Source organism: Spiroplasma chinense (genome assembly GCF_008086545.1).
Classification (GTDB): Bacteria; Bacillota_I; Bacilli_A; order Mycoplasmatales; family Mycoplasmataceae; genus Spiroplasma_A; species Spiroplasma_A chinense.
In genome coordinates this window covers 57,672-980,417 of record NZ_CP043026.1, presented here as the reverse complement: position 1 = coordinate 980,417, position 922,746 = coordinate 57,672, and the positions used below count along the sequence as shown (strand labels likewise).

795 protein-coding genes, 21 tRNA genes, 2 other RNA genes, 4 pseudogenes, 1 riboswitch and 1 other annotated feature (1 of these 824 cut by a window edge) are annotated in these 922,746 nt (G+C 27.4%); of the genes and pseudogenes, 209 read left to right on the top strand and 613 right to left on the bottom strand.

Going from position 1 to position 922,746, the window contains the following annotated elements; all coding sequences use genetic code 4:
- From cdd to SCHIN_RS04345, 12 genes are all read left to right on the top strand, one after another.
- Positions 1 to 300 carry the 3' portion of a cytidine deaminase gene (gene cdd, locus SCHIN_RS04400; protein ID WP_166508427.1) on the top strand. The gene continues 102 nt to the left of window position 1, outside the view, so the window shows 300 of its 402 coding nt (coding positions 103-402); the start codon falls outside the window, past its left edge; its stop codon occupies positions 298 to 300.
- A 3-nt stretch (positions 301 to 303) separates the two neighbouring features.
- Positions 304 to 1,032, top strand: a complete 729-nt coding sequence (locus SCHIN_RS04395; RefSeq protein WP_166508426.1) for a hypothetical protein — start codon at positions 304 to 306, stop codon at positions 1,030 to 1,032.
- A gap of 26 nt (positions 1,033 to 1,058) precedes the next feature.
- Positions 1,059 to 1,769 (top strand): hypothetical protein, encoded by a 711-nt coding sequence (locus SCHIN_RS04390; RefSeq protein WP_166508425.1) that lies wholly within the window; start codon positions 1,059 to 1,061, stop codon positions 1,767 to 1,769.
- Positions 1,770 to 1,871: 102 nt separating this feature from the next.
- Positions 1,872 to 2,546, top strand: a complete 675-nt coding sequence (locus SCHIN_RS04385) for a hypothetical protein (RefSeq protein ID WP_166508424.1) — start codon at positions 1,872 to 1,874, stop codon at positions 2,544 to 2,546.
- A 16-nt stretch (positions 2,547 to 2,562) separates the two neighbouring features.
- Complete coding sequence (locus SCHIN_RS04380; RefSeq protein ID WP_166508423.1) at positions 2,563 to 3,738, top strand: hypothetical protein; 1,176 nt, start codon at positions 2,563 to 2,565, stop codon at positions 3,736 to 3,738.
- Between the two features lie 16 nt (positions 3,739 to 3,754).
- Positions 3,755 to 4,657, top strand: a complete 903-nt coding sequence (gene era, locus SCHIN_RS04375) for a GTPase Era (RefSeq protein ID WP_243745719.1) — start codon at positions 3,755 to 3,757, stop codon at positions 4,655 to 4,657.
- 9 nt (positions 4,658 to 4,666) lie between these two features.
- On the top strand, positions 4,667 to 5,449 hold the full coding sequence (gene recO, locus SCHIN_RS04370) for a DNA repair protein RecO (RefSeq protein WP_166508421.1): 783 nt from the start codon (positions 4,667 to 4,669) through the stop codon (positions 5,447 to 5,449).
- A 110-nt stretch (positions 5,450 to 5,559) separates the two neighbouring features.
- Positions 5,560 to 6,927: a glycine--tRNA ligase gene (locus SCHIN_RS04365; RefSeq protein WP_166508420.1), complete on the top strand. Its 1,368-nt coding sequence runs from the start codon at positions 5,560 to 5,562 to the stop codon at positions 6,925 to 6,927.
- A 16-nt stretch (positions 6,928 to 6,943) separates the two neighbouring features.
- A complete protein-coding gene (gene dnaG, locus SCHIN_RS04360; protein WP_166508419.1) occupies positions 6,944 to 8,941 on the top strand; it encodes a DNA primase in 1,998 nt (665 codons plus the stop codon).
- Positions 8,929 to 10,359 (top strand): sigma-70 family RNA polymerase sigma factor, encoded by a 1,431-nt coding sequence (locus tag SCHIN_RS04355; protein WP_425057169.1) that lies wholly within the window; start codon positions 8,929 to 8,931, stop codon positions 10,357 to 10,359. Before dnaG ends, SCHIN_RS04355 begins: the two co-directional genes overlap by 13 nt.
- 2 nt (positions 10,360 to 10,361) lie before the next feature.
- Positions 10,362 to 11,051: a tRNA (adenine(22)-N(1))-methyltransferase gene (locus tag SCHIN_RS04350; protein WP_166508417.1), complete on the top strand. Its 690-nt coding sequence runs from the start codon at positions 10,362 to 10,364 to the stop codon at positions 11,049 to 11,051.
- On the top strand, positions 11,051 to 11,845 hold the full coding sequence (locus SCHIN_RS04345) for a Nif3-like dinuclear metal center hexameric protein (RefSeq protein ID WP_166508416.1): 795 nt from the start codon (positions 11,051 to 11,053) through the stop codon (positions 11,843 to 11,845). Before SCHIN_RS04350 ends, SCHIN_RS04345 begins: the two co-directional genes overlap by 1 nt.
- 31 nt (positions 11,846 to 11,876) lie before the next feature.
- Here the strand turns inward: SCHIN_RS04345 and ispH are convergent, their stop codons facing one another.
- A complete protein-coding gene (gene ispH / locus SCHIN_RS04340) occupies positions 11,877 to 12,755 on the bottom strand; it encodes a 4-hydroxy-3-methylbut-2-enyl diphosphate reductase (RefSeq protein ID WP_243745718.1) in 879 nt (292 codons plus the stop codon).
- 127 nt (positions 12,756 to 12,882) lie between these two features.
- On the opposite strand from ispH, the gene SCHIN_RS04335 reads away from it, so the two are divergent.
- From SCHIN_RS04335 to SCHIN_RS04300, 8 genes are all read left to right on the top strand, one after another.
- Positions 12,883 to 13,626 (top strand): hypothetical protein, encoded by a 744-nt coding sequence (locus SCHIN_RS04335; RefSeq protein WP_166508414.1) that lies wholly within the window; start codon positions 12,883 to 12,885, stop codon positions 13,624 to 13,626.
- 108 nt (positions 13,627 to 13,734) lie between these two features.
- A complete protein-coding gene (locus SCHIN_RS04330; RefSeq protein ID WP_166508413.1) occupies positions 13,735 to 16,095 on the top strand; it encodes a hypothetical protein in 2,361 nt (786 codons plus the stop codon).
- Positions 16,096 to 16,176: 81 nt separating this feature from the next.
- Positions 16,177 to 16,896: a hypothetical protein gene (locus SCHIN_RS04325; protein ID WP_166508412.1), complete on the top strand. Its 720-nt coding sequence runs from the start codon at positions 16,177 to 16,179 to the stop codon at positions 16,894 to 16,896.
- 485 nt (positions 16,897 to 17,381) lie between these two features.
- Entirely contained in the window at positions 17,382 to 19,091 is a 1,710-nt protein-coding gene (locus SCHIN_RS04320) for a hypothetical protein (RefSeq protein ID WP_166508411.1), read from the top strand.
- Positions 19,092 to 19,193: 102 nt separating this feature from the next.
- A complete protein-coding gene (locus SCHIN_RS04315) occupies positions 19,194 to 19,841 on the top strand; it encodes a hypothetical protein (RefSeq protein ID WP_166508410.1) in 648 nt (215 codons plus the stop codon).
- A 76-nt stretch (positions 19,842 to 19,917) separates the two neighbouring features.
- Positions 19,918 to 21,723 (top strand): ATP-binding cassette domain-containing protein, encoded by a 1,806-nt coding sequence (locus SCHIN_RS04310; RefSeq protein ID WP_166508409.1) that lies wholly within the window; start codon positions 19,918 to 19,920, stop codon positions 21,721 to 21,723.
- A gap of 1,189 nt (positions 21,724 to 22,912) precedes the next feature.
- Complete coding sequence (locus SCHIN_RS04305; protein WP_166508408.1) at positions 22,913 to 23,440, top strand: hypothetical protein; 528 nt, start codon at positions 22,913 to 22,915, stop codon at positions 23,438 to 23,440.
- Between the two features lie 206 nt (positions 23,441 to 23,646).
- Positions 23,647 to 24,171 carry a hypothetical protein gene (locus SCHIN_RS04300; protein ID WP_166508407.1) on the top strand — a complete coding sequence of 175 codons (525 nt, stop codon included), beginning with the start codon at positions 23,647 to 23,649 and terminating at the stop codon, positions 24,169 to 24,171.
- A 91-nt stretch (positions 24,172 to 24,262) separates the two neighbouring features.
- On the opposite strand, the gene SCHIN_RS04295 is transcribed toward SCHIN_RS04300, so the two are convergent.
- Positions 24,263 to 24,589, bottom strand: coding sequence for a hypothetical protein (locus tag SCHIN_RS04295; protein WP_166508406.1), 327 nt, complete (start codon positions 24,587 to 24,589; stop codon positions 24,263 to 24,265).
- Positions 24,579 to 24,719: a hypothetical protein gene (locus SCHIN_RS04290; RefSeq protein WP_166508405.1), complete on the bottom strand. Its 141-nt coding sequence runs from the start codon at positions 24,717 to 24,719 to the stop codon at positions 24,579 to 24,581. Before SCHIN_RS04290 ends, SCHIN_RS04295 begins: the two co-directional genes overlap by 11 nt.
- Before the next feature lie 243 nt (positions 24,720 to 24,962).
- On the opposite strand from SCHIN_RS04290, the gene SCHIN_RS04285 reads away from it, so the two are divergent.
- The 4 genes from SCHIN_RS04285 to SCHIN_RS04270 are packed head-to-tail and all read left to right on the top strand — an operon-like array spanning position 24,963 to position 28,392.
- Positions 24,963 to 25,823: an HAD-IIB family hydrolase gene (locus SCHIN_RS04285; protein ID WP_166508404.1), complete on the top strand. Its 861-nt coding sequence runs from the start codon at positions 24,963 to 24,965 to the stop codon at positions 25,821 to 25,823.
- Position 25,824: 1 nt separating this feature from the next.
- Positions 25,825 to 26,922, top strand: a complete 1,098-nt coding sequence (locus SCHIN_RS04280; RefSeq protein WP_166508403.1) for a nicotinate-nucleotide adenylyltransferase — start codon at positions 25,825 to 25,827, stop codon at positions 26,920 to 26,922.
- Between the two features lie 3 nt (positions 26,923 to 26,925).
- The gene (locus SCHIN_RS04275; protein ID WP_166508402.1) at positions 26,926 to 27,600 is read left to right on the top strand and encodes a 5'-methylthioadenosine/S-adenosylhomocysteine nucleosidase family protein; all 675 of its coding nucleotides are present in this window, start codon (positions 26,926 to 26,928) and stop codon (positions 27,598 to 27,600) included.
- Between the two features lie 57 nt (positions 27,601 to 27,657).
- Positions 27,658 to 28,392 (top strand): class I SAM-dependent methyltransferase, encoded by a 735-nt coding sequence (locus SCHIN_RS04270; RefSeq protein ID WP_166508401.1) that lies wholly within the window; start codon positions 27,658 to 27,660, stop codon positions 28,390 to 28,392.
- 28 nt (positions 28,393 to 28,420) lie between these two features.
- Here the strand turns inward: SCHIN_RS04270 and lpdA are convergent, their stop codons facing one another.
- Genes lpdA through lplA form a run of 5 tightly spaced genes read right to left on the bottom strand, consistent with a single transcriptional unit; the run spans position 28,421 to position 34,380 of the window.
- Complete coding sequence (gene lpdA / locus SCHIN_RS04265) at positions 28,421 to 29,956, bottom strand: dihydrolipoyl dehydrogenase (RefSeq protein ID WP_166508400.1); 1,536 nt, start codon at positions 29,954 to 29,956, stop codon at positions 28,421 to 28,423.
- Positions 29,957 to 29,969: 13 nt separating this feature from the next.
- Complete coding sequence (locus SCHIN_RS04260; protein WP_166508399.1) at positions 29,970 to 31,265, bottom strand: dihydrolipoamide acetyltransferase family protein; 1,296 nt, start codon at positions 31,263 to 31,265, stop codon at positions 29,970 to 29,972.
- Positions 31,266 to 31,270: 5 nt separating this feature from the next.
- The gene (locus SCHIN_RS04255) at positions 31,271 to 32,260 is read right to left on the bottom strand and encodes an alpha-ketoacid dehydrogenase subunit beta (protein ID WP_166508398.1); all 990 of its coding nucleotides are present in this window, start codon (positions 32,258 to 32,260) and stop codon (positions 31,271 to 31,273) included.
- Positions 32,260 to 33,369: a pyruvate dehydrogenase (acetyl-transferring) E1 component subunit alpha gene (gene pdhA, locus SCHIN_RS04250; protein ID WP_166508397.1), complete on the bottom strand. Its 1,110-nt coding sequence runs from the start codon at positions 33,367 to 33,369 to the stop codon at positions 32,260 to 32,262. Before pdhA ends, SCHIN_RS04255 begins: the two co-directional genes overlap by 1 nt.
- Positions 33,370 to 33,384: 15 nt before the next feature.
- On the bottom strand, positions 33,385 to 34,380 hold the full coding sequence (gene lplA / locus SCHIN_RS04245) for a lipoate--protein ligase (protein WP_166508396.1): 996 nt from the start codon (positions 34,378 to 34,380) through the stop codon (positions 33,385 to 33,387).
- A gap of 314 nt (positions 34,381 to 34,694) precedes the next feature.
- On the opposite strand from lplA, the gene SCHIN_RS04240 reads away from it, so the two are divergent.
- Together SCHIN_RS04240 and SCHIN_RS04235 are read left to right on the top strand one after the other, a co-directional pair.
- Positions 34,695 to 35,072 (top strand): hypothetical protein, encoded by a 378-nt coding sequence (locus tag SCHIN_RS04240; protein WP_166508395.1) that lies wholly within the window; start codon positions 34,695 to 34,697, stop codon positions 35,070 to 35,072.
- Positions 35,073 to 35,162: 90 nt separating this feature from the next.
- A complete protein-coding gene (locus SCHIN_RS04235) occupies positions 35,163 to 35,939 on the top strand; it encodes a hypothetical protein (RefSeq protein WP_166508394.1) in 777 nt (258 codons plus the stop codon).
- A gap of 48 nt (positions 35,940 to 35,987) precedes the next feature.
- On the opposite strand, the gene SCHIN_RS04230 is transcribed toward SCHIN_RS04235, so the two are convergent.
- The gene (locus tag SCHIN_RS04230) at positions 35,988 to 36,257 is read right to left on the bottom strand and encodes a hypothetical protein (RefSeq protein WP_166508393.1); all 270 of its coding nucleotides are present in this window, start codon (positions 36,255 to 36,257) and stop codon (positions 35,988 to 35,990) included.
- A gap of 117 nt (positions 36,258 to 36,374) precedes the next feature.
- Here SCHIN_RS04230 and SCHIN_RS04225 point away from each other — a divergent pair, with 117 nt between their 5' ends.
- Positions 36,375 to 36,599 carry a hypothetical protein gene (locus SCHIN_RS04225; RefSeq protein WP_166508392.1) on the top strand — a complete coding sequence of 75 codons (225 nt, stop codon included), beginning with the start codon at positions 36,375 to 36,377 and terminating at the stop codon, positions 36,597 to 36,599.
- A gap of 33 nt (positions 36,600 to 36,632) precedes the next feature.
- On the opposite strand, the gene SCHIN_RS04220 is transcribed toward SCHIN_RS04225, so the two are convergent.
- Both SCHIN_RS04220 and SCHIN_RS04215 read right to left on the bottom strand, forming a co-directional pair.
- Complete coding sequence (locus SCHIN_RS04220) at positions 36,633 to 38,381, bottom strand: hypothetical protein (RefSeq protein ID WP_166508391.1); 1,749 nt, start codon at positions 38,379 to 38,381, stop codon at positions 36,633 to 36,635.
- Positions 38,374 to 39,108, bottom strand: a complete 735-nt coding sequence (locus tag SCHIN_RS04215) for an ABC transporter ATP-binding protein (RefSeq protein WP_166508390.1) — start codon at positions 39,106 to 39,108, stop codon at positions 38,374 to 38,376. Before SCHIN_RS04215 ends, SCHIN_RS04220 begins: the two co-directional genes overlap by 8 nt.
- A gap of 192 nt (positions 39,109 to 39,300) precedes the next feature.
- Between SCHIN_RS04215 and dcm (SCHIN_RS04210) the strand changes: the two genes are divergently transcribed.
- The 27 genes from dcm (SCHIN_RS04210) (at position 39,301) to SCHIN_RS04075 (ending at position 74,497) form a co-directional block, all read left to right on the top strand.
- Positions 39,301 to 40,605, top strand: coding sequence for a DNA (cytosine-5-)-methyltransferase (dcm, locus tag SCHIN_RS04210; protein ID WP_166508389.1), 1,305 nt, complete (start codon positions 39,301 to 39,303; stop codon positions 40,603 to 40,605).
- Between the two features lie 43 nt (positions 40,606 to 40,648).
- Entirely contained in the window at positions 40,649 to 41,752 is a 1,104-nt protein-coding gene (locus SCHIN_RS04205; protein WP_166508388.1) for an HNH endonuclease, read from the top strand.
- Positions 41,745 to 43,391 (top strand): ATP-binding protein, encoded by a 1,647-nt coding sequence (locus tag SCHIN_RS04200; protein WP_166508387.1) that lies wholly within the window; start codon positions 41,745 to 41,747, stop codon positions 43,389 to 43,391. Before SCHIN_RS04205 ends, SCHIN_RS04200 begins: the two co-directional genes overlap by 8 nt.
- A 3-nt stretch (positions 43,392 to 43,394) precedes the next feature.
- Positions 43,395 to 45,527 (top strand): Z1 domain-containing protein, encoded by a 2,133-nt coding sequence (locus tag SCHIN_RS04195; RefSeq protein ID WP_166508386.1) that lies wholly within the window; start codon positions 43,395 to 43,397, stop codon positions 45,525 to 45,527.
- Positions 45,528 to 45,784: 257 nt separating this feature from the next.
- The gene (dcm, locus tag SCHIN_RS06320; RefSeq protein WP_208057179.1) at positions 45,785 to 46,930 is read left to right on the top strand and encodes a DNA (cytosine-5-)-methyltransferase; all 1,146 of its coding nucleotides are present in this window, start codon (positions 45,785 to 45,787) and stop codon (positions 46,928 to 46,930) included.
- Positions 46,923 to 48,047: an MAG4270 family putative restriction endonuclease gene (locus SCHIN_RS04180; protein WP_166508385.1), complete on the top strand. Its 1,125-nt coding sequence runs from the start codon at positions 46,923 to 46,925 to the stop codon at positions 48,045 to 48,047. Before dcm (SCHIN_RS06320) ends, SCHIN_RS04180 begins: the two co-directional genes overlap by 8 nt.
- Before the next feature lie 120 nt (positions 48,048 to 48,167).
- Positions 48,168 to 49,478: a DNA (cytosine-5-)-methyltransferase gene (gene dcm / locus SCHIN_RS04175; protein WP_166508384.1), complete on the top strand. Its 1,311-nt coding sequence runs from the start codon at positions 48,168 to 48,170 to the stop codon at positions 49,476 to 49,478.
- Positions 49,479 to 49,480: 2 nt separating this feature from the next.
- A complete protein-coding gene (locus SCHIN_RS04170) occupies positions 49,481 to 50,641 on the top strand; it encodes a protein NO VEIN domain-containing protein (RefSeq protein ID WP_166508383.1) in 1,161 nt (386 codons plus the stop codon).
- A 66-nt stretch (positions 50,642 to 50,707) separates the two neighbouring features.
- Entirely contained in the window at positions 50,708 to 52,768 is a 2,061-nt protein-coding gene (locus tag SCHIN_RS04165) for a DUF262 domain-containing protein (protein WP_166508382.1), read from the top strand.
- Between the two features lie 137 nt (positions 52,769 to 52,905).
- Positions 52,906 to 54,408 carry a BglG family transcription antiterminator gene (locus SCHIN_RS04160; RefSeq protein WP_166508381.1) on the top strand — a complete coding sequence of 501 codons (1,503 nt, stop codon included), beginning with the start codon at positions 52,906 to 52,908 and terminating at the stop codon, positions 54,406 to 54,408.
- A gap of 88 nt (positions 54,409 to 54,496) precedes the next feature.
- The gene (locus SCHIN_RS04155) at positions 54,497 to 55,501 is read left to right on the top strand and encodes a phosphotriesterase family protein (RefSeq protein ID WP_166508380.1); all 1,005 of its coding nucleotides are present in this window, start codon (positions 54,497 to 54,499) and stop codon (positions 55,499 to 55,501) included.
- 6 nt (positions 55,502 to 55,507) lie between these two features.
- Entirely contained in the window at positions 55,508 to 57,265 is a 1,758-nt protein-coding gene (locus tag SCHIN_RS04150) for a PTS ascorbate transporter subunit IIC (protein ID WP_166508379.1), read from the top strand.
- 38 nt (positions 57,266 to 57,303) lie between these two features.
- Entirely contained in the window at positions 57,304 to 57,582 is a 279-nt protein-coding gene (locus SCHIN_RS04145) for a PTS sugar transporter subunit IIB (RefSeq protein WP_166508378.1), read from the top strand.
- Positions 57,582 to 58,055, top strand: coding sequence for a PTS sugar transporter subunit IIA (locus SCHIN_RS04140; protein ID WP_166508377.1), 474 nt, complete (start codon positions 57,582 to 57,584; stop codon positions 58,053 to 58,055). Before SCHIN_RS04145 ends, SCHIN_RS04140 begins: the two co-directional genes overlap by 1 nt.
- A 16-nt stretch (positions 58,056 to 58,071) precedes the next feature.
- Positions 58,072 to 58,728 carry a 3-keto-L-gulonate-6-phosphate decarboxylase UlaD gene (locus tag SCHIN_RS04135; protein ID WP_166508376.1) on the top strand — a complete coding sequence of 219 codons (657 nt, stop codon included), beginning with the start codon at positions 58,072 to 58,074 and terminating at the stop codon, positions 58,726 to 58,728.
- On the top strand, positions 58,721 to 59,593 hold the full coding sequence (locus SCHIN_RS04130) for an L-ribulose-5-phosphate 3-epimerase (protein ID WP_166508375.1): 873 nt from the start codon (positions 58,721 to 58,723) through the stop codon (positions 59,591 to 59,593). Before SCHIN_RS04135 ends, SCHIN_RS04130 begins: the two co-directional genes overlap by 8 nt.
- Entirely contained in the window at positions 59,587 to 60,282 is a 696-nt protein-coding gene (locus tag SCHIN_RS04125) for an L-ribulose-5-phosphate 4-epimerase (protein WP_166508374.1), read from the top strand. Before SCHIN_RS04130 ends, SCHIN_RS04125 begins: the two co-directional genes overlap by 7 nt.
- Positions 60,283 to 60,372: 90 nt before the next feature.
- On the top strand, positions 60,373 to 61,143 hold the full coding sequence (locus tag SCHIN_RS04120; RefSeq protein ID WP_166508373.1) for a MurR/RpiR family transcriptional regulator: 771 nt from the start codon (positions 60,373 to 60,375) through the stop codon (positions 61,141 to 61,143).
- A gap of 89 nt (positions 61,144 to 61,232) precedes the next feature.
- Complete coding sequence (locus tag SCHIN_RS04115; protein ID WP_166508372.1) at positions 61,233 to 62,690, top strand: rhamnulokinase; 1,458 nt, start codon at positions 61,233 to 61,235, stop codon at positions 62,688 to 62,690.
- Positions 62,690 to 63,946 (top strand): L-rhamnose isomerase, encoded by a 1,257-nt coding sequence (locus SCHIN_RS04110; RefSeq protein ID WP_166508371.1) that lies wholly within the window; start codon positions 62,690 to 62,692, stop codon positions 63,944 to 63,946. The genes SCHIN_RS04115 and SCHIN_RS04110 overlap by 1 nt, the downstream gene beginning before the upstream one ends.
- A gap of 2 nt (positions 63,947 to 63,948) precedes the next feature.
- Positions 63,949 to 64,779, top strand: a complete 831-nt coding sequence (gene rhaD / locus SCHIN_RS04105) for a rhamnulose-1-phosphate aldolase (RefSeq protein WP_166508370.1) — start codon at positions 63,949 to 63,951, stop codon at positions 64,777 to 64,779.
- Between the two features lie 187 nt (positions 64,780 to 64,966).
- Positions 64,967 to 66,550 (top strand): alpha-L-rhamnosidase-related protein, encoded by a 1,584-nt coding sequence (locus SCHIN_RS06315; RefSeq protein WP_208057178.1) that lies wholly within the window; start codon positions 64,967 to 64,969, stop codon positions 66,548 to 66,550.
- A gap of 1 nt (position 66,551) precedes the next feature.
- The gene (locus SCHIN_RS04095) at positions 66,552 to 68,231 is read left to right on the top strand and encodes a PTS transporter subunit EIIB (RefSeq protein ID WP_166508369.1); all 1,680 of its coding nucleotides are present in this window, start codon (positions 66,552 to 66,554) and stop codon (positions 68,229 to 68,231) included.
- 148 nt (positions 68,232 to 68,379) lie between these two features.
- Positions 68,380 to 68,586 (top strand): hypothetical protein, encoded by a 207-nt coding sequence (locus SCHIN_RS04090; RefSeq protein ID WP_166508368.1) that lies wholly within the window; start codon positions 68,380 to 68,382, stop codon positions 68,584 to 68,586.
- Between the two features lie 109 nt (positions 68,587 to 68,695).
- Positions 68,696 to 69,556 (top strand): MurR/RpiR family transcriptional regulator, encoded by an 861-nt coding sequence (locus SCHIN_RS04085; protein WP_166508367.1) that lies wholly within the window; start codon positions 68,696 to 68,698, stop codon positions 69,554 to 69,556.
- Positions 69,557 to 69,637: 81 nt separating this feature from the next.
- A complete protein-coding gene (locus SCHIN_RS04080) occupies positions 69,638 to 72,316 on the top strand; it encodes a glycoside hydrolase family 38 N-terminal domain-containing protein (protein WP_166508366.1) in 2,679 nt (892 codons plus the stop codon).
- A gap of 15 nt (positions 72,317 to 72,331) precedes the next feature.
- The gene (locus SCHIN_RS04075) at positions 72,332 to 74,497 is read left to right on the top strand and encodes a PTS fructose transporter subunit IIABC (RefSeq protein ID WP_166508365.1); all 2,166 of its coding nucleotides are present in this window, start codon (positions 72,332 to 72,334) and stop codon (positions 74,495 to 74,497) included.
- A gap of 39 nt (positions 74,498 to 74,536) precedes the next feature.
- Here the strand turns inward: SCHIN_RS04075 and SCHIN_RS04070 are convergent, their stop codons facing one another.
- On the bottom strand, positions 74,537 to 75,292 hold the full coding sequence (locus SCHIN_RS04070; protein ID WP_166508364.1) for a MurR/RpiR family transcriptional regulator: 756 nt from the start codon (positions 75,290 to 75,292) through the stop codon (positions 74,537 to 74,539).
- Between the two features lie 108 nt (positions 75,293 to 75,400).
- Between SCHIN_RS04070 and SCHIN_RS04065 the strand changes: the two genes are divergently transcribed.
- Positions 75,401 to 76,762, top strand: coding sequence for a glycoside hydrolase family 1 protein (locus SCHIN_RS04065; RefSeq protein WP_166508363.1), 1,362 nt, complete (start codon positions 75,401 to 75,403; stop codon positions 76,760 to 76,762).
- A gap of 17 nt (positions 76,763 to 76,779) precedes the next feature.
- Positions 76,780 to 78,411, top strand: a complete 1,632-nt coding sequence (locus SCHIN_RS04060) for a PTS transporter subunit EIIC (RefSeq protein WP_166508792.1) — start codon at positions 76,780 to 76,782, stop codon at positions 78,409 to 78,411.
- A 275-nt stretch (positions 78,412 to 78,686) separates the two neighbouring features.
- On the opposite strand, the gene SCHIN_RS04055 is transcribed toward SCHIN_RS04060, so the two are convergent.
- Together SCHIN_RS04055 and SCHIN_RS04050 are read right to left on the bottom strand one after the other, a co-directional pair.
- Complete coding sequence (locus tag SCHIN_RS04055; protein WP_243745727.1) at positions 78,687 to 79,535, bottom strand: IS3 family transposase; 849 nt, start codon at positions 79,533 to 79,535, stop codon at positions 78,687 to 78,689.
- A 23-nt stretch (positions 79,536 to 79,558) separates the two neighbouring features.
- Positions 79,559 to 79,906 carry a hypothetical protein gene (locus SCHIN_RS04050; RefSeq protein WP_166507819.1) on the bottom strand — a complete coding sequence of 116 codons (348 nt, stop codon included), beginning with the start codon at positions 79,904 to 79,906 and terminating at the stop codon, positions 79,559 to 79,561.
- A 147-nt stretch (positions 79,907 to 80,053) separates the two neighbouring features.
- Here SCHIN_RS04050 and SCHIN_RS04045 point away from each other — a divergent pair, with 147 nt between their 5' ends.
- The 5 genes from SCHIN_RS04045 (at position 80,054) to SCHIN_RS04025 (ending at position 83,281) form a co-directional block, all read left to right on the top strand.
- Positions 80,054 to 80,773 (top strand): hypothetical protein, encoded by a 720-nt coding sequence (locus SCHIN_RS04045; protein WP_166508362.1) that lies wholly within the window; start codon positions 80,054 to 80,056, stop codon positions 80,771 to 80,773.
- 98 nt (positions 80,774 to 80,871) lie between these two features.
- Positions 80,872 to 81,711: a hypothetical protein gene (locus tag SCHIN_RS04040; protein WP_166508361.1), complete on the top strand. Its 840-nt coding sequence runs from the start codon at positions 80,872 to 80,874 to the stop codon at positions 81,709 to 81,711.
- Positions 81,712 to 81,901: 190 nt separating this feature from the next.
- Positions 81,902 to 82,171 carry a DUF3800 domain-containing protein gene (locus SCHIN_RS04035; protein WP_166508360.1) on the top strand — a complete coding sequence of 90 codons (270 nt, stop codon included), beginning with the start codon at positions 81,902 to 81,904 and terminating at the stop codon, positions 82,169 to 82,171.
- Positions 82,172 to 82,264: 93 nt separating this feature from the next.
- Positions 82,265 to 82,594 (top strand): hypothetical protein, encoded by a 330-nt coding sequence (locus tag SCHIN_RS04030; RefSeq protein WP_166508359.1) that lies wholly within the window; start codon positions 82,265 to 82,267, stop codon positions 82,592 to 82,594.
- Positions 82,595 to 82,744: 150 nt separating this feature from the next.
- A complete protein-coding gene (locus SCHIN_RS04025) occupies positions 82,745 to 83,281 on the top strand; it encodes a Vmc-like lipoprotein signal peptide domain-containing protein (RefSeq protein ID WP_166508358.1) in 537 nt (178 codons plus the stop codon).
- A 53-nt stretch (positions 83,282 to 83,334) separates the two neighbouring features.
- Here SCHIN_RS04025 and SCHIN_RS04020 read toward each other — a convergent pair whose 3' ends face one another.
- A complete protein-coding gene (locus SCHIN_RS04020; protein WP_166508357.1) occupies positions 83,335 to 83,982 on the bottom strand; it encodes a Fic family protein in 648 nt (215 codons plus the stop codon).
- 100 nt (positions 83,983 to 84,082) lie between these two features.
- Between SCHIN_RS04020 and SCHIN_RS04015 the strand changes: the two genes are divergently transcribed.
- The 4 genes from SCHIN_RS04015 to SCHIN_RS04000 all read left to right on the top strand — a co-directional run bounded on the left by SCHIN_RS04015 (position 84,083) and on the right by SCHIN_RS04000 (position 89,293).
- The gene (locus tag SCHIN_RS04015; protein ID WP_166508356.1) at positions 84,083 to 85,708 is read left to right on the top strand and encodes a hypothetical protein; all 1,626 of its coding nucleotides are present in this window, start codon (positions 84,083 to 84,085) and stop codon (positions 85,706 to 85,708) included.
- 95 nt (positions 85,709 to 85,803) lie between these two features.
- On the top strand, positions 85,804 to 86,400 hold the full coding sequence (locus tag SCHIN_RS04010) for a type II toxin-antitoxin system antitoxin SocA domain-containing protein (RefSeq protein ID WP_166508355.1): 597 nt from the start codon (positions 85,804 to 85,806) through the stop codon (positions 86,398 to 86,400).
- Positions 86,401 to 86,661: 261 nt separating this feature from the next.
- The gene (locus SCHIN_RS04005) at positions 86,662 to 88,134 is read left to right on the top strand and encodes a uracil-xanthine permease family protein (RefSeq protein WP_243745716.1); all 1,473 of its coding nucleotides are present in this window, start codon (positions 86,662 to 86,664) and stop codon (positions 88,132 to 88,134) included.
- 154 nt (positions 88,135 to 88,288) lie between these two features.
- On the top strand, positions 88,289 to 89,293 hold the full coding sequence (locus SCHIN_RS04000; protein WP_166508353.1) for a hypothetical protein: 1,005 nt from the start codon (positions 88,289 to 88,291) through the stop codon (positions 89,291 to 89,293).
- A 51-nt stretch (positions 89,294 to 89,344) separates the two neighbouring features.
- On the opposite strand, the gene SCHIN_RS03995 is transcribed toward SCHIN_RS04000, so the two are convergent.
- Positions 89,345 to 89,866 (bottom strand): hypothetical protein, encoded by a 522-nt coding sequence (locus tag SCHIN_RS03995; protein WP_166508352.1) that lies wholly within the window; start codon positions 89,864 to 89,866, stop codon positions 89,345 to 89,347.
- 140 nt (positions 89,867 to 90,006) lie between these two features.
- Between SCHIN_RS03995 and SCHIN_RS03990 the strand changes: the two genes are divergently transcribed.
- The 8 genes from SCHIN_RS03990 to SCHIN_RS03955 all read left to right on the top strand — a co-directional run bounded on the left by SCHIN_RS03990 (position 90,007) and on the right by SCHIN_RS03955 (position 106,645).
- A complete protein-coding gene (locus SCHIN_RS03990) occupies positions 90,007 to 93,399 on the top strand; it encodes an AAA domain-containing protein (RefSeq protein WP_166508351.1) in 3,393 nt (1,130 codons plus the stop codon).
- 86 nt (positions 93,400 to 93,485) lie between these two features.
- Positions 93,486 to 96,974, top strand: a complete 3,489-nt coding sequence (locus tag SCHIN_RS03985; RefSeq protein WP_166508350.1) for an AAA domain-containing protein — start codon at positions 93,486 to 93,488, stop codon at positions 96,972 to 96,974.
- Positions 96,959 to 98,812, top strand: a complete 1,854-nt coding sequence (locus tag SCHIN_RS03980; protein ID WP_166508349.1) for a hypothetical protein — start codon at positions 96,959 to 96,961, stop codon at positions 98,810 to 98,812. Before SCHIN_RS03985 ends, SCHIN_RS03980 begins: the two co-directional genes overlap by 16 nt.
- Positions 98,813 to 98,829: 17 nt before the next feature.
- Complete coding sequence (locus SCHIN_RS03975; protein WP_166508348.1) at positions 98,830 to 99,585, top strand: MurR/RpiR family transcriptional regulator; 756 nt, start codon at positions 98,830 to 98,832, stop codon at positions 99,583 to 99,585.
- A gap of 82 nt (positions 99,586 to 99,667) precedes the next feature.
- A complete protein-coding gene (locus tag SCHIN_RS03970) occupies positions 99,668 to 102,166 on the top strand; it encodes a PTS glucose transporter subunit IIA (RefSeq protein WP_166508347.1) in 2,499 nt (832 codons plus the stop codon).
- Positions 102,159 to 103,547 carry a glycoside hydrolase family 1 protein gene (locus tag SCHIN_RS03965; RefSeq protein WP_166508346.1) on the top strand — a complete coding sequence of 463 codons (1,389 nt, stop codon included), beginning with the start codon at positions 102,159 to 102,161 and terminating at the stop codon, positions 103,545 to 103,547. The genes SCHIN_RS03970 and SCHIN_RS03965 overlap by 8 nt, the downstream gene beginning before the upstream one ends.
- Positions 103,548 to 103,718: 171 nt before the next feature.
- On the top strand, positions 103,719 to 105,830 hold the full coding sequence (locus SCHIN_RS03960; protein WP_166508345.1) for a hypothetical protein: 2,112 nt from the start codon (positions 103,719 to 103,721) through the stop codon (positions 105,828 to 105,830).
- A gap of 80 nt (positions 105,831 to 105,910) precedes the next feature.
- Entirely contained in the window at positions 105,911 to 106,645 is a 735-nt protein-coding gene (locus SCHIN_RS03955) for a ribonuclease H-like domain-containing protein (RefSeq protein WP_166508344.1), read from the top strand.
- Positions 106,646 to 106,928: 283 nt separating this feature from the next.
- Here SCHIN_RS03955 and SCHIN_RS03950 read toward each other — a convergent pair whose 3' ends face one another.
- Positions 106,929 to 107,309, bottom strand: a complete 381-nt coding sequence (locus SCHIN_RS03950; protein ID WP_166508343.1) for a hypothetical protein — start codon at positions 107,307 to 107,309, stop codon at positions 106,929 to 106,931.
- A 179-nt stretch (positions 107,310 to 107,488) separates the two neighbouring features.
- Between SCHIN_RS03950 and SCHIN_RS03945 the strand changes: the two genes are divergently transcribed.
- Both SCHIN_RS03945 and SCHIN_RS03940 read left to right on the top strand, forming a co-directional pair.
- Entirely contained in the window at positions 107,489 to 108,136 is a 648-nt protein-coding gene (locus SCHIN_RS03945; protein WP_166508342.1) for a TIR domain-containing protein, read from the top strand.
- A 21-nt stretch (positions 108,137 to 108,157) separates the two neighbouring features.
- Complete coding sequence (locus tag SCHIN_RS03940; RefSeq protein WP_166508341.1) at positions 108,158 to 108,742, top strand: hypothetical protein; 585 nt, start codon at positions 108,158 to 108,160, stop codon at positions 108,740 to 108,742.
- 788 nt (positions 108,743 to 109,530) lie between these two features.
- Here SCHIN_RS03940 and SCHIN_RS03935 read toward each other — a convergent pair.
- On the bottom strand, positions 109,531 to 110,871 hold the full coding sequence (locus tag SCHIN_RS03935; RefSeq protein WP_166508340.1) for a MutH/Sau3AI family endonuclease: 1,341 nt from the start codon (positions 110,869 to 110,871) through the stop codon (positions 109,531 to 109,533).
- Between the two features lie 51 nt (positions 110,872 to 110,922).
- Between SCHIN_RS03935 and dcm (SCHIN_RS03930) the strand changes: the two genes are divergently transcribed.
- From dcm (SCHIN_RS03930) to SCHIN_RS03905, 6 genes are all read left to right on the top strand, one after another.
- On the top strand, positions 110,923 to 112,224 hold the full coding sequence (gene dcm, locus SCHIN_RS03930) for a DNA (cytosine-5-)-methyltransferase (RefSeq protein ID WP_166508339.1): 1,302 nt from the start codon (positions 110,923 to 110,925) through the stop codon (positions 112,222 to 112,224).
- Positions 112,225 to 112,344: 120 nt separating this feature from the next.
- Positions 112,345 to 113,115, top strand: coding sequence for a hypothetical protein (locus SCHIN_RS03925; RefSeq protein ID WP_166508338.1), 771 nt, complete (start codon positions 112,345 to 112,347; stop codon positions 113,113 to 113,115).
- Between the two features lie 90 nt (positions 113,116 to 113,205).
- The gene (locus tag SCHIN_RS03920; protein ID WP_166508337.1) at positions 113,206 to 115,101 is read left to right on the top strand and encodes a DUF2075 domain-containing protein; all 1,896 of its coding nucleotides are present in this window, start codon (positions 113,206 to 113,208) and stop codon (positions 115,099 to 115,101) included.
- 35 nt (positions 115,102 to 115,136) lie between these two features.
- Positions 115,137 to 115,883 carry a hypothetical protein gene (locus tag SCHIN_RS03915; protein WP_166508336.1) on the top strand — a complete coding sequence of 249 codons (747 nt, stop codon included), beginning with the start codon at positions 115,137 to 115,139 and terminating at the stop codon, positions 115,881 to 115,883.
- Positions 115,884 to 115,972: 89 nt separating this feature from the next.
- Positions 115,973 to 118,462 carry a PTS glucose transporter subunit IIA gene (locus tag SCHIN_RS03910; protein WP_166508335.1) on the top strand — a complete coding sequence of 830 codons (2,490 nt, stop codon included), beginning with the start codon at positions 115,973 to 115,975 and terminating at the stop codon, positions 118,460 to 118,462.
- A complete protein-coding gene (locus SCHIN_RS03905; RefSeq protein WP_166508334.1) occupies positions 118,452 to 119,837 on the top strand; it encodes a glycoside hydrolase family 1 protein in 1,386 nt (461 codons plus the stop codon). Before SCHIN_RS03910 ends, SCHIN_RS03905 begins: the two co-directional genes overlap by 11 nt.
- Positions 119,838 to 119,891: 54 nt before the next feature.
- On the opposite strand, the gene SCHIN_RS03900 is transcribed toward SCHIN_RS03905, so the two are convergent.
- The gene (locus tag SCHIN_RS03900; RefSeq protein WP_166508333.1) at positions 119,892 to 120,287 is read right to left on the bottom strand and encodes a hypothetical protein; all 396 of its coding nucleotides are present in this window, start codon (positions 120,285 to 120,287) and stop codon (positions 119,892 to 119,894) included.
- 337 nt (positions 120,288 to 120,624) lie between these two features.
- Between SCHIN_RS03900 and SCHIN_RS03895 the strand changes: the two genes are divergently transcribed.
- The 5 genes from SCHIN_RS03895 (at position 120,625) to SCHIN_RS03875 (ending at position 124,294) form a co-directional block, all read left to right on the top strand.
- Complete coding sequence (locus SCHIN_RS03895) at positions 120,625 to 121,410, top strand: pyrroline-5-carboxylate reductase family protein (RefSeq protein WP_166508332.1); 786 nt, start codon at positions 120,625 to 120,627, stop codon at positions 121,408 to 121,410.
- A 114-nt stretch (positions 121,411 to 121,524) separates the two neighbouring features.
- Positions 121,525 to 122,559 carry a hypothetical protein gene (locus tag SCHIN_RS03890; RefSeq protein ID WP_166508331.1) on the top strand — a complete coding sequence of 345 codons (1,035 nt, stop codon included), beginning with the start codon at positions 121,525 to 121,527 and terminating at the stop codon, positions 122,557 to 122,559.
- Between the two features lie 162 nt (positions 122,560 to 122,721).
- Positions 122,722 to 123,279, top strand: a complete 558-nt coding sequence (locus tag SCHIN_RS03885; protein WP_166508330.1) for a hypothetical protein — start codon at positions 122,722 to 122,724, stop codon at positions 123,277 to 123,279.
- 34 nt (positions 123,280 to 123,313) lie between these two features.
- Positions 123,314 to 123,673 carry a hypothetical protein gene (locus tag SCHIN_RS03880; protein ID WP_166508329.1) on the top strand — a complete coding sequence of 120 codons (360 nt, stop codon included), beginning with the start codon at positions 123,314 to 123,316 and terminating at the stop codon, positions 123,671 to 123,673.
- Between the two features lie 18 nt (positions 123,674 to 123,691).
- Positions 123,692 to 124,294 (top strand): hypothetical protein, encoded by a 603-nt coding sequence (locus tag SCHIN_RS03875; RefSeq protein WP_166508328.1) that lies wholly within the window; start codon positions 123,692 to 123,694, stop codon positions 124,292 to 124,294.
- A 113-nt stretch (positions 124,295 to 124,407) separates the two neighbouring features.
- On the opposite strand, the gene SCHIN_RS03870 is transcribed toward SCHIN_RS03875, so the two are convergent.
- Entirely contained in the window at positions 124,408 to 125,727 is a 1,320-nt protein-coding gene (locus SCHIN_RS03870; RefSeq protein WP_166508327.1) for a P-loop NTPase fold protein, read from the bottom strand.
- A 2-nt stretch (positions 125,728 to 125,729) separates the two neighbouring features.
- The gene (locus tag SCHIN_RS03865; protein WP_166508326.1) at positions 125,730 to 127,154 is read right to left on the bottom strand and encodes a DUF2130 domain-containing protein; all 1,425 of its coding nucleotides are present in this window, start codon (positions 127,152 to 127,154) and stop codon (positions 125,730 to 125,732) included.
- A 367-nt stretch (positions 127,155 to 127,521) separates the two neighbouring features.
- Between SCHIN_RS03865 and SCHIN_RS03860 the strand changes: the two genes are divergently transcribed.
- Together SCHIN_RS03860 and SCHIN_RS03855 are read left to right on the top strand one after the other, a co-directional pair.
- Positions 127,522 to 127,935, top strand: a complete 414-nt coding sequence (locus SCHIN_RS03860) for a type II toxin-antitoxin system PemK/MazF family toxin (protein ID WP_166508325.1) — start codon at positions 127,522 to 127,524, stop codon at positions 127,933 to 127,935.
- Positions 127,936 to 128,005: 70 nt separating this feature from the next.
- The gene (locus SCHIN_RS03855) at positions 128,006 to 129,154 is read left to right on the top strand and encodes an IS3 family transposase (protein ID WP_166508324.1); all 1,149 of its coding nucleotides are present in this window, start codon (positions 128,006 to 128,008) and stop codon (positions 129,152 to 129,154) included.
- Between the two features lie 41 nt (positions 129,155 to 129,195).
- On the opposite strand, the gene SCHIN_RS03850 is transcribed toward SCHIN_RS03855, so the two are convergent.
- Both SCHIN_RS03850 and SCHIN_RS03845 read right to left on the bottom strand, forming a co-directional pair.
- Positions 129,196 to 130,203 carry a hypothetical protein gene (locus SCHIN_RS03850; RefSeq protein ID WP_166508323.1) on the bottom strand — a complete coding sequence of 336 codons (1,008 nt, stop codon included), beginning with the start codon at positions 130,201 to 130,203 and terminating at the stop codon, positions 129,196 to 129,198.
- 87 nt (positions 130,204 to 130,290) lie between these two features.
- On the bottom strand, positions 130,291 to 130,470 hold the full coding sequence (locus SCHIN_RS03845) for a hypothetical protein (protein ID WP_166508322.1): 180 nt from the start codon (positions 130,468 to 130,470) through the stop codon (positions 130,291 to 130,293).
- 139 nt (positions 130,471 to 130,609) lie between these two features.
- Between SCHIN_RS03845 and SCHIN_RS03840 the strand changes: the two genes are divergently transcribed.
- The 3 genes from SCHIN_RS03840 (at position 130,610) to SCHIN_RS03830 (ending at position 132,481) form a co-directional block, all read left to right on the top strand.
- The gene (locus SCHIN_RS03840) at positions 130,610 to 131,050 is read left to right on the top strand and encodes a dual specificity protein phosphatase family protein (RefSeq protein ID WP_166508321.1); all 441 of its coding nucleotides are present in this window, start codon (positions 130,610 to 130,612) and stop codon (positions 131,048 to 131,050) included.
- A 34-nt stretch (positions 131,051 to 131,084) separates the two neighbouring features.
- Positions 131,085 to 132,137, top strand: a complete 1,053-nt coding sequence (locus tag SCHIN_RS03835; protein ID WP_166508320.1) for a GIY-YIG nuclease family protein — start codon at positions 131,085 to 131,087, stop codon at positions 132,135 to 132,137.
- Between the two features lie 113 nt (positions 132,138 to 132,250).
- The gene (locus tag SCHIN_RS03830; RefSeq protein ID WP_166508319.1) at positions 132,251 to 132,481 is read left to right on the top strand and encodes a S1 RNA-binding domain-containing protein; all 231 of its coding nucleotides are present in this window, start codon (positions 132,251 to 132,253) and stop codon (positions 132,479 to 132,481) included.
- Positions 132,482 to 132,642: 161 nt separating this feature from the next.
- On the opposite strand, the gene SCHIN_RS03825 is transcribed toward SCHIN_RS03830, so the two are convergent.
- A complete protein-coding gene (locus SCHIN_RS03825; RefSeq protein ID WP_166508318.1) occupies positions 132,643 to 133,341 on the bottom strand; it encodes a hypothetical protein in 699 nt (232 codons plus the stop codon).
- A 163-nt stretch (positions 133,342 to 133,504) separates the two neighbouring features.
- Between SCHIN_RS03825 and SCHIN_RS03820 the strand changes: the two genes are divergently transcribed.
- The 5 genes from SCHIN_RS03820 to SCHIN_RS03800 all read left to right on the top strand — a co-directional run bounded on the left by SCHIN_RS03820 (position 133,505) and on the right by SCHIN_RS03800 (position 138,209).
- Positions 133,505 to 134,257, top strand: a complete 753-nt coding sequence (locus tag SCHIN_RS03820) for a Pr6Pr family membrane protein (protein ID WP_166508317.1) — start codon at positions 133,505 to 133,507, stop codon at positions 134,255 to 134,257.
- A gap of 128 nt (positions 134,258 to 134,385) precedes the next feature.
- On the top strand, positions 134,386 to 135,951 hold the full coding sequence (locus SCHIN_RS03815; RefSeq protein WP_166508316.1) for a hypothetical protein: 1,566 nt from the start codon (positions 134,386 to 134,388) through the stop codon (positions 135,949 to 135,951).
- An 85-nt stretch (positions 135,952 to 136,036) separates the two neighbouring features.
- A complete protein-coding gene (locus SCHIN_RS03810) occupies positions 136,037 to 136,552 on the top strand; it encodes a hypothetical protein (RefSeq protein ID WP_166508315.1) in 516 nt (171 codons plus the stop codon).
- 23 nt (positions 136,553 to 136,575) lie between these two features.
- Positions 136,576 to 137,349 (top strand): hypothetical protein, encoded by a 774-nt coding sequence (locus SCHIN_RS03805; RefSeq protein ID WP_166508314.1) that lies wholly within the window; start codon positions 136,576 to 136,578, stop codon positions 137,347 to 137,349.
- Between the two features lie 50 nt (positions 137,350 to 137,399).
- A complete protein-coding gene (locus SCHIN_RS03800) occupies positions 137,400 to 138,209 on the top strand; it encodes a hypothetical protein (RefSeq protein ID WP_166508313.1) in 810 nt (269 codons plus the stop codon).
- Positions 138,210 to 138,618: 409 nt separating this feature from the next.
- On the opposite strand, the gene SCHIN_RS03795 is transcribed toward SCHIN_RS03800, so the two are convergent.
- Positions 138,619 to 139,215: a helix-turn-helix domain-containing protein gene (locus SCHIN_RS03795; protein ID WP_166508312.1), complete on the bottom strand. Its 597-nt coding sequence runs from the start codon at positions 139,213 to 139,215 to the stop codon at positions 138,619 to 138,621.
- Positions 139,216 to 139,419: 204 nt separating this feature from the next.
- Between SCHIN_RS03795 and SCHIN_RS03790 the strand changes: the two genes are divergently transcribed.
- The 16 genes from SCHIN_RS03790 (at position 139,420) to SCHIN_RS03715 (ending at position 161,609) form a co-directional block, all read left to right on the top strand.
- Positions 139,420 to 139,830 carry a hypothetical protein gene (locus SCHIN_RS03790; protein ID WP_166508311.1) on the top strand — a complete coding sequence of 137 codons (411 nt, stop codon included), beginning with the start codon at positions 139,420 to 139,422 and terminating at the stop codon, positions 139,828 to 139,830.
- Between the two features lie 193 nt (positions 139,831 to 140,023).
- Positions 140,024 to 140,860, top strand: a complete 837-nt coding sequence (locus SCHIN_RS03785; protein ID WP_166508310.1) for a TMEM164 family acyltransferase — start codon at positions 140,024 to 140,026, stop codon at positions 140,858 to 140,860.
- 171 nt (positions 140,861 to 141,031) lie between these two features.
- Positions 141,032 to 141,379 (top strand): J domain-containing protein, encoded by a 348-nt coding sequence (locus tag SCHIN_RS03780; protein WP_166508309.1) that lies wholly within the window; start codon positions 141,032 to 141,034, stop codon positions 141,377 to 141,379.
- 143 nt (positions 141,380 to 141,522) lie between these two features.
- Positions 141,523 to 142,245, top strand: coding sequence for a hypothetical protein (locus tag SCHIN_RS03775; protein ID WP_166508308.1), 723 nt, complete (start codon positions 141,523 to 141,525; stop codon positions 142,243 to 142,245).
- Positions 142,245 to 142,925, top strand: a complete 681-nt coding sequence (locus SCHIN_RS03770; protein WP_166508307.1) for a hypothetical protein — start codon at positions 142,245 to 142,247, stop codon at positions 142,923 to 142,925. Before SCHIN_RS03775 ends, SCHIN_RS03770 begins: the two co-directional genes overlap by 1 nt.
- A 153-nt stretch (positions 142,926 to 143,078) precedes the next feature.
- Positions 143,079 to 144,713 (top strand): glycoside hydrolase family 32 protein, encoded by a 1,635-nt coding sequence (locus SCHIN_RS03765; RefSeq protein WP_166508306.1) that lies wholly within the window; start codon positions 143,079 to 143,081, stop codon positions 144,711 to 144,713.
- 15 nt (positions 144,714 to 144,728) lie between these two features.
- The gene (locus SCHIN_RS03760; RefSeq protein ID WP_166508305.1) at positions 144,729 to 146,417 is read left to right on the top strand and encodes a lipoprotein; all 1,689 of its coding nucleotides are present in this window, start codon (positions 144,729 to 144,731) and stop codon (positions 146,415 to 146,417) included.
- Between the two features lie 16 nt (positions 146,418 to 146,433).
- Positions 146,434 to 148,146 (top strand): lipoprotein, encoded by a 1,713-nt coding sequence (locus tag SCHIN_RS03755; protein ID WP_166508304.1) that lies wholly within the window; start codon positions 146,434 to 146,436, stop codon positions 148,144 to 148,146.
- 133 nt (positions 148,147 to 148,279) lie between these two features.
- A complete protein-coding gene (locus SCHIN_RS03750; RefSeq protein WP_166508303.1) occupies positions 148,280 to 149,983 on the top strand; it encodes a glycoside hydrolase family 32 protein in 1,704 nt (567 codons plus the stop codon).
- 21 nt (positions 149,984 to 150,004) lie between these two features.
- On the top strand, positions 150,005 to 151,657 hold the full coding sequence (locus SCHIN_RS03745; RefSeq protein ID WP_166508302.1) for a glycoside hydrolase family 32 protein: 1,653 nt from the start codon (positions 150,005 to 150,007) through the stop codon (positions 151,655 to 151,657).
- Between the two features lie 78 nt (positions 151,658 to 151,735).
- Complete coding sequence (locus SCHIN_RS03740) at positions 151,736 to 153,325, top strand: glycoside hydrolase family 32 protein (RefSeq protein WP_166508301.1); 1,590 nt, start codon at positions 151,736 to 151,738, stop codon at positions 153,323 to 153,325.
- Between the two features lie 129 nt (positions 153,326 to 153,454).
- Positions 153,455 to 154,477 carry a hypothetical protein gene (locus SCHIN_RS03735; protein ID WP_166508300.1) on the top strand — a complete coding sequence of 341 codons (1,023 nt, stop codon included), beginning with the start codon at positions 153,455 to 153,457 and terminating at the stop codon, positions 154,475 to 154,477.
- Between the two features lie 323 nt (positions 154,478 to 154,800).
- A complete protein-coding gene (locus SCHIN_RS03730) occupies positions 154,801 to 155,916 on the top strand; it encodes a hypothetical protein (protein ID WP_166508299.1) in 1,116 nt (371 codons plus the stop codon).
- A 69-nt stretch (positions 155,917 to 155,985) separates the two neighbouring features.
- The gene (locus SCHIN_RS03725; protein WP_166508298.1) at positions 155,986 to 157,923 is read left to right on the top strand and encodes a hypothetical protein; all 1,938 of its coding nucleotides are present in this window, start codon (positions 155,986 to 155,988) and stop codon (positions 157,921 to 157,923) included.
- Between the two features lie 3 nt (positions 157,924 to 157,926).
- Positions 157,927 to 160,941: a hypothetical protein gene (locus tag SCHIN_RS03720; RefSeq protein WP_166508297.1), complete on the top strand. Its 3,015-nt coding sequence runs from the start codon at positions 157,927 to 157,929 to the stop codon at positions 160,939 to 160,941.
- 71 nt (positions 160,942 to 161,012) lie between these two features.
- On the top strand, positions 161,013 to 161,609 hold the full coding sequence (locus SCHIN_RS03715) for an NAD(P)H-dependent oxidoreductase (RefSeq protein ID WP_166508296.1): 597 nt from the start codon (positions 161,013 to 161,015) through the stop codon (positions 161,607 to 161,609).
- A gap of 18 nt (positions 161,610 to 161,627) precedes the next feature.
- Here SCHIN_RS03715 and SCHIN_RS03710 read toward each other — a convergent pair whose 3' ends face one another.
- Entirely contained in the window at positions 161,628 to 162,266 is a 639-nt protein-coding gene (locus tag SCHIN_RS03710) for an MBL fold metallo-hydrolase (RefSeq protein WP_279535549.1), read from the bottom strand.
- A gap of 170 nt (positions 162,267 to 162,436) precedes the next feature.
- Between SCHIN_RS03710 and SCHIN_RS03705 the strand changes: the two genes are divergently transcribed.
- The 10 genes from SCHIN_RS03705 to SCHIN_RS03660 all read left to right on the top strand — a co-directional run bounded on the left by SCHIN_RS03705 (position 162,437) and on the right by SCHIN_RS03660 (position 175,620).
- Positions 162,437 to 163,003 carry a hypothetical protein gene (locus tag SCHIN_RS03705; protein ID WP_166508294.1) on the top strand — a complete coding sequence of 189 codons (567 nt, stop codon included), beginning with the start codon at positions 162,437 to 162,439 and terminating at the stop codon, positions 163,001 to 163,003.
- Positions 163,004 to 163,005: 2 nt separating this feature from the next.
- Positions 163,006 to 163,536, top strand: coding sequence for a hypothetical protein (locus SCHIN_RS03700; protein ID WP_166508293.1), 531 nt, complete (start codon positions 163,006 to 163,008; stop codon positions 163,534 to 163,536).
- Positions 163,537 to 163,771: 235 nt separating this feature from the next.
- Positions 163,772 to 164,107, top strand: coding sequence for a hypothetical protein (locus SCHIN_RS03695; RefSeq protein ID WP_166508292.1), 336 nt, complete (start codon positions 163,772 to 163,774; stop codon positions 164,105 to 164,107).
- A gap of 12 nt (positions 164,108 to 164,119) precedes the next feature.
- Positions 164,120 to 164,704, top strand: coding sequence for a ribosome biogenesis GTP-binding protein YihA/YsxC (yihA, locus tag SCHIN_RS03690; protein WP_166508291.1), 585 nt, complete (start codon positions 164,120 to 164,122; stop codon positions 164,702 to 164,704).
- Between the two features lie 83 nt (positions 164,705 to 164,787).
- Complete coding sequence (locus SCHIN_RS03685; RefSeq protein WP_166508290.1) at positions 164,788 to 165,645, top strand: HAD-IIB family hydrolase; 858 nt, start codon at positions 164,788 to 164,790, stop codon at positions 165,643 to 165,645.
- Positions 165,646 to 165,939: 294 nt separating this feature from the next.
- Positions 165,940 to 166,692, top strand: coding sequence for a lipoprotein (locus tag SCHIN_RS03680; RefSeq protein ID WP_166508289.1), 753 nt, complete (start codon positions 165,940 to 165,942; stop codon positions 166,690 to 166,692).
- Between the two features lie 321 nt (positions 166,693 to 167,013).
- A complete protein-coding gene (locus tag SCHIN_RS03675) occupies positions 167,014 to 169,134 on the top strand; it encodes a Vmc-like lipoprotein signal peptide domain-containing protein (RefSeq protein WP_166508288.1) in 2,121 nt (706 codons plus the stop codon).
- A 192-nt stretch (positions 169,135 to 169,326) separates the two neighbouring features.
- Positions 169,327 to 172,809, top strand: a complete 3,483-nt coding sequence (locus tag SCHIN_RS03670; RefSeq protein ID WP_166508287.1) for an Ig-like domain-containing protein — start codon at positions 169,327 to 169,329, stop codon at positions 172,807 to 172,809.
- A 212-nt stretch (positions 172,810 to 173,021) separates the two neighbouring features.
- A complete protein-coding gene (locus SCHIN_RS03665; RefSeq protein WP_166508286.1) occupies positions 173,022 to 174,674 on the top strand; it encodes a lipoprotein in 1,653 nt (550 codons plus the stop codon).
- A gap of 253 nt (positions 174,675 to 174,927) precedes the next feature.
- A complete protein-coding gene (locus tag SCHIN_RS03660; RefSeq protein WP_166508285.1) occupies positions 174,928 to 175,620 on the top strand; it encodes a lipoprotein in 693 nt (230 codons plus the stop codon).
- Positions 175,621 to 175,728: 108 nt separating this feature from the next.
- Here the strand turns inward: SCHIN_RS03660 and SCHIN_RS03655 are convergent, their stop codons facing one another.
- Positions 175,729 to 176,130, bottom strand: coding sequence for a hypothetical protein (locus SCHIN_RS03655; RefSeq protein WP_166508284.1), 402 nt, complete (start codon positions 176,128 to 176,130; stop codon positions 175,729 to 175,731).
- A gap of 250 nt (positions 176,131 to 176,380) precedes the next feature.
- Between SCHIN_RS03655 and SCHIN_RS03650 the strand changes: the two genes are divergently transcribed.
- From SCHIN_RS03650 to SCHIN_RS03585, 14 genes and pseudogenes are all read left to right on the top strand, one after another.
- Positions 176,381 to 177,454, top strand: coding sequence for a hypothetical protein (locus SCHIN_RS03650; protein WP_166508283.1), 1,074 nt, complete (start codon positions 176,381 to 176,383; stop codon positions 177,452 to 177,454).
- A 127-nt stretch (positions 177,455 to 177,581) separates the two neighbouring features.
- The gene (locus tag SCHIN_RS03645) at positions 177,582 to 180,476 is read left to right on the top strand and encodes a cation-translocating P-type ATPase (protein WP_166508791.1); all 2,895 of its coding nucleotides are present in this window, start codon (positions 177,582 to 177,584) and stop codon (positions 180,474 to 180,476) included.
- Between the two features lie 112 nt (positions 180,477 to 180,588).
- A pseudogene (locus tag SCHIN_RS03640) lies at positions 180,589 to 181,597 on the top strand (NADP-dependent oxidoreductase).
- A gap of 14 nt (positions 181,598 to 181,611) precedes the next feature.
- A complete protein-coding gene (locus SCHIN_RS03635; RefSeq protein ID WP_166508282.1) occupies positions 181,612 to 182,283 on the top strand; it encodes a type 1 glutamine amidotransferase domain-containing protein in 672 nt (223 codons plus the stop codon).
- Positions 182,284 to 182,868: 585 nt separating this feature from the next.
- Positions 182,869 to 183,237 carry a hypothetical protein gene (locus SCHIN_RS03630; protein WP_166508281.1) on the top strand — a complete coding sequence of 123 codons (369 nt, stop codon included), beginning with the start codon at positions 182,869 to 182,871 and terminating at the stop codon, positions 183,235 to 183,237.
- A 71-nt stretch (positions 183,238 to 183,308) separates the two neighbouring features.
- Positions 183,309 to 184,163, top strand: coding sequence for a hypothetical protein (locus tag SCHIN_RS03625; RefSeq protein WP_166508280.1), 855 nt, complete (start codon positions 183,309 to 183,311; stop codon positions 184,161 to 184,163).
- 100 nt (positions 184,164 to 184,263) lie between these two features.
- On the top strand, positions 184,264 to 185,100 hold the full coding sequence (locus tag SCHIN_RS03620; protein ID WP_166508279.1) for a hypothetical protein: 837 nt from the start codon (positions 184,264 to 184,266) through the stop codon (positions 185,098 to 185,100).
- 388 nt (positions 185,101 to 185,488) lie between these two features.
- Positions 185,489 to 188,134, top strand: coding sequence for a valine--tRNA ligase (locus SCHIN_RS03615; RefSeq protein WP_166508278.1), 2,646 nt, complete (start codon positions 185,489 to 185,491; stop codon positions 188,132 to 188,134).
- Positions 188,134 to 188,640 carry a GNAT family N-acetyltransferase gene (locus SCHIN_RS03610; protein ID WP_166508277.1) on the top strand — a complete coding sequence of 169 codons (507 nt, stop codon included), beginning with the start codon at positions 188,134 to 188,136 and terminating at the stop codon, positions 188,638 to 188,640. The genes SCHIN_RS03615 and SCHIN_RS03610 overlap by 1 nt, the downstream gene beginning before the upstream one ends.
- Positions 188,641 to 188,792: 152 nt before the next feature.
- Positions 188,793 to 189,560 (top strand): hypothetical protein, encoded by a 768-nt coding sequence (locus SCHIN_RS03605; RefSeq protein WP_166508276.1) that lies wholly within the window; start codon positions 188,793 to 188,795, stop codon positions 189,558 to 189,560.
- 265 nt (positions 189,561 to 189,825) lie between these two features.
- Positions 189,826 to 190,557, top strand: a complete 732-nt coding sequence (locus SCHIN_RS03600) for an ABC transporter ATP-binding protein (protein ID WP_166508275.1) — start codon at positions 189,826 to 189,828, stop codon at positions 190,555 to 190,557.
- Entirely contained in the window at positions 190,550 to 192,283 is a 1,734-nt protein-coding gene (locus SCHIN_RS03595) for a hypothetical protein (protein WP_166508274.1), read from the top strand. Before SCHIN_RS03600 ends, SCHIN_RS03595 begins: the two co-directional genes overlap by 8 nt.
- Before the next feature lie 79 nt (positions 192,284 to 192,362).
- Positions 192,363 to 192,893, top strand: coding sequence for a hypothetical protein (locus tag SCHIN_RS03590; RefSeq protein WP_166508273.1), 531 nt, complete (start codon positions 192,363 to 192,365; stop codon positions 192,891 to 192,893).
- Between the two features lie 295 nt (positions 192,894 to 193,188).
- Entirely contained in the window at positions 193,189 to 194,919 is a 1,731-nt protein-coding gene (locus SCHIN_RS03585) for a ComEC/Rec2 family competence protein (protein WP_166508272.1), read from the top strand.
- A 17-nt stretch (positions 194,920 to 194,936) separates the two neighbouring features.
- On the opposite strand, the gene rpsT is transcribed toward SCHIN_RS03585, so the two are convergent.
- Complete coding sequence (gene rpsT, locus SCHIN_RS03580; RefSeq protein WP_166508271.1) at positions 194,937 to 195,179, bottom strand: 30S ribosomal protein S20; 243 nt, start codon at positions 195,177 to 195,179, stop codon at positions 194,937 to 194,939.
- Between the two features lie 203 nt (positions 195,180 to 195,382).
- Here rpsT and holA point away from each other — a divergent pair, with 203 nt between their 5' ends.
- From holA to SCHIN_RS03560, 4 genes are all read left to right on the top strand, one after another.
- Positions 195,383 to 196,336: a DNA polymerase III subunit delta gene (gene holA / locus SCHIN_RS03575; RefSeq protein ID WP_166508270.1), complete on the top strand. Its 954-nt coding sequence runs from the start codon at positions 195,383 to 195,385 to the stop codon at positions 196,334 to 196,336.
- A 31-nt stretch (positions 196,337 to 196,367) separates the two neighbouring features.
- The gene (locus SCHIN_RS03570) at positions 196,368 to 197,816 is read left to right on the top strand and encodes a hypothetical protein (RefSeq protein WP_166508269.1); all 1,449 of its coding nucleotides are present in this window, start codon (positions 196,368 to 196,370) and stop codon (positions 197,814 to 197,816) included.
- Positions 197,817 to 197,891: 75 nt separating this feature from the next.
- On the top strand, positions 197,892 to 198,173 hold the full coding sequence (locus tag SCHIN_RS03565; protein ID WP_166508268.1) for a hypothetical protein: 282 nt from the start codon (positions 197,892 to 197,894) through the stop codon (positions 198,171 to 198,173).
- An 18-nt stretch (positions 198,174 to 198,191) separates the two neighbouring features.
- Positions 198,192 to 199,262: a hypothetical protein gene (locus SCHIN_RS03560; RefSeq protein WP_166508267.1), complete on the top strand. Its 1,071-nt coding sequence runs from the start codon at positions 198,192 to 198,194 to the stop codon at positions 199,260 to 199,262.
- Between the two features lie 51 nt (positions 199,263 to 199,313).
- On the opposite strand, the gene SCHIN_RS03555 is transcribed toward SCHIN_RS03560, so the two are convergent.
- The gene (locus SCHIN_RS03555; RefSeq protein WP_166508266.1) at positions 199,314 to 199,757 is read right to left on the bottom strand and encodes a hypothetical protein; all 444 of its coding nucleotides are present in this window, start codon (positions 199,755 to 199,757) and stop codon (positions 199,314 to 199,316) included.
- Positions 199,758 to 200,559: 802 nt separating this feature from the next.
- On the opposite strand from SCHIN_RS03555, the gene SCHIN_RS03550 reads away from it, so the two are divergent.
- Positions 200,560 to 202,167: a hypothetical protein gene (locus tag SCHIN_RS03550; protein ID WP_166508265.1), complete on the top strand. Its 1,608-nt coding sequence runs from the start codon at positions 200,560 to 200,562 to the stop codon at positions 202,165 to 202,167.
- Positions 202,168 to 202,228: 61 nt separating this feature from the next.
- Positions 202,229 to 202,822 (top strand): dephospho-CoA kinase, encoded by a 594-nt coding sequence (coaE, locus tag SCHIN_RS03545; protein WP_166508264.1) that lies wholly within the window; start codon positions 202,229 to 202,231, stop codon positions 202,820 to 202,822.
- A gap of 17 nt (positions 202,823 to 202,839) precedes the next feature.
- On the opposite strand, the gene SCHIN_RS03540 is transcribed toward coaE, so the two are convergent.
- From SCHIN_RS03540 to SCHIN_RS03490, 11 genes are all read right to left on the bottom strand, one after another.
- Entirely contained in the window at positions 202,840 to 203,817 is a 978-nt protein-coding gene (locus SCHIN_RS03540) for a hypothetical protein (RefSeq protein ID WP_166508263.1), read from the bottom strand.
- 207 nt (positions 203,818 to 204,024) lie between these two features.
- Positions 204,025 to 204,633, bottom strand: a complete 609-nt coding sequence (locus SCHIN_RS03535; RefSeq protein WP_166508262.1) for a SprT-like domain-containing protein — start codon at positions 204,631 to 204,633, stop codon at positions 204,025 to 204,027.
- 15 nt (positions 204,634 to 204,648) lie between these two features.
- Positions 204,649 to 205,953 carry a Y-family DNA polymerase gene (locus SCHIN_RS03530; protein ID WP_166508261.1) on the bottom strand — a complete coding sequence of 435 codons (1,305 nt, stop codon included), beginning with the start codon at positions 205,951 to 205,953 and terminating at the stop codon, positions 204,649 to 204,651.
- Entirely contained in the window at positions 205,943 to 206,761 is an 819-nt protein-coding gene (locus SCHIN_RS03525; protein WP_166508260.1) for a TlyA family RNA methyltransferase, read from the bottom strand. Before SCHIN_RS03525 ends, SCHIN_RS03530 begins: the two co-directional genes overlap by 11 nt.
- An 11-nt stretch (positions 206,762 to 206,772) precedes the next feature.
- Positions 206,773 to 207,768, bottom strand: a complete 996-nt coding sequence (locus SCHIN_RS03520; protein WP_166508259.1) for a hypothetical protein — start codon at positions 207,766 to 207,768, stop codon at positions 206,773 to 206,775.
- Positions 207,769 to 207,854: 86 nt separating this feature from the next.
- On the bottom strand, positions 207,855 to 209,492 hold the full coding sequence (locus tag SCHIN_RS03515; protein ID WP_166508258.1) for a 1-deoxy-D-xylulose-5-phosphate synthase N-terminal domain-containing protein: 1,638 nt from the start codon (positions 209,490 to 209,492) through the stop codon (positions 207,855 to 207,857).
- Positions 209,493 to 209,593: 101 nt separating this feature from the next.
- Entirely contained in the window at positions 209,594 to 209,800 is a 207-nt protein-coding gene (gene xseB, locus SCHIN_RS03510) for an exodeoxyribonuclease VII small subunit (protein WP_166508257.1), read from the bottom strand.
- Complete coding sequence (gene xseA / locus SCHIN_RS03505; RefSeq protein ID WP_243745728.1) at positions 209,800 to 211,068, bottom strand: exodeoxyribonuclease VII large subunit; 1,269 nt, start codon at positions 211,066 to 211,068, stop codon at positions 209,800 to 209,802. The genes xseB and xseA overlap by 1 nt, the downstream gene beginning before the upstream one ends.
- 24 nt (positions 211,069 to 211,092) lie before the next feature.
- Positions 211,093 to 212,598 carry a hypothetical protein gene (locus tag SCHIN_RS03500; protein WP_166508255.1) on the bottom strand — a complete coding sequence of 502 codons (1,506 nt, stop codon included), beginning with the start codon at positions 212,596 to 212,598 and terminating at the stop codon, positions 211,093 to 211,095.
- A 16-nt stretch (positions 212,599 to 212,614) separates the two neighbouring features.
- The gene (locus SCHIN_RS03495) at positions 212,615 to 213,022 is read right to left on the bottom strand and encodes a transcription antitermination factor NusB (RefSeq protein ID WP_166508254.1); all 408 of its coding nucleotides are present in this window, start codon (positions 213,020 to 213,022) and stop codon (positions 212,615 to 212,617) included.
- A 104-nt stretch (positions 213,023 to 213,126) separates the two neighbouring features.
- The gene (locus SCHIN_RS03490; protein ID WP_166508253.1) at positions 213,127 to 214,203 is read right to left on the bottom strand and encodes a lipoprotein; all 1,077 of its coding nucleotides are present in this window, start codon (positions 214,201 to 214,203) and stop codon (positions 213,127 to 213,129) included.
- A gap of 67 nt (positions 214,204 to 214,270) precedes the next feature.
- On the opposite strand from SCHIN_RS03490, the gene SCHIN_RS03485 reads away from it, so the two are divergent.
- Complete coding sequence (locus SCHIN_RS03485; RefSeq protein ID WP_166508252.1) at positions 214,271 to 214,699, top strand: hypothetical protein; 429 nt, start codon at positions 214,271 to 214,273, stop codon at positions 214,697 to 214,699.
- A gap of 38 nt (positions 214,700 to 214,737) precedes the next feature.
- Here the strand turns inward: SCHIN_RS03485 and SCHIN_RS03480 are convergent, their stop codons facing one another.
- The 7 genes from SCHIN_RS03480 to SCHIN_RS03450 all read right to left on the bottom strand — a co-directional run bounded on the left by SCHIN_RS03480 (position 214,738) and on the right by SCHIN_RS03450 (position 221,450).
- Positions 214,738 to 217,131 carry a hypothetical protein gene (locus SCHIN_RS03480; RefSeq protein WP_166508251.1) on the bottom strand — a complete coding sequence of 798 codons (2,394 nt, stop codon included), beginning with the start codon at positions 217,129 to 217,131 and terminating at the stop codon, positions 214,738 to 214,740.
- An 88-nt stretch (positions 217,132 to 217,219) separates the two neighbouring features.
- A complete protein-coding gene (locus SCHIN_RS03475) occupies positions 217,220 to 217,954 on the bottom strand; it encodes a hypothetical protein (protein ID WP_166508250.1) in 735 nt (244 codons plus the stop codon).
- Positions 217,955 to 218,149: 195 nt separating this feature from the next.
- Complete coding sequence (locus SCHIN_RS03470) at positions 218,150 to 219,055, bottom strand: deoxyribonuclease IV (protein ID WP_166508249.1); 906 nt, start codon at positions 219,053 to 219,055, stop codon at positions 218,150 to 218,152.
- A 9-nt stretch (positions 219,056 to 219,064) separates the two neighbouring features.
- On the bottom strand, positions 219,065 to 219,952 hold the full coding sequence (locus SCHIN_RS03465) for a riboflavin kinase (RefSeq protein ID WP_166508790.1): 888 nt from the start codon (positions 219,950 to 219,952) through the stop codon (positions 219,065 to 219,067).
- A 52-nt stretch (positions 219,953 to 220,004) separates the two neighbouring features.
- Positions 220,005 to 220,328, bottom strand: a complete 324-nt coding sequence (locus SCHIN_RS03460; RefSeq protein ID WP_166508248.1) for a hypothetical protein — start codon at positions 220,326 to 220,328, stop codon at positions 220,005 to 220,007.
- 126 nt (positions 220,329 to 220,454) lie between these two features.
- A complete protein-coding gene (locus SCHIN_RS03455; protein ID WP_166508247.1) occupies positions 220,455 to 220,748 on the bottom strand; it encodes a hypothetical protein in 294 nt (97 codons plus the stop codon).
- A gap of 12 nt (positions 220,749 to 220,760) precedes the next feature.
- Complete coding sequence (locus SCHIN_RS03450) at positions 220,761 to 221,450, bottom strand: hypothetical protein (RefSeq protein ID WP_166508246.1); 690 nt, start codon at positions 221,448 to 221,450, stop codon at positions 220,761 to 220,763.
- Between the two features lie 100 nt (positions 221,451 to 221,550).
- Here SCHIN_RS03450 and plsY point away from each other — a divergent pair, with 100 nt between their 5' ends.
- Together plsY and SCHIN_RS03440 are read left to right on the top strand one after the other, a co-directional pair.
- Positions 221,551 to 222,399 carry a glycerol-3-phosphate 1-O-acyltransferase PlsY gene (gene plsY, locus SCHIN_RS03445; RefSeq protein WP_166508245.1) on the top strand — a complete coding sequence of 283 codons (849 nt, stop codon included), beginning with the start codon at positions 221,551 to 221,553 and terminating at the stop codon, positions 222,397 to 222,399.
- Positions 222,400 to 222,544: 145 nt separating this feature from the next.
- A complete protein-coding gene (locus SCHIN_RS03440) occupies positions 222,545 to 224,176 on the top strand; it encodes a 1-deoxy-D-xylulose-5-phosphate synthase N-terminal domain-containing protein (RefSeq protein WP_166508244.1) in 1,632 nt (543 codons plus the stop codon).
- 49 nt (positions 224,177 to 224,225) lie between these two features.
- Here SCHIN_RS03440 and SCHIN_RS03435 read toward each other — a convergent pair whose 3' ends face one another.
- The 10 genes from SCHIN_RS03435 to SCHIN_RS03390 form a co-directional block, all read right to left on the bottom strand.
- Positions 224,226 to 224,912: an MBL fold metallo-hydrolase gene (locus SCHIN_RS03435; protein ID WP_166508243.1), complete on the bottom strand. Its 687-nt coding sequence runs from the start codon at positions 224,910 to 224,912 to the stop codon at positions 224,226 to 224,228.
- A gap of 136 nt (positions 224,913 to 225,048) precedes the next feature.
- Positions 225,049 to 225,264: a YneF family protein gene (locus SCHIN_RS03430; protein WP_166508242.1), complete on the bottom strand. Its 216-nt coding sequence runs from the start codon at positions 225,262 to 225,264 to the stop codon at positions 225,049 to 225,051.
- A gap of 58 nt (positions 225,265 to 225,322) precedes the next feature.
- On the bottom strand, positions 225,323 to 227,287 hold the full coding sequence (gene tkt, locus SCHIN_RS03425) for a transketolase (protein ID WP_166508241.1): 1,965 nt from the start codon (positions 227,285 to 227,287) through the stop codon (positions 225,323 to 225,325).
- Positions 227,288 to 227,396: 109 nt separating this feature from the next.
- Positions 227,397 to 229,331, bottom strand: a complete 1,935-nt coding sequence (locus tag SCHIN_RS03420; RefSeq protein ID WP_166508240.1) for an AAA family ATPase — start codon at positions 229,329 to 229,331, stop codon at positions 227,397 to 227,399.
- 1 nt (position 229,332) lies between these two features.
- Complete coding sequence (locus tag SCHIN_RS03415; protein ID WP_166508239.1) at positions 229,333 to 229,656, bottom strand: hypothetical protein; 324 nt, start codon at positions 229,654 to 229,656, stop codon at positions 229,333 to 229,335.
- Positions 229,657 to 229,747: 91 nt separating this feature from the next.
- On the bottom strand, positions 229,748 to 230,254 hold the full coding sequence (locus SCHIN_RS03410; RefSeq protein WP_166508238.1) for a hypothetical protein: 507 nt from the start codon (positions 230,252 to 230,254) through the stop codon (positions 229,748 to 229,750).
- Entirely contained in the window at positions 230,254 to 230,478 is a 225-nt protein-coding gene (locus tag SCHIN_RS03405; protein WP_243745712.1) for a DUF896 domain-containing protein, read from the bottom strand. Before SCHIN_RS03405 ends, SCHIN_RS03410 begins: the two co-directional genes overlap by 1 nt.
- A 54-nt stretch (positions 230,479 to 230,532) precedes the next feature.
- A complete protein-coding gene (locus SCHIN_RS03400) occupies positions 230,533 to 231,498 on the bottom strand; it encodes an ROK family protein (protein WP_166508237.1) in 966 nt (321 codons plus the stop codon).
- 193 nt (positions 231,499 to 231,691) lie between these two features.
- The gene (yqeH, locus tag SCHIN_RS03395) at positions 231,692 to 232,996 is read right to left on the bottom strand and encodes a ribosome biogenesis GTPase YqeH (RefSeq protein WP_166508236.1); all 1,305 of its coding nucleotides are present in this window, start codon (positions 232,994 to 232,996) and stop codon (positions 231,692 to 231,694) included.
- Positions 232,983 to 233,564 carry a YqeG family HAD IIIA-type phosphatase gene (locus SCHIN_RS03390; protein ID WP_166508235.1) on the bottom strand — a complete coding sequence of 194 codons (582 nt, stop codon included), beginning with the start codon at positions 233,562 to 233,564 and terminating at the stop codon, positions 232,983 to 232,985. The genes yqeH and SCHIN_RS03390 overlap by 14 nt, the downstream gene beginning before the upstream one ends.
- 146 nt (positions 233,565 to 233,710) lie before the next feature.
- Here SCHIN_RS03390 and SCHIN_RS03385 point away from each other — a divergent pair, with 146 nt between their 5' ends.
- Both SCHIN_RS03385 and SCHIN_RS03380 read left to right on the top strand, forming a co-directional pair.
- Entirely contained in the window at positions 233,711 to 234,169 is a 459-nt protein-coding gene (locus SCHIN_RS03385; protein WP_166508234.1) for a nuclear transport factor 2 family protein, read from the top strand.
- A gap of 75 nt (positions 234,170 to 234,244) precedes the next feature.
- A complete protein-coding gene (locus SCHIN_RS03380) occupies positions 234,245 to 235,084 on the top strand; it encodes a MurR/RpiR family transcriptional regulator (RefSeq protein ID WP_341785898.1) in 840 nt (279 codons plus the stop codon).
- Between the two features lie 38 nt (positions 235,085 to 235,122).
- On the opposite strand, the gene SCHIN_RS03375 is transcribed toward SCHIN_RS03380, so the two are convergent.
- The 14 genes from SCHIN_RS03375 to SCHIN_RS03310 form a co-directional block, all read right to left on the bottom strand.
- On the bottom strand, positions 235,123 to 236,217 hold the full coding sequence (locus SCHIN_RS03375) for a substrate-binding domain-containing protein (protein WP_166508788.1): 1,095 nt from the start codon (positions 236,215 to 236,217) through the stop codon (positions 235,123 to 235,125).
- 14 nt (positions 236,218 to 236,231) lie between these two features.
- On the bottom strand, positions 236,232 to 237,977 hold the full coding sequence (locus SCHIN_RS03370) for an ABC transporter permease subunit (protein WP_166508232.1): 1,746 nt from the start codon (positions 237,975 to 237,977) through the stop codon (positions 236,232 to 236,234).
- Between the two features lie 9 nt (positions 237,978 to 237,986).
- Positions 237,987 to 239,507 carry a sugar ABC transporter ATP-binding protein gene (locus tag SCHIN_RS03365; RefSeq protein ID WP_208057176.1) on the bottom strand — a complete coding sequence of 507 codons (1,521 nt, stop codon included), beginning with the start codon at positions 239,505 to 239,507 and terminating at the stop codon, positions 237,987 to 237,989.
- Positions 239,500 to 240,528 carry a 5-dehydro-2-deoxygluconokinase gene (gene iolC / locus SCHIN_RS03360; RefSeq protein ID WP_166508231.1) on the bottom strand — a complete coding sequence of 343 codons (1,029 nt, stop codon included), beginning with the start codon at positions 240,526 to 240,528 and terminating at the stop codon, positions 239,500 to 239,502. The genes SCHIN_RS03365 and iolC overlap by 8 nt, the downstream gene beginning before the upstream one ends.
- 8 nt (positions 240,529 to 240,536) lie before the next feature.
- On the bottom strand, positions 240,537 to 242,057 hold the full coding sequence (locus tag SCHIN_RS03355; RefSeq protein WP_208057175.1) for an aldehyde dehydrogenase family protein: 1,521 nt from the start codon (positions 242,055 to 242,057) through the stop codon (positions 240,537 to 240,539).
- 11 nt (positions 242,058 to 242,068) lie between these two features.
- Complete coding sequence (gene iolE / locus SCHIN_RS03350) at positions 242,069 to 242,968, bottom strand: myo-inosose-2 dehydratase (RefSeq protein WP_166508230.1); 900 nt, start codon at positions 242,966 to 242,968, stop codon at positions 242,069 to 242,071.
- Between the two features lies 1 nt (position 242,969).
- Positions 242,970 to 243,974, bottom strand: coding sequence for an inositol 2-dehydrogenase (iolG, locus tag SCHIN_RS03345; protein WP_166508229.1), 1,005 nt, complete (start codon positions 243,972 to 243,974; stop codon positions 242,970 to 242,972).
- Positions 243,975 to 243,992: 18 nt separating this feature from the next.
- Positions 243,993 to 245,915: a 3D-(3,5/4)-trihydroxycyclohexane-1,2-dione acylhydrolase (decyclizing) gene (gene iolD, locus SCHIN_RS03340; RefSeq protein ID WP_166508228.1), complete on the bottom strand. Its 1,923-nt coding sequence runs from the start codon at positions 245,913 to 245,915 to the stop codon at positions 243,993 to 243,995.
- 5 nt (positions 245,916 to 245,920) lie between these two features.
- Positions 245,921 to 246,715, bottom strand: a complete 795-nt coding sequence (locus tag SCHIN_RS03335) for a 5-deoxy-glucuronate isomerase (protein ID WP_166508227.1) — start codon at positions 246,713 to 246,715, stop codon at positions 245,921 to 245,923.
- 207 nt (positions 246,716 to 246,922) lie between these two features.
- Entirely contained in the window at positions 246,923 to 248,068 is a 1,146-nt protein-coding gene (locus tag SCHIN_RS03330; RefSeq protein WP_166508226.1) for an NAD(P)-dependent malic enzyme, read from the bottom strand.
- Between the two features lie 114 nt (positions 248,069 to 248,182).
- Positions 248,183 to 249,826 carry an amino acid permease gene (locus tag SCHIN_RS03325; protein ID WP_166508225.1) on the bottom strand — a complete coding sequence of 548 codons (1,644 nt, stop codon included), beginning with the start codon at positions 249,824 to 249,826 and terminating at the stop codon, positions 248,183 to 248,185.
- Between the two features lie 384 nt (positions 249,827 to 250,210).
- Positions 250,211 to 251,122 (bottom strand): lipoprotein, encoded by a 912-nt coding sequence (locus SCHIN_RS03320; protein ID WP_166508224.1) that lies wholly within the window; start codon positions 251,120 to 251,122, stop codon positions 250,211 to 250,213.
- A gap of 101 nt (positions 251,123 to 251,223) precedes the next feature.
- The gene (locus SCHIN_RS03315; RefSeq protein WP_166508223.1) at positions 251,224 to 252,381 is read right to left on the bottom strand and encodes a serine hydrolase domain-containing protein; all 1,158 of its coding nucleotides are present in this window, start codon (positions 252,379 to 252,381) and stop codon (positions 251,224 to 251,226) included.
- Between the two features lie 125 nt (positions 252,382 to 252,506).
- Positions 252,507 to 253,439: a hypothetical protein gene (locus SCHIN_RS03310; RefSeq protein ID WP_166508222.1), complete on the bottom strand. Its 933-nt coding sequence runs from the start codon at positions 253,437 to 253,439 to the stop codon at positions 252,507 to 252,509.
- Positions 253,440 to 253,531: 92 nt separating this feature from the next.
- Here SCHIN_RS03310 and SCHIN_RS03305 point away from each other — a divergent pair, with 92 nt between their 5' ends.
- Positions 253,532 to 254,341 carry a hypothetical protein gene (locus tag SCHIN_RS03305; protein WP_166508221.1) on the top strand — a complete coding sequence of 270 codons (810 nt, stop codon included), beginning with the start codon at positions 253,532 to 253,534 and terminating at the stop codon, positions 254,339 to 254,341.
- A 24-nt stretch (positions 254,342 to 254,365) separates the two neighbouring features.
- Here SCHIN_RS03305 and SCHIN_RS03300 read toward each other — a convergent pair whose 3' ends face one another.
- The 8 genes from SCHIN_RS03300 to rpsU form a co-directional block, all read right to left on the bottom strand.
- Positions 254,366 to 255,184, bottom strand: a complete 819-nt coding sequence (locus tag SCHIN_RS03300) for a hypothetical protein (RefSeq protein ID WP_166508220.1) — start codon at positions 255,182 to 255,184, stop codon at positions 254,366 to 254,368.
- Complete coding sequence (locus SCHIN_RS03295; RefSeq protein WP_166508219.1) at positions 255,174 to 256,232, bottom strand: hypothetical protein; 1,059 nt, start codon at positions 256,230 to 256,232, stop codon at positions 255,174 to 255,176. Before SCHIN_RS03295 ends, SCHIN_RS03300 begins: the two co-directional genes overlap by 11 nt.
- A 77-nt stretch (positions 256,233 to 256,309) precedes the next feature.
- A complete protein-coding gene (locus SCHIN_RS03290) occupies positions 256,310 to 256,852 on the bottom strand; it encodes a hypothetical protein (protein WP_166508218.1) in 543 nt (180 codons plus the stop codon).
- 95 nt (positions 256,853 to 256,947) lie between these two features.
- Entirely contained in the window at positions 256,948 to 257,823 is an 876-nt protein-coding gene (locus SCHIN_RS03285) for an LD-carboxypeptidase (RefSeq protein WP_166508217.1), read from the bottom strand.
- A gap of 73 nt (positions 257,824 to 257,896) precedes the next feature.
- Positions 257,897 to 258,844: a Holliday junction branch migration DNA helicase RuvB gene (gene ruvB, locus SCHIN_RS03280; protein WP_166508216.1), complete on the bottom strand. Its 948-nt coding sequence runs from the start codon at positions 258,842 to 258,844 to the stop codon at positions 257,897 to 257,899.
- Positions 258,828 to 259,382: a Holliday junction ATP-dependent DNA helicase RuvA gene (locus SCHIN_RS03275; RefSeq protein WP_166508215.1), complete on the bottom strand. Its 555-nt coding sequence runs from the start codon at positions 259,380 to 259,382 to the stop codon at positions 258,828 to 258,830. Before SCHIN_RS03275 ends, ruvB begins: the two co-directional genes overlap by 17 nt.
- Positions 259,383 to 259,447: 65 nt before the next feature.
- A complete protein-coding gene (locus tag SCHIN_RS03270) occupies positions 259,448 to 259,972 on the bottom strand; it encodes a hypothetical protein (protein ID WP_166508214.1) in 525 nt (174 codons plus the stop codon).
- A gap of 111 nt (positions 259,973 to 260,083) precedes the next feature.
- Entirely contained in the window at positions 260,084 to 260,248 is a 165-nt protein-coding gene (gene rpsU / locus SCHIN_RS03265) for a 30S ribosomal protein S21 (RefSeq protein WP_166508213.1), read from the bottom strand.
- A 437-nt stretch (positions 260,249 to 260,685) separates the two neighbouring features.
- On the opposite strand from rpsU, the gene coaBC reads away from it, so the two are divergent.
- The gene (gene coaBC / locus SCHIN_RS03260) at positions 260,686 to 261,858 is read left to right on the top strand and encodes a bifunctional phosphopantothenoylcysteine decarboxylase/phosphopantothenate--cysteine ligase CoaBC (protein ID WP_166508212.1); all 1,173 of its coding nucleotides are present in this window, start codon (positions 260,686 to 260,688) and stop codon (positions 261,856 to 261,858) included.
- 13 nt (positions 261,859 to 261,871) lie between these two features.
- Here coaBC and SCHIN_RS03255 read toward each other — a convergent pair whose 3' ends face one another.
- The 16 genes from SCHIN_RS03255 to udk all read right to left on the bottom strand — a co-directional run bounded on the left by SCHIN_RS03255 (position 261,872) and on the right by udk (position 283,361).
- Positions 261,872 to 263,716, bottom strand: coding sequence for a PTS transporter subunit EIIC (locus SCHIN_RS03255; protein WP_166508211.1), 1,845 nt, complete (start codon positions 263,714 to 263,716; stop codon positions 261,872 to 261,874).
- 29 nt (positions 263,717 to 263,745) lie between these two features.
- Complete coding sequence (locus tag SCHIN_RS03250) at positions 263,746 to 266,223, bottom strand: hypothetical protein (protein ID WP_166508210.1); 2,478 nt, start codon at positions 266,221 to 266,223, stop codon at positions 263,746 to 263,748.
- Positions 266,224 to 266,306: 83 nt separating this feature from the next.
- Positions 266,307 to 268,280, bottom strand: coding sequence for a ferrous iron transport protein B (gene feoB, locus SCHIN_RS03245; protein WP_166508209.1), 1,974 nt, complete (start codon positions 268,278 to 268,280; stop codon positions 266,307 to 266,309).
- Entirely contained in the window at positions 268,264 to 268,488 is a 225-nt protein-coding gene (locus tag SCHIN_RS03240) for a hypothetical protein (RefSeq protein ID WP_166508208.1), read from the bottom strand. The genes feoB and SCHIN_RS03240 overlap by 17 nt, the downstream gene beginning before the upstream one ends.
- 71 nt (positions 268,489 to 268,559) lie before the next feature.
- Positions 268,560 to 269,222 (bottom strand): deoxyribose-phosphate aldolase, encoded by a 663-nt coding sequence (gene deoC / locus SCHIN_RS03235; RefSeq protein ID WP_166508207.1) that lies wholly within the window; start codon positions 269,220 to 269,222, stop codon positions 268,560 to 268,562.
- Between the two features lies 1 nt (position 269,223).
- Positions 269,224 to 270,204, bottom strand: a complete 981-nt coding sequence (locus SCHIN_RS03230) for a Gfo/Idh/MocA family protein (RefSeq protein WP_166508206.1) — start codon at positions 270,202 to 270,204, stop codon at positions 269,224 to 269,226.
- 2 nt (positions 270,205 to 270,206) lie between these two features.
- Positions 270,207 to 270,779 carry a hypothetical protein gene (locus SCHIN_RS03225; RefSeq protein ID WP_166508205.1) on the bottom strand — a complete coding sequence of 191 codons (573 nt, stop codon included), beginning with the start codon at positions 270,777 to 270,779 and terminating at the stop codon, positions 270,207 to 270,209.
- The gene (gene nagA, locus SCHIN_RS03220) at positions 270,763 to 271,914 is read right to left on the bottom strand and encodes an N-acetylglucosamine-6-phosphate deacetylase (protein ID WP_166508204.1); all 1,152 of its coding nucleotides are present in this window, start codon (positions 271,912 to 271,914) and stop codon (positions 270,763 to 270,765) included. Before nagA ends, SCHIN_RS03225 begins: the two co-directional genes overlap by 17 nt.
- Before the next feature lie 88 nt (positions 271,915 to 272,002).
- Positions 272,003 to 273,217, bottom strand: coding sequence for a motility-associated protein Scm1 (gene scm1, locus SCHIN_RS03215; RefSeq protein ID WP_166508203.1), 1,215 nt, complete (start codon positions 273,215 to 273,217; stop codon positions 272,003 to 272,005).
- A gap of 38 nt (positions 273,218 to 273,255) precedes the next feature.
- Positions 273,256 to 275,451: an SF1B family DNA helicase RecD2 gene (gene recD2 / locus SCHIN_RS03210; protein ID WP_166508202.1), complete on the bottom strand. Its 2,196-nt coding sequence runs from the start codon at positions 275,449 to 275,451 to the stop codon at positions 273,256 to 273,258.
- Entirely contained in the window at positions 275,451 to 275,966 is a 516-nt protein-coding gene (locus SCHIN_RS03205; protein WP_166508201.1) for a P-loop NTPase family protein, read from the bottom strand. Before SCHIN_RS03205 ends, recD2 begins: the two co-directional genes overlap by 1 nt.
- A gap of 53 nt (positions 275,967 to 276,019) precedes the next feature.
- A complete protein-coding gene (gene parC, locus SCHIN_RS03200) occupies positions 276,020 to 278,566 on the bottom strand; it encodes a DNA topoisomerase IV subunit A (RefSeq protein WP_166508200.1) in 2,547 nt (848 codons plus the stop codon).
- Between the two features lie 14 nt (positions 278,567 to 278,580).
- The gene (locus SCHIN_RS03195) at positions 278,581 to 279,552 is read right to left on the bottom strand and encodes a hypothetical protein (RefSeq protein WP_166508199.1); all 972 of its coding nucleotides are present in this window, start codon (positions 279,550 to 279,552) and stop codon (positions 278,581 to 278,583) included.
- A gap of 27 nt (positions 279,553 to 279,579) precedes the next feature.
- Positions 279,580 to 281,517 (bottom strand): DNA topoisomerase IV subunit B, encoded by a 1,938-nt coding sequence (gene parE / locus SCHIN_RS03190; RefSeq protein ID WP_166508198.1) that lies wholly within the window; start codon positions 281,515 to 281,517, stop codon positions 279,580 to 279,582.
- A 198-nt stretch (positions 281,518 to 281,715) separates the two neighbouring features.
- On the bottom strand, positions 281,716 to 282,627 hold the full coding sequence (locus SCHIN_RS03185; RefSeq protein WP_166508197.1) for a hypothetical protein: 912 nt from the start codon (positions 282,625 to 282,627) through the stop codon (positions 281,716 to 281,718).
- Between the two features lie 107 nt (positions 282,628 to 282,734).
- Entirely contained in the window at positions 282,735 to 283,361 is a 627-nt protein-coding gene (udk, locus tag SCHIN_RS03180) for a uridine kinase (RefSeq protein WP_166508196.1), read from the bottom strand.
- A 104-nt stretch (positions 283,362 to 283,465) separates the two neighbouring features.
- Here udk and SCHIN_RS03175 point away from each other — a divergent pair, with 104 nt between their 5' ends.
- From SCHIN_RS03175 to SCHIN_RS03165, 3 genes are all read left to right on the top strand, one after another.
- Entirely contained in the window at positions 283,466 to 284,068 is a 603-nt protein-coding gene (locus tag SCHIN_RS03175; protein WP_166508195.1) for an FMN-dependent NADH-azoreductase, read from the top strand.
- 67 nt (positions 284,069 to 284,135) lie between these two features.
- Positions 284,136 to 285,098 (top strand): GMP reductase, encoded by a 963-nt coding sequence (locus tag SCHIN_RS03170; RefSeq protein WP_166508194.1) that lies wholly within the window; start codon positions 284,136 to 284,138, stop codon positions 285,096 to 285,098.
- 39 nt (positions 285,099 to 285,137) lie between these two features.
- Complete coding sequence (locus SCHIN_RS03165) at positions 285,138 to 285,323, top strand: hypothetical protein (RefSeq protein WP_166508193.1); 186 nt, start codon at positions 285,138 to 285,140, stop codon at positions 285,321 to 285,323.
- Positions 285,324 to 285,368: 45 nt separating this feature from the next.
- Here SCHIN_RS03165 and SCHIN_RS03160 read toward each other — a convergent pair whose 3' ends face one another.
- The 7 genes from SCHIN_RS03160 to SCHIN_RS03130 form a co-directional block, all read right to left on the bottom strand.
- Positions 285,369 to 286,739 (bottom strand): hypothetical protein, encoded by a 1,371-nt coding sequence (locus SCHIN_RS03160; RefSeq protein ID WP_166508192.1) that lies wholly within the window; start codon positions 286,737 to 286,739, stop codon positions 285,369 to 285,371.
- Positions 286,740 to 286,781: 42 nt separating this feature from the next.
- A complete protein-coding gene (locus SCHIN_RS03155) occupies positions 286,782 to 288,089 on the bottom strand; it encodes an SEC-C metal-binding domain-containing protein (protein WP_166508191.1) in 1,308 nt (435 codons plus the stop codon).
- Positions 288,090 to 288,177: 88 nt separating this feature from the next.
- Positions 288,178 to 289,602 carry a hypothetical protein gene (locus SCHIN_RS03150; protein WP_166508190.1) on the bottom strand — a complete coding sequence of 475 codons (1,425 nt, stop codon included), beginning with the start codon at positions 289,600 to 289,602 and terminating at the stop codon, positions 288,178 to 288,180.
- Positions 289,603 to 289,705: 103 nt separating this feature from the next.
- Positions 289,706 to 290,536, bottom strand: a complete 831-nt coding sequence (locus tag SCHIN_RS03145; RefSeq protein ID WP_166508189.1) for a lipoprotein — start codon at positions 290,534 to 290,536, stop codon at positions 289,706 to 289,708.
- A 158-nt stretch (positions 290,537 to 290,694) separates the two neighbouring features.
- Entirely contained in the window at positions 290,695 to 291,201 is a 507-nt protein-coding gene (locus tag SCHIN_RS03140) for a hypothetical protein (protein WP_166508188.1), read from the bottom strand.
- Between the two features lie 317 nt (positions 291,202 to 291,518).
- Positions 291,519 to 292,166, bottom strand: a complete 648-nt coding sequence (locus tag SCHIN_RS03135; RefSeq protein WP_166508187.1) for a nitroreductase family protein — start codon at positions 292,164 to 292,166, stop codon at positions 291,519 to 291,521.
- 43 nt (positions 292,167 to 292,209) lie between these two features.
- Positions 292,210 to 293,397 carry a hypothetical protein gene (locus SCHIN_RS03130; protein WP_166508186.1) on the bottom strand — a complete coding sequence of 396 codons (1,188 nt, stop codon included), beginning with the start codon at positions 293,395 to 293,397 and terminating at the stop codon, positions 292,210 to 292,212.
- Between the two features lie 73 nt (positions 293,398 to 293,470).
- Between SCHIN_RS03130 and SCHIN_RS03125 the strand changes: the two genes are divergently transcribed.
- Positions 293,471 to 294,166: a hypothetical protein gene (locus SCHIN_RS03125; RefSeq protein WP_166508185.1), complete on the top strand. Its 696-nt coding sequence runs from the start codon at positions 293,471 to 293,473 to the stop codon at positions 294,164 to 294,166.
- Here the strand turns inward: SCHIN_RS03125 and SCHIN_RS03120 are convergent.
- Positions 294,163 to 295,962, bottom strand: coding sequence for a M3 family metallopeptidase (locus tag SCHIN_RS03120; RefSeq protein ID WP_166508184.1), 1,800 nt, complete (start codon positions 295,960 to 295,962; stop codon positions 294,163 to 294,165). The two genes, SCHIN_RS03125 and SCHIN_RS03120, sit on opposite strands and share 4 nt — an antisense overlap.
- A 116-nt stretch (positions 295,963 to 296,078) precedes the next feature.
- Between SCHIN_RS03120 and SCHIN_RS03115 the strand changes: the two genes are divergently transcribed.
- The 5 genes from SCHIN_RS03115 (at position 296,079) to SCHIN_RS03095 (ending at position 301,787) form a co-directional block, all read left to right on the top strand.
- Positions 296,079 to 298,004, top strand: coding sequence for a hypothetical protein (locus SCHIN_RS03115; RefSeq protein ID WP_166508183.1), 1,926 nt, complete (start codon positions 296,079 to 296,081; stop codon positions 298,002 to 298,004).
- A 59-nt stretch (positions 298,005 to 298,063) separates the two neighbouring features.
- Positions 298,064 to 298,825: a lipoprotein gene (locus SCHIN_RS03110; RefSeq protein ID WP_166508182.1), complete on the top strand. Its 762-nt coding sequence runs from the start codon at positions 298,064 to 298,066 to the stop codon at positions 298,823 to 298,825.
- Positions 298,826 to 299,063: 238 nt separating this feature from the next.
- On the top strand, positions 299,064 to 299,759 hold the full coding sequence (locus SCHIN_RS03105; protein WP_166508181.1) for a lipoprotein: 696 nt from the start codon (positions 299,064 to 299,066) through the stop codon (positions 299,757 to 299,759).
- A gap of 340 nt (positions 299,760 to 300,099) precedes the next feature.
- Positions 300,100 to 300,813, top strand: coding sequence for a hypothetical protein (locus SCHIN_RS03100; RefSeq protein ID WP_166508180.1), 714 nt, complete (start codon positions 300,100 to 300,102; stop codon positions 300,811 to 300,813).
- A gap of 227 nt (positions 300,814 to 301,040) precedes the next feature.
- On the top strand, positions 301,041 to 301,787 hold the full coding sequence (locus SCHIN_RS03095) for a lipoprotein (protein WP_166508179.1): 747 nt from the start codon (positions 301,041 to 301,043) through the stop codon (positions 301,785 to 301,787).
- Between the two features lie 47 nt (positions 301,788 to 301,834).
- Here SCHIN_RS03095 and SCHIN_RS03090 read toward each other — a convergent pair whose 3' ends face one another.
- A complete protein-coding gene (locus tag SCHIN_RS03090; protein ID WP_166508178.1) occupies positions 301,835 to 302,368 on the bottom strand; it encodes a hypothetical protein in 534 nt (177 codons plus the stop codon).
- Between the two features lie 235 nt (positions 302,369 to 302,603).
- The gene (locus tag SCHIN_RS03085) at positions 302,604 to 303,206 is read right to left on the bottom strand and encodes a lipoprotein (RefSeq protein ID WP_166508177.1); all 603 of its coding nucleotides are present in this window, start codon (positions 303,204 to 303,206) and stop codon (positions 302,604 to 302,606) included.
- A gap of 229 nt (positions 303,207 to 303,435) precedes the next feature.
- Between SCHIN_RS03085 and SCHIN_RS03080 the strand changes: the two genes are divergently transcribed.
- Positions 303,436 to 304,242, top strand: a complete 807-nt coding sequence (locus tag SCHIN_RS03080) for an SDR family NAD(P)-dependent oxidoreductase (RefSeq protein ID WP_166508176.1) — start codon at positions 303,436 to 303,438, stop codon at positions 304,240 to 304,242.
- A 14-nt stretch (positions 304,243 to 304,256) separates the two neighbouring features.
- Here the strand turns inward: SCHIN_RS03080 and SCHIN_RS03075 are convergent, their stop codons facing one another.
- The 49 genes from SCHIN_RS03075 to rdgB all read right to left on the bottom strand — a co-directional run bounded on the left by SCHIN_RS03075 (position 304,257) and on the right by rdgB (position 373,217).
- Positions 304,257 to 305,240, bottom strand: coding sequence for an acyltransferase family protein (locus SCHIN_RS03075; protein ID WP_166508175.1), 984 nt, complete (start codon positions 305,238 to 305,240; stop codon positions 304,257 to 304,259).
- Between the two features lie 108 nt (positions 305,241 to 305,348).
- On the bottom strand, positions 305,349 to 307,994 hold the full coding sequence (locus SCHIN_RS03070; protein ID WP_166508174.1) for a PTS fructose transporter subunit IIABC: 2,646 nt from the start codon (positions 307,992 to 307,994) through the stop codon (positions 305,349 to 305,351).
- Between the two features lie 122 nt (positions 307,995 to 308,116).
- Positions 308,117 to 309,841 (bottom strand): aspartate--tRNA ligase, encoded by a 1,725-nt coding sequence (gene aspS, locus SCHIN_RS03065; RefSeq protein ID WP_166508173.1) that lies wholly within the window; start codon positions 309,839 to 309,841, stop codon positions 308,117 to 308,119.
- Between the two features lie 2 nt (positions 309,842 to 309,843).
- Positions 309,844 to 311,082, bottom strand: a complete 1,239-nt coding sequence (gene hisS, locus SCHIN_RS03060) for a histidine--tRNA ligase (RefSeq protein ID WP_166508172.1) — start codon at positions 311,080 to 311,082, stop codon at positions 309,844 to 309,846.
- A gap of 132 nt (positions 311,083 to 311,214) precedes the next feature.
- Positions 311,215 to 311,871 carry a lipoprotein gene (locus SCHIN_RS03055; protein ID WP_166508171.1) on the bottom strand — a complete coding sequence of 219 codons (657 nt, stop codon included), beginning with the start codon at positions 311,869 to 311,871 and terminating at the stop codon, positions 311,215 to 311,217.
- A 314-nt stretch (positions 311,872 to 312,185) separates the two neighbouring features.
- On the bottom strand, positions 312,186 to 314,552 hold the full coding sequence (locus tag SCHIN_RS03050; RefSeq protein WP_166508170.1) for a PTS fructose transporter subunit IIABC: 2,367 nt from the start codon (positions 314,550 to 314,552) through the stop codon (positions 312,186 to 312,188).
- 11 nt (positions 314,553 to 314,563) lie between these two features.
- Positions 314,564 to 315,502 (bottom strand): 1-phosphofructokinase, encoded by a 939-nt coding sequence (locus SCHIN_RS03045; RefSeq protein WP_166508169.1) that lies wholly within the window; start codon positions 315,500 to 315,502, stop codon positions 314,564 to 314,566.
- A 4-nt stretch (positions 315,503 to 315,506) separates the two neighbouring features.
- A complete protein-coding gene (locus SCHIN_RS03040) occupies positions 315,507 to 316,211 on the bottom strand; it encodes a DeoR/GlpR family DNA-binding transcription regulator (protein WP_166508168.1) in 705 nt (234 codons plus the stop codon).
- Positions 316,212 to 316,409: 198 nt separating this feature from the next.
- On the bottom strand, positions 316,410 to 317,222 hold the full coding sequence (locus tag SCHIN_RS03035) for a hypothetical protein (protein ID WP_166508167.1): 813 nt from the start codon (positions 317,220 to 317,222) through the stop codon (positions 316,410 to 316,412).
- Between the two features lie 206 nt (positions 317,223 to 317,428).
- On the bottom strand, positions 317,429 to 321,796 hold the full coding sequence (locus SCHIN_RS03030; protein ID WP_166508166.1) for an ABC transporter permease: 4,368 nt from the start codon (positions 321,794 to 321,796) through the stop codon (positions 317,429 to 317,431).
- Between the two features lie 52 nt (positions 321,797 to 321,848).
- Positions 321,849 to 324,194, bottom strand: a complete 2,346-nt coding sequence (locus SCHIN_RS03025) for a lipoprotein (RefSeq protein ID WP_166508165.1) — start codon at positions 324,192 to 324,194, stop codon at positions 321,849 to 321,851.
- Between the two features lie 74 nt (positions 324,195 to 324,268).
- Entirely contained in the window at positions 324,269 to 325,024 is a 756-nt protein-coding gene (locus SCHIN_RS03020; protein ID WP_166508164.1) for a hypothetical protein, read from the bottom strand.
- Between the two features lie 221 nt (positions 325,025 to 325,245).
- A complete protein-coding gene (locus SCHIN_RS03015) occupies positions 325,246 to 326,307 on the bottom strand; it encodes an acyltransferase family protein (protein WP_166508163.1) in 1,062 nt (353 codons plus the stop codon).
- Positions 326,308 to 326,370: 63 nt separating this feature from the next.
- Complete coding sequence (locus tag SCHIN_RS03010) at positions 326,371 to 326,853, bottom strand: ECF transporter S component (protein ID WP_166508162.1); 483 nt, start codon at positions 326,851 to 326,853, stop codon at positions 326,371 to 326,373.
- A 15-nt stretch (positions 326,854 to 326,868) separates the two neighbouring features.
- Positions 326,869 to 329,175 carry a RelA/SpoT family protein gene (locus SCHIN_RS03005; RefSeq protein ID WP_166508161.1) on the bottom strand — a complete coding sequence of 769 codons (2,307 nt, stop codon included), beginning with the start codon at positions 329,173 to 329,175 and terminating at the stop codon, positions 326,869 to 326,871.
- 117 nt (positions 329,176 to 329,292) lie between these two features.
- Entirely contained in the window at positions 329,293 to 329,829 is a 537-nt protein-coding gene (gene hpt / locus SCHIN_RS03000) for a hypoxanthine phosphoribosyltransferase (RefSeq protein ID WP_166508160.1), read from the bottom strand.
- A 155-nt stretch (positions 329,830 to 329,984) separates the two neighbouring features.
- On the bottom strand, positions 329,985 to 330,503 hold the full coding sequence (locus tag SCHIN_RS02995; protein ID WP_166508159.1) for a hypothetical protein: 519 nt from the start codon (positions 330,501 to 330,503) through the stop codon (positions 329,985 to 329,987).
- A 119-nt stretch (positions 330,504 to 330,622) separates the two neighbouring features.
- On the bottom strand, positions 330,623 to 330,907 hold the full coding sequence (locus tag SCHIN_RS02990) for a hypothetical protein (protein WP_166508158.1): 285 nt from the start codon (positions 330,905 to 330,907) through the stop codon (positions 330,623 to 330,625).
- Complete coding sequence (locus SCHIN_RS02985) at positions 330,907 to 331,623, bottom strand: ABC transporter ATP-binding protein (RefSeq protein WP_166508157.1); 717 nt, start codon at positions 331,621 to 331,623, stop codon at positions 330,907 to 330,909. Before SCHIN_RS02985 ends, SCHIN_RS02990 begins: the two co-directional genes overlap by 1 nt.
- Positions 331,624 to 332,698: 1,075 nt before the next feature.
- Positions 332,699 to 333,256, bottom strand: a complete 558-nt coding sequence (locus SCHIN_RS02980) for a hypothetical protein (RefSeq protein ID WP_166508156.1) — start codon at positions 333,254 to 333,256, stop codon at positions 332,699 to 332,701.
- Positions 333,257 to 333,397: 141 nt separating this feature from the next.
- On the bottom strand, positions 333,398 to 335,632 hold the full coding sequence (locus SCHIN_RS02975) for a hypothetical protein (RefSeq protein WP_166508155.1): 2,235 nt from the start codon (positions 335,630 to 335,632) through the stop codon (positions 333,398 to 333,400).
- A 17-nt stretch (positions 335,633 to 335,649) separates the two neighbouring features.
- Entirely contained in the window at positions 335,650 to 336,081 is a 432-nt protein-coding gene (locus SCHIN_RS02970; RefSeq protein WP_166508154.1) for a MarR family transcriptional regulator, read from the bottom strand.
- Positions 336,082 to 336,194: 113 nt separating this feature from the next.
- Positions 336,195 to 336,458 (bottom strand): hypothetical protein, encoded by a 264-nt coding sequence (locus tag SCHIN_RS02965; protein ID WP_166508153.1) that lies wholly within the window; start codon positions 336,456 to 336,458, stop codon positions 336,195 to 336,197.
- A 121-nt stretch (positions 336,459 to 336,579) separates the two neighbouring features.
- Complete coding sequence (guaB, locus tag SCHIN_RS02960) at positions 336,580 to 338,046, bottom strand: IMP dehydrogenase (protein ID WP_166508152.1); 1,467 nt, start codon at positions 338,044 to 338,046, stop codon at positions 336,580 to 336,582.
- Positions 338,047 to 338,058: 12 nt separating this feature from the next.
- Positions 338,059 to 339,600 (bottom strand): glutamine-hydrolyzing GMP synthase, encoded by a 1,542-nt coding sequence (gene guaA / locus SCHIN_RS02955; protein WP_166508151.1) that lies wholly within the window; start codon positions 339,598 to 339,600, stop codon positions 338,059 to 338,061.
- Between the two features lie 97 nt (positions 339,601 to 339,697).
- Positions 339,698 to 343,027: a hypothetical protein gene (locus SCHIN_RS02950; protein ID WP_166508150.1), complete on the bottom strand. Its 3,330-nt coding sequence runs from the start codon at positions 343,025 to 343,027 to the stop codon at positions 339,698 to 339,700.
- A gap of 197 nt (positions 343,028 to 343,224) precedes the next feature.
- Positions 343,225 to 343,737 carry an adenine phosphoribosyltransferase gene (locus SCHIN_RS02945; RefSeq protein WP_166508149.1) on the bottom strand — a complete coding sequence of 171 codons (513 nt, stop codon included), beginning with the start codon at positions 343,735 to 343,737 and terminating at the stop codon, positions 343,225 to 343,227.
- A gap of 22 nt (positions 343,738 to 343,759) precedes the next feature.
- Positions 343,760 to 347,704 (bottom strand): protein translocase SecDF, variant type, encoded by a 3,945-nt coding sequence (locus tag SCHIN_RS02940; protein WP_166508148.1) that lies wholly within the window; start codon positions 347,702 to 347,704, stop codon positions 343,760 to 343,762.
- Between the two features lie 9 nt (positions 347,705 to 347,713).
- Positions 347,714 to 347,953, bottom strand: coding sequence for a hypothetical protein (locus SCHIN_RS02935; protein WP_166508147.1), 240 nt, complete (start codon positions 347,951 to 347,953; stop codon positions 347,714 to 347,716).
- An 86-nt stretch (positions 347,954 to 348,039) separates the two neighbouring features.
- Positions 348,040 to 349,746 carry a YitT family ABC transporter gene (locus SCHIN_RS02930; RefSeq protein WP_166508146.1) on the bottom strand — a complete coding sequence of 569 codons (1,707 nt, stop codon included), beginning with the start codon at positions 349,744 to 349,746 and terminating at the stop codon, positions 348,040 to 348,042.
- Positions 349,747 to 349,842: 96 nt separating this feature from the next.
- Positions 349,843 to 350,271: a hypothetical protein gene (locus tag SCHIN_RS02925; RefSeq protein WP_166508145.1), complete on the bottom strand. Its 429-nt coding sequence runs from the start codon at positions 350,269 to 350,271 to the stop codon at positions 349,843 to 349,845.
- Between the two features lie 75 nt (positions 350,272 to 350,346).
- The gene (gene fib, locus SCHIN_RS02920) at positions 350,347 to 351,873 is read right to left on the bottom strand and encodes a cytoskeletal motor fibril protein Fib (protein ID WP_166508144.1); all 1,527 of its coding nucleotides are present in this window, start codon (positions 351,871 to 351,873) and stop codon (positions 350,347 to 350,349) included.
- Between the two features lie 187 nt (positions 351,874 to 352,060).
- Positions 352,061 to 354,166, bottom strand: a complete 2,106-nt coding sequence (locus SCHIN_RS02915) for an MOLPALP family lipoprotein (RefSeq protein WP_166508143.1) — start codon at positions 354,164 to 354,166, stop codon at positions 352,061 to 352,063.
- A 2-nt stretch (positions 354,167 to 354,168) separates the two neighbouring features.
- The gene (locus tag SCHIN_RS02910) at positions 354,169 to 355,326 is read right to left on the bottom strand and encodes an SGNH/GDSL hydrolase family protein (RefSeq protein ID WP_166508785.1); all 1,158 of its coding nucleotides are present in this window, start codon (positions 355,324 to 355,326) and stop codon (positions 354,169 to 354,171) included.
- A 2-nt stretch (positions 355,327 to 355,328) separates the two neighbouring features.
- Complete coding sequence (locus SCHIN_RS02905; protein WP_166508142.1) at positions 355,329 to 356,261, bottom strand: hypothetical protein; 933 nt, start codon at positions 356,259 to 356,261, stop codon at positions 355,329 to 355,331.
- 147 nt (positions 356,262 to 356,408) lie between these two features.
- Positions 356,409 to 358,505 carry a lipoprotein gene (locus SCHIN_RS02900; RefSeq protein WP_166508141.1) on the bottom strand — a complete coding sequence of 699 codons (2,097 nt, stop codon included), beginning with the start codon at positions 358,503 to 358,505 and terminating at the stop codon, positions 356,409 to 356,411.
- A gap of 1 nt (position 358,506) precedes the next feature.
- The gene (locus SCHIN_RS02895; RefSeq protein ID WP_166508140.1) at positions 358,507 to 359,661 is read right to left on the bottom strand and encodes an SGNH/GDSL hydrolase family protein; all 1,155 of its coding nucleotides are present in this window, start codon (positions 359,659 to 359,661) and stop codon (positions 358,507 to 358,509) included.
- 2 nt (positions 359,662 to 359,663) lie between these two features.
- Positions 359,664 to 360,596 carry a hypothetical protein gene (locus SCHIN_RS02890; RefSeq protein ID WP_166508139.1) on the bottom strand — a complete coding sequence of 311 codons (933 nt, stop codon included), beginning with the start codon at positions 360,594 to 360,596 and terminating at the stop codon, positions 359,664 to 359,666.
- A gap of 145 nt (positions 360,597 to 360,741) precedes the next feature.
- Positions 360,742 to 362,802 carry a lipoprotein gene (locus SCHIN_RS02885; protein WP_166508138.1) on the bottom strand — a complete coding sequence of 687 codons (2,061 nt, stop codon included), beginning with the start codon at positions 362,800 to 362,802 and terminating at the stop codon, positions 360,742 to 360,744.
- Between the two features lie 106 nt (positions 362,803 to 362,908).
- The gene (locus tag SCHIN_RS02880) at positions 362,909 to 364,978 is read right to left on the bottom strand and encodes a hypothetical protein (RefSeq protein ID WP_166508137.1); all 2,070 of its coding nucleotides are present in this window, start codon (positions 364,976 to 364,978) and stop codon (positions 362,909 to 362,911) included.
- A gap of 424 nt (positions 364,979 to 365,402) precedes the next feature.
- Positions 365,403 to 365,765 (bottom strand): hypothetical protein, encoded by a 363-nt coding sequence (locus tag SCHIN_RS02875; protein ID WP_166508136.1) that lies wholly within the window; start codon positions 365,763 to 365,765, stop codon positions 365,403 to 365,405.
- An 18-nt stretch (positions 365,766 to 365,783) separates the two neighbouring features.
- A complete protein-coding gene (locus SCHIN_RS02870) occupies positions 365,784 to 367,457 on the bottom strand; it encodes a vWA domain-containing protein (RefSeq protein WP_166508135.1) in 1,674 nt (557 codons plus the stop codon).
- Between the two features lie 26 nt (positions 367,458 to 367,483).
- Positions 367,484 to 369,007 carry an AAA family ATPase gene (locus tag SCHIN_RS02865; RefSeq protein WP_166508134.1) on the bottom strand — a complete coding sequence of 508 codons (1,524 nt, stop codon included), beginning with the start codon at positions 369,005 to 369,007 and terminating at the stop codon, positions 367,484 to 367,486.
- 170 nt (positions 369,008 to 369,177) lie between these two features.
- Positions 369,178 to 369,825: a hypothetical protein gene (locus tag SCHIN_RS02860; protein WP_166508133.1), complete on the bottom strand. Its 648-nt coding sequence runs from the start codon at positions 369,823 to 369,825 to the stop codon at positions 369,178 to 369,180.
- A 36-nt stretch (positions 369,826 to 369,861) separates the two neighbouring features.
- On the bottom strand, positions 369,862 to 370,239 hold the full coding sequence (locus SCHIN_RS02855) for a hypothetical protein (protein ID WP_166508132.1): 378 nt from the start codon (positions 370,237 to 370,239) through the stop codon (positions 369,862 to 369,864).
- Positions 370,240 to 370,278: 39 nt separating this feature from the next.
- Positions 370,279 to 371,640, bottom strand: coding sequence for a DEAD/DEAH box helicase (locus SCHIN_RS02850; protein ID WP_166508131.1), 1,362 nt, complete (start codon positions 371,638 to 371,640; stop codon positions 370,279 to 370,281).
- Positions 371,641 to 371,674: 34 nt separating this feature from the next.
- Positions 371,675 to 372,193 carry a tRNA (cytidine(34)-2'-O)-methyltransferase gene (locus SCHIN_RS02845; protein ID WP_166508130.1) on the bottom strand — a complete coding sequence of 173 codons (519 nt, stop codon included), beginning with the start codon at positions 372,191 to 372,193 and terminating at the stop codon, positions 371,675 to 371,677.
- 41 nt (positions 372,194 to 372,234) lie between these two features.
- The gene (locus SCHIN_RS02840; protein ID WP_166508129.1) at positions 372,235 to 372,522 is read right to left on the bottom strand and encodes a hypothetical protein; all 288 of its coding nucleotides are present in this window, start codon (positions 372,520 to 372,522) and stop codon (positions 372,235 to 372,237) included.
- Between the two features lie 95 nt (positions 372,523 to 372,617).
- Positions 372,618 to 373,217: an RdgB/HAM1 family non-canonical purine NTP pyrophosphatase gene (gene rdgB, locus SCHIN_RS02835; protein WP_166508128.1), complete on the bottom strand. Its 600-nt coding sequence runs from the start codon at positions 373,215 to 373,217 to the stop codon at positions 372,618 to 372,620.
- A gap of 67 nt (positions 373,218 to 373,284) precedes the next feature.
- Here rdgB and SCHIN_RS02830 point away from each other — a divergent pair, with 67 nt between their 5' ends.
- Positions 373,285 to 374,082 (top strand): phosphotransferase family protein, encoded by a 798-nt coding sequence (locus tag SCHIN_RS02830; RefSeq protein ID WP_166508127.1) that lies wholly within the window; start codon positions 373,285 to 373,287, stop codon positions 374,080 to 374,082.
- On the opposite strand, the gene SCHIN_RS02825 is transcribed toward SCHIN_RS02830, so the two are convergent.
- The 8 genes from SCHIN_RS02825 to truB all read right to left on the bottom strand — a co-directional run bounded on the left by SCHIN_RS02825 (position 374,072) and on the right by truB (position 379,748).
- A complete protein-coding gene (locus tag SCHIN_RS02825; RefSeq protein ID WP_166508126.1) occupies positions 374,072 to 374,788 on the bottom strand; it encodes a DxFTY motif-containing membrane protein in 717 nt (238 codons plus the stop codon). The genes SCHIN_RS02830 and SCHIN_RS02825 overlap by 11 nt on opposite strands.
- Positions 374,789 to 374,857: 69 nt before the next feature.
- Positions 374,858 to 374,931 (bottom strand) — tRNA-Gly (locus SCHIN_RS02820).
- Positions 374,932 to 375,004: 73 nt separating this feature from the next.
- Complete coding sequence (locus SCHIN_RS02815) at positions 375,005 to 375,775, bottom strand: MurR/RpiR family transcriptional regulator (protein ID WP_166508125.1); 771 nt, start codon at positions 375,773 to 375,775, stop codon at positions 375,005 to 375,007.
- Between the two features lie 17 nt (positions 375,776 to 375,792).
- Positions 375,793 to 376,713 (bottom strand): tRNA (adenosine(37)-N6)-dimethylallyltransferase MiaA, encoded by a 921-nt coding sequence (gene miaA, locus SCHIN_RS02810; protein WP_166508124.1) that lies wholly within the window; start codon positions 376,711 to 376,713, stop codon positions 375,793 to 375,795.
- A 238-nt stretch (positions 376,714 to 376,951) separates the two neighbouring features.
- The gene (locus SCHIN_RS02805) at positions 376,952 to 377,506 is read right to left on the bottom strand and encodes a hypothetical protein (RefSeq protein WP_166508123.1); all 555 of its coding nucleotides are present in this window, start codon (positions 377,504 to 377,506) and stop codon (positions 376,952 to 376,954) included.
- Between the two features lie 163 nt (positions 377,507 to 377,669).
- Complete coding sequence (gene rpsO, locus SCHIN_RS02800) at positions 377,670 to 377,936, bottom strand: 30S ribosomal protein S15 (protein ID WP_166508122.1); 267 nt, start codon at positions 377,934 to 377,936, stop codon at positions 377,670 to 377,672.
- Positions 377,937 to 378,085: 149 nt separating this feature from the next.
- Positions 378,086 to 378,835: a nucleotidyl transferase family protein gene (locus SCHIN_RS02795; protein ID WP_166508121.1), complete on the bottom strand. Its 750-nt coding sequence runs from the start codon at positions 378,833 to 378,835 to the stop codon at positions 378,086 to 378,088.
- Between the two features lies 1 nt (position 378,836).
- Entirely contained in the window at positions 378,837 to 379,748 is a 912-nt protein-coding gene (truB, locus tag SCHIN_RS02790) for a tRNA pseudouridine(55) synthase TruB (RefSeq protein ID WP_166508120.1), read from the bottom strand.
- Between the two features lie 130 nt (positions 379,749 to 379,878).
- On the opposite strand from truB, the gene SCHIN_RS02785 reads away from it, so the two are divergent.
- Complete coding sequence (locus tag SCHIN_RS02785; RefSeq protein ID WP_166508119.1) at positions 379,879 to 380,409, top strand: hypothetical protein; 531 nt, start codon at positions 379,879 to 379,881, stop codon at positions 380,407 to 380,409.
- Between the two features lie 25 nt (positions 380,410 to 380,434).
- Here the strand turns inward: SCHIN_RS02785 and SCHIN_RS02780 are convergent, their stop codons facing one another.
- The 3 genes from SCHIN_RS02780 to SCHIN_RS02770 form a co-directional block, all read right to left on the bottom strand.
- Entirely contained in the window at positions 380,435 to 381,769 is a 1,335-nt protein-coding gene (locus tag SCHIN_RS02780) for a hypothetical protein (RefSeq protein ID WP_166508118.1), read from the bottom strand.
- A gap of 1 nt (position 381,770) precedes the next feature.
- A complete protein-coding gene (locus tag SCHIN_RS02775) occupies positions 381,771 to 382,967 on the bottom strand; it encodes a hypothetical protein (protein ID WP_166508117.1) in 1,197 nt (398 codons plus the stop codon).
- Positions 382,968 to 383,046: 79 nt separating this feature from the next.
- A complete protein-coding gene (locus tag SCHIN_RS02770; protein ID WP_166508116.1) occupies positions 383,047 to 383,757 on the bottom strand; it encodes an RsmE family RNA methyltransferase in 711 nt (236 codons plus the stop codon).
- Between the two features lie 105 nt (positions 383,758 to 383,862).
- Here SCHIN_RS02770 and SCHIN_RS02765 point away from each other — a divergent pair, with 105 nt between their 5' ends.
- Positions 383,863 to 384,552 (top strand): hypothetical protein, encoded by a 690-nt coding sequence (locus SCHIN_RS02765; protein ID WP_166508115.1) that lies wholly within the window; start codon positions 383,863 to 383,865, stop codon positions 384,550 to 384,552.
- 80 nt (positions 384,553 to 384,632) lie between these two features.
- Here the strand turns inward: SCHIN_RS02765 and rbfA are convergent, their stop codons facing one another.
- From rbfA to SCHIN_RS02715, 10 genes are all read right to left on the bottom strand, one after another.
- A complete protein-coding gene (gene rbfA, locus SCHIN_RS02760; RefSeq protein ID WP_166508114.1) occupies positions 384,633 to 384,977 on the bottom strand; it encodes a 30S ribosome-binding factor RbfA in 345 nt (114 codons plus the stop codon).
- Between the two features lies 1 nt (position 384,978).
- Positions 384,979 to 386,850 (bottom strand): translation initiation factor IF-2, encoded by a 1,872-nt coding sequence (gene infB / locus SCHIN_RS02755; protein ID WP_166508113.1) that lies wholly within the window; start codon positions 386,848 to 386,850, stop codon positions 384,979 to 384,981.
- Complete coding sequence (locus SCHIN_RS02750; RefSeq protein WP_208057197.1) at positions 386,831 to 387,169, bottom strand: L7Ae/L30e/S12e/Gadd45 family ribosomal protein; 339 nt, start codon at positions 387,167 to 387,169, stop codon at positions 386,831 to 386,833. The genes infB and SCHIN_RS02750 overlap by 20 nt, the downstream gene beginning before the upstream one ends.
- Entirely contained in the window at positions 387,160 to 387,432 is a 273-nt protein-coding gene (gene rnpM / locus SCHIN_RS02745) for an RNase P modulator RnpM (protein WP_166508111.1), read from the bottom strand. Before rnpM ends, SCHIN_RS02750 begins: the two co-directional genes overlap by 10 nt.
- A gap of 13 nt (positions 387,433 to 387,445) precedes the next feature.
- Positions 387,446 to 388,774, bottom strand: a complete 1,329-nt coding sequence (gene nusA / locus SCHIN_RS02740) for a transcription termination factor NusA (RefSeq protein WP_166508110.1) — start codon at positions 388,772 to 388,774, stop codon at positions 387,446 to 387,448.
- Between the two features lie 133 nt (positions 388,775 to 388,907).
- Positions 388,908 to 389,375, bottom strand: coding sequence for an isochorismatase family protein (locus SCHIN_RS02735; RefSeq protein WP_166508109.1), 468 nt, complete (start codon positions 389,373 to 389,375; stop codon positions 388,908 to 388,910).
- A gap of 14 nt (positions 389,376 to 389,389) precedes the next feature.
- Positions 389,390 to 390,856 (bottom strand): NCS2 family permease, encoded by a 1,467-nt coding sequence (locus tag SCHIN_RS02730; protein ID WP_243745726.1) that lies wholly within the window; start codon positions 390,854 to 390,856, stop codon positions 389,390 to 389,392.
- A gap of 236 nt (positions 390,857 to 391,092) precedes the next feature.
- Complete coding sequence (locus SCHIN_RS02725; RefSeq protein WP_166508108.1) at positions 391,093 to 391,809, bottom strand: hypothetical protein; 717 nt, start codon at positions 391,807 to 391,809, stop codon at positions 391,093 to 391,095.
- Positions 391,802 to 392,467, bottom strand: coding sequence for an ATP-binding cassette domain-containing protein (locus SCHIN_RS02720; protein ID WP_166508107.1), 666 nt, complete (start codon positions 392,465 to 392,467; stop codon positions 391,802 to 391,804). Before SCHIN_RS02720 ends, SCHIN_RS02725 begins: the two co-directional genes overlap by 8 nt.
- Before the next feature lie 113 nt (positions 392,468 to 392,580).
- A complete protein-coding gene (locus SCHIN_RS02715; protein ID WP_166508106.1) occupies positions 392,581 to 393,156 on the bottom strand; it encodes a DJ-1 family glyoxalase III in 576 nt (191 codons plus the stop codon).
- Between the two features lie 63 nt (positions 393,157 to 393,219).
- Between SCHIN_RS02715 and SCHIN_RS02710 the strand changes: the two genes are divergently transcribed.
- Positions 393,220 to 393,654 carry a hypothetical protein gene (locus SCHIN_RS02710; RefSeq protein WP_166508105.1) on the top strand — a complete coding sequence of 145 codons (435 nt, stop codon included), beginning with the start codon at positions 393,220 to 393,222 and terminating at the stop codon, positions 393,652 to 393,654.
- A gap of 37 nt (positions 393,655 to 393,691) precedes the next feature.
- Here the strand turns inward: SCHIN_RS02710 and SCHIN_RS02705 are convergent, their stop codons facing one another.
- The gene (locus SCHIN_RS02705) at positions 393,692 to 394,219 is read right to left on the bottom strand and encodes a hypothetical protein (RefSeq protein WP_166508104.1); all 528 of its coding nucleotides are present in this window, start codon (positions 394,217 to 394,219) and stop codon (positions 393,692 to 393,694) included.
- A 125-nt stretch (positions 394,220 to 394,344) separates the two neighbouring features.
- Positions 394,345 to 399,603: an ABC transporter permease gene (locus SCHIN_RS02700; protein ID WP_166508103.1), complete on the bottom strand. Its 5,259-nt coding sequence runs from the start codon at positions 399,601 to 399,603 to the stop codon at positions 394,345 to 394,347.
- A gap of 246 nt (positions 399,604 to 399,849) precedes the next feature.
- Between SCHIN_RS02700 and SCHIN_RS02695 the strand changes: the two genes are divergently transcribed.
- Entirely contained in the window at positions 399,850 to 402,195 is a 2,346-nt protein-coding gene (locus tag SCHIN_RS02695; RefSeq protein ID WP_166508102.1) for a hypothetical protein, read from the top strand.
- A 27-nt stretch (positions 402,196 to 402,222) separates the two neighbouring features.
- On the opposite strand, the gene SCHIN_RS02690 is transcribed toward SCHIN_RS02695, so the two are convergent.
- From SCHIN_RS02690 to SCHIN_RS02545, 30 genes are all read right to left on the bottom strand, one after another.
- On the bottom strand, positions 402,223 to 403,002 hold the full coding sequence (locus SCHIN_RS02690; RefSeq protein WP_166508101.1) for a hypothetical protein: 780 nt from the start codon (positions 403,000 to 403,002) through the stop codon (positions 402,223 to 402,225).
- 27 nt (positions 403,003 to 403,029) lie between these two features.
- Complete coding sequence (locus tag SCHIN_RS02685; RefSeq protein ID WP_166508100.1) at positions 403,030 to 404,265, bottom strand: replication-associated recombination protein A; 1,236 nt, start codon at positions 404,263 to 404,265, stop codon at positions 403,030 to 403,032.
- A gap of 66 nt (positions 404,266 to 404,331) precedes the next feature.
- Positions 404,332 to 406,713, bottom strand: a complete 2,382-nt coding sequence (lon, locus tag SCHIN_RS02680; protein ID WP_166508099.1) for an endopeptidase La — start codon at positions 406,711 to 406,713, stop codon at positions 404,332 to 404,334.
- Between the two features lie 111 nt (positions 406,714 to 406,824).
- The gene (gene tig, locus SCHIN_RS02675) at positions 406,825 to 408,114 is read right to left on the bottom strand and encodes a trigger factor (protein WP_166508098.1); all 1,290 of its coding nucleotides are present in this window, start codon (positions 408,112 to 408,114) and stop codon (positions 406,825 to 406,827) included.
- 57 nt (positions 408,115 to 408,171) lie between these two features.
- The gene (locus SCHIN_RS02670) at positions 408,172 to 408,801 is read right to left on the bottom strand and encodes a hypothetical protein (RefSeq protein ID WP_166508097.1); all 630 of its coding nucleotides are present in this window, start codon (positions 408,799 to 408,801) and stop codon (positions 408,172 to 408,174) included.
- 45 nt (positions 408,802 to 408,846) lie between these two features.
- Entirely contained in the window at positions 408,847 to 410,220 is a 1,374-nt protein-coding gene (locus SCHIN_RS02665; RefSeq protein ID WP_166508096.1) for a hypothetical protein, read from the bottom strand.
- Between the two features lie 124 nt (positions 410,221 to 410,344).
- Complete coding sequence (locus SCHIN_RS02660; RefSeq protein ID WP_166508095.1) at positions 410,345 to 411,313, bottom strand: hypothetical protein; 969 nt, start codon at positions 411,311 to 411,313, stop codon at positions 410,345 to 410,347.
- 61 nt (positions 411,314 to 411,374) lie between these two features.
- Positions 411,375 to 412,553 carry a hypothetical protein gene (locus tag SCHIN_RS02655; protein ID WP_166508094.1) on the bottom strand — a complete coding sequence of 393 codons (1,179 nt, stop codon included), beginning with the start codon at positions 412,551 to 412,553 and terminating at the stop codon, positions 411,375 to 411,377.
- Positions 412,554 to 412,567: 14 nt separating this feature from the next.
- The gene (locus tag SCHIN_RS02650; protein WP_166508093.1) at positions 412,568 to 413,650 is read right to left on the bottom strand and encodes a hypothetical protein; all 1,083 of its coding nucleotides are present in this window, start codon (positions 413,648 to 413,650) and stop codon (positions 412,568 to 412,570) included.
- A 65-nt stretch (positions 413,651 to 413,715) separates the two neighbouring features.
- Positions 413,716 to 415,536 (bottom strand): hypothetical protein, encoded by a 1,821-nt coding sequence (locus SCHIN_RS02645; RefSeq protein WP_166508092.1) that lies wholly within the window; start codon positions 415,534 to 415,536, stop codon positions 413,716 to 413,718.
- A gap of 201 nt (positions 415,537 to 415,737) precedes the next feature.
- Positions 415,738 to 416,415 (bottom strand): beta-phosphoglucomutase, encoded by a 678-nt coding sequence (gene pgmB / locus SCHIN_RS02640; RefSeq protein WP_166508091.1) that lies wholly within the window; start codon positions 416,413 to 416,415, stop codon positions 415,738 to 415,740.
- Complete coding sequence (locus SCHIN_RS02635; RefSeq protein ID WP_166508090.1) at positions 416,415 to 418,679, bottom strand: glycoside hydrolase family 65 protein; 2,265 nt, start codon at positions 418,677 to 418,679, stop codon at positions 416,415 to 416,417. Before SCHIN_RS02635 ends, pgmB begins: the two co-directional genes overlap by 1 nt.
- Before the next feature lie 107 nt (positions 418,680 to 418,786).
- Positions 418,787 to 419,125, bottom strand: coding sequence for a hypothetical protein (locus SCHIN_RS02630; protein WP_166508089.1), 339 nt, complete (start codon positions 419,123 to 419,125; stop codon positions 418,787 to 418,789).
- An 18-nt stretch (positions 419,126 to 419,143) separates the two neighbouring features.
- Entirely contained in the window at positions 419,144 to 420,823 is a 1,680-nt protein-coding gene (locus SCHIN_RS02625; protein WP_166508088.1) for a PTS transporter subunit EIIC, read from the bottom strand.
- A gap of 3 nt (positions 420,824 to 420,826) precedes the next feature.
- Positions 420,827 to 421,291, bottom strand: a complete 465-nt coding sequence (locus tag SCHIN_RS02620; RefSeq protein WP_166508087.1) for a Vmc-like lipoprotein signal peptide domain-containing protein — start codon at positions 421,289 to 421,291, stop codon at positions 420,827 to 420,829.
- Between the two features lie 171 nt (positions 421,292 to 421,462).
- A complete protein-coding gene (locus SCHIN_RS02615; protein WP_166508086.1) occupies positions 421,463 to 422,155 on the bottom strand; it encodes a GntR family transcriptional regulator in 693 nt (230 codons plus the stop codon).
- Positions 422,156 to 422,267: 112 nt separating this feature from the next.
- Positions 422,268 to 423,188 (bottom strand): alpha/beta fold hydrolase, encoded by a 921-nt coding sequence (locus tag SCHIN_RS02610; protein ID WP_166508085.1) that lies wholly within the window; start codon positions 423,186 to 423,188, stop codon positions 422,268 to 422,270.
- An 83-nt stretch (positions 423,189 to 423,271) separates the two neighbouring features.
- Complete coding sequence (locus SCHIN_RS02605) at positions 423,272 to 423,565, bottom strand: MMB_0454 family protein (protein WP_166508084.1); 294 nt, start codon at positions 423,563 to 423,565, stop codon at positions 423,272 to 423,274.
- A gap of 32 nt (positions 423,566 to 423,597) precedes the next feature.
- A complete protein-coding gene (efp, locus tag SCHIN_RS02600; protein ID WP_166508083.1) occupies positions 423,598 to 424,158 on the bottom strand; it encodes an elongation factor P in 561 nt (186 codons plus the stop codon).
- 117 nt (positions 424,159 to 424,275) lie between these two features.
- On the bottom strand, positions 424,276 to 425,421 hold the full coding sequence (locus SCHIN_RS02595) for a DUF4238 domain-containing protein (RefSeq protein WP_166508082.1): 1,146 nt from the start codon (positions 425,419 to 425,421) through the stop codon (positions 424,276 to 424,278).
- Between the two features lie 9 nt (positions 425,422 to 425,430).
- The gene (gene fmt, locus SCHIN_RS02590; RefSeq protein ID WP_166508783.1) at positions 425,431 to 426,387 is read right to left on the bottom strand and encodes a methionyl-tRNA formyltransferase; all 957 of its coding nucleotides are present in this window, start codon (positions 426,385 to 426,387) and stop codon (positions 425,431 to 425,433) included.
- A complete protein-coding gene (locus SCHIN_RS02585) occupies positions 426,384 to 428,462 on the bottom strand; it encodes a DUF2779 domain-containing protein (RefSeq protein ID WP_166508081.1) in 2,079 nt (692 codons plus the stop codon). The genes fmt and SCHIN_RS02585 overlap by 4 nt, the downstream gene beginning before the upstream one ends.
- A gap of 57 nt (positions 428,463 to 428,519) precedes the next feature.
- Positions 428,520 to 429,146 carry a hypothetical protein gene (locus SCHIN_RS02580; RefSeq protein ID WP_166508080.1) on the bottom strand — a complete coding sequence of 209 codons (627 nt, stop codon included), beginning with the start codon at positions 429,144 to 429,146 and terminating at the stop codon, positions 428,520 to 428,522.
- A 54-nt stretch (positions 429,147 to 429,200) separates the two neighbouring features.
- Entirely contained in the window at positions 429,201 to 430,325 is a 1,125-nt protein-coding gene (mnmA, locus tag SCHIN_RS02575; protein WP_166508079.1) for a tRNA 2-thiouridine(34) synthase MnmA, read from the bottom strand.
- A 2-nt stretch (positions 430,326 to 430,327) separates the two neighbouring features.
- Positions 430,328 to 431,701, bottom strand: a complete 1,374-nt coding sequence (locus SCHIN_RS02570; RefSeq protein ID WP_166508078.1) for a hypothetical protein — start codon at positions 431,699 to 431,701, stop codon at positions 430,328 to 430,330.
- Between the two features lie 107 nt (positions 431,702 to 431,808).
- Complete coding sequence (locus SCHIN_RS02565) at positions 431,809 to 432,951, bottom strand: DnaJ C-terminal domain-containing protein (RefSeq protein WP_166508077.1); 1,143 nt, start codon at positions 432,949 to 432,951, stop codon at positions 431,809 to 431,811.
- Positions 432,952 to 433,012: 61 nt separating this feature from the next.
- Positions 433,013 to 434,809, bottom strand: a complete 1,797-nt coding sequence (gene dnaK, locus SCHIN_RS02560) for a molecular chaperone DnaK (RefSeq protein WP_166508076.1) — start codon at positions 434,807 to 434,809, stop codon at positions 433,013 to 433,015.
- A gap of 34 nt (positions 434,810 to 434,843) precedes the next feature.
- Positions 434,844 to 435,413: a nucleotide exchange factor GrpE gene (locus SCHIN_RS02555; RefSeq protein ID WP_166508075.1), complete on the bottom strand. Its 570-nt coding sequence runs from the start codon at positions 435,411 to 435,413 to the stop codon at positions 434,844 to 434,846.
- Between the two features lie 2 nt (positions 435,414 to 435,415).
- The gene (gene hrcA, locus SCHIN_RS02550) at positions 435,416 to 436,435 is read right to left on the bottom strand and encodes a heat-inducible transcriptional repressor HrcA (protein ID WP_166508074.1); all 1,020 of its coding nucleotides are present in this window, start codon (positions 436,433 to 436,435) and stop codon (positions 435,416 to 435,418) included.
- 58 nt (positions 436,436 to 436,493) lie between these two features.
- Positions 436,494 to 438,641: an ATP-dependent Clp protease ATP-binding subunit gene (locus tag SCHIN_RS02545; RefSeq protein ID WP_166508073.1), complete on the bottom strand. Its 2,148-nt coding sequence runs from the start codon at positions 438,639 to 438,641 to the stop codon at positions 436,494 to 436,496.
- A gap of 188 nt (positions 438,642 to 438,829) precedes the next feature.
- Here SCHIN_RS02545 and SCHIN_RS02540 point away from each other — a divergent pair, with 188 nt between their 5' ends.
- Complete coding sequence (locus SCHIN_RS02540; RefSeq protein WP_166508072.1) at positions 438,830 to 439,816, top strand: aldo/keto reductase; 987 nt, start codon at positions 438,830 to 438,832, stop codon at positions 439,814 to 439,816.
- A gap of 24 nt (positions 439,817 to 439,840) precedes the next feature.
- On the opposite strand, the gene SCHIN_RS02535 is transcribed toward SCHIN_RS02540, so the two are convergent.
- From SCHIN_RS02535 to SCHIN_RS02390, 30 genes are all read right to left on the bottom strand, one after another.
- Entirely contained in the window at positions 439,841 to 440,590 is a 750-nt protein-coding gene (locus SCHIN_RS02535) for a hypothetical protein (RefSeq protein WP_166508071.1), read from the bottom strand.
- 65 nt (positions 440,591 to 440,655) lie between these two features.
- On the bottom strand, positions 440,656 to 441,765 hold the full coding sequence (hemW, locus tag SCHIN_RS02530; protein ID WP_166508070.1) for a radical SAM family heme chaperone HemW: 1,110 nt from the start codon (positions 441,763 to 441,765) through the stop codon (positions 440,656 to 440,658).
- Positions 441,750 to 443,408: an MSC_0882 family membrane protein gene (locus tag SCHIN_RS02525; protein WP_166508069.1), complete on the bottom strand. Its 1,659-nt coding sequence runs from the start codon at positions 443,406 to 443,408 to the stop codon at positions 441,750 to 441,752. The genes hemW and SCHIN_RS02525 overlap by 16 nt, the downstream gene beginning before the upstream one ends.
- 39 nt (positions 443,409 to 443,447) lie before the next feature.
- Positions 443,448 to 443,711 carry a TIGR04561 family membrane protein gene (locus SCHIN_RS02520; RefSeq protein WP_166508068.1) on the bottom strand — a complete coding sequence of 88 codons (264 nt, stop codon included), beginning with the start codon at positions 443,709 to 443,711 and terminating at the stop codon, positions 443,448 to 443,450.
- 124 nt (positions 443,712 to 443,835) lie between these two features.
- Complete coding sequence (locus SCHIN_RS02515) at positions 443,836 to 444,327, bottom strand: hypothetical protein (protein WP_166508067.1); 492 nt, start codon at positions 444,325 to 444,327, stop codon at positions 443,836 to 443,838.
- A 176-nt stretch (positions 444,328 to 444,503) separates the two neighbouring features.
- The gene (locus SCHIN_RS02510) at positions 444,504 to 445,013 is read right to left on the bottom strand and encodes a lipoprotein (protein ID WP_166508066.1); all 510 of its coding nucleotides are present in this window, start codon (positions 445,011 to 445,013) and stop codon (positions 444,504 to 444,506) included.
- A 155-nt stretch (positions 445,014 to 445,168) separates the two neighbouring features.
- On the bottom strand, positions 445,169 to 445,900 hold the full coding sequence (gene nadE / locus SCHIN_RS02505; protein ID WP_166508065.1) for an NAD(+) synthase: 732 nt from the start codon (positions 445,898 to 445,900) through the stop codon (positions 445,169 to 445,171).
- A 1-nt stretch (position 445,901) separates the two neighbouring features.
- On the bottom strand, positions 445,902 to 447,194 hold the full coding sequence (gene obgE / locus SCHIN_RS02500) for a GTPase ObgE (RefSeq protein ID WP_166508064.1): 1,293 nt from the start codon (positions 447,192 to 447,194) through the stop codon (positions 445,902 to 445,904).
- Between the two features lie 8 nt (positions 447,195 to 447,202).
- A complete protein-coding gene (locus SCHIN_RS02495) occupies positions 447,203 to 447,556 on the bottom strand; it encodes a hypothetical protein (protein WP_166508063.1) in 354 nt (117 codons plus the stop codon).
- Between the two features lie 9 nt (positions 447,557 to 447,565).
- Positions 447,566 to 448,315 carry a DUF3196 family protein gene (locus SCHIN_RS02490; RefSeq protein ID WP_166508062.1) on the bottom strand — a complete coding sequence of 250 codons (750 nt, stop codon included), beginning with the start codon at positions 448,313 to 448,315 and terminating at the stop codon, positions 447,566 to 447,568.
- 481 nt (positions 448,316 to 448,796) lie between these two features.
- The gene (locus tag SCHIN_RS02485; RefSeq protein WP_166508061.1) at positions 448,797 to 449,576 is read right to left on the bottom strand and encodes a hypothetical protein; all 780 of its coding nucleotides are present in this window, start codon (positions 449,574 to 449,576) and stop codon (positions 448,797 to 448,799) included.
- Positions 449,577 to 450,468: 892 nt separating this feature from the next.
- Complete coding sequence (locus SCHIN_RS02480; protein WP_166508060.1) at positions 450,469 to 450,822, bottom strand: hypothetical protein; 354 nt, start codon at positions 450,820 to 450,822, stop codon at positions 450,469 to 450,471.
- Between the two features lie 36 nt (positions 450,823 to 450,858).
- On the bottom strand, positions 450,859 to 451,695 hold the full coding sequence (locus tag SCHIN_RS02475; RefSeq protein ID WP_166508059.1) for a hypothetical protein: 837 nt from the start codon (positions 451,693 to 451,695) through the stop codon (positions 450,859 to 450,861).
- A 364-nt stretch (positions 451,696 to 452,059) separates the two neighbouring features.
- Positions 452,060 to 452,404, bottom strand: a complete 345-nt coding sequence (locus SCHIN_RS02470) for a hypothetical protein (RefSeq protein ID WP_166508058.1) — start codon at positions 452,402 to 452,404, stop codon at positions 452,060 to 452,062.
- 42 nt (positions 452,405 to 452,446) lie between these two features.
- Entirely contained in the window at positions 452,447 to 452,779 is a 333-nt protein-coding gene (locus tag SCHIN_RS02465; protein WP_166508057.1) for a hypothetical protein, read from the bottom strand.
- Between the two features lie 23 nt (positions 452,780 to 452,802).
- Complete coding sequence (locus tag SCHIN_RS02460; RefSeq protein ID WP_166508056.1) at positions 452,803 to 453,639, bottom strand: hypothetical protein; 837 nt, start codon at positions 453,637 to 453,639, stop codon at positions 452,803 to 452,805.
- 398 nt (positions 453,640 to 454,037) lie between these two features.
- Positions 454,038 to 454,424, bottom strand: a complete 387-nt coding sequence (rplS, locus tag SCHIN_RS02455; protein WP_208057196.1) for a 50S ribosomal protein L19 — start codon at positions 454,422 to 454,424, stop codon at positions 454,038 to 454,040.
- A gap of 5 nt (positions 454,425 to 454,429) precedes the next feature.
- Complete coding sequence (gene trmD, locus SCHIN_RS02450) at positions 454,430 to 455,158, bottom strand: tRNA (guanosine(37)-N1)-methyltransferase TrmD (protein ID WP_166508055.1); 729 nt, start codon at positions 455,156 to 455,158, stop codon at positions 454,430 to 454,432.
- A complete protein-coding gene (rimM, locus tag SCHIN_RS02445; protein WP_166508054.1) occupies positions 455,158 to 455,664 on the bottom strand; it encodes a ribosome maturation factor RimM in 507 nt (168 codons plus the stop codon). Before rimM ends, trmD begins: the two co-directional genes overlap by 1 nt.
- A complete protein-coding gene (locus tag SCHIN_RS02440) occupies positions 455,648 to 455,905 on the bottom strand; it encodes a hypothetical protein (RefSeq protein WP_166508053.1) in 258 nt (85 codons plus the stop codon). Before SCHIN_RS02440 ends, rimM begins: the two co-directional genes overlap by 17 nt.
- 2 nt (positions 455,906 to 455,907) lie before the next feature.
- Complete coding sequence (gene rpsP / locus SCHIN_RS06410; RefSeq protein WP_166508052.1) at positions 455,908 to 456,285, bottom strand: 30S ribosomal protein S16; 378 nt, start codon at positions 456,283 to 456,285, stop codon at positions 455,908 to 455,910.
- A 143-nt stretch (positions 456,286 to 456,428) separates the two neighbouring features.
- Positions 456,429 to 456,505 (bottom strand) — tRNA-Arg (locus SCHIN_RS02430).
- Between the two features lie 70 nt (positions 456,506 to 456,575).
- Positions 456,576 to 458,171: a hypothetical protein gene (locus tag SCHIN_RS02425; RefSeq protein WP_166508051.1), complete on the bottom strand. Its 1,596-nt coding sequence runs from the start codon at positions 458,169 to 458,171 to the stop codon at positions 456,576 to 456,578.
- Positions 458,172 to 458,302: 131 nt separating this feature from the next.
- Entirely contained in the window at positions 458,303 to 459,094 is a 792-nt protein-coding gene (locus tag SCHIN_RS02420; protein ID WP_166508050.1) for a hypothetical protein, read from the bottom strand.
- A gap of 170 nt (positions 459,095 to 459,264) precedes the next feature.
- Positions 459,265 to 459,777 carry a hypothetical protein gene (locus SCHIN_RS02415; RefSeq protein ID WP_166508049.1) on the bottom strand — a complete coding sequence of 171 codons (513 nt, stop codon included), beginning with the start codon at positions 459,775 to 459,777 and terminating at the stop codon, positions 459,265 to 459,267.
- A 142-nt stretch (positions 459,778 to 459,919) separates the two neighbouring features.
- Complete coding sequence (locus SCHIN_RS02410; protein ID WP_166508048.1) at positions 459,920 to 460,282, bottom strand: class Ib ribonucleoside-diphosphate reductase assembly flavoprotein NrdI; 363 nt, start codon at positions 460,280 to 460,282, stop codon at positions 459,920 to 459,922.
- Positions 460,283 to 460,512: 230 nt separating this feature from the next.
- A complete protein-coding gene (gene trmFO, locus SCHIN_RS02405; RefSeq protein ID WP_166508047.1) occupies positions 460,513 to 461,829 on the bottom strand; it encodes a methylenetetrahydrofolate--tRNA-(uracil(54)-C(5))-methyltransferase (FADH(2)-oxidizing) TrmFO in 1,317 nt (438 codons plus the stop codon).
- A gap of 48 nt (positions 461,830 to 461,877) precedes the next feature.
- Positions 461,878 to 463,911: an ABC transporter ATP-binding protein gene (locus SCHIN_RS02400; protein WP_166508046.1), complete on the bottom strand. Its 2,034-nt coding sequence runs from the start codon at positions 463,909 to 463,911 to the stop codon at positions 461,878 to 461,880.
- A gap of 236 nt (positions 463,912 to 464,147) precedes the next feature.
- Entirely contained in the window at positions 464,148 to 464,903 is a 756-nt protein-coding gene (locus SCHIN_RS02395) for a DNA-processing protein DprA (RefSeq protein WP_166508045.1), read from the bottom strand.
- A 1-nt stretch (position 464,904) separates the two neighbouring features.
- Positions 464,905 to 465,210 (bottom strand): single-stranded DNA-binding protein, encoded by a 306-nt coding sequence (locus SCHIN_RS02390; RefSeq protein ID WP_166508044.1) that lies wholly within the window; start codon positions 465,208 to 465,210, stop codon positions 464,905 to 464,907.
- A gap of 157 nt (positions 465,211 to 465,367) precedes the next feature.
- Between SCHIN_RS02390 and SCHIN_RS02385 the strand changes: the two genes are divergently transcribed.
- Together SCHIN_RS02385 and SCHIN_RS02380 are read left to right on the top strand one after the other, a co-directional pair.
- On the top strand, positions 465,368 to 465,946 hold the full coding sequence (locus SCHIN_RS02385) for a hypothetical protein (RefSeq protein WP_166508043.1): 579 nt from the start codon (positions 465,368 to 465,370) through the stop codon (positions 465,944 to 465,946).
- A 12-nt stretch (positions 465,947 to 465,958) separates the two neighbouring features.
- Positions 465,959 to 466,519, top strand: a complete 561-nt coding sequence (locus SCHIN_RS02380) for a helix-turn-helix domain-containing protein (protein ID WP_166508042.1) — start codon at positions 465,959 to 465,961, stop codon at positions 466,517 to 466,519.
- Positions 466,520 to 466,571: 52 nt separating this feature from the next.
- On the opposite strand, the gene SCHIN_RS02375 is transcribed toward SCHIN_RS02380, so the two are convergent.
- The 8 genes from SCHIN_RS02375 to SCHIN_RS02340 form a co-directional block, all read right to left on the bottom strand.
- Entirely contained in the window at positions 466,572 to 468,284 is a 1,713-nt protein-coding gene (locus tag SCHIN_RS02375; RefSeq protein WP_166508041.1) for a dicarboxylate/amino acid:cation symporter, read from the bottom strand.
- A gap of 9 nt (positions 468,285 to 468,293) precedes the next feature.
- On the bottom strand, positions 468,294 to 469,622 hold the full coding sequence (locus tag SCHIN_RS02370) for a CoA-disulfide reductase (protein WP_166508040.1): 1,329 nt from the start codon (positions 469,620 to 469,622) through the stop codon (positions 468,294 to 468,296).
- Positions 469,623 to 469,692: 70 nt separating this feature from the next.
- On the bottom strand, positions 469,693 to 470,073 hold the full coding sequence (locus tag SCHIN_RS02365; protein WP_166508039.1) for a RidA family protein: 381 nt from the start codon (positions 470,071 to 470,073) through the stop codon (positions 469,693 to 469,695).
- Positions 470,074 to 470,075: 2 nt separating this feature from the next.
- Positions 470,076 to 471,266, bottom strand: coding sequence for a MalY/PatB family protein (locus SCHIN_RS02360; protein WP_166508038.1), 1,191 nt, complete (start codon positions 471,264 to 471,266; stop codon positions 470,076 to 470,078).
- A 200-nt stretch (positions 471,267 to 471,466) separates the two neighbouring features.
- Complete coding sequence (locus tag SCHIN_RS02355) at positions 471,467 to 473,146, bottom strand: phospho-sugar mutase (RefSeq protein WP_166508037.1); 1,680 nt, start codon at positions 473,144 to 473,146, stop codon at positions 471,467 to 471,469.
- A 1-nt stretch (position 473,147) separates the two neighbouring features.
- Positions 473,148 to 473,768 (bottom strand): ribonuclease HII, encoded by a 621-nt coding sequence (locus SCHIN_RS02350; protein WP_166508036.1) that lies wholly within the window; start codon positions 473,766 to 473,768, stop codon positions 473,148 to 473,150.
- The gene (ylqF, locus tag SCHIN_RS02345) at positions 473,762 to 474,718 is read right to left on the bottom strand and encodes a ribosome biogenesis GTPase YlqF (protein ID WP_166508035.1); all 957 of its coding nucleotides are present in this window, start codon (positions 474,716 to 474,718) and stop codon (positions 473,762 to 473,764) included. The genes SCHIN_RS02350 and ylqF overlap by 7 nt, the downstream gene beginning before the upstream one ends.
- Before the next feature lie 88 nt (positions 474,719 to 474,806).
- Positions 474,807 to 475,271: a 23S rRNA (pseudouridine(1915)-N(3))-methyltransferase RlmH gene (locus SCHIN_RS02340; RefSeq protein ID WP_166508034.1), complete on the bottom strand. Its 465-nt coding sequence runs from the start codon at positions 475,269 to 475,271 to the stop codon at positions 474,807 to 474,809.
- 115 nt (positions 475,272 to 475,386) lie between these two features.
- On the opposite strand from SCHIN_RS02340, the gene SCHIN_RS02335 reads away from it, so the two are divergent.
- Positions 475,387 to 476,295, top strand: a complete 909-nt coding sequence (locus SCHIN_RS02335; protein ID WP_166508033.1) for a hypothetical protein — start codon at positions 475,387 to 475,389, stop codon at positions 476,293 to 476,295.
- A 42-nt stretch (positions 476,296 to 476,337) separates the two neighbouring features.
- On the opposite strand, the gene SCHIN_RS02330 is transcribed toward SCHIN_RS02335, so the two are convergent.
- The 22 genes from SCHIN_RS02330 to SCHIN_RS02225 all read right to left on the bottom strand — a co-directional run bounded on the left by SCHIN_RS02330 (position 476,338) and on the right by SCHIN_RS02225 (position 500,198).
- Entirely contained in the window at positions 476,338 to 477,057 is a 720-nt protein-coding gene (locus SCHIN_RS02330) for an SDR family oxidoreductase (protein ID WP_166508032.1), read from the bottom strand.
- Between the two features lie 13 nt (positions 477,058 to 477,070).
- Positions 477,071 to 478,417 (bottom strand): signal recognition particle protein, encoded by a 1,347-nt coding sequence (gene ffh / locus SCHIN_RS02325; protein ID WP_166508031.1) that lies wholly within the window; start codon positions 478,415 to 478,417, stop codon positions 477,071 to 477,073.
- 132 nt (positions 478,418 to 478,549) lie between these two features.
- On the bottom strand, positions 478,550 to 480,349 hold the full coding sequence (locus SCHIN_RS02320; protein WP_166508030.1) for a hypothetical protein: 1,800 nt from the start codon (positions 480,347 to 480,349) through the stop codon (positions 478,550 to 478,552).
- 195 nt (positions 480,350 to 480,544) lie between these two features.
- Positions 480,545 to 481,579 carry a hypothetical protein gene (locus SCHIN_RS02315; RefSeq protein ID WP_166508029.1) on the bottom strand — a complete coding sequence of 345 codons (1,035 nt, stop codon included), beginning with the start codon at positions 481,577 to 481,579 and terminating at the stop codon, positions 480,545 to 480,547.
- Between the two features lie 3 nt (positions 481,580 to 481,582).
- Complete coding sequence (locus SCHIN_RS02310) at positions 481,583 to 481,798, bottom strand: hypothetical protein (protein ID WP_166508028.1); 216 nt, start codon at positions 481,796 to 481,798, stop codon at positions 481,583 to 481,585.
- Between the two features lie 19 nt (positions 481,799 to 481,817).
- Positions 481,818 to 482,456, bottom strand: coding sequence for a hypothetical protein (locus tag SCHIN_RS02305; protein WP_166508027.1), 639 nt, complete (start codon positions 482,454 to 482,456; stop codon positions 481,818 to 481,820).
- 29 nt (positions 482,457 to 482,485) lie between these two features.
- The gene (locus SCHIN_RS02300) at positions 482,486 to 483,520 is read right to left on the bottom strand and encodes a lipoprotein (protein ID WP_166508026.1); all 1,035 of its coding nucleotides are present in this window, start codon (positions 483,518 to 483,520) and stop codon (positions 482,486 to 482,488) included.
- A gap of 3 nt (positions 483,521 to 483,523) precedes the next feature.
- The gene (locus SCHIN_RS02295; protein WP_166508025.1) at positions 483,524 to 485,845 is read right to left on the bottom strand and encodes a hypothetical protein; all 2,322 of its coding nucleotides are present in this window, start codon (positions 485,843 to 485,845) and stop codon (positions 483,524 to 483,526) included.
- The gene (locus SCHIN_RS02290) at positions 485,838 to 486,275 is read right to left on the bottom strand and encodes a hypothetical protein (protein ID WP_166508024.1); all 438 of its coding nucleotides are present in this window, start codon (positions 486,273 to 486,275) and stop codon (positions 485,838 to 485,840) included. Before SCHIN_RS02290 ends, SCHIN_RS02295 begins: the two co-directional genes overlap by 8 nt.
- Positions 486,276 to 486,536: 261 nt before the next feature.
- Positions 486,537 to 487,565 carry a lipoprotein gene (locus SCHIN_RS02285; protein WP_166508023.1) on the bottom strand — a complete coding sequence of 343 codons (1,029 nt, stop codon included), beginning with the start codon at positions 487,563 to 487,565 and terminating at the stop codon, positions 486,537 to 486,539.
- A 3-nt stretch (positions 487,566 to 487,568) separates the two neighbouring features.
- Complete coding sequence (locus SCHIN_RS02280; RefSeq protein ID WP_166508022.1) at positions 487,569 to 488,441, bottom strand: hypothetical protein; 873 nt, start codon at positions 488,439 to 488,441, stop codon at positions 487,569 to 487,571.
- Between the two features lie 29 nt (positions 488,442 to 488,470).
- Entirely contained in the window at positions 488,471 to 489,505 is a 1,035-nt protein-coding gene (locus SCHIN_RS02275) for a lipoprotein (protein ID WP_166508021.1), read from the bottom strand.
- Positions 489,506 to 489,508: 3 nt separating this feature from the next.
- Positions 489,509 to 490,396: a hypothetical protein gene (locus tag SCHIN_RS02270; RefSeq protein ID WP_166508020.1), complete on the bottom strand. Its 888-nt coding sequence runs from the start codon at positions 490,394 to 490,396 to the stop codon at positions 489,509 to 489,511.
- A gap of 252 nt (positions 490,397 to 490,648) precedes the next feature.
- On the bottom strand, positions 490,649 to 490,945 hold the full coding sequence (locus SCHIN_RS02265; protein ID WP_166508019.1) for a hypothetical protein: 297 nt from the start codon (positions 490,943 to 490,945) through the stop codon (positions 490,649 to 490,651).
- A 191-nt stretch (positions 490,946 to 491,136) separates the two neighbouring features.
- The gene (locus SCHIN_RS02260; protein WP_166508018.1) at positions 491,137 to 491,967 is read right to left on the bottom strand and encodes a DegV family protein; all 831 of its coding nucleotides are present in this window, start codon (positions 491,965 to 491,967) and stop codon (positions 491,137 to 491,139) included.
- Positions 491,968 to 492,038: 71 nt separating this feature from the next.
- Positions 492,039 to 493,046, bottom strand: coding sequence for an alpha/beta hydrolase (locus tag SCHIN_RS02255; RefSeq protein ID WP_166508017.1), 1,008 nt, complete (start codon positions 493,044 to 493,046; stop codon positions 492,039 to 492,041).
- A 13-nt stretch (positions 493,047 to 493,059) separates the two neighbouring features.
- Positions 493,060 to 494,583 (bottom strand): Rnase Y domain-containing protein, encoded by a 1,524-nt coding sequence (locus SCHIN_RS02250; protein ID WP_166508016.1) that lies wholly within the window; start codon positions 494,581 to 494,583, stop codon positions 493,060 to 493,062.
- Between the two features lie 135 nt (positions 494,584 to 494,718).
- Positions 494,719 to 497,721, bottom strand: coding sequence for a glycoside hydrolase family 18 protein (locus tag SCHIN_RS02245; protein ID WP_166508015.1), 3,003 nt, complete (start codon positions 497,719 to 497,721; stop codon positions 494,719 to 494,721).
- 190 nt (positions 497,722 to 497,911) lie between these two features.
- Complete coding sequence (recA, locus tag SCHIN_RS02240; protein ID WP_208057202.1) at positions 497,912 to 498,901, bottom strand: recombinase RecA; 990 nt, start codon at positions 498,899 to 498,901, stop codon at positions 497,912 to 497,914.
- 98 nt (positions 498,902 to 498,999) lie between these two features.
- Positions 499,000 to 499,458, bottom strand: coding sequence for a CinA family protein (locus SCHIN_RS02235; RefSeq protein ID WP_166508013.1), 459 nt, complete (start codon positions 499,456 to 499,458; stop codon positions 499,000 to 499,002).
- A 34-nt stretch (positions 499,459 to 499,492) separates the two neighbouring features.
- Positions 499,493 to 499,843, bottom strand: an RNA gene (rnpB, locus tag SCHIN_RS02230) — RNase P RNA component class B.
- A 22-nt stretch (positions 499,844 to 499,865) separates the two neighbouring features.
- Positions 499,866 to 500,198 carry a DivIVA domain-containing protein gene (locus SCHIN_RS02225; protein ID WP_166508012.1) on the bottom strand — a complete coding sequence of 111 codons (333 nt, stop codon included), beginning with the start codon at positions 500,196 to 500,198 and terminating at the stop codon, positions 499,866 to 499,868.
- A 109-nt stretch (positions 500,199 to 500,307) separates the two neighbouring features.
- Between SCHIN_RS02225 and SCHIN_RS02220 the strand changes: the two genes are divergently transcribed.
- The gene (locus SCHIN_RS02220; RefSeq protein ID WP_166508011.1) at positions 500,308 to 500,787 is read left to right on the top strand and encodes a Holliday junction resolvase RecU; all 480 of its coding nucleotides are present in this window, start codon (positions 500,308 to 500,310) and stop codon (positions 500,785 to 500,787) included.
- On the opposite strand, the gene SCHIN_RS02215 is transcribed toward SCHIN_RS02220, so the two are convergent.
- From SCHIN_RS02215 to SCHIN_RS02165, 11 genes are all read right to left on the bottom strand, one after another.
- Positions 500,768 to 501,319, bottom strand: coding sequence for a DnaD family protein (locus tag SCHIN_RS02215; RefSeq protein ID WP_166508010.1), 552 nt, complete (start codon positions 501,317 to 501,319; stop codon positions 500,768 to 500,770). The two genes, SCHIN_RS02220 and SCHIN_RS02215, sit on opposite strands and share 20 nt — an antisense overlap.
- Before the next feature lie 70 nt (positions 501,320 to 501,389).
- Positions 501,390 to 501,665, bottom strand: coding sequence for an HU family DNA-binding protein (locus SCHIN_RS02210; RefSeq protein WP_166508009.1), 276 nt, complete (start codon positions 501,663 to 501,665; stop codon positions 501,390 to 501,392).
- Between the two features lie 19 nt (positions 501,666 to 501,684).
- Positions 501,685 to 502,689, bottom strand: coding sequence for an NAD(P)H-dependent glycerol-3-phosphate dehydrogenase (locus SCHIN_RS02205; protein ID WP_208057195.1), 1,005 nt, complete (start codon positions 502,687 to 502,689; stop codon positions 501,685 to 501,687).
- Between the two features lie 2 nt (positions 502,690 to 502,691).
- On the bottom strand, positions 502,692 to 504,005 hold the full coding sequence (der, locus tag SCHIN_RS02200; protein ID WP_166508008.1) for a ribosome biogenesis GTPase Der: 1,314 nt from the start codon (positions 504,003 to 504,005) through the stop codon (positions 502,692 to 502,694).
- A 13-nt stretch (positions 504,006 to 504,018) separates the two neighbouring features.
- Entirely contained in the window at positions 504,019 to 504,684 is a 666-nt protein-coding gene (gene cmk / locus SCHIN_RS02195) for a (d)CMP kinase (RefSeq protein ID WP_166508007.1), read from the bottom strand.
- A gap of 15 nt (positions 504,685 to 504,699) precedes the next feature.
- Positions 504,700 to 505,386, bottom strand: a complete 687-nt coding sequence (locus tag SCHIN_RS02190; protein WP_166508006.1) for a BamA/TamA family outer membrane protein — start codon at positions 505,384 to 505,386, stop codon at positions 504,700 to 504,702.
- A gap of 125 nt (positions 505,387 to 505,511) precedes the next feature.
- Positions 505,512 to 506,537: a rod shape-determining protein gene (gene mreB / locus SCHIN_RS02185; RefSeq protein WP_166508005.1), complete on the bottom strand. Its 1,026-nt coding sequence runs from the start codon at positions 506,535 to 506,537 to the stop codon at positions 505,512 to 505,514.
- A 140-nt stretch (positions 506,538 to 506,677) separates the two neighbouring features.
- A complete protein-coding gene (locus tag SCHIN_RS02180; RefSeq protein WP_166508004.1) occupies positions 506,678 to 507,502 on the bottom strand; it encodes a hypothetical protein in 825 nt (274 codons plus the stop codon).
- An 83-nt stretch (positions 507,503 to 507,585) separates the two neighbouring features.
- Positions 507,586 to 507,942 (bottom strand): SemiSWEET family sugar transporter, encoded by a 357-nt coding sequence (locus tag SCHIN_RS02175; protein WP_166508003.1) that lies wholly within the window; start codon positions 507,940 to 507,942, stop codon positions 507,586 to 507,588.
- Complete coding sequence (locus SCHIN_RS02170) at positions 507,933 to 508,301, bottom strand: SemiSWEET family sugar transporter (RefSeq protein ID WP_166508002.1); 369 nt, start codon at positions 508,299 to 508,301, stop codon at positions 507,933 to 507,935. The genes SCHIN_RS02175 and SCHIN_RS02170 overlap by 10 nt, the downstream gene beginning before the upstream one ends.
- 10 nt (positions 508,302 to 508,311) lie before the next feature.
- Positions 508,312 to 508,998 carry a hypothetical protein gene (locus SCHIN_RS02165; protein ID WP_166508001.1) on the bottom strand — a complete coding sequence of 229 codons (687 nt, stop codon included), beginning with the start codon at positions 508,996 to 508,998 and terminating at the stop codon, positions 508,312 to 508,314.
- Between the two features lie 73 nt (positions 508,999 to 509,071).
- Here SCHIN_RS02165 and SCHIN_RS02160 point away from each other — a divergent pair, with 73 nt between their 5' ends.
- On the top strand, positions 509,072 to 509,635 hold the full coding sequence (locus tag SCHIN_RS02160) for an inorganic diphosphatase (protein ID WP_166508000.1): 564 nt from the start codon (positions 509,072 to 509,074) through the stop codon (positions 509,633 to 509,635).
- Between the two features lie 41 nt (positions 509,636 to 509,676).
- Here the strand turns inward: SCHIN_RS02160 and SCHIN_RS02155 are convergent, their stop codons facing one another.
- The 11 genes and pseudogenes from SCHIN_RS02155 to SCHIN_RS02110 all read right to left on the bottom strand — a co-directional run bounded on the left by SCHIN_RS02155 (position 509,677) and on the right by SCHIN_RS02110 (position 519,492).
- Positions 509,677 to 510,468, bottom strand: a complete 792-nt coding sequence (locus SCHIN_RS02155; RefSeq protein ID WP_166507999.1) for a hypothetical protein — start codon at positions 510,466 to 510,468, stop codon at positions 509,677 to 509,679.
- A gap of 64 nt (positions 510,469 to 510,532) precedes the next feature.
- Positions 510,533 to 512,707, bottom strand: a complete 2,175-nt coding sequence (locus SCHIN_RS02150; RefSeq protein WP_166507998.1) for a hypothetical protein — start codon at positions 512,705 to 512,707, stop codon at positions 510,533 to 510,535.
- Positions 512,708 to 512,807: 100 nt separating this feature from the next.
- A complete protein-coding gene (locus SCHIN_RS02145) occupies positions 512,808 to 513,524 on the bottom strand; it encodes a YebC/PmpR family DNA-binding transcriptional regulator (protein WP_166507997.1) in 717 nt (238 codons plus the stop codon).
- Between the two features lie 123 nt (positions 513,525 to 513,647).
- On the bottom strand, positions 513,648 to 514,634 hold the full coding sequence (locus SCHIN_RS06310; RefSeq protein WP_208057194.1) for an ATP-binding cassette domain-containing protein: 987 nt from the start codon (positions 514,632 to 514,634) through the stop codon (positions 513,648 to 513,650).
- Positions 514,635 to 514,667: 33 nt separating this feature from the next.
- Positions 514,668 to 515,237: pseudogene (locus SCHIN_RS06420) on the bottom strand (ABC transporter transmembrane domain-containing protein); the annotation flags it as partial.
- Between the two features lie 123 nt (positions 515,238 to 515,360).
- On the bottom strand, positions 515,361 to 515,696 hold the full coding sequence (locus tag SCHIN_RS02135; protein WP_166507995.1) for a hypothetical protein: 336 nt from the start codon (positions 515,694 to 515,696) through the stop codon (positions 515,361 to 515,363).
- 255 nt (positions 515,697 to 515,951) lie between these two features.
- On the bottom strand, positions 515,952 to 516,569 hold the full coding sequence (locus SCHIN_RS02130; RefSeq protein WP_166507994.1) for a deoxynucleoside kinase: 618 nt from the start codon (positions 516,567 to 516,569) through the stop codon (positions 515,952 to 515,954).
- Positions 516,570 to 516,588: 19 nt separating this feature from the next.
- Entirely contained in the window at positions 516,589 to 517,323 is a 735-nt protein-coding gene (locus SCHIN_RS02125) for a pseudouridine synthase (RefSeq protein ID WP_166507993.1), read from the bottom strand.
- 3 nt (positions 517,324 to 517,326) lie between these two features.
- The gene (gene scpB, locus SCHIN_RS02120; protein ID WP_166507992.1) at positions 517,327 to 517,884 is read right to left on the bottom strand and encodes an SMC-Scp complex subunit ScpB; all 558 of its coding nucleotides are present in this window, start codon (positions 517,882 to 517,884) and stop codon (positions 517,327 to 517,329) included.
- 1 nt (position 517,885) lies between these two features.
- The gene (locus tag SCHIN_RS02115) at positions 517,886 to 518,635 is read right to left on the bottom strand and encodes a segregation and condensation protein A (protein WP_166507991.1); all 750 of its coding nucleotides are present in this window, start codon (positions 518,633 to 518,635) and stop codon (positions 517,886 to 517,888) included.
- Positions 518,636 to 518,649: 14 nt separating this feature from the next.
- On the bottom strand, positions 518,650 to 519,492 hold the full coding sequence (locus SCHIN_RS02110) for a hypothetical protein (RefSeq protein WP_166507990.1): 843 nt from the start codon (positions 519,490 to 519,492) through the stop codon (positions 518,650 to 518,652).
- Between the two features lie 142 nt (positions 519,493 to 519,634).
- Between SCHIN_RS02110 and ispG the strand changes: the two genes are divergently transcribed.
- Positions 519,635 to 520,717, top strand: a complete 1,083-nt coding sequence (ispG, locus tag SCHIN_RS02105; RefSeq protein WP_208057193.1) for a flavodoxin-dependent (E)-4-hydroxy-3-methylbut-2-enyl-diphosphate synthase — start codon at positions 519,635 to 519,637, stop codon at positions 520,715 to 520,717.
- Positions 520,718 to 520,736: 19 nt separating this feature from the next.
- Here the strand turns inward: ispG and SCHIN_RS02100 are convergent, their stop codons facing one another.
- The 30 genes and pseudogenes from SCHIN_RS02100 to SCHIN_RS01955 form a co-directional block, all read right to left on the bottom strand.
- On the bottom strand, positions 520,737 to 521,585 hold the full coding sequence (locus tag SCHIN_RS02100) for an aldose epimerase family protein (protein ID WP_166507988.1): 849 nt from the start codon (positions 521,583 to 521,585) through the stop codon (positions 520,737 to 520,739).
- A gap of 9 nt (positions 521,586 to 521,594) precedes the next feature.
- Positions 521,595 to 523,079, bottom strand: a complete 1,485-nt coding sequence (locus SCHIN_RS02095; protein ID WP_166507987.1) for an MFS cation transporter — start codon at positions 523,077 to 523,079, stop codon at positions 521,595 to 521,597.
- A 55-nt stretch (positions 523,080 to 523,134) separates the two neighbouring features.
- On the bottom strand, positions 523,135 to 524,859 hold the full coding sequence (locus SCHIN_RS02090) for a hypothetical protein (RefSeq protein ID WP_166507986.1): 1,725 nt from the start codon (positions 524,857 to 524,859) through the stop codon (positions 523,135 to 523,137).
- Positions 524,860 to 524,984: 125 nt separating this feature from the next.
- Positions 524,985 to 525,530 carry a ribosome recycling factor gene (gene frr, locus SCHIN_RS02085; protein ID WP_166507985.1) on the bottom strand — a complete coding sequence of 182 codons (546 nt, stop codon included), beginning with the start codon at positions 525,528 to 525,530 and terminating at the stop codon, positions 524,985 to 524,987.
- 13 nt (positions 525,531 to 525,543) lie between these two features.
- Positions 525,544 to 526,257: a UMP kinase gene (gene pyrH / locus SCHIN_RS02080; protein WP_166507984.1), complete on the bottom strand. Its 714-nt coding sequence runs from the start codon at positions 526,255 to 526,257 to the stop codon at positions 525,544 to 525,546.
- A gap of 119 nt (positions 526,258 to 526,376) precedes the next feature.
- The gene (locus SCHIN_RS02075) at positions 526,377 to 527,342 is read right to left on the bottom strand and encodes an energy-coupled thiamine transporter ThiT (RefSeq protein WP_166507983.1); all 966 of its coding nucleotides are present in this window, start codon (positions 527,340 to 527,342) and stop codon (positions 526,377 to 526,379) included.
- A 30-nt stretch (positions 527,343 to 527,372) separates the two neighbouring features.
- Positions 527,373 to 527,464, bottom strand: a riboswitch (TPP riboswitch).
- 54 nt (positions 527,465 to 527,518) lie between these two features.
- Positions 527,519 to 528,232: a hypothetical protein gene (locus tag SCHIN_RS02070; RefSeq protein WP_166507982.1), complete on the bottom strand. Its 714-nt coding sequence runs from the start codon at positions 528,230 to 528,232 to the stop codon at positions 527,519 to 527,521.
- A complete protein-coding gene (gene tsf, locus SCHIN_RS02065; protein ID WP_166507981.1) occupies positions 528,232 to 529,104 on the bottom strand; it encodes a translation elongation factor Ts in 873 nt (290 codons plus the stop codon). The genes SCHIN_RS02070 and tsf overlap by 1 nt, the downstream gene beginning before the upstream one ends.
- Before the next feature lie 13 nt (positions 529,105 to 529,117).
- Positions 529,118 to 529,954, bottom strand: a complete 837-nt coding sequence (rpsB, locus tag SCHIN_RS02060) for a 30S ribosomal protein S2 (protein ID WP_166507980.1) — start codon at positions 529,952 to 529,954, stop codon at positions 529,118 to 529,120.
- Between the two features lie 225 nt (positions 529,955 to 530,179).
- Complete coding sequence (locus tag SCHIN_RS02055) at positions 530,180 to 531,529, bottom strand: Sapep family Mn(2+)-dependent dipeptidase (protein ID WP_166507979.1); 1,350 nt, start codon at positions 531,527 to 531,529, stop codon at positions 530,180 to 530,182.
- A 29-nt stretch (positions 531,530 to 531,558) separates the two neighbouring features.
- Positions 531,559 to 532,428, bottom strand: a complete 870-nt coding sequence (locus SCHIN_RS02050) for a J domain-containing protein (protein WP_166507978.1) — start codon at positions 532,426 to 532,428, stop codon at positions 531,559 to 531,561.
- Between the two features lie 50 nt (positions 532,429 to 532,478).
- A complete protein-coding gene (rpmA, locus tag SCHIN_RS02045; RefSeq protein WP_166507977.1) occupies positions 532,479 to 532,769 on the bottom strand; it encodes a 50S ribosomal protein L27 in 291 nt (96 codons plus the stop codon).
- Position 532,770: 1 nt separating this feature from the next.
- On the bottom strand, positions 532,771 to 533,082 hold the full coding sequence (locus SCHIN_RS02040) for a ribosomal-processing cysteine protease Prp (RefSeq protein ID WP_166507976.1): 312 nt from the start codon (positions 533,080 to 533,082) through the stop codon (positions 532,771 to 532,773).
- 66 nt (positions 533,083 to 533,148) lie between these two features.
- Positions 533,149 to 533,448: pseudogene (gene rplU / locus SCHIN_RS02035) on the bottom strand (50S ribosomal protein L21); the annotation flags it as partial.
- A 634-nt stretch (positions 533,449 to 534,082) separates the two neighbouring features.
- Positions 534,083 to 534,367 (bottom strand): hypothetical protein, encoded by a 285-nt coding sequence (locus SCHIN_RS02030; protein ID WP_166507974.1) that lies wholly within the window; start codon positions 534,365 to 534,367, stop codon positions 534,083 to 534,085.
- Between the two features lie 58 nt (positions 534,368 to 534,425).
- Positions 534,426 to 535,298 (bottom strand): 16S rRNA (cytidine(1402)-2'-O)-methyltransferase, encoded by an 873-nt coding sequence (rsmI, locus tag SCHIN_RS02025; protein WP_166507973.1) that lies wholly within the window; start codon positions 535,296 to 535,298, stop codon positions 534,426 to 534,428.
- A gap of 37 nt (positions 535,299 to 535,335) precedes the next feature.
- Positions 535,336 to 535,806, bottom strand: coding sequence for a transcription elongation factor GreA (gene greA, locus SCHIN_RS02020; protein ID WP_166507972.1), 471 nt, complete (start codon positions 535,804 to 535,806; stop codon positions 535,336 to 535,338).
- Between the two features lie 41 nt (positions 535,807 to 535,847).
- Positions 535,848 to 537,311 (bottom strand): MATE family efflux transporter, encoded by a 1,464-nt coding sequence (locus SCHIN_RS02015; RefSeq protein ID WP_166507971.1) that lies wholly within the window; start codon positions 537,309 to 537,311, stop codon positions 535,848 to 535,850.
- Entirely contained in the window at positions 537,292 to 539,079 is a 1,788-nt protein-coding gene (gene uvrC, locus SCHIN_RS02010) for an excinuclease ABC subunit UvrC (protein ID WP_166507970.1), read from the bottom strand. The genes SCHIN_RS02015 and uvrC overlap by 20 nt, the downstream gene beginning before the upstream one ends.
- 79 nt (positions 539,080 to 539,158) lie before the next feature.
- The gene (locus tag SCHIN_RS02005; protein ID WP_166507969.1) at positions 539,159 to 542,104 is read right to left on the bottom strand and encodes a DNA translocase FtsK; all 2,946 of its coding nucleotides are present in this window, start codon (positions 542,102 to 542,104) and stop codon (positions 539,159 to 539,161) included.
- 276 nt (positions 542,105 to 542,380) lie between these two features.
- On the bottom strand, positions 542,381 to 542,740 hold the full coding sequence (locus tag SCHIN_RS02000; RefSeq protein WP_166507968.1) for a hypothetical protein: 360 nt from the start codon (positions 542,738 to 542,740) through the stop codon (positions 542,381 to 542,383).
- A 5-nt stretch (positions 542,741 to 542,745) separates the two neighbouring features.
- A complete protein-coding gene (locus SCHIN_RS01995) occupies positions 542,746 to 543,126 on the bottom strand; it encodes a hypothetical protein (protein WP_166507967.1) in 381 nt (126 codons plus the stop codon).
- 74 nt (positions 543,127 to 543,200) lie between these two features.
- A complete protein-coding gene (locus SCHIN_RS01990) occupies positions 543,201 to 544,904 on the bottom strand; it encodes a ribonuclease J (RefSeq protein ID WP_166507966.1) in 1,704 nt (567 codons plus the stop codon).
- 179 nt (positions 544,905 to 545,083) lie between these two features.
- Positions 545,084 to 545,818, bottom strand: coding sequence for an ATP-binding cassette domain-containing protein (locus tag SCHIN_RS01985; RefSeq protein WP_166507965.1), 735 nt, complete (start codon positions 545,816 to 545,818; stop codon positions 545,084 to 545,086).
- 12 nt (positions 545,819 to 545,830) lie between these two features.
- Entirely contained in the window at positions 545,831 to 547,363 is a 1,533-nt protein-coding gene (locus SCHIN_RS01980; RefSeq protein WP_208057192.1) for a hypothetical protein, read from the bottom strand.
- Between the two features lie 291 nt (positions 547,364 to 547,654).
- Entirely contained in the window at positions 547,655 to 549,193 is a 1,539-nt protein-coding gene (locus tag SCHIN_RS01975; RefSeq protein ID WP_166507963.1) for a hypothetical protein, read from the bottom strand.
- A 296-nt stretch (positions 549,194 to 549,489) separates the two neighbouring features.
- On the bottom strand, positions 549,490 to 551,073 hold the full coding sequence (locus SCHIN_RS01970; protein ID WP_166507962.1) for a hypothetical protein: 1,584 nt from the start codon (positions 551,071 to 551,073) through the stop codon (positions 549,490 to 549,492).
- Between the two features lie 533 nt (positions 551,074 to 551,606).
- Positions 551,607 to 552,344, bottom strand: coding sequence for an ABC transporter ATP-binding protein (locus SCHIN_RS01965; RefSeq protein WP_166507961.1), 738 nt, complete (start codon positions 552,342 to 552,344; stop codon positions 551,607 to 551,609).
- A gap of 15 nt (positions 552,345 to 552,359) precedes the next feature.
- Complete coding sequence (locus SCHIN_RS01960; RefSeq protein WP_166507960.1) at positions 552,360 to 554,090, bottom strand: hypothetical protein; 1,731 nt, start codon at positions 554,088 to 554,090, stop codon at positions 552,360 to 552,362.
- A 179-nt stretch (positions 554,091 to 554,269) separates the two neighbouring features.
- Complete coding sequence (locus SCHIN_RS01955) at positions 554,270 to 555,100, bottom strand: lipoprotein (protein ID WP_166507959.1); 831 nt, start codon at positions 555,098 to 555,100, stop codon at positions 554,270 to 554,272.
- Positions 555,101 to 555,272: 172 nt separating this feature from the next.
- Here SCHIN_RS01955 and SCHIN_RS01950 point away from each other — a divergent pair, with 172 nt between their 5' ends.
- Entirely contained in the window at positions 555,273 to 555,572 is a 300-nt protein-coding gene (locus tag SCHIN_RS01950) for a rhodanese-like domain-containing protein (RefSeq protein WP_166507958.1), read from the top strand.
- Positions 555,573 to 555,596: 24 nt separating this feature from the next.
- Here the strand turns inward: SCHIN_RS01950 and SCHIN_RS01945 are convergent, their stop codons facing one another.
- Both SCHIN_RS01945 and SCHIN_RS01940 read right to left on the bottom strand, forming a co-directional pair.
- Positions 555,597 to 555,950 (bottom strand): hypothetical protein, encoded by a 354-nt coding sequence (locus SCHIN_RS01945; RefSeq protein ID WP_166507957.1) that lies wholly within the window; start codon positions 555,948 to 555,950, stop codon positions 555,597 to 555,599.
- Complete coding sequence (locus SCHIN_RS01940; RefSeq protein WP_166507956.1) at positions 555,950 to 556,753, bottom strand: NAD(+)/NADH kinase; 804 nt, start codon at positions 556,751 to 556,753, stop codon at positions 555,950 to 555,952. Before SCHIN_RS01940 ends, SCHIN_RS01945 begins: the two co-directional genes overlap by 1 nt.
- A 101-nt stretch (positions 556,754 to 556,854) precedes the next feature.
- On the opposite strand from SCHIN_RS01940, the gene trpS reads away from it, so the two are divergent.
- Positions 556,855 to 557,868, top strand: a complete 1,014-nt coding sequence (gene trpS / locus SCHIN_RS01935; protein ID WP_166507955.1) for a tryptophan--tRNA ligase — start codon at positions 556,855 to 556,857, stop codon at positions 557,866 to 557,868.
- A gap of 9 nt (positions 557,869 to 557,877) precedes the next feature.
- Here the strand turns inward: trpS and SCHIN_RS01930 are convergent, their stop codons facing one another.
- From SCHIN_RS01930 to SCHIN_RS01890, 9 genes are all read right to left on the bottom strand, one after another.
- The gene (locus tag SCHIN_RS01930) at positions 557,878 to 558,228 is read right to left on the bottom strand and encodes a hypothetical protein (RefSeq protein WP_166507954.1); all 351 of its coding nucleotides are present in this window, start codon (positions 558,226 to 558,228) and stop codon (positions 557,878 to 557,880) included.
- Between the two features lie 138 nt (positions 558,229 to 558,366).
- Positions 558,367 to 558,732 (bottom strand): 50S ribosomal protein L20, encoded by a 366-nt coding sequence (rplT, locus tag SCHIN_RS01925; RefSeq protein ID WP_166507953.1) that lies wholly within the window; start codon positions 558,730 to 558,732, stop codon positions 558,367 to 558,369.
- 16 nt (positions 558,733 to 558,748) lie between these two features.
- On the bottom strand, positions 558,749 to 558,943 hold the full coding sequence (rpmI, locus tag SCHIN_RS01920; RefSeq protein WP_166507952.1) for a 50S ribosomal protein L35: 195 nt from the start codon (positions 558,941 to 558,943) through the stop codon (positions 558,749 to 558,751).
- Positions 558,944 to 558,964: 21 nt separating this feature from the next.
- Positions 558,965 to 559,495, bottom strand: a complete 531-nt coding sequence (infC, locus tag SCHIN_RS01915) for a translation initiation factor IF-3 (protein WP_166507951.1) — start codon at positions 559,493 to 559,495, stop codon at positions 558,965 to 558,967.
- 215 nt (positions 559,496 to 559,710) lie between these two features.
- On the bottom strand, positions 559,711 to 560,991 hold the full coding sequence (locus SCHIN_RS01910) for a hypothetical protein (RefSeq protein ID WP_166507950.1): 1,281 nt from the start codon (positions 560,989 to 560,991) through the stop codon (positions 559,711 to 559,713).
- A gap of 9 nt (positions 560,992 to 561,000) precedes the next feature.
- Complete coding sequence (locus SCHIN_RS01905; RefSeq protein WP_166507949.1) at positions 561,001 to 563,265, bottom strand: glycoside hydrolase domain-containing protein; 2,265 nt, start codon at positions 563,263 to 563,265, stop codon at positions 561,001 to 561,003.
- Between the two features lie 19 nt (positions 563,266 to 563,284).
- Entirely contained in the window at positions 563,285 to 564,055 is a 771-nt protein-coding gene (locus SCHIN_RS01900; RefSeq protein ID WP_166507948.1) for a hypothetical protein, read from the bottom strand.
- Positions 564,056 to 564,057: 2 nt separating this feature from the next.
- Positions 564,058 to 566,706, bottom strand: a complete 2,649-nt coding sequence (locus SCHIN_RS01895; RefSeq protein ID WP_166507947.1) for a glycoside hydrolase domain-containing protein — start codon at positions 566,704 to 566,706, stop codon at positions 564,058 to 564,060.
- Between the two features lie 3 nt (positions 566,707 to 566,709).
- Complete coding sequence (locus SCHIN_RS01890; protein WP_166507946.1) at positions 566,710 to 567,897, bottom strand: hypothetical protein; 1,188 nt, start codon at positions 567,895 to 567,897, stop codon at positions 566,710 to 566,712.
- A gap of 127 nt (positions 567,898 to 568,024) precedes the next feature.
- Between SCHIN_RS01890 and SCHIN_RS01885 the strand changes: the two genes are divergently transcribed.
- A complete protein-coding gene (locus tag SCHIN_RS01885) occupies positions 568,025 to 569,002 on the top strand; it encodes a hypothetical protein (RefSeq protein WP_166507945.1) in 978 nt (325 codons plus the stop codon).
- A gap of 25 nt (positions 569,003 to 569,027) precedes the next feature.
- On the opposite strand, the gene argS is transcribed toward SCHIN_RS01885, so the two are convergent.
- The 22 genes from argS to SCHIN_RS01775 form a co-directional block, all read right to left on the bottom strand.
- Positions 569,028 to 570,689, bottom strand: a complete 1,662-nt coding sequence (argS, locus tag SCHIN_RS01880; protein ID WP_166507944.1) for an arginine--tRNA ligase — start codon at positions 570,687 to 570,689, stop codon at positions 569,028 to 569,030.
- Between the two features lie 66 nt (positions 570,690 to 570,755).
- Positions 570,756 to 571,859 carry a DUF871 domain-containing protein gene (locus SCHIN_RS01875; protein ID WP_166507943.1) on the bottom strand — a complete coding sequence of 368 codons (1,104 nt, stop codon included), beginning with the start codon at positions 571,857 to 571,859 and terminating at the stop codon, positions 570,756 to 570,758.
- A gap of 68 nt (positions 571,860 to 571,927) precedes the next feature.
- Positions 571,928 to 572,221, bottom strand: coding sequence for a PTS sugar transporter subunit IIB (locus tag SCHIN_RS01870; protein WP_166507942.1), 294 nt, complete (start codon positions 572,219 to 572,221; stop codon positions 571,928 to 571,930).
- Between the two features lie 8 nt (positions 572,222 to 572,229).
- Complete coding sequence (locus tag SCHIN_RS01865) at positions 572,230 to 574,416, bottom strand: PTS transporter subunit EIIC (RefSeq protein ID WP_166507941.1); 2,187 nt, start codon at positions 574,414 to 574,416, stop codon at positions 572,230 to 572,232.
- A 5-nt stretch (positions 574,417 to 574,421) separates the two neighbouring features.
- Positions 574,422 to 575,363, bottom strand: coding sequence for a hypothetical protein (locus tag SCHIN_RS01860; protein WP_166507940.1), 942 nt, complete (start codon positions 575,361 to 575,363; stop codon positions 574,422 to 574,424).
- 79 nt (positions 575,364 to 575,442) lie between these two features.
- On the bottom strand, positions 575,443 to 576,396 hold the full coding sequence (locus tag SCHIN_RS01855) for an ROK family protein (RefSeq protein ID WP_166507939.1): 954 nt from the start codon (positions 576,394 to 576,396) through the stop codon (positions 575,443 to 575,445).
- A gap of 28 nt (positions 576,397 to 576,424) precedes the next feature.
- Positions 576,425 to 576,742, bottom strand: coding sequence for a PTS sugar transporter subunit IIA (locus SCHIN_RS01850; protein ID WP_166507938.1), 318 nt, complete (start codon positions 576,740 to 576,742; stop codon positions 576,425 to 576,427).
- An 8-nt stretch (positions 576,743 to 576,750) separates the two neighbouring features.
- Positions 576,751 to 578,559: an ABC transporter ATP-binding protein gene (locus tag SCHIN_RS01845; RefSeq protein WP_166507937.1), complete on the bottom strand. Its 1,809-nt coding sequence runs from the start codon at positions 578,557 to 578,559 to the stop codon at positions 576,751 to 576,753.
- 68 nt (positions 578,560 to 578,627) lie between these two features.
- Complete coding sequence (locus tag SCHIN_RS01840) at positions 578,628 to 579,671, bottom strand: formate/nitrite transporter family protein (protein WP_166507936.1); 1,044 nt, start codon at positions 579,669 to 579,671, stop codon at positions 578,628 to 578,630.
- A gap of 26 nt (positions 579,672 to 579,697) precedes the next feature.
- The gene (thrS, locus tag SCHIN_RS01835; protein WP_166507935.1) at positions 579,698 to 581,647 is read right to left on the bottom strand and encodes a threonine--tRNA ligase; all 1,950 of its coding nucleotides are present in this window, start codon (positions 581,645 to 581,647) and stop codon (positions 579,698 to 579,700) included.
- Positions 581,648 to 581,810: 163 nt separating this feature from the next.
- Positions 581,811 to 582,356 (bottom strand): lipoprotein, encoded by a 546-nt coding sequence (locus tag SCHIN_RS01830; RefSeq protein ID WP_166507934.1) that lies wholly within the window; start codon positions 582,354 to 582,356, stop codon positions 581,811 to 581,813.
- Between the two features lie 192 nt (positions 582,357 to 582,548).
- Positions 582,549 to 583,100 carry a lipoprotein gene (locus tag SCHIN_RS01825; protein ID WP_166507933.1) on the bottom strand — a complete coding sequence of 184 codons (552 nt, stop codon included), beginning with the start codon at positions 583,098 to 583,100 and terminating at the stop codon, positions 582,549 to 582,551.
- A 171-nt stretch (positions 583,101 to 583,271) separates the two neighbouring features.
- Entirely contained in the window at positions 583,272 to 584,708 is a 1,437-nt protein-coding gene (gene pyk / locus SCHIN_RS01820; protein ID WP_166507932.1) for a pyruvate kinase, read from the bottom strand.
- Positions 584,709 to 584,888: 180 nt separating this feature from the next.
- Entirely contained in the window at positions 584,889 to 585,239 is a 351-nt protein-coding gene (locus SCHIN_RS01815; RefSeq protein WP_166507931.1) for a hypothetical protein, read from the bottom strand.
- The gene (locus SCHIN_RS01810; protein ID WP_166507930.1) at positions 585,224 to 585,811 is read right to left on the bottom strand and encodes a hypothetical protein; all 588 of its coding nucleotides are present in this window, start codon (positions 585,809 to 585,811) and stop codon (positions 585,224 to 585,226) included. The genes SCHIN_RS01815 and SCHIN_RS01810 overlap by 16 nt, the downstream gene beginning before the upstream one ends.
- 49 nt (positions 585,812 to 585,860) lie before the next feature.
- On the bottom strand, positions 585,861 to 586,625 hold the full coding sequence (locus tag SCHIN_RS01805) for a hypothetical protein (protein WP_166507929.1): 765 nt from the start codon (positions 586,623 to 586,625) through the stop codon (positions 585,861 to 585,863).
- Between the two features lie 334 nt (positions 586,626 to 586,959).
- On the bottom strand, positions 586,960 to 588,417 hold the full coding sequence (gene pyk / locus SCHIN_RS01800; RefSeq protein WP_166507928.1) for a pyruvate kinase: 1,458 nt from the start codon (positions 588,415 to 588,417) through the stop codon (positions 586,960 to 586,962).
- Positions 588,418 to 588,441: 24 nt separating this feature from the next.
- Positions 588,442 to 589,413, bottom strand: a complete 972-nt coding sequence (gene pfkA / locus SCHIN_RS01795) for a 6-phosphofructokinase (protein WP_166507927.1) — start codon at positions 589,411 to 589,413, stop codon at positions 588,442 to 588,444.
- 117 nt (positions 589,414 to 589,530) lie between these two features.
- Positions 589,531 to 590,412 carry a hypothetical protein gene (locus SCHIN_RS01790; RefSeq protein WP_166507926.1) on the bottom strand — a complete coding sequence of 294 codons (882 nt, stop codon included), beginning with the start codon at positions 590,410 to 590,412 and terminating at the stop codon, positions 589,531 to 589,533.
- A 36-nt stretch (positions 590,413 to 590,448) separates the two neighbouring features.
- A complete protein-coding gene (gene hpt / locus SCHIN_RS01785) occupies positions 590,449 to 591,015 on the bottom strand; it encodes a hypoxanthine phosphoribosyltransferase (RefSeq protein ID WP_166507925.1) in 567 nt (188 codons plus the stop codon).
- A gap of 33 nt (positions 591,016 to 591,048) precedes the next feature.
- Entirely contained in the window at positions 591,049 to 591,471 is a 423-nt protein-coding gene (gene ruvX / locus SCHIN_RS01780) for a Holliday junction resolvase RuvX (protein ID WP_166507924.1), read from the bottom strand.
- Entirely contained in the window at positions 591,464 to 592,390 is a 927-nt protein-coding gene (locus SCHIN_RS01775; protein WP_166507923.1) for a phosphatase PAP2 family protein, read from the bottom strand. The genes ruvX and SCHIN_RS01775 overlap by 8 nt, the downstream gene beginning before the upstream one ends.
- A gap of 176 nt (positions 592,391 to 592,566) precedes the next feature.
- On the opposite strand from SCHIN_RS01775, the gene SCHIN_RS01770 reads away from it, so the two are divergent.
- Together SCHIN_RS01770 and SCHIN_RS01765 are read left to right on the top strand one after the other, a co-directional pair.
- Positions 592,567 to 592,896, top strand: coding sequence for a cupin domain-containing protein (locus tag SCHIN_RS01770; RefSeq protein ID WP_166507922.1), 330 nt, complete (start codon positions 592,567 to 592,569; stop codon positions 592,894 to 592,896).
- Entirely contained in the window at positions 592,896 to 593,657 is a 762-nt protein-coding gene (locus SCHIN_RS01765; RefSeq protein ID WP_166507921.1) for a class I SAM-dependent methyltransferase, read from the top strand. The genes SCHIN_RS01770 and SCHIN_RS01765 overlap by 1 nt, the downstream gene beginning before the upstream one ends.
- A gap of 140 nt (positions 593,658 to 593,797) precedes the next feature.
- On the opposite strand, the gene eno is transcribed toward SCHIN_RS01765, so the two are convergent.
- From eno to lepA, 17 genes are all read right to left on the bottom strand, one after another.
- Entirely contained in the window at positions 593,798 to 595,150 is a 1,353-nt protein-coding gene (eno, locus tag SCHIN_RS01760) for a phosphopyruvate hydratase (protein ID WP_166507920.1), read from the bottom strand.
- A gap of 181 nt (positions 595,151 to 595,331) precedes the next feature.
- Entirely contained in the window at positions 595,332 to 596,258 is a 927-nt protein-coding gene (locus SCHIN_RS01755) for a hypothetical protein (protein WP_166507919.1), read from the bottom strand.
- A gap of 75 nt (positions 596,259 to 596,333) precedes the next feature.
- Positions 596,334 to 596,744, bottom strand: a complete 411-nt coding sequence (locus SCHIN_RS01750; RefSeq protein ID WP_166507918.1) for a hypothetical protein — start codon at positions 596,742 to 596,744, stop codon at positions 596,334 to 596,336.
- Between the two features lie 171 nt (positions 596,745 to 596,915).
- Entirely contained in the window at positions 596,916 to 598,739 is a 1,824-nt protein-coding gene (gene typA / locus SCHIN_RS01745) for a translational GTPase TypA (protein WP_166507917.1), read from the bottom strand.
- A 119-nt stretch (positions 598,740 to 598,858) separates the two neighbouring features.
- Positions 598,859 to 599,320 (bottom strand): hypothetical protein, encoded by a 462-nt coding sequence (locus tag SCHIN_RS01740; protein ID WP_166507916.1) that lies wholly within the window; start codon positions 599,318 to 599,320, stop codon positions 598,859 to 598,861.
- Complete coding sequence (locus SCHIN_RS01735) at positions 599,320 to 600,489, bottom strand: cobalamin-independent methionine synthase II family protein (RefSeq protein ID WP_166507915.1); 1,170 nt, start codon at positions 600,487 to 600,489, stop codon at positions 599,320 to 599,322. Before SCHIN_RS01735 ends, SCHIN_RS01740 begins: the two co-directional genes overlap by 1 nt.
- Entirely contained in the window at positions 600,490 to 601,296 is an 807-nt protein-coding gene (locus SCHIN_RS01730; protein WP_166507914.1) for a phosphate/phosphite/phosphonate ABC transporter substrate-binding protein, read from the bottom strand.
- Between the two features lie 6 nt (positions 601,297 to 601,302).
- Positions 601,303 to 602,424 (bottom strand): acyl-CoA dehydrogenase family protein, encoded by a 1,122-nt coding sequence (locus tag SCHIN_RS01725; protein WP_166507913.1) that lies wholly within the window; start codon positions 602,422 to 602,424, stop codon positions 601,303 to 601,305.
- A gap of 119 nt (positions 602,425 to 602,543) precedes the next feature.
- A complete protein-coding gene (locus tag SCHIN_RS01720; protein WP_166507912.1) occupies positions 602,544 to 602,999 on the bottom strand; it encodes a hypothetical protein in 456 nt (151 codons plus the stop codon).
- Positions 603,000 to 603,016: 17 nt separating this feature from the next.
- Positions 603,017 to 603,829 (bottom strand): hypothetical protein, encoded by an 813-nt coding sequence (locus tag SCHIN_RS01715; protein ID WP_166507911.1) that lies wholly within the window; start codon positions 603,827 to 603,829, stop codon positions 603,017 to 603,019.
- A 4-nt stretch (positions 603,830 to 603,833) separates the two neighbouring features.
- Positions 603,834 to 604,526 carry a hypothetical protein gene (locus tag SCHIN_RS01710; protein ID WP_166507910.1) on the bottom strand — a complete coding sequence of 231 codons (693 nt, stop codon included), beginning with the start codon at positions 604,524 to 604,526 and terminating at the stop codon, positions 603,834 to 603,836.
- 12 nt (positions 604,527 to 604,538) lie between these two features.
- Entirely contained in the window at positions 604,539 to 605,513 is a 975-nt protein-coding gene (locus SCHIN_RS01705; RefSeq protein WP_166507909.1) for a DnaJ domain-containing protein, read from the bottom strand.
- Between the two features lie 33 nt (positions 605,514 to 605,546).
- Positions 605,547 to 606,218 carry a M48 family metallopeptidase gene (locus SCHIN_RS01700; protein WP_166507908.1) on the bottom strand — a complete coding sequence of 224 codons (672 nt, stop codon included), beginning with the start codon at positions 606,216 to 606,218 and terminating at the stop codon, positions 605,547 to 605,549.
- Complete coding sequence (locus tag SCHIN_RS01695; RefSeq protein WP_166507907.1) at positions 606,187 to 607,125, bottom strand: hypothetical protein; 939 nt, start codon at positions 607,123 to 607,125, stop codon at positions 606,187 to 606,189. The genes SCHIN_RS01700 and SCHIN_RS01695 overlap by 32 nt, the downstream gene beginning before the upstream one ends.
- 66 nt (positions 607,126 to 607,191) lie before the next feature.
- Positions 607,192 to 608,076 carry a hypothetical protein gene (locus tag SCHIN_RS01690; RefSeq protein WP_166507906.1) on the bottom strand — a complete coding sequence of 295 codons (885 nt, stop codon included), beginning with the start codon at positions 608,074 to 608,076 and terminating at the stop codon, positions 607,192 to 607,194.
- 122 nt (positions 608,077 to 608,198) lie between these two features.
- On the bottom strand, positions 608,199 to 608,645 hold the full coding sequence (locus tag SCHIN_RS01685) for a GNAT family N-acetyltransferase (protein ID WP_166507905.1): 447 nt from the start codon (positions 608,643 to 608,645) through the stop codon (positions 608,199 to 608,201).
- Between the two features lie 9 nt (positions 608,646 to 608,654).
- On the bottom strand, positions 608,655 to 610,457 hold the full coding sequence (lepA, locus tag SCHIN_RS01680; protein WP_166507904.1) for a translation elongation factor 4: 1,803 nt from the start codon (positions 610,455 to 610,457) through the stop codon (positions 608,655 to 608,657).
- A 196-nt stretch (positions 610,458 to 610,653) separates the two neighbouring features.
- On the opposite strand from lepA, the gene SCHIN_RS01675 reads away from it, so the two are divergent.
- Positions 610,654 to 611,508 (top strand): ROK family protein, encoded by an 855-nt coding sequence (locus SCHIN_RS01675; protein WP_166507903.1) that lies wholly within the window; start codon positions 610,654 to 610,656, stop codon positions 611,506 to 611,508.
- A 23-nt stretch (positions 611,509 to 611,531) separates the two neighbouring features.
- On the opposite strand, the gene SCHIN_RS01670 is transcribed toward SCHIN_RS01675, so the two are convergent.
- From SCHIN_RS01670 to SCHIN_RS01635, 8 genes are all read right to left on the bottom strand, one after another.
- The gene (locus SCHIN_RS01670; protein WP_166507902.1) at positions 611,532 to 612,074 is read right to left on the bottom strand and encodes a DUF402 domain-containing protein; all 543 of its coding nucleotides are present in this window, start codon (positions 612,072 to 612,074) and stop codon (positions 611,532 to 611,534) included.
- 210 nt (positions 612,075 to 612,284) lie between these two features.
- A complete protein-coding gene (gene oppF, locus SCHIN_RS06390; RefSeq protein WP_166507901.1) occupies positions 612,285 to 614,420 on the bottom strand; it encodes an oligopeptide ABC transporter ATP-binding protein OppF in 2,136 nt (711 codons plus the stop codon).
- Complete coding sequence (oppD, locus tag SCHIN_RS01660) at positions 614,410 to 616,122, bottom strand: oligopeptide ABC transporter ATP-binding protein OppD (RefSeq protein WP_166507900.1); 1,713 nt, start codon at positions 616,120 to 616,122, stop codon at positions 614,410 to 614,412. The genes oppF and oppD overlap by 11 nt, the downstream gene beginning before the upstream one ends.
- Positions 616,123 to 616,251: 129 nt before the next feature.
- On the bottom strand, positions 616,252 to 616,656 hold the full coding sequence (locus SCHIN_RS01655; RefSeq protein WP_166507899.1) for a lipoprotein: 405 nt from the start codon (positions 616,654 to 616,656) through the stop codon (positions 616,252 to 616,254).
- Between the two features lie 15 nt (positions 616,657 to 616,671).
- On the bottom strand, positions 616,672 to 618,987 hold the full coding sequence (locus tag SCHIN_RS01650) for an ABC transporter substrate-binding protein (protein ID WP_166507898.1): 2,316 nt from the start codon (positions 618,985 to 618,987) through the stop codon (positions 616,672 to 616,674).
- Positions 618,988 to 619,084: 97 nt separating this feature from the next.
- Positions 619,085 to 620,056: an oligopeptide ABC transporter permease OppC gene (gene oppC / locus SCHIN_RS01645; protein WP_166507897.1), complete on the bottom strand. Its 972-nt coding sequence runs from the start codon at positions 620,054 to 620,056 to the stop codon at positions 619,085 to 619,087.
- A gap of 1 nt (position 620,057) precedes the next feature.
- Positions 620,058 to 621,311 carry an oligopeptide ABC transporter permease OppB gene (gene oppB / locus SCHIN_RS01640; protein WP_166507896.1) on the bottom strand — a complete coding sequence of 418 codons (1,254 nt, stop codon included), beginning with the start codon at positions 621,309 to 621,311 and terminating at the stop codon, positions 620,058 to 620,060.
- A gap of 96 nt (positions 621,312 to 621,407) precedes the next feature.
- Positions 621,408 to 621,617, bottom strand: coding sequence for a hypothetical protein (locus SCHIN_RS01635; RefSeq protein ID WP_166507895.1), 210 nt, complete (start codon positions 621,615 to 621,617; stop codon positions 621,408 to 621,410).
- 194 nt (positions 621,618 to 621,811) lie between these two features.
- Here SCHIN_RS01635 and SCHIN_RS01630 point away from each other — a divergent pair, with 194 nt between their 5' ends.
- The gene (locus SCHIN_RS01630; RefSeq protein WP_166507894.1) at positions 621,812 to 622,903 is read left to right on the top strand and encodes a Fic family protein; all 1,092 of its coding nucleotides are present in this window, start codon (positions 621,812 to 621,814) and stop codon (positions 622,901 to 622,903) included.
- Positions 622,904 to 622,952: 49 nt separating this feature from the next.
- Here SCHIN_RS01630 and proS read toward each other — a convergent pair whose 3' ends face one another.
- The 7 genes from proS to tsaE all read right to left on the bottom strand — a co-directional run bounded on the left by proS (position 622,953) and on the right by tsaE (position 629,019).
- Entirely contained in the window at positions 622,953 to 624,377 is a 1,425-nt protein-coding gene (gene proS, locus SCHIN_RS01625) for a proline--tRNA ligase (protein ID WP_166507893.1), read from the bottom strand.
- A complete protein-coding gene (locus SCHIN_RS01620) occupies positions 624,377 to 625,081 on the bottom strand; it encodes a hypothetical protein (protein WP_166507892.1) in 705 nt (234 codons plus the stop codon). Before SCHIN_RS01620 ends, proS begins: the two co-directional genes overlap by 1 nt.
- A gap of 109 nt (positions 625,082 to 625,190) precedes the next feature.
- Positions 625,191 to 625,281: transfer RNA gene (locus tag SCHIN_RS01615), tRNA-Ser, on the bottom strand.
- 60 nt (positions 625,282 to 625,341) lie between these two features.
- Positions 625,342 to 627,297, bottom strand: a complete 1,956-nt coding sequence (locus SCHIN_RS01610) for an ABC transporter ATP-binding protein (RefSeq protein ID WP_166507891.1) — start codon at positions 627,295 to 627,297, stop codon at positions 625,342 to 625,344.
- 49 nt (positions 627,298 to 627,346) lie between these two features.
- Positions 627,347 to 628,003: a hypothetical protein gene (locus tag SCHIN_RS01605; RefSeq protein WP_166507890.1), complete on the bottom strand. Its 657-nt coding sequence runs from the start codon at positions 628,001 to 628,003 to the stop codon at positions 627,347 to 627,349.
- A gap of 37 nt (positions 628,004 to 628,040) precedes the next feature.
- Positions 628,041 to 628,607 (bottom strand): tRNA (adenosine(37)-N6)-threonylcarbamoyltransferase complex dimerization subunit type 1 TsaB, encoded by a 567-nt coding sequence (tsaB, locus tag SCHIN_RS01600; protein ID WP_166507889.1) that lies wholly within the window; start codon positions 628,605 to 628,607, stop codon positions 628,041 to 628,043.
- Position 628,608: 1 nt separating this feature from the next.
- Positions 628,609 to 629,019, bottom strand: coding sequence for a tRNA (adenosine(37)-N6)-threonylcarbamoyltransferase complex ATPase subunit type 1 TsaE (gene tsaE, locus SCHIN_RS01595; RefSeq protein ID WP_166507888.1), 411 nt, complete (start codon positions 629,017 to 629,019; stop codon positions 628,609 to 628,611).
- A gap of 60 nt (positions 629,020 to 629,079) precedes the next feature.
- On the opposite strand from tsaE, the gene SCHIN_RS01590 reads away from it, so the two are divergent.
- Complete coding sequence (locus SCHIN_RS01590) at positions 629,080 to 630,066, top strand: NAD(P)/FAD-dependent oxidoreductase (RefSeq protein WP_166507887.1); 987 nt, start codon at positions 629,080 to 629,082, stop codon at positions 630,064 to 630,066.
- 60 nt (positions 630,067 to 630,126) lie between these two features.
- Here the strand turns inward: SCHIN_RS01590 and gpmI are convergent, their stop codons facing one another.
- From gpmI to SCHIN_RS01565, 5 genes are all read right to left on the bottom strand, one after another.
- Entirely contained in the window at positions 630,127 to 631,713 is a 1,587-nt protein-coding gene (gpmI, locus tag SCHIN_RS01585) for a 2,3-bisphosphoglycerate-independent phosphoglycerate mutase (protein WP_166507886.1), read from the bottom strand.
- A 2-nt stretch (positions 631,714 to 631,715) separates the two neighbouring features.
- Positions 631,716 to 632,537 carry a Cof-type HAD-IIB family hydrolase gene (locus tag SCHIN_RS01580; RefSeq protein WP_166507885.1) on the bottom strand — a complete coding sequence of 274 codons (822 nt, stop codon included), beginning with the start codon at positions 632,535 to 632,537 and terminating at the stop codon, positions 631,716 to 631,718.
- A complete protein-coding gene (gene tpiA, locus SCHIN_RS01575; protein WP_166507884.1) occupies positions 632,537 to 633,277 on the bottom strand; it encodes a triose-phosphate isomerase in 741 nt (246 codons plus the stop codon). The genes SCHIN_RS01580 and tpiA overlap by 1 nt, the downstream gene beginning before the upstream one ends.
- 92 nt (positions 633,278 to 633,369) lie before the next feature.
- A complete protein-coding gene (nagB, locus tag SCHIN_RS01570) occupies positions 633,370 to 634,095 on the bottom strand; it encodes a glucosamine-6-phosphate deaminase (RefSeq protein WP_166507883.1) in 726 nt (241 codons plus the stop codon).
- 14 nt (positions 634,096 to 634,109) lie between these two features.
- Positions 634,110 to 634,838, bottom strand: coding sequence for a hypothetical protein (locus SCHIN_RS01565; RefSeq protein WP_166507882.1), 729 nt, complete (start codon positions 634,836 to 634,838; stop codon positions 634,110 to 634,112).
- A 176-nt stretch (positions 634,839 to 635,014) separates the two neighbouring features.
- Between SCHIN_RS01565 and SCHIN_RS01560 the strand changes: the two genes are divergently transcribed.
- Together SCHIN_RS01560 and SCHIN_RS01555 are read left to right on the top strand one after the other, a co-directional pair.
- Positions 635,015 to 635,578 (top strand): hypothetical protein, encoded by a 564-nt coding sequence (locus tag SCHIN_RS01560; RefSeq protein WP_166507881.1) that lies wholly within the window; start codon positions 635,015 to 635,017, stop codon positions 635,576 to 635,578.
- Positions 635,579 to 635,601: 23 nt separating this feature from the next.
- Positions 635,602 to 635,901 (top strand): hypothetical protein, encoded by a 300-nt coding sequence (locus SCHIN_RS01555; RefSeq protein WP_166507880.1) that lies wholly within the window; start codon positions 635,602 to 635,604, stop codon positions 635,899 to 635,901.
- A gap of 62 nt (positions 635,902 to 635,963) precedes the next feature.
- On the opposite strand, the gene SCHIN_RS01550 is transcribed toward SCHIN_RS01555, so the two are convergent.
- A complete protein-coding gene (locus tag SCHIN_RS01550) occupies positions 635,964 to 637,586 on the bottom strand; it encodes an ABC transporter ATP-binding protein/permease (RefSeq protein ID WP_166507879.1) in 1,623 nt (540 codons plus the stop codon).
- A 201-nt stretch (positions 637,587 to 637,787) separates the two neighbouring features.
- On the opposite strand from SCHIN_RS01550, the gene SCHIN_RS01545 reads away from it, so the two are divergent.
- The gene (locus tag SCHIN_RS01545; RefSeq protein ID WP_166507878.1) at positions 637,788 to 639,146 is read left to right on the top strand and encodes an FAD-dependent oxidoreductase; all 1,359 of its coding nucleotides are present in this window, start codon (positions 637,788 to 637,790) and stop codon (positions 639,144 to 639,146) included.
- A gap of 48 nt (positions 639,147 to 639,194) precedes the next feature.
- Here the strand turns inward: SCHIN_RS01545 and budA are convergent, their stop codons facing one another.
- A complete protein-coding gene (gene budA / locus SCHIN_RS01540) occupies positions 639,195 to 639,881 on the bottom strand; it encodes an acetolactate decarboxylase (protein ID WP_166507877.1) in 687 nt (228 codons plus the stop codon).
- A gap of 1 nt (position 639,882) precedes the next feature.
- Positions 639,883 to 641,571, bottom strand: coding sequence for an acetolactate synthase AlsS (alsS, locus tag SCHIN_RS01535; protein WP_166507876.1), 1,689 nt, complete (start codon positions 641,569 to 641,571; stop codon positions 639,883 to 639,885).
- A 146-nt stretch (positions 641,572 to 641,717) separates the two neighbouring features.
- Between alsS and SCHIN_RS01530 the strand changes: the two genes are divergently transcribed.
- Positions 641,718 to 642,191: a coiled-coil domain-containing protein gene (locus tag SCHIN_RS01530; protein ID WP_166507875.1), complete on the top strand. Its 474-nt coding sequence runs from the start codon at positions 641,718 to 641,720 to the stop codon at positions 642,189 to 642,191.
- Between the two features lie 171 nt (positions 642,192 to 642,362).
- Here SCHIN_RS01530 and SCHIN_RS01525 read toward each other — a convergent pair whose 3' ends face one another.
- Genes SCHIN_RS01525 through SCHIN_RS01515 form a run of 3 tightly spaced genes read right to left on the bottom strand, consistent with a single transcriptional unit; the run spans position 642,363 to position 646,269 of the window.
- Positions 642,363 to 643,298: a 1-phosphofructokinase family hexose kinase gene (locus SCHIN_RS01525; RefSeq protein ID WP_166507874.1), complete on the bottom strand. Its 936-nt coding sequence runs from the start codon at positions 643,296 to 643,298 to the stop codon at positions 642,363 to 642,365.
- 21 nt (positions 643,299 to 643,319) lie between these two features.
- Complete coding sequence (locus SCHIN_RS01520) at positions 643,320 to 645,500, bottom strand: PTS transporter subunit EIIC (RefSeq protein WP_166507873.1); 2,181 nt, start codon at positions 645,498 to 645,500, stop codon at positions 643,320 to 643,322.
- A gap of 34 nt (positions 645,501 to 645,534) precedes the next feature.
- On the bottom strand, positions 645,535 to 646,269 hold the full coding sequence (locus SCHIN_RS01515; protein ID WP_166507872.1) for a DeoR/GlpR family DNA-binding transcription regulator: 735 nt from the start codon (positions 646,267 to 646,269) through the stop codon (positions 645,535 to 645,537).
- 125 nt (positions 646,270 to 646,394) lie between these two features.
- On the opposite strand from SCHIN_RS01515, the gene SCHIN_RS01510 reads away from it, so the two are divergent.
- Positions 646,395 to 647,240 (top strand): class II fructose-bisphosphate aldolase, encoded by an 846-nt coding sequence (locus tag SCHIN_RS01510; RefSeq protein WP_166507871.1) that lies wholly within the window; start codon positions 646,395 to 646,397, stop codon positions 647,238 to 647,240.
- 239 nt (positions 647,241 to 647,479) lie between these two features.
- Here the strand turns inward: SCHIN_RS01510 and SCHIN_RS01505 are convergent, their stop codons facing one another.
- From SCHIN_RS01505 to SCHIN_RS01465, 9 genes are all read right to left on the bottom strand, one after another.
- Complete coding sequence (locus SCHIN_RS01505) at positions 647,480 to 648,328, bottom strand: IS3 family transposase (RefSeq protein WP_243745727.1); 849 nt, start codon at positions 648,326 to 648,328, stop codon at positions 647,480 to 647,482.
- A gap of 23 nt (positions 648,329 to 648,351) precedes the next feature.
- On the bottom strand, positions 648,352 to 648,699 hold the full coding sequence (locus SCHIN_RS01500) for a hypothetical protein (RefSeq protein ID WP_166507819.1): 348 nt from the start codon (positions 648,697 to 648,699) through the stop codon (positions 648,352 to 648,354).
- A 108-nt stretch (positions 648,700 to 648,807) separates the two neighbouring features.
- Positions 648,808 to 649,905: a sugar ABC transporter substrate-binding protein gene (locus tag SCHIN_RS01495; RefSeq protein ID WP_166507870.1), complete on the bottom strand. Its 1,098-nt coding sequence runs from the start codon at positions 649,903 to 649,905 to the stop codon at positions 648,808 to 648,810.
- 33 nt (positions 649,906 to 649,938) lie between these two features.
- Positions 649,939 to 651,696: an ABC transporter permease gene (locus tag SCHIN_RS01490; protein ID WP_166507869.1), complete on the bottom strand. Its 1,758-nt coding sequence runs from the start codon at positions 651,694 to 651,696 to the stop codon at positions 649,939 to 649,941.
- Between the two features lie 11 nt (positions 651,697 to 651,707).
- The gene (locus SCHIN_RS01485; protein WP_166507868.1) at positions 651,708 to 653,219 is read right to left on the bottom strand and encodes a sugar ABC transporter ATP-binding protein; all 1,512 of its coding nucleotides are present in this window, start codon (positions 653,217 to 653,219) and stop codon (positions 651,708 to 651,710) included.
- Between the two features lie 199 nt (positions 653,220 to 653,418).
- Positions 653,419 to 654,378, bottom strand: a complete 960-nt coding sequence (locus tag SCHIN_RS01480; RefSeq protein ID WP_166507867.1) for an ROK family protein — start codon at positions 654,376 to 654,378, stop codon at positions 653,419 to 653,421.
- The gene (locus tag SCHIN_RS01475) at positions 654,371 to 654,874 is read right to left on the bottom strand and encodes an RpiB/LacA/LacB family sugar-phosphate isomerase (protein ID WP_166507866.1); all 504 of its coding nucleotides are present in this window, start codon (positions 654,872 to 654,874) and stop codon (positions 654,371 to 654,373) included. Before SCHIN_RS01475 ends, SCHIN_RS01480 begins: the two co-directional genes overlap by 8 nt.
- A gap of 1 nt (position 654,875) precedes the next feature.
- Positions 654,876 to 655,310 carry an RpiB/LacA/LacB family sugar-phosphate isomerase gene (locus SCHIN_RS01470; protein ID WP_166507865.1) on the bottom strand — a complete coding sequence of 145 codons (435 nt, stop codon included), beginning with the start codon at positions 655,308 to 655,310 and terminating at the stop codon, positions 654,876 to 654,878.
- Between the two features lie 62 nt (positions 655,311 to 655,372).
- On the bottom strand, positions 655,373 to 656,146 hold the full coding sequence (locus SCHIN_RS01465; protein WP_166507864.1) for a DeoR/GlpR family DNA-binding transcription regulator: 774 nt from the start codon (positions 656,144 to 656,146) through the stop codon (positions 655,373 to 655,375).
- Positions 656,147 to 656,280: 134 nt separating this feature from the next.
- Between SCHIN_RS01465 and SCHIN_RS01460 the strand changes: the two genes are divergently transcribed.
- Positions 656,281 to 657,126: a class II fructose-bisphosphate aldolase gene (locus tag SCHIN_RS01460; protein WP_166507863.1), complete on the top strand. Its 846-nt coding sequence runs from the start codon at positions 656,281 to 656,283 to the stop codon at positions 657,124 to 657,126.
- 27 nt (positions 657,127 to 657,153) lie between these two features.
- Here SCHIN_RS01460 and SCHIN_RS01455 read toward each other — a convergent pair whose 3' ends face one another.
- The 8 genes from SCHIN_RS01455 to SCHIN_RS01420 form a co-directional block, all read right to left on the bottom strand.
- Positions 657,154 to 657,957, bottom strand: a complete 804-nt coding sequence (locus tag SCHIN_RS01455) for a MurR/RpiR family transcriptional regulator (RefSeq protein WP_166507862.1) — start codon at positions 657,955 to 657,957, stop codon at positions 657,154 to 657,156.
- Between the two features lie 104 nt (positions 657,958 to 658,061).
- Positions 658,062 to 659,171, bottom strand: a complete 1,110-nt coding sequence (locus SCHIN_RS01450) for a mannitol dehydrogenase family protein (RefSeq protein ID WP_279535547.1) — start codon at positions 659,169 to 659,171, stop codon at positions 658,062 to 658,064.
- Positions 659,168 to 659,587, bottom strand: coding sequence for a PTS mannitol transporter subunit IIA (locus tag SCHIN_RS01445; RefSeq protein ID WP_166507860.1), 420 nt, complete (start codon positions 659,585 to 659,587; stop codon positions 659,168 to 659,170). Before SCHIN_RS01445 ends, SCHIN_RS01450 begins: the two co-directional genes overlap by 4 nt.
- A complete protein-coding gene (gene srlD / locus SCHIN_RS01440) occupies positions 659,587 to 660,345 on the bottom strand; it encodes a sorbitol-6-phosphate dehydrogenase (RefSeq protein ID WP_166507859.1) in 759 nt (252 codons plus the stop codon). The genes SCHIN_RS01445 and srlD overlap by 1 nt, the downstream gene beginning before the upstream one ends.
- Positions 660,346 to 660,372: 27 nt before the next feature.
- A complete protein-coding gene (locus tag SCHIN_RS01435) occupies positions 660,373 to 661,926 on the bottom strand; it encodes a PTS sugar transporter subunit IIBC family protein (RefSeq protein ID WP_166507858.1) in 1,554 nt (517 codons plus the stop codon).
- Between the two features lie 154 nt (positions 661,927 to 662,080).
- Complete coding sequence (locus tag SCHIN_RS01430) at positions 662,081 to 664,519, bottom strand: PTS transporter subunit EIIC (protein WP_166507857.1); 2,439 nt, start codon at positions 664,517 to 664,519, stop codon at positions 662,081 to 662,083.
- A gap of 17 nt (positions 664,520 to 664,536) precedes the next feature.
- Entirely contained in the window at positions 664,537 to 665,772 is a 1,236-nt protein-coding gene (locus SCHIN_RS01425; protein ID WP_166507856.1) for a zinc-binding dehydrogenase, read from the bottom strand.
- 3 nt (positions 665,773 to 665,775) lie between these two features.
- The gene (locus tag SCHIN_RS01420) at positions 665,776 to 666,567 is read right to left on the bottom strand and encodes an SDR family oxidoreductase (protein ID WP_166507855.1); all 792 of its coding nucleotides are present in this window, start codon (positions 666,565 to 666,567) and stop codon (positions 665,776 to 665,778) included.
- A gap of 215 nt (positions 666,568 to 666,782) precedes the next feature.
- Here SCHIN_RS01420 and SCHIN_RS01415 point away from each other — a divergent pair, with 215 nt between their 5' ends.
- Positions 666,783 to 667,505: a DeoR/GlpR family DNA-binding transcription regulator gene (locus tag SCHIN_RS01415; protein ID WP_166507854.1), complete on the top strand. Its 723-nt coding sequence runs from the start codon at positions 666,783 to 666,785 to the stop codon at positions 667,503 to 667,505.
- 38 nt (positions 667,506 to 667,543) lie between these two features.
- Here SCHIN_RS01415 and SCHIN_RS01410 read toward each other — a convergent pair whose 3' ends face one another.
- Complete coding sequence (locus tag SCHIN_RS01410) at positions 667,544 to 669,109, bottom strand: formate--tetrahydrofolate ligase (protein WP_166507853.1); 1,566 nt, start codon at positions 669,107 to 669,109, stop codon at positions 667,544 to 667,546.
- An 83-nt stretch (positions 669,110 to 669,192) separates the two neighbouring features.
- On the opposite strand from SCHIN_RS01410, the gene SCHIN_RS01405 reads away from it, so the two are divergent.
- Positions 669,193 to 670,038, top strand: a complete 846-nt coding sequence (locus tag SCHIN_RS01405) for a bifunctional 5,10-methylenetetrahydrofolate dehydrogenase/5,10-methenyltetrahydrofolate cyclohydrolase (RefSeq protein WP_166507852.1) — start codon at positions 669,193 to 669,195, stop codon at positions 670,036 to 670,038.
- 89 nt (positions 670,039 to 670,127) lie between these two features.
- On the opposite strand, the gene SCHIN_RS01400 is transcribed toward SCHIN_RS01405, so the two are convergent.
- The 19 genes from SCHIN_RS01400 to SCHIN_RS01310 all read right to left on the bottom strand — a co-directional run bounded on the left by SCHIN_RS01400 (position 670,128) and on the right by SCHIN_RS01310 (position 704,966).
- Positions 670,128 to 672,233, bottom strand: a complete 2,106-nt coding sequence (locus SCHIN_RS01400; RefSeq protein ID WP_166507851.1) for a lipoprotein — start codon at positions 672,231 to 672,233, stop codon at positions 670,128 to 670,130.
- An 11-nt stretch (positions 672,234 to 672,244) separates the two neighbouring features.
- Complete coding sequence (locus SCHIN_RS01395) at positions 672,245 to 676,810, bottom strand: ABC transporter permease (protein ID WP_166507850.1); 4,566 nt, start codon at positions 676,808 to 676,810, stop codon at positions 672,245 to 672,247.
- Between the two features lie 2 nt (positions 676,811 to 676,812).
- Positions 676,813 to 678,927 (bottom strand): hypothetical protein, encoded by a 2,115-nt coding sequence (locus SCHIN_RS01390; protein ID WP_166507849.1) that lies wholly within the window; start codon positions 678,925 to 678,927, stop codon positions 676,813 to 676,815.
- Positions 678,928 to 678,954: 27 nt separating this feature from the next.
- Positions 678,955 to 679,671, bottom strand: a complete 717-nt coding sequence (locus SCHIN_RS01385; RefSeq protein WP_166507848.1) for a hypothetical protein — start codon at positions 679,669 to 679,671, stop codon at positions 678,955 to 678,957.
- Between the two features lie 158 nt (positions 679,672 to 679,829).
- Positions 679,830 to 681,653 (bottom strand): MFS transporter, encoded by a 1,824-nt coding sequence (locus SCHIN_RS01380; RefSeq protein ID WP_166507847.1) that lies wholly within the window; start codon positions 681,651 to 681,653, stop codon positions 679,830 to 679,832.
- Between the two features lie 176 nt (positions 681,654 to 681,829).
- Positions 681,830 to 683,908, bottom strand: coding sequence for a hypothetical protein (locus SCHIN_RS01375; RefSeq protein ID WP_166507846.1), 2,079 nt, complete (start codon positions 683,906 to 683,908; stop codon positions 681,830 to 681,832).
- Positions 683,909 to 683,919: 11 nt separating this feature from the next.
- Complete coding sequence (locus SCHIN_RS01370) at positions 683,920 to 688,530, bottom strand: ABC transporter permease (RefSeq protein ID WP_166507845.1); 4,611 nt, start codon at positions 688,528 to 688,530, stop codon at positions 683,920 to 683,922.
- Position 688,531: 1 nt separating this feature from the next.
- Positions 688,532 to 690,688: a hypothetical protein gene (locus SCHIN_RS01365; protein WP_166507844.1), complete on the bottom strand. Its 2,157-nt coding sequence runs from the start codon at positions 690,686 to 690,688 to the stop codon at positions 688,532 to 688,534.
- 30 nt (positions 690,689 to 690,718) lie between these two features.
- Positions 690,719 to 691,426 carry a hypothetical protein gene (locus SCHIN_RS01360; protein ID WP_166507843.1) on the bottom strand — a complete coding sequence of 236 codons (708 nt, stop codon included), beginning with the start codon at positions 691,424 to 691,426 and terminating at the stop codon, positions 690,719 to 690,721.
- Positions 691,427 to 691,595: 169 nt separating this feature from the next.
- Positions 691,596 to 692,243, bottom strand: coding sequence for a nitroreductase family protein (locus SCHIN_RS01355; protein WP_166507842.1), 648 nt, complete (start codon positions 692,241 to 692,243; stop codon positions 691,596 to 691,598).
- Between the two features lie 303 nt (positions 692,244 to 692,546).
- On the bottom strand, positions 692,547 to 693,482 hold the full coding sequence (locus SCHIN_RS01350; RefSeq protein ID WP_166507841.1) for a hypothetical protein: 936 nt from the start codon (positions 693,480 to 693,482) through the stop codon (positions 692,547 to 692,549).
- A 149-nt stretch (positions 693,483 to 693,631) separates the two neighbouring features.
- Positions 693,632 to 694,228, bottom strand: a complete 597-nt coding sequence (locus tag SCHIN_RS01345; RefSeq protein WP_166507840.1) for a 4Fe-4S single cluster domain-containing protein — start codon at positions 694,226 to 694,228, stop codon at positions 693,632 to 693,634.
- Entirely contained in the window at positions 694,221 to 696,035 is a 1,815-nt protein-coding gene (locus SCHIN_RS01340; protein WP_166507839.1) for an AAA family ATPase, read from the bottom strand. Before SCHIN_RS01340 ends, SCHIN_RS01345 begins: the two co-directional genes overlap by 8 nt.
- Positions 696,036 to 696,043: 8 nt before the next feature.
- Positions 696,044 to 697,135 (bottom strand): hypothetical protein, encoded by a 1,092-nt coding sequence (locus tag SCHIN_RS01335; RefSeq protein WP_166507838.1) that lies wholly within the window; start codon positions 697,133 to 697,135, stop codon positions 696,044 to 696,046.
- A 2-nt stretch (positions 697,136 to 697,137) separates the two neighbouring features.
- On the bottom strand, positions 697,138 to 699,408 hold the full coding sequence (locus tag SCHIN_RS01330) for a hypothetical protein (RefSeq protein ID WP_166507837.1): 2,271 nt from the start codon (positions 699,406 to 699,408) through the stop codon (positions 697,138 to 697,140).
- Positions 699,409 to 699,420: 12 nt separating this feature from the next.
- Entirely contained in the window at positions 699,421 to 703,263 is a 3,843-nt protein-coding gene (locus tag SCHIN_RS01325; RefSeq protein WP_166507836.1) for an AAA domain-containing protein, read from the bottom strand.
- A 103-nt stretch (positions 703,264 to 703,366) separates the two neighbouring features.
- Entirely contained in the window at positions 703,367 to 703,747 is a 381-nt protein-coding gene (locus SCHIN_RS01320; protein WP_166507835.1) for a hypothetical protein, read from the bottom strand.
- Between the two features lie 110 nt (positions 703,748 to 703,857).
- Positions 703,858 to 704,226, bottom strand: a complete 369-nt coding sequence (locus SCHIN_RS01315; protein WP_166507834.1) for a hypothetical protein — start codon at positions 704,224 to 704,226, stop codon at positions 703,858 to 703,860.
- A 104-nt stretch (positions 704,227 to 704,330) separates the two neighbouring features.
- Entirely contained in the window at positions 704,331 to 704,966 is a 636-nt protein-coding gene (locus SCHIN_RS01310; protein ID WP_166507833.1) for a bifunctional 4-hydroxy-2-oxoglutarate aldolase/2-dehydro-3-deoxy-phosphogluconate aldolase, read from the bottom strand.
- Between the two features lie 49 nt (positions 704,967 to 705,015).
- On the opposite strand from SCHIN_RS01310, the gene SCHIN_RS01305 reads away from it, so the two are divergent.
- On the top strand, positions 705,016 to 705,795 hold the full coding sequence (locus SCHIN_RS01305) for a triphosphoribosyl-dephospho-CoA synthase (protein ID WP_166507832.1): 780 nt from the start codon (positions 705,016 to 705,018) through the stop codon (positions 705,793 to 705,795).
- On the opposite strand, the gene SCHIN_RS01300 is transcribed toward SCHIN_RS01305, so the two are convergent.
- The 20 genes from SCHIN_RS01300 to SCHIN_RS01205 form a co-directional block, all read right to left on the bottom strand.
- Positions 705,782 to 706,816: a nucleotidyl transferase family protein gene (locus tag SCHIN_RS01300; protein ID WP_166507831.1), complete on the bottom strand. Its 1,035-nt coding sequence runs from the start codon at positions 706,814 to 706,816 to the stop codon at positions 705,782 to 705,784. The genes SCHIN_RS01305 and SCHIN_RS01300 overlap by 14 nt on opposite strands.
- Positions 706,809 to 707,939, bottom strand: a complete 1,131-nt coding sequence (locus SCHIN_RS01295; RefSeq protein ID WP_166507830.1) for a citrate lyase holo-[acyl-carrier protein] synthase — start codon at positions 707,937 to 707,939, stop codon at positions 706,809 to 706,811. The genes SCHIN_RS01300 and SCHIN_RS01295 overlap by 8 nt, the downstream gene beginning before the upstream one ends.
- A gap of 1 nt (position 707,940) precedes the next feature.
- Complete coding sequence (citF, locus tag SCHIN_RS01290) at positions 707,941 to 709,491, bottom strand: citrate lyase subunit alpha (RefSeq protein WP_166507829.1); 1,551 nt, start codon at positions 709,489 to 709,491, stop codon at positions 707,941 to 707,943.
- Entirely contained in the window at positions 709,491 to 710,393 is a 903-nt protein-coding gene (locus SCHIN_RS01285) for an aldolase/citrate lyase family protein (RefSeq protein WP_166507828.1), read from the bottom strand. The genes citF and SCHIN_RS01285 overlap by 1 nt, the downstream gene beginning before the upstream one ends.
- Positions 710,393 to 710,653 (bottom strand): citrate lyase acyl carrier protein, encoded by a 261-nt coding sequence (gene citD, locus SCHIN_RS01280; protein ID WP_166507827.1) that lies wholly within the window; start codon positions 710,651 to 710,653, stop codon positions 710,393 to 710,395. Before citD ends, SCHIN_RS01285 begins: the two co-directional genes overlap by 1 nt.
- Positions 710,654 to 710,666: 13 nt before the next feature.
- Positions 710,667 to 712,682: a 2-hydroxycarboxylate transporter family protein gene (locus SCHIN_RS01275; RefSeq protein ID WP_166507826.1), complete on the bottom strand. Its 2,016-nt coding sequence runs from the start codon at positions 712,680 to 712,682 to the stop codon at positions 710,667 to 710,669.
- A 117-nt stretch (positions 712,683 to 712,799) separates the two neighbouring features.
- Positions 712,800 to 715,217 (bottom strand): leucine--tRNA ligase, encoded by a 2,418-nt coding sequence (gene leuS / locus SCHIN_RS01270; RefSeq protein WP_166507825.1) that lies wholly within the window; start codon positions 715,215 to 715,217, stop codon positions 712,800 to 712,802.
- Between the two features lie 88 nt (positions 715,218 to 715,305).
- Positions 715,306 to 718,008: a magnesium-translocating P-type ATPase gene (gene mgtA, locus SCHIN_RS01265; protein WP_166507824.1), complete on the bottom strand. Its 2,703-nt coding sequence runs from the start codon at positions 718,006 to 718,008 to the stop codon at positions 715,306 to 715,308.
- 541 nt (positions 718,009 to 718,549) lie between these two features.
- The gene (locus tag SCHIN_RS01260) at positions 718,550 to 719,116 is read right to left on the bottom strand and encodes a hypothetical protein (protein ID WP_166507823.1); all 567 of its coding nucleotides are present in this window, start codon (positions 719,114 to 719,116) and stop codon (positions 718,550 to 718,552) included.
- Positions 719,117 to 719,127: 11 nt separating this feature from the next.
- Entirely contained in the window at positions 719,128 to 720,726 is a 1,599-nt protein-coding gene (locus SCHIN_RS01255) for a hypothetical protein (RefSeq protein ID WP_166507822.1), read from the bottom strand.
- A gap of 224 nt (positions 720,727 to 720,950) precedes the next feature.
- The gene (locus SCHIN_RS01250) at positions 720,951 to 722,738 is read right to left on the bottom strand and encodes an MATE family efflux transporter (protein ID WP_166507821.1); all 1,788 of its coding nucleotides are present in this window, start codon (positions 722,736 to 722,738) and stop codon (positions 720,951 to 720,953) included.
- An 88-nt stretch (positions 722,739 to 722,826) separates the two neighbouring features.
- Positions 722,827 to 722,903, bottom strand: a tRNA-Ile gene (locus tag SCHIN_RS01245).
- Between the two features lie 667 nt (positions 722,904 to 723,570).
- Entirely contained in the window at positions 723,571 to 724,419 is an 849-nt protein-coding gene (locus SCHIN_RS01240) for an IS3 family transposase (RefSeq protein WP_243745727.1), read from the bottom strand.
- 23 nt (positions 724,420 to 724,442) lie between these two features.
- Positions 724,443 to 724,790 (bottom strand): hypothetical protein, encoded by a 348-nt coding sequence (locus SCHIN_RS01235; protein ID WP_166507819.1) that lies wholly within the window; start codon positions 724,788 to 724,790, stop codon positions 724,443 to 724,445.
- 101 nt (positions 724,791 to 724,891) lie between these two features.
- Positions 724,892 to 725,617 carry a hypothetical protein gene (locus tag SCHIN_RS01230; protein WP_166507818.1) on the bottom strand — a complete coding sequence of 242 codons (726 nt, stop codon included), beginning with the start codon at positions 725,615 to 725,617 and terminating at the stop codon, positions 724,892 to 724,894.
- Positions 725,618 to 725,619: 2 nt separating this feature from the next.
- Positions 725,620 to 726,204 (bottom strand): hypothetical protein, encoded by a 585-nt coding sequence (locus SCHIN_RS01225; protein ID WP_166507817.1) that lies wholly within the window; start codon positions 726,202 to 726,204, stop codon positions 725,620 to 725,622.
- 409 nt (positions 726,205 to 726,613) lie between these two features.
- On the bottom strand, positions 726,614 to 727,060 hold the full coding sequence (locus tag SCHIN_RS01220; RefSeq protein WP_166507816.1) for a lipoprotein: 447 nt from the start codon (positions 727,058 to 727,060) through the stop codon (positions 726,614 to 726,616).
- Positions 727,061 to 727,119: 59 nt separating this feature from the next.
- Positions 727,120 to 727,563, bottom strand: a complete 444-nt coding sequence (locus SCHIN_RS01215; RefSeq protein ID WP_166507815.1) for a GNAT family N-acetyltransferase — start codon at positions 727,561 to 727,563, stop codon at positions 727,120 to 727,122.
- Positions 727,564 to 727,625: 62 nt separating this feature from the next.
- Positions 727,626 to 729,473: an ABC transporter ATP-binding protein gene (locus SCHIN_RS01210; protein ID WP_166507814.1), complete on the bottom strand. Its 1,848-nt coding sequence runs from the start codon at positions 729,471 to 729,473 to the stop codon at positions 727,626 to 727,628.
- A gap of 15 nt (positions 729,474 to 729,488) precedes the next feature.
- Positions 729,489 to 731,294, bottom strand: a complete 1,806-nt coding sequence (locus SCHIN_RS01205; protein WP_166507813.1) for an ABC transporter ATP-binding protein — start codon at positions 731,292 to 731,294, stop codon at positions 729,489 to 729,491.
- A 360-nt stretch (positions 731,295 to 731,654) separates the two neighbouring features.
- Here SCHIN_RS01205 and SCHIN_RS06335 point away from each other — a divergent pair, with 360 nt between their 5' ends.
- Positions 731,655 to 733,682 (top strand): ABC transporter ATP-binding protein, encoded by a 2,028-nt coding sequence (locus tag SCHIN_RS06335; RefSeq protein ID WP_166507812.1) that lies wholly within the window; start codon positions 731,655 to 731,657, stop codon positions 733,680 to 733,682.
- Positions 733,683 to 733,708: 26 nt separating this feature from the next.
- Here SCHIN_RS06335 and SCHIN_RS01195 read toward each other — a convergent pair whose 3' ends face one another.
- The 18 genes from SCHIN_RS01195 to SCHIN_RS01110 all read right to left on the bottom strand — a co-directional run bounded on the left by SCHIN_RS01195 (position 733,709) and on the right by SCHIN_RS01110 (position 747,493).
- A complete protein-coding gene (locus SCHIN_RS01195; RefSeq protein ID WP_166507811.1) occupies positions 733,709 to 735,904 on the bottom strand; it encodes a glycosyl hydrolase 53 family protein in 2,196 nt (731 codons plus the stop codon).
- The gene (locus SCHIN_RS01190) at positions 735,897 to 736,538 is read right to left on the bottom strand and encodes a hypothetical protein (protein ID WP_166507810.1); all 642 of its coding nucleotides are present in this window, start codon (positions 736,536 to 736,538) and stop codon (positions 735,897 to 735,899) included. Before SCHIN_RS01190 ends, SCHIN_RS01195 begins: the two co-directional genes overlap by 8 nt.
- A gap of 70 nt (positions 736,539 to 736,608) precedes the next feature.
- Positions 736,609 to 737,136, bottom strand: a complete 528-nt coding sequence (locus tag SCHIN_RS01185; RefSeq protein ID WP_166507809.1) for a hypothetical protein — start codon at positions 737,134 to 737,136, stop codon at positions 736,609 to 736,611.
- A gap of 81 nt (positions 737,137 to 737,217) precedes the next feature.
- A tRNA-Phe gene (locus SCHIN_RS01180) sits at positions 737,218 to 737,293 on the bottom strand.
- Between the two features lie 8 nt (positions 737,294 to 737,301).
- Positions 737,302 to 737,378 (bottom strand) — tRNA-Asp (locus SCHIN_RS01175).
- Between the two features lie 4 nt (positions 737,379 to 737,382).
- Positions 737,383 to 737,458, bottom strand: a tRNA-Met gene (locus SCHIN_RS01170).
- Positions 737,459 to 737,463: 5 nt separating this feature from the next.
- A tRNA-Ser gene (locus SCHIN_RS01165) sits at positions 737,464 to 737,556 on the bottom strand.
- A gap of 49 nt (positions 737,557 to 737,605) precedes the next feature.
- Positions 737,606 to 737,682 (bottom strand) — tRNA-Ile (locus tag SCHIN_RS01160).
- Positions 737,683 to 737,698: 16 nt separating this feature from the next.
- Positions 737,699 to 737,775, bottom strand: a tRNA-Met gene (locus tag SCHIN_RS01155).
- Between the two features lie 5 nt (positions 737,776 to 737,780).
- Positions 737,781 to 737,856 (bottom strand) — tRNA-Ala (locus SCHIN_RS01150).
- A gap of 26 nt (positions 737,857 to 737,882) precedes the next feature.
- A tRNA-Pro gene (locus tag SCHIN_RS01145) sits at positions 737,883 to 737,959 on the bottom strand.
- Between the two features lie 45 nt (positions 737,960 to 738,004).
- Positions 738,005 to 738,081 (bottom strand) — tRNA-Arg (locus tag SCHIN_RS01140).
- A gap of 300 nt (positions 738,082 to 738,381) precedes the next feature.
- A tRNA-Cys gene (locus tag SCHIN_RS01135) sits at positions 738,382 to 738,456 on the bottom strand.
- A gap of 142 nt (positions 738,457 to 738,598) precedes the next feature.
- Positions 738,599 to 741,742, bottom strand: a complete 3,144-nt coding sequence (potCD, locus tag SCHIN_RS01130; protein WP_166507808.1) for a spermidine/putrescine ABC transporter permease/substrate-binding protein — start codon at positions 741,740 to 741,742, stop codon at positions 738,599 to 738,601.
- Positions 741,706 to 742,752 (bottom strand): spermidine/putrescine ABC transporter permease, encoded by a 1,047-nt coding sequence (potB, locus tag SCHIN_RS01125; protein ID WP_166507807.1) that lies wholly within the window; start codon positions 742,750 to 742,752, stop codon positions 741,706 to 741,708. Before potB ends, potCD begins: the two co-directional genes overlap by 37 nt.
- A complete protein-coding gene (gene potA, locus SCHIN_RS01120) occupies positions 742,745 to 743,803 on the bottom strand; it encodes a spermidine/putrescine ABC transporter ATP-binding protein (protein ID WP_166507806.1) in 1,059 nt (352 codons plus the stop codon). Before potA ends, potB begins: the two co-directional genes overlap by 8 nt.
- 742 nt (positions 743,804 to 744,545) lie before the next feature.
- Positions 744,546 to 745,811, bottom strand: a complete 1,266-nt coding sequence (locus tag SCHIN_RS01115; RefSeq protein WP_166507805.1) for a YeeE/YedE family protein — start codon at positions 745,809 to 745,811, stop codon at positions 744,546 to 744,548.
- Between the two features lie 20 nt (positions 745,812 to 745,831).
- Entirely contained in the window at positions 745,832 to 747,493 is a 1,662-nt protein-coding gene (locus tag SCHIN_RS01110) for an FAD-dependent oxidoreductase (RefSeq protein ID WP_166507804.1), read from the bottom strand.
- Between the two features lie 393 nt (positions 747,494 to 747,886).
- Between SCHIN_RS01110 and selD the strand changes: the two genes are divergently transcribed.
- The 6 genes from selD to SCHIN_RS01080 all read left to right on the top strand — a co-directional run bounded on the left by selD (position 747,887) and on the right by SCHIN_RS01080 (position 751,145).
- On the top strand, positions 747,887 to 748,873 hold the full coding sequence (gene selD, locus SCHIN_RS01105) for a selenide, water dikinase SelD (protein WP_166507803.1): 987 nt from the start codon (positions 747,887 to 747,889) through the stop codon (positions 748,871 to 748,873).
- Position 748,874: 1 nt separating this feature from the next.
- Positions 748,875 to 750,257: an L-seryl-tRNA(Sec) selenium transferase gene (gene selA / locus SCHIN_RS01100; RefSeq protein WP_166507802.1), complete on the top strand. Its 1,383-nt coding sequence runs from the start codon at positions 748,875 to 748,877 to the stop codon at positions 750,255 to 750,257.
- Positions 750,244 to 750,471 carry a sulfurtransferase TusA family protein gene (locus SCHIN_RS01095; protein ID WP_166507801.1) on the top strand — a complete coding sequence of 76 codons (228 nt, stop codon included), beginning with the start codon at positions 750,244 to 750,246 and terminating at the stop codon, positions 750,469 to 750,471. The genes selA and SCHIN_RS01095 overlap by 14 nt, the downstream gene beginning before the upstream one ends.
- Positions 750,449 to 750,703 (top strand): putative Se/S carrier-like protein, encoded by a 255-nt coding sequence (locus SCHIN_RS01090; RefSeq protein WP_166507800.1) that lies wholly within the window; start codon positions 750,449 to 750,451, stop codon positions 750,701 to 750,703. The genes SCHIN_RS01095 and SCHIN_RS01090 overlap by 23 nt, the downstream gene beginning before the upstream one ends.
- Positions 750,688 to 751,032: a DsrE family protein gene (locus tag SCHIN_RS01085; RefSeq protein WP_166507799.1), complete on the top strand. Its 345-nt coding sequence runs from the start codon at positions 750,688 to 750,690 to the stop codon at positions 751,030 to 751,032. Before SCHIN_RS01090 ends, SCHIN_RS01085 begins: the two co-directional genes overlap by 16 nt.
- Positions 751,033 to 751,048: 16 nt before the next feature.
- Positions 751,049 to 751,145: transfer RNA gene (locus SCHIN_RS01080), tRNA-OTHER, on the top strand.
- Between the two features lie 41 nt (positions 751,146 to 751,186).
- Here SCHIN_RS01080 and selB read toward each other — a convergent pair.
- The 8 genes from selB to prdC form a co-directional block, all read right to left on the bottom strand.
- Positions 751,187 to 753,040 (bottom strand): selenocysteine-specific translation elongation factor, encoded by a 1,854-nt coding sequence (gene selB, locus SCHIN_RS01075; RefSeq protein WP_166507798.1) that lies wholly within the window; start codon positions 753,038 to 753,040, stop codon positions 751,187 to 751,189.
- A 12-nt stretch (positions 753,041 to 753,052) separates the two neighbouring features.
- Complete coding sequence (locus tag SCHIN_RS01070) at positions 753,053 to 753,799, bottom strand: hypothetical protein (protein ID WP_166507797.1); 747 nt, start codon at positions 753,797 to 753,799, stop codon at positions 753,053 to 753,055.
- A gap of 78 nt (positions 753,800 to 753,877) precedes the next feature.
- A complete protein-coding gene (locus SCHIN_RS01065) occupies positions 753,878 to 755,461 on the bottom strand; it encodes a sulfite exporter TauE/SafE family protein (RefSeq protein ID WP_166507796.1) in 1,584 nt (527 codons plus the stop codon).
- Entirely contained in the window at positions 755,461 to 756,480 is a 1,020-nt protein-coding gene (locus SCHIN_RS01060) for a proline racemase family protein (protein WP_166507795.1), read from the bottom strand. The genes SCHIN_RS01065 and SCHIN_RS01060 overlap by 1 nt, the downstream gene beginning before the upstream one ends.
- 37 nt (positions 756,481 to 756,517) lie before the next feature.
- Complete coding sequence (gene prdB, locus SCHIN_RS01055) at positions 756,518 to 757,234, bottom strand: D-proline reductase (dithiol) protein PrdB (protein ID WP_166507794.1); 717 nt, start codon at positions 757,232 to 757,234, stop codon at positions 756,518 to 756,520.
- 14 nt (positions 757,235 to 757,248) lie between these two features.
- Entirely contained in the window at positions 757,249 to 757,440 is a 192-nt protein-coding gene (locus SCHIN_RS01050; RefSeq protein ID WP_166507793.1) for a CBO2463/CBO2479 domain-containing protein, read from the bottom strand.
- A gap of 17 nt (positions 757,441 to 757,457) precedes the next feature.
- Positions 757,458 to 759,347, bottom strand: coding sequence for a D-proline reductase (dithiol) proprotein PrdA (prdA, locus tag SCHIN_RS01045; protein ID WP_166507792.1), 1,890 nt, complete (start codon positions 759,345 to 759,347; stop codon positions 757,458 to 757,460).
- Between the two features lie 44 nt (positions 759,348 to 759,391).
- Positions 759,392 to 760,714, bottom strand: a complete 1,323-nt coding sequence (gene prdC, locus SCHIN_RS01040; RefSeq protein WP_166507791.1) for a proline reductase-associated electron transfer protein PrdC — start codon at positions 760,712 to 760,714, stop codon at positions 759,392 to 759,394.
- A gap of 113 nt (positions 760,715 to 760,827) precedes the next feature.
- Here prdC and SCHIN_RS01035 point away from each other — a divergent pair, with 113 nt between their 5' ends.
- The gene (locus tag SCHIN_RS01035; RefSeq protein WP_166507790.1) at positions 760,828 to 761,313 is read left to right on the top strand and encodes a hypothetical protein; all 486 of its coding nucleotides are present in this window, start codon (positions 760,828 to 760,830) and stop codon (positions 761,311 to 761,313) included.
- A 28-nt stretch (positions 761,314 to 761,341) separates the two neighbouring features.
- Here the strand turns inward: SCHIN_RS01035 and SCHIN_RS01030 are convergent, their stop codons facing one another.
- The 22 genes from SCHIN_RS01030 to SCHIN_RS00925 all read right to left on the bottom strand — a co-directional run bounded on the left by SCHIN_RS01030 (position 761,342) and on the right by SCHIN_RS00925 (position 776,826).
- Positions 761,342 to 761,815, bottom strand: a complete 474-nt coding sequence (locus tag SCHIN_RS01030; protein WP_166507789.1) for a hypothetical protein — start codon at positions 761,813 to 761,815, stop codon at positions 761,342 to 761,344.
- Positions 761,816 to 761,894: 79 nt separating this feature from the next.
- A complete protein-coding gene (locus tag SCHIN_RS01025) occupies positions 761,895 to 762,386 on the bottom strand; it encodes a hypothetical protein (RefSeq protein WP_166507788.1) in 492 nt (163 codons plus the stop codon).
- Between the two features lie 76 nt (positions 762,387 to 762,462).
- Positions 762,463 to 764,028: a sulfite exporter TauE/SafE family protein gene (locus SCHIN_RS01020; protein WP_166507787.1), complete on the bottom strand. Its 1,566-nt coding sequence runs from the start codon at positions 764,026 to 764,028 to the stop codon at positions 762,463 to 762,465.
- Between the two features lie 91 nt (positions 764,029 to 764,119).
- Positions 764,120 to 764,944 (bottom strand): Cof-type HAD-IIB family hydrolase, encoded by an 825-nt coding sequence (locus SCHIN_RS01015; RefSeq protein WP_166507786.1) that lies wholly within the window; start codon positions 764,942 to 764,944, stop codon positions 764,120 to 764,122.
- Between the two features lie 3 nt (positions 764,945 to 764,947).
- On the bottom strand, positions 764,948 to 765,250 hold the full coding sequence (gene trxA / locus SCHIN_RS01010) for a thioredoxin (protein WP_166507785.1): 303 nt from the start codon (positions 765,248 to 765,250) through the stop codon (positions 764,948 to 764,950).
- A 15-nt stretch (positions 765,251 to 765,265) separates the two neighbouring features.
- Positions 765,266 to 766,105, bottom strand: a complete 840-nt coding sequence (locus tag SCHIN_RS01005; RefSeq protein WP_166507784.1) for a Cof-type HAD-IIB family hydrolase — start codon at positions 766,103 to 766,105, stop codon at positions 765,266 to 765,268.
- A gap of 103 nt (positions 766,106 to 766,208) precedes the next feature.
- A complete protein-coding gene (locus tag SCHIN_RS01000) occupies positions 766,209 to 767,204 on the bottom strand; it encodes an ABC transporter ATP-binding protein (RefSeq protein WP_166507783.1) in 996 nt (331 codons plus the stop codon).
- On the bottom strand, positions 767,205 to 768,749 hold the full coding sequence (locus SCHIN_RS00995; RefSeq protein WP_166507782.1) for a hypothetical protein: 1,545 nt from the start codon (positions 768,747 to 768,749) through the stop codon (positions 767,205 to 767,207).
- A 327-nt stretch (positions 768,750 to 769,076) separates the two neighbouring features.
- Entirely contained in the window at positions 769,077 to 770,792 is a 1,716-nt protein-coding gene (locus SCHIN_RS00990; RefSeq protein ID WP_166507781.1) for a lipoprotein, read from the bottom strand.
- 72 nt (positions 770,793 to 770,864) lie between these two features.
- Positions 770,865 to 771,281 (bottom strand): hypothetical protein, encoded by a 417-nt coding sequence (locus SCHIN_RS00985; RefSeq protein ID WP_166507780.1) that lies wholly within the window; start codon positions 771,279 to 771,281, stop codon positions 770,865 to 770,867.
- Between the two features lie 274 nt (positions 771,282 to 771,555).
- Positions 771,556 to 771,640 (bottom strand) — tRNA-Leu (locus SCHIN_RS00980).
- An 8-nt stretch (positions 771,641 to 771,648) separates the two neighbouring features.
- Positions 771,649 to 771,724 (bottom strand) — tRNA-Lys (locus tag SCHIN_RS00975).
- Positions 771,725 to 771,821: 97 nt separating this feature from the next.
- On the bottom strand, positions 771,822 to 773,990 hold the full coding sequence (locus tag SCHIN_RS00970) for a heavy metal translocating P-type ATPase (protein WP_166507779.1): 2,169 nt from the start codon (positions 773,988 to 773,990) through the stop codon (positions 771,822 to 771,824).
- 1 nt (position 773,991) lies between these two features.
- Entirely contained in the window at positions 773,992 to 774,204 is a 213-nt protein-coding gene (locus SCHIN_RS00965) for a heavy-metal-associated domain-containing protein (RefSeq protein WP_166507778.1), read from the bottom strand.
- A 13-nt stretch (positions 774,205 to 774,217) separates the two neighbouring features.
- Positions 774,218 to 774,490, bottom strand: a complete 273-nt coding sequence (locus tag SCHIN_RS00960) for a metal-sensitive transcriptional regulator (protein ID WP_166507777.1) — start codon at positions 774,488 to 774,490, stop codon at positions 774,218 to 774,220.
- A 92-nt stretch (positions 774,491 to 774,582) separates the two neighbouring features.
- A complete protein-coding gene (locus SCHIN_RS00955; RefSeq protein ID WP_166507776.1) occupies positions 774,583 to 775,401 on the bottom strand; it encodes a helix-turn-helix domain-containing protein in 819 nt (272 codons plus the stop codon).
- Positions 775,401 to 775,916 carry a hypothetical protein gene (locus tag SCHIN_RS00950; protein WP_166507775.1) on the bottom strand — a complete coding sequence of 172 codons (516 nt, stop codon included), beginning with the start codon at positions 775,914 to 775,916 and terminating at the stop codon, positions 775,401 to 775,403. The genes SCHIN_RS00955 and SCHIN_RS00950 overlap by 1 nt, the downstream gene beginning before the upstream one ends.
- Positions 775,917 to 776,039: 123 nt before the next feature.
- Positions 776,040 to 776,414 (bottom strand): hypothetical protein, encoded by a 375-nt coding sequence (locus SCHIN_RS00945; protein WP_166507774.1) that lies wholly within the window; start codon positions 776,412 to 776,414, stop codon positions 776,040 to 776,042.
- 75 nt (positions 776,415 to 776,489) lie between these two features.
- Positions 776,490 to 776,565, bottom strand: a tRNA-Thr gene (locus SCHIN_RS00940).
- 9 nt (positions 776,566 to 776,574) lie between these two features.
- Positions 776,575 to 776,650, bottom strand: a tRNA-Val gene (locus SCHIN_RS00935).
- Positions 776,651 to 776,666: 16 nt separating this feature from the next.
- Positions 776,667 to 776,742 (bottom strand) — tRNA-Glu (locus SCHIN_RS00930).
- An 8-nt stretch (positions 776,743 to 776,750) separates the two neighbouring features.
- Positions 776,751 to 776,826: transfer RNA gene (locus SCHIN_RS00925), tRNA-Asn, on the bottom strand.
- Between the two features lie 261 nt (positions 776,827 to 777,087).
- Here SCHIN_RS00925 and SCHIN_RS00920 point away from each other — a divergent pair.
- Positions 777,088 to 778,392, top strand: a complete 1,305-nt coding sequence (locus SCHIN_RS00920; protein ID WP_166507773.1) for a phosphatase PAP2 family protein — start codon at positions 777,088 to 777,090, stop codon at positions 778,390 to 778,392.
- A 33-nt stretch (positions 778,393 to 778,425) separates the two neighbouring features.
- Here the strand turns inward: SCHIN_RS00920 and SCHIN_RS00915 are convergent, their stop codons facing one another.
- Both SCHIN_RS00915 and SCHIN_RS00910 read right to left on the bottom strand, forming a co-directional pair.
- Positions 778,426 to 781,227: a cation-translocating P-type ATPase gene (locus SCHIN_RS00915; protein WP_166507772.1), complete on the bottom strand. Its 2,802-nt coding sequence runs from the start codon at positions 781,225 to 781,227 to the stop codon at positions 778,426 to 778,428.
- A 123-nt stretch (positions 781,228 to 781,350) separates the two neighbouring features.
- A complete protein-coding gene (locus SCHIN_RS00910; RefSeq protein ID WP_166507771.1) occupies positions 781,351 to 783,000 on the bottom strand; it encodes a TrkH family potassium uptake protein in 1,650 nt (549 codons plus the stop codon).
- A gap of 105 nt (positions 783,001 to 783,105) precedes the next feature.
- On the opposite strand from SCHIN_RS00910, the gene SCHIN_RS00905 reads away from it, so the two are divergent.
- Positions 783,106 to 783,798 carry a potassium channel family protein gene (locus SCHIN_RS00905; protein ID WP_166507770.1) on the top strand — a complete coding sequence of 231 codons (693 nt, stop codon included), beginning with the start codon at positions 783,106 to 783,108 and terminating at the stop codon, positions 783,796 to 783,798.
- A gap of 43 nt (positions 783,799 to 783,841) precedes the next feature.
- Here the strand turns inward: SCHIN_RS00905 and SCHIN_RS00900 are convergent, their stop codons facing one another.
- The 9 genes from SCHIN_RS00900 to SCHIN_RS00860 all read right to left on the bottom strand — a co-directional run bounded on the left by SCHIN_RS00900 (position 783,842) and on the right by SCHIN_RS00860 (position 796,806).
- Positions 783,842 to 784,183, bottom strand: coding sequence for an integrase core domain-containing protein (locus SCHIN_RS00900; protein WP_166507769.1), 342 nt, complete (start codon positions 784,181 to 784,183; stop codon positions 783,842 to 783,844).
- Between the two features lie 163 nt (positions 784,184 to 784,346).
- A complete protein-coding gene (locus SCHIN_RS00895; RefSeq protein WP_166507768.1) occupies positions 784,347 to 784,988 on the bottom strand; it encodes a hypothetical protein in 642 nt (213 codons plus the stop codon).
- A gap of 69 nt (positions 784,989 to 785,057) precedes the next feature.
- Positions 785,058 to 786,047, bottom strand: a complete 990-nt coding sequence (locus SCHIN_RS00890) for a hypothetical protein (protein WP_166507767.1) — start codon at positions 786,045 to 786,047, stop codon at positions 785,058 to 785,060.
- Between the two features lie 7 nt (positions 786,048 to 786,054).
- Positions 786,055 to 790,167 (bottom strand): ABC transporter permease, encoded by a 4,113-nt coding sequence (locus SCHIN_RS00885; protein WP_166507766.1) that lies wholly within the window; start codon positions 790,165 to 790,167, stop codon positions 786,055 to 786,057.
- A gap of 3 nt (positions 790,168 to 790,170) precedes the next feature.
- On the bottom strand, positions 790,171 to 791,523 hold the full coding sequence (locus SCHIN_RS00880) for a lipoprotein (protein WP_166507765.1): 1,353 nt from the start codon (positions 791,521 to 791,523) through the stop codon (positions 790,171 to 790,173).
- A 200-nt stretch (positions 791,524 to 791,723) separates the two neighbouring features.
- Complete coding sequence (locus SCHIN_RS00875; RefSeq protein WP_166507764.1) at positions 791,724 to 792,425, bottom strand: hypothetical protein; 702 nt, start codon at positions 792,423 to 792,425, stop codon at positions 791,724 to 791,726.
- Between the two features lie 402 nt (positions 792,426 to 792,827).
- The gene (locus SCHIN_RS00870) at positions 792,828 to 793,535 is read right to left on the bottom strand and encodes a hypothetical protein (protein WP_166507763.1); all 708 of its coding nucleotides are present in this window, start codon (positions 793,533 to 793,535) and stop codon (positions 792,828 to 792,830) included.
- 228 nt (positions 793,536 to 793,763) lie between these two features.
- Positions 793,764 to 794,456 (bottom strand): hypothetical protein, encoded by a 693-nt coding sequence (locus tag SCHIN_RS00865; protein WP_166507762.1) that lies wholly within the window; start codon positions 794,454 to 794,456, stop codon positions 793,764 to 793,766.
- Positions 794,457 to 794,532: 76 nt separating this feature from the next.
- The gene (locus SCHIN_RS00860) at positions 794,533 to 796,806 is read right to left on the bottom strand and encodes an ATP-dependent DNA helicase (protein ID WP_166507761.1); all 2,274 of its coding nucleotides are present in this window, start codon (positions 796,804 to 796,806) and stop codon (positions 794,533 to 794,535) included.
- 430 nt (positions 796,807 to 797,236) lie between these two features.
- Between SCHIN_RS00860 and nrdF the strand changes: the two genes are divergently transcribed.
- The 3 genes from nrdF to nrdE are packed head-to-tail and all read left to right on the top strand — an operon-like array spanning position 797,237 to position 800,875.
- On the top strand, positions 797,237 to 798,259 hold the full coding sequence (gene nrdF / locus SCHIN_RS00855; protein WP_166507760.1) for a class 1b ribonucleoside-diphosphate reductase subunit beta: 1,023 nt from the start codon (positions 797,237 to 797,239) through the stop codon (positions 798,257 to 798,259).
- On the top strand, positions 798,259 to 798,726 hold the full coding sequence (gene nrdI, locus SCHIN_RS00850; RefSeq protein WP_166507759.1) for a class Ib ribonucleoside-diphosphate reductase assembly flavoprotein NrdI: 468 nt from the start codon (positions 798,259 to 798,261) through the stop codon (positions 798,724 to 798,726). The genes nrdF and nrdI overlap by 1 nt, the downstream gene beginning before the upstream one ends.
- Positions 798,719 to 800,875 carry a class 1b ribonucleoside-diphosphate reductase subunit alpha gene (gene nrdE, locus SCHIN_RS00845; protein WP_166507758.1) on the top strand — a complete coding sequence of 719 codons (2,157 nt, stop codon included), beginning with the start codon at positions 798,719 to 798,721 and terminating at the stop codon, positions 800,873 to 800,875. The genes nrdI and nrdE overlap by 8 nt, the downstream gene beginning before the upstream one ends.
- Positions 800,876 to 800,904: 29 nt before the next feature.
- Here nrdE and gatB read toward each other — a convergent pair whose 3' ends face one another.
- The 8 genes from gatB to SCHIN_RS00805 form a co-directional block, all read right to left on the bottom strand.
- The gene (gene gatB / locus SCHIN_RS00840) at positions 800,905 to 802,344 is read right to left on the bottom strand and encodes an Asp-tRNA(Asn)/Glu-tRNA(Gln) amidotransferase subunit GatB (RefSeq protein WP_166507757.1); all 1,440 of its coding nucleotides are present in this window, start codon (positions 802,342 to 802,344) and stop codon (positions 800,905 to 800,907) included.
- Positions 802,337 to 803,794, bottom strand: coding sequence for an amidase family protein (locus SCHIN_RS00835; protein WP_166507756.1), 1,458 nt, complete (start codon positions 803,792 to 803,794; stop codon positions 802,337 to 802,339). The genes gatB and SCHIN_RS00835 overlap by 8 nt, the downstream gene beginning before the upstream one ends.
- Entirely contained in the window at positions 803,794 to 804,084 is a 291-nt protein-coding gene (gatC, locus tag SCHIN_RS00830; RefSeq protein WP_166507755.1) for an Asp-tRNA(Asn)/Glu-tRNA(Gln) amidotransferase subunit GatC, read from the bottom strand. The genes SCHIN_RS00835 and gatC overlap by 1 nt, the downstream gene beginning before the upstream one ends.
- 3 nt (positions 804,085 to 804,087) lie before the next feature.
- A complete protein-coding gene (ligA, locus tag SCHIN_RS00825) occupies positions 804,088 to 806,082 on the bottom strand; it encodes an NAD-dependent DNA ligase LigA (protein WP_166507754.1) in 1,995 nt (664 codons plus the stop codon).
- Positions 806,083 to 806,092: 10 nt separating this feature from the next.
- Positions 806,093 to 807,706, bottom strand: a complete 1,614-nt coding sequence (locus SCHIN_RS00820; RefSeq protein WP_166507753.1) for a hypothetical protein — start codon at positions 807,704 to 807,706, stop codon at positions 806,093 to 806,095.
- Positions 807,707 to 807,802: 96 nt separating this feature from the next.
- Complete coding sequence (locus SCHIN_RS00815) at positions 807,803 to 808,507, bottom strand: glycerophosphodiester phosphodiesterase family protein (protein ID WP_166507752.1); 705 nt, start codon at positions 808,505 to 808,507, stop codon at positions 807,803 to 807,805.
- Between the two features lie 102 nt (positions 808,508 to 808,609).
- Entirely contained in the window at positions 808,610 to 809,344 is a 735-nt protein-coding gene (locus SCHIN_RS00810) for an MIP/aquaporin family protein (protein ID WP_166507751.1), read from the bottom strand.
- 27 nt (positions 809,345 to 809,371) lie between these two features.
- Positions 809,372 to 809,704: a winged helix-turn-helix transcriptional regulator gene (locus SCHIN_RS00805; RefSeq protein WP_166507750.1), complete on the bottom strand. Its 333-nt coding sequence runs from the start codon at positions 809,702 to 809,704 to the stop codon at positions 809,372 to 809,374.
- A 103-nt stretch (positions 809,705 to 809,807) separates the two neighbouring features.
- Here SCHIN_RS00805 and SCHIN_RS00800 point away from each other — a divergent pair, with 103 nt between their 5' ends.
- Positions 809,808 to 810,062, top strand: a complete 255-nt coding sequence (locus SCHIN_RS00800; protein WP_166507749.1) for a hypothetical protein — start codon at positions 809,808 to 809,810, stop codon at positions 810,060 to 810,062.
- Positions 810,063 to 810,105: 43 nt separating this feature from the next.
- On the opposite strand, the gene SCHIN_RS00795 is transcribed toward SCHIN_RS00800, so the two are convergent.
- The 30 genes from SCHIN_RS00795 to SCHIN_RS00650 all read right to left on the bottom strand — a co-directional run bounded on the left by SCHIN_RS00795 (position 810,106) and on the right by SCHIN_RS00650 (position 842,437).
- On the bottom strand, positions 810,106 to 810,723 hold the full coding sequence (locus tag SCHIN_RS00795) for a hypothetical protein (protein ID WP_166507748.1): 618 nt from the start codon (positions 810,721 to 810,723) through the stop codon (positions 810,106 to 810,108).
- Between the two features lie 63 nt (positions 810,724 to 810,786).
- The gene (locus SCHIN_RS00790) at positions 810,787 to 812,700 is read right to left on the bottom strand and encodes a hypothetical protein (RefSeq protein WP_166507747.1); all 1,914 of its coding nucleotides are present in this window, start codon (positions 812,698 to 812,700) and stop codon (positions 810,787 to 810,789) included.
- Positions 812,701 to 812,737: 37 nt separating this feature from the next.
- On the bottom strand, positions 812,738 to 813,631 hold the full coding sequence (locus SCHIN_RS00785) for a pseudouridine synthase (protein WP_166507746.1): 894 nt from the start codon (positions 813,629 to 813,631) through the stop codon (positions 812,738 to 812,740).
- A 13-nt stretch (positions 813,632 to 813,644) separates the two neighbouring features.
- Positions 813,645 to 814,658, bottom strand: coding sequence for a CPBP family intramembrane glutamic endopeptidase (locus tag SCHIN_RS00780; protein WP_166507745.1), 1,014 nt, complete (start codon positions 814,656 to 814,658; stop codon positions 813,645 to 813,647).
- A gap of 70 nt (positions 814,659 to 814,728) precedes the next feature.
- Positions 814,729 to 815,205, bottom strand: coding sequence for a PTS sugar transporter subunit IIA (locus SCHIN_RS00775; RefSeq protein ID WP_166507744.1), 477 nt, complete (start codon positions 815,203 to 815,205; stop codon positions 814,729 to 814,731).
- A gap of 128 nt (positions 815,206 to 815,333) precedes the next feature.
- A complete protein-coding gene (ptsP, locus tag SCHIN_RS00770) occupies positions 815,334 to 817,052 on the bottom strand; it encodes a phosphoenolpyruvate--protein phosphotransferase (protein ID WP_166507743.1) in 1,719 nt (572 codons plus the stop codon).
- 147 nt (positions 817,053 to 817,199) lie between these two features.
- Complete coding sequence (locus tag SCHIN_RS00765) at positions 817,200 to 819,149, bottom strand: hypothetical protein (RefSeq protein WP_166507742.1); 1,950 nt, start codon at positions 819,147 to 819,149, stop codon at positions 817,200 to 817,202.
- Positions 819,149 to 819,898, bottom strand: coding sequence for an ABC transporter ATP-binding protein (locus SCHIN_RS00760; protein ID WP_166507741.1), 750 nt, complete (start codon positions 819,896 to 819,898; stop codon positions 819,149 to 819,151). Before SCHIN_RS00760 ends, SCHIN_RS00765 begins: the two co-directional genes overlap by 1 nt.
- A 15-nt stretch (positions 819,899 to 819,913) precedes the next feature.
- Entirely contained in the window at positions 819,914 to 821,932 is a 2,019-nt protein-coding gene (locus SCHIN_RS00755; RefSeq protein WP_166507740.1) for a hypothetical protein, read from the bottom strand.
- Positions 821,932 to 822,678, bottom strand: a complete 747-nt coding sequence (locus tag SCHIN_RS00750) for an ABC transporter ATP-binding protein (protein WP_166507739.1) — start codon at positions 822,676 to 822,678, stop codon at positions 821,932 to 821,934. The genes SCHIN_RS00755 and SCHIN_RS00750 overlap by 1 nt, the downstream gene beginning before the upstream one ends.
- Positions 822,679 to 822,798: 120 nt before the next feature.
- A complete protein-coding gene (locus tag SCHIN_RS00745; protein ID WP_166507738.1) occupies positions 822,799 to 823,206 on the bottom strand; it encodes a hypothetical protein in 408 nt (135 codons plus the stop codon).
- Between the two features lie 20 nt (positions 823,207 to 823,226).
- Positions 823,227 to 823,433 carry a hypothetical protein gene (locus tag SCHIN_RS00740; RefSeq protein WP_166507737.1) on the bottom strand — a complete coding sequence of 69 codons (207 nt, stop codon included), beginning with the start codon at positions 823,431 to 823,433 and terminating at the stop codon, positions 823,227 to 823,229.
- A 220-nt stretch (positions 823,434 to 823,653) separates the two neighbouring features.
- Positions 823,654 to 823,917: an HPr family phosphocarrier protein gene (locus SCHIN_RS00735; protein WP_166507736.1), complete on the bottom strand. Its 264-nt coding sequence runs from the start codon at positions 823,915 to 823,917 to the stop codon at positions 823,654 to 823,656.
- Between the two features lie 169 nt (positions 823,918 to 824,086).
- Positions 824,087 to 824,500 (bottom strand): hypothetical protein, encoded by a 414-nt coding sequence (locus tag SCHIN_RS00730; RefSeq protein ID WP_166507735.1) that lies wholly within the window; start codon positions 824,498 to 824,500, stop codon positions 824,087 to 824,089.
- 245 nt (positions 824,501 to 824,745) lie between these two features.
- A complete protein-coding gene (locus SCHIN_RS00725) occupies positions 824,746 to 826,911 on the bottom strand; it encodes an ATP-dependent helicase (RefSeq protein WP_166507734.1) in 2,166 nt (721 codons plus the stop codon).
- A 68-nt stretch (positions 826,912 to 826,979) separates the two neighbouring features.
- Positions 826,980 to 827,678: an RDD family protein gene (locus SCHIN_RS00720; protein WP_166507733.1), complete on the bottom strand. Its 699-nt coding sequence runs from the start codon at positions 827,676 to 827,678 to the stop codon at positions 826,980 to 826,982.
- 13 nt (positions 827,679 to 827,691) lie between these two features.
- Positions 827,692 to 828,657, bottom strand: coding sequence for a glycosyltransferase family 2 protein (locus SCHIN_RS00715; RefSeq protein ID WP_166507732.1), 966 nt, complete (start codon positions 828,655 to 828,657; stop codon positions 827,692 to 827,694).
- 164 nt (positions 828,658 to 828,821) lie between these two features.
- Positions 828,822 to 830,186 carry an asparagine--tRNA ligase gene (asnS, locus tag SCHIN_RS00710; protein ID WP_166507731.1) on the bottom strand — a complete coding sequence of 455 codons (1,365 nt, stop codon included), beginning with the start codon at positions 830,184 to 830,186 and terminating at the stop codon, positions 828,822 to 828,824.
- 20 nt (positions 830,187 to 830,206) lie between these two features.
- Complete coding sequence (locus tag SCHIN_RS00705; RefSeq protein WP_166507730.1) at positions 830,207 to 831,286, bottom strand: alpha/beta hydrolase; 1,080 nt, start codon at positions 831,284 to 831,286, stop codon at positions 830,207 to 830,209.
- A 128-nt stretch (positions 831,287 to 831,414) separates the two neighbouring features.
- Entirely contained in the window at positions 831,415 to 832,323 is a 909-nt protein-coding gene (locus SCHIN_RS00700) for a type I phosphomannose isomerase catalytic subunit (RefSeq protein WP_166507729.1), read from the bottom strand.
- 7 nt (positions 832,324 to 832,330) lie between these two features.
- On the bottom strand, positions 832,331 to 833,116 hold the full coding sequence (locus SCHIN_RS00695; protein WP_166507728.1) for a MurR/RpiR family transcriptional regulator: 786 nt from the start codon (positions 833,114 to 833,116) through the stop codon (positions 832,331 to 832,333).
- Positions 833,117 to 833,132: 16 nt separating this feature from the next.
- Complete coding sequence (gene tsaD / locus SCHIN_RS00690; RefSeq protein WP_166507727.1) at positions 833,133 to 834,092, bottom strand: tRNA (adenosine(37)-N6)-threonylcarbamoyltransferase complex transferase subunit TsaD; 960 nt, start codon at positions 834,090 to 834,092, stop codon at positions 833,133 to 833,135.
- A gap of 33 nt (positions 834,093 to 834,125) precedes the next feature.
- The gene (gene deoD, locus SCHIN_RS00685; protein ID WP_166507726.1) at positions 834,126 to 834,842 is read right to left on the bottom strand and encodes a purine-nucleoside phosphorylase; all 717 of its coding nucleotides are present in this window, start codon (positions 834,840 to 834,842) and stop codon (positions 834,126 to 834,128) included.
- A gap of 153 nt (positions 834,843 to 834,995) precedes the next feature.
- Positions 834,996 to 835,358 (bottom strand): hypothetical protein, encoded by a 363-nt coding sequence (locus SCHIN_RS00680; RefSeq protein ID WP_166507725.1) that lies wholly within the window; start codon positions 835,356 to 835,358, stop codon positions 834,996 to 834,998.
- A 107-nt stretch (positions 835,359 to 835,465) separates the two neighbouring features.
- A complete protein-coding gene (locus tag SCHIN_RS00675) occupies positions 835,466 to 835,846 on the bottom strand; it encodes a hypothetical protein (RefSeq protein ID WP_166507724.1) in 381 nt (126 codons plus the stop codon).
- A 74-nt stretch (positions 835,847 to 835,920) separates the two neighbouring features.
- Entirely contained in the window at positions 835,921 to 836,313 is a 393-nt protein-coding gene (locus SCHIN_RS00670; RefSeq protein ID WP_166507723.1) for a hypothetical protein, read from the bottom strand.
- Between the two features lie 75 nt (positions 836,314 to 836,388).
- Positions 836,389 to 837,312 (bottom strand): ABC transporter permease, encoded by a 924-nt coding sequence (locus SCHIN_RS00665; RefSeq protein ID WP_166507722.1) that lies wholly within the window; start codon positions 837,310 to 837,312, stop codon positions 836,389 to 836,391.
- Positions 837,299 to 839,479 (bottom strand): ABC transporter permease, encoded by a 2,181-nt coding sequence (locus tag SCHIN_RS00660; protein WP_166507721.1) that lies wholly within the window; start codon positions 839,477 to 839,479, stop codon positions 837,299 to 837,301. The genes SCHIN_RS00665 and SCHIN_RS00660 overlap by 14 nt, the downstream gene beginning before the upstream one ends.
- Positions 839,479 to 841,005, bottom strand: a complete 1,527-nt coding sequence (locus SCHIN_RS00655; protein WP_243745724.1) for an ABC transporter ATP-binding protein — start codon at positions 841,003 to 841,005, stop codon at positions 839,479 to 839,481. The genes SCHIN_RS00660 and SCHIN_RS00655 overlap by 1 nt, the downstream gene beginning before the upstream one ends.
- Positions 841,006 to 841,096: 91 nt before the next feature.
- Positions 841,097 to 842,437, bottom strand: a complete 1,341-nt coding sequence (locus tag SCHIN_RS00650) for a BMP family ABC transporter substrate-binding protein (RefSeq protein WP_166507720.1) — start codon at positions 842,435 to 842,437, stop codon at positions 841,097 to 841,099.
- Positions 842,438 to 842,800: 363 nt separating this feature from the next.
- Between SCHIN_RS00650 and SCHIN_RS00645 the strand changes: the two genes are divergently transcribed.
- Positions 842,801 to 843,373 carry a hypothetical protein gene (locus SCHIN_RS00645; RefSeq protein ID WP_166507719.1) on the top strand — a complete coding sequence of 191 codons (573 nt, stop codon included), beginning with the start codon at positions 842,801 to 842,803 and terminating at the stop codon, positions 843,371 to 843,373.
- On the opposite strand, the gene trmB is transcribed toward SCHIN_RS00645, so the two are convergent.
- The 5 genes from trmB to SCHIN_RS00620 all read right to left on the bottom strand — a co-directional run bounded on the left by trmB (position 843,370) and on the right by SCHIN_RS00620 (position 849,426).
- Positions 843,370 to 844,026, bottom strand: a complete 657-nt coding sequence (gene trmB / locus SCHIN_RS00640; protein WP_166507718.1) for a tRNA (guanosine(46)-N7)-methyltransferase TrmB — start codon at positions 844,024 to 844,026, stop codon at positions 843,370 to 843,372. The two genes, SCHIN_RS00645 and trmB, sit on opposite strands and share 4 nt — an antisense overlap.
- Before the next feature lie 16 nt (positions 844,027 to 844,042).
- Complete coding sequence (gene mgtE, locus SCHIN_RS00635; RefSeq protein WP_166507717.1) at positions 844,043 to 845,497, bottom strand: magnesium transporter; 1,455 nt, start codon at positions 845,495 to 845,497, stop codon at positions 844,043 to 844,045.
- 12 nt (positions 845,498 to 845,509) lie between these two features.
- Positions 845,510 to 847,456 carry an EAL domain-containing protein gene (locus SCHIN_RS00630; RefSeq protein ID WP_166507716.1) on the bottom strand — a complete coding sequence of 649 codons (1,947 nt, stop codon included), beginning with the start codon at positions 847,454 to 847,456 and terminating at the stop codon, positions 845,510 to 845,512.
- Positions 847,457 to 847,501: 45 nt separating this feature from the next.
- Positions 847,502 to 847,918, bottom strand: a transfer-messenger RNA (tmRNA) gene (ssrA, locus tag SCHIN_RS00625).
- A gap of 98 nt (positions 847,919 to 848,016) precedes the next feature.
- Positions 848,017 to 849,426: a hypothetical protein gene (locus tag SCHIN_RS00620; protein ID WP_166507715.1), complete on the bottom strand. Its 1,410-nt coding sequence runs from the start codon at positions 849,424 to 849,426 to the stop codon at positions 848,017 to 848,019.
- A 231-nt stretch (positions 849,427 to 849,657) separates the two neighbouring features.
- Between SCHIN_RS00620 and SCHIN_RS00615 the strand changes: the two genes are divergently transcribed.
- Positions 849,658 to 850,413 (top strand): hypothetical protein, encoded by a 756-nt coding sequence (locus SCHIN_RS00615; RefSeq protein WP_166507714.1) that lies wholly within the window; start codon positions 849,658 to 849,660, stop codon positions 850,411 to 850,413.
- 120 nt (positions 850,414 to 850,533) lie between these two features.
- Positions 850,534 to 851,289: a hypothetical protein gene (locus tag SCHIN_RS00610; protein WP_166507713.1), complete on the top strand. Its 756-nt coding sequence runs from the start codon at positions 850,534 to 850,536 to the stop codon at positions 851,287 to 851,289.
- A gap of 27 nt (positions 851,290 to 851,316) precedes the next feature.
- Here SCHIN_RS00610 and SCHIN_RS00605 read toward each other — a convergent pair whose 3' ends face one another.
- The 10 genes from SCHIN_RS00605 to SCHIN_RS00560 form a co-directional block, all read right to left on the bottom strand.
- On the bottom strand, positions 851,317 to 852,807 hold the full coding sequence (locus tag SCHIN_RS00605; RefSeq protein WP_166507712.1) for a J domain-containing protein: 1,491 nt from the start codon (positions 852,805 to 852,807) through the stop codon (positions 851,317 to 851,319).
- A 111-nt stretch (positions 852,808 to 852,918) separates the two neighbouring features.
- Complete coding sequence (locus SCHIN_RS00600) at positions 852,919 to 853,872, bottom strand: L-lactate dehydrogenase (RefSeq protein ID WP_166507711.1); 954 nt, start codon at positions 853,870 to 853,872, stop codon at positions 852,919 to 852,921.
- A gap of 177 nt (positions 853,873 to 854,049) precedes the next feature.
- On the bottom strand, positions 854,050 to 854,355 hold the full coding sequence (locus SCHIN_RS00595; RefSeq protein WP_166507710.1) for a hypothetical protein: 306 nt from the start codon (positions 854,353 to 854,355) through the stop codon (positions 854,050 to 854,052).
- A 127-nt stretch (positions 854,356 to 854,482) separates the two neighbouring features.
- Positions 854,483 to 856,324 carry a PTS transporter subunit EIIC gene (locus SCHIN_RS00590; RefSeq protein WP_166507709.1) on the bottom strand — a complete coding sequence of 614 codons (1,842 nt, stop codon included), beginning with the start codon at positions 856,322 to 856,324 and terminating at the stop codon, positions 854,483 to 854,485.
- Between the two features lie 118 nt (positions 856,325 to 856,442).
- A complete protein-coding gene (locus tag SCHIN_RS00585) occupies positions 856,443 to 856,691 on the bottom strand; it encodes a hypothetical protein (RefSeq protein WP_166507708.1) in 249 nt (82 codons plus the stop codon).
- A gap of 11 nt (positions 856,692 to 856,702) precedes the next feature.
- The gene (smpB, locus tag SCHIN_RS00580; RefSeq protein WP_166507707.1) at positions 856,703 to 857,143 is read right to left on the bottom strand and encodes an SsrA-binding protein SmpB; all 441 of its coding nucleotides are present in this window, start codon (positions 857,141 to 857,143) and stop codon (positions 856,703 to 856,705) included.
- Positions 857,144 to 857,164: 21 nt separating this feature from the next.
- Positions 857,165 to 859,261, bottom strand: a complete 2,097-nt coding sequence (rnr, locus tag SCHIN_RS00575) for a ribonuclease R (protein WP_166507706.1) — start codon at positions 859,259 to 859,261, stop codon at positions 857,165 to 857,167.
- A 34-nt stretch (positions 859,262 to 859,295) separates the two neighbouring features.
- On the bottom strand, positions 859,296 to 859,550 hold the full coding sequence (secG, locus tag SCHIN_RS00570) for a preprotein translocase subunit SecG (RefSeq protein ID WP_208057190.1): 255 nt from the start codon (positions 859,548 to 859,550) through the stop codon (positions 859,296 to 859,298).
- Positions 859,551 to 859,625: 75 nt separating this feature from the next.
- Positions 859,626 to 860,012, bottom strand: coding sequence for a hypothetical protein (locus tag SCHIN_RS00565; RefSeq protein ID WP_166507704.1), 387 nt, complete (start codon positions 860,010 to 860,012; stop codon positions 859,626 to 859,628).
- Positions 860,013 to 860,028: 16 nt separating this feature from the next.
- Complete coding sequence (locus tag SCHIN_RS00560; RefSeq protein WP_166507703.1) at positions 860,029 to 860,418, bottom strand: hypothetical protein; 390 nt, start codon at positions 860,416 to 860,418, stop codon at positions 860,029 to 860,031.
- 117 nt (positions 860,419 to 860,535) lie between these two features.
- On the opposite strand from SCHIN_RS00560, the gene SCHIN_RS00555 reads away from it, so the two are divergent.
- Positions 860,536 to 860,931, top strand: coding sequence for a rhodanese-like domain-containing protein (locus tag SCHIN_RS00555; protein ID WP_166507702.1), 396 nt, complete (start codon positions 860,536 to 860,538; stop codon positions 860,929 to 860,931).
- 58 nt (positions 860,932 to 860,989) lie between these two features.
- Here the strand turns inward: SCHIN_RS00555 and SCHIN_RS00550 are convergent, their stop codons facing one another.
- The 25 genes and pseudogenes from SCHIN_RS00550 to SCHIN_RS00430 all read right to left on the bottom strand — a co-directional run bounded on the left by SCHIN_RS00550 (position 860,990) and on the right by SCHIN_RS00430 (position 893,423).
- Entirely contained in the window at positions 860,990 to 861,211 is a 222-nt protein-coding gene (locus SCHIN_RS00550) for a helix-turn-helix domain-containing protein (RefSeq protein WP_166507701.1), read from the bottom strand.
- 1 nt (position 861,212) lies between these two features.
- Positions 861,213 to 862,151 (bottom strand): DNA-binding protein WhiA, encoded by a 939-nt coding sequence (whiA, locus tag SCHIN_RS00545; RefSeq protein WP_166507700.1) that lies wholly within the window; start codon positions 862,149 to 862,151, stop codon positions 861,213 to 861,215.
- A gap of 30 nt (positions 862,152 to 862,181) precedes the next feature.
- Complete coding sequence (locus SCHIN_RS00540) at positions 862,182 to 863,561, bottom strand: prolipoprotein diacylglyceryl transferase (RefSeq protein WP_166507699.1); 1,380 nt, start codon at positions 863,559 to 863,561, stop codon at positions 862,182 to 862,184.
- Positions 863,562 to 863,662: 101 nt separating this feature from the next.
- Positions 863,663 to 864,067, bottom strand: a complete 405-nt coding sequence (locus tag SCHIN_RS00535) for a hypothetical protein (RefSeq protein ID WP_166507698.1) — start codon at positions 864,065 to 864,067, stop codon at positions 863,663 to 863,665.
- A gap of 252 nt (positions 864,068 to 864,319) precedes the next feature.
- Positions 864,320 to 865,252, bottom strand: coding sequence for a thioredoxin-disulfide reductase (trxB, locus tag SCHIN_RS00530; protein ID WP_166507697.1), 933 nt, complete (start codon positions 865,250 to 865,252; stop codon positions 864,320 to 864,322).
- Positions 865,236 to 866,591, bottom strand: a complete 1,356-nt coding sequence (locus tag SCHIN_RS00525; protein WP_166507696.1) for a prolipoprotein diacylglyceryl transferase family protein — start codon at positions 866,589 to 866,591, stop codon at positions 865,236 to 865,238. The genes trxB and SCHIN_RS00525 overlap by 17 nt, the downstream gene beginning before the upstream one ends.
- Entirely contained in the window at positions 866,584 to 867,516 is a 933-nt protein-coding gene (gene hprK, locus SCHIN_RS00520; protein ID WP_166507695.1) for an HPr(Ser) kinase/phosphatase, read from the bottom strand. The genes SCHIN_RS00525 and hprK overlap by 8 nt, the downstream gene beginning before the upstream one ends.
- 143 nt (positions 867,517 to 867,659) lie before the next feature.
- Complete coding sequence (locus tag SCHIN_RS00515; RefSeq protein WP_166507694.1) at positions 867,660 to 868,253, bottom strand: hypothetical protein; 594 nt, start codon at positions 868,251 to 868,253, stop codon at positions 867,660 to 867,662.
- A gap of 70 nt (positions 868,254 to 868,323) precedes the next feature.
- On the bottom strand, positions 868,324 to 868,992 hold the full coding sequence (locus tag SCHIN_RS00510; protein ID WP_166507693.1) for a folate family ECF transporter S component: 669 nt from the start codon (positions 868,990 to 868,992) through the stop codon (positions 868,324 to 868,326).
- The gene (locus SCHIN_RS00505) at positions 868,992 to 870,083 is read right to left on the bottom strand and encodes a bifunctional folylpolyglutamate synthase/dihydrofolate synthase (protein WP_166507692.1); all 1,092 of its coding nucleotides are present in this window, start codon (positions 870,081 to 870,083) and stop codon (positions 868,992 to 868,994) included. The genes SCHIN_RS00510 and SCHIN_RS00505 overlap by 1 nt, the downstream gene beginning before the upstream one ends.
- Positions 870,076 to 872,919 (bottom strand): excinuclease ABC subunit UvrA, encoded by a 2,844-nt coding sequence (uvrA, locus tag SCHIN_RS00500; protein ID WP_166507691.1) that lies wholly within the window; start codon positions 872,917 to 872,919, stop codon positions 870,076 to 870,078. The genes SCHIN_RS00505 and uvrA overlap by 8 nt, the downstream gene beginning before the upstream one ends.
- A 10-nt stretch (positions 872,920 to 872,929) precedes the next feature.
- Entirely contained in the window at positions 872,930 to 874,912 is a 1,983-nt protein-coding gene (gene uvrB, locus SCHIN_RS00495) for an excinuclease ABC subunit UvrB (RefSeq protein WP_166507690.1), read from the bottom strand.
- Positions 874,913 to 875,083: 171 nt separating this feature from the next.
- Positions 875,084 to 875,902: a hypothetical protein gene (locus SCHIN_RS00490; RefSeq protein WP_166507689.1), complete on the bottom strand. Its 819-nt coding sequence runs from the start codon at positions 875,900 to 875,902 to the stop codon at positions 875,084 to 875,086.
- A gap of 37 nt (positions 875,903 to 875,939) precedes the next feature.
- Positions 875,940 to 877,541 (bottom strand): hypothetical protein, encoded by a 1,602-nt coding sequence (locus SCHIN_RS00485; protein WP_166507688.1) that lies wholly within the window; start codon positions 877,539 to 877,541, stop codon positions 875,940 to 875,942.
- Between the two features lie 147 nt (positions 877,542 to 877,688).
- A complete protein-coding gene (locus SCHIN_RS00480; protein WP_166507687.1) occupies positions 877,689 to 878,426 on the bottom strand; it encodes an ABC transporter ATP-binding protein in 738 nt (245 codons plus the stop codon).
- 405 nt (positions 878,427 to 878,831) lie between these two features.
- Positions 878,832 to 881,666, bottom strand: a pseudogene (gene secA / locus SCHIN_RS00475) (preprotein translocase subunit SecA); the annotation flags it as partial.
- A gap of 152 nt (positions 881,667 to 881,818) precedes the next feature.
- Complete coding sequence (locus tag SCHIN_RS00470; RefSeq protein ID WP_166507685.1) at positions 881,819 to 883,252, bottom strand: hypothetical protein; 1,434 nt, start codon at positions 883,250 to 883,252, stop codon at positions 881,819 to 881,821.
- A 247-nt stretch (positions 883,253 to 883,499) separates the two neighbouring features.
- Positions 883,500 to 884,132 (bottom strand): hypothetical protein, encoded by a 633-nt coding sequence (locus SCHIN_RS00465; protein WP_166507684.1) that lies wholly within the window; start codon positions 884,130 to 884,132, stop codon positions 883,500 to 883,502.
- 53 nt (positions 884,133 to 884,185) lie between these two features.
- The gene (locus tag SCHIN_RS00460; protein ID WP_166507683.1) at positions 884,186 to 885,955 is read right to left on the bottom strand and encodes a hypothetical protein; all 1,770 of its coding nucleotides are present in this window, start codon (positions 885,953 to 885,955) and stop codon (positions 884,186 to 884,188) included.
- Positions 885,948 to 886,679 carry an ABC transporter ATP-binding protein gene (locus SCHIN_RS00455; RefSeq protein WP_166507682.1) on the bottom strand — a complete coding sequence of 244 codons (732 nt, stop codon included), beginning with the start codon at positions 886,677 to 886,679 and terminating at the stop codon, positions 885,948 to 885,950. Before SCHIN_RS00455 ends, SCHIN_RS00460 begins: the two co-directional genes overlap by 8 nt.
- A gap of 19 nt (positions 886,680 to 886,698) precedes the next feature.
- Positions 886,699 to 887,775: a hypothetical protein gene (locus SCHIN_RS00450; RefSeq protein WP_166507681.1), complete on the bottom strand. Its 1,077-nt coding sequence runs from the start codon at positions 887,773 to 887,775 to the stop codon at positions 886,699 to 886,701.
- A gap of 778 nt (positions 887,776 to 888,553) precedes the next feature.
- A complete protein-coding gene (locus SCHIN_RS00445; RefSeq protein ID WP_166507680.1) occupies positions 888,554 to 890,323 on the bottom strand; it encodes a hypothetical protein in 1,770 nt (589 codons plus the stop codon).
- The gene (locus SCHIN_RS00440) at positions 890,316 to 891,047 is read right to left on the bottom strand and encodes an ATP-binding cassette domain-containing protein (RefSeq protein ID WP_166507679.1); all 732 of its coding nucleotides are present in this window, start codon (positions 891,045 to 891,047) and stop codon (positions 890,316 to 890,318) included. The genes SCHIN_RS00445 and SCHIN_RS00440 overlap by 8 nt, the downstream gene beginning before the upstream one ends.
- A 22-nt stretch (positions 891,048 to 891,069) precedes the next feature.
- On the bottom strand, positions 891,070 to 892,839 hold the full coding sequence (locus SCHIN_RS00435) for a hypothetical protein (RefSeq protein WP_166507678.1): 1,770 nt from the start codon (positions 892,837 to 892,839) through the stop codon (positions 891,070 to 891,072).
- A 17-nt stretch (positions 892,840 to 892,856) separates the two neighbouring features.
- Positions 892,857 to 893,423, bottom strand: coding sequence for a hypothetical protein (locus SCHIN_RS00430; protein WP_166507677.1), 567 nt, complete (start codon positions 893,421 to 893,423; stop codon positions 892,857 to 892,859).
- Positions 893,424 to 893,942: 519 nt separating this feature from the next.
- Between SCHIN_RS00430 and SCHIN_RS00425 the strand changes: the two genes are divergently transcribed.
- Entirely contained in the window at positions 893,943 to 894,533 is a 591-nt protein-coding gene (locus SCHIN_RS00425) for an IMPACT family protein (protein ID WP_166507676.1), read from the top strand.
- Between the two features lie 10 nt (positions 894,534 to 894,543).
- Complete coding sequence (locus tag SCHIN_RS00420) at positions 894,544 to 895,536, top strand: 5'-3' exonuclease (protein WP_166507675.1); 993 nt, start codon at positions 894,544 to 894,546, stop codon at positions 895,534 to 895,536.
- Positions 895,537 to 895,575: 39 nt separating this feature from the next.
- Here SCHIN_RS00420 and SCHIN_RS00415 read toward each other — a convergent pair whose 3' ends face one another.
- From SCHIN_RS00415 to SCHIN_RS00340, 16 genes are all read right to left on the bottom strand, one after another.
- On the bottom strand, positions 895,576 to 896,301 hold the full coding sequence (locus SCHIN_RS00415; protein ID WP_166507674.1) for a hypothetical protein: 726 nt from the start codon (positions 896,299 to 896,301) through the stop codon (positions 895,576 to 895,578).
- A gap of 141 nt (positions 896,302 to 896,442) precedes the next feature.
- Positions 896,443 to 896,736, bottom strand: a complete 294-nt coding sequence (locus SCHIN_RS00410) for a FoF1 ATP synthase subunit delta/epsilon (RefSeq protein ID WP_166507673.1) — start codon at positions 896,734 to 896,736, stop codon at positions 896,443 to 896,445.
- Complete coding sequence (gene atpD, locus SCHIN_RS00405) at positions 896,736 to 898,127, bottom strand: F0F1 ATP synthase subunit beta (RefSeq protein ID WP_166507672.1); 1,392 nt, start codon at positions 898,125 to 898,127, stop codon at positions 896,736 to 896,738. The genes SCHIN_RS00410 and atpD overlap by 1 nt, the downstream gene beginning before the upstream one ends.
- Positions 898,128 to 898,147: 20 nt before the next feature.
- Complete coding sequence (gene atpG, locus SCHIN_RS00400) at positions 898,148 to 898,996, bottom strand: ATP synthase F1 subunit gamma (protein WP_166507671.1); 849 nt, start codon at positions 898,994 to 898,996, stop codon at positions 898,148 to 898,150.
- A gap of 1 nt (position 898,997) precedes the next feature.
- Positions 898,998 to 900,572: a F0F1 ATP synthase subunit alpha gene (atpA, locus tag SCHIN_RS00395; protein WP_166507670.1), complete on the bottom strand. Its 1,575-nt coding sequence runs from the start codon at positions 900,570 to 900,572 to the stop codon at positions 898,998 to 899,000.
- 8 nt (positions 900,573 to 900,580) lie between these two features.
- Complete coding sequence (locus tag SCHIN_RS00390) at positions 900,581 to 901,129, bottom strand: F0F1 ATP synthase subunit delta (protein WP_166507669.1); 549 nt, start codon at positions 901,127 to 901,129, stop codon at positions 900,581 to 900,583.
- A gap of 2 nt (positions 901,130 to 901,131) precedes the next feature.
- Positions 901,132 to 901,683, bottom strand: coding sequence for a F0F1 ATP synthase subunit B (atpF, locus tag SCHIN_RS00385; RefSeq protein WP_166507668.1), 552 nt, complete (start codon positions 901,681 to 901,683; stop codon positions 901,132 to 901,134).
- A gap of 2 nt (positions 901,684 to 901,685) precedes the next feature.
- Positions 901,686 to 902,003 carry an ATP synthase subunit c family protein gene (locus SCHIN_RS00380; RefSeq protein WP_166507667.1) on the bottom strand — a complete coding sequence of 106 codons (318 nt, stop codon included), beginning with the start codon at positions 902,001 to 902,003 and terminating at the stop codon, positions 901,686 to 901,688.
- 18 nt (positions 902,004 to 902,021) lie between these two features.
- A complete protein-coding gene (locus SCHIN_RS00375) occupies positions 902,022 to 902,885 on the bottom strand; it encodes a F0F1 ATP synthase subunit A (protein ID WP_166507666.1) in 864 nt (287 codons plus the stop codon).
- A gap of 58 nt (positions 902,886 to 902,943) precedes the next feature.
- Entirely contained in the window at positions 902,944 to 903,273 is a 330-nt protein-coding gene (locus SCHIN_RS06415) for an MG406 family protein (RefSeq protein WP_425057176.1), read from the bottom strand.
- Between the two features lie 410 nt (positions 903,274 to 903,683).
- A complete protein-coding gene (locus SCHIN_RS00365; protein ID WP_166507664.1) occupies positions 903,684 to 904,151 on the bottom strand; it encodes a hypothetical protein in 468 nt (155 codons plus the stop codon).
- Between the two features lie 104 nt (positions 904,152 to 904,255).
- Entirely contained in the window at positions 904,256 to 904,999 is a 744-nt protein-coding gene (locus SCHIN_RS00360; protein WP_166507663.1) for a hypothetical protein, read from the bottom strand.
- 17 nt (positions 905,000 to 905,016) lie between these two features.
- A complete protein-coding gene (locus SCHIN_RS00355) occupies positions 905,017 to 905,940 on the bottom strand; it encodes a hypothetical protein (protein ID WP_166507662.1) in 924 nt (307 codons plus the stop codon).
- Positions 905,941 to 906,216: 276 nt separating this feature from the next.
- Positions 906,217 to 906,840 carry a uracil phosphoribosyltransferase gene (gene upp / locus SCHIN_RS00350; RefSeq protein ID WP_166507661.1) on the bottom strand — a complete coding sequence of 208 codons (624 nt, stop codon included), beginning with the start codon at positions 906,838 to 906,840 and terminating at the stop codon, positions 906,217 to 906,219.
- Between the two features lies 1 nt (position 906,841).
- Entirely contained in the window at positions 906,842 to 907,285 is a 444-nt protein-coding gene (gene rpiB, locus SCHIN_RS00345) for a ribose 5-phosphate isomerase B (protein WP_166507660.1), read from the bottom strand.
- Between the two features lie 69 nt (positions 907,286 to 907,354).
- Positions 907,355 to 907,885 (bottom strand): hypothetical protein, encoded by a 531-nt coding sequence (locus SCHIN_RS00340; RefSeq protein WP_166507659.1) that lies wholly within the window; start codon positions 907,883 to 907,885, stop codon positions 907,355 to 907,357.
- Between the two features lie 110 nt (positions 907,886 to 907,995).
- On the opposite strand from SCHIN_RS00340, the gene SCHIN_RS00335 reads away from it, so the two are divergent.
- Positions 907,996 to 908,724: a hypothetical protein gene (locus SCHIN_RS00335; protein ID WP_166507658.1), complete on the top strand. Its 729-nt coding sequence runs from the start codon at positions 907,996 to 907,998 to the stop codon at positions 908,722 to 908,724.
- 30 nt (positions 908,725 to 908,754) lie between these two features.
- On the opposite strand, the gene rpoC is transcribed toward SCHIN_RS00335, so the two are convergent.
- From rpoC to rplJ, 8 genes are all read right to left on the bottom strand, one after another.
- Positions 908,755 to 912,513, bottom strand: a complete 3,759-nt coding sequence (gene rpoC, locus SCHIN_RS00330) for a DNA-directed RNA polymerase subunit beta' (RefSeq protein ID WP_166507657.1) — start codon at positions 912,511 to 912,513, stop codon at positions 908,755 to 908,757.
- 19 nt (positions 912,514 to 912,532) lie between these two features.
- Entirely contained in the window at positions 912,533 to 916,387 is a 3,855-nt protein-coding gene (gene rpoB, locus SCHIN_RS00325) for a DNA-directed RNA polymerase subunit beta (RefSeq protein WP_166507656.1), read from the bottom strand.
- Positions 916,388 to 916,568: 181 nt separating this feature from the next.
- A complete protein-coding gene (locus SCHIN_RS00320) occupies positions 916,569 to 918,251 on the bottom strand; it encodes a lipoprotein (RefSeq protein WP_166507655.1) in 1,683 nt (560 codons plus the stop codon).
- Positions 918,252 to 918,863: 612 nt separating this feature from the next.
- The gene (gene mreB, locus SCHIN_RS00315) at positions 918,864 to 919,889 is read right to left on the bottom strand and encodes a rod shape-determining protein (RefSeq protein ID WP_166507654.1); all 1,026 of its coding nucleotides are present in this window, start codon (positions 919,887 to 919,889) and stop codon (positions 918,864 to 918,866) included.
- Positions 919,890 to 920,018: 129 nt separating this feature from the next.
- Positions 920,019 to 920,876, bottom strand: a complete 858-nt coding sequence (locus tag SCHIN_RS00310) for an SPE_1075/MLC_0560 family membrane protein (RefSeq protein ID WP_166507653.1) — start codon at positions 920,874 to 920,876, stop codon at positions 920,019 to 920,021.
- Position 920,877: 1 nt separating this feature from the next.
- On the bottom strand, positions 920,878 to 921,477 hold the full coding sequence (locus tag SCHIN_RS00305; RefSeq protein ID WP_166507652.1) for a CatB-related O-acetyltransferase: 600 nt from the start codon (positions 921,475 to 921,477) through the stop codon (positions 920,878 to 920,880).
- A 92-nt stretch (positions 921,478 to 921,569) separates the two neighbouring features.
- Entirely contained in the window at positions 921,570 to 921,935 is a 366-nt protein-coding gene (gene rplL, locus SCHIN_RS00300) for a 50S ribosomal protein L7/L12 (RefSeq protein WP_166507651.1), read from the bottom strand.
- A gap of 63 nt (positions 921,936 to 921,998) precedes the next feature.
- Positions 921,999 to 922,499 (bottom strand): 50S ribosomal protein L10, encoded by a 501-nt coding sequence (rplJ, locus tag SCHIN_RS00295; protein ID WP_166507650.1) that lies wholly within the window; start codon positions 922,497 to 922,499, stop codon positions 921,999 to 922,001.
- Between the two features lie 33 nt (positions 922,500 to 922,532).
- Positions 922,533 to 922,692, bottom strand: a sequence feature (ribosomal protein L10 leader region).
- Positions 922,693 to 922,746 lie beyond the last annotated feature (54 nt).

The following is a 922,746-nucleotide window of genomic DNA, read 5'->3' as shown; positions in this document are numbered from 1 at the left end:
GGCAAAAAAATTGAGGGTGTTAATGTAGAAAACGCTGCATATAACCCTACAATTTGTGGTGAAAGAACTGCGGTTTCACAATTGGTAACCCAAGGTTACAACAAAGATGATGTTGAGCTTTTAGCGTTATACACAGATTCTGAAGGAGTTGGCTCTCCTTGTGGAACATGTCGTCAGACACTTATTGAACTGTTAAATCCAGATCAAAAAATTTGAATTTTCAATATAAATGAGTTTTCAGGGGAATATACTTTAGAATATTTCCTACCTTTAAGTTTTACAAAGACTGATTTAGGATAAAAAATGAATTCTAAATCTAAAAAACTATACGAAAACAAATTTATATGAAATATCGTAGGAAGTGAATTTTTACAAAGTTATGCACTTTCTAAAAAAATTAATCTATCATTTGAAGAAATTTATGATTGTTTTGTTGATGATGAATTTTTAGATGATGAAATTTACAACATCTTTGAACCTGAAGTTGTAAATATAGCAAGAGCTTGAATAGAGTTAAAAAATAAAACTTTTAAATTAAAAGAAGCAGAAGCAAAAACTGGGGAAATTTGTAATTTCCCACTCAATGAACTAAAAGAAGTTTATGGTATTTTGGTTCCAAATAATGAAAACACTGAGCTTTTCGATCTTAAAAGTGAAAAAAGTAAAGATTTTGTTTCAACTCTTGTATATATCAAAAAAAATTTATATGGAAGAAAAACAGTTGAATCTGTTGTGGAATTTTTACTTCAATATAGATTATGATTTCTTACACAAAATTGAGTAGGGGAAAATGCAAATGTATTTTCTATGCTGTTGATTCAAAGTGTATTAATATATATTGGATTCTCACCATTAAATCTTTCGATTCAAGAAAATGGTGAAGAAATCTTTTGTGTTGATAGAAACTCACTAAATCAACTTAAAGAAGAACCTATTGAAGATTGAAATAACAATAAATTTTTTAAAGAACATTTAGGTGTTTATATAGAAAAAACAAACGGGTTTTTTGACATAGACCAGTTTATTGTATAAAATCTATTAAATAGGAGAAAAGCATTATGGTATACAATGAATTAAATTTTTGAAATGAAATTGGTGCAAAATTTATCTTCTCTTTCACAAGAAATGAAGGATGCGATATGCAAGAAGATGAAATTTTGCCAATATTATTAGATAAAAGTTATTTAGATGATCAAAAATCAAAAGATATTGACCCTTTAGTTGTAGGAATGGCAAAAGCTTGAGATAAAACTCACGCACTCATTTCAGAAGCTAAAGATAAAATGTTGGCTGGTGAAGATGGACCTTTTATGGATATGACAAAGTTTAAAGACGTCTATATTGCTTTAGACCCAACTTTAGAATATCTAGAATTATTTGAAAATAGAGAAAGTTACACTTTTGTTGATCAATTAGAATATTTAAAAAATCAATTATTTAAGGTCACTGATTTAAGAGAAAATATTGAAGTTTTATTTCAATTTACTTTAAAAGCAGTGGGAGAAGAAGCTTTGGGAGAACTTACATTTAAGTTTTGTTCATATGTGGCAAATGCAATATTAATTTTCAAAAATCACTCACCTGTAATTTCAGATCGTAAAGATGTGAACGAGGAGTTTATGAAATTATTTATGAAATTATCTGTGGAATGTGCAAAAACAATGCCTCATGAATGAAATAAACTTGAAACATACAAAAAATTATGCGATTTATGCGTTTCATTATCTGAAGAATTTCTTCTATATCATCCAGAGTACTATGCAAATTAATTTATACCCACTTGTGGGTATTTTTTTATTCAATCTTTCATTTATATGTTAATTTGGCATTTATTTTTATATAATCAATAAGATTAGTCAGGAGTGAAAAATATGTGAATTAGTGAAAAAACCATAGTAACCGATGTTTTATCAGCTTTTGGATTATTTTTAATTGTATTTTCACCACTATATTTTTCAAACCTGCAAAGAAGAGTTTTAAATAGAAGGTTGCATACTCGAGTTGATGGAGAAAAAATGTTTGAAAGGTTAAAGTATGACCTTAAACTTTCAAAAATTACTGGTGTCGACAAGAGAAGACTTTATAGGGATGTTGATTATGCAAGAACTATTTTTAAAGGGGCTATGGAATATAACTCTAGAGAATTGGTTTGGTATTTCAATGAACTATATGCTAAGAAATTTATTCACTCAGTAATTTTGAAAAAAACTTGATTACATGTATGAATTTGAATTGGAACAATTCTTGTAATTATGGGTGGAAGTTATTTTGATATATTTCACTGATTATTTCAAATGAACACAATGGATGCAAATTCAGGTTTAGTTTCTATATGAGTTTTATTTTTATTTGCAGTAGGTTTTACTACTTTAAATAAATGATTAGAATATAAAAAAATAAAAACAGTTGTAAATGACGAAGTTAGACAAATTAATTTAGCAAAAAAAGAAAAAGTTTGAAAAGACTATAAAATAATATTTTATGGTTCTATCTCAGTAATGGGTGTGGGGTTTTTCTTTATTTTTGTAAATATATTTATAGGTTAGAGAGGAGGAATTAGATATGGCTAGAATGCGAAGAAGTCGAACTAGAGGCCCAAAGTTAACGGACAAAATTATTAATGGTCCTATTGGAAATATGTATACTAAAAGATTTTTGAAATCTAAACACGTAAACATGGTTTCAGAAGGAGATTTTTTAGCAAGAATTAGATGTCTATGTAGCGCAACATATCTAATTCCAATTCAAGGTATTTGAGCATTATTTTATGTTTATGCTCGTTTAGTTGTAGGTCATAGTGCTGGAAGTGCTATGGTTGCAGATCTTGATGAAGCTTGACTAATAAAAGATCAACTAAATGTTTTAAATATGTTGGTAGTTATTCAACTTTACCACATAATATTAATGTCAACAGTTATGATTGTTATGTTAAATATGACGATGGGAAAAGGAACGACAGTATTTACCGTTATCTTTAATGTTTTGTTTTTAGCAGAAGCATTATTTTATGGTAGTTTTGTTTTCATTCTTGATTGAGCAGGTATTTTAAGAAAATTTAAAAACTTATCTGAAGTTGCAAAGATGTTAAAAACTCAATGGTTATGAATAATTGCTATTATTGTAGCTGTAAGATCTTTTAAACCATTAATTGGAATGTTTAAAGATATAAACATGTGAAACAGAGAATGAATTAGAGTTGATAGATACAGAAAAACAGAAGACAAAGAAAATGCTTTTGTTTTCAAAACTTGAGTAACACCAGGAGAAATCTGAGCAAGAAAAATGTTAATAATTGCAGGGTGATTTGCAATTATCACAGCATCAGTTTTTCAATTAACAGATGTGTTCTTTAATACTCAATATACTACAATGAAATATTTAATTTTGGCATTTGGTTACTTTGTTTTTTTAGGAGCATATGCAATGCCTTACAATAAAATAAGTTTAATTTTCTATTGAACAAGTCAAACATTTTTATTGGTCTTAATGATTTATGGATTTGTTTTAGTACAAGATTATGCATGAGTAAGTCCAAAAAACGCGTATATGTATGCATATTTAGCTTTAATTTTGCCTTGATGATTAAGTTTTAAAGCAGCAATAAGATACACTTGAACTTTAAAAGATAGAGAAGAAATTAAAGCTATTGTTTTAAATATGTTTGAAACTGAAGATGAATTTGAACAATATTTAGACCAAAAAAATGAACAGCAAGCAGAAGCTGCTACAACAATTTAAAGAGGAGAAAATCATTTTGGAAAATATAAAATCAGGATTTATAGGTATTGTTGGTAGACCAAATGTTGGTAAATCAACTTTATTAAATACAATATTACAAAGAAAAATTGCAATTGTTACAGACAAAGCACAAACTACTAGAAATAAAATTACTGGAATTCTTACAAAACCAGATTGTCAATATGTTTTTGTAGACACACCAGGAGTTCACAAAGCAAAAAATGAATTAGATAGACACATGAATAAAGTTGCACTACAATCTACAAAAGGAGTGGATGTAATCTTATTTTTAGCTCCTTGTGATGAGTTTATTGGTGAAAATGACAAGTTCATTTTAAACTCGCTAAAAGAGAGAGGTTTACCTGTCTTTTTAGTTGTCACTAAAAGTGATTTAGTAAAAAAAGAAAGATTAGATGAAAAGGTTTTACAATGAAGTCAACAAGGTTTTGACTTTAAAGAAATAATTGCAATTTCTTCTACAAAAGGAAATAACTTAGATCTTTTAATGGAAAAAATAAAAGAAGAGTTACCAGAAACTGGTATTAAATTTTATCCTGATGAACAATTTACAGACCAACCAGAAAGATTTGTAATAAGAGAAATAATTCGTGAAGAAATTCTTTTACAAACTGAACAAGAAGTTCCTCATAGTGTAGCTATTTTAATCGACAAATTAGAAGAAAAAAGTACTTTAATTAAAGTAATGGCTTCAATTATTTGTGAAAGAAAAAGTCAAAAAGGAATTATTATTGGAAATAAAGGAAGTAAAATTAAATCAATAGGAATAGAAGCTAGAAAAAAACTTGAAAGCTTATTTAACAAACAATTCTATTTAGAATTATTTGTTAAAACAAAAGATAAATGAAGACAATCAGCTTCAACAATTAAACAATTAGGTTACGATAAAGATAGTTACTAGGTGAGTGTTTTGGGTATTACGAAAATCGAAGGTATAGTTATTAATGGTTTTGACTATGAAGATTATGCAAAAGTAATAAAAGTATATTCAAAGCAATTTGGTTTGCTATCTTTTTTTGCGCCTGGAGTAAATAAGGAAAGTTCAAAGAATAGATATTCTTTACAAACTTTCTCATTAAGTGAATTTGAAATATTTAAAGCAAGAAAAGAAGACAAAGTAAGTAAGCTGAAAACGGGTTACTTAAAAGATGATCATTTCAACATTTCAAAACGTTATAGCAATTATATTTATTGCACTGTAATTGTAAATGTTACAGAACAGTTAACTGAATATGGGATTAAAAATTCTAAAGTTTATAATGCTTTAAAAGTGGTTTTAGACAATATAGCCAATGATTCAAATGTATTTGTTAACTATTTAATGTTTTTAATGTTTTTTATTCAAAACAGTCAATATAAGATGCGTTTAAATTACTGTTATAGATGTCGAAAAAATACAAATAAAATGATGAGGTTTGAATATCGAGAAAAAGCTCTTGTTTGTAAAAAATGTCTATGACCAGGAGAGGTTATTCAACCAGAATCTTTTGTAGACATTTTTTACAACTTTGATAGACACACATTTCACTATTTAGTTGAAAAACACTATGATAGTAAAGATCTTGTAGTTTTGCATAACTTCTTATCTGACTATTTAGAAAACGAGTTAGGTGTTTATATTAGTGCAAGTAAGATATTGAGAAAGAGTGCTTCTATGTATTTAAGCGATAAAAACCAAGAGGAATATAAATAACACTCATAGTGTATTGACAAATACACTAATAAGGTAGAAAATTCATAAGTATGGAATTTAGTATCGTCCAAAGACGCGCTAAATTCCTTTTGTTTTAGGAGATAACAAAAATGAAACTAGAGATGGAAAAACTTATAGCTCACCTTAAATCACAAGGATTTGTGTTTCAAGGTTCAGAAATTTATGGAGGATTGGCAAATTCATGAGATTATGGACCATTAGGTGCTGAATTAAAATCTAAGTTAAAAAAAATGTGATGAGATTTCTTTGTAAAAAGAAATCCATACAATATTGGTCTAGATACTTCAATTATTTTGAATTCAAATGTTTGAAAAGCAAGTGGTCATTTAGGTAACTTTAATGATCCTTTAATTGATTGCAAAGAATGTAAATCAAGATGAAGAGCAGATAAATTAATTGAAGAAAAATTCACAGACATGAATGTTGGTGGATGAAAAAATGAAGAATTAGAAAACTTTATCAAAGAAAAAGATATCAAGTGTCCAAAATGTGGTGCTTGTAATTTTACAAACATTCGTCAATTTGCCTTGATGTTTAAAACAAATCAAGGAGTAGTTGAAGATGAAGGCTCAACAGTTTACTTAAGACCAGAAACTGCACAAGGTATTTTTACTCAATACAAAAATAGTCAAAGAGCATTGCGTAAAAAACTACCATTTGGTATTGGACAAATTGGTAAATCATTTAGAAATGAAATTACCCCAGGTAACTTTATTTTTAGAACAAGAGAATTTGAACAAATGGAATTAGAATTCTTCTTTTCACCTGATGATACAACAGACTGATTTGAATACTGACTTGAAAAAGTACAACAATTTTTACTTGAAAAAGTTCAATTAAAAAAAGATAACTTTATTTTAAGAGAACATGATAAAGAAGAATTGGCTCACTATGCAAAAAGAACAGTTGATATCGAATTTAAGTTCCCATTTGGAACTGGAGAATTATGAGGAATTGCTCATAGATCTGATTTTGATTTAAAACAACATCAAGAACATAGTGGACAAGATTTAACTTATCTTGACCCAGCTACAAATCAAAAATACTTAGCTAATGTAATTGAACCAAGTGTTGGAGTTGAAAGATTAATTTTGGCAATACTTTGCCAAAGTTATAAAGAAGAACAATTAGAAAACGGTGAAAGAATTGTTATGGAATTACCATACGCACTTGCACCTTACTCAATTGCAATTATGCCTTTACAAAAACAACAAAAAGAACAAGCATTTAATTTATTTGAAGATTTATTACAAGAATTTGATGCTACTTTTGATGAAACTGGAAACATTGGTAAAAGATACAGAAGACAAGATGCAATTGGAACACCTTTCTGTATTACAATCGATTTTGATACTGAAACTGACCAAAGTGTAACTGTAAGAAACAGAGACACAATGGAACAAGAAAGAATTAAAATTGAAGACTTAAAAGATTACTTAAATAATAAATTAAAATAGCAGGGGGGTAAGTGGAATGGCAATCAATCAACATCAAATTGACAACCTTATTAATAAAGTAGATATAGTTGATGTGGTTAGCAAGTATATAGATGTACAAAAAAAAGGTAGAAATTATCTTTCTATATGTCCATTCCACGATGACTCAGATCCTTCAATGCATATTTCACCAGACAAAAAGATTTTTAAATGTTTTGTTTGTGGAACTGGGGGTAATGTAATTACCTTCGTGCAAGAATTTAATAATGTAACTTTTTTTAAAGCATTAAGCATTATTTCAAAAGACTACAACTTAAAAATTGATGGTCTTAATGAAGGGCGAGAAGCTCCAAAACATACGACAGCTGAATCTAGAGTTCTTGAAATTAATAAAGCTGCTGCAGATTTTTTTAATGGTTTGATAATTTCAAATCACGCAAAACTTGCAAGAGCTTATTTAAATGAAAGATTCATAAAAAAAGGCGAAATATCTAAATTTAATATCGGGTATGCAGCTAGTGAAGTTGAATTGTATGAATATTTAATAAAAAAAGGTTTTGAAAAAAAAGATATTGTTAATTCTGGTTTGATTTATTCAAAAGGAATTAGTAACAAATGTTTTTTTGAAAACAGAATAGTATTTCCAATATTAGATGATGAAGGAAATACTATTGGATTTTCTGGAAGAGCTTTTAAAGAGGGTGACGAACCCAAATATAAAAACAGTATGGAAAATATTGTTTTTAAAAAATCACAATTGGCTTATAACTTTTCAAATGCAAAAAAAGAGATTAGAGTCAAAAATGAAATATTAATTTTAGAAGGTTTTATGGACGTTATTAGTTTAGAAAGAGTTGGTATTTTCAACTCTGTAGCTATTATGGGAACTAGTTTTACTGATTTTCATGTAAAACTGTTTTCAAAAGTTACAAAGAATTTTAAATTATTTTTAGACGGTGATAAAGCTGGAGTTAAAGCCTCATTAAAAACGGCAATGTTTTTAATGGACAGAAAAATAAATGTAACTGTTATCTCAAATAAGACCGGCAAAGATCCTGATGAATTGGTCATTGCTGGTGAAACTAATTTAATTAATCAAATGATAAAAGAGTCTTTACATCCAATTGATTTTGCTTTTGAGTATTATCAAGGGCAATACAATATTAAAGACTCAAATCAACTTAGTGATTTTGTAAATAATATGGTTGAAATTATTTCTCACGAAACCAATTTAATTGTAAGAGAAAGTTCTATTTCAAAACTTTCTAACTTAACTGGAATTAATGAAGAAACAATTTTAAATTATTTTACAAAGTTAAAAAATAATCCTGTAATAAGTGAACCAACACCTATTATAGAAAGAGAAATATCTAATGTTTATGACGAACAAGGGTTTGTTAATAATGAAATGATTGAAGATCATTGAATGGCTGGACCTGATGAGGAACAAGGTGGTTTCTTTATGGAATCACTAAATGACTTTGACCAAGTAGTCAAAGAAAACCATCAAGCTGTAAGCCCATCCAATAATAATAAATCAATATCTAAAAATAACTTAGATATATTATTTGCAAGAGCAAAAGCTAAAAAGAATTTTTCAGAAGCAGGAATAATTTTAGATTTACTTAAAAGTAATGAAAACTTAGAACTGATTGAGAAAAATTCAGTTAGATTTGAAAATACAAATCTAAAACTTATAGCAAAATTTATTATTGAAAAATATAAGAGTAACAACTATAACGGTGATGATTTCCAACAAATAGCAAATGAACTTTCAAATTTTAATAAAAAACTTGAAGAAGTTATTTATTATATGAAAAACATCTTATTCTTAGAAGAAACTGGAATTAAAACTAAGAAAGCAATTGAAGATGCATTTGATAAAATAGAAGTTTATAAAATAGCTATGGAAGTAATTGAATATAAAGAAAAAATAGATTCTACAAATGATTATGAATTACAAAAAACTTATTTAGAAAGAATTGAATGGTTGTTAGAAAAAATAAAGCAAATAGAAAGTAAATGGAGAGAATAAAAATGGCACTTAATTTAAAAAAATTTGAAACAATGGAAGAATTTAAATCATATCTTTTTAACTACTTAGAAAAGAATGATAATGAAATTTCTCAAGAAGAATTACAAGACGTATTATTCAAAAAATTTAAAGATGTTGAAGAATCTGAAATTGAAGAACTATACGAAGAATTAAGCAAAAAGAATGTAGTATTCACTGATGAACTTTTAGATGAAGAGGACTTAGAAAGTTTATCTTCAATAGAAGATAATGACGACGAAGATGGAGACGAAGAAACTGCATCAGAACTTGCAGAAGGTTTTGCAGAAAGAAAAAGACAACAAAAAGATCTTAAAAAAGCAAACCAAAACTCAGGACCTGTAAAATACAGAGTTGGTGGAATTAGTAATGATACTAAAATTCAAGATATCATTAAATCTTACTTTAACCAAATCGGTTCTTCAAAAATTCTTACAAAAGATGAAGAAGTTGAATATGCAAAAATGTTAGAAGATGAAGATCCAGAAATTGCAAAAGAAGGTAGAGATAAATTAATTACTTCAAACCTAAAACTTGTTATTTCAGTTGCTCGTAAACACTTAAACCGTGGATTAGACTTTGCAGATTTAATCGAAGAAGGAAATATTGGTTTAATGAAAGCCGTTGACAAATTTGATTACAAAAAAGGATTTAAATTTTCAACTTATGCAACATGATGAATTCGTCAGGCAATTACAAGAGCTATTGCTGACCAAGCAAGAACAATTAGAATTCCAGTTCACATGGTTGAAACAATTAATAAATTAACAAGAATTGAAAGACAATTAACTCAAGAGTTAGGAAGAGAACCTACTTCAAAAGAAATTGCAAAGAAATTTGGAAAAGGAATTACTCCTCAAAAAGTTGTTGAAATTAAAAAACTTTCAATTGAACCAGTTAGTTTAGAAAAACCATTTGGAGATGAAGATGATACTCACTTTGGAGACTTTGTTGAAGATAAAGATATCTCTTCACCAGATGAATATGCTGAAAAAGAAGCTTTAAGAGAAGTTATTGATGATGTATTTGCAGAAATCTTACAACCAAGAGAAGAAAAAGTTATTAGAATGAGATTTGGTATTTTACCAACAAAACTAAGAACTTTAGTTAGACTTGCACAAGAGTGTGAAGATGAAACTTATGAAGACTTAAAAGAAGCTATCAGCGTTTTAGATGTTCATTACGACACTTCAATTGAAAAAGTGCAAAGATACAAACACAAACTAATTCAATTACATTTATCAAAATATGATTCACCAAAAACTTTAGAAGAAGTTGGTAAAGAATTAAAAGTTACTAGAGAAAGAATCCGTCAAATTGAAGCAAAAACAATTAGAAAATTCAAACCTTCTGCTTCAAATCCAAAAGCAAAAGTTTTAAGGGACTTCTTTAAAGGCTAAACATGAGTTTCTTAACACCCAGATTATTTGCAATAGCAAATATGATTTCAGATAGAGAAGTAGTGGCAGATATTGGGACAGACCACGCATATCTTTCTATCTATTTAGCAAAAGACAAAAGAGCTTCTAAAATCTTTGCAACAGATATAAATGAAAAACCATTAGCTGTTGCAAAGAACAATATTATGAGCTTTGGAGTTGCTGACAAAATCGAACTTTTATTGGCAGATGGAATAGAATGAATACGAGAAAAAGATTTAAAAATCTCTTCTTGTATTATGGCGGGAATGGGTTCAGGTACCATTCTAAAAATATTGGAAGATGACTGCAAAAACATTGATTGTTATGTTATATCTTCTAACACAGATGTTGAACCTATTAGAAAATGAGCAAAAAGTAAAAAATATTTTATTGAACGCGAAGAAATTATTTTAGATAATGACATAATTTATGAAATTATTAAAATAAATAAATTTGCAGGTCAAAAAATTAAAACTAAAGAAGATTTAATTTTTGGACCTATTCTTTATAAAACAAAACATAACCAATACTTTTTAACAAAGTGAATGGAAGAGGAACAAAAATTAACTACATTGTTAAATCAAATTCCTAAAAATGAAAAAAAATATAAAGAATTTTTAAAGCGAAAAAATATTATAACTAAAATGCTTAAGAAGGAGAACAGTAATTAATGGCAAAGATTAAAGCTAATAGCTTAATAAACTATTTGAATGATCTTTTTCCTCAATCGGCTGCTGCCGATTGAGATAAAGTAGGATTACAAATAGAAGAAGTGTACAACCTTGAAAGTCAAGATGAGATTGAAAAAGTTGTTATCTGTTTAGATTTAACAAAAGAGGTTGTGGAAAAAGCAATTGAAATTAATTCAAACTTTATTATTTCAAGACATCCATTTCTTTTTGGAGAAGTTGAAGAAGAATTAAAAGACTTAGCAAAAAAAGAAATTTATGACTTATTATTAGAGAATGAAATTCAAGTCTTTTCAATTCACACAAACTATGACAATAGTCCAAACAATAACTTAATAGACTTATTAGAAACTCAATTTAATATCAAGAGTACAGATAGCGTTGGAGAATTCAACGAAGGTTACAAAATTAAATTCCTAAGAGATATTTCTATTAAAGAAATAGTTGATAAGTTGAAATTTATTTTTGGAAAACAAAATAGTTTATTAACTAAAAATACAGACATGGAAAAAATGGTTGATAGAATTTATTTAACACCAGGAAGTGGTGCAGATACAATGAAATTCTTACAATTAAAAGATGTTATGTTTGTAACAGGAGAAGCTAAATGACATGAATGACTTTATGCAGATCAAAATAAAATCGATATGTTTACTTTAGGTCACTACATGGAAAACCATTTTATTGATGATATTAAAGTTAAATTATTTAAAACATTTGGAGATGATTTAGTAGTTTGTGACTTTGATATTAAAAACTTATTTCAATACGTTTAAAAAAATCAGCTTTTAATTAAGCTGATTTTTTTTACAATTCTTCTAAAAATTTTATAACTTGATTTTGTACAACACTACTTGTTGAAGCACCAGCTGTTATTGCAACTGTTTCAACATTTTTCAAGTCTTCTAAATTTATATCGTTTTTTGTATCAATTCTTATGGTACGAATATTTTTTTGAATACCCAATTCTACCAGTTTCATAGTATTGTTACTTCTTTTGTCACCAACTACATAAAGTAATTGAATTTCTTTTTCATTTAATTGTAAGACAGCATTTTGTCTAACATAAGTTGCTTCACAAATATCGTTTTTAATTAAAACTTGAGGATATTTTAAACTAATAGCTTTATATATTAAATCTGTATCAATTATTGATAAAGTAGTTTGATTAGTGGCAAAAATCTTGTCACATTTTATATTCAATTCATTTACTTGTTCTATATTTGTGACAAGATAGATATTTTCTTTATCCAAACTTGTTAATGCTAAAGTTTCTGGGTGATTTTCTTTTCCAATAAATATTACTTTATAACCTAAATTTAAGTGTTTTTCAATTAATTGCTCAGTTTCTAAAACTCATTCACATTTAGTATCAATGCAAATCAAACCAAGTTGATTTGCAAGTTCTATAACTTTTTTATTAGTTCCATGAGCTGATAAAATTACAACGCTATCTTTGGGTATAGTTTTAATCAACTCTTCTCTTGGTATTTTTCAATCATCTAACATTTTTATGCCCAATTCTTCAAGTTCACTTACAACAATTTTGTTGTGAACTAACAAACCTATCATATAAATGTCTTTGTTTGGGTAAAGTCTTAAAGCATCTTTTGCCATTTTTATAGACTTTACAACACCCAAACAAAAACCTCTTGGGGTTACTTTATGTACTTTCAAAACTTTCACCTCGTCTTTACTTATTTTAACTAAAATAGACTAAAATAAAGGTTCAATATTAATTTTTTTCTCTAAATATAAAGTAATTAAGAAGAAATTAATTTAAAATAATTCTATGTAGAAATAGGGGGAACTTATGAAAAAATTTAGTATTTTCTTATTAAAATTAAAACCATATAAAAGAAAATATAAAATGTTTTGAATGGTATTTATCATTTGTTGTATGTTGATATTTCAATTCTTAATGTTAACTCTTTCAATGGTAGTTCCTCATAATAGAAGTGGATTTTATTACTGATTTAATGGACTTCACGCATTATTGGGTGATTCTAGGACTGAACCAAATGCTGCACAAGGATTTATTTTTGCAGCAACAATTGTTGGTTTTATCCCGATAATTCCAATAATCCCAGTTCTTTACTTTACATTTGCAAATTGATTTATTCAAGAAAAATTAAGTGATAAATATATTGATGTTCCAAAAGAAAAATACATGAAATGATCTACTTTCTATCATTTTAGTGGAATTGCTGTAGTATTTTTATTAATCCCTGGACTTATAAGTTATGCTGGGGGTGGGGGAATACTACCTCAACACACTTTTGGAGCAATTCCAGGAGCATTTACAAATAACTTTATGCAAAGAGTTGCTGGAATTTGTGCTTTTCTTTATTATGGAGTTGGTTGCGTATTTGCAGTAATTATTATTGGTTGAAGTATTTGAATGGCTTTATGTTGAGTTGGAAGACAAATACAAAAAGGTATTGATATTTTAAAAGCAAAATATGCTGCTTGAAAAGAAACAAAAAGAGCTGAAAAACTTGATAGAATGGAAGCTAAAGCTCAAGCAAAAGCTAGTAGAAAATCAAAAAAAGAATAAGCAATTTAAAACCCTATTTGTAGGGTTTTTTATATGAATAAAGTTTTGAGAAAAATATTAATAACACTTTTTTTGGTATAATTATTCTAATAAGGGGAGGGTAATGATATGAAAAAACTGATAAATCTATTAATGACATCAATTTTACTTTCATCAAGTGCCTCTCTGGTTGTGGCATGTCGTGGCGGGGCTGGTATGTCATCTGGTTACACTGAAGATGAAAGAATATTGGGTATTACAAGTTTAAATGAAAAAATATTAAAAGACTATAAAATCAAATTTGGTGGAAATGTTTCAAAAGAAGAATCATTAAAACTTATTCAACTATTGGGTGGAAATACTGACACTAGTTCATCTTCAAAGCAAATGTTATTGGGAAGTATGAAAGTTTTTATTATGGCTAACCTACTTTTAAACCAAATTTCTTCAAAAGTTCCTGGATATGGGTGAATTGCTGGAAAAATGCAGTGACAGGCTTCTAGATGAAGTTTTAACGACCTATATGGAGGAGGAGATGAAAATGCTCTTCAATCTATTGGTAAAAATGTTAGTGGATGAATGGTTAATAATGATGAATGGTCAATTTCTGTTACATTTTTAGATGAAGAAAAATTAGGTTGAGTTGGTGTTGGAGATCCAGCTTATGCAAGAATTAATGTTAATAAAAGAATCGTTGTAGATAGTGACGGAGAAATTGTTGTAGAAGAATCTAATCCAAATGCCATTTGAATGGATGAAAATGGAGTTTATCCTTCAGCAATTACACCAATTAACCAATCAACTCATGAGCAAACAAAAAATAGAGGTGCTATTTACCAAGGTTTTGTAAACTCTTCACAATTAATTGGTTTAGATGGTATTTTTGATCCAAATGATGTTTCTGTACCTGGAGGAATTTTAGGTTATACTCCTTCAACAACAGACTTTGTAAATAATATTATGATGGAATCAGATATTATTAATGAAACTTTAGGTAATAAAGAAACACAAAAAGAAATTACAGAATACTTAAACAGCTACTTATTAGATTATGATAACCAAATTTATATTGGTGAAGGAATTAATGTTACTCATATTAATGTGAGGTTTAAAAACAGAATTTATGCAATTCTGTTTAAATCACTATTAGATAGAAAAAACCCAATTTATGAAAATACAGATGAAGATTTAGCATATGGAAAAACTGTTTTAAACGGTTGATGAAGTGCTTTAAATAAAAATGCAAAAGTTGTTGAAAGTGCAAATTACTTAACTTCAGGTGAAAAAGCAGAAGTTAGTGCAATTATCCAAAACTTTAATGCTATGAGGATAATTGACCAAGATGAAGATGTAAATTCACCAGGTCTTTCAACTAGTCAAAGTCAAAAAGTACTTGACGACTTCTTAACATTAATTGCATACAGTAAAGATCCAACTAATCCAAATGATGGTGAAATTGACTTTGCAGCAAGCAATATTACAATAAAAATGTATAAGGTTGCACCTGACGGAGTTCTTTGAAGTGGAGCTATTCTTGATAGTGAAGCAATGTATCGAGACTTTGGTCTTAACTCAGCATATCGTTTAGGAATAACTTATCAAAATAAAACTTTAACTGAGGAACAAGAAGCAAATAGAGCAAATTTTGCATATGATCCAGATAAAGGAAAAGACCCAGTTACTCAAAAAAATGAATTTGTGAGTGATAAAGGATTTAAAAACGTATTCTTTAAATCAAGAATGGATTTAATGCTTGAAACAATTAAAGCAAAGTTCAATGAACAAGTTGCAAGTGAATGAGTTTATCAACCAGATGCTAACACTCTTGCAGTTACACCATTTGATCTTTCAAAAATTGCAAATCAAGACTTTAGCAATAATACATGATTTAAAGATGCAGGTTACTTAGCACAACTTACAAATGCAACATCAACTGACAATTTACGAGTAAATGACTTAAAAGATGCATTTATTGCAGCAACTTATTCAAGAATTCAAGAGTTATTTGATGTTACAAAAGAAGCAGAATACAAAAACATTTGACAATTAGGAATAAGTTCAGACAACTTAGTACTTGGAAAATATCAAGATCTTGGAATAGATTCTGGTAACCCAGAAAACATGGATGATGATTTAGCATTTGCAGAAATGCTAAACAGAGATACTTCAAGATTCCATATTACTGATGTAAACTCAAGTGGTCAAGGAAATATGAGAACAAATATTTACATGAGCGGATTTAACAACACAAGCTTTAATACAAGAATTATGAGTGGTAAAATATCAACTTACGGTGATATTTTAACTAACCAAGATTATGCAAACTGATGAAAAGACTCAACTTTAAATAGTGATTCAAATATTACAAAAGTTGACATTTTTATAAACGTTGGTATAACAAGAGAAATGTTTATGGCATTTGCAAATTATTGAGCAGATAATGTTACAAATAATAAAAATAACCCAGATTATTTCCCGCCATATAGTTAAAAATATGCTTTTAGAGCATATTTTTAATTGATTTTATATATAATTTATAGATAGAGAACAAAAATAAAGGAGCTGATATACATGCAATTTAGATTACCTGCAAAATTTGCACAATTAGTTATAAATTTAGTTGTGCTTGTATTTTTACTATTATTCATTTTTGTAATTGGTTTAAAAGTTGAAAGTGATGATGGTCAAAAAACTATTCACGTAATTGGATTATTTAATAAATCTGATTATTACAGTTGATATTCTTCTGGTTTTGACTGATCTACAGTCAATGCAGCAGGAGAAGGAATAGAGCAAGAATCACAAATTTATGTTGGTTTTATAGATTTTATAAAATTTATGACAATAGCTTCAATTAAAGTTACTGAAACAGAAACTTCATTTGATACAAAATATGATTTTGTTTTAAACACAATTGAACCTGCATTAATATTGGCATGTACCATTTTATTTGCATTAAACTCATTAATGGCTCTTCAAAATGTATTTATTTGAAAAAAAGTTAAATTAGCAAGAACTATCGATGTTTTTATTAAAATCTTTACCATAACAAGTATTGCAATTATTATCTCTTTTTACATTGTATTTCCAGCAATTTTTAAAGGTAAAACATTTACAGATCCAAGATATCCTGAAAATTTTTTACCATTAAATCAAAATCTTGCAGCTAAAGCTTATGAAGCTGATATGAAAAATCCTTTAGTATTATTATTTTTCGGATCAGTTTTCCCATCTGTTATGATGATAGTTCACTCAATCATGAATAGAGGATTATGAAAAAAAGCGCAATAATGCGCTTTTTTCTTTTATCTAAAATTAGATATTAAAAAATGCCCTTTGACAGGCATTTTTTATATTATTAATTATGCATTTCTGCATTTCAAATTGTTGATTTGCTAATAATTAAAAAGATATGAATGAGTAATGAATAAGACTTGTGTCAACTGAAAACACTTATGGAAGTAGACACAAGCCAAGTCGAAAGAAAGGATGTTTATTTCATTGACCCCTTAATGAAAGTGATGTAAAGAAAGGGGTTATGAACCATAAGTGTCGGTCCGAAAGGACATAATTAAATGTATCATATAAAAAATAACATTGCAACTTTTTTTTGAAATTTTGCAAATTTTTTTCACAAAAAACAGCAAAATAAAACATATAAGTGTAAAATTTAAGAGATTTGACTTTTTTTACACTTATGTGTTGTACTGTAAACTCAAGCATAAAAACACCCAAAAATAAGGTATAATCATATAAATGAGCGAGGTGGCAATTGCATGGCAAGTGAACGTTACTTTCAAAAAATTTCTGGTAGAGGAAATTTTTATGATTTCGATGATCAATTAAACTATTTTGATTACTTTGGTATTGAACCAGAAGATATTATTCAAATGTTTGATGAACTTGAAAAAAACGAAAAAAGAATGGGTTCTTATTTATTAGAATTAGAACAAATGATTTATGATAGAGTTGAATTTTATTCAACAAATGTAAGAGATGCAAAAGCAGGATTTATTAGAATTTTTGATGAAAAAACTATTCAATCAGGAAGAGCGTTTGTTGCATCAATGATCTATCTTGGAGCAAGATTATTAGCTCAAGAATTTGTTTTACTTTCAACAGTTAATAAAGCTAACTTTTCAGTAGATTTAAGAGTATATAAATTTGATAAAGAAAAATATAATTATAGAATTTATCAAAATAGTTTAAGAATTTTTTATGAAGCACTTTCTGCTTGAAGTTATACCTTTATCAAAAACAATGAAGATATGCTATCATTCTTCTCTAAAATGGATGACTTTATTGATAAAAAAATTTATGACTTAAAAGCTTATAAAGATTTATTTATGTTAATTTGAATGTATTCTTATGCAAAACAGGCGAAAGACGCCAGAGACTTTCATCTTTCATTAGACCCAAAAACTGAAGCTTATGTTAAAGTTGATAGAAATGTTTTAAAACCTTTAAAATTTGGTTCTTTATTAGAATTAGATAAAGAAGAACAAGACAGAAAAGAGAGAAGAATTGAAGACTTAACTCTTTGAATTGACCCAGAACTTAGACAGATGGCAAAAGATACTAAAGAAGAGTTGTTTAAAGATGTACCTTTTTCTAAATTCTTAACTTTAGAAGATTATATTAAAGTTCTTGATAAATTAATTTTCTCTTTTGAATATTACAATGTCTATGACTATACAGGTTATATGACAAATCTTTTTGAAACAATTCAAAAAGTATTTGGAGAAAAAATAAACTTTGAAATGTTGACAGACATGATAAAAGATGCAACTTTCTATAATATCACAACTCACACAACTGATGTCTTAGATGACTTTTATGAAACAGGAATTTACAAAAGACCATTACTAGGATTTAATGACACTCAAAGAAGATTCTTTATTGTTGGTTATCCAGAAATGATTTGAATGTCAATTCATGCACAAAAAGAATATATGTTATTTGACAGTGTTGTAAGAAACAAAATGTTTGAATTACGTGATGAAAAAATGCACGATATGGTAAATTGAACCATTTGAAAATTGGGTAAAAGATTTGCTGTTATTGAAAATATAGATCCAAATAATGTACCTTACTTTGCAACCAGAAATAGAGATAAAAAAACAAATAACTTAGTAGATGCAATTGCCTATGAAAGAAATGCAAACATTTGTTTCTTCTTCTTTAACAATATTTTTACAGATAATGCAGAACCTTGAGCAAAATACAAAGACTCATTAAAAACAATTATTGGGCCAGGTAACTTGGTTGATAGAGTTGTTAAAAATAGATATTCTTCATTTGCAAAAGATATTAAAAAACTTAGAAAACAAATGAATTTACCAAAAGATGTTAAATTCTCGGTTGTTCTACTTGTAAATGAAGTATTAGAAGTAGATCCAAAAATTGAAATGGAAGATTACAACATTTTTATTGTAGATTATTCTACTTTAGAGTTCTTCTTAACAAGTTTTATTTATAAAAAATAGAAAATCACCTTTTAGGTGATTTTTTTTGTGAAATAAAATTTCAATATTTTTGAAAATTTTCAATAATAGTGTATGATTATATTTAAACAAGGGGGAATTGAAATGTTTAAAAATACTAAAAATAAATCTACAGCAAAAATAACATTTAGTGTTCTTTTAGCGATTTCAATTCTAGGCCTATTAGCAGATCTTGGTCTATTATTTAGATTATTTCAAGCAGCTATTTTAATTTCTATAGTAGCAGTTTATTTTGTTTACCAATTTAGAATGTGAAAAATGATAAGAAAGAATTATAATGACTTAAAAGAAGATAATTTTTCACATTCAAACGCAAGTATGGATAAAAGAGAAATAAAGATATTAATTTATAACTTGATTTTTGTTATTTTTATTTTAATCACTAATTTTACTCTTAATTCAAGTCACCAAAAAACACCTGTTTTCTTGGAAGCTACTTTATATTTTTCAATTATTTGATATTTAGCTTTAAAAATTGAATTAGCAAAAGGTTATATTATCAAAAGAATCATTACCTCTGTTTTAATTAACATTTGAAAACTTGTTTCATTATTAATTAAAAGCATTAAAACTTTTGGAACTAAAATTATTGAAATGATTAACAAAAAACTTATAATTTTTTCTTTGAAAGTTAAACAAGTATTTTTAATAAATAAAGGTCAACAACAATATAGTATTAAAATGAAAAATCAAATATATTTAAGTACCATTTTAAATGGTGATTATTTATAATACTCTTTTTTTAAAAACTAATTATTAAATTTAACAATATTTAAATTATTTTTAAAAAAAGAGGAGAAAAAAATAAATGAAAAAAGAAGCTATAGTAGTTGAGAATCTTAATAAAAGATTCAAATCTGGATATGGAGTTTTTGATATAAACTTTAACGTCCAATACGGAAAAGTTTTTGGTTACTTAGGTCCAAATGGGGCTGGAAAATCAACAACCATTAGAAGTTTAATGGGATTTATAAAACCAGATAGTGGAACTTCAACAGTAATGATCGAAAATGTAGCTGATGCAAAACAAGAACAGAATGAAGATTCTTTAATTGCGCAACTTACACAATTTGATTCATGAACTGATGCAAATAAAGTTCAAAGAAACATAGGTTATGTTCCTGGAGAAATTGCTTTTCCAATTCAAATGACAGGAATTGAACTTTTAAAACAAATTTTCAAATTAAGAAACATGACAAACTGAGATGATGTTAGAAAATACATCGATTATTGAGAATTTAATCCTAATATGAAAATCAAAAAAATGTCAAAAGGTATGAAACAAAAAGTTGCATTAGTAATTGCTTGAATGCACAATCCTGACATTATTGTTCTTGATGAACCAACAACTGGTTTAGATCCATTGATGCAAGAAAAATTTGTAAAATTGGTTCAAAAATCAAAAGAAGAAGGAAAAGCAATTATTCTTTCTTCTCACATTTTCTCAGAAATTGAAAGAACTTGTGATTATGTATCAATTATTAAAAGAGGGAAAATAATATCAACAATTGATATTAAAGATATCCAATATAATGATGAAAAAACTTATGAAGTTAAATTTAAATCTAAAGTTGACAAAAAAACTTTTGATAATAAAAACTTTGAAGTTAAAAGTTTTGAAAATAATACTTTAACAGTAGTTGTTGAAAATAAACATATTAATGATTTTATTAAACTAGTGAGTGGCTTTGATTTGGAATTCATAAAAGAACATCCACTAAATCTTGAACAATATTTTATGAAATACTATCAAAACGAAATAGAAACTGATGTAGTGGATTCATTAGATAATATTGAATTAAAATCTTCAAATAAAAAATCTATTATATCTTTTGAATTAATTAAAGATACTATAAGAAAATCTGCGGGATTATGATTCTTTATGACTGCACTACCAACAATTATGATAATAATTGCATTCTCAGTGCTTATTAATAATCCAAATCTTCCAGTTCAAGTCAGTCCTGAAGCTGCAAATGGATTAACTTGAAATCAAATTTTAATGCAAACTTCTCAAGGATTGATAACTTCATCAACAGGTATAAGTTACTTGTTATTATTGGTCTATGTTTTGGTTACTGGAAATAGTTTGGTAGCTAGTGAAGTTGATAAAGGAACTATGGTTAATTTATTAACTACAAATCAATCAAGAAAAAGTGTTATTTTAACTAAAATGTTAACTTTTATTAATTCATTATTTGTAAGTATATTAATTCAATTTTTAGCAACAACTATAACAGTTAGTGCTTGAGGACAAGGCGCTAACTTAGACTTTGGTGTTCTTGCAATGAATTATTTAGGATTATTCTTAATTTTATTTGCAGTTTCTGCAATTGCATTCTTTTCAAGTACATGATTTAACAAATCTTCAGCTTCAATAGGAGCGGCAGCTGGAATAGCTATTTTATTCTACGTATTATACTTTGTAAGTATGATTGATGATTCAGTAGCATTCTTTAAATATTTCTCATTAAATACTTTATTTAATGTAGATTATACAAGTGTAGGTCAAGTTGGAAAATATCTTGCTCAATATTTAGTTTTATTAGGTGTTGGGATTGGATTATATGTTGGATCTTACTTTGTATTTACTAAAAAAGATTTACCATTATAGTAATAAAATCACCTTGAGGTGATTTTTTATTTCGTTAACTTAAATAACCATTATTAAAAATGTTCAAAATTATGGTATTATTAAATTAATCAGTTTTCAATTGACTGGGTTGTATATCTTATGTGATATGACATACGACAAAACAGGGCGTGGAGTCCAAACTCAAAAGAGCATCAGCTCTTTTTTTGTTTATATTTAAATGACAATGTATTGTAATAAAGTATTGTAAACATATAAATAACTATGCTTTTATTTAATAAGATTGGTAATTAAGTTAGCCACGGTCTGCTTGAAATAGCACTAGCAGAGACTTTGCTCCACTTTGATTAGTGTTGGTTTTTTAAAAAAAGTTGTTTGTGTGTTTTTTGTTCAAAATTATTGAAATTTTACATAAAGATGCTACTATTGAATTAACAGTAGAAAAGGATTTATAAACCATAGGTGTGCATGCCGCACCGGGCACGTTTATAAATTGCTGTTCCTCAATAAACTTCTAAATGAAGTCTAAAAAAATGATACTGCGGTTCATTTTATAAGAGCGTGAGCTCTTTTTTTATTTATAATTAACTTTTATTTACAGATACACAACTCAAAAAAATTTAATAGAAAGGATATAAAGGTGAAATTATTTTTATATATATTTTTATATATATTTACACATATTTTTATATATATTTTTATATATATTTTTTTAGCAATTTTCCTGCTCAAAAAATGGGGAAAATATTAATTATATAACTAAAAAAGTTAATCATTCTAAAAACAAAAGATTTTAATTTAGGAATTACAAATTTAAGGGCTAGAGTTTTATTGGACCAAAATATAATTTTCTTTGCTGATTGAAGATTGTTTGATGTTGTGCCAAATTCTTCGTTTAGTATAAAATCTAGTGACTTTGGACTATAGTTAAGTGATAAACACTTTGGTGATGGTTACACAGTCTAACAGACACAGAAGGCGAACTTAAAAGCTGATCAAAAAAACCTTTAGAAAAGTATTCTAGTATATTTTTAAAAAAAGAGCAAAATAATCAACTTGTAATCATTTTGGTTTTGGGTAGAATAGTAATAATAATCTACTTAATAGGGATTAAATATTAATGAAAAATTGTATTAAACATTAAAAATCATTAATATTTAAGAAATGTTTTATTTTTAATGTAAATATAGTTTTTTTAGAAGGGAATAAAATGAAAAAATTACTTTACAGTTTTATGGGATTTACAACAATTATTGGAACCTGTTTTAATGTTGTAAGTTGTTGGACTAATCCTGGTGGACCAACATCTCCTAATTATGAAAAAAAAGAATTGGGAAAAGAGGAATTAATTAAAACAGAAGATTTTAATCTAGGTCTTACAAATTTAAGAATTAGAGTTTTATCGGATGAAAAAATAGTTTTCTTTGCTGATTGAAGATTGTTTGATGTGGTTCAAAATTCTTCATTTAGTATAGATTATAGTGACTTTGGTCTATATTTGCTTTACGAAGACTCTGGTTCTAGGAGGGAAGAATTTTATGTAAGTAAAAGTCTAACAGACTCAGAAAATGAATTTTTAATTTCTGGTACTCAAACAGAATTCTTTACAATGGTTTTTTACTCATTTGATTGACCATATTATTTTGAAAGTATTGAGGTTTTTTTTCTATTAAACAATCATAGATACACATATACTTACAATGAAGAAGAACTTACAAGTCAATTAAAAAATAAATAACATTAGAAAAATGTTTTAGTATATTTATAAAAATAAGAGCAAAATAATCAACTTGTAAGCATTTTAATTTTAGATAGAATAGTAATAATAATCTGTTTAAAAAAGATTAAATATTAATGAAAAATTGTATTAAACATTAAAAATCATTGATATTTAAGCAAGGGTTTATTTTTAATGTAAATATAGTTTTTTTAGAAGGGAATAAAATGAAAAAATTACTTTACAGTTTTATGGGGTTTACCACAATTATTGGAACCAGTTCTAATGTTGTAAGTTGTTGGTATAAACCTATTCCAAGAGAGTGACCTAATTATGAAAAAATAGATTTAGGAAAAGAAGAATTAATTAAAACAGAAGATTTCAATCTAGAACTCACAAATTTAAGGGCGAGAGTTTTATCAGAAGATAATATAATTTTCTTTGCTAATTGAAGATTGTTTGATGTTGTGCCAAATTCTTCATTTAGTATAAAATTTAATGACTTCGGACTATATTTAAGTGATAAACACTTTGGTGATGGTTATATAGAAATTCGTTTAGATCACAGTCTAACAGACACAGAAAATGAATTTTTAATTTCTGGTACCCAAACAGAATTCTTTACAATGGTGTTTTATTTATATGGTTGAACATATTTTTTTGAAAGTATTGAGGTTTTTTTTATATGAAATAATAAGCGTTATACATATAATTACACAGAAGACGAACTTACAAGCTGGTCAAAAAAATAAACTATATCAAAAAAACATATTCTAAACAGTATAGAATATGTTTTTTTATTTAAATATAAAATAAAAAATCTTATTAAATCATTTGTAATAATTATCTTCTTTCTTTTATAATTTCGATTAACTCTCAACCATACATATTTAGTCCTAATATGTCAGGGTTGTTAGGCTGGTCATAAATTGTTCTAACTTGAAATTCTAAATCATAACAATATTCTTTCAAAGCGTTTTCTCCATATTGTTCAACTCATCATTCGTAGTTATAGATTTTATCAATATCGGGTATATAGTAATCGTCTAAAGCCTTTCTTATAATATGATAAACGCTGCTTGCAGGTTTATTTCATTCACCATTTGCTTTATCTACTCCAGTTTCTGTGATTCTGTGTAATAAATTTTTAGAAATTCAATTACTTTTCATTATTGTTTATACTTCTTTTAGATTTTTCATGATCTTTTAAAGCTCTTTCAAATCAATATCTGTAACTGGCTCTTGATCATGGAAAGGTTCACCCAAGTATTTTAGTTAATCTATATAAAATATTTTTCATTCTCTCACTCTCGCTATAAGTAAACTATATGATTACAAAACTGTGATTACAATATTTCAATTATTGATATGCCCTTAAAATGGAGGTTTTTAAAGAATATAAAGTAATTTATTTTTAAAAATAATTATTTTTTCAAATTATTTAAACCCTAATAGCTCTAAATAATTTGCGATTTTTTCACTATTTCAATCTAATAGTGTAAAATAATAATGAAATCAAAATTTAATAGGAGAGATATTCATTATGACATTGCCCTTTGTAGCTAGTGATTTAGACGGAACAATCGTAAAAAACAAAGATTTTAAAATTTTAGACAAAACAATAGAAGATATTTTAAATTATCAAGAAAAGAGCGGTTCTAAGTTCTTTATTGTTACTGGTAGGGTATTTGCTACTTCAAAAGTGTATATAAATCAATTAAATGTAACTTTACCTGTTGTTGGATGTAATGGTGCAGCCATTGTAGATCCAATTACAAGAGAAGTATTATTTGAAGATGTTGTAAAGAAAGAGTTTAGTGAAAAGATTATCGATTTTGCCAAAGAAAATAATCTTGATTTAATCTTTTATACAGCAACTTCAATAGTTGGTTTAAACGATTCTGAAAGAATCGTAACTTTTGGAGAATCATACAAGGATTTAGACTCTAGTTTAAGACCTGAAATGATTTGTTTTGAAAATCTAGACGAGCTAAAAGAGTGTGTTATGAATGGAATCCACAAACCTGTTAAATATTTGTTCTCATTTCCACTAGATGGAAATGACAAGATAATTGATGAAACTATAAAATTTTTAAACCAATTAGATTTAAATTGTCCAACAACTAAAATGGGAGATAGGTTCTTGGTTGATGCTATGAATAATGGTATTAATAAAGCAACTGGTTTACAAAAATGAGCTGAAATTATGGATGTTGATATAAACACTATCCATACAGCTGGGGACAATAATAATGATATTGAAATGACAGAACAATCACCTTTTGGGTGTATTGTTGAAAATGGTGTTGAAAATGCTAAAAAAATTGCAAAAAGAGTTTTAAAACATATAGAAGATAATGGAGTAGGAGAATACTTAAGAGAATTAGTAGACCAAAATAAATAGAATGAAAAAAGTTGCTATTTTTGGAGGAAGCTTTGACCCAATTCACACAGACCATGTAAACATTATGAAAGCATGTCATGAAAAGTTGGGATTTGAAGAAGTATGAATCGTTCCTGCCTATGTCAATCCTTTTAAAACACTTTCAAGTTCGAGTGTAACTCAAAGACTTGAAATGATAAATATTGCAATCAAAGGTTTAGACTTTATTCGTCTTGAAACTTTTGAAGTTAGAAAACACGAAAGAAGCTACACTTATGACACTGTTTGTCATTTTCAAAAGTCATACCCAGATATTGAATTTTCATTCATTATGGGGTCTGACCAATTGGATAGCTTTGAAAATTGAGATCATTTTAGCGATCTTATTAAGTCAATTGATTTTAAAGTATTTCTTAGAAGCGATGTATACAACAAAGACATTGTTGAGAAATACAATTTAGAAACTTTCACATTTGAAAATAACTTCCTAAGTTCTACTAAAATAAGGAATTTAGAAGATTTAAATTTACAAATTAAGGAAGTTAATGATTATGTTAATAACAAACTTATGTTTTTATATGAAAGAGTAGAGTCAAAAATGGATGAAGAAAGATATTTTCATTCATTAAACGTTGGTCAAGAAGCTTTATTATTAGCTCAATTGAACAACTATGATTTAAATAAAGCTCTTGTTGCAGGAACTCTTCATGATGTTGCAAAAAGATGAACCATTGATGAAATGAAATCATTTATTGCAAAATATGATAAATCACTTTTAAGTGAACCAGAACCTGTATTGCATTCATTTGCAGGAGCATTTCATCTAAAGTATGATTGATTGCTTGATGACCAAGAGGTTGTTGATGCAGTTTTCAAACATACTGTTGGGGATAAGGAAATGTCAACACTTGATATGATAGTGTTCTGTGCTGACAAAATTTCTAGTGAAAGAAACTATCCAGATGTTGAAAAATACAGAGCGTTAGTTTACTCTGATTTAAAAACGGGTTTTATATCTCTATTAGAGCAACAATATAATGTTGCTGTTAAAAAACACGGTCCAAATTCTATTGGACAAAAACTTATAGAAACTTACTCTTATTGAGTAAAGGGGGAATAAATTATGAAGATTTGTCTATTATTTGCCATGACAGACGAAGCTCAACCCCTGATAGACCAATTAATGCCAGAATTGGTCGAAGAACTTCCGTACAAGATCTACAGAAAAGGTGACACACTTATAGCAATTAGTGGTGTAGGGATTGCCAATTCCTCAAGCTGCTTTACTTACGTTGAAACTAAATACAATTGCCAGTATTATATCAACTCAGGACTGGTTGGTTGTGTCAGTGAAAATTTAAAATCGCTAGATTTGGTATTAATTGACAAAGTCTATAATAGCACAGCTGATGCTACAGGCTTTGGATACGATTATGGTCAAGTCCCAAAAATGCCAAAATCTTATTCTTCAGATTCAACTTTAAAAAACGATTTTAATAAAACAAACAATTTTAAAAATGTTAATATTGCATCTAGCGATGTATTTATCAATAACTTGCCAAAAAAATTATTATTTATATTGCCAATAAATGATGAAATAGATGTTGTTGATATGGAGTGTGCTGGTTTTTATCAAGCAGCATACATTTTCAAAAAGCCAATTATGTCTTTTAAAATTGTAAGTGATACCTTATCTGAACCCTCAAATGAAACACAATTTAAAACTATTCTTGATTTTGCCAGTCAAGAAATAGCTAAGAAAATTATTAGTTTTTTAGAAACAAAAAACTATTTATAATAGTAACTTGCACTTTTGTGCAAGTTTTTTTATTATCTATATATTGAGGAAAAAAATATGGAAAATAAATATCAAAAATATAGTAGTTTATTATATGATGCTACAAAACCTCCAGGAACAAGTGTGGATGGAGATTTAGAATTTTATAAAGAATACATTCTTCCAGTTGAAGGTAAGGTATTGGAAGCTGGAGTTGGAAATGGAAGAATGTTGATACCTTTCTTGAAATATAAGGTAGACATTATAGGAATTGACAAATCAAATGAAATGTTAGAACTTTGTGAAGAACATTTAAAAAATAATAACTTAAAATCAGAATTGATTTGTCAATCTTTAGAAACTTTCTGTAGACCAGATGAGTTTGAAGCTATCATTATGCCAAATGCAAGTTTTAATTTGATTGAAACTAGAGAAAAAGCTTTAATAATTTTACAAAACTATTTCACTAGTTTGAAAAAGAATGGTTTTGTCATGATAGATTTAATTTTTCCATCAGAGTTTAAAGTTGGTGTTTCTCATAAGTTAAAACACAATGTATTTGATCTTGAAATAGAGGTTGAAAATATTTCAAAGAGTATAAATTGAGAAGAACAATATAGCTTAACAGAAGTTAACTATTATATTGATTCAACTTTAAAAGAAACACAAAACTTTAAAATGTCTTGATATGGTATTGAAGAATTTAAAATGATACTTTCAAATTTAGGTTTTTCTAAAATTGAAGTTATAAAAAATTATAATAAAAAAAGTTTTATAAATTTAAAAACAGCAACTTTTATTGCTTATAAATAAAAAAAGTTTGACAATTGTCAAACTTTTTTTAAAAGTTAATTGGTTTCCCATACTCTAATGCAATAGCAGCTTCTCCCATAGCTTCACTTAAAGTGGGGTGAGGGTGAATAGAGTTTGCTATTTCTGAAATTGTACCTTCAGACTCCATAACAGCTGTTATTTCTGAAATCATTTCTGTAGCATTATCAGAAATTATATGTGCTCCAAGTATTTTTTTATTATCTCTTTGACAAATTAGTTTTACAAAACCTGTTGGATCACCATCTGTCAAAGCTTTTCCAATTGCTTGGAAGGGGAAAGAATAAGTTAAATAATCTAAACCATCTTTTTTAACTTGATCTTCTGTTAAACCTACAAATGCAATTTCTGGTTTTGTGTATACACAACTTGGAATTCTATCATAATGCATTTTTTTATCTTCTCATAAAGGTTTTTTCATTTTCTTAGCAATTCTATTTGCAACAATTATTCCTTGGTGAGATGCAACATGAGCTAACATAACTTTTCCAGTTACATCACCAATTGCAAATACATCTTCAATGTTTGTTTCACAATAATCATTTACTTCAATATGATTTCTATTTGTAATTTTTAAGTTTATGTCTTCAAAACCAGTTGTAACAGTTTTTCTTCCAACAGAAACTAAACAATAGTCTGCACTAATCTCTTTGACTTCTTCTAATTGTTTAAAAACAACACTGTTGTTTTTAAATTCCAAAGTTTCTGCATTTGTAATTATTTCGACATTCCCATCTTTTAAAAGTTGTTTTGTCATTTCTTTTGCAACATCTGAATCTAACATTTCAAGAATTGTTGGTAAGAATTGAAGTATAGTAACTTTGCTTCCAAGATTTTTGTAAATACTTGCAAACTCAATTCCAATAACTCCACCACCAATTATGATTATTGATTTTGGAATTTTTGGTAATGAAAGTGCTTTGGTAGAATCAATTACAAAATCATTTTCAAATGCACTTTCATAACCTTTAGTTTTCATTCCATTCGGAACGCTACCTGTTGCTATTACTAAGTTATCTGCTCAATATATTTCTGAATCTATTTGAATTGTATTTTTATTTACAGCTTTAGCAGTTCCTTTTACAAAATCAATTTTGTTTTTCTTTAAAAGAGCTTTAACTCCTCCTGTAAGTTTATTTACAATATCATTTTTTCTTTCTTGTATTTTTTCTCAATCTGCTTTTACAGATTTAACATCCAAAGTAATTCCAAATTCTTGTGTTGAATGAAGAAGACTTGAATAAATCTTTGAAGATTTTAATAGTGCTTTAGTTGGTATACAACCTTTGTTTAAACAAACTCCACCATAATTTTCTTTTTCTACAACTAAAGTTTTTAAACCAAGTTGTGCACAACGTATTGCACAAACATAACCTCCAACTCCAGCACCAACAACTATTACTTCATATCTATTTTGTTCTTTTATTTTTAAGTCTTCATCATTTTTTATTTTGTTATTACTTCTGCCTCGTTTAATTAAGTCATTAGAAACAGGAGTGGAACCAATAACTGAAGCATTTTCTTCATTATCATTTTTATTTGTCATATCTATTTCCTTTCTAAATTAACAAGGTAGCTGGATTAATTAAATAGTTTTCTAAACTAATTAAAAATCTACCAGCATCTGCTCCATCAATTATTCTGTGATCTGCTGAAATTGAAATTGGCATAATGTCTTGAATAATTATTTCTTGATTTTTAACAGCTGGTTCTTTTTTTATAACTCCTAAACCAAGAATTGCAGATTCAGGGAAGTTAATTATTGGAGTTGCATACTCCAAACCAACTGATCCAAAGTTTGTTACTGTAAAACTAGCTCCACTAATCTCTTTCATTGAAAGAGATTTATTTTTGGCTTTTACAGATAGTTCATTTATTTTTATAGCTAATTGATAAACACTTAATTTATCTGCATCTTTAATTACTGGAACCATTAGACCTTCAGGAGTGTCACATGCAATTCCAATATTAATTTGATTTACAAAATCTGTTGTATTTTTTTCTTTGTTGATTCTTGAATTAATATTTGGAAACTGTTTTAAACAAAGAGCAACAGCTTTTACAATAAAAGCTAAATAAGTTAATTTAATATTTAAATTATTTGCATGCTCTTTAAGCTGAGTTCTTAACTTAACAAGTTCTGTTACATTTAAATTTCTCATTCCAGTAAATGCAGCAATTTCACTATGAGATCTTTCCATAGCTTTTATTGTAGCTTTTCTTACTTGATTCATTGGCATTGAAGAGAATGTTAAAGTGTTGTCAAAACTTGGTACATCAATTAAAGGATTTGAATAATCTTTTTGAGGTTTTTGTTCCAAGGTACTTGTTACAAAAACCTGACTAGGAGCTTTGTTGTAATTTTCAACATCTGCCAATAAAGTTTTTCCACCTTTACCAGTAGGGGTAACAAGTGAAATATCAATTCCTAATTGTTTTGCAGTTTTACGTGCAAGAGGAGTTGCTCAAACTAAATTATTCTGATTTTCATTGCTAGTAGAAGGTGAAACGCTTTCTACTTCAACTTTAACTTCTTCAACTTTAACTTCTTCAACTTTAATTTCTTCAACTTTAACTTCTTCAACTTTACTTTCAACGTCTTGTGATACTTCACTTTCTTTTCCATCATCAATTTCTACAACTACATCTCCAACTTTTATTTCTAAACCTTGTTCTACATTTATTTTTGATATTGCACCATCAGTTGGTGCGAAAATATCTGAAGTTACTTTATCTGTTTCTACATTAAAGAGAGGGTCTCCCATTTTTACAACATCACCAATTTTGATATAGATTTCTTGTACTGTTCCTTCTGTAAGTCCTTCACCAATATCTGCAAATTTTACTTTAAACATAAATCTTAAAACTCGTATTCTATAAGTTGATTAATTTTGCTTAAAATTTTTTCTTTTGTAGGTTGGTGATAAGTTTCTCCTGACTCTAAAGGAATAACAATATCATATCCAGTACATCTCATTGGTGGTGCTTTTAAATAACCAAAAGCTTCTTCATTTACTGTTGCAATTATTTCTGAAGAAACAGAAAAAGATTTTACAGCTTCATGTACTACAAGAAGTCTTCCTGTTTTTTTAACAGACTCAATAATCATTTTTTTGTCTCAAGGTTTAATAGTTCTTAAATCAATTAATTCAATTGTTACATTTGGATTTTTGCTTTCATATTCTTCAACAGCTTTTTGACAATCAACTGTTTGAGAACCATAAGTTACAATAGTTAAATCATTACCTTCAAAAATATATGCAGCTTCACCAATTGGTACTGTGTAATAACCTTCAGGTACTTCTTGTTTGAAAGCTCTATATAATTTTGTAGGTTCTAAAATAATTACAGGATCATTTGATTCAATTGCTGCCAATAATAATCCTTTTGTATCATAAGGGGTTGAAGGAATAATAACTTTTATTCCTGGAGTATGTGCAAAGACAGCTTCAATTGCACCAGAGTGCAATTCAAGTGCACGAATACCTCCACCCATTGGAGTTCTTACAACAATTGGAGCTGGATATTTTCCGCGACTTCTATTTCTAACTCTACCCATGTGTCCTAAAATGTTTTGTAAAGAAGCCATTCCTAATTCTAAAAATTGTAATTCAACTACAGGTTTTAATTTATTCATAGCCATTCCGATAGCAGCTCCAATAAATAAACTTTCACTAATTGGTGCATCAAAACATCTCTCTTCACCATATTTTTTTTGTAAACCTTCAGTAGCTCTAAAAACCCCACCTTCATAACCAACATCTTCTCCAAAGACAATTACTTCATTTCATTTTTCCATGGCTATGTCTAAAGCTTCATTAACAGCTTTTATATTATTTAAAGTTTTCATTACTTGTCACCTCCAAATTTATTCTCATTATCTGGATAAAATGTTTTGGCTTCTGCAAGTTGTTCGACTAAAAAATCTGGTTTTTGATCATAGATATAATCAAAAACATCACTTACAGGATAGTCTTTATTTTTTTCAGCTCACTCAAATTCAGTTTTTAAAAATTCAAATTGTTCACTATCTAAAGCTTCTTGTTTTTTCTTACTTCAAATTCCTTTTTCTACTAAATAGTTTTTCATTCTTGTTAAAGGATCGTCTAATTTAGCTTTCTCAAATTCATCTTTTGGTCTATAAACATCTGGGTTATCAGAAGAGGAATGAGCTCCAAGTCTGTAAGTATCAAATTCTATAAAGACAGGCCCATTTCCTTCTCTACAAAATTTTAAACATTCTTGAATTACTGCATAGCAAGCTAAAAAATCATTTCCATCAACTATAAGAGAAGGGGTACCTGATGCAATAGCTTTTACAGCAATGTTTAAAGATTTTGTAGATTTAGAATAGGGGGTAGAAATAGCTCACTTGTTATTTTCACAAATAAATATAACAGGTAAGTTATGAAGTTGGGCAAAGTTCATTGATTCATAAACTTCTCCTTCGCTCATACCTCCATCACCAGTCGTTGTTAAAACGACTCCCTTTTTATTTAAGTATTTTTCTCCAAATGCTAAACCAGCTGCTTGTGAATATTGAGAACCGATAATGATGTTTGGGGGCAAAACATTAATTCCTTCTGGTGATTGGCCTCCAAACTCATTTCCAGTTCAATAAAGCATTATATTTCTAACAGGAATTCCTGATGCTAACCAAGCTGCATTGTTTCTATAACCTGGTGAAAGTCAATCCACACCTTTTTCCATGCTCATAGCATATGCAACTTCACAAGCTTCTTGTCCACTTGAAGACAAGAAAGATAAAAGTCTTCCTTGTCTTTGAACTATATTTTGAAACTCATCTTGTTTACGAGATAAGTTCATTATTTTATAAGCTTCTATTAAAGTTTCATCACTGATATCAAATTCTATATTGTTATTAATTATATTTCCTTGATTATCAAGGATTTGTATTTTTTCATTCTTTAAAGGATCGTATTTTCCAATAAATTGCATTAATTTAATTCCTCCTTATTGTATTAGTAAATCTAATATATCTTGAGAAGAAAAGTTATTACCAAAGATATTTTCTATATCACTTGATTCAACACATTCTCTTAAAACTTCAAGAGAATATTTTTTGTTTAAAAGTAATTGTTCAAATTCTAAAGTACCTTTAAAACCTAAAAAGTCACCATAAATTTTAGCGTTTTTAATTAAACCTTCTTGGATATCTAAAAGAACTTCTACCAAACCTTTTCCTTCAAGTCTTGTTTTATTCTTATAGGTAAAGGTTGAGTGTTTGTTAAAGGTTCATTCTTCAGTATCATATTTTTCTTCTTTTATTTTTTGAATTAGTTCATAGTCTGATTTGCTAAGTACTAACTCTTTTACACTATCTAATGATTGGTAAGTGTTTATTATTAAGTTTATAAACTCTTGTACATCAATTTCTTTGTCACTTTCATTGTTAATGTTGGTTACTCTTGAACTAATAGATTCAATGTTTTTTGATACAATTTTGCTTCTATCAACTGTTAAATATTTGGCAATTTTAGCTAAATCTGAATTAACTAAAATTGTTCCATGTTGAAGAAATCTGTCTTTCCACTTTCACATAGCATTTCCTGAAATTTTTTTTCCATTTACTTGAATGTCATTTCTTCCTGAAAATTGTGCATTTATACCTAAATCCTTTAAGGTTTTAATTATAGGTTCAAGCATTTGTTCAAACATGCTTACAGCATTATTTTTTACATCTGTGTAAATAATGCTAAAGTTTAGGTTACCTAAATCGTGAAAAACAGCACCTCCACCAGTATTTCGTCTAATAATGGTTACTTTATCTTCTTTTGCTTTGACTATATTTACCTCTTCAACTGTATTTTGGTTTCTACCAATAACTATAGTATTTTTGTTTTGTCACAAAAATAAAATAGGTTCTTTGTAAACTTTGTTTTTAGTTAAAAATTCTTCAATAGCTAAATTCAACTTTGGATCTGTATTGCTAGTTCTAAAAATAAACATCTTATTCACCTCAATTTCTTGTTACACCTTAATAGTACATATTAAATAAAAAAAAGTAATAATTTCCAATAAATTTATTAATATTGAAAATTTATTTCTACTTTTACAATTTTCAAAATTTTATGCCAATTATACACTTTTTGGTTTTTATTAGATATAATAATTTTGTAACAAGAATAAGGCAAGGCAAATAATTAGGTAATATTACCTATAGAAAGAACAAGAAGGAGTGAAAGACAAAACAGCAGCAATATCGGGTGCTGCATAACAATTATCAATATGTTGATTATTTCTTCTTGAATGAGGGAAGAGAAATGTTTAACAAAGGTGTTAAAAATGCAAGTATAGTAGGGATGACATTATTCCTGGTCGGGACAGTGATTATTGGTTATTGAGCAATGTTTGTCATTATTGATGATTTAAGCTTTAAATCAAACGCTATAGCAAGAAATTGATATATATTTTTCTCAATTGGTATTGCATTAATGGGATTAATATTTTCTATAGCTTTTTATAAAGTTAACAAATATGATCAAACTGAAAAAGGTTACTTAACTTTAGTAATTGTCAGTTCAATAACAATATTTACTCCATTTATCTTTTTTTGAATTTATTTTGTAGTAAAATTTGCAGAACATAAAAAAGTAAACAAGTTAAAAATTAAAAAACAGACTATTAACCTCGCTTTATAAGAAAAAACCTTAAAACATTTAGTTTTAAGGTTTTTTTTGACTCTAAAAAGTGTTATTTTATATTATAATTGTAAAGAACGGAGAATAAATATGAATATAACAAATAAAATACCTTTAACAAATAAACCTTACAAAACTTTTATAAATGATGTATTAGCTTATACAAAAGATTACAATTTTGTAATAGGGGAAGGGCCACTTCCAAAAGCACTAAAAAATGATGAAAAATTTTTGCAAAAAATGTATAATTGAGCAACTCAAATTGTAGAAGAATTGTCATTACCTTATTTCTTACAAGATGAAAAAGAAATAGAGTTGGACGAAAGTGTAATTGAAGTTACTATGGAAGTTTCAAAAGAAACAGAAAATTTTAAATTATTTAAAAATGTTTGCTGATTTACAGTAATGTTACTAGATTATAGTCAAATGGAAAAATTCGAAAAAGTAGATTTTGTTTATCTAGTTTCAGAAGTATTTAAAGCAAATGGTTTTGTAGGTAGTGAATTAGATCAATACTATTCTGATTTTGAAGCATTCTTAGGAGTTTTAAGAGATAGTTTAGTTGAAAGAGGAAGAATCCCTGCAAAAGTTAATTTAGACAAGTTTGTTGATAAATTTGGTAAATTTTTAAAAATGGCAAATGAAAACACAAAACATGCAACTATTCAAAATGAAACACAAAATCATGGTGGATTAGTAGGTTCTGTAATTGGATTTGCAAAAAAACAAAGTTTAAAAAAACAAATTAAAGAAAACTTCTTAAGTATTGGGGTAGAAGATATTCTTCAAGATTTTATTACAGAATACCTTGTTTATATTATTTTGGATTATTTCGAATCACCACAAGCAAAAGCTTTATTAGTTTAAAAAAATCCTTAAAACTAAATGTTTTAAGGATTTTTTTTGTGTTTTTTTCTAATACTCGTTTTTTGCTTTTGCATTTATAATCATTTGTCTAATATAAAAGAATACATAAAATATTAATCAAATAACTAAAAATCCAACACAAATCATTAAACCAATGTTTGAAGCTGTTTTATTTCAAAATTGTAATAAACTTGAAAAAATAAAAGCAGCTCCAAGTATTGACATGGTTATTATAAGTCAAAGTCCTGGTTTACCAGGTATTTTCATACCTCGTCGATATCTTCTAATTCTATAATCGTACTTTCTTCTGTACGCCATACTCTCACCCATTCCTTTAAATAAATTATAATCAAAAAACCCCATAAGTGTTAATTTTGATGCTTATATAATGAACAATATTGTATATAATGATAGTAGTTATGGAAAGGTGAGAGTATGGCGTGACACAGAAATAATAGGGTAACTATTAAAGGTAAACCAGGATTAATTTTAAAAATTACAATAGCTATAATTGCTTTAGGTTTCTTTGCAACAATTTTATTGATGTATTTTAAAGTAAACGGTGCAATAAATGGAATTTATGTTTGTGGAGGATTAACTCTACTTTGATCAATAGCACATATTGTATTTTTAGTAAAAGAAAAAAATGAAAAGGTATAAAAAAAGTAGTTTATATAAACTACTTTTTGTTTGTTAAATTCTTGATTTTTTGTTAAATACTAGTAAGTCTAAGTAACCTAAAACTATTCCAAATGCTATTCAAGCAATTATAGCTCCAGGGATACTAAATCCACCTTTAACAGTTGTATCTACCCCATTAAACACTGAAATGTCATCAGTTTTGTTGTTTGTTGGAGTACTTGGATAATTGTTGACAATTTTTTCAACAACCTCTGTTTTAAAGTGGTGAAGTGGTGCTGCAGGGTGCATAAATGAACTTACACCTTTTTCATAGTCATTAAAGAATTTATCTTTATCTCCACCAAAGAAAATTAAGAAGAAGTTGTTTAAGAAGTTTAGATTTGCAGATCTATTTGAAGATTTAAAGAAATTTTCATATCTTTGTATATAAACTTCATTAGTTACATCTTTTGAATCATCATAATTACTTAAGTATTCAACAGCGTTAATTGATCTTACAGATATTCTATAGTAATTACTTATTGCTGCGTTGATCAACATAACTTCTGGATGTTCTTTATAATAATCCAAATTATTTTCTGGTTCTTCTTGATTTCAAGTTAATGAAGCTCTTGAGAATAGTTCATCTAAATTACTTGAAATTTCAAAGTATCCAGATGAATAAGAACCAGAAACTCCTGCAAAGTACATAGGAGTTTCTACTGCATATTTTTCATATATAAAGTCAAATAAACTTGCATATTCTGGTAATGATTTTTTTAAGTTATTTATTTGAGGTTTAATGTCAATTGTAAATGGTTTTGAACTATAACCACTACTTACAACACCTCAATTTTTATTTTTTAAAGTTAAATAATCAATATATGAAGATATATTTTTTGACTGTTGTTCAATTTTGTTAAATACGTTCAATATTTCAGTTCCATAGTAAAAGTTATCTTCTGGATTTGAAAGGCTATAGTTTATTTGACCAGCATATAAATTTTTACCTCAAATTCCTTTTCCAGAACCACTACTTAAAGTACTGATTTTTTCAGCATATTCTTTGTCTGTAAAAATATTTTTAAGATTTACATCATCTTTAAAAGTATTGTAAAATTCAGCTCCAGCTGAAAGTCCAAGATTTAATCTTGAAATACTTTCTCCTTTTTCTTCACCACTTACAATTGATTGTGTCAATCCCATAGTGAAGGGGTAGAAAAATACACATAAAGCAATTAGGATATTAAATAAAATACCAATTGCAGCAGAACATATCATTGTAACTAAAGCAACTATTGGAAAGTATGCTAAAGGCAAGAAGTAGTAGAAAGCACAAATAATCATAATTCCTCTTGAAAATAAGCTTCCTACCAATCCTGCAGGTCCTGCAATAACTGCAGATAATAATAAGTTTATAGTTACATAAATATATGCAATTATAATAGCTTGTGAATATCTATATAGGTAAGATATTCAAGTTTTAATACCTGCTCTAAGTTCTATGTTGTGAACTCCATCATCTTTTTGTTTTTTGAAAAAGAAGAATGAAATTAAAGTTAAAAAAATTGTAAAGAAGAATCCTACAATTAAGTAATAGATTCCTTTCATCATGTTAAAGTTTACAAAACTTTCAGTTAAGTTTTTTCCCATTAATGTCATGATGAATACAAATAATAGTGACATTAAGACAAAAACACAACCAGTTGCTATAATTCCTTTATTTCTAAGTGCTAATTTTAAGTTTAATCTGTATATAATGTTTAATCTTTTAAGAGTTGGTTGATTTTCTTTTGTTGTTAATTGAATTTCCTTATGCATAAAGTTTCTCTAATAGACCAACTTCAACATTTCTTGGGTCTATAAACTTTCTGTAAATATCTATAATCAACTCTTTTTTGTTATCAAATGCTTTATCATATACAATTTCACCAGCTTTAATTAACACTAAGTGGTTTGCTATTTCTTGAAGTTCTTCAATAATATGGCTTGTAATCATAATAGTAACTCCAAGTTTATTTAATTCTTTTAGAATTGAAATAAACTCAATTTTTGACTCAACATCTAAGTTAGCTGTTGGTTCATCTAAAATAATGTATTTTGGTGATCTAATAAGAACACTTGCCATAATGGCTTTTTTCTTTCAACCCGCTGAAAGTTCTCTAATTCTTTTGTTTATGAATTTTTCTAAATGTAGCATTTCATAAACGTTTTGTAAGTTTTTATCAATTTCATGCTTTTCTATCCCGTTAGCTGCACATAAAAATAAGATATATTCACTTAATTTCATGTCCAATGGAATGTTGTTTGTATCTGGAAAGAAAGCCAGTTTTTGTAGATTGTTGTTTTTAAATAGGTTTTCTCCATCAATTAAGATTTCTCCTTGAGTAACTTTAAGTTCATCAAAGATAGCTTTAATTGTTGTAGTTTTCCCAGCTCCGTTGTCCCCAACGAAAGCAATGATATCTCCATCATTAATGTTAAAAGTAACATTTTTGATACCTGTATCATTCTTAAAAACCCTTGTAAGATTTTTAATTTCTATCATTTTTTATTCCCCCTACAATTATTTTATGTTAAAGGTTTATGATAGTCAAATTAAGACACATTTTCAAAAAAATTAAAAAAAATTAAAAAAAATTAAAAAAAGTGTACATTTTTTTAAAAAAAATTACGATAGTAATAATGTAGCTATTATAAAAAATTAATATATAATTATTAAAGAAATTAGAGGTAGGAAATGAAAAAAAATAACGGTAAAATCAGGTTTGTTGATTTATTTGCCGGAATAGGTGGATTCCATAATGCAATAAATAAAGTAGCAAACGATATGAATATGACAACTGAATGTGTATTTGTATCTGAAATTGACGAATACGCTATAAAAACATATACTAATAACTTTAATATAAGCGATAAAAACATTATAAATATTAGAGATGTTGATGAAGAAGCTACAAACGTACCTGAACACGATTTTTTATTCGCAGGTTTCCCTTGTCAAACATTTTCTAATGCTGGTAAAAAAAGAGGTTTTCTAGATGAAATTAGAGGAACTCTGTTTTTTGACATTGCAAATATTTTAAGTAAGAGAACTCCAAGATATATATTGTTGGAAAATGTAAAACACCTTGTTAATCATGATAACGGTAAAACATGAAAAATAATTAATGATAAATTAAGAGAAATAGGTTATTTAATACCTGAAAATCCATTAATTTTATCACCACATGAATTTGGAATTCCTCAGGAAAGATACAGAGTCTTTATACCTGGTATTTATGTGGGTCCGGAAAAGGCCAAGACTGAGTTTTTACATATTTCTTTAGAAGACAGAAAAAAAATGAATCCACTCTCAAATATGAACGCTAATGAAATAGTTAGTTTTATAAAAGAAAAATTCTTGGAATCAGATGTGGATGAAAAATATTTCTTAGCATCAGATCCGAAAAATCAATATTTACTTGATGTTTTTGATGCATGAAATGAATTTTTAATTAATGTAAAAAAACCAGAAGGTAGAACTTTGCCTGTTATTTGGGCTAATGAGTTAAATAAAAGTTATAGAATACCTTCGGATTGAGCGGAATGAAGAAAAAAATATATTATAGATATGAGAAATATTTATAAAAATAATAAAGATTTCATCGATCAATGGTTAATCAAATATGAGGTACATAATTGAAAAAAAAGAGAATTAAAATTTGAATGACAAGCTGGTAAAGATATTAATGATATTAGAAAATCTTTTATACAGTTAAGACAAAGCGGAATAAGATGTAGAAGACCGACAAAGTTTCCTACATTAGTGGCTATGGTTCAAATACCTATAATATTTGATGATAACAAAAAAGGGTGGAGACACTTAACGCCAAGAGAAACTGCTAATTTACAAAGTTTTCCAAAAAATTATAGAATTTTTAATGAAATTAGCGAAGATAGAAAAGATTTTTTCAGTTATAAACAATTTGGTAATTCTGTAAATGTTAAAGTAGTTTCTTATATTCAAGAAGAATTATTGAAAATAGATAAAAAAACACTGTAGCAGTGTTTTTTTTATTATAAAATATTACTATTGAGGAGTAATTATGAGTGACACAGTTAAAAAAAATAATGAAAAACTTTACAGAAATATAGTTAACGGTGAAATTAAAATGATGAATCATAATGAATTTGATAAGTTACAAATCCATTATGATGAATTTGTAACAGAAGCTGAAAAACTAATATACAAAGAAATAAAACCCTCTGAAATTTTTTTAGATGGTAGTAATTCAGCATTATCCAATAAAAAAAAGAATAACAAAAAATTTATTAGATTTAAAAAAGATGACAAAGACATAATAGTTTATTTTTTACAAATAAAAAATTCTGGAAATGATAATGATGATAACAAAAGGCTTCAACTATACAAAAAATTTTTAGTTAAGGATACTATGATTTTTGCATTGGGAGTGCTTTCTATAGGAGAAGAATATATAGTCTCTTTAACTGCAAATTTATACGATTTTTTGACACGATATGATGGTGAATCATACTCTTCATATTGAATTTCTACTTTCCAAGAAGTTGAAGAAATTGCTTTTGGTAAAAACGAAGCAACTATTGATGAAAAATATAATTACAAGACAAAAGATTTGAAAAAAATTATAAAAGAACTGGATTCAAGAATTAACTATAATGGAAAAAATCAACTAACTTCATTTAATGATTTAGATGTGTTATTCGATTTTGTAGAAACAGATTTAAGTGATTTAAAAGTTGAAGATTTTAATGACAAGAACATTACTGATTTAATACATAAAAACAAACTTATTAGAAATCAAAAGATAGTAGAAGAACATCTCAAAAATTATCAAGAGTGTATTAATTGTTTAAAAAAACAAACTTTTATAAAGAATGGTTTAGATATAATGTATTTTGATGTTCATCATTTCATCCCTTATCACTTAAAAGTGCAAAAAAAATTTAAAAAAACATTAGATAGTAAGATTAACTTGGTTTCATTATGTCCTTTGTGTCATAAAATGATACACTTATCTAATGAAGAAGAACAAGGTAAAATGGTTGAATTTATAGCAAAAAAAGTTGTAAATGAAGATTTTTTAAAAGTCTATCCTGAATATTCTTTAGAAAAACTAAAAGAAATTTATTTACAAGTATATAGAAAAGAGTTAGAAGAAAATGAGTAACAACAATATTAATGAGATAGATATTAGACCAGAGTCTAGTATATATGCAACTTATCAAAGATTAAGTTACAAACCAACTTATGCACTTGCTGAATTTGTTGATAATTCAACTGCAAGTTATTTTGAGCATGAAGAAGAGTTAAAAGAATTTTATAAAAAGAATGGTAAAGATTACAAACTTAAAATTTATGTTCTTTATAGTCATGATAAAAGTAATTCTATTATCAAAATTAGAGACAATGCATACGGTATGGAAATTGAAAATTTTAAAAGAGCTGTTGTGTTAGGTAATCCTCCAGTGAAAAAAGGAGGAAGAAATGAGTTTGGTATGGGTTTGAAAACAGCTGCAACTTGATTCAGTAAAAAATGAACAATTAGATCTACTCAATTGGGTTCAAATAAAGAATATGCAGTTACAATGGATATTGAAGAATTAAAAAGAAGTAATCCAAGCACTTTACCTATAAAAACTTCAGAAGTGGAAGCAACAGCTCACTATACAGAATTGGTTCTAGAAGATCTATTAAAACCATTTGCAACAAAAAAACAAAAACAAACTGTTGCTAAAATGATTACAGGTATGTATAGAAGAGATATAAGAAATAATAATATTCAGATAGTTTTTGCTGAGAATAAAGATGGAGTATGATGTGACTTTGAAGGTAATGTATTTGAAAGTTTGCAAAAAGTTCCAGCAGTTAAATTTACTCAGGTAAAACCAAGAACTATTCTACCTGGTCAAGTAACTGGAATTCATAACGAAACTCTATGTGTGGGAACTTTTGAAGATAGTTTTGAATTTGCAGGAGAAACTCACTTAGTGAAATTTTTGGTAGGAATTAGAGATGTGGGTAGTCGTAAGGAAGCTGGATTTACATTATTTAGAAGAAATAGAGCAATCATCGGTGGTTATGAAGATAATTATAGACCAAGAGAAATCTTTGGAGATGCTTCTTCTTTTGTTTATCAAAGACTTTATGGAGAAATTGATGTAGACAGTTTCCCGGTAAATCAAGCTAAAGATGGTTTTAGTTGAGATGATGGTTTAGAAGATGCTTTTATAGATTTTTTAAACAGAAAAGTGGGAAGATTTAAAATTTGAGCAACACAATTAAGAAAGTCTGACGAATCAGGAGCTAAGAAAGTTAATACAAAACTTAATAAAGAAGCAAATGAAGAAATTAAAAAAATGCTTAAAACTTCAGAGGTTAAAACTGTAGAAGAAGTAATTAAAGATTATAATGAAGGAACAGAAATTCCTTCAGAATTGATAACTGCAATTAAAAACGACAATAATGGTGATAAAAAAGATACAAACATTATGGATACTGTTATAACTAATAAAAGTGGAGATAACGAATTAAGTTTTGCTTACTTTGTTTCTGAAAAAGTTAATCCAAAAAATTGAATAACTATTTCAATAATCAACGAGAGTAAAGGTTTATTTTCAATTACTTTATTTGTAGAACACAAGTTTTTAAAACCTTTTGCTCAAGAACCTGAATTTATAATTTTTATGAAAAAATTTTCATTAGCTTATGCTTCGGCAATATTAGATTTAAAAACAAGATCATTAGATGGAAAAGTAGACCCTCTACTTATTACCAACAAAATTAACGAATATCTTTTGGAGGATTAAAATATGTTTAGAAATAGATTCATAGAAATTTACACACCAGAAATTGGAGCGGCAGCAGTAAATGAAATTTTAAGTAAATCTAAAAAAATTTTACAAGATACATTAGAAGATGGTAAACCAAACTGTAAAACTGGGATAATAGTTGGAAAAGTTCAATCAGGTAAAACCTCTAATTTTCTTGGTTTAATTGCAGAAGCTTTTGATTCTGATATGTATGATATCGTATTTTTAATTGGTGGAGTTGACAATGAATTGTTGAGTCAAAATAAAGATAGGGTGTCTGAAGTGTATTCGGATGTTAAAAATAATAAAAGAAGAATTAGTGGGATATTTAGTTCTGATGAATTTGGTGCTGATAGGAAAGCTGACTGGGTTGAAAGTAATAGAAGATTTTTAAGTTCATCAAAAGATAAAAAAAGCATAATTACAGTATTAAAAAACATTAATCACCTATCAAATTTAGAATCAATTCTTACATATTATAAAGATATTTTTAAAGATAAAAGAATACTTATAATTGATGATGAAGGTGATCAAGGTACTTTAGATGGAAATGCAAATACAAACAAGGAACCAAGAACAAAGTGAAATCAAAAAATTTCTGATATTAAAGATCAAATTGAACAATTTTCATATCTTTCTGTAACAGCGACTCCATATGCAAACATGTTGATTCAACAGAATGATGAATTATCTCCAAAATTTGTTAGAACAACAAAACCAGGAAAAGGTTACTGTGGTTTAGAAACTTTTCATGGAGAAGATTCGGATAAATACTTAGTTGAAATTCCTGAGCACGAACTTGAAAATTTATATTCATTAGATGAAAAACAATTTAAAAACAAGGATATAAATCCTTCTTTAGAAAAAGCTTTAAGTTATTTTTTGTGTGCTTCTTTAAGTCTTATTAATGAAGAATCAAAAAATAAATATTTTGAAATGCTTATAAATACCGATAGAGAAACTGGATATCATGATGAATTTAAAGAAAAAATAAGAATTTATTTAGATAAAATTGTAGAAATTGCAGAAGAATTAGAAGAAGACCCAAATTCTATAATGAAAAAAACATATCATGAATTTATTAATCTTGGTTTTGAAATGATTAACAATAGAAAGCTTGATGAAAGCAATCCTAAGGATTGCGCATTTATAGAAGATTTTTTGGGTATAATAGAAGACACAAGAGCCTTTTCAATAAACAGCAAAGGTGATCGTTTCGGTGAAAATAAACAACAAAGGTTCAGAATTTACATTGGTTCTAATCTTCTTGGAAGAGGAATTACTTTAAAAAATCTTTTAGTAACATATATGACAAGAACAGCTAAATCTAAAAATCAAGCAGATACAATTTTGCAAAGAGCAAGATGATTTGGATATAGAGGAAAAACTCTTAAATATATGAAAATTTTTATAATAGAAAGACTTATTAAAGAATTTTTTGATATTTCAGTTTTGGAAAATGATCTTTGAGAAAAGTTAGATAGAATTGAAACAGGAGAACTTTCTGTAGAAGGTTTTATGAATTCCATTTTCTTTTCACTAGATGATGAAACTTTAAAAATAACTAGACCAAATGTTGCCAACTATAAACCAGTTGGAATCTTTTCTTGATTAAACCAAAATATGGTACATCCAACAAAAGAAATAGAAAGAATGTTCTATAAAAATGTAGAAGAACAATCTAAAAATATTGAACTCGGTGGCAGAAGATTTGAATATAAAGATTATGAAAGCTTGACAGAGTTTACAAAAGAATCAAATATTTCTAGTTATATATTTAAAAAAATTAATTTAGAATCAAGATATGAAATAGCGGAAGCTAACTTTAAGGAATTTCCAGTAAGAGTTATTCTGATGAAGCCACAAAATAGAGACAAACCATTTCGTTCTGTTTCTGAAAAGCAACGTTTCACAATTCATGCATCAGGAGCTAATAAAGATGTGGATTATAATGATGAAACACAATACTTTGGTGATTCAAAAATTGATTACTATAGTGAAAATAAGAATAAGGTTATAATCCAGGTTTATAATTTTAATTATAAGAGAGAAGGAGAAATAATTGAGGAAGATGCTATTGCATATTCTGTATTTTTTCCGAATTATAAAGTAAAAGGTATAACAAGGGGTTAAAGTATAATTTTCACTTTCTCACTTTATAGATTAGAATAAATATAAGTATTTACAATATTCTATATTTAAAATTATCACTGATTTTTTAAAATAATTACTTTTCAACTTTCTGTTTAATAAGGTTTTGAAAGTAAAAGCAATAACAAAATTTAAACATGAATTATAATAATAATTCATGTTTTTTTTGCGTTTTCTTTAAAAAGGGTCTTGTAAAAAAAAAAAAAAAAACAATAGAATTACTTTTAGGAGAAAAGTAAATGAAAAAAATTCGACTATTTGAAGCTTTTGCAGGTATAGGTTCACAAAGAAGAGCTTTAAAAAGTGTTGTTGGTAATAATTTTGAGATTGCAGGATTAGCAGAGTGATATGTACCAGCAATTGTAATGTATCAAATTATAAATAATGATTTTTCTAAAAAAAATGTTCTAGACAATGTTCCCAGGGATGAAGTGATAGATTATTTGAATTCTAAGTGCTTATCTTGAGATTCTAAAAAACCAGTTTCAAAAAATTTTTGAAATCGAAAAAGTCAAGATATCTTGAATGTTATATATTCTGCTGTTAAAAAATCTGAAGAAGAAGGTAACATTTTTGATGTTAGAACTTTACATGAAAGAACCTTAGAATCTATTGATATTTTAACTTATTCTTTTCCTTGTCAAGATTTATCACAACAAGGGATACAAAAAGGTATGAAAAAGAATTCAGGGACAAGATCTGGGTTATTGTGAGAGATTGAAAAAGCTATAGATAATACACCTAAAAATAATTTGCCTAAAATTCTTCTCATGGAAAATGTCCCAGCCTTGCTAAATAAAACAAATGAATTAGAATTGAAAGAATGATTAATTAAACTTGAAAACATGGGTTATAAAAATTCTATTGGAATATTAAATGCTGCAGACTTTGGATCTCCTCAAGCAAGAAGAAGAGTTTTTATGATTTCTTCTAGAAATAAAAAAATAGAATTACCTGTCGGAAAAAGTAAACCTGGAAAATTAAACGATATTTTAGAAAAGAATGTAGAAGATAAATTTATTATGACTAATTTAGAAAAATATGATTTTTCTGAATTTTCTCTTACAAAATCAAATATTAAAAAATGCAGTTTAATAAATTATACAAAATTCAACTCTGAAGCATATGTGTATGATCCTGACTTTACAGGTCCAACTTTAACAGCAAGCGGAGCAAATTCAAGAATTAAAATTTATGATAAAGGATTTATTAGAAGAATGAGTCCACTAGAGTCATTCAGGTATATGGGTTTTGATGATGAAGACTATAAAAAGATTGATGAGTTTGAATTTTTAACAGACACACAAAAAATTTTTGTTTGTGGAAATTCAATTTCAATAGAAGTTTTGAAAGCTATTTTTGAAAGGATAGATAGTAATGAGTAAACAAAGTGATTTGTATGTTGTAGAGTTGCCTATAATTAGGAGGAATTTTTCTGCAACAAATTCAGCCAAATTCAAAGGAGTGTTAAAAATAATCTCTAACAAATTTGGAATCATTAAAGATTGAAAAATTACATTTCATGAACTATGGTTAGATTTAAGCACTACCCCAAGTTGATTTGATGGAAAAAAGGATATATTTAAAATTAGAGAAAAACTTTTCGAAGAATTAAATCTAAAACAAATTCCAAGAAAAAACCAAAATCATAATGAAATTCGTCATTTGAATTCTAATGAAATTGAAATTGTTAATGAATTTTTAAATAATAGAAATAAATATAGGTCTACAATTAAAAATATTTTGACTGTATTGAAAGGTAGTAATCCTTCTGGGGAGGTTAAAAATCCCTGAAGTGCTGAAATGATACTTGATTATAGTGGAAATATAAAAAACTTTGCTGTTTTAATAGGTGATTTAATCTCAAAGAGACCAAATTATTTTGATTTATATGAGATAAATGCGAAAAAAATTAGTTTGGAAGAATTCACAAATTTAAATGAAGTCATAAAAAAACTATTTATTTTTATGCAAGAGAGCAAGGATTCAGGTCAATTTAAAATTTATATGGAACAAGTTAAGGATTATTATAAAAAATATTGTGATTATGAAAAAGAAGCTGAAAAAATAGCTAGAAATGAAAGAAATAAATATAGTACTAATATTATTCGATATTACACTGGTCAAAATATTCCTTGTCCTTTTGGTTTTTCTTGAAACGATAATTGAAATTATCAAAAGTGTCATATATATGAGTATTATATGCTAAGAGATAAAATAGAAGAATGTTTATATACAAATAATGTAAATGAGTGTAATAAATATTTGGCAATGATTTCAGATCCAGAGAATTTTATCCCATTACCAGAAGAGCTGCACAGAAAATTCGATAAACATACATTTACTTATGTGAATGGGGTATTAAAAGTGGTAAATGATGAGGGGAAAAGAATTAAAGAATTAGGGTTGTTGAATAATTATTTGGTGATACAAAGACCTTTTTTTAGTGACAAAAAAAATTATTATTTTGAAATGAGAAATAAAACAACAAATGTTTTTTAGATACTTTACGAAAGCAACTTAAGTTGCTTTTTTTATTTTAATTTTTTTCTTTAATTAATCACATATTACACTTGCAATAAAAAAAAAAAAAAAATTAGAATTACTTTTAGGAGTAAATATATGAAAAAAATAAGAATTTTTGAGACGTTTGCAGGAATCGGAGCTCAACACAAAGCTTTTGAAATACTAAAGAGAAACAACATTTTAGACTATGAGGTTGTAGGGACAAGCGAGTGAGATATATGAGCGAATATTTCTTACAATGCAATTCATCACAATAACGAAAACATTGCTAAAGAATTGGCTGATATTGAAATTGAAGATTTCTTAAAAAAATTCACCCACTCAAATAATTCTAAAGAACCTATAAATAACAAAAATTTATCTAGGTTTTCAAGGCACACAAGAGAAATGTTGTATAGTTCTTATAAGAACTCTAAAAACCAAGGTAGTATTGTGGAAATTAATGGCCAAAGATTAATAGACGAAATAGGTGAGTTTGATCTTTTAACTTATTCATTCCCTTGCCAAGATTTATCGGTTGCAGGAAGTTTCCATGGTTTTAATCAAGGAATGGCTAAAGGTTCAGGAACACGAAGTGGTTTACTTTGGGAGGTTGAAAGACTATTAAAAGAGTTAAATTCAATCAATAAATTACCAAAATATTTGCTATTGGAGAATGTAAAAAATATGATTTCTGATAAACACAAGAATGATTATATTGAATGGATTTCTTTTCTAAATGGTATTGGTTTTAATACTCAAACTTATATTTTAAATTCGAAAGATTATGGAATCCCCCAATCAAGAGAAAGAGTGTATGCTTTAAGTATTTTAAGACCTAAAAATATAACATTTGAAGATACATATTTTTCTGTAGGAAAAATAGTTTCTAATAACAAACCAAAAGATATATCGGAAATTTTAGGTAGAAAAAAGACAATGGAACGTGTTTTAAAGTTAAATTATGAAGATAAAACAATAAGAGATGAGGCGTTGGAGTCTATACCGAATAGAACTCCAAGTAGGGAAAGAATGTATTTTGAAAATAGAGTTTTATTTACGCTAAGAAAAGAAAAAAAAGAAAGTTGTGAAAATAAATTTACAAAAATCTACCATAAATTCAAAAATGGATATTTTTTAAATTATTGCAGTACTCTTACCACCAAACAGGATAGGAACCCCAACGCTGGCATAATTGATTTAAAAAATACCAAGTTGGAAAATTTAAAAATTGAAGAAAAAAGGAAAGCTAATTATAGATTTTTAACTCCAAGAGAAGCATATCTGATGATGGGTTTTGAAAATCAAGATGTAGATAAAATTTATAAATCAGGATTAATAAGACGTGAGGTTAAGTATAGACAAGCTGGTAACTCAATAGTTGTAAATGTCTTACTTGCAATATTTAATTTAATTAAGGAAGTGTAATCATGAATATAACAAATGTAATGAATTTTAAAAAGTGATTGAAGAACAATGGGTTAGATGACAATTATTCTTGTAAATGATGAAATATAGATACATCATTGACTTCTATGTTTAAAAAATTTAAAAGTTATAATTTATCAGAATTAGAGGTTATAAAAATTACAGGTAAAGAAATCAATGAAAAGGGATGCACTATAATTGTAAAAGGATTCAATGAACAACTTTCCTGATCTGCATGAAGTCAGTATTTGAGGGTTCTTTTGCTTTTTGGATGTATTGAAAAACCAAATGATTTTGTATTTAATACAGCAATAGATTTTGGTAAGCAATGAGTGAATAACAATATTGTTTTTAAATTTTCTGATAAATTTAAAAATTCAAATAATTTTATAGAATATTTTTGCGGCAATATGGATTATCTTTGGAATTGCATTACAAGTTTTGCTAAAAGTAAAGAAAATATTTTTATGATTAGAGCTTGTTATGATTTATTGTTCACTTTATATCTGTTTTACTCTTTAAATAAAGAGACTGATAAAAAAGAAAAAGCAAATATTTTATTGATAGTAGAAGAATTTAAAAAGAAGAAAACTACCGAAACTAAGTCATTTGAAGGTGCTGCTAATTCTAATAGAGAGTTAATGCCTTTTTTGAATGTACTATTTGGTGATAAAAATGATGAAAAAGTAACTATAGATGAGGGTACTATCGAAAAAACTATAAATGAAACAATTGGATTTCTGGGTGAATACTTATTCAGTATTTTTTTAAAGAACTTTAATAAACTTAAAAAATTTACAGATATATCTAAGGTAAGGTCTTTAAAATTTGAAGAATTTAAATGAGAGAGTCAAATTAAAAAAACCAGTCCATACGATTTTAGAGTTGATAATTATAATTTATTTGAAGTTAAATCTAGTATGTCAAAGGATGATAAAGAAAAGTTCATTATTTCAGATAATGAGTTTGAATGTATGAAGGAATATAAAGACTACTATTTTTTATGTACAATAAAAAATATTGACCCCAATGTTGTGGATTTAACTCATTCTAAACCTAATTTTGAATTATTTAAGGATTTAAAAATTAATTTTTATAATTTTCAAGATTTTCAAGAGAAATTTGATATGAAATCTAGAGGTTATTGGGTTAGGGAACTATAAACAATTTATTTGTAATAAATTGTTTTTTTTATACTTATCTGTATAATACACAGTAAGGAGCAATATATGATAGTAAATTTAGGTCACGTTAGAGCAACTTTGTTAGAACACAATGAGGTATATATCATACCAGTATATCAAAGAAATTATTCATGAACAAAAGAACAATGTTCTCAATTTTTTGATGATTTGATAAAACTTAAAAATTCTAATGATGTTCACTTTATCGGAAATATAATTCTAAATAGAAATGTTAATAATTTAACTTATATCAATGAAAACATAATTATAGATGGTCAACAAAGGATTACAACTACCTTCATTTTATTGAAGGCTATGTTGGATATGGTTTCAAGTCCAGTTGAAAAAATGACAATTGAAAGTTTTATTTTTAAAAAAGATGGAGTAAAAAAATTAAATTTAAATATTGAAGATGATAATAACTTTAAATTACTTTTAAAAAATGACCACGAAAACGTAGATAAGTCTTCATTTGTTTATATAAATTATTTATATTTTAAAGATAAATTAATTAGTTTGTTTGATAAACAAAAGGATTATGATATTCAAGTTATGATAAATTGTATTTCTAGATTAGTTTATGCAAACACAACTTTAGATAACAATGATGATGCTCAAGTTATTTTTGAAAGAATAAATTCAACAGGAGTACAATTAACATTAGCTGATTTGGTGCGTAATTTTTTACTTATGTCATATCATGATCAAAATAATTTATATATAGATAATTGGTATGTAATAGAAACTTTACTAAAAGAAAAGGTAAATGCCTTTGTTAATCACTATTTAATTTTTAAATCCTCTTCTGCAATTAGTGATAAAAAGTCATATCCTGAGTTTAAAAAACTTATATATGAAAAAAATCTTGATAGAAGAGAAGTTCTTTACGAAATGAAGAATATTAGTAAACATTATGCAAAAATAGTGGGCTTAGAAAATTTTGGAAACAAAAAAATTGACCAAATGCTAGAACATATTAGAGTGATTAATCAGACCACTTGTTATCCTTTCCTTCTTCACTTATTTGAGGACAATAAGAGTGGTTTAATTGATGACGAAACTTTATACAAGTCATTAAAACTTATTAGAAATTATTTGATAAGAAGAACTATAACTGATAAAAGTGCGAAAAATTTAAATAAACTCTTTTCTAATTTATATGATAAAGTTTTCAAACTAGAAGTTAATAGAAATAATTATTATGATTCACTTTGTTCTTACTTAATTCAAATTACTACTACAGATAGATTTCCGACTGACAGTGAGTTTGGAAGGGCTCTTGTGAAGAATAATATTTATAGTGCAAGAGCTATTTGTAAACTATTGTTATATGAAATTGAACACTACGGTTTAAAAGAAAAACTGGAAACAGAACAAATCACAATCGAACATATCATGCCTCAAAATAGAAATGAAAAATGAAGAACTCATATTGGAGATGATTACAATTTAGTGCATGAAATATATTTGCATACAATCGGAAATTTAACTTTGACAGGTTTTAATGTTGAATTATCTGATTATTCTTTTGAAACAAAGAAACAAAAACTTAAAGAGCTTAGTTCAAAATTCACTGTTTTAAACGAGTCTATTTTTGATAAAAATGTTTGAAATGAAGAAGCTATAAAAGCACGAGCTCAAGTGTTAATTAATAAAGCTATTAAGGTTTTTGAGTACAGTCAACCTGAGAAAAAATTTGAATATAAAGAATTGTTGATTCCTAAATCAAATTTAGTAAATTTTGGAGATATTAATGGTACAAAAATTGCAAGTTTTGTTATGGATGGTCAAGAACATTATACTAAGGATTATACAGAACTTTTAAGAATCACTTTAGAAGAATTATATAGAAGTAGAGAAGAGTTGCTAATTTCTTTAGCAAAACAAAACTTCTCATTTAAAAGCACAAAAACAATAGATTTATCTTTTGATAAAGAACTTATCAAAAGATCCAAAAAACTGGATAATGCACCAATTTATTTTAATTATAACTATACACCAAATGATGTAATTTCTCTAATTGGTACTATTTATGATTATTTAGATTTAGATAAAGAAACATTTGAATTTACTACAACAAGAAAAAAAGAAACTCTTATTGATTAAGTGTTAAATATGAGGAATATCCAAAATCATTTTGGATATTTTTTATTTATTAGGTTTTTATTTTTCTGTTATTTCCTTTAAAATAAAAAAGAATGGAATTTGTAATGAAATAATGCGTTTTGTAAAGGATGTTGAAAATGCTAGATAAGAAAGACAGGTTAATTTTAAATTATTTAATTGAAAAAAATGAGTGAGAAAGTATATCTTGGTTAAGTAACAAGTTGGGTTTAAGTCGCTCAAATTTAATGTATCATGTAGATCACATTAATAATATATTGGTCAAATACCATTTAAAGCCAATAGATTTAAAGATTAATTACCTAGAAGGAGTTTCACAAATTAAAACCTTTTATGATAATTTTTTAAACGAAGTTATTGATGATAATAGTAATACAAAAATAGTATTAAGTTTATATGAGAGGCACTTAACAATAATTCTATTCATATTATTTAACAAAAGTGTTTCTTTAAAATCATTATCAAATATTTTAGGTGTAACTTCTAATACAATTTTTAACGATATTGAAAATATAAAGAAGAGTGATTACATCAAAACTAACAATATTAGTTTGAATATAAATAAAAGTGGATATCAATTAGTTGGGGATAGTTTTTCAATTCATAAGCTAATGATAAATACACTTTTTGAATTATTAGATATTAACGGAGATAAAAATCTGTTATATTTTTTAGTGCGAAATTTTAATTTTGACGATTATGAGTTTTTAAAAAACTCAAATATAAATAATTTGGATTTTTTTGAAGATATAACTAACATAATTAACGAGAATCTCAAGAAAATATCTTTTAAGAATGTTGATAACAATACAATGTCATTTATTCTTTTTCTTGTATTCATCAGAAAATTTAAATCAGATTTATTATTAGAAGAGGTTAAGCAATATATAATGAAAAAAATTCAGTTTGAAGAAACGAAATGGTATATATTGAGTTCTAATGTCATCAATGAAATTAAAAAGAAATACAATTTACAAAAGACAGATATTGGACACTTTGAAAAATTATATTTAGCGCAAATAATTTCATATAATTTTTCTGATGAAATAAATATTGATTCTTTTGAAATAGTTTCTTGAGAACAAATTTATAACAATATAAAAGTTGGATTAGAAAACATTGGATATAAAGTTAACGAAGACTTAAACAAAAGAAATTTCTTAAAATGTTTTGCATATTATGAAATTATTCCTTTTAAAAAATTGTATGATGGCAGTTGACTTTATTCAAACAAAATTAAAATCTTAAAACAAGAAAATTTTCAAAAATTTTTTAAAGACTTTACTATTTTATATAAACAGAATAAATATGAAGATATTGACGAAAACAATTACTTCTTTTGATTGCTTGCATCAATATTTTTAGTAGGTGTTACAAGTATTCCAAAAGTGAATGTGCTAGATAGTTCAAAAGAAACTTACTTCATAACAGACTTAACAAATATTTCTTTAAATTTATGATTGTACAAAATAATTAATACATTTGGCGAATTAATAAATTATAAAATCATTTCTTATGAATACTACTCAGCTAATAAACAAATTATCAAAGAAAAAAATGTAATAACAAATATAAAAGAACTAAAAGACTTAGAACAAATCATTTTCTTATCAGCTGACTAAATTAAATTTTTGGTCATATAATTATCCATTTTTTTAAATATTTCAAAAATTTATATTTGAGATAATTTTAATGAAGGAGGAAGTTGTTATGAATGATAAGAAAGAATTTGTAAGAACGGTTTTGGGTGATATAGACCCAAAAGAAATGGGTGTAGTAGATTGTCACGATCACCTAATTAAAAACGGAGGACCAGAAGTTGAAGAACACATTGATTTCTTGATGATAGATATCAATGCAGCTAAAAAAGAGTTGCAAAACTATTTGGATGCTGGAGGAAAAACCATGGTTACAATGGACCCACCAAATGTAGGTAGGGATGTAAATAGAATGCTTGAAATAGCAAACGATTTTAAAGGAAAAGCACATTTAATTATGTCTACAGGATTTCATAAAGCAAAATTTTATGATAAACACTGTTCATGATTGAAAACTGTTGAAGAAGATAAAATTGTAGCTATGATGGTTGCAGAAATTGAAGAAGGTATGGATAAACATTCTTATAATGGACCAGTTGTTGAAAGAGTAAGTGCAAAAGCTGGAATTATTAAAGTTGGAACAGGATATGCTTCAATAGATCCATTAGAACAAAAAAGTTTAAGAATTGCTGCTAAAACAAATTTAGCTACAGGTGTACCTATTTTGATACATACACAATTAGGAACAATGGGATTAGAAGTTGTAGATATTTTATTAAAATTAGGAGTTAGTCCTAAAAAAATAATACTTTCACACTTAAATAAAAATCCTGATAAATATTATTATGAAAAAATTTGTGAGAAAGGTGTCTTTATTGCTTTTGATGGTCCAGATAGAGTTAAGTATTATCCAGACAGCACTTTAGCTGAAAATATGAAATATTTAATTGATAAAGGTTATCAAAAACAATTACTTTTAGCAATGGATGCAGGTAGATTCTATTACCAAACTGCATATTCAGAAACAAAAGGTCACATAAGTTTTGGTATAGCATATATGCTAACACACTTTGTACCTTTACTAAAACAAATCGGTGTAAGCCAAGATGCTATTGATGACATATTAATAAATAACCCTCAGGTCGCTTTAGCATTTGATAATTCAAAGAGAGGATAAAATTAAATGAGTAATGAAACAAAAAGAAATGATTTAGAAAATCCAGAAGCTGGAATTAAAAATCAATTAAAGAAAAAACGTAGTAAGTGAATTAATTGAGCAATATTAATAACTATTGTAACTTTATTATTAACTTTTATTATTACTTGTATCGCTATAAAAAGATTGGACATTTTGAACTTAGTATTTTATCAAATCATAGTAGATAATATTCTAGCAGTACCTTCAATTTTGGTTGGTTTGATAGTTTTCCTAGGATATTTATTACAAAAAAAACCTTGATATGATGCATTAAGCGGAATGTTTAAAGGTATTTGTGGTTATCTAATTCTTCAAATGGGAAGCGCTTTCCTAACTGGAGTTTCAAAACCATTGATGATCACATTTGGAACTTTAATGGGAAGTAATGTTGTCTTGTTAGATACATATACTTCATGAAGTGAAATTAATGAAGCGTTAGGAACAGCTGTTTCAATGATAAGTTACACTGTTTTAATCGGTTTAGCATTCAATATACTTCTTGTAGTTCTAAAAAAAATAACAAATATTAGAAGTATCAATGTAACAGGTCATATTATGTTTCAACAATCAAGTGTTGTTGTAGCTATTCTATATTTCTTTGTATTCAAAGATATTAATGATGATGCAACAAAACAATTATTAACAATACTGACAAGTGGAATTTTAATTGGAACATATTGAGGAGTATTTTCTAACCTAGCATATGCTCCAACTCAAGCAGTTTCAAATAATGCGGGATTTACAATTGGTCACCAACAAATGTTTGGTGTATGAGCCGCTTACAAAGCAGGAAAATTATTTGCATTAAATAATAAAGAAGTTAAATCTGCAGAAAAGCTAAATATGAAAAAAGGATTTAGAATTTTCCACGATAATATATTTTCATCTTCAATATTACTTTTCATCTTCTTTGGAATACTATTCTTAATAGTTAAATTAGAAGGTAGTTGAAAAGAAATGATCGACTCAATGGGAGGATATAACTTATTTGCAGGTAAAAATTGATTATTACAATTAGTTGGTCTTGTATTTACTGTTGTAGCTTCTTTACAAATATTAATGTTTGGAGCAAGAATGTTTGTTGCTGAATTGCAAAAATCATTTATAGGAATTAGTGGACGTTTAATTCCTGGTGCTTCAATTGGTATTGATATTGCAGGATCTTTCTCATACGGAGAAAAATCTGTAACATTTGGATTCTTAGCGGGTGCTATTGGTAACTTTATTGGTATTGGTTTAGTTTTATTACTAGGACAAGTATTTAAAATTGATATTTTTAAAGTTATTATAATGGTAGGATTCATTCCAATGTTCTTTGACGGAGCAGCTTTAGGATTATATGCAAATGCAAGTGGAGGTTGAAAAGCTTGTCTTACAATTCCATTTGTTGCAGGAATATTGGTAGTGTTTGGTGCAGTTCTAGTTGTACAAACTGGAGGAAGAACAGGGCAAATATTCCAAATTGGATATAATGGTCTGTTTGACTGAACAACAATTTGAGCAGTAATTATTGCTATTTTAACAACAGTACCATCTAGTGCTGCCATGTACTTAGTGTTCTTTGTGCCAATTATTTTCATAATAGTTGCACAATTTACAACAACAGAACCTGGAAGTTCAATGATTATAAAAAGATTATTATTTAAAAAATGATGTGAAAAAGACAATGAAAGAGCTAAAGAAATAGCGATTGAAAAACAAAAAAAAGAGGAATTAAAGAAACAAAAATTAGCAAATAAATAATTGTTAGGCAATTCCCATAAGAAAGAAGGAAAAAAGATATGAAAAAAATTTTATGTGCATGCGGTAACGGTATGGGTAGTTCAATGATGATAAAAATTAAGGTAGAAAAAGTATTAGAAAAATTAGGAATTGATTCAAGGGTAGATACTTCATCAATAGGTGAAGCAAAAGGAATTGCAAATTCATATGATGTTGTTCTTTGTTCTACATATCTAGAAGAAGACTTAGAAGACTGCAATGCATATGTAATAGGTCTAGAAAATCTTATGGATGAAGAAATGATTGAAGAAGGATTTAGAAAGGCTTTTGATCTATAATGACTGAATTAAATTTCTTAAATTCATTATTAGAAAATAGGTCAATCCTAATTAATCAAGAAGCCAACGATTGAAAAGATGCTATTACCGCTTGTTTTCAACCATTATTAAAAAATGGTGTTATTAGTGAAGAATATATCAAAGGTGTAATTGATAGCACTTTAAAATATGGACCTTATTATATAATTTGTCCAAACGTTGCTATGCCTCATGCTTCTTCAGAAAGTGGAGCTTTAAAAAATGGTTTTAGTATCATGACTTTAAAAAAACCAGTTCTATTTGATAAGCAAGAGATTAGTGTATTGATTGGTTTTGCAGCAGTTAATAGTGAAGTTCACATGACAGTTGCATTACCTCAAATTGTTGCAATTTTTGAAAATGAATCAACTGTTGATAAAATTGCAAATTCAAAAAGTGAAGAAGAATTAAAAAAAATTATAGAAGGTGTAGACTTTCTAAAATACCTAAAATAGATAGGAATTGATATGAATGAATAAACCACTTTTACAAGTGGCACTGGATAATTTAACTTTAGATGATGCATTAAAAACATTAGAAAATGTAGGTAATGTGGTTGATGTCATTGAAGTGGGTACTATACTTTTATTATCAGAAGGTAAAAAGTGTATCCGAAAAATTAAAGAACTATATCCTGACAAAATAATTTTAGCTGATGGTAAAATTGCAGACGCAGGAAATATAGTTTCGGAAATGTTTTTTAAAGAAGGTGCTGAAATAACAACTGTCATTTGTTGTGCAGATTTGCCAACAGTTGAAGGTGTTTTAAATATCTCTAAAAAATTTGGTGGAGACACACAAATTGAGTTAACAGGTTCTTGAAGTATGGAACAAGCAAAAGAATGAAAACAAATTGGAGTAGAACAAGTTGTATATCACAGATCTAGAGATTCACAAGCTGCTGGGGTAGGCTGAGAACCAAAAGATATTGACAAAATAAAACAACTTTGTGATATGAACTTTAAAGTTACTGTCACTGGAGGAATTTCAGAAGCAGATCTTGATATATTTAAAGATTTACCACTTTATATAATTATTGCTGGAAGATCTATAAGAGATGTAGAAGATCCAAACAAAGCTGCTTTAAGTTTTCAAAAAGCTTTAAAGGAAAAATGAACTAATGCTTAATTTGAAAAATAACTTCTTAGGAGTTTATGAAAAAGCCTTACCAAAAGTTTCTTGACCTGAAAAAATTAAGGTAGCTAGTGAACTTGGATTTGACTTTATTGAATTATCAATCGATGAAAGTGACGAAAGACTTGAAAGATTGAACTGAAGCGATAAACAAGTTGAAGAAATTTTGCTAGAGTGCAAACAAAATAATATTTTTATAAGGTCTATATGTTTTTCTGGTCAAAGAAGATATCCTATGGGAAGTCATGATAAAGAGATTAGAAAAACTTCAATGAAACTTTTAGAACAATGCATAATTTTAGCTCACAAACTTGGAATTAAAATTATTCAATTGGCAGGTTATGATGTGTTCTATGAAGAAAAAGATCAAACAACCAAAGAATACTTTTTAAAAAATTTAAATGAGGCTATGAAAATTGCAAATAGATATGCTATAAATTTATCTATTGAAATTATGGATGATGTTTTTATAAATTCTATTTCTAAGTTTTTAGAAATAAAAAAAGAAGTTAATTATCCATGATTGAGTGTCTATCCAGATTTGGGAAATCTATGAGCTTGAAATTCTGATAATTCTATTGAAGAATTAGAAAAAGGTTTTAACGAGGTAGTTGCTTTACACATTAAAGATACTCTTTTAGTGAAAGAAGACTTTCCCGGTAAATTTAAAAACGTTGAATTTGGTGAAGGTGATGTTGACTTTAAAATGTTATTAAAATATTTAAATACTAAACAATATTCGGGAAGTTTTGTAATTGAAGCTTGATATGAAGACTTTCCCAAAACCGTATCATTGCTTGAAAATGCAAAAAAATATGTTTTAAACATTTTTAAAGAAACGGGGTGAGAATTGTGTTAGAGGAATTAAAAAAAGAAGTTTATGAAGCAAATATGCTTTTGGAAAAATATGAACTAGTAACTTTTACTTGAGGAAATGTATCTGGAATTGATTGGGATAAAAAACTAATGGTAATAAAACCAAGTGGAGTAAGTTATGATAAATTAAAACCAGAAGATATGGTTGTAATGGATCTTGATTATAATGTTGTTGAAGGAACGTTAAATCCTTCAACAGATGCTCCAACTCATATATACCTTTATAATAAATTCCCAAATCTTAAAGGAATATGTCATACTCATTCTCTATACGCAACAAGTTGATGTCAAGCTGGAAAAGATATTCCAATTCAAGGTACTACCCATGCAGATAACTTTTATGGTGATATCCCTTGTACAGAACATCTTGATGTAAAAAAAATAAAAAATAGTTATGAATACGAAACAGGAGTTATAATTGCAGAAAAATTTGAAAAGAATAACATTAAAGTTGAAGATATGCCAGCAGTTCTAGTTAACAATCACGGTCCTTTTACATTTTCAAACTCTCCAAAAAAAGCTGTTGAGATTGCTAAAATTTTAGAAGTAGTGGCACAAATGACTTTAAATTCTTACATGCTAAGTAAACAAGAAAACAATTTAACTCAAGAATTAATGGATAAACATTATTTCAGAAAACATGGTAAAGATTCATACTATGGACAAAAATAATTTTAAAAATACTCATTAAATGAGTATTTTTTTAGTATTTTTTTCCATAAACTATAATTAAAAGTATAATTATAAATATGAGGAAAATGTATGAAGAAAAATATTTTAAATGAACTTGAGTGATATAGTAAACAAACTATTAACACGACATTTCAATCTATAGCTCAAATTTTGGTTAATTTAAAACCAAATGAAAAAATACCTGGTATAGCAGAAATTTCTAAATCTGCTTTCACAACACCTAGTTCTGTTACTAGATTTTGTGCGCAGTTAGGTTATGAAGGATACAAAGAGTTAATTAATAGATTATTTTTAGAATTTGAATTTCAAAAGGATGATATTTACTCTAATACTAAAAATATAAATTGAAATAATGATTTTATTTTTGATAATAATTTTGAAACAATTCTAAAAAAGATGAGATTAATAAACGAAACTGCATATAAAAATATTGTTAGGATTTCTCAAAAAATTTTAATCAGTAAAAAAATAATTATACTTTATTCAAAACAAAGTGAAACTTACGCTCAATATTTTTATGAGTGCTTAGTTAAAATGCAAATAAATGTAATTTTAATTTCTAATAAGAGTCAAATAGATTTTAACCATAAAAATGTTGAAGGTGCGTTTTATGTGGGGATGTTATTTGGAGATGATATTTTTTGATTTGAAAAACTTTTTAGAGAAATAGAAAATAAAAATATAGGGTTAATTACAGACGAAGAAACATATACAGGAAGTGATAAAGAGATCACTATTGATAGTAATGATGGTGAATTAATTAACTTTGTAAATAGCAGAATTTATATTTACTATGTATTAAACCAAATTGTGAGACAAATTGCCAATAGAATAAAATAATTTTTACAATAAGGAAAAATTATTTTTTTTTGTTTAAATTATCTAAAAGTTTTAAAAAAATGTAAACTTTTTAAAAAGGGAGGTAAAGAATGAATAATTATATATGTCTTGATATTGGTGCTAGTAGTGGAAAAATGTCATTGGCAAAACTTGTTGATGGAAAAATAGTGTTTGAAAAATTACATGTATTTAAAAACTTAATGATTAAAAAGGCTGGAGAATATTTTTGAGATGTAGATAGTTTTTTTAGTGAGATTATAATAGGTTTAAAAAAAGCTAAAAGTGCAGGTATAGATAATTGTTATCTTGGAATTGATACATGAGGAGTTGATTATGTATCTTTAAACGAAAAAGGCGAAAGAGTAATGGGAGCTTATTCATACAGAGATAATAGAACAGTGGATTTTTTCAAAAAACACAAAGGGGTATTTGATAAAGAAACTATGTATCTAGAAACTGGTATAGTTTCTCATGAATTTAATACAGTTTATCAATTATATGTTCAAAAAATTTGAGAACAAGAAGAAGTTAAAAAAATTCTTTTGATGCCTGATTACTTTATATATAGATTAACAGGGGAAATGATAGCAGAAGCTACCAATCTTTCAACCACTCAACTCTTTGATATAGATAAAAAGGATTTCATTCCCGAAATTCTTGAAAAATTAAAAATAGATAAGAGTTTGTTTGGTAGAGTTGTCTATCCAGGAGAAGAAATAGGTTTTATAAAAGAAGAATTAATTGAAGAATATGATTTGCCAAAATGTAAAGTGATAGCTGTGGCATCTCATGATACTTCATCTGCAATAGCTTCAGCACCTTTAGAAACAGAAGATGATGTTTTTATTTCTAGTGGAACTTGATCGTTACTAGGTATTGAATCAAAAGAAAGAATTATAAATAAATTAACTTTTAAAAGTGGTTTTACAAACCAATTAGGTGTTGAAGATTCAATCACTTTTTTGAAAAATATTGCAGGAATGTGAATTTTACAAGAAATAGAAAACAATTTGTCTAATAAATTTGATATTGAAGAACTTTTAAATGAAGCATTAAAGAATGACTCTTTCAACTATATTATGGATTGTGAAGATATTAGATACTTAAATCCAGAAAATATGATTTTTGAAATTTGAAAGTACTTTGAGCAAACTCGTCAAAATATACCACACAATATAGGTGCCTTAATTAGGTGTGTAGTGGATAGTCTTGCATTATGTTATTACGATAATATAAAACAACTATGTGAACTTACTAACAAAGAAATTAATAAGATCTATATTCTAGGTGGAGGAAGTAGAAATAAAATTTTAAATCAGGAAGTTGCAAATATTTCTAAAAAAATAGTTGTTGCAGGTCCAAGTGACGCAACTATGATTGGTAATGTTATAGTGCAAATGATCGCAAAAAATGAGATTAAAGATATAAAAGAAGCTAGAAAAATTATAAAAGAATCATTTGAAATTGAAACCTACAGACCAGATGGTGAAGATTACAAATATGTTATTAATAAATATAATTTAATTAAAGAAATGAGGAAAGAATAATGAAAGAAATTATTGAAAGATATGAATATGCTAAAAAGGTTTATGCAAAACTTGGTATTGATACAGATAAAGCTATTGAAAGAATAAAAAAAATACCTGTTTCTATTAATTGTTGACAGGGAGATGATGTTAAAGGGTTTATAAAAAATGATCAACCTATTTCTGGGGGAATTTTAGTTACAGGTAACTATCCAGGAGCTGCTAGAAATGCAGGTGAACTAAAACAAGACTTATCAAAAGTTTTATCACTGATTCCAGGGAATCATAAATTAAATTTACATGCAATTTATGTAGATACTGATGAAGAAATAGAATTAAATCAAATCGAACCAAAACATTATAAAGGTTGAGTAGAGTGAGCCAAAAAAGAAGGAATTGGATTAGACTTTAACCCAACCTTATTCTCACATCCAATGTATAAAAATGGATTTACATTATCAAGTAGTGATGAAAATGTAAGAAAATTTTGAATAGAACACTGTAAAAAATCAATTGAAATTGCAGAGTTTTTTGCAAAAGAACTAAATCAAAAATGTATAAATAATATTTGAATACCAGATGGTTATAAAGATTTTACAGTTGATAAATACGGACCAAGAAAAAGATTGAAAGAATCTTTGGATGAAATTTTTTCAAAGGATTATGATAAAAGTTTGGTGTTAAATACAATGGAATCAAAATTATTTGGGATTGGAATAGAAGCTTACACTGTTGGTTCTAATGAATTCTATTTATCATATGCAGTATCTAGAAATACTGGATTATGTATGGATATGGGTCATTTCCACCCAACTGAACAATGTTCTAATAAAGTTTCTACAGTTTTAAACTTTATTGATGAATTATTATTACATGTCACTAGACCTATGCGTTGAGATTCAGACCACGTAGTTTCTTTGGATGACGAAACTCAAGAAATGATGAGTGAAATTTTAAGAAATAATTTTGATGATAGAGTTCATGTAGCTTTAGATTTCTTTGATGCAACCATAAATAGAGTTGCAGCTTGAGTCATTGGTACAAGAAATGTTATAAAAGCGTTGTTGAAAGCATCGCTAGAACCTACAGAAATTCTAAAAAAAGCAGAACTAGAAAATGATCTTACAACAAGGTTAGCTTTATTAGAAGAACAAAAGAATTATCCATGAGTTGATGTTTGAAATTACTATTGTTATAAAGAAAATGTTCCTTTTGATGAAAGTTGATTGGATGAAGTTAAAAAATATGAAAAAGAAGTATTGTCAGAAAGGGTGTAACAATGTTAAAAGAATCTATTAATGAATCTAAAATTTTAAATCAATTTCGTGAAATTACAGGAGTAATTTACCAAAATTGATGAGCTGAAAGAAATGGGGGAAATATCTCTGTTCTTTTAGATGAAAGTTTTGTAGATAGTTTTAAAATAAATAATGAATTTTCAAAAACTAAAGATTTACCTTTTGAATGTCCTAGTTTAGATGGTAAGTTTTTCTTGGTAACTGGATCTGGTAAATATTATAGAAATATATCTAAGTTTAATGAAACTGCTTGTAATGCAGGAATAATACAAATTTTTGATAATGGTAAAAAAATTGGAGTAGTTTGAGGATTTGAAGAAGGTTCATGACCTACAAGTGAGTTACCAAGTCATTTACTATCTCATGTTGAAAGACTTAAAGTAAATCCAAATCATACAACTGTTATTCATTCTCATCCTACTGACATAATAGCTTTAACTTTTGTAGAAGAATTAGATGAAAAGAAATTTACTTTTAATATGTGAAAAATGATTTCTGAAGCAAGTGTAGTTTTTCCAGAAGGAATAGGTATTTTAGAATGAATGTTACCGGGAAGTAATGAAATTGGTGAACAAACTGCAGAAAAAATGAAAAAATATAGATCTGTTATTTGAGCACATCATGGAATATTTTGTTCTGGAGAAAGCTTGGATGAAGCTTTAGGTCTGCTCGAATGTATTGAAAAATCAGCTAAAATTTATTTAAAAATATTGCAAACTAATAAAAAGATACTTAATGAAATTAGTGTTGAAAATATGAAAGATATGTCTAATTTCTTTGGTTATGAATTGAATGAAGACATATTAAAATAATCCCATTGGGATTTTTTTTATTTTTTAAGTAATAAATAAAAAAAATTTTTTAATATAAAAAAATTACCTACACAGTTTAGAAATTAATTAATTATTATTTAATATGTTAATTTATAAGTGTAAAGTCTTTGGCTTACAAAAAAAATGAGTAGTTTTAGATTTGAAAAATCTAAACGGAAAGGAAATTATGGCAAGTTTTACAATTATAGAAAATTTTGAGCCTATTAAAGATTCAAAAATGCTAGACAAAGCAAAATCTTTTAATAGAGAACTGTTTAAAAAAACAGTTAATCCATGCAGAATTATTAAAGGTCTTAAAATTGACGAAAGTACCAAAAGATATGTACCTAATGAATTGATTGAAATAGAAAAAATGAAAGATATTAAATTACAACAAGATGAGAACATAATAATAGATTTTGGTAACCATTTTGTTGGAAAATTAAAAATTAAAATTGCACACAGTGGTTCACACCCTGATGCTCCTGGGTTTATAAAATTGAAAATGGCTGAAATTATAGATGAATTAGCTGCAGACTCTTCAAATTATGAAGGATGAATTAGTAAGGGTTGAATACAAGAAGAATGAATCCACATAGATGAATTTCCTATGGAAATAAAGTTGGATAGAAGATACGCATTAAGATATTTACAATTAGATGTTCTTGCTACATCAGCAAAATACAAAATTTATGTGGAAGAAGTTAGTTTGGAAGCAGAATCTTGAATTGATTTTAAGGATAATCCACAATTAAAAAAAGTTCAGGATAAAGAATTAATTGAATTAGATAAAGTAGGTTTAAGAACTTTGAGAAATTCAATGCAGAATGTATACGAGGATGGGCCTAAAAGAGATAGAAGATTATGATTGGGAGATTTAAGACTTCAGGCATTAACAAACTATTATAGTTTTAATGATTTAGAGTTGGTAAAAAAATGTCTATATCTATTCTCTGCATCTAAATTTCCAAATAAATCTTTAGGAGCTTGTTTGTTTGTTAGTCCAGAGGTGCAGGTTGATGATACTAATTTAATTGACTATTCACTAATTTTTATATCAACTGTCTATGATTATTATGAACACACAAAGGATATTGAATTGGTAAAAGAATTTTGGGAAGTTATTATGGATCAAGTAAATACTACTTGGGAGTTCTTGGGAGAACAAAAAATGACCAATCTAAATAATGATACTTTTTGATCATTTATAGATTGAAATCCAGAATTGGATAAAAATGCAGCAATTCAAGGTGTTTACATTACTACATATAAACATGCAATTTATTTGGCTAATGTATTGGGGAAAAATACTGACGCTAAAAATTTGGAAGAAAAAATTAATTTATTATCTGAAGTTGCTAAAAATAATTATTGAGATGAGAAACAAGGATTGTTTGTAAGTGGTGATCAAAAACAAATTTCATATCACTCAAATATATGAATGGTTTTATCTGGTTTATTTGACCAGGAAAAAAATAAAAAGATTTTAAAAAAAATAATAGAAGTTAAACCCGCTATAAAACTTAAAACACCTTATGCTTATCATTATTTTTTAGAGGCATTATTCTTAAATGATATGCAGGAAGAAGCTGTTAAAATAATGAAATATTATTGAGGGGAAATGATTAAATTGGGAGCAGATACTTTTTGAGAATTATTTGACCCAGAAGACCCATTTTATTCTCCTTATGGATCAAGTATAGTTAATAGTTATTGTCACGCTTGATCTTGTGCACCTACATATTTTATTAGAAAGTATATGGATAAATAAAATGGCAAATACAAAATGACAATCTGATAAAAAAGAGATCGAAAGCTTCATCAATAATGTTGGTGGCTTAGAAAATATATTAGAAATTTACAATTGTATAAGTAGGTTAAGAGTAGAGGTAAAAGATAAAGGTAAGGTTAATTTAGAAGGGTTAATTAAAAGTAAAAATGTAAATGAAGTTTTAGAAAAAGAAAATACTGTTCATATAATTTTTTTAAAAAAATATAATACAAAGTTTTTTAAAAAATTTCAAACGTTTACCGGTTATGATGAAGGTGTTTTTGAAATAAAACAAATAGTAGCCGGTAAAAAGAATGTGTTAGATAAAGTGGTAGAAACATTCAGTGGTGTTGCAACTCCATTACTATATATATTAGGTGCTTATGGTATTTTATCAATGTTTAATTCATTTATTACTACACAATGAGTACAGGGTAAAGAAAGTTCTTCTCTTATAGGAAACTCAGAGTTTGTAAATCAATTAAGTATCATTATGGGAATATTGACTAGTGGTATGTCATTGGCATTAACAATGGGTATTCCATGAGCTGTATTTAGATATACAAAACAAAACCAAGTATTTGGTATTGCTATAGGTCTTGTGTTTGTATTGTCTTCAAAAGTTGGAACTATTGGTATAGCGGATTTAAATCAACTAAATTATGTAGAAGGTTGAGCAGATCTTAATGTATTCAAAAAATTATATTATACTTGATATTTTAGTGAAGCGGGAGGGAATACTCTAGCAAATGGGTTGCATTCAACTAGTTTTACATTAAATTGATTTGGTAACGGTTCATTTGCATATAAATTAAGTTTTGACGGAAACATGATAGGGGTAATTATATCTTCTGTTCTTTGTGTAAATGTAATGAAGTTAAGTAAAAAGGTATTTAAAAATGAACTTGTAAAAAATATTTTAGAGGCTCCAACACTATTCTTTGTTTGCTTTATAATATCTTTCTTGATTATAAGTCCTTTAACTTTTATAATGACTGACTATATTTCAATGGGATTGAATAAAGGGTTTTCAAATATGTATGCCAAATGATTCATTTGAGGAATCATTGGAGCATTTGGACCATATATATTGTTATTTTCACTTGATAGTTTTATTCTTATTATTGGTTTCTTGCAATTTTATACACCAGATACTATGGGTAATGAAAATGGACCAATAGTTGCAGTTATTATCTACATGTGTCTTACAACTTCGATCACCACTGCAACATTAACATTTATAATTCAAAATAGAAATATTGATGAACTCAAAAAAAGTGCAGCAAATTTTGCATTAATTGGTTATATAAGCGGTGTTTCATCTCCAATGTTGTATAAAATCAATTCTAAAGTGAAACACACTATGTATGCTTCTTGTGCTGGTGGATTTGTAGCAGCTCTAATCTCTTGTGCATCAGGTATAACTGGAACATGGGGAACTGGTTCTGTTTTAGGAATTTTATCAATACAATCTTCATCAACTATGAGCGGGATCAATACGTGAGCACCCAATGGATTATTTTGAGGATTTATAGTTTGTTTTGCAGCTGTTATAGTTTCTGGAGGGGTTACCTTTGGATTAAGTAAGATTAATTATTTTAAACAAAATACAAAAGAAGTTATTGAAAAAGAATGAGTATCTAATAAAACTATGGATATTAGTGCAAAAACTTCTAAATAAATTTTTAAAAATATTTTAAAATAACTCAATTTATTGAGTTATTTTTGTATATAATTATCTAGTGTTAAGAGAACACGTCTTTTATTAGTAAATGTAGGCAAGTTACCTTTATGAGAAGAGAAGAATTATGTAGGAAGGTAAGTGCAACATGGGATTTGAAAACAATAGAGGCCGTGGCGGAAACGACAGAGGCGATAGAGCACCAAGAAGATTTTCTTCAAATGGTGGTGGTGGAAGAAGTCAAGGTGGACCATCTGGAAACAGTGGAAGAATTGAAAACTTTGAAAAACCATTAATCGAATTATTAAAATCAATTAATGAAAAATTAGACATCTTAATTGAAAATAGTAAATAATTAAAAAATACAGTTAAAGTTTTGAATCATCAATACTTGCTGTATTTTTTTGTTTTTCTTTTCATTATCAAAATAACGGATTATAATTTTAAAGATAAGGAATATAGTTATGAAAAAAGAATTTAGTGAAGTTGAAAAAAAGGTAAATGAATTAAATAAAAAAGATATAGATTTTTTAAATTTTTGTAAAAACAACATCGATCTAATATTGGACAGTAACTTAAAAGATATAAGTCAACAATATGGGTGTGGAATGTCGTTTATATATAATTTTTTTAAAAAAATTAATATAAGTTCAATTAATGAATTCAGAGTTTTTCTTCATACTTCAAAGTATAAAAACGAAGAAAACGAACAAATAAATATAATGAAAAGTACAATTGAAGATGTTATTGACAACAATAATGTAATGTTTGAAAACCAATTGGATAAAATTGATGACTTATTAAAAGAAATTTTTGAGCAAAGAAAGACTCTTTATATTTGTGGGCTTGGTTATTCTGGAATAGCTGCATATGATTTTTTTGCTTTAAAATTTTTAATAAACTTTAATAATTGACACTTTGTTAATGAATCTAAAGATGATTATTCATTTAATTTTAATACTGTTAAGGAAAATTCATTGTTTGTAGTTTTTTCTCTATCAGGAAGAAGTAAGAAAAACATGATTTTAATCAATAAGATTAGAGAACTTAATAAAAATTGCAAAATAATTATGATTACAGGAAACTCTGACTATAACAAAGATGGAGTTGATGATGCAATAATTACTTCTAATTTAATGAAAATGAATGATATTTATACAAAACTTGTAATAGTTTCACCATCTACAGATTTTTTATTTTTCAATAATTTTTTTAAGACCAGAGCTTTACATAAATATAAAGATCTTTTCTTTGAATCAAGTAAGTTTAATGATGAGTATTCATGGTGAATTAAGCCTAAAAAAATTAAGAATTTAAAGTTTTAACGGAATAATTTTCCGTTTTTTTTAATCATAATGAAAAATAAATTTTGAAATAGTAAACTAAAAATGAACAGGAGGAAAAAAATGCAAAAGAAATGAAAAATATACTTAGTGCCACATACTCACTGAGATAAAGAATGATATTTTACTAAATCTACATCAAATGTTTTTTTGGTAAATAATATTAATAAAATATACGACTATTTCAAAAAAAATGGTTCAAGTATGTATAAATATGTTTTTGATTCACAATTCTCAATAGTTGATGACTATAGAGAAATTTATAAAGATGGTGAATCTAAAATCAAAGAAATGGTAGCAGCTGATAAGTTGGTGGTGAGTCCATGATACACACAAACTGATACTTTCAACGTTACTGGTGAGTCAATAGTTAGAAATATGTTGACTGGTGTAAAAGAAAGTCAAAAATATGGGAACCATATGAAAATTGCATATATGCCAGATTCATTTGGTTTTAACGCCAATTTACCTCAAATCTTTAATTCTTTCGATATGAAAGGGTTTATTCATTGAAGGGGTGTTAAAGGTGAACAAATTAAAGATGGTGTTCTAAATAATTGAGAAGGTATTGATGGTTCAAAAATACTAGAGTATAACTTATATAAATTTGGTTATACATGTGGTGGAAATTTCTTATATGATTTATTCCATGATGGTTATGATAAAGATGATATTAAAAATAATGCTAAAAAACTTTATCATGAAATGATGAATGATAACAGAGAAATTTTAAATCACTTAAAATCAGTTAGTTTAAACACTAATGGCAAAATACTTTTCCCATTTGGTTCTGATCAAATGACATTCTTTGAAAACTTGGTAGAAATTATTGATGAAGTAAATAAATTAGATTCTGAAAACGAATGAATAATTACAAGTTATGAAGAATATATAGATTTATTAAAAAATGAAATTAATGTTGAAGATTTAAAGGTACTTTCAAGTGAGTTGAGATACGGTCAGTTTTCAAGAGTTCATAAAACAATAAATTCAGGTAGATGAGATATCAAAAAAGGTATTAAACACTTAGAATACTTAATTTATGATGTGGTTGAACCTTTAAATTTAGCTTATGCAAAACTTGGGGGAACTTATCACAAAGAATTGATTGATAAATCTTTAAGATATCTATTTGAATGTCAAGCACACGATAGTGCTGGTGGATGTAATACAGATGATACAAACGATACTGTAGTAACAAGATTAAATATGGGAATAGACATGATGGAAACATTAGTGACACTATTACAAAGACAAATAGCTAATGTAAAAAATTTACAAACTAATGAATTTATTATATTTAATCCAAAAATTGAAGAAAATAAAAAAGAGTTAAAAATGAAAGTTTTTAGTGAAACTCAAAACTTTTACCTAGAAGATGTTAATGGTCAAAAAATTGATTTTAAATTATGCGATCAAGTTAAAATTGATGCTGAAAAATTTGAAAAAAAATGTGATGCTCAATATCAAGATTCTTCAAAGGAAAAGAAAGTGTTTTGAAGTGATATTATCATTCCAGAATTCAAAATGAAACCTACTTCAATTACAAAAATTAAACTAGTAGAAACTAATGAAAAAATTAATTATGTGGTAGATGAAAGAAATACACTGGAAAATGATTTATGAAAAATTTCATTTGAAAATAATCAATTTAATCTTTTTGATAAAAAAAATAATCAAAATATCGAAAATGCATTTAGCATAGAATCTGATTATGATGCTGGAGATTCATATGACTTTTCTCCAAAAGCATATGATCAAAAAGCTACAAATGTTTTAAAAAATGCTATTTGTAAAATTGAAAACTCAAATGGATTTGAAACTCTAAAAGTTATTTATGATTATGAAGTTCCTAATGGTTTGGAGGGTAATGAAAAAATAACGCAAAAAGTTGAGTTTAAAGTTTGACTATCTAAAGACTTTATTGATTTCAACTTTAAGTTGATCAATAAAGCAAAAGATATACGTTGAAGATTTGTGTTAGATACAAAACTTGAATCTACATTTGCAAATTCAGATACAGCCTTTGGAGTTATAAAAAGAGATTATGATTATGACTTTGAATTAAAAACATGAAAAGAAGATGAATGAAATGATTACCCTACAGATATTGAATCAGTAGAAAGTGTTGTTTGATTGGAAAATAAAAATTTAAAAACTGGTGTTTTTGTAAATGGATGTAACGAATATCAAATTATTGGAACTAAGAGAGAAAAAATAGCAATTACTCTTTTTAGAGCATATTCTCTAATTGGAAGAAAAGATCTTCTATTTAGACCTGGAAGAGCAAGTGGGATAGAACAATATCCTCATGACACTCCAAAAGCGAATTTAATTGATAAAGAAATTTTGATTGATTTAAGAGTTGCTTATAATTCTGAAAAAAACTTAGTTAAGGAAGCTAAAGAATGATGTACTCCATCAACTTATTATCAAAATCAAGTGTTGAATAAATTCTTTGCAAAAGGGCAAATGTTTGTTCTTCCTACAGAAAAAATAAGTTCATTTAATTATGGTGAAACTTTAATTTCAGATATTCCAGAAATAAATAAAGATTTAGTTGTGTCTTGTTTTAAAAAACAATATGATGGGGATAAAAAAATTATAAGAGTTTATAACCCAACAACTAAAGTAATAGATATAAAAAACCTTTCTAATTTCAATCATTTAAATTTAAAAGAAGAAGTAATTGAAAAAAGAGAAACTATTAATCCAAATGAATTTGTAACAATAGAAATTTAAGAAAGGAAGAGAAAAATGAGTGAGTCTAAAAATAATATTATTTTTATAAATGAAAATATAAAAGATAAAAATAGTGTTTTAGAATTTTTATCAAAAGTGGCTCTTGATAATGGTTATACAAATAACAAAGATTCTGTATTAGAAGCTTATACCAATAGAGAAAATCAAATATCTACTGGCCTAGAGGATGAATTTGCAATTCCTCATGCTAAGTCAAAAGCAATATCAAAACCAGGTTTAATTTTTATAAAATTATCTGAGGGAATTGAATGAGAAACTTTCGATAATAAGAAAGTTAAATATATTATTAGTTTCTTAATTCCAGAATCTGGTGGTAGTGACTATCTTGAAAAATTATCAATATTAGCTGGAAATCTTGCAGATACAGAAACTAGAAAAAAAATTAAAAATTGTAAAACTGAATCAGAGGTTAATGAAGTTTTAAATTCTTTCTTTATGACTAAAGAAAAAGAAGTTAAAAAAAATAAAAAGAAATCTGATAAATATATTTTAGGAATTTCTTCATGTGCTGCTGGTTTAGCTCATACTTATATGGCTAAAAAAGCAATTGAAGATGCTTGTGAAAAACTTGGCTATAATTATAAAGTTGAAGCGCACGGATCTTTAGGTGTGGAAAATAGAATTACAGAAGAAGAATTAAAAAATGCTTTATTTTTAATTAAAGCTGTTGATGTAGAGGTTGATGAAGAAAATAGATTTAATAATTTATTTAAATACCAATGTTCTACAAATGATTTTATTAAAAATAAAGAAAAAGAACTTGAAAAAGCAATTTCAAAATATGAAAAAGTAAAAAACAATTTTACAGAAAAAGAAGAAGTAGAGTTCAATACAAAAAATATAGATTCTTCTGAAAGCAATAAAAAAGATAATATTGCAAAAAGATTTGGAAGAGACATTTTAAAACATATGATGTCTGGTATTGGTTATTGTATACCGCTATTAATTGGTGCTGGTTTAATGATTGGTATTTCTCAATTATTAGCCTTAATAAGTGTTGAAAATAGCGTTGAAAATTTCTCAAGCCTATTTCCAGGTACTTTAGATAGCAAGGATTGAGTTCAAGATGTAAAAGGTTGAAATGGTTTCATTTGAACATTATATTTCTTTGGTATGAATATAGGTCTAGGTTACTTATTCCTAACATTATTAGGAGGATTTATAGGTTACTCTATAAATGGTAAAGCAGGATTGGCTCCTGGTTTAATAGCTGGATTTGTATGTATTATGAGAAATACAGGATTTATTGGTGTAATTCTTACATCATTAACAGTTGGTTATATAATTAAATTTGTGATTGCGTTTATGACACCAAAAGGTAAGTTAAGACCATTAGGATCTGTATTGTTTGTTCCTTTAATCGGTTTCTTTGCAGCAATTTCAATGGGTTGATGAGTTTATGGATTCCCATTAGAATGATTAAATGTTGCATTACAAGATGGTCTTAAAAAATTGGCCGAAAATCAAACACAATTAGTATTATTGTGTGTGTTAATTGCTGGAATGATGGCATTTGATTTAGGTGGGCCTGTAAATAAATCAGCATGAGCTGTTTATACATTCTTATGAACAGATACTTCAAACAGTGATGTTGTAAGATTTGTTCCAAATGCAGCTGGTAATATTGCTATAGCGGTTCCGGCATTAGGAATTGCAATTGCAACTTGAATAGTTCCAAGATACTTTACATTAGATGATAAAGTTAAGGCTAACACTTCATTTATTACTGGTTTATTTGGAATTTCGGAAGGAGCAATACCATTCTTAATTAAATATCCTTTAAGATCAATTTGTATAAATGTAACTGGTGCTATATTAGCAGTAATTCCATTTGTAGTAACTAAAAACACTATGACAGTTGGTGCTGGTGCAATCTATGGATGAGTATTTACTTCAAATCCATGATTATATATTGTTTGTATAATGTTGGGAGCTGTATGAGTTGGATGCTGACAAGCATTATTCCAAAAAATACATTTCCACAAAAAAACAAACACTAAATTTGCATTATACTATTCAAAAAATGATTTTAAAAATAACTTTATTTCAATTGGTAATTTATTTGTTAAAAAAGAAAACAAAAAACCTTTATTAGAAGATAAATTTAAAATTTTTATAAATGATAATAATATTAATATTGAAAAAATAGAAAATTATTAAAATTAATAAAAAGTCAAACTATTAAATAGGTTTGACTTTTTATAATTTATAAATAATTTTACTAAACAAATACATAATTAAGACACTTCTTGTAGAATCTAGAATTGAAGTTCTTTCTGAATAATCTACAATTATCATTTCCTTATATGTGTCGAATTTATGTTTTTGACTTCTAGAACAGATAACAACAATGTTATCTGTTTTTTCTTTGATTAAATTATAATAATTAACTAAGTATTGATTATCCAAACCAAAACCAACAATTACAAATAGATCGTTGTCATTAATCTCTTTAAAAATTGAAGGGTTAGACTTTCTTTGATAATTAATTTGAGCATTATAACCAAGTAATTGTAATTCACTTACAAATAATTCACTATTAAAGTATTGTTGATAACAACTTAATACTCCAATTTTATTTGATTTTTTAATCAGCTCTATTAGACTTTCAATTTCTTTATCTTGTTGGTCAATAATTTGTAAGGAACTTTCAATTATATTTCTATAGTCATCTTTTTTTGAAGTATCTCCACTTTTATGAATTGTTCCAAAATCATAGTATTCAGTTTCAACTTTTACTCTAACTGCCAATTCTTTAAAACCATCATATCCATATTTTTTGGAAAATGCTGTTAATACGCTTTCACTACAAAAAGCATATTCTGCACAAGCTTTTGATTTAGGTGTTTCTCCTTTTTCAATACAATCAAGCAAGTATTGTGCAATTAATGAGTGTGTAGGGTTAGTGTCGTTGTTTTTAACTAGAGTTAGCTTTTCTTTGATTGATATAAACATATATTTCTCCTCATAAGTTTTTTTGATTTTCCAAAAAACTTTTCATTGATATAAATTCTTAACAAAAAAATTTCCAACTTGTTAATATAAGTCTAAGGAGGAATTGATATGTTAAAATTTCCAAAAGATTTTCAAATAGGTGCTTCTATGAGCGCCATGCAAACAGAAGGTAAAGGAATTACTCCAATTGGAGAACTTGCCTTTGACAAATACTTCAAAGAACATCCAGAACTGTTCTTTGAAGGAGTTGGACCAGATATTACCAGTGACATTACAAGACATTACAAAGATGATCTTAAAATGTTTGGACAAATTGGTTTAGAATCAATTAGAACTGGTTTTTCTTGAGCTAGACTTTTTCCAGATGGAAAAACTTTAAATCAAGAAGCTGTTGACTTCTATCACGATTATATCAAAGAGTACAAGCGTAATAACATTAAATTATTTATGACTTTATTTCACTTTGATATGCCACTTTGAGCACATGAAAAGGGTGGGTGAGAGTCAAGAGAAGTTATTGATTCTTTTGTAAAATATGCAAACTTTGTATTTACAGAATACAAAGATAGCGTTGATTACTATGTAACTTTTAATGAACCATTAGTACCTGTTTATGAAGGATATTTAAATGATAAACATTATCCTGCAATAAATGACCCAAAAGCTGCAGTTGAACAAGCTTTTGGAATATTTCTAGCTCACTCTAAAGTGCTGTTAGAATTTAGAAAACATAATTTAAAAGCTCCGATTGGTGTAGTTTATAACTGAAACTATACATATGCTTTTTCACAAAGCAAAGAAGATATTGAAGCTTCAAAAATATATGATGCTTATGTAAATAGAGGACCTTTAAACATTATGTATAATGGTACTTTTGACCCAATTTTATTTAAAACTTTAGATGAGTTTGGTATGTTACCAACTTATACAAATGAAGAAATAGAAATTATTAAGAAAACAAAAATTGATTTCTTGGGAGTAAATTATTACTTCCCTTGCAGAGTTAAAACTGTAGAATGTAAAGATCCAAGATGAATAATGGATTGTATGAAAATAGAAATACCAAGTGATGCTAAAATAAATCCTCACCGTGGGTGAGAAATTTATCCTGAAGCACTTTACGAAATGGGTATGGAAATAAAAGAAAAATTTAACAATATACCATGATATATTGCAGAAAATGGTATGGGTGTTGAAAATGAAGAAAGATTTAGAGATGAAACTGGAATTATTCAAGATGATTACAGAATAGAATTCTTAAATGATCATTTAACTCAAATTCACAGAGCAGTTGAAGAGGGATCTAATTGTTTTGGTTATCATTTGTGAGCTGCTATTGACTGTTGAAGTTTTAGAAATGCTTATAAAAATAGATATGGACTAGTAGAAGTAAATCTTAAAGACCAATCTAGAAAATTTAAGAAATCTGCAAGTTGATATAAAGAATTAATTGAAAATAAATTCAAATAAGAAAGGAATTGATTTTTATGGCAAATATAAAAATGTATCAAGATGATGCTAAACATTTGTTTGAAAATGTTGGTGGATATGAAAATATCATTTCATTTAAACATTGTATGACAAGAATGAGATTTACTTTAAGAGATTGAAGTAAAGTGAATGAACAAGAAATTAAAAGTCAAAAATATTGTACTGGAATAAACAAAGTAGAAAGTTCAAACCAATACCAAGTAATTATTGGTATGGGTGTTGCAGATTTCTATAAAGCTTTTTGTGAAGTAAATGATTATGAATCTGATGGAGTTAGTAGAAAAAATATTGACTTTAAAACAAAACAAAAAGAAGATATAGCTCAAATTAAAGCTAAATGAAGAGTAAAAGGATGAGGAAATAAAGCTTTAAGTTTTATTTCAAATGTTTTCTCACCAATTGTATATCCTTTATTAGGGTATGGACTTATTTTAACAATTTGGTCATTATTAACAGTTGAATGATCTGGTCCAGCAAGTAGTGCTGCAGATAGTGTTCACTTCTTTAAATGAGTAGTAGACATACTAGATATTTTAGTAGGAACATTTTCTCTATTTATAACAGTTGTTGTAAGTTACACAGTATTTAGAGCTATGAATGCCAATGGTGTTTATGGAATAATAATTGGGGTAATTTTAACTTCAAAAGGATTAGTTGAAATGGGAGCTGTTGATGTTGAAAGTGGAGAATCTATTTTAGGAAATTATCCAGGATTTGATATCACAGGAAATGGAAACTATTATCCATGATTAATTAACTTTAATGGTTTATTAATTCCAATGATTGTTGTTGCAATCTTTGGAGTATATATGGAAAGATGAACTGATAAAATTAAAAACCAAACTGCAAAACAAATTGTTGCACCAGTTTTAATAATATTAGTTACATATCTATTTGCATTATTTATAATTGCACCAATTGGAATGTTATTTACAAATTACTTATCAATATCAATTAACTGATTAAGTACAAATTACATTGCAAAATATATTGCTTTACCAATAATTGCTGCACTTTATGGTCCTTTAGTAATTACTGGAATGCACCACTCAATTACACCAATTATTCTTCAAGGACAAGCAACTTATGGTGCAACTATTATTCAAGGATTTATTACAATTTCAAATATCAGTCAAGGAATTGCAACAATTGCCTTTACAGTATTACATAAACGTGTAAAAGAATTAAAAAATGTTGGAGTTTCAAATGGAGTTAGTGCAATTGTTGGGGGAATTACAGAACCTTCACTATTTACAGTAAACTTAAAACACTTATTCCCATTAATTGCTTGTTCAATTGGAACAGCTTGTGGAACATTGTTATTAGTAGCATCAAACACTTATGCATTACAAGGTGCAAGTTCAATATTTGGAATCTTAATGTACCAAATGCAAGCTCCTGAATTGACAGGTGTAACTACTTGAATTGGTGGAGGATATGTTTGAGGAATCCTTTCAATTCTATTAAGTTGTGGAGTTACATTTATCATGACTTTAATTTTAGGAAAAACAAAATACTTCTGAAATAGATCAAAAGATTTATTACAAGAAGATTACAATGTTGATATAAATACTTTAAAAATTGAAATGAAAGTAAAAAAACCAAAACAACAAAAAGTTGTTAAATAATTAAAAAATAATTATTAACTCTAAGGTAGGTCAAAAAAAGACTGTGCTTTAGAGTTTTTTAAACATATTCTGTCAAGTATAGAATGTGTTTTTTTATGCAAAATTTGGCTAAAGCTTGTATGAAAGAGTCAAGAGAAAACTTTACGCGCAGCAAGAAGTTTTCTTTTGTAGGTTAAGGAGAGAGTTTGAGAGAAACTAAGGGTGAAACCCTTTGGTTCTCTCAAAAAGACAACGCAAAAAATTGTGAGCTATCTCACTTTCTTGAAATTTTAAATTTAATTATATGTATTCCAAATTGAAGTTGGAGTAGCTCTGTGTTTAATTGTTATTCTATAATTATTATAATAATTAATATAATTATCTATTTGATCATAAACTTCATAATGATTATTTAATTTAATATGGTGAAGTCTTTCTGTTTTCAAAGAAGAAAAGAACGTTTCACACATAGCGTTATCTAAAGAGTTTCCTGCTCTAGAGCATGATTGTATGATGTTGTTATTTTTTGAATATTCAGCCATAAATAATGATGTGTATTGAAACCCATTATCAGAATGCATAATAATTTGAGTTTTAGGTCTAACCTTTTCAAATTTTTTTAATGTATTTTTTCAAATCATAAGGTCATTTTTTAGTGAAATGTGTCATGCAACAATCATTCCGCTATAAGCATCTTTTATGACACTTAAATAAGCAAATTTGTGATTTCCATATGGTATGTAACTCACATCAGTTACAAATAATTCATTGGGACCATATAAACCTCATTTTCTGTCAACTATATTTGGTATTCCGCTTTTTGTGTTTTTCTTTTCTTTAGGAACACTGTAAGAACGTTTCTTTCTTACAAAAGATTTTATTGAAAGAATTGACATATATCTTCAAACTTTCTTCTCCGAAGCTCTAACTCCATATTTATTGAATAAATCAATAGTAATTCTTGGAGCCCCATACATTCCCATGTTTTTTCTATAAATTTTTAAAATCTTTTTTGCGAGTGTTCAATTGAACTTAACTTTGTATATTTTTTTGCCGCGTTTTATTCATCTATAATAACTTGATTCTGTAATTTTAAAAATTCTGCACATCAAATACACAGGATAATATTTCCTGTTTTCATCGATAAAAACATAATAGGAATTTAACGTTACTTTGTCTTTTGATTCTTTGTAAATTCCTTGAACTTTTTTATGATTTCGTTCTCCATTTCAAGTTCCTTATTTCTTTTAAGTAATTGTGCAATTTGTTTATCTCTGGGATCTACACTATTAACTCTAATATTTGTGTGATTAGAACTGTTACCACTCTTAACTTCAAAACTAGCTTCTCCCTCGTTTTCAAATCTAATACAAGTTTGCCTTGCAGCGGAATATGAAACATTATATTTGATTGACAATTCTCTTCAACTTAAATCTTTTTTAAAATGATCATTTACAAGTCTTTTTCTTTGTTCTGGGGTTAAAATATTTGATTTATTACCTTTTTTGTTTGCCATAAAAAAACCTCCTATGCTTTTCATTATAATGATAATGTTTTTTTATCATTATAACTATACATAGGAGATTATATTCACTTTAGAGTTTTTTGTTTTTTTATAATCAAGGTATTAGTCAAAATGATATTATTTGTATGAGGTGTTGGGATGAATTATTGATTTGATTTAATTTTAAAAATAAGTGGTGGGGTTATTTTTTCGTCCATAGTAGCTTTTTTAATATGAAATTTTTGAAAAAAATTTAGAGATATTAAGTATTTGAGAAATAAATACACTAAAATGAATCAAAAATTACATAATTTAAAAATGAGCGAATTGAATTTTGAAAGCAATAATAAATTTGATATAAGTGATATTAGAACTTTCAATAATAAAATAAGCGAAGTGGTTTCCTTTATTCAAGAGATTATAGATTATGACAATATTTTATTAAAAAAGGACATACAAGGTAAGTTAACAAAATTATTAAAGAGTTATAAAAAATATTTGCTAAGAGTAAAAAAAGATTATCCATTATTTAATTTACAAACTTTTGATTTTTTGGATAATGAAGGAGTTTTGCAAACGGTTAAAGTAAAATACAGATTAGAATTAAGGTGACAAAATTATCCAGACCTAAATTACAACAAATTAGAAAATTTAGAGCAATTTAAAAAAGATATTTCAAAATTAAGTTATCAAGATCTTTTTCAAAAGAATTCTATATTTTTTATCTTCTGATTAAGTAAATCCATCTATCATAATAAAATCACTTATAGCATAACTATTTTTAAAAATATAAAACTCGAATTTAATTTTGAATATAATAAATTCATTTCAAATGAAAGTGATATTAATATTATTAAAGATAATACAAAAAAAGCCTAAATAACCGATAAAAAATTAGTTAAAAAAGTGTATTTTATTATTTTGACAATTTTTTTCATATTCAAAAGGTTTATTATAATTACAAGAGGTTAAAAGTGATGGAAAATAAACAAAATAATACATATGAATATTTTTATATAAATGATTTATTAAGAATTTTTAGTGAATCATTTATAGACTTTAAAACAAACTGTCCAAGAGTATCTACTTTACCAGTTGAGTTAAGAAAAACTTTAGATCAATATAAGGTAATGGAAAATAAGTGAAATGTTTTAGAGTTTTCTTCAAACTTTGAAAAATACTTTCCTTACATTCAATTAAATCAATATTTTGATGAGTTTGCTTTTTGTATAGGGGATTTTAAATTATTTAAAGATGGTATTGTTGATATCATTCAAAATGAATTTAAAAGGATTAAAGATGGAATAAATACAAGAGTTATTAGAACTGAAATTGAGATGAATTGGTATTTTTCTTTTTTGTTTGATGAATACAAACAAAAAAGTAGAGCTGTACTTTCCTTAACTAAAAACTTTAATAGCGAAGAGGTTTCAACCACTTCATTTTGAAAGATTATCTTTGCCTTTAAAAAGATTAATGAACTTGATGTTATGAATGAAGATAATTATGATCTTTGAAATTTGTCTTTACAAAATTTAATTAAAAGTTTTGTAAATTTTGAACATGACCCAAGTTTTAGAGAAGATGAACTGGGGATAGCTGTATTTGAAATTAACGATATTATTGGAAAGTTAAAATTCCTTTACTTTCAGTTTGCATTAATTCACAGAATTTGGATTAATCAAATAAATTTAAAAATAAACCCAGAAGAAATGGCAGAACCTGGCATTTCAATTTATGATAAGGATAATTTTTCATTCAAATTTTTTGAAGATACCATGAAGTTAGAATCAAGTTTTGAAAATAAATTAAATTAAAGCGACTAATTATTTAATTTTTTTAATTTTTTTAGTGATCATTTTTTTATATATTATATGTATAATATATATGTAAGACCAATGATTAGTTCTCTGTGGATACTTAGATAATTGTAGTGTAACTGCAAACTCTCTTTGGCGGTAAAATCACCCTTGCTAGGGTGATTTTATATTTATAGAGGATTTACAAATGAAAGAAATTAATATTTATTTAGATGAATCTGGAAAACTAAGTGATGTCTATAATAAAAATGATAAGAGACCCGAAAGATTTTTTATCATTGGTGGATTTGTTGCAGAAAAAACTAACAAAATTTCCAGGCATTTTTTGAGAAGTGAATTAAAAATTAGAAAAGATTATAATATTGACAAAAAATTTGAAATAAAAGCGGCTGATTCTAATCCTGATATAACAGCAAGATTATTAAATTCTTTAACAGATAATGTTTATCCTGTTTAGATAGTAGTTGATAAAAAACATATAAATACAAAAAATTTTAAGAATGAAAATCTCGCATATAATTATTTCGTAGGTACTTTACTAGTTTTTTTAATGAATAACAAGGACTTAAAATTAGGTGATTATGATGTTATTAATATTCACCTAGACAATAGATCTATAAAGATTCAAAAAAAATATAAATTAAAAGAGTTTTTAATTTTAGAAAAAGGACTAGATAATATCGGAGATGTAACATATCATGACTCTAAAGGAAATGAACTAATAAGAATAGCAGATTTTTTAGCTCATTTTCAATTTAAAAGATACAATTACAAAAATAAAAACGTTTTGGGAGAAATTGAAAAAAAATTAAATCCTGAGATTTTAAACAGACTAACGTATTGTCAATCTTTATTTCCTTTTGCCTTATTTAATTTATAGATATTATTATATTAAAACGACTAATTACTAGTCGTTTTTTTTGATTGAAAAGTCTTAAAAACGCTCAAGTAAACTTATGAGTTGCATTTTTTTTTTTTTTTTATAATAAGAGCAACTTGCATCACGGCAAGATAGAAGGAATAAAAAATTATGAAAAAATTATTAACATTATTGTCAATAGGTGGATTAATAACTCCGCTTGCATCTACAGTAGTTGCTTGTGAACCTTCAGAAGACTCTTCAAGTAAAGGTGGTACAGGTAATGGGAATACTGGAAACGGTAATACTAAATTTGCAACTCTAAAAGAAGTCTTTGAAAAAACTGATTTGGGTGCAATTGTGGTTGATAAAGATGAATACGAATATCCAGGTACTCAAAATAGTGAATATAACTTAACATACTTTTTTCTTAAAGCAGCTTATAAATCTATAAGAGAAGCTTTAAAAGAACCTTACTCAGAAGTTGGAAAAGATGATTCATGATATCCAACACCAGAAGCTAATGTGTATTATTCTATATCTCATGTTCTTTCTTTAATGAATCCAGATACGGTTGGAAAATTTGGAAAAGATTCAACTAAATTAACTGTTAAGTGAACTGATGAATCTAACGTTGGAGATTATAAAAATGAATTTCCTATTGGCGTAGAAGTTACATTTACTTTTAATTTTGTAATACCAGAATAATTTAGATTTTGTACGTTAATCAAATTTTTAACTTAAATTAAAACGACTAGTTACTAGTCGTTTTTTGGTACTCTTTGAATTTGTTCTCTTAAAAGATAAGACAATAAAATCTTGTTTTCTTCAGAGTCTTTGTTGTAAAAATTATTTAGAGCATAGGCAAATTCTATATATTTAGATTCTGGAATTGTAAGAACTCCTATACCTAAAGCTATTAAGATACTATTTGCAAAAACAAAAGCAGTTCTTTTGTTTCCATCTCAAAATAATTGATTAGTAATTAAAAAAGGTATTAACTCAATGATCATTTCAATTTTGTCTTCCATTTTGTTAAGTGTTTCAAATTTACTAATAATTTCCTTTTCTGAAAGTGGATTTATATTATGGTTTACACCAGCTACATTTGAAGGCGTATTTCTAAATTCTCCTGGAAAAACAGCTATATCCTTTGCAATAATCATATTTATTTCCTTAAGAAAATCTATGTTTAATTCCTTAAAATTTTTATTAAGAATCAATGTTCATGCTCTTTTAAGGTTAATTATAATTAAAGCCTCTTCTTTATCGACATAATCTAAAGTAATTCCTGCCAAAATTGTTTCGGTTTCGGGAAAGGTCATATTTAAATGTTCAAATTTTGATAAATTGTATATTGACTCATTTGCTTTTGAACGAGCAAATCTTATTGCTAACTCTTTTTCCATAAACATCACTCATTTCTTATATATTAATTTTACATTTTCTCTTTATATTACTAATTTTATTTCAAATTTAATTTAAAATAAAACAAAGGGAGAAAAAGAAGTGCGAAAAATATATGGAAAAATAGATTTTAATATTGAAAAGGTTTTGGTCAAAGTATTTGATTCATTTTATATTGATTTTATGGAAGGATATAATACTATTTTTGTTAAGAATCAAAAAATAAAAGATAATTTATTCAAAACAGTTAAAATTAGCAATTTTAATCAGATTTTAAATTTTTCAAATAATTTAAGAGATTGTAACGGTTTATTTAAATTGAAAAATAATTGTAGACATTTTGATGGAATGGTAAGCGCAATTGGAAAATTTGTATTAACATTTATAGATTTTTATAAAAAGGTTATTTTACAAATAGAGAATAATAAAATGCAAGAAAATTTAACAACTCAAGATGAAATAGAAAGTCTATTAAATATAATGATGAAAATATTTAAAGATGAAGTAAAAGAAACAGTTAATTCTGAATTAATTGTAAATTTAAATAAAGATTATGGTAATCCATTCATAAACAATGATCAATTCTTTAGAAATTTAGCAAATATAGAAAATGATGAATTTTATAGAGTTGCAAATAATCCACTAGAACATTCTATTAAGTATTTTGAACAATTAAGTTTAGGGATTGGGCTTCATTCTGTAATTTTTATGATGGATGATAATAACATGGAACAAAGATTGGAAGGGTATCTTGCATATCTTAATTTAATATTTATTATGAAAATTGTATTTACAACAATAAATATTGTTTTAATTGAACCAAGAAGTGGTTTTAGAAGAAATGTATTAGATTTTGCTTTGCAAAATGTTTGGTTTTTTTCACAAATAGAAGATCACACAAATAGATTTAAAGATAGATTTGAAATAGAAACTGAATTAATTTTAGTAAATGCCTTTTGTAAGAGATTGAGAAGAGATGTTTTAGAACCTGAAGAATTAGAAACGGTTATGTATTTATGAAATACTTTTACTAATAGTCATTTTAGTAGTATAAATGAAACTGATAAAAATATTTTTGATTATAGTAATTATCTTTTGAAAATAATAAATAAATTAAAGATTGGCGATCATGGATTAGAAAATAAAGATAGTTATTTTAATTCAAAAATAAAAATACACATTTCTGATTTGGCTTATGAATTAGTAGATTATTTATTTAAGTGAATCAGTGTGGTAGGTTTAGAAAATCATCTAGTTTTATCCAAAAATCAAGATAAATATGTTTTTGAGTCTATAAATAGATTATTTGAAAATCTCTTAATGGAATTAATTCAAGAGACTAATTCAATGTATGAATCAGAGTTATCAGGTCACAAGGAATTAGAACCAATTATGTCATGATTGATTACAATGGATAATGAAGATTTAATAAATAAGAACAATGTTGATAAAGTTACTAAACTTTTTAATAATTTAGATTTTTCAAAACTATTAAATCTCAAAGATATTTTAAAAGACCTTAACAATCCCGCAACTTTATTTAAAAAAGAAAACTACTTTTTAAGACATTACTTTTCTGGTTTTGACAAAAACCAAGAAACGGTTTTGGAAATGATCACCAATAACATAATTGCTATAATGTTAGAATTCAAAATTTTTTATGCTTTAAAAGAAATATATTTAAAAGATGGAGTAAACATAGAAAAAGAATTAAAAATAATAATATAAAACTATGAAAATTCAACTTCAGCTAATTTTATAAATAATATTACCATTGCTTTTTTTGTTTTGAAATGTATTATTATTTTGAAAAGGGTGATGTTGTGAAAGATTTAAATAAAATTTTAATTAGTTCAGAAAATAAACTTCTTAGTGAATACTTAGAAGTTAGTTTATTAGATTCAATAAAAATAAATCAAGCAATTTTTTGATTGCTAGATGAGTCTGAAAAAAATAATTTTAGAATCTACAAAACTCATCTCTTAAAATTTTTCTCTATTTTAGAACTAATTTTTGCACAGGAATATAGAAATAGTTTTACTAAGCAACAATATGTAGCATTAGAAAATGGACCAATTCCAGGAAAACTAAAAGAACTAATTGAAGAAGTTCAACTTAATCAATTGACTAATATTGAATTTATCGATAGTTTAGCTTTTAAAGCGAGAAAACTTGAAAAAGGCACAGAAGTTATAAAAAACGAAGAATTTGTTCAGAGTTTGGAATTTTTAAGTGAGAAAGATTTAGAAGCTATGAACAAAGCTTTGAAATTAATTCTGGAACTTAAAACAGTCGAAAAATTGTCTGAATTTACACACAAGTCAAAATCTTATTATCATTATTATGGATTGGCTAAAAAAGAAGGTAAAAATTCTTATCCTATGGATTTTTCTATAGATTTATCAAAAGCAAGAGAATAAGTCTATTTAAATAACAATGAAAAACAATTTATAAAAAATTTATAATTTTCATATTTTTTCTTAAAACTATGTATAATCATTATTAAGAAAAAAGAGGGAAATATGAATAAAATTTGAGCGATCAAAACTGAAAAATTAACAGAGTACCAAGGGTGCTGTCCTTCATTTTTCGATTTTTATTCATTATTCATTATTTAAAATCAATTACTTTTGTAATTGATTTTTTTTATGCAAAATAATGAATCAGAAAGGATTTGTATTATGGAAAACGAAAATAATATCGAACTTATACTTAAGCCTCACGAGAGACCTAAAAGTGTAGGTAAATGAATGGTACTTTCTCTGCAACATGTCTTTGCCATGTTTGGAGCAACAGTGCTTGTACCAATGGTTATTAACCAAAATGCTGGAACTGAAGTTATCAACATCTCTATGGCATTGTTTTGTTCTGGAATTGGAACACTAATTTATATAGCTTTAACAGCTGCAAAAGTACCAATTTATTTGGGAAGTAGTTTTAGTTACATGAGCATCTTAGGAATAGGGTTCTCAACTCAAGCAGGGGGCTATGGCTGAGGAAATGCTATCTTTATAGGTATATTCTTGGTTGGAGTAGTTTATATGCTTGTAGGGGTCTTAATTCACTTCACAGGTGTGCAATGAATTAAAAAAACCTTCTCACCAATAATTGTTGGTCCAATTGTTATGATTATTGGACTTAGTGCAATTAAAAGTGCTTTATCAAATTCTGGGATCATTTATGAAAAATCAACAGACCCAGCTTTAAATTACCCACAATATTTAGCAATAATAATAGCTTTTGTGACATTCTTGTCCGCTGCAATTTGTATGCTAAAAGCAAAATCATTCTTTAAAGTTATTCCAATTTTAGTAGCTTTAATGATAGGGTATGTATTAACTTTAGTTCTGCACTTTTCTTTAAGTGGAACAGATATTAAACTTGTAGACACAAGTTTAATAACAAATACAAAAGATTGAAGCTGATATCCAAGTTTCAAGAAAATATGAGATGTTAAACCTAGTTCTATTGGTCCAGCAGCACTTGCAATTGTACCAATTTCAATTGTTACAATGGTAGAACACTTAGGAGATCATATCAATATTGGAAATATGACAAATAAAGATTTTGTAAAAGACCCTGGGATTAGTAGAACTTTATTTGCCGATGGAGTTGCTATGAGTTTAGCTGGTGCAATTGGAGGACCTGCAAACGCAACTTATGCTGAAAACACAAGTGTTGTGTCAATTACAAAAGTTGCCAGTGTTTGAGTTACTGGACTTGCAGCGGTTATGGCACTTATTATGAGTTTTGTAGCACCAATTAATCAGCTTATATTAATGATTCCAAAACCAGTAATGGGTGGAATCAGTATAATGTTATTTGGAATGATAAGTTCTAATGGTATAAAAATATTAATTGATAATAAAACAGACTTTAGAGATGCAAGAAACTTAATTATTATAAGTTTAGTTGTAGCAATTGGAGTAGGAATGGGAGTAACTGATAGTGTAATTATGATTGGAAAATCATTTACAATAACAGGATTATTCCTAGCAACATTTGTGGGAATAATTCTAAACCTTTTATTGCCCAAACATGATAATTTAGGAGTATTTAGTTGAATTGGTTCAATTCAAAACAGAAAAGAAAATAATGAGAAAAAACCTAAAATAGAAAAATCTAAAAAAGAATCAGAAAAAGTTAAAAAATAGGTGAATAATTAATATAGTCTAAAAAAATCTGTTTAACAGATTTTTTTGTTTAATATTAAGTTTAATAGGTAATATTTATAACACTTACTTTTTAATAAAACTTAAAATATGAGTGTTATATTGTTATAAAATTAAATTAAATAAGGAGTTTAATATGAATCAAATATTAATGGCTTATGCCGCAAAAGCAAATTACAAAGGAGCTATAATTAAAAAACATAAGAATAGTTCTTTGTTTTTTGGTTATTTGTCTCATGCTTTTGGCGATAAAGCTTTTTGATGAGCAGAATACAATAAAAGAAAAGAAACAATACAGTGTGTTGATGATAGATTACAAATGTGAGGTTGACCAAGTTGTACACCACTTGACCGTTTGGTAGCAAAAATGTTTAAAAAATATGTAAAACTTATTGATAATGAAAGTTATGAACACGCAGAAGCAATGGATTTTGTTATAAGAAAATATGATTTTGCAACAAAATATTGAAAAAAATTTAAACGAAAATCACGTCCTTGTTCACTACTTGAATTTCAACAATTTATTTATGGAGATGAAGCTTTTCAACCAGAAAAAGATTTTGAGTTTTTCTTTAAAGATGTGTTTCAATGTGATGAATGATTAGATGATGAATATAATGAATTTTTAGATGTTGAACAATATTTACAAAATGTAATAAATGAATTATATTTAGCTTTTGATAACTATAGAGAAGAATATCCTTGAATTGAAGTAATGCCAAGTGATGCAAATGTCAAAATCCAAGGAATTGAAACTAAAATAACTGCTTTTCCATTTGCTTTCGATATTGAAAAAGTGAGTGAAAAAATTTGTGAAATTGGATACTTTGATCACGTACAAAAACTTGCTTTTAAAGCATCTTTTGCTTATTTTATTGGTAATCTTAATGAAAATCTTTTAGAATTTTACATGGAAAATGTTGATGTTGATAATTTTGCTTTAAAAACTCAAGAAAAAGAAATAATTAAAATTTATTTAGAAGCAAGTAATTCGTTTGCTTTAAGATTAAGAGAATATGTGTCAAATAATTATCCTGTTTTTGACCTAGATAAATTAAAAAAACTACTATACTTGGGTGAAGAAAGTTACGAAGAGGTTTGTGAACTAATATACCCTATACTTTCTTTAGAAGCTAAATAAAAGTAAAAAAATCTTAATTGAGTTATCAATTAAGATTTTTTTTAAAACTAATTAAGAATTTTCTTGAACATTCTCAATTTTTTCAATTTCATTGTTATCTTCACTTTTACTTTTATTTCCTTCAACAACTCCATTGTTTGCTTTAATTTCTTTAGCGCAAATTGCTAATAAAACATAAGAACTAAATGCTGTTAATATTGAAATAGTTGCTAAAACATAAGTTATAACTCCGCCATTTTTTGCAGCTGAATTTGTCATCATCATCAAAATGAAATTTGTAATTTGAATAAATGCAGCAACACTTGTAATAATTACAATAAATATTCCAGCAGAATACACTAAATCTCTTTTTTGATGTAGTGATAAGAAAACTATTGAAAGAACTGCTCCTACCATTACTGGTCAACTAAGCAGCGCATAAAAGTACTTTGTAAATATAAAAAAGACAACTGAAGGTATGTAAGCATCAGTAAATGAATATTCTAATTGTTTGTCTGCAAACAAATTTAAAAATAATGATGCTATTAGTAAGGAACAACCTACTATACCAAATACTATGTATTTTCTTTCCATATTTTACCCCCTTAGACGAGGTTATTTTAACCTTATATGGAGAAAAATACAAATTTAATAGGAATTGGAAAAGTGGTTAAAAATTTGAGATACTATCATTAGATAAACACTTGAAAGAAGTTATTAAAGAGGGATAAAATATGAAAAATAATTACAAAATTTTTATAGATCCTTTATATGGTTGAGCAGCTAATGGTGATCAAATTATTGATGACTTTTTTTCATTTAAAGATTATGAAGATAAAAATTTGTTTGATAAATTTAGTTTGAAATTTAAAAGTTATGTAAAAGACTATAAAGAAGAAAATATTAAAGAATCATTAGAAATGATTTTTGATATTTTTAAAAACTCTCAAAACTTAGAAATTGTGGATTTAGATTTAATAAACAAACGTGCAAAATATTCATTTAATTCAAATACAATTAAATACTCACATGCTTTAATTTGTAGATTAGATGAAGAAAATCAAAAAAAATTTAATAATGTTAAATCTATTGTTGTGTATTTAAGTATTTTGGATTATGCAAAAGAGTTTTTACTAATGGTAAGAACAATTAATTTTTTTGATAATTTTCTTGAACTTCTTCCAGAAGAAGAAGTTATAAAATTTGATAGTAAAAACTCAAGTTTACAATTCTCATATTACAAACCAAAAGAAATTGCAAATAATACCGAATTATTAGAAGTTTATCAAAAAGATTTTGTAAATACATTTGGACCAAACTCAAATAAAAAAGTATCTAAGTTTTTTTATCTATTACAATTTTTAGAACACTTTAAATCTTTTGCAAAACATTTAAACTTCGAAGATGTTGAGGGTTATTTTTTTGAAGATCACAATATTACTTTAAAACCAAATGAAAAAAGATTAATTAAATTTCTTATTAATAACGATAACAGAGAAAAGGCATATCTTTTTAAAATGCCTGTTAAGTTTTCAGAAAATATTTTTAATTATGAAGCTGAATTTATTTTAGAAAAAATAAAAAATGAACCTTCATCAACAATTTTAAAATTAGAAAATGAAGTTATACGAATTTATTCAAAACTTATGGATTTAAGTGAAGAGTATAATAGGTTAGTTGCATCTGACTTATATAAAAAAATAAATTTAGATGATTCAAAGTTAAGTGAAAAATATAAAGTTATGAAACAAAATTTAAATCTTTATATTAAAACAATTGAAAATAATTTTAACTGATTAAAAAATAATTTTACACAATTAGAAGTTATGTTAAATAAAATTCATCAAAATAAATTACATGTTGTTAATTTAAGAAATGTTAGAAATTCAAAAATAGAATTTGAAAAATTTAATCCTGACTTTTTAGAATTTGAAAATTCAACTTTTAAATTTGAACACAATAACAAAATTATTTTTGATAAATTTGATAATTATTTATTAAATCTTAAAAGAACGCTATTAGGATTTTATAAAAATCCATACATTAGTTTTTTATTAGAAAAACCAAGTGCTTTGTTAAGTGTGAAATCTGAATTGCACACAAGTTTTAAATTAAATGAAGAACAAAAAGAAGCCGCTAGAAAAGCTATAGGAAATAATCTTGCAACTTATGTTCAAGGTGGTTCTGGTACTGGAAAAACTCAAGTAGTTAGTGCGGTTGGTGAACATATAGTTGCATATGAAAATAAAACTTTTTTAATTACTTCTACTGAAAAAAAATCTTTAATTGAAGTTTTTGAAAGAATAAATAATGTACAAAAAAATAATCCTAATTTATTTTTCTTATTAAAAGGTAAGAAAAATAAATTTAACGAAAAAAATCTTTACAAAAGATTTGTAAATGCAATGTTAGAAAATGTATCACCAAGCAGCGAAGAAGAAATTGCAAGTTGTGAAATTTTATCTGATCTAAAAAATAATTTTAGTAATTTAGAATTAAATGAATTATTTTTTATAACAAATTTTTCTTATGAACAAATTTTAGAAAAAGATATCATTGATAATTATTTTTATCTAACAGGATATAGGTTAAAAGATTTTTTAGAAAAAATAAATTCAGATGATGAATCTGAAATTAAAGATATGGTAAATATGAAAATACAATCAACTTATAAAAAATTACAAAATAAATTTTTAATTGAAGATATTAATAACATGAAATCAATTATTAAAAATTCAAAAGGTCAAGCAGAAACTTTTGAACAATTAACCAATACAAATAAAGATAATAAAAATTCAAACATGTTTGATGAAATAAGAAATAGATTCAATAATAAAAACAACGGTCATTCAAATAGTGAACATTTTTTTGATATATTAATTGAAAAAAAATTAATCAATCTAATTGGTGTAACAAATTCTGAATCAAAAACAATAGAACTTAATAAAAAAACATTTGATTTATTTGTAAATTATCCAATTGATTTAACTGCATTTGATGATGTATCAAAAAGTTCTATATTTGAAATCTTAGACTTTGTAAGATTTTCAAAGAAAATTTTATTTGCAGGAGATTATATGCAACTTGCTCCATTTGGAGATATTGAAAAGTATGATGGTAAAAATGATAATGTTATTAAAGCTTTCTTTGACTTTTTACACGATTCATTTGATGGTAGAAAAATTGAATTAAGCCCTGAAATGAAAGAATATTATAAAGAACAAGAATTTGTAAATGATTTAAAATATTCATTATTTAAAAATAATGTAATGGATATAAAAAAATACGGAAGCAAAGAAACAAGTGGTTTAAACATATTAACTAAAAATTACAAATTCAACAATGAAATTGTAGAATTTGTAAACTCTATTTATGCAGATGATGAAAAAATGAAATTAGCTGATGATAAAGAAAATGAAAAATACCAAAATATTATTTTAAAAGCAGATAAAGATTATGAACAAAAAATCAATATAATAGACACTTCATATCTTTGCAATGATTTTTATGAGAATGTTTACAAGAAAAATACTTCTTTAGGGATTAATGCAGATAAATCATCTTTTGATCAAATGATGTTTATCGATAAAAACAAATACAATTATGCACCAAGTAGATTCAATGAATTTAATGCTTATTGAGTATTAAAATCGTTGAAAAATATAGTTAAAAACAATAAAGTAGATCCAAGTGATATTGGAATTATTGCAATGTCTTCATCTCAAGTTAAATTAATTAGACAATTAATAGAAAATGATGAAAAATTAAAGCAATTTTCTACACAAATTGAAGTAGATACTGTAAATAACTTCCAAGGTAAAACAAAAGAAATAGTTATTTTTGATATGGTTAGAGCTTCAAAAGATCTTTACAATAATAAAAAAAGCTTACAAAAAGCCAAAAGAAATATGGAATTTTACAACAAGTTAGAAAGACTAAATGTAGCTGTTTCTAGAGCAAAAAGTAAATTGATTATAATTGGGGCCTTTCAAAATTATCTATTAGATGATGAATTAAACAATATTTTTTCAGATACCTCAAAACAAATAATTCCTGTTTTTAGTAACTGATATAACATGGTAAATGATAAAAATGGAGTCTTAAATGCTTGAGAAGTGCACTTATAGTGCGCTTTTTCTTTTAAGCAAGCTAAAATATAAGGTTTAAATTTGATATACTAAAAATGAAGGCTTTTAAGAATCGAGAATTTATTATGAAACAAGAAATAAACTTTATTGTTGACTTAAAAAGCACGGTAGATACTGGGAATGCTATTACAAGTCAAGGAAAAAGTGTTTTAGGGAATGAAATCAAACTAAATGAACTATTGGCTAAAACATTAGAACAAAACTTAGTTAATTATAATAACAATTTGACAAATGATTTAACTTATTTATTTAATTTAATCAATAAAGCTCAAATTGTCGAGCTTTTGAATACCCATTTAGAGCATTTTTTTATAAATAATAGTAGTATTGAAAAAAATGCAATTGCATTCAAAAGTCTTGTTTTAGTTTGTAAATTTGATGAAGAAATTAGCAAAGAATTTAAAAACTCTAACTCTGTTTTATTAAATTTTGAAGTTTTATTAAAAAATAATGAATATAAATTCTTTATTAAAAGAATTGATTTTATGGATTTACCTTTAGAAAAAACTTCAAATTTAAAGGTTAAAAAAATTGATACAGATATGTGAAAATTCTTGGTTACAACCAATCAAGAATCATCAACAAAAGGAGCATTACAATTTTTAAGTGGTTTGGAAATGTTGTCAAACATTTTCAATGATCAAAGTCAAAATGATAAATTAAAACTTAGACAGTTAAAAAGATTTACAATAGATTTTAGAAACTATAATAAGGAAAAGAAAAGTGATGAATTTTTCTTATATTATTTTGGAGATAAGTCTCTTAAGATCGACAAAGACCCTGTTAAAGATTTAATTTTCTTGTTAGAGTTAGAATCAAGCCAACAGTTACCAAAAAAACATACAGTAATTTATTCTTATGATAAAACCGATGTTGATATAAAAGTGGATTTTGAAGTACAAAGCGAAAAAAATAAACTTATAAAAATAGATAATTTAATTGATGAAGAAGTTTTTAATTGTGAAACTTCAATAAATATTGAAAGTGGTTTAGTTTATAATAAAACTTCTGAAAAAGAAGAGTTAGAAAATAACTATAATAAAAAACAGAATGAATTAAATTCTTTATTTGATAAAGTTGAAAATGATGATCAAGAAAATATAGAATCTAAACAAACTTCTTTGATAAAAGAAATAAAAGAATTTGCTCAAAAATTAGTTTTACTAAATAAGGAAATATCTAAATTAGAAAGTAATATCAAAAACTTAAAAAATAAAATCGAAAATTTAAAAGAAATAAAAGATAAAGCAAAAGACAAAATATTTTTTGAAGTAAAATTAAAGTCATTACGTTCTGATAGAAAAGCTGTAGTTTTTGAACCATTTAATTTAACAATGTTAAAAGATAAAGGTTGAAATGCAAGTAGTTTTGATAAAGGACTTTCAATTAAATACAACAGATATGCAGCTGCTATGTCAAATTTTGCCGCTGGAAATTATAAAAATCCATATTTGAGTTTAGCAATTGAAAACCCAAATAGTATTACAAATTCAAATATTGAATTAAAATCAACTATTAAGTTAAATGCAAAACAAAAACTTGCAGCACAAAAAGCATTAGGTAGTTCTTCGATTTCGTACCTTCAAGGTCCACCAGGAACTGGAAAGACTCAAACGATTTGTGCTGTAATTGATCACGTTGTAAATAATGATGAAAAAAATGTATTAATAACTTCGTCAACAAACGAAGCTATTAATAATGCTTTTGATAGATTAAAAGAACTAACAAAAGATAATCCTAATATGATTTTTTACAAAACCATAAAAAAAGAAAATGAAAATGGGAATAATATTTTTGATAACACAACAATGTATAAACATTTTGTATCAGCAATATTTGAAAACTTATGTCCTGAAGTTGATGATAAAAGTGAAATACTTTCATTATTTAATGAGTTAGAGGAGTTAAACGACGTAGAAATTGATGAATTGATGTTTAAAAACTTCATTAAAAAAGAAAATTTAAAAGATAAATTAGTTCAAGAAAAATATTTTTATTTAACTGGTGAGTCTCTGGATTCGTTTATGAAAAAAGCTGTAGCTTTTTCAAAAGAGGAACAAGAAGAATTTTTAATGAGTAAATTTGAAAGAGCGTTTATTAATTATCAAGACAAAATGGAAAATGAGTTTGATAATAAAATCAAAAGAATCATTTCAAGTTTAAGTGATAACAACAATATTGTAGACTTTAAATCTTTAAAAGCAAAATTTAATTTTACTTCTAGCAATGAAGTTGAAATGTTTAAAAATTTAAAATTAAATTTTAAAAAAAATTATGAATATTCAGATATTGATATAAATTTTGCAAATATAGCTTTAAAAAAAGAATTAATAAATGTAATTGGTCTTACAACTTCTGCAAGTCAAGAAATAAGATATGGAGATATTTCAAAACAATTATTTATTGAGTACCCAATTTATTTTGAAATAGTTGATGAAGTTTCAAAATCAACAACCTTAGAAATAATAAATACAATGTTACTTGCAAACAAAGTTATGTTAGCTGGTGATTACAGACAATTGCCTCCTCATGCAGAACTTGAAAAAATTAAAGATAACGATAAAGGAATCACAAAAGAATTTATAGATTATGTTCTAAGACACAAAAGTGACAACACTATACCAAGTTATGTTGTTGAATATTATATAAATCAAAAATTTATTGATGATCTAAATGTTCCTTTCTTTAAAAAGCACGCACTTGAAATAAATGTTTCTCCGAATTCAATTAACACAAGTTACACAGCTTTGACAGATTCATATAGATTTGTAAATGAAATTAGAGAATTGGTAAACATATCTTATTGTGATAATGAAAAACTTGAATGTCCTCAAGATTTTGATTCATCAAAATTTAAAAAAGTTATTTTAGATTTTGGTTTCAATAGTGATTATCCTGTAAATATTGTTGACACTTCAATGATGGATGGCATGTTTTATGATTATGTTAAAAAGACAAATCAAGTAATTTGTGATGGTCAACAAACAAGTTTTGATCAAAAAATGTTTATTGATAGTTCAAGAGAGATTATTTCAAATTCTAGGTTTAATGAATATAATGCATATGCTGTTCTTAAAATTTTAAAAAACCTAATTAAAAATAATCCAAATTTAAAACCAGAAGAAATAGGAATTATTGCAATGACAAGAAGTCAAGCAAATGTAATTCAACAATATTTAAATATTGAAAATACATTTGATGACAAATGAAAAACAGTAAAAATTGATACTGTAGATAATTTCCAAGGAAGAGAAAAAGAAATAATAATTGTAGATACAGTTAGAGCTAAAAGAAATTTAGATTCAAATAAAGAATTCTTAAAAGATGAATCTAGAGATTTAAGTCACTATAAAAAAATCGAAAGATTAAACGTAGCAATTTCAAGAGCTAAAAATAAATTAATATTAGTAGGGGCTTTTGAAAATCATTTAAATGAAGAAGTAAAAAGTGTTCTTGATACAAGAAACGGTGAAGAAATTATTTCACCATTTGAAATATGGTATAAGAAAATAGAAAGTCAATTAGGAGTATTTAAATTATGAGAAGTAAAATAATTGTAAATTTAAAATTACCAAGTATAAAATTTGATGTAGTTGCATCTTATAAATATTTTGAAGAGATTGACGAAATATCTTCTATATTAATTGCTGTTGTAATTAACAAGAACACTTTTTCTGAAAGGGTAAATGGTTCAAGTTCATTTAAAGATGCAATAAAAACTATTTTAAATTTAAGAGAGTCTAGTTTAGCTTTAATTGAAAAAAGTATTTTATATATATTTACAAATGAAATCATTTTTACAAACAAAGAGTTTGATAAAAATGATTTAGAACAAATTTATAATTTAAATTTCTTTGATCTACAAGTTAATAATTATATAGAAAATAATTTTAAACAAAATATTTTTAAATCAGTAAATGAACAAGAAAAGAAAAAAAGATTTAATTTTATTGTTCCTTTAGTAGATTCTTTAGAATGAAAAATTAATTGTTCATTGGATGAATTTGAAGAAACAAAAAATAGTTTTAATGAAAAATATATTTCAAAAATTGAAAACAGAAAAGAGCTAGCAAATAATTTTATAGAAACAAATTATGCTAATGATAGTTCATTAGAATTATTTGATTTACAAAATAATTTTGATACTTATAAAAAAGGTTTCCTATCAGAAGAGTTAGAATTTGAAATTGAAAATAATGAAATTTTAATGAAAAATGAAAATGCAAAACTTATATCTAATTGATTTTTTGAAAATCAATTGCAAGAAGCAATAGTTAACTCAATTAAAAATTCATTAGATGTTTCAAATTTAATTGAACAAGAATGGAATACAAATGAAAAAGTTTCTATTATGTTTGATAAACATAATGAGATAAAAAAAGTAGTGGAAGAAAACCAAATTATTCCAGAGAACTGAAATAATGAAATGGTTATTTTGTTTGAAAATAAATATTATGCAGTTAAGAAATCTAAAATAAAACTTAAATTATTAACTGATGAAATTTTAGTAGATACTTTTGGATTAAAAGAAATTAAATTTGAAAATCACATAGAAGAGTTATTCCATTCATTCTATACCAATGGAGTGGTAGACTATTCAATGTTCTTGGATCATTTATTTGAATCAAATTCAAAAGAACAAAAAGAAACTGTATTTAAGTTTGTTCTAAATAATTTAGGGAAATACAACACTGAACAATTTATAACTGAAAACATTTTAGATTACAAACAGTTAGTAACTTTTGATAACTTAAAATATTTAGTAAATAGATTGGATGCAAGAATTGTTTTTGAAATCATGAAAGAAAACAACTTTGCAAGTATTGAACATATTAAAGAATTATTAATACTTAACAAAGAAATATTGATTGAAGACTATTATAAAAACTTTGAATGACAATATGAAAATGATAGAATCTTTGAATCATGATTTGATGAAGAATTGTTATTTGAATTATTAGAAGTTAAAGATAAGTATTTAACTTTAATAAATGATAACAACGTTGATAAAAAAGAATTAGATGATCTTTACAATAAACTAGTTATCTTAAAAATTAAAGATTCAAGAATTGTAGAGTTTAAAACTAAAGTTTTAGAAAAAATTAAAGACTTAAGTGATATTTCTAAAGAAGAGTTAATTGGAATTATTACAGAAAGTAGAACAAGACTTGAACAGTGAGCAAAAGATATTGATAAGAATTATAACAAAAAAGGTTCTTTCAAAGATACTTTAGAAGAACATTATTATGGTGATAACTTAAAAGAAGTTATAGATCTTTATAGAGCAGCTTCTAAATTTATTCATAACTCAAATAAAATTTCACCAACAGATAAAGATAAAATCCTAGAAATTAAAAATAAAAGTTTAGAGTTGAAGTTAAAAAGAAAATAGACGCAAAGGTGATGAGTATGAAAAGTATAAGAGAAGTTTTAAGTAATCTTGCCTCACAAAACAGTGAAACAACTTCAAAAATTATAGCGTCAGTAATTTTGAAGGATTATGATCATGGTATTTTTAAAACTCAAACAGAGTTGTCAAAAGAATGCTTTGTCAGTGAGAGTGTAATAACAAAATTTGCAAAACAACTGGGATATAGTGGATGAAAAGAGTTTTATTATTCTCTTAAAAATGAATATAAAAAATATTACATTCAACCAAGTTCAGAATCTGTTGAAACTAATATGTTATTTGAACAAATAAAAATATTTAATAATTATATTAATGTTGAAACACAATTTTTAACAAATTTAGCAAAAGCCATAAATGAAAAGAAAAAAGTTATAATTTTACCTAGTTATCAACTTGAGGATTGTTGTGAATTCTTTTATGAATGTTTAATAGAACTGGGAATGGAAGTTTATTACGTAAAAAACAAGAGTTTATTTCATATAATTTTTTCTAAGAATTTAGAAGAATTTGTAGTCTTGGTTGCAATGTCTGGTCAAGATAATAGTTTTCTAGTAGAAAACTATAACTCTCTAAACAAGGAAGTTCTTAAAAAGAATGGATTTATAATTAGTAGTAGAAGTCAAGAACATAAAATCAGTGATTTTGCAGATAAACTAATTTTAAAATCATACTCTATTTATTCTAGTTTTAAAATAAGAAGAATCTTTCTTGAATATTTATTTGTAAGTGTTACATATAAAATAAAAACTTTCTAAATTAGAAAGTTTTTATTGTATTTAAAGGCAATATAGCAATTTTTTATATTTAATCTATCCTTAAACCTATAGGAGGATTAATATGGAAAAAATAAAGATATATTCACCAGTCGATGGTTTTGTTGATGCTATCGAAAACATGAGTGATGAAGTTTTTTCTAATAAAATGCTAGGTGATGGTTTTTTAGTTAAACCAAAATCAAATGATTTTTACAGCTTTTTTGAAAAAGCAAATGTAGAAATGATTTTTGACACAAAACACGCAATAGCATTGAAAGATGAAAAAACTAATTGTGTAGGTCTAATGCATATTGGATTAGATACAGTAACTTTAAAAGGAGAACCTTTTGAAGTTAAAACTAAATTACAAGAATCTGTAGGTAAAGAACAAATTTTGGTTAGTGCAGATTTATTAACTATTGAGAAAAAGAATATAAAAACAGATACAGCAGTAGTTTTTGAAGTTAATCAATTTGAAAACTTTAACTTTGAATTATTAAAAAAAGGAGAAGTTAAACATGGTGATTTAATAGCTGAAATTACATTTGATAAAGCTGTTGAAACAAATAATGAAATGATTGAATTAATTAAACAAGAAAATCAATTTTTAAGAGCTTCTAAAACTATTTTTAAAAGTGTTGGATCAAAAGAAAATATAAACGATTTCTATAACTGTATGACAAGACTTAGAATAGTTGTAAAAGATCCAAAAAAAGTTGAAATTGAAAAAATCAAAAAAATTGACATTGTAAAAGGAATTAATTGAAATGGAAACGAGTTACAAATAATCATTGGAGGAACAGTTGTTAAGCTTAAAGAAGAGTTCCAAATGGTTTATGACAACGTTGACAGATCAATTAAAGTTGAAAATAAACAAAAATGATATAAAAAAATTATGCCTACAATAACAGGGATAATGATGCCAACTATTCCAGTTTTAATGACTATAGGTTTAATTGGTGCTTTATATAATATTTTACTATTAACTGGTGCTGTAAAAGGACTACCAGAAAGTGGTAATGTTTTAGAATTAGATGTTATGAGTGGTGTATTGTATATTCTTTCAAAAGTAGGTTTAAACTTAATTGGAATTATATTTATTTATACTACTGTAAGATATCTAAAAGGAAATACTGTAATGGCTATATTTATAGGATTTACATTAATTACACCATTGTTTGTATTTGATGGAGTAAATGGATGAGAATTATTTAAAGTGGGAAATACAAGTATTTCTGCAAAAAACTATGTAGATTCTATGTTACCGTTTATCATAGCTGGATTTATTTACTTCTATCTTGATAAATGAGTTAAAACATGAATGCCATCAAGTATTGATGTTGTATTTAGACACACATTATGTTACTTATTTACAATACTTATAACATTATTTGCTGTGGGTCCAATTTTTGGATTATTAGAAGAGGTTATGGCAAGAACATTCTTGGCATTTGAAAAATTACCAGTAGGTATTGGAGTAGCTATATTTGCTTTCTTATGACAAATTCTTGTATTAACTGGATCTCATGTAGCTGTAGTTGTTGCTATGCAACCAGCTGCAATTACTTTAGGATATAGTGTAATTTACTTAGGAGTTTTATTTGCTCCTTGAGGTCAAGTTGCAGCTTCACTTGGTGTTGCTGCAAAAACAAAAGACTCAAGATTAAAACAAGTTGCATATGCTTCATTGCCAGCTGGAATCTTTGGTATAACTGAACCTATAATTTATGGTATTACTTTACCGAGATTAAAACCATTTATATTTGGATGTATTGCATCAGCTGCTGGAGTACTTGTAGCTGCAAACACTGGAGCTTTTGTAGATGTTAAAGGTTACTTTACAATGGGGATAGTTACATTATTAAGTATTGGACCGAAACCAATCTTTATTCTTTGAGCTGTTATTGGACTTGCAGTAACTTTTGGGATTTCATTCTCATTAACATACTTCTTTGATGTTGATAGAGTTACCGAATACAATGGAGTTAAAAAAACTATCAAAAAAATTGCTTGAAAATATTCAAAACTTTCAAAAAACAATATTAAAAAATCAAATGATGAATTAAAAACTATGTTTGCAAAAGATTTGGAATTATTAAAAACAAATCAAAATAAATTTATTGAATATGAAAAAGAATTTGTTAAGTTCCAAAAAATAAGTATTAAAATTGAAAAACTAAATGAAAAAGAAGAAAAAATTAAAGATTCTTTATATAAAAAAGCTTTAAGAAATAAAAATAAAGAAGAATATAAAGTTTTAGCTGAACAATATAATAATTTTAATTTAAATGACAAAAAGCAACCTTTAATTACAAGAAAACAAGAAATAGTTGATGGGTTAGATAAACAAAAAGTTATTTTAGAAGAGATAAGAAACAATTGTTTATTAGAACTTGAAAATAAAGTAGATCAATTAACAAATACATTGAAATTTAATCAGATTTCTGAATACAAAAATGACTTCTATAATGATTTAAATTCACTTGAAATATTCTTTGGAAATATTGATAAAAAAGAATTTAAATTTGATAACAAGTTATATAAAAAAGAATTAACAAAAAGGAGAGAGTTAAATGCATAAGATAAAAAAAGATTTTCTTTGAGGAGCTTCTACTAGTGCTTATCAATTTGAAGGTGCTTGAGACACTGATGGAAAAGGAAAAAGTGTGCAAGATATTAAAAAAAGTTTTCCAGAAGGAGTTACTGATTTTAAAGTATCTTCAGATCACTATAATCATTGAAAAGAAGATGTAGCATTAATGGCTGAACTTGGTTTAAAAGCATATAGATTTTCAATTGCTTGAACTAGAATTATTCCAAATGGTGTAGGTGAAGTTAACGAAAAAGGTATTGAGTTTTACTCAAATTTAATTGATGAGTTATTAAAATACAATATAACTCCAATTATCACCATGTACCATTTTGATTTACCTGAAGAACTTGAAAAAATAGGTGGCTGAACAAATAGAAAATGTATTGACGCTTTTGAAAATTATGCCAAAGTTTTATTAGAAAACTTTGGTGATAGAGTTGAATATTGATTAACTATTAATGAACAAAATATGATGTCATTAGTACCAGAAGCGATTTTGGGTAAAGAAAAAGCAGAACAAATTTCTCTAAAAGAGTTGTACCAAGCAAATCACAATATGTTTTTAGCTTCTGCGAAAGCAACTATTCTTTGTCATAAAATGACAAAAGCAAAAATTGGTCCTGCTCCAAATATTACAACAATTTATCCTAATTCAAATTCACCAGAAGATTATTATGCTGCTATTAATTTTAGTGCATTTAGAAATTGATTCTTTCTAGATCTTCCAGTATATGGTATTTATAATAAAGTTGCTTTAAATATTTTAGAAAAAAATAATGCAATGTTTGATATATTACCTGGAGATATGGAAATACTTAAAGAAGGTAAACCCGACTTTATAGGATTTAATTATTACACAACAGCTACAGTTAAAATGTATGAGAAAAAAGAAAATAATTCTTCTAACCAACAATCGGGTGCTAAAATGGAAAACTTCTATATTCAAACAGATAATCCAAATCTTTCAAAAACACAATTTGGTTGAGAAGTAGATCCTTATGGTTTTAAAAATACTTTGATTGAACTAAATGAAAGATATCATTTACCAGTTCTTTTAACAGAAAATGGAATTGGTGCTTATGATAAGTTAACTGATGAAGGAAAAATACATGATCAATATAGAATAGAGTACTATCAAAATCATTTTAAATACATGTTTGAAGCTATTGAAGAAGGAGTAGAACTTTTTGGTTATTGTCCTTGAAGTGCATTTGATTTAGTTTCTACACACGAAGGAATTAAAAAAAGATATGGTTTTATTTATGTTGATAGAACTGATGATGATGTTAAGGAATGTAAAAGATACAAAAAAGATTCATTTGATTGATACAAAAAAGTTATTGATTCAAATGGAAGTGACATTGCATAGATTTAAAAAACACATTTTTAAATGTGTTTTTTAAATCTATGCAATAAATAGTCACATATAAATGAAGAAAAAAGTAATAATAGAAAATAAAAGTATAAAATAAAAGTGAGTTAAATTAATAATACTTTAATTTTACCTACATATATAAGATTAAAAAAGGAAATAATTAGTATGAATATAAAAATGGAAGATTTTGAGAATAAAACGAACAACTATGAAAGAATTTGCTTATCTGGAAATTATGGTGCAGGAAAGACCTATCTAAAAGATGAATTTTTTAAAAAAAATAAAGATTTTTTAAAAGTTGAATTAAATGCTGTGAATGACAAGGATTCTATTATTGAAACTATATTAGTTAATCTCAAAAGAAATAAATGGTTAAGTTGAAGGTGTGTAATTGCCACATATGGAGGGGGGCCTTTTTTGATAAAGTTAAGGGCTTTTTTAAATACTTTTCTTTCAATTCTTGCCCCCGTATTATTTTCGGTTGCCTTAGGTATTCTTGTTAGCAAAAATAATTATGTAGGTTTTAAACTAAACTTTACTTTAGGTTTTGCTATTTCATTTTTAATTATTTTTTTTATTATTTTTTATATATTAGTTTTTTCCCTATGGAATTTAAAGCCAATTACAAATTATTCTTTAGAAAAAATAAAATTAAAAAAGGCTTTTTCAAAAAGTGATTTATATTTTGTTATTGAAGACTTAAATAGAATAAAAACCGAAGAACAATACAAATTTTTGACTGATTTTATTTTATATTTCGATAAGTTAAAATTAATTAGTAATAAAAAAAGTATAACACTTATGGATATTGAGCAATTTGATAGAAGAGATAAAAATGAAATTGAGTTTGGTAAATATTTTGATTGTTTTTATTATTTAAAATATAATAAAAAAGAAAAAAACGAAATTTTAAGAAAAATAATTAATGATAGTAAATACAATAATAATCAAAAAAAACTATGAGAAATTTTGCATTGTGAAAGAACATTAAATTGAAATGTTACTATAAGTAATTTTAATCTTCTTATAAATTATTTTGCTAATTTTAGAGATATTATATTAATTTTAGAAAAATTGAATAGTTTTTTTGATGAGTATGACGGGAAGTTTGAATTTGTTTCAAATGATCTTTTCGACATAAATTTTTTACAAGTTTATGATAATGAATTATACTTTTTGATATTAAATCACCCATCATTATTGTCTATAAATTGATTATATATGGATGGGAAAGAAAATGTGCCAATGGATGAAAATGCAAAGAAATTCAAAAGTAAAATTTCTGAAAAAAAAGATAATAATTTTTATCAAATTATTGATAAATTTGTTATTTTTTCAGATACTTTACTTTATAAACAGTCATTTTATTCTAATTTTAAAGATGAACCACTAAGAAACTCAATAACAAAACTTCAAAATTTTGAATTTTACATTAATCCTTCATGACATAAAGATTTGAAAAATGTTTATTTGAAATTGGATAAAATAGAAGATTTTGCAAATGATTACAAGGTTTTGTTTGAGGTGTTAAAAGAAAATCAAGAATATATTGAGTCCTCATTAAATTGTAATGAAGTATTAAAAGTATCTGATGATATAGCGATATTATTAAACAAATATAGTGACAAACTTTATTTTGGATCAGAAAAAAAATTTATGACCTATGTGGAAATTCAAATTAAAGTACATCATTTAGAAAAAATTACTTTTAATATTACAAAATTTATATTCTCTTTAAATAAAGAATATGTTATTAGTATTTTAAATAGGGTTATAGAAAATGAGGGTCCTAGTAATCTGCAAGAATTATGAATTATGAACTATATATATAGTAGATTTAGGGATATTGCTTATTCTTCTTCCGATGAAGGAAAATTGCAATCATTATTAAAAACTTTTAATTTTAATTTAGCTTTTGATGAAATTGTATTGTTAAATAAAAAGGACTCGCTTATCAAAATTATTAATAAAATTTATAAATTTGATAATGATTCTTTTAATTTTTTAATTAATTTATGTATTATAGATAATCAAAACTTTAGAGTTTTATTTGCGTGTTACTCAATGGAGAATTATAAAAAAGTAATTGATTCTGCTCTAGAAAGAAGTTATAATGATCAAAATTATGAGAAGAGAGAAAAGTTGACACAGTTCTTAGTGAGTAAATTGAGAAATGATATTATTAACTTTGAACAAGAGAAAAATAGGATTTATAAAGAAAAAAGAGAATTTTTAGATAAAATATTAGAATATTATGAAGAAAAAGACTTTAAATAGTATTTTATGAAAATTTGTCCTTAAATAATAATAAAAAACTGTGTTTTAATTTAGGAAAATTTTAAATGTACGAGGTATGTATGAATAATAATAATAATAATAATAAAAAATATAAAAAAGCATCTAAAATCTACTTTGAATTTCAAAATATTTATTGAAATTATAAAAAAATTTGCAATTTTTTCTCAAAAATATCAAGTTATGAAAAAATAATATTACTTGATATAGAAGCGTTTTGATGAGAGGATAGTAAAAAGGTTCAATCTAGTGATGATTTTAGAATTCCTTTCTTGATAGGCAAACAAAATATAGTATTATCTGATGGTGTTTTAAAACTTGGAGTTTATAAGAGCTTTTCATTTTATAAAAATATTACTAAAAGTAATGTGATGGAAAATGAAGAAAAACTGAAAAATGATTTTTTTGAAGATATCAATTTTGATGAAAAATGCGCTTATATTTATCTTGGGGGAAGAATGGAAAAGAATTTTTTAAAAAATTTAAATAATAAAAAAAATGTTTGGTGTAAAGATTTATATGAAGTTTTGGATGATGCAAAATTAGAAAAAACCCAATTATTAAAAAATAGAGATATTTTGACATTTGGTAGGCGAAAAATGAATATCGACGGAAAAGATGTAAGAATTATGGCTATGAATGATATTTTGCATAATACGTCTAAACATTTAGAAAATATTATTAAATATAATGAGATGGAACTAAGAAATGCTGCGAATTTTATTGTTTCAATGCACAAAAAAATTAACCAAAATTTCAAAAAAATCTTAGTGCAATTTATTGATAATAATATTTAAAGGTTAAATTAATATTTTTTAATTATTTTTTTAATTATAAGTAATTGATGTATTTTTATTAAATAAGTAAAATGTTAATTCACTAATTAATTTTAATTACCATTTTTAAAATTATTTAATTTTATTTTAATTCCTACAAAGTGACAATATTTTTCTAAAATTTTATATTCTTTAGTTAATTTTATAACCTCTTTAAAATCTTCTTCAAACTCTTTTCTGAACTCTTTTTCTAGTATTTCATATGTTTCTTGTGTTGGAAAATTGAGGTTATCTTTTAATTCTCTTATTTTCCATTTATTAAATTATCTCATTTAGCCAGAAATGGTCTTAAAATCTTATTCAAATATATTAATGATATTTTTGCAGAATTATTCGCATTCACATTTTCTAATGTATAGTTTCTGACGTTTTTAAAGAGAAGATATGTAGAATTTAATACATCTTTACATTTTCCGTTTTCGTCAAAAACATTAGAAACTACTCGAGTCATCATCTCTATAAAACAAAATCAAGCCAATCTTTTATCGGGTGATTCTGAAACTTTGTTAATTTTTATGATTTTTAAATCAACATTAAACCACATTTCTAAAACTTCTTTTAAATCAGAATCTACCATTTTCATTGTTTTTTTATCAATTTCTTTTTGCTCTTCTTTTATATCCAAACCCTTTAAGTGCTTATTTCTTTTGCTTAAAATAAATAGCTTTCGAAAAAAATATATTAATACAATAAAAAAAACAAGAATCATAAATATAATTGTAAACGCATTAAAATTTTTATTTAAAAAGTCCATATATGATACCCTTCCTTTAAAAGTATTATATAATTATTTTGGTGATATGAATGGAAAATAAAATACATAAAGTATATATTAGTTTTAAATATACTGAAAACAAAAGATATAGGGAAGCGTTGACAGAATTAAATGATAGAATAAGAATTTTTGAAGATTGATCAGTTTTTGAGGGTGATATACCAGATAAAGGATTAACAGATGAACAAATTAGAAGAACCATAAGAGATGAATATATTAGAGAAGCAACTGTTTTAATTTTACTGAATGGTAAAAAAATGTATGATAGCAAATTTATAGATTGGGAACTACACGCAGCTATGTATGACGGTGAAAAAAATAAGAAAATGGGAATCTTAGTTATAAATTTGCCGGAGGTTAAGCATGAAGACTGTGATTTGAGTCATTCTGGTGAAATTGAGAATATTTATTTGGAAAATGGAGAATTTAGGACTTGGTCTCCTGTGGAAAAACAATATGATATTCAAAGAGAGAGGCACAAAAATGCGCCAACAAGACTTGTTAAAAATTTAATAAGAGATAATGTTGCAATAAATTTTGTTCAATGAGAAGAGTTATTTAAAAGAGGAGATTCTATAGCTGCCGATAGAATTGTTAGTTTGGTAGATTCGGCCTTTAAAAGGAGAAAACAAAATGATTATGATGTAAGCGACAAACTAATGGGTAGAAAAGTATAAGAAAGTAATAGAGGTAAAAAAATGAGTAAATTTAGTATTTTAAAGGAAAGAGTATTGGAATTATCTGAAGAAAAAAAAGATTTTAATAAAGCTTTATTGGAATGAGAATTTGTAAATAGTGGTGTTGATTATGGAATGAATTCAAATTGTATCTGCACACAAGAGAATATAAAGTACCTTAATGAAATTAAAAATAATCTAAATGGTAATAAGTTAGAACCTATAGGCAGTGTTTGTATAAATAAATTTGGTAATTCAGAATGAAATGATATATTAAATAAATATGAACTAATAGTAAGATGAAAAAGTTCTTTGAAGAAAGGAGTAATACCAAAGTTTTTTATAAGAGATGCAAATGATAAAATTATTAATAATAAGAACTTCTTCTCTAGAAAATTTATTAAATTTTTGTATAATGATAAAGCGTTTGAATCAGATGGTGATAATTGAAGTGGAAAATCAAAATTTGAATTCATGACTAAAATGTTTGATAAAACAAAAAAGAAAAATATAACACCCCAACAATATTGAAGAATAGAAGAAATTATCTCAAAAGACATAATTAAATTTATAGAAAATTATGTTATTAAGGAATTGAATGGTTAATTTTTATAAATAAATAATTTTAATTTATTAAATATTTGCAATTAATTTGATAAACAACCTTAAGAGGACATACCTCAAAAAAGAAAGGTTGTTTTTTATATACCGAAAAAAATAAAATAAATAATTAAATTAATTGTTTTTTTCAAGAACTATAGTTGGAGTGTACAGGTATAATCAAGAAAAAACCAAAAAAATTATTGTTTGATTGCAAGGAAGGTTATGTTATGACTAAACTTATTAAAAATGCGATTCTCTTTGAGATAATTAGATAATTAGAAAAGTGAATTTAAAGAAAGATAATGATTCACTAGAAAGTAATAAAAAAATAAAATAGTTGGAAAAGACACGTCTTCATGCCAAATCTTAAACATGGAGGGGAAATGTAAATAACGTAATTTAAAGCAGACTATATATAAATTATCTATAAATGAATTTATATGACAATTTAAATTTACAAATTTGAACAAGATTATTTCTATAGGGTTTTTAATGTTTCAAGAATTAAATTTTTTGAACCGATGAAAAAAAATGTGTATATTATCCATATTTAATGTATTCCTAAGATGTAAAATATTTATAGTTTTACCTAATCACAATCTAAATATAAATCTAAATACTTCAGAGAATGTATATAAATAAACTTACTGTAAATATGATATTTTTTAAAAATTATTATATTTAATAAGAATTTTAAATTACTTGAACTTTCTAAAAAAAATAAAAAATTTAAATACATTATAAAAAAGAATCAATTGTTAAACTAATTTATGGTTTTTTAAGTTTTTTTATTAATAAATAATGTCCTTATTTATTCACCATTGTGAAATAACTATATCCAATTCTTTTCCTTTTACCTTATAAGTGATTTCATTATTTTTTGCATGAGGCCTTACATGTATTGCCAAATTATCACTTTTTTTAAGGTTAAAACTAAGTTTCTTTACAACTTCCTTATTTTCTATCATCCTAAAAATATTTTGTTTAACTATATTAAAAGCTAATTCTGCTTTTTTCATATTATCTTCATTAAAATAAAACGTAATATAATCTCTAAAAATATGTGTATTCTTATCTATGATTAAAATTATATATTTTTTGATAAGAACCTCGTTATATAAGACACTCTTATCAAAAACTTCATTAATAATATCTAATGGATTAAGGTTTATATTTGTATTTATTTCTTCTTGTATTTTGTCTTTGTCTGAAATTTTGTGGGAAATCTTAAGATATGGGTGTTTATAAATTGAATCAAACATGTTTTTGTTATTCGACCTTACAAAATTTTTGAAAGCTAATTCGTGTCAATTCTTAGCGGCGCTCAATTGCAATAATTTTGTACCTTTAATTCCATCTAAATAGTCAAAGATGTCTTGATCATCAATTAATTTTTGGGTAAAATGTTGTTTATCCAAACTATCTAAAAAATTTTGAAAGTTATCATTAGAATTAGTTTCCAAAATTCTCTTTAGCATTTGTTGTTTAAAACTAAAAACTCGTCTTTTTGTTTCTAAACCTGTCTCTAAATCTATATATGACTTGTCATTGGAATTTCCTTTTCTTGCAGGACTTAACCATTGGTAATCTTTTTCTGTTATTAAATGAGTTATGTTTTTTTGAGACGCTTCTTTTATTTTTTCTCAATCTTTTTTTATGTTTTGAAAAAACATATCTTCATTCATATTATATAGTTGAGCACTATTGATTACATAATTCATTCGTTCCTCTTCAAAATCATGGATATATGTCATTATTAACATGTATTTGTTTTTCTTGTAAAAACTACTCATTTCAAAAGTTTCGTTTTTTATATTATCAAAATTTATCATGCTCATTGACATTCTCTCTTTTGGGGTTAATTTTCGTTTATTGTCAATGTATTTTAATGGAATAACCTTTAATTCTATATCAACGCCATAATAATTTAAAAAATCAGCTTCTTTTGAAGTATTTGCTGGAATATCAAATAAATATTTTTCTATCAACAAACCTATTGAACCTTTATTTTTCTTATTTTCTGTAATGAATTTTTCTTCATCACCAACAATATCAACCATTTTTTTACCAATAGCTGATTTTGCTTTTTCGTATATTAATTTGATTTTATTTTTATATTCTTGATCTATCATTTTTTTCACCACTATGTTATTATAATATATGTTTAAAAGGAGAATTTGTATATGAAATCAATTAAAGTTATTGAATTATTTGCTGGAGTAGGTGGTTTTAGACTTGGTTTAGAACAATATAATAAAGATTTATTTGATTTTGTATTTACAAATCAATGAGAACCTGGAAAAAAAATACAACACGCCTTTGATTGCTATGTGAATAATTTTGGTTCAGAAAACGCTTATAATGAAGATATTTCTAAAGTTAAATATGATATCCCCGAAGATTGTGACCTTCTTGTAGGAGGTTTTCCATGTCAAGATTATTCTGTTGCAGCAACTAATGCAAAAGGTATCGAAGGAAAAAAAGGGGTTTTATGATGAGAAATTAGCTGAATTTTAGAACATAAAAAACCAAAAATGGTATTACTGGAAAATGTTGATAGATTATTAAAATCTCCTTCAAACCAAAGAGGAAGAGATTTTGCCATTATGCTTATGAATATGCATAATTTGGGTTATGATGTTGAATGACAGGTTATAAATGCGGCAGACTATGGTATGCCTCAGAGAAGAAAGAGAGTGTTCATTTTTGCAAAATTACGAGAATTATCTATTAATGAAAATATTGAAAGAAAAGAAATAAGTTTAGATGTTATTAATGTGAATTCGATATTTGAAAGAGATTTCCCAGTGATTGAAAAAAATATTAAAAAACCTAATTTATTTTTAGAATTTGTTGATACATTTCAAAATGAATTACATGTTACTTCTAATTATAATCTAGGTAAGTTTTTTACTAAGGGGTTTTTAATTAACGGTTATCTTTATCAATATGAAGTTGAAGTTAATAAGAATTTAATTAGTTCTTATAAGGTTTTAAATGATATATTGTTGAATGATGCTGATATTGATAAAAAATATGTTTTAAATGCAAGTCAACTTAAAAAAATGAAAGAATTAAAAGGTGCTAAGAAAAAAGAAAGAATAAAACCAAATGGTGAACATTATATTTATTCTGAAGGAAAAATGAGTTTGAATGATGAAATATATAATCCAGGAAGAACTATGCTTACTAGTGAATCATCATTAAATAGATCAACTCATATTATAAAATTTAAAGAAGGTAATCGTAATAGATACAGATTTATAACGCCAGTTGAAGCTGAAAGACTTAATTGTTTTCCTGATAATTGAACCTCATCAATAGAAAGTGAAAAGATGAGATATTTTTGTATGGGAAATGCTCTGGTCGTAGATATAATAACAAAACTTGCAAATCAAATTGAAACTAGAATTGAATTGTTTGGAAACAATAAGTCAATTAAAGTAACTAAAAAAGCTGATTTTAATAATAAAAAAAATTATTAAAATTAAGAGATGGTAGGGAAACTAAAAAAATTTTTGAACAAATTTTTTAACTATTTTATATAATCATAAATTAAACTATCTATTTAAAATATATAAATAATAAAAGAATGAGGAATATTAATGCATTTAATTAAAAATGATGAGTATTATTTTGCTTTTAATAAAAAAGAAGCAATGAAAGTTATAGAACTATATAAAAACAAGAAGATTTGTGTAATTGATTTTGAAGCATTTCAATTACATAGTTGAGCAAAAAGTAGTTTTAATAAGATAACAATAAATGATATACCATACACTGTTTGTTTAAATACTTTACAATATAATCAAGAAACTTGTGAATTTGAAAGTTTTAATGAACAGGTATATCAGTTTTGTGATGATTGAAAAACACAAGATCAACTTCTTGTAAAACTAGAAGAGATGGCAATTTTTATAGCGAATTATGTAAAAACTAATAATATCGAAATATTTTTGTATATGGCAGATTATCTTGAAAAACAAGCTTTAAATTTTTTTGTTCAAACTTTTTCAGATATAGCTATTTTGAAGGACTATTTAATTTTAAAAGGTTACGATCTATATAACTTCTTTTTTAAAGAAAGTAATTTCAAAATTTTATCTTATACTCATAAACCACAACATATGATAAAAACATTTATGTATAAATATGGTGATGAATATGAAAATTTTGAGATTGGTAGAGATGGAATGAAACATTTTGGAGATATTATAAAAGGCAAGAATTCTAATATTTTGGATTTTGAACTTGTAAAAAAACACAGTCTAATCGATCTAAAAAAAGGAACAGAACTTTTTAATTATATTAATGCGCTAGCAAATTGACCTGATGATCAAGTGATAAATATAGATTTATTAAGTAAAGAAAAATAAAATCAATTTAAATCTAAAATATATAAAACCCATAGTGGTTTTATATATTTTTTTTATAGTAGAATATATTTATATAAAAGAGGAATTGAAATGATAATTTATAAGAAAACAAAAAAAGAATTTATTGATGACATGGATCAAAGAATTGTGGGAGACTTTTTACGTGAAGAAATTAAATTTTTAATGAACAGAACAACTAGTGATAGTGAATATAGAAGTTGAGAGAATTCACTTTCAATTATGAGAACTATTTTAGACAAACCAGAAATTGATGATGAAATAGGAGTTGCTATAGAATACAATCTTCCAAGAAGTAATAAAAGAATTGATATGGTTTTATCAGGAATTAACCAAGAAAAAGAAAGACTTTTAATAATTGAATTAAAACAATGAGAAAAATGTGAAAAAGTAGTAGAGCAAGATATGATAGTTAGAACTTATGTTGCAAAAAATTTAAGAGAAGTTACACACCCTTCGTATCAAGCTTACGCTTATGGAAAGTTTTTAGATGACTTTTCAGAAGTTGTTTATTCTAGTGAAAATATTGAGGTTCAAACTTGTGCATTTTTACATAATTATGATGTAGTTAAGTATCCTGATATTATTGATAAACAATATGAAGAGTATTTACATGATTCTCCTCTATTTTTCAAAACAGATTATGGAAAATTAAGAGAATATATTAAAGATTTTATTCCTAGAGGAGACAGAGCAGAGTTGATATCTAAAATTGACGAAGGTCAAATTAGACCTTCAAAATCTATTCAAAATTATATGAGAACTATAATTGATGGAAAAAGTGATTTTATGTTGCTTGATGACCAAAAAGAAGTGTTAGAAAAAGCATTAGCCCTTTCAAGAAAAACTAAAAAAGATGGTAAAAAAAGAGTGTTGATTATCCCTGGTGGTCCTGGAACTGGAAAAACCTTGATTGCTCTACAATTATTGTCAAAAGCTATTCAAAATGATGGAAACGCCATTTATTGTTCAAAAAGTGAAGCGGTAAGAAATGCTTTTAAAAAGCTAATTTTAGATGGAAGTAAGGATAAAAAATATACAAAAGTTACAGTAGATAATTTATTTTATGGAACTTCAAAATTTTCATATCTTATTAAGAATCAATATGATATGACTATAGTTGATGAGGCACATAGAGTTATAAATAGACATCAATATACACCTAAGGACAGAGGATATAACAATCAAATCAGAGAGATTATTTGTGAGTCAAAATTTTCTGTATTTTTCATTGATGAAAAACAAATTGTTACAACAAAAGATATTGGAACAATTGAAGAAATTCAAAGACAAGCAAGACTTGAAGGTGTTGAAGATGATAGAATCACTGTTTTTGATCCATTAGTTTCCCAATTCAGATCAAGTGGGGCAGACGATTATATTAATTTTGTAGATTATTTACTTTATGATGGTGAAAAAAGTAATTTATCTTTTAGAAATACATTTGATTTTAAAATTTTTGATGATGTGCAAGAAATGTATGATGCAATTGTAGAAAAGTCAAAACAAAACTCTGCAAGAGTTTTAGCAGGTTATTGCTGAAATTGAATATCTAAAAAAGATAAAGAATTATTGGATATCGAAATTGGGAATTTCAAAAAACAATGAAATCTTGAGAATGATAAGTATTTTATGTTAAATAATGAATCTATAAATCAAATTGGTTCGGTTCATCAGGTTCAAGGTTTAGAGATAGATTATGCTGGAGTAATAATAGGTCCAGACCTTTATTCTGATGGAACTGATATAAAAACAGATTGAACAAAGAGGGCGAAAAGTGATAAATCTTTAATTAACATCAAAACAGAAACTGATAACAGTTTACCTCTGGATGTATTAGAAATGAAAAAAGACAAAATAATTAGAAATACCTACAACGTCTTGTTGACTAGAGCAATGAAGGGGTGCTATATATATTGTGTTGATAAAAATTTAAGTAATTTAATAAAAAGTAAAATATTTGAATAATTTTTAAAGATATTAAAATTTTGGAGAAGTGAAAAATGAATATACGAGAAATGTTAGTAGATATGTCAAAAAAAGATTCCAAATCCTCTGCAAAAAATATAGCGGAAGTGATACTTAGAAATCTTAATGAGGGACTAATTAAAAATCAAACAGAACTTGCAAAGGAATGCTTTGTTTCAGAGAGTGTGTTGACAAAATTTGCTAAAAAACTTGGTTTTAGCGGGTTTAGAGAGTTTAATTGAATGCTCAAAACTGAGTATTCAAAATATTATTTAAACAATTCTAAAAAATTGGATTCCTATGAACTTATGGGAAATATTTTTAATGATTTTTATAATTTGGTAACTCAAAATAAGGATTTTCTCGAAACTTTATCAGAAAAAATTAAGTTAAATAATAAGGTTTTGATTATTTGCTCATATCAGTTAAATGATAGTGCTAAATATTTCAGAGATATTTTAAGTGATCTTGGCATTGAGGTTTTATTTTCTGAAAATAGAATTACGGCAAATAAATTAGCTTTAAAATATATAAAACACATACCGGTAGTTTTACTATTAGGAGGTCAAGATAATACCTTTCTTGTTGAACAATTAAATTTCTTACCAGAGCCCTATCTGAAAGAAAATCTTTTTGTAATCACTAGCGAGTCTCAAGAATCAAAAATTTTAAATTTTGGATTTAAGTTTGTTATTTGAAATAGAGATAATTATATTGATTATAAATTTAGAAGGGTAATGGTAGATTATATTATCCTAACTTTATACACCTTGCTAGTCTAATACTTTCTTATTTGGAAAGTATTAGACTTTTTGTTTAAAGTAATGGTTATTTTTTCCAATTATTGTTAACTTATAATTGAGGTGAAAAAATGAAAGTATTGAAAGTTTTTGCTCCCTTTAGCGGAGTTGTACAAAAAATTGAAAAAATAACCGACAATGCATTTGCAAGTAAAGCTCTAGGAGACGGGGTATTTATAGTACCAGATAACAATGTTATGTTAAGTCCCTTAGAAAAAGCTAAATTAGAATTAATCGCAGATACTAAGCATGCATATTACTTCCAACAAGATGAAATAAATTTATTAGTTCATGTTGGACTTGAAACTGTAAATTTAGAAGGTCGCCCTTTTAAATTGATTAGTAGTCTTGGAGACACTGTTAATCTAAAAACTAAGATTGTAGAAATTGATAAAACTGAAATAAGTGACAATATTTCTTTAGAAACTCCAATTGTTATTGAAGTAAATGAATTCAAAGAATATAAAATTAACTTTAAAAAGGATGGGAAGAGAGTTGAACAGGGAGAATTGCTTTATGAATTAGAGTACTTAAAAAAAGAAGTTACTAGTGATCAAATAGTAAAAATTGACAGAGAAATAAATAAATATGAGACAATCGCTTCGCAAATACTTCAAGCAATTGGTGGTGTTAAAAACCAAACTAATGTTTTTAATTGTATGACGAGATTGCGTTTCAAAATAATTAATAAAGATTTGGTTGATGAAAAGTTAATAAAACAAATTTCCATAGTTAAAGGAATAAATTGAGCTGGTGAAGAATTACAAATTATTATTGGTGGGGAAGTTCATAAAGTTAGACAAGAATGCTCGAACTTGATTGAAAACAAAAATGATCAAAAAACAATTGAAAACAAAAAAATACCATTCAAAAATAAAATTGCACCAGCTTTAACATCTATTTTGTTTCCAACTATTCCTTTATTAATTGGAACAGGAATAATTGGTGGAATACAAGCTATTTTAGTGGTTGCTGGAGTTTTAAAAAATCCTTCACCAACATTACCAGTTAGTGAATTAGATATTTTTAGTGTCTTATTTTATGTTGGGTCTAAAGTGGGTATCGAATTGATAGGGGTTGCATTTCTATACAGTACTGTAAAGTACTTGAAGGGTGAAACGCCTATGGCGATATTGCTAGCTTTATTACTAACAAGTAGATATTTGATGGGTTCTGGTTGAGTATTATTTCAATTATTTGGAAATGATATCTCAATAAAATCTTATGAAAGTTCTGTTTTACCAATGATTGCTGCAGGATTTTTAGTTCATTACATGAATGTTTGAACAAAAAAATGAATGCCTTCATCAATAGATGTTGTATTTAGAACAGCATTTGTAGTATTTTCAAGTTTCTTAATAATTATGTTTACAGTTGGTCCGTTCTTTAGAATTATTGAGCAAATATTATCAAAATTTGTAATGCTTTTAGGTGATATTCCTTATGGTTTAGGTCTTGGTATATTTGCAATGCTATGGCAAGCATTGGTTCTCACAGGAACTCATGTAGCTATTGTAACCGCCATTTCATTGCCAATGACAAATGAACAATTACCATCAGTTATGTATTCAGCTCTACAAATTGCAATAGTAGGACAAATGGGAGCTGCCATAGCTGTAGCTATTAGAACAAAAAATAATAAAATTAAACAAACTGCTTGAGGTGGTATGCCTGGAGCTGTGTTTGGTATAACAGAACCATTGATCTATGGTGTTAACCTTAGAAAGTTCTGACCATTCATTTATGGAAGTCTAGGGGCTTTAATCGGAGGAACAGTTGGAGGAATGTTTGGTTTAGCACAAATTTCTAGAACTGGAACTGGAGTAATGTCATATATTGGATTGGGTGTAGGCAAAAATCTAATTGTTGGACTTATTGCTTCGTTAATTGCTTTAACAAGTGGTTTTGCCATAACAGTTCTTCTTTATGTTGATAGAAAAACTGAAGTTAAAGAATTTAAAAAAGTAAATAAAACTTATATAAATTTATTATTAAAAAGTAAACAAATTTCTAAAAAAAATGAAAAAATTATTGAAATAAATGATAAATTAGCAAAAATTGGTTTAAAAATAAAAGGAGAAAATAATTACAAACAATATGAAGAAGTTTTAATTTCTCTTTCAAATAAAGAAATTAAATTACAAAAAATGAATGATAAATTCACTTTTAAAAAGGATTTAATGTTTAAAAAAGCTGAAAAATTGAAAAGTGTAGATATTGAAAAATACAATGAATTTGCAATAAAGTATAACAATTTTGTAAAGGGAGATAATTTTGAGTTAGTAGAAAATCAAATTAAACAATTAAATGTCAATTTAGAAGCGGAAGTTAAAAAATATAAAAATTTCACAGATGAAATTTTAAAAGAAATTTATGAAATTATTGATAATAAAGATATGAAGTTAGATAAACAATTAACAACATTTGTAAAAGACAAATATTATAATGCTTTAAATATTTTTGAAATTAATTATGAAATAAATGATGAAAAAACAATAGATTATAAAGTTCTTAAATTATTTTATAAAGAAATGAAAGTAGGTAAAATAAATGTTAAATAAGTTTCCAAAAGATTTCCTATGGGGAGGATCTACAAGTGCTTATCAATTTGAAGGAGGTTGAAACAGTGATGGAAAAGGTCCTTCAACTCAAGATGTTAGAACAAACATTCCCGAAGGAACAACTGATTTTAAGGTAGCATCAGATCATTACCATAATTGGAAAGAAGATGTTGATTTAATGGCTGAAATGGGATTTAAATCTTATAGGTTTTCTATTTCTTGGTCAAGAATACTTCCAAAAGGATACGGAGAAATTAATGAAAAAGGTGTAGAGTTTTATAATAATTTAATAAACTACTTATTAGAAAAAAATATAGAACCAATTATTACAATGTATCATTTTGATTTACCAAATGCATTAGAAGAAAAGGGTGGTTGATTAAACAGAGATATAATTTCTTATTTTGAAAATTATTCTAAAGTTCTTTTTGAACGATTTGGAGATAGAGTAAAAAAATGATTAACTATTAATGAACAAAATGTAATGATAATCTTTGGAGAAGTGGTAGGAATTAGTTTTGGCGATAAAGAAAATAGATTGAAAAATACTTATCAAGTAAATCATCATATGATGATGGCTTCAGCAAAAGCTATGATTGCTTGTCATGAAATGATTAAGGATGCAAAGATTGGACCTGCACCAAATATTAATGCCATTTATCCAAATAGTAATCACCCAGAAGATCAAATAGCTGCTTTTAATATGAGTGTCTTTAGAAATTGATTTTACTTGGATTGCTATGTAAAAGGAATTTATAACCCTTTAGTTATTAAATACCTAGAAAAAAATAACGCAATGTTCAGTATTGAAGAAGGCGATCTAAATACTTTAAAACACGCAAAACCTGATTTTATAGCTTTTAACTATTATTCTTCAGCTACTGCTGCAATTTCTCAAGAAGATGATGATTTTAATGAATTAACAAATCAACAAAAATTAAGATCTATTGTTGGTGTTTATAAACAAATTAAAAACCCTAATCTACAAAAGACAGAGTTTGGGTGAGAAATTGATCCGGTTGGTCTAAGAAGTACTTTAAGAGAAATTTATGATAGATATAATTTGCCATTGCTAATAACTGAAAATGGTATTGGTGGTTATGATGAATTAATAGATGGTCAAGTAAATGATGATTATAGAATCAATTACTATGAAAAACACATTGAGCAAATGCTATTGGCTATTAATGATGGTGTTGAATTAATGGGTTACAATCCTTGAAGTGCTATTGATTTGGTATCTACTCATGAAGGAATCAAAAAAAGATATGGTTTTGTATATGTAGATAGAACCGATGATGATATAAAAGAATGTAAAAGATATAGAAAAAAATCCTTCTTCTGATATAAGGAATTTATTAAGAATACAAAGTAAAATTTAAAAAAACAAAAAAATTGATTATTTAAATCAATTTTTTACGTAATAAAGTTAATCTGAAAACTTAAAATATAAAGAATAGTTATCACTTAAATTTTCTTTTAAATCAGATAAAATTTTTTCCTTATCTATATCAAATAAATTAGATAAGAATCTCGCAAATCTTTTTGGTCCACCACCATCGTAACCGATATTCATTCCATTTCCCTGAGACTCCACTTTAAAGTTTCCTGTTAAAATATAAAACTTAAAAGAAGAAGAACTGCTTTTAATACAATACAGCTCGACAGTCTCTGTTTTTTTTATATTTATAATATCAATGATATTATTTAAAATTTTCTCAGTATCATTAACGCCACCTACATCACCTAAAAATAAACTACATTCTTCAATGCTAAAGGGCGGATCGATGATATCTTTTTTTATTCATTTTTCTGTTATTCTCATTTAAAATCTCCTCTCTAAGTAATTATAAGTTAATTGAACTCAATTAAAAGCCTTTTATTAGAAATTAAAAATGATTTTGAAAATCACTTTATAGTTGAAATTAGACATATTTACCAAGGGTGATGTAATAAAGTGTTTTATTGTTAAAAATATTTGGTTTTTATTATAAAATTATTAGCTATTTTGACCATATAAACTTCAATTCTATAATTATAAAGTTATTTCTCTGTTATCTTGAATGTATTCGTAATTTACTGTAATGTAAATTAATATTTAATTATTGATATAATGAATTTATAAATTATTTATCAACAAAATATAAAGGAGGATAATAAACTTGAAAATACTTTTTATAGGAACTGGTCATATGGGTTCGGCTATTCTTGAACAATATGCAAATAAAAATAAAGATAATGAAATATTTATACTAAATAGAAATCTTGAAAATTCAAAACTTTTAGCAGAAAAAAATAACGTGAGATATTTAACTGATTTAACGGAAATTAAAAATATTAAATTTGATATTTTTATAATAGGGGTAAGACCAATTGATTGTGCCAAGTTATTTGAAAGCTTAGATGAAATAGACATTTCAAATAGTTTAATTATAAGCATGGTAAATGCTTTAAGTATTGAAAGTATATTAAACAGTTTTAAAAACTCTTTAAACCTTTCTGTTATTAGAATGATACCAAACATGAATGCAATAATTGGCAAATCTCTTACAAGTTATACAACTTTTGGAGATAATAAAACTTTATTAAATTGTGGTTTAGAAATTTTAAAATCATTTGGAAAAGTATTTGAGATCACAGAAGACAAGTATCCTTCTTTTGTAACTTTAACAGGAACTTCTCCAGCTTATATTTTTGAATTTCTAAAAGCTTTTGAGCAATTTGGTCTAGAAAATAATTATGATCACAAATTTCTAAAGGAATTAATTGCAGAGCAAATAATAAGTACTGTTGAAAACTGGAAAAATAATGATAAAGAAACAGAAATGTTGATAAAAGAAATTTGCGTTCCAAATGGTTCAACGATTGCAGGATACAATGTACTTTTAAAAGAAAAGTTTTTAGAAACTGTTATGAAATGCTTAAATGCTTCAAAAGAAAAATGTTAATACATTTTTCTTTTTTTTAATAAGTTATTAGAGGTCTTTTGTGATTAAAAGAAATGTATAATATAAATGGATTGGTAAATTCATGTTTATTTAATAAAAGTTAAGGGGAAGAAAATGAAAGAGCTTATAAGTATTAAAAGTGCAAAAGAATTAGATTCTTTTAAAAATTGCAAATATCTTTTATTGTTTAAAAGGTACTTTGCAATTCCAGGAACTGGTGATACTTATCCATTTATTCCCAGAGTAGCACCTTATCTTAAAAAAGTTATCCCAATTGATGAAAAAGAATTCTACAATCCTATTACAAAAAGACTTGCAAATGCAATTTTGCTTGATCTTGAAGAATCTTATAAAATTTTAGAATCTAAAAGTTTTAATTATCATTTAGAAAACTATGGCATTTCATTTACTTTTTTTGCAATAGTAAATGAAGAAGATCTTTTAGAGTTTGATGCAAATATTGTCTATGAAAAGAAAGAAGAAAAGAAATTAGCTTTAGAAGAAAAGTGAAAACAAGCTCAAAGAGTTTTAAATGGAAATAAAAATGACTTAGATAGTTTAAATGAACTTTGTTATCATTTTGCTTTAAAACTCTTAAATACAAATATTTTGGTGGATAAACCAAAAATAACAAGTTATAAAAAGCTATTTTCTATTTCAAAAATAGCTTTAATTAGATCAATACTATATGCTTTTGCAGCAAATAAAAAAACTATTAAAATACTTAATTTAGACTTCTTAAAAAAAGATAACCTAAAGGTATGGTTTGATAACTTGTCTGATTATCTTGAAGATAAATTTATTGATAATACTGATTTTTTATCAATAAATGATTGTTCTGAAATTCTTGAAAACAAGAAATTTAAATTACTTTATTTTAATTTAGATGAAATTCTTTTAGATGAAGAATTTATTAACTTAACAAAAGAACTTTATAAAACCTTTTCTTCTAAAACAAAAACTTTACAAAGATATGTTGAAAGAAATTATGGTTATGAGGATGGAGAATTTATATTACCTAAAGAAGAATATAAGCTACCAAGTAAATCGAATTTTACAAGTAAATCTAATTATTTAAATGCAAGATTCTCTGATTTTGCTAAAGGTTTAGGATATGAGTTAAAAAAATACCTGGATGAAAATTTTTAAATATATCAAACTGACATTTATGTCAGTTTTTTTGTTTTTTTTCAAAGAAATTTAAATTTCTTTGAAAAAGTTGTACATTTTTTCTAAAACGATGACGATAGTTTAATTGAGGAATGAAAAACTCAAATTTGTAGAATACCTTAATTGGTAGAGGAGGAAAAGATGAACAACCAATTTATTTTTAAAATTACAGTAGATTATAAGAAATTACAAGCAGAACTATTAAATGGAGATGAAATTAATGTTCCAGATGTTATTTTAAATTTAGAAGATTTTGATAAACAATTTAATTTGATAAAAAAAGAATCCGCACAAAATCTTATAGACTTCTTAAAAGAACATTTTGAAGAAAGAGGTTTGGAACTAGCAGGATTAATTTTTGATTATTATTCAAGAGTTTTAGAAGCTCTAAAAGGCTATCCGTTTAATAAAAGAAAAAGAGATTTAAGTGATCCTATTGATAAAAGAGTAACCATTAATTGAAATGAAAAAAATTCAGTTTCTGAATCAATTGAAGAAATTGAAACAGACAAAGAAGGGTCATTTGACTTATTTGACAATCAAGAAAGAGCACAAAAAGTTGAAGAACTAAAATTAAAAGTAAATTCAAACTTTCCAAATAGTTCAAAAAATAAATCAGACTTTTTAACTTTCTTTAATTCTAGTTTTGAAGATGATAAAGCTAGTAAAACAAAATCAAAAAAATATAATAAAAAATAATTAATTATTTTTTAGTACATGGAGTGTAGAAAAAATGAAATTAATAAAAGAAATAGATAAAGAACTTTCTTTTGATTTAAAAATAAATGGTGATAAAAATGATTTTGGAATAGAAGAATTACAACCAAGAATTATTTTAAACCTAGATAAACAAAATCAAAGTTTTGAAATTAGCAATAATATTTATTCTTCAAAAATGACTAACTTCATTTTTGAGAAGTGACCAAAGCAAGGTTCTTTGGTAGTTAAGTATTTATACTTTAGATACTTTTTAGCTTTAAAAGAAATCATTGAAAATCAAAATACAATTTTTGATGATATGGATGTTATTGAAAAAGAATTTATAATTTACAGACTTAGAAATTATAAAAAACAATGTGAATTACTTTTGTAATTCAAAAAGGAGAAAAAAATGAAAAATATAGAAAAAATAGATGATAAACAATTAAAAAAAATGAGCGAACAATTTACATTCAGTGTATCGTTTGAAAAATGTGAAAATTCATTAAAAACAAATGGACCTTTTCACATACCAGAAGTTTTTATAGAAGTTAAAGGTTTAAAAAAGACATTCAATCTAAGTGATAGTAATGAAGCTAAAGAACTTTCAGATCTAATACATGAAAAATATAAACATAATGGTTATAAAATTATGTACCATATTGGTAGATTTTCAAGACATATTTATGATGGTCTAAAGTTTGATACATTTTCTAAAACTGAAAGAGCTTTAATAAATCCTTCAAGAGATAAACTATTAGAAGGTTTTAAAGAAACAAAAAAATATTATAATGAGTTAGAAAAAATATTAGATACTTATGATATTGAAGATATTGAAGATTTAACAATTGAAAAATTAAAAGAACTAGTAGAATTAAATTTTAAAGGTCAAAAAAAACTATATGAAGGTTTAAAAGAATTATTAGCCATGGAATTAATTAAAGACTTAGATGATTTTTCAATGGCTAAAACACTGTTTATTTTTGAAGAAAATTGAATATTAAATAAATTATAAAACAGAAGATAACATTTTAAATTTAAAAAGGCTACACAATTAATAAAATTGTAGCCTTTTTAAATATTCATCTTAAAGTTTTAGTTTGAAAATCTTTGTTTCAAATTTTATTATTAATCGATTAAATCAACATACGAGATTATTGTCTCCATATTATTGTAACTGTCTATATCCTCATAATTGAATTTAAGAGGTAAATAATTTAAAAATTTAGCAGACAAATTATCGATATTCAAAAGATGATTGTTAACGTGTATGTTATTTATGAATTCTTTTTTATCTCCTGAAGAAGTTATCTCTACTTCTAAATAATCTTTAGTCTTAATTGAATTATCGTTTTTTTTATTTATAAAAGGTAGTGCAATTTTTAATGGTATCTTGTAAGTTTCAAAAGCTTTCAAATCAAAAGTAATCTCATTGCCTAAGGGAAATTTTAAAATTTCTTTCGCATTTATCTTGTTTTCTTCTTCAATAAAAGTCGAATAACCCTCTCAATAACCATCGAAATAACCAAATTTAATTTTAGAACAAATATAAGATAAATTACTTAAAAATTTTACTTTTAGAGAATTACAGATTTCATTAAAAACTTCTCTATTCTTATATTTTAGAATTCTAAGGTGCAGAAAAAAAATCTTATCCAAATCATCTTCTAAAATAAAACTTTTTATTAAATTTAAAGTTTTCTCAAAAAACCTGAAATCATTAATATCACTATAAACATGTTTTATGAAATCGGTTATTAGTTTATCACCATTAATAAAAGTGTTATCGAAATCAACAAGTTTTTCAATGGAAATATTTATATCAAAAAATTTTTCAGTATATGTTTTGTCATAATCAATTTTTGATACTTTTTTGAAATTAGCAGAAACTAGGAAAAATATTTTTGTATTTTTAAGTTTAAATAATATATTATAAAGTATTGAAAAAAATTTTATTTGATTTTCCTTTGAACATCTGTCAAGTTCATCAAAAATAAAAACATAATTATTATTTCCTGAATCTATAGTTTTACTAATCGTTTTAAAATTGTTTTCTAAATCATTTTTACTATTTAAATTTTCAATAATTTTGTCATCATTTTTCTCGGTAAACTTATTGAAATCTATTTTAGTAATATTCGAAATAGTTGAAAGTAAAAATTTTGGAATACTCTTAATTAATTTATCATTACTGGGGTTTATCGATAAACATTTGAAAAATTCAACAATAACCATATATAAAAAATTATCTTCATGTAATTCTAGACTTCAAAGATCTATTTTGTATGTTAATGTGTCCTCGACATAATGTGCAATTTCTTTTTTTAATAAGTCCATATAAGAACTTTTACCAGTTCCCCAATCACCGTGAATTGCAATTGAATTTGTATTATTTTTTTTTGCAAAATAATCTTGTATTATTTTTAATAGTCAATCGGTTTTTGTCATGTTTAGATATTCATCCCTTCAATAAATGTTTTAACAACTTTCAACCATTGTCCTACAATTTTTTGTCTAGCTATTCTGATATCATTAATTTTCAAAGTTATTGAACTTTCGCTTTGTTCTATTCTTTTAAATTGATCTTCTAACATTTTTGAAAAGGCTATAAAACTTGTATCTCTTCAATTGTTAAACTCTTTAATTTTCTCTGACTGATTTCCATCTTTGTATTTTTCAATTAATTTATTTTCTGTTCTAATTAACATTCTCACAATGTTACCAACAAATGTAAAACTATCTGCATCAGTTAAAAAGATATTTGGGTTTTGATCTGATACTTTAAAAGGTATTCCTCTGTATTGATCATTGAAACTTGTAGCCACAAGAATACCATATTTAGATTCTTCTCTAGCCATATCTTCAGTAAGTTTTTTTTCTCAAGTATTTTTTCATTCCGCATTTTTAACTTCATAAATTATTTTACCCATAACTTGGCCATCTTCTTTTATGGTATGTCTAAAGTCAGCTTTTTTAGTTGCATCATTTATTTTTTCAATTATGTCATTTACAAATACTTTTCTTAACTCACCTTCAACATCATGTTCAAAGTTTTCTCCTTTAGTTTTATTTTGGATAACTTTGTTTTGAGCGTTGCTTATTTTAAGTTCTGTGATTTCTGCATTTGCAATTGCAAGTTTGTTTTCATATTCTTGTCTGTAATTTTCAATTAATTCTTTACTTGCAAGTTTACTTTTATCTTCAATTGATGCTAATTCATTTTTTAGTTTTTCAATTTCAAGATTTTTAGAATTTAAAAGTTCTTGGTTAGTTAATTTTATTTTTGACTCTAATGTTTCAAGTTCATTTTGACTTTGAGTTTTTACTTTATCTAATTGTGCTGTCAACTCACTAATTTGTTGAATGTATTTATTTTCAACTTCTTTTTGAGCGATTGAAATTTTTGAAGTACTTTCTGATTTAAGTAATTCTATTTGTTGATTTAAGTCAGCTAGTTGTTGTAAATATTTTGCTTCTATATTTTTTTCTGTTAAAGAAATTTTACTTTCAGATTCAGTTTGTAAGTTTTTTAAACTTGCTTCTAAGTCAGTGATAATTTTTATATACTTGTTTTCAGTTTCTTTAACTGAAAGGGCAAGTTTGTTTTCGCTTTCTTGTGATAAGTTTTGAATTGTATTTTCAAGTTTTGTAACTTTTTCAATATAACTAGATTCAATAGTTGTTTTAAGTGAGTCTAGTTCTAATTGTTTTTGTTTATCAAAAGATTTTTTTATTTCTTTTGATAATTCTTCTTTATAAATGTTTTCTTTTGAATTAAAAAATTCATGTAAATGTTTTAGACTTTGTTCACTTTGATCAAAGTCTTTTTCTGTAATGGTTTGTCCACATTTTGGACACAAAAAATTAAGTTCCATATCATTTGGATTCCTTTCATATATTTTATTTGTGTAATAATAAATTAAATGTAGTCATTTCCAGTTACTTAGGAGTGACTTGTTTTTCTCTTTATTAATACAAGGAGATAATAACAATAAATAAAAAAAATGCAAATAAAAAACAAATAATTTAAAAGAGAAGAATAGGGGAGTGTGAATGCAATAAACCTTAACACGGCTAAGATTAATGTTTTTTTAATTTGAAAACTGTTTTCAAATTGGGTGAATAAATGTTATATTAATAGAAGAGGTTAACTCCTCAATTTGCCCATTGCGGCACGCCCTCCCTTTACGGGAGATTTTTTTTGAGGAAAAAAAATATGAAATATAGAAAATATGATGTAGTATGATTAACAAAATTCATGATAACAAAATTTTTGATAATTTATCAATTTCTAAGGATGTTTTAATTAGCGGAAATAAAAATAAGCATGGTGATTTTGATAGTGATTTTTTAAAAACTAGACCCGCTGTTGTATTGTCAAATTTTAAATATAATTCAAAAGGAGAATCTGTTTTATTGGTTGTTCCTTTAACAACTAAAACAACTTATAAAAAATTACAAAATAGTTTTAGATCACCTTTTAACGCATTAAAAAAACCTTCATTTTTAATGTGAGATTCAGTTATGAAGGTAAAGACTAATCAAGTTCAATTCATTTATTCTATTGGTGGGAAAATGATAGATTTATCAAATTCTGCAAAAAAGTATATATTTAAAGAGGGCAATCAAAAATTGTTAAATTGAATTAATTTATAAAAAAAATAGAGGATTAATAAACAGGGAAAAAATAATTCTACACATCTGAAAGGAAGTGTAGAATTTTTTTATGTCTAAAAACTTAACAATAAATCAATGGATTTTTATTATAGGAATATATAAAGAAGATGGTTTGATGAAAGCTGTAAATGAATATAAGCAATTAACAGGTAAGACCACAAAAAATTGTTATATTCAAAGAGTTATCAAATCAAAAGTCTTTTTATTAGATAATAAAGGTATGAACGCATTAATTAGAACAAAAGGTAGCGGAAGACCTAAAAGCCGCGATGATTCAGATATTCCATCAATAATCGATGAATTAAATGAAGATGAAAAAAGAGAAATTATAGAAAGTTGAATAAAAGAACAAAGAGATAAACGAAATAAAAATTCCTTAGATAGTTTTTGCCATTTAAGGAAGCATTTAATACCAAAGATTTTAAAATTTCATAGAACTAGTTATTACAAAGCTAAAGTCACAAGAAAATATAAGTACGATCATTTAAGAGAACAAGTTGAAAGTATTTTTAATTTGTCTAAAAAAATTTATGGTAGTCGAAAAATTGCTGTAATTTTAAATGAACAAGGAGTCGACATTTCTGATAGAACCTTAAGACACTATATGTTTAGATGAGGCTTGATTACTCTAACAAGGAGAAAAAAAAGAAAAGCTGAATCAAAAAATACCAACGTTCGTTATAAAGATTTAGTTAAAAGGAATTATAATCCTGATGTAGATAACATTATTGCAACAGATGTATCCTACATCCCTGCAAATTTAAAGGAAAGAAATATTTATTTATCTGCTGCAATTAATCACAAAACTAAATATATAGAGTCTTGAAAATTATCTGCCATAAACGATAATCAATTGGTGATTGACACAATTAACAATTTAAATAGAACTGAATTTATTTTCCATTCAGATCATGGTGCTCAATATTCTAGCAAAAGTGTTTTAGCAACATTAAAAAAAGTAAGGGCTAAAACTTCAATGGGAAGAGTTGGTAATTCGTTAGACAATAGAGAAATAGAATACTTTTTTGGTTGCCTAAAGGGAGAATATTTGAATCATATAAATACTAAACAAATGAATATTAAAGATATAACAAAACATATATCATGATATATAAATTGATATAATAACGAAAGAATACAAAAGAACTTGAATTGAAAAACACCAGCATCTGCTGCTGGTGTTAATGTTCAAGTTTAAGTGTAGAATTATTTTTTCCCACTATATAAATCCTCTTTTTTTTATTGTCTAACAAAGCAACATTTTTGACATACGTTCATGTCACAATCAACACACATTTGATCATTTGTTAGGTTATGAAAATCCTTACAAATATAACAGTGATTTCCTACAATTTTACAAAAATCTTCTTTATCTTTTACTGCTTGTAAATTTTGTAATTGTACATAAATTGGAATATGATTCATTTTTGTATAAACCACAATTGATTCTCAATCCTTTTGACTTATTTCATAAGTCTTTTGCATACTTTCAAAACAACCTAAACAAGGAACAAATGTTTCTCAAGCTCTATTATAAAAGTGAATAGGAGATTCATCAGTATATCTATCTCTTTTTAATAGTTTTAATACATTAATAAATACTGTTTCACATTTATCAACTATTTCTTTATCTAGTTTTTGCTCACTGTCTAATATTTCTTTTAACTCTTTTAACTTTTCGATTAAATTATCAATATCTTGGTTTAATTCTTGTTCAGATTCTGTTTTTTGAGCAAGGTTAGGTTGGTGATATCAATATGTACAACAAGTAGAACAAACTACATCACCACAACCTTGACAAAAACTTACCAGACCAAAACTGTGATTTTTACAAATAATACAATGAAAAGGTTTAGAAGTTAAACCATTTGTAATTTGGTCTTGTTTTTCTTGGTCAAAACCTTTAAGTATTTTTTCTAAATACTGTTGGTTTTGACCAATTTTTATAGCGTTAATATATTCTTGTTCTTGGGTTTTATCCATTTTATAAACTTTAACATCATTTACTAAACATGTTTGACAAGCTTTTATAGCATTGGTAGCAATTAACTTGTTTAGATCAAATCAATTGTTAAAGTTTTGATTTTTACCAAAAAAAGTATTTCAAATTTGAGTATGTAAAGCTGATAGTTTTTCAGACCCTCTACTTTGTTGTCTTAATTTCTCATTTTCTAATAAAACTTTATTAATTTTGTCAGATAATTGTTCGATTTCTTTGGTTAATTTATTGTAAATTTCTGTATTCATTGTTTTTTCCTCTTAATGTTATTAGTTTACTCTCATTAATTTAAAATGCTAAAGAAAAAATCTCTTAGAGAGATTTTTTCTTACATTTTATCTTAAGTAACCTTCACTAGGTCATAATAAATAAACAACCCCTGGTATTACAAAGAAAATCAACAGCAATATTAAAGTGATATTGCTGTGATATGGGTGAAATAAAATATAGATAACTCCAGGGACAATACCCATAATAAATAAGATAATTGCCAATAATAGATTTATTTTTCTCATAATTTAGCCTCCAAATATATTATATATTGACTTTACAACACTTTTAAAGTACATATGACGTTTATTTACAACTAAACCTCAAAACAACTACTCTTTGGTTTAAAATAAACTTATATGAGCTTTTAGAAAGGGTAAAATTATGAGAAAAATAACAGAAAACCTTTATCTTGGAGATAGACACAGTGCACCAAGTGATACTAATTTAAGAATAAGCTGTGCTGAAGAGATATTTTACAATGTTTGTAGCCAAAAACAAGATATCTTTTGAGATTTAAATGAACCTGCAGTTTACTACAGGTTTGAAGACTATCCAAACTTCAAAACAATGGATGTTGGACCAGTAAATGATGCAATAGAACAAATTGAAAAAAATATAGCAACTAAAAAGATTTATGTCCATTGTTTGTGAGGGGTAAATAGAAGTGCTTCTATTGTATTTATGTATTTAGTAAGAAATAAACTTATACCTGGAGATAATTACAAAGAAAGTCAAAATGCTTTTTGAGAAATATATCCAGATCACAGTCCTAATCCAGGATGAAAAGAATTTTTGATTAAAAATTATCCATATAATTTTTAATCAATTTTTTTGAAAATATTAAGAGGAGTATATCATGATAGAAAATTTTTATAAAAACAGTTACCATTTAATAAAAGAAGAGGATATTAATTCAATTGACACTTTTTTTACATTAGATTTTACAAATAAAGAACAATTAGGAAGTTTTTTTGCTTTAGAAAAGAAGAAGAAATACGTCAAAGAAGTGGGGCCTAGGGGTGGAGTTAAATATTTGACAATCAAAGACTCTAATGACATTAATCCATTTTTGGAACAAGATGAACCGGAGTTTTACAGTGTGAACGAATATAGTCAATATGTATCAAAGAAAAAAGAAGAAAAAATGGCCGTTGATAAAGAGGTTGCAAAAATTGAGTCAAAAAAATCCATATTCTTGATGTTGGCACTTTTTTCATTTATGTTTTTAATAGTTTTGGGTATTAGTATTTTTAAAAAAGTTTCTTTTGAAGCTGATTCTACAAATGGGAGTGTAAATATTATTTGAAATATAATGATAATCGTTTCGGTAATAATGGTGATTTTGGGAATAGTATTTTTGTTTGTTTCAAAAGAATACCATAATTCTGCTCATAATTTATTACAGGTTTATTATTCAAATATCAAAGTTTTATCCCAATATGCTTATAATAAAATTATTTATAATGTAAAAAGAAAACAAGAGTTTGACAATAAAGATTTAAAAGAAATAATAAAAAATAGTACAAAGATAGAGTACTCGCTTATAGCAAATGGTTATTATACTAATGAAAACCAAGGAATTTACATGATAGTGGTAGGTGAAATTGATTATGATCAATATCACTTACCAATTTATGTGGGTCTTGCAGAGAATTTGATAAGACGTTGGAAACAACACATTAATCAAATTAATCAAATTCAGAATAATTTTTGAGAGAAATCTGAAATGAAATACAAAAAAATAGTTGAATATTTAAATCATAAAAGATTAACTCTTGATGATATTAGTTTTTATATTTTAGAAGAAAATGATAAAAACTCATGAAACAAACAAGAATTAAAGAAAAACGAAACAAAATGAATAGAATTTAGTCAATCTGGTTCTAGAGGCTTTAATGCAATTAACTAGCAAAATAGGTGTCATTTTTTTATAAAAAATTTAAATTATTTTAAAATAATTTTCCAAAATACTATCTTTATATACTTTTTTGATATATAGTAATGATAAAGGAGAAGCAAAATATGGGACAAATCGTTAAAGTAACTATTACAAATATCGTTAATTTTGGAGCATTCTGTGATGTGACAATTGATGGTAAAGTGTACAATGGGTTAATTCACATTTCAGAAATTACAGACGCATACGTAACTAATGTAAATGATCACTTAAGTGTAGGTCAAGAATTAGACGGATACGTAATTTCAATTGATGAACCAAAACAACAAGCTAAAATTTCTTTAAAAAGAGTTTAGTTAAAAGTATCAACGAATTAACATAATATTTTCTAAACACTATATATTTGAAGTAGTTACTAACGACCTAATTTAGTTTCAGAAGTTTCTAATAAAATTGTGTATTTAAGCGAACGTTATTGTTATTAAAAAAACTGCAATTCATTGCAGTTTTTTTGTTTTTATTTATACTTTTTTAAATTTATTCTTGATCGATTAATATTTTTGATATTGGTTTTTCTAAATTTAATCATAACTCCACGATTTGTATTAAATCACTTAATTTTTGCTTTTTTTACCTTCATTAGATTATCAATTACTTTAATTACAAATTCTTTTTGTATACCAAAACCAGGAATTTGAGCTATAACTTCATGTAAGATGTTTAAGTTTTCAGTTAATTTATCTTTATGCTTATTTGAATAAAGAGCATTTACATATCTATAACTTAAAAACAAACTTCAACTAAAAGTTAGTCACTCTCATCAAAATTTTGGACCTTTTGAGCCTACAAGAAGAGTGTTGGTTTCTGAAATATAAATATCCTTAGAAATATCATCTCTAAAGAAACCAACTTTTTCAAGAGTATCGAAAGTAGTGTTTTTAAAATGTTTTTGTTCTAATAAATTTAAAGCATCTTTATGAAAACCTAAATTTTCAAGAGCTTTAATATTGAAAAAAACAGTATTATTCATTTCATATAAAAAATATCTTATTCGACTATTTGGTATCGATGAAAACAACATGATGCTTTTATCAATAATTTCATATTCATTTTCGACTTTAGTGTAACTAATGTGTTTGTCATTTTCTGACAACAGTATATTAATCTTAGATCCTGCAAAAGCAGAGCTAGTGACCTTAGATAATTGTTCTTTCAATTAATTCATACCTTTCTTTTTTCCATAAATAGTTATATACCAAAAAAATAAAATAGATACAGCAATAAAATAATTTTTAAAATTTAAAATAACTTTTGGGTTTTTAGCGCTTTTAATATATTGATTTACAATTATAACAACCAAGAAAGAAAGGAGCATACTGATGGATTCTAAGAAAATAAGGTTGATCTATAAATGAGTATTTGGATTATTATCAGCTTTTTCAATAATATTCTACTATATTTACAATTTAGTAGATGGGCAAGTGATTGCAACTGATTATTTTAATAGCTATGAAACTTATACCATTGATTATTTTACAACTTTTACTTTGCTTTCAAATGTATTAGTATGTGTATGGTTTTTAGTTGCCGCTATAGACTATAAAAAAGAGGGTCAAACAAAAATCTTAAGTCAAACAACTGCCAATTGTGTGGCTGTTATGATTACAGTAACTGCTTTGATTTGAAATTTCATCTTGGTTCCTTTGGATGATGCGTTTCCTTCTAAACCCATCCCCCAAACTGCCAATGTCATAAATCATATAATTTCCCCAATAGCTTATGTGGTTTATGTTCTTGTACTTATGCCAAACAAAATAAACATAAATTTGAACGATTTCTTTTTAAAGAAGTTTTGAATACACTTTACATTAGTAATTTCTTACTGTATTTATGCCATGGTAAGAGGTGAAATGAGATATCATTCAGGTCCTGAATATAAAGGAATTTTATACCCGTATTTTTTCCTTAATATTCATGGAGATGGATTGATTGGAATTCCTGGAGTTGGTTGATTCTTTATAGCTTTCTTCTTAATTCTTGGAATTATGATCGGATTTAGTTATTTATACAATTGAATTAACAATAAAGTATGTAAAGCTAAATACTATCAAAAGAGTTTCAAAACAATTTAAAAAATAAATAATACATTTCCTTGCAAAAGGAAATTTTTTTTCTTTTTTTTGAAATATTGAATGTTAGCAAGATAAAACCTAGTCAAAAGAGGGGAATAATGTTATTATCTTTGAAAGAGGTGAGTTAATTGATAAAATCTATTAAATATCTATTCACAACAGTGATAGGTTCTTTATCAATTAGTACAGTTTTTGTAAATGATACAATAACTGCAACAAAAAACAATATAGTAGTTTCGTACAGTGAAAATACATCTGGATCAAGTTCAACTGATGAATTTATGTGAGCTGGACGAGCATTACAATATTTTTTATATAAAAACTCTGATATTTCAGAAAATACATATGTAAATGATTTGGTTGAAAAAGTAAGTGGTCGAGATGGGTATGAAAGTGACTCATCAATTTTCTTTGAAATGGGATTAATTGGAAGTATTGTAAATATTTCAATGTATGGATTAACAAGTTATCAAGAGTTTTTTGCAGAAGCATATGCAAAATGACAAACTACAGAAGATTCTGCAAAAAACAAAAGTTGAGAACTTTTAAATTACTTTTTTATGCATGTTTATAATGTAATTAAAAACTCTTATTCAGGAGCAATTAGTGATGTTAATTGAGAAAATGTTAAGAATTGAATTAATGAAAATCCTGTGAAAGATAGCTTAAAATATAACACTTCTAAAACAAGTGTTTCAGGTAGTGATTTAACATACAATGATTTACAATATCTTTCTTCTCAAATTGGTGTAAAAAATTATAATTATACTTTAAAAGCACTGGCAACTTCATTTGGTTATTGAAATTATGATGGAAATCTAAGTTATGGACAAGATAAGGTTTTAAAAACGTTGCCAATTGACAAAGAAGATGTCGAAAAATTTCAAACTTCAAACTTTATGAATGATACATTTACAAAAGCTTCATCAAATTCAATTAGTGAATTTGATGAATATAAAGAAAAACTCAAAGAAGAATATTTTGCAACTTATGATGAAATGGATGAATATTATTTAGAACATACAAAATTCACATCAACAACCAGTTCTGGTTCAACTATAAACTTTTTAGAAAGTGTAAATAATTTACAAAAACATTTTGGTTGATCTGACGTAAAAACTGATGGATTTAAAAATCAAATGTTAGAAATGATTAACTTAACTTTATCCATTACAAAATGAGATGAACAAGACTACTTCTTATATTACTTTTTTGCATTAGTGATTTCACCAGACTATCCATTAAGTGGAACGCAAGAAGGGGTTATGGCATACACTTCTTCTTACTTTTACAACAATTCAATATACACTTCAACTGCATTTGCAAGTATTGTTGTTAGTGGAAAATCAATTGATATGTTTAGTGATGCAAGTGAAAATGACCAATATCAACAATTTTGATGAAGTACACCAAACATATATGCCACAATAAATCACGAAATGGGACATGTACTTGATGGTTACTTAGGAATTACTCTAGAAAAAGTAAAATCAAATGTTAGAACTTGAAAAACTATTTTAAATTCTAATGCTTTAAGTATTTATGAAGGTAAAAGTTTTGCTGATGGTTCTTTCAAAAAAAACAACATAGCAACAATAGTTGCAAGTAGTGTTGGTTTAATTGGGGGACTTGTTGGTGGAAGTTTAATATTTTACTTCTTAGTTATAAAACCAAAACGTAAGAAAAAACAATAAGCAAGAAATTTCTTGCTTTTTTTAATTAAGGTTATAGTATATAAAATTTAAATGATAAAATTAAAATAGAAACGGGTTGGTAGCAATGAATATGAAAGAAATGTTTACAGAAATTAATAAATTCTTAAATGCAGCTGGTTGTACTCATATAGAATTTTATGAGCCACGAGATGTTGAAATAAACTCAAAAGAAGGTGTAAGAGTTTTCGACCAAATCTTTAAAATCAGTTTTTTAAATTCTAATTATAAATTTATAAATTTCTTTTTACGTTTTAATTCAAATAACGTTATCTACAGAGCAGATAACCATCAAGCTGTATCTTATCAAATTGATGTTAATGGCAAGAGTAAAGAAGAGACCGAGCAGTTACTGGACATGTATTTAGAAAGAGAAAGCAACTTAGGTTTTCAACCGATGGAACCTTCTCTTCAATCATCTCCAGTTAGATTCCTAGATACTTTAGATGTAGAGCAAATAAATATTTATATTGAAATTTTAAAATATAAAAATACCGCAAAACAATCATTATCAATAACAGAATTAATATATTTTGATGATTTTAAATCATTTATGAATGAATTTTTACCCTTATTTATTTAATAGAACAGTAAGGAGTGATGTGAATGTACTACGAAAAAATATGTTGTATTTGTAATCAAACAATAGATCCCAGAGAACCTTGAGGAGTATTTAAAATAAATTGAGTTTTACATAAGGAAGAAATCTCAAAAAATGCTTATTTTCAAATCAAGTGTATGATGGAAAATGTGGATGAATCAAACTTTGTTATGAGTCATCCTTTAATGGATATAAATCTATTTGTAAGAACAAAATGAAAAGGTGAATTTGAAACCACTTTAAATATTAATTACAATCAACCAATGTATGTCGAAGGTGAAAATTTAAGAGAAATGATTGAAGATCATTTAGTTGACGATTCAATCAATAACCACAAAATCCAATTAAACTTTTTTATGTATTTCAAAAAACAAAATCATTTTGGAGGTTGGTTTAGAAACATTTTACGTTTCTTACAACCAGTTTCTAAAAGCTTATTATCAATAAAACTTAAAAATGAAAAAATTAGTAAAACATTAGAAAGAATTGAAAAGTTTGTAGACTTTTCAAAAGCAATCCCTAAAATGAAGGGATTAAAAAGAATTAAATACAATTACAATGTTTATGAAAGAACAACTGATTTAGATTTTCAAAAATGTTATACAAATAAAAGAATAGATAAAGAAGAAATAGTTTTTAAAGACATAGAACCAATTTATGAAGATGTAGTTCCTTATGTAATGGAAAAATACAAAGTTCTTGCAGATAATTATAAAAATGCAAGAAAAAGAGGAGAATACAAAATTATGAGAATATTTGCCTTCGAAATGGAAGAGTAAATATTTTCATTTTTTTGTATATAATTAGATTTAAGGGGAGGGAATATTAAATGAAAACATTATTAAAAACATTGTTATCTTTTTCACTGGTTGCTTCAACTAGTGCGAGTGTAATTTCCTGTACTGACCAACCAGGAACTAAAGAACTATTTTTTAGAAACCAAAAGGCTTTAACTAATTTAAAAGAAAGATTTTTGACTGTTGAAAGTGGTTTGAATTTAAATGAATTGACAGGTAATTACGAACAGATATTAAATAATTTTATTAGTAACGCAGGTTTGACTGATAAAATTCAATCCAACTCAATAGAAATTCTTGATTTCTATTGATTGTATGGTGAAAAAGAATCAAATAGAGTTGAAATTTCAGGAGATGATGATTTTGATCATACAAAGGATAATTACTCAATTTTAGTTCAATTTTATGAATGAGATGATAACGAGTGAGATAGAGAAACTGAAATCATTTCTGTTTATAATACTGCTATGAGTTTTTCAAACCAAGCAATTAGCTCTGCATTTACAAGTGCTGCAAATTCATTGAGAGTTGAATATGATAGAGATGATAGTTTGTCTGAAGTTTATCAAGATATCTTAGAACAATACAGTGAATATCTAGAGGTAAGTTTTTTAAAAAAAAGTGATCTATTTAATGGAAAACTTGTAGATGGTGTTAAAAATCAAACATTTACAAGTGAATTTACTTTAGGAACTGATATATCAATTAAAAATGATGAATTAAAAAGTATTTCAGATATTGAAAATAAAAAAGAATATGAATTCAAAGTATCTTCAGGAGATGCTTTGACAATTGATGGGACTGAAAACTTATCATTAAAAGTTAAATTTTACAGAGATTAATTTAAAAAGAAAAAAAGCATTCTACGGCTATATAGAATGCTTTTTAATATGGCTTGTGAATCTTAACTCTCAACAAAATCTATAATGTATAAATACATTTAAGTTTTCGCCTGTCCATAATCGAATTAAATTTTCATTTGTCATATTAAATATTAAAAGTTAATTGTCATCATAAACTTGGGAGGGTTTATAATAACTTAATTGGGGTCTGATATTTCTACCAGACGAAATAAATATAACAAAATTTAAGCTGTATTTCAATAAATATGAAATTTTTACGATAAAAAAATTGATTTTAATTAAAATCAAAAATTAAAATCACTAAAACCATGTAGTAAATATCCTGTTAATAAAAGTATTAAACCAACTAAAACAAAACCAAGTGATATATATAAAGCTATTTTTTTCATTAGTTTATTCCTCCAAATTTATAGTTTCTAATTTTATGAATAATTATTTTTGAATATTTTTTATAGTATCTTAAACATATAAAGCTTAATAAATAAGTTGGATATGCTAAAGAAAGACCAAGAATTGTCATAGATAGGTATATTAAAATAGAGCCAGTTCCACTGTTAAGATTTAAAAACATTAATACAAATGATATAACCCCAGCTATTGGTAAAAAAGCTATAAAAATAAATAACATTCCAACAATTATTCCACCAATAAAAAATCACATACCTAAAAAAGTGAAAATAGCTGTCGCAAGGGGAATGAAAAATATCATATCACTGCTACTTGTTTTTGTTTTAAAAACTACTTTTTCCTGAGAATTATTTTTCTCGTTATTTTCTTCTTTTTGTTCTGCATCATTATCTAGTAAATAATCTATAGTTACATTAAAGATTTTTGCAAGTTCTGGTAATTTTAAAACATCAGGAGTAGCTGTTCCAGCTTCTCATTTTTGAACCGCTTGCCTAGAAACATTTAATTTCTCGGCAAGTTCACTTTGAGTTAAATTATTTTCTTTTCTTAATAATTGTATTTTGTCATATAACTGCATAAGTACCTCATTTGTATATTCTTTTTAAGTCTTTTTTATTTTATCATTTAAAGTAAAAAACCAAAAAAGCATTAAATATTTAAAATTATTTTTAAAAGCAACTGCTAGTTGTCACTTTGCAACCATAAGTTGGTTTTAAAAAATCTATAAACTTAATAATATAAAAGAGTCAATTGAGACGTATAAGAAAAGGAGAATTTTATAATGAAAAAAGAAAACTTAGCTTCAATGATTCTTGGAATCATAGGGGGAATTGCATTTTCTCTAGGAATGGTTATGGCTTTAATGGCTGAATGAAATTTATTTATTCCAGGAGTTATTGCTGGAAGTATTGGTGCAGTAATTTTAATAGCAATTTTCCCAGTTTATTGAATTTTAGCTGGTAAAAAAATGTTTAAAATAACTTTACCTTTAACAACTTCATCATTAATTGGTGCTGTAGGATTTGCAGGTTTAGTTGCAAGTCTTGTAATGATCTTAACAACAAACAATGTAGCACAACACCCAGGATATACAATTGCATCAATTGCAATTGGTTTAGTTGGAATAGTTGCTTTAGTTATTTGTTATCCAGTTTATAAAATAATGTCTAATAAAAAAGAAATAGCTGAATAAAACCCTATAAATACACACTTGTAAAATAAAAAAAAGAAATCTCTAAGAGATTTCTTTTTGTAAAAAATTACACTCTATATAGTATCTTGTTAAAAATAGTAGTAAAATTATAAGGTGTATTTTTATCAAAAAGACGTGTGTATTTATTTTTAAATATTTAATAATAAAAAATTAAATGGAAGGAATAATACATATGCAAGGAAATTTAGCATGAGCTATAGCTATTATATTAGCTTTATTTATGTGAGCATCTTTATCGATGTTTCCAAAATACTACAAAGATGGTAGAGTTTTTCTATCAATCAGAATCATTTTGATTATATTCTTAGTATTTAATCAAATTGAAAGAACAGTTTATTTAGTACCAATTCATACAAGAGAGATGATTGAATCTGGTTATTTATCAGCAGATACTGGAGAATGAGGATATGTACCTAATTACTTCTTAATGTACTTTTGTACATTATCTGCTTGAGCTGCAATTATTTTATTAATTAAACCCAATAAATGAGTGATGGATACATTTTTCCCATTCATGTTAATGGGTCCAATAGTAACATTTATTTTTCCAACAGAAAAACCATATTTCTGAAGTACAGACCCTTGAGATGTAATCAACTGATTTACATTCTACTTTGGACATGCTTGCACATTGTTTGCAGCAATGTACTTATATTTATATGGACACACAAATTACAAATTTGGAAGAGATGCAATCTTTAGAAGTGCTATTACAGCAATCATTGTTGTTTGTGGAGTTGAAGTTTGAAACCAATACTTTGGATCAGACTACATCGTTGGAGAAGTTGCAGGAGCACTTGAACTAAATTGACCAAGACCTTACATTATGCTGTTCATCTTAACAGTAGGAACAGTTTATTTAGGAATTGGATTAAGTTTTGCTTACTTTTTCAAACCAATTTATGGTGAAAATGCAGAACAAAAAGTTCACAACACTTGATGAGAAAATTTCTTAGGCTATGTTGAAAAAACTCAACAAAGCAGAAAAAATGAAATCGGTAGAAAATAAATTTTTCAATAAACAACCAAATTTTGGTTGTTTTTTTATATAATAGTTTTAGATTAGAAAGATTAGGATTAAAAAGGATGGGAATTTATTTTGTTTTAATGGTGCTCTTAACAATAGTTTGAATAATCTTATTAGTTCTTACTTATATAACATCAGCTAAAGGTAAGGCAATTGGTATTTTTTTTGGCAATGTTATCGGGTGTATTTCCTGGGTTTATACTTTGTATAATAGGTTATGCAAGGTTTAAAAATAAACATGATAACACTAATACTAAAAAAGGAGCTCCAACTTGAGAAAATATACCCGATCATGATGAAAGCTTTAACAAAGTAGCTTATGAAAAGTTTAAAATTTTAGGAATGAGTGGATTAGCAACTTTTGATGAAACAAAAAAACGTTATTTAGAGTTATGTAAAAAGTATCACCCTGATGCAAATCAAGGTAGACACTCACCTCGTTTTATTGAAATAAATGAGGCATATGATTACTTAAAGAACTTTTATTTTTACCAAATTTAATTATTATGCAACTTATATGTTGCATTTTTTTTTTTTTTTTGCAATAATTTTAATGCATAAAAGAGAATGATATGAATGAATAAAGTGACTACCTATTAAATTATATTTTGAATTTTTTATGAATTATAAAAGGAGAAAGAAAAATGAAAAAAATAGCTTTTAATTTAGTGTTAAACGTTTCAGTTTTAACACTTTTAATAATAGCGTTTTACGTAACAGGGTTTGGGTTCAAAATTATTGGACACGATGTAGTTCAAGGAATTCCAACCACTAAAGATAAAGAAATATTTTTATTATCAAAAGCTGCATTTACAAATCCATATGGTGTTTATGTCGATTCAGTAAGTATTGATAGTGGCAGCTATGGATATTACGCACAAGTTTTAGACTTTTCTGCCATGAATATGGCTTTGAATGTAATTTTTGCATTGTTAGCAGTACAAATAGCTTTAAATGTAATACTTATGATGAAATTTTCAAGAAAGGAAATATATGTTTCAATTAAAGGGATAAATATATTTACAACTTTTATTATTTTCTCAATGATTATTATTATTTTCTCAACTTATGGAAGCCAAATAAACAAGGCTCTTTCATCATTTAATCAACATATCAAAGATTATGAACAAGATCTAAATTCAGAAACTACAATTGATAAATCAAAATATTACTTTAAATTTGGATTTTTAAAATCAACTTACGTTACTGTTTTATTGTTTGCTTCAATGATAGTTCTTGTTTTTTGACAATTTTTAGTAATTGACAGAACTTTAGCAAAAGTTGAACCATTTAAGAAAACTGAAAAGAAAGTTATTGTAAAAACAAAAATTGAAGATAATGGACCAATTTTGGAGGTAAATGATTAATGAAATCTATTTCAAGAAATTTATTTATCACTCTTGCGATAATGTTTATTTTATTACTTGTTTTTACAACATTTGGTTTTAGCATCAACATACAAGAGGTTCATATTTTAAGTCAAAATAATATACAAACAAATAAAATTAATCAAGATTTCGGTTCACTTGAAGCAATTAAATATATTTGACCTACATATTCTGATTTAGTAGATGAGCAATCATCTGGAATTATAGAATATTGAAAATCTTTTAGAATATTTTCAAGATTGCACGCTTTGTATGAGTTATTTATAGCTTGTATGGTAATTTTAGTTATCTATTTTTTGGCAAATATTGTTTATCTATTTAATTCAAAAAATAAACAAGTATTAGTTTTAATTAAATCTATTAACTTGATGGCATCATTATTAATTACAATTTTCATAGCTTTGATGTTCTTGGTTTATATTAGATTTGTTTTAGATCAACATAAAATAATTAACGAACAAAACAAAGATCGTGCTGAAAAAATAAAAGAATATGAAATAGTTGGTGAAATTGATAAAAGTGAATTTCATTTAAATATTAAAACTTATATTTCTTTAGTTTTACTTGTATTTAGTTGTGCAATGACTTTATTTATAACAACTAATTTAGCAAGACATTTAAAAGAAGTGCATCCATTTAAAAAAGTTGCTACAAACTAAGAAGGTTAAACCTTCTTTTTTTATAAGTTTAGAAAGAGGCTTATTTTTTCAATGTTTGTCAATAAACTGATTAGTTGTATTTGACATAATGATTTTGTATAATCAAAAAGATTGTGTTTTATTAATTTAGAATATTATCAATTAGGAGAAAAAATGAAAAAAATACTAAATAGTCTTGCTTCATTAACATTTGCAAGTTCATTAACTACAAATGTTTTAGCATGTAATGCTAACAATGATAGTTTTACTGTTTTAAAAGAAATTGATATGGTTGATGGTGATAAAAAACTCGAAACAGAAAAATTTGTAAACTCATTTCATGTTGATACTCCAACAAGAATTGAAAATGGTAAAACCTATAATGGAATGATAAACGATGTACAAGGAGCTCTTTTTGATGGAGAGTTTTGAAATGTTTATTTTTTAAATAACTCAGAATCTACATTTGATGATGAAGGAAAACAACTTGGAGGAGAAGGTACTGATTGGTATCGAATGAAAACCAAGGACTTTATTCATTGAGAACAAGGTGGAGTTGCTGTTAAAAAATGACATAAATGAGGAGATGCTGCAAGTGGTTCTATTTTCTTTGATAAAGATAAAGACTTTTCGAATAAAGGTGGATATGTTTCACTTGTAACTGCATATGGAGGAGAAAGAGGTCAAAACATAATGGCTTTTCAATCTGATGATGGAATTAATTTTTCACCTCTAAATAATGAAGAACCTATTTTAAAAAATGGTGAACCTGATGGTTCTTATCCAAACTTTAGAGATCCTTTAATCATAAAAAGAAATGGTTTATTTACAATGTACTTAGCACAAGGAGAAGAATTTGGAATATGAAGTTCATCAAATCCTTTATCAGGTTATAAAAGAGTTGGAACTTACAAACCGCTTTACGGTATGTTAGAATGTCCTGCACTTTATAAAATGAATGTTAACGGAGATGTAAATAATCAAAAATGAATGATGATTTATAGTGGTAATGGTAATAATACTTGATTTAAACCTAAAAAATCAGACAAGTTAAGTACAGGAATGTACTACACTGTTGGTACTTTGGATGAAAATAATATTTTTAAAGAAGAACAAGAAGCTAAAAGAATTGATTTTGGATCTGATTTCTATGCTGCAAAGTTTTGAAATCAACAAAACGCTTCATCAGACATCGAAGAAGGACAAAACAGTCTTTTAGGAATGGGTTGAATGAGTAATTGAGATTATGCAACAAAAACTCCAAGTATTGGAAAATGAGGAAATCTTTCAATAGCTAGAGAAATTAAATTAAATTATGTAAATAATTTTTATGATGTAAGTTCAACTTTTGTGGATTTAAAAAACCAAGTTGAAGCAATACAAGGAACTGATAGTGATTTTGAAAATAATAAATTAAATTCAAGAAGTTACCAATTAGATTTAGATATTGAAAATTTAAATTCTAATAAAGATATTTTAGAATTTAAATTAGGAAATAGTTTTTTTGAAAATAAAATAAGACTTAATTTCAAAAAAAATGAAATTACTTCAAGTAGAACTTCACAATATAAAACTTTAATTAAAAACTCAGGTTATTTACAATCAAGAAGTTATAAAGCAAATATAAAAAATAAAACAGATATACAAATAAAATTAATTGTTGATACTACAACTATTGAAGCTCAAATGCCTGATGGTTCAACAATATCAATGGTTAAATTTTCTGATGAAAAAGAAAATGAAAAATTAGTTTTACAAAGTTCATCAGAAATTAAAGTAAATTATAAATACTATAATTTTAAATTATAAATTGGGAGAGAGAAAATGAGAAAGATATTAAGTTTATTAGCTGCTTTAACAGTTACAACAAGTGCAACTTCAAGTGTTGTTGCTTGTGAAAGAAAACCTGTTAAAGACAAGGAATATATAGTTCCAGAAATTAACGATGAACTATATACAACAGTTTTTCATCAACAAAATCCAACTCAAGGAATGATGAATGACATTCAAGGTGGATACTTTGATGAAGTTAAACAAGAATGACATGTTTACTTTTTACAAAATGAAGATGGAAGATTCGACAAGTATGGTTTTAACCATGGTGAAAAAGGTTCAGTTTGATATCATGCAATCACAAAAGATTGAATCAATTGAGAAAATGTAGGACCTGGTGTTCCAAAAACAATAGAGAACTTTACAGACCAAGCTTCAGGGTCACTTTTTAAAGATACAAAAAATTTATTTGGTCTTGATAAAGATTATGTAGAAGGACAAGGAGATGCAAAAACTTTAGTTGCAGTTTCTACAAACTATAATGGTGATCAAAACCAAGACATTATGATGTTTTATTCAGTTGATGGTGGTTATTCTTTTACAACAGTAAAAGATGAATTGATTTTAAAAAATCCTAATAGAGAAAAAAACAATAACTTTAGAGATCCTTTCTTCTTTTACAATGAAGAAACAAAACACTTTGTAATGTATATTGCAAGAGGAGATTACTACTCTGTTTATGCTTCAGATAAACCAACAGAAGGATATAAAGAAGTAGAAAACGGAAAAGTACCCGCAGATCACCCAACTTTAGAGTGTTCAAACTTGTATCAAATGAATGTTAAAAACGAAGATGGTTCAGTTGAAAAAAAATGAGTTTTAATTTATGGTGGTAATGGTGAATGAGATACAGATAAATATCAAGATAACCTAACTAGTGGAACTTATTATGCAGTTGGAGAAATGAAGGGTGACGTGTTTGTTCAAGATAAAGAAAAAAATCCAACAAAAAGATTAGACTTTGGACCAGATTATTATGCATCTAATTTTTATACAAAAAATAAAAACAATACAGATGTTGACTCACTTTTAACTACAGGTTGAATGAGTAACTGAGAATATAATTACCAAGTTCCAAATGATGGAAGAATTGGTTATATGTCTCTTGCAAGAGAAATTACCTTAACTAAAAAGAATAATGATTATGTAATGGAAACTAACTTTGTAGATATTTGAAGTGATGGAAAATCAAAAGGAAATACAAAAGCTACAAAACATACTTCAGGAAATTATAAAAATGACACTAATTTCTTTGAAGAAAATAGTGATTTAGATAGTAAAGCATTTAAATTAGATTTAGATATAAAAAACTTAAAAGACTATAAAGATTCAATTAAACTAAAAATTGGTGATGACCAATATAGTGCAAATGTTGACCTAGACTTTAAAAATAATAAAATCACTGTAAAAAGAGATTTAAATATTAAGTTAGCATATGAAAATAGTGACAAGCAATTTAAAAAAGCAAGAAGTTATAAAGCTGATTTAAATACACTTGAAAGTGGAAAAATAGAAATATACTTAGATAAAACAACATTGGAATTTAAATTCCCTGATGGTTCTGTATATACTATGTTAAAATTCCCAGATGCTATTTCAAAAGAAGATATACATTTAACAACTACTTCTGATTTGGGAGTTACATTTAATTATTATCAATTTGAAAAAACACAAGGTTAGTAAAAAGAGGTAAATTATGAAAAGATTATTAAGTGGATTGGCAGCATTTACTTTAATTGCAAGTACAGCAACTTCAGCTGTTGCTTGTCAAAAAAAAGATAAAGGATATGTATTGCCAGAATTAAATGAAGAAAAATATACAAATATGTTTCATGTTCAAAACCCAACTCAAGGAATGATGAATGATATCCAAGGTGGATTTTACGATGAAAAAAATGACTTATGACATATTTACTTCCTTCAAAATGCAGAAGGTAGATTTGACAAGTATGGTTACAATCATGGAGGATTTGGTTCAATTTGATATCACGTTACAACAAGAGATTTTGTAAACTGAGAATATCATGGACCTGCAGTTCCAAATATTGAACACTATTCAGACTCATCATCTGGTTCATTTTATGTTGATGTTGACGATAATTTTGGATATCAACAACAAGCTAAAGATAATGGTTTTGACAATGCTATAATTGCAATTCCTTGTTCATACAGTGATTATGGACAAACAATGATGATGTATTATTCAATTGATGGAGGATATACTTTCTTACCAATTAAAGATACAGCTGTTTTAGTAAATCCAAATGAAAAAGAAAATGGTGGAAATTTTAGAGACCCTTATTTCTTTACTTCAAAAGATAGTGAAGGAAATACTAAATATATTATTTATATGGCAGAACAAAACTACTTTGGAGTTTATGTTTCTGATAAACCAACAGAAGGTTATAAAAGAGTTGGTAAAGTAACTGCAAGATATCCAAAATTTGAATGTCCTAACCTATATCAAATGAATGTAACTGATGAAAACGGTAAAATTGAACAAAAATGAGTTATGTTTTATGGGGGAGTTGGTTCTGATGGAAAACAAGAAAATGATCCAGCACTTTCATTTGGAACTTACTATGCAGTAGGGCACTTGGATGAAAACTTTGTTTTTGTTGAAGAAAATCCTGGACCAATGAAAAGAATTGACTTTGGTCCAGATTATTATGGAGCAAACTTTTGAAAGAAAAGTTTTGTTAATACAAATGTGGATTCATTGTATACTGTTGGATGAATCAACAGTTGAGATTACAACTGATCAACTCCAAATGATGGAAGACTTGGAATAATGTCTCTTGTTAGAGAAATTAGTTTGAAAAAAAATGGTAATGATTATTCATTTGAAACAAACTTTGTAAATTTCTGAGATGAAGATAAAGTTGATACTAATTTACCAAAAGGAGTATCAACTGTTTCTGAATTAAAAAACAACAATACAGTTGAAGTTGCAAAAAAACAAACTGGAACTACAACTAATGAAGAAAAATTCCTAGAAAAAAATGGTTATGATGGTAAAACATTTAAATTAGATCTTGATTTAAATAAACTTTCAAACCAAGACTCTGCTAATGTAAAAATTGGTGATGATAAATATAATGTTGCTTTAACTTTAGACTTTAAAAATAACACTGTAAGTGTAAAAAGAAAACAAGATTACAAATTTGCAATGGGTCAAAATGAATTTAATGCAACAAGAACTTATAAAACAAATTTAGATCTAAATGCTAAACTTGAAGTTTTTATTGATAGAAATGTTGTTGAATACAAATTCCCTGATGGTAAAGTATTTACAATGTTAAAATACCCAATTGGAGCTCAAGAAGAAGAATTAAGTGTTTCTTCAACTAATAATAGTGAAATTAGCTTTGATTACTATCAATTACAATGAAAACCAAGAACTAAATAAAACATCAATTTAAGCAATACCTATTCAAGGATAGGTATTGCTTTTTTTTATTTTTTTTGTAAAATTACTTTTGTACTTTATTTATAAAGTTGATAAATTGAAAAAAAATAAAAAAAGGGAATAAGGAAAAATTATGAAAAAAATGCTAAATCTTTTAGCTGCTTTAACAGTAGGAGTTTCAACAACTTCTTCTGTAGTTGCTTGTAAAAGCAAAGTCGAAGATTTTAAAGTAGTTAAAGCTATTGAACTTGTAAATTCAACTGTTGACAATAACAGTGGTTCAAGTGAAAAAACAGAAAAATATTTAAACAAATTTCACGTTAACACACCTTCAAACATGCCTGTTGTAGATGAAAACGGTATTGAAACAGCTGGAGGAATGTTAAATGACATTCAAGGTGGGTTTTATGATGCAGTAAACAAAGAATGAAATGTTTACTTCTTATATAATCATGAAATAAGATATGACGAAAACGGTGGAAATAACGATCGTAACGGAACTATTTGATATAGAGTTACAACAAAAGATTGAATTCACTGAGACTATAAAGGTGAAGCTGTAAGTAAGTATGTTACTGACTGAGGAGATGCTGCAAGTGGTTCATTATACGAAGATAAAGATGGAGACTTTGCACAAGCTGCAATCGATGCAAAAATCGAAGGTGTAACAACTGATACAAAAGGTTATGTTGCATTTACTACAGGATATGGCGGAGATAAAGGTCAAAATATCTTAGCTTCTTACTCAATTGATGGAGCTAAATTTGAAACTTTAAACGACAAACAACCAATTTTACAAAATGGTAAAAAACCAGGAACATATCCAAACTTTAGAGATCCATTTGTATTTAAAAAAGACAATAAATTCTATATGTATGTTTCAGAAGATGACCATTTTGGTGTTTATGAATCAGAAAAAGCTTTAGGAGAATACAAACACGTTGGTGATTACACTCCTTTACACAGAATGATTGAATGTGCAAACCTTTATGAAATGAATGTAACTGATGAAAACGGTAAAACTGAATCTAAATGAGTTATGATTTACGGTGGTAATGGAAATAACGAAAATGGAAGACCTGATAAAATGGATAAATTAGGAACAGGTACTTATTATTCAGTTGGTCATTTAAATGAAAAAAACGTATTTGTTGAAGAACAAGAAGCTAAAAGATTAGACTTTGGTGCTGATTTCTATGCTTCAAAATTCTGACAAGACCCAACTGCTACTGACCAAAAAGATTACTTAATTGGAACTGGTTGAATGAGTAGTTGAGATTACAACACAAAAACTCCAAATGAAGGTAAATGAGGAAACATGTCTCTTGCTAGAAAAGTTAGTTTAACTAAAACTGGTGATGAATATGGAATGACTTCAAGCTTCTTAGGACTTGATGATGCTGAAATGACTTCAAGCGGAGACGAAGAAGTTCTTGCAAAAGCAAAATTATCTGATAGAAACTTTAAATTAGACTTAGAATTAAAAAACGTTGATACTATTTCAAATATTACAGAGTTTTCAATTGGAGATAATTTTAACAGTAACAAAATTCGTTTAAACTTTAACAAAAACACAATTCACTCAATTAGAACTATTAACTATAAACCTTTAAAAAATAACAAAGGTTATACTCAATTAAGAAAGTATGCTGCAGATATTAAAGGGTTAGATACAGTTAAAATTGAATTTATTATTGATACAACAACTATTGAAGCAATTATGCCAGATGGTTCTGTAATTTCAATGATTAAATTCCCTGAAGAAGTTTCACCAGAAACTATTAAACTTTCAAGTTCTTCAGAATTAAATCTTACATATAAATATTACAAATTATAATTTGATTGGAGTACATATAAAATGAGAAAAATACTTAGTATTTTAGCGGTTGCTACAATTGGAATTAGTTCATCTTCATCTGTAATTGCTTGTCAATATATGGATAAAAATTACACTGTTCCAGAGATTAATAACGATCTTTATACTACTGTATTCCATCAACAAAATCCCACTCAAGGAATGTTGAATGACATTCAGGGTGGTTTTTTTGATGAAGAAACACAAGAGTGACATGTATACTTTTTACAAAACTCTGATGGATTATTTGATAAGTATGGGTACAATCACGGTAAAGGTGGTTCTGTTTGATATCACGCAACCACTAAAGATTGAATAAACTGAGAAAATCACGGTCCTGGAGTGCCTAAAACCATTAAAAACTACAATGACCAAGCTAGTGGAACTTTCTTTGAAGATGTAGATAATTTATTTGGACTTGACCCTAATTACATAAAGGGTCAAGGAAAAGCTAGAACCAAAATAGCTGTAACAACAAACTATAATGGTAAAGGGAATCAAGATATTATGATGTTTTATTCAATTGATGGAGGTTACACTTTTGATATTGTTAAAGATGAACTTATCTTAGAAAATCCAAATAGAGGAAAAAATGAAAACTTTAGAGATCCTTACTTTTTCTATGATAAAGAAAAAGAGTTATTTGTAATGTACATAGCTAGAGGTGAGTTTTATGATGTTTATTCATCAAAAACTCCAACAGAAGGTTATAAAAAAGTTGGGTCAATTGATGTACGTTATCCAATGCTTGAATGTTCTAATCTATTTCAAATGAATGTAAAAGATGAAAACGGAAAAGCAACAGGTGAAAAAAAATGAGTTTTAATTTATGGTGGTAATGGTAATCATGGAGATGGTAAAGATAACTTATCTGGAGGAACTTATTATTCAACAGGAACTTTAGATGAAAATGATGTTTTTATTCCTGATTCAAAAGAATCAGTTAAAAGACTAGACTTTGGACCAGATTATTATGCTGCAAAGTTCATGACAAAAAGTGTTGAAAATACAAATATAGATTCATTAATAACAACTGGTTGAATGAGTAATTGAGCATATACTTATCAAGTTCCTAATGATGGAAGATTTGGTTATATGTCTCTTGCAAGAAACATTGAACTTAGAGAAAATAACAATGACTATACTATGCATACAGACTTTGTAGATTTTTGAAGTGAAAATAAATCACAAGGAAGTGTAAAAACACTTTCAACAAGTGAAGGTTCTTTTAAAACTAATGAAAAAATTTTAGAATCAAATTCATTAAAAGGTAAAAGTTTTAAAATGAATATCTCTTTAAAAGATTTATCAAATTTTAAAGATACCTTAAAATTAACTATTGGTGATGATAATTACAAAATTGAAGCAAAGCTAGATTTTGTAAAAAACAAAATCACTGTTAATAGAAAATTACAAGATAAACTTGTTCGTGGAAATAAAGAATTTACTAAAAATAGAGTTTATTCAGCTGATTTAAGTTCTCTAAAAACAGGAGAAATTGAAATTTACTTGGATAAAACAACATTAGAATTTAAGTTCCCTGATGGTTCAGTATATTCAATGTTAAAATTCCCAGACAATGTTTCTCAAGAAGATATTGAAGTAACTTCAAATTCACAAATTGATATGAATTTCAAATATTATCAAATAGGATAAAACACTATTATTTAATATAATAGTGTTTTTTATTATAAAATATTAGGTATAGTTTTAATTTTAAAGGCGGGAAATAAAATGAAAAAATTATTATTATCTTTTATGTGTGTATCACTACTAGCTCCAATTCCTGGAACTTTAATTGATGTTTACACATATACTGAAAGACCTATTGAAGATAGGTTTACAAATAACTATCACTTACAAATACAAGAAGCTGGAATGATGAATGATATTCAAGGAGGCTTTTATAGAAACGGTGTATGACATGTATATTACTTGTATACAGCAGATTTTAGAGTAAATCCTTATGGTAAAAAATTTGGAAATAAAAGTACAAACTTTTATCATGCAACAACAACCGATTGAATTCACTGAGATTATAAAGGTATTGCATTATCAAGAGATTTAACAAGTTATGGTGATGTTTCTAGTGGTTCTATCTTTGAAGATGTAGATAACTTGTTTGGACTGGATGAAAGATTTGAAACAGGTCAAGGAAAAGGTCAAGCAAAAACTATTATTTCAATGACAACAAGTTATGGAAAAGGTGCTCAAAACATTTTGGGTTACTATTCTTTGGATGATGGATATTCTTTTAAAGCTTTAAAAGACACTCCAATAATTGCAAACGAACAAAAACTTGGTGAAGATAGAAATATGAGAGACCCATTTTTCTTTACTCAAAAAGATGATCAAGGAAATACAAAATACATTATTTATAATGCAGAAAATGATAACTTTGGTGTTTGAGTTTCTTCAAACCCACTAACAGGTTATGAGAGAGTAGGACAATACAATGCAAAACATCCAATGTTAGAATGTCCAAATCTTTATAAAATGAAAATCCAAGGAACCGATGATTATAAATGAGTTATGTTTTATGGTGGAAATAGTGGGTGAGGAGAAGACAAAGACGATCTTTCAACTGGTACTTTTTATGTAACAGGAGATTTAGACGAAAACTTTGTTTTCAAAGCTGATAGCGAAACTAAAAGATTAGACTTTGGACCAGATTATTATGCTGCTAACTTTTGAAAACAACAGGGTGTGTTTTCAAATGAAAAAGTTGAATCTTTAACAACAACTGCTTGAGTAAGTAATTGAAACTATCACTATGTAGTTCCTCATGATGGAAGAATTGGAAAAATGTCACTTGCAAGAAATCTTACATTAAGTCAAAATGGTAAATCTGATTTTACAATTAATTCTGATTATATTGGTTTTGATGATTTGGCTGCAACTGAAAACAAAGAATTTGAAAATGAAAAACAACTTAGTTTTTCAAATAATTCTTTCAAGTTAGATTTAAACTTAAAAGACATTAAAGATAATTTATCTCTTTATTTTAAAGACTCAACTTATTCTATAAAAGTAGATATAGATCTTAAAAATAATAAAGTGTCAGTTAAAAGAAAAACAGCTTATAAAATTTTAAAAGAGAGAAGCGATTATCAAAAAGAAAGAATCTTTTCGTTATCTGATTTTGATAAAAACAACTTCAACTTAGAAATTTATTTAGATAAAACAGTTTTAGAATTAAAGTTACCTGATGGTAAAACATTTACAATAGGAAAAGTAATTGATAGAAAAACAAAAGAATCTTTAACTATTAGTTCTGAAACTTTAACTGGAAGTTACAAATTCTATGATTTAAATAATATATAAATCAACTAAATGTTGATTTTTTTATTTTCAAAATATAAAATTACAGTGTTAAATTATAATTTGAAATGAAATGAATGAAGAAAAAATGAATAAAATAATTACTAATTTAATATGGATAGGAGGGATTGAATGGGTATTTTTTTTGAAATACTATATATATTTAACTTTTTATTTGACCAATTGATGCTATATATCGTTGGTGAATATATTTTTAACACAAAAATCATAATAAAAACTGCAGATTCAATGAGTTTTGGAACACAAGTGGGAGGTATCATAATTTTATCTACACTATTTATATGTTTTGCATTGTTTTGTTACCGACATTATAAAAAAAGAAATGTAATATTTAGAAATGATTATATTTTTAAGAATAGGATTAAAAAAAGTTTATGACTGATCTTTAAAATAATATTTATGTTATTTTTAACAGTTCTAATTCTAAAATATACTTTTTATATGATGGTTTTATGAGAAAAAAAACATCTAGATTTAAATGCTAATGATTTTTTAAATAATTACAATGAAGATGAATTTCTAAGAATGGTTAAGGATTTGATGTCAAACATATCAATTAAGGATTTTGAGAGTGATTTTACAACATATACAATAACTTTTATATTCTATTACTTAATAGAGTTTATTTTTGTCATAATGTTAGCATCAATTGCTTATAAATATATTTCTATAATTTTATTTACAATACTTAATTTAAAGAAAAAAAATATTTTTTTTGAAGAAAGAATTTATTTTGATGAGAATTACTGTTATAGAATGTTTATTTTGTTTATGTTGAATTTAGGTTTTTTAATAACAATTAAAATAACTATGCTTATGATGATATACAAGAAAAATTCTGAAATGATAGATAAAGTTTCACCTTATGCATTTTTTGTGATAGCGGCAATGTTTTTTACTAAATTTAAGGTTTCTAAGATTATTTTATTAAAACCAAAAATAAATTCTCAATATAGGGATATGTATAAAATTAAGTACAATAGAAGTTTTTTTCCGATTCAATTTATATACAGAAGATTTTTATGAAAAAGTCATATTAGATTGATTATTTTTGAAGATTTAATGATTAAAAAAATCTACAATATTTGCGAAGAAAATAAGCAAGAAGCTAAAATTGCTAATTTTTTGATATAAAAAAATTTTTATTTAGTTTTAGAAAATTTTTATGAAAAAAAATGTCAAATTATGACATTTTTTTGTTTTTTTCCTTAAAAGTTGATATTATTAATTTGTGTTTTTATGTGTGGTAACTTGTTTCTAAAATAAGGCTAAATTTTATATAAATTAAAAGAAACTATACCAACACATTACTATATTTTTATATTTAACTCAAGTATGTTTACATTTTATTAAAGCTAAAAGTGCTAACTGGTTTTAATAAAGTGTAAAAGATTTCATTTGAGTTTTTTCTATGAAAATATAGATATGGCAAACATCTAGAAGGAGAAAAGAAAGAAATGAAAACACTTTTAGCATTATTAGGAGGATTAACAGCAACTGGTGCACCAGCTGGAGTTTTAATTAACACAGCTATTGCAAGATTGGCAGATGGTGAAGGGGTTGTTGTAGCTTCACAACCAGATATGTATGGTGAAGCTACAGGATACGACAAAAATTGACTTACTGAATATCAAAAAAATGGAAGTGGAGTTAAAAACCCTAATCTAACAAGTGATAACGGGTACTTTAAACACGAAAGGGCTTTACAAGCTTATCACGACCCTATGCTTGGATATGATCTTGTAAAAGATATCCCTACACAAGATAATGAACCACTTAAAAAAGTTCTTGAAGTTAAAGGTTCATGAAACTTAACTGCACCAGGAATTAATAAGTTATATCAAGTTTCTTCAGAAGTCGATAGAGCTAACGGAAATGCTGAAGTAAATTGAAAAAGAACTGGTGGTTTATACCAAGTTGTTAAAGATGAAGATTTAAATATTAATTATAATAGAGTACCAAATACTGAAGATTTTTGAGAAGAAAGTACAGATCTTGATGGTAAAGGAATCAGCGCTGTAACAACGCACCCTTTTTCATATGTTGATAATTCAGGAAGAAATTATTCAAGGTATTTAATGACAGGTAACCCTGACAAAAATGCTGTTAATTTTTTTGATGTTCTTAACCCAGATGTTAGTCCTTTGCAAATACATATTCCTGAAAAAGCAACTGTTGGAAAAAAAGATTTACTGTTTAATAAAACTTATGGAAAATTGCTATCAGTTTTTCAAGATGGAAACGCTAATGAAGACAAAACAGTTTATATTACAGTTAACTATTCAAATGAAGGGGTCGATGCAAGAGGAGCGATTGTTCAATATAAACTTGATTTATCAAATTATTTAAACACAAGAAATGGTGACTTAACTATAATAGATGCAGAAGGTAAAGCTACTACTGAACTTACTTTAACTGAATCAAACATTTCTGCTTCTTGACCTGATAGTGATGTGAATATGAATGCAAATTTAAATTTTTATTATTTTGTTAATTCTAATGGAGACATTACATTTTCTGCATCATCAGATCAAGATAAACCGCAAATTATGTATACTGCAGGTAATAATTAAAAAAAAGAAGTAGAAATTAATTCTCCTTTTAAAGATCATAATTTAAAAATAACTAACGTTGCAAATACAATGCATAAATATTATGGAGGTCAAAAAGACTATTCAATAGTATCTGCAATTTATGCAGTGACTGAAAATGCAAAATGAGTTGAACAACAATTTATTTCTTATCTTGATTTTACAAGTAGCGACAAAGCAGAGCTTAAAAACTTATTTAGAGTAGACCTTTTTGATAATAATGAAGTGGGCCAAGAAGAATATGGACAAGAATTAAACGATGTTATAAATATGATTTCATTCTATGATAGAACAAATAAAGAATATGTTATAGCATTCACTACAAACTTAGGAATGTATTCTTATGTTTATAAAACAGAAGCTGATTTTGCTACAAGCAACTCAGTTGCTTATAAAGCATTATTTTTGAAATCACAAAGAGTTAATTTAACTGAGGGGGCATTAGAATCTCCGGCAAGTGTTCAAATCAAAAAAGGTTCATTAAATTATATAGATGGAGAGTTGTACTTTTTAACTGACTATTTCACAAAAGTTGGATTGTCAAATTTTAAACCAAATTTAGAAAAAACTTACATAAGTAACGCTTATAAAAAAGTGTCATTAGATACTTTATTAACAAATGAACTAATGCAAATTGATAGTCAACAATTAGGTTCTTTAGGAACTGTTGAAGAAAAAGTTGCCGCTTTAAGAGATGAAATTAAAGAAGATAATTTAGATCAATTTACAAATACAAATTCAGGAGATAGATCAGTTGGTGAAATATTTAGAAAGTCAACTTTAAAAACTAGTGATTCTGGAGACAACTGAGACTTTGATATTCAAATTGATAAAGAGACTCAAAAAACATTATTTCCAGAAAACACATATGGAGATTTTGCAGAAGATGCAACAGTTAAACTGGTAGCAAATGAAAAATCATTTACTTCAAGAGTTAGCGGTTCTGCAACTAAAAATATTGCTGTAAAATATAAATTACCTTATGATCTTGTAAAACTTAGAAGTGCTTTAAGCGAAAAATACAATAACAATGTTTTACAATATGATAACTTTAATCACATCATTGGACAAATTTACAGTGATGTTCAAGAAGTATTGGAAGATTCTGTAAAAATTAAATCTCAAGACAGACCTATGTTTCCAAGAAGTTCTCAATACTGACAAATAAACAATTGAGCTGGTGATGATACTTCATCAAGTGAATGGGCAGCAGATTGAGGATTGTTTGCAAACGCTCCCGTTGAAGGAGAAAATGGTTATTATTCAGCAACTCTTTCAAATATAAATATTAAAATTGGTTCTGCAAAAGATGTTAAAGATTACTTTACAATCGGACAAAATATCAAAGAAGAAGATTTTGAAGCAAATGGTATTTTTAAAGATGGAGACTCTTTATACATTAGACTTGCGCCAATAAATGTTAAATTTAAATCTGATAGTAGATTAATTAAGACAGCGCTTGAAGCTGAAAATAGAGCTAAATTTGAATTGGAAATGGAAAATAGTAAAAAAGAAGCTCAAAAAATTCAGTTCAATGGTAGGGGATTTAATGTGGGTTCTTCAAAAGAAGAAATTCAATGATTATTAAATAAACAAAGTACATTACTTCCTGGTTATAAATTTGGAATTGATGAAGTACAATGAAAAAAAATACAATCATCAATCAAACCTTATGACACTACAATTACTGTTTGAATGTATGATGCAGCATTTACTTCACCAAGTGCGCCAAGTATTAATACTTTTTTAACAGCAAATGCAATAGAAGTACAAGTTAAAATTCTTGGTCTAACAGAAGTAAATCCACTTCCACAATGAATTATTCCAATTCTTACAGTTGGAGGAATGGCTCTTGTTGCATCAACAGTATTAATGATTTGATTTATTGCTCGTAAACGTCACTATAAACGTGCTGTTGGTAAAGAACAAGCTAAAATTGTTGCAGCAAGAAGAAAAGAAGCTAAAAAAGCTCTTAAAGGAGAAAAATAGTATATGAAAAAACTTATATCTTTATTAGGAGCAATGGCAATTTCTGTACCTGCTTCGTCACTTGCTATGGCAAATAGTTTAAATAATAGTGTTAAAGATGCATTTTCTAAATTAGAAACTAAAACTTTTAAATCTGGTTTAGTTAACATGGATTTAACAGAATCTCAAAAAAGTGATCTAGGTTCATTTGATACAGTTTCTTATAATGGGAAATCTACATTTGTATTTGCTTCAAAAACTTCAACAGCAATCCAATCTCTAGATTATGATAAAAACGGAAAACCTTATATTAGAGAACTTATTATAGATGATTTGATAGACGAAAAAACGTTTATGCTTTCCTTGTATACAATTGGAGACTTTCTTTATGTGGTAAGTTCTTCTGTTACATTCCAAATTTCTAATCAAAAAATTATTGAAGCTTTGGATAAAGGAGAAACTCTAAATTTAAGTAAAGATAGCAAAATGATAAGTAATGGTGGAAGTGATTTTCAAGAAGTTTTAAATAAAAATGCTAACAATCAATTTCTAGCAAGTATCTCATCTAGCACTAGTATAACAATTACAGTAGCTGAAGATGGAACTTTTACAAGAGGTGAACAACGAAACGTTACTTTAGATAATCCTGATGATGTTTTAAGGTGAACTGCAAATACTGATGGAATTTTAGCAAGATATAAAAACGGTTCGGTTGTTTATGTAACAACTGCGGGTAAATATCCTTTGAAATCAACAGATAATGTTTCAGTTTATGAAATTACTAAGGAAAACCTTTTCCACGTTATTAGAGAAGATAAATTCTATTCTTTGACATTTGATGCTAGTGGAAATCCTACAGAAACTTATTTAGCAGATCTTCCAGAAGGAATTGTTGTAAAAAACATTACAGAAACTTTAATAGGGGGTGTTCACACCATCTATGCAAATACTGATAGAGGAATAGTGATTTTTAAAAGTGATTCAGGTTATGTAGACTTTTCAAAACCAGATACTTATGACTACCAAATATTGGGTGGTCCTTCTCTATACACAAACCGTTTAAGAATAGTTGGTAACATGTTTGTTGGTATTGACTATGTAAACGGAAGAATTGATTCGGTTCAAGAAGCTGTAGATATGAGTTGAGTAAGTGATCAGACTATTAACTTGGAAAAATCAATTTTATCAGCTGGTGATAGAACTGCTATTGTAAATGCAATTAAATCAAAAGTTAGTGCACTTTCAAATGCAAAAGCAGATGAACTTGCAAAACTTGAAGATAGAGATTGACAAGCAATGATTGACACAAGTGCAATAACTTCAAATTTAACAACTTCACAAGACTTTAACAAATGATTTACTAAAGCTCCAATTGTATTGGGAAGTGGATTGGGTTATGTTACAAGTGGTACACTTAATGGAACTACAAACGAAGAAAGTTTAGACTTTTTAAGTAGCAAAACAATCACTTATACTGATGCAGTTGAAGCAAAAACTTATAGTGGTGAAGAATTAACTAACATGATTGAAGTAATTAATACTTTAATTAAAAAACAAGATTCTAATCTTGAAGTTGATGCTTCAAAAACTACAAGTTTAGAAATTACTAATCAAGGTGATGTTTTAAAAGTTAATGTAAAACCAGTTTCAACAATTCAGACATCAACTTCATTATCAGGACAAATTAATGTTGAGTTTACAAAAGTTGCTGTTGCAACTGATTTAGCACCAATTAAAACTGCTATTGAAGCTAAAACAATTGATGTTGAAAAAAAACTTGATGTAAATGCTTCTAAAGCAGATTTCAATGCGTTACTACAAGATGCAATAAAAGATGTTGAAAACATTGACCAAGTTAATGTTGAAATAGCAGATCCTTTCACAACACCAGTTGCTGGTGAAGCTGGATTTAGCGCTGACTTAGTAATAACAGATACAGTTATTACTGTAAATAAAGTTGATGCAAAAATTAAATTTGTAAATGTAGCTGCACCAAAAGTAGAAATTTCAGGTTCATGAGAAAATGGAATAGACCCAACTCAATTACTTGAAGGACAAAGTGCAACTTACGTATTAAACGGAAGTGCAGAAGACCTTGGACAAATTAGTGCAAGTGTTAATAATACTGATGCATTTGAAGTTAAAGTTGAAGGTAATAAAGTTATTATTACTGCAAAAAAACCTGGAGATGCAATACTTACAATTCACGCAGAAAACGGTAAAGAAGACCAAACAATAACTGTTAAAGCATTTTCATCAGAACTTGAATATGATATTAAAGAAACTGTAAAAATTAACCAAGGTAAATCAAAATCATTTGCTTTACCAAATGCATTTGCATTTGACCAAGACAGTTTTACAGTTACTTCAAGTAGTGAAAACAACTTAACTGCAACAATTGACAAAAACGGTAAAGTTTCAATTAAAGCTGTTTTATTCGAAACAGAAGGACAAACTTACACAGTTACTGTTAAAGCAAAAGATAAAAGTGGAATTGAAAGAACTTTTGACATTACTGTTGAAGTTCTTCCAAAAGCACCATTCCCAATTTGAGCAATTATTTTAATTGCCTTATTAGGAGCTGGAGTTGCTGGAGTTGGACTATACTTCTTAATTCTATTCTTATTTAGAAAATACCAAAAAGATGCTCACAAGAAAAAACGTAAATCAAGAGCAAGAATAGCTCAAATTGAAGCAGATAAAGAAGCTGTTAAAAAAGCTAAAGTTACAAAAACTGCAAAAATTAAACACGATAAAGGTTTAGAACGTAGTGGAGTATTTGAAAGAGACTTAGAATTCAACAATGAAAAACTTGAAGATCCAGAATACACTAAAAAATATGTAGATCTAGACTTAGTTGATGATGATACAGTGGTAAACCACTGAGCAACTGATGCAGAACAAGCAAGTGAAGAAAAAGCTAAAGGTAAATCTAAAGCTAAAAAAACTGTTGAAGGAAAAGACAAAGAAATTGAATTAGAAAAAGATATTAATGATAGAGTTAATAAACTTAAAGATAAATCAAAAGACAAAAAATAACAATCTAAATAAAAAAATAATGTAAAATTTAATTGGTAATAAATTTTACATTTTTTTATACGAGGTGAAAGATGAAAACAATTATTGTATTGGCAAATCCAAAAGTAGATAGTTTTAACCACGCAATTGTCAAATCGATATGTGAAGGTTTTGACCAAGTTGGTGAAGAATATGAAATTTGAGATTTATATAAAATGGGTTTTAATCCTGTAATAACAGAAAAAGAATATCAAAAATTTGGATATGGTGAATTAGTTGAAGAAGATGTGAAAAGTATGTATAACACACTTTTAAATGATACTCACAGACTTGTAATAGTATATCCATTATCACACTTTAATATGCCAGCAATTCTTTCAGGTTTCTTTGAAAGAGTATTTGTTGGAACAGCTATTAGTACTGGGGATGGAAAACTATATTTCAAACCAATGTTAAACATTGAAAAAACAGTATTAATTCAAACCTCTTTAGGTGAAAAAACTTTATCTGATAAAGGTTTTGATCTTTATCAAAAAGATGAAGTGGTTGAAATTTCTTTAGAGAAAATAGGATTATTTAATATTAAGTTCTATCATTACACCGATTTAATTGAATCAAAAGAAGAAGATAGAAAAAGATTTTTAGAAAGCATTAAACAAAGAGCAATTGAAGACACAATAAAAAGTTAGCTATAGCTAACTTTTTCTTTATTTATTTATAACATTCATAAACTCAATGTTATTTTCTAATTCTTTTAACTCAAAACCTTCTTTTCAATGACCTGGATAAACTCTTGTAGATTTATCAAAGTTATTTCAAATGAATTTTAAAGCATTGTCATATTTTTGTTCGTCATATCCTGAATTTGGAGTATCTCTAAATCCAATTTTATCGATAAAAGCAGTGTCACCAACAAATAATAATCTTTCATCTTGAGCATAATATAATACAGATCCACTTGTATGCCCTTGTGTATAAAATGCTTTTAAAGTAAATTTACCATCAAACAATGATATTTCATTGTTTTTATCTTTTTCTATATAAAATAGGTGTAAATTAAAATCTTGAGGCATTTGTCAACGATATTGTTCATGTCTAAAACTACCGTTTTTGTTCATGTCAAATAGTCCATCTTTATCATCAAGACCAATTCAAATTCTTGCACTTGTTGCGTTTTTTAATTGTTCCAAACCTTTTGTGTGATCAAAATGCTTGTGTGTAAAAAATACATCAGTTACTTCTAAATCCTTAGCGTTTAAAAAATCATTGATTTTTTCAACACTTAGAGCTAAATCTATTATTATGGCTTTTTTGGTTTGATTATCATAAATGATATATGAATTAATTTCTAAAGGTTCTTTTGTTTTAATGGTTTTTAATTCTATGTTTCTTCCAACTCTCTAATTTAATATCAAATATATTATTTCACTATTTTTTAACAAAAAATAGTGATAATTTAATTAATTTTATAGTTTTTTATATAAAATTAATTTTAGAAAAGAAGTAGGTTTTAAATATGAACTCAAGAGATTTGGCAGTTACAATTATTTGTTCTATTTGATTAATTTCTTTAATAATTTCAGGACTTTTAGCTTTGGCTTATCAAAATAAGCTTGTTGGTTATAAACAGTTAAAAGAATCTTATAAGAAACAAATAGAAGAATTACAAAATGGTTATAATTTAGTTAATGTAGAGATCCACCATCAATTAAAAGAGGGTGAAGTTTGTCATTACTTTGCACAAAACCAACAAGTTTATTTTTCTGTAAAAAGAAAAAAAGGTAGTTTTGAAGCAATTGAAGCAAATAAAGATTATAAGAACTATTTTAAAGCTAAAAAACTGGAACTTACAACTGCTAATGTTTATTTAACAAATAAACACGTTTTATTAGAGTTTAAAGATAAATATTTAAAAGAAAACATTGAAAACATTTCAATTGTTCCTTATGTATTTTTTTACATCAATTCATGAATTGATGGTTGCGAAATAATAGTTAAAAATCAAAGATTTTTAATAGCAAACAATAGTGCAGAACTTATTGTTGCTTACAAAAAACTTATTAATAGAAAAGAGGAGAATTAATTATGTCAAAAGTAATAACAGGAATAATCTTAATAAGTTTTTGTTCAGCTTTATTTTTAAGTGCTGTAATTTTTATGACTATTAAGTTATTTAAACTTAAAAAACTTGAAAACCAAAGAATTTTTAAAAACAAAACTTCATATATTTGATTTTATATAATAGTATTTTGTTTAACTCCACTATTATTTTGTTCAAGTTTAGGACTTGGAATTTATTCATTAACTTTAAACGAAGAAAGTGCAAAAGAAATTACACTTGCATTTAATATAGTTTATTTAGTATATGTTGGTTATATCTTAATTGTTATTTTAGTTGGTGAAAAATACTATAAATCTATGATAGTTGTTCAACAAAATGATATTTATTATTTTGTTGATGGAACTAAAATTGCAAAAAGCCAAATCGTAGGCTTTAATAACACTTTAAGAAGGAATGTATTGATCATAAACTACTTATCTGAGGGTAGAAATGAAGTTTACTATATTAAGTATCACTGAAGCTTAAAAGATTGATTCCTAGAGAAAGATAATTAGAAAAGGTAGTAAATTTTGCTACTTTTTCTTTGTTTTAATTCCAGGGTTTTTGGTTATTGTTGTGTAAAGTGTTAGGAAATAACACTATATTTAACACAAACTAAAAGTGGAATTGACAATTAAATTTATTTTTAAGTAAAATCACCATATTTACTAGGTTTTTATTTGCATAATAATTTTTCTTTTTTAACACTTTACACTATAATAAGGTTAAAGACAAAAGGGAGAGATTATTATGCTTGAACGTTTTTTAAACAAAGAAGAAAAGAAACTTTTTTCTCATAAAAACTTAAAAAAAATAAAAAAACAAGACTTTTTTGCTTATTTAGAAATGGAAGAAGCTCTTTTAGAGTCTCTTAAAAAGAAATATAGATTAGACAGTATTGATAATCCAATTACTGAAGAAGAAATAGAAAAGCAAGAACGTTTTGTAAAAAGATTAAACGAGTATTATTATGATGTTGTATTAATAGATCCTAAAAAAGGTCAAGATCCTTTAAAAAATCTTGATAAGGAGTTTGAAAAATTAATCAAACCTTATGAAAGAATTCAAAGAAAACAGTTGAAATAGAAAAAGAATAATATGATAAAACAAGCTAAATTTATAAAATCAGCAGCAGCTAAGAAAGATTGAATTTCAGATGATATGTCTGAAATTTGTTTTGTTGGAAGAAGTAATGTAGGAAAATCAACATTTATTAATGCTCTTACAAATCAAAACAAACTTGCAAAAACAAGTTCAACACCAGGAAAAACTAGATTGTTAAATTTCTTTGAAATTAACAATGGTCAATACAGAATAGTTGATGCTCCAGGTTATGGATATGCAAGAGTTAGTTTTGATATGAAACAAGGTTTTGCAGAAATGATGGAAGAATACTTAACAGAAAGAGATAACTTAAAAGGTGTAGTTCAACTTGTTGATTTACGTCATAAACCAACAAATGATGATGTTGAAATGTATAACTTCTTTAAAGGATTTAATATTCGAGTATTAATAATTGCTACAAAACGTGATAAATGTAAAAGAAATGATATTGTAAAAAATGAAAAATTAATTAAACAGACTTTAGGTATGGATAAAGATGATTTATTTATATCAATCAGTTCAACAAATAAGGAAAACTTTGAAAAAGTTTTTGGATTAATTGAAGAATTTATAAAGTAATGAGATCACATCTCATTTTTTTTATTTAAAAATTTCTTTATATAAAGCTATTTTTAAATATAATAATCTTGTGAGGTAAGAAAATGAGTGAATATAAAAAGATAGCTGCAACAGATTTAGATGGAACTATTGTTGATAGGAACAATAAAATAAGTAAAACAAACTTAGAACTTATTCAAAATTTTATGGATAAAACAAATAATGCTTTTACAGTTGTTACTGGTAGAAATTATTTTCTAGCAGAAGAACATGTAAATAACTTAAAAGTTACACTTCCAGTAATTACAACTAATGGAATTAGTGTAATTGACCCAAAAACTAAAAAATACATTGCAAAAAATCATTTTTCAAAAGATGAGATCTTTAAAATTATCGAAATTTTAAGAGAAGGTGGAATCGGATATGATTTACTAGGTGATTTTGATGCGTATTTAACTAAAGATTCAGTTAATTGTCGTTTATTTGAAAACACTAAATTTAACTTATTAGACAGTAAAGATGTAATCTTTAATGTCTATGAAAACCAAGAAGAACTTTACAAGAACATTAAAGAAAAAGTAAATGAAATGCCTTCAATCTATGTTGAATGTAGTGATGAACAATACAAACAATTTGTATTAAATCTACTTAAAGATTTAGACATTGAAGTACTTGAATTTATGTATGCAAACAGAATAGTTTTAGAATTCTATAAAAAAGGTAGTGGAAAAGATTGAGGTCTTGACCAATTAAGAAAATTCTTAGAAATAGAAGATAAAAACAACGTTTATATCTTTGGAGATGAATTTAATGATTATCCTATGTTTAAAGAATACAAAAACAGCTATGCTGTAGGAAATGCTATTGAAGGTATAAAAAAACTTGCAAAAGAAGTTATATTAGATTTTGATAAAGATGGTGTAGGGATTAAATTAAATGAATTAATCCAAGAATTTAATTAAATTAAAAGCAATAAAATTTTTGATAATTTTATTGCTTTTTTATGTGTCATTTTTTGTCTATAATAAGAGTAATGTTAATTAACAAAAAATATAAAAAGTTGAATAGCATAAAAAATAAAGGGAAATTCAGAGAGTTACATTTTGTAAATGATAATTACTACAAAAAACATTATGTTTAAAATGTTTTTTTCTGTTTTAACTTTATTTTTTAAAAATAGTTTATTATTAAGATACTAATTTCAAATCTTATTTAGAAGATTTGAAATTAGTATGTAGAATTTGAAGGGAATTATTATGAAAAAATTATTAATTATTTTAGGAAGTTTTACATTTGTTATTTCATCAAGCACAACAACAATAGCTTGTGAATTAACCAGTAATCCAAAACCTCAAAAAACTACTCCATTTGAAGCACTAAAAAAACAATTAGAGGATCAATTAACAGCCGATGGTATTGATTTTTATTCAACAAATGAAGCAGTCACCCATATCAGAATTGAAGAATCTGTTGCTGATGGTGTTTTTGAAAATAACATAAAAGCTCCAACTGGTTTAGAACAAGTAGCATTCAGTAGGGCAGAAGCAAAAGATATGAACACTATTTCAATATATTACTTTGAATCAGTTGCTTCAACAGAAGATGCTTCAGTTTTTAAATGAGCAAAAGAAGAAAAATTAATTCAAGTAAGAATTAAAATAAAAAATTTTTATTATGCTGGAGCTGAAAATTTTATAAAAGAAACAGAAATTTTATTAGATGCCGATAATAAAAAATATGGTGATGAAGATGAAATTCGAAGTGTTTTGGGTAAATTACTTGAAAATCATGAAAAAGGAATATTTTTATCTACAAACACAAGTCCCACTGGTATTGGACAAATTGTTCCACATTTACAAAATATCACTCTTGAAGGAAACGTATTTACGATTGTTTATAAATTGTCTGAATCATTTGCAACAGATAACTTATTATTAAACAATTTTGAATGAAAAGAGCTTGTTTCAGAATATGTATTTACAGTATCTTATAATGGAACTGTAGATTAGAAAGTTTATACAAAAAATAGTTCTTCTACTTAAACAACCAGTACACACGAAAAAGAAAAAAAGGCTGAAGAATTTATTAAAAATATAAATTCACAAGTACATAACATTAACTTTTAAGTAAATAAAATTAGTAGTGTAAAATTAAATGAATTTTCTATGCTTAGTTTTAAATAAATGATTTTTTATTAAAAACTAAGCATAGTTTTTTTATGTTTGATTTTGCTATTTCAATATTGGGCAAAATAATTTATAATATATTTATATTTATTTATATCAACCAAGAAAATATCAATAATAATCAATGTTTATGGGGGCAAAATTATGAAAAAACTTATGGGATTATTGGCAACAATTTCACTTACTTCTTCTGTTACAACAAGTGTTGTGGCTTGTGGAGAACCTGTTGTAAATGAAGTTGAAACACATGTAAATAATTTAAAGGATATGGTTTCTGATATTGCTTCAGAAAGTTTTAGTTCGCCAGAACACGCTATTGAAGTTATTAAATCAAAAATTGCTTCAAACAGTGAAAATGGGGTTTTTGTTGGTAATGAACAACCAACAAAAATTCACCAAGTTTTATTTAGTGATGCTTTTGCAAATGAAAACAATAATTCTGTGACAATTGTGTATAAAATTTCTGAAATTAACATTGCAGATCCTTCAACTTTTGTTTGGGGTAAAGAAAACAACTTTACTCAATCAATAAAATTAAAAAAACCAGTTATTGAAGTGGTAAGTGATTTAATTTTAGAAGTGGGGCATGAAATTGAAGTAAACTTAAAAGTTAGCGATGCAATTGATGACAATATTCAAGCAATTGCAAAAGACACAGATTTAATAGATTTAACTTTAGAAAATAATAAGCTAACAATAACTGGTTTAAAAAAAGGTACAACTTCTATTACTCTAAAAGCAACAGGAGCACAAGATAGAGTGTTTAATGTTGAAGTTAAAGATGATGTATTTCCTCCTTTTATTAAGGTTGATAAATTAAAAAATAAAACAGTTGTTGGTTTTGAAGAGGAATTTGAAGTTGTTGTGAATAATCCAACACTTGCAACTTTATATGTAAGTTCGTCAGATACAAGTGTTTTAACTACAACATTAACTCCAATCACAGCTTCAAAAGGAAGATATATTTTAAAACTTAAAACAAACAAAGTTGGTTCTGCAAACATTAAACTTACTTACAGTGGTGCTGAAGATTTAGAATTTAAAATGAATGTTGTAAAAGTTCCAACAATTGGAGCAATTAAAGATATAAGTATATTAAGAGGTTTTTCAAGTGAAGTAAATATTAATTTAGAATCAGAAATTGATGGTGAATTAAGTGCAAATATAAATGAACAAGATCTTGCAAATATTTCCCTAACAGACAAGGTTTTAAAGATTGATGCTTTAGAATTGGGAACAGCTACAATTACTGTTCAATATTCTTTTGCACAAAGTGTAACTTTTAAAGTAGAGATTTTAGAAGAACCAATTATTCAACCAATACAAGACCAAACATTAAATATTGACCAAACAATTGAAGTGCAAGCAAATATTTCAAATGCAACTGAAGACTTAATTGGTGTTGAAGGTTATGATAACAAAATAATAAAAATTAATTTAAATAATAACAAGTTAATAATCACAGGTTTGATGGATGGCGAAACTAATGTAACTGTAACTTACAAAAATGCTAAATCAATTACTTTTAAAGTTACAGTTTACAAACCAGTTATAAAACCAATAGAAGATCAAAGAATGGCTATTAATCACAGTGCAAATATTGAAGTTATAATTGAAAATGCAAATGACAATAATTTTGAAGTTAAAGAATTTGATGAAAATTTAATTTCAATTATAAGAAATGGAAACAAATTGGCAATTAAAGGTTTAGCGTTTGGTTCAACTTCTGTAAAAATATCTTACAAAAATGCACAATCTGTTGTATTTGAAGTATATGTAGAAAAACCTGTAATCAAACCTATAGAAAATCAACTTTTAAATGTAGACTCTATTTCAAAAATAATTGTTGAATTAGAGTATGAGAATGGAAGTTATATAACTGCTAAAAGTGAAAATGAAGATATAGTAGAAGTTTTGGTACAAGGTAAAGAAATTTCTTTAAAAGGATTAAAACCTGGTAAAACAAAGATTTTTGTAAATTATGGTGATGCACCAGAAATTAGTTTTATAGCAACAGTAGATAAACCAATAATTCAAGAGATTGATGATTTTGAATTAGAAGTTGACAAACAAGTTACTATAAAAACAAAAGTGTTTAATCATTCAAAAGCTCAATTAGAGTTTGAAAACGAAAACAAAGACATTATTGAAGTAAATCTTAAAGGAGATGATTTAACAATAATTGCTCTTAAAGAGGGAACTTCAACAATTACTTTAAAATATGAATTTGCAGATGATGTAACTTTTACAGTTACAGTAAAATAATAAATTTAATAGTTTAATAAAAGTCTCTTTAGCATAAATTTTTAAGTGTTAAATTGACTTTTTTTACTTTATAATATTTTTAGGTAAAAATAAAGTAATTATCTATATTGCTATATTAACAATTAAACGTATAAAACGTATTTTTTATAAATCACAATACTAATCTATTAAATATTAAAAGGGGATATATAAATGAAAAAATTATTAAGCATATTGTCTGTAATATCGCTTAGTGCAACAACTAGTGGGCTTGCTGTTGCATGTTTGGATGCTTCACCAATTCCGAACTTGGGAAAAGAAATTATGGATGATAACATTGACAAAGTTGTAAATAAAGGATTTGCAACACCAGAAGCTGCTTTAGAAGCTGTTAAAGAATCAATTAAAGCAGATCCTGAAAATGGATTGTTTGTTATTGAAAATGGTGTTATACCAAAACCTACTGATATTGACCAAACTTTATTTAGAAGTGTAGATTTAAATGCACAAAAAACTAAAGTTGTTGTAACTTACAGTGAATCAATTAATGAAAGTGGAAACCTTTCAAATATAATTTGGGGACCAGAACAAAGTTATGACAGAACTATTAAAATAACAAGACCAGTAATTCAAGAAATTGCAAATCAAACTTTAATTATAGGACAAGAAAAAACAATTGATGTAAAAGTTACAAATCCAATTGATGGTGTTGAATTACAAGTTGTTGTAAGCAACAACAATTTTATAAGCGCTTCATTAAAAGATAATAAATTAACTATTAAAGCAATAGGTGTAGGAAGTTCTGCAGTTACTTTAAAATACGAAAATGCAGAAGACTTCACATTTATAGTTACTGTAAATGAAAAACCAAAACCTGTAATTACAAAACCAAGTGACCAAACTTTAACAGTTGGTGAAAGTAAATCTGTAGATGTTTCAATTGCAAACCAAGATAATGGAACTTTAACTGCAGAATCTGATAAAACAAATGTTATTGAAGTAAAAGTTGAAGGATCAAAAGTTTCATTAACTGCAAAAGCAGCTGGAGAAGCAACAATTACTTTAAGTTATACTGGAGCTGAAAATGTTTCTTTCAAAGTAACAGTTAATGAAAAACCAAAACCTGTAATTACAAAACCAAATGACCAAACTTTAACAGTAGGTGATAATAAATTTGTAGATATTACAATCACTAACCAAGATAATGGAACTTTAACAGCATCTTCTGATAAAGAAAATGTTGTACAAGTAAGTGTTGATGGAACTAAACTTTTATTAAATGCAAAATCAAGTGGAACTGCAGTTATTACTTTAAGTTACCCTGGTGCTACAAATGTTACTTTTAATGTAACTGTAAATGATAAACCTGTTGAAAAACCAGTTATTGCAATACCAAGCGACCAAACTTTAACAGTTGGTGATGAAGAAAAAGTTATTGCAATAGAAATAGAAAACCCAACAAGTGAAGGTGAATTAAAAGCAAGTTCAAGCAGCAATGATATTGCAACAGTATCTGTTGATAAAGAAACAAATAAAGTTTCAATCCATGCTGTAGGTAAAGGAGAAGCTACAATTACTTTAAGTTATCCTGATGCAGATAATGTCACTTTCAAAGTAACAGTTAAAGAAGAAGAAAAACCTGTTGAAAAACCTGTGATCACTTCTCCTGATGACCAAACTTTAACAGTTGGTGATGATGATAAAACAATAACAGTTGCAATTGCAAATGCTACAACTGATGGAAAATTAAGTGCAAGTTCAAGTGATGAAGAAATTGCAACAGTAAGTGTAACTGACTCAAAAATTACAATAAGTGCAAAAGCAGCTGGAACAGCTACTATCACTTTAACTTATCCTGATGCAGATAACGTCACTTTTAAAGTAACAGTTAAAGAAGAAGAAATACCTGTTGAAAAACCTGTGATCACTTCTCCTGATGACCAAACTTTAACGGTTGGTGATGATGACAAAACAATAACAGTTGCAGTTGCAAATGCTACAACTGATGGAAAATTAAGTGCAAGTTCAAGTGATGAAGAAATTGCAACAGTAAGTGTAACTGACTCAAAAATTACAATAAGTGCAAAAGCAGCTGGAACAGCTACTATCACTTTAAGTTATCCTGATGCAGATAATGTCACTTTCAAAGTAACAGTTAAAGAAGAAGAAAAACCTGTTGAAAAACCTGTGATCACTTCTCCTGATGACCAAACTTTAACAGTTGGTGATGATGATAAAACAATAACAGTTGCAATTGCAAATGCTACAACTGATGGTAAATTAAGTGCAAGTTCAAGTGATAAAGAAATTGCAACAGTAAGTGTAACTGATTCAAAAATCACAATAAGTGCAAAAGCAGCTGGAACAGCTACAATTACTTTAAGTTATCCTGATGCAGATAATGTCACTTTTAAAGTAACAGTTAAAGAAGAAGAAAAACCTGTTGAAAAACCAGTGATCACTTCTCCTGATGATCAAACTTTAACAGTTGGTGATGATGATAAAACAATAACAGTTGCAATTGCAAATGCTACAACTGATGGAAAATTAAGTGCAAGTTCAAGTGATGAAGAAATTGCAACAGTAAGTGTAACTGACTCAAAAATTACAATAAGTGCAAAAGCAGCTGGAGAAACTACAATTACTTTAAGTTATCCTGGTGCTGATGAAGTTACTTTCAAAGTAACAGTTAAAGAAAAAGAACCAGAAATAATTAAACTTGAAGTCAATGACATAATTAATAATGAGGATGTCAAAAAAATACAAAATCTTTCTGATTTAAACGCTGTAAATGAAGCTTTAGGAAAAATAAAGATCACTGGAGTTTCTTCATTAAAAGCTTCTACAATAAACGATACTGATGTAAAAGTTGAAATTAGCTTAGAAGAAAATTATTCAATTGATGAAACTAACTTTACAATAACAAGCGCTATTGCTAAAAAAGATGTTGAGTTAGACATGAATGATATCAAAGATGATTCTCAATTTGAAGCAATTAGTAACTTAAAAGATTTAGCAGAAGTAAATGAAAAACTTAAAGACATTTCAATTGAAGGAGTTAAATCAATTACTGCATCTGCAATTAAAAATAATGATACTGATGTTTTAATTACAATTGAACTTGAATCAGGCTATACTCTTGGAAGTCAAGAAAATACTTTTACAATAATAAACGCTATTGCTAAAAAAGATGTTGAGTTAGACATGAATGATATCAAATCTGATTCTCAGTTTAAAGTAATTAGTAACTTAAAAGATTTAGCAGAAGTAAATGAAAAACTTAAAGACATTTCAATTGAAGGAGTTAAATCAATTACTGCATCTGCAATTAAAAATAATGATACTGATGTTTTAATTACAATTGAACTTGAATCAGGCTATACTCTTGGAAGTCAAGAAAATACCTTTACAATAACAAACGCTATTGAAAAAGAGGTTGTTAAAACAGAAATTAAAGTTACTTCAATTTCTGAAAATGAAGATATTTTAAATATTAAAGATAAAGCATCTTTACAAGAAGTAAATGATGCTTTAGCAGAATTGGTTAAAAATTTTGAAGGAGTTACAAAACTTGAAGCTACTTTAAAAGAAGGTAGTGAAACTGATGTAGTTATAACTATCACAATTGATGATCAAAATTATACTATCGATAATGCTACATTTGACTTAAATGGAGCAATTAAAACTGCAGAATAATTAAATCCTTAAAAAGATGCAAAATAAGGCACTTTTTCGGATTTTTTTTCATTTTTTCTAAAATTAATAGCATTTTTTTTTTTTTTTTGTAATACAATGTTAGTGAGAGGTCAAGATATGAGTGTATAAAGGAAAAATACAAAATTTATAATAACTAATTTAAGAAAAGTTTTTCTTGCCTCCAATTAGTCACGACTAACGAAAGGGAATTTATGAAAAAATTATTGTCATTATTGGCTGCTACAGGATTGGTAGCCACCACTAGTGCAACTGTTGTTGCCTGTGGAGATAAAGCTCCTGATAAAAGCAGTGTTTCGTTTTTAGATAATTTAAAAGCTAAAGTGAAAGAAATTGCTGAAAAAGGATACTTAAGTGGGGATTTAGCATTAACAGCAATAAACAGCGATGTTAAAGCAGATCATGATAAAGGAATCTTTGTTGGAGATGAAAGCCCAACAGCTGTAAAACAAGTTTTATTTGTTAAAGCAGAATTAGAAACTAATAATACAAGTTTGAAAATTACTTATAAAGAATCAAAAGCTGATTCTAGTGATTCATCAAAATTTGTTTGAGGAGATGAAGCAACATTTACTCAAGCTATTACAATTGTTACACCAAGTATTACTGCAAACAAAACAGCAACAGTTCAAACTGGAAACTCAGTTGATGTTGCATACTCAATTGAAAATCCAAAACCAAATACTGTTTTAACTGCAACTAGTGCTAATCCAGATGTTGCAACAGTTACAGTAGGAGAAGATAAAGTAACAATTAAAAGTGTAGGAAAAGAAGCAGCAACAGTTGATATTACTTTAAAATATGAAGGAGCAACTGATTTTGTAATTATAGTTACAATTCAAGAAGAAGCAGTATCTCCTGAAATTACAGCACCTGGAAAACAAACTGTTGTTGAAGGTAAAGAAGGTTCAGTAAACGTAACTGTTAACCATGAAACAACAGAAACTTTAAAAGCAGACTCAAGTGATACAACTATTGCAACAGTTTCAGTTGATGGTAAAAAAGTAACTTTTAAAGGAATTAAAGCAGGAACTGCTACAATTACTTTAAGTTACACAGGAGCTGAAAGTGTTACATTTGAAGTAGAAGTAACACCAGTTGCATCTATTGCAAAAATTGATGACCAAACAGTTAAAGCTGGAGCAAATGGTTCTGTAAATGTAACAATTAATAACGGTGGAAATGGAACTTTAAGTGCAACTTCTGCATCAACAGAAGTTGCCACAGTTTCGGTTTCAGGGACAACTATTAACTATACTGGTGTAAAAGCAGGTGAAAGTGTTGTAACAGTTAAATATACTGATGCACAAGATGTTACTTTTAAAATTACAGTATCAGCAGCAGATCCAATTATTGGAAATGTATCAAATCAAACAGTTAAAGCTGGTGAAAGTGTAAATGTTAATGTTTCAATCACAAACAAAGTTGAAGGAAAAACGTTAACAGCAACTTCATTAGATGAATCAATTGCAACAACTTCAGTTAATGGAGATGTTGTAACTGTAACTGGTGAAAAAGCTGGTAGTGTTAAAATTACACTTAAATATGATGGAGCAACTGAAGTTTCTTTTGATGTACAAGTAACACCAAAAGATCCAACAATTGCAGATGTTTCAGACCAAACAGTTAAAGTTGAAGAAACTATTGATGTAGCAGTTTCAATTGAAAACAAAGTTGGTGGAACAAATTTACAAGCAACTTCTAAAGATGAATCTTTAGCAACAGTAACAGTTGATGGAGATACTGTTAAAGTTACTGGGGTAGCAGAAGGTGAAGTAACAATTACTTTAAATTATGGAAGTGTCTCTAAAGAATTTAAAGTAACAGTTGAACCAAAAGGTGAATAATTGCTTTTTTAATCAATAAAGGTTAGAAAAAAATCACTATAAAACACACGTTTTATGCCTAAAATGTGTGTTTTTTTGACATTTTTTTTAAAAAAAATAAAAAGTTTAAAATTCTTTTCCGAGGTAGTGTTTATGGGGTATTAGACACACTCAAAAGTTGAAAATGAATGCTTATTAGGTATAATTAAAGAGTGATTGTCGGGAAGATAATTCACAAAAATTAAAGATTATTTTAGGAAAGGTAAACAAAAATATGAAAAAACTATTAGGAATTTTAGGAGCAATGGGATTAGTTGCTTCAACAGGTAGTGTAGTAGTTGCTTGTGGAGGAGATAAAGACACCACTAAAGCAACAAAAATTAGTATCAACGCTGCAGGAGATGCACAAGAAAGTGAAGTAACAATTTCAGCTTTCGTTGAAGGAAAAACTACAGGTGAAGCATCATCTTCATCAACAACTTCAATTTTAAATGTAACTTCACCAACATTCTCAAAAGATGTTTTAAAAGGTAATGTTAAATTTGAATTAAAAGATAAAGATGCTGTTAGAGCAGCTGAAGTTAAAGAAACAATTACTTTCAAATATAACGACGCAGTAGTTGCTACTTTTGAAGTAACAGTTGCAAAATCTGCAACAACTCCAGCTCCAGAAGCTAAAAAAGATTTAGCAACAATCACAGGAGATGACTTAGTGTTAGCTGCTGGTGATATGGATGAAGCTGCTGCAAAAGCTGCTGCAATTGCAAAAATTAATGCAAAATTAGAAATCACTGTAGTTGAAACAACTGATGTTACTTTTGACGGATTCGTTAAAGCAGAAGCTGCTGTTGATGCATCAGAAGGAGTAGAAGCAAAACCTGAAGTAAAAGGAACTATCGTTGTTAAAGCTGTTGAAGCTAGCACATTAGTTTCAGGTACTGTAACATTTACTTGATCAATTGCTTAATTATATTCAAATATAATTATTCAAAACTAAAAATACTTACTTTCGAGTAAGTATTTTTTTGTCTAAATTTGCAATAAAAAAAGTCGTTTTAAACGACTGTATTAAATACTAGTGGATATGTTGTAAAACATAAGCCAAGATCTTTTGGTCTACATTTCCTGTTAAAAAGTAACCATTTAAAGCTCTTAATATTTCTGTTTGACATATTTCATCCATCATTAATTGTTTTACACCCTCATCATGAGTTCTTGTAAAGTTGTTTATTTGATTTTTCATGCTTCCTTTTTCAATATCTGAAGCAACTTTTGTAGCTATAAGAGTTACATTTATATCTTCGTTATCTGGAAATATTTCAATTGCTCTTCAAAAAGCAATTAATGCTTTATTTGTAAGAGAATTGAATTTTTTATCTGAAGCTTGATTATTAGTTTGTACTAATAATTCTTTTGCAAGTGCTGTTACTTGGTCTTTGAATGTGTTTATAACTATTTCTATTTGTGTTTTTAGCATAATAAAATCTCCTATAAGAATATTTAACTCTTTTTATAATAAAAAAACTAGTGTTTTTTACATAAAAATACAAATTTGAAAATAATTTTTAGAAAATATTTTGACAATGTTATTTATTTTAGAATTTATTGCATTTTATTAGAAAAGTAATATTATTAATATGTAACTGTGTTACATATTAATAATTACAAATATGTATTAATTATTGTTTATCAACTTATAATTATTTAATTCATTTGGAGGGAATAAAATGAAAAAAATATTATGTTTATTAACAAGTATTAACTTCAGTTTCTTTACAACATCAACTTTAATTTCTTGTCAAACAATGGAAGTAAGTAAAATAAATGATGACTATTATAAATTATATGAACATATTTCAAAAGGATTAGAATCTATTAATGATTTTCAAAATGATAAAGAAGTTCTGAGTAAATTTGAACAACTTAAAAATGATTATGATCCTAAAATAAATGTATATGATGATAAAAGTGATTATAATGTTTTAAAAGAAGATGATCTTTTTATAAGTTTTAATTTAAGTAAAAACTTTGAAAAAATTAATAAAAAGAAAGCTCATATTAGTATTAAAATTACAAAATTGGTAAATAATGTTTATGTATGAGATGAATCTTTTATGTTGAATGAAGATATAACAATTAATTTTAATCTAAGTTCTTTTGATTTAATTGCAAATAGTGTTAATTTAAATGATGGGATTTTAACTTTAAAAAACACAATAGATCCAATACACCTAAAAGTATCTGGATATAAAAACTTAGCTAATTTAAAGTTTTTATATCAAGATAGTGGTGGATATGAAATATCAGATTTAATTGATGGTGAAAAAGAACTTTATGAACTAGACATTAAAGAAAAAGATGATGAAATAGTATTTTTAGGAAAAAATAATTTAGTTTTTACTCAACTGAGAAAAATAACAATTATTGAAGAAACAGAAAATTATATAGGTTGAGTTGAAATACTTATAAATATGGAATATAAAACTGAATATATGTTAAGTCATAAATTAGTAGAAGAATTAAGTGAAAATGCCAAGGAAATTGGTATAAGTAATAATCCTAAGAAAAAATTTGAAATAAAAGGAAAGGGTAATGCAAGTATTTTATTTTCAGGTTTAAAAGAAGATGAATTTGTTATTGAAAATATTAAAAGTAATTACATAAGACCTGAATGAGTTACAGAAACAGAATTTAGATTAAACTTTGAATTTAATGATGATTCAGCACATTTTATAAAAAAACTTGTAATATTACCAAAGAATTTAGCTTATAGAGCTTTAGTGATAACTGTTACTAATTAATTTTTATTACAACAATATTTGTAAATTGCAACTATATTGTTGTAATTTTTTTGTATTTTTATAAAAAAGACAACTTATATTTGATATAATTTTTCTATAAAAATAGGAAAAGGAAATGACTAAGAACATGGACGAATATTTGTCGAAAAACGAAAAAGAACTTGAATCTAGTCTGGAAACAAACCTTGAAGAAGGTTTGACGACCGAACAGGTTGAAGAACACAGACAAAAATATGGGAAAAATGAATTACCTCAAGGTAAAGTAACACCTTGATATATTATATTTTTAAAAACTTTAATAGAACCAATTCAAATTATTTTGATGGTAGCTGCTGTAATTAGTGTAATTGCACCAATGATCACAAACAATTGACAGGTTCACCTAGAAGAATTTATTGACTTTATAGTTATTATGACTATTGTGTTAATTGACTCAATTCTTGAAACCGTACAAACTATGAAAGCACGTAAATCAATGGATGCTTTAAAAAGTTTGTCAAAACCAAAAGCTGTTGTTATTAGAAATGATATGCAACAAGAAATAGATGCATCAGAACTTGTAGTTGGAGATGTAGTTGTTTTAGAAGCTGGAAAATATGTTCCAGCAGAACTTAGAATCATTGAAGCAAGCGATTTAATGATTGATGAATCAATTTTAACTGGAGAATCTGTTCCAGTTGAAAAAACTGATGAACCATTAACTAAACAAACAACTATTTTAGCGGAAATGAAAAACGTTGCATTTATGTCTACTTTCACAACTGGTGGACGTGCAATTGGTGTTGTTATTAAAACAGGTGTTGACACAGAAATTGGGAAAATTGCAACTTCAATTAATGAAAACGACGAGGAAAGTACTCCTTTAGAGAAAAAAATGGCTAAATTTACAATGCAAATTGCATTGCTAAGTTTTGCAATTGGTATTTTAATCTTTGTTACTTTATTCTTCTCGGGGAATAAAGGTGCTTGAGCAAACTACTTAATGGTTGCAATTACTTTAGCGATTGGGGTAATTCCTGAATGTTTAGCTGCAATTATTTCAATTACATTAAGCTTTAGTACAAAAAGAATGGCTAAAGAAAATGTTATTGTCAAAAAACTTCAAGCAGTTGAAACTCTTGGTAGTGTAAATGTTATTTGTACTGATAAAACTGGAACTTTAACTCAAAATAAAATGACAGTTAAAAAAATGATTATGGACAATAGCATTTTAGAATCAAAAGCATATGCAAAAGAGAAAAATGACAAACATATGGACTTATTCTTAAAATCTCTTGTTCTATGTAACGACTCAGTTACAGAAGGGTCTGAAAGAATTGGAGATCCTACAGAACTTGCTCTTGTGGATTATGCAGAAATTATTGGTTATGACGAGCAAGATGCTCGTGACAAGTGAGAAAGAATTGATGAAATTCCTTTTGATAGTGAAAGAAAAATGATGACAACAGTTCATGAAATTAACGGAGTCAACACTACTTTTACAAAAGGTGCAATCGATAACTTACTTGAATGTTGTTCAAAAATCATGATTGACAACGTTGAAAGACCAATTACAGATGAAGACAAAAAACAATTATTAGCAATTTCTGAAAGTTTATCAGAAAATGCTCTTAGAGTATTGGCTTTTGCTTATAATACAAATTATGATAAAGAAAAAGATAAAGATGACTTAGAACACGACTTAACATTCCTTGGTGGTGTTGCTATGATTGACCCAGTTAGAGATAGTGCAGTGAGTGCTGTAAAAAGTGCACATGATGCCGGTGTAAAAGTTGTTATGATTACTGGAGATCACGCTGTAACTGCTCTTGCAATTGCAAAAGATCTTGATTTAGCACATGATGCAAGTGAAGTTATGAGTTCAGAAAAGCTTGATGCTATGAATGATGACGAACTATTTGCAATTATCGAGCAAATAAAAGTATTTGCTCGTGTTAACCCAGAACATAAAGTTAGAATTGTAGAAGCTCTTCAAAAATCTGGAAACATTGTAAGTATGACAGGGGATGGAGTAAATGATGCCCCTTCACTTGCAAAAGCAGATATTGGGGTTGCTATGGGAATTACTGGAACTGATGTTGCAAAACAAGCAGCTGATGTAATTCTTACAGATGATAACTTTGAAACAATCATTAAAGGTGTAAATGAAGGAAGAAACGTTTACCAAAAAATTAAAAGAGCTATAGTATTTATTCTTGGAGTAAATATGGCAAACGTAATTTCAATCTTTATTCTTTCTACAATTAACACAGTTTCACCAGTTGAAGCTACAAACATCTTATGAATGAACTTAATTGTTGAATCAATTATTGCTCTTTCAATGGGAATGGGAGCAAATGACGAAACTTTAATGAAGGTAAAACCTATTAAAGGTAAAAATTCATTATTTAGAGGAATTTGATTCTCAATGATAAAAATTATAATCTTTACAACTGGTGCTACCATTGGAGCTTACTACTTTGGAATGAGTTTTGTTGATAAACAATTCTTAGAAAAAGTTGTTGGTCAAGAAAAAGCAGAACTTGGTTGATGAAAATTATTAAAAAGGCATGATCCAAATATAACAATGGAACAAAAAATTGAAATTGGTGATTATGGTAGAACAACTATGTTTATGGCAATAACTTGTGCTCCATGTTTCTATTCAAACTTAATTAAACTTTCACATTGAAAAACTTCTAAAAAATTACACCTTGTTGTAAATAAACCTTTATGAATTTCTTCAATGGGAGCTTTCTTCTTAAATATGATAGTGTTATTTATTCCTGGGTTAAATGATAAAATATTAAATTTAATTTCTGTTGAACAATATGCAGAACACTGATACCTAGTGCCAGTTGTATTTGCAATTGCATTAACTCCAACTGTTGCAATATTATTATTAGATGGAATTGTTTTTGTTGGATATCATTATTTTCCAGAACCAAGAAGAAGAAATAAAATTATTTTAGAACAACTTATCAAACATGATGAAAAAATTAAAAAAGCAAATAGAAAACCAAGAAATATTGAAGAAGATTAAAACGTGTTAAAACACGTTTTTTTTTTTTTTTTTGCCTCAAAACAAAAACTAATTTATAATTTAAAAAGCATATATAATGTATGCTTTTTAAATTATAAAAAGGAGAAAAATTTTGAAGGCTATAGTAATAAAAAAATATACAAAAAAACCAGTAAGTATTTCTGAAATTCAAACACCAAGTATTGGAGATAATGAAGTTTTGGTAGAAATTATGGCAGCAAGTTTAAATCCAATTGATAGCAAAATTAAAACAGGATCTCTTAAAATAGTTTTTAAGTATAAAATGCCTTTAATTCTTGGAAATGATTTTTCAGGAGTTGTTAAAGAGGTAGGAAAAAAAGTAGTTAACTTTAAAGTTGGTGATGAAGTTTATGGAAGACCTTCAAAATCTAAAATAGGTACTTTTGCTGAATATCTAGCCATTGATGAAAACGAACTTGCTTTAAAGCCAAAAAACTTAACATTTGAACAAGCTGCAAGTTTGCGCTTATAGGTTTAACAAGTTATCAAGCAATGGTTGATGTTTTAAATTAAATAAGGGTGACAAAGTTTTAATTAATCCAGGAACTGGAGGGGTAGGTACTTTTGCGATTCAACTGGCAAAAGTGCTTGGATTTTATGTAGCAACAACTGCTAGTGATAAAGGATATGAACTTGTAAAAAGTTTGGGCGCTGACAAAATCATCAATTATAAAGAACAAAATTTTTGAGAAGTTTTAAAAGATTATGATGGAGTTTTTGATATGATGGGAACCCAACATGTATTAAAATCTTTTAATATCGTAAAACCAAACAAAAATATTGTCTCAATAACTGCATTGCCAAACAAAAAATTTGCAAAACAATATAAAGATTTATACGGTTTTAGTAAATTTAAATGTTGAATTTTTTCAAAAGTTGGTAAAAAATTTGATAAATTAGAGAAAAAAACAAACGTAACTTATACACAATTAATTATGGGTCCAAGTAAAGAACAACTTGATATAATAACAAAGTTTGTTGAAGAAGGAAAAATAAAACCAGTTATTGACAAGATTTTTGACTTTAAGGATGCAAATAAAGCTTTTGAATACCTAGAATCAGGTAGGGCAAAAGGGAAAATAGTTTTAAAAATAAAGTAGAGAGAAGGTTATTTATGAAAATACTAATGATAATGACAAATGTAAATACTTATGGAAATTTTAAAGAAGCTACAGGACTTTGATTGGGAGAAGCAACTGAATTTATCCAATATTTAGATAAAGATAGATTTACTATTGATTATGCCTCACCAAATGGTGGAAAAGTATATTTGGATCCAAGAAGTGTGAAAATGGCTAATAAAAAATCACTTGAAATTTTAAAAAATGATATAGACTTTATTAATGGCTTAGAAAATTCTAAAAAAATTAGCGAAGTTGATTTTAAAGACTATGAAGCAATTTATTTCACTGGTGGACACGGTGTTATGTGAGATTTTTTTGAAAACAAAGATATTGCAAAACTTGTTATTAATATGATAGAAAATAATAAATATGTTTTAAGTGTTTGTCATGGAATTGCAGGTCTTTTAAATATTAAATATAAAGATAAGTATATAATTACAGGAAAAAAAATTACAGGTTTTACAACTAGTGAAGAAATATTAAGTGGTAAAAAGAAAAAAGTGCCATTCTTTAATCAAAAAATTGCTAAAGAAAATGGAGCTAAATTTAAAAAGAAAAGATTCTTTAAATCTAATGTAGTGGTGGATGAAAACTTTATAACAGGTCAAAATCCATTTTCAACAGTAGCTTTGGCTAAAAAAGTAAATGAAATTTTAAAATAATGTAGGATTTAGTGTGTATATTACGTTTTTTATAAAAACAAATATGTAAAGTTTAGGTAATAATATTTTATTCAAACAAACAATTATGATTCAAGTATTTTGGATTTATTGGAATGAAAATAGGCTAAAATCTAACTAGAAAAAGAAAATTATCTCATTTTTGAGTTTTTCTTAAATTTTTAAATTCAATCACAAGAAGAAGAAATTGAATTAACTCAAGATATTTAAAAAATATGATACTATATAACTAGTTAAGAAATTAACTAAGTCTGAAGCGGCTTCTGTCGTAGTTGGTTGAGGATACGGTCCAAAAACTGGCGAAATTAAGAGATTTATTTCTCTTTTTTTATTTTTTTTGTATAAGCAATAAAAAAATAAAATTATATGGTATTATTAATTTAACCAAGCATTTGGGGAGGTATAAAGCGGCTTCTGTCGTAGTCAGTCGAAGAATACGTTCAAGACAAGGCGAAATTAAGAGATTTATTTCTCTTTTTTTTACCTTTTTTGTATACATTGTTCAATAAAAAAGGATTTTATTACAAAAAAGTATGTGCTATAATAATTTAAATAGGAGACAATGATATGCAAGATAAAGTAAAATCTATTAAACAGTCTGTTTTCAAAATACTGGTTACATCAATAATTTTATTTTTATTTTTATTTGTAATCACAGTTATTTTGGCGTTAGTTGTTGAATCTAATTGAAGAGGATTATGAATTGGTCTTGTTTTTCTAGCTGCTGCTTTCGACTTAATGTTTTTATTATCAATAATATGTGGAGCTATATTCTTAAGAGCTAATAAAAAAATTGATGATGTAGAGAAATTTAAAGCTAAAAGAGCTTTAGATGTTGGAATGTTCTATTTTGTAGTTTCAAACAAAATAGACAGACTAATAAATGTAAATGAAAAAATTAACACACCTAAAAATGGAAATCATAATGTTGTGTAAAAAAATATCTGAAAAGATATTTTTTTGTATTACAATAATTTTGTTAAATATTATAGATTAGGAGTAGAAATATGGATACCAAGACTTTAAAGAGTCAGAAAAAATTTATCAGTAAGTTATTAGTCTTTAACCCAGCAAAATTTGCATACTTTGTTTTAGACCAATTATTATTACTTACTACTTTAGTGTTATTTTTTGTAGAGTTAAAAAAAGATCAAAAGTGAATGACCTATACAATTTTAGCTGGTACTGGTTATTTAGTATTTAAGTTTGTTATAACAAACTGATTTAAAATAAATACATATTATAAATATGTTAAGGTCTTTAATCATTCTTTAAAAGTTGATAACAATAAAATTAAGTTTCAAAGGTTTATAGATTACACACCAATTCGCTATATTGTGTGAACTGTAGCTTCTAACCTTGCAACAACAGTGCTTGTACAATACGAAACTAATTTTTTAATGGACCAATCAAATTTACTAAAAGCAACAGTTACTGTTGGGATGAATATGCTTTTAATTCCATCATTTATTAATGCTTTTAACTCAATTAATCAAAACAATGTAAGTGTTAGTTCAAATTACATAAATTTGGTAAAAGACCAATACTATTCAAATGAAAGTCTATTTGATAACGTATCATTTGCAGATAGACAATTAAATTTAACTTGTGAAAACATAGATTTAACATCTAAAAACGGAATTTTTATTTTGTTAAGCAAAGATGACTTAACAGGAAAAGAATCAAAAGATGTTGCTCAAGTGAATAAAGATATTTTACAGAGATACAAAGAAATTTGAGCTCATTATTATGAGCTTTTACAAGCAAAAGCAAATAACAAAAAAACTAGAATTCAAGGAAATATGATGTTAAATTATGAAAGAATTTATGATCATGTATTTTTAGATTTCTTCAATTTATAGGATGTTCCCACTATATAACTAATAAGTGTTATATAGTGGGATTTTTTCTTGCTTTTTTCCCAAAAAAGTATAAACTTATTTGTGAAGTGGGTAAATTGACATGAAAACATTTAAAACTGGAATTAAAAAAGTCAAAGAAGAAGTCTACAAAAATGCAACTTTTATAATATTGGTTGCAATTTTTGTAATTTTACCTTTATTTGATTTCAAAATTAGAAGTTTACATAATCGTGAGTTAATGCACTCAATTACTCTTACAAAAATGATTCTTGGTATGGCTATTGTAATATTGTTTGTAATGTTATATTTAACTGAATTATTTGAATTTATGGAACGTTTTGATTTTAAAAATAATCAAAAAGTTTCTTATAAATGTGTTTTAACAAAAGAAAACTCAATTATTTGATTTAAAATGCTTATTTGTCTAACTTGTTTTATGGTTATCAGTTATTATTCAATGGCATCTAGTGAACATGCAAAAAGATATATCAATAATGGAATAATTTTTATAAAACAAGGAGAGCCTATTAGATTTGAATGAGGAGCTCTTGGGTTTTTAATGAAATTTGAACTACTGTATACTAGACAATTATATCTTTCAATGTCTTTCTCAGTTACTGCAGTATTTTTCTTTGTACCTTTAGTTTGCTCAATGTTAGCTATTTTTAGAATAGCTAACCTAAAAACTGAAAATAAAATTATTGAAAATGTACAAAGAAACACAAGAATTAAAGGACAATTGGGTGAAGTTATTATAACTCAAGCAGAAACAAGTGAATTTATAGCAAAACAAGATCAATCTAAAAAAATTCATTTTATTAGATTTGCAAGATTAAATGAAGAAAATAATATTCTTCAAAAAGAAAGAGACTTTTTAATATCTCTAAAAAAAGGAACCACACCTCCAATTTCTAATTTGAATTACTTACAAGTGTAATATCTAAATTAGATACTTTATTTTAAAATTTATATTTATAATTAATATTCAGTTGATAATATTGTCGGGTTTTATTCAAAAAATACCACAATCAACTGTTTTATGTGGTTATTTTTTGAAATGGTTTATACCATTTTTTTTAGTTTTTATTGTATAATTACTTTGTTATATTGTAAGGAGTAAAATATTCAAGACAATTCAGAGAGTTAGTGGTTGGTGTGAACTAATATGCCTTATATTTGAAGGTTGTACAATAATTTTAAAATCTTAATAAATTAAGTGAGCTAATTATTAGCTAATTGGGATGGTACCGCGGATATAATATTCGTTCCTGTTTTGTTTTTTGTTAAAAAAACCAAACAGGATTTTTTATTTGAAAGGAAAAGTTATGAAAAAAGAACTAGAAAAAAAATATTCTCATATTGATGTTGAAAGTAATAAATATGATTTTTGAATGGATAAACAGTATTTTAAAGCTGATATTGACTCAAAAAAACCACCTTATACAATTTTAATACCACCACCAAATGTTACTGGTAAATTGCACTTAGGACATGCTTGAGACTCTTCTATTCAAGATACTTTAATTCGTTACAAAAAACTAAGTGGTTTTGACACTCTTTATTTACCAGGAATGGATCATGCAGGAATTGCAACACAAGTAAAAGTTGAACAAAGACTTAAAGAACAAGGAATTAGTAGATTTGATTTAGGAAGAGAAAAGTTTATTGATAAAGTTTGAGAATGAAAAGAAGAATATGCTCAAACTATTAGAAGTCAATGAAAAAAACTTGGTTTAGGACTTGATTATAGTCGTGAAAAATTTACATATTCTCCACAATTAAATGAGTTAGTTAACTATGTTTTTGTACAAATGTACAATAAAGGTTTAATTTACAAATCAAAAAGAATAGTTAACTGAGACCCAATTCAAAAGACTGCAATTTCAAATATTGAAGTAATTTATAAAGAAACCAAAGGGGGTATGTACCACTTTAAGTACGTTTTAGAGCAAGATAGCCAAAAATTCTTACAAGTTGCTACAACTAGACCCGAAACTATGTTTGGAGATGTTTGTGTGGTTGTAAACCCTAATGACAAGCGTTATACAGACTTTATTGGTAAAAATGTAATAAATCCAGTAAATGGACAAGCAATTCCTGTTATTGCAGATGAATATGTTGAAATTGACTTTGGAACTGGTGCTATGAAATGTACTCCAGCACATGATCCAAACGACTTTATTTTAGGAGAAAAACATAACTTAGAAAAAGTGATTTGTATGAATCCTGATGGAACTTTAAATGAATTGGCAGGAGAATTTGAAGGTTTAGATAGATTTGATGCAAGACAAAAATTAATTGAAAAACTTACAAAACAAGATTTATTTATTAAAAAAGAAGAAATAGAACATCAAGTAGGTTACTCAGAAAGAAGTAATGCTATTGTTGAACCTTATCTTTCAGAACAATGATTTGTTGAAATGAAAGGTTTAGCAAATGAAGTTATTTCATTACAAAATAGTGATGATAAAGTTGATTTTTATCCAAAGAGATTTAATGATGTTTTATTAAAGTGAATGGAAAATATAAATGACTGAACAATTAGTCGTCAATTATGATGAGGACATCAAATTCCAGCTTGATATCATAATCAAACTGGTGAGTTGTATGTAAATACAACTCCACCAGAAGATATTGAAAACTGAACTCAAGATCCAGATGTTTTAGATACATGATTTTCTTCAGGTCTATGACCTTTTGCAACATTAGATTGAAGTGCAAATAACAATTCACAATTATTTAATCGTTACTTTCCAACTTCAACTTTAGTAACAGGTTATGACATAATTTTCTTTTGAGTTGCAAGAATGATTTTTCAAACATTAGACTTTACAGGTAAAAAACCATTTGATGATGTTTTAATTCATGGATTAATTCGTGATGCTGAAGGAAGAAAAATGTCTAAATCACTTGGTAATGGAGTTGATCCTATGGATGTGGTTGAAGAATTTGGAGCTGACTCATTACGTTACTTCTTATTGACAAATTCTTCACCAGGACAAGACTTAAGATATAGTGAAGAGAAACTTCGTTCAAGTTGAAACTTTATAAATAAAATTTGAAATGCTTCAAGATTTGTAATGATGAACTTGGATGAAATTTCAGATTACTCTGTTGTAGAAAAATTAATTAGCTCAGTTGATAAAAATTCTAATACAAGTGACAAGTGAATTTTAAATAAATTAAAAGAAACTCAAAAAGAATATGTACAAGCAATTGATAAATATGAATTTACAGTTGCAGGTAAAGTTCTTTATAACTTTATTTGAGATGACTACTGTTCTTGATATCTAGAATTAAGTAAAGCTGAATTAAATGGAGATAACATTGAAAGTAAAAATGTTACAAAAGCAGTTTTAGGATTTGTATTAAAAGAAATTTTAATTATGTTACATCCAATGATGCCTTTTGTTACAGAAGAAATTTATCAACAACTTGAATTAAAAGAATCTATCTTATTAGAAAGTTTTGAAATTAGAGAATTTAATTTTGATGTTCAAGGATTTGAAACTTCTGTATTAGAAACTATTTCAAAAATTAGAGAATTTAGAGCAAGTCAAGAAATTAAAAATTCTCAACCACTTTCATTCTTTATAAATACACAAAACTCAATTCACCAAAATGAATTTGAAATTAATTTAAGTGTTATAAATAAATTTGTTAAAGCATTAACAAATTCAACACTTACAAATATTTTAGTTGAAGGAGATGTTACAAGTATTAAAGTAGCAGACTACTTCTTAGAAATTTTAAATTCTGAATTTATCGATTTTGAAAAACAACTTTTAGATTTAGAAAATGAAAAGAAAACTTTAGAAGCAGAAATTTTAAGAAGTGAAAAAATGTTATCTAATCAAAACTTCTTAGCAAAAGCAGATGCAGCAAAAGTTGAACAAGAAAAACAAAAAGCAAGTGATTATAAAATACAATATGATCTTGTTGTAGAAAAAATAGAAAAGATGAAAAAATAATGATAATAGAAACAAAAAGATTAATAATTAGACCTGTTGAATTAACAGATGCACAAGATTTGTATGAATATTGCAAAGATCCTGAAAATACTTATCACCTTGATATGGAACCTCACGAAAATATTGAAAGAACAATTGATGGGATAAAAAATTATTTTCAAGCTTCTCCTGAAGAAAGATTTGGAATAGTTTTAAAAGAAGAAAATAAAATGATAGGTACAATTGACTGTAGAGGTTTTACAGAATCAAGAGAACTTGGTTATGCATTAAATAAAAAATATTGAAACAAAGGAATTATGAGTGAAGCTGTAATTGGAGTTATGGAACACTTTAAAAATAGTTTTGATGTTAAAGAATTTATTATTGTACATGACGTTTTAAATCCTCAATCTGAAAGAATTGCAGATAAGTGTGGATTTAAAAAAGATGAAAAGTATCATAATGAATTTGTAAAAGGTAGAAACAAAAAAATGTGCAGACATACTTATTTAGTAGAGGAAAAATAATTTCTTAATTGAAATTATTTTTTTTTTTTTTTTGCATAAATATTTAATTGACAATTATAGTGATAAGATAAATTTATATAAAAAATACGAAACTATAAATCTAAAAACATTAATTAACACTTTATTTAAAAAAAAGAAAGGAAAATTATGTGATGATAGTTTCTATTTTAATCGCTTTAATATCGCAAATCTTTTTTTGTTCTATGTTGCTTATTTGTAATATAACAGTTTCAAAACATGTAAACTTTGGTATGTTATTTAAAGAGGAACGTAAAACATTTAAAAATAATTTTGCGTTCAATTTCGATGTCATAATTACATTTAATAAATATTCAAAATTTAATGAAATACCTTTTTTCATAAAAGAGAATTGACTAAAAAATTATTTTTATTTTATATTAAGTTTATTAATTTATTTAATTGCAAACATAGTTATATTGGTTTTGGTCCTGCAAAAACAAATTAATAAAGATTACAATTATGGTTTACTTTCAGGATTTTTAGTTTCTTTGGTTATTTATATTGTTATTTATTATAGGAAAACTAATGAGATGAAAAAAATTGGTTTATATAAATTAAAAGAAGCTGAAAACAAGTTCAATGATTTATGTAAAAGTAGAAATAATAAATTTATTAAAATTAATTATATTTATAGTGATGATGCATTTAATTTAAAAAAGAATGAAATTGTTAATTTAGAAAACAATTTTTATAAAGAAATATTAAGAATTAAAGGTACTAAAAATTCTACAAAGAAAATGATCAATCTGTTTATTTTCTATTTACATGTTTTTGGCATTCAATCTAAAATTTTCATTATAAACAAAAAAATTCAGTTAAAAGTGGATGGTCAATCGATTTCCATTGAAGAATATAAGTTACATTTAATTAATAATTTCTTAATCTATGCCAAACTTTAAAGTATTTATGAGTGTTCTTGTATTGATATTTATATAAGAAAAAAATCCAAAAATAATAATATTTTCAAAAAAAATGTTATTATTTATTTAGACGTGGAGAAATTAATTTAAGCATACTGTCATAAATACACTATATTTAAATTTTTAGTTGTATTTTAGAGGTTAAATCACGTTGTTAAATTTTACCAATTACAATTTATAAAAAACTATAATTAGAGATTATTAAACTTGAAAATAAATCAATTTATTAAAGGAGATAAAAATCATGATTAAAGTACAAAATTTATCAAAAACTTATAAAAACTTTTCATTACAAAATGTAAGTTTTGAATTTGAAAAAGAAGACATAATAGCTTTTGTTGGAGATAATGGTTCTGGTAAAACAACAACAATAAAATTAATATTTGATCTTACAAAAAAGAATCAAGGGGAAGTGTTTTTTAATGAACAATCACTTTATGTTAATTCTAATCTTTTAAAAATTGCATTCTTTCCAGATTCAAATAATATTCCGCTAGAGATATCTGTTAAGCAATATATGAAATATATAGCAATAATTGCTCGTTTAAATAAAAAAGAATGCAATGATAGGATGCTTAAAATTCTAGAAGTTTTAAATTTTGAAAAATTTAAAAATACTAAGATTAAAAATCTATCTGCAGGATTAAAAAAGAGAGCTATAATGGCTGGAGTCTTAATGACAAAACCTGAATTTATTATTCTTGATGAACCAACAGCAAACCTTGATGTTGAAAGTAAAATTGAATTTATCAAAATCATTAAAGAATTAAATACGTCTGGTGTTGGAATACTTATAACAAGTCATATTATTGAAGAATTACAAGAAATTGCAAACAAGCTAATAATAATCAAAAATGGAAAAATTATGTATAACGACAAAATTGATAATAAGAAAACTAAAATAATTGATATCTATAATACTTTTAAAGAAAAAGACAAAAGTGATTTGAAAGGAATATCTGATATATATGATTAAAAATGAATTAAATAATATTTTTCAACTAGCTTGAGTTAATTTTAAATTTATTATCAAAAGTATTGTTAATTTAGTTTTTGTTTCAATAGTTTTAATAGTTTGCATAACATTTATTGTTTTATATTCCATGAAAGGTGGAGCAAGTGTATTAGAAACTAAACTGTATAATTGAATTGCTTTTGAAAATACAATTACTTATATTACTTTTGGATGTTTTGTAATAGTGTTATTAACTAAAATGTTCTTTTCAAAAGAATCTATAAACTATCAAGTTATTGAAAAACAATACGGTGTTAAAGTAATGAAGTCTTTTTTTATAAGATACTGTGTAGTTTTACTTTACATGTATACTATAGTTTTGACATATATCTTACTTGAATGTATAACAATTAAAACAATGCAAAATAATAGATTGTCTGTTAATTTGATAGTATTGCCTAAACTTAACTTATTATTGTATGGTTTTGCTTTTTATAGCGTTTCTTTTTTAATTATCTTTGCTGTGAAAGTTAATGTTGGAACTCTTTTAGCTTCTCTCTATTTGATAGTAATGTCTGGGGGAAGTTATGTTTCTGTGATTTCATATAGTGACAATGATTGAGAAAATTTAAATTCAATCAATAGAATTAATTTACAAACTAAGTTAGGACAAAGTTTTTTTGAAAGTTCTAATAGTGATAAATTAAATTTATATGAAAACAAATTTAATTTATTTTATGATCAATTTAGTGATGAAAAATATTTTTTTGATTTTTTTGAAGACAACAGAATTTCAAGTTTTTATGGAATCGGCAATTCTAAAGAGGATGTACAATTTAATTTAAAGTTAGCTTTATATCAAGGGCAAACTTTAAATAGAAAATTGGTTGATAATAGAGAAATTGAATTACTAAGTTTTAGTGAACAGTTTTTAAATTTGTTTAAAACACTGGCCAATGATTTAGAAAGCGTTGATTATAAATCTACACTTTTATGAAATGAGTTACCTTTCTTTTCACAAGCAACTTATACAGATTCGAAAAGAATAGATTTAAATGATGTAATTTTAAAACTTAAAAAAAGTGAGTTTGGTAAACAATACCCAAATGTTTTAAATTATATTAAAAATAATTTTGATATTGTTTTAAATAATTATCAAATTATTGAAACATATTTGGAAGTTTATAAATTCGATTATGAAAATTCTTTGAATCCAAAAGAAGATGTTAAGAATGATTACTTTATTGTAGATAATGATAAAGTAAATGAGTTTTATTTAACACATCCTGAATTTTTAGCAATATCACAAGTGATTAATGTTGGGTTCATGAATTCATTTTCAATTGATGCACTTAATATTTCTTTTAGAATCAACAAAGAAGAATCTGAATCTTTTTCATTAAAGAAATATAATGAAATATTAAAAAAAATTAAGATAAACCAATTTTTAAATTTCTTTAACTTTAATGCATATTTAAATTCAAAGCATTATGATAATATTGAAGCTAGCGCTATGTTATCGGTTGGACAACTTTCATGATTGATAACACCTACACAAACTTTTAATTTTAAAGAACAAGATCTAAATTTCTTAAGACAAATTTCTACAAAAACTTCAGTTTTTAAAAATGAAATAAAAACAAAAAACACAAATATAAATATTTATATTATTTGTATTTTCCTTTTGATAATAATTTCATTTACATCATTGAATGTATTTGTATTTACAAAATTTAATTATAAATAATTTCTTAATTGAAATTATTTTTTTTTTTTTGTACATTTTTTTGAATTACATGACGATAGTTATAGTGAGGAGGAATATTATGAAAAAAATATTTTACATTTTATTATTAGTAATAACTTTAATAGTTGGTGGAATAGTTTTAGTTTTAAAAAACCATAAGCACAGTGGTGAAGTTAAAGTATCACAAAGTTTAGTCTTATTTAAAATTGAATATGACATTGAATTAAAAAATAAAAAATTAATACCAAATGATTTTGAATATTTTGATGAGTTAACTGATGAACAAGATTTGATAAAAAATCAAAAGTTACAATTCATATATAATTTTTTTACTATAAGTGAACATGCAAACTTTGAAACTACAAGAACAATATTTTTAATGCCTAAAGAAGAAATTGAAACAATAAAGTTTGCAAGATCTACTTTAACTAAAGAATTCTTTCTATCAAGAGGTGTAACTGAAACTGCAAGTAATTGGTCTGTTGATATCTTTACAGATTTATCAAAAACATATTCTGAATGTATTAAGGAGCTTAAAAGTCATTATAAAGGCACATATAACTTGAAATTCTTTAATGAAGCTATACCAAGACTTATACGAGCGAATTAATTGATTTGTCTTTTTAGCAGTTTCTATAGTTATTACAATTTGTACCAGAAACATCAAAAGTGTAGGGGTAAGTTGCTCTGTATATGTTCTATTTTTGATGATATTTTTAATGTACTCAAATAAGATAAAATATCTCTCGCTAATTTATGTGATTTTTTTGCTATATTTTTGTATATTCTTTAAATTCGCTCCAGACATTTTAAATAATTACAAATATTTTTATGTATACGAAGTCAAAGACAGTTATGCAATTTTACAAAAAGGTCCTGTTAAGTATTTTATTTGAGTAGGGGAAGTGAAATTAGCGGTAGGGGAAGTGGTTTTGTTGGTAGGGGAAGCTGAAAAGATTAGTGTTAATGGGAACTTTTGAGATTTTAACTTTAATCAGCTTCTGTTAGATAAAAATGTAGTTTTTGAAATTAAAGACTTTGTAATTTCAAAAACAATACCTTTTGACTTAAGGTATTGTTTTTTTAAAATTGCAAATAAAAGTAACGATTTGGTTAAATTAATGATTTTTCAAAATAAAACTCAAGATCAGTTATATAAAAATTTACTTTCAATCAATTTAACCTATCTTTTAAATATTTCAGGTCTTTATTTATATCCTTTGGGCTATTTTGTTCAAAAATATATAGCTAAAAACAATAAAAAATATACAAAGTATAAAATTGTGATTATTTTAATGTTTGGGTTCTATGTTTATTTACTAAGATTTCCCCCAGTTATGTTAAAGGTATTTATATTAATGGCTTTTAAATGATTTGAAAGGAACTATAAATTTAATGTTTCACGATATTCTAAATTATCTATTACATGAATTATTATTTGTTTTATAAATCCTTATTACATTTTTAATGTTGGTTTCATTTATTCTTTAATAGCTATTATATTTTTAAAAAGAATTATTGATAAAAAAACAGTAAATGCAATTCTTTATAACTTGTTGCTAATAAATTTATTGTTTATACCTTTACAGATCTATTTTGATTACAAGATATATTGAATTTCTCAAGTACAAGAAATATTTTTAGTTCCAGTTTTATCTTTAAGTTTTTTTCTTTGTGTATTTTTTTGGATTCCTTTATTTGATCCCATATATAATTTCTTGTATAAAAGTTTATTTGAGATTACAAAAATTTTTGGTGAGTATAATTTCATAACCAATGTTGGTAGTGTAGGTTATATTTATTTGATTGTTTACTACATTTTATTTTTTGTACTATTAAATTTTTTCTTTGTTAAATATTGAAAAAAAATATTTACAATTTTTCTTTTGGTATTTTCAATTACAGGAGGAGTGGTTTCTAATCAAATAAAATTACATCAACCTGTAATTGAAATGTTAAATGTAGGAAATGGAAATTCATTTGTGATGAAGTACAAGGGAAAAATATTTATGTTTGATGCAGGAGTTGGTTTGGGAGCCAACCAAAGTACTGCTGTAAATTATTTAAAATATATTGGTGTTGAAAAAATACAAACTATTTTTATTAGTCACAATCATCAAGATCATTACAATCAAGTTGATGAGTTGAAAGAAACTTTTAAAATAAAAAACATAATTTATAATTATGACGGAATTATAAATTATGAATTTAAAGATATAAAAATAAATATTTTTACAGAAACTTTTAATAGTGATGAAAATGATAACTCCCAAGTTATAGTTTTAAAAATTTTTAATAAGACGATTTTATTTATGGGAGATGCTACAAGTAAACGAGAAGCTAGATTATTAAATGATAAAGAGTTTTTAAAATTAACAAAAGGGCAAGTAGATTTACTTCAAGTTGGCCATCATGGAAGCAAAACTTCTTCAACGAAAGAATTTATTAAAATGATCAAACCTAAAACTTGTTTTGTATCAGGGGAAAAAAGAGGTAAACTTCAATTTCCAAATTCTGAAACTATAGAAACTTTATTAGAAAATGATTGTCAATTGTATTCAACAAGTTCACAAAATAGTTATAGATATAATATAAAAACTTCAAGTACTGTAAAAATAAAAAAAGAGTTCTTTTAGGAACTCATTTGCTATTATTATTTCATTAATCTTGATTTTTCTCTAGCAGCTTTGTTTGCTTTTCAAACACCTTTAGTAACTGATTTATCAATTAAACTAACAGCAGCATTGATTAATTCGCTTTTATCTTTAGCATCTTCTGATTTTGCAGCAGTAGCTTTTTTGATAGCAGTTTTAACTTGACTTCTAAAAGCTTTGTTAGCAAGACGTGATTTTTCATTAGTTAAAATACGTTTTTCTTGTGATTTAATATTTGCCATGTTTTTTACTCCTTTTAACTTCTTTATATATACAAATAGAGTATATAGTAAATTTCTAGTTTTTTTATATTTTTTTCATTTTTTTCACATTTTTTAGTGGAAAAAATGAATCAAAACCTTAATTATTTTATAAGAAAAATCTTAAAAAAACTACAAATTTTTAACAAATTTAAGTGATAATGTATTTATAAAGGTGAGAAAATATGTTTTTTATACATTCAGAAGATAAATTTTTAATAAAAAAACAACTTGATAAACTAATTGGTATGTTAAATAAAGAAAATGAATATGAAGTATATTCTTACTCTTTAATTGAAGACTCAATTAAAGAGATTTATGAAGAAATAAATACATATTCTCTATTTAATTCAAAAAAAATCATCATAATAAGTGATTGTTGATTTGTAAATGAATCTAAAGTTAAGTTACACAAGGATTTTGACAATAGTTTTATTGAGAAAATCTTGGCAAATAACAATGAAGATATTGAAGTTTTTATGACCTTAAACTCTGAAAAGTTTTCAAAAAAACTTAAAATAGCAAAACTGGTAGAGTCAAATACCAAGGTTATGAAGTTAGATAGTCCAAATTATGATCAAAGAAAACAATTGATTTGTAAGAAATTAGAAAAAAACAATATTTCATATGATAATCAAGCTATTGAATTGTTTTTGAACAGTATTGGAAGTGATTTGGGGGTTTTAGACAATGAAATGTCTAAATTAATATCTTTAAATAAGCATATAACTGAAGAATTAATTAAAGAAAATGTTGCTAAATATAGTACTTTTGATGTTTTTGAAATAGCAACCTCTTTTATAACTAATGATTTAAACAAGTTTTTAAAAGGTTGAGAAAGTTATATCGAAACAAATTCAAATACATTCTCTTTTTTAGCCTTGTTATCAAGCCAATTTACAGTTCTTAGAAATGCATTGGTTTTAAAAAGCATGAATTATGCAAATGCACAAATAGCTTCAACTTTAGGACAAAACCCATATAGGGTGCAAAAATTGTTACAAGAAAATAGATTAGATATTAAAGGAATTAATGGTAAAATTAAAGCGTTATATGAATTAGAAAAAAACATTAAAGAAGGGGTTGTTGACTCAAGGATTATTCCTGAGTTTGAGCTAATAAAAATGTTTAGAAAATAATTCATGTTAGTTTTAGAAAGGTTTGAGTAATGTGGAAGCAAAAAATGTTTATCAAAGTATAGTTACATTACTATTTAACGTAATTAAGAATGAAAAATTAAGAACAAAAATCTTATTAGATCTTGATTTTAGAAATGATAACATTGAACTTGTAAATAATCTTTTATCTTTAGAAAAAGATCATGAAGCAAGTTTTAAAGATGTTCAATGAAGTACAGTATTTGCAAAAGCTATTGTAAATATCTCAAAAGAAAAAGTTAAATTTGAAAAACCAGATAACAAATCAATTGAAGATTGTTATGGCGATTATTCAGGTTTATTAACAAAAATATCAAATCTATATGATGTTGAAAAATCAACTTTAACAGATTCAAGTATTGAAATAAGTGAAAAAGAAATTAAATTAAACCAAACAGTTTCTTTGGAAATGAAAGAAAAATATAGTGAAGCTATAATAGAGGATAAACCAGAAGGTTTAGAAGTTGAAGTTGTAGATAATAATAGCGAACAACCAAATATAGGTGGTATAAATCAAAATGCTGGAGCTGGTTTTGGCGGAGGTTTTGGTGGAAGTCAAGGATTTGGACAAGGTTTTGGAGATAGACAAGTTCCTCCGCCTCCAATGGCAGATGCTAGATTTTATCCATATACTTCAAAATTAAAAAATATTAAATGATATAAAATAGGTTTAGCAACAACTTTTGGTGTAACTGGTTTAATGTGAATAATTTTGAGTTTGATCATATCGCTTACAAAATATACTATTAATACTAAATCTGGAGAATGAGCATCATACTTTAATGGATGAGCTACTTTTGCAGCTAAACGCCCAAATGAGGATGTTTTTAATATAACAATAAACCAATATTATGGTAATTTAGTTAATAATACTGCAGGTTACTTTATAATAGCTTTTATGGCATTGATACTATCTTATATACTTTATATGATGATTATGCCTGCAAGAAATTATAGAGAACAATTTAGAATTTCATTATTTAACATAATCATGCCTTTTATTTTATTGCTTTCATTCTTTCAAATGTATTTAGGAAATACATTTGCAACTATGAGCAATCACAATGAAGCTGTTAAAAATATACGAATATGATTTGAGGGCACTGGATTCTTATCGGAAAGTGATTTAAGTGCTTTTGGTGCTGATGATTCTATTAAAGCGATTGTTGATGCATTGACAAAAGCATTTAATGTAAAAGCAGTAACTGTAATTTTATGAATTAATTTAGTATTTATTAGTTTATGTTTTGCATTTATGGTAACAATTTTAATTATCAATCCAAAACTTGATAGAAGAAAAGTTATGCATGCAAATCAAGAATATCAACAACTTATTAATGAAGCGCTTCAAGGAAGAGTTTATGAAATGGACCAATCTATTTATGAACCTGAAGCAGAAGTTAAGAAGTTTTATGATGATTTAGCAGAAAGAGCTCAAAAAAGAAACAAAGATAATGAATAGATAGGCAAAACCTCTTTAAAAAGGTTTTGTTTTTTTATATAATAGTATTATAGATTTTTGGGGGGCGTTGTATTAATGGGATACTATTATAGACATGAATTTAAGTTTTCAGATCATGCTTTACAAAGAATTAGACAACGCCTTAATTTGGGTAATGAAGAAGAATACTTATTAAAAGAAAAAGTTTTAACAATGATTGAAAAATCAACCCAAATGTTTGAAACTTCAAATCATATTTACATTCATACAAGAAAGAATGATATTTATTTTGTAATAAAAAAACCTGAAAAATTGATAGTTACAGCAACTCCAATTTCAGCTACTAAACAATTGTATTTAATTGAAACTGACCAATAAATGAAGGGGGTTATTTTTATGTTTGACAAAGCAGGATTAAACAAGAAAAAGAAATTAAAAAGAAACCTTTTATTACCAACTAGTTTTTTAAATAAATGAATAAGTGTTAACGATGAAGGAGAAGAATGTTTCAAATATGTTGACTTTGTGTCTGACGAAATTGTCGAAGTTAAAGTTGAAAATGATCCATTCCTTTCTGTTCTTTTTGCAACTGATGAAAGTTTTGATATGCAAAGAATTTTAAAACAATATGATCAAATAGCTAAAATTGCAAGAGCAATAGTTGATAGACGTGTTGATAAAGAAGGTGAACGCACTGTTAAAATGACTGGAAAAGAAGTATTGTTTGTAAAATACTTTTATTTTTTGGTTTCATTATTAAATGGTGACTATAAATACTTATTTGATTCATATGGGGAAAGTTATAGAATTTTTGATGTTTTAAATGCTGATGCACCAAAAGATGTAAGAAAAGGAATTTTATCAATAATAAGTTACACATTATTTGAAATGTTTGACTATATTTTCTCTCCAAGAGTATTTGAAAGTTTATATGAGTATGTTGAAAATTCTGATGTTAACTTTAATCATCAAGAATACAAAAGAAGAATAATAGTTCCTGCAAAAGCATTAGATGAACAAAATTATAAATTTATGGATGTATTTTTCCATAATGTTGTAAATAATACTTTCTTAAAAGTATTTACAGTTTCTCCACTTGATAGAGAAAAATTCTTACTAACAAATAAAACAATTGCAAACTTTATTGATGAAAAAACTAAAATAAATGTTTTATCAGTATTTGTAGTTGATCCAAGTTGTGCAATTGGTCTTGTAAATTTAGGACCAGGTAGAGGAGAATACAGACCTTTATTTAAATTCTTGAGTAATAACAGAATTAATGTTTCAGTTATTCCAAGTTGTTTAAGACCTGAACATGAGTTAGAAGAAGATGGTATTTATTTAAGTGATGAACAAAGATTTTACTTTAAACCATTTGAATTAACAGATAATCAAGTTAAGTTAATAAATGATTGTTTAACTTATAGGGACTTAAAAACAGATCTTGATTTATTTACAAAATATTAAAAGCAAATCCTTACAGATTTGCTTTTTTGTATATTTTTATCTTAAGTGTATTTATTTATTGTTTTTATTTTGTTCTATAAGTCTATCAAAGTTGTATTGTTTTGTTCCTGAAATCATAAAAAATAAGGGTACTAATCCTAAAAAACCTAAACAAACTGTTAATCCACAAGCTATATAATTAACGATTATAGTTTTTTTAAATTTTTTGATATTTTTGTCTTCTATTTCTTTTAAAGCTTTAAATCTAAAGTTTTCTAAACCGGCTTTTTTATATTTTTCACAATTTTTAAAATATTTTGTAATAAAAATAGTTTCTATTGCAAAAAGAGTTGCAAAAAATATTAAGGGAATAAATTGAATTATGGGTGCAATTCAGATACCTTTTGCTAAATATATTATACTTCTTGTTCCAATTGATAAAGTTAAAGCTCCATCCAGTACAACTATTATTAATAGACCGATAAAATAATTTGTTATTTTTTTATCTTGTCTCATGTTTTTTTCTCCTTGTATTATTAAATAAAATTTATAAGAAGAAATTCAATTTGTTCAACTCCATATTTTTTTCTATACAGAATTTATTAAATTTTAAGATGTTTAATTTAAATGATAAGTTATGGTTTTTATGATTTGCTAAAAATAAATTTTTTAAAGTTAATTCAATAATTAAAAATATCAAATAAATATTTACGCGATTATTTCTAAATTTGTTTGATAAGTATATATCTTTAAAGGTTTTTATAGAACTTAAAATTGAATTTATAGTTAAATAAAAAATGGCAATTATAATTAAACAAATAATAATAAAGGAAAAAGCTAAAGAATTTGGGATAAGTAAAACATTACTGTTAATATTTGTGGTTAATAAAACTAAAAAACCTTGATTCAATAAAAATATAAAAGTAAAAATTAATAATGTTTTTAGTTTTTGTTTATCTAGTTTGTAATATTTCTCATCAATTTTTCAAGAATTTAAGAACAAGATCTTAAGATTTAATATTAAAATAAATGTCGTTAGTGCTAAAGCACAAAAATAAAGCAAAAAATCATTACCAGTAAAACTTATGCTGGTAATGATTAAAATATTTAATAAGTTAATCATTTTCGGAAATGTTCTTTTCATAATAAATTTAGTATAACAATAAAATTAATTTTTTAGAAACAAATAGGTTGAAAAAATAAAATATTTTCAGTTTTTTGGTTGTAATTTTTCTAAAAATTTTGTAATATATAATATTTTTTATTTTATTTGATATATAATATATATGATTATTTTTTAAATAGGGGTAAATAAATCATGGGGCGCATTAAGATTTTAAAAGAAAACAAAAAATCTAAATTTATGATTATAATGTTAATCATTTTTTGTGTTATTTATGCTTTATTTGGTGTAATGATGATGATATCTCCAGCTTTAAAAGGTAACAGACCTGGACTTCAATTTGTTGGGTTTAGTTACTTATGAAACATTTATTCTAATAAAGGTTATGTTTCTTTAGGAGAAAAATCTTCATCATTCTTACACTTCGTTTGAAAAAATCCTGAAACTGGTAAATTTGTATTTTTACCATCTAACTGAATTTTATTCTTTATTCCATTAATTGTTGGTGGAAGTGTTGCTGGGTTATTAATTTTAAGACTAATAATTCATGCAGTAGGTTACCAAAACAAAACAAAAAATGGTGTTGCAAGAATTGTTAGACCAATTAGAAGTTACCAATTAACAATGGTTATTGCTTGAGTTGGATTTGGTCTATTATTCTTTTGTTCAACAATATCATTTTTAGCAGCTTGTCCATTCCAAATGGGGGTTGTTTGAGAATTTTCACTTAAAGGAATTCCTGCAGCAAGTGACCAAGATACTCTTGAAAAAATTCAAGATAGATTAATGGCTAATGGTAATATCAAACAATTCTATTGACCAACACTTGCTTGATTCTTTGATGGATATGTTATGACAGCTGAAGAAAATGTTGCTATGAAATGATTATGAATTTTTGTTCCAACAGTTATCTTTATTCCATTCCTAGCATTAGCTTTTGCTGGAACAATTGCTGGAGAATGTGCTTGATGAAGAATCAACTTAGCTGTGCTAAGAGATATTGATGCTTCAACTGGAACAAATCTTTCAACTGAATACGATCATGTTAAAAAACCAAAAACTAAAAAAGAAAAATACATTAAAGAAAAATCAAATAGAGAAAAACCTACAAAGGAAAAACGTATCAAAGAAAAACGTATCAAAGAAAAACCTTCAAGAGCGCAAGTTTCAAACTTTGATGATTCAAGAACAATGTCAATGGGTGCAAATGTTGGTGATTCTGCAAAATGTATTGCATTCTACAAATCAATTGTAAGAATGCTTGAACTTTCTAAAAATACTCAAATTGATTTATATGATCAAGCAAAAGATGAGTTAAACAGAATTACAAATAAAAAAGCAAAAATTGATTGAGAAGATGTAGGTTCAGATATAGAAGAAATTATCGAAGACTTTACAGGAGTTGACCAAAGATTTGTTTCTTTAATTGAAAATGTTATGGATAACTCAAAAGTTAATGTCTTTGGAAGATACTTAAGTGATTTAGAAGAATTAACTGAAGAATATTGAGATGCAATTGATGCTTGAGATATTTTAGAAGCTGAAAGTGTTGTTGAACAAATATTTGCAATAGCATTTAGAAGAGAAGAATTGATGGCAAAAGTTGGTTACTGCTTGAGAGAAAGACTTGAATCTAACTTTAAACACATCGATGATGAAGCAAACGTTGTAAAACGTTTAGATAAAGCAAAAAGAAGCGAAGATTATGATAAATATCGTGAAACTTGTTTAGAAGCAATCGAAATGATGTCACCAATTAAATCTAAATTTTCAAATTATGCAAGTAAAATAATTTATAATTAATATAATGAAATCATTTCAATAATAGAAATGATTTTTTTATATCAAAATAGGGGGTAATTTAATGAGAGTAATAGGGGTAAGTGGTTTTATTGGTGCAGGAAAATCAACGTTATTAAACTACATTAAAGAAAAGTATAATGCCACAGTTATTGAAGCAGATGAAGTGTCTAAAGAAGTTATTAATGATAAAAAAGTTATAAAATTTCTTAAAAGTGATATTCCTCATGCTTTGGTTGAAGGACAAATTGATAGATCTATATTAAGAACTGAAGTATTTAATAATAAAGAATTAAATGATAAATTTACTTCAATAATATGGCCTTTAATATCTAAAAGAATTAATAAGTTAATCAAAAAAACTAAAAATGTTAGAGTTATAGTTGTTGAAGCTGCAATAATAGGGGGATTGAATGTTAAATTTGATAGAACTGTATTGCTAACTAAAAATTTTGAACAACGAATTGATGGTGTACAAAAACGTGATGCAAGAGATATTGAAGAAATCAAATCAATTAGTGAATATCAAAATGAAAGATTAAAAGGATATCCTTTTAATTATGTATTAGAAAATAATGGAGATTTTGAAGAATTCTATGAAAAAATTGACAATCTAGTACTTAAATTACAAAGTGATTTTAGAGATCAAAAAAAGTAGACATTTTTGTCTACTTTTTAATTTTCTACATTTTCTTCTTTTAAGTTAGGTATTTTTGATTTATCTACCTTAAAGTTATCATCCTCAACTGTTTTTTTAGCAGTACTTGTCTTTTTAACAGTGCTTGTAGTTTTTTTAGCAGTTGTTGCAGGTTTTTTAGCTGCAGGTTTAGGAGTAGTGTTAGAAGGTTTAGTAGTTTTTTTTCTAGTTGTAGTAGTTTTTTTCTTATCACCAAGTAAACCAACCTGTTTTAAAGCTTCTTTAACTGCAGATTGTATTAATTCTTGTGTTTCTGCTTCAGAAAATACCTTTTCTTCAGCTTCTCTTATTTCATCTTTTATCTTTATAACTCTTGGTTTTTCAACAGAAGAGCTAGTTTTAACAGATACACTTTTACTTGATAAAGAGTTTTCAAGCATATCTGCATTTAATGAATCAAGGTCATATTCGTCATATGAGGGCTCTTGTGAATTATTATTGTAATTTGGTGCTTCATAACCTTCTTCGCCAATTCTTGAGCGCTCAGGAACCTTATATTCAGGTTCTGGGTTATCTGTTTGGTGTTGTCGAGCCATTTGTATTACATCGCCCAATCCACCACCAGAAGAGGGTTGAGAAGGGGGTAAATCTTGAGCGGTGGGAGCAGGTTCAGCGCCTCCACCCATCATTCTTCTTCTTAAAGCAGCCATTCTATCTGTTATTTCTTCTTCAGGAACAGCTGTCATTTGATCATCACCGTTTCCACCACCAAATTTTTCTTTTTCTTCTTGATTTTTTTGCTTTGCTTTTGCAAGGATATCTCCTAAAGTTCCAGGAGCATGTTGTCTTTTAGCTTCTTCTGCAAGACGCTCTTCTTCAGTTTGTGTACCGTGTAATCTTCTTACCTTAGCTCCAAGATCGTTTTCAATTCCTTTTACCTGAGAGGTAATGTCTTGTAGTTCACAAACATGAATTGCTAAATGAACTGAACAAAATTTAGGTGAAAATGCTGCCATCTTTTTTCCTCCTTGCTAAATATAAAAGTAGTAATTAGCCCCAATAGTTTATTATATATTTTATCATTTTTTATTATACATATAAATAGGTAATGGGGGTATTTATTGCTAATAAATGTTAAAACTTTATATATATATCTATATATGTGTCTGTATGTATCTATATACATATATATTTTGTATATTAGAATATACACTTTTAATATATTATACTAATTCAAGGTCACAATCTAGACATTTAAGTCTTAATACTCGACTATTTGTTATTACTAACCCACACCCCTTACAAGTATATGTTCTTCTTCTTTTGTAGTTTATAGGTTCATAATACAAAGCATCATAATGTTTTAACTTTAACACTTCTCAATTAAGATCTAACTTCTCTCTTAACAGTGCTTTTAAAGTTTCAGATAACTTGGTATTTGTAAACCCTCTATTAGGATTTTCATCTCTTTCAACTAATAAGCCTGCTCTCAAAGCAGCTTCTTTGAATTTTTTGTTATGTCTCTGGTTGTTTTCACAATCCTTAATGTTGTTTTGATGATTTATTTGATGAACCATTTCGTGCATTAAAGTTTCTAAAAGCTGAAAGGGGTCTCCGTTTAGGCAAAGTGTTCAGATGGTGATTTGCATATCACCATCAACATAGCCACTATTACCTCTAAAATCTCCTAAAGTTAATTTACTTCTTGATCTAGAGTTTTGGGCAATTGAAATTTTTACAGGTTTTAATTCATTAGAAAAACATAATCTACTTATTTGTCTGTGAGCTGAAGTTAATTCTAAAATTAACTCATCTATTTTTATTTTTTCCAAAGTTACCCCCCTACCCTATTTTTTTCATTTATCAATTATTTCTTGATTAGAAATATGTACTGAATCATTCTTTAAGTATTTACTTTGACCTTTATTTTTATCATTATACTTAATTAGTTTATCACCAGTGAAAATATTTTTTTCACCAAATTTTAGTTGCATGTCATAAATTATATTTTCAACATCGTTTAGATTTAAACGATCATTTAAATCTATGTCATCAAATGAAAGTTGTTTTTTAATATTAATTTCATCAATTAATTTTGTAAGTCTAACTCCAAGTAAAAGAATTGGAGTTCCATTTCATAATTCAAAAAAACATTCTTTAGCTATTGAATAAATTACTTCACAATCATTTGTTGGAGAAGAAAGAGCTTCTTGTTTGGTTGCATGTTTCTTTCTTTCTTTTAAATTAAAAGCTTCAGATTTATCATTTTCATATTTTAAAATTACAGATACTGTTTTTCCTTTTAAAAATCTCATCTTTGCTCTTGCAGAAATTTTTAAACTTAATTCGTATAACATCTCTTCAATTTCTGCAACATTACTAGTAGTATAGTTTAAAGTAAATTCATTACCAATTGATTTTAATTCATTTGATTCTTCTTGAACGTCATCATCACCAATACCATTTGCTCAATGTCAAAGTGTGTAACCTCTTTTACCTAATAAATCTATTACCAATTGTAAATCACTGTGAGCAAGATCACCAATAGTTTTAATATTGTTTTCTAATAAAATTTTTTCAGTAGCTTCACCTACCATATACATTTCTTTAATTTCAAGTGGTCATAACTTTTCTTCAATTTCATCTGGTAAAAGAAAACTAACTCCGTTTGGTTTGTTAAAGTCTACACAACTTTTTGCTAAAAATTTTATTGTACTTATTCCTATTGAACAAGTTAATCTTGTTTCTTCAAAAACTTTTTCTCTAATTTTATCTGCAAGTTTTTTTACTGAACCAAATTTTTTTCAAACATGTGTTACATCAATATAACATTCATCAATTGAAGCAACCTCAATTTTCTCAGAAAAGTTTTTTGAAATTACCTCAAAAACTTTTTGAGAAAATTTTATATATAAAGGGAAGTTTGAATGAACTGGATAAACATCTTTACAAAGTTCTTGTGCTTTGAACAAAGGCATACCAGCTTTAATTCCAAATGCTCTTGCTTTGTAACTTGCAGTTGTAATTATAGATCTTCTATTTGGAGAAGACACTACAAGTATTTTATCTTTTAAAGAAGGGTCATCTGCAATATGACAACTTGCATAGAAAGCATCCATGTCCAATAAAAAGATTACTCGATTATTCTTCATGGTCTTCGAAATACTTTCAACATTCATCAATCAAGTTGTCAATATTATTTTTTTCAAAAATATTTTTTACTTCATTTGTTTTTTTAATTCAACATAAGTATTCAATATTTTTTTTCTTGTTACCAAGTATTGGTGAAAAGTTAATATCATTAACTGAAAAATTATTTTGATTACAAAAATCCATAACTCTAGTTATAGATTTTTTATGACCCTCTTTTGAATTTATTTTTCCATTCTTTACGTCTTCCTTATCAGATTCAAATTGCGGTTTAATTAAAATTACACCTTCAACATTTTCTTCAACAATATCTTTTAGAGGAAATAAAATTTTTTCTACAGAAATAAAACTTACATCACAACAGAAAAAATTAATTTCTTTATCAAAAAAATCTTTAGTAACAATTCTAAAGTTTGTTTTTTCCATTGACTTAACTTTTTCGTTACTTCTTAATTTTCAATCTAATTGATTGGTTCCAACATCAACTGCATAAACGTAACTAGCTCCAAAGGTTAAACAACAATCTGTAAAACCTCCAGTTGAACTTCCAATGTCTAAACAAACTTTGTCTTCTAAATTAATATTTCAAAACTTAATTGCTTTATCTAATTTTTTACCAGCACGACTTACATATTCTTTTTCGTTATTAATAATTTGAATATTTATTTTTTCTGGATCAAACATTGTTCCAGGTTTTGTAATTTTTAAATTATCAATAATTACTTTTCCATCAATTATAAATCCTCTTGCTTTATTTCTGTTATCAAAAAGATTTTTATCCATCAATATTTTATCTAATCTTTGTTTCATAAATACTTCTCCTATTTTTTAACTTTAAACATTTCTTTAAGTCTTTGTTGTTTGATTGTAGATTTTTTAAGTTTCAATTTTTTAGTTTTCAATTTTTCAATTTTTCTAACTCTATCAATATTTTCATACATATCATTTTCTTCTTGAATCATGTCTCTAATTCTTTTGAAAAGTTCTGAACCATAACTTTTGACAAAACCTTTTTTCAATCCTTCAAGTTTTTTCATATACTTTGTACAAGTTATTGACATTGGTTTTGATAAATTTAATCTACCATATTGTCCTTCTTCAAGTTGATGTTTAATTTCATCTAACTGATCTTGTTTTTCTTGTTCGGAGTCTACAAATATTTTTTCATCAACATCTAAAATTTCTGACCTTACTCCAAAGTCATCTTGAAGTTCTGAAAGTCAATCTCCTCTTTTTAATTCTGTAGTAATAACTGGTGCGTCTTTCAATTTTGCTTCAAAGAATTTTAAGTCATCATCTCTTAGAGGATCTAAAATTGTTTTATCTCAAATGTCTTGACTCTCTTTTAATTGATTGTCAGATAATTTTTGTATTGTTTCTTTATCGAGAGCTTTAATATTTTCAACTGTTGGTTCAAATTCAAAAGTTGAATCTTGAACATAAGGGTTTGATAAATTCAAAATATTTTTTCTTGTTTCTGCTTTGATTAATGACTTTGGTTTTTTTATCTCTTTCTTTTCTGGTTCTGGAAAATCTAGTGTATAAAATTCAGGTCAATCATACATTTCTTTATTGAATTGATGTAATTCACGAATCAATGTCTCTTCACTTCCTGTTGGAATAACAATAAGTCTATTATATTCTTCATAAATTTTCTTATCTGTTTTTTCTTTAATGTGAAGTAAGTTTCTAATTTCGTTTAGATTTTGTCAAAAGTTTGATATATTTTTTTTACTTTCATTTTCAAGTAAAGCATTAATTTCCCTATCTTTAGATAGTTTTTCTAAAAAATAGTTTTTATCTTGAACTTTATTCACAAAATCACCCCACTAATTCAAAAATATTATACCAAATAGATTATTAAACTAACTGGTACACGACTAAAATAAAAAAATAGGAAAGCCTATTTTTTCATAATATGGTTTATAACTTTTTCAATATCCATTTCTAAGAATTTTAAAACATTGTGTTTTCTTCCGTGAGAAATAATTCTATCTTTTAAGTTAATTTGGTAAGTAGAAGTTTTTTCTCTTGTAAAGTATCGGATATTTACAAATAGATTTGCTCTATCAATAACAAGTTCATAAATATATAAATCATTATTGTAATGCTTTGTTACCATTTCAAAATCAATTGGATTTATGAATCTTGCATTTACTAAGTTTAATGGTAAGTTATGTTCTTTTATGTAATCATACATATCTTTTAAAATTGGACCATAAGCAATTAAAGTTTTTGTATTCTTTTTGTCAAAGATTATCTCATGTCATTTTCCAACACCATAAGAAACATATTCTCCCATATCAACAACTTTACCTTTTTCATATCTTACAAATAAAGGTTTGTCATCTACTTCTCTAATGATATTTTTTAATTGTAAAATGTCATTATATGAGAAAGGATGGAAAATTACTGAATCTTTAAAGTTGTTGATTAAACTTACATCATAAATTCCGTGATGACTTACTCCGCTTGTATAATTTAATCCAGCTCTGTCGATTAAAAATACTATTGGTAGGTTATTTCTCATAACGTCATGAACTAATTGGTCAAATGTTCTTTGGAAAAATGCTGAAAAAATTGAAACATACACTTTTTTTCCTGCTTTTGCAAATCCACAAGCCATTAATACACATAACTCTTCATTGATCCCACAATCAATAACTTGATTTGGGTATTTTTTTTGTAATTTAGTAAATAAACTTGAATTAATCATACCTGGACTTATTAAAATTGAATCTTCATCAAAGATTTTTTCAATTTGTTCAGCTATCATTTCTTGATATGAACCTGTTGTATCTTCTGCAATTGTGTGGTTAAAAGCTAAAGGTTTTTCACCATTATATTTATTTGCTTTTATAGTTTTAACGTGAACAACAACATGATTTTTGCAAGCATCAGCTTTATCTAATGCTTCAAATAATTTATTAAAATCATGACCATCTTCACAATATACATAATCAAGACCAAGACTTTTAACATAAAGTTCTGGGTTTTGAATTTTAATACCATTTTCTCCAATTGATTCACCATTATCATTTAATATAGTGATTGTTTTGTTTTTAATATTTGCCAAATTTACAAGTCCTGCGTGATTATATGCACTGTAAAACACAGCATCACCAACAACAGATATTATGTTTTCTCTTGTTTTTGAGTGAGCATATGCAAAAGCATAACCAAGTGCAGTACCACTATGACCGTTACTTATTCAGTCATATTTACTTTCTTGCATTTCTTGAAAACTTGAAAGACCTCTAAGTCTATTCATACTTTCAAAAAACATTTTTCTATTTGTTAAAATTTTATATGTTTGAGATTGGTGTCCTGTATCAAATAAAATGATAGATTCATCACAATTGTATTGGCTTAAAAGAGCTACAGTTAGCTCAACAACCCCTAAACTACTCCCAATATGACCGTTTTTGATTTGAGCGTTATTTATTAAAAATTCTCTGATGTCATCACATAATTCATTTAATTCGTTTATATCTCGATTTTTATAAACATCTTTAAAATTGATAACCTTATCTAGTTTCATGATTTCCTCCCAATTTGTCATTAACTTATATAATAATAACACTTTTTAACCTTTAATAAACATTAAATAAAGGTGATTAAATAAAAAATAAGTACAAGTACTTATTCAAAATCTTCTAATTTATTATCTTCTAACACTTTTTTTACAGTACCTTCAATAGTTTCTAACTGTTCTTTTGCATGTTTAATCATACTTGTACCTTGTTTGAATAATTCTATTGAATCTTCCATTGAAGTGTTTGAATCGTTAAGTTTTTTAGTAATTTCTTTAATTTCATCTAAAGATTGTGTAAATGATTTATCTGACATTATTCTTCCTCCTTAATCAAATCTATGATATTCATATCAATTTGACCATCTTTTAATTGTGCTATTACATTGTTATTTTTATCAACATCGTTAATACTAAAAACAATTTTATTATTTTGTTTTATTATTGCAAAACCTTTTTCTAAAGGTTTTCTTGGATCTAAAATTTCTAGTTTTTCATCCAACATTTTAACTTCTCTTTTATATAATTCAAGTTTAGTTTTTAAACTCGAATGAAGTGAGGTTAAATCGGTTTTTAAATGTTTTTTTATAACATTTATTTTGTTATCAAATGATGAAGAGAGTTTTTCAACCTCTGTTTTAAAACTGATTTTTAGATTTTTGAATTTATTTTGTAAATTATTATATAAAGCATGAATACTATTTTCAAATTGCATTCTCAAATGAGAAGTCTTTGTAAGAATGGTTTTACTAAATTCTTGTTGTTTTGAATTTAATGCATTTATTAAATTCAAAACATCTGGGGTGGCTGCTTCACCAGCTGCTGTTGGGGTTGAAGCTCTTTTATCTGCTACAAAATCTATTAATGTGTAATCAGGTTCGTGACCAACACCAGAAATAATTGGAATATTAGAATCTCTTACAGCTTCTAAAACCTCCATTTCATTGAATGATCAAAGGTCTTCATAACTTCCCCCACCCCTTCCAACGATTAAAGTATCGAGAGGGGGATTGAATTGGTTAGCCTTTTTGATTTTTTTTGCAATATCAAACTTTGCTTCATCTCCTTGTACTAAAGTAGGAAATAAAAATATGTTTGAAATTGGATATCTTCTTTTAATTGTTGTAATTAAATCACGAACAGCATCCCCTGTTGCTGCTGTAACTATCCCTATGTTATTTGGAAACTTAGGAATTGGCTTTTTAAACTCTTGGTCAAATCAACCTTTGGCTTGTAATTCATTTTTTCTTTTTTCATATAATAAATTAAGTTCACCAACACCATCAATTTTGATATCTACTATTGTAAAAGTTATTTTTCCTGAAGGTTTGTAGAAACTTAATGAACCTGTTGCAATAATTTCTGTACCTTCACTTGGATTTAAATTTATAAATTTATGAGCGTTTGATTTTCAAATAGCACAATCTATTTTTCCTTCATTATCTTTTAAGGAAAAATAGATATGTCCTGATCTGTTAAGGGTTAAGTTTGCAATTTCACCCTTAATATTGATATTTTTAAATTGTCCTGCACCTTCAAGAAATTCTTTTAAGTGACTGTTAAGTTCTCCAACTTTTAAGAACATAATATCCAAACTAATTCCAACTTTCTAATAATTTGCATTTATAAAATCTATTTCAAAAAGTGATGTTTTCACTTTTAAATATAATGAATAGAAGTTTAGCAAATCTTGTAATTCAATAAATGAGGAACTTAATTGTCTTTCAAATTGCATGTTTTTTGAATCTAAAAATCTATTTAGTTCATCGAAGTTCTTTTCAAATATTTTAGATCTAAAGTTATTTTGAGCTACTTTATCTACTTTATTTGAAGTTATTTTTATGCCAACAATTGCTTCTTCAAAGAATTTAATGAATTCTTTGAAGTTCTTTTTGTATTCTTTAAGAGTTTTTAAGTAAGTTTTTTCATCCTCATAATTACTATCGTCATAAAATTTATTAAAATGCTCAGAAAGTTTAAATTTCTTTTCATTCTCTATATTTACGAGATCAACAGGTTCCTTGAAAGTAACTGTTTTTAATAAATCACTTTCATCGACAAAGAAATCTTTATCTTCTGTTGTATCTAAATTTTTTGATTCCAAAATTTCATTTCAATACATGTTTAAAGTATCTTTATCTTTTGGAACAATGTTGTTTTCAACATTTTTCTCTTCTTCAACCACTTTCTCCTCTTCAATTACGTCATAGATTGAAGGGTTTAAATAATTTAAAACTTCATTTAAATTTTTGAAGTTATTGGTTGTTAATAGTTTTACAAGATTTAACTCTTCATAATCTCCAACAGTTAAAACTGGACAATCATTTTTAACCGTTTTTGCAAACACATCAACGTTATCCAAGAAAGCTGTTTTGTATAAAGAATTGACTTTTACGTTATTTAAATAAATTATTAAAGTACCTGGCTCGATTGAATTAAGAACTTTTTTAATCATTTCTTTATTAGAATCATTTTCTACATTTTTTGGTGTAAAAAGATATTTTGCAAATGAAGGAATAACGTTTCTAGTGAAGAAATTGGCTCACATACCTTCATAATCAAGTTTAATATGAGAAAATTTTTCTTCTGTAATTTCATTAAATAAATTCTTATCAAATTTTTTAAAATGTTTAATTAAAATTTCTTCAGCATTCTCAAGTTTTTGAGAATGCTGAATATCTTCTTGAAAGTGTTTTGTGTTATATCATTCAATATTTCTGATTTTTACATTTCACTTATTGGTTTGTGTTATTTCGTTTACAAAGTCTGTGATGTTTTTATCAAACTTATCAACTTTCTTTGCAGTTATTATTAATACGTTTCTAATATTTTTCTTCTCTATTAAAAATTTTGAAGTTTTTAAGTAATCTGAGATCAATTTAAAATTGTTTTTATCAAATGAAGATGTTAAAAAGGAATTAACATAATTAAATGTTAAAAAATCACAAAATCCTTTTGTTAAATAATTTTTTTGATTTCCAAAGTCTTGATTAAATTTAGTTTTGTAAAAATATTTAACAAATTCAATCATGAAATGTTTTTTAATATCATTTATTGAATTTGCACTAAATTTACTTACTTCAGAATTCAACTCCTTTAAATTTTTTATTCCCATAATTTCTACCCTTCTTTTAATATTGAGCTTTGTCTAGTACTGCATTAATGAAGTTAGTTTCTCAACTTGGTATAAATTCTCTTACCATTTCAATAGCTTCATCAATTACAATAGCTTTTGGTGTATTGTAATATTTAATTTCATATAAACTTGATATCAAGATTGCTCTTACCATCATTGGTAATCTTTCTCATCATCAACTTTCTTCTAATAATGGTTCTAATTCATCTCTTAATTCAAAGTATTTATCAATTACATTTTCAATGTATTGAATTATCTCTTCGTTTTTTGTTGAAAGTTGTAATCCATCAAGAATTTCTTGTTTCATTCTAGCTGTATCGTCTTGTAAAATTATTAATTTATAAATAATTTGTACAGTATATCTTCTTTGTTTTTTTAAAAAACTTATGCTTTTATTTTCCATGTTTGATTTTCCCTTAGTTATTTAAATTTATTATAACAAAATTATATTAAAGATTTTTTAATGATAAAAAAACTATGCATTAATTGCATAGTTTTTGTATATAACTAACCGTTTGTTCCTTCATCTGGATTTTCAGGTTCTTCTGGATCTGTAGGAGTTCCAGGATTTTCTGGTTCAGTTGTGTTTCCTTCATCAGTATTTGATGAAATTAATACAATTGGAGTTTTAATTGTAAATCTTTGTCCTCCAATTGTAATTGAACCTTCAAGTTTAGTTGCGTCAAACAAACCATCAAATTCTGGTTTAATACCAATGTTTTCCAACTCACTTCCAGTTGAGTTTACAACTCTTGAAAGAATTCTGTTGATAGCTTGGTTTGCATTTAATGTAATTCAATTCATTTTAAAATCTTTTGAATTAATTTGAGAATATACCCTTGAAGGAGTTGAAACAAAATCTTCATTGTTTAAGTTACTCAAAAAACTATTAATTACATTTGTGTATAGTAAACCACTTGTACCTGAAGTTTTATCGTAAGTTACTTTTAAATATTCATCATTTAAGTTAAATGTTGTAAGTGAATCATCATTCACTTTATATGGTAAGAATACTTTAAAGTAGTTATCTTCTCCAATTTGTTCAGAGTTTTTATTTAATTGTCCATTTGAAGCAATTGTTCCTTTATTCGAAAGAACAAAATCATATTGAGGTAAAGTTGCTCAATCAAGAGCAGTTGAGTCACCTTGACTTATTTTAAAACTAAAGTTTACTGAATAATATTTATCATCGCCAGGACTTCTATTGTCAAAAATTGTTTGAATTTCATCTACTGAATTAAGTACTCTGTCTGCAAACAAAAATTGATAGTTAATTTTTGTTGCAGCATCACTATTTTCATCGCTTCTAATGTTGTCAAAAGTTTCTTGAGAAGCCATAGATAATCTTAATGAAATTAAGTCCCCTATTTCTTCTTTAAGTTTTGCTTCATCAATTTTTTCTTCTTCATCTACAATTGTGCTCATAGAAATAGTCTTAACAGCACTTTTATTTCAAACTCTTTCAAGTGTATTTACACCAGTTCATTCATTATTTACAGGTACAGCTCCACAAGCAACAACTAAACTACCTGTTGTTGTTGCTACAAATGATAATGAAGCTAAAATTCCTAATATTTTTTTCATTTATTTCACCTTATTTCAAGATTAATTTTACATTATAATAATATTAAAATAAAGGAGAAATTTATTTATGAGCGATGATTTTTTTGATGATACCACTGGTATGCAAACCCTTTTTCACTTATTGGGAAAAAACCAGAAAGAAAAACCTTTAATGAATAACAATCAAATAAATGATATTTGTGTAGAGATTTTAGAACAATTTAGAGAATTGTACTTTAATCAACAATGTTTAGATGTTATGAACAGTTATTGTGTTTCAAAATATAAAATGTCTTTAGAATCTATTTTAAAGGATGCAGAAATTGACATTAATGAAATGGAACAATATAAACAAAATAACTCTATTTGAGTAGAATTCTTAACAAATATTTATTTAGTAATAAATGAACAAAAAGAAAAATTACAATTAATAGACCAAACAAATACAGATAAAGTTTTGAAAAATATTAAAAGTTTAGATAGAGTTTTACAACTAAAATTGGATCTTTACATGTAAAAAACAGCAAATAATTTGCTGTTTTTTTAAAAATTTAATTAATATTGGTCTGTCTCGCTACTAAGTCAAGTAAATACAACTCTATCTTCTATGATGCTTATATAATGATTGTTAAAAACAGTATTGTCATAGACATTTGTTTCAAAACTATGGTTTTGTAAATAAACTGGTCCTTTTAATCTACCTTCAACTATTGTTTGGGTTAATTTGGTAACATTAACACCAAATTCTAAAGTCGAATCATTTTTTGTTATATTAGTTGTTAAACCATAAGTTTCTTGTTTTGCTCCTTGAGAACCTAGTGATAGATAATGGAAATACAATTCACCATTTTCTCTCATATAAGCACCTTTTAAATTTGTAGGAATATATAAATAAACTGGTTTATCTGAAAGTGTTTTGCTAGAAATTTCATATAGTCAATAAGTTCAAGTGTTTTGTTTTGTTTTTGAAATTATGTGTATTGTGTTGTTTTTGATAAATACAAAACCTGTGTCATCGAATTCTTTAATAAAATTAATTGAATTCTCATCCATTTTTTTGTAATAAACAGATCCAGTAGTTGTAATAAAGACTAAAATATTATCATTAATATCAAAGTAATTTACTGAATAGTTTTCTATTATTTTTTCAACTTTATCTTCACCAAATTTGAATATACCTTGTTCATTTGAAAAAATAATGTCTTCATCATATTTTTTTACACTTTTAATTGATAAATTTGAATTGTCATTTTCATAAAATTTATTATAGGTTACTTCTTCAAAATTCATGTTTATTATGTAAAAACCATCAGTCATTTCAAAGAGAATTTTGTCAAATTCAATTGAATACATAGCTTTGATTTTAGAATTATCAAAGTTATTTCCCATCTCAATTTCTATAGGGTTTTTATTTGATTCGTAATATAGTATTTTTTTGTTAGAGCTATTTTCTCTTTCAGATCATATAACAAGATTATTTTGATAATTACTATTTATTGTAATTGCACTAAAATATCTATATAAATTTTGGTTAAAAGTATTTTCATATTCTCATCCACTTCATGAAAATAGCAATGTATAACTAAAAGTTATTTCACCAACTAGAAAGTCTTTACTAATTGAGGTTGGAATTAAAAACTGTATTACTATCTTATTATTATTTTTCGAATCATTTTTAAAAGATATATTATTTTCTAAACTTTGATAATTATCTAAATCATTTCTACTTTCAATAAATTTAATTATATTTCTAGAATTAAAACTACCACTTTCAAGTTTTAAATCGTCTGTACTGATAATTCCAAGTTGAGTATTTTTGATTACTTCATTTGCATGCTTTGCTCCAAATAATTTACCACTTCATGAACCTTCAAAAACTAAAATACTTTGTTCGTTAGTGTTTTTTGGCTCGACTTTAAAAGTTTTATCATTTAGGTTCATATTTAATTTTATTAGTTCTTTTAATTCGTCTATTTCTACTTTAAATTTTTCACTTATTGTTTTATAAATAAAATCTGTTCATGCTATTTCGTTTTCTTCTGGTATTCCTTTTGAGTTAATAACTGATTTTAAATTAATTTCATCTAAATTATGATAGATTTTTCTATCAGCATTTAACAAATGAGAACCAATTAATTTTGTATCTGAGCTTATTAATGTCCCCTCTTCAACATCTTCAACTTTAAAATCCTTTTCTGTTATTTTGTACTCAGAGTATAAATTTGAAAACCCTGGTTTAGTTGAATAGTAATTATAAATTTTTTCACTACTTATGTTTGAAATTGAACCAACATGATAATCAAAAAATTTATCAATTCTCATTTTTGGACTAAATGAAATTTCAAGTTTTCCCCCATATTTGTTTTTATAAAAATCAAGAGATTTATTTTTTATATTTTCTCCTGTTAAATCAACTTTCATACCATTGAAATAGTTATAGTTAGTATTTGTTAAAATTTTGGTAATGTAATCATCAGAATTTATGAAACTTAAAAAATCATAACTTTGTGTTAAAAATTCTTTCATTTGATTTTCATCGGTGAAATTAAAGTCTAATTCACCAAAATTTGGATTTTTTATTTTCTCATTTATATCTGTTTTATTGCCAAAATACATATTAATAGATCCATTAGCTTTTTTGAAATCTAAAGTAAATCTGTTATCTGCATACGAATCTTTCGTTACTACTATGTTTTCAGTAACGTTAAAATTTTTATCATCTCTAAAAAATGTATTTAAAAAACCATACACTTCCTTAACATTTAGAATTTCCAAATAATAATCTTCATCTAAATATCTTGATAACTTTCTATAAGCTCTTTCAGCTTCTCTGTTTTCATTTTCATTATCTGTACCACTACTTCTTGAACTTATTTGACAAGAAACAACAGTAGTTGTTGATACTGCTAAGTAACTGAAAACAGTTAATATTTGCAATATTCTTTTCATTTTTATTCCCCTTCACCCTTATTTTATAGTTTTTTTTCCATTTTTTTGAAATAATTATGGAAAAAATAAAAAACCAGGTTAACTGGTTTTAAATAACATTTTCTAATGGTAAATTGGTTTCTCCAGGTTCTATTGTATAATTCTTTTCTAAATAAACAATGGCATATATTGTATTTATTAAGGGTAAACAATTCACAATAATAAAGAATACATATTTTCTTTTACTGTATATCTCTTTCTTTTTACCAATTCTTAATAAGAAAAATCTTATTAAGATTGAAAATAAATAAAATCAAACTATCAATAATGCACGTGCAACTACATCAAATGATTCAATAGTTTTAAATAAATTATTTATAGAACCATCTAGCATTGAACCTATCAAGAAAAATGTAAATATTATGTAAATTAAATCTACAATTATAAATGATAGATAGATATTGCTTTTTTTGGTTGTATATTTTAAATCATCAATTTTATAGTTACTTATTGTTAATTTTATTACAAATAAAAATCAAGATAGAAAACCAATAATTGGAATAAAAGAAAGGAAAAGAGTGGTTTTAAATAATATCTGGTCACTTTCTTTAACATAAAGTTTGTTATAAATTTTGATCTTGTTAGCAATATTTGTAATCAAAATTACATAACAACATATTGGGAGTATCCAAAAATGTGTTTGATTTACCTCTTTTATAATTCTAATAAGGTTGATAATAATAATATCTGTTAATATCATTTCAAAAGCACAATCAAGTCATCCGCCAATTATTCACTTGCTTTTTTCTGTATTTTTTTCTTTTTTTTCAAGCTCTTTTTTCATATTTACTCCCCTTTAACTTTTTTGATCTTATTTTTAAGCTTGATAATTAATATTTTTTTTAGTGTTATTAAATGTTTTAATTTTCTTTCGACAAATAATAAAAAATCATTTGTTAAATCAATCTTATAATTAAAAAAGAAAAAAGCAATTAAATCAAAGGTTAAAAAAAATAAAAAACCAGGTTACCTGGTTTTTTTAGTCTTCAATTATTTCTAAATTAAAGTTATCTTTAAATTTGTTTTCTTTTAACATCTCAATTTCAACTTTATAAGGACTAGTTTTTTCATCTAATCAAGGAGTTTCAAGTAAAATTGGTATTTCTTTAAATAAAGGGTTGTGGACAACACTTGCCAAAGCTTTAAAACCAATATAACCATATCCTATGTTTTGATGTCTGTCTTTATGTGCATTTATTGGATTTTTTGAATCATTTAAGTGAATTGCCAATAATTTATCTAAACCAATTGTTTGATCAAATTCATCAACAACTTTATCAAAGTTATTTTTTACATCATAACCAGCATCATGCATATGACAAGTATCAAAACAAACACCAACCATATCTTTTCTTTCAACTCTGTCTAAAACGTATTTCATTTCTTCAAATGAAATACAAACTTCTGTTCCTTTTCCACTCATTGTTTCAAGCGCAACTTTTACTGGAGTATTTGGCAATTCTTTGTAAACTAGGTTCAATCCGTTAGCAACACTCTCTAACGCTTGCTCTCTGGGTGCTCCAACAGCAGCTCCGGGGTGTAAAACTACAGTGTGTACACCAATTGCTTCAAGACGAATTAATTCTTCTTTCAACAGTCTTACACCAAGTTCAAAGGTTTCTGGTTTTACAGTATTTGCAAGATTTATTGTATAAGGACCGTGACAAATAACTTTAGAAATGTCTATGTTATTGTCCTTTAATAAAGTTTGAAATTCTTCTATATTTAGTTTTTCTGTAGCAGTTCTTATTGTATTTTGAGGAGCTCCTGTAAAAAACATTAAAGTATTTGCACCATTATCAATAGCTTCTTGTGCACTTCCTATTAAGTATTTGTTTTTTGAGTTCATCCCAACATGACTACCTAAATAAAATTTATTTTCCATTAATTTCTCCTAAAAAAGTGGTTTAACTTTTCTTACTTTTTCTACATCATTTGCCAATGTTTCTTTTAATTCATCAAGTGAATTGATTTTTAAATTATCTCTAATTTTTTCAATTAAAGTTATGTCAACTTTTCACCCATAAACATCTTTGTCAAAATCAAGAATAAATGTTTCAAAAACCTCTTCGTCCATTTCGTTTTTTCAGTAACATCCAGCTCCCATAAAATGTTGTTGAGTTGATTCTAAATAAACATCAACTGCAAAAACACCTTTACTGATTGGTAAAATTTCATCAGTTACTACATTAATTGTTGGAAAACCAATAGTTCTTCCAAGTTGTTTTCCTTGAACTACTCTCCCACTAAACTGGTAATTTAAATTTGTAAGTTTTTTAAACTCATCAAATTTACAATCTTTTAAAAGTGAAGTTAATTCAGTGTTGTCTGCTTTTGAATAAAAATCACCTTCAATATGACAATTTTCTTTTCAATTTTCTCTATAAAAATCAAAATTAAATCTATCTGATTGTTTATAACAATAGTTTTGTGCTATTAAAATTTCTTTAATTTTTAAAAAACCATCAATATTTTTAAATAAATTTTCATCGGTATTCATTCTCATCATTTGATGATCTATATAAAATACTAAATAATCTACTCCTGCTGCTTCTGCTTTTTTTTGTATATTGTTTTGGTTTCAAATAGCTGAATGTATTTCATTTTTAATTGGTACAAAAAGAGTTGTTTTTAAACCTTTCTTGTTAGCAATTTCTTTTAATCTTTCGATTTGTTTGTCTTCAAATTCGTTTCAATTTTCAAAATCTCCAACCAATGCAATGCTTTCATCCAAATAAAGCATAATCATGGTCATATTATTGTATGTAAAGGTTGTAGTCATAATATCTCTCCCTCAAAAAATATTATAGACTAATTAAATAAAAAAAGGACTATTATAATAGTCCTTTTGCTTTATCACTAATTTCTTTTTCTTTTTTTGCTTTAGCTTTTGCAAGTCTAATTTGTCTTTTGAATTCTTTTTCAGCTTTTTCAAAATCGAATTTATCAATCATTCTATCCTTGAAGGTATAGTATTCAGCATCAGTTCTTAGTCAAAATTCTCTTCAACAACCAGTTGTTGTACATTTGATGTGATCATCTCTTCTATCGAATGCAAGTTGTGGATGTTGACAGTTGAAAATTGTTTGATTTACATAAATTCTGTCTGTTCTTAATCTTAAGTTTTCATCCATTTCAAAAATCTTTTTATTGCTCATACTTTTCTCCTTGAAAATCTTAATATGATTATAGCACAAAATTACTCACATTTATACCCCCCTATCCACTTATAAGCTTCCCCCACTGTTTTTGGTAATAAAAAAAGTACATTGTTAGATGTACTTCTATTTATTTAAAATTTTTGTTTCGACATATTTTTGTTCTAATTCTAAAGTTATCATAGCGCCCTTAACTTCACTTAATCTAACTCCAAGTTCAGTATCGCGTTTTCTTCTTGAAACTAATGAGTTAAATACAAAGAAACCAAATAATGGTAGAAAAAATCATCAAAATAGATTTTTTCTAGCTGCTTTTTCAATTTCTTTTTCACTTTTTTTAAGAATTTCAATTTGTTCTTCTATTCTTGTCAATTCTTCTTTGATTTGATCAGTGCTCATATCATTGTATTTTTCAAACATGTTTTTTTTCTCCTAATTAGTTGGTGCTAAAACCAGAATTAAAATTTGATTTATTAAATGATTCATTGATTGAAATACTATTTTTACTTCATTTGAATGTGCAAGAAATTCTTGTTTTTCACTTTCAACCCCAACTCCCTCAAGAGAAGAGTAAATGTTTTTTGTATCTTGTAAGAATCTTACCAATTGCTCTGTTTTTGAAAGTTTTACTTGAAAATCTTTTGTTTCAAGAATTTCCTCATTTAATTCAACTATTCTTTCATAAAAAACTTTGTTTCATTCTTTGAGTTTTGAATCATTTATTATTTCTAAATAACTATTTGTATATAAAATAATTTGTCTTTCAAAAAAAATTGAAATGTAATCTAAAAAGAATGTTCCAGGATCTTTGAAATCAACTTCTCCTACTTCATAACAATATTTTTCTCATTCAACTTCTGTTCTGTAAAAGTAATTATATCTTTGTAGGAATAAAGTTAACATTAAACTAAAATCAAATGCATCATCTGATAAGTTTTTTTCTAGTAAGTTTGATAAACCTTCAAAAATAACTTTAAGGTTATTTGTTTTTGCAAGACCCAAAATTTCATCTCTGATTTCGTCATTAATGTCAATTTCATCTCAAGCTAAAAGTGCTTGACTGTCACTTTTAAATAGTTCTAATATTATTTTGTTTAAATTAATTTTATTTTTTAAATCCATGATAACACCTCGTAGAAATATTTTTTATTTCTTTACTATTTTACACTAACTTCTTGCATATTTATATCTAATTGTAGTATTATTAAATAAGGTTTTATCAATGAAAGGCGTGAGCAATGTGTACATAGGTACAATAATTGCCTCTGTAATTGGATACTTCTTAGGAAGTTTTTCATTCTCTATTACAGTGGTGAAAATAAAAGCAAAACAAGATGTTAGAGAAGTTGGGAGTAAGAATGCTGGTGCAACAAATGCAAGTAGAATTTTAGGAAAAAAATGAGGAGTTCTTATAATGCTGCTTGATTCATTAAAAATTATGGCAACAGCATTTATAGCAATTGCTTTTACATTAATAGATAATGATTTATTTAATAAAACAAGTTTTATAATACCTGCCCTTTTCACTTTAATTGGACACTGTTATCCAATTTATTATAAATTTAAAGGTGGAAAAGCTGTTAGTTGTTTCTTGGGAATTATGATGATAACTAACTGAGTATTATGTATTGGATTTGTATTGGTGTGAATTATTTTAATTTTGTTATTCCAACGAGTAAGTATTTCTTCAATATTTGGAGCAATAATAATTGCAATGTTAATGTGAATTCCTCAAGTTTCTGGAGGAAGTTCATTTGAATTAAATGGATTTACTTTCTTTAGTGAAGTATATGAAAAAGGTTATTACTTTGTATGATTCAACAGTTTCCACAAATGAAGTGGAGTTGCTTTCTATGATAGTTTCTTAACAATTAATATTATAATTACTCTTTCAACAGTAATTTTAATAGTAAGACACTCTCAAAATATTGTTAGATTATTCAAACACGAAGAACCAAAATTCTTCCACTACAAAAGTAAAGATCTTGCAAAAAAAGATAACGATAAAAAAGATGATAAAGTAAAAAAAGATGATAAAAAACAAGAAAACCAAATAAAAGAAAATGTATAATCTTAAACCTGCAAAATATTGCAGGTTTTTATTTTTTAGACTTGACTTAGAGTAAGTCTAAGGGTATACAATAATGATATGTTGGTGAAAAATAACTGACAAATTAATATAGAATATTAAAAATAACAATAAAGGAGATATTAAAATGTTATTAAAAGATTATAAAGGAATTAATGATTTAAAAGATCTTGACAACCAAGGTTTAGAAGAACTTTCACAAGATCTAAGAAACGCTATTATTGCAGAAAATGAAGCTAATGGTGGTCACTTAGGAAGTAACTTGGCAGTTGTTGAATTGACAGTTTCTTTACTAAAACATTTTCAAGATAAAGCAAAAATTTTATTTGATACTAGTTACCAAGCCTATTCTTACAAAAGATTAACAGATAGATTTGATATTTTTGAAAATATGCACAAGATTGATGGATATAGTATTTTTCAAGAAACTCATGAAGGTGACCCCTACTCTGGTGGACACACATCAATTAGTGCTGCTTGAGCTAGTGGATACAAAAAAATAGATAACGAACTTGTAATCGAAGTTATTGGTGATGGTTCACTTGCTTCAAGTATTGGACTTGGAGGAATGCTTAACTTTGCAAGTGATTTAAAAAATAAAGGTTTATTTATTTTAAATGATAACAAACAAGGAATTGGTATTAATAAATTTAACTATTTAAACTGAGAATTAATTGCTAAAGGAATGGATTTTGATTATATTGAAGTTCAAGATGGTCATGATTTTGATGAACTTGAAAAAGCTTGAAAATTCTTTGAATCTTCAAGCAAAAATGTTTTTGTAAAAGTTAATAGTGAAAAAGCTAAAGGATATAAAGTTTTAACGCCAGAACAAGCTTTACACTATACTTATCCAAAAAATTACACACCTTCACAAGATAAAACATTTATTTCATCAGTTGAAGTGTTTGTAAATCAATTGGATGAAATTTTAAAAGATAAAAATTCATATGTTTATATGGCTGGAATGATGTATGCATTTGGGTTATCTGAAGTTGCAAAAAAATATCCTGGTCAAATAATTGATGCAGGAATTGCAGAAGAAATTGCTATGATAGAAGCTGCAGCTGCAGCTAACTTGGGTAAAAAAGTATATTTAATTATAGCTTCTAGTTTCTTTCAAAGAACCTATGATCAAATAGTACACGATCTTATAAGAAACAATTCTAACCTAACAATAATAATTGCTGGTGCAAATTATAGTTTAATTGGTGACAGTCATCACGGTATTTATGATTTAAACATGTACAATGCATTTGAAAGTATTTTAATTTACCAACCCTCAACTGTTGGTGAATTTAATAAAGCATTGTTTGATTTAAATTATAAAGGAACTAAAGTTATTAGAGTTGAAGATTTAATTGAAAATGTTGAAAATAAAGTTGATTTAAATAAATGAACTTATGATGTGAATGTTGATGCAAACAAAGTTGTCATTGCTTATGGTTCTTCATATGAAAAACTAAAAAAATACATTCAAGAAAACAATTTAAATGTAGGATTAGTTAAAGCAGTATCTTTAAACCCTATTGATAAGGATTTAATTCAACAATTAGTTGATGATAATAAACAAATTTATACATATGAACTTGTTTTTGCAAAAAATAACTTAGCCTCTTCTATTAGAGTTAAATTTGAAAATACATTAATTAAAGATTTCTCATTTAGAAAAAACATTATTGGACGTGCAAGTGATGATTATATTATGAAAAATAATAATCTTGATTTTGATACAGTCTTTAAGTCAATTGAAGAATAAAAAAAATGGAACATTAAGTTCCATTTTTTTTGGCAAAATTTATAATCTTTTATAATTCATTTCCGTTGATAATTTTGTAATATCTCTTTTTAATAATGTTATTTTTCTCAAGCAATTCTCTTATAGTAAAACTATGTTCGAAATGCCCAGGAAATAATGAATATCCATTTGTATAGTTATCAAATATAAATTTGATACTATTTAATACTTGAATTTCATCATCAGTCATTCCTGCTACACCAATCACATCGTGATCTAAGAATAGCGAATCTCCGTTAAAAATACATTTTAACTTTGAGAATTCTATTATGATGCTTCCAGCTGTATGTCCTGGAGCAGGTATTATAACGATATCATAACCGTTAATTACTCTTTCTTCATGCTTAGTGATTACCTTTAAATTTCTAATTGGTAATGGATGTCAATCACTATCTAAGACATTGTAGAAAGAACTTAGATTTTTTGATGAATCAAACATCATAATCAGATCGTCTTTTCCAATATAAACGTTTGGATGACCAAATTCTTTACAAATTTCATTTATCCCATAGAAATGTGGAAAATGGCCATGTGTTATAAATATATCTGTAATTAATATCCCATTTTTTTTACAGAATTTTATGATGTCTGTGTACTTATTGTTCGCTGTATCAATAAGAATACCTTCAAGTTTGTCGTTATAAATTAGATACGCATTAGTATTTTTGAAATTCTCATCACTAAATACTTGTATCAATTAATTCACCTCTCTAGTATTGTATTTTTTTGCCTTTGTTATTATACATAGATTTTTAAAAAAACCAATATTTTTTTAAAAAAAATAAAAAAAGTATCTATATTGCCATTTTTTTTCACAAATAAAAAAAAGAGGATTATTTCCCTCTTTTTACAGCGTTCATTGTTTTTTTAATGTCTGCTTCTGATGGTTTTCTACCCATACTTCTGTACATTGCTCTAATTTGGTTCTCATTGATTGGTGGATTATCTTTTAGTTGTTTTTGAATTACTCTTCTTGTAATTATAAAACCTATAATTCCCCCGACTATTGCAGCTGCAATAGCAATTAATAAAACTCCTCATCATTCCATAAGTCTATCCTCCAATAATTAATAACTGTTTTACATATAAAATACTACCATATATTAATTATTTTTGACACTTTAAAATGTCATTTGCAATATTTTCTGCAGTAAATCCAATGTGATTAATAACATCATTGAATGGAGCTGAATATCCAAATGTGTCAATTCCAAATGCTTTTCCATCATCTCCTAAGAATTGATGTCATCCAAATGTTGATGAAAGTTCAATTGAAAATCTTTGACTGTTTTTGTCAATGATTTGATCGATGTAACTTTGATCTTGTCTTTTAAATTCATTCATATTAACCATTGATACAACATTTACTTTTTTACCACTAGCTTTTAAGATTTCTTTTACATCCATTGCAAGAGAAACTTCACTACCAGATGCAATTAAAGTAATATCTGGGTTTGCTTCGCTTGAAAGTAAGTAAGCACCTTTATTAACATTTTCAAATACATTTTTATGTTCTAATTCTTTTAAGTTTTGTCTTGTTGCAATAATTACACTTGGTTTTTTAGTGTCATTTAATGCTGCTAAGTAACTTGCTTGAGTTTCTGCCATATCACAAGGTCTAAATACATTAATGTTTGGCATACTTCTTAGCATTGCAAGTTGTTCAATTGGTTGGTGAGTTGGTCCATCTTCACCAACTGCAATTGAGTCGTGAGTAAAGATGTAAAGTGTTTGTAAATGCATTAAACTGCTCAATCTAATTGCAGGTTTCATGTAATCTGAGAATACAAAGAAACCTGATGCAAATGGCAATAGCCCTTTGTGTAATGCAATACCGTTGTTAATTGCTCCCATAGCAAATTCTCTTACACCATACATGATATTTCTACCAGTTTTGTTGTTGTAATCGTAATTTCCATCAGCACCTTTTGCTTTTGTAGATTCAGTTAAATCAGCACTTCCACCAATTAAAGCAGGAATTTTACTGTTTAAGTAATTTAAAACATTTCCACTTGAAACACGAGTTGCTTGTTCTGCTTTTTCGTTTAATTTTTCAAGTTCAGCTTCTGTAATGTCTCATTTTTTGTTAATTGCATTTTCTAATTGTTGTGCAAGTTCTGGGTGTTTTGCTTTATATTGTGAGTATAGATCTTCTCATTCAATATTTGCTTTTTCCCCTCTTTGTGCAACATTTTCGTTATAAAAATCATAAATATCTTGACTTGGTGAAAATTCAGGTAAATCTCATTGGAAGTATTTTTTAACAGCTTCAATGTCACTTCCTAATGGTGCACCGTGAACTTTTTGAGTCCCTTGGTTTGTTGCTCCAAGACCAATAACAGTTTTAACTTCAATGTAAGTAGGTTTGTCGCTTTTTTTAGCAGTTTCAATTGCTTTTTCGATAGCGTCTAAATCTTCTCCATTTTCAATTTTTAATGTATTTCATCCTGCAGCTTTAAATTTTGCTTGAATATCTTCACTTTGAGCTACCTCTACTGGTGCATCAAGTTGAATATCGTTTGAGTCATGGAAAACTACTAATTTGTTTAATTTGTATCTTCCTGCAAAAGAAATAGCTTCTTGACAAACACCTTCTTGTAAATCTCCATCTCCACATAATACGTATGTGTAGTGATTTACAATATCAAATCCGTCTTTATTATATTTTTCAGCTAAATGACTTTCTGCAAGAGCCATTCCTACTCCCATTGCAAATCCTTGTCCTAAAGGACCTGTAGTTGAGTCTACACCCTCTGTATGCCCATATTCTGGGTGACCTGGTGTTAATGAGTTAAGTTGTCTAAAGTTTTTAATCTCATCTATTGATAGTTTAAATCCTGATAAATGTAGTGCTGAGTAAAGAAGTCCACTTCCATGTCCTGCACTCAATACAAATCTATCTCTATTAAATCACTCTGGATTTTTTGGGTTGATATGCATTGATTTAGTAAATAAAGAATACACAATTGGAGCAGCTCCTAAAACAATTCCAGGGTGACCTGAGTTTGCTTTATTAATAGCTTCTATTCCAAGGATTCTCATAGCATTTAAATTTTTGTTTGATTTATTCATATGTCTTTTCCTTTGACCTTTCAAAATTAATTATATAATTTTCCAAACAAAAATTACATATTTAGAGAAAAAAATGAAAAAAAACTAGTCATATATATGACTAGTTTAATTAATCTAATAAAGTATCAAAAATCTTTCTAAAATTAGCTTCAGTTTTTTTATCAATTAATTCATTATTGTTAATAACTAAATTTTTAAAATTAACTGCATTTGCAATAGTTTTATTATTCAAATTGAAATTATCAATAATTTTCTTGCTAAATAATGATTCTATAACTGTAAAATCTCCAAAATCATTCAATGTGTGACATTCGTTTATTAATTTTGAGGTTTCTTCTTTGAATTTTTTACCAGCATCGTCCCCATCCACTAAGAATATAGGATCTTTTTTTATTCTTTTAACTTCTTCAATCACCTTTTTGCCATCTTTTACTCCTTGTACTGGTAAAAAGTGGATTTTTTCATAACCTAGTACAATTTTCATAGCTGTTAAGTATAAATAATCAGTCATTCCTTCAACAAAAATAACTATATTTTCTGGATCTAAAATAACGTGTTGTTTAACTGTTAGAGCTTCTAAAATTCCTTTTGTAACGTTCCTGTCATCTTCTTCTTCGAAAGCTTTAACTGTGAAGTGATTTTGAATTTTTAAACTTTTATCATCTTGTCTGATAATTCTCAATTCTTCTAAATAATCATTATCCACAACAAATGGAGAATGTGTTGCTAACACAAAAGTTATTTTATTTTCAAAAGCAAATTTTTTTAAAAATTTTCTAAACTCAATTGCTGCTGAAGGATGTAAATTAGAAGCAGCTTCATCTATTAATACTATATCTCCGTATTGAAGTTCATTCATGTATAAAAAATTAAAGTAAAAGTTAAAGAATCATTTAAATCCTTCAGATTGATCATCAATATTAATATATTCATTAGACTTTAAAATATTAAATTTTATTTTTGCTTCATTCAATTTAATTATGAACTCATATTTTTGTTCACCGTGATTAAATACATCATTAAAATGTTTTGATATTTCTTTTGTTTTTGATGCAATTTCTTCATTAAGTTTATCAATAGCACCAGAGTTTTTACCTGAAATATCATTTACAAAAGTATGTGTGATTTTTTGTTCAGAAATTTCAAATTTATCAATTATCAATGTTTTTAAAAAATTATTAAAAGAATCACATGGATTCTCTTCATCTTCAATAACACATGTTAAGTCTGATGATTTAAATTGTTGAGCACCGTATCAATATACACTTGGAATAAAGTTTAAATTGTATTTATTTTTATAGATACCGCTTATATAATCTGGATTTTCACAACCTATTTCTTCATAATATTCTTCTAATTCTTCTTTGCTAAGAGGTTCTTCTTCAACTATATCTATATTCTCAAGTGTAGAAAAAATATTTTCTTCACCCTCATCAATTGAATTATTATAGTTATTTCTGAGATACTCAGTAATATATTTTTGTAAAATTATAAAATAACTTAGACAATATGTCTCATCTTTTTCAAAACATTTACCCTCTTTAATTCCTAAAATTTTTTCACTAGTATGTTCTATTGTTTCTAACTCTTCTCTTGAAATATTTAATCTATGTTTCAATCAAATATCATAAATAGATAAAGCATTATTTACGGTCTCTAAACCAAGTCTAAAGGTTTTTTGTTTTCATTCATGTTTAATTACTTCTTTATTCTTGTTTGTTGTTTCTAAAAAGGTTTGGTCGATTAATTTTGTAAGTGTATAATAATCATCCTCATCTTTTGCTATTAAATTAATTTCAGGTTCGGAATCATTATAATTATAAAAATTTACTCTATCAGATTCTTCTAATTCTTCATCGTTATCAATTCTAAATATTGCTTCTAATATATTTGATTTACCAACATTGTTTGGGCCAATCAATGTCAATATGTCACCAGGATTTTCTATTGAATAATTTAAAATTAACTTTTCCATCTCTTTTGAGCTAGTAGCATCAATAGCTATATTTTTAAATTGTTTTAGTTTTAAATATCTCTCACTCATACTATTTTCCCTCTAATATTTTTTCTATTATTTTTTTTAATTCTACAAATTCACTATAATTTAATGATGGAAGTTCTGTTATTATTCTTTGTAATGGACTTTGCTCCCCAGTTCTTTTAATTAAAAACTGTAGTATATGATTTTTTGTAGAATCCTTATTGTTTTCTATATACTCTAAAACTTCTAAATAATTTTTAGGTATAAGTTGCTTTTCATTGTTTTCATACAAATCAATAAATTTGTAAAGCGTAGGTCTTGTTATGCCTAAAAATTTACTTAACTCTGATATTCTGATATCTAAATCCTTTAATATTATTTTTAGCATTGTCCTCACCTCAATATTAGTATACATACATTTTACAAAAAGTGTAAAATTATTTCATTTTTTGTAAAATAAAAAAACGACTATTGTCGTTTTAAAATCTTGAAGTTGTTGGACCATTGTTGACGCTTGAAACATAGTGATCTTTTTTAGATTTAATTCTCATAAAATTAAAACCTTCACTTTTTTTGATCTTTGCAACAATAATGTAAATAATTAATGTTGAAAAGTAACCAAATCCAGGTATCAAACCAAGAATGAATATGTAAATAGTTTTTCATTTTGAGCTACTTGTACTACTTGCTAACATTCAAGTTGAAAATGAAAATCAACATGTTTTTGAATAAAAGAAAGCACAAAATACTACAGCACTTGTTACAAGACTTTCCATTACACCTTTATTAAAATTGAAAATATCTGTTTTTTTACTTAAAAGAGCTAAAGTTACCAAAGTTGCAATGATTAAAATTTGAATAACACCAGAAACAATGTATTTTATAAAAGTACCAGAATTAACTACTCTATTTTCTAAATGTCTTTTTGGGATTGAATAACTTACAACACCAAACATTTCAGGAAATACTAAGAAAATTGCATCCATTATTTTTGTCCCTCTTTTTGTTTTTCTTTAAGTTTTTCTGGAGTTACGTCATTTCCCTCACTATCAACAACTTTAATTGAAGCTAATTGTTCTTCAAATCCTTTTTTAAAGTTTTTAATGTATTCTGCTCTTAATTTTGCTTGCTCTTTTTTTTCTGAATCTGTCAGTTCACGTTCTTTTTTGATAGCTGCCAATTCATTAATTCTTTTAATTAATTTTTCCATTAATATTTCATTCCTTTTATCTAATGATATTATTATATAAAAAAATTGAAAAATCTAGAAGATTTTTCAATCATTTAATGCGTAATATGCAGATCCGATTAAAATTGCATCATTTCCTAATTCAGCAATTTCAACAACGATATCTTGTGCAAATTTTTCAATTATATATTTTTTAATGCTTTTTGAAATAATTCTTGTTAAAAGTGGTCCCATATTTGTTAGACCTCCAGAAATAATTATAGCTTCTGGGTCAAGAGCATTTATCATTGTTGCCATGTGCATTACTAATGGTTCTAAAGCTTCTTGCAATATGTCTAAGATTTCTACAGGTTTATCATTATCTTCATAAACTGAGATAATATCTTTTGTGGTAAATGTTTCAAAATCTTTAAAGTAGTTTGCTGCAGGATGACCTGGATTTTCATCAAATTTATCTTTAAAGTAGCGAGCAATTCCAGGACCTGATGAAATTGGTTCAATACATCCTAAAAGTCCACATTTACATTTGTATTTGTTTTGGTATACTCCACCACCATGTCCAAATTCTCCACTAAATCCTCTTGAACCTGACATTAATTTTCCATCAAGAATTAGAGCTCCCCCAATTCCGCTATCAACAGTATAGAAAACTATTGAATCATATTGTTTTGCAGAACCAACTCAAAATTCTCCTAATGCTGCTGCATTTGCATCATTTAAAACTAAAATTGGTTTATTAAATAAACTTTCAGCTTTATCTTTTAAGTAATAGTTATTTCAATCTAATGCAGCTGCATATCTTACAATTCCAACCATATGGTCAACATAACCAGCTGATGCAATCCCTATTTTATCAACAGAATCTTCATAATTAATCCCAATTGTATCTAAGCTTTCTACTATTTTTTGATATAAATTTTCTAATATCCCTTTTTCAAAATCGTGTTCTACAAAAAATTTTGCTTGGATATCTCCGTATTGATTTACCAATGCGATTTTAGATGAGTTAACACCTAATTCAATAGATAAAATCAGTTTCATGTAAACCTCCCGTATTTAATTTAAATCTAATTTATATATAGACATTTATAAATATTATATACAAAAAAATATCAATAAAATGATATTTTTATTATATCAACATTTTAGTGGCACTTTTTAGTTTTTAGACCCAAGATTACAATATGAAAATAAATTCCACAAAAAAAACACTCAAATATTTGAGTGTTTTTTACTAGATCATTGCAGGTAATAATGCAACGTTAATTCCAAATTCAGTTTTTGGTACAGTAATTGATAATTTCATTCCTACAAATGTTTTAAAGTTAATTCAACCTAGCCCTGAAATATGAATATCCATAGGAGCTGCTTTATTAAACTCAAAAGTATGTGTTACAAACTCTGATTCAAGATCTTTTAATCTTGGAGATAAAGTATGTCTATGAGTTCTAAAGTAGTTTTCAACTTTTTCAGCTTTTGTTCTGTGTAAAGGCATTTGTTTGTTTACATAGAAATGGAAACTTGTTTTCATAACTTTGTTTTTTACAGGATCAAATCTTTCACCCTCTTCAAATGAGAATCAAGCAAGTCCACCATAAAATACTGTTTGACCAGCAAGTAACTGGTAAGTTACTTGTTTTACTTCTTTTTGGAAGAAGAAGAAATCTCAATAAGTTGGTGCTGTAGCTATTGCTAAGTGATTGTGTTTTACTAACCCTGGTGTGTCAAAAATATAGTTTTTTTCAGTAAAATTAATTTTAATTTTATCTAAAGTTGTATTTACGTATTTTGAAGTTACGATTGAAGGTATTTGTTGATTTGCTTTTAAACAAGCATTAATTAAACTTGATTTTCCAGCATTTGAAATACCTACAATGTATTGGTCATAATCCACTGATTTCAATTCATTTACAAGAGCATATACATAATCGATTTTAACTGATGAAGTTAAAAGGATTTTTGCATCTTTAATTGGTGAATCTTCAAAGTATTTTTGAACATGTCTCATAATTTTTGCTTTACTTACAGCTTTTGGTATTAAGTCAACTTTATTAATTAAAATAACAACTTCTTTTTTAGAAATTAATTTTTCTAATCAATTAAGTCTACTTCCTGGTAAGTCAAAAATATCTACAACATAGTAATATCTGATTTTTTTATCAGTTGAGTTTACATCATCAATAATTTTGATAAAGTCTTGGTCATTGATGTCTTGTTCAACTAAACTGTTGTAGTTTTTAATTCTAAAACATCTTAAACAATAATCTTGTTTTTGAGGATCAATAACAAATCCTGGTTTTCTTTTGTCTTCTGTTTGGAATTCATGCCCACATCCAACACATCTTTTAACTCCATCACTATCAACATTAGTTGTATTACCAATTCCTGGTTTTGCTTCTGTTAAAGTAACTTTGTTTTTTTGTTTAATTTTTGGTGGTTTAACACCGTTTATATGAGCTAGTAAAGTTTTATCTTCTAACTCTTCAACTTTCTTTTCAAGTTGTTCTATTTCTTTTTCGTTTTCACTAGAGTATTTCATATTTACCTCCTAATTCCCCTTCGTTATAGAATCCTTCATGTAAAATATTCTTTTGTGCCAATCTTTTTAATATAAATCTTTCTAAAAATTGCACTATTTTAGTTTCACCATTATTTCGCCCCAATGGTGAAACTAAAATGCTTTTAATGTGACTTCTATTTGCAACTAATACGTCTGTAATTAATTGGTCTCCAATTAATACCATTTCAGTTTCCTTATAAGGCATTAACTTTTTAACTAATTTCATTTTTCCCAATAATGGTTTTTTACAGTCTCAAAAGTAGTTTTTGATACCCGCTTTTTTTGCAAAATTTTCAACTCTACTTCTAATATTGTTTGAAAATAAAACAAATTCCATATTATGGGAATAAACGCTTTTAACAAAATTTATAACATCTGAATTTGGTATTCTTTCATTGAAACTAATTAAGGTGTTATCCATATCACACATAACCAATTTAATACCGCTATTCTTTAGTGATTCTAAATTGATTTTCTTGTAGCTTTCTAAATAGATTGAAGGCTTAAAATAGTTTAGTAAAAGAAAATTATTTTTCTTATTAGCCACATTTTCACCCCTATTTACTTATATAATTATACAATATTTTCACCCCTATTTTTGTTTTAAATAATTGAAATTTTTTTGCTTGATTTATTTAAAAGTAAAGAGTAATATGAACTTGGTTTTTCCAAGAAAAACCAAAAGGAGATAATATGACAAAAATTGAAATTATGAATAAGTTTTATGATGCTTTTTCAAAGGCTGATTGAAAAACTATGAACTCTCTTTATGCAACTGATGTTGTCTTTGAAGACAATGCCTTTGGGGAATTAGATCACAAAAAAGTTACATCTATGTGACAAATGCTTTTAGAAAACAAAGAAAGCATGGACTTTAGTTTTCAAATAATTAAAGTTGATGGTGTTGATTGTGTAAATTGAGTGACCAAATATGAATTTGGTCCAAAAAGAAATAAAGTTACAAATTCAGTAATTGCTAAAATGGAAATTGAAAACGATAAAATTATTTATCACAAAGATGAATTTGACTTTAAAGTTTGAGCAAAACAAGCTATTGGTTTTGCAGGAAAATTATTTGGAGGAAAAAAATGATTCCAAAGAAAAATTCAACAAGCTGCAAATCAGAAATTAGACCAATTTATGGGTAAATAATTAATACAATATCAATATTGTGCCAAATATTGATATTGTATTTTTTTTGTTTTTTTGTAAAATGACAATGAAAGGATAAAAAAGGATGAAATGAGTATGACAAAAACTGAACAATATTTATACAAAAGGATTTTAGAAGATAAATTAACCTTTTCTAGATATACTTTAAAAGAAATTTCTGAAAACTATTTTGTTTCAGAAACCGTTGTTTTAAGATTGATGAATAAATTGAATTTTAGTTCTTTGAAAGAAATGCAAGCCAAATTATATAGTGATTATGAAATGGAGAGCTTAACAAATATTGAAGATAACCACTTAATAGATGATGTTGAGGAAGTAATAAATAACACTTTTGCAAAATCTTTATATGGTTTGATAATGACAAGAAAGAAAAATAATGTAGATACCTTTAAAACTATTCGTGAAATTTTTATGACAAGAAAATCAATCATTTTTTTTGGCATTGGAAATTCACACAGTGTTGCCAAAATGTTATCAGATTCTTTGAGAAAAATAGGTTTTAATTCATATATATTTGGTAGTACAAAAGAAGTTTTAATTTTTATAGAATTTTGTGATCCTAAAGATACTATTTTTGTATTTTACACAAATTCAGGAAAAACGCATGAAGTTGTATTTTTAGCAAAAAATGTTATTAAAATGAATGGTGAATTTATTTTGGTTACAAACGAAAATTCAGATTATCATAGTAATGAATTATCAAAAGCAAGATGTGTTTTTGAATATGCTGTTTCAAGTAAAGAACATTATGCTTTTCCAATAGTTTCAGCTCAATTTTGCCAAGCTATTTTTAATAACATAATTCTTAATTTACTAATATCTTCATCAGATGATTTTATGAATAAGTTAGATGAAGCTACAAAAAATTTAAATAGTTGAAATGAAAAAAATTAGTTGTACGACAACTAATTTTTTTTTTTTTAAATATTTTTTTAAGTAGTTAATTTTGTTGCAATGATATTTTCTGTATCTATAGGTTCTTTTTTATCAGAATCTTTGTTTGGTCTATCATTTTCAATTTCATCAATAATAAATTGAACAGCTTTCTCAGCCATTAATACTGGGTTTTGTGCAACGCTTGCAAAAACATTAGCTTTATTTTCAGCTCATTCATTAATTTGTTTACGTATAGAATCTTGTGCATCAAATCCAACAACTATTAATCCAATTTTATCTCCTGATTTAGGTTGAAGCATTGGACTTAATGTTGCATTACCTTTAATAGCTTCCATAGCTCCTCCAGCCATAGGGTCATTCATTGAAATTACTAATTTAGCTTTTGCTACATCACCTGGATTTGCATTTACAAGAGCCATTCCATTTGGCGGTTCCATTTCTGTTCCCACTCAAGAAGCTTGTTTTACACCTTCTGGAAGGACAAATAGATTATCTCCAACTTTAACAGTATCATTTCCAGCTTCTTTTGCTTTTTCAACCATTTTTTCATCAAAAACAGCATCAATCATAAATCCTTTATGTCTACTTATTGTACTATCTGCAGATTCGTCTCCTTTGATGTAAATAGTTTCGATTTGATCTCCATATTTGATATCTGCTCTACCATCTACCATTACATCATATAGTTCATGCGCCATTGATTCACTTGCTAATGCACCATCTGTATAGAATGATGAATCAACTTTAACACCTGCTTCTGGTGACAACAATCTATCAACTGCTGCAAATGGAATTGTTCCATTTGCAGCTACTTTTTCAGCTCCTGCTGAACCATCTGTTTTAACTGGAACAAACATAATTCCTTTTGAACCTGAAGAAATTGCTGTTTCTAAATTTGTTTGTTCTACAGCAACGTCGTTATTACTACGAGCTGTCCCTACTTTATAAATGTTTTTATATTTACTTCTAACATATTTTTTTGCTGCATTTTCCAAAGTTGTAAAATATTCATTTGAAGTTTCGGGTGTTACAAAAGTGATTAAATCACCTTTTTCACCACACGCAACTACAGCAGTTACTGTTGATCCAACAACCGAAATTGTCCCGAGTATACTCATTAATTTTTTCATTTTGATTTTCTCCTTTAAATAGAATATCTAATTTGATTTATATATTGTTTTGTTTTTTGAACGATATTAATATTTTTATCTGATAGTACAGCTAATAAGATAACACATGCTTTAATAACAAGTTGATAGTTTGGACTAATTCCAACCATGATTAGTGCAGTTGTAAGAATACTTAAAACTAGTCATCCAATCAATGTTTGAAAAATTCCACCTCTACCACCAGTTAAAGCAGTTCCACCAAGAGCAACAGCACAAATAGCATTTAACTCCCATTGATTTCCAGTTGTTGGAGTTATTATGTTTGTTCTTGCCATATATAATATGGTTCCGATTGAAACACAAAATCCTGCAAATATATATGAAGACATTAACACTTCTCTGGTTTTAATTCCAGAAAGTCTCGCTGCATTAATGTTTCCTCCAACTGAATAAATGTATCTACCATATTTATAAAATCTCATTATTATATAGGATACTAACGCGAGCCCAAAGAAGACAAACACAGCAATTGGTAAGTTAAATAATTTTTGACTTACCAATATACTTAGTGCAGAATCACTTAGTATAATTGTTTTATTTTCTAAATATATGTATGCAAATCCTCTTAAACCAATCATTAAAACCAAAGTTATTATGAATGGTTGTAGTTTAACATAACCTACAAATAGACCAGAAATCATCCCTATAAACATTGAGAATATGATGGTTACCACTACAGAAATCCACATATTTGTACCGTTTATTGCAAATTTTGCAATTATTGAACCCCCAATAGCCATTGTTGAACCTACAGACAGATCAATTCCACCTGTTAAAATAATTATTGTCATACCAAGGGCCAAACAACCTAGATCAACGTTTTGAGCAATAATATTAACTCATGTTGCTTGTGTGAAAAAGAATGGATTTTGAAAACCAACAATAACACAAAATATCATAATTATAATTATCAATTTACTTTTACTTAACAAATTCAATAGACCATTTCCTACATTTTTTCTTGTTTGATATCCAAACATTTTAGCCATTTTAATTTGAATTCTATAATTTGCTAAATCAAAGATTGTATTTTTTGAAATTATTTTTTCTCTTTTGGTACTAATTTGATTTGATAATTTATTTTTTGAAACTTTATAAAAATCTTCATCAATTAAACCATTTTCTTTTTGAGTTTCTAAAATCTCTAGTTGCTTTGTCTTATTGTAATTTTGAACTTTAGATTCTAAACTTGTATTTTTCTTTTCGTCAATAATAGCTAATTTATCAATATTTTTTTCAATAACCTTTTCTTCTAATTCAGAAAAGTATTTTTTTAATTCTTCAATTTTTTTTTCAGAAATTAAAGTTAATTCTTTAATTTTTTCCTTATTAGCTAAAGATTTCTCTTTAATTAAATTTTCAATTTTTTCTTTATATTTTTCTTTTTTGTCTATAAGAATTTTTTCTTTTTCTTTTTTAACAGTATTAAATTCATTTTCAAGATTAGAGATTTTTTGATCATATTCTTGTTTTGAAATTTTTTGAACTCCAAGATTAAACTTCAACTTATTTTTTGATTTTAAGAAATCAGCTTCTATTAAATCTATTTTTTCGTTATATTTGCTTAGTTTAATGTCTCTTATTCTACCTATGAAAAAAACTGAATCATATAATTTTTCTGTTTTTTCTTCAAGGTTAGATAAAATTACATTTTCTTCTTTAATGTATTTATCTTGGATTTGCTTTTTTAATATATCCTGACTTGAATTATAGTTTTTCATATTTCCTCCTTAAATTGCATATTTGATTATTTCGTCTTGCGTAAAATCTTTTTTATCTATTATTTCTTTTGTGATTTGTCCATCTTTCATGACTAAAACTCGATCACATAAACCAATTATTTCTGGTAAGTCTGATGAAATTATTACTATGGCTGTGTTATGTTCTTTTTTCATTTTTGAAATTAAATCATATATTTCACGTCTAGCACCAACATCTACTCCACGAGTAGGTTCATCCAGTATTAAAATAGATGGATTTGACATTAATGATTTTGCAATAAGAACTTTTTGCTGATTACCACCAGAAAGTTGGTTAATTCTATAATTAAAGTTTGGTGCTTTAATTGTAGTCTCTTTAAATAGTTCATAAACTTTTCTATTTTCTTTTAAAGTCGAAATACTTCTTGTTAGTTTATTTTGAATTCCACTCAAAGACGATAAGGAAATATTAAACTTAATTGTCTGTTCAATAATTAAACCTTCTACTTTTCTATCTTCTGTTACATAGTAAATACCGTTTTTAATTGCTGAATTTGTGTTTCTAATTTTTTTAACTTTATCATTCATAAAAATATTTCCCGAATTTTTTTTAATTTCACCAACAATTGATTTAAATAATTCACTTCTTCCAGCTCCTATTAATCCTGAAAATCCAAGAATTTCTCCAGAATTAATTGAGAAATTAATATTTTTTGAATAATCATTTCCTCAATTTTTTATTTTCAAGATTTCAACTTTATTTTCTGATTCAAATTTTGCTGGATATCTTTCTTTAATTTCTCTACCAACCATTTTATTTATCATTTCTTCTTCATCGATATCTCCTAAAATATATTCACCCATATATTGTCCATCACGAATTATAGTTAAGTAGTCACTGATTTCAGGTAACTCTTGTAGTCTATGTGATATATATGCAATTGCAATATTTTCATTTTTCAATCTATGAATTGTTTTGAATAACGAAGCGGTTTCTTTTTCACTCAAAGAGCTTGTTGGTTCATCCATTAAAATAACGTTTGATTTTTTTATAATAGCTTTGGCAATTTCTACCATCTGTTGTTCGGCAACTGTTAATTCACCAATTAATTTGTGAGGTTCTATGCCAACTCCCAATCTGTTAAAAGTATCTCTAATAACAGATGCTTGTTTTGAATAATTTATAGATCCAAAAATTGTGTAAATTTCACTGCCTAGGAAAATATTGTCCATAACTGTCATGTAAGGAATTGTTAATAATTCTTGGTGAATTATTGAAATTCCCATTTTTTCTGCATGTTTAATGCTTTTGGGTTCATAAATGTAATTGTTTAAAAACATTTGTCCATTTGTTTTTTTATGAACTCCAGAAATTATATTCATTAAAGTTGATTTTCCTGCACCGTTTTCACCAATTACAGCAGTGACTTTTCCTGGGAATAGTCGAAGATTAACTTCGTTCAATGCCCTAACTGGTCCAAAACTTTTTGAGATATTTTTTAATTCTAATATAGGTGTATCTTTAATTCTTTCATTGACTAAGTTACTCATCTATTTCTCAACTCATTTCACTAGCTTCACTACTCATAACTGCAGATGTTTTAAAATGTTCTAAATTTTCTTGTGTTGGTAATCCTTCACTTGAACTCAAGTGTGATACAACCATTGATGCAGCACATGTTGCATTATGCAACGCTTCTTTTAAATTATTCTCATCATTAAGTAAAGAATTTAGAAAGGCACTCATGTAAGCATCTCCCCCACCAAATCCTTTCAATAATTTTACAATCGCTATACCTATATTAATTTTTTTGTCTTTTGTGTATAAGGTAGAACCTTTTGAACCTTTTTTAAGAACTATTATTTCTGCACTGTTGTTTTTGAATAGATCTCTAAATAAATTTTCATAATCTTTGTCTGATTGTGCATCTCGTTCTAAAAGGAAATTAAATTCTTCCTCACTACCAATTAAAATTTTTGAAATTCTTGCAACTTTTTTATAAGTGTTGTGAATTTCTTCTCTGTTTTTTCAAGTATAAGGTCTATAGTCTAGATCAAATACTACTACAGAATCATTGTCGCTTGCAATTTTTGCAACCTCTAAACAAGATTTTCTTGCTGGGTCTTTTGCAAGTGAAACTCCAGATATTAAAGTTAGTTTACTTTCTCTTATGTTTTCATAATTAATTTCATTAAATTGAATATTTAAATCTGCTACAGCTTCTCTATACATTAAAATGTTTGATTGTTTGTCATTTAACATTTCAGTAAAAGTTAAACCTGTTTTTAATTCATTATCAATTTGAAGTTGTCCAATATCTAATCCTTCATTTATATAATAATTTTTTATAAATGTTCCAAATTGATCATTTGAAATTCTTGAAATAAAATTTACATTTCGTTTGTATCTTAAAAGTCCTACAACAATATTGCCAGCACTTCCGCCAAGATACATATTAAAGTTTTTATTTTTATCTAAAGTATTATAATAATCTGTTGGATTAAAATCTATTGTGACTCTACCAATTACTGATACATCAATTTTTTTATTTTTATTAATTTTTAAACTCATAATTTCACCTAACTTAGTCAATCCTTTTTAGATTCTGGATTTCATTTCATTGTAACTTTTACAAGATCGGTTCAAAATTGATTTGCACTTGGACCTGTAATATCTCCAAATCCAAATTTTGAAAGTTTTATTCCACCAAATGACATTGGTTCTCTTGGAACTGGTACACCAATATTTATTCCTAACATCCCTGCTTTAAAGTGTTTGATAGCTTCGAAAGCTTCAAGTCCTTTACCTGTAAATATTGATGCTGCATTTCCATAAGGAGAATTGTTTTGAATTTTTATAGCTTCTTCTAAATTACTTGCTCCCACTATTTCCAAAACAGGTCCAAAGATTTCGTCTGGTGACATTTTGTCTTCACACCCTCTTCAATCAATTAAAGTTGGTCCTAAGTAGTAACCATTTTCAAATTCTTTTTCAGGTTTGAAGTCTAAACCATTAACTAAAATTTTTGCTCCGCTATCTTTTGCAAAGTCTATATATTTTTTAATGTTTTCAACACCAGCTAAACTTGAAACTGGTGAAAGTCCTTCTGTAAAATCAGCATTTGGTCTTACAGACATGTTGTTTAGTTCTTCTACTAATTTATCTTTAATTTTAAAATCATCTACTGCAATAATTACACTTGCTGCCATACAACGTTGTCCAACCATTCCATAAGCTGAAGAGATTAAATCTCTTACAGTAGAATTTACAGGACTGTCTGGAAGAACAGTGATAAAGTTTTTAGCACCACCTAATGTTAATGCTCTTTTTAAATTACCACTAGCTCTTTTATAAACAATTTCTGCAACTTTTGTAGATCCAACAAATGAAACCGCTTTAATTTTTGGGTTGTCACAAATGGCTTGAACAATTTTTGTTCCACCATTTACTAAGTTGAATACTCCATCAGGAAGCCCTGCTTGTTTTCAATATTTCGCAATTAACTGAGAAGTAATTGGAGTTTGTTCTGATGGTTTTAAAATCATTGAGTTTCCAAGAACAATTGCTTGTGCAATTGTTCAATGTGGAACCATTGCAGGGAAGTTGAATGGTGTAATTGATGAAACAATTCCTAAAGGTCTTGCCTCATCCATTGCCCACACATTAGTAGAAACTTCTTCAAGTCTTCCCGCAATAATGTTTGGCATTGAACATGCAAACTCAACTGTTTCAATTGATTTCAAAACTTCTGCTTTTGCATCTGCTAAACATTTTCCATTTTCTAAGTGAATAGACATTGAAAGTTCATCAATGTTATCAATTAAAATATTTCTATATTTGTAAACTATGTCTGCTCTTTTTTTGAAAGTATAGCCTTCTCAAATTTTTTGTTTTTGTTCAATTGCAAAAACAATTTCTTCTAAGTCTTTTTCATCACTATCTGTTACTTCAGATAGCACCTCACCATTTAAAGGGCAGTAAACTGGTAAAGTTTTTTTGTTATCGTTTGACATAAACATGTTGTTTGTAAAGTTTAAGATTCCGTTCTTATATTTTTCCTGAAGATTTTTTATTTCTAAAGTTAAATAGTTATCTTTCAAAAGTTTTACCTCTATAATCCTATTTTTTCTTTAATAAATTGTCTTGCAAATTTTGCATTTTCAAGTGGGTTATTAATTGAAGGATCTCCTTCAGCTTCAACTAAGAATCAACCTTTATAACCTGCTTCAGATAAAATTTTAAATATAGGTTCGAAATCTATACTTCCTTTTCCTGGAACTACAAACATATTTTTTTTAACACCATCAAGGAAACTTAATTCGTTATCAATTACTTCTTGTCTAACTTTCATATCAACATCTTTTAAATGAACGTGTACAATTCTTTTTGCATATTTTTTTGTTAAGAATTCTAATGCTTCTTGAGTTCCTTCACTATAAAATACATGTCCTGTATCTAATAGTAAGTAAACATTGTCATTAGTATTTTCCATTAACTTAATTGTTTCTTCGTTAGTTTGTACACCTGTTCCATTGTGTTCATGGAAACAAACTTTCATTCCTTTTTCTTCAGCTAGTTCTGCAATTTTATTCATACCTTCAAACAATCAACTTCATTCTTGTTCTGTAAAGTATGGTTTGTCTTTAAATAACTTTTTGTCTAATCCTTGAATTGATTTACCTTGTTCACATACTCCAATAACTTTTGCTCCAAGTTCATAAAGAAAATCTCTATGTTTAATAAAGTCATCAATTGTTTCTTGTATTTTTCCTTCAGTAAAGAAAGTACTTAGTCATGCATTACATACTTGTAATCCTTTTTCTGCTAATACTTCTTTTAAAACTTTTGGATCTTTTGGATATTTATTTCCAACTTCACAACCTTCATAACCGGCTTCTGCCATTTCACTTATACAAGTTTCAAATGGAGTTTCTCCGCCAAGTTCTGGAAGGTCATCGTTTGTTCAAGCAATTGGAGCAACTCCAATTTTAATGTCTTCTTTTTTAAACATATTAAATTCCCCTAACCTTTACAACTGTTTTTGTTTCATATGATTTTTTACATGCTTCTGCAATTAATTCTGCTTTTAATCCATCTTCAAATGAACAAATAACATTATCGTTGTTCATAAATGCTTCAATGAATGTTTCATATTCGTTTTTGTAAGCATCAATATATCTTTCAATAAAGAAGTGAAGTGGATTATCTACACAAGAGCAATCTTTTGTAAGTAACTTAGTTGAAGTTTCAACTTTGTTATCTGCAATTATTGCTCCTTTACTTCCAAATAATTCTAATCTTTGGTCGTATCCATAAACAGCTTCTCTTGAAATATCAATTACACCCAATGCATTGTTAGCAAATTTCAATTGAATAATGGCTGTATCAATATCTCCAGCTTCTTTAATTTTTGGATTTACCAGAGCATCTCCCATTACAAATACTTCTTCTACATCAGAACCTACAATATATCTACTCATATCAAAGTCGTGTATTGCCATGTCCATAAATATTCCACCAGAAACTTTAACATAATCTATTCCTGGAGGCTCTGGATCACGTGAAGTAATTTTTAGAACGTGAGGTACTCCTATTGTTTCTTTTACTCTTGCTTCTTTAACTTTTTTAAAGTTTGGATCAAACCTTCTGTTAAATCCAAGTTGAATAGTTTTAGATTTGCTTTTTACAATTTCTCAAGCTTCTAAAGTTGCATCAATAGATTTACTGATTGGTTTTTCCATAAAAATATAATCAACATTTTGAGTTGCTTTTATTAGCTGAGAAATATGTTGATCTGTTGAAGAGAAAATAAATATTGCATTTATTTCTTTATCATCAAAAATATCATCTTCGTTTTTTGTAAGAAAAATGTTTTTATCTTTATTTCATTCTATTAAATGGTCTAGTTGAACATCACAAATTGTTTTAACTTCAACGTTATCATATTGTAATAAATTTTCAACGTGAAATTTTCCAATTCTTCCAGCACCAAATACTCCTGCTATCATTTTTTTCATTTTATATTAATTCCTTTCTTAATATTCTTTTATTCTTTCTATTACTTTTTTATCTTCTTCTTTTTTACTTTTTATTAAATTGGTTTTACCATTGTCAGTTAATCCAACTCTTCATCAAGTTTCATAACCTTCTGTCATAGTTTTTGGTAAAACTTTGAACTCAAGTAAAGTTACTTTTTCTTGTTCTCTAGCTTCTCTAAAAGCTGATTCTAATTCTTCAAAATTATTAACAGGTTTTGAAAAACAACCATATCCTTGTGCGATCATTGAATAATTTACATTTAACAATTCACCGTCTAAGATATTATTTTCTTTTCTTTTTCTAAAGTGTGTTGAATTAGAATTAATTCCTTTTGAAGTTTGAAGGTTATCAATGCAACCATATCCAGAGTTATCTAATAAAATAATATTTATTTTTACATTTTCTTGTAGTGCAGTAAGTATTTCAGAATGTAACATTAAGAAACTTCCATCTCCAACAAATGCATAAACTTCTTTATTTGGTTCGGCCATTTTTACTCCAATGGCTGCTGCGATTTCATATCCCATACATGAATATCCATATTCAACTGAGTAAGTGTTTACACTATTTACATTTCATAATCTTTGTAAATCTCCAGGTAAACTTCCAGCAGCACCAACAACTATTGCATCATCATCCATTTTTTTAATTTCACTTTCAATTGCTTTAAACAATTGTGTTTGGTGAAAGTAATTATCAAATACATTTTTAAATTCTTCTACAACTTTTTCACTATCTAAACCTTTAATTAAAATATCTTTTCCTGATGAAATAACTTCGACTTCTTTTTCTCATTCACTTTTCAAAGTAGATATTTCATCTTTTCATTCCGAAACATAATCAAATTGTTCTAATTGATCTGTTAAATAATTAATTGTAGTTTTTGCATCACCCTTTAAACTAAGAGCATCTAACTTCATTACATCTTTTTTATTTAAATTTATGTTTATGAATTTTGCATTATCATTAAATAAAGATTTTGACCCTGTTGTAAAGTCTGTATATCTTGTTCCAATACCAATAATTAGATCGGCTTGTTTAGCAGCTATGTTTGCACACATAGTTCCAGTAACTCCAATCCCTCCAAGATTAAATTCATGTGTATGTTCTATTGTTCCTTTTCCAGCTTGTGTTAAACCGAAAGGAATTTTAAAAGTAGAACTAAATTTTTTTAATTCTTCACTTGCTTCACTATATAAAGCACCCCCACCAATTATCATTAATGGTTTTTTAGCGCTTTTAATTAATTCTGTAGCATCTTCTAATGCTCTGTAACTTGGTCTTGGTCTTTCTAAATAATGTATTCTTTCTTTGAAGAAGTCTTGTGGATAATCATAAACTTCTCCTTGTACATCTTGAGGTAAACAAATTGTAACTGTACCTGTATTTTCGGGATCTGTCAAAACTCTAAAAGCATTTATGAGCGATGACATAATTTGTTCAGGTCTATAAATTCTGTCTCAAAATTTTGAAACAGCTCTTAACGCATCATTAGTACTGTTATCGTTATTGTTGTCAAATTCTATTTGTTGAAGTACTGGATCTGGTTGTCTATTTGCAAAAGTATCTCCAGGAAATAATAGTAAAGGTATTCTGTTTGCAGTTGCAGTTCCTGCAGCTGTTACTAAATTTGCAGAACCAGGACCAACTGATGAAGTTACTGCTAAAACTTTTCTTCTTAAATTCTGTTTTGCATAACCTATAGCAATATGGGCCATACCTTGTTCATTTTTTCCTTGCATAACTTTTAGATTGTGTTTGAAGTTTGTTAAAGCTTCACCCAATCCAACTACATTACCATGTCCATAAATTGTAAATACTCCGTCAACTATTTTTGATTTGACTCCATCAATTTCTAAAAATTGATTATCAATAAATTTTACAATTGCTTCCCCTACAGAAAGTTTTATTTTATTCATTATAACTACCTCATTTTTGAAATTTCAACATCATTAGTTGAAGTTCATTCATATCTTTCATCGAAACTTCTTTCAACTCATGGTTTATTTGGTAAGTTAGGTATCATTCAACAATATCACATTATGTAACCAGGTGCACACACTGTTGGGTGTAACAATTGTCCTGGAATACAAGTTGCGTCATTATTCATAACTTTAATTGCATCATCACCTACAAAACTTACTCCAAAACCTTCAGGTTTATTAAATTTGAAAAGATACATTTCTGGTTGATAATGTCTATGCGGAGGTCAACTTGCTCATTGACCTGGACTACATATAACTTCTCCCATAACCATATTTGATTCTGGGAAACTTTCATAATCAAAGAATTGAATTACTTTTCTTGTGCAAGTACCTAGAGCTTGATCTTGACCTGAAATACTAATTTCTAAGTCATCTTTATTTCAAACTTTATAACCAAATTCTTTTTCATTATGAGTTGCTTGTACTATTAATTCACTTTTCTCACTCAAACAAGTTATTTCAATGTTAAAAGTTTTATCAGCTAATAAAACTGAAGGTTTATCATGAAATAAACTTGCTCTTTCAAACTTAAGATTAATATCGTTATTTATTTTGATTTCAATTTCTCCTTCAAGCAGGTCGAACGCTTTTTCTCTACCACATGCTTTGAATTCAAATTTTTCTCCTTTAGATAGTTTTAGTAAACCTACATCTAAATTCATAAAATTTGTTTTGGTATTACAATATTCTGTAAAACCATCTTTCTCAATCAAACTTGTTGATTTTATATACATACCCTTCTCCTTCTATGTCGGTCATTACCAGACAATTTAATTTTATAACCCATTCTTTTGGTTATAAAAAATGATTAGAACTAGAATTTTTACTATGTTTTTTATAAAAAATTAACTCATTTTTGTGTCATATATTATAAAAAATGAAAGTATTACTTTTTTTTCAAAATAAATGATAAAAAAAATGCCATAAGGCATTTTTTTTATTTATAATTTTTTCATTTCATTTACTATGACATCAACAACTCTGTTATCGAAAAGATTTGGTAAAACAAATTCTTTTTTCAACTCATCATCTGTTACTAAATTTGCTATTGCTTTACCAATTACAATTTTAGCTTCTTCATCCATAACTTTTACATCTGTTTCAAGTAGTCCTTTTAAAATTCCTGGGAAAGCTAAAACGTTATTAACTTGATTTGGATAGTCGCTTCTACCAGTTCCAAATACACCATATTCTACTTTACTTATTTCTTCAAATGTAATTTCTGGAATTGGATTTGCCATTGCAAATAAAATTGGATCTTTATTCATTTTTGAAACCATTTCACTTGTAACAATGTTTGGCGCAGATAAACCTACAAAAACATCTGCACCTTCCATAATTTCTGCTAATGTACTTTTATCAGTATCATTGATTATATTTTTTTCTAATAATTCATTTACAGATTGGTCATTTTTATCTTTATTGCTTGAGTTTACAACTCCAAATTTGTTGTAAGCAAGAATTTGTTCAACCCCAAGTTTATGAACTGTTTTTGCAATGTTATATCCTGCAGCTCCAGTTCCACAAAGAGTAATTTTTAATTTACTAATGTCTTTTTTAAGTAATCTTGCAGAATTAATAATTCCAGCAATAATAATTACACTAGTTCCGTGTTGGTCGTCATGGAACACTGGGATATTCATCTCTTCTTGTAATGTTCTTTCAATTTCAAAACAATCAGGAGCTGCAATATCTTCTAAGTTAATTGCTCCAAATGAAGTACCAATTGATTTTATTATTTCTATTAATTTTTTAGGATCTTTTTCATCAATACAGATTGGAAAAGCATTAACTCCAGCAAATTTTTTTACTAAAACTGCTTTACCTTCCATTACTGGTAATGAAGCATCAGCTCCAATATCTCCTAATCCCAATACTGCAGTACCATTTGAAATAATAGCTACAGTATTTCCTTTCATAGTATATTTATAAATGTCAGAATTATTTTTTGCAATTTCCAAACAAGGTTGAGCTACACCTGGTGAATAAACTATACTTAATTCCTCGTAACTTGTTACATCTTCTTTTAATTCTACTTTTATTTTTCCTTTTAATCTTTCGTGCAATTCTAATGCGTTCTCTTTCATTCTTTCTCTCTTTTTCCTTTCATTCCTTTGCTCACTATTATTGTATACAATTTTAATTAATATATATTCTTTAATTAAAAAAAACTAGTCAATATAGACTAGTTTTACATCAATTTAAGCATTAACTTTTTCAGTTTTAGCTTCTTTTGTTTTTTGTTCAACTTTTTTATTATTTCCTTTTGATCTTTCAGGTCTTTCCATGTTGAATCATCAAATGAATAAACCAGCACCCATAAAGAATACAGCACCACCAAAAATAATCAAGAAGTCAATTAATGCATCAACTCATCCTGCTTCTCAAGTTTGCGGACTTGGGATTGCTCCAAAGAAGAATGAAATTGCAAGTAACACTAAAGTTATAATACACATTGTGATTGGTATTCATTTTAGTTTACCTTTGAAGAATATATACTCTCTTTCTTCATCATCTTTTTTTAATCTGAATCAAACATATGCTCAGAAGTAGAAGAACATTTGGATAATAGCTAAAGTTGTAGCTGAGTTAAATAATCTTTCAATAAAACTTCCTGTTGTTGTAACATCACTTGTTGGGTCTGTTGGATCAACTAAACTTCCTTTAGTTGTAACACCAACTAAAATTAAAATAAAAGTAACGATTGCTCCTTGAACTAATAATGCGTTTGTTGGCATTCCATTTTTATCTGTTTTTGCCAATCATTTTCCTAATGCTTTTTCAGGTACTTCTGAAAAGAACACTTTTGCAGGTCCTGCTGTTCAAAAGAACATTGAACCTAGTCCACTAACACCGGTAATTAAACCAACTATTCTAATAACTGCTTTTCCAGCAACACTATCATTTTCTAATCCTAAAATTCTTGTATATGAGTAGTAGTAAGAATTTGGTATTCCTCAACCATCAATTGTATCTTTTTCGATTGTTAATGAAACTAAAATTACTCCAACAACCATTAAACAAATAACAATACTCATACCAATAAGTGAAGCTGTTTTAAATCCTTTAGCTCCCCCTTTTGTATCTTTAATAAATGCACTCATAGTTTCAATACCATTGTATGCAAAGATCAATCATGGGAATGATGATAAGAATGATCATCAATCTCAATCTGCTTGTTTGTTTCCTGAAGAATCTGTTGCAGGATTAAATCCTGCTTTAATTAATTCTCATGATATAGTTCCTTTTACAGGAATTGTATAACATAATGCGATTAGTATGAATAATACTCCTAATCCTAAACTTGCCATACCACCAATTGTTGTTGCTTTTCCAAGTCATTTTGGGCCCATTTTTGAAACAAATGTTCCAGCTCAGAAAATCATAATTGAAAATAATGCTAGAACACAAGTTGCAACTCTTCCTGCATTATCTGGACTTAATCCATTATTTTTATAAAGTGAATTTGCTATTGCATCAAATCCATTTGCTCCGTAAAATAGGAAACTAAATCCCATTACAGTAAATGGTGCAATTGTTGCAAAGAAGAATAAGTTACCAAAGTAACTAGCTCAACTTGCTAAGAATCCTTGTTTTTGCCCTAATGAAAAAGTACAAAAACTTCCCATTCCAGATTCTTGATTTTCTAATTTTTTAATACTTCCAAATTCTGAAGTTACCAATACCATAGGTATTGCATAAATTGCCCCACCAATTAAGAATAAGATGGCTGCAAACAATCCAAATGATTGTGTATTATTTATAATGTTTCTAAAACCAAATATGGTTACAAAACTCATAAAAACTATTGCTAATTTCGTTAACGATTTTGCTCTTGACGACATAATTCTATTTCTCCATTTTCTAATATCACTACTAGACGGACAGTATATTTAATTATTTTTAATTATTCTATTATTTGTTTTTTTACAAAGAATGTGTCCAAAAATTACGCACTCAAAACGTCTACTAGTAGTTATCTAGACGTTTCTGTGCCCAAGTTTTCGCGCATCAACTATGATTAGTTTTTTTATTTGTTTATCAATTATTTTTGTTGATTTTATAAGCATAATATTTTTTCCTCTTTCTCATAGCTGTCTTTTTTTATTTTATATAATAATGGAAATTAATACAATTAAATTAGTGCAAAAATGTAAAAAATTTTCAAATTTTTTGAAATTAAACATAAAAAAAATCAATAAATTGATTTTTTTTAAAATATTTTATGATTAAAGCTTAACTGAAGTATTTTCTTTTTCAATTATTCCTTCAACACCTTCTGTATTAATTTTTACAATAGTTCCACCTTGAATTTCTCCTTTTGAACTAAGATTTTCAAGAGTTAAAAAGTTTTTAAAATTAGTGTTTAAATAGACTAATGTATCAATTGGAAATGAAGATGAACTTTTAAACATATTTTCAGTTTCATAAATATAACTTCTATATGTATTTGTGTCGTTTATTAAGTTTGAGATTTTTATTTTTTTGAATGTATATTCAAAAGAATCATCTTTTTTAAGACCTGTAGCTTCATGATCTTGTAAAGCTTTTACTTGTACTTTTGATCCATCTTTAATGGCATAATTTACTAAAGGATCTTCAGAACCATCTCAACTAACGTTGAAATAATCATCTACATTTACAGTTTTATCTTTTCAACCAAATAGTTTTTCAACTAGGTCAGCATTCTTACTAGAACTATAAGTTGTACCAATAAGAGCATAAGGTGCTATTTTTTCGTTAAATGCATCATTTAAAGTTAAATTTTTTGTGTTAAAAACGTATTCACCTTCAAAATAACTTTCACCAATTACTGAAAAAGGTATTGCTTTATATTCTTTATTTCAAGCAAGTTTTTCTAATCTATCATTAGTGTTATCTGTTGTGTTTTGAATTTCTATTGTAGCTCCTCAAATTCCTGCATAAGAATATTTGCTAAAAATAATTTTACTAAATGCTGTTGATAAATCAATAAAATCCATTCCAGGATGAACTTTGGTTCCACTTAAGCTCCCTAATTTACCTTTTTTTGAAGGTGTAAGAGCATTTGATTTTTCATTACCATTGTCACAAGCAACTACACTTGATGCTGTTGAAACTGTAACTGATAATGCTGTAAAAATACTTAATAATTTTTTCATATTTTTTCCCTCCATCTTGTTTGTGTTATAAATTGATATAAGAATATTTTAACACTTTTAATGGTAAAAATGGAAAAAAATATAACTAAAAATAATTAGAATTAAAATTTTTCTAAATCTAAATATAAACTTTTAATAAATTGTCTTGCAATCATTCTTGTAGATCCAGGCAATGTCGAATGCATTAAAGTAACAGTAACACCACTTTCTTTGTCGATTATACAAAGTGAACCTAAAACACCATCTCACCCTCACTCACCAACATTACTTAATGGTGCTTTATTGTTTTCCATTCTCACCCTTACTCCATATCCATAAGAATAATCTGAGTTATACGCAAAATAAAAGTCTCTTTTGTTTTCAAAAATTTGGTCTTTTGACATATCTTCGATCAAATCGTAATCCACTAATTTTTTGTCATTTATTTTGCCATCCAATAATAAATTGGCAAATTTTTGATAATCTTCAACAGTTGTTACAAAACAAGAACCTGCTAAATAACAATTTTGTTCACTATAGTTATCTTGAAATAAAAAGTTATCTGTTGGATGTTTTGAAAGTTCTCTCCCCTTTTGAGTTAATTTAGTTTCACTAATTTCAACACTTCTAGATTTATCGTGAATATAAAAACTTGTATCATTCATACCTAATGGTTTTAAAATTTTGTCATTTACAAAAGTTTTAAAACCACCTTCATAATTTTGTTCAATTATTGCACTTAAAACTTCTAAATTTAATCCATAATTTCATTTGGTTCCTGGTTCAAAAATGAACGGAATATTTGCAAGTTCATTTACAAAATCCAACAAAGTAAATTCTTTATTTTCAAAATCTTTTCAAAGTTTAATCATTTTTTGACCATTAATATTTCCAAATTCTCTTTCATCAATTCCGTATGTTATTCCACTTTGCATAGTTAATAAATGGAAAATTGTTAAATTTTCAACTTTTTTTATACTTTCTCCATCCAAAAAAGTTGAGTTTTCAAATGAACTTATATATTTTTTTACTTGATCATTTAAATCTATTGAATTTTCTCTAGCAAAAATTAAAAAAGCTAAAGTTGAAATAGGTTTTGAAAGTGAATAAATTCTAAATAAACTATTTTTTTCTAATGGTTTTTGATTTTCAATATCTCTATAACCAGTATAGCTTTCAAAAATCAATTCTTTATTTTTCGATATTTGTATTCCAGTACATGCAAAAAACTTTTCTTCTTCAGTTTTTTGTATTCAATTCATTACATTTTGAAATTTCATATTTTCTTACCTCTTTGTTTAATATATAACTTATTTTAATCAAGAGCAATGAAATAAAAAATATATGTAAAATTTAAAAATATTTTATAAAAAAATGAACCCACTTTTTGAGTTCATTGCTATATTTATTTTTTGATATAACTATTTTTTGCATATGGTAATGCTATAAATTCATAAGTAAATGCTAAAAACATTAATACTTTTAATACGTCATTATAACAATGATCAATAACCTTTTTAATAGTTTTATTCATGTGATTATATTGTTCAAATGAAACTTTCTTAGAATTTGGAGCTGCTAAGAAACTATATGCTATGGAACATAAATGACGAATATCATCAGTATCGTCTTTTAAGTTATTTTCACCAATAGTTTCAAATCAATCAAAAAACTTTTTACTACTTGTTAAAGCAATCATATCATTTGCCTGTTTTCCTGTAGGCAAATTATTTGCATTGTAAAACTCTTCTCCAGTTTTTGTTGTATTTGAAAAACTATAAGAGTTTTCCAAGATATCATAGATATCAAAATAATTTGCATTTAATTCTTTTCTTTCTTTGTTATAGAAAGCCATTTTTAAAGATTTTCTTGTAAACAATTGTTTATTTTCATTAATTCATTGATTAATGATTTTAATATCATTACTTGCCCCAGCACAAACTATAGTTCTGATTTCTTTATTTCTACACATGTTTAAAAAACTTACAACCATTTTTTTGTATTGTGTGTGGAAATCATATGTTGAATCGTTAAATGCTCTTTTAATAGTTATTGATTTAATAGCTTTTCTATTATCTCTATTTGCAATTTCTTTTAAAGATTTTGCAAAACTATATTGAATAACATAAACTAAGTCTTTTTGGTTTTCGCTATAAAGTTTTTCTTCGAATTCTCCGTTATCGTGAGAATGGTTAAAAAATTCAGTATCTAAAACAATTATTGGAAACTGAATATTATCTATGGATTTTTTGGCTATATTTTTATCAAATCTAAAATTTTGGTGTTCATTTAATAAAAAAAATCCGTTATCGACTACATTGATTGAATTTCTTTTCATACATATACCTACTTATTTTTTTATTATAACAATATTTTCTATTTTTTTTGTGTATTCTTATAATATATACAAAAAAAATTAAGGAGAATATCATGGAAAAATACAAGCAATTTTCAGATTTTATAAACACTGTTTCAGAAAAGTGATTTAAAAGTTTTTTCCTAGGTCGTTTAGATGAATTAAAAAATAGTTTATTAGATAGTAATACAGAAATAATTGGTGATTTTAAACCCGATCTATCAACTTTGAATAAAATATTTGCAAACACAAAAGTTGAAATTGAAGGTTTTAAAACTTTAGAAGAAATTAATGAATATATTTCAACTAATTTTTCAATAAGTGACGATAAAGATGGAACTATGCCAAGTACAATTCAAACAGAACTTGTAGAAGCAATCAAAGAAAATCCAACAAATATTCACGAAAAAATTACTGAATTAATTATAAGAATGCAAGTTACAACAATTGTAAAAAATTGTCATAAAGCTTTAAAGTTATGTGACAACTTAAACGGGAAATTAGGTTCAACAACAGATTTTAAAGATATTGATAAAGAAGATGTTTATTACATATTAAATTCAGATGTTGCAAAAATTGTAAATAATTTAAAAAACTGATCAACTCAAAATCCAAAACAAGCTGAAAACTATGAAAATGAGTTAAAAATCTTAATGGATGAAGAATCATCTATTCAAGAGAAGAAAGATGCAAGTGATATTGTGGAACATTACTTCTCAACAATAATTGGAAATGAAATTGATGATGAAGATATAAATGATTTAGCACCAGATAAAATTAATGAAAATTCAATAATTTTAATATTCAATAAAGGAATTACCATTTGTGATGAAATGGTAGCTAAAATAGATTTGACTCACTTAGTACATGAGGAATTAAATTAAAAGTTCGTGGTTATCCACGAACTTTTAATTTTCACTATCATCTATTAAATATTTTCTACCCAAAATTGTAAACTCATTATCAGTACTTAATTTTTCAAAATCAAAACTATCATTTGTTAAATTTAAACCTTTTAAAACTGATTGGTTTTTTAAAACTGTAGAGATTAAATTATCTGTTGAAAAATTTAAAAAACCTCTATCAACAATGAAATTATTGTTTTCATCTATTTTTAAAACTTTAAAACTTGGGAAAATAGATTGGATTCATCTATTTAAAAACATTAGTGATTTTAATTCATTTGAATTATTATCATCTTTAACTTCCATCAAAACTTTTCCAACAGTTTTTCACCCTTTTAAAACTGTAATAGCCATAGTTGAACTTAAGTTAATTTTTAAATCGTTATTTTCTTGTATAAATGTAAAATCATCTATAAAAATATTTTCAATAATAAATCCCATAGCTGTAAAGTCAAAAGTATTTGAATAAACTTTAGGACCATAAATGGTTGCAAGTGCATTGTAATAACTATTTCTATCTCTTTCAAATTGTGATGAATTTTCATCAACATTAATTGATTCTGGGCTTGAACTTGTAATTTTTTTAACAGATAAACTATCATTAAAACCTACATGTTCAAAAAAACCATTAATGTATTCTAAATACTCAAAATGAGCTGTTTCAATTGGATCTTTTGAAAATAGTTCATTTAAGATATCAATAGATGTTGAAATATTTACAGAAGGAAAAGTTTCGATTGGTTCACAAGCAACTAAAGTTGATGTTGAAGAAGCAATAACATTTAAACTAGTCAAAAACGGTAATAACTTTTTAAAAATCATTTGTATTTTCTCCTTTTGAACCATCCTCATCAGGATTTGGTGTTTCAATTTCTTTAACTGTGCTTATTGAAATTCTAGATAATAAATATTTATCCATTATAAATTTATTTTGAAGATCTGCAATATATTCATATTTAACTTCATTTGAAGTTTGGTTTTCATCTTCTCCAACCCCTGGATTTTCTTCTTCAATTTCTGTCATTTTAAAGTTTAAATTTTTATCAACGTTATTTAAAATAACTTTTAAAATATTTTGTACATTATTAAGATTCTTTTCGGAAACTGTAATATTTAGTACATATTTCTTTTCAATTTCAGCTTCATTATTTTCACTATTATCAATATCGTTGTTTTGTTTAATTTCTCCAATATTTGCTTTATATTGGTTATCTACTTCATTATTATTTACTAATAAGTTTAAAATGTCTAAAGAAAACTTGTTATTAATATCATAAAAGTCTAAACTATCTCAATCAAGTCCATCGACTTCATAATTAACATTTGCAGAACTCGTTAAAACAAGTTCTTTTTCTTCGTTAATTTGTTGATATGAATATTGTGAAGAATTATAATCAACAATTAATCCTTTATCTTTTAGATCGTAAATAATATTTTCTTGATTTGTTGTATCAGGAATTAAATTATATTTACTTGCTAAATAATCCATTGCAAATTGAGCTTTTTTAATTTCAGAAAATTCAATATTACTATTTGTAAAATTATACATATCATTTGTAAATTGTTTCCCGCTATATTCAATAGATAAGTTATCACAAACAAAATTATTACAGTTTAATTGTAATTTATCGTTATTTACAAATAATTTAGAGTGAGTTTGAGTTACATCTTCACTCCCACTATTGCTTTCTTGTTTTTCTTCTAAAACTGGTATTATTTTGTAATTATCAAACATTTGTTCATAAGCTAAGTTATGATTCATTTCAAAGTGACCAATAGTACTTGAGTTAGAATTACAAGCCACTAAAAAACTAGTTGGTGAAACAGCTATTATAGACATGTTAATTCTTATTAATGCTTTTAGGTTCATTTAAATTCCTCACTTACTAATAAAATTATAACAAATAAAAAAATACATTCTTATAAAGAATGTATTGTAAATTATTTTTAACCTCTTGGAGTGTTTGTATGCATTCCTTGAATTTTAGGAACTGGGTTCCCTTCTTCTCAGAAGTTAATTGCAAGAACATTTTTAACAAATCTAACAGAAATTTCTAAATCTCTAATTGAACCAGGTAGTTTTAAGTAACCGTTTGTGAATCTACTTGCAATGTGAACAAGAATCAACGGAACCATTTCAGGTTCTGATTTAACTCATTCCATTGGATCCATACTTAAGAAATCTGGGAAACCATGAACTTCAGCCATTTCTTTTTGGAATGATTTAATACCATTTTCAAATCAGTTTTCACCCATTCATTCAATTATTCTGTTGTGGAATGTTAATTTATCTTGTACATATTTGAAACCTAGTTCCATAAAGAAACCTGGGAATTTTCTAATTCCATCTTCAATTGAAGGAACTAATATTACTTCGTTAATTTTTTCCCCGCTATCAGCTACAAATGTTACAGAAATAAATACTGTACCATCCATAAAAGTAATTTTACCTAAACTAGTTTCTGATAAATTGTAAACCTTTTTTTCCATTTTTATGCCTCTTCTCTTATAAACATTTCCTATATTATACACTATTTTTTACAAAAAAAACACCCCATTAATGTAAATGTGTGTTATTATATGTTCTATTTATTTTTTTGAGTTATCTTTTTATTCTCAAAATCAATTGTTATTGGTGCATTTAATTTAAGTATTGTAACTTCATCACTAAACATTCCATCAACTCCATATACAAATTTAACTTTAGATTTTTTATCTAACTTTTCTGCAACTTTTTCTTTTAAAAGTTCATTATCAATTAAAGCTTTTGCAAAAATTATAGCTTTAGGTTTTGAAAAAACTTGTTTGTGTTGTAAAAAAGTTAAAATAGATTCTACTTCGTAAATATCATCAGGAATGCCATCAATAAATACAACATTATTTGAATTTAGTTTTGGCATGTATTGAGAATCTCACATTTTAATCAATGATTCAATTTCACCACCAAATAATATTCCTTTAACAGTTCCAGTACCTTCAAATTTTCAATCATTGATAAGTTTATTGTCATCGTCAAACTCACCCTTTTCAATTATAGAATTTGTTAAATTGTCCACTAAATCAATATAAGTAGTTTCTCTTTCAGGAGAACTAAATTGTCTAATAAGATTTGGACCATAAAATACACTATTATTAGTTTTTGAAACTATTGCATTTAAAATTGTTGTTACATAAGAGTTTCCAAAGAACGTAGTTTTAGTTTTTCTTATACCTTTATAGTCAATTAATTCCAATATTGAATTTGTATTTTCTAAACAGTAAGTTGGTAAAATAACTTCTGGATTTCTTTTGATCATTTTATTAAATTCAAATGCTAACGCAACATTAGTTGTATATTTTTTACTTTTTTCATCAGGTTCAATTACATTAAAACCTTTTTGTTTAAAAAATTCTACAGCTTCTCTATATTCTTTTTTGTTATCCTTTAAGAATTCAGAAGGATGAAATAAACCAAGTTTCATAAAAGTACCTCACATATTTAATAATTATATAACAAAATTTAGCTCATTAAAATGGTTTATATGTGACAATACTTTAAATGGTTAATTGAGATAGATATTCAAGTCCTTTTTTAGTTAAAGTTCTACCTTTTAAAGTTTTTAAAATCAATTTTTCATTTAATAAGGTTGGTTCAATATGATTTAGAATTACAGAAATAGAAACATTAAGCATTTGTTTCAAAGTTTCTATACCAATAAAATTGTTATCTTTTAATAACTTTAAATATTCAATATCTCTTTTGTTTAATCCAAATTGAAATATATTTAAAGTTACCAATACCCTCTTAATATAATCAATGTCAATAACCAAAGGATTGTTAAAAATAATATAGTCATAAATTCTTTTTAAAATATTTATACTTATTCTTGGATTGTTTTTACAATGTGTTGAAAGAAATTCTATTACTTCGTCTTTTAAATCTATATTCATTTTTATAGAATTTAATTTTAATATTTTAGCTATTTCGTTATTTGTATAACTTTGAAATAAAAAGTTGATAGGAAATCTATTTATAAACGGTTCACTAAGTTTATTTATTTCAGTTGTAGCTCCAATAAAAGTAAAATTAGCTAAATTAATATTTACAACTTTTGAGTTATATTCTTTTCCAACAATTACATTTAAACTATTGTCTTCTAACACTGGATAGAGAACTTCGAATACTTCTTTTGACATTGCATGTATTTCATCAATAAAAAGAATATCTCCATCTTTTAAACTAGTTAAAGGTGAAATGATGTCACTTGCTCTTTGTAGTGAAGTGCCATTTAATACTAAAATATTTGATTTAATTTCATTAGCTATTAAATAAGCTAGACTTGTTTTTCCAAGACCACTATTTCCATTAAATAACATGTGATCTAATCTTTGTTTACGAACCTTTGCAGAATGAATATAAACTTTTAAATTTTCAACTATATTTGATTGACCAACAAATTCTTCAAAATTTTTAGGTCTATTTTCGTTAATTTTTAATTTCATTTAATTTAACAATAGCCTCTCTAAGTAATACATCTGTTTTTAAAGAGTTATCAATTAATGATACTGCTTTATAAATATCTGAAATTTTATAACCTAAATTATGAAGAGAATTTATTACATCCATTTGTTTTTTACTATATTCATTATTTAAATGTTTATTAGTGATTGTAAATAGTATTTGTTTTGCCATGGTTTCGCTAATTTTTGTGTTATTAACCAATATTGAAAGTTCTTTATTTTCAAGAATTTTGATAAATTCTTCATATGAAAATTTATCAAATATTTCACATAAACTCTTAATACCAAATTTCTTTATTGTTAATAAGGTCTTTGAAATTTTCATAGTTTTTTCATTATCAAAGAAAATATATTGATCTGTATATTCGTTTAATAAATGATAAAAATAGAATTTCTTTGAAGTATTTACAATTAAATCTTTAATTTCCCCTATTAATCTTCCTGAATATCCTATATTGTTACATTCAATCAAAATGTGATTGTTTTTTATGTCGATAATTTTTGCATTTAAGTAGTACATACGTATACCTCCTCAATATAACTATCGTCATAAAAATAAAAAAAATTACACTTTTGTGTAATTAATTATTTTTTTGTTGTTTTTTTAGCTGTTGTTGCTGTTTTTTTAGCAGCTGGTTTAGCAGTTGATTTTGCTGTAGCTGATTTTTTAGTTGCAACGTTTGCTTTTGATGTTTTTGGTGGTAATGAACTTGAAGAACCTGATTTTTTTCTGTTTGCTGCGAAAAATACATTTCTTTCTTCAGTTAGAGCTTGTGCTCTTTTTAATGTTAATGGTTTACCATCAATGTCATATCTTTTTTTAAGAGCTTCAACGTTATTTTCGTATACTCCTGAATTAATGATAGATTCAATTCTTTCTTTGTTTTTTACTGAATCTTGAACACCTTTTGGTAAAGCTGAAATATCACCTTTACCTTTTTTAACTGATAACATTTGTTTTGATTGAGCTAATAAATTAACTTTACTGTGTTTTTCAGGTAAAACTTCTGGTCTTTTTAATGCCTTACCAGAAGACATTTTTTCTTTAGATCCACTTTTTTTCAAACCAGTTAATGATTTTTTTGAATCTGCCGCATTTGCTTTTGCCATATTGTAATCTCCTCATTTGCTCTAAGACTATTTAAAAGAAATGCTTCTAAATAGTTATTACAATAAGATTATATAGTGTTTTGTTCAAATTTGCTAAAAAAAAATTTGGAATTATCCAAATTTTTTGTTTTGTTTTTGTTTGTAAATACGTTTTTCTTTTTTACTTAAGTGATACTCGCGTTTTCTAGCTTCTGCTTTAGAAGACGCTGCAACTTTTTGAAAGCGTTTTAATGCTTTTTCAATTGGTTCACCTTCGCGTACAACAACACTTGCCATATTATTTTCAACTCCTAATACAAAATAATTATACATAAAAATATAAAAAGTTTTTTAATTTTTAAAAATTATTTTACATTTTTACACAAATTATACATATTTATACTATTTGTAAAGCTAATTTTTCTATATTCATGAAGTTAATGTGATGTATTTACATGGAGAAATTAATTTTAGTAAAACTTACATAATATTAATTTCTTTTTTACTGTAAATAGCAAGAATTTCTTCAAATTGCTATTTTAAAGGTTTTCGGACACTCCATCCTTTTCTTTAATTCACCCGACTTATTCTTTATATTGTTATAAACGTGTTTATAACAATATAATTATACAACTTAAAATGGGCATTTTCTATTTTAGTTAATTATTTTGATAAAAATTCTTATTGTTATTTAGCAAAAAAACTATAAAATCATATTGTTAATGGAGGTATTTATGAAAACAATTAATTTAATAGTAACTGGTGGAATAGCTGCCTCTAAATCAAAAGATCTATATGATTTATTAGTAAAAAAATATAATGTTAATTTAGTGCTTTCAGAAAATTCTCAAAAATTTGTTAAATTTGATGGAATTGATAGATTTGACACTATTTTTGAACAAGAATTTTATGATAGACACACAACTGGCGATCACATTAAAATAGCTTTGGAATCTGATTTATCAATAGTTTATCCTGCAACTTATAATTACATTGGTAAAATTGCAAACGGTCTTGCAAATGATATTGAATCATTAATTTTTGCATCATCTCCTTCTCCTTTCTTGCTTTTTCCAAGTATGAACTTTAACATGTATGCAAATCCAATTTTAAAACAAAATAAAGATAAGTTACTTGGACTTTCAAAAGTTGAATGAATTGAACCAAAGGTTGGTAAAATGGCAAGTGGACATGTTGGAATCGGAAGAGCTTTAGAACCAGAAGAAGTTGTAGATTATGTTGAAAATTATTTAATGGGATTTGAAAAATTTAATAATAAAAAATTATTATTAAATTTTGGAAGAACTAGAAGTTACATCGATAAAGTTAGATATATAACAAACGCTTCTTCTGGAAAAATGGGAATGTCACTTAGAGATGTCTCTAAAAATCATTTTCAAGAGATTCAAACTGTATTTGGAGATACAGATTTCATTAATGTTGAAAATGAATTTAACCACTATGCAGATACTAACCCTAAAATGTTAGAAGAAATGAAAAAATACTTTAATCAAAGTGATATTGTAATTTGCTCAGCTGCTTTATATGATTTTGAAGTTAAAAATCAAGTTGATAAAAAAATAGAAAAAAGAAGTATGGACAAAGACAATCTTTCAATTGAATTAACTGGAGCAATTGATGTTTTATACGAACTTGGAAAAATTAAAACAAATCAATACTTGGTAGGTTTTAGTTTAGCAAATGATTTCAATCTAGATAAAGCATTTTTAAAAATGAAAGAAAAAAACATGGATATGTTAGTGCTTAACCTTACTTCTGCACTTGGATCAGATAATAACGAAATAAAAATATTAACTTCAAAAGATAATAAAGTTATTGATGTTAATGCTTCATTAAAAAATCAAATTGCTAAAGAAATTTTAAAAGCAATTCATAATGAAATTTAAAAAAACAAAATCGCTAGTGATTTTGTTTTTTTTCTAATAAATAAGTTTTTAATAGGTTTTTATACTCAATTTTATCTTGTTTTTTAAATACTTCTAACCTAATCTTTGCATCAAAAGCTTCAGAAAAGAGTTTTGCTAATTGTAAACTTTCCTTAGTTAAAGTAAACTCTAGAATTTTGTCATTCGAATTATAAGAAGTAAATCAAGGTTGATAATTTTCTAACATGATTTGTTTTTTTAACTTTACTTTTAATAAATTATCTTCAAATGAAACTTGGTCTATATTTTTTCAACCACCAATTAAGTCTTTCATTTGAATTATTTTAAGTCTTGCATCTTTTCTTGGGTTTTTTGTACTTCCAAGTGGATCAAAGTTTGTTAATTTAAAGAAATAATAAGATGCAACAAAGCCAATTCCAATAAAAACAATAGATAATATTGGAAATAATCAAATTCTTGTATCTTGATTATTAACTGTTGGTATTATTCCATTAAAAACAAAGTCAAATAACCCTGTGGAAAAAGTTGAACCTATTTTTATTTGTAAAAGGCTTGTACATAGCCCTGCAAGCCCTACTAGGGGTGCGTAAACCACAAAGAAGAACAAGGGACTTAAATAACAAAACATAAACTCAACAGGTTCTGTTATACCTAGTAAGAATGAAGTGAGAATTGCTACTAAAAATTTACCAAAATAATCTTTTCTTTTGCTTTTTTCAATTCTAAAGTAAATTACCACTCCAATTGTTGGTAACATAAACATTGAATTTACAAAACCTGCTGTTAAAAATCTGGTTATTCTAAGACCTACATTTCAACAATCAGCTACAGTAATATAATTACTATTTAAAACTGCAGCTGAAATAATTTGATCACCTTTTTTATCAAAAATTTCACCAGTATTTTCAATTCACTCACTTATAGTTAATGAAAAATTATCATTACCAATGATTTTATTTGCACTTGCCAATAAATCAACTTTACTTGCATCAATTAAAGCAATTTGAGTTAGTAAATCACTTGGAATTTCTGTTGTTCTTTCTAGGTATTGTGCTAATAATTGTGCTTTATATGGAACTAAATCTCCACCAACACTTGTATACCACATTGGTGCTTGTCAAAGAAGACTTGACCCAAAAGGAATAAGCATTCTTTGGAAAGTTCTAAAAATGAATGAATCCACACCAATTGGTGTCTTTGCAACACCTGTTCCAACTGAAGTTAAAGCATAACCTATCATTGGTCAAATTATCATGAATAGAAATGCACTTATTAATGCAAAAATTGGCACTATTATAAGAACAAATTTTTCTTTTGCAAAGAATTCAAGACCTTTAACAAGTTTTACATCTTTAAATTTATTATATAGAATTGCAGTTATTGAACCGCAAAATATCCCACCAATAACTCCAGTATTAAAAGTTAATACACCAAATTGGTTTGTAGTATAGACTGCAACTCTAAGATCATGTCAAAATAATATTGAAAATCTACTGCTATCATCTGCATTAACCTTAATAAATGCTGCTAACGAAACATTAAATACTAAATAAAATATCAAAGCAGCATATACAGCAGCACCTTTATTTTTTGTAAATCCAATACATATCGAAAGAGCGAATCAAATACCAATATTTGAAAACAATACCCCTGCTATATTTTTGAATAAACTAACAGCAACTTTATTATCACTATAGTTATCAATTATATTTCCTATTGATAAAAGAACACCAAAAATTGGCATTAATATTATTACAAAACCAAAACTTGTACCAAGTTTATTTAAAAAGGATTTTGAACTTTTCTTAGTATATCAAGATAGTTCAAAATCCTTTGATCTAATCATCTCATTTTTCATAATTCTAATTCTTTCTTTTGCTAGTTTTTTTATCTTTTTCTAACTAGTGTAAATTTTTTTAGATTAACTTTTTTATTAGATGATTTACTTTTAATTTTTGCGCTTTTTTCGTTTAATTCTTCTAATTCAGCTTTTGATATTATGTTTAGCTTTTTCTTTCTTTCTAAGAAATCAACACGTTTTTTATCATCATCTGAATTATTTTTAACATTTTCATCAGTTAATGTCAATTCTTTTTGAACTCTTTGTTCTTTTTTATCTAAGAATTTATTAGTTAATGAGTTGTTGTTATTTTTTTGTTCTTCAACCTCAGGTTCAATTATAAGTTCTTCTATAACTGATTCTTCAATTATAGATTCTTCTACAACTGGTTCTTCAATTATAGTTTCTTCAATTATTGGTTCTTCTACATTCTCTCCAACCTCAGGTTTAATTATTGGTTCTTCTACAACTGGTTCTTCAATTATAGATTCTTCTACAAATGGTTCTTCAATTATAGTTTCTTCAATTATTGGTTCTTCAATTATAACTTCTTCAATTATAGATTCTTCAACAACTGGTTCTTCAATTATAGTTTCTTCAATTATTGGTTCTTCTACAATCTCTTCAACCTCAGGTTCAATTATAGGTTCTTCTATAACTGATTCTTCAATTATTGGTTCTTCTATAACTGATTCTTCAATTATTGGTTCTTCAACAACTGGTTCTTCAATTATTGGTTCTTCAACAACTGGTTCTTCTACAATCTCTTCAACCTCAGGTTCAATTATAGGTTCTTCTATAACTGATTCTTCAATTATTGGTTCTTCAATAATCTCTTCAATTGCTTGTTCTTCCTCTACTAAAACTTCTATAACCTTTTCTTCAGAAACTCTATTTTCATTTAAATTACCAAAATTAATTGTTTCTTCTATTTCAGGTGTAGTTTCAATTTCGGGAGTACTTATTAAGTCTTCGATTTCTTGTTGTTTTGCTTGTTCTACAAGAGCTGCTTTTTCTTTAATTGATCTGATCGCTTTAATAGCCCTGTCTTTAGTGAACAAAGTTGTTTCAATTCTAAAAGCATTTCATTTACGTTCTAAAATATTATAAGAAGCTTCAACTTTTTGTTTTTCTTTTCTTATTATATTTTCGGTGTTTTCTTCAGCTTTTCTTTTTGAAATTTCAATTCTTCTTAGCTCTTCTGTTTTGGCTTTTAGTTTTAATTCATTTAATTCTGCTTCTGCTTGTTCTTTTTCTTCTCTAAGTTTTTCGATTTTTTTATCTTTTGCTTTAGAGTTTTTTTTGATTTTTTTGATTATTTTTTCATTTTGAACTTTTTCAGCAGCTTTTTCTTCAGCAATTTTTTGATCTCTTTCAAATCTTAAACGTTCTTTTTCACGTTCTTTTAATTCTCTTGCTTCTTCTTTTTGTCTTGCAAGTTCTTTTGCTAATTGAACTTTTGCATCATACTCTTCTTTAGCTTTTTGTTTTTCTTCTTCTTTTCTGCGTTCTTCTTCAAGTAATTGTTCTTGTTTTCTTTTTTCTTCATCAATTAATGCTTGTTCTTGTTTCATTAACATTTCAAAAGGATCTAATTCATCATCATCACCTTCAAGCTCTTCACTAGATTTAAGTATTGAAATATCTTCATAACCTTCTGTATCAAAAAAGTCTTCATAAATTTCAGCAGTTGTTAAACCTGCTTGTTCAGAACCAATAGCGTTAATTTCTCTTTGAAGTTTTTCCATACCTTCAGCTGCATTATTTTTTAAAAAATTTCTAAGATTTTTCTCGTCTCTTTCAACATCGATTGTCATATCTTCATCCATTAAAATTTCTAAAGGAAGTGCTTCGATAGTTTTGTATTTTTTAATTGCTTTATCTATTGTTGTAAGTTTTTCATTGGCATGTTTAATAGTTTCTAACTTAACAACTTGAGTTTGATGATCATTCATTTGTTTAGCTTCATAATAATGTTTTTTGGCTAATTTAATTTTTTGTTCTTCTTCTAAAATAGCTATTTCAATTAAACGTTTTTTATTTGCTAATTCTTGTAATTTAATTTTTGAAAGTTCTTCTTCTGACTTTTGATCAGAATTATTTGTAACCATAACTTTTCTAAAATCAATTGTACCTGTATTTGAAATAGTGTCATCCATAAAACTTTTAACACTGTATCTTGATTTTCTATTCATCTCTTCATCTTTAGATGCAAAAATTTGTTGAATTCTTAATAAATTTGATTGTCTTTGTTTAAGAATTAATTCTTGCTTTGAATTACCGAATGCATTTTCTGATGCAATTTTTTCAAAGTGTCTTGCTAACATTATATTTTCAATTTCAAGTAAATTTGCAATGTAACGTCCGATATTTTCTTTTGTTTCATCATCCATTTTTGAAAATTCGCTTGTAAGCAAATTGATTGTTGAAGGATTTAAGTTTAATTCTACTAAGTCATCTACTCTTTTTCTTATTGAAGCAGGTAGTCCATAATCTCCAATTTCAAAACCGTATTTTTTAGCCATAATTATTCCTCCAAAAATTCACTATATATATTATACCAAAAAAACTAGGATTTTTTGGTATCAATTATTGTTACACTCTTAAATTAAGTAAGTGAAAATGCCACTCAATAAACAAATAATGAGAATATGTATGCTGTTAATAAAGAAATACCAATACTTATAAATAAATTTTTATAATTAGATTCACTTTTAATAACTGCCATTGTAGAAAGACATGGAATGTATAATGCAAAGAAAACTAAGTATGATAAAGCTATTGCTAAATTGAAATAAGCATGAATGTTTTCGATTCCATTAAAAACAATTAACATGTTTGTAACTGCAATTTCTTTTGCGGGAAATGCTAAAAGTAAACTTGCAGCTACTCTTCAATCTGATAATCCTATCGGTCATAATAAATAACCAAAACCTTTACCTATGTAACCCATAAAAGATTTTTCAATTTGTTCATCATTTAAAAAACCTTTTGGTCCAATATGAGAAATAGTTCAAACAATTACACTACCTACAAAAACAAATTTCCCTACTCTAATTAAAAAGTTTTTAACTTCAAATCAAATCATTTTACCAATAGTTTTAAAATCAGGACTTCTTCATTTTGGTAATTCTATAAAGAAAACATTTTTTCTTTTTCTAAACATTGTTTGCGAAAATAATAAACCAATTATTAAAGCGGTAAATCCAGAAAATATTTGTAACAATAAAATTACAAGTCAAACATTGTTTACAAAGATCAAACTTGCAACAAATGAATACACAACAGTTCTTGCTGAACAAGAAATAAAAGGAGCAATTAAAATTGAAATTACTTTTTCTTTTTTTGATTGACTTGCTCTTGCCATCATAATTGTTGGAACATTACATCCCATTCCAGAAATTAAACCAATAACACTTCTACCTGTTAATCCAAATGGAGATAATATTTCGTCAGTGACCGCACTTACCCTTGAAAGGTAACCGCTTTGTTGAAGTAGACCTATGAATATAAAAAGAATTAAAATAAAAGGTAAAAAAGGCATGACAGCAAAAATTCCACCAAGTACAGCATTACAAATAAAACCATTTAAAAATTCTGGACTCTTGGTTTTTTCTAAAGCTTCATAAATTATATTTAATAATTTATCATTTAATCCTTCATCAATGAGTTCATTCAACTTACCTCCAGTGTAAGGACCAAAAGTAATGTAATAAATTAAAGCTAGAACCAAAAAGAATATTGGTAATGCTGTTATTTTTCTAAGTAAAACTTTATCAAGTTTTTCAAAATTATTTTTTCTACTTATAATTTCTCCTAATTTTTCTTGAAAAACTTCTAAATATAATTCCTTAATAAAATTAAATTTAGATTCATAAATTTGTTTTTCACTTCCCTCATCACTATTTATTATTTTTAAAATTTCTTCATTATTTTCTTGAGTTTCATTAATATAATTTAATGCAAATTCATTTTTTTCTAATGCTTGAATGGCATAAAATCTTTTAGGTAATTTATTATTCTCAATCAATGAAGAAATTTTATTTATTTTTTCTTCAACTTCATCACTATACTTTAATTTAAAAGAATTCAAAGGACAATTAAGTTGTGTTTTAACTTCATTTAATCCTAAATCTTTTTTAGCATTTGTTAAAACAACTGGTGAATTTAATTTAACTTTTAATTTGTTTACATCAATTTCTTTATTCTTTAATTCATCAATCATGTTTAAAGCAATCACAACAGGTTGTTGTGATTCTAAAAGTTGTAATGTTAAATACATATCTCTTAAAAAAGTATTTGCATTAGTTACATTTATTATTCCATTGTAGTCAAAATTAAATAAAGTTTTCAAAACAACTTTATCATCATCTCCTAAGGAATTTAAATTATATATTCCTGGTAAATCATTTATTTTTGTATTTTTATCTTTCTTTAAACTACCAACCTTTGAATTAACTGTTGTTCTATCAAAGTTACCAACACTCGCAACAGAAGTTGTTAGATGATTAAAAAATGTTGTTTTACCAACATTTGGATTTCCTACAAGTAAATAGTTTGTTTTTTTATTCTTCAATTTCACAATCAATTAACCTTAAATGATCAAAATCATCCTTTCTTAATACATACTCAACGTTATTCACAATAATTCTTGCTTGTTTTTTTGAAATAGCTACCAAATATAACAGTTGACTTGGATAAATTCCAACCTCACTAAATTTTTTTGCCAATTCAGAAGAACATTCTTTGTCTATAGAATCTATGATAAATAAACTTTGCTCTTTCAACATACTTTTCTCTCTTTTTCTATATATATTATAAATAAAAAAAACAATAATATATTCATTATTGTTTTAAAAAATTAATATGCAGTGTTATTATCTTTTCCATTTACTATTGAAACTCCACCACTAGTTCCTAATCTAGTAGCTCCATTTTCAATCATTTTCATAGCATCTTCAAAAGTTCTAACTCCACCAGCTGCTTTAACTTCAGCATTTCTTTTAACTGTTTCACTCATTAATTTAACATCGTCAAATGTAGCTCCCCCAGTTGAAAATCCTGTTGATGTTTTTACAAATTCTAATTTTGCCTCTACTGCCATTTCACAAGCCTTAACAATTTCTTCTTTTGTTAGTAAACAGTTTTCCATAATACATTTAACTACATTATTTGGAGCTGATGCTTTTACAGCTTTCATATCTGATAAAACTAAATCTCAGTTACCATCTTTAATTGCTCCAATATTTACAACCATATCAATTTCTGTTGCACCTTTTTGAATAGCATCTGCTGTTTCAAAAGCTTTAACTTCACTTGTTGATGCTCCAAGTGGGAAACCAATAACTGTAGTAATTCCTACATTAGTTCCTTTTAGCAATTCGCTTGCATATTCAATTTGAGTTGGGTTAACACAAACTGTTGCAAAATCATATTGTTTTGCTTCTTCACATAAAGTTTTAATTTCACTTTTTGTAGCTGATGCTTTCAATAAAGTGTGATCTATATATTTATTTAATTCCATTTTAAATTTCTCCTATTTCTTTTTGGTTTTTTTCAACCAAATTTAAAACCTTAACTGCTTCACAACTAATATCTAAAAGATAATCTCTTAATTTATAATCGTTTGTTAAAATCATTTTTACAAATACTGATATTTCATATTCAAATAAGTCTTGTTCTTCATTTTGAATATATGATATTGATTCTTCATCCTCTTTATTCTTGATTACTTTAATTTCTTTTAAATTAATACAGTTATCAAAAACAATTGTTGCGTGGTCTGCTAAAATTTCACTTTTTATTCTTCCCACACTAGTTTTACTACAAGTTATATTTACTAAAATTTCGTTTTCATGTTTTAGTAAAACTATATCATTCAATCCACTTCCATTAGGAAGTTTCATACCCATAGATTTTACCTCTTTTATTGGTCCAAATAATGCAATTGCAAGTTCTACTGGATAGATCAACATATCATAAGTAGAACCTTTACCTAATTTTCCATCAAATACAGAATCATATATTCCTTGTTTGATGTTTACCATTCTAGAAGAATATTGATTCATATTAAAGCTTGCCATAAATGGATTTAATAGATTGACAGCTTTAAATAAATTAGAAAATTGAGGTAAATGTGCAGTTTTGTAAGCTTCCATAAGAATTACATTATTGATTGCAGCTATTTCGAATAACTCACAAGCTTGTTGATATTCTAAAGTTAATGGTTTTTCTAACAACACATGTTTTTGTTGTTGTAAGAAATATTTTGCTTGTTCATAATGCAATCCATTGGGACTTGCAATATAAACTGCATCAATTTCATCAACTAATTTTTCAAAACTATCAACTGCAATTGCATAAAGTTTGTTTTTGTTAATTAATTCTCTTGCTTTTTGTTTATCTCTCGAATAACAACAAACAACTTTTAAATTTGGGTTTTTAGAAGCAGAATTAATAAAATCTTCTGTGATTTTACTTGTTCCTATCGTTCCAATTTTTATCATCTTTAATCCTCCATAAATGGATTACTACTATTTTTAAATAGTTCACTTGTATTTTCACCAGAATCTTTTGGTTGATTTCTTGATTTCAAGTCATCATTGTTAAATCAAGTTTTATTAACAATTGCTTGTTCTTGAGTTCTAACCATTGTTTCAAAAATTGAAACAACAAATCCAATAATAATTTTAATAATTGTTGTTACAATTGCTAAACTCATCAATACAGTTTTTGATGTATAACTTGGAAATGTAATTACCAATATTGAAATAACTACCATTAGACACATTAATCCAATTGAAATAAAGATTTTATTTATTTCTTTTTTATTAAATTTATAACCTGACTTTTTATGTAGATTGTATCTTATAAGTGTATATACACTTATAAATATAATACCTATAAATAAACTAAGTCCTGTTAACAAATAATAGTTTTCTTGAATATAATGTAGATCATTTTTATTTTGACCAATTCCCTTAAGAATTGCTCAAAATGATACTAAGTAGAAAAACATCATTGCAAATGTTAATAAATATTTTGATAATATATAAGATTTTGGGTTAATTTGATTTTTCATAAGCTACCTTTCCATTGATAAAAGTTTTATTTACTTCATATTTATCATCTAAAACAGTTAAATCTGCTTTTTTTCCAACACTAATTTCTCCTGTTGAATCAAAAATATTTAATTGTTTTGCGATATTAATTGATGTCATATAAATCAATTCATTCATTTTTAAGTTTGGTATTTCTTTTAGCATAACTCTAACGTTATGATCGTAAGTTGCACCAGCTCCAGCTAATGCTCCCCCTTCTTTTAAACTAACTTTCATACCTTCTTTTATAACATCTAAGTTTCCAAGTTTATAATTTCCATCAGGTTCACCTTTTGCATTCATAGCATCAGTGATAATTACAATTCCTTGAGGTCCTTTTATTTTATAAATTAATCTTAAAGTATCTGGTTGAATATGAATTGAATCACTTATAACTTCACATAATATGTCATCAAAGTAAAGTCCAGCAGTTGCAAGACCAGGTTCTTGTTGACTTACACCACTCATTCCATTAAATAAATGAGTTAAATGTCTTACTCCAATCTTGTAATCCTTCAAAAAGTCTTGAACACTTGTATTTGTATGTCCTGCTGAAGGTAAAATGTTGTTATCTAATAAGAATTTAGTAAATGAACCATCTTGCATATCTGGTGCATAAGTAATGATTCTCACATTATCATCAGATAATTCGATAAATTCTTTCATAACTTCAATATTTGGATCTTCTAATAAAGAAAGTTCATGAGCACCTTTTTTTGCTGGTGAAATAAATGGACCTTCCATATGTAAACCTAAACATTTAGCACTATTTTCATCTTGATTTTTCATAAATTCTTTAAAAGCACTTAAATATTTTAAGTTATTTTCTTTAGAGTTAGTTACACTTGCTTGAATATAAGAAGTTATACCTTCTTTTGGAATCATTTTTCCAAACTTTTGATAAGCTTCTACTGTTCCAGTTTCGAAGTCAACACCATAACCACCATGGACATGGCACTCTATAAAACCAGGTAACAATCACTGACCTTTTAAATCTATGCCTTCTTGTTGAGTATCACCTTCATTGATAGATTTAATAGTTTCATTTTCAATTTCAAGTCATCCATTTTCAATAATTTTGTCTTTTAACACTATTTTTGCATTTCTTAAAATCATATCTATTTATCTCCTTAATAGTAATTTTATGCTTTTTTGACCAAAATTTGAAATTTTTGTATAAAAAAACAACTTCCATAGAAGTTGTTTAGTGTTGTCATTTAATAAATCCAAATAATGCAACTGAAGTTACTGTTAAAGTTACAAATGGTAAAGCTGTCATTACAGAAATAGGCATTTGCATCTCTTCTCTAAATAATACTCATACATTGATTTGAATAACAAATACAGCAATAGCTAAGATTAATATTTGAAGGAACATAACCTTATTATAATTAAACCTTTTAACGTTTATTATCATCAATCATGATATTAAAGTTGGTAAAAAACATAAAGGCACAATTATAATTGTAGATACTGTTAAAAATATTTGACCTGGTCTTTCATAACCATGAACAATTCCTGGGAAAATTGCAGAAATTAACAACATAGTTGTAGCAATAATAAATCATTTGTTTTTAAATACTGCTCCATAAAACTCTCTTCTTGAGTCAATTCTGATATTTCCCAATCATCTTGCAAATTTAGATAATCCATTTCCTCTATTACTAATAAATGTAGATATTCAAATACTTGTAGTTGTAACTACAATTATAAATAAAATTGGTAGTACAACCATTAATAAAGATAAGGTTGTTGTAAGCAAAGCGACATTAAAGTTTTTTGCAATATCCAATCCAGAACTTGCAATTCCATTAACCATCAAACTTCCATAAGTTGAAGTTGATAAGTATTTTGCAGTCACTAAATATGTCATACCATTATGAACTGTACCTACATTAATTAAATTCAAAACTCCATTTAAATCATTTGAAACTCTAAATTCTTTTTCAAGTAATGAGATTACTACTATTGTTGCTATTGAAAATACTATTAGAAGACCAAATGAAGAATACATTCCATATTTTCCACAAGCTTTCATAATTTTATATTTATATTCACGTTTAATTCTTTCGACAATAATTAAACATATTGAAACCATTAATAATGACCCTAACAATATTCCTATTAAAGGTAATAGGTATGATCACAATACTGCAAATACAACCACATTGAATGAGTGTATTTTCATCATTGTAAATAAACCTTCTACACCAAAAATGAAATAAGCAAAATCAAAACGGTTTGAAATATTTGAGTTAACTTGTTGAGTAAAATTTGCTAAACCAGCATTAAACTTAACAAGGTTTTCTAATTCGTTATCAACATTTACAGTTGGCGCTAAACATAACGCTGTAATTAGTAATGTTGTAAATATAACACCCACAACAGATGTTAAGATTCATACTATTTTATGTTTCATATCGTTACTCCTATAAGAATATTATATAGTATTTTATATTACAAACTACAAATTCTCTCTTTTAATGTTGTTCTTCTTAATTTCATATCTTTACCGCAAGTTTTTAAAAATAAATCTTTAGAAGTTAAAATAAATAATTTATTTTTAGCTCTTGTTACAGCTGTATAAATCATTTTTTTATTTAAAAAGAAAGTTGAATAATTATTCGAATTATCTAAAACTAAAATTACATTTTTATATTCACTACCTTGTGTTTTGTGAATACTACATGCATAATTTAAATTTATTTTTGAAAATTGAGATGAAGTAATTTCTTTTCTTCTAGAACTAAAATTAATTTCTGCATGTTTTAGTTTATTTTTTTCCATCACTAAATTTTCTATGTAACCCACATCCCCATTAGAAAGTTCTAAGAAAGGATCATTTTCAATATACATTACTTTATCATTTGGTCTAAAATAAATTTCTCCTCTTTTAAATTCTTTTCCATTACTTGGATTAAAAACATTTTGAATTTGAGAATTTATAAAATGAATTCCAAGTTGTTCTTTATACATTGGTGCAATAATTTGAATATCATTTATTTCATCTTCAATATTTGATGGTTTATTCTTTGTATAAATTTTTAATATTTCTTTTTTCAATTCATTTGAATCATCGTTAAAAATAAATTCAACATTATTTGTATCTTCAAAATTAAATTCATTTATTTTTTCTTCACGAATTGCAGTAGATAAATCTATAATAGAATTTTTATTTTCTTTTGAAACTTGTCTATTGTTTTTAACAAGTTTAGTAATTGAAAACTTTTCACTTTCAATTACATCTTCATAAAGATTACCATAACTTACACTTGGTAATTGATGGATGTCACCAACTAATACTAATTTTTTAATATCAGTTATTCCTCTTAAAAGAGATGCAAATAAATGATTATCTATCATAGAGCATTCATCAATAATTAATAATTCTTTTGATAAAGGTCTTTCTAAACAAAATTCAAAATTATCATTTCCAATATATCTCAAAAGTTTATGAATTGTTTGAGCATTAAAATCTGATGACTCTTTAATTCTACTTGCAGCTCTACCTGTTGGAGCTGCAATTGAGTAATTAGAATTGCTAAAGATTAATTCATACATTTTTACGATTCCCGCAATAATAGTTGTCTTACCAGTACCAGGACCACCTGTTACAATACTTATATTATTTTCACAAAAATTTCTTATTGCTAAAACTTGTTCTTCATTATATTTAAAATTATCAATATATAATTTTTCACCAACAAATTTTTCAACTTGTTCTAAATATTTTTCAAAGTCATAATCTTTTATATTATAACTTTCGTTTTCAATTGCTATTAATTTATCTGCAATAAATTTTTCATCGTTATAACTTTCTTTTGTATATATTTTTTTATTTTCAAAATATAAAATATTATTTTTCTTTGCATATAATAATTTACTATCAAAATCATTTTCATTAAATCCGAAAAACTTTTGACTTAACATTTTTCTTATTTGATACAAATCAAAATATGTATCACCAGTTCTGAAAAGTAATTCGTTTCCTAGATAGTTTGCTCATCAAGAAATTCTTTCATCACTAAATTCTTCAACACCAAATGCAAGTGCAACTTTATCAACTTCTTCAAATGGAGTTAGTTTATTTACAAAAGCAAACTCATAAAAGTTGTTTTCTAAAATAGATCTAATCTCATTTGAGTCATCTACATTTCTTTGCAAGTAATTATAAAATTCTTGTTTTAAATTATTATTTATAAATTTATCTAAAATATCATTCTCACTAAAAAATTCTTTAACAACATCATAAACAATATTTGCTTTTACTTCTGTCATGTCTTCAATTAATTTTAATTCATCTTTGTTTTTTAAAATCTTTTTAAAAATATCTTTTTTATAATGTTCAACAATATTTGTTGCAAGTTTTTTTCCTATCGATGGAAATAAAGAGGAAGAAAAATATTTTATATAAACATCTTTTGAAAATTCTTTTACTTGTTTAATTGAAGAAACTACAAAAGATGTTTGATTTCTTTTTCTATCAACTACATTTTCTCCTTCAACTTCATAAATAACTCCAACTTTCATAACACCAATGTTTCCAGTTATAACGGTTGAGTTTTTTTCGTTATCAAGTAAAGTAAAAACTGCAACTCCATAATCTTCGTTGTTAAATAAAAAGTTTTTTATTTTTCCTTTTAAAGTTTTCATTATTTACCCTCACCATTGTTTACTAAGAATTCTAAAATTTTATAATAATTTTGTTTTAAACTTTTAGTTCCATCAATTAATAAAATTTTTGCTTTAGTAATTTCTAATCTAATTTTTATTTCTTCTCTTTGTTTTTTTAAATATTCTAGATCTGTTACTTTATTGTAATATTGTTCATTGTACTTATCATCTATTTTAATATTTTTATTTAAAAATAAATCATTTCTTAATTCTAATTCATTTACCCTAGCTATTAAATCTTCATCGCTAATATCAATACAAATAATATAATCTGATTTATAAAAACTTCCAATCATTCATTCACCAGTATGTCCATCAACTATTCAAGAATCATACATCAAAATGTCTTTTGCATATTTATCAAATCTTTGACCAACATTTTCAATTTCTAAGTACTTTGAAGCATCAATGTATGTTAAACCAAGTTTTTTTGATAAATATTTAGCCAATACTGTTTTACCTGAACAACCCAGTCCTAAAATTTGAATTTTCACAATAAGCACCTCATATATATTTTATACAATAAAAAAATACCTTTACAGGTATTTTAAATTAAATCCTCAACATCAATTTTTAACTCTTGAGTTGACTCTTCGTTGATGCTTTTATCTTTTTTTGTTGAAACTTCAACAACTTCTTTTTCATCTTCAGCACTTTTTGGAGCTGGAGGAATATCACCGTTTTTAATAACAAATGATTTTTCTAAAGTAGTTGTAACAATTTCGTTCATATCAAGATCTTCTGGTACATCTTCAAGTTCTGCATATTTAAACCCTTTAACGTTTAATTGAGATAAGTTATCTTCTTCATCTAACAAGTTCAATACATCTTTTGATTGAACATTGTATAAGAAAGTTGCAAATTCATCACGTTTTTTATTTCAAGGATATAATCTAACCCCTCTTTTTGGTCTAGTCATGATTGGAACTAAATCTTGTTTAATTTTTTTGATGTTACCTTTGTTTGTCAATACTAGAATATCTCCAGCATCAAATGCTTTTCCAGCTACAATATCTTCATCTTTTACAACTGTTGATTTAACCCCTTTTGCATTTGGACCTGCTGAAGGAATTTCACCAATGTCATATCTAACTGAAAATCCATTGCGAGTAAGCATAGTAACTGTTTTTGTTTTTGAAGTTACAAGTGATGCTGAAACAAGTTCATCATCTGCACCTAATTTAATAATTCTAAATGGTTTAGAGAACATTTTAGTTTCTAAATCTTCAACTGGAGTACGTTTGATCATACCCTTTTTAGTTGCTAGCAGAATTTCTTGTTTTGCATTTTTGTATTCTCTTACAACAAATGCTGCCAATATTCTTTCACTTTGTCCTGAAAGAGTAGCAATTTTGTTTATATGCATACCAATTTCTTTTCATTTGCTTGGCAAGATTTTATAAACTGGAATTGAATAGTAAGTTCCAGCACTTGATACTAATAAAATGAAATCTAAACTTGAAGCTGGAACTTTTGAAATTCAAATATCATTTGGTTTACGTTTAAAGTCACTCATTGGGAATTTACCAAGTTGTGAATCTTCAATTGCTTTCAAGTATCCATCTTGAGAAATTCAAATTGTGTAATCTTTTTGTACAATTGTTTTTTTGATTTCAACTTCGATATTTTCAATATCGTCAACAACTTCACTTCTTCTTTCAACACCAAATTTTTCTTTTGTTTCTTTTAATTGTTTTACAATTTCAGAATTTAAGTATTTTGTATCTGAAAGAATTTTTGTGAAATTTTCAATTTGACTAGCTAATTCAGCTTTTTCTTCTTTTAATTTTTCAATATCTGTTGAAGTTAAACGATATAGTCTTAAGTCAACAATAGCAATTGCTTGAGTTTCAGTAAATTCATATTTTGAAATCAAGTTAGTAATAGCATCACCTCTATTTTTTGATTCACGAATGATTTTAATTACTTCGTCTAAAATAGAGATAGCTTTAATTAGACCATCAATTATTTCTTGTCTTTTTTGAGCTTTTTCAAGATCAAATTGTGTTTTTCTTGTAAATACTTCTTGGAAGTGTTTTACATATGCTTTTAAAATATCTATAATACCAAGTTGTTTTGGTTGTTTATCAACAATTACAACATTGTTGTAATTGTAAGAAATTTGTAAAGGTGTATTTTTTAATAAGAATTTTCTTGTAATTTCATAATCAGCTTTATTTGATAATTCAATTACAATTCTCAATCCAGTTCTATCAGTTTCATCTCTAACTTCTTTAACTTCGATTTGAGGATTTGCATCAGCAACTTCTCCAATTTTTCTTACTAAATCTTGTTTTACAACTTCATAAGGTATTTCATCAATTATAATGTTGTTTTCTTCTCTATGCATTTTTGACTGGATAATAACTCTACCTTTTCCAGTTTCAAAAGCATTAACAATACCTTCTTTTCCCATGACAATTGCACCAGTTGGGAAATCTGGACCTTTAACAATTTTTAATATTTCATCTAAAGTTGTTTTTGGTTTATTAATAATCTCAATTGTTGCATCAATTATTTCATTGATGTTGTGTGGAGGCATGTTTGTTGCATAACCTGCAGCAATTCCAGTTGCCCCATTTACCAAGATATTTGGGAAATATCCAGGTAAAACTGTTGGTTCTTTTTCAGAATCATCAAAGTTTGGTGCAAATAAAACTGTGTTTTTTTGTAGATCATTTAATAATAAGCTTGAAATTTTAGATAATCTTGTCTCAGTATAACGCATAGCAGCTGCACTATCACCGTCAATTGAACCATTGTTCCCGTGCATATCAACTAATGGAACATTTAATTTTCAATGTTGACTCATTCTAACAAGAGCTTCATAAACTGAAGTGTCACCGTGAGGGTGGTATTTACCAATTACATCCCCAACAACACGAGCAGATTTTTTGTATGATTTTTCATGAGTTAAACCAAGTTCGTTCATTGCGTAAAGAACACGTCTTTGAACTGGTTTTAATCCATCACGAACATCTGGAAGTGCTCTTTCTTGGATAATATATTTTGCATATCTTCCAAATCTATCTCCCATTAGTTCTTCAAGTGAATAACTAAGTATTCCTTTTTCAATATTATTGTTATTTGCCATTGTTTTTACCCTTTCTAGTTTATTTCAAAGCTTACTTCAGAAATATCATTGTTAATAAAGTCCATAATGTTCAAGTTACTCATTGTTTCTCTACCTTCATGGGTTAAGATTCATAATTTTGTTGAAGAATCTTGGTTATAAAGATTTGGATCATTTTTAGAAATTAAACTTCTTCCTAAATCGATCATTTGTTTACAAGTTTCTTCTATTTTTCTTATTTTGATATATAAACTTTCAACAAAAGCCATATCATCAAGTTCTCCTGTTATATCATATTCGTTGAATTTATTAAATTTTAAAATTTCTACTCCAAAATCAACGGTTGCAAATGATTCAAAAGAAATTTTTGCATCTACTTCTTTTAAATCACAAATATAACGTGGAATTCCTTCAATTTTTCTAAGTTTAGTTTCCATATTCTGTATGTTTTTTACAGATTCTTTAATTTTATCTAAAACCTTACCAAAACTATCACCAATAATTTCACTTCTTCTATCACTTTCAATTAATGCAGATCTTAAATTAATAAAAATCCCAAAAATATCTAATCTAGTTGAAGCAATTTCTTTCATAATTTCTTTTGATTTTAAAAGTACAGGACCTGAGGTTGGGTTTAGGAAGTATGAATCTGTAAACTCATCATACACAAGTATTCCAACCTGAGGTTTTGCAATTTCTCTGGCTTTTTTCATTGATACTTTTGATTTTTCGATAAAACGATTCATAGTTTTAATCAATCAATTAAATTCACTATCTTTATGTAAGTTAATTTGAATTGATTGTTCACTTGAAGCAGATGTTAATAGGTCAAATTCTTCATTGTCTGTATTTCTTATTTCAAAATAAAGATATTCTTTTTCGATTTGATGAGACACGTTAAAACTATTAAATATCCCAAATCTTTTAATATCATCATTTATTTTGTTGTATTCATTAAATTTGTCTAATACAGCTTGAACTCTCATTTCGTAAGACATTTTTTCCATATTAACACCTCCTTAAAACTATTTAAATTAAATTTCTACAAATTCGGTATTATCTTCAAGGGTAAATTTAACATTTTCTTCAATTCACTCTTTACGTTTTTCAGCATTATCACCCATTAGTGTTCTAAAGGTATTTTCTGCTGCAAGCGCATCTTCTACTGTGATTTGAATTATCTTTCTTTGCTCTGGGTCCATTGTTGTTTCTCACAACTGGTCTGCGTTCATTTCACCCAATCCTTTATATCTTTGTATGTCAACTTTATTTTTTGATTTTTTCATGTATTCTACAAGTTCATCTTCAGTTCATAAGTAAATGAAATCTTTTTTATTTGATTGAGTTACTTTGAATAAAGGTGGCATTGCTATATACACATTTTTATTTGTAATAAGTTCTTTCATATATCTATAAAAGAATGTTAATAATAAAGTTTGAATATGTGCCCCGTCAGTATCGGCGTCAGTCATGATAATTATTTTTCCATAATTGATATCTTCAATATCAAAGTCACTTCCAATTCCAGCACCAATTGCATTGATTATTGTTGTGATCTCTTCATTTTTTAGTAAATCAATTAATTTAGTTTTTTCAGCATTAATTACCTTACCTCTTAAAGGAAGTATTGCTTGGAATTTTTTATCTCTTCCTGATTTAGCACTTCCACCCGCTGAATCTCCTTCGACAAGGAATAATTCATTATTTAATTTGTTTTTTCCTTGAGCTGGAGTTAGTTTTCCAAGCATAGTTTTACCTTTTGATTTTGCTTTTTGGTCTCTAACTGCTTGTCTTGCTTTTCTAGCTTCATCTCTAGCTTTTCTAGCTAGAAGTGCTTTTTCAATAATTAATATTGCAATAGTTTTATTTTCCTGTAATCAGAAACTAAAGTTTTGTTCAGTAATTCTTTCACAAGCAAATCTAGCTTCGCTTGTCCCAAGTTTACCTTTAGTTTGACCTTCATATTGAATTAAATTTTCAGGTACTTTTACAGTAACAATTGCTATTAATCCTTCACGAATATCTGTCGAGTCTAATTTTTTATCTTTTTCTTTAATAATATTTTGACTCTTACCATATTCATTTAACGCTTTTAATAAACCTGTTTTAAAACCTGTAATGTGAGTTCCCCCATCACTTGTTTTAACATTGTTTGCAAATCCCATAATGTTTTCTGAAAAATCATTTGTATAAGTTAAAGCTATTTCCACTTCGATTTGTGAATCAATACCTTTAATTAATACAGGATTACTTAAAGCTTTTTGATCACCTTTAAGTTCATTTACAAATTCTGTTAGACCATTTTCAAATAAATATTCAACATATTTGTCACTTCTCTCATCTTTAAGAGTGATTTTTAATCCAGAATTTAGTAACGCAGATTCTTTTAATCTTTCAGAAATTGTTGAGAAAGAAAATTTTGTTGTACTAAACATTGTTTCATCAGGTAAAAAGTTAACCATTGTACCTGTTACTTTTGAAGTTCCAATTTGTTTTAAAGGAGATGATAATTTACCACCATTATTAAATTTAATTGTTGAAATTAAACCATCTCTATGAATAGTTACCTTAAATTTTGAAGATAAAGCATTTACAACTGATGAACCAACTCCATGTAGTCCTCCAGAAGTTTTATATCCATCTCCACCAAATTTACCTCCAGCATGAAGTACTGAAAAGATTATTTCTGGTGTAGATTTATTTGAACCTTTATGCATTCCAATTGGCACTCCCCTACCGTTATCTTTAACAGTAACAGAACCATCTTTTTCTAAAGTTACATTAATCTCTGTACAAACTCCAGCTAATGCCTCGTCAATTGAGTTATCAACTATTTCTCATACCAAGTGATGTAATCCTCTTGAATCTGTTGAACCAATATACATTCCAGGTCTTTTTCTAACTGCATCCAGTCCTTCTAAAACTTGAATACTATCTTCTGTATAATTTAGGTCTTTAATATTTTCAGCCATGACATATACCTCTATATCTAATTACAATTATTAACCTTAATATAACATAAAAGCAAAAAAATAAAAAATTTTTTAAATATATTGCCTTTATTTGTCTTATTTTAGACAAAAAAGCACACAAAATAAAGATATAAGTGTTGTTATTGTTGTTTTTTTGCTAAATATTGATGAAAAAAATAAGGAATATATCCTTATTTTTTAAAGTGTAATTGAAACATTTTCAGCTTCTACAAATCCTTCAATTCCAGGAGTATTTATTTTCATAATAGTTCCAGGTTGGATTTCATTTTTCTTACTTAAATTTTCAAAGCTAACTATTTCTTTAAATTTAACATCATTATAAAGATCTGTATCCATCATAGTTCAACAAACTAAATTGAACATATCTACTGAACTATTGTAATAACCATAATATTTAGCATTATCTTGAATCATTTCTGAAAGTTTTAATTTTTTAAAAGTGTGTTCAAAAGAATCTCCTTTTTTTAATCCTGATTCTTCATGATCTTCTGATGCTTCAATTTCAACTTTAGTTCCTTCTTTTATAAGTTTAGTTGAACTTGTTTCATCTAGACCAGTTCATTTAATATTAAAGTAAGCCTTATCTCCAGTATCTTCATATGCTCAACCAAATAATTTTTTAATAGTTAAGTAACTTAAATTAGAATATACTTTAGAACCAATAAGTTGATTTGTTGCAAAACTACCATTAAATGCAGTTTGTAAAGTCAAATCTTTAGTATTAAATTCATATTCACCTTTAAATAGTGAGTCCATTAGAAAATCATATGGAACAACTTTATATTCTTTGTTTCACTCAATTTGTCCCAGAACTGTAGCAGTATTGTCTGTTAAATTATTGATTTTCATTAATAAAGAGAAAGTTGATGCACTAGTGTATTCACTGAAAAGTGTTTGACTAAATAAAGTAGTAACTTTTGAATAACTTAAACCAGGTTTTACTTCAGTACCTTTTAAATCTGCAAGATCAGCTTTATAATTTGGAATTAAGTTACTTGAAGGTCCACCGCCTAAATTACAAGCAACAACACTTGAAGTTGTTGGTGTGACTATTAAAATTGATGACATTAAAGTTAATATTCTTTTCATATTCATACCTCTTATTTTCTTGATTGATAATTGGTAATTGATATTTATATCAATAATTATAACACTTATAAATTTGAAACAAAAAAAGAAAAAGTAATAACTTTTTCTTAGTCTTTATTAACCAAACTTTTAATTTTAGTTGCTATCAAGTCGATTGCTATATTATTTCCTTCATAATAAGGCACTATTATATCTGCATAATCAATTGAAGGTTCTACAAAATATTTATACATAGGTCTTACTGTTGTTAAATATTGATCTACAATGTCTTCTAATTTTCTGCCACGTTCATTTGTATCTCTCATTAACCTTCTGATAAATCTAATATCATCATCTGTTCTTATAAAGATTTTGATATCTGCACGTTTTCTTATCTCTTCAACATGAAGAGATAAAATTCCATCCAATATTATTACATCACTTGCTTCAATGTGGATTGTTTTTCCTGATTGTTCATGCTTTGTAAAGTCATAAATTGGCATTTCAACGCTTTCTCTTTGTTTTAATTTGTCTAAGTGTTCACAAATTAAATCAATGTCCATTGAATTAGGATGATCAAAATTTAGTTTTTGTTTTTCTTCAAAATTAAGATTTGCAAAGTTTTTATAATAACTATCCATTGATATATGTGAAACTGACTCGTCTTTTAATATTTCATTTGCAATTTTTGTAGCTACAGTGGTTTTACCACTTGCACTTCCCCCTGCTATGATTATAATTGTCACTTTTTTCATAAATTTGTCTCCATTGAAATTATTTTAACAAAAAAATGGTTTTTTATTTTTTAAAAAAATTATTTTCATAATAAGTTGTTAAAATAATGTTGGAGGAAAAAGATATGTCAAATAAAGTTTTAGTAATTTCTGGAACAGTAACTGCTCCAGAAAAATCATACTCAATCGGTGTTGTAAATTTATTTTTAGAACACTATACAAAACTTAATCCAAATGACGAAATAATACATTTAGATTTAAACAATGAGCCTATGGCGCAAAAAACTCTAACAAGAGATAATTTTTCTACATTTTTCAATGAAAAAGATTCTTTAGAGTATATTAAACAACTTAAAAGTGTAGATAAAGTAATTATTTCAAGTCCTATGAATAATTTTGCAGTTTCAGGATTAATTAAAAATTACTTAGATCACGTTTTATTAGCGGATCAAACTTTTAGTTATAAATATTCTAAAAAAGGAGATGCAATTGGGTTATTAGATAATTTGAAAGTTCAAATTATCACAACTCAAGGTGCTCCTAAAGGATGATATCCTTTTGGTGACCACAGCGCCTTTTTAAAAGGAACTTTTGAATTTGTTGGAGCTGATGTAAAAGAACCAATTTTATTAGCTGGTACTAAAGTTGCTCCATTAAGTGGTCAAACACCAATTGAAGCTGCAAAATCAATTGAAGATGTAGTGGTTAACGCTGCTCAATGTTTTTAAAATGAGTTTTACTCATTTTTTTATTTTTTAAAATTATGATATAAAAATATTAAAGGAGAATATAAATATGTACGCATTTGATTACGATGATATACAATTAGTACCAAACTTATGTGTGGTAAAGTCAAGAAGTGAGTGTGACACTTCAGTTAAATTAGGAAATCACACTTTTGCAATGCCTGTAATGCCTGCAAACATGGCATCAGTTATAAATGAAGAATTATGTGAAAGACTTGCAAAAGAAAACCAATTTTATGTAATGCACAGATTTAATGTTGATAGTTTTGCATTTACAAAGAAAATGCAAGAACAAAACTTAATTGCATCAATTTCTGTTGGCGTAAAACAAGAAGACTATCAATTAATAGAGAAAATGGCTAAGGAAAATGTTATTCCTGAATATATAACAATCGATATTGCTCACGGTCACTCATTTAGTGTAAAAGAAATGATTGAGCACATAAGAAAACATATGTCAGATAAAACTTTTATAATTGCAGGAAATGTAGGAACTCCTCATGCTGTAAGAGATCTTGAATCTTGAGGTGCTGATGCTACAAAAGTTGGTGTAGGACCTGGAAAAGTTTGTATAACTAAACTTAAAACAGGTTTTGGAACTGGTGGATGACAGCTTGGAGCTGTTAAATGATGTAGTAAAGCTGCTAAAAAACCTATAATTGCTGATGGAGGAATCAGAGTTAATGGTGACATTGCCAAATCAATTAGATTTGGAGCAAGAATGTGTATGATAGGAAGTTTATTTGCAGCTCACGAAGAATCACCTGGAAAAAACGTTGAAGTTGATGGTGTTATGTATAAAGAATATTATGGTAGTGCCAGCGAATACAATAAAGGTGAAAAACGTTACGTTGAAGGTAAAAAAGAAATTATAAAAGTTAGAGGAAAACTTTCAGAAACTTATAAAGAAATGCAAGAAGATCTACAATCTTCAATATCTTATTCTGGAGGTAATAAACTTAAAGATATCAAAAAAGTTGACTATGTAATTTTAAAAACAAGTAATTTCTAGTATCAAATGTTATAAAATAATAAAGAGGAGCTAAAAAACATGGAAAAATGTCAATTAAACAATTGTGGTAAAGATGTAAATAGTCTTGATCCTAAAAGATTATATATTTATGATGAATTAATTGAGGATGAAATTCCTGTTATAGTTTGCGATTCTTGCTATGATGCTGAAAAACAAGCGGATAACGATATTGATTGATCTCACTCTGTTGACGGAGATGAATAATGAGTAAATAAAAACCACCAATATATTTATATATTGGTGGTTTTTTTATAGTAAATCAAAGAATGTTTGAATTATTGAAAATAATTCATTATCAAAAATAGATTTATTTCTTGAATTTTGTAATTCCTCAAGAGTTCTTGGTTTTAATAAGGCAAATCCTTTATTAATATAAGGATTTATATTATTTTGGTCTAACATAAATGTTAGACTTTTTCTTTCATCATAGATTGAATCAATACCAATTAAACCTGAACTAAAGATGTAAAACATCAATAGTTCATTTACTATATTGAAATACTTTTTGTTTGCAAAAACAATAAATACAGGTATTTCATTTTTTAAAGGAACCTCTAATAATTTCAATATTTCATAAACCATGTTTTTAGTTCCAAAAGTATATCCTTCTCTTTTTAATGCATTTGCAATTAAAGATAGGTTTGGAAAATCATTTATATCATAAATTCTTTTCCCCCTCTTAATATCTGCATATTGTTCCATATAAGAGACCGTTCTAACAAATGATTCATTATCATGCATTTTCATATATTTTAAGATTCAAAACATAAAGCATAATTCATCAAAATATCTTTCTTTATCATTTTCATTTAAGTGAAAATCATAAGAACGTCTTAATAATTTTTCAATTAAATCAAGCTCAAAATCAATACTTCTAATTAATGAAATATCATAAATTTTGTTTTGTTTAATTCACTCTTTTACTTGTGGTACATGGTGATTGTATGAATCAAATTCTTTTCTAATGTCATACAAAACTCCAAATACTTTTCTAATTTCAATATCTTTAATGTCATTTGCAGTTAAATATTGACTGTCAATTGTTGTTACTACAACAACATTTCTTAACTCTACTGCAATAATTTCAAATAAAGATTGCGCTTTAAAGATACTGTGTAATTCAAGATTTGTTAAGTTATCAAAAGTTAATAACATTCTGATTCCAAATTCTACAATAATTGCATTTAGATCTTTTAAAATTCCTGAAATTATCATTAAGTTTTTATCTAATAACTCTTCTTTTAATTTTTTTTGTTTTTTAAACTTAGCAGCTCTTCTTTGATTTTCTAAGTTTTTCTTAATTATTTTTTTAATCTTTCTTTCTTTTAAGAAACGATTTATATACTTTTTCCCAACAACATTACTAATTTCTTTTGTCAAAATACCAATAAAATCTAGTAACATGTTTTCACTTTGAACAAAGTGTTCAAGGTTAAAGTTAATTAACACAAACCCCTCTTCTGATAATCTTAAAGATAGTTCTTCTACTATTGAACTTTTACCAGAAGACTTTGGTCCGTCGATCCCAATCATTCCTTTATAGTCTGTAAAAATGTAATTAAGCATTTTTCTTAATAACTTTTCTCCATTAACCATATCAAAATATCTATTTTTTGTCATATTTATCTCCCTAAGTTTTACTTCGCCCTTAAAAAACAATTTCTAGAAGAAATTGTTTCCTTTATTAAAGCCTGCAAAGAATTTCATTTTTAAATATTCTTGACCCATGTTAGGGTTTTCATATCTAAATTTATTTAAAGCAGAAAATAATGCTTTATCTTCATCTGTTATTTTTTTGAAGAAATCTTCATTAAATAACACGTTGTCTGCAAATAACAACGAACAGTTTGATACAAATGCAGCTTCTGATTTAGCTTTATTTTTTATTATTTTTAAGTATTGTTTGAAAAACTCATTTAATGCTTTGTTTTTTGTGTCATAAACAAACGAAATGTATGAATTTGATTTATCATTTACAACAATCAAAGTTGCTGCGTTTTCTTGTACAAAAACATTATTAACTGAATTTACTAATCTAAAGTCATCAGGACAAATTTGTGGATAAATTAGATCATATACTTTAATTGTTTCTGATGAAGGTAACAACATTCTAATGATTTCATAACTTTCATTTTTTAAAACATTTTTTTTGTAATCATTTAATAAGTTTAATAATGATGAAGTTTGATTAGAAACTTTTCTTAATCTGTAAATAAAAAGTGATTTAAATCCTTCTTCTTTAATAGAATTAAAATTATTTCTAAATTCTTCTTTTAACATTTCTAATTGAACTTTTAATAAAAATGCTTTATACAAAATTGGTTTAAAATGAAGTTTTAATAATTCATCATCTGATGAAGTTTTTGAAATAACAATTGAATCTATCATTTCATTATGTTCTTTACATAAACCAAAGAATTTGAAATTTTTATTTGTAGCAGGTTTGAAAAACACTTCTCCCATTTTATAATTGTTATCCATTGGATTTATAGTATTAGTTGTTAAAAAATTCTTTTTAGAAAAATCAATATTATATAATTTATTTTCTACACTTGAACTTTTACATTCTGGTCAATTACAAGCTTCTAATTTAGAAAGAACTTTGTAATGTTTTTCAAATAAAGCATTTGAATATTCCATATAACTTAAATAAGTTTTTTTATTTGTCAAAGAACTTTCATAAGGAATATAATTTTCATTAACTTCTTTTTTTAAGTTTGCTTTACAACATTCAGAATATTTTTTTGCGCTTAAACAAAAACATAATTCATTGTCATTAAATACAAAAAAATTAAAACCATTCATTTGTAAGAAATTAATATTGTCATTGTCTAAAAAATAATTCTCAAAAATTTTGTCAACAAATTTTTGAGCATCAGTATCAGAAATTTTATTATTTCTATTTGCCTTATACAATTCACTTCTATCAAGAATATCTAAAGTTTCATTGTTTTCGTTTAATTTATCCATATTTTTTTACCTCAATATAATTATAAAGAATTTTGCTACCTTTTTATATAGCAAAAAAGAAAAAAGTCCAATTAGGACTTTTAATAAATTATTTTTTTTCTTTTTGTTTTTTTTCGGCTGCTGGTTTAGCATTTGATTTTTGATCTAATTGTTTTTTAGCTTCAACTTTTTTAGCTTTTTGAAGTTTTTCTTTTTTCTTCATTTGTTCGTTGAATAATTTCTTTTCTTTAGCAGCTTTTGCTTTAATTTTTGCTTCTTTTTCTTTTAGTTTTAATTCTTTTTCTTTGATTTTTTCTTTTTCTTCAAGTTTTAATCGTTTTTCTTTTTGTTTTGCAAATTCAATTTCTCTTTTTGCTTGAGCAATTTTTTCTGCTTGTTCTAATTTAACTTTCATTTTTTCTTCTTTAATTGAAGACTTGATAATGTTTAAGTTTTCAATTTCTTCGTTATTGTCGTAATCTTCTAAATTAACATTTGAAATTTCTTTTTCAAACATGTTTAGTGGTTCAACTTTTTCTTTTTGAAGAATTTGATTGTTTGGATCATCAATTCATTCTTTTTGCATTTTTGAAATATCAAGTTTTTTATCATAACTTAAGTTAAATTTAAACATTGATTGGAATTCTCTTAAAGAAATAGGTTTTTCTCCACAAGCATTGTGGATGATTTTTCTTATTTCTAAAATATCATTTGAAGTTTTTACAGAATAAACTCATTGTAAGTCTCTTAAATAACATTCATATATCATATCTTGGAAATCGTATTTAATTTTTGGATTTTCTCTCATTAATGGAATTGCATTAATGAAATCAATGAATAATTTATTTCTAAAGAAGAAATCAGCTTGGTCTCCAAAACTAATAATATCTCCATCATCCATTGCATATAATGCTTGACCAATTCTTTTAATGAATTGTTCATCATATCTAAAAGTAGATTTAATAACATCTAAATATCTTTTATGTAATAAAACTTCATCAGTTCTTACAGCCATTTTTCTGTATTCAAAGTATTTTTCTCTTAAAAGACCTACAGCATTCATACCAGCAACTGTTAATAATTCTCTTTTTGAAGAATTTGCTTTTATGAATTTATCATAGTGACTCCCTACTCCAAAAGTTCTATCTTTTGGGTTTTCAGCTGGTACTAAAGAAACAACTGGAAAAATAAAAGGATAAACACATTTAATTGAATAATATCATGCACGAGAAGTTTGAGGAATACCATAAAGCTTTAGAGAAAATACATTTAAAGCTTCTAACTCTTCTTCACTTATCTCTATAAGTGTGTCAATTTGAAGATCCATATCTTCAGTTTTTCTTGCAAATTTTGGATAAAATAGTTCAAAACTATTTGTATGTTCTTGTCATTTACCATTTAGAATTTCATTAATTAATGGAAGTTCTTTAATGTTATAGAAATCTCCACTAATTAGATTTTGATCATCATCAAAAACAAATTTTTGTTTTCCAGGAATGATGAAGTTTTTTGCAACTATTTTTTTAACGTACATATTTGGTTCTCCTTTTTAAACATTTCACTTATTATACCAAAAAATGGCACAAAATAAAAGCAACCCAGCGTGTGGGTTGCAGTATTTTTTTTATAAAATTATATTATTCACCTTTTGAATCATCAACAACTGTTAAAGTAATTGTTAATGTTGCAAAATCACCGTGGTTAATTTCTCAAACATAAACTCCTGCTTCAGCTCTAGCATCTCCACCGTTGAAATCTAAAGTTTTTCCATCAGATAAAACTGATAATTTAATATAACCTTCTTCTACTTCTGTTGGAGTTTTGCCATTTATTGAAATTAATGACACTTCACCTGATACAGCTAATGTAACTCCTTCAGTTAAAATACTAATTTCTGGCAAACCTTTATTGTCTATAATTGAAGTTAAACTTGCTTCAAATTCAGTCCCAGAAACTTCAAGAGTTTCTCTAATTGAAATAAATGTAACTTCTAATGCAGTAGATTCTGCTCATTCAAAAGCAGGTGTTGTATCTTCTCCATCAGTTCCTGGTGTTTCATTTTCATCACCTTCAGCAAATGTTGTAGCTTCTTTAACTTTTGATTCAGTTAATGTGAAAGTTACTGTTGCATCATTTTCAACAGATTTTCCTTCTGTTCCTTTAATTTCAAATGAAATTTTGATTTGTCCTTCAGCAGTTGGATCAGTTCCTTCTGCTATTACAGCACCTTCATTGCTTGTTGAAAATTCAGCAATAACTTCATCAACTGTTGTTTTAGCATCAACAGCTTTGATTTTTTTATCTTTGATTTTTTCATTTACTAATGCTGTAAATTTTCCAGTTAAAGTAGTTGTATCAACTGGTCCATTGTCTTCACCAGCTGCTGGTTTGTCACCACATGCTACAACTGTAGCACTAGTTGTTGCAACTAATCCAGTAGCTGCTAATAAACTTAATAATTTTTTCATATACTAATTATCCTCCATAGTATTTTTTGATTGATATTTTTTTCTTCGATATTGGAATTGTTTACTAACAATCCTAAAAAAAATTATATATATTTTTTTTATTAAATACAACATAAAATGTGAGTTATTTTGTTCAAATAAAATGATTTTAAAACCATTTATTTTTTAATTAAATAGAAATTTACAGTAAAAACAATGTCATTTCCTCACTCAAATTTGTTTTGAGCTTCATTTGCATATTTAGATTCTCTGTAAGTATATCTTAAAGTATCTAATGTATTGTTATCATCATCTGCAATAACTTCTCTTTTTACAATTGCCAAAGTATTTAAAGATTCTGGTATTTCATTTCCTGTAGCATTTTGCATGAATTTATTTCCTTCATCTCTAACTTCTTCTACTGCTAAGTATTCTGTATATAAAACATCTTCTTCTTTTACTTGTTTATTTGCAAAATACTTGTTAATTACAATTTCAAATTTACCTGAAATTGTGTCTTTATCGGGTCTTTCACCTTCTGAAACATCTTGATTTAGATAAACTCAATCAAGATCATAACTTCCTTTAATTGGTGCAAAATGTTCTGTATTTGGAATAATTTTAACAACTCCAAAATCCTTTTGAAAATTAACTTCACTTTCAAATTTAAATCGATCTTTATGCATCACTTTTAAATTTACTATTTCTTTAACAAGAGATTCATGTGTTTTTTCTTTAACTGTTACTTTTTCAATATCTTTTAATATTTACCTATATTTTAGTCTTTAGGAGCAATAACAACAGGTGTCCAGGCTCACAGTCACAACAACTCCAACCATTGGTGTTGAAAATGTTGCAATTGATAGAATGGTAAGTAATTTTCTCATATCAAATTTCCCCGTTTCGATATTTAAAAATGTCTTTGCATTTTTATAATTATAATATTTATAAAGAAAAAATAAGCCAATTAGCACACATTAAATGTTAATTGGCTTATTAAAAGTTATTCTACAATTTTGTAAACTTCATTTTTTTCACGTCTTAATTTATCAAATGCATGATAATTTCTTGATTCTTTGTCAACTTTTCCCATAAAAGCTGCCACACAGATAAATTCATTTTCTAAATCTATTAAGTTATGTTTTTCTAATATTTTTTCAATTTTTCTTGGTAACATACCTTCAATTGGACAAAAATCAATTCCAATTTCTTCTGCTGCAACTAATGCACATCCCAATGAAATGTACGCTTGTCTTGCACAAAATTGGTCATTATCAATTTCAAATCCACTTTTTACATTTTCATAAGCCAATACTCTATATTCTCTTGCTTTTTCAAAACCTTCAGGTACATTTCTTTCGTTTTGAGAAGGAATAATTTTGTTTTTCATAATTTCTTCTTTGTAACCAATTCAAATTTGCATTGCACTTGAAGTTGCAGTACCTGGTTGATTTCAACAAAATTCTTTCATTTCTTCTCTAATTTCTTTATTTTCAATAAATAGGATTCTATAAGGTTCAAGACCAACTGATGAAGGTGCTCATCTTGAAGCTTCTAAAATAACTTCTTTTTCTTGATCACTTAATTTATAAGATTCAACATATTTTTTAGGTGACCTTCTTGTTTTTAAATATTCAACTGTTTTTGACATATTATTTCTCCTTTTATATTTAAAAAAACTCAACATTTTTATTTTAACTCTTTTTTGTTGATTCCTTGTCATTAATCTCATTTAAAATTTTGATTTCTTCTTCTTGTTTTTCTTCTTTATCAAGATCTAAGTCATTTTCATATTCCATGTTTAAAGAAATATCTAAGTTATCATCAGTTTCTGTATTGTTTTTTTCTATTTCACCATCTAATAATGCTAAATCATAACCATCTTCATTAAAGACTTTTAGTTTTGAGGTTGGTTTTTTTACAATCACAGGTTTTTCTTCTATTTCTTGTTCAATTACATTAACTTCAGTTTCAATAACTTCTTTTGTTTCATCAAGTTTTTCTTCCTCTACTTTGATTTCTGGTTCAGTTTCAACTGTTAAATCAACTTCTTGGTCAATTTTTATCTCTTCAAGCGGTTCTTTTAAAGTAAGTGTGTCTGTAATATTAATTTTGTCTATTTTATTTGCAAGTTCATCAACTAATTTCATTTCTTCAAAGATAATGTTATTTTCTTTGAAGTTAAACTCAATATTGTTGGCTATTTCACATAAAGTTTGCATTTGAATTAATTTGTTCATAATTCTTCAATAGTTATCATTTCCACTTTCAAAAGAGTTTTCTATTTCTTCAACATTTGAATACTTATCATCATAAATACCTATTATTAAATCAATACCAAGTTCTCACTCTATTATTTCTTTTTGAGTTTTTAAATTTATCAATATTTCTCTTTGTTGAGGTGTAAGCATTACATCATTTATGGTGTTATATTCAAGAATTGCATTAGAATAAGTTATTAATCTTTCAATCATTTTTTCTTTAACAATTTGAAGTGTTGGTATTCAATCTTTTTGAGAGATAAAATCATAACAAAACCTCATTATATTGTCTGTTGTTAAAAATACTTCTTTTATAGCGATAATTCTTGGTTGTAAAAAACTTTTATCATACTTGAAATTTTCTCTTTCAAGTTTTAAAAGTTTTAATAGAGTTTCTTCATATATTGGGAAAAACTTATCTCTAACTTCTTGAAACTGGTCTAAAAACTCCATGTTTATTAGATCATTTTTTATTTCTTCAAAACCAGACGTGTCAACTTTTATTTTTTCAAGTCTTTGAATAACTAAATCTATTCAAACAAATACTGGTGAAATTAAGGATTCAAAATAATGTAAAACACCTTCTATGTGTTTTTTTGGAAAATCATATTTACCTAACATTTGTTTTTCACCTCTATAACTATTAATAATATATAATAATAAAAGACATTTAATTTAAGGAAGTTGAAATAACATGTTAAATAGATTTAAAGCATATAAAATTACAGAAAACGATATAAAGAACTTGAAAAATATCACTCCTTTTTGAAGTAAAGAACTTGAAAAAGATTTAAAAAAGCTAACTTTATGATTAAGAAAGTTTCAAAAGGATCCAATAAATTTTCCTCTAAGATTTACAACAAATTATGAAGAATATCCTACTTTATTCCAAGATATCAATAATTATTCAAATTTCTTTAATCAAAAATACAAATTTATTAAAGAAAGTCCAAGAATTTACAGAAAGTTCTTCAAATTTGTTCAAACTTATAGTAAAACTTTAGGTGAAATCAAAGCTATTGAACTAATTTGTGTTTATTTAAATGAAATAAACAAACAAGATATTGGTGAAAAAAATAAATTATTTGTAAACATCGTAAATGATGAAGTTATCAATTATTTAGAGTTATACAAAAAAGACATTTTAGCCCAATTACCTGGTGATGATTATGTTAAATTATGTTTTGACAATATCATAAGACCAGAAACTACAATCATTTCAATGGATTTAATAGTTTCAAGTATGATGAGATATTGAAAAGCTTTAGCAAAAAGAAAAAAAATCGATGAAACAATGTTCATCGATTTAAGTTCTATAACTGTAGAATTATATAGTTTCATTGCAGGAATGTTTACTATTTGTTCTACGTTTTCAACTAGTGTTTATTAAACACTAGTTTTTTTATTTAATAATTCTTCTAATTTATCTATGCTTTCTTCAATTAAAGACATTATTGGTTTGTAAGAATCAATTGATTTACAATCAAACCCTACTTTTTCAAATAATTTCATAGGTTCTAAACTACCACCCATTTTTAAGTAATCTAAGATAATGTTTGGATCTTGTTTTTCTTTAAAATCTGTATAGATTTTAAAAGCAACAGAAACTGAAACTGCATATTTATGCAAGTAAAATGGTTGTTCAAAAAGATGTGAAATATCTATTCAAGAATATAGTTCTACATCTTTTTCAAATTCGTCCATAAAATCAATTCCATATTTTACTTGCTCAAATACTTCTTTTAAAGTTTCTTGTGTTACGCTTTTGCCCTCTTGGATTAATTGATGACAAAGCATTTCAAACTTAGTAAACCTTACTGAACTAAATATATTTAAAACTAAAAAGTCTATCTTATTTTGTAAGATATTTATTTGTCCATCAATATCTTCATTTTTTAATAAATGATCACTTAATAAGTGCTCATTTAAAGTTGAAGCAACTTCAGCTATGATATTTCCAAATGAATGAAGTGGTTTTGGTTGATACTGTCTTGCAAAATCAAAGTGAACTGCATGGCCTATTTCATGAGTTAAAGTGTAAACTGATTCCATATCATCAGTTCAATTCATTGATACTAATGTATCAAAGTTATAAGAATTTATAGTAAATGCCCCTTCACTTTTGTTTTCATCTTCATAATAATCAACTTTATAATCACTTCAACTATTTTCTAATTTTTCAAGATATTCTGGTCCTAATACCTTTAAAGATTCTCTTATAATTTCTTTTGCTTGTTCAACACTATAAGTTTCATTTTTCTCTTTTGCAAATCTAAGAGAAGTGTCAGTGTTATAAAATTTTTCTTTAAAGTTAAAGTGAGTTTTATATAACTTTAAATATCTTTTAAATAGATGTTGATTTTCTTTAACTGCTTGAGTTAAAACTTCAAGTTCAGTTTTATAAAAATCCTCATCATCAAAGTAATAATCAAAGTAGTTGTCCATTCCAATCATATTTGAGTATTCTATATTTTCACGAATTAAAGCATCATAAATCTTTGTAAAAGTATATTTATTTTCTTTAATTCTTTCTCTATATAGTTTTGCAAATTGAGCTCTTAAAAACTGATCTTTAATTGGATCTGTTTTAGACATTATTTGACTATAAGTTGTATTATCTAATTTATAATTTTGACCAAGTATTTCTACTTCTTTTGCAATATTATCTTTTACTAATAAAGTATTATACATTTCACTCATTGCACAACTTGAAGAACTTGTAAGTGATAATAGTTCTCTTTCATCATAAGGTAATAAATATTTTAGATTTTTGAAAAATTCTTTATAACCTTGTAAATAACTTTTTAAAGTATTGTCATTTTTTATAAAATTTAAGAATTTTTCTTGGTCGAAATGCTTTATTTCTTCATTTATTCATGTGAACTTACCATCAAGTTCTGACAATTCTTGTTGATAAATTGATTCTAGTCTTTGTGCTAATTTATTATTTTGTTCAACTTCTAAAATTTTAAAATAATGACCAATTTTCTCTTCAATTTCATTGATTTTTTCGTTTTCAATGAAAAAATCTTTGAAAACTTCAAAGTCATTTAACTTACCTTTGTACTTTAGCAAAGCTAAATTACCCTCTATTACTGCCTTTAAATCTTTTTTAAATGATTTTTCATCAGTGTAAATATCTGATACATTTCATTTAAAATTATTTAAAACTTCTTGTCTTTTCATTAAAAGTCCCCATATCTATTATCTTAAATACTACACTTTATTAGTGTTAGTGTTGTAAATTTGCATTTATATATATAAAATTATACTAATATATTCACGAAAAGAGGTGTATTTTTATGAAAAAACTCCTATCATTTATATTAAGTTCAAGTTTATTTGCATCTGTTGCGGCAACAACAGTATCTTGTGTAGGTAACATAGGGGTCCTTGGGGAAGGACCTTTAGATAAAATTTTAGTTGATGGTGTTCTTAGAATCAAAAATCGTACAGAAAATGATTTAAGACAAGCTATTGACGATACTCAAAAACTTATGAATATCCAAGTTGATATTGGTGGCTTTGACCCTACCCTATCAAATGGAGAAATAACTTTAACCCCAAACGAAGACTTTAAAGATATGATTTCAGGTTCTGTTGTAGTTAAATGATACTACATAGAACCAATTGGAAACTATATACCTCAAAGTGATTTGGGAGAAATTAAAGAAATTAACGAACAAAATATTAAAGAAGTACTTTTAGCTAAAAACTCAAATCTAAAAGAAAGTGATTTTACAATTTCTAAAATTGGAAATAACGGTGCTGTAGTAAACTCAATAAAAGATTCTAATTATTACTATGGTAAGCAAAATATTCAATACTCAAAAGCTGGGGTTCCAGACACAAGAATAGATCTTGCAACAGTTATTACCTCAAATTCACTTGGTGAATTAGATAAAAATGACGAATCTACAATTATTTCAAAAATAGCTGCTTTAAATAGTAGTTTAGATAAATCAGAGATTCAAATTACAAACATAACAAATACTGGAGCAAAAGTTACTCCAAAATTAAATTCTGCAAAATACAAAGGTTCAGTAAACGTTACTTTTACAATAAAAGAAACTCAACCAGAACCAGAACCTGGAGATAAATTAGTTGAATTATCAACAATCATTAAATCAACTACTTTAGGTGAACTTGAAAATAACTCTTCAAGCACAATTATTTCAAAAGTAAAAAGTTTAAATAGTGATTTAGATACTAGTCAAATTGAAGTTGCAAACATTAGTGATACTGGTGCAACTATTAAATCAATTTCAAACTCAACTAAATATACTGGAAATGTTTCAGTTAAATATAGTTTAAAAGAAACTGAAACTCCAGACCCTGATGCATTTGACCTATCTAGTTTAAAAGGAATTGCACTTGGAGCGTTAACAAGTGATAGCGACATTTCTATTTTAAATGAATTCTTTAATAAAAATTGAGAATTAGGAACTGCTGGAATTAAAACAGCTGACGTAAAAGTTATTGATAAAACTGTAAATTCAGCTGTAATTATAGCTAACTCTACAAAAGTTAAAAATTCAATCAAAATATCATTTGCAGTAGACAATGGAAAAACATCAATTCCAGAACTTATTGTTAATAGAAACTTGGGAGAAAATATTAAAGAGTTACAATTTATTCCAGTTTATGTTTGAGAATTAGTTAAAAAAGAAAATGTTGAAACAATTGGTGCATTATCTTTAAAAGATGTAACAATTTCAAATATTTCTAAAACAGGAGCACATATTTCAGCTGTTGCTGGAAGTAAATTTATTGGTCAAGTTGATGTTACATGAACAGTTTCTTCAGATTTTAAAGAAGAAGAAATTGATTTAGAAAACCTTCAAGATCAATTAAATGTCAGACCAATTAGTGTTCAATATAAATCAACACTTTCTTCTGCAAAAGCAGATCAAAAAAACAATCCAGACAAAACTATTGATGAAATTGCTTGAAATATAATTGAAGGAAACGTTGCAAGTACATTTGTTGGTACTTTAGGATTAATTTTAAATATTGATGTTGGACAAGAAGCAAGTTTAGGAGACTTTATTAGACGTAATGTTGATTACACAACAAATTATGAAGAAATAACAAAAGATGTTAAGTTCGAATATAGCGACTTTACAGGTTCTGTTCCACCAGATTTAGAAGATTTAACAATTGTAGTTTCAGGAACAAAAGATTCTTGAATTAAAAATTCCGCAGAAATTACAGTTAAATGGGTTTAATCACCCCCCCTTAAGGGGGACTAAAATAACAAAAAAAATATTAATTGGGGGTGCATGTTATGAAAAAATTACTTGCATTTATTGGAGGGATTTCAGTTACAACGCCAACGGCTATTAGTGTTGTATCTTGTGATCCTGGGGAAGCTACAGTTTTTGCACCAGCAAATTCTGACATTAGCGAATTACTAACAAATTATAAACAAGTTATTATTAATCAAAAAAATAAAGAAACACTTATCAAATCTATTGTAGATTTAAAGGTAATGAGTGCAGACCAATTTCTTTTAGAAGATAATATTGATTTTACTTCTGATAAAGGAGTTGTAAAAATCACCGGTAACAAAGATTACTTTCTGCCAGTAATTGGTGAAACTGAAATAGAGTGAATTTATAAAGATTCATCAAATCCAAATGAAGAAAATGGATCAGAAACTCCAAAACCAGATGAAGAAAATTCATTAAATAACATTGAAAAAGAATTAAATACAAGTGCTGGATTTAAAATTGATTTAAAAAGTCAAATGAAAAGTGCTGAAGAAGGCTTTAAAGATGCACCAGCTGGAATTACTTCAATAGAAGAATACACTTGATACTTAATTGGTGCTCAAGTTGAAGCAACATTCAGCACTGTAACTAAAAAGGCTTTTGGAATAGATGAAAACGATTATGATAGTGTTAGAAAAGATTTAACATATACAAATGATTGAAAAGAAGTTATAAAAGACAAAAAATTAGAAGAACAAACTTTATTAGTTAGACACTGAGGACTTGAAGGTTCTTGAATTAAAGGTCAAGCTATAATTGAAGTTGAAATTATATAAAAAACTCTACTCATTAGAGTTTTTTTTATGAAAAAAAATTTATTATTTTTTTTCCTTTAAATTACCCCTATTTAAAAAGGTATTTAGGCAAAAAAAATGTGTGTTAATTTGCTTTTGTGAATCAAAAATATTAAAATATAAATAATATTTCAAACACATATGTTTTTATGTATTATTACAGTGATTTTGCCTTAATGCATAAGGAATGTTGCGAACAAGTGATACTGGAGGTATTTTAATGAAAAAATTACTTGCATTTATTGGGGGAATTTCAATTACAACCCCTACCATTATTAACGTAGTTTCTTGTGATTCAGATGATTTAGGTGTTTTAGCACCAGACCAATCTGATCTAATGGTTTTATTTGCCGATTATGAAACAATTACTATAAAAAACAAATCAGTTGAAGGAATTGTAAAAGAAATTACTTCTCTTAAATTTATCAGTTCATTACAATTTGAAGTGGCTGGAGATAAAAATGACAACGAAATTGATTTTAGTCAAAACTTTGGAACAGCTCACATTATTCCAAGAACTTTCCCTGGATACCAAGTTATAAAAGAAGTTACAATTAATTGAATCTATGATGATGGTTCAATACCTAATTTACCAGATGATAAAGATAATAGTTTAAGTACAATCAGCGAACTTAAGGATTGAACATTTAACTATCAAACATCACCAGATACATCTTGAGAAATGGCTAAAGGTACTGTTAAGGGGGTATTTAATACACTTGTTGGGGAAGCATTTGGAATTGCACCTGGTGATAGACAAAACTTAATAAGAGAAGGTTTTGAATATGATTTCGATTTCGATGAAGTTGTCAAAAATATAGAATTTAAACCTGGCAATAAAGCTATAATCAATATTTGAACTCTAAAAGATTCTTGATTTAGTGGTAAAACACAAGTTACAATTATTTTAAATTAATCATTAACCATATAATTTTGATCAATTATATGGTTTTTTTATACCCTATTTGTCAAATTTGTTGCAATTGCAACAAAAGTTTAAACTTTTTCTAAAACCCCCTATTTATGGAGTTTTAGAGTAGAAAAAAATATTGTTTCATTTGCAACAATTGAAAATTTTTTATACAATAGATTTAGTAATATTCAAGTATGGATGTTATCGTTTTGAGAATTAGCTAGCAGGCATAAAATAGTTAATTACTTAAGACTATCAAAACTGTTTCTAAAAAACAGAAATATTAACTTTTATCAACAAACACTTATTTTATACTTATTTAAAAAAATGAGGAGGTGTTTTTATGAAAAAGTTGTTGGCAATTATGGCAAGTACAACAGTTGGTGCATCTTGTGCATCGAATGTTGTTTCATGTGATCCAGGTGAAACTGAAATATATGCAGAAGCTGGGTCAAAATTAGAATCTTTATTTAATGAAGAAAAAGCAACTGTTCAGATAAACCAAAAAAATATTCAAGGTCTAATTGATGCTATCAAGAAATTGAATATTATAAATCACCAACAATATATCATTGAGGGTGAAATAAAATCAGATTTAGATACTGGCAAAGTTAAATTATTACCTAATGAAGATTTTTTTATTAAAGTAGAAGGTCAAGTAGAAATAACTTGAATTTATCACAATGGACAATTACCAGAACCCAATCCTGGTGGTGAAAATTCAGACAACAATTTGCATTCAATTCAAAACAAATTTGATTCAAATGCAGGTTTTAATTTCAATGTTAACTCTGTTTCTACAGACCCTGTGGCAGGTTGAAAATATATTAGAGGTACTGTAATTGGAGTATTCAACGAAATAGTTGGAGAATCATTTGGAATACCAGAAAGCGAACGTTACGAAAAAATTAAAGAGTATGAACACTATGAATGTAATTATGACGAAGTAGTAGCAACAAAAGAATTGATACCAGGTCAAAAAATTTATATAAACTTTTGAAGTTTGGATGGTTCTTGATTAAACGGTGAAGCTATCATTACCATTACATTAAATTAGTTCAAATTATTTTAAATCAGCTTTTTAAGCTGATTTTTTCAACGTTTTTTACTTTATTTTTTAATTGTTGCACTTGCAACAGTTAAATTTTAGATATAGAATATATTTAGTAACATTTAAAAATGTTATTGTTTCTTTTTAACTATACGGCAATATGATTAAAAAGAGGCGTATTAATTAACAAATAGTTCAAATTTTAAATTACCTTAAAAAATGGAGGTGTTTGTATGAAAAAATTATTGGCTATTATTGGAGGTGCTTCATTTGTAGTACCTACAGTAACAAACGTTATTTCATGTGATCCAGGAGATGTGGAAGTTTTTGCACCAGCTGGAACAGATTTAAATAACTTATTTAGTGGTGATAAATTAAATATACAAATTTACAAAAAAAGTAATGAAGGACTAATGCAAGCTATTAAAAATCTAAAAATAGTAAGTTCTCAACAAATAAAAATAGATGGTGAAGTTGATAGTAGAGTTAATGAAGGTAAGGTAAAACTAATACCTAATGAAGATTTCTTCATTAAAGTTGAAGGTTTTGTTGAAGTTTCTTGATTTTATATAGAAGATACACCAAATACTGGTGGAGAAGATACACCAAATACTGGTGGAGAAGATGAAATTTCAGAAGAGTCTAAAAATAATAATCTAACCACTATTCAAAATAAATTTGATTCTAATACTAATTTTCACTTTCAAGTTAATCAAAACACAAACGATCCAAATGCTGAATGAAGCTATATCAAAGGTGTTATGATCGGTGTATTTAACAGCATTGTAGGTGAATCATTTGGAATACCCGAACATGATCGTTGAAAAGAAATAGTTGAAAACGTTCATTATAAATGCGATTATGATGAGGTTATTGCTACAAAAGAATTAAAACCAAATCAAAAAATTTCTATTAATTTTTGAGGCCTTGAAGACTCATGAATTAACGGAAAAGCTATTATAACAATTATATTAAACTAAATATTTATACAAAAAAAATCTACTCATCGAGTAGATTTTTATTTTATTTATTTTCCAATTGCAAAGATCATTTTTGCTCCCTTATCATAATATTGGTAAACTTCTTGATTTTCCAAAAATAAAGGCGCAGATAATGGTCCTTCATGAGCTGCTAGTTTAGCAATGTTAGGATCATTTTCAAAAAACTTATTAAATTTATCATAACTTTTTGTCATGAATTTATATATTTCTTTTAAAATTAACATTTGAGGTGCTGGCAATACCCCTACTCTAGCTTGTAAGAAACCTAATTTTTCAAGTTCGATTAATCTTGTAAAATTGTCTCTTGCTTCAAGAATAATAGGTTCTTTACCACTTACATCCATAGAAAATGATATATCTGCTATCATTGTTTCAAAGAAATAAAAATTAAAAGTTGTTGCTAAATATAATGCTCTATTTAGGTTTTTTAAACCCAACCAAGGAATATTGTCTTCTGTAACTTTAATTGAGCTTATGTAACCTGGAGCAAAAAACTCTAAATTACTATCCATTTTAAAAAAGTTACCAATTAAATCTTTTACACTATCATTTAAATTCATAAGTTCTTCTCCTGATAAATTTCTATAATATTATTCTATAATATTTTTAAAATTTTGGCAAATCATACAACTAAATGAAATACCAACATTTATAGGATAAATTTTATATTATAGGCAAAAAAAAGCAAAGATTTTAGATCATTGCTTTACATTGGTGACTAATCAATGTTTTGTTTTTTTATTTTAGTTGGTTATAAATTTTATCAATATTAATTATTCAATATAATTAAATTAATTATTCATTTCCACCATCAGTGTTTCCGTTATTTTCACCATCAGTGTTTCCGTTGTCTCCACCATCAGTGTTTCCGTTGTCTCCACCATCAGTGTTTCCGTTGTCTCCACCATCAGTGTTTCCGTTGTCTCCACCATCAGTGTTTCCGTTGTCTCCACCATCAGTGTTTCCGTTGTCTCCACCATCAGTGTTTCCGTTGTCTCCACCATTACCATCTTCTTTTTCTAAAGCAGCGATAGTAACACTTACTTTAACAACTTCTTCTTCACCATATTTAACAGTGATAGCTTCAGTTACATCAGCTTCTCTTTTTGCGTCAGCTTTTACAGAAATTACGATTTCTCCTGTTAAAGCATCAGCTTTAACTTCAAATCCTTTAACTTCTAATATTGAAGCTTCAGCTTTATCTGAAACTAATGAGAATTGTGAAGTTTCAACAAATTCTTTAACTGTTACTGAAACTTTTACTTCAGTAGCATCTTTTGCGATTGTTAATTCTTTAGCATCATTTTCAGCTGCTGGTTTGTCACCACATGCTACAACAGTAGCACTAGTTGTTGCAACTAATCCAGTAGCTGCTAATAAACTTAATAATTTTTTCATTTTTATTTGCCTCCTAAGCAAAATAATGTTCTCATAAAAAAAAAAAAAAATCAATAGTTTTTTGTTAAAAAATTAACTTTTAAGTGTTTATTAACAAATATAAGTGTTTAAATTAACATTAAAAGTATAAATTTTTATAAATATCTAGCCAATGAATAAGTAATAAATTTGGTCTTTATCTTTGTTTTTTTACTTTAAAATAGAATTATATCAATTTGGAGGATATTTTATGAACATGAATTTACACAAAGAAAAGTATGCACTTGTAACTGGTGCAAGTAAAGGAATTGGATTTGGATATTGTAAATTACTTTTACAAAAAGGTTTTAATTTAATTTGTATAGCAAGAGATCTTTCTTCAATAAATACTTTAAAAGAACAATATCCAAATTCTGATATAAAAGAAATTGAAGCTGATTTAAGTGATTATAATAGCGTTTATAAGGTATTTGAGAGTGTTAAAACATTAGATATAGCATTACTTATAAACAATGCAGGTTTTGGGGTTTGAGGGCCTTTTAAAGACACTAATTTAGAACGTGAATTGAATATGATTGATTTAAACATCAAAACTTTACATATTTTTACAAAGTTATTTGTAGAAAAGTTTATACAACAAGGATATGGAAGAATCATTAATATTGGATCAATTGCTTCATTTATGCCAGGACCAAATTTTTCTTCATACTTTGCTTCAAAAGCTTATGTTTTAAGTCTTGGACAGGCAATTAATACAGAACTTAAAAAAACTAAATCTAAAGTTAGAGTTGTTACCATTTGTCCAGGACCAATTAAAACAGACTTTTGAAAGAATAGTAATTTCAAAGAAAACAACAAAAAAGAATCTATCAAAACATCAGATACAGATAAGTTTTGTAAGAAAAGTTTAAATAAAGCTTTAAAAACAAAAAATAAAAACTATATTTTAGTTGGTTTAAAAAATAAATTACTTGTAAGTTTATCTAAAAGAGCACCACAAAAACTAGTTTTAAATAATGTTTACAGTCAAATGAAACAGAAAAAATCTCAAGGTTAACTTGAGATTTTTATTTAATTAAATATTTGTTTTTCAATAAATAAATTCTTAAACACTTTTTGATTAGCTATTTTTTGCGAAACAATTAATACTGGTTTAAATATAATTAATGCATAAATGAAAGTAAAAATCATAGTATTAATTGAAAGAATTAAGTATCTTAAATTAACATTTAACTCCCCTATTAAAGGACCTATAAAATGATTATTTAAATTTTCAAATAAATAATGAAATAGATATATAAATAAAGTTAATGTACCTAAAAAATCAAAGACTTTATTTTTTGTAGGTTTAAATGAAATTATAAAACAAAAAACCATAATAGCAAATATTGCCAATGATAAATCATTTACAGAATGTCAAAAAAATAATTTTAATGTAGCTCTAAAAACCAAGTTTAAAGAATAACTTACTAAAATTAATGATAAAAAAATGTATCTTCACTTTATTTTACTAAAATCACAATATAGTTTTAAAACTCCCCCAACTAAGTAAAGAATTATAAATATAGCTATGTTATCAATTGTAAAGTTTTGACCATATTTTGTAGCATTATTTGTAAGCAAAATTATATAAGAAATTATTAACACAAGTATCAAATAATGAACTTTAATTTTATTTAATAAAAGATTTAACAATGGTACAAATAATTGTATTACTAAAAATGCTCACATATACCATCAATCTCTTCCACCTAAAATAAAACTTGTAAATTCTCAATGTCCATTTACCAAATACATAATTCCAGGAGCTAGAATTCAGTTTAAAATATAGCATAAAAAGACAGTAAACAATATTTTCATAAAATTATAATTTTTAGATGTTGACTTAAAATATCCACTAATCAACATGAAAATGTAAATTGGCACACTAATCATTGGGGCCATAATTTCTCTAAGTAAAATTTTATCATAAGGCATTTGAGCTGAAAACTGATGTGAAAATATTATTAAAAAAATACAAATAAACCTGGTAATTTCTATATTACTATTTCTCATAAATTATTCCCCAATCAGCAAGATATATAACATAAATATAATTATACATTTTTTTGTTAATTTGAAAATAAAAAAAATTTAAGAGTAATCTTAAATTTTTTACACTATTTAAACAAGTTTTGAATTATACATTTGAACATATTTTTCTCTACGTTTAACTTGATCATTATTAATTGAATTTAAATAATTTTCTTTAGCTAAATTTTTATTTTGTTTATTTTCAATCATTGCTAATTTATTTCCTCTAAAATCATTAGAGTTTAATTTTTCAAGTTCTTTTTTGTAATTTTCTTTTGAATTTGCAACAAATTCTTTAATTCCACTTCTTTGTGACTTAATAAATTCTTTTTCTTGTTTTGAAGCTTCTTTATATGAAGTTTTTGCAACTAATTTAGCTTCTTTATACAAGTTTTTTTCATTAACAATTTCACTATTTAATTTTTCAATTTTAATTTTTAAGTCATTTAATTTTGAAGAATTATCTTTGTTTGTTAATTTTTCTTCTTTTCTTAAAGCTGACATTTCACCTTTAAGTTTTAAGATAGATGAATTAATTTCTGAAATGTTATCTTTTTTATTTGTTGCAATTTTTGCAAGATAATTTACATGATTTTCTTTAACTGATCCTGGTTTTCCAGCATCAGCTAACATTCAACTTCCATACATTAATACTGTAACTGTTGTTCCACAAGCTACAGCTATAAAGAAGTAAACTGTTTCTCAACCATAAGGAACAGCTCCTAAGATTGCAACAATAGGTCCACCGTGAGCTGCAAAGTTATTAACCATTAATGCTCCAGCAATTCCCCCAGCTACCATTCCACCAACTACGTTTGATGCAATAGCTCTTTTTGGGTCACGAATAGCAAATGGAATAGCACCTTCTGAAATTCCGATTGTTCCCATAATAATTGCACTAATTCCCATTCCTCTTTCATCAGGAGTAAAGAATTTTTTAAAGAATATTGTTGATAATCCCATTCCTAGAGGTGCAACTGGAATTGCAGCTGCAAGTGCTCCCATAGGTTGTGTAATATCTTGTGTAATTAATGCACTTGAAGTAACAAATGCAATTTTGTTGATTGGTCCACCCATATCAAATGAAGCCATAGCTCCAAGTAATACTCCTAAACCTAACCCTAAGAATACTCCAACATTTCCTTTACCTGTATAAGCACTTTCAATGGCTTCACCAAATTTACCCATTACATATCCAATTGGTGTTCCAATTACATAAATAAATAGTAATGATATTCCTAATCCAACTACCAATGGGATAAAGAATATAGGCATAGCTGGTGCCAATGAACGAGGTACATTTCAAGTATTAATTCATCTTACAGTATATCCAACCAATAATCCCGCTACAATAGCTCCAATAAATCCAGTTGGTGTTTGAACTGGCAACATATTTCCATATGCTGCAAAGTTTCCTGCATCATTTCCAATAAATGCCCCTACCATTGCAGGTGCGATTGCAGCTCTACCTGCAATTGAGTTTCCAATGAATCCAGCTAAAATTGGAATCATTAATGTAAAGGCTCCACTACCAATCATTTCTAATGTACGTAATGGTCCTCATTGTGACTTAATTTCAGATAATAATTGAGCACCTTTTGTTAAATCATTATTTAAAGCATAAATAAATCCATTTTCAACCATTGCATATTCATTGATATTTAAAAGGTTAATCATTGAAGTATCCAAACTTTCTGGCACATATCATTGACCACCTATTAATTGAATTATTGTTCCGTTTGCCACATCAGCAAATTTAAGTGGAACTTGTCCCATAGTATTTGATTCAGGACCTCAAATAGCTTTTGCAACCCCTAGAGAGAAAGCAATAGCAATTCCCCCCATGACAATAACAGGAATCATGTATGAAATACCTGCTAAAATATGTTGCATAACACTATCTTTTCCTGCTTTTGAATTTGAATTAAATGAAACTTTAGAGTTACCACTTAATTCTTTTCCGTTTTCAATAGCTTCTGTTACAAGACCTTGAGGGTCTTTAATTGCTTTTGCAACTTTTACTTGGTAAAACTTTTTACCTGCAAATCTTGAATTGTCGATATTAATATCAACTGCAAAAATTACTAAATCTGCGTTTTCGATTTCTTTTTGACTAAAAGCGTTTCCTACCCCTTTTGAACCATGAGTTTCTACGCGAATGTTATGCCCCATTTTAGGCACTTCATTTAAAAGCTTTTCTTCAGCCATATAAGTATGTGCTATACCTGTAACACATGAAGTAATGGCTAAAATATTTAGCCCTTCCTTATTTGCTTTAGTTTTTGAAACTTGTTTTTTTGCACTAAATGCTTCTAAAACTTTTTTAGCATCTGTTGCTGTATTTAAAACTTTTTTAAAGTTCGAATCCATCAACTTAACTGCAACATCACTTAAAATAGCTAAATGTTCATCATTTTTTCCATCAGGAACTATTAAAGCAATTATAACTTTTGTTGGTTTTCCATCCATAGAATTTCATTCAATTCCATTTGCAAGTCTAACAACATAAATAGCAGCTTCTTTAGCTTCTTTTATTCTTGCATGCGGAATAGCAAAACCATCTTCAAAACCAGTTGAACCTTCTGATTCACGAGAATTAAAACCATTTATTAATGCTTCGCTATCGGAAATCACTTTATCTTTAAGTGCTGCATTTGCAATAAATTCAAATACAGATTTTTGATCAACTAATTTTTCATCTAAGAATATATTCTTAGTATTTAAAATTTTTTCCATTTTGTACCTCCTACCTAGAAAATGTTAGCAAAAAATAAAATATAATACAATAGAAATTCCAAGTTATTTTTAAACTTATGGAAATTTTTTACAAAAAAACAAGAACGTAGTTCTTGTTTTAATTATTTAGTTTTAATATGTAATTCATCAAGTTGAGATGCTGTTACTAAATCTGGTGCATTTGTCATTGGATCTACTCCAGAAGAGTTTTTAGGGAATGCAATAACTTCACGGATATTTTCAGCTCCTGTTAATAACATACAGAATCTATCTAATCCCAGAGCACAACCAGAGTGATATGGTGCTCCATAGTTATAAGCATTTACAAATCATCCAAAGTTAGCTTCAACTTGTTCTTTTGAAAGACCAATTGCATCAAACATTCTTTGTTGTAATTGAGGGTCAGTAATTCTTTGACTTCCTCCACCTAATTCAAAACCATTTAAAACGATGTCATAAGCTTTAGCTTCTGCATCTTTTAAATTAACATCAAAATCATCTAAACATCCATCAGAAGGCATTGTGAATGGATGGTGCGCTGCTACAAATCTATTTTCTTCTTCACTAAATTCAAATAGTGGGAAGTTTGTAATTCAAACTAATTTTAATTCTTCAGGATTTAATAGATTTTGTAATTTTGCAACATGGTTTCTTACAGAACCAAGCGCTTTTGAAACCACTTCATAGTTTTCTACTCCAAATAAAATTGTAGAATCTTTTGAAATATTAAAAGTTTTAATTAAACTTTCTTTTTCGGTTTCACTTAATTTAGAAGCAACAGAACCACTTCATTCGTTGTTTGTAATTTTTGCAAAAGCTAAAATATTTAAACTATTTTGTTTTGCGGTTTCACTTAATTGTTCTAATTCTTTTTTATTTAATAAACCTTCAACACAAATTGCACGAATTGTTTTACCTTCTAAATTTGAAAATAAAGGCACTTCTGTGTTTGAAAATAACTCATCTAATGTATTAATTTCATAACCAAATCTTAAATCAGGTTTGTCATTTCCATATTTATCAAATGATTCTTTTCAAGTCATTCTTTGAATTGATTCTTTTAAATCAATTCCTTTAATATCAAGAATTGTTTTTTTAACAACTCCTTCAATCATATTCATAGCATCTTCAGAATCTGCAAATGACATTTCCATATCAAGTTGAGTAAATTCAGGTTGACGGTCAATTCTTAAGTCTTCATCTCTAAAACACTTAACTATTTGGAAATAACGATCTAATCCTGAAATCATAAATAATTGTTTATATAGTTGTGGAGATTGAGGAAGTGCATAGAATTTTTGAGGATTTAATCTTGAAGGAACCAAGAAGTCTCTTGCTCCTTCTGGAGTAGATTTACCAAAAATTGGAGTTTCAATTTCGATGAAATTATTTTCTACAAAATAATTTCTAATTGAATTATTCATTTTACTTCTAACAACTAAATTATTTTGCATTTCTGGACGACGTAAATCCAAGTATCTATAAACTAATCTTGTATCTTCATTAGATTCAATTCCATCTTTAATTTCAAATGGAGTTAATTTAGATTTATTAATAGTTGAAATTTCCTCAACTTCAATTTCAACTTCACCTGTTGCAATATCTTTATTTTTTGATTTTCTTTCAATAACTTTTCCATGAACTTCAATTACATATTCACTTTTAATTTCACTTAATTTTTCATTAAAAGCTTCACTTAAAACTAATTGAGTGATTCCATATCTATCTCTTAAATCAACAAAAGTAAGTCCTCCCATTTTTCTAACTTTAGCAACTCAACCTTGTAAAATAACATTTTGTCCTACATTAGAAATATTTAACTCACCACATGTATGTGTTCTTTTCATAATTATTTTCCCTCTATTATAGTTTTTACTATATCTTCAAATTTAACTTTCTTTTCATTTTTTGTTTCTTGGTTTTTAATAACAACTACATTTTCTTTTAGTTCATTATCACCAATGATAATTATATTTTTTGCATTATATTTATCTGCTTGTTTAAAAGCAGATTTAAAACTTCTATCCATAAAGTCAACATCAACTTTTAAACCAGCATTTCTTAACATTAACAATAAAATGTTTGCAAATTGTTTTGCTTTTTTAGATAAACCTATTACATAAGCATCCAAAGAACTTTGAGGACTTAAAGAAATATTATTATTTTTAAGTGCTAAAATCATTCTTTCCATTCCAAAAGCAAAACCAGCTGCTGGAAGATCTATATTTCCAAGTTCATTTACTAACTTGTCATATCTTCCCCCACCAAGTAATGTTGAACCTTTATCATCTTTGATTTCAAAAACAAATCCAGTATAGTAATCTAATCCTCTAACAAGCATTTTGTCTTCTTTATAATCAATTCCTAGATTTTCTAAATCTTTTTTTAGGTCATCATAATATTGTTTGTCCTCATCACTCAAGTAATCTTTCATGTCTTTAACATCAACAAACTTATCTCCATCAACTTTACAATCAAGTACTCTTAATGGATTTGTTTCAATTCTTGTTTGACAATCACTACATAAATCAAATGATTTTAAATATTCTTTTAAATCAATTATGTATTTTTTTCTTTGTTCATCATTTACTAAACAATTCAAGTGAACTGTATGATTTTCAATTCCAATTGCATTTAAAATGTTTACAGCAACACACATCAATTCTGCATCTAGTTCTGAAGATTTTGGTCCAAAAACTTCAACTCCAAATTGGTTAAATTGTCTTTGTCTACCAGATTGAGGTCTTTCATATCTGAACATACTTGCAAAATAAAATAGTTTTAAAGGTAATTTTTCATTAATATATAGTTTATTTTCTAAAATAGCTCTTACAGTTGGTGCTGTACCTTCTGGACGTAAAGCAAGTTCTCTATTTTTTTTATCAAAAAATGTGTACATTTCTTTTGAAACTACATCAGTCTCTTGTCCAACCCCTCTTTTAAATAAATCTACTGATTCAAATATTGGTGTTCTTATTTCTGAAAAATTGTAAAGATCTACAATATTTCTTATTATCATTTCTAAAGCAAAAAACTCTTTTACTTCTGCTTCAATTAAGTCTTCTGTTCCTCTTGGTTTTTGTATCATATTATTCACCTAAATTCTAACTCTATGATTTTACACTAATTTTATTACTCATAAAATAGAAAAATTCCTATCAAATAAAAAAACAATGAATAATATATTCATTGTTTTAATAAATAAATAGTTTTTAAATAATTATCATTGAACAGATAATGTAAAGTTTGTTTCAACTAAAACATCACCAGTAACTACTAATTCAACTTTTGATTGAATTCCGTAATCTGTTGTAATAACTAATTTTGACATATCTTCTGATAAGTGTACATCATAATATTGAGCTACGTTTACATTAGTAATAGTGAAGTTAATTCCTGATAAATCTTGTCCATCAACTAGGTCATATTCAACTGTATCGTGGTTTTTAATAGTAATTACATCTTCAATTCCTACTAAAGCAAATTTACTATCATTGTTTTTTTCAACTTCTGGTTGATCTACAACTGGTGCTTCAACTGATGGGTTTGTTGCATCAATTCCTTGGTTTCCATTAATAGCTGGCATTTCAACTGATGGGTTTGTTGCATCAATTCCTTGGTTTCCATTAATAGCTGGCATTTCAACTGATGGGTTTGTTGCATCAATTCCTTGGTTTCCATTAATAGCTGGCATTTCAACTGATGGGTTTGTTGCATCAATTCCTTGGTTATCTGCTTTATTGCTATCATCATTTAATGTATCGTTTATGTTTGCATTTAATAAGTTTTTATCCGCAGTATCGTCACATGCAACAACACTTGCTGAAGCTACTCCAGTTAATCCGAATGCTGCAAAAATAGTTAAAAGTTTTTTCATAATAATATTCTCCTAATTTATTTATTTATTTATTTATTTATTTATTTATTTAAGTTTTTTTGTTTTTGTTTCAATCATAAAGCGTATAAAATACAACTAAATTTTTTGACTATATTGCACTTTAAAATAATAATTTTTATTTTAAAGGAGATAACTTTTTGTTATCCTGTAAAGATTGGTGTAATTCACCTATTTCTAAGTATATACACATTATTGGTTATGTCAACTATATTGTGTAAATTTTTTTTATTTTTTAAAAATTTTTTTATTTTTTGAAACAAAAAAAACGCCTATTTAAGGCGTTTTAGACAATACTATTTTTTACTTGCTTTTAAAGCTGTTTTTTCTTCCATTTTTTTCATGTAAGCAGCTTGTTTTGAAGCTAAATCTTTTTCAAATTCATTGTATTTTGATATTTTTGCATCAATTTTAGAAACTTTATCTTTGTTATCTGCAAATTTTACTTTTTTTGCTTCTAAACTTTCTTTAACACCATTTGTTGAAGAAAGAACTAATTTACCGTTTCTAATATCTGATAATCTTCAGAATCCTAAGATTAATGCCATTACAAATGTTCCAGCAATTAATGCAATTAAGAATCCTCCAATTCCCATAACTTTTGATAAAGTTGGGTCATCAAAGTATAGTGAGTTTGTTAATGGTGATACAAATATTCCACCATGTGGTGCTGTAATAGCAACTTTAAATGCTCCTACGATTGCACCAGATACTGCTCCTCCAACGATAGCTGATCCAGCAATTCTTTTTGGATCTTCAATCATAAATGGAATTGCACCTTCTGATATGAAACACATTCCCATTAATCAGTTAGTTTTTGCAGCATCTCTTGATTTTTCTGTTCATTGTTTTGGGAATAATACTGTTGATACAGCAATTCCTAAAGGTGGTATCATACCAGCTACCATAGCAGCTGTCATAACCATTGTTTGTGAGTCATATGCTAATCTGCTTGCATCACCTGTTGGTTCTGAAACTAATCCATAACCTACTGATAATGTTCCTAAAACATAAGCGATTTTGTTGATTGGTCCACCCATATCAACACACATCATAATTCCAATAATAATACATACTAATGGCATTAAGTTTTTCTCAGCCATAAATGTAATTCCTTCTTGTAATCCAAACATTACATATCCGAAAGGAATGTTAATTGCTAACATAACGATAGCTGTTGATAATAATGATAATACAGGGATAAACACGATATCTCTAACCCCTTGTAGTCCTTTACCAAAGTTTTTCATAGCTTTTGTTCAACCAAATACTACTAATCCTCCTAAGTAAGCTCCTACTAATGCTCCAATAAATCCTGAAGCTGGTAAGCTTTGGAATACTTCTGGCAAGAATCTTGTTCAAGCTCCTGCTCATGAACCAACTGATCCATATAACATTCCATCTCCATTAGCCATTAATCCTGCAGTTGCCCCAACCATTAGACCTTGTGGTCCTACTATTGAGTAACATACGTATGCTGACAGAATTGGAATCATTAATTCCATACCAACTTTACCAATTCCTGAGAAGAAGTGAGCTGGCCCCCAGATTGTTCCAAATGATCCAGCAGCATAGTATCAAGAACCGTCAACTTTAATAGCTCCTGCTAATCCTGTAAAGTCAGATCATGAACCTCAACCAGTTAATCCAAATTCTATAAATTTAGATTCACTAGCTACTGCTGTCATTCCCATAGCTGTTGTATAGATGTAATCTAGTAAGAATCCAAATCCTAAGATGATTCCCCCAGCTACAACAAAAGGTAACATTCTTGATACCCCAGCTAATAAGTTATCTTTTACTTTTTTGAATTGAGACAAGTTTAGTTCTCCTGTACTTGCATCATCTTCGTCTTTAGCGTTTTCCACTAATTTTGTTTTTGGATTTGAATCAAATCCTGAAATTAAATCTTTACCGTTGTAGATAGCATCTTTAGTTGTTGTGTCAATAACTTTAACACCGTTAAATCTTGCCATCCCTCCGATTGCTTTATCATGAGCTAGAATAACTACTTTTGCGTTAGCAATATCTTCTGCAGTTAATCTATCTTCAACACCTCTACGACCTTGTGTTTCAACTTTTGCACTAAGTCCTAATTGACTTGCATATTCTGCAATTTTTTCTGCTGCCAAGTAAGTATGAGCAATTCCTGTTGGACATGCTGTAATTGCTACAACATCATATGTCCCACTTGCTTTAACTTCTTTTTTAGCTTTTGGTTGACTTAGTAATTCTTTTACTTTATCAACACTTTTAGCACTTCTTAAACCGCTTTGTACTTCTGGTTTGATTAAGTACCCTGAAAGATTTGCAAGAGCATCTAAATGTTCATTTCCATCTTTCCCGTTTGTCATGATCATAAATACTAGATCTGCTGGTTGATCATCTAATGATTGTCAATCAACTTTATTTTTTAATTTTACAAATGCGATTGCTGATTTTTTAACAGTTGGGTTAAGTACGTGTGGAATTGCAATTCCATCACCAATACCTGTTGAACCTTCACTTTCACGTTTGTAAACTGCATCTTTGAATGCTTGTTCGTCTTTAATGAATTTAGCTTCAGCTAATTTTTTTATTAAAAATTCAATAGCTTCATCTTTAGATTTTAAATCTTCTTCAAAAAAGGCGATATCCTTATGAAATAAATCTTTTAATTCCATAATATTCCTCCTTAGATTTTGTTTACATCAATTTTTGATGTTAGCGCTTCAATTTCTTCTTTTGAAGCAAGTCATTCATTAAAAGCTGTTGCAGCACCACTTGCCGCAGCATATTGTAATGAATTTTCAATTGATAACTTTTGGTCGATTCCATAAACGAAACCAGCCAACATACTGTCTCCAGCACCAACTGAATTTACCAATTTACCTTTTGCAATTCCAACTTTATATACGTCTCCATTTTCTGCAAAATAGATACTTCCTTGAGAACCTTTACTTAATAAAACATTTCTAGCTCCTAATTCTTGTAATTTCACAATTAATTCTTTAGTTTCTTCAAATGAGATATCTTCGTTAAATTCTAATCCTAAAGTTGAACATATTTCTTCAAGGTTTGGTTTGATTAAAAATGGTTTTTCTTTTAAAGCATTTTTTAAAAGATCATTTGTTGCATCACAAACAAGTAATGCTTCTTTTTCATTGGCTAATTTACCAATTTGTTGGTAAATATCTTTATCAATTCCTCTTGCAACACTTCCTGTAGCTATAACTATGTCATCTTTTTTTAGGTTTTTTTCTAAGTAACTAATAAAGTCGTTTAACACTTCTTTTTTAGTTTCAAAACCTAACCCATTTAACTCAGTTTCTTGGTGAGTTTCAAGGTGTTTGATTTTATAGTTAACTCTTGTACTTCCAGGATTGAAGAAGAAATTAACATTTAAGTTAACATCATCAAATTTTTTGGTAAAAATTTCTTTGTTTTCATCACCCATAATACCGATAGCAACAACATTAGATTCTAAGTTATTTAAAATAACCCCTGCATTTATTCCTTTACCACCAACAACTTTATATTCATCGCTGTAGTAATTTGTAACCCCTAAATCAACTGGTTTATCTGTTAGAATAATGTGATCTATTGCTGGGTTTAATGTAATTGTATATATCATATTTTTATACCTCTTCGTTTATAAGTGCAACCTCACTTTTGTTACTAAATCTCACAAAAGATTTAGAGTTCATTTTTGATTTATCTGCTAAAATGAAAGCAAATTGCGCATTCTTAATGATTGTACTCTTAACTTCTGCTTCATCATTATCTGTTGTGTAGAAATTGAATTCTCCATCAACTGCATTAGCTCCTAAAAAAGCTACATCGAAGTGAAATTTGTTAATTGCTGAAATAGTTTCAACTCCACAAATTGCTCCAGTAGATAATTTTAAATGTCCTGGCAAGATATTGATATCTCGAATACCATTACTTGCAAGAACTTGAGCATTAGTTATTGAGTTCGTATATATCCTAATGTTTAGTTCTGGTTTTATAAGTTGTGCCAAGAAGTAGGTACTTGAACCTGCATCTAAAAATACTGATTCATTTGGTTTAATGCAAAGAAGTGCCTTCTGTGCAACCAATTTTTTAGCTTCAATATTTTCTGTAAGCTTTTCTCCAAGTTCTGCTTCTAAAATTGATTTTTCCTTAATAACCTTAACTCCTCCATGAACTCTTTGGAGTTTATGTTCAGAATCAAGATCTGTCAGGTCTCTTCGTAGGGTGGTAAAAGGTATACCCAGAGATTTTGATAGGTCTTCGTTAGTACAATAACCTTTTTTTTCAATATAATCTAAGATTAGTTGAAGTCTTTGCTCTCTAAGCATTATTTATCACCTCACTTATTATATTAAACCTTTTTTAACCAAAAACAACCAATTTCAACCAAAAATTTAAACTTTTTTCATTAGATTTAATGCATATAAAAAAAATTTCCATAAATTTTCAATAAGTAATATTTTATTGGTTTTTTAAAACCAAAAACAACCAAAATAAAAACAGCTAAATTAGCTGTTTTTAAGTAATTATCTTTTTTTTCTTTTTTTGTTTGGATCAATACCACGTGATTTTGCCATTGCAAAGTTTAGATCTTTATATTTTGTTTCTTGTTCAATAGCTTCATCTCAAATAGGGTTAATTACTTGTTTCATTTCACTTTCCGCTTTAGCTTCTTGTGCTATTTGATCTGGATTTGCTCCTTGTTCAATTTTCATAGCTTGTTCAATTGTTAGGTAAGGATCTTCAGGTCTAATTCCTGTTTGCACAAGTGATGCAATTTGCATTCTGATTTGAGAACTTGATAATTTTTTATCTTTAAAGTCAACTTGTCATTGAATTGGTGCTTGTTTTTCAAATTTGTATGGTTCTTTAATAATTGCATATAACATGTTTACAAATTTTTCAAAACCATCTTCACCTTTTCAAAAGTTTGTTTGTTCCTTGTTTACTAGGTTACCATTTAATAAGTCATATTTAGAAAAGTGCATTTCAAATATTTTTGATGATCAATCTTCTTCAGGTATTAAGTAAAAGTTTGTGAATAATGAACAGTTAAAAACGTGTGTTTCAAATTCATAAATTGAGAAGTTGAATCTATCAACTGTTGTTGTATCGATTGATACATTAAAGTTTTTTACATCAACAACTTTACTTAATCATTGTAAAACTGATTGAGCATATTTTAAAACAAATTTAAGCTTTTGACTTGAAAAAATTAATGTTTTTCAACGTGTAAAGTTGAAATCGTACTCTGAATCTTTTCTTGTTGAAGCTATATTAAAATCTAGATTAGCTTGAACAAATTCTTGTATTGGTAAATAAATCATCTCTTTTTTCATAAATAAGTCCCCTTTTTAAAAATAATATTTCAATTAAATATAGTATAGCATATTTTGAACCTTAAAACAATATGATTATTGTTGTGTTTTAAACCGGATGACTTTTTTTAACATAACGAGTAAATTAATATATTAATTTTAATATAAAAAAGACATTTTAAAAAATGTCTTTTAAATTATTTTTTACCTCAATCTTAGCGAAATATTTAATCCATTAATTCTGTTAAATTAATTTTTGCCAATTTTCTTAAAATGATTGAATAAGCCACAACAAATATTGTTATAACAATCATCATTATAATTAAAAGCATTCACCAAGAAATAATAATTCCTACAGCTATGTTAGCAAATAATAGTGCTTTAGGAACAATTGAGAACAGAATCAGCATTACAATTCCAATACCCAACAATCCACCACCAATTGTTAAAGGAATGAAAATCCAACTAACTATATTGTTAATTTCCTTCATTGAGTATCCTTGTATTCTCATATAACCCATAAATCTTTTATATCGACCTACAAACATATCTGTTATTAGATAAATTACAATAACTGATGTTATTATACAAATAACTATCAATACAAAAACTATTGCTAAAGTTGAATGGATAAGGTTTTGAACTGCTTGTTTTCTAATTAACACATAATCTGCATTACCAACCAGTTCTTTCATATACCTTGAAAATCCACTAGTTGAATTATTCATGTTATTTGGAGCCAAAAGATATCTTGAGTATTGATCTGCAATTATTTCATTGCTACTGAATTTTGCATTAGACCAAATGTTAATTGACTTTTTATCAGATAACTTAACTCGCGCATCAATATTTGAGAATCCCAACATCTCATTTGCATAATGTTGGTCCATAAAAACTTTATCTCCATTATATATTTTTTGAATATCTACAATTTTTAATGGTTTAGAATAAGTATCTACTTGCTCATCAAAAAGTAAACCATTTTGAAGTGCTATATTAATTCAAGAATTTGTTCCTCCAATTAATGATTCCAAACCAATTCTTGTTGGCATATTGTTTTCATAAACAAAAATATCAAAAGGTTTTACTGTTAAAGAATCTCTTGTCATTTTTTTACTTAGATCAATGTTTGAATACTCTAAATATTCTTGATTTACTTTTTCTAATACTTTTTTATCAACTTCATTAACATTAATAGTTAACTCTATATCAGCTGGATTGTAGTATTGTTTGTATTCCTTATCTTCTAAATAATAAAACTTATTATTTAGAACTTCAGAATCTGAAAATCTACTTGGAACATAACTGAACTTGTCCATTGGAATTTCATTTAGGTTTATGCTTTCACCATTTACATTATATTTCCAATCACTATCCTTAATGATTTCAGAACCAACATCATTTTTTACAGCAAGTTTTTGTAAAGTTGTTTTAAGAGATAATTCATCCCCTACCTTATAACCACGAATAGCCATTTTTTTAGATATAATGACTGGAATACTTTCAGTGTCACTAACATATTTTATTTTATCTAAACTTTGTAAATCTATTTTGTCAACAGGGTTTTGTAAATCCAAACCATAAGTTTGAATATCTAGATTTTTCTTTTCATCTTTTGACAAAACCCTTGTGTACATTTGATCTTCATTTTCATTGACTGAAATTGTTGAGAAATTAAAGGTAAAGTTTTTATAATTTTGTTCATCCTCATCTCACATTTGTTTTATTGTAGAAGGCAAAATATTATTTGAAATATTTTTTATACAGTCATTAAAATCACTTGTACTATCAACTATCATTTCTTGTCCAAATAAACTTGGCAATACTTGACAGGTAAAATTATTTATATCTTTCTTAACCAACCTTGAAGCATCACTATTAACTTTAACAATATTTTCTAACATTGCAGGTGATAATGTAATCCCTTTAAAAGATAATAAATTATAATACATGATATCTTCAAAATACTGAATAAATAATTCTGGTTTTAAGTTACTTGCTTGTTGAAGATTTATAAATTCGTTACCCTCTTTTATATATGTATTAAAAACAGAAGCTTTTAAATTGGACTCTTCAACATTGTTTGTTAAATTATAAAATGAATTTCTAGTCATAGGATTATTACTTATAACATTTACATAATTATAGTCATTGTTATATTTAATTCTTTTAAAGTATTCAGTTTTCATATTATCCATTGTACTTGGTAGTAAACTGGATAAGGTCAAAATTATTGAAGAAAAAGTAATTACTCCAAAGAAAGTTAATAAACCATTAACTGAAGTTGAAATTAATGTTGCTCTTAGTTTTGTATTAAATTTAGAAAACTTTAATTTAGATATTATTTTTTTTACAAATAAATTTGGTTGGTAACTTTTTGATGGCGCCATTAATTTCAAAGGAGGCTGTTTGATAGTTTGATAAGCTATTATTCCAACCACAAAGGTATTTAAAGAAACAAAACCTATAAATATAAAGATCAATATCATGTAATCTATTGTAAATATTTCTGGAATATTGAAATATATTTCAAAAATTGCCATTATAGGAATTTGTAAAAATATACCACCAATTCAAGCTAATGGAACTATTAAAATGGTTGGTATTGTTAAATACAAAATATAGTTAAATAATATACTTGAATTAGAGTAACCCAAGGATTTTAAATTTCCTATTTGTCCTCTTTGGTTTATCATAATTTTTTTAACTATTGTGTATAACATAAATGTAATACACGCTAGAAAAATTGAACAAAATATGATCGATATCAACATAAATGATAATGATATTTTTTGTAACAATCCACTTCTCAAAGCAAGAAGACTTGTTTCTGAAACTGATTGTATATTTGCTCTTGATATTTTTAAATCTTTTGGTTGTTCTAACTGTTCATTTAAAATATCACTTACAACTTTTAGATTAGTTATGTTATCTGCTAGATAAAGTTTGTATAGCTCAACATTATTTTCAATTTCATTTTCTTTTCCAACATATCTCATATAAGTTCGACTTACATCTTGGTATTTACTATCTTCAACACTTTTTGTGTTATTTTTATTATTAAAATAACTTTCAAATTTTATAGAATTTAGATAAATTATTGCTTCATTATTTTGATTAGTAATTAAATCTTCTTCATAAATTGTTGGATACATATTATATGCATCAGTACCAATAGCATCTAACCTTAATTGGTCTGAAATTGAATTTTTACCAGGAACAATATTGTAAGTTTTTCCCAATTCAAATTTTTGTTTTTTTGCAAATCCACTTGAAATCATAAAACTATTTCAAGTAAATTGATTATCAAAGTTACCAGATTTATAAAATGTATAATTTTTTTCATTAAAGAATTTGTATTTATTAACTTCACCTTCTGTGTAATTATAAAATGCTGAAATAAATCTGAATTTTTGACCATCATTATTTCACATAACAACTTCACTTGTTAACTCAATTTTAAATTTAGTCAGATCTGCAATTAAGTTAAAGTAAGTTTGAAATAAGTTTCTATTCGTTACATTTCTCTTTTCAATTAAATAACCCGTAATAGTATAGTAATTTCAAAATAAATCAGTTGATTCAAAATCTTTTATCAAATAAGTTCCATTTCTTTTAAGCTGGTCTATTGCATAGGAATTTGTTTTAGAATAAAATGCTTTTGAAAAATCACCTTTAACTAAAAAGTATTTACCTTCAATTAATCTTCCAAATTTTCCGTTATATCCTTTTGAACTAACTTCTTCTAAAGTTTTTGGATCACTATCTTCATTTTTAAAATTTATAAAATTATTTATTGATTGTTCTATAACATTATCATTTTTACTTTGGGATTTTAATGAAATATATTCATTTAAAATCTCATTTTTTATCAAACTAGTTATTGAAGAATTATTTAAATAGAACATGTAGTCGAAAATATTTTTAGCGTTTATTTTTTGTTCTTCATTTAAAGTTCCGTTAAAATAATTATTTTTTTGATAAAGCTTTCCTATTAAAGAATTTTTAAAATAGGCATTATCAAAATTAAATCTGTAAAATCTACCAAATTCCCCGCTTTTCACTACATCTATTTTTTGTTGTTCATTGTAGTCAATAACTCTTTCTGTAGCATTAGGCAGAAATGAAAGATTTGGATTTCTTTTTTCAAAATCTGATTCCACATCTCCAAAACCAAAGTTAATAGCTTTTACAGAACTTGAATTAACCACATCTTCTAAAATATATGACTTGTAAGTATATTCCCCATTATTGTTTTTTTCAATCTTAAAGTCAAAGGGTTTTAACACTTTGTCTTTTCCGATTGAAAGACTATTGTAATTCTCCATACCACTTGAAATAACATTTGTGTTAAATGCAAATCAAGGATTTAACGTTTGAGTATCATTTGAATTATATCCACTTGAAGTATACTTAAAAGAATAATCATAACTTTCAAAATTTGAAGTTGTTCTATCTTTTATTCTTATAAGATTTGAAGATGCTATACCAAAGGTTGAGGTAAAAATTACTCCTAACGCAACTAGCATAACAAATATGATAAATTGGATATAATCTTTTATTAAATTTTTTAAACCGTTTTTAAATAGTAACATAATTTTATTTTCTTAATAAATACCCCCTTTTAAAAGAGTATTTTGTTAAGAATTAATAAATGTTATAGAACTCAGTTCCGTTATTGTAGAATCCCATGCTTGTCATTACTCAATATGGGTTATCTCTATCTGTACTTACATTTTCTCATTTAACTTTGTATTCAAAGTTAACATCTTTCATATTTTCAAACAATCCTGTACCATCATATGCAATAAGATCTTTTTTATCAATCAAACCTTGCTCTACACCTAAAACTTTTCCAGATTTTGCAGCTCTGTTTGCATCAATTTTATCTAATGCATCTTGAGTTGGCGCAGTATCTAGTGAAGTTTGATTTGAAAGAATTGTTTGATAAGGGTTGAAATCTTCATCAACTCTAACTTTTTTATATTGAGATGAAGCATTTGATGTTGAATCTCCCACCCCTTTATAGTCAAGACTAAATTCTAATGAACCACTTGTTTCAAGATTAGAAGTACCACTAACTTTAACATCTTTTTTATCTCAATACTTGTCATCTAAAATATATTGGAAAACTTTTTCATGAATATCTTTCATTTCAATATTTACTTTATTTTTAAATCCTTTAAAAATGCCTTCTATTTCTTTTTGTCCTATAATTGTTTCATCTTTAAAACCTTTATAAATTTTATCCAAATAACTGTTTTCTTTATAACCTGAACCGTTATAACCAAGAATATTTATGTAATCTTGTTTTTGGCCAGCTGTTAGATTTCTAAACCCTCCAAGAGAACTGTATTTATTTTTTGCACTCGCAACTGTTTTTTGAATGTCTTCATCAAGAACCATTTCAAATGCACCTTTTGCCAAATGTAAAAGATCAATTCCTGAATCACCATCCATAATTTCATTTCATGTTTCTTCAGTTACAAAATTTGAAATTATTGTACTATAAGCATTTGCAATGATACCCTTTGCTTTAAAAACAGATTGTACAAAATCTTCTTTATCATTTGAATTATCATACTTGTCAATAATTTTATTTAGTATTTCAATAACTTTGACTAGGTTTGTACCAGGATTAATTTTATCTTTTGGCGCAAAATTTAAGAGTGCATCAAAACCAATTTCATCTTTTTTAGCAGATGAATTGCTTGAACCAATACTGTAATTTGGGTTTTTATCCAAATCTTTGATTTCATCTATTAATTCTTGCCCAAAAAACTCTAAAGCTTTTGCTTTAATAGCATTAGTTCCATAAGCCATATCGTAAATTGCTTTTCAAACATTACTTAATAAACTAAAGGCTACGCCTTGCATAAATCTATCAGCATCAATTTCACTTACCATAACTGGCAATATATAATTACTAAATTCCCCAGTTAAAAGAGCTCCTGAGTTTGTAGTTGATAAATTTTCTAACATTGAGTTAAACAAAGCTACTCCACCATTTATATTATTAGCCTGAGCTGCTTTTATTAATGAACCACCAACTTCTCCAAAGTTAAATGGTTCACCATCATCTGTAATTGACGAAAGACCTGAAAAATAACCTCCAGCTTTGTAATCAATACCTGCATTAAGACTTGTTAATTTATCAGAGACAGAAACTTTTTTATAAGTAGTTCTTGAGGGAGTTCCTCCTTGCATTAATGAGTTGTAAAAGGCATAACCCCCTCCATTAGTACCACCATTTAAAATTGTTCCTGCAGAAGCTGGATTTCCAACAATAAATCCCATAGCAGCTCTAGTATCTCCAGGAGTTCCTCCATCAAATCCTTTATCCAATAAGTAATTTGTTAAAGCTCCAGTATCTTGAATACCTCATGCCAAGTCTCTTCTTTCTTGATTAGAAGATAGTTTAATGTTTTTATTTAATCCCGCTAAGTATCCTGTAGCATTGTCGTTTTCTTTGTTAAAACCAATACCCCCATTTATATTCATTGTGTCATTAAAAGATTTTTCACCATTTATTATTGGTGCATAGAAATCATTATCATACATTCCCATAACATAACTTGCATACATTCCAGCATAGTTATCTTGGTCTAAAGTTGTTAATGAAGGTGCAAGTAAATTTTTATATTTACTTAGATTATTATTTATATTATAGTTTTTTCCCTCATAATCATATGATTGAGGCATTCTCATCAATGTAGCTTCAGGTGTAAAGAACATTGATAACATTTCATTTACATTAAAGTTTAAATTTTCATGTCTAGATGCAATTATTATTCTAGAAATAATTTCAGCACCATCTATCATTTGATTTTGAAGTTCGGTTAATAAATTGTCTCCATCTTCATTTACATTATTATCTCCATCACCTTTATTATCTGATGGTGTTGTTTTTGTTTTTCCCCCACAAGCAACAACTGTAGTTGCTGATGAAGTTGTAATTGTCACAGCTGACAATATACTTAGTAATTTTTTCATTTTTCCTTCTCCTTTTATTCTAAAAAATATTAGTAATTGATAGGATTGATAGGATTGATAGGAAAATGAAAAATTTAAAATAAAACCACCTTTAATTTTGTTATTTTTAATACTTTCAGTTTTTTATATTTAATTTTTTGTTCGCTATTAAAAAAGTAAAAATTTAAAAATAATAACTGCATTAAATTTAATTTTAAAATTATTTTTTGATTATTAATTTCATCATTGCGATTTTGTTCAACGTCAATATCGCAATTTCTTAGAATTTTACAAAACATTAAGAATTTTTTTTCTACTAATAATGTAAGTTGTCAAATTAATACAAATATAGTTACTTGTGCAAAAATGGTTGTCATTATAATACCCAAACACAACAACAAGGAATTAGTAATTATTTGAGAAGCAGAAGTTGAATTTCTTTTAAAAGATTCAACAAAAAGTTCTGTATTTATAATTGTGTTGAATTTTATTTTATTTGTTTCAATTTGATTAAAAGCAAAATAGGTAATTAATGGAATTAAAAAGAATAGTATAGAGTAGAACATAGGTGATTTATTTTTTGTTTTAACATTAAATAGAAAAATATTCAAAATAGCAATTAATGACACCTTTTTACTATTTCTAAAATCAAAATATTTGGAAATTTCAGTTCCAAGAAAAATAGACATTATCATAATAAGAGTTAAAATTAAAACTTCTCAGAACTTAATGTAAGTATTTTCAAAGATATATACCCCTGAAAAATCCACCACCAAATCAGTCACTACATAAGATAGGATTGACAAAAAGAAAAATAAATCTACAAGTAGAATAACTCTTTTTTTATTCATCTTTCATCACCTCATAAATTCATTTTATTTAAAAAACAAAAAAAAGCAACAAAAAAAAGAAAGTTACTCAAACTTTCTCTTGTGAGATCTAAGTTAAACTAGGTTTAACCCATCTCTTTGTTCTCTCTCTAATAGAAAACCTGTATTTACCTAAAAGTAAATATCCGCTACTTGTAAATGTAATTTTCTTTCAACGGCATATATATATTAACATATTTTGATTAATTTTGAATCTGTGATTTTACATTTTTTGCCTCTATTTTTTTATAAACAATATTTCACGCATAATCATACTTTTTAAATGGTCATCAAACAGCAAAACTTATCACAAAAGTAATAAGCAAAGCTATTAGTCTATGAATCAAAAAAGTATTTTTTAAATTTAAAACATATATAAAATAACTTGAGAATTTCAAACTACTGTTGTGATATGCAAAAGTAAATAAAGATAATGATGCTAAAAAATTAATTACTTTATAGTTCTTTAAAGGTATTGTTAAAAAAGAAATAAACATTAAAAACCCAGTTGGCAATGCAAATAGAGATTGATTATTATTTGAGAAATCTAATCAAAGAATTTGATTAGGATAAAATTCTTTATACAGAAAGAAAAACATATACTGAATTGCTAAAAACAAAATTGTAATAACTCATATACTTTTCTTTCATTCCAACAGTTTTGCACCATGTAATCTAATATAACCTCCCAATAAATAAGCATAGATCATCATAACAAATGAGCCTCAATAATATCCAAATGGAGCAAAAGAATATTTTAATAGACCTTGAAGTTGAAAGACTATTCAAAGTGAAATTATTAAAACTAGACTGGTATTTTTGCCCAACGTTTGCATACCATAATTTAAAAATGGAGATATTATATATAGAATAAAAATAGCTCATATATATCATCAAGCACCCAATCCATATTGGATTAACTCTATTCACCCTTCTTTGTTTTCAATTATTCTATATGAAGTAGAATAATTGAAAAATATAAATAAACATATATTTATAACATGTAAAAAAACAATGGTTGGTATAAACTTTAAAAATCTATAGTTGTCATTATTTTTAATTAAAAAATAACCAGTTATTATTGTGAAACAATTTACAGTCCCACATAAAAATGGAAGGTATCAATAACCTACATAATGTATTAAAATTACAAATATTGCCAAAATAATTCTTAACAATTCTATATTACTTGACCTCTCTTTTTTATTCTTACTAAATTCTTTTGGTTTGATATTAAATTCTTGATTGATAGTTTTTGTCTTCATATTTTTCCTTTGTAAAAAAATAAATAAAAACATATTCTATATAGAATATGTCAATTATTTAAATTATAAATAATTACTTTTTTTAATTACAACAACTACAATACAACTTGTAATTGTTGTAACAAAGTATTGTGTTAAATCTACAAATAATTCTGCAACTGCAGTTGCTCTGTCAAATAAAATCAAAGCCACAATTACATACAGAAATATTCAAAGATAACTTATAAAAATTACAAAATAATAACTGATAACTTTATTTAAAAAATATAAAGTTAATCCAATTAATATTTTAATCAAAACAGTAAATGGAATATAAAATAACATTCCAAATGTTAAATCAATTAAAGCACCACTTAACATTGCACTTATAATTCCCACAAAAGGATTTATAAATAGCATTGAACTCAAATAAAATATATCACTTATCTGAAAAATAGATTTACCAAAATAATTTCCTAAAAAAATTGTTGGTAAACCTATAATATACATTAAAGCTGTTATCATTGCGCATTGTGCAATCTTTTTTGTGTCAAAATATTTCTTCATATCTTTTTAAAATAATTATTCTAAATTATCTCCAACTGTAAGAGCTCTTGAAATTTTTACAACTCCAGGTAGTTCTGAAAGAATTGTAAGTGTACTGTTTAATTGTTCTACATCTTCTACAGAAATAATTAAACTACCCTTTTGAGAAAAGTCATCATGATTTGTGATAACTTTTGCTTCATCAACGTTAATTCTTTTTTGACTAAAGATTGCAAAAATTTCATTTAATACTCCAGGTCTATCTTGTAATAATAATCTAATTTTTGCACTATAAGATCTACCTTCAACTTTAGAAGCCACTCATTCTGTTGGAAGTAAATTTTTAACTTTACGTATGTTTACAATATTTACACATTCACTTCTGTGAACCTGAATACCTTTTGTTTTAGAAATAAAACTTGTTACATTTTCCATAGGTATTGGGAAACAACATTGTGCAATTGTACAACTAACTTTTTCAATTCCATTAATTCTAAGATCATCGCGTCCCATTTGAGATTTGTATTTTCTTGTTTTCATATCATTAATTTGGTCTATGTCTTTTAATTCTTCTTTTGCCACATAAACTACATCAACTGCTTCTGGAATTGAAAAGTCACCTTTTCCAACTGACAATAAGAACTCATCAATGTTTCTATAATCCAAAACTTTTAATTTCTTTTGAATATCATCAAGTGAATTAACTTGTCATTTTAAATTATGAGCAATGATATATCTGTCAATTTCTCTTTTTGTATTTCTAATAAGTTTTTGATTTGTAATTTGTTCTTTTTCTTCTTCTTCACGTTTCTTTTGATTCAAGAATTGTTCAATTGGTCTACGAGCTGTTGAAGTTCTAACAAATTTTAATCATTTTTCTTGAGGCTCTGTATCATTTGAAGTTTGAATTTCAACCATTTCTCCAGAGTTAAGAATTGTATTGTACGGAGAAAATACCCCATTGATTTTGGCACCAATTGTTTTGTGACCAACATCTGTATGGATTTTATATGCAAAGTCTAGAACTGAAGATCCAAATGGTAAAGTAACAACGTGTCCTTCTGGAGTCAAAATATATATTAGAGAAGTTAAATAATCTGATTTAACTGTTTCTTCAATATCTTGTTCTACAAACATTTCTGTTGAATTTGAGTAATCAAACTCTGTTCCATCAGTTGATAATTTTTCAAGGTTCATAATTCTTGTAAACATATCAACTTTTTCATCAATTTCTCGTTGTTTTTTGGCGATATCAACATTTTTTTCGCCCTCTTTATATTTTCAGTGAGCAGCAGCACCATGTTCTGCTACATCGTCCATTTCTTTAGTTCTGATTTGAACTTCAAAAATGATACCATCTTTATTTGCAAGAGTTGTATGCAGTGATTGATACAAGTTATTTTTTGGTGTTGCAATATAATCTTTAAAACGTCCAGAAAGTGGTGTATACATTTGGTGAATTCAACCCAAAATTCTATAACAGTCATCAACTGAGTTTGTAATAATTATAATTGCTAAGATATCATTAATATCTTGGAATGACTTACCAAAAACAGCTATTTTTCTGTAAATTGAGTATATGGTTTTTGAACGTCCAAAAACCATAACTTCACCCATATCTTCACATTCTTCAATTTTAGTGTTTATATCCTTGATAATTTCGTTAATAATTTGGTATCTTGCTTCTTTATCTTCTTCTAATAAAGTTGTAATTTTTTTATATTCATCTGGGTCTAAAAATTCAAAACTGTAATCCTCTAAGATATTTTTAGCAGATTTCATCCCAATACGGTGGGCAATTGTTGAATAAATTTCTAAAGTTTCTTTTGCTATTATCTTTTGTTTTTCTGGAGTCATATATTTTAATGTTAAAAGATTATGCATTCTATCAGCAATTTTAACAATAATAACTCGAATATCTCTAACCATTGATAAAAATAGTTTTCTTAAATATTGAGCTTTCATTTGAGCTCTATTTTCTTTTGTAAAGTAACTTACTTTTGTTACAGCTTCAACAATATCTGCAACCTCAGTTCCATACTTTTCTTCAATTTCATCAAAAGTAACTGGTGTATCTTCAATTACATCATGAAGTAGACCTGCTATTATGGTTTTTGGTCCCATTCTTCATTGTGCTAAGTAATATCCTGTTGATAGTGGATGGATAATAAACGGATCTCCATTTTTTCTCTTCTGATCACTATGTTTTTCTTCGGCATAATAATATGCTTCTTTTACTTCTTCAATTTGTTTTTCATTATTAATGTACTTTCTCATCTCTGCGATAAGCACTTGAACATCTCTACATTCAACATAATTAAATGATGCGCTATCTTGAATCATAATTATCCTCCCAAATGAATTAATCTATATTTTATTTTAACATTAATTGCAATTATTGTGAAAATAATAATTTTATGAAATTAATTTTGAGTACAAAAAAAAGACTAAATAAGTCTTTTAGTCTTCTTCAATTACATAAATATCTTCCAATTGTCTGTAAAGATCGTCAGTTTCCATACCATATCCCACAATAAATTTATCTGGAACTTCAAATAAAGCATTGTATTCGTATTTAAAGTCTGGATGACACATAGGTTTTGTTGCTAAAACAGTAATTTGTAAGCTTTTTGGTTTTAAATCTAATAAGTATTCATAGATTTTTTCCATTGTAAGACCTGTGTCTAAAATATCTTCAATAATAATTACATGTTTTCCTTCAATAATTGGTTTTGTTACTTTTTTATGGAAAATTAATTCTCTTGTAGAAGAAGTTCCTGAATAAGATGAAGCTGAAATGATATCCATTTTAATTGGTAAATCAATTTTTCTTAAGAAATCTGTGAAGAAAAATACTCCACCATTCATAACCCCAATTACACTGATTTCTTTTTCATCTTTAAATTTTTCATTAATTTCTTTTGCATATTGTGCAATTTTTTCTTGAATTTCTTCTTTAGAAATTAACATTTTTAAATTATGCTGAAATTTTAGCATTTATAAGTTCTCCCTTTGTTTTTATTTTGTAATTAAAAATAAAAATTGTTTGAAATTAGTTTTGGACATATTAGAAAAACTAATTTTCTTAATTACTTATTTATTTTATATTAATTTATTTTTTTTAACATATTTTTTTAAAAATATTCATTTATTTATAAAACAAAGGACTTGTTTTTAAATAGATTACAATTCAAATAATTAATACCACCAGTTAACATTACCATCAACATAAATAATATTGTATATTTAATATAGTTTATTTTCTCTACAAACAACGGAGTAAAAGAATAATAAGTGTCTTTTTCTCCTGTTGGAATAATTATTTCAACAGTTTCTTTATCTAAATTATATTGAAAAACATTTGTTAACAACATTTGAGGTCCTAAATAATTCAAAACAAAACTAATCACTTTGCTTTCTGATGCGCTTATCATTTTAAATAACTGTAAAGAAAACAAAAATAAATAATAAAACACTATAAAAGCATATATTAAGTTGATTAATGTCTCTCTTCCAGAAAATATAATAGCTATTAAAAATAAAATAGTAATTAACAATAAAATGTAAATATAGTTTTGAAGACCTCCAAGTACAAGATTTTGTATTAACTGTTTTTTATCAACAGCTTTTGTTGATACTGAAACAATTAAAATAAAAGTAGGTATATACATTAAAGATATGACTAAAATTACAAAAAACAACTTTGATAATAGGATTTTAGTTTTAGAAATTGGTTGAGTTAATCACAAAGAAATTCTATTGGTGCTTATTTCTCTAATTAAAATTATATTTATAAAAACAATTGCAACAAAGCATAAAAAGCTATACCAATTCCACTAAATAGATAATCATACAACATGCTCATTCTCAATGTTATATAAACAGAACCAGTACTACCAGTACCAGCACCTTTAATCGTGAATAACATAGTTTCTCCTTCTGCAATTACAAAAAAATCATAAAATAGAGGCATTATAAATAACATTGTCATTATTAATAATCAAAATATCACAATAGAAATAGTTATTTTTCAATGAATTTTAAAATAGCTAGATATTAATTTTAAGATTTTCATTAGAACAACTCCTTTGCTTCTTGTATTTTATTCATTAAAAGAAATTCTTCTTTAATAACTTTAAAATTTGAGTTTTCATCTATTAAAAATTCTTTTACAAATCTTCCTTGGTTAATAAAAATTACTTTATCACAAGTATCATTAATTTCATCAAAAACATGTGAGCAAAAAATAATAGTAGATTTAAATTCATTTTTAAAAATCAATATTATTTCTTTAAATTGTTCAGTTGCAGAAATATCCAAACCCCTAGTTGGTTCATCTAAAACAAGAATTTTTGGTTTATGCATTAAGGCAGAAATTATGGCAAGTTTTTGTTTCATACCACTAGACATTTTTTTTATTTTTTTATTAACATCTAATTTAAAAAAATTAATTAACTTTTCTACAAAACTTCAATCTACATTTCCTTTTAAGTTTGCGCATATTTTTAAATAACTTATTCCTGTAATTGTATTAAACAAGGATAATTCACCTGGTATATAACCAATATAACTCATAAGTATTTGTGAATTGTTAAATGGATCTTTATTATTTACATAAATTTCTCCACTATCTGGTTTTAAGAAACCTAAAATTTGTCTTAATAACGTTGATTTACCTGAACCATTAGCTCCCATTATTCCATATATTTCCCCTTCTTTTATAGAAAGTGAAATACCAAAGTTTCCAGCATCATTACCAAAATCCTTTGTAATGTTTTCAATTTTAATCATTTTAAATCCCCTTTCTTTTAAATAAAAAAATGAATGATTGTTAAAAACTAAATCATTTTTTTTCTGTTTTATTTCGCGTTAAAAGTAACTTTACCGATCCACAGTGAAACAGCAGTTCCAGTTTTATGTATGAGTTGAATTTCTTGTCCAAAATTTTCTCTTAAATCTCAATCTAATGTTCTATTAGTGGTATAAGTGGTTTTATCTCTGTCTTATTCACCTCAAATTAAATCTTTTTTTAGTAAAATATTATTCTTTTGTAATATTTAAAAAAAATATTTTGTAAGCATCTTGCAATAACTAAATATTACTAAAACCTTGACTTTCTGAGGTTATTGTCTTAGTTACTTCATTTTATAGTGCGACTACCTGAACCCCATGACTTCGATTCATCATATGTGTCTTGATAAAAACATAATCAAATCTCAATATTTGAAACTTTTTTAGCAGTATTATTTTTTTAAACTAAATTTATTTTATTAATATTATTATTTAACTTGATAACTTTATCTTGTGTTTGAGCGACCAACATAATAGATGTTAACCCTAATAAAATTAGACTAATGCTTTGTAATATTTTTTTATATTAAAATCCCTCTTAATTGCTTAATATTTAATAAGAAATAAGAAATTTTTAATATTTAATATCATTTAATAATTAGTAATTAATAATTAGTAAAAACTTATACAACATTATTTAAACTTAAAATAATTTATAACTTTAAAAAATAGTTTTTTAAGTTCCTACCTCTCACTCCTTTTACTCATTCTTATAAATTCATTATAGCATTTAAGGTTAATATTTAAATGTTATGATTGATATATTATAAAAAACTGACTTTATGTAAAAAAATCATTTAAATAAAATTTAAAATTTAAAACACATTAAAATTATAAAAGAGAAATCAAATAAAAAGTTTTATTTCACTTTTATAAGACCAAAACGCTAATCAACAAACAAAACATATTATCAATGATTTTAATAAAAAAATAAAAACACAAGAATTAATAATTAATTCTTGTGTTTTAGTATCATTACAATACTTATAAAAATGTGTTTAAATCATTAAAAATATTAATTGATATTATTTGCATTTTCAAATTTAGGAACCGGAAATAACGGATTAATTAATTTTAAAATATACACTCAAGAATTACCAACTTCATCAGTTTCTTGTTTTGAATATCTATTATAGATAATTCCTCAAATATGAGAAAAAGCAAATACAATTGTTATTATACTTAAAAAACTAGCTATTCAATATAACACAGGGATTGAATTATAAGTATACAATATTTCATCACTTTCCTTATTTTTATTTATTTTAAATGACTTTTGTCCCTTATAAAAAATAAACAAACCAAAGAAGTTTAAAGTTAGCAACATATAAATATTTATTAATCTTTTCTTCATTAAAAGATAATCCATTGAAGAATATTTTAAAACATGTGCTGCATTGAATCATTGTCCAAACATAAAGAATAATGCTAACAACACGATGATTCAAGTTAAATAAGTATCACCACTTGAAATACTTAATAATATAATTAAAAACATTGAACCAACAAGTTGAATGTAACAAAATAATTTTAATACTAATAATTCTTTAGAACTACGACTTATGTCGTTCATCAGTCAAAACCTCCCCTCTTTTTTCATTCATAACCGTATAGTTTTGCTATACAACTTAATAATATATTAAAAGAATTAAAAAATAATATGTAAAAACAAAAAAACTCTCAATTAAATTGAGAGTTTTTTAAACACTATAAACTAAACTAATGTATCATCATTTCTTGTCATGATGTCATCATCTGAATAGTTTGGTTTTAACACTTGTGGGCGTTGTTTTTCTTTATAACGTTTGAATTGTCCTTCATAAGGGTGATTTACTCTCATTCAAGAAATTAAGTCTTCATAAACTTTTTCGTGATCAAGAGCTTTCATGTTATAAGTTTTACGTCCTTTTGCATTAACTGTTACAAATTGGTCATATTCTTTTGCACCAATTGCTTGTAAACCTTCTGCAATGTGTTTTTTATTATATGTACCAAAGTGCATTTCGTAATTTCTAAATCTTGACATTAGAATTCCAAATGTAAAGAACACTACTGCAAATGCAAGTAATATAAATACATTTTGTAGAGCAAATAACGCATCAGTTACGCCATTTCCTCCATAAATTGCTAATCCCATTAAGTGTAATGAGTATGAGTATTCTGTAATGTATGATACAGCGTGGAAGAATCCAAATTGCATAAATGATGGGAATGTTCCTCAACCTGATGAAAGGTTTAAGATCATATAAATAATCACCAAGAATTTTCCAATTGTTTCATCTTTTACACTAAATCAAATTGCTTGAATTGTTGTAACAAATACAAGATCTACCAACAACAACACTGCCCACAATTCAGCAAGAGATGCAAATCCCAATTGATGCATTCCTGCAGCTGCAGCTGCCAATACTAATAATGTTGTTTGGATAAATCCAGTTACAATCATTAAAGTTCATTTTGCACAATATCATTGTGTTTTAGAAACTTTTGGTCCACCACGTTTTGCTCTATCATAAACAAATGTGTGCATTAAAGTTCCTACAAATAATCCAATTAATAGGAAGAATTGTCCCAATCCAATCCCATATATTCCATTTTCTTGTCCATGAACATCAACTTTCACTAAATCACTTGTTGTTGTAATAGAAGAATCATATGCCCCTATCCCTTCAAGTATCAAGTTGATGTTACCTTTACCTGTTTGATTTAAATAAGCTTGAATAATTCCAGGTGCACCTTCTAAAATTTGCATTGGAATAGCATCTTTAAATTTATTTACAGTATTTAAGTAATATCCAAATAAGAAGTTTTTTGAATATGTTGTTCAAATATTTAATGGTGTTTCTTTTAATTTTTCTAATTGAGTTTTAACATCCCCAGTTAGTGAAAAAATAATTTCTTCTGCTTTTTCTTTTGCTGGTGCTAATTGAGCTGCAACCAATGGACTGCTTAACAATTTTTCTAATTTAGTTTGTAATTCTTCTTGAGGCATTGCAATAATTTCATCAATTGAACTAACTCCTAACAAACTAAACATTAATGGTAACATTGCTCCAAATGATTCTTCAAATTGATTTTCTAAAGAAATCATAAAGTAATTTGCAAAGTTAATTAAGTTACTAAATGTTTCTTTTTCAACTTTTATTTGTACGTATGATTTAGTAGTTTGTCAAATATCACTTCCACCATTGTCTCATCTTTTGTAATCAATGTTTGAGAAAGCGATATTTTCTTCTCCAATTCCTTTAGTTTGGAATTTTTGATCTTCAATATCTTTGCTACTATCATTTGATGTAATTACACCAAATGCTTGTAGTAAATGCATTGGAGTCATGTCATAAACGTATCTTATGTCGCTTAAGTAATTTACTTCAACTCCTTCTACTGGATTTTTTAATTCAGCTGAAGTTTTAAATAAATCTTTAGCCCCTTCTACTTGTTTCATTCAAGTTCCTACTTTAGTTGCAGCTTCAACACGAGCTTTTTCATCGTTGTAACGATATGAAGCTTCACTGTAGTTCCCGTCTTGGTTTTTTTCGTATAAAGTAGTTATGAATTTATATTCTGGTTTTTCAGCTTGTTCAGAATCGTTTTTATAAACTAATAGACCGTCAAGTTGATCATCCATTTTAAAACTTGTTGCTACAAGCATTTCTTGTTCTTGATCTAGGAAAGTTACACTAGCTTTCCCGATGTTTGGTATTGGATTTCAGAAAGCTAAAATACAAGTTACACCATAAAGAATTGGTACAATACATATTCCTAAGAATTTAATTACACGTTTTCAACTTGAACCAATACGTGAACTAAATTCTTCTCTAACAGAAGTTGCATAACCATTTAATCAAGATGTTTTGTTTGATTTTTCTTTTTTTGCTTTAGGTTCTTTTTTAACAGTTTTATCTTTTTTAGAATCTAAAACATTTTTTTCATCGTCGTTATCTTTCATGTCTTCTTACTCTCTTTCTATTTTTTTATGCCAAATTGCGCTTCTCTAATTTTTGTAAAGAAATCTCAAAAAGTGTTAGTAAAGTCTTTTGTATTTCCTAAAGTATTTAAATACTTGTCTTCAAATTCACTAATTACTTTTTCAATATCTGTACAAGTTTCTTGTCCTTTATTTGTAAGATATACATTGAAATCTCTGTTATTTTCACTATTTTCTCTATAACAATAATCTTTTTTTATCAATTTACTTATAATACGAGAAACTGTGGATCTATTAACATTAAGTTTTTTAGCAATAGTGCTTTGAGAAACACTAGGAAAATATTTTGCTACAATGATATATAAAAATTCATTTCTATCTAATCCAATTTTTTTAAGCTTCTTTTCAACATATTCTACTGCAAAAGTTGCTGTTAAAAATAATTGAATACTAAATGAAATATCGTGCATTTTTTTCCTCCTTCTAACTTTTTTTGTTGCATTTGCAACAATATAATAACTCTAAAAAAGTAAAATTACAATAAAATTTAAAGAAAAATAAAAAATAATTCAAAAGTTTTGAATTATTTTAGATTTTTAATGACATGATCTATTTGAAAACTTAATTCTTCAACTTCCTCTGAAGAAAAGACACTTTTTACCAATCTATTTTTAACACCTAATAGTTGGTTTACAATATCTTCTTTACTATTAATATTTTCCTTTAACATATTAAATTCAAGTTCATATTTTATTGCATCTCATATTATTTTTGCCGACTCAGATTCTTTTTGAAAATTAAAGTAATCACTTGCCATGATTTGTTCAAATTCACTTTCTCAATACATAATTTTTTTATGTTTTATAAAAACACAATTTCTCCTTGCCTTAAAAATTATATAAAAAAAATAACCATATTAATACAATTAACATGGTTATTAAAACTAGTTTTACAAAATAATAAAATTTTTAATTATAATTAGGTGCTTCCTTAGTAAGTTCTACATCATGAGGATGAGATTCTTTTAAACTAGCGTTTGTAATCTTTACAAATTTAGCATTATGTCTTAATTCATCGATATTTTTAGACCCAGTATAACCCATACCACTTCTTAAACCACCAATTAATTGGAAAACCACATCTCCAAGTTTCCCTTTAAATGGAACTCTGGCTTCAATTCCTTCTGGAACAAGTTTTTTTGCATCTTTTTGGAAATATCTATCTTTACTTCCTCTTTTCATAGCGACCATTGAACCCATTCCAACATAAGTTTTATATTTTTTACCATTAACTACAATTTCTTCTCCAGGTGTTTCTTCAGTTCCTGCAAAAACACTTCCAAGCATAACAGCATGAGCTCCAGCTGCTAATGCTTTTACAATATCACCAGAATATTTAATTCCACCATCAGCTATAATTGTTACATTTTTCCCTTCAGCTCAATTAAATACATCATTTATTGCAGTAATTTGGGGAACCCCAACTCCTGCAACAACTCTGGTTGTACAAATACTTCCAGGACCAATTCCTACTTTTACAGCATTTGCACCAGCTTCGTATAATGCTTGTGCTCCTTCGGCTGTACAAATATTTCCAGCAACAATTCCAAGATCAGGGTATTTTGTTCTAATTTCTTTAACAGTTTTTAAAATTCCTTGACTGTGTCCGTGAGCTGAATCTACAACAATTACATCCACTTGTGCTTTAACAAGTGCATCAACTCTTGCCATAGTCTCTTCACTAACACCAACAGCTCCACCAACTATTAATCTACCTTTTTCATCTTTTGCAGCATTTGGGTGACTTATAGCTTTATCTATGTCTTTTGTTGTGATTAAACCAACAAGTTCATTGTTTTCCGAAACTATTGGTAATTTTTCAATTCTATTTTTGATCATAACTTTTTTTGCATCATCAATAGTTGTTGATCTATCACCAACTATTAAGTTTTCTTTAGTCATAACTTCTTCAACTTTTATTGAAAAATCTTCAACGTATCTAATATCTCTATTTGTCACAATTCCAATTAATTTGTTTGAACCATCAATTACAGGAAGTCCTGAAATTTTGTAAGTTCCCATAATATCATTTGCTTCTTCAATAGTTGTATCTTTTCCAATAGTGATTGGGTCAGAAATAAATCCAGATTCATTTCTTTTAACTTTTTGAACTTCTAAAGCTTGTTCTCCAATTGATAAGTTTTTATGAATAACACCAATTCCCCCAGCTCTTGCCATAGCAATGGCAAGACCAGATTCAGTAACTGTATCCATTGCAGCGCTCATAATTGGTATATTTAAAGTTATTTTTTCTGTTAATTTTGTTTTAATATCAACCATGTGAGGCAAAACATCTGAATATGCAGGTACTAATAATACATCATCAAAAGTAATACCATCATTTATAATTTTTCCATACAAATCTTTTTTATCCATTATATTTATCTCCTATTCTCATTCAATTGTTCCAGGTGGTTTTGAAGTTATATCATATACAACTCTATTTACACCTTCTACCTTATTAATAATTTCATTAACAACTTCATCTAAAAATTCTCATGGTAAGTGAGTTGAAGTTGCTGTCATAAAGTCTATAGTATTTACACTTCTCAGAGCAACTACATAATCATAAGTTCTATTATCACCCATAACTCCAACTGTTTTTACAGGTAAAATTGTTGCAAAAGCTTGACTTACTTTATCATAAAGATTATGTTGTTCTAATTTTGTTATAAAAATATCATCAACTTCTCTTAAGATATCTGCTTTTTCTTTTTCAACTTCTCCAATAACTCTTACACCAAGCCCAGGACCTGGGAATGGATGTCTATTTACTATTGAGTTATCTAAACCAAGTTTTCTTCCAACTTCTCTCACCTCATCTTTAAATAAAGTTCTCAATGGTTCTAAAAGTTCGAATTTTAAATCTTCTGGTAATCCACCAACATTATGGTGAGATTTAATTGTTTTTGAACTATGTCCTTTTGAAGAAGATTCAATTACATCAGGATAAATTGTTCCTTGAGCTAAAAATTTAGCTTTTTGCATTTTTCTAGCCTCATCATTAAAGACATTAACAAATTCTCTACCAATAATTTTTCTTTTTTCTTCAGGTTCACTGATACCTTTTAAAGCTGAGTAAAATCTTTGTGAAGCATCTATTAATTTAATATTTAAATCAAATAACTTAGTGTAATTTTCCATTACTTTTTTTGCTTCATTTTTTCTTAATAAACCTGTATCTACAAAGATACAAGTTAATTGTTTACCTATAGCTTTTGAAATTAAGGCAGCAGCGACACTAGAGTCAACTCCACCACTTAACCCTAAAATAACTTCTTCATTTTTTACAATATTTTTAATTTCTTCAACTTGATGTTCGATAAAACTATTCATATTTCAATCTTTTTGTGCGTTACAAATTTTGAAAACAAAATTTTGTAACATTTGCATACCCTCTTCACTGTGAGTAACTTCTGCGTGAAATTGAATAGCATAAATTTCTCTTTCAATATTTGCAATAGCTGCAATTGATGAATCTGAGTGTGCTAATTGAATAAAACCATTTGGAATTTTGGTTAAATGGTCTGCATGGCTCATTCATACATTTTTATGATCATTTAATCCTTCAAATAATTTATTTTCAAAGTTATCAAAATGTAATTGTGCTTTTCCAAATTCTTTTGCATCAGCATTTTCAACCTTACCACCAAATTTTTCAGCAATAAGTTGCATTCCATAACAAACTCCTAAAATAGGAACATTTAAGTTAAATATTTCCTGGTCAATTCCATATGAATCTTCTTCATATACACTTGAAGGTCCACCAGATAATATAATTCCTTTTAAATCTTTATATTCTTTAAGTTCTTCTGCAGTTGTTTCAAAACTTAAAACTTCATTGTAAATATTGAGTTCTCTCACTTTTCTAGAGAGTAACTGAGTATATTGGCTTCCATAGTCCAATATCAAAACTTGTGCTTTTTTCATGTTTTTTTTATCTCCATAATTATATTTATTGTCTTATTTTAACAAAAAATATAGGTAAAACTAAGGCAAGATAAAAAAATAGAGTAAATACTCTATTTTATGATTGTTCTTCAGTTTTACTTTTGATTTCAATTCCTATATCTTCAATAATATTTTCATCTAAATCTTCGTCATAATATCATCTTAAAACAACATTAATTCCGGTTTTTCCAGTTACTCTAGTTTTTAAAACTAAAACTCCATTTCTAACCTCAACCGAAGCTAAATCATCAATGTTTTCACTATCATTTCAAGTGAATACTTTAACTTTAACTTCTCTACCAAATAAAGGTTTGGCTATTTTGAATTTAATCTCGTAGTTTTCACCTTCAGTTACTTTTACACTTCATTTTTCACCATCAATAACATTTACTTCACCTTTAAAGAGTTCTTTTTCTACGATCAAGTTTATTTCAACTGAATCGTAAATTTCATCTCCTTTAACATAGTTAATTGTAATAACTGCAGGTTCTTCAGTTTCTTCAATAGCTTTTAATGTTATTGTATTTTCTGAAGTTTCTTTTACTTCAACATTTGTAGAATTGCTTTCAGCCTCCAATTTAGCATCAGTTTTTGGATTTCTTATATCAATAACCCCTTTTGTTTCATCACCTTTTACCATGTAATAAGTATCTAACATAACAATTTTTGGTTCATGATTATCTTCATCAACTGTTATTTTAAATTTAACTGTATCTGCTATTCCATATGAAATAGTCACTTCAGTTGTTCCAACTTTTAATGCTTTTACATCTAAAGTTTCACCAGTAGGTTTAACTTCGGCAATTTCACTATTTGAATTATCAATTTCAACATTAAATTTATCATTTTTATTTTCAATTTCCAGTTTAACAAAAGTTGATTCTCCCTCAGTAATTGCTATATCTTCAACTGGTTTTATAATTGGTTTTATAATTGGTTCTTCTGTAATAACTATTTTAATTTCTACACTTTGTGCATTTTTATAACTCACAACTAGTGTTGTACTTCCTACAGAAATCCCTTTAACAGTAAATTCAAAATCATTAATCAAAGTAGTTTCTGCAATATCTGAGTTTTTATTATTTATTGAAATTTTTTCACCATCAATTGGATTTTTTACTTCAATTTTAACAGTTTGTTCTTCATCTGTTTGAAGAGAAATATTTTTTGGAGCAGTAATTACAGGATCTTCAATTTTTTCAGGTAAAACTTCAACTTCAAATTCTATTGATTCTGCATTTTCATAATCAACTTTAATTGTTGTTGTTCCTTCTTTAACTCCAGTTACATCAATCTTATTATCCCTAGCACTCACATTTGCAATAGTGTTATCTTTTGGAGTTGCAAAAATACTTTGTCCTTCAATAGGATTATTAATTTTAATTTCAACTGAAACTGATTGTCCAACTTCTACAGAAACCTTGTCAGGTTTTGTTAAACTTGGAGGAATTACTTCTGTTTCTTTTTCAATAACTGTAACATTAAATGACATATCTGTTGCATCAGAGTAACCAATAGTTATTTTTGCAACACCTACTTTAACAGCTTTAATCGTAACAACATTATCACTTGCATTTACAGTAGCTACCAGACTCATTGAGGTAGATGAAACTATTTTTTGACCATCGATTGGATTTTGAATATTAATAGTTATTTCTTTTTCTTCTCCTTCAACCAATGAAATATCTTCAACTTGATCGATTATTGGGTCTTTTGGTAATACATTTACATTGAATGTTTTTGATTCTGCACCGTTATAAGTTAAAGTGATTTTTGCCATTCCTTTGTTTACAGCATGAATTGTTAAGTTATCTCCGTTAACATTTACTGTAGCAATTGCATCATTATCTGATTTTGCATTTAATTGAACTCCATCAACTTTATTATCAATAGAAACATTCATAATTTCATCAGGTTGCCCAACTTTTATAGCAATATCGTTTGGTTTATTAATTACTGGTGGCACAACAACTGGTGGTTGTTCAGACACTGTTACTTTAAATGTAACATCACTTGCATTTGGATAACTTAAAGTAATTGTAACTTCACCAACCTCTTTAGCATTTAAAATTACTTTATTTCCACTAACTCCTGCAATTTCCACAATATTTGGATCACTTGAAGTTGCATTTAATGTTGAACCTGAAACTTCATTTTGAATTACAACAGAAACCTCTCTTGTTGTACCTTTTTCAATAGTTATATCATTTATGGGATTTATAACTGGGTCTTTTGGTAAAATTGTCACCATGAAAGAAACAGTATTTGCTCCAGTATATGACAAGTTTACTGTTGAAGTCCCTGCACTTAACCCTTCAATAGTTATATCATTTCCACTAACCGATACTTTTACTGCACCATTTCCATTTACTTCATCAGCTTGTAATTGAGCTGATGTTGGATTTTGAATAGTAATAGTTTTAGTTATTTTATTTCCAACTTTAACTTCTTGGTTTCCTGGTGAAATAATAACTGGATCTACAACTTTTTCTTTAACTTTTACTGTGAAAGTTACATTTTTAGCTCCAGCATAAACTAATGTAATTTTTGATTCACCAATTCCATTGGCTTTGAAAGTAAGTCTTTGTCCACTCACTTCAACTCCAACAACTGTTGTTACTTCAGAACTTGCTTTTAATTCAGAACCGATTGGATTTGTAATATTTACTTCCACTTGTTTAGTTTCATTTTCATACATATCAAAACCAACTATTGGTTCAATTATTGGAACTAAAGCATTAACTTTTACTTTAAATTCAACTTGTTTTGCATATTCATAATCTAAAGTAATTGTTGTTTGACCTTCTTTAATACCTTTAATAGTAATTTGATTACCATTAGATGATACTTGTGCAATACTTGAATCATTGGATTTTGCAACAATTGCTTTTCCTTCAGTTTTATTATTTACTTGAATATCTAAAGATATTGATTTAGTTGCATCAATTTCTTGATCTTCGGGTTTTACAATATAAGGTTGTTTTGTTTCTCCAAATAAATCAACTTCAAAACTTATTGATTTTTCTTCTCCTCAAATCATTTTTACACCATCATTGTAATCAAAATCTACTACTTTATAAAAGATTGTTACATGATCATTTGTGTTTTTTGTAACCTCAGCTCTTAAATAAAGTAAATCATAATAATTTTTTGGTTCAGGATTTTTTTCTTCACCAATTACAAGACCAATTATTTGATTTTCTACAAGAGAACCTTCGTTATTTAGATCATTTACTAAATCTTCGACGCTCTCAAATTTTGTTCTACTTAGTTTTTCTTTGATTTGATTTTTAATTGTTGTCAATCCAACTAATTCTTGAGGTGCTTTTTTACCGCAAGCTGCTACATAACTTATTGGGGAAGCAAAAAGACTAGACACAGCAAAAAATTTCAACATTAATTTCATTTGACACCCCAATTCTTATAAAAACCCAAAAAAAATACTTATCTAAATTTATAAATTGATTATATATTCATTAATTATTTTTTTCCACAAACTAATAGTGTGATAGAAAAATAATCCCCTTTTTATGGTAATTATTTCTGTTATTTTTTTAAAAAAATTTTGGTCAAAAAAAATGAAGGTATAAAACCTTCATTTAATTAATAAGTAATTAAGCTTTTTGAATCATATTCGCTAAATAATTCTGGATCATGTAAGAATGATAAATCTGCTAAAAATACAATTCCGTTAACTGATGCTTGGTCATCTTGAACTAATTCAACAATAGCTTTCATAGTTCCTCCAGTTGCCAAAACATCATCAACAATAACAACTTTATCTCCTTTTTTTAAGTCATCTTTATGAATTTGGATGTGACCTTTACCATATTCCAATTCATATTCAACGTCTTTCACTTCTCTTGGAAGTTTTCCAGGTTTTCTTACCAATACAAATCTACATCCTGCAGCATATGCAACAGCACTTGCAAATAGGAACCCTCTAGCTTCTGGTGCAACAATTACGTCAGCACCTTTTTCTTTAACGTACTCTACCATTTTATCAACAGTGTATTTAAAGGCTTCTACATTGTTTAATAATGGTGTTATATCTTTGAAAACTACTCCATCAATTGGGAAGTTTTCTACGTCTAAAATATATTTTTTTAAATCCATTGCTTTATTTCCATTCTAGATATTAATCATTTACACCTTCGATAATTTGTTCTTCACCAGAAACTTTTAAGTTATTGATGAAACGTTTTCTTGTCAAGTAGTTTCTAATTCTTATTTGTTCTAAGTAAATTCAAACTGGTAAACAAATGAATAGAATTATAAAGTTAGTTAGCACAACTCCAATTGCAATACTTACTCCAAAAGTTGCGATCGGTGTTAATGTAACTGCCAATAATATTGAAACAGTTACATATAAAATTGAAGACATTATTGTACGTATAGCTCCATATTTAAATGTTTGAACCATAACTTCTTTTAAGTAGTTATTTTGTTTTGAAACTCTGTTAATTTTGATTTTATTTTCTTTTTTAACATCTCTAAACTTAGTTCATTCTGCATGTTTAAGTTTTCTAAATTCAACTTTTAATGCTTTAACTTCTTCTTTAGTTAATTCTTTATTTTTTAATTTTAATTTTAAATCAGATTTATCTAAGAATAATTTATCTTTGATTTTTTTCTTTTCATCTTTGATTACAAATGAGTATTGAATTTCTTCTTTAAAGAAATTCATCATACTTTTTTCATCTTTTGTAGATATTAATGCTCTTGCTTTACCAAATACCATAAACAGAGAAATACACATAAAGATCATAATTGCTGCTAGTGCAATTAATGTATTTACTCCAATTGGGAATTGTAAACCAACTGCAATTGCAAGTGTAACTGCTGGTGCTAATGCAATACCAACTACCATAGCAATATAGTATGTTCATTTGAATCTAATTAAGATGTAAACAATTAATGCTAACACAATTGCAAGTAATGCATAAGCTGATTGAATAACCAATATTCTTAATGAGTAAGTTCTAATTCTTTTTGAAATAAATCCTTCATTTTGGTTATTAAAGTCACCACCAGCCCCAGTATCACTGATTGCAATATTTCCAATTCTATTGAAAATAGATTTTATTGCTCTACTTTGGAATCCAGATGTTGTCATAACAGATAAGTTAATTCAACCAATTTCACTTTCATCATTATTTGTAGACGAGTTACTGAATGAGAAATTGTTACCAAATGAGACTGTGAATTTATGTGCTTTGTATTCAATATTAGTAACTGGACCAATAATTTGATTTACAACTTCAGGTCTATCTAATAATAATGAGAAGTAATTTGCAACAGCTCTGTTCATGTTAAAGTCAGTATCATCATTGCTTATAATAACTTCTTTTGCAACTAACGCTCTAAAATCTGCATCAACCTTAGGATCTTCTACAGAGTTTTCAATACCTGAGTACATTTTTTCAATTTTTGTACCTCAAAGTGTATATTCTGTTCTATTACCAAATGATGAATCATATTTTGGTCCAAATACTGCCCCAATGGTTGCAGCAACTATAGTAATTGCCATAAGAACAACTGCCATAATTTTTGATCCATTTTTAATTGTTTTTTCATAAGCTTTAACTTTAACTTTATCTTGAGTACTTAAAACAATTTCACTTTCATTTTCAATGATTTGTTGTGTGTTATCTCCAAGAATATAGTTATAGTCAGCTATTTTTAATTCTAACTTAACAATTTTAACTTGTTTTTTAGTTGCATCAAGTTTTGCTATTTTTTTCTCAACTTTTGCTATTTTTGCTAAAATTTTTTCTTTTGATTTACTTGTAGCTTTTGCAAATTTTTCATCTGCTCTTTTATTTCTGATTTCTAATTTTTCATTTAATTTTTTAAGTTTCTCTTTTAGAGGTAAAATTTTATCTTTTACTTCTGCTTTTTTTTCTATTTTAACTTGTTTTTTTGTTGCTTCAACTTTTGCTATTTTTTTCTCAACTTTTGCTATTTTTGCTAAAGTTTTATTTTTAGCCTTGTTTGCTACTTTTGAAGGATTTTCCTCAATTTTTTTGTTTATTATTTCTAATTTTTCATTTAATAATTTAAGTTGTTCTTTTAAAGATAAAATTTTATCTTTTGCCTCTGCTTTTTTTTCTAATTTTTCAATTTTATTTTTTAAATTTCTAATTTTGAAATTTAACAATGGGTTTCCTTGGTTTGCAAAATCAGTATTTAATGCTACCAATCAACTTCTATTGTTGAAAACATTTGTAGAAATAGTTAGTTTATTTAATATAAATCCAACTAAAACTCCAATAGTAATTGAGAATAAAACTCCCATTAAAATAATAATTGAGAATGATTGAATTGCATTTGAAGTAATTCAGAATAAACAAATTGCTGGAACAATTAACGCAATTAATACGTCAATTGACAGAGCTATGTTTTCTTTCATTGAAATATTAAAACTAGTTTTAATATTTCTCTGTTTTGCATACAAGTTAAATTTAAGATTTTCAAAGATCATTGAGAATAATTCTAGGTTAATTGCAACAATAATAATTGTTCCAATAATTGCTTCTGGTCCAAGTGTTAGTCCAAATCATGTTGTTGACATTAATGTCAGCATTGAGATTGCCAACATCACAATGATCATAAATAGCCCTAGAAGTCTGTACATAAACAGAACATAGACAATTAGTGCCAATAATACAATTCCCATAAATATAAGCGCTGTAGATAGCATTACAGAGTTGATTGTAGGGTTTAAAGTTGAAACACTATTTACTGTAAATATGTATCCCTGAGTTGATGCATTAAATACAGCAGCTCCAACTCTTGCTCTTGATTCAGGTTGAGTTGCAAATTCAATAAAGAATTTATCTCCATTAATGTATGCAGCTGAACCTTGTGTTTTTTGAGAACTTACTGCGCTATTTAAAAGTAAGAAATAACTTTTAAATTTGTTTGTCATGAATTTTGAATCATTTTCAATTGTTGCATTCACATTCAATTGATTAGTAATTGAATCAGTAATAAAAATAGAATTTAACATTGTTTTATTAACATTTGAGAATACATCTTTAATATTTCCTAAATTAACAGTTGCCAATGCAGTTCCATTGTATCCGAAAATATCATCTGCATATTTTCCACCTTCAGCAAAATCTTCTGTTTTTGCATTAGGGTCATATACATATTTAGAAGTGCTTGATAAATATTCAAAACCTTTTGAAACGTAATCTGTAAAATTAGCAATTCAAGTACTTCTATCAGCTGACATAGTTAATAGGTTTATATAACTATAGAAAGTATTTGCCCCAGTACTTCTTGATTCATATCTACCTGTAAACATGTCATTTAAAACATTTTTTACAGCTGCTTCTGTACTGCTGTTGTTGTATTTTGAAACCAAAGGACTGATTATAGTATCGTAGTATGATTCTATTCTTTCAGCTTCAGTATCTTTATCAACTAGTAAATATCAGTTTCTAACATCATTATAAAGTCCGTCAGCGTCAATCATAATTGACATTTGAGGACTTGTTTGAGCTCCATTGCTATCTTCTGATGAGATTAAACTTGAAAACTCAGTTCCATTTAATTCGAATGAAATTGCTGGATTTTTACCTCCAGAAGTTGCAACTGATGTTGCACTAGCTGATGTAAAGTAATCATTAATTCCTTTTCTTTCTGAACCGCTAAATTGTAAGTCGGCAAATTCACTATCTAATAAAATAGCTCCACCATTTCTTTGGATCTGGTTCTGGAAAGTTGTTTCGCTATCATAAGCATCAACTGGTGATAAAACTTTTAAATAGTTTAATCCAGCAGTTTCAATAAGAATTTGGTTTGTACCCATTGGGTTCAAACGTTGTTCTAAAACTTTTGCAGCAGTTTTTGCATTACCATTTGGTTGTCCGTCGTTATTTGTTTCTTCATTGGCATTATCAACAGCTACTAATGCTGAGTAATATCCTTTAAAGTCACTTCCTAATTTATAATTTTCGCTAAAATGTTGAGTTGAAAAGAAAATTCCTACAATCAATGAAGACAATATAATAAATATTGTCATTATACTGAATGCAAGTTTCTTTTTAAATTTTAATTTTTTGCGGTTGTTCATCACAATCACTTATCCCTCTAATATTATTTTTAAATCCATCTCTATTGTATTTGAATTGTCCATAATTGTTTCGACATTTAAATATTCAAATAGCTTATTTACTTTTATGTTCATTATGTAAAAAGAAGCATCATTAACATCCCTAATCTTATTATTCTTTAATATAATATTTTTTACGTAATTATACAAGTCATATATTGTTACATTTTTAATTTGTTGCCTAATTTCTGTTAGTTTTAAGTCTAACATCTTGCTTACAACCTCTAACAAGTACTGTTCTCTCATATAATCACCATACCAATTTATTATACAAAAAAAATACAATAAATCTTAATTTATTGTATTTTTTTATCATTATCTTTTCCAACAATCTTATTTGTAATTTTACTAATCTTTTTAGTTTTTTTACTTCTTTTCTTGTTAATCTTTTCATTTTCTTTATTATATTTAACAATTGCAATTTGTCTGATTTTTTCAAGCTCTACTTCGTCTCTTTCAACTTGTCTATGAATGATATCTCTTTCATCATTCTTTTTAATTTCATAGTTAAAGATTCCTTTTACAGCTTTAGTTTTTAAAACATTTATTTTTGCATGAGGATCTGCTAAGAATATTTCTTTTTCTATTAAATCCCAGTTCATAACAGACATAGAAACCATTATTACACTTCTGTGTAAGTAGTTTCTATTAATTCTGTTAGTTCCATCTCAAGAAACAATATCATTTTGATATCCTTTATCCAATAAAGTTTTGTTCATTTCTTTTGGACTGTTTGTTGTAATCAAAAATGTTCTAATTTTGTATTTTGGATATAGTGCATTTGTTGTCATAGAAACACAAAGAACTAAAACAATTGATGCAAATAAACTTGGTCCAAACATAAACATTACTTTAACTTTAAGAGCAGAAACTCCTGACATTTCATTTCCAAACCCTTTTTTTGTTAATATTTCAATTAAATAATTATATTGGTAACTTGGATTTGCCCCATCTTTTGTGAAAATATTTTTAATATTTTCAGCTAAGTTTTCTGGAGTTACTACATCTGAATCTAAACCAAGATTAAAAATGAATTCAGGACTTATTTGACCATCAATTACAGCTACTCTGTTTGCAGGATTAACTGCAAAATCGATCATTTTATCAATGGTTCCATCGCTTAAAGCATTTTCTCATCCTAAATTACTTAAAGCATTAATTTTAATGTCAGCATTTATCATATCCATTGGTAAAATTGCTGTATTTAAAATAATTACAACTCCTAAAATACAAAAATTAACATTTCTGTTTATGTTACCAATTGGTGTATTTTTTTTATTTGAAAAATACATGGTCAAAAAATCAGAACCCCCTGTTGAAGAACCAATTTTATAAGTTATAGAGTATGCAACCCCTAATAATACCCCTCCAAGGGCTGCAAAAATAAATAATCAAATACCAGAATTTCAAGAATTTCCAATTTCTTGTAATAATTGGTAATTTACAATTACGTGAAATGAAGTTGGATTAATAAAAGGAATTAATTGTAAAATCTGGTCAAACGCAATTTGCAGACCAATAAATAATAAAGTGGTATATGTAAATTTTTTACCCAATTTAATATATCCAAAAACAAATAAAGGTAAATTCATTAAAAAGTAATAAATAAAGTAGAAAGATGATTGTTTTGAAACATCATCATTAAATGTTAGAATCGCTAGAAAACGAGCAACAGAACCTAACCCAGCAGGAAATAGTCCAGTTCTTCCAGTTGATGAAATAAAGTAGTCAAATGATATTGTCATGATCAAAGCAGCTAATGCAAGCATCGCTAAATCTTTGAAGAATTTAGTTTTAAAATAAGTTTGAACTAAAAGAATTTGTTCTCTTCTAGACATAATTTTATTTTCTATGTGAGAAAGGTCAATTTGTCCATTACCTTCATTTTTAATTAAAGTTCTTGCAACCTTCTTCATTGCTTTTTGTTCTTCTTTGGAGTGGAACTCATCAATTGTTATTTCCTGACTATCTAGTTCTTGATTTTCATCTTTTAATGGTTCCATGGTGCTCTCCGATTCTATTTGTTATTTCTTAAAAGTATTGTATTACAAAAATACTTTTTTAAATAAAAAATAAATAATTTTTTATTTTATAAAAAATTATTTATCGTAGTTATCTTTTTTATCTTTAACACTATTTAGAAATGCGCTCATACCATTTGTATTTCTTCTTTGTTGTTGTCTTTTTAAAATTAATTCTCTTAAAACATCTGAATCATATTCAGATTTACCTTTTGCTTTTGCTTTTTCAATTATCGCTTTTTCTTCGTCAACAGAATCGTCAACTCACATTTCCTTGTTAACTATTCCTTCTTGTTTTTTTGCGTTTTGTATTATATTAAATAAATCGTTTTGCCCTAATTTATCTTTATCTGAAACTTTAAGGTAACTTTTTTTAGAAGTTCTTTTTTTAGTTTCTTGATCTAAAACTATATCTTGTAATTCTGAAGTTGAAAGATCTAAAAGTTCTTCAAAAGCAAGTTCTGCTTCTTTATCAACATCTATAACTTTTTTATTTTTCTTTTCCATATACGTCACCCTTTAGAAATGATTATAACATTTTTTAGAGCATAAAAAAAATCACTTGAAAGTGATTTTTATTTATTAATTTTCAGCTTTTAAACGAATTGTAACTTTGAATGATCCAACTTTTAGTGGGTCGTAGTCATTTCTTGTAATATCTACAACTGTAAAGTCTTTTTGAGCTTTTGCTGAGTAACCATTGAATACGATTGCTTGGTTAGCTTTTGATTTAGTTTCAACAAATACAGGGATTTTTACAGCTCCCATTGCTGGAACTTTAACATAAACTACAATTTTTTCAAATGGTGATTCAACTTCAGCTAATAATTCATTTAAGTATTTTGTAAATTCGTTAGCTACAAGTTTTGAACCTTGTTTTCTGCTTTCAACAAACTCGTGAGTTTCGTTGTGTGTAATGTAGAATGAAATTGCTGCATCACAAGCAACTAGTAAGTGTTTGTTGTTAACAGTTGTTCCATCATAAGTATATGATGATTTGTCTTGAGAACGATCAGCGATTGCTTTAGCAACATCTTCGATTGAGTTAATTTTCCCAGTTTTGATGTCGTATTTTGCTGATTTATTTCATAATAATTCATCATCGTTTACGTGGATGTTTTGTAAGAACATTAATTTACGTAATCATTTTTTAGGAGCATTTTTTCATTCATCTTCCCCTAAGATTACTTTTGAAGGACCTTCGTCTTCGATTTTTGCTTTCATAACTTCAACAATGTCAACTGCTTCAGGTTTAATACCTTTTTTGTCAACTAACATTAATGATGGTCCCATACCTGAGATAAGTGACACAACATCTTTTTTGAATCTTTTTACTCAAGCATCATGTTCTAATTCAAATAATTCATTAATAATTTCTAATTCATCATTTGTGTTTTTTGTAAAGTCAAGAACATATCTTGATGATAATAAGTTAAATAATCTAGCTAATAAGTATTTTAAAGTATTAGCTGTTTCGTAAATTTTAAATTTGTGTAGAGGATCGTTGTCTCATGGTGATAATGCATTGTTATACATAATTTTCATTGCAACGAAGTTTACACTTGATTTTTTAGCAACTTGAGCTAATGCTCCAGCTTCTGTATCAATTACGTCAATAGTTTGACCGTATTTGTCAACCATTTCTTTAAATTGTTTTGAGTTGTAGATCAACATATCTGCTGTCCCAACAATTCCGTCAGAAACTCCTAATTTGAAGTTTTTAACTTGGTTTACGAACTCTGTATTGAATGTAAATGCTTCTGGTTCGTGAACGATTTGTCCATATTTAATATCTTTGAAAACTGTTAAGTCTGCATCTCTATAAATAAATTTTGTAGACATAACAGTGTCAGTAGTATCAAATTTGTCATTTGTTGATAAAGCTAAGTCAACGTTTAGTACTGTTTCTAATCCTGGATACTCTTCCATTAAGTAAGTAATTGCCATAGCAGCATTTGCTTTACCATACCCAATTGTAGCTATTACAAAGAATTTCCCTCTGTACTTAACGTGTTGAATAACCATGTTTCTTCATCAGTATTTTCTTACAGTTCTAATACCTGGACGGTCTTTAACTGTAAAGTAAGCTGTCGAAATTATTCCGATCATACTCTGTCACCTCATATTTTCCGTTTTTACCTTTATATAAATACCTGAGGCATATATATAAAGATTAGTTTTATTATACTAAAAAAGAGTGAAATTTAATAGTTTTTTTAAAATTTTGCATTTATTGTTAAGAATTATAAAAAAAACAAATAAAAAAACAAATCTTGTATGATTTGTTTTTAATAAATTAGTCAACTAAAGTAATTTTATCAATAACTAATTTGTTTTTTACTTGTTTCATAGCAATTTCGAATGTGTTTGTTACATCACCTTGAGAAACTGTATAAACAAAAGTATTTGTTCCTTTGATAGTTGTTTCGACTTTAATTTCTTTTAATTGATCTTTAACTAATTTTGCTAAATTATTTCCTTCATTTAAGTAACCTTGGATTACTTGAAGAACTTTAACTAATCAATCATAAGTTCCAACAGTTTTTGAAATAACATCTAACACTGAACCTTCAATAACTTTTCCATCAACTAGCCCTAAATGACTCATTAAGTTTTCTGGGTCTCTTAATGCATTAACTAAAGCATCATCTTTTCTACAAGCTTGAATTACTTTTGTAATATCATCAAAATTAAATTCAGTATTTTTTGCAGTATCTACAGCTGCACTTAAATCGTTAACTATTGTTTTAAGACTTTTGTTTAATAAGAAATCAAATGCGGTTGAAGTTTTAACATCAAATCCTAATTTTTTAGCAACTTCAGTTTCTCCAAATAAAGACATTAATCCAGATAACGGTTGATCTAACATACCTTTAATAGACATGTTTAAAGCTTCATTATCATTGTCTCATAAGTATGCTACTCAATCATTTTTAAAAGTTGTTGAATCTCCTTTTTCTTTTATAGCTTCTAAAATTGATTTTAAAGGTTCAGTAACCAATGAAGTATTTGCAAACATTCCTGTTAAAACTTGGTTTGTTTGAGAAGATACACTTCAATTTGCAGATGATTTACCTTTCATATTTGCACCTGAATTAATTAGGTCTCTTAAGAATGATTTAACGTTAACTTTTAAAACCATACTTGGTATAGATGGAATTGGGTTTGCTTCAACTATTTCACTCATTCCTGTCATTGCAAATAAAATTTTTGTTATTAAATCCCCAAATGCAGCATGTTCACTCGGATATACACCTGTATTAGGAACTGTTTCTGACACAACACAAGCAACAGATGAAGAAGTTGCAGCCAATATTCCAAGTACATTTTTTAATACAACAACACCATTGCCATCTTGGTCATTAACCATATATTTTAATACATCTAGTAATTTTTTTATATCTGTTGTGTTATCTATTTCATTCATACTTGTATCTCTTTTGGTTTTTACATCTACAGCTTTAACACCTTCTGCATTTGTGTAATCTTCATAAGTAAATGAGTTTAAATAAACTAGTAAAGTTCTTACAAATCTTAATATTTCAGCAACAGCCGGAACACTTTCAACCAAGTCAAATTTGATCGAAACAGATCCACCCATAAATCCTCCAATAGATTTAATTAATGAATTTATTGCAAGATTATAATTTGTTTCTAAATCTGTATCTAGAGTATCTTTGTCGAACCCTGAAGATTGAATAAATTTATCAGTTCCAGTTCCTGTTAAGTTTGCCATTGCATTTGCAAGTCCTATAACACTTGAGTCCAATGATTGTTGAACACTCATGTTTTCATAAACATCGTTACTAAATGCATTTTCAATTAGTTGGAAGTTTTCTTCAGTTAAAACATTTGCCATAACCTTTAAAACTTCTGGTTGAATAAATGCACTAATATCTAGATTTTCAAGCATTCCCGCTAATGCTGCAGGGTTTGCTAGAGCTCCAATTAATGATGGTGCCATATCAACAACTGATTGAAGTAATTCAGGTACTTGGTTTTCCATAGAAACCACTCCACCTTGTCAAACTCTTTCACTAACTTCAACTTTACTTGTTAGATTTTCAGTATTTATAAAGTTTGAAGCAACTTCGTTAAATCTTGTATATTTTGAAATTCCTAAACTTTCATCAAAACCTTCTAATCCTAAGTCATCTAAATATTGGTCTTTAACCATATTATTAAACACTTCACTTGAACTAATATGACTTTTAGTTGTTTGTTCACCGTTTTGGTTTAAGTATAGACCTTTTGCATATTGTGACATTAATTTTGCAATAGTTTCTTGAGAAACATTGTCTGTATATAAATTTGTAACTTTTGCAGGTCCACAAGCAACAACGCTAGCTGATGCTGATGCTGTAATACTCATAGCTCCTAAAATACTTAAAAGTTTTTTCATAATTATTTAACCTCCTTAAAGTCATAATGCTCTTGTAAAGCTTTAAAGAAGATTTCTGAGAAAAATTCATGCCCTGCTTTTGTAGGGTGAACTTGATCAATAAAGAAGAAGTCTTCAATATTTTTATCACTATTTTCTTCTAATTTAGTAGCTTCTAATTTAAAGTTTTGAATATCACTTATATCAATTTTTGATAAATCAAATGCATTACTTGAAGCAAACTCTTTATCAACAACTTTGTTTTCTGATACTACTTTAAATTTTTCAATTACTGTTTTAAATTCTGTAAATAAATCGTAAATGTAAATATTGTTGTCATTTGCTTTATTTGCTTCATCTAAAATAGCTATAATTTTTTTATTAAATTCGTGTCCAATTTTATCAACAAAGTTAAGAATTTCTTCTCCTGCGTTAACATATCTTGGAACTATTGTTAAATCTGGAGGTGTTAAAAATACAATATTTTTTACACCGTTGTTAAGCAATGTGTAAACTGCTTTTTGAATGTTTGCAAGTGCCTCATTCATAATAGTCACTTGTTTTGAGGGGTTATTCATATTATCTATCATCGCAAATAAATCATTTCCACCAATTTCTAACATAACTAGATCATTTGCACCAACAACTTGTTGTTGGATTAATGCTTGTGCTTGTAAATCAATTCTTGAGTCATTTATAAATGCTGCTGAAACTCCACTTTGTGTCATAGCAGTAGCTCCTCCAACTGAATAGTTTTTACCTCAAACTTTTTCTTCACCTTTGCTAATTGGTGCATCTTTTTGAGCAATGTTTGCTGCACTAAATTCTTCATCGTTAAAGTTTAATTTATTGTTAATTAATGCTGCAGTTGTAGGACCATTACTAAATCCATTTTTGTATTCTCCACCCATTTCAATACTTATTGAAAGTTTATTTTTAATTAATGTAGTAATACCGTTTTGGTCACTTAAACTATCACCTAAAGTGAAGAAGTTTGTAAATCCATAATGTTTAGAAGCATCATCTCCTGTGTTTTTCGCATTTGTTTTATCAATATCGTTACCAATTGCGTGATTAACAGAAAGATCGATATCTGCTTGAGCTGGTGTACAAGAAACAACAGTTGCAGCTGTTGAAGTTGTAAGACCTAGTGCTCCTAAAATTCCTAATAATTTTTTCATTATTAATTACCTTTCTTTCTATTTTTGATTAACATTACCATTGCAAAGATATATAGAGGTAAGATTAAACACATGTAGATTAAGAATAATACAATTCCTGCTCTCAATACTTGTAAAGTTCCTGTAAAGTTTGGCACATATAATTCTGATATGTCCATTGAACTTTTTGGCATTGTTTCTACACTAAGGTTTGGGTCATTGAAGACATTGTGTCCCATTGCGTCAAATCCATAAATAATATTTGAAATTTGATAATTTAAAAATCAAGTTTTATTATTTAATAACATTGCCCCTTTTGAAGCACTAACATTTGATAGTTCTATTCCAGAAGAAGTTACAACAACAGTTTTATTGTATTCATCTTGGTCAACCATTGTTTGATTTCTTAATGCGTCATTATATCTTTCTTTTGAAAAGATATCTTTGATTCCTCCAGAATGGAAGAATCAAGCAATTCCTGCATTAACATATCCAAAACTGAAGAATTCAGTTGATACTGCTTTATCAAATTTTACTAAGTCCATTCCTAAATCATATAGGTCTAGATCTTTCTTGTTTGCAACATGATCACCTCAAGTTTTTTGATATCAATCTTTTGCAAATTTTTCATATTGTTCTCTTAACGCTGCATATTCACCAGGTTCTGTGTCATATGAATTAAGAGTTGATTGAACGTCTGTCAAGTAAGCACCTTGGATTACATTGTTCATCATTTCATTATATGCCGGGTCATTTCCAGAAACTACATATGTTTCTTTAGGCATAATTTTTTTAATTTGTGTTTCAATACTATCAATGAAACTTTTTGATTCCAGTCCCATTCCAGGCACTATCATTAAAAAGCTTAATAAAAATAGCAATCCTGATAACACTGAAAAAATAATAATTTTTAGTTTCACTTTAGTTGTGAAATATTCTTTAAATTTAGTTAACATAATTTATCTCCCTTACTAAATTATTCTAAATAACTATTTCAAATATTGTTGATTTATAAAAGTTGTTTTAATATTTAAAAAAATTTTATAAAAACAAACTTATAAAGTGAAAAAAAAATTCTCAATTTAATGAGAATTTTTAAAAAATTATTTAACCAAAGTTATTTTATCAATAATTAATTTTTGTTTATATGGTTTTAAAGTGATTTCATATCTATCTAAAATATCTTCACCATCAGTTACTGTATAGACAAAATCATTTACACCTTTTTTATCAATTTTTGTAACTGATATATTTTCTAGTGCATCAGATGCAAGTTTTCCAAGATCACTTCCACTATTCATGTATTTTCCTAAAACCTCCAAGACATTTGCAAGTCAATCTCAAGTTCCAACACTTTTTGAAAGTTCATCTAAAACTGATCCAGCCACAACTTTTCCATCTTCAATACCTAGATATTTAAATAAGTTTTTAAGGTCACTTAACCCTTTTACCAAAGCATCATCTTTTCTAGCTGCTTTAATAACTTTTGTAAGTCCATCAAAATCCATTTTTGTATTTTTAGATTTATCAACAGCTTCACTTAAGTCATTGACAATATCTTTTATACTTTTACCTAAAATAAAGTCAAATTCTGATGAAGTACTTACATCATATCCCAGTTTGCTTGATTCTGAACTTGAACCACCCAATAATGGTTCAAGTAAACTTGGAATTGATGCCATTGGAGTTGAAAGCAGTGTTTTAATTGAAAATCCAATTGTTTCATCACTTTGATTTCATAGATATCCAATTATGTCATCTGAAAATTTAGATGCATCACCAGCATCAGAAATACCTATTAATAAGTCTAAAAGTTGTTGAGGTATTGTTTCAGCAATCATCGGATCATTAACTAACCCAAAAATAGCTTTTATTACATTATTCATTAGTGAATCAGATTTTCAATCACCCTCTCCAGTAGAAGTTCCGACACAGTAGTTTAAAACCGCTCTAATAACAGATTTAAGATTTATTTCTAAATTAAGACCAGAAACATTAACACTAATACTTTCCATACCAGCTATATTTACAACAACATTACCCAGTAAGTCTGCAAATCCATCATGTCCACCATCATAGTTTTCTTGTATGTTTGTGGTTTTAACAGAACCTGCAACTACCGCTAATAAGTTTTTGATTACAACTGCTCCATTATTGTCAGTATCATTTACCATGTATTTTAAAGATTGTAATAATGGTTTTAAGTCCACTTCATTAGCAACATCTTGCATTTTTTTACTTCTCACAGTTTCAACTTTATTAACCTTAATTATTCCATTTGTATAATCATCAAAAGTATATTGGTTTAAATACACTAATAATGTTCTTATAAATCTTATAATTTCAGCAATTGCTGGTAAATTTTTAATTAAATCAAAATTAATTGATTTAGTGCCACTTATTAAACCACCAATTACTCCTGATAAAGAACCTATAGCTTTTTGGTAATTTGCTTCCAATTGTTCACTCATATTTGAATCACTAAATCCAGTGTATTCAATTCAAACTCCTGAAGAAGGATTTGTTAAGTTTTCCAAAGCATTTGCAAGACCAATAACACTTGAATCTAAGGCTTGTTGCATTGACATATTTGCATAAACTTCATTGCTAAATGCATTTTCAATCAATTGCATATTTTCATTTGTTAGAACTTTTCCAAATACTTGCGCAATATCTGGTGATAATAAACTACTCATATCAAATTTTTCTAAAATTCCAGCTAATGCTGATGGGTTTGCTAATGCAGATAATAAAGTTGGTGCATTTTCAGCTAAAGTTTTTAAAATATCGGGTGCTGAACTTTCCATTGACATAACACCATTTTGATAAATATCTTCACTTACAGATAATTCACTTGATAATTTATCAAAGTTTAGATAATTAGATCCAAGTTCTTGGAATCTAGTTGTATCTGAAATTTCTAAAGACTTATCAAATTTTGTTAAATCTAATTTGTCTAAATATTGTGATTTAATTTTACTGTTAAAAATTTCACCCGGACTAATGTGTAACCCAGAATCTCCAGCTCCATTTTGGTTAATAAACAAAACTTTTGCATATTGAGACATTAATTTTGATAATGTATCTTGTGAAATTTCATCATTAAATAAGTTTGGTCTTTGTGAAGAACACGCCACAACAGACACTGATGCAGAAGCAGATAATGAAACTGCTCCTAAAATTCCTAATAATTTTTTCATTCTATTCATCTCCTAATAAATTAAATTTACTTTTCAATTCTTCGAAAAATAAATTAGCAAAATATTCATGCCCTACTTTTGTAGGGTGTACTTCATCTGTGAAGAAGTACTTATCCATATCAACACCTTTAATTGCTTGAACTTCCATTTTAATTTCAGATTTACCTTGAATTAAGTCGCTTTCTCAACTACCAACTGGTGTTGTACTTTTATCCGTAATGTTTGCACCAGTTCCAACTTCTTCTTTAAATCCATCTAAGATAGATTCAAAATTTTCATATAATCCATAAACATAAATATTATTTTCATAATATTGTTTAGCTTCATTAATTACATTTAACATTTTTTCATTAAATTCTTTACCAATTCTTTGAATAAATTCCATTTTATCTTCATCTGTTGTTTCATTATATTTTGGAACAAACTCAAGATTTGGTGGTGTTAAAATTGCTAATTTCTTTACACCATTATTTAGAAGTGTAAAGATTGAATTTTTAATATTTGCCATTGCTTCATTCAATATGCTAACTTGCATTGAAGGATCATTTATTGCATTATCAATTAATGCAAATAAGTCATTTCCTCCAATTTCAAATAAAACCATATCATCATCATGAATGACTTGTTGTTTAACTAAAGCTTCTGCTTGTAAATCAATTCTTGAATCATTGATAATCATACCTGCAACCCCAGTTTGAGTCATGGCAGTAGCTCCTCCAACTGAATAATTTTTACCTCAAACATTTTTGTCACCTTTACTAATTGGTGCATCCTCTTGAACAATGTTTGCAGCACTAAATTCTTCAGTTGTGAATTTTAATTTCTCATTGATAATAGCAGCAGTTGTTGGTCCATTACTAAAACCATTTTTATATTCTCCCGCCATTTGTAAATTAACCCCTAATTTATTTTTAAGAAGTGTTGTTATTCCGTTTTGGTCGCTCAAACTATCTCCCAATGTAAAAAAGTTTGAAACACCTAAATGTTCATTTTTATCAGAACTAGTATCTTGCGCTTTGCTTTTATCTATATGAATCCCAATACTCAAATCAAAATTAGTATTAATTTTTCCTTGCGTTGGTGTACAAGCAACAACTGTAATTGTAGATGTTGCAGTTAAACTTAACGCACCTAAAAAACCAAGTAATTTTCTCATAACTATCCTTTCTCTTTTCTATTTTTAATTAGCATTACCATTGCATAAATATATAAAGGTAAAATTAATCCAATGTAAATAAAAAACATAACAATCCCTGCTCTTAAAACTTGCAGAGTAGATGTAAAGTTTGGCATATATAATTCAGATATATCCATTGAACTTTTAGGCATTGTAGACACACTAAGATTTGAATCTTCAAATACATTTACCCCCATTACATTAAAACCATATTTAATGTTTTCAATTTGGTAATTTAAAAATCATGTTTTATTATTCAATAATAAAGTTCCCAATGATTTATTTATATTTGGTACATTTGTACCTGGAACCACATAATTAAGTGCTTCATCATATACTTCTTGGTCAATCATAGTTTGATTTCTTAAAGCATCATTATATCTTTCTTTTGAAAAGATATCTTTAATTCCTCCAGGATGGAAAAATCAAGCAATTCCTGCATGTACATAACCGTAACTTAGAAATTCTGTTGATACTGCTTTATCAAATTTAACTAAATCCATCCCTAAATCATATAAGTCTAGATCTTTTTGTTCTTTTATTGCATTTTCTCATCTATTTAAATATCAAGTGTTTGCAAATTCTGAATAAGCTTTTAATGCTGCATCATAATCTTCTGGTGACATTTCGTTTGAATTTAATGTTGAAGTTGCATCAGTTTGGTATGCACCTCTAACAACATTTTCCATCATAGTATTATATGTTGCACTGTCCCCTTTAATAATATAAGTACCTTTTGGCATAATTTTTTTTATTTGTGTTTCAATACTGTCAATGAAACTTTTTGATTCAAGTCCCACTCCTGGAACCATCATCAAAATACTCAATAATAATAGGCATCCCGAAATAATCGAAAATACTATTATCTTCAATTTCACTTTCTTTGTGAAATACTCTTTAAATTTGGCAATCATTTATTTTCTCCTCTTCTTATTTATCATTATAAAGGTATGCGTTATCAAAAAATAAAATCTAAAAGTTGTTTTAAATATTAAAAAACCTTTTGCATACTGATAAAAAAGAAAAAATCTAACCATTAGGTTAGATTTTTTAGTTTTTTTATAATAATGCAATTGATTTAATTACTTTGTTTCCAGTTTCACCAGTTAAAGTAATTTCGAATTTATTTGTAATTTTTCCATCAGTAACAGAATAAACAAATTTATCATTATTTGAACTTTCTTTAGTAACATTCAAACTATTAAATAATGTTTTTGCATCAGTATTTAATTTTCTGATTTTACCTGCATAAACACTCAAATAACTATCAATAACTTTACCAACAGATTCTAATCAACCAGCTTTTTTTAAGAACTTATCTAATAAATCAAAGGCAGAACCTGGTGTATATTTATCTTTACCTTCATAACCCAAAATTTTTCAAAAATCTTTTGGATTTGCAAGAGCATCATCAATTTTATTTTTAATTTCTCCAATTATATTTGCTAATTCACCAAAATCTACTGTAGCTTGCTCATCTGTTAGTTCAACCATTTGTGCATCTAAGTCATTAACTATTTCTTTTAAACTTTTACTTGTTAAGAAATCAAAACCTGATGATGTAATATTATCAAATTTATTTGTTGTTCCACCAAATAAATTCATCAAACCACTTAAAGGTTGATCTAATAAAGATTTAAGATTAAAGTTTAATTCTTTATTATCGTTTGTTCAAAGATATGAAACTCAGTCCACTATAAAGCTTTGATATTCTTCACTAACTTCTGCTCCTACCGTATAAGCTCCTTCATATAAACCTCCGTTTATTTTTGAAACTAAATCTTTAATAATCCCCTCTTCAAGAGTATCTTCATATGCTAATGCGGATAATACAAATCCAGCTCCTATACTATCATCTGCTCCATAAGCTCCAATATTTATAAACGCCCTAATAAATGCTTTTATATAAACGGTACTTAAGTCTATTTCCATAAAAGGTTCGTCCATCCCTGTATCTACAGTTTCCATTCCAGCTACTTTTTCTAAAATAGATGCTAATAAATCAGCATAACCATCATTTCCCTCGTTATATTCTTCAAACGGAGATACTCCTCCCAGAACGCCTGTATCTTCAACTGACACAAATAATGAAGCTAAAACATTTTTTATAACGTAATATCCGTTATCATCATTAACTAAGAATTTTAATGAACTTACTAAATTTTTTAGATTTAGTTTATTGTCACTTGAATCAAAAGTTTTACTTCTAATTTCTTTAATTTCTTTTTTTGTTTTTATAGTTTCAGTTGTAAGATCACCGAATTGGTTAAGATTTATTAAAATAGTTCTAACAAATCTAATAATTTCTGCAAGTGCAGGAATATTTGTAGCAATATCAAAACTTATTGATTTTTCACCACTTAATAATCCACCAACATTTTCTCCAATTGATGAAATAGCTGTTTTATAATTTGCTTCTAATTTTTCTTTAGAATATTCTAAGTTTAATTTTCCTTCGCCCATTAATTGGTCTAATGCATTTGCAAGTCCAATAACACTTGAATCCATTGTTTGTTGCATTGTCATTCCAACATATACATCTGTTGAAAATGCATTTTCTAATAACTGTAGGTTATCCTTAGATAAAACATCTTTAAAACTTTCTAAAAGTCCTCCTGGTGCTAACATTTGTTCCATATCAAATGAAGTTAATAAAGACAACAAACCAGAAGGATTAGTAATATTAGTTAATTGCCCTAATAAAGTGGCTATTGTAGAATCCATTTGATTTTCTAAACTTTCAACCCCACCTTGGTAAATGTTATCTGAAACTGTCACACCTGATGTCAAATTATTTACATCAAAGTATTTGTTTGCAACATCATTGTAAGTTGCATTTGAATCTAAACCTTCATTTATAGCTAATTTGTCCATTCCAAGACTTGATAGTTTTTGGTTCATCAAATTCACTTTTAAATAAGAACTAGAACTTACATGAACTCCATTTATTTCGTTTTGATTTAAAAATAATAATTTTGAATAATCTTGCATAACTTGACTTAATCCGTCAGTTGCAATTTCGTTTTGTTTTTGACCCGCGGGTTTACCACAAGCTACAACAGTAGCCGAAGCAGAAGCTGTAATAGTTATAGCTCCTAAAAAACTTAATAATTTTTTCATTTTTTTCTCTCCCTTTATTATTGATACTTAAATATTATAAGATTAATTTCAATAAATAAAAAATAAATAAAAAATCTTTTAATTATTAAAAGATTTTTTACAATAATTATAATAATGTAATTGATTTTATTACTTTGTTACCAGTTTGACCAGTTAAAGTAATTTCGAATTTATTTGTAATTTTTCCATCAGTAACAGAATAAACAAATTTATCATTACTTGAACTTTCTTTAGTAACATTCAAACTATCAAAAAGTGTTTTGGCTGCAGAATTTAATTGAGTAACTTGCATATTATATTCACGCATATAAACATTTACAACCTTTGCGATTGATTCTATTCATTTTGATTTAGATAAAAACTTATACAATAAATCAAATGCAGAATTTTCTTCATAATCTCCAGTTCCTTTATATCCTAATATTTTTCAAAAATCTTTTGGATTAGCTATAGCTTCCTCTATTTTTTCACCAATAGTTTCAAAAATTTTAGCTATTTCATTAAAATCAATGGTTGATTGTTCATTTGTTAAAGAATTCATTTCTAAATTTAAATTGTTAATTATTTCTTTAAGACTTTTTCTAGTAAAGAAATCAAAAATTGATGATACAACATTATCAAATTTACCTTCAGTTTCCCCTCCAAAAAGAGAAAGTAATTCACTTAAAGGTAATGATAATAGATTTTTAATTGAAAAATTTAAAAGTTGATTATTATTTGATCATATATATGCTAATCAATCTGATTCAAATTTTGTTCTATCTCCGTTATCTACAACTGCTTGTAAATATGGAGCTAAAACATCAGCTGCTGTTGGATCGTCTAATAGTGCGCTTAATGCAATTGCAGTAACACCAGCACCTGTATCTCAATTGGCTTGTGGTTTTTCAAATGAAGATGCCAACCCATAAGTTATGAAAGATCTAACAGCACTATCTAAATATATTTTCGCAAGAGGTGACCCTTCTGGAAGTTCCATTTCAGCTTCACCCCCCATTAGACCTACAGCTACATTTCCTATTAAGAAACCATAAGCATCGTGCGACATTTTAGGTCCAATGGCAATAGCAACATTAGGAGCAAATAATCCTGTATCTGTTCCACCCATCAACACTGCTAATAAATTTTTAAAAACTATTTCTCCTTTACCATCAACATCATTTACCATAATATTTAAAATACCTGTCAGTTTTTTTATATTGATAGTGTTATAACTGTTATCAATTGTAAATTTTAAAGTGTTTCTATTTTTTAATACATCATTTCTATTTAGAAAATTATCTGTCATTTGTTCAAAACTATAACTATCAATATAAATAACCATTGTTTTTACAAACCTTATTATCTCAGCCAAAACTTTTAAATCTTTTGAAATATCAAAAGAAATTGATGCACCGTTATTTACAATTTCATTTAAATTTATCTTAATCAAACTCATAGCTTCTTCTAAATTATCTTTAACATTATCAACACTACCTGATTCCAATCAAATAGCGCTATCTTTGTTGACTAATAAATTTAATGCGTTTGATAGTCCAATCGAACTTGAATCAATAGCTTGTTGCATGGTCATTCCTAAATAAATATCATTATTAAAGGCATCTTCAATAATTTTTAAACCTTCTTTAGTCAATACTTCTTTAAGTCCAGCCAACATTCCTCCAGGACTTAACAAATTATTTATATCCATCAAGGTTATTAAAGAAAATAATCCTGTTGGATCTGTTATTCCTTCCAATTGGTTCACAAAAAGAGAAATTGTTAAATCAATTTGTGAAGTTACACTCTCAACCCCTCCTTTATAAATATTGTTTGAAACATCTATATCACTTGTAAGTTTATCAACATCAAAATGTTTTTCTACAAGTGTTTTATAAGTTGTATCATTGGACAAATTTTCACTGCTAATCAAGTCTTTTAAATCCAAACTTTCCAAACTTTTATTCATCAAGTTAGTATTTAAGAATGAACTTGGGCTAACATGAACTCCTTTTACTTCGTTTTGGTTTAAAAATAAAGCTTTGGAATAATCATGCATTACTTGAGTTACCCCGTCCATTACGATTTTTGCATCATCATCTGTGGTTCTTTTAGCACCACTTCTACATGCCATTACAGCAGATGTACTAGAGACAGTTAATGTTAGAGACCCTAGCAAACTAATTAATTTTTTCATTTTTACCATCCTTCTTTTTTAATAATTTAAAAAAATGAAATTATAAAATTATTTAAGGTTATTATGTTTTTTAAGTTCCTGGAAATAATGGTGAGTATTTTAAAATTTCAATTTTTATTAATACATTTAATAATTAGTTTTTGTATATTAAAAAAATTATCATATAAACAGTTTTTAACACTAAACTATATTGATAATTTATAAAATTATTATTTTATGTTTGGTAAATATTTTTTGAATTATCTTTTTTCTATAAAAGTAGATTCAAAAAATAACAAATTGTTAACAAGGTTCTAATTGATATTTCCATAGAACTTTTATAACCTCAAAAATATTATATTTCATTTTAAAAATAATAGTAAAAAATAGGGGTTAATAAAATTAATTTCAGAATAAAAAAAAAATTTTACCTAAGTAAAATTTATTAATCGGTCTTTAATATGTCTAATGTAATTATCATTTCATTTTCTGCAACAGCTGTAAATAATTTTCCTGAATGCATTTCTTTTTGTTCATCAACAGAGTTTATCATAACTGATAGTTCTCTATTTTCAATTATCCCTTGAATGTTTGTAACAGTCACTAACTTTTCAACCAAGTATTTTGAAAAGAATATTGGATCTGATTTGCTCAAGATACCATACTCCATTCTTTTAAAGTAACCATGACCAAAAACTCTGGCATCAATTATCATATACTCACGAATTACATTTTGAATTGAAGTCATTATTTCTTCATCTTTAGCAAAATATATCATAAGTAAATTTGCTTTTTCTCTTATTTCCATACAAGTATTCTCTCTTCTCTAATTTGAACCATATAGTTTTTGTTTTTTCTCTTCAAGTTCTTTTGCTTTTTGTTTTGCTTTTTCAAGTTTCTTGAACTTAGGACTATCTTTATGAACTTCTCTCATTTGTTTTCTACTTCTAATTGAGTTAAGTTCTGCAATTTGTTCATCCCTGTAAGCTGCTTCTTCATCTTTCAATTCTCTTAAATCTCTTAAAGTTTCATTTAAAGATTTTACAATTTGAGTTGTTGAATAAGGATCATTTGGATCATAATACATAACATTATCAAACACATCTTGTGTTTCAACGTTTGGCATAGTTCCAACAACTAAAGAGTGAAAACGGTTATAGTTATCTTTTAAGTCAGCAATTTTTACACGAGTTGAATTTGGAAGTGAATCCATCATAAAGTCAGAAATCATTAACAAGTCTGCTCTTTTGTAATCTTCTGAATTCATTTTATCAATAACTTTTTGGAAAGCTGGTTTTGAATTAGTTCTTCCATAGAATGACTTTGCCAAGAAGTCTAACATTTTTTGGATGTTTACAGTTCTACCTAAAATGTTAAATTCATCAACATGTTGATTGGCAAAGTTATAAATTACTAAATCTCTTCCTTCTTTTAGAGCAACTTTAGCAACAGCAATTGCTAAAGTTTTTGCAATATACTCTCCTGCCCCTTCCATAGAACTAGATGTATCAATACAAATAATAAATTTACCTTGTTCTAAAGGAATTGGAGCTTCATATTCAACTTCTTCAATTTCGTGTTCAATTATTGTTTCATTTGATTCAAAAAGAAATGCTTGTAATTGAGATTCAACATATTTTTTATAAAATATGATTTCAAGTTCCGGGTCAAAAAGATTTGCAAGTTCCATTGGAAGTAATCTTTCAATATCTTTTGACATTGTTACCCCAACCAACTCTTCAGGGTTGTAAGGTAACTTAACTTGTGTAGGATAAGTTGTGATTTGTTCAGTAATATTTACTTCCATCAAATCATCTTCTCCATTAAGTCTTCCAAGCATTTCTGCAATTCTTAAAATACTTGGATCTTTATATAGGAAGTCTGCAAATCTAGCAATTGACTCGATGTTTTGATTTTTTAATTCATCTTCTATGTTTGCAATTTTCCCAAAAACATCATACATAGTTTTATAGATTTTTGCATACTTACCATAATTTTTTATAATTGAATAAATTTCAACTAAATAGTTATATCTTAAATCTTCAACAGTTTTCATTCTATAGTCAATGATTCTTTTAGTTAACATAAAAGTTCATGTTCTAAAGAATTCAGTCAATCAATCTCTTCCCTTCAATTCTATATATCCATTTTCAAGTTTTCACTTCATTGTATCGATATATGTAGAGAATGGAGAGTCAAATTCAATTAATTTACCTTGTATTAGATTTAACTTTTGTGCAAAGTCTACTTCATCAAAATTATCAGAAATATAGTTATAATAAATAATTTCTTTTCTGATTGGTTCTGGTAATTTTACTTGACTAATTGTTGACATGTGAGATGCACTATAAAAATTATTGATTTTGTCATCTAATTGTTCTGCTGCATATTCATGGTCTTTTTTAAAAACAAGAAAATCATTATTATGCAGATCTCTTTGTCTAAGACGTTCAATTTCTTTTTTGATCTCATTCATTGGTTGTTCTAGATCAAATTCCATAATAATCACCTTCTCTTTATTTTAAATTAGTCTAATTCCATTTCAAATTCGCTATTTTCTTGTTCTAAAGCTTCTTGACGTTCTTTTTTCTTTTTAGAAACTGTATCAAAAGCTTCAGCTATTTTTTCATCATAAACTTCGTCAAAGAATACACAATTCATGTTTGTATATTTTTTGTATTCTTTAAACATTTTTGCACTAACTTCTTTTACTTGTTTTTCAATTTCAGTTACTTGTTGACTCAAGTTAACCATTTGATTATTAAATTCTGCTGGATTATCATTTTGTACTTGGTATTTTTTGTTTTCTTTTACAAATAAGATTTGATCTGATTTGTAACCTTTAACCTCCATTTTTTGAGTTCCAACATACTTGTTTAAGTTTGGACCAAAGTGTAAATCTATTTCAAAACTTTCACTTGGTAATGCACTAATTTTGTTTCAATCTGATGCAGCAATGAAACAAACTTTGTAATCATCTCCACCATCAGTAAAGTTTATTAAGTAATGTGTTCCTTTTAGAGCACCTCTAAATGGTGAATCATAAGGAGTTAATCTTAAGTATTGAGCTTCAACTTGACCGATTTGAGCATTCATAGAATCTAGTTGAGAAAGTAAGTTGTTTTTCTCATTTCTTCACTCTAAACCAAATTGTTCTAAAAATGCTTTATAGAAAATTTGTGTATATGCTTCTTCTTCATCTTCGTTATCTCAAATACAGAAAGGAATTACAAAAAGATCAGGGATATCTGTTGTTGCTCTTCCATTGTAAAATGCACTAGTTTTCATAAGACCTGCAATTTTCTTTCATCTACGGTCAGAAATATATGCTTCTCCATTTGTATCAAGAGTCATTTTTTTTCTAAAGTAATGAATAAAGTCTAATGTTTTTCTACTCATTCTAACTTGTTTTGATTGTTTCTTTCAAGCTTCAAGTTCTTCAACACTTATTTGAAGTCTTGGATCAACTTCAACATCTAAACTTGATTCTCCATCAAGTAATTGTTCAAAGTTATCTTCTTTTACTAAACCTTTAGCAATATATCTAATAATGAAACGGTCAAATAAAGCTTCTAGTCCTTCACCTTCTGCAGGTAACTCATTGGAAGCTGAAATTAAAAGTTTCAATGGAACTTTAATATCTTTTCCACCATTTCTAAAGATTTTTTCGTTAATAATTGTTAGAAGTGTATTTTGAATACTTGGTCCAGCTTTTCAAATCTCATCCAAGAAACCAACGTTAGCTGATGGTAAATAACCATCAACAACCCTAACGTATTTCCCTTCTTTTAAAAGACGTAAATCAATTGGTCCATAAATTTCTTCAGGTGTTGAGAATTTTGACATCAAATATTCAAAATTTGATCCATTTTTAATTGCAAATTTTAACCTACGTGAGATAAGTGATTTGGCAATCCCTGGTTTTCCAAGTAAAAATATTGACTCTTCCCCTAATAAAGCTAGCATTGCTAGTTTAAAGATTGTTTCTTTTTCATAAACTTGGTATGAAATAGCTTCTATTAATTTCTTAATTCTTTCTGTAATATCCATTTTTATTTCCCCTTATGACTATGTTTGTTTTATTTATAAAAAATAAAATATCTATAATATTTTACATTAATTATCAATTCTAATAAATCAAAACTCTACTTTTATTATAAAAATAGAGTTAATTTTTTATCATAATAATTAAAAAAATCAGAGTCTAGATGTCTCTGATTTTAATAGTTGTTTTTCTCAAAATTTTGATTATTTTTAGAATTCATAGCTATATTTAAAAAAGCTTCCTCTTCATTTTTCATAACTTTATTCATTACGTCTTCTTTAATATCTTTGATTATGAAATTTTCTAAAAAATTGATCCTTCATGCCTCTGTTAAAACAAAACTCAAAATAAAATTACCTATTTCATAAAGGTCACTAAAAGAAATGATTTTCTTTTCTTCTTCTATATGTAAATCTTCAAAATATTTTGTTGTTTCGTTCAATTGTTCATTAAACTCTTTTTCTTCGTCATTTTTTACAATTGAAAATTCATTGCTTAGGAATTCTACTCTTATTTCTTTATTCTCAAAATCAAAACCATCAACAATTCTAATTAAAAAATCCAATTTTTGAATAATAGATAATTCATCCTTTAGTTTTTCAAACATCTTATTATCATTTAAATTCATTGATAATTTATTTTTTATTTCTTCTATCTTACTTAAGTTTTTATTAAAAAATAATTGTGTATTTTCCATATAAGACAGTAAAAGAGGTTTTAAGAAATTAAAAATAAAACGTTCATTTTTAGAAAGTATTTTAGCTGTTTTTTTAGCTCTAGAATAGATTTTTTTATCTTCTTTTTCATTAATAGGTAGTTTCATATTAACACCTTACCTTTTCTTTATTATAACTCAATTTTACTTTTTATTCTTTTTATAGACAAAACTTTTATTTAAATTTTTACTTTTAATTCTATTATTACTAATTGCAATTTTTGTAGTTATTTGAGAAATGTTATCCTTTATAAAATTGAAATCTTTTTTTATTTTTTCTTCACTATTAGCAACTGAGTTGCTAATATCGTGAGACACTACATTATAGTTTTCTGCTAGATCTTTAGAACTTTTAAAACTAGCTGCTTTTTGAATATCGTTTGCTTCTTTTTGTAATTTTAAAGTCTTTTTGCCCAAAATAATCGCAACAGCAATTGTGGCACCCCCAATTACCAATGAAACAATGAACTCCAATCATCATTTAAACTCGCTATATATTGTAATAATTTCTAAAAACTTCATTTTTACTATCTCATTCCTATAATTTTAAAAATTTCTTGTCTAATCAAATAGTTCTTCTCTTCTTTTTTTGTATTTTTCTTTTTTAATTTTTGCAATTGATTCTTTAATATGTTTTCTTCTAATATCTTTTTTAACTTTATCAATTTCAGCTTTTCTTTTCTTTTTATAACCTGGTTTAATTGGTTTTTTCTTATATCTATTTAAGATTTTAGCCTCTTCAACGGCTGCCGGATTATTTGGGTTAACTTTTTTGATTTTTTCTTTTTGAACAACATCAACTAATTGGTTACCTACCAATTTCTTATTTGAAAACTCAACACCTTGAGATTTTAATGTATCAATTTGATGTTGATTGTTTGAATTAAATAAAACATAACTTTGTCCAGAATATTGATTTCTACCAGTACGTCCACTTCTATGGATGTAGTAATCTAATTCTTGTGGTAAATCGATTGAAATAACATGACTTACTCCATCAATATCAATCCCTCTAGAAGCAACATCTGATGCAACAATTCATTTGAATTCCATATTTTGAATTCTTTTTTGCATATTTGTTCTTTGTCTTGGGTCTAAATCACCATGTAGTTCTCCAATATTTCTAACACCAAATTCATTTAATCACCCAATTACTTCTTTTATTTGATTTTTTCTATTAACAAAAATCATAGCAACATAAGGATTAATTGAATCTACTATTAATTTTAAAATATCTTTGTTTTCTCTATTTTTTGTTCATACAAGAATATGTTCAATATTTTTACTACTTGGTTTTTTGTCTAAATTCTCGATAAAAATAGAGTTAGATAAGTACTTAGTTAAAAATGGTTTTAAACCATTATTAATAGTTGCCGAAAATAAACTAATGTTGGTTGTTTTAGACATTTTTGAAAGCATAAGATCAATATCATCGATAAATCCTAGTTCAAAAATCATATCACATTCATCAATAACAACATGATTTGCTGTTGTTAATTGCAAGTAATTTTGTTCATATAAACCTCTAAGTCTAGTTGGAGTTCCCACAACTATCATTGGTTGTTTATTTTTTAAACCATCTTGATGTTTTTCAATATCATCTCCACCGACATACAATGCACAAGTTGCTTGCTCATTGTATTTTATAAGTTCTTTAATATTTGCAAAAATTTGTCTTGCTAATTCTCTAGTTGGAGTAATTATTAAACATTGCACTTTATTAGATGAATAATCTAAGTTATTAAGTATTGGTAAAAGAAACGCGTGAGTTTTTCCAGTTCCTGTATGTGATTGTGCAATCACTGTTCTATGTTTTTTTAATAAAGGAATAACCTTTTCCTGGATACTTGTTGGTTTTTCAAAACCAATATCATTAAGTGCATCATTTATAAATTTTTTAAATCCAAAGTCGCTAAATTTCATTTTCTTTTACCTCTCAAAAACTATTATATAGTAATTATTCCTTTTCTAAATAATCGCTTCCTTTTTCTACTTCTACTTTACTTAATTCTAAGTAATCTCATTGTCTTAATACTTCATAAGTTGAAATACCAACACTATTTGCTATGTTCAAACTTCTACCAGTGGCAACCATTGGTATTCTAAAACATTTATCTAAATTATCTTTTAATAATTCTTTTGGGATACCTGTTGATTCTTTTCCAAACATAATATATATTTCATCGTTAATTTCTGTAAATTTAAAATCACTTATTGGTTTTTTTCCATATCTTGTCATAAAGAATATATTTGCATTTGGATTTTTTAGTTCAAAATCTTCTCAATCATCATATCTAACATATTCACAACCTTCAAAGTTGTTTGCACTACTTCTTGCAAAATTTCTCTTATCAAAAATAAAACCAAAAGGTTCAATTAAATGTAACTTTGCATCAGTTAGTGCACAAGTTCTCATAATAGCACCAACATTATCTGCAATTTCAGGTTCAAATAAAATTATATTTACTTTTCTCATAACTCTTACTCCTTCCAAAACAAAAGAGAGTATTTACTCTCTTAATCTTGTTCGTTACTAAAAACTCCGATTTCGATCATGCTCTCTTCAAAACCTTCAGCATTTAGTTTATTAAAAATATTGTGAGCAGCTTCTACTGAAACTTTTTCCCTGGGTAACAATATTTCTGTAGCCTTGTCTGCTATTTTTTCTTCATAAAAATAGTGTCTTGATTCTGGTTCTTTTTCAAATACATCTTTTAAAAAATTATAATATGCTTCATATACAATTTGACCATTTGATTGTATTTCTAAGTATAAAGGACTTTGTTCAAATTTAGTTTTTTTCATAGCCATTCCCCCGTAAAATAAATGTTAATAATATTATACTTTAAAACAGCATTATAGTAAATAGAGCCTAATTTAATTTATATATTAAAACACCATTAATAATGTGTTTTTAGAAATTCTTTTAATTTTTCTATAGCTCTAGATCTATGAGAAATTTTTTGTTTTTCTTCAAAACCAATTTGTGAAAAGGTTTCATTGTATCCTTCTGGGATAAAAACAGAGTCATAGGCAAAACCAAGTGTTCCTCTTTGTTCTTTTGAAACTTCTCCTTGTACAACTCCATTAAAAACTTCTTCAAATCCTTTTTCTTTATCAATTAAAGCAATTGAAGACTGAAAATAAGCTTTTCTATCTTTCATTTCACTTAAATTATTTTCTCTCATTTTATCTAATAACAATTCTACTATTTGAGTTCAATCAGTTAAAGGTTTTGCTCAACGTGCACTGTAAACACCAGGAAAACCATTTAATCCTTCAACACAAATTCCTGAATCATCTGCTAAAACTATTCCCTCTACACTTTGCGCAAGATATCTAGCTTTTATAAGAGCGTTTTCTTCAAATGTTTTACCTGACTCTTCAATTTCCATTTCTTCTTCTAAATCTAACAATGTTTTAACTTCAAAATCTTTTAATGCATATTTTAATTCTTCTACTTTTTTAATATTGCTTGTAGCAATTCATACTTTTTTCATTATTTTCTCCTTTTTATAATCTATTCCTTTAAAATTTAAATAGATTATAACTTACAAGGAGAAAAAAATGAATTTTAATTTTAAAGGACTTACAAACGATATTTTAGTTGAAGATTTTTACGTTATTAAAACATCAAAACCATTAACTGAAAAATATCTAGATAAAACAAACGAAGTAAACGTTTTGCTAGACTTTTTATTTTTAGATCAAGATGTCATGGTAAAACCAAGAGAATTCAAATTTGAAGACCAAAGATTGGTTTCAAGTTTTAAAGTTTTACTAGGTTATGAATCTTTAGAGCAAAACAAATTAGAAAAGAAACATCTACCAATAATTGCAGATGGAATTAAAAAATTTCATTCATTGACAGTTTCAACAGTAACTATTAAAAGTTTTGATTATTTAGCTTTTTTAGAATTCTTTGAAAACAATATAAATAAACTTATATATGAATTAAGTTTTGAAATAAAAGAAATTAAAGAAGAAATTAAATTATTAAAGAATTTAGAAAAAGTTATAAGTCATAATGATTTAGTTCCTGGAAATATATTATTTAAAGGCGATGAATTAAAATTTATAGATTATGACTATGTGAAGTTCAATGATAAGTTTTTTGATTATGCAAGTTTTATAACAGAAACTTGCAATGATAACCAAGAGTTTATTGATGAGTTTATAGAAATATTAAAAGAAAAAGAAATGTTAAAAGAAGATGAATTAAAATATCTAAACATTTCAATAAAATACCAAGATATTGTTTGAACTTTATGAGCTAACTATATGTTTGAAAATACAGGAGAACAAATTTATAAAGATATTTGTGATGAAAAATATTTAAGAATTAAAAATAGGATTAAAATTTAATCCTATTTTTCTTTTCTCTTTTCTTTTGTTCTTTTTTGTCTAGTTTTTCGTTTATCGCTTTAACTTTTTCTAAATCTTTTTGTTTTTCTATAATATATTTTTCTTCAATATTTTTCTCTAATTCAATTTTAAATTTTTCTAACTCTTCTGCAATAACTTTTTGTTTCTCTAAATAATCTTGATGACGTTTCATCTTGATCTCTTTTTTTAAAGGAATAGGTTCTCCCTTTTTTCAAGCTTCATATTCAATTTCGAAATTTTCTTTTCTTTTTAATTCTTGATTTCTAACTAAAAAAGTTATAAATACAGAAAATGTTAGACTCACAATTCCAACAACTAATGCCAGAACAAATTTAATTAAAACATATATAGTGGTATTGGGAAAAGCAAACCCTATTAATATTAAAAAAGAAATTATCATGGTAAATGTTAAAGAGTAAGTAAAGTTATCTGATTTGTGAAATTTTAAAAAATAAAATATTGTTGTTGTTAAGAAAGTAAAAATAAAATATCCAAATAATATTAATGCAACATATCCAACAATCGGTGTTGGTAAATTATTTTTAAGACTAATTGAAACATCATTTCCCACAAGAATTCATATTGCAATTCCTGGAGCTAAAGATTCTATCAAAATAAAAAGTGAGCTAATTCAAAAATCTGTTCTTTGTTTATTAAACTCTAATCACATATTTTCTTTTTCCATAATTTCACCTCTAATATATATAATAAACTAAAATAAAAAAAACCTCGTTAGAGGTTTTGAATTCTTTATTGGAGCGGGTGAAGGGAATCGAACCCTCACAGTCAGCTTGGAAGGCTGAAGTTCTACCATTAAACTACACCCGCAAATGAATACAATGAAATAATATATTATATTAAATTGTATTGCAATAGTTTTTTTAAAAAAATTTAATTTTTTTTATTTTATTTTTGGTGTATTGTCAATTTTCTCAGCCAATAGCAAGAATAAACTAAATAATGCAAAAGTTCTATACTTGTAATCACTACTTAAGTTGTAATTGATAATACTTTTTTTTCATTCTTTAACTTCTGGAAGTTCTGTTAAATGATTTAAAGTTGTTACGATAAAAACATTTTTACTTAATGTTGCTAAGAATTCTAAAATTCTTGAAAGTGTTAATGTATCTCTCCCTGTTAATAACACTAAAACCAACTTATCTGTGAAGTCAACATGTCTTGCAACTTCTAAATTGATTGAACTGTCCATAACTTTTACATCAATACCTTGGTTTGTTAAAATATCTCTTAAGTGTTTTGCTACATTCATACTTTGGAATGATGAAGCTATTCAAATTTCTCTAACCTTATTGATTTCAGATGCTAATTGTAAAATAAAATCACTTTGATCTTTTGCTCAACCTGTCAACACTTCCATAGAATTAGTATCAACTTTATCATAGTTAATATTTTTTTGTGTTGGAGAAGAAATTAAAGCATTTTCATATTCTATTTTTAATCTAATTGCCAATTCTTTGTATCCTTCACAAAGAGCTGCTTTTGCAAATTGTGTTATTGTTGACATAGAAACGTAACACACGTCTGCTAATTCATTTTGACTTTTAAACACTCCCACATTAAAGTCATCTAATATTTGTTTTGCTATTTGTTTAAATGTTGTATTTCTGTTATCTTTTACTAAATTTTCTATTCTTTCATAAATTGAAATCATAAAATTACCGCCTATCTTTATAAAACTTGTTTTAAATATAATAATACATCTTCACACATTTTGTCAAAATTGTCATAATCATGTGTAAATCATTTTACATCTTCAAATTGATTTTTAAACCAAGTTATTTGTCTTCTAGCATATCTTCGATTATTTCTTTGCATTAAACTAATAGTTGTTTCGTAATCAACTTCTCCCTTTAAGTAAGAAATAATTTCAGGCCCCCCAATGCATCTTAAAGCCTGGGCCTTTTCATTTTTTTTGTTATCTAATCAAGCTTTTTCAATTTCAGAAAATAATCCTTTGTCAGTTAACTTCAAAACTCTTTGATTTATTCTGTTATGAAGTAGTTCTCTTTGGGGATTTATACCTATGATGATTAAATCATCATAAAAGTAAGTCTTGTTGTCTTTTATTATATCACTTTTATTTAAACCATTTAATTCAATAATTTCCAAAGCACGAATTACTCTATAACGATTATTTGGGTGAATAATCTTAGCAGCTCTTCTGTCAATTTGGTTAAGTTTTTCTCAAAGTTGTTCATTTGAAAGATCATCAAATTGTGTAATATATCCTTCTGTATGAGTGTTTGTTGGGAAATTATAATTCATAACTAAGGCGTTAATATATAAACCAGTTCCTCCAACAACTATTGGTAATTTATTTTGTTCTTTGATTGTTTCAATTATTTCTCTAGCTTCTTTTTGAAACTGAGCTACAGAGTAACTTTCATTTACTTTCATAGTTGAAAGTAAATGATGTTTTACCCCTTTCATTTCTTCCTTGGTAACTTTATTTGTAGCAATATCTGTACCTTGAAAAATTTGTGTAGAATCTGCATTAATGCATTCTCCATCAAATTCTTTGGCTATTTTAATTGAAAGATCTGTCTTTCCAGATGCTGTTGGACCCACAATTACAACCAGTTTTTTCATTTTGTTATCACACCTCATATTTTCATTTTTAAAATATTTAGAATTATTAAAAATCTTAAAAATAAAAATATTTCCACCCGCTATCAAATGCATGAGATAGGAAATACTAATTTATAGAGCGGTTTTAAACACTCACGCAAACGTAAAGAATAACAAATATTCTTGGTGTCCCGAAGGACAATATTATTATATCTTAATAAGAACAATAAAAAAATATCTCCTAAGAGATATTTTTTTATTATTTTTTGCTTGAAGGCGCTCTTCTAATTTCAATGTTGATTTTTTTAGGTTCAACAACTGATGGTTGGAATAAAACAGTTTTTCTTGCTTTTTCTAATGCGTCCCCTGCAATTTTAGTATCTTTCATATAGTTATACATTTCTCTAGTTTCTCTAGCTCCAGTAACAACTGCAGTTCAAGCTTCTTTTGATTTACGTTTAACTTTTGAGTTCATTCAGTGAAGTGCAACTACGTTGTTTACATCATCTTGTTCACCTTCTGGATCAGCTAAAGCGTAAACTCAACCAAATTCAGACTCTAACCCGTATTCTGAATGTTTTAGGATTGCTCCTGCAACATCTTTTCTATAAATTGCTGAGTTAGTAGCTGAAACTGGTTCTGCTTTTTCTCAAATAAATTTTTCTTGTCCCTCTGTTAATTTAACAGCTTTATTTACGATTTTATTTGGTTTTGGATCAGAACTTTTTTTTCTAGTTTGAATATGTTGTGATCTCTTTGCATTCGAAGCAGCTCTTTTAACAGCTGCTTTTTCAGGTCCTTTTTTTGTTGCCATATTTCGCACCATCTTTCTAATGTAAAACATTTTTTTTGATTAGAAACTACATAGATAAGTATCTAAACATAAATTTATTATACACTAAAAATCACTTTTTTTTCACCCAATCAATCACTTTATGGTTTATAAAAAAAATAAAACCCCATTTAATGGGGTTTTATTATTTTCTAATTCCTAATTTTTCAATAATTGCTTTATATCTTTCAACATCTTTTTTAAGTAAAAAGTTTAGTAAGTGTCTTCTTTGAGCAACTTTTTTTAATAAACTTCTTCTTGAAGTAATGTCTTTTTTGTGAATTGCTAAGTGTTCTGTTAAGTTAGCAATGTTAGTTGTTAATAATGCAATTTGCACTTCTGCTTTACCAGTATCATTTGCATTTGATCCAAATGTACCAATAATTTCAGTTTTTTGTCTTTTTGAAACCATGTGTTTTCTCCCTTTATAATTTTCTTTTGATTGCATTTGTCTAAACAAAGCATAAATTTTAAGGGAAAAATTTATGCAACGTATAAACATCAATACAAAAAGAGTATATAGTATTCAAATATCAAATACAATTTAAAATTAATAAATTATTAAAGTTTTTTAATCATTTCAATCTCGATATTTGGTTTAACTACAAATTCTTTAAAAAATATTTTATTATTTTCAAATTGAGCTATTCTTTTTGTTCCATCTACCAAAACTTCATAGTTACCATTTTGAATTTTTGAATACATATCAATAACCCCAAATGATTCGTCTCCATCAAATGGATTTTTTTTAGCAAATAATTTGAAATTTGTGCCAATTCTTTGGTTTAAAACTTCAACTTGTCCATTTTCTAAAAGTTCTTTTAATTCTGTAGTTGAATAATGTAAATCTCTTTCAAAAATGATTACATTTTCTTCACCAAAAGCTTCTTTTAAATCTTCAACAGTTCCTAAACCTTTAAATCCAAATTTAAAATCACTTCCAACTACTATTTTTTGAACGCAAAGAGTATTTTTTAAATAATTTATAAACTCTTCTTTTGTTTTTTTAGTTGTTGATTCATTAACTTGAATTTCAAATAGATAATTTGGATTAAATCTTGATTCGATTAATTTATATTTTATAACTTTTGATTGAATGTTATTGTTTACATTATTTAAATAATCGGTTACTTTTTCTGAAAAAGTTATAACCGATCACGCTTCGTTTTGTTCTTCTGCAATTTCTTTTGTTTTTTCAATAATTTCATTGTGAATTTTATGTAATCCGTCAAAAAAACCTATACAAACAACGTATGGTTTCTTGTCTTGTTTAAATTCATTTTCAACAATATATAGATTTTTTTTAAGCATATTAAATTTCCCTTTCGGCTTCTGTTAAATTTTCCATATTCTTTTCATCTCAAAGTCCTCTTTGACATGTATAAAGATCGTGTGCTACTCACTTGTAAATAGCTAAAACTGTTTTTTTGTCATCAATCACAAATACAACTGGCACATTTTTGGTATTTAAGTTAATTGCTTTTCCTTGCATAATATCTTTTACATTGTGGTATTCAACTAAGGTATGTTCATTTTGCATTAAACCATCATACATAGAGATTAGATCATCTCATTCTATTTCTTCTATGTTTTTAGCTTGACTAACATCAAAATTGCCTGATGACACTCTGTCTAAAGTAGCAACTGTTGCAATTGTATTTAAGTCTTTTGCAAAGTCTTTTACAAGACTTCTAATGTAAGTTCCTTTACTACAAAGAACTTTTAATTTTACTGTACCTTTTTTTTGGTTGAAATCAACAAGTTCACAACTTTTAATAGTTACTGTTCTTGATTTAATTTCTACCTCTTCATTTTTTCTTGCATATTCATAAAGTTTTTTACCCTTTACTTTTACAGCAGAATAAATTGGTGGATATTGTTCATACATATATCCATTATATTTTTCTACCAATTCTGTAACATCCTTTTTGTTAATTTTTTCAAATTCTTGTTCGTTTGTAACTTCTCCAGTAATGTCACCACTGTCTGTTTCTTTGAAAAGTTGCATTTCTACAACATATGTTTTATCACTACTTAACAAGTAATTTGATACTTTAGTTGCTTGATTAACTAAAACTACCATTAAACCTGTTGCTAAAGGATCAAGGGTTCCTGCATGACCAATTTTCTTAACATTAAACTTACGTTTAATTTTTTGAATTAAATCATTTGATGTTATCCCTTGGGGCTTATTAACTAAAAAAATTCCTGATTTATTTTCCATTTATAATTCCCCCTCTAAATAGATTAACATAATTGACACACAGGTTAAAGGGAAAAATGCTAGTTTTTGTGCTATAATCTATTTAGATTAAACTGAAAAGCAAAAAAAAAAAAAAAAGAGGTGTTAAGATATGCGTATTAAATCAGATTTTTATAAGGAAATTGAAAACGAATTTAAAATTATCTCAGAGAGAGAACATCTAGGTAGTGGTGGAAACCAAGTAAGTAACTTGAGTGTTAAAATGTTTTATCTTTCAAAACACCAATTTAACTCTTATGATGAATTTGACCAAGCAATCGTTACTGAAATTGCAAATACACTTCAATCATTAGAGGATATAATTGTTAAAAAAGCTTTGAGTTACCAAGAACTTGCAAAAGAAGCCTACGACCAAAATATTGATCCACAAAAATGAGTAGATTTTGCTCAAAAAGAAGCACAATCATTAAGTTATGAAATGTATGATGAAAGAGAATTAAAATATTTAAGACACTTTCACATAGTTTGGTTAACATGAGTTTTCTGTGATGAAGAGTTAAAAAAATTACGTATTAAAGCCAGTCGTGACCTTTACCACCACATTGGTAAAGTTGAAAAAGATTATGTTAAAAAACGTACTGAAATCTTGAAAAACAAAGTTGTGGATGAAGAAAAATGATAAAAACAGTTCAAATTGAACTGTTTTTTTAATTATCATTTTCCATTATTCAACTTTGTTCATCAATTTTGTCCAAGGTTGTTGTTATCATTTTTAAAATAGTTTCAAAATCACTATTTCCTGCAAATGGATATTTAGCATCAAAATAAGGTTTTAAATATCTTGTTTTTGATATGTAACTTGATAGTCAATTATGAGCTAACATATTTAACTCTTCCATAGCTTCTCTTTGTTTTGTAGACTTAATCTCTTCTTTTAAACCGGTTGATAATTTTGAATAAAGTTCTTCGCTTAATTTTGTAAATCATTTTCTAAACATTGCAAAATTTGAAATTCCTGTAACTATACAAGGACTTACAAAGTATCTTTTATCTTCGTTTCTTGCTTTATCTCAAGCTATTTTAGAATAACCAAATTCATTTCCGCAATTAGTCTGAATAAAAGTTAAGTCATCAAAATTTTGTAAATCAAATATTCTTATATCTTTAAAAAAACTTGAAGGTAATGCAAAATTTGAATTAGTATTTAAAGAATATCTTGAAATATCTGCAAAAATCTCATAATTTTCAAAACTTATTTCTGAGTAATAATATGTATTTATACTTTGAAGTTTTGAAAAAATAAAGAAATATAAATTATTAATATTTACATGTTTTGAGAATCATAACTTCAAGTTTTTTATTTTAGAAAAATTCTCAACTTGTAACTCTTTTTTCTCAATATTATATTTTTGATCTATAAAACTGTTTAAACTTCTTGAAAAATATTCATAGAATCATGAAAGTAAACTGTAGTCTAAATTATAAGTATATGAAAATTCATCTTTTAAAATATAATTTAAAACTCTTTTTACTTTAAACAAAGTACCCCCACTTATTTTATTGGCAGTACAAAAAGCTTCTGTTACTTGAAGTGCTCAATCATCTTGCACTATTCCATTTCTATTAACATAATCTATTTCAAAACCTTGCTCTAATTTTCTTACCATTAAAATAAATCTAAAATTATACTCAATTCCTTTTTCACTTCAATAAACAGAAATGTAATTAGGATATTTTTTGATTTTATATTTTATAGGCATTTGTTTAAAAAGTTCTAAAATATCTTCACTAAATTTTTGGTGTTTAAAACCAGCTATTGGAAAATACTTAACAATTGCTAAATCAAGATTAATCACTTTAGATTTACTGTAAAAACTTTTATATTTAAAATCTCCAAGTTTTTTGATTGAATATTCAGAATCTTTTAATATTTGTTTAAACTTTTCATAAGTTTCTTTAATAGATTCATTAATTTTGCTATCTAGAGGAATATTTTTATTCACAGCTATTACAAAATTATTAATCATGTTAATCTTTGACATACTATTCCTCCTCTTTGTTATTTTGAATTTTAAATTGATAAAAACTTAAAAATACCAAAAATACACCAATATCATTATCACTTGGATAAACATTTTTTGAATGAATAGACATTTCTAAATCATCATATTTTTTTGCCTGTTTTTTCATAGTGTAATTTGAGCTTCCAGATGTATTTTTTAAATATGGATTTGTATCATATCAAAAATACATAGGTTCATTTAAATATTTCTTTTCAGCTACTCATTCTTTACATAAAGGCAAGTATTTATCCAGAAAATCTTTTGTACTTAAATAAGTATTGTGAAATACCCAATTTAGATTTTTCAATCTAAATGATTTATATAATTTTTCAAACAATTTTTGTTTTTTATAATAAATATTTTTAGATTCAAATAAACTATCAATTACCTTAAGATTGGGAAATAAATATTTGAAAGAGTGAGTTAATCATTCTTGAAATATATTATTCTTTGTTAATTGATATTGTAAATCACTCATTACCATTATTTTCATCATTAAGCGTTGTTCATTACTAAAACCTCTTCTAAAATTAAGTCTGATATAGAAAAATAGTATTTCAAGTTTTCTTATTGTTAATTTATTTAAAGTTCAGTAAGTTTTTACAAATTCTACTGCATTTGTTGTTTCGTAAGTATTTTTAAAACATAAAATTGGTGGATAATCTGCGTGAGTTAATCCAGTTCTAATAACGATAGAAAAACCAATTTTATCATCTTTATAAAAGTCTATTTTAATTGAATCTCTGTGTTCAACCGTCTCTTTTGAATCAGGATAAATTTTATATTTCTTTGAATTTCAATTAACTTTAATTTCTTCTACAACTTCATACTTTGATTTAAGTTTTTTATAAATTTCTTCATTTATTTCACAAATTCAACAATCTGTAAAGTGATCTTTTGTTTCAATTTCTTCTTCATAAACTGAATACATACCTTTATTTACATATTTTATAGCCAATAGATCTATTTTTGGTTCTTTGTCAAAATTATAAACACAATCTATTGCATAACTTCCTGTTTTTTTAATAACAGCTAAATTTTTAAGTTCTTTTTTAATAAAAAATATGTTTCTATCAATAAATCTTTTAAATGATTTATCAAGTTCAACAGTTTTTAATTGTTCATTTATCAATTTTACATCTGATGTAATTAACTTTGAATCATTCTTTTGAAACATATTTTTCACCTCAAAACTTATATTATTATAACATATATTAAATAGTGGTTTTTCTTGCACAATACGGATAAAAAAACAATTAAATATCTTTTTGATATTTAATTGCACTTATCAAATATAAACTTGCAGTTTCTGCTCTTAAAATATTATTTCCTAGTCCAACCTTTTTAAAACCTTTTTTAAGAAGAATATCCACCTCTTTTGAGTCAATACCCCCTTCTGGTCCAATTACTATGCTTATCGAGTTAAATTCGGCTTCTAAAAGTGCTTTTAAAGGTTCTTCTTTAACCTCTTCTCAAGCAACTAGATTTATTTGTGAGTTTGAATCAATTTTGCTTACATTTCTTATTATAGGTTTTATGTTTGGGATGCTATTTCTTTTTGATTGCTTTGCAGCATCTTTACAAATTGAAGTTCATCTTTCAATTTTATTACTTTCTTTTTTTTCTTCAATTTTAACAACATTTCTAGAAAATTGAACTGGATAAATATTTGTAACCCCAAGTTCTGTAGCCTTTTGTAAAACAAAATCTCATTTTTGTTCTCTGATAATTCCCACATAAAGATCTATTGTTATATTTTTAATATCTTCTTTTACTATTTCAATTATTTCAGCTAAACATTCATTATCAAAAAAATCTTTAATTTCACATAAGTATTTTTCCTGATCAAAAATACAATAAATTTGTTCTCCAACATTTAGTTTTATAACATTTTTTATGTGATGAAAGTCACTTTCTTCAATTAAAAAAGTATTATCATTTTTTCTACTAACAAAAAAACTATGCATATTTTTTTCCTCTTACTAATTTTTTTTATTATATAATAATATTGTTAAGTTATGATTAATTGAAATCCAAAAAAATATTTATTTTGATTGGAGAAACTTACAAAAATGAAAAAGACTGATGAATTTTCTAACGTAGAAAACTATGCAAGTATAAAACCTTGCGAACTTAACAACATAGACTTAGATTATGAAATCAGCAAACTTTCTAAAACAAGCAGACGACTAAAATTAAGAACAGAAACTCTTAATATAACTATGGTTAGTTTGTTACTAAGTATGTCTACAGCTGTTGGTCTATTAACAGTCATAATACCTTTAGGAATCACCTCAATTAATGTTGGGTTTGTATTCAAGTATTATGTAATAGCCATAAGCTTTCAAGTAGTCGGTGTATACTGGGGTATGATTATAGGTTTGTTAGATGGATTTTTACAATTTATTATATTTGGGGGCGACCCTTTATTTAGAGTAACCTCATCATTAGGATTGATGGCTTGAGTGTTCTTATTCTGATTATTTTTTGATAAAGTATTTAGAATTTACTCAAAAGATGAATCATTAAGTAGAATGATGGCAGCGGTTGCTGGTGGATTTGTAGTATTATTGCTACAACCGTTAATTAGTGCTATTTTAGCTTACTTTAGAAGCTTGGTAGTCAGTGGAAGTGCTGGATATAGTGCTTTTACATTTTTTAACACATGAATTGCATTAGGTGTATTTGACCTTTTTGCAGTAATTTTATTTGTGTTAACAACATATAGGATTCAATTAATCGCAGCTAAATACAAAAGTTAAAACAAACCTTTCAATCGAAAGGTTTTTTTATCCTTAATTTGACAAATAAAAAACTCTTATAAACAAGAGTTTTTGTTGTTTTATTTGATTTCTTTAAGAATTTCTTCAATCTTGTTAGCATTTTCAAGTGCGTTATCGTACTCAAATTTTAATTCAGGTACACTTCTCATTTCAACTTTTCCTGCCAATAACATTCTGATTTCTTTTGCGCATTCACCTAGTTCTTCTTTGACATCTTCTAAGTCAGCTTCACTATCCATTGTTGAATAAAATACTTTTGCTTGACTCATGTCATTAGTTAATCTAACTTCATGAACTGATAAACTGTTTACATATTCAGTATCTGGAAATTCTCTTTGAAGAATTAAGTTTAATTCTCTAAGTATTGTAGACTGTGCTCTTTCCAATTTAATATCATTTGCCATATTACTTCACCTCTTCTACTTTGTATGCTTCTATTATATCATTTTCTTTTAAATCATTGAAGTTCTTAATTGTAATACCACATTCTTGTCCTTCTCTAGCCTCTTTAATGTCATCTTTTTTGTTTTTTAAAGAAGACATTTCACCAGAATAAATAACAATTCCGTTTCTTAGAATATGAACTTTTGAACCTCTTGGAACAGTTCCGGACATAATTCTACATCCAGCAATTGTACCCACTTGTGAGTGTTTAAATAGTTCCCTAACTTCTGCTTCTCCAAGTGATTTTTCTTCCATTACTGGATCTAACATACCTGTTGCAGCTTCTGCTATTTCTTCAATTAATTTATAGATAATATTGTGTAATCTAATATCTACACCATCTTCTTCAGCTTTTTGTCTAACTTGAGCGTTTGGTCTAACATTAAATCCGTAAATTAAGGCATTAGATGCCATTGCTAAAGTAACATCACTTACTGAAATTGCTCCAACTGTTGCACGAATTACGTTAATTTTTACCCCTTCAATGTTAATTTTTAACATTGAGTTTCTAACAGCTTCAACAGTACCTTGGGTATCTGCTTTTAGAATGATGTTGATTGATTTTAATTCTCCAGCTTCAATTTGATTTTTAATAGAATCTAAAGTAAAACTTTGGTTTTTTTGTCTTGCTTCATTAGCTTGTTTTTCAGCTTGAGCTTCAGAAATAGTTCTAGCCATTTTCTCATCAGAAATAACCATAAATTTATCTCCAGCTCTTGGCACTTCATTTAAACCAATAATAACTGCAGGTTGTCCTGGAACAACAGTTTTAATTTTTGCTTTATTTTCGTTTTCTATATCTTTAATTGCACCAAAAGTACCTCCAGCAACAACTATGTCTCTTAAATTTAAGGTTCCATGTTGTACTAAAATTGTTGCAATAGCTCCTCTTGCTTTATCCAAGTGAGCTTCAATTACAGTTCCACGAGCATATTTATTTGGATTTGATTTTAAGTCTTTAAACTCTGCTATAAATAGTAAAGTTTCAAGTAAAGAATCTAATCCCATTTTTGCTTTCGCACTACCTTCGATAAATGGAATATCTCCGCCATACTCTTCTGCAACTATTCCAAACTTCATTAATTCCATTTTAACTTTGTTTGGATCTGCATCTGGTTTATCACATTTGTTTACAAATACAACTATTGGTACATTTGCAGCTTTAGCATGGTCAATAGCTTCTTCAGTTTGAGGCATAACCCCATCATCTGCAGCTACTACTAAAATTACAATATCTGTAACTTCACTTCCTCTAGCTCTCATTTCTGTGAAAGCTTCGTGACCTGGTGTATCAATAAAGGTAATTTTATTACCGTTAAGTGTTACTTGGTAAGCACCAATATGTTGAGTAATTCCACCAAATTCACCTTCAGTTACATTTGCATTTCTTATAGAATCAAGTAAAGTTGTTTTACCATGATCTACGTGCCCCATAATTGTAACTACTGGTGGTTTTGTTTTTAAATCTTTTGGATCATCTGCTTCATCAAAAGTTTCGAAAATATTTTCTTTTGTAACAGCTGTTTCCTTTTTAAAGTCATATCCAAATTCTAGACATAACTCTCCCATTTGCTCTTCGGTTAACACTTGATTTTGTGTAACCATACTTCCATTTGTAAAAAATCATTTTACTATTTCTGCAGGACCTTTATTAACTTTTTTTGCAAAATCTGCAATAGAAAGTGGTTCTGTATATACAAAAACACCATCGATTAAACCAGTTTGCTTTGTTTCTTTTAATTTACTTTTAAGGTTAGCGGTATGAGCCTTGGATTTGTTTTTGGCTTGTTGCTTTGCATTATTAGCTGGACTCTTATTTGTTTGTTTTGCCATAATCTACATCTCCTTTGCTTATTTTTGACAATATTAACTTTTTGAAATTTCTATCTTCAATTCCAATTGCTTTTACATTATCTTTCCCAATTGCTTTATTTAATTCATCAGTATCAAATAAACCATTAAAAATTTCAACTTCATAAAATTTACATTTGTCATTTATTTTTTTTAATTGTGATTGTCCCATGTCACTTACAGTTAACACAAGACATATTTTGCTTTTAGTGATTTTTTTAAATAATGTCTCTCCTGAAACTAACTTATTGGCAGATGCAGCCATTCCTAATGCATTTAATAATTCTTGCATTAATCTCAATTATTTTTGATTTCTTCTAATAACAAATCAAAAATCCCTTCATCAACTTTAGTTTTTAATCCTCTATCCAATGCTCTAGTTTTTTTCACCTTTTCAAGTGCTTCTAGAGTTGGGCGGATATAAACACCTCTACCATTTGCTTTTCTAGTTTGATCAATAAAAATGTGTCCCTCTTTATCTTTAACTATTCTAATCAATTCCAATTTTGGAAACATTTTGTTAGATGAAACATCTTTTCTTAGAACAACATGTTTATTTTCCATAATTTAAACCTCACTAATTTTCGTAATATGTTTCAAATTCTTCAAAGTCAACAGTGTCATCTTCACTATCTTTTGCAATTTCTTCAAAAGCACTTGAGTAATTTTGAATTTCATCGATTGAAGTTTCACTTACAAAAGTTGATTCTTCATTAAATGAATTTTTATTTTTCTTTGCAAAATTTTCACTAGCTGATTTTTGTTTTCTTTTTAAAATGTTATTTAAGAATTCAGGTGTTTCAAGTTCTTCTTTTGTAATGTTACCATTTCATAAGATTTCTCTTTCTTTTTCTTCTGCACCTTCTAATGAAAGAATATTAATTTTAGTATTTACAAGGTTTGCAACAAGTCTTGCTGCCATCCCTCTTTTACCAATTGCTAATGATAATTGTTCGTTTGGAACAACTACAAAACATTCATTGTTTTCTTCATCAAATTCAATACTTATTACTTTAACTGGTGCTAAAGAGTTCATGATAAATGTACTTTGATCTTCATTTCATAAAACAATATCAATTTTTTCACCATTTAATTCTTTAGAAATTTCTTTAATTCTTGCTCCAGCAGTACCTACACAAGAACCGATTGGATCGATTCCTTCTTCGTGTGAGTAAACAGCTATTTTAGAACGTTTACCAGGTTCTCTTGAAACTGATTTAATTTCTACAATTCCTTCAGCAATTTCAGGTACTTGAGTTTCCATCAATCTTGCTAAAAAATCAGGGTGAATTCTTGAAGCTTGAATTTGAGAATGTTTATTTTCTTTTGAAACTTCTTCAATATAGAAACTAATTCTATCTCCTTCAAAAAATTCTTCACCAGGAATCATTTTTTTATTTCAAATTGGAATAATTGAACCTTCGACATCAATTAAATAGTTAGTATCTGTTACATATTTAACAATACCACCAACCATATCGTGTTCTCTTCCTAAGAATTCTTCATATATTTTATTTTTTTCACCTTCGCGAATTTTTTGTTTGATAATTTGTCCAACTTGCATTACAGCAAGTTTTGAAAAGTTTTCATTAAATGGTACTGGTTCATAAACTGTATCTCCAACAGTTACATCATCACCATATTTTTCTTTTGCATCATTTAAACCTAATTCTAATCATTCATCTTCAATTTTTTGAACAACTGTAAGTTCTTTAAATACTCTGATTTGACCTGATTGTTCATCAATGTCAACTCTTACAATAGCTTCAGGGTCAAAGAATTTTTCATAAGCTTTTTGAAAACCTTCTCTAATTCCTTCAAATACTATTTCTTTTTCTATTTTTTTCTCATCAGCAATACTGTAAATTGCTTCTAATAATTTAGCACCATCGATCATGATACCCATTTCCTCCTATAAATTGTTTCTAATTAAGTATTTCATCAAATAAATTGAAAAGAAGACTTACGCCTTCTTTTCGATATGAAACTTGACAATTTAATTATAATCTATTTATTTATTTTGTCTATATAAAAATAGATTATTTTACCAGTTCTTCAATGATAGTTGCTTTGAACCCATGTTTTAATGCATCTTGGTAAGTTGCATCAACACAGTATTGTTTAACAAGACCGCAAACTTCAACTTCGTCCACATTGTGTTCTTTTAATCAGTCTTCCAATGGTTGTGCGTCTGATTGTCTATTGAAACCAGAATAGCTGTCTCAATCAACTTCAACACCTTTTTTAACTATATAATCTGCTTGATTCAAATCTAGCAATATTTCAGCTCCACGAGTATTTTGGACACAATGTGGAGGTCAAATATCAAATGAACAGTGATTTTCAGGGTGTCAGTCCATTGTATAAACTACTGGTAAGTTATTTTCTCTATATTCTTTTACTTTCTTTTCAATACCATCTTTTAAAGTTTCCCCTTCGGGTCAATATAATGATCCTTTTGGATCTGCAAAATCATATTGATAATCTACTACTATTAATGCTTTCATAAAATAATTATACATTATTGGATGAAAGCAAACGCTACAAAGTAACCAATAAACAAAATACTTAACACTCAAATTACTGGATGAACTTCTTTGGCTTTTTTATTCCCAATACATCCAAGAGTATATGTGATAAGTCCCATTCCTACTCCAACAGCAATATTATATGTAATTATCATAAATAGTATTGTAAAGAAAGCTGAAAGTGAAATTTCAGGTTTCTTTCATTCTATCTCTGTAATATTTCCAATCATAATGATTCCAATAAATACAGTGGCAGCTCCACTTATTGTGTCGGGCATCATTTTAAAGATTGGGAATAATAAAATACTTATTAAAAATCCAATAGAAGTAATAATACTTGCAAAACCAGTTCTAGCTCCTTGTGAAATTCCAACACAACTTTCAGAATAAGCTGCAGTATGCGAAACTCCAATTAATGAACCAATAATTGATGAACTACCATCAATTAACATTGCAGAATCTGGAATTTCTTTTGGATCTTTGATGTTTCTGTTAATTTCATTGCTAACAAGAGTTAAAGTTCCTGTTGCATCAAAAAATGTTAATATAGTAAATACAAAAGTTGAAATATACATTGTAGGATTTTTTCAAATCTTAACATTTCCTATTTCATCAAAAGTAGATTTGATATTAAATGTAAAACCACTTCATAGGTCTTTGTAATTTCAATCTTTCTTATCAAATACTGAATTTCCAAATGAATTTGTAATTGCTTCACTATTTTTAATTGTATTTGCAAGTATAACTGCAATTACAAAACCAATTACCATCATTAATGCAATTGGTGCTACAAATTTTTTGTAATGTAATAAAATTGCTCCAAACAATACAAGTGTTCCTAAAATAATGGCTGGATAAAACATTTTAAAGTTATTTAAGTCAGCAACAGGTAAACCACCAAGTGTTTTAACTCATCCCATGTTTGTAATTCCTACATATGCTATAAAAAACCCAATACCAATTCCAATAGCTAAATGCAGTGATTTAGGTAATGCTTTAATTAACATTGTTCTAACTTTTGTTATAGTAATAATACAAAATAAAACTCCAGATATTAAAGTGGCAAATAAAGCTCCTTCATATCCAATTCCATTAGCAGCAACACTATATGTAAACATAGCATTTAAACCCATACTTGGAGCAACTGCTATTGGCACATTTGCACTAATCCCCATAATAAATGTTGATAAAAAAGAAATGAAAGCAGTTGCTAAAAATAATCCAGATATAGACATATTTGCTTTGCCTTCACTTACACTTACAGCTGATGATAAAATTGAAGGTTCTACTGACAAAATATAGACCATAGCTAAAAATGTACTTACCCCTCCAATTATTTCTTTTTTTAAAGAAGTATTTAGTCTTGAAAAACCAAAAAACTTGGCAATCATACTATTATCGGCATCATTTTTAATTTTTGATTTACTAGCTTCACCAATAACGTTGTTATCTTTTTCCATTTTTTCCTCCATTTTTCTTTTTTGTAAAATGAAAATAAAAAAACATTTTCAAAAAAGAAAAGACTTTCTATTTTAAAAATGTAATTAAAAAATAACTTGTTTATAGAATTTTTTCAATAAGGCAATTCATAGCATCCAGATCGGTCTGGCGTAGAGACGTTAACCCATTATGTTAACTTATACAAATTACTCCTTAATTACCCTATTATTTTAAATGATATTTTTTATTTTTATTATTATTTTTTTAATCTTTTTAGAGAAAAGATTGCAAAACTAATAATTAAAGAAGTATAAATCAATAATAAAGCTATTGTCAAACCTAGTTGAAAATCTGTCAATATTCTATCTCCTGAAATATGATGGTGAAGTATCACCATACATCCATAAGGTGTTAGATATTCCAACATAAAATCTGTATTTCTTCAAGCTAATGCAAAAGGAAAAGTCATTCCAGAAGAAATTAGAATAAAGAAGAAAACTAGCGACGCTAATGGTGCAGCATATGTAAACGAAGTCACATATTCTCCAATTATTAACGAAATAAAGAAACCTATAATAAAAGCAAATTGAGGCATAAAAATATATATTGCAAAATTTGCTGTTGTAAATTCTACTCCATAAGCAGAAACACCAATTATTATTAATAGACAAATTAAAAACTCAAAAATTAATGTATTAACTAAAAGTGAGGTTATAACATATTTTTTTATAGCACCTTTAACAACCAAATAATGTTTGATTCTTTTTTCAACTTTATCAGATGCAAAATTAAGACCAAAAGTCATAATAGTAATAGTTAAAGCAGGCAATAACAGAAGTGCTAAAAATTGTTGTCCTACTAAACGACTTCCAGATAACTCACCAAACAATATTAATAAGACTACAGGTCAAACAATAAGAAAGAAAACATTTATAGGATTTTTTAATATTCTAAATAATTCAACTCTAAACATTGTGACCAAAAACCTCCTTAATTTGTTTTATTTTTTCTTCATAAGTTCCTGTTATCTTTTCATCCTTAAAAACGCTTCCATCTTGTAAAAGAACTATTCTATTACATAAATGTGCTATTTCTTCTGGATTATGTGATATTAACAATAAATTCATATCATTATTTTGAATTTTTTGTTTTATTATTTCTATTATTCTTACCCTTCAATCGTAATCTAAAGCTGTTGTTATTTCATCTAACAACAAAAAATTAGGTTCATTTAATAAAGCTATTAAAAATTTGAATTTTTGTTGTTGACCACCACTTAATCTTTTATATAAGTTGTTTTCAACTTTAAGTAAGTCATATTCTTCAAATATTTTTTTATGATCCATTTTTATATTGTACAAATCACAATATAGATAAAATATGTCTTTAATTTTACAATCTGCTACAAAATTACAATCTTGAAAAACTGCATTATAAATGTAATCTTTCTTGTAGTTCAATTCACCTTTATAATATCCTTTAACTCCAATTAAAATTTCTGCAAGAGTTGTTTTTCCAGCCCCATTTAAACCAGCTAATGCAATTTTATCTTTGTCATTTATAATTAACTCTTTAACATTAAGAACTTCTCTTTTTTTATAAGAGAGACTTAAGTTTTTTACTTCAATCATTAAAATTCTCCTTCAACAAACAAATTAATTTTATTTGTAGTTTAATTTTATCATTTATGGGCGGTAATTATTTTCACAAAAAAAATCATTCTAATTCTAGAATGATTTTTAAATTAATAGTTGAAAACTAGAGTTTCGTGTAAAGCTAACATTTGTTCAGTTGTAGTAAATTGATCTACAATTTGTAATCCAAATTGTAAAGCTCCCCCAATTGAACTTCCTGTGATTATATTTCCATCAGCAATTGCACTCATATGCGGTTTTTTTACTGCATTATCAAGATATTTATCACATCCAGGGTAATGAGTTACTTCAACTTTATCTACAAGTCCTAATTTACCTAAAATTTGAGGTGCTGCACAAATTGCAGCAACAACTTTGTTTGCTTTTGCATGTTTTTCAACTGCACTCATTAATGTTTCTGAAAGCATTAAATTATCAACTCCAGGTTGTCCCCCCGGCAACACTAAACAATCATATTCATCAAAATTAATTTCTTGAATAGTTTTGTCAGCATTTATTGATAATTTGTGAGCTCCCTCAACTGTTTTTTTATCATTAATAGATACTAAATCTACAACTGGGAATGAACCTTTAAATAACGCTTCAGCTCTTCTTAAAACATCAGCTGTTGCTATCATTTCTGTTTCTTCAAACCCTGTTGCTAAAAATATTGCAACTTTTGCCATAATTTTCCTCCTTATAATATATTATATATAAAAAAATAGTTATAATTAAGTTAGGTGATTACTTTGGGATTATTTAGAAGCACAAAACAAATATTTAGAATTTTAAGAGATACAAATGATAATAGAGCTTTGGAAAGACAAAGAAATATTGACAAAGTTTATCAGTTAGTCTTAAATAATGAAATTCAAAATATAAATATAAGAAACATTACAACAATGAACCAAAAATTCAATGCTCTTGTCTTTAAAGATAAGTTGAATTATTATTTGGGTTATCGTTTTATTAATTTAAAGGGTTTTAATTCTTTTGGGTTTAAAGACGATGTAGATCTAATTTTTTGTGACAAAAAATACCAAGTAATTGAAACTTATTCAAACTTTAAACCTAATAAAGTTACTGAGTATTTTAAAAATGGAGCTGTAGTTTATGTTTTAGCTAAAAACATGAACAAATATTTAGACATTAAAATAAAAGACATTATTAAAATTTCAAAATAAAAAATCTACACTTTTAAAAGTGTAGATTTTATTTTATCTATTTTAATTGTGTTGTTCCCAACATAGACATAGCTTCAGTTTTAACTTTATCTCAGAAATTTACCGCTAAGAATTTATCTACAACTCTTGCTGAAATGTGTAGTCCTTCAAAGTTAAAGTGCATATTACTGTAACGCAGTGTAATGTGTCCAATAGTAGTACTTAAGAAATCATAACCATCCATAATTAAATCTTTTCCAGACTTATCTTTAAATTCAGGGTAACCATATTGTTTGTATAGTGTTTCTCTCATTGTTTCAATTCCAGGATTTCATCATTCTGATAATAAATATTCTCTAAGTCTTTGAAGTTTTGCTTCTCCTTCTGGACCTAGTTCTTGTCAAACTTTAACAACCTCTTCTTGAAAGAATTGAGGAAAACCTTTGATCCCAGCTGCTAATGATGGGAAGAAAACTTGAGTTGGTTCATCTTTTTCAAATGTCCCAATATGACATAAAAATCATGGTTCATCGAAACTTACCACTCCTAGCTGATCTGAATTCAATTGATATACTTTTTCGCTCATATTTTTTTCTCTCCTTAAATACATAACTATTATAACACATTTTTTCTTAATATTTCATATATTGTGGCTACTATTATATCACTAATAAAAAAATAAAGTTATAATTTAACTTTATTTTTTTAAATTTAACTTGTGATAACTGTTGGAGATTCTTTTCTTATTTTTCTAGTAGTAATAACTATCGCTACTACAAAACAAGAAATAATAATCATTGCAGCCATAAATGGACTTCACCATGTTATTCCATAAGGAATAGACATGACTTTTTTGTTTATAATCGAAACAAGTCCAAATATTGTTAGATAACTCAGAGCACTACCAATCAAGAACGTCATTGTTGAAAATACACTTGTAAATCCAAACGTGTACTTGATAATCTCTAGATTTGAATAACCAAGAGATTTAAGAACTAACATGAATTTTTTGTATTGATTTACATAAAGATCTGTAATCAAAATAATAGATAAAGTTGAAACTATAATAACAAAGGCTATAAAGAATACACCAATTGTCATAACCAGATTTTCAATTTGGTTAATTAAGTTTCTCTGTTCACTCAAGAACACTTGATCTTTCATTTCTACAAGAGAAGTAAAGGCACTTGAACCATTCAACTTATCTTCACCAATTCTTGGGTTTTTAGTTGTTGAAATTTGAGTTGTAATGTAGTATGGTTCACTTGCTGTTGAATAAACTCCATTATATCAAGCATTTGGTCTATATGATTTTTGTTCATCATTTAGTCCATATACATAATCTGTACCACTACGTTCAGTAATTAATCTTTCTGGAGTTTTTAAATTATAAGTATTAATTTTAACTCCATTTTGTGTATAACTTCCATTATTAGGGTTATTTCAATCTTCTGGTGTTGAATCAAAAGGAATATATTTTTGAATTGAATATCCATTAATTAAGTTTGCAAGATCTTGGTCCACGATTAGTAAATCTGATCCATAAATTTTAAGTTCACCTTTTTTAACTAAATTAATTTTTTGTACATTACCATTTGATAAAGTTTTTCAATCCATTGAAACATCTTCAAGTTTAAATGGATTGTCTGATGAAGTAAATGCAGCTTGTAAATAACCTAATTTAGCATTTACAAGTTCTCCAGCTTCATCTCCTTGAAGGTTTTCTTCAGTTTTATAGTAAGTATCACTTGGGTCAAAGTATTTTGAATAAGGTCTAATTCAAATGTAATCACTAACATTTTTTCCTAATGTTGCATTTCAATCATTTCTAGTTGTTTCAGGTACTTCACTTGCTTTAACTTGACCGTAGAAAGTATCTCTGTTTTTAACTGAACCTACATTTGCTATGTTATCAAATTTTGCTCCAAGTTCTTTTGGAATAAATAACATAACATTATCATATTGATAGTAAGGTCTTATTTGAGCTTCTAATTTTTCTTCACCATTAGAATCGTAACTTGATTGAATATCATAGAAAGCAAATGAATCGTTCATTATTTTGCTTACATTTTTACCTCTGTTAAATCCTTGTGTATATCCACCATCTTTGTAATTGAAAATTGGTTGGAAAGTAAATTTACTTGTTTGTAAATCCGCTGGATTTAATCAATGTTTGTCAACATAATTACTTTTTATAATACTTGATTTTAATTTTTCATTTCCAGTTGCATAGTTTACATAATCACTATCGTCATACATTCAAGCTGAATTTGGAATATTCATTCCATTTTCTGAAATTAAAATTCTTTTAGCATTAACATCTAAGTTATTGATTAAATTATCAGTAATATTATAATTTCGAATAGCTTCACCGTTAACGATCATTGGAATATTTAATTCACGTTTTGAAGCATCATATACTTTTTCACCATTTATAACAATGTCTTTAGCTTCACCAGTTCCATGTAAAATATTTTCAATTTGACGATATTGGTATTCACTTCCAAATATTTTTTTCTCATTATTTGAAATATTAAATGCTGTTTGGTCTGAAGGTAGACCTGTTATTTGAATGTGTTCTCCATTTGCATTACCTTTAATTGAAGTATAAAGTGTATCTACCCCTGGAATATATGTATTAAATGTTCAACCAAATTTATATTGGTTATATCTGTTTTCAGAAATATTTAAATAATTTTTAATGTATGAAGGAACATCTGAACTAATAATTTCAATAATTTGATCTTTTCAGTTACCTGAAAGTTGAGCTTCATTTCCTATAACATTTTTTAAGATATCTGGTAATCCATTTGTTAAGAAGTCAGAAATTTGAGTTATTTTTAATTTTCTATCTTCAAAATTATCAAATCGTTCATCAGTTGAGTGAATTATCATTTCAATAATTTTCTGGATTTCTCCAATTGAAATTCCTTTACCAAGTAATTCAGAAATATTATTACCAAAAGTACTTGAAATTACAGAAATTAAGTTATTGTCCTCTTCGCTTGATACTACATTTCCTTCATCGGTATGATTCAAGACAGCATTGTAGTATCAATTGTAGTTTATGCTTCCATCTTTTTCACCCATTACCAATGTAGGTAATACTGAATTGTCTTGAATAGACATATTAGAAGAAATAGAATTAGCTATTTTTGAGAAACTAGTTCCAAATATACCATTTGAATCTGTATATTTATCTTCATAATATTCAACACCTTGTCATGGTGATAAAGCTGTTTTTGAGAGTGGTGCATTTCCTAGTAATTCAATATTCTCAACAGAGTTTGCATACTTAACATTTTTATAATATGAACCTACCGTTTGTTGAATTACTCCAGGTATTGCAAGACATAAAGTAACAAAGAAGGTTGAAATAAATATTGTAACCCCTGTTAATAATGTTTTTGAGAAACCAGAGAAAGCAAGTTCTGTACTAAATCTTTTTGAAAAACTCATTCTACTTGTCATAGAATTTTTGATTTTATCAATCAATTCATAACGTTTAACTTTTTCTTTTTTATTAAGTATTTCAATCACTGGTTTTTTGTTTAATGATATGGCAACAATATATGAAATTATTATTGAAAGAACCCCAAATAACATGACCGCCAACAAGAATGGCAAATAGTCAAAGAATATATTTAAATACGATCCTGTCATATATGATAAAAATATTTGAACTATTATTTCTTGTAAAAACATTGCAGCTAATCAAGAAACTGGAACAACAACAAATGTTGTGATTAAACCATATGAAATATATGATAAAGAAATTAAACTTGTTTTAACTCCCATAGCTTTTAAAATAGCAATTTCCCCAGAGTTTAGTTCGATTGTTTTTTTAACAGCCAATATCATTGCATAAAGTGCTATTGCTGCAATCACTGAACTTGCAATTCCAGAAAATAGATTAAAGATAAAGATGATTTTTGGTGCTACAACTCAGTTGTATTTTAAATTTGAGTCTTCAAAACTTGATAACTCTTCACCAGATCTAATCGCTACATTTGGAGCATCTTCACCATTTGAAATTTTGTTTTTCACATTAAGAAATTGTGGTATATCTTTAACGCTTTGCATTTGCAATGATTCATAATCTTTTTTTGCAACTTCAGCATTTACACCATCTTTTGCTGTAAGAATTGTATAAACACTTCTTGAAGCAAATTTTCTAAAGTCATCTGTAAATATTTTATTAATTACTTCCATATCAGCGTAAAGAATTAAACTTTTACGACTGTTTGGTAGGAATGTGTTTTCATCAGAAACTGGATAATATGTTAGAGGATCTGAAGCAAAACCTGTAATAGTAAATTCTGCTCCCCCTACTGAAAGTCTTTGTCCAATTTTGATTTTGTTTTTGTTTGCATATTGAGGATTTATAACCATTTCATCATTTGACAATGGTGCTCTACCATCAACGATTGATAATCTTTCTCTTCATAAATCATCAAGCACAACCATTCTGTACTTCATTTCTTTTGTACTATCTGTTAGAGAAATTTCAGCTCTTTGTTCAACTCTAAATTGAGTTGCGTTTCCTAAAATTTGATTTCTTAAATAAAAAGTTCTAATGTTATTTACGTTTTGGAAAGTTACATTATCTCTATCTGCATAATCTTCGAATCCAACAAAGTGAGCTAAAACCTGACTTATTGATAGTTTTGCATCTTCTAATTGAAGAAGTTTTTGACCATTAGTTCTACCAATTCTTGATGGTAAATTACCATCAGCATCGAATGGAGCCACTATTTGAATTAAACTTCCTCTATTTCCATAGGCATATTTATTATCCCTATTATTTAATAATAGATTTTTATCAAAATATTCTTTATCACCAGTTCCATAGTTAACTTTTTCAACTCATGCTAAGTTATTTCCTTGTACTACAAAATCACTTGCTTTTTTTGAAGCTGTTTGACTATTGTGTTTTGAACCCATAATAAATTCATATAACACTTCTGCAATTTCTTTATTATTTTTATTGTTTTCATAGAATTCAAAACCTGCTAAATCAGCAAAGTTAGCATTAAATTCTTTTGCTAATTGTTCTTTTGGACTATCGTTACTTTTATCTGCAATTTTTACAACAGCTTGATCAATAAAGTTAGATAGATACTCATTTGCATTATTTATTACACTTGTCAATACAGTGTTAAATGCTGTAATCATATAAATTTGATATTTGTTTTGATTATTGTCAAAATCTAAAGAAAAATCATCTTTTTTAATTAAACCAAGATTTTTTAATTTATAAAACGCAGAAGTTTTTAAGTACGGTGCGCTTTGCCCTTCTACTCCATTGTAATTAAATAGATCTTCTAAGAATGAAGTTACCATGTTGTTCATAGCAACAGTTGCAAAGTTATTGAAACGTGAAGACCCTGTGCTTCTAACATCTCTAAACATTAATGAACCATTCATTACACCTTGATTATATTTATCATAGTTAGTTTTATATGTAACACTATCTTTTTCATAATTGTATTCATAATGAAAGAAAGGTTCTAAATAATTATCATTCGCAAACAAATCAAACATTGCATTTTGAACTTCTTGAGAATCAAATGCAGTTGATATAAATGTTTTTTGGTAACTATTTAGATAGTCATTTCTGGTCAGGTCTTTCAAATCTTTAAAACTATCTAAATTAGAAAATTTAGAAGAATCAATTAAATTAAAGTTGTATGATAATCCCTCGTTTAGCGGATCTTCAAGACCTTTATTTAAATAATTAACAGTTAAAGCTTGTGAATCAATAAAATCAACTAATGGCACCATTTTTGGATCTTTAGTTGATTGAGAACCAACTTCTCTTGAAGTTATGTAATCAAATTTATCCATTTTTGAAGTTATTGAATCATAGTTTTGTTTAATTCTACTTGAGGCAGATAATGAAATACTTAAAATCATTGTTGCAATTGATGTCAAAATAACAATCACATAGAATTGCACCTTAAATTTCATAACTCCTCTAATACCTTGTTTAAGGTATAAAAAAATACTACTTATTTTCATCTTTTATTCCCACTTATCTTTAATATCTTATAACTATTTTTTTATATTTCAAGTACATTTTTTATTATATGACAATTATAAAAAAATTTTTATAATTTAAAATACTTTTTATAATTTCTATACTCTTTTAAAATTTTTAAAATTATAATAAATTATAGTAAAATAAAAATGATATTCGGGAAAAGAGAGAAGAAAATGAAAAAATTATTAGCTTTATTATCAAGTGCTTCAATTTTGGTTTCTGCTGCAAGTGTTTCTGCTTGTTCGCTAGTAAATCATGAAAAAGAGTACATTAAAAACAAAGTAAAACAAGTTGTTGAAAATGCAAGTGTAGCAATTCGTGCAGCTATTGCAAGTGATACAAATAATGTTAATGTAAATTATGCAGGACAATACTTAAATGGAAATTATGCAAAGGATGTTATGGATAACTTTGGAACTTCAACATTAACAAAAGTTGATCAACTTGTTGAAGGAACATTTGGAAAAACATTGGACAAAAATTATTTTGTTTCAATTGAAAACACAAATTTAAATTTAGAAGGTACAAAAACTGCAACAACTTCATTTGACGAAATTGGCGGAACAATCAGTATGGTGTTAAGTTTAATTCAAACAGCTGGAGGTATTGAACCAAGTTTAGTTGGTTCAATTAAAGGATTGTTACCAACATTACTTGGATTAATTGGAAATAACTTTGATTTATCGATATTAGATAGTTTGGGAGATGTTTTAGCAGATATTAAACCTGTTTTAAGCACATTATTTCAATTTGCTTCTAATTCAGATTTGTTTGAACTTATTGTTTCAAGCTTCTTATCAGTTGACTTTAGTTCTTCTGATGTAGGGTCAATTGTAAATAGTATATTTAAATTTATAATTAATCTATTTTCAAGAATGAATTCTAAAGCTGTTTCAATTATAGATAATTATGTAAATGAAATTATGTTATCTGATTATAAAGATGAGACAATTACTCAAGAAGATATTCAAAGAGAAGCTGCAGTAAGATTGAATAATGCTGTTGCTAGAATTTTTGGTAAAAGCGATAAAGTTGTTGAGATTAATTCAGATGTTATAAAAAATTTTAACTCAACTTTCTTAGATGAAAAATTAGCAACAACAATTGGAGAAATTTTTAGTGGTGGCCTTGATAACCTAGATATAATAGGTTTAATCTCATCATTAAAAGATATATTTTTTATAATTGGAGCTGTGTTAATTAGACCAGGTATCATCGAATTAGACTCTTCATTAAGTGATGAGAATCATTTATTAAGTTCCTCAAAAACAAACAAAGAGTTTTTAGACGATTTTTCTGCATCTAATTTTGAAAAGAATTTTTCATTTAAAAAAGCAATAAGTAACTTAAAAATAGCAACTAATATAGGCAATGATAAAAATGGTCTTGGCTTTAGAAAATTAGCACTAATTTTATTGAACAGCAATAGTTCTGCTCAAAAAGTTGAAATGCCTGATGATCACTACTTGTGAACAAGTTGATTGGCTAATAATTTTTCTAGTGTAGATACACCTGACAACATTTTAAGTATGTTGATTCATGCTATAGGTTTTAATTTACCAACATTATTAAACCTAGACTTGGGAAGTTTAAAAGATACAGGAGCAATGTTGTTAGGAAACTTTATTCCATATTTAGTAGATAAATTAACAAACAATGAATCGTTGGTTGGCCTGGTAGAATTATTAAAATCATTTAATGTTGACCTTCCTTTCCCTGATCCTGAAATATTGAGAAATTCTTATGATGCAATTTGATCACCAGATTCTTCATTCTTGTCTGACCTATTACAAGTTAAAATAAATGGGAAAAATATAAATCTTTATAATTTATTAACAATAACAAATGATGATGGTCTAACATTATATGACGCTTTAACTAACCTTTATTCAAAATTAAATACAGGTTTTAAAAACACTACCCAAGAGAGAGCAGAACAAACTTCTCTTGAACAAGGGATAGATAATTTAACAAATGCATTAAAAAATGCAAATAATATCACAATTTACTACAAAAAAGCGCCTCCAGGAAACTCAAATTCAATTTATGCTGAAGGTAAAAATTTAATTGAAGCTTTAAAACTTACTTCTGAAAACCCTGGTTTAGGATTTAAATATGGAAGTGATGTTTCATATGGAAGTGATGGTGCAATGTCTATTCTTGGATACGATGAAAAAACCAAAACTTTTAGAGATAACAGTTTATTAAAAGGTTTACAATTAATCTTTAGAGATAAAGATGTTATAAATTGTTTAGCAAGTATTATGAATGGATTTAAAGTTAACAGTGTTAAAAAACAAAACTATATAACAGAACAAATAGCTAAACCTCTTGATAAAACTAGATATAAAACTAAAAATATCAAAAACAATGGTTTAAGTATGAATAGTTTTGGGGGAACAATCACTTATAACTTGGTTTATAATGATGTTGAAACTGGAAATAAATATATGTATAAAGTTGGATTACAAGAAGAACAAGATGGTAAATGAAATATTTTCGAATTAAATAGAGTTTAAAAAAACGCAAATGCGTTTTTTTTATTTTTATAGGAATATCAATAAACAAGCAATAATTGCAACTATTGAAATTGGTATTGCAAACCAAAACATTCATGTTTTAGATTGTCATTTAGATGCATATCCATCCTTTTTAACTTTCTTTGGTTTTTCAGGTTTTGCAGGAACAATTTTAATTTCAATTTCTTTATCCCTATTATCTGGTGGTGCTTTTCTTCAACCATCATGTTCTTTCATAGGCTTAATTTCTTCATGTTTTTTTTCAAACTTATGAGGAACTATTTCTTCAGCCTTTTCAAGATTTTCATCAATTACCTGTTCTTTTTCATTTTCAGCCAACAATGGATCATCTGAATCTGGTAATTTTTCAATTTCACCATTTGTTTTCCCTCTTAAAGTGTCTACAAAGTGTTGGGCAACATCTTTATTTGGTGTGGCAAAAGTAATACCATTACCAAAACTATCGTTTAAAAGCGACACATAATTAAGTCCTGTCCCACTTTTAGAAAGCTGTAGCTGGATTTTTTGTAAACTATAAGAGTCAAATGGTAAATATCTTATTTGAGCATTATCATTTCCATCAATCACTTCAATAGTAAATGTTCTTTTTGTAGTGATAAAAACTATCCCTATCATTTCTTCATCATATCTTTTGAAACTTGCTCAAAGTGCAGATTCAACAGATTCATCATCATCAAAGTATGTTTCCATATTAGCTCATACTTTAACCAAAATGTCTTTATAATTTGGCATTCAAATATAACCTGTTCTTGCAAGATCTTCTCTAATTTGTAAACTTGTTCTCATATTTAAATGCCTCCTTCTATTATTTTATTATTTTTTCTTGGTAAATTTATTATAAATTGTCATTAATTTTGCTTCGTATGCAGAATGATGTTTTGGATTAAAATATTTCTTATTTTTAATCTCTTCTGGTAAATATTGTTGTTGAACATAATCATTTTCATAATCATGAGGATATTTATAACCAACACCAGACCCTAATTTCTTAGCACTTTTGTAATGTGCATCTCTTAAATGAGCTGGTACTTGAAAAATTGAACCTGAACTTACATCTGATAAAGCATAATAAATTGCTTTTGAAGATGAATCTGACTTTTCACTTAAAGCCATTTCAATTACAGCCAATCCTAAAATTAAAACCCCTTCTGGAACTCCAACTTGTCTAAATGCTTGACAAGCATTAAAAACTCTTGGAGGGATTGCTGGATTTGCAAGTCCAATGTCTTCATATGCCATTATAACCATTCTTCTCATAATTATTTCATAGTCACCAATTTCCATCAATCTAGCTCAATAATGAAGTGCTGCATCCACATCACTTCCCCTTATTGATTTTTGAAAAGCTGACTTTAAATCATGAATTTCATCACCGTCAACCGAACCTTTAACATATGCCTTATCAAAAACACTATGTACTATTTCATCATCAACAATGACACCTTCATATAAATTTATAAGAATTTCTAAAGAATTTAAAGCTACTCTTAAATCACCATTTGCTAAAGTACAAATTGTTTGTAATGAATTTTTATCAAACTTAATGTCAAAGTTATTTTCTTTTATAATTCTTTCTAGACCATCTTTCATTTCTTCAACAGAAATATCATTCATTTTAACAATAGTGCATCTACTTCTAATAGCTGGATTTATTGAAAAATAAGGATTTTCAGTTGTTGTTACAAAAATTATAAGATCTCTTGATTCTATGTATTCAAGTAATAAATCTTGGATATTTCTATTCATTCTATGAATTTCATCAATAATTAATATTATCTTTTCAGTCTTATTATTATCAATTATTTTTTGAAGTTTTTCTTTCTTATCTTTTGAAGCATTAAATTGTTCGTAAGTTAGTTCTAAATCGTTTGCAATAGCTATTGCAGTACTTGTTTTACCTATTCCTGGAGGGCCATAGAATATTAAATTAACAGGAAATTTCTTCTCAACCATTTTAGTTATTATTCCCTTTTCATTTAATAAATGTTTTTGACCGATAACATCTTTAATAGTTTTTGGTCTTAGCAAATAGCTTAATGACTGTTTCATTTTTCATTCCTCCAAACAATAATTTAATTTTACATCAAAAAAACGCATCATAGGATGCGTTTTGAATTAATGACTTGCTTCTTCAGTTTTAGATTCTGAAGTTGAAATTGGAAGTTCTGTAGTAAATTCTTTTACTTTTTCACTAAATACTTGTTCAAATACTTGTTCATATTTTTCAACAGGTACAATTTCTAATTCATTTCTAACTTCTTCTGGAATGTCATCAATATCTTTAGTATTTTTAAATGGAATTAAGATTTTTTTCAATCCACTTCTGTGAGCTGAAATTGATTTTTCTCTTAAACCACCAATTGGGAATACCAATCCTCTTAAAGTAACTTCTCCTGTCATACCGATATCTTTTGGTACAGGTTTGTTAGTTAATGCAGAAACAATCGCTGTTGTTAATGCAATACCAGCTGAAGGACCATCTTTTGGTACAGCTCCTTCTGGTACGTGAATATGGATATCATTTTCACTAAATACTTCTTTTGGTATATTAAATGATTTGTAGTTTGATTTTACAAAGTCATATGCAATTGTTGCAGATTCTTTCATAACATCTCCAAGTTTACCAGTTAATACAAGTCCACCTTTTCCAGGGAAATGGTTTACCTCAATTGGTAAGATATCTCCACCAAATTGTGTATATGCAAGACCCGTAACAACTCCAACTTGAGGTTGTTTTTCTTTTTCTGTATGTTCAAAGATACGTTTTTTCAACAATTCATTTACAACTTCTGGTGTAACTGTAAGTGTTTCTAACTCTTTGTTTAACATTTTAACAACAAATTTTCTTGTGATTGATGCAATTCAACGTTCTAATTGACGTACTCCAGCTTCACGAGTATAGTGTTTAATAATTTCACTAATTCCTTCTGATGTAAAGATTAGAGCTTCTTTTGAAACTGCGTGATCTTCAAGTACTTTTGGTACTAAGTATTCAGTTGCAATTTTTTGTTTTTCAATTTCTGTATAACTTGATAGTTCAATAATTTCCATTCTGTCGTATAACGCTTCTGGAATATTGTCTGGGTAGTTTGCTGTTGCAATAAACACAACATCACTTAAGTCATATTCTTCTTCTAAGTAGTGATCTGAGAATTTTGAGTTTTGTTCTGGGTCAAGAACTTCAAGCATTGCTGAAGCTGGATCTCCTCTATAATCACTTGCCATTTTATCAATTTCGTCTAGTAAGAATACTGGGTTTTTAACTCCAGCTTTTTTCATACCTTGAATAATACGTCCTGGCATAGCTCCGATATAAGTTTTTCTGTGACCTCTAATTTCAGATTCATCTTTAATTCCACCAAGTGCTACTTTTACAAAATCTCTTCCCATAGCTTCTGAGATAGATTTTGCTAAACTAGTTTTCCCAACTCCTGGAGGACCTACCAATGTAATGATTTGTCCTTTTACTTTGTTGGTATTTTGTTTAACAGCTAAGTACTCGATAATTCTTTCTTTAACTTTTTCTAAACCATAGTGGTGTTTATCTAAAACATCTTTTGCATATTTAAGATCAGTTTTTTCTTCTGATTTTTGTCATCATGGTGTTTGCATCATTCAATCAATGTATGTTCTGATAATGTTTGCTTCACTTGATGATGAAGGTAATGCTTCATATCTGTCGATTTCTTGCATTATTCTTTTTTTAATGTTTTCTGGGAATGGTTCATTTTCAAGACGAGTTTTGTATTTTTTAATGTCGTCTCCTTCACCATCCATATCCCCTAATTCATCTTTAATAGCTTTTAATTTTTCTCTTAAGTAAAATTCTCTTTGTTGTTCATCAACTCTTGATTTAATTTTTTTACTAATTGATGTTTCAATGTCTGCTGATTGACGTTTTTCATCTAAGAAATCATTAATAATTGCTATTCTTTTGATTGGGTCAATTTCTTCCAAGATTGCTTGTTTCTTTTCGATTGACATAAAAGGCATTAAGTGAGCTGCGCTATCTACAAGATAGTTAGGATCAACATTTGAACCTGCATCTTTTAAAATGTCTTCCATTTCTGCTGGAAACTCTTCTTGACTTGAAATCATAGCTTTAATATGAGTTATAATTTTTTCTAATGATTTTTTATCATCTTCAACTACTGAAGTTTTTTCTTTATATTCTGCAGAATAGAAATCACTTAATTCAATATTGCTGATTTCAGCTCTTGAAAGAGATTTTATATTTACAGTTAAAGTACCATCTTTTCACTCTTTTTTAATATTTACTTTAGCTAAAACCCCGAAGTTAAATAATTCAGAAATTTCTGGATCATCTTCTAAAGGTTTTTTTTGAGAAACGATTAAAATGTGACCGTCATGGTTTTTAACAGCTTCTTTTACTGCTAATGTTGTTTTATCTCTACCTATTTCTAATACTTGTTCAAATGTAGGGTAAACATAACTTCCTCTTGTAACAAGTAACGGTAATTTGTTTGTACTGTTCATTGTAATTCCTCCTGTTTGGTACAAAATTATAATAACATAATTTTTAGCACTTGCAAGTGGTAAGTGCTAAAAAAATAAAAAAAATATGAAATTTTTTCATATTTTGTATTATTAACCGTTGTTTACGTATAAGAAATCAATTAATTTTTCTTTTAAAATTTCTTCTTTTACGTGTGCTTCAGGTAAAATTGATCCTTTAATGTAATCTACTTCTAGACCAAATTGACTAGCAAGTTTTGTGTATTTTTCATTAATTTCTTCAGCTGAAACTTCGAAGTTTTCATTGTTTCTAACTTTATCAGTAACTAAATGAGAACTAATTCTTCTTTTTGCATCATCAAATAATTCTGCACGAATGTCTTCATCAGTCATACCTGTTTGTTTTTTGTATTCTTTCATTGAAAGTTTTTGACCAGCTACTCTAGCTTCAAATTCTTTGTATAATGAGTCAATTTCTTTGTTGATTACAGCTTTTGGTAATTCAATTTTTGAATTTGCAATAATCATATCAATTACTTTATTTACAAATACGTTTTTTAAAGTAGTTGTTTTTTGTTCAACTATTTGAACTTTTACATTTTCTTCAAGTTCTTTGTAAGTTTTGATGTTTGGTAAGTTTAAATCTTTTGCCAACTCATCATCTTTTTTTGGTAAAACTCTTTCTTTGATTTCTTTTACATTTAATTTAAATTCAGCTTCTTTTCCTGATAATTCTGGAGTGTAATCATTTGGGAAAGTTACTTTAATTGTAGATTCTCCAAGTTTTTTACCGATCATTGCATCTTCAAATCCTGGAATCATGTTTCCTGAACCAATTACAAGTCTAAAGTCTAATCCTTTTCCACCTTTAAATGCTTCTCCGTCTATAAATCCTTCAAAGTCAAATTTAACAACATCACCTTTTGCAATAACTGCATCAGCTTCTTTATCTTTTTCTAAAGCAAATCTTTCTCTGTATTGATCAATTGCTTTTTCAATTTCTTCTTTAGTTGCTTCAAATTCTTCTTTAACTAACTCTTTTGATTTTAATCCTTTGTATTCACCAATATTAATTTCTGGTTTTAGGTCAAATACAAATTCTAATTCACATGATTTTTCAGAGATTTTGGTTGGAGTTGGAACTGGTGAGTTAAATGGTTGAACATCACTATTTTGTTCTTTTGCAAAATCTCAAGCTTTTTCTAAAATACTTTGAACTGCTGAGTTCAAGTATTTAACTGGTGTTAAGTATTGAGCCACTTTTTCTTGTGGTGCTTTTCCTTTTCTAAAACCTGGAATTTCTAAGTTTGCAGCAGCTTTAGCTTTACCTTTTTTAACAGCTTCTGCTCATTCTTCACCTTCGATAGTAACAATTCAAGCTCCTTGCCCTTTTTCTGCTAGTTTTTTAGCACTAAATTTCATATTATTTACCTCCTCGACATTAAGTCGTTTAACAAAAATAATTATAACAAATTAATATTATAATGTACTAATTTTATGGTTTAAGTTCTCTTGAAATTTGGTTAAAACCCCTTCAAGATCTACAAATTTTTCTTTTGTAGTTGCTATAAAGCTCATATTTTGCTCAGTTTTAAGAACTTTTGAAAATAATTGAGCCATCTCAAATAATGTTGTAAAAATACCTTCTGACATTTCAAACATATTTAAATAAGATAATTTTGAGACAAAAGCATCTTGAAAATCAAGAAAAACATTACACATCTCAATATAAACTTCTCATTCATTTAATTGACAACGAATTTTTTGACCTAAATCGTTTTCAATCTCATTTACAAGAGTGTCAAGGTCGTTGTCACCATCAACCATTTGAATATATCTCTTAGATTTATACTTTGAAAACTCTGCATTGATATGTTCAATATCTTTAAGTTGATCTTTTACAAATTTTTTAGCAACTTTTAAATGCTTTTCTTTAGATGATACAAGTTCAATATCTGCAATTAAAGTACTGTAAATTTTGCCTTCACTTTCAAATTTTATTCATCTTTGATAAACACAACATCAACAACAAACCGGTTTCTCGCACTTTTCTTCGTAAAGTGAACAATTACAATTTTCTAATAATGATGCATCACATCCACAACACATATTATTTTGCCTCCATTTCAATAAAAAAATCGTAATTTACGATTTTTAAAAGTCTGTAATTTCACCAAGTTTTTCAATATAGTGAATTGTTCGTAAACAAACTTCATCAGGGAAGTCTGCAATTTTGTTATCTGCTTTTTTAACAGCAGTTAAAACATTATTTACATTATTAAAATCCAATAAAGCATCAGCAATAGCAATATCAAAGTTTCCTACAACCTCACCTGGGTGAGCTAAGAAACTATCTGAAATTCCAGCTTCATGATACTTAATTAAATTTGCTAATTGAACAAAATACACAGAAATAACATCAACATTAGGAACATCAAATGTTTCTTTCTTTTCAATTGAAGAGAATTTTTCAACTGTTTCTAATTCAAGAACTAATTTAACAAGTTTTTTTGCAATATCAATTAAGTCTCTATTTAGTTTTTTACCACTAAATTTAATTAATTCACGTTTTTTGTCATCATCTTGAGTTAAAGCAATATACATATTTCTTACAATTTCTTTATTTTTATCTATTTTTCAACCACCATTTGATCTGATCATTTCAATTTTTGCATTTCAAATACTAAAAGTCCCTGAAGTTACTAAACTGTTTACAAGTGTTGCAAAAAACACTCTAATTAACAAGTCCATTGTAAAATCAATTTCTCACATACTTGCATCATCTGGTAAGATTCTTACCTGAGTATAGATTTTTTCAAAACTTATGTAAGTTTCTAAATTAAATCCAGAAGGAACACTTTCAAAAGTTTTTAATGTGTAAAGATATCTTTCATATTTTTCACTATTTTCATTTACTTTTTCAACTCTTCCAAGTTCATATTCACTTACAAATTTTTGTAATTTATCCATAGTTTGGACAAGTAATTCTGATTTTTGATGATAATTTACTTCCTCTTTTTCATTCATACTATCTAAAATAGTTAATAATCTTGCTTTTAATTCACTATTTTGTTTTAAACTTTTATTTTGAACTCATGTAAGGAATCTTGATTCAATAAGTTTTACAGTTTTATTTCAATTTATTGATTCCTTATCAACAACAAAACTGTTATCTAAAGCTTTATCATAGATTTTGTTCAATTCTTCGTGAACGTGTTCTTCTGATAAGAAGTAATCTGATTTTTCACTAATAAGGAAGTTATTTTTAATAAATTCCTTTACTTCTAATAAGATATTTTGATCATCATCAGAACTCACAAAGCTTCATTGATACTCATTAAAATAAGCTTCTATTTCATTTTCATGTTTAATTCTTCTTTTAAATAGCTCTCTATAAAATTCCTTGATATCTTGTGCGATTAATCTACATTTATCATTACTTAATTTACCTTTAGAAATAGACAGCGAAGAAGTTTTACCTATAATTCGATATACCAAATCAATTGCGTCACTTGCAGTATACAGCATATTAAATCCTCCAATATTAAAAATATTATACCTTTAATTTTGCTCTAATAATAGTCAAAACTTTATTTTGGTTAGATATTTTAAAAATTAAAAGTAAAAAAAACACTTAATAGTTTATAAAACTTTAAGCGCCTTTTAATTCTTGATATCTATCAATGTACTCACGTACTTGATTGATTTTGTCTTCTTCAATTTTTTTAATATGTTCTTCAAGATTTCTTATTGCCTCATCTAAATCATCAGTTAGAGGTAACTTGAATTTCTTTGTCATTTTTCAAATTTTTTCTTTTAAGAAAAGTTTTTGAATATATTGGTCTGGTTGAAGCATAACTAATAGGTCAGATTTAGTTTTGTAATCAATAATTCAATCTTTACCTTTTTCATTTAATTCTTCATTAAATTCAGATTGCATTCTTTCAACCAATACTTCAGCTTCTTGGCTAACTTGATTAAACGCAAATACTATATTTTTTTGTGGATCATCCACTTTTTGAATACCATATTGTTTGTAATAAATAGGTTTTAATTCTAAAAATATAGTATTTGGGATAATATGATTTACAAGATAATCTGCAAGTACATTTCTTAATTCATATATAAATTGAAAGTAGTATTTGTAGAAGAAGTATTCTGGTGATTTTGTAACCAACGGCATTTCCTTAAATGAAGTTGTCATTAAAATCTTGTATTTTCTTCATCAAATGTTCTCCAAACAACCAGCATGAATTTTTAATCTTTCAATTGTTCTATTTACAGATTTAACATCCATAATTTTTAATAAGAAAGATTTTGTTCTTACAAATTTTGAGTTAAAAAATCCTTCAGAAAAGTTTTCATAATAATCAAAAACTGCTACTTTAAAGTCATAATCTTGACCTTTCATTCAGTTTTTTTCTAAAACCCCATCTTTTGAGACTCATCAATTTTCTTTTGTATGTTTTTCGTTAACGAAGTAAGGCTCTCTTGTTATTTGTTCAATATTTTTCTCTTTTTTCTTACCTTTTAAAACAAGATAGAAAAGTATTGTAAATGTTAGAACGAGTGTTAACGCAAAAGCGCCTAAACCTATTAAAATTCATTGCATGTCTGTCATTTTAAAAAACCACCTTTATTCCAATAATATAAGTTTTTTAATTTTTACCTTGTTAACTTAATTATTTATTTTCTTTATTTTCTTCTTGTTTTTTTGCTTCTGCTTTTTCTTGAGCTAATTTTGCAGCTTCTTTGGCTAATCTTTCTTTTTCTTGTTTAGCCTTCATTTCTTGCATTTCTTTTTCTTTGTTTATTAGTTCAAGTTTTTTGCTAATTTGTTTTTCAATTTTTAAACGTTTTTTATAAATTTTCTTTTGAAAACCAATTGGTTTTTCTTTAATTCAAATAGAAATGTTTGAAACTTTGTATTTTTGTTTCATAGTACTTCAGAATAAGTAATATTTATTTTTTGGATCTGTTAATTCTTCAATATCATAAACATTTCCATACAATTCATAGCTTACCAACAAGATTTCTTCAATTGTTGGAGTTTTATCAGCTTCGCTTCTATCAGACTCTCTCATGGCCACCTTAGCGCGTTCTTTTAATGAATCTGCTCTTGTTTTACCATAAAGTTCTTTTCAAAGTCTTTCCTTTTCACGTTGTTCTTTTTCATAATCTCTTTCAATCATAGAAGGTTGTTCAGCTTGTGCAGCTAAAAGTTTTTCGTCGTAACTTAGCGGTTTTTTAGCAGGAGTTCTGCTAATTTTCTTTTGCTCTTCTTTTTTTGCTTTTTCCAGTTTAGCTTTTTCTTCTTTTCTTTTTTTAGCAGCTTCTTTTGCTTTACGTTCTGCTTCAAGTTTCTCTTGTTCTTTTTCGTTTTTTAGATTTTTAGCTTCTCTCATTTGAGCTTCTTTTAGCATTTGTTCTAATTTTGAAAGTTGTTTTTTAGTTTCCTTTTTTGGTTCTTCTTTTTTAACTGGTTTTTCTTCCAACTTAACAGCTACTTTAGGTTTTTGATTACCTGCTGGTTTTTTGTTAAGCATGTCTTGAATCTTACGTATATTAGATTGTTTTTCTGCAAACTCTAATTTACGTCTTTCCATCAACATTCTTGCTCTATGATCGGCAACTCCACCTTCAATTGCTTTTAACGCTTCTTCTTCAACTGATAATAAGAATAAGATATACTCGATAATTTCTTTTCTAATTTCTGGTTCATAAGCTTCGTATTCTTGAGCAAATAAGGCAATTGTCTGAGCAGTTAATCTTTTTTCGATTAAACCTCTAATTCTTGCTTTTGTTTTTTCACTAATAAGTGTAAAATCTTTACCGCTTGTTTTATTTTTAGAATTATTCATATCAATCACCTCTGTTACTTCTTTCCTTCTAAAACTATCGATGGTATTTTACTTATATCAATATCCGCAGATATATCATCATTTTTGTTTTTTTGTTGTCTTGACAACTTAAGAATTGGACTTTGGTTTAAGATTTTGTTATAAATTTCTGAAACACTGTGAGAATTATCTTTTTGACTATTCTCAATTATTTTTTTAGCTTCTTCAGCTTCTTTGGCAAATTTCTTTGCAAGTTCATTTATAGTTTTCAAATCCATTTCTTCTTGACTATTTTGTCTTTCAAAATCTAAATTATCTTGTGTAGAAGTTGTTTGAATTTCTTCAACAACCTCAACTTCTTCTAATTCGTTATTTTGGTTTGAATCGTTTTTCTCAACTTTATAATCTTGTAAAGGAGAATAAAATACTCGTTTAGGTCTATCATCTTCAACTCATCCAAATTCTTTTGCAAAGAATTTGGATGATTCAGATACAGGTCCTAATTTAGCAAGTAAATTAGCTCCCCTAACACTTTGTTTTTGTTGAAAACCATCTTTTTTAAATGAATATTTTTTAGAATCTTTTGTATCAAATATATCAAACACTTCTGACTTCATAAGGTTTCTTGTTTTTGTCATTTTACTGTTGTCTTTTATTTTATACTTTGTTGATTGCCCTGAACTTGTAAACATCATAGCAGCTTCAGCATTCAACTTTTGTAGATCTGTTACTTGTGCCAATGTTTTACCAGATTTCAATTTTGATTGTCTTCTTTTTTCTTCAATTTCAAGTTCATAAGAAAGTTTTTTTGTATTTTGGAATGTTTTTTTTCTTTCTTCTAATTTACTTATTTTTGTATTTATTCCTGCAGATTTATTTTTTATTCTATTTATTTCTCTGACTCTTTTTAATTCTTTGTCAGATAATTTATCTTCTGCTTTTTGAGATTTGTGCATTTTTGCTACAGCATCATGTACTGTAACTTCACTAATTTCGGTTTTATTTATTTTTCCAATATTTCCTGTAAGAGCATTAATTGTGTTAATACCAAGTTTAGCATCAACTAATACTTTTTCTTTGGGTAATTTTGTTTTTATACCTTTTTTTTCAAATGACATATTAACACACTCCTTATAATTTAAAAAAAATGGGTGAGTTTAAAGTACTTACCCCGCCCATTATTTTATTGTTTGATATTTTTATTGAATTTTCTACTAATTTTTTCAATTCTATCACGTCTTTTTTGTTCTTCAAATTCTTGCATTTGTACAGCTTTTTTCTCAAGTGCAGCGAACTGACTTGATTTTTTAGCCACTCTTAAAGATTCATCAAACAACTTATCGTCATGAACTCTTGTAAAGTAAGCTTTCATTTTCAATTCAGTTCTTTTGATCAATTCTTGTTCGTGACGAATTTGAGCATCTATAGATGCAATTTCAGCTCTGTATTTTGCATCTCTTTCTAAACGTCTTTCTCTTTCCAGTCTTAGAACAGTAGCCACACGTTTTTCTTCGGCTCTCTTCATTTGACGTTCTTTCATCAATTCAATTAATTTTTGGCGTTCTTGTAATCTTCTTAATCTATCTGCTTTTTCAATGTTTTTTAGGTTAAGTTCTTCACGTTTTTTTAGTCGTTTTAATTCACGAGCTTCTGCCATTCTTCTTGCACGAGCAACAATGTAACTGTTTGCACGTTCAATTTTCATCATATTAATTCTATGACGACGCTCATTACGTAAATCTCTAAGGAATTCAACTTTTTGAGTCATCTCATCAAGTGCTCTTCCTTCTCTTTCGTGAGCTTCTAATAAATCTTGCATTGAAGGTCTCTTAGCAAAGTCATAAGACATTCCATAATTACCAACAGGTTTGATTTCGTGGTAAGGTTTAATAACTTCTCCAGTTTTACTGTCATAGTTTGGTTTACCACTTACCAATGAACCATCTGCATTTGAATGCATTTCAAATCCATCTTTAGAAATAATATTTCTTTTTTCTGGATTAATTAAATTATCTTTTTCTGAATAAACAATTGGTGCTGAACCAGTAATTGTATTATTAGAACTTGGTGCTTCATGAGCACCTAATTGTGATTGGAAGAATTCAGTTCCTAGTTCAAGAACCGATAATGCATCAGCATCTTGCGCTGGAGGTAATTCTCCTTGAATGTTATTTAATTGGTTAAATTCATCTCTTGACATATTTTCATTTGCAACATATCCAGTATTTGATAAATTTTGTGAATTATTGTTAATAGTTGCTGATGCAGATGGTGTTGCAGTTGATGCAGCTGGTGCTGCAACTTTTGTATCATTTACAAAATCCAATAAGTTTGGATCTGGTTTAACTTCTTTAGTCATTATTTCAGTTTCTTCATCGATTAAATCCATGTTTACTACTGAGTTTCCAACAGCAGTTCCAAATCCATTTTGTAAAATACTTTCAGGAGTTGTCATCCCTTTTTCTTCAGCAATATTTAACAAGTTTTCAATTTCGTGTAAATTTTGACCAGTTTTTGGAGTTGCAGTAAAGTTAAATTGTTCAACTTTTACTTGGTTTTGGTATCCAGCTCTGTTTAAAATTTCTTCTTTTGAATTTCTTCCTGCAGCATTTGAACCAGGTGATAATCTTGACATTAAGTCTTTTCTTTTTTCATCTGGTGATGTTGCAGCTGGTTTAACATCTAATCTGTCTTTTCATCCACCAACACCTTGATCTTTTTTTCTTGCACTTGATGAGTAATTTTCTCAGAAGTGTTTGAATAATCTATTGAATTCTGCTTCTCATAATTCAACTAGGTTTGGTTTTCTTGGATCTTCTTTTGGTAATGATTCAATTCTTTCGAATGAAGAGATTAGTTTTTTGTAACTTTCATCAGTTTGCAAATTGTATTTATTAATTAACGCTAAAGATTTAGGACTAAAAGGTTGTCATATATATTCTGTACCTGGTTTTCCCATTTCTCCTTTTGCTTTTGATGATGTGTTTTGTTTTGTTGCAGCCATATTTATATTCCTCCAATAATTCACCTATAAGATAATAATATTATACACTATTTTTCCCCATTTTTGTAGTCTAAAAGCACATAGGGTGAAAACACTTAACTAAATTGTTATTGCCGTAAAATTTAGTTTGATTATTACTATTATATCTTTTTTTGCTATAAAAATAAAGACCCAAATTTAACAGATAAAAAAAATATAACTTTAAGTTATATTTTTTTCTTTCATAATTCTTTCAATATTTTCCAATGACAATTTAGAAATATTGTCAAATTGAATATCTGCTTGGCTAATTTCTTGTAAATCCCCAACTCCTATTGAAAGCATACCTGCTGAATTAATTGCTTGAACACCAACTTTTGCATCTTCAACCCCTCAACATTCTTGACTGGTTAAATTAAAGTGATCTCTTGCATCCAAGAAAATATCAGGTGCAGGTTTTGAATTTTTGATATTATGAGGGTCTGCAATATAATCGAATAAATCAACTATTTCATTAACCTCTAATAATTGTCTTGCATTTTTACTAATTGAAGCTAAAGCTATTAAAATCCCTTTTTCTTTTAATTGATGAATCATTTCAATAGTTGTTTCAAAAGCTTTTACTTTATTTTTATCAGTTATTAAATTTTTATAGATAGCATTTTTTTTCAAGATGATTTCTTCTCTTTTGTCATCTTCTAAATAATTAATTTCTCCAACCTTTAAAATCAAATCTAAACTTTTATCTCTAGATAATCCTCTAAATCTATTTAGGAATTTTTCATCTAAAATTAAATCAAAATAGTCTTTTGAAACTTGTTTTCAAGCCTCATAATGAAGTTCTGCAGTTTCTGTTATAATTCCGTCACAATCAAATATCACTAATTTAGGATATTGCATTATAATTTAATTTCCAATCTATCTTGCAGATTAAATTCTTGACCTTCAAAAACTATCTTAATATTTGAATCATCTTGTTTTGAAATATATAGAACTTTGTTTTTAACTTCAAAACAAATTTCACTATTTTGATAAATAACATTTACTTTATATTCTTCAATAATTTCATTATATCTTGGAGATAATTCAAGATGTTCTAATTCAATATTGATTCCTAATAATCCATAAATAACAAACATTCTAGCTCCACCCATGTTTGCCATGTGTAGACCTCTATCTGTATTTTTGTGTGTATCATATAGATCTAAATTTATAGAATCTTTAAAGTATTCAAAACCATAATCACCTATTTTTAATCTTGCAGCCATTATTGCATAAATACATTTTGATAAACTACTGTCAGCTGTGTCTGTCGCATCATAAAAATGTCAATTATTTTTCATAGTTTCACTATCATTTTTGTTATAGAAAAATAAGTTTGATAACACAACATCTGCTTGTTTTGTAACTCTTAATGTATTTATTGCTAATGGGTGAAGTTTTCTCAAAAATGGTTTATGTTCTTCTATAAATTCTTTAGTAACTGGTTTTCTTTTTAAGAAATTATCATGTTGAGGATTTAATTTTAAATCTTTATCAAAATTATGATAAATAATTTTTGATAATTTTTCTCATTCTGAAATTTCAAGATCAGAAATATTTAATTGTTTAATTTTTTTATCATACAATGAACTATCTTTCTCTTTTAATAATTTAAGAGTTTCTCCAACTCATTGTAAATTAAATTCTGCAACACTATTAGTTCAATAATCATCATTTACAATAATTTGATATTCATCTGGACCTGTTACAGAATTTATATGTCCTACCCCATTTGAAACTACAATTTTATCTTCTCAAAGTCTTGAAGTTTCGACTAAAATATCTAAACCATAGTTAAATAAAAATTCAAAATCTTTTGTAGCTTTAAAGTAATTCACAATTGCAAAAGCAATATCTCCATTTATATGGTATTGTGCTGTTCCTGCAGGATAGTAAGTACTAGTCTCTTCACCATTAATTGTTCTTCAAGGATAAAGAGCACCTTTAGAATGAGTCATTATTTTTGCTCTTTCTTTGGCTTGTTCTAAAGTGTTGTATCTAAACATTAACATTAATCTTGCTAACTCTGGGTCAAATAAAGTTAAAGCATTTACTATATAAATTTCAGAGTCTCAAAAATAATGACCTGCATATCCTTCTCCACTCAATCCTTTTGCAGCAACGTTTGTTCAAGGAAGTTTTCCTACATGTGTATACAATTGAAACATGTTGAAGTTATTTGGTGCTAAAAGATTTGAGTTTTTATCTCCAAAGTTAGAGTCTGCTTTTCTTCAAAAATCTTTAAAGAACTCACTGTTTCTTTCTAAATAGAATTCAAAATCTTTTTTTGAATATTCAACTAATTTTTCATTAGCAGTTTTTATATTTACTTGTCCAAAATTATTTTCATAGATAACATTTACTTTATCTATTTTTATCTCTTCTTTTAAAAGTTTCTTAGTAAATTCAATTCCTTCTTTGTAATTTGAAAGATCAAAACTTTCTAACCCTTTTATAAATGTACCGTAAACAAAACTTTGTTCTGAACGAAGAGTTTTGTAAACAATTAATTGTTTATTTTCTTCTTTTGATTGTTCAATTAATTCAAAGGGCTCATAATTTTCAATTAAAGCTCTGGGATCATTTGGAACACCTTTATCTACGGAATTCTCTTTAAATATTAAAGGAAATTTTAAAGAAACTTCTCTTTCGGTTTTAAAATTTGTTTTTAAAACTATATCTTGTAAAAATAATTCATAATTTTGTTGGTCTAATAACTTGTTAAATTCTAATTCTAAATATTCTTCACTATTAAAGTTAAAAACATAGTTTCTTTTTAACAAACCACTTGTCATATCCAACTCTAAATTATAATTAGATATTTTTTGTTCATCAAACAAAATTCTTTCACCATCAATATAGATTTCTATATTTTGAGCATTAACAACAGGAACCATTCTTTGGTAAATATCTGGATATCCTGTGTACTTTGCAGCATATTGAATGTCAAAATAATCATAAAATGCATTTATATAAGTTCCCTCAATTGAAAGATTTTGGTCTAACATTCCTTCTTCAAAAGAACCTCTCATACCTAAATAACCATTTGCAATTGAAAGGTTTGACTCCTCAACTTTTCTATCCGTTGATGAGTATTTATCATAATTTATTTTTAAGCTCATTTTTATTTCTCCTTAATATAATTTTAAACGTAATTTTTTTTATAAAAATTTTTGTAAATATAAGTTGTATATACAAAAAACTAATCTCTATGAGATTAGTTTTTTTACTAGAGAGTGTAAAATGCCCTCTTATAAAACATAACCCCTATTAAGCTATAACAAAATACTGGTATGTTTAGAAATAATATTTGGAATATAGACAGAATTTGCAACAACTTTATATTTTGTTCAGTATCTATGTTATCTAAAATTTTCTTTGTAATAATTACATACATTACAAATAAAGCTGTACTAACAATTGATAAAATTATCAACAACCACCAGTATGGAAATTGCTGAGTAGTTCCAGCCAAAACTGTACCAATTATAATACACCCCGACCAAATCCCGCCTAGTGCTCATCCACCTTTTGTTACTTGATCTGATTTATCAACTGCTCTTGCCATATTTACTCTCCTATTTTATTAAATACTTGCTGCACTTTTTTCAACTTTAGTTTTAGCAGCTTTTTTATTTTCTTTTGCTAATTTTTTAGCTTCCAATTTTTTAACATCTTCAGCTGTTGGTATGTAGTCTGGATCAAATTTCTTAAATACAGACATCTTACCAAATATCATTGCCAGAGTAACCGATAATGAAGCATTTAGAACGTTGGCTATTGCAAATCACAAGTAACCTGTTCCCCCTCATGTAGTAACTCCTTCCATTTTTGAATTTACTTGAACACTTAAGATTCCCAATCAACTACCATTACCAATTGCTTGTGCAGAAACCCCTGCCATAACACAAATAAATAGTGATATTGAAGAACCTATTGAACCTGCTATGAATGGGAATAAGTATTTTATATTTACCCCATATAGTGCAGGTTCTGTAACTCCAAGATAGGCTGCAACAACTGCTGATGAACCTACTTCTTTTGCTTTTGGATCTTTTCTATTTAAAATCATTCATCCAAGAACTGCACTTCCTTGTCCGATTGCTTGTGCACAAACAGACATAAATACAAAGTCCCCACCGTATTGAGCTACGTTTTGAATCATAACCGCATTTAATAAGTGATGCATTCCCGTAATTACAAGGCCTGCATGGAATAAACCAATTAATGGTGCAAATATATATTTTGCCACATCATTTGTTAATGCTCATTGGAATGCAAGTCCAATTGCACTACCCATAATATATCCAACTGGACCAATAATGAATAACGCTAAAGTATAACTTGCAAGAACTGTAACTGTTGGTATTAAAATTTGATTAATAACATTTGGACAAACTCTTGTAATTCATAGACAAATATATGAACCAGTTATTCCTACTCCAATTGCTGGAATAACTTGAGATGTATATGCTATTTTTCATGGATATTGCATAAATCCTCAGTCAAATGCAACATCTTTTCCTTGTTTTTCTAGTTGATCTACAATATCTCAAATTCATAGACTTCCAAGTCCATCTGAGTTAAATACTTCATAAACGTTTAACATTGGAGAAATTAATAATGTAAGTCCTACAATAATTCCCAATATTTCGTTTGCACCCATTTTTTTGAATATACTTCAACAAATATGTACTGGTAACCACCAGAAACATGCTTGTGCAGGTATCCACAAGAATGCATTTAATCCATTAATAAATTGTGAGGCTCCAACCATACTTCAACCCAATATTGGGTCTCCATTTGCGTCAAATCCCATAAAATAATTTTCATTGAAATTAGCTTCAAATATATTTCTAATCCCTAAAATAATCCCCCCAGATACCAACACTGGAACAATTGGAATAAATATATCTGACATGTAGTTCAAGAATTTTTTAAATCAATTTTCTTTTTTTAATACTTCTCTTTTAATATCTTGTTTTGAAAGCTGCGATAAACCAAATTTTTTAGCAAATTTAGTGTAAATTTTTGCAACATCAGTTCCATAAACTATTTGAAATTGACCAGATGCTGTAAAAGTACCTTTTACACCATCCATTTTTTTAATTTCAGCCTCATTTAGTTTTTCAGGATCTGCTAAAACTATTCTAAGTCTTGTCAAACAGTGAGTAGAATATTGAATATTTTCTTTTCCACCCAATGCCGCCATTAACTTATCTAAATAAGAATCATCTACTATATCAAGTAATTTTTGTTTTGCCATAAATTAATCTCTATTGATAATTGCAAAACTTGCAATATCACTTTCTACAGTTTCAATAACTGAAAATTTATCTGATTCTTTTCTATTTAGAGTTTTAGAGTAGTTTACTACAATAAACATTCTTTCTCCTGTTTTACCAAAATCCTCATCTTTTCTAGTACTAATTGTTGCGCCCGTTTTATCTTTTAAAGTGATTGAATATTGAGTTTTTTCATATAGATCTGATTCACCAATTTGTTTGGTTTCATCTAAATCTTTAACTTTTACTTCAATTGCATCATAAAGAGCTTTTGCTGTTTTTATGTCATTTAGACTCTCTTTTGTGATGCTTAATAATTTACTTAAATGGCTATCATTTCCATTTTGATAATTTAATTCAACTATAGGTCCGTTGGCACATGCCACCACAACACTAGAGGTGAAAGAAACTACTGAGATGGATGCCATCATTGTTATTAGTTTTTTCATTTCATCATCCTTTCTTATATCTTAATTTAAAACCTTTATTAAATCTATTACAAATGCAATTTTTTTCCAAAAAAAGGATTATTTTTAAAAATAATCCCATAAATATTGAATTTTTTAGTATTTTAGTCAAAAAACCCTAAAAAATCAGTTTTAAAATGTTGTATATACAACTTATCAAGTTTTCATAAACTGTAATTTAAAGTGTTCTAGTCTATATCTTCTCTCAAAAATTTCTACTATATTTTCTTTTTTTGAAACCAATATTCCAAAAACCACTGGAGTTAATTTTTGTTCACTTCCAAACAAATGAATATCAAATTCATTTGCGTTTAATACTTCTACTAAATTAACTTGATTGTCCACTTCAACATCATTTGCATGCATAAAAGATATTAATGATTGTTTTATGAAATCTAGATCTATTTCTTCAAATTCTGATTTTAAAATAAATGAATTTATGTATAAAGAAGCTTCACCTTTTTCATCAAAAAATATCTTTCTATAACCTATATAGTCATCAAGATTTTTATCAATTTGAAAAGCTGTTGATTCTAAAATCTTTCCTAAATAAGAATTATCAATTGTTTCAATAACTTTCTTTGAAAATTTATATTCTTCTCCAATTGCTCTACCCTTCATAGCATTAATATGAGGATTTACATAATAACCACTGCCTTTTTTAACTTTAAGAAAGCCTTTGTTTAAAAGTTTTGTCAATTCAGTTCTAGCAGTTAAGCGAGATACTTTAAATTTAGTTGCCAAGAAATTTTCACTTGGAAGAGCTTTGCTTTTATCAACTTTTTCATCAAAAATAATATTTAATAAATATTCTTCTATGACTTTGTTTGCATAAACCTGTGTCACTTTTTTTCCACCTTTACATTATTTGTTACTCTATATCGTTATTTTGATTTTAACATTTAAGAGTGCAAAAAAATAACCTAAATAAATAGAAAAAAAATACACCTACGTGTATTTAAATGTTATTTTGTACAAAAGTTAATAGATCATTTAAAACTAATCCTTCTGTATTTTCAAATAAAATTTCATGTCTTAATTCTGGATATAATTTCATTTCAACATTCAATTTGTGTTTTTTAAATGCTTTATATGTCTTTTTAACACCTTTTCCAAAAGAACCTACTGGATCATTTTTACCTGAAACTAAAATTATAGGCATTTGTTTATCCATTTTCTTTAAATTCTTTTTCTTTTGGTTAAATTCAATTCCCATAAACATATCCAAAAATGCTGAAGAAGTAAATATTTGTCCGCAAAGTGGGTCGTTAATAAATTTTTGATTGCTTTCTTTATTTTGGCTTAATCACTCTGTTCCTGTTTTTCCTTCTTTTTTAAACTTTTTACCATAAGCTGTGTAACTTAAGTTGTATATAAATTTATCAATATATTTTGGTCCATGTTTTTTAATATGTTTTTTAGCAACACTTTTTCCAACGTTTAATACAATTTGTGGTTGTCAAGCTGTTCCGCTTATAACCGCTCCATCAACTGTTGGTCCATATTTGATTAAATATGTTCTTGCCATAAAACTTCCCATTGAGTGACCAAATAAGATAACTTTCTTATTTGGTCAATTTTGTTTAATAAAATCATTTACAAGTTTTAAATCATCGATAATTAACTCTCAACCATTAGAATCTGCAAAATAACCAAGTTCATTATTTTCTAAATCGGCTGTTTTACCGTGCCCTCTATGGTCGTTTGAAACTACAACTACACCAATTTTGTTAAGTTCTTTTGCAACTTCATCATATCTTTGTGAATGTTCACAACTACCATGAACTAATTGCATTACGCCCTTAACTTCTTTTACATCATCTCAAATGTATAAATGTAATTCTTTTTTATCATTTGCTACAAGTTTTTGTTCTCTCATAATAAAAGTTCCTCCATTTAATAATTTTAGCAAAATTAGACAAATAAAAAACCATTTCTTTTATAGAAATGGTTAATTAAAAATTAAGCTTTAATATAGGCAAATGCTATATTTTTTGGACGAATTAGTAATGTTTTTTCCATAGAATTAATAATAATAGTATTAATCTTTGTTTCATCTACACTTAATTCATCTCTATTTTTTACAAACATTTTAACTAAGATAAATAGAGTATTTTCGTGATGTAAACTAACAACAGCTTCTGTTTTTTCAATTCCTTTTGAATTGTTTTGAACATCAAATTCTATAATCTTATTTAAAATTTTCTCTTCGATTTCAAGATTTCCTCTTGAGTTTCTCTCCATTGAAATATACATATAATTTCCCCAATCTTAATTATTATTTTACACTAGTTTGAAGCTCTACCAGCATATTTTCCATCATTAGTATTGATAATAACTTTTTCTCCTTCTTTAATAAATAAAGGAACAGTTATTTCTAATCCTGTTTCAACTTTGGCTTTTTTCTGAGCACCACTTGTTGTGTCACCTTTTACAGCAGGTTCTGCTTCTACTATTGTTAATTCCATTTTTTCAGGAATTGTAATTCCTAGGATTTCTCCTTCGTATTCAGTCATTTTTACCATTGTTCCATCAGTTAAGAATTTTAATTCTCATTCTAATTTAGAAGATTCAATTTCAACTTGATCATAAGTTTCAGTATCCATTAACATACAGTTATTTCCATCATTGTAAAGATATTGCATATCTTTTTTCTCAATCATAGCTTTATCAACTTTATCTCCACCTGTAAAAGTCATTTCAACTCTTGCACCAGATCTTAAGTTTTTTACTTTAACTGTAACTTTCCCTTGTTGTCTTCCTGATTTTGAAAATGAGTTTTCTAAAACAACAAAAATATTTCCTTCATATAAAAATGTACTTCCCGGTCTTAAATCATTTACTAACATAATGTCTCCTTTTTGTTTGATTTCATATTGATTATATATAATTTTCCTGTTTTTTAATACCCAAAATGAAAAACTCACCATAAATAGTGGGTGAGTTTTTTAAAAATAATAATTACATTAAGTCACATCTTCAATTCTATAGATATTTTCTTCTTTTATTGTTTTAAATGCACTTTTCAAATCTTTTTCATCAACATAAACGACTTCTTTTTGAGCCTGTGATAAAAACATTGCATTTATGAGATCAACTTGTCTATCACTAACCAACAAATGCTTATCAAAAATATATTGATCTTCATTAGAATTTTTGCGAGTATAAGGTGAATTATTTTTATCTTTTGGTATAAAACGATTTTTTGCATCAAAAATTTTGGGTAGTTCAAGGTCTCAAAAAGTTTCCTTTGCAAATACACTTTTATCATTATTGAAAGGAATATCTTTTATTACATACACTATAGCATTTTTGGGATTAATAATTTTAGCCCATAATATCGGAGTTCTTGAAACTTCAGAAATTTTAGTGCCATAAAACTCCACCAATTGTGCATCCGAGTATAAGAAATTTTTATCTAAATCATCACTAATCCTTATAAATACGGTTCTTGCTGTATAAAGGTTGTATATAGAATTTGTTGCTTGTTCAATTTCATTCTTTAAACTTAAACTTTCTTGTAATTCACTATAAGATGTATTACCAAGAAAGAACTCATATGTTTTATGAAAATCTTTAGAAATAAATCCCTTACCTTTTTCATCTAGCATATCCGCTTCTTTTTTCATATAATCGTATACATCAAAACTAAGATACTTAATTCTTTCAATAAAGTTTTTCTTTATTTCTAAATTAGTTAATTTAGAATTTCTTTCATTAAATATTTTTCCACCTTTTTTATTTTCTCTAACTAAAATAGAAGCAAAAGCCCTAGAACTATCTAATAAAGCATTTAATCTTAATAACTTTGTATGCCATCTATTCAAGTGTATTTCGTCTTTTTTTAAAATTTTTTTTATATAAATATCTGCTATCTGACTCTCAATTAGGGATAGTCTGTCTTCTAATAAATTTGTTTCATAATCCTCATCTTCATATAAATTTTTAATTCAAAATTCACCAGCTTTAGAATTGTTTATTTGTATCGTTTTTTCTGTATTTTCTAAAACATAATGTACTTTAACACTTATTCCATCATCAGAAAAACCCCTTAATACAAATCTAGGAATATAATGTTGTTTCTTTGTTTTTTTCTTTTTTTTCTTACTCATAATAATCCCCTAAATAAACTTTAATATTTCTTCTTCATTTGTTTTACTTATATTAAAGGTATTAGCGTGCGACATTTTTTTACCACTACGTTGAAGTTCAACAATTCTTAAAAAACCATCAACAGTTTTTACTAACATTCCCTTTTTATCAACTAAAACAATTTGACCATTTTCAAAATCACTAGAATTAAAATGTGCCAATTGTTCCAAATCAACTAATTCACTTTTTTTGATTTTAATTCTTTCTTCTCCCAATAGAGAAAAGGCTATTGGTTTAGGACTTAAAGCTCTAATAAAGTTGTGAATGTTTTCAGAAGGTAATTGTCAATCAATTTTTTCTTGTTCATTTGGAAGATTATAAGCAAAAGTAACTTTTGTTTCATCTTGTTCTACTCCAACTAATTTGTTTTCAAAAATATCCATTAAATATTTTTGAATCATGTTTTTTCCCAATACACCCATTTTTTCAAATAAACTACCATTATCATCAGTGTTTAAAATTTCTAAACTTTCTTGAGCGTAAACTTCTCCAGCATCCATTTTTTTAATCATTTTCATCAATGAAATTCCAGTTTCTTTTTCACCGTTCATAATAGCATAATGAATTGGACTTCCACCCCTGTATTTTGGAAGTAAAGATGCGTGTACATTTATAGAATTTTTAAATAAATCCAACACTTTTTGAGGAATAAATTGACCAAAAGCACAAGTTATCATAAAGTCAGCTTCTAATGATTTTATCTCTTCAAAAGCTTCACCTACTTTTTGAGGTTGAAGTACTTTATAACCTTTTTCAAGAGCATATTGCTTTACTGGAGGATAAGTAATTTCTTTTTTTCTTCCAACCATACGGTCAGGTTGAGAAATAACCCCCACTATTTCAACTTCTAAACTTTCTAATCCTTTTAAAATTTCTACAGCAATTGGTGGAGTTCCACAAAATATTACTTTATATTTCACAATTAATCACCTTTAAGTTTTCTATTTATTTTAGTTAAATAATCTTTATCAAATTTTTCAACATACTCTACAACTTTTTGCAATACAACAATCATAGCTAAAGTGTCTCTATCACAATATGCAAGCATATCTGATTTTATTAAGTTATCTCATATATTTTTATCAATTGCTTTGTCTATAAACTGTCTAAAAGTTTGACTTGCTTTATCACCTTTATTAATTCTTAAATCTTTATAAGTTAAAGAATTATCTAAAGTTGGTTGTGTAATTTTGATAGAAGCCGAACCTCTAAACTCTGGGTGATAAATTAGTCAATTGTTTTGAGGTTTAGCAAAGAAGTCCATTAAATCAATTGTATTTTGATAAATATATCTTAATGGTGCTTCATATTCTGGGAAAAACTTAATTAAATCTTTTAAAACCATTCTTTCAAATGATTTATTATAAGCTACATAATATCCAGGACCATAAGCAAAACAATCTTTAATAAATTTCTCTATAAATTTTGGTCTTGGGTCTTCAATTTCTTCTCCAATAAAATTAAAGTGTTTCATTGTTTCTTCAGGTCTTTTAAAATCATACTTATCATCTAAAATAACATGAATTGAATATTGGAATGGTACTTGAGTATAACTTTTAGTTCTATTAAAGTTTGGAATAGCTCATTTTGCAGTTTCAAAATCATACATATAAATTGGATATTTATAATAATCTTTTAAAACTTCAATTAACATTGGATATCTATCACTGTCAATTGCTGTTCTTACATCAAATTGTCTGTTTTTATTAATGTAATCTTGACTAGTTTTTATGATTTTTTTAGCAGCTTCATTAAATAAAGGTTTTCCTTTATCATCTACTCACTTTTCTTGATCATCTAAATCTACATCATTCATATAAACTGCACTTTTTTGAAATCATATTTTTGCAGCTTTTGGTTTTGAACGAGGTAAATTGAATAAGTTTAATTCTGTTTTATCAAAATATTGAACCACGTGGTGACAATATTTTGATTCTGGAATAATTGTTAGATCTTTATATTTAAATTTATATTTTCCACAACTTAGTTTTGATAAACAACTTTCATCTCCAAGAGTTGATGAAATATCATATAAAATAGAGTTCATATCATAATCATTTAAAACTTGTAAAAACATATTAAGGTAGTTTTCTTCTGGTTTTGCTTTTTCTTTAACTTTATTTGAAACAATAAATAAACTTGAAAGTTCAATATCATCAGGTTCTCCAGTAGATTCCACTTTAAATTCTTTATCTAAAAATGGTACTTTAATTTCAGTTTCATAATTTATAGTTCTAGGTTCTGGGTCAAATTCAATTTCAACTTCACCCAATCCTCTATAATAATTTGGATTCAAATAACAAAGTTTTATATCATCAACAAAGTAACCAGCATTAGTTAAAACTAAGTATTGGTAAAATAAATCATAAAAATGTTCTTTTTTTGGTTTTGTAACACCTTTAACCTCAATTATTTCAACACGTCTGTTACCTTTGTTTATTAAAATATCACATCTTGTTCTAAGTTTTGAACCAAAACCTACAAATGAAGGTTCGAATAACATTTTATAGTTTTCATCTTGTAGTATTTCTGTTGTTTTTGAAATAGCTTCTTTATATCCAAATTGTTGAAAGTCAAAATATTTATAATTCTTTTTTTCTGCATGATTTGTTTGATATAACTTTTCAATAAAATATTGACGAGCATAATCTCCAACTAAATTTCCATCCACAATAGTTTCTGCACTAACTGGTGTCATTTCAAAACCATCAAATTCCTCAAATTTCTCTAAAATTAATTTTTTTTGTTCTTCTTCATCTTCTGTTAAATTTTCTTTTTCTAATAAAGCACTATATAAAGAAAGTGGATCAAATCCTTTTCCAGTATCGAAGTTTTCTTCATCATCTAATTCAACTTTTGTAAAGAAAGAATATTCTGCTCTTTTATTTAATTCAATAGCTTTTAGAAAGTTTTCTTTACTATGAAAAATTCAAGCTAATTTATTACATTCGGCAAAATACTTTTTAAAATCTTCTTTTGATATATTATTTACAAGTTCCATTACAATTACCTCTTTAACTAAATTTTATATAAAAAAAACATATTTTTACAAAATATGTTATTTGTTTCTTCTTGGAACAAATTTGACAGCTGTCATTTTTACAGCTTCATCAATTCTGTTTGATTTATCTTTTTTGGCTTCAACTTTTTTGGCCTTAATTTCTTTAATTTCTTCTTTTTGTTGAATCTTCAATTCTTTTTCTCTTGAAGATTCTTCCACTTTCATAAGTCTTCTTTCTTCTTTTGAAAGTTTAATTTTTTTCTCAGCTACAGCAATTCGTTTTTTTGTTTCTTCTAAATCTAATTCTTTATTAACTTGTCATGCAGTTGTGTAATTCTTTTTATCAACTCTAGTTGTGATACCTTCAACTTCATAAGCTTTAACTTCTTTAACTTGTGCTGTTTTTGGTTCAATTATTTGTACAACAACATCAAATACATCTCTATATTTGTATTCTGCACCTTTTCTTGCATAAACTTTTTCATAATCTATTGTGATATTTTTTTGGTTTTGAGTTTTTGCTAAAAATAATTTAATTTCATCTCTAACAACCTTTTTACGTTTTGCTTGTTCTTTTTTCTGAGCTTTTTTACTTGTAATTGAAGATACTACTACAAATACTAATAATATTAAAACTACTATTCCAATAACTATATATGTAGTTGACCCACTATTTCCAAACATAGAATCACTCCTTTTATCAACTTGATTTTAACCTATATTTTTAAAATTTACTAATTAACTTATAACTTTATCAATAACTCCCCCACCTAAACAAACTTCATTTAAGTAAAGAACTGCTTCTTGTCCTTCAGTAACTGCTCTAACTTCTTGTAAATAAGTGATCTCTATTTCGTTTTCGCTCAATAACTTTACTCTAACTGGTACATCAGGTTGTCTGTATCTAAATTTTGCACTACATTCAAATTCATTTTCTTTAAAATATTTTGAAATGTTTCCTATAAAATTAAAATCACTTACAATACATTTTTTTGATTTTAAATAACTTTCATCACTAAATTTAGAAACATAAAGTATTTTGTTTTCTATGTCTTTTTTTGCAACATAATAAGGTTCTTTTTGTCCACCTAAATTCAAACCTTTTCTTTGTCCAATTGTGTAGTACATAACTCCAATATGTTCTCCAAGAACTTTGTTGTCTGCTATGTCTATAATTTTTCCAGGTTGGTTTGGAATGTAATTTTGTAAGAATTTAGTAAAATCTCTTTCACCAATAAAACAAATTCCTGTTGAATCTTTTTTTTCAGCTGTAATTAGGTCATATTTTTTTGCAATTTCTCTAATTTCAGATTTTTGAAAATTTTGAAGTGGAAACATTGTTTTTGAAAGCATTTCTTGTGTTAATTGACACAAGAAATAAGTTTGATCTTTATTATTATCAACTCCACGAATCATTTCGTATAAGTTTAAATCATTATTAAATCTAACTCCCGCATAATGTCCCATTGCAATAAAATCACCTTTAAGTTCATTTATTGCATAGTTTAAAAATTTATCAAACTTAATATATTTATTACATAAAATATCGGGATTTGGAGTTCTTCCTTTTTTGTATTCATCTACAAAATATTCAAAAACATAATCTCAATATTCTTTAATAAAATCTACTCTATGTAATTTTATGTTTAATTTTTCTGCAACTTTTTGTGCGTCTATATAATCTAACTCTTGAGGACATACTTCGCTATCAAGTCTATTTCCTAAAATGTCATTATTAAGATTGCTGTCTCAGTTTCTCATAAATAAACCTTCAACTTCATAACCTTGTTCTATTAATAGTGCAGCACAAACTGATGAGTCAACTCCTCCACTCATCCCTACTATTACTTTTTTATTTTTCATGTCTATTTTCCTTTTGAAGTTTTTAACATTCTTCTTTTTTCTTTTTTTGCAAGTTTTGCAAGTTTAGTTACATCCTTAGAACTATTAAATCAACTTTCAAAATCATCAAACTTTGAAGCACTTAAATTAAGTTTTTTAATTTCTTTTGCTCCAACAGCTAATTTATTAACCAACATTGTAGTTTCACCAGAAACTTTATCAAAATATGAACTTTGTTCTTTGATTTTTGTACTTCCAAATTCTAAATCATTAATTACTCTTTCTAGATCATCAGTTTGACCATCTAATGTATAATCATAATTTTCAACAATTGGTGTTGAGTACATACTTTCTTCAAATTTTGAAATTTCACTGTTCTTTTTAATAACAGATTTATTCATTGAATCAAATTCACTACCAAAAGCACTACTTTGCGCTCTATTTGAGCTTGATGAGGGCGAAAGAAAATTAACTCCCTTGTTTTCAGAATAAATACCTTTTAATTCGTGTTTTTCATACTTAGAAGGTGCATAAAATTCCTCTTCAACATCAACCATTTCTGGTGCAAAAAAACTTCTCTCATAAGTTTTAGGCACAATTTCATGTTTTTTATGATTCATTGTTTCCAATTCCTGCAATAAGGCTTTACTTTCCTCTACTGCTATTGAATCAGGTGAAAAAGGTTTAGCTGTTGGAACCAATTTTTGTAATTCATCTGGTTCTTTTGTTCTAAATACCTCGTTTGTAACTGTTGGTTCATCCATAACTTTTAAACGTTCTCTTGGAACAATTGGTTCATTAACTTTTGAACTATTTAAAGGGCTTTCGCGCAATTCATCAGCTCTTTTTTTATAAGCTTCACTATTATAGATTTCCTTATTTAGATAATCTTTTTCTAAAGTTACAGAACTTGTTGGTTTTGTTGGTTTTTGTCCATCACTTGAAGTTAAATTGTAATTTTTAAAGTTATTTTTTAACTTTAAATCAACATTTAACTTATCTAATAACTCTTCTTTACTTGCTTGTTCTTTTCTATAAGACATTTCTCTTAATTTTATAATTTCATCAGGTAATTGACTTTTTCTTCTCTCGATTCTTCTGTCAACTATGTTTATTCCTTCAAAATCATTATTTTCAAGATCTGACTTATCAAAAGCTATTTCATCATTGTTTTTTTGTTTAAAAAAATGGGAGTTTGCATTTTGAACTAATGTAATTTTTGAATTACCAGTTGGTTTAACTGCTATGGTTTTGTCAAATTCTAAAGTATTTGTTAAAGTGGTTGTATCATCATATCAAAGATCTTCAACTGGTTTAAATGATTTTTTACCATCTTTAGACTCAACTTCTTTTCTTCTAGATTTATCTATTTCTAAAATTCTAATTTTGTCTGCCATTAGTCTTTACCCCCATTATTAAATTATACAACATTCTAGGCGATAACAAATAACCTAAATGCCTTAATTTTCATTCTTAAATAAAAAAAGTAAACTTTTAATAAAGTTTACTTTCTAAAATCATTTTCTGGTTTAAAGTCTGTACCTTTTTCGATTAATTCAAATGCCGCTTTTTCAGCATCTGTAATTTTGTCAGGTATTACTATATTAACTTTTAATAACAGATCTCCACGTTTGTGAGCTTTAACCCCACTGTATAGACCGTGGTTTTTTACCACAATGTTATCTCCGTTTTTTAAATGTTTTGGTAATTTAACTGTAATTTGTCCATCTAAAGTGTCAACTTGTATATCATTTTTTAGTAATGCATCTAAATAACTTATATTAAATTGAGCTTTAATATCATATTGATTTACAATTTCAACTTGACCTGTTTTTTTGTAGTAAACATTTGCATATATATGACCACGTTCACCACCATTTTTACTGTGGTTTCCTGCATTTCTTAAAAGAATTTGTTGTTCAGGACTCAATCCTTTTGGAATTGGTAATACAACTTTTTCCTTTTTAGTTTTAAATCCTTCTCCTTTACATTTATGACAAGGATTTGTAATAACTTTTCCTTTTCCTTTACATTTAGGACAAGTTTGTTGAGATTGGAATTTTGCAAATCCAGCATCTTGAAGTACTGTTACAACTCCATGACCTTTACATACGTCACAAGTTACAACATCTTTTGGATCACTTGCTCCTACTCCATCACAACCATCACATTTTGAAACAATATTTAATTCAACTTCTTTATCTACACCATTTAAAAATTCTTCAAGTGTTAAATCAAGATCAATTATAATATCTTTTCCACGTGATGGTCCTGACGATTTAGAACCCCCAAATCCAGAACTTCTTCTTCCTCCAAAAATGTTTGAGAAAATGTCTGAGAAGAAATCTCCTCCTCCACCGCTTCCCATTCCAGAGAAGAAGTCTTCGAATCCGCTAAATCCACCAAATCCTTGACCCATTCCAGAAAGCCCTTCATGACCAAATTGATCATATTGTTTTCTTTTTTGTGCGTCTAAAAGAACTTCTGCAGCTTCTGTTGCTTCTTTAAATTTTTCTTCTGCATCAGGTTCCTTGCTAACGTCTGGGTGATATTTTTTAGCTAATTTACGATACGCTTTCTTTATTTCATCTTCAGTTGCATTTTTATCAACTTCAAGAATTTCGTAATAATCTCTCTTATTAGCCATAAATTCACCTCGCTTTCTATTTAGTCTAGAAAAAACAACTAATTTTTAGTTGTTTTTTAAATTATTTGTTTTCTTCTGAAGATTCTTCTTTGTTTTCTTCAGTTTTTTCTTCTTTTGGTGCATTAGCTTGTGCTGCTGCCATTTCTGAAGCCATTTTCATAGCTTGTTCTAATTCGTTCATTTTTTTCTCTAGTTCATCATATTTTTCACCAGCGATTAATTCACGAATTTCTTTTGCAAGTTCTTCAGTTTGTTTTTTTTGTTCATCAGTAACTTGTGCATTTTCTTCTTTTAATGAATCTTCGATTACATTTAAGTAAGTTTCTGCTTTATTTTTTAATTCAATATTTTTACGTTTTTTGTTATCAGTTTCTGCATTTTCTTCAGCTTCTTTAACCATTCTTTCAATTTCAGCATCGCTTAAGCTTCCTGAGTTTGAAATTGTAATAGTTTTTTCTTCATTTGTTTCTTTATCTTTTGCAGTTACAGATACAATACCGTTTACGTCAATTTTAAATGTAACTTCAATTTGAGGTACTCCTTTTGGAGCTGGTTTAATTCCTGATAATTGGAATTGACCTAGAGACTTGTTATCTGAAGCCATTGGTCTTTCACCTTGTAAAACATTAATATCAACTGCTGGTTGGTTATCTGCAGCTGTTGAAAATACTTGTGATTTTTCTGTAGGAATTGTTGTGTTTCTTGTAATTAATGGTGTCATAACTCCACCCATTGTTTCAATCCCTAAAGTTAGAGGAGTAACGTCAAGTAATAAAACATCAGTTACATCTCCTGCAAGAACTCCTCCTTGAATTGCAGCTCCCATAGCAACAACTTCATCTGGGTTAATAGTTCTGTTTGGTTCTTTACCTAATAATGATTTTACTAAAGTTTGAACTGCAGGAATTCTTGTAGATCCCCCAACCAATAATACTTGGTCAATATCAATTGCTTTTAATTTTGCTTCACTTAAAGCATCTTCAACTGGTTTTCTAGTTCTTTCAACTAAATCTTTAGTCATTTTTTCAAATTCACTTCTAGTTAATTTAGCACTGAAGTTAACTGGTCCATTTTCATTCATTGCGATAAATGGTAAGTTGATTTCAACTTCAACTTGACTTGATAAGTTGATTTTTGCTTTTTCAGCTTCATCTTTAAATCTTTGTAAAGCCATTTTATCTTTTGAAAGATCGATGTTAAATTCTTTTTTAATTTGTTCTCCGATTCAGTCCATGATTTTTTCGTCAAAATCATCTCCTCCAAGTTTGTTATCTCCTGAAGTTGAAAGAACATCATAAGTACCATCAGCAAGTTCTAATATTGAAACGTCAAATGTTCCTCCTCCCAAGTCGTAAACTAATACTTTCATTTCTTTATCTTGTTTGTCAATTCCATAAGCTAATGCTGCAGCTGTTGGTTCGTTAATAATACGTTCAATTTCTAAACCAGCAATTTTACCAGCATCTTTTGTAGCTTTACGTTGAGCATCATTAAAGTATGCAGGAACAGTAACAACAGCTTTTGTAACTTTTGTTCCTAATTTATCTTCTGCATATTTTTTCATATATCTTAAAATTTCTGCAGAAATTTGTTCTGGTGTATAATCTTTACCTTCTAAATTAACTTTGTAAGCATTTCCCATTTCACGTTTAATAGAAATTGCTGTGTTTGGGTTTGTTACTGCTTGTCTTTTTGCAGCTCCCCCAACAATAATATCTCCATTTTTGAATGCAACAACTGATGCAGTTGTTCTTTGTCCTTCTGGATTTTCTAAAACTAAAGGTTGTCCACCTTCCATAATAGCTACAACTGAGTTAGTTGTACCTAAGTCTATTCCTATGATTTTTTCTTTTGCCATAATAAATACCTCTTTCTAATATTTCTAAAATTTATTATTTCGCAACTTTAACAGCTGCATGTTTGATTACTCTATCGTGTAATTTGTAACCATTTGATATAATTGAAACAATTTTTCCTGTTCCAAATTCTTCTGAATCAACTTGCTCAATAGCATTGTGAATTTCTGGATTTAAATCATCACCAATTTTTGTAACGATCATATTTACTCCAGAATTTGCAAGTGCTTGGTCTATTTGGTTAATTATCATTTCAAATCCCATTAAATAATTTTTAATTTCTGGATTTTCTGAACCATTTTTTAATACTCCTCTAAACATATCAATAGCTGGTATTAAATCAGTTGCCAATCTTTCTCCACCATATTTTCTAACTAACATTGATTCGTTTTGGAATCTTTTTACAGTGTTTTGATTATCTGCAACAGCTATCAATCTTGCTTCTTCTAATTTTGAAACCTGATCAACTAGATTTGCAAATTCTAATTCTAATTTTTCTACTGGTTTTAATTCAGAAGTATCATCTTCTTTTCTTGGTTCAACATTTAATTCCTTTTTTACCTCATCGAAGAGATTTAATATTTCTTTATTTCTATCATTGTTCATTTTTATTCTCCTCCGTTAAATTTGTCTTCAATTTTTTGACTTATTCATTCCAATAAATCTGAAACTTTATCATATTGAATCCTTTTAGGACCAACTAACGCTAAAGTTCCCTTTCCCCCACCTTCTGTGGGGAAGTTAGTTCCCACAACTGCAATGTCATCATTTCCAATACCTGTTTCAAATCCAATTGCAACAGCTGCTTTATTGTTACTGTTTGATTGAGATTTGAATCAAGCAAATGGTGATGCAGTTTCCATAAACTCAATAATCTTTTTGATTTTTTCAGGATCATTGAATTCAGGGTTTTGTAATAAATATTTAACACCACTAGTTTTTGCTTGAGGAGAACCAGTATGAAGTAAAGCATTCACAAATGTTTGTAAGACAAACTCGTATTTTTTTACTTGTTGTTTTAATACTGGTACTATTGCTTGAGATTTGAATTCAATTTCTGAAAGTTTTGAATCCTTAAGCCTATCATTGAATAAGTCAATTGAAATTTTTAATTCTTCTAATGTGACTGTATCTAAATTCATTGCTTTGTTTTCTATTTGACCATTTGATAAAACAAATAGAACCACAGCACTTTCACTTGATAATGGAATCAATTCTACTCTTGATAATTTAACCTCTTCATTTGAGTTTTCTCTAGAAACAACCGCTGCCAAATTGGTCATTTCACTTAGAATTCTTGATGTTTCTTCCAAAACTTGATCAATTGTAGATCCCCTTTTTTTAAAGATTTCATCAATTTGTTTTTTTGCCTCTTCCATGTCATTTGACTTCATTAGGTTATCAACATAATATCTATAACCTTTGGTAGAGGGAGCTCTTCCTGAAGAAGTGTGAGCTTTTTCTAGAAATCCTGTTTCTTCTAAAAAAGCTGATTCATTTCTAATTGTTGCAGAAGAAACATCCATAGATATTACTTCTTGAATTCTTTTTGAACCCACAGGAGATGCTGTTTTAATGTATTCTTCAATAATAGCTTGAAGAATCATTTCTTGTCTTTTGCTTAGCATATTTTCCTCCTAAACAATTCATTTTTAGTTTATCAATAGCACTCTAATTAATCAAGTGCTAATTTAATTTATTTGAAGTTGATAATACAAAATTTTTACCATCAACATCTAAAACATAATTTCTTTTTGGTTCGATTTCATTTGCAACAATGCTTCTGGCAATTATAGTTTCAATATTTTTCTCAATATAACGTTTTATAGGTCTTGCTCCAAATTCTCTATCATAACCTTCTTTGACAATTTTATCAATTGTTTGATTTGAGAAGTTTATGATATATTCACCGTTTTCTTCAATTCTTTGTTTTAATTCACCTAATGTTTTTTCAACAACTTCTCTTACAACCTCTTTTGAAAGTGGGTTAAAGATAATTGTGTTATCAATTCTGTTGATAAACTCTGGTCTAAAGAATTTTTTCAATTGATCTTCAATGTATTTTTCATCAATCATTTCAGGTTCAGTTGTCATCAAGTAATCTGCTGCAATATTTGAAGTCATGATAATAATTGTGTTTTTAAAGTCAATTGTTTTTCCTAGTGAATCTGTAATTCTTCCATCATCTAGAATTTGTAACAATACGTTAAATACATCTGGGTGAGCTTTTTCAACTTCATCAAATAGAACTATTGAGTAAGGCGCTCTTCTTACAGCTTCTGTAAGTCTTCCACCTTCTTCATAACCAACATATCCTGGAGGAGAACCTATCAATTTAGATACTGATTGTTTTTCCATAAATTCACTCATATCTAATCTGATCATTTTTTTCTCACTATTGAATAAAGTTTTTGCTAAACTTCTTGCAACTTCAGTTTTACCAACCCCAGTTGGTCCTAAGAACAAGAAACTTCCAATTGGTTTTGAAGGATCTTTAATTCCACTTCTGCTTCTTAAAATAGCATCACTAACTGCACTTATGGCATTATTTTGACCTTTAACCATTTTTTTCAAGCTAGTTGGAAGACCTAATAGTTTTTGTTTTTCTGATTCCATTAGGTTTTCAACTGGAATTCCAGTTCATCTTCCAATAATTGAAGCAATTTCTTTTTCAGTTACTTCTTCTGACATTAATTTATTTTCATCTTTTTTCTCTTGTTGTTCTAATTGTTTTTCAATTACTGGTAATAATGAATATTGAATTTCTCCAGCTCTTTCATATTTACCTTCTGATTGAGCTTGGTCAAGTTCAGTTTTTAATTGGTCCATTGTTGAACGTAATTGATTTATTTTTTCATGATCTTTTTTCTCTGCTTCTCATTTTTCATTGAATTCTCTTTGTTTTTCTTTTAAATTAAATAATTCTTTTTCGTTTGCTTGGAATCTTTCTTGAGATTTTTCATCAGTTTCTTTTGATAAAGCAGCTCTTTCAATTTCAAGTTGCATAACTTTTCTATTAATTTGATACAGTTCAGTTGGAACTGAAGCAAGTTCTGTTTTAATAGTTGCACTTGCTTCATCAACTAAATCAATTGCTTTATCAGGTAAGAATCTATCTGCTATGTATCGATCACTCAGCTCAGCTGCAGCCACTAATGCGTTATCATGAATTCTAACTCCATGATAAGTTTCAAACTTATCTTTCAACCCTCTTAAAATTGATATTGTTTCATCAACTGTAGGTTCTGAAACATAAACTTTTTGAAATCTTCTTTCTAAAGCTGCATCTTTTTCAATATATTCTCTATATTCTTTTAAAGTTGTAGCACCAATAGCTTTTAATCCCCCTCTAGCAAGAGCTGGTTTTAATAGGTTAGAAACGTCCATTCCTCCCCCGTTACCAGTTTTTCCTGCTCCAACAATTAGATGTAATTCATCAATAAATAGAATTACTTCTCCATTTTCTTTTTGAATAGCATTTACTATTCCTTTAATTCTAGCTTCATAATCTCCTAAAAAGCTTGCTCCAGCCATTACGCTTCCCATGTCTAATTCTAAAATTCTTTTGTTTTTTAGAACACTTGGAACATCTCCTTTGTTGATTCTTTGAGCTAATCCTTCTGCGATAGCTGTTTTACCTACCCCAGGTTCCCCGATTAATACTGGGTTGTTTTTTGTTTTTCTACTTAAAATCCTTATAACTCTCATAATTTCATCATCTCTACCAATGATTGGGTCTATTTTACCTTCTTTGGCATCTTGAGTTAAATCTCTTGTGTATTTTGAAAGTATTTCTGGATCGTTTAGTGGATCTGGTTTTTGTGTAAAGTCCATAATATATTCCTCCTGATTAGCACTCTATACTCTTAATTGCTAATCTTTAATATAATACAACTTGTTTTAGCAATGTCAAGTGGTAAGTGCTAAAAAATTTAAAATTTTTTACTTTTTTTACTTGCATTAGCCTTACTCTAAGCAACTATAATAAGAGTGTATTTAAACAATACTTGAAAGGAATTTATATGAAAAAAAGAATATTAGGAAAAGACTTAGAAGTTTCAGAACTAGGTCTTGGATGTATGGGTTTGAGCTTTTCTCTACCCCCATTTCCAACAAAACAAGAAGCTATAGAATTTATAAGAGAAGCTTATAAGAGAGGCGTTACTTTCTTTGATACAGCAGAAATTTATGGACCTTTTAATAACGAAGAAATCTTAGGAGAAGCTGTAAAAGACTTTAGAGATAAAGTAATTATTGCTACAAAATTTGGTTTCAAATATGATGGAAACCAAGTAATTGGAGTTGACAGCAGTGTTGAAAATATGCAAAGAGCATTAGAAGGAAGTTTAAAAAGACTTCAAACAGATTATATTGATCTTTACTATCAACATAGAGTTGATAAAGAAACACCAATAGAAAATGTTGCACAAGAAATGAAAAAAATGATAGAACAAGGTAAAGTTAGATATTGAGGTTTAAGTGAAGCTTCTGCTAAAACCATAAGAAAAGCACATGCAATTTGTCCATTAACTGCTCTTCAAAGTGAATACTCTATGTTTTTTAGAGAAGTTGAAAAAGAAATTTTGCCTACTTTAGAAGAGTTAAACATTGGTTTTGTTCCCTTCAGTCCTTTAGGTAGAGGTTTTTTAACAGGGACTATTACAAAAGACACTGTCTTTGAAAAAAATGACTTTAGATTAACTTCTCCAAGATTTAATAATCCAGAGTATTTTGAAGCCAATCTTAAACTTGTAGATTTAGTTAAAGAAATAGCTGCTGAAAAACAAACTAGTCCAGCTGCAATTGCTTTAGCTTGATTAATGGCTCAAAAACCTTGAATAGTTCCAATTCCAGGAACAAAAAAATTACATCGTTTAGAAGAAAATTTATCTGCAACTCAAGTTACTTTTACAAAAGAAGAATTATCAAAAATACAAGAAAAACTTGATAGCATTGAAATTTTAGGAAACAGATATAGCGAAGCTAACGAAAAACAAATAGATAAATAAAAAATAGACCAATTGGTCTATTTTTTAATGCAATGTATTTAACCTTATATTTTGTCTAACAAATATTGCTATCATTTGCATAACTGTTGCAAAAATAAGATTTTCAAATTCTTTATTTAATTTTTTGTCATTACCATTTAAACCTTCTCTTTCAAGCATAAATATTCTTAAAGCTAAAAAAGAGTTTCTTATCTTAAATAATTTAGATTTAATCATTTCAAAAGAATCAGAAATTCTTATAGATAATATTTGTTTTAAAATATCTCTTTGATACTCTGTTAAAGCATAAGGTAAATTGTTAAAAACTCTAAAATCCATCAACATAAAAACTAGATTTCAATTTAATTGTTCTTTAGTTTTTATTTGCTTTCTTTGTTTTTTATTTAACCTTAATCAAATATTTGCATCATATCTTATTTGGTTTAAAAATAGCTGAATAAGGTTTTTTATTTTTAAAACACCTTCAAATATTTGATTTGAATAATAGTTCTTTTTAAAAACCTTGTAGGTAAGTAATCTTATTTCATTTGCAATATGAGCTAAAGTTTCATATTCTAAAAAGTCTTCTTTCATGTTTTTATATAATGAATTAAAGTTTAAACTTGAAATAGATTGATTTAATAAAGTATAGTACTTTTTACAAATAAAAGTATTTGCAACTATATCAAAATTAAATAAGTTTTCATTTTGTTTTGGATTAATTTCATTGATATTTTCCAAAAAGACTTTTTGATTATAATGACATTTTTGATTTTCTATATTTTTTATTACCATTTTTTTATACTCCTCCAATATAACTATCGTCATAAAATACAAAAAAATGTACAAAAAAATACTTATTAATCTAAAAAATCAATAAGTATTTCATTCATAATATCAAAACCTCTTTTTGAACATTTTAATCTATCGTTTTCAATTACTAAAAAGCCTTTTTCTACGTTTTGTTCAATAACAGGTTTAAAGTGATCAAATACATTTCTGTTTATATAATCAGTTAAATCTATTCCTTCAACCATTCTTAATCCCATCATTATTATTTGAAAATAATAATCTTTAAGTGATAGTTTTTCATATTCTTTTGTATATTCTAAAGCACTACCCTTATTTACAGTTAAAAAATAACTTCCATCAATTGTTTCAAAACCAGTAGCACCTACTCCCACTCCAACAAATAATGAGTTATCTCAATAACTGATGTTGTGTTTTGAAGCTTTTCCATTGATTTGATAATTAGATATTTCATATCTAATGTAACCAAGTTTAGTTAATCCTTCGTTTACAACTTCATCAAATAGTTCATCATTTTCTGGTAATTGTAACTTGCGTCTTCCTCATACTGAGTTTTCTTTCATAATAAGTGAATATCAAGAAATATGGTCTGGTTTTAATTTTTCTATCATTTTTAAATCATTTTCAACGTTTTCTTTTGTTTGATTAAAAAGATTATACATAAGGTCAATACTTATGTTATCAAAACCAACTTCTCTTGCTAAAAGATATTTTTCTATTGCTTGTGAATTATCATGTATTCTACCTATTTTTTTTAAAAGATCATTATCAAATGTTTGTACTCCAATACTTAGTCTATTGATATTATATTTTTTATAAATTTCTAAGTTTTCTTTTGTAATTGATTCTGGGTTTAATTCAATAGTGTATTCAACTAAATCCTTTTTACAATATCTTTGTAGAATTTTACACATTTTTTCCGTTTGTTTTGCATTTAAACAACTTGGTGTTCCCCCACCAATATAAATTGTTTGTAAATTATCAAGTTTATCGTTATAACTTTTTAATTCTTCATCTAATAAATTTAAATATTTATCAATTGTTTTTGGATCTTTTGGTTTTATTGTTTTTACAAAGTCACAATAAAAGCAAATATGTTCACAAAAAGGAATGTGAACATATAAACTCTTAACTTTTCTTTCGTCTAATTTGATTTTCATGGTTTAAGTGATTGACCTTTTTTCTTTCTTACAATCATTCAAGGAATTACTATAGCAAATAATATAATTCCTAATGTTACTAAAAAGATTATTAAACATCTTCTGTTTGCTTTTTTTCGTATATCGTTTATTTGTTGTTGAGGAATTATTTCAAAACCATAGTAACCAATAATATTATTTTTACGGCTTCTTGTTGTAATAATGTTAATAATATGAGCACCTAACATTGAAAATAAAACAATAATATTTACAATAATATCTGATTTAAATGATTTTAATGGTGGTCAAGATCAGAATAAGAATCCAATTGGTTTATCTTTATTTGCTTCGTGTAATGCTTCAAGACCATATAATATACCTAAACTTATTGCTCCAACAATATAAGTTGAAAAAGCAATTCAGTTAATATAAACACTTCTCGAAATGAATGAACAGTAGTTTCTTGTTATAAAGAAAGGAATTGTTTCTTTTCCCATATACAATTCATTTTCATATTTTCTAACACTTGATATTAACAGACCATAATCTGCACAACCAATTCCAAAGAATGCAACTGAAATTAATAGGAAGAAGATTGAAAAGAACGGATACATTACTTCACTCTTTTTAATTCCCATATATTTTGGAGAAGCTTCAGTTGTATTATAATAAACAGCTAACATTACTGACATAATTATAATTCCAACTACTCCAAGCATTATTAAAAATGCATTTCTTAATTTTTCACTTTTAATTTCTTTAGATATTTGGCCAGGAATAATACTTGCTTGCTTCATACGTTTTTTGTATGATTCCCTTTCATATTGTTGGTAATGATTTGAAGGTGTTAAATGACCTTGTTCATAATTCCCTCCATAATATGATTCACTATATCCAGCATATTGTGCTTGGTTATATTGAGGATTTACATTATATTGATCATATGCTTGGTATTGTTCGTAATTTGGCATTCCCATGTTTACATTATTGTTGTAGGGATTTGAATATTGACTTTGATATTGTTGTGAATAACCATTTACAGGTGTATAACTTGGTTCATAGTTTCCATAATATCCATAATCTATAGGTTTTGGACTTTCAAAATCTAAATATTCTTGTTCATAGTATTGATCTTGGTAATAATTATTTGGACCTCTTTTACCTCTTGGGTGTTGTCCATACATTTGATTGTTTCCATAAGCTGGATTCATTGGTCGTTGCATACGCATTGCAGCAGGATTGTTCATTTGTTGGTTTACATGCATTGGTGCATTACTTTGATACATTTGTTGGTTTTGATAATGATTATTAATATTATCTTGTCCTAGTTGAGAAGGTGTTTGGTTATAGTTTCTTTGGATAGGGTTGTTTTCTTGGGCAAAAACTTCATTCTTGTAAACATTAATATTATTTTGTATTCCTTCATATCCTGAATCTTGATAGTTCATAGCAGGATTATAATTAGGTTCAGATAGATTTTTATTTTCTAATAATTGTTTTTGATATGTTGCAGTTTCATTGAAAACGTTTTGTTGTGGCATAACGCTCGCATTTGGGTAACCAGATATTTGTTGTTGAGGTTGTGGATTAACGTTAAAATTATCAGCATTTTGTTGCTGATTATTATTTTCTGAAGATTTATTGTATAAATTAATTCAACCCATAAAAAAATGCCCCTCTTTTTTATAGGATAAATACAAAAATTATTTAGCCTGTTTTCTTAATTTTTTAATTTTGGCAATTTCTAACTCCAAATCGTCCCTTTGTTGTTCGAATTTTTCCAAACGTTTAAAATCTTTTGCATTTACTTGTTCTTTATCAAAAACATAAGTTCTGTTTTTTCTAAAGAGAATAACAAAAAATAAAACAAGCGCAATAATCCCTATTATTGCAAAAGTAATCAAAATGGCAAGTAATGGTATATCTAAGTCTAAAACAGTAAATTTTGTTCCATTGTTTTGCTTCATATGTATCACCTTTTTTTGTATTTAAGCCCATAATTGTAAATTACCCTATCTACAATTCACTAACATAATATCATATTTTGAGTAAAAATTTTGCTAAAAAATGAAAAAAATAACCCTAAAAGGATTATTCTCAACTAGCAACTAATGCTTCAACGATATCTGTTTTTCATTCTTCAACATCTAAATCATTTACAAAGAAATCAATAAATTGATCTTTGAAAGTAACTATTAAGTTAGCTGAAAAATCAGCTTCTTCAATTTCTAATTCCCCTAATTTAGCAATAATTTCTGCTGGATATTCTGGGTTAAATGCGATTGATTGAACACAATCTTCTGCAAAATCTTCTGCATTGTTTTCTTCTTTTAAAGCTCCCATCAATGCAGCATAAATTTCTTCTTCACCAATTGGTGCAGCTTTAACTAAATCTGCAAGTTCTTGGAAAGATTTACCTTTGTTATCTGGGTTTTCATATACATTATCTATTTCTTCTCCGAAAATAACTACAGCAAAGTATAAACTCATACCTGCAATTAATTCTTCAAACATTTTGTCAGCTATTTCATCATTTAATTGATCAATAAACTCACTAATACCATTTGCTTGTTGTTCTGTCATGTTTTTTTACTCCTTATTTTTCTAATTATCTATTAAAAACAAAGATTAGTCAAAGAAAATAGCAATAAAAGAATAAAAAAAATGATTAAGTAAAGCCAATAACTTGGTTATTAGTTAATCATTTTAATAGTTTTTTAATTAATTTCTTTAATTACTTACCATAGAAAAAGTTGCTCTTAAAGAGTTACTTTGTAACTAAATAAATTGCTAAATTTAACAGTTCCTTCGTATACATCATTTTTACCTTCAACCTCTTTAAGGTCGGTAGTATCCATTTTAAATAAATAAAGAGTAAATGATTTATCACCCTTATTTCCTTTAGCTGAAAATCCGTGAAATTCCGGTAAACCTTCTCGACCTTCTTCGTTGTCATCCATCATTTTTTTACTTTCGACAAATAATGATGCGAGATCTTTAGTATTTATATCTAAAACTAAACCATAAATTTTACCCTTGTATTTTAATTCACTTTCTCCTCCAAAAACTTCATTTAAATTAGTCTCCTTATAATCTTTATCTAGCTTTCCATCTTTTACTACAACTCCTGAGGCTTCTATAATTTTTTCTTTTGTTGCGCCTTCTACTAAAGTAAATTTTGATATTTTTTCATTACTACATGCCACAACTGTTGTAGTTGTAGAAGCTACCAATCCAGTAGCTGCAAATATACTTAGTAATTTTTTCATTTGTTTTTTTCCTTCTACATTATTCTCATAAGTAACAATATTTTATCAAACCAATAATAGGAAACAAGTTTCAAATGTTGCTTTAAAAGGTATATTGCTTTAAATATTGAGTTTTTTGATAAAAAAAATTTAAAAAAAATCACACCTAAGTGTGACTATCTTTCAAATTTTTTTGGAGCAGGAGCACCTTGTCTTTTGTGTTCAGAAATGTTGTGTAATTGTTCAATTCTTTCTTTTACTTCGCTTGAAACTTCTTTTCCAGCTAAGTAATCATCAATTAAATCATAACCAAAACCAATTTCTGATTCATCTGTTTGATCTTCTCATAAACTTGCAGTTGGAGCTCTGTTTATTATAGAATCTGGAACTCCCAAAAGTTTTGCAGCTTCTCTAACTTCTCTTTTTAATAAACTTACAATTGGAAGAAGATCAACTCCTCCATCACCAAATTTTGTAAAGTAACCAATATGTCATTCATCAGCATTATCAGTTCCTAAAACTAAATAATTGTGAGTTTGAGCCATTGAGTATAAAGTTGACATTCTTAATCTTGCTTTTGTATTTGCAATTGCAAGTTTAGATTGTTCAATTCCTGAATTATTTAAACTATCTCTTAAAGTTTCAAAAGGTTGTTTTAAATCAACAGAAACGTAATTTAAATCTAAATCTCTTGTTAACTCTTCTTTACAAGTTTCATCTAATTGACTTGAATAACAAGGCATTCAAACTGCTAAATAATTGTCTGGAAATGCTTTTTTTGCAAGTGCAACAACCACAGCAGAATCAATTCCTCCACTAATCCCAACAATTACTCCTTTTTGGTTTGCTTTTTTAACCTCTTGTTGAATTCACTCAACAAGATAATCTAAGTATTCTTTTAATTCCATATTAATCCATCCATTCTAGTTCCATATCAAATATTTTTACAATATCTCCTCTTTGAGCACCTTTTTCTCTTAAAATATCATATGCTCCAAGAGCTTTGATTTTTTCATTGAATAGTAATAAGTTGTCGTGAGTTGAAATTGGAGTTTTTTGATATACTTTGTAAACATCTTCTCCTTCAATACTTCATCTTCCATTACCAAGATTTCTTACTATTACATCTTTTATATCACTTTCAAATGTATATAGTTTAAATCCAGGTATCTCATCACCTTTAATTAATCAAAGTGGTTCATCTTTAACGTTCTCTAATTGAGAACCAATTTCCAATAATAATTGGTCTATATTGATTTTACTTAATCCTGAAACTTCAATTATATTTTTATCTTTAAAATGTTCTTTAAAATATAAAATATTAATTTGCGCTTCTTCAATATCCATTTTATTTGCAACTATAATTTCAACTCTTTTATCTAAGTTTAAGTTATAGTCTAATAATTCTTTTCTTATTAAGTTATAGTTTGCAACAACATCTTCTGTTGCATAGTTTCCTGACATATCAATAACGTGACAAATTATTTTACACCTTTCAATATGTCTTAAAAATTCATGTCCTAAACCCTTTCCTAAACTAGCACCTTCAATTAAACCAGGTAAATCTGCAACTGTAAAAGTTCTTCCTTGTTTATCTCTTGATACTCCAAGTTGGGGATTTAAAGTTGTAAAAGGATAATCTGCAACTTGAGGTTTTGAATTGGAAATAGCTCTTAATAATGTTGATTTACCAGCATTTGGTAAACCAACAAAACCAACATCTGCCAATACTTTTAATTCAGCTTTAATGTTTATTTCTTGTCCAGGATCTCCTGCTTCAAAAATGGTTGGTGCTTTATTTCTAGAGTTTGCAAATCTTGCATTCCCTCTTCCACCTTTTCCACCAAGAGCAAGTACTTTTTCTTCATCATTTTTTGTAAAATCAGCTAGCATTTCCCCACTATCTGCATCAAACAATACTGTACCTACCGGAACTTTAATTACTATGTCTTTTCCGTTTTTACCGTGCATATTTTTTATATCACCTTTAAAACCATCTTGAGCTGTATAGAATCTTTGAAGTTTTAAATCTAGTAGAGAAGATTTACCTTCGTCTGCTACAAAGATAACATCTCCTCCTTTTCCACCATCTCCACCGTTTGGTCCACCATTGGCTACATAAAGTTCATGCCTAAAAGAAACAGCACCATCTCCACCGTTTCCTGATTTTATATTAAATTGTGCAACATCTACGAATTTCATGTTTTATATTAATCCTCAATTTCCATTGCATCAGATATATTTATTTCACCATCAATTAATTGTTGGTAACAATTATCACATGCAAATGTTGGCATACCAATTGAAGCATTGTAGTCATCTACTTCTTGTCAAGCTTCAATTGGTCCTGTCATCATATCATCCAATTCATCATCACTGATTTCTGGATTTTCATCAATAGCTTCTTGAGCTATTTGACCTATGGTTTTTGGTGCATTTTCTGCAACATAACCGATTTCATCGATTCCACAAACAGAACAAGTAATTCCAAATAATTCCATCATTACATTTCTATTATCTTCAAATTTTTTAAAGTCCTCAGGACTGAACACTGTTTTTTTCATAATAATCTCCTAAATTAATTTATCAAACTTATTTAATAATAACATTGCTTTTGAATAATTAAAATCTAATTTTTCTTTTAATGTTTCATCAAAATCTAGTCCTAAAGATTTATGAGCAAACATTATTATTGCAGCAACTATTTCATTGTTACCATAACCTTCCATTCTAAAATCTGGGAAAATGTTATAGTAATAGGTATTTGCAATATGCTTGCAAATAGTAAATAAACTTGGGTTTTGATCAGCTACTAAATCTTCAAGTTTTTCTTCAATTTCTGTTAAAAAATTCTTAGCTTCACTTAAATCAAAAGTTGCTGGATTTAACCTTATTGTAAGTTCTTGTTTTTTTATTTCAATTATCTCATCAACTTTTTGTTCTATTAAAACCATTAATAAAAAAGTCTTATATTCATTTTTTACATTTTGGTTTAATAAGTAGTTTTTAATATCTGGCATAATTTTACGAGCATTTAAACTTCTTAGAGCATCAAATGCTACTATGTGCATTTCTTGGTCTAAAGTTTGTCCCATAATGTCACTTATTTTATCAAAATTTCAATTCAAATAACTATTGTCTTTATTTTGAGCAAAACTCTCATTTATTTGAATTGAAAGTTTTTCTAATTCTTCTTCAAAATCAAAAGGAACATATGGAGCTTTAAGTTCTTCATTAATTTGTTCCATGGCTTGTTGAAATTCACCTTTATCAATAAGATCTTTTACTTTTTCTGCAATTTCATCATAGTAATTCTTTTCCATATTTCCTCCTATACCTCGTCTATTATTTTATCAAAATAATAGAATTAAAATTCTTTTATATTTTTAACAAACAAAAAAGAACATAAATTTTGTTCTTTTTGACTATATTCAACTCTCTAAAATTAAGGTTTATTTTAATTAACACGTTTCTTACTGGTATGTTATTTTATTAAATGAACCTATAAATACAACACATAGAGAATAAAAAGAAATCTTTTGAGTTTCTCTAAAGAAATTTGAATCAAATTCAAATTTATATTAAATTTATTTATTTTATTTATTTTATTTATTTTGTTAAAAATTAAAGTAATATGTAAAATAAGATAGTTAACTCAGTATTTTTGAGTCTTATATAGTTAAAAGCCAATAAAGAATGATTGATAAATAGCGTAAATAAATGTTGTGGCAAATAGCATTATGATATTTTCTTTAAAATATGCCTTATTATTCCTAACTGGCTTATTTTTACTTTACACATTCCCTATAAAGCCTTTACATACCAAACTATAATAACAGTTGCTCAAAAATATACACCATAACCCCTGTTTACTACAGATATAATATGACCCACTACAAACAAATAATCCGCTATTTGACTCAGAATTGCAGATACTAACACACCTGCAGCTCCGGCTATTGCAAAACGTAGGATTAAATACGATGCCAAAGAAGCAGAAGTGGAAATCAAATTTAAAATATTTAGTAATTCTATAGTTGCCTGATTGTTAAGTGTTAACTTATATGTACCGAATCAATATCATTTTGTATACAGTTTGTAATAGGCTTTTTGAGATCTCTGTAATATGGAGTTGTCAATGTCCGTTAACCCTGTTTCTGTATCAAAAAAATATTCATCTTCTAAATATGGTTTATATTGTATTAATTCATCTTGGTAAATAAATATATCATCTTCAAAAGCTTTATTTAGTTCTTCCTTAAATGCCTCAGTTTCAAATAATACTATCAAGTCCATTGATTCACCTTTTATCAACATTTTTTCTATATCTACATAGATGCTATCAGAAAGAGCATTATAAGCAAAATATTCTAATACTATATCATAACTGTCAAATATCGCATTTCTTTTAACATTTTGTTTTTCGAAATGATCCGAAAGTTTTTCAATTATTTCCTCCTTATGATAATTGTTGGTATAATTTATTTTATTTTCATTATTCTTACTGTCAAAAGATGATATTGATAGACTTAAGGTTGATAAACCTATTGCTAAAATTCAAAATATGGATATAATTTTTTTCATTTTTTTTCCTTTCTTGATTGCTAGACTAAAAGAAATTATAAATAAAATATGTTTTATTGTGTTGAGGTTATCGCTAAACCTTTAAAATTTTTTCACTATAATTAAAATACTTCAAAAGAATTCTAAGATAAAGTTTTGCTTTTTTTATATTTTTTCAATAAGAAAAATCAATAAATAAAAACAAAAGGTGTAAATCATCTAGTTTTTAACATTTTTTTATATACAGTAGAACTTTTAGTTAATTCATATTTCCTTTCAATTCTCCCTATAATTTCAAAAGGTAATAAATATATAAGTATAAAAAATGTTAAGGCTTGAAAAATAGTATAAGCCGTTTTTGAAGGTTGATCTAATTGTGATAAAACAGTTATACCAGCTATTAATAATATCAATAATATCCTCAATAAAAGAAATCACTTCACAATATTTCTCTCCTTTTTTGTAAATAAAATAATTGTTAAATAAAACACAAATGTCAATTTGTGTTTTATATTTTTAATTCACTTCGATTTCTTCGTTTTTTTCTTTTGTATTTATTTCCTTTTTATATTTTTTTTAACTGTATATGTCAATAAATAAATATGAAGGGTGAAAAATAACGTGTTCTATTTAGTTTATGATAAACTTTTGAGTTTTTGTCTAAATACATATTTTCTTGAATAGATTCTATAAAATAAAGCGGCATAAAATACGATAACAATAGAAAAAATACGCCCACGATTAAGGATGAAATTTGTATAAAACTAATTCCTTTAGTAAAAAATATGGATATAGAATGAAAAGAAAATAATATAAAAACAAATAATAAACCAATTATATAAAATATGTGTTTTTTTAGCATAATAGATTCCCCCTTAGGATATATAAAAAGATTTTTGTTAAACTTTTTGAATTAATTTAGTATTTCTATAGGTCCTTTTTCTGTTGATTCTTTTCTTTCTTGGAATTCTTTTTTCAATAACTTGTCTCAATAAAAGAAAATAAATACTGTGTAAAATCTTGTAGCACGCATTTTTTTATATATCTCAGCTTCTTTTTCTAAGTTGTGTATTTTTTTTATTTCTCTCAACTCAAGCATAGGTAAAAAACAAAGTGATAATATACTTAGAATCAATACTGTTCAGCTAAGAATTATTCAATAACCCCCTAGAACTTCTGGATAAATAATAGAATAAATAGAAGATATCAAAAAACTAATTCAGAAAAAAACTTCTAACATTATTTGAACTATTGTGTGTTTTTTCATAAAAAATTTCCTTTCTTAATTAAAAGTTGTTTTTTTCTACAGTGCTTTTACATATCAAACAATTACAACTGTTGTTCAAATATAAACACCTCTTCCATTGTTGGTATAACTAACTCTATTTGCGACACTTTTTAAATAAAATGAGATTATTTTAATTACCGCAGAAACTATGGTTCCTATTTTAGGAATATATTTAGCAAAAAAAGCAATTACACTCCCTACAGTTCCTGAGATTCATAGTATTCTTACAAGTTCTATAGTTGCTGCATTATTTAGTGTTACCTTATAAGTTCCAAATCAATATCACTTTGTTAAGAACTCTACCTTGTAACCATTAGATCTAAAATTATTGACTGAAGTTAGGTTACTTACACTATTATTTGAACTTATGTGGTGAGTATTTTCTAAGTATGGGGTAAATTGAACTAAGTTATCCTTGTAAACAAATAATTCATTTTTAAAAGCCTCGTTTACTCCAACCTTAAACTCATCAGTTTTTAATAATTTTATTAAATCACTATCTTCTTTTTTTAATAACATTTCTTCATAGTCAACATAAATTTCTTTCAATTCACTATCATAATTAAAATAATTTAAAACTATTTCATAGTTATCTGTAAGTTTATGATTTACTTTTTTAGAGTTATAGTTGTAAACATTTAAATCCAAATTTTTCATTGAATCATTAACTTTTTCATTTTCAAGATCATTTAATTCAAAATAATCTGTTAACTCTTCAGATATACCTCTCTCATACTCTTTTGCAAATGTATCTACACTTGCAATATCTCTGTTTTTAACAGAAGATAAGGTTAGAGTGGTGCTTGAAGCACCAATTGCCAATACACTAAAAAATGATAATATTTTTTTCATTGCTATTACTCCTTTCAAATTAATAGATTATATAGAATAAAATATTTTAAAATTTATATTATAGGTCTATTTAAAATTCAAATAATTTTAAATAATGTCGCAGATTTAAACATTGTAAATTTAATTTAAATAAACAAAAAAGCAATTAACTAATTAATAATTATTGTTAATTGCTTTTAATTTATTAAATGTATGACATCACTTTTTTGTTAATAATATTTAAATCTTTTAATCACTTTCTTATTCCCTTATAATCACAATAATTTTAACACCCTAAAAAACAAAGTCAATCCACAATTATTCCCACAGCAACATGCAAGATAAAGAGAAAAAAACACAAATAGTCAATTTGTGTTTTATATTTTTAATTCACTTCGATTTCTTTGTTTTTTTCTTTTGCATTTATTTCCTTTTTATATTTATTCAATTGTATATGTCAATAAATAAATACAATAGGAGTTAAATAACGTGTCTTATGCAGTTTATTATAAACTGTAGAATTTTTGTCTAAATCCATTTGTTCTTGAATAGATTCTAAAAAATAAAGCGGCATAAAATATAAAAATAATATAGAAAATATTAAATTTATTATAAGTATAACCATTAGAAGTGTATCAGGCTTATCGAAAAGTATTAGAGATGGAAAAATAGCAAAAAACAAAAAGAAAAACAACCAACCAATTATAAAAAATATTTGTTTACCCGACATAAGTAAACCCCTTTCTTAGAAAATTAAATACAATTTTTTAATTTACACATTAACATCTTCTGCTAAGTTATTTTTAAATTCTTTTCTCAGTCATATATCTCAAAAAATTAAAATAATAGGACTTAAGAACATAGTTCCTATAATTTTTTTAGATAGTTTCGAACCATTTACTATTGGATATTTTGTTAAATAAGTGAAATATACAATAATTGGCATACAATATATAACAATAGACCCTAATATGACATACCCTCATGTTATTCAATCATATTGGGAGTTAAATGTTCCATCAACAATAAACATTATTGAAGTTAAAACCAAAAGAATATCACTGCCTAGAATAAACAATATAGTAAATTTATCTTTAATTTTCATTTAATCAATCTCCCTTTTGCATTTTATAAAGACCTAACATACCATACAACAATAAATGTATGTCAAAAATAAACTCCTCTACCTTTATTTGCATCTAAAAAAATTATAGTTAAATACTTCAAATAACTCGCAATTACTCGAATTATCGTTTTGATTACACTGCCAACTAATGGCATCACAAAAGACAATAAACTGACCAGACCCGCGACACTAACACCCATTTTTAATAGCTCAATAACTTTTAATGTCAAAGCATTATTAAATGTACTTTTATATGTTCCAAATCAGTACCATTTTGTATATGATGTCATTTTATAACCATTAGATCTAAAATTATTAGTAGAAGCAAGATTTTTTAAACTATCTTCAGAACTAATGTAATAAACATTTTCTAAATACGGTGTATATTGAACTAAACCATCTTGGTAAATAAATATTTCATTTTTAAATGCTTCATTTACCCCATATTTAAATTCTTCTGTTTTTAATAATTTTATTAGATTATTATCTTCATTATTAGAATACATTTTTTCAAAATCCACATAAATTTCTTCCAACTTGCTATCATAGTTAAAATAATTTAAAACTATTTCATAGTTATCTATAAGCTTATGTTTTGTCATTTTAGAGCTGTAATTATAAATATTTAAATCAAAATTTTTCTTTGAATCATTAACTTTTTCATTTTCAAGATTATTTAATTCAAAATAATCTGTTAACTCTTCTGATATACCTCTCTCATACTCTTTTGTAAATGTATCTACACTTGCAATATCTCTGTTTTTAACAGAAGATAAGGCTAGAGAGGTGCTTGAAGCACCAATTGCCAATACACTAAAAAATGATAATATTTTTTTCATTACTATTACTCCTTTTAAATTAATAGATTATATAGAATAAAATATTTTAAAATTTATATTATAGGTCTATTTAAAATTCAAATAATTTTAAATAATGTCTCAGATTTAAACATTGTAAATTTAATTTAAATAAACAAAAAAGCAATTAACTAATTAATAATTATTGTTAATTATTTTTGATTTATTAAATGTATGTCATAACTTTTTTGTTAATAATATTTAAATCTTTTAATCACTTTCTTATTCCCTTATAATCACAATAATTTTAACACCCTAAAAGACAAAGTCAATCCACAATTATCCCCACAGCAACATGTAAGATAAAGAAAAATAAAAAACAACACAATAATTGAGAATTCTCAGTTATTGTGTTGCATATATAATTATTTATTTAAAAATTATTTAGCTTTTTTTAAATCTTTTGCTTTTGAGGTAACAATTTCTTTAATACGAGCAGCTTTTCCAGATAATTTTCTAATGTAATAAATTCTAGCTCTTCTTACACGTCCACGTTTGATTACTTCGATTGAATCAATAATTGGTGAATGTAATGGGAAAGTTCTTTCAACAAATACACCGTTAGAGTTTTTTCTTACAACAACTGAGAATGAAATTCCACTCCCTTGAGTTTTAATAACAACTCCTTCAAATGCTTGAATACGGAATTTGTCTCCTTCTTTAATTTTTACATTAACTTTAATTGTATCTCCAGAAGTAAATTCTGGTAAATTATTGTTTAATTGTTCATCAATTAAAGATTTAGTATCTTTTGTTAACATATTCATAATTCTTATTCTCCTTTCGTATTTTTTAATACTTCTAGATAATCCAAATCACTTACTGATAGATTATCAATTTTTAATAAATCAGGTCTTTTGTTGTATGTATTTTTAAGTCTACCCTCTTGCCTAAACTTATCGATATTTGCGTGATGTCCACTAGTTAAAACTTCAGGTACTTTTTTTCCTCTGAAATCTATTGGCTTAGTATAAACTGGGTGGTCTAAAAGATCATTTTCAAAACTATCGTTTTGATGTGATTCTTTTGCAATAACTCCATCGATTAATCTTGTGATTGAATCTACAAAGATTAAACTTGCAAGTTCACCACCAGTTAATACATAATCTCCAATCGAAACTTCAAGATCAACATAATCTAAAATTCTTTCATCAAATCCTTCATAATGTCCACATATTATTATAATATGTTCTTCATTTTTAGCAAACTCTCTTGCAAGATTTTGCTTTCAAGTTTTACCTTGAGGACTTGTTAAAATTACTTTTGAATTTTTGGTCTTACAACTTTCAATTGCATTTACCACAGGTTCTACCATAAGAACCATACCTTTACCTCCACCAAATTGATAATCATCAACTTGATTATGAGAGTAATTTGTAAAGTTTCTTAAGTCTAAAACCTCAATTTCAATTTTGTTTTTTTCAATAGCTCTTTTGATGATTGATTCTGAAATGTAAGAATTAATTAAATTTGGAAATAATGTAATTATTGAAAACTTCATTACATCAACCCTTCAATGTTTTTTACTTTTAAAATCATGTTTTCATCATCATACTCTTGAACGTATTCATCAACACAAGGAATTCAAAATTCTTTGTTATCTGTTGATTTGACTTTAACCAAGTCATATACCCCATTATTCATAAGTTCTATAACTTTACCAAAGTTTTTTTCTTCAAAAAGAATTTTGTAATCCAGTAAAGAAATTTCTTTTTCTACTAAATTGTCATCATTTTTGAATAAAACAATTTGTTGCACATACTTTTGTGCATCATTTACATTGTCAATTCCCTCAAGTTTAACAATTAACTTATTTTTTAATGTATAAAATCTTTCAATTGTATAAACATCAAAATTGTTTTTATTATCCTTTAGGAATAATTGTTTTCCAACCAATTCATCCACTAAATAAAATTCAGTATTAAGTCAAAACTTAAATTCTCCTTTTATTCCGTGAGTTGATGCAAGTTTTCCAACCTCTGTTAGTTGTTTATTCAGATCCATCATAAACCTCCACCTCAATGTTAGCTTTTTTTGTAAACACTGATTGTTCATCATTTATGATTGAAGTTAACAATTCAGCTATTGTTGTTTTTTTGTAAGAAAAGTTATTTTCTAACTTCTCATCAATAACAAGAATGAACTTTATTTCTTCATCTGTTTCTCTAATTTGTTTAAAAACGTAATTAGAATCAGCTGGTAGCAAATCCTTTAACAAGGAACTTAAAACCTCATACATGCTTGACATAATTATTCAGCAGCTTCTGCTTTAACTTCTGCTTCTTTTTTAGGTGCAGCAGCTTTTTTAGGTGCAGCTTTTTTAGCAACTGGTTTTTTTACTTTTTCTTTTTTAGGTGCGTTTTTTTTATTTTCTAATTTAACATTGTGTAAATCAGTCATAACACCTTCTTTTGATAAGATATTTCTTACAGTATCTGTTGGTTGTGCTCCTTGTTGTAATCATTTTAAAGCAACTTCTTTTTCGATTTTTACTTCTCCATTAATTGGGTTGTAAGTACCAACTAATTCGATGTATTCTCCATCACGTTTAACACGTGCATCTGAAGCAACGATTCTGTAAAAAGCAGCTCTTTTTTTACCAGCTCTTTTTAATCTTAGTTTAACCATATTTTCCTCCTATAAATCTATTTAAGAACATTATTAATATTATATTAAAAAAATACTTTGTCAAGTAATTTTACTTAACAAAGTATTTTTTTGTAAATAAAGTAAATAAAAAAACAGCATAAATGCTGTTTGTATTCTTTTAATGGCGCCCACGAGAAGATTCGAACTTCTGACCCTACGCTTAGAAGGCGCATGCTCTATCCTACTGAGCTACGTGGGCAAATAAGAACAAAGTAATAATAACAAAAATATTAAAACTTTGCTATATTTTTTTAATTTTTTTAAAACTTTTATCAATTTAATAGTTTTAAAGGTAATTCTAAGTAAACTTGCAATTCATTTGCAAATTCTTTTTTAGTAGTTTTTTCTTTTACCTCTTCATATAACTTACAAAATTTAACCAATTTTGCATGAATGTTATCAACTGACTCTTGAGTTTGAATAGTATGATCTAATGGGTGTGGTCCAAATATTACTAGCAAGTACATTAAAAGTTCTTTTAAAGAATAATTTGAAATTCTAGCTGTTTTTGGTTCTAAAGCAAGACAAACCGTCATAGCTCTACCTATTTTTTTAAATGCAGGTTTAACTAAGAAATCTTCTAACTCTTTAAACTCATAATTTACTATTTCTAAATACTCTTCTTCAGTAATAAATAATGTTTCTTCAGAGAAGTTTTTAAAATCTAAATTTCTTTTAAATTTACCATCTTTTATTTCAACAAATAATTCTAAAATTTCACAAAACATTTTCTTTTTGACATTTATTACTGAATCTATAACCTTTGGTAAATATTCATGAGTTAAAAGTAAAGTTTTTATTTTGGTTGTGGCTTTTAAAACTATTTGACAGTAATCATCTATTTTTTGTGATTCAACAACACAATGTCTTTCACCTTTTGATTCAATATAAGGTTTTAATATAAATCTATTTATATTTTTTAAAGCAAATGGAGCCAAAATAGATTTATTGCACTTATCAAATGGTTTTATTTGTTTACCGTTTTCATCAATATATCTATCAATATCAATATAAAGTGGTAAGTTGTTTTCTAACATTTCAAAAATTTCTTCACCATCAGACAACATGGTAACTGCAGTTATTTCATCTTTCATTAAGATTGTTGTAACTTTTGTTAATTGTAATAAAGCTTTGAAACGTTCTTTAATATCAAAAAGATCTCATTTAGAAACTGAAAAGTTACTTAAAAACATACTTCACTCTTCATCGTTTTCCAACAATTCAATAGTTTCTTGTAAATATTCAATTTCCTTTTGTTTTCATTCTCTACCATTTTTATATTTTCTTACTAAATCATCTTTTTGATAATATTTTAAAACTCTGTGATATAAACCTTGTTTATCAAAAACTTTAATTAAGTTTAAAGTAAACAAGAAAGGATATAACATACTTGTTTTTAATTTACCATCATCTGATTTATGGTTTATATCGTACTCATAATTAATGATAGATTCACCAATAAAAGCTTCACTCATATTTGCAATAGTATCTAATTTATGGAAACAATATTTATTAATATAAGGAATTAGTAAGCCTGAAATAATGTCTTGAATTAACTCAATTTCTTCTTCATCTTTTAATTGGATTTTTTTAGGTTTATTTGAAACAAATCTATATTTAACTCTGTAAATATCATCCATATTTTCAATAATATAGTTAACATAGTCATTTGTTTCTTCTAAAGGAATTTCTTCAATTTTAATACCTCTATAAAGTTTATATTGAATAACTCCACAAAAAACCAAAGGATATAGACGAGATATTAGTTCTTTTTGGGTTGTTATTTGATATTTTAAGTGGGGCTCGTCCACTGCAATTAAGTGTAATCCATACCAGAAAACACTTTCTTTTTCAAAAATATTCATAAGCACCTCTTTAACTTTTAAATTGTAGTCCAATTTAAAAAAATTTACAACTATTATTTGAATTAGTTTTTTATAAAAACCCCATAAACACTAAGTGCAAAATAAAAACTAAGATTTATAAATCTTAGTTTTTATTTAACAATAAGTGACTCTTTTAAATTAAACTTTTCAGCCAATTTTCTGTGTGTTACATTTGAAAGAGCATTAAACCCAATACAAAATCCTCACATAGTTACAAATAATCCTAAACATCAAAAGAAATAACCAACTCATCCGATTTTTCCTGGAATCATTTGTGCATATGGAAACATTGTATTTGCTCCACCAATAGCATTACCTTGATCATCAAAAATTGTTGGATAGTAAGCGTTTAACATAATATATCTAACAGTTACATAAAGAAAGTAAACTGTTGGCATAATTAGACTAAATCAACTTCATTTTACAATATATTCTTTATTGTTTTCTCTTGGTTTAACTCTTAAAAAATAATAAACAACCATAACAACTGGAACTATCATGTGTTCTAAAACTGATTTAAGAATTTTATATCAAGTATTGAAACCCACAATATTATTTACTGATGAAAATACAGAAATCAATAAAGTTCCATTATATAAAATAAATGAAAATACATTGTAACTCAACATTCTTGTATCATTATTCTTTGAAATAACTCATTTAGGAATTGCATTTGGTCAATCCATAGCAATTCAATTTGCCAATCCATAAAGTGATGTTGCAAAAGCAATTCAAACTGACAAATACATTGATTGATTTATAATTGAAACATCAAAATTAATAGCTCCTCTAATATTTTCTTTGTTTGCAGCTGTAGTTGAAAGGAACAAATCTAGCATAATACAAAGAAATGGGATAAAAGTTAAAAATATATAATAAGATTTATCTATTTTTCTTACCATAAAATCACCTTTCTTGTTATTTAAATATGATTATATATATAAATCTTAAATATAACAAACTGGAATAATAACTCCATGAACAAAAAAAGGGTTTAAAACCCTTAAATTGTTGATCCAACAAGACCTAAAATAGATTAATTTATAAATTTCTACTCTAGCTTTTTTTCTAATTAAAGAAGTTTAAACGTATCTTGAACATTTACGCTTTCTACTATATCTTTTGGTATTTGTTTAAACTCTTTTAAATATTTTTTTAAGACTGATTTGTTATTTAAATCACCAATTATCAGTTCTGAAATTTTTTCAATAAATAAAAATCTAGCTTTTTGATTTTTAAAAAGTGTTATTAAAAAATTATATCTTTTATATAAATCTGTTCAGCCTAAACCTAAGTTTTTTAAATTAATATATGTTAGTTTTGTTTCTTTTACACTTTTCTTTTCTAAGCTATCAAACTTATTTTTTATTAGAAAGTTGTTACCATCAACCAAATCGAACATACTATCAAGAAACTGTAAAATCTCTTCTGAAGGCGTATTTGATACTTTTATATTTCTTACTTTTAATAAGTTATTATATTTATTCATTAAATTTATCAGTTCTACAATTATAAAATTACTAATTACTTTTTCTTCTATATTTTCTAATTTATTTACAATAACTTCAATTTTATTAAATTCCATTAATTTTTACCTCTTTTTTCTTAATAAGAATTTTAATCATTTTTTTAATAAGGTTTATAAATTAGAAATTAACAGTTTCTAATTACTATAATATTATCAAATATCAAGGAAATTAAAAATACAGGAAATCCTGTATTTTTAATTATAAAGCTTTAATAATTTCTGTTACTTTGTCTTTTAATTCTTGACTATGATCATTTTCAAAATCAAAAATTATTTGCAAATCATACATTTTTGCTAATTCTTTAGCATCTTGAATATAATCATCACCATAACTAAGTTCCCCGATACCAATAAGTCCTTTACATCTTGATTTATTATCTTCAAAATCTAAGAAATCTGCAACAACATCAACTATTCCAGATCCATAAGAAGGAATCATAACCACAAAGTCATCATTTTCTTTTTGTGGTGTTGTATATGGGTCTAATTCTATTAAATCAAAGGGTAAATCTTCAGCAAAAAACTTTGTATTTCCCATTATTGTGTAATAAGCTACTTTCATAATTAACCTCCTATTATTCAAGTTTTCTTTGACATAACAAAATTATACCAATTATTTAATAAATCTATACAAAATAAAAGACATACTAGTGTATGTCTTTAAAAAGGTTATTTTGCACAACCACAGTTTTCACAAGTGCAGTTTGCATTTTCTTGACATCCACAATTGCAGTTATTTTCACAGCTCATATTTTTGCCCCCTTATAGATTAAATAAATTAACCTATAAATATTATAATGTTTTTATAAAAGTTTTCATAGTGTCCAGAGCCTTATTTGAATAAAGCTCTTTTTTCTCTTCTTTTTTTACTTTTTTTGCAATTTCAAGTTCTTTTACAATACCTCAATTTGCTTTCATTGGTTGAAAGTTTTTTGAATCTGTTGAAATAATGTAATTTTGTAAACTTCCCATAACAGTTTCTGTTGGGAACTTTACCATTTCTTTTTCTTCAAGCATTTTTGCCATGTTAATGGCAGCAATTATACCACTACTACAAGATTCTACATAACCCTCAACACCAGTTATTTGTCCTGCAAAGAATATATTCTTATTTGTTTTTAACTGATTATATTCATTAAGTAATAATGGAGAGTTTATAAAGTTATTTAAATGCATAACTCCATAGCGAATAAACTCAGCTTTTCCTAAACCTGGAATTAATCTAAAAACTCTTTTTTGTTCTGATCAAGTTAAATTTGTTTGAAAACCAACTAAATTATATAAGTTGTCTGCTGCATTATCTTGTCTTAATTGAACTACTGCAAAATTGTTTGTACCATCTAAATTTCTTAATCCTGCAGGTTTTAAAGGTCCATAAGTTAATGTATCAAAACCTCGTTTTGCCATTACTTCAACAGGCATACAACCTTCAAAAACCTTTAATTCTTTTTCCTTATCCAAATGTTTTTCTGCAGTTTGTGCATTTACAAGTTCTTGGTGAAACAATGTATATTGTTCTTTATTCATAGGACAATTTATATAATCTTGAGTTTCACCTTTTTCATATCTATTTTTTCTAAATGCAATATTCATGTCAATTGATTCTTTTGTAACAATTGGAGCTACTGCATCATAAAAGTAGAAATAATCTTTTCCAACAATTTTACCAATTGAGTTTTGTAGATTTTGACTTGTTAAAGGTCCTGAACAAATAATTGTTGGAATAGATTCATCTATTTCTTTCACTTCTTGTTCTATAACTTCTATAAATTCATTTTCATAAAGTTTTTCTGTTACATATTGAGAAAATTTTTCTCTATCAACTGCTAAACTACCTCCAGCAGGTATTTGAGCGTATTCTGCAGCTTTAATGATAAGAGAATCTAACATTCTCATCTCTTCTTTTAAAACCCCTACTGCATTTTTAATATCATTTGATCTTAAAGAATTTGAACAAACCAATTCTGCTAAAGTGTTTAATTTTTGAACTGGGTTTCTTTCAATAGTTTTCTTTTCGTATAACCTTACATTAATTTTTCTTTTTGCTAATTGTCAAGCAGCTTCACTTCCAGCAAGTCCTGCTCCAATTATGTTTACCGTATTTTTCATACATTCATTATAACAAAAAAAGAGAAGTAAACTTCTCTTTGCTTTTTGTTATTCCATCAATCCAGCTTCATATAGTTCTTTGAATTGACCAGGTTTATTTTTTAATTCATCAAAAGTTCCAATTTGAGCAACCCCTTTGTCTCTTGCAAGAACAATAATTTGGTCACAATTTTTAATTGTACTTAATCTGTGAGCGATAGAAACAGTAGTTCTACCTTTCATTAATTTATCCAATTCACCTTGGATTTCTTTTTCAACAATGTTGTCTAAAGCACTTGTAGCTTCATCTAAGATTAATAATTCTGGGTCTTTTAGAATCATTCTTGCAATTACAAGACGTTGTTTTTGACCTCCAGAAAGCATAAATCCACGTTCACCTAAAATTGTGTCATAACCGTCAGGTCATGTCATTACCAATTCATGTAGTTCAGCTTTTTTAGCAGCTTCGATTGCCTCTTCATCAGTTGCATCAAATCTCCCATATTTTATGTTATCAAGAACTGTACCAAATAGAATTTGAGGTTCTTGTTCAACATAACCAACTTTGTCTAGGTAACTTGATAATTGAACATCTTTTAAGTCAACACTTCCATTAATTAAAACTTGTCCTTCACTTGGATCGTAAAATCTTAATAATAATTTTGAAATTGTTGATTTTCCAGCTCCAGTTTCACCAACAAAGGCATAACTTTTACCGTGTTCAAAAGTAAATGAGAATTTAGGTAAGATAACTTTTTCAGGTTTTTCAGGATATCTAAATTCAACATCTTTCAATACGATGTTTCCATCGATTTTTTCAATTTTAACACCTTCATTAACATCGTAATGAGGGTTTAATCTTGATTTAGATCTAATAATTGAATCAATTCTTTTTGAAGCAGTTGATGCTTGAACAAGTCCTGCAGTAACTCTTGCCATTTGCATTAAAGGTCCTACCATTGTTCCAACACCACTAATAAATGATGACAATGTAATTGCCAATACATCTGGTTGACCGTTATATAATAGTGCAGCTGAAATTACAATTACCATTTGAATTGAACTTACTCCCGCTACCATAACAGTAATCACACTTGATTGCATAAATATTAGACGATATGATTTTTTGTAATAATCTTTGTGGATATCTTTAAATCTTTCAGTTTCATAATTTTCAGTACCACTTGCTTTAATAAGTCTTACAGTAGCAATTCTGTCAGTTACATCTCCATTAATGTTTGTGATTGAATCTCTAACTTTAAACATAAGTTTTTTAACAATTCCAAATGTTCCAAACATAATAAAGATAATTGTAAACATTAAAGCAACTAAAATTCCAGTTAATTTCATATCAATTGTTAATAACATTCCAAGTGATCCAAAGAATGTACATACAGCAGATAACATTGTAACTGGCACTTGTTGTGCTTGTTCTCCAATGATTTGAGTATCAGAAACAATTTTTGTTAAAATTTCTCCGATTTTTTTATCTGAATAATAACTCATATCTTGTTTTACTAAACGTTCTAAAGCTTTATTTCTTAATTCTATTTCAATATTTTTCCCCATAATTCCCGCTAGGAAGTTTGAAGAATATGCAGTAATTGCAAGTGCTCCAAATAAACCTAATTGAACATAGATTCATTCTTGTCACCCTAAGTGCAATCCTCATAATACTGTATAGTAGTTTCTTGAGTTAGATAATAATGCTTCAGCACTCGTTGGATCTAATCCAGCGATTTCGCTTCCTCTATAGAAAACTCCATTTGCTCCTAAAATATGGTTTAGAGCTTCGTTTGATAAACTTTGTCCTTCTAGTGCAGCTGCTTTTAAGGCTGCAGTCGCTCCTTGCGGAGCCATTAAGTTAGTCATCATATTTTGAATAATTTTAGGTCCTACAACACTAGTTGCAGAAGATAAAGCAGTAATCAATAATATTCCAATTGCCAATCAAATATGGCGTTTTAGATAGTGTGTTACAATTCCAAAAAATGTGCTTCCACGACCTTTAATTTTTAAATCAATTTCATCTTGTTTTGGTTCAGAATCCATTGGTTTTTTGATCAAGGTTTCGTTTTGACTAACATTTTCACTGTTTGTCATAAATTTCCTCCTTTTATTTATGATTTCTAAGATATCTAACCAATTATAGCACTTTAAAAAAATTAAAGTAAGTATAAAAAAAATCATTTTTTATAAAAAATGAACAAAAAAAATAACTGGCTTACGCCAGTTACCATACTCATCATTCATGTGTCGGGAATAAAATGATTAGTTAAAAATTATTAGGTATTAACCTTACAAGTGTGATATCTCTACCACAAAATTATTATAGCACTTTAAATCTCATTTAACACATCTTTTGCATTTTCTGTTAATTTTGCACCCATTTTTATCAATTTATTAGTTTGATTTAATACTTTGGATGTACAAGGTACTGCAAATAGCTCTTTTCCTTCATTAATTGCAAAATTTATAAGATCTTTAAAGTTATCTTCTTGACTGTAGGGACAAAATATTACCCCTTTTACAAGTCCACATAGCATTCTGTTTGTGTAAGTGTCATAATTTTCTTGATATTTAGTATTCTTTTCATAAGATTCTGTAATATATAAAGTTTTGTCATTAACTTTTGTTTCTTGTAATTTCATTAAAGTTGATTTCATATCATCTTGTAACACAATTATATTTTCTACTAAATTTTCTTTACAGTAATCAATTACTTTTTCATTAATACCTTCTTTTTGATAAGTTACAAGAATTCTATTCTCTTCACTTAACTCTTTTGATAATTTTTCTGCCATAAACAAACCATATTCGTCATATTCTTTACCCCCTACAATCCCGATTGCTTTGTGGTATTTAACAAGCAGTTCATTATCACCTTTGAAATAAATTACAAATGGTGGTTTATGGCAATTTTTTAGATAATTTGGATAAAGTGGACTTAGAATTGTAATATAGTTACAATCTATTTTACTTTCCACTTTTTCTAAATCTACGTGTGATATTTTTTCCTTTGTGTCTAGAGCATTGTAGATTTCATCTCAATTTCCAAAGTATTTTAAAGAAAAATATAGTAATACTTTGTCCATATTAACCTAGCTGCACAACTTTGCTTGCTACAAGTTCATTTCCATAACTTGTAGCATCACTCATTCCAAATGAGACCAGTTTTCCTTCTACTCCGACATAAGATTGGTCAAAGTACTCGTATTCATCACCCAATACGTTACCTCAAGCCTTTACATTGATAAAATCATCAACTTGAGACCCATCTTTCTGTTTGTATGTTCTTGGTACTTTTAATATAAATTTATATAGTTTTTTATCCCCCGTTTTAGAGTTATAAATCATTTGAGGCATTCCCTCAATTTGTCCGATAATAGTTACATTGTTCATTTTTTTTCCTCCCAATATATCTATCGTCATATTTTTGGAAAAAATGTACACTTTTTTTGAAAAAGTTTAAATTTTTTTAATTAAAAATGAAACTTAGCAAGATAAGAAACAAAATGATTAATTTAAAATGATACCATAATAAAGTAGGAGGAAAGAAATGAGAATTTTACATATTGGATATGACATAAGACCTGATGAGAATTTATCAGGTATGCTTGCAAATGTTAACGTTGATGTTTTGAATTTTGGAGATTTTATGCTGAATGGCACAATTTCATTAAACGAGAGTAAAAAATTCATCATGACAACTCAAAAGAGTTGTAAAAACAGCCTTAATATCATTGCAAGTATTGCAAACAATATTACAAAAATAGCAACCACAAAAAAAGCTAGAGCTATTTGATCGGACAAATCCGATTCTCTTTTTCAAAAATACAAATTAAACAAATATAATTTGTATCGCGATAAATATCCTACAGAATTGAGTGACTGAATTTTTGCTTTTTGCAAAAAGACAAAATTATTTAACTTGTTAGTAGGTAATGCTTTTTATAAGTCAGAGAAAGATGAATTATCAGGTTTAAACAACGATAATTTACTTTCTATTGATAAAAAAAGACAAACTTTAAATGATTTAAAAAATATTAATCAAGCAAGTTTTTTTAGAGGTGCAAAAATTTTATCACAGAAAATGATATACCAAGAATTTTCAAAAACGCGTTTTACAAGAAATTAGTGATTGTAAAAAATGAAAAAAATTTCAACTATTGAATACAATAAAATAAAAAATAAAGAAGATTTGAATGCTGAAACGTTTTACTTTGGAAATACAAATACCGAAATATTTTGTATGTCTACTTGCGATTTAAGACTACCACAAGAAAAAAATTTTGTGTTATTCGATTCAAAAGAGGATGCTCTAGCAGAGAAGTATAAACCATGTAAAAAATGTCAACTTACCAAAATAGGAAACAGCTATACTAAACAATGAAGAGAAGAGTTAAAAGTATATATAGATAAATATTATTACTATGACATCAACTTAGAGGATTTAAGCAAACAAATAGGTGTGAGCAAATTCCATTTAGTTAGAAGTTTCAAATCTAAATTTAGTATTTCGCCAATCAACTATCTTATAAAGGTACGTTTGGTTAAAGCAAATGAGATCTTAATGAGTGGAGATAAATCAATTTCTGAAATAGCATATGAAGTTGGTTTTAAATCTTATCATCATTTCTTAAAAAGTTATAAAAAACGCTTTAACGAAATACCAACCGCTACCAGAAAGATAAAAGATCCGAAAGATTAAAAAAAATCACTTTCCACATAATTTGTGGTTAGTGATTTTTTTTATATTTTATCTAAGCTTTAGATTTACGTAAAGGTTCTTTTAAAGTTGCCAATTCTTGTTTTGCACTTAATAATGCAGCTTTTTTATCAGCTTTTAAAGTTTTAACCTCTTCACTATATTTAGATTTTAGATTTGCCTTTTCACTTGCTTCAATACCCTTAACATTTACAGATTTGTTGTATGTTCTAGTAGTATTTTCAATTTTAACTGCAAATTCTTCTTTAATATTTATTTTATTTAAAATTGCTTTTTGTCTTAGAATTCCCTTTTCAGATAGCAATGGCGATCCTTCTTCAATTTGCCCCTCGGACTTGGCGACAATTGGCGCGACAGCCACAGCTGCCAGAACGTTATTTCCTGTTCTTCCCATATCAAATAGTCCATCTAGTGGTGCAATAATTGCAAGAACTGAGTCTGCAAATCCGATAAATCCTAATCCTCCAAGAACCCCAACAGTAACAACTGTTGCAGTTCCAGGAACTCCTGCGATTCCAAGAGAAGCTATTAAAGTAATAACTAATGATAATAATGTGAAACTAAAGAATCCCATATCATGAACAACTGAACCAGTTCCAGTTCCTGTTCATAAAATGCTTGTTGCAAGTCCAGCTTGTACACCAGCACAAGCCATTAATCCCATAGTTGTTGAGATTGGAGCAATTGTTCCAGTAACGTTTTCGCTAACTTTTAAATCCTCTTTTAGTGTTCCCATTGTGATTGGTAGTGATGCATTTGAAGACTGTGTTGCAAATCCTTGCACCAATGGTTTTCAAGCATGTTTTCATCATCCAGAAACTTTCATTCCTGATAAGAAAATTAATAATGTTAATCATCCTATTGAAATTGCAATACCTACATATCCAATTCCAATAACTTTTCCAATAACTGCCAACATTCCTATTGGTCTTGATGTAATTGAAACTGTAATCATTGACATAACAGCTAATGGCATTATTTTCATAAATGTCATTAACATAGACATGATAATATCTCAACCTGTATCCATAGCTTTTCTAATAGCTTCCATTTCAACAGCTTTTCTTCTTGATAATAATTTAACTGACCCACCAGCTAATGCTCCAAGAACCATAACTGGAATAATTGATGTTCCAGTTAAAGTTAAGAAGAAGTTATTTGGTAAGTAACCTCAGATTAATGATGGTAAAGGTACGTTATCTCTTCCTGATGAAGCTCCCCCATCAGTTGAAACCAAACTATAACCTTTAACTACTCCAACATTTAATCAGATTCCCAATGCATAAGTAACTGCAAAAGCAAAAGCAACGTTACTTAATAATAATGCAGCACCTTTTAAAGTAATTCTAGCAACACCTCTTGATGAAGGTTTTGCAGTAATTTTAAAGATTGCAATAAATACAATTGGAATAGTAAGTAAAGTAACCCCATTGATAAAGATTCTTTTAAAGAATTCTGCTCAAACGTTTAATTCGCTTACTCAATAAAAATTATGTTCTGGGTCTTTGTAACCTTCTAGTTGGTCTTTGTCTGGGAATCCAATGATTCCTTGAATAACAAGCCCATAAACTAGTCCGATTGCAAATCCAGCTAAAATTCTGTACATGAACTTAATTTTAAATTTTTTTAATAAAATTCAAAATCCTATTTCAATTCCAACAAACAATAATACTGCTACAAGTGACTGTCATGTACTTATAGAGACAAAGTCTCTCAAAATACTAGTATTTTCTGTTGCAAAAAACATATTTTCCTCCTATTTTAATAGTTTTGATAATGCTATATGTAATATATCAGTTGTTCTAGCAAATGGAGGGGCATAAACTAAGTCTATTTGTTCCATAATGCTGTCAACTGGCATTTTAGCTCAAATTAAAGCAGCTATTGCATTAATTCTTAATGTTGATTTATTTGCACCAAACATTTGAGCTCCAATTAATTGGTTTGATTTTACATCCATTATCAGTTTTAAGTGTAGATCACTTTGACCAGGAACATATCCTGTTTGATCTTTATCCACTATGTATGCTGTTTTAATTGAAAGTCCCGCTTCAACAGCTTCACTTTCTGTTAATCCTGTTCTTGCAGCTTCATTGTCAAAAACTCTAACAATAGCACTTTTAACAGAACCTGCAAATTCAGCTTCTTTTCCTGCAATATTATCTGCAATAACTCTTGCAAATTTTGAAGCTACAGTTGCTAAAGGTGAATAGATATCTTCACCTGTAATGTAATCTTTTGAAGTAGCACAATCTCCTCCAGAATACACACTTTCAATATTTGTTTTCCCTTTTTTATCAACAATAATTGCTCCGTTTTTAGCTAAGTTTAAATTTGTTTCTTTAAACATAGTTGTATTTGGCATAAATCCTACAGCCAATACAACAGCGTCAACTTCAATTGAAGTACCATCAGAAAGAAAAACAGATTTTGCTTTTCCTTCGTTTCCTTCAAATTTTACAACTTGTTTATTTAAAAGTAATTCAATCTTATTTCTACTCAAATTATCTTCGATTAAATTTGAAATTTGTTCATCAAAAACTTTAGAGCTTACATGATCTTTCATTTCAATTATGCACACTTCTTTGTTTAAATCTTTTAGTGCTTCAGCTGTTTCTAAACCAATAAAACCAGCACCGATTATAGCTATTTTTTTAACGTCTGTTCTTGAAGCATATTTTTTTAAGTTCACTCCATCTTCAAGTGAAGTCAAAGTAAATATATTTTCAAAATCTATTCCTTCAATAGCTGGTTTAATAGGTTTTGCTCCTGTTGCAATAACAAGTTCATCATAACTATCTTCTCCACCTTCAAAGTAAATTTTTTTATTGTCAAAATCTACACTTGAAACAAATGTATTTGAAACTATTTTTACACCTGATTTTTCAAAGTCTTCTATTGATCTTGCCAATAATTTTGTTTCATCTTGAAAATTATCTGCCACAAAATATGGCAGACCACAAGCTCCCAAAGATACATAAGATTTATTTTGATAAACTATAATTTCATTTTCGGGATCGTTACGTTTCAGTCTAGCTGCAACTCCCATCCCAGTGGCACTTCCTCCAATAATAATAGTTTTCATAAAAATTCTCCTGAATGGTATTTAAACCATTTTTATTTTAATACTTTTTTAATGAAAATAACAACTATTTTTAAAAAGCTATCATTTCTATTTCTACTTTTGCATCCTTTGGAAGGTTTGCAACTTCAAAAGCACTTCTAGCTGGTTTAACATTTCCAAAAAATTCTGAATACACTTCATTCATTGCGACAAAATCTTTTATGTCTGATAAGAACACAGTTGTTTTACAAACATTTTCAATATCCATTCCAGCTTCTTGTAAAATAGCTTGAGCATTTTTTAGAGATTGTAATGTTTGTTCTTTTACATCATTACTTATAAACTCTCCAGTTTCTGGATTAATTGGTAATTGTCCAGAAATATATAATGTTCCGTTATTTGCCATAATAGCTTGTGAATAAGGACCAATTGCTTTTGGAGCTTTTTCACTATTTATAATTTTGTTCTTCATAATTATTTTTCCATTCCTTTATATTCGTTAATTACATTGCAAATTCGTTTTGCAGCTTCTTGTATAATTTTAAAATCTGTTGCAACATTTATTCTAAAATATGTGCAACCACCATCTACAAAGTCATCGTTGAATTGAACTATAACTTTTGCTTTATTTCATAAAACATCTTTCATTTCTTCTAAAGATATTCCAGTTCTTTTAAAACAGATATAAGGCAAAAATGTTGAATCCATTTCCATAACTGTTAATTCATTGGCGTTTTCATTTAAATAATTTTTAAGTCAATCATAGTTTGTTTTATAAAGGTTCATAGATTCTTTAATAAAATCATCTCCCTCTTTAAAACAACCTTCCATTAAAGCTTGTGCAAAAATATTTGGCACACACTTAATATGTGATTGGTCTAATTTTATATTTATAAGTTCTAAAATTTCTTTGTTCTTAACTATTCCTCACCCTACTTGTACACCTGCTATATTAAAAGTTTTATTTACAGATGTAAGCACGATAAATCTATTGTAAGTTTTTTCAAATTCAAGCATTGAAGTAAATGCTTTTCCTTCATAAACAAGATCACAATGTATTTCATCAGAAATAATATAAACGTTGTATTTTTTACAAATTTCAACTAATTTTTCTAATTCACTTCGTTCTCAAACTCTTCCACTTGGGTTTAATGGGTTTACGATTACAAAAATTTTAATATCCTTTTGTTTTATAGTCTCTTCAATTTTTTCAAAATCTAAATAAAATCTTTCATTTTTATTTAATAGTGGTATTTTTTCAACTCTTCTTTGTAATGCTTCAGATACCTGAAACAAAGGTCCATAAATTGGAGTACACATTGCAATTCCATCCTGTTTTTTAGATATAGCTCTAACTACATGAGAAAAAGAAACTACAGTTCCTGGAGTGAAAAACACTTCTTCCATTTTAATTGTTTGATTTCTATGTTTTTTATGATAATCTAAAAAACTTTCTTCAAATTTTTTATCTAAAGTTGTATAACCATAATAAGGATATTTAATTCTATTTTCTAAGTATTTATTAATTTTTTCATCTAAAGGTAGATCAGAATCTGCAATTCACAAACAAATGTGATCCTCTTTTTCAATTCCAAATTTCTTTCTACATTCACCTTTATCCCATCTTACTTGAGAACACTCAATTCTTTTTTGAATGTTTTCCATATTGACCTCTCTTTGTATAAATTATATTTATTCTTTTTACTCTATTCATTCATAAATTATTCTTGCACACCAACCTCGGTTCTACGAGCAAAAACTCTTCCACGGTTATATTTTACAATAAAAAAAAATCCATTACTAGCAAATATAGGAAATGTCAAAAAAAATACCAATAATATTGGTATTTATATTACTATATTAAATTAGATTTCTAAAAGTTCTTTTAAACCTTCAAATAAGATATTGCATTTTTCTTTTGCATTTTGTTCATCAGTTCCAACTGTAACAAAGTAAATTTTAATTTTTGGTTCAGTTCCACTTGGTCTAACTGCAAATCAACTTCCATCTTCAAAATAGAATTTCATTAAGTTTTGACCTGGCATTCCATAAAGTCCATTTATGTAATCTTCTGCATAATCAATTCTCATTGAACCAATTTTTTCAAAATTATCTTCTCTTAGTTTTTTCATGATTGGTTCAACTTTAGATTTGATCTCTTCAGGTTTGAAGTTCAAGTTTTCTGTAAAAGTATAGTAGTATCCGTATTTTACAAATAACTCTTCTAAAACATCAATTAATGTTTTACCTTGTTTTTTGTAGTATCAAGCAGCTTCAACAAGCATTGTTGTTGCTTGAATACCATCTTTATCTCTAGTTGATGAGTCAAGAACGTAACCATAACTTTCTTCATAAGCAAAAACAAAGTTTAAACCTCTTTGAGGTTCTTTTAAAATTTCTGAACCCATTCATTTAAATCCTGTTAATGTTTTAATAACTTTTACCCCATAAGTTTCACTAGCAATTCTATCTCCTAAATCACTAGTTACAAAACTTGAATACATTGCAGGGTTTTCAGGCATTAAACCTTTTTCTTTTAATTGACTCAATTTTCATTCAATTAATAATGGTCCTGTTTGGTTTCCATCAATTCTGATTCATTCACCTTTATGGTTAATTGCACATCCAATTCTGTCAGCATCTGGATCTTGAATAATCATAATTGATGCATCAGGATTTTTTTCTCCATATTCCATTGGAATTTTTCAAGCTGGTTCAAATTCAGGGTTTGGATTACCAACATTTTTAAAAGTTTCATCTTCAAAAGCGTGTTCTGCAACTTCAACTACATCATAACCAAAACTTCTTAGTAATGGTGGTGTAAATTCAGTTCCAGTTCCATTAACTGCTGAATAAATCATTTTAAAGTCTTCTCTAGATTCCCCTTTAAAGAATTGTAGGTTTTCTATCATTTTTTTATAGTTATCTAAAGTTTTTTCAGGCACTATTTCCATTAGTGACTCATCAGTTTTGTAAGTTCAACTTAAAATATCATCAATTGATTCCATTTTTTCAGCAATAACAGCTGTATCTTCATCAATTAATTGACAACCAAATTCATCATAAATTTTGTATCCATTGTAAATTGCAGGGTTATGACTTGCAGTTATAACAATTCCTCCAATTGCATTCAAATCTTTAGTTGCAAATGAAACTACTGGTGTTGGTTTCATTTTATTTCCTTCAAATAAATATGCTTTAATACCGAAACTTGTTAAAATCTCTGCTGCTAATTGAGAGAATTTTGCTGAGTTGTGTCTATTGTCATGTCCAATAACAACTCCTCTTTCAAGCTCTTCAGGATATTTAGAAATTAATAATTTAGCATAACTTGTTGTTACTTTTTTAATTGTGTAAACATTAAATCTTCCAGGTCCTGCTCCAAGCACTCCTCTAATTCCAGCTGTACCAAATTCTAATTTTAATCCAAAAGCTGCTGCAAGTTCTTCATCACTTGCTTGTGCTAATAAATCTTTAAGTTCTTCATCTAATTTTTTTGATTCAGATCATTCTAAATATTCTTTATTTGTTCTATCGAAAGTCATTTTACTTCTCCTTTAACTTGGCAATAGGGCTATAAGTAACTCTATGAATATCTAATACGCCAAGCTCTTCCACTCTTTTTATGTGATCAAAAGTACAATATCCTTTGTGTTTAGCAAAGTTGTACCCTGTGTATGTTATATCATAATTTTTCATAATATTATCTCTAAAAACTTTTGCAATAATACTTGCAGCAGCAATAGATTGACTTAGATTATCACCTTTTATTAATTTTAAGGTTTCATAACCTTCTAACTCAACTTTTTCTCCATCAATTAAACATAATTCAGGTTTAATTGATAAAGACTTTATTGATTCTTTCATTCCCAAAACACTTGTAGCTTTAGGGTTAAGTTGGTCAACGATTTTTGAGTCATAAACTTTAATGTCATAAGAAATACAATTTTGAATTATTTCATCATAAAGTGCTTCTCTTTTTTTCTCAACTATTTTTTTAGAATCTTTGATTTCTGGATTGAAATAATCTTCTTTTAAAATTACACTAGCAACAACAATAGGGCCTGCCATAGCACCTCTCCCTACTTCGTCACTTCCAGAAATTAAAGAAACATTTCTTTCTTGTTTTATTTGTTTATCAAATAAAAAACGACTATTATCTATCATTCTATAGTTAAGTCGCTTTCTACAGTTAAATCTAAATCATTTTCATCAACAGAGAGCATACTTGTTTTTTCAACCTCTATTGGTTTTTCAAAAGATATCTTTCCAAAATTATTGTTGATTAAATCATGAACGAATAATTCAATAGCTCTTTCAACATCTGCAATATCATCTAAAATAATAAATTTACTTCTTTTAGCAACTTCTTCAAATATTTTAAAAGTATCATCGTAATTGATTGGTCTTAAAATATTTGTAGTTATTTTATAATTCTCTTCAATTAATGAAGGGTATGAATTATAAATGTATCGCATTATTTTAGTTGCAAATCTCTCTTTTGGTACAACATCAATTCTGATTGAGTTTGTAGCAGCACAGTTACAAGCAATAGTTTCATTTTCAAACTTAGCTGGTAAAATTCCTGGTGTATCAATTAAAGTAATGTTATCTGTCATAACAATTCTTTGTAACCCTCTTGTAACTCCAGGTTTATTTCCTATTTTTATAATTTTACCTCTTGTTAATTTAGAGATAACTGTTGATTTACCTACGTTTGGAATACCAACAACCAAAACATTAAGTTGAGGTTTTTCAATTCCCCTTGATTTTTGTTTTGCTTGTGATTCTGCTGTCATTAAGTTGATTAACTTTAAAACATCTCCATAAATATTTTGTTGTTTATCTTTAATCAAATATGGTTTATCACCATTTTGATTAAAGTAATCTATTCATAATTTAGTTACTTGATCATCTGCCAAATCCCCTTTTGACATAATAACAAGTCTTGGCCTTTTACTTAGAATTTTTCTAAATAAAGGATTTTGTGTCGAAAAAGGCGCTCTAGCATCCACAATTTCAATAACTAGGTCAACAATTGGAATTTTAGTCTCAATTTCTTTGATACTTTTATTCATGTGACCAGGAAATCAATTAAAACTTGATTTATCAGACATATACTCACCTCTAACTTTGTATATATAATTTACTTTAACTCTTTTTTTAAGTTTTTTTTATAAAGATTTCATTTCTTTATAAAACCCCCTATTTATGGTAAGGTTCTTTTCTCATTATTTTTATACTTCTAAAAATTTGTTCTAACAAAATAATTCTTATTAAACTATAAGGATAAGTCATATTACCAAAACTTAATTGGTTTTTACAACTTTTTCTAAACTCATAACTAAAACCATCACTTGGTCCAATTATAAAGGCTAGTTTTGCTCCCTTAAAATCTTTATTATCTTGAATTAATTTTGAAAAACTTTCAGATTCATATTGTTTTGCGTTAATTTCTAATAAAAAGACTTCTCAATCTTTTAAATCAACAAGTTTTTTATTTAAGTTTTCTTCATTTTTAGCTTGATTTGATTTAACATCTCCAGAATCGAATTCTGCAATTTCAACCACTTCAAGATCACTGTATTTTTTTACCTTTGTAAAATAGTAATTATAAATTTCTAAATATTCTTTACTTAATTTATTGAAACAAAAGAGCTTAATTTTCATAAACCAAATTCCCCAAATAATCATTCTATTTATTAATGATATACCATTTAATAGCAAAAAAATACCTAAATGTGTGGTAAAATATCTTTATCTAAAGATTTTGGAGGAATAACTTATGGCTGAAAAAAAACAATTTCAATCTGTTCTTGATTTTAGACCACAATTTGAAAACATTATCGATGCATTAGTACCAGATATTCAATTTTCATATTCTGCAATTATGAACAATTCAACTATTCAAACATATTTTAATATGATTTGTATGGAATATTACGGATATGAATATTATCAATTACTAAGACTAAACAAACTAGAGTTAAAATTAAATGAAAGAACTTTAAACTTAACTATTTTAGAAATCGTTTACAACATCGTAACTCAAATAGTTGCAAGAAAATGAAGATATTCAGAATATATTGCATATGACATGTACATTCTACCTTTACGTATTAAAAAATATATTAAAGCTATGAATTACAAATTTATTGAAGCAGAAATTGCTGATAAAAAAAGAGTTTTAAAATTAGTTAGTCAAGGAACAAGAGTAGTATCAGAAGAAATTATTGATCAATATCATGATGATAGAATCAATAACATTATCATTCAATTTAGATCTTCTGCAGAAAATGATGTAGAACATAAACTAAGTTTATTTAAAAACATCGCATTATTTTTACACGAAGGAGAAGCACTTCTATACCAAAAATTTGGTAAAGAATTTGCAGATCAATACTTTGCTGATGTTAAAGTTTTAGAGGGATACAAATCTGATTCATTAACTGAAAAAGAAAAAAAACACACTAAAAAAGTAGTTGATGACTTATTCAACATAGCTATGGTTATGATTTTACTTATGAGTGATGCTATGAAAACTGGAGTTTGATCAAAAATTAAAGCTGCAGAAAAACGTAGAATTGAATTAGAAACAACTCAAAAAACTATTGAAGAGGCAAACAGAAGATTATTAGCTATTAAATCACAAGAAAGTGAAACTGTAAAAAAATTAGCTGCTAAAAATAAATAATTCTAAAATGCAAAAATCACCAATTAATGGTGATTTTTTTTATTATATTGGTTGTTTTGTTGAAGTAATTACTATTTCTTTTAAAGCAATGTGTTGAGGTAAATTATAAGTATAGTACATAACTTGTGCAACTTCACTTGCAGACAAGCCAGCTTCTAAGCTATCTTTCCACTTATCATATCCCTCTATAACCTCTTTATTTACAGTTGTTGATATTAAATCTGTATCTACAAGCCCAGGGGCTATTGTAAGCACTCTCACGTTGAATGGAGCAACCTCTTTTCTGGTTTGCTCACTAATTGCGTGAACTGCGAATTTTGAGCCGTTATAAACTGCTCTATTGTCACTGGTTCAACGACCAGCAACACTACCAACATTTATAATTGTTCCTGATTTGTTATCTTTCATTTTATTGATAACAGCATTTATACCGTTTAAAACACCTTTTACATTTATATCAATCATGTCATATTGAGATTGTAAATCTAAATTGTAAATTTTATCTAAAGGCATTATACCTGCATTATTAATTAAACAATCCACTGGACCGTATTTGCTTTCTGCAAATTCTATTGCTTGTTTAAAATCATCAATATTTCTAACATCAACAGATTTACAAATAGCATTTTCTAATTTTAATTCTTCTATTAATTCTACACGTCTTGCTAACAATAATAATGGGTGATCATTAGATGAAAAGATCTTTGCAAGTTCTTTTCCTATTCCTGATGATGCACCAGTAATTACAACTAATTTTTTCAAAATTTAAATTCTCCTATCTGAATTTCATTCCACCTAAATTTGGCATTCTTCCAGATTTTAATTGTTTTGCCATCTCAAGTACTTGTTTTTTACCTTTATCAAATTGGTTTAATAAGTCATTAAATTCTTTTTCACTACGTCCAGAACCTTTAAGGATTCTTTGTTTTCTTGTAATAGCTTTAAGAATTCTTGGGTCTCTTCTTTCTTTTAAAGTCATAGAGTCCATTAATATGTTTGCAACAAATAAACGTTGTTGTGCTTGGGCAATTTGCTCTTCACTAACTTTTCCGTTCATTCCAGGAATCATTTTCATAACTCCTCCTAAGCTACCCATTTTTGCAAGTTGTCCCATTTGATTTCTTAAATCTTCTAAATCAAATTGACCTGCAAACATACGTTTCATAGTTTTTTCCATGGTTCTTTGATCAACAACAGCTGCTGCTTTTTCAAAAAGTGTATCAACATCTCCCATTCCAAGGATTCTGTCTGCCATACGTTTTGGGTGGAATTCTGCAAGTGCTCCAATTCCTTCCCCTTCCCCTATGAATTTAATAGGTAATTTAGTTATTTCTGTAATAGAAAGTGTTGCTCCCCCACGAGCATCACCATCAAGTTTAGTAACAATAACTCCTGATAATTTTAATAATTTATTAAATTCTTGACTTACATTTATTATGTCTTGTCCTGTCATACCATCAACTGTAAGAATTATTTCTTGAGGTGATACACCTTTACGTATATCATTTAATTCTTTCATTAATTCTTTGTCAATTTGTAAACGTCCTGCAGTATCGAGAATAATTACTTCATATCCATTTTCTTGAGCATAATCTACAGCTTGTTTGGCTGTTTTAACTGGACTTTGTTTTCCTTTTTCAAAAACATCTAATCCATTTTTTTCTCCCAACTCAACAAGTTGGTCAATAGCTCCTGGTCTATAAATATCTAATCCTACAAGTAATGTTTTTTTCTTGTGTTTTTTTGTTATTAAATGACCTAATTTACCTACAGTGGTTGTTTTACCAGCTCCCTGTAGACCAACCATCATGATAATTGAAGGTTTTTTATTTACTTCTAATGGGGAATTTACTTTTCCTAAAATTTCTACAAGTTCTTCATGAACAAGTTTAACCATTTGTTGGTCAGCTCTAACTCCTTGTTGGATGTATTGACCAACAGCTTTTTCTTCAACATTTTTAATAAATTTTTTTACAACGTCTACGTTGACGTCAGCTTCTAATAAAGCAAGTCTTATTTCTCTAAGAACTTCTTTTATATTTTCTTCACTTAAAGTACTTTTATTCAAATTCTTTTGAATAGACTTCTTCATTCTATTGGCTAAAAAATCTCCAAATCCCATAATTTCTCTCCTATCGTCGCACTAATTATAACATATAAAAAAATAGTCGCAAAAAAACACAAAAAATGCATTTTTTGGTTTATTTTCTAAAATGATAATATCAAAAATACTAATGTATTTTTAAAACAATTACTATATAACAACAGGAAAACTTCTAGAATGTCATACATCTCTTGATTTTATTTTTGTTGAAAATAACATGAGTGAAAAACCAATAATATATAAGATTACAAAAATTATAATTTGTAACTCATAAGCTTTTATTGAAACCTTATTATCTGAAAAAAATTGTTTATTATCTTGCAAGTCTAAGTTATTAATCAAAAGTTTACCATCAATTTTATTAATAAAATTGTCACTACCAATAGTATTACCTATTCTTATATATTTATTTTTATAATAGTTTAAAGCTGAGTGTGCAATATTATTAGGATAATTTGTAATACTAAATATTTGTTGGTTAATTTTTAAATCTCTAAATTTTTTTAGTTTTGCAAATTGTTCTAAATTAATTCCATTTAAATTTAATATATTTGCATAAATAATAGGATTGTAATAGTTTTTAAAATAAAGATCTAGGTTTTTTAAACTATACCCACTTTTAACTATTATTTCATTTTCTCCTTTAAACCTTGTTTCAGGTTTTAACCACAAAAATGAATTAAGGATATGATTAAAATATGTTGAATCAAATATTTTAGAATTCAAAAATCTTTTTATAACAAAACCAAAACTGTGTTTTGTTATTTCATCAATTTTTAATGGGTCTTCAATATAGTTTATTAAATAATAATAAAATATATTTTTAAGAAAAATAACTAGTGATTCATATTCACTAGAAGCATTTCCACTCTCAACTTTGATAATATTTTCTTTATCAAAATAAATATTTCTTAAAAGATTTCGTAAACCTTCAGTTACAAAATCAAATTCAAAATCTTCAAAGGCATTGTGTATCTTTTCAACCCCTATTTCATAATTGCTCGGTTCTTTAAATCATTCAATAATATCTCCATATTTTATATAACCATCTTCATTATTTAAAATATTCTTTCATATTAAGTTAACTCCCTTTTCAGCTTGATAATTTGCTTCAACAGCTTTTTGTTCTAACTTACAAATATAATGTATATATTCTTTTTCTATATAAATATTTGTTTCATCACTACTACAAATTTGATTTAATTTTAATTTTATTTCTTCTTTATTTTTTTCTAAATCATTATAATTAACATCAAAATGATTTAGAAAATCATTTATCATAATTACATCGTAATTTGAAAAACTTATTTCTGTATCATTTCCTTCGTTATCAGTATATTTATACTGATAACTTTCACCACTATTAAATGAACCATTTAGGTTAGATACAAAATTTATAACAGGTAATGCAAATAAAATTAAAACAGAACTTGAAATTACAAAAGTTTTTAAATTAGTAATTATATATATGGCATATATAATTACACTTAATATTAAGTATGTAATTATTAAACCTATAAATTGTGATAATGAATAATTTATAAACAAAATATAAGTTCCTGTAAAAAAACCAAAAAACACAAGATGAAAACTAATTATAAAAACTAAAATATAAAGAATATTTATTAATAAGTATAGACAGTAAAACTTTACAACCGACATTATTCCAAAATAATAATTATTACTTTTATTAATTAATTTATATGAGGTAAGCAATGGACTTATTATTAACAGTGGTGTTAATAATATTCACATAATTCAATTTATTCTTTCAAATTCATAGTTCATTAAGAAAGATGTATTTTCTAAATTAGAATTATTTGAAAAGTCATCACTAAACTTATAAATTAAAAACACCGTCAAAAAAGTAAATGAGAATATCAAAAATATAATCACAAAACTAATTTGAAGATATTTGTTTTTAATATTATTTATAAATATTTGTTTCAATTTTTTCCTCCTCTTTTTATTAGGGTGAAAAAATGTCAATAGTTAAAGTTTTTTTACATAGATTTTTTTGTAAAGTTAACTTTGTTATATGGAGAGATAAAATTATCTTTTACTCTCATATCTATTATTTATATGTAAGTATACTTCAAAAATATTCAAGAATTATTATTTTGTTGAGAATAAAATTTTATAAAATTATACAGTTTTTTTAGGTCCTGAAATAACGATATACATATTGTAATTAATATTTAAGCCTTTTTTTCTTGTTGCATTAATAAACAGACTTACACCGGTATAATTTGTATTATCACCATTACTAAGTTTAGAATAGTCTAATTTAAATAAATAATCCTCATAGTTAGGATTTAACTCTAAAATTTTTTCTCTTAAGTCATTAAAAAGTTTTTCGAAATAATCTTTATAATTTAATGCCATACTTACACCGTTAATTTCTTTAAAAAAATCAAAAGGTTCTGACGTTATAACCGCTAAATAGGCTGCTCCTTCAATTAAACTGAATTCCACATTCCCAAAAAAATCTTTATATTTTTCATCTCTTATAAAGTTTTCAAACATCTGTCTTCCATTAAATAAATAACTTGATATTAAATAGTCTTGAACAACTATAAAAACCGTCATCATCATAGTTCTGCCGTCCTTAGATTCAACTTCATAATTTTTTTTAATTACATTTTTTCTATAATGTATTGCAATTGATTGTCATTTGGTGCTTCTTAGTATTTCTGCATGTTTTCTATCATTAACTACAGTCCCTTCCTTTGATTTATCTCCTACTTTATCTCAAAACTTTGATCAATAACTTCCTTGACTCTCAATTTGTTCTGGGTTGAAAGTAATTAGACTAATAATTTCATTATCGTAAGGTTTTTCAATACTAGTTTCTAAATCTATATCAAAAGGTAAAATGAATATATCTTCCATTACCTCTCTTGATAAGTTTATTGAGTAAGCTTTTTCGGTTGAGGAATTTCAACCAAAAGCAGTTTTTTGTTCTTTAGAAGTTAGCGTTATACCTTCACCGTTTTGTTCAAAACTAAAAGTTCCAATAGCATTATCATACTCTTCGTCACTAAATCGAGTTTTAGCATATTTAGGTATTGGGTCTGGTGTGATATTTTTGTCAATATTTTCATTATTACAAGCAAGAACATTAACACTTGTTGTTGCGATTAAACTTGATATTGCTAAAATAGATAATAATTTTTTCATAACTTATTCTCCTCTTTTCTTAATTCTTTGTAAATCTTTATAAATTTGTTTTACTAAATCGTTTAAATTAGTTTCATTGGTAAAAGAATAAACATATTTCTTTTCACCAATAAACATTGAATATGTGAAATTTTTAATATTTTTTTCACTAATTCCTGCAATTAATGAAATTTGATTTTCAAAAATTGCTCTTGCACTTTTATAATCTTTAAAATACATTTGTCTTCCGTTACTAGCTTTAAATGTAAAAACATAATTTTCTTTTGTTGTAACTAAATCTGTTACATCAGTTTTTTTGATCAGCTAATTTTTTTAGTTCATCCTTATGGATAAATTTGCTTGATAAATTTATTTGTTTTTTTAAAGTTTCTACAACTTTGTTTTCATCAGATTCATTTATTATTGTTTCTTCTCCATTGATATCATACATATGATATCTTTTGACAAGAATCTTATTATCTCTTTCTGAAGCAATTTTTTTAGCTTGTCCAATTGACGAAGCTATATTGTTTCCAAAAATATCTGAAAACTTTGTAATATCATTTTTGTCATGAACATAGTACATTCTTTGTAAAGGTACTCCATTATTGTTTTCAAAAGCCATAGCATAAAAATTGTTAACTCAATTATCTAATTGAGTTGTAAAATTAACTCCATTATAAGAAAAGTTAAAATCATCTTTTAAAGAAATGTTTCCTGAAGCATTTTGCAATGCTTCTTGAAATTTACTATTTTGATTTACATAAGAATATGCATAATCCATATTTAAACTTCCAGTTCTTTCCCCATATAATCAATCATCTTTTATTATGTTGTCTTTTATTCTCATATCAGTTAATTTATTTGCAAGTATACTTCAAATATATTCAAAGATCATTGTTTTGTTAAGAATAAGTTTTTATAAAATTATAAAGTTTTTTCAGGACCTGACATACCTATACGCATACTATTATTAGTATTAACTCCTTTTTTTCTTTTTGTTTTAATATTCACACTCACTCCAGTTCAAGTTGTATCTTTACCATCACTAAGCTCGGTTTCATTTATTTCAAATAAATAGTCTTTTAAATCAGGATTAGAATTTAAAACTATTTCTCTTAAGTTATTAAATAGTTTTTCAAAATAATCTTTATAATTATCTGCCATACTAATACCGTTAATTTTTTCATAAAAGTCTAAAGGGTCTGATAATCTAACTCCTAAAAATATAGCTCCTTCAGTTAAACTATATTCGACATTTCCAAAAAAATCTTTATATTTTTCATCTCTTATAAAGTTTTCAAACATCTGTCTTCCATTAAATAAATAAGTCGATGTTAAATAATCTTGTACAACTATTAAGACTGTCATTGTAAGAGTAGTGCCTTCACTAGACTCAATGTCATAATCTCTTCTAACTACATTTTTTCTATTGTGTATTGCATTTGATTGCCATTGTGTCGCTCTTAAAATTTCTGCATGTCTTCTATCATTAACAGTCAAACCTTCTCTTGATTTATCTCCAGCTTCACTTCAAAATTTAGATCAATAACCTCCTTGTTCCTCAATTTGTTTTGGATTAAATGTAATTAAACTAATAATTTCATTATCAAAAGGTTTTTCAATACTAGTTTCTAATTCAATATCAAAAGGTAGAATGAATATATCATTCATTACTTCTTTTGATAAGTTAATTGAGTATGCTTTTTCAGTTGAGGAATTTCAACCAAAAGCAGTTTTTTGATTTTTTGAAGTTAATGTAATTCCTTCACCATTTTGTTCAAAACTAAAAGTTCCAAGCGCATCATCGTACTCTTTGTCACTAAATCGAGTTTTAACAACTTCTGGTATTGGGTCTGGTGTGATATTTTTCTCAATATTTTTATTATTACAAGCAACAACATTAACACTTGTTGTTGCAATTAAACTTGATACTGCTAAAATAGATAATAATTTTTTCATAACTTATTCTCCTCTTTTCTTGCTTCTTTGCAAATCACTATAAATTTGTTTTACTAAATCGTTTAAATTAGTTTCATTGGTAAAAGAATAAACATTTTTCTTTTCACCAATAAACATTGAATAAGTGAATTTTTTAATATTCTTTTCACTAATTCCTGCAATTAATGAGATTTGATTTTCAAAAATTGCTCTTGCACTTTTATAATCTTTAAAATACATTTGTCTTCCATTACTAGCTTTAAATGTAAAGACATAATTTTCTTTTGATGTTACTAAATTTGTTACATCAGTTTTTTGGTCAGCTAATTTTTTTAGTTCATCCTTATGGACGAATTTGCTTGATAAATTAATTTGTTTTTTTAAAGTCTCAACAACTTTATTTTCATCAGATTCGTTTATTATTGTTTCTTCCCCATTGATATCATACATATGATATCTTTTGACAAGAATCTTATTGTCTCTTTCTGAAGCTATTTTTTTAGCTTGTCCAATTGACGAAGCTATATTATTTCCAAAAATATCTGAAAATTTTGTAATATCATTTTTATCATGGACATAGTACATTCTTTGCAATGGTATTCCATTATTGTTTTCAAAAGCCATAGCATAAAAATTGTTAACTCAATTATCTAATTGAGTTGTAAAATTAACTCCATTATAAGAAAAGTTAAAATCATCTTTTAAAGAAATATTTCCTGAAGCATTTTGCAATGATTCTTGAAATTTACTATTTTGATTTACATAAGAATATGCGTAATCCATATTTAAACTTCCAGTTCTTTCCCCATATAATCAATCATCTTTTATTATGTTGTCTTTTATTCTCATATCAGTTAATTTATTTGCAAGTATACTTCAAATATATTCAAAGATCATTGTTTTGTTAAACATTGACATGTTTATAATGTTTTGTTTTCTTCCTAAATCTTCTAAAAAATCATTAGGACCGTAATCTTCAGTTCTTTGTTTAATTTGTTCTCCATAAATGTAGTCTATAAGTTTTTTTGAATTCAATTCACCAAGTTCGTAGATTTTTTTTATATCATTAAACATTTGGGCATCATTATTTCAACTAAATTTGAAGTCATCCTCTTCGTAAATGGGCTCTATTTCTATATTTTTATAATCAGTATCATTGAAACCAATAGGACATCCATTTTCGCCATCTTTGTGAGTATCTAACATTAACTTTAGTTCCACTGATCCTCCTTCGCCGTTATCAATAGAAAATTTGAATCTATTTACTCTTTTTGTGTCCGTTGTAATTGGTCAACAAGTGGCATGCTCAATTTCAGGAATTCAGTTGTCCTTATTTTTAAATTGTTTTTCAAAGTTTTTGAAATCAAATTGATCATTACCATTACCTACATTAATAATTAATTCTTTTTTATTTTTATCATTAATTGTTAAAGAATCAAAATCATTTTGTTCACTTACAAGTCACTGTTCTAAATGATCTGGTGATATTCCTGGTTTCAATTTTATTTTAAAGTTTCTTTTAAAATCAACTATTTTAGGTACTAAACCCGAGTTAAAATTGGCATCTGTGAAGTAATCCTTAAAATTTTGTTTAAAGTAGTCTATAAAGTAATAATCAGGATAATAAAAACCTTTTTTAAAGACATCTTTTATATCATCTTTATCAAAATATTCATCTCCAAACCCACCGAATCAATATCCTTTAGTCAGTTGTGATTTCATTCTTTTATTATCTTCTGCATTAAATGCATTAAAGTATTGTCCATTGTAATGGTAAAACAAAGATTCACTTACATCATAATTTGCTCTTGTAAAGTCAATGTCTGCTTCTTCAACAGAGTCAAATCAGTTTACATAATCATAAGAATATTTAGGTTTTAATAAACCTTTGTTTGTAAAACTATTTAAAGCTCTAGTTTTAGATTCTATACCAGTTTGAACGCAACCATCCAAGTTGTATTCATAACAACTTGGAAGAACAGCTTTTCCTAAGGCATTTTCATATACCTTTACCATGTCTTCTGCTTTTGTTCCATAAACTTGTGAACCATCCAACTCGTTAGTTGCATGGTTTGCAACTATTTTTAAAGGGTCACTTAAAGTTTTTTGAGCAGTAATTGGATTTTTTAAAAGTTCTTTTTGTACAATACTATCTCTATTACTAAATTCTTCATTATTGTAAAGATACTTTTTTTCATTACTAACTTGTATAGAGTTTCTTTCTATATCTTCTTTTATCATTCTTTTTACTAAGTCAGAACTATTTACAAAAGTAATACTGTTTGCAACAGTTGCATATCCAACTGTTAAACTCATTAACATTAAGGTTAATTTATTTTTAAACATATAAATCACCTCTCTTAGTTTCGGTAATTTTTTCTTCAAGATAAGATATGTATTCTAATATATTTTCAAAACTTAAATCGTTTAAGGTATAAGTTCTAAACTCTGTTAGTACTAAACTGTTTTTGTAATTTAATAATTTATAAATTGCAAAATAAGCATTTGTTTTATCTTTATAGTAATACTCCATTCCATATAAATTAAATGAGTATATTGTTTGATCAAAATTATCTAAATCATATAGAGAATCAAAGTTTGTATTTGAAATTAATTCAGTAATACTTACCGTTTTACTTTCAATATCTGTAATATCATCTACAAATTCTTTTATTTCTTGTTCAGTTTTGTAGTAAACAACATTGTCTATAGAACTTCCAAATCTATAAGAATAGAACTTACTTAAATTCTTTTCATCATTTATTTTTCTTTCCATAGATAAGAAGGCAGCTTCTTTTGTATCAAAAGTTTCTCCAAAATAATCTGTGTATCTATCTTGTACTTTATTATTTTTTATTGCATTTTGATAAAAGTCTTCTATTAGTTTTTCTTTGTCTTCTTGTTTATCATTTACTTGACCTTTAATAAAGTAATATCTTGGTCCCTTTTCAACAACTTTTACAACAATGTTTTTTAAAAGTTGTTGGTAAGCAGATTCATAATCTGGAAAGTATCTTCCATCTAATAAAAATACTTTTTAATCTTTTTTGGGTCCACTTAACAGAACAAGCATTTCCTTATTTAAATTAGTACCTTTTTTTCTTGAGGTTCTTATATCAAGTCTGAAAGATGTATAAGAGCTTTCATGACCATCATCTAAAGTATATTCATCTACACTAAATAAGTAATCAGCTAATTTTGAATTATAATCTAGAATTTGTTTTCTCAAATCATTAAACCCGTTCAAAATATAAGTTTTAAAATGCTCTATCATTTGTTTTCCTTCAATTTCTTTTGTAAAATCTAAAATATCTGGGTGATTAAATCATAAATATTCTGATAGTCTTAAACTAAATTCTACATTTCCAAAAAAATCAGAGTATTTTTCATTTCTTATAAAATTTTCTAACATATTTTTACCATTAAATAAATAACTTGATGTTAAATAATCTTGCACAACAATTAAGACCGTCATCGTAAGGGTTGTGCCATCTCTAGACTCAATATCATAATCTCTTCTAATTACATTTTCTTTATAATGACTAGGATTTGACTGCCATTCATTTGTCCTTAAAGTTTCTGCATATCTTCTATTATTAACAATTGTACCCTCTCTAGACTTTAATCCTGCCTCATATCAGAATTGAGACCAATAAGCATAGTCATTATAGATTCTGTCTGGGTCAAAAGTAATTAAACTAATCATTTCATTATCAAAAGGTTTTTCTAAACTAGTTTCTAGTTCTAAGTCGAAAGGTAAAATGAATATATCATCCATAACTTCTTGTGATAAATCTATTGAATAGGCTTTTTCTGTTGAAGAATTTCAACCAAAAGCTGTTTTTTGTTCGTTAGAAATTAATTTAATTCCATCAGCTTTTTGTTCAAAACTAAAAGTTCCTAGTGCATCATCATATTCTTTATCACTAAATCGAGTTTTAACAACTTCAGGTATTGGGTCTGGCATTGTTTTGTCTTTGTCGTTTTTTTCATTACAAGCGACAACATTTACACTTGTTGTTGCAACTAAACTTGATATTGCTAAAATAGATAATAATTTTTTCATAACTTATTCTCCTCTTTTCTTGATTTTTTGCAAATCGTTATAAATTTGTTTTACTAAATCGTTCAAATTAGTTTCATTGGTAAAAGAATACACATATTTCTTTTCGCCAATAAACATAGAATAAGTAAAATTTTTAATATTCTTTTCACTTATTCCCGCAATTAAAGATATTTGATTTTCAAATATTGCTCTTGCACTTTTATAATCTTTAAAATACATTTGTCTTCCATTACTAGCTTTAAATGTAAAAACATAATTTTCTTTTGTTGTAACTAAATCTGTTATATCAGTTTTTTGATCCACTAATTTTTTTAGTTCATCCTTATGGACGAATTTGCTTGATAAATTTATTTGTTTTTTTAAAATTTCTACAACTTTATTTTCATCAGACTCATTTATAATAGTTTCTTCTCCATTGATATCATACATATGATATCTTTTGACAAGAATCTTATTATCTCTTTCTGAAGCTATTTTTTTAGCTTGTCCAATTGACGAAGCTATATTGTTTCCAAAAATATCTGAAAACTTTGTAATATCATTTTTGTCATGGACATAGTACATTCTTTGCAATGGTATTCCATTATTGTTTTCAAAAGCCATAGCATAAAAATTGTTAACTCAATTTTCTAATTGAGTTGTAAAATTAACTCCATTATAAGAAAAGTTAAAATCATCTTTTAAAGAAATGTTTCCTGAAGCATTTTGTAATGATTCTTGAAATTTACTATTTTGATTTACATAAGAATATGCGTAATCCATATTTAAACTTCCAGTTCTTTCCCCATATAATCAATCATCTTTTATTATGTTGTCTTTTATTCTCATATCAGTTAATTTATTTGCAAGTATACATCAAATATATTCAAAGATCATTGTTTTGTTAAGAATAAGTTTTTATAAAATTATAAAGTTTTTTCAGGACCTGACATACCTATACGCATACTATTATTAGTATTAACTCCTTTTTTTCTTTTAGTTTTAATATCCACGCTTACACCAGTATAAATTGTATCTTCACCATCGCTAAGTTCGGTTTCATTTATTTCAAATAAATAGTCTTTTAAATCGGGATTAGAATTTAAAACTTCTTCTCTTAAGTCATTAAATAGTTTTTCAAAATATTCTTTATAATTATCTGCCATACTAATACCGTTAATTTTTTCATAAAAATCTAAAGGGTCTGATAATATAACTCCTAGAAAAATAGCTCCTTCAGTTAAACTGTATTCGACATTTCCAAAAAAATCTTTATATTTTTCATCTCTTATAAAGTTTTCAAACATCTGTCTTCCATTAAATAAAAAAGTTGATGTTAAATAATCTTGTACAACTATTAAGACTGTCATTGTAAGAGTAGTGCCATCGCTAGATTCAATAACATAATCTCTTTTAACTACATTTTTTTTATTTGAAATAGTATCGTATTGTCATTGTGTTGCTCTTAAAATTTCTGCATTTTTTCTATCATTAACAGTTAAACCTTCTCTTGATTTTTTTCCAACTTTATATCAAAAATCAGCTCAATACCCAAATTCTCCATCTATTTGATTCGAATTAAAAGTAATTAAACTAATAATTTCATTATCAAAAGGTTTTTCAATACTGGTTTCTAATTCAAGATCGAAAGGTAAAATGAATACATCGTCCATTTCTTCTTTTGATAAGTTTATTGAGTAAGCTTTTTCGGTTGGAGTATCCCAACGAAAAGCTGTTTTTTGCTCATTTGATGTTAATGTTATACCTTCACCTCTTTGTTCAAAACTAAAAGTTCCAAGCGCATCATCATATTCTTTGTCACTAAATCGAGTTTTAACAACTTCAGGTATTGGGTCTGGTGTGACTTTATTGTCATTACTTTCATTATTACAAGCAACAACATTAACACTTGTTGTTGCAATTAAACTTGATATTGCTAAAATAGATAATAATTTTTTCATAACTTATTCTCCTCTTTTCTTGCTTCTTTGCAAATCACTATAAATTTGTTTTACTAAATCATTTAAATTAGTCTCATTGGTAAAAGAATAAACATTTTTCTTTTCACCAATAAACATTGAATATGTGAAATTTTTAATATTCTTTTCACTAATTCCTGCAATTAATGAAATTTGATTTTCAAAAATTGCTCTTGCACTTTTATAATCTTTGAAATACATTTGTCTTCCATTACTAGCTTTAAATGTAAAAACATAATTTTCTTTTGTTGTAACTAAATCTGTTACATCAGTTTTTTGATCAGCTAATTTTTTTAGTTCATCCTTATGGACAAATTTGCTTGATAAATTTATTTGTTTTTTTAAAGTTTCTACAACTTTATTTTCATCAGATTCATTTATTATTGTTTCTTCTCCATTGATGTCATACATATGATATCTTTTGACAAGAATCTTATTATCTCTTTCTGAAGCAATTTTTTTAGCTTGTCCAATTGACGAAGCTATATTATTTCCAAAAACATCTGAAAACTTTGTAATATCATTTTTGTCATGGACATAGTACATTCTTTGCAATGGTATTCCATTATTATTTTCAAAAGCCATAGCATAAAAATTGTTAACTCAATTTTCTAATTGAGTTGTAAAATTAACTCCATTATATGAAAAATTAAAATCATCCTTTAAAGAAATGTTTCCTGAAGCATTTTGTAATGATTCTTGAAATTTACTATTTTGATTTACATAAGAATATGCATAATCCATATTTAAACTGCCAGTTCTTTCTCCATATAATCAATCATCTTTTATTATGTTGTCTTTTATTCTCATATCAGTTAATTTATTTGCAAGTATACTTCAAATATATTCAAAGATCATTGTTTTGTTAAACATTGACATGTTTATAATGTTTTGTTTTCTTCCTAAATCTTCTAAAAAATCATAGGTATACTTGGGTTTAAATAAACCAGAGTTTAAATATGAATTTACAACTCTTTTTTCAGAACTTAATTAACTATTTATGCAGTTTTGTATGTTAGTTTCAAAACAACTTGGTAGAACTATTTTCCCTCTTGAATTTACAAATACTTTTCTTAATTTACTTGCATCATAACTCAATAGCTTGGAACCATCTATTTCATTAGTTTAAAAATTACTTATTATTTTATCTGGATTGCTAAATGTTTTTTCGGTTAGTATAGGATTCTTAATTAGTATGGAATTAATAATTTCATTGATATTTTTATATTTTTTACCTTCATATATTAGTAAATCATAATTGTCTTTTATGATTGAGTTTGTTAATATATAGTTTTTCAATGTCTTTTCAACTTCTTTATCAAGAAATACCTTATCTGTCGGTAATATTGAATACATTGCCAAAGTAGGTGTTATCGCAATGTTTGATAACATAAAAATATTAAAAATTAATTTTTTCTTCATCCATTCCTTATCTATATGTATATATAATAATACCTTTTTTAGAAAAAAGATAATTTTTTTTAAATTTTTTGTGTAATTTAGTATTTTTTTCTATATAATCAATATAAAACACAAATTTTGCATTTCAATTAAAAATATTAGATAAAAAAACACTGACAATAAATGTCAGTGTTTTATATATTTAGTTTGTTTTATCCAACATATGGGATAAATGCAAAAGTATCAGTTCCTGTATGACAAACAATTACATTAGGTAATTCATCTATTTTTCCTAATTTTAATCCTTTTTCAGCCATTAATTGATTTACAAGATCTAAGTTTTCTTGATCTGTTCTTGAGTGAGCAACATCAACTACAAACTCTCCACTATTTTCTTTGGCAATTTTATCTAAAGCTTCTTCAACAGCTTTTTTAAAAGTTCTTGCTTTTCCTTCTTTATCTATAACTCCGTTATAGTTTAAGATTGGATTAATTTTTAAAATCTTTGCAAGACCCGCTGCAGCTTTTGTAATTCTTCCTCCACGAACTAATTGTTTTAAACTTTTTGGAATAATGTATCCTTTAAAGTCACTGTATTTTTCTTCTAAAAATCCAACAATTTCTTTTGGTGTTTTTCCTTGTTTAATTAATTCTAAAGCAAAAGCTACTTGTCTGTCATTTACAATACTTACTCCATTTGTATCTACAACAAATACTCTCTCTTTGTATTCATCTTCATTACTAAACATTTTGTAAGTATTGTATTGTCCTGATAAACCTTTTGAGATTAAAATACAAATTACATTGTCGTATTCTTTTAAAAGTTCATCTCATTTTCCTAACATGCTTCCCACGATTGATTGAGAAGTTTTTAAAACTTGTTCCTCATTCAATGAGTAAAAGTCATCTGGTGTAAATTCTAAATTGTCATCGATATTTTTTTGGTCTTCTGTAACTATAGTTAATGGAACAAGATGAACATCTTTTTCATCTTTTCAATTTCTAAAAGTACAAGAAGAGTCAATAATTATTGCAGTCTTCATTGCTACCCCCTAAGATAAAATAATTTTATAAGTTTTTTTAACTAAAATTTTTTTTAAATTTAAAAGTCGTTTTAATTTAATCTTAGGAAATCATATATTTCATTTTTATATTGCTCTTGATTGAAATGAAAAGAGCTAGAATGTTTTGCATTATCAAATAAAACTAGTTTAGAAACATTATCAACTTCTTTGTCAGTTTTTAGTTTATGCATAACTATACTATTTTGATATGGTATAAAGTCATCTTTTTTACCATGGATAAATAAAATTTTTAAATCTTTTACACTATCATATGGTTTTAAAAGATCTACATCTCTTATATTTACTTTAGTATAGTTTCTAAAGTTTGTATTAATTCCTAAAGACATTAATCATCAAGGAAGTTTTACATATTTTTTTAAGAAGTATCTGATTTGTGGTACAGCTCCACTGAAACCACAATCAGCTATTAATCAGTTAACTTCATTTTCTAAATAATGTTCTTTTGCAAAGTATAGTGAAGTTGTAGCACCCATACTTACACCAAAGACACCAATTTCATCAACTTGTTTTACACTTTTAAGTCATTCAACTAGAGAATTTAAAACTTCAGCATTACTTTTACCAAAGTCAGACTTTGTTCCATAAGTGTTACCGTGAGCATAAGAATCAAAAGTGATTATGTTGTAACCCTTCTCATAGAAATAAAATACGTTTCTTAAAGCCACGTATTTATTTCTTTTAAACCCATGTAATCCTACAATTCATTTATTAGATTTAAAATCTTTATGTTCAATAATTAATGCACTTATTTGTTTTGAACTTGGTCCAATATTTACTTCCTTTATCATCGATTTGTCAATGTTAAAGTTTTCAATTTTTTTAATTTTAATTTCATTTAATAGTTCTTCATAACTATTAAGTTCAATTCCTTTTCTGTTTTTACCTACTCTTTTATATTTAAATAAATATCCAATAAATATTTTAGAACATAAAAAACTTAAAAACAGAACTATGGGAAATAATAAAACCATCATAATAATTTTTCATCAATTATAGTGATATCTTTTTACCACTCTCAAACTTTTTTTATAATTCATAATAACATTCCTCTTAAATTTTAGCTGTTTCTCTTGACTCACGTATCAAAGTAATATTTACCTCTCCTGGAGTCTTATTAATTTGTTTAACTCTTTCAGTTATTTCTTTTAATAAATTTTTCATTTGATAATCATCAATAACTTCAGGGTTTATTAAGATTCTTATTTGTCTTCCAGATTGAATTGCATAAGTTTTAATAACTCCCTCAAACTTATTACATTCATCTTCTATTTCTTTCATTCTTGCAAAATAAATATCTGCTCCATTGCTTCGAGCACCTCTTCTTGCAGCACTTACTGCATCTGCAATTGAAACTATATGTGCATAAATAGATTTTTTTTCAACATCTTCATGATGAGATTCAACACTGTTAACAATAATATCGTTGAAACGATATTTTCTTAACAACTCTACACCAAGAGTAACGTGAGTTCCTTCTTGTTCAAAGTCTAATGCTTTACCAATATCGTGAAGTAATCCAGCTCTTAGAGCTAAATCTGTATCTAAGTTAAATTCTTCTGCAATGTTTTTTGAAAGTTTTGCAACTTCAATACTATGTTGCAAAACATTTTGACCGTAACTGTAACGATATTTTAATTTAGCAATGTTTAAAATAACCTCTTCAGGGAAATCATAAATATCTAAATCTTTTATAATTTCATATCCTTCAGTTTTAAATGTTTGTTCTAATTTTTCTTCTTCATACAACAAAGTTTCTTCGATTGAAACCTGGTTTAATTTACCAGTTCTAATTAAAGATTCTAATGTTCTAAAAGCTATCAATCTTCTGATTGGATTAAAAGAGGAGATTAAAACACTATTTGGTGTTTCGTCAATTACAATGTCAATTCCCCCAAATTGTTGAAAGGTTCTTAAATTACGTCCCTCTCTACCAATTATTTTCCCTTTTAGTTTGTCATCATCTAATTTGAAAAGTGTTGTATTTCTTTCATTTGTAATTTGAACATGACTTCTTTCCATAGCATTGATTAAAATGTCTGCTGCTACATTATCTGCAACAACTCTCATTTTATCTTCTCTATCTTTTAAGAGTTTTCCAAGTTCATTTACATATCTTTTTTCAACTATTTCAAACATTTTCTCTTTTGCTTCTTGTTGAGAAAGTTTTGCAACTTCACTTAAAGTATCATTAACTTCATCGATTTCTTTCATTAATTGTTTCTTTAAAAGTTTATTGTTTGCTTCTTGATCATTTATTTTATCTTCTCTTGCATGTAATTCTTCTAAACTTTTATAATACTTGGCTTTTTTTTCATCCAAAATTAACTCATCTTTTGAAAGTTGTTCTCTTTTAACTTCAATTTCTTTGTCAGTTGCATCTTTAAGTTTTTCCATTTCAAACTTAAGTTCTGCAATTGATTGCATTTTCAATTTCTTTATTTCATTTTTTGTCTTTTCTAATATAACTTTTCTTTTTCTACCCAATAATAAATATAAAACTACTCCTATTAAAATTGTTGTAACGATAGATAATAAAATGGTTATAATGACAAAAATGCTAGTACTTGTTTTCATTTTTGACCTACTTTCATAGTAGTTTTAACGTTGCTTTAGCAACTCTTTTATTATAACTTAATAGAGGCCCAAACAAAATGCTTATAGCAATAAAAAAGCAATTACTAGTTAAAGTAATTGCTTATATTGATATTTTTAAGCTTTTTCTTTTGGTTTAATAACTGATTTAGTTCAATCTCCACTAAATGCTCTACTAAAGTCATATTCATCAAGGTAAGCAAGACCGTGACTTGTAAGTGATTTACTTACAAGTTTATTTCCTTCTTTTCCTCTATCATCATTCATTGATCAAATTCCAATGTAAGAAAGACCAACTAATTGACTTCAGTTATATAAGTCTTTTGCATCTTCAAGAGTAAATACACCGTGAACAGTATCATTTACCCCAATCATAGGAGTTGCACCTAACAATTTATATAAACCACTATTTCCAACTGAAACACTTCCATAGTTTTTTTCAATTGAAGTTGCTAAGTTATTTTTTGTAGCATTCATAGCTCTTCTTGCTAATTCAAAGTTAGTGATTTTTTCTTGATCTCTAGCTTGAATATAGATTGGATCACCATAATCCATTAACATTAAGTTAATTACTGGTAAGTCTTTTTGACCTAATCCTGCTTTTTTAAATTCTTCAACAAATATATTCATTACGTTATAACCAACACTTGTTAAACCTGTTGGTAAAACTGGTAATGTAATTGAGAAATCTCAAGTTTTATCTGCTTTTTTCATTGTTGCTAAAGTTTTTGCCAATAATCTATTGTCTTCATTTAGATTTTGAGCATGTCCCTCAATATCAAAGTCTATTGATTTTGGCATTTTTACATTTGATACACCATTATCATTTGCAAGTTTTACTAATGAGTTTTGGTAGTCTTCAAATGCTTTTCTTAAATCCTGAATTTTTTGTGCTTCAGTTTTACTATAAGAATTTTCTAAAGTTCAAGGGTTTTTAAATGTATTTCCCCCTGTTGTAGCTCCTCCATATGCAACTTTAACATTTTGTAATTTGTTTGCAGTTGCTAAAGGTTTTAACATTTTATCTCATAATTGAGATTTCTCTCATCAAGAATAACCCTCACCACTTGAAGGTTGTCCTGCGATTGATAAATCTAAGTAATCACCGTGTGAGTTTACTTGTTGTACGAACGCTAATGTAATGCTATCAAAATTATTAACATTTTGTTTTACACCAGCAATATCATTTCCTGAATATAATCCAGCATCAACATATGGAGAGTAATATGTACTTCCATTTGCTTTTGATTTTTTATCAATATTTGTTTTTCTATTTGGGTTAGCTTCAGCTCAAGTTGTATATAAACTTGTACCTTTTCCTTCTTGAGGTTTTCCCCCTTCAGTTTGTCCAGCTCCCCCAGGACCTTCAAATCCAGGTCCATCTCAATTTTCATCAACTTCTAAGTCATCTAAATCTTCGTTTGAATCAATTACGTCAAAGTAATCAATTCCCCCGATTTTTTTAACATCTTCTTTTGTAATTGCTTCGTCTGGTATTGGTGTTTCACTAGTGATAGTTCCATTTAATGCTTTTGCATATGTAAATTGTTCAAATCCTGAACCAGATCTAACATTTTGGTTCAAGGCATTTAAATCTGCCTGTCCACTACTTGTTCCACCATTATCGATAAATAAACTTGGAACATCTCTAGAAATATAGAACATTCCAACTCCGCCCAGTCCTTGTTCAGCAGCTCAACTACGTAGTTTCACAGCTTCTTTAGGTGAGAAGTTTCAAGCAGCAACTTCTGCTCTTCTTCCAATTCATGAAGTTATTTTTACTCTTTTTTTAGTTTGATTTGCATTTAAACTAGTTTGTTTTCCAAAAATAACATCATACATTTTACGTCAATTTTCATGAGATTTTTCAACCCCACTTTGAATTAACTTAAGTTCTCATTCACTGTCACTTTGATCTTGACTTCAAACATCAGTATATCCTGCAACTAAGTTAAGTCTAAAGTTCATTCCTAAATATTTTGTAAAGTTATATAAAGGAAATGCTTCATCTCCAAGTAGGTATAAATCACCTTTAGTATGAGGTGAATAATTACCTAAAAATCCATCAGAAATTGAAATTCCATCAGCTGTAGACATTACAAGTGATAATTGAATATCAAATTCGTTATCTTGTTCTAATAATATTTTAAGAGCACTTGCCAATAATCTTTGAGAATCAGCATAATCTCCGTTTTTTGATAAATATGGTGCTGCAAAATAGAAATCAAATTTCTTAGTTTCATATCTTTCACCAATAGCTTTAATAGTTTCTGCTAACTCCAATGGAGTTTTGTTATTTTTTCAAGCTGTATGTCATAAAGAATTTGCAAAAGGTCCAAATGATATACGTAATTTTTTAGAATCTAGATTACCAGTTTTGTCGTTTCCAACTCATCTAGTATTTGTTTTATCTTTTCCTGTTCAATTTCTATATCTATCATTGAATCATTTTGCATATTCAGTTTCTTTACCTTCTTCATCTAAGATACCTTTTCCCATAACTCCAGTTACTTTGTCAACAGCTGGTGCTGCATTTCACATTGGTACAAGTTCTCCAGTATCTGATGCATTTTGCATAAATCCTAAAGTTATTTCAGAAGCATCAGTGATAACTTCTTTATTTCCTGAGATTTCACCCAGATCGTTATAAACAATATTTTCTGCACCATGTTTAATAATTGATGCTTCAGCTTCAGCTCTAACTCCAGAAGATTTTCCTCTTTCTTTCATTAAGTATTCTGCTGTATCTTCTACTATTCCCATATCTGCATATGGTGTAAATTCTAATTCATTGCTTAATTTATTTGTTAACAGATCTTTATCTGCTAATGTTGAAGTATTTCAAATATCAGATTCACTTCTAACACTTCTAGAAGTGTTAGAATAATTTGTACTTAAAACTTCTTGTCAATCTTGGTTTTTTATAGAGTTTGATTTTATTGCCCCTAATTCAGAATTTGCTGATGAGTCACCAGTTCATTCATCACCTGTTTTGTAAGTATTTTCATCATCACCTAACAGATTATATGGGTCCTTAATTCCTGCGCCACAAGCAACAACTGCGCTTGATGCCGAAGAAACTATGGTAGTAATTGCTAATAAATTTAGTAATTTCTTCATATATTTAGCCCTCCCTATATGGTTATAATTTTACCTTTTATAAATAATAAAGTCCAAGCACTACACTTATAAGTTCTTTAAATACTGCTCTTAAACCCTATGAACACTACCTTAAAAAAAGTTTCAAAAAAAATAAAAAAAGTTTTTTAAAACAGCATTAAAAAAACGCCTTAAAATGGGCGTTATATTGCTACTTTATCAATTCTATAATTTTGTCTTGAATTTCTTGGTATTTATCTGGATTTTGAACAAATCATTCTTTTACAGATTCTTTTCCTTGTCCAATTTTTTCATCATTATAAGAGTATCAAGCACCAGCTTTTGTAAGAACATTGTACAATGTTGCCATTTCAACTATTTCATTGTCTTTTTCTATTCCTTTATTATAAGCAATAGTAATAACACAATTTTTAAATGGTGGCGCTACTTTATTTTTTACAACTTTGATTTTTACCCTATTTGCAGTTACTTCACCATTAGTTGTAATACTTTCACCTTTTCTTACCTCTAATCTAACTGAAGAGTAGAATCTTAAAGCTCTTCCTCCAGGTGTAGTTTCGGGGTTACCAAAGATAATACCAACTTTTTCTCTTAATTGATTTATAAAGATAACAGTTGTATTTGTCTTTGAAATAATACCATTTAGTTTTCTTAAAGCTTTTGACATTAATCTAGCTTGTAAACCAATTTGTTGGTCAGACATTTCTCCATCCAATTCAGCTTTAGGTACTAAAGCTGCAACTGAATCAATTACAACAATATCTAAAGTACTTGATTTTACAAGCATCTCTAAAATGTCTAATGCCTGTTCTCCTGAATCTGGTTGAGCTACAATTAAGTTTTCAATGTCTACTCCTAAATTTTTAGCATATCTTGGATCTAAAGCATGTTCTGCATCAATGAATGCTGCTCTTCCTCCAAGTTTTTGCGATTCTGCAATTGCGTGTAAAGATAGTGTAGTTTTACCACTTGATTCTGGTCCATATATTTCTACAATTCTACCCTTTGGATAACCTCCAATTCCAATTGCTCTATCAATTAAGAAACTTCCACTTGGTAAAGCTTCAATGTATTGATTTGCTTTATCTCCAAGTCTCATAATTGATCCTTTTCCGAAGGTTTTTTCGATGTCTTTTAAAACAGCTTTAAAATTTGGATCATCATATATATCGTTTGCCATTCCTAACACCAACCCTTCGTTGTTTTCTATAATTTCTTTTCTCATTATTTTTTCCTCCACTATAACTATCGTCATGGTTTTGAAAAAAATGTACAAAATTATGAAACTTTTTTAAATTCTTTTAAAACAAATTTTATTGCTCTTTTTTTATATTTTTTTCTTGAAAAATTATGTTTGATTATAAATTCAAACATAAATATTTTATCCTTTAACAAAAAACCAACATAGCTTAAACCACTATTTTTGTTAGTTTTGTCAATTGGAGTTGCTCACCCAGTAAAAGCAAAACAAATATCTGTTTTTAGTGCTTCTTGAGTATTTTTTAACATTAACTGTAATGTTTCTTGTGAGACCTCACTATATTTTTTAATTACTTCTTGGTCAATATTTACTTGTTCTATTTTAAAATCATTTGAATAACAAACAAAAGAACCCGTAAAAAAGTTACTTGCTCCAGGAATGTTTGTAAATTGGTTTGCAAACATTCCCCCTGTAAATGATTCACAAGTTGATAATTTTAAATTGTGTTTTTTCAAATAATCAAATAAATATTTCATATAAGTAAGTCCTTAAAAAAGATGGTGAGATAGTTTGTCGTAACCCACGTTCTGTATCGCTTGCGCGCATCAATCATCTATCTATCGTGCATAAGCACAATCCAAGAAACAGGTTCAATTCCCTGTCTCTTAGCTCCTCTACCAAAATTTGAGTTTCTTGCTTGTGGAGTTTACCCGTTCCATTTCACTATTTCTAGCTAATCGTCTCTGTGGCACTTTAAGAGCTTTGCCATATGATAAATCACTTAGGCTAATCTCGGTCGTCATTGCAAAGCAATGCCTAAGGTTATTTTTTCCCTTAGCACAAACACTACATTCATCGCAGAATGTGCAAGCGTGGAGTTTCCTCTATATTATTTTTCAAATATAGCGATTGATTCAAAACTAATCTCACTTATTATTTTATACTAATCTTTTTCACTATTTGCTTTTTCTAGCATAGAAATTCTTTTTACTAACGCACTACTTGAAAGTCCTTGTTTTGCAAGCTCTTCTTGTTGTTGTTTTGTAAGTTTTAAAGCCGCTAAAACGTTAGTATGTTCTTCTTGAAGTTGATTATAAGCAATTTCAAGTTCTTGGATCTTTCTATCTTTTTTTGCTTCATTTTCTGCAAATAATTTATAGTCTTCAGATATCATATCTAAAAAAGCATCAACATCTTCAACTTTATAACCCTTGTATTCTACTTCGAAATCTTTTTCTAAAATTTCTTGTTTTGTTAATTTAATATAATTAGCCATTGTTTTTCTCCCCTTTACAATTGATTTTAATATATAAATTTAAACATTTTTTTATTTTTTGTACATAAATACAAAAAACATGACGATAGTAATAGTGAGGTGAAATAAAATGATAATAAAAAATAAAGGAATGTTTTTAGAAACAGTTTTAAATACAAATATAGAAGATTATGAGAAAGAAGGCTTATTAATTAGGAAAATGCCTGTTAATTCTTCAATAATAGAGGTAAACAAAAACATTATTACTTCAAAAGCTAAGAAAAATGATCTTTGTGATTATATTGGTTTATATAAAGGAATTTACATTGAGTTTGAAGCAAAAGAAACAGAGTTAGATTACTTTAATCTAAATAATTTGAAAGAAAATCAAAGAAGTAAATTAAATACTATTTTTCAACTTGGGGGTGCATCTTTTCTTATAGTTTACTTTCATAAAGAAAACAGTTTTTTTGGCTTGCCTATTCAAATGTTGACAAAAAATTTAAAGAAAAAAATACCCTATCAATGATTCATTGAAAATGGGTATTTATTAGAGTTTGATAATTTAAAACTAAACATTATAACTTTCATTAATCATTTAATCAGTTAAATCTAGTTATTTGTATTGCATTAGTTTTTAAGAACTTATCTAAAACTTTTTTAAGTTCTGCATAAGTTTTTATATTATTTTCATTTATTATTGACATTATTTTTGGTTTAGATAGACCTTTTTCTATGAAAGAATCGATTTCTTCAATATTTTCTGAAGATAATTTAATTCCAATCATATCTTCAATAAATACATAAGAGTTATCTGTATTCAATTTTGAGTTTTCTTCTTCTAAGATAACTATTAACTTACTAAAAAGTGGTGTAAAGTTTAAAACTGTTTTTTTACCTTTGCTTTCAAGTTTAATTAAGTTATTAACAAGAAGTTTACTTATCTCTTTATCAATTACTTCTTTGTCAATTGACATGTACTTTGCCAATTGAGATGGAGTGAAGTTTTTTTGATCTTCATCTGACAATTCCATAATTAATAAAAGAATTGCCAATTGGTTTTCACTAATGTCTAATTTTGCGTAATTCAAAATTAGTAATGTTCTTTTCTTTAGTAAACCCTTTTTTAAAAGTTCAAACATTAACAAGACCCCAATCTACATAAAAATAAAGGTTGCCAGGCAACCTTTTAATATAAGTGATTAAATTGAATTATTTAGCCACAGCTTCTTTAAGTTGTTTTGCAACTTTAAATTTTGCAACAGTAGTTGCAGCAATTTGGATTTTTGCTCCAGTTGATGGGTTTACCCCTTCACGTGCAGCTCTTTCGCTTGTCACGAATTTTCCAAATCCTGCGATAGCAACTTCTTCTCTACTTACTAAAGTTGATGAAATTGTATCAAAAATGAAGTTTACCATTTTTTCAGCTTCAACTTTTGAAGTTTCAAATTCAGCTGATAATTTTTCAGATAATTCTTTTTTAGTCATGGTTATCTACCCCTTATATCTATACTACCTTAGCGTACCTAAACAAATCTTGTATTAATACACTAGGCTTACCCTTATTGTATAGTATTTTGTACATTATTTCAAATAATGGTGAGGAAATTTTAAGTTTTTTCACTATTTTATAGGCTAATTCACAAGAAGCTACCCCTTCAACAGTGTTTTTATGTGATTTTAGAACCAATTCTGCATTATCTCTTTCAGCAATTTGAACTCCTAACGAAAAGTTACGAGATTTAGTAGATGAAGCAGTTAAAATAAGATCTCCAAGTGTTGCAAAGTTCATAAATGTTTCAAGTCTTGCTCCAAACATTTTTGCAATTTGATAAATTTCTGCATTTCCAATAGTAATTAATGAAGCTTTTGCATTATCTGCTCCTGCAAAACCGTGTAAAATACCACTTGCAATAGCAACTGTATTTTTAAGAGCTGCAGCTATTTCACAACCAATGATATCATCAGTACTTTGAACTATGAAATATTCATTTGAGAATAATTCTGCAATGTAATTTGCAATGCTTATATCCTCATTACAACTCATTACACAAGTAGGTTTTCTCATAATAACTTCAATAGCCACGGATGGTCCATAAATTGCCCCATAAGACTTCATAACACCTGTTCCTTTAAGTTTTTCTTTGATTTTTTTACTTAAAACATCAAGGTTATCACCATCAAGCCCTTTTGCAACATTTACAACATGCATTTCACGTTTACCATATTTTATTATGTTATCGATACTTGCATCCAACGCAAAAGTTGGTGTTGATAAAATAACAACTTCAGCTTTTTCCATAGCTACTGCAAAATCCATAGTTGCAGTTATATTTTGATTAATCAAAAGGTCTTGGAAAAATCTTGAATTTAGGTGGTTATTATTAATATCATTAACTTGCATTTCTTCAATACCAAACATTATTACATCATGACCATTATCTGCCAGTACATTCGCTAATACTGTACCATAGGCTCCCGTACCTATTATCGCTACTTTTGCTTTTTTCATAATTATTTCCTTTCCCTGAAAATTATAGTGATTGGAACTCCACTAAAATCAAATTGAGATCTTATTTGATTTTCTAAAAATCTTTTATAAGAAAAGTGAACATATTCAGGTTTATTCACAAATAAAATAAATGTAGGTAGATATGCTTCTACCTGAGATGCATAATAAATCTTTAATCTTCCACCATTATGATTTGGTGCTGGATTTATTAATTGCGCTTTGTTAAAAATTTCATTCAGTAAACTTGTTCTAATTCTTTTTTTAATGTTGTTTTTTACAAGTTCTACTGCATCAAATATTTTGTGTACTCTCTGGTTTTCTTTTGCAGAAATAAACAACACACTTGCATAATTAAGGTACTTGAAATAAGCTTTTATTTCTTGTTCCTTTTTCTTCATTGTGTTGGTTTCTTTATCTTTAACCAAATCTCATTTGTTACCAATTATTATTATAGGTTTATTTTCTTCAAATGCAAACCCCCCGATATTTGTATCGTGGTCACTTATTGGTAAACTAGAATCTAACATTAACAAAACAATATCTGCTTTATTTATACTTGTCATTGATCTTAAGTAACTATATTTTTCAAGGTTTTCATAAATACGACCTTTTTTTCTCATACCAGCTGTATCTATGATTGTATATTCTATTCCATTAACTTTTATTTTTGAGTCAACTGCATCTCTTGTAGTTCCTGCTATATCAGATACTATCATTCTTTCTTCACCAACTAGTGAATTTACAAGACTTGATTTTCCAACATTAGGTTTACCTACAATAGCAAGTTTTGTTTCTCCTTCAAGACTTTCATTATTGAATTTAGGTAATTGTTCAACTATTTTGTCTAACAAGTCCCCTATTCCAATACCGTGGGTTGAAGAAATTAAATAAGGTTCTCCAAAACCAAAAGCCATGTATGAATAAGATTCATCAAAATTTTCTTTTTTATCATATTTATTTACTGCTAAAATAACAGGTTTTTTGGTTTTGTATAAAATTTTTGCAACAGCTTCATCTTCAAGAGTAATTCCTTCTCTAAAGTTAATTGCAAAAACTATTACATCAGCTTCTTTCATAGCAATTTCTGCTTGCATTTTAATTTCTTTAGCAAAAGCTGTATCTTGTAGTGTAATTCCTCCAGTGTCAACAACAATAAAAGGTCTTGTCAATCATTCTGCGTTTCCATACATTCTATCCCTAGTAACTCCAGGTTTATCTTCTACAATCGCTTTTTTTTCACGAATGATCCTGTTAAACAATGTTGATTTACCCACATTTGGCCTACCAACTATTGCTACAACTCCTTTTCTTGACATAATTACACCTCTTTTATAGATTTTCTATTTTATTTACAACAGCATCAACTGCTTGTTCGAAATTTAAATCACTTGTATCAAAAAATCAAGCATCTTTTGCTATCTTTAATGCTCCAACTTCTCTTTTTTTATCCCATTCATCTCTTTGTACTATTTGACGCAAGATGTCTTCATAATCATTTGGTAATATATTATTTTTTTCATTTTGTAAAAACCTTCTCTTTGCTCTCGCTTGTGCAGAGCAATCAAAGTAGATTTTTAAATCAGCATCAGGTAAAACTACGGTTGTAATATCTCTACCGACCATAATTTTACCACCATCACTTGCCATCTCTCTTTGCAATTCTACCATTTTTTCTCTTACTTTTGAAACAGAAGCTACATATTTGATATTTTCAGCAACATCATATTGAGCTACATAACTTGTAAAGTCTTTATCATTTACAAAAATTGAATTGTTTTCTCCATAATGACATTTAAAGTTTTTTAGCTGTTCAATAATTTCATTTTCATTTAAAAAATTAACATTATTATCTAAACAAAGTTTAGTGTAAGCTCTGTACATAAGACCTGTATCTATCATGTGAAGATCAAGTTTCTTTGCAACAACCTCCATTACAGAACTCTTTCCACTACTTGCAGTTCCATCAACTGCAATATTTATTTTCTTAATATCCATAAATGCTAATCTCCTTTAAAAGAAAAATGGAATAACTATACACATAGTCATTATTAATAAAAGAACAGTTAAAAATCAAATTGTTCATTTAAATTTTTGTTTTTTTGAGTAATCACTTCAAGCTTTACCCATAGTATTTCTACCAGCATCAGTTTTTCTAGAAACTTCATCAAGCATAACAATTATACTTCTATTATCTTCGCTTCTCTTTTTTTGAACTGAAGTCATTGAAATATCTTCAACTGTTATATAGCCTTTTCTTGTTTGTTTTGATCTAACTTTATTCAAGTTATTTAAAAATATTCCTTCGTTTTTATCTACAGAATTCATATAATCAATATATTTTTGGTCTCTAATTAATACTTTTTCTTCTTTATCCTCGTCAGTTTTTTCCTTATCAAGGATAACTGATTTAGATTTTATTTTTTTTAATTCTTCAATTTCTCTTCTAAGATCATATTTTATTTCTTCAGAAATTAACAAATTTGATCTATCCTTATCTAAATAAGGTTTTTCTATTTCATGTTTTTTATCAAATATTTCAAGTTTTTGTTGAAAAAATGCTCTATCTATTTTTTTAAGTCTTTCAAAAGTTGCGTTAATTATTGATTTTTCATCTTGGTTTTGTTTTTTATATGCAATTTCTTTTTGTACTCTGTTATGTAAAGCTTTATTTCTTTCCATTCTAGATAATTGTGACATTTTTCCACCTCTAATCAACTCATATATTATAAATTATTTATATAGAAATTGGAAACAATGTTTTGATAAATTGCAATAAGAATGACTAAAAAAATAAAAAAAGAACCTCGAAAGGTTCTTAAAAATTATAAATTAATTTCTTTTTTTTCCATCATTGATCTTAATTCATCAAAGATTGCATCTTCATATTTTTTAGTACCATTAATTACTGCCAATAGTGGTTGTTGACCTACTTTTGTTGGTAATTGTAATGTATCACCAAAGTATTTATCAATACCCTTAATTAATGCTGTACCACCACATAAAGTGATACCATTTCTAAAGATGTCTCCAGCCAATTCTGGTGGTGTTTCTTCAAGAACTCTAACTGTTAAGTCAATAATTTTTGACAATGGAATTTTTAGAACTTCTCTAATTTCAACTGGAGTTACTTCGATCTCTCTTGGTAATCCTGAAACTACGTCACGTCCGTAAACTTTCATTGATTTTTCATCTGCAAATTTAGCTAATGAACCCATTTGCATTTTAATCATTTCAGCTGTTTTAATCCCAATTTCCATTCCGTATTGAGCTCTAACAAATTTTAAGATTTCTTCATTTAAAGTGTTTCCGGCAATTTTAATTGATTTTGAGTGAACAATATCACCTGATGCAATAACTGCAACGTCAGTTGTTCCCCCACCCATATCAACGACTAATTGACCTGTTGGAGCTTGAATATTTACTCCTCCACCAAGCGCTGCCATTTTTACTTCTTCTTCAACAAATACATGTGCTGCTCCTAGGTTTAATGCGATTTTTTTAAGCGCAGTTTTTTCTAGTTCAGTAATAACTGATGGACATGCAAGTAACATAACACTACCCTTTAAAGTTTTGTCAAGTCTTAGTCTTGCAAAGATGTAATTTAATTGGGCTTGAGTTGCTTTAATGTCAGTAATAACACCATCAACCATAGGTCTAACAATTCTTAAAGTTTTGTTACCTTTTCCAATCATTTTATATGCTTCTTCTCCAACAGCTATAATTCTGTTTTCCTTAACTTTGTAAGCAACGATTGAAGGTTCATTATACACAATACCTTGTCCTGAAACATAAACTAATGTATACGCAGTTCCTAAATCCATTGAAACAAATACTGGTTTTTTTGCCATATGTATTCCTCCATTTCAACGTAATTAATAAAACATTTAACTACAATAAGATTTTAACAAAAAATGAGTTCAAAACATAGTGAATTTGAAATTTGAAAGTTGCCTATATTGTGTTTAAAAAAAAAGAGGTATTACCCCTTTTAACGATATCTATGGTTTATTTTTTTCATTTGTGGTTCAAATACCGCAAATAATGAGTAACAAACACTAAATCTTAAGGTTTCAAACCCAATTATTATAAAAGTATATACTAAATATTTCTCTTTAAAAGCTTCTCAATTTGTTTCTTCGTGACCTTCGTGATAACTAATTATGTTATTTAACAATTTAATTTCTGCATGATCGTGGTCATGATCATGACCCCCACTAACATATATTATTCATAGTGTTAAAGGTACATAAAACGCAACTACAACTATTACAAATATAGGCATTGGAACTCATCTTTTAATTAAGTCTTTTTTTCTATTTGGATCTTTATGAATGTATGAATTCTTAAAAATCATATAGTAAACTATTGTTAAAACTCAAACTACAGCTACATAACCAAATGAGTCTATTAAAGTTCCTCAAAGTCCATGTTCTGCATCATACAATAAATGTATTCAAGGTACTGTAAAAGCAATCACACTTGCAAAGATAGGTCCTATCACTGAAATTGATAGTGAAACTACTAAAATATCAAAGTATCTTATTGAAAGAATTAAGTCATCAATCGGTAATGTAAATACTCTTTCAAGTAATCAATCAAAAAGACTACCAAGACACGCTAAAGCTAAAAACATTCCCGAAGCAGATATTCTATAAATTAAGTTTCTTTTACTTAAATAGACCATATTTTTGAAATCAAAATCGTTTTCTTTTACATCATCATGTTGTCCTGAAGCATCAAAGTGATGCTCATCATGATAATGGTCTTTATTTGATTCGTCATTATGTTCTGGTACATTATGTTTATTTTCCATATTTTCTCCTTTTTCTTATTTATAATTTTTATAATTTAATTATAGCCTAATTTATAAAAATTATAAATAAAAAAATAAGTTTTTTACTTATTTTTTTGCAATTGACGTACATATCTTCTTCTTAAAAGCTCTGTATCATCAAAAATCTTAATATTTTTGTCTTTTTTACTTCTTACTATTGCTATTATTTTAAATATAAGTATCACAAGTGCTGTTGTACCAGCGACACAATTTGTTATTAAAAGTTGTATATTGTAATTAAATGGTTTTGATGAAGCCACAATTCATAAAATTGCAGATATCACTCAAAGAATATACATTATTAGAGAAATATCATTAACTGATCTGGTTTTAATGATTTTTATACATTGAGGAATTAATCTTATACAACTAAATGCAGTTGCAATGTATCCTACAATTTCAATTGGTGTTACTTGCATTTAGTTTCAACCAACTCTCTTAATTGTTCATTTGTTAGATTCATAACTTCAGGATTTTGTTCTACATAATTTAAATAGTTTTTGTAAACAATCATTCCTCTGATTTTGAAAACTAACATTATTCAACCAAATGAACTTAATACAACATTTGTTGATAGCAATTGAATAAAATTATTATTTCCACTAGCAATTTTTAAAGCTGCATAGATAACTCAAATTCCATTTCCTACAACAAAACACAAAATAGTAAATAAACTTACATCTTTTGAACTTCTTCTTTTAATAATTCTTATAACTTGTGGTACTAAAGTTAATGCTAGAGCAATCGAAGCAAATCAACTAATTACTTGAGTTGCCATTTTTTAACTCCTAACGATGATGTTTGGCTATTAACTCTATAGTATTATGGATTATTAAATAGAATCCAAAGTTCATTGTGAACTTAAGTACATTAAATCCAAATAAAGTTGCCATGAATCAGGTGTTTTTCAAAGCACCTGCCCCATATAATTCTAATATAAATACATAATTTAACAAAGTATTTCAACAAGAAGTTAAGAAAATTGCTATTAAAGCTACTATGATCATTTTAATATACATAGAACCTTTAAATTCCATATTAACTTTTGTTCTAAATATTCATCCAAATAAAACAGTAATTGACATACAAAATAAATCACTTAGATTCATAGCCATTATCCCAATAGGTTCAGCTGTTGGGTCAATACCTATAAATCTCATTCAAGTTGCTGGAAATACTAAAATAATTGCGTAAAATCCATTAATCATTCTTCAACATATCAAATAACTTAAAAAGCTAATCTCTAATCTTAAAAAACCACCAATCAAGAATGGTTGAAATATAAGTACACTTATTCAGGATAGAAAAATATTTAAAACCAAAATCATGGCCATCATTGTTATTCTTTTTGTTGAAAAAGAAAAATATTGTTTCAGAGCTTCGTTTCTTAATATTTTTGCATTTTCAGTTAATGCAAAGTCACTATTAACAAGAACCTCTTTTCCTTCAACTAGGTCATTATCTAATGTTTTCATATTTTTTTCCTTTCTATTGTTTATACATTGTTATTTTACTATAAAATAAATTTGTATAAGGAGATAAATAAATATGAAAAAAAATATCATAGAAATGATAGTTGAAATTCCAAAAGGAAGTTCAAATAAATATGAATATGACGCTATTACAAAAAACATTAGCTTAGATAGAGTGTTATATGGAGCAAACTTTTATCCTGGAGAATATGGATTTATTGATAATACTTTAGATTGAGATGGAGATCCACTAGATGTTATAAGTTTAGTAACTTATCCAACAATGCCTGGAGTAAGAGTAAACATTAGAATTTTAGGAACTATTAGAATGATTGATGCTGGAGAAATAGATACTAAACTATTTGGTGTATTTAACGATGATCCAAGATTCAATACTTACCAAACTTTAGAAGATGTTCCTCAACATTTAAAAGATGAAATTGAAAATTTCTTCTTACAATACAAAGCTTTACAAAAAAAAGAAGTTAGAATTGATGGTTGAGGTAACTTAGACGAAGCAATTCACGAAATTCAAGAATGTAAAGAAAGATTTGAAGAATACAAAGACAGATACTTAACTCCAGGAGGTAAAGAAGAAATTCTTGCTGAATGAAAAGAAAAAGGTTTAGGTCAAGCTTAATTTAATAAAGCAAAAACTCTCAATTAAGAGAGTTTTTTTAATTATAAATTTGTAAATGGTCCTAAAAACTTCAAATGTGAAGTTTTAGAATTAAATCTAAATATATTATAATGTAGTTTTTCAATATCAAGAGCATACACTCTTGCAGCTGAAATGTCTGATTTATAACCTGAACACTCTTTATCAACAAATTTAACTATATCTCTTTCATATTTAGCTTCTAAAAAGTATTTTAATTTAGTAGAATTATAAATTGTTATTATATACCCTAAAAAACTTGTTATAGCAATAGCATCCAATACATGATATCTTTCTATATATCAAAGAAATGAATGAAAGTTATCAATTTTTGAAATAATTACATTATTTAAAATAAATAACAAGAAAACAAAGAATATTGCAATAGAATATATAAACAAAAACACCTTAGGTAATATGTTTGAAATTAAATTAAATTTTTTTAAATCTTTATCTTTTTTATATATTGTTACATTGTATCAAATACTTGCGATAATATAGTCTAATTCATAACCAACACTTGGCATAAATCATTTAGGAATTTCAATTACCTTCTTATTTTTGTTTAACATATTTGAAATCCTACTATAAGTATCACTTTCTCCATAAACAACAGACAATTCTGTCGCATTTAAGTATATTAAAAATTTCTCAATTAATTCATTGATCTTTGAAGTTGAAATATTAATATCTGCAGAATTAATATTTATAACTTTTATTTTTGAATAAGCAATAGTGTTGTAGACCTTTAAAGTCAACAAAGTAATAAAGGTCAAAATAGTTGCTAAATATACAATTCTTGACATATTGTCCATGTTCTCACCTACTATTAATTATATGTAAAAAAATCCATTAAAGGATTTTTTTATTTATTATGATTTATTCAACTGCAATTGCACCTTCAATTATAAAAGTATCAGTGTCAATTGTATAACCTTGTGAGGTTTTTATTGTTACAACAACATCAGTTGTTGAATCTCCTGACATCTCAGCATCAAGTGATTCAATTCCTTTGATTTCAACTTTTGCAAGTTCAGCATTAACTGCATCTAAATCAGCAAGATCTTTAATACCTTTGATTGTTGCATTATTTTGAACATCTTCAAGTTTTAATTCAACATCTCCAGGTTCTTCTGGTTCTTCAGGTTCAGTTGCTTTAATGGCTCCAGTAATATCAAATGTATCTTTATCAATTGTATAACCTTCTTCAGTTGTAATTTTTACTGTTACATCAGTTTTAGAATCTGTTTTTAATGTAGCATCAAGTGATTTGATTCCTTCAATTTCAGCTTTTGCAAGTTCAGCATTAACTGCATCTAAATCAGCAAGGTCTTTAATACCTTTGATTGTTGCATTATTTTGTACATCTTCAAGTTTTAATTGAATATCTCCAGGTTCTTCTGGTTCTTCAGGTTCAGTTGCTTTAATAGCTCCAGTAATATCAAATGTATCTTTATCAATTGTATAACCTTCTTCAGTTGTGATTTTTACTGTTACATCAGTTTCAGAATCTGTTTTTAACGTAGCATCAAGTGATTTGATTCCCTCAATTTCAGCTTTTGCAAGTTCAGCATTAACCGCATCTAAATCAGCAAGATCTTTAATACCTTTGATTGTTGCATTATTTTGAACATCTTCAAGTTTTAATTCAACATCTCCAGGTTCTTCTGGTTCTTCAGGTTCAGTTGCTTTAATAGCTCCAGTAATATCAAATGTATCTTTATCAATTGTATAACCTTCTTCAGTTGTAATTTTTACTGTTACATCAGTTTTAGAATCTGTTTTTAATGTAGCATCAAGTGATTTGATTCCCACAATTTTAGCTTTTGCAAGTTCAGCATTAACTGCATCTAAATCAGCAAGATCTTTAATACCTTTGATTGTTGCGTTATTTTGAACATCTTCAAGTTTTAATTCAACATCTCCAGGTTCTTCTGGTTCTTCAGGTTCAGTTGCTTTAATGGCTCCAGTAATATCAAATGTATCTTTATCAATTGTATAACCTTCTTCAGTTGTAATTTTTACTGTTACATCAGTTTTAGAATCTGTTTTTAATGTAGCATCAAGTGATTTGATTCCTTCAATTTCAGCTTTTGCAAGTTCAGCATTAACTGCATCTAAATCAGCAAGGTCTTTAATACCTTTGATTGTTGCATTATTTTGAACATCTTCAAGTTTTAATTGAATTGGTCCTGTACCTTCTTCAACTACTTCCACACTAAATTTAACGTCAATTGCTTCTTTGTAACTTAAAGTAATTTCAGTTGTTCCTTTAGCTATTGCTTTAATTGTTACATCAAGTCCTTTTACACTTACTTCAGCTACTTTATCATCTTTAGAAGTTGCTGATAATGTTGAACCCTCAAGTTGGTTTTCAATTCCAACAGTAAAGCTAGTTTCTTTTCCTTCTTCTAATTTTTTATCAGAAACAGCACTAATAACTGGTTTTCCAATAAATTTAACTTTGAAAGTAACATCTGCTGCATCAGGATATTTCAATGTAATTGAAGATTCTGTTGTAGCTGTAACACCATCTTTAAGTTTTAATTGTAATTTTAGATCACTTACTGTTGCTTCAACATTTGCATTAGATGAAGATACAGTTAATTTTCCATCACTTGAAGGGTTTGCAATTTCAATATCAACTGATGTTGAAGGCGTTCCATAATCTACTGTTATATCTGAAATTTTACTTATGACTGGGGTTGTTTTAAATGCAAATGTAAATTCTACAGAGCCACTACAGCTTCCTTTTTCTTCTCTTTCAGGTTTACATACAAGTTCTGCACTTTTCTCATCATTTCTTAAAGTCATGATAAATCAATCGTTTTTATTTTTTAACTTTGAGTTTTTTGAAATAGCTACACTAAGTACTTTTTCACCTTTTTGTTGAGTTGTAGTTTCATTTGTTAATGTAATATCTCCTAGTTCAGTGTTTTTAACATCAGTTTCTAAATTAATTTTTATTTCAAATGGTATTGGATCACACGCCACAATAGTGGTTACACTTGAAACTGGAATAGACACTGCTAATAAAGTTAATAATTTTTTCATATAAATTTACCCCTAAATTAATATGATTATAACATTTTTTACTGTGTTTTATAATGACCCAGCAATAAAAAACACAACACCTATAAAGTGTTGTGTTAAATTAATCTTCAACGTTATGATAAACATCTTGAACATCTTCAAGTTCATTTAATCTGTCAATTAGTTTTTCAAATTTTTGTTTAGTTTCTTCATCATCAATTTTCATGTTTTCATCTGCCAACATTGTTGTTTCTGCCATTTTGTAATCAGTAACACCAGCTTTATCTAAAGCTGTTTTTACTGAGTTAAATGATTGGAATGCTGCATAAACTACAGTTAATCCATCTTCTTCAACTACATCTTGAACGTCTGCATCTGTTTCCATTAATAATTCTAGAACCTCTTCAACACCTAAATTTTCAAATGCAAATACACTTGTTGATTGGAATGAGTGTGAAACTGCTCCTGCGTTTGCAAGTTTCCCACCATTCTTGTTAAATGCATCTCTTATTTCAGCTATTGCTCTATTAACATTTGTTGTAAGAGAATCTACAATAATCATAGAATTTCCAGGTCCATAACCTTCGTATCTGTTTGATGTATAACTTTCAGCATCTCCACCTTCAGCTCTTTTAATAGCTCTTTGAATAACATCTGCTGGAACTTGTTTAGATTTTGCTTTATCCATAGCACTTCTTAATGCTAGGTTTGCTTCTGGGTCTGTACTTCCATTTTTAGCAGCCATATAAATTTCTTTAGCAGCTCTTCCATAAAGTGCAGACTTTGCAGCAGCAGTTTTTTCCATACTTTGTTTTCTAACTTCGTGTGCTCTTCCCATATAAAATTCCTCTTTACTATTTTTACTATAAGATTTTACACAATATTACCTAAAATACCAAGTAAAAATAGCAAACAAGTTTTAATAAAGGAATTTATTAAATTAACACATTACTTAATAGGATTATAAATTTATAACTTTATCAAACATTCTTATATAACTGTCATCTAAGTCATGAACTATCATCAAAACAGTTTTATTTTTATCCTTTAGAAAGAGATCTAAACACTTTTTCGCTGTTTTTTTATCTAATGCAGAAGTAATTTCATCTAAAAAAAAGAAAGTTTTTTCAGAAAGTAAAGCTCTGGCAATTGATAATCTTTGTTTTTCACCCCCAGAAATGTTTGATATATTATCTTCTAATAAAGAATCTAAACCATTAGGTAAAGAATCAACTTTCTTTTTTAAATCTAAAGCTTCTAAATAATAATTAATTTTATCTAAATCAACTCTTTTTTTATTTACATTTATATTTTCCATTATAGAAGTTTTGTTTAAAACAATCTGTTGGTCAACATAGGTTGCAACACTTCTTAAATCAAAATCTTCAACATAAGTTTCATTCACTTTTAACTTTCCACTTTTCCTTGAATATGGATTAAAAAGTAGTTTTAGTAATGTTGTTTTTCCTACTCCTGATTTACCTGATATTAAAATTTTTTCACCTTTATTTATTTTCAAACTAAAATTTTCAATTACTTTTTCACTATTATTTGGGTGATTAAAAGTTAGATCTTCATAGCAAATAGTTTCAAATTCCACTACTTTATTGATTTTTTTATTATTTAAATCACTGTCTTTTACAATGAATTCTTTTTTAAAGATTTTTGTAAAAGAGACAACTTTTAAAAGAGACTTCAAACTATTATTTCCAAAGAAAACATATGTACTCCCGATTGTATATAAAGTTGTAATCAAACCAATACTAGTAATTATTCCTTTTAAATAAAATAAACTAAATAAAATAATTAAAAGTACTTGCCCTAAAAATAGGATAAATTCATTTATAAAGGAATTTGTAGTAATAATATTTCTCATCCTTTGATTTTCTTTTTCTAGTTCTTCTGAATCTTTATTAATATTATTACCTAATTTTTCAACAATATCCAAACACCAATAAGTTCAATAGGAATTAAAAGAATCTTTAACAGTTTGTAGAAATGTGTCATTTTTTTTATTGGCTTTTTCTATTATATTTTGTGTTTTTTTTGACATTAAAAATGGTGATAATACAACAAAAATTGATAATAACAAAATAACCAACATTGCCATCCAATTAATATAGGCAAGCAAAGAAAAAGCTAATATAAGAGCAAAAAAGTTTTTAGTGAAATAAAAGACATTTGTAAAATAAAGAGTTTCAAACTGAGTTATTTTATTAGAATTTAAATTAAGAAACTCTCCCGAATCTAATGTTAGTTTATAAATGTCTCCAAATGTATTATTTGACGTTAATTTTCTTAAATTAACATTAATTTTTCTGATGGCAGAATTTAAAATAATTTCTGAAACATAGTCCAAAAATAAATGCAGGGTTATAAAAAGGCATGAAGCTATTGATCAATACATAAATGAAATTATATCACCCACTATAGCCTTATCAATTATGTAGGCAAACGAATAAGACATAGCCAGAAAACTTATGTTTCCAATTAAAGTTAAAAAGGTATATAGAATATATTGTATTCATATTTTTTTTGTGAAAAGTTTCAATCTTAATCCCCCTTATTATTGAAAGATTTAATAATAAGTGTTAATTAGTACTTTTTAAATTATCCTAATTTTATATTTAATAAAAAAAATAACAACTAGCAAAATATTGCTGTTTGTTATTTTTTAAAAGAAGAACTCTCCTGTTTCTGGATCAACAAATCCATTTTGTTGCACAAAACCATCCCCTTTAAATTCAAAACCTTCATTTCCAAATTGTTTTTTCATTGCTCTATAAAATCTAATTATTCTAAACAAACCAATGTATGGGATATAAGTAGTTCATAATAGACTCTTTCTTCTCTTTTCTCAATAATCTTTATTGCTAAGTTCACCCATTAAATTAACTAAACTTTTAACAAATATATAACCATTCATTACGTAAATAATATAAATTACTAAACTTGTTCCTATAGCACTTATTAAAATAGCTAAATCATATCCACCTGAAATTATAAGCATTAAAAAAATACCAAAAACTATTGAAAAAATAAACAAATAAAAGCCACTGCCTTTAAATAAAAATCTTGTATAATTACACCCTAATAGTATTTTTCTATTCAAATGCTGTTCATTTCACTCATAAAGTCACAATTAGTATCGCCTCTTTTTATAACAAACCTTTTAGGCAAGTTTGTATCTTGATTAATTATATATTATTTATATTTGCTTAAAAATAAAAAAAATAACAACTAGCAAAATATTGCTGTTTGTTATTTATTTTTTCAAGCTTGGATCCATTTCATAAAGTTTATTCATGATTAAATCCATTTTTTCTTCTAAGTTATCTGTTTCTGCATCTACAACTAAAAAATTAAACATAGATTTTCTTTTTTCGAAGAAATCATCATATCTTTTGTTTAATATTTCTCAATACTCTCTTGGAGTATCTAATTCTTGACTTCTTCCTCTATCTTTAATTCTTTCAATGGCTTTATCTGTTGAAACTTTTAAGTAAATTACTAAGTCAAATTCAGCTCTATTTCCAAGGTTGTGTATAATTACACTTTCATAGAAATCGTTGTAAGTTTTAAAGTCAACATCATTCATAGTACCAAGATCGTGGTTTACTTGAACAAAAATTGGATCTTCTAAAATAGTTCTGTCAAAAATTACGTCATCTAATTTTTTAGCTTCAATTAACTGTTGACTTCTAGCTGTAAGCATATAAATTTGCATTTTGAAAACATTTGCTTTCATATCTTTATAATAATCATCAAAATAAGGATTATTATCAATTGGTTCTGGGAATATTTCATGTCCCAATCTTTTTGAAATCTCGTTTGATACTGTTGATTTTCCTGCTCCCACTGTCCCAAATAAAGCAATTCTCATAATATCTTTCCCTTTCCTTTTATTTTTTTATAGAATTGTAAATTCCATAGAATTGTTTAACTTCATGAGGTTTTAATTCTCTGTATTTTCCAACCTCTAAGTCTTTAATTTCTAAGAACTCAATTTGAGTTCTTTTTAATTTTTTTAAATAAATATCTGCTGCAATTAACATTTTTTTAACGTGATGTTTTCTACCTTCAGCAATTGTAAGTTCCATAATTGACTCATCATAAACTGGGTCATATTTAATTGCATTTGCATAAATAGCTTTTGTTTTGTAATCGTCATCAATTACAACACCACTCATTAAATTTTTAATTTGTTGTTTTGTAACTTTTCCTTTACACAAAGCTTGATATGTTTTTCTAAACTCATATCTTGGGTGCATAATAAAGTTTGCAAAGTCACCATCATTTGTCATTAATAATGCTCCACTTACATCATAATCAAGTCTTCCAACAGGATAAACTCTTTGCTTTTCGCCTTTAAAGTAATCTGCAACTGTTGGTCTATCTTTTGGATCTGACATTGTTGTCAAAACCAATCTTGGTTTGTTAAAAATAAAGTAAACTTTATCGTTAACTTTATTTAATGGTTTATTATGAATTGTGATTTCAACATCACTATCAAAACTTTGTCCTAATTCTCTTACAACTTGACCATTAACTTTAACTACACCTTTTGCAATCAAAACCTCTGCTTGTCTTCTTGAACAATAACCTCTATTTGCAATAATTTTTTGTAAACGTTCCATTTTTTAGTCCCTTTTAAATATATCTGATTCTTCAGATATGCTTTCTTTTAATTTTGGTAAATCATCTAAACTATTTAAATTAAAGTATTTTAAAAAGTCTTCAGTTACCTTGTATAATGTTGGTTTTCCCAACTCTTCAGATTTACCAGCTTCTGTAATTAAATTTCTTAATTTTAATTTATAAAAAATAGATTCACAGTTTACTCCTCTAATTTGCTCAACACCTTGTCTTGTTATAGGTCCTCTATAAGCAACAATTGAAAGTGTTTCAATACTTGCTGTTGAAAGTTTTGCTTCAGTTTTAACATTTGTAAGTTTTTTATAATGTTCAGCATTTTCAACTTTTGTTATCATTCTAAACTTTGTTTTTGCAAATCGTTGAATATCCAAACCTGATTGCTCATCATTTTGAAATTTTTCAATTAAAGAGTTGATGATTTGCTCAATTAAAGTTTCATCATCTGTTTCTAAGATGAATTTTAAATCATCCATTGAAGTACCTTCATCACCATTAACAAACAAAAGTCCTTCAACTATAGCCATTTTCTTATTAAAATCCATATTATTTTTCCTCTCTAATTAAATTAATAATAACATCATCAGCGTTTTGATAAATTGAAATTATATTTTTTGACGCTAGATCTAAAACCGCCAAGAATGTTGCCACCAACATTCTTAGTGAGAATTCTTTTTCTTCAATTAAGTCTTCCAACTTAATTGAAGAAATATTGTTTTTAATCAAGTAATCTTTAATTTCTTGTGCAATTTCTTCTGGTGAAACCTCTGTTGTAGTCAAAGTATTTGTTTCCATAACTTTTGACTTACTTTTTTCAATTGCTCTTAAAAATATCTGTGCGAACTTATCCATATCCACGTTATTTGGAGCTAAAGGAAGTTTGTCATCATCGATTTTTGTAATTTTGATTAAAGTTTTTGGTTTACTAAAAGCTTTTAATCCTTCTGTTTGTTTATCTTTAAAGAAGTCTGTAACTTCTTTAATTTTGTGATATTCTAGAAGTTTTGCTAACAACTCTTCTCTTTGTTCTTCTTCATAATTTGAGTCGACTTCAACAACTTCTTTTGGAATAAGTAATTTTGTTTTGATTTCAACTAAATAAGCTGCCATTACCAAGTATTCACTTGCTATTTCAATATCTAATTCAAGAACTTTTTTAATATATTCTAGGTATTGGTTTGATAAGTCCAGTAAATTAACATCCATGATGTTAATTTCTTTATCTTTAATCATATGGAGCAATAAATCCATTGGTCCTGAAAAATTACTCAATTCAACTTGATTTCATCTCTCCATATTATACCTACTTTCTATTTATTTCTAAGTTCTTCTAGTGTTTCTCTTATTTGTAATTCTGTTTTTAAAGTCTTGTTTAAAGCTAACATAATTCTACCAACAATTATAAATAATAACTCTATTGAAAAAGTTATATTATATTTACAAGCTGGGTCTGCAAAATCATGTTCTAGTATATTTCTAAGTTTTCTAATATAATGTCACGCTTTAGAGAAGGTTATTCTCTCAATTGTATCATTTAATTCTTGAAAAGCATTTGCATTTTTAGTTAGAAATGAAATATCTTTTGCAAAATCTGCAAAAAACTTCAAACTAACTTCTGATAAATCATTGGTTTCCTTTTTTAAATATTTATCATTTAAATGACGTGCAATATATGTAAATTTATCAAAAATAGTATATAAATATTTAAATGTTTCATTTTGTTGATGAAATTCTACTGTGTTTACACCGTAAAGTGTTTCATAATCTTTTAAACTTGGATATTCATAAGTTTTTTCCAAGTAATATCTTACTATACTTTTGATTTCTACAAAAATAGAAAAATTAAAAATTTCAGGATCGCTGTAAAGTGCTTTTTCTAAAGCTCTTTTACAGTTTGAAAGGTAATCGTGTACATGACTTACTTTTAAATCAATATCTGGTACTCTTCTCACACTAATATTGATTCTTCTTTCACTCACTTCACAATAGTGCAATAATCTTTCAATAATAATATCGTTATCAAAAAACGTTTCATCAATATATTCACCAATTACATCAAAATATGCATTAAGCTCCTTAATTGATGAGTATGATTTTGTAGATAAAATCTTATTTATTTCAATAATATCTCTTATCGTAATTTTGTCAGCCATATTCATTTCTCCTACATTTGATATTATACCAATTTTCCAATTTTTTTTGGAAAACAATGTTTTGTTTTATTACCCAATTGTCCTTATTTTATTGTATTATTTTTATAGTCAAAACTAAAAGAATAGATTGGAGATGTTTTGTTTGATAAACAGAAAAGATACAAGACCAGTAATGGTTGGAAATATTCAAATTGGTGGAAATAATCAAGTTGTTATTCAATCAATGACTAACTCCAAAACTCATAATATACAAGAAACTTTAAAACAAATAGATAATTTAGCAGCTGAAGGTTGCCAATTGGTAAGAGTAGCTGTTTTAGATGAAAAAGATGCTAATGCTTTAAGTGAACTTGTTTCAAAAAGTTCACTTCCAGTAATTGCAGATATACATTACAACTTTAAATTTGCTCTAAAAGCAGCTGATGCAGGTTGTGCAAAAATAAGAATCAATCCGGGTAATATTGGAATTGAAGAAAACACAATTGCTGTTGTTGAAAAATGTAGAGAAAAAAACATTCCTATTAGAATTGGGGTTAATTCTGGTAGTTTACCTAAAAAATTAGTTGCAAAATATGGATGAACTGCAAAATGTATGGTTGAAGCTTTAAGAGAACATATTGAAATTCTTGAAAAATACAACTTTAAAGATATTATCTATTCTTTAAAAGCAACAGACCCTATTATGGCAATAGAGGCATATACAATGGCAAGTGAAATATGAGATTATCCTGCACATATTGGAATTACAGAGGCGGGAAGCTTGTTAAATGGTACAATCAAGTCTAGTTTTGGTATAGGTTATTTACTATACCAAGGGATAGGAAGTACTATAAGAATTAGTTTAAGTGAAGATCCAGTAGTTGAAATAAAGGTAGCAAAAAGATTGCTTAATTCTATGGGTTTATTTGAAAACATGGTAGAAGTTATAGCTTGTCCTACATGTGGAAGATTAGAATTTTCTTTAAAAGAAGTAGTTACTGAAATTGAAGAATTTGTTGAAAATCTCCATTTTCCTCTAAAACTTGCAGTATTGGGTTGTGTTGTAAACGGGCCTGGAGAAGCTGCTCAAGCAGATATTGGTATTGCTGGTGGAAATAAAGGTGGAATTATATTTAAAAAAGGTAAGATTTTCAAAAGTTTACCTCAAGAAGAATTGGTTCCTGAACTTAAAAAACTAGTTATGGAATATTATGAAAACTGAAAAAATAAAAAATCAGCAGAATAAATGCTGATTTTTTATATATCTATTTATCGTTAATACTGAATTCAAATGTAATTAACTTACTTTGACCTTTTTCTAATTTTTGAATACCAATTTTATCTTTGAACTCTCTACTTTCAAGTTCAAAATTATCTGGTACTCCATATCAAGGTTCTATACAAAAGAAGTTACTTTTTTCACTCATTTTTCATAAAACTAAGTATGGATAACCTTTGAAATCAAATTCTAGTTGTTTGTTTTCAAAGTTATAAATAACTTTTTCACCATTAAATTCATCAAACAAGAAGAACTTAGAATCGCTAAAATCGTAATCATTTATTCTAAATTTAGCTATCTCTATTTTGTTTTCTTGATTTGGAACATAAGAGTTTTCAACTCCATTTTCAGTTACGTATTTTTGAGGTTTATCAAAAACAAGTTCACTGTCACTGCTCATTAAAAATGCTGGGTGATGTCCAAATGAAAAATACATTTCATTTTCACCATCATTTTTAATTTCAAAATTATATTTAAATCTGTTTCCATCAATTTCTATAATTGCTTTTAATTCATAATCAAATGGATACATTTTTTTAATAGTTTCATCTGGTTTTGAAGTTAATTCAAACAAAGTATCACTTACTTTATTTACTTTTCAGTTTTTTATATCTTTAAAAAAACCATGTCTTGGAACTTCATATTCACTTCCTTTGTATGTAAATTTACCTTTTACATATCCACAAACTGGGAATAAAACAGGAAAGTTTTTAGCTCAATCTTCATCTTGTTGATAAAGAAGTTCTTTACCTTTATGTTTTAAACTTCTAATTTCTAATCCTTTTTCTTCAATTTCAAATTTTGCCTCTAAAATATCATTTTTTAATTCGTACATTCTTATCACCTATTCACTTAACTCTAGATTTTCAACATCAATCTGAGTTTTTGTTTTTTCTATAACTCTTCTTTTTAATATATTTTTTAGATTTTGTGTTGCCAATCTATAATTGACAAAGTCAACAAATATTTTATTACTTGTATAATAAAATATTAAAGCACAAAGCAGTAAAATGACAGCACAAATTGAAAATAATATCGTAATTACGTCTGCAAAATCAGATGAAATAGTTGATAGATTTGTATTTGGTAAAACTAAATTATCTACCACTTCAATTTCTTTAAAACTACCAACTTTATTTTTTAGCATAATACCTTCTAATGATTCAACTAAATATTTTGCTCCAAATAATGCACTCCCAAAGAAACCAGTAACTGGGTTCTTTGGAGCTCTATAGTTTCAAAACATACATACAGAAAATAAAGTATAGATCAATTGGTTATAAAACACTCCAATTAAGATATTTACACATAAGAAAGCAAATGGATTTGTAATAAAAGCCAAAGCTGTGTAACATCCAAATAATAGGAAATTATTTATAACAAAGAAATATTTTTGACCAAAATATTTTAATAAATATTTAAAAATAAAGTAAGAAACTAGAATTGAAGGCGCTAAAAATGATAGGTCAAATAATCTTGACATTAATCTTATAGTTTCTTGAGCATATTGTTTTTCAATTAATCGTATTTGAATAAAGTATTTAGTTGTAAGAGAACTACTCAAATAGTAAGTTAAAGCAATAAAAAATGTTAAACAGTATATTAATAATAGATAATAATTGTTTTTCTTAGGTAATTGACTTATTACAGTTGGGTCAAATACTCCCGCAGTTGATTTGTTTTCTTTTTTTATAAAACTCATAGCCAAAACTATGATTCCCATAAATAAGCAACTTAAATCAATGTATTTGAAGTTAGATTTTATTACAACTTCTTGTAAATTTGAAAAGTAAAATGAAAGTAAAGTTGAAAATCCAATTACAGTAAATAAAATTCATGTAACTGGTAAAGTATTAATTCTGTAAAAATATTGTTCATTTAAAAATAGATAATGTATTGTTGATGTTGCCAACAATACAGATAAGAAAATAGAACCAACTATAAATGTTGTTGCATTAATAGCGGGAACAATAAATAGAATTAAAGATATTATAATTAAACAACCATATGAAATTCAAAGTCAAACCTTTCTCATTCTAATTACACCAGTAAAGAAAGTAGCTATTGGTTTTAAAAAGATTGTAAATAATGAAGAAGAAAATAATAACAAAATGATATAACCAGCTTTTGAAATACTTGAAATAGCTAACAATTTAGAAGAACTAAACTGAAATGTTATAAATCCTGCAGCTATTCAAAAAATAGCCACTTCTAATATAAAAAATATTACATCTTTTTTTAATTTCTCATTAAAAATCAAGAAACAAAAGACTGCTAAACCCAATACTAAAATTATAGGCATTAATATTGTTAGATCTCAATTATTCATATTCTCTCCTTTTTCACTTTAATTATTTTAATATAAAATCAATAAAAAACCCACATTAATGTGGGATGTTTGGTCTTTCTGCTGATTTTGCATCTTTTGGTTTGATATTTGTTTTTTGTTTAATATCTGAAAGTTCCTTTTTAATTTTTTTCATATCATTATGAACCTTAATTAAAAATACACTTGATTCATTATTGTATTCTTGAATAGAATCAATAACTTCAACTTTATTTTCAAGTTGGAAGTTATAAAATGCTATTTTTTTGTACTGTCTATCATTTACATTTACCAAGTAAACAATACCATAAACTAGGAATAGCATAAATCAAACCGGAGTTACAATCACTAATAAAACATCTGCTGCAAAGTAAATGTTTTCACTGTTTGTTAAGTGTGGTTCTAGTAAGTAAAATTTGAACACTTCACTAAATACAACTTTTTCTCCACCGTTTGCTACTCAACTATTTGCAATTTTTATAAAAATTCCAGTTAAAGGTATCAATATTAACATGAATGCAAAAGCAATTAATCATGCAGACATTACTTTAAATTGTCTATAAATTTTAGAATTTCTTAGAGCATCTCTATCAAAGTTCCCACTAACTCCAAATAAAGTGTTTGTTTCTTTATCTTTTTCACCAAAATTATCATCTAAATTCTCTTGAATTTTTCTATTCTTGTTAAAACTATCAAGTAATTTTTTGGTATTTATAGGTCCAGTTGTTAAAGCGTCAAAGTGTTTTTCTTTAAATTTATCCGCTTTTTTAGTTAATCCTTCAATTACCATTTTGTCAGTTCTTGTTGAGAAATCATCTTCTAAATTTTCTTTAAAAACAGGTTCTGGTTGTTGTTCAAATTTTTGATAATCAAAAACTCTTGGATCTGCCATTTTTTTCTCTTCAACTACAGCATTTTGTACTGGTGTTACATTTTGTACTGGTGTTACATTTTGGTTATTAAAGTTTTGATTACTTTGGAAATGTTGGTTTCTGTTAAAATCTTGTCCACTAGAGAATGGATTTTGACCAAACACACCTGTTGGTTTATTGAAATTGTCTTCATATTTTCTATCATTATTAATTGCATTTGTGTTTTGTTTTTGAGCATTCAATTCCTTAGCTGGAGCTAATCTATTCAACTCTGCAAACGGATCAAAGTTATTTGCTTCATTTGCAATTGGTTGTTGAATCTCTTCTAAAATATTTTTAGCTTCTTTTGCATATTCTCTTTCTCTGATAACTCTTTTAGGAATAATTTCTTGAGTTGGTAATTCTGCAATTGGACTCATGTTACTTAAAGTTTCATCAACATAAGGAGAGTTTTCAATTGAACTTTGATAAGATGGTCTTCTTGAAGTTAAATGAACCTTAGTTTCAGGAATTTGGAAGTTTTCAACTAACTTTGTAACTTCTGGTTTTATATTGATTTTCCCAAAATCAATATCTTCATTTTCATCCATTTCACTTTCATCTTGTAAATCATTTATGTCAAAAAGAGTGTTTGTATTTAATGAGAAAAAATCGTCTGTATTAATATCTACTTCATTAAATAAGCCTTGTATATATGCAGTATCGTCTATACTTTTTTCTTGAACAGCTGCAGGTTTTTTTGCAGATATTTCAGAAACCATTTTAGAATCGACAATAGCAGTTTCCTGAGTTAATATGTTTTTTATATGCAAAAAACTCAGAGTCCCACTAGATATTTGTTTTTTTTGAATATCTAGTATAACTCAGTTCTCGTTATTATAACTAACTAATGCCCCTTTTTGATAGCCCATAATGCACCTCATTATTAGTATATATGTTTAATGCAAGAATTCAAGCAAATTTTTTTTAATAAATAATGGTTTTTGTTTAAAAAAACAATAAAAAACACTTCAAATATTTTGAAGTGTGAATTATATTAAATAGACATTAAATCTTTTTCTTTTGCTTTTGCAACTGAATCTAATTGAGCGACAAATTTATCTGTTAATTTTTGAACTTCAGATTCACCAAATTTTTTATCATCTTCAGTAACATCTGCTTTTTTAATTTGATCATTTGCATCTCTTCTTAAGTTTCTAATTCTAACTTTAAATTGTTCTAATTCTTTAAAAACTTTTTTAACTAAATCTTTTCTAGTTTCTTCTGTTAATGAAGGAATGTTGATTCTAACTAAATCAGCTTCACTCATTGGGTTTAAACCTAAATCAGCTTTATTAATTCCAGAAATAATTGAACCAATTTGACTTCTGTCGTATGGTTTAACCACTAATTGTTGTGGTTCTGGAGAAGAGATTTGAGAAGTTTGCTCAATTGGAGTTAATGTTCCGTAGAAATCTACCATTACTCCTTTTAACATATTAGCATTCGCTCTTCCAGTTCTTACTTTTAATAGATAATCATTAAATGATTCGATAGTTGAAGCCATTTCTAACTCAACATTTTCTAAAATATCTTTAATCATGTTTTCTTACTCCTTATTTAATGTATGTTGCTTCTAAATCACCGTGGGCAATTTTAATAATATTGTCTTTTCCATTCATATCAAAGACAACTATTTCTAAATTACCATCTCTTGATAGTGTAGCTGCTGTTGAATCCATTACTTGTAGATTCTGTACAACCAAATCACTATGAGTTAACGAATCTAAGAATTTTGCATTTGGATTAGCGTTTGGATCTGAATCATAAACACCTTTTGTTCCATTTTTTGCCATTAATAATGCATCAGCTTGAATTTCAATTCCTCTAATGCATGCTCCAGTATCTGTTGTAAAGTAGCTGTATCCTGTTCCTCCAGCAAAAATTACAACATAACCTTCGTCTAATTTTTCACGTGCATCTCTATAGTTATATGCTGTTGTTACTGTTTTGATTTCTAATGATGAGTAAACTTTAACTTTACTAAACCCCATTTTTTTCAATGTTGCTTCAAAAGCTAAAGCGTTCATAATGGTTGCCAACATTCCCATGTAGTCTGCTTCAATTCTGTGCAGTTCTAATGTTCCTGCCAATTTTCCTCTTCAAATGTTTCCTCCACCAATTACAATACCAACTTGTAGACCTTCTTCTGCAAGTTTTATAACTTGTCTAGCAACATCTCCTAATTTATCTTTATCATAAATATCTTCGTTACCTTTTAGTGCTTCACCTGAAATTTTTAATAATACTCTTTTAAATTGTAGTGCCATAAATACCTCACTAAAAAGATTATAGCAAAATTACATATTATTTAAACAAAAAACAAATTTAACATTTATTTTATGAAAATAAAAAACCTGTTTTGATTTTTACAAAACAGGTTTTTTATTTAACGAACCTTATTTCAACTAGTTTGTCTATCTTTTACTATTTTCATAACCTTGCATGTTGGTGGTACCAATATTAGCAATGTTGCATAGTCAAAAATTGTATTGAAAGCGTTGAATATCATTGAATAAGTTCAAGCTCCATTTCATTCAAAATCATAATATACAGATGTATAAACTTTAGGATTTAATCAAAATAATACTCCTGACAAAACTCTTGATACATATACACAAATCATAGGAATTGTTATAAAGGTAATATAGTTTGCAGCTTCCACGTATTTATTTTTTATATTATCTGCAGGTTTAAACAAACTTGCAAGAGCAAAACTTACTGTAACAAATCAATAGTCGAATAAGTATTGAACCGGTGATAGAACAGCAGTTCCTGGCATAACAGCTGTTAAACTAGCTGCTAAAACACAAAGTGTCAGACAAGCTCAAAAGTTTAACAAGTATGCACCAACATACAAGAATATATATTTAAATGAAATTGTTATTCAAAATGGCATTGGGGGAATATATCCCGAAATGAAGTTTACTAGTAAGTATAAACTCAATAGTAATCCAACATAACACATTTCATAGATAGTTCATTTTTTTGGTTTTAAATAACCAATATTGCTATTTCATTCTTTTATTTCAAAAGAACTGTACACTATTCCTACTACATTTAGTAGCAAGATTGAAAAGATAAGTTTTTTTAATTGTCCTTCTTTTTCAAGCATCATCATAATTACATAACCTGCTTGCAATACAGCAATGATTAAAAATCCTAAAATAAATAGAATATAAATCATCGCTATGTTTCCAGCACTCATACTAACTAGAGCACCATTTTCATCTCAGGTCTTTCTAGACGCAAGATGTATCACCAAAAATATTAATCCAACAAGAATCAATATAGTTTGAACAGCAATGTAAGAAATTATTGAGATATTAAAAATCTTTTTTTGTTCATTTTTCATGAATTTCCTCCACGAAAAAAAGCAGACCTATTTTAATTGTTAAGGGCTTCCTACGCTAGTATTAACTAGATCAGGTTCTAAGAGTATTTCTCAAGCATATATTGCTACCTCTGCCTTTTTTCACTCTTATTGTATAACAGTTTAAATAAAAAAATGCACCAATGTGCATTTTAATATTAAGCCTCTTTTGATTCGTCGTCACTAGATTTAGCAACTCTTTTAGCTTCATTTTCTGTTAAGTATTCTAATTTCAATTCTTTTGTTTTATCTTTGAAGAATTCTAATTGATCTTTTACTTCAATAGTTACTCCAACAATTGAACTGTTTTCTAAAAGAAATTGTCCTAATACAGTTGATCTTGGGATAGAGATTTTTTTAAGTTTTCTCTTTCCCTCTAAGTAATTAATATATAATTTCTTACTTTCTTCATCATTAATAATATTAATGATTTTTTCTGCTTTGATATCCATACCAGGGAATCCAATTCCCTCTTCTTTTAATTCAATTCAAATTTTTTGAGGAATGAATAACAATATCATGTATCATACGCAACATAAAGCATATGTTACAACTATCATTGATAAAGTCATTTCTCAAGCTAAATCTGGATCCATTTCTGCGCTAAATGATTTTCCATAGAAGAAAATTCATCCAACTATACAAGTAGCTAAACTTGCTACAGATGTTGATATTAAAAATACTACAAATAGTTTATTAATTACTTTTTTGTTTTCACTTCTTTTAATATTAATACAGTATTTAACAAATACTGCAAGAGGTAAAACAACTGCAAGTAATGATACTATTAACAAAATTAAAAAGTTACTTGCACTAAGTGCATTCCCGTTTCAATTTACATCGTGTTTTCCGGCTAAAAACATTTTACTCATTATCCTTTCAATTGCGCTGCAACTTCAGCAGCAAAGTCTGTTTCAACTTTTTCAATACCTTCTCCAACTTCAAATCTAAACATTTGTTTTAATACTGATTTTTTAGATTCAACGAATTTACCAACTGATTGTTTTTCATCCATAACAAATCCTTGTTCTAATAAAGTAACTTCAGCAAGTTTTTTGCTTAATTTACCTTTTAAAATTCCTTCAGCAATGTTTTCAGGTTTCCCTGTAAGATCTGTTGTTTCTTTAATGATGTGCATTTCAGCATCTTTAAATTCTTGTGGTACATCATCTTTTGAAAGGTATTTTGGTGCCATTGCAGCAACATGCATACAAACATTGTAAGCATCTTCTTGTGCAATTTCACCTTCAAATTGAAGTAAAACTGAGATTCTGCTATTTGCATGGTTGTATACTGCAATTGTATCACCCTCAACTGCAGCAATTCTTCTTAATTCAATTTTTTCTCCAATTGTTGCTGTTGCTGTAATACAAGCTTCTTTAACAGTTTCTCCTGATGCTAATTTAACTTCTAATGCTTCTTCTAAAGTTGAAACTGTTGAGTTTAATAATGCATCTCCAATTTGTTGGATTAAGTTCATGAATTTTTCGTTTTTTGAAACAAAGTCTGTTTCAGAGTTAACTTCAAATACAATCCCTCTTTTTCCGTTAGATTTTGCAAAAGAAACACCTTCTGCTGCAACTCTATCGGCTTTTTTAGCTGCTTTTGATAGACCATTTTCTCTTAATCAAACAACTGCTTCTTCAATGTTTCCATCAGTTGCTTCAAGAGCTTTTTTACAATCCATCATACCAGCTGATGTCATTTCTCTTAATTCTTTAATTAATTGTGCTGTAACTGCCATTTTTCTTCTCCTATTATTTAGCTTCTGCTACAGGTTCTGCTGCTTTTTTTGGAGCTGCATGTTCTGAGTTGTTTGAAGCGTTATCTCTGTTTCTGTTGTTGTAGTTATTGTTTGGTCTGTCTTCTTTTTTTTGTGCAACAAATCTTAAGTTTGTTGGTTGCATTTTGATTCCTGCTGCATCAGCATAAACTTCTGCAATGTAGTTAGTAATTATGTTTACTGATTCTTGAATATCATCGTTTGCAGGAATTACGTAATCTACCATATCTGGGTCTACGTTTGTATCACAAATTGCAATAACTGGAATTCTTAATTTTCTAGCTTCTTTAACTGCGATTTCGTCAGTTTTTGGATCTACTACGAACATTGCTGCTGGTAGTTTATGCATTTGTTTAATTCCACCTAAAGTTTTTTCTAATTTAGCTTTTTCTTTTTTAATTAAGATTTGTTCTTTTTTAGGTCTTAGGTTAATTTTTCCTGTTTTTTCTTCATTTTCAATATCTCATAAAGTTTTAATTCTTAATGAAATAGTTTTCATGTTTGTTAAAGTTCCACCCAATCATCTTGAGTTTACAAAGAAGTTTCCACTTCTTTGTGCTGCTTCTTTAACTGCGTATTTTGCTGATTTTTTAGTTCCAACAAAAATTATTTTTTCTTTTTTTTGTCCGATAAATGTAACAAATTTTTTTACATCTTCTAATCTTCAAATTGTTTGTTGTAAATCAATGATGTGATTTTTGTTTTTTGCTCCATAAATATATGGTTTCATTTTTGGATTTCAACGTTTAGTTTGGTGTCCAAATTGAGCTCCAGCATCTCATAGCTGTTCTCTTGTTAGATCTTTTGCCATTTTTAATGTCCTCTTTCTTAAATTAATTTGTTAGTCTTCCAAATAGTTCGAACAATTACCACCAAGTGATTAAAGTGACTTGGCACTGGGTAATTGAATTCCTAAATGTGATTGCATACCCTTTAAAAGTTATATACAACATAATTAGTATAAAGATTTTTACCCAGTATTACAATACATACTGATAGGTAAATTAAAAATCCAATTAAATTGGATTTTTAATTATTAAATTTTTGTTAGTTTTACAATTGATTTTGCATAGATTTCAATCATTTTTTCTAAATCTTCAATTTTTACATATTCATTGTATGCGTGCATTGTAGAATCGTTCATGTCAAATTCAGCTCCAAAAGCAATCATATTTGGCATTGATTTAGCAAATGTTCCCCCACCAATAGCAATTGGTTCTGCTTTTAAATCCCCAGTAACTTCTTTATAAACGTCCATAATTTTTGTAACTGTTTCTCCATCTTTTGGGAAATAAACTTTGTCTTCAATTGATTTAACAACAACTTGAATACCAAATTCTTTTACAAATTTTTCAAGTGTTTCGTTTACATCAACGTGAGGATTTCTTGTACAAGGAATTCTAAAGTTAAATGTATATCTAAAATCACCATTTGTGATTTTAACTATCCCATTATTTGCAGTTAAAGAACCTGTTTCATCAGTTAAATCCCCAAAAACTTCTTTCATATCAAAGTTATTGTGTGCATAGTTTGCAACAAATTGAACTATTGGGTGTTTTATTCCCACTTTATCCATTGCAAACAGCAATCAACTTGCAGCACAAACACCTTTTTGAGGTAAACTACCATGAGCTGCAATTCCTTTTACCATTAATTTGTCTTCTTCAAGATAAGTTGAAATATTGTTTTCTGATAAAATCTTTGAGATTTCTTCGATCTTGTTTCCTTTATATGAAACAAGATCGTTTACTGCATTGTAAACAAATCCACCTTCAATTTCAAAGTCACAATCAAATTGTCCTATTAAATCTACATCACTAATTCATTTTTCAGCATAAACTACAGGAAAATGACCATCAGGAACGTAACCTAAATCACAAAGTCTTTCATTTTCAACATAAGCTTCCATACATTCTCATGTAGTTTCTTCACTAGTACCAAAAATAAATCTAACTGTGTAATCTGGTGAAAATCCATTATCAATTAAATATTTAAAAGCAAATAAGTTCATCATTGTAGGACCTTTGTCATCAAATGCTCCTCTTCCAAATAATTTACCTTCTTTTACTATTGGTTCAAAAGGTGGATTATTTCATTCACTTAAGTTTCCTGGCGGAACTACATCTAAGTGACAAATGATTCCAAATAATTTGTCACCATTTCCATAATCTGCATATGCATATCTGTTTTTTGAATCTATATAAGTTGTAAATCCTCATTCCTTGCAAAGTTTTACACAATAATTTAAAACTTCAACAGTTTCTTGGGGTAAAGGACTTCCTTTAGTTATATCTCTTCTATAAGAAGGCATAGCTATAACTTTTTTTGTGTGTTCTAATGCTTGAGGGAAGTAGTTTTCCAATAAGTCTTTTTTTTCTACTTTCATAGTTTAATTCTCCTCTAGAAACAAAGTTTCTACATATCTCGATATTTTCTAACCATATTAAATGCTTCAACAACTTTCATAAATGCAATTTCACTTCCAGTACCTTCTCTGTCTGGGTGATATTGTTTTGAAAGTCTTCTGTAATTTCTTTTAATTGAAGCATCACTGTCACTTGGAGTAACCCCCAAGATTTTGTATGCTTCAAGAAGATCATTTCTCAATGGTTTCAAACTCTCTTTGAAATCAACTTTTTTGTAATTTCTAAAGTCAAAGTCTGTTTCTCAATCATCAGTTTGAGTTGCAACTGCATGAAGAGTTGCATTTAAAATAATATCTAAATTTTCAATAAATATATTGTATTCTTTATCAATAAAAGAATCTGCCATTTCATATTGAACAATTCCATATGATTTTTTTTCATATTTTGCAATTATAAGCGGAATAACTTCACTTATAAAAGTTCTTCTATAAGATTCAAAAACTCTACTTACAAATTTATTATAATTCTTAACGATATTTGTATTAAAAAGACCAAGTTCTTTTGAAACTTCGTAATTGAAGTCAAAAAATTGTTCTTCTACAATTTTATATTCCTTTAAAAAACTATATTCAACTCTCTTCAAAAAAGAAACTAGTCCTTTTGATTTAAAGTGTTTATATGTCTCTGAAAAGTTACTCATGAAAGGAAAAATATTAAATGTTTCTGCGTAATTTTGCCCATTAATTTTAATTATTTTATCTAATTTAGAAACAAAAATCTTTCTAAATGCTCTAATCTTTGCTCTTACTCTTGCATAATTTTGGTTCCTTTGAACCATAATTGTGGCAAAAGTCATTAAAAAGATAAGCAAAATAATAGCTATTGTTCCTGCAATTATAACGATTGTTAATAAATCCATATTTTTCTCCCGATCTAAATAAAAAAGCTCCCATACGGGAGCTCATATAATTATTTTGCTTCTTGTGGTATAACAACTGCTCTAGTTCTGTTTTTACCAAATCTTTGGTATTTAACAATTCCTGAGACTAACGCGAATAGAGTATCATCTCCACCACGTCCTACATTAACACCTGGGTGAATTTTAGTACCCCTTTGTCTAAAGATAATTGAACCTGCATTTGCAAATTGCCCATCAGCTTTTTTAGCACCTAAACGTTTTGATTCTGAATCTCTACCGTTTTTTGTTGATCCTACTCCTTTTTTAGAAGCGAAATATTGTAGTCCTAATAAGAAACGCATTTTAGAACACCTCCTCTATTTTAAAATTCTTTTGATATTGAAATTCAATTGTTTCTAATTGAAATAACAAGAATTGTAATATTTTTTGCAACTCAATTGAGTCATTTTTAACAATAATTGTTATTACATTATCATCAACATTTAAATCAACATCTTTATTGTGCATCTGGTCTAGACCATTCAAAGCTCCACTAACAATGGCTGTTATTCCTGCGCAAACAAGATCATTTCCATAATCTCCTGCGTTAGCATGACCTGATACTTCAATTTTCATAATGCTATCATCATTATATTTGATTTTAGCTTTTACCATAAACTAACCTTCTGTTTTTGGAGTTTCAGCTTCTGTTTTTGGAGCAGCAGCTTTAGGAGCTGCAGCTTTAGCTGAAATTGCATCGATTTTTACTTTTGTAAAAGGTTGTCTGTGACCGTAAACTTTGTTTACGTTTTTCTTTGGATGGTATCTAACAACTCTTAGTTTTTTTTCTTTTCCTTGTTTTACTACAGTTCCAGTAACAGTTGCACCTTTTACTAATGGTGCACCTATTTCTTTATCTGTTGCTAAAACTTCACTAAAAGTGATTGTTTTACCTTCTTCTACTGATACTTTTTCAATGTAAATTTCGTCCCCAGGTTGAACTTTGATTTGTTTTCCCCCTGTTTTAATAATTGCGAACATATTTTTTCCTCCAGTCTGGACTCGCCTTGTATGTGAATCATAAATGATTGCTTGTATACATACAAAAGAGCGGTTGAAACTAGCAACCTAAATTATTTTACATTAAATATTATGAAAATTTTAAAATATTATAAAAAAGTGTTAATTATTTTTGACAAATAAGAGCTAATTGTTATTTGATAAGAATAAAACTCGTCTGAAAAGTTTTGATATAAGTGATTAACATTAATCTATTGGATGAAATAGAATTGGAAGTTACTTATTTAATTTATTAGGTAAAAAGAAAGGAAACCTGGAAAATTATTAAGTAAATAATAGATTAATTTAATAGCAAAGGATAAGTAATCTCTATGATAGAAAGGATGTGTACATTAGAGATTGGAAAAATATTAAAATACATTTAGAGTGATTTTTGTGTAAAATGATTTTTTGATGTTTAAGTAAAGTTCATAACCGATTTAACCCCAAGTATGAGCAAGAAGAGATAAGAGGGTTAAATCTTTAAAAATAAAAGTTATATTGTTTTGAAGCGATTTTTTAATAAGATAATTTAATCTCCATTGACAAGAAAGGGTTTGAGATAAAAGATTAAACTTGAATAAAAACTTAAATTATTTGAATATAATGTCTTGATCTAAACCAAAAATACTGGTTCTGGTAACTTAGCTTGATTTTCAAGCTCAAGCTTATTTGATTGGGTATTGTCATATTTAATCGTGCTATTACCCATTTTAACTTCTAACTTGTCATAATCGTTAGCATGTTTAAATAAAAATACTGTTGTTGCAATGTCTGTATACATGTTTTCTATGAAACCAAGTCCACTTTTAACTATTCCGCCTATTGCATTTAGAAAAGCAGCTGGAATTCCAGCACCACCAACAACTTTACGTTTCTGTTCTAAAGTTAGTTCTGTCATATTTTTTTCACCTCCATTATAACTATCGTCATGAAATTGAAAAAAATGTACACTTTTTTTAAAATTTATGAAACTTTTTATAAAGTTCAGCTTTATTAAGACCTCTATTTTTTGCAACTACCTTAATTGCTTCTTTTTTTGAGGTTCCTTGACTTATTAATTCTTCAATTTCCTCAATTGCATCAAATTCTGCTTCTTTTTCTTCTAAATTGTAGTTTTTATCTAAAACTACAACAAACTCACCTTTTTCAACAAAATCAGGTGAATTTACAAACTCTTTCACTTCTTGAATTGTTCCCTTAATCACTTCTTCGTTTAACTTTGTTATTTCACGGACTATTGCAATATTATGTTTTTTATCTATAAAAGAACCTAAAACATTAAGAGTATTTACAATTCTATGAACTGATTCATAGAATGTTACGATTAAATCATCACTTTTTTTATATAAACTCAATTTTTCTTTTAACTGATTTGGTTTTTTATCTAAAAAACCTAAAAATATATTTTCTTTTGCTTCAAAACCAGACATTACCATTGCGTGAATATATGCAGGTCCACAGTTAACAGGACAAATTGAAAATTGTACTTCTTTATTTGATAATTCATTTAATATTCTAGCTCCTGGATCTGAAATCAACGGTACTCCTGCATCAGAAATTAAAGCAATGTTTCTATTTTGTTTTAAAACACTTTCAAGTTCATCAATTTTTTCATTTTCATTAAACTTATGTAAAGATCTCAATGGTTTTGAGATGTTGTATTTTTTTAATAAAACATTACTAGTTCTAGTGTCTTCACAATAAATTATTTCAGCGTCATTTAAACATTCAACAGCTCTATTAGAAAAATCTGCCATATTTCCGATTGGAGTACCTACAACATAAATTATTGGTAAGTTATCTTTAAAAGTTTTTTGAATTTTAAACATATTATTTATCCTTTCAATAAAAAAAGCCTTTATAGGCTTATTTTATCTCTTTAATAGTAATTTTGTAAGGTTCTTTTAATTCTCTAACTTCCATTGTATCACCAACAGAACGTCCAAGCATTGCTTTAGCTAAAGGTGATTCATTTGAAATTTTGTTTTCAAATGGGTCAGCTTCAATAGCACCAACAATTTTGATTGTCATGTCTTTTTTGGTTTTAGCATTTGAAAAAGTTACTGAGTTACCAACCTTCACTTCACTACTTTTTTTACCACCATCATCAATGATTTTAACTTTAGAAAGCATTCCTTCTACTTCTTTAATTCTTGCTTCAACTTCAGCTTGTCTGTTTCTTGCTGCGTCATAATCAGCATTTTCAGATAAGTCCCCTTGAGCACGAGCTTCAACAAGTTCTTCAATAACTTGTGGTCTAATTACATTTATTAAATTAGAAAGTTCTTCTTTTAATTCATTAAGTCCCTCATTAGTTAAAATAATTTCTTTTTCCATAATGTTAGTCCCCTTTATTTAACTATGATATTATACACTTTTTATTTGATAATATGCATATATTTTTGTCATTTTCCACCAATTCATCGTATTACATAAATTATAGATCTACTAATTGGGTCAACTGAAAGAACTGCATAAATTGCCATTAACCCTCATCCACCAAGTAAATCAAAACCATATATTACAACAAATGGTAAAGCTACCATTCCTATTCCCATAGTTACAAATGATACTAAAATTGGATATCAAAGATCTCCTGCACTTCAAAGTGCTCTTAGTAAAGTCATATTAACTGTATCGAATAGAATTTTTACAGCATAAATTGAAAGCATCCCAACTCCTCAAGGTCATGATTTACCTTGAGAACCTAGCAATTCAAGAAGTGGATAACTTAGAGCTAACATAAGAATGTTTGCCAATAAAGTTGCGTAAATCGCAGCTTTTCAACAGTTTATAGCTGTTTCATAAGCTCCTTGTCTATCGTCTTCTCCAATTTTTCTAGCTACAAATACAGATGTAACTGTACCCATTGCTTGAATAAAGGCTGTTGAATATTGTCCAATGCTGTTTGCATTTCTATGCAACACTATTCAAGGGTTATCATCTTCTGCCCCTGTTCCTCCAAGTTTTGCAATAGCAACCCCAGTTCCAAAGTTACATAAATTTCAAACTCCCATTTCAATTGTTATTGGAAGTCCTGTTTTTAAAGTTTCTTTTGCATAAATTCAGTTTAATTGTTTTCCTCTATTTACTTTAAAATCAATAAACTTGAAACACATAAACATCATATAAATTATTTGAAATACTCCTGTAATTGGAATGGTCAATGCACTTCAAATTGGATTTAATTTTGTTCCATATAATAAAACAGAAACTAATATTAAATCTATAACGTTAGCTATAACTGTACCAATTGTTACATAAGTACTTTTTTTCATTGATTGTAGCCCAGCTACAAAAACTTGAGATAAAGATAAAGTTAAGATATTAACATTTAAGATTCTATAGTAACTAGAAACGAATCTAAGTTCACTGTTTTCAAGAACCACATCACCTTCTTTAATAACTCTTAAATTATCTGCATTCATTAAGTGAACAATTTGATCACTTAATGTTTCTATTGTTGCAAAGATAAATGCACTAATAACAAAATTTATTAACAGTCCAGTTACTACAACCTTAGAAACTTCTTCTTTTCTTCCCTGTCCAATTAAGTTACCTGCAACAACAATAGTTCCAGTTGCAATTAGGCTGGGAATGAATTGTAAAGTATTGTAAGACAACACAGCTTTTGCAACCGCTTCAGAATAGACACCATGTCTATAATGATTTATTGCAATTAAATTTATTTGTGAAATTAAAATATTAAATAATAATTGAATAAAAATTGGAATCGCCATTGTTGTGATTTCTTTTAAATCATCTACCTTCCAAAAAGGTGTTTTAATTTTTTCAAATGGCAGGATTTCGACTTTTTCTTTTTTAATTTTTACTTTGCTCATTTTCTTTTCTTCCTTTTAAATATTCTACCAATCTTTCGCTAACATTTTTATTTTTTATTATTTCATTCAACTCTTCTGAACTAGCTTGACTCATATTTTCTAAGTTAATAAATTTTTCATAAAGTTTCTTAATGGTTAGTGAACCAATACCTTTTACATTTTCAAGTTCATTATTTTTTATAGTTCCTTTTACTTGTCTTTTTCTAAATCCTGAAATTGCAAAGTTATGAACTCTCAACTGGAATGATTCAAGTAACTTAAATAATTCACTTTGTTTATCTAAATAAACTTTTTGTTCGTTTAAATCTAAAACATATTCTGTTTTATGTTTATCATTTTTAACCAATCCAATTACAGGAACTTTAATTTCAAGTTCATCTAAAGCTTTTTTAGCAGCATGAACTTGAATTATTCCCCCATCCATTATTATTAGATCTGCAAATTTTTCTGGGTTATTGATATCACGTTTATATCTTCTATAAATCATGTCATACATTCTGTGATAATCACCCTCTTGGTCAATATCTATATTGTATTTTCTAAAATCATTTTTACTTGGCAAACCTTCTTTAAATACAACCATAGCACCAGTTACAAATTCATCAAGAATATTTGCAACATCATACATTTCAATATGAAATGGATATGTTGGTAAATTAAATGCATCTTTTAATTCATTTAAAATATCTTGTTTTGTAACTTGAACTTGATCACTGTAATGAATTTTTTGAAGTAAGAATTCCTTCGCATTATCTTTTGAAAGTTCTATTAATCTTTTTGAATTTTCTAAACTATCATCAATTAATCTATCTCCAAAAATACTTTTTAAATCTCCAACTTCAATTTCTTTTGGTACTAACACGTAATCTGGAACTAAGTTTTTAGTGTATATTTGCATAATAAAACTTTTAAAAAGTTCTGCAATATCTTGTCCGTCATTTTTAATTATTTCATTGTTCTTTAATGTCAATTTTCCATTTCTGTAAAATAAAACATTTAAACAAATATATTCTTCGTATTCAAAATAATTAAAGACATCTCTGTTTAAATTATCATTTAAATCAACATCTTGTTTTGTAAGTGTAAATGATAAATGACCGATTAACTCTTTAATTCTTTGTGCTTCTTCAAATTGTAAATTTTCTGCAGCTCTTACCATTTTTTCATTTAATCTTTTTTCAACATCATTTGATTTTCCATTGAAAAAGTTTGTAACTTTTTCAATTTGGTCTTGATAATATTTAGGCTCAACTTCTTTAAAACAAGCACCACTACATTGATTGATATGATAATAAATACAAGGTTCTCCTAAATTACCATTACATCTTCTTAAAGGATAAATTCTTTCAAGAGCATACAAAATATTTCTTGCACTTGAACCATCTGGTAATGGTCCAAATGAAGCTTTATTTTTCTTATCAAAATTTCTAATATAAATATATTTAGGGTCTTTTTCATTTGTAATTGCAATGTATGGATATTTCTTATCATCATTTAATACAACATTATATCTGGGTTTATATTTTTTAATTAAATTTTGTTCTAAAAGTAGAGATTCTTTTTCATTTTGAGTTATAAAAGTTTCAAAAGAAACTATATCTCTAACAAGTTTTGTAGTTTTTATGTTATGTGCTTTATTGAAATACGAAGAAACTCTTCGTTTTAAATTTTTAGCTTTTCCAACATAAATAACTTGTTTATTTTTATTATAGTAAACATAACAACCTGGTTTTTCAGGTATTAGCTTTATTTGATTTTCAATTATCATAAAAAAACACCCTCCCCCAATTGTTGCTAAACAATTAATTTTATTATAAATAAAAAAACGTGATTAATTTAATCACGTTTTAATAAATTTCTTCTTTTTTGACATAGATATCTCTTGATTTAGTGCTATTTTGTGGTCCAATAACCCCCATAGCTTCTAATTCATCAATAATCCTTGCGGCTCTATTATAACCGATTTTGAATTTTCTTTGAATTAAACTTGTTGATGCTTTTTGTTCTCTGATTATGTAATCTTTAACTTCTTCAAACAATTCATCTTTTTCATCAAAGTCACCATATCCATTATCATTATCATTTTCCATTTGCATGAATTCTTCATCAAACATTTGTCTTTGTTGTTTTGAACAGTGATCCACTAATCTTTCGATTTCATCATCACTTATAAATACCCCTTGTGCTCTCATTAAACTAGAACTACCAGGTGGTAAGTAAAGTAAGTCTCCTCTTCCGATTAATTTTTCAGCTCCAGAAGAATCTAGAATAGTTCTTGAGTCAATTGCAGAAGCTACTGCAAAACTTATTCTAGTAGGTATATTTGATTTAATAACTCCTGTTAAGACATCAGTTGAAGGTCTTTGGGTAGCTACAATTAAATGAATACCAGCAGCTCTTGCCATTTGAGTAAGTCTTGTAATTGATTCTTCAACATCTTTTTTGTTTGCTGTCATCATAAGGTCTGCTAACTCATCAATAATAATTACATAGAAAGGAAGTTTCTTCTTATCATCTCTTATTTTTGCATTATAAGTTTCAATGTTTTTTACACCATTTTTTGTGAATAAAACATATCTTCTATCCATTTCATTAATTACTTTTTTTAATGCATTATTTGCAAGATTCATATCACTAATAACTGGTGTTAAAAGGTGAGGAATATTTGCATAAGTAGATAATTCAACTTTTTTAGGGTCGATCATTAAGAATTTAACTTCATGAGGTTTTGCTCTCATCAAGATTGATGAAATAATACCATTAATCATAACTGATTTTCCACTACCAGTTGAACCTGCAACTAACAAGTGGGGTGCTTTATCTAATTCACCAAATAACATTTCTCCTGTTACAGTTTTACCAATTGCAAATAAAAGTTTTGAGTTTAATTTTTGAATTGGTACATTTTGAATAACACTTCTAATTGGCACTATTACAGGATTATCATTTGGTACTTCTATACCAACTGCAGCTTTTCCTTGAATTGGCGCTTCAATTCTAACGTGTTGATTTGCTAATGCAAGTTTCAAGTCGTTTTCTAAACTTGTAATTGAATTTACTTTAGTACCTGGACTTGGTTGAATTTCAAATTTTGTAACACTAGGTCCAATATTCATATTTACAACTTTGGCTTTAACTCCAAATTGTTCAAATGTTGCATCAATTGAATTTGCTTTCAACTGAGCCATTTCTTTAAGTTTTTCAAACTCTTTTTGATTATTTAAATCTTTATTCAATATTTCAATGTCAGGTAAAACATAATTATTATTTACATACAATTCTTTTTCTGTTGCATTATTATGATTCAATTCAATAGTTTGAGTATTTTGGTTTCTTGGAGTAAATCTTCCATAACCATTTACAACAGTTTTTGTAAAGATATCTTCCATTGGTGAAACATAATCACTTGCTTTTTGAACATTTTCATTTCTTTGATTAATTTCAGAATTAGAAGAACTTATAAATTCTTCTAAAGATAATTGACTTGTATTGTCAAAATTAGATGATTTCATTTCCCCAAGTATTTCTCTTGTTCTACCATTTCCACCATGTGGAGTGATACGAGCTTCTCTTTCAAGTTTTTTACGAACCTCATCTTGACTTACTTCTTTACCATATAAGGAATTTGCAGGTACTTCATTTTCAGGTTTTTGTTCTCTTCTCGGTAAATACATAGCTTCAAATTGCTCATTTGGGGCTATTTCAGTTTCTTCGTTTTGATAAAATACTGGTTCAGAACTTTGATAACCTATATTTTCATAACCTTTATTTCCAATTCCAAAGAACTTCTCTTCTTCCAACTTTACGTCTTTAAAAGGATCTGGTTTTCTGTTTTCAAATGGTATATCAAAGTTATCATCATAAAAACCAGCATCCACTGGTGCATAGACATTATGTTCTTGCACCTTCATAAAACTTGGTAATTCAATTGTCATATCAGATTCTCTAATTGATGAAATAACATCAAAATTATCCAATGTTGTATTTTCATCAAATTGAATTAATTTAAAGAACTTACCTTTTCTAGATCTTTTTTTATTTTCACCAATATTAAATTGATTTTTAGATTTAAGAGATAAAATTCTAAGTCTTTTACCTTTTCTTTTACCTTTTGGTTTTAATAAGTAAAATGGATCTCCAGTAAATATTCAAATCATGTTTAAATAAAAACCAAATAAAGCTATAACAAGACCTCCATAAATTGTGGTATATGAACTTATACCAGCCAATACAGTCCCAAATAAACCTCCACCAGCTCACATTGTAAAGTAACTTTCTCTACTTGATATTAAAAGATTTCTATTTTCATCTCCAAAGAAAGAATGTCTTTTTCAATGAGTTAAATAAGATTCAACAGTGTCTACAAAAATAGTTTTAGAAAATACTTTGTCAACAACAAATGATTGACTTTTCATATGATGGGCTACAATAAATAAAATTGATGAAATTATTCAACAAAAGACAATTCATGTTACAAAAATCATAAATATAAATCTTTTTTTAGGTTTAATTTTTATTCCAAAATAGATTGCAAAGTCTATGACAAAAAATAGTAGATATAGAAAGTATTTAAATCACCCAAATGGTAATGTAAATATTACATCATCTAAAACTTGTCCTACAACTGTTATTCTTCCCAAAGAAATTACGCTCAAAAAAAACAGTATTAAAGCAGAAACTATTCAAGAAATTGAATCTGGTCTTCTTTGTTTTTTTTGTAATTCAAACGCCCTAGTTCTATCAGAATCATTATCGTCTACAGGAAAACCTACAAAGTCTTCATAATTGTTCACAAAAATCACCCTATTTGCCCTTACCATATAATTTTAATACATTTTAGTCTTTATTTTTACACATTTTAAAATTGTGTTATTTGGTAATAAAAAAAATAACAATGGTTTAATCTCTTTTTTTGTTCAAAATAATTGCATTCTAATATAAACATGGTATTATAAAAGTAATCGGTTATTAATTGACTGGGTTGTCTATCTTATAGGATATGACATACGACAGAAAGTGGCGCTAAGCTACAGAAAAAAGGAGATAAATCTCCTTTTTTTGTTTATAATTTAGTATTCATTACTATTTGATGTTGAATTACCAATTATTGTTAAAATTCCACCAATTAAACCACAAAAACTTACGATTCCTAGCACTCCTGCTGTTAATCCAAATTTTGTATCATCACCTTTTTTTAGGGCAATTGAACTAAATACAATAGAAACTATTTGCATTATTGTCATTATAATGAAAATAAGAGCTTCTACTAGGAAAAATGATGAGCCGGTTTCTTCATCTGTAGCTTTCCCGACATCTGAGGAAAGGGCAAAAAATAATAAAAATATAAAGCCACAAACCCCAAAGGCACAACCTCCGATCGCGTTTAAGACTATAGATGTTATAAGCCCACCTTTTTTTAATCCATTCATTAATATTACTCCGTTCCTGTTTTTTTAGAGTTACTAATACCTACAATACTTAGAATTCCACCAATTATAGAACTTAAACTAAGTAATGCAAATATAGCACCTACAAGACCTATTTTATCATTATTCTTAGCTAATGCCAATGAGTTCAAAACGACACTTATTGTTTGAATTATCATTGAAATAACGAATAATACTACTAAAATAGTTACTGCTATTTTAGCAACTTCTTCTATTAAAGCTATATCTTCATCAATCATACTTTCTTTTGCAACTTCTAACACCATATCTGTTGTTGTCAAAAACAGCAAAGTAATCAATAACAAAAACAAACTTACACCATTAATTACTATTGATGTTATTTGTCCTGCTTTTTTTATTCCTAACACATTATCACCTCACCCTTTATTATATAGATTTAAAACAATAAAGCAAAAACACCCTTATATTAGGGTGTTTATTGCTATCTTTTTCTTGGTTCATAAAAGCTACTAATGTTAATTTCATTTACAATTACAAGAACTATTGGTTGTTTTCCAGTGTCTTGTTTAATTGTGCTTCTAATTCTAGAAATAATCTCTTTTTTAATTACATTTAAATCATATGCCGTTGGGTTATTTTTAGTGTCTGTTCTGTGACGATCTAAAATATCAATAATTTGTTTTTGCATTAATTTAAAGATTGGGTTATCTTCTTGAATATAGATAACACCTCTCATTTGAATGTCTATTAATGAAACAAGTTCTTTTGTTTTTTCATCAATATTTGCACCAATTATAACAGCTCCATCAGTTGCTAATTGTTTTCTTTCATTTAAAACAACAGCTCCAATATCTCCAACTCCAATTCCATCAACATAAACATCGCTTGTTTTTACCATTTCTGATGCAATTACAAGTTTTCCTTCTTTTGAGATTTTTAAAACTTGTCCATTATTGATTAATTGAATGTTTTCTTGTTTAACTCCAGCTTCAAGTGCAGCTTTTTCTGCACTTAAAAAGTCTTTATATAATCCTTTTATTGGAATGAAACTTTTTGGCTTCATGATTCTTGTCATCATTTTGATGTCTTCATAACTTGCTCTCATAGATCAAATGTTTCTATCACTTAAAGCAATGATATTTGCATTAGTTCTTGCAAGTTCATCTAAAACTTCTGCATGTCTTTTTTCAACCCCAGCAGCTGGTGGAGTTGCTAAAATAATTGTGTCTTTTTCTGAGAATTCTATTACATCATCATTTCCTGTTGCAATTTTTGCAAGTCTTGAATAAAGTAAATCCCCAGCTCCAGTTAAAATCAATATTCCATCATCAGATTTCATATAGTCATTTAATGAAATAATGTCATTTTTGTTTATCCCAAGAGATTCTTGAATAATTTTTGATTCAACAACTTTTACAAGTGTTTTACCATAAATTGCCATTTTTCTCCCTTGTTCTTTTGCTTGTTTAATGATTTCAAATAACTTGAAAACATCTTCTTCAAACATCCCTAAAACAAGTCTGTGTTTCATATCTTTCATTGGTGCTGTAATAAATTTTTCAATTCTATGATTTGGAACAGTATATCCAACTCTTGAAGCATACTCTGAATCACTTATTAAAGCTAAAACACCTTTTTCAGCTATTTTAGACAAGTGGTTCATGTCTGTTGAGAATCAAGATTGTTCACTACCATCCATTATGTAATCACCTGCATAAACAATTACACCATCTTCAGTATGTAACGCAAAACCAAAAGTTTCTGGGAAACTTGAAGTTGTTCTAAAGAATTCTACTTTATTTTTACCAAATTCAATGATTTCTTTATCTCTAACTATCTTGAAGTTGTTTTCTCTATTTTTAATTCTGTATTTTAAGTTTCTGTATTTTAAGATTGTTGTTGTAAGTTCGTTACAGTAAACTGGTGCATCAATTTCTCTTAAAATGTAGCTTATTGCTCCAGCATTATTACTGCTTGGATTTGATAAAAAGATTCCTTTTATTTTTTTTGAATTTGCTTTTAAAAAGTCAAAACTTGGAATTACTACATCAATTCCTAAGATACTTCTTTCAGGAAACTTAATTCCTACATCAAATACAAATAAATCTTCGTCAACACTTACTATGAAAGTGTTTTTTCCTCTTTCATCTTGACCACCTAAGGCCATAAATTTAATTTCTGCCATATTTCTCTCCTTATTTAGTTCTATTAATTTTCTAAAAATGTTTGGTCATTCTTTAAAAAGGTCATGACCACAGAATAAAATCAATATTATTATAATTTAATTTGCTGTTAATTTATATGTTTTTATGCATTTTTTAGAAAATTAAAAAACAATAGAAATCTATTGTTTTTTAATTGCTATTAGGAGAATATATCTTCAAAAGAACCTTGTTTATCAAGTTGAAAATGTTTTGAAGCACTTTGTTGGTATAAGTCTATTATTTTTTCGTTATTTTCTAAGTACTTATCTAACACTAGTCTACTATCTTTAATAATTAATACCCTATTTACCAAGCCTTGTAATTCATTTATTATGTGACTAGTTATAACTATTATTTTGTTTTTTTCTGATAGTCTTTTTAGAATATCTAGAAATTCTATTCTAGATTTTACATCTAAGTTAGAAGTTGGTTCGTCTAAAATAATAACTTCTGGATCTGATACCATTGTAATTGCTAAAAGCGCTTTTTTTTGCATTCCTGCAGATAATTCTTTGAAAGTCTTTGTTCTATGTTCAAATAGTTCTAAATGTCTTAATAATTTTAAAGTAGTAGATTTACTTTCTTTTTTACTCATGTTTGATAAACAACCAGAGTATATACAAAATCTTTCAATTGATATATTTCTTGGATATATACTTTGATCTGGAAAAAAAGCAAAATCTTTATATTTTCTTTTGTTTATAACTTCGTTATTATAATAAACTTTTCCATCATTTCTTCTATATTCATTAAAGAAGGTTTTTATAATGGTTGACTTACCAGCACCATTATCTCCAACCATTCCTACAATATCACCTGGAACTAGTTCAAAACTTATATCCCTTGCACCATTTGTTTCTGAAAATAACTTGGTTAAATTTTCAACTCTTATCATTTTTACCTCTTTCTATGGTTTTACTTTTCTAATATAAATAAAGTGTCCTATAAGCAGAAATGTTAGCCCAAAAAATAAATACGAAATATAATACACACCACTTCTTAAAACTACATTAGATTCTTCATAATCAATGGTTGGCACATCTTCTAAAGGAGAATATGGTTCAATTAATTCTCTTTGTTGATTAATCCATTTCGGATTTTGTATCAATTTAATATCTTGTAGAATAAGTCAAGAATTTAGATTTTTCATCAATACATTATTTAAACCTACATCATTAGAGCGAACTGTATACAAACTCATAAAAACCAGACTCATAAATGGGTTAACAAGATAAACCTTTCTTAGCGAGAAAGGATCATTTTGAATAATTTGATAAACACTATTTGAGTAGTCAACATTTTCACGGTCAGGATTCAATTTAGCAGCTTTTCCAATAAAATAAGTTAAAAACATCATAAACATTTGATTCCCATCTCTTATGCTTAATTCTTCTTGATAATCTAACAAGTTAACTATTCAACTATGCAATCATCAATAACTTATATGTTCGTAACCAATACTTTGAGAAAAATTATCATTAAAATTTATTATATTTTTTCTTCCACCTTCTTCAGTTCCGTCCTTTAAAGAAACTTCAAAAAATGCTATTTCATGTTTAATAATTTCTTTTATTTCAATAATTTCATCCTTTATATTTTCTAAACCAAGCGTTGTTTCAAGACTTGTTATTGTATCTTTTGATGTTAAGAATTTAATATAATCATTAAGTTGGTTTTTACCACTTAAATTTTTTTTACTATAACCATTAAAGAGGGTATCTTTAAAATTTCCTTTAGCATTTTTTAAATTGGAAAGCTCATAAAATTTGTATAAATCAGATGACTTAAAACTATCTGAGAGTTTAAATTCAGTATTTTTGCTTATTTTTTCATTTTCGTTAAACAAAAACTCCAAATCTAAAACATAACCGAAATTAATATAGTAATATATTACCCCCCAAACTTCATAGTGCGCTTCTTTAAAGTATTCTTCAATTTTTTTAAAAGCTTCATCACCTTTTAAATCAGTCGAAGAATTAGGTTTTTCTTTTAAGTCAAATATTGTCTCTTCTTTAAGTTTTGCTAATTCACTAAACATAAAATTAACAATGCCTTTAGGATTTTCTTTTGCCAAACTTTGTATTTTCAATGAGTTTATGTTTTTATACTCTACTGAAATTTCACTATTAAGTAGAAATTCTACATGAAGTATTGCAAAGGCAGGAGATAGAGAAAGCAATGTTGCTAAAAATGCAGACACTGATAACATAACTTTCATTTTTAGAAAACTACCCACCAGTACGCAAATACCAGTAAAAAAAATATCTGCAGCTATTAATGCTGTATAACCTGGAATATACCCTTTTAAAAAGTAATCATTGTTGAGTGGGGCAGAAATTTTTACAATAACAAAAAATAATAGCATACCCAAACAAATTGCAGATCATGATATGGTTTTTGATATTAAGATTTTTACTCAAACAATTGTCTTATGATCCAATCCCTTTCTAATCTCTAAACTAAATATACCATTGTCAATATCAGTTAAAATAAAATTTGAGGTTGTCCAAATGGTAAAGGCACAGATAAAAAGAAGCCATAAAACAAAAGTTGTTCATTGATAATAAATTGCATGTTTATAATAAGAATCATATTTTAGATTACTTCAAACACTTCACATTACAACGCTGAACAAAAACAAAGATGCAAAAGATATTCAAAATATTTTAGAAAAAAAGATTCTACTATAATTAAATTTAATTAAACTTTTCATTAAAACTTCACATACTTTCTAACTAAAGTAAAAATTATTTACATTGACCTCTGTAGTAGCTCTCGCTCATGCTGCATTTTGTTGTTTTGCATGTGCTTCAGCAGCAGTTAAGATAGAAAGTACTATTGTGGCATATTCTCATCTGTATTCAATGAAAGCATAACTTTTCATTCAATTTACATTTGAATAGCTATAATGAAACAATTCCTTGCCACCAGAATATTTAGTAAGCTCCAATTTGAAACCACCTTTTTTTTCATTTATTTTTACATCTTTATTTAATTTAGCAAATTTAAATGCGTCAAAATTCAGCCATCTATAATTTTCTAAAAAAGCTGTTTTTCCTAGACTTGGCGTGAATCTTATTGATTGTATTTTGATATCAGTTTGAAGAGTCATATAAGAATCTACTTGTCTTCTTCCTGATTCAATCTTTCCAAATCATTTATCACTTGCTAAAAAACTTATTCTAACAGTTCCAAAGTAATGGTTATCTTCCCTACCATATATTTCAAAACCTGTGTAAGTAACTGTTGAATGATTTATCAAAAAATCATAATGAGTAGCACCTTCGTTATATCTTACTATCATGTCCACCACACTTAAAGTGTTTACATTTGAAAATGCTCCCAAGAAAGTATTTTTAATAATACTAGATAAATGTTTAATTTCCTTAAAAGTTACTTCTATTGACCCATAATATATAGAATTTTCATTAATTGGAACAACTACTGCAATTTCTCTTTCTAAATCTATATTTTGCACCTTAAGTTCTTTAATATCTACTTTATTGTTTTTTTCTGCCAATATATCTAATATTAATTGTTCATCAATTTTAACCTTAATTGTACCAAGTTCAAAATTGTTTATAACATCATTCAAATTAATACCTAATAAGAATTCAATCTTTAACTCACCTCTGTAATATTCCGAATTCATAATCGGTGTTATCAATGCACTCCTATTATTAATTGAACTGATTTTCAATTGTGTTCAATTAATTTTGTAATCTTTATTTTTAGTCTCAATGTTATTCATCAATGATTGAACACTATTATCACTTATAGTTCCAAGATTTTTATTTTTAATAATACTATTTAACGAATATACTCTTTTAGACTTATTAACTAAAGTCATTTTGAAACTTAAAGCACCTTTAAACATAGATAAATTTTTAGGTCTAAAAGTAACTCTTGTCAAAATTTCTTCGTTCCTATCTGGCATTTCTCAATCAATCCCATTTGCAAATCATTGTGAGGGTTCGTTATATAAATAAGAATCTCATATATTAAAAAGTTCATCTTCTATATGAGGATTACTATCAATCATTGATCACTTAATTTCTTCTAAATAAGTATTTTCATCTATATGTTTATTATCAAAAATAGCAAGATCAGTTTCAAAATCTTCAACTTTTATTCTAGATAATTCTAAAACTTTATTTTTAGATTTTTTATAATGGTTTTTGACCTTAACATTCTGTATATTTGTAATATTATTATAATTTCCAATTGCAACTCCAAAGAATAAGCACGAGGCAGCAAAAATAGTTAACATTTTTTTAATAAATATCACCCTTTCTGGTATGGCCAGTTTTGATAGTTATTAATTGTTAATCTTAAGTTTTGATAAGTTATTAGCACTTACCATACACTTTTATATTAGCATATAAAAGTTTGAATAAAATAAAAAATAGAAACCTTTAAATTGTAAATTTCTATTTTTTTGTTTTATTTGTTAATGTTATATTTATTTGTTGAATTTTTATTTAAAATATCAGATTATAAAATATATCACATAAACCAGTCTGTTTTTAATAGTTCTGTAACATTAAAGAGATGGATTGAACTCCTTTATGGCTTTACTTTTCTAATATGAATAAAGTGTCCTATAAGTAGAAATGATAGACCAAAAAATAAATAGGAAATATAATAAACATCACTTCTTAAAACTACATCAGTTACTTCATAATCTATAATTGGAGATTTTGAAATATTATAATAAGCTTTCCTAATATAGTTAATTTCTGGCTCATAATTTTCATTTACTTTAGGGATAACATCTTGTATATATAAGTTGTGAATTAAAACTTTCATTAAGCCATTATTTAAAGTCAAATCATTACTTCTTAAAGTGAAAAGACTCATAAAAGGAATACTCATAAAGGGGTTTACTAAAAACAATTTTCTTAGTCTCCAAATATCATCTTCCATAACATCACTCCATTTATAAAAACCAGGTCATTCACCTTGGGCCACTCGACCCTTTGAAGCAGCACCTATCAAATAAATCAAAAACATCATCCATAATTGATTTCCATCTTTAACTTTTAAGGCATCATATATATCAATTGGATTTGTTGAAAATTCTCCAAACTCATAGCTACGCACTCCACTATATCCGACATCGGATTGCGCATTTCCATTTAGCGAAAATTTGATTTTATTTAAAGAACCCATTTTTTCAGTCTCTATTAAAATACCAAAATTAGATATTTCTTTATAAATAAGTTTATTAATTTCTTTTATCTCTACGCCTAAGTTTTGCAAGGATAACTTTTGCTCCAAATTAGATATCACTTCTTTTGAAGTTATAAATTTTGAATAGTCATTTAATTGATTTTTACCAACAATATTATCTTTTTTTAATTTTTTAAAAACACTTTTATCAAAATAACTTTTGTCACTTTTAAGATTAGTTATTTCAAAAAAACTATGCAGTTTTGAAATTTCTGAATCTTTTTTGTACTTAAACTCTAAATAACTATTTAAAGCAGCGTTCCTATTTAACAGTACATCTATGTCCAAGATTTGTCCTAAAGTTATATAGTAATAAATTATTTCTCATAACCCACCTGATTTATTATCAAAATCTTCTAAAAGTGAATTTTGTGTTCTTTCAAAACCCTCATCTTCTCCTTTATCTTCTTTTTTAAAAACCTCTAGTGTTTTGTTATTGTTAAAATCTGCAAAACCTTCAAATAGCAAATGTGTTAACCCATCAGGCTTACTTTTAGCTAACTTTTGCATTTCCAACCCATTTATATATCTATAATCAGCATAAATACTATCATCATAAATAATAGCTAAATGAAGAATTGAAAGTGCGGGTGATATTGCTAAAATACCAGTTAAAAAAGAAGCGATAGATGTCATTAACTTAATTTTTCCAAAACTTGCAACAAAAAAACATAATCCTGTAAAAAATATATCTAATACAATTAGAGCAAAATATCCTGGTATGAAGCCTTTTAAAAACATTTCTTCTGAGTAAGGTTTTGAAATTATCACAATCAAATAAAATGAAAGCATACCAAATAAAACAATGAATCACAAAACACTTTTGGATACTAACAATTTAATTCATGTTATAAGTTTGGCATCTAAACCCCTTCTCACTTCTAAACTATATATACCATTTTCTACATCAGAAATCACAAAAACTCCTACGGTTCAAATTGTTATTATGCAAACATACAAAATTCACAAGGAAAAACTAATTCAATGATGAAATCTTGAGTCATTTTTAATTTTCAGTCCTTCAAGATTTGTTCAAACACCTCACAAAATTAAACTTGTCACGAGGATCAATGAGGTTAAGAACCAAAAAAATTTATTACGAAGCATTCTACCATAATTAAAAATAATTAAGCTTTTCAAATTAATTACCCCCCTAGATTGATACCCTGAATTTTAAAGTGTGAGTTCAAATTTTATTTAAAAAAATGTTATAGATACATTCTTCCAACAAAAAAACTGCAGCCAGAAATTAATTAATTGCTACTTTTATTGTTATTTTTAAATTTTATTATTATGTTTTAGATATTATTTGCTATTGAAATTGTAATTATTAAAATTTAATAATTTTACTTTTGATAAGTTTTTAGTACTTACCGTACTCTTTTATATTAGCATACAAAAGTTTGAATAAAATAAAATAAAAAAACAATAGGGTTCTATTGTTTTTGTTGCTACTTTGAAAAAATATCTGCTAAATTATTTCTATCCTTATTAACTTCGTTGCTTTTTGTTTTATTATTATAAATTGATAAGATCATTTCATTTTCTTCTAAATATTTTTCATAAATTAAGGTTCCTTCCTTAATAATAATTAATTTATTAATTAGACCTTGTAACTCATTTATTATGTGACTGGTTATTAGTATTGTTTTATTTGAACCTGCAAGTTTTTTAAGTAATTCTAGAAATTCAAATCTAGATGATAAATCTAAATTTGAAGTTGGTTCGTCCAAAACTATGATTTCTGGGTCTGAAATCAAAGTGATTGCGAGCATCGCTCTTTTTTGCATACCTGCAGATAAATGTTTAAAAGTCTTATTTTTATATTCATATAATTTTAAATATTTTAATAATTCTCTAGTTCTTAATAAAATAGTTTTTTTACTTATTCCAGATAAACATCCAGAATAAGTACAATATTTCTCAATACTTATATTGTTCGGAAAAATACTTTGATCTGGAAAAAAAGCCATTTTCTTATAGTCTTTTTTATTTAGAGGTAAATTATCTAAATAAAATTCTCCACTATTTTTTCCATATTCATTAAATAAAGTTTTTATAATAGTTGACTTACCAGCACCATTATCTCCGACCATCCCTACAATGTCACCTGGTTTGATGCTAAAACTTATATTTGAAATACCATCACCACTTGAAAATAATTTTGTTAAATTTTTAATTTCCAACATATCATCACCCCCACCTTATGGTCTAACTCTTTTTATATAAATGAAATGAGTGGGCAAGGCAAGAATAAATGCTATGACAATATATGCCAAATAAAATTTTCAAACATCAATTACTAATTTGGTGTTTTCAAAATACTTTACAGGCAAATTATCTCTTTCTATAAACAGTTTAGTTTCCTTGACTATAGCATTTTCATTTTCATATAGAGCTAAATCATGCATATAAGTAAAAGGCATTAAAGTATCACTTAAAAATTCACTTACAAAAATATTGCTTGAAGTTTTTGTAAATAATGTCATATAAGGAAAGCTAAATATTGGATTTACCAAAAATAGTTTACTTTTTTTATCTTCATCATTATATATCAAATCATAAGCCGATCCTTCAACCACATTTTTACCAGTATTTGGTTTTACTCGTCCATTTTTATAAATTCAATAAGACATTAAAATTATAAAAAGTTGATTCCCATCACGTATTTTATAATCTGTTAGTGATGAAAAAGAATAATATCTTGCAGTTCCCCATACAGAAGGATAAACTCCAGACGTACCACTATTTACATTTACAATATAATCACCCCTATAATCTGGACCTACAAACATTTTTTCTCAAAGTCAAAAATCTCATGCTAAGTCTTTAATAAAATTTAAATCTTTTTTTACATCTTTAAAATTAAATTCTTTTTCTAATAGTTGAACCATCTCAGTAGAACTTAAAAAATCTAGATAATCAAATAGTTGGTTTTTACCTGTTAAATTTTTTATATCAAAACCTTCAAAAATGGATTCTTCAAAATTGTTTTCTTCATTTATAAGAATAGTTTTATTAAAAAAATTAATTATTTTACTGTTTTTGAATTTTTCTGTTAAAGAGAAATCAAAAACTGCGTTCATTTCTTTATCTGCGTTTAATGTTTCTTCAATTTCAAGAGGTTGTCCAATTGATAAAAAGTAAAACATTCTAAAATTTTTTTCTTCTAAGATGTAATCAAAACTATGGTCTAAAATATTACCTTTTCTTTTTATAACCAAATTTTCAGGATCATTAAAAGTTGTAATTTCATTAAAGAAAAACGAAACTAAACCTTCTTTATTTTCATCGGCGTATTTTTGTAATCTAAGTCCTGTTAAATGTTCGCTAGAAGAACTTACATAAACACCATATTTATAATTTTTATGCAAAAAAGCTGTGTGAAAAGTGCCTATTAGTGGAGAAAAAATAAAAACTCCTATTAAAAACGAATTTATAGCCAATAAAGGTTTTAATTTTATAAAACTTCCACATAACAAACAAGTTCCTGTAAATAAAAAATCTAGAGCAAACAATGCAGCATAACCAGGTATAAATCCATCCATATAAGCTTGAACTTTTAAAGGTTTTATTATAATAACAACTATATAAAACAAAAGCATAGCTAAAAGTATGGTTAATCAAATAATAGATTTTACAACCATCAGTTTTACTCACATAGCACTTTTATAATCAACACCTTTTCTTACCTCTAAACTAAAGATACCGTTTTTAACATCAGATATCATTATGTTTGATATAAAATAAACACTCATTGATGCAATGTAAATAATTCAAACAGCTAGAGAAATTCAATTTAAGTATAAATTAGAATCTTTAACTACCCATATAACATAAAGCATTAAACTACTTAGAAATGTAAATAGAGTAGAAAAAATAAAAAACTTAGATGTAAATATTCTATTGTAATTAAATTTTATTAAATATATCATTAATAACTATCTCCTTTTCTGGCATGGTGAGAATTTTGATAGTTGTTAATTTTTAATTGTTAAATAGTTTTGGTACCACTTACCATATACCCATATAATAACATATGAAAAAATAATAAAAGGTGTATCAGTTATTAAAATAAAAAAAACAATAGAATCCTATTGTTTTTGTTGCTATATTAACCTAAATTATAAGCGCTTTTTCAATTAGCTGTAAGTTCTTGATAACCTTCTGCTTTTTTATTATATTTATAACTTGTGTCATATTCTGTTATAAAAGTACTTAAATTTCAAATTTCAAATAAGTAACCTGGCATTGAAACTTTAAATTCTAACTCGATCAATGATTTGATTGCATTATAATCTTCATCAGAAATTTTAACACTTTCATCTTTACTATCGTGTAAAGTGTTTAATAATGATAAACCTTGTGCTGTAGGATTTTCTAAAAAGTTAATTAAACTTTTATATGTTGCTTGTTCTTCTCCATCAGCATTATTTCTTTTTTCTATAAGAGCATCCATAACACCTTTTAAAGAACCATTTTCTTCTAGTTTAGTTTTGTACTCTTCAAATTTTGTATTGTATTCATCTTTAACACCTTTAATTTCTTCTGCATTTTTTGCAAAAGTAACTTTTTCTTTTTCCGCTCTTTCTAACAAGTAAATAGTTGCAGGTTGAGTGTCTAAGAAGAAACTTTTAATTTCTTTCATGTTTGCTCTATCAGTTGAACTTAATGAAATTTCTTTCTTTAAAGTTAAATTACCAGTTTCGCTATTTCTTTCAGCTAAACTTTTTGTTGTTTTTGATATTAATTCACTATTTGTACCGCTAAAAATTTGTGTGTATATTTCATTATGAAATAGATCTAACAAATTGTTGTATTTTTCATCTCAAGTTTTTCTTTGACTATCTGTCAAAGTTATAACCTCTGTTCCACAAGCAACAACAGTTGCTGAAGAAGAAGCTATAAAACTTGTAGCTGCCAATATACTTAATAATTTTTTCATATATTCTTTCTCCTTTTAAATACACCTATATTTTAGTAAATTATTAACAAATAGCAATATAAAACAGTGTTTTATTTTGCTTTTTATTTTATCTACCTTACATATATTGTCAATTTAGTTTTTAATGTTAGAAAGTAAAATAATAAAATATAATAATTATGAGGTGAAAATAATGAATATATCAGTTGAAGAATTTAAAGAAATTGAAGATGATGTTTTAGTTATTGATGTTAGAACTAAACAAGAATTTGATTCTCTTTATAAAGTACCACATGCTAAAAACATCGAACTTAAAGATTTATTTAACAATTATAGAACCTATTTAGGGATTGATTTTACAAGACCCATCGTGACAGTATGTAATGCTGGAAATAGAAGTGGTGAAGCTGCCTTATTTTTAAGAGAGCAAGGTTATAATGCTCGAACTTTGTCTGGTGGTTCATTTGCATATAAAAGAAAATTTGAAAAATAAAAGAGAACTTTTAAAAGTTCTCTTTTATTTTAAGTCTTTATCTAACCTCTTATAAAAGTTGTTTAAGTTAAAGCCTTTAACAGATAAAGTTACAATATCTTTTTCAACTTTAGCTTTTACACCAATTTTAGTTAGATATTTTTCATCAACCAAACTTGAAGACAATACTTTAATTTGTTTGTCTTCAAGTTTTTCTACATTTTGAATTCCACCCAAACCTTTTAAAATGTTTGGATAAGTAAATGCTTTTGGATCATTAATTAATTTATCTCTTTTAAATTTAATATTTATCTTTTTTGCAAGACTTAAATATATCAATAAAGCAAGTGCACAAATACATGCAACAAACGCTAATGTTATAGTTAAAATAAAATTCATTACTCAATCATTTCCTTATCTTTAATAAAGATATCACGTAAAACTTTTATTTCACTTGTATCTTTAGGGTTAATATGACTTATCATTTTAATTTGAATATCACTTACAGTAATATCTAAAATTTTATCCTCTATTTTTCTTTGCTTTGTATCACAAATTAACAAATCATTTATATTTTCTAATTCAAATCTAACTTTACTTCTTTTGTCTAAAATTATAGGTGAATTTAATGTTCTAAACTTGTTTGTACTTACTGGCACAAGTTCTTGGATTTGATATAATCCAACACCTTTTGCAAGAATTACAGCGCCTCCAGTAGACTTCATATAACCTGTACTTCCAGTTTGGGTTGAAACTACAAGTCCTGTTCCATGAAATGTTTCTAAATACTCATCATTTATAAATATCTTTATATAAGTAGCTTTAGTTTCGTTTAGAATTTTCATTTCATTTGTTACAAGATGAGTTGTTTTTCCATTTTTTATTTCTAACATTTCATATGAATGTTCAAAATATGTTTCTTTGTCAATCATTTCTAGGATAGTTTCAAGTTCATTTACTCTGTTTTTATTTGTATAAAAACCTATTCCCCCTGATTTAAAAGGAATAAACTTTATTTTTTGTATGCTATTTTGGTATTTTTGAACCGCTTTAAGAAAGGTTCCGTCACCCCCAATTACAAAAACAAAATTTGGTTCTTTTTCATCTAAAACATGTCCTTTTGATGTTAGAGTTGATAACAACTGTTCAACACTAACATCAGTTACAATGTAATCATTTTTTACAATACTAAATTTAAACATAATTTTTACCACCTGTATAATATATTTTACTTATTTAATATTATAAAAACAAATAAAATGTATAATAACAATGATATTTATTTTTAAAGGAGTATATTTTTATGGAAAAAAAAAGAATGTTAAGTGGAATTACAACCACAGGACAAATGACATTAGGTAATTATATTGGTGCTATGAAAAACTTTGTTTCAATGCAAGATGAATTTGAAATGTTTGTTTTTGTTGCAAATTTACACGGAATTACAACACCAATTGGTAAAGAAGATTTGAGAAGAAATATAAAAAACATGGTTACTTTATACTTTGCATGTGGTTTAGACCCAAAAAAATCAACAGTTTTTGTACAAAGCGAAGTTTTAGAACACACTCTACTAGCTTGGGTTTTAACTTGTAATACAACTTTGGGTGAGCTACAAAGAATGACTCAATTCAAAGACAAATCAGTAAAAATGAAATCTGAAAATGGAACTGAATTCATTCCAACTGGTCTATTAACTTACCCTGTTTTAATGGCGGCAGACATTTTACTTTATGACCCTGCTTTTGTACCAGTTGGGAAAGACCAAAAACAACATATAGAACTTACAAGAAACTTAGCAGAAAGAATGAATAATAAGTTTGGAGAAATGTTTTCAACACCTGAAGAATTTACTCCAAAAGTAGGTTCAAAAATTATGGACCTACAAGATCCAAGCAAAAAAATGTCTAAATCTGCTGAAAATCCTAAAAGTTTTATTGCATTATTAGATGATGTAAATGAAGTTAAAAAGAAAATCAAATCAGCAGTTACTGATTCTGAAAATATAATTAAATATGATCCTGAAAATAAACCAGGTGTAAGTAATCTTCTTACAATATATTCAGCATTAAAAGAAGTTGAAATGAATGAAGTAGAAAAACACTTTGAAGGAAAAGATTATGGCGTTTTAAAAGAAGAAGTTAGTGAAGTTGTTGTAGCTTTATTAACAGACATTCAAACAAGATATAATCAATTACTTGGTAGTGATGAAGTTGATAATTGATTAAATGAAGGTGCAGAAAAAGCTAGAAAAATAGCTAGAAAAAAAATGACCAAAGTATTAAATCTAACTGGTCTAAATTACAAAAGAAAATAGGACTCTGTCCTATTTTTCATTTTCATAAATACTTTCATCAAATGCTCAAAGCATTTTTTTTACTTTATTTAGAATTTTAGTACAATCATCTTTTGGTCTAAATTCAGAACATCCTGGATGTATTGCAACAAAATTTGCGCTTTCAAAACTAAAATTTTTGATATTTATTGGTTCTGGTATTCAACCAAATTTACCCAACTCTAAATTATTAAATTCTTTTCTTTTCATGTGAAATTTACAAATAAAACACATTCTAAATTCTTGTGCTTCTTTATTAACTAGTTCTGGTGAATTGTTTCAAGCTGTTTCAATGTCTTCTTCTGTAAATTCTATAATTCCTTTTTCATCTAATTTTGCCATTTTTCTAGTACCTCAATATTTATATATTATATAAGAAATAGGTAAGTTTAAAACTATTTTTAAATCACTTTTTTTATAAGTCTGTCAAAACTCTATATAGAAGCAAAAAAATCGAGCTATGCTCGATATATTGTCATCTTATTTTTTAGCGCTTAAAGCTTTTTTTGAAGCATCTACAATTTTTTCAAATTGTTTTGGTTCATGAATTGCTAATTCTGATAACATTTTTCTGTTGATATCAATTCCAGCTAGTTTTACACCATTCATGAATTTTGAATAACTTAAACCTAAAGGTCTAACAGCTGCATTAATACGTACAATTCAAAGTTTTCTAAAATCACGTTTTCTTAGTTTACGTCCAACGAATGCATAATGCATTGAACGTACAACTTGTTCATGTGCTTTCTTGTAGTTTGCTTTTTTTGTTCCGTAGTAACCTTTAGCTCTTTTGATTCAACGTTTTCTTCTTGCTCTTGTTACTTTTCCAAATTTTACTCTTGCCATACTATTTACCTACCTTTTAGTTTTGTAATAATCCTTTTAGACGTTTCATATCACCTGCTGATACGAATGATGCTTTTTTAAGATGTCTTTTTTGTTTTGTGGTTTTGTTTTGTGCTAAGTGAGATCTATAAGCATGACCTCTTTTAAGTTTACCAGTTCCGTTTTTCTTAACTCTTTTAGCTAATGCACGTTTAGTTTTCATTTTTGGCATAACTTTTTCTCCCTTCGTTTATTAACCTTTTTTAGGCACTACATACATGTCTAAGAAACGAGTGTTTAATTTCGCATCTTTTTCAATTTTGGCGATATCTTCAATTTTTGTATAGAATTTTTTTAGTGTTTCTAGTCCAAATTCTTGATAAGCTATTTCTCTTCCTTTAAATTTTAAAGAAATTTTAACTCTATCTCCGGCTTCTAAAAATTCTCTAGCTTTTCTAGCTTTTGTATCCATATCATGATCACCAATACCAACTGTAAGTCTAATTTCTTTATTTTCAACTTTGATTTGGTTTTTTTTGTTTTCACGTTGTTTTCTTTTTTGTTCATATTTGAACTTACCAAAGTCCAATATTTTTGCTATTGCTGTTGAGTTGTCTTGCATACCCACTTGAAGTAAGTCAAGTCCTTGTTCTTCAGCTAATTTTAAAGCTTCGAATTTATTTAATGGTCCTTCTTTTGAACCATCTTCTTTAATAATCAAAATTTGTCTAGCTCTTATTTCTCTATTCACAAATTCTGTTTTTGCATTTTTGTTGTCTGCCATTTTTCCTCCAAAATAAAAGTGTGCCTTAAAAGTCTAGGAGCACACTTGAAAATTATTTTAACGTATCTATGTTTTATTTAGATAGTAAATAAGTTTTTACCGTTTTCTTTAAAGTGACGGTGAGCTGTGCGCTTCTTCTTTTAAACCAAAATTATTATATATTATTAATTGCTAAAAATTCACTTTTTTTACTTTTTTTATAAAAAAATGTTTAATTAACCAGTGAATTTAACTGGTAAATGGAATAAAGCTAATTTCTTGTTTTCAGCATCATTTTTAACAGTAATATATTCAGTATTTGAACTATAGAATAAAATGTTTAATATTGGTAATGTTTCACCAAAATATTTACCCGGGGATGCTACTGAAAGTTTAGCATTATCTACCCAAATATTTGCATCACTACTTCACCCTGTACTTCAAAATACATCGTCACCAGAAGCTGCTTTAATCAGCCTCATTTCAAACATGTCAGACCCTATTTCTAAACCACTTTCTATGTAATGATTTGACATAATTTCAGAAACATATTTTTTAACTATTGGATATAAATCACCAAAATTAGTTGATTCTGCTTGACCCTTTACCCTTAATGCAAAAGTTTCTTCTTCATTTTTTTCGTCTTTGTTTTGACCAAGTCTATAGATATCTTCGATTTTTTGAGTTTCTCTATTATCAATTGTAATTGGAGTTACTACTGAATAATTTAAGTCTTTTTCTAGAGCTTGTGTAACACCACTATAGTAACTATCAAATTTAACAAAAGTACTGTTTAATCAATTGGGTTGATTTTCAATTTCTTTTACATTGATAGTAAATTTATTATTTTCAACTTGAGCCAATGTATCTAATTGAGCACTATTTAAAATAGTTTTTAAATTTGTTTCAATATAGTCTTTTAGTTCTTGAGCATCTTTTAAGTTATATTTTTCTTTTAATGAATTTAAGATTTTTTCATTATCTGCTTTTTGTGAAATTTGATCTAAAATCTTTTCCATAGATTTTTTATAATAATAATAAACTTTATCAATACCTTGAGCTTCTTCTTGAAACAACAAAGCTTCATTTACACTAATTTCTGTAGAAATTTCTGATAATAAAGCTCTATTATCATAACTTTTACTTTCTACATAATTATTTGGTGTTGCAAAAATAACTAGAGAAAACATGTTAATAACAGGTAGATCTTTGATTTGATCAATTGTTATAAAAATATTTGAATTTGCGTTATACGCAGGACTCAACATAACTTTTGCTTTACTTGGACTAACTTTTGCATTTTTTAAAATTTGTACTTCAAGTTCTTTTAACTTTGTTATATTTTTACTCTTTATTAAATCTACTACACTATTTTGTTCTACAAAATCATTTAATTGAGATTTTGAGATATTTATATTAATATTTTCTGGCTTAATATCTGAACCACAAGCAACAAGTGAACTTGTTGCAGATACAGATAAAGTTATGCTAGCCATTAAATTAAGTAATTTTTTCATAAATATCACCTAAAAACCTTTCAATTCTAAATATTGTTTTACATTTTCAATCATTACATTTACGTAAGTTGAAGTTTTTGTAATATCAATATCTTTCAATGATGGAGATACTGTAAATATAAAGTTTGAATCTTGAGTGAATTTTGTAGGTCTACCAATTTGATTTAAAATTAATTCTTTTTCTTTATTAGTAAATGATAATTTACTTTCACCTATTTCAGTTAAAACTTCCATTTTTTTAACTAAATGATACGCTTCTTCAATATTAAATATTCTCATACTTGGTGCACTATTTTTTAGATAGTAAGTTGGATACATTAAGTATGCATCACCAGGTTCATTTTTATGAGAATTGTCATAATCACCATCAGCTGTGATGTTGCTTCTGTATCCTTCATAAGCAAATCTAGTAAATCCATCTAAACCAAATTTGTAAGCTGCTAACATTCCTCAATAAGATTCTGAAGGAAGTGAAGCTACATATGTTGCTGGGGCATTGTTTCAAGAAGAATACATTCAAGTTTTTTTACCCATAGCTTTTCTTTCAGCAAAAGCTTTTTTCAATCTCTCAAAAATAGTTTTATCATCTAAAGCTTTCATAATAATTTCTCTTTGTTGAATTGTGATGTCATCAAACATATTTACAATTCTTTCTTCAACACCCTTATCAGTTTTTATATCAATATCATATTGTCATCCAACATAAGCGTGGAATTTTAATTTTGAATCAGTGTCAACTGATTTAACTGCTTTTACAATATCACTATCAATTGAATAAGAAGTTTCATCCATTGAAATGTAGAATTGCATATCATTACCATCATCTAATTTTAATAGTTCTTTATTTTCATTTATAAATTCTAATAAAGAACTTGTAAGTTTAGGAATGATTTTATCAATGTATAATTGACCTGCTTCAGTTATTATTCCTGCATTTGAAGATCCTATTAAAAGATCTTTTAACGCAGAAACTATATAGAAGTTTAAGTTAGGCGCATTTTCATTTCCAGAAAAATTAGAACTTATCCCATTATTGTTATCATAATCATAAAAGAACTTAATTCCATTTGTTCCTCTAGTAATTGAAGGAAGATAGATTTTTTTAAAACCGTTTTCCTTTGCAAATTCTATATACTTTTTCATTCCATCAAAATCAAAAGTATATTCAAGGTTATCATTTTCTAACATTTCTTTAGTACTCTTTGAAATATCTTCAAGATATTCTTCATGAGTATTATAAACGTTATTGTTTTTTACTTTAATTCTCATAACCGAATTTCCAAATGTTGGAGCATATGCATATTCCGAATTCATTTCATTCATGTATTTGTAATTTTCTTTTAATAAATCTTTGTAATCATCTTTAAGATATGTTGGATAATAATCTTTATTAAACGTCATTCAATCAAAATACATTTCTTTATCTGTTAAATATTTTTTAACAGAAGCAGCTTCTTGATTATTTGGTTTGTTATCGGTTGCTCTTTGTGAAATAGTTCTTGAACTATTTGCACCCTCAACATTTGCAGGATTTAAATTATAAGTTGCTAGTGTTGCTGGACTTGTCATTGCATTGAATGAAAATCCATTATCTATATTTGCATCAATGTTGTAAGTTTGAATACTTATTTTTTCAACTTTTGTTTTAAATACACCATCAACTTTATAATTTAATGTAATTTCATATTCATAAGTTCCTTCAACAACTTTATCTGAGTAACTTGAAAAGTTAACCAAAAATGGTTGAACTATGAAATCATCAAATCTATTTGCATAGTTATTGTAAATTTTATCTGGATGGTAACTCATACCATTTGGTATAGCTACAGTTCCTTTTGATTTTTCACTTTTAATTAAATTACTTGCAGAAACTTGTGCAGTAACTCCATTATCAAAGTTTGTAATATATGCAGATACACTTTCTAAATTTTTATTTTTGTTTCCTACAATTATCATTTGTTCGCTTTTTCTATCATTTCTTCAAACATTTAATTGACTTGCTTTCTTTTCGGTATTGAATAGAGAGTCATAATTACCGTTAAAAGTAATTTTATTATTTGAATCATAATAGTTTGCATAGTTATACATTGAATCTCCAAAGAAGATATTCAAATCTTTATCCATATCTTCTTTTCCTACAGAAACTACATTTTCTATGTATTTTCCGTCGATTGATATAGCTTTAAAATATTTATCATAAACTGTTAAAGCTTGTGCTCCAATTATACTTATTCCAAGCATAACCGAACCAAAAACCATTAATTTCTTTCTCATTTTTTCCTCCGCAAGACTTTTAATTTAAATTTTCTACAACTTCTTTCTTTTCAGTCTTGTTGTCTTCTAAATATACGAATAGATTGATACTTTGAAATAAGATTGTTGGATATCACAACATAATTATCCCTAGAAGATATCCATAATTTAATCAATCAGAGAATATCTTTCCTTTGCTATTGTCTTTGCTGTATAAAACAGCAGAAATTAAAATTATAATTTGTAAAACTGTTGATATAAATGTTAATGACGCTTTGATAATCATTCTAACCTCTCTCTTTACAGAGTTGTTATTTTTAAATCTGATTATTTCATTAATAATTGTTTGACTAAGTAGTAAAACAATTAAAATAGAAACTGAAACATAGAAACATATCATGAACGTATTGAAACTGATATTAGAATTCAAATATACTTGACTAAGTATTGTATCTAAAATCACAAATACAATACTTAAAGATAAACAAACTATTGATAAGATATTTTGTTTTAAATTAAATTTAAAATCAAAATATCAGAAAATAATAAAACCAACTTGAATTGCCAATAATGTAAATAAAATATAATAATTTAATTCTGAAGGTATAAATAAACCATTTTTATATTGATCTTCTAATACGAATTCAAAAATAGAATAAGTTATTATTGATAAAACCATTAAACCAATATCTTTACCCAGAAAAATATAATTTCATTTTTTGGTTTTTGTAAAAGTAAAATAATTTAAAATGCTAAACAGAGAAAGAGCTAATAAAAAAATTAAAAATAATGTATTAATTTTAAATATCATAATTATTCTCCTTTTAATTTATCTATAATACTTATCAACTCATAAACTTGTTGTCCTAATGTTTTTGAAAAGTTATTAGAAGTTGATGAATATAAATTAAATTTTTCAATATCATTATTTTCACTCTCATATCATTTGTATTGATTATTATTTTTTTCAATTAATCTTGATACAGGATAACCAACTTGTGATAAAGCTCTAATTAAAGTATTTTCAGAAACAACATTTAAACCAGAGTTTAGTAAGGTTTTTAATTTATAAATATGATTTAAAATATTTATATTGACTTGCATTCTAATACTTATCAAAGCATTGTTGTTTGCATCTCCTCCATAAGTTAAAAAATCTTGTCCAGCTTCATGGTCAACATTTCCAGAACCTATTAATTTTTCAGTACTGTAAATTTGTGGTAATCCATTTTCATCAAATGAACCTTGGTTTACAGTTGCATAATGATCATATGCAAATCTTACAAAACCATTAGCTCCCATTAAGGCAGAGAATAGCATTAATCAAGCAGTTTCAGAATAATCAGATTGTATAAATGCTCCTGGATAATTATTTCAAGAATTGTAGAAATAGAACTTATGAACTTTGTTAGATTCACGTCTATTTAAAATTGCTTTTCTTATTACTTCCATATTAAAGTTATTATCTAAAACTTCTTTCAACATTCTTGATTGCATCACATAAGTGTCTACGTAATCACTTGAAATATAGTCATTGATTTTCTTTTCATCATTTGCTGAAATGTTCTTTTTAATCAATTTGGTTATTTCAGATCTTCATCCTATAAATGCATAAGAATAAACTCTGTTGATTTGATCATCACTTACAGCATTTTCTTTAAAGTTTTTCATTATTGTTTCTATTGATGATTCATTTTGTTCATCAAAAGTTGAATAAATTTTTACATTATCTCCATTTTTTAATTGAATATCTTTATTGTCTTTGTTATCAATTAAGAATTTTGAAAGTTGTTTTGCCAATTGTGTGTGTACAGTTTTTACATAAACATTTCCTTGAGAAGATATTTTACCTGTTGATGTACTTACAAGATCTACACCAGAGTATAGTCCAAGTTCTCTGTAAGTATCATCACCAGTTGCAAAGTTAAAACTAAATCCACCAACATCCATTGTATTTAAATGTATTTCTTTAATGTTATATTTAGCAGCTAATTTCATATGTTCTAAAAGACCTGTAAAATTAAATTTTCAATCTCATCCATTTGCAAAAGTTTCTTCAAACGAATTATTTAAAAGATATTTATAATATGAGTTTTTATCTATAAGTGTTTCTTTTTTTAATTGACCATAATATTCAATTGCGTTTTTATGAAATCCACTCACATAAAGGAAACTTTGATTTGCTTGCTTTAATGGTTCTAAATATCCATCCATTACTTTAGAATTTGGTTCAGCCAAGTATTGTTGAATATATTTATTTGTTGGGTCTTGCCCTTCTTTTCAAGTTGAATTATATGGTTTGTAGTCAACACTAAATTTATTTCCAACTATTTTATAACTTTGGTTAATGTATGCAAAATCTTGTTCATTACTCTTGTTTGTAATCTTTATAAAGAAACTTGTATATTCCCCATCTTCAATTAATTCAAATTTATAATTATCTGAACTGTTTTTAGCGTCACCTGAAAGTGAATCTTTAAATAACTTAATCAAGTAATCATTGTTTAATTTGAAATCATTTGAATTAACATCCATACTTAAAGTTTTACCACTATACTCAGAAAATATTGCTTTTCCTGTGTTATTTTCAGCATCAGAATAACTATTTGTTTTAACTTGTTTATAGTTATTAAATTCTGCCATTCCTTTAACAAAATAAGGAGTGGCATCAAACGATTGATTATCAGCTATTAAATCATTTGAACTATTTTTTTCTTCTAACGATAAGACTTTTGAATCTATAGTTATAGCCATATCATAAGAATAAGAATATTCTTTTCCATCATAAACATAGTCTATTTTTAAAGCTAAATTTCTAGTTCCTGTTTTAGCTGCTCTATCTGCTTTAAAATTTATTCAAACTGGTTGAACCTCATTTTTTGGAACTATTTCATTTTCCTGATAAGTTGCATCTGGTACATATTGGTCTAACCCGTTGTTTCCCAAATAATTATTATTCGCTTGTGGAGCATAAACATCTATAAACTTTTCGAATTTAGGTTCAACTGTCAAGTTGCTTTGATCTCCATCAACACTAACCTTTAAATTTGTATACTTTGAAAGATTATCAAATTTGTTTACAAGTATTAATTGTGCAGCTGAGCTTTGTTCTTTTCAAACGTTTAATTCTAATTTAGGATTATTTACTTTTAAATAATTTTGTTTATCCCCATTTAATTCTTTTGTACCATTTTTTTTATTGTAAATTGCATAAGTAAAATATTGTGAACCAAAAAAACCATAGATAGGATTATTATTTTGTTTATTATCAGGAGTTGAGTTTACAGCCCCTGATTGATAATTGTAATTTTTTTGTGGGTTTGTAAACTCGCTCATGTCATAATCATCACTGCCACCGTTATTAATATTTCCACCAATTCCTGAAGCTATCCTCGAACAAGAAACTGTAGGGATTGAGAGAGCTACAGCAGATAATCCAAGTAGTCTTAATAATTTTTTCATTTTCTAATCCTCAAAAAATACATCAAAATGCATTTTTACGCTTTCTACCCCTTCTTTAATTTGTAATTTGTAACTTTCTGAATCAGTTATTGAAATTATCGCTCATTTTTTGTCTTTTTCTCTATCAGAAATGTGTTTACTCAATTCGCCAATCGTTACTGTTTCTAAATCCACAGCTTTATTACTTACCAAAATGCCAAATTTTAATTTATTGATATCCTCGATTGCGAGACTTTCAGCATTATAGGTTTTTTTAATTTTATCTAGAACTGTATTTTTAAGAGGCTCTAATCAATCTATTAATTTGTCATCTAACTTAGCTCTATTTTCTTTTGTATTTATTGGTCAATAGTCTTCTAATTTACCATTTACTTCATTTGGTCAATTACTTGCATCTAATTTATTGTCTTCACCTAAAATCAAACCTTCAATAAATTCTATTTGTTTATCTTCACCTATTTTAAATAACCTTGCTTTTTGTTTATTTGAAAGTGAATCTAAAGCATCGGTTTTTAAAACATCATATTCAGAATCAATTTTAAATTTATCTATTGAAGAAAAGTCTAAATCTATAAAGTCATCAGATATTTCAAAGTTAGTATATTGTTCTCTGAATTTTTTAATTGTTATTTTATTTTTTGTAAACAATTTAAGCTTATTTAAAAAATCACTATTACTTGTTGGTTTATTTTTTGAATTTATATATATTTTTTCTAACCCAGAAAAATCTGGTCTTAAATCAATAGTTATATATGTTGTTCCATAAAAATCTGAAACTATATTTTTGGGAATTGATACTTCTATTGTGAAAAAGTATATTGCATTATTTGGTGACTGAGAATCGAAAGTTATAAAGTTTTCACTTTTAGTTTCGAAACTTGAATTTTCATCAATTTTTCCATAAAAAAATTTAGAGTTAAAAGTTTTAAAATTCATAAGTCTTGATATTATAGACTTAAAACTTAATTCTAAATTGCTTGTTAAACCATTTGACTCCTTGGTATTAATGTCGTCATAGGTCAATTTTGATATTGAACTTAGTATTTTTTCTTCATTTAAATAGTTGCCGATATTTATTCTGTTTAAATCCAAAATACTTTTATTATTTTTTACTAAAACAACACCTGCCGAAGCTGTTGTTGTTGCACCAACCAATAAAGTTAGCATTAATTTCCTTGTAAGCCTTTTCATTTTTAAAAATTTCCTTTTCCCCTAAACACAAAATACATATAGAGTTTACAAAAAAAAAAAAAAAATGCAAGTCTTTAAATTAAATACTATAATCTTTATATGTTTAAAAACGTTTGAGGAGAATATTATGAAAAAGAAATTACTTTTAATACCAACTTTATCTTTAACTTTAGTGGTAGCTTCTTGTGGAACACCTAAACCTAATGTAAATAACGAAATAAAGAATTTTATTTTATTAGGTTTGGATGGTTTGGATTACCAAACTTTACAAACAAAAGTTATGCCATTATTAAATGAAAATGCACAAGAAAATTTAGTTTTTGACAGTAAAGAGTTTGAAACTAGCGTTGTAGATTCTGGAAATGCTTGAAGAACTGTTTTATACGGTTCTCAATATGAAGTTACAGACTCTAATGGAAATCCTAAAAAAAGCGGAGAAGATATCTTTTCAAAAGTGAAAGCAAAGTATAAAGATAGCAAAAATGCTGCTTTTTATAATTGATTTGCAATGAATCCAAACTCATATACAAATAACAATAATATGACATGAGGAGTTTTAGATAGAGATGTCAACAATGCATTAGATGATCAATTTGATGCAGACTCAGCTTTAAAAGAAAATGAGGGCTATAATTTATCATCATTATCAGATAAAACTTCAGATAACAATCCATTCAAAGATAAACTAAAGAATTTAGAAGAAGCACAAACTTATACTGATTTTATTTACGAAAATGCAATGAAAGAAAATGAAAATAGGTCCATAAAAGCCATTGACCAAGATTTTAACTTTATTTTCCATTATGATACAGTTTGAGATGATCTCCATCATGGAGAATTTAGTTATCAAACAGATAACGAAATAGATGATGCTGTTTTAGATAAAATCGTTGAAGTTTATGCAAAATGAATAAACTATTATTTTTCACTTGATAAAGACAAGTGATTTGTAGGTGTCACAACAGACCATTCTAGAGATGAAGAGGATTTTAATCACACAACAGATAATGCAAAAAAATCTTGATTTATTTCGAATCAAGATTTAGGAACTAAATATAAATATAATAAATTAAGTAGCTTTAGAGATATAGTACTAAGCAAATAAAAAAACCCGTTTGAAACGGGTTTTTTTACATTTCCTTTATAACTTCAATCCCAATTAATCCAAATGCATTTGAAAGTACTTGGAAAATTGCTTTTGTTAAAAGAACTCTTTGTTTTGTCAATTCTATATTATCTAAATCAAATATTTTTGAATCTGCATAATATGAATGGAATCTTTTAGCTATGTTTTGAATATAATCTGTAATAATATTTGGCAATCTTGAAGATGCAGCATATTCTACAGTTTTATTAAATGAATCTAAAAGAATAATTAATTGTTTTTCTTTTTCACTTGTTAAATCAGTAATTTTAACACCATTTAAATCAATATTATTTTCTTCTGCTTTTAAGATGATTTTATTACATCTTGCAGTTGCATATTGAGCATAAAATACAGGGTTAGTACTGTTTTTTTGATATGCAATATCAATATCAAAGTCCATATGACTTGATGGTGTTTTAGAAAGTAACATATATCTTAATGAGTCTTTTCCAACCATTTCAAGTAAATCAATTAATCAAACAGCTGTCCCTTTTCTTTTTGACATTTTATATTCTTGACCATCTTTAATTAGTCTAACCATTTGAATCATATCAATTTCTAAAATACCTTTTTTGTGTCCTAGAAGTGCAAGTCCAGCGTTCATTCTAATGATGTATCCATGGTGGTCTCCACCTCAAAAGTTGATGTATTTGTCAGATTTACTTCTTTTAAATCTAACATCGTGGTTTGCAAGATCTGGTGTTATGTAAGTATAATCTCCATTAGATTTTATAAGAACTCTGTCCTTATCATCACCGTAATCTGTAGTTCTTAATCAAAGAGCTTCTTCTTTTTCATAAGTACTTCCACTTTCTTTGTAACTTTCAAGCATTTTTTCAATTTGATTGTTTTTATACATTTCAGCTTCGCTTGTATAAAGTTCAATATCAACACCAAAGTCATTTAATTGTTTTTTAATTTCAGTCATAAATAACTCGATTGATTCTTTTTTAAATAAGTTATGTGTTTCTGTATCGTTAATTTTGTTATCTACAATATCAAAAGTAATAAATTTATCTCCATATTTATCAATAAACTGTTTTGCTATTTCAATGTACATATCTCCACCATACATTTCATCTGGTTTATTAACTGGTGAGTTTAATAACTCTTTGTAATGGAAAAATAAAGTTGAAGCACTGATGTTAATTTGATTACCAGCATCATTTGTGTAGTATTCAGTTTCTACATCATAACCTGCAAATCTTAAAATTTTTGCAACTGAATCTCCAATTGCCCCATTTCTTGCATGTCCAACATGTAAGTAACCTGTTGGATTTGCAGAAACCAATTCAAGATTATATTTAAAGTTTTTTGTTTCTGATTTACCAAAGTTTTCTTTTTTATTTAAAACTTCTGCAACAACTTCATTTAAAAGGTTGTTTTTTATTGTCATGTTTATAAATCCAGGTCCTGCCATTTCAACTTTTTCAAATATCTCTTCTTTAGAAAGACATTCTACTAATTTTTGAGCAAGTTCTCTTGGATTTGTATTATTGTTTTTTGAGTTTATTAAAGCAAAGTTTGTTGAAAAATCACCATTATTTTCTTCTCTAGGTCTTTCGATTTGAATTTCTCCAACAATGTTATTTTCTTTAATTATGTTTTCAAATACATTTGAAATTTTATTTACTAATACGTTCATGTTTCCTCCAGTTTAACGTCTACTTGATAGACTTTATAGTTTTATATTATATTTTTAGTTTTAAAACTACCGAATAAATTTAAACCTAAAATGAGTTCAAGGTTTAATGAAACTCAATAAAAACATTTCACTTTCACTTATTTGTCCAACATAATTATATCTTTCATTTTCATTTTCAAAATCATTTTTCAATATTATATGAACTTCACCTTTATATTTTTTATCATTATCATTAATTATTACAATATCTCCTACATTAAAAGTTTTTTTAGTAGGTCTTGGAATTACTTGTTCGTTTTTAAATTCAACTCTTGAAAAAGTTGATCTTACAAAAAACTCACAAATATCTCCCCTTCTAAAGTGAGGGTAAAGTAATATATTTTTTTCAACTTCACTTACTTGTTCTGGTAAATTTAGATCAAAAGTTATTTCATCAAAATCTATACTTGCCAATTGTTCTAATTCTTGGTCAGTTGCATATGCATTTCCAATTAAAACAGTGTCAATTTCATCAGTATAGAACAAGATTTTTGCTTGTGTTGAAATTTCTAAATCTCTTTGCATTTCAAGAGTTGGCAATTCTTTTTGTCCAACAGCTGAAGTCATTTCTCCGTTGTGACTTGCAACAAATGCAGCTGTACTTAATCTATATTTTAAATATCTTTGGTTTGCTTGAGTAAAGTAATCAAATGGTAAAGCTGTATATTTTAAGGGATAAAAGTTATGACAACCACTTAGTCTTGATCTTATTGGTTGATAATCCATTACATTATCTATAAGGCTATCATTATTTGACATATTAAGTTGAATATCAACTTTTGCTTTATTATGTGTTATGTTTGCAATTTCTGCAGGTAAACTTGGTGAATCAAGACGTAAACAATCAATCCCATATTCTTTACATTTACTTACATCATTTACAGAAATACCAATTAACTCCATTGAAAGATATTCTACATCTAATATTGTATAAAAACCTATTTCTTTAGCATATTTAAGTGATTTTAATACCATATTTGCTTTTTGTTTGTCATTTTCTTGACCTACAAAATGCAAAACACTCGTAAAAACCACACTATATCCAAGTTTTTTTGCTTTATCTAAATATTCTTTATCTTTTTCAAATGAAGATTGTTCTGGGAAAATTGAAATACCTATTTGCTTTTTCATGTTTACCTCTTTCTAGATATATTCTAACAATAAAAAAAACTCTTTTACAAGAGTTTTTAAGTTTGTTATTAGATATTTGACATTGCAAATTCTAAAACTTTTTGTCCATCAGCTTTAGCATATAAAGTTTGATCGATTGTAAATACTGGTTTTGTAAGTGCACTTTTTAGTCCATCTAATTCATATGCAACTTGTGGTCCAATTAAAACTATGTCTCAATTATCTCCAATTAATTTTGCCTCTGATACTGAAGTTGCTTTAATTTCAACTTCAATATCTTGCTCAAATGCTTCATCAAGCATTTTTTTCACAAGAATTGATGTACTCATTCCAGCAGAGCACGCTAGTAAAATTTTTTTCATTTTTCCTCCTAAGCAATTATATTTGTTTGTATTTTGTCTTGAATTACCATTCCTGGTAAATCAATATTTTTATATTTAGTCATTAATTCGCGTTTTTCAAGTTTATTTGCAAGTAAAACAAATGGAGTATAAACGCTCAACAATATTCCAAAGTTAATCAGCGCAACTATTCCACCCCAGACATCTTTTGTGGATAAGAATCCTCCAATGATTGGTGGGGTTGTCCATGGAACAATTACAGATGTGTAACTCATCATACCTGTGACTGTTGCAAAGTAAGCAAACATTCCAGCTATTAACGGTCCAATTACAAATGGAATTAATAGTATTGGGTTCAATACTATTGGTAATCCAAACATTAAAGGTTCGTTAACACAGAATAGTGCAGGTATTATTGTGATTTTTGCCATCGCTCTTCAATCACTTCTTTTTGAGAAAACAAATATAGCAATTATTAAAGCAATGGTTCCCCCAGTTCCACCTAAGTGAATAAAGTTATTCATAAATGGATTTGTAAATACATATTTTGGATCAGCTCCAATAGCTAGTGCTTCTTGATTTTGGATAAGTCCTGTCAATTGTATTGGTTCTACAATTGGTGAAAGTATTCCAGAAGCGTGAATTCCTAAAAATCAAAGAATTTGTCAGAAGAATACAATTGTAACCATTCCACCAAATCCAGAAACCGCATGAACTAAAGGTTTTTGTACAACAACAACAATTAATTCGTTGAATGTACTAAATGTTCTAACTTCATTTCCAATTTTAATATCTCCAATTAACAGTCCAACTTCTGCAATTGTAAATGCCATTAGTGAGAACATAATTAAAACTAATGCATAAGGAATTAAGTTATTAAATGATTTTGCCACTCCATCAGGTACTGATTCAGGCATTTTGATTTTTAGTTTTTCATTTTCTGATGCTTTTCCATAAATAACAGTTGATAAGAAAGCTACCAATATTGCAGTAAACATTCCAGAACTTCCCATTGAAGTAAGGTCTGAGAATATTGTTGTATTCATAACAACAATTGACGCACATGTTAGCATAGCAGCCCCTCAACTATTAACTTTATAGTATGGTGCTAAATGATATGCAATTGCAGCTCCTAGTAATAATGCATAAAATGCATATGTACCATTTCAAATGTTAACACCAATTGATTTTAGTTGGTTTAAAACATTTAATGAATCTATATCCATTACAAAGAAGTTGAATAATCCTCCGTTTGCAGCAGATAAGATAATGTTATTTATAAGAATAAAGGCAGCACCAACTATAACCAAAGGCATAATTGAGAAGAAACCTCCTCTTAAAGCAGAAATAAATTTATTATTTGAAAATGCTCCTGCAGCTTTTGTTGTGTTATCAATAAACACTTTAAATGAAAGAGGTTTACCTTTTCCTTTGTTGTATCTAACTTCAAGTTTAGTATCTCTAAACATTTTCTTTTGGAAAGATACTTTGTTTTTAAATTGAATCGCCAACTGATTAAGAGCCACTGTTAATTCATAAACTTTGCGCTCATCGTCGCTTTTAAATGGTTTTAATCTTGATTTAGTTTGCTTTCTTAAAATTGAATTGAAATTCTTTATTTCAGGGTTTTCAACTTTAAATTCTTCAATCATTTTGTTTCTATCATCAATATATTTCTGCTTAAATTCTGCTTTTTTATCAGCAAAAATTTTCGCAGCAACGACTACATCGTTTTTTAGTTCGATATCTTTTTCATTTCTTACTGATTCAAGTTGTGTTCACTTATCTTTGATAGTAATTTTTAATTCTTTGTTTTTGATTGAAAGAGCTTTGTTTTTTTCTTTCATAACTTTAATAGCAGATTCAATTGATTTAATCTCATCATTTGCTTTATTAACTCTTAACTCTGTTTTTTCTTTATAACTTTGTTTTAATAGAGTTACTTCATTGTTGTATTTTTCATACATAGCATCAATATCATTTTTTACATATTTAGATCCAGTTAAATTAATGTTGAATTCATTTTTAAGTTCATTAATTTTACCATGCATAATTTTTTTAAAATGATGTTTGATATCTTTTGCTTTATGTTTTTTTGCAGACAAAATTTTTCTAGATTCTTTTATATCTTGAGTATTTTTCTTGTAAGTTTGTTTATTTTGAATAATTGTATTGTAGAGACTATTTATCTCTGGGAATTTAGCATATTTTTCCATATTTATTAGTCTCCTATTTCCTTAACAATATCACTTACAGTATTTTTTCCGTATGCAAATAACGAAACTTTCTCAATTAAGTTGTTATAAGCAACAGCATAGTTGAATAATTCACTTTCATTAATATAATCCTCGTCGCCCTCTTTACCAGGGAAATCATCATAAGCATCTTTAATTCCTTCAACATCAAACGTTCCTGGTTGTAAGTATCTAACTAATCTTGGGTCAAACTTAATTTTAGTTTGACTTGTTCCTCTAGATTTAATTACCCCTAAACTAATTGTTTTAAAAAGAGGTACAAATAAACTTCTTTCAAGACTTACTTCTGATTTCTTTATTAAAGTAGTTATTTCTCATTCGTTTCTTGAAGTCAAACTTCCCTCTTCGTCACCAATTATATTTGCTGAAATTTTTTCAGTATAACTTTTAATTTCCATTAACAAAGTATATGCTTTTTTAGCTACTGCCAATTTTGCAATATTAACTTGAAATTCTGGTGTAATAATTTCATCTTCAAGAAAATCTAATATTTCATTTTCCAACTCATAGTTCAATTCAAATGATGTATTTCCTATTTCTTGATCATCTCTTAGAACTATTGTTTTTCATGCAGACAATTTATTTCCAGCTATTAGTGATTCAAATCAAGTGTTTGCTTCTTCATAATCTTTTAAAACTGTTTTTGTGAAATCATAAAACTTTTGAGGTTCTTTTGCTATGTCGTCAAAATATTGTGTATTTTTAGCTATCAATTGATAAGTACCATCTTTTTCTTTTATGTCTCTTCAATCATATTGTTTTTTACCAAAATATATTTCTCTATCATTATTTACAATATTATTTATTTGTCTTGAGTATCTTCCTTCACACGAAACAACATTTGCAGAAACCACTGCAATGTTAGCTGATAAAAGAAGTGACCCTAATAAACTTAGCATTCTTTTCATAATTAACCTCACTATCTAAATTTTATATAAATAAATTAAACTTTACAAATAAAAAAACAAAACATTTTGTTTTATTTTTTTAGAATTTCAGTTCAGCTTTACCGTATTCATAAACACCTCAAGCTCCAACTAAATCGCTTAATGAAGCTTGAACAATGTTTAAACGTTCATAGAAATCTGGTAAAACATAATTTGCTGCTTGTTTTTTCAATAGATCTAATAATGGTTTTCCTAAATTTGAAGGTCCTCCACCAATAACTATCATAGACACATCAAAGAAGTGAATAATCACAGAAATTATTTTTGCTAATGGTTCTAAAGCTTTGTAGAACACAGCAATTACATCTTTATCTTTTTCTTGGAATAAATCTGCAATATCTTTAATATGCATATTATCTCCTAATTTTTGATATCTTTCGCCTAGAGGTCCAGTTGAAACTTTAGCTTTTGCTATTAATTCTCTTTCAATTCCTGAAGCAGATGAAATAGGTTCTATACATCCTTTTAATCCACAACCACATTGGATTTCATCTTGGAATCCACCACCATGTCCAGGTTCACTTGGAAGTCCAGTGTTATCTCCAAAAACTAGTCGCCCGTTGAAGATAGCTCCTCCACCAACACCAGTTCCTATTGTAAATAAAGCCATTGAATCAGGTACTTTTTTTAACCCTTTACTTCATTCACCAAACGTTGCAGCTTTTGCATCATTCAATACTACAACTTTTTCATTTTTAAATATTCTTGTCATTTCTTCTTTAACAGGATAATCTCTTCAACCTAAGTTTGTTGAATAGATAACTTTACCCTCTGCATTGTCAACAATACCACAAACTGCAATTCCTATAAAGTCTAAATTATCCATATCAATGTTATTTTTTTCAGCAACTTCTCTTGCTTCTTTACCTATGTTTTCTAATAGGTTTTCTCTTGGATTTGTACTAAATGTAAATTTTGCAATAACTTTATCGTTATCAAAAAAAGCACATTTTGCAGAAGTTGCTCCTAAATCTATTGTAAATGCTTTAGCCATTTTAACTCACCCTTTAACTTTCAATATATTATTTTTTTTCGATTATTTTATACATTTCTATCATTTCTTTTGCCAATAATATTATGGTTTGTGTATTTAATAGTTGGTCTTCTGCATGTACAAATAACAATTTGTACTCTAAATCATTTCCCTGTGCTTCATGAACCACAATGTCCATATGCGCATTGTGCGCCTTGTTCATTTCAGTTTCAGCTGACTCAATTAATTCTTCTGCCTTTGAAAAATTGAATTCTTTTGCACTTCTGATAGCCATTACTGCGTTAGTCTTTGCAGTACCAGAATGGGTAATAATTTGCATAGAAATATCTTGTCAATCTATTTCCATAAAACCTCCTATTTTAATAAACCATATTTATATAATTTTTGAAACCTTCCCGGTTCATTTTTTAATTTATCAAATGTTCCAATTTGCCCTATTCCAATATTTCGTTCTAAAACTATAATATTGTCAACGTTTTTGATTGTGCTTAGCCTATGTGCGATAACAATCGTTGTTCTATTTTTCATAAGTTCATCAAGTTCTTTTTGGATCTCTTTTTCAACAATATTGTCCAAAGCACTTGTTGCCTCATCTAAAATAAGTAATTGAGGATTTTTTAAAAACAACCTTGCAATAACAAGTCTTTGTTTTTGACCCCCCGAAAACATAAAACCACGTTCTCCCAAAATTGTATCATATTTATCTGGCAAAGTATCAATATAAGAATGCAATTTTGCTTTTTTACATGCTTCAATAACGTCCTTTTTATCAACGTTTTTTAAACCATACATAACATTTTCTAGAATAGTGCCATACAGAATTTGAGGTTCTTGCTCAACATAACCAACAAGAGATAAGTAATTTGGTAGATCTAACTTTTTAATATCAATATTATTGATCAAAACCTCGCCTTTTGTTGCATCATAAAATCTAAGTAACATTTTAGCTATCGTTGATTTACCAACCCCTGTTTCACCAACAAAAGCATAACTTTTTCCTTTATCAAAACTTATGTTTATTTCTGGTAATATTTGATTTTTAGGTGATTCAGGATATGAAAAACCTACATTTTTGAACTCTACACTGTCAATCGAATCAATTTTTATAGGTTCATCGCTAAATTCCATAATTGATTTAGCATCAAAAATGTAATTCAATCTCATAGTACAATTTGCAGCTCTTGTCATACCCCTCATAGTCATTGTAAGAACCATTAGGTTAGTAAGTAAGTTAAAACTAGCAGAAGTAAAGGTTGTGATTATCACAGAAAGCTCTGCTGGTGTTTTTACACTTTCATACATTAAAACCGAAATCATAACCATAGATGCCGGTAACATTCAAGCCATAGCATTATTAAAAACAACCAAAATAGATTGTCATCCAATAACTTTTTGTTGTTTTGTATCGTATTTTTTATGTAAATCAATATTTCTATTTGTTTCTCTAATTTCAGAACCAGATGATTTAATTAATCTTACATTTATTAATCTATCAGTTATATCTGCATCAATTGATTGTCTTACATCAACTGCAGTTATCAATGCACGTCTATAATAAACAAAAATAACTCAAATAACTGCAAACATAAAGAATAATCAACCTGTTGCAATTGAAGCTAATTTAACATCAATTGAATACATAATAATTAAAGTGGTTGTCATACTTGCAATCATATATATTAAATTTAAAAAGAAATCATTAAACGCGCTACCCACATTTTCTGTATCATTTATAATTCTTGACATTATTAAACCAATTTGATTTTTAGAATAATAACTAATATCAATATTTACAATATGTGATAGTGCTTTTTGTCTTAAATGAATTTCTAATTTCTTTGCAAATAATTGAGATAAAAAGTTTGTAAAGAAGTCAAAGAAAAGCAAACATAGATAAAAACCTATCCCAATATATATTCAAACTGTCCAGTGAATACTCATGCCTCAAAATTGACTTGTTTGATCTACGGTATTATTAATAGCTTCTGTCATTTCTCTTACAACTATTGTTGTGGTTGAGAAAAAAATCGATTCAAAAATATTTACAAAAACCAAGAAAAAGAAATTGATAGGATAGTTTTTAACTCCTTCTCCAATCATTCTAATTGTTGCAAACATTTTCTTTTTACTAAATGCTTTTTCAGAGCTAAATTTCTCAGCCATAATATCACGCTTTCTAACTCTAATTTTATACAACAAAAACTCTAAAAGATATTAGAGTTTTATATTTTTTAAAGTTTTTTTACACTTTTGTTTTTAGCTTTTTGTTCTAATTTAAGTTTTTTAGCCTCTTCTTTTTCTTGAATTCTACCTAATTGGTGATTTAAAAATTTTAATCTTTCTTTTTTAAAGAAAACATTTGTAATATCACTATTAATTAAGTGTAAAATTCCAGGAAGTATGATTGCTCCACCAACTCAATTACCTAAAATTGCAGGAATTAAATTGATAAATATGTATTTTACAATATCAACTCATTGTTCATTTATGTGATATGTATTTTGAAGTGCATCACTTCCAAAGTGAAAGATGTTTTCTGAAATCATCATTCACAAGAAGAAAGTATTTGCAGGGGCATGCTGATATCCTGAAATAACAAAGAATGCTATTGGGAATAAGAACAAGAAGAATGGAGCTAAAGTATTTTTAGAAGCACTAGTTAATGGTAAAGTTGATGAAACCATAATGTTACACAAAATACCACTTGCAAATACTGCAATTACTGAAATAACAATTGTTTTTGCACTATTGCTTTCTCCAGCTTCAAACATTTTATGAATACCCATTGAATATGCTTTTGCAAAAACAGCACTATTTGTGTGGGCACCTGCTAATGTAAAGATTATTACAAAGAATAATGTTCCTAAAAAGTTTCCTAATAAAACACCAAGTATTCCTTTTAAATAATCTTCAACAAAGATTGTTTTTTTAATTGTTGGAATTGTTGACACAACATGAGAAGTGTATAAACCTCCTCCTAAGAATGTAATAGTAATAATACATCCTGGGAAAAGAATTCCTAAAAAGATTGGATCCATTCCTGGTTTAGTTACTGTAGCAAATACAACAGCTGTATAACCTGCAGCTAAAATAATTCCTCCAAGTACACCAAGTAGAATTTGTTTAATAAACAAGTATTCCATTTTATGAATGGCTGCTGAAAAACCTCCAAGTATTCCAGCAACCATAAATCCATGCTCTTTATCCAAGACACTAAAATCTTCTTTTTCAAGTTGATTTATTTCATCTTGTATTTTTACAGACTTTTTATTCATTGTTATTTCTCCTATTTTAATAGTGTTTAACCATAAACTTTTCTATCTATTTTTTCTCTTAATTTATCGATAAATTCTTGTAAGCTAACAGTAATTTGTTCTTCACTTCCATAGGTTCTGTATGTTACAGTTCCATTTTTTTGTTCGTTTTCACCAAGAACTAATTGATAAGGCACTTTTCTAACTTGTGCTTCTCTAATTTTGTAACTTAATCTTTCATCTCTTTTATCAATTTCAGATCTAATTAAATTTTTTCTCAATTCAACTCTAACTTGTTCTGCATAATCAGAGTTTGCAACGATATTTACAGGTATTATTTGTACTTGTTTTGGTGCACATCATAAAGGTAAAACACCTTTTGTTTGTTCTAAAAGAACTGATACAAATCTTTCATAAGTTCCAACCAATCCTCTATGAATCATAATTGGTCTTTCATTTTCCCCTTTAGGTCCAATGTATTTTAAATCAAATTTTTGTGGTAACAAGAAATCAAGTTGAATAGTTGAAACAGTAATTTCATGTCCAATTGAAGTTTTTGCTTGAATATCTAATTTAGGTCCATAGAATGCAGCTTCACCTGGCATTTTTTTGTATTCTAAATCCATTTCTTTTAACACATCTTCTAATTCGCTTTCAGCATTGTTTCACATTTTATCATCATCAAAGTATTTTTCTTTATCTTTAGGATCTCTTAAAGATAAAGATAAATAGTCCACTTTAATATCAAAAGTTGCCAATACTTCTTGAATTAAGTTGAAACATCTTTTGAATTCTTCTTTTACTTGATCTGGTCTTACAAAGATATGTGAATCTGTAAGTTCCATAGCTCTAACTCTTTCCAAACCAGTTAAACTTCCAGAAGATTCGTATCTATGTTGTAAAGCATGTTCTGCAAATCTTAATGGTAAGTCTTTGTAACTTCTTGGTTTAAAGTTGTATACACTAATGTGGTGTGGACAACTCATAGGTTTTAAAACCATTTCTTCTTTTGGTAAGAACATTGGAGCAAACATATCATCTCTATAGTGTTCTCAGTGTCCTGATGTTTTATATAAATCTGAAGTTCCAATTACTGGAGTTTCAATTTGAATAAAGTCATATTCAAATTCTTTTTCCATTAAATATTTTTTTATTTCTTGTTTTAAAACTGCACCATTTGGTAATCAAATTGGTAATCCTTGTCCAATTAAAGGATCTAAGTGATAAATTTCTAAATTTTTTGCAATGTTTTTGTGATCACTTGCTTTAATTTCTTCTATTTTTTCTACCAATTCTTTAAAGTCTTTTTCACTAATTGCAGTTAAACCATGAATTTTATAAATAGATTTTTGTACATCACCATTTTCAACAGATACTCCTGTTAATTGTGTGAATTCTATTTTAAACAGATCACTTGTTTTTGCAAGTGTTGCGTAACGAGCTAAGAATGGAACACCACCCAATACCCCTATTGCTAATTTAATATAACTTTTTTCATTTAAATCTAAAGTTCAATTGATAAATTCTTCACTTGAACCTGTTTTTTTCATTTCTTCAACATATCCTTCAAGACTTGTAGTATTGAAGTTAAATTCTAAACTTTCCTTAATTATTTTATTTGCTTCCAGTTCAACTTCTTTTAAATCGTCAAACTTTAATCCCTTTTCGTAATCAAAGAAAGCAAAAAATTCATCAGTGTCTAAATTATCTTCGTAAGGTACAACTTCACCTTCAGGAAATACTCTTTCTAAAGCAAGACATGTTACTAATTTTGCAGTATAGTTTACAACTCTACTGAAAAGTTCGTGTCTTTCAGTAATTAATTCTAATTTACAATCTCTATTGATCATTGCTTCAGAAGGAACTACTTCCTTTCCGTTAATAAGTGCTCCCACACACTTCTTCTTTAAACTTGTGGCAATGTCTCCAGCTATGTCAAGAACTTTTCTTGGTTCGTCATAACTTTTAACTTGTCCATCTAATAAAGTGATTTTCATTTTTACTTTCCTTTCTTAATATATGTTTATTTATTTTCTTAAATTTACAACCATAAAAATTATACATTAATTTTTAAAAATTCATATTTTTTTAAAAATTGCTTTAATTGACAGTAAAAAAACACTTAATAAGTGGTTAAGTGTTTTTGATATCTATATTTTTTTATCCTACTGTGAAAGTTACTGATACTATTCCTGGTTGGTCAAAACCTCTGTTAGAAATGGTTTGACTATCTTCAAATAAATTAAATTCATTCTCAACGGTAATATATGGAGATTCTAGGTCATCGATTTGTGGATTTAACTCCTTAAACTTATTAATAATTGTTTTCTTCTCATTATTTTCTATGTTACCCAAATTAGTTTGTGTAACATAATTCTTGAACTCATTTTCTTGTTTAATAGTAAAAGTCACTTTAACCATACCTGTTTTATTAGATAAACTAGTTGGAACAACATATGCTGAACTATCGTCAATAATGTATAACGAAAAATATCAATTTTCGAGATCTTCGTTTAATTCCATAAGTCTTTCCTCTATATCCACATTACCAATTAGACTTCTAAAATTTTCAAATTCTCCTAAGTCAGTTACTTTTATAAGATTTTCTAACTTATTTTCCTTTTTTGGCGGACCACAAGAAATTGTTGATGTTGTTCCTGGCACTGCCAATAAAGTTGAGCCTAAAATACTTAATATTTTTTTCATAATTTTCTTCTTCCTTTACTCATTCAGACAAACATCACTTTGCCTTACACCCTAATAATATAATAATAATAATAATAAGTAAATTGATTTTTAAAGACCTGTTGTATTTAACATCGTTATTTAAAAATTACTTTAATCGACAGTAAAAAAACACTTAATAAGTGGTTAAGTGTTTTTGATATCTATATTTTTTTATCCTACTTTGAAAGTTACTGATACCACTCCTGGTTGTTCAAAACCTCTGTTAGAAATGGTTTGACTATCTTCAAATAAATCAAAAGTGTTATCTACACGAATACTTGGATATTCCAGCTCATCTATTTGAGGATTTAACTCTTTTAATTTATTAATAATTGTTTCGCTTTTTTTATTCTCAATTGTACCCAAATCAGTTTGTGTGATAAAACTTTTTAACGAATTTTCTTGTTTAACTGTAAAGGTTATTTTAACCCTTCCAGTTTTATTTGAAAAAATGTCGGGAACAATATATGCAGAACTATCATCAAAAAGATACAATAACACATCACCAGGTTCAATCTTATTGTTTAGTTCAACAAATCTATCGTAAAGAGTTGATTTACTGATAGTTATATCCAAAAATGAATCAAATTCTCCTAAGTCAGTTACTTTTATAATATCTTCTAATTTATTACTATCCTTTTTTGGCGGACCACAAGAAATTGTTGATGTTGTTCCTGGCACCACCAATAAAGTTGAGCCTAAAATACTTAATATTTTTTTCATAATTTTCTTCTTCCTTTACTCATTCAGACAAACATCACTTTGCCTTACACCCTAATAATATAATAATAATAATAATAATAAGTAAAATTAATTTTTAAAGACCTGATGTATTTAAACAAAAGAAAAAAGACTCTTTCAAGTCTTTTTAAACAATATAATTATTTTTTAAAATTAAGCAACAGTAATTTCTTTAATGTCTTCGTTTCTTACAAATAGGATTTTTTCTCCTGGTTTTGCTCCTCATGATTTTGCAACTTCTGAAATTTCTTTTTCATCAGTTAAGAATTCATCAAAGTTTTCAACTTTACTCATAAAGATTGAGTGTCATACACCAAATGCTGTTCATAATTTTTCTTCAGCACTAACTCCTAAAATAGTTACGTTTGGTCTGAATTTTGAAACTGTTTTTAATAATTCACCAGTTCTTGATGCAACAACTGCATATTCGTATTTTCCATCAATAGCTTTGTTTGCTAATTCATTTGCAATGTCAGCTCTTTTTCCTGATGTTGTTTTTCTTGCGTTTTCTAATTGTTTTTCATAGTATAGTTTTCCATAAAATTCAATTTCAGCACGTTTGTTAATTGTTGACATAGTTTCAGTTGTAATGAATGGGTAATCTCCGTTTGCAGATTCTCCAGATAACATTGTAGCATCTGATCCTAATTCTGTAGCATAGTAAACGTCAGTAACTTCTGCTCTAGTTGGAGCTGGGTTATCTGTCATTGATTCTAACATTTGAGTTGCAACAACAACTAATTTACCTTTTTCTCTACATTTTCTAATGATTTGTTTTTCTCAGTAAGGTACTTCGTAGTAAGGAATTTCTAATCCTAAATCTCCACGAGCAACCATGATTCCATCACTTGCATCGATAATTGCATCAATGTTGTCAATTCCGATTTGTGATTCGATTTTTGAAATGATTTGGATGTGTTCTCCACCATTTTCTTTTAATAAGTTTCTGATTTCTTTTACGTTTTCTGCAGTATTTACAAATGATGCAGCTACATAATCGATATCGTTTTTAATTCCAAATTTGATATCATTGTAATCTTTTTCTGCTAAGAATGGTAATGTAAAGTCAACTCCTGGTAAGTTAACACGTTTGTTGTTTTTTACTAAGTGTGTGTTAAATGCTTTACACATAACAAGTCCTGGTTTAACATCAGTAACTGTCATGTTTAATTTTCCATCATCTACTAATACTTTATCTCCAACTTTAACATCTTGTGACATGTCATATGACATTTGTAATTCAGTAGGTCCACATTCTCTTGTTGTAAATTCTTCTGGGTTTGTGTAAACTGTAACTTCAGTTCCAGCTTTAATTTCTTGTTTCCCGTCTTTCATTTTACCAACACGAATTTCAGGTCCTTTAGTATCTAAAAGGATTGATATTGGTTTGTTAATTTCTTTTCTTAATTCTTTAACTCACTCAAATCTTGCTCCATGTTCTTCAAAATCAGCATGTGAGAAGTTTAAACGAATTGTTGTCATCCCTTTTTCAAATAATTCTTTTAAAGCTTCTTTTGAGTGTACAGATGGTCCAATTGTTGTAATAACTTTGGTTCTTTTAACTTTATCTTCTAAGTTATATAGTTTCATGTTTTTTTCTCCTTTTTTGTATCAAAAAAATTATAACACTTTGAAGGTAATGTTTATATAAAAAGCAAAAAAATAAGCAATCTTGCTTATTTCTTAGGTTTAATTTAAATAATCAAAATAACAATAATTCTTTTTTTGTAATCTTGTTACTTATTCAACCACTCCTTATTTTTAAAAAATTTAACTAAATCTTAGATTATCTGCTTCAGCTTTCATGCTCACATATCTTGTTGCAGCTGCCCCAATTCCTAAATGGAAGTCAAATTCTACATAAATAAATGTGTTATCTCTATAAATAGATGACACGAAACTAGCTTCCACTTTAGAAGTACCCACAGTTCCGTAAATATCAATATATTGTCCAACCCCCTCAATTTTAGTTTTCTTTTCAGTTATATTTGTTAGATTCACTTCTATTGTGGTGTTAATTGATTGCGAAGCATAAAAATCAGTAGCTGCATTCGCCCTAATATCAAATTTAATAACTTGTTTATTAATTCCTAGTGAAAAAATATTTAAAATTCTGTTCAAGTATCTGCAAATTTTCTTCAATTAACAACAGCAAATTTTTTATTTGAAGTATATGAGTCTCACACTCACCCTCCCGTTCATAATCTATAATTATCAGAGTAAGAAATATTTTCATTTGCTTCTAAAGGGATTTCTGTTTGAATCCCAGAGTTAGTTAATATAATAGTAAAATTAGCAATTCCCGAATACTGATAATTACTTGGTAATGCTACAACATTATAGTTAAAAGTAATTTTTTGACCAACTTTTGGCAAAACACTTATAGCCCCAAGAGTTACATATTGTTCTTTTTGTTCTAAATAATGTCTTAAAAAATCTGCTTGAATTGGAGTTTTATTAGGTTTTTCTATCAAATTTTGTATTGCGACAATTTCTATAATTGCAATATCTTTTACACCTTCTATATCAAGTTCAACTTTTTCAAATTTTTGTTCTGATAAATTTATTTTTCTAGAAATTTTATTACTTTCTCGTAAAAATTCTTCCTTATTATTATTCATATAAAGACAACTTTGAGATGCTCCGGTTATTAAAATACCAAGCGCACCAATTATACTCATTAATTTTTTCATTCATTTCCTCTTTCGCCCGACCACCAACCAAATTACAAATTTTATTTTGTTATATAATGAAATTTTTTGCATAATTTATTATTCGTTCTACATCATAAAGTGTTTCTTCTAGCAATTCATCTTTTAAACTTTTATAAAGGTTATCCAATACTATTTCTTCTATTTCAATACCTTGCGTTAGTTCACCATCTTCCGGTTTATCACCAGATACTTCAATTTTACTTAAAATTACTCTTAACATTTGGTATTGAATTTGTCTTCTTAAATATTCTTGATAGATCTTTGACTCTACCTTATAATGACCCTCACTTAAATATTTGTTTTTCAAAAATAAACATTTATCTTTCATAATTTTTGAATAGGCATCAATCACTCATCATGAAAATTTTCCCGATACGCTTGGGACATATGGTTCTGAGTGGATGCCTAAAATATAATAATATGCCTTGCTATTTTGATCAAAGCCACTCTTACCATCTTTGGGACTAACTAAAATATATCCATCTGACACAAGGCCATAAATGTGATTAAAATTAAATAAATCTTTATTAAAATCAGAATGTATTTCTAATCTTATTCTTTCTTGAAGTATTTCTATTGCTCTTTCTTCACTAAAACTTCCGTTAATGGAAGCTTCATTAGTATCTATCAGTATTCTTCTAGTATCTCCTAAATACTCGTATAATGAAATTGACTTATCTCCATTATCTTTATTTATATCAACATCTATTATTCGAGCACCACACGATACAACATTAGTTGCAACAGAAAAAGTTACAATCAATGATGCAAAACTTTTCAAAACTATTTTCATATTTAAATACCTCCTATTTTATTTAATTCATAATTATTAGTATTTATATTTAATTGTAAAGTGGAAAAAAATGACTTATCTCTACTTTTGTCACACTAGCAAGCAACCAATCAATTGATAATTGTAATGTTTATTAATAATTTTATTATAAACTTAATTTTTTTATTTTTTTAAATAATTATAAATAAGTAGAAAAATTTCCTTATTTTTATACAAAAAAAACAACTTTTTTAAGGTTGTTTATATCAAAATCCAAAGAAGATAATTTTTAAACGCTCTAGATTGTTCTAGTTCTAAATCATTTACAAACTTCTTGTTATTTTGGTTAGTTTTATTACACTGTTACAATTTTAATTTCTTCAGATCTAACAACTAAAATTTCAGTACCTTTTTTAGCTCCTCAAGATCTTGCAATTTCTGAAATCACTGAAGGATTTGCAATAGCTTCATCAATTGAATCTACTTTGTTCATAAAGATTGAATGTCATGCACCAAATGCAGTTCATAATTTTTCAGTTTCACAAACTCCTAAAATAGTTACGTTTGGTCTAAATTTTGAAATTGTTTTTAATAATTCACCAGTTCTTGAAAGAACTACTGCAAATTCATATTTACCATTTCTTGTAATATTTGAAAGTTCGTCAGCTATTTGAGCTCTTTTACCAGAACTTGAATTTCTAGCAACTTCTAAAGCTCTATCATAATAGATTTTTCCATAAAAACTTAATTCAGCACGTTTGTTAATTGTTGACATAGTTTCTGTTGTAATAAAAGGATAAATTCCAGCTGCAGATTCTCCAGATAACATTGTAGCGTCTGCTCCCATTTCAGTAGCGTAGTATACGTCAGTAACTTCTGCTCTTGTTGGTTGAGGATTGTCTGTCATTGATTCTAACATTTGAGTTGCAACAATAACTTGTTTTCCTTTTGCTCTACATTTTCTGATGATTTGTTTTTCTCAGTAAGGTACTTCATAAAAAGGAATTTCTAATCCTAAATCTCCACGAGCAACCATAACTCCATCACCTTCTTCAATTATTTCATCAATATTTAAAATACCAATTTTAGATTCTATTTTTGAAATAATTTGAATGTGTTCTGCATTTTCTTCTTTTAAGATTTTTTTAATATCTTTAATGTTTTGAGCTGTATTTACAAATGAAGCTGCTATATAGTCAATACCATTTTTTGCTCCAAATCTAATATCATCAACATCTTTAGCACTTAAGAAAGGTAAAGAGAAGTCAACACCTGGTAAGTTAATTCTTTTGTTTGTTTTTAATGTATGAGCATTAAAAGCTCTACAATTTACAAGTCCTGGTTCAACATTTAAAACGTTTAATGTTAACTTTCCATCATCTACAAGAATTGTGTCTCCAGCTTTTAAGTCAACACTCATATCGTAAGATACTGTCATTTCTGTAGCTTTACATTCTCTTGAAGCATATTCTTTTTCAGTAGTATAAATTCTAATATCACTTCCAGCTTTTACTTCTTGAGCTCCATCAATCATTTTACCAACACGGATTTCAGGTCCTTTAGTATCTAAAAGGATTGAAATTGGTTTTTCTAATTCTTCTCTTAATTCTCTTGCTGATTTAATTTTTTCAATATGTTCACTTTGACTACCATGAGAAAAGTTTAATCTGATAACGTTCATTCCAGCTTCAAATAATTTTCTCATATCATCTTTTGTGTTTGTGCTTGGTCCAATAGTTGTAACAACTTTGGTTCTTTTTATTTTTTTATTAAGTTCACTTGGTTCATAAAATTCTATTTCTTTTTGTAACATATAATATAACCTGTCTTTCTAAAATTATAATACTTTGTTAATTTTTCTTAACTGTTCGTATTCTTTTGTTTGATCTTTTCTTGGCATATTTAGAGTTGAATTAATATCTCTTGCAACAAGTTTATTTTCACTCATTCCAATGTATAATCCACCTTTACCTTCAACCAATTGTTCTACAGCAAATACTCCAGCTGTTGTTGCAAGATATCTGTCCATTGCTGAAGGAATTCCTCCTCTTTGAACATGTCCAAGAATTGTTGCTCTTGTAACATAACCTGATGCTTGTTCTATTTTTTCTGCCAATTTATGAGCATCTGGATACATTTTTTCTGCAATAGCAACTATCACACTTCTTTTTCCTGCGTCTGCCATTTTTTTAACTTCTAAACAAATTTCTTCTTCAGTTAAAAAACTTTCTTTTGTTGAAAATACTTCAGCACCAGTTGCTGTTGCTGCATATAGAGTTAAATCTCCACAAGCATTTCCCATGATTTCAACAACACTACATCTGTTGTGAGAATTCATAGTATCACGAATTGCATCAATTGATCTAACAACAGTATTTAAAGCTGTATCAAATCCAATTGTGTAGTCTGATGAAACAATATCGTTATCAATTGTTCCTGGTAAACCCACACAATTAATACCTAATTGTGTAAGTTTTTCAGCTCCCTGATAACTTCCATCTCCACCAATTACTACTAATGCTTCAATTCCAATTTCTTTTAAATTTTCAACTGCCACTTTTCTTACTTCTTCATCTTTAAATTCAACAAATCTAGCAGAACCAATAATAGTTCCACCTTTTGAAATGATGTCAGAAGCAAATTTACTATCTACTTTTTCTATTTGTTTGTTAACAAGACCCTTATAACCGTCTTTTACAACGTAAGGCTCTATTCCTTTCGCAATTGCAGCTTTTATAACACCTGCAATTGCAGCATTCATACCCGGAGCATCTCCTCCAGATGTTAAAACACCTATTTTTTTAATCATACAATTGCCTCCATATGTAGATTATATAACAAATGGGGTTTTTACATTAAAAATGTAAAAAAAATAAACATCAATATTTTACCCAGCCTAAAAACTTGGTTTAATTTGACGTTTATTTTAAAATTTAAAGAAGTCTTCTCAAATATATAGGAATGAAATTAAATTAATTCTTAAAAGTTTCATAAGTCTTTTGTTTTCAAAGTTTTTTTGATCTCTAAATAATCTATATAACTCTGTATATACCATTCAAAGGTGTTTATATCTTTCTAAAATTAATTCATTTATTCTTTTTATTTCTTCTTTATCTTCATCACTGAAATGTTTTGCAAGTACTAAGAAAATACTATTTCTTGATACTAAATTATATTCTTCAAATATTAGGTGAGTGTAGTTTTTATCAAATTTAGCATCATCAAATAGATATGCCATACTTTCAAATTGACTTACTAAATAGTGATTCATAAGTTTTTTCATTCTATCCATAACTTCTAAGATTGTTTCAAACATTCTTACAAAAGCTGGGATCAATAATAAGTGTATTGCAATTATTCCAATTTCACCAACAATTGTTATTTCTTCAAAAGTAGTAAGTAATTGAAATACAAAAATTAAAACTGAAGCAAAACTAATTAAAATACTGTGAAAAATAAAACTTGGTGATGATAGGTCAATTATTCTTGAAATTGATGATTTATTTTTGTTTAATTCTATATCAAATTCAAAGACCTTTAATCTCTTATAATAAAACTCTGTTGAAAATCATCCAATAATAGTAAAATTTAATAAAATATAAGCTGAAAACCCTATATTTACAAAGTTAAAAATTGGGTTAGAAATTACAGTTGCTTGTAAAATAACAGATAAAGCAACAATATAAAATAAAAATACATTAACTTTAAAACTAATTTTTAGAAACTTATTTTCTACATAAATTTCTTTAATTCGTTTTTTAAATTCTTTAAGTATCTTAACTTCTTTTTTTAAACTTTCTTTTTTCATATTATTCTCCTAATAAAAAAATGCACCTGAATGCATTTATCATTTTCAATCCTTCAATTTGTCTGTATCACAAATTGCAACATATGGTAGATTTCTAAGTCTTTCTTCGTAATCTAAACCATAACCAATAACAAATTGATTTTGGATTGTAAAACCACTTCATTCAACGTTCATTTCAACTTTTCTACCTTCTGGTTTATCAAGCATTGTTAAAATTTTAACATCTCTTGCTCCTTTGAAATAAAGGTATTTTTTTACATAATCAAGAGTCAATCCTGAGTCTACAATATCTTCAACAATTAAAATAGTTTTATCTTTTATTGATAAGTTTAAGTCTAAGTTAATTTTTGGTTCACCTGATGTTTTAGTTCCACCTAAATATGATGAAACTACCATGTATTCAGTTTGACATTCATATGTAAAGTTATTCAAGAAATTAGCCATAAAAGGTACACAACCCTTTAAAAGCCCAATTAAGATAACTGTATTATCCTTAACCTCTTGAGTTTCGTAAAATTTTGAAATTTCTTCTGCCAACTCTTTTGTTCGAACATCTATTTGTTCTTTTGTATATAAGATTTCTTTTACTAGTTCGTGTTTCATAAAGTCCTCCATAAAAATTTTAACACATTTGAGTTATCTAGTTTGTTGTAAAAAAGTTTCTAGTATTAATTTTGCCGCTAATTGATCTTTATTTACTTTTTGTTTTTTTCGACTTAAATTTGCTTCAATCATAATTGATTTAGCCATTCTTGTTGTTAATCTTTCATCAACCTCTACAATATCTTCTTGTTTTATATCAGTTTTATCTAAAAATACATCTATAAATTCTTTTACCATATCTACTCTATGTCCAGAACTTCCATCCATATTTTTAGGTAAACCAATTATTATTTTTTCATAACCCTCTTTTTTTAAGAATTGGTCTAATAATTCTGAGGCTTGTTCAAAATTATCTTCTTCAAATCTAATTGTAGAGTTTGTATTTGCAAAATAACCTTCACTTGTAGCAACACCTATAGTTTTACTTCCTAAATCTAATCCAATATATTTAGCCATTTTGTTTTTCTCCTCTTTTTTGAATTCTTTGTATGATTTTATCTCCTATTGGTTTAGCAGCTAAGAAGTATGCTCCAGACATCATTATTGCAAATGTAACATCAGTTGCAAAATGTGCAAGAATCATTATTCTTGAAATAGCTGTTAAAATAATTCCTACTCAAGATACTATAAACAATAAAAGATATTGAGTTTTATTTTTATTAAAATCTATGAAAAATAACATTGCAAGCATGGTTGCTGCACTTGTTGTGTGTCCTGAAGGGAAACTTTTACTTCTAGTTTTTGTAAAGTTAATTTCAAATGCATACTTAAACAATGATTTTGGATCTTCTGTTGCAAAAATTTCTCTTGGTCTAGGTCTTCCAAAAATGTTTTTTAAAATCTCTACACTTAACATTGCTAAAGCAACCATTATTGCAGCATAAATTGTTTTAACAATAATTTCATTTAAAAATTCCTTATTTGTATGTAATTTTTCTTTATAAGTGAAACTTTGAAGACAAACCATATAAGCTAAAACAATAAAATATCAAATTAATGCAGATATTATTTCAATTGAATTTTGTTCATTTTTAGTCTTGAATCATTCAAATTCCATTGAAGCCAAAATTATAATAACTAGTGAAATGATTGAAATTATAGTTTCAATTGAAATAACTCATTTCGAACTAACTTTTTTTAAATTAAATAAGTATAATGTTGCATAAAAAATAATTGTATAAATTGGAATAATATAGATAATCACTCCATACATATCAAAACTATGTTTTAATCAATCTGATTTATTTGCCATATTTTCCACAACTAATTTAGAAATTAAATAGTCCTTAAAGATAAATGTTACAAATGCAGCAAAAATTATTGTATATAAAATACCTATTAAATATCATTTTGTTTTCTTTTTATTTTCAAACATATTTTTTCACCTTTTAATAACTTATATTATAAATTATTTAATATAAAAATAACTTTTTTCTATAAGTCTAATTGTAACTATTTTCTTTACTTTTTATAACAAAATTTTCTATGAAAATTTTCACCTTTACATTTATAGTAGAATATTTAAGTCAAGAAATGAGGATGAAAAAAAACATGTTTAAAAATATAGAATACAGTCAAATTATAAATTTAAAAGACAGTATCAACTATAAAGAAGGTCAAATATCTAGTAAAACTATTACAAATTCTAAAGATACAAATATAACTCTTTTTTCTGTAGCAAAAAACGAAGAAATTAGCGATCACACTTCTACAAAAGATGCCTTACTTATCGTATTAGATGGAAAATTAAAAGTAATAATTAATAAAATAGAATATTTGTTAAAAACAGATGATTCAATTTTAATGCCTGCAAATATTGTTCATTCACTTCATGCATTAGAAGACTTTAAAATACTTTTGATTTTAAACGAAACAAATTAATGAATAAGATTATGGGACACGTATTTTTATCTAAATTAGGTAAAAAGAGATTAAGACCCGGAGGAGTCAAAGCTACAAATTGATTAAAAAAACAAACCAACTTAAATAACAAAAATATTTTAGAAGTTGGTTGCAATAAGGGTACCACTTCATTTGAACTTGCAAGAAAATATAATTCAATCATAACAGCTGTTGATAAAGATTTGTTTGCCCTAGAGCAAGCTAAAAACAGTAAAAAAAATAAATATAAAAACTTAACTTTTTCTCCCGGAAATGCTTTTAAACTTGAATTTTCAAATGAAACTTTTGATGTTATTTTTAATGAAGCTATGTTAACAATGCTAAATCAAAACTCAAAAATAACAGCCTTAAAAGAATATAATAGAGTTTTAAAAGATAACGGAGTTCTTTTAAATCACGATATTTGTTTACTTACAAATGATATACAACTTCAAAAACAGATTATAAAAGAAATGTCAGAAACTATAAACACAAGTGTAGAACCAAAAACTGTTGATGAGTGACTATTTTTATTAGAATCTAACGGTTTTGGTCAAATCAAATACACTTGTGGAAAGATGACACTTTTAACACCAAGAGGTCTAATCAAAGATGAAGGAATAGTAAACACTTTTAAAATAATAAGAAATGCATTTAAAAAGGAAAATAAAGTTCAGTTCAAAACGATGAGAAATGTATTTAAGAAATATAAGAAACATTTAGGCTTTATAGCTATTGCAAGTTTCAAACAAAAAATCTAGTTAAAACTAGATTTTTTTTACTTTAATCTATTCGAATCAATATACTATAGAATCTCTTTTTCAAGCCTATCAGCATGTATATTTCAATTGTCTTTTGAAATAAAAAAACTTCAACCAATGGTTGAAGTTTATAAATTAAATTATTTAGCTAAGTTGTAGAATGATTTGTAACCATCGTAAATTGCAGCTTCACCTAATTCAGCTTCAATTTCTAATAATCTGTTGTATTTTGCAATTCTATCAGATCTTGACATTGAACCTGTTTTAATTTGTCCTGTGTTTAGAGCAACAGCTAAGTCAGCAATTGTTGCATCTTCAGTTTCACCTGAACGGTGTGAAGTAACAGCTGTTCAACCAGCTTTTTGAGCCATTTGAATAGTTTCAATTGTTTCAGTTAAAGTACCAATTTGGTTTAATTTAATTAAAACTGAGTTTGCAGCATGTTTTTCAATACCTTCTGCTGTAATTTTTGGGTTAGTAACAAATAGGTCATCCCCAACGATTTGGATTTTGTGTCCCATTGTTTTAACTTGTTTTTGGAATCCATCTCAGTCTGATTCTGCTAATCCATCTTCGATTGAAATAATTGGGTAAGTATCTACTAATTTATCTAAGTAAGAAATCATTTCATCTGTTGTTAATGATCAATCTTGACCTGTTAATTTTTCAATTTTTTTGAAGTGGTATTTTCCATCGATGTATAATTCTGAGTTTGCACAATCCATTGCAATCATAATTCCATCTTTTCCAGTTTTGTATCCTGCTTTTTCGATTGCTTCAACTAATAAGTCTAATGCAATTTCAGCTGGAGTTTTAGCTTTGAAAGCTTCGATTGTTTCTTCTTTGTATGCTCATTGGAAGTGAGGAGCAAATCCCCCTTCATCTCCAACAGCTGTAATATCACCTTTTGAGTGTAATAATGATTTTAATGCTTGGAAAGTTTCTGAAGCTCATCTTAATGATTCTTTGAAACTTGGTGCTCCAACAGGCATAATCATAAATTCTTGGAAGTCGATTGCAGAATCTGCATGTTCTCCTCCGTTAATTACGTTTAACATTGGAACAGGTAATCTTCTTGCGTTTGTTCCCCCAATGTATCTGTATAATGGTAATTCTAATTCATCAGCTGCTGCTTTAGCTACTGCTAATGAAACACCTAAGATTGCGTTAGCTCCTAAGTTTTTTTTGAAATCGTCACCATCTAATTTACACATTGCAGTATCGATAGCTACTTGATCTGTAACTTCTAATCCGATTACTTCGTCTGCAATTTTATCATTTACATTAGCAACTGCTTTTAAAACACCTTTTCCGTTGAAACGTGCTTTATCACCATCTCTTAATTCTAATGCTTCTCTTGAACCAGTTGATGCTCCTGAAGGAACTTTTGCTGATCCAAATCCACCAAATTCAGTTGTAACATCAACTTGAACTGTTGGAAATCCACGTGAGTCTAATACTTCACGTGCAACTACGTTAACAATTTTTGACATATTATTATCTCCTTTTCCCTATAATCATAACTCTAATTTTTAACACTTTTTCATTTTTTTTACAAAATTAATCAATTACTTAAATGCATATATTTTTTGACTGGTAAATGGGAATAACTACTTTAACACTAACTTTTCGACAACAAAAAAAACAAGAATAAAATATTCTTGTGTTAATAATCTAAAACTTTTTCATATTTGAAATAATAAAACTTATATTGTTTTTAACTTTTCTTTCTATAAATTTAGCCTCATCTAAAGAAGCACATCCATCAAAATTAAACATTATTTTTTCATAATCCACGTTATTAATAGTAACTTTTTTATTATCACTCAATCTTGTAATAGTTACCTTATATTTATAATTTCTAACCAATGTAGGTAATCCATAAGCTACTCACCTTAATGGATTATATCTTGAATTTTCTTGTTCATGACTTACAGGGATATTGAAGAAGAATGATTTAATATGAAATGCAAATATTGCAAACCCAAAAGAGTAATAACTTTTCTTTTGACATTCATAGTTATTATTAAATCTGTATTTTTCACCTTTATATGTAAATAACATTTCATCTTCTTCAAATACTTTTTGTCTTCTTAAATCTTCATAATCTCTAAATTCAACATCCTTATTTTCTAAAAGATACTGATATTGATCATTTACACCTTTAATTTGTTTTATTTCATCTATTCTTAAATCTGTTTCATTAAAATTTCTTTTAACCACATTGTTGTAAATTTCTTTTACATCAATTTTTTTGATTATTTCCTCTACACTAGGTGGATTTACTTTTGCAAAACTTCTATATCTTAATAAAAATACAGTTGTTCAGGGAAAAATATTTGCCAACAATGCTAAAGGGATAAAAATTAAAAATACTCAGAAGTGGTCCATAAATCTGTTTGGATCTGAATATAGGTAAGCAAAAATACCTATTATTCCACCAATAAACACAAAAAATATGAAAAAAACCATATAAGTCCAAAATAAGAAACTTCTTGATTTTGTTGTTGAATTTCTTTTTAAAATTTTTTTATTATCAAAAATTTCATTTTCTAATTCAACTACCTCTTTAAAAGGGTAGTTGATATTTTTTTCTTCCATAATACATCCTTCACTTTCATATAAAAATATTTTATAGGAAAAAGCCTTAAAAGAAAAATTATATAAAAGATGTTATTATTTATAGTTTTTTATAATTGATTTATAAATTCTATTTCTGTTTAAATCCACATATTTATTCATTAATTGTCTTTGTTTTATAGAAACTATAAAAATTCAAAAAACATAATTAATCACAGGTATTAAAAATGCTATTTTTGAAAAAACAACAATTTTTGAACAAGGTTTAGATTTGAATTTGATTATTCTAAAGTAAAAGTACCTAGAAACCAATCCAAATAGTTCTGAAAGAACCAAAAAACCAAGCATAATATAAATTAAGACATTACTATTTGTTCCTTTAAAAAGAAACAGTTGTAAAAAAATTAATGAAATTAAACTAATAGATGCTAAAAATGATATTAATATACATAATTTGTAAAATTTATTAAATCTAAAACTATTAACATATCATTCTGAATTATTCATTTTTTATCACCGTCTTTCAATTGATAAAAAATTATTAAAACTCGTATTATTAACTAAACAAACACTATTTCTTTAATCATCTTCATTTTAATAATTAAACATTGTTAATTAGTATGAAAACAATTATCGCTCTTTATGAGTATAACATTTATTGGATATAAAAAAACAATCCTAGTGAGGATCGTTTCTATGTTGTTTTCTTTCATTGCTTGAAAGTCATTTTTTTCTTAATCTTACATCTTCTGGTGTAACTTCTACCAATTCATCTCATTCAATAAACTCTAAAGCTTCTTCTAAAGTGAATTTTCTTGCTGGTGTAAGTTTAACTGAATCATCAGTACCACTAGATCTTGTATTTGTAAGTTTTTTACCTGTTGTTGGGTTAACTTCTAAATCGTTACTTCTTGAGTGAAGTCCAATGATCATTCCATCATAAACTTCAACTTGAGGTCCAACAAATAAAATACCTCTTTCTTCTAAGTTACCTAAAGCATAAGGTAAAGTAACTCCGTTTGCCATTGAAACCAATGCACCGTTGTTTCTTCCTTCGATACTTCCTTTGTATTCTTCATAACCAATAAATGATTTAACAAGAACTCCTTCTCCACGAGTATCGTTTGTAAATTCTGATTTGAATCCAATTAATCCACGAGTTGGAACTATGTAAGTAACTTTATCTCTGATTCCATCACTATCCATGTCTTGCATCATACCTTTTCTTAGGTTAAGTTTGTTAATAACTGTTCCTGAATATTCTGATGGTACATCAATAATAACTTTTTCCATAGGTTCAAGTTTATTACCTTTTTCATCAATTCTAAATACAACCTCTGGTCTAGAAATTCCAAGTTCAAAACCTTCTCTTCTCATTGTTTCAATAAGAACAGATAAGTGAAGTTCTCCTCTTCCCAATACTTTAAATCCATCAGCTGAAGAATCACTTAATGCGTCAACTTTTAATCCAACATTAACTTCCAATTCTTTGTCTAATCTTTCTTTGATATTTCTTGTTGTAACATATTTACCAACTTTACCTGCAAATGGTGAAGTATTAACTAAGAAGTTCATACTCATTGTTGGTTCTTCAATAATAATTGGAGGTAATGCATCAATATTGTCTGGTGAACATACTGTATCTCCAATTGTTAAGTCAGCAATACCTGCAATAACAACAATTTCTCCTGCTTGAGCTTCTTTTACAGCAACTCTTTTAAGTCCTTGGTAAATAAATAAACTTGATATTTTCCCTTTTGTAATTGAACCATCATTTTTTGAAATAGAAACTTGTTGTCCCTCTTTTAATACCCCTTTAAATAATCTTCCAATTCCAAGTCTTCCAATAAATGAATCATATGCAAGTGATGAAATTTGTAATTGAACTGGTTCTTGTGCTAATTCAATTGGGTAATTTCCAACTTGTTTAATAATTGTTTCAAATAAAGGAACTAAGTTATCACTTGGTTCATCCATTGAATATTGAACTTTACCTTCTCTTGCAGTTCCAAATAATGTTGGGAACTCCATTTGTTCGTCGTTTGCATCTAATTCCATAAATAATTCTAGAACTTCATCAACAACTTCTAATGCTCTTTGGTCTTTTTTGTCAATTTTGTTAATCAATAAGATTGGTTTTAACCCTAGTTCTAATGCTTTTGAAAGAACGAATCTAGTTTGTGGCATTGGTCCTTCTGCTGAATCCACAAGCAAAATAACTGTGTCAACAGTTTTCATAATTCTTTCAACTTCACTTGAAAAATCAGCATGGCCAGGAGTATCTACGATATTAATTTTGTAATCGTTGTACTCAATTGCACAGTTTTTTGAATAAATTGTGATTCCACGTTCTCTTTCTTGGTCGTTACTATCCATAACTTGTTCTTTTATTTCTTCATTAGCTCTAAAAACTCCTGATTGACCTAAAAATGCATCTACTAATGTAGATTTACCAGCATCAACGTGAGCAATAACAGCTATATTAATGATTTTTTTATCCATATTTGTTCTCCTAAAATTTTATAACAAGAAAATCATAACAAATTTTAGAGCTAAAAGCATAATTTTTGTCATTATATTTCATTTATAAAAAAATAAAAAGGTATTTCTAAAATACCTTTTTAAACATTTGCTATATCAAAAACAAAACTTATAGAGTTTTTCAAAGAATTTAATAATATTGAATTTTCCATACCCTTCAAACAATAAATACCTATGTTTTCATCTTCTAGAACATTATCAACATAAATATTAAATTCCATTTTATCTATCTTTGGTTTATCATCATCAATGCCAATCACATTTATTTTAGACAAAGGAGATTTTAACCTCATTTTTGTTTTAATTTCAATAGCTTCAATAGCTTTTGAGTTTCTTTTATCATAGTCTATTATTGAATAAATTATTGAACTTATAATTGCGGTTGCAAATTGATCAAGTGCACTAGGTTTTGAATTTTTAATATCAAAACTAAATTCACTTTCACTTTCAATCTCTAAGTAATTTGAATAGATTTTTAATGCTTTATTATAGTTTTTAATCGCTCTATACTCATAAATATATTCTTTTTGAAAATCTAACATTAACGTTTCTCTTTCATGATTCTTGCACTTGTTGTTAAAGCTTTTATCTTTTCAACAATTATGTTTTCAACACCAACTGGTCTATTTGCAAATGTTGCAAAACCACAATCTGGGTTTAATCACAAGTTTTCAGGTGTTGTAAATTTTAAAGTTTCATCTACAAAACTAACAATTTCAGTTATTAATTCAATATCATCAGTTCTTGGGTTTATAACCCCAAGACCTAAAATGGTATTTTTCATATCCAAATTATTGAATAAAACATCTATTTCTCCAGCTCTCGGTGTAGAAAATTCTAAATTTAAAATATCTGGATTTACTTCTTTGAATAATTCAATTAACGGACCATACGAACCAGATAATAATGTGGATTCGTCTTTGCTCCAATTTCCTCTGCACACATGCAAAGCAACTTTGGAATTTTTGGTTTTGGCATAATCCATAACTTGTTTGATTAAATTAGCTGCAAATTTTAATTCATCTTTTGGATCTTGTTTTTCTGACAAAGCAGAACACATAAATGTTCTTGTCTTGTCAGGAGTAAACACAACTTCTGTTAAAACAGGTTCATCAAATTGAATAATTTGAACACCTAGTTTATCAAGTGTATCAATTTCAGATTTTAAAATTTCTACAACATCTTTTCCTAATTCTTCTTTAGAAGAATAATAGTTTTTAGATAATTTTGGCAATCACATAGATCTAGTCATTAAATAAGGTCCAGGTAATGTGATTTTTATAGGCTTATCACTAAATTGTTTGATTAACTCAACCTCTTTAGCACATAAACTTTCATCCAATTCTAATTTATCAAAACAAATGGCATTTTTTATACTCAAAGAAGGTACATCTAATGTATTTAAAATTTGTTCAAATGCAAATTTATCTTCAATATATTCTAGCATTTCGCTCATATTTAATATTTTTACACCTTTTATTTTTTCACCAACAAAAGATACAAAATTATCTCTTTCAAGTTCACCGCTTACAATATAATCAAGGTTTAAATCTTCTTGTAATTTTATGATCTTACCTGTCTCCGAAACAAGCAAATTATTATATTCATCCATTACTGATTCATTTCTTTTTAATTGTTTTTTTAGTTTTAAAAGTTTTTCACTTCTTGGTCAACTTCCTATTAAAGAAGTTAAAAATCTATTTTCTTTCATTTATTCGCTATACCCTAAATAATCTATTGCATTTTCTAATTGCTCAAAATATTCTTCTCTTCCCGCTACTCATTTTTTCAGACCTTCAAGATCCATCATTTCTTTATGTTCTGGATTAGAATAATCCATTAAATACAGAACTTTTTCTCATTCACTTTTCAATTCTTGGTCAAAACCTTCTCTTGTTGTAAAAATACAATGGTCATAAAGTCCTGTTCTATGTACAACATTAAATTTATCTTTATCAAAAGTTCCATCAGTAATTCAATTTTCAAAATTACCTTCTGTTGTAACAGATGCATCAATTTCTTTGTTTACTAAACTTTTTAATGCATCTTCTTCACCACCAACGTGGTCTCCGTGTAATCCAACTCCGATATTAAATAACACTTCTTCATAATCTTGATTATGTTCTAATCCACTTTGTTTCAAAGTTCAAATTGGAATTAATCTAGCTTGTGGAGAATCTAAAGCTCCAAAACCAATTTTTTTACCTTTAAGATCTTTTACTTCAACTATATTAGAATCTTTTAAACTTAATACTACAGATTTTCTATTTTGATCTGTATCTCTCATACAACTAAAACCTACTTTATTAGAACCTCTTTTTGACAAAACATGTGCTAATGGTGAGTTTCAAGCTATATCAATTTTATTTTGCAAGAGATATTGTACTTGAGTTTTGTAATCTGCAAAGTATTCCATTTCAAGTAAAATATTATTTTCCTTAAAGAACTTACAAATTATTTCTCAAACAACTGTGACTTGGGGAGCATAAACTACCGCTCCTACTTTTACCTTTTTCATTTTAATCTATTTAAAAATGTCTATGTAGTTCAAACCTACCAACATTCTTCCAAGTCAAATTTTCAATACATCAGTTCCAGGTGCCATTATTTGTCCTGCAAATGAATCACGCATGATTCTTTCCATAACTAAATCGTGTCTAACATAACCTTTTCCACCAAAAGCTCTCATACCATCAACTGCATTATCTAATGCAGCTTCAGTTGAAACAATTCTTGCTGAAAATAATTCTGGAAATGCACCTAATGGACTTAGATCTGCTAATCTTGCAGCTGCCAAAATTGTTTCTCTTGCAGAAAATGCTTTTGCATACATACTTCCAAGATTTACTTGTACAGATTCAATATCTGCTAAGTTTTTTGCATGTGTATATTCTCTTTTTTGAACATATGCAGCTACTTCATCTGCAGCTCTTTGTGCAAGACCTGCAGAAACTGAAGCTAAACCAATTAAGAAAATCTCTTTATCTTCATCTCCAATATTTTTAAGTTCTAAATCTTTTGAAACTCGAGCATTTTTCATTATCATTGGTTTAGATTCATTTCCTCTTAAACCAACTCCATCTCAAACACCCTCTTCAAAGTCTACTCCATCAATATTTGTTGGAACAGCATAAACATGTAAACTGTCATCTTCTTCTGCTTTTACAAGAGTTAAGAAGTAATCTACAAACCCAGCTCCAGTTACCATACTTTTAACACCATTTAAAATAACGTGATCTCCATCATCTTTTGATGTTGCGTCAGGTATATAAAAGTGAGCCCCTGTTCCTCTTTCACTATATGCAAGTCCTAAAGTAACTTCTTTAGCAACTACTTTTTTCAATATTTCTTTTTTGATATCTTCTTGACCATAAAGAGCCATAGCTCTTGTTGCTGTATTGTGCATCATATATGCAAGAGCAGCACTTGGACAACTTTCAGATAAACCTAAGCAAATTTCTGCATGTGCTAATAAGTTTTCTCCTTGTCCTCCATACTCTTTTGGTACTAACAATGAAAAGTATCCTTCATTTTGCATACTTTTATAACCTTCAATAGGGAATCTTCCCTCGATATCAACAGCTTTTGAATAAGGCTCTAAATTTTTGAAACCGAACTCTTTTGCTTTAATATATTTTTCATTCATTTTTTCTCATTCCTTCCAAATTAATTATATGCTTATTGGAAAAAATTCCTAGTATTAATTTAAAAAAGGGAAAATAATTAGCAAGATAGATAACAAAAAAAGCGCAGAATCGCGCTTTTTTAAAATAATTGACTTGTTTTGTATCCTTCAATATCGTCTAACAGAACTTTAATAAATTTAAGTGCTTGTTCTCCTTCTTCTGTTGAGAAAGAATTATTTACATCAACACTTTCATCCTTAATGAATTTGATAAATTCTTCACTTTTAAAGTTTGAATCTATCTTCTCAAATACAAGTTTTACATAATAAATGAATAACAAACTTGCTATTGACCAAAATTTGTTTTCAGCCTCTTCTAATATATCTGCACTAAGATCATCGATTTTTTTCTCCAATCTTGTAAGTAAAACTTCAAGATTGGAATTTGCCAATACTCCATATATTTGATAATCAGAGTTTAATATTTTTAATCCATCATAGCTTTTTCTTAATTGCATGTAATTTTCCAATAAAGTTGAAAAGAATTCAGAATCTTCTTTACAACAAAATGGGTATTTAAAATGGTCTTTGTGCATAATTTAGCCCCCTGGTTCTAATTTTTTAATGTTTTATAAAATGCTTCATCAGAACCTTCGTTCATCATTTTTGTTTCGCTTATCCTCATTTCATCTTCTTCAATTAAAGGTTTGTTTTCTTCAATTATAGAATTTGTAACTCTTTCTTCTTCTGTAATGATTTTTTCTCTTAAAAGTAAACCAAAGTAGAATCTTGTAGAATAATAAATAGCAAAATTATATAAAACCACTTCATTTTCTTCAAAATATTCTGATGTTGAATTTGAATTATCTTCAAGTAAATCTAAAATTTCACTAATTAAATCATTTACTTCATAAGCTTTTCTTTTAATGTAATTGAAATCCTTGCTTTCAATTAATTTATTTAAAGCATAAACTATTTCTTCCATTACATTCTTATATCTAATATTTACTTGAAATTCTTTACATTCTGTTAAAAATGAACTTGATTGCCCTTCTAAATATTGTTTAAAAGCGTAATCATATAATCTTAAATCTAAAACCACTTTTGGTGAAATATCATCATAGTAACTTTTAGAAATATCATAAAGTGATTCGTATTCTACAACAGTATCACAAATTGCCATAAGCCTTAACAAACAACTTAAACTATCTCTATCTACTTCTGGCTTTTTTTTGACCTCTATTTCATCAAAAGCATCTTCAATATAAAATCTAAAGTCGTTTAAATCTCTTTTATCAAATCATCTTTTTTCAATTGCTTTTAAATAGTTATTATCTTGACCAAATAAAGACAACAAAACAAAGACTTCATTTGTGATTATTTCGTTAGCAATTTGTCCATAATGATCTCAAGATTTAAATTTCATTTTATTATCCTTTCGTTAAATTATTTAAATAATCTAAATAACTTATATTAATTGCAAGAACTGCTCAAAGATTTATTATCATATCATCTGCAAGTTCTTCTCTTTGAGAAAGCAACTCTTTAAAATATTCAAAATCCCCATCAGGTTTTGAAAGAATTGTTTCTTCTAATTTTTTAACTTCACTTCATAATTCTTTATTTAATACTTTTTCAAAATATTGATCAGGTTTAAAACCATACTGTTTAGATTCTACTTTAATTTCTTCAAGTTCTTCATCTGTTTTTTCAAATCTTGAACTATTTGCTTTTTTAATTAAGTATGGTGCAAAATCTGGGTTTTCTTTTTTATTCAAATCTACAAGTTTTAATCAATATTCACTTGAAAGTGAATCTAAAGTAACTATCATTTGTCTAAATAAATTAATAAGAATTATATAATCATTTATTCCTTCATTCAGTTGCATAATAACTGCAACTGAATCAGTACTTGAAATAATATTTGTACTTTGTACGAAGAAATTATTGTAATTTTGAGCTATAAACTTGTAAAACTCTTCTCTGTTAGAAGAATACACTTCACTAAATTCTACTAAATTTTGACTAAAATCCTTTAAAACATTTATTATTTTTGCTTTTTCAAAGTTCTTTACCAACTTATTTGAAGAATCAAGCAAATTATTTCATATTTGTTTTTGCATAATAATCTCTCCTTATGTTATTTCGTATTTATCATAATATTGTTCAATAATGGTTTTAAACATGTTAATTTTTTTCATTTCATTTGCAGCTTCAATATTTGGGTTTACATCTGGATGGAATACTTTTGCAAGTTTTCTATACACCTTTTTAAATTCTGTAGGTGAGTCCATTTTTGTAAGCCCAAAATAAGAGAAAGCATCATTCACTTCATCATTGAAAACCAATGTTTTTGTTTTTTCAAAGAAATCTTCAAAGTCTTCTTCAGGGTCGTTTTCAGAATAATTTGTATAACTTCCAGTAAAAGTTTGACCATATTCTTCTTCAAATCTATATGTATCAAATGTTAAGTCAACTACTTGGTCTAACATTCTACTTCAGTGATAAGTAAATTCATCCCCTAAGTCTACTAGTTCTTCAACTAATAAATGTTGTTTATAGGGTACTACCTCTATTCCTTCAACTAACATTAAAGCTTTTTGAATAATTCCCTCAATTGCATCAATTGAAGTCCTCTGCATTACTTCAAAAATTCTTAGCAAAGGAAAGTCGTTAATGTTTTTATTTGAAAAATATCTATTAAATACTTTTCAAAACTTTTCTGTTGTATAATATGTAAATTTTGATAGAGCTGTAATAATTAAAGTTGCAACATAACTATCCTTTTTTAAACTTAAATAATCATAAGTATTTTTAAAATAACTTACACAAGGATAAGAAGAAAAAGTTTCTTTTAAATTAATATTCTCAAACTCTCACACAAAACCATTATCTAATTTATCTGGTAATTGTTGAACAGATAACAATTCTTTTGTGTCATCGTTGTATTTGCCCACCATAAATAATAGATTATCAGCCGTTCAAAAATTGACATCCTCATTAGATCTTACTCATTCAATGAAACTAGATTCACCATCAGAGTAATCAAAAATTGATGCCTTTTTTTGTTGTTCTTTTTGAAATTTTTTATATTCTTTTTTTCAGCCCATAAAAAAACTCCTTATTAAAGTTATTATACTTTATTAAATTGATAGTTTTAATAAATCACCAAAACTTTTGTATTCTGGAAGGTATTTTTGGACATGATACCAAAAATCCTTTGAATGATTCTCATGAACTAAGTGACTTAGTTCATGAACAATTACATAATTCATTGCATTTTCAGGATAATGTATTAATCTAGTATTTAAAACTATTCTAGATTTTTTAGGGTAACAAATACCTCATTTACCCTTCATTTCTTTAATAGTAAGATTTTTAAAGTCTAAGTCCATTTTTTCTTTTCAAAAATTAACTCTTTTTACAAACTCTTTTTCATAAACAATAGCTATTTTCTTATACATATGTTTAATAGTTTCTAAATCATTTTCATAAATTTTATATTCAAACTTATTGTTTTTATCAATTTCTTGTTTGAAAAAAACTTCTTGTTTTTCGTCAAAAATCTTAATAAAACCAGGGTTTCCTATTTCAACTTTTTTATATTTTTCTCTAAACTCTATTACTTTTATTATTTTATTTATATTTTTGTAAATTAACTGCTCTATTTCTCAATCTTGAGCTTGAGTTGGGGCAGAAACCACAATATTATCCTCAACTATTTTAAGTCTTATATATCTTTGTTCTTCTCTAAGAATTAGGTCATATTCTATTGGTTTAGATTTATAACTTATTTTTTTTCTTATTTTTAGCATTTTTCTTTGCCTCTTTTTTTTGTTTTGCTTCGTATTCTATACGTTCTAATTCTTTCATTTTTCTTTCTTTTCTTTCCATATCTAAATCATTTCTAAGTTTTTTAATTTCAGCTTTTAAATCACCTGGATCTGTTTCTCCAAATTGTAATCTTCCTTCAATTACTTGATTTACAAGTGATCTTTCATTAAATTCAGGTTTATAGAATGAATCAAAGTCTAGTTTAAGTTTTCTTATTAAACTAGCTTCAATTGCTGCAAAAGTTGCAAAAATTATAATACATAAACAAAAAACTTGATAAACAATAGATCATCCAGAAAAAGGTGTAAAAGTTTTTAAAGCAGCAGAGTAAAAGGCGTCTTTAGGATTAATATATCCATTTTCGTCAACATTTGTATCACCAGGTAAATTTGGTAAAAGAATTCAAATCATATATAGTAAAACTCAAAATAAAATCGCTCAAAAATATAGGTTAATTGAAAGATACATTCTTTGTCTTCATAATGTTTTTTTCATAATTGGTCTTGTTACAAAAGCATAAATCAAAATTACCAATATCAATCAAAGAATTGGTGCTGTTATGTACACTGTTGTATTTACAAAACTATTATCTTTTGTTGCAATATATTCACCATCAATTTTTTCTGTTTTACCAAAAATAGAAAGTAAAATGTAACCGTAAAAGTTTCTTGCCCCTTGATCATATACAAGTGCAAAAGCCAATAAAACTGGAGCAATTATTCAAAAAGCATATGCTGCAACTCTAAAAGCAATAACAAAAATATTAAGAAATAAACTTGATGCTTTAAAGTTTCTTAATTTTAGGTTATCTTTTATTTTCTTTCCCAAACCTTGTTTATCACCTTTAGGTTGTTTTTCTTTTTTGGGTAATTTTTCCTTTTTTGCCATTTTGTACCTCTAACTTATGTAATTTTACCATTTTATAAAAAAAGAATTTAGCATATTGCCAAATTCTTAGTGAGCATCTTTATCGTCATTTAATCTTCTTGAAAGATATTTGTAACCATCATTTCTGTCATCTCTTCTTGATAATGCTGTTGAATTAATACTTTCATAATCATCATCTGGTTGATAATTTGCCAATACATCGTCTTCAATTCTTCTTGAATTATAGAACTTAGGTTCTTCGTATTCACGTTGTGATTCTTGTTTTGGTTGTGGTTGTGAATAATCTTGTGCTATTTCAACTGGTACTATTTTAGGATTATCATCAACAAATGATAATTCTCCAATTTCTAAACCATTTAAGTAACCAGTTTTTTCTATTTCATCAATTGCTTCATCATAACTTTTTGTCAATCCAGATTGCATGTTTTGAATTTTAACTTTCAATTCATTTGCATCTTGTAATTGAACTGAGTTCATATTAATTGAACCATCATTTGCTTCAACTTGTGCTTGTCCAACAACTTGTTGAACAACTTGAGTAACTGTTGCAGGTCTATTATTAATTGAAATATGAACTATTGAAATAACAGCATCAATAGAAACAAAGGTAATTGTTGGTATAATTGATGCTAATTTTGATTCTGTTGGGTTATGCATGTTTATGAATGCATAAAGTGATAACACAACAATTAGAGAAAATCCAATTAAAGTATTTATCATACCAAAAGCTCTTCCTGGAGTGTTTTTTAGCCCATTAGCTAAAAAACCACTTCCTATATAACCTAATGATATAGACATTATAATTCAAGTAATTGGTCCTAAATTGTCAGTTCCAAATATTAATTTTAGTTTATCGTTTTCCATTGAAAATGAAGTAAATGGTATAACAAATAAACATAAACAAGTAATAATTGACATTAATAAAAATCTTCAGGTTCTAAGTTTTCTCATTATACCCCTCCACTCTATATTTATTATTATATCTTTTTAAATGCCAAATTAATATCCAATTTACAATTAAAGTGTAAATAAAAAACGCTTTAATAGCGTTTGTAGCTTTCGACTTCTTTGTATTATCAAAGTTCTTTAAACATCAACCTACAAGGTATAACTGCTTTGACTTCTTCATCTGGGATCAAAATGTATCCCATTTTTTCATAAAAATAGACCACTGGAAATTGAGCATCTAAATACACTGTATTTATTCCTAAAGTATTTAGTAAGTAATCTTCTAAAAACTTTAATAATTTCGAAGCATAGCCCACTTCTCTATAGTGTAAATTAACAGCAATTCTTCCAAAATATCATCTATTATTTTTTTTAATAATTCTTGCACAACAAATTACTACACCATCCTTTGTTGAACCAATTACATGAAAACTCTCATCGTCATATTCATCAAATTCATCTTCAATATTTATTTTTTGTTCTTTAACAAATATTTCTTCCCTTATTAGTAATGCTTTTCTAAACACTTCGTTATCTTTCCCGAAATCTACTTGAAATGATAAAGAATACATTAAATCCCCCTAATCATCTAGTTTCAATACAGCAATAAATGCTTCTTGAGGTACCTCGACAGAACCAATTGCTTTCATACGTTTTTTACCTTCTTTTTGTTTTTCAAGAAGTTTTTTCTTACGTGAAATATCTCCTCCATAACATTTGGCTAAAACGTTTTTTCGCATTGCTTTTATTGTTTCTCTCGCTATTATTTTACCACCAATTGCAGCTTGAATTGGAACTTCGAAATTTTGTCTTGGTATTATTTCTTTTAATTTTTCAGTTAAAATTTTACCTCTGTGATATGCAAAGTCTCTATGGACAATTGTTGATAAAGCATCAACAATATCTCCATTTAGTAAAATATCCATTTTAACAAGTTTTGAAGATTTATAACCTATTAATTCATAATCAAATGAAGCATAACCTTTTGAAATAGATTTTAACTTATTGAAAAAATCAAATACTATTTCATTTAAAGGCATTTCATAAATAAGGTTTCTTCTAGTATCGTCAATATAATCAATATTTACGTAATTTCCCCTTTTATCTTGACATAATCCCATTAAATCACCTAAATAAGTATCTGGTGTCATTATTGAAACCTTTACAAAAGGTTCTTCAATAAAGTTGATTTTTTGAGGATCAGGTAAAAATGCAGGGTTATCAATTTCCACTATTTCTCCATCAGTTTGAGTTACTTTATAAATAACTGATGGTGCTGTTGCAATTAAAGTTAAGTCATATTCTCTTTCAAGCCTTTCTTGAATAACATCCATGTGAAGTAATCCTAAAAATCCACAACGGAAACCAAAACCAAGTGATTGAGAACTTTCCGCTTCATAAACTAAACTTGCATCACTTAAACTGATTTTTTCTAGAGCTTCTTTTAAATCTTTATATCTTGCTGTATCTACTGGATAAATTCCACAAAATACCATTGGATTTAATTGTTTATAACCAGCTAATGGCTCTTTTGCACCATTTTCTTTAGTGGTAATAGTATCACCAACAGCTACATCTCTTACAGTTTTGATAGAAGCTGCAAGTCAACCAACTTCTCCAGCTTCTAAACTTTGTTTTTTTACTTCAAAAGGAGTTTTAACCCCAAGTTCAGTAACTTCATATTCTGCTCCAGATTGCATCATTTTAATTGTTTGTCCAACTTTTACTGTTCCTTCAACAATTCTAATTGATGCCATAACCCCTCTATATTTATCATAGTATGAGTCAAAGATTAAAGCTTTTAAAGGTTTTGTATCATCTGCATCTAAAGGTTCTGGAATAAAGTTAACAATTGCTTCTAAAACGTCTTCAACATTTAATCCTGTTTTTGCACTAATCATTGGTGCATTTGAGCAATCAATTCCAATTACATTTTCAATTTCTTCTTTTACTCTTTCAGGTTCTGCTGCAGGTAAGTCTACCTTATTAATTACAGGTATTATTTCTAGATCATTATCAAGTGCTAAATAAACGTTTGCAAGTGTTTGTGCTTCTATTCCTTGAGAAGCATCAACCACAAGTAAAGCACCTTCACAAGCAGCTAAACTTCTTGAAACTTCATATGTAAAGTCAACGTGACCAGGAGTATCTATTAAATGAAAGATATACTCTTGTCCATCTTTTGCTTTGTATTTAAGTTGAATTGAGTTTAATTTAATTGTAATTCCACGTTCTCTTTCAATATCCATAGAATCTAAAAGTTGAGCTTGCATATCTCTTTTATCAACAGCTCCTGTTAATTCTAGAATTCTATCAGCTAAAGTTGATTTTCCATGATCAATATGGGCAATTATACTAAAGTTTCTTATTTTTGTTTTGTCCATAAAAGTGACCCCATCTCTATAAGTTTTTATCTCTATAAATTTTACTTGAAAAAAGGAAATTTAATTATATTATTAAATAATTAATAAAAAGAAAACAACTTTTTAATATAGTTATTTCCCTCTTAAGGCTTTTAAATCGCTATTAACAAACTTTTTTAGTTTTTGCATTATAATATGTTTATATAAGGAGAGATTTATGAAAATTGGAATAGATATTGGAGCAACCTCTGTTAGAGTTGCAAAAATTAAAGAAAAAAAAGTAATAGATATAGAAATTTTTGATACAAACAAAGAAGATTGAAAAGAAACTTTAGGAAAGATTGATAAATACATCGAAAGAGAACAAAAAAATGAAACTTTAGAATTAATAGGACTTTGTTGTCCTGGACCTGCAGATATAAAAGAAGGTAAAATCTTAATAACACCTAACTTACCAGATTGACAAGATTTAGAAATCAAAAAATACTTTGAAGATAAATATAATGTTGAAGTACTGTTTAATAATGATGCAAATGTTGCAGGACTTGGTCAAGCTTTAATAAGAAATAAAACAAGTTTGTTGTATTTTACAGTTTCAACGGGAATTGGAGCAGGACTTGTAATAAACAATCAAATTCACAATGGTTTTTCATATACTGCATGTGAAGTGGCAAATGCAAATCCCACTTTAACTGGCGAAGACCAACAAAGAACTGGAATTGAATATTTAGCTAGTGGAATAAATATTCCAAGAGTTTTAAAAACTCGTGGAGTTGATGTAAAAGATGCAAGAGAAGCTTTTGAGTTACTAATTGAAGGTAAAAACCAAATAGTTATAGACTACTTTAAAGAAGTTGAAGATAGATTAGTGCAATTATTTTCAACAGCAATTTACTTTATAAATCCAGAAATGATAGTAATTGGAGGAAGTGTGGCTGAGAATAATAAGTGATTCTTTGAAAAGATTTTCAAAAGAGTACATGAAGTTACAATTGATATTCACTATAAAACTCCCTTTGAATTTGCACAAGATATTACAAATGCAACCCTTTTAGGATCAGTACATAAATAAAAAAATCGATTTAAATCGATTTTTTACATTTCATCTTGTTCTTTTAAATCGAGAAATTTTTGCCATACTTCTCTAACATAATCGTGATTAAAGTAATCTCTCTTATCTTTAATCATTTTTTTTAGTTCATCTATGCCTTCTCATACAGTTTCAACTATTGTTCTTGAATAATTGTAAGAAATTCTATTTCTATTAAATTCTTTTAAATCTAATATTTTAAAACTATGATCATTAAAGACTTTAACATCTAAATCATAATCAATATATTTAACTGTATTTGCCTCAAAGACATAAGGTGAAGCTAAATTACAATAATAATTTATACCTTTTTCCTTAAACATACATATAATGTTGTATCAACTTTTTTTTAAAAAGAACCAAATTGCAGGTTCGTTAGTTTTTCATTTTCTACCATTTAATTCTGTTATCAAAACCTCTTCGTTAATTAATACTAAAACTTCATCAGTTTCTTCAAGAACTCTTACGTTCTCTCAAGAACGATAAAGATTCTCGTTGTGTTTATATGCATGAACAAGGACTTTTTGGCCAGGTTTTACATCGCTCATGTAAACCCTCCTCTCATCCTTATTCTGAGATTGATATAATTTTTAACTAACTTATGTTAGTTTTCGGTCCTCCGAATACAATAACATTATATCTATTTTTGACAAATTTTTAAAGGGCCAGGTTAAGTAAATATGATTTAAAAAAACAAAAAAATACCCATATCAATTTTAAAGACCATTTCATAGTCTTTTTTTGATATTGGGTATTTTCTAAGCATCATTCATGCTTTTAATTTCTCTTTTATTGGCATAAACAAAATGCCCCTTTTTCACCTCTTCAAAATAAGGAATATCAACTTGATAATCATAATGTTCACTTTCTGCGTCGTAAACTTTGATAGTCTTTTGTTTTGACAAAATTGGGTCTGGTATTGGTATTGCACTAAGCAATGATTTTGTATATGGATGTAAAGGATTGGAAAATAATTCCTCAGTAGAGGCTAGTTCAACAATTTTTCCTTGATAAATAACTGCAATTCTATCTGCAAAATACTTAACAACTGACAAATCGTGGGTAATGAAAACATAAGTTAAACTATATTCTTCTTTAAATTTTTTAAACAAGTTTAAAACTTGTGATCTAATCGAAACATCCAAAGCACTAATGGGTTCATCAGCTACAATTAATTTTGGTTTTAATGATAAAGCTCTAGCTATCCCTATTCTTTGTTTTTGACCTCCAGAAAATTCATGAGGATATCTTGTTAAATGTTCAGGAAGCAGTCCAATTGACTCCATCAAATTTAAAATTAAGTTCTTTTTCACATCTTTTGCTTTAACATCTTTAACTGAAATACTGGTATTTTCTCTTTTGTTATATTCATCTACAAATTCTTGTTTTGCTTGTAATGAATTGTATAGAAATCTAAAGTTATTTATTCCTTCAGACAGTATTTCAGTAACTGACATTTTGTCATTTAAAGATGAACCTGGATCTTGAAAAATCATCTGTGTATTTTTTCTATTCATTTTTTTCTCTTTTTTAGTTCTTTTCCTAAAAAGAAATGATTCTTTAACTTTTTCATCTATTGAAGGTAATTCTAAGTACTCAATAAATTTAAGTACTTGTTCTTTTTTTTCTCCTTCAATAAGCATCTTGTCTGGTTTCCATTCAAGATACTTATTTATTGCTTGTTCATCTTTAATTACATTCTTCTTAATTACATTTAATATATATTTAAATTGTTTTTTTAAATTATCTAACTTTACTAAATCACTTTTTCTATTTGAGACTATATAGTCTTTTAATTGTCTTTCAAATAAAGTTTTTTTAAGTTGACCTACCATAGAATTCAACTTATCTCTTGAAGCATTTTGCTTTTCAATGTAAGAAAATATTTTTTTACACACTTTTAAATTCATATTCTTTTTAGTTCAAAAATCTTTCAAGTATTTTTTAAGTTCTCTTGCATCATTACTATCTTTAATGGTTTCTAATTGTCTTGTTGCTTCATCAAAAAAGTTTTTTCTCCTAATAAATACAAGGTCATAATACTTTTGTAAAGCCCTGTTTCTTTTTCTAAGAGGGGCAGATAACACTAAATTCTCTTTTTCAGCATCAATAAGTTCTTTGTAACCATCATTTAATTCTCCAAAAATTTCAGAAACACTTTTTAATTTTTTTATTATTTCAATTATAGGAATACTTTTTGTAATAGTTTTATCTTTAGTTTCTTTTTGTCAAGTTACTAAAATTTGTAATATTTCTTTAAAACTAAAGTATCCAGAAACAAACCTTTCCTTAATTGAGATAACAGTTTGTTTTGTTTGTGTGTTTTTTAAAATAATAGTTTCTTCTAACTCTTTTGAAACTTCTTGTATATAAACACCTATATTTGTTGTAAATCTATTTATTCTTTCAAAGTTTGTAATTATTTTATTTAAATAATTTAATCCACTAGAAGTTAAATGTATAAACAAATCAATTTTGTTTTTAAAGTACTCAATAATATTTGAAATTTTTTTACTACTTTTGGGTTCTTCATCTTTTAAAAGTTTATTTTCTATAATTGATATAAGTTCTGAATGCAAGCTTAAGATTGCATTTATTCTCACTTGAATTTCTTTAATACTTTTGAAAATTTGCTTATTTAATTTATATATACTTGTAGGATTACCAGCAATTAATTGATCTTCTAAATAAATAGAACCATCAAGAATACTTTGTACTCCTACAATCGCTCTCCCTATTGTTGTTTTTCCACTTCCAGATTCTCCAACTAAACCAAAAACCTCACCTTTATAAATATCTAAACTTACATTTTTGACAGCATTGTTCTTTTTACCTTTTCGTCTAAATTGAACCACTATGTCTCTAATGTTTAAAAGTTCTTCTTTATTGTTCATTATTTAATTTTATTCCTTCCTGTTTTTTTATGAAGTTATGTAAATTAACTAACTCTTTTGGTTTTTCAATTTTAGGAGCTCTTTTATCTAACAATCAAGATTTTACAAAATGTGTTTCTGAAATTTTGAATAATGGAGGCTCATGTATATAATCTATTTTTAAAGCAAGTTTATTTCTAGGAGCAAATGAGTCACCTAAAATTTTTGAAAATAATGAAGGAGGAGTACCTTCTATAGAATAAAGTTCTTCACCTTTTGTTCCTAATTGAGGTAAAGATAATAATAAAGCTCAAGTATATGGGTGCATTGAATTATAAAATATTTCATCAACTGTACCTTTTTCTACAACTTGACCTGAGTACATAACCATAATTCTTGTAGCAATTGATGCTACAACTCCTAAATCATGAGTTATAAAAACTATTGCAAAGTTATATTCTTTTTGTAAGTTTCGAATCAACTCCAATATTTGCGCTTGAATAGTTACATCCAATGCAGTTGTTGGTTCATCACAAATCAAAATTTTAGGTCTACAAGCCAAAGCAATTGCAATAACAACTCTTTGTCTCATTCCACCAGAATACATACTAGGTATATCTTTAAATCTTTTTTCAGGATTTGGTATTCCAACTTTTTCTAGTAAATTTATAGCCTCTTTTTTAGCCGCATTTTTTGACAAATTTCTGTGTTTTTTTAAAACCTCACAAATTTGAAAACCTACAGACAATAAAGGATTTAATGAAGTCATTGGGTCTTGAAAAATAGTGGCAATAGTTTTCCCTCTAATTTTAGTAATTTCTTTATTAGCTCTTTTCCTGTTTATAAAATTTAAATTTTTTATTTTCTTTCAATCATCTTCAACACTTTTAAAACTTTCATATTGTTCAAAATTATTCTCTAAAAGTTCTTTATATAATTCATTTAAATCCATAATTAATTTAGAATTGTATTTTTTAAGTTTAAATTTTTTATTTATAAATTTTATTTCTTTTTCTGTTAGACTAGTTTGTTGAGAAAAACGATTGCCCATTATTTTAATTGCTTTTCCTATTGAAAACTTTTTAATAAAACTAATACTTGTAAACTGAGTATAATCTTTTAAAACTTCAGTTAATTCATATTCAATTTTATTTAATTCTGTTTTTTTAAAATCTTCATCACCCAGATCTAAAATAAATTTATTTTGAGTTATTCTTTTTTCAAGTTTGTTGATTGTAAACCTAGAAAACCATGACTCCTTAAAAGCGTTTTCATTCTTCATTTTTTTTAAAGCAATTTCATCTGCTTTTAAGTTGTACTTTTCTGTTAACTCTTTTCTTTTCTCTACAGAAGTCTCTAATATAAGTTTTTTTCTTTTTTCTAATTGCTTTATTATTTTTTTACAGTTTTTCAATATAAATTTTTTCGTTTGAGGTTCTGTTATTTGTCTTTGAGTATTTACCAAGTCAGTTGGTTTAATATTTCCTTCATCATCTGAAGGAAAATAAGTTATTGAACCACTACTTATTCATCCATTACTCTCTAACATTCCTGTGAATGTTTTTGTAATAACTGATTTACCACTCCCAGATTCTCCAACAATTGCTAAAATCTCTTGGTCGTATAAATCAAAAGATACGCCTCTAATAGCTTTTAAGACTTTGTTTCTAACTCTGAACTTTACTTCAACATCATCAACTATCAATATCTTTCTTTCATTCATTTTTCTTACCTTTCTTGTAAAAATTTTTTATCATTTAAAAACACTAACAATTTTCATGTTAGTGTTTTTAATAATATTCAAACTACACCTTGTTTATAAATATAGTTTCTTAATAATTATTTAAATACACTAAGATGCTACAACCTTTAAACTTAAAGTTTTTTCTAAAGCACTACCATATGTAAGTTTTATAGACGCTTCTCCAATTTTGACACCTGTAATTTCGAGTCTCACTTTTTTAGAAGCAACAGTTACTGGTTCATCTTCAGTTTCATCTTTTAATTCAACAGTATCTTTAATTTCAACTTTTAAAATTTCTTCATCTGAAGATACTGCAACAAGTTCCACATCAGTTACATATCCTCCAACGTAAACATCACTAATTATAGTTTTGCCTACTAATACATAATGAGTGTGGTTAGAAGGAGCAATAACATAAGTTGGTTGATTTGCATCAACACCACAAGCTACAACTATTACACTAGTTGAAGTTAAAAGCCCTATTGAACCTATAATCGATAAGAGTTTTTTCATTATTTCATTTCCCTTCTATTTCCTAAAGAAGATGTTTCCATCTTTTTTATAACTTGGATCTAAGTCTATAATTGCTTTTTCTGCTCTGAATATATGTCTATATTCATCATTTTGTTCCTTAGTTCAAAGTTGTTCGTTAATTCTATATGTAAATATTTTTTCTGAACTTATACCATAAGTTGCATAACCATAAGTAAACGGTCTAACAAATGATATTGAATAAGTGATTGGAGCTGCATTTGTAAAGTTAGGTAAGATTAAGAAGTTTTCGTATATTGCTTCTGCTTCTATTTTTCCAAACCCATCAAATCTATACAATGGATCATAAGTTGATGCTCCATCAATTTCTAAGAATTTATCTGTGTAATCCTCTGCAAAAGTTACAACATCATCACTTTCTGTTGTTTTAAAAGTGTCATTTATCACGTATGACAGATTTTCTTTTCTCATACCTTCGCTTGGATTATTTCTAGGTAACAACAATGGATTATTACTTGAATCAATTGTTGAAAGACCTGTAAATCTAATTAAATCTCCATCAATAATCAATGCTCCCAAGAAAGTTCCTGGATCATTATAATCTGGGATTCATCCAATTTGGAATAAATGAAAGTCTCCTGCACCATATGCAGTCATATAATCTGCATTGTTTAGGATGTCAAAATTTATTTCTATTGGGTTATTTGGTATTTCATTAAATTGAGCCACCGCTCTTGTTATGTATGGGTTTAATGTTGTATTTGAAGAATCTGAAGCAACTCATCTTAATTCAACCTTTCCTCTTGAGTTTTTAGTTAACTGGTTTGAGTCAACAAAAGCTTGTACATCTGTTGTTAGTTGTGCACGTGTTGCATAATCTGTATATAAATCTTGTTTCCCTAGCAATATTTCATTTCCATCATCTAAACTAAAATCACTTATAGCAGCAGCTTTTGGAAACTTTTCTTTAACAGCATTTTCCACTCTTTTAACATAATCTATTCCACCATACTCTGATAGTTCTGGAGGTGAAAATGTATTTCTAATATTTTGTGATACATTTGGATCTGTATCATATTTAGCTGAAAAATATTTTGTAACTACACTTCTGTTGAAACCTGTATTAAGCAATATTCTGGCAGCTTTAGATTGCAACAATCTACTTCCATCAATTAATTTTTGATCAGTTACATCACCACTTTTGTAGTTCATGTTATAAGACAATATATATGAAGTGGTATTCATCGGTTTACCAACAGATACTTCATCAATATTTGGTTTATCTAAATCTTTACCAACATATCTATCTCACCCTACAGCATCATTTGGATTTATACCGTATTGTAAAGTTTCTCCAGTTTCAAACATAGTTCTACCTAAGTCTGAAGTTACTGTTGAAACTTTTTTATATGTTAATTTTTCAATTTCAGTTTTATCTGCAAAATAATAACCATTATTTTTCACATAATCCATTGTAGAACCACTTCTTGGATCACCACTTACTAAATATGGACCTGAAAACAATGTTTTTGAAGGGTCAACAACTTTACCTGTTTCACCTTGGGCATAGTTTTCTATTGGTGTGGGACTAAATACACTATAAGTTAACAATGACTCAAAATACGGTGAAGGTTTTAATAAATTAAACTCTACAGTATTTTCTGTGTCATCAACAATTATTCCAAAACCACCTTCTACTGGGTCAATTGTTGTAGTTACCCCATCTTTTGTAAATGTGAAACCTTCTTTAACCGCTTTCAAAGCTTGGTCCATTGAAGCTGATGCGTTATTTTCAAAGTATGTATATAACTCACTAGCTCCTCTTATAAACTGTCTTCACAAAAATAAGTTAGGGACAGTATTTGCAGGATTTAAAACGTATTTTGCACTGTTTAAAATATCGCTTGGTTTGATATCTCTAACTGCAGTTCCATCAGCTTTAAATCATTTTGCTTCTTTTCTAAATTTGTATTTTCATTTTGAAAGGTTTACAGTTGCAGAATTACTATCTGCTCCTACATATAAACTCTTTCCACCATCACTAGAATGAGCACTGGTAAATCCAGACTCAACTAAATCTCCATAAGTTCTCCCATATTCATCTACAGATAGTATTGTTGCAAATATATTCGCAAGATACATAGAATCACTTCTACTTGCAGATACAATTGGACTTCAAACTTCTGGTGGTGTTTGAAAATAGTCTAAATATTCTTTTGTATTCACTTTTCTATTTCTAATTGCATTAAAATTAAACCCCCCCAATTGACAAGCCACAACTGAGGTTGTGGTTGTTGCAATAATGGAGGAAGCAGCAAATGCACTTAAAATTCTTTTTAATTTTATTTCCATAATTTTTTCCTTTTTTCTTTCGTTTTATTTATTCTTTTCTTTTTTCCTTCTTTTCTATCTTTTTGATTATTATTTTTTTGACATATTTCTATTATTTTTATCTATGATTTTTTGGATCTAATGAGTCTGCAAATATTTTTCCAGCCACATAAAATGCCAATGCTAATCCACCAATAAATCCTACCGGGACAATTAAAAGATGGGGCGCTACTTGTCAATCAGAACCACTAAGCAAATCTGTTAATAACGAACCTAGTGAGGCTGATTTTGCATCAGATGCTGATACAAAACCAAAACCAAGAAAGGCAAGTGAAGCATCAATTCCGATTGCAGCTGGAATTGAAAATGCTATTGACTGAATAACAATTGGTAAGATTGAAGGTAAAATATTTTTTCTAATTATTTTTTCACCATTCGAACCTAAGACCTTTGATGCTATATTAAATTCACGACTTTTATTTAATAAGATTTGAAATCTTATTAAGGAGGCAAGCCCTATTCAATTTGTAATAGAAACTGCTAAAACAGCTACCCACAAACCTTTATTTCCAGCAAACAAGAATATAATAAACAGTCATAAAATTAATTGAGGAACAATTGAAATAAATCTAATTGTTTCAATAAACCAAATATCAAATCTGGTGTTGTAACCCCAAATTGAACCTATAACTATTCCAAGAATAACTTCAATCAATACTATAACTAAAGTAAATATCAATGTTGTTCTTGTAGCAATTCATGTTTTATTTCAAAGATCTTCTCCCATTTTTCCAATTCCAAACCAATGTTCTGATGAAGGTGCTGCATTTATTTCACCATCTGGATAAGTTGGAATTGCATATTCTCCAAGAGCTATTGTTGCACTACAAACAATTACAACTAAAATAGCAATCAGAGAAATTATGAATACAGGATTTTTAAAAACTTTAATAAATACTGATTTTCAATATCCATAAGATTTTGTAATAATTCTTTCTGAAATTTCTTTATCAATACCAACTACTTCAAACAAATCTAAATCTAAATTTTCAAAATCATAGTTCGCATTCTTGTTTAAAATAACTTCCATGTTAACTCCCTTTTTTCTCAATTAACTTGACTCTTGGGTCAAGTATTGTAATTAAAAGGTCACTTATCAAACTTAAAAATAGCGAGACAGATGCACTAATAAACACAATACCCAAAATTAAAAATATATCATTACTTGAAATGGCACTAATTGTAATATTTGCCATTCCCAAAACGTTTCAACTTTGTTCAACCAACAAACTAGAGCCAAATAAATTGGCAATTAAAGCAGCTGGTATACTACGAATAATTGCAATTCCAGCAACTCTAAATATATGTATAAAGAACACATATCTATTTGTCATTCCTTTTGATAACGCAAATTTTGTATAATCTGCATTCATTTCTATAATTATGTACCTTCTTGTTTGAAAGATAATTCCAGGTACTGTCAATAGTATTAACAGTATCACAGGAAACATTTGAGTATATAAAGTAGACCCAGCTCATAGTGAACCAGCTCCCAAGTAATAAATTACAAATTGATAAAATAACCTAACAATAACCAATGCTGGTAAGGCAAACATCAATAAACAAAAACCTGTAATTGAATTATCTTTTGCATTTTCTTTATTTAAAGCAGCATATATTCCTATAGGTACTCCAATAAGAAAAGCAATTGCAGTTGAAATCGCTCCTAGTTTAAAAGATACTGGCATACTTAATGACATTACTTTTTCAACCAGAGTTCCAGTTGCATATCCAGAACTACTATTAAAAATTACACCTAAGTAAAAATACTTAGTAACTGTAGTTCCTGTAATAGTTCCATCAGCTTGGTAAAATGGATCCAATATAATTTTCTTTGGTATAAATGGCGTTACATTTCTTCAATATATTAATATTTGTTTTAAAACTGAACCATCAACCCCTAATAATCTTTTTCGATTATTTATAAGATTGAAATACTCTTCTGATCCAAATCTAATTTTTCATTTATTTAAATCAATATCTTGAATGTACATTGCATCATTTGTAACTATATTTAATAAAATATATACAACAGCTATTGCAAAATACAATGTTAAAAATGCATATAATATTCTTTTTACAGAATAGGCCATTAAAGGATAACTATTTATAAATTCATTTTTTTTATTATTAAATTTCTTTAAACTGTGAATCATTAAATTTAAATTAACTTTGCCTTTGCTAAATTCACTGTTTACTTTTATATCACTTATTATTTCTTTTGCTTCTTCTCTTTCCTCTTTACTCATTAATGATAATTGCTTATCATCACTTTCTTTTCTCATTCAATTATTAAACCTTTCTTCTTTCAATAAAAAAGTCTACAAATCGCTCACACATAATAAGCAAAACTGTAGACTTTTAAATTATTTTATTAGCTTCTAATTATATAAACAATCTTTGAAACTAAAAGTACATTTTCATTTATTTATGTGTATCTTTCGACCATTGCCAAAATTCATGCTTGTTAAAACATTTATAGCTTTGTACATAATATCTGTTAAATTTGGTGCAACAAAAAACATAGAACATTTAGTAGTGTTGCTATTGTTTGTAATTGTTACATTTGTTGTACTTTCGTTTTTCATCATTCTTACCTCACTTAACATCCTTATAGTATAATAGATAAGGGTTAATGTCAAAGGATTTACACTATAAGTTTTTCCAGTCCCCAAAAACCCCCATAAACACTGGGTTAAAAAAGACATTTTTTTTCAAAAAAATGTGAAACATCAATATATGAAGGACAATTTATGTTATAATTATTTATTATGCGAGGTAAAAAATGGCTCATCAGTTATATAAAATTAGCGAAGTAAAATTTGACCCGTTATCTTTTGAAGGAAAAGCTCAAGAAATTATTCAGCTTTTTATGAAATATAATAACTTTTTAAACAATTCACCATTTGACACTCAATTTTTATCAATGCAATTGCTAAAATATGAGGCAAGACATTCAAATATGATTGAAGGAATTGATACAAATGATGTTGAATTGTTAGCGCAAGATACACCAACTAGTAAGAAAATTTCAAACTATGTTAATGCACTAAAAAATGCAAACGAAAAAATCAAAGAAACTAATTCCTTTAGTGAAGATTTGATTCTTGGAATACACAGAGACTTATTTCAAAACATGATGTCTATTCATGCAATTAATGCAAATCCTGGTGTTTGAAGAATAAAACAGGTAAAAATAGCAAATCACTTTCCACCTCCAGCTCATTTGGTGGCAGAATATATGCAGGAATTTGTTGATTGATTAAATGATCCAACTCCTTTTAAAGGATGTAGTGCTATTCTTGAAGCTTTAGTGCGTGGTGCAATTACTCATGCATATTTTGAAAAAGTTCACCCTTTTACAGATGGAAACGGAAGAACTGGTAGAATTTTATTTAATTTAGTTCTTAACAAATATCAATTAACAAGTAAACCGTATTTTTACATATCAAAAGCAATTTTGCACGACCAATTCTTGTATTATCAAGAATTGGCTAAACTTGATTTTAGTTCTAACTATCAAAAATGAATAGCTTTCTTTTTAGATTTACTAATTTATCAATTAAAAGCAAATATTAAAACTTTTGAAGCTGCAAATGCTATGGTTTTCAAGTTAAAAACTGACGTTATAAAAGAAGAAATAGCGACTTTCAGAGAACTTAAAAAGAAAATTCTAGATTATATTTGTAAATATCCAATCTTTACATTCTCTAGAGTTTACTTTAATATCAAACCTTTATTCCCTGATATGGAAGATGAAACTTTTGTTATGATATTTGACGAATTAGTTAATAGTTACGATATTCGAAAAGTTCCAGAAAGTAAACACTATGAATTTAAACCAGTTATCGATATTATTGTAGGAAAAGATTGATAATTTAAATAACAAAAAAAATGGACAACAATTGTTGTCCATTTTTTTATTACTAATATGCTTTTGCAAAGTAAACTTTGTAGTTTGAATCTTTTCCACAATTAAAACATTTAGATTTTTCTTGTTTAATTCCATCAGGAATACATCTAGAGTTAGTTTGAGTTTTTTCTTTTACATCATCTTCACAAGAAACCTCTCCACAGAAAGGAACTAATACAAAACCAAGTTTTTTATCTAAAACTGCTTTGTATTCTTCTAAAGTGTTTGCAGTAAAAGTACGTTCTTCTCTATTTTTTAAAGCTATTTTATAAATGTTTTTATCATACTCTTTGATTTGTTCATCAATATAAGCTTTTACATTTTCAAGTTTAACTTGTTCTTTTGATCTGATATCTCTTCTTGAAATTGTAACAACTCCATTTGCTAAATCTCTTGGTCCAACTTCAATTCTGATTGGTACCCCTTTAATTTCAGCTTCAGAAATTTTAAATCCAAATGATTTATCTGATTTATCTATAAAAACTTTATAGTCATCAATTAATGAATCAAACAGGTTAGTTGAAGTAGAAATTACTTCTTCAGAATCATTGATGTTAATTATTTGAATTTGAACTGGTGCAACTGATGAAGGTAAAACTAGTCCTTGATCATCTGCATGAGTCATAATAATTGCTCCGATCAATCTTGTTGAAAGTCCTCAACTTGTTGTATATGCAAATTCTTCTTGTTGATTTTTGTTTTGGAATTTTACGTTAAAGGCTTTTGCAAAATTATCTCCAAAATAATGACTTGTTCCAGATTGTAGAGATTGGCCATCATACATTAAAGCTTCAATTGTATAAGTTTCTTGAGCTCCTGCAAATTTTTCTCTCTCTGTTTTTTGACCACTAATTACGGGTAATAATAAGTGATTTGTTGCAAAATCTTTATAGATTTGTAGCATTTTTAAAGTTAAATCTTTTGCTTCTTTTGGATCTGAATGAACTGTATGTCCTTCATTTCACAAAAATTCACTACTTCTTAAAAAAGGTCTTGTAGTTTTTTCTCATCTCATAACATTTGTTCATTGATTGTAAAGTAAAGGCATATCTCTGTAAGATTTTATTTCTTTTGCAAAGTGTTCAATAATTAAAACTTCACTTGTTGGTCTAATATACAAGTCTTCACCAAGTTGTTTGTCTCCAACTTTTGTAACTGTTGCAAGTTCTGGTGCAAAACCGTCAATATGTTCTTTTTCTTTATTAAATAAACTTGCAGGGATTAAAAGTGGGAAGTACACATTTGTAACTCCTACTTTTTTAAATTCTTTGTCTAAAATACTTTGAATATTTTCTCATATAGCATATCCATATGGTTTAAATATCATTGTACCTTTTACAGGACCGTAATCAACAAGTCCTGAATTTTTAACAACATCAGTATATCACTGAGCAAAATCAACATCTCTAGATGTGATTTTTTCCATGTTCTTTGCCATTATCTTTTATCTCCCTTTTCTTTTTTAGTTTTCTTTTTACCTTCTTCTTGTACTTCTTCTACTAAATTAGGTTTTTTAGATGGTTTTTCTTTTTTAACAACCTCTTCTTTAACCGGTTCAGAAACTTCACCTTTTTGTTTGATATTTCCAGATTCTCCAAAGAAAACATCTATATCAATGTCGTTTGCATCAACATAGCTTTCAATTCTTTTAAGGTTAGCTTTATCTTTTATCATAATAAAGTCAATTGCTTCTACAGGAATTGTTTCGTAAATATATGTAATGTTTGCCACAGCATCAAATGCTCAGTCTTTTTTTGTTAATTTAACAAGTTTATCAGGGTTAACTCCAATAATTGAAATTTTTTCAACATCCACTTTTGCTTCGCTTGCTCATTTTCAAAAATGAGCTCTCGTAGAAGAGTCAAATTCCAATCCAACTGAGTTGTTGTTTTCTAAATAAGTTCAAACAACATATTCTTCTTCTTTTTTAAGTTTTTGGTCTTTAACCAAACGTATTCCATTTTCTAAAATTAATAAAACATTGTTTACATCTGTATAAAAATATAGGTTTTTTATTTTTTTTGTTTTTATAATTTGAAGGACTTTTTTTTGTTCAACTTTACCAGAAAAGATTTTTTTAAAAAGTCCTTTTTTGGGTTCCTCTTCTTTTAAGTCGATTTCTTTATCAATAGTTTTTGCCATAATATACACTCCTTCTAAAAAATTTATATATCTATATTATACTTAAATGTTTTTGATTTAAATTAAATAAATAAAAAACCAAGCAAATGCTTGGTTTATGTTTCTTTAATGGCGGATTGAGAGAGACTCGAACTCTCGCGCCAGTTACCCGGCCTAACACCTTAGCAGGGTGCCCTCTTCACCAACTTGAGTATCAATCCATACAAAAAAATTATAACAAAAAATGCCTATTTATTATAATTTTTTTAATTTTATTAACTTTAATTTGATAATTCAAATAAAGTCTTAAATATTCCTGTTTTTGAAACTAATTGATCAAAAGTTCCACAATCTGTAATTCCTTTATTTGGTTCTAAAACAAATATTTTATCAAAGTCCTTGATTGTACTTAATCTATGGGCAATTGAAATAGTTGTTCTTCCTACCATTAGTTTTTCTAATTCAGATTGAATTTCAGCTTCTACTAAGTTATCTAAAGCACTTGTAGCTTCATCTAAAATAAGTAGTTTTGGATTTTTTAAGAACATTCTTGCAATCACAAGACGTTGTTTTTGCCCTCCAGATAATTGACTTCCAGATTCAAATAATACAGTATTGTAACCTTCGCTAGAATTCATAATCAAATCATGAATTCTAGCTTTTTTAGCTGCTCTATAAACTTCATCCATACTTCAATTTTCAACTCCATAAGTTATGTTTTCAGTAAATGTACCACTTATAATTTGTGGTTCTTGGTCTACATAACCAACATTTGCTAATCAAGATTTTAAATCAATATCTTTAATATTTGTATTTCCATTTAAGATCAATTCACCATTTGATACATCATAAAATCTCAATAATAATTTAGCAATTGTAGATTTTCCACAACCACTGGGACCAACAAATGCATATTTTTTATTTTTTTCAAATCTTAGATTTATATTTGAAATAACTTTTTTGTCACTTTCATCAGGATATGAAAAGTCTACATTTCTAAATTCAATTTGTCCTTCAAAATTATCAATTTTTCTGTCTTTATCAACATCAATAACAGAATTTGAATTTAAAATATGGTCTATGTTTTTTAATGATTGATTTGCAGCATTTACTTTTTCTAAAATTTCTTTTAATTGAAACAAAGGAGTTACCATAACAAAAACCCCAGCTGTAAATGTACTAAAGATAATTAAAATTTTTAAAGATTCTCCACTATAAATAAATTGTCCAAATATAATTGAAGCTAATGTGAAGCTTCCAATACCACCAATTAATAACGCTGCAATCATGGTAGTAAGTGAAATACTTAATCTTTTTGATTTATCTAATTTTTGATATCTATCAATAAATGCACTTTTTTCTTCATTTCAAGTTCCAGTAGATTTAACCAATCTTACTGTTTGTATTTTTTCATTAACGTCATTATTTAAATTTCTTTCAATTTTTGCAGTATTTGCAACTGGTTTTCTAATTGCAAAAATTACTATTACAGAAATTACTATTACTCCAGCTATTAACGCAAAAGTTGATAAAGAAATTTTTCAATCCAAGAATGTTAAGAAACCTAATGCTCCAAATGAACTTCCAAAAATATAAATTACAATGATTGGTGCAACTTTTAATTGATCTCCAATTACTTGAACATCTTTAACAACACTTGAAATTATGTTTCCAGTTTTATTTTCTTTAAAGAAATGAATGTCTTGTTCTAAAATACTTTTTACAACATTTTGTCTTAATGCAGTTTCTTGATATTGAGCAATAAACCCATTTGCAAGATATGCAATATACATTGCTACCACTATGAATAAGATGTTACCTATTAAATAATAAATTCATTGGTTAATTGTAAATTCAAACATAAACATTTTTGTATATAGTTGATTATTTTTTACAATAACTCCTTCTAATCCCATCATTGAAAATACATTAGATACTTTTTGTGGGTCTTCTAACAGACCACTTAAATCCATTGTTGTTCCTTCTCCAACAAGTTCTCCCATAACTTTATCCATAATTTGATTATCATTTGTTAATAATGAATACATGTTTTTTGCTGACAACAATATTACAAGTTGTTGTGCAATTCTAATATTAAATACAGTACAGTAGGCTACTAAAGCCATAAAAATAAACATTATAGTTGCAAGAATTCAATGTTCTTTCAACCCTCTTAAATATAATTTACCTATTGTGTTACTTTTTAATTTATTAAATTCGTTTTTACTTTTTTGCATGTCAAAAATCCTCCTAATATCTAGTAAAAATTAAATTTTTAACCAAATATTAGAAGCCAATAACCTCGATAGATCTTTTATGTATTTTTAACTTTTGCGTATTTTTGTACGTGAAAATTTCCTTGTTCTTGAGTTCAAGTTTTTTGACTATTTTTTCAATTAACAAGAAAAATAGTCTTTTGATTTTTTCAATTAATGTTGAAACGATAAAAACTTTCATTAATACAGTTTTTATAAGCGCAAGAACATCAATGTTTATGATATTTTTAATCTTACTCAAACCATCAACAATCAAGAAAGTAAATAAGATAACAGCTCACATTGCTGAAAATTGTATAGAAAAAATATGGTTTGTTAATCAAAGTTCATCACTATAAAGGAAAGTAAAGATTCATGCTGGTAATATATATAAAACCATTGAATAAAATAAGAAAACAAATATTTTTTTAATAAAAACAATTCTCATTCTTTGAATTTCTACTTCGTTTAATATATCTTGTTTAAAGATAAACAACTTTTTCATCAATAAATATGAAGAAAAAGCTAAATAAATACAAATTACATTTCTTAATGAATTTTTATCACTTAATGAAATTAAACATACAAAAAAGAAAAAGATAATCATCTTTTTAATAAAACTTCTGTAGACATTTTCGTTTTTAAACTTTTTATCTGCCTGTTTTATAGCTTTTTTGTTTATTTCCATAATTTCACCTTTTTTTACATTATACACAAAAAAAATTTTAAATAAAATTTTTTATATAAATTGGTTCAATTTTTTCAACATCATCATTTAATTCAAATTTTTCTTTTAAACTTAGGTAATTATTTATGTAATCAATATCTTTATAATCACTTCTTATTTCAAAATCACCAAATTGGTCCTTAAATTCCTCTAGATAATCCTCTGGTATAAGTTGGTCTGCTATTTTACAAACTCCACTCTCATAAATTCCTATGTAAAATTTTTTACCTTTTGCATCAAGTAAACTTATTACATTATCATTTCCTGCTTGAAAAGCAAGGGATGATAATGTAAATACTTTTAAAGAAGGATTTAAAATTTTTAAAGTCTTAGCAATTGTTATTCCAACCCTAACTCCAGTGTAACTTCCAGGTCCATTTGAACAATAAACACTGTCAATTTCTTTTATTTTCAAGTTATTTTTATCTAACATATTTTTTAGCTCATCCATTACAATATCACTAATTCTCATTTGATTTGTTTTATAAACTGAATCTATTATTTGGTTTTTATTTTCCAATATTAAAATTAAATTATTATTTGTTGTATCTATAAATAAATTCATCTTAAATTCCCTCTATTTCAAACTCTCTAATTTGTTCGTCAATTAGTTTAATTGTTATTTTTATCACTTTAAAATCTTTTTCATAATCAAAATTTAAATTTTCACTTCATTCAATAATATTAAATGCTCCATAAAAATTTTCTGTGTAAAGTTCAACTTCTTCATTATTTTCAAGTCTGTATGCATCCATGTGATTTATTAATAAATCGTGTGCTTGATATTGATTTAATATTACAAAAGTTGGTGAGTTTACAACTTCTTTAACACCCATACATTTTAATAAATGTTTTGTAAAAGTAGTTTTTCCAGCTCCTAAATCACCAGACAATAATAAGCAAACATTTTCTTTGCATTCTTGCAGTATTTGCTGGCAAATTTTTTCAAGTTGTTCAATTGATTCTATTCTTATCATATATCAAGGTTCCTATTCATATATATATGATATAATTTTTTGCGTAGGAGTGACAATAAAATGACAAAAGATATTTTAATTATTGGTAGCGGTCCTGCTGGGTTGTATGCGTGAAAAATGGCATCAGATCTTAACTTAACAGGAACTGTAGTTGAGGCAAATACAACGTATGGGGGTCAAGTTTTAAATATTTATCCAGAAAAAACAGTATTAAATTTACCTGCAATTGTAAGTTTAAAAGGTACCGAAGTTATTGAACAAATGTATAAAGCTATTAAAATTGATGAAGAAAAAATAAACTTTAAAGCAGAAACTAGAGTTGTTGATTTACAAAAGATTGAACCAGAAGAAAGAAAAGAAGACTTTGAAAATTGATTTAAAGTGACTTTTTCAGATGGTTCAGTTCAGAATTACAAAAGAATTTTGATAACTGATGGTGTTGGAGTAAATAGTCCAATTAAATTAACTCCAAAAGATTATGACAATATAATTTACACAATCAAAGATTTAAATACCTTTATAGATAAAGATGTGTTAATTTTTGGTGGTGGAGATTCTGCATTAGATTGAGCTTTAGAACTTGCAAAAAGAAGTAAATCTGTAAAGATAATTCATAGAAGAGATGAATTTAGAGCAAAACCTGGAAGTTTAGAAGCTGCAAAAGAACTGGGTATTGAACTTTTAACTCCTTATGGTTTTGATTCAATTTCAAGTGAACAAGATAATATAGCAAAATCTTTAAAATTAATTAATATGACCACAAAAGAAGAAGTGATTGTCGATTTTGACCTTGCTTTAGTTCAATTTGGAGTAACTATAAAAAAAGAAAAGTTTGATAATTTAGAATTAGAATTCAATAAAATGAACAAAATTATAATAAACGAAGAAATGTCAACATCAGTAAAAGGAATTTATGCTGCAGGAGATTGTTGTTGATATGAAACTAAATTAAGAAATTTAGTTTCATGTTTTTTTGAAGCAATGCACTCTGTTATAAATATAGAAAAAACAGTTAATAATAGAAAAGTTCCAAACAATGGATGATAAAAAACTGGGCTATGCCTAGTTTTTTATATTTAATTTAGAAATAAAAAAAAGTAGTGTTAACTACTTTTTGATTAAACTTGGTTGAGTCATTTCTGCTGGAATTTCTTCTCCAATAATCTCTAAGATTGTTGGTGCAACATCAGCTATTGCAGGATTTTCAGTTCTTAACTCTAATGATTTATCAGTTACTATGATTGGAACAGGTTGACTTGTATGTTTTTTGTTTGGTCCACCTTCTCCATCAATCATAACTTCTGCATTTCCGTGATCTGCAGTAATAATCATAACAGCTCCAGTTTCTTGAGTTGCTTCATAAACTCTTTTTAACTGTCCGTCTAATGTTTTAACAGCTGTAATTGCTGCATCTAACATTCCAGTATGTCCTACCATATCACAGTTTGCATAGTTTAAAACAATTACATCAAATTCATTTGATTTAATTTGTTCAACTAATTTATCTGTAATTTCAATAGCAGACATTTCTGGTTTTAAGTCATAAGTTGCAACTTTTGGAGATGAGATCAAGTTAATTGATGCTCCATCTAATTTAATTTCTTCTGGAGTTGCTAGACCATTTTTAAAGTAGTCTTTTCCACCATCAAAGAAGAAAGTAACGTGTGCAATTTTTTCAGTTTCTGCAATTCTTAATTGTTTGTAACCTTTTTTACTTAATCATTCACCTAAACCATTTACAACTTCAATAGCTTTAAATGCTATGTGACTTGATTTAACTGATGCTGAGTATTCCATCATTGATACAAAGAAAATTTTATCTCCTAAGAAAGTTAGGTTAGCAAAAGCAGGATCTGTTCATGCCATATATTCTTTATTTGTTAAAGCACTTGCCATTTGGATTGCTCTATCAGGTCTAAAGTTTGCAAATACAACAGAATCATTAGCTTTAATAAATCCATTTTCAACTGTTGAATTGTATGCTGGTAAAATTCCTTCGTCATCTTTTCCAGCATCATATTGTGATTGAATGTAAGCTGCAGGGTCAGTAAATGAATTTTCACAAGTTCTATCAACTAGTGAAGCATACCCTTCTGCAATTCTTTCCATTCTTTTATCACGATCCATTGAGTAGAATCTTCCTGAAATTGAAGCAACTTGTCCAACTCCATATTTTTCAATTAATTTATTTAAATCACTTAAGTAATTTAAAGCAACTGTTGGTTTTGTGTCTCTTCCATCTGTAAATAAATGGAAGTAGATTTCTTTTAATCCAGCTTTTGCTGCTGCTTCAAAAGTTGCAAACATATGTAACATATGTGAGTGAACTCCACCATCAGAGAATAACCCCATAATATGGAATGCACTATTGTTTTTTTTGCAATTTTCAATTGCAGCTTGAATTGTTGAATTACTTTCAAAATCTCCATCTTTAATTGCTTTATTAATTAAAGATAATGATTCATATTTAATTCTTCCAGCACCCAAGTGAATATGTCCTACTTCTGAATTTCCCATTTGTCCTTCTGGTAAACCTACTCATTCACCACTTGCATGAGCACTAACTCATGGGTATTCTTTTTTTAGACTTTCAACAAACTCCATGTTGGCTTCGATTACTGCATTTCCTTTACCAGGTTCTGCAAGTCCTCAACCATCTAAAATAGCTAAAACTACTGGTTTTTTTGCTTTCATAATTAATTCTCTCCTAATACGTATTTTTTAATAGCTTTTGCAACAGCACCTTCAAGATTTGTGTATTGAGATACCTCTTTAGCACATTCTTTTACCACATCAGTGGCATTTGCTGTTGCAATTGATAACCCTGCATATTCAAGCATTGGTATATCATTTGACCCATCACCCATAGACATCATTTCTGATGCATCTATTGAATAATGTTTTGAAAGGAATTTTAAAGCATAAGCTTTATTGATTCCTTTCAAGTTGATTTCGGCTGCATGAATTCCTTCGTTTCAAGCAACTTCCAATCCCAATAATTTAATTCTTTCAACAAGTTCTCTATTTACATTGAACATTATTAATTTATAACAATCTTCGACTTCTTTTACATTATCAAATAAAACTACTTCTTTATGAAAAAACTCACCTTCATGAGATAGATACATTGAACTTTCTAAAGGTTTATTTATATATGAATAATCAAAGCTTTTAGCATAACCTCAAACTTCAACTTCACTATATTTTTCTTCTTTTAGAATTTCAAACGCTTCTTTTACAATTTTACTTGGTATTGGATTTGCCTCTACAACTTGGTTGTTTGCTCAATTGTAAATTAAAGCACCATTAAAACCTGCAACAAGAGCTTCATTTTTATCAAAATCATAGACATCAAATCTATTGTATTTTGCGTGAACTGGTCTTCCTGTTACAAATACAACTTTTACACCTTGTTTAATTGCTTGGTTTATAGGTTCTATGTTTTCTTCAACATATTGTCCAAGACCTGCATATGCTGTTCCATCCATATCCAAAGCTACTAGCTTTATTTTTGACATTATTTTACTAATCCTAGGTATGATTCTTCAACTAATGAAGCTCCACCAACTAATGCACCATCGATATCTGATTGTCCTAAAATATCTTTGATATTATCTGGTTTAACACTTCCACCGTATTGGATTAAAACTTGGTCAGCTACATCTTGACTGTATAATGAAGCTATGTGGTCTCTAATTCCTTTACATACTTCTTGTGCAATTTCTGGAGTTGCAACTTTTCCTGTTCCAATAGCTCAAATTGGTTCGTATGCAATAACAACTTTTGTCATATCTTCTGCACTTACACCATTTAAATCATCTGATAATTGTTTTTTAACGTGATCCATTGTAGTTCCAGCTTCATAAATTTCTAAGCTTTCTCCACAACATAAAATTGGTGTCATGTTAGCTGCTAATAATGCTTTTACTTTTGCATTAATCATTTCATCAGTTTCTCCAAAGATATCTCTTCTTTCTGAGTGACCAATTACTACATAACTTACATTAATATCTTGAAGCATTGGAATTGAAATTTCTCCTGTGAATGCTCCTTCTTTTTCAAAGTAACAGTTTTCTGCTGCAACAACTAAGTTTTTTGCAACTTTTGTCATATCACTTAACATTACTGCTGGTGCAGCAATCCCTGCGATTAAGTTTTCGTTTGATCCTAATTGTGAATCTACATTTTTAACAAACTCAACTGCTTGTGAGTTTGTTTTGAACATTTTTCAGTTCCCTACGATAATTTGTTTTCTCATTTTTCTACACTCCTATATTTACTGTACTCTAAAATTTTAACACTATGAAACTAGAAAACTATACAAAATAAAAAATCACCAATTTGGTGATTTTAATCTAGTAAACTTGCTGCTTTTTCATCAATTATAAGAGTTACTTTTGGGTGATTTTGTAAAATTGTACAAGGTCAATCAGTTGAAACCTCTCCAGTTACAAGTTCTTTAATAGCTTTTGCTTTGTTTTCTCCCATTGCAATTAAAACAATTTCTTTTGCATTCATAATTGATTTTAAACCCATAGAAACAGCTTGAGTAGGAACTTCACTTTTATCATTAAAGAAACGTGAATTTGCCTCAATTGTTTGGTCAGTTAAATCAACAACTGATGTTAATGAATCAAAACTAGTTCCAGGTTCATTAAAACCAATGTGTCCATTTACTCCAATACCAAGTAATTGAATATCTATTCCTCCAGCGTTTTTAATTTTTTCATCATAAACTTTTACTTCATCATCACTTTCAATCATTCCACTTGGAACAAAAGTGTTTTCTTTTTGAATATCAATATGATTAAAAAGATTATGAGTCATAAAGTATCTATATGATTGATTATGAATTCCACTTAATCCTTTATATTCATCTAAATTAAAAGTTGTTATATCATGTCAACTAACGTTTTCTTTTTTTGAGTTTTCTATTATATATTTATAAGTTGATAATGGTGAGCTACCAGTTGCCAAACCAATAACTGCTTTTGGGTTTTCTTTAACTTTATTTAAAATTAAATCCCCTGTTTTTTGACCAATTTCTTGCTCAGTTTTTACCACAATAATATTCATATCTATATCCTCCACTAGTTAATTTTACTAAAAATCCTGTTGAAATAATCAAAGTAATCATATAAGTTTTCTATTTTAGAAATATCTAACTTTAATGATGGATTCATTCTTTGTAACATCACGTAAGTTAGCAATCTATTTCTACCTCTAATTAAATAATTTGTTTTTTCAGTTCTCACTATTGTTCCAAACCTTCTTTGCTCAATAGAATTAATATCGCTATATAACAATTTAAATAAGATTACTTGTTTAGAATTTGTAAAATATATCTTTTTACTTGAATAATAGGCATCAAAAGTACCTATCATCTTAGGTTTTTCTTCGCCATTTTCATCTAAAACCAATTCGTGTAAATTTACTTTAGTTTGTAGTAAACTTAGTTTTTCTTTCTTTTCAATTTCAAATCTAACAGGTATTTTTTTCAAAGGCCTTCAAGAGTTAAATAATAGTTCATCAAGTTCATATAAAAAGTTATCTTCCTTAGCACTTAAATCTAAATCTAGTTTTCTGATATTTTTTCTTAATTGACTTGTAAAACTTTCACTAAATTGAAAGTTTTTATTTATTCATCTTCAAAGAACTCAATATTTAAAGTTATTGTACAAAGTCTTATCCTTAATTTTGCGTCCAACTCTTTTAATATAGAATTTTGTTCTTTTATTAAGATTATCTTCATCAAAATATTCAATTAAATTTGTTCTTCTAAAGTAATAATTTAGATCTGTTGTATTTCTTAAAAACATAATTTTACCTCTTTAAACTTATTTTACTTGAAAATACTTTATCAATTAAGAAATAACTAAAAAATAGAGAAGTTTAATAATATTTTTAAAAATTGTACATTTTTTCACTTTTTATGACGATAGATACTATGAGGAGAAATTTTAATCTCCTAATTATTTGAAGGAGGGCTTAAAAAATGCCTAAAAATAAGAAAATAAATATAAAGAGAAAAGTCGTCAAAACTTATAAATTGTCAGAAAAATTCTTACATGTTTTTGACGATGATTTTTTAGAATATGAACAAATAACTTTGATCCCTAGAGATTGTGAATTGCTAGATAACATATATAATAAGGGTGAGGAAATAATGAAACGAAGTGATCGTTTATCCTTTAACAACGGAGTAAATAAATCAGTTGAAAGCGAGAAAAGTTACAAAATGAAAATAGAAAATTGTAGTCAAATGTTAGAAGTAACAAAAAAATTGTATGAAGAAACGAAATTAGAAAACAAAAGACTTGTGGCAAGTAATGAAGAATTGCGAGCAGAAACAAAAGAAGTGAAATCAGAAACTTTCAAAGTAAAAATTAATAATAAAAGACTTGAGGCAAGTAATGAAAGACTTGAGGCAAGTAATGAAAGACTTGAGGCAAGTAATGAAAGACTTGAGGCAAGTAATGAAAGACTTGAGGCAAGTAATGAAGAAATGAAATTAGAAATTTTAAAATTAAACGAAAGATTAAGTAGACTAGAAAAATAGTGCCAACGAGAGAGAGACAAAGTATGAAATCAGATAATTGTAGTATATTATTAGGACCTATAATGAAATTATATGAAGATATGAAAAAGGAAAGAGAAAAATCAAAGGTTTTAAGAGAAAAATCAAAGGTTTTACGAGAAAAATCAAAGGTTTTATGAGAAAAATCAAAGGTTTTATGAGAAAAATCAAAGGTTTTATGAGAAAAATCAAAGGTTTTATGAGAAAAGATGGGAATTGAAGAAGAGAGAATGAATTCGATTCGAGAAGAAATAGATTCCTTAAGTGAGAGAATTAGCATTTTAGAAAAGAAAAGATTTGAATAAAATAACACAGAAGAACAATTTCAAACGACAAAAAAATGATTACTTTTTAAGTAATCATTTTTTTAATCTTGTCATCTTAATTTAAACATTGGAATAATTAAGAATATTACTATTAATGCACAACTAACTCCTAGATAAATACCATTTTCTAAATTAAATGTGTATTTACCATTTCAAGCTTCCACAAATGGATTAATTGAATATTTAAAAGGGTTAATTCAACTAATTGCTTTTAATGGAGCACTAGTTTCCACAGTTTCAATTGGTGAGAAACCTCCACTTAAGAAAGTAATTGGCATATAAATAACGTTTACAATAGCATTGTAAGTAGTAGTTGATTTAAACATTGAAGCTAATGTTAAACCTAAAGTCATAGATAATAACAATACTGGGATAAACAAGAATATAGATGCAGCTACATCATATGGTTTAGAAGTTACATCTCATCCATATTTGTGTCCATAAATTATTCCTGCTCATAGAATTGCTCATAGTGCAGAAATTACTACAAAAACAAATCCCATAACTACAACAGAAAGTAAGAAGAATATAGGTTTAATATTTGTTGCCCCTATTCTTTTCATTAAAACACTTGCTTTAAATTCGATAATTGTGGCTGGAATTACAAAGAATCCTACCCCTAAAGCTGCCATACTTGCATATGAACCTACAAGTGAGTGAATCATATTTTTTGCAACTTCTTCATTACCACCTGTATTTGCACTACTTGTAAAGATGTTACCAATTAAAAATAACATTAAAATTGGAAAAACAAACATAAAGAATGGTACTGCAAAACCTTTAATGTAGTATTTTAATAATAGATTTATTAAAGGTATATTTTTGTTTTTAATTTTTCCAGAACTTATTATTCTGTCAAATTTATTTTTCTTTTCATTTTTTTCTTTTTGATGTTGTTTTTCAGCTAAATATTCTGCTTCTAAATCAGCTTTTTTCTCTTCGTTAAATTTTTTTCATGTATAGTCGTGAACTGATCCATGTTCTTTAACGATTGATTCTACTGACCCTGAATCTCTAATTTCACCTCTATGTATATAGATGTATTTGTTACATAATTCTTCAATTTCACTCATTGAGTGAGTTACAAGAATTAAAGATTTATCTGTCTTTACTATTTTTTCTTTAATAAAGTCTAATATTTGACTTCTAACTTCGATATCAAGTCCTGTTGAAACTTCATCAAAAATTACTAAATCAGGATTATGAATTAAACCTAATAATATATTTAATCTTTGTTGTTGTCCTCCAGATAAACTTTGAACGAATTTATTTTGGAATCCTAGAATTTGATAAATTCTCATCAATTCTAATAATTCGCTTTCCTTCATTTCAATTGAAAAAGTATCTAAATAATACTTGATCATATCAATTACTGTAATTCCAATTGGATATTTAGATTCTTGGAATTGAATTCCTAAAACTAAATCATCTTTTTTTTCGATTGAACCACTTGTAGGTTTACGAATACCTGCAATAATTTCACTTAGTGTTGATTTTCCCCCACCATTAGGTCCAATAATCCCAATTCTGTCACCTTTTTTTATTTCTAGATTAATGTTTTTAAGAACATTTTTCTTTCCATAATCTTTTGTTACATCTGTTAGCTTTACTAAACAGTCTTTTTCTAAAGACTTTTTAACTTGTTCAGATTGTGTTGTTCCCATAAAAACTCTCCTTTTAGCAAAATGCCTTAGAGATAATATAACACAAAATCAAGTTAACTTTTTTTCAAAATAAAATAACAACATTAGACATAAAAAAATTTTTCAATTTAAATAAAAACATATATTTTTTACAACTTTTGTAATTAAAAGAATAAAATTGTAATGTACAAAAAAACAATAAAATTAGAGAGAAGGCAAACTATGAAAACTATAGTAATAGGTACAAACCACGCTGGTACAACAGCTGTAAGAACTCTAAAGAGATTAAATCCTGATATGGAAATCACAACTTACGATAGAAATGATAACATTTCTTTCCTAGGGTGTGGAATTGCTCTTTGAGTTAAGGGAGAAGTTAAAGATCCAAACGGACTATTTTACGCTTCACCAGAAATCCTTACAAATGAAGGGATTAATGTAAAAATGGAACACGAATGAGTTTCAATCGACAGTGATAAAAAAACTGTTAAAGTTAAAGACTTAAAAACAGGAGAAACTTTTGATGATAATTACGATAAATTAATTATTGCAACAGGAACTTGACCTTTAACACCACCAATTCCTGGAATTGATTTAGAAGGAGTTCAAATTTGTAAAAACTACCACCATGCACAAGCAATTAAGGCAGCAAATAATGATAAAAACATCAAAAAAGTTGCAGTTGTTGGAGCTGGATACATTGGGGTTGAATTAGTTGACGCATTTAAAGAAGCTGGAAAAGAAGTTTGTTTAATTGACGTTGCAGATAGAATTATGCCTCTATACTACGACCAAGAATTTAGTTCATTAGTTGAAAATGAAATGACTAAAAATGGAGTTAAATTAGCTTTAGGTCAAGGAGTTACTAAATTCGAAGGTGTTGATGGAAAAGTTACAAAAGTAATTACAGACAAAGAAGAAATTGATGTAGATTACGTTGTATTTTCAGTTGGGGTTAAACCTCAAACTCAACAACTTGAAGGAGTTATCGACCTTGATGAAAGAGGAGCTATCAAAGTTAATGAATTTATGCAAACAACAAACCCTGATATTTATGCAGTTGGTGATTGTGCACAAGTTTACAACGTTTCACTTAAAAAAGATACACAAATCGCTTTAGCAACAACAGCTGTAAGAACTGGAATAATGGCAGCTTACAACATTGTTAAAAATAACGAACTTACAAGCCCAGGATTTACAGGAGCTAACGGAATTGAAGTGTTTGGATGAAAAATGGCAGCTGTTGGAGTTTCAAAAGCTGCAGCTGATAGATTTGGAATTGAAGTTGAAGAAAAAACTTTCAAAGACAGTGATCGTCCTGAATTTATGTCAACATACAAAGATGTTTGAATTAAAATTATATGAGAAAAAGATTCAAGAAGAATTATTGGAGCACAAGTTGCATCAGAAAACAATCATACAGAAGTTATGTATATGTTTGCTCTTGCAGTTCAAAAAGGACTTACAATTGATGAATTACCATTAGTTGACATCTTCTTCTTACCTCACTTTAACAAACCATATAACTTTATTACACTAGCTAGTCTTGAAGTATTAGGACTTAACTACTTTAAAAAATAATAAGGCAAAATAAAAACCTTTACCTACATATGTAAGTAAAGGTTTTTTTTAATTATTACCTTCAAGTTTTTTGATATGTTCTTGGATATCTTCTTGACCAAAACTGGCTTTTCCAAGTTTTAATTCAATTTCATCAATATAACTTTTTGTTAATATTGCGTTTTTCATTTTAAATTCAAGAACATGGCCTCCGCTTGTAAGTTCGCTAGTAACATAATGAAAATGAACTCCTTCAACACCAACTGTATTTAAGTATTTAGGAGTATAAAAACCCACAATAGTTCCTTTGTTATTTTCGAAAGTAACTGTTTGTTGAACGTCTTTAATTTCAAACATTTTTTTGTATGGTTTTTCTTGTTTTTTAACAGATCTAGTGGTTATTGTTTCAAACTCTCCTTCAATTTTTATAGCAATAATTTTTGAAGTTTCTCCTTTTTCAATTTCTTCCATAACTTGATCAACGTTAAGTCCATTTAATTCCATTTTTTCGTCTTCTACAAAATTACAAATTGATAAAAACGGAGAAGTGTATGATTCATTAATCACACTTAAACTACCATCCATTTGAGTTTGATAAAAGTTTTTATCCAGAACTATCATTTCTCCATCTAGTCCTTCAAAAGTTCCTAAACCAAAGTCTCCTTTAGTTTTAAAATCTTTAAAATTGATTTCTCCATCATAATTACCGTGCATTAAACTGGTAATTGTTGAGTATTGAAATAATTTTGTTGGCATATTAGTCAACTCCTTCTAAAAGCATGTTTCCTAAAATTCCATTATCTGTGTAATCAATTGGCACATTTACTATAGCTACACCTTCATAAGAAAGTGCTTCTCTTAAAACACTTTCTAACTCATCTGGTGATTTAACATCAAATCCTTTTGCACCGAATGCTTCAGCATATTTTGCAAAATCAACTGGTCCTAATTCAACAGCTGCAGATTTACCATATTTTGCAACTTGTTGGAAATCAACCATGTTATATGAATTATCATTTCAAATAATGTGAGTAATGTTTAATTTTTCTCTCACAGCTGTTTCAAGTTCTTGTCCACTAAACAAGAAACCACCATCTCCAGACATTGAAATTACTTTTTTACCAGGATTTAACAATGAACCTGCTATTGCTCAAGGTAAAGCTACCCCAAGAGTTTGCATACCATTTGAGAATAATAATTTTCTTGGTTCATAAGATTTGAAGTTTCTTGCCATTCAAATATAAATTGAACCAACATCAGTTGTGATTAAAGTATTGTTATCAATACTTGTAAAACTTTCATCATCAATTAATTGTCTTAATCTTCACATTAATTGTAATGGGTGAGTAATATTATCTCTATATTTGAATAGTTTTGTTATATTTTCAAATTTCCCTTTTAATTGTTCTAAGAATTTATTGTTTTCATCTGATAATTCGTATTTTTCTTCTTTTAACATACAAGCCATTTTTTTGATAGTTCTTTTAATGCTTCCAATTAATTCAACATGAGGTTTATAGAAGTTGTCAACTTCTGATAAAACTGAATCGATGTGATATATTTTTTTGTTTACATCTTTATTTCAAACTTCTGGGTCATATTCAATTGGGTCATAACCAACAGCAATTACAAGATCTGATTTATCTAACAATAAATCTCCAGGTTGATTTTTAAATAAACCAACTCTACCAAAGAATGTATCTTCTAAGTGTCTTGGAATAATTCCAGCTCCTTGGAAAGTTTCTACAACTGGTAATTTAACAACCGATAACAATTCACGAATTGCAGCAACAGTTGGATCATCACTTGATCTCATTCCTAATAGTAAAACTGGTAATTTAGCGTTTTTAATATCTTCTATTAATTTTTCCATTAATTCGATATTTGCATGTCCCATTTTTGTAACTATTGAAGGGCTCATTGGTTCAAATTCTGTTTCATCAGTTGAAACGTCCATTGGAATAGAAACAAATGCAGCTCCTTTTCTACCTGAATTTGCACTTCTATATGCATTTGAAAGCACTTCTGCCATACTATCTGCAGCTTCTACCTCTTCTGCGAATTTTGTTAAAGGTGCCATTGCAGCAACGTTTGCCATTGCTTGGTGACGTCTTTTGTTTGCGTCACGTCTTTTAACGTTACCTCCAATTGCTAAAACTGGGTCAGATTCACTTGTAGCTGTTACAAGACCTGTAGCTAAGTTTGAAACCCCTGGACCTGAAGTTACAAGAACAACTCCTGGTTTTCCTGAAATTCTTCCAATTCCTTGTGCTATTAAAGCAGCATTTTGTTCATGACGACAAACTATCATTTTAATTTTGTCTTTTCTATTATCTAATTCATCGATAACTTTATCAATTTTTGCTCCTGGTACAGTAAACACATATTCAACTCCGTGATTAATTAGTGTATCTGCTACCAAAGAAGCTCCTGTATTTTTTTTCATATTGACACTTCTTTCTATTACTTTATTAATTGTAGTCTTTTTTTGTAAAAAAAAATTTCACCACTACTTTTGAAAAAAAATTTCATAATGTTGTACATTTTTAGCAAATTTATGACGATAGTACTAATGGAGGTAAATTTCAAAACATGCGAAAACTTAAATTATTAGAGTTATTTTTACAAATTGATGATAACAACAAAATTTCAATAATCCTGGAAGAAATACTGCCCTATTACTGTGATAAAATTATAGAGATTTATAAAGAATCTGATAAAGTTATGAGTAAAAAAGAGAATGCGGGGCTAAATAAAGTGGTAACAGGAATAAGTAGCTATGTAAATGGCTATAAAAAGAAAAATAAAACTTGTACAGAACGTATCAAAGAAGAAGTTGCAAAATACAAAGTTATAGTAGAAGAACTTGAAAATAAGTTAGCTACTACAAAACAAGAACTTGATGAAACAAGAATTGAATTAGTAGAAACAAAAAAAGAACTTGCAGATACTAAACAATTACTGGCAAGCACTACAAAAACGTTTGAAAACATTGTAAAAGACTTAAGAATAGAGATAAACACTTTGAAAGAAAGAGTTTATCAAAATGATAACCAAACATTTTAATAACAAAAACCCAGTTTAACTAAACTGGGTTTTTGTTATTTATTATTCAATTGCAAGAATAAAAAATAGGTTTAAATATAAAGCTGTTTTTGAAACACAACATTAATCTTTCTTTTTTATAGTAAAAGTGAAGGATTTTACAAATAAAACAAACCTCTAATGAGGTTTGTTTTATAATTTTTCAACTTTCAAAGTAGAAGCACTTTCAAGTTCTTTTATTAAATTATGAGTAGCTATTTTATTCGAAAATGCTGTTGCACTTCCACAAATAATCCCGTTTTTTAATGAAGCTTCTATATCATTTGTTTCAATTCATTTAGCGACAAAACCAGCCATCATGCTGTCTCCAGCTCCAGCTGCATTGACAAGTTTTTTATTTCAACTGCCAATCTCACATTTTACCTTAGTGGTTTCGTTTATAAATACCGCGCCTTCTTCACCCATCGAAATTAATACATTTTTAACTCCTTCATGTAAAAGTTTTTCAGCAGCTTTTATAAGATCTGTCTCGCTATTAATTTTAATCCCTGTAGTCAATTCAAGTTCAGTTTTATTAGGTTTTATTAAGAATGGCCTTTCCTTAATAGCGTTATTTAGAGCTTCACCAAAAGCATCTATTACACAAAACGCCTTTAAATTATTTACTTTATTAACTATTCTTGCATAAATATCTGAATCAACTCCTTGCGGTACACTTCCTGCAGCAATAACATAGTCGTTTGGATTTACATTTTTCTCTAAATAATTAAATAATCTTTCAATATTTTCTTCAAGAATCATAGGACTCTTTGCGCTACACTCAGTTTGATTATCATCAATTAGTTTTAAATTAATTCTGATATCTCCCTCTGATGGAAACTTTTTATATTTAATCCCTATTTTATCTAAATCATTATAGAAGAAACTTTCAAATTCTCCATTTGTAAAAACTATAGATTCATTATCAACACCAATGTTATTCAATAACATAGACATATGAATACCTTTTCCTGCAGCATATATTTCTGTTTCTATAGGTCTATTAGTTTCTCCAATTTTTAAATTATCAAACTTAACAATGTAATCCAATGAAGGACTAAGAGAAATTATGTATATTTTATTTTTCATATTACCACTCAATTTCTATTTTTAAACAGTAGTGATTCTAGGGTCTAAAAGTTTTTCTTTAATTTGTAAATTATGAATATCGTTAAATAACCCATCTCTATAATTTGTTAGATCTTCATTGGTTACTTTTTCTAGAGTTGACAGTTTGTCATTGTACTTGTTAAAGTATTTTTCAGTAACTTTTGCTAACTCTTCATTGTTTACATTTAATTCTTTTTCTATTAAATTATTTTTTTCATTTAACATTTTAACTTTATCTTCTTTATATTCGAATGAATTTTGAAGTTTTAAAAGTTCTTGACCGTGTTGTCTTTTTGCCACCACGTTACTTGCTAACAATGTTTGAGCTTTGTTAAATGATTTTGCTAATTTATCTTCTTTAATTTCTTGAATTCTTTTCAATTTATATTCGTAATTAGCTTTTTGAATAATTGTTTTACTACATTTACTTGTAATTTTTTTAAGTTCTTTAAGTTCTAAAATTGATTTTGTTAAATCTTCATAAACCTCATTAATTTGTTTTTGTCTATCTGATGTAACAGATTTTAGACTTAAAATAATTTCCTTTTTCAATTTTGAATCTTTTTGACCTTCTTTTACACTATTTAAATATGATTCTATTTGTTGTTGTGTTGGCTTATCTAGATCCAATTTAAGTAAGTCTATTTTTTCAATAATGTCTTTATTTAATTTTTTAGTGTTAACTTTTTTAATTAATTTTATAAGTTGTTGAGCTTTAAAGTCAACTTCTCCTTTTAGACATAATTCTTTATTCATTAATTTAATAGTTTTTTTAGCTAAACTTAATTCTGATTTTTCTTCTACTCAGAATACATAAGTTATAGCAATACCTAATCCAAGTGAAGCCATATCAATTAGGATGGCTGGCACTAAATCATCTGAATAAGCTAGGAAACCAACTATTCCTCCAAGACCAGCTAAGTTATCTAAATCAACTCCAAAGATACCGATTAATCATCCACCAATTGCTCCAGCGATAACTCCTGTGAAGAATGGTTTTCCTTTTGGTAAATTAACTCCGTAAATACATGATTCAGTTGGTCCTGAAATAATACCAGGTAAAGCAGCTGAGAAAGCAGCAGATTTATCTATCATTTTTTTACTTTTTAGTCCAACAGCAATTGTTGCACCCATTTGTGCTCAAGCTGCTGCAAAAGCAGCTGCTAAGAAAATTGAAGGCACAGGTTCTGCTTGACTTAACTCTGTAACTGCTGCAAAGAATAATATGTTGTGCACACCTAAAACAACTAATGGTTGTCATGTTGCTCCAACAATCATTGCACCAATCCCTACTGGAAGATTCATAAATCAACTAAATGATACTAACATAGCGTTTTCTAGCACTCCCATTAATGGTCCTGCTACGAAAAATGCCATTAACCCACCAACTAATAATGTTAAAAATGGATTTAACAAGAAGTTAGCCACAGGGTGTAAATATTTTTCTAACATTTTTTGTGAATATGCCACAATAACTCCCATTACTATAAACACTAATATAGTAGAATAGAATGGTTTTAAAGTAATATTTCAATTTCCAATTGAGAAGAAATGCAATCCAGCTTCTGGAATGATAGGAGATACCATAATCAATGCCAATGCAATTGCTGTTGGTGTTTTTCCTCCCAAATATCTAACTGTTGATCACATTGCAATTGCACCCATCATTTTGAATCCAGTTCCTGCAATTACATTTAGGATGTAATCAAATAAATTGTAATCAACTCCCATAACACCATCATCACTAATGGCACTTACAGCTTTTGATCTAATTAGCAATTGTTGTAAGGCCATAATTAATCCCACACCAATTAAGAATGGAATCAATGGTCCAAAAATTGCTGAAACCGCCTTTAAAAATCTTTTATGCATTGGAGGTTTTTTACCTTCAAATACAGATTTAATTTCAAAATTAGGTTCTTCATTTTTTAATTTTGTTTTAAGTAATTGAGTAATACTTGAAACTTCAGCACCAATGATTATTTGTAATTCACCATTAGCAAATAAAGCTCCACGAGTATTTTCAATAGTTTTAACTTCACTAAGTTTTACAATACTTTCGTCAAATAATGTAATTCTCATACGTGTTGCACAATGGTAGACATCTTTAATATTTTGTGGTCCACCTATTTTGGCAAGTATGTTTTCAACAAGCATTTCTTGTTTTGTAATTTTACCCATCAAAATCTCCTTCTACGCAAATTGTTTTCACAATTTATGCAGGGATATATTTTCCCTTAAAGTCGGGGGGTATATTCTCGCTTATTAACGATGTTTCACTTTTAACATCTACTTTAATTCTGTTTTGCGAATTAAATTTACTTGAATCCATCAAAATAAAAGAGGTTCCTGAGTTTTTTATAACTCTTTCTTTTATTGTAGCTTCTTGTATATTTGTTGTATAAAACTTATTATTATCTAAACTGTTCATTCCGATAAATGCTTTATCAAAATGAAAATTATCGATAAATTTCAACGCTAATTCTCCAGCGGTAGCATGAGTTGAAGGAATAATTGTTCCTCCAACCAAACAAACCTGGATATCTTGTTCAATAAGTTCTAGCGCTATTGAAAAACCATTAGTCACAATTGTAACATTTTTTTTAGCAATAAACTTTAACATTTTTTTTGTGGTTGTTCCAGTATCTAAAAACACTAGATCTCCATCCTCTATTTGTTCAACTGCCTTTTTAGCTATCAATTCTTTTGCAGTTAAGTTTATCTTACTTTTTTCTTCATCAAATGGTTCTTGTGTTTTTTTAACACCATTTTCCAATGATTTAGCACCACCATACACCTTCATTATTAAACCTTCGTCATGTAATTCGTTTACATCACTAATTATGGTTTGTATAGTTGAATTTGTAAGTTCTGATAATACAACGTTTTTTACAAAACCTTTTTCCCTAATTATTTCAATAATTCTTTCTCTTCTTTCATCTTTAAGCAATGAATACCCCTCCTTCTTTAATTATAAGGTCAAAATTTTAAAAAGTTTAAAAAAGTTTAAAATTCTTTAAAAATGTTTAAAATTCTTTAAAAAACCTTTATAATTTTAATATAAGGAGAAGAAAAATGAAAGCAAGTTTGAAAGAAGAATTAATAAAAGCTAGAAATGGTAAGTATGCGGTTCCTGCATTTAACTTTGATAATTTAGAAATGATGAAAGGAATAATTGAAGCTGCAGAAGAACAAAAATCACCAGTTATTTTAATGGTTACTGAAAGTGCTGCAAAATACATGGGGATTGATAATGTTATTGCTTTTGCAATGGATGCAACAGAAAAATCAAACGTTCCAATTATTCTTCATTGAGATCACGGTTTTGATATTAAATTAATTAAAAGAGCAATTGATTGTGGATTTTCAAGTGTAATGTTAGATTCATCACTTAAACCATTTGATGAAAATGTAAAAGAAACACAAGAAATAGTAGCATATGCAAAAGCAAAAGGTGTGGAAGTTGAATCAGAAATCGGTCACGTTGGTGGAAAAGAAGATGATAGAGATTCAAAAAGCAACGGTTATACTGATGTAAACGAAGCCATTGAATTTGATAAATTAACTCAAATAGATGCTCTAGCAATTGCTGTTGGTACAAGTCACGGATTATTTAAAGGAGAAATCAAATTACAATTTGATTTAATTGAAGAAATTAGAAGTAAAATCGAAACACCTCTAGTACTTCACGGTTCAAGCCAAGTTCCTTTAGAAGATTTACAAAAAGCTATTGATTTAGGAATTACAAAAATCAATATTGGAACGGATTTAAAAATAGCTTGTGCGCAAGGACTTAAAGATTGATTTGAAAAAAATCCTTTAGGATTTGATGCAAGACAATACGGAAGAAATGCAATTAATTTTGTAAAAGAAGAGGCTATTAAAAAAATTATAGCTTTTAGATCAAATAACAAAGCATAAAAAAACAGCCTAGTATTCTAGACTAAACATATTCTGTCAAGTATAGAATGTGTTTTTTTATGCAAAATTTGGCTAAAGCTTGTATGAAAGAGTCAAGAGAAAACTTTACGCGCAGCAAGAAGTTTTCTTTTGTAGGTTAAGGAGAGAGTTTGAGAGAAACTAAGGGTGAAACCCTTTGGTTCTCTCAAAAAGACAACGCAAAAAATTGTGAGCTATCTCACTTTCTTGAAATTTTAAATTTAATTATATGTATTCCAAATTGAAGTTGGAGTAGCTCTGTGTTTAATTGTTATTCTATAATTATTATAATAATTAATATAATTATCTATTTGATCATAAACTTCATAATGATTATTTAATTTAATATGGTGAAGTCTTTCTGTTTTCAAAGAAGAAAAGAACGTTTCACACATAGCGTTATCTAAAGAGTTTCCTGCTCTAGAGCATGATTGTATGATGTTGTTATTTTTTGAATATTCAGCCATAAATAATGATGTGTATTGAAACCCATTATCAGAATGCATAATAATTTGAGTTTTAGGTCTAACCTTTTCAAATTTTTTTAATGTATTTTTTCAAATCATAAGGTCATTTTTTAGTGAAATGTGTCATGCAACAATCATTCCGCTATAAGCATCTTTTATGACACTTAAATAAGCAAATTTGTGATTTCCATATGGTATGTAACTCACATCAGTTACAAATAATTCATTGGGACCATATAAACCTCATTTTCTGTCAACTATATTTGGTATTCCGCTTTTTGTGTTTTTCTTTTCTTTAGGAACACTGTAAGAACGTTTCTTTCTTACAAAAGATTTTATTGAAAGAATTGACATATATCTTCAAACTTTCTTCTCCGAAGCTCTAACTCCATATTTATTGAATAAATCAATAGTAATTCTTGGAGCCCCATACATTCCCATGTTTTTTCTATAAATTTTTAAAATCTTTTTTGCGAGTGTTCAATTGAACTTAACTTTGTATATTTTTTTGCCGCGTTTTATTCATCTATAATAACTTGATTCTGTAATTTTAAAAATTCTGCACATCAAATACACAGGATAATATTTCCTGTTTTCATCGATAAAAACATAATAGGAATTTAACGTTACTTTGTCTTTTGATTCTTTGTAAATTCCTTGAACTTTTTTATGATTTCGTTCTCCATTTCAAGTTCCTTATTTCTTTTAAGTAATTGTGCAATTTGTTTATCTCTGGGATCTACACTATTAACTCTAATATTTGTGTGATTAGAACTGTTACCACTCTTAACTTCAAAACTAGCTTCTCCCTCGTTTTCAAATCTAATACAAGTTTGCCTTGCAGCGGAATATGAAACATTATATTTGATTGACAATTCTCTTCAACTTAAATCTTTTTTAAAATGATCATTTACAAGTCTTTTTCTTTGTTCTGGGGTTAAAATATTTGATTTATTACCTTTTTTGTTTGCCATAAAAAAACCTCCTATGCTTTTCATTATAATGATAATGTTTTTTTATCATTATAACTATACATAGGAGATTATATTCACTAGTATTCTAGACTGTTTTTTTATAAGATTTTATTCTTCATCTTTTGTTGCAAATTTATGATCTGCCATATGTAAAGCGATTGTTAATGGTTCAACAGTCATTTTACCTTTATTAGCATTTTGGTTTTCAATTTCTTGTACTGCTTTTGCCATAGCTTTTTCTGCCATTTCTGTTGCACTCATTTCCATTGTTGCAAATAAGTTTTTATAAGTGCTATCTTTGTCTGCGTTTTTTCCTCAATCTGCAATCATTTGTTGACTAATTGAATCATAGTCATAACCTACAACTAAAATACCTAATTTTTCAATTTCACCTTTATCATTGAATGTTGTAGTTAAAGCTTCTCTACCACCAGGAACGTCTTCGATTGCTTGTCTAGCGGCACGAGCCATTCCATCATTGTGAGCATAAACTACATCAACTTTACTTAACGCATCTCCAGATCCAAGTTGAGTTTTAGTTTTTTCATAAGCCATGTTATCAACTCAGTTACCTACCATTCCTTCTCCATTAAATCCTGCAGGAAGGTCACTAGTTCCGATTCAATCTCAGTTACCTGCGTTTTTAAACCCGTTATGTCTTTCTGGAACCCCATTCATTTCAGGAGTTCCTCACATTTCATATAATCCGTATTTTTCTTTATCAGGTTTACCAGCTTTTAAAACTTTTACAACTTCATCTCCAAGAGTTTTTGAACCTTTATCGTATTCTTGAATAACTTGGAAATTTGGTTTTTCATTGTCCGCTGCATCTGCAGAAAACGGAATATTTACTCCAATCAGAGGAACATTATTTTCATTAACATATTTAGCAGCTTCTCTTTCATTTTGATTGTTTTGACCAATAATAATTGCTTTTGCTCCACCATCAACCGCAGCTCTTGTGTTTTCTAATTCTTTATCAGCTCTTTGTTCTGAACTTGCTCATCTAACTTTATATTTTGAATTTAAAGTATCATCTTTTTTTAGATAATTTGTTGCTGTATCAATAAAATTTTGTCATTGAGTGTTTGGATTTTCTGGAAGAATTAAATAAATAACATCTTTCTTATCTCCACAAGCTACAACTGAAGTAACAGTACTACTTACTAGTGTCAATGTTGACAATATACTTAACATTTTTTTCATATCTTTTCTTTCTCCTTTAGATAATTAAATCTATTAAATTTTATAAATAAGATTTTTAAGTTTTTTTGATATTTTTTTAGAAATATTAATTTGTTTATCAGATAAAACAGCTATCAAAATAACACTTCCTTTTACAATCATTTGATAGTAAGTATTAAAACCTACCATGTTCATAGAAGTTTGTAAGACACTTATAACAAATCATCCAACCAAGGTTCTACCTACTCCACCTTTTCCACCAATTAAACTTGTTCCTCCAAGAGCAACACAAGCAATTGCGTCTAGTTCAATTTGGTTTCCACTGGTAGGTGAAATAGAACTTAATTTACTTACATATATTATTGTTCCCATAGCAACCAATGCATTTGAGAACATATATACAGACATCACAATTAGTTTTGATCTAATTCCAGATAGGTATGCAGCTTTAATGTTTCCACCCACTGCATAAATATATCTCCCATATTTATAGCCCCTCATAATAATTAGAAGACCTATGAAAATACACAATACAAATCAGAAACTAAATGGTAGTATTCAAAATTTTAATCTTGTTACAAATTGTAAAGTATCTGCTGGTAGAAGTGTTGCTTTTGATTCCAACAAAAGACTAGCTCCTCCTCTTAAAGTCAACATCAATACAAGAGTTACAATAAAGGGTTGCAATTTTACATAACTAATTAGAAATCCTGATAATACCCCAAACGCAACAGATATAACAACACAAGCTAACATTGCTATTCAAGGGTCTACACCTTTTTCCAAAAACTTAATCATGCAAGATCCTGCAAAGGCAAGAATACTTCCTACAGATAAGTCAATTCCACCTGTTAAAATAATTAGTGTCATTCCGAATGCTATCATTAGTAAATCTAAATTATTGGTTAATATATTAATTCAAGTTCTCTGTGTAAAAAAGTTGTTATTTGAAATTCCCGCAAATATAGCAATTCCCAAAATAAGTATTAATAATTTTGATTCATTAAATACATTTAGTAGGAAATTTTTAGTGTTTTGTTTATTCTGTGCTCCAAATAGATTGGCAAATTTCATTTGAGCTTTGTACTTTTGTAACTCAAAATTAGTTGTTTTTTCATCTATTTTAGTTTTAACTTCCATTAATTTGGGTTCAAATTCTTTTTTATTCTTTTCATAAAATATATTTCCTATTTTTTTTGAATCATATTCTTCTTGAACCTTGTTTCATTCTTTATACATTTTATTTTTTTGAATTTTTTGAATTTTTTTATCGTTAAGTTTGTTTGAAAGTTCTAATAATAAATTTTGTTTATTTTCAATTCTTTTTACACTTACTTGTTTTTTCTCGTTTATTTTATCTTCTAATAATTTAGTTTTATTCTTTTTATTCTCATTCTTCTTCTTAAGTTTTAAAGTTTTATTCTTAATGATCTCATCCATTTTAATTTCATACATTTTAATTTTTTCATTAAGATTTTCAATTATTTTTCCCTGTTTATTGTTAAATTCTTTTTCCAGGTATTCGTTTTTTTCTTTTAATTGTTGATCGGTAATCTGACCATCTAATTTTAGCAACTCATTAAATGCTTTTTCTTTTTCAAGTTCATCATTTAGGTTTTTTATTTTTAATTTTAAATTATTAATATTCGAATCTTTTATAGAAGATAGAGTATAAATTTTATCAAAATTATTTTCCTCAAAAGCTTGTTCTTTTGATTTTACATATTCTATATCTTGATTAAATTTGCTCTCTAACTGATCTTTTAGTATTTGGAAATAATCAGTTTCAAATTTTTCTAAATTAGCTTTCATATGTACCCCTTCTATATTGCATACTTAATAATATTTTCTTGACTTAAGTCTTTGGCTTCCAATTCCTTAGAGATTCTTCCTTCTTTCATTACCACGACTCTATCGCAGAGTCCTATGATTTCTGGAAGTTCACTTGAGATAATAACAATACCAATTCCTTGTGCTTTTAATTCTGAAATTAAATCATAAATTTCTCTTCTTGCTCCAATATCCACACCTCTAGTTGGTTCATCAAAAATTATTATTTTCGGTTTAGCGCAAATAGCTTTACTAATTAATACTTTTTGTTGATTTCCTCCTGAAAGTTGATTAATTTTATAGGAAAAATTGGGTGCTTTTATTTTTGTAACGTTCATGAAATAGTTGCACATTTCATTTTGAGTTTTCTTAGAGATAAACTTCAAATATTTGTTTTGCATATATTTGAAGGATGAAACAGAAATGTTATTTCTAATAGTTTCATCCAAAATCAAACCATCTTCTTTTCTGTCTTCCGTTACGTAAAATAATCCTTTTTTAATAGCTTCATACGGTGATTTAAAGGTTGCTTTTTTATCTTTTCAATAAATTTCTTTCGAACTACAACTCATTGCACCAATTAAAGTTTTAAACAATTCTGTTCTTTTTGCTCCAACCAATCCTGCAAAACCAAGTATTTCTCCTTTTTTTATGTTGAAGGATATATTTTTTAATATATCACTAGAAATTTGATTTACACTCAATAAAACCTCGTTGTCTTTTCCTTGTACTTTTGTAGGAAATCTTTGAGTGATCTCTCTACCAACCATTTTAGCTATAATTTCTTCCTCAGAAATTTTATCTACCTCATAGTTTCCTATGAAACCACCATCTCTTATGATGGTTATATACTCACAAATTACAGGTATTTCTTCTAATCTATGAGAAATATATAAAACCGCTTTTCCTTGTTCTTTAAGTTGTTTTACTAACCTAAACAACATTTGTGTTTCTTTATCAGAAAGCGATGATGTAGGCTCATCCATAATAATCACTTTTGCATTTCTAATTACAGTTTTTGCAATTTCTATAATTTGTTGTTGAGCCACTGAGTAATAACCCATTTTCTTTTTGGGATCGATCGAAATTTGTAACTCCTTAAAAATTCTAGTAATTATTTTAAACTGTTCTTTATAATTGATTTTTCCAAATGAATTACGTATTTCATTTCCTAAAAAAATGTTATCAATAACTGTCATTTCATTAACTGTCACTAATTCTTGGTGAATTATTGCAATACCTGTTTTTTCAGCTGATTTAATATTTTTAGGCTCATATTTCTTTTCATCAAAGTACATTTCACCCGATGTTTTTCTAATAACACCAGATACAATATTCATTAATGTAGATTTACCAGCACCATTTTCACCTACTATAGCAGTACACTTACCGCTTATCGCTTCAAGACTTACACCCCTTAGCGCCTGAACCGGACCAAAACTTTTATAAATATTTTCTAATTTTAAGATTGGTTTTTGATTCAACTTTATACTTTCATCATTCAAGTTCCCTCCCCCTCTCTTTCTGGCAAATTATTTCTATCATTAATTATGATAATTGGAAATAATTCTACCTACAACTTAAGTGTACAAAAAAAAAGAAAAAATGCAATAACTTTTTACAAAAAATGATAAAAAATGATAAAAAATAATCATTTTTTATTTTGCATATAAAAAAACCTAGATATTACTAGGTTTTTAGTTATTATTTTTTTAACTCATCTAATTTTAATTTTGCAAAATGATAAACCCCTCATAAGCCTGCATCATTTCTAAGTTTAGCTATTCTTAAATCTAGCTTTTCATAGAATGGTGGCATCAAGTAGTTTTTTAATTGTTTTTTAAGTAAATTAAGTAGATGATCCCCCATAGCACTTGGACCTCCACCAATTACAACCATATCAAAATCCATTAAATGAATAGAGACAGCCATGTGTTTTACCAATGGTAAAAAACATTCCTCAAATAGTTCAACTGTTTTTTTATCACCATTGTAAAATAATTCAGCAATATCTTTGATGGTATATTTATCCTTGTTCAATCCTAATTTATTTTCGTAGTATTCATGGTTTTTATTGATTTCTTTTTCAATACCCGTTGCACTACTCAATCCTTCTATACACCCTATTAACCCACAGTTACATTGGTATTTATTTTGAAAACCGCCCGAATGGCCAGGTTCACTTGCTAATTTTGTGTTACCCCCAAAATATAATTCACTATTAAGGATAACTCCACCCCCAATACCAGTTCCTAATGTATAGAGCAACATATTAGGTTTTTCTTTATTTAAACCTTTTACATATTCTCCATAGGTAGCTGCTTTAGAATCGTTTAAAATAAATACGTTTTCATTATGGAATAGCTCTTTTAGAAACTTTACTACCTCAAAATTACTTCACTCTAGATTACCGGTTCATATAGAAATACCATTTTCATAGTCTATAAGTCCGCAAATTGTAATTGCTACAAATTCTAAATCTTTATCTTCAATATTGTATTTGACAATTTTTTCGTCAAATACACTCTTTATATTTTCAAGAACTTGGCCAATTTGTGTTTCTACTATAAATCTTTCTTCAATTATTTCATCTTTAATAATTGCACACTTGGCAGTAGTTCCTCCTAAATCAACAGCAAAACAATATTTTGCCTGATTACTCATCGTAAAATCCACTATCTCATTTTTTATTTTCTTCATCGAAAATAGAATCACTATAGTTTTTATTTTTAATTAAGCTGTCAATTTGATTGATTAATTGATCATTTTTACCTTCATACTTAGTGTTTATAAAAGTTTCTATCATTTCATACATCAATCCAAGACCAACTATACGACCACCAAATCCTATAATATTTGCATCATAGTTTTTTCTTGCATCTTCAACAGTTAAAACATCTTTTGCCAGAAGTACTCTAGCTCCTTTTGTTTTTTGTGCTCCATTTGAAATACCTACTCCTGTACCGCAAATAACAATTCCAAAATCTACATTTTTTTCAACCACATTTACAGCCACTTTGTGTCCGTAAATTGGGTAATGTGTTCTTTCAAAATCATAAGTACCGCAGTCAAGAACTTCTATTCCATCTCGCTTAAGCATTTCAATAACTTTATCTTTAATATCTGTGACGATATGGTCACATCCAATTGCGATTTTCATTTTATTCACCCTCCAAAATATTTTCTAACATATTAATTCTTACCATATGTCTTCCAGCTTCAAAATGAGCCCCTAAATATGTTTCTATAATATCTACCATGTTTTCTTTGGCCATTATTTTATAACCTAAAGATAACACGTTTGAATTGTTGTGTTGGATTGTCATTCTTGAAGAATGGTGATCTGAAATTTGTGCAACCACAATCCCTTTGTTTTTGGCCATAACCATAAATGGTAAAGTACCAAACTCTTCAATACTAATAACTCTTCCTATTTCTTTGTTTTGAATTTTTTTTACAAGTTCAAGATATTCTTCTACACTTCCTGAGTTTTCTTCATAAATTAATTCAAAGTTTTTGTTTTTCACATTATTTTTAATGTGTTCTATATACGCTTTTTCAATTTTATTTGCGTAACTGATTACTATTTTTTCCATTGCATACCTCCATATTTCTATTTTACTACAAATGATAGAAAAATAAAAAAAATGATAAAAAATTATCATTTTACATTTGTTTTAGTTTTTAGTTCTTCAAACTCTGGACCTTCAATTTCCTTGTCAATTACAAGTTGGTCTATCGAAGACACATTGGAAATAATATTTCCATAAAAATTTTGATTAAATTTTGTATGATCCATTAAACAAACAACTTCTCCTGAACGAGATATTACTTTATTTGTAAGATATGCTTCATCTTCATTATTATTACATAGGTTAAATTCTGCATCCATGTTTGTCACTGTTATAAAAGATTGTGAAAATTTTAAAGTTTCTACAACCATATTTGCAATAGGTCCACACATAGCGCTTGATTGTGGTCTTAATTTTCCCCCAATTAAGACTACTCTATTAATATTTACGTTTAAATTTGCAACTCTTGCAACTTCAAAACCATTAGTATATAAAAGCTTTATTGGAGTATTTATAGATTTAACAAACATTTCACAAGTAGTTCCAGCTCCAACAAATAATTCTTTTTCTTTTATCATTGAAACTGCAGTTAAAGCAATTTTTGCCTTTTCTTCTCTATTTGCAGAGTGTTTTTCATCTCTAGTAGCTTCATATTCCTTAGAATCATTTAACTTAATTAATCCCATTTCAAGATCTATATAATTTAAACTTTCCAGTAATTTTACATCTCTTCTTGATGTAATTTCTGGGATTTTATTCTCTACTGCAAAGTTAAGAAATTTTTTAATAGATATTGGTGAATTTAGACTTAAATAGGCTAAATACATCTTAATTCTGTCTCCTCTTTTTAATTTTTCCATCAGACACCTCGTAGTTCTTTATACTTTTATAATATACTAAATTAAAAAAAATGATATTTTTTTATCTTTTTTTAGAAAATTTTGAACTTTTTGTATCAAATCTTGTAAAATATTACTATAGGAGAAAAAGAAAAATGAAAGCAAGTTTGAAAGAAGAATTAATAAAAGCTAGAAATGGTAAGTATGCGGTTCCTGCATTTAACTTTGATAATTTAGAAATGATGAAAGGAATAATTGAAGCTGCAGAAGAACAAAAATCACCCGTTATTTTAATGGTTACTGAAAGTGCTGCAAAATACATGGGAATTGATAATGTTTTTGCTTTTGCAATGGATGCAACAGAAAAATCAAACGTTCCAATTATTCTTCATTGAGATCACGGTTTTGATATTGAATTAATTAAAAGAGCAATTGATTGTGGATTTTCAAGTGTAATGTTAGATTCATCACTTAAACCATTTGATGAAAATGTAAAAGAAACACAAGAAATAGTAGCATATGCAAAAGCAAAAGGTGTTGAAGTTGAATCAGAAATCGGTCACGTTGGTGGAAAAGAAGATGATAGAGATTCAAAAAGCAACGGTTATACTGACGTAAACGAAGCCATTGAATTTGATAAATTAACTCAAATAGATGCTCTAGCAATTGCTGTTGGTACAAGTCACGGATTATTTAAAGGAGAAATCAAATTACAATTTGATTTAATTGAAGAAATTAGAAGTAAAATCGAAACACCTCTAGTACTTCACGGTTCAAGCCAAGTTCCTTTAGAAGATTTACAAAAAGCTATTGATTTAGGAATTACAAAAATCAATATTGGAACAGATTTAAAAATTGCTTGTGCACAAGGTCTTAAAGATTGATTTGAAAAAAATCCTTCAGGATTTGATGCAAGACAATACGGAAGAAATGCAATTAATTTTGTAAAAGAAGAAGCTATTAAAAAAATTATAGCTTTTAGATCAAATAACAAGGCATAAAAAAACCGTTGCGCGGTTTTTTTATCTCTAAATTAAATTTGATTCAATTAATAAATTTATATGAATAAAGTCAAGTATTTGAATAACCATCTGAGCTCTGATTGAGTTAATGTTTCATAACAAATCTTCTTCGGCCTTGATATCAAAATAATAATCAAATCTTTCCTTAAAATTACAGATCTCGCCGCCAATACAATACAATTTTGTCTTCATATCAATTTTTTCTGTAATTTCTTTAATAAAATTATTTTTACCAGAAATTGTAATTAAAACCACTATATCTTCTTGAGTAATTAGGTTTAGATAGGTGTCTATTGAAATAATATCTGACTCTGAAATAATATTTATTCCGGATCACTTTAACCTTTGAACGAAATTTTTAGAAACATTATATGAAAGATTGAAGGCAAACAAATAAACATTCTTTGCCCTAAGAAGATTTTTAATAATAGGTGCCATTTGAATTGACTTTAAATATTCAAATTGTCTTTTTTGAGACCTAACCAAAATAACATTATAATTATCAAAAAAAACTTCTTTTTTTTGAACAACATTATCATTAACATCTACTAATTCACCATCGATTATTACGCTTTTAGCAATATCATTTAACCTTAACTTCAATTCCTTAAAACCCTTTAAACCTAATTTATCAGAGAACCTAGTTACTTTAGTCGGACTAACATTACATTTTTCAGCAATTACACTGATATTCAGAACTTTTTTATTTTTAAAGTTTTCTAATAAAAACGCTGCTATTTTTTTATCATCTTCACTTTTATCATCATAATAAATGTCTTCAATATCTTTTATTAAGCCGTGTTTTAACATGTTGCCTCCTTTTTTATAGTTTTAGCTACGATATTATAAATATAACACAACTGTTCAAATTTAAAGTAAATTAAAACACCCTTTTCTAGCGAGGGTGTTTTAATTTACATTTCTTCTTTTAAAACATTGATAAGTTTTTCATCAAATTCCAGACATGTATGCAATAATGCACTAAAACCCTCTTCAAATAATACTTTTCTAATGATTTTGGATTCTTCGTCATCAACATTTCAATAATTAAGACCATTTTTTAACGTTGTTAATATAAATTTATAACTACTGTTTGTTTTTACGGCTTCTTCTAGGGGAATAAAAACTCTTTCCCCTTTTTTTAATTTAACCATGGGATTTCTACCTACCCTTGATAGTTCATCATTGAATAAAGGGTTCTTAAACCTTTCAATTACCTTTTTGGCAAATTCTTTATTTAAATTTAATAATTTTTCATTATTCTTTGATAATGCTTTAGAAACCTCTAAAACATAGCCTTTCAGAAACTCAAGAGTTTCTTCATTTTTTAAAGAATCAGCCACAGTTTTAATTCCATCAAAACGATCTATATTATATCTATATCAAGAAAGCGCACTATGCGAACCGTTTAATAAGCACAATTTAATCTTCATTTCATAATCTAAATCATCGGAATATTTAATAGAGCTTATTTTTTGAAACCCCATTGGTCATTGATTTGCATCAACAACCCAATTACTGTATTCCTCTGTTAAAAGGTACCCATTCTGAATAAAATTTTGGTTAGGAATTATCCTGTCTATTGCACAATCAACAAAATTAATTTTTGCAGCTATTTTTTCATGAAATTCCTTTTTAAAACCCGAAGATACCCTGTTACCATTTTCGCAACACATTATTAAAATTGACTTTTTAGATTTTTCTACAATTCTTTCAATTGTATTTGTCAGTTTAGATAAATTATTAACACCAACCGATGTAGTTATTATGTCAATATCTAAATAATCTTCTATATTTTTAGAAACCTCTTCAATATTAACTATTTTAAATCCACTAAATTCTTGCTTTACAAGTTTTTGCTCTTTCATATATTTAATTGTTATTTTATTTTCTTTTTTTAAAAATTGTATTGTTTTATCATCGCTATCGACAAATGTAAAGTTAATGGGGCTGCTATTTTTTTCAAACATAGGGAAAATAAGACCCTTCCCTATGTTACCAGCACCAAAGTGTAGTACTTTTATAGTTGTTCCTCAAACAAATTTAAAATATCTTTTTTTGTCGGATTTTGGAGAGTATCTTCAAAAATTTCTTCATCCATAGCTTTGATTGCAATATTTTGTAATATATTCAACTGATCATCATTGTTAAGACATAGAGCAATTATTAGTTTAACTTCGCTGTCATCTCATTTTAAAGGTTTCTTAAGATGTCAAACAAAGATTTGACTTAAAGTTATTTTTTGACTAGCTTCATAAGTTCCGTGCGGAATTGCTATTAGGCAGCCAATATTGAATGAGGCCTCTTTTTCTCTATCGGGAATGGATTTAACATATTCTTCATTACACCCATTTTCCAACATTACTTTGTAAACTTCCTCAAGGGCAGAATTTTTATCTTCAAAATCTATATTTAAAAATACATTTTTTTCCAATATCATTACATTACCTGCCCGCCTGTAATATTAATAGACTGTCCTGTGCAATAAGATGCTTTTTCTGATAAATAAAATTCTGCTACATTAAATACATCTTCAAAATCACAACCTCTATTCATTGGAACTTTAGCTTTATAATAGTCTTTAACTTCATTTTCATTAATATTTAATTTTTTTGCATAAGCAGGTATTAATGATTCAAACATGTCTGAATCTAATAAATTTCCAAGCATAAGAGCATTAACTCTAATTCCATCTGTTGCTAAATCTAAAGCGAGTGATTGTGTTAACCCAACACCTCCGAATTTAGCAGCAGAATATCCACTATTGAATTTAGATCCCACTCTTCCTGATTTAGAATTGATTTGAATTATGCTTCCTTTTACTTTATTTTCTATCATTAATTTAGCCGCTTCTCTTGCCACTAAAAAATATCCTAATAAATTTATGCGATAACATTTATCAAACTCAACTTCAGAAAACGAATCGATTTTTGAAGATTTGGCATAACCTGCATTATAAATAACATAATCTAATGATTTGAATTTGTTCTTAATAAATTTAAAACCTTCTATAACTTCTTTTTCACTAGTTAAATCACATGTAAAAGTTTCTATTTCAGATGACTCATTTTTAAGTTTGCTTAACTCTTGTTCATCAATATCAAAAACAATCACTTGAAATCCTTTTTCATTAAATTTATTTGCTAGAAACTTGCCTAGACTTTTTGCTCCTCCTGCAATCAATATTGTTTTATTCATATTTAAATTCTCATTTCTAATTAATTTTTATGCCACTTTTTTAAAACTTAAAAGTTTTTCAAAAAGAGGATCATAGACTTTTTGTCCAATGAATTTGTCAACCGGATATACAAATGAATTAGGTGATTTTTGTTTTGCAAAATCTTCAAAATTTCTCATTGTAACAATAACATCATAAGAACTATCCAAATTTTGGACCGCTATGTTTGTTACATTAATATCTAATTTATTTTGTTTAACAAACTTTTGTATTATTCCTGACGCCATTGCACTTGAACCCATTCCCGCTTCACAAGCCACTACAATTGATTTAACATTATTTCAATCAAATGTTTTGGCTGAGCTAGAATCTGTTGTTGAAGTTGAACCAAATGAAATTCCTTCATCTGTAATTTTAAATGTTTCTCCTTCATTAACTTCATTTCTTTTTTTGTCTGTTAATAGCAATAATGTTGCAATACCAAATGATGCACCAGTTCCAACTAAAACAGACAATAAATTAATTAGTATAGCGTGCACTCCTGGAGACAGTGCTATTAAAGAAATAATAGAACCCGGAGATGGTGTAAATATTGTTCCACCACCTAAATAGGCTGTTATAAATTGGGCAGATACAACTCCTGTTATTGTAGCTAATACCATTTTTGGTTTTGCTAAGATAAATACAAAGTAAACCTCATGAATACCACCGATGGTATGTATTACCGAAGAACCTGCAGCATTATATCTATTTTCACCTTTTGTAAATATTATATATGCAAGCAGCAACCCTAATCCAGGCCCTGGATTTGGATCGAACAGGAAGAATATACTTCTTGGATTTGCTTTACCAAGAGCTTTTTGCAATTCAACATCATTAACTCCAATAGGTCCTAAAACCCCATGATTTAAAGCGTTATTTAAAAAACTCACTTTAATAGGTTCTGTAATTATACCCATCAAAGGGGCTACCCATTTGTTATCCCCAAATAATTGAATTAATTGAATCATTACTCAAGTTATACCTCATAAAATTCATCCTCATCCAAAGAATACAATTAAGGCAAACACTATTCCAAACAGTCCAAGACCAAAATTTTTTACAAGCATTTCATAACTTTTATTTATTTTTTGTAAATATAATGATTCTATTCCTTTTAGGAATAGTGCAGATAGAGGACCTACAACCATTGCTCCAATAAATTGATTTGGAGAACTTTGTTCTATGTAAGTTGCATAAATTCAATCTGTACCCACAATGGTTCCTACCATCGCAAATGTAGCAAACATACCTCCTCTCATTCCATAAACCAAACGGCCACCATTAAAGGCAATAAGTATAGGTAATAATCATTTAATACCAGGATCTACTAGACGCCCCAACATTGGTGCATTAAATCATCCTAAATTTTTATTGTTATCGTAGTCATATAAGAACATAGATGTTCAAAGACCTCAAGCCAACAACACCCCTATTGAGGGCATTATCATACCAGCCATAAAAGAACCCATTTTTTGAATCTTAAGCTTAAAATTTTTAGCCTTTTTAGATTTTTTCACTTCGCCAATTATCGCTTCATCACTTTTTATAATTTTTTCCATTTCAATCTCCTTTCATAGAAATTATATTATAAAAAATGTAAATATTTACACTTTTTTGTAAATATTTACATAGTTTTGTAAATATTTACAAAAAAACACCTTTAGAGCAATATTTGGCCCTATATAGGTGTTTTTACATAACTTATTTTATTCTTTAAACATTAATAATAAGTTTATTGTTTGTTTTTAGCTTTTTAAAATCTTGTCTTATAAAGAAATCATTATTTTTTTCTGTTATTCCATAAGATATGTCAACTGAATGAATAGCATTGAAATAATTAAATTCTAAGTTTAATATTTCTGGAACATCTATATCATTAGATACTCTTCTTAAAAATTCATTTGTTTCTTTTAAGAAACTTTCTTGTAAAACTTTAAGTTCCATTAGTGGTTTTTCGTTATTTAATATATAAGCTGATTTTTTTTCATCCATTAATTTTAATTTTTCATCATTATTTATTAAGTCAAATTTCTCTTTTAAATACTCTAATCTTTTTGTATTATTTTTTTTACTTCAGTATTTCATTTTCATAATTAATTCTTCTTTTTTAAGTAACTCTTTATTTTTTATATTCTCAATTGCAACTGTGAATTTTTCTACTTTTGAAAGATTTTGATCCACTTGTTGAATTAAAGCATCTCTCTCCTTATTTACAAATTTATTAATTTTTACCATATCATTGTTATAAGTTGATTCTGAAATTTTTGAACCCATTTTTAATTTGTAAATATTTGCTAAAACCTTACTTGTTTGTTTTATTTGTTTTGTTTCAGGGGTTCTATCTCTATATGTGATAAAAACTAGAACAAAACTAAATATAGCAGCTAACAATAACACCATTATTCCAAATAATATGTTTCTAGTTCCTCCTCTTATGAAACCTACAACAAATATAAGTCCCATACTAGGTGTGGCACCAGAATATGAAACTACATTTAATAATCCAGATATAAATCCTGCAATACCGGCTCCAACACACCCATAAACAAATGGTCAAAATTTAGGTAAAGTAACTCCATAAATAGCTGGTTCGGTTACACCAAAGAATGCTGCTGGCAATGAACCAATTCCTATTGATTTAGTTTGTGCACTTTTAGTTCTAACAACAACCGCTAACGCAGCACCTGCTTGTCCTAAAACACCAATTGTTGTACCTACAAGAATAGTTGTTGTAGTGTCGTTTTGTGCTTGATCTAACATAATTGGTAGTATTAAAGGATAATGCATACCAGTTAATACTATAGGTTGTCATAACAAAGTAAATATTCCCACCCCAATACCAAATGGTACTTTGTTGATAAATGATAACACATAATTAATACCAGATTCCACAATACCCATAACTGGACCAACAACCATAAATGATAAAATCATTGTAATTAAGAATGTTATAGCCGGTCTTAAAACAATATCAATAGATGATGGAATTCATTTTCTAATTGATCTATCTACATAAAAGTATATTAATCCTGCAAATATTTGAGGAATAATAGATGAAGGATAACCTTTTACTGCAACATCTACATTTCCTAATGTAAATAGTTTAAAACTAAGTCATGAACCTTCACTATAAAAGAAAGGACAAACCAAAGCTAAACCTATAAAAATACCCATAATTTCATTTCCACCTAGGTATTTAACAGTGTTGTAACAAAAGTATATACCCATAAATGACAATCCCGCTTCTGCGATAATATAAACCAAGCAAGTTAACAAGTCATATGAGACTATACTTGGGTGAGAAGCATCGAAAACAACTTCAGCTATTAATCCTGTTTGCACTAAAATAGCTTGTATTGCTTTCAATATTCCAGCTGCCATAATTACTGGTAACGCCGGGATTATTACACCAGTTACTGAAGCTAATAATCTATCTTTAAATGTTCTTTTAACATTTGTTGTATTTTTAATTACTTTCTTTTCTCCTACAAATTTATCAAAAGCATCTGCAAGTTTGTAGACGTCTCCACCAATAATGATTTGCAATTCATCACCATTTCATTTTAATCCTTTAACTTCTTTAATTTTTTTAATTTCTTCTTGCTTAACTAAATTTTTATCCTTTACAACAACTCTAAACCTTGTAACACAGTTATAAAATTTAGAGTAATTAGTATTTGATCCGACAAATTCATAGATACTTTTTGCAACATTATCCCATTTAGAACTATAACTCATAAGTTCATCTATATTAAATTCTTCGTTTATAGATACCTTTGATAATAAATCTCCAACGAGCACTTTTCTTTCATCAATTTCATCAAAAACTAATCTATCATTTTTTGAATATATTTCCAATAAAACATCTTCATTAGAATTTTTTGAGAATAGTTCACTTTTTTCCTTTATTTTTCCTTCAATATCACTTCAGTTAATATCAAGATTTTCACCTTTTATCTTAAGAAATATTGAATATTTATTTAAAACCAAGAACTCAATCTTAAGATTTGCTCGGTCAATATTTTTAATTTCACACTCTCCTAAAAAATTATAAATTTTATTTGATTTACATAAAATATTTATAGTATTTTTATGAGATGTCTTTATAATTTCTCCATCGCATGGAGACAAAATATCAATTTTTTTACTCATTCTTTTTTTCCTCCAAATTAAATTATATTTTCTCACTTACTCAACACAAAGTCTTCAGCTTCCTTGCATCAAAGACCATTATTTTTATCTAATATTTTTTTCAATTCATTATCATTGTCATCAACCAAAGTGTTCAAACTAGTTAATTTCATTTTTTTTGTAGTATAAACAAGTTTCTTACCCCCACCAATTGCCGGCTGATTCATTGTTGTTTCAGCTAAACTATCTAGCCCCAATATATGGGTAACAACTTTACTTAAATCAACTTTTTTCTCTTCAATTAATTTTACACCATCACGAACATCTTCTGTATTACCTCCGCTAGTCCCAACTACGTGTGTAAAGTTATAATGAACATCGTAGAAGTTTAACTCAGCTGTAAATTCTTTATCTTGTGGTCCAGCAAAGAAGTTTATGCAACCATCTGGAGCACATAATTTTGAAGCAGTCTCTACAACATTTTTAGATGGCACCATAACAAAAATGTCATCATAACCATTTGAAGAAAGTTTCTTAATTTTCTCTATTGAATTCACTTCATTGTTAACATTAATAAATTCAATTTCAGTTTCTGAAGTTGGCAAATAAAGTTGTTTAGCTCTATCTAGTTTACTTTGTTCTAAATCAGTTACTACAATTTTACTTGGTTTTATAGGCCCGTGTAGAGCATAGTCTATTGCTATTAAGCCCATTGGTCCAGTACCACCCAATATTAATAGGTTTCCTTTTTCTTTAATACCCATTTTATGATTGTAAGTTCCATGAATTAAATGATAATTCGCTTTAAAAGCACCAATTATACAAGAAAGAGGCTCAACAAGAGATCCTTCAAAGTATGTGTCTCCATTGTAAGGGATTAAACAATCTTGTTCCATTACATCTTTGTCAATAATTATATGTGTAGCCCCTCCTCCTGTATAAGGATAAGAATAACCAGGGCATCAAGGTTCGTTTTCTAATTGTAAATTTGCTTGCACTACATATTTTTGTCCTGCTTTAAATTTGTTCTTTCACTTTTCTCCAACTTCGATAATTTCCCCACAAAATTCGTGTCCTACTACGATGGGGTTTTCTTTTAAATTTTCAGGAGTTTTTTTATGATTTTCTCCCTGAGCTGCCAATTTATATGAAGACATACATATACTATCTGTAATTACAGATGCCAATATTTCATTTTCTTTAATTTTAGGCAGCTCAATCTCATCGATTCTTAAATCATTTTTTCCATATAATCTTACTAATTTTGATTTCATAATTTATCCTCTAGTCTTTCCACCAGCTATATTAATAGTTGTTCCAGTTATATAACTTGCATTATCTGAAGCTAAATAGCTCACAAGATCTGCAACTTCTTTTAGTTTTCCACTTCTTGCTAACGGGATAGTAGAAACATTTGAATATCCACTTCTAAGTTCTTCAATACTTTTTCCACGTGTATAAGCGAGTGCTGTTTCATAAGATAATGTTCTTAATCCAGTTTCTTCTAAAATACCAGGTGCTACTCCAACAACTCTGATATTGTATTTACCTAACTCTTTAGCTCAAGTTCTTGTAAAACTATAGATTGCTGCTTTAGTGGCGGCATAACAACCTTGACCTTCTGAACCTTCAAGACCACATTCTGATGAAATATTTATAATAACACCTTTTTTGTTTTTTATAAATTCTCTAGCACATTGTTGGCTAATTAAGAATGTTCCTTTTACATTAATATCCATCATTTTATTGTAATTGGCTAAATCTAGCTCAAATTCACTATTTTGTTTTTTACCATCTACTAAAAGTCTTGGAATATTTATACCGGCGTTATTTATAACTCCATCAATTTTTTTGAATTTATTTAGAGTTTCTTTTACCAATGAATTTACTTCTTCTAAATCTGTAATATCTGTTCTTACAAACAAATAATTATTCTTTTCAATTTGTAATTCATTAATGTCTGCATTAACTACATTTGCATTAAGTTCAAGCAATTGTTCGACAATCGCTTTTCCTATTCCAGAAGAACCTCCTGTAACAATAAATGTTTGCTCTTTTAAATTACTCATTTTTTTCCTCCTTTGAAGTTATCCTTCATTTATATTTTATTGAGAAAGGTTTAAGAAAAAAAATTGCAAAGTTTCATGATTTTTAAAAATAAAAGTATAATTATTAAGAATCGAGAAGAAAATAACATAATTACAAAAAAATATCACTACAATTATCATTTTTATGATAATTGTAGTGATAAAATGATAATTCTATGAAAGTAAGGAAATTTAAAATGAGTGATAAAAGATTAAATATAATAATTGACATTTTAAGAGAGAAAAATATAACTTCAACAAATACAATATTAAAAATGAGTAAACAATTAGGAGTTAGCAAAATAACCTTAAGAAGAGATTTACATGAACTGGAAGAAAAAAATATTATCAGACTTAGTTATGGGAAAATAAATGTTATTTCCGAAGAATATATAGATAATGAGATCACTGGGTTGGATCATCGAAATAAGGAGAGAATGGATCAAAAAAACTCAATGGCTAACGAAGCAAACGAAGTCTTAGAAGGTAATGACATAATTTTTGTTAGTATGGGAACAACGTGTGAACACTTTGTTTCAAGTATAAAAAAGAAGGTTAAATTTTTAATAACAAACTCATTATCGGTAGGGTTAAAGGCTACAAAAAATATAAACATTGAAAGAGTTTTTGTTGTTGGAGGGACTGTAGATAAAAATAAAAAGTCAAGTTTCTTAAATGTAAACTTTGACTTCCTAAATGATATATATATTGATAAAGTATTTACAAGTTGTGTTGGAATTTCAAGTGATGGTGATGTGTTTTTTGATACCTTAGAGGAAAGTAAATTTATAAAAAGGATTTGTTCAGGAGCATCAAAGCATTTCTTATTTATTGATGATTATAAAATGGATAAAAAAAGTTTAGTAAAGACATTCAACAAAGATGAGTTTAATAAAATATTTTATTTCGATAATAGATAGCATAAAAAAATATTCTTTAATAAGAATATTTTTTTATGCTATTCTAATCCTGTAATTTCTCCATCAACAAGATCTATAGTTTTGTAATTTGCTTCTTTTCCAAGTCCTGGCATACTTAATACATCATTTGTATACACCAATATAAACTTAGCTCCACTATTTACTTCAATATCTTGAATTTCTAATTGATAATTTGGATCATTTTTATCATTACCATCAATTGAAATATGTGTTTTTACCATACAAAGTGGAAGTTTTGCAAACTCACTCTTTTGAATTCGCACCATTTTTTCTCTTGCTATTTCGCTCATATTATAACTATCTAAAAAATAAATGTTTTTAGCAATTTTTTGTATTTTTTCTTCAATAGTTTCGTTTCCAACAATAAGTTTTTTAAATTCAAACTCATTATTTGAAACTTCACTAACTTTATTAGCTAATTTTTCAGCACCTTTTGCTCCAAGAATATATGCTTGGTTTAATTCTCATTCATAACCATTAGCTGACAATCAATCTTGTAATTTTTCTAAATCACTTTGTTTATCACCTTCAATATAGTTTATAGCAACAACTAGATTTAGACCGTATAGTTTTATATGTTTTAAATGTTTTTCTAGATGAACAAAGTTATTTTCAAAATCATTGTGTAAATTTAGTGCTCTTAAAGTTACAACCGTTACAACACAATCTGGAATTAGGTTATTTTCAACATTAATTACATCCATGAACTTTTCAAACCCTAAATCACTTCCAAAACCAGATTCTACAATTGTGTAATCCGCTAAACTCAAACCTAATTTTGTTGAAATTATTGAATTTGTTCCTGTTGCAATATTTGCAAAAGGTCCACAATGAACTAAAGTTGGTGAATCGTATTTTGTAAGTACAAAGTTTGGTTTAATGGCGTCTTTTAACAAAGCCATTAAAGAACCAGTTACTCCTAATTGTTTTAAAAATATTTCTTTTCCTTCTAGATCAAAAGCAATTAAACTGTTATCCAATCTTTCTCTTAAATCAAATTCATCTTTAGAAAGTGACAAAATTGTCATCATATTACTTGCAGCAGTTATTGTAAACTGCTCTTTTCTTGTTATTTTTTTAGATACTTTAATTTCTACATCTCTTAAAGCTCTGTCATTTAAATCCATACAACGTTTTCACACAACTTTGTTAATATCAATATTTAGTTTATTTGCTCAATACAATTCATTATCAATTGCAGCAGATACCAAGTTATTTGCACTTGTGATTGCATGAAAATCACCTGTAAAGTGTAAGTTAATTTTATCAACAGGTAAAACTTCACTTTCACCCCCACCAGTTGCAGTACCTTTTCTTCCAAAAACAGGTCCTAAACTTGGTTCTCTTAAAGCTAAAATAGCTTTTTTACCAATATAATTTAGTCCATCTACCAAACCAATTGCTGTTGTAGTTTTTCCCTCACCTGCTGGAGTTGGATTAATTGAGGTCATTAAAATTAATTTACCTTTTTTTTCTTCTTTTAAGTAAGGTTTGTAATCTATTTTTACAATACTTTTACCAAAGAAATCATAGTCTTTTTTATCTATATTCAATTTTTCAAGTTGTTCTATTATTTTTTCCATATTTTTCACCTTTATGAGATACTATATAATAATATCTCAAAAATAGATATATTAAATACTAGTGAAAGGAAAAAAGTTAAAAAATGGAGAATAAATTAATTAGTGGAACACAGTTATCTAAAATATTACTAGAAAACTTAAAAGAAAAAATAAATAATATAACAAATAATAGATTACCAAAAATTGTTATTGTTCAAGTTGGAGATAATCTTGCAAGTAACAAATATATAAAACACAAGCTTAAATCTTGTGAAAAAATAGGTATGTTAAGTGAACACTTAAAATTAGACCAAAATATAACGCAAGAAGAACTTTTAGAAGAAATACACAAATTAAACAACGATAATAAGGTAGATGGAGTTATAGTACAACTCCCTTTGCCAAATCACATTGATACACAAGTGATTAACGAAACAATTGATGTGAATAAGGATGCTGATGGTTTTAGTCCTTCAACACTTGGAAAAGTTATGTTAAACACCTCTAAGATCTTTCCAGCAACCCCCTTTGGTATTTTAAAACTTTTAGAGTGAAAAAATGTTGAATTAATGGGTGCAAATGTTGTCATTATCGGACGAAGCAATATAGTAGGAAAACCTTTGGCTAACATGCTAATAAATAAGTCTGCAACAGTCACTATTTGCAACACAAAAACTAAAGATTTAGCAAATGTAGCTAAAAAAGCAGATATATTAATTTGTGCAGCTGGTGTTGCAAAATTAATTACTAAGGATTTTGTAAACAAAGATATGACAGTAATTGATGTTGGAGCAAACTTTGTGGATGGCAAATATTGTGGTGATGTTGATTTTGATCAAGTAATTGACCAAGTAAAACTAATAACTCCAGTTCCTGGTGGTGTTGGACCAATGACCATTGCTTGTTTACTTGAAAACGTATATAACTTGTATTTGGAAAAAAACAAATAAAAATGACTTGTATAGCTTCTATACAAGTCATTTTTTTATTTTTTATTTAATGTATAAACTAAAGGCAGAATATATACTGCATTTAAGATTTAATTTTTGTTTGCATCAGCAATATCAAAAATCATGTCAAATCTTAAATCATCTCTAGTTTTCAATGTGTATGAACCGTTACTTTCAGTGTTCATATCAATTTGAAATTGTACATCAAAGAAATGCAATTTCATACTTGAATATCTTTCAAAAGTAATATCATTAATTCCTGTTGTTTGAGAAACTCATTCTTTATTGATAGGTTCTCAAAATTGGAAGACAAAATGAGCTTGAGTAATTTTAACCTCTGCATTTTCAAGATTTTCAGATACTATCCCTAATTGTTCTAATAAAATTGAGGGTTTAAAATTAATAACATCTTGTAAAGATAAGGTTGGCAGAGCACCATTTATCATTCCGTTAATTTGATCTGCAATTTGTGTTGTAACAGATGTATCCAAACCACTTAAAATTCCTCTAACAACTTCATCAGAATCCACAAATGGTATACTTGGTTTTTCAGTTATATCAGCTTCACTCATTATTTCATCATAATAGATATCTATAGGTTCAATAAATTGCATATTGTCTTCACTTGAAATGAAAGGTTTATTTAAATCTAAATATTCTTCCCCTTCCAAGTTGAATAATTTATTAATTATTTTAAGAACTATTTCACCTGGGTTTATTCTCACTTTATTTAATAGTTGATATAAATTATCATCTAATAAATCAATTTTTACAGTCAAACCCAATGGAACTGCTGTAATTTGAACTTTTAATTTGAAATAAATAGCTGAATCTTTTTCTTCTCTTTTATTTTTGTTGTAACCTAAAATTAAGTTAAAGAACATTGAATCTAATCCACTTTTTGCAGCTCCAGCACTTAAGTTATCATCATTATTATTTCTATTAATAGTTTCTAAATCTTGATCCATGTCAGTTATTAATTCTTTTAACAATAAATAAAGTAGATTTCCACTTCCACCAAGTTCTGGATTGTAAGTGTCTGGGTTTAAAAATTTATTCAAAAGTTTAACAACATTTGGAGCAACATTACTTATTAGGTCAATTAATTTTAAACTGTTTTTTTGTCCTTTAGAGGTCATTGAACCTTCAACGTGAATATCTACAGGAACACTTCCGACAATAGCCATTCCACTATCTACATCTTGATGAATATCTTCATTAAGATTGGATAAGTCAAGGTCTATAATGTCAAAGATATTTACTTCTAATAATTTATCAACGCTAACCTCTATTGGTTCTTTTCCTTCAAAGAAAGAAGGTATTGTAATGGTTGAAGGTATTCCAAAGTTATCCAATAATTTTTTAATACCATTAAAAACGGTTTGAAGATTTTTTCTAAAATCTTTGTCAAAGCTTTCATAAACACTTTGGTTTTTGTCTGGGTCTGCTTTTGCAAGACCCTTCACATCCATATTCATAATATTTTTAATTCCAACTCCCACATCACCTAAAAGTGAAGAGTCTAATAAGGTGTTTAACAACCCTATAAGGTTTGTTATAGTTCCTAAAGTTAACTCCATTGAAACACCAGAAAAGTCTACTGCACCTAATGGAATATCAATTTTTTTAATATCATAAATTGAATTTTTTGCACTATTTGAATTTAATATATTTGCAATACTACTTATTACATCAAATTCAGGAATTGATCATTTTATCTCGCCTCTATAAATTTCTTTATTTAAATATTTTAAATAAAATTTAACATTTCCACTATCTACAATAGCTTCTTCTGTAATACTTTCATTTGTTAATCCTTTTAATTTTGGTATAGAAAATGTTGAATCTCTTGCAATTTCTAATTGAAATCTAGAAGCATCCAAATCTAATTGATCAGAGATATAATTATAAACTTGGTCTTGTATTGAACCTTTAACATCACTAGATAAGTCAGACCATTCTTTACCATGAGCAGCTTCTCCTAAGTTTGCACCAATTGAAGCGTGGTTATTTACTAATTTTTCTGCTTTTGTAACAATCTTTAAGGTACTATCATCAACAAATTGACCATTATTACCTTCGGGTTCTTCTGTATAAACTGAATCATAATCAAAATCACCAGCACAACTTACAACAGATAATGTTGAAAATGTTATTAGTGAAAATGAAGATAGTACGGATAGTAATTTTTTCATTCTTTCTCCTTCTAACTACTAATTTGTAGTGAATCTGTTGGTTTGATTTTTGTAAATCTTTTATATGTTATAGATATTGTTAAGACATAAATTGATAACAATATTGCAAGAACTGCAAAAGGAACATAAATTCCAAAGTTAAATGGAATTACAAATGAATAATTTAATGATATGTAACTTGTCACTTTTGACAAAATCAAGTAACCCATTGTAAATCCTAATGCAAACATTAATAATATTGGAATAAAGTAAATTCCAGAAACTTGTAACATTACATAAGCATTTGAATATCCCAAAATTTTCATTGTTGCTATAAATTGAGAGTTTTCTTCAATAATCAACGAAGTGGTAATAACTATGATAATTATTGAAATAATTAGTGCAACAAACATGATTACATAAATTAACAAAATTGTTAGATCTTCTATATTTTTAAGCATTTTATGTTTATCAGACATAAAATTGTTATCAAGAATACCTGATTGTTCATAACCTTGAGTATAAATTACACTAGAAACCCCACTATCACTTATACTTACGCGACTTGAACCAACCATTCCGTTTGAACTGTAATCTCCATAAGGTTGAGTTTTTGGAGAAATATTTACTTGATCATCATATTCTTCATTTAATAAATATTTATAGTTAAATATTGGATATAAATTATCAAATATTTTTTTCAAATACCTAGCTGAATATTTCAAACTAACTTTATTCGTTGCATTGTCTGAAATATTTAAGAAAGTTTCTACAAAATCGTCATATGCATTATCTTGTTTTGCACTGTATATACCGTTTTCTCATTCAGTCATTTTTATTTCCAGAGATGACAGGAATGTAGCTCATTGATTTTTTGTAATATCTTCCATTATTGTCTTATTAAAGAAATTTGCAAGTCCTGGATTTGAACGTCATTCATTAATAAAGAAATTATTAAAGAAGTATTTCTTAACATCTTTATAACCCAAAACTTCATTAGCATTATCATTTGAAATTCAAGCTTTTGATTCTCCATAGTTATCATTTACTCCAACTACCATAAATTTTTTTGGAGTTGGAGCTTCTTCAACTTTAATCTTTGAATTATTTACTGCATTTAAGATTTCAGTATCTGAAGATAAATCATTTACTGTAGTTGCAGCTATTTGATTATTATTTATAGTTGCTGTTTTAATTGAAGAAGTTGAACTTCAACCTTTATTGTTTGTTTCATAAGAATAATAATTTTTCTTAGCCTCTGAAATTATGTCATTTGTTGTTTGATTTCCATATTCATAAGGAGTTTTAACCCCCATTTTCACACTATCAAGGCCTAAAATTTTATTTGAATCATCCATTAAAACTTTTTTGATAACATCAATATCAATTACGTCTTTAAAGCCGACATTAAGTTTTTGGGCAACTGTTTGATTCACAACGATTGGGGTATATTCTTTATATTCTTCAGATAATGTCCCAAAAAGATTTGGGACTAAATTATTGCCTTTAATATCCTTAAGTTCTACAGCTTTGGTATCTTTTTCAATACCATAGATTTTAATTTTTTGAGAATTTTGTTTTGTCTTATAAATACCATTCAATAATGTTCCCAACTCTTCTTGTTCAGAATCATAAGGTACCACATTTGTTGTGATATTATAGTTTTCTCCGTCCTCTATTTTTTTAATAATACTTTTTTGAACCACATTATTTGAATTTTGGTAATTAGCTTCTAATAACATAGTTCCAATTTTACCTTCAAAGTTAATTCAGTATCATGTGATTAAGTAAGTATTTACTTTCAATAAATCTTCAACTGTTAATTTATTATTATTTAAATTAACGGTTTCAATATTTTCTTTTTTAAATTTTAAAGAGTTTTCTTTTACATTTAGGTCTTTTGAAAATTCGCTAATAATATTTTTTCATTTTTGATCATCTGATGAACCTTCTGATGAACCGCTTGAACCATAGAAAATCGGATAACTTCCTTTAGTTGCTAACTTAATTGGTGATCTAACATTGTAAGTGTCATACACATCATTTGTTGGCGCATCAATTAATTGGCGATCAAAATCAATATCTGTAACAGCTTGGTTGTTTAATTTTGAACCACTTAAATATCGCTTATCGATATTTAACGGTATACCACTGTGATATTTTTTATAGAAGTTTTGTAAACTTAAAGAAATCTTTCTTATTGTGTTTAAATAATTATCACTTGTAGCTGACAAGTTTAACGCAATAGCTGATGACTCAATATCATCTATTAAATATTTATAATCAGTTCATTGTCTTGTCAATGAAGTAATTGCAGAAAAAGGAATGCTCGAATTACTATAATCAATATCTGTATTAATTTCATCTAAAGCATTTAAATAATCTAATGATAAGTTTTTTCAATTAGAGTAATTTACTTTAGCATATTCATAATATGAAGTGTAATCTCCTTCTTCACTAATTGGTATATTATATGATCAATAATTTTGACTTATATCTCCTGATATAAGGTCTTTAATAATTTTTGTTGAATCATATTTATACCCACCATTCCCATCGCTTATAACTGGGTATGCTGTCTCATAATTTTTTTGTGAGTTTGAAGAATCATCTATTTCTGAAACTACATTTGTAGACTTGTATTTTCAATCATTTTCTTTATTTGGATTGTAAGTTTTTAAAAATGTAGCTGGATTGTTTGAAACAGGTTCGTTATATTCTACAGTTCCTGCATAATTTAGCCCTTCAAAAGTAGCACTACCATTTCTTTTTAAAATATCTGGTGTTATTAAACTTATTGTTATCAAAAATGTTGAAATAAGTAATGTAAAACTTGTTCCTATAATCTTTGGAAGAGACCCTATTGTAAGTGCTGCGTGTAACTTAATACTTGGTCGCGCTCTTCTAAATAAAACTTTAATCCACATTCCAATTTTTGTACTTCTCCTTGAAGCATTACCACTTAATAAAGAGAGTGCATTTTGTTCAATGACTGAATAACCAATCATAAGAGTTGTTGCTACAAGAATTCCTATGATTCCAATGACTATAGCGACAGCTTGTAACCAAAATGAATGAATAGAAGTGTTTTGTAAACTAAAGTAGTTTAAAAATACACCTACCAAAGTATTTTGAACAGCCATCATTATTGAATAACCTAATAGAACTCCAACTCCACCAATAACAAAAGGTGTGGCTATAAAATAAACCAGTAGTTCTCTATTTGAGTAACCCATCGCTTTAAATGTTCCTAATTTACTTTTCGCATCATCAAATTGTTTTTTTACAATCAAAGTAACTGAGAATATACAAATAATAGCAATTAAAACAATGATGAAAGCAGACAATAATCAATAAGATAAGATAACTTTGCTATATGCAGATGTTCTTATTGATCATTTATATCCTGGGTCATTTAATTTGTAAAATAATTTAACTTTACTTGAACTAACATGTCCATATCTTATTCATTCGTTATTAAAAGATTCTAAATATGATTCAATTTTATCAACCTTATTTAAAAATTTCCCTGAGAAATATATTTCTCTGTCACTTTCTGATTGGACACTTAGTTTTGAAGCCACTAAATCATAACTATAAAGTATTATTTGACTTCCTTCTTTAGGATTAATTTTTTGTTCAGTTAATCCAAATACTGTTGGGTCAACATATGCTGTCATATCAGTTTTACTTGAAGGTATTATACTTTTTGTACCCACAGTAGGATAAATAAAATCAGCAGATGTACCTAATCCGATTATTTGAAATCAGTTTTGATCTTTAAAAATTGTATTATCTATTCCAAGTTCAGAATCATTTATACTAATTTCTCCACCAAACTCTATTTCAGATACATCTTTTTTTACTAAAAGTTCACTTCCATAATTGTCAGGAGTAAGTCTAACTATGTCTCCTATTTTTAAGTTATTTTTGTGTGCAAAGTTACTTTGAATCACAACTTCTCTTTTAGCTTTTTCTTTATCTTCAGAAAAGATATTATCTGTTTGGTTATTTTCTAAAACTATTTTATCAACTGGTAATTGACCTGTTTTAGCGGTTTCTTTTGTTTGGTCGACCAATGAAGATTTTGCAATAACTTTTACATTTAAATCTACATTATTTTCATGTAACCCGTAAAAGTTCCTTGTCTCTGTTCTACTTCAATCAAAGAAATCATTTCCTGTTATTTGACCGCTATTATCTTTGTTTATCCCTTTTCTTGAAAGAACATTTATTAGATACTGTTCAAATAAATCTTGATTACTAAACTCATCAATATTTTCTCCACCAATTCATTGATCTTCTTGGAAAGAAACCCTTGGCGAATTACTTACATCAACTATAAAATCATGTTGAACTGAAGTGTTTAAAATATTTTTATAATTACTGTTAATTCTTCCATTTGTTATAACAACACTCATCGAAATCATAAAAGTTGTTGCAATCAAAATTGCCAGACCAAATAATTGGAAGATGTTTTTTATTGCATTTTTAAATCCTGATTTAAGGATCAAATGCTTGTATTTGTATTTTTCTACTTTATTCTTTTTAACTACATTATTTTCCCTAGTTTTTTGTTGATTTTTTGTATTTTTCATAATTAATTAATATCTATAGAATTTAAGTAAGTAGAGTATTCAGAAACAACATCATCACAAGTTGAGTAATCAGACATTGAAGAATTCATAACTAATTTAATTTTTATATAGTCTATTCCTCCGCTTGTCGCTCTAGAAATTTGGTATTTAAACACTGTTGAATAACTTCATGATTGAGGTCCAGCATTGCACCCTAATCAGTTTCTAGATCTAAATGTTAATGTAAAACCTGGGTGTGCCAATTCTGCTTCTTTAGATCAACTTGTTGTTATAGAAGAAATAGATGTGGTTATTTTTTTATTTGTTGTTTTTGAAGTTAATTCACTGCTAGCTACAGCTTTATTAGCTTGAATTCTTTTGGGTTTAATTGTAATGTCAAAAACAAAGTTTTTATAAGCAGCTTTTAAATTATTATAATTATCTGGTATAGCATATTTCATTTCAATGCTTGATTGATTTGCTTTTTGGTTATCACCACCAGAAATTATCCCTTGATTTGCCACAAAGGTATCTCCTGTTATTGTTCCATTTACCCCTGAATTTAAATTAAATCCTGTAGTTTTTGAAAATAATGTTTTATAAGAAATTTTTACAACTCCATAATAATTATATGAAGTTTCTTTAGCGGTAACAGTAACTCCAGTATAGTTTGGTGTAGAGAAGATTAACTCAGATTCGTCAAAATCTGCACCATTTCTATCTTTTATTTTTTGAATTACTTCTTTTGTAGAAATTCAATATAAATTACCTAAGTCTGTTACTTTTAAGAATTTTTCAATACTTTGTCTTTTAATTCTAAAAGTCATAGTTAAAGTTCCATTGTATCCATCAATTGAGAAAACAAATGTATTATTTGATATATATTGGTCAGAAACAGTAAAACTTGAAATTTTAAAAGTAGCCACATGTAAAGATGATGTACTTAAATCACTTAAAATTGGATTAGTTTTTTTAACTAATTCAATAATTTTTGGATCTCTCTTAGAACTATCGGTAGAATAGTCTTCGATGTCTCCAACAACAGTTTCTAATAATAATCCTGAGAGATTTTTTATTACAAAAGTTACTGTAACTTGACCTTCCAAATTATCATTTCTTAGAATTGCATAATTTAAACCTATTGATTCAAATTTTGAATCTTTAATATTTCTATAATTTGCAAAGATTGGATTCAGACTAGTTATTTTGTCTAAAATAACTGTTGGAGAAATACTTTCTATCTCACCTAAATCAAGTTTGGTAACTATTGTTTCAATAGATTTTACATTATATGTAATATTTAAGAAATTAGCTTCATCAAATTTAACTAATTCATTGTTAAAATATAAATTAACTTTAACCCCTGAAGGAGTTTGAACTGTGTTTTCAACAAATTTAAACACGTAGTTTTTTTCAGCTGCAAATTCTAATTGAGTATTGTGATTTTTAACTTGTGCTGAAATATTTGCTTCACTAATATCGTCCATTTGACCAAGATCATTTTCAGAAAACAACCCTTCGATTGAAGTACATTTGTAATTTAAAATTATATAGTTTTCATCTGATCTAGAGTTATTGGCCAAAGATACATGAATTTCACTCAAAGAAGTTATTGAAATACTTAACTCTCCTTCGAAACTCACACCTGAAAGTAAAGGATTTTTTTCCTTAATTTTTTCAATAATAGTTGTTTCTCTAATGTCTTTGATTTTTCCTAATTCTTTTTCTTTAATTAAATTATTCAGGTCGGTAACTTTGTAATTTACCTCCATTGTCCCTGAGTAGTTTTCTACTGTAAATTTTACTTTTTTTAAAGTAATTCCTTTTATATAAATTGTTTTATCTTTTAGTATATTATTTTCTTTTAATAATTTTTCTCTTATTGATTGCTCACTTAAATCGTTAATATCTCCTAAATTAGTTTTAATTTTTAGAACACCCACTGCTTCAAAACCTTGATTTGAATCTTTTATATCTTCATCAAGTGTTTCATCTAAATTTGATGTTGAATCAGTTCCTTCATTTTGTTTTTTAAAAGTATTTGAAAAACTGTTAGATAACGAAATAACCGGTATAACTGCAGCTGTAGAAAGTCCTCCTAATCCCACAATCAATAAAAGGGTTTTTGATTTTATCATTTTAATTCTTCCTTTCTATTTTTTATATTAAAAAAAAGAAAGTGGTGGCATTTTAGCCTTTTTATCCTCGATTAATTCCTTAGTTTTTCTTACTAAAATACAAACTACTATTTGCTTGTTAGTTTTTGATATAAATTGTTTTATTTTATTATCAAACAAAATCATAAGAACATTAAATTTTATTTTAAACCCAAAATTTTCTTTGTTTAAACTTTCAATCTCCAATTGAAACTTTTCAATCAAAATTTCTTGGTCAAAAACCAAAACATCACCTGATATATTTTTGAATAAAAAAATAGAAATTATTGAAGCTATAGTGCAACAAGTTAAAATAGATATTTCAAATATGTATAACTTTTCATAAAGTTCTTTTGAAATAGTAAAATCTAAAGTAATTGAAAAGTTAGTAGATAATGATTTAAAAACAACGAGTATAGCTGCAAAAATATAAAATAATCTTATAGTACTTGTACTGCTTTTCTCTATTTTTAAAATATTTAGATCTTTTTTTGAAAAATATAAAGTTATAACACGAATTGTTAATATAAAAAAAACAATTAAAGATATTAAAATAAATGAATTTTTTAGAATAAATATAATTAAAGGCACTACATTTTCAAATTCGCTACTTTCACTTAGCTTTGAACTTTTTGCAGTCATAAGGATAGTTACTAGCAAAAATAGCATAAGTAAAATGGTTCTTACCTCTAGTTTTACTTTTTTGCTTCTCATCACTTGATTCATAAGTTCTCCTCTTTCCCTTTAATTCAAACTATTATGAGTTTACAAAAAAAATAGAAAAAAGCAATCAAACAACTTTTAAGTTTTAGAAAACATTTACTAATTTATAACGTAGTCTAAATAAAAAAATGACTTGTATAGAAACTATACAAGTCATTTTTTTATTTTGTATTTATGTTTTTAGATAAAACTGTCTGGAAACTAAATATTATTAGAGTTACAACTGACGCACTAGTTCAAAATAGCAGTAAGTTAAATGGTGTTAAAGTGATAGCTAAAGTAACTATCAAATACACAAGACTCACTACCAATGAAAATATTGCATGACCTGCAACATGGTCAATTATCATAGCCAAACTATATTCTTCGTCTTTTACTATTGATTTTATTAGTCTTGTTTTTGTTTTATCTATTAAAGATCCTCCAAAACCAATAAAGAAACTTGCTCCGATCATAACTGCAAAATATGCAATTTGAGTAATTTCTTTTTCATTTAATAATAAAAAGAATATCGCAAGTGAAACTATTGATAATAATATTAAGGTATTTCCAAAAATATTGGCACTTCTCATTTTTTCGTCTTTTATTTTTACGATTCTTGCAAAGGCTTGTGCCAAGTATTTTGCAAGAAATGCACAAGATATGTAAATTCAAAAACTATTTAAATTCATATCCATTTTGTTAGTTTTTATATTTATAAACATCATTAAAACAAGCCCAAATTCAAAGAATTTAGATACTCCAAAAAAGTAATTTTGTAAAAATACATTTGCTCAAAACTTTTTATTAGTTTTTAAAGAAGCAAAGGCCTTTGTGTTTATATCTAAAGTAACTGGTTTATCTCAAATATTTTGATTAACTACTAACAAGATAATAATTACTAATCCTACAACTCCAAAAATAGCAGCTATTGCTCAATTTAAATTGTAGTGATTTAAAATATAGAGAGGCGCAATTAATAGAAGTGAACTAAAACCCATATATGCACGAATATTTGTCTTCATATTGTTTCTATTCATAAAACTTCTTATCATCTCCATGTTTACAGGAATAACTCCTGCAAAAAATATAGAAAACATAATATGTCCTAATAAAAACATTATTGTAAAGTGAATGTTATCACTTTTAATTGCAAACATTGTAAACATCAATACTGTTCCAATAAATAAACCTATTCAGTTATTTATCAATACTTGTTTACTTCCAATTTTTTTCTTAACTTTCAATCACATTGGTGCTGCAAACACCATTATGAATGGGGTTAAAAATATAAGAGCTGCATAATATTCATTTTTTAATTGTACAGCAATAGCGTATGGTGCAAACGTAAAGTAGGCTGCCATAAACATTATACTAAACATTAACGAAGCCATTTGGATTCGATAATGTTTTATATTATCTGAAAATTTCATTTCCTTCTCCTCATCATTTATAATTTTTTTTATTTTTTTATTAAAATAATTCTCGTTTAAATTTTTAATACCTTTCATAATCATATAAATTTTGCCATTTAACAAAATTGGCAAAATTAAATAACCAATAAAAAGCATGTGCATTTCAACTGAATACACAATATAAAAACCTACAGCGGTTTCAGCATCATAAATTATTGTTCAAAACGTAAACATTAACATATATTTGACAACACTAAATAACAATATGAATATATAAAACAAAACATTCACTTTATAAAAAACTTTTCTTAACAGGATCACAAAAGCTCACATCAAAATATAAGATAAACAATTTGCAATCAAATAGATTGGGTCTGCATTTATAAATAGGGTTAAAAAACTAGTTCCTAAAGCTATTCCAAACGAAATGTTTACTTTAAAAAATATTGTAGCAATTGCTAAAATATACAAGCCTATATCAAAACTTGCAAAACCTTTTAAAAATAAATTAATTGTTATTATTAGTGCGCAAAAAAGGGATGAAACTGATATGTCTGCTATAGATTGATACTTATAGCACTTTCCTTTCATCGTAACCTCCTTAATTAAATACTTTTATTTAATTAAGGCTAAGGGAGAAAAAGTTGTTTCTACTTTTAAATAAATATGTCATAGAAATTTCCCCCCTTCATCTTTATTATTTTAACAAAAAAAATCATATAAAACGATTAACATTTCATATGATTAAAAGTTATCAGTTTATAAAATTAAGAACTTGATTCTCCAATTTTATTGGCATCTGCCACATCAAATATGATATCGTAAGTTAAATCATCACGAGTAAGTAATGTGTATTTACCGTTAGCTTCAGTATCTAAATCCACTTGGAATTGAACATCGAAGAAACGAACTTTCATACTTTTGTAAACTGCAAAAGTTCTATCACTAATTCCTTTTGTAATTTTATCTCATTCTTTTGCATCATCATTTCAGAACTCGAATACAAAGTGAGCTTTTGTAATTTTAACTTCAGCTGTTTGTAAGTTTTCTGGCACAATACCTAATTGTTGAAGCATTAGGTTTGGATTTAAATTAATTATATCTTGCAATGAAAGTGTTGGTATCATCGCATTAATTTGATCATTAATTTGAGTGATTATTTGATTTCTAAAACTATCACGATAAGCTTCTAAATAAGATTTAACTGCATCTTCTGGTACTACGCCTGTTGTAGTGTATTCTGCACCATCCACAAGATTTGCAAATGCTGTGTCAGAAATTAAGTTACCATCAACAAATTGCATGTTATCTTCTCCTGAAATAAATGGTTTATTTAAATCAAGATAACTTTCACCTTCTAAATCAAAGAGTTTGTTTATTATTTTCATAACAATTTCTCCAGGTCTAAGTGTAATTAAATTCAACAATTCTTCTAAATTATAGTGAAGTAATTTAATAGTAGCAGTCCCGAGTGATATATCTTTAAAAGCAGTTAGATCAATATAGAAATATAGATTAGCTTTTTCTCTTGTTCTATTTACTTTATTATATCCTAACAAGAAATTGAATAACAGGGAATCAAGCCCACTTCTAGCTGCTCCAGCACTTGCATTATCATCGTTATTTTTATTATTAATAGTTTCCAATTCTGGAGACATTTCTGTAATTAGATCTTGTAGTAGTAAAAACAGAATATTTCCACTACCACCTAAATCTGGGTTATAAGTATCTGGATTTAAAAATTTTGAGACCAAATGTACAACATTTGGTGCAACATTACTTAAAATATCAATTAATCTTAAAGTATTTTCTTTACCTCTAGATAGCATTTCTGCTTTAATTGTTATGTGAGCCCCATTAGAATCCATTTCAGTATTCATATCTGAAACATTGAAGTCAACTAAATCTAAAATATTGAAGTCTAATAGTTCAGATATTTTTAATTCTATAGGTTCTTTACCTTCACCCATTGAAGGTAAAGTAATAATTGGCGACATACCAAAACTTGTCAATAAAGACTCTAAACCTGTAAAAATCATTTTTAAATTGTTTCTAAAATCAGAGTCAAACTTATCATAAACTGGACTTCCAGGTTGAGCTGCTGCCAATCCTTTAAGATCCATTTTCATAAGATTATTAACACCAACCCCAACGTCTCCCAATAACGAAGAATTTAGCATTGTATTTACTAAACCTATAAAGTTTGTTATTGTTCCCATTGTAAGTGTTATAGAAACTCCTGAAAAATCAAAAGTACCTAAAGGAATATCAATTTGTTTGATATCGTAAATTGAATTTAAACCACTATTTGAGTTCAAAATATTTGCAATGTCTTTTATAATATCAAATTCAGGAATTGATCATGCAATATTTCCTTCATATATTGTTTTACTTCTATACTTAAGACTAATACCTGCATTTCCTGTTGTTACTTTAGCTTCCTGGGTGATACTTTGCCCTTCCATACCAATTAACTTTGGTATTGTGAAAGTTGCACTTGTATCCATTTCTAATTCAAATTTACTTGTATCCATTTCGATTTGTTCAGAAATGAAATTTTTAACTTGGTTTTGAATATCTGCTTTTTCTGAACTATCCAAATCCCCTCAATCTGTTCCATGTGCTGCTCTACCCAAATTTACATTTGCAGCCATTTGTTTTGATGTTAATTTTTCTAATTTGTTTACTACTTTTACTGTTGAATCATCAACATATTCTCCTTTATTTCCTTTATCTTTTTCGACAAATAAAGAATCATAGTTATAATCTCCTGCACAACTCACAACCGAAAGGGTTGAAAATGTGATTAGAGAAAGCGATGATAACATAGAAATTAATTTTTTCATTACTCCTCCTTCTAACTACTAATTTGTAGTGAGTCTGTTGGTTTGATTCTTGAGAATCGTTTATAAGTTATTGTTATTGTTGATACATAAATTAATAACAATATACCAAGAACTGCAAATGGAACATAAATTCCAAAGTTAAATGGTATAACAAATGCATAATTTTTTGAAATATATGTTGTCACTTTCGATAACATCAAGTTTCCTAAAACAAACCCTACACCAAACATAATCAATATTGGCATTAGGTAAATTCCTGAAACTTGCATCATTACATAGGCATTTGAATATCCAAGAATTTTCATTGTTGCTATAAACTGTGAATTTTCTTCAATAATTAACGAAGTTGTAATAACAATAATAATTATCGAAATAATAAGTGCTACAAACATGATGACATAAATTAATAAGGTAGTTAAATCTTCAATGTTTTTTAACAACTTGTGTCTATCAGACATTAAATAGTTATTTGCAATACCTGATTGTTCATGACCTTGTGTGTATTCAATAGTTGAAAGTCCAGTTGAATCTGTACTTATACTACTTGACCCAACCATTCCGTTTGCGCTGTAATCTCCATAAGCTTGAGTTTTTGGAGATACACTTTGTTGATCATCATATTCATCATCTAATAAAAATTTATAGTTAAATGTTGGATACAAGTTATTAAACATTTTAAATAAATAATTTGCAGAATTTCTAACACTTCGTTTCGCAGCGGTTGCTTCATCAGAAATATTTAAATATGATTGAACAAAGTCATCATAAGGATTATTTACTCCAGGTGGGGAATCTGAATAATCTCCATCTTCTCAATTGGCAATTTTTAATTCCCATAAATTAATAAAGTTCTCTCATTGAGCTTTTGTAACATCTTCCATAATTGTTACATCATAGAAATTTTTAAGTCCCGGGCTTGATTTTCATTCATTAATAAAGAATTTGTTAAAGAAATATTTCTTAACTTCTTTATAACCCAATACATCATTTGCATTTTCATTTGAAATTCAAGCTTTTGATTCACCATAGTTATCACTTACTCCAACTACTATAAATTTTTTAGACTCTGATAAATTTTCAACTTTAACTTTTGAGCTATTTACTGCATTTAAAATTTCTGTATTAGTTCCAAGATCTCCTACAGAACTTGAAGCTACTTTATAGCCGTTAATTTTAGCTGTATCAAATGTTGAAGTTGAGTTTCAACCTTTATTATTTGAGTTGTAAGCATAATAATTCTTTTTAGCTTCTGAAATAATATCGTTAGTTGTAGACTCTCCATCATATTTGTAAGCTGATTTAACTCCCATTTGAACATCATCTAATTTCAAAGTTTTATTATCGTTATCTAATAAAGCTTTTTTAATTACATCAATGTCAATAACGTCTTTAAATCCAACGTTTAATTTTTTTGCAACAGTTTGATTAACAACAATTGGTGTGTAATCTTTATAGTCATCTGCCAAAGTCGCAAACAAGTTAGGTGTTAAGTTATTTCCAGCTGTATCTTTTAAATCAACTGCTCTGGTATCTTCATCGATACCATAAATTTTAATTTTTTGACTGTTTTGAGAAGTTTTATAAATCCCATTAATAAGAGTTCCTAACTCTTCTTTTTCTAAATCATATGGCACTACTCCGGTTGTAATATTGTAATTTTCACCATTTTCAATTTTTTGGATAATACTTTTTTGAACAACGTTATTTGAATTTTGGTAATTGGCTTCTAATAACATAGTTCCAATTTTTCCTTCAAAGTTTATTCAGTATCATGTAATTAAATAAGTATTAAATTTAATTAAATCATCAGTTTTTAAACTTTTATCATTTACATCAACTGATTCCATTTTTTCTTTTTTAAATTGTAAAGAATTTTCTTTTACATTTAAATCTTTTGCAAAACTTGATACAGTAGCTCTTCAAGTTTCGTCACTTGAAGTTGATTCGTTTGATCCACTCAAACCATAGAATAATGGATTAGCTTTTGTTGCTAATTTAAGTGGTGTTCTAACTTTATATGTGTCATAAATTTGGTTTGTTGATGAATCAATTAATTGTTTATCAAAATCAATTGCACTAACAGCTTCACTATTTAATTTTGAACCACTTAAATAAGAACTGTTAATTTTAACTGGTATACCACTATGGTATTTTTTGTAAAAGTTTTGTAAACTTAAAGCAATTTTACGTAAAGAATTTTCGTAAAGATTTCCTCCATTAGCAGATGAACTTAGAGAAATAGCTGTTGATTCAATATCATCAATCAAGTATTTATAATCCGTTCATTGTTTTGTTAATGAAGTAATTGCTGTAAATGGTATTTGACCATCACTATAATCAATATCTGTATTTATAGAATCTAAAGCTTCAAGATATTGAAGAGATAGATTTTTTCAGTTTGAATAGTTTACTTTTGCATATTCATAATATGCTGTTGGGTCTTTATCTACATTAGTAGGTATATTGTATGATCAATAATTCTGACTTATGTCGCCATTCATCAAATCTTTGATTATTTTTTTTGTATCATACTTATAAGTTCCATCTCCATTTGAAACAATCGGATAGGCTGTTTCATATTGAGTTGGGTTGTTTGTTGCATCATTAATTTCTGTAACTAAATTAGTTGATTTGTATTTTCAATCATTATCCTTATTTGGATTATAAGTTTTAAAGAAGGTTGCAGGGTTATTTAGAACTGGTTCGTTATATTCTACAGTTCCTGAATAATTTAATCCTGCAAAAGTTGCACTACTATTTTTTCTCAAAATATCTGGTGTTATTAAACTTATAGAAATTAAGAAAGTTGAAATTAATAATGTAAAACTTGTACCTATAATTTTTGGCATAGAACCTATTGTAAGTGCTGCATGTAATTTAATACTTGGTCGTGCTTTTCTAAATAAGACTTTAACTCACATACCAAGTCTACTGCTTTTTCTAGAAGCGTTTCCGCTTAATAGATATAATGCATTTTGTTCTATAACTGAATATCCAATTGTAAGTGTTGTTGCTACAAGCACTCCTATAATTGCAAGAATTATAAGTATAGCTTGTCATCAAAATGAATGGACAGTTGTACTTTGTAAACTAAAGTAATTTAAGAATACTGCAACTAAAGCATTTTGAGCTGCCATCATAATAATGTAACCCATTAAAGCACCAACTCCAGCAATTAGGAAAGGCGTTGCTACAAAGTATACTAACAATTCTCTATTTGAATACCCCATTGCTTTAAATGTTCCCAATTTACTTTTTGCATCATCAAATTGTTTTTTAACAATCAATGTTACTGAAAATATACATATTATTGTTATTAAAACAATAATGAAAGCCGACATTAATCAATAAGATAAAATAACTTTGCTATAAGCAGATGTTCTAATTGATCATTTGTATCCTGGGTCATTTAATTTATAAAATAATTTAACTTTACTTGAACTAACATGACCATATCTAATTCATTCATTATTAAATGCTTCTAAATATCCTTCTACATCTTCGGGATCATTTATAAATTTACCTGAAAAGTAAATTTCTCTATCGTTTTCAGATTGAACACTTAATTTAGATGAAGCTAGATCATAACTGTAAAGAATAATTTGACTACCTTCTTTTGGGTTAACTCTTTGTTCAGTCAATCCAAAAACTGCAGGGTCAACATAAGCTGTCATGTCAGTTTTACTTGATGGAATTATACTTTGTGTTCCAATAGTTGGATATATAAAGTCTGCAGATGTACCGTATCCAATAACTTGAAATCAGTTCTGGTCTTTATAAATGGTACTATCAATTCCAACAGTTTCATCAGTTATGCTAACTTCACCACCAAATTCAATGTCAGTTACATCTTTTTTTACTAAGAGTTCACTTCCATAATTATCTGGTGTTAGCCTAACTATATCTCCTATTTTAATATTGTTTTTGCTGGCAAAATTACTTTGCATAACAACTTGTCTTCTAGAAATATCTTTATCTTCTGAAAAAATGTTTTCAGTTTGATTGTTTTCTAGAACCAATTTATCTACAGGAGGTTGTCCTGTTTTTGAAACATCTTTAGATTCATCAACTAAAGATGTTTTTGTTATAACTTTGACATTTAAATCTGTCTGATTATTTTGTAAACCGTAGAAATTTCTTGTCTCTGTTCTACTTCAATCAAAATAATCGTTACCTGTAACTTGTCCGGAATTATCTTTGTTAATACCTTTTCTTGACAAAACATTCATTAGGTATTGTTCAAATAAGTCTTGGTTACTGAATTCGTCAATATTTTCTCCACCAATTCATTGATCTTCTTGAAAAGAAACCCTTGGTGAATTGCTTACATCAACTATAAAGTCATGTTGTACAGATGTTGTTAATATATTTTTATAATTATTGTTTACTCTACCATTTGTAATTACAACACTCATTGAAATCATAAATGTTGTAGCTACTAAAATTGCTAAACCAAATAACTGGAATATATTTCTTACTGCGTTTTTAAATCCTGATTTCAAGATCAGTCTTTTATATTTAAATTTCTCTGGCTTATCTTTTGATACTTTTTCTTTTTTTATTTTCTCAACTTTAATTTTTTTATCTTTATTTAATTCATTGTTATTATCTAAACTTTTCATACTAACTAATATCTACTGAATTTAAATATACTTGGTAATCTGCTAGAACATTATCACATGTTGAATAAGTTTCCATTGATGAACTTAATAAGAATTTAATCTTAATGTAATCTACTCCACCAGTTGTTTCTCTTGCTATTTGATAATTAATGTTTGTTGAGTACCCTCAAGATTTGTCTCCACCAGTACAGTATGCTCCAGTTCAGTTTCTTGTTCTGAAAGTTAGACTGTATGATTGTTGCCCAAAACTTGTTTGACCAGAGTAACTAGTTGAAATACTTGATAGGTTAACAGAAATCTCTCTTGAAGTTTGGTTGCTATTTAAAGTTGAAGCTGATACTGTTTTTCCAGCTTGTAAACTAGTTGCTTTTACAACTGCATTAAATTTAAATTTACTATATGCAGCTGAAGCTTTTGTATATCCATCAGGAATTGCATATTTCATTTCTACTGAAGATGATGATGAAGTTGTAACGTGACTTCCTCATAGCCCATTACCGTAAACACCTTGGTCTGCAGTAAATGTATCACTTGAAATTGTACCATTAGTTGCAGCATTTAAATTGAATCCTGTTGTTTTTTTGAATGTGGTTGTGTATTTAATGTTTACAACTCCATAGTAATTATATGATCCTGTTTTTGCAGTAACTTGTAAACCAGTATAATTTGGAGTTGAGAAAACCATTTCATCTTGATTAAAGTCAGCTCCATTTCTATCTTTAATTTTTTGAATAATTTCACTTGAATTAATTCAATAAATACTTCCTAAGTCTGTTACTTTTAAGAATTTTTCAATGTTAATTCTTTTAATTTTAAATGTATATGAAAGAGTTCCGTTGTATCCGCTTATACTTAAAACAAAACTATTTCCTGAAATATATTCATCTGTTAATCCAAAACTTGAATTTAATTTAACTGAAGAAATATTCATTGATGATGAACTTAAATCATTTAAAATTGGATTTGCAGTTTTTATCAACTTAATTAATGCGTTATCTCTTTCAGTAGAACTACTACTGTTGTAGTTTTCTACATCAGAAATATCAGTTGATAGTAATAATCCTGATAAATTTTTAATAACATAATTTACTGTAACTTGGCTTTTTAAGTTTGTGTTTGAAATAACTGCACTATTTAAACCAATTGATTTAACAGTTGTATTTTTTAGTGCATTGTAATTACCAAAAATTGGGTTTAAACTAATTACTTTGTTTAAAATATCCTCTGATGAAATACTGTTAATTTCACCTAAATTTAGGTTTGTAATAATAGTTTCAATTGAACTTACATTATATGTAATGTTTAAGAAACTAGCATCATCAAATTTTTGTAATTGACCATTGTAGTATAAGTTAACTTTTACACCATTTGGACTTTGAGCTGCTGCATCAACAAATTTGAATTCATATTCTTTTTCTGATGCAAATGCTAAATGATTATTTGCAGCCTTAACTTTATTTGAAATATTTGCTTCTCTAAGATCTACAACTTCTCCTAAATCATTTTCTGAAAATAAACCTTCAATTGAAGTACATTTATAATCTAATGTTAATGATTGTGAATAGTCTTTTGCAGATCTAGTGTTTCCTTCTCCAACATTTAATGTAACCAATATTTTATCAAGAGAAACTATATCGAAGCTAAGTTCGTCTTCAAAACTCACTCCTGATAATAATGGATTTATTTCTTTAATTTTTTCAATAATTGATGTCGATCTAACATCTTTAATTTTTCCTAATTCTTTTTCTTTAATTAAACTGTTAAGGTCTGTAATTTTGTAACTAACCTCAGCTGTTCCTGAATAATTTTCTACTGTAAATTTTACTTTTTTTAATGTAATTCCTTTAATATAAATTTCTTTTCCTACTAATTTTTTATTTGCTGCGTAAAGTCTTTCTTTCATTGACTGTTCACTTAAGTTGTCTACTGAATCTAATTCAGATTTAATTCCTAATACAGATATTGCTTCAAACCCTTGGTTTGAATCTTTTAAACTTTCATCTAATGAAGCATCTGGAACTCTTGTTGCATCACTTCCATCATTTGCTTTTTTAAAAGTATCTGAAAAGTTATTTGATAGAACAACAACAGGTATCACAGCGGCGGCAGAAAGACTACCTACTCCCGCAAGCATAATAAGTGTTTTTGATTTTATCATTTTTTTTCTAATTCCTTTCTTTTTTTTATATTAAAAAAGAAAAGTTGGTGGCATTTTTGCCTTTTTATCTACTGCTAATTCATCACTTTCTTTGACAGAATGTATCATGATTCTTTGTTTATTAGTTTTTGAAATAAATAGTTTAACTTTGTTCTCAAAAACTTCTTCATTTTCTCTTAATTCAAATTCAATTCCAACATAATTTTTATGTAATGCATCAATTTCGGCTAGAAATTGATCTATTATTATTTCTTGATTAAAAACAATTTTGTCTCCAGATATTCTTTTTAACAAAATAATAGATATTATAGACAAAACCAAACAAATAGCTAACATAGTAATTTCAAAAACGTATAATTGTTCATATACATTGCTTGAAATTACTAAAGCAAACATTTTTGTAAAGTTTTCTGAAAGACCTTTTGAAAATATAAAAAGTATAGTAAAAATCAAGAATAAGTTTATTACAATGCTCTTATTTCTTTGAATTGATCTAAAATTTAATTTATTTTTTGTAAAAAATAGAACTACGACACGTATTGTTAAGGCGGCAAATGCTAACATTATAGCTAGAGCAATTGAGTTTTTAAAAACATAGAAAAACATGGGAATAATTTTTGAAAAATGCCCTTCGCTACTTAATTCAGATTTTTTAGTTGCAATGAAAATCGACAATGTTAAAAAAATAACAGCTAAAAATGTTCTAATTTTTAATCTTCTGTATTTAACAGCTTTCATACAACTAACCTCTTTCCTTCTTTTCTTCTTTTCTTCATTCTTACTTGATATTAAGAGTTTACAAATAAATAAGAAAAAAGCAATCAAACAATTTTTAAGTTTTAGAAAAATTTTTATCCAAAATAGACAAAAAAAATCAAAAAACTTTGTGTTTTTTGATTTTTTATAACTATTTAACGATTTTGTATGATTCGTCAGCTGGCTTTCTTGTTTTTGAGAAGAAGTGGTGGAAATCTTGGTTAGTATCAACTTTACCAACAAATGCTCCAACAGCAACTTTTCATTTTTTGTTATCCATAATATCGTGTTTTGCTAAAACTTCACCAACAGCTTTAGGATCAAATCCTTCTGATGGACATAAATCGATTCCTAATTCTTGTGCTGTTCCTAAAACAGTACCTAATGAAATGTAAGCTCCTCTTGATGCTCATTCATCGTGTGAAATTCCGTGTGCTGCTAATGCTGCGTGTAATCCACCAGTCATTTGTTCACGAATATCTTTAAATTCTTCAGGAATGTTTCTTTCATTTTGTGAAGGAATAATTTCTTTTTCGATTGTTTCTTCTAATGGTGTCATTCAAACCAATAATCCAGATGCAGTATTTACTCCTGGTTGGTTTCATCATGGTTCTAATAATTCATTTCTAATATCTTTATTTGAAATGTAAGCTAATTTAAATGGTTCCATTCCAAATGATGATGGTGCAAATCTTGCAGATTCTAAGATTTCTGTAATTTGTGCATCACTTACTTCGAAGTCACTAACAAATCTTTTAGCTGATCTTCTTTCTTTTAATAATTCTAAACTTTTTGACATACTTGTGTCCTCCTTATAAATGTATTTAAGAAGAGATCTAATAGAGTATTGGTTATTTTTCCAATAAAATAATTAAACTATTGTTATACATATAGTTTAATGTAAGCAAATATTAAATTTTAAATATTTACATGAGCATTTCAACTCAAATCTTCTTTTAAATTGTGTTATGTAATTAATTAGTTTAATTACAATTTAAGTATATTCAATTATATAAAATATGCAAGAGTTTTTTTGAATATGAAAAAAAATTACAAAAAAATACATCAAATCTTGCTATAAGATCTGATGTATTTAGTTTAATTATTGAAGAAATGTGTAAATAGCTTGCATAATGTCTATGTAATTTACAAATGGTCTATTAATTATGTTGTTCAAATTGTGATTTGCAACAACAAAAGCTTTATAAGCATTTTTATCTCAAAAATCGTGATTATAACCGTTTTTATTTCTACCATGATCTGTTGTTACAATGACCAAAGTATTTGGGTCATTTTCAAATTTTTTTAATAATGTGCCTATGATATTGTAGTAATACTTGTAAGTATTTATTATATAATCTGAACTTAATTTCAACCATAAGTGCCCTGCATTATCTGCTACATCATCTAAATAGAAATAAAAGTTATAGTCTTTGGTTTCTACAGACTCATTAAGAAGGCCTGTTGAAAAATCCATCAATTCTTTTCCATCATTAAATTTTTTATTTAGTTTGCTGTGCGCATAACCCTCATACGGGTATCTTTCTAAATTATATTCTTTATCAATGTGGGTATTTCTTGACAAAACAGCTGTTCTCATAGGTTCTCATGAATAAACTGCAAAAGTTTTAAGTGGGTTTTTTGAATTTGCTATAAGATTAAAAATATTAAAATCAGTTCTAGTTTTATAGCCCCCTAAAATATTTCTAAAGCCTAATTTAGTTTCATATGTAAAAATATTGTATTGTCTAGAATATAGCTCCCCTGTTTCCAATTTATTTTTTAAATAGTCATCTAAAGTGTACTTAACTAGAAGGTCATATAAAATACCATCAAAAGATAACAAGTAGACACTTTTTTTATTATTTAGTTCTATCTTACTATTTTCTTCCTTTATTTCTCTCTGTCATTGTTTTTGTTCGCTTGTTCGATAATCACCAAACCTTAAAACTTGAAGACTATCTGTTAAAAGATGGTAATTTGTAAGGTATGTACCCAATACTGCTGTTATTGAACCCAAAATAACTATTACAGTCATAATGACTCTTAAGTTCAAAATTTTGTTTAAATATATTTGAAACTTATTATTCATTTTCTTCACTCATTTTCTAAAAAATAATACAATTTTTATTATAACTTGAATTGGCACTATATTCAGAGTTAAAAGAAAAAATTCCTTAAAAGGAATTAATTAATTTTAAATTTAAATTCACCAAATTCATTATCAAAAACTACACCATCACCATTCATTGAAAGTCTGTTGTTATACAATTGTATTTCAATTTCTGAATGGGGTTTTTCAAAGTAATCACAATCTTTATAAAACTCAGTTAATTTGATAACTCTTTGATTTTTACTACCAATTAACCTACGTTTATAATCTAATTGCTTTATCAAAAAAGGTCCATCAATTAGAATATCAATATTTGATAGTATATTTTGATATTCTAGATTTAGCTTTTCATAAATATATCCCGTAAAGCAAATGACAGTCAAGTCATTTGCTTTACAAAAATTTGTTAATTCTAATAATGCATCTGGTTGTAAAAAAGGTTCTCCACCCAGTAATGTAACACCTTCAATACAAAATTCTTCTTTAGCTTCAAGTATTTTTTCAAATAATAAAGATGTAGGAATAAAATATTTAGGTTCTAGAGGTATTAACTCTTGGTTTGAACATCCATTACAGTTTATATTACAACCTTGAAATCAAATTACAAATCTTGTTCCAGGGCCTTCAATTTCACTGTTCATTAAAAATTTGGCAACATTTATATTAGACATTTAAAGAAAAGACTAATTTTTTATCACTTGGTTGAACAGATATTTTTGTTCCTGGTTTTAAGTTTTGTAAATTTTCAAATACAAATTCTGATAGAGGGTCAACTAAATTAGTTTCAAGTGAGTTTAAAACATCACGTCCCCCTCTTCTTTCATCTGCATCTTGAAGTAGAATAGAAATAATAGAATCATTTGCAAGATCTATATGTAATTCTGCTTTATATTTTTCATAAATTGCAATTTGAATTGGTCTAACTTTTTGTTTAATAATTCCAGCTTTAAGAGAATTGTCTTTAATAAAGTTGAAAGGCACAATGTTATTTCCAAATCTTCCCAATAGTTCAGGTCTATTTAATTCATAAGTAAAGTGTTGCTGAACTTTGCTGATAAATTCTTTATAAATAGCATCTTTATCTTGATTAGGAGAAACTTCAGCCGCTCCAATATTTGATGTAAAGATTATAAAACTTTCACTAAAACTAATTGTTTGTCCCGTGTTGTCTGTAAGTCTTCCATCTTCAAGAATTTGTAAAAACTTATCAAATATTTTTGGACTAGCTTTTTCGATTTCATCGAACAAGATTACTGAAAATGGTTTTTCCTTAACTGCATTTGTAAGTTGTCCCCCACCTTCAAAACCAACATAACCAGGAGGCGCTCCTATTAGTTTTTGGTCAGAATTATCTTGTCCATATTCAGACATATCAAATCTTATTAAATTTGCTTCATCATTAAATAAGAAAGAAGTTATTGCTTTTGCAAGTTCTGTTTTACCAGTACCTGTTGGTCCTACAAAAAATAATGTACCTTTGGGTTTACTTCTTTTTGCAGAGTAAGTAATTCCAGTAAGACCTGTATAAGCTTTATAAATTACTTTTGAAACTTTTTCAATTGCATCATCTTGTCCTATAACTCTTTTTTTCAACTCTTCTTTAATGTTTATCATTTTGTCGTAACTTAAATCTTCTCATGGAGAAGTTTTTTCTCCATATTTATAAATGTTTAACATTTTATTAAATGGTGTTGGTTGATTAAAATTACATGAGAACTTAACAAAGTGAGACAGTTCTTTAATTGTTCACGAATCTGTTGCATCAACTATATTTTCAAATTCAGTTCCAATATCTGTAACTTGAATTCTCGATTTAACTGTTGCTAAAAATTCGTGTCTTTCATCTCTACTTGGTTTTGGTAGAGTCACAATTAACATATCTGGATTATCCAAATAAAGACTTGGAGGTAATTGATTAATTTTTTTAGTAACAAAAATTACACAGTTTGATAATTCATCAATATTTGAAATCATAAATTTAGATTCCTTTAAAGTTTTTGAAAACTCTGTTAAAACAGATCTGTCATCAATATCTAAACCTTGATCACTAAATACAAAGTTTGTATAATCAGCTACAAAACCAATTTTACGATTATCATCTCTATTTAAATTTTTATTTAAAACAGCAAAAAACTCTATTGGTTTTTTTATTTGTGTTGATTCTTCTCCTGTTGAAGTTGAACCACTTTGATTCCCAAATAATTCATCGAAATCATCTGCAACACTTTCACCATTAGCTTTTTTATCATCACTTGTCAAAATTAAATTACTAATTTTTTGTCCTCTTATACCTGAATTTCTGTCGTATAAGAATCTGTCTGTATATTTTTTGTTATCAAAAATTTTCATTAAGTATTCATGTAAATTAACATACTTACCTTCAAGTTCATAAATATCATCAACATTACCTTCAATAACGATTGCTTTTTTAATTCCTATTAAATTTTGTAATTGACTTAATTCTCTTTTTACACTCATATTTGCACCTACTTATCTGATTTTGTTTTTTTATTAACTAATGACTGTTGATTTTTTGCAATATATTTTGGTTCTCTGTATTGTTTGTTGAAGGCATCTTGTGATTGAATACCTTGCTCTCTCAATTTTTGTAAGAAAGCATCAGCATCAGCATCATGTTCTTTTCCCTCGAACCCTTCATAATTATAAATAAAACTTCCATCTAATCTTACAGCAAAGTCAGCTGATTCACCAGTAACTTTTTCTCCGTGAATTAGAATTAAATTTTTTTCTTCAATTTTTCTAATATTGTTTTCATTTACAATATAACCTACATCACGAATTGCTTTAACAATCTTTATAACATTATCTTTTCTTATTGCTTCATTTTCTGCATTTCTTGAAGAATTTACAAAGAATTTTTTAGCATCTTCAAAAATATTTTGTTCATTTGAATTTTGTAAAAAATCTTTTGCATCTTCTTTAATGGCATTAACAACATCTTGGTCTTGATCATAAAGTTGTATTGATGAGTTTATCATTTGTTTTGCAATAAACTTGAATGATTCTTTTTCGCTTGTTAAGTGATTTTTTAACTCTTCAATAATTTCTTCTTTAGATTTATTTCTTAACACTGCTTCATATTTATCAAAATAGTTTTTTACCAAAACCTTATCATCTAAAGTGTCTTGTAAAGACACAAACTCGTTAACCATTTCTTCAAAACTTGAAAACATAGACTCACTAAGTTTTTTTGCAATTGCTTCTTGTTCTTTTTTTACAACATCTTTTTTTAACATAAAAACTTCAGTTTTAAAATCTGCAATCATTTCTCTTTTACGTTCTGCAAATCTTTGAATTTCATGATAACGTTCGGTTGCTACATGAACTTGTCCTTCAACTTCTTTTGCATATTGATCTGCATATTTTAAATCTTCAATTTCATCTTTAACTCTTTTTTCTAATTGTTTTAATTGTTCTTCATAATATCCAGAATTATCGATTTCTCTACAATGTAAAATCATTTCTTGAATATATGCGAGCAAAACATTTATATCTGTTTTTATAAAATCAAATTGTTTTTTGCAATTAAGCAAAATTTCTTCTGCTGACATACTCATAATTATAATCCTCCCAATTTATCTTGATAACGTTGCAAGTTCTCTGCGTTGAAATCATCTTTTTTACCAAACACTAAATTTAAAGCCAAGTATAAAAGACTGTCATCTTTTTTAATTATCTCATTAACAAGATCTCTTTTATTTTCAACATGTTTTGCTCATTCAAGTTTTAATTCTATTGGCAATTTTCTTGCCTTAACATCAATTATAGAATCAAGTTTTTCTTCAATTTTGTTAATCGCATTTCCTGCTACCAATTGAATTTTGTATTCAACTAAGTTTGAGTCTGAGTTTTGCATTTCATTTATTTTATACTCATAATAATTAGAATAGAAATCTACTAAAGTTTCTGATAAGTATCATAAATAATTTTTATAATCTTGTATTTCATTATTAGATTTAATTAAATCAATAACTGAAATTAACATGTCTTGATAATTTTTTTCTACAACTTCAAAATTTTTATTGTAAAGTTCTTTTGTTATATTTCCAATTTTGTTTATTGTAGCTGCATGTTCTTTTCAAACAGTCGAACGATATTTATCTAAAGAAAGTAACTCTGATCTCAAATTATCTTTTGCATATTCCAATACTTTAACCAAACAATTTCTTACATTGACTTTTCATCCATCAATTTTTCTTTCATCTAATAATGAATTGATTCTAAATATAAAGTTAATATCATTATCTAATTTTATATTGTTCAACATTTCAAATAATGTTGAAGTACTTTTAAATTTGTATTTTTCTAACAACAACATCATAGCTTCTGAATCTCTTGTTTGAGAAGCGTTAATTAAAACATCCTTCAAACATTTTTCTAGAAAGACACTTCCTTCTAAGTTGTCGCTTTCCACTAAAAAGTCGTTTAGTTTTTCAAATGAGCTTTGGTCATCTATTTCTCTTGCTAAATAATCATAAAGCACTTGGTAAAGTTTTTGTTCTAAACCAATACGTTTTAAAAGATTTAACATTATTGTTGAAGTTTGTAATCTTCCTTCAAATAATTCGTTTTCGTAATTTTCAAATAATCTAACCAAATTATCTTCAAACAATTCTTCAATTCTAACTTTACCTTTATTTTTATAAGCGTATACAACTGGAATAAATTGATTGATTGTAGGTATGTGTTTATCTACGATTGAAAAACCAGTTGCATTATTTTCTGAATCTAAATAAATCAATGAGTTATCTCTTAAAATTTCGTGTCCCGAACTTTCAAGATAAGCTACAATTTTATCGTCAACCACTTCAATAGTTTTATCATTAGATTTTGAATTATAAAAAATAATAATTTTAACATTTGATATTAAATCTTTATTTTTTAACATTTTGTTTGTTGACGTAATATCTTGTCCATTTATTAAAAGTAAATTTCAACTTGATCTAACATTAATGTTTGAAATTAAATCTGGTTCTTTTTGGAATTTATCTAATGAGTTGAAATTTCTTTTTGGTACAAAACGTTCTTTTATTTTTTCAGAATATTTGTTTGCAACATCTATTGCAATATCTTTAGAAACGTTTGGGTTTTTTCTAAAATAATTTTCTAAGAAAATATTATCTGTTCTTAATTTAAAAGTATCATTTTCAAAAAATTCTAAAAACGCTTCATTAGCACAAGGTTTAGTATTAGTTAATTGTTTTGCTAAATTTAAATCTTCCAAACCAATTTCTTTATTTAATTCTACTCGAGTTAACATTGCATTATCTCCAAAATATTCGGGTTTAGCATTTACAAAATTACTTGCATTATTTGTTATATCTTTTTCAGAATAAAATTTATCTCCTGGTTTTACAAAGTTTAATTTATGTGAAAGTTTAACACCATTTAATCTTTTATTTCATTCTTGTTCTCTTGAAAGTTCATAACCTTCCATTACAGGATCGTAAATTCAGTTCACATCTAAATTTTTATCCATTTGAGAAATAACAAATTCTTTTTTTATAAATTGTTCTTTTAGTAATTCATTAATTTCAATTTTATCAATTGCTAAATCAATTCCTAAAGTACTTCAACCTGCTTGAGTTTTTTTAAGTTCAATAATTTTAAAATTAATTAAATCTTTTAAAGCTCTTTCAAATAATTCAACATTTAAAATTTTAAAGTCTTCGTTTAAAATTTTTCTAATTGATTTATTTCTATTGGGGTATTCTAAAATGATTGATAAAATTAAAAATTCCATAAACGTAGGTTTTCTAGTTTCAGAATATTTAATTTTTACTGGTAAACAAAACTTTTCATAAAGAATTTCAATTTTATCAAATATCATTTTTATTTCCTCCTATAAAATTTCTTTTGCTGTTTTAAATCCATGATCAAAATCAATTTTTGCAATTATATCTGCATAAACTTCATATGTGTTTGAAACATTTGGATCTTCTACAGTTGGTATTTGAACTGTAATATCATTAACAGCTCTTTGTGCTCCAATTATTACAAGTAACTCTCTTGCTCTACTGAAAGCAACATTTATTCTTTCGTATTTCTTTAAGAACTCTCTACCACTTCTTGACGAAAGTTTTTCAGGATTTCTAACCAAGTTTACAATAACATAGTCAGCTTCTTTACCTTGGAAATCATCAACAGTGTTTACAATAAGTTCAAAGTTTTTATAATTATTTCTTCTAACTTCTTTTTTTAATTTATTTACATGTAATCCATAAAAACTAATTACTGCAAGGGTTGGTTTGTTAGCAAAAGTTTTACCTTCTAAACTTTTATCTATATTTTTTAATGTTTCTAAAGTTAATTTTATTTCTAAATCATTAAATAAACTTGTTGAATATTCTTCGCTCTGTTCAAAACTTAATTGATCGTTTTCATCATTAGAAGAATCTATTCAATAAACTGAACTGTGAGGTCCAATAAAGTCACTTCCATTTTTTGTTTTAACAATTAGGTCATGTCTTTTTTGCTCACTTACTTGCGGTTCAACTTTTAATTCATTATCATAAAATTTATTAACTATATCCATTATTTGTCCGTGACTTCTGTATTGTGTTTTCAACATTGTTGTTACTGATTTATTTTTAGCACCAACTAATGTTTTAAATGCAGATTGATCTAATAGTTCAAATAATTGTTGGTAATTATAATTTTTACCAGTTAATTCATTAACTGTATCAACGTCACTTGGTTGTAATTTTAAAATTGGAGGTAGTTGTCTGTAATCACCAACCAAAATTAATGTCTTTCCATAAACTAAAGGCATTAAAATTTCTAATAGTGTAGCTTTAGAAGCTTCATCAATTATCACAACATCTACATCCATAGTTCTTAGGTTAATTTCATCTAAACCAAGTTTTTTTGCATAGTCATCTTTGTTATATCTAAATAAGTTTGATGAAGTTAAAGTCATAGCATACACATTAACTAAATTATTAATAATTGATGAAGCATATCTTTTTGATTCTTGCATCATTTGATTTGTAAAATTCTTAGTTGCAATTTCTTCATTTCAATTATTTGTAATACCATAACTGTCTTTCAAATATTCACTTACATTTTCGTAAAGGTATTTTAATTCATCATTTTTTGATTTGCTCTCTTCAAGTTTAGTGCTGTATTTTTTTAACTCTGCCTTAACTTGTTCTTCTAAATCTACGTCAGTAACACCAAGTGATAAATTAAATTTAGAGTTTGCATATTTAATTAATTCTCTTAACTCTCCACTTGCACTTCCAACAACTTCAGTTAGTTTTTGTTTTGTAACTTGTAATTCATTTTTTTCAATTTCTAATCTATTTAATTCAACTTCGTTATCTACAACATTACTTTTTTCAAGATTTAAAGTTAATTCAACTTTTAAATCATCAAGTCTTTTTGAAAATGTTGAAAAAATATTTAATAGTTCATTTGCAGATTCATTTTTTAGTAATATTTTTTCTAACATTACTATTCTTTCATCTTCTTGTTGAGCTAAATCAAATTCTGCATTTCTTCTAAACTCTACAGCTCTAACTTTTGCGGTTTGAATATCTGCATAAACTTCATCACTAAATAAAATTTCTTGCGCAACTTTTTGAAGCACAGAAAAAATGTTTCCTTCATCTTCTAATTCAATTGAGTTTTTAAAAACAAATTGATCTAATTCAAATTTAATTTCTTGTTCATAAACTTTTTTAATTTTTTCAGAAACACTTATTGCAATTTTGAAATCTAAATCTTTTAAAACTGAAATTAAATTTTCTATATTTATAAGTTCTTCTTTTAATTCATTTTTTAGACCAATAGAACTTAATTCACTTAATCTTAATTCTTTAATTCGATCATTAATTGAATCAATTTGTTTTTGTATTTCTCTAACTTGATTATTATTTTGGTGGTAACCTTTATTACTTAAAATCAATTTTTCAAGTTTACTTTCAATTTCTTTAAACTCATCTAAAGTATTTTGACTTACCATCATGTCATCATACATTGATTTTGCAATTGATTTATAGTAATTATAAACCACTCTTTCAGGAGAAAAATTATTTGCACTTTTACTCTTTGCATTTATTTGATTTGTTAATCTAATTCTATTAACGTTTGGTTCATAAGGAAGTCTATCAACTACATTTTTTATAGCTTCATGGTTTTGACTTGAGATTAAAACTTTTCTATTTAACTTACTTAACTGATAAATAATTTCACAAATAACTTGTGTTTTACCTGTTCCTGGTGGACCTTGCAGTAAAAAAATATCTTTTGAATTTAAAGCTTTTCTAACAGCTTCTTTTTGCTCAAAATTTAAACTATAGTTAAATTGATCATCACTAATTTCAACTTCGTTTGCACTTTCTGAAAGTTCAATAAGTTTTGTATTAAAAAGATAATTTATCAAATAAGGGTTTTTGGTATTTCCTTCACTTATTCTTTTTAAAACTTGTCTACTTCTATCAATTAAAACATCTTCTCCAATACCAACATAAGCTAAATATCCACTTGATAAATAATCAATATTATTTTTAATTTTAAATAGATCTAAGTCTATATCTAAAGACATTTCATATTGAAGTTTTAAAACTTTTCATTCACTAAATTCCTTAGAAAAGTTCTTTTCTATTTCTAACATTTCTTTTTGTGTACCAAAAATTATATGTCCAGCTTTTTGTCAATAATCAATCAAACTTTCTTGTCCATTTTTTATACCTACCAAATTTGAAAGTGGAACAATGCTACTGCTGTCTTGTACTTTCTCGAATTCAAAATCAAAAATTTCTGCTGGGTTTTTTTGCAGATTATAAACTGGCGGAAATATTTTGTTTAATCTAAAAGGTATTATTGATAAATCATTAGTTTTTCTAATTCTTTCAACTTTTTTTACATTATCAGTTAAAACATCCAAAGTTATAATATTTACCTTTTCATAGACTTCACCATTTCCTTTTAAAATTGGCTCTGCCGATAATTCTAAATAAACATCATTTCTTGAACTATATTCACTTTGAATTTTATTAGACAAAGCTGAATTAAAGTTTTTCTTTTCAACTTTTATAACCTGTTCTATAAAACAACCAAGAAATGGTAGACTATTTTTTCTTTGTATATTTAATAAATCTGATGAAAAGTCTAAATAATTCAATCACTTGGTTTTTTCTTCTTCAAAAGAAGAAACCAGTTTACCAAGTTGTGATATGTTTGAAGAGTTTAAGATACTTCTTCTTAATATTTCGTCAGGAGTCATTTGATTTTGGTATTTAATAACCTGAATTTGAGTTTCTTTTATGGTAGTTTCAAATTCTTGAGGACTGGGTTTTAACCTTGTTTCAAAAATTGAATTAATAGTTAGGTATGGGGTTTGTGGATTTATATTTACAAATAGCCCTAAATAAGTATCTTTTGGAAACTTTGATTGACTTATTGAATTCATCTCTAACCTAACAATAGCATCGTAAATTTGTTTAGTATCTTTTTTTCCTACTTTTCTTGTTTTATCATCAATTAAACAGATAAAACATTGTTTAACCATTGAAGATCTTAAGAAATTTTGAAATTCTTGGTATGTATTAATACCTTCAATGTCCAGTCTTTCAACTATTTGGTCTAATTGAGCTATATTGTCTTTGAACATTACATTTTGAAGATAAGAAAAATCCAAAAAGAGTTCTTTTGTGCCATTGTTTTCAATAATATTACCCATATTTAGTTCCCCCATCAATTACCTTTAATTATAGCATTTTATATTGCTTAGTTAAATATGATAAACATTGACTTTTTGGATTTAGAACTAAAAAAACGCTTTTTTAAGCGTTTGTTTGATGCTCTTTTACTTCTTGTAAATGAGCTTTTTTACATAATACATAAGTTTTTCAGTTTGTTACTAAAATATTTACCAATGGTATTCAAGCTGTAATTAGCATGAACTTTTTCAATCCTTTATTATCTTCAAAATAGTTATCTTTATCTAAATAATCTATTAAGAAGAATCTTGCTAATAAAGCAAAAACATAACAAATAGCTATTTGATGTACAAAGAATATTTTTAAAGGCATTGAAAAATTATTATTGTTTATTGGCTTTGCTAGATCTACTGCACCAATTATCAAAGCAGTTGAAATAACTAAATCTAATAAAGGCACTATTAATCTTAGGTTTCTTATTTGTCTTTTAAATTTAAATTCCATAATTAACATCCCTTTTCTAATACTTTAATTATACTCTTCAAAGTATAACAAAACCATAAAGAACTTGGAAAATATAAATATTAAAAAGTATTTTCTTTTTTAAAATATATTTATTCATTTTCTTGTTTATTTGCACTAATTTCAACAGCCTCTTTGTCTGTTTCTTCTTCATTATCCCTGTTTTTTATTAAGTGATTTCAATAGAAAAATACAAAAGGTCCTAGAAAACAGGTTTTTCACATTTTCTTAATAATCAGGTCGCTATTGTTTAGGTATAATTTCTTTTTTATATCAAATATTGTTCTAATCGGTATTACCACCATAGTTGATGTGATGTATAAACCTACAAAAATTCAAACCAAGTATGGTCTCATATTTGAGTTTTTAGACATCAAAAATATATACACTAATAAAAATAAAAACATTAGAATATAGGTGATAATTACATATGTAAAGTTAAATTTTCTTTTATCGTTCATTTTATTATTCCCTCTAATATTACTTTATCATATCTAAACTCTTTTAAAGTGTTGGTTATAAACAAGTTTAAAAAAACCTATAGCTAAGCTATAGGTTTTGAATATTATTTTATTGAATTTACTTTTTCAACATATTTTTTGGCAATAGTTACAAGTTCTTCATAAGAAACTGTTTTTGCAGCTCCACCTAAATCTGCTGTAACTCCTGCAGCAATACAACCTGCATTTATATAATCTAAAATATTGTTATAATCAATACCTCCAGTTGCCAAGAATTTGTATTCTGGCATAGGATTATGAATTAATTTAATGTAATCTAATGGCATTGAAGTTGCTGGATAAAACTTGATTAAATCAGCACCCGCTTTTCAAAGTGTATGCATTTCAGTTGGAGTTAAAGCTCCAGCAATGCACAATACATCTTGTTCTTTTGCTCATTCAACAACTTCTGGTATAGCTATTGGTGAAACCAAATATTCTGCACCATACTCTAAAGAATTTTTAGCATCTTCCATTGTAATCACAGTTCCTGCCCCCACACTTAGTTCTGGGAAATCAATACTACATTTTTTAATTAATTCTAGTGCATTTGGTATTGTTAGAGTAATCTCGACAAACTTTATTCCCGCTTCATTTGAAGCTTTAACAATATTGTATGCATGATCAAAATCATCAGTTCTAATTATTGTAGAAATTTTATGCTTCTCTAACTTTTCAATATGTTTTTGTATCTCACTCATAATTTTAAATTCCTTTCTGTTATATAATGTATATATTAAGAGGTGTTTTATGAGAAATTTATATAGTTCTTTAATGTTAAGAGCCATTAAAACTGAATATAGTTTCTTTCCCTCACTAGGTTTAGTTAGTAAAAAGAATTCAGGTTCTCATAAAGATATGAACTTTAAAACTTTTCAAAAAAGTTATAAAGCTTTCATTCCATATTTTAAGGAAATTGATAATAATTTAGAATCAATAAATACTTTTAATCAATTAAAACAAATTGGTTTTAAATACGAACAAATTATGTTTAAAAAGACTAAGGATATAAATACTCATAAAGGATTAATATTTTGTTGCGGCATTTTTTATTTTTGTTTTAAAAAATCAAAAATGCTTTCTTTAGATTTTGAAACTTATCTATTACAATTTTGTAAAGAACTTTCAAGAATTCCAAGACCTGTATCCAAATCAAATTCTATGGTAGAGAAATATAATTTAAAACATGCAATTGATTATGCAATTGAAGGTTACAAAATTGTTTTTGAAACCTATATGTTTTACAAGAAATTAAATATTAAAGATGAAAACATAAAACTTTTTACAACACTAATACATCTCACAATTAATTTAGACGACACAACTTTGATAAATAAAATTGGTTTTGAAAATTGACTAGAAATCAAACAAAGCTATATCAAAGTTGAAAATCAGTTAATTAACAACGAATTAACATTTGAAGAAATACTCGAAATAAATCAACAAGCAATAAATAACAATATTTCTCCAGGTGGTTGTGCAGATATTTTAGTTCTAGTTATTTTTCTAGATCTAATTAATTATTCTTAAATATTTTGTTTGGATTTTCTAAAGCTCTTTTATAATATTTCTCTTGAGAGATTATTTCAAAGGTTTCTTTAGAAACCATTTTTTTTATTGTCTCCAAATCATTTTTAAAAATACACTCTCTAACAATTGAAGCACTTACTGCTACATTGTTTTTTTCTAACCTTTTTATTATTTTTAGTTTTATATTTCTTTGATTTAATTCTTCTTTGATTATATTATTATAAATCTCTGTAGTTTTTGAATAAGGTTCTTCACCAACGTATCTTGTTACTTTAGAAAAATTTTTTCCTATTAAATCACAAAATATATTTGCGTCTAATTGAGATTGCTCTTTTATACTTTCTTCTGTTGATTTTAGAAAGTAACTTGGAAATAAATTATTTGAAATTAAATATTGTGTTCCTTTAAGCAACTCAACATTACTAAACTTAGTAATGTTTTTTAATATAATTTCAGTTCTTTCGTCAGTTGAAAAAAACGAAATGTCTTCCAATACCGGAATTAAATATACAATATCATTTTCCTTACTTGCAGTTTCAACTAAATGTTCATGACCTAATGTAAATGGATTTGCATTTAAAATAATAAATGCAGTTTTATTTTTATAATCTAAATTTTGTATCATTTCTTTATAACTTAAATAATCTTTATCATTAGAACTTAAAAATGAAATTCTTTCGTTTTGATATATTAACTTAAAGTTTAAAGATGCAAATATTTTTTTATTTTCAACTTTAGTTACAACCATAGCACTATCATAACCTTGCTGAAATATTTCTTTCATTACCATTGTAATTAAAGTGTTTGAAATATTTTCACCTCAATGTTTTTCATCAATAGCTATATTTTTTATTAAATTATTTTTCTTACTACACACTGCAACAATACTGTTGTTTTCAGTTACAACAATAGTTAAATCTACATCTGTGTATTTTAATTTAAATTTTTCTAAAAAGTTTTCAATTTTATTTTTTCATATTTTGCTGTCTAAATTTATTTTTTCAAAAACGTAGTTACTCATCAAGATTTAAAATTAAATCTTTCAATGTTGCAAAATAATCAGATAAAACTTTTTGATAGTCTTCGAAATTTTCATCCATAATGGCATCACATATTCTTAAATGATAGTCTCTCATATTAAAACCACCTTCTAGAATTTTTTTATTAATTTGGTAATTTATATTACCAAAAACCATTTCTAATCCTTTAAATATTTTTTTAGTATATTCTTTATTAGATATAGAAAATAGTCTTACATAAAATTGTGTGTTTCATTTTTTTACAAGATCGTAATTGTTTACATCCATTTTTTTTAAATTTCTTTTAATGTTTTCAACTATATAATAACCATTCTTATTTAAGTTTTCAAAAACATCCAAAAAGAGAATTTCTTTTATTTTAATTCTTAAATTAGTAAGTTCCATGACTTCGTCTGTTGTAAGTTTTTTTACAACAGCTCCCATAGATTTTTTTGTAACTACAACGCCACTACTCTCTAATTCTTTTAATACATCTCTAATTTTTGTTCTACTAACTTTATAAATATTTACAAGTTCAAGTTCTTTTAATCTATCTCCTGGTAAATAATTTCCTTTTAAGATTTCATTTATAATGTCATCAAAAATATATTCATGCGGCAAAACAAAACTGGTTTCCTCAGACATTTTTTTATTTGCAAAGGCTACCAATTCTTCATAGGGATGAGTTTGTTTAAAAGCACAAACCTTTGCAGGTTGATCACACATAAAACATTTACGTGGAAAACCTGCAAGGTTTTGTCTAGATATTTTATTATTTATGTCTAAATAAACATCAATATCAATTAAAGAGCTAACGTCTCCAATTCTTTGTTCAAATTTTAACGATAATTTTTTCACTTCGTATGCATCAGCATCATTAAATCATACATAGTACATGTAACCTGCTGAGTCAACTACAGCTTCATAATTAAGAGAATCATATGTTTTATTTATAAAAGAAACATATTCAAAAAAATATTTTTTTATGAACGCTTCTTTGTCTGCACCCAACTTTTGATCACCTGGGATATTTAAACCGAAAGTTACAATAAAATCATAATTTGACAGTTTATTTTGTAAGAGTAGTGTTCTCTTTTCTCTTGCCGCTAAAATTAATTCTAACATATTATCCCTTTCTTTTATAAATGATATCTAATACCGACCCGTCCCTTGCTTCAACTATCGCAACAGGTCTATTATAATCTCATTCTATAGGTTTTGCTTTTCCAACAATACCTTCAGCAAAGTCTCTCATTTCTTGTAGACTTTTTAATTTTACTCCAGCTTTAGAAAATTCATCAAGTAAATCTTTTCTTAAAGGATTTACCGCAATACCAAAGTCGGTCACAATAACATCAACTGTATTTCCAGGAGTAATAATTGTGTTTACTTTATCAACAACACAACTCATTCTTCCTCGAATCAACGGTAAACATACTATTGAAATTTTTGCAGCTTCAGCTGTATCTGAATGTCCTCCTGAAGCTCCTCGAATTACCCCATCACTACCTGTCATAACATTTACATTAAAGTTTATGTCAACTTCTAATGCACTTAAAATTACAAAATCTAAATTGTTTACGAATGGTGATTTGTTATGAGGGTTTGCATACATAGATGCAGAAATTTCTATATGATCATTATTTTCATAAATTGATTCTACTGCTGCAAGATCAAAACATTGTGTATCCAAAATTCTCTTAACAAGTCCTTCTTTATACATTGAAACTTGATGTGAAGTTATACCTCCAAGTGCATAACTTGCAACAACACCTTTTTCAATCATATGTTTTTTTAAATACTTTACAGCCGAAAGTGAAGCCCCTCCACTTCCCATTTGAATTGAGAAATCATTTTTAAATAAACTTGAGTTAACAATAACTTTGGTAATGTTTTCTGCAATTATTTCTTCTTTGGGATTAGTGGTTAACCTAATAGCACCACTCATAATTCCTTTTGAATCACCAATTTCATCAACTTCAACTACATAATCCACATGATTTTGTGGAATTGAAATTACACTATTTGGATATTCTACTAAGTTATCAGTTAATATGATTGTTGTTTTTGCATATTGTGCATCAACCATTGCATAACCCAAACTTCCACAACGAGATTTTCCCATCATACCATTTGCATTACCCATACAATCACTTGCACTTGCTGCCATAAAAGCTACATCAATTTTTAAATCACCAGATTCAATAGCTCTTGCTCTTCCTCCGTGACTTCTAATTATTAAAGGCGTTTCACAATTACCAGCAGAAATAAATTCACCCAATTCATCTCTACAACCAGATGATTGCAAAGCTTTTACATAACCATCTTTAATATATTGTCCTAAAAAATTGTGTGCATCTGTAAAACTACTACTTGCAACTGTCAAATCTTTTATTCCAAGTTTTTTAATAACTTCCATTACAACTTTAACTGTTTTATCTCCATTTCTGAAATGGTGATGGAAAGAAATTGTCATACCATTTTGAAGTCCACTATTCTTTATAGCAGTTTCAAGATCTACAACTTTATCTCTTACAATTCCTTTGTTAGGAAGTTCTTTTAAATTAGAACTAAATGTTGAAGTTCTAACTTCTTTTGGTTGATAAGGAACTAAATTAGTTCCAGTATTTTTAAAGTTTTTTTCTAGATACTCTTTTGTTAAAATCGGTTTTTCCATTATAAAGCACCCTCCATATCAAATTCTTTTGCTAATTCAATAATTTCAAGTTGCTTTTCAACAACTGGTTTATCTACCATGTTACCTTTGAATAAGAAAACACCTTTTCCAAGTTTTACACTTTCTTCAAAAGCTTCTTTCATTTCAAGAGCATATTCTAATTGTTCTTGTGTTGGTTTATAAACTTCATTAATTAATCGAATTTGGTTTGGGTGAATTACAGATTTACCATCAAATCCAAGTGATTTTATAAATTTGAATTCATTAATAAATCCTTGATCATCTGATGTATTTCCATAAACTACGTCAAATACATCCAATTTTAAAGCTCTTCCAACATGAACTAAATGTTGGCGAGCATATAATAATTCTTCACGATTTGGCAATCTACTCCCTTTTAAGTCAAGTAAGTAGTCCATTCCTCCAAGAGCAATACCAACAATTCTGTCGCTTGCTTTGGCAACTTCAAATGCATTCAATATACCCAAAGCACTTTCAAAGGCTATAAATATTTTTAGTTTATAATCTAAATTATTTTCTTTTTCATATTTTTCCATTAAAGCAACTAGTTGATTTACATCATCAACAGTTTCTGCTTTTGGAAGCCTAATCATATTTGCTTTTGCTTTTATACAAGCTTCAATATCTTTTTCAAAAAATTCAGTATCTAAGCCATTAATTCTTACACAAGTTTCAATTCCACTTGCATTGTAATCTATATCGTTTAATATTTCTATTAATAACATTCTTGCTGCATCTTTTTCTGAGTATGCAACAGCATCTTCTAAATCAAACATAATTGTGTCTGGTTTATAGAAGACTGAATCTCTATAAAGTGAAGGTCGATCTGCAGGAACAAATAACATATGTTTTCTAGGTTTTACTCTATCAAATTTAACCATTATTTATTCAAAAATCTCTCTAATCCAGTTTTAGTTCTGGCTCTAATTACTGCAGGGATTGCCCCTTGATCGTTCACTTCGATTTTTGCATTATTTACATTATATTCATTACAAATATTTGAAATAATTTCTTTTATTTCGTCTCCATACTGTTGAATGAATTTTGAATCAATAACTATTTCATTATGTCCTGCTGAACTTTCAGAAATAGACATCATTAAGTCTCCACTCTCAACACTACCTACCACTATTTTTTCCATATATTCTCCTTTATTATATTGCCACAACTGCAAGAGCTGTTTCTGCGGTGCTTGGTGGATATTGTGCAAACGCAATGGCCGCAAACACCAGAACTACACTACCTGCAATTCTACAAGTAATTTGTCCAAATGGCATTAACTCCATTCTTTCACTTGTTCCCAGAACCGCAATAGCTCCAGATCCACCTTGTGCTGTCATACATAATCCAGCTGAAACCGCTCCTTCAACGGCATTAAATTTCAATGGTTTTGCTATTAACATTGGTCCAACTGTTGCACCAACTACAAATAATGCTGATATAAATAATGCCTCTCCATTAAGTGCTGCTATAAATGTTTTTAAGTCTATGTAAATAATACCAACACCTACCATTAATAATCAAGTAGTTTGTTTTGAAATAAATTTGTTAATTTTTTCAGCTCCCAGTTTCATTTCAACAGGAACTACATTAGCTAAGTTTAATGCTAAACAAATAACAATCATTCATGCAAAGTTAGGCACTAAAATTTTAATTCTCTCTTCTGTAAAAATAGCTTTTTCAAATAAATCACTTAACATATAGATCATCATTATCATTAACAATGCTGATGCAATATTTCTATCATTTACTTTTGCAGTTCTATCCACTGTGTGAATATCTCTTAACATTAATTTACCATTTCCAGATAAACTTGGTTTTGCTTTTCCAACACCGTTTACAATAGCTGCTGCAACTACAGATAAGATTGAAGCTAAAGTTGAAATTGCAAGTCCTCTTGAAATTCAAGCTCCTTCATCATATCCAAATTTACCAGCTATTTTACCAATAGGTTGGATTCCTCCACCATTTCCATCAGCTAAAATTGGTAATGCATAATATAAAACTAATTCTTTGGTATTCATACCTGTTATCATTGCACCTAAATAACCTAAAATAAGTCCAATTACTGTTCCCATAATAATAAGTGCAAAGAAACCACCAATAGATTTAATAATCATTTTTCTTGGAATTAATAATACAGCTCCCACTAATAACACAGAAATATAGAAACTTAGGAAGTCTTGATTTTTAAATCAGACAAGTACTGCATTATAAACAAAATGCCCTGCATTCCAATCAGTTTGTGGTATTCCTTTGGGATTTGAAATTACTCCAAAATAAACTAGGAAGGTTCCAACAAACATTGAACCCATCACAGCGCCTCCAAAGTATTTTTTTCAAATTGGAATTTTACCAAATACTACCCCTGATGCTATCGCAATAGTTAGCAAAACTCCTGGTCCGTAAACCATGTTTGCATCCACTGTTTTTGTAGCAATACAAGCTGCTAATATACCAACAAATCCAGCATACATTCAAAATGGAATTGTCCAAATTTTTATATTTATTCAGTCTTTGAAAGTTCATTGACTGCATTTTGCAAATTTAATCTTTCAATCTAATTTTCAAAGATCATATTTGGTTTTGATTTCTTCTTTTTTATCAACCATTTTTAAACCAAATGGTTTAAATAACTTATCTCCACTTTCAAACAGTTCTGCTTGAGCTGCAAACATAGCTATTTTCTTTTCTTTACCTCTCAATTCAGAAAAATTACTTTCTTTTTGAGTTTTTCAATTCCTTTTAAAATTGATTTTTGATATTTTATAATCAATTGCTGTCAGTTTAATTCTTACGTTGTTTTCGTGAGCACCTTTGGTTCCATCCAAAAGGTCTTCTTTTCCCAAACTAAGATTTTTTTTGATAATCTCATAATCTTCATTAATATCTTCTAATCTTTTTATTCTATACTCTTCTAATTTTGTTATCACTTCATTATTTTGTCCAGAAGACTTTAAATTACTTATCTTTTTTTCGAATTTAGCTTCTGTTTTTTCTATTCGTTGTTTATATCTTAATTCTTCTAGTTTTGTTTTTTTATCCAAAACTTCTAGTTGTTTGGCTTCATAATTATCAAGTTTAGACTTACTCTTGTCCACTTTTTCTTGAGCCTTGCTCTTTTTGAGTTTGAAACGTTCTGTTTCTTCAACTGTCAACACTAGCTTCATATCTTTTTTCCTTTCGTAGCATCTCTGCTAACTTAATTATCTACCATTTTAGGAAAATTGTATACAATAATTGTATACAATTTTAAAATTAACAACAAAAAAAATAACCTTTTCAGGCTATTTGACTACGATATTTACAATTTTGTCAGGAACAGCAATTTCTTTAACAATTTCTTTTCCTTGAATATTTTCAGCAATGTTTTGAATTTCTTTTGCTTTTGAAATTAATTCTTCTTTTGCTAAACCTTTATCAGCTTCAAAAGTGGCTTTAAGTTTACCATTAATTTGAACCGCAATTGTTACTGTATTTAATACAAGTTTGCTTTCATCATAACTTGGTCATTCTTGAAGACAAACTGAATTTTTATTTCCCATTTTTTCTCATAACTCTTCAGCTAAGTGAGGGGCAAAAACAGATAACATTTTTGTAAAGTTAAAAATGTATTCTTTGTAAACTGGTGTTGTTTCTTTGTAAACTGCGTTTACAAATACCATTAATTGAGAAATTGCAGTATTAAATTTACATTCTTCAATCATTTTTGTAACTTTTTTTACAACATCATTATAAACAAAGTCTAGGTTACCATTGTTTTGATCTGTCAATTCAATAGTTTCAACCATTCTATAAACTCTATCTAATCATTTTCTAGCACCATCTAATCCTTTAAAACTTCAAGGTAATGATGCTTCAAGTGGTCCCATAAATACTTCATATAATCTTAAAGTATCTGCTCCATGAGATTCTACAATTTCATCTGGATTAATTACGTTACCTTTTGATTTAGACATTTTTTCACCAGTATCTGCCAAAATCATTCCTTGATTAATTAGTTTTTGGAATGGTTCTGGTGTTGGTACAACACCAAGATCAAATAACACTTGGTGTCAAAAACGTGCATACATTAGGTGAAGAACTGCATGTTCTTGTCCCCCAATATACAAGTCTACAGGTAATCATTTTTTAAATAACTCTTTAGCTTCTTGTGATTCAATATCAATTAGTTCGTTTGGACTTACAGTTAAAATGTATGCCAAGTAATATCAACAAGAACCCGCTCATTGAGGCATTGTATTTGTTTCTCTTTTTGCTTTTTTACCGTTATACTCAACGTTTACTCAATCGGTTAAATTGGCAAGTGGAGATTCTCCAGTTCCTGATGGTTTAATGTAATCTGTTTTTGGTAATTCCAAAGGAAGATCTTTTTCATCAATTAGAGCAATTTCTCCATCTTCTAAAAATAATACAGGGAAAGGTTCTCCGTAAAATCTTTGTCTTGAGAATAATCAATCTCTAAGTTTATAGTTAATTCTTTCTTCTCCAGCATTTAATTCTTTTAGTTTTTTACCCATAGCTTCAATTGCTTGGATTCTATCTAAACCATCTAAAAATTCTGAATTAATGTGAATCCCTTCACCAACAAACGCTTTTGATTCATCTTTTGTTTCAATTACAAATTTGATTGGTAAATCATATTTACTTGCAAATTTTCAATCTCTTTCATCATGTGCTGGAACTGCCATTACAGCACCAGTTGCATAATCATTTAAAACATAATCTGCAACTCAAACTGGTACTTTATCACCATTAACTGGGTTTATTACATAACTTCCAGTAAAGACACCAGTTTTTTCTTTTGAATCATCTTGTCTTTCAATATCAGTTTTTGTTTTTGTAACTTCAATATATTTTTTTACATTATCTAAATTATCTTGGGTTGTTAATTTTAAAACATTTTCATTTTCAGGTGCTAAAACAATGTATGAAACACCAAAAATAGTATCTGCTCTAGTTGTAAATACTTTAATTACATCATCTTTATTTTCAACTTTAAAATCTATTAACATACCTTTAGATTTACCAATTCAGTTTTTTTGTAATTCTTTTACTGAATTTGGTCAATCTAAACCTTCAAGTCCATCAAGTAATCTGTCTGCATATTTTGTAATTTTTAAAACTCATTGTTTCATTGGTTTTTTAATAACTTCAAAACCACCAACTTCACTTACCATTTTACCGTTTTCTAAAATTACTTCTTCATTTGCAAGAACTGTTCCCAATCCTTCACATCAATTAACATTAGCTTCTCTAATTTCTGCTAATCCTTTTTTGTAAAGTTGTTGAAAAATTCATTGTGTTACTTTGTAATAATTTGGATGACTTGTGTTAACTTCCTTTTCATAATCATAACTAAAACCTAATGTTTTTAATTGTGCTCTAAAAATATCAATATTTTTAGCTGTAAATTCTCTTGGATCATTTCCTGTTTTAAGTGCATATTGTTCTGCTGGAAGACCAAATGCATCTCACCCAATTGGGTGAAGTACATCATATTGTTGCATTCTTCTCATTCTTGCAAAAACATCAGTTGCAGTATATCCTTTTGGGTGTCCTACATGAAGTCCAGCTCCACTTGGATAAGGAAACATATCTAGTACAAAAGATTTTTTATCGTGATTATTTGTTGTTTTAAAAGTATGATTTTCATCTCAATACTTTTGTCATTTTTTTTCTATTTTTTTATGTGAAAATTCCATAATTGCTCACCTCTACACTTAAATAATTTTACATTAAAAGTAATTAAAATTTAAAAAACTCTACACCATTGTGTAGAGTTTTTGTGTTTTATAATCATTCTTTAAATCTTTTGATGTATAGTGTTTTTACAACTTGTGCTAGCATTACATAAGCTAATACAAATCCTAAAGCTATTGGCAAGAATGTTATAGGTGGTTGAAGCATTTTAACATTTTCTGCAATAAATGGTGTGAATGGCACAATAACTGCCATTGCACAAACAAACACTGTTGCTGCATTTACTTGTCATGATGCATTAGATTGAATAAATGGTATTTTTTCAGTTCTATACATTTGTAGAACCGCTGTTTGAGTCATTAATCCAACAACAAATCATGAAGCGTTAAACATTTGAACCCCATTAATGTTATTACTTGCATCATAGCTCATACCTGGTTCTATTCCTAATTTATGTTGGTAACCATAAATTAATACTAAGAATGTTGATATATCAAAAATTGAACTTACAGGCCCGTTTATGACTGTAAACCAAATAATATTTTTGGTTCTAAATGGTCTAGGTGTGTCTGTGAATTTTTTATCAACTTTATCAAATATATATGCAAACATAACAATATCGTAAATTAAGTTTTGTAATAGTAAGTGGATTGGTTGCATTGGTTCAACTGATGTTAAGAACAATGCTACAAGTACACTTAATACATTTCCAAAGTTTGAAGCAATTGTAACTTTAATATATTTCAATATATTTGCTAAACTCACTCTTCCTTCGTGCACTGCAGTTTCAAGAACCATTAATGATTCATCAACCAAAATAATATCTGCTGCATCTTGTGCTATGTTTGATGCATCAGAGAATGAAATAGCTACATCAGATTCTCTTAAAACTGGCGCATCATTAATTCCATCTCCCATAAATCCAACTACATGTCCTTGTTCTTTTAAACAAGAAATGATCATTGATTTATGCATTGGGCTAAGTTTTACAAATACATTTGCATTAACTACAGCCTTTCTTAATTGAGATTCACTCATCTCTTCAATTTCTTTTCCACTATAAATTTTTGTAATTTTAAAGTCTACTTTTTTACAAATAGCTCTTGTTATAACTTCACTGTCTCCAGTTAATACTTTAGTGTCGATACCTTTTTCTTTTAAGTTTTTAATAATTTCTTTTGATGTTTCTTTTGGCTCATCAAAGAATGTTGCAAAACCGTAAAATACTAAGTCTTCTTCAATATCTTCATCTTCTAGGTGGTTGTGAGCAATTCCAATTACTCTGTAACCATCAAGGTTCATCTCTTCAGCTTTTTTGATAATTTTATCTTTATGTTCTTGTGTTATTGGTTCTATTTTTCCTCTGATAGAAATTCTGTCGCAAACTTTTAGAATTTCTTCAATTGCACCTTTTGTGAAAATTTCTTTTTCGTCATCTTTAGTTAAGATGACAGATAAGATTTTTCTTGTAAAGTCAAATGGTACTTCTCATTCTTTTGTATAACTTTCAACATCAGGTTTTTCGATGTCTTTTGAAAGTAATACAGCTTGATCAATAGGATTCTGGAATCCTGATTGGAAGTAACTGTTTAAGTAAAGTGCTTTATTTACAAAATCACATTTTTGTGAGCTGTAATCTAAAACTCTATCTAGTTTGATTTCACCACTTGTTATTGTTCCTGTTTTGTCAGTACATAAAATATCTATCGCTCCCATATTTTGAACAGCGTTTAAATTTTTGACTAAAACATCTTCTTTTTTAATTTTTAAATATCCCCTTGAAAGGTTTGATGTAACAATAATTGGCATCATTTCTGGTGTCAATCCTACAGCGATTGATACAGAAAATAATGCTGCATTAACTCATTGTCCACCATGTCCCAGTCCAAATACTAATAAAGTAATTGGTGTTACAGCAAGCATAAATGAAATTAATAAGAATGTAACTTTTTTAATACCTTTGTCAAATGAACTTTTAGGTCTTTTTTCAGTTACTTTATCATTGATAGTTGAGAAATAAGTGTTGTATCCAGTTGCAATTACTACTCCAAGAGCAGAACCTGAAACTACACTAGTTCCCATATAACAAATATTTTCATATTCTAAATATGATGAATTTTCGTTAACTTCTTTTTTTTGCACAGGAAAAGATTCACCTGTTAATGATGCTTGATCAACATATAAACTATTTGCTCATATGATTTTTACATCTGATGGAATTAAGTCTCCGTTTGAAAGGTAAATTAAATCTCCAGGTACTAAGTCTTCAGAGTCAATAGCTTCTGCTTCTTTAATTAATTTAATTGAATTAGCATTATCAATATTTGTAATATTGTACTCATCATCTCTAATAACTTTGGTTGTTTTTTTGTTATCAAATGATATTTTTTTAATTACTAAGTGTGACTTTACTTCTTGGAAAAACATAATTGATCCACTTAATAGAATCATAAATAGAACAATTAATGCACCAGCAAGATCAGACATTTCTCTGTCTTCTCCTGAAAAATAAGTGTAGAAGTTGAAAGCTGCGATGATAGTTAAGATTATATTGAAAGGACTTAGAAAAGTTTTTGCAAAAGTTGTAAAGAAATTAAATCCTTTAGCTTTTAACTTGTTTGAACCGTACTTTTCAACAGCTTGTTCTACTTGTTCTTCATTTAGACCAAAACTTGGTACTTGAAGATCTTTTAGAACATCTTGTTGAGAATACTTAGAATAGTTTGTAAGTTTATTTTGAATTAATTTTGTTTTTGAATTTTTATTATTATTTTCTAATTTAAGTCTTTTCATAGTTTTTTCTCCTTTTTATAGGAAGAATGACTATATTAACGTACTAAATAAGAAAGAGCGCAATTATAGGCATTCTTCTTAATATCGTTCACTAAATTGTTTCAACTGCTGACGGAAGGAATTGCCATAATTACCACCTCTTTCTAAACCTTTTTTATTATAAGGGAAAAAAACTCTAAAACCCAATAAAATTTAAAAAAATCCATTTTTTGGATTTCTTTGGGTTTTCTAAGCTAAATCAATAGTTTTTTTTCTTCCTTTATATTTTTTTTAAATTCTTTTGATATTAGACATAAGTAATCAAGTTAATCCAATAGGTACAGTTATTAAATGAACTATAATCATAAAAAATAATATTTCCGCAAAAATACTTAATCTAATTTGTCTCAATAAACAAACATTAAACTCATCAATGAAGCACCTGCAATTGTGTTAAAAATAATCATCTAGATATTATTTTTTTGATAGTTATGTAAAGAAATTCTTCTCTAGACACTTATTTACCCCCCCAAAAAAAAACTAAAAATTGTAAATTGTTTTTTTAATTTTTTTCACTTAAACTTTGTATATTTTTATTAGAATCTATCTCGTCTATTTTTGACAAATCATCAAGCTTTAATTCATCTATTTCTTTACCCAATTTTTTTCCAAATGAAAAACAAAATATTCTAATACAAACATAAATTAGGGGTAAATTCAGTATGTTAAACATACCAAACCATCAATATTGTTTTATACAAGTTTCCAGTAGATTTCCAAATGGGAAATTTCAATCCGAATTAGGATGCATTTTTTTTATTTTTTTAGAACCAACAAAAAAGGAAATAAATATTAAACATGCTCCCTCATAATTTGATCCCTTGCCCTTACTTATATTCCAACTATTAACAACTAAGAATATAATTGTGGTGAAAAAAGATATGAAAAAAATAACAGCAAATATAAAGCATAAGAATACGTTAGAATTCTTATAATCAGAAGAGTTGATGCTATAAAAAGCAGCTATTATCAATGACGCCAAAAATAAAATATACGTGCAAAAAATTAAAATCATCATTCTTATACAAATTTTGATATTATTCTTTTTCCAAAATTCTTCTCTATTCATCTCTTAAATTCCTATCTATATATGTCACTAAAAGCAATAAATTTGTCTACATTTTTATTAGTTGATTTAGGATAATTCCTTAAAATATTTTTTACTCTGTAATCCAAATCGGCAAACTCCATTTCATTCCCATAGTAAACTCTTGCATAAACACTTGCTGTTCTAAGATTTTTTGAAACATACATAGCTTTAATTGCAGAATTTGTCTTCTTAGTAAAATTTGGCGTTATTTCTAAACGAGTTTTTTCTAGTCAATTTCCAGCATGATGAACTTCATAAAAATTATCTAATGGAGTTTTGATATCACCAAAATACGTTATCAGTCATGTTGATTTTGAAGCTAGGGTTGCTGTGAAAAAAGTCATTTTTCTAGCATTATTATTCATATAATGTGCTCTACTTTTATTTATTTCGTAAGTAATTCATGGTAACCATTTTCTGTATTTGGCATATGAATAAGAATTTACATAATTTAGATCTCACATTGGATTTCTAATCTTATCAAATATTAAAACAGCTCTATCTTTGACACCCAATTTGCCAAACAAAGAACTCAATTTACCAACTATGCCGTTGCTAAATCCGCCCATAAAGAAATCCTTATATTTGTCAAAGATATCTTCACCATATTCACCTGAAATGAATAATCTATTTTTTTCAATTATATTAGATATATTATTTTTTTGATAAAGTTTAATAAAGACAGAGTTAAAAACTTGTGATATTGGAAATGAAAACAAAAAACCCATTGACAAGGCTACTAGAATTTTTACATTTAAAAATAACATGTTTGTAAACCCCATAAGAGTTAATTTTTTTCATATTACTGATAATAGCGTTTTAAAAACAATAGTTCCTGCGACGGCAGAGGCTACATAACTTAAAATTACAGTTGTTATTATCATAGTTGTTATTGATGTAAATGCAGTAATCATAAATTTATCAAAATTACTTTCAACGGATTTTCAACCATTAATGGTTTGGGTGAAGTGATTTGGTCTACGTTCATTTTCTATCTCTGCTCTATACTGGTTATATGCATATGTATTTAAATAATTAAATTCTGCAATATTTGCAAGACTTATTTTTTTTAAATAAAGCTTAGATAAGGTCTCTTCAAAACTGTTGTTTGCATTTATATGACTGTCGTTTAAATATGCATTAATGAAAGTCATTTCGATTGAAAATTCCTTATAATCATGAATTTTTGTATTGTGTATATTTAATTCATCATCCAAAAATGTGTAAATTAATTTTTCTATTTTTTCTACATTGTATCTACGAATTCTAACTTCATATGAAAATGAGCCATCTTTAATTTTTAAATCATAAACTTCTATAAACTTTTCTGCTTCCTTTTCTAAATACGATTCTGTTTGTACCTTTAAGTACCCATCATTCCTAACAAATCCTTTGTCCAATAGAACTAAATCACTTACATCTTCACTTCTTAAAACTAAGGCTTTATCATTCAAATAACTTTCTCTTTCTAAATAAACACTTTTTTCTGAAATGTTTAATGTAACCTTACTAGAAAAAGTTATAAGAAGAATAGATGAGGTCAGGATAAACGAAAATAGTGAAGTTAAAAATGTTTTTCTAAATTTCATAAAATCTTCTCTTTTCTTTTAAAATATTTTTGGTAATACAAAAAATAACAACATTTGAAAAGGCTCTTAATTTTGTATTTAGTTGTTTTTTTATGTATGTTTTATAAAATTATTATTATTTGCGCAAAATATACAAGATTCATTGTTAATTAATATGGGTTCATTATAACATCTTAGTTTTATTAAACAAGTGTCAAAAAAACACCTTGCCAAAGGCAAGGTGTTTATCTTTCAACTTTATCATTTAAATCTACATTTTCAATTACAGATTCTGCACTAATTTCTTGACTAAATGATCCTATATTTTTATCTGTTTCAACAGAAACGTTTTTAGCAACAATAATACTTCTTACTCATTTTCTTCTAAAGTAGAAAATGGTTGCTGGAATTACTTTAACTACTTCAAACATACAAATTATTAAGTGTATTGAAATAATACCTAAAGTTATAAATCCTGAATTACTTACTTCAGTATTTCCTAAAATTAATAAACAAAGGGTTGGAATTTGTAATACTCAGTTAAATCCTGAATCCATTAAAAATGCATTAATAACATTTCCCCCAGCTCTTAAAATTGAATATACACAAGAGTTTAATAAGATTATTGGATAAGTCATAGTATAGATAAATATCATTCATTGTCCAATTCTTAATCCCTCTTTTGTAATATTTGGAAAGATTAATTTAGGTAAGACAAATGATAATCCAGAAAATATCATTAAGAACCCTGTAGCTATCATAAAACTTAATCTCATTAAGTGTTTTGCGTTATATTGAGCTTTATCAAAGTTTTGAGCTCCTAGCTCATTACCTACCAATACAGATATTCCTGCATTTAATCCATGATACATTGGCGAGAAGAATGCCATTAACATGGTTTCATACATTGCATTTGCAGATAAAGAATCTACAGAATACATTGCTCTCAATTTAACTTGTACAACTTGTCCTAGAGCAAACAGTGTTTCATTTAAAAGAATTGGCATACTTTTGATTAAAGCTACTCTTAAAACTGTTCTTTCAATTTTAAAGTGCTTAATACTTGGTATAAATTCAAATTTCTTAATACCAAGAAGTACAAATATAAATACTGTTTGTAAAACTCTTGAAGCAACAGTTCCTGCTGCAGAACCTTCAATACCAAATCCAATAAATCCAGGAATAAAAGTTGGAGCTGTTAAAAATACATTACAAGTAAAGTTTGCTACCAATGAAATTGCTGACATAAAGAATGAGTAGAAAGGTCTTCTAGTTTCTCTTAAAGCAGTAACCGCAACTTGGTTAATAGTAAGCAATGGATAACTTAAAGAAACTATTCTATAGTAAGTTGCTCCTTGTTGAGTTGCCATTTTAGCAACCTCATTTTGAATATACTTATGTAATTGAATTGCATATTGTCCATCTTTTGGTGCTGAAAAATCAGGTTTTACAATGTCATAATTTGGATGAGTTGTAAAAGCAATTAATTTTTCAGTAACTCCAGGAAGTCCAAATAATGCAAATACACCTGTAATTGAAATTACAAGATACATTTTTAAGGCCGTAATTTGTTTAAGTCTTTGATAATCTCCAGCACCAAAATATTGAGCGCTGAATATTCCAGCTCCATAACAAAATCCTGAAACCATTGAAAACATTAGAATAAATAATTGGTTACTTGCAGATACTGCATTAACCCCAATTTGCCCTGGCAAATATAAAATTCCATTACCATAGTAACTTTCAAGATTTACACTTTTAAGTAAATCATAATCCAACATGGTTCAACCACTTTCGTTTAAAACCATATTTTTAAATGCATCATAACCATAAACATGTTCTTCTCTTAAATGGTTTACAAATACATTATCAATTAAATCTGTTGATGCCATAATAATCTCTTGCAAAACAGATCATAAGATTAAGGTAAGTGCAATTTTATATCATTTACCAGAAGCAAAAAAATGTCTTTTTGACTTCTTACCTTTTTTATAAGTTTTTACAGATAATTCTTGATCTTTTACTGGTTCCATAAATTGCACCTCCTTAATAAACTATATAGAAAAAATACACCCCTTTTGAATAAAAGAAGTGTATTTTCGGATTTTTGTTTTCATTTAATGGTCGGAATAAGTGGACTTGAACCACCGACCTCACCCTTATCAGGGGTGCGCTCTAACCAGCTGAGCTATACTCCGAAAACCAATATTGATTATAAAATAGAATATTCAATAATGCAACGATTTTTTTAATTTTTTTTAATTTTTTTGTGAACATTTTTGCTTTTCAAATTTGTTACTATGTAATAATACAATAATTAATCACCTTTGAACAAAAAAAAAAAAAAAATGTTGCTTGTTAGATTTAACTGCAAATCACCTAAACTTAAAATACCTCAAGGCAAAATAGTACAACTTTTGTTTTAAAATATGCACTCTAGCTTCTCCTGTTGAATTAAAGAAGTTTAGATTATCATAACTATATTTAATTCGTGTAAGTTCTATATTAACATAAATCCATAAAGTTCTTTCTTTTGCTGTTTTTCGGTCCAAAATCTTTTAGCTTTTGTAAACAATTAATATAATTTTCTTAATTTATTTTATACACAACAGCGACCTAATCAAACAAAAAGAAGATTTATCATCTTCTTAAACATATTCTGTCAAGTATAGAATGTGTTTTTTTATGCAAAATTTGGCTAAAGCTTGTATGAAAGAGTCAAGAGAAAACTTTACGCGCAGCAAGAAGTTTTCTTTTGTAGGTTAAGGAGAGAGTTTGAGAGAAACTAAGGGTGAAACCCTTTGGTTCTCTCAAAAAGACAACGCAAAAAATTGTGAGCTATCTCACTTTCTTGAAATTTTAAATTTAATTATATGTATTCCAAATTGAAGTTGGAGTAGCTCTGTGTTTAATTGTTATTCTATAATTATTATAATAATTAATATAATTATCTATTTGATCATAAACTTCATAATGATTATTTAATTTAATATGGTGAAGTCTTTCTGTTTTCAAAGAAGAAAAGAACGTTTCACACATAGCGTTATCTAAAGAGTTTCCTGCTCTAGAGCATGATTGTATGATGTTGTTATTTTTTGAATATTCAGCCATAAATAATGATGTGTATTGAAACCCATTATCAGAATGCATAATAATTTGAGTTTTAGGTCTAACCTTTTCAAATTTTTTTAATGTATTTTTTCAAATCATAAGGTCATTTTTTAGTGAAATGTGTCATGCAACAATCATTCCGCTATAAGCATCTTTTATGACACTTAAATAAGCAAATTTGTGATTTCCATATGGTATGTAACTCACATCAGTTACAAATAATTCATTGGGACCATATAAACCTCATTTTCTGTCAACTATATTTGGTATTCCGCTTTTTGTGTTTTTCTTTTCTTTAGGAACACTGTAAGAACGTTTCTTTCTTACAAAAGATTTTATTGAAAGAATTGACATATATCTTCAAACTTTCTTCTCCGAAGCTCTAACTCCATATTTATTGAATAAATCAATAGTAATTCTTGGAGCCCCATACATTCCCATGTTTTTTCTATAAATTTTTAAAATCTTTTTTGCGAGTGTTCAATTGAACTTAACTTTGTATATTTTTTTGCCGCGTTTTATTCATCTATAATAACTTGATTCTGTAATTTTAAAAATTCTGCACATCAAATACACAGGATAATATTTCCTGTTTTCATCGATAAAAACATAATAGGAATTTAACGTTACTTTGTCTTTTGATTCTTTGTAAATTCCTTGAACTTTTTTATGATTTCGTTCTCCATTTCAAGTTCCTTATTTCTTTTAAGTAATTGTGCAATTTGTTTATCTCTGGGATCTACACTATTAACTCTAATATTTGTGTGATTAGAACTGTTACCACTCTTAACTTCAAAACTAGCTTCTCCCTCGTTTTCAAATCTAATACAAGTTTGCCTTGCAGCGGAATATGAAACATTATATTTGATTGACAATTCTCTTCAACTTAAATCTTTTTTAAAATGATCATTTACAAGTCTTTTTCTTTGTTCTGGGGTTAAAATATTTGATTTATTACCTTTTTTGTTTGCCATAAAAAAACCTCCTATGCTTTTCATTATAATGATAATGTTTTTTTATCATTATAACTATACATAGGAGATTATATTCAATTTATCATCTTCTTTTCTTTTTTTTATTCTTTATCAAAATCACTTCTGTTAAAGTAAATACCTGGATCACCATTTTCTTTTCGTTTTGCTATAAAGAATCTTTCAAAGTTTTTCCCTTCTTCTGGGTTAAGGTTTCAAAGGAATGAATCTTGATATACTCTAACCTCTAAATAACCAAATTGTTTAAATGTTAAAATATTATCCATATCATAAGCATTTCATATTGTGAATGCCGAAACTTTTTCATCCCCTTCTTCTTTATATGGATTAAAATTTAAAGGTTCAAAGTTTTCCTTAAGTATTTCGTTAGTAGACCCACTACCATAAGTTCCTTTATTATAAACTGCGTTAAAAATATAGTTCCCTTTTTTATCTTTTAGATCCCATTGATAATCCTCACGTTCTCCAAAACTTTCTCTAGCATATCAAATATAATTGTTCCTTCTAGCCTCGCTGTCATAAACAAAACTATTAACTATAATTTTATAAGCTTTTTCTAAAGAAGGGTTATCATTTAAAGATTCTAAGTCACGGTTATTTATTTTTATATTTTTAAGAATATAACTTTCAAAGTTAGCTTTTAAAAAATCTTTTGCGCTATCAAATTTTTCAATTTCATAATCTTGTCATCAATAAGTTTCTTCAGGTTCTGGTCCACTATAATGTTTTGGATCTACACATGACACCGCCAAACTGGTAGGAACTATTAATACCGTAGCACTTAGTAATTTTAATAATATTTTTTTCATTTTTAATCTCCATTGTTTATTAGCATATAAATTTTGCTAATAATTTCTTTCATTTCTTCTTCTGTTGACCGGTAGAATGTTATTAATTCTTTTCCAGTATTGTAAACATAAACTCTTCTGCTTCTGTAAATGATTTTTACACCTGTTATAAGATTTATATTATTTTTATATGCATTTAATGCATTTTCATAATTATTGAAATAAAGTATTCTATTTTCAAATGAGAAACTATATACATTATATTTTCCATTTGAAATTAAATCATCAAAGTCAGTATATTCGTTTTCTAAATTATTCAACTCTTTTTTATTTATAAAGTTTTCCTTAATGTTTATTGTCGAAGTTAAATAACTTAAAGCATTTTCTTCGTTATAATCTTCAGATATTATTTCTCCATTTGGATTATATAGGTAAAACTTTTTATAAAGTATTGGTGATTGTTTATCAAATTGTATTTTTTTAGCACCTTCAATGGTTGTAGATATATTTACACCTATATTATCAATAAAGGTGTAAGGTGTTGAACCTGAATCTGATATAAACCATCAAGCATTTAGTATATTATCTCCTTCACTTGGATAGTCCAAATACGTAAAGTTATTTTTTATTGTTTTTTAATTAGTTTCAATACTCTTTCATTCCTCTTCTATTTTTTTCCTTTCTTATTCATTTTTATATTAACAAATTCTAAAATTATTTTCCATTTATTTATTTAAATTTAGAAATAAATTAATTTGTATTTGCTTTCTCGATCTTTTATCAAGATTTTTAGCATACAGATTTTCAATTATCTTTTTTATAATAAGGGAATTAATATTAGATTTAAAACTTTCAAAAAAACCAAAAGAAGTTAAAACTTATGTATTTGGATCAAATGCAGAAGAAGCTAAAAAACAAACTTTCATCACGATCATTCAAATGCTATTTTTTTATTCTTGTGTTTTGATACATAGTTTCTTATTATTGAGAAATAAAAAAATAAAACGGTTAACCGTTTTATTTTGAATAATAGTTTAAAAAGTCTTCAACCACTTTTATAGTGCTGTCTTCTAAAAGTTCTCTAGATTCATCTTCAATTGAGGGTTTTAGTAACTCTACAGCTTTACTTGCAGTATCTTCAAATACTCCCAACAAGTCTATTTCATATGTTGGAACATCATTATTTAATATTCTCAATATTAAATCTTGAATAACTACAACTATTAAAACATACTTGTTATATTCTTCTCTGCTATATTTTTCAGCCTCAACGACTCTTGCTAAAACTTTGTAATCTTTTTGAGTACTTAGTAATTTTGTCTTCATTTCATCTAAAGAAAGGTTTGAGTTATCAACATCAACTGTTATATAACTAGTATCTTCCTCTCCAAAACATGAAACAACACTTGTGCTAGTAGAAGCAATTAAACCAAATGCTCCTAAAAAACTTAATAATTTTTTCATTTTTTATTCCCCCTTAACAAAATTATAACATTTAGGAGTATTGTTTTCTATATTGCTATTTACTTGTTCTTTTGTAAATAAAAATGTTCTATACCTTCTTCAATATCTTCTAAGCCAGTTTCTTTAAAACCAAAACTTTTATAAAAATCTGCAATATACTTTTGAGAATGTATATTTATAGTATTTGCACCCAATACTTCTCAACAATAACTTTCACAGAACCCTACCAATTGGCTTGCATAGCCCATTTTTCTAAATTCCTTTAAAACAGCAATCCTTCCAATTCAATGGCCCTTGTCGTCCTTAAAAACCCTTGCACAACAAACAGGGTTGTTGTTTTTGTCATTTCCTACGAAATGAAAAGATATTTGATCATTATCATCAACATCAAGGTCAGGGTCTGCATTTTGTTCTTCTATAAAAACTTTTTCTCTAATTAATTTGGCTATTTCAAACACTTCATTTTCAACACCATACTCTATTAAAAAGTTTAGTTTTTCCATACTTCATTTCTCCTTTAAAAAAAGGGTTTTAATAAACCCTTTAATTATTATATATTTTTACACTAAGCTACTACTTCTTTTTCTCTCATTTTTCCCGCATCATATAAGCGTTTAAAATGTCCTGGTTTATCTTTTAATTCTTCAAACGAACCAGTTTGTACAACTCCTTGACCAGGAGCTAAAACATTGATTTGATCACAGTTTTTAATAGTACTTAATCTGTGGGCAATAACAACACTTGTTCTGCCTTCCATTAGTTTTTCTAATTCTGCTTGAACTTCTTTTTCAACAATATTGTCTAAAGCACTTGTAGCTTCATCTAATATAAGTAATTGTGGGTTTTTCAAGAACATTCTTGCAATTACAAGACGTTGTTTTTGACCACCACTTAACATAAATCCACGTTCACCAAGAATTGTGTCATAACCTAATGGTCAAGACATAATTAGTTCATGTAAGTTTACTTTTTTGGCAGCTTCAATTACTTCTTCATCTGTTTTTCAAGGTGTTGTATAACGAATGTTATCTTTAACATTACCAAAAATAATTTGAGGTTCTTGTTCAACATAACCTACTAAATCTAAGTATGATTTAAGTTTAATATCTTTTAAGTTATCTTCTTCGTTAATTAAAACTTCACCCTCTGTAGGGTCGTAAAATCTTAACAATAGTTTTGAAATTGTAGATTTTCCACTTCCAGTTTCACCAACAAAGGCATAACTTTTTCCTTTTTCAAATGTAAAGTTGAATTTAGGCAATACATTTTTTGAAGGATCTTCAGGATAATTAAAGACTACATCTTTAAAGATGATACCTTTATCTAATTTTTTTATTTCTTTTGCACTATCATTGAAGTAGTTTCCATCAACTCTTGATGGTGCATCAATAATTTGAAATACTCTTTTAGTACACTCGTCACTCATCATATATCCAAATAAAATTCTCAATACTTGGTATATTGGTGAAGTTAAAGTTCCTAATCCTGATAAGAATGATGTAGCAATAACATAAAGTTGTGCATCATTATTATGATATAGACCATAAGCTGAAGATAAGATAATTAATTGTAAACTCATAACAGCTAAGAATCCACAAGTTAAAACAGCACTAAGTCTTGTAAAAAAACTTTTTACAACTTGCATGAATTCAACATGTAAATCTCTAAATCTTTGTTTTTCATAAACTTCAGTTCCACTTGCTTTAATCAAACGAATTGTAGCAATCCTGTCAGTTACATCTCCATTTACATAAGTAATTGTAGTTCTAAGTTTTATGATTCATCTTTTAATTCTTCCAAAGAAGATTAAGATTGCTCCAACTCCAATTCCTACAAGTCCCACAGCTATTAACCCAAGTTTTCAATCAATTGTCATTAAAACAACTGATGATCCAACAAAGTTAAAGAAAGCCATTAAAATTAATGTTGGAATATTTTGAGTTTGTTCTCCAACAATTCAAGTATCTGCTCCAATTTTTGTCAATATTTCTCCGATTTTTTTATCAGAGTAATATGAGATATCTTGCATAATTAAGCCTTTTAAAGCTTCATTTCTAAGGTATTGTTCAATGTTTTTACCTAACATACCTACATTTAAGTTTAAAAAGTAAACACTAGTTCCTAAAACTACATACATTCCTAATTGAACGTAAATTCATTCTTTTCAACCAAAGTTTCAAATAATGAATTTTGAAGTAGATTGGCCTTGTAAGTTAGACATAATCTCTCTCATAACCAAAGGAGCTGAAACTGCAAGAGCACTTGTTATCATTGCTAAAAATAGTATTGTAAACATTTTTAGTCTGTGATTTTTAAAATATGCTCCCAGCATTTTTCTATAACCGCGTCCGTTTTTTTCGCTATTTAATTTTTCTAAAACTTTAGCTTCTGCTAATTGTTTAAAATCTGCCATATTTCATACTCCTTTCTAACCCATTAAACCTGCATTATATAATTTATTAAAATGCCCTGGTTGGTCTTTTAATTCATCAAAACTTCCTCTTTGTATAATTCCTTGAGCATTTTTACCCAAAACAATTATTTCATCACAGTTTTTAATTGTACTTAATCTGTGAGCAATAACAAAAGTTGTTCTTCCTACAATTAATTTATCCAATTGTTCTTGAACTTCTCTCTCAACAATATTATCCAAGGCACTTGTAGCTTCGTCTAAAATTAATACTTGAGGGTTTTTTAGAAACATTCTTGCAATTACAAGACGTTGTTTTTGACCACCACTTAACATAAATCCACGTTCACCAAGAATTGTGTCATATTTTTCTGCCAATCCTAGGATAAAATCATGAATTTGTGCTTTTTTTGCAGCTTCAAAAACTTCTTCATCAGTTGCATCAAATTTACCATAACGAATGTTGTCCATTACAGTACCATAAAGTATTTGAGGTTCTTGTTCTACATAACCTACGTTTTGTAAGTAGTCTGGCATGTTTAATTCTTTAATGTCAATTCCATTAATTAAAACTTGTCCAGCACTTGTGTCATAAAATCTTAGCAACAGTTTTGCAATTGTAGATTTTCCACTTCCAGTTTCACCAACAAAGGCATAACTTTTTCCTTTTTCAAAAACAATGTTTGTTTTTGGCATAATAAGTTTTTCTGGTGCTTCTGGATAAATAAATTCAGCATCTTTTAATTCGATGTCTTCAATTACTTTAATTTCTTTTGGTTCATCAATATATTCTAATATTGATTTTTGAGCATAAATATTACTAATTCTTCAGTTACAGTTCATAACTGCTGAAAGTGCTCTTAATATCATAGGCATTAAGAAAATAGCTGATGAATATAAAGTCATTGCAGAAATAAATGAAACAGCTTTTGCAACCACTTCACCAACTGGTAAATCATGATAAGTCACAATAATAAAGATTGTTGTAAGTCCTGGAAGAATTCAACCTAAGAAGTTAGAAAATAACATCATAGTAATTCTTATCAAGATTGTCTTATTAATTTTTTTACCGTATTCTTGGTTTCCAAGTCTAACGTTTTCAATTTCTTGCAATTCAGTTGCAGAAGATTTAATTAGACGGATGTTCATTATTTTATCTGTATTGTTTGTGTCTAATTTTTGTTTAAAGTCAATTGATGTAATCAATGCTTTTTGATAAGCAAAGAATATAATCATTGATACTAAGAATAACACTCCAAAAATTGCCAAACAATAAGATGCAATTTTTGGATCTAATGTAAATGTAACAACATTAACTGTTACAAATAATATTAAGATGTAAATTGCATTAATTGTAAATTCGTTTAAACCATCAGCTACCCCTTGAGAGTCTCCAATAATTCTTGTCATGATATTTCCAATTTGGTTTTTTGAATAGAAACTTAGGTCAACATCAACCAAAGCATCTAAACATTTTACTCTTAAAAATATTTCAATTTTTCTTGTTCAAACTCCACTTAAAATGTTAAGCGAAAATTCAACAAATCCATAAACTATAATCATTGCTCCACCGAAAATAACTCAGCTATATCAATGCATTTCTAATCCAAAGAAACTAGTTCCACCACTATTTGTGATGTTTTTAACTAAATTTGAAACTACAACTGACATTCCTGAAAAAATTGCAGTGTCAATTATAGCTATTAACATAAAAACAGTAAATAGTCCTGGATATTCTTTGATAGCCATACCAAGCATTCTAAATAATCTACTGAATTTATCTTTTGAAAAAAACTTTATACGTTGTTTCAAATCCTGTTGCATGTTCATCTCCCCTTCTTTGTTGATAATATAAACTAAAAAAATAGGATGCGAACCAAGTTGTTTGTATTATAAAACTTCGGCCGATTCTATCTCTTAAATATAAATATTTAAAGAATTTCATTTAGTTTGTTGTTGATAAAACTTTTTATTAACTAAAACGCTTCACTAAACTTAATTACAAGTACTTTTAATCATTTAACTCTTTATCAAAAATATTTTACATCAATAGTTGCTTAAAAAACACAATTCTTTTTTATTCTTAATAGTAATTTTTTCGTTTTTTTTGTCAATTATTATTATGTTAAAATTAAAATATTGAACTGATTTTTTATAGTTCAAAAGAAAAGAGTAGTGAAAAAAATGGGAAATAAAGAAACTGTTTTTAACTCATCAGTTAAAAACAAAAAGGATTCTTTTTTCAAAAGTATAAAAAAAGGATTAAAAAGTGATTTAAGAAATCATTTAATTCAATCTTTAAAGGATAGATGATTTCTGTCTACAATAATATTTTTAATCACCTTAGCAGTTTCTCTTTTATTAATTGCAAATATTAAAAATATAGAAATGATAACACAACTTTTGGTTTCAAAGAGTGTTGTGGATGTAGTTTCAAACGAAGATTCTTTAGATAAACTTAAAGAATTATTGGTAAGAAACGGAATTAAACAAAGTGATATAGATTTAGCTATGTCTTTAATTGGAGATAGACTTGATGATTTAGATAAAGATGCTTTTATCCAAGATATGATAAAAACCTTCTTTTATTCAAATGTTAATTACAATGGAAAAGATCTATACATAACATTTTGAAGTATGGATTTAACTTTGTATAAACTTATCTATATTATGATTGCAGATATTGGTGGAATCTTATTAGGTTCTTATGTTGTATTTGTAATTAGTGGGTGAGTTGCTCAAGCATATGAATCAAAGATTAGAAAACAATTAATTGAAAAATTAATTGACCAAGATGTTCACTATTTTAGTGAAAATAAAATTGGAGAATTAATTGGAACTTTAGTTAAAGACAGTCAAGTATTGTCAAAACATGTAAAAGAAGCTCCAGTAAATTATTGTCTTTCATTTGTAACGGTGGCAATTTCATGTGCTATGTTATTTCACATAAATTGACAGTTAGCACTTTGTATTTTTGCACTTTTAGGAATTTGTGTTGGTTTAGTTTTACTTTTCATTCTTATTACAAATCAAAGTACTAAAAATATTCACAAGTTATCTCAAAAACTTGATAATGACTTGAATGAAAAAGTTTATAGCATTAGATTAATCAAATCTAGCGGTACTTTTAACCAAGAAAAAGATGCTTTCAATAGACAAATTTATGAAGTAGATAAAAAAAATAAGGCTAAATTATTCTTATCAGAAGTTTCAAACGGATTGATAATTGGAGGTATTGGAAGTTTTGCAATGGCATCAATTATCTTTGGACTATTCTTGTTCTACAATGAAACTCAATCATTGATAAGTATTATGACAGCATTTGAAACTGGAGTTGTTGTTATGACGCTTCCAATTATGCAATTAAGACAAGTAATTGCAGATGAACCTGCAGCTAGAATATCTGCAAGAAGTGTTACTTCAATATTAAATTCAATAATAAATATCGAAAAAAGTAGTGATTTATTGTTTGAAGAACAAGTTACTTCAATTAAGTTTAACAACATTACTTTTAAGTACCCTGGTGACGAGAAAATAATTTTAAAAGATTTAAATATAAAACTTGAAAAAAACAACAAGTACGCCTTTGTAGGGCCTACAGGGAGTGGTAAATCAACTATTGCCAAACTTATCTTAAGATTTTATGATCCTTCAACTGGTGAAATAGTAATTAATAACAATTCAAAATTAAATAAAATAGACTTAAAATCATGGCTAGATAAGATTGGTTATGTAGACCAAGAACCTCAAATTTTAAGTGGAACAATTTATGACAATATTGCATATGGTTTACAAGATGTTAGTGAAGAAAAAGTGATTGATGCTGCTAAAAAAGCCAAATTACATAATCTAATTATGACTTGACCCGATGGTTATAAAACAGTTCTTTATGAAAGAGGAGCTCAACTTTCTGGTGGTCAAAAACAACGTCTTGTAATTGCAAGATTAATATTAAAAGACCCAGAAATATTAATTTTAGATGAAGCTACAAGTGCTTTAGATAACTTAGTTGAAGCAGAAATTCAAGCAGAACTTGAAAAATTAATGGTTGGAAGAACTACTATTTCAATTGCTCATAGATTAAGTACAATTAGAACTTTTGATAAAATCTTTGTAATTGAACCTGGTGTTGGAATAGTTCAAGAAGGAAAATTTGATGAACTTATCAAAGCAGAAGGTTTATTCAAAAAATTATATGAAACTTCAAATTAAAAAAAATCCTGTAAAGGATTTTTTTATTATTCAGTTACATTTAATTTAAATTTAACAGCCACTGTTTTTAAGTCTTTTCAGTTTTCAATACCATATAGATCAAAATCTACTTCTTTTGTGAAATAAATCATCAATTCTTTATCATCTTTACTTAAGGTGTCTCTCCAATGTGAAAGACCACCAATTGTTTCAAAATCAATAGTATTGTTAGCATCAACAATATCATAACCTTTAGAGTCATTTGCTATTCAAGTTTTATATCATCTTTCTTTACCACTAAAGTCATCATAATAGTGAATATCATTTCCACTATAAATATCATATTCACAATAATCATGACAACCATTTTCTTTTGTGATTGTAGTTTTTAACTCTTTAATTAATGAATTTAAATCATCAGTGTTTTTTATAACTTGTTTATAAATTTCGTTTAATCAACCAGTATCTTTAGAAGATATGTTTATTTTGTTTTTCATTTCAATAAATTTATTAGTTCTTGGAGTAATGTTGATTTTAAAGTCTACTGAATCATCTTCATCTTTAAACATATAACTATTTTCTTTTGCTTTTGATTTAACTATAAAGCTTGAAGATTTTGAATTTTCTTGTGAAAAATCAAAGTCAACTTGTTCAATTACAGCTCTTGAATCTTCATTTTTAAAATCATTTAAGAAATTTGCTTTATATTCTTTAAAGCTTGTATATGTAAATTCTGTTTTATCAACAGCTTCTTTGTAAGTTGTTGAATCTTTTAAAAATAGACCATTGTCAATTACTTTAAGATTTTTGTAAATTGAATCATCTTTCATAAATCCAGAATAAATACCTGAATAAATTTCATTTGCATCAAATGATTTTTCTTGTTTAGTTCTTGAATAACCTGCAATAGCTTTTAAAACAGGTAGAGGTTTTGCATCTTTATTAAACACCCCTCTATTTCATCATGAATTTCCTGTCATAAAACTTTTTTGGTTTTCTTCATTCAATGGTTCTGAATAAACAATTCCTTCTCTTGTAGCTCAACCACTTTTTCCAGAAAATATTCAAGCAGGTTCTCATCAGTAGAAACCAGTTTTTGCGTTTGGTAACGCTTTACTTGATGCTTCCATAACTGATTGAACTAATTTTATTTGTGCTCCTGAATTTGTTTTAACTTGTGCTTGGTAATCTTTTGTTTGAGAACCACTAATATCACCAACTTCATTTGTTGAATCAAAAGTATAAGTTGCTGCAAACTCAGAAACATATGAGTTTAGACCAAATTTCTTTTTCAATCCAGTCATAATATCAAATAGTTTTACTGCAGATCCATTTCAATCTGGATAATGAGTAATTCCAATTTCATCTACTCAATCTTTATTTTTACCTTCATTTAGGTATTTCCCTACAATTTCAATAAAACGTTTTGGTGATGGTGTTCCATCAATGTGAATTGCTTTTTTTACTTTTGTATTAGATTCAACTTCAAATTGTTCTACTCCTTTTGCAGCTCAATTTAAGTAATCAGCTGTATTTACAATGTTTCTTCATCCGCTTGGAGCATTGTTTTCAATACTTCAAAATGCTCCATTTGTTATTTCATTTCCCAATTGAACTATTGATGGTGCAAAACCAAGTTCTTTTTTAAATTTTGTAAGTGAATCATAAGTGTATGTTTGAATTGCATTTTTCAATTCAACTTCATTTAAACCTTCTCAAGCCTTTGGCAGATATTGTCTATTTGGATCTGCTCAAAAGTCTGAGTAATGAAAATCTAACACAACATCTTTTATACCAACTTTTGCAGCTTCCTTTGCAATTCAAATGTTTGTGTCCATATCATTATGTCCACCCCCATATGAATTACCATCCTTATCGTAAGGATTGTTTCAAACTCTTAATCTGATTGAATTAATCCCATTTTCAGAAAGTATTTTCATTAAATTATCTTTTTTGCCGTCGAAATTGTAATATACATTTTTTTGGTCTTCTGATAAAACATTATAAGGTGTAAATTTTCCATCCTTCATTGTTGATTGTTCTAAAATTTCAGCATAAGATGAAATATCTGCACCTTTAATCATTTCGTCGTTTTTTACTTCAATATTTTTAAATACATTTCTGTATCATTGTTCATTATCTTTAACTGATAAATTAACAGCAGCAGCTCCAACTGCTCCAATAACTGCAGATGATGCAACTATTGAACTTATTATTATTGAAGACTTCTTTAATTTAGCCATTATTTGCACCTCCTTGGTTTAACAATACTACAACACTTAATGTTGAACAAAAGCTTAATGCTTTAGTATAGTTATTTTTTTGCTTTTGGTATTTAAAAACTAATAAATTGATAATTGAAAATAACACCAAACATGAATATAGTCCATAAAGTGATGTAAATACAACTCCAACAATTAAAATTGAGTCTCTTCATGTATAAACTCTATTTGAAAGAGCCCCTCTTAATCCTGAATATTGTGAAAACAAATCAATTATTAACATCACAATTGATCCAATAACTAAAGTCACATAACTTGTCAGTATGTAATTTTCATTCCCCTCAATTTCAGATAAACTAAATTTTTCTTTTTTTACCAACTCTATTATTTCTAATGCAATTGGCAATACTAAAATATTTTGTAACATAAAAATATACTTTAACTTTGAGTTTAATGTATATCTAAGAACAAATGAACCTAGAATTAAACTCAAACCTAATATAGTTATTTTTAAAACTAATTGATAAATAAATATATTTGCATAACTTTCTTTAAATAAAAAGAATATGTTTAAAAAAATAAAAAACATCGTACTTAATATTAAAAGTGCAAAAATTACATAAAAATTTGTTTTAAAGTAGTTTTTACTAATCATATTAATTCCCCTCAAATATTAATGATAATTATTTTGAGATGCGTTGTCAATAGAATAAAAAAAGGAAGGTCTAAACTTCCTTTTTGAAATTCTTTTTCACTTTATCTTTAGGTTTACCTATAAATTTATCTAAAAACCAAGCTGTTATAAACATCACAGAACCTGTAACAATTATTGTTCCACTTATTCCAAGATATATGAATAACATACCTGTAACAAAAGTTGCAGAACCTTCTGGTGCATTAAAGAACGGGATTGCTCCAATTCAAAACAATACAAACCCAACTATTAAACTTGAAATATTTCCTATAAAAATTAGTGTGTTATTTTTAGAATTTATAAATACAAGTTGAACCACAATAAACACAATACCAATTATACAAAAAGCTAATATTGATCTTCCTAAATCAGCTATTTCTTTTAAAGTGTCTCCTATAAAACTTCTAAGTCAATCACCAATATATTTAAATAAATCTAAACCACTATTTACAAGCGGTTCTATTCCAATTAACATGACAGAAAAAGTCATTATAGGTATTAGACTTGTCAATAAAAAATATTGACCAATATTGTTTAGTGTTTTTGATGCTCGTTTCATTTCATTACCTCACTCTATTCTCTTAAAAATTATACAACAGACATAAAAAAAATATCCTTTCGGATATTGCAGTTTCTTGGATGGTGGTTTTGGACGGAATTGAACCGCCGACACGTTGAGCTTCAGTCAACTGCTCTACCAACTGAGCTACAAAACCAATAATAATGGCGACCCCAACGGGACTCGAACCCGTGATCTCCTCCGTGACAGGGAGGCGCGATAACCAACTTCGCTATGGGGCCAAAATGGTTGCGGGGGCAGGACTTGAACCTACGACCTTCGGGTTATGAGCCCGACGAGCTACCAACTGCTCCACCCCGCGATAAATGGCGGAAGATGAGGGATTCGAACCCCCGCTCGGGTTTCCCCGACTCTCGGTTTTCAAGACCGACCCCTTCAGCCAGGCTTGGGTAATCTTCCGTTTACTGATTCTGTCCCTCATAATTCGAAATATATTAGAGTCAAATTATGGTGGACCTTATTGGACTTGAACCAATGACCGTCCGGTTATGAGCCGGATGCTCTAACCAACTGAGCTAAAGGTCCATTAAAAAATAATATATGGTAGCGGGGAAGAGACTTGAACTCTTGACCTCCCGGGTATGAGCCGAGCGCTCTAACCAGCTGAGCTACCCCGCCATATATGGTGGACCCGAACGGGATCGAACCGTCGACCCCCTGCGTGCAAGGCAGGTGCTCTCCCAGCTGAGCTACGGGCCCATATATAAAATAAATATTAAATTAAATGGTCGGGAAGACAGGATTCGAACCTGCGACCCTTCGGTCCCAAACCGAATGCTCTACCAAGCTGAGCCACTTCCCGAAGTTGATGAATATTAAGCTTAATATTCATCGATTGTTTTCTTGCTGGCGCGCCCTAAGGGACTCGAACCCCTAACCTTTTGATCCGTAGTCAAACGATCTATCCAATTGATCTAAGGGCGCATGATTCCAAAAACAATCAAGAATATTATAATATAAATTCTTAAATTGGTGCCAAATTTTCAAATTCGACAATATTTATTATAACAAACAATTTTGATTTGTATATAACTTTTACAAAAAAAATAAAAATAATTTCTTTTATAGTAATAAATATCGTCAATTCTACGGGTTAGCTGTGTGCCGGCGTTTCTTATCGATAACCAGCATATTAATAATATCAATAAAACAACAAAAAATATAAATTATTTTTATTTTATTTGCAATAAAAAAAACACCCAATTTAGAGTGTTAGTTTCAATTTGGAGGTACCAGTCGGAGTCGAACCGACGATCAGGGAGTTGCAGTCCCATGCCTTAGCCTCTTGGCTATGGTACCATTACCTAAACTATTATAACTAAAAAAAATTAGTTTTTTTATGTAAAAATAAAAAAAACTAATTTTATATACAAAGCTTTTTATAGTAATTTTTTGTCCAAAATATAAAAAAAATAAACAACTAGTGTTTATTTTTTTGAAATTAAACTTTTGTAGCAACTATTTTGTTAAATTCATCAACTAGGTAGTTATCAATTACTTCATCAAAAGTAAATGAAGTTCCTATGTCAGTTGGCATAAATCAACTTGTAATTGTTGGTGATCCAAAGTAGTATTCACCAGTGTCTTCATCGGGTTCCATAACCCCTTCAATAATGTTTTCTAAAGGACTTGTTGACCCTGTTTCATCAACTATTAAGTATTGATTATCTTCTTTTAATAAGTAGTTAATGAAATCGTAAGTTAATCTTAAGTTTCTATTTTTTTTGCTAATTACCATGTTATCTGTTCAAATGTTTGTGTTTTGAATTTTATCTTCAAAACCTTCAGTTTCCACATTAGCTTCAGGAACCCCTGTAAGCCCTTTTAGAGATCATTCTTCTTCTTCTCCAGGTACTGTTGGTTCTTCTTCTACTGCTGGTGCATCTTCATCTTCGTCACCCTCTGGTTCATAATCTTCTGAAAGTGCTCAAATAGCATCACCATTATACATAACAGCAACATCATAGTCACCAATAGCTACTTTATCAATTAATTGGTCCCCATAAATTCCAACATTTTTTGGAGCCAATAAAGTTTTAACTTCCGCTGCAGCTGCGTCAACTTGTTGTTTTTTTGACAATCCGTTAACTTCACTTGAATCTTCTGGTTTTACATTACCATATAGTTTTTCAAATGCATACATAAATACATTTTTAGGATCTTCGTTTAATGCTAGGTTATAACCTTTATTTGCAGCTTCTCAAAGTAAACTTCAAGAAAGACTTGCTTCATCAACGATATATCCGTTTGTGTCATCATGAATTGGGTCATCAGAAGTTTTTACAACTCCTTTGTCAATTAATCATGTCATTAGACTTGAATTTGTTGTATTAAATACAAATCTAACATCTCCTCAAATATAAGGAATTGAATAATCAATTGCAGTTTTGTCTCCCTCTTCATCTGTAATTTTAATGTCTGCCATTACTTCATTTACAAGAGCTTCATTAATTGTGTTTGCTTCGTATTCTGGGTCGTTGTTAATATCTAAATCACAACTACTTGGTCCATTATATCAACTTGAACTGTCAACTGTTGGTAGACATTCTCATTTGATAGGTTGTAATAGACCTTCATTACCCATTTTTTGTACCATATAATCACTTGGTACCATTAAGTCATAGTTAAAAGTATAGTTTTTATTATATAAACTTTCGTTTGAATCATATTGTTGGTAGTTAACTTTAACACCATATTCTTTTTCAAAGTTTGTAATAACGTCCATGTCAATGTAACTTCCTCAGTTACCAACAACTAAATCATAAATGTTGTTCATGATATATGCTGTTGTTATTAAAGAGAATGAAGATACTAAAATTGTTCCCATTGTAATTGGTTTTCATTTTTTAGCTATTCATCTTCCTTTTGGTGCTACATAATCTTCTGCAAGCACATCAGGGAAGTGTTTTTTCATTTTTTTAGTTGTCTCTTCTTGAATATCATTTAGTTTAGCTTTCGCAGCTTCAATTTTTCCATAATATGCATCTTTTACAAGTTCCATTTTTTCTTTTCTTTCAGCTTGTAAAATATCATATTGTTCATTGAAGTTTTCAATGTTTTCTTTGTTCGCTTCAAGTTTTGCTATTTTTTTATCTATTGATTCTACAATTGATACTTGTTTTAAAACTAAAGCTTTTTGTTTTTGAAGTTCTTCATATTTTACTCTTGAGATTTCTTCGTTTTTAGTTTTTAAAACTTCTAATTTTTCAATAGTCATTCTTAGTTTTAAATTAACTTTTCCTTCAATTAATTCACTTCTTTTTGTTTCTAAGACAGCTATTTTCTTTTTATATCAGTTTAATTGTTTTTTATCATTTTGATCTAATGCATCCATTTCAACTCTTAAAGTATTGATTTGGTCTAAAACATGACTTGCTTTTTCCTTTGCAATTTCATCTCTGTTTGCAATTCAATCTAATTCACCTTGATATTTATCAATTTTTTTATCAAGTTTGTAAACTACTGATTCTAATTTTTTAATTTTCTTTTCATTATCTAATTTTGAAATTTTTAACTCGATTTGAGCTTTTTTCTCAACTAATTTTGCATGAATTGTTTTAAATCTTTTTTCCTCTTTAATTTCATCAGTTAATAATGCTTTTTTTCATTCTAGTTTTGAAATTTTTGAGTTATTGTTTTTGCTATTTAATCTTTTAATTTGAAGTTGTAATGTATTGTATTTCATTCATTTAAATAAATTTTTACTTCTTCTAGTTTTTAACTCTGTATCAATACATGCTTGTCAAACTGCAATTTTATTTTCAAGAGCAGTTCTTAATTTAATTTTGTAATCACCTTTTTTTAACAATTCTTTATTTAAAGTAGATTTTTGATCTCCAATTTCAATTGCATTTCAAACTAAAATAATAAAAATAATAGCTGCAACTAAAATAGTTCCAAAAGCATTAATATAAGGTTGCATTCTTTTTGCAGTATATATGAATGTTGAAACGTTTGTTTGATCTCCTCCAGTAAAGTAAGAAATAATAAAGTCATCAAAACTCATTGCAAAACAAATTGCAGCACCAGTAATAATACTTGGTAAAAGAATTGGTAAAACTACTTTAAAGAATGTTTTTGTTGGAGTTGAACCTAAATCTTTAGAAGCATCTAAAAGATTTTTGTCTATTCTCAACATAAATGGAAGAACTGTAACAATAACGTAAGGTACGTTAAATGAAACGTGTGCTGCCAATAATGAAACTATTCCAAATTTCATTCCAGAGAAAATAAAGATTAGCATTAATCCAACAGCTGTAATAACATCAGCATTAACCAATGGAATGTTAGCTATTCTAACTCATTTATCTCTAACTTTTCTTCTTGATTTTGCCAACCCAATTACTGCTAACATTCCAATTATTATAGAAATTATAGTTGACATCATAGCTACAAATAATGAAACTATGATTGATTTTACAAACGGTGAGTTTGCAAGGAATGAAGAATATCATTTTAAACTAAATCCTTCAAATCTATTAAGGTTTGAGCCACTATTGAATGAAAATATGATCATTACAGCAATTGGCACATAAATTAAAAGTAATATTATTGCGAAGTAACTTGCTTTGAAGAACCTTTTCATTTTCTTGACCCCCTTATCTCAAATTTATTAGAAATTAATTTTGTAACCCCCATTATAGCAAATAATAATATTGCCAATGCAACAGCAACTGTTGCTCCAAATCCAAAGTCAGTTCCTTTGAAGAAGTAGTTTTCAATAATGGTTGGTATTAAGTTAATTTTTCCATCACCCATATATCTTGGTATTAACAAAGCAGTTGATGCTTGAACAATTACAAGTGTAAATGCTGCAAATACTCCTGGAAGTGATTGTCTAAATGTTACATGTCAAAAAGCTTTTGCTTTTGATGCTTTTAAATCAAGTGCTGCTTGATAAAAAACAGGGTCTTGATTTTCAAGTCCATTATAAATTGGAGCTAAAGCAAATGGTAAAAACATATATACCATTCCTAAAATTACTGCAAATGGAGTTCCCAGAGCAGTTCCTCCTAATAGATAGAATAAACTTCTTAATCCTAAGATTTTTAAGATCATACTAATTCAAATTGGCATTGTTAAAATAACTCAAATATTTTTTGCCATAATTTTGTTTCTCAAGTTTGCCATCATTAAAGCAATTGGATATGCCATAGCAATAGTTAAAATACTTGAGATTACTGCATAAAGCATTGAAAGTCCTAAAACAGACATAATACTTCCTGAAGTAAAGAATCTTGAAAAATTAGATAAATCTAATCTAAATTTAGTACTGTTCCCTGAAGGTTCAATAATTGCAAATAAAATAATTCCAATTAATGGTAGTACTACTAAAATAGCCATAGTTAAAATAAATGGCAACATTATTGGTCAAATCTTTCCTTTTAAAGATTTGACAATTTTAAAGTTAGCGACTTTTTCTTTTAAGCTGATGTCTTTGAAAACAAGTTCATCGTTTGTTCCGATAGCTTCAATGTCTTCAATAGCTTCAAGTTCAGTTTCAATATCAATGTTGTCTTTTTCTTCTACAACAGTTGGTTCTTGAAAGTCCAATGCGATATCATCAACGATTGGATTGTCTTTTGAATTATTCATCAATTTCCTTTCACATTACATGTAAGTCGCTTGCGTCTCATTTAATTGAAACTTTTTTGTCAAAGTCATGATATTCAGTTGTGTGAGCTGTATAAGTTCTATTTTCACATTTAATTGTGATTTCATAGTGAACCCCTTTAAAGATAATGTTTTCAACAATTCCGTCAAAATATCCTTTTCCTGGTTCTGCAATTTTAATGTCTTCTGGCCTTATTACAATATCGATATTACTTTCGTTTTCCCCAAATCCTTTATCTGCACACTCAAATTCTTTTCCATCAAATTTTACCAATAGGTCTTTTACCATTTCTCCATTATCAATGATGTTTGAAACTCCAATAAAGTTTGCAACTCATCTATTCTCTGGTTCATTGTAAATTTCCTCTGGTGTTCCAATTTGTTGGATTGCCCCTTCGTTCATAACAACAACTCTATCACTTAGAGTTAAAGCCTCTTCTTGATCATGAGTAACTAAAATAAATGTAATTCCAATTTCTTCTTGTAGATCTTTCAATTCATTTTGCATTCTTTTACGTAATTGTACGTCTAATGCTGACATTGGTTCATCTAAAAGTAAAATTCGGGGTTTCAAAACAAGTGCTCTAGCTATAGCAACACGTTGTTTTTGTCCCCCACTTAATTCATGAACTCTTTTAGTTTCATGTCCTTCAAGTGAGAATTTTTTAATGTACTTCATAACTTCTTTTTCGATTAAGTCTTCTTTCATTTTCTTAATTCTTAATCCATAGGCAATGTTGTCATATACGTCATAATGAGGGAATAGTGCATAGTTTTGGAAAATTGTATTAATCTGACGTTTATTACTTGGGATAGGAGTTAAATCCTTTCCTTCAAATAACAAATCTCCGATTTCTTGTTTTTCACGGCCACCAATTATATTTAATGTTGTGGTTTTTCCACAACCAGAAGGTCCTAAAAGAGTTATGAATTCTCCTTCATGGACATTAAAACTTACACCTTTCAACACAACTTTTCCATCGTAAGTTTTTGTTAAATTACGAATTTCTAAAATGTTGTTATTTTGTTTCATCAGTGTTTCTCCTCTAAATAATCAAATATATGATTGTAATCGCGTAATCCTATTATATTACGCAATCAGGGAGAGCATCTCAGTCTCGAGTATCTTTTCAAATCATTCGGTTCTGGTGATAACTACATCTAACCATTCAGTGATTATATATTGTGAAATATTTATCGATTTAATCAGTTTCATGTAGTATCTCCTATTCGAATTTATCAAAATAATTATAAAGGAATAAATAATAAAATGTTTTTTATTTTTTTTATTTTGCAGAAAAAAAGTCTACTAATTAGACAAGTAGATTTTTTGTTTTAATTAACCTAATATACTGTAAACACCATTATTTATTTTTAAATTTAAATGATTTAAAAGTATCTTTAACTCAGGTTTTAGAATAATTTATCTTTTTAATAAATATCTTCTTCCTCTTCTTTTTCTTTTTTCATACTACACCATCAATTCAACTGTATGTATATTTAGTAGATTTTTTAATTGTGTATATGAAACTTGCGATTGACTGAGAAAAAAGAAAAAAAGTAAATAAGAAATAGTTCATTTTGTCCACTTTCTCAAGAAACACTTTCTTATCCAAATGTTTCTTGAATCTTTTTTGTTAATAAAGAATAATTCATACATTGTTATGATTTTAATTATAGGCATTAAATAAACAAAAACAAGTACAATAAATAGCACACAAGTAAAATGGGTCTAAAAAAACACAATTAGCTTGTAATTGTGTTTTTTGATTCTTTTATCTACAAATAAATTTACTTTTTTTCAGTAGCATTGCTCCAGCAACACCCCCACCAATCATAAAGATTGTAAACATAAATCCATGTGCAGAAAGAGAAGAAGTACCAGCTCACATCGCACCAACATTACATCCACCAGCAAGTCTAGCTCCAATTCCCATTCCTAATCCTGCCATTGGTAAGAAAACTCATTCTTTTCAAGTTCATTTTTTAAAGTTTGAGAATTTCATTTTACCTGCAGTTAATTGATAGAATAGTGCTCCTGCAAATACTGCAACATTGAAAATAATTGCAAGATCTTGTAAAGGGTGAATTTGTGCTTTACCAAATCCAGTAGTTGCACCAGATTTTAAGATATCTTTTCAACCTAATGAATACATTAATCATTCACCAAGTTTTCCAGCTCCTCCAATAATTCCTGGCATGTTACCACTTAATTTACATCCAGCTAAAACCAACGCTAATAAAAGAGCACCTGTTAATCAATTTCATCTTTTTTGGAATAAATAGAAGTAAGTTCTTAAAGAAAACATTTGGAAGTATTTTTCTTGAAGTTCTTCTTCTCTTTTGTTATCGTTAGGTAAATTTGTAACTGTAAAAGTACCTTTTTTATTTCTATAAATTTCTACACCTTTAACAATAAATAAGAATACTACAAAGATAGTTAGATTTAATACTATAGCTCAAATTAATCCATTTGAACCAAATTTATTACCATAAAATGACTGCTCTGCAGTAGTTCAATTTCATCATTCTGCATTTTTTGTAATTTGTGTATTTATAACTGAACCAACGTTTGCTCCCATTATAAAGAAAAATAATACATATACTGAAGTTACTACCCCAGTCCCTACTGCTGTAAGTGTTCCACTAGCACAACCACCAGCGTACATCATACCAAGACCAAACATCAATCCCCCAAGAATTGACCCTCAACCTATTGCTGTTCCTGTTTGTTTATCTAAGCTTTTTTGAGCAAAGAAGAAACAACCAATAATTACAGTTGAAAGCATCATTAATAAAATCATTGCTCTCGCTTGTTTTCCATCACCGTTATATACAAGTTTTTTAATTGGTCCTGCAAATCCAAAATTACTTCTAACTAAAATATATCCAAAAGCTATACCTAAGCACATTCTTATAATATAGCTTCCTCTTTGTGCATCATCATATGCCTTTGCATATGATCATTGTAGGATAAACGCTATAAACACAGCAAATAACGTTCATCCAAGAATTATCTTAATTCTTTCTTGTTTATTCATTAATTTATATCTCCTTATTTTTATTTAATATCTCTAAAATGTTTGTTTGTGTATCATATGTCATATGATCCCATTAAATTTTTTACGTTTTCAAATCCACTATTTTTTAATAACATTGTTGCATTGTATGAACGCATTCCTACTCTACATGCCATAATGTATTTACCATTTTTGTCTAGATTATCTAAATTTTCTCTCAATTTTGATCATGGAATATTTATAGCATTATCAAATTCTCCAACATTTTTTAATTCACCTGGATTTCTAACATCAATTATTTGTCATCCATCTTTAAAATGTTGTTCTAATTCTTCAAAACAAACATTTTCTACTTGTTTTGAAAGTTCCAATCTAGCCATTCTTCCAGCCATATTCATAGCATCAAATGATACATCAATTAAAGGATTATATGCAACTTGGTATTCAACCATGTCAAATATAGTTTGTTTTGCATACATAACTATTGCCATATAACTTATTTTCTTTTCAGCTCCACTTGGTCCAAATGCTTGTGCACCAAATATATGTCCTGATTTGTCGTATAAAACTTTAAGTCAAATGTAAGTACCACCAAGTAATGCTAATTTTTGTGGTTTTGTACTTATAACTTTGTGATATTCGACTCCATCAGCTTTCAATTGTTTTTCTGTTTTTCCAATTGAAGCAATACTGTGGTCAAATAAAGTAATTGCATTTGTTCCTTGACTACCTTTGTAAGTGTCTTCAATTCCATAAATGGTATTTGCAGCAACAACTGCTTGTCTAGAAGCAGGAGCTGCAAGTGCTACTCTTACTGGTTTTTTATCAAGATCAAAAGTTTCTGCAACATCACCAACTGCATAAATATTTTCAATATTGGTTCTTTGTTTTTCATCAACTATAATCCCTTTAGTTTTTCCTATTTTTAAACCAATATTTTCATACATTTCAGTTTTAGTTTCAACACCAATTGTTAAGAAAGTAACATCAGATTTGATAATTTCACCATTATCTAATTCGATTTCTTTTCCTTGGTTTTTAAATGCTTTAACTTTTGTGTTTAATTTTAATTTGATGTTATTTTCAATTAATAATCTATGTCCAAAAGCTGCAATATCTTTATCACAAGTTGCAAAAAGTTGGTCTGCACCATCAACAATAGTTACACTTTCTACACCTCTGTGTATAAAGTTTTCAGCTATTTCAAGTCCAATAAACCCTCCACCAATTACAACTACATTTTTAGGTTCAAAATTATCTGCTACAAATGCATCAAATTCCTTAACATCATCTGGGTTTTTCAATACAAAAATATTATTTGATTCATCAATTCCTGGAATATTTGGTTTGTTTGCAAATACACCGGGAGCTATTATTAATTCATCATAATTATCTTCAAAGATTTCTTGTGTTTTTAAGTTTTTTACAACAACTTTTTTGTCATCATTCTTTATTTCTAAAACTTGATGATTTACAAAGGTATCGATATTATAGTTTGCTTTTAAAACACTTACAGGGTTTAAAATTAAAGCCTCAAAAGTTTTAATCTTACCTGAAAAATAATAAGGTAGACCACAATTTGAGTACGAAGCATAAGAGCAACTTTCGTAAATTTTAATCTCTGAACTTTCATCTAATCTTCTTAATTTGGCAGCAGCTCCAGCTCCTCCAGCTCCTCCACCAATAATCACTATTTTTTTCATTTAATTCTCCAATCTTAAATCTCTTAATAAGAGATTTGTAACTTATTACAATTGTGCTGTTTTTTTAAGCCTTGACAGCACTTTTTAAGCATACAAAAAATTCATTACTCAGGCAATGCCGCTTTTTAATCCTTTTTATAAATAAAATTCTTTCAAAATGAAATACTTTTTCTGAAAACAGAAAACAGTATTTTTTGCTTTCTATCATTTTCACTTTCATATTAATTAAATAGTTTAAAAAACTAATTTCACTTTCTTTTTTCTTTCATTAATACGCATTCTCTTCAAATTTATTTTAGCATAATTTAGAGAAAATTCTAAATTATGGAATTTTATTAAGAATTTTTACCTTTTTTTAAGTAAAATAATAAGGTAAAGAAAGAGAGAAACGAAATGAATAACATTAATTGTATGGGAGGATGTAGCGCAAAACTGGACAATAAACGATTACAAAAGATTTTAAAGCTATCAAATTCTTCATTAAAGAATAATGAAGACTGTAGTATTTATGATCTTGGAAATGGAACAAGTTTAGTAGAGTCAATCGACTATTTTCCACAAATATCTGATTCCTATTATATTTATGGTCAAATAACAGCTTGCAACTCTATAAGTGATATATATGCAATGGGAGCAACCCCCAAGTTTGCTTTATCTGTTTTGACAGTTACAAATGAAATGTCAGATGAAGAAATAGCAGAAATTATAAAGGGCATGATTTCAATTTTAAATCCTTTGGATATAAGGATTGAAGGAGGTCATACCATTATCACAAACGATTTGATTTGTGGTTTAAGTGTTACAGGTTTTGTAAATAATAAGGATCTAAAACAAAATAACACACCAAACATTGGAGATGTAATAGTACTTTCAAAACCTTTAGGTTTTGGAACCATCATTGCTGCCAAAACTGTAGATATGGTTGATACCAAAGACTACAAAGAGGCATTAAAATGAATGACAACTCCAAACAAAGAAGCGTCATTAATCGCAGTAAAATATAACTTTTCTGCTTTAACTGATGTTACAGGTTTTGGACTTGCAGGTCACTTACTTGAAATGATGGGTTCATCTTATTGCGCACAAATAGCTATTGAAAACTTACCAATTGTAGGAAATGCTTTGCAATATTTAGATCAATACTTTTTAAATGGTGCAATTGCAAATAACAGAAGAAACTACAAAGATGAGATATCTTTTTCATTCAAACCAAGTTTTGGGCAAAAAGAAATATTCTTTGACCCTCAAACTTCTGGTGGTTTACTTGGAACAGTTGATTCAGAAACTTGAGCAAACATGGATGAAGAAAGTAAAAAATGTTTTTGACAAATTGGAGTAGTTGGAAATAAAAGAGAAAAAGCAATTGAGGTGAACGATTAAGATGAGTCAAGAACTTTTGAGAAAAATACCAAATGTTCAAGAACTTTTGAATCATAGCGAGATTAAAAATTATCCCTTAGACGAAGTAAATAAAAGATTTGTCTTAAATCAAACTTTAGCTGATTTAAGACAAAAGATATTAAAACAAGATATTCGTGAAATAAATAACGAAATAATTATAAAAGCTATCCTTGAAACATTAGACCAAAAGAATAGTTACTCTTTAAGAAAAGTAATTAATGGAACAGGAGTAATACTTCATACTAATTTAGGAAGAAGTATCTTACCAAGAGAAAGTTTATTAAATTTTATAGAGATAAACTCAGGATACGCTAATGTGGAATATGATTTAGAAACTCAAAAACGTGGTAATAGAGAAAAACATCTAGAAAAGATTTTACAAGAACTTACTGGATGTGAAGCTTCTTGTGTTGTGAACAATAACGCTAGTGCTGTGTTTTTAGTTTTAAATACTTTATCAAAAAATAAAAAAATAATTATTTCTAGAGGAGAAAATGTTGAAATTGGTGGTAGCTTTAGAATTCCAGAAATTATAAAAGCTAGTGGGGCCAAAATAGTTGATATTGGAACTACAAATAAAACCTACGAAAATGATTATAAACTTGCAATTGAAGAAGAACCTTCAGCAAATATGATGTTAAAAATTCATAAATCAAATTATGACATCATTGGTTTTAGTCACACAACTTCAATCAAAGAACTGGCCCCATTAAAAACTGACAAGATTTATTTAGTTGAAGACCAGGGAAGCGGAACTATATTTGACTTAACCAGATACAATCAAAAACTAACAAAAGAAAATACTGTAAAAGATTCTTTACAAGATGGTGCTGATCTAGTTTTGTTTTCAGGAGATAAACTTCTAGGATCAGCACAAGCTGGAATAATAGTTGGAAAAAAAGAATTGATTGCAAAAATCAAAAAAAATCAATTATTTAGAATGTTAAGGACCAGTAAAATGGTAACCTCCATTTTAGAAGCAACTTTATCTCTTTACAAAGACGAAGAACTTGCAATTAAAAATATCCCTACTCTTAAAATGATTTGTGAAAGTGTTAAAGAAGTTGAAAAAAGAGTAGATTTGTTTTTAAAACTTACTCATGAAAGTTTGTTTAGTTTTGAAAAAATAAATTCACAAGCAACAATTGGTGGAGGAAGTTTGCCTGGTGATGAAATTGAAAGTTGAGCTGTTAAAGTTAATTATAAAGATTTTTCATTAAACAAAATAAATGATTTGTTTCACAAACTGCCAACTCCTATCATTTGCAAACTACAAAATAAAAGTTTAATTATAGACTTTAAAACTATACAAGAACATGAAATAGAAAGACTGGTTGAGGTGATAAATAATGTTAATTGATAAAATTATAGAAAAAGATTTACGAGAGTTTTCTTGTCCAGTTCCTTTGATAGAAACTAAAAAAATAATACAACAAAGTCAAACTGGACAAAAAATATTACTTAAAGTGACAGCTTTAAGTTCTCGAGATAATGTTGTGGCTATGTTAGAAGATAAAGAAAAGAATTATTCTGTCAAAGATTACAACGATTATTATGAGATTAGTTTCACAGTATAAATATATAATTACTTTTAAAAATGGTATTGATTCTAAAAATGCCAAAGCTTATTGTCAAGAAAAAGAAATTGACTTTATGTATTTTCCAACACCCGTTGTAATTGATTCTGGCTGTGGATGATGTGTTGGTTTTGCCAATAAAGATTTACTAAATTTAACATTAAAAAAAATTAATATAGATTATGAAGAAATTTATGAAAGAAAGGAAAATAATTTATGAGTAAAAATGTAATTTTGTTAACAGATACTATAATTGGAACTACTGAAGAAAAAAGTTTAGGAGAACAATTACTAACTGGATTCTTGTATTCTCTTTGCAACCTAGAAGAAGATTTACTGCCAAGTCATATTATTCTTTACAGTAATGCAGCACTTCTAGTTAATGGAAAAGATCAAATTTTAGATCACTTTAAAGAACTTGAAAGCAAAAAAGTAGATATAATTATATGTGGAGCATGTGTTGAATTTTTCAAACTTGAAAAAATACCTTTTGGTAGAGTTTCAAACATGTATGAAATTGTAGAAATCATGTCAAGTTCTGCAAAAGTTATTAGACCCTAGTATAGGGTTTAATCTTGGAAAGGGTTGGGTCGCTGGTGCGCCCACTAGCCTCCGAAGCTATGTTAAGAGTTTAAGAGCTCTTTGGTATGTTCGATTCATGCACCTTTCCGCCAATTTGAAAACAAAAACTTCTCTTAAATTAAGAGAAGTTTTTTTATAATATAGTTATTTCATTTTTAGAAACTAATATTTTTTTATCAGCTTCAAATTTATTTAAATAAATTTGAGCTTTTTCAGAATCTAAATCAAATATTGACATGAAATTAGTTTTTAACATTACATTGTTTTCATTTACATTTTGAAATATCTTCTCAAGCATGGTGTTATACATTGAATTTGTAATATAATGTTCAAAATCTAGCATCACTATTGATTTTATGTCTACCAAGTATTTTAAAATTTGATTAAAAACTTTTTTATTTTCAATTTTTTCTTTTATTAATTCTATATTTTTAACATTGTAATTATTTAGTTTAAGTCTTTTCAAGATAAAGTTTTTTATTCTTGTTTGTTCATCATCCAACTTTACTTCAAAGTGTTTCAAAGAAAAAGTTCCTCTATCAATTTTTAATGCCCCAACTTTGTGCATCATCATAAAAAATACTGGTTGATACTCTTTTGGTATTTCGTCATCAATAAATGCATTCATACTGTTTAAATTCAATCCTGGACTTAAAGGTTTTTTTAAATGATATGCTTGCATTTTTTTTAAAACTTTCTCACTTAAATAATTATAATTTTTAATGTGAATTACATAATCCTTATGAGTTATCAAATTTTTGTCTTCCCTAAAATCATCGATACAAAGTTCACAATAAAGTTTATTTGAGTCTACAACTTTATTTTTATCTAACTTTATTGATAAAATGGTTCTTTCGTAAGTTGTTCCCTCATCCAAAACTCTAAGGTCTGCTAACTCTTCTTCTCTATTTTTTTTATTTACAGGACTACTTTCACGGATTATGGAAATGGATTTGTCAATTGAGTTATCTCCTGAGAATTTAATTAAACAAGTTTCATTTCTGTTAAAGTATCACTCATTGTTTAAAATAATTTGTCCATAACAGTAACTGTAATCTTTTCCTATCACTTTAAATTTAGCGATCAAAGTTTTACAACCCGCATATATTTTTACCTCATTGTTAACTTTTAAATCAAGTTTATTAATATGATTTAACTTTACAGAAAATACTTTTGCACACATTAAAGTATTGGGAACACAAACTATGTCACCTCTATTAATTTCTTTTCAATTTATATTTGAAATTTTTATAGCTGTTCTTTGACCAGGAGAAACTTGTTCAACTTTTTTTTCATTACTTTGTAGTTCTTTTATTGTAAATATTTTCTTTTGAGGTAAAAGTTCAACTTCATCACCCAATCTTAATTTATCAAACTTACAAGTTCCAGTAACAACTGTTCCTATCCCTTTTAAATCAAAGGTTCTATCAATATCTAATCTAAACGGATTGTATGAAACTTTTAATTTTATTGATTTTGTAAATTCAAAAATTTTATTTTTGCAATTTTCAAAATCTTTTTCATTTTTGTTTGAAACCAAGATAGGTTCGTGAAAATATAAATTTAATTGCGTAAGTCGTTTTTTTATTTGTTCACTTAATTCTTCAATTTCATATTTACCTGCAAGATCTGTTTTAGTTATTATTGGTAAAAAGTTTTTTACTCCCAGCAGTTTCAAAATATTTATATGCTCAATGGTTTGTGGCATTATTCCATCATCAGCTGCAATTACAAGTAACGTTCCATTAACACTGCTTGCTCCAGCTATCATGTTGTCTATGAATTTATCGTGACCTGGCAAATCAATTAATGCAATGGTTGCATCATTTCTTTCTAAAAATGCAAAGGAAATATTTATAGATAAATTTCTTTCTTTTTCTTCTTTCAAAGTATCTGTATCTTTTCCTGTTAAATTTTTTACAAGACTTGTTTTACCATGATCCACATGTCCAGCTACTGCTAAAATAATTTTTTCATTTTTATTCACAATCTCATCACTCTAACCCTTTTCATTTAATGCATTTTTATTTATTCTTGCTATGTTGTATGCTAAACTAAACATTACTCCATCTTCAAAAGCAGAACTGTATTTATATTCATAAAGATCATTATCAATTTTAAAACTTATTTTCCCTAAAGAACCAAATATAGTTGCACAATTATATTTAAGTGTTGATAAATTACTTACACTAAATTTTCTTCTAACACCATTCTCTTCAATGTAGAAGTGTCCTGGTTTTAAAAATAATTTTAATTTTATTTCTTTATCATTTTTCAAAAACTTCCTTGATTCAAGCTCGTACAATGTTTCATTGAAGGCAATGTATTTATAAATTTCTCTAACTCTTTTAAATTGGAAAAAAGAAGAAACAATTAAGGGAACTAAACTTAAAAATAATCCAACTATTAAAAATATTTTTTCGTTATGATAATTTGTTTTTACAAAAAAAGTTATCATAACAGCCATTGTCATAATTATAAATAGCGACAACAAATTATAAAGTATAAATTGTTTTGCCATTTTGTACATACCAAAAAACCCAAAGTTGTAAACTAATACAAAAAACGATAACACAACCCAAGTCACTATTCTATATTGGGAAAATAATTCAGCTACTAATTTGTTTGCAATCAATATTGCTATTAGCAATATTATTAACGTAATTAAATTTATTCAAATCATTGATCTAAATTTTGCAAATGCAGAATTTACTTTCCTCTCATCTTTCTTTCTTTTACTCATCATTTCTTTACCTTCAACTATATTTTAACAAATTAAACTAGAATAAAAATAGATAACCGTAGTTATCTATTTTTTAAACATTTATTCTCGCTGCAATTTATCTTTTTTAATAATTTTATAAAAGTCATAGAGCATCGAGAAAGATGCATAAAATATTACTACAATAACTAAGAATAATAAATATTTTACAAATTCTGTGTTTCCTGCAAATCCAACAAAGACTGCAAGGAAAGCACAAATTACTCCAAACATACCTCCAATTGCAATTGCAACTGTAACTTTAGGTGCATAATTTTTATCTTGAATAAATCTTATTGAACCAATAGGCATCAAGAATGCTGTGCTTCCCATCATTATAGGAAAGGCAACAGTTACATCCATACCAAGTAGAGCAACAACTGCCATTGCAGGAGCATAAAGCCCAATACCAAGACTCATAAGACCTCCAAGTATCAAGAATATAAAGGAAGCAAAATATATTTTTCATTCATCAAAAGGTAAACCAGTTTCATTTCCAGCACCTTTAAAAACTTGAATCATTGGATGCGACAATAGCATCATAATTGCTGTGAAGAATAGTAATACTCCCATGACAAGTTTTATTTTTTTCTTGTCAATTTTATTTGCTAACATAGCACCAAAATAACTTCCAATAACAGCCATTGCTATTAGTGTAATCAATGTAAAAGGATCTACTCTAACTGCTGCAATAAATATAATGGCTTCAAAAATAACAGGTACTGTATGACTAATATTTAAAATTCCAGGAATTTTTTTATCATCATCATTTGCTTTTAATGCTTTAAGAAAAACTATTGTTGGTGCAAATGAACCAATTCCAATTGTGTCAAAAAAGTCTGTAATAAAACCAATTATCACTCCTTTTTGAAAAGTATTATTTTTTCTTTCAAGCGGTAACATCTTTGAACTGTCTTTCAATAGCAAGTAAGAGGTAGAAATAACCAATAGTAGCAATACTCCAGATAGCCCAAGTGCTATCAAAGATTCTTTTGCTCCAAAGTCATATTTTGCTCCACCGTTTGCTTGAGGATAGTACACAAGATAGTTTATTGAAAGCGCAGCTATCAATACTACAACTGCAGATATAATGTAAATCATAATTAATGAAGTTTTACTTACACCTTTTTTTACAGCTTTATATTCATCACATAATTCTTTTAATTGTTTTGCATATTGAGAATCAATTTTAGCATATTCTTTTTTAATCAACTCTTTATTGGATTGATTTGCAGTTTTTACTTCTTTTTTCTCTACACGAATTTGTGACTTTAATATATTTAATTGCTCTTTTACTTTGGCAATTGTTTCTCTAGCTGTTTTTTCTTGTTTTGCAGAATTTAGTTCTGCAAAACTTTTTTCCATCTCTTGATTCTTATTTGCAAGCTGTTGATTTATGTTTTGTTTTTCAATTTTAAAATCTTGATTAACTTTTGCAATCATTTCTTTAGCTTGACTTGAACTTATACTTTTAGATTTAACTTGTTCTTTAATTTTGTTTTTTTCATCTAAAATTTTTTGATTTAATACATCAAGTTTTGAAACAGTTTCTTCAAATTGATCACAAACTTTTTGTAATTCAAAATCTTTACTAATTAATTCTTGTTTTACAGAATTTTGTTGGTCGGTAAATTGCACTTGTTTCATTACTTAACTTTCGGGTTAAACCCTTCTTGAAAAGGATCATCTGGTTGAACTACGTAATTTGAAAAACCTGTTATTCAAGCTTTTCCTGTAATTTCAGGCATTATTGCATCAAAGTCTCCAACTTTAGTTTTTGACAATGCTTTTCCAATAAATTTAGTTCCCAGAATTGATTCATAAATAAATTCTTGTCCTAATTCAAGTTCATTTCTTGCTACAAGAGTTGCAACTTTTGCGCTAGTCCCTGTTCCACAAGGACTTCTATCAAATTGACCCAAACCAAATACCACACAATTTGAATAATTATCTTTATGTCTGTCATTTGGTTTTTCATAAAATTCTATTAAATCTACTTTGTTAATATAAGTATTTATTGGGTGTTCTACTTTTACATGTTCGTTAACATATTTTAGTATTTTCATCCCTTTTTCTACAAACAATGCATCATTTTCTTGAACTATATCTAAATTCAATTGACTTGATTCTAAAAGAATAAAGAAACTTCCTCCAAATGAAATATCAAATTTTATATGTCCTACTTCAGGAACATCCAGCTCAATATTTTCTTTGTATAAAAATGATGCAACATTTTCCACACTTACACTTGTTAATTTATCATTTTTAATATTTGCTTTCGCTACAACAAACCCTGCTGGTGTATCTAATTTTATTTCTGTATATGGTTCTTTTTTTTCTACCATTCCAGTTTCAATTAATACAGTAGCAAGACCAATTGTTCCATGACCACACATGTTTAAGCAACCAGCTGACTCAGTATATAAAACTCCAAAGTCAGCATTGGGATCACAAGGAGGAACAACAATAGCTCCAAACATATCATTGTGTCCTCTTGGCTCATTCATTAATAATTTTCTAAATCAGTCATGTTCATTTAACAGCGAATCTTTTTTTTCTGCCATTGTTTTCCCTTTTAAAGGGGGAACACCTGAAAGAATTATTCTTGTTGGTTCTCCCTCTGTATGAGATTCAACGGCATAAATAGCTGATTTTTTTAAATCCATTTCCTTTACTCATCCTTTCTTGCAAATTTAAACTAAATTAAATATTTGCATGATATTCATAAGGAAGAGGTACGATTTTTCCAGCTTGATCAATTTCCACAAGTTGTTCTAAAGTATCTCTTAAAATATTTGTTTGCATTTCTTTGTTATTAGGTTCTCCTGCGTTTGCCCCCATTGGAACCAATGGAGCAACCGCTCTTGGAGTACCATTTTGTGAACAGACTGGTGGTAATGCCGCAATCATAATTGTCGGTATTCCAGCCTCTTCAATAGCTCTTTGTACAATAACTGCAGTTCTGTGACAAGTTCCCCGGCCTGCAGTTAACACAACAGCATCAGTTTTTTCTTCTTTTAAAATTTCTGCAATTTTAGGTCCAGTTTCATCGGTGAAAACGTGTTGGTTTCCACCTCCACCCATTGTTCCAACCAAAACCGGAGAAACTCCTTTGATAAATCCTTCATCTGCTAATTCACGTAGTCTATCGATTGGGAACATACAGTTAATATCTTTATTAACATCCCCATTATCGTAACCACCGTGAGAAACCATAAGTTCTTCAACTGGTGTTTCAGATGGAATTAATCTATATGAAGTATCTCCCGCCAAATTAAAAGGTTTATCTTTTTTTAGATGAACCCCAGCTGCAGTTACAAGACTAACATTCATTTCTGAAAGTTTTTTTGTAACTGGCGCTCAAACTGGTGGCGGAGTAATTGGAACATAAATTTCAGATTTAAATCCTTTTATTGCCATAGTGATTTTCCTTTCTAAATTACTTCTATATAACTCATGTTTATAGAAACTTTTTGTCCTACTTCTAATTTTTTATCTGTTATGACCATTCTTAAAGGAACTCTCATCATTCCCATACGTCCTGCAAGATCAACACTTACACTAACGTCAGTAACTTCTGTAATTATTCCTTCAAAAAGTCTAATGTTATCAATATCTACTAACATTTAACATTCCTCTTTTGTTATTCTTTTTCATAAATCTCTCTACGTTTTTTAGATTTTTCAAGAGATTGTTCGTTTAGTTCTAAAACAATTTTTTCTCCCAAGGCGTCTTCAATAGTTTTAACATTTTTTAATTTAACACTTGGGTCTCAACGTCTTTCTGCCTCTTCGATTTCATTTCCTGCCATTATTGATTTCAACATTTCAACAGCACGAATAGCATCTTCTGGTGAAAGGGTATTGTTAGAAAGAATTTCGTTTTCAATTCCTTGTTGAGCTTTGTTCAAGTCAACCATTGCATACATATATTCATTTCCAACAACAAGTCCACCTTGTTGTGCAGAATAAGTCATTCCTACAACTTTGATATCTCTTTGACCTATCATTCTATGATGTTCTGCAAAGTCGATATGGTTATTTCCAAATCCTTCTGTTGTAATAATTACCCCATCAGGTTTAATGTATTCAAATAACATACCCACTCTTTTTGAAACATAGAATTTTTCGTTATTTACTTGCGGAGAACCTACAAGAACTAATCCTACAAAATCAATTTCAGGATCGCTCAATGCTCTTATAACTAACGGTTCTCTAAAGTAATGTCTTGAAGTTTCTTTTGATGCTGGCCCAATACAAGTTAATGCATGAACCCCTCCATCTAGTAACTCAAGTGGTGAAATTGCAATAGGTAAGTTACCTAAGTCTACATTGGGAACAGCTCCAACTGTTCCAACAGGATCAACTGGTAATATCAAGTTATCGTGCATTGCACCTTGTCCCATAATTTCTTTAAGAACACAAACTTTTGGTTTTCCAGGTCTACGAGTGTGTTTGAATTCTTCTGTTTTTGCAACAGTTACACTAGTAGCTTTTTTAAGTTCATCACGAATTTCTTGAGCAATAACATCAGCTGCCATATGGGCTGCTAATGGTCCAGGTCTTTCCATTCCTGCGTTTGCTTCAATTACAACATGACATCTAATAAAGATGTCTCCTTTATCAGGAGCTCCAGGTCTTCCTCACATAACGTTTCTATCAATTTCACCTTCTGATGAACCAAATTCTCCAATTTGTTTTTTATTTCCATCAATTCCAGTTAACATTATTACAACCTTATCAAGTACTCTTGTTACTCCTTGACCCAATTCGCCTTCAACTTTTGTAGCAATTGGTTGAATATCCATAATTGTATCAATTACTTTTCCGTAATCTTTTTCAGTAATTACTTCGTATTCAAATTTTTTTACAATACCATTACCTCTGGCAATAGCTTTTTTAGCTAAACTTTTATTTAAAGTTAGAACGCCGTTTTCTAATTTTGTATTAGTTCCAAGTTCTACTTTATCAACTTTTATATATTCTTTTTTTAGTTCTCTTATTACAGTTTCTTGTTCAACTGTTTGTGAAGCTGTTGGAGAAGTTTTTCCTTCAACAGTTATTGGTTCATTATAGATTGGTTGTGGAGTACTAACTCCACCCCCTGCTGGAAAAGAAATACTAATGTTTTCTCCTTTTCCAATATTTATATTCACCATTCCATTTGATTGAACAGCACTTGTTACCATTTGTGGTTGAGTTTGAAATGCCACTTGTTGTGTTTCAACTTGTTGATTAACACTTGCAACGTTTTCTTCAACTTTTTCTGGTTCACTTGATGAAACAATGTTTTCAACATTATCTGTTGTTAACGGAGTAAGCGCATCCACTGTAACTTTTAATTTTGCTCCTATTACCTCTCTAACTTTCAGTACATTATCTGGTACTACAATTAGACCAGAATCTACAAAGTCAGGAAGAAGAGCTGGATCTTCAAGAACAGATTCATCAATTGTTTTACCTGCTTCAAAACGACAGCAAGTAAAGGCAACTTTATCTTTTATTTTTTCAATTTTTTCTTTACTTAAAGACATATTCTCTCCACTTTCTACGAATTTGTATTTGCTTTAATCCACAGTTAATCTTCGATTCTTCTAAACAATCTGTGACTCGCAGCTCTTAATACAAAGTCAGTTTTATGGATTAATTTTAATCCCATATTTGGAGTTACTTTAGCAACGGTGTTTGTCCGGGATTCACATGTCCCTATCAATATTGCTGTAGCTCCTTGTTTTTTTAATGCCAATACTGTTGGCGCTTGTCCGGGACAAATACCGGGCAAGTTACATCTCAATCTTCCGTTAGGGTCTGGCTCCATTCTTTTGCAATTTTTTTCTGCAACAACTTCGCCTCCCATTAATTGTGCAAGCTCTCTTAATTCATCTAATTGAGCTCCACATTCACATCCAATCAATCCGAATTTCTCTTCTTTGAATTCGAATAAAGGGGTAGCAACTAAAAAACCCCCACTAGTTTTAGTAACCGGGGAGTCCATTTTTCTGATTTGTCCTGTAAATGGACCACCAACATAAAGTGGTCCTGACGGGTCCATTGGTCCAAAAACACCTTTAAGAATTTCTTCTGCAGGTAAACCAATTGGCACATCTAAGTAAACTTTTCCATCTGAAGCATCAACATCTTTTAATCTTCCACCAATTGTAATGTCTTTAGTTATAACGGGTCTTAACTCGTTAATAGCTCTATAAACATTTTTTACAGTTTCAACATTTGTAACAATGCATTTAGTTTTTCAAGGTAATTCTCCAGGTTGTAATTCTATACCTGTGATTTCTCTAATAATTACTCTTTCATCCCCTGCAGGGTACATATCTGTTAGGTCAAATAATTCGATGTCTTTTTCTTCTTCAATAGCTTTTCTAATAGTTAAAAAAGCTTTTGTGTATTTATGCTTAGTGGCAAAATAACCTTTTTTAGCGTTTGTGATTTCCATCAGATCTTTAAGACCTGATATCAAAACTTCAACATTATCTTCAATAAATGAAATGTTATGGTGAAGTATTGGTTCACATTCCGCAGCGTTAATGATTATTTTTCCATTATCTTTGTCTTCAAATTGAAATTTGAATTTTTCAAAAGTAGGAAAGCCAGCTCCACCAGCTCCTACTATTCCAGCATTTTGGATAAGTTCTAATTTAGATAGTTTTCCGTCTAGTTTTACAAAATTCGAGTCATCCTCATTCAAATCATACTCAATCAACTCTATATACTCTGGAGTAACCTCTCCAATAGTTGCACTAAAACTAGAATGTATGTTGGTTCCCAAGCCATTTGGTATAGCTATCAACTGTCCCCTTTTTACCACATCGCCACTTTCAACGATTGGTTTACAAGGCACTCCAACATGTTGCTTTAATAAAATTTTTAAAGCCGTAAAAACCATCTCCTTTGTAATTATTATACTTGCTTTTTGGAAATATTTTTATTTTTTTAAAAAGTTTTTAGAAAAATCCCAATGTATAATTAACTTATAACAATGAACAAGGGAGTGTTTATATGTCCAAAACTTTAGGAGAAGTTATAGAAAAACAATTACTTTCATCAAACGATGAAATATGTTTTCCAAAAATAGCTGATATAATTAGTCAACTTTTTACTGATAAAAATGGTATTTCAATGATGAAGGTCGGATACAGAATAAATGAGGATTATCAAATACTTTGTTTAAATCTTGAAAAGAACATGGATATTGAGATATGAAAAGAATCTGGTTATTACAATTGAGTTTCTAATGACGGAAAAACCATACATCGGTATAATGCTTTGGTTAAAGAGAAGAAAAGAAAAAAAGATGTTTTAAAATTGATAGAAAAACCTCAAAAATTTTTAGTATTTGCACAATACATTGAAAAATCTAAAAAAAGTCAATATAAATTTATCGGGGTATATGAATACTCACATTCCGAGGATATCAAGCACCATAATATGATTTTTATGAAAACTTCTGATGAATTTCAATTTAATTTCAAAAACGCAAATTAAAACCACACATTTAATAATGTGTGGTTTTTTATTGAACCAATTTTGAAACAATTTCTTTAAGTTCTTTAAGTTCTAATTGTTGATTGTCAATTACATTTTGTTGCTTTTCGAATTTAGAATTAAAATCATTTCTTTGTCTTTCTAATTCTAGAGTATGTTTTTCATTTATTTCATAAATTTCTTGCTTGTGTTCTGCACTCAGTTGTTCAAGTTTTTTATTCCATCTGTACTCACTAGCTTCAAGTTGTTCCATAATAAAAGGCAAACATTTTGTTGGAATGCCTTCTACAAGGAATTGGTCTAATTTTTTAACCTCTTTTTTCATATCTTTTTTTGTCCCTTCACTTTTTTCTGGTGTAAATTTTTCATTCAACAAAACTTTATCATATTCATGATCGATTTCTGGGTCATTTCTAGTTTTTAACAATTCTATGACCAAATCAATGTCTAGTTCAAAAAAATCTAAATATACATTTCCTATTTTTATTCTTTTCTTTGTCATATCTTTTTCCTCCAATATAACTATCGTAAGGAAAAAGATGAAAATGTACAAAAATAACAGAAAAGTTTAAAGTTTTTTACTACATCAATTTTGAAACAATTTCTTTAAGTTCTTTAAGTTCTAGTTGTTGATTATCGAGTTTTGTTTGTTGATTGTCAATTACATTTTGTTGCTTTTCGAATTTAGAATTAAAATCATTTCTTTGTCTTTCTAATTCTAGAGTATGTTTTTCATTTATTTCATAAATTTCTTGCTTGTGTTCTGCACTCAGTTGTTCAAGTTTTTTATTCCATCTGTACTCACTAGCTTCAAGTTGTTCCATAATAAAAGGCAAACATTTTGTTGGAATGCCTTCTACGTGGAATTGGTCTAATTTTTTAACCTCTTTTTTCATATCTTTTTTTGTCCCTTCACTTTTTTCTGGTGTAAATTTTTCATTCAACAAAACTTTATCATATTCATGATCGATTTCTGGGTCATTTCTAGTTTTTAACAATTCTATGACCAAATCAATGTCTAGTTCAAAAAAATCTAAATATACATTTCCTATTTTTATTCTTTTCTTTGTCATATCTTTTTCCTCCAATGTAACTATCGTCAGGAAAAAGATGAAAATGTACAAAAATAATAGAAAAGTTTAAAGTTTTTTACTCTATCTTTTTGCCTTTAAAAAAATCATAGAGTATTGAGATTGAAGCATAGAATATTACTGCTATTACTAGGAATAGCAGGTAATTTACAAATTGTGTATGACCTGAAAAACCTACAAAAACTATTACAAATGCTGTAAATACCCCAAAAATTCCCCCCGTTGTTATTCCAACAGAAACTTTAGGTTCATAATTTTTGTCCTTCATAAATTTTAGAGTTCCTACAGGCATAACAAATGCTGTACTTGTCATCATAATTGGAAATGCTACAGTTACATCCATTCCCATCAAAGTAATTACAGCCATTGCCGGAGCATAAAGACCAATTCCAAAACTTATTAATAATCCTAAAATTAAAAATATAAACGCTGTTACATATATTTTTCATCCATCAAATGAAAGACCCTTAGCTTTTCCAACACCTTCAAAAACACCGATCATTGGATGAGATAGTATCATAAAAATAGCTGTAACAAATAAAACTATTCCCATGATTAATTTAATAGATTTACCATTAACCTTATTTGCAAGTGATGCACCAATATATCCACCAACAACTGTAGTTGCAGTTAAAGTTATTAGTGTATAAATATCAACTTTAATTGCAATAACAAAAATAATTGCTTGTAAAATAACTGGAATAGTATGACCTGCATTTAAAATTCCAGGAATTCTTTTATCTTCTTTATATCCTTTAAAAAGTCTTAAAAGTACTATGGTTGGTGCAAAAGAACCAATTCCAATTGTGTCGAAAAAGTTTGTAAAAAAACCTATACCAACTCCGGTTTTGAAACTATTTTGATTTCTTTCTGCCATTAAAACTTTTTCACTATCATTCAACAACCTATAAGCTACCACACCTAAAAGGATAATTAAAATTCCAGAAACTGATACTGCAAATATTGATTCTTTTAAACCAAAATCATATTTAATTCCACCATTGGTTTTAGGAATATAAACCAAGTAATCCAAGCACAATGCTCCAGCAATCAAAACAACAAGGCTAATTGTAAGAACTGAAAATAAAGTTATTTTATCTAAACCTTTTTTTAATTTATTTCTCTCTGTTATCTTCTCTTCAATTCTTGGCTTATATTTTGTTTTGATTTCAGTGATTGTTTCATTTCTTTTGATTTTGTCTTGTTCATTTCCTTTTATTTGTTTTAATTCTTCTTTTAAGTTTTTCTTAATTTCTCTAATTTCATTTTTAATAAGTTTTAATACGATTCTTGTATCTTTTTGTTTTTTTAAAATACTAAGCTCTTTATAATGGTTTTCTATACTGTCAAATTTTCTATCCATATCATAAACTAACTTAGTTCTTTCAACGTTATATGATTTTGAAATTTCTTGTAAGTGCCTATCTTTATCTACCTTTGAAATTTCACTATTTTTTAATTCTTCTTTTTCTTGTAAAATGCGTTGTTTTAATTCATTTGATATTTGATTATAATTTTCTTTTAATAATTGATATTCATTACATAGATTTTCTACTTCATTATCTTTGTTGATAATTTCTTCAAATAATAAGCTTTGCTTGTCACTTAATTGAATATCTCTCATAATTACCTGCCCTTTAACTATTCTTACCTTAATTATAACAATTTAACCTCTTATACCCCTCAAAAATAAAAGAAAAAATAGTTAAATTTAACTATTTTTTCAAAACTAGCTCTTCAATTTTTTTACCTACACCAGATTTCTTATGATGATCTGTTGTATGTTTTGCAGCTTCTTTTACATGTTTTGCAGCATTTTTCATAGCTACACCATGACCTGCTCAAGCTATTGCTCTTTTATCATTATCTCCATCACCAAAGTACATTACTTCTTCAGGTTTAATGTTGTAAAGACTTGCAACTTCTTGAAGCGCAAATAACTTATCAACACCTGGAGGATTTATCTCTATATTTACTGTTTTGTTTGAAACATAACTTCAAGAGAACATTTCAAATTTTTTAGTTTCAAATGCTTTTCTTGCTTTTGCAATATTTTCTTTATTACCATAAGTAATAACTTTAAAAGCTCTTTGATCCATTTCATCTCTTTTATAAATTTCAATTTTTTTCTTTGTGATTTTTTTCATAAACCACACAAAAGGACCTTTATTTTTAATAACATATGCGGTTTTTGTGTCCTCTGAATAAGAAAAACAATTAATATTTTCATCTAATGCAGTATTATAAATAAACTTTACTTCATCAATTGAAAACAATGTTTCTTTAACTGTTTGCAATTTTTCGTTTTCGTCATACTTGTAAATACCTCCACCATTTAAACAAATTAAGTGTTCTTGGTTTTTGGTAATTCCAATGGCTTTTGCAATGTCTTCAACTCTTGCATTACTTCTTCCAGTTGCTATACAGATTTTTACTCCAGCTTCTCTTGCAGCATTTATTGCTGCAATATTTCTTTTAGAAACTTTCTTCTTTTTCCCCAATAATGTACCGTCTATATCTAAGGCGATTAATTTAATCATAAATTATTGCGCAAATGTTTTTAGTTGGTCTTTTCCCATTAAACCAACGAATCTATTTGCTTCATTTCCGTTTTCTAACTTGATAATTGTTGGGATTGATCTAACTTCAAATCTATCTGCAACTTCTGGTAGTAAATCTGTATTAACTTTAATAAAGTTTACCCCTTCTGTTTCAGTAGATACTTGTTCAAAGATAGGTCCTAACATTTTACATGGACCACATCAGTCTGCATAAAAGTCAACAACTGTTTTTCCACTTGCAACTTCTTGTTCAAATTGTTCTAATGTTTCTACAATTTTTGCCATATTTTTATTCTCCTTTTATAGGATATTGTCTAGTATAAATCTAGCAACTCCATTTTCGTCATTTGACAAAGTTACTTCCTGAGCAACTTTTTTTACTTCATCAATAGCATTTTGCATGGCGATTGGGTGTTCTGCTTGTTCAAACATTTGAACATCATTTACACCATCCCCAAAACAAAATACTGAAGTATTTTGTTCATTCAATCCTAGGTGTTTTAGAGTAGCTGTTAACGCTTCTCCTTTATTGATACCTTTTGTACTTAATTCAAAAACTCTTTCTGTATACTGAATGATTGATAACTCGTCTTTTACAAATTCGAATTCTTTGTAAAATTCTTCTCGTGTTTTATCATCAGCATTTTCTGCAAGTATTATTGTTAAATGATTAACTGGCTCGTGAATGTCTTCAAATGAATCAATTTTTTTGTACTCCATTTGCATTACATCACTTCAGTATTTTGAATTTTCTCCATAACCGTAAACATAAGTTGTTTGGTCTGAAAAATAATGAACCTTGTACTTTCCAATCTTACCATAAGTTTCGTCAAAAATTTTTTTCAACATTTCATTTGAAATGTATAAAGCTCTTATAAATTTTTCTTCTTTAAAATCATAAATATGAGTACCATTGTTAGCTATAACAATTCCCCCCATTTTATCCATTCCAAGTTTAATTCCTTGTTGAAATACAGCATCCTTTGTACTTCTAGCTGTAATTGGTATAAAATAATGCCCACTTTCATAGACTTTTTTCACTGTTTCTAATGTCAAATCACTATAATCATGATTTGATGCTAAAGCTGTTCCGTCTAAATCTGAAAAGATTACAACGTTTTCTTTTAAGTTATTTTTCATAAAAAATCACCTCTATTTATTATAGCAACCTTCCCTGTTTTATACTAATTTATTTGCAAATTTTGCCCCTATAAACATTAGTGTTTTTTTAACAAATTTAATTCTACTTATTGATTTTCACCCTTTTTCTTCTAGGGTTAACTTCTCCAGTTTCATCTCCCAAAAAAGATATTTGATCTTCCAAAGCTTTATGAATTGATTCCATATTAACTGATAATTTAGTAACATTTATAATCGGAATTCCCTTTTTTATAAAATATAGAAAAGACCAATTTATTTGTAATAAATTTTTTGTTGCAAAAATAATAGATATTTCTTCTTCATCATATTTAAAAGTTCTAATACCTTTTTCATCCAAAAATTCTCTAAATTCTTTTACATCAAACTTTTCTGAGAGAAATATTTTGTACTTAGTATAAATATTCAATTCTTCCTTACTTCCCTCAAATATTTTACTTCCATTATATACAACTATATAGTTGTCGATTAAATCAATAATTTCATTAATATTATGCGATGAAACAATTAAAGTTTTATTTAAACTCTTCAATTCTCTAAAAAGGTTATTAATTTTGTTTCTTCACATTGAATCTAAATTGGCACCAGGTTCATCTAGAATATAAATATCTGGGTTATTCAAGAAACACAAAATTAAATTAACTCTATTTTTCATTCCCAGGGAAAAATTTTGTATTCTCTTTTTTCTTGATTCTCATAAATCAAAATATTTCATTCAAAACTCTAGAACCTCTTTTTGGTTTTCTTTCTTCAAACCTGTGTAATTACATCTCATTTTTAAATAATCATAACAAGTAAGTGTTTCTAAAGAAAAATCCACTTGTTGATAAACACCAAGACTTGCATTTGCTTTATACGATTTTGCTCTTTTCCTGTTATACCCTGCAAATGTAATAGTTCCTTTATATTTTTTTATTAAACCCATCATACTGTCAAGAATAACTGTTTTTCCTGAACCACTAGAACCTAATAAGGCTACAAACTTTCCTTGTTCAATAGCTAAATCAATTGGACCTACTACATTATTTTTAAACTTCTTTGTAAAACCTTTAAAAGTTATTATGTGCTCTTTTCTTCTCATTTAATTCAAATCCATTCTATTGAATCTTACTATACAAATCACCAAAAAGAATAGAGAGATGACCAACATCTCAACCATAAAACCCCAAATTGGAGGGTGATTTTTATAAGTGTCTTCTTGGATGGTTCCTAGTTTTGTTAATTCAATTTTATATTTCGGGTATGTTAAAAATAAATTATCTTGTTTAGAAAAATCAATATGTGATCTATTTTTATATTCAAACCAAAAGTTTTCGCTAGATTGTTTTGAATAATAGGTGTATATCGATTGAGAGGATGAAAATATATTTATTAAATATAATCAAGAATTAAAGTTTTCGGTTTTTTTGAACTCCTTATAATCAGCGTTGTTTGTCATTACAACATTTGCATCCTCTTGATTTGTAATGGAATAAAAATCACTAGTGTAATCAATAAAGTAATTTTCAACAATTCTAACCGATAATCTTAAGGGATTATAAACCGCCTCTTCTATAAATAATGATAATTCTTCATCATCAACCCTTAAAGCTAAACCATCATAAATGTTTAAGTAATAATTTTGGTAAATAGTTTTTAATTCTTCAATTTGCATAGCTCTTTTAGAATTTTTGGTTATATTATTTATAAAACTCGAATCCTGCTCACAAGTTTTTGTTAAATCCTGGCAAGGATTTAACACATCTATAAACGCATCAAATTGCTCAATATAATTCTTTTTAAATTCATATGTTGAGGGAAAAAAGTTTTGTATGTATTGAACAAACTCATTAAGTTCCTTAATAACCAAATAATAAGGATGTTCAAGATTTACTTCAACTAAATCTTGGAAACTTTCATAAGTCATAAAATCATCTTTTACCACAACATTAATTTCAACACTATCTCCAACCGATCAGTTAGATCAACCTCTTGGCAATCTTTCTATAACTTGGTTTTTTAAAGTAACTGTAAAATCTTTAGTTTCATTGATTAATCCAAGTTCTTTTCAAATTTCTTTTCTTAGTAACTTACTTTTTTCATTTGCAAACATAGAACCCTTGCTTAGTTTATTTTCTAAAAAACTATCATTAATATATTTCGATAAATTTGGATATCTAATATTTTTTTCTTTTATATTTTTTTGTAAATCTATAAGATTTTTCACTTTAGAAACAGACATGTTTACACCATTATTAAACTCAATATATAACGATTCTTCTTTGGTTTCTTGAAATTTTTGAGGTATCGAAGATATTAACTTTAAAGTTAATATCAATACAGCCAACATTGTTGCTATATTTCTATTTATATAAATCATTGCTGCCACCAACGCTCATAATAAACTTGTAGAAATTAAAGGAACATAAAATAATAAAATTAAACAGTTTCAAATTATTACCGAATTAATATCACCATTGCTGATAAGATCTGCCACAACAATAATTAATGCATTAAAAAATAAGGATATAAAAATTATTAAAATACTTACAACAAAAAATGTAACAATAATTTTTGTTCTACTGTTATTTGATATAACTAACTTCATAACAGTTTTGTCTTCAACTTTATTATTTCAAAAATGCATACACTCCCTTAGTGCCAACAAAAATAACAAAACTGTTACATAAAATATAAAGTAGAAATTAAAGAATATAATAACTTCTTCTTGGTTTATTGCAAATGCTTGAAATGCAATTGCAAAAGTTAAGGTTAAAATTAAAGAAATAACATTTATGACTATTATGGATTTTTCAAGGAAGAGTATTTTTCACAAAAAAGTGAACAATACCCAAAAACCAACTTTTGGTTTTGTGACATCTTTAGTTAGGATTTTTTTTAACATCGCTTAGTGCATTACAAAAAATCTTAAAAACTTTTGATCAATAAAGTTCTTAAGATTTTTAAATAATTTCTACTTTCTTTCAATAATAAATGTATTTTGTCCTCTTATTCCTCTAAAGAAATCTTTATAACCTTCAATATTTCAAGCTTCTATGGTGAATGTGATGTCATCAAATTTTGTCACCAATTTTCAACCACCATTTCGACCCATTTGATCTTCTCCATATCCTGAATAGAATATTGCAAATCCTTCATCCCACACTTCTGCATAAGGATTTTTCTTACCATTGTCATTATCAATTATCATGCTTGAAATTGCTGTTCCTTGTAATGCGGGAGAATAATATTTAGCCACATCTTTATTAATTTTTTCAAAAGGTTTTGTGGGATACGCTTTAAATGAATCTCAAATATCTTTTGTAATTGAATTTTCTTCGTTTTCTTTAATTTTTAAAGCAGCATATCTTTCGCTAGTTTCTTCAATACCTCATAATTTTTGAAGATTTTCTAAAGCCTTTACAACTTCTTGTGAAAATACTTTTTCAGTATTATAAGTGTAAAGTAAATTAAATGAATTTAAACTTATCTCCATTCCAAATGCAGATACAACTATATCACTCAACTCAAAACTTCCATATTCAATAAATTGTTTATTCTGTTCATCTATTAATTCAACACCAAAATTATTGGAAATGATAGTTTTGGCGTTACTTCTAAATTGGTCTTTATCAAAGTTACTAGAATAATCTGTTTCAAAAGCTTCTATTTTGCTTTGATCAGTAATATTTTCATGGTCCTTTAACATTATGGCTTGTTCTACAAAACTTTTTTCACTTAAAGTTGCTGCTATATTTTGCTCACCATATAACCTGTCTAATACTTTAGAAGAGTTTGCAACAAAAGTAATAGCATTTACATCTCCTCCACCAATAATGTCTTTAGCTTGTAAATTCACTATATCATCTAGTTTCTTTTTGTTATCTGCTTTAGAAAAATGATAAAGGGCATCATCATTTTTTGCAGAAAATGCTTGATTATTAGTATCTAATATATCTGAATCTAGGTCAAAAAAATCTTTGTTTTCTTCATAAATTAATTTTGGTAATTTCAAAGCTAATTCTTTAAGAGCATTAAATATACTGTCAGAAGAAACTAAATTATAATTTAAATTTCCTGACAAATACAAATGATCTTCTGTAACATTATTAAAACTATAGTTTAATGCAACCTCTATTTTAAAACTAACAAGATAGTTGCTTTCTTTTTCATCTTCTGAAATACTTTTAGTTATTTCTAAATCGTCTACAATTGAAAAAGATTTATAAATTGAATTTATTCCATTAAATAAAAATGAATACTTTTCAACTTCTTTGAAGTTCTCCAAAAGTGGTTTTAGACTTGAAGCTAGTTTTAGAGAAGTTTCGATGTCTCGATTTATAAGGTTTTTTTGTTCATTTGTTAAATCAACTTTAACCGTTTCTTTATCACCAAGTAGTTGATTTAAAATTTCATCTTTAATGAAACTATTAGCAATTAATGCAGCCTCTATTGTGTTCATTAAAGATTCACTTTTAACTCCATCAATATAATCTCTAATTAAATTATTAGCTTCTGTTAAAAATTCATTTCTTAGAGTTAATTTTTCAGCAGTATCGTCTAACTCTTCTTCCCCGGGCTTTTCATCCTCTACATTGTCGATTTTTGGTGTTTTTCTACATGCCACTACAGTTGAAACTGTGGCAGTTTGTAAACTTATAACTGATAATATACTTAATAATTTTTTCATTCTTTCACTCCTTTATTGTTTGTTTAGGATTGATACTTTTTAATTGTTAAATTTATTTTATTTGAAATATTTTTATAGATCTTCTTCTAATTTTTCTATGAACTTATTTATTTCAACCTCACTTATATAGGTATTTATGTCTCTATTATTGTTGCTATTGTAAAATAGATTCTGTTCATAGTTTAAGTTCGCCTTACTTTCATTATTCTTAATTATTCCGCCCTCAAAATCATATCCTGCATTCATCATGGGCATTTGAGGTTGAGGTTGAAAAGTTTGAACTTGAGGATATAAAGTTACCACAGGTATAATTGGCGGAGGATTATACAAAGGCATATTATTATAGTTGGAGCCTATATTGTAACTCATATAATAGTTTAAATAAGCACACTTTTGTTGAGCTGCAGCCAAATTATCAAACATAAAATAAATTCTTGCAGTTTGGTCAAGCACTCTAAAAACACCATTTATTTCTTGTACAAAGAACATAAAATCACCCCTTATTAGTTTCTAATTGATAAATTAGTATCATTAGTAATTAATAATTTATAAGATTTATATGGTTTATACTTCTAAATAGCCAGAGTTAAATAATGTTTTTTCAATTTTGATTATTATTAATTCTCAAAAAAATATTCTCTTTTATATTTATATACATTTATAATACTTTAATATTCTTTTATTTACAAGCAACCTATAATATAAGTTGCTTGTAAATAAAAGAAATATAAAAAAATCGCTTTTAAGCGATTGGTTTCTTTAATGGTCCGGAATAAGGGACTTGAACCCCCACGTCGTAAAACGCCAGATCCTAAGTCTGGTGCGTCTGCCAATTCCGCCAATTCCGGATATAAAATGGTGTCCCGTATAAGACTTGAACTTATGACCCACTGGTTAAAAGCCAGTTGCTCTACCGACTGAGCTAACGAGACAAAATTGAACAAAAATATAATATCATATATTTTGTGAAAATTTATAAATTTTGAAAAAATATATAAAAACTCTCATTTTTTGAGAGGTTTTATATGATTATTTAATTTTTAAAAACAACGAGTTTATAACAACAGAAACTGAAGATAAAGCCATAGCTAGCGCTGCAATTTCGGGCATTAGTATCCCAAACATTGCCAACGGAATAGCTACAGAATTATAAACAAAAGCTCAAAATAAATTAGTTTTTATTTTACCTAATGTTTTTTTGGCTGCTTTAATGGTTTTTACAACATCTAGTAAATCTTCTTTCATTAGAACAACATCACTGGAATCAATAGCTATTCCTGAACTATCATTTGTAGATATTCCTATATCTGCTTTTGTAAGGGCAACAGAATCATTTATTCCATCACCTACCATAGCAACTATTTTTCCCTGATTTTGGAATTCTTCTACAACTTTAGCTTTTTGTGAAACTAGTGTTTCACTATAAATGGTTTTAATCCCTAATTCTTTCCCAATACTTTCTGCAGCCAAATTACTGTCACCTGTCAAAAGCACAGTTTCAATATTTAAATCATTAATTTGTTTTATAAGTTTTTTAGCGTTTTCTTTTAGTGAATCAGAAACAGAGACAAAAGCAATTATTTTATTATCTATTTCTAAAACAAATACGGTTTGTCCTTTTTGTTGTAATATCTCAACTTGTTGTATGGATCTTTGGTCCATATTAAATCACAACGGTTTACCAATTCTAACAAAATAATTTTCTACATTAGCTTGAATTCCATAACTAGTTACATTTTCAAATGAGTTTACTTGTAGTTGTTTAAAATTATCAACCTTTCAATTTGATATTGCTTTTGCAATTGGATGGTTTGAATTTATTTCAACACTCTTTAGAATGTCAATAGCTAGTTTTCTATCAAATTCTTTATCTAACATTTCAAATTCTTTAACTTCCATTAATCCTTTTGTTAGTGTTCCAGTTTTATCAAAAATAATTGTATTAACTTTAGCAAGTTTTTCAATCATGTTTCCACCTTTAAACAAAATTCCGTTTTGTGCAGCTCTTCCAGTTCCTACCATTATTGCTGTTGGTGTAGCTAAACCTAAAGCACAAGGACATGCAATAACTAAAACTGCAATAGAATTTACAAAGGCAATTTCATTAAAGTTTTTGTAATAAATGGATCAAGCAATAAAAGTTATTATGGTCAAGGTAAAAATAATTGGAATAAATCAAGCTGAAATTTTATCTACAGTTTTTTGAATTTCTATTTCTGAAGTTTGAGCATCTTTTACAAGTTCCACAATTTTAGAAATTGTAGTATTTTTACCAATTTGAGTAATTTCAATTTTTAAATTACCATCATTATTAATACTTGCACCAACAACTTCACTTCCCACTGTTTTTTTAACTGGTTTTGATTCTCCAGTTAACATTGATTCATTTACATAACTAATTCCTTCAATTACAATACCGTCCAACGGTATTGAAGTTCCCGGTTTAACAACAACTATATCTCCAACTTTAAGTTCCTTTAATTCAACTTCAATTTCTTTTCCATCAACAAGTTTAACAGCTTTGCTTGGTAGTAATTTTGTTAAAGATTTTAAAGAGTTTGTAGTTTTATTTTTAGCCAGTGTTTCTAAAACTTTTCCCAGCAACACTAAAGTGATAATGGTTGCAGCTGTTTCAAAATACAACGGGTGAGAAGACATATTTGTTTGTCAGTTATTTTGTGTTGCGTTATAAATACTCAAACCTATTGCAGATAAAGTACCCACAACAACCAAAAATGACATGTTTGTTTTTTTGTTTTTTATTCCATAAAAAACTTCAACAAAAAATTTTCATCCTATCACAAACTCAACCACTCCTGTTAAACTAGCTTGGAAAATGGGATTATGCAGAAACATTGAAAAATCAGAATGATTTTTAGATAACATTAAAACCATAGCTATTCACATAGGTAAAGTCAAAACTAGAGATAGTAAAAATTTTATAGACATAATAGTTAACTCTAAATCTTTAGTTTTAAAATCATTGTCTTCTAAAACTTCTGCTTTATATCCAGCTTCATGAACTGCTTTAATAATTTCTTGTTCACTTAAGTTATCATTTCCTTCAACTTTTAATGTGTTTAAAGATAAATTTACTTTTGCTTTTGATACATTAGCTAAATTATTCACTTTTTTTGTAATAACATTTTTACAATTGGCACAGGTCATACCTGTTATTTTAAAAGTTTCTTGTAACATTTTAGATCATTACTGGATTGTAATTTAATTTTCCAATTGCATCAGTTATTTTATCAATACTTGCTTTAACATTATCAAATTCTATATCAACTATTTTTGCCTCTACATTTACTTCAATATTTTTAACCCCTTTAATTTTTTTTACACTTTTTATTATTTTATTTGCACATCCTTGGCATTTAATTTCTTTAACTTCTAATTTTATGGTTTGCATATTTTCTTTCTCCTTATTTTGATAGTTTATCTATCAAATCTTTTATTTCTTCTAAATGTTCTTCGCTATTATGACCATTTTTAACACAACCATCAATGTGTTCATTTACAAGTTTCTTTGAAACTGATAGTAAAGAACCTCTAATAGCATTAATTTGATTTATTACATCTAAACAGTAAGCATCGTTTGCAATTAAATTAACAACACCTTCCACCTGTCCTTTAACTCTATTTAAATGTTGTGTGTAGGTTTTTTTAACCTCTTCTTGTCTTATTGTCTTTTTCATAATAGCCTCCATAAATATACCCCTAGGGGTATATTGATATATTACTCTTAAATTCGAAAATAGCAACAAAAAAAGCAACATTGTTTGTTGCTTTAATTATTATGAGCTTTATAAGCTTTTAAAAATGAAGACTTTGAATTATATCCACACATTTCAGCTATTTCTTGAGTTGAATATTTGTTTTCTTCTAATAATTTCTTTGCATATTTCATTTTTAAATTTAATGAATATTGTTTAAACGTGAATCCAGATTCACTTTGAACAATTTTATTTAACGTTTCATTTGAAATATCAAATTTTTTACCTATTTCCTTGTAATTTGCAATTCCCTTGTTTTGTTCTATAAACTCAATAACTTCATCGTTCACTTTTTTTGATTTTGAATTATAGGTTTTACCAACAATATACAACTTTTCTAATATCTTTACATCTTTCCCATTTTTTCAACATAAGGTTAAAATAAATTGAACTACTTCATTAAACAAAACCACACTACAAGTAACTATAATAACTACATTGTATATATTGGTTTTTATTGATACTGAAGAGACAATCAATATAGCTAAATACATAATAGCGTATCGAATTTTTGAAAGAAACATTTGTGTTTTAAATGCATCAAAATCTTGTTTTGATTCATTCTTTATTATTCTTTTTACAGTTCTATAGGGAAAAGGAGGATAAAACATTATATATAACCATTTCTTAGAAACTATATTAAATTGACTTAAAAAAGCTACAAACAACATAATAAAAGATAAAAGGGCTATTGATCATGCTGTCACTATAGGAGCTAAGTCAATCCCTTGATAACCAGAATTTATGAAAAAAACTCCACCCATTAATAGAGTGAAAAGCATTAAAATAAAAAGTTTTTCATTTAAAACATTATTATAATTAATTTTTTTCATTAATTTTTACCTTTCTTTAGTTTTCTTAAGTTAAACATAAATATTGATACATAAATTATATATCTAATTATAACTAGAACCAAAATTAAAACACTTATAATATCATACAAAACAATTACAACTGATGCTTTGGAATAAACTTGAACAACTTTGTCTTGTGAAAGTATTTTCCCAAGAGAATGACTTGTAATTAAATTAAAACTTGTTACAACAGTATAAATTAGGCAACCTAATAAAAGCAATTTTAAGACACTCAATTTTAATTCTGAGTTCTTTTTATACCCCATATACATAATTATTAACATGTATATCATAAAGCTAAATTTAATAATATTTTGAATATAGTATTGTTTGTTTCTGTTTTGTTCAAATATATCAAACTTTTGCTCTCCAACCCAAACACCTTTAAAAGATAAAATAATTATTAACTCAACAAGAGTCAAAAACAAAGATACCACTAACAAGTTCATGATAAATAATCTTAAAGTGTTTGGTTTTATTTTAAAATTTTTCATATTGTTTTCCCCCTTACAAAAACAATAATAAGGTAAGAGAAAAAATTTAAAATACTTTACATAGTTTTGACACTCTTTATTGGAAAAATGACACAAAAAAATCCAAACAATATATTTGGATTTTTATAAGTTATCTCTATTTTCTTTAAATATCAAGATACAGGCAATTATTAAAATAATTCCTGAAATCATATTAAATACTCAAAAAATTCAAGTTACTAACAATCATGAAAAAAGAATAACTAGTATTGCATATGTAACACCAACAATAGCACCCACAAATCAAACTGACATTTTTTTACCAAAAACAATTAAACTTAGAATTGCCAATAGTCAAATTAGATTACATGTTATATAAATAATTACTAAAATATGTCCTGTTGGATCATATGCATTAAGACCTTGCGCTATAGGTTTAAACAATATGTAACTTAATATTTGAGTTATTATACCTACTGTACACCCTACAATTGCAAGAATATAGTTACTTTTCTTCATAGCTTTGCCCTCTTTATATTTAATTATTACATAAAAAAACAACCTCTAAAAGAGATTGTTTACATTTCTTCTGAATGGTGCTGATGATAGGACTTGAACCTACAACCTACTGATTACAAGTCAGTTGCTCTGCCAATTGAGCCACATCAGCGTAAAAAAATGGTGGAGTGCGACGGGCTCGAACCGCCGACCGCCTGCTTGTAAGGCAGGAGCTCTCCCAACTGAGCTAGCACTCCACAAATAAAAAAATAATGGTAGCCTGTACGGGGTTCGAACCCGTGTATGCACGGATGAAAACCGTGTGTGTTCACCGCTTCACCAACAGGCCATATAAAATGGCGGCTTTTGCAGGACTCGAACCTGCGACCAACCGGTTAACAGCCGGTTGCTCTACCAACTGAGCTAAAAAGCCATTAGATAGAAAAATCTCACTTATTCATAATAGCATAATTGGTTAGCGAAATGCAATATTTTTTTATTAATTTTTAAATTTTTTGCCTTAGTTAAAGGACAAGATTTATATTAATATATTTTTAAATATTTAGCAACTATTTTTTCGAAAAAAATAAAAAAATTTTTACAAATTGTAAATATATTTTATATCCTTAAAACACTATAAAACAACAAATACTTAATATAAAATATTATGGTATATAAAGGACGGGAAATAGTAATGAATTTTTTTAAAAAAGATGGCACTTTTTGAAAATTTAAAGTACCAATATTTGTCTTGTTTTGTTTATCATTAATACTTTTTATAATAGCTTCTTTTTATGATCAACAAATGGCAGATGTAACATTTAAAGTTTTTAATAATAAGTTTTTAAAAGCATTAACAGTTTTTATGGATGAAATGGGGTTATACATCTTTGAACCAATAGCATTTATTTTATTTGCTATTTGATGAGAAAGTTTCATATATTACCAAAATAAACATGCAAAAAATAACTTTGTAAGAAATAATAAGTGAATCCACTATTCTTATTACGTACTTGCACTAAGTATTTATATTGGAATTTTGGTTTCTCAATCTATAACAAGATTTGAAAACTGAGATAATGGTTTTGGTCATGATAGAGATGCCAAAATTATGGACACAATACTTTATAGATATTGAGCTTATGGAGTTGTTAGAGTAATACAAACTTCAATTGTACTTATAAGTACTTATTACTTAAGATTTGTTTTTTCAAAAAGAAGCGATGTTTTAGAACAACAATATTGAGTAGATTCATTTAAAGCTTTGCTATATATGATGATACTTGCTTTCTTTATAATGATAGTTAAATGAAGCTTTGGACGACCTTTTTGATTTCATGTTCATTTTTCAGAAATATTGGCTGAAAAACAAAAAGAAGATCCAAGTTGAGTTTATGACAACACACATATTAATTGAGGTACTGGAGTTGACGGTACAGGGCCTGTAGAATATTATCCTTGATGAAAACCAAATCACTTCTTTGATAGCTTAAAGTACTGATTTTTATCAGAAGCTGATAAAAGAAAAGTTACAAACGTTTGATATGCAAGAGCATTTCCTTCAGGACACACAAACTCAACTTTTGCAGCATTTGGTTTATGATTTTGTTTTATAGGTGAACATAAGGGAAGAAAAATGACAAATAAAAAAGTTTGAATGCTTGCATTTTGTTTTATACTTCTTTGTACAATGAAATATAGTTTATTTATCATGGGATTCCATTGAATTACAGATTTAGAAATATCTACAATTTTTGCAATACTTATGATTCCTGCAATTAATTCACTTGTTGATAGACATATGACTTTCTATATAAACAAATTTAGAACAAAAGTCTTAAAACAAGAATTAAAAGCAACAATTGTTGATACCAAAAAAGGCTTTTGATTATGTTATCAATGAAGTTATGGTATACAACCAATTGGTTGATACTCAAACTCAAAAGATAAGGATTCAAAAATAGCTAAAGTAATTAAACGACACAGTTTAGTTAAATAAAAAAAATGTTCTTACATATTGTAAGAACATTTTTTATAGACTAGCAACTTTGGTTGCTTTTTTACATTTTGTTGAAATTAACAATAGTTTGTAAGTTGCCCAAATAGATCAAGGAACCATTAAAGCACTTGCAAAGAATATAACCATTAACAATGGTGGCATACCTTGAGTTTTAAAATCAAAGAATTCATTTAATTTTTCAAATGGCAGCATTGTAAGAACTGATAAAGTCAAAGCAACAGCCATCAAAATTAATAATCATCTATTTGGTTTATATCTATCCACCACAACTTGGTTTTGTCCATCAGAATTGATTGGCAAGAAGAAGTTATTGTATAAAATAGCATAGAAGATTGGTGAAAACATAACAGCTACATAAACTCCTGTTTTACCATAGTTTTCAGCCAATTCTAAGTCTCCCGGTAAATATCAAATTGAAATTTGATAATTTAAAACTGCAAATAAGGTATTAAAAGTGGTTGTAATTATCATTTGAATAACAATTCCTTTTAATAACGTTTCTCGCTTATGTTTTGGAGGTTGATTTAACATAACCCCTTTTCTTTCTCTTTGCATTCCAATTGGGATTGCTACAATTGTTTCAACCACAAAGATGTGGAATAGAATATTTACTGAGTTTAAAGCCAATGATTGATGAATTGCTAAAATTAAAAGCAATGTTAATACTTGGCTTAAGTTTGCAGCAATTAAGAATGAGATAGAGTATTTAATTTTTTCATAAACGTTTCTTCCTGAGTTAACCCCAGCAATAATTGATTTAAAGTTATCGTCACTTAAGATTACATCACTAACTTCTTTAGAAACTTCTGTTCCTGTAATTCCCATAGCAATTCCAACATCTGCTTTAACTAAACTTGGAGAGTCATTTACTCCATCTCCTGTCATAGCAACAATGTTGTTATCTTCTTGTAAAGCTGTAACAATTAAAGCTTTATGTTCTGGATTAACTCTTGCAAATACATTTGTAGTTTTTAGTTTTTCTTTTAAGTCTTCATAACTTAACTCTTCAATATCTTGTCCTGTTATTACGTCTTTATAGTATTCATTAGATATTCCAAGTCTTGAAGCTATTTCAAAAGCAGTAATTTTATGATCTCCTGTGATCATAATTACTCTAATTCCCGCACTGTGAGCTTCTTTAATTGAATGTATTACTTCTTCTCTTGGTGGATCTATTATAGCTGCCACTCCTAAGAAAATTAAATCTTGCTCATATAAATCATCATCATTTATCAATTCTTTATATGAGAAACCAATTGTTCTCATACCTTTTTTTGCATATTCATACATTTGGTTTTTAATTGTTTCAACATCAGTTGAAGTTAATTCGCTAACTTTACCATCAATATTTTTAAATTTACATGATTTAACTAAATAATCTACAGCCCCTTTTGTGTAAACTATTTTTTTGTCATCAACTTGACAAACTGTTGTCATCATTTTTCTCTTTGAATCAAAAGGAATTTCATCAATTCTTTTATGAGTTTTTCTTAAATTTAAATACTTAATATCATATTTTTTTAGCATTTCAATTAATGCAAGTTCTGTTGCACTACCTATTTTTTCATCCTTGTGAATTAAGGCATCACTACATAAAGCTAAACAATTTGTAACATATTCACTTTTTGAAAAATCAAGTTCTTCGATGTTACTACTTTTCATGTTCATAAATAAACTATCAACATGCATTTTGTTTTGTGTAAGTGTTCCAGTTTTATCAGAACAAATAACATTTACATTACCAAGTGTTTCAATTGATTTTGGATTTTTAATTAAAACATTTTTTCTTGCCATTTTTTTAGTTGCAACCATTAAACAAATTTTTACAATAATTGTTAATGATTCTGGAATAACACTAATTGCAGAAGAAACTGCAATTAGAATTAATTTACTGTAACTTTCAAATTGTTCTGGGTTTGTAGCTCAGTCTAAATTATTTTTAATTAATAAAGTTACTCCAAATAAAATTAAACCTAAAATAACTGAAATTAAACCAATAACCACAGTTAATTTAACAACTTTTCTTTCTAAAGGAGTTGTTTCTTTTTTGGTATCAGTAATTTTTGTTGCAATTTTTCCAATTTCTGAGTTAGGACCTGTTCCAAAAACAACTCCCATCATTTTACCTTCAACTACTAATGTTGACATAAAAGCAATGTTCTTTTGGTCACCCAATACTAAGTTTTTTTCTTTAATGATCTCTGATATTTTATCAACAGATTCATTTTCTCCAGTTAATGCAGATTCATCAATTTTTAACATTTGATTATCTACAATTCTTGTATCTCCAGGAACAAAATCCCCAGATTTAATAAAAATAATATCTCCAGGAACTAGTTCTTCAATATCAATTTCTTTTTTATTTCCATCTCTTAAAACAACAGCAATTCTCTTTTTATCTCCAAGAGAAGCTACTTGATTGAGTGATTTTCACTCTTGAACTGTTGCTATAAAAGAGTTTGAAAGAACTATAACTGCTATAATTGTTATTCCTGCAATGTCTGGTGGTGTTATTTCACCAGACACTAAAGAAACAACTAATGAAGCAAGTCCCGCAATAACTAACATTATACTTAATGGATCTAAGAAAGATTTTAAAAATATAAGCACGATATTTGGTTTTTTAGGTTGTGGTAAAGTATTTCTACCAAATTCCTCTAATCTTTTATCTGCCTCATTTTGTGTTAAACCTTTGTGTTGATCGGTTTTAAGAATTTTTAAGATTTTCTCATTAGATAATCTATGTCATTCTTTTTGATGGCTTTCTACCTCAACGGAGAGAGGAAGTTCACCCTTTTTATTTTCTAAATTCATAATATTCACCTCTATGAAATGTCTACAAAAATAATCTTACTCCTTTAAAAATAAGTGTCAAATTTTTGACCCCATTATTATGTAGTGTTTATCTTTTATAATGATAAATTAAAAAAAGAAGCACTATCCAATAGTTACTTCTTCTTCTAAATATGAGTAATTTTGTTTATTTTTTGGTTTTGCAAAAGCCAATAATGTATTTGAAATACCCAATTGACCAACAAACATGGTAATTACAAGCATCATTTTACTTATAACTCCCATTTCTAAAATTTGTGCATTTGAGAATGGTTGGAAACCAACGGTTCCAAAAGCACTACATACATAAACTATCAATTTTATTATGGTGTGTTCTGTTCCTAAAACTTCCATTCCTCCTTCTTCTCCAGGAGATATAGGTTCTACTGTAATTCTATCTAACATTTTGTTTGAATCTATGTATACAACAAAGATACTTGCAATAACAATAAAGAATGAAATTAAAACTACAGCAAAACTTCTTTTTACTATTTCATCTGGTATTTTTCTTTTAAATGCCTCTACAGAGTTTTTATTTCTTATAATAGAGAAAATAGCCAATACACAAATTGCAAATGTTGTAGTACGTATTCCTCCTGCAGTAGAACTTGGTGCACTACCAATAAACATTCATATAGCCATAATAAACTTTGAACCTGCTGTAAAGTGGTTAATATCTACTGTTGAAAATCCAGCATTTCTACAAGAGGTGACATTAAAAATAACATCAAAAATCCACTTGGCAGTTGCTTTTTTAACAGTTAAACTACTGTCAACATACATAATTTTACTTTTTTCTAAAGTTAAAGTTTCTGACATAATTACAAAAACTGGTCCCATTACCAATAAAGTTGTATAAACCACAAAGTTTAATTTAGTAAACAATGAGAACTTTACAGTTTTACCACTTTTTCTAGCTTTTATTTTTTTCTTTATATCATGATAAGTTGGATATCCAAGTCCGCCAATAATTCATTGAACCATAAACACTGATTGTAAAAAGTATCCTGAATTTCCTGTTTGATTATAAGGTTTTAGTGATGCATTACTCAATACATCAAAACCTGCATTATTTACAGCACTCACTGAGTGAAAGATTGAAAATCAAAGTGATTTTCCAAAATCATTATATGGATTTGTTACATCAAAACTTGTACCATCAAATGTTGCTGTTGTCGCCATTGGTGTAAAGTAAAACCCAAAGAATAAAATGAATGAACCAATTATTTCGATTGTGGTAAGAAAGATAAAAGCATCTTTTATCATTTCTACTGTGTTTCCTAAGGTACCACTACCACGTTCTGATTTTGCAACATATTGGTCATCTAATGAGATTTTCTTATTTAAAAGAGCTAAAAACACTATTTTAATAGTCAATAACCCTATCCCTCCAATTTTTATCATTAAAAGGATAAATAATTGGCCCATAAAACTATATTGAGTATTTGTTTGTAAAATAGTGATCCCAGTGTCTGAAATGGCACTTGATGCTGTAAACATACCTGTTATAAAGTTTCAATTTGACTCTTTATCTAAAACTATACCTGGAATACTTAACAAGAATCCTCCAATAAAAATAGCTAATAAATAACCTACAATTATTTTTCCACTAATTTTAGATAAAGGTCATCAGTTTTTAAGCTTTCAAAAGAAGCTTTTCTCTTCTTTTTCAACCTTTCTGCGTTTCTTTATTCCTCTTATTTTCTTTTCTTTTTTGCTTTTCTTTTCTTTAATATCAGTATTCATTTTATCCATTTTTAAACTCAACTCCTTATGAATTGAAAACCTATCTTAAATTATACAACATTCTTAAAAAGAGTTGTATAATTTAATGAGTAAGAAAGTTGAGGCTTGAATTATATGGCTAAAAAGAAAAGTTTTGCAATAATTGGTGCAAGTAATTTTGGATTATCTGTTGCAAAAACACTAGATGAAAAGAGACAAAATATCAAAATCTTTGATATAAATGAAGAGAAGTTAAATCTTCATTTAAGTGATTTTGAAGCTGGTGAAGCAATTGTTTTGGACTCAACCAATAAAAATGCTTTAGAAAAAAACGGAATAGCACAATTTGATTGTGTAATTGTAGCTTTTGGTTCTGATATGGAAGCAAGTATATTAACTGTTTTAAACTTAATAGACTTAGAAGTTGAAAACATCATTGTAAGTGCTCGTGATAAACACCACAAAAGAATTTTATTAGCACTTGGAATTGAAGAAGACAAGATCATCATCCCTGATGTACTTGCAGGAAGATTAATAGCAACAAAATCATTATTTGATATTGATGGAGATGTTCAATCAACTGATGGAGAATACAGTTTTACCCACATTATGGTAAAAAATGAAGAAGTATTTGACAAAACCATCAATGAAGCTGGGTTAAGTACTAACAAAGACTTTAACATAGTTCAAATTAAACGTAATGGAAAAGTTGTTATTCCTGATGAATATACAGTTTTAAAAGAAGATGACTTTATTGTTATGTTTGCAAAAAACAACATGGTAAATGACTTAATTTTAAAAATTCGTGGGGAAATGGAAGAAGAGTAATAAAAAATACAAGCTTGTATAGTGGGAAAAAATAATTCTACACTTAAACTTGAACATTAACACCAGCAGCAGGTGCTGGTGTTTTTCAATTCAAGTTCTTTTGTATTCTTTCGTTATTATATCAATTTATATATCATGATATATGTTTTGTTATATCTTTAATATTCATTTGTTTAGTATTTATATGATTCAAATATTCTCCCTTTAGGCAACAAAAAAAGTATTCGATTTCTCTATTGTCTAATGAATTACCAACTCTTCCCATTGAAGTTTTAGCCCTTACTTTTTTTAATGTTGCTAAAACACTTTTGCTAGAATATTGAGCACCATGATCTGAATGGAAAATAAATTCAGTTCTATTTAAATTGTTAATTGTGTCAGTCACCAATTGATTATCGTTTATGGCAGATAATTTTCAAGACTCTATATAATTAGTTTTGTGATTAATTGCAGCAGATAAATAAATATTTTTTCCTTTAAATTTGCAGGGATGTAGGATACATCTGTTGCAATAATGTTATCTACATCAGGATTATAATTCCTTTTAACTAAATCATTATAACGAACGTTGGTATTTTTTGATTCAGCTTTTCTTTTTTTCTCCTTGTTAGAGTAATCAAACCTCATCTAAACATATAGTGTCTTAAGGTTCTATCAAAAATGTCGACTCCTAGTTCATTTAAAATTACAGCAATTTTTCGACTACCATAAATTTTTTTCGACAAATTAAAAATACTTTCAACTTGTTCTCTTAAATGATCGTACTTATATTTTCTTGTGACTTTGGCTTTGTAATAACTAGTTCTATGAAATTTTAAAATCTTTGGTATTAAATGCTTCCTTAAATGGCAAAAACTATCTAAGGAATTTTTATTTCATTTATCTCTTTGTTCTTTTATTCAACTTTCTATAATTTCTCTTTTTTCATCTTTATTTAATTCATCGATTATTGATGGAATATCTGAATCATCGCGGCTTTTAGGTCTTCCGCTACCTTTTGTTCTAATTAATGCGTTCATACCTTTATTATCTACTAAATAGACTTTTGATTTGATAACTCTTTGAATATAACAATTTTTTGTGGTCTTACCTGTTAATTGCTTATATTCATTTACAGCTTTCATCAAACCATCTTCTTTATATATTCCTATAATAAAAATCCATTGATTTATTGTTAAGTTTTTAGACATAAAAAAATTCTACACTTCCTTTCAGATGTGTAGAATTATTTTTTCCCTGTTTATTGCGCTTGTATTTTTTTAACCTTCAAATTCACCGTAATAGGTGAAAGTTAATTTTATTGACCCTATTAGATATTGAGTGTAACCATTTTCTGGGGCTGAAACTGCATTTAGCATAGCCTCATATTCATTATCGGTACCATCTATTTTTTTTATTACCATGTTTTCTACATCAAGGTCATTAACTAAAACAGGAAGATAATTCAATCTATTAGAAAAATTTCTTGTAATAAATTGTGTGAATATGTCAAATCTTTTTATACTTTTCAAAGTATCTAAATTTGTTTGAGTTTTTCCTCCAAAAAATGTTGACATATCTTCAATTGTCTTTTGACCGTCTCATTCAGGAACAAATTTTTCAATTTTATACGTTAAAACCAGTTCACCGTAAAATTTGTCTCTATCGTTTTTATCGAAATCGCCAAATTTTAAGGTGATTTGATTATTATTAATTTCAAAATTTTCTTCATTTAACATACCATCAGCAATATCATTTATACTTGAAATTAAATTTAAATTATTAAAAATAACCTTCATTAGAATTGTTTTAATTCTTATATCACTAATAGCTCCTAAATCTGTGTTTTTAATCATATCGTCTAATTTTTTAGAATTTGTAATTTTTTGTTGAACAATAATTTTATCGTTATCATTTAATTTGTTTGTAATAGTAAAGGTATATGTACCATTTTGAAGCAAATTATCATCCAAACCTTTAGATAATAACATTTTGTTTCTAACTACACTTCATTCCATATCATCAACATTATAACCACATTCATTAAAATAAAAGTTTATTTCGTCAATTAGATCATATGTATAATTAAATTTATTTATATCAATTTTATCTTCTGTAAAATTAACATAACCTGTTTTTTTAATAGCATAAATAGGCTCCGGTCTATCTAATGTTTCCACTCACGGTTCTCTTGAGGAGCAAGAGATTGTTGACAATGAAATGGGTATTATAGTTCCTAAAGACCCTAATAAAGTAATTAATTTTCTCATAAATACACTACCCTTCTTGAACTGCAAGGAGCAATCTTATCCTTTTAAGAATTTCTCAACTCGTAATAGAGGAAACAACATAAATTATTCAAACTATCCCTAAAACAGCTATTGGATATCATCATGTAAAAGCAAAGAACGGAACCACTAGCCCATTAGAAGCTAAACCAGAGGTTAACCCTCACATTGATAAAACCCCTACAATATAACCAAGTATAGTTGTAACCATAACAATAGGAATGTACATACCAACAAATACCGAAAGAATATAACTGTTTTTATAACCCAGCACTTTCATAACTGCAATTATTTTTTGGTACTTAACTATTACTAAGTTAACAATCAACATAATAATAATTATACAAAGAGCAATTATTCCAGAAACTATAAAAATAACTACAAGTGTAATGTTATCCATAACCCTTTTCTGTATTTTTTTTGCTTCAGATAATTGAATTATAGACTTCATGCTTGAAACTTGGTAACCAGTTAAACTTCTTCCTGAAATTTGACCTCCATTTAAACCAAAACTAGAAAAATCACCGTATTGTTGTGATACAGATAAACCTTTAGAAACATCATTAAATTCAGCTTCTTTTGAAGCTTTATAATTAAATATTGGATATTCATTTTCAAATAACTTCAATATTTTCTTGTTTTCTTCATTTTGATTTGCTCACTCTTTAAATTCTTTGAATTTTGAATAAATGTCTGATCCGTTAGCTTCATATTTTTTTGATTCAACTAGCTGTTTAAGTGAATTGATTGTTATCAAGTTATCGCCATCTGTATCAATTTTAGGATTACTTCATTCCTTCAAAAATATTTGAAATAAAAGGGCCTCTGATTCTGAATAACCAATGTCCGCTTTTATTGTTTCATTTTGTACTCAAGCCTTCGCATTTCCGTACTGTCTAGATATTCCGGAAATGTAATATGTGTTATTTATTTTATCTTTTTCTCTATATATTTCACCATTATTTACTAGTTCTGTCATATTTGTTGTGCTTGTCATAGTTTCAGAACCACTATCGATTTCGGTATTATAAATAAAACCATCACTTATAGACTTGTTTTTAAGTCCAGATTTAATAACATCAGTAGGTGAACTTGCATACATTTCTTGTTGATTACTAAAACCATTTTCAGAAGTTGCATTTAATTCAGAAACATCTCATGAATCAGTTTTAATAAACTCTCCATTTTTCATTAATTTTTCATTTATATAATCAAAGTTAATTTCATCCCCTACTTTTAGCTTCAGTCTTTTTGCTAATGTTTCATTAATTATTATATTTTTTTTATTTTCAAATAATCCATCAAGCAAATTATGTTTTGAATCTCTCAGTAAGTTTTGAGTTTTGTTATCTTCATTTATTCCATACACTTTAAATGAAACATTATCTGAATTGGCTTCAGAATATATACCCAAGTCATCTGTTTCTTTGGTGTATGGTATTACATTAAATAAGGCATTAAATTGTTTATCATCTTCGTTAAAGCTCTCCGCCATAATTTTTCTCATACTTTCAGGAGAGCTTGAATAAATTCCTTGCAAGAATCCTTGCTGAATATTATCTATAAAAAACGCCTTTATTCAATTATATATTTCAGAAGTATACCTAACAGTGAATGCATATCAACCACCAGCACTTAAATCATCAAAAAAACTTTTTTCATATGATCCATCACTATTAATTTTACCTGCATCATCCAATAAAATTGCATAGGGATGAGAAATCGGTCTCACTGCAGGCGTTATGTCATCTTTAGATATAAATTCTTCATTTGCACCATTAAGGTTGTTATTTCCGATAAAGTAATCAGGTCTTCTAACGTTTAAACCTATTGTTCTTCTGTATTTTAAATAGAACAACCTAAGATTTTCAACATCGTCGATTCTATCTTTAAGTTTTTGTTCATCATTTAAAATTGCTAAAAGCGTTTCTTTTTTTGAGTATTTATCAATATTAAAATTTTTATAATCACTTCAAACGCTTGAAATAATTGTTGATTTTAACACACTTTCATCGATTCCTTCAACTTTAGTTTCCAGATCTAAGTTTGTGTTTTGTAAAAATTCTTTATTTAAATTTTTATATAACAAGTTTGTCATTGTTATAACATCACTTTTCGGTTTATAAACATCTGCTGAAATATCATTGTTTAGATACATTTCTAATAAATCGTTAGCATAGTCGGTTGCTTCCAAACTAATATTGCTATTTGGGTTATAAGTTTTAAGGAATGTTGTTGGAGCATTAGCAAGAGGTGCTTCATACTCGATTTGATTATCATATTCATTATCAATAAACGAATACTTCATATAATTGGATAACATATTTGGAGCTATCACACCAATTGAAACAATTATAGATGACACTAACATTACCGATGTAATTGATATAAATTTTGATACAGAGGAAGCTAGTATTGCACCTTTAAATCTCGGGCTGAACTTCTTACTTCTTGTAAGCACTTTTTTAAGTGCTATATTAAATTTATTTGTTGTTGATGCATTTTCATAATTTATCATTTGCAAAGTTGTATACTTGTTAAATAAAATAGAATATGTTAACAACGTTATCAATAATAGTATCACAAATAAACCAAACACCATAGAAACTAAACCTATTCAAGAAAAGTCTAATGGTAGAAATTCAATCGTAAAGAATTTTTGATAAATTGAAACTATTATATTTTGAAAGGGTAGCGCAATTAGGTAACCACTTATTCCACCAATTACAGATATAAATACTGGATATAGACAGTTTGATATAATAAGTTCACTTCTCTTGTAACCCAGCGATATTAAAACACCATTTTGAGAAAAGGTCTTTTGAATCTGATTTTTCAACATTATCAATAGAATCCAAACCCCTATTAAAGCAATTACCACAGTAGAAATATACATAATTAATTTAAAGTAATTTGTTATGTAATCAAAAAGAGAAGTTCTAAAATAAAACTTATAGTCTTTATCATTGATGCTAAAGGCTATTTTACCATTACTTGTTGAATCGGGTGTAAAATTACTTCTCAAACCATATTCAGAACCTCTTGTAATATTTGTTAATATTTCATTTAATTGCTCAGTAGCACTATCAATATTCACTTTTTTATTAAACTTAATAGAATAATATACTTCTACGTCCTGTTTTGACATAGCTCTCAATGTTTCTTGTGACTGTGTTTCAGCATTTGTTACAAAAACTTTATAATTTCTTAACTCATTCGAATCTGTAATTGCCTCTTTCATAACATTTATTATTTCACCATCAAATGAAGTTGATAAATATTTTTTTTCTCACCCAAAATTTTTAGGATTCACAAAAACAAGACCTTCGTTTTGTTTGTTTGGTAATGGGGATGTTGTTGAAATTATAGGTGCAGAAAAATCAGCACTAGATCCAAACCCCACAACCTGAAATCAGTTCATAGAACTATACCTAGAAATAGGTAATCATGTATTAATGTCTTGCTTGCTGTATGAATCAATGTTTACTTCTCTTATTTCGCTATCTTTTACAAGGATGTTTGATCCATAAGAATCATCGTTTAATCGAATAATATCATTAACTTTGATGTTATTTTCATTTGCAAACGCTTCTGATAAATATACTCATCTTTTTGTCAGGTCATTTAAAGAATTAGCATATTCGTCTCACATTTCTAAAGGCATACCATATGAAACAACAAAAGAATCGACTTCTTTTTGAGAATCTAATGTTATTGCCTTAAAGGTTTTTCCGGAACTAAGGTTGAAATTCCTTGTTTCTGTTCTTGCAAGTCTGAATGACATATCACTATTTTTATTTTTTACACTATTTTTTAAATAATTAACAATTAACTCATTTCTTACACTTGCGTTTGTAATGGTTCTAAATTCGTCGTTTTCTATAAAATTATAACTAGAATCTTCTAGAGTTATAACAGCGTCATGTAAATTACTCTTTTGATTAAAACTCACACTACTGTTAGTAAGCCTCTGAGATGAAGAATCTGAAATTGTAAATACAAAAACAGACAAAAACATTAACAAGATTACCATTACTAATTGTAATTGGTTCTTGATAATGTTTTTAAACATATTTTTGAAAAACAGTTTTTGTTTATTCATTTTTTATTTTACGACTTCGAATTTGTAACCAGGTCCTGGTTCAATCATTCCAGGAAATGCACCGGGACCATCTTCACCTTCTTGTGCAGGTTTGTATTCGTCAGTTATTGCTGATCCAAGAAGCAACAATGCACTTGCATTTAAACCATAAATGTAATCTCCAGCTGGTAACATTTCTATTGTTGGTTTAGTTTCTGAAAAATGCAATACTGTGTATCTCATAAAAATATCAAAACTAACAGCATTCTTAAATTCGTCATTTAATTGGTTGTAAATTTCTTTTGAAATAGTTTCTTTATTTTTTGACTTATATGCGGTTTCAGATACCTTTATAGAATCTTCTTTTCAATAATTTTTAAATACCATTCTATTTTCTTCGGCAAGTTTGAATTGTAAACTAACATCTTTTGCATCATTTGAAATTAACCCTGAAAGCAGAGCATTTGAATTTTCATCATTATTTCATGAAAGATTGATTTTTGCTCCATCCATAAATAAGTTATTTTCAACTTCTTTTGTGGCTCCAGCTACAATAGCAAAAGCAGTTCCCATTTCAGCTATGTCAGCAGCTAGGTATTTGAATAATGGGTTTCTATCCCCTAAGTTTTGGAATAAATAAATATAACTTACAAGTGTGTTTGACCCTATATTTTCATTTGTTCCATCAAAATATTCTTCTTTTTTATCTCAAATTTGTTTAGGAAGAAAAATAGTACCTAAATCTGTATTTCTAAATAAGGTTTCAGATTTTATGTCTTGATTTATTACAAATGATACTGACTCTCCTTTTAATAAATCTTGATTTAAAGATTTAACTGTAACTTGTAAACTTCCGTTTATTTCTTGAACATCGCTAACTTCAACGTCTTTTTCACTTAAAAAAGTTCCATTCATTCTACCAATTGAATCAATAATAGTTTTCTTTGAAATATCTTCTTTTGTAAGATCTCCAACTTTAGTAGTAATATCCACTTCTCCAGCTTCATCAATTTTACCAGCTAAAATATTGGTTACTAATTCAGTGTTTTGAGTTGAAAACTCAATTGGTTTTATAGTAAATTTCACATCAAATGCAGCCTCTGCACTTGAAGGGGCTTGACCTTTTTTATAAACAATTTTTGCACTTGTTGAGTCATAACTGAATACTTCTAATTTTGAAATATCTAGTTTTGAGTTTTTAGCCTTTATAGCAGCTAGGATAGTTGGTGTGTAAATATTGTCGATTTGCCCAAGATTTAGTGAGTCTCCACTAGTTTCTCCACCTTTATCTGCAGGTGTTGTACCACAAGCCACAACTGTAGCTCCTGTTGAAGCGATTGTTGATAACGCTCCTAAAATTCCAAGTAATTTTTTCATTTTCTTTTTTCTCCTGTTTTTTCGTTGTTATTAAATTTATTAGTATTTTATTGTGATTTAAATACTATTTATATTGATATTATTTTTGTATTTTGTTGTTGTGTATAATTTGTTTAATATGAGTGTGTTTAATATATTTTTAAGTGTTGTTAAATATTTTTTAAATTTTCAGTTGTTGTCTTTCATTTATTCATTCAATATTATAAAAAATTCGGAGGAACAGTTCCTTTTTTAAGATCACTTCAGTATTCTGCTTTTGTACAATTTATTTCCAATTCAACAGTAGCTCCTCTTGAAACCAATATGTTTCTTGTAGAGTTATTCTGAATATCATGTTTTGTTTCAAAACAAAAATCGATAACTTCTAAGAAATCAGTTTGAGCAATTATTTCATGAAGACCATAATTTATTTGTTCACATACTTCATCAAATTTACTTTTTTTGAACTTGTAAGTATAAATTATTAATAAAAAGAAACATATGAATGCAAATGTGATAAAAACTGATGCTAAAGCTATTACAGAAACAAACAACTCTTCAGCTTCTTTCATTTCAGCTTCATTAAACATTTTTAAAATTGAAGCAACTACAAACGGTACAAAAAAAGCTAAAGTTAGGATTAATTCACTTAAAACATTTTTTCTAAATTGTAGTTTTTTACTATAATTTACAGTAATTAAACTAAATTCCATTTCAAACATTAGTCTACTAAATAAAACCATTAAAAAAGTTAAAGTAAACACCATAAATATTAATTCCACTAATGGCGAAAAAGCCAAATCTAAAAGATGTGGGTATGTAACTATATTTGAAGCTTTAACAGAAACAAATATTAAGTGAATTAATAATATTGCTATTAAAGAAGATGTAAATATCGCTTTAAAACTTACTTTACTTTTCACTATAGTTACCCCCAAATGTCTTTCTTATAATAAGGGAATAACTCTTAAAAATCAAGTCTATTAATATTGCAATTTTATGGCTATTATTTTTTTTCCCCATTAACATTGATTTAAAGAGGTATAAAAATTATTTTAAAATATAAAAATAATTTTCATTTTAAAAAACTTGCCTAGGAAAAGCAAGTTTTTTAGATCTTAAGTTTAGGTTTAATGATTTTTTTATGTATTTTGAGTGTGTGTATTTTTGTTATGTGTGTATTAATAAAGTATTTTTATCAAAATTATTGTGTGTATTTTTTATTATAAGTTGAAAATCTTATTTAAAGTTTAATTGAGTATGTAAATAACCTTCAAAGGGATTAGATTTAAAGGATATTTTATAATATGGCACCTAAACAAAAGTTAAATTAAAACTTCTGGTGGTACATTTGCCTTTTTAAATGTTTTTCAATATTCAAAATTAATTAAACTAACAGCTTCTTCAATAATTACGTTTTTTGTCATCATATACACTGTTGTAAATTCTTCAAATGATTCTTCGATTTCTTTTTCATCTGAAATTGAGAAATCAAAATTTACTAATTCTTCATAAATACTTGTAAATCTCATTACAAAGTAACTATCATCACACAACTTAAATTTACCTTTTAAAGAAATGTAGTATACTGTAGCAATTAAACCTAAAACCATTAAAAGGTTTAATGATAAAAATAAAACTACAACAGAAACATAAAAATCTTGATACTGCATTTGTTGTGACACTTTAACAACACTTAAGAAATAAATAGTTACAATTGGTACAAATAACATAAAAACAGTTAAAAGTTCACTAATTATTTGTCCTTCAATTATGATCTTTCTATTATTAGCATCTTTAACATCGCTTATTTTTACGATTTTTAATAAACGCTTAAATTTTAATAGTAAATATGCAAAGACTATAGCAAAAAATCCAACTCAAATAGCTGGTGTAACAATAAATACCATATAATTTGGAATTCTTAAAAGAGTTGCCAAACCTATTGAGTTAATTACTGTATTTGTAAAAAACAAACAAATCAATAATGGTATAAATTTATCTCTAATTTTAAACTTTTTTAATCAATTCATATTTACTCCCTTTAATCTAATTTTAAGTTATTAAAAACAAATTGCAACCAATATGTGTTTAAATTTAATAGTTTTTAAATTTTGAAAACCTTTTTACAAAAAAAGAAACCTGATATCATAAGATATTTTAGGTCTCTTTAAGGTTGTCTGTTTTGCTTGTTAAGTCCATGTATTATTATAAATAGTTTTCTTTTTTATATAGCCTGCTAAGATTTGTTCGCAAAAAAACTATTGTTTTGGTGGATTATTTTTCTTTTCAACGACCAAAAGTTCTTGGGTTATATTTCAGTTTACTTTTTCTTCAATTATCTTATTTTTTCCACACATATAGACAGTAAGCGCATTATTATGAACAATTTCAATAATTTTCAATCTTCAACTTCTAACTCTGAAAATAATAGTTCTTAAATAATTGTTCATTATTTGTCCTACCATGTGCTTATTTTCAGAGTTTAAATTAATATTTGCTCAATTGAAATTTATATGAATTGTTGTCATTAAAGCAATTATTCAAATACATCCAGAAACTATAAGCATTCCAAGTCCTGTGCCTCAAGTGGCAGATTTTGGAGAAACATTAGCTGAGTTAACGTTTGTAAACCCCAACAAGATCAACATAGTTGATGATAGAACCAATATTTTAAAAATGTGTACCAATCTTTTGGCAGCAGTTATTAAACTTAAATTGTAGCTTAATTTTTCTTTCAAACCTTTTTTATATTCAAAGAATGTAATAGTTATTAAAATGAATGTGGTTAAAATAAATGCAAAACCTATACAAAACCTTACAAAGCCAAGTAAATTGCAAAACATAACACTAAAATAAAATCTAGATAAAATCTCAATTATTGAAAAAATTATAATTATAGTTGCCATTACACTGTATAGAACAGGAGGCGTTTTCAATTTCTTACAAATCATAATTACCTCCGTAATAATAATATTTTATTTTATTCTCATTTTTTTTCAACTTAAACAGGCAAAATAAAACAATTATCTATTTTGATCCTGATTTAATTTTGTTTAACAATTCTAAAAATTTAGAATTCCCTCTAACATACGGGGTACATATTTGATTTATAAACCCATCTCTATCTCCCGAAATTATCAGTTTTTGTCTAGCTCTTGTTATTGCAGTATAAACCATTCTTTTTGAATGAAAGTTGCTTCTTTTTTCATGTCCTTGAGAAGGACAATACATTATCGTTTCAAATTCAGCACCTTGTAATTTATGAGTAGTCAATGCATAAGCACTTTGTAGAGAAACTTTACATTTATTTTGATGATTTAAATAAACTTTTTGGTCTTTTTTTAATATTCCAAAAAACTTTTTATTCGAAAAATTAAAATCAAACTCTGCAATAGCATTATTATTATCACCAATAATTGGACCCACTTTTTCAACTATTCCAATTTGCCCATTTGTTAATTCAAAAGAAAGCTTGCTTATAAATTTACTAACGTTATTGGTTAGTAATATTCTGCTTTCTTTTCCAAAAGCGCTGTTTTCAATTCTTTCTTTCACTATTCTATTTTCTAAATAAAAATTCAACGCTTTTGTTGAAAATAAAGCATCGGTTTCAACTTCATTAACATTAGCCACTATTTGAAATAACTTTTCATCAGGATTTTTTCAATTATCTTCTTTTATGTATTCTAACTCACATCTATTTATAACCTCTAAGTAATTTGTTGGATAGAAAAACTCAACTTCTTCTGGGTTTAAATCTGATAAAAATTGAACAACTTCTTCTTTTGTTTTTTTACTTTCATCTAAAATATAGTTTGCTAACCTTAATATGTCACTGTTATTATTTTGTCTATTATTGATTTTTAAAACTGTAGTTTTAAAAATTTTTGACTCTATAAGGTCTTCAAAAACATTACCAGCACCAATTGCTGGTAATTGATTCTTATCACCTATTATCACTAATCTTACAAAATTGTTTCCTATTGCTTCGAATAAATATTGATACATTCTAACATCTATCATCGACGCTTCATCAATGATATACAATTTGTAATTTAAATAACCTTCCCCTTTTAAAACTTTTGGTTTTAAACCTTTTCAATCAAGTAACTTATGAATTGTATTAAAATCAGTTTTTGATTTAACTAGATAATCTTCCACTCTATCCGAAATGTTATTTTTGGCCATTGCAGAAAAAGCGCTTACTGACATTTTTTCTCTTGGATATTCAAAATTAAAAATGTCTAAAATTGTTTTTATTAATTCTGTTTTACCTGTTCCAGCTCCACCACTAATTATTGAAATCCTATTTTTTAAAAAATTATCAATAGCTTCAATTTGCTCATCATTAAATTTTTTAGTAAAAAGTTCTTCATAATCTTTAGCAGATTTAGAGTCCAAATAATCGTTATAATACCCTTCTTGTTCTTTATAGATCTTTATTCTATTAACAAGTTTGCTTTCATATCCAAAATATAATTTTGAATAACAATTAAATTCATCATCTATATACAACAGATCTTTTTCAATAATTTGTTCAATTACCTCATCAAACTTTTCCATAGGGAAAGTTTTTAAATATAAGTCTAAAAATTGTTCTCTGCTTAAAAAAACGTGTCCCAATGATTCACACTCATTTATTAATTGTGATGTTAATATAATTGCTATGATAACAGGTTCTTCTACTTCGAAACCTATTGCTTGTAATAGGTTTGAAATGTCATCACTTAATCCTTCTCAAAAAAGAAACATTGTTTGTTTTTTAAGAAAATCTATCACTGTTTGTAAATAAAAGTCTTTTTCTTCAAAACTTCTACTTGCATTTTCAATAACAGGAAACATCTCATAAAGTAATTTAAGATCTATATTTTTATTTTGCAAATAAATTAAATTTTCAACCAAAGTTTTTGAATAAGTGTGTTTAATTTTATTTTTCATCAACCAAACCAAAAAACTTTCATTGCTTTTACTTTTATCATATTCCATTTTATATGAGTCCATAAAATCAAACAGACTTTCAAACTTTTTATTATAAGTTACGCATTCCAAAAACGAGTTTAACTTAGCATCTTCAAATTCACTCTCTTGTGTTACTGATTTTATTTCTTTACCTTCTTTGTTTTGTTCAATACTAAACACTACAAATTCGTTTGCTATAGTTTTTAAATATTCTAAATGGTTTGAAAAATAATTTTTATCACAAGAAACTCACTCTTTTTGTTTTTGACCTTCAAAAACACAGCCCAATTCTCATTTAGCTTCATTTAAATTTTCTAATTTTCCTTTTACAATTTTTTTCATGTCTTATTCCTTTTACTTAATAATAGAGAAATCGAATAACTAATGCAATATAGTTAATAAAAAGTTTTAGCAATATACTTTACCAAACTATAAAAAAAATTCCTAGTCTTTTAGTTCAAAAAAAATTTCAATTTTTTGGCAAAATAAGCCGTAAATTTGTGATCATTAAAGTTATTTAACAGCAACTTTTGCAACAAGCATTGATAAATCTAACTTGTAAGAAAAATAAAATTGAAATTTATTTTTGAATTAATTTTAATCTTCATAAATCATTGAAATTGTTTTTTTGTAATGTAGTATAAAACTACAACTTAGAGTGACGAAAAAAAGAAAGTATAATTTAAAACTATATAACCAAACAAACAATATAACATGTCTATCTTTTTTTGACTCTCAGTTTTAAATTTTAAAGATAGGAGAAAAAACAATAATGGCAACAAACGACAATAAATATTACAAAGAATCTGTTTCACCAATAGAATATGCAAAAAATAATTTCAAGGGCAAAATGCGTTCAGTAAACTGAAATGTTTTAAATGATGAAAAAGATTTAGAAGTTTGAAATAGAGTAGTACAAAACTTTTGGCTACCAGAAAAAATACCCGTTTCAAATGATATTACATCTTGAAAAACATTAGATGAAAAATGACAACAACTAATTACACGTACTTTTACAGGACTTACTTTACTAGATACTATACAAGCTACTGTTGGGGATGTAGCTCAAGTTGAACATTCACTTACAGATCACGAACAAGTTATTTACACTAACTTCGCTTTCATGGTTGCAGTTCATGCAAGAAGTTATGGAACAATTTTTTCAACTCTTTGTTCAAGCGAACAAATAGAAGAAGCACATGAGTGAGTAATTAACTCTGAATCTTTACAAGAAAGAGCACAAATATTAATTCCTTACTACAAAGGAGACGATCCTTTAAAATCAAAAGTTGCAGCAGCACTTATGCCAGGATTTTTATTATATGGTGGTTTCTACTTACCATTTTATTTATCTGCAAGAGCTAAAATGCCTAACACTTCAGACATCATAAGATTAATTCTAAGAGATAAAGTTATACATAATTATTACAGTGGTTACAAATACCAAAGAAAAGTTGAAAAACTTTCAAAGGAAAAACAAATTGAAATGAAAGAATTTGTTTTTGACTTACTTTATAAACTTATTGATTTAGAAAAAAAATATCTATATGAACTTTATGAGGGATTTGATATTGCAGAAGATGCAATTCGCTTCAGTTTATATAATGCAGGAAAGTTTTTACAAAACTTGGGATACGATTCACCTTTCAGTGAAGAAGAAACTAGAATTGAACCAGAAATATTTACACAATTATCTGCAAGAGCAGATGAGAATCATGACTTTTTCTCAGGAAATGGTTCTTCATACATCATGGGTGTAAGTGAAGAAACTGAAGATGAGGATTGAGACTTTTAATGCACGATAACGTTAAGCTAGTTTCAAAAGAAAATTTTTCAAAACCGACTGGAGAAAAATATGTTGTATATTTTTCTTCCTTTTCAAACAACACTCATCGTTTTGTAGAAAAACTTGGAGTAGATAATTGTAGAATACCAATTAACTTAAAAGAAGAAATCGAACTTAATAGAGATTTCATTTTAATTACCCCTACTTATGCAGGGGGTGGTACTGATACTAAAGGTGCCGTTCCAAGACAAGTAATAAATTTTTTAAACAAAAAAGAAAATAGAGATCATTGCAAAGGTGTTGTGGCTTCAGGTAACACAAACTTTGGAGACACTTTTGCTATTGCAGGTCCTATAATTTCAAAAAAATTAAATGTACCTTTACTATATCAGTTTGAACTTTTAGGAACCAAACATGATGTAGAAACTTTAAATGAAATAATAGAAAATTTTTGAGGAGGAAAAAATAATGAGTAAAACAAATAAACTTTTTGGTAACGAAAGTGATGAGTACATTGCTTTAAATGCAAAAAGTAAAATGTTAGAAAAAGGTGGTGACAATTTTAAATATGATATTGATGCAGCTATTTCATATTTAGAAAATCATATTAAACCAAACACTATGACTTTTAATTCTGTTAAAGAAAGAATTGATTACCTAGTGGAAAATCAATACTACGAAAAAGAAGTTATCGAAAGATACACAATTCAACAAATAGAAGAATTAACAAACTATGCTTATTCATTTAAAAGACAATGACCAAGTTTTATGGGTGCGTTAAAATTTTATACAGCGTATGGTTTAAAGTCTTTTGATAATAAATTTTATTTAGAAGATTATGAACAAAGAGCAATTATGAATGCATTGTTTTTAGCTGGATCAGATTTTAATGAAGCTAAAAATATTTTAAAAGAAATAATGCTTGGTAGATTCCAACCTGCAACTCCAACATTTTTAAATGCTGGTAAAAAACAAAGAGGAGAATATATTTCTTGTTATCTTTTAAGGGTTGAAGATAACATGGAATCAATCGGAAGAGCTGTAACAACTTCTCTTCAACTTTCTAAACGTGGAGGAGGAGTTGCTCTTTCTCTTACTAACATACGTGAGTTTGGAGCTCCAATAAAAAACATTCAAAACCAAGCAACTGGAGTTGTACCTATTATGAAAATCTTAGAAGACTCATTTTCATATGCAAACCAACTTGGACAACGACAAGGAGCTGGTGCTGTTTACTTAAATGCACATCACCCAGACATTATGACTTTCCTTGATACCAAAAGAGAAAATGCTGATGAAAAAATAAGAATAAAATCTTTATCTTTAGGAATCGTAGTACCCGATATTACTTTCCAACTAGCTAAAGAAAATAAAGAGATGGCTTTATTCAGTCCTTACGATGTTCAAAGAGAATACAAAAAAGCTTTATCTGATATTTCAATTACTAAAGAATATGAAAATCTTTTAGCAAATCCAAATATTAAAAAAACTTTTATAAGTGCAAGAAAACTTTTTCAAACAATTGCTGAATTACATTTTGAAAGTGGTTATCCATATTTATTATTTGATGATACTGTTAACAATAGAAATGCACACAGCAACGTTGGAAGAATAGTTATGAGTAACTTGTGTAGCGAAATAGTTCAAGTTAGCACAGCAAGTGAATTTGATGAGGACTTAAGTTTCACAAAAACAGGTGAAGATATTTGTTGTAACTTAGGAAGTGTTAACATTGCAAAAATGATGGAAGCTGGAGAAGAGTTTGGACAAGCAATTGAGTATTCAATTAAATCTCTTGATCATGTTTCAAGAAATAGTAATATCTCAAGTGCACCTTCAATAAAAAAAGGAAATGAAAATAATCACGCAGTTGGTCTTGGTGCTATGAACCTACACGGTTTCTTAGCAACAAATGAAATTTATTATAATTCACAAGAAGCAATTGACTTTACAAATATTTTCTTTTATACAATGGCTTATCATTCATTTAAAGCTTCAAATAAATTATCACAAAAATTTGGAACGTTTAAAAATTTTAAAGAATCTAAATTTGCAGATGGAAGTTACTTTGAAAAATATACTAACTGTGAAGAAAACAAATGAACACCACAACTTGATAAAGTAAAAAAACTTTTTGAACAATATAAAGTAAACATACCAACAAGAAGTGATTGAATAGAATTAGTAAACGAAATTAAAAGTACTGGTCTTGCAAACTCACACTTACTTGCAGTTGCACCAACTGGTTCAATAAGTTACCTTTCAAGTTGTACTCCAAGTTTACAACCTGTTGTTTCACCAGTTGAAGTGAGAAAAGAAGGTAAGCTTGGAAGAATTTATGTACCAGCTTATAAAATTAATTTTGATAACATGGGTTACTATGCTTTAGGTGCATACGAAGTTGGACCAGATCCAATTATTGATATAGTAGCTGCAGCTCAACAACATGTTGATCAAGCAATTTCATTAACATTATTTATGACAGATACAGCAACAACTAGAGATTTAAACAAAGCGTACATTAGAGCATTTTCAAAAGGATGTGCTTCAATTTATTACGTAAGAATCCGTCAAGAGGTTCTAGAAAATAGTGAAAACCTAGATTGTGAAGCTTGTGTTATATAAAAAAGTTCTGAGTAATACTCAGAACTTTTTTATATGTTTTCTTTAATTTTTTCTAAAATAATTTTATTTGCGACATCTGGATTAACATTACCTCCAGTTGTTTTCATTAATTGACCCATTAAAGTTTTTTCAACTCTTTCTGGTCTTTGTTCATATTGTTCTTTTATTAAATCAATATTTTGTTTTACAATTGGTTCTAAAAACTCTTCAATAACTTTTGGATCACTAATTAGTTTTAAATTGTTTTCTTCAATAATATCTAATATTTTTTTATCAGATTCAAATGCTATAGGTAATAAAGTTTTTACATGTTTTGTAGAAATAACACCTTGATCTAGTAATGAAATAATTTCAACTATGTCTTCTGGTTTTAAATTTGATTTATCTATAGAAATGTTTTCTTTGTTTAATAATTGTTTAACATCTCCAGTTAAATAATTTAAAACTTTTCTTGGTTCTGCACCAAGTGATACAGCTTGTTCAAAGAAGTTTGTTAATTCTAAACTTGCAAGAATATAAGAAATTTCTTCTTCTTCAAATTTATATTCTGAAGAATATCTTTCTTTTTTTACAACTGGAAGTTCTGGTGAATTATTAATCACATCTTGAATTCATTCTTCACTTAATTTGATTGGAACAATATTTGGTTCTCTGAAGTATTTATAATCAATAGCATCAGATTTAGTTCTCATTAAAACAGTTTCTTGTTTTGTTTCATCAAATCTTCTAGTTTCTTGTTGAACCTCATTTCCAGATAAAACAATTTCAGTTTGTCTTTTAATTTCAAACTCAATAGATTTTTTTACATTGTTCAATGAGTTCAAGTTTTTAACTTCAACTTTTGGACCAAAACCATTATAACCATATGGTCTTATTGAAATGTTAACATCACAACGCAATGAACCTTCGTTCATTTTTACATCACTAACACCAAGGAATAATAAAATTTCTCTCAAGTTGTTTACATAACCAACAGCTTCTTCTGCACTTCTTATTACAGGTTTTGAAACTATTTCTACAAGACCCACTCCACTTCTGTTGTAATCAATAAAAGTTAATTCTTCTTTATGATTTTGTTTTGCAGTGTCTTCTTCGATATGTAATCTTTCAATTTCTATTTTCTTAACAGTTCCATTATCAAGTTTAACTTCAATATACCCATCACTTCCAATTGGATGGAACTGTTGTGTAATTTGAAATCCTTTTACTAAGTCAGGATAGAAATAATTTTTTCTATCAAATCTTAACAATGAATCTATTTTTAAATTCAATCCATTACATGCAAGTATTGCAAGTCTTACCCCTTCTTTGTTAACTGTTGGTAAGAATCCTGGATAACCTAAATCTTCATCTGAAATTTGAGTATTTGGTTCCAACCCATAAGAAACTGGAGCTGGTGAAAACATTTTTGATTTAGTTTTTAATTCGACGTGATTTTCAATTCCAATCACTACTTCAAAATTATTCATTGAAATCCCCACTTTCTTTTATGACTTTAGAAATTAAATCTTCTAAATATTTAGATGCTTGTAACAATTTTAAATCCTCTTTTGGTTTTGCATTTAAATTAATTCCTATTGGTAAGTTATTATGTTTTACAAACGGCAATGTGATTGAAGGCATACCATTCATATTTGCAAGTACTAATAGGTCTTCTAAAAATATTGCTTCATTGTCATCTCTATCTTCAATTTCAACACCATAAATTTCTTTGACTAGTGGTGCTATTTTTAATGAAGCTGGCATAATTAAAACATCAACTTGTTCAAACATTTTATTTAATTCTTCAATAATAAGTCTTCTAACTTTTTTTGATTTTGCTAAAAGTCTTTCTTGATTTTCTTGTTTTAATTGATAACTTCCAATAACCATTCTTTTTTTAACAGTGGCTCCAAAATTTTTGGCTCTTGATTTTCTCATTGTGTCAATGTAATCAACACCTTCGACTCTGTTACCAAAGTTAATTCCGTCTAAATTTGCGTGAGTAGAAACAGCTTCTGCAAAAGAGATCATCATATAAACCGCAGGTAGCGCATCTAATAAATCTTTTCTGAACTCTAAGTTTATTACTTCATTTCCATCTTGTTTTATTTTTTCAGCAATCTTAACATAGTCATCATGAATTTTACCAGTCATATGTTTTTCGACAACTTCTAAAAATCCAAATTTAAACTTTTTGTTTTCATTTAAATTTTTATAGAACTCATGTTTATTTTCAATTGATGTAAAATCTTTTTTATCATATCCAAAAGTTGCGTCACAAACTATTGCCATATCTTCAACGTTTCTTGTAAAGAAACCAACATGATCTAAACTTGGAGCATAAGGAATAACACCAAATCTAGATATACTTCCATAAGTTGGTTTGAATCCTACTATACCATTAAAACTTGCAGGTTTTCTAATTGAGTCACCAGTGTCTGTTCCAGTTGCAAACGGTACTAAACCTTTTGCAACAGCATAAGCACTACCACTTGAACTTCCACCAACAATTCTTTCATTGTCAAATGGATTTCTAACTTCTCCATTGAAACCAAATAATCCAGTTCCACCCATTCCAAGTTCATCCAAAGTTGATTTACCCAAAAGAACTGTTTTACTTTCTTTTAGTTTTTCTGTAATTGTTGCATCGGTTGCAGGAAAATAATTTGATAAAATTTTTGTTCCAGCTGTTGTTTTAATTCCTTTTGTAGAAATATTATCTTTAGTTACATAAGGAATCCCAGAAAGTAAATTTGTTTCATCAAACTCTTGATCTAAGTTTTCGATTTGTTCTTCATCAATTAAAGTTACTAAAAAATTACTATCCAAATTTTCTTGAAGGTTTTTGTAAACTGATTTTGCAAGTTCTTTAATTGTTAATTCCTTATTTTTTAATTTATTGTGTAATTCAACAATACTTAAATTTGTAAATTCCATTATTTAACCACCTTCTCAATTACAACATAACCATCTTCAGATTTTGGAGCGTTTCTTAACATTTCTTCTTTAGTAATTTTTCTTGAATCATTATCTTCTCTTAGGTATGTATTAAAGTCATCGAAACAATAATAACTTTCTTGAACATTATCTGTATTAATTGAAAATACTTTTTCAAATTTATTTAAAATATCATTTTCAACTTTTAAAATTTCATTGGCCTCTTCATCTGTTAACTCTAACATAATGTCGTCTGCTAATTCTAAAACTAATTCTTTATTAATTTTCATTTTTTATTCTCCTATCATTTCTATGAATTGACTTTCATCAATAACATTAATTCCAAGTTTGTTTGCTTTTTCTAATTTACTTCCAGCCTCTACTCCAGCTAAAACAAAATCTGTTTTCTTACTTACTGAATCTATAACTTTAGCTCCATACTCTTCTAAAATGTTTTTAAAATAATTTCTTGGTTTTGAAAGTGTTCCGGTAATAACAAAACTTTTATCTGTAACTTTTTCATTAAACTTGGAACCAATATTTCCAAGGTAGTCCATTGTGAGTCCACAATTTTTTAAATTTTCTAAAAGTAAAATATTTTCTTTTACATTAAATCAATCTACAACCGATTGAGCTACTGTTGGACCAATGTCATGTATTGCTTCTAGTTTTTCAAATTCAATATCAGAAAGTTTTTGAATTGATTTAAAGTTAGTCATTAATAATTGTGCAGTTTTTTTACCAACATGTCTAATACCTAATCCAAAGAAAAGTTTTTCAACCGAATTTTGTTTTGATTTTTCAATTGCCTCTAACATGTTGTCAACAGACTTAACTCCCATTTTATCCAAATTAATTAATTCTTGTTTATGGTTTTTTAAATTATAAATATCTAAAATATTTTTTACCAAATTATTTTCATAAAGTTTTTCAATAATCTTTATACTCAAACCTTCTATGTTCATAGCATCTCTTGAAACAAAATGTTCAAGTGATCTAATTATTTTTCTCGGACAAGAAAAGTTTATACAGTACTGATCAACTTCACCAACACTTCTTTCAAGTTCAGTATTACATTCTGGACAAAACTTTTCTTCTTCTCAAACTTTTAAGTTATTGTAAAGTTCATCAACAATTGGTTCTACTATTTCGGGAATAATATCTCCCGCTTTTTTAACTTTAACAACTCCACCAATTCTGATATCTTTTTGTTTTATAAAATCAGAGTTGTGAAGAGTTGCAGCTTGTACGGTTGTACCTGCAAGTTGTACTGGTTCAAGTGCAGCGTTGTAAGTGATACGACCTGTTCTTCCAACTGTTGGGAAAATATTTAACAGTTTAGTTTGTTTGATTTCTGCGGGAAACTTATATGCTATTGCTCATTTAGGAGACTTTGCTGTGTAACCAACTTTTTCATACAAATCAAATTCATTTATTTTTATAACTACTCCATCGATTTCATAATCCAAATTACTTCTTTGAGAACTTATAAATTCAATATGTTCAATTACTTGTTCAATGTCTGTACAAAGTTTTCCTAAGTTATTAACTTTAAATTTTAGATCTTCTAAATACTTTAAAGAATCACTATGGGTTGAAATTTTTTCTCTATCCATAAAGTAATAAAGGAATGCATCTAAATTTCTTGCGGCTGCAACGTTTGAATCTAATTGTCTTAAAGTTCCTGCAGCTGCATTTCTTGGATTTGCAAATAAAGGTTCTTCATCAAGTTGTCTCTTTAAATTAATTTTTTCAAATTCAGGTTTAGAAAGAAATACTTCTCCTCTAATTTCTACATAATCATCTTTGTCAGAGATTGTTAACGGAATGCTTTTTATAGTTCTTACATTTGAAGTTACATCTTCACCAAAAATTCCATCACCTCTTGTGACACCTTTAATTAATTTTCCTCTTTCATAGATTAATGAAATTGAAAGTCCATCAATTTTTGGTTCAACATAAAAACTGTAATTTTTATGTTCAGTCTCTTTGAAAATTTGTTTATCAAAATCTCTTAAATCTTTTTCATTAAAAGCATTTGCCAAACTCAACATTTGTGTTCTGTGTTTATATTTTTCAAACTTATCTAACACAATTCCCCCAACTCTTTGTGAAGGAGAATCACTTGTAATTAATTCTGGATTTTGATTTTCCAGTTCAATAAGTTCTTTGAGTAACTTATCATATTCAGCATCATCCACCACTGGATTATCCAAAACATAATAAGCATAACCTCACTCATTTAACTGCTCTTTAATTTTGTTTATTTTTTCTAAAACTAAATTCATAATTTACTCCTTATACTATAAGTATGCTGGGTTTTCTATAAACCTTAACTTTTTCAGTTTTCTTATAATTAATTTTATTAAATCCTCAATACAATAAAACATTTATAGCTAATGTACCTTGGATGATCATTATAATACCGTTTGATTGTGTCATCATTGGGTAAATAATATTTATGAACTTTACAACAATTGGATTATAAAATGTTAAGTAACTAATCAATAATAAGTCCACTATTCCAGTTAAAACATTTGTTTGAAATCTGTTTCTAATAAAGATTCAAACAAAACTTATAGCAAGTATAGCCATAGATAGCATAAAAGTAATTCAATATCTTGAAAGTTCATTTCTAAATACTGCTGTTCAAACATATAAAAAGTTAAGATATGTATCTTCTGGGTTTACAAATGATTCATTTGAAGCTAAAGTAAGTCCAAGAGAAATAATCATAAAAGCCATAGGTAACAGCAATGTTACAAAATTAATTCTTTGGTCAACAAAAGTTTCAAACTTAATAACAACCGAATAACTTCTTGTCATTAAATAAGCAACAATTATTAAGAATAAAAGTAACGCTCCAAACAATATTGTTTGTAAGTAAAATTTTAAAATAATATTAAAGAAGAAAAGATCCACTAACGCAAATAATGACATTTTTAAAATGTCCTTTGTAAAGTTAATTGTATATCTTCTTTGAATTACAAATAATAGTCCATAAAGCAAGAATAAAACTTGGTATGCACTATCTCATGAAAAGGCAATATATCCACCAATTACTAAGCCAACAAAAGTTGGATCATTTCTTTCTCTAAACCCTTGAGATGTGTATCTTAAAATAATAATTATTGAATACATAATCAAGTAAATAAAGAAAATATCACCAGTTCATAAAGAATAGTTAAAGTCTTGCAAAATAACTTTTGTTCCAACAAAAGTTATTAAACTTAAAAATAACAAAGTATATTTTGCTCAAGTATTTTCAACTTTTCTAAATGAATCATACATGTAGACAAATATTGAAGCTGCTACAAATGAGTCAATTATAAAGATAAATGGAATAATTACATCTTGGTATTGAAAACTTTGAGCTCCAGCCAACATAACTATTGAAAGTTGGAAAGTATATCAACCTTGAAATGGTTTAAATCCTAAAACATTATACATTGATGATGCATTAAAGAAAGAAACAGGGTTATCCTTAAGTCAAAACATAATTGAAATTGTGTTTTTATGTCTTGAAAAAGAACCGTCACTTATAAATTTATAAACCACGTAATTCATTATCAAGAAAATCAATGCCACAACTAAATAAATCAATGAACTAATTGATATGAATGTTGTTGAAAGTCAGTATTTTGCAAAAACACAACAAAACAACAAATACACAATAGTAATTCCTCATAGGTAATAAACAAAGAAAAAGTAAGGAAGAACTGATATAAGTTGTAAAGGTAAAGTAAAAATAGAAATAAATGTAAAATACACAAAAAATCCAGCTGCAATAGTTGCAAAATGGTTTTTCATCTTAAATTTTAATAATTCCATCATTATTGCCCCAGATGTATAAAACATAAACAAGGCTAGGACTGCAAATAAAACGGGAACCATAATAGATATATTTGTCATTTATTTCACCACTTTTTATTATATCATTGTTTGAATTTGATAATGACTTAGTTGAAATATGATAGTTTAAACATATTTAACTGCAGTTTTATACCTTTAGTTTAAATCAAGATTGGGATTATCGCTTATATAAGACACTATTTCACTATCAGAATAAATTTGTTTTAGTTCAAAAACTTGTTTATTATTTAGAAAAGTTCAAGCATTTATAGGTTTCTTTAAAGATCTAATCTTTTTGGTTTTATTTTTGTTTAATAATATATAAATTGGAGCATGTAAATAGTCAAATTTCTTTAATCTTCATTTATTTATAAATATGATTCTTTTAAACAAATAACCTTTTTTAAAGCCCTTTTCTAAATTTGAGATAAACTTCAATTCTTTTAAACCAAAAGATGAAATTATTATTTCAGCTTTTGTCATACTTTTAAGTTTAAATATACTCTCTTTAATGATTTCAAAATCACTTTTACTGTATTTATCTTGTTTTATTTCAACATTTATCAATTCAAATTTATCAGATAATTGTTGACCAAATTCTTCAACAAACAAAGGAGGTAAGTAATCTGGATTTTTCTTAAAAAAATCCAGATTTTTAATTTCCTGATAGGTTAATTTTCTTACTTTTTTATTACAATTCCCTATTCTTTTAAAGTCATCATCATGAAAAATAATGACTTTTTTATCCTTTGTTAATCTGATATCAAATTCTACACCTTTGCAAAAATTTAAAGCATTTTTAAAATCTGCCATTCTATTTTCTTTGTTACCTTTTCTAAAACCTCTATGTGCTATTAACATTTTTATACCTTTTCTTTCTAATTTATATTATTTTATCAAATGTGGTAGACCACCACACTTTTGATTAATTTAAAAATTCTGCTTTAAAGCAGAATTTAACAATTAAATAAAGGCTGCTCCAATTACTAAACCAGCTAAAATAGGTCCAACAACAGGTATTCAACTGTATTTTCAATCAGATTTTCCTTTACCTTTAATTGGTAACAATTGGTGAACTATTCTTGGTATTAAATCTCTTACAGGATTTATTGCATAACCTGTAGTTCCTCCAAGTGAAAGACCAATTGCAATCACACAAACACCAACAATAATTGGTCCCATTCAATCACTTTGACCAAATCAATTTCTTGTAGCCATAATTGTTGCTATTAAAACAGCTGTTGCTATGAACTCACAAAATACATTAACAAATGCATTTCTGTGAGTTGGAATAGTTGCGTGCATTGCCAAAACATTATTTTTCTCGTCACTTGATAGAGTATCGTTTATGTGTTTAACATAAAAAATATCTACAATTATTTGCCCTATAATAGCTCCACAAACTTGTCCCAATAAAATTAGAGGAAGAGCTGAAAAAGGACCTATATTTTGTTTTCATCCAGAAATCAACATTGCAATTGTTACAGCAGGATTTAAATGAGCAACACCTCCAAGCGCACTTGAAATAGTTGCACCAACCGTTACTGCAAAACCTCACCCAGCACTAATTGCAATTCATCCACTGTTATTACCTTTTGTGCCTTTTAAAACAATATTTGCAACAACACCATTCCCTAACACAATTAATATCATAGTACCCAGTAACTCTGTACTGAAATATGTTAATCAATTATCCATTATTTGTCTCCTTATTTAAATCTTTTTTTAATTTTGTCCTTTTACAGATTGTTGTAATTCTTTTCCTCATTTTTGCATAGAGAATAGCACATTTTCAAGTGATTTTCCAAATTCTGTTAAACTATATTCTACATGTATAGGTTTCTTAGATAAAACCTCTCTGTAAACAACTCCATTTGCTTCAAGTTTTTTTAAATTTGAAGTTAAAACTTTTTGGGTTATTCCATTTATTGATTTCTTTAATTCACTATGTCTTTTTGGACTCTTTAAAAGTTCTCTTATTATTAAAACTACTCACTTATTTCCCAAAACATTTAAAGTAGTTTCAACAGGACACTCACTTATTAATTCAAATCTCATACAAAACTTTCTCCTCTATTTTTTTGTAATATATAGGCACTTTAAAGTACCTTATTGAAGTTCTTTTTATATCCCTTATTATAACATTAAGGAGGTTACAAAAATGAAAGACGCAAAAAATGCAATTGTATTTTCTGATCTAACAAAACATGAATGATCAGAATATTTAGATGCTTTGTCTCAAGGTAAAACACTTTTAATGTCTTTTGAAAATGGAGAAAAAATGAAAAACTCTATTGAAAAAGGATATATAGATGCACTTCAAGCAAACTTAGAAATTGTAGAAGAAGGTTCAAATCTTGGGGTTTGTGGTTGTGGAAAAACCGCAAACACAAAAGCTCTAGTTTGAAGAGACTAAAAAAGCAAATCATCGAACAGGTGATTTGCTTTTTTTAATATTTTTAGATCAATGAATCCATTTTTTTGTTTAATTTTATGTTTTCATTTTCCAAATGAAGATTTTTTTTCTTAAGAACTTTGTTTTCATTTTCTAAATGAATGTTCTTTTCGGTCAGAATATCAACTTTTTTGTTTAACTTTTTGTTTTCATTTTCTAAATGAATGTTCTTTTCGGTCAGAATATCAATTTTTTTGTTTAACTTTTTGTTTTCTTTTTCTAAATGAATGTTCCTTTCGGTAAGGATATCAACTTTTTTGTTTAACTCTTTGTTTTCTTTTTCCAAAACATCAAGTTTCTCATTAATTTTGCAAATCAATTCCTTAAGTGCTGCATTTTCGGCTCTAAGATCGATTATTTCTTGTGCTTGGACAGCAAGAGCTTCTTTTACTCTTTTGCTACATGCATCATTATTAAATTTATATTGATTTAATGCTTTTTTTCCTACATCTACCATTTTATCAAACCTATCCTCTTCTTTTATACTCATTACCTCTATGGCATCATCGTATGCCATATCAATTATATCACACCCTCTTGGATTAATAACCTCATTCACGATTTCTATTTTTTTGTCATCTCTTACAACTAAATAATAAAAGACTAATCCATATTTTTTCATATTTTTTTCCTCCTATTATAACTATCGTCATCGTTTCAGAAAAAATGTACAAAAAAAAGGAAATTAACTTCCTTTTATTACATAAACTTTATCATTTTTTTGTTCAACTTTAACTTCAACAGTATCAAGTGATAAATGAGCTGCCGCAGATTCTTCTGCAATATTTATTAATGCTTGTGATAATTGGTTTGACTTGTCTGTTGTGATTTCATCCACATCAATTCCATATTCTTCAAAGCGTTTTCTTCTTGCTTCTTCAGATTTCTTGTTCACAATTTTATTAATAATTGGTATATTTTTCATAATACCATTCATCATTTTTGGTGAAAATAAGTAGGCAAATAGAATCAATACTAATCCACTAATTGCAATTATTGCAAAGAACAATCCAATCAATGGAGCAACCACTGCATTTTCATTAATAGATTTTGTTGCAGTTAATTCAATATTTAATTTTTTTGTAATATAGAATATATTAAACAAACTCATAAATAATGCTGGCGCCAACAAAATCATAAAGTTGTTTGCAGCATGTTTGAATGTAGAGTTATATGTTGCATATTTTCAAACATAAACTCATAAGTAACAATATCTAATTACTAAGAATATTAATTTGAAACCATACATAGCCACGATTCCACTTACTAAACTTCATTCAACTCCACCAACTCCAGCTACTCTACAAATAAAGGTTGCTAGAGTTCCAACAATTATATAGGTAACTCCTAAATAATTTTGTCATTTTGAAACTTCCCCATATCTTCCTTTTGCATGAATTAAAGTTATTTGTGCTTCACACAAAATAATTAAAGCAGTTGAACCTGCATATAATATTGAAAAGTAAGGTGAAAAGAACATAAATTCTAAAACATTTCTGTCAGCTTCAGAAGTTGATGCTAAATTATTTATTGCAAGATCTCCATAAAGAGCACTTACAAAGTAAGGTGAAAGAATTGACATATTTATAAAAGTAAATCCTGCCACTAAGTATGTATATAATTCATACTTAGCATAACTTTCTCACTGAATTCTTCCTCTTTTTGCAACCAATGCTACAAAGAATTCTCTAAATGATGTGATAAAGTTTGTCATAATCAAACGAGTATTTACAGCAATTACAAGATAAAGAGATAATGTTGATGAAACACTAAGTCCTAAAATAATAGATGCAATTAAAACGTCAGTATTTACTAATATTGAAGTACCAATTGATGAGAATGATATTTTCTTTTTAGTTGTCACCAATCTAAAACTATTAAATTCTTTGTAATATTTCAATCATAAATATTTTCTTTTCACATACAACATTATCAATAATCCTTTAATTGGACTGTAAAGTAACATTGAAAGGAATGGAATTACTGGACTTACATCTAAACTTAGCAAGTAGAATAATAAACCATAAACAAAAATATCTGTAAATAAAATAACTATTCTTCTAATTGTATTCTTGTTATCTGCTGCAATTATATTTTCATATACACTAAACCAAAATGCTGCTAAAAAGTTTTTCAAACCAAAGGCTAGAGAAACCCCCATTAGGACTCAGTATCCCGCAAGTTCTCCTTCGGTTCCTAAACTAATACCAATATTTTTTCAACTATCTGCTTCAAATAAACCTGTATTACTTGTACCCGCGTAAAGTGGGTATGCAAGACTTGTAAGTAAAACTAAAGTTAAACCTACGTATGATGCTTTTCTGTAATTTTTCTTTGAAGTTGAATAAATTTCATTTGCAGTTATTCAGTCATTTTGAACAATTGGTTTAACTAATAATATTGTTGTCGCCAACCCCAAAGCTCCGTCAGCTGTTGCAATTAAAGCTGAAAATGAACTTACAAGGCGAACGTACCCGTTAAACTCTGATCCAAATTTTTCCAAAACTCAGTAAATAGTTAAGAATTGGATTAAGGCATTAAAAAGGGAAATTATAGTTCCCACAATTGTACTAAATATACCTTGTCTTGTAGACACCATAATGTTCCCCCTTCATATGCTATATATTTTAACATTTTTAAAAGGAATTTGTTGATACAAATTCTCTATCATTTAGATATTCTAAATGATTAGAAAAGTTCCTAAATATTAATTTATAAGCTACTAATGCAATTGATTTATTTTGATTTCTTTGTCCACCATATCTAAAATCATCAACTATTGGACAATTGTAATACATCATAATCGCTCTGATTTGATGTTTTCTACCTGAAAGTAATTGAATTTCTAAAATGTTATCTTTTTTGTCATATCATTTATGAATTTGACTACATTCTTTGTATCTTTTCTTTTCTTCAAGTCTAAAGTCTGCTAATTGACTTTCTGGATTGTAATCTATGTAACCTTCAATTAAACCTTCAGGTACTAGATTGTCTTCCAATTGAGCCATATAATATTTCTCAATATTTTCTTTATTTTTTATAGCTTCAAGCAACACATCAAGTGTTGCTTTATTTTTAGCATAAATTACAAGACCGCTTGTAAGTTTGTCTAATCTATGAACATGACTTATTACAAATGAAGTTTCAAGTTCTGGGTCATATTGTTTTGAAGATATTAAATAACTTCTAACTTTTGCATCTAAATTTTCATTAATCGGTGAGTGAATTTCTAAATTTGCAGGTTTATCTGCAATTAAAATATTTTCATCCTCATAAATTACTTTTAAATCCGAAAAATCCACAACTGTAGAGTCAACTCTTTTTACTGCACTTGCAGAGTCATAAACTTTTACTTCATCTCCTGCTTTTAAAACTATTTTTTGATCTTTAATTCTTTTATCATTAATTTTGATTTTATTTGTTCTAAATCATTTATAAATAACAGATAAACTAGTCTGTTTAAAATTTTTCTTTATATAATTAAATATAGTTTGATTCTCATCATTATGAGTTACTTTTAAAATTGTCATGTTCTAATTCTTTCTATACACTTAATGGAATAAACATAAGTGCAAATGATACTGCATTATTTAATAAATGCACCATTCAAGTATGTGTTAGGTTTCCTTTTGAAAATAAAAATACTCCCCCTAACACAAATCCTGCACTTGTATATGAAAGTGCATGTTCAAAATCTCCTGTTGTTCCATAATGTAGGAACCCAAACATTATTGAACTTGTTACAAATGCTAATCATTTGTTTGATACAGCTGTAAATCAACTATTTCTAAATACAAACTCTTCTAAAAGAGGTCCTAAAGCAACTGCGTAAATAAATAACAACATTGCATAAATCACTTTTACTATAGTTGAAGCATTTGCGTCAGACAAAGGCCCATATAGATTTTGTTGATTTTGAGATTGTTCATTAATTTTAAATATTATTTTTTCAAACACTATACCAAATAGTAAATTTGAAACTGAAAATAAAATTATAAAACCAATAATTGCAGTAACTAACAATGATTTCCAGTGTAATTTAAATGTTTCTCTTATTCTAAAGAAAATAACTTTATCCAATTTATACATTAATGCAAGTATTGTTGCTGCATTAGCAATCGAAATAACCATCATTGTAAAATCTTGTCCATATCCATTTTCTAAACCTGGTATAGCTGCTAAAATAATTCCTGCCACAATTGAAAGGGCTAAAGGTAATGCTGAATATACAAAAAATCAAGCTCTTCCACTTCTTCAAAATCCTTTTGGATCTCTTTGTCATAAAACTACCATACCAATTAAAGCACAAACTATTTGTAGCAATTGAACTGTTAACTGAGCTCCTTGACTACCAGATAAACCAAAAAACAATTTTGCAAGAATAGATATAAATAAAGGTGCTATTAAACAGGCTGATAAATAAATCATTCCATCAGTTTTTCATTCAACAGAGGTGTAATTAAAATCATATTTTGTATGATAGTATTTATCTAATTTTGTTCATCCTTTTGTTGGGGTTCCATCAAAATCTTTGAACCATTTCTTTTCTTTTTCCATATAATCACCTTATTTAATTTTACTTGAATAAAAAATAAAAAAATGTTTAATAATAAACATTTTTTAAAATCTAGCTAACTTTTGCTACTAAATCCCCTTTAGAAACTTTACCTGTTTTTAAAATTTCGATTTTTCTACCACTCATTGAGTCTGTTGTAAAAATTAAAGGTGTTTGCATTGCAGGAACTTTTTTAGATACCTCTTCTAAATCAACTACTACAAGTGTGTCTCCTTGATTTACAGATTCGTTTTGTTTTACTTTAACATCAAATCCTTCTCCATCAAGAGTAACTGTATCTAAACCAATGTGTAGTAAAATTTCAACTCCACATTTACTTCTGATTCCAAAAGCATGTCCTGAAGGGAAAACAGTTACAAGTTTTCCACTGATTGGAGCTACAAATTCTCCATTAGCAGGTTCAAACGCTAAACCTTCTCCTAACATCCCTTCTGCAAAGACTTCGTCTTTAACACTTGTCAAATCGATTATTTCACCATCAACTGGTGCATAGATTTCTAAATTTTTATTTTTTGTGAATAATCCCATTCGATAATCCTCCTATACATAGTAATTTTAACCTATTTCTTTGTTTTTTTTAGAAAATGTTCTAAATACCTACATAAATATTGCTATTTTATAATAATAAACAAAAAATCTCTTGTGAGATTTTTTGTTTATTTTGTACTCATTAAATTATGTACTAATTCTAAAACTTGTTCTGTTGTTTCACACTCAAGTGCTTTGTTTGCTAATTCTTGAGTTTCTGCAAGAGTTAATTTTGCCATAATACTTCTAGCTTTTAAAATACTTGTTGCAGACATTGAGTAAGCATCTAACCCCAATCCCATTAATAATGGAATTGCATCTGGTTCTCCAGCCATTTCTCCACACATTCCAGCTCATTTACCGTGTTTATGTGCACCATCAATTGTCATTTTTAATAATCTTAAAATTGAAGGATTGTATGGTTGGTATAAGTAACTTACATTTTCACTCATTCTGTCAGCTGCCATTGTGTATTGAATCAAGTCATTTGTTCCAACACTAAAGAAGTCAGCGTGTTTTGCAAAGTTTTCAGCATTAACTGCTGCTGCAGGAATTTCTACCATCATACCGATTTCCAAATCAGCTCCAACAGCAACTCCTTCTTTTTCAAGTTCTGCTTTACAATCTAAAGTAAATTGTTTTGCAGCTTTAAATTCATCAACAGTTGCTATCATTGGGAACATAATTCCTACTGGTCCAAAAGCACTTGCTCTTAGTAAAGCTCTAATTTGATCTTTAAAGATATCTTTTCTATCCATTGTAAAACGAATAGCTCTATATCCTAAGAATGGGTTCATTTCTTCTGGGAAAGCAAAATATGATAATTTTTTGTCTCCACCAATATCTAAAGTTCTAATAACTGTAAGTTTTCCACCCATGTCTTGAACTACTTGTTTGTATGCTGCGAATTGTTCTTCTTCTGTTGGGAAGTGGTCATTATCCATGTAAAGGAATTCTGATCTAAATAGACCAACTCCTTCTCCACCATTTTCTAAAACTCCAGCGACATCTTTTGGACTTCCAATATTACCTTCTAAGATAAATTTGTCATATCCGTCTTTTGTTACAGTTGATTTATTTCTAAATTCTTCTAATAAAGCTTTTTCAGCTTTAAATTCTTCAGCTTTTTTGTTTCAAACATCTTTATTTTCAGGATTAATTTCAACTTCTCCAGTTGCTCCATCAATTGCTAAAACATCATTTTCTTTTACTGATGAAAGAATTGTTTTTAATCCTAAAACTGCAGGGATTTCTAAACTTCTTGCCATAATTGCAGCATGACTTGTTCTTCCCCCAACATTACATGCAAAACCTTTTGCAAATTTTGGATTTAATTGTGCTGTTTGAGAAGGTGTTAAATCTTCTGCTACTATAATTACCTCTTCACTAATTGTTGCAAGATCTGCTACAGGTAATTTTAATACGTATCTAATAAGTCTTTCTGTAACATCTTTTACATCAGCTGCTCTTTCTTTGAAGTAATCATCATCCATTGCACCAAACATTTCAATGTATTTGTTTGCAACTTCACTAATTGCTTTTGCTCCATTATAGTTATTATCTTTAATTAGAGCTGTAAATTCTTCTGCCATTGCTGGGTCTTGAAGAATTGAAGCATGAGCTTCAAAAATAGCTGCTTTTTCTTCCCCTAATTTTTCTCTTGCAATAACTTGTAGATTTTCTAAGTCAGTCTTTGCTTTTTCAATTGAAGCATTTACATTTGCAAGTTCTGCTTCAATATCACTGGCTTTGTTATCTGGAATTACGATTGGTTGTTCATCTAAAATATAAACTTTTGCCACTGCAATTCCGTTACTTGCACCAGTACCATTAATTTTAATTGACATGTTAACACATTCCTCCTAAGTCTTAATCACAATTATTATACACAAAATTAGCATTAATACTTGGTGTTTCTCATTATTTAGTTTTACAAACTTTTTTTCTACCCTTTAAAACAAAAAAACTCAACCAAGTTGAGTTTTAGTGTTTTATTAAATTCTTGCGTTTTTGCTATATAGTAAGTAAATTAGGTAAGTGAATCCAGCTGCAACTAGTATATACATAAATATTGCTAGTTGAATATTGAATCCAAAAGTTGTACTTACACTATTTTCTTTAAACATAGGCCCAGTTTCTACATCAATTAAACCATTTACACCAGCAGCTGATGTAATTGCTTTGTTAGAATACTTAGCAAGAGCTTGAATGTTTCTAAGTTTTGAAGTTGACCCTCTAGTTTCAAGACCAACCCCTCCATCATCAACAAAAGCATCTCCTACATTAGTACTTAATGCAGATCCTGTATACATCATATAGAAATGCATAAAGATATTTGCCATTTTTTTGTTAGTTGAATGTGATTGTAATTCTTCCATTTTTTCGTACATAGCTTTACTTGAAAGTGAAGAAGAACTCCCTCAACCATCTGAAAAAATACTTTCATCAATATAGTTAATGCTGTATGAATTTAATCAACTTTGTAGAATCACACTATTTAATACCATATATTCAGGATATCTAAAGTAAATTTCAAATTGTCTAGTGTTGTCAACTGTAGCATTTGAAGGTTGGGCAACTGTATTACCATAATTTGAAACATCAAATTTTTCAAACATTCCTCTATTTGAATAACCATAAATATCATTTGCAAAGAATAATTCATGGTATTTGTCATAACTTTTACCAATAAAGTTAAACAATGTTTTGTATTCAGGTAATTTTTTTGCAAATCAATTTGTCATGTCGCTAACTTTATAAGATTTCATAGCTCCAGTTGAAATAGCACCTTCAACAAATGGACCAGATATATAATCAGGTCTATGCATTGTTGGACGATCATTTGTTTCCATAAGTTCATCCACTTTATTGTACATATCTGTTAATAATTTGTTTATTGCAAGCCCCTCTAAAGGAGTTCTTTGTACAGTTCCTTCAATTAAATTAGTATTAAAGTCTGTTCTTGAATCAATGTTAAATTGACCTAAGTAAATTGCTCTTTTTAGAGTTGCCATAGCATTACTGCTTTGATCTGGTTTTTCTCAATCGTTATTTTTTGAAGAAGAATTGAAATCTAAATTTGATAATTCAAAAGAATCAAAAAAGTTTTCTTCAATAGCATATGCAATATCTGATATTTTATCGTCAAATATTTTGCCAGATGCTTCCTCTTTGCTTACTGTATTGTAGAAATCTTGTAAATACATAGCTCCAAACTTGAGTTTATTACTATTTGTTAACTGTTCTGATATTCTGTAATCTTGTTGTGAAATTAAAGTTACTAAACCATTAATCATTGGAGTAATTGCCATAATTGCTCCACAAAAGATTCCTAAGAATGTTCCCATTGCAAGAGAGCAAATTAATGCTATTAATCCTGCAACTGGGAATCAAAATATCGGTAAGATAAAGAAGAAAATTACAGGTCCATATAAGAACATAGCTCTTGAAAAGACAGCTGTTTCAAATCCAGTTGTAAATACCATTGCTAAAATAAAATTAATTAATACATAAAATCATGAAACTATCAAGAATGTTGTATATCTAATTAAGAATGTTTTTCAAAGCGGTACTCCTGCTCTAGTTTCAATTTTGGTTATACCTTCAATCATTGGCGTTTTTATCAAGTTCATAACTACAACTGTTAAAAATACCACAAAGAAGAATACTGCCAAAATGTAACCTACAAGCAACATCAATCTTGAAAAATCTTCACCAGCGATATCTAATTTTGCTGGCACTATAATAAATACTAAAGCAATAATTATATAAACAATTCCTGTTCCTATAATTGCTTTTGATGAGAAACTTTTTTTAATGTTAATTCAAAGAAGTAATCATACACCATTAAATTTTGGTAATGTCAATTTGATATCTTTAATACTTCTTTTCTTTTTCATTTTTTCGGGACTTACGATTGGGTTATTCATAGAATTTAGTTCCATTATTTAACCTCCTCAATTGGTCTGTAGATTTCTCTCATAAGTTCCATATTGTCAGTTTTTTCGCTCATCACTTGTTTGTAAATATTTGCTATACTTTCAGTTTGATTATTGAAATCGTTTTCAAAAACGATTTCACCATTTTTAATTAATACTAAGTAGTTAGCAATTTCTTGTAACTCTTCTAAAATATGACTTGTTATTAAAATTGTTACTCCAATATTTGAAAGTTCATGCAAGATGTTCATAAATGAAAGTTTTGCTTCAACGTCTACATTGGCTGTTGGTTCATCAAAAACTATAAACTCAGGTGATCTTACAAGAACACTTGCCATAATAGCTCTTTTCTTTCAACCAGCAGATAAACTACCAATTTTTTTGTTAACATATTTTTCAAGGTCTAACATTGCATAAACATCTTTAGCCCTTGTATCTGCATCTTTCTTATTCATTCCGTTTACCGCACAAATGTATGACACATATTCTTTTAATGTCATAGACATTGGCACGTTATTTGAATCTGGAAAGAATGCTATTTTTTGTAAATTGTTGTTTTCTAAAATATTTTCTCCGTTAATTAATATTTCTCCGCTATCTAATTTTAATTCTCCAAACAAAGCCTTAATAGTTGTAGTTTTACCAGCACCGTTATCACCAACGAAAGCAACAACAGAACCTTTTTTAATTGTAAAACTTACTTGATTTAGAAAGAAACCTCTTAAGTCTCTTGTTATTTTTTTAATCTCTATCATTTTAACTATTCCCTTCTAAATTTTAGACTTTCTCTCATAAATTAGATATGCAAGATAAGCAAGTGGAGATGATATTAATAGGTACACAAAGAACGCTAAAGGAATAATAAAACTATTTGAATATTTTAGTTTTCTACCTTCTAAAAATAATTTTTGTTCCTTTGTGACATCTTGTTTTGTTAAGAAATCTTGTTCAAAATTAAATATATTTTTTACATATACTAATCTTCCTTGGTAAATAATTGCTGTTCCAACTCCATTGTAAATATCATTTGTAAATGGATCTGACAACACTCCTGATGACATTGCACCAAAGTGTCTAAAGATATCAGTTGTTAAAGCTTTACTTCTATTTGTTGCATTAAAGTAACCATAAATATCACTTAAAACTTCTGAATTTGAACTTGTTGGTGCAAATGTTAAGCTAAATGATTCTAATCATAAATTAATAATTAAATTATTAATTATAGTAAGTTCTGGTACATTGTAATATAGTTCTGCAATCTCATAGTTTTTATCTTCAATTTCTTTGTTACTTGTATATTTAAAATCAGGTTCTTCCATACCAACTTGATTTATTCTATCCATTAATTGTTTTACTGTGATTGAACTTGAATCGCCATATCCTGAATCTAAAGTTAAATCAGGAGTGTAAAAATCTTCTGCATCGTATTTTGTACTTGTAATTCATTCAATTTTTAAAGGTTCTGCAAATATTGTTTCACCAGTAGTTGTATTTCAAATTTGTTCATAACGATTGTAGATTGTAAGGATTGAATTTAAGTAAGTTCTGTACTCTGGTATTTCTCTTGAAATACTGTTAATTACATTACTTATGTTCATTCTACTAAATTGATTTGGATAACTTGTAAAGTATCCAGGTGATTGATATGCAAACATTTTTGAAACAGTTCCTCTATTTGAAGTTCCGTTAGTATCTGCATAAACATCATAGGCAGCATCATAAATTTTTTCTAGAACTACTTTTAATTGTGTTCCTTCTAATAAATTTGGTACTGTATACGTTGGGTTAACTTTTTCTTCATCATTTTTAGGTGTTAGTTGAATATTTGAATAGTCATAATTTCATTGACCCATTTTAAATGTTTTTGCAACTAAACGTCCCATAATCGCTTCTGAAAGAATCCCTTCATAACCTCTAGATATTTTGTTTGAATCGCCTTCATAATTTATATAAGGCAATCCTAGTTTATCTCTCATGATATTATCGTCTTTATAGTAATCTAAGTTTTTTTGGAAACTTGTAATAATTTGTGATTTTCCATCAACTAATTTATCAGTATATAAATCTTTAATATCTTCACTTGAATTACCCGCTACTAAATCAGTGTAATCTTTAAGTGCTTTTACTTTTAAACCATAGTTTGTTGTTTTTGCATCGCCATCTGCTATCATGTACTTAATTGAAGCAAATAACGGTGATAAGGCAACAACGAACATAAACACAGTTGTTAATAAAGTTGCAACAACTGTTTTACTTCCTGTAAATAAAAATGTAATTATTAATATTGATACTATTGATAAAAATATTAAATAACATACTTGTGAATAACCAAAGGCTACCATAAGTTCTGTTGTAACTGGTGATACTAGGTGTAAAAAGAATACAACCATAAGCACAAATGCATTAGCAATAAGAGATATAGTAAGTAATACTAACAATCTTATTGAAAAAGATTTTGAAGCTCTAAAACCAGCTCTTAATTCGATTGAGTGAATTCCATCATTCACTTGTCTTTTAAATAAATATATTGATCCAACCATAACTAAAAATATAGTTGTTGCAGATCCAAATACATAGAAAAACATTCTATATACATAAAGTGAATCAGATTGACCTAGTCCTAAGAAAGTTTCTACTGCTAGGGTCAATGCACAAGTTATCACATGCAAAATAATTCCAATTATAATTCCTGGATTTTTTAATGATAATTTTAAATTTATATTAAATATAATTCTAAAATTACGCTCTCCAGTATTACTTTTAACTTTTTTAATTTTTTCAGCTTGCATTATTGCATTCTCTTTTCTCTATATAATTTTTGCAATAAACTTAAGTCTTTAATTGGATTTTTCATGTGTTGTCTGTAAACGTCCATTATTTTTTCTGTTTTGTTATCAAAATCTTGAGCGTAAACTATTTCTCCTTTTTTAATTAGGACAAGATAGTTTGCAATTTCTTGTAACTCCTCAATAATGTGACTTGTTATAAGTATTGTTATTCCTTGTTTTACAAGTAAATGTAAAATACTCATAAAATGTAATTTTGAATCAACATCTACGTTAGCTGTTGGTTCATCAAAAATAATGTATTCTGGTGTTCTAACCAAAACACTTGCCATAATAGCTTTTTTCTTTCATCCTGATGAAAGTTCTTTAATTTTCTTGTTTTTGTAAGGTCTTAGTTCCAACAGTTTATAAACATTGTCAATTATTTTATTTGCATCGTCAGTGTTTATTCCCCCAGCTGCGCAAATGTAAAGCAAATAATCGTGTACTTTTATGTTCATTGGAACATTGTTTGAGTCAGGAAAAAAAGCAACTCTTTGTAAATTGTTGTGTGCAAATAAATTGTCACCATCAATTAAAACTTCACCACTGTCAAGTTTTAATTCGCCAAATAAAGCTTTGATGGTTGTAGTTTTTCCAGCACCATTATCACCAACGAAAGCAACAACAGCACCTTTTTTTATTTCGAAACTAACATCTTTAAGTCCAAAGTTACCAAGTTTCCTTGATATTTTTTTAATCTCTATCATTTTATTTATTCCCTTTCCTAGAAGATTTTACCAATTTTAGAGATAAAAAGCAAAAATTAATATGGACTTAACCTCAATGGTTACTGATAAAAAAACAAAACTTTTAGAGTTTTGTTTTTCCTATACTTCTATTTCACTAATATCTTCTGTTGTATATTCTACTTTACAAAAGAACTTAATTTTATCCAAATCTATTCCTAATTTTTTCATTTCTTTTTTTTCGATTAAATATAAAACCGATATAAAACCTACTGAAAAAATAGGAATTCAAAAAAATATTAGCAATAAGACCAACGATGTCATGCTTGATCTAACTTTTTTGACATATGAAAATATCGGTTGTAAAGCAAGTTTGTTTCTTGCAGATCATGCAAAAATAACAAGTCCCATTATATTGCTTGAAAAAGTAATATAAATATTAGCATCTCTATCAAAGAAATACTCAAATAAAATTCAACCCACCAAAAAACTATCCATTACTAATGATATTAAGAGATTTTCTTTTATTTTAATCTCATTTTTTCTCATATATGTATCTTTCATAACGATTAAAAAGTTTCCATTTTAGCGTATGTAAGTGATGCAACTTTCAAAAACGCTTTATCTTTAATTTTCTGGTTATTATTTACTGGGTCCTTAATAAAAATATTTTTTTCACTTCATAACTTATTTTTACTTATAATTCTATTTGTAAACATCCTAAAACTACTTGAAATTCAGGTCAAGACTCTTCATGTACTTAATAATTTTTTCATTTTTTCATCCTTTCACTTTCAAAATCATATTATTCCTTTAAAAGAAAAAATCAATCTATTTACAAGGATTTAACAGAATCCTTTAAGCTGCAAACTACTAAGAAATTCAACTTTTTTAGTCAAAAAATTAATTAAACTTTTTAATTAATAATCTATTAATAAAAACAGATATAAATAAAACTAAAAAAAACGACCTAGTCGTTCTTAAAAAATATGCCAATTAGATAATTGAGTTGTCTTTCATTGCTTGTTCAATTGCTGCAACAGCTTCTTTTTCGTCATCACCGTTTGCTTCAATTGTAACTTCTGCTCCAGACTTAACTGCCAATGCCATTACGTTCATAATTGACTTTAAGTTTCCTTCTTTTTCTCCACAAATAATTTTAATTTCTGAAGTAAATTTTGAAGCCTCTTTTGTAAGAACTGATGCAGGTCTAGCGTGTAAACCAACTGGATCAGTTACTTTTGCTGTAAATGAAGTCATCTTGAATTCCTCCTATCACTTATATTATATATATTAATTTATGAAATGCTTATTCAAATTTATTTTATAAATTGCTAAAAATAGCGTTTTTAAGTAAAATTTTTTAATATTTAGTCATTTAAATACTTTTTTAACATTTTAAAAGCAACCCGATGTTGCTTTTAAAATGTTAATCTACAGTTTTTTTTGAATATTTATAAGTAACTTCTAATTTACCTTTTAAAAGCACACTTTTTGGTTTTTCTAAAATCTCAAGACTAGCTTTTGTTTCACTGGGTGTTTCAGAAAATTTAATATATTCATTTGCTCTTACTTCATAAGTATATTCATTGCTGAAACCAAAGTTTGGTAGTTCTTCAAAATATTCAGTTTCTTTATTTACTATGTTAATTTGATGAATTAATTCTTCTAGCGATGGAAGATCATCTTTACCTTGGAATTCTCCTAGTTCTGAAATTTTGATTTTTTCAGAAAGTTCTATATTTGGAGCCTTACCAGTATTTATATCTCCAAAGCAAGAAACTGAATAACTTGTTAAACTCAATACAGATATTGACGAAAATACAGTTAATAATTTTTTCATATTTTATCCCCTTTTATCTTTCTCTAAAAGCATATCAAAAACTCTTAATATTAATTTTTTTTGATATATAGTTATTTTAATTTAAAATACGCCTGGGAGCAATAAATAAAACCTTTAATTTAGTAAAAAAGTTTTACTCCTATTTTCAATTTATGTTTGACTTTTAGATTGAAATTGTTATCTTATTTGAATTTCATGTAAAAGTTTTGCATATCTAAACAAAAAAAATAGTAATTGTTAAATTACTATTTTTTCTTTCAAGCACCTGAGTTAATTGGTATGGATTTAGTACCAAATGCAGGGTTTTTAAATGCCACTGAAATATATTTGTCCAGTATTTTAGTTACAACACCTTCTCCAAACATCATATGTTCTACTATATCACCTGTCAAAACACCTGAATCTAGTTTTTCAGGTTTTATGTCCATAACTCCTGATGAATATTTTTGACTAGACATCTCTGTTGGTGAGTGAAAGAATATGTTTTTTTCTAATTCATAAAGATTTGGGTCTAATTCAGAAATGAATTTACTTGGTCCTAAATTACCATTAGACATAAATGAATATTCCCCAGATACATAACTTATAAATAACATCTCTTCAGCTCTTGTAACAGCTACATAAAATGCTCTTCTTTCTTCTTCCAGAGAATCTGTAGACATAAAGCTCATTTTTGAAGGGAACACATCTTGACATAACCCAACAACAAAGACAACTTTATTTTCCAGTCCTTTTGCTGAGTGAATTGTCAATAAAGTAACCTTGTTTGGTACTTCACTATTTGTTTCACTTACAATTAAACTTTCGTCTTGTAGGAATTTTACAAGTCTATTTGTATCATTTTCTTCTTGATCATATGCTATATCATATTGACTCATTTGGTCGTAATACGCTTGAAGGTTTTGTTTTGTTTCAATACCTTCTTTTTCTTTAATGTTGATTCTATCTTCATAACCAACTTTATTTACAAGTAATCTACAAATATCTACAAGTTTTTCATTTTTTAAAAACATTTCATTTGCTTGTCTTAAAGCATTTGAAAGTGAAGTTAAGTTTTTAGAAACACTCATAACTTCATTTTCACAATTTACTAATAAGTCAAACATGTTTACACCCATGTTATGAGCAAGTTCAAATAACCTTTGTTCAGTTACAGCTCCAACTTTTGGAATGAAACCAAAAATTCTCTCAAAAGCTAAATCATCTTTAATTGCAACAGCTCTTAAAAGCGAAGTTACATCTTTAATAACCTTACGGTCTCTAAATTGTAATCCTCCAATCATTTGAAAAGGAATTTTAGAGTTTGCAAACTCTTTTTCAAACTCTAATGACCAAGCATTTGTTCTATACAAAACAAAAATGTCACTATAGTTGTAATTTTGTTTTTCGACTAATTCTTTAATTTTTAAAGCTACATATTTAGCTTCAAAATTTCTTGAGTTTGCCTCTTTTAGAGAAACTTTTTCACCTTCAAGTTTTTCAGTAAAGATGTCTTTCTTTTCTCTATTTTTATTATTATCAATAAAGTTATTTGCTAAATCTAAAATAGGTTTTGTAGAACGATAGTTTTGAGTTAACATTACCGTTCTTGCATTTTTAAATTCTTTTTCAAAGTTTAAAATAATATTTACTTTAGCTCCTCTCCAAGAATAAATAGTTTGGTCAGGATCTCCAACAACTGTCAAACAACCCCTGTTATTTGTAAGTCATTTAATTAAATCGAATTGAGTATCATTTGTATCTTGAAACTCATCTACCATAATATAATCGAATCTAGAAATTCATTTATTTCTAACTTCAATTACATTTTTAAATAATTGGTGAACTTTCAAAATTAAATCATCAAAGTCAACAAAACCTCTTTCTTCAAGGTATGCAATATAATCTCTATAAACTTTTGCAAATTTTTTATCAACTGGAGAATAAGATTCTTGTTCAGCTTCTTGTCAAGTCATAAATTTTGATTTTCAACCACTAATTTTTGAAATGATTTTTTTCTCTGGTTTATTTTTAGTATCATCCATATTAAGATTTTTAAGAATTTTTCTTACAATTTTTGTTTGGTCTGTTGTATCAATGATTGTAAAATCTTGTCTTAGATTTGCGTGTGCAAAATCTTCTCTTAACACTCTTACACAAAATGAGTGAAAAGTCATAATGAAAGGAGTTCTATAAGCACCATTAGAATTCTTTTGAATTCTATCTTTCATTTCATTTGCAGCTTTATTTGTAAAAGTAACTGCTAAAACTTTATTAGGATTGTATCCTTCTTTTTCAATTAAATAGGCAATTTTAGTTGTAATTACTTTTGTTTTACCACTACCAGCACCAGCTATAATTCTTAACGGTACATCAGTTGTAATTACACTATCAACTTGTCTATCATTTAATCCATGTAATAAATCGCTCAAAACTTTTTCTCCTTATATAACTTATTAATAATAACAATATTATTGCTTTAAAAAAATATTTTTAAAGATTATTCATCTTCAAATAATTCATCAATTTGTTCGATATCTATCAAACCAGGTCTATTTTCTTTTAAGTGGACATGTGGTTTTTCTTCTTTAACTTTAACAAGATTTGCATCTATTTTAACCACATGTCTTACTCACAATTTCATTTTGTGATCAATTGATGATTGATTTTCTTTTTGAAGTGCTATTGTTAAACAAATATATAAATATCAACATGTATATAATAAATAACTTAAATTTTGTAATAGAGTTAAAGGTTCTTTTCCTTTTAACTCATCACTATTGTCTGAATTTAATTTCACAAATATTACAATAATTAATATTTGTGAAATTAATTGAATGAAAACAGGAATGAAAACATAGTATATTTCTCTTGCTAAAATATTTCAAAAAGTAACTTTACTATCATCTTTTTTAACCAGTCTTAAATTTAACATTAATTTACCCAAAGTATTTCCCTTTAAAAAATATGGTAATAATACAAAGCATAGAAATAAGGTAGTTAAATTTACACTTGTAATTATCAAAGCACTTTGTCAATTACTAGCTCTATATAAAGCTATTAGAATTATCATTGGAATTGATGCTAATATGGTATCAAAAAGTCTAGCAAAAAAAACTCTTCCCAAGTGTGGCTTATTCCACTCTTGCAAAGAGTTTGATATATTATCAAAATTTTCTTGTGTGTTTAATTTTGACACTTTAAGACTCCTCTTATTTAGCTAATTTGTACATATCTTTTATATACTTACTAAAGTTTGTACAAATTTCTGTAAATCTAGCATCTTTTTGTTGTTTGAAAACTTTGTTTTCTGCAACAAAATCTTCTTGTTTTTCAGCAAACTTTCTTTCAACGAAACTTGAAGCTTTTTTCAATAGCAATTTGTTATCGTAGTGTTTGATCATTCATAATCAAATATGAACCATTGTTTTGTAATATGCATAATTCAAGTAATCTTTTAGATCTTTAAATTTAGCAATTCTTCTGTAATAGTTCAGAATGTGAGTTCATTGATTTACAAGGTCAAAAGCTGAATATTGAACTGGTGCTACCATTACCTCTTCAAGAGGTTCACCACTTCTATATAAGAATTTATCTGTTTGTCCCAATACTTTATAGATAAATAACATGTCAAATCTTACAAATCTTCTAAATTTAAATCCAAAATCTTGTAATAATTTTGTTCTAAATACTTTATTAAATAAGATTGAATTTGTATAAGCATATGGATCGTAACAATTTGCCAATTCATATACATTATCTTTTTCTAAATAAGTCTCTATGGTTGTGTTTGTTAACCCAACAAGTTGAACATCATATTCAATAATATCAATTTCATCAGATTTGAATTTTTCTACAGTTTTTTTCATTTCTTCAACATAATTTGGTTTTATTGAATCTCCTTGGTTTACAAATTTAATGTATTTCCCTTCAGCTAAATCAATAGCTGTATTTCAAGAAACAGATAAACCTTGGATGGAATTATTTAGCACTAATTTTACGTTGTTGTTATTTCAGAATTTGTCTCTTCCATACACTTCTTTTGCATTATCAGCCATACTCTTATCAGAAACTATGATAACTTCATAGTCATTATCTGTTTGAGCATATATACTGTCTATTGTTTTTTCAAAAGAACTGTTTGTGTCTTGAGAGACAACAACAAATGATAGTAACATTTTGTATCCTCCTATTTTTTGCATCATATTTATTTTACACTATAATTCTTGTTTAAGGCAAATAAATCAATTTAAAAAACCCAAGCCATAATTGCTTATTATATAGCTTTTTCTTTGCTTTAAATAAATTTAATACACAAAAATAAAAAAACACTTTCGTGTTTTTAGAATAATAAGTTTTTTGGTGTTCTTGGGAAAGGTAATACGTCTCTTATGTTTGCAGCTCCTGTTACATACATAATTAATCTTTCAAAACCTAAACCAAATCCAGCTGATTTATAGTATCCATATTGTCTTAAATCGTTGTATCATCATAATTCTTCTGGATCAATGTTCATTTCTTTACATCTTGTGATTAATTTTTCATAATCATCTTCTCTTTGGCTTCCACCAACCAACTCTCCAATTCCAGGAACTAGTAGGTCAACAGCTGCCACAGTTTTTCCATCTTCATTTTGCTTCATATAGAAAGCTTTGATTTCTTTTGGATAGTTAGTAACAAAAGTAGGTTTTTTGTTTACAACTTCACACAAGTATCTTTCATGTTCTGTTCCTAAATCTAAACCAAATTCAATGTTTTTTTCTTCAAAATCTACTCCATCAGCAACTGCTTTTTTAAGTATTTCAATAGCTTCTTCATAAGGAGTTATTGCAAAATCGTTTTCTATAATTGTTTTTAGTTTTTCAATTAGACCTTCTTCTAGGTTTTGAGCACAGAAGTTTAATTCATCCATGTTGTTTTTAAATAAATAGTTAACAATGTGTTTTACCATTTTTTCAATTAGTTCAATGTTATCTTTTAAATCTGCAAAAGCAACTTCTGGTTCAATCATTCAAAATTCTGCAGCATGTCTTGAAGTATATGAGTTTTCAGCTCTAAAAGTAGGACCAAATGTATATACTTTTTTAAATGCTTGTGCAAATGATTCTGCATTTAATTGTCCAGAAACTGTAAGTGCTGCTTTTTTACCAAAGAAGTCTTCTTCATAGTTGGCATCAGTTCTTGTTGTAACTACAAAAGTTTCTCCAGCCCCTTCTGCATCGTTTTCTGTCAAAATTGGTGTATGAACATAGATAAAGTTGTTTTGGTTAAAGAACTCGTGAATTGCAAATGCAGCAGCACTTCTAATTCTAAAAATTGATTGAAATGTTTTTGTTCTTGCTCTTAAGTGAGCTATTTCTCTTAAAAACTCTGGTGAGTGTTCTTTTTTTTGTAAAGGATAGTTTTCAATTGCTTGATCTAATAATTCTATTTTTGAAGCACTAATTTCAAATGGTTGAGGTTTTCCAGGAGTTAAAACAACTTTCCCACTTACTTCAACAATACTACTTACTCTAGCACTTGAAACTTCTTCATATTTTTCTATTTCACTTTTATAAACAACTTGTATGTCGTTTATTGTTGTTCCATCATTTAGAACTAAAAAGTTTACAGCTTTTCCTTGTCTGTGACTTCTAACTCTTGCTATGATAGTAATTTCTTTTCCATCATATTTTTCATATGATGAATATAATTCTTTTAATTCCATTTTATTGGCTCCTCTTTTTTTTATTGTAATTTTATTGATAAATCATCTAATTTATCATATTCTAGTAATTTTCATTCGCTAACAACATTTTCAAACATCTCTTGTGTTCCATCTTGTTTTGCAATAAATTGTCCCACTTTATAATTAAATGTTTTAAAGTGGAATTTAATAGTTAAAGCGTGAGTTGAGTAGTTATAAATTAAATAATCATCTTCAACATAAGCTTTTCTTTTTAACATTAATTCATAACTATCTGATGGAGGTGTTACTTTGTCATCTTTACTGTGTAAGAATAAAGTTGGAAACTCAGGTTTATATCCTGTTTCTAACAGTCTAAAAATACTTGCATCTCCAAAATCTACATCAAGCTCTGCTTTCTTGTGTTTGGCAATAATTTTATTAACCATTTTTTTAGCTCTTTTTCTTGGTATGAAACGTAAGTAAATATCTCTAACATGTATTAGTAATCTAAATAAACTACCATATGTACAATCTGAAACTACAAATTTCAGATTTGCTTCTTTAAATATTTTTGCATATTTTAAAGAACAGTAATTTACTGTGAACGCTCCCATACTTGTCCCCATTAAAGCAAGTTCATCAATAGTTCTATTTTTCTTTAATCAATCTAATGCACCCATTAAATCTAAATGTTCTTTTGCTCCCATAGTTGTAGAATCTTCTTGTGATTCTCCATGACCTCTAAAGTCAAAAGCCATTACATTGTATCCCATTTCTGTAAATATTTTTGCATGGTGAATTGCTCAATTTTTATGTCCTGCAAATCAGTGACAAGCAATTACCCATTTATTACTTTCTTTATTTGGAGTATATAGATTTGCTACAAGTTCTATGCCATCAGTTGTGTGAAATGTAACTCTTTCTAAATTTTCCATATCATTAATCATTAATTGTGGTCTTTTATAATATTTTTTACAAATATTATTTGTAGTTAAGTAAGATTTAAGTGATTTTTCAACATTTTTCTTTCTCATATTTCTTGGTCTGAAAGGCTTTTCAAGATTTGAATAAAGTCTTCTGAAATTCTTTTTAACCGTATTTATCAATGTACGTTTGGGTTTTTTGTGGTGTTTTCTCATAACTTTTACCCTTCTATTTAAACTTACTTATTATTATAAATAAAAGTAATGACTTTAAACACTAAAAATGTAATATTTATGATTAAAAAAAACAACCTGATAAATCTAAAGATTTATATAAGGTTGTTTTATTTTATTCAAGAAATAATCACTTTAATGTCTCCAGAAATTTCTGGCATACTTTCATTAATGTAAATTGCAGACTCACCAGAAACGAAATCTACTCCATTAATTTTTCCTTGTCCTTCAATTACAGTTAACTGCATTCAAGGAACTTCAATATTTAAATTAAATGGTGTTTCAACTGTGTGCAAGAATAATGAGAAGTATTTTGATTCAAAAATTAAACCACTTGCATTTCTAATGATTGAAGGTTCAGAGTCTGGAACCTTTATGTTTGCCAAACTATCTTCAATATGCAATTCTCTTTCTTGACCTTTATCGTCAACTCTGTTGTAGTCAAATAATCTATAAGTTATATCACTAGATCTTTGCAATTCATAAACAGTAACTCCAGGTGTAATTGCATGAATTTTTCCAGGTTCTACATATAAGAAGTCTCCCTTATTTACTTCAACTTCTTCTAAAATATCTAAAATTTCTTTATTATCAATTGCATTTTTTATCTCTTCAACGGTTTTTGCTTTGTGTCCATATATTAGTTTTGCATCTTTTGGACAATCTAATACATATCAACTTTCTGGTTTTCCAAATGAATTATGTTTTTGTTTTGCATAAATATCATCTGGGTGAACTTGAACTGATAAATAATCGTTTGCAGTTATTATTTTTACTAATAACGGAAACTCATCTTTATCATCTTTGAAAACATCCTTGTTTTTATAAAATTCTTTTAAACTAATTTCTTTTCCATTGTAGTTCAAGTAACCCATTCCGTTATCGTGGGCTGAAATTACTCAAGCTTCTCCAATATTGTTTGAAGGGATGTTAAATCCAAACTCTTTTAGTTTGTCTCCTCCTCAAATTCTTTCTGAAAAGAAAGGTTTTAATTTATAAATATTATTCTCATTACTCATTATATTTTTATTCCTCCATGTTTAAGAAGTGGTACATTAATAAATCATTAAAGTAGTTAAAAGGCACTGAATATGAAATGTGTCCTTTGTACATTGTTTGGTCTGGGTTATCTACAATTAAAGTATGAATTGAAGATAAGTATTTTAATACATCACTTGAAGGAACCTTACCAGAAATATAAATTATTTTTCTGTTTGATTCTCCAATGTTTTCAATAAAACTATCTAAGCGTTTTGAATTCCCATATCTTGTGAAAAATACAAATACATCATTTTCTGAAGATGTGTTAATTCTATCTTTTAATGTTTCTTGGTCACTATCTAGTAAGTGAGCATTGAATCCTTCTTTGTAAAAGAAGTTTGACAATTCACTTGCAGGTCCTGAAAGTAAGTTCTCTCAGTAGCAAAAGAAAATTCTATTTCCTTTAGCTTGTTTTAATAAAGTTAAAGATTCAAAAATTGATCTTTTTTCAATTAATGCATAGTTTTGTTTAATCAAGTTAATGTATGCTGAAACTACATTTTCATCATCTTTTGCTACATTGATTTCTTGATTTTCTGCATCGTTTGCCAATGAAATTGCAAAATCTCTAAATCCTTTAATGTTTAATTTCTTTAAAAGTCCGTAAATTGCACTATAACCTGTTCCAGCTTCTTGTGCCATTCTTTCGATTTTCATATTTGTGTCTACAATTTCTTTTAAATGTCCCTTAATATACTCAACTATCTTTTTCTCTTTTGTTGTTAAATCTTTTTCATCAATTGTTGTTAATTTACTTAAAAATGATCTCATGTTATTCTCCCCTTTTTTAGCCATTTTGTTTGATCTTTAAGTATTCGTTGCAAAGTTCTGCCATCATTGCAGCGTTGTCTGTACAGTATTTGATATTTGGTATAACAATTCTGTCTATATTATACATTGAACCAAGTTCATTCAACTTTTTTCTTATCAAATTATTGGCTGAAACTCCTCCAGCCACAGTAATTGATTTTGGTTTGAACTCTTTTATAGCTCTTTCTAATTTAGATATAACTGTATCCACAGCAGTTTTTTGAAAACTTGCACAAAAATCTGATATATTTATTTCTTCTCCATTTTGTTTTAATTTATTAATTAAATTTAAGCTAGCAGTTTTTAATCCAGAGTATGAAAAATCATAACTTGAATCGTTTTTTGGAAAAGGTAACGCATATTTATTTTCATCACCGTTTTGTGCAAATTTGTCAATTTTAGGTCCGCCTGGATATCCCAATCCCAGACTTCTAGCTACTTTATCATAGCATTCCCCAATTGCATCATCTTGTGTGGTACCAATAATTTTAAAATCTAAGGGTTTTTCTAAATATTGAATTTGTGTGTGTCCTCCACTAACCACTAACGCAAGTAGTGGGTATTCAAATTTTTCTTCAATATTTGCTCCATAGATATGCCCTTGAATATGGTTCAAGGGCATCAAAGGGACATTTAAATACAAAGCCAAAGTTTCAGCGACTAATTTCCCAACGATTAAACTACCAATTAGTCCTGGGTTTGCAGTATATGCTATGCAATCAATTTGTTCAAAAGTAATTTGACTTTCTTGAATTGCAGCACTTAATACTCAACCAAAGTTTTTCACGTGTAATCTTGAGGCAAGTTCAGGAATTACACCACCATAAATTGTGTGATCTTCTATTTGAGAAGAAATTATATTTGCTTTTATTTGTCCGTCAACCATAATAGCCACACTAAACTCATCACAACTAGATTCAATTGCTAAAATTGTCATAAAAGCATTTTCCTTCCATAAAAAAATAACAGATTATCCTGCTACTTTTAAGCCTGTTTCCAAAGCAAGTTCTACCATTGTCATGAACTTGTTTTGTCTTTCTTCTGCACTTGTAACTTCTTTTGTAATGAAGCTGTCAGAAATTGTCAATAAACAAGCTGCTTGTTTATTGGTTGCAATGGCATTTGCAAATAAAGCAAATGATTCCATTTCAACAACATCTAAGTTATTTTTTGCTGCAAAAGCTAATGAATCATGACTTTCGTGTCTGTAGAAAACATCAGATGAATGAGCTATTCCTTTATGTGTTGTTATGTTTTTTTCTTTTGCAGTTTCTTCGATTAAATCAAATAATTCTTTACTTGCAGGAATTACTCTTTTATCGATATTTGCTGCCAATTTTGCAAAATCACTTTCACCAAAACATTCTTGTACGTTATATACGTCGTAAACATTTATACCTTCTTTATAACTTCCTGCACTTCCAATTCTAATAATGCTATCAACATCATAGAATTTGAATAGTTCGTAAGAATAGATTCCAATACTTGGACATCCCATTCCACTACCAGCAATAGTTATTTTTTTGCCTTTGTAAGTTCCAGTATACATAAACATGTTTCTTACTTCATTTACAAGTTTAACATCCTCTAAATATGTTTCTGCAATTTTCTTAGCTCTTAGCGGGTCTCCTGGCATAAGTACTACTTTTGCAATATCTTCTTTTTTTGCCTCAATATGTGGTGTCATACTTTATATCTCCTTTGTATATTTAAATTGTATCATTTAAAAAAAATTCCACAATGAATTTAACCAAAAAATGGTGGTTTTTCCAAACTTTGGAATTTTTTTTCTATTTTTGACAAAAAAATAACCCCATAAATAAAGGGTTATACATATTGCTTATTTTTTTGCAACTAAATAGATAATTCCACCACAAATTTGTGTTACTGCAATTGCTGCAGATACATAAAATGCTACAGGTCCTGCAACAAATCACCCACCAGCTAATGAAAGTACTCCAATAGCAATAGCAATTCATGCTCCTCAAAAGAATTGTTCTTTTTTGTTTTTAAGTCCTAGTACCACAGATATTAATGTTGGTAGTGAAAATAATATAATCATAATAATAGATTTTGCTTTATCTGCAAAACCATTTAAACTATCCCCTCATGAAGAAGTAAACAGCATCACTACTGTAACTACCACAAATGCTAACTGAATAATTCCAGCTGCTACATATGCAATTCTTCCTGCATTTCTCATAAAAATTCCTCCAATTAAGTTAATTATACCCTTTAACAGGGATAAAAAAAACCTCAACAGAACAAAATAAAAACTTAACCTTAAGGTTAAGTTTTTAAAGACAGCAACTAGTTTTTACCCCCAAGGTATAAACCACCACCAACGATCATTAATATACCTAATACAAGAGAACCAAATCCTGTTGATTCTAAGAAAAATGGTGCAAATAATGATAAACCACCTACAATAATTGCAATTATTGCTCCAGCAAATTGTAGTTTTTCGTTTGATTTAAATCCAAATACTACTGCTAAAATAGTAGGAATACTCAATAAAGCTATCAATACAACAATAACAGTTGTCGCGGCTGCAACTGCAGTTTTATCTTCAGCTTCTAACCCACTTCCAGCAGCACCTACTGCTGTAACTAATAAAATAACAACTATTAGGGTAAATGCTAATGAAACGGCACTTGAAATTGCGTACATAAGTCTACCAGTTTTTTTCATACTTTAATATCCTCCAAATATCTAATAATATTGTATATTAAAAGTGTGAATATTAGCAAAAATAGTGGTTTTTTTTATTCTTTTGAAGAAATATAGATAATTCCACCAGTAAGCAAAGCAATACTATTGAATCCTTGAATTAGACCCATTGTTAATGCATAAACTTCAGCTCTTGTGATTACAAAACTAAATAATCCAAGTGATCCAAAAACAATTGCCATAATTGAACCTACTTTATTTAATCCTGCTTTTTTTGAAAAACCAAATCAAGTAATCAAAGCAGAAACACATAATCCAATTACTGAAAAAAATATACCAATTACAACTGCAAATCTTGCTAAGGCAGATTTTTCAATCAAATCTGAAACTTCTGTTAATCTTACACTCATATAAGTTAATGCTGTTATTCCTAGCAAAATACTAATGGCAGCTGCAATTGTGAAAGTTAATTTTCCCTTTCTTTTCATTTCCTTCCCTCTTTTCTAATTTAATTTTAACCTATTTATAAAATAAAAACACCACTTAAAGTGGTGTTAGGTTTATTAACGTTTTGACTTATCAAAATGTTTTCCAGAAGCTGCTGGTGGTCTTGATCATTTAGAAATCGCAACCATGGCAACAAGTGAAAGTATAAATGGTAAGGCTTTTAATAAAACGTTATGTTTTGAAATAAAGTCTGGCATTCCAGCACTTGCTCCTGCAATTCTTACGAATGCAAAGATAAATGCAAAGAATAGTGAGAATAGCGGGATGAATTTAACTCTTCATTGACCAATAATCATCAATGCAAGTCCTATAAACCCAAATCCATCAACACTTCCATAGAAAGTTGAAGCTTTAATAACAATTACAAAGAATGCTCCTGCAATTGCAGCTACCCCTCCAGAAAATGCTGTTGCTAAATAACGATATTTGTTAACAGAAATACCAACTGCATCTAATGCATTTGGATTTTCTCCTGCTGCAATGTGTCTATTTCCTGTTCTTGTAAATGTGAAATAGAACCCTAATATTGCAGTAATAATGATAGTAATTAAAAGATATACACTAAATATTTTTGAGCTATCAAATGATATATTTAGGAATTTTGCTTCGATAAAGTTTTTATCTCCACCAACTACTCCTGAAGTTACTATAAACAATGCAAATCCTTGCATAAATAAGTTTATAGCAGTACCAGAAATAATTTGGTCACATTTTAACCTTATAGCTACAAATGAATGCATTAATGAAAATATCATACCCAATCCGAAGATTGCGACAAATATAAGCACTTGCATACCATTATTAGATGGGGTTCTTGATAGGTTACCGATGATTGCAAATGCTAATGCACCCAAAGTCATAAATCCTTCAATGGCAATATTTACAATCCCTGATCTTTCAGCTATCATTCCAGCTAAAGCTGCTAGAGAGATGATAACAAAGAATTCAGCGGTATATTGAAATAAACTACTTACATCCATATTTTTCACCTAATTCTATAAATTTGTTATACCCCATAACTCTATAATCTGTTTTATATTTTTTAACCTGCATTGAAAGTTCTTTCTTCTCAGTTTGAGAAACTTGCATTTCAGAGGCTTTTGCAACCAAAGTAGTTTTTTGCTCTGTCATGAAATCTTTGAACTCAGTTTTTGCAGCATTGTATTTTTCTTTTTTTTCTAATAATAACTCTTTGTTTTTTTCTTTTAACCTTGCAACGATTTCTGATCAAACTTCGTTTACTTTTTTATCTTTTTCTTTTCATTCTTCTAATTGAATTGTAAGAGCTGCAAGTTTTTCTTCTCTAATTTTCATATTTTCAGCATTAATTTTATCAAATTCTTTCATTTGTTGTTCGCTAACAACCAATGAATCATTATATGAAATTTTTGCTTGTTCTAGATTTGTTGCTAAGTTTTCTTTTAAACTTAAGATTTGTAATCTTATTTTTTCCATAGCAGCTTCATCTTGTTGATTTTTTTTGATTTCTTTTAGTTCTAAAGCCAATGTATAAACTTCGATTTTATAATCGCTTTTTAGTCTTCTACATTTTTCAACATAATTTCTATGTTGTTCTTTTTTAAAGTCTTTAAGAGCATCAAATTTTGCTTTTTTATATTTTTTAAAATCAGCATCAATTTGAATTTTTTCTTCTTGAATCACGTTAAGTTCAGCTACAGCTGGATTTAATAAATCTCAAGTTCTTCTTAAAGCTTTTTGGTTATAAGTTTTCTTAATTGATAAGAACCCTCTGTTGTAGAATTTTTCACATTCTTTAGTTTGTTGATAAACGATTTCGTCTTTTATCACACTAATTCTTCTTTTAAGAACTACAATATTTTCTTGTTTTAATTCTAAGAATTGTTTTTTTAGTTCTTGATTTTCTTTATCTTCTTGATATTTAGTAAACAACACTTCAAGTTCTTTGAAACCTTCAAAATTATTTGCTTTAATGTTTTTAATTTCTTTTCTAATTCCTGAAATTTCACCCTTCAATTCTTTAACCTTTAATTGTAAAGGTTTATTGTAGAATAAATGGATTCAAATTTTTGACCATTTAATTGGTACAAATCTTAGGAATAGTGAAGAGAATGTTGAAGAGTAAACAATGAAACCAAAGATCAATGGTGATATTTCTCTTCCCAGTTCACTATAACCAGTTACAGCAACTGGCATTCCAACTGATAATAAAGCTCATAGGAATGATATTGGTAAGATTCCAAATATATTGTTAAATGCAATTAAACTTATAGCAATTGCATCAAATCCAATTGTTGGTATTACATCATTTCCTAATGCATACCCTCCTCTAATTGCACTCCAATATACAAATGAACCAAGTCCAATACAAAATCCTTGTATTGCTGTTGCACTGATTATATATTTTTTGTAGTTTACACCAATGTATGATGCAGCATCTTTTTGAACACCTACAAGTTTAAATTTATATCCTAAAGTTGTAAATGTTAAAACAAATCAAGCCACAATAAATACAATTACTGTAAGAATAACTGGAATTAACCAACTAATTCCACCAACCGCAATTCAATCCAAAGGAATTCTAGGAGTTGATGAGTTGAAACCTTTAAGAGCAAATGCTCATTTCATTATGTATCATACTGTTCAGTTCAATAGAATTGAAGTTGCAACTTCATGGATATTGAAGAACACTTTAAGTATTCCAGTAATTGAAGAAAGCAACATTGAAACCAGAACCATAACTATTAAAATAACAATTATAAACCCTGGGTTCCCTCTGTTTATTTGTCCTTGAACATTTCCAAACACATTAACTAACATCAATCCAGTTACACCCATTGAAAGAATTGCTTGTCCAGAACCTGACATATTGAATAAACCTACTTTAAATCCAATTGCAAGTCCTAAAGCAAATAATGCATAAACCGCAAATCAAGAGAATGTTCTTTGTAGGTTAATTTCTCTTGTAAATACAACATTAAACGTTCTTTGGAAGAAATCTATCGGATTAACTCCAAGGAAAGAAATTAAGATCATTGTCAATACTGTTCCAATTAATATTGAAATAACACTAGTTTTGAAATAAGAAGCAGTTTTTTTAATTTCTGGAGATTTTAATTGAGCTTTAACTTTCATATGTCTTACTCAGTTTTTTAATTTAAAGTTCATTATTTTTCCCCCATCATCATTCTACCGATTTGATTTCTTTCTGCTTTATTTCCAGGTATTTCTCCAATAATATGGCCAGCATTTATAACAATAATTCTGTCAGCCAATTGCATAATTTCTGATAATTCATAAGAAATTAACAATATAGCTTTTCCTTCACTTTTTAATCTTAGAATTTGAGAGTGAATAAACTCAATTGAACCAACATCTAACCCTCTAGTAGGTTGGAAAATCAAGTGGAAATCAGCTTCTCTTGTAAATTCTCTACCAACTATCATTTTTTGTTGGTTTCCTCCTGACAGTTGTCTTGCAATAGCAAAACCAAAGTCAGCATTACGTACATCATATTTGTCAATAATATCTTGAGCATATTGTTGCATTTTCCCTCTTCTCAAAATACCTTTTCTTGAGAATTTTGGAGTTGCAATATCTTCAAATGCTCCATTATTTATTAAGTTTCAATCTAAAGCTAGACCATGTTTATGTCTATCTTCTGGAATATGTGACATTTTATATTTCACAAATCTTTGTGAAACATTTGCTTTTGTAATGTCTTTTCCATCGATAATAACTTCACCACTATTTGGAGAAGACATACCAGAAATTATGTTTGCAAGTTCTAATTGTCCATTACCTTCAACTCCAGCAATTGCAACAATTTCACCTTTTTTTACACCTAAACTAACATTATCCAAAGCATTTATCTTCTTAAATCCTTGTTTGTTAGCATATATATTTTTTAATTCTAAGAAATTATCTCCCTTAGGATCACTGTGTTCATTTTTAATTTCAACAAGTTTTCTTCCCACCATAGCTTCTGAAAGTTCTTCAATTGAAGATGTTTTAACATCATAAGTTCCAATTGACTTTCCAAGTCTCAATACAGTTGCTGAGTTTGCAACTTTCTTGATTTCATTCATTTTGTGAGTAATTAGTATTATAGTTTTACCATTTTTTTGAAGTTCCAATAAAACTTCTAAAAAACCATCAATTTCTTGAGGAGTTAGAACCGCTGTGGGTTCATCAAACACAAGAATTTCATTTCCTTGGTATAAAACTTTTAAGATTTCAGCTCTTTGTTTCATACCAACCGAAGCATTTTCTGCTTTTATGTCTAAATCTACACTAAGATTATATTTTTCCATTATTTCAGTAATATCAGCTTTAATTTTTTTTGAATTAATTACTGTTTTTGATATTGTTTCTTCTGAACCTAGGGAAATATTTCTTCATAACGGGAAGATGTCCACCATTTTAAAGTGTTGATGAACCATACCTATTCCTAGCTTGTTTGCTTTAATTGGACTAGTGACAACTTCTTCTTTACCTCTAATTTTTATTGTCCCTTTTGTTGGGTTATAAATACCAAACAAAATTGACATCAAAGTAGATTTTCCAGCTCCGTTTTCACCCATCAAGGCATGTATTTCTCCTTTTTTTACAGAAAAATTGACATTATCATTTGCAACGATTTTTTTGTTAAAAATCATTAAAATATCTTTCATTTCAATAATATTGTCGTTCACTGTTTTTTCTCCTTATATAAAAAGTGATATTTTATAAAAATATCACTTCGCATTTTTCTTTTGTCTTGCAAAAGTATTTGATTTTATAAAATTATTCTTTATTTAAATCTGCAATAATTTTGTCTGCATAAGCTTTAACTGTTGCATTTGATAAAATGTTTTTAGCTGAAGCGTCAGTAGCAATTTTTGCAAATAAATCTATTGATGTTTCTTCTAACATTGCTTGAGTTATTATTTCTGAAACTTTGTTGTAAGTTTCTGCAGTAACTTTATTTTTTCCACCATTTGAGGCTTTTCCACCCATTCATAGTGTTTTTCCTTCTCATGTTTCACCTTTTTTAGCTTCCATGTCGTAACTTGAGAATTTTCCATCAGTTCCCGCTGTAGAGAATGAAGCACCTTTATCTTTTGCATATGCAAGAGTTTTATCTTGTACTCCTTCTTTTCCATTATAAAGTTTTGAGTGTCCTAATGAGATTACTGTTGCATCAACTAAAGGTTTTTCAGCAGATGTTAAGAATTTTTCAGTACCGTATGAAGTTACTTGGTCTGTATCAACACCAACAACAAATACATCTTTTCTATCTCCAATAGCATCTAATGTATCTTTAGTTTGTGGTCCTGCAACTGGCATAATAATTGATGCTCCTGCATTTATATGAGATTCTGATAAAGTTTTACCATCTCCTGCTGCAAATGAACCTGAGAATCATGTTGATTCTTGATCAGTTGCTGGTCCGTTTTCTTGTGTGCTTACTCTTTTAGCACTTGTAACGTTTTCTCCAACATTAAATTGTTCTTTTAATTTTTCATCACCAACAATTTTGTTAAATACTTCTATTGAAGCTAAATATCCAACCATAAAGTTATCAACAGCTCCTGCATTATGTACTCCACCGAATGTTGACATAACAACTTCTTTTTTAGTTCAAGTTGCATCGTTTGATAATTGGATTAATGAAGATAATCCAGCGTAGAACCCTGAAACATCCCCTCTAAACATAATACCAATTTGGTTTGCTTGTCCGCCGTCATCACCGTCAAGTAGAATTGTAGTTCCACCATTCATTACTCTAGCAGCTTTGTTTTCACCTTCAAGTGCATGGTGGAATCCTGGTAAGATTAATGTTCCAGCACCATCAAATTTAGCATTTTCATATGCTGCTTGTAAATCACTTAGGTCATCTGGTTCAGTTTTACCAATTGTTTTATCAGTTCCGTTTGGGTTGTGAATGTTATTGATAAAGTAATTTCCGCCATCAAACCCTGATTGGTTAAATGATTTATCGTCAACTTTACCAGTATCTGTTACTAATCAAATTTTTTCTCCTGTAATTTTACTAGTGTCTAATCCTTTACCACAAGCAACAACACTTGCAGCACTTGATCCAACTATTGCTACAGCCATTAGGCCAGATAATAATTTTTTCATATATTATTTTTCCTCCGTATTAAACTTTCTTTTTAAACGTATCATTCTTAGTGTAGATAAATAGCAAGCTCAACAATTAAAGCTATTTTATAAAAAAAAGAGAAATCAGAAAATTAAAATTGCTTTTTAATTATCCAAATTCCTCCTTGTTTCATAGCAACCAGATAGGTCTGGTGTAGAGACGCTGACCCGTTATGTCAACTTATATGAACTTACTTCTATTTAAATACAACTTAATTATATTTCAATTCACTCAAATTACAACAGAATATTGAAACTTTATGAAAAACTTTTTTCACAAAATGACTAAGTTTTATCACCTTTAAGCAACTATAAAGATATAATTACTTATAGGTGATAAATTTGAATTTTAATACAGTAAAACCAACTTTAAAAAAACCTATGCTTTGAATGGGTTCGGTTATATTTGCAATTATCTTAATAGCTCTTATAATTGTTTTTGCCTTACCTTTAAATAAGGAAGGCAAAATAATTTGATCTAGTCAGTTGGTTCTAGACTTTACATTAATATACTTAATTGCTTGTGTTGTTAACATGTCAAAAACCTCTACTAGTGTCTTTCTTGATATAGTAGTTGAAAAAGATGAATCAGGAGAAATAAACTCTATAAGTGTTAAGTTTTCAAGATACATACATATCTTCATAAACTTGTTAACCATAATTACTTTCTTTATACAACTGACAAGTGCAAATAGTATTTTCAAAGATTTAACTTTTTCTCAAGTTGCTCAAAAATATTGATGAGTATATATTTGTGTTTATTTAATAAACACAATATTCTTATATACCTTCTTTGCAATAACTTCGTATCTTTTAAATCAACACGAACAATTTAAAGAAGAATATAAAACTTTCTATTTAGAAAATAGTAAAAAAGTTAAAGAAAAAAGTAGTGAACAAAACCCAGAGGTTTAATCGTTCACTACTTTTTTTAATATAATTTTATTTATGTTTTTACCCATAGAGTGAAACTTTTGTTCGTACTCTGTTGGTATATTATTTTCTAATAACTTTTCTGAACTGTACAAATCATTTGTGTTCATAATTAATTCAAACTTAGACTTTTCAATTTCTTCTAAACTAAATTCATATAACTTATCATTGTCTGTTTTGATTTCTATATATCCATCATCTTTTAAAAGTTGATGGTAAATTTCTAGAAAAGAAATGTAAGTCAATCTTTTTTTATAATGTTTAGATTTAGGTCAAGGATCTGAAAAATTTAAAAATATTGTGTCAAAAGATTTTGGTTCAAAAATATCTAACAAGTTTTCTGCAAACTTATTTAAAAATTTTAAATTTTTAAATTCACCTTCAAAAGTATTAATAGCTTTTTTAAGAGCAACACCAATTACTGTTGTCTCTTTTTCCATTGCAATATAATTATTTTGACTATACTTTAAAGCATTTTGAATACTGAATTGTCCTTTACCACAACCAATTTCTAAAAAGTATTTACCTTTATTTTCAAAACATTTTTCAGGATTTATTTTTTCATTTGTATTAATCATATATTGACTATTTTCTTCAATATAATCTTTGGTTCAATTTTTATTTCTTAATCTCATATTTTAATTTTTCCTTCTAAAAAATAAATTGACTAAAGAAGATTAACCCCACTGAGAAGAATATTGCTGTTGAAAGAGCATCTACCAAAGTTGTAAGTAATGGCGCTGCCATTACTGCTGGATCTAATCTTACTTTTTTTGCTAAAATCGGAAGTAAACCACCAATTAATTTTGAAACAATTAAAGTTAAATACATAGCAATAGAAAGTGTAGCTATTGTATATCAAAGTTCTTTTTGATTTATATTACCTTTAAATTGAACTGCATAAATTATTATCATCCTTAAGAAGTTTACTGTTACAAGAATTACTCCTGTAATTGCAGCTACTCTAAATTCTTTTCACATTACTCGAGCAAAGTCTTTCGTTTCAACTTCTCTTAAAGATAGGGCACGAACAACCATAGTGGATGCTTGACTTCCAGCATTACCAGCTGTTCCAGAAATAACTGTTAGCAGAGGGGTTAACAATACAGTTACAATAGTTGTTATGTTTGTTATTTGTCCCCCTTCAGTTACTTCACCATCATGAACACCATAAATTTTTATGAAAGCTGAAATAACAACTTGTGAAAGTGTTGCAGATATCATTAAGAATAATAACCACACACTTCTAGATCTAACCATTTTTCAAACACTTGTTTTAAAATAGGCATCTTCAGTTGGACTAATCCCTGCAAGTTTATGAATATCTTCTGTTGCCTCTTCTTCAATAACATCAATTACGTCATCAACAGTAATAATACCTACTAATTTATTTTGACTATTTAAAATTGGCAATATTGTAATATCATATTTTTTAAATTGTTCAGCTACTTCTTCTTGATCAGCTTTTGTATAAGAGAAAATAAATCTATCATCCATAATTGATTCTATTGGAGTATCTGGTTTTGAGAAGAATAAATTTTTTAAGTCGACAATTCCAAGCAAGTTATTTCTTTCATCCACTACAAAGAAGTGACTTACTTCTTCAGTTTCTTCTCTTTCTTTTTTTATTAATTCAATCGCTTGTCCAACTGTTCAATTAATTCTAATTTTTGTATATTCAACAGACATGATACTTCCAGCTGTTGATTCTTCATACTTTAATATTTTATTAATTTGTAATCTTGATTCTGACGAAGATGCTCTTAAAACTTTTTTTACAATGTTACTTGGCATTTCTTCTAAAATATCTACGATGTCATCTGTAAAGATTTCTTCAAATAATTCTTTCACTTGTTCAGAAGAATAATTTTTAATTATTTCTTCTTGAATTTCATTATCAAAGAAAGTGAAAATTTCAGCACTATCTTCTGTTAAAAAGAATCTTAAAGCTTTAATGATATCTTTGTCTTCAAATTCTGACAGAGCTTCTGCCATATCGGCAGGATAATATTCTTCTGCCAATTCCCTTAGTTCTGAAACCTTGTTTTCAGATAATAAGGTTTTAATTTTTTCACTAAGTTCTTCTATTGATACTTGTGGGCTCATAAAAATTCCTTTCTATTTATTTAATAGGAAACCAAGTTCAGCTGGTGCTTCTAATTTTGGTTCAACTCCCGAACCAATTAAGTGACCCATAAATAATTCTATTCCCATTTCTTTCAATGCTTTAAAGATTATATATGTATCTACTTTAGTTGCAACAACTTGTGCATCTATTTTTTTAGCTATCTTAATTGCATTTGAAACTATTTGTGCATTTTCTTCAATTAAATTTACTTTTTTAATAACATTTCCTTCAATAAAAATATATTCTGGTTTATAAATTGGTATTAAACTGTAGTCTGCTTTTTCTGAACCAAACTCTTGAATTGCAGTTTTGATTCCTTTTTCTTTTAGGGATTGAATATTTTTTTCTAATCTTTCTCTATCATCAACTTCAATTGTAATGTCAAAAGTTAAAATTAATTTACTTAAATTAATTTTATAAGATTTTAATTTTGATAAGAACTCGTGAATATCAAAATCTTTTTTTGATAAATAACTTATATCATAACCAATAAATGAATAAGCATCATTTATTTTGTTTCTATAAATTGATTTAATCCCACTCAATGCTAAGAAACGAGTAAAGATTGTTGTTAGTCCAAACTCACTTATCAAATTTTTTTGTTCTTTAAATAAGTTTGAATCTATTTCAATTCCTTCTACCATGTGATTTATATATTGGTAACCAAAATCTCTTTGTTTTAAATCATAAATTGGTTCAAAGATTGGTGAAGAGTGGTTTAAAGAAACAACTTCATTTAAAGTAAGAATTTTTTTAGTTCTATTTCTTTCATTTAAATATTCAATAGGATCTACAAGAGTTACTGTACTTATAAGTTCTGAAGCTTGTTTGTTTTGAATTGATCTATTAAATTCAAACAATGTATCTAAACTGTTTGAATTTAATCCGTAAATTGAAAGTGCAGCTTTAATTTTTACACTTACTTTATATTTATCAACTTTAAAAGTTGAACTAATACTTGAAACTATTTTTTCAATTTTAATAAATATATTTTTTGTACTTTCACTGTCACTAACTTCTTTAAAGTTATTGGCAGGGATAAATACTCCAAAAGTTTTATAGTTAGGTTTGAAAAATACAGCCCCTTCAAAGTTTTCTTTAATTTTTTCATAAGACTCTTGAGCTATTGAAGTTGTAACGTGCTCACGAATTAAGTTACTTACTTTCTTTTCAAATAAATCATAATTTGAAATAAAATAAGTCAAATAGAATCCATGTCTAATTTTTTTACTTTGAATAGTTTTTAATATTTCTTCATGAGCATTTGCTTGGTTCAAGAAATATTGGTGGTCATATACAACAACATTTTGAAGTTGTAGTGCGTGATTGTAAATTTGATTAATAATTGATAAATAAGCATAGGTTAAATAACCTGTACCCAATCAAATCATTAGTGTCATTAAAAAATTTGCAGATTCTTCTGATTTAATTTTTGGCATCATAAGAATTAATCCTGAAACCAAAAGAGAAATTGTAATTAAAGACCAAGATGTTCAATTATCAATTTTTTTTCAAAAAATACCTATTAAATAAAGAATTATACATATTGAATATCCTCAAGCAACAAACATAGCTGTTTCTGTTGATTCAATTTTTCCAAAGTATAGTGGGAAAAGATATGGAAACAAGAATAAAGCTATCATATTACAAGCCAATACCCCAATAGTTGCAAATGGTGAAATAAACAGTAAAGCTGTTCAAAACAAAAATATAGGTAATAAAATAGTTAGTAAATAGTTTTTGTCATCACCCATAGCCAATGACAAAACAATAGTTCCAAAGACTGAAATAAAACCAAGTCCAATTCCTAAAACTATTTCATAGTATATTTTTATTTTAATAAATAAGTGTCTTGATAGGCCATATGTTACTGTATAAACAAAAGCTGTAATTGCAGTATAAGAAAGACATGCGATAAGCGCTGATATAAAATTCATTTAGAACTCACTTACCTTTCTCATAAGTCAATAAGACAAAAAAAATGGTGGAGATGGCGGGAATCGAACCCGCGTCCAAAATACTCCGAACCATGACATCTACAGTTTAGTTTCTTCTAACTTACACTATAAACCAACAGAAGAGACTAGATTTAATTCATAGCGTTAGCAATATTGATTCGACCCTGCTTATTGCTAAAATCACAAAGTCTATTGTACTAGGTAATACGATTAATTGATGAAGTACAAAAACACCAATTAACGTTGAATTGCTATTAAACTCTAAAAGGGTTTAATTAAGCTGCTAAAGCAACTCCAGCTGATGCATTATTGATCATGAATGCTGGCATTTCAAATTCGTTTTTGTTTTTGTTTGCATTTTATCAAACCTAGAAGTATTATGGTCTACCAAACCACTGCAGTCATGGGTTAGATGTATCCTGTCGAAACCAGGACACCCCCATACACTTATTATAAAACAAAAACCTATTGTAATACAATAAGTTTTATTCTCTAAACTAAATTTTTAAGCAACAAAAAACACATAATAATGGCATATATTATGTGTTTTCAATTACATTTACAATAAAAACTACTCTTGAAGCACCCGGATAATCTATATGAACGTGCACAATACCTGGATATATTCCAATTAAATCAAACTCTACTCTTAACAAATTATTAAAAGTCACTTTTACTTCAGCAATATAAATATCTAAAGAACTCACTGTAAAAGTTGCTTGTGGGTAAGGATTTGCTATCATTACTACAATAGATTTTGTTTCTCCCACTAAAATTTCTTGTGATTCTACTTTATCTATTAAAGGAACTCTTCAAACATCTACTCTGAAACTTGTGCTTTTCATACCTTTTGTTGAAATCTTTAAACTACTATTTCCAAATTTAATTCCTGTTATGTTTATATAAGTTGATGTTGAAGATAAGGTGAATAGTGAAGTATCTTCAGATTCAAAAGTTAAATCAGTATTATTTACCCCTCAATCAGCAATTGAAATTCTTACACTTTGATTAACAAAGACATTTTGATCTTCAACAAAAGGTAGTGAAGGTAAATCAGAAACAAAAACCTCGAAAGATACTTGATTGTAATTACTTAATTGTATTGTTATTAATGATTTTCCCTCTTTTAAACCAACCAATTTAATTTTGTTATTATTTAACTCAGCACTTGTTATATCTTTATTTTGATTTTCTAATTTAAAAACAGGATTTTCTATATTTATAACCTTTATATTAATTTCTTTAACTTCATCAACCAATAAATCAATATTGTCTATTGGTAAAACTTCAGGTTCTTTTTCTTCTTCAAACACCGTCACCTTGAAACTAAAACTATTTGAAGTTTCGGGATTAACTGTTACATTTGTTTCGCCAACTTTCAAACCCTTAATAATTAATATGTTTTTTGAAACGGAAATTTCAATTAAAGAATCATCACTTATATTCAGATTTGAAAAATCTTGTTCTTTGTTTTGGGTTTGGATTTCAACTTCAATTGAATCATTTACCAAAACAAATTGGTCACTCATATTAATGTTTTCATTTTCTTTTAAAGAGAGAGTTTGTTCAAAACTATTTTCTTCACATCATACAAATTGTGCGGTTTTATTAAGCACTAGTTTTGAAGGTCTATAAGTTACTTCAATTACTTCGTCTTTTGCTTTTGCAATTACAAATAAAACTTGGTCTACACTTTTTGGTTCTTCTTGCTCAACAAAAATGTTTTCTTCTTTTATTAATAATATGTTTTCATTTACTATAGAGGCTGCACTTTGTGCATCCTGATAGTTATTATTTTCATTAACTATTCTCTGCACATGATTTTTTAGTAACTTTAAAGAGTTTGAAGATTCAAAACGATAAGAACCAAAACCCAAAATAGCTATAAATACTATAGCTGTTGTCATTAAAATTATTCAAATTAAAAATGCTGCAATTAACCTCTTCATACCTTACACCTTTTCTTTTTAATAGATTTGTAATTTATATGATTTGTAATTGCTATATAAAAAAATGTTTTTCTTACCCTATAAAAACATTTTTTTAGATTTTTAAAATAGCCCTAATTGGTTTAATAATATTATACAAAAAAAATACACATATGTGTTGTATATTATAAGTTTTATCTTAAAACAACTTTACTACATCTATAATATATAATTAAAAAATGGAGTGATAGAATGAAAAGACAAAAATCAATAGATATAGCATTTTGTTCGGCAATACTTTTCTTTATAGCTAGTGCCTTTACTTTATCTTATATCTCTTGTACCATGGGAATCATGGGAGAAGAAAACACTCAAGTAAGTATTGAGTATAAATTATTTCAAGATGTTACATACTTATCAGATTGGTATGTAGTGTTTGCAGTTGTTTATTCCACTGTTAAGATCTACTTAACAGCTACAAGAAATAAACCTGTTTATTTTAAATATTTTGACCTATCTTTATGTGCTTTTGCATTAATTACAATGATTATTGCAACCATTGGAGTATTTATGGATATAGCACCACCTTTTACATCAGATGTAATGTGATATAGATTTTCTGTAATTCACTATATAACACCAATTGGTTTTTTAATTTACTTAAGTTATTACCAATTAAATTATATTTACAGTGTAAAAGAAATAATATTGGCAGGTATTCCAAATGCTTTAATAGTTTTAACTTATGTTATTTGAATTTCATTTACTTTTTCAGATAGTGTATTGAGAACAACAAATGTTCCATTCCCTTATGAAGCTGTAGCACCTCAAGTTGTAGGGGTTCAAATTTATGTAACACTTTGCATCAGTGCTGTATTTGGATATGGAATTGTTACAAGTTTATCTGCACTTGTAAATAATGCAATATTAACTAAATTTAGAGGACCGATTTATGGTCAACTGTACTTTAAAAGAGATATTTTTATTGATGAAGCACTTGCAGATTAAAAAACATTTTAACCTTAAAATTAAAGGTTAAAATGTTTTTTATTTTATCAAAGTTCTTTTCCCTTACATCTTCCATATATAAGTTGGTATATAATAAGCAAAGAAAGGTATTAAGAAAAAATGAATAGAAATAAAATTGTCGATATAATTTTTTGTTCAACAATGCTCTTTATGATATTTTTAGCATACACTCTTTCATACATCTCAACAACAATGGGAGTAATGGGAGAACCAAAAGGTGCTGTAAGTATTGAGTCAAGAATTTTCGAAGACGTTACTTATTTATCAGTTTGATTTGCAATATTTGCTGTAATTTATTTTGTTACAAAATTATATCTAACCATTACAAGAAAAACTTCAGTTTATTTTAAATATTTAGATTTATCATTTTGCTCTTTTGCAATGATAACTTTTGTAGTTGGAGTAACTGGTGTTATCATGAAAATTGGTCCTCCAATCACAACAGATGTTGCTTGATTTAGATTTGTAACTATACACATTTTGGTTCCATTTTCAATTTTAGGTTATTTAAGTTACTTTCACTTAAATTACATCTATAGTCTAAAAGAAATTCTTTTAGCAGGAATTCCAAATGCGGTTATAGTCTTAGTTTATGTCTTTTGAATAACTTTTGTTTTTGCAAAAGGAGTTGAAAGATCAACTAATGTAGGTTTCCCATATCCTGGGGTAGCTGCAGAAAAAGTTGGACTGGGAGTATATGTTTCTCTTATATTTTGTGGTTTAATCGGTTTTTGAGGAGTGACAAGTTTAGGTGCTGTTGCAAACAACATCTTATTACTTAAATTCAGATGTCCAAAATATGGTCAACTGTACTTTAAAAGAGATATATTCTTAGAATTAGAACAAAACGCATAAAAAAATCCTCTTTGAGGATTTTTTTATTTAATTTTTTTTATTTTTAAAATACCCTTCTAAAACATCTCTGTATATATTTAGCTTACGCATGTCTTTTTCTGCATTGAAACTATCTTTGTTAACATCAGGATGTAATTTTTTTGCCATGAACCTAAATGCTTTTTTAAATTCTTCATAACTACAATCTTCTTTTAGAGAGAGAAAGTTAAGAGCCATAATAACTTCATAATCTAAATTACTATTTGTTTGATTTTTTTCATATTCTTCTTCGTAAGTTTCTTCAAATTCTTCTTCACTATAAGAATATTGATTATGGTAACTTTCACTTTGTTTATATGGGTTTTTATAATGCTCATAAAAACTGTAAAAAACAGCTTGTATGTCAGTTATAAATTTTTTAACAAAATGGGACCTATTGGTGAAATTAAGTATTTTTCTCATTTCATAGTTAGAATCAATATCCTCTGTCTTTTTTAAGTAATCATTTATTTCATTACAATAATTCTGAAAAAAATCATTAGAAATTGCATAAACCATCATATAAAAATTATGATCTTCAAGTAGAAATTGTTTTGTTTCCATATAATAATCAGTAAGCGCAGACTCTAAATAGGATGCAAAATTTAAAGCAAATTTTGTATAATTTATAGTCGCTAATTTTTTTAATTTTTCATGAACATTATTGAACTTAAATATATCTATAAAGTCTTCGGGTTTTACAAAAATAGGAAATACTTCAACGTTAAAGAATCTATTATCTCTTGTAAAGGTAAATGTTCTTCTTCTCATAAATTCTTTTAAAACATCGATATTTTGAAAACTTGTTCATTCTTCTTTTTTAAAGGTCTTGTTTATCTCACTCAATGTGTATTCAATATACAAATTATCTTGTGCGGTATCATACTCATAGATAAAGAAATGGTCTTCCACTTTTTTATAATTTTGATTTCTAGTGTTGCTTTTAGTTCTAACACCTTTTATAAGTACATATTTTTTAAATAAAAAAATACTTATCAACAAAATAATTATTGAAGCAATAGAGGCTAACACTGGTACAACCACTGCCAGTCAATATAAACTCAAAAATTCTACTTTATAATCTTTAACGTAATCGCCTATTCCATCATAGATATTGCCGTTATAATAACTAGTTTTAGAAAGAATCACATAATTTATGATTGAAAAAATTCCCCCAATACACATACAACCCGAGATTGCCAAGTATAGTCTCTGGATCAATTGGACTAAATCATCTTTGGAATCACCTGCAACAAAATACTTCAACCTTTTCAATTCTGGCAATCAAAGAAAAAATCTAAATCCCCAAAAAAAGTAAACCAACAATATAACAAGCATATAAATTTTTCTATATTCTCCATCATCATTAAAGGTATCATATATTGCATCATCCAAAGAATCGTCACTTATGATAAACCTCAAATAACCAATGGGAACAAATGCAAAAGCCACTCAAACAACAAGTGTAACAATTTGGGTAATAAAAATTTTTTTACTCATAACTTCCCTCTTTTTAACAGTCTTAAATTATTATATATCAATTATATAAAGTAAATTCGTTAAAACACTTTGAGTGTTACATAAAAAAATCCTCGGTGAGGATTTTTTTTACTATTTAATAGCTTCTTTTGCTGTTTTAAATACTTCTTTTAAATGTTCTGCAGATTCCTTGAATTCCTTTAATTCAAGTTCATCTAAGTCTCAGTTCACGATTTGTTCTACACCGTTTTCTCCAACGATACAAGGAACACTTACATAAACATCATTAACTCCATACTCACCTTCTAAGTAAGTACCTACAAGCATTTGACATTTTTCATCAATTAGAATTGCTCTTACTATTTTTGCAAGACAAGCTCCAATTCCGTAAAATGTTGCTCTTTTTTTCTCAATGATTTGGTAAGCTAAATGGACAGCACTGTCTCAAACTTCTTTTAGTTCAGCTTCTGTGATAGCTCCTTCTTTTACAAACTCTTTTAATGGTCTCCCCATTACAACAGCTTTACTTCAAGCTGCAACTGAAGAGTCTCCATGTTCTCCAATTAAATGAGCGTGAACACCTCTTGGTGCTACATTCATTTTTTTTGCAAGTAATTTTTGTAATCTAGAAGAATCTAGAGTAGTTCCTGAAGAAATTACTTTATTTTTTGGATATCCAGTAACTTCTTTATAAACTTGAGTTAATACATCAACTGGGTTTGACGCAATAATTGTTATTCCATCAAAACCAGATGCTTTAATACTTAAAGCAATAGTTTTCATGATTTTTGCATTATCTGCAACCATATCAAGTCTAGTTTCTCCTGGTTTTTGAGGTCTTCCTGCTGTAATTACAATTACATCTGCATCTTTACAATCATCATAAGTTCCAGCTTTTAATGTTTGAAAGGTTGTTGGCAGTACTGCTTGAGCATCTGTCATATCAATTGCATTTCCTTCTGCAAGATCGTTGTTAACATCTATAAGTACATAATTTTGTGCAATTCCTTGGTTAATAGCAGAATAAACAAAACTGGTACCAACAGAACCACAACCAACAAGGACAATTTTTTTATCTTTTTTCATTTTTACTTCTCCTTCGTACTTTTTCATAGTATCATATTTTGATTGAAATAAAAATTCAAGAAAGATATTCCATTTACTTGACAAGAAATTCAAAAAAAGGTTAAAAAAACCATATGACAAGCATATGGTTAAAGTTTGATACTTCTTGTTATTAAATTAATATTTACTATTTTGATATTAAACGTTTCTTACGTTTCCTGATCATTTTTCTCCAAAAGTTTCATTATCACCGAAAAGAGCAATCAAATCAATAATAAACATTACACCAAATGTTAAAAATCATAATATATAAGCAAAACCGTTCATTATATATAGATTTCCTGAACGATCTGGATTACTATAAGTAATTCCAAGTTTTCTCATTCCAAAAGTTTCAATTCCTCTTCCGGTATTAATTTGTTGAATAATTCCAAATACACCCAATGTTAGAAGTGTTAAAATCCAATCTAATCAATGAGCTGCAAAAATTTTTATAGCTTTCATTCGTTTTTCCTCCTAAATAAATAATACTTGAAATATCTCTATAATTTTAAAAAAGTCAATAAAAGCAGTGTTTTTTAGCAACATATAATACAAAAAAAATAACTCTTACGAGTTATTTTTAAACTATTTAAGCTTTTTTAGCTTCTCTTTGTTTTTTTAAGATTTCTCTCATGTGTGGTTTAATAACTTCTTGTTCTCCACCATACACAACATGAACACTTGTACCTTTAATAATGATACCAGTTGTTCCTCCAAGAGACATAATTCCATCTTTGTTTACTAGTGAAGAGTCAACAACTGTTAATCTTAATCTTGATGCACAAGAATCAACATTAGTAATGTTAGCTTCTCCCCCTAAGTATTCAATGATTTTTGTAGCTTTAGCAATTTGTTCTTCTACTTTAGCTGAACCTTTTGCTGAATTTTTAGCTTTTACATCTGCTCTTGTAAATAGTTTTCCATCTCCTTCACGACCTGGTACTTTTACATCTGCATATTTTACTGCAAAGTAGAATGCAAAGAAGTAAGCTGGGGTCATTAAGGCCACAATTCAAAATACGTGAACTGCATTAGTTCCTAATTGTCATGGTACTAGACCAAATACGATAAAGTCAATGAATCCACCACTAACTGTCATACCTACGTGAACTTTCATCAATCCTGTAATTCAGAAACTGATTGAAGCTAAAGGCATGTGAACTCCATAGAATAATCAAGGAGCTAAGAATAAGAAAGTAAATTCGATTGGTTCTGTAATTCCTGTTAAGAAACAAGTAAATGCAGCTGAGAAGTAAATCCCCATAACATTTTTTCTGTTTTCTTTAGGTACATTTAATCACATTGCAACAGCTCCAGCTGGCAATGCTAATAACATAAATCCAAATTTTCCTGATTGGAATCTACCTAAGTTTAATCCCATCAATGATAAGTCTGTAAATTTAACTGTTTTTTGTGCAATAACTGCATATAGAGCTGTTTGGTCACCCAATGCTCCTCATAATTTGTTGTTTTCAAATACAGTTTTTAGGTTTTCTTTTAAAGCATCTAAATTATCTTTTGTAGTACCTAAAGCTGCTAAATCTGATTTAATTCCATCTCCTAATTTTTCAAATAGATCAGGAGTTTTAGCAACAGCATCAACGAAGTTATTAACTAATTGATCGTTAATACCTCCACCAGCTGCTGATCATCATAATGGTGCATAGAAAACGTGGTGTAGTCCGAACGGAACTAGTGAACGTTCAATAATTTCGTAAACTAATGAGTCTGTTCCAAATGGAAGTTTTCCAGAGTTTACTCCAAATCAGTTTAATCCTAATCCAACCCCTGGTCAGATAAATAGGAATACAAATGATAATGGTATAACTGCAACGAATGTTACGATTGGTACTAATTTACTTCCTGAGAAGAAACTAATAAATGAAGGTAATTGAGTTTTGTGGAATTTGTTGTACATTACAGCTGCAATTGCACCAACAAAAATAGCTGCAAAAACTCCAGTATTTAATGATGTTATACCTACATTAGCTGTAATTAAAGCTGTAGGAATTCCTTTTCATCATAACATTTTGTATGAAGCAATTTCAGCACTTCCTTCAGCATATTCTGGTGTAATTAAGGCTGCTTGAATTCCATTCATAACTAGGAATCCTACAACGGCAGTAATGGCAGCAACACCCGAATCTTCAGTATAAGCAATTGCAACTGATATTGCAAATAATATCGGTAAGTTACCAAAACATACATCACCCATTTTGTTCATTACTGAACCTAAGTATCAAATACCGCTTAACTCAGCTGTATTTGCTTGGATGGTAGCTCCAACTCCTAAAAATACCCCTGCTATTGGCAGAAGTGCTATTGGAAGTAGGAACGCTTTACTAAGTTTAGAAAGGGTAGCACCAGCACTTTGACGGAATTTTTGTCATCCAGCTGAACCACTCTTTTGTTTAAGTTGTTTTTCGTTCATAACTTTTCCTTTCTTGTGTAATTAACACTACCGGTATTTTACAAAAAAAAAAAAAAAAAGCAACCTTTTTTCCAAAGTTGCTAAAACAAAGTGTAATATTTTCCAACGATTTTAGTAATTAGAAGCCGAACATGAAAGCTACACAAGTAAATGCCATTACTGCACAAAAAGTGATTGCAAATGGCAAGATATTTCTTTTAGTAAAACTTCAAATTCCTGCCAATCCACCTTTGTTTGTTTCTTTTAATGTTATTGTTGAACTTGATCCACCTTTTCTTTTAATTGAAATTAAAAGAATAACTAAACCAAGAGCAATTACTGTAAAAGTAATTGCAGCTCCTAATAAAATGTATTGTTCTTTATTCATACTCTAATCCTCTACTTAAGTTTGTTTAATCTTCTTTCGACATCTCTTTTTTTAATAGTTTCTCTTTTATCAATTAGTTTTTTACCTCGTCCAAGTCCGATTTCTAACTTAGCATAATTTCCTTTGAAGTATAGTTTCAATGGAACTAAAGTTAAATTTTCTAATTGAATTCTTTTAAGAATCTTTTTAATTTCATCCTTATGTAACAACAAAACTCTACTTCTAGTTGGGTCTTGTCCTACATAATTTGCAAATTCATATTTCTTAATATTCATATTAAGAATTTCTACAATTCCTCTTCTAATTAAAACAAAAGATTCTTCAATTGAAACTTCTTTTGCTCTAATTGATTTTATTTCAGGTCCAGTTAATACAATCCCAGCTTCTCATGTATCTAGGATTTCATAATTAAAATAAGCCTTTTTATTTTTTAAAATAACATGCTCTCCCATAAATGAACCTCCATAAATATTTTATGCTAAAACAAAGTCAATTATTCTTTTTTTAACATCTGCGTTTTTAACTTTAATTTTTACTTTTTGACCAAGTCTAAACATTTTGTTTTGTTTATTAACCATAATGTTTGTTTTTTCATCAAAAGTAAAATCTGGTAATTCACTAATGTGAATTAAACCTTCAACACAGTTTGGAAGTTGAACAAAAAGTCCGAATTTTAAAACAGCTGCAATAACTCCTTCATATTCTTCTTCAATATGTTTTGTCATATATTCTGCCATACAAACTTTGTTAACTTCTCTTTCACAACTAACTGCATTTTTTTCAGTATCATTAATTATTAAACAAGCTTTTTGAATGAATTTTTCATTTTGATCCAATTTGAATTGTCTTAAATCTTTTTCTACTAAGTATTGTTTTAAATAACGGTGAACCATTAAGTCACTATATCTTCTAATTGGACTTGTAAAGTGAGTATAACATTCACTTGCCAATCCAAAGTGACCAATGTTTTCCATTTCATAAGCTGCTTTTTCCATGAATCTAAGTAGAGTCACGTTAATAACATCTCTTTCAGTTTGGTCTTTTACTTGTTCTTCAATTTGTTCAAGAGCTTTTCTTATAGTTCTTGGATTAATTTTATCCAAATCAGTTAACTTAACATTAATTCCCAATGCTCTTAACATTGTGTGTCATTCAATTAAGTTTTCTTCTTTTGGAACACCGTGATTTCTGTACAGATAAGGTAATTCTTTTTCAAAAATAATTTGAGCAACACATTCGTTTGCACTAACCATAAAGTTTTCAATTAATTTTTCACTTATTCCTCTATCACGAGCAACAATGTCAACAACATTACTTTCTTTATCAAGAATTATTTTTGGTTCTGGTACATCAAACTCAATTGAACCTCTATTAACTCTTTGTTGGTCAATTAATTCATGCAATTCTTTTGCAACCATTAACATATCAACTATTGGTTTAGTTCTAGTTGAAGCTCCAGTTTCAAATAATTCATTAACTTCACTATAAGTTAATCTTGCTTTAGAATTCATAATTGATTCGTAAACTTTTTTACCAACCATTTTTCCTTCTTTGTCGAAATCCATTTCAGCTACCATACATAATTTATCTTCATTTGGATTTAAACTACATACTCCGTTACTTAATTTTTCAGGTAACATTGGAATTACTTTATTTGCAAGATAAACTGAGTTACCTCTAAATAAAGCAGTATTGTCTAGTGGAGAAAATGGAGTTACATAATAACTAACATCAGCAATTGCTACAAAAAGTTTGTAACCATTTGTTGTTTTTTCAACATAAACTGCATCATCTAAGTCTTTAGAATCTGCACCATCAATTGTTACAAGATTTTTGTCTAGAATTAAATTCTTTTCACGACGTTTAACAAGTGGGTCATTATAATCAATTGGTTTTGCAACAGCTTCTGCATTATCAATTGTTTGTCTATTAAAGTCTGTTTTAATATCAAATTCATAGGCAATTGAAAAAATTCTATCAACTGCTTTGTTTGCATCTCCAATAACTTTTTGAATTCTTGTAAACAATTTTCTATCTCTAACATCTAAAATTTTTACTTTTAAAATTAAATCTTTTTTTATTTTGTAATCTTTTTGATTTACCATTACAATTCTATAGTTTTTAAAACCAGGTTCGTTTGGAATAAAGTCTAAAAATCTTTTATCACGACTTTCAACTATTTCCCCAACCAAACTTGTTTTAACTCTAAGAGCAACATCTTCAATTGTAGCTTTTCATCTGTCATCACTTTCTTTTTCTACAGTAAAAACAACTTCATCAGTTGAAATTGAACCTTTTAAAGAAACTGGTGGTACAAAGTAATCGTTTTCTGGATCATTTAAGTCTTTTGCAAAACCAAATCCTTTTTCATTAATCTTTACAGTACCATATCTAAATTTGTCACCAATTTTATATATTACATTTTCCTTAGTTCAAGCCAATTTGTACTCATCTTGAAGTTCTTTAAGTGCATTTGTTAATTCATCTTGCTGTGAATTTAGTTTTTTTACTAAATCATTAAGATGAATTTTACTATCATCTGCAATTGAAGCTAAAATCTTCTCTTTCATATTATTTCTCTTTTCTAATAAAAAAACACCATTATTATAAAACAGTGTTTGTTACTATACCTATAGTCATTGTAATTACAAACATTATTATTCCCAAACTAAACATTCAGTTTGAAAGAGTTTTATCCAATCCTCTTTCTTTTGAGTTGGAAAATAGTTCATCATTTCCCCCGTTTAAGGCACTTAAACCAGTTTGTGATGATTTATTCTGTATCATACCAACTATTATCATTAGTATTGACACTACCAATGCAGATATTTCCATACTAAGTATTATTCATTCACCCATGTTCACGCCTCCAATCTTTATAATCATACTATAATTTCACCACTAAAATCAACACTTTTGAATTAGTGATAAATTTTAAAATCATATAAATATATTTGCTAAAAAATCAGCAAATGTTTTTCTATTATATCTTGTTTGATAGTCGGTTTTTTCAATATATCCGTAATTATTGTTAGTTATAATCAGTGCATTGCCATAACAATTTTTTACAATAATATCATTTAAAATCTCACTATCTTTCACTAGGTAATTCTTGAGGTATTCTTTAAATTCGTTAAACTTCTTTTTATTACGAAATTCTCCCAATCTTTTCTTTGAAAATTCCTGCTCTTTTAAAAATCTATATGATATTTCTAATAATATATCCTCAAATTTAATTTTACATTTTTTTGGTTTTGGCTTTTTTTCAAGAAATTCTAAAATTTCTTGTCCTTTGTCATTTAACTCATCTATTCTTTTCAATTTAATCTTCCTTTTTTTAAAACATCAATGTGAATGATTCAAAGAATCTCATAAAAATATTTAATCTTACATATCTTTTTTTGTATGCTAAAGTTTCTAGTTTATTAAACTTGGCAAAGTACAAATTAACAGCTCTTAAATAATGTTTTTTTGTGTACTTTTTCAATGGAATATCACTATCCTCTACTAGAAAGTGTCTTAAAAATACTCTAAATTCTGCAACTTTTGCTTTTTTCACATATATTTTTTTGTCTTTTTTTTCTGGCGTTTCAGATTTTAAAAATCTATACGCAATCTCTATAATTACATCATTAAAAATTACTTCAACTTTTTCAGGTTTTGGACTTTCACTTAAAAAATCCAAAACCTCTTTTCCTTTAATGGACAATTTATCTGAATATAACATAATTATCTCCATTCTTAATACTTCATATTTTTAGTTTTACTAAGTTCTATATAATTATAAACTTTTATGACAGGACTTTTAACCTATTTAGTTTATAATTTATTTTAGGTGATATAGATGCAATGACTAGAATATGTTTTCAAATTAATTGACACTCTTTTTAAAAGTAATTCTTTTAAAAAGAGATTCAAAACTAAATCAGAAAGAAAACTTTTTAAAATCTTAAAAAGTAACAAATGACAAGTTATTGATCTTAGAAATAAGTTGTCTTATGAGGAACATCATATTGAAGGCACAATAAATATCCCTCATACAAGTTTTAGTTTTAACTATTATAGAAAAATGGATAAAAAGAAAAAAACTTTGATTTTAAACCAAAACTATAGAAGCAACTTAGATATCTATAGAACTCTTAAAAGAAAAGGGTTTAAAACATACTTACTTTATGCAAACTATCCTGCTTTAATGGAAAAACCAGAAGTTGATAGAATCTCAAAAGTAGTTATATATTAAAAAAAACATCCTGCTAGTAGGATGTTTTTATTTGCTATAAAATGTGTCCATGAATTTTTTAATCGATTGCTAAGAATAATTCTTTTAAGTCAACTTCAAGACCTTCAGCTATTTTTTCTGCTGCTTTTAGTGATATATTTCTTCTTCCTCTTTCAGTATCTGAAATATAGTTTCTGTGCAAACCAGATTTAAAACTTAGTTCTTCTTGAGTCATCTCTTTTTTTATTCTTATTAGTTTCATATTTTGACTGAATATAGCAATAACATCGTTTTTTTTCATATTAGTCACCAATGCTTTCTGCTAATTTTTTTATAATTTTAAACAGATTACTAATTCCCGACTTTGTAATCGCGATTCCTGTTTCGTTCATCATCAACTCTAATTCAGAATATGATGCATCTCGATTTGCTAATCGTATTGTCGCTAGTTTTTGAGCTTTTTCTGAAAGTTCATTAAAGAGTCGCTTTTCCATAATGAGTTCTATTTCTTTAACTTGCTGAGAACCTGCAGATAAGGTTTTTTGCTGGTTATATATGTCAATATTCATCATCCTATTGACGTTATTACTAACATCTCTATTGATTCTTGTAGTTTCAAATTTCATAACTGCTCTTGAAGCATCAACAAATTTCAAAAAATCTGAAACAACTAAGGATTTTTTAGCATAACATATATACTTTGTACGTTTGTTGATCACTTTAAAATCAAACTCAAAGCTGTTTAATATTTCTTTAAGATAGTTTGCCGACTCAAGCTCTTTTGTTTGAAATTCCAAATGATAGTTGGTAGTTTCAGGGCTGTTTACGCTGCCAATCGCAATAAACACTCCAGAAATATATGCTCTTACCAAACTATTATCGTGGTCATTTTTTAAATTAATCTCTATAATTTTAACATTATTACCTATGTCATAGATATAGTTTTTTGCTAAAAATTCTTGAATATTGTCAGTCAGCACTAATTCATAAACTTTGTCTCTATTTAATTTCTGTGTTTGTACAATTGATATGTCGATATTTCCTGAGTATATCTCTTTTAATAGTGAAAATATCTTTCTAATGATGTTATTTGAAGTTGAAGTTAATTTTAAAGCAAAACCCTTATTTGTAAAAATAAGTTCTCCATTATATTTAATAAAACCACATAAAAGAGCTTTTGCTTGTTCTTGAGAGAAAGTATGGTTTAAAATTTCCTCTTTTACTTCTCTTGCAAACGACATTATCTTCACCTTTTCTTATATTCTATTTGTCTAAAAATCTCTTTGTTCTTTTTGTTTTAACTTTTCAAGTTTTTCTTTAGCTTTAGCTTCTTTTTGTCTTTCTTTTTCTGCTAATGCTTTTGCTTTTTCTTCACTAAGTTCTTTTGATCTTTTTGATCCAAATTCTTTTTCTATAGCCTCTTCAGTATAGAAATATTGTTTTTCATAATAATAACCAGGAACTCTTGTTAGGTTTGGTAACACAAATTGTGATACCAATGCAAATATTACTCCTCCAACCATTGTTAGACCAACAAGTGTGTATGACGCTGTTGGTAAGTAGTTTAAGAACAAGTGGTCTTTTGGTCTTGTAAGTTCTAGTGAGAATCTTACTAGATTTCAGAAGAAGAAGTAAGCTCCTGCTTCCACACCACATTTAATAATTTTGTAGTTATCAGGGTTATTAGCTTGTGCTAAGAATTGCCCTTGTTTTCAACGTTTAATAAATTTATTTTTACCTTCAATTGAGTTTACTTCTTTATTGTATTTTTCAACTCACTCTACATTTACATTTCTATAAAATGCTTTATTTCAAATTTCAGTATAAGTTAATTTACCTTCTTCTTTTGTTCCACCAAATGCTCTTTTAAATGAATATTTTAAATCAAAAGAGTATTTATCTGGATGAATTTTTCAAGGTTTTTTACTAATTCATTTTCCAATTCCAGGAATTAAGAAAGTTATTATTAATCAAGCTGCTACAAAACTTAAACATTCCACCAAGAATAATGGTTGCATTACATAATCAACTCCATTTTGCATAGTAATTCCATTAATTACTTGTCCTTGTGGTCCACCATATGTAAAAGTAACATTATCACGAATTCAATTTGGTAATCAACTTAATGCACTTGATTCATAAGTCCCTACAGGTCTTCCAAAAATCTCGTGGTTGAAGAAGTTTCCTCATCTACCAATCGCTTGACTTATTAATATACTTGGTAAAATACAATCCATATATACCAATACTGAAACCTTTGTTTTTCTACCAAAGAAGTAGAAAATAACTATTCCAGCAAATGCTCCAGCTAGAATTGCACCATGTATTGACATTCCAGCCTCTCAAAATGCAAATAGACCAAAGAATTTAGCCCCTCCTGCATTTGACCCAACTCCTTGGGCATTTAATTTTCCAAAGAAACTAGCTCCAAATAATCCAGCTGGAACTGCAATTGCAGCACCATACATAATTTCTTGTAAACTAATTCCTTTTCTTCATAATTTTCACATTGCAAGTAATATTGCAACAATTACACCTAACGACATTGTTAGCGCGTAAACGTGAACGAAACCATAGTTGTCATAAATTGTTCAATGATCATTACGATTACTTTCATTATTTATGAACCAACCCGCTTCTCATCACTCCATAATCTTCACCTCTTACTTATAAAATTTTAACACAAATAAAAAAAACTCCTCATATACTCTAATGATATTTGCAATATCACGAAGAATTTTTAAGAGCTTTTTTAAAAATATGCATTTTGTTGCTGCAATTCATTATCTTGTTTTTGAAATAATTTTTTCTTGCTTACAAGGAAATATATTGCAAAACCTGCAAATAAAAAATAGAAAGGCATTGAATATATACTTAATAAATTTCAAAAAATAAAGATATTTGTCATTATTTTATTATTATTGTCAAACTTTAAAAACAATGAACAAACTATAACGTTAAATATAAGTTGAATTATTATTAAAGTAGAAGCAATATAAATATATTGTACTATTCAAGTATCTCCTGTAACAACAACATCGTCAAAGAACAAAGCAATACCTATAAAAATTGCAACAAGAAACATAATTGAAAATGGAAGCAGTATAACAGAACATAGAATTAAAAAAACAATTATAGGTGTCTTTTTACTTTCCATTATATCTCCCATAATTTTTTGTTACTATGGTTTTGTATTTACTAGAATATCTAAATATTTTGTTTTTTTTCATTTTTTTAACCCCATTCAAAAAGTTAAAGAGATAGATTTTTATATGATTGTATTCTTCTTTTTGATATTGTTAAATATTTGTCTTCTTCCTAAACTTTTATCCCACATAACTTCATTTTGATTATAACATAACGATTAGCATTATTTTGTGTGATACTTTTTTAGCAATATTGGTAATTATTAGTCTAGATTTTCAATGTAATATACAGCATTTTGACCGGCCAATGCCCCGTCACTTACAGCTGTAGCTATTTGTCTAAATGGTGTAACTCTTACATCACCTGCAACAAATAAACCTTCAACTGAAGTTTTCATGTTTTCATCAGCTTTAATGTGTCTTTCATCATTTAATATATCTTTGTGATTGATAAATTCAGTTATTGGGTATTGACCAATAAATGGGAAAATTGCATCAACTGTTAAGTTTGTTTTTTCACCATTTAAATTAATGATATCAACACTTTCAACTTTATTAGATCCATTAATTTTTTCAACAGTAGTATTTAAAATGAATTCAATTTTTGGATTTGACTTTGCTTTATCTAAAGTTTTATTATCAACTCTAAATTCTTCTCTTCTGTGGATTAAGTATACTTTTGATGCAAATCTTGTTAAAAAGATAGCTTCTTCAACAGCTGAATATCCACCACCAACTACTGCAACTGGCATTTCTTTGTAGAAACTTCCATCACAAACAGCACAATAAGATACACCTTTACCATAAAGATCACCTTCACCTGGTACTCCAAGTAGGTTTTCTTTTGTTCCAGTTGCAATTATTAAAGCTTTTGATGTTATTTCTTTTCCGTTTTCAAGTGACACTTTGAAAATATCATCAACTTTATCAAATTGTTTAAGTCCTGAGTATTCAAGTTGTGCTCCCATAGCCATTGCTTGTTCGTAAAAGTTCATAGCCAAGTCTGGTCCATTAATGTTTGTAAAACCAGGATAGTTTTCAATTTCTCCAGTTTTAATTACTTTTCCCCCTGGTGCTTCTTTTTCAAGAATTAAAACATTTAATCCTGCTCTTCCTGCATAAATTCCTGCAGTTAATCCTGCAGGACCTGCTCCTGCAATTATGATATCGTGATCTGTATTAGTATGATTTTTCATATAGTCAACCTTCTTCTCTCCATTTTTTTGGTGCAACAAATTGTGCACATACCAATAATAAAATTCCAAGAATAAGAATACCTGTAAGTGACATGTAGTTTAAAGCTGGATGTCACTTAAATGCAAGTTCATAACGTGTTCTAAAGGAATCTAATATAATTCTAATTATAGAATAAATTATGACATAACAAGATGCTAAAACTCCACTATGAATTACAAAATAATTCTCAGGGTTGTTTAATTTATATAATTCTTTGCTATCTAAAGTCATAAAGTTTTTAAAACTAGAAGCTTTAATTGGTTTTAGTTCTGTTTTAGCTTCTTTTTTTAATTCTTTAACTTTTAATTTGTATTCTTCTTTGCTAATTTTGTTATTTTTTAATCTTAATTTTAGTTTTTCAATTTCATTATTTAATTTAAATTTTATATTTTTTCTTTTTTCGACATCCATCAACCACATACCTTTATGTGTATCTATCTTATTTTGCAATAACTCAGCTTCTTTAACTGGTGCTTCATATGCAAAATAAGCTTTTAATCATGCTTGTTGTTTTGAAAACTTATAAACCTCAACTCCGTTTTGGTTTGTAAGTTTTTTATATTTTAATTCAACATAAGTCTCTGAAGTTATTATATCTTCAAATGGCAAGGCTATTTTCACAGGGTATTTATTTGGGTTTACTTTTCAAGGTTTTTTACTAAACCATTTACCTAAATTTGCAATTACAAAAGTAATTAAAACTCAACTTGTTAAAGTTAACATTGATTCAATTAAAAACAAAGGTTGTTTATAAACTATTGAAGTATAAGCTTCTCCAGTTTCTGGATTATAAAAGTAAAAGAATCTTTGTCAAACTCAATCAGGAAGTCATTGTCATTTTGTAATGTCAGTATCTTTTCCTAAAATTTCGTGATTAAACAAGTTTCCTCATCTACCAATAGATTGTCCTAATAAAACATTTGGAAGCATAGCATCCGCATAAACTCACATAGAAATTTTAGTAACTGTTCTTCTTGAATAAAGTCAGGCAAAACCACCAGTTACTCCACAAACTAATGCCCCAAAAATACTCATACCTGGTTCTCAAATATAAAATATTTGATATATTGGAACTCCCGTTCCAAGTTTACCAAATATTGAACCACCCATAACTCCAGTTGGAATTATTATGTAAATTGAATTCATAAAATCTTTTAATGGTACTTTTTTAATAACTAATTTTACAGTTGATGCAATAATAACTGCAAGAACACCAATAAACATTAAAATTGAGTACATAAAAGAGAGGCTATCAGTTTGTGCTTCTCAATACGGATTGTCTGTTAAAAAATTATTCATTTTCTGCAAACTCTCTAAATCTGTCTGTTAATAGTTTAGTGTCATCTTCATATAAACCACTTTGAGTAATTTTTAATTTAGCAACAGCTGTTTCAATAATTGTTTGTATGTTTCTTCCTGATGCTACAGGAATTTTAATGTAAGGTAATTGCATTCCAAGTATTGAGTAAGTTCCAAAGTTTCTTCCCAATCTTTCTGAATCATCAACACCGTCTTTTTTAAACATAGAAAGTTCAATTACCATGTCAACTGGTGACTCTTCCATAATAACTTTGTATCCATTAGTTTTTGAAATATCAATTATTCCAATCCCTCTAACTTCTACAAGATTTTTTAAAATTTCATGACTCTTTCCGTACAAGTAACCTGCTTTTTTGGTTACAACAATTCTGTCATCCCCAACAAATAAGTGGTTTTGTTTTACAAGGTCCACTGCAAGTTCTGATTTCCCAATACCAGATTCACCCACTAATAATACTCCTTTTCCGAAAATGTTAACAAATGAAGCATGTAACTCAATTTGTGGAGCAAAATAATTATCAAATAAATCTAAAACATCCTTTGTAAAATCACTTGTTGATTCTGCAGCTGTTCTTAAAATTGGCATTCCAAGTTCTTCACCAACTTTAAATAACAATTCATCTCTAAACTTAGCAGTAGTGATAAGTCCTGGTATATTTTTTTGTAAAAGGTTTTTATAACGTTCTCTTCTTACTTCTTCATCAAAGTTCATAATGTAGCTATATTCTTTTGTTGACATTAGTATTAATCTATGTGATTTTTCACCTTTTTCATAATAACCTGTCAGCTCTAGCCCAGCTCTATTTAATCCATAAACTTCAATTACATTATCTATCTTGTCTTTTCCACAGACAACTTCAAGATCAAATGCTTTTATTATTTTATTTAAAGTTAGCTTTTTCATCTTTAACCTCACCACTTGTATTATATCTCATTTTTTGTACAATTCTTAGGTTTTGAAACTAAAAAAAGCCATTATGGCTTATAGATTTTTTTAAAATGTTCAACAAGTTTTGTATCATTTCTTAACTATTAGGCAAATAAAACTTATTGTTTAATTTCTCTAAAAGTTCATTCATAAAAATTCTTTAAATAGTTTCTTAAGTTGATGTCAATATTTTCAAAAGCGGGCAGCATATCTTTTGTTTTTGCATATTTGTTATAACAATCCTTTTCATTAGAAATACCTATTTTATAACCTCATTGGTTTCCTCATAATGGGTCATCATGGTTAAGATCCACCAATTCCTCGTCATTAACATCTGAAAAATAAAATGATATTTTTTCTAATAAATCTTTATCTTCATCACTTAATTCAAAATCATCATATAAGTAATTTTTATCTAAAATTTCATGTACAGCTTCACTCATCAGTTCTTTAGCATAAAATAAGTAGACCCCTTTTTCATATACCGCAAAATATTTTAAATCGATTTTTATTTTGTTATTCTCTAAGTAATTAAAAAGAGAAAAATAGTAAAGATACTTATTTATTCTAAGTCTGTATTTTTTCGCTTCTTTTATTTGTAAATCAAGATTTGATTTCAATTCGGTATTTTCTATTGTAATTTTGTTAAACTCTTTTTCTTTATCTATTCATGCGAGATATCTAAAAAGTTCTTTCACTTCTTTTTCTTCCATACTCATTTACCTTCGTTTCAACTTTATTATAAATAAAAGAAATGAAAAAATCACTCCTAGGGGTGATTAATTACATATTAACATTTTTTCTTGAAGCTCATTTTGTAGTTCTAAAACATCAAACACTTTCACTAGGTCATCTATCCAATAAAGGTTGGATAACTTTTAGAGATCCGTAAGTAAATGATATATAAATAGGTAAAGCTATTGGTAACTTAATTATTTTAGCAATAGTGTCCACTCACGCTGCAGGTCCAGCTCAAGACATCATTCAAATTTGATTTAAGAATAAACTTTGAATTATATAAGCTAGTGAGTAATACAAAATAACTTTTAAAACAATTCTGTTTTGACTCTTTGTGATAAAAACAAATGAACCAAACAATCCAAGTAATGTTTTACCAAACATGTAACCCACATGGTAACCATAACTATTTGGAATCACACTTCCTAAACTATCAATTGAAATTGCAGAAACAACTCCGCATAAGGGTCCAAATAAAGAACCTAGTAAGAAAATTATTCAATCACCAAATGCCAATCTTACGTTTCCAAATATAGGAATACTATAACCAATAAAGTTTGTAAGTATTACACTTACAGCACCAAACATTGAAATCAATGTTATGTGCTTTAGTGAAATCTTTTTAAATGTAAAACCTTCCATAGCTAAAGCTATAACTAAAATTAACGCAACTCCAGTTGCACCAATTATATTTGTTATTAAATATCAATTCATTATTTCAACTCCTCAAATCACTCATAGACTTGTGGAATGAAATATAAACTTCCACAAATAATAAGTTTAGTATCTTTATTTTTTTCTAAAAACTCTTTTCAATTATATACTTTATTTTTGTGTTCTACATCATTAATATTTCAAGCTTTAGGGTGTTCGAATTCTGTTACATAAAAATTCTTGACTTTACTTTCTAAAAAATTTATCATTTCATTTTTTTCTCTACCAGTACTTGAAGCAAATAACATTGTGTAGGTATCAATATCTTTAACAGAATTTGCAAGTTCAGTTGCTCCATCTAAATTATGACAACCATCCATAACTCAAATTGGATCAGATTTCAGAACTGTATTTCTACCAAGAGGAGCTTTTATATTTTCTGAAAATTTTAAATTTAAATCTTTTATTAATTTTTTTGCAATACTTTTATTATATTTTTGAAAACCAAAGTCTGATGTATTTTCACAAAACACAATTTCATTATTTGTGTTTTGCAAAAATTCTTTTTCATACTTTTTATTTTTTTCAGTTGTATAAATTTTAGAATTACCTTTTACAATTCCTAATTTGTTTCAAACAATTTTTTCAATTGTATCACCAAGAATTTCTGTGTGATCAAAACCAATTGAAGTTAAACAAACTGCAATTTGATTTTCAAAACAATTAGTTGAATCTCTTCTTCCACCAATTCCCGCTTCAACAACTGCATATTCAATTTTGTTTTGATTGAAATATTCTATTGCAATGTAAGTTCAAATTTCAAAAAATGTTAGGTTATATTTTTCAAACAAAGAATTATTTTTTTCTAATAATTCTTTTAAATCGTTATCTCCAATAAAGTTTCCGTTGACTTGAATTCTTTCATTTTGAAAAATAAAAGCTGGTGAAAAAAACATACCTGCTTTTTTGTTGTTTAATAAAAGATTTTGATAAATGTAATTAGATGTTGAACCTTTTCCATTTGTTCCAACAACATTAATTACTTTGAAATTATTTTGAGGATTTCCTTTCTCCTCTAAAAGTTTTTTTAGATTATATTCTTTTGCAAACTGAACTTTAGTTTTTACAAGTTCTCCATTTACACTAATCATTTAAATATTCTTTCAAATATTTTGCAGTGTAACTTCCGTTAACTTCTGCAACTTGTTCTGGAGTACCAGTTGCAAGAACTTGTCCCCCACCAGAACCACCTTCAGGTCCTAAGTCAATAATATAATCTGAAACTTTTATGAAGTCTAAGTTGTGTTCAATTGTTAAAACTGTGTTTCCTTGATCAACTAAAATATCTAACACACTAATTAATCTTTTTACATCATCAATGTGAAGACCTGTTGTTGGTTCATCAAGTAAGAATAAAGTTTTACCTGTTTGTTTTTTTAATAAGTAAGTTGAAAGTTTAACTCTTTGAGCTTCTCCTCCAGATAAAGTTTTTGCATTTTGTCCAAGTTTAATATAACCAAGACCTACAGCAAGAATTGTATCTAACTTATCTTTTATTTTTGGAACGTTTTCAAAAAATTGAACAGCTTCGTCAACTGTCATACTTAAAACATCTCAAATATTTTTTCCTTTGTATTTAACTTGTAGAGTTTCGTCATTGTATCTTTTACCTTCACAAGTTTCACAAATTACTTCAACAAATCCTAAGAATTGCATGTCTACTCTTACAATTCCATCTCCCTGACATGTATCACATCTTCCACCAGGAACATTAAAACTAAATCTTCCTTTTTTGTATCCTCTGATTTTTGATTCAGAAATTTCTGCGAACAAGTCTCTTATGTCGTCAAACACACCAGTGTAAGTTGCAGGATTTGATCTTGGAGTTTTTCCGATTGGGTCTTGAGAAACATAAATAATTTTATCTATGTTTTCAGAACCTTTCATTTTTTTATATTTACCAGCTCTAATTAATTCTTTATTAATTTCTTTTCTTAATCCTTTGTAGATAACTTCTTCAACTAAAGTTGATTTACCACTTCCACTAACTCCAGTGATGGTTACAAATTTTCCTAAAGGAATTGTTACATCAATTTTTTTTAGGTTGTTTTCTGTAATTTCTGTTATCTCTAACTTCTTACCATTTCCACCTCTACGTTTTTTTGGAACAGGTACCATTTCTTTTTTAGAAAGATATCTTCCAGTTAAAGAATTGTCATCATTACAAATATCTTTGTAAGTTCCTTGTGAAACAATTTCACCACCGTGAATTCCAGCTCCAGGTCCTATGTCTACAATTCAATCTGCTTCCTTCATTGTATCTTCATCATGTTCTACAACTATTAAAGTATTACCTAAGTCTCTTAATTTTTTTAGAGTTGCAATTAGTTTGTCATTATCTCTTTGGTGTAAACCAATTGAAGGTTCATCCAAAACATATAGAACTCCAGAAAGTTTTGAACCTAATTGTTTTGCCAATCTAATTCTTTGAGATTCTCCTCCAGATAAAGTAGTTGCACTTCTTGAAAGTGTTAAGTAATTTAAACCAACTTCATTTAAAAAACTAATTCTTGAAAGCAATTGATTTAAAACTAGTGATGCAATTTTTTCTTGTTGCTCACTTAATTTTAGGTTTAATAAAAATTCTAAACCTTCTTCAATTGTTAACTCAACAAAATCTGCGATGCTTAGTTCATTAAGTTTAACACTTAATGCAATTTCATTTAATCTCTTACCGTCACAAGTTTTGCAAACTTTAGAAGTCATGTATTTTCCATAATATTTTCTGTTTTCTTCTGATTTAGTTTCAACATATCTTCTTTCAATTAAACTCCCTACACCTTCAATGTAGTTGAATTGATTAAATTTATTACCACTTGAAGATTCGATACTAATCTCAATTGGTTCATCACTTCCTCATAACAACATGTCGATTTGTTTTTGTTTTAAAGTTGATATAGGTTGATTTAAATCAACAAGATAGTAATCACAAAGTTTTTTAAATCTTTGTCACTCAATGTTTTGACTTCCTACAAGATTTTTGTAATAAAGTATTCCACCATTGTTAATTGATAAACTTGGATCTGGAATCATTAAACTCGGATCTGCTTCTAAATTTACTCCAAGACCAGCACATGTTTCACATGCTCCACTTTTTTTATTGAATGAAAATAAATTTGGTTCTAGGTTTGGAATTATAAAACCACATACACTACAAGAATATTTTGTTGAAAATAATCTTGTTGCTCCAGTTGATTTTGGATAGAAAATTTTTATAAGACCATTTGAATAAGTTAAACCAACTTCAATAGCTGAAAAAATTCTTGATTGTAATTCTTCATCATTAGCTTTATAAATTAATCTATCAACCACAATATCAATGTCGTGTCTTTTGTTTTGTTCAAGTTCAATTTCATCTTCTAATAATTTTATTTCTCCATCAACTTGAACTCTAATGAATCCTTCTCTTTGAAGTCTTGAAAATAAATCTTTGTGCGTTCCTTTTTTATCTCTAACAACTGGAGATAAAATAAATATTTGATCATCTTCTTGTGTTTCAACTTTAATTGTATTTACAATTTCTTTTATTGAAGAAGATTTTATTTGTCCATGACCATTTACACAATATGGAGTTCCAACGTTTGCAAATAACAATCTTAAGTGATCGTGAATTTCAGTTGTTGTTCCAACTGTTGAACGTGGGTTATGACTTGTAGTTTTTTGGTCAATAGAAATTGCTGGACTTAATCCTTCAATGTCATCTACATCTGGTTTTTCAACTGATTTTAAAAATTGTCTTGAGAATGAAGAAAGTGATTCAATATATCTTCTTTCTCCTTCTGCATAAATTGTATTGAACGCAAGAGATGATTTACCACTACCAGATAATCCTGTGAAAACTATTAATTTATTTTTTGGTAATTCAATATCTACATTTTTTAAATTATGTTCTCTTGCTCCTTTAACTATAATTTTATCTAAACTCATAATTTCATTCCTAATCTACAGAGATTTCTAAAATTAAATCTCTAAGCTCTGCTGCTTTTTCATAGTTTTGTTCCTTTGCAGCTACTAGCATTTGTTTTCTTAAATCTTCAATCATTTTTTCTTTTTCGCTCATTCTAGCTTTTTTAGATTTTTTATTTAAATCATTTAATCTATTTCTAATTGAAGCATCCATTCCAAAGTCACTAATTTTTTTGATAATGGTTGTTGGTGTAATGTTATGTTTTTTGTTATATTCAATTTGTTTATTTCTTCTTCTGTCAGTTTCTTCAATTGCAAGTTTCATTCCATCTGTCATGTTGCTTGCAAAAAAGATTACTCTACCATCAGAGTTTCTTGCAGCACGACCAACTATCTGAATTAAACTTCTTGTATTTCTCAAGAAACCTTGTTTGTCTGCATCAAGCACACAAACTAAACTTACTTCTGGAATGTCTATACCTTCTCTTAATAAGTTAACTCCAACAATTACATCATAAACTCCTTTACGTAAGTCAGTTAGAATTTGATTACGTTCTAAAGTTTTTAATTCTGAGTGAAGGTAAGCTACTTTAATATTTCTTTCTTGTAAAAAATCTGTAATAGCTTCTGATTGTTTAATAGTCAAAGCAGTTATAAAAACTTTTTGATTCTTTGCAACAACCTTGTGAATATTTTCAATTATAACTTCCATTTGATTATCTTTTGGAAGAACATCAATTGTTGGATCCAATAGACCTGTAGGTCTAATAATTTGTTCTGCAACTTTGTGATCTGCAAGTTCCATTTCATAATCACCAGGAGTTGCAGAAGTATAAATTACATTTTTTAGCTTTGCAGTAAACTCTTCAAATTTTAATGGCCTGTTATCCAAAGCACTCGGTAATCTAAAACCATAATTGACCAAAGTTTCTTTTCTACTTCTGTCAGTATTGTACATTGCTCTAACTTGTGGAATCATCATGTGTGATTCATCAATGATTGTTAAAAAATCATCTCCAAAAAAATCTATTAAAGAGTAAGGCATAACTCCTGGAGGTCTAAAATCTAAATGTGCAGAATAGTTTTCAATTCCACTACACATTCCAAATTCTAAAAGTGTCTCCATGTCGTATCTAGTTCTTTTATTTAACCTATCTGCTTCTAACATTTTTCCTTCGTCTAAAAGAACTTTAACCCTGTCTTCTAATTCTTTTTCAATGTTTGAAACTACTTTTTTCATTTTATCAAAATTAGTTACGTAAGCTGCTGCTGGATAAATTGTAAACATTCTAAGTTTTTCTTTTACAGTGTTGTTTAAAACATCAACTATATCTAGAGCTTCAATTTCATCTCCAAACATTGAGATTCTTAAATTAAAATCATCAGTTCAACTTGGTGCTATGTTAATTACATCTCCCTTAGCACTAAAATTTCCCATTTCTAAAACAGTATCATTTCTTGTATAACCTGTTTGAACTAAAAAAGTTAATAGTTCTTTTTTTGAAATAGTTTGTCCAACTTTCAATTCAAAAAATACTTCACTATATTCATTTGGATCTTGAGTTGCATAAATTGCAGCAACCGATGCAACAACTATTACATCGGTTCTAATCATCAATGCATTCATTGTACTTAATCTCATCATTTCAAGATCATTGTTTCTTTTTGCATCTTTATCAATGTATAAGTCTCTTGAGGGTAAGTAGGCTTCTGGTTGATAAAAGTCAAAGTTTGAAACAAAGTATTCAACTCTATTGTTTGGGAATAATTCTTTTAACTCAATATATAATTGCATAGCTAAAGTTTTGTTGTGAGCTAAAACCAATGTTGGTTTATTAACTTCTTTTATAATGTTTGCCATTGTAAAAGTTTTTCCCGTCCCTGTTGCTCCCAACAAAACTTGATGTTGTTTATTTTCTTTAATCCCGTTTAATAAGTTTGCAATAGCTGTTGGTTGATCACCACTTGGTTTAAATTCAGTTACTAATTCAAACTCTTTAAATTCCTTTTTCATACGCTCACTCCTCTATTGAAAAACACTAGGATTTGGCCCTAGCTGTACTTCTATTTAACTTTTAAGATAATAGCATAATAAAAAATAAAAACTATGAAAATAAATTTTAGAATAAAAAAATAACCCAAATTTTTTAAGAGATTAATCTTATGGGGTTATTTTTAATATTAATTAAGTTGTTTTACTATTACTTTTTTGACTAACCAATTCTTCTTTAGGAGATTTCTTTTTATATTTTGCTATTCAAACTTTAGTTTTACCTCTTATGTAGAACACCAAATTATTAACTGCTATCAATAAAATGTGTTGTGTTACAATCCAAATTACAAAAACAACCACCACTAAGGTCATATAACCTCCAACAGATGTTCCCAATCACAAACTATCTTTTTCAAATTCCATAAAAGGATATGGTCATATGTGTTCACCATCTTTTAAATAAATTAAACCTCTAATGTAAACATAAAATAAATATAGAAAAGGATACAACAAAGAAAAGTAAATATCTTTTTCCTTATACCAAGTTATGTAACTTTCCTTTTTATGTCCTGTTGTAAATATGAATATAAAAAACAAAGCTAGAGTACAAATAAAGTGTGTCATTACTGTACACACAATTTGTGAAATTGTGTATTCATCTAAAAGTTTTGTATTTGAATCTTTCAATTCAAAAATAATACCTGCTCAAAAAATTATAAACACTATTAAATTTCAATTCATCATGGTTTTTTTAAAACCTTCACTTGTCAATCCTCTTGGTTCTTTGTCAAAACAAAGAACCACAAATATCAATCAAACAATTGTCATTATATTAACTTGAACCGAGAAAAAACTCATAAGGGTATCATAATTTAAAAATCAAGAACCCATATTATATCAACCTTCAACAAAACCAGCCATGTAAATTCCTCACATCATGAAAAACATTAAGTTTAATGTTAAAACAAGATAACAATACCATACTGGATTTTTAAAAAATCTTTTTTTCATTTTATTTCAACCCTTCTAAAATTGATCACTTTTAAATTTAGATTACTATTTTTTTAATATATATAAAGTAACCTATTACCAGTAATATCAATCCAGAAAAGAAATAAGCCATATAAAATGATTTTGTTGGAATAATTTTTTTTGTTATTAGCACTGAACTTACTGGAAATAAACCATCAGAATTATAGGTTTCTCCAAAGTTTTTTTCCCATTCCCTGTCAGTTATTGGTAATGCTAATCTAATGGTTGTGAAAGATTCAATATAAAAACTTCTTGCCAAATAAATTTCTTGTTCAAAATCTGTATTTATGCCAGAAAAAATTGTCATGTAATTGAAACCAGTTAAAGGATTTAAAACATAGGGTACAAAACTTGTAATTTTTTTATCAACAATAGCATCATACATATCTTGAGTTTCCTCAGCTACCTTATCTGGTAAACTATTCAAATCGTTTATAGCATTGAACAAAATACTTTGATATAGTTTGGCACCGTTTCTAACCATACTGAAATTATGTGCATCCTTTTCGTCAATTTCAAATTTTGTATCACCTATTCCAAAAGAATTTCTTTCGAAATATTTATTGATACCAACAATAATATGATTCGGTGCTAAATAATTAACAAAATAATCTTTTAGTATTTTGTTAAATGCAATCATTTCATTTCTATCAATTTCTAAATTCAATTCTTTATTTAGCTCATCAATATTCTCTTGTGAATTTAAAACCTTTATCACATCATCCAATTGACCTTTACCACTAATATTTGCATGACTTTGTTTGTTAAAAAAAGTATCCTCAAATTTTCCTGAACCCTCTGTAAAAACAGGAAGATTTAAAAATTTGTAAATGTTTGATTGTTTAAATGAATTGCTTTGTTCTACCAATCCAATTGATTTTATAATTCTAATTTCATTTAAAACTTCTTCTCCATCTACTAGGAAACCTGTATTTGAAAAAGCTATTGTCAAAAAACCTTCTTTCTCAAATAATCCATTTTTTATTTTTTCTGCCACATCTTTTTCAGTTTGAGACAAATCGTCATATTCTTTTAATGAAAAAGATTGGTTATAACTATTTAGATCTTTTAAATTTTTTACTATCCAATCAAATAAACCATTTGGTTTAGCTTTCCTTTGATCTAAAAGTTCTGACATAACTTTTTTCCCATCACTCATATAGTGATGGGAATTTCTTGCCATTGCAGAAAATTGTATTACCCCAACAATTGGTGATAATGTAAATAGCGAAGAAATAAAAGCAGGGATAGCCACTGTTAATTTTATTTTCAAACTAGAACCTATTATAAAAATAATACCTGTCATTAAAATATCTAGAGCATACAATGAACATAGTCCTGGAAGTATGCCCTTACTGTATACCCAATTATTTAATGGATTCAAAATAGATTGCAATATCACAAATTGCAAAATAACATAAGTTATAAAACTTAATGTAATTAATTTGACAATTAATAATTTAATAAAAATTAAATACTTTAAATTTACTCCACGTCTTACTTCCAAACTTTGAATACCGTTTTCAATATCGGAAATCATAAAGTTTGGAATTCATGCAATATTGCATGTACATAAAATTAGAACTGAAGAAATGATTAGAAATATAAAACTTATCATTCTAAATACTTTTGAATCATAACTATCTAAATTTATTACAAGCAACGAGAATAAAAAAGTTGATAAAATCCAAACCACTGTGATAAGTATAAAAAACTTTGATTTTAAAATTCTTAACGCATGAAAATTAAATACAGTTATCATGTTTTAACCAAAAATATCGTTTATATCTTTGCTTTGACTTTGACCAAGCAAAGCTTTTTCGGTTGCGTCTTTGTAAATTTTTAAAATTTCATCACCAGGTTTTAAATAGTTTTCAAATATTTTTTTCCCTTTATCAATAACTATTATTTTATTTACAAGTCCTTGTAGTTCATTAATGATATGACTTGTTATCAAAATTGTTTTTTTGTTTCCTGCCAATTGTCTTAAATAATCCATAAATTCAAATCTTGTTGTTACATCTAAATTTGCAGTTGGTTCATCCAAAATTATTATGTCAGGATTTGAAATCATAGTTATTGCTAACATTGCTCTTTTTTGCATTCCAGCAGAAAGAATCTTAAACTTTTTCTTAGCATAAGCTTCTAAACTTAAAAATTTTAAAAGTTTTTCAGTTCTGATCTTACAATCTTTTTTGCTAACACCAGCCAACATTCCAGAGTACACACAATAATCTTCTATTGAAATGTTGTTGGGATAGATACTTTGATCTGGAAAAAAGCTCATTTTTTTGTAACTCTCTTTTGTAATAGGTAGGTTGTCAATAAATATCTCTCCAGAATTTTTGTTATACTCATTAAAAATTGTTTTTATTATTGTTGATTTTCCAGCTCCGTTATCACCGATTAAACCAACTATGTCTCCTTCTTGAAAGGAAAATGAGATGTCATTTACTCCACCTCCACTTTTAAATATCTTGGATAAATTTCTTACCTCTATCATTTTATTCCTCCGATCCTATAGCGGATTTGGTTTTATAATTGATAGGTTAGTAATTTATATTTATTTATAATTTATATTATTTTTGTAATTTATATTGCTAGTATTTTATTTCCCGCTATTCTCATTCATAATCGAGTAATTATTAGCTTTACTCTTATCTTTATTATAACTTTTGTTTGACTAAATAAAAGGAAAATAAAAAAACAATACTTTTAGTATTGTTTATCCTATTTTAACTTTAGTTACAACTTGTTCTGTATCTTCAGTTTCATCTTGGTTAATTGTTCCATCAGGATTTGTTTTTATAACTTTTGTTATATTTCCATCTTTGTCACGAATAATATATTCGTCACCTTTCGCTTCTGGTTTTTTAACAATTTCTTTTTCTTTAACAGAATCTGGAGCTTTCATATTTGTCTCAGATTTGTTTTCTGCTTTTTCTTCTTTTGCAGCTTTTTCAATTTTTTCTTTAGCTCTTGATAATTGTTCTGCAATAGCCATTAAAATTTGTGAATGAATTAATAGTTCATCTTTTTCTTCGTCAGGAGTTTCTTCCATTAGTTTTTCAAATGAACCTTTTACTTCTTCAGCTGTAAATGCTTTTCCAGTTAGTCCAAATCTTTCAACTACTTGATCGATTTTTTCTTTTGAGATTTCTCCCATCATGCCTTTTTGTTTTTCAAACATGTTATCTAACTTGTCCATCAATCCTCCAAGAACGTGTTCTTGTAGATCTAATTTTCTAAGCATTTCTGAATCATCTTTAAATTGTTCTCTTAATTCAACTAATCTTTCTTGAACTTTTGGTCTTGAGAATTCTCTTTTATCAATTCCAAGTTCAGTAAGTATTTGGTCAATATCTTTTTCTGTTACATTAATAACTTTTCTCTCTTGAGGTTTTTCAACATTAATTGTTTGCTCTTGAGGTGCTGTGTTAAATGAGTTCAACAATCTTTCCATTGATTCAAAGGCAATAGAAATTTTCATTCTATTATATAGTTTTGAAGACTCTTCAACATATTCATGAAGTGGGTTATTTTGAGCATATTGTTGCAAGTAAATACCACTTCTAAGTTTTTGTGCTAAGTTAATGTGACGTGTTCAATATTTATCAAATGATTGTAAAATAGTTCTTCTTTCAAGTTCATGAACTACGTTTTCAGGAACTGATGAAGTTTTTGCAACATAAAGTTCCATCATTTTTTCTTGAATTAATTTTGCCATTTGACCTTTTTCTAAACCAATAATATCTGATTCTTTTAAAGAACCTGGAATAATAAAGTCTTTGTTTAAAACTTGAATTAATCTTGGTACGTCAACTGTTCTTTCACCACGAACAAGTTCACTACATTCTTCAATAGTTTCAAATGCCATTGTGTATTGGAATTTTGCTAATACAACTTTTAAATCAGGTTGTAAAAGAATGTCATCTCTTTGAGCATACATAGCTTCACGTTGTTGACTCAAAATATTGTCATAATCTAGAACATTTTTTCTTTGATCAAAGTTTAAACCTTCCAGTTTCTTTTGAGCATTTGTAATAGCTCTTGTAAACATTCTTGACTTAATATGTTCATCTCCAAGTCTTAAGAACATTTGTCTTACTTTTGGAGCTGTAAATCTTACCATCAAGTCATCTTCCATAGAAATATAGAATCTTGATGAACCTGGATCACCTTGACGTCCAGCACGTCCTCTTAACTGGTTGTCAATACGTCTAGCTTCGTTACGCTCAACTCCCATAACAAACAACCCACCAAGTTTTCTTGTTTCATCAGACAGTTTAATATCAGTTCCACGTCCTGCCATGTTGGTTGCCAATGTAATAGCTTTAACTTGTCCTGCTTTTTCAACAATTTCAGCTTCTCTATGGTGATTTTTGGCGTTAATCATTTCGAATTTAAAGTTTGCCTTTTCTAAATAACGAGCAACTTGTTCTGAAGATTCAACACTTGTTGTACCAATCAAGATTGGTCTACCTTCATCATTTAATTCTTTGATGTCTGCCATCATTTTTTTAAGTTTTGCATGTTTTGTTCCAAATGTTAAATCTGCTTCATCAACCCTAATGATTGGTTTATTTGTTGGACAGACAATAACTCTTGTGTTATAAATTTTGATAAATTCTTCTTCTTCAGTTTTAGCAGTACCTGTCATACCTGAAAGTTTATTGTAAAGTCTGTAGAAGTTTTGGTAAGTAATTGTAGCTAATGTTGAAGTTTCTTCTTCAATTGAAACATCTTCCTTTGCTTGCAATGCTTGTTGTAATCCATCACTGTATGCACGACCCGGCATTGTTCTACCTGTAAATTGGTCAATCAATACAATTTCATTGTCTTGTACAGTATATTCAATTTCAATTTTGAATGTAAAGTTTGCTTTCAAGGCATTCATAATTAAGTGGAATACCTCTGTATTTCTTACATCAAATAAACTATCAACACTAAAGTATTTTTGTGCTTTTTGAATTCCTTGATCTGTTAAATATACTTGTTTTGATTCCAAGTCTATTTCTACATCTTCAGGTTCTTTTAAAGTTTTTGCAAAAGCATCTGCTGCCATATACATGTTAATTCTGTTTTGACTTCCCCCAGAAATAATTAATGGTGTTCTTGCTTCGTCAATCAAGATTGAGTCAGCCTCATCAATAATTGCAAAGTTTAATGCTCTTTGAGCTTTTTGTTCAAAAGCATAAACCATGTTATCTCTTAAGTAATCAAATCCAAGTTCTGCATTTGTAGTATATGTAATATCACAAGCATATGCAGCTCTTTTTGCATCCTTAGATAAATCTCTTCCGTTTAACCCTACAGTTAAACCTAAGAAGTTATAAACTTGTCCGTTTATTTCGCTATCCCTTTGTGATAAGTACTCATTAACTGTAACAACATGAACCCCTTGTCCTGAAAGTGCATTTAAGTAACCTGGGAAAAGACCTGTTAAAGTTTTTCCTTCCCCTGTTCTCATTTCTGCAATATCTCCTTGGTGTAAAATAATACCCCCAATTAACTGCACTTTAAATGCTTTCATTCCTAAAACTCTATAAGCAACTTCTCTTACTACAGAATATGCATCTACTAGTAAGTCATCTAAAGTTTCTCCATTTGCAAGTCTTTCTCTAAATTCATCTGTTTTTGCTTTCAATTGTTCATCAGTATAACCACTATATTTTGCATCATTTGCAATTATTAAATCTGCTATTTTTGCATGTTTTTTAATTATGCCTTTATCGCGTGCCATTTAAGCAACTCCCTCTCTTAAAAAATGATTTAAACTAAATCATAAACAAAATAATTATATAGTTTTTTAACACTTTTTGGTATAAAACCCTTCAAAAAAATATATGTTAATTAAAAAAGAAATCTTTAGATTTCTTTTTTAATTAGATATTATTAATTTCTAAAACTTTTCTTTTGAAAAAGAAAAATAGAAACAATAAATCCGATAAGTATTTTTATTATATAAATACTATAAACATAAACTAAAATATTTGTTTTTTTAACTTCAACTCCACTATCAAAAACTGATGAGGTTGTGTTTAAAAAATTAGAATTTGCAACAGAATTATATAACATGTTTTCTTCGACCTTAAAGTATTTAGTAATTTCAAGATCTCAGAAATAATATACAGAACTTAAATATTGATTAGTGTATAAAGGATCTGAATATTGAAATTGTAAGTATTTACTAAAGTTGAAGTAATTCAAAAATTGACGTTTTTTAGATTTTGAAATTATTTCATAATAATCATTTAAATTCATTTTTCTTGTATTTGAATTTTGATCAATGATAAAAATATCACCAATTTCTATCATTCATGACTTTGTAAAACCTTGTGTAAATAAGCTTGAAATTTGTAAAAATTCAGGATGTTCTTGGTAAAATTCTTTCTCCGAATTGTTGTCATCTATTTTAAAGTCGTTCTCTTTGTATTGGAATAATTCATAGTTTTTTTCAACAAAGCTAACTAAGTTTCTATACTTAGAACCAAAATTTGTCTTTTTTAATTCATTTACAGTATTAACAACTCGTAAATAACCATTCAATTCTTTATTTATTTTCATATCTTTTAAAGTTTCTTTTAACGATAAGAACATGTCTAAAAAACTTGGATCAAATCCCATGATATAAATTTCTTCGTCATTAATTAAGTTTTTATTTAAGGTTTGACCATAAAAATAAGACTTTCATAAATTTTCATCAAATTTTTTCATGGCATTTTCATTAAAGTTATTCAACCCCATCAAGGAACCATCATCGCCTAAATAAGAATAATAAAATGGATTTGATCAATCACCAAAAAGTTGTTGAGCATTTTCGGAATATAGGGTCAGGTTGTCATCTTTTGCTGCCCTATAAAACTGTTTACCCAAATTTATATTAATCAAAAACTCATCAACACTTCTGACGTGTTCAAAATTATTTTCTGATTTTAAAGCACTTGATAGTATTGGACTTGATGCTGTTAACACCATTAAAGTAGTGTAAAAAATTGTCCCTAACACTTTACTAAATAAAATTACTAAAATAAAAATAATACTTATAATGAATAACACTAATAATAAATAGTTTAAATGAGGCAAAGCGACATAAACCGCAATAAAGGAAATATCAAAATTCACCGCTAACGAAAGTAGCAATATAGATTCCAATCCTATAAATAAATATATGTAGCATACAACTAAAAAATATCTTACTAAGAATGATTGCCATTCTTTAATTCCAAATTGCTTTTCAATAGTTAAAAGATTTCTACCTTCATTTGAGAAAAATATTTTTAAAACAAAATAACCAAGATACACGTTTAATGCAATATACGAAAACATACTCTTAAAAGCGAGTATTTTTCAAAAAGCTGCATTGTCTTTAGTTGCCCCTCCGTTAAATAAAAACAATAAATAAAAAACCAAAAAATAACCTAAATAAATTATTGAAGAAATGTAATTAGACTTATTAAGAAATAATCTTTTGGCATTAATTTTTGCCAGTGTATAAAACTTAAATATATTTTTGTTTTCCAAATTGTTCACCGCCTTATTTATAAAAACACTCACAAGTGAGTGCTGTTTGTTATTAAGCAAAATATTCAATATCTATACTATTAATTCCGAATCATACTGTTCCGGTATTATTTCCTGAACTATAAGATTTAATATAGGTTGTAATTGTAGTGAAAATATTGCCATATACAACCCTATTTATTTCATCAAGCAGGAATAAGTTTGTTTGAATCATAGATATGTAATTAGTTTCTTTTTTAATTAATTGTGGTAGGTCAACGACCAGCATCTTACCTATTGAGTGATCCGACTGTCCTGTATACCATTCCAGATAAGAAACTTCAAAACTTTCAGGGTTCGGAATAACTCAACCCTTGGCATCACTTCTTAAATCTCAATAAACACTATTAAAATTAAAAGTAAATTTAGAGCTATATAATTGTTGTGTTGTAAGCCCTATATTTTTTAAATCTATAAAAAAATCTGCTGATTTATTTGGTCTAAAGGTTAAACTGCCTTTGGTGTCTCTAGGGCCAACATCGTGTGTTTCTCCTCTATTTAATGAAATTGTTTTTTTAATAACACTTCTAGAATCAACCCTTAGTTTATTGTTAACTTGGTATTCTTCTTTAATTGCCCCCGAAGAAGCTGATATTGGAGTTATAGTTAATAATGTACTTGCTAAAACAGTAATAAGTTTTTTCATAATCCACCTCCAACTACATTATATAATAATTTAGTTAAATTGGAAATATTTTCTTAATTTCAATCTTTTTTAGAATTTTTAACGTATATTCAAAAACTTAAACCAGACAAAACAACCATCAAAGCAAAATTTACATTATAAATGTATATCAATATGTTTGTATGTTTTTCCTTTATAGATTTTGAAAATATTGATTCTGAAGTATTTATAAAATCATAATCATATCCAAGATCTGTTTGGTTATTTAACATTTCTTCATTTATAACAAAGTTTTTAACAGAAGAATAAGTTCATGTTTTCTTTAATTGATTTAAAGCTAGAGTTGCTTTATTTGAAGATAAAAACTGACCTGTTAAATAACTATTATAGTTAAAATAATTCAAAAATTGATTAACTTTATTTTTGTTTAACATTTTTTTATATTCATCAATTTCAAAAGCTATATCAACATTTTTTGAAGATGATATATTGTATTTTGAAATATTCAAATTAAAAGAATTTATGAATCCTATATTTATCACTTGTGATAAAAGTAAAAATTCAGGATATTCATTATAAAAATCATTAACCTCTTCATTTTGTGTTAAAACAAAATTATCTCAAACCTCATCTCCTTTAGAATCAACTCCACCATCTTCTGTAAAAAGCTTATAAGAAAATAACTCATTTAGGTTGTAATTTAAGATAAAGTCTCAATATTGCTCAACAAATCTTATTAGATTGGGGTATTTGGTGTTCAGATTTGAATGTTTTAATTCATCGATCAATTTATTAAAATCAAACTTCTTTAATTTTTGAGGAAAAGATTTTACAAAGAAAGGAGTTTCTTCTCAACTAAAACTAACATATCTTGATCTACTTTGTAAAAAATCTTGTAATTCTATAAAGAAATTAATATATTCTTTGTTAAAACCAAGAATATATTTAACATCATCTCCCACATATTCTCTATTTAAAGTTTGCCCCGATAAATATGTATAATAGACATTCCTAAAATCAACTTTTATTTCGTTAGAGGTTGAAAAATTTCTAAAGCTAGTTAATAATTCTGAATCATTTAAAAAATTATAATAATATTTGTCATCTTCCTTATTCAGTTTAAACAAGTGACTTTTTCCATCATAAAGATTTAATTCATCTCTTTGTGAGGCTTCAAAAAAATCTTTACCTACTTTTATATTAAAATTTACCTCACCTATTAAAATATCATTTTTTCTTGCAGATTCAGATTTTAATATAGCCGAAAAAAGAGGTCCAATATTTACAAACAAAATATATATCACAGTTAACATTATTCCAATTTCATTCTTTACAAGTATTGTAAGAATAAAAGTAACCCCAAATATAACAGGTATAAAAATTAGTAAATTAAATTTTGACAAGGCAATTATTTTTGCTAAATCTCCATTTCCAAGACCTAGATAAATTACCATAACTTCTAATAAAATATATAATAAAGTTACCATCATGACATAAGACATTAATGATAAATATCTTATTAAGAAACTTTTATAAACTTTCAAACCATATTGTTTTTCTAGAATTTGATAATTCTTAGCTTCTTTTGAGAAAAACATTTGAATTGTTAGAAATCCCGCAAAGAAACCAAAAAATGAATATACAACAGTGTTTTCTATAGCCAATAAATTTAAATAAACAGTGTCATAACTTTCTTTAGAATTTATTTTTAAGTACAATGCTGAAAAAATTATAAAAATGATCGCAAACGATGATAAGAATGCTAAGTTTATATAATTTTTAGTAATATATCTAAAATTAATTTTTGAAATTTTAAATAAATACTTAAACTGTATATTATTCATAAATTTTGTCTAAACCACCAAGCTTCGATTCTTTATCATCTTTAAATTTCAAATAAATTTCTTTAATGCTTATATTTTTATTATCTATTTTTTCATTAAACACTAATTTACCTTTTTTAATTATTATTAATTTATTAGCAACTTCTTGTAATTCTTCAATAATATGACTTGTAATTAAAATACCCACACCTTTTTCATGTAATTTCTTAATTAGTTCTATGAATTCAATCTTTGCCTCAACATCTAAATTAGCTGTTGGCTCATCTAATATTATAAATTCAGGTTTAGAAACTAGTATAGCTGCCATTACAGCTCTCTTTTTCATACCTGCAGATAAATTTTTTAACTTTTTCTTTTTAGCATCTCTAAATTCTAACATTTCCAAAATGTTTTCAGATCTAGCATAAAACTCTTTTTTACCCAAACTTGTAACTGCAGCAATATATTCCATATAATCTAAAACGGTTAATTCTAAGGGAATATTATTTGAATCGGGGAAAAAAGCAATTTTTGTTAAGTTAGAATTTGAAAATAAACTTTCGTTATTATAATAAATTTCTCCCCCATCTCTCTTTATTAAATCGAAAATTGCTTTAATTGTGGTTGTTTTACCAGCACCATTATCTCCAACAAAAGCTATTAGTTCATCTTTTAAGATCTGAAAAGATATATTCTCTATACTAAAGTCTTTATATTTTTTTGTTAAATTTTCAATACGAATCATTTTAACCCTTCTTTCTTTTTTAATCTCTAAAACTCTTTTTCTTAAAAAGAATAAAAGAAATTACTAAGCCTAAAATTATTTTTATTAAATAGATCGAATAAACATAAACTAAAATATAAGTTTTTTTGGTTTCAAAATCTTTTGAATAAATGGAGCTTCTTGTATCTAAGGGTTCATTGTCTGCACCTTTATTCATCGCGTCTTGAGATATTTGAAAATATTCAATTATTTCACTATCTCAAAAGCCATAAACCAAATATAAATATTCCCCATTTTTAATTTGGTTGGTATATTGAAATTGTAGATACTTATTAAAATTAAAGTAGTTTAATATTTGTCTTTTCCTAGACTCTTTTATTATATCAAAATAATCACTTACACTCATTCTACGAGTTGTTTCATCTTTTAAAGTAAAACGAAAAAAGCGACTGTCAAGAGCAAAGGAATTTTTAAATCCAAAAATCAGAGTGTGAGAAATAATCAAAAATGAGGGGTTGTCCATATAAAATTTTTTGTATGAATTGTTTTCATCATACTCATCTTGATTAAACATTTCATCATAAACATAACCCCTAATGGTTTCATTATGTTCTTGAACGAAACTTAACAAGTGTTTATATTTTTCTCCAAATTCCTGTTTTTTTAAATATTCTACAATTTCTTTATACGGTAACTGTTTTGCTTTTTCTGTACTAACATTTAAGTCTTTTACACTATCTTGAAGTGAAAAAAACATATCCAAAAAACTTTTATCAAAACCCATAACATATTTATCTTCTCCGTTTATAGAATTTTTATTTAAAGCTTGGCCTAATGTATAAGGTTTATACAAATCTTCTTCAATTGATATACGTATAAAATTTTCAGCTGGCTCTGTATCTAAAAACTCTTCAAAATATGAATAATAAAATTCTGAGTCTTCATCCATTTTAAAGAGTTGTTGATTTTGTTCTCCAGAATATAATGTCAATCCATCTTTTTTAATAGCATCGTAAAAATCTTTACCTATTTGTGCATTAAAAAGTAGAGTATTTACAGAATTGACATTCATAAGGTCAATTTCGGTTTTCATAGCACTTGAAATTATTGGGCCCACAGAAAGTAAAACCGCTATAGATGCATAAACTAGAGGACCTAATAGTTGATTAAATAAAAATAAAGTTATAAAAGCTATACTGAAAATAAACAAGATTATTAATAAATAATTAAAATTTGGCAGGGAAAAATATAATACTATAAAACTAAGATCATATTTTAATGTAAGTATAAAAGATAGTAAAAATTTTATTGATATAAATATAAACATATAACAAAAAAATAAAGAAAATCTTACAACAAAGGTTTTTCATATCTTAAAACCATATTGTTTTTCAATTTGTAAATAACTTTTTGCTTCGCTGGAAAAATAAAGTTTTATCATTATAAAACCACTATATAATGAAATGAAAATATAACTAAATATATTTTCGAAACTTAAAAGCTTTCAAAAATTTTCATTTGATTTATCAAGACTTCCTAGAGAGAAAAACAATAACAACATTATTGCGTAAAACATATAGAAAGATGCAAGTCAGATACAATTTTGTTTATTTAAAAATGTTCTTTTTGCATTTAATTTAAAAATAGGTAAAAAATTATTATTATAGATTATTTTCAAAGCGTTCATCCTTTCTAACAAAATATCTAATTCTTGATTTATATTTATTGGGGTTTTTTAGATAAACATAAGAATCCCAAAATTAAAGCACTATAGTTATAATTGTTAGAAGTTTTTTTCAACGTTTACTTCTTTATCATTATACAATAGAAAAAAAGCCTTATAACCACTCAATATTAATTGCCAACATTTATCACATTGCAGACTCTAAATTTAATTACCAAACTTCTCTTTTTTTTAAAAAAATATAGAAAGATAATAATGAAGCTATTGTAAAAACAAAAAGATAAAAACCATAGATGTAAATAAGAATATTGGAATTTTTAGGTTTTCCAAAGTCACTAAAAATTGATCTTGTGGTATCTACTCAATCTTGTTCTTGACTTCAATAATCATTTGACTTTATTTGTTTTCTAATATCAAAGTACTTAGTTTGTTTTATATCCCATAACCCTTGTACTTGATTTAAAAAAATGGCTTTTTCAAAATTATTAAAGTATTGAGAGTTAAGATAACCATTAAGATTGAAAATATTTATAAATTGACTTGTCTTATTGTTTTTTAAGTATTTATCATACTCATCTAAAGTGATTACATAATTTCTAACCCTATCTGTATAAATTACATGATTTAAAAAATTGATATTAAATGAATTTACAAAACCTTTGTTTAGTATTTGACTTATTAATAAGAATTCAGGGTTCTTCTTGTAAAAATCATTTACTTCTTTGTTTTGAAATAAAACACTACTCTCTCAAAGTTTTTCTTCAATGTTGTCACCTTCTGGTAAAACATTTATTTCTTCAAAAACTTTATATTTAAAAATGTTATTATAATTTTTATTTAAAAGTGAATTTCAATTTTTTTCAATAAATAAAATTAAATTTTTATAGCGACTCATCATTTCACTTTTTTTGATTTCCAATACAAAGTTAGTTAAATCAAATTTAATAGGTTTTATCTCTAAAATATCATTGTAACTTGGTGTATCTTGTCATTTTAAATTTGACATTAAGTCTTTAGATTGTAAAAACTCTTTTAATTCGTTGAAAAAAGTTAAATATTGTAAATCAAATCCTAAAATAAATTTGACTTCACCGTTGTTTTCTAAAATATCTCTGTTTAGATTTTGTCCTTTTAAAAAAGTTGCATAGAAATTTGAAAAATCAGCTTTAATATTGCCAATATTTTTATTTTTATAAAATGATGATAGATTTTCAGAACCTTCAAAATATTTATAATAGTAATTTTCATCTTGTTCATTTAATTTAAAAAGATGATAATCCTCACTATAAAAATTAAAACCATCTTTAACAGCCGCCTTATAAAATTCTTGACCTAATTTTATGTTATAAGTTATTTCTCCTAACATGATATCATTTTTATTTTTTCAGTCAGCTTTAACTAAGGCTGAAAAAATAGATCCTAAACTCATAAAGGAAATTAAAGTGATAGCAGCAATTATTCCATAAAAGGAGTTAAAAATTGTTAAAAAGATAAGTGATAAACTTGAAGTTAAAAGAGAGAAAATAAGTAAATTAAGTTTTGGAACTACTATCATCTTTATTGAAATATTGGTTGCAACAATAAAAGGGATTGTAAATATTTGTAAAATAAAATATGCAAAAATAGTTAAATACAAATACATAATTATGGTCAAATATCTTAAGCCAAAAGATTTAATAGTTTTTATACCGTATTGCTTTTCCATAAGATATCTGTTTTTTGCTTCTGGTGTTACATAAACTTTTGCTACTAAAATAATTGAAAAGAAACCAAACAAAATTGCAGTCAAAGTATTTTCAATTGAAATTAGTTTGTAATACTTTATTTCAAAATCACTTTTTAAATCATAAGAACTATAAAGACCCAAAAACGTGAAAAATAAAACTGATATTGAGATTAGAAAAACAAAGTTAATGATACTTTTAAAAATAAATTTGAAATTCAATCAAGAAAATAATACATTCATCCTTAAACTATTCATAAATTTTATCCAACTCTTTAAGATTTGATTCTCTTTTATCTTTAAATTTCAAATATATTTCTTTTATACTTGATTTTGAGTTATCAAAAGCTTCATTATAAACAATACTTCCACTTTTAATTATTATAAGTTTGTTAGCAATTGATTGAAGTTCATCAATAATATGACTGGTAATTAAAATGCCAACTCCTCGTTCATGTAATTTTTTTATAAGTTCAATAAACTCAATCTTTGCCTCAACATCAAGATTTGCTGTAGGTTCATCAAAAATTATAAATTCAGGTTTTGAAATTAAAATCCCAGCCATCACAGCTCTTTTTTTCATTCCTCCAGATAATTGTTTTAGTTTTTTCTTTTTAATTTCTTTTAAGTTTAACATTTTAAAAATATTCTCAGATCTTATAATGAATTCTTCTTTTTCAACATCAGTGATGGCTGCTATATATTCCATATACTCGATGATTGTAAGTTCTAAAGGTATGTTATTTGAATCTGGAAAAAATGCTATTTTTGATAAATTAGAATTAGTATGTAATTTATCATTGTTATAGTAAACTTCACCATTATCTTTTTTTATTAAGTTAAAAATTAACTTTATGGTTGTGGTCTTTCCTGAACCATTATCTCCAACAAAAGCAATTAAATCTTCTTTTAAAAAATCAAAACTTACATTGGATAAACTAAATGCTTTATATTTTTTAGATAAATTTTCAATTTTAATCATTTTTATTTCTCCTTTTGATTTTTTATATTTCAATATTTCTTCTGTTGTAAATCACAAAACTAATCAACAAAGTTAGACTAGCTTGAGCAATAAATAAAGCGTAAGCAAATATTACAATCTGAGTATTTTTTAATTTCAAATCATTTTTAAGAACTGATGACTTTGTAGATAAGGAGTTATTTTTCCAGTTACTAATTAATAAGTCATCATTTAATACATAATAATTTTTTGGTTCTAATCATCAGAATTGATAAGTTTGATTTAAATATGCATTTGAATAAATGCCATTGTAATAAGAAGTGTTTAAATAAGAAGAGTAGTTAAAGTAATTAGCATAACTTCTACTTTTAATTTTTGAAAGGGTTTTATCATAATAGTCTAAAGAAAAAAATTGTAATGAATTGTTTTCAAAAAAGTTAAGAGCTCCTGTATAAATGGCATAAGAATTCATTAAACCAATATTTAATACTTGAGAAATTACAAGAAACTCTGGATATGCTTTATAAAAATCATTAACTTCTTCATTTGTATTATTAATATATTTTTCTCATAATTCATTTTTCTTAGGAGTATCAATTACACTTCCTCCAATAAATCTTGTTGAAAAAAATAAAGGATATCTATCACTAAAAGGGTCTCTATAATTTAATAAATCATCTAAATTAAGTTCAATAAACTGTAATAGATTTTTATAGTTTTTACCAAAGGTTGTTTTTCTTAATTGTTTTAAAGTTTTTTTAAAATTAATAGGAACATATTTTTCATCTTCCACTCATTCATAATAAGGTAGTTGAGATCATGTGACATTTGTTTTTCTTTCTATAGATTCGATAGAAGTTTTTAAGTCTAAATGAGCTTGTAATAACTTATCACTAAATCCAAGTAAATATTTATTATTTTCATTTCTATTTAAAGTTTGTCCCATCCAAAAAGCTAAGTAGAAATTTAAAGGTTCATCATTATAAATAATTGCATCCACAACATTTGATCCTTGATAAGGATAAAAACTACTTAAATTTGACATTAGATTAAAGTCTTTAAAGTAATATTCATCTTCATATCACATAAAAAGTTGCTCATAACTTCCATCATAAAGATTTAGTTTATCTTTTTCTGAATACTTAACAAATTGTTTACCAATATTTATTTTAAAAGTAAGTTCTTCTACTACCCTTTGGTTTTGGGGGTGTGAATCATCTTTTAAAGCAGCTGTTACAATAGGTCCAAATATTAAAGACAATATATATAATGTAGTTAAAAATAAACCCGCCAAGCTTTTAACAATTAATGTTAAAAGTATAAAAACATTCAAAACTAATATACTGTATAAAATTAGATTTAATTTAGGCGCACTAATTAAAGGAAAAGATATTTTCACCCCATTAATTTGAGTTAACATTGTTTGCAACAAAAAGTATATGAAAACTATTGTCAACAAATAGACGAAAATTAGAAAGTATCTTACAAAAAATGACACTCAACCTTTTAAACCATATTGTCTTTCCAAAAGCTGGTAACTTTTATTTTCTGTTGAAAAATAAATCCTAGATGTACAATAGATTGAAAATAAAGAAAATAAAAATAATATACATGCATTTTCTATTGCAAATACATATGAATAATCAGCGTTATTAGTTCTGTTAAAATTTAAAAATATATAGATGCCTGAAAAGGCAAAATTTACAAAAAGGATTACACCTAAGAAAGCAAAATTTATTTTGCTTAGTGTAACCATCTTTAAGTTAATTTTTGCCATTTTAAAAACATTTTTCGGAATATTAATTTTTCTCATTACTCTACCCCTTATAGCTAAATGATGTATTTAAAATCGATTTTGGACAGCCCATAATAAGCTGTTCCTCTGTTATTTCCAGAATTATAAGACTTTACGTATGTCTCGACAATGGATGAAATTGTTGCATGTAAAATATTTTCTTTTGTATCCAACTTGAAATAATTTTGCTGAATCATTGAAATATAATTAGTTTCTTTTTGAATAAGTCTGGGCAAGTCAAATCTCAACATTGTACCTATTGAGTATTTACTAGTACCAAAATATCAATCCGCATAACTTACAGTAACAGTGTGAGTCGCAGGACTAACCAGACCCTTTGCTTCGCTACTTAAGTTTCAACCCCATGATGCAAAAACAAATGTAATTAACGAACTATATAGTTGAGCATTAGTAAGTCCTCCTTTTAAATTGATATTTAAATTTAAGGCCTCATGGTCAGTATTCCTTCTAACAACACCTTTTCCTCAGTAACCCACATAATATGGGTGAGATTTGGAAATATAAATACTGGTTGTTCCATATCTAGCTATATTTTTATCTACTTTTAAATTATTATTTATTTCATTAATGGTAGGCACCATTGAACCTGTCACTAAAAAAACGGATGCTAACTTTAAAAATGTATTTTTCATATTCTTTCTCCCTTCAACTAAATTATATTCTCTGGCAAATTAAAAACTATAAAGTAAAAATTCTAAATTTAAAGGTTTTAATGACCTATTTTGTTTTTTTTACAGCTAAAGGCTCAAAAAAAAGAGTAAAACTTTTAAATAAGTTTTTACTCCAATGCCTATTGACAATAAATTTAAAATATGATTTTTTAAAATTATATGGTATTATTAAATTAATCAGCTATATGTAGTTGGGTACTTAACCACAGGTTATAGTAGGACAAAGAAGGTTGCGCGGAGCGACATAACAAAAAAAAGGGATTGCCTCCCTTTTTTTGTTTATAATTACAATATTACGAAATACAAAGCCAAGCAAACATGTTTAGATATACAAAGTTTAATGGAGATTACTATAAAAAATTAGCGAATAAGTGTTTCATTTTAGAGAACTAGTGTGTAGAATATATATGTAACGAAAGTGGTTTTTTTATGAAGGTCTTAAGTGAAAACAAAGTTTACACATTTGAAGAAACAATAAAAAAATCTAAGTTCATTACTTACATTGGTGTTGTCAACACCAAAGAGGATCTAGACCAATTTATTAACAAGTACAAAAGAAATGATGCAAGACATAATTGCTGAGCTTACAAAATTGGAACAGACGGTAATCAATACGGGTACAACAATGATGGTGAACCAAGCGGGACTGCAGGTGAACCTCTACTTAAGTTACTTGAAGTTAACAATCTAACAAACATAATAATTTTTTGTGTTCGCTACTTTGGTGGAATTAAACTTGGAACTGGTGGATTACAAAAAGCGTATAGCAACGGTGCAATACAACTCTTAAAAACTATTACAACAAAAAAATTAGAGTTATTACATTTAGTTACTATTAAGTTTGAAATTCAAAACCAAAAAGCGGTTTTGAATTGTTTGAGAACTTTAAAAGTCCAAAATATTGTTAAGCATTTTGATCAGAATCTTGTCTATTTCACATTTCTGATAGAAGAACTAAGCAAGTTAGAAAGTGTAAATAAATTAGTTAGCGTAATAGATGACAAATGAGATTATTTTTAAGAGGTATAAAATGGAAGCAGAAAAGAAAAAAATTGTAATAGTTGATGGTTATCATCTTTTACATAAGGGTTATTACGGGTCTTTAAAAAGAAAAAAAGTTGCCGTTAATCGTGATGGAGTTTTAATAAATGCAGTTTATGTATTTGTTGCAAAAATAAATGAAATGATAGCATCAGGAGATTATCACACAATTATAGTTACTTTCGATGTAGGAAAAGAATGCTGAAGAAAAGAGCTTTATCCAGCATATAAAGCTACAAGAAAAGAAACACCTTGTGATTTAATTCCCCAAATGCAACTTGTACGTGAGTTCTTAACTTCAGCTAACATTCCATGATATGAAAAATCACAATACGAAGGTGATGACATTATGGGAACTGTAGCTAGAGTGGCAGTTAAACTAGGTTATAAAGTTGATATTATTTCAAATGATAAAGATACATATCAATTAATTTCAAAAGATGTAAATGTTATTTCTCAACAGTCAAAAAAAACCTGTAAAGAGGTTGTAACAGAAAAAGATGTTTTTGAGAAATTTGGTTGTAAACCTTGTCAAATACCAGATATGAAAAGTTTACTTGGAGATCATTCAGATAACATCAAAGGTGTTAAGGGAATGCACTACAATACAGCTATAAAGTTAATTGAAAAATATGGATGTGTGGAAAATATATTTAAGAACTTAGATGATTTCCCACCAGAACATCAACAAAAACTTTTAAATTGCAAAGACCAAGTTCTTTTAAATAAAAAAATTGCAAAGATTCTTAAAAATGTAAATGTTGGTAGAATAAACTTCAAACCATTAAGAGTTAACTACATTAGATTTATGGGATTCTTAAAACGCGAAAAAATGTGAGCCTTTACAAAAGTAATTGAAGATAAGGTTAATCATCAAGTTTTAGAAAGACAAAAACGTCTTGAAGAAGCAGAATGCACTTGTGTTGAAACACCAAACTATTGTTTCAAACACAGAATCAACTTAAATAAAGCAGAACAATAAAAAACGATCATTAATTTATGATCGTTTTTTTCATGCTTACTAAACAACTTTTTTACTTAGCTCTTTTAGTATTACCAAGTTTTCAACATATTGATTGTTATAGTATTTTTTTATAAACACCATTGAAGACACAAATGAAACCAACGGTATATAGGCAAGTATTTTAAAAACCTTGATTTTTTCGTTATCATAAGATTCTCTAGGTTTTGTAACCTTTAAAATAAAGTAACTTACAACAACAGTTAATAAGTACATTCATCCAATTACAATACCAAAGATAATAGCTATAAAAATAATGTTTTTATCATAATCATTTAAAGCTACAGTAAATGTTGTAATACAAATACATGAAATTAACAAAACATTTATAAAAACTAAAAACAATATAGTTAATGGAACTGAACTGTTTTTTGCTTCTAAATATACTTTACTATTTTCATATGTTTTAGAATATTCTAACATTATACAAAACCAAATAAATATTCCAATAATTGGAACTAACGAAAACATTACAATTCAATACTTATAATTCTTGTCCTCAAAATGCAAATTCATATATGTATAAATTTGCATTTTCTCTGTTACAGCATTTACAAATCCTGCAACAATTAATACTAAAAATACTATTTCGGTTTTACCTAAGCTATCATTTCAATTTCGTGTGATTAAAGCAACCCCAATAAAACCAACTAATAAATCTCAAATAAGTGCGGTTCATCCCAACAAAATATAGTTGGATCCCACAACTTCTCTTCTCTTTCTCATATTTTATTCCCCTTTGACAATCTAATAATAATTTATTAAAAGAAAAAAGCAATAGTTACAGCAAATTGAAAAACAACTTTTAAAATTTGAAACAAAATAAAAAAAATTTGAAATCACTTTATTATTAAGTGTTTCAAATTTTTATCTTCTTGGACCGGTTTTTTTCCCGTTTTCGTCAACCTCATAAAGTCATTGAGTTAAAATTTTAACTTCATTGTGAGAAACTTTTAAGATTCCTCTATGCACATGAACATATTTTACACCTTGTTCATTTACATATTTAATTTGACCAACTTTTAAAGTTGAAACTATTGATGCATGTCGTGCATAAATTGTCATATCTCCAGCTGAAGTTTGAACATTTATGTTATCTATTTCAATTCCATCAACATAAACTCCATTAGGTGTTATAACTTTTAATTTAAGTCTATTCATTATTTTTGACTTTTAAATCTTTCTCAAACATCATCAATTGAACCAGCATACATAAATAATGTTTCTGGAATTTCATCAGTATCACCGTTTAAGATTGCTTTGAATGATTCAATTGTATCTTTAACTGGAACATATTTACCACTACGTCCTGTGAATTTTTCACCAACTGTAAATGGTTGTGACATAAAGTTTCTAACTTTTCTTGCTCTGTTAACAACAATTCTATCTTCTTCAGAAAGTTCATCCATACCAAGAATTGCTATGATTGATTGAAGTTCTTTATATTTTTGTAAAGTTTCTTGAACTTTAAGAGCTACAGTATAGTGAGTTTCTCCAACGATTTGTGGGTCAAGCATTCTTGAACTTGAACTTAAAGGATCGATTGCTGGATAAATTCCTAGAGCTGCAATATTTCTATCAAGAACAACTCTTGCATCTAAGTGAGCAAAAGTTGTTGCTGGTGCTGGGTCAGTTAAGTCGTCAGCTGGAACATAAACTGCTTGTACTGATGTAATAGAACCTTTTTTAGTAGAAGTAATTCTTTCTTGTAAAGCTCCCATTTCAGTTGCAAGTGTTGGTTGGTAACCAACAGCTGAAGGCATTCTACCTAATAAGGCAGACACTTCACTACCAGCTTGTGTAAATCTAAAGATGTTATCAATAAATAAAAGAACATCTTGATTTTTTTCATCTCTAAAGTATTCTGCAATTGTCAATCCAGTTAAAGCAACTCTCATTCTTGCTCCTGGTGGTTCATTCATTTGTCCAAATACTAAACTTGTTTTATCAATAACCCCTGCTTCAATCATTTCGTAGTAAAGGTCATTTCCTTCTCTTGTACGTTCTCCAACTCCAGCAAAAACTGAAATTCCCCCATGGGCTTTGGCAACGTTATTAATTAATTCTTGAACTAAAACTGTTTTACCAACTCCAGCTCCTCCGAATAATCCAATTTTTCCACCTTTTGAGAAAGGCATCATTAGATCTACAACTTTAATTCCAGTTTCTAAAATTTCTGCAGAGGTTAAAAGTTCATCATAATTAGGTGCACTTCTGTGGATTGGCATTCTTCTTGTTTCAACTGGTGGTTTTTCATCAATTGGATCTCCAAGAACATTAAACATTCTTCCCAATACTTCATCCCCAACAGGAACACTAATTGGGTGTCCTGTATTTTGTGCATCCATTCCTCTAACCATTCCTTCAGTTGGTCCCATAGCAATTGTTCTTACAAGATCGTCACCGATATGTTGAACAACTTCTAAAACCAATTTAGTTCCGGCATTATCAATTTCAATTGTGTTGTAAAGTTCTGGCATTTCAGCTTCGTCGAATCGAACATCGACAACTGGACCCATAACTTGAACAACTTTACCTTGACTAGTTTTCATAAGTCTTTTCCTCCTGTATTTTAATTATCACTTTGAGCATTTGCACCACCAACAATTTCACTAATTTCTTGTGTAATATTTTCTTGGCGTTTTCTGTTATATGCAATACTTAAATTTTCTGATAATTCTTTTCCATTTTTTGTCGCAGCTTCCATTGCGGTTCTTCGACTTGCTTGTTCTGAAAGTTGTGATTCTAAAATTGTTCCAAAAATAATAGTGTTTAAATATAATGATACACTTGTTGCCAATACAGTTTCTGCATCAGGTTCCAAAATAATATCTTCACTTTTTTCTTTCCCATTCGGATCTTTTACAATTGGAAATAGGTTAATAATTTTTGGTTCAAAAGTTACGTTGTTTATAAATTTTGTATAAACAACGTTGATTGCATCAATTTCTTTTTGTGAGTATCAACTTAACAAGTCTGATGCCAAGTGGTTTGCTTGATCGCTTGTAAAGTCAACATCAACATTAGTAATTGCTTGTTTAATTTTTAATTTGTTGGCATTACAATATGAAACAGCTTTTGTTCCAATTGCAATTACCTCATCGTTACTTTTTATTTTACCTTTAATTTCTTTAAAGACATTTGAGTTATATCCTCCACACAAACCTAGGTTTGAGCTAATTACAACTCATAAAGTTTTATTAATTTGAGTTTCTGGTTTTTTTAAAAATATTGAGTCCTCAGAATGAGAAATTATATAGTTGAAAACATCATAAACTTCTTCAATGTATTGGTGAATGTCACCAACACGTTTTGAAATTCTTTTAAGTTTAGCTGTTGCAACTAGCTCCATGGCACCAGTAATTTTACCAATGTCATTTACTGAACTAATTTGTGTTTTAAGTTCACCTAAGTTTGCCATCTTACACTAATTTCTTTCAGTCTTCTGCTGTTCCATAGTTTTCAACTTTTCAATCTGGAATTTCTTTTACAAAATCTTTCAAGACTTTTACTAATTCTGATTTGACTTTTTTTGTTAATTCTTCATCAAAAGCTTTTTCTGTTTCTAATAATTTTCTTAAAGCTCTTGCTTTTTCATTTGTTTTAAAGTGTTTTAAAATCTCAGTTTTATAACCTACAACTTCAGTTACAGGAATTCATTTAATCAATCTTTCTTTTATTGCTAAAAGAATAATTGCTTGATTAATTTGACTCATTGGTGAAAATTGTCTTTGTTTTAAGATTTCAACAATTTTTGCTCCATGGTCTAAAACTGTTTTTGTAGTTTCATCCAAGTCACTTCCAAATTTTGCAAATGCTTGTAATTCATAGTATTGTGCAAGTTCTAATTTTAAAGTTCCTGCAACTTGTTTAACAGCTTTAATTTGTGCTGAAGAACCAACACGAGAAACTGAAAGTCCAGTATCTACTGCAGGTCTAATCCCTGAGTTAAATAATTGTTCTGATAAGAATATTTGTCCATCAGTAATTGAGATAACGTTTGTTGGAATATATGCAGAAATATCTCCTGCTTGAGTTTCAATAATTGGTAAAGCAGTAATACTTCCTCCTCCAAATTTTTCATTAACTCTTGCAGCTCTTTCAAGTAATCTTGAGTGAAGATAAAATACATCTCCAGGGTAAGCTTCTCTACCTGGTGGTCTTCTTAAAAGTAATGCTAATGTACGATAAGCTACCGCATGTTTTGATAGATCATCATAAACAATAAGTACATCATCACCATTTGCCATTCACTCTTCTGCAATTGAAACTCCTGTATATGGAGCAATGTATTGCATTGGAGCAGATTCACTAGCTGATGCAGAAATTACAGTTGTAAATTCCATTGCTCCAGCTTGTTTTAATTTTTCTACAACTTGTGCTACAGTAGATTCTTTTTGTCCAATAGCTACATAAACACATTTTACGTTTTTACCTTTTTGATTTATTATTGAGTCAATTGCAATTGCAGTTTTTCCAGTTTGTCTATCTCCAATAATCAACTCTCTTTGACCTTTACCAATTGGAATAATTGAATCTATTGATAAGATTCCAGTTTCTAAAGGTTGGTCAACTGATTTTCTTGACATAACTCCTGATGCTATTTTTTCAACTGGAGAAGTTTTTTTCTCTTTTAATGGACCATTACCATCAATTGGCAATCCAATTCCATTAAGAACTCTTCCAAGTAATTCATCTCCAACTGGAGTTTCAACAACTTTTTTAGTTCTTTTAACTTTATCTCCTTGTTTGATTTTTGTATCATCACCCATAACAACAGCACCAACAGCACCATCTTCTAGGTTAAGAGCCATTCCATAAACATCATCGTTGAAAATTAATAATTCTCCCATCATCACTTGGTCTAGACCAAATAACAAAGCAACTCCATCACCAATCGCAGCAACAGTTCCAAATTCTTGAACAACTATTTCTTTGCCATAATCTTGAATTTGCTTTTTAATAACTTCTGAAATTTCATTTATTTTCAATGACATAACATCACCTATTTTCTATTTTGTAAGATAGTTTTTTTCATATCTTCTATCTTACCTTGCATTGATGAATCATATTTTTGTCCATCAACAACAACTCTGATTCCTGAAATTAGTTCTTTTCTGATTTCATTTTCTAGAATCACAGCTTTGTTTAATTTTTTTTCTAATTTTTTTTGTATGTCTTCAATAGTTTTTTTATTTAATTCTTCTACTGAATATACAATTCCTTTTACAGTATTTGTTTGAGCTAATAAATCTTTTACAACTTGTTTGAAAATTTGTTTTGCATTTTCAATTAAGCCTCTTTCAGTTAAAAGTTTTAAGATATTTAAAAATTCTTTATCTAAATCCTTTTTAAAAACTTTATCTAATAGTTCAAGTCTTGTTTCTAATAATATATTTCTGTTTGTTAAGAAAGCTAAAAATTCAGGGTTTCTTGAAAAGATAACTTTAAGATCGTATGCGGTATCTAAGAATTCTTTTGTTTTTTTGTTCTCAACAGCAAGTTCACAAATTGCTTTTGATCAATTTTTAAGTAAACTTTCTTTTACTAGCATGATTAATTATCGATACTTTCTAAGAATTCTTGAATTAATTTTTCATTAGTTTTTTTATCAACATTAGTTTCTACTAATTTTTCAGCGGCAATAAATGCTAGGTCAATAACTTCTTTACGGATGTTTTCTTTAGCTTCATTTCTTTCGAATTCAATTGCCATTTTTGCATGATCTTGAATATTTTGTGCTTCTGATTTTGCATTATCAATAATATCAAATTTTAAATCATCTGCTTCTGCTTTTGCATTTAGAACTATTTCTTTCGATTCTTCTCTTGCTTTAACAAGAATTTTTGCTGCATCTTTTTTATCTTTATTTGCAAGCGCTTGCTTGCTTGATGCATCATCAAGTAATTCGTTAATTTTTCTTCTTCTTTCTGCTACAACTTTTTTAAATGGTTTGTAAACTAATTTTGAAAGAAAAATAATAATAACTATTGTAGATAAAACGTGCGCAATAAAGTTTGGTAAGTTTGGAAACAGTGATTGAGTGATTTCAGGTATCCCTGGAAATCCATCATCTGCTAATAAACTTACGTGGTTTAAAATATCCATTATTAGAATACGAATAATAGTAGCAATGCAATAACTAAAGCATAAATAGCACCAGATTCACAGAATCCTGCTGTAATAATCAATGTAGTTGTAATTTTACCAGCAACTTCTGGGTTACGTCCAATTGCAAGACAAGCTCCATAACCTGCCATTCCTTGACCGATACTTGCTCCGATCATACCAATACCAGTTAATCCAGCACCAACTCCGATTAATCCTCTACCTGTTGTTGCGTTTTCACTAGCAAATAAGATTGGTAATAATGTAATTAAGTTACCTCCAAATGTTAAAAATACGTTTGTGTATAATTCTGCTAACATAATTTTTTTCTCCTTTTATTAATTATTTTTTAATTTTGTTTTTATTTCATTTACATGACTTTTAATTTTAATTTTTTTAACTTTAATTTTCTTTACATTTTCTCTTTCAACAGGTTCTGTTGATTTTTCATGTTCACCGTTTTTTGCATTTGCTCAGTATGATAGAGTCAACATTACAAAAACAATTGATTGAATTAAACCGTCAAAGAGGTCAAAGTAAAGGTGAAGTCATGGCAATAATGCCACTGACATAAAGTTAAATCCAGTTCAAAAATATTTGAACTGAGCTGAATATGCTCCAAATCAAATTTCTCTTGAAGCACTTGCGTGTCCAAATAGAGCTCCTTGAGCTCCAATTAAAGTACCATACATTAGTCCTAAAATAATTGAACCTGCCAATATGTTTCCAAATAACCTAAATGATAAAGATAATATGGGAACAAATTGTGTAATTATTTCTACCGGGTTAAATATGAACTTTGTAAAGAACATATGTTTTTGATATCTTAACCCATAATAATAAATCCCAAAAAATGAAACCAAAGCCATAGCTAGGGTTACTGAATAAGAACTTGTTAATGGTTCAAATCCCAGAAGGGCAATTACTGAAGAGATCATAATGTATAAAAATAAATACATTATATAAGGTGTTAGGTGTTTAAATTTTTTACCCATAACATTAACTACCATGCCTTCCATAGACACAATAAAGCTTTCAGTTAGTACTAAAAACCCGCTCAACTCTTCGCCTTCCTTTAAATTTCTTATCTTAACATTATAAACTATACAAAAAGTACAGATTATAATCGTAGTTAAAAAAATAGACATTAATTGGGGTGTTATATCTTTTCAAGATTCTAACAGTTCACTGACTAGAAACATTTAAATTCCCCCTTTTCATTTTTTTATAAAAAAATAACGGTATAGGCATTTTTATAATTTATTCTTTAATAATAACTGGAAAAATAACTATTATTAAAAAACCAATTACAACTCCAATGGGGTTGATGTGATTAGATAAATAAATGCTTATAAGGAATGGAACCATATACATCCCAATTCGCAAAATTGCCAAAAATATAAATGTAAATACATTTTGATCATCAACAATTTTGTCTATAGCAAATCTTAGACATATAAAAGAAATAAAACCAAAAGTTATTGCAATTATAAAACCAGTTATTCAAGAATAGCCTACTATTTCAAATATACATAAAACAGCCAATATGCTGACTATACCAGCGACTATTGGCAATAAAAATATTAGCATTCTTTTTTTATTCTTTTCTAACAGATTTTTTAACATGCTTCACCTCTAATAGGTTCCATCTACATAATAATACTCCTATTAATTTTGCATATCAATAAAATGGAAATATATATTATAAAAATAATGCCCTTGTAAAGCACTTTAAAAATTCTGGTTACAATTTTCATATTATTATTTAAAAGCTTTTTATATTCTTATATAAAAAGCTATAAGAAGGAAAAAAATATATTATTTGAACTGTTTTAAGTCAATTTCCTAATACTTTTACTTTTAAATTGTTATGAGACTAAAAAGTATCATTCTCACAATCATTTTATCACGAAGTTTAATTCAACTCATAATGTATATTTTATTTATGAAATATAGTACACAAAGAAAATAAAAACTGAATCAAATTCAGTTTTTATTTTCTAATCGTATTTATCTTTGTATCATTTCAACTCAGTTTCTAAACCGACTATTTTTGCTTTAAGATCAACAACTTCATCTTTAAGTTCATCAATTAAAACTTGTTGCATCTCAATTTTTTGGTTTTGTAATGAAATAATTTCTAGAAGTTCTGCCTTTTCAATTTTTCAAGCTTCTCTATCAGCTGCTCAACCATCTGTCAATTCCTTTATTTGTCTTCTTAATTCCATAACTAATGGTGACTCTGCATAATCTAGATCTAGGAAATATTGCTTTTCTTGGCTTAATACATTTTTCATATCCCTATTCATCAAATCTAAACCTTTCTTTCCTTTTGTGTTTTGCAAATATATTTTATCATATTCCTCACTTAACTTCGGGTCACTTCTAGGTATTAAAATTTTGATTCTTGGTATAATCTTTCCATTTGCAAAACTTACAGAAAAAATATATAAATCATATTCTTCCATAATTTTTCCTCCTTTCTTTGGAATACTGTCTTCCCTTATTACTATCGTCATGAAATCAAAAAAAATGTACAACTTTTTTTAAAAAATTGTACATTTTATATAATTTAAGTTTTAACAGCTTCTTCTAAGACTAACAAAAAGTTTTCAATAGCAATTCTTGGCAATTCACTGTATGGGTATGTGTTATCTTTACAAATAATCTCTAATCCTTTAGTATCCTTAAATAATAAAGTTCCTCAACTTATTTTCTTGATATATTTTAAAAATATTTTTAAAACCTTATAATCTTGATTTTCTTTTCCTAATAATAAAAGTTCTTTTCCCATTTTTAATTGAGCCTTTTTAATTCTACTTATAGCTTTTTTATTTTTCTTTTCCTTTGTAAAAATAAAAGTCATACATTCATGGTGTTTTTCCATTTCAAGAATTGATTTCTTAAAATTAATAATAGATTCTTCTTTTGAGAAAAATTTATACTTTGAAACACGTTTTTTTATGTAAAGTATATAGATTATAGCTTCGACTAGAAAAATTACTTGCATTAATGAAATTAATAGCAAAAAAAATAAATATCATTTTGAATCTCTTGGTGCAAATAATACAATCGGTATATATGTCATTATAATTATTGATATTTTTATATAATGATCAATAAAATGGGTTTTACGTTCTATTGGTAATAGGTAGGGAAAAGTTTTTGGATCTAATATATCATCAAAAATAAATATAGTAGTGGACAATTTTTTCTTTTTATAATCTTCATTAAGGTGATGAAGATATGAGAAAAAAAATAAATTCGAGGTAAAACCTGCTACAACATATAAATATGTTCCTAATTCAAAATCCATAAAAAACTCCTCATAGATTAATAATTATTTCTTGTTCAATCTCATGTGGTAGTCACAGTCACTACAACCGCCGCTAAAAAAGGGGCTGCTCATTTGGTGGGTATAACTCCAAGCACATAAACTTCAAAAGCTCAAAGAGCTGCTCTGGCTAGCTTAAATCCAACAATAATGGCAGCATTAAAAACATTACCAAACTTTTCATGATCATTAGAATCTTTATAATAAATAGCCAACATTACAGTAATACTCGCTGCAGCTACAGAAGAAATTAGAGCAGCCGTTGTACAAGCAATTGCAGCTTTTAAAGTGGAATAAAAGAGCCATGGAGCTGAAGCATATAAGGCAGCTGCCAGTATTGCAGCAGCAGCACCTCCCGTATTAATCGCCCTACGTACATTTTTAAGACTAGAGACTAAATTCTTATTTTTGTCAATCATCTGATTTTCGTTACCCAACGTTCCCCCTAAATCTAATGCTCTATTTGATTTTTCATCTTCATTTTTTGCAACACTAGAAATTTCACTTGGTAAAATAAAATCATTATTTATTAACTGCATCTTTTTGAATTCTTCATTAAACTCTGAACTTTCTTCTAAAACAAAATCCATATAATCTTCTAACTCATAATTACTGTTCGTTAATTTCTCTAATAATTCATTTGCTTTACTCAACACAATTTCTGATTCCTCTTCAGAAAGAGAAAAACTAGATTTTTCTGTTTCTGCACCTACCGTAGCACTTTTCGAGATTTTTGGGCTCTTTTCTTCGGATAATAATTGTTGAAATGTATTATTAATAGAAGTACGCACATCCTCCAATTCAATTTTTTCGGATTCAATGTTTTTTCCAATTATATCGACTTTTTTGGCTGACACAAGAAGGTTGCTAGGTAATGTTGTGGTTAAACTGATAGCTGATAGTATAATTAGTAATTTTCTCATTTATAAAACTCCCTTTCATTTTGAAAAAATCGGTTAATTAAAAAAACACTAACCCATAATTTCATTATTTTTATAAGTTAATAATCATATTTTTTTAAAAATAACCTTTAAGAATTAAATAAATGCTTTAAATCGTAAAATTTTATTGGTTATAATATTTAACTATATATCATTCCTTAGATATTACTAGTTTATATATTGCTGACTTTTAAATAACAATTTTAGTTACAAAATTAAAAAACACACTCTCTCTAGAGTGTGTTTAAAAAAATATTATTATTTAGTTCCAAAGATTCTATCTCCAGCGTCTCCAAGACCTGGTGAAATATATCCTTTTTCATTTAATACAGGGTCTAAACTTGCTGTATAGATTTCAATTTCTGGGTGAGATGCTAGAATTTTATCAACACCTTCTTGAACAGCTACTAAACAAACAAACTTAATGTTTTTAGCTCCTCATTCTTTTGCAATTTCAATTGCTTTTGCAGCACTTCCTCCAGTTGCAAGCATTGGGTCAACAACTAAAACATAACTTTTATCCATGTCTTCAGTTTGTTTTGCATAGTATTGAACTGGTTCTAAAGTTTCTTCATTTCTATATAAACCAATGTGTGCAATTCTTGAAGTTGGAACAAGTCTTTGAATTCCTTCAGTCATTCCAAGTCCAGCTCTAATGATTGGTACTAGAACCACTGGTAAATCAACTGTGTATCCTTTAGTTTTAGTAACTGGTGTTTCAATATCAATTTCTTTTAATGGTACATCTCTAAAAATTTCATATGCCATTAGTTGACCAATTTCATTTAAGTTCTCTCTAAAATCTTTTGATGAAGTTTCTATTTTTCTCATTCTAGTTAATTTATCCAAAATTAATGGATGATTAATTATATTTAATCCCATATTATTTTCCCTGTCCTTCTATTGTCAATTTATCAATTCTTTTTTGATGTCTATCTCCTTCAAATTCAGTTGATAAAAATACATCAACTAAACCTAAAGCTTTTTGATTTGCTATAAATCTTGCTCCAAGTGCAAGAATGTTTGCATTATTGTGTGCTCTTGCAAGCATTGCACCTTGCTCTTCATATGCAAGTGCAGCTCTTGCACCTTCAACTTTGTTTGCAGCAATTGATATTCCAATTCCACTTCCACAAATTATAATACCAAATGAACCTTTGTTTGCAACAACTTCTCTTGCAACAGCTTTTCCAAAGTCTGGGTAATCCACTGAACTGTCTTTATCTGTCCCTAGATTAACAACTTCAAATCCTTGTTCCTCTAGATGTTTTGTTATTATATTTTTCATTTCAACAGCTGTGTGATCATTTCCAATAAATATTTTCATCTTTCATTTCCTCCTTTTAAAACTATACACTAAAAACAAGAAAATAAAAAACTAGACTCAAAATCTAGTTTAATATTTGATGCCATTTGCATCGAGTAAGTTTTTTAATCTACTAATTTCATTTTTAAGTGAGCTTACTTCACTTTTTAAAGATGTTACTTCTAATTGAAGTTCATTTATAGTAACTTGTTGAGTTTCAATTGTTTTTTGTTGAGTTTCAATAGTTTTTTGTTGAGTTTCAATAGTTTTTTGTTGAACTGAAATAATTTCAAGCAGTTCTGCTTTTTCAATTTTTCAAGCTTCTCTATCAGCTGCTCAACCATCAGTTAGTTCCTTTATTTGTCTTCTCAACTCTATTACCAACGGTGACTCAATATAATTTACATCAAAAAAATACTGACTAGTTGGTTTTAATACATCTCTAAAATCCTTGTTTAACATATCTAACCCCTTCTTACCCTTCTCGTTTTCTAGGTATATTTTAACATAACAATTATTTAATTCAGGGTCACTTCTTGAAGTAATAATTTTTACCTCAGGAATTACTGTTCCATTAGTAAAAGTAAGTCTAAATGTATATATATCAAAAGATTGTTCCATATTTCTCCTTTCAAGGATTACCCCTCAATATAACTATCGTCATGGTTTTAAGAAAAATGTACAAAAACTTTCAAAAAAAATTATAATCATCTTATAAGGGGAATAAAAAAATGAAAAAATTACTTGGTATTATAAGTTTTGTGTCGACAACTTTACCAATCACAACTCTTTCTGTTTCTTGCGGATCTTCTGTTCCAAAAGATTGAAAAGTTTCTACTGCAAAGTCTCAAATAGAAAACTTGGTAAATCAAAAGAAACCTCTCGAAAGTTTTACAATTACTGAACTGAGAGATTTATTAAAAGAATTTTTAAAGCTAGATGATAAATTTAGTCTTGAAAAAGTTTCACCAGAAGTTGAAACTTTTTCTTATGAGTTAGCTAAAGAACACAGTGATAATTATGTTCTTTCAATAGATGAAGAAAATACTTCCGATTACTTTGGAACCACCAAATTCACACATAGTTGAAATGAAAACAAGGATACAACTATTCAAATTAGTTCACAAGTTGTTGAAAATTTAAAAACAAAAATTGAAGAAAAAACTTTTTGAAATCCAACCGATGTTAAAGACAAAATTTTTAGTAGACTTTTGAAGGATACAAACTCAAGCACAATCACTCTACTTCGTGAAATTTTAAAAAATCTTAAGATTGACGATTCGTCAAACAGGAAATATTATAATATTGAACCTAAAACTATTTACAACGAAAAAGAAGAAGAAAATATTGTTTGAACCATCATTGCAAATGGCAATGTAACAAACAAGGCTGCTTATAGAGGTTCGTTTTTAATTTGAGTGAATTTAACAACAGAAAAAATAACATTGGAATTAAATTAAGAATCAAAAAAATACCCTTTCGGGTATTTTTTAATATTCTGAATCGTAAGTTTCTTTTCCTCTTTGGATGATGTCAGCAGATCCTGTTAATCCAGTTCCTGCAGGAATTAAGTTTCCTAACATAATGTTTTCTTTCAATCCTTCAAGTTTATCAACTTTACCTTTGATAACTGCTTTAACTAAAACTCTTGCTGTATCTTGGAAAGATGCACTTGATAATCATGAATCTGATTCAAGTGGAGCTTTTTTAATACCAAAGATTACGTGTTTTGCTAAAGGAGGTTTTTTACCACTTGAAATTGCTGCAAGAACTTCATTTCTGTAAGTTCTTGAAGAAATAATTTCTCCAGGTAATAATTCAGTTTCTCCAGAATCGATAATTTTTACTTTATTTAACATTTGTTTTACAATGATTTCAATATATTTATCTGATATTTCAATCCCTTGTAAACGGTAAACTTTTTGCACTTCTTTAAGGATGTAGTTTTGTACATCTTCAATTTTTGCAACTTCAAGAAGTTCTTTAATATTAATAGCACCTTCTGTAAGTTTTTTACCACGTTTAACAAAGTCACCAACTTCAACACGAGCGATAGCTCCATATTGAGATTTGTATTTTCTTTCATCTTGGTCTGAAGCTACAACAATTGTCAAGATTCCTTCTTCGTCTTTTACTTCTTTTACAGTTCCATCAATTTGTGAAATAATCGCAATTGATCCTTTTGGAATTGTAACGTCAAGTAATTCTTTAATACGAGGAAGTCCTTGAGTAATGTCAGCTCCCCCAGCAACCCCTCCGGTATGGAATGTACGCATAGTTAGCTGAGTACCAGGTTCCCCAATTGATTGAGCAGCAACTACTCCAACTGGTTCTCCAAGTGCAACTTCGTGACCTGTTGCTAGGTTTACACCATAACATTTTCGACAAACACCACGGTTTGTATCACATGTTAATACTGTTCTAATTAGTACATCTTCAACTCCAGCTTCAACAATTTTGTCAGCTAAGTCTACAGTTACAAGTGTGTTTGCAGGAACAATTGTTATTCCTTTATCATCTACAACATCTGCAAATGTATATCTTCCAACAAGTCTGTCTTTTAATGGAACGATGATGTTATTGTGTTTTGTTTCAACGATTGAGTATACGTTAAATCCTCTTGTACTTCCACATTCTTCTTCTGTTACGATGATTTCTTGTGAAATATCTACAAGTCTACGAGTCAAGTATCCTGAATCGGCAGTTTTTAAGGCAACGTCGGCCATCCCTTTTCTAGCCCCGTGGGTAGAAATAAAGTATTCTGACACTGTTAACCCTTCTCTAAATGAAGATTTAATTGGAATTTCTTTAATGTCCCCTTTAGGGTCATTCATAAGTCCCCTCATACCTACAAGTTGAGTAAAGTTAGATACGTTACCACGGGCTCCAGAATCGGCCATAACAAATACTGGGTTTTTTGGATCTTTTTTAAGAACACCTTCAAGTTTACCTTGGATGCTATCTTTAACATTAGATCAAATCGCAATAACACGACGTTTTTTCTCTTGTTTTGTAAGCATACCCATGTTATAGAATTCTGTAATTTGGTTAACTTTTTCATCAGCAACTTTAAATTCTTCGAATTTTTCTGTAAAGGCAACAACGTCAGCGGCACTAATTGTAGTTCCTGATTTTGAAGAGAATTTAAATCCTAAGTCTTTCATGTTATCTAACATTTGAGCAGTTTTTTGTGCTCCATATGATTTAAAGTATCTTTCAATAATTAAAGATAATTCTCTTTTCTTAATTGGTTGTTGAATTGTATAGTCATTTTCGATAAAGCTTCTGATATCAGTATCTGGTTTAACTATAAAGTTTTTGATTTCGTTTTCTGCATCTAAAATGTGAGTGTTTGCAATTCAAGGGAATTCTTCAACAAACATTTGGTTAAAGAATACTTTACCAACTGTTGTTATTAAGTAATTGTTTTGATCTGCTTCACTGAACATTTTGTTTTTTAATTCAGAAATTGGCATTGCTACAATTGCATTTAATGAAACTGAATCAGTTTCATATGCAATTTTAACTTCTTCATAGTTAGAAAAGACAGTTCCTTGTCCTTTAACAGGATTTGTTTCAGTGTCTTTTTCTTCAGTTGTAATGTAGTAGTTACCAAGAATCATATCTTGAGTAGGAGTAACAATTGGTTTACCATCTTTTGGTCCAAGAATTGCTTTACTTCCTAACATTAAAGCTCTTGCTTCAGCAACTGCTTCATCACTAATTGGTAAGTGGACAGCCATTTGGTCCCCATCGAAGTCGGCGTTGAACGCTGTTGTAACTAATGGGTGAAGACGAATAGCTTTTCCTTTAACCAATTTAGGTTCAAAGGCTTGGATCCCTAAACGGTGAAGAGTTGGGGCACGGTTTAAAAGAACTGGTCTATCTTTGATAACTTCTTCTAACACGTCTCAAACTTTTGCATCGTTTGAAAGAATCATTTTTTCTGCAACTTTTACGTTTTCTGCATATTCTTTTTCTTGTAATCTTTTAATTACAAAAGGTTTAAATAATGTAATTGCCATATCTCTTGGAATTCCAGCTTGATACATTTTTAAGTCTGGTCCAATAGCAATAACTGAACGACCTGAGTAGTCAACACGTTTTCCAAGTAAGTTTTGACGGAAACGTCCTTGTTTCCCTTTAAGAATAGAAGTTAGAGATTTTAATGCTCTCTTATCTTTTCCTGTAACTGGTCTTGGTTTACGTTCGTTATCTAATAATGCATCAACAGCTTCTTGTAACATACGTTTTTCATTGTTAACAATAATACTTGGTGCTCCCATAGATTTAACTTTTTTTAGACGTTCATTTCTAATGATAATTCTTCTGTATAGATCATTAATTTCTGAAGTAGTAAATCTACCTCCGTCCAATTGGATAATTGGTCTAATATCTGGTGGAATAACTGGTATTACATGTAATACCATTCATTCTGGTCTTGATTTAGATTTTTCTAATGAGTCTAAAACTTCAAGTCTTTTCATTAATTTGTTTTGTTCTGTAGAACCTTTACGTTCTTTTAAATCTTCTTTGATTTTTTCAATTTCTTTTGGTAAATCAATTCCTTTTAAAAGTTCTTCAATAGCACTTGCTCCAATTCCAAATTTAGCTCCAATATTTCTTGAAATAAATGTTGCAGCTTCATCCATTGAGAATGGAGTTTGAGTAGATGTTAATTGTAAAATTAAGTTATCTGCTCTTTTTCATTGGAATGAATCAGGTTCAAGTTCATTTCTGATTTCTTCTAAAGTTTTTTTCAATTTTTCTCTAGTTTTTAAACTAGCTTTTGCATTTCCTAAATCTAAAACTTGTCCTCTTTTTAAGTGAGTAGAAGTTCCAGGATCTAGAACAATGTGACTTACAAAGTAAACAACTTCTTCAACTTCTTTAGTTTTTAAATCTAAAATTGAAGCGATTCTTGAAGGAGCAACTTTTAACATTCAAATATGTGTTACTGGTTCTTCAAGTTCAATGTGACCCATTCTTTCACGTCTTACAATTGTTTCTGTAATTTCAACTCCACAACGTTCACAAACTTTACCTTTGTTTTTTACTTTTTTGTATTTACCACAACTACATTCGTAGTTTTTAGTAGGTCCAAAGATTCTTTCATCAAATAGACCTTCTTTTTCAGTTTTTAATGTTTTATAGTTTATTGTTTCTGGTTTTGTAACTTCACCACGAGATCAACTTCTGATCACATCAGGAGAAGCTAGTTCAATTTTAATCATTCTTTTGCTTGCCATTTTTTTAACTTCCTCCTAATTAATCTTCTAAGTCTGCATCAAAGCCGAATAAATCATCAGCTTCCATGTCTTCATCTGCAATTACATCATCATCTTCACTAGCGTCTCTAAAACCAATAGTTTCATCAGCACTAAATGAATCATCATTTGCAGGAACATATGAAGAATCAAATTCTGTTTCGATATCCTCTTCTTCGTATGCGTTGATTTGTACTTTAACTCCGTTTTCATCAATCATGTGCATGTCAAATCCTAATCCCATAATTTCTTTTGTAAGAACATTAAATGATTCTGGAATTCCAGGTTTTGGAATTGGTTTTGACCTAACGATTGATTCATAAGTTTTAATACGACCTTTAATATCATCTGATTTAATAGTCAAGATTTCTCTCAATGTGTAAGCTGCCCCATATGCTTCAAGAGCTCAAACTTCCATCTCACCAAATCTTTGTCCCCCGTTTTGAGCTTTTCCTCCAAGAGGTTGTTGAGTAATAAGTGAGTATGGTCCAATGTTTCTTGTGTGAAGTTTGTCATCAACCATGTGAGAAAGTTTTAGCATATACATAACTCCAACAGAGATTGGTTTATCAAATGCTTCTCCAGTTCTACCATCAGTTAATTTAACTTTACCGTAGTTTGTCATTCCAGCTTCTTCCATGATTTCAACTAAATCATTTTCTTTTACCCCTTCAAAAACAGGAGTATTAACTTTAATTCCAAGTTTTTTAGCAGCCATTCCTAAGTGAATTTCTAAAACTTGACCAATGTTCATACGTGAAGGAACCCCTTGTGGGTTTAACATAATGTCAACTGGAGTTCCATCTTCCATATGTGGCATATCTTCAACAGGTAAGATTTTTGAAATAACCCCTTTGTTACCGTGACGTCCAGCCATTTTATCTCCTTCTTGGATTTTACGTTTTTGAACGATGTAAACTTTAATTATTTCTAAAATATCTGCTGGAAGATCGTGTCCGTCAGCTCTACTGAAACGTTTAATTGATTTAATAATTCCTTCTCCACCATTTGGTACTCTTAATGAATTATCTTTAACGTTTCTTGATTTTTCACCAAAGATTGCGTGTAGCAATTTATCTTCAGGTGATAATTGAGTTTGAGATTTTGGTGTAACTTTACCAACCAAAATATCTCCAACTTTAACTTCAGTTCCAATAGCAACAATACCTTCTTCATCAAGGTGTTTTTTGCTAGCTTCACTAATGTTTGGAATTTCTCTTGTAATTTCTTCAGGTCCTTGTTTTGTTTGTCTTCTTTCAATAGTATATTCATCTATGTGAATTGATGTAAATCTATCATCGATTACAATTCTTTCAGACACAATAACAGCATCCTCATAGTTGTAACCATTTCAAGTTGTAAAGGCAACAACAACGTTTTGTCCTAAAGCCAATTCTCCTTTTTCCATTGAAGGTCCGTCAGCTAAGATATCTCTTGCTTTAACTTTATCTCCAACTTTAACGATTGGTAAGTGAGTAATTGCAGTTCCGTTGTTTGATTTGTTGAAATCATTTAAATCATAGTTTTTGATTCCATCAGCACCTTCAACAGAAATTAATTTTGAGTCAACATATCTTACAATTCCATCAGCTGATGCTACAACAGCATCCCCTGAGTCACGTGCAGATTCATGTTCAACACCAGTTCCAACAATTGGTGATTCTGGGTTAATTAATGGTACAGCTTGACGTTGCATGTTGGCACCCATAAGTGCACGGTTGGCATCATCGTTTTCCAAGAATGGAATACATGATGTAGCAATAGAAACAATTTGTTTTGGTGAAACGTCTACAAAGTCCACATCAATTGGACTTGCCATCATGTCATCTCCTCTGTAACGAGCAACAACACTTTCATCTAAAATTGTTCCGTCTTCTGCGATTTGAATATTTGCTTGAGCAACAATAAAGTCTTTTTCTTTATCAGCTGTTAAGTATTCGTATTCACCTTTAATAACTCTTCCTTTTTCAACTTTTCTATATGGAGTTTCAATAAATCCAAATTTATTGATTCTTGCATATGTAGATAAGTTGTTGATCAACCCAATGTTTGGTCCCTCAGGTGTTTCAATAGGACAAATTCTTCCGTAGTGAGACGGGTGAACGTCACGAACTTCAAGAGCTGCTCTATCTCTACTTAACCCTCCAGGTCCAAGAGCTGTTAAACGACGTTTGTTTGTTAACTCTGACAATGGGTTAGTTTGGTCCATAAATTGTGACAATTGAGATAAGTTAAAGAACTCACCAATAATTGCAGTTAATGGTTTATTGTTAATAATACTTGATGGTTTCATTTTGAATGGGTTTGAAGTTGCTAATTTTTCTTTAACATTTTTTTCAATACGCATCATACCAATTCTGAATTGGTTTTGTAGTAATTCACCAACTGTACGCACTCTTCTGTTCCCTAAGTGGTCAATATCATCGATTTCCCCGATATCATCGATCAGGTTAATAGCGTATGAAATTGTTGCAAGAATATCTGGAACGTTTATGTACTCATCATTTGATTTTTGAGTAACTCCAATTAGTGTGGCAACTTTATCTCTTAAGTCGTTGTCTTTGTAAACTTTAACTTTTTGAATTTCTTTACCTGAATCAATAGCAGCGTTAAAACTGATTTCTTGAGTCATAGCTCCAGCATCTAGAACTGCTTCTAGATCTCTGAACATGTCTTTTGTGATTTCTGTGTCTTTTGCAAATGCAACTTTACCATTAACATCAACGATGTCTTCGGCTAACACTCTACCAATTAAACGGTTTTTAACTGCAAGTTTTTGTTGTAATTTAAATCTTCCAGCTTTTGTTAAATCGTATTTTCTTTTGTCAAACAATAATCCATATAGGTATTTACTTGCTCCATCAGCTGTAGCAGTTTCTCCTTGACGGATTTTTTTATAAATTTCTTGAACTTGTTGTTCAAAATCAATGTTAATATCTCCACTTAAAGTATCTTGTAAGTAGCTTGCCTCAATTATTTCATCATTATCAAATAGATCTAAAACTAAATCTTTATCCATTTTAAATGATGTTAATAAACTTGTAGCTGTTGTTTTTCTTGATTTATCTATTTTTACATAGAAAATATTTGAAACTTTGTTGTCTAAAGTTTTTTTAGCATCAAGTTCAAATTCTAATCATGTACCACGTGATGGAATAATGTCTGCGTAATAGATCATTTCCCCATTTTTACGGTTCATTTCTTTTTTAAAGTAACTTCCAGGTGATCTTACAAGTTGTGAAACCACAACTTTTTCACTACCATTAATTACAAATGTTCCTCTATCTGTCATTAATGGGAACTCACCAAAGAATACTTCCCCAGTTTTATAAATGTCTATATTTGCCACATATAGATCATCTTTTTCTTCGATAATTTCTATTTGAATAGAATCTTTATCTCCTGATTTAGATTTGTATTCAAAAAAGTATAGCTGTCCTTGGCTATTTTTAATTTCAACTCCAGTTGATTCAATTTTTTCTTGCAATCATCCTTTTAGGAATGTTTGCATATCTCCTGAAATTTCTTCTTTGAAGATTTCTACATTTTCTTGGTGAACTGTTAAAGAAAGGTTAGCATAAATAGGTGCATCAAATATTTTTGATTCCTCTTTAGCTTTAACAACTGACATTCTAGGTTCTCTAAATTCTCAGTCAGTTAAAGTTAAAACGATATCCCCATCAGCAGAAACTACTGGGAATACCTCACCAAACACTTCACTAATACCTTCTTTTAAAAATCACTCAAATGTATCTGTTTGCAATTCGATTAAGTTAGGTAATGGTAGATCTCCCGATACCTTTGTATAATCGCGTCGTTGCACTAACGCATTTACGTTTTTAATTTTGTAACTCATAATGGCCTCCGTTCAAGCAAAACATACGCAAACAAATTCTATATGAAATAAACGCTAAAATCAATGGTTTTTTGATTTTTCTTTTATTTTTAACATTAAAAATTTGTTTGCTACATGTATTACAAAAATACACAAAATGGGTAAATAAAAACAAACTTTCATATAAAGTTTGTTTTTATTTTTATATAACTGTTATTTTAAACGTTCTTGGTTTGGTATTGTATCTTGTTGTAATAGTAACATTAACTTCACCAACTTTAAGTGCTGTTATTTCAAAATTTCCCTTTGCTGAACTTGTAGAAATTTTGGCAACTTCTACAATTCCTTCAACTTCGAGTTCAACTTTAAAAATTAGGAAAGAGGGGCCTGTAGTGAAATTCACTTCAAGCCTAGTTACTTCACCTAATGCAATAGCTACATTTTCAATAGGCAAAATCTCTGGTATTTCTACAACAGTAACCCAAAATGTAACATTCTCTGCTCTGTTGTAAGTTAAGGTAACCAAAGTTCTTCCAACTTGCCCGTTTGCAACAATACCAATAGAGCCGTTTCCATTTTCATGTATTTGTGCAACTACTCTTACATCTATTAAGGAGTTAGAAGCTTTTATCTTTAATTCAGTGCCTAATATATGATTTGAAACATTCAAACTTCTTGTTAAACCTCCACCCACTATTGCTACATAATCGGATTGTTTGGAAATCTCTGGTTTATCTTGGTTATAAACAGTTACAGTGAATTTAACTGGCGCTACATCATGAGCAAATATTACAATTTCACTAGTTCCATCTCTTGATCCAAATAATGTTAGTTCTCCATTGTTTAAAGTTGTTTTTACTGTTAATGGCTTTTCGTTTTGAATAATTAATAACTTAGGATCTAAATTTTTAGTTCTTACTGTTATTTTTTTAGTTTCCCCTAAGTTTATTTTTTGATTTGAAATACTAAATATTTCTGGGATTAAACTTGACGGAATAACAAAGACATTAAACGGAACCACTCTATTTTCATCAATATGTAAGAAACCAGTTGTTTCTCCTCGTACATGTCCATAAATTATAAAGCCTGTTTCTGTTAATTCTCCAGTTACTAGATCTTTATCTGCAAACGATAATTTTGTATATTTATTTGATCAATTATTCAAATGTAAGTTCGCTTCTTTTTGTGAATTTACTTCAACTACTTGATCACTAATTTCTACTTGTTCTCAGTCAATTACTCTATCAACAACTTGAACATTAAATGTTACTTTATCATCCACGCCAAAATTTAAAGTTAAAGGAGTTTCTCCTTTTTTTAAACCCGTTATAAAAAGTTGTTCGCTAGAATTGCTAACTTCAATTATTTCGGCATCATCCATACCCAATGTTATGTCTTCTTCAAAAACATTTAAGTTAATATTTAATACCTTGGTTTCTCCAAGTGTTATTTTTTGGTCTTCAATAACAGAAATTTGGAATGAGTTGATTTTTACTTCTTGGGTAAATGATTGAAGTTCGCCTCAAACCAGATTTTTATGATCACCTTTTTCGTAATCAGAAACTCTGTAGTATATTCTTAACTCATCTCTACTTTCAAAGGTTTCTGCATTTACATACAAAACTTGAAAGTCATTTGTTGGTTGTTCATCTCCGACAAAAACACCTTTAGAATGATCAGATTCCATTTGTGTATTTAAAGCAGAAATAGCATTCCCTAATTTTCTTCATCCATTATTAATATTTGTTATTTCTTTTGTTTTAACTTTTAAGTTATTTACAGCAACTTCTCAAGGATAATTAATATCTCCATAACAAGAAACAGCTAGAGAACTTCCAGATGTTATCAGAGAAAATGATCCCAAGAAAGCAAGAATTTTTTTCAAATCGCTCCTTCCTTTCTTTTTTTTATTTGTTGATTGTTAATTTTTCATAGAAAAACAAATACATAAATATGTATATTGTTCACCTATGCATTTGTAATTCTCATGAAGCTTATACATCACTATATAGAATAGAAAAGGAGTGATGCATAAGAAGAAATTTATTTTTAATACTTTTATTATGACTTTAATATTTGTGAAGAATAGATTGGTTGAACAGCTCAACTAAAGATTCATAAACTTTATTTCTCACCAATAAAATTTTTACCGAAACTTCTACAAACATTATTACTAAAGGAGGTATAGTTACTAATAGAGGCTACTAATGATTAATTAATTCTCATGACTTTTAGTACCTTTTTTTAATAAAATATTAAGTTTTATTTATTATTTTTACATGGTGAGACAATAAACAGATTAATAGGTTGGTTAATATTTGCAATAACCTAAAAAAGGTTATCACTAACTTTCCTCACATAGTTATAGTACAAAATTTTTTTACAGAATACTAGTGTTTTTAGAAATTATTTTCAATTTGTCTATTATAAGTGTGTTATATATTGCTACTTGGGTATTAAAAAAACAAAGAGTTACATCGCTCTTTGCTTTTTTACACTAGAAGAAGTCGCCTTTTTTATTTTCGCTTTGGATCATCTCATAAACATATGATTCAAAACGTATGGTTCCATTAATTACTGCTAACAACGGTTGTGTTCCAATAGCTACAGGTAGTTGTAGCGTATCTGCAACATATTTGTCAATTCCTTTAAGCATTCCCCCACCTCCACAAATGGTAATACCATTTCTAAAGATATCTCCAGCTAATTCTGGGGGTGTTTCTTCCAAAACCTGAACAGTTAAATCAATAATTCTTGATACTGGAACTTTTAACACTTCACGTATTTCTTCTGGTGTTACTTCAATTTCTCTTGGTAATCCAGACACTATATCTCTACCATACACTTTCATTCTTCTTTCATCACTATATTTGGCAATGGACCCGATATTTATTTTTATACTTTCGGACGTTTTCAAACCGATATCCATTCCATATTGAGATCTTACAAACTTTTGAATCTCTTCATTAAAAGCATTTCCTGCAACTTTCACAGATTTTGAAAGAACCAAGTCACCCGAAGATAAAACTCCAATATCACTAGTTCCTCCACCAATATCCATAACAAGTCTTCCTGTTGGAGCAAAAATGTTAACCCCTCCTCCAAGGGCTGCCATTTTTATTTCCTCTTCAATAAATACTCTTGAAGCTCCAAAATTTAATCCTATTTTCATAAGAGCAGTTCTTTCAAGCTGGGTAATTACTGAAGGACAAGCCAGCAACATGATACAACCTTTTAAAGTTGAATTGATTCTTAGTTTTTTAAAGATAAAGCTAAGCTGTGCTGTTGTTGTTCTTATATCTGTAATTATTCCGTCGACCATTGGTCTAACTATTCTAATAGTCTTATTTCCCTTACCTATCATTTTATAGGCCTCTTCACCAACCGCAATTATTTTATTTTCACGGATTCTGTAGGCGACAATTGATGGTTCATTATAAACAATCCCTTGTCCCTCAACAAATACTAATGTGTTGGAAGTACCCAGGTCAATAGAGACGAATTTTTTCTCATTTTTTTTCATTCATTCACCTCATTTTTTTTGTTACTACCAACTTAATATTACCATTTATGTACGAATTTTTAAAATATATTTCCAAATAAAATATCAACATATGGAATATTTTATTTGAGATTAAGCAATAAAAAAAGCCTAAGAGGCTTTTTGTTCATTATCTACAACAACTACTTTTTCATTTCCGCGTTTTAACATGTCATAATCGATGATCTTGTCTAGTAGTTTTTTCATAGCACCACAAAGTGGTCCTGTTGCAAAAACAAATACAAGAGTTCCAATTGAAAGGTTTGTAAATAAGAATCCAGTTTTATCTCCGTTTGGTATAACTCATAACAAGATTAAACCAGGAACTACCATAGCAGCATCGCAAATTAAACGTGCCATAGGGAATGTCAATCTAGTCATTTTTAACAATTCATCACAAACAGTGTTGTAAGGTCCTGTTGCTCATCCTGATTTTACTCAACAAGTAACTCCTAGACAAAATACTATAAACGCTCCTGCAAAAATTCAACTAGCAACCCCAGTAGAAACAACACCGTTTACCATTATCATATCTTTTACTCCATCATAAGTAACATACATTGAGTTTAAGTAAACTACTTTTGGAAGAATAAAAGTAATGGCTATATTTGTTATTAGAGTAAATACAAATCCAATTCAAACTTTTGGTTCCATAGTTTTTTTGTGAGCTCTAATTGTATTTACTAATCCCATACAAGTAGAGATGAAAGTTAAAACTAAATAAAAATAAATCAACATGTCTGAATATACTTTAGTGAAGTTATCTAATCTTTCGGTTGTTCCAGTTTTTAAACCAACAAGAACAAATGTTGTAAAGTCTACTTGACTAGCTCCAATTTCAGTTGGAATATAAATTGCAATTCCAAGTGCCATAAAGTAAATTCCAAATAATAATAAAACGAATTTAATTAAATTAATTCTTCAATCTTTTTTGGCGTTTTTATAACCCGTAGAAAAATATTCTTTCATTTTATTTTTCTCCTTCTCTGTTTTTTAATAGTTCTGGTAATAATGATTTAATCTCTTCAATTGGTTTATCTCATCATTGCAAAGCTTCTAGCTTTGCAATTGTTTGATCATCAAATCTTTTTCTAATTACCTTAGCAGGATTTCCTCCCACTACACTGTAGGGTTCAATGTCTTTTGTAACTACAGCTTTGGCTCCAATAATTGAGCCATTACCAATTTTAACACCTGGTAAAATTGTAGCCCCATATCCTATTCAAACATCATGACCTATTATAGTATCCCCTTTTGATTTAATGTTTTTTGTTAACTCTTTTGGAGTTTCAAACTCATTAAAAATATCAAAAGGATATGTTGAATAGGAATGTAGTCTGTGATTTGCACCACTCATAAGAATTTTTACTTCGTCTGCAATTGCACAAAATTTTCCTATGACAAGTTTATCTCCTGTCATTTCAGGAAAATGATAAAGTACGTTTCTATTTTGAAATTCTTTTAATGCTTGTTCACCATTAAAAGAATAAAAATAACTATAGTCTCCAACTTCAATACCTGTGTTTGTAATATATGGTTTTAAATATTTTACTTTGTTTGATTTAGACATTTCCTGCCTCCCAGATATGATTTTAACCTATTTAATCTTTAATGCATAAAAAAATCACTTAGATTTCTCTAAGTGATTTTGCATTTGATTTATTATTTTAAATCAACTGATGCACCAGCATCCATTAATTGTTTTTTGATTTCTTCAGCTTCTTCAACTTTTACGTTTTCTTTAATTGCAACTGGTAGAGTTCCGTCAACTAATTTTTTAGCATCCATTAATCCTAATCCAGTTAATTCTTTAACGATTTTAATAACTGCAACTTTGTTTCCACCTGGGTTTGTTAACATAACGTTAACTTCTGAAGGTGCAGCATCTGCTCCTCCAGCTGCTGGAGCAGCAACAGCTGCTGCTGCAACAACACCAAAGTGGTCTTCGATTGCTTTAACTAAGTCGTTTAATTCAGTTAATTTCATTTCTTCTAAAGCTTTAATAATATCATCTTTTGTAATTGCCATGATTTTTTTCTCCTTTTAATTTATTTCTTTTTTTTATTGTGCTATTAGTACACTTTAATTAAATTATTCTGATCTTGTATTTGCTATTTCTTTTACAGTCAACATAAATTGACGTAATGGGTAGATAAGTGATGAAGCAAACATTGAGTAAAGTTCGTCTTTTGATGGAAGAGAAGCAATTTCGTTGATTGCTTGTGTATCCATAACGTTTCCTTCGTATATACCTGCTTTAAGTACTAAGTCTTTGTTTGTTTTTGCAAACTCTGAAACTAATTTTGCAGGGTATAGAGCTTCTTCATCTGAGAAAATGTAAACATTTTGTTGAGTTAAGTAAGCATCTAATCCTTCAATTTTTAATTCACTAACTGCTCTTGAAACTAATGAGTCTTTATAAACTTTAATAAAGATCCCTTGTTCACGAGCTTTGTTTCTTAAATTTGTCATTTGTTCAACAGTTAAATTTTTGTATTCAGCAATAACCATACCTTTACAGTTTTTGATTTTTTCTGAAATTTCTTTAACGATATCATTTTTTTTGGCATGAGCCGGTCTTGAAACTGACACTAGTAATGACCTCCTTTTTACTATTCTATAAGTTAGATCAAAATAAAACCTCGGAAAATAGTTTCCGAGGCAAATTAAAAATACACTAATTATCCGCTCTTAAACAAACAGATTATATATGTAGTTTCATTCCTCGGTAACAAATTAAGGGATAAATCCCAGTTACTTTCTTCGGTACGAATAGCAAATATATAATAGCATATTTTTAATAAATTTTGTTAAATTTAAAAAACAGTAATAAATTTTT